Below are 922,746 nucleotides of genomic sequence, written 5' to 3' on the forward strand. Positions count from 1 at the left end.
CAGCTCCCTAGCCGCATAATCCATTGAGTAAGCAATCGAATCATACGTTATCGCTGGGCCAGCGAAGCCGACAAGCCGGTTTTGAGTAGTAACCAGGAACCTACTTTTTTGCCCTGCTCCATACCGCGTTTACAGGAAAATTCGTAATGAATTCCGCCGTACATCCGGCTGATGCCCGCCTGTTCAGCGGCTTCCATGAAGGAATGGAAGCTGCGTTCGCCGTGGCCGTATTCTTTCTCCGTCGTATCGTGAAAGGCAAAATTTGCTCCGTACAACTGGCTCAGCACCGAAGCCGCCGAAGCAGAGATTACGCTATGGCCGGAGGTGTATTCAGGAAAAGGAGGCGTTTGTAAATACGACTCCCAGCGAGGATTCAGAAACTTATCAATCACGGTCACGGGTCGCAGGTATTCACTGCGGTACTTCTCGTCCCAGCAACTAATGAAACCGTCGAGTAAAGCCGACGCCGTCAGGGCGTATCCTTGAGCCGATTTCACCCAATTGGCTTTGGTCTGGCGAGCCGCCAGTCCTGCAATGGCCATCCAGTGTCCGCCGGGCGTCATCTTTTTCCGGCCAATCATTAAATGGCCCGAATGCTGGGACACAAACGGATTGTCATCCCAGAAACGAGCAATGGCTTTTTTCTCCTCATCCAGTGCATTTCCGGTTTCATACACCTTGACGACCTCTTTCCAGAACGGACTCTGCGGATTGCGGCTGTACGGATAGGGCCGTTCAGGCTTGAACTGACTCGCCGAGTCCATGCCCATTGGTGAAATGAGTCCCCAGTAAGGTTCGACGGCATCGGAATAATCGGGCGGTGTCGGGAGCCATTTGTCTTCAATATCCTGTTTGATGCTGTACCGTTCCATACCGCGGGTTTCCTTGTAATGGTCTTTCGCCGCTCGCTCCATGATCTTCTTCGCAATTTGCTCCCCAAAAGCGATGGAGCGTTCGTAGGTTGGCTTGTCCACGGAAACACGGAAACGTTCCAGCAGCCGAGCTTCAAATTGCCGGATGGTATCTTTGGAAAACGTCAACTTCTCAGCTACGAAACAAAAGGCCTTTACCCCGGCTAGCGTATAAGCGTACGACTGGCCCGCCTCGGGTTTCGGCATGGCCGGAAAATCGTTGAGATGCTGGGTCAGTGAAGGCTGGCTGGAGTCTTCGAACCGTCCGGCCTCGTAAGCGGCCAGAGCAGTATACGTGTAAATTCGACTGGCTACGGGCGGAGAAAAAATGTCGTACACGATGACATCGGTCAGTTTCTTGACGCAGCTATGTACACTTTCCGGGCTTTTGGGATCCAGCGTTTGTACCCGTGACGTAGATTGGCAGGCCGTCAGTAAGCCCCCCAACAGTAGCAACAGAAGAAAGGGTTTGTAATGATTCATAGGTCAGGAATTGAGGGAATTACCAAAGCTTACGGGAGCTGCCTTTGGCAGAAATTGCCTGGGCATGAACCAGTTGTGAATTTTTCAGTACTAAGGCCGAAGACTGCGAATAGAACGAGGAACCCAGCGGCACTTCCATCCGTCGGGACTGCTTGTTTTTCAGCGTCAGTACTACCGTTTCATCCCTGGGAGACAGTCGAACGACGGGCTGGGGCTGACGAAGCCGAAAACACCGCAGACGATCCCGGTTTTGCGTAGCCATCAGGCAGTACTGCCCTTTCGCATCCAGAAACTGAACCAGTCCCTTGGCATCACCCGGAATCAGTAGTCCGCTTTCAGCCGGTGATACCGCCCGCAAGCCTCCCTTTCCGTTACCCAATAACAGTAAACCCTGAAAGGCATCGTAACGGCCCATGGTTAGCTCATTGCCATAATCGTTTCCGGCCAGCAGCACGTCCAGATTGCCATCGGCGTTAAAATCTTCGATAACCAGACCAAATACCGGAGCGATCTGAGCCAGCATGGGCAGTGGTTTCACCACGAACGTACCGTTTCCCTGGTTTTCAATATAGCTTGATTTAGAATAATTTGCCTGCAATACCAGAGCATCTTTTCGTTCCTCGGCACTCAAGAACTGATCCATCGTCAGGTCAGCGTAGGTTTTGTAATTGGGAGCTTTGGCCCGTGTACCAATCAGTTGCTTCACCATATCATCGCGTACGTGGAAGGGATATTCCTGATAAGTACCCCCTTCTTTTTCCGGATAATACACGCTGGGAATTACGTCATAACTACCGTTTTGGTCAAAATCTTTCGCGTACAGGCGGGCGGGTCGCTGCTCAGAAACCCGCAGCAGATTGTTTTCACCCAGATTCCCTGCGATGTAATCGATGTCGCCGTCGTTGTCGAAATCTCCCGAACTTATTGAATTCCAGAAACCTACGTAGGACTCCAGCCCCGTATTCGCCCGAGCCAACGCTCCTTTTGTATTCTTCAGTAAGGTCAGAGGCATGTACTCACCGGCGAGTAATAAATCCGGCCAGCCATCCCGGTCCGGATCAGTCCATAACGCATCGCACACCATGCCGATGTTGACCAAGGCCGGAGCCAGCTGCGGCGTTACGTCGGTGAACAACACCTTACCCTTTTGGGAATCATTTCTCAAAATGCGACTGGAAACTGGTTTCGGAAAGGCTTCCGGTTCAACGCGACCACCCACGAACAAATCCAGATCCCCATCTCGGTCAAAATCAGCGGCTTTCACGCAGGAACCACTGATTCGCTCGGCGGGCAAGGCACGCAGGTTTCGCTGGAAACCTCCCTTGCCATCATTGAGGTACAAGCGATCCTGAAAACTTTCGCTGCCGGCGTGGGCTTCACCTCCCCCACTGACAATGTACAAATCCAGATCACCATCGCCATCCGCATCGAAAAGTAAGGTACCCGCGTCTTCCGACTGCTTAGCGTCACCCCAAGGGTCCGCCTGGAGAGGCATCGGTTGAAAACCGCCCGTGGCTTTTTGGAGCAGGAAGGTTCCCTGCTGTCTTCGCGAACCGCCCATAAACAAGTCATCGAGGCCGTCACCGTTGACATCCCCCACAGCAATGGAAGGTCCAAACTGTGAAAATTTGTGGGGTGCCGTTTTCTGTACGTTGAAGTCGATGTAATCCCGTTCGGTATGTTTATAGGGAATGGCCAGCGTGTCGTCAATGGCTTCAAACAGCGTAGGCCGGGGGGCCGGAGTATTGCGTTTCTGATGAGCATTCCGTATGTCGAGAGTTACGACCTGATCGACAGGCAGGTTACGAAGCGTTTGGGAACGTCCATTGGGCCAAGTAACGGTTAATTCCCGAACGCTGGTCTGCTTGCCCAGCCCGAAATGCCCCGCCGCTTCCATACTCGACAGATAGCCGCGATAGATGGTGTGCTCGTACATCTGCTGCTGATCTTCGCCGTAGCGGATCTCCACCTGGGCTCCCAGACCCATCGGATTCTGGCCTTCGCCTTTAAACTTCACCCGAAGAAAATGATGATCTTTCGTTTTGTTTTCCGTCAGATTGTTTCGGTACACAAAAGCCGAATCGTTGATATTGCTGACTACCCAATCTAGGTCACCGTCATTATCCAGATCGGCGTACGCGGCCCCGCTGGAAAAGGTCGGCTGGGTCAACCCCCAGGTTTCGGCCTGATTGGTAAAGGTCAGGTTTTGATTATTCTGAAAAGCATAATTGCGGATTTTCACCTGCGGGATTTCGTGCAGCAACAAATCCGAACCCGCGATGGAACCCACATCGGCCCGATAGGCCACGAAGTCGTGATCTGTAATGTCTTTCGGATAGCCGTTTGTCACGATAATGTCGCGGTAGCCGTCCTGATCAAAATCGGCCACTAATGGCGTCCAGCTCCAGTCCGTTTCCGCCACGCCCGCCAGCATGGAAATATCAGAAAATACCGGACGGCGTTTACCCGACGCGTCCGGAACCAGCCCTTGATTTAATTGTAAGGTATTGCGAACATATTGGTACTGATATCCAAAGATTTCATTGTTGATGTAGGTCTGGTAACTGGCCGGATTCAGAAACATTTTTTTCCGGTAATTGTCCTCGGGCAGCATATCCAGAGCGATGATCTCGGGCTGACCGTCATTGTTTAGGTCGGCAATATCCATACCCATGGCCGAGGCACTCGTATGCTTCAGATACTCCGCCGAGCGATCCGTGAAGGTACCGTCCTGGTTGTTAATCCAGAACAGGTCATTGCTGATGTAATCGTTAGTTACGTAGATGTCTTTCCAGCCGTCCTGATTGATGTCGCAGATATTCAGGCCCAGTCCATATCCTTCAATCGTGATTCCGGCTTCTTTCGACACATTTTTAAACACGGGATGGCCCAAAACCGGATCCGTCCCTTCGTTTCGGTACAGTCGGTCGGTGTTAGAGGCTGAACCGTCCCGGTGTTTGTAATGAAAATTATTGGGATGCCGCTCGGGCTCCATTTCGTTGGTTAATACGTACAAATCCAGGTCGCCGTCATTGTCGTAGTCGAAAAAAGCCGCGTTGGTCGAATGACCGCTGTCGGCTACGCCATAGGCCTGGCCCATTTCCCGAAACGTAGGCGTCCCCCCAGGCTGACAGGTTTGATTGATGTATAATAGATTTTCCCGCCGCTCGGGACTTTTGCTAACCGTCGCACACACGTACAAATCCAGCCAGCCGTCGGCGTTGATATCTACCACGGCTACTCCCGAGCACCAGCGGCCTTTGCCCTCTACACCCGCTTTTTGCGTAATATTTTCAAAAGTCAGATGTCCCTTATTCAGGTACAACTGGTTAGCCACCTGATTACCCGTAAAGTACACGTCCGCCAGACCATCGTTATTGAAATCGCCAATACCTACGCCCGCACCATTATACGTGTACTCAAAATCGAGCACGTTGATGGAATCATTCTCTACAATTCGGTTGGCAAAGGTGATGCCCGTATCAGCGGCGGGCAGGTTACTGAATAGCGGCTGATCACAAGCCGCAAGGCCCCCCAGCAGTCCGGCTAGTCCTACCCAAACGGATAATTGTTTCATTCGTAAAAAGGTCATTCGGGAAATAGTGCCAGGTTAGGAATGGATAAAACCCCGCGAATGCAAATCCGCGGGGTTAAAGGGTTTGGTCTACTCAATAACCGGGATTCTGCTTCAGTACGTCCTGTCCCTGCAAGTCGATCTGAGCCTGCGGAATGGGCGAGTATTCATCCTGATTGGTGGTGAATTTCGCTCCCCCCAATGCACCCGATAACTTCCGGCCTTCGTAAGTGAGGTACGCATTGAGTTCCGTAGCCGCCGTTTTCCAGCGAACCAGATCAAAGAAGCGATGGCCTTCTCCCGAAAGCTCCAGTTTGCGTTCAAAACGAACGGCGGTACGAGCCGCGGCCTTGTCGGTCCAGGCGGTATCGTAGGTGCCGATTACGTATTTGGCAGCGTCGGAGCCGTTGCTTCGTTTCACAAAACCCGCCGAATTGGCCGCCCGTTTGCGTACCAGATTGACATACTCGCGGGCTTTTTCCAGCGATCCCACTTCAATTTCGGCTTCGGCTGCCATCAGCAATACATCCGCGAAACGGAGAATGGTGAAGTTAATGGCCGTGTAACCGGGCGTCCAGGAGCTGTTATCCTGCAAAGAACCTACGTCTGACTTGTAGTACACGTATTTTTTCGGAGAATACGGTCCGCCGTACGACTGTTCCCGAATCCAGTCTTTGCCGGGAAAATCCTGCCAGTCGAGATACGGAATGCCCCGGCGACCAATCGAGTGATCGATTCGCGGATCGAGGTTGCCCGCGTCGGGTGTAAAGCTCTGGCTACTTTCCAGACCCATGTCCGTTTTCACCTCATTTCCCGCATTATTGTATGATCCATCCAGCAAAGGCAATCCTTGGGCAGTGGTACGGAAAGAGTTGGCCAGCTCAAAGCTCGGCTGGAAGAAGCCGCAGCAATTACCCGGACCAGCCGTTCCCGTATTGTAAGGGAAGTTCAGGTCAAATTCCGGGTTCGCGTTATTGACGTTGCCCGTATTAGCCGCCGCCTGAATAGCAAAGATGGATTCTTCGTGGTTGTCGTTTGAGGCCTTGAAGATGTCGGAATACTTGGCTACCAGTCCGTATTTCTTGCCATTACTGGTTTTCCCATTCGCAATAATCAGGTCGTACAACGCTTTCGCCTCACTGAATTTGGACTGGTACATATACACCTTGGCTAAGTACGAAGCGGCCGCCCACTTGTTGGCCCGACCTACGGCCCCCTGCGTTTCCGGCAGGTTTGCGTAGGCGTACTTGAAATCCTCTTCAATTTTAGGCCAGAGGTCGGCGTTGTTAGGCACTTTTTCGATTCCCGTTCCGTAGTCAATGCTCTCATCGACGTAGGGCGTATTGCCAAATTCCCGCTTCAATTCAAAGTAATAATGGCCCCTTAAAAATCGCGTTTCGGCGGCGATTCGCTTCTGGTCCGCTTCGGGAATGGCGGAACCCGCCTTTGCCATGATTCGCAGTACCGCATTGGCCCGGGCCACGCCTTCGTAATTGCCATTCCATTTGTCCTGTACCGGTACGCTCGTCGTAATCGTTTCGAAGCGTTGAATCGGATTGATATCGGTGTAATCCCCCGGGTTTGTGCCCTTGTTGGCATCCCCACCCCGAATGCTACCCCAAAGCCAGTTGCTGGCACTCGCCAACCGCGTGGACCGTCCGTTGAGCTGAGCGTATACGGCGATGAGCTGGCCATCGAGTCCCTTGGTGGTGGCCAGTTGTGAATCCGTCAGTGCACCCGTCGCTGGAATTTCCAGAAAGTCGTCTTTACAAGACCAAACCAGGGCGGTTGTGGCCAAAATCAGGGTCGCCAGTGCAGTGCGTTTCTTTGTTAAGAGTTGTATGGTATCACTCATCATAGTGTTCGATAAGAATAGTTTTCCTTTTGTTACCAGAAGGCTCCCGATTAAAAAGCAAGGTTGATACCGGCTACCCAACTACGGGTTACGGGGTAGTTTCCAACGTCAATACCGAAATTGGTATCGGCGTTGCCCCCTACGGCTGGGTCCAGACCCTGATACTTGGTTATGGTAAAGAGGTTATTCGTTGAGATGTAAATTCTCAGTTTCTGCATCCGCAGCTTACTCAGCGTGGGTGCGGGCAGTGTATAGCCTAGGGAGAGGTTCTGTAAACGCAGGTACGAACCATTTTCTACGTAGAACGAGTTGGATTGCGTGTTGGTAGAGAAGTTCGAGGCACTTTCGAAAATGGGGATGCTTGCGTTCAGGTTATTAGGCGTCCAGGATTCTTTCACCCGTTCGCTGATGGCTGCTCCGGCGAATGAAGGATAGAAATCCGTAAACCACTTCGATACGTTGAACACTTTATTACCCAGCGACGTATAGAGATAGGTTACAAAATCGAAGTTTTTGTAACGCAGAGTCAGATTCAAACCACCCACAAACTTCGGTACCGGGCTGCCCAAATAAGTACGGTCATCGGCATTGATTACGCCATCGTTGTTAAGGTCCTGGTAGCGGAAGCGTCCGGGACCGGCACCATCTTGTTGCGGAGCCCCATCTACTTCGGCCTGATCGCGGAACAGGTTCGTTACTTTGTACCCGTAGAACGAGGAGATGGAGTAGCCCAATTGGTTACGGATGGGATTGATTCCCCGGAAACCTGGGTTTACCGAAGTAAGGTATTTGAGCCCCTGAGCCAGCGAAACGATTTTATTGTCCAGCCAACCCGCCGTTACGTTTACTTCGTAATTCAGATCACTGGTGATTTTTCCCCGATTGATGATTTGCAGGTCAATACCCTGGTTCCGCATCTGACCCGAGTTTACGTAGGGCAGCTGAGCAGAGGAACCCACTTCGGCAGTAACAGGAACCTGGAATAATAAGTCTTTCGTATTTTTCCGCCAGAGGTCCAGAATAACATCCAGTTTACCATCGAACAACGTAGCATCAAAGCCAATGTTGGAGGTAACGCTGCTTTCCCATTTAGCAAAAGGGTTCCCGATTTGCGAGCGGTAGTAGCCTTCGAGTGTACTGGAATTGGTACCGTTCAAATCGTACGCCGACTGGCCCAGGGTAGTAGCGTACAAGCTATACTGGTTGGTGGGGTTTACGTTGTTCGAGTTACCCATGATACCCCAGCCTCCGCGAATTTTCAGATCCTGTAGAAAGCCGACATTTTTCAGGAAAGGTTCTTCCGAGATTCGCCAGGCAGCCGAGAAGGCGGGAAATACCCCAAACCGATTAGCGGCAGCGAATTTAGACGAACCATCGCGGCGAACCAGCCCCGTCACCACGTATTTCCCTTCGTTGAAGGAGTATTTCAGGCGACCAAACAACGAGTAGAACGTAGCTCCCCGGTACAAGTCACTGTTAGCCACCCGCGAGGATACGTTAGTGATTGTAACATAATTTTTATCAATCGAGAATGGACTCTGACCGGAAGTACGGTTTTCGCGACCCGCTCCCGTATTCAGTGCTTCCTGCCCTACCAGTACATCGAAGTTATGCAGACCGAAGTCTTTTTTAAAGTTGGCCGTGTTCGTGAACGTCCAGGCAAAGTTGAAGCCGTAGGTTTCGTTGTAGCTGAAGGCCGAGTTGTTTTCCGAGTTTTCGTACTGACGACGGTTGTAACCCCAGTTACTATAACCCGTATAACTTCCTCCAATGCTACTCCGCAGGGTTAAATTCTGAATGGGGTCAAATTCAAGGTACGCGTTGCCAAAAGCACTGGCACCAAAGCCCCGGTTGTCTTTCTGACCATCCCGCGAGGCCACGGGGTTACGGGGGTTGTTGAAGCCCTTCGCCGCCGTACCCGCATAACCCCCGAATACGTCGTAAATGGGAATGATGGAGGGCATCCGGAACGCCGAGAGAATATCATTTTCATCCGCGGAAACCCCGGCTCCACCGTTTCCTCCCGACTGACCGAGCACCTGCCGGTAGGTAGCCTGGAAGTTCTGGCCGATGCGAAGGTTTTTCAGCACATCAAATTCCGTATTGGCCCGTATGCTGTACCGCTTGAAATCGTTGTATTTCAGGATACCCGCTTGCGTCTGAATACCCAGGCCTACGTAGTAACGACTGGATTCGGTACCACCCGAAAAACCCAGTGAGTGCCGCATCAGCGGAGCAGTACGAGTAATGGCTTTGTACCAATCCGTACCCTGCCGATTGGTGGCTACCACCTGATAAATATCGCCCGCATCAAAATTGACATTGTATTTGGCCCGTTCCGCATTCAGATCAATGTTACCCACGACGCCATAATTCTTTCCTACCATCAAATAGTCCGGAATAACGGGGTTCGCTCCATTCCCAAATTGCGGGTGAGTCCATTCATCATCGCCTACCTTCCAGCCGTTGTTCCGGTATGCATTCCAGGTCCAGTTGGCGAAATCCGTGGGATTCATCATTTGCTGACCTTTGCCGGGATCCGTCAAGCCAAATAAACCATCATACGTAACGGTTAATTTCCGGGCCTGCCGCTGACCTTTCTTCGTCGTATAAACGATTACCCCACTGGCCGCCCGGGCTCCGTAGATGGAAGCAGAGGCTGCATCCTTTAATACGGTAGTCGACTCAATATCGTCAGGGTTTAGAAACTCGGTAGAGCTGGTTGGTACTCCATCAACGATGTACAAGGGTTCGTTGCCGCCAAAGGCACCAAAGCCCCGTACCCGCACCTGACTGGTCGTACCGGGCTGACCATTGGTGATAACGGTTACCCCCGCTACCCGTCCCTGCAACTGTTGCTCGACGTTACCAGAAGGCGTTACGGTCAGATCTTTAGTTTTTACGGTGGAAACGGCCCCAGTTGTTTCCCGACGGCTATCCGTCGTATAACCCGTAACCACTACTTCATTCAGCGAAGCGGCTTCTTCCTGAAGCGTGACATCGATACGCGTTTGATTGCCAACGACGATTTCTTGCGTTTTATAGCCAACGGCTGTAATCAGCAATACGGCATCCGTAGAGGTAAGGGTTACCGTAAACTCGCCGTTCGTGTTCGTATTGGCCCCGCTGGTGGTGCCTTTTATTAACACACTGGCTCCGGGAATGGGTTGGCCCGATGGCTCTACAATCTTACCCGTCACTTGACGGTTTTGAGCCCAGGCTTCTGCCACCCCACAAAGTAATCCCAGAAGAGTAAGTATAAATACTACCCTTCCTAACTGGTATAAGTGGTTCATCATGGTAATTGTATTAGGTTTTGAAGCTTTACTTCACAATTTTATCCAATTATTCAACACAAGCAACAATACTTTTAAAATATTTTTATAATTAATTATACTATACCAATTTATAATGATTCTTTGTAAGATAAAATCCTATAAAACGTCGACGTTTCGTAAAAAATTAGCTGTCTAACCATTTCTTGATATACTTATTTAACTATAGATAATGTCCTAAAAATCAGAAATTAACGATTTATATGTATGGAATTATTTTATTTGACTTAAATCAATGATCATATACAATGTACAATTTTAGCTTTTATTAACATTCACCTCTACCTCAAACTGGGGGAGCCTATAGAATTCGATTCAGGGTGCTAGGACAATGTCAAGTACACGCTAACTGCTATACGTACCTCGGGTATGAAAGTGAGGAATGAATAAATGAATGGTGCGTAATGCTCATTCCTGACCAAAAAAGAAGAACTTTGCAGCAGGAATTGTACAACCCAGGGTTGTACCTCAATGATCGTTTTATGATTTCTGTAGGAAAAAAAAATACACTGACGGCCCTCCGACTCACCAGCGTAGGAATGTTTTTAGGCAATGGTGAAGATGAATTACTTCTACCCAACAAATACATCCCGGAAGGGCTGGAAGAGGGGGATGAGATCGAAGTATTCGTGTACCGCGATTCGGAGGACCGGCTCATTGCTACCACCTTACAACCGTATCTGGAATTATACGAGTTTGGCGTGCTGAAAGTGAAATCGGCTGGTAAGTTCGGGGCTTTTCTGGACTGGGGACTGGAGAAAGATCTGCTGGTACCCTTCAGCGAACAACTGCATCCCTTGCAGGAAGGTGAATCGGTCGTGGTGGCACTCGTACCAGACGTAGAGACCGATCGCCTCATTGGTACCTGCAAAGTGGGTCAGTATCTGGAATACGAACGCATTCCCTTCGCTCCCGGCGATGAAGTGGACCTGTTGATCTACGAACGCAGTGACCTGGGTTATAATGCCATCATCAACAATCATTACCGGGGTTTGATTTACTACAACGAGGTATTTCAGCCGCTGACCATTGGCGATAAAGTAAAAGGTTATATCAAGCAAGTACGGGTTGATAAATCCATTGACCTTTCTCTCCAACCGCAGGGGTACTACCACAGCATTGACGTCAATACGGAGAAAATTCTAAAGACGCTACAGGACCAAAGCGGCTTTCTTCCGCTTACGGACAATAGTGACCCTGCTGTGATTTATTCAACGCTGCAAATGAGCAAGAAGGCCTTCAAAAAAGCCATTGGAGCCCTGTACCGGGAGCGGGTCATTCGCCTGGAAGACGATGGCATTTACATGAATTGAGTTTTCAGTTGGAGTCGTTAGGGTTTGAGTTGTGGGTTTAGAGTTTCGAGTGGCCGCAGTTGTTTAGGGTTGGTGCGGTATTGCGTTGAGGCATTCGTTTCTACGCTCGTCTACTTCCGAAAGGGGCAACTTCAGGTATCCAGAAAAGTCCACTGGTTTTTTGTGTATGCACTGCTGCACACCTTTTTGAATGACTGGATCGGTTACGCATAAAAAATAAAAGGCTAGCCTGGATTAATCCGGGCTAGCCTTTTTTATACGGCTTGTAACCTATTTATTCTTCGATGACAAACGTATGATCGCCTGCTCCTACTTTGTAGCCTTCGCTCGGCTTTGTTACCGCTACCGGCTTGCCCGCTAAGGTTACTTTTTTCCCTTTCAGAAAAACAGAAGCCGTACTGTTGGCCGGAATACTAACCTTGTATTCGACGGTCTTACCGATCCGTTTCCAGGAAGAAACAATGCGACCATACGGACCCTCGTGCTGAGCTTCGAATTGCTCCAGCCCAGCTACGAAATTGGGATGTAGTAATACATTTTTGAAACCCGGCTGCGTCGGATCGGGCTTGATGCCTCCCAGCCCTTTGTAAATCCAGGCCCCAATTTCCCCGAACATAATATGGTTCAGTGAAATATCGGACTTGGCCTGAATGTCCCAATTCTCGTACAAGGTCGTTGCTCCATTTTTAATCCACCAGCCCCAGGAAGGATACTTTTCGTTGGAAGCCAGCGTGTACGCTACGTCCGCATGACCATTTTCGCTCAAGGCATTCAAAATGGCTTTCGTACCCAATAAACCTACGTCCAAAGCATTGCCATCGGCTTTCACCCGTTTCGCCAGATTGTCGGCCACTTTGGCTTTCAGGTTTTCAGGAACCACACCCCACTGCAAGGGTACGGCCAGTTCCGTTTGCAGGCCTGATCCATAGATACCTGTTTGCGAATTGAGGTATTTAGCATTGATGGCGTCCTGAATTTTCTTTGCCAACGCAGCGTATTTGGCCTGCTCTTCCGTTTTATTGAGTAACCCAGCCGCTTTGCTTAGAATCGTAGCATCAACGAAGTAATAGATACTCGACGTCAGCTCAACCGGCGACTTGGATTTTACCGGTACCCAATCCCCCAGGCCCCAGGTTGTCAGGCCCGAAGGAGCGATTTCCGTAATGTGATCGACGTATCGTTTGATGTTCTCGTAGTTATCAGACAACGGCTTGGCATCTCCGTAGAAGAGATACAGGTTCCAGGGAATGACCGCAATGGTACTCGTCCAGTCCGGACCGTTGGCCCAGTCGTAGCCCCAGCCGCTGGTGGGGATGATGGCTGGTAATACGCCATTGGACTGCTGCTCGTCGCGGTGGTCGGCCAGCCATTTTTCGTAGATGGTAATGCCATCGAAGCTGTACAATCCCGTTTCGATAGCAATTTGTCCGTCGCCCGTCCAGCCGTTTTTCTCCCGTTGGGGGCAGTCGGTCGGATACCCGAACAGGTTGGACAAGTACGCATTGTTCGTGGCCGACCAGATTTTATCCAGCGTCGGATTCGAGGATTGCACCTGCCCTATCGGCGGCACATCACTGTGCATGAAATAAGCCGTCAGGCTGGCTGGCGTCAGTTCGAGATCCCGATCCTGCGACGTTACTTCCACGTACTGAAAGCCCTTATAATTAAAGCGGGGCATGAACGTATCTTCCCGGCCACTCAGGGTTACAATATCGGTCTGGAAAGGGTCCTGATTATCGGTGGGTCGATAGTGGGCGTCAATATTAGACAGGTCAACCCGACCGTTTTCGTACAAACGTTCGCCGTGTTTCAGGCGGACAACCGTACCCGATTTTCCCTTCACTTTCAATTCACTAACGCCCGCAATGTTTCGACCCATGTTATACACCCAGGTCGTATCGTTGAGCCGTACCAGCGAGGCCGTCCGGATTTCTTCGACGTTGCGAATCGGGTGCAGGGCCTGAGCGACAATATGTTGCGAAGGAGCGGGTCGATTTATTCCGTTTTTCCACTTCGAATCGTCAAAATCTGGCGTATTCCAGCCAGCCTGTTCCAACCGGGCATCGTAATGCTCGGCGGTGTAGATGCTATTGAATACAATCGGACTCAACGCCGTTTTCCAGGACGTATCACTTGAGATCGTTTCGGTACTGCCATCTTCATAGGTCACCCGTACATCCAGACAAAACGAGGGACGACTCCGCCAGGGAGCCTGATCGAAATACCATACCGCCGTTGACTGGTGATTGTACCAGCCATTTCCGAGCAGGATACCGATGGCATTTTTCCCTTCCTGTAGCTGTTTGGTTACGTCATAGGTCACATACAGGGTTCGGCGGTCAAACCGCGTGTACATGGGATCCAGGCGGTGATTACCAACTTTTTGACCGTTAATAAAGAGCTCGTACAGACCAGCGGCTGCCACATACGCCCGGGCCGAACGAATTTTCTTCGTCGTCTGGAAGGCTTTCCGAAAGTACGGGGCGGGCTTGATCTTACTATCGCGGGAATCCGAAATCCAGGAGCCTTTCCAGTTAAGCTGATTCATCAGGCCGGTTTCAAAACTCGCTACTGAGCTCAGGGGAGCAACTTTTCCGTCCTGATCCCACAGCACTACGGCCCAGTAATATTTGGTGTAGGGGTTCAGAGCTGGCCCCTTGTATACGGCCTGATTCAGACCAGAAGTAATTTTGCCCGATTGCCAAAGGGCTGCTTTCTGTACTTGCAAAGAATCGGTGCTCACAAAAAGCTGATACGCCGTTTGTCGGGCTCCGGGCCGTGAATCCTGCATGTGCCAGTTGAAGCGGGGTTGCGGAGCGTCAATGCCCAGCGGGTTTTTCAGGTGCTCGCAAGTCAGGTTTCCGCCTTGCTGAGCGTACAGAAACGTAGAACTACCAACCAGAAGGGTTGTTAAAAATGATTTCATAGGCAAGAGGACGTACGATTAAACTTCCGCAAGGTAACGTGTTTTAGGGGTAAAGCCGTACCGTACTTTCGGCCCGGCTGGTTATAGGAAAGCCCGAAAACGAATTTTCGGGCTTGGTAAATGATTCAAGCGACAATGTTCTATTTACCAGGAATAAATTCCAGATTGGCGGCCTGAGCTTTACCGTCCACCTGTACGTTCGCTTGCTGTAACGTCAGGCTGTTGCTGCTTAAGGTAACGAGTTTAAAGGCTCCGGCAAAACCACTGACATCAATATCCACTACCGTTTCGTCGGCATTCAGATACCAGGTTCCACCGTTGAGTACCTGCCCGCTTTCATTAAGGGCCCGTACGCGGTTATTGGTCTGAAACTGAATGGACATGGCATAAATCGCATCCGTAAATACCCCCAGACGGCTTCGGTCGATGACTTTACCATCCACGTCGGTCACCCGGTTGAGTTTCCAGGACGTATTGATCAGCATGTCTTCTTTAGCGGAAGTTTTTGGCTGGTCAGGGTCTTTTTTGCAGGAAGCAAACGTAAAGAGCACCAAGCTCAGTAATCCCAAAACGAGTGTTTTCATCATGAGCGTAGGAAAGGAAAGACGGGGACAAACTCCGTACTAACGTTCAGTCAAAAGTAGGGATTGCCTTTCCACTCTGCAAAAAGTGCCGTTATTTTGTTGCATTGAACCTAAATCTATCGGCTTGAAATCCATTTACGTTATTCGTCTGATTGCTTTTTGGGCCCTGCTGAACAGCTGCTTTCTTTCCGCCTTCTCGCAGAATTGTCCCGCTCCCACGTTTCAGCCTTCCACGCAAAATGGAGTCATCAACTGGCAGCAGTTCCCGGATTTCACCTTGCCTTTTACTTTGATTTATAGTGGACCACGGTTGAACGATACCCAGCAAACGCCCCTGCGTAAAGGATTTACTCACCTAGCAGCCTTTACCGGAGCGGACAGCAACCTGCCCAGGGCCAACCGGGCCTTGTTGTGGTACGGAACCGCTACGGGGATTGGTCAACCCTGGGATGTACTCGAATCGCCCTGGGCCAATGACCTCAACCGATACCGCGATAAATGGGCGGGCGAGATGCGAGCCTTTGCCAATTTGTTTAACGACTCGCGGGGGAAGGCCCTTCCGGAAACGGACATTCTCATGGCCGATATTGAGCGGCATTACAATACCAACGATAGTATTCTCAGTCTTAAACGCCGCAATCTGGTTCCGCCTCCGTATGGTCAGCTCAACGATGCGGCCTTTCTGACGCGGTACCAGCGGGATATGCAGAATTTGTATGCGGCTCCCCTGAACTACCTCCGGGAAAATGGCCTCAGTACTTCGACGAAACTTACCGCCTACGCCGATACGCCCATCCGAAATACGTTTTTGAATATCGACGGAAATAGCTGGCAGGACTGGACTAGCAACGTCGAACGCATCCATTATCTGACCAAAGACACGTTGACCAATACGGTGGGTGGTTCGTTCTATAACCGGCAGGATTTCCTGCTGCCGTCGGCGTACTACCTCTACGAGTATCCGAATCCTTACGCGGGTAATTATCTGGCGTATCTGCTTTTCCAGGTGGAAGCCAATAAAGCCTGGTCTTCGAAAGACATTATCCCGATTGTCTGGTTACGCTACACGGGGAACTGGATCAACCAGCCCATCCGCCCGTGGATGGCCGAAGCTACCGCCATTTTTCCGTTTTTTGCCGGAGCGAAAGGCCTGTGGCTTTGGGAAAGTCCGGGGAACTCGGGTACCAATGAGAATCTGGCGAATTATGAATATTTCGTTCAGGGGCTGTATCGCGTTTCCCAATTCAAAGACTTTTTTACGGGAGGAATGGCCTACACTCCCAAATCCGCCCGCGATCACTTTGCGGATCAGGACCCCATCTGGCGGGGCATCATCAAAAACAACCAGATCCTGATCGCCGCTCACAATCCGTATGCCGCAGAAAACGCGACTACTACGCTTACGGCGGAAGTCGGAAACTGGAAACAAACGCTCACCTTACGCGGTCGGGAAACGCTCCTGTGTACGTATGATCTACCCGAATCGGCATTGAGTCTACTGGATTTTAAACCCACCCCCAATCCGGCTTCAAACCAACTTACGCTCGATATTTTCTCTTCCCAGAATCGCAGCGTCCGCGTACAACTGGTGGCCTTGTCCGGTCAAACCGTACACGAGCAGTCGGTCAGCCTTGGGAGTGGTTCCACTACCCTACCACTTTCTGTACAAAATCTGGCTCCTGGCATGTATTTAGTACGGCTCTGGGATGGAACTCATTCCGTTAGCAAGCGGATTATCGTCCGTTAATTTCCGAGGAATCGTCAGCGGAACGCCGTCACTTCTCGATTTTTCATACGCTTTCATCTACCTTCTATTGCCATGAATCGCCTTGTCCACGAAAGTTCTCCTTACCTCCGTCAGCACGCCCATAACCCCGTCGATTGGTATCCCTGGGGGGAAGAAGCCCTGCGAAAAGCCCGTGAAGAAGACAAACCCATTCTAGTGTCGATTGGCTACTCGGCCTGCCACTGGTGCCACGTGATGGAGCGGGAATCCTTCGAGCAGGAGAGCGTAGCCCGGCTTATGAACGAACATTTTGTTTGTATTAAAGTAGACCGGGAGGAACGCCCGGACGTGGACGCCATTTACATGGATGCAGTACAGGCCATGGGCATTCGAGGCGGCTGGCCGCTCAATGTATTTCTCATGCCGGACGCCAAGCCTTTTTACGGCGGGACGTATTTTCCAGCCCGTAACTGGATGAGCATCTGCCAGCAAATTGGGGAAGCGTTCCAGACGCAGCGTCAGGCTCTCCAAGATTCAGCGGAAGGATTTACCAAGAACATGCATTATTCGGAAACGGAAAAATACGGACTGCCCGTACCGACGGGTCTGCCGGTTGACTTCACTCTGGAAGAACTCAAAACGACGTATACCAAACTCGCCGCTTCCTTTGATGTCGAACGCGGCGGTACGAACGGAGCCCCCAAGTTTCCGATGCCCGTGATCTGGCTGTTTGCCCTGCGGTATTTCCAGCAGACGTACGAACCGGAAACCATACAAGCCGTACGCCATACGCTCGATCGCATGGCCCTGGGCGGTATTTACGATCAGATTGGCGGCGGATTTGCCCGGTACTCCACGGATGGCGAATGGTTTCTGCCCCACTTCGAGAAAATGTTATACGACAACGCCCAGCTCCTGAGCTTGTATTCGGAAGCCTGGCTGGCGACGAAGGAACCGTTGTACAAACGGGTCGTGTACCAAACCGTCGAATGGCTTCAGCGGGAAATGACTCATCCCGAGGGTGGTTTCTATTCGGCACTGGATGCGGACAGCGAGGGAGAGGAAGGCAAGTTTTATACCTGGACGAAAACAGAAATTCTGGAAATCCTGGGGCCGGTCTGGGGTGAACTGGTGTGCGACTATTTCCAGGTTACCGAAGAAGGCAACTACCACGAAGAGTCGAGTGGACACGCGACGGGCAAGAACATTCTCTTTCCCCAGCGTACGCTCGAATCCTTTGAGCAGGAACACGAATTGATTTCCGGACAAATGGATGGACTTTTCGAGAAGTTACGGCAGGTTCGTGATTCCCGTATTCACCCAGGACTTGATGATAAGATTCTGACTTCCTGGAATGGTTTGATGCTGAAAGGACTCGTCGATGCCTACCGGACGTTTGGCGAAGGGGACTTTCTGGCTCTGGCTTTACAGAATGCTCAGTTCATCAAGGATCGTCTGCTGCAGGACGGACAGCTTTTTCATTCCTACAAAGAAGGTCAGGCCCGCATTCCGGGTTTTCTAGAAGATTACGCCGCCGTAGCGGACGCCTTTACCCATTTATACCAGGCCACCTTTGATGAAAGCTGGTTACGACTAGCTGAACAGCTGGCTGACTATGCCATTTCTCATTTCTGGGACGAAGCCGACGGTCTGTTTTTCTTTACCGATCGTACCGTTTCAGATGCCTTGATCGCCCGCAAGAAGGAGTTGTTCGACAACGTCATTCCTTCTTCCAACAGTATCATGGCGACGGCTTTGTACACGCTCAGTCTGCTGCTCGATCGGCCCGATTTTGGCGAGCGTTCCCATCAGATGCTGCAAAAAGTCAAAGGGCTATTAGCGAGTAATCCGGAGTTTTTACCCCACTGGGCCAGTCTGGCGAGTTATCACAGTACTCCCACCGTTGAAATCGCCATTGTGGGGCCACTCGTACAGGAATATCGTCGGCAACTGGAATCAAAATACTTGCCCAACAAGGTTCTTACGGGGGCTGAAGAATCCGGTACCCTCCCACTGTTACTGCACCGCGACTCAACAGAGGGTCGTACCATGGTGTATGTGTGCTACAACCGGGCCTGTCAGCTTCCCGTGGATTCGGTAGCGGCGGCCTGGGAGCTGGTGGGATAATTACTGGTTTTTAGTTGATAGTTGTTGATAAAAACGAAAAGGTAGTAAAGACCTGATGAGATAGGTCTCTACTACCTTTTTACAGGCAGCTTAGGTATTTTGAAACCTCCCTTTAGGTACCCAGGGGGTTTTTGTCGGGTTTGGATTCGCCGTCACTTTCCGTGTCGGCGTTAATTTTTTCCGTAATCAACTCTTTTTCTTCCGAGCTGGCTTCCAGTTCGTTTTGCTCCTGCTCCTGTTCGGCTTTCGGGTTATACGTCAGTTTTATGAACATCGGAAAGTGATCTGACTCGACACTGGGCAATCGCTGAAGCTGTAATAATTTAAAGTCCGACGAACAGAACACGTGATCGAGCGGAAAACGCAGAAAAGGAATCTTGGCGTGAAACGTACTGTAAAATCCCCTGCCCCGTCGGGGGTCTAGCAAGCCACTGGTTTTCAAGAACAGATCCGTCGTATAGCTCCAGGCCACGTCGTTCATATCTCCTGCCACAATCACTGGAATATCCGATTGCTTCGCTTGCCGCCCTACCATTAGTATTTCCTTATCCCGTTCGGTTGATCGTGGGTTTTCCTGCGGTACGGGCGGGGTTGGGTGCAGACAATACAGTTGAATGGGCTCGTCGGAACGTAACCAGACTTTGGCGTGAATGGATGGGATGTCCTCTTCCACCAGAAACTTCACCGACGCATCCGTCAGTTTCAACCGCGAGTACAGCAACATACCGTACGTGTTGTCAATCGGCTTGAGTACCCGGTGCGGATAGGATTCGTGCAAGGGCCGCATTTGTTCGGCCCACCACTGGTCCGTTTCGGCCAGCAATACAATATCGGGCTCCATCTGATCGATCAAACGCAGTAGTTTTTCCGATACCCGATTGTACTGATAAACATTCGAAATCAGCAGACTGATGCTACGGTCGGAATTGGTCTCCCGCTGACTCAACAACTGCTTTCGGGCCAGAAATGTATACGGAAAGAGCTGATAGAAAAGGTAAATGAGATTCAAACCCAGTACTCCCAGAGTAATCCAGGTCAGGGGCTGCGAGGTTTCTCCCCAGAAGGCCCAGAGTACAATGAAGAGTAAAGTCAGCACGAATTTCTGGCTGCGGGGATACTCGAAAACGCGAAAAGTCCAATGATCGCTTCGAATCAGGGGGATGAGCGAAAAAAGAACGATTACGTAAGAACCAATGGTTAAGGCAATTGACATATACTTAGAAAATACGAGCACGGCAGTTTGCTCTTGGGGTTAATCGTTCTTCTTTAAAAAAGTTTAAAAATTCGTTAGATAACTCTTTCTATGTCAAAGCAGAGTTGTATTTTACCCAGGTTTTAGTTACTCTGTCACGCTACCTCATTTACCTCATTCTTTATGAAAAACTCCCGGCGTACCTTTCTTCGAAACATGGGCGGCTCGGCGGCGGCTCTCTCGATGGCGTCCTGGATGCCCCTTGAGGCTCTAGGCTCGGCTTTCTCCCCCAATGATACGATTCAGGTCGGACTCATCGGAGCCGGCATCATTGGACACTTTGACGTGGATACCATCCTGCAGGTGCCCGGCGTAGAGCTGGTAGCTGCTTGCGACTTGTATGATCCCCGCCTGGTACGAGCTAAGGAAAAATGGGGTAACAACCTATTTACGACTCGTGACTACCGCGAGATTTTAGCCCGTCCGGATATCGACGCCGTCATTGTAGCCGTTCCTGACCACTGGCACGATCACATTTCCATCGCTGCTCTGGAGGCTGGCAAGCACGTCTATTGCGAAAAACCGATGGTTCATCACATCGAGGAAGGTGCTGCCGTAATCGCTGCCCAGAAAAAATCGGGAAAGGTATTTCAGGTAGGCAGTCAGGCTGCCAGTTCGGTAGGTGTGCTCGAGGCTCAAAAGTACATAAAAGACGGAGCTTTAGGAGAAATTTCTTTTGTCGAAGCCACCAATGATCGCGTGGACGCTTTGGGAGCCTGGCAATATACCATTCCTTTTGACCTGGACCCGAAGCAGGTAGACTGGGACCGTTACCTGGGGGATGCTCCGAAACGGCCTTTTGAGGCCAATCGCTTTTTCCGCTGGCGAAACTATAAGGAATATGGCACGGGCGTGGCGGGCGATTTATTTGTACACCTGCTCACCACGCTGCATACCATTACGGGCTCGACAGGACCCAACCGAATTTTTGCTTTAGGTGATTTAAATTACTGGAAAGATGGCCGCGACGCCTACGATCTCGTAACCGGTGTAATGGATTACCCGAAAACGGATCAGCACCCCTCCTTTCAGTTTTTCACACGAGTAAATCTGGCCGACGGCGGGGGTGGTTCCCACCGCAGCCGGATTGTAGGAACGGAAGGTTCGCTGGAATTAAATGGAGATGGCTTTGTGCTACGTCGCTTCAAACGCCCGCAAGCTCCGCCTTTCAGTCTGAACTACGACGCCCTGATCACCTACCCCAAAGCGATGCAGGAAGCCTTTTTGAAGGAATACGACGCCAAATACCCCAAGGATAAGTTTAGTCGTGGGGTCGAAAAACAAACCGATATTGTCTTCAATGCTCCCGAAAAATACAACGCTCGGCTGTCTCACATGGAAGTATTCGTGAAAGCCATTCGGGAAAATAAACCGGCCCTGGTTAAAGAAGATGCGACGTTTGGCTTGCGGGCGGCGGCTCCATCACTGGCCTGTAATTTGTCGGTAGAAAAGAAAAAGCCCATTGCCTGGGATCCTGATAAAATGAAAATTGTGGGATAAACCGAGAAGCTACTCCTTGGGGCGTGGCTTTTCTTTGTTACTATGAAAGATCGAATATTAGTACTGGTTCGGCACGGTCAATCCGAATGGAACCTTGAAAATAGATTCACAGGTGAAGTAGACGTGGAGCTTACCACCCACGGTCGGGACGAAGCCCGGCTCACGGCGTTAAAACTCAAAACCATTTCTTTTCAGGTCGCCTTCACTTCAGCCCTGAAGCGGGCCCAGGAAACACTGGCTATTATTCTCGAAGATATTCAGCAAACATCTATTCCCGTGCATCAGTCGGCTGCGTTGAATGAGCGTAACTACGGAGATTTGCAGGGACTCAACAAAGCCGAAACTGCCGAAAAATACGGTATCGAACAGGTGGCCTTATGGCGAAGAAGTTACGACGTAGCCCCGCCCGGCGGCGAAAGTCTGAAAATGACGCAGGAGCGGGTGCTACCTTACTACCAGCAAGAAATTGTACCCTGTTTACAGCAAGGGCAAAATGTGCTGATCGTGGCTCACGGCAATAGCTTGCGGTCCTTGGTGATGGCTCTCGAACACTTGAGTGAACAGGCCATCTCGCAGGTAGACATTCCGACGGGTGCTCCCCGCTTCTACCATTTCGATGAACACCTGCAACTGATCAAGGCCGATTACCTGACTGAATCGCATTAAACCATTACCGAGCTTAACGTTCTGTTCAAAACCGCTTTGAGGTCTTTTTCCACAAAGGGCTTATTCAGGAAGTCGTTCATGCCCAGTTTGTGGTACCGTTCCTGCTCTTCCGCGGTAATTTGGGCGGTGAAGCCGATAATGGGAATGGAGGCTTTCTTACCATCACCGTGGCTTCGGATTTGCCGCGTTAATTCGACCCCATCCATGATCGGCATCTGAATATCCGTAATGATCAAATCAAAGGGATGGGCGTCGAGCAACTCGTAGGCGACCTGACCGTTTGTAGCTTGCTGGAAGGTTACATTTTTCTTCTTCAAGATAGTACTGAGCAATAGCAGGTTCATTTTATTATCATCGACGATGAGTACTTGTTTTCCCTGCAGCAGCTCATGAATTTCATGTTCTTCGTTGGAGATGGTTTTCATTTCTGGTTGGGTGGTTGATCTCATTGGAATTTCAACGGAAAAAGTGGAACCTACCCCTAGTTCACTCGTTACTTTAATACTACCACCGGCTAGCTCCACAATGCGTTTGCAAATCGCCAGTCCCAGGCCTGTACCGACCGACCGCTCCACTTTTGAATCGTGTTCTAACTGTTGAAAATCATTAAAAATAATCCCTAGATTTTCTTTCGAAATACCGATTCCCGTATCTTTAATTTGAAAAGTCCAGAGTACCTGATCTCCCATAATTGGGGCCAGAGAAGAGCTTAAGGTTACTGTACCTTGCGTAGGAGTAAACTTGATGGCATTGCTTAATAAGTTCATCAATACCTGCTTCATTCGAAAGCCATCCCCTAGCAACGTAGTATCCGCATCAAAATGCAATTCGGTACGTAAAGTGATGTCCTTTTTATCGGCTTGAATACCAAGCATTGACCGCATTTCCTGGCAAATAAGGTACGGTTGAAAAGGTTTTTCACTTAATTCAATCTTGCCACTTTCGAGCTTTGAAAAGTCCAGAATGTCGTTGACAAGCGTCATCAGTATTCCCGAAGACGAACGAATGGCTTCCAGTTTGGGCTGTTGTTCTTTCGGCAAATCCGTTTTCACCATTTGCTCCGAAAAGCCAATAATGGAGTTAAGGGGTGTCCGAATTTCATGACTGATGGTAGCCAGGAAATCGCCTTTCATTTTGGCATACTGCGTTACTTGTCTACTGTACTGTAACAAGGAAATTTCGTTTTTGTAGAGTCTCCAAATGGTGTACAAGATACTGCACGTCAGGAAGAAAATGATGGCAATGCTGCCTTGGGAAAGTAGATTCAATTCCTGGACGTCCGTAAGCGTACCCGCCACTAGTTGCTTTCGCTGCTGTTCGGCCTCTTCTTCTTCACTTTGCTTCAAGCCAGTCAGTGTCAGTTGAAGTTTCGAAAAAATCAGTCCGTTCAGACGCAGTAATTCTTTCTCCGTTGCGTTTAGTTCTTTTCGATAGGCCAGCAAATCCTTATAGTAATTGTCCATCGCCCTCAGATTCGTTTCGTACATCGCGGTAGTTTCCTTGAGTAGAGAATCCGATTTATTTTGCGTTGATGAAACTTTGATCTGATTGTTATACGAGTTTTTATTACTGATTGCTTCGGCCAAACGACCCCACAGTTTTTTGCGGGAGCGTTCCTGCGTCACTTTAACTGAGTCGACTTTTACAACTTGCTCCGAACGTCTGACTTTCACCTTGGGTTTAGGCACCAGAATCGGTTGTTCTTCTCGGATAGCAATTTCCTTCGTAGAAAGAATCAATAAACTATCGGTAAGCGTTTTCAGGTAGGAAAATTCTTTATTTTTATCCTTTTTTTGCGTCAGCAGTTGGCTCACACCTGCCGGTAATGTCTTTTCATCTTTCTGCTTTTTAAATTCTTCCAGAATCTGCGATACCGTCGCAATTTGCGATACAAATTGACGATGATAGGACGTATCTCCGGTGACCGTAAACAATCGGCTATTATTTTCAGCGATGTACAGAATAGAGATACAGGTATCAATTTTCTGGTAGTTGTTTTTGATGTTACTCAGGCCCTCAATGTTGTGTTTAACTACGTTCGTTTTGTTCTTACGTACCAACACAATGAGGGCAAAAGTTGATAAGATAAGCAGTAGAAAAGCTAACCAAAGAAACCGTTTACCAACTGTTGTTTTTGTGTCTTTCTCCATCTCCCGTCAAACTAATACTACAAGCTTAGTATTTTATACTCAGTTATTTAAACTTATTTAGTCCTTAAAATCAACGTAACTCAAAAGTAGTAAGTTTTTAATCATACTTTACAGTAAACACAAAAAAACAGCACTCTTTTAAGTGCTGTTTTTTTAAAGAGTTAGTACTAGTTTATTACTTGATACGATCTTGATTTTCAGATAAAAAAGCTGCCCAACTTCCCTTTTTAGCCTGTTTTATGCCTAAAGCTTTTTTACCCTTGTTTGACGCCAATGTGTTTTCGTGATAATAATGACAAATTGCTACGCCGAGAGCATCCGTAGCATCGAGTCGCTCCCCTTCGAGTTTCATTTTCAGAATACTTTCCAGCATATACGATACCTGCTCTTTGGAAGCATTTCCATTACCCGTTACGGATTGCTTTACGGTCTTGGGGGAATACTCTACGATGGGAATCTGTCGAGCCAGAGCGGCGGCCATCGCTACGCCCTGAGCACGACCCAACTTTAACATGGATTGTACGTTCTTTCCAAAAAAAGGAGCTTCGAGGGCCATCTCATCCGGCGAAAACTCGTCGATGATGCCCGTAATCCGCTCAAAAATTTTACCCAGTTTTAACTCATGATTGTCGTACTTGGTGAGATTAATAACGCCGTACTGCAATAGCGTAATGTTCCCTTTCTCCACTAGAATCAGTGCGTAGCCCATGTACCTTGTGCCGGGGTCAACGCCTAAAATGATCTTTTCTGCCATAGCTTTGCAAAGGCTTTCTCAAAAAATGTACGGAGCACTCTGCCCTTCGTATGCTTTTTGTCAGCCTTATTCCTATGCAAAATAACGTCAATTACGCGGCTTTTCGCCGATTTTTTCTCTTTCTGCTGCAGTGGGTATTACCGGTAGTGATTATCTGGCTGGTGATCCGAACACTTCAGCAAAAACAACAAGACCTGGGTAGCGTGTGGGAGGCCATCCAGGTAGCTTTTACCGGACAAAATGGCTGGTGGCTGGGACTGACCATACTGCTCACGGCTTTAAACTGGTCGATTGAAGCCTGGAAGTGGCAGGTACTCGCTCGAAAATTGGAATCACTCAGTTTTTACACGGCGTTGCGGGGTGTACTAGCCGGCCAGTCCCTGGGTTTTATTTCGCAGGCTAACGTAGGCGACCTGACCGGTAAAATGGGCTTCTTACAAGCGAAAAACCGACTCAATAGTATTGGAGCTTTTCTGCTCGGTAGTACGCTGCAGTTTCTGGTGACGTTATTCGCGGGTACGCTGGCTTATACGTACTTTCTGTACCGCATGCCCGAACATCCCGGTGTAGGGCACTTCATTGCTCTGGGCTTGCTTTGGTTAACGACGTTGTTAACGGTCTATGTGCTTTCGTTAAAACACAAGGCGGCCCCTACCCTTGAGCGTATTTCCTGGCTGGCGTCCTCAGCCCGATTTTTCCGCGTATTGGAGACGTATTCTTCCGGTGACGTTCGCTTTCTGGTTTTTTTGGCTTCCTTCCGTTTTCTGACGTATAGCATCCAGTTTCTGCTCGTCCTGTATGGTTTTGGCGTATCGCTTCCGGTGCTCGATCAGCTGACGGTGGTTTGGCTGTTGTTTCTGACCAAGAGTGTTATTCCGGCGTTCAGTTTCCTGAGCGACCTGGGTATACGAACGTTCAGTACGCTTTATTTTTTCAGCTTTTACCGCGTTGATCCGGCCCTGGTAACCTCGGCCTCACTCACGATCTGGCTACTGAATATCCTGTTGCCCGTACTGGTCGGCATTGTGTTTGTAGCTCAACTTCGGTATTTAAAAAATCAACCGGCATGAGTATCCTATGGATCGGCTTGCTGCTGTTTGGCCCCGTGTTATGGTTTGTATTTAATGCCTTTCTCCTGAATGGCTGGTGGAAAATGCCCGTATACGTACCGCTGCACGCCAATCAGCAACTCACCATTAGTGTATTGATTCCGGTTCGGAATGAAGCCGAAAACATCATCGCTTTACTGGAGGATCTGGATCGGCAAAGCTATCCCGCTGATCGGTACGAAGTCATCGTCGCCGATGATCATTCTACGGATCGTACAGCCGAATTGGTACGGGCGTTTCAGTCGAAAGCCCGCTACGCTCTTACGTTGTTAACCCTAACGGAAGAAAACCATTCTTCGCCCAAGAAAAGGGCCATTTCACAGGCCATCCAACAGGCGAAACACGCGTGGATTGTCACAACGGATGGCGACTGCCGCGTAGGTCCGCAGTGGCTACAGATCCTGGCTTCGTACCAGCAAACGACCCAGGCCCAATTGATTTCGGGACCAGTCACGTTTCACGACGAAGGTTCGCTCAGGAGTCGAATCCAGATTGTTGAGTTTGCCAGTTTGGTCGGTTCAGCGGCGGTTGCCATGTTCTGGAAGAAACCCAATATGTGTAACGGAGCCAATTTATCGTACGCCCGCTCGGCCTTTCTGGAGGTCGATGGATTCCAGGGAAACGAAAATTTGGCCTCGGGTGATGATGAGTTTCTGATGCATAAAATGGCCGCCCGTTTTCCCGGCGAAGTCCATTTCCTGAAAAATTCGCTGGCACTGGTTCACACCGGAGCCCACCAGAGTTTCCGTTCGTTTTACCACCAGCGTCGCCGCTGGGCCAGTAAGTGGAAACATTATACCGACTGGAAAGTATCCGCCCTGGCGATTTTCGTTTTTATGGCCAATGCCAGTACCATCGTTGGCCTAGGAGCTTACCTCGCGGGCAGTATCTCGGGCTTTGTATTGGCTAGTATCCTAGGTTTGAAGTTCTCCCTAGAATTTTTGTTTCTGGCGGGCGTACTCCACTTTCTCAGACAGTCAAAAAGTATTGCGTATATTCCGTTGGTGCAATTGATTTACCCGTTTTACGTTTGCTTTTTTGGATTGCTGGCTCAGGGCAAAGGGTACGAGTGGAAAGGACGGAAGTTACAGTAATCAGGGTCTGGTAATTTTTACGAAATCGCCGTCCATTTTTTTGCCAGCTAATTCGTATCCGGCCGTTGTTCTGGCCCTCGTTTTCCAAAGGCCACAGTCATTGCAGGTGACTTTACCAAATAAAACTTTGATCGTGGTCGTATCTACCGGCGTAATCACGCGTACCTGACTTTCACTTATATCTGAAATGAAGGCGATTCCGTTATCGCCAAAACGTACAGAATCTAGCCTAGGCGTTTGCGTTTTACCTAACACATAGCTTTGGGCGATTTCTTTCGGCGTATAGTTCTGTAGTTGAATTTGTAAATAAGGTACGCAAAGCTCTTTCGTGCAACAGGCGGTTAGTACTACTGAGCACAGAGCCAGAAGGTACCACTGACTAAATCTTTTCATAGCAGTAGAGGTTGTTTTACGATATTTGACACCAAATCTGATTAACCCGTTGCACTGTGGCTTTCTTCTTCCATAAAGTTACTCCGATCCTGCGATCCATTTACCCGGAAATGACCTGGCGGATCCCGTCATCGGAGCCTACAATTTATCTCACCTTTGATGATGGACCAATTCCTGAAGCGACAGAATTTGTCCTGCAAGAGCTGGCCAACTTTGAGGCAAAGGCTACGTTTTTCTGTATTGGCGATAATATACGTAAACATCCTTCCATTTTTCAGCAACTACTGGCACAGGGCCACTCCGTAGGCAATCATACGTTCAACCATCTCAAAGGCTGGAATACAGACGATGAAACGTATTTTGCTAACGTAGCTCAATGTCAGGATTTACTACCGCCTACGCGACTGTTTCGTCCCCCCTATGGTCGCATTCGGAAACGGCAGGCAGCCTATCTGAAAGAGCATCATCAACTCATCATGTGGGACGTTCTGACGGGCGATTACTCGCCTTCACTGAAACCCGAGCAGGTCTTACGGGGTACGACTAAAGCCTGCGAATCGGGTAGTCTGGTCGTTTTTCACGACAGTATTAAAGCCTGGAAGAATATGAGCTATGCTCTCCCCCGTACGCTGGACTACCTGGCGGAACGAAATTTCAAGTTTGCGGCTTTACCCATGGGCAACGCCGAAGGCGGTAGTCGCTAAAAATGAACCGTTTTGTACTTAATCGGGACGAATCGTAGATTTCTTCCGTTAGAGTAAAATGGTTTTTGCATTTTCCCATTTGAACTACATACCTCCGACAGATCAAAGCCGGAGTGTACGGATGAGCCCTGAAAACAATGAATAAATGGTACCTGGCAATTTTGTTGCTTTCGTTGGCTTGCGTAACGCAGGCTCAACATGTCATTAAAGGTCGAATTACCGACGCCACAACGGGCGATCCGATTCCCTTCGCAGCAGTAGGATTAAAAGGCGGTTCAGCCGGTGGCAATACTGATTTTGACGGAAACTACAGCTTTGCGGCCCGACAACTCAGCGATTCCATTTTTGTCAGCTACATTGGTTACCAACGGGCGACCAAAGCCGTACAACCCGGTCTAGCCGAACAAACCATTGATTTTCAACTCATGGCGGGGTCTTCGCAGCTACGGGAAGTGCGGGTATACGCTAAGGGAGAAAACCCGGCGTTCCGCATTATTCGCAACGCCGTAGCCGCCAAATCAACGCACGACTGGCGGAATTTAAAAGCGTATGAATACGAGAGTTACGTCAAAAATGAGTTTGATGTCAACAAGATTTCGGATCAGTTTCGGAAAGGCCCTATCGGTAAAAAAATCACCGGACCGCTCGAAAAACTCCAGAAAATTGCTGGAGACGATGGCAAACCCATTATTCCCATTTTCCTCTCGGAAAGCTTTTCAGACTACTACCACCGCCGCAATCCCGAGCTGACCAAAGAACGCATCAACAAAACCAAGATTACGGGTGTGGGTATTACGGATGGCAGCACCTTTTCGCAGTTCATTGGTAGTGCCTTCCAGCAGTATAACTTTTACGAAAACTGGCTTCCCATTCTTCGAAAAGAGTTCATTTCACCCATTGCCGATGGCTGGCGAGGTAGTTACGATTATTTCCTTGGCGATACGATTCAGATTGATAATGCCCCCTGCTACGAAATAGAAGTGACGCCGCGTCGGGCTCAGGATCTGGCTTTTGTGGGCAAAATCTGGATTGATACGGCCGATTACGCCCTGCGTCAGGTGGACTTACGGATTTCGGGGGATGCCAACATCAATTACGTGGAAAGCATCGCGATTCAGCAGCAACTGACGGTTGTCGAAGATTCAACCACGAAACAACGAGCCTGGCTTCCCAAGCAGACTCGCGTACTGATTGATGTGAAGGAGTTTACGAAGAATTCCGTGGGTTTTCTGGCGAAATTTTTCGTCTCCAATCGCAACTTTAAAATCAATCAACCCCGGGAAGCGACTTTCTATAATCCAGCGGTTGAACTAGCAGATCATTACCGGGAACAAAAGGATAATTACTGGCAACAGATTCGACCGGATTCATTAACGGCCGAGGAAAGAACGGCGTATTCCCTGATTGATTCCGTCAAGAATATTCCCATTGTTCGGTCGTATACCCAGATTTTATCCATCATTGCGAATGGGTATCAGCGAATTTATAACGGCATTGAACTGGGTCCCTTTTTGAGTACGGGAGCCTTCAACACCATCGAAGGACTACGCTTACGGGCGGGCTTCCGAACGAACGCCGAGTTCAGTAAGGTATGGGTATTGAGCGGGTATCTGGCCTACGGATTCAAGGATAATGTCATGAAATACGGTGCTGACGCTAAATACATCATCAGCCGTAAACCCTGGGCTGAGATAGGAGCTAGTACCAGTTACGATTTAGAACAGATTGGTCTGACGACTGAAGCCGTAGGGAACAATAGCCTCTTTGCCACCTATTCCCGCTTTGGCCGCTATCGGCGGGGGTATTACCAACGTGAGTACATGTCCTACATTCGGGCCGAACTTATCAAAGGTCTGACGCCCATGATTGGGATTCGTCGACGTAGTTTTGAACCGTTGTACAACTTCGCTTACGTGAACAATGGGGATCCGTCCGGTCAATCGGGTACGTACCAGAATACGGAGCTCATAACGGAGTTACGGATTGCGAAAAACGAACTCTTCATTTACAACGACAACGACCGGGTCAGTCTAGGTACGGCTCAGTCGCCCATCTATACACTGCGGTATTCCCTCGGCCTTCAAAACACGCTAGGTGGCGATTTCAATTACCATCGGTTTACGCTTACGATGGCTGATAATTTTCGGGTGGGTATTCTGGGAAGAAGCTTTTACACGCTTTCGGCGGGATATACGCCTTCCACGCTACCCTATCCCCTGCTCTTTCCGCATTTAGGAAACCAGTCCCTTTTTTACGTGGGCAACGCCTTTAACATGATGAACTACTTCGAGTTCTTATCCGATCGGTACGCCTCTCTGAAGTATGAACACAACTTTGAAGGGTTGCTCTTCAACCGGCTTCCGGCCATCAAACGTTTGAAATGGCGGACGTTACTCAACGTCAATGTATTGTATGGTGGAGCCCGACAGGCTAATCGGGACATTATTCCCGATTACGATTTGCAGGGGAACCCAATTCCCGGTTTTGGTTCGCTGAATCCCAGTACGCCGTACGTAGAAGTAGGCTACGGAATCGATAATATTTTCAAGTTTTTCCGGATCGAAGCCATTCACCGACTAACGTACCTGAATCAGCCCACGACCATCGACGGTGTTAAAATCAATCGTTTTGCGGTGAAAGCTTCGGCGTATTTCACGCTATAAAAGAATCGCCTAACTGTTGCTGAATTTCCCGGACAATAGCCAGTCCACTAGCTAGAAACTCCCGCACGTAGGTCGTAGCTGGATACTGAAGCAATTCGGCAGGCGTGCCCGTTTGCAGGAGCTTACCTTCCTGCATTACGCCCATTCGCTGAGCGATGGTCAGGGCATCGAGTAAATCGTGGGTTACGAACAGACAGGCCAGCCCCGTTTCCTGAATAATCCGTTTGAGTTCCTGCTTTAGCTTCTGACGATTGAGCGTATCCAGATTCGAAAAAGGCTCATCCAGCAGGAGTACTTTAGGTTCGTCGGCAATGGCCCGGGCAATAGCCGTACGCTGTTTTTCCCCGCCCGACACTTCCCGGGGAAGCTTGTGTTGAACTGCTTCCAGTCCGATTAAAGCCAGCAGCTCATCGAGACGTTCGCGTTGGTATTCTTTGGTATACTCCCGTAGGGCGTAAGCAATATTTTCCCGGATGGTGTGATTGGGCAGAAGCTTGTACTCCTGCGGTACGAGTTTAATCTCCGCATGACCTGGGATGAGGTACTTCGCTGAAGAAGAAATCTCCTTGCCTTCCAGCCATAATTCCCCCGCATCCGCCGGAGTCAGGCAGGCTAACACGTTCAGGAGCGTGCTTTTACCGGCCCCACTGGCCCCGATCATGGCAAAAATTTCACCCGCCCGCAAGTCCAGCGAAAGGTCTTCAATAATGAGGTGCTCGCCTACGCTTTTCTGTAAGTGTTGGGCTTGTAAAAGTGAATTCATCCCACAAAAATGGGGAATTTACTGGAACTGGCTCCAGCGAAGTCGCCGATAACTTTTCAGCGTACTCCACAACAATACGCCGTAGAGTAAGACCATGAACAAGCCGCCACCGGACACTTTCGTTGCTCCCCAGTGGATTAGACCGCATACAGGCAGTACCAGCATGATCATGATCAACATCAGGGTTGTACGTCCGGCATCCGCTTTCACTTTGGGCTCCTGCGAAAACGGTACCTTCCAGTTCGAATTCTTTGTCCAGGCTTCCAGGCTGGTTATGAAAAGAGCAAACAGATAGCCCGCCAGCAGATCATCGATGATGTGCCATCCCCAGATACTCAGTAGCAACACGGAAGAAACCAGATAGAACGGCGTATAGAATTTCAATATAGCGGCCTTGAAATTTCCCAGAATCAGCTCGCTCGGTTCGGCAACGGGGGCCGCGTCGTATACCCAGGAGGCTTTGTAATCGTCGGACTGATAGGTATTCGCGTAGAAGGTTCCGGCCACCACCTGTAATACATAAATGCCCACCAGATAAAGAGCTCCTTCCCGAATCTGATCGAGTGACTGGCGGCCATTCAGCACCGGTCCGATGATCACAAACAGTAGTGGAACGATGGAGCCCATAGCCGGATACGTCCGCATCTTAAAGCGACGATCGCGACCCGTAATCTTCCAGGATAACTCGAAGGTGGCTCGCTCGGCGGGACTGTTCGTAACTGCTTCTGCCAGCCAGGGCAGTAATCCCCGCCGGGATTTTTCAACGACCACTTTATCCTCTTCTGATCCTGTAGAGGCCAGACCCGCCAGTTTTTTGGTAAATGAAGGAGCCAGGTATTTACTGTTCACGTAGATCAATGCTGGTGGTACCAAAATGGCCAGAGCCGACAGAATCAGGTGAGGCGTATCGTACTGTTGCTGATAAAACATATCCGCCAAACCCGCCAGCCAGGCGGAGGGGACAGCGTAATACCACGTTCGAATGGTATTCTCCGCTTCCATCACTTCACCGAGACGAATCATGCGAGGCATAATCTGATAGCCCGCCGTGAATAAAATCGACATGGCAATCTGGATGTAACTGATGATGTCTTTGACCCGTTCCTGACTCGAAAAACGCACCACCAGCATATAGAGTAAGGTCGTCAGAAAAACGGCAATCAGAACGGCCTGCAGACTTAGTAACACAAAAACGGGTACGATTACCCATCCATATTTAATGCCTACAAATACAGTCGGCAATAGAATAATGCTTAGCGTCAGCAGGGTAATATAGCCCGTTAGGTGTACCAGTCGAGCCATCCAGATAGTACGGTCGCTTACGGGTCGAGGTAATAAAATCAGATTATCCGTTGTATCGAGTAACAATTCCGAATAGTCGGTAATGAGGGTAAGGGCCACCCAGGCAATGACGTAGCCCAGTACGATGGTCAGAGCCAGCAGTAATGAAGGAGCGATGAATAGGAAAGAACCGATGAGCCCGCCCAGCAGAGCATTGATGCCATACACCATCAGCAGACGTTGACTGGACTCTTTTTCCTGGTAGCGTTTGCCCAGTGAAGCGTGATTGCGACGGTTATCCATCGTAAACTTGACTTCCACGATGTTTCGCATCATAGCATAATCCACGCCAAGCATACGGAACAGCCCCTGGAGTCGATCCAGTAACCAAAGTATAGAAGAGGTCATAAGGGATCGAGTTATTGTAAGGCCTGTAAGAATTCTGAAGCCTTGCTCTGCGTGGTATCGTCGCCGGTAAGTCCCTGGAAAATGCGTTCGAGCGAACCCGAATGAGCCTGAGCTTTCAATTCTTCAAAACTGCCGTTGGCAATCACCTGCCCCTGATTGATGATGACGATGCGATCGGAAATCTTTTCGACCACGTCCATGATGTGCGAGGAGTAGAAGATCGTTTTTCCAGCCGTTTTGAGCTGAGCCAGAATTTCCTTGACCAGGATCACGGCGTTGGCATCCAGTCCGGATAAGGGTTCATCCAGAAAGATGATTTCGGGATTATGAATGAGGCCGGAGATGAGCAGTACCTTCTGTCGCATGCCTTTGGAAAAGGTATTCATGCGACTGTTGATATGATTGGACAGACCGACCAGATGCAGTAAATCTTCCGCTTTCCGTTGAATCACGGCGTCGCTCATGCTGTACAGACGGCCAATGAAGGTGAGGTATTCCACGGGAGTCAGTACTTCGTAGAGAGCCGCATTTTCGGGAACGTACCCGACTTGTTTCTTGATTTCGAGAGCCTCCGTCCGGATGTCCTGTCCGAGCACCCGTACTTCGCCGGTAAAACTGGGAATCATCCCCAGCAGAATTTTGATAGTCGTGGATTTCCCCGCTCCGTTGGGACCAATGTAGCCGACGATCTCTCCGGCTTGTACTTCCAGATTAATGCCTTTGAGTACGAGCTGGCCATCGTTGTAAGCGTTTTGCAGGTTTTCAATCGAAATAACGGTAGACATAGGGGTGGGTTTGGTTAGGTATTCGTTTGCTAAGCGTTTGTTCTCTATTTCGTTTCACTTTAGGGATGAGCCTTTTACCACGGAGATGCCTACAAACAGAATACCTTTCGTCTTGCAATCCATTCAGCCCCCTACGGTACTACCTTCGCCCACCCACTTTTTCATACCTGAAACTACATCAAACTTCAAACTCGAAACAGTACTTTTTACAACAACTGGCGTTTCCATCGTAGGGACGGTCATTCCGTAGTTCGAGCGTTTTTTCTTCCCGCTTATGGTTACCAGAACGAAGACTAACATCAGGAAAGCCAGTACTGCCAGCAATACTTTCCAAAACGATACGGGCCGTTTGCCGTCAATGCTTCCCGTTTGACCATTGATTAGAAACTGGTACGTTTTCCCATTGTACTGGTAAGCACAAATCCAGAGCGGGAGAATCAGGTGTTTGAAGGTTTGGTTGGCATACTGCGTACGCACGCTCAGATTTCGGTACGTATCGTCGGATAACAAGTCCGCACAGGCCGATTCAATGCGTTGATCTACCTGTTGTTTCGCCACCGCAAAGCCTTCCTGCGGATCAACCTTATATACCTCCGACTCCCAACCCAGCAGGACTTTAGGTTCGTAATTAACGACCTGATCCAGCAGAAAAGGATACACGCCCTGGATGGTTTGCTGGGGTAACTGCCGCGAAGCCAGAATCAGTACATCGTCAAAAAATTGGTCGTAGGTACCATTGCGGTACCACCAGCGGGTGCGGCGTACCTGCTGCGTTCGAACGTTCCCATTTGGATCGCGTACGCGTTCGGTTTCGTAGTAGTACGTACCCGCGTCTCCCTCCCATTCCGAATGCGTCTGCACATCGTAAGTCCAGAAGGGAATGTAGATGCCGTGCAACGTATCGAGTCGGGCCAGGTTTTTCAAATCATTCGGTGCCCAGATGCTCTGACCAATCCATTTTTTAAAGGATTCCGAAGCCTGATTCCGGGAGATTCGAAAGGGAACAATACCCTGCGGCTCGAACAGCCGGGTTTTCGTGGCTTCGGGGTTAACGTTCTGCGAACCACAAAAACCGCAGCTAATCGTTGGCGTGTCGTAATTGACCACTGTTTTGGCCCCACACCGCTGACAGGAAAACAACCGCCGTTCCACCGTATGTTCCGTATCCGTACGGGCCCGGTTGAAGTCCAGTTCTTCAATTCGATCGTTGCCCAGGGTAAGTTTTTCGGTATAGCCACAGTGATTACAGGTCATGGCTTCTTTTTCGGCACTGTACTGCAACTGGGCACCGCAACTGGGGCAAGGGCAATGAAGAATATCGTCAAGTTCGCGTTCCATAGGGGAAATGAGTGTTTCGTGCACGTTTCAGACGTTTCTAATTCGTCGCCGATCCGAACCACCAAACGTATTTATCTTCCCGAAAAAACGCATTTTTTTGAAATCCTTTCAACAGTCAACCTAATTTTCCCGGATTCTGTCAAGTCCTGCATCCGTTCGTATGAATGCATGGGGTACAAAAAGGCAGGATTGTGGACCTTTGAAAGGAAGAAAGCGGGACTGGAAAGCATAGCAAGCGTGCAGGATCAAAATTTTAAGTAGAAAAACGGAGAGATTGCTCTGGAATACTACCTTGCCAGTCAAGCTTCATAATTTTACTAACTGGAAATGCTATGTCAGAAAATAAAGGTTTAGGCCGTAAGATTTTAAACATCTTTTTTGAGGAAGCTCCCGAAGCGGCGAAAGGAACACCGGTAGCTCCGGCCACGCCTTCGCAACCCGTTCCAGCTCCAATACCGAGATCTGTAACACCCAGTGGTACTACCGATGCTAAGTTCATCGATCACTTTGCTTCCGTACTGGAAAAGAATAATCTGCCCGGCCCCGATTATTTCGAATTCCGGGCTACGCTGAAAAATCTGACCAACCTCGGACTGAGTGAAGAGCAACAATTTCAGGCGGCCTGGGCCAGTTTCAAAGCCCTCAGTGGCGGTACCGATCCATCCGGACTGGTCACCACGGCCAATCAATACCTAAGCGTCCTGCAAAAAGATCGTGAGGCTTTTTTGAAAAGTGTCGATCTGGCAGTTACCGAAAAAGTAGGCGGCTTACAGAACGAACAAAAAACGCTGGAACAGCAAAACGAAGCCCTAGCGAAGCAGATCCTTGATATTCAGAATCAGATCAACGCCAATAAGGAACGGCTGGCCCGGATCAGTGGCGAAGTGGACGAGCAGAGTGGAAAGCTCACGCAAAACCGGGCCAACTACGAAGCGACCTTCCAGCAATTTACCGAGCAGATTAAAAACGATACGCTAAAAATTGGTCAGTATCTAAAATCATAACCTCAAAAACGCTACACATTCATGGCTGATTTCTCACAATTGGGCGGTGGTACCGATGATGCCGCCAAAAAATCATTCTGGAGTCGTCCGGAGGGAGTCGTCGGTTTTGTTTTCCTGATTGCCTTGGCCGGATTTGGGCTGGCGTATTTTAACCGGGTGGTTGAGTTTCTAATCAAAGTGACGGAAAATACCTTGTATCTCGCAGCTTTGCTGGCGGTGCTGGGCGTACTGATTTTTCTTTTTACCAGTAAAGACGTTCGTACGGCGGTTTTCTTTCTTTATAAAACTTTGATGCGGAAAATCACGGGTCTGGTGATTCAGCTCGACCCGATTGCGATCATGAAAATCTACGTGCAGGATCTGAAAGATAAACGCCGGAAAATGCAGGGTCAGATTGATCAGCTGGCGGGACAATTGGTGAAGCTGAACCGGAAAATCAACGAAAACAACGATGCCATCAAGCAGAAGTTTGCGGAAGCGAACAAGGCTCAAAGCCTGGCCGACAAGCCCGGTATGAAGGAGGCGGCTTCGCTGGCTACAATTGAAGGAGCGGGTCTACAGGAAATGAACGAGAAACTGCTGCCCCTGCAACGCAATATGAAAACCGTACTGGCTTTTATGGAAAAGGTCAATACGAGTGCGGATTACATCATTAAGGAAACCGAAATCAAGGTTAAGCTGAAAGAAGCCGAATACCAGATTGTCAAGGAAAGCTCGAACGCCCTGCGAACGGCGGTGAGTATCTTTAAAGGGAATCCGGACAAGAAGTTTTACTTTGACGAATCCATGGAATACATTCAGGATGACATGAGCCAGAAACTCGGCGAAATGAAGCGGGCGATGGATCTGTCGATGGATTTCATCAACTCAGTGGATATTCAAAACGGGGTATTATCCGATAAAGGTCAGGCCATGCTGGAAGCCTATAACAAAGGTGACTTCAAGCTGATCCAGTTGGACTCTCCCACCCCTAGTTCGCCCAGTAACCGACCGATTAATCCCCCCAAGGATGAAGGCTATCGGAGCCTGTTGGAATAATTTTCATACCCATACAACCGATTCTCAATTTCAACTTATCCCTTTATTCATATGCAACGACTCACCGTAACGGGCCGACTGCTCATTACCGCCCTTATCCTGGCAGCCATTTACTTTGGCTTTAAGTACGTAGGCGGAGTTGATTTACTCAAATCGCTTCGCAAGGAAAATACGGAGGAAACGACCAGCCGCTCCTCGAACGAAGGTTCCGAAAGTGCCTCCTCCGAAGGGGTTGATGAGGAACAAACTACCACAACTTCCTCCTCGGCCACGCAATCCAACAAGCCCAGTTTCGATTACGAAGCTCCGGTACCCCAGGGTGGTACGCTGAAGGGCGTCGTAGAATTGGGAGCCAGCGGATTTAACTCCTTCATTATTCGGATAGACGATCAGAAAAACTGGAAACTCGAAAAAGCTGAGTTTGGCAACAGTTTGGTCATTGAAAACATGGCTACCGACGACGACGTACGGGCCGGTCTGAAAAAGTACATCGGCGGGATGCTCGACTTCGGCGTGGGTGGTCGTGATATCCACTTTGTGGTGAGTTCAGGAGCCGTCAAGGCGGACGTGACTCAACGCATCATCCGCGTACTAAAGTCGCTCAATTACTTTGTGAACACCGTCTCAGCAGAACAGGAAGGTAAACTGGCCCTGCGAAGTGTACTTCCGACTGAGTTTTATGACTCGGCTTTCGTGGTAGACATTGGATCGGGTAATACGAAGATCTCCTGGAAAGAAGGAAATAAAACATCGGCTCTGGAAAGCTACGGTTCCAAGTATTTTCAGGAAGGGAAAAGCGATAATACGGTTTACGACGAAGTGAAAGCCAAAGCCAAGCAAATACCAAGTAGTCATCGTAAAACCTGCTTCATCATTGGTGGTGTGCCATTCGAGCTGGCGAAAGCGGTTCGTAAAGGTAAAGAGCGGTATACCGTACTGGATACTGCCGACGCCTACAAACTCGACAATGCTAAAACCCGGGCTGGTTTGAATATCTACAAAGCCATTGCGGATGGTACGGGTTGTGAAAAATTCGTATTCGACTGGGATGCCAACTTTACGATCGGCTTCCTGCTGGATTTGCCGAAGTAATTTGAAAAAAGATTGCGTTACGTTTGATCGTTTAAAAAGTTTGAAGGTGGCCAGGGGTTTGACCCCTGGCTATTCGTATTAAACCCCTCTAGGGTTTTGAAACAGGTTTGGAATTTACGTTGGTAGTATACTGCCCTTTCAAACCCTCGAACTTTTTTAAACCTTGTCATACTACTCAAACATTATTCAAACCTTAAACTTTTCAAACCTACTAAAACCCCTTCCACCCTCTATCCATGACGCTTCAGGATTTGTTCCGATCCGTTTCTCAGCAGCCGGGGCCTTTCGCCTTAGTATTGATGTGTATTCCATTGCTGGCCTTACTGGTTAATCTCTGGTCGGGGCGAACGCCGGAGGAGATTTTGCGGTGGAAATATGCGTATACTGTACTGGTTTACGCGGCGGCCATTCCGGGGGTCTTTGCTTTCACGCTGAATATCTATCTTTTTCTCTTTGAACGACAGAGCGTCTGGACGATGAACCTGATTACGCAGGTCTTACCGATGATTAGCATGGGAGCTACCCTCTGGATGATCCGGCAAAAAATTCCGTTTTCGTACGTTCCCGGTTTTGGTAAATTGTCAGGGTTTCTGACCCTCATTGCCGCTCTAATCGGGGTGCTGTTTTTTCTGGATCGGCTGCATTTTTACGCCGTTACGTACGTTCCGTTTGCATACTTACTGATAGGCTTTGTGGGCGTGTTACTACTCATCCGCTTCGCCTGGAGCCGTTTGTTCTAGCAACACAAAAGCCCCGAAAGAATGGTCTTTCGGGGCTTTTGTGTTGCTTACAACTGAAGAGAACCCTTACAGTTTTGCCAGTAATTCCGCTTTTTTAGCCGTGAACTCCTCTTCCGTTAAAATACCGGCGGCTTTCAGATCGCCTAGTTGTTTGAGTAAACCCATAATGTCTTCCTTCGACTGAGTCGGTTGAGCGGGCTGTGAAGCAGGAGCTACTGCTCCGGCCATCATGCCGCCCAGGTTCATCCCTACGATACTGGCCGCCGTACCCGAGTTTTCCGCCGCCTTTTCGATGGACATCCCCGCCTGAAACTGCTGGAAACGGGCCATATCCCCGACCATATTCATTTGTGTGGTCTTGTCGAGGAAGGCTTCTACTTCGGGAGGTAAAGACGTGTTTTCGATGTAGAACTTCACAATCTGGAGACCGTACTGATCGAAGTCGTTCCCCAGTAACGGTAGCAGCTTTTCCCCCAGTTCCGTATAGTTACGGGCCAGATCCAGTACCGAAACATTGGCTTCGGCAATGGCATCGGAGAATTTGGAGAAGATCGCTGAACGCAACTGTTCTTCAATATCGCCTACCCGTACCTGCGGATTGGTACCGGAAAATTCCTTGAGAAACTTTTTCGCTTCATTCACCCGGAACGTATACGTACCAAAAGCTCGAATCCGTACCTGCTTGAATTCAGCATCACGAACGATGATCGGGTTGGCCGTACCCCACTTCAGGTTAGTAAACTGTTTCGTGTTCACAAAGTACACGTCCACCTTGAAGGGCGATTCAAACCCGTATTTCCAAGACCGCAGTGTCGTCAGAATGGGCATGTTGGCCGTCGTCAGCTCGTGTCGTCCGGGCTGGAACACGTCGGCAATCTGACCCTCATTCATGAAAATGGCTACCTGACTTTCGCGTACGGTCAGTTGAGCCCCATATTTAATGTCATTGCCCTTGTCGGGAAATTTCCAGATGATGGTATCCGACGTATCGTCGACCCATTCAATGACATTGATAAATTCATTTCGGATGAAATCAAAAATACCCATAGTGCACAAAAGAAGGTTTAAACTCAGTGAATCAAAGCTATTAAAAGTTGAGGCTTTCCACCAGCCCTAGAAGTGATTTCTGCGGATTTTTTAATTTCGTCAAATCCTTCCCTTTGCGATTAATTTTCTTGCCTTATTAAAACTTCATCAATGAAATCCTGTCCTTTTATAAAGAATTTAATACGAATACACATCACTGATTGTCAGTATATTACTAGTATTTTTTGCAATTTTCCAAGAAATAAAATAAGGTTTTCCATTAGAAGATTTGTCAATATTGTCAATCTGACACATCTTGCATTATATTTCTCTGCTAACACATGCTTCTTCTAGGAATTGACGTAGGTACCTCTTCGATTAAAGTCTCGGTTGTAGACGCCGATAGTCAGCAGGTTGTGGCTTCGGCTTCGTACCCTGATCTCGAAAATCCCATCTCTACGCCCCAGCCGGGCTTTGCCGAACAGGACCCGGCCATGTGGTGGAATTGCGTGCAACAGGCGATTCTGAAAGCCAATGCAACGGGAGCTTATAACCCCAAAGACATCGGGGCCATCGGTATTGCCTATCAGATGCACGGGCTAGTTGTCGTAGATCGGAATGAACAGGTACTCCGGCCTTCTATCATTTGGTGCGATAGCCGGGCTGTTTCCTACGGAGAAGCTGCCTTTCAAAAAATAGGCTCGGAAAAAGCCCTGAGTCATTTGCTCAACTCGCCCGGTAATTTCACGGCCGCCAAGCTGGCTTGGGTGAAAGCCAATGAACCCAAAATCTACGGTAGTATTTACCAGATTATGTTGCCCGGCGATTACATCGCGATGATGCTGACGGGTTCCATTACGACCTCTAACTCGGCGTTGTCGGAAGGTATTTTCTGGGATTTTCAGTCGAATCAGGTTTCCGAAGATGTACTGGATGCCTTTGGCTTTCCCAAATCGATTTTACCCGAACTGCATCCTTTGTTTTCTGTACACGGAGAAGTGAAAAGCTCCATTGCCGATTTACTGGGTCTGAAAGCAGGTATTCCGGTTACGTACAAGTCCGGGGATCAGCCGAATAATGCTCTTTCCCTAAACGTGCTCGATCCCGGTGAATTTGCGGCGACGGCGGGTACTTCCGGCGTAGTATACGCGGTAACCGATCAGGTCAAATACGATTCTCAGAACCGCGTTAATACCTTCGCTCACGTCAACCACCAGCGGGATGACCAGACGCGACTGGGTATTCTGCTGTGCATCAACGGTACGGGGATTCTGAATCGCTGGGTACGCGATCAGTTTGGCTCCGGTTTAACCTACAGCCAGCTCAACGAACTAGCTGCCACCGTGCCGGCGGGCAGTCAGGGGGTACAGATCCTTCCTTTTGGGAATGGAGCCGAACGCGTACTGGAAAATCGTACGGTTTCCAGTACCATTTCTGGGTTAGATTTCAATTACCACACGCGAAGTCACGTGTTCCGGGCGGCACAGGAAGGCATTGCTTTTTCGCTTAAATATGGGATGGATATCATGGCTACCATGGGAAGCCCGGCCAAGGTAGTACGGGCGGGTAAAGCCAATATGTTCTTGAGTGATGTTTTTACGGAATCATTCGTAAACGTTACTCAAACGCCCGTGGAGCTGTACGACACTGACGGCTCTAAAGGGGCGGCTCTCGGAGCAGGCGTTGGTCTGGGCTACTTCCAGGCTCCCAAAGAAGCCTTTAGTCGTTTAACGAAAGTCGCTACAGTAGAACCGAATGCATCGCAGGCGGATCAGTATCAGGAATTTTACGCGAACTGGCTTTCGCTATTAAAAAAATATTTGCAGTAGCTATTGGCGAATGATTCGCCGCATTGAAACCATACACTCATTCATTACTCACTTTTTAAACGCTTTTACAATGGCCGTTTTACTAGGCGAAAAGGAATATTTCCCGGGCATCGGGGAAATCAAGTACGAAGGTCCGGAATCCATGAATCCGTTGGCATTCCGTTGGTACGATGAAAACCGTGTTGTCGCGGGAAAAACGCTGAAAGAACATTTCAAGTTTGGCATGGCGTACTGGCATACCCTCAGTGGCGATGGTTCTGATCCCTTTGGCTCAGCAACGCACCTGCACCCCTGGGATCAGGCAGCGGACCCCATTCAACGCCTGAAAGATAAAGCGGATGCTGCTTTTGAATTTCTTACCAAACTGGGCCTGCCCTACTTCTGCTTCCATGACGTAGACGTAGCGGATTATACGCCCAATGTTGAAGAATTCGAAGCTCGCCTGCAAGCTTGGGTGGATTATGTGAAACCCAAAATGGAGCAGTCAGGTGCGAAGTTGCTTTGGGGTACGGCCAACCTGTTCTCACACGTTCGGTATATGAACGGTGCCGCTACCAACCCTGATTTTGCAGTGCTGGCTCACGGTGGTGCTCAGGTGAAAGCGGCGATCGACGCAACGATTGCTCTGGGTGGTGAAAACTACGTATTCTGGGGCGGTCGTGAAGGGTACATGACCCTGCTCAATACGGATATGAAACGCGAGCAGGAACACCTGGCTCGTTTCTTACACGTAGCGAAAGATTACGCTCGTAGTAAAGGCTTTAAAGGAACGTTCTTCATCGAACCTAAGCCGATGGAACCAACGAAGCACCAGTACGATTACGATGCGGCTACGGTGATCGGTTTCCTGCGTCAGTACGGTTTGATGGACGATTTCAAGCTGAACCTGGAAGTAAACCATGCTACGCTGGCCGGTCATACTTTCGCTCACGAATTGCAAGTGGCTGTAGACGCCGGTCTGCTGGGTAGTATCGATGCGAACCGGGGTGATTACCAAAATGGTTGGGATACGGATCAATTCCCGAACGATATTTATGAACTGACGGAATCCCTGCTGGTGATTCTGGAAGGCGGCGGATTACAGGGTGGTGGTGTGAACTTCGATGCGAAGCGTCGTCGGAACTCCACGGACCCCGCTGATTTATTCTATGCTCACATTGGAGCCATGGACGTATTTGCTAAAGCCATGATCATTGCCGATCAGATCCTGACTTCTTCGGAGTACAAGCAAATTCGTGCGGATCGCTACGCTAGCTTCGATTCAGGCAAAGGCAAGGAATTTGAAAACGGTACGCTCGGTCTGGCGGATCTACGTGATCTGGCGATCGAACTGGGCGAGCCCGAAGTTCGTTCAGGTCGTCAGGAATACCTGGAGAACCTGATCAACCGTTACATTCTGTAAGGATCGATCCTCTATACGGAAAAAGCCACCTCTATGGGTGGCTTTTTTCATAGGGGTTAATTCAATTACGGTTTATACCTGATCGGACTGGCGGCTTTGCTCCCGGTCCCGATTTTGATCTTGATTTTGTCCCTGGCGACGGGTCATATCATCTTGCTGCATGTTTTCCCGATCCATGCCTTGTTGACGGCCCCCGGATTGTCCAGACTGTTGCGATTGTTGGTTGCCTTGGTTGCGATCCTGTTGCTGCTGGCCACCTTGTTGGTTGCCCTGCTGCGAGTTTGATTGATTCATCATGATTTAAATAATTGAGGTTTTGTTGCATAGCAGACGATTACTCGTCAGTAAGCCATGTCAAACATTCATGCCACAGCATTTTTCCATGAAAAAATATATTTTTTCATGGAAATAAGACCTCAATCTTTCCAGGTCTTGTTCGGCAATACTCAATTTTCCTCAGGTCAAGGTATAAAAAAAGAGCCCGAATGATTCGGGCTCTTTTTTTATAATCAGATTATACTAAAGGAATATCACGTTCGGGGCGAGCTTGGTCGCCAGCGAGTTCGTCGTCTTCTGGATAACGTTCTTCCAGATCCTTGTATTTCCGATCATGGGTTGCATTTGCGTCGTTCAAGAAAGCCTGTGTTTTGTTGGCATCTTCGCCGTAGGCTGGTTCTTCTTCTGTATCGCGTTCAATAGTATCGGCATCCTGTTCCGGATCATAAGGACCACCCACGGGTTTTTCGATGGGCTGCGTAATGGTGCTGTTATGACCTGCTTCGGCCGAAGATCCTTGATTGTTGGCTAAGTTCGTATCGTTGGCAGCTGTACCTAAGTTAGTACCCGCGTGTTTTTCGTTATGGCGATTAAACATGATTGTATTGTTTAGTGGTTATGGATATGCCTAGTAGTTAAAAAAAGCAATGCCACCCCTTTTCCATAGCCGTATTTTTGTCGCATGTTATACGAATTAGTAGTTGCTCATTACCAGGAAAATCTTAACTGGCTGCGGAAAGTCCCGCCCGCCATTCACCGAAGGCTGTATCACAAAGATTCAGCTCATACGGAGTCTGCCGGGATTCTTCTGCCTAACGAAGGACGGGAAGCACACACCTACCTGCATCATATCGTTGAACGGTACGATTCGCTGGCTGAAATCACGGTTTTTAGCCAGGGGAAGCCCTTTGACCACGCCTACGACTTTCACGCGACCCTCCGAAAAATAGCCAGTAATTCAGAACCCATCCGACCTTTTGAATGGTTGGGACACCTGATTGATACGGATGATTGGGAGGGCCGGCGGCTCTTTCAAACCTGGAGTAAAAACGAGGATGGTCGCGGGCTGGATTTAAAAGGATTTCACCAAAAAGTATTAGGTACGGATGGTCCGGAACGGTATACCTTCGTACTGGGGGCTCAGTTCATCATTCATCGGGAAATTATTCAACAAAAGCCGAAAAGTTTTTACCAGAATGCCCTGGAAGTATCCATTCATTTCCCGGATGCGGCCCATTGTTACGAGCGAAGTTGGGACAAAGTCTTTGACGTTCAGGGAATTCCCGAGGAAGTACTCCAGGGAAGGGAGACGGTTTATCTGAAACGTATGAAAAATCAACAAATATTAAACTCTGAGTAAGGAAGCTCTACCTTTGGAAAGACAATAGATTAATACATTATATTTTATAAGCGATTCACAGTTTTTCGTATGTTTCGGGTATCTAATTTCACGCTCTTTTTTCTCCTGTCGCTTTTTCTTTTTAGCTCTTGTGCCAAAGGCAGAGAAGAACTCTTTTCGTTTCCTAAAACTTTGACAAAGTCTTCAGTAAGACCTGTAGGTAAAGTGAGACTATTCTATGATAAAAAAGAAATTCTGGATCAGGCTATCATTAATCAGTTTTTAAACGATACTACATCCCAACCGTTTGCACTTTTACCCGGACAGCCTATAGGTTCTTTTTTGGGTAATGGAAATTTCCCTAACCCGTCGAAGCCTGATCCGCAAACCCGGAAGGATTACCTTTCCTATTCATCGGCTACGTCCGACGAAATTATTTTTACTTTTTTAACGAAAGACTCTTTACGGTTAGGTCAGGTAAATTACTTCGTGACGCATCAGGGCAATAGGTTCACCTTCACGAGTGCCCCATTGCATGAATCTTACTTACCCGAAAGCTCTTTATCCCCTATCAATGGAAACCTATACGAAACTTTCTATCCCGACTATGTCAATAAAAAAGCGGCAGTGCCGCATGTAGCTCCATCCACTACAAGTAAGGTACATATTATAAATGCTTCCGGTACATACAATGTCATTCATTTACCTATACTTTGTAGCTTCTACAAACGTCAAGGTTATCAGCAAGCGATTCGGGGTTCTGTTGCAGCCTTTGACGAGACTTATCCTTCCCGGATGCAACAAGGAGACACGTTAATCATTCAGGAATACATGCAAGAACTGAAGACAAAGTAATCGTAGTCTGGAAATGTCCCAGAGTGAATCAGACTTTGTTACTTGATAGGGCACCCAGGAATGCTCGTCCGAAAATGTCGCCTTAGCAGTAAATCGACATTTTCGGATTCTTATTTTACTTCTTCGGAAAAGCTTCCAGTACTTTCTTAATAAATCCATCCAGGGCTTTCTGATCAATCCAGCGAGCAACTACCACCAGCTCGTGTTCAGGATCAACGTAGATAATGTTTGTTCCGTTACCTACGTGCGTGAATGCCGTAACCGGAGCACTGGGCAGATACTTGCCCTCCGTATTCAGAAACCAGTTCATGTAACCATAGGTAGGCTGAGCAGTCGTGGGCGTGCGGGCCTGACTTACCCAGTTTTCCGAGAGGAGCTGCCGATCCTTCCAGCGGCCCTTATGCAAGGTCAGTAAGCCGAAGCGAGCCATATCGTAAGCATTGATGAACATTCCCCCTCCCCAGTGGCCTCCTCCGCTTACAGATTGTACGGGCTGACCGTCGAGTACGATCCAGGCGTTTCGGTACCCCGTCCACCGCCAGGTATTGGATGCACCAATCGGGTCCATGATCTGGGTTTTGAGCACTTCGGGGAGCGGTTTTCGCCATATACTCGTAGCCGCCAGAGCCAATGCATTTACCCGAACATCATTGTATTCGTAGACACTACCCGGCGTGTGTCGTTTCCGGTTCAACCACTCGGAGGACTGAGCGGCCGGGCGATCTGCCCATTCGGGTTTGCCCCAGAGGGTACCTTCCCAATCGCTCGTTTGCCGAAGCAGGTGGTCCCAGGTAATCGTACGGTTATGAGGTGTATCAAAGGGCCGCAGTAATTCCGGTTGACCTAGTTCGTCCGCGGGTCGTAAGAGAGGTTGGCCATAGACTTCAATGGGAGGTACGTAAGGAGCTACGGTGTCGTGTACACTACGAATCAGTCCTTGATCAACGGCCAAACCAACGACGGAAGAAAGGAAGCTTTTCGTAACGCTGTGCGTCATATCGCAACGCAGCGGCTCCCCCCAGTTTGCAATCAGGTATCCTCTATAGATGATAAGTCCGGTAGGTTCGCCCCGTTCGGCAAAAGGGCCAATCGCAAAACCGTACGGCTCTTTCCCAAAGCTTTGGTAATGGGATTGCTCCATGCTACGGGGATTTTTACTTTCATTGGCCTTCGCAAACGCTACGGCTTCCTGCATCCGGGCGGCATCCAGTCCGAATTCCTGCGGCGTTCGATGTTCCCACTGCTGAGCCGTTGGGAAATAGGGAGCTTCTGAGATTTTCTTTTTCTGGGCAAAAGCAGCCCCTATGCTTAAGCAGAGCAAAGCCAATAGAAGTCGGAACATACGCTTGTTTATCTTTCCGGACGAAACTACTCCTCTTCTTTTCGATTATGGCAGGTTTAAGATTAACCATGAAAAAGCGTAGATCAATTCGTCACCTCAGAAGTTGAACCCTGTTTAGATGATTCTTCTGAAAAAGAGAGTAATAAGAACTCTTCTTACGGAAGTATTGAGCAATTTTTTATTACTGCTTTACTGAAAACCCAGAAAAAAGCTCTATACTTGAGCCATAGTAAGCGTTCCGCCATACGCTTCACGATTGACCGCCACTACTCGTGAGAAAAGGCATGTAGCTTTGAGCTACTTGCTCCCGATATCGCAAGGTATTGGGAGTTTTATTTCCAAACCCTCTCGCTTCTCGTTTTTGCTCTGAATTTTGTCTTCTGTATCAGGTAGTAGCCTTTGCTTTACCACAAGCACTGCTTCGCCCAAAAAGGAATGAATTTAAGTCTTTTGTTGAGAGTACTGGTCTATAAGGTTGATTAAGCGGTTTATTCTCCTAACGAAGTACTGTATGGACACAAAAAATAAAGCTTCCTCCGATTCTTCAGAAGAAGCCTTACTTGGATACATATAGGTAGGTGGATAAAAAACTCAGATTAAAACAAACACACTACTTCCTCAACAAGGTCTTTCTATAGTGGAAACTCATAATCACTTGAATCATTCCCTGGATGATTGGAGAGAATGAAGGTATATTAACTAGAAAGCCCCACCGGTCTGATAGTAGAGATTTCTATACAGCTTTTCTGTAATCGAGACGACACAAATGTAACGGATATAAATATACGACAAAAGGCTTAATTCTATTAGATCTGTACCCTAGTTTTTTAGGGGGTTGCAGTGATGTTGGATGAGAAAGCGTTCATTTCAACTCCACAGCCCTAATGCTAAGTAAGCCAGTGCTAAGCAAAAGTTGGTTTCTATTTTATACCCTGATCTAGGCTATAGTACAGCTTTTAAACGATAGAATCCATTTATATTCGTCGTTGAATTCCGTCTGATACATCCTTGAATTTATATATTTCCGCTCTTTCGAACCGTCAGTAAAACGTCCCTTTATTCTCTACTTTTCGCCTTTTTGCTACTGGCAGATTCCTGTAGCAGAAAGCCTCTGGTTGCACCCACAAATGACCGTACACTGCCGTTACAAGCTTACCTGGGGCTTCCGTCCCGACAGTCAGGGAATTTACCCAATGATAGTTCGGAGTACTTGCTCTACAAACCGGCGTTTGTTGTTTCTTACCAGCCTGCCAAAGGAGTAGCCCGGTGGGTAAGCTGGCATCTGCAAAGCAGTGATTTAGGTACTGCTGATCGTCAGGATGATTTCAGACCCGACGAGGATTTACCCCGTAACTTTCCTCTGATCAAACCTACCGATTATACCAATAGTGGATTTGACCGTGGCCACCTGTGTCCATCGGGCGATCGAACGGCTACGCAGACCGCCAACTCCGCTACGTTTGTCATGTCGAACATGATTCCTCAGGCCCCTAGTTTAAACCGGGGAATCTGGAATGATGTAGAGGAGTATTGTCGGACCAAAGTAAAATTAGGTTACGAGGCCTACCTCTACGCGGGTGGCTATGGAGCGGGTGGTAAAGGCTCCAACGGATCAGCCACGACGATTGCCAAAGGGAAAGTAAGCGTGCCTGGTCGCTGCTGGAAAGTGATTCTGATTATGCCCGAAGGCGACAATGATTACGCTCGCCTGGAAAAGGAGTCGATCGAAGTGATTGCCGTTGATATGCCCAATTCTCAGGACGTTGCCGGTACGGGTTGGCGACGCTGGCAGCTATCGGTTCGGCAACTGGAAGGACTAACGGGCCTTGACTTCTTTTCGGCCCTTCCCCGTTCCACCCAGGACCGAATTGAAAATCATACGCCAACCTTTTGAGAAAATCCGCAGTAATCGGACCATCAAAAGCTACTGTGTGTGGGGAAGGGCAATTCCTTCTCCCGTTTCAACTTTTGAAACTAGTTGAATAACGTTTCATTGAAAAAGCAAAAATCCCTCTTAACTACCTGCCGAGCAAGCAACTAAGAGGGATGACCAGTACCCAGAGCCGGAGTCGAACCGGCATGTCCGTGAAGACAATGGTGTTTGAGACCATCGCGTCTACCGATTCCGCCATCTGGGCAACTCGCGTATTCGCGTTTGGGAGTGCAAGTATACACCTTGAAAAGGCCCTTTGGCAAGTTTTCCAGAGAAAACTTTTTGCTTTTTTCAGAACCAGCTGACGTCCAAACGTTTAAAATGGCTTGCAGCTTCGGCCTTATTCATATCGCAGGGCCTCAATCGGGTCGAGGCGGGAGGCTTTCCAGGCGGGATAAAATCCAGAGAGTAAACCGACGATCACACAGACGACAATGCCAATGATCATCCAACCCCAGGGAACAATGAAACTGGCGGTACCTTGACTGATCAGTTGTGAAACTACGTTACCAAAGACCAAAGCCAGTACTAGTCCGGCCAGTCCACCCAATACGCAGATGACGATAGCCTCAATTAAGAACTGCTGACGAATGCGTTTGGGCGTCGCTCCCAGCGATTTACGTATACCAATTTCCTGCGTACGTTCGGTAACCGACACCAGCATAATGTTCATCAGAGCAATACTGGCACCCAGCAAGGTGATGAAGCCAATCCCAAGACCGCCCAGGGTCAATTGCTCGTTAATTTCCTTGAAATTCTGGGATACGGCATCGGCTCGTTCAACCTGAAAGGAATCTTCCTGCGTAATGGCATCTTTACGGATGAGTCGCATCAGGCCTCGGGCTTCGTCCATGAGCAGCTCCACCCGGTTCAGGCCGGGTACGCTGGTAGTAATGCCAAAGGACAAACTGCGGGTACCCGCCAGCTGACGAGCCGTTTCGATAGGAATGAACACTTGGCGATCGTCCCCGCCACCGGTGAGATTACCCTTTCGTTCCAGTAAACCGACAATCCTGAATTTCGAACCCAGCACACTGATTTCCTTTCCGACTGGCTTGGTCGTCCCAAACAAATTCGTGGCAATCTCTGCTCCCAGAATAGCTACTTTGGTTGAATTGGAAATATCGTTAGCCGAAAAATTACGCCCGTCCTGAATCTTGTAACTTTTCACGGCAAAGAAATTTTCATCCACGCCCGTAACCGACACATTGGGATTACTCTTCTTGCTCTCATATTTGATTTGGGCAGTTCCCGTAACCATGGTCGACAGGGATACTGTGGCCCCAAAACCAAAGCGTTGCTTGTACTCCTGGGCTTCCCGGTACAGAATGGGGCCAAACACTTTTCGACGGCGTCCACCGATCCGAATGCCCATTTCTTCGCCTTCCGTTATATCAAACGTGTTCGCTCCCAGTCCGGCAAAGCTATTATCAATACTACTTTGGATGCCATCAATCGCCGTCAGGATTCCAACCAAACTACTGATTCCAACGGCAATGATGAGCGAGGTCAGTACGGTCCGAAGCAGATTAGTACGGATCGAACGCAGGCCTTCGCGTATGTTCTCAAGAAAATCCATGAATTAAGGTAACTAATCTCGTTGAAGCTCCTCGTACTGGTCCGCAATTTTAGCGACTTTGATTCTGAAAAAATTGATTAAATTGAGGATTCAACTGTTCATGAATCATCCTAGATTGGACGATTAAAATTTCACTAAACAGATCAATACGGCTGATCCTAACGTTACTTTCAAACTACTGATCAAAGTTCGTGGCTGTTTTTGAAAATTACTGCACCAATGAAACGACTAATCCTTCCGTTTATCCTTTTCCTGCTGGTTTGCGGTTCAGTACGGGCCTCTCAAATCCTGATTCCGATGGACGAGTCCCAGAAAAATCACCTGAAAGCCTATGGATTGACCTATTGGGTTCTGAAAAACTACGAAACGGAAGTAGAGTGGCTGTTGAATTACCGGGGTGGAAGTTTCATGTTTCCCGAAAACCAGAAATTTCAGAATGAGCTGGTCATTCGGGGTATTTCCTACGAAGTCATTTCGGATGGGCAGGCTCAGCAAATCCGGCAGGAATTGCAACAACCCGACGTCAATATGGACGTAGTCAAACTCCAGAAAGCCCCAAAAATTGCCGTATATAGTCCGAAGGTTAGTCAGCCCTGGGACGACGCCGTAACGCTGGTACTGACCTATGCCGAAATTCCTTACGAGACCGTCTATGACGACGAGGTTATGAGTGGAAAGCTGCCGACTTACGACTGGCTACACCTGCACCACGAAGACTTTACGGGCCAGATGGGCAAATTCTGGCAACACCGAAACTATCCTTATTACCAAACCCAGAAACGGGAAGGTCAGCAAACCGCTAGCAAGTACGGCTTACAAACGATTCCTCAACTGAAGTTTAACGTAGCTAAAAAGATTCAGGAATTTGTATCCGGTGGGGGCTATATGTTTGCCATGTGTAACGCTACGGATACCTATGATGTGGCTTTGGCTGCTAATGGAGTCGATTTTGTGGATGCATTCTATGATGGTACACCCGCGGACCCGAACATCAACCAGAAACTGGATTTTTCTCAAACGTTCGCATTTAAGGATTTTAAAGTGATTCTGGACCCGTATCAGATTGAGTTTTCGACCATCGATAGTCAGCCCGACGAACGTCGATTGATGGAGTCGAACGATTACTTCCAGTTGTTTCAATTCTCCGCCAAATGGGACGCCGTACCTACCATGCTTACGCAAAACCACGAAACGACGATCAAAGGATTCATGGGTCAGACGACGGCTTTTAAGAAAGAATTCATCAAACCAGAAGTACAGGTCCTGGGCGAAAATCGTTCGGTTGGCGAGGCTCGCTACATCCACGGTACGTACGGCAAAGGCTTCTGGACCTTTTACGGCGGTCACGATCCGGAGGATTACCGGCACGAAGTGGGCGAAGAACCCACGGACTTGAACCTCCATCCGACTTCACCCGGCTATCGCCTCATTTTGAATAACATTCTCTTCCCGGCGGCCAAGAAGAAAAAGATGAAAACCTAGTGGCCTGGCACAAAAAAAGGTACGGACTCGCATCCGTACCTTTTTTTGTGCTAGGCCCTCCCTCCTATTTCTCCCGACTAAACCAGGCTTTCACATCGTGCTGGGCTTCGAATTTGGCCTGTTGTGCCTTGGGTAATTTCGCGAAGAAATCGATACCCGTTTTCTTTTCCACTTCATCAATAGAGGTCGTGAAATCCTGCATATTGACGTTTACCCAGCCTTTATTCCCGATTAAAAAGGCAATAGCTTCCTGTCGCTTCGGATCATAAATGAGCTTGTAATAATATTCGGGTACGGCGATGTCAGTACTCTTACCAATAGTCGGCAATCCTTTGCGTAGTACGGGTCCCGTTACAATGACCAGATCTCCGCGTTTCTTGGTCCAGCTGCGTACCCGTTGCTCGATATGGCTCCAAATGCCCGTATTGAAATCATGGGCCTGCGGCGACATATTACTCATGTAGAAGCTTTCATTTTTCAGCTTTTGATCGTAGTTGAAATCACCCGCCGGAGCCAGGTGTCCACGATCGTAACCCGTATTGGTGTAATCGTTTGGTAAAGCCGTTTTCGTTTCTACCAGCGGATCGGGCTGAAAACTATCCGCCCGGCGGGCATTTCCTTTCTTATTCAACAGAAAATGAACCACCCACGCGGCTTGCTCGTACGGTTCCTCATAATCAAGAATGTAGCCTCTCCGGCGAATGATCTGGGCGTTTTTGTCGTAAGCGGGCAGGTAGTCCTCCAGGCTTCCCAAAGAAGTAGAAGCCGAACCCGTATTCTCCTGACTGTCGCTGGCTTCTGAATCATACGACTCATCCGACGAGCGTTTCCGACGGTCGGTTCTTTCTTCGTTTGAATCAGCCGTAGAAGAACGTCTGGGTTTCTTAATGCCAACCAGCTCGTAGAAATCCGCCTTGATCATTTCGAGCGGATGCGGCTTATTACAATACCTCAGAACCAGACCGATTCCGATTAAAAACAAAAGAAAAACAAGGCGATTATTACGCATCCCTCTGGTACGTGGCATCATGAATGGGTAAAAAGTGTAATTAAAAACGACGCAAAGATGAGTTGATTTTATGGGGTTCGAGTAAAAATAAGAGATAAAATGCGGGCAAGTTTTTTTAGTCAGGGCTCGTACTATCTTCGCAGAAACCCTTTACTCCATTCTATGACGCTCGAAACCATTCAGGAGGCCAGTCAGGCCATCCGCAATCAATTTCCTGATTTTCACCCTACGTTAGGGATCATTTTGGGTACGGGTCTGGGCCATCTGGCCAGTGAAGTACAGGTTCTTGGAGCGATTCCTTATGATCAGATTCCGCACTTTCCTTTGTCCACTGTCGAGTCCCATTCGGGTAAGCTACTACTAGGTACGCTAGCGAGCCAGTCGGTGGTTTGTTTACAGGGACGCTTTCACTATTACGAAGGGTATTCCATGCAGCAGGTGACCTTCCCAGTTCGGGTAATGCACGCCCTGGGCATTCGGCATTTATTCGTTTCCAATGCGGCGGGCGGCCTGAACCCGGCCTTCCGTACCAGCGATCTGATGATCATCGACGACCATATTGCTCTGTTTCTACCCGAAAGTCCGTTGCGGGGGTTCAACCCACCGGAGTTCGGTCCCCGTTTCCCGGATATGAGTGCTCCCTACGATGCCGTGTGGATTCAACAAGCGAAAACGATTCTCAATGACCTCGGTCTGCCGCCGCATACGGGCGTGTATACCAGCGTACAGGGACCGCAACTCGAAAGTAAAGCCGAGTACCGTCTGTTACGTCAACTGGGATCAGACGCCGTGGGAATGAGTACCGTACCCGAAGTACTGGTGGCCCGACAAATGGGCATGCGGGTGTTCGCCTGCTCCGTAATCACGGATTTGTGTATTCCTGAAACGTTGAAAGAAGCTAAACTCTCCGAAATACTGGCCGCTGCGGCGAAAGCGGAACCGCATTTGAGTCAGCTTTTCAAACGGTTGATTGAACAGATGGACTGAGTTGCAGAAATTAAAGTTTTGTCATTCCAACGCCAGTGGTTTGGATGGGGTCATTTGTAGACTGGAAAAGTTCTGTAATGCATGAAGCTCGCCTATACGTTAAAAACGATCACGCAAGCTTTTTAAAGGAACAGACTTTAAGTCAGACTTATGTACTCAACCACACAAACCTTTTTACGTATGAAGAACTGGTTCGGACTACTGATCTTATCTATCCTGTTTCTGGGTTGTCAATCCAAAGAGAATTTACCTAAAGAAACGTATACTATATTACCTAATCATTATATTGATCTTTTGGGCCCCGATACTCTTCGTCGTAGTAGATTTCTTATTCTTGAGAAAGCTCCTACCTACGTAGCATATTATAACGCTGACGATCATGATTTAAAGAATTGCTACGATTGTGGTTCTCCGGTTATTATTTTCGAATTTGATCCGAGTCTTCTGTCCTTTCGTTATAGTACCGCCCGTGAATTAAAAACTGCCAACGTTATTTCAGGTTGGAGTAGTGGAATCGGTGGTCCTCAAGGATCTCGGGTTCAGTCTGGTACCATTACTGGCCAGAAGCAAGGCCCCCATCAATGGCTCATTTCGATGGATCTGCCTGCGGATTCATCTATTTACTTTAAAGGTTTCAAGAAAACGGCTTTGTATAAGGTACGGTAATACCGGGTATAGAGGCTTAAAAAGCAGCAAGGAACTCCCTCATCCAAACACTCTGCGTATATTTGACTCAAAGCCTCAGGCTTTCGTCTTATATCTCTAGCCTCTATGAACCGAAGAACTTTTCTGGAAAGCACGTCCAAAGCTTCCCTGGCCTTCTCGGCTACGCCCCTGCTTTCGTCCTTTATCCGTACCGAAAAGTACAAGACTGCTCTGATCGGCTCGGGCTGGTGGGGAATGAATATTCTGCGTTGTGCCGTTCAGGCGGGGCAGTCGAAAGTAGTAGCCCTGTGCGATGTCGATACACGTCAGATCAAATCCGCCCAGCAGGAACTTAGCAAACTGACCAGCGATCAGCCCAAGGTCTACCGCGATTACCGCGAAATGCTGGCTAAGGAAAAACCAGAAATTGTGATTGTCGCTACTCCTGACCACTGGCATCCGCTCTGCTGCATTGCGGCGATCGAATCCGGGGCTCACGTGTACGTGGAAAAACCCATCGGGCATACGCTAATGGAGGGCCGGGCGATGGTTAATGCCGCCCGTAAGCACAACTGTGTCGTACAGGTAGGTACGCACCGCCGGGTTTCGCCCCACAACGTTTCCGGAATGGATTTTCTGAAATCCGGTAAAGCCGGCAAGGTGGGCATGGTACGGGCCTTCGTGCACTACGGTGGTGGCCCCGGCGAGAAAACGCCCGCCCAGGAGCCGCCGAAAGAACTCGACTGGGATTTCTGGTGCGGACCCGCTCCGCTCGGCGAGTATCACGCCAGTATGCATCCGAAAGGTTTCCGGTTACACCTCGATTACGCCAATGGGCAATTGGGCGACTGGGGTATCCACTGGCTCGACCAGATTCTGTGGTGGAGCGAAGATCCCTTTCCGAAACAGGTGTACTCGACGGGTGGCCGGGCCATTCGTCGCGACGACACCAATGCTCCCGACCATCAGGTAGCCGTCTGGAAATTTGATGATTTTACGGTGGAATGGGAACACCGCCTGTTCGCTGGCAACGAAGCCGAAAAAGCCAATGTAGGCTGCTATTTCTACGGCACGGAAGGTACCTTCCACATGGGCTGGACGGACGGGTGGACGTTTTACCCATCGAACAAAAACAAACCCGTCATCCACCAGGACCCTTCCCTCGATTTACCTGATCAGCAGAATATCGCCGGACTCTGGCGTAATTTCCTTGATTGTATTTCTACGGGTAAACGCCCCGTTTGCGACATCGAAATCGGGCATCGCTCCACTAATATGGCCCTACTGGGTATGCTGTCCTATAAACTCGGTCGCAGTATCAATTGGGATGGCCAGAAAGAACTGGTCCTCAACGATGATGAAGCCAATAAACTACTCCGCCGCGATTACCGGGGGCAGTGGCAGTATCCTTCGGTTTAGTTGATGGTTTATAGGTGTTGGTTGTTTGTAGGCAGAGTTCGGTAGGCATTATTATCATTGCAAGCCTAAATAGACCCCACTACGAACAACCAACCATTTAAACTCATACAAGACTATTCACCCACTGTTAAAAACCATCAACTAACAACCAAATTTACATTTCCCACTCATCCATCCAGCGTTGCAAGGCTCCTTTGAGTTCGCGTAAAGCGTGAAAGTCTTTCGCCTGCTCGGCCTGATGGATGCCTGCTTCATAAATCGCTTTGGCTTTGTCTTCCTCACCCGCCTCGGCCCAGAATTGCCCCGCGTGATAATACGTAGGAACGTATCCGGGGAAATCCTGTACTAATTTATCGTAGCCCTCGCCTGCTTTCTGAGGGTCAGACTTCTGGTATTCGAGCGTTAAGGCATACCAGTTAAAGGGATCATTCGGTTCTTCTTGACAAAACACCAGTAATTGTTCGAGTCGATTCATACAATCTTTCTTATAAATTAGTATGCTTGCATACGTTTATTCAAAAACAATTTTAACTTCGCATTCGATAGAATCGTGTTTGTTTCCTATCAAAACCTCTTTTATTACAAATAAGCTATGAAAATTCTGGTTTGTCTCAGTATCGTTCCGGATACGACAGCGAAAATATCGTTCACCGACGGTGACACCAAGCTGAATAAAACCGGCGTTCAATTTATTGCCGGACCTTACGACGATTACGCCCTGAGCCGGGCCGTTGATTTAAAAGAACAACTAGGCGGTACGGTAACCGTACTTAACGTAGGCGATGCCGACGGCGAACCCATCATTCGGAAGGCTCTGGCGGTTGGAGCCGACGACGCCATCCGCGTGAATGCCGAACCCCGGGACGCGTATTTTGTGGCTGAACAAATTGCCGCCATCGCCCAGCGTGAATCCTATGACTTGATTCTCATGGGTCGTGAATCCATTGATTTCAACGGTGGTCAGGTGCACGGCATTGTCGGCGAAATGCTAGGCTTGCCCTCCTATTCGCCCGTTATGAAACTGGAGATCACGGGCCATACCGCCCAGCTTACCCGAGAGATTGAAGGCGGCAAGGAACTACTAGAAGCTCCCCTTCCGCTGGTACTCGGTTGTCAGGAACCCATTGCCGAGTGGAAAATCCCTAATATGCGGGGAATCATGACGGCCCGTACCAAACCCCTCAACGTAGTGGAGCCTACGGGTCAGGATTCCCTGACGCAGGCCACCCGTTTCGAACTACCCCCAGCCAAAGGAGCCGTAAAAATGATTCCGGCGGCAGAAGCCGAAACGCTCATTACCTTACTTCGTACGGAAGCGAAGGTGCTGTAATTGGTTTTTTGGTTGATTGTTATTGGTTGTTCGTTGGGGTATTCGGTTTAGACGATCTTAATTACTTACAGTGATGTCATATTCAATAGGCTGCAAGACCAGGAACTACTCTTCGCCACCAGTCAATACCCAAATGGTTATCCATCAACAACAATCAACTAAACCTATCCTAAACGCTAAACATTCCTCCCTATGTCCGTCCTCATTTTTGCTGAATTAGATCAGGGCGAGGTTAAAGTGGCCTCCCTGGAAGCGTTATACTACGGGGCTAACGTAGCTCAAGAACTCCAGACCTCAGCTACGGCTCTGGTCATTGGTACCACGTCAGCAGACTTAGCTTCGCTGGGTCAGTATGGCGTCACGAAAGTGCTGCACGTCAGCGATGAAAAGCTCAATGCAGCGAATGCCCTGGCGTATGCCAGTGTACTGGCCGCTGCCGTCGAGGTAGAACAGGCGTCCGTCATTGTCATTGCCAAATCGTCGTTAGGAGATACGCTGGCGGCCCGTTCAGCGGGTAAACTCAAAGCGGGATTGGTATCAAACGTTACCGAATTGCCCGATACGAGTAATGGATTCCGGGTAAAACATAGCATTTACACGGGGAAAGCCTTTGCCATTACCGAAATGCGGGAGGGCCGAAAAATTCTGACGCTTAAGAAAAACGTCGTTTCCCCCGAATTAAGTCAGGCTACGGCCAGTGTCGAAAGTTTTAGCCCTTCGATTCCGGAAACTGATTTTGTAGCTAAAGTCATTCAAACCGAAAAGGCAACCGGCGAGATTTCGCTTTCGGATGCGGACATTATTGTTTCCGGGGGTCGCGGGATGAAAGGGCCTGAGCATTGGAAACCCCTCGAAGAATTAGCCGAAGCTTTGCACGCGGCAACCGGCTGTTCCAAACCCGTATCTGACCTGGACTGGCGACCGCACCACGAGCATATTGGGCAAACGGGCCTGAAAGTCAGCCCGAACGTCTACATTGCCTGTGGTATTTCCGGAGCCATTCAGCACCTGGCCGGGGTCAATGGTTCGAAAGTAATTGTCGTAATTAATAAGGATCCGGAAGCCCCTTTCTTCAAAGCTGCCGATTATGGCATCGTGGGTGACGTTTTTGACATACTCCCCCGCCTGACAAAAGCGGCCCGAGAACAATTGGTATAGTCTTTTCGTTAGCATTCTGGTAGTCCTTTTAGGGCTTTGTCGGGTAATAAGGCTCGTCCGGTTTCCAAAACTCGGCGGGTCTTGTTACTTTTGCCTACCTTTCTAAATAGAGGTCGTATACCAGTGGAAAAAATCAAGTTAGAGATTTTAGGTCTTTCTCCGAGTCAGTCACAGACCGGATCATTTGCGTTGATATTGGGCGAAGAATTCGGAAACCGCCGATTACCCATCATCATCGGTATGTTTGAAGCTCAGGCGATCGCCATAGAAATTGAGAAAATTACACCTAACCGACCCATGACGCACGATTTGTTTAAGTCGTTTGCTCAGGGCTTTCACTATAAAGTCACGGAAATTGTCATTTCGGATTTGCGGGAAGGTATTTTCTTTGCTCAGATTGTTTGCACCGATGGCCTGAAAGAACGCGTAATTGACGCCCGCCCTTCGGATGCCATTGCCATTGGCCTGCGATTCAACGTTCCCATCTATACCTTCGAAAACTTACTGTCAGAAGCGGGCATCGTAGCCAACGAAGGCAGTAGTAGCGAACGTTCTTCTGAATCAGCGGCTCCTTCCAGTACCGGTAGCAGCAAATCCAAGCCCTTCCCCGATCAACTGAAGGATAACTCCATGGAAGATTTGCAGCGTATGCTTGATCAGGCCCTCAGTAACGAGGAGTACGAAAAAGCCGCTCAGATTCGGGATGAAATCAGTCGGCGTAACTAAGAGCAGTAAAGTATTCGTTCTTTACGCTTCGCGGGTTCCGTTAAAATCCCTTAAATTCTCTGTTTCGCTGCTCTTCGTATTCGGAAAGCTCTATTTTTGTACTGATTGTTTCGTATGGCCACTACTCAACGACGAAAGAAATACTTACCCAATCTGACCGTTACTGTCAGTCTCACGATTGCCCTATTTCTAATGGGTTTATGTGGTTTATTGACGGTGATGGGACGAAAGTTGTCAGAGGTAGTCAAACAGAATATCGAAGTTCAGGTATACCTGAACAAGGATCTGACCAATGATCAGGCGGAACAAATTCGGCGAACCATTGTGGCAAAGCCTTACGTAGCTACCCGCGAGGGAAAACCTCAGGTAACGTACGTATCCAAGGAGGAAGCCGCCGAAAAGTTTATTAAAGATACGGGTGAAAACTTCAAGGATTTCCTCGGTGAAAACCCATTACGGGACGGCGTTTTTATCAAAATCCAGGAAGATTACTTTTCTGAAGCTGGACTGAAACAAATCAAGCAGGACCTTCAAAAAATTCCGGGCGTATTTGAAGCGACGTACGTGGAAAATTTTGTGGAGGATGTCAATAAAAACATCACCAAAATCTACCTCGTACTCTCCGTCTTTGTGGTTTTATTGCTGATTATCATTGTAGTACTTGTGAATAATACCATTAAATTAGCCCTCTATTCCCAGCGATTTACCATTCGCAGTATGCAGTTGGTTGGGGCGACAAACGGATTTATTCGGAAACCCTTTTTGTACCGGGGTATTGTTCAGGGGCTATTAAGTGCCCTTTTTGCCTGCGGCTTACTGGCGGTTATCGTCAATCTGGGTTTCAAATACATTGATGGCATTTACCTACTTCTGGGTGACTGGAAAAAGCTAGCTACCTTAGCCGTATCACTAGCCTTCATAGGAATGCTCATTGGATTTATTAGTACCTTTCAATCGGTGGAACGGTATTTACGTTCTTCCATAGATCGGTTGTATTGAGTGATTTTTCATACGTCTGGCCCGTGTGGCTCATAACTAATTTTAACTTATGGCAACAGAAACGAAAGTAGCTCCCAGCGTGAATCCTTACACGACTCCCGCTACGCCCGTAAGCCCCGCTCCTGCTCAGGCCATGCCTTTTCAACGGAGCAATTACCTGTGGATGATCATTGGCGTAGTGACCATTCTGGTCGGCTTTTTGGTTATGAATATGGATAAAGAGCCTTTTGGTTTTGGTTTTATGGGCCTGACGCTCGGACCGCTAGTTGTAGTGGTGGGTTATATCATTGAGTTTTACGCTATTCTGCAGAAACCTAAAGCTTAAGTTTTTCTTAGAATTAACTTTTCGGTACTAGGAGCCCAGTGTTCCTAGTACTTTTCTTTAGTATCTTTCCGCCCTTTCCCATCAATCAACCTGTTCATGTCCATTCTTCACGCCATTATTCTGGCCATTATTGAAGGTCTTACTGAATTTCTTCCCATTTCTTCAACCGGACACATGATTCTGTACTCTTCCTTCGCCGGAATTGCTTCAGAACCGTTCGTGAAACTCTTTACCGTTGCGATTCAGTTTGGGGCCATTTTATCGGTACTGGTGTTGTATATCAAGCGTTTTTTCCGGAGTATTCAGTTTTATATCAAGCTTTTCGTCGCCTTTATTCCGGCAGCCGTATTTGGGCTTTTACTTAGTGATGTCATTGACAGTCTGCTGGAAAGTGCCATGGGGGTAGCCGTTTCCTTACTCATTGGTGGGATCATTCTGCTGTTCGTGGACAAATGGTTTGATCGGCCCCGCATCGATGATTCAGAAGATATTGACCTTTGGAATGCCTTTAAAATTGGTCTTTTCCAGTGTATCGCCATGATTCCCGGCGTATCCCGTTCAGGAGCTTCCATCGTGGGCGGTATGAGTCAGGGCATTAGCCGGAAAGCCGCCGCTGAATTTTCGTTCTTTTTGGCGGTACCTACCATGTTTGCCGCCACCGGTAAGAAAATGCTGGATTACTTTATGGATGGCAATACGCTGACCACCGACCAGTGGCAACTATTTGCCATCGGAAACGTGGTTGCGTTTATCGTCGCCATGCTGGCCATTCGCTTTTTCATTAGCTTTTTAACGAAGTACGGCTTTAAAGTTTTCGGCTGGTACCGAATCATCATGGGATTAATCATCATTGGCTTACTGCTAAGCGGTATGCAAATGGAAGTAGTGTAGCAATGACGAATGAAACAACAGAACCGGTTGCTGACCCCGGCGAAGTCCTATTGATTGATAAGCCCCTGGGCTGGACTTCCTTTGCGGTGGTAAAGAAGCTGAAGTGGGCAGCTCAATACAAGAAAATTGGTCACGCCGGTACACTCGATCCCCTGGCTACGGGCCTGCTGATCTGCTGTACTGGAAAAATGACCAAGCAGATTGAAAGCTATCAGGCGGCCGAAAAAGAATATACGGGTACGTTTGTACTGGGCAAAACGACACCTTCGGTGGATTTAGAAACGCCATTCGACGCGGAATATCCTATCGAACACATTACAGCCCAGATCCTGGAATCGGCTCGGCAGGCATTGACCGGAGCCATTTCCCAAACCCCTCCGATCTTTTCTGCGGTTAAAGTGGACGGGAAACGAGCTTATGAGCTGGCTCGTAGCGGACAGGAAGCAGAAATTAAATCCAAAATTATTACTGTATCGACCTTTGAAATTGATCAGAGCCGATTTCCTGAACTGGATTTTCGGATTGTCTGTTCCAAAGGCACGTATATCCGTAGTCTGGTCCGGGATTTCGGCGTACTCTGTCAGTCTGGAGCGTATTTAAAAAGTCTGCGTCGTACCCGCATCGGGGATTTCAACGTCGCGGACGCGGTCTCACTCGAACAGTTCGTGGAGACGCACCGCCCCGGTAGCACGCTGTACGAACCCCGCATCAGACCCCTTTAAAATCTATGCAAGTACATCATGGCATTGAGCACTTTCGGAGACTTTCGAACGCCGTAGTGACAAGTGGGACATTCGATGGCGTGCATCTAGGCCATCAGAAAATATTACAGCGGTTGATTGAATCAGCCCGACAGTCGCAGGGTGAATCGGTGGTCCTTACGTTTTGGCCCCATCCCCGTACGGTCGTTGCGGCAGACAGTGCCGATCTGAAATTGCTGAATACGCTCGAAGAGAAGATTGAATCGCTGGCGGCGTCGGGTATCGATCACTTAGTCGTGATTCCCTTTAATCGGGATTTTTCGCTACTAACCTCGGACCAATTCATTCGTAACATCCTCATTGATACCATCGGTACCAAACGTCTTGTCATTGGGTACGACCACCGCTTTGGGCGGAATCGCGAAGGGGGTTTCGACTATTTACAGGCTCACGCTCACGAATACGGATTTACGGTCGAGGAAATTCCAAGCCAGGATGTGGAGCACCTGGCCGTTAGTTCAACTCGCATTCGACAGGCCTTACTTTCGGGCGACGTAAGTACGGCAGCCAACTTCCTGGGTCGTCCCTATACGCTGAGTGGTACGGTTGTCAAAGGGCGACAGCTGGGTCGGCAACTGGGTTATCCCACGGCTAACCTGGAATTACCCGAGTCCTATAAGCTAGTACCCGCGGATGGTGTATACGCCGTTCGCGTACGCTGGCGAAACGACTGGTACGGCGGCATGCTCAGCATCGGTACGAACCCAACCGTAGAAGGAACGATTCGAACCATTGAGGTGAATATCTTCGATTTTGATCAGGAGATTTACGGGGAAAAGCTCACGCTTGAATTCGTATCTTGGTTACGGGGGCAGGTAAAGTACGAAGGTCTGGAACCTCTTATCACCCAAATCGGACAAGATAAGGTTGATTCGCTAGCGATTTTGCACAGCCATTCCTATACCAAGTAAAGTTTAAAAGACGACGCCTTACCGCTGTCTTTACACTCAGATTTCAAAGCAAATCGCCCGAACGTTAGGAACGTTCAGGCGATTTGCTTTTTTGTTAGCTTGGGTCTGCTAATCTACCAGCTTTACGTAGCTACCCAGCCACTTGATTTCGGATTGGATCTGCCGAAAAATCTTTTGAACCTTGTCGTCTTTCGCGTGTCCTTCAAATTCCATCAGGAACCAGAAACCAAACCGGTCCCCCTGCCGACTGGGATGACTCGCCAGTTTCGTTAGGTTGATGTCGTACACCTCAAACTCCCGCAGGAATCGGGAAAGCGTACCCGATTTATCTGAATTCGGAAACTGTACAATTACCGTCGTTTTATCATTTCCCGAAGGCATGGTATCGAATTCTTTGGCCAGAATCAAAAAACGGGTACGGTTAACGATAGAATCCTGGATGTTATTAAACAAAACGGGTACGCCATAAATCTTTCCGGCAATATCCGAGCAGATCGCAGCGGCGTAAGGATCTTCCGATGCCATTTTGGCAGCTTTGGATGTTGATTCCACCGGGATAATCTCTACTGAATACCCGCTGAAATAGTCATCCAGGAATCGCTTACACTGCCGGAACCCGATATCCTTGGAATAGATCCGCTGAATTTCACTCAGCTTTTCGGCCTTCGTAGCGAATGCAAAGTGAATCGGCTTAACGATTTCGGCCGCAATCCGGATGTCTTTTTCGTTGAGGTTATCAACGGTTTCAAAGACTAAGCCTTCCTGATTGTTTTCAATGGGAACAATGCCAAATTTCGCCCGCCCTGTCTCTACTGATTCGAATACGGATCGAATTGTGGGTAGAGCGTCATACTCACTCATGGCACCGAACCGGGATTCGGCGGCCTGGTGGGTAAAACTTCCTTCGGGACCCAGATACGCAATTCGCTCGGGTAATTCAATATTACGAGCAACGGCAAAAATTTCCTGGAAAATGGCTTCGATGGCGTCCGAACGCAGCAAGCCATCGGATTGATGGGCCAGTCGGTCTACAATAGCCTTTTCCCGCTCGGGGCGATAAATCAGGGCTTGCGATGATCGTTTGAGTTCACCAACCTGCTGCACAACGTTCATCCGGGCATTCATCAGAACCAACAACTGATTGTCGATGGCATCAATCTGATTCCGTAATTCTTCTAAAGTCACAGTACATGAGGGTTTATTCGGTATTACTTCAAGCCACGTAGCTTCCGGGAGATTTCAAGCTGCCGTTTCGTTAGGATTTTTTCCTTGAACAAATTCGTCCAGGGTTTCCGATACGTTGCCGGGTCGTATTTAACCGCTCGCATTGTATAGCGTAGCCGCGGCCAGAACTTTGTCTCGAAATCTACGGTATCGGGCAATAACCAGTAAAATTCGGCCATCGTTTTCTTGAACCGTTCCGAAAACTGGTAACCGGTTTCGCGGTCCAGATGTTCGTACATATTGATTCGGTTCAATAAAAAGTGAGCTTCCCAGCGATGGTCAGTATTACTTTGTCCACCGCTATGCTTGCGGTACACAGACATCACTTCATCCACGTAACCAGCCGGGCCGCGTTGCGTCATCAAAATATTCAAGGGAATATCTCCGCTCTTCGATTCCACCATCCAGGCGGGCAGCTTAGGTAGAAACGTTTTCCGCAATACGATACTGGCCGTAGCCATAAACCAGGTCTCCTTGTTTCCGATGAGATCATCGACCGTTACCACTTTCTTTTGCGTATGGTCGTTGAGCAGGTACGCCGGGGCACTCCCATCCTGGTAACGAACTTCTGCGTTGTGGAAACTCATCGAAAACTCCGGGTGCTGATCCAGAAAATCTACCTGTTTCTGTAGCTTCAGCGGGTTAATCCAGAAATCGTCTCCTTCGCACAGAGCCAGGTATTCGCCCTGACAGGCATCGTACGTATCAATAAAATTGTAGATCGCTCCGCGATTGGTCTGATTCAGTAACAACCGGATTTTATCCGGATAGCGTTGCTGATATTCCTTTAATACCTCCTGTGTATTGTCTTTGGAGGCGTCATCGCCCACCACGATTTCAAACTCAAAGTTGGTTTTCTGAGCTAAAAAACTATCCAGGGCCTCCGCAATAAAAGGGCCGTGGTTGTAGGTAATGCAATAAACACTAAGCTTGGGCTTCATAGAAAAAAAGTCATGAGTGAACAGAATCAGCGACTCTGAAACTCATTGCGAAGAAGGCTCATACCCATCACATCCGTAAACTGACCATTCTTGAACAGGGCCTTGCGGTACAGACCTTCCTGCTGAAAACCGAAGGATTCGTACAAGCGAATGGCCCGATCATTCTCGGGAAGTACGGTCAGATAGATCCGATGCAAATTCAAATCATTGAATCCATGACGAAGGATCTCCTCCGTAGCTAAGCGTCCGATGCCTTTCGACTGATGATTTTTTTCACCAATCATAATGCTATACTCCGCCTGCTGGTTAACTCGGTCTATTTGGGTTAACTGAACGGTACCTATCAGCATGGCGTCGTCCACAATGGCCAATCGCACGGCCTGATCACGGTGCTGCTGATAATAAGCAAACCAGTTCCGGTCAGCCTCCAGGCCAATGTACCGAAACTGGTTTGTTAGATACTGCATTACCTCCGGATCATTTCGCCAGCGATTGATGGACGGAACGTCTTCGATGATGATTTCTCTGAACTGAATCATTATTTATTTTCAGCCACTACGTACACACTGCTGCACAGATCCGGATATACCATACCCAGTTGGAAACAGCCCTCCATATATTTATCGTCGATGATACCTGCTTCGAGGGCTTTATCCAATTGGAAGTTTGCCAGACCTTTGAAGAAAATACCACCCCGGTGCACGACGCTTAAGCCCGCTTCCAGTACATCTTTTTCAAGGGTATCGAGGGAATACGTAATGCGGTGACCGTGCTTTACGTCAGCGGGCGTCAGAGCGGCATTGTGCGTCAGAAAGCCCATTTTCACGGCAATCTGACGAGAGCCTGCGTTGGCGTTAGGTACAATCAGGTACAGACGCCCCGTTGGGGTCAGGAACTGACGTACGCGAGCCATAATTTCAACCGGATTAATCAGGTGTTCCAGTACGTGCATGATGAAAATGGCATCGTACTTTTCGTCCGATTCAAACGTTTCAAAAAGTCCGTTGATGAACTTTACTTTATCGCCTACCCGACCTTTGGTAATTGCCAGAAACTCCTCAGCGGCATCTACTACCGTCAGATCATCGAAACGCTTGGCAAGAATGCTGGTAAACTCGCCGTACATGCAACCCAATTCCAAGGCCTTTCCTTCCCGCATGAATGGTTCCAGGGTACGCATCATATAATGACGCATCCGGCGGTCAAATTCATAATCGTCGTAATCGGCAGTGATTTTATTCAGGTTTTCGTACTCAGCCTGCAGCGTCTGATCCATAATCGTTGGTTGAATTGTTTAAATGAGAAACCCTTTCCAGCAGTTGCTGGAAAGGGATTGGGTTTATTTTACTTCCGTATGTTGATCCGTCGGTCCTTTCAAAAAAGGTGCTTACGGATAATTCACTTCTGAATTGGCCTGCAATTTAATGCAATTAACCTTGTCCCGGAATATATAAGCGTTTTTCTGGTACTTGATACCACTCATCTAGGTCGGCAGGTACGCGGGAGTTATAGCCCAGCAACTGTTTCACCAGCGGTGAGAAAGTAGCCGTACGCTCGTAACCGAAGTAGCGTGAGTAGTCAAACTGAGGTTTGAAGAAAGGCTTGGTAAACATCGGCGTCAAACCACGACGAATCTGATCGGTCTGGTTGGTACCAGCGGCGTGCCATACGTTCGAGTTGAACAAAACGATACTACCCTTTTTCGCTACCGCCTGTTCAGCTACGGCGAAAAATTGTTCGTCCGAAGGCTTTTCGGCGTATTTGTGGGAACCACTCATGAACCAGGTCGCTCCGTTTTCGGGCGTAAAGTCGTCGAGCATCACCAGCATATTCAGCATCAGATGCAAATCACCGCTCCAGGTACGAATGTCGCGGTGTACATTTCCTACGTAGGAAGAGGTTTCGGCCTTGAAGTTCATAACGCCCCCGAACGAGTTGAGGATGTATGGACCGTTATCGAAATAGGCCGTCATGTACTCGTGCAGAGGCATCTGCTCGAGGAACTTCATGAACGCACCTTCAAAAACTACCAAGTGGTGCGAGGTTCCGGCCGTGCGGTTTACAACGCCATTTTTAATCTGAATCTGACGGCACTCTTCCGTCGCTATATCCTGAGCCTTGATGAGTTCTTCACGGAAGTCATCTTCCAGTACTTCATTAAAAATCACCCAGCCCTTGGTGTCCATTTCTGACCGAAAGGTGTCCAGGTCCATAAGCTTGGGTTCTGTAGCTAATGCATTGTCCATGACAGATTGGATTTGGTTTTCGCAAAGATAAACGGGATCAATTGTTGGAGGGGTGCCACAAAGTCATCCCATTAAAAAATAATTATCAGTTTTTTAATGACCTGCTGAGTATAAAGACTCTGCTTCGGCCAGTTCCTGGTACCAATCTCCGCGAATTTTAGCTCGTTCATGCTGGCTACTAAACTGGAATCGAATGCGGTTTGTTTTGGAAAAACAAAAACGCCTGATGAGGAGGTTCTCATCAGGCGTTGAACGTCGGTTAGGCTACTTCCAATATTTCCTCAACATCATCTTTTTCGATAATGAGGTTGTCAATGATAAACCGCTGACGGTCGGGCGTGTTTTTGCCCATGTAATAGCTTAACAACTTCGGAATCGTCGATTCTTTTTCCAGGATCACCGGTTCCAAACGCATGTCTTCACCAATGAACTTTCCAAATTCATCGGGAGAAATTTCACCCAGGCCTTTAAATCGGGTGATCTCCACTTTACGTCCATTCGTAGAAAGCCGGGCTATCGCTTTCTGCTTCTCCTCTTCCGAGTAACAGTAAATGGTATCCTCGTGCTTTTTCGGATTTCGTACCCGGAACAGGGGCGTTTCCAAAATGTACAGGTGACCATTCCGTACAATGTCAGGGAAGAATTGCAGGAAGAACGTCAGTAGCAACAAACGGATGTGCATTCCATCCACGTCGGCATCGGTAGCAATGACGATTCGGTTGAATCGAAGCGTATCCAGACCGGCTTCAATGTCCAACGCGTGTTGCAGCAGGTTAAACTCTTCGTTTTCGTACACAATCTTCTTGGTCAGTCCGAAGCAGTTCAGCGGCTTTCCGCGAAGACTGAATACGGCCTGCGTCTGTACATTTCGGGACTTCGTAATGGAACCCGATGCTGAATCTCCCTCCGTAATGAACAGGGTCGTTTCCAGACGATCTTCGGCTTTGGCATCCGGCAGGTGAATGCGGCAGTCGCGTAGTTTCTTGTTATGAACGCTGGCTTTTTTAGCCCGGTCATTTGCCAGCTTTTTGATTCCGGCAATTTCCTTCCGTTCCCGTTCCGACTGCTCGATGCGTTTTTTCATCGCCTCAGCAACCGCCGGATTTTTATGGAGGAAGTTGTCTAATTCCGTTTTCAAAAAGTCAACGATATGTCCGCGTACGGTTGGCGAGCTAGTATCTGGCGACATATTCGTCGAACCTAGTTTCGTCTTCGTCTGCGATTCGAATACGGGTTCCTGTACCCGCAGGGAGACGGCCGCAGAGATACTGGCCCGGATATCTTCGGGTGCGTAATCTTTCTTGAAAAATTCGCGGGCTGTCTTGACTACGGCCTCTTTGAAAGCCGCCAGGTGCGTACCCCCCATAGTCGTATTCTGACCGTTCACGAACGAGTAGTATTCCTCGCCATACTGATTGCCGTGCGTCATGGCAATCTCAATATCATTTCCTTTCAGGTGGATGATGGGATAACGGATACTATCGGGATCCGTCTTACGTTCGAGCAAATCCAGCAGACCCCGCTGGGCTATGTACTTTTGGCCGTTAAACTGAATCGTAAGCCCAGCATTTAGGTACGCATAGTTCCATATCTGGTTTTCCAGATACTGCGGAATGAAGTGGTAATTTTTAAATACCGTATTATCCGGTTCAAACACCACGTGTGTTCCGTTCCGTTCCTTGGTTTCAATGGTACCTTTGGACTGACGCACAAGTTCGCCCTTCGAAAATTCAGCCCACTTAGCCTGACCATCCCGTACTGACTGAACCCGGAAAAAGGCCGAAAGGGCGTTGACTGCTTTTGTACCAACCCCGTTCAATCCTACTGATTTCTGGAAAGCTCCGGAGTCGTATTTTCCACCCGTATTAATTTTGGAAACTACGTCGATGACTTTCCCCAACGGAATGCCCCGACCGTAGTCACGTACTTCCACACGGTGTTCGGCAATTTTCACTTCAATGGTTTTGCCGAATCCCATGACGTGTTCGTCAATACAGTTGTCAATGACTTCTTTTACAAGTACGTAAATCCCGTCATCCGCCGAAGAGCCGTCTCCCAGTTTCCCAATATACATCCCCGGCCGCAGACGAATATGCTCTTTCCAGTCCAGCGAACGAATGCTATCTTCGGTGTAATCTGTTAATTTTTGTTCTGCCATGAGTCAATTTTTCAAGCATTCAATCGTTCATCAAAAATAAGATTTGTTCAATTTCCATCATAGGAAAAATCGTATTTTAGGCAAATGTTAATTCTATGAATGGTAGCTGAATTTAGGAATTTAGTGCTTTACTTTGTGGGCTTGAAGTGATTTTCGATCATCGCTTCAGTGGAAACTAGTTAGCTATCAGGTGTATTTCCGAGTCCAACCCTTCCGGGAAAAAATCAATTTTAACCAAAAGAGAATCGAAATGTTGCCCTTTGTTCGGCCTAGCGTCTTTAGAACTTTTCTTTTTGTCCCACTCCTTCAATCTGCATCAACTCTGAAACTAACACTTATTTCTGGCTTTTTGCTGTTCACTCAGCTGGTGTGGGCTCAGATCCCCCAATTACCTTACCCTTCGTCCAGCTTACCTGCTAACTTTCCGATTCAGCAGCAACAGCCTACTCTGGTTAATCCAGGGAATACCAATCAGGTAGACAATGCCCAGCAACGGCAGTACATTCAGGATCAGCGAGCGAAAGCCCGTGAAGATTCTGTGCGTTTATTACGAGCTAATACAGAAGAGCCCGGTACGAAAGAACAAAAAATTAAGATTTTTGGTGCCGATATCTTCTCAAATAAAAGCCTGGATATCGCTCCAATTACTAATATTCCTACCCCAAAAGGTTACATCTTAGGGGCTGGCGACCAGTTGATTATTAACGTGTATGGGGATCTGTACCGGGACATCAATATTCAGAAGACTATTACCCCTGAAGGGATCTTACAACTCGAACAGGTAGGCCCCATCTTCGTCAATGGTCTGACCATTGAAGCCGCTACAGAGCGGATTCGTGCGAAACTCGCCCGAATCTATCCCATTGGCCGCGGTATGGACATGAGTATCCGCATTGGTAACATCCGAAGTATTCGGATTAACTTCATTGGAGAAGTAGTCAATCCGGGTACGTACAATCTTCCTTCCCTAGCAACAGTCATGAACGCCCTGTATTTCTCAGGCGGCCCAACCGCTTCGGGATCGTTCCGTACCATTAACCTGATTCGCCGCAACCGTTCCGGTCAGGATACCGTATTCCGGACCATCGATTTGTATAAATACCTGACGAAAGGTTTACGGATGAGCGACATCAGTCTGAAAGATGATGATGTCATTCAAATCCCCCCCTACCGGTCACGGGTAGAACTGACGTCTGGGGTAAAGAAGACGGGTTATTTCGAATTATTACCCGGCGAAAAACTCGGTGATTTAGTTGCATATGCTGGGGGTCTCGTAGAAGACGCGTACCGCCCTACGATTACGATTCAACGCATTACACCCAATGGCCGTAAGTTTATTGATGTACGCGAAGAAGAAATGAATACGTTCGAAGTAATGAATGGTGACCGTGTAGGCATCAATCGTGTACCCGAACGCGAAGAAAATATGGTGGTGGTCAGTGGAGCCGTGTATATGCCCGGATCGTATCCGCTGGACCGTAACCCGACGGTAAAAGACCTGATTCGCCGGGCTGAAGGACCTAAACGTGATGCTTTTTTGGGTCGTGCGGCCATCCACCGTCAGAAAGATGATTTGACGGAAGAACTGATCCCCGTAAACCTAACCCGCATTCTCAACGGAAAAGATACCAACATCGTACTTAAACCTCTGGATCGCCTGGAAGTCGCCAGCGTAACCCAGTTGCGGGAAGGTATGACGGTACGAATTTTAGGTGAAGTTAACACCCCTAAAGGTGACTCGGCGGAGACCAATGGCTACTATCCTTGGTTTGAAGGAATGACCGTTGAAGATCTTATCATTACGGCGGGAAATCTACGGGCGGCGGCCTCTCCCAATCACATTGAAGTGATTCGCCCCAAACGTCTGGATTCCGACGATCCCAAACTCATTAATTCAACGCTGGCAGAAACGTTTACCCTGTCCATTAGCCGTGACCTGCGTTTGACAGATGAAGCTTCCAAGTTCCAGTTGAAACCCTATGACGTCGTATACGTACGGGCTTCTCCCAACTTCGAAAATAACCAAGCGGCAAAAGTCGAAGGTCAGGTACGTACACCTGGTGATTACGGTCTGGTGGATCGCGACGAACGTATTTCGGATTTGATCAAGCGGGCTGGTGGACTTACGGCCTACGCTTACGTAGAAGGAGCTTCACTGATTCGCAGAACCAAGCTTACGAAAGCAGAAATTGATCAGCAGCAGAAAACTTTGAATACGATCAGTAACGATGGTCGGAAATCCGCTCTTCAAGCCGATGTAGTAGCCGAAAATAAAGAAGAAGCCATCGGTATCGATTTGAAGAAAATTCTGGAAAAACCACATACGGATATTGACTTGATTCTTCAGGATGGAGATCTGTTGACGGTTCCGAAGTTTAACCCAACGATTAAAATTGAAGGTGAAGTACAGTTGCCTACGACAACCCGTTACACAAAAAATGTGGGCGTTGGCGAGTACATCTCACGGGCCGGTGGTTTTACTTCTCGTAGCGTGAAGAAACGTACGTACGTAATCTACGCAAATGGCTATGCCAAGAAGACGAAGCGATTCCTGTTCTTCAATTCGTATCCGGAAGTACGGCCTGGTTCTCGCATCATCGTACCCGTACGTACGCAGGCCGACATTACAGCCGCACAGGTGATGGGTGTGATTGGTACCATCGGTGGTTCGCTTTCCGGCCTCTTGGGTATCTACGCTATTCTCCGAACGTTATAATCGTAACTCCAGCCTTTCATAATAATTATGGTAACAGAAGAATCTCATAAACCCGTACTTACGCCCAATGGGGAGGTGGCCGTTGTTGAGCCAGCTCCCTCATTTGACCCCCGGAAACTAATGAATACGGTCTCTACCGTATTCAAAACAATCCTCAAGTATTGGTGGTTATTACTGGTGTGTGTACTACTCGGCGGCTTAGGTGGTTGGATTTATGACCAGGTGAATGAAGTACCTGATCAGTATGAAGCCTCCCTGATCTTTAACCTGGAAAGTGGCTCAGGTAATTCGGAGCTTTCTAATTTCGCTAGTGCTTTGGGGATGTCAGCGGGTAGTTCAAGTGCGAATATGTTCTCGGGGCCAAACTTCATTTCCCTGTTTCGCTCCAAGAAAATTGGTAACCGCGTTATGTTGACGAAGGTCACGATTGGTAACAAAACGGATCTGCTCGCTAACTTTTACAAAGACCGTTCAGGAGCTCTGCGTCGAACGAAAAACGAAGAATACCTGGGTAAGAAATTCCGTTTCCCGGATAAGCCCATTAAGCAGTATTCAAATGCAGAAATGTCCTATCTGGATATGTTCCGTGATTACGCTTCGCAGGACTTGCAAATAGATAACGTAGACCGGAAGTCTAGTTTTATGGAGTTGTCCATCAAGACCGAATCCGATACGTTGTCAAAACTGATGGTGGAAACCTGGCTGGCTCGAATGACTGATTTCTACAAAGAAACGCAAAGTCAGAAAACGCTAGAATTGCTTGATCTAAACGTTCACCGTCGCGATTCGGTACTGACGAAACTAACCGGAGCTGAACGTAGATTAGCCTCATCTCAAGATTATAGTCAATACATGATTATGCCTTCGGGTCGGGTGAACGAACAGCGGCTCACGCAGAACACGACTTATCTGCAAGGACTTTACATGGAGTCGATCCGGAACATCGATGCCTTGCGTACCTCGCTTATTCGGGAAAGCCCCTTAGTAATGATTATTGATGAGCCGACTTTTCCTTTGCCAGTTACTCCCTATCCCAAAGGAAAAGCCATTAAAATTGGGATTGCTCTAGGCATTGTGCTGTCATTGGCGGCCATGTTCCTGATTAATTCCTATCAAAACATGATGAAAAAATTACAGAATTCATGACCCAGGAAACGATTATAGAACACGGCAGGTCGCAGAAGAACTACTGGTCTGAATTTTGGAAGTCTACCGAATTATTCTGGATTCTTGCCAAACGGGACATTACCGTTCGGTATAAACAAACGGTTCTGGGTATTCTCTGGAGCGTCGTTCGCCCCGTACTCACTACGGCTGTCCTCTTTTTTGCGTTTGGTAAGGTAGCGGGGTTACAATTTGAACCGGGTGTACCGCCTAAGCTGGCTATTTTCGCGGGTGTACTCATCTGGAACTTCTTTGCTAACTCGCTTTCGCAGGTAAGCCACAGTATATTAAGTAATTCCAACCTGGTTTCGAAAGTCTACTTCCCCCGATTGATCCTACCGACTAGTTCAGTTATGGTCGGCTTCGTTGATTTTCTAGTTGGCTTTGCCTTAATTATTCCGATGTACATTTGGTACTACTTCAAGCAGGATTTTACGCCCTCCTGGCAGCTGGTATTCTTACCTCTGTTTTTAGGGATGGCGTACCTGGCTTCGTTTGGTTTCGGACTATTTCTGGCGGTTATGAACGTGAAGTACCGTGACTTTACCCAGCTTACTCCTTTCATTATCCAGTTTGGATTCTATGCGTGTCCCGTGGCGTACTCGTCCATGAATATTCGGCAATACGCTGATCAGTGGTGGTACCCGCTTTATAATATGAATCCCATCGTAGGAATTATTGATGGTTTTCGCTGGACACTTTTGGGCGGTACAGCTCCGTTCAACTGGGAAAGTTTTATCCCCAGTGTGATCATTATTCTAGTAGTTGTCTTCAGTTCTGTTGCTTTTTTCCGTAAACGCGAAAACGGTTTTGTTGACTATATTTAATCTTCAAAGCTTTTTTTCACCAATAGGTTGACTGGCTCCCTCCGTTAACCTTCCCTGTTATGAATGCCATCCAGGTTGAAAATATAGGTAAACGCTACTTCATCGATCACCAGAAAAAATACGGTGGTCCATCGGGGTTAAAAGAAACCGTACTCAATAGCTTTCAATCGCTGTTCGGTTCCAAGCCACAGGAGACTTCCGTCAAAGAAGAATTTTGGGCTCTTAAAAATGTAACCTTCGACGTAGCTCAGGGCGACCGAATCGGAATCGTTGGACACAACGGAGCCGGAAAGTCTACGCTTTTAAAAGTACTCAGCCGGATCACTGAGCCGACCGAAGGCCGGGTAACGGTACGGGGTCGTATCGCCAGTTTGCTGGAAGTAGGTACTGGCTTTCACCAAGAGCTTACGGGTCGCGAGAACATCTTTCTCAACGGTGCTATTCTCGGGATGAAACAGTCCGAGATCAAGCAACATTTTGACGAAATCGTGGCCTTCGCCGGGATCGAGAAATTTCTGGATACCCCCGTAAAACGTTATTCTTCGGGGATGTTTGTACGCTTAGGCTTTGCAATTGCGGCTCACCTTGAACCCGAAATTCTGATCATCGATGAAGTACTCGCCGTAGGTGACGCTGAATTCCAGCGGAAGTGTCTCGGCAAAATGAAAGATGTGTCAGACAGCGGTCGGACAATTTTGTTCGTCAGTCATAACCTCACGGCTGTACAAAGTCTGTGCAACAAAGCTGTATTCATGAACCGTGGCCAAATGGTCGCCGTCGGTGAAACGGGGCAGATCATTACCGATTACATGGCCAAGATTAACCAGACCAGTCTGGTACGGGAATGGACTACCCCCGAATCAGCTCCCGGTAATGATCAGGTACGGATCAAAAAGATTGAACTGATGCCTACGTTTAGCGGCAGTCAAACCCGCATTGACGTACGTACGCCCATCCGGGTTCGGTTTGAGTTCTGGAACTTCGTCAAGAATGCCAAGCTTAACCTGAGTATGCACTTCAATTCCATGACGGGAGAAACCATCTTTAACCTGGCCTCTCCCCAACTGGATGCAAACCCCGGCGTGATTACGGGCGAAGTAGAACTGCCCGGCAACTTCCTCAATGATGGCACCTATACCATTACGATGATGATTGTAAAAGATGCGGCGACGGTACTGTATCACCTACAGGAATCCATTTTATTTGAAATTGACGATTATCGCGGCGAAGTGGCTTGGTACGGCAAATGGCCGGGTTCCGTTCGTCCTTATTTCCCCTTCACTATCGAACAGGCAGAGGAGGTTAACGTATGAGCGAAAAAATTTTTGTAACCAAGTCTTACCTTCCTCCTCAAGAAGAATATATCGCGTACTTAAACGGCATCTGGGAACGCCATCATTTGACCAACCAGGGACCGCTCGTTCTGGAATTAGAACAAAAATTGCGACAATACCTCGGTCTTGAGCACCTGCATTTCAGCTCCAATGGTACCATTGTGCTGCAAATGGCTTTGAAGGCTCTCCGGATTACGGGCGAAGTAATCACAACGCCTTTTTCTTACTGTGCGACCTCCCACGCCATTGCCTGGGAAAATGCCACACCCATTTTCGCGGACATCCGGAAAGAAGATCTCTGTATTGATCCGGACTGCATTGAGGCTCTGATTACGCCGAAAACGCAGGCCATTCTGGCTACGCACGTGTATGGGATTCCCTGTCAGATTGAACGAATCGAAGCCATTGCCAAGCAGCATGGCTTATACGTCATTTACGATGCCGCTCATACCTTCGGCGTCCAGTACAAGGGTAAATCCTTACTCAGTTACGGCGACGTTTCGACCTGTAGTTTTCACGCCACGAAAGTGTTCCATACGGTGGAGGGTGGCATGATCACGACGCCTAATGCTGAACTCTCCGAGCAGTTAAAACTCTACCGTAGCTTTGGTCACGTAGGGGATGACTATTTCGACATTGGGATCAACGCCAAGAACTCGGAGTTTCATGCGGCCATGGGTTTGTGTAATCTGCCCAAAGTGGATGAGATTATTGCAGGCCGCCGCCGGGTTACGGAGAGCTACGATCAGCACCTAAACTGGGAAAAGCTCACGAAACCTACTATACCCGCAGACGTGGAGTGGAATCATGCGTACTACCCCGTTTTCTTTGAAACGGAAGCTGATTTGCTGAAGGTACGCGATGCCTTAGCCGCTCAGAACATTTTCGTTCGTCGGTATTTTTATCCTTCCTTAAACACGTTGAGCTTTTTGCACGCTCATCAGTCATGTCCGGTTTCGGAGTACATGGCCGTACGTGCCCTAAGTCTGCCGCTGTATCCGGATCTGCCGGATCACGACGTCGAACGAATTATTTCGATCATCAACGAAAACCTGTAATAGTACCAAACATGTGGGATTGGTTGTACCGCCTACTCTTTCTGATGTTCGTGGGCTTCTGCTTCCGGGTAGCTGCTCAGGTCTCACGAAAGTCTTTAGTAGATGTAATCATCACGGCATTTACGGTCTTTGCCGGTAGTATCATTGTCTCCGGATTTGTCTTATCGTTTTTGCATAAAACGGCGGATGTACGCTTCTGGGCGGGCTTTGTATTCATTCCGCCTTTCATTTTTTACCTCTTATTCTCGAAAGTATTCATTCGGGAGTACGAGGATTTCTCTGTGATCAGTCTTCTGGGCAGTACGCTTCAAAAGACCTGGACCTGGTATAAAGAGCTGTCTCTTTACCTGAAAGTGGTCTTTGGTCTGATGATCGTAACTCTGGCAACGGTGTCCTTTATCAGTTTACTCTTGGTGCTGTTCACCGTTCCGAATGAATGGGATAGTATGACGGGTCATTTGGTACGGGTCATGTACTTCATTCAACGCGGTACGATGGCTCCGTTCTACGGTACCAACTGGAATATTGACACCTATCCCCGTAGCGTTTGCGGTATTCAGATTTACAGCTACCTCATCACGGGTAAAATTGAGAATGCTTTCAAGCTTATCAATTACCTCAGCTACTGGATTTCCGTATTGGCGGCTTACGGCATTGCTCAATCCATTAGCCGAAATACCACAGCCAGCGTATTCAGTGCTCTGGCGATGGGTTTGCTACCGAACGTACTCCTCCAGTCTACAACGACCGATACAGACATCGTGCTGATGGGTTACGTTAGTTGTCTGGTGTATTTCCTGTTTGCCTACCACCAAACGCACCGTCGCCGGTATTTGTACCTGGCCGGACTCATTTTTGGTATTGGTCTGGGTCATAAGATCACACTAGTTCTACAATTCCCCTCGTTATTCATGGTGGCGTTGTACGTCTTTGTGTTCGGAGTCCCCAATGTCAAATATTCCCTGGGTCAGCTGAAGCACTTCTTTACCTCAGCGGTTATCGGCGTGCTGCTGTTTACGTTACCTACGGGTTATCTGTCTAACCTTCAGCGGTACAACCACCCCATTGGGCCCCCTACGGCTACGCGTCACCAATCGGTGGAACGAGCCGGCGGTATCTTTAGCCCAAATCTTTACGAACAAGGTACCCGGAATTTCCTGCGTTACGGTTTTGATTTCATGAACCTGGACGGTCTTACCAACCTGCCCGGCGTGATTGAAGGGCCTAATCAATGGTTTAAAGCTCCGTTTGTATGGCTGGAAGGAAAAGTACACGCCCGCCTTCGGGAAGAGACGGATTTTACGATCCGACCGTTCAGCTACAATCGGGATTACATTTTCATGAATGGCCTACCCTACTGGGGCATCATGGGTTTTGCTTTGTTGTGGCCGCTAGTATTTCTGGTGCTGTTTGGGGTCATTCGCTCCAAACCCCTGCTTTTCCTGGCCGGAGCGGCTTTGCTGCACGCGGCTGCTTTGTCGTATTCGGCTCCCTACGATCCGTTCAAAGGCCGGTACTTCATTAGTACAAGCATTTACGTAATTCCTTTCCTGACGGTCCTGTTTACGAAACGGCATTCCTTACTAGGTTCGCGGGAACTGACTTTGAAAAGTTATATTTTATTCATTGTTGCTCTCGCCTGTGCTTCCGCATTTTTTGCCGTATTGTGGAACGAACGTTGCCTGCCGGTAGCTCACAACGGCCATCCTTCGGCGTTTGACGAAGGTCGGATCGAACGTATGTCTTATGCCCGCGAGGATATTACGCCAGCATACAAGAATTTTGATCGAATCGTGCCTGAACATGCGACCGTTGCTTTGGCGGACATCAACGACGATTACGAATACCCCCTGTTCGGTAAGGACCTGACGCGGAAGCTCATTCCCATCAATCCTTTTGAACGCGGATTGCAGCCCATTCCCAAAGAAGCGGAATACCTGTTCTTTGCAGCCAGCGTGATCAAACCCCAACCCGGCGACATTCGGCTCGGAACGGATACAACAGCCGCTACCCGAGCAAAAATGATCGTTCCGGCGGAAGATTACTGGCTCCGGAGATTGAAATAAGCAGCCCGGAAAGAGCAGACGTTCAACGCTCTGCTCTTTCCGGCTTAAGTAACCTTCATACGCTCTCCTCTTCATAAAGAGCTTTCTAGTCAACCTTCTTTTACATTGAACCCAGCCGATATGACTTTAGCCATCATGCAACCCTATCTGTTTCCGTACATTGGCTATTTTCAGCTGATGAAAGCGGTGGATACGTTTGTACTCTACGATGATGTCGCCTTCATTAACCGGGGCTGGATCAATCGGAATAACCTGCTTAATAACGGCAAAGCCCAACTGTTTACGATTCCGCTGAAAGACGCCAGTCAGAACAAACTGATTCGTGAAATTTCAATCGATACACAGCAGAAATGGCGGGATAAATTGCTGAAGACCATTCAGCAAACGTACCGGAAAGCCCCGCAATACGCGGCGGTATATCCATTATTGGAGGAAATTTTACAATTCCCGGAGGAAAACATTAGTACCTATATCTTGAATAGTCTGGTACAAATCAATGCGTATCTGGGCATTACGACGAAGCTGGTACCCAGTTCGACGATTTACGAAAACCAGGACTTGAAGGCTCAGGAACGCATTCTTGACATCTGCTTGCAGGAAAAAGCGGATCATTACATCAATCCTATTGGCGGGAAAGAGCTGTACAGCCATGAGCGGTTTGCCGAACACCAGATCCGGTTAAATTTTATTCGTTCCGAAAAGGTAGAATATCCCCAGTTGGGCGGAGACTTTGTACCCTGGTTGAGTATCGTAGATGTGCTCATGTTCAATACCAAAGAACAAGTGGATGAGCTGTTGAAAGCGTACGTACTGGAGTGATCGTGTATCAAACGCCGGATTTGAAGCGGCCCTTTTGTATGGTTGATGTTTCCATTCTGATTATTAATTATAAGTGTGCGGATCTGACGATTGCCGCCATTCAATCCGTTAAAGACTGGACCAAACGGGTCAGTTACGAAGTGATTGTGGTGGATAACGATTCACAGGATCAGAGTAAAGCTCAGGTACTCGAGCAACACCCCGATATTCAGTGGATCGATATGGGTTACAATGCGGGCTTTGCTCGGGCCAACAACCGGGCCATTCAGGCGGCTCAGGGTCGGTACTATCTGCTGCTGAATGCCGATACGTTGCAAAACATGGACGCCATTGATGTGTGCGTGGAACGCATGGATGCTGAACCGGACGTTGCTGCGTCAGCTCCCATGCAACTGTACGGGAATGGCAGTCCTCAACCCTATTTTGAGAGTTTTGCCGAGTTTCGCCGCATTTTTTACATCGTTCCTATCCGCCTACAGGCCTGGGTGGAGCGTATGTTGCCCGCTACGGTATATACCGATCCCCGTCAGCACGACTGGCTCGTAGGGGCCTTTATGGTGGTACGCCGGGAAGCCGTACAAAAAGTCGGTGCTCTGGATGAGAGTTTCTTTATGTACGGTGAAGATGTGGAATGGTCGTACCGGCTCGGTAAAGTTGGGAAGCTGTTGTACTACAAGGATTTAGGTTTCCTGCATCTCACCAGTGACTCCCCCTTCCGCCGGACGGATGTTTCTTACGTCAATCGGTTCAACGTACAGATGCAGGTCTCAAATCTGCTCTGGTTACGTAAGCAATACGGCGTGGGGGCGTACCTGGTCGTCATGCTGAATTATGCCTTGTTGATTCCGATTTTTACGGGCTGGAAAGCCTTTGTGAATCTGAAGAATCGGCGACCCATCGGCAGTGAAATGGAAAATCAACGTCGCTTTGCCCGGCGATTTCAGATGTTATTGCGGTATTTTTGGCCGACGGTATTCAACCGTCCGGGTTTTTACAAGATAAAACCGGAAGAAAACATTGCCTGAGTCTGTCCCTTTATGTCCACTCGTAAGATACTGATTATCACCCCCTACGCAGGTCGAACCGGCTCAGAAATGATGATGGGGTATTTGCTGAATCGATTCAATCGGGATCTTTTTCAGTTGGGCTTGTGTACGCTGCAGCCCGGTGAATTACTGAATGACCTACCCCCGGATGTTCCTACGTTTACGGCTCCGCACCACTTTTCAGTCGTTCAGAAATTACAAAACAAGTTCGGCGAAAACCCGATTTTCCGGTACCTGCGAAACGTACAGAAACAGTTTAAAGCCGATATCTGGTATTTGAACACTCTGGTACCGGCCTTCTTATTACCGCTGGCTCAGGAACTGGGCGTGCGGGTGGTGACGCATTTTCACGAACTCCCCCTTGAATACATGGCGTTGAAGGGAGAGGCATTCCGGCGATTAATTACCGAAAGCGATCGCATCATTGGCTGTTCGGAAATCGTTTGCCAACGTATTCGCGAGGCCGGTGGACAACGAATCGAACTCTGCCATTCCCTCATCGATCATTCTCGCATTAAGATTCAGCCGGACCGCGTACAGAAACTTCGGCAATCGTTGAATATTCAGCCCCACGAGTTCGTCTGGGTGATGTCCGGACAAAGCACGTACCGCAAGGGATTTGATCTCCTACCCGATTTCGCGGAACAGTTAAAAGGCTCTCCCGCTCGTATCATTTGGTTGGGACAGGTCATTGACGACGGATTCGTAACGTATACACAGGAAAAATTAAAACATAATTCGGGCGTCCGAGTTGATGTATTGGGCGTGCAACGGGAAGATTATTATCACTATCTATCCCTCGCCGACGGCTTTCTGCTGACTTCCCGGGAAGATCCCTTCCCTCTGGTGATGATTGAAGCGGCAGCTCTGGCAAAACCCATCGTCGCGTTTAATTCAGGGGGTGTGGCTGAGTTTGTACAGGAAGAAATGGGCGAAGTTGTCGATTCCTGGAATGTACGGGATGTAGTTACTGTCCTACAGAAAGTAATGAATAAAGAGTTGATTTTCAACGCTGAAAAAGCGAAAAATCGAGCCCAACAATTTGATGTTTCCGTGATTATTTCCCGCTGGGAAACCATCATGCGACAGCTTTGATCGACGAAAAAGGCTTTCTTTCTGAGAAAGAGTCGTATTTTTGCCCCCTTGTTTGAGCAATAAACCCTTAATCCCCTTATGAAGAAAATTCTGTTCATCAGTCACGACGCCAACCGGGCAGGTGCACAGATTTTGTTGCTTCGTTTTCTGAAGAAGCTTAAACAACTTCCTGAGTATCAGTTTAAAGTTTTACTCAAACACGGCGGTACGCTCATCCGGGATTTTGAAAGAGTAGCTCCCGTCTACCACTGGTATCACCGCGATACCCAGCAGCGGAGTAAGGTTTCGCGTTTATTGAACCGTAAAACCTTTCACGATCAGGTGCTTCAGGAGATTCAGAATGAAGGTTTCGACCTGATTGTCTCGAATACCATTACCAATGGCGACCTACTCAATCTGCTACGTCCCCTGGTATCCTGCCCCATCGTGACTTATGCCCACGAAATGCCCATGGGTATTTCGATGTATACGGACCCTTCGAGTTTTAATCAGACCCTTCGGCATACTAGTCAATACTGGGCTTGTTCGCAGGCTCAACGTCTGGTGTATATCGAACGTTTCGGTATTTCACCCGAGTCCATTGCGGTACTACCCTCGCTCCTGCCCGATGGAGCCTGGGATTTGCAGCCTTCCGCAGAAGCTACCCAGCAAATCCGGCAACTGCTGGATTTACCGGAACAGGCTCTGCTGGTAGGAGCTGTAGGTACCTTTGACTGGCGTAAGGGAATTGATGTTTTCGTGCAACTCGCCCGGCAATCGACACCCAATACGCATTTTGTGTGGGTAGGCGGCCATGAGCATCAGGTCGAGTATCACATGATTACGGAAGATCTGCGTCGGCTGGGACTCAGCGACCGCGTCCACCTGATTCCGCACTCCGACCGGCCGTTTGACTTCATGGCTACCTTTGATGTATTCGTGCTGACGTCCCGGGAAGAACCGTATCCGCTGGTGGTGCTGGAAGCCGCCCTGTTGGCCAAACCCATCGTTTGCTTTGCTCAGTCGGGTGGAGCTCCGGATTTCGTGGAAAGCGATGCGGGCTTTGTAGCCGACTACCTGGATACGCAGATGATGAGTCAGCAAATTACCCAATTACTAGGCGACCCTGCCTTACGGGAAGCCATGGGGAACAAGGCTCGGGAAAAAGTATTCGCCCGCCATCAGGACGACCATGCCATGCAAGTGTTTGTGCAACTGCTGGAAACGAGTCTGGCTGAAACCCGTGGATCGAAACCCACGCGGGCAACGTATCCCTGAGACGTTCGGGTGAAATCCGCCGCTTAGAAACACGAGTGCCTGGTTGGCCGTTTTAATAAAAATTAGATTTACATCGCTCAAAGCGGAAGAGCCCCTTAACGCTTCAACCCCTTGAAAACGCTTGCTTTTACTATTTGTTCGATCAACTATCTGGCCCAGGCTCGTACACTGGGCGAATCGCTGGCGGTTACCAATCCTGACATTCATTACGTCATTGGTTTGGTAGACCGACTCGAAGGGGTAGCTTTCGAATCGGACAAAATACCTTCCTTTGAATTACTGGAGCTCCATCGCATCCACATTCCAAACCGGGAGTGGATGGAGAAGAATTACGATATTACGGAGCTGAATACGGCGGTGAAGCCCCTGTTCTTTCAGCATTTCTATAAACAGTATCCTGACTATCAGAATTTTATTTATTTTGATCCGGATATTATTGTTTTTACCCGCTTAACGTACTTACTCGACCGCTTGCAGGAGCATCAGTTTGTACTAACGCCGCATACGCTTAGTCCGTTTCCAGATACGTGTATGCCCAATGAGTGTGATTTACTCAACACGGGTACGTTCAACCTGGGTTTTATTGCTCTGCGGAAAACCGATCAGACGCAGCAATTTATCAACTGGTGGGCTGAAAAGCTGGCGTATCAGGCGTATAATGACATTTGTAATGGGCTGTTTACCGATCAGAAGTGGATTAATTATGTACCCCACTATTTCGATGGCGTGTACATTAGTCGGCATCCCGGTCATAACGTAGCGTACTGGAATCTCCACGAAAGGCAGTTCACGTATCGCGATGGACAATGGCTCATTAACGATAACTGGCCCTTACAGTTTTTTCATTTTTCTGGCTATTCGCCCACTTCACCCGATTCTATTTCGCGGTACCAGAACCGGTTTACTTTCGAAGATCGACCCGACGTACGGCCTTTGTTCGATTACTACGCGGAACGCATGAATGCGAATTTCAACGCGTACTACCGGCTTTTTCCCTGCGTATACGTGCGTCCCAAGAAACTCATTCGATTACTACGGGTTCGGAAAGCCCTGCGAATGCCCTTTGAAAAAGTCGCTCACTGGTTAAATCCGCAGGCCTAAGTACTGCGGCTACGCGATTCGCTTGTATGGAAAAATTCATTGCCCTCTGGCAACATCGATACCGAAAATACTCCGAAATCCTGCGGACGTATGTTCAATTCTGGAAAGCTTACGTTTGGGTTAAGTGGGTAAAAATCACCAGTGGTAAACCCACCATTGGTGTACTCATGGCCGAGCACCTGGGTGACATTGTGGCCTGCGAACCACTGGCACGTACCATTCGGGAGCGGCATCCGGATGCTCAGATTTTCTGGATTGTCAAGAAATCTTTCCGGGAGCTGGTTGAATATAATCCCGCCATTACGCAACGCATTGAAGAACCTAACGTGCTATTTTCCTGCCTGTTGCTGGAGAAAAACCCCTTTGATCAACTGTACAATCTTCATTTATCAAACCGGGTATATTTTCCGCTCAACAGACGACTGGTCAATACCCACGCCGATCAGCAAGATCTGACCATTCACAATTACCTGCATTTTGGCCGGCTGGCTGAAGTATTTGCAGCGGCGGGCGGATTGCCACTTCCCGACCGTACGGAAGCTCCTCGCCTGTACATTCCCGATACGGTACGGACGAAAATTGATTCGCTCAAACTTCCGGCTCGTTTCGCTGTTTTCCATACGTTCTCCAATCAGCCCGTCAAAGACTGGCAACCCCAACACTGGAATCAGTTAACGGCTCGCGTGCTGGAGGATTTTGGTCCCGTTGTGGAAGTAGGGCTGAAAGGACAAATCCAGAGCTCCTCGCCCGAATTCCGCGATTTATGCGGCCAGCTGAGTATCCTGGAAACGGCCGAAGTGATTCGTCGGGCGAGTTTTTTTGTGGGCGTTGATAGTGGACCGGCTCACCTGGCGAATGCCGTAGGAACGTACGGCTTTCTGCTCATTGGTCAATTAGGCCATTTTGAAGATTTCAATTTATACACGGGAGGTTACGGAGAAGGTACTAACGCCCGAGTGATCTGGAAGCGGAAAGGTCCGGCATCATCCCTCTCCTTTGAGGAAGTTTGGCAGCCCATTCAGGAATACCTGGCGGGTCGCCGCATGACGGAACTCTTTACCAAACGGATTGTCTAAACGTATGTCTGTTCATTTTTTTACCGCGTGCTGGAGTCAGCAGCTAGCTCAGGTTTTCCTCCTAGCCGATCAACTGGCCGAGCATCATCCTGATTCTCTACTATGGGTGGGATGGATGGATGAGTCCTTCAACGTAGCGGTTCCGGCTAATGTGCGACTGATTAAGGTCGAGGATATTCCTGGTTTATTACCGCTGGCTGAACGCTATACTAAAACCGAATTTTTGCATATCAGTCGGGTCTGGCTGGGACGACATCTCTTAAACCAGGTTGCCCTGATTTTTCTGGAACCCGAAACGCAGGTACTCCGCCCGCTGACCGCAGTAGTGGAAGCCCTGAAGCAGCGACCGGCTGTACTGTTTTCGCAGTGGCTCCAGCCCCATCCGGATACGCAATTCCCGGATAGTAAATATTTTCTGAACTACGGAACGTATTTTTCCGGCATCTGGGCCATTCGTCCGGATGCCAGAACGAATTCGTTTTTGGCGTGGTGGTGCCAGAACCTGGAAACCCGGGGCGGTTATCATTTGTGCGAAGGTCAGGGTTCCGACCAACTCTGGCTAGACATGGCTCCGGCCTTGTTTGAAGGCGTACTTCCCTTACGAAATGCGGCTTACGGTATTCACGCCGGTAATGCGTTTGAGCGTACGATTGCTGAACCGGTTACCTTACACCACGGGGGACTTTCCTACCAAAGCGGTCAGTATGCGTCTTATCTGACCAACCGGCCCATGCCTGCTTATTTCAAGGAAGCAAGTAAGCGCTATAAAACCCTCGTGACGAAGCAACCCGTATATAATCAAACGCAGTCCCGGCAACCGGCGTTTGGCCTGCCAGATCCATTTGAACCCGTCAGTTTAAAACGGCAACACTGGGCGGCTTGGGTACAGAAATGGATCAAAACCATCAATACCTACCAACCCGATTTCCTGTTCCGGCAATCGCAGCCGCAGTAAGTTCCTGGAGTACTCCTTCGTAGTTCCCCAAGAAACGGCTAACTTTGACTACTTTTTCTTTGAGTTCAACCCATGGGAAGGATGTATGTATTCATACTGAATTCCTATAAAGGCCCTTATTTGTCTGTATGAAAGTTTCAGTGGCGATGTGTACTTACAATGGTTCCCGGTATTTACCCGAACAATTGGAAAGTATCCGGCGTCAGACACTTCCCATTCATGAACTAGTCGTGTGCGATGATCGGTCGCAGGATACTACTATTCAGTTACTGGAAACCTTTGCTGCTACCGTTTCTTTTCCGGTGCACATTCACGTCAATCCCAGCAATTTAGGTTCAACGAAAAATTTCGAAAAATGCCTGAATTTATGCACGGGTGACGTTATTTTTTGCTGTGATCAGGATGACCTCTGGCACGAAACCAAAGTAGCCCGGCAAGTAGCGTATCTGCAGCAGCATCCGGAAATGGACGCTGTATTTACGAATGCCCAGATCATTGATGATGACTCCCAGCCCGTCGGTAAAACCATCTGGGATGAGATCGAATTCGATGCCGACGCTCAGCAACGCTGGTCCAGCGGAAAAGCGTATGACATTCTGTTCGGAGGCTACGTAGTAACTGGAGCGACTTTAGCGATTCGTCGTTCTATTCTGGCCCGCGTTGCTCCTTTTCCAGTGGCTTACAAGGAATTGATCCACGATGCCTGGATCGCTCTGGTGCTGTCCCTGCAAAATAAAATTGGTTTTATTGCCGACGAGCTGCTCTTCTACCGAAAACATTCCACCCAGCAGGTTGGCTTCGGGCAAAAGAAAGAGAAAGTCACCTTGCAAAGCCGTTTTTCCAGAGATCGTACGCTAAAACTGGCTCCCCTTCGGGAAAAAGCTGAAAACTTTCAGACGCTGCATGGCTTATTACAGTCACGGACCGACATTCCTCGCGAAAAGTTGGCCCAGTTGATTGAACGGCAAAAACATTTTAAAGTACGGGCTAACCTACCGCAATCGCGGTTGAGCCGCCTACCGAAAGTATTCGGCGAGTGGATTCAGGGCCGGTATCGGTACAGTAGCAAAGATTGGTGGTTGCCCTTTCTGGGGGATCTTTTTGAGTAATCTAATTAGTAAGTATGTCCGCATCGGTAGCCGTTGTTATTCCCATGTATCGTTCCGACCTGAACGCGTACGAAAAAATAGCTTTACAACAATGCCTGAGGAAATTAAGTCAGTATCCCATCGTTATTGTAAAGCCCGAATCGCTGGATTTGTCGTACTTGAATGAATGGTATTCGGACTTCCGTTTCGTATCATTTGCGGATGCTTATTTTAAAGGAATCGACGCCTATAATTTATTATTGACTCAAACGGATTTTTACCAAGCTTTTTCCACCTATGAATACATACTCATCTACCAGTTAGATGCTTTTGTATTTAAAGATGAACTGGCTGAATGGTGTCAAAAAGAATACGATTACGTAGGAGCTCCGTTGCTAGCACCCAATGCAGCTCCGCGTTCGTTGACGGATCTGAAAAAACCCTTATTGAATGGAGGACTTTCCTTACGGAAGGTACAAGCTTCGATCAAATTAATTAAGGCGTACCAACGTCTATATGGTCAGTGGCCCGGCAATGAAGACATGCTTTTTTCGCTGCATTCAACTCGCCTGGTTGTTTTTAGACCGCTCATGCATTTGCCCACGCCCCGGCAGGCCTTATCCTTTGCTTTCGAGCAATTTCCGGAGTACGGGTACGAATTAACTCAATCGCAATTGCCCTTTGGCTGCCATGCCTGGGAGAAGTATGATCTCAATTTCTGGCGGCCGTTTTTTCAGCAGCAAGGGTATACTATTTAACCTTATGATCAACCGAGTATATGGGATTTTTTAAAGAGAATGATATAAAAGAATTTGTCAGCAAAGCTTCCTTTGATGAGCGAATCCTCTTGAATAAAAATCAGAATTATCCAAAAATAAGCGTCATTACCCCCTCGTATAACCAAGCTGAATTTTTAGAAAAGACCATTTTAAGTATCCTCAATCAAAACTACCCGAATCTGGAGTTCATTATCATGGATGGTGGTTCCACAGATGGTAGTGTTGAGGTAATCAAAAAATACGAAAAGTATATTGCTTACTGGGTTAGTGCGAAAGACGGTGGACAAACGGCAGCCATTAACGCCGGATTCAAAAAAGCAACGGGCGACTGGGTTACCTTCCAAAACTCTGATGATGTTTTTGCTCCGAATGCCCTTTTAAACGTAGCTAAAGCCATTCGAAATCATCCCGAAGATTCGGTCTTTTATGGTCACCTGTTGATGATTGATGGAGATGACCGGGTTTTTGAACATAAAAAGCAGATCCCTTTCTGGATGCAGGCTCAGGTATACGAAGGTATGCAGGTGTTTAACCAATGCATGATTTTTAAGCGGGATTTATTAACGAAGTACGGGTACTTCGACGAAAATTATCGTTTCGCCTTTGACTACGAAATTTGCACGCGTTGGGGTACACATTCGGAAATTAAATTCCGTTTAGTGAACGACTTTTGGGGTTGCTTCCGGCAACATGAATTGGCCAAAAGTTCCACCATCTTTACTGTAGGTTTATCTGAACACGAGCAAATCAAACATAAGTATTCTCAGACCATACGACCGTCGTTTCCCGAGCGTATGTTACAAAAAGTCATCCGATTACGGAAATTCGTTTTATTCCTGACCAGTGGTGATTTAGCCTATTTCTTTTATAGACTCCGGTTTTCTCCTAAAGCATAAAAGCCATGTTCAAAAGCCTATTTGAAGGTTTCCAATACAAAAGGATGGCTTTGGGAATTGCCTTATTCTCCATGGGCTATCCTATTATTTTCTTCCTACGGGACGGACTTAAATTGGCTCCCCAGTCATCCGTCTTTACGGCTGTCTGCTTGGTATTAGGGTTACTCTTAATGATTCCGAGTACCATCTTTAGAAAATACTATAGCCTTAATCAGAAGATCGCGGTACCGGTTCTAGGCTGGATTGGTATTTGTATTTTTTACTTGTTCATCATTAATCCAGGAGGTAGTTCACTCCCTCGCGAGCTGATTAATTATGCAATGTCTTTTGCTTTTTGTTTCCTGCTCATTAGTACGCCGAATGAAGTGAAAGATCATGCTTTACCCGTTTTTATTCTATTTATATTCTTGGGGAATCTAGGGCTTTTTTATTCTCTACTTACCAATCCATTTTACGTAGTTGGAGCCCGGGCTTCGATTTATTTTGATGATGAATACGGTGGCAATCCGCACGTTTTTGCTCGGAATGGTTTCTTTGGTGTAATTGGTTCAGCGATCTTATTATTTCTTACTAAAGAGAATATTCTTTACAAATTACTGGCCTTAGTTAACTTTTTTGCTTCGTTGGTAACGGTAATTTTAACCCAAAGCCGTTCTACACTTCTGGCCGTTCTTTTGTCGTTGGGAGCACTAATTTTCTTCCATTTCAAGCTCAGCAATTTAAAGCGAATAACTAGTACGTTATTCAAACCCCGTAATTTTATCATAATGCTGATTGTCGTTTATTACGTCATCTACAAAATCAGCCGTATGGATTTCATTAACTTGCTCATTGGTATATCGGAAACCTTTTTCCAGAAGTTTCTGGACATATTTGAAACCAGTGTACAAGGGGCCGATGCAGACGAAGTAGCCGATTATTCGGCTTTACAACGAGTCATTTCATTTAATACGTTCAAAAATACTTTATTCTATAATCCTATTTCATTAATTCTAGGTAATGGATACCGGGCCATTTATATGGACTTTCCTATTCTTGAATCCATGTATAATTACGGGCTAGCTGGTATTTATTTCTTTGGTAAATCAGTTATTGAAATTGTCAAGGAGTGTTATAAAAGTATTCGATCCGTTATTAGTCCATTTTCGACCTTCTTAGGCTTCGTATTTATTCCCATTACGGTTTCCGTGTTCTCGCAAGGGCAGCCTAATGATACCACTTTCATTTATCCATTTTTGTTGATGGCCCGCTTCATGAACTTTGAAAAAGATGTGGCGGAGTCAAAGCCCGTACCCAAAGCTCAAACGCTGGCTCCTGTTGCTTAACGTATGCGAGTACTTGTAGTTCATAACATTTTGTGGTCTCATTATAAGGCAGCTTTGTTCTCAGAATTGGCTCGTCAGTGCCCGCTCCAATCGGCATTTTTAGTATTGCAGATGGCTGAATCAGAAAGCAAATACCAGCAACTGGGTAAAGCCGGTGCGATCACGCATGATTACCCATATGAACTACTCCACGAAGGTCCACTGCATACGCTACCACTTTCTAAAAAGATACCGGGACTATTAAGGGCTATTCGCCGTTTTAAACCCGATGTAGTCAACTTATCTGGCTATTACGACCCCGCGTACTGGGTCGTCATGATGTACTGCCGATTACGCGGGATTGCCCTAGTCTTGAGCAATGAATCTAGTGAAAAAGATGGAGCCCGTGCGGGTGTCAAAGAGCGAATCAAGGAATACATTATTCGTCAGTTTGACGGCTTTATCAACTTTGGATCTTCGTCCGCTCAATATGCCTTACGTCTGGGAGCTCAGCCTCGGCAAATCCTGACGCAACATGCGGCCGTGGTAAACGAAACGGTGATTCGTTCGGTTTATACTGAAGCGTATGCCCAACGGGAAGACGTGCGTCAACAGCAGGGACTGGCTCCGCATCAGTTTGTTTTTGTGGGTCGGTTGGCCGAAGAGAAAAACCTTCCAACCTTGCTGAACGCCTTTACGTGGCTGAAGGCGAATGAACCGCAGGCTCGTAATTGGGAATTACTTATTGTGGGTGATGGCCCGATGCGTCCGCAGCTGGAAAATCGTTCAGGCGTTCGTTGGATGGGTGGACAACCCTGGGACCGGATTCCAGCGTACTTAGCTTTAGCGGATGCCTTGATTTTACCCAGTTACTTTGAGCCCTGGGGACTGGTTGTGAACGAAGCGATGATTTGCGGACTACCCGTACTGGTCTCGTCCCAATGCGGTTGTGTGAATGATCTGGTGGAGGAAGGGAAAAATGGTTATACGTTTGACCCCCGCAACGAACACGAACTAGCCTCTCTGATGCAGTCTTTCGTTCAGCTAAACGATGCAGACCGGACCCGTATGGGTCAACACTCCCTGCAACTGATTGCACCTTTTAACATTACGCGGGTAGCCAAGGAAATCTGGCAGGGTTACCAACGAATTTTATCAGCAGCGAATTCATGAAAATATTAAATCTGTGTGGGTATTCCTGGGAAATTGGTGGACCGGCGAAAGTGATTTACGATCATACCAACGTACAGATTCAGTTGGGAGCTGAAGTAACCATTCTTACGCCTTTGTCGGAAGGAGAACGGCTATACACTATTCCCGAAGGAGCGAAAGTCGTTACCACCAAACGGCATTGGCTGGCCCGGTTTATCCCCGAGTTTTCGCCTGAGTTGTACCGTTACTACCGGCAACACGCCCACGAATATGATATTGTTCACATCCATGGTCCCTTCCACTTTGCGGGTTGGGTACCTTTCTGGGTACGGTCGAAAGCGAAGAAAGTGTTTACCGTTCACGGTACACTTGACCGCTGGGCCATGCAGAAATCAGGCTGGAAGAAACAGCTTATTTCAGCTCTTTTTCAGCGAAAATACGTGGATCAATGCGATCTAATTCAGGTACATAATCCCGATGAAGAGGAAGATCTGAAGCGTTACCTTGGGCATACGCACCCGAATGTGGTGATGATTAACAACGGGATGCTTCTCTCCGATTATGATCAATTACCGGCAAAAGGTATTTTTCGGAAGAAATTCGGTATTGCTGAGCAGGCACCGCTCATTCTTTTCCTGAGTCGCATCAATGTCAAGAAGGGTCTGAATCTACTATTACCGGCCTTTCAGAATTTGCTTAAAACTTATCCCGAAGCCCGTTTGTGCATTACGGGTCCAGATGACGGCTACCTGTCTTACGTTACTGATTTCATTCAGAAGCAGCAACTGAGTCAGCAAATCATTCTGACTGGCATGCTTACGGGTACCGATAAACTGGAAGCCATTGTAGACGCTGACGTTTTTGCTCTGCCTACGTATTCAGAAAGTTTTTCACTGGCGGCTTTGGAAGCGATGGTTTGCGGCACGGCGGTACTGACTACCGACCGGATTGGTTTTGGCCATTTACTCAAACAAAACCACGCCGCCGAGCTGGTCACGCACGACGTAAGCGATGTAGAACGCGGCCTGCGACGCCTGATCGACGATCCGGCGTATCGTTTGCAATTGGCTGCTAAAGGTCAGACTTTTGCCCGTGACGTAGCCGACATTAAAAAGGTTGCTACCCGGTTGTATCGGGCCTTCGAATCTATTCTGTAGTTGTATCCTTTTTTCCATGACCCCTACTCCGTCACCCCTGTCTCCTACCGTTCCGGATCTGACGGTCATATTACTGACATTCAATGAAGAAAAACACATTGAACGTTGTTTGAAAAGCCTGTTGCTCGTCACGGATAAAATTTTCATCGTTGATTCCGGATCGACAGACCGTACCGTTGCACTAGCGACTTCTTTGGGTGCCCGGGTCGTTCAGAATCCCTGGGTTAATTACGCTAATCAGTTCAATTTTGGCATTCAGCACTGCCCGTATCAGACGGAGTGGCTCATGCGGATGGACGCCGACGAATACATTCTGCCCGAACTTGCTCAGGAAATCCGGCAAACCCTGCCGACGCTTCCTACTTCGGTTTCGGGTCTGTATATTAAACGGCGGGTGATGTTCATGGATCAGTGGATTCGTTACGGTGGCTATTACCCAACCTGGCTTCTGCGAATCTGGCGAAGTGGGAAAGGTCACTGCGAAGAATTGTGGATGGACGAACACATCAAGCTTTCCGAAGGAGAAACGGCCCGGATGAACCACGATCTCGTCGATCATAACCTGAATAACCTGACTTGGTGGACGCAGAAACACAATCTGTACGCCATTCGGGAAGCCATTGACCTGCTCAACGTAAAGTATGACTTTGGCAACGTCGAAATCGTCACCCCTAAACTCTTTGGTACGCAAGAACAGCGGAAACGTTACCTGAAGATTAAATACGCCAGTCTGCCCCTGTTCACGCGGCCTTTCTTGTACTTCCTGTTTCGGTACTTCTTCAAGATGGGATTTCTGGACGGCAAACGTGGAATCGTCTGGCACTTTTTACAGGGCTTCTGGTACCGATTCCTGGTCGACGCCAAAATCTTTGAAGTATATCACCGGGCGGGGACCTCGAAGGAAGGCATCGCTCAATTTTTTCTAACCGAATATGGAAAAGACGTACTCGGGAAGCGTTGATCTATCCCGTTACCAGCAACTGCCGCAGTATTCCAGCAAAAGCTGGCGGAATCGCCTCTGGTTTGTAATCAATGCCCTGCTATTCGCCAGTAACTGGCCCATCCCCGTAAGTCTGAAAATCTGGATCTTACGTAAGTTTGGTGCAACGATTGGCACCGGGGTTATGATCAAACCCAGTGTGAACATTAAATTTCCCTGGCTTTTGGAAATTGGCGATTACGTCTGGATTGGCGAAGAAGTATGGATCGATAATTTGGTTCAGGTTCGCATCGGTTCCAATGCCTGTCTGTCGCAGGGAGCCATGTTACTTTGCGGCAATCATAACTACAAATCCTCTCGCTTTGACCTGATGACCGCTCCCATTACGCTCGAAGCTGGCGTCTGGATTGGTGCCAAGTCGATTGTATGCCCGGGAGTCACTTGTTTTTCCCATGCCATGTTAGCAGTGGGCTCAGTAGCTACGACTAACCTAGAGGCATATGGGATTTATCGGGGAAATCCAGCCGCAAAAGTACGCACCCGGGTGATTGAGTAAGTGTTCAGACGTATCTATTGCCGCTCGGTATATCTTTGGTAGGTTTAGTACCGCTGGGCAGCCGTTTGTCAGCTTTTGTCAATTTTATCGATTATAAATCTAGACAAATGGTGAAAGGCTACGTTTTGATTAGTAGTTTTAACAGATTTTTGGTGAAGTCCCTAGTAGAAGTACCTGGCAGTGCCCACCCGCCATACTTGATCGAACCAACTGTATTGAGTCAAACGGTATGATAACAGCGTTACGTCAATTCCTGAACGAAGCATTTGTTCAGGTCATCATTTCCCTCCTTGCCGCATGTTGGCTTACGGTTGAAGCAATTCCAGTCATTATAAACATCTCCCGGCTCCGTAACCTGATGAAGGAACCCGAAGCCCGGAGTGCTCACTCCAATAGAACGCCTACGCTGGGTGGTATTGCCATTTTTGCCGGTACGATGATCGGCTACTTTCTCTGGCAGCCCGACGGTGAAACACATCTGCACCATTTAGCCATTGCCGGTATCATTATTCTGTTTTTCACAGGGGTCAAAGACGATATTTTGGTGATTGCTCCCATGAAAAAGATGCTGGCCCAGATTTTCGCCTCGGCTCTGGTCATCATTGGTGCGGATTTACGAATCAACGATTTCTTTGGAATTTTGGGTATTCACCAGATTCCTTACCTGATTAGCGTACTACTCACGGTATTCATCTTCATTGCCCTTACGAATGCGATCAACCTCATTGACGGGATCGATGGTCTAGCGGGCGGCATTGGATTGATTGCCTCGATGATTTTTGGTTCCTGGTTCCTGTTGAATGCTCAGTATCCACTGGCCATTCTGGCGGCTTCTCTTTCGGGATCTTTGCTAGGGTTTATTCGCTTTAACTTTTCCCGAACCAGTAAGATTTTCATGGGTGATACGGGCTCGTTGATTCTGGGCTTCGTCCTGACGCTATTTGCCGTTAAATTCATTCACCTGAATACGGGAGCAGGAGCCATTCTCGACGCTCCTATTTTGGCCATTGTCGTGCTGGTGGTACCGATTTTCGATACGCTCCGCGTGTTTATCATTCGGATTATGGACGGTCGTTCTCCGTTTACTCCGGACAAAAACCATACGCACCACATCCTACTGGCTCAGGGATTAAGTCACTTTCAGGCCACTTGTGCCCTTTGTGGATTAACAATTGGGCTAACAGGCTTTTTCCTGCTCATCCGTCATTCCATCACCACGAATCAAAGTCTGCTAATTTTAGTAGGTTTGTTTATTGCCTATAACTACGCAAGTTATCTGCTGATTCGTCGCGTGGGTTACGTCGATCCTTCGCTGGCGGATACGGCTCAGAAAAAGCAGATCAAACGCGAAGCCAAGGCCCGGCTTAAAAAGATCAAACGTCTTCGGAAAGTATACGAAAACTAGCTTTTCCGAAACGAAAACACCGGCTCATCACCGGTGTTTTTTTGTTGTTAGAGTTCTTACTTCTGACGATCAAAGTATGTACGCATGTAGAGTAACTGATACGGCAGGGCATTGCTCCAGTACGGCCAATTATGCCCACCAGGGCGACTAATGAAGTCATGGGGAATGTTCCGCTCCAGCAGTTTGTCGTGCAGATTACAGTTTACCCGATAGAAAAAATCTTCACTTCCGCAGTCAATAATCAGTGCTAGGGAATTTGGCGTCAGCAGATGCACCAGATTGATAACGGTATTCTGCTCCCATTTCTCCGGAGCCTGAGCGTAGGTACCCAGGCGTTTGGCGATATCCCAGTTATTGGGGAAAGGCCGAAAATCGACACCGCCGCTCATACTGCCCGCCACACCAAATACATCCTGGTGCCGAAAAGCCAGATACAACGCTCCGTGACCACCCATACTCAGGCCCGTAATACCCCGGTGCTGACGGTCTTTTAGCGTTTTGTAATGTTCATCGATCCAATTAACTAATTCGGTAGCCACGTATGTTTCGTACTTATACGATGGATCTACGGGGCTATCGAAATACCAGCTAGAAAACTGCCCATCCGGACATACGATGATTTGCTGGTAGGCATCAGCCCATTGCCCGATGGTGGGCATTTTCTTGGCCCAGTCGCTGTAGTTACCGCTGTAGCCATGTAACACGTACACCGTCGGAAAGGCTTTTCCGGCCGTATACGAATCGGGTGTAATGACGACCGCTTTAATCGATTTTTTCATGGAGGCACTGTAGGTATTGACAGTGTCTACTTTGGCGGCTTGGCTATATTCAGCCTTACCAAACCATACACAAAACAGGAGAAGAGTACAAAGGGTACGCATACGAAAAGAAAGAAAAGTTTACGGGACGAATATGCGGAAACTTTTCCGGGCTAGTTCTCCGGTAGTGCCTGATTTTTTCGTGAATGTGTTTGCTCTCCTTAGCTGAGGGAATTGAGGTAAGCAGCCAGTTCGTCCATCGAGAAAATGTAATCAATGACCGTATGCGTAATGGCATGCTGCGGCATAAATGGAGCCTGAGCGGTTTCCGGATGCTGGGCAATGGTCAGTCCACCCGCTTTTTTAATAGCCGTCAGCCCAGCCGTACCGTCAGCATTCGCCCCGGAAAGCAGTACGCCCACCGTTGCCGAACCGAAGGTATCCGCTGCGGATTCGAAGGTTACATCGAGGGAAGGACGACTGTAGTTCACTTTTTCCGAAGCATCCAGGGCAAAGATCCGTTCCTGTTCAATCAGCAGGTGGTAGTCCGCCGGAGCAATGTAAATATTTCCTTTTTCCAGCGTGTCTTTATCTTCTACTTCGCGAATGGGAATCCGGGTTCGAGTAGCAAACAAATCGGCCAGCGTGGAATCCACGGAGCTTTTGCGGTGCAGCACAATGACCAGAGCAAAAGGCATCGGAACCTTCAAATTGGGTAATAACTTCATCAACGCATCAATACTACCCATTGATCCGCCAATGACAACCAGCTTTTGTGAGGGGTTTAGTGAATTTTCCGCCATATTTTCTCTCGGTTCAACTGCCGGTACTGGGCAGCAACGCTTGAAAACTTCAGCGTTTCCTTAGAGCCCAGAGCCAGATATCCCAGCGATCCCAGACTTTCATCAAAGAGGCGTAATACCGTCTCCTGCAAGTCTTTATCGAAGTAGATTAAGACGTTCCGGCAAAGGATTAAATCAAACTCATTGAAGGAGCGATCAGATACTAAATTGTGCGTAGAAAAGATCATCTTTTCACTCAATTCTTCCCTGAATTTCACCTGTCCGTAATGAGCGGTGTAGTAGGAAGAAAAATCCTGAATTCCTCCAGATAAAATGTAATTTTCGGAGTATTGTTTCAAATGCGGTAAAGGAAAAATTCCCTTACGGGCCTTCTCTAGTACCGTTGGATTCAGATCAGTAGCGTATAATAAAGATTTATGCAGAAGATTTAATTCTTTCAGCAAAATAGCCATGGAGTACACCTCTTCGCCCGTTGAACAGCCCGCGTGCCAAATTCGAATAAACGGCTTTGATCCTAAACTGGGCAATACCTCCGTTCGCAGTGTTTTATAAAACTGGGGATCACGGAACATTTCGGTTACATTAACCGTAATTTCCTCCACAAATCGCTGTAAGTAGGTGGGGTCAGATTTGATTCGGTAGCGAAGTTCCGCAAAGCTGGGAAACTTATCTAACGAACACAGCCGCAAGATTCGTCGTTTGAGAGAAGCTTTTGAATAATTCGTAAAATCGTATCCGTATAATTCAAATAAATCACTCAACAAAATAGTTATTTCATCCTCTTCAATCATAGTACTCTATCCGGTTACACCCGATTCAGTAGAGCTAGTAAGCGGTCTACGTCAATCGGTTTAGAAATATATTCCGTCGCTCCGGCACGCAGGCATTTTTCCCGATCTCCTACCATTGCCTGAGCTGTTACGGCAAAAATGGGCGTATTCCGCCGGTGTTCGATCGCCTGTATCAGGGGCATTGCCTCGTATCCATCCATTTCGGGCATCATCATGTCAATTAAAATGGCATCAATGATTTCATCCGTTCGCAGTAAATCCAGAGCCTCCTGAGCACTCACACACGAAAGGCATTCGTAGGATTTGGACCGTAAGGTAGCCGTTAATGCGAAGATATTTTTAGCATCATCATCGATGATCAATACGCGTTTTTTACCCATAGCGAATGCTTCGTTAGAAAACAAAATCGTTCCAGCCGATCCCCTTAAGATCGTTCGTACAACCAGACCCGTAACAGCGACAGCAACTGATCAACATCCACGGGTTTAGTAATGTAATCCGATGCCCCAGCCTGAATACATTTTTCCCGGTCACCCGTCATGGCTTTAGCCGTAACGGCAATGACTGGTAAATCTTTCCACTGATAATTTTGTCGGATTTTACGGGCCGTTTCGTAGCCGTCCATTTGCGGCATCATCATGTCCAGCAGTACCACATCAATCGTCGAATTTTCCTGTAATTTTTCCAGTGCTTCCTTACCATCCAAGGCCGTAATAACGTTCATTTTATAATTCTCCAGGGCTTTCGACAGCGAGAAAATATTCCGAATATCATCATCGGCTACCAGTACGGTTTTGTTATGCAAAATCTGACTCAATTCACCCAGCTTTTTCGGACCACCCGAGGCCTGAGCCGACTGCTTCTGGTCTTCTACCAAATGCAGGAATAGTGACACTTCGTCAAGCATTCGCTGGTACGAATGGGCCGTTTTGACGATGATCGAATCCGCGTACTTTTTGATGCGTAATTCTTCCGACATGGACAGGCTCTTACCCGTAAAAATAATGATTGGGAAGTTCTCCAATCCCGGATTACGTTTGGCCGCTTCGAGCATTTCGTAAGATTTCGTATCGGGTATACCCATGTCCAGAATGACACAGTCTACTTCGTTCCGTTTCAACGCTTCAACGCCCTGTGATATATCGCTTTTCAGTTCGGAATTGATGTTGAATGTCTCCAGGAAGTACGCCAACGCTTTCGCATGCTTAGGGTTATCCTCGATGATGAGGACTTTCTTCGGATTCCGGTTCAGTACATACTCGATCTTCTTGAATACCTCATGCATCTGTTCGTAAGCCATAGGCTTGTCTACGAAGTCGACAGCTCCTTTCATCAGACTCTCGTTTTTCAGCTTATGAGACGACATGATGTGTACGGGGATGTGACGCGTTTGCGGATCGGCCTTCAACGCATCCATGACTTCCCAACCGCTCATGACGGGCAACTGAATATCCAGAAGAATACCCATGGGTTTGTAGTGGCTGGCCAGTTTCAATCCTTCATCGCCACGAACCGAAACAATGCCCTTGTATCCTTTCCGTCGGGCGTAATCCAGCAGAGATTTGGCAAAGGCGGTATCATCCTCGATGATCAATATACTCTTGTCATTTTCTTGAATACTTTGCCGATCATCGGGAATACTTTCGGGAATGGATGAGCTAATAAACTGGGGCGACTCTTCTTTCACCGGAGCCGGTGTGGGCGTTTCTACTTCGGCTTTCCGCGATACGATTTGTACCACGGGCTCATGTACCGTAAGGGCATACACGTTTGAAACGGGAATCCGAACCGTGAACTCACTACCCTGATTCGCTTCACTAACCAGTACCAACTCTCCACCCAGCAGTTTCACTAGTTCGCGGCTAATCGACAGACCCAGCCCCGTTCCGCCGTACTTGCGTTTGGTAGAGCCATCGGCCTGCTGGAAGGCTTCAAAAATAAGTTGTTGTTTTTCGCGAGGAATGCCAATACCCGTATCCTTCACCACAAAGTCAATCATGCCGGGCCGTTCCGCATCGTTCTTCACGATAACCGATACCGAACCCGTGGCGGTAAACTTAATGGCATTCGAGAGCAAATTCTTCAGAATCTGACCCAGTCGCATCCGGTCTGTTTCGATGACACCGGGAGTATTGGGTTCTACGCTAATGGCAAATTCCAGATTTTTTTCTTTCGCTAAGGGCGTGAACAAGGCCCGGAGTTCTTCCAGAATATCCGAGATGGCCACGTTCAAATATTCGAGTTTCATCTGCCCTGCTTCAATTTTAGACAGGTCCAGAATCTCATCAATCAATCCTAATAATCCATTCCCCGAAGACTGAATGACTTTCGCGTATTCAATCTGATCTTTCGATAAATTGTCTTCTGAATTTTCGGCTAGTAATCGACTTAATAAAAGTATGGAGTTAAGCGGCGTACGCAACTCGTGCGACATATTCGCCAGAAATTCTGATTTGTACCGAGTCGTTAATTCTAGCTCTTCCGCCTTCTTCTGAATTTCGTCGTTCTTTTCTTCGAGCAAGACACTCCGCTCTTCTAATTCCGTATTAGTTTGCAGTAGTTCTTCCTGTTGTACCCGTAATTCTTCTTCTGAAGCTTGTAGCTTTTGAGCCTGAGCTTCCAACTCTGCATTCAGGTTTTCCAGTTCATTATGTTGAGCCTGTAGTTCCTCCGCTTGAGCCTGCGTTTCTTCCAGGAAATTCTGTAGTTTGATATAGTCTAAAGCAGCATTGGTAGCTACGGCCAGATCATCCTGATTGCTCCTTAAAAACTCCAGTTCTAATTCACTGGGTTTTTGTAAAAACCCGAGTTCAATTACCCCAATACAACTCCCCGCGTAAAGCAAAGGCAGTACAACTAATGCCTGAATTGGGGCCGTTCCTAGCGAAGAAGTGATGGGCAGATAATCGGTGGGTAAATCTTCGATTACTCGTATTTTTTTCTGCTCAATAGCCTGGCCCAAAATTCCCTGACCCGCGTATACGAATTCCGGTACTTCTACGACGGCCTGACTCCCCGCCAAACTAAATTTAGAGCTGGTATCAATAAAATATACCGTTCCTACGGGAGCTTTAACGTAGTTGGTAATTGTCTCGATCATACGGGCAGCCAACGTTTTAAAATTACGCTCGCCCGCAATGGCCGTACTTAATTCAACTGCTCCGGTTTGTAGCCAATCCCGCCGCTGTAAATCAGTAAAGGTCGTTTCCAAAGATCCTACCATACCGTTTAAAGCTCTGGAAATCCGGCCAAGTTCGTCGTCTTTATCATCGGCACTTCGTACCGAGTAATCTCCGTCTGAAATCTTAGCTGCCACGCCTTCTATCGCTACAATTCGTCGGACGGATTCATCGTATTGTTGTTGAGCTAATTGCTGTTGAACTAAGCGGCTATCTAAATCTCTTTTGATTCGAATATAGGCATACGCTGTGATTAACGTTGAAATAATGGCAGCAATTGCTAATAAAACAGGAGTGAAATTGATGTAGAATTGCTGCTTATCGATGCGATTTTGAAGTACAGAAGTTTCGTGCTTCTTAATTCGCTCTACTGCTACTCGAAGATCATCCATGATCTTCTTCCCTACCGCCATCTCCTCGTTTTGCTGAGCTGTATCACGCGTCATGTACTTAGCCCGCCGAGCCCGATTGATAATCTTCTGCATCTGGTCGAACTTGGCCGTATAAAGCTCCTTTACCTGACTTAAGCTCTGTTGCTGAGCTACATTATCCTGCGTCAGGTCTTTTAACCTGGTATACGTAGCATTTACTTTTTCATAAGCACCGTTATAGGGATTTAGATAATCCGAATCCAGCGTTAGCAGAAACCCGCGTTGTCCAGTTTCTGCATCTTTCATGTACGAGATGATGTTCTCCGATTCTAGTATCACCTGATTGGTATGATTTACTAGTTTCGAGTTATCAATTAATCCCTGGATACTGTAGAAAGAAGCCGCTAAACTAATGAGCAGTAATACCGTAGAAACGGAAAATACGACCTGCAATTGTCGTATTACGGAATGCGTTGTTTTAGGCATGGTAACTATTATAGAGATTCCAGCGTCTCGCTGGTCTGATGTATGGGTAAAATCAAAATAAAACTAGCTCCTTCGTTCGGCCGGCTTTTTGCGGAAATAAGTCCATTATGTTTGTCCATATTTTTCTTAGCAATCGCCAAACCAATGCCCGTGCCCTCGTAACTACTTTGATCATTTAATCTTTGGAAGATGATGAAAATACGCTGTAGGAATTTTTCATCGAATCCAATGCCATTATCTTCCACGGTAATACGACAATACTCACCCGTTGAAGAAACTTCGCTATCTATGCTCTTTTCTTTAATTCGTTCCGCCCGAATAGCAATAACGGGCGGTTTTCCCGTAATCGTAAATTTCAAGGCATTACTAATCAGATTTTGGAAGACTTGTCGGATACGGCTGGGAATGGTGTCTATTACGGGTAAATCTTCAATGTGTAAGATGGCCTGTTTAGTACGAATAACTTCCTCAAAATCGTTGAGCAACTCCTGAATGAGGGTATTTAAATTCGTAGGTTGGAACGCTGCGGATACGGAAAGCTGCGAGTATTCCAATACATCATTAATAAGGCGGGACATCCGAGCCGAAGAATGAATGGAACGCTCCAGATAAGCTACGGCTTCCTGATTTTCTTTCAGGTATTTTTCTTTAATCACGTCATTAAATATCTGAATTTTCCGTAGCGGCTCCTTTAAGTCATGCGAGACTACCCAGGCAAATTGTTGTAATTCGTGGTTCGTACGTTCCAGTTCGACATTTTTAATGAGTAGCTCTTTCGTACGCAGCTCAACCTTTTGTTCCAGTAATTCAGCCGCTAATTTTTGCTGATGAATATCCGTCAGCGTACCCACCCAGCGAACCGTAATTCCTTGCCGCTTGATGGGCGTAATGCGTAACAGATGGTAGCGGCATTCCCCCGACTTCAGTTCTTTCAAGCGAACTTCACAGGTAAATTCAACGCCTGTATTTCTTTGCTGCTGCCAGGCTTCCCAAACGGAATCGTCCGGATGCGTTTCTGGAAACGTACCCGAGTCCGCTGAATAACGGAACCAATGCTCATTCACGAATTCAATTTGTCCCCCAGCCGCAACCGTAAAAGCCATTTGCGGCAACGATTCGAGCGTCGAACGTAACTCCTGCATGCGTTCGGCGAGTTCTTCCTGAGCCTGTTTCCGTACTTCAATTTCGGTCATCAGGGAACTTTGAATCGCTCGCAACTCCTGCTGCTGTTCGTACAAACGATTAAGCGTTTTGACTTTGAGTAGCAGAATATCGGGATCTACGGGCTTGGTGAGGTAATCCATGCCACCCGAGGTATAGCCCTTCGCAATGAACTCCTTTTCTTTATTGACTGCCGATAGGAAAATGATGGACGTATCCTTCGCTTTACTATAACCGGCAATGGCTTGAGCTACTTCAAACCCATCCATACCCGGCATTTGTACATCCAGGATAATAACAGAGTAGCTCTGATTCAGGACTTTTCTAAGGGCTTCCTCTCCTGATTCTGCGGTATCAACGGAAAAATCATGCAGTTCGAGGATCTTTTTGAGGGGAAGAATATTCTCAGGCCTATCATCCACTAGAAGAATCATATCCAACGAAACTGTTTTAAATCAACATAATAGAGCCTTTTGTACATACCGGGGTTTGCATACGATTTGAGAAATGATAACCGTACATTCACATCAAGCATCGAATAAGGGCTGGTAAATTTACGATAGAATTCCTTTAGTCTATCCATACAAAGGCATCTCTACCCAACCAGAATAACCATTCGCGTAAAAATATGTTTGCCGCAACCAAATACTTGAGGCTTAATTTTAACGAAAACGCTCACTTTCTGTAGAAAGCGAGCGTTGACTCGAAGTAGATTCTAACATATGTCAATCTATCCGGCCTTGAAAACTTGTAGAATTGACCTGATTTTACTGGAATTAGAAACTATAGAAAAGTGCCTTTAACAGTACCTTCGTTAGGGTCTCAAAATTGCATTCACCATGTGAATGACACCGTTTTTCTGCAATTGATCCGTTGGACTTAAATACGCCAACGTTCCTTTCCGATCCTGAATAGCCAGTTGTTTACCTTTTTGTAGGACCATAATTTTCTCTCCGTCCAGCGTCACCAGGGCGACTTGACCGTTTCCTTTCTTCAAAGCTTCCTGCAAACTACGTATCGTCCATTTACCCGGTACAATGTGTAAAGACATGATTTTCTTAAGCTCAGCAACGTGATTATCGTCTTCCATTAAGGGATGAACTTGTGAAGATCCTTGAAAAGCGGAATCCGTGGGAGCGAATACAGTAAACGGACCAGGCCCCTGTAAGGTCTGAACCAGCCCCACACCCCGAATGGCGGTCATAAAACTGTAAAACAGGTGCGAGTTGTTGATGTTCTGTACAATGTCTTTAGTAGGATCCATTTTTACGGGCTTCCGGTTGGTTACCCGCATGGTGGTATCATAGGTGGATTCGGTTCGTTCCTGGCGATTTTTTTGAGCCTGCAGCGTAAAGCTCAGCAGCAGACCCGTGACAAGCATCACAGTTTTCATTCGTTTATCGGATAAAGTGGGATGGATTGTAAATGTGATACGAACTATTCAGAGGCGGTTCCACTTTGGGCAGCCTCCCAAGCTTCGGGAACGTCCTGGCGGGACAGTTCAACGTATTGAATTTCCGAATAAAAAGGGGTACCCTGCCCCGCCACATATACAGCGTATAATTGGCCCGTATGGATATCGACTAAGATATCCGTCCAGTAATCATCGCCAATAACGGCTGTTTTTGTAAACTCACCTGTGCCGGACAGCAGGTCGGACGCCTGTTGCGAAAACTCACCTGTGGTCGTAACTTTCCGTTTATCGGTCAGAAACGTCGGACCCGCTACTGATAACGTACGCATAAGCAATAGATTTAGTTAGGAGTATAGTCAATTCGGCTCATTATTTTTAGAAAGAATTGGATCGGTCATGCTCCCTGAATCATGGCCGATCCAACCTGTTTTAGGGAACAAAAACGGCTCGCATACAGTGGTCACGGCTCTCGTAGAACAGGTCATAGGCCTGCTGTCCCTGTTCCAGCCCCACCCGGTGCGTAATTAGGTACGAAGGGTCTACCTTGCCATCCCGTACGTATTCGAGCAGTCGCGGAATATATCTTTGAGCGTGCATCTGCCCCATCTTAAATGTCAGAGCCTTATTCATGGCTGCTCCCATCGGGATTTTGTCGGCAAAGCCGCTATAGACACCCACGATGGAAACGGTACCTCCTTTGCGGCAGGCCATAATGGCTTCCCGTAGCACCACCGGACGGTCGTTTTCCAGGCGTACATATTGTTTGGCCCGATCGTAGTAGTAGCCAATTCCCTCGCCGAAAGCTTCCATACCTACGGCATCAATACAGACGTCGGGGCCACGGCCACCGGTCAGCTCTTTGAGGGCATCCTGAATATTTACTTTTTTGTAATTCAAAATATCGGTAGCTCCCCCGATCATTTGAGCGGTTCGGAGGCGTTCTTCGTGACCGTCAATCGCAATGACTCGTTCGGCTCCGAGCAGACGAGCACTCTGGATGGCCATCTGTCCTACCCCACCGCAACCCCAAACGGCAACCACCTGACCGGGTTTAATATCGGCCATATCCGCCGCCATGAATCCCGTGGGAAAGGCATCCGAACAGAATACGGCTGAATCATCGGCGATGCCTTCAGGGATTACGAAACAGCCTTTTTCGGCAAAAGGTACCCGAATGTATTCGGCATGACTCCCCGCGTATCCGCCAAAGGCATGCGAGTATCCGAAGATGGCAGCCCCGGAATCACCGAACATTTTTTCGGCTATGTACGCATTCGGATTGGTGTTGTCACAAAGCGAAAACGACTGTTCTTGGCAATGCTGACATTCCCCACAGGCAATCACTGAAGCGACGACTACACGGTCACCTTTTTTAAGTTTCTTAACTTGTGGACCCGTTTCCACCACTTCACCGATGAACTCATGACCCAAAATATCGCCCGACTGAACCGTGGGAACGTAGCCGTTAATTAAATGCAGATCGGAGCCACATACGGACGACAGGGTAACGCGAATAATGGCGTCGTGGGGATTGATGATCCCTGGATCGGGGACGTTCTCGACCCGCAGATCGCGGATTCCATTATAACACAGGGCTCTCATAGATTTCTTGCTTTTTAGATGGTTCGGTTTTATCGGATACACGTTGGCCGGAATACTGGGCTTCACTCACCGGCAATTCGCCCGTTTCAAGCAAATTTTTAAAGCGACGCAGGTCTTCTTTGACCATCTGACCAAACGCAGGATTGAACAGCGAAGCCAAGGCTTGTCCGGCGTAACCCGCTGGTGCCTGATACCGAATGATGGCGTGAATTTCAGTACCTTGCCCGCCGGGGGCATCTTTAAAGTAGACCTCTCCCGCATTATCGACGGTGGCTTCCGCTACCGAACGCCAGACCAGTCGTTCATTTTCCACTTCTTCCAGTATTTCAGCATCCCACTCGATGGTACCTAAACCTTTGGGAACCGCTGCTACCCAGTGAGAACGCTTGGTATCAAGCGGTGTTACACTCGCTAGGTGCTGCATAAATCGGGGTAGATTATCCAGTTGTCGCCAGAAAGCGTATACCTTCGAGCGGGGTCGGTTTACGGTTACCGTACGGCTGATTTGCAGTGACTCAATTTCCTTATCAGACGTATTACGGCCCACGGCCTGATTCATGGGACAATAGCCCGAAAGGCCGCGATACAGCATATAGCCACCCGCCGATAGCAAAGCCCAGTGTTTGACCGGACGACGAATGGCGTAGAAGGTCAAAAGAGCTCCACTAAAGGCAGAGATCATACGTTCGGTAGAGCCAATATTGACCTGACCTGATCCGCTAGGCTGAGGATTAATCGTTTCCTCAACGGAATACTTTCGTTGAAATACCATATTCTATTTCAGGTTAAAATGGATAATAAATAAGGCAGTATTCGATGAAACAGCGTATTAAAATAAGTATCTACTAACTGCGAAAAATCCATACCTACTAATCGATTGAGCAATCCCCTCAACACATTTAAAAAAGCAATTAACCATAGTGTTCTAATCCCATTATCCAATGATAACAGTATTCATTTTATACTTTTATTGAAAGGATTTTAAAAAACTTGTATTCTAATTACCTATTCCTAGTTAAAACTACGACTAGAAGTTTTTATTTATAAATTATACACCTGTTAATGGAACAATACATTAGTATTTATCTGATCATTAAATCAATAATCAATAAATTTTCAAAGTCAGTAGATTAGCTTTTGTTTACTTTGGCGTATAGGTCAACTGTATCACTACTCCCTGGTCACCGTTTTCATTATTCCGCCGCCAACCGATCGCCAGGGGCAAGTGTTTGGTCAGGTACACTTCCGCTCCTACAATCAGTTGTCCATATTCATGCGTACCCGAAGCCCAATCGCCCAATAGGTGGAATTTCTGGTTGATAATTCCAATATCAAAACCCAGATGTGCCCCTACCAAGGCCCCATCACCGAGGTACCGACGGGTACCCGTATACGTCCCCACGACTAGCTTGTAACGGTCATCCTGAAAGCTTCCACCCAGGTTCGCGTACGCAAACCCAAGCCATTTTGTATGATGCTCGGCGGCTAGGTTTAAGCCCGTATGCCCGCCCAAACCCACATGAATTTCGTCGGTCAGATCAAATACCTTTTGTGCATTCAAGAGTAACAATGGGGCGTAGGGCATCTGCGTCGTCGTGTCGTTATGAAGCCAGCTACCTTCCTGAGGCATATATTCAAGATTGTACAGGTTCGCTCCTACTTCCCAGTTTTTCCCTAACCCGTAGTTAAAGGTTGTCGATGAACGAAATTCTTCCCGGCTAAAATCTACTTGTTGCTGGGCTAAAATCTTTCGCTTAGGAGTAATGTCCGAGGAGGGTACATTAAAAATCGTTTGCTGGGCTTTCAATGTAAAAGAAGCCAGTAATAGTCCGCCCAGAAGGCAAACTTTATTCCACATAATTTTCATTCAGATAAGTCAGTTTGATAGTAATCTATTCATCCGTTCACAAATGAATAAAAATCAATACCATATCTATTTAACGTAAATTCAACACTTACGGTAACCTATCAGTAATAATTCTACTTATTGCCTTTTATATTTTTATTTACTCCTGTGCGAAGTGGTTCATCTTTTTTATAGATCTGTTTACTTACCTATACGTATCGATCCATCAACCTCAATTTCATGCGACCGTTAAACATTTTAATTTGGCACATTCACGGCAGCTATTTAACCGGTATTACGCAGACAGAACATAACTGGTACGTTCCAACAAAAGTCGGTTCCCCAGAAGGGTACGCAGGCCGGGGAAAGGATTCTACGATGCCGGGTTACGTCCGGGAAGTTCCCGCCGAGGAAGTACGCCACCTTCCCCTCGATCTGATTATTTTTCAGACACCTCAGAATTATCAGCACGATCAGTACGAAATCCTGACGGAAACCCAGCGGCAATTACCCCGCATTTATCTGGAGCACAATGCTCCCGAGCCCCATCCGGTCTTTTCAAAACATCCCGTGAACGATCCGAATGTGCTAGTAGTACACGTCACGCATTTCAATCGTCTGATGTGGGATTGCGGCAGAACACGCACGCGGGTCGTTGAACACAACGTTGCCATTGACCCCGACCTTCGGTATTCCGGCCATCTTTCGCAGGGAATTACCGTACTCAACGAATTCAAACGACGCGGGCGAATGGTGGGTTTTGACCTGTACGAACAGGCCCGGCAACGCGTCCCACTGACGACCGTCGGGATGAAGTCCGATGAAATCGGCGGTCTCGGTGAAATTCATTACCGCTACCTGCACCAGCGGGTGGCGGAATACCGATTTCTGTTTAGTCCCATGCGGTATACGAGTCTGCCGCTGGCGGTGGTCGAGGCCCTGACCATTGGGATGCCCGTGGTAGCTCTGGCCACTACCGAGATTCCTACGGTGATTGAAGATGGTGTTCAAGGCTTTATTTCCAACGACCCCGAGGTTTTGATTGAACGCATGCAGTTTCTGATCGATCATCCGGAAGAAGCCCAACGCATGGGAGCCAATGCCCGAAAACTGGCTCAGGACCGTTTTGGCAAAGAACGATTTGTTCGGGACTGGAATGCGGTATTTGCCGAGGTAGTCGGTAGACCGGTGATGATGTTTTGAGGGTTTGAGATTTAAAGTTTGAGTATTTGAGCAGCTAGGGATACTATCGATTATTCAAACTTTAAACCCTACACTACAGCATCGCTCGCTTAAACCTCAAACCTTACACCCCTGATACGCCAACAGCTTCATAGCCTCTTCGATGACTCGCTCGGGGTCGGTTGCCTGGGCTTCGCGTATAGGCCGGTGCCGTTCTGCATTCAGGCCCCCCCATTCTTCGGGGCGGGACGTCGTGTAGATCACTACGCTGGGTACCTGCAAGGCAACCGCCAGGTGAGCTACTCCCGTATCGTTACTCAACAACAGCGACGATTGCCGCAGGATCCAACCAAGACTCCCCAAATCCGTGGCCCCCGCCACGGATATAGCCGGATAAAGCATTTGCTGACGAACCTCCTCCACCGTTTGTTGTTCAGGCTGCGTACCCGTCAGCACTACCGTATAGCCTTGAGCTACCAGTGCATCGGCGACTTTAGCAAAATGTGAAGCGGGCCAACGGCGAGCGGATATACCGCCGGGGTGAATACAAACGAATGGTTGCTGAGTTATTTCAGGCCATGCGGACAGAGCTTCCGCCCGCTGGGCATCGGCTTCGGTCAGCGGAAATTCCAATGAGAAACCCTGCGTCGGTATACCGAGAAATTCCATCAATCGTACGTGCCGCTTTACCTCGTGTTCGTCCTGCGGATACGACATAAACAATTGTTCGTCCGGACAAAATTGCTCGGCGTGTTGCGTCGGATAATACCCCGCCGTGGCTTTCGCTCCCAGCAACAGTACCATGGCATTGACAATCGTACCGTTGCCCTGCATTTGCAGAACGACATCGAAGTTTCGACCCTGCATTTCCTGTAAAAAAGCTACGGTACGCGAAGCGTCCAGGGGTTGTTCAGGCAAACCAGGATAACCCGGGAAGGGAATGAATTCATCGAAATACGCAGCGTACCTTCGCACAAATTCTTCGGCCCAAGGCAAGCTGATTAAACTGATCTGAGCGTTTGGGAAAGCCCGCCGCAGGGCCCGAAAGGCGGGTACGGCACAAAGCAGGTCGCCGACTTTCAGGGCTCGAAACACGGCAATGCGTTCCGGCGTATGTCCTAACGTAGAAGTAAGTTTGTCCATAGCTCAATCAAGTAAACGGATCTGCTCTTCAATTCCCGGCGGTACCACCCGCCGCTGTGCCCAGATTTCGGGTATTCTTTTAAAAGCTTCCAGCCAGCCTTTGCGGGCGTTTGCATCCGCTACAGCGTGTAGGCCCGTTCGGAGCCACTGCCCGGCTACGCGGGGCCAGGGCCGCCGCAGACTGTAAAACCAGAGCGTATTGCGGGTTTGTACCTGCATTCGCCGATCCGGATTTCGGGATTCAGCCGGAAAATGATACCCGATGAGATCATCGACGTACGTCAATCCCCAACCCTTCGTTACCAAATCAACAGCTAATAATTCTTCTTCTCCTCCAATACCAAAACATTGTTCAAAGCCACCCACGGCTTCGAAAGCCGTTTTACGGATTATCGCCCCACAGGCCAGAAAACCCAGAATGGCTGGTCCTGGCATCCGAACCAACGGAGCCAGCGGACTGCTGGCCAGAGCCTCACAGACCGGATCGAGTGTGTGCTCCGGTCCTACCAGCACTTTCCCGGCCAGTAGAGCCACCCTGGGATACGCTTCGAAGTACGCCACTGCCTTTGTCAATGCTCTAGGAGCCCAGTACGAGTCGTCATCGCAAAAGGCTACGTAGGGCGTTTGCGTAGCCGCAACGCCCCGGTTACGGGCCGCAGCTCCGCAGTTTTCGGGTAAAGCCAACAGCGTTACTTCCGGGAAGAGCGTACGAACCCGAACCACCGTATCATCCGTCGATTGATTGTCGACGACAAAAATGGGCGGTTGCTCGGGCAATTGGAGCAAGGTATTCAGGGTTTGTATTAAAGCCTCTACCCGGTTGCGGGTGACAATTACAATACTGATATCAGGCATACAAGACCCGGTATTGAACGGCTCCGTAGAGTCGCCAGTAAATAGATAAAAAGGGCGTCGCCAGAGCCGACACGAGTGTAGTGGGCAAATGCCGCAGGGGCTGAGCCGTATTTCGCAATCGCCAGCCCACTAGGATCAGCGTTCCGAGAGCCCAGATCGCAAAAGCTACAGTGCTGACCGTACCCGCTCCCGCCAGTCCACTCCCTAGTCCCAGCAGAAAACTCACCACAAGGGTATAGTACAATCGCACCAGCGGAGCGTACGTTGGAATGCGTTCGCGGAACAGTTGGGGATGGCGTTTGTACAGGAGGGCATCGTAGCGGTTTTTGCTTTCGTCTTTCAAGCAACCCCAACATTTCGCACTTCGAATGGGATGGATAATCACAGCCTGATTGGATTTCACAATCGGAATGCCGTGCTGAATGAACTTGAATTGCAGGTCGCTGTCTTCTCGCCAGGCCCGGTCGAACTGCTCTTCTAGTCCACCCACCTGCTCCAGCAACGAGCGGATACAGGCACAGTTGGCCGTAACGAACTCAGCCGTTTCCAGCAGAGCCGTCGTGCGGTCGTAATCCGTGGGAGCTTCTGAAAGTGGTACGACTACCCGGCCCGTAATCACCTGGGCTCCCTGAGCAAAGGCATCAAGTAGTACGTTCAGCCAGTTGGAATCGGGTATACAGTCGTCATCGGTAAAGGCCACGTAGGGCGAGCGGGCTTGCTGCCAGCCCCGGTTTCGGGCAGCGGCCGGACCACGACGCTGGGGCTGTCCATAATACCGAATCCGTACGTTGGTATGAGCAGCGATGCTCAACACCTGCACCCGCGTGGAAATGTCGTTGTCATCATCCACCACCAGAATTTCGTACGCCGCTGGGTCCAGCGTCTGGTGGGTTAACGCTTGCAGGCACCGCTTCAGTAGTTCGGGTCGACGGAACGTGGGAATGATTACGGAAAGTTGCATCTCAGTTTTTCAGTTTGCAGTTTTCGGTCTTCAGTTTACAGTTGTTTGCTTACTCACCTGCTCGTTCCGATTATAAATCGGGGTGAGCAGAGCTCATTACTGAAAATTGTAAACGGAGGACTGAAAACTCACCTCCGCAGTTTTGGGATTCTTTTCGAGCATGAAACTGCCAATAATCAAAGCATCGAGCGGAGACGTCCAGAACGATTCTACAGCGTCGCGGGGAGAGCACACTACGGGTTCCCCACGCGTATTGAACGAAGTATTGACCAGGATGGGCACGCCCGTTTTTTCGTAAAACGACTTGATCAGGTTATAGTAAGCCGGATTCTGCTGCGGATTGATGGTTTGTACCCGAGCTGTGCCGTCGGTGTGCGTTACGGCGGGAATGGCGTCTACTTTTTCCTCGCGGACATCGTTTACAAACAACATAAACGGTGATTTTCGGGAATTGATAAACCAGGCGTCGGCTTCTTCTTCCAGTACTACCGGGGCTACGGGACGGAAATCTTCCCGGTCTTTCAGGTCATTGAGGCGAGCCTGCATTTCCGCCGGGAACGGAGCCGCCAACAACGACCGGGCCCCCAGGGCACGCGGACCAAATTCCATCCCCTGCTGGAACCAGCCGATGATGTTTCCTTCGGCCAGATACTCGGCTACTTCTTCCGCTACGTTGTCCAGGCGGCGGTAAGGGAGTTTCGACCATTGCAGAAACTGCTCGATTTCCTCGTCCGAATAGCTGGGACCGAGGTATACGTGTTCCATTTCGTAGTTCCGCTCCTCGGTTTTGCGTTGCTGGGCATCAATCCACATCGCCGCTCCCAGAGCCGTACCGGCATCCCCAGCGGCGGGTTGTACCCAGATGTTTTTGAATGGACCGCGATCCCGCAGACGAGCGTTCATCACGCAGTTTAGAGCGACTCCACCGGCTAGACATACCGAATCCGCTTTCGTCTTTTCGTACAAAAACTGGAGCAATTCGAGTACCGTCTCTTCCAGCACTACCTGCACCGAATGAGCAATGTCGTAATGCATCTGCTCCAGTGGGCCACCCTTCTCGCGGGCCGGACCAAACGTGGCTTCCAAGTTGAGTGGATCGATGGTGTACTGACCCTCTTCTTTTAAATGAATCAGGCCCTTGAAATAATCTTTGTAGACGGGATTACCAAACGAAGCCAGGGCCATCACCTTGTACTCATCCGACGAGTGCAAAAAGCCGAGATAGGTAGTCATCTGCTCGTACATCAGTCCCAGGGAATGCGGCATGGTTACCTCCCCGAGCAGGGTCATCTGATTGCCCTGCCCGTGCCAGTAACTCGTCGTAGCCACCTCCCCGCGACCATCCAACACCAGTACCGCCGCGTTTGTATACGGACTGGGCAGGAAGGCACTCGCCGCGTGGGATAAATGGTGATTGGTAAAATGCCACTGGTACGGTCCCAGTCGGGAAGCTCCTTTGAATCGGGCCGCCAAGTGCAGCGGTACGCCATCCACCAAATGCCCCGGAGCATTAACGATGGACGACAAAAACAGCGAATCCCAGGGATTAGTCCAGTTACCCGTCGAAGCCGTGGGTTTCAGCGGAATCTGTAACGTTTCGGCCTGTGACTGCTCCCCTAGCTGCATATACGGATCAAACGAATAGGCGATGTGATCCACTTCGGCCAGCGTGATTCCGGCTTTTTTCAGACAGAAATCAATGGCATGATACGGCAGTTCGTACGTAGAAAAAGGAATGGGCCGTTTGCCGTGTTTAATGTGCGTAAAGCGTTCTTCTTCGGCGGCGGCCAGCACTACTCCGTCTTTGACGAGAGCAGCGGCCGGATCGTGAAACGCAGCGTTGATTCCTAGCGTGTACATGGATTAAAAATGGGTTTAGATGGATTGAGTCGCTGCGGTTATACCGCCTTTTCTACGGGACGCATTACAGCCCGTACCGACTCGACAATTCGTTGGGGCGAGGCCTTCGGCTCGGCTGTACCGGGAAACTGCTGTAATAGCACGTTTCGGGAACGTAGGGCTTCGGGCACTTCGAAATACAATACCCGGTTTTCGACCAGCCAGGGCGTATGCTGCGGGTTGGTCATGGCGTACAAAACCACCACTGGCGTCCCGAGGGCGGCGGCGATGTGTACCGGCCCCGTATTGTTGGAAACCAGCACCGGAGCCTCGGCCATCAAGGCGATAAACCATTCGAGCGATAGATCACCCGCTAGGGCAAAAGCCCGGTTACCCAGGGTTTGCTGTAAGGTGGCGACGTAGTTTTTTTCGGAAGCGTTTCCCGTCAACACCACCTGAAAAGCTTGCTCCTGAATAAGTTCCTGACAGGCTTCCAGATAGCCTTCAGCCGGATAGCGACGTTTCTCTTCACTGACCCCGGCGTGCAGCACCAGCCAGGGTTTGTCGCGATGCAGACCGATTTGATCCAGATACGCCCGAACCCGTGGTCGGACGTTTCCACTAACGCTAACCGATAAACGTTGATTTTCGGTAATGCATCCAATCCGGGCGACCAGATGCAGTTGCCGTTCTACTTCGTGACGGGTGGCGTACAGAATTTCAGGATCCGGTACCCAATCCGACATTAGCTGATAAGGATTTTCCCGGCAGTAGCCCAGCAATCGCGGGATACTCGCCAGGTAACAGATCAGAGCGGTCGGCAATGGATTTTGACTCTGTACAGTAAAGAGAATGGCTCCGTCGAAATTCCTTGCTTTCAATTGCTGCACCAGATCGTTTACGGCCGTGGAAGCTTCCCCCGAAGCCCCTTTCATCCACGGAACATCGAAGGTCATCACCTCATCAACCTCGGGAATAAACGAAGCAATGGCCGCCCCTACGGAGGAAGTCAGCAAGGTGAGCCGAACCTGTGGGAGCCCTTCTTTCAGGGCCCGAAACGCGGGCGTCGTCATCAGCACATCGCCCATGTTATCCAGCCGGATGCACAACAAGTTGCGAGCGTTTTGCCACGTCTTTGTCATAGCCTTGTCCTACGCTTGAATGGGTCGTTGCAGCAGTCGCGGTGCCACCGGAATCACGACTGGATTCAGGATGCTATCGGCCATTTCTTTCAGGGATTGAACCGTGTGCGTAGGCGTCCGGAATTCCCCCGGCACCCATTCGGTTTCGTTGCCGTTGTTGATGAGTACGGTCCGACAACCCGCCCGGCGGCCCGCCTCAATGTCGTTGAGAATATCGCCCACCATCCAGGATTCGGACAGGTGAATGCCGTGTTGCTGGGCCGCTTCCAGAATCATTCCTGGCAAGGGTTTTCGGCAGGTACAGTCAATGGCGTACGAAGGTACCGAACCCTGCGGCGAATGCGGGCAATAGTAAAATCCGCTCAGTTGCACGCCCCAGGGCAGTAACAGTTCACGAATGCGACTTTCCACGCCCGTCAAGGCCTCTTCCTGAAAAAATCCCTTCGCCACACCCGACTGATTCGAAACTACAAAAATCTGGTATCCGGCCCGCTGGAGGCGAGCCAAAGCTTCTCCCGCGTCAGGGTACAGGCGGATTTTTCGGGGGTCAACGTTGTAAGGAATATCGGGAATGAGCGTTCCATCTTTGTCGAGAAAAATAGCCTTCTGACTGCGACGATACGGACGAAAGGTCGGCAGAGCGTACTGTTCGTACAATTGAGCCGTTTGCCGGGCTACTTTTTCCCAGGTAAACTGAGCGTGTACGTTTTGTAAAGCCTTTTCTTTTAGTGAAGTAGACAGTATTTTATCCGACAAGACCTCGTTTAATTTTTCGGCCAGAGCCTCGGGATCTTTGGGTGGTACCAGCAGGCCGGTTTCGCCGTCGGTGATGGTGTACTTGATGCCACCCACATTGGCTCCAATGACCGGAGCACCCGAGGCCATGGCTTCCAGCGGCGTAATACCGAAGGGTTCGTACCAGGGCGTGGTTACGAAGACATCCGAAGCACTGTAATAATACCGAAGCAGAGCCCGGTCTTTCCGGCCCACAAAGGTTACCAAATCGGCAATTCCTTCGGTTTCCGCCAGTTGCTGTAACCGACCAATTTCGGGCGTGATGACCGGATCGGGCACATCCGATTCCCCGCCCACAATGACCAGACGAGCCTGCTGACCGTACTGCTTTTTCAGGCGAGCCAGAGCTTCGATGACGGTAGCCACTCCCTTCCGTGGCACCATCCGGCCTAATTGTAAAATGATTTTCTCGTCGGCGGGAAGGCCTACTTTAGCCCGTGCCCGCTTTTGATCGGTGATGAAAAATTCGCCGGGGTTAAAGCCATTCGGGATAATCGTTAGCTTATTCGGATCGGCGTTGTACAGCGTCAGCAGATCGTCGCGGTCCTGCGGGCACAGAGCAATCACCTGATCGGCTTCACGAATGACCCAGTCTTCCAGATCAAACCGTAAAGCGGGAAATTTATCGCTATCGCCCTGAATGAGTCGCCGGACTTTTCCCAAGGCATGGAAAGTAATGACAAAGGGAATACCAAGCATTTTTTTCAAATCAGCGGCGACCATTGCTGACAGAAAGAAATGGGCATGAACGAGTCGGTACGGATGCCCTTCGCGTTTGGAAAAACGTAGTACCTCCGCCGTAAACTCCGGCATGTAGGGTAAAAAATCTTCTTTCGGCAGAAAGGTCTTCGGGCCCGCTTTTACGTGCACCACCCGAATTTGCGGTTGCCACTGAATGACCTGCGGCAGCTTTTCATCCGCCCAGCGGGTAAAGATGTCAATGGTATAACCCAGATCCGCCAGGTGCTGAGCCAGCTCGGCTACGGCGATATTCTGCCCTCCGGCATCCACGCCGCCGCAAATGGCCAATGGAGAAGCATGGTCACTGATGAGTGCAATTCTGTACTTAGGTTCCATAAATGCGAGCAGGAGTTGGTACGAAAAACCTTCCAAAAGCAAATCCCGGCGGGCGACTTACTTCTTAGAATTACTTGTATAAAAATCGGTTTTATCAGACAGGGTTTACTTCGAAAAAGACCCATACCATCTCCTAAATTACTTCTTGCACTTACGCTTCATAAGTACCAATTTTACTTCTCAATAACCCTACAATTACTTTCCCAAATACTGGAAAAATAGAATAGTTAAGTTTACCATTTTACTAAATTACAATCTCAAAAACAGTTAATACCCCTAAAGATAAGCCCGATAAAGGTTCACCTCTATCATTGCAATACTTAGCTATAAATAGCTCGTATTCTTCGAATACTTATACATCTTTCACTTTTATAAAAAGGGGTCACATACCTAAAATTTACGTCAAATTTTAATCTCAATTTTAGATTTGAGCCTACATAGTCCTTGAATTTGGATTTTATAAGCAGCAGTAAATTTTAAAAAATAGTAATAAAGAAGAAGTTATCTTATCCGTTACTTACGGTTTGTATTAAACGTGAGCAGATCATATACCCATAGATTTAGGGTGATTTCAGAATAGTTTTAGAGGTCTGTAGACTACAGTCAACAGAATGAGGAATATGTGTTTGATAAAGAGATTTTAATTACTCAAAAAGCATTATATTTCTTCCCTATCATAAAAATAAAAATCTTTTTAATTCACCCTTATAATTTGTTTATAATTCTTAATAATCTACATTAATAGCTATAAAACTCCTAATTTTAATAATAAATAAACCCGTTAAATTTAAGGGGTATCACAACAAATATTTACTGTTAGTACTGTATTCTAATAGAAAAGTTAATTAAAAACCACACAACTTATTATAAGACAATTTCAAGATAAATTTTAATTTTTATAGTTAGAGTCATTTTTAGACCAGTGAGCGAATTTTTGAAACCACTCCTACCTTAGTGTACAATTTCTTTACACTTCGCTGGAGCGTACAGACCGACCAACCCACTTTTCGTACATTCCACACGATATTTTGAGAATATTTGAACCCAAAGTCAAAAGTTTAGATTATATACTTCAATACTAACTCCTTGTTTACGTACTAATCATCCATATCGTATGGATACGACTGCTATACCCCCTGAAGTAGCCGAGTTTCCGGTACAGTTCAGGTTATCCTTTAAACCCTTTATTGCGTACTTACAGCAGCAAAAGGGTTCTACGTCCACGAGTGCTGCCCGCTCGCACGTATTTGATTACTTACTTCAACAATTTACGCCACTCATTTCCGAAGATTCTATTGACGAAACGTATACGCCACAGCAATTGGAAGACATGGCTCAGCTACTCAAGCTGAGCGTATTACCCTTATTGAGTAACGAAAAGGAAATACCCTATGGCTTTGGATTGCCGATTCCGCTAGACTTGTTTCATGCTTCGGATTCATTCAACGCTCTTTTGCATACGTTTGAAGGGCTGGAGATGGACGAGGCTCATAATCACAAAGAGAAGCTACGGTTTCTGTACCAGCTGATTCTGAATAAGTGCTACGGCGTTCATTTTATCAAGGAGCTTACGCCTTCGCTGTCGTTTCAGCGAGTCGTCAATGGCGTTACGAAATTCTATCGTTTAACGATAAACGTCAATTTCGTCGAGCCGCAACACCAGGGCTCTGCCTTGCCGCCTCTACAGCCCGAATGGACGGAATTCGCTAAAGGTCATCGTACCCTGGATCGCGTACCTTCGCCCCTGTTGCTCGGAGAATTTGTTCTCAAAGGATTTTGCGTTTTTCTGATTGAAGACATTACCGAGGAAAAGACTATTCAGCAACTCAAAGAGGTGTTTGTACACTTGCAGAGTGATTCGGAGGAGATGATCTATCGCCGCTTCGAAAAAGCCATGCGAGATTTGTGTGGGCAACCCGACATCCGGATTGGTCTAATGCCCTTCATCAAAATTAATCAGCAGTACGTTTTTCACCCCGATTTTGGTAGTCGTAGTGTTGTACTGGCGATGGCCGATTTTGAGAAAACCTGCGGCGAAGCCTGGGTGGAAGGCAGTCAGCAGACCATGCAGGAACGCATTGCCGAGCGACTCGCTCAACACGATTACCCGCACGTTTTCTGTAACCTGAATAAGTTTTCGGAGCCCGAGTTACAGCGGCTGGTCTCTAATGGCCTGCAAAGTTTTATTCTGTATCCCATTAAAGCGGCGGATCAGGTCGTAGGCGTGCTCGAAATTGGTAGCCCCAACGCTGATGCTCTGGACGACGAAATTCTCTTCAAGGTCGAACGCGTCATTCCGCTCGTTCGGGAATTATTACTCTTCCAAATCAGCGAATTCAATAAACGCATTCAACGGCTGATTCGACAAAAATTCACAACCTTGCAACCGGCCGTTGAATGGAAATTCAACGAAGTAGCCTGGCAGTATCTGCGGGCTGGTGGCAAAAAACCGGCGGATCGGGAAGCGGCCCGCATTCGTTTTCCCCAAGTATATCCTTTATACGGAGCCATCGACATTCGAAATTCGTCACTAGAACGGCACTGGGCCATTCGTACGGACCTGAGCCAGCAATTGGATTCCGTTGCCTCGCTCTTGCAGGAACCCAGTCTGGATTCCGAGCGATCCCAGCCATTACAGCAGCAAACCCGGTACTGGCGGGAACAGCTACTCGAAGATCTGACGCCCGATACGGAAGAAAGCATTCTTCTCTTTCTCTCGCAGCAGATTACCCCGTACTTCCGTCGTTTGCAGCTCGATTCCAAAACACTGGAACCGGCCCTTGAATACTACTTCCAGCAAACCGACCCGCAGACGGGTGATTTCCACCAGGCTTCCCGGAATTACGAACGCAGTCTGGATTGGATCAACGCCGCCGTTAACGGGTATATTGAGCAGGAAGAACAGCAATTACAGGCCGTTTATCCGCACTATTTTGAAAAATACCGGACTGACGGTATGGAGTACAATATCTACGTGGGGCAGTCGATTTCCCCGCAAAACCCCTTCGTAGCTAATGACTTACGGCGGTTACGGTTGTGGCAACTGACGTCGATGGTGGATCTGGCTCAGCTCACGCATCGGTTGTTACCACACCTGCCGCGACCCCTGCAAACGACGCAGTTGATTCTGGCTCATTCCCAGCCCGTGAACATCAGTTTCCGGGAAGATGAACACCGCTTTGACGTAGAAGGCTCCTACAGCATTCGGTACGAAGTCATTAAAAAACGGATTGACAAGGCCCTCGTTCGCGGTACGAACGAACGCCTGACCCAACCCGACCACATTGCCCTAGTCTATACCCATCAGCAGGAAATCGCGGATTATCTTCCCTTAATCACTTTATTACAGGAACAGAACCGGATTAGCCCTACATTGGAATACCTCGACCTGGAGCCTTTGCAGGGCGTTGTCGGACTAAAAGCGATTCGGCTGGCCATTCAGTACGAAGACGCCATCGTAGTATCAGAAAATGAGCTGATGGTCGCTCAATCCTAGGTAGATAAACCGTAGCTTTGGCCGTCCCGGATTCGGGACGGCCATTCATTGCTGACAACGAAGCGGTACCGCCTTTGTGTTTCACCTTTCATCCTTTATGCGTACGTTCTTCTTCCTCCGCCGAAGCCTAATTCTACTGCTGGTTTTTGGTGGACTACTTCCGATACGGGCCCAGCAGGCCCGACCCGACTCCGTCGTGCATCGACTCGTACTTATTGGGGACGCCGGACGCCTCTACAAAGGCAAAAATCCGGTGGTAGATGCGGTCCGGGCCCGGTATTCCTTCGACGATCCACAGACAACAATGCTGTACCTTGGCGATAACGTGTACCCGCACGGCTTATCCGACGAAGCAAGTCCGGATTACGATTCCCTGACGACCATTCTGCGTTACCAAGCCCAGCTCGGCATTGGGAAAGCGTCTCAGGTACTGTTCATACCGGGGAATCATGATTGGAGCAAGGACCATCCCGACGGCTGGGAGAAAATCAAACGCCAAGGTCGCTGGCTCGACAGCCTGAATTCGCCTAACATCCGTTTGCTTCCCGCGGGCGGTTGCCCCGGTCCTGAACTGGTGGAGCTAAACGATCATCTGGTTCTGATCATCGTTGATACGCAGTGGTGGCTACATCCCAACGATAAACCCGGCAGAGATTCGGACTGTGCTTGCAAAACCGAAGATGAAGTCGTCACGCGACTCTCGGAGTTAGTATACCTCAACCGTGACAAGGGAATCATTCTGGCGACGCACCAACCCTTCCGCAGCTACGGCATTCACGGGGGCTATTATACGCTCAAGCAGCATATTTTTCCATTTACCGATATTAACCCTCACCTGTACATTCCGCTACCGGTCATTGGATCGATTTATCCCATCGCCCGGGGCGTATTCGGTACCGTACAGGACTTGCCCAATCCGATTTACAAACACATGGCTCGGGTACTGGAGAAAGCAACCCAGCCTGCCCCTAACGTCGTCTTTGTCTCGGGACACGACCATGCTTTACAGCATATTGTAGATGGGAACCGGAATTTTATTGTCAGTGGATCAGGTATCAATCGGGAACGGGTCAAAAAGGGCAAGAAGGCTCGTTTCGTTAGTGGTGAATGGGGCTACGTAGTCCTCGACGAACTACGCGACGGCCGGGTACAAGCCGCGTTCTACACCGTCGACGAAGCCGCTCAGGCAACCCTGGCTCATACGGCCCAGATCTACAAAATTGACCGCAAGACCACGCCAGATCATGCTCGAATTCGGGAAAAATCCTGGCCCGATTCCGTAACCGTAGCCATTGCTCCGGATTACGATAGCGTGAGTACGCTGCATCGCCGACTGTTCGGAGAAAACTATCGCAAAGTCTGGGCGACCCCCGTCACCCTACCGGTATTCGACATTACCAAAGAAAAAGGAGGCTTCAAGATTCTCCAACGCGGCGGTGGGCAACAAACCAAATCCCTGCGGCTGGAAGATGCTTCGGGAAAAGAGTGGGTGCTTCGTACCATTCAGAAGGCTCCCGAAAAAGCCCTGCCTGCGTACCTACGGCAAACCGTGGCGAAAGACATTATTCAGGATCAGATTTCGGCGGCCTTCCCCTTCGCCCCCCTGGCGGTATCCACGCTGGCGGAAGCCGCTGACGTACCGCATGCCAACCCCAAAATAGTCTATGTACCCGACGATCCGGCTCTGGGTGTCTACGGCGTTGATTTTGCCGGTACGGTCTGTTTACTCGAAGAACGCAATCCGGTTACCGAAAAAAGCCTTAGTACCCCCAAGCTCATCGATGCCCTGCAAAAAGACAATGATGACCGCGTCAATCAGCGGGCCGTCGTTCGGGCCCGTATGCTGGATTTATTGATGGGCGACTGGGACCGGCACGAAGATCAATGGCGGTGGAGCAGTCGGAAAACCAAAAACGGCAAGGTGTACGAACCCATTCCCCGCGATCGTGATCAGGTCTTTTTCAAGTCGGGCGGACTGTTTCCCTACATTGCCGCCCGTTCGTGGTTACAGCCCAAATTCCAGGGTTTCCGCGATCACCTGCACAACGTGAATGGCTTCATGTACAACGCCCGGTACTTCGACCGGATGTTTTTGCAGGAGCTTAGTCAGCAGGACTGGCAGGAAGAAATCACCGTTCTGCAGGGCAAGCTGACCGATGCCGTACTCGAAGCCGCCGTCCGGCAGTTTCCCGATCCGATCCAGAAAAGTTCGGGAGCTGATATTCTAGCGACGCTCAAAGCCCGCCGGGCCAATCTGCTCGGCGAAGGCCTCACCTATTACCGGTTCCTGGCCCGGGCAGTCGATATTCCTGGCAGTAATAAAGCCGAGCGTTTTGAGGTGGAACATCAGCCGGATGGCCGCGTGTCGGTCCGGGTGTACAAAATCGGCAAGGATAGTACGCTGAAACAGCAATTGTACCACCGCGTGTTTGACCCAGCCGAGACGAAGGAAATTCGCTTGTACGGTCAGGCGGGTACCGACCAGTTTGTCGTGCGCGGTACGGCTTCTTCCGGTATAAAAATACGCCTCATCGGTGGCGAAGGCATCGACCGATTTGCCCTTCAGGACACGCAAAAAAGTCAAACGCAGGTGTACGACCTTCGTACGGAAGCCAATGTCTGGCCCGAGCCCCAAACGGCTCAAGTACACGCCTCCAGCGATCCCACCATTAACGCTTACGACAACCACGCTTTTAAGTACAACCGCTTGGCTCCACTGGCCTCAGCGGGCTTTAACTTGGACGATGGTATCCTACTGGGAGCCGGATTTCAGTTTACCAAACACGGCTTCCGCAAATCACCCTACGCCTCCATGAACCGGCTGCTCATCAGCCACGCCCTGGCTACGGACGCAACGGCCATCAAGTACGACGGTATTTTTACGCATTTACTGGGTAAAAACGACCTCTGGATCAACGCGTACCTGCGGGCTCCCGATAACGTGACCAACTTTTTCGGCATTGGTAACGAAACGGTTTACGAAAAAGGACGGAAAATTCGTTATTACCGCACCCGCTACGATTTAAGTACGGTATCGGCCCTGCTCAAACGTCGGTTGGGACAACACTTACAGGTGATGGCGGGTCCAGTTTTTCAGTATTTTAACGTAGATATGGAGGATAATCAGGGGCGATTCCTGGAACGCTATTTAGCTGAAAATAATGCACCCTTTTTGCGGCGACAGTTTTACGGCGGTTTGCAGGCGAGTGTCGTCATCGACAACCGGAATAATCTTACCCTTCCTACCCGGGGCCTGTACTGGAATACGACGGCGATGACCTTACAGGGTTTTGGCGACCAACGAAACCACATGACACAGTTGAGTACCGACCTGACCGTTCACGCCAGTTTCTCGAACGCCGCTCGTATCGTCATTGTCAACCGGATTGGTGGGGGACTGACCTATGGTAATCCGGCCTTCTATCAATTACAGTATCTAGGTGGACAGGACAACCTGCGGGGCTTCCGGAAGTACCGTTTTGCGGGAGAAAAACAGGTGTATCATAACCTCGAAATCCGGACGAAGCTGTTTAATTTTAACTCCTACCTCTTTCCGGGCACCGTGGGGCTCACGCTTTTTAACGACCTTGGACGGGTCTGGGTGAAAAACGAGAACTCTCAACGCTGGCACGATGGGTACGGGGCGGGGCTGTACGTTTCGCCAGCCAGTCTACTCATTTTCAACGCATCTGTAGCGTTTTCGAGGGAAGGAACCCTACCCTACGTTTCCGTAGGATTCCGCTTTTAAGCAAAAGTTGACTTATATTACCAGCCAGTATTTTTCTAAACCGAGTCGTAATGACTGATCCCTTAGTATCGAAAGCGGAAGCTCATGTGCTGCGTCTGTACGACGAACATCCCACGCCTTCACTGGCCTACCATACGCTTACCCACACACAGGAGGTCGTACAGGCTGCTGAGGCCCTGAGTCATCAGTATCAGTTGAACGAAATGCAGTACCGGACGGTACTCGTGGCCGCCTGGTTTCACGATGCGGGCTATTTATTCAGCCCGAAGATGCAACACGAGGAAAAAAGTGCCGAGCTGGCAACGGCATTCCTTCACAGTGAAGGACAGTCTGCCGAGCTAATTGCCCAGGTAGAAGGTTGCATTTTGGCGACCCGAATGCCCCAAAAGCCCCACAATTTACTGGAAGAAATTATCTGCGATGCGGATTTGTCGCACCTGGGTAGCGTCGATTACAAAGACAAAACCAAACTTTTGCGGAAAGAAATAGAGGCCATGAAAGGCATCCAGATTTCGGGAAACCTCTGGCGAATGGGCAATATTGAATTCATCCAGTCGCATCAGTATTTCACACCCATGGCCCGAAAAATGTTTGACGCAACGAAAGCCGAAAACTTGCGGCGACTACTGGATAAGCAGGCCGAAAAAACCGACGCACCTACGCAGCCACTTGTCGCGGAAAAGAAAAAGAAAGACCCCGAACGCGGGATCGAAACCATGTTCCGGACGACGTCCACCAACCATTTACGCCTGAGTGAAATTGCCGACAGCAAAGCCAATATCATGATTTCGGTCAATTCCATCATGGTTTCGGTGGTGGTATCGGTCTTGTCGCACCGGCTGGAAAATCACCCGCAGTTGATTCCGCCCACGGCCATCTTTCTGCTTACGGCTGTCCTGACCATCATTTTTGCCGTACTGGCCACGCGACCGAACATTACCCGGGGCACGGTGAGTATGGATGACATTCGGCAGAAGAAAGCCAACCTGCTGTTTTTCGGTAATTTTTACAACATGACCCTGGAAGATTATGAACGCGGCATTGATGCCATGATGAAGGATAGCGAATTTCTCTACGGTAGCATGACCCGCGACATCTACCACCTGGGCGTCGTACTGGGCAAGAAATATAAGCTCCTTCGCATCGCCTATAACATTTTTATGTTTGGGTTTGTCGTATCCATTCTATCGTATCTAATTGTATTTACGTTCCTGGAAGATTAACCTTTAAGGCCATCCGGCTCGTCGGATGTTGTTCCATACGGCAATAGATTCCCCACGCTAGGGCTTACCTATAGTCTACTGCGTTTATTCTCCTTCGTTGGTTCGCTGGTATACCTTTTTCTAGAAGTATACCAGCGTTTTTTGTTTCCCCTTACGAAAAACGGTACGTCAAGGCTGCCTCCTTTAGCCCTAAACTAAAGCGGCGGAAATTGCCCCTTAGGCGTACAGGTCATTAGCATCTTTTATTCAGTTACTCAAAAAATAGTGAATGCTTGTACATTCTTTCAATCGTGCCTAGTCCGCCCGAGGGGTATTGCTGCGTACGAGCCTGAAAAAGTGCAACGTCTGAACCCTTGAGTATTTATCCTTTTTCATCTTTTTTAAACCGTTCTATGAACCAACTTTCTACGGGTTCAGCCGCATCGGGCGGCTCGAACAAGGGGACTTCTGCTGTAGGTCGCCGCACCTTTCTTCGTTTTGCCGGTTTGTCTTCCATTTCAGCTCTTACGTTAACCACGTTAGCCTGCGAAGACCACAAGCCCATCGTATATGATCCCAATTTCATTGATTTAGGATTTGGCGATGTGGGCATTATGAACCTGTCGTATGCTCAGGAGCAACTGGAAGTAGCGTTTTATTCAACCGTGATTGAAAGCCCTGCCTTTAATCAACTGTCGGCGGAAGAAAAAGCTCTGTTCGTGGATCTCCGCGACCGGGAACGTACGCACCTAGAGCTGTTTCGTTATCTGCTGGGAGACAAAGCCATTCCAATGCTGACGCCGAACTTCGACAACATCAAGATTGGCTCGCGTGAAGAAATCCTGAAAACGGGCCATACCTTCGAAGACTTGGGCGTTGCCGCTCTGAACGGAGCGGGCCGGTTTGTAACGGACATGGAACTGTTGAATCTTTCGGGTAAAATCGTATCGGTGGAAGCTCGCCACGCGGCTCTGCTCCGCGATCTGCTGCATCCGCGATCTAACATGCCAGGCAGTTTTGCCGGGGATGACATCATCACGCCTGATACGGGTCTGGATCGGGCCCTGTACCCGCAACAAGTGGTCGTGCTGGCTCAGCCCTACATTAAAGAGCGAATCACGGCGGAGCGGATTCCCGTTCAATAGCATCGGCCTTTTTCTATCTACTTACTACTTGACTCTCTCTTGAACTTCGATTCAATCCATGAATATTTTTCAGATTTTTTCCGATATTGAAAAAATAGATGGCGACGCTACGGAGCGTTTATCCTTCTACTCACGTCGTTATTTTCTCCGCAAGGGCACGAAGGCAGCTACTGCGGCCGCCCTACCCCTCGCCTTGGCCAGCGTCACACAAGAAGCCTTTGCTCAGTCCACTGAAGTACAGGAAGTGCTAAACTTCGCTTTGACGCTGGAATACCTGGAAGATGAATTCTATAAAAAGGCATTGAGCAGCAGCCTGTCGTTCGGTGGTGATCGGTCCGTATTTGAGCAAATCAGCAAGCACGAAGACGCTCACGTAAAACTATTGAAATCAGCGTTGGGCAGTGCTGCGGTAGCCAAACCCAGTATGTTCAAATTCGAAGAAGTATTTCCGGGCGTATTCTCAGATTATCAAACCTTCCTGATCGTTTCGCAGGCCTTTGAAGATACGGGCGTTCGGGCCTATAAAGGACAAGCTCCGAAGCTCTACAAACAGGCGGTACTGACAACGGCCCTGCAAATTCATGCGGTTGAAGCCCGTCACGCCGCCGAAGTGCGTCGAATTCGCGAAGGACGCGTCTGGATCACCAAAAACGAACCGGACGGAGCTCCGGCTGCCGTATACGCCGGCGAAGAAAACGTGGTACAGAAAGTAGACGTCACCAAACTGGGCCCCGGATTCTCGGACATCGTTGTCTCGGAAGCCTTCGACGAACCCCTGACGAAAGAACAGGTACTCGCCATTGTATCTCCGTTGATTGTGATGTAGGATACACTTTATACACAAAAAAACCTGGGCCGTATGACCCAGGTTTTTTTGTTTCACTCGTTCAAACTATCCTTCAATATCGGTCAGAATCGACGCGTATTTCGGTTGCCAGCCGAGTGTCTTCCGGGCTTTCGTGGCATCTACACGACTGTTGGAAGCCAACCCGTATGAGGAAGCGTCGGGGCCCCAACGTTCGATGGCCTCATCTATGGGTAAGGCCACCGTTTTTCCGCCAAAACCCAGTTTCTTGCTGATACTTACAGCAATATCCTTTAGAGCTGCTTCGCCATTCTCGGCGTAATAATACGAACCTGCAGGAGCATTTTCCAGGGCTAGCCAGTACAACTCCGCTAGATCCGCCATGTGGACGTTCGACCAGATGTTTTCGCCCGCTTCAATGTGTACTCCGGCTTGTTTTTCTCTGGAAATGTCCATCAGCATCGGCACCTGAATGCTGTCTTTTTTCAAACCCAATCCAGCACCATAAATCATAGTAGGGACGATGACAATACTACGGATTCCCCGCTGGGCTGCTTTAAGCACGGTATCGTTGATGACGACCCGCTGGGCTTTTTCCAGCCGTGGTTCAAGCGGAACATCTTCGTGGTACACAACGTCGCTCCTTTGCCCCACTGACTTATCGCCCACTAGACTGGAGCCGGAGGTGTGAATGAACGTTTTTCCGGTTCCTTCCAGAGCTTCGAGAAACGTGGCTACTACGTGTACATCATCGGCGTCGGCAGTATTAATCACGGCATCCGCTTGGCGAGCTTCTTCCCGTAATAATTTCAGATTGTGCAAATGTCCGATGACTGGGGTAATTCCTAATGCTTTGAGTTCTTCCGCGGCGGAAGCTTTCCGTACCAGGGCGGTGATTTCGTAACCTTTTTCGAGTAATACCCGGGCAATGGAACCGCCAATGTAACCCGTGGCTCCGGTAATGAATATTTTTTTCATGGCTAATGGACTAAGTTAAGCGTATACTGTTTCGAGTTGTTGATTGATAAACGTCATTTCTTCCGCCCGAATGTCCACGTGCATGGCCTGGGCATTTTCAATGGCCTGCGTAGCATTACGAGCCCCCGCCAGTACCACACTAATACCGGGTTGCAAGGTGGTCCAGCGTAATACTAATTGTGATACAGTGGCTCCTTTGGCTTCGGCCAGGGGAGTGATTGCGGCTAGAAATGTTTTTATTTTTTCCGCCGGAAACTGGCCAAAATAGCCGTTGCGGTGATCGTCGGCTTTGAGTTGGGAATCTTTAAAATACTTGCCCGTAAGTAAACCCCGTTCCAGCGGACTGTAAGCAATGATGGACAGGTTCTTCTTCTGGGTGTACGGTACGATATCTGCTTCAATACTGCGGTTGAGCATACTGTAGGAAACCTGTTCGGAAGCCAGCGATAGCGTTCTTTCGGCTTCTTTCAGTTGATCCAGCGAGTAATTACATACACCCGCCGCCCGGATTTTACCCTGTTGAAGTAAGGTTGCCAGAGCTTCCATCGTCTCGTCAATGGGCGTGGTGGCGTCAGGCCAGTGTACTTGCAACAAATCAATGTAATCAGTCCCGAGGCGATGGAGACTTTCTTCGAGTTCCTTGATGATAGCCGTTCGGGCCGTATATTTATAAACGGGTACGGTGTTACCCTGCTCTTCGGCGTCGAAAAAATACTCACCTCGCCCCTGATTACTCTGGTCCCATACTAACCCGAACTTCGTCAGGATCTGAATCTGATCACGGTTTTTGCCTTTGATGGCTTCCCCAATCATTTCTTCACTCCGGCCCAGTCCGTAGAAAGGAGCCGTATCGATACTGGTTACGCCTTCATCCAGCGACGCGTGAATGGCCGCAATTGAATCTTTTTTCGCATTGCCACCCCACATTGTACCGCCAATGGCAAAGGCTCCGTAAGTGAGGGCCGATACGAACACTCCGCTCGATCCTAATTCTGTATATTCCATGACTTTACTAAAGTACCGCCCGTCTATGGCGGTTGTTTGTTGTTCAATTGATGAGGCAAAATTAGCCGTCGTCAACCGGAGAAACTGGACCGCATTTCGGAAGAACGGGTACTTTATACAGAATGGATCGTTCATAAAAAAAGCTGCCCTTCGGGAGACAGCTTAATCCAGGTAGCACGTAGGTTAATGGGCTTTTTCTCGGTGCTGTTTAGGCGTGCGATTGGTATAGCGTTTAAAGAAACGCGAGAAATACGAAGGGTCTTCAAATTTCAGCAGAAAACAGATTTCGGCTACGCTTAGCTGCGTATTCAGCAGCAATTGGGAAGCTTCTTTGAGCGTTCGTTCACGAATGAGTTCACCCGGTGTCTTTCCTGCCACAGCTTTGATTGTATCATTCAGGTGATTTTGCGTAACATTCAGCTTTGCCGCATAGGTAGCCAACGATTGCGTCTGAATGGGTTGGAGCTGTTTGAGCGGCTCAAAATCCTGTTCAAACAGCCTAGTAAAGGCTTTCGTCAATCGTAATCCGGCGGTACTTTGATCATTGAGGCATTGTTCAGGGTCGCATACCATCATTCGCTGGGCTTTTTGTAGAATGACGGTAAGAAAGGCCCGAATCAAATCAGCCTTATGGGGGTTTGGGGAGTGATACTCCTCCTCGATCTCCCGGAAGAAATTGCTAAAGTATTGCGTTTGAGCTTCGTCGAGGTACAGAGCCGAACTACCTTCGATATTGAAAAAAGGATATGAAGCGAGTGTTTGCTGGTCCTTGAGATTTTCCTGAAAGAAATCGGAGGTAAAGGCACAGAAATAGCCGGCGTGTTCATCAACTGTAGTTTGCCAGGAAGTAATCATGCCGGGTGATACAAAGCAGAGCATACCGGGTTTAAGGTAGTACTCGTTTACGCCGAAGGTATGGATTCCCTCACCGCCGGTAATGAGAATGACCATGTAAAAATCCAGTCGGTTGGAGGTAATGGTTTGCTGACAGCGAAACCGGAAATCATCCCGCCGATGGATTTCAAAATGAGCTACACTAGCTCGAATCGCTTCTTCGGACCACGCCGAATCGCCCTGAAAATATCGTTTCCGGAAGCTTTCCGTCGTATACGTCGGAATCAAGGACGTTTTCGTTTTCATGACCAATAACCGGATGGTGTAAGATTATCAGAACGATACGGGCAAGAAAAAGTTCAGGAGAGATAGTTCAACAAAGCTAGTCTAAGCTTATAGAAGTGAAGTAGCCCTTTAGAATTACTTCTACAATTTATTATAGTATTAGCCACAAAAAGACCTGTACAACTATTTATAGGGGTCTTTGTCTTTAAAAGAACGTACTGGTACAAAACTCGAACTCTTTTTTCTTATTTTCCGACCTATTATTTTAACTTTTTCAGTTCTTTGTTTAGATATTTCCTCACGGGCTTTCCTCCATACGGTTTTTTGTTTCGATTTTGTCAATAGCGTTGTAGTAAATGAGCTTGGCAACAATGGCAGGTTCTGATGTATGAAAAGCAGATTTCTTCGTCAGTGTTATTAAAACCACCTTTTAGAACCTATTCCTTTACTTCGGACAGGCATTTTAGAATTAATTGTATTACAGCCTTTATTCGTTGTATCGAGCAATCAACCTCAATCTCCAATTCGTTGATTGCTATTTCCAGCCTTTGTAATATTTTACTATAGAATTTATCCATTCCGTTATCTTGATTGACCCTTGGTAAAGATCAGATATTGGATAGTTTGCTTAAATACTCGCTTCCTAACGGAGATATTTCATAGCCAACGTTATGGCTTATGGTCAAGCCTAAGTTTTTCAGTTTTCGGATATTCAGCTTCAACCATTCTTTTCCAAATCCTGTCAATTTTGCTATACCTATGGCGTGTAAATTGGGATTGTTTTTTATGGTTAATAGAACTTTGTTTGTCCAATGTCCCTGCTTACTATAATTATCCAACCGCTCTAACTTTTTTTTAAATCTACAAACCCCTGTTCTGATAGTCGTGTTTGCTCCCTCAACTTAATTCGTGGGTCTGCGGAATAATAGCTGACGGATATTTTGAAAATCGTTCCTGTGCTGCTGGGTGTAAATGATTTTAGTAATTGTTGTTTACCTGTAAAACCTGCCTGTATTGCGTCTTGTTCAGTTATATCATTTTCGCTTATGGTTTCAATTTTACCGATTTTAACCAAGCCAACAGACGTATGCAAAAGGCTTCCGCATTTTACAGAAGCCTTTTGCCACTTACGAAATGCAAATGTAATTTCTCCCGATTTAATACCTTGTAGGTGTATTCCCTTAAATAGCATGATTATAATTCTTTTACATACTTCTTCAAATCAAATGACTTTCTGCCAAGCAATTTCTCAAGTGTACTGTCCACATGGGAAAATTCGCCTACTTTAATCCCATTCGCCATACTGACCAATAAATCCACGACCTCGACAGGCATTTGATAGCTAATTAGTTCTTCTCTGAATACTTCATCTGAAATATCCACATGGTTTATGGTTATACTTTTTTCTGTACTTATCAACCGTGCCAATTCATTAAATGAATATGCTGTGTTACCTGTTATTTCATAGATCTTATTTCCATGTGCATTTCCCGTTAATACGTTTACAATGGCTTCCGCTATGTCCGCCCGTGACACAAAACTTACTTTCCCACTCCCCGATGGATAACGGATTTCATTCGTTTGTAAGGCGTTCCCAATCAGTTCGGGTATGGCTTCCATATACATACTGTTTCTGAAAAACGTGTACGGGATATTTGACTTTCTTATCAGTTCTTCCGTATGGTATTGCGTTTGTGTTCCTTGAAAAACGGTGTTCGGTCGAGTTTGCACCATACTGGTATAAACAATGTGCTTTACGTTGTTTTCTACGATTGCATTTACAACATTCCTTTCCTGCTGTTTGGCTGTCTCTATATCCACTCCGATAGTAGATATTTGCAATACTGTTTCCACACCTTTAAAGACTTGTTTAAGTGTACTGTAATCGTTGTAATCTGCTTGTCTGACAGTTACGCCCTTTTCTTTAAATTCATTTATCGTTTCGGGATTTCTGACAATGGCAACAATATCGGTTGGTGCGACTTTCTGTAACAAAAATGGAATGGTTGCTTTGCCTAAATTTCCATTTGCTCCTGTAATGGCTATCATAACTTTCCTTTTAGGCTTCCAATGCAAACAAAGCGAGCCGATTACCCTCACTATCCAAAATATGTGCAATAAAGCCCGATTTTATAGGTATTGTTTCCAATATAATTTTACCGTTGCTTGCTTTCACTCTTTCAAGGACAAGGCTTAATTTTTGCCCTGCATTAAAATATAGAATTGCGGACTGATTGGGTTCATTGCCTTGATTTTGCACCAACAAGCCAGAGACATTGCTACCATTAAATGGAAAAGTCAAGGATTTAAAACCCCCGATTTCCATTTGTGTCAATGAGATTTCCAATACATTCTCATAGATTTTTTTGCCCTGTCAAAATCGTTTACTGGCAGTTCAAACCAAGTAATTACATTGTTCATCATTTTTAATTTTTGTGATGGAACAAAATTATCTTGAATTGAAATTTCAAAATTGGATAAAACCGACAGGGATTATATTTTCCATTCAGGAAAGTTCTCTACATGTTCATTGGTCTGCTGAATGAACTGTTTAGGATTCATTCCTGTAAACGCCTTGAACTCCCTAATGTAGTGTGATTGGTCAAAATAATCGTTTTGGTACGCTAAGTCCGTAAGGTTGTAGAAATCTTTTTGACGTAATGCTTGTAAGCCCGACTGAAAACGGACGATCCTTGAAAATGCCTTTGGGGATATGCCGACATAGTGTCTTATCAATCTTTCCAAAGAACGTTCGGATAAATTCATTTCCGTTTGAATGTCTTTCAATGTCTTTCCATTTTGCAGAAGCCTAGTTGCAAAATCTGCTTTCTTAGCATGATGTTCTACCTGTCGTATCCGTTTAAGAAAAAAGTGTGAGATAATCTCAATTTTATCATGTGCCGAAGTTGCATTGACAAGTTGCTCAAGAATTGGGTCGGTGGTAAGGTTGTCTATTGAAATGTGTTGGTTAGTCAGTTCAAATGCATCTATATTGAAAATGGTTTTTAGTGCTGTTGGTTGCAGATATACGCCAATACTTCTAAAATTTCTTATTGCTTTTTGTTCACTATGATAGGTTGTTTGCCCGTACAAAAACATTTGCGGTAAGACCTGATGTTTGTTGTCGAGAAAGAGGTTTGCTTCTTCTTGAAATATAAGCCCAGATAACCCGTCTGGTATAATTTTAAAAATTTTATCGCCAACATCTTCCAATATCCAAAAGTATCGGATATAGTCCTGTAAAGGCTTGATTGGAAGAATCTTTTGATAATACATTATTTGTCTTTAAGAATATCAAGATAGGATTTTTTATAAACAAGTCAAATGTTATAACTCGTCACGTTGTACAATCTTTATAATACCTATCTACTCCATATCTCAACCTATTTGCTCAAATACCAAATTTGGAGGGTGTTATTATTACCTGTTAAGGCAAGTAGTTTTGAGGCACAGAATGAATTTCGATCACCTCAATATGTTCTGATGAACAGAAAGTAGTGTATGATATTCGTTTGGGATGTGTAGTCGAAATTGCCTACGTTCTAATATCTGTGTGACCTTATTAATCTCTTTTTATTTATTCGGTAATGAGAGGAGGTGCTGTTTTGTTTCTCTATCACTACCTTAATTGCTTATTCATTCGTTCAAAGGTCGGAGTATACTATGTTTCGTTTCAACTGAAAAATACTATCCGCAAATTGGAGATTTTTTAACAAACCGAAGGTTTGACCTTGTAAAGCATAAAAACACTGATCTACCTTTGCCCTTGAAAATGGAACGAATAGAATACCGACTTTTCAATAAAAATTGTTAAATAGCTGAGAAATAATGATGTCAGAGATAAATAAGTAAAAGCGGGTTCGATGTTCCCTAAATTTCTGTCATTATGTAAGATACAACATCGAATCCCAAAGATGAATTCAGTTCCAAGGTATATCTATCAGAATACCAGTAAATTATAGGGAAATAAAAAAGGGACAAATCTGTTATTTTCAGACTTGTTCCAGTAAGTGATTCCAGCAGGACTCGAACCTGCAACCTACTGCTTAGAAGGCATCAAAAATAAAATACCTATCTTACACCTCTTTCTTACCTAAGTAAAATACTTTACAGATACACAGCACTTTACTTTATATACTCATTCTTCCACATACCCTTTTTATCACTTATAATTGTAGGCAATGTAGGTGAGTTTGTAGGTGAGTATCCATATCCATGATTTCAATGAATGCTATTTCTGTAAACCTGAGTTTTGACACCTTAAAAGATGACCGAGTATCCGTAAAAATACGCATTACTTTCAAAAGAGAACAACGAAAATACGCTTTGCCCAACGCTGAGCCCGTTATTGTCTCTAAGGCCGTTTATCCAAAAATCGTATTATTTCATACTACGGGTAACTTACGAGTTTCTGAGGAAGTCAGACAACAATACTTTCTAATCCGACCCCACCTGGAAACTGCAAAAGCGATCATAAAAAAGCTATCTCCCTTTGACTTCAAGACCTTTAAAATCTTATTTAGCAATTCTGGAGCAGAATCAACCAGCCAGAAGCTATCTGATTCGCATGTACCCAGCAACGGCAATCCCTTAAACATTCACACCCGGTCAAACTACTGAAAGAGAAAGAGTACGCCCTTGGCAGCATCAAAAACGGAAATCTCTGTATATCGGCCAGTCAATCACTGATCAGGTTTCAAAAGGGTGCAGATCAATTGCTCTTTACAGACATTACTCCCGAATTCTTAGAAAAATACGAGTCATGGATGCTGAAATACGGAAAGCCCCTAAAAAACAAAACGGCAAACCCCTACCCGCCTCTATCAATACCGTCAACATTTACACCAGGCAAATCAGGAAAGCCTTTAACTCAGCCATTAAGGATAAAATCATTTCGGAGAACGCCTACCCTTTCAAGTCAGCTTACGTGATTCCCAGTGAAGAAGGTAACGCCAAAGCACTAGAACTTACTGACATCGAGAAGATCTTCCATTATAAGGCGGAACCGGGTTCCATTCGTCAGCGTAGTAAAGATTTATGGATCCTTACGTACTTATCGAATGGAATTAACATGAAAGACCTCTGTATGCTTCGCTGGCACCAGGTCGATTTAATTACCAAAAAAATTACGTTCAAACACCAAAAGACCTTACGTACTCGCAAGGAGCGTCAAAAAGATATCATCGTCAACCTACACGATGAGAGTATTGAAATATTTAAACGTTGGGGCACGCCTAATTCACCCAATGAGTACGTATTCCCCCTTCTGAGCGATGACATGGATGAAAGCCGGAAACGATCAGTTATTGACTCTTTAATCAGCCTCACGAACAATCACTTATCTATCATAGCGAAAAAAGTAGGCATTTCGATCAAACTAAGAACGTACGAGGCTCGACATTCATTCGCGACAGTTTTGTTGCAGTCAGAATCGGTACCTCTTTACTTTATTTCAGATGCGCTAGGACATACTACCTTTTCAACCACTGAGCGGTATTTAGGTCGTTTCAGCAAGAAGCAAAACAAGAAATACGTAGCTAACTTATCACCTAATAATAAAGACAAAAACCCTGATCGCATACATTGCGATTTACACTCTTTAAAGGTACATCGGTAAAAATTCATCCTTGATACTGATTTAAGGAACCGATATCTTTGCTAGGCAAGCAGCACATGAATAGATAGAACCTATTTCAATGGATACTCGTGGGTATCTTTCTGAAATAGTTTTTTATTAGCACTTTAAAGCCTTTATTGTGTTAATTCTACAGACAGAGTTCACATATTGATTGATTATGCAACAGATTTCTTGAATGGAATACGAGAATAAGCGATACGAAATACTAAAAGGTCTTCCACCTTATGGTCCTATGTATATACCTGTTATTCACACAGACCATCCTTACCAAAGTCCTTACAGTGAAGGATTTGTCATACGGTTCCATACTTCTCAGGGCGAAAGCTGGGTGGCTAATTTTATGGTAGGAGGAACTGATTTTAATCAAGTAGTCGACTTTTCCGAAACTGATTTAACGCTAGTCATTGCCGGCGGCAATGGCTATATAATGAATCGCAATCAGGTTAAGCCCCTCTCTACTTTCGGTGGTGATCTACAAATGGCTTTATTTACTCCTCAAAACGAAGTTGTTGCTGCAAATTCCACTGATATCTGCATTCTTAACTCAAAGGGAGAGCAGTGGACTAGTCATAGACTTTCCTGGGATGGAATCAAGGATCTATGCCTGGAAGGAAGATTGCTTCAGGGATATAGTTATGATCCAATGGATGACAAGAATGAATGGGTTGCCTTTACCTTAGACTTAGATAGTAGGCAAACCAAGGGGGGGAGTTATGCAAAATATTATTATTCAGATGGCACTCCTAAGAAGACTAGGTTGTCGTGGCCATTTTAAGCTTAACATAAACTATACTTATAGAACAACAATACACTGTCACCGCGTTGTATGATCTTCCTATTGTAATGAAGAAAACTTATATTCTACTAATCTCTAGTATTCTCACCTTGTTACTTATCACTAGTTTAGGAGTAACATATCTACCTTCAATTTTTGGCTTCGTTCTATTTAGAACAAAGCAATATGCTGTTTTTAATGATCAGCATCTGCCCCTAGATGCTTGTTTATTTGATAAGAAACAAACCCTTGATAATGAGTCAACTCATGAGTTAATCCTTTATTTTCCATCCGAGAATACCTATAATTATCTAACTATTGTTCCAGAGCATAAATTGATAGGGTTAGCTAACCGTACTAATAAAAACCTTTATGTGCTTCCTGGTGAAAAGCTGGCTTACATGTGTCCTGAAGGTTCATTGTTTACACCCTTAAATACTTTGTTCTTAAATCAACTGTTCAAGCATCATTTTTCGAAGGGCAGTATTGAGTTTGATACTTTTGATGATTTGAAGAAAATGGGTAAGCGTATTTTAATTAAAAATACAGTTTTATAAATACCCCTTTTCATTACAGTTTGGACTTCATAACATTTTACAAACGACCACTCAAGTAACGAAAAGGCCTCTGGGTAATATCTGGAATCCTTTCTACATAGTGAGTTATAGGGAACGCTATACTAAACAACAACTTTGTATATGGACAAATCTATTTAATCTTAGTTCCTACAAATAGGACGGTATTTTTTTTACCTAATTCTATACTACATGGACTTGCATTGTAATTACAGCTTACAAGTGTGTAGTTTCTCCGAGGATAATCAAAGATTGCTTTAATTGAAAAATGGTAGTCAGTAGGAAAAGTTCGACTTACCTTAAATTTCCCTTGTCTATCTGTTACAGCTTCAGTAAGTAAAGTATCTTTGAAGGAGGTAAGTACACTTCCGCTCCTACCCATAACAAATACTCTTACGCTATCAATGGGAGAGCCGTCAACATCTAAGACTACGCTTCCTTCTACTTCAGTTTGAATCCACTCACGTGCCGGGTGTACAGGCTTCTTTTTACAAGCATATATACCAGTTACTAATAACACACACATGAAAAGTTTGCATAAGTTCATAGCTTCAAGGTTTATCGAGTGAGTACAACTTTTTTAGAAACGTTTCTAAATATCATATCCGATGATTTACGCACTCAATATATTCATAGGAATTATAGCTTTTACATTAAGCTTCATTCTTTTAAGAAAACTATTTCCCAACAATAAGGGTGCCCTAATATTTTGGTGGTCTTCATTAGCTTTAAGCCTTTCCTTTGGAATCTTTTGTTATTATTATTTCGAATTGTAATAGTATATAAGCTAGTTAAAGTACCATCTCTAATAGGCATGATACGGAATCACATATCTTAATTATCCTCGGCCTAAATACGTCTGCCGGTCTTTCAGTCGAATCGTATCCTGAAAGCCATTTACCCGGAATGTCACATCGAGCGGTTTAGCGTTCAGTACGGGATTATGACCTACCACGACGTACTTACCCCCATTCTTTACGACCCGTACGAGCGGATGCCGGTTTTTCTTCGCGGCTAGGGCTTCGTTTGAGGTCCAAGACTTCCCACCATCGAGGGAAATTTCTGGTACCAGAAATTCGGGTTTACCCTGACGAATATCATTCACTAAACTAGCCCGGTAGAATCCCGAAATCAGAGCTTCTTCGACATTGAGATGCTGGTTTCGATCGGCAACGTCCCAGTTGATCAAACCTTTTGCACCCCTCAGCAGTAAAAAGAGCGGTACTGCGTGAGCAATATGCTCCGGAATGTACATCTGACCCGAAACGTCTTTTTCTTTCCGCACCCGCTCGCGGCGATCAGAAAGAGTAAAATCAGTAGTTTGCTCATGGGTTGGATTTTGGCCAATGAAGATTTGCACGGCCTGATTGAGAAGACCTGCAGCAAGTGCCACATACGCCGCCAGTTGCGGGTTATTGGTCACCAGCGAATGACCCGCCACAATGGCAACCGCCGCGTTTAGAAACAGTAAGAGCTGGCCCAGCCGGGGCGGCAGGGGTTGGTTATATCGGGAAAGATTCATGGGGTTGGATAGAACGTAAGTATTAATATTCTGCGGCTTTCCATATAAAGCGTCCGGCCCAATCTCCACTGTAACTCTTAGCATGGAACTTAAAGCCGATTGCTCTGCCTTGACTGTCTAGCTGCACATTTACCCGAGACACTTCAATATCTGCACCATTATAGGTGTGGTCATAAGGCTGAAAACTTATACTCACGTGCGGACTTTTAAGAGACGAAGAAAAGTTTACCGAATAAGACGTTTCTACATTTGCGGTATACGATTGAACCACTTGCCCAACTAGTGCTTTTTTATCATACACCTGCAAGGTACCATCCACTAAAACGGAAGAAAAGGCTGGTGTTGGCAATACCGCAATCTTAGCAGATGTTGCATAATAGGTCGACACATAGGTAGTCTTATTCGCAGACAAATAGAATCGGGCTGTCGTTTTACCTTGACGGTTAGCAGGAATGATTACCCGAAGTAATTTCCAGCCAGTTAGCGTATCTGCCTGCGACGGTTTGACCCCGAACCCAACCGTTCCCTGGGGGCTAATCGCTTCGCCCGCCTGAAAATCATCCCCTTTGTACCATAACGTCAGGTTAATGCTTTGCAATGTTCGGGAAGCATGGGTATAGACTGCGGGTAAAGTCAGCTCAAAACCCTGGAATGATCCCGTACTAGTAAGTTTGGCCGCTCGGCCCAGGCCGGATATTTCCGTAGTGTCTAGTTGGAGAATGGGCGTATTGCCCAAGCCTTTCAAGTCTATTGGTAACCCCTGAGCATTAAGTTGAGACCAGTCACCGGCCAGTAGGTTTCGTCCAATGGGCAGGAAATCGCCCGCCGTTCGTACAATATTTTCTGTAGCCCCTAACACAAATCCCCGGGCATTAATCAGCGGGGGTTGATCACTGTCATAATTAAGCCCCAGGATTCCTAATTGCCCTTGAATAATACTATTAGCTTCGGCATAACCATTGATCATTAGGTTAAACTGAGGATTGGAGTTTGTTTGTTTGAATCCCCCGTTACCATTACCGTAGGTCAAATCTGCATTTAAGAATAAATTCGAATGGGCTTCATAAGCAGTTGATCCACTTAGTTCTACCTTTACCCGCCCACCATCGAAAGTATTAAAATTCACATATCCTTTATTGGTGGATATACGAATGAGGGTCTTATTACTTCCTACGTTCACAAAACGGTTCCAGGCACAACCGTAGTCATCCCTATATCCATCGATGTCAAGCGTATCAGCTGTGTAATAGATAGTGCTCAGACGCGTTCCAGACACTACCAAATGCCGGGCGTTCACTGTAATATGCTGATAGGTTTTGTTCGAGATTCGTACAACGCCAGTAGCATTAATGAAAGCTTTTTTACCATCGAACTTTTGAGGAAGTGTAACGGAGCCATTCACGCGGTAAGTACCATCTTTCATTTCAATGAAGTCTGGAGAGTCTTGAACTGAAGAAAATGCCTGGACCGAATTAGTCTCATTATCAGCTTTAGCTCCCCAAAAGCCAAGATTCCGGAAAGTATCAGATCGTTTTAAACGTTTACCATTTATAGTCACCACCACCGTACCCATGTTATCAGCCGATAACTGATCGGCAGCATCATAATACCAGTACCCTTCTTTGCCTTTTTCGGCCAAATAGTATTGAATTCCTTCGACGGGCGTAGTAAACCGCCGTAGTTCGGCAAGGGAGCGAAACACCCGCGTACCCGTAATTTCGGTAGTACCGGAAGCCCCTTTGGCGTAGCGTACGCCCTGCTGGTAAGCTTCGCGGAACCGCCCAGCTTTAGTAGCCAGTTTGGTGGTATCAGAAGTAATTTCAACGACCTGAGCCAGCGTCGTAGTTAGGCTCAGAGCAGATATGAGGGAAAAGAGAAGTAGCTTTTTCATCCGTTGTAAATATCAATAATTAGGTTTCCAGTGAACGTTTCGTCTTGCGGAATGCTGATTACCAAATGATCCATGTCTTCAGCCGCTCCTAAGATATTATAATCCGAGAAGCCCTTTTCGTTTTTGGCTGAAACCATGATTCGTTCCGTACCTAAGCCGTGGTAGACTAAATCACCGTCCTTTAATCCGGTAACAGGAATCGTTTTACCAACGGCCGTTACCGCTTCCTGAGCCACGTACTTCTGATCGTTTTTCTGTTCCATCATGCCCTGATTCAGGACACCGACCAGACCGATCAGAACGAGTAATTCATTATCCCCGCGTGCCATGGCTCGCCCCGTCAGCGTATTGAGCGTTCGGGTCACGAATTCGTGGGTTTTTGCATCTGCCATTAGTTCCAGTTTTTAGTGCTGATTTTTTTATAATTGATGTAGAGCGAGCTTCCCGCCGCTCCAATCGTAAAGAGGACGGCGATTATTCCAGCCCACGCCGCCCAGGTTGTTTGTCGTTTATTCATGTGAGTTGGAGCTTTTTACGCGGTTTTTTTCAGGACAGGAAATAGAGAAACCCTGCTACGAATAGCAGGGCAATCCCTACCATCAAACCCCAGTCTTTTTTTTTGCGTAATGAGCTGCGTTCCCATTTCCGCTTGCAGGATCGGGAGCATGGCATCGTACAGGGCTTTACGTCCGTCGTAGCCATTCATGCCGCCGTTGACCCGCTTTTGAATGGTCAGCAGATCGCCTTAATCGGCCAGAGCGTTCAGATCCACCCCGTAGCGTTTCCAGAGCACCGCCCAGTACCAACCCGCCACTTTCTAGGCAAAACGCGGCTCCGCTACGAGTTCCGGTTTTTCCACGAAGGGTTCCCCGAAATCTTTGGCAGCCAGGGTGTAGTTATTGCGGCCCGTCAATTGGATGGCCCCGCGACCCTTGAAGCGTTCGCCGTCGCCGGGCTGGGTATTGCCCAGATCGGCCCGGTTATCGTAGTTTTTGAAATACGCCGAATTTCCCCGCTCGGTGAACGCGGCCAGTTGCCCGGTTTCCCAGCCGCCCGGTTGCCTTCCAGTCGGGAGCCTACGAGCGGTACCAGACCCTGTCGGGCTCAGAAATCCCGCCCCGAAACGACGGCGGCCTGATGATCACGGAAGGATGCCGGTTCGAGATCAGTCCCTTCGTGGATGCCCTTTTGGACTGGAGTGCACCCGTAGCCGGGCAGACGGGTATCACTGTCTGCCCAAATCTCACTTTACCCTATTTTCTTAAAACCGAAATTGATCCAGAACTGGGTTCTAGCGTAACCGGAGCCGCCGAAATAGCGATCAAAGCCAAGCTGCACGAAGACCAGTTTCCCGGCTGGAAAGACCTCTTTTTCACGAACTGGATCGGAGCCGGTAAACGCTTTCTCACCTGGCAGGCCGACCATAAGCTGATCGAGCGAAATCAGCCCGAATTCCTGTATTTCCTGCTCAATATGCAGCCCAAGCCCTCGGAGCTTCGGGTACGCTGCCATATTCAGTACATGAATGGTACCACGGAAATCCGGACGATTCAAACCGCACGGGATCTTCTACAAAACTGCGTCTACTGCATTCCTACGGGCTTCGAGGCGTTGGGACTTCCCTCGATTGAAACGGCTACCGGCAAGGAAATCAATGCCTATACGGTCTGGCTCAACAACGAACGCGACGATCGCATTTCTGAGTACCGCACCTACCTAGTCAATCAGGACTATACCCGAAATGTGCGTTTCCTGATCTTTCAAAATACGCTGGGTGGATTCGACACACTGCGTTGCTGGGGGCAGGCATCGACCTCGCTCACGGTAACGGCGAATCTGGCTCAGAAAACCCTAGAAGCCGGTTACTTGCCCAGCTTCCAAAAAACGTAAAGCCGAAAAAGCAGCCCGCGAAGCAGAAGCCCAGGCCCAAGCTATGGCTCAGGCCGCACAGGAAGACGCCGATGCAGCTCTGGCCGAAGCCCAGTCAGCAGCAGCCACAGCCGGAAGTTATGGCGAAGATGCCTCTTACGACGCGATGGAAACCAGCCAGGCCACGCTGGAAAATGTTGAATCCAATACTGCCGATACGGTTGAGCTGTTAATGCAGATGAACGATACCTTGACTGAAATGGCTTCGAGACAGGCATCACAATCGGATATCATGAGTCAGCAACTTGGCTCACTGAGCGGTATCATCAACAAGATCAGCGAAAGCAACAGTGCTCTTTGGAGTATCAATTCTAAACCGAGTGTATCTAGCCGCGAGATCGCTGAAGCCATCGGCCGGAGCGGGGCTACGGCTGGTCAGAGTACATTTGGTTAGTTTATGAAGAGCGGTTATCTAATAACCGATAACCGCTCTATTTTTGTAAACATCATTCATTATTAGCCTACCTAAATGAAGAATTTTCTGTTATTATTCTGCTTTGTCAGCCTCATTTTCAGTTCCTGTAGAAAAAAGAAAGACGACCCCAAACCGCCTGTTAACGAAACCATTATAGCAACAGCACTTTATGGGAGAATATATTCCATGAATGCTCAAACAAAGAATGTTAATTGGTCAACAGAAGAATATTTTATGAATGCAGAACCAGCTATTCATAATAATATCGTGTATGTAGGAAAACTAAACGAATTAGGCCCAAGCTATATAATTGGGTATGATTTAACTACAGGAAAAGAAGTATATAAACTTGATTTGGATCGCTCTTTGGTTATTAGATCATATACCTCAAATTTAATAGTGACTGATAAATATATATTTGCTCTTACCGAATCGAAAGTGCTGGCAATTGATCGAATTCAGAAAAAAATACTATGGACGTGGGCTACAGAAAGCTATGGTGCTAATCGAGTAAGGCTTACTTATAACAATGAAACACTATACGCAGATACGGGTGAATTTTTATGTGCAATTGACTGTAATACAGGAAAACCAATATGGGAATCAGATCATTACAAGGGAAATCAATTAGTAAATCCGTCTGCAACCCTTTATAAAAATTTTATTTATCTAAGTGCGGGTTCAAGCGATAACCAAGATGAACCGCTTTACGCTTTTGATAGAGAGACAGGAGTCCTTAAATGGAAAAACGATGAAGCTAAAAATGCTTATTCTGCTGTTATCCACGAAAATTCACTTTTTGTTGGTACACGCCAGGGAAATTTTTATGCATTAGACCCAGTCACAGGTTCAACTCAATGGAGCATTAATTTGAATAGCTCTGAGTTTTTTTATGCTCCATGTGTCTCTGGAAACTACGCTTTTATAGCTAATGGCGTAAAGTTATATGCCATTGATATAAAAGCTCGTAAAGTTAGTTGGACTTATTATCTTGACTCCCCCCCTCTATTTGTGTCAGACCCAGTAGCTGCGAATGATAAAGTGTACATAAAAAGTAGTAAACTCTACGCTTTCGATATTTATACTGGTCTTCCAGAAATCATATCCAGTCCAGACCCTAAATACCCATTTGGGGGGGTTCCAATAACGATCATTGACTCAAACAAAAAAATTCACTGTTCGTTGAACAGTGAAATGAAATCTCAATATTAAAGCGTACTCGATTTATTCTTTAACGGGAGCGACAATCTGTGATAGTTTGTCAGCTCCCGTTTTCAATTCTTTATTGAAGTACCCTTCGGTAATACTCACAGAGCTGTGACCTAAGCCCGCCGAGATAGAATAAATATCATTGCCCGTCAGCTCACGAGTCACTTCAGCGAAGCTATGTCGGGCGACGTGTGTACTGATGGGTTTGTCTATAACGGCTTCCCTGGCTAATTCTTTCAATAAACCATTGATTTCAGCGGTCCAGCTCTGTACCAGCTTATGATGCTCCAGCTTTCTCGGATTTTGTGATAGAAAGGGGAATACATAATCCTGAGGCCGGACGTGCTTCGAACGATATTGCTCCAGTATATTCCGGATCGGCTCCGTAATAAGGATATCCAATTCCTTACCGGTCTTATTCATCGTGTAGACAAATCGACTCAGATCAGGCTTAACCATCATCCACCGGAGCTGTAAGGCATCCCGAATACGCATACCTCTCGAATAGAACATCAATACAAAGATGTTGCGAGCATGATTGAGCATCTGAGCGTCCGAAAGGTCTAGTGTAGCTAACCGTTCAACTTCAGCAAGGGTAAGTTTGGCCTTTGGCGTAACCTTTGACCGGGTGAATTTGATCTTGATCCAAGGGTCTTTTGCAGGCTCGAACAGGTCTGCATGAACGGCTTCAAAATAAATCACCTCTAGGTTTTCAAGGTTTTTGGAGGCAGTCGACTGTCCATTCCCTAGCTTGTTGATCATGTACCGCTGATAATCGGAAATGAACTCGCAGGTGATTTCGTTGAAAAGAAGATCTCGATTATTGAGGTACTTCCGGAGCTTATTCACTACGGGATTACTTTGTCTCGGGAAGAAGCGTTTGTGATACGCTTGATGTACTTATCTGCAAAATCAAAGAAGCTGTTCCCTACTACCTCCTTACGAGCTTTCCGCTGAAGATCGCGAGCCGATAGGCCGGTGTTTTGGACATTCGCCTTACTTACTTCGGACATGAGTTTGCTGACCTTTTCCCGAATAGCGGCATTAATAGCTGTCGCGATGGGATGCCCCCTTAAGTACCTCATGCCTTTCGGTATTCCAGAATTTTTCGTGTACGCTATATTCCGTGGCTATACGACAGTGTTTTTTATTCAGGGTAATTGGAATCTGAATCCGCTGGGTACCGTCTTTGAGTTTTTTGGAGTTGAGTTCTGGTGTAATAGATATATCGCTCATGAAGGTTGCAGGTTTGGGTGTAACAATTGGGTGTAACTTTTTCCAAACTGTGGCAAACGCTGACGAACACAAATAAAAGCAAAAACGCCCTAGAAACATGATTTCTAGGGCGTTATAGATTGCCAGCAGTCGCCAGCGTGTTGATAAGTGATCCCAGCAGGACTCGAACCTGCAACCTACTGCTTAGAAGGCGCAGGGTTTTAGCATAATGCCGTCAAACGATATTAAACTTTAGATCATACTTAACTGATATTCAGTTGATTGAAAGTTTTTAGTTACCCACTATTAAACGCTATTCAAATATATTACACTAAATTGTGGGCGAGTTTGTGGGCTAACTGCCCGATTTTCTAACTCGCCCACATCATGAATACCAACAAGGCCTCTTATAAAATCTCCTACGACAAAACAGACGATCCAAAGCTGGTTTCAGTAAAGCTCCGGGTATCCTACCAGAGGGATCGTCGCCGCTATGCCTTACCGCTAAAAACCCCGCTCATTATTTCTGACTCTGACTTTGAGAAGCTAGTCAAGTACCACGAATCTGAAAACCGTAGAACGTCAGAAGAGATAAAGAATACCTACCAACTCATCAAGCCTTTCTTGGATAAAGCCCAGCGGATTATTGATGAGATTGAGGAATTCTCTTTCACTGAGTTTAAGCACTTATTCTATTCGGAGAAAAAAGAAGAGGCGCCGGCGGCAGGGGTGATTGACGCTCTGGTTCGGTCGGCTGCCCTTCTCGATAAGAACGACCAGGTAGGAAATGCAGACCTTAGAAGGAATACAGCTACGTCAATTGATCGCTTCATGGCCAGCCTGACCAAGGAGCAATTGAAGATGCTATATAAAAAGGATGTGAAAGAGGGAGCTTTGCCCCTCTTAGAGTTCAAGCATATCACGCCCCTATTCCTTGAAATGTACGAGGCCTGGATGCTCCGATTCGGTAAGGCCCCTAAAAAGAAAGGGGAGAAACCGCAACCAGCCTCGATATCCACCGTTGGCATTTACGTACGCCAGCTCCGGACGATGTTCAACGAAGCCGTACAGGCTAAATTAATCTCTATCGATCTTTATCCGTTCGGTAAGAAAGGCTATACAGTGCCGGCGGCCGTGAACGTTAAAAAAGCTTTGAGCAAAGAGGACGTTCTAAAAATTGTCAACTACCGGTGTGAGGACAACGAAGACTTCCAGCAGCGAAGCCGGGATCTATGGGTACTCTCCTATTTAAGTAATGGAATGAACCTGGCTGATATTTGCACCTTACGTTGCCGGGATGTCGATGTAGATCGAGCTACGATTCAATTTATACGTAGGAAAACAGCCCGAAATAAAAAGGGCAATCAGCAGAAGATTGTGGCCAATCTCTTTTCGGAAAGCTTAGAAATCATAAATCGTTGGGGCAATCCGAAAGGAGCCCCGGATAGCTACGTATTTCCGTTTCTGGATGGAGGTATGACTGAACGCCGGAGGAAGGATGTAATCAAGCAGGTGATCAAAGTAACCAACAAGCACGTCGGAATCATTGCTAAGTCCCTGGGGATTGCTGACAAGGTTAGAACCTACGAGGCCCGCCACTCCTTCGCTACCATCCTACTCAAGTCTGGTGCCAACCTAGTCTTTATCAAGGACAGTCTGGGACACTCAAACCTCAAGACCACCCAATCCTATTTCGGAAGCTTTGAGAATGATGAGGCCAAGGAGTTTTTGAAATCGTTGTTATAAAAGAAAAGCCACTCCCTTTGAACGGAAAAGGCCTTTTTAACCGTTATTTCATTTTTAACGGAATAATGATATCAACAAAAATACAATATATAAGGGCCTAGAAAGGTTATTTCTGTTAAATTCGTATAAAAATAGTAATGAGCATTATACTAAATGCTAAGTAAAAATATCCACATATCGTTTCGAGAACCTGTACCAAGTTCATCACTTGATACATTCAAAGAGATATTGTCATTAAGCAATTTAGAAATAAAAGGAGACATTAGCTCCCATAAAATTGAAGGAATTATATATTCTTACGGAATGTTTAATTTGTTTAAAGCACCATTAGTTAAAGCTTTAGAATTAAGCCATTTAAAAAAGTATGTTAAGGAGATTATGATACTTCAATAGCCTCCTCCTTATTGTTTTCGCCCCAAGCTTGTTTAACTATTTCGTCGGCTAAAGCATTCCAGTGACTCGAGGTATAATCTTTAAAGTTAACATCTAAAACTTTAAATTTATCTTTATAATAATCGAAATCCTGAGGGCCATCAGTAAGGTTTAAACTAATCTTAAATGCCCTTAAAAAGCCTACAATAGCAGTTGAAGATAATATACCCCCTTTTTTATTTTTAATAAACCATTGATCTTTATATATAGCCCTAACAGCACAAAAATAAATTTGAATTTTATCAGTGCAATACCTGACATAATCTTGAAGCTTACCTCCGTCTTTAGGGGGGATATTTCCTTCTTTTATATAATAAGTATATAATTGAACGTCATCTGGCTCTAATTCAATTATATTTTGTAGCCCATACTGCAATATACTAGGTATTTTTATTCCTCCTTTCTCTAAAGATGAAATCGAAAATAACCCTAAGAAAGGGTTAACTTTATTAAGAGAGAGTATAACGTTATTAGCTATACCAATAGATGAAGAAGGGTCATTCAACGATTTTATAAAGTGCAATAAAGCTGGACTAACTTTCTTCTGGGTGCTATTTATTTGCAAAAATATCTCACTTTCTAGTTTCCTCTTCTGGTCGTCATTAAAAAGTTTTTTATCAAAAAATAAGCCAGTAACAAAGAGATGCCTCTTATTCCTTAGTTTGAAAATTTCAGCCTCTAGTGTATCAGTACCTTCATAATGAGAAAAAATTCTATGCTGTCCATCAATAATACCAATAGAATTTAATTTATATGGGATAGTCATCACTACATTAGAAAATTTCTGTGTCTTAAACACATCAAAATTAACATCTTGATTTGTTTTAATATCTTTAATAGAAAATGTAGTGTCGAACGGCAAACTTACTATTATATTATCAATAAAAGTTCTTTTTTTATTAGCTAAAAAGCTCCTTATTTCGTCTATTCTTTTCTTTTCAATCAATCTTTGATATAAGCCTATTGTATTATCCCAACTGTCTTTTCTCAAAACATAAGAACACTCCAGTAAGTCACTTGCTTTCATAATAAAAGTAAGAACTTGTACACCTTCAGGAAAACCTGAGGCAGATTCAGGCAATACGACTGTTGTTTCAATTTTTTTCAGATCTTCTGAAGCTTCCGGGCTCTTCAAATCTGATAATTCTAAACCTAAAAACTTAAAAAGTTCAAATCTTGATGTAAGTTTAATGCTACTAGATATACTCGAAAAATAATTCAAGATAGGTTTATCAATAAAAATCAAATCACTAAATGCCTTCCTAGTCTGATCATCAATTAAATCATCACATATATAAATGTAATAGAATTTATATCTTCCAAGTCCGTATTCATCATATACAGATAGCTCTGTTTCATAATCGGTTCTTAACCACTTTAGAAACTCAGGCAGCTCCTCTCTAATTTTCTGAAAGTAGATATATTTTTTTCTAATATGTTCTTTATCATCCGGCGAAATAGTTTCTTCAACCATTAAAACAATATTTTCATATACGAAAATATTATCTAATTCGCCCATTTGTTCAGCAAATATTTTATGGATACCATCGGTTTTCAAAAATTGAAAGCCCATGTTATTCATAAATATATTTAGAACATTGTTGTGTAAAACTTTTTTTCTCCTTTTAAGGGCAGCTTCTTTTTTGGCGGCTCTTATTTGCTCTGGAGTTTTAACAACTTTTTTCTTTTTTTTCTTCTTTTTAGGTGCAGGTGAAATCTTTGTCATTAAATTAAATTTTTAATTCCATGATTGAGGTTTTTGAGCAACTTTATCATTAGGAGAAGGCACATGTACTGGCCTATCTATCGATCTAGTTTTAAGATTTCCATCTTTAAATCTTTGTATACGTTCAGTTGCAATTCTACAATAATCTTCTTCTTTTTCAACTCCTACTGAATTTCTTCCATTCTTCAAAGAACCAATTATAGTTGAGCCTACCCCTGCATAGGGGTCTAAAACCCAACTACCTTTCTCCGTTAAAGCCAAAACACATCTTTCAACAAGTTCAACTGGAAACTGGCAAGGATGATTGGTTTTTTCTATATGATTTGCTTTCACATTAGGAATATCCCATAATTCGTTTTCCCAATCCTGTACAACTACTTTCCAAATATCTGAAGGATTTTTTCCTAGAGGATTTCCCGAAGGTTGTCCCTTTTTATCTCCTTTGTAATTTAATTTGCCAGGATATTTGGAAGGAACCCGTACATCATCCAAGTTAAAAATAAAATTATCGGTCTTCGAAAACCATAAAATGGTTTCATAGCGACCAGAGAAACGTCTCTTAGCCTGAAGCCCATGGCCAAAATACCATATTATCCTATTACGGAGCTGAAGTCCGTACTTTTTAAAAATTTGATAGTAGTATATATCTAACGGGAAGACTTCACCTTTTTCAATATAATTTCCTACCTGCCAGCATATACTGCCTTGATCTGAAACTACTCTTACTAACTCCTTGATAATTTCCTCTTGTGTAGATAAATAGTTCTCAATAGACTGTTTAACTTCATACTCCTTACCGACATTATATGGAGGAGAAGTTACAATCAGATCAAACTTACCATCTTCATATGTCTTTAATGTACTTAATGCATCACCACAGACAATCTTCGCTTCCAAGGATGGGTCAACCAAATCAAATAACATAATTTAACCTTTCAAATTTTACTTATATACAAAGTAAACTATATTAACAGAAAAAGTATTCACAATTTGTAAAAAATAGTAACCTCCTACTAGGCTAACATTTACTAAGTATTTTTACCCTATCCATAAATATGTTATCGCGATGATATTTTAAGTATTCTTTGGGGATCTCGTTACCACATAAACTAATTTTCTTACCATTGATAGCCAGTAATATTTCATGTAAAGAGGGACTCAACTCAGCCGTAAATTTTATTGTAGTAATCTCTAGGTCACTATTTATAGTAAAATACCCTCTATCAAACAGCTTATCGTATAAAATTGAAAGGCATAAGCCATTTAACGGATCTAATCTAGTGGATTTATTATGAGACCAAGGTATAATATGGCTAGCTACTAATAAATCTTTCTCCGTTATGTTAGTTATGCAGCAAGCATTATTGAACCTTTTTAGTACTTTTTCCCTGAAAACGTTTTGTTTAATTCGAATATTAATTTCCTGTCTATAATTTTCTATATAATAATCACTAGAATAGTTGTCTTCAAGTATGTCTGGCTCTAAATAAATTTTAGACATGAAATAGTCTTTAATATCTATATCGGTACTACAATTATTTATCTTAAGAATATGATTTTTTATGGTAGCAACCCATCTTTTAATATTACCTTTATCTTTAGAAAGATTCTTCTCAATAAAAAATTCTTTGACTTCTCCAAATGGAATTATATAATACCCTTCATTTGAATCTTCTCCAGCATAAATAATTAAATTAAAACCTTCTCCATAAGTATCAATATATTTACTCATTTTTTTACTAAAAAACGAAACCCAATAATTATTACTCTTTTTTGAAGTTCTCACATAATTCGAAGTCCTTAGTTCTTCTAAGTTCATAACACTAGACAATTATTACAAATCAGATATATTTTTCGGAAAACTATTGCTGAGAATTCTTACAAATTCAAGTAGTTTCTCATAAATGTATTTAGGATATTCTATGCTTTTTATATGAACAAGTATGTATGTTTCTTCTGTATAAAACAATAATCCCAAATTATCATAAGTATCTTTATTATCTAAAATATACATTGGCACATCATATAACTTAGAATTAGTGTGACAGATAGCATTCCGAATCAGTCTGTTTGAATTCATTATGTTTTCTAATTCTACTATATCTTTATGCTTAATGAATTTATAATTTTTTAGAAAACCCAAATAATTACTAATCTTTAAATTACCATTTCTCTTGAGTTCCCTTTTCGAATATAATTCCAAGCTTTCACATAATTGTAGCAATGATGACTCAAATAATGAGTATAGTGCAATAATTAAAGATTTATAATGGAATTGTTGAAGGTCAACTATGTCATAATACTCAAACTGCCAACCTCCATCATAATTTTTTTTCTCTAATTCACTTTTTTTCAGCTCTATATCATTCTCAACTATTCCTATTAATGTTTCAACGGCATAAAACTCTCTTTCTATCAATGTCAATTGATAAGTCAATATATTGTTGTTTGTAAAATCAGAATAAAACATTATTATCTAAATTTTAAAATCATTTTTTTTCAAAAGAAATATATAAACTTACAAACTTTCCACTTTTCCTCTGAAACTCCTTTTGATCAAGTACCATCTTTATTCCATTTTTTTCCCAAGATTGCGGCACTTTAATAATATTACCCTCTCTCAAAATATTATTATTACCAAGTTTTTTAAGTAAATCGCTTGACAAATAATCTATCCTGTAATTGTCCATAGCGAATATTTCGTAGATTCTATTAAGTTTCTTATCAATGAATTCGTAACATGAAACTGGAGGTCTGAATTGAGTTATAAAATAAGCAGAGTTAATAAAACAATGAGTAGGGGAAAATTCTTCCCAAAAAGCTAAAGCGTTATCATTTCCAACTATAGCCATAATATTTGTTTTAACCTCATCCTTAGACATTCCAAAATTTACTCTACCAAAGTCAAATGTCTTGATAGCCTTGGTAAGGTTAATATTTGTAGACTTTGTTATGCTTTGGCCAGACTTTACAAATCTTACAGTTCTATCAATTTTACGCATCCCTAGTGTTGATGAGGGTTCGAACATAAGGGCGGAAGTGACTTTCCATTTTTGAAGAGTAGCTTCCCACTTCTTTGAATAGCTAAAAATGATGGGGGTCAAGCCATTTGTATTCCAAGTGACCTGGGCACTATCCCCTTCGGTTACGAGAACATGGATGGGTAAGGTGTATGATCTTACATTGACTGAGGTGTCTAGCTTCGTATAATAGGTCTCAAAGGGAAACTGGTATTCTGGCTCAACGATAGATACATTATCTATATAGCTTATGCCCTCGCTATCTATAATGTTAGGAGTGGTATTTATTTCGTTATCCTCCTTTTTGCATGAGGCTATAGATAAACCAATAAGCAAAATTGGTAAAAGGTGTTTCATAAGTAAAATAAGGTTACTTGAGAATACCGCTGACAATATAATTAATTCAATGTTATATTGACTTATTTAATTAATGTTGGTACATACTATATATTAATTCTTATACGTATATACTGATATTGGCCAAATTTTATAGATTTTAACTACTTTTTTTACACATTATCTCTTGATATGAAACGGTAATATGTGTACGTTTACATGAATCATTTACTTAACTATACACCTTTTAAGCTATGTGTACCGTCACTGAGTCGCCTGCACTGTCCAAACTAAAAGAAATTCAACCTACCTCTGAATTGGCAGACGAGCTAGATACCATCCTCTCTTATGCCGTTGGTAGTAAACAGTTCAAAAAGCTAAAAGGACCTGAACGCACAAATATTACTTTGAAAGCACAGGCCATTTCTCGATATCTAAGAAGTATATAGTTCTGCTCTTCAAATGCTTTATCCCACCCCGCCAGGTGGGTTGCTCTATTTAGATAGCTTTTCTAATAATGACTGGAGAAACTGCTTGTCTTTTTCACAGCTTTCCAAGCTTCTAGTCAAAACTTCAATAGTTTGATCTCTTTCATCGGAAGTAGATATAGCATGATATGAGATTGGGTTTTCTTCAGTATATCCATATAGCCAATCCAAGCTTACACCGAATTGTTCTTTTATTAGTCTAGCAGTCTTTATAGATAATGCTTGAGTACCATTCTCAATATTAGATATATTGACACGATTCAACCCAATACGGTTGGCAAATTCTTCTTGTGTTAAGTTACCTCTTACCTGTATAAGTCTTTGTGATTCAATAGGCTTCATAACAATGTGAGAAAAATAATTATAAAAAATATTGTAATACTATTGTTACATGTAATTAAAGTATTACATTTGTACAAGCCAACTAATTATAGGCCCAAACAAAGGTACAATTATGTATCCATTGTCGGCCTGAAAGGTTATCACCGTCTTTACATTTTGTTACAAAAATATTACAAACCCTAACCAGCGGCCTAGCCACTTACAGCCATGCGATAGCTACTTAATTGGCCATTAGTCGGGAGAGACGAAAAGCCTTCTAGGATACCAGAGATAAGATGCAACCTAAAGTAGCCTTTTTGCAAACGAGTAATAAGGCTACTCTCGACAAAGGGCGATCTGGCGGAATTGGTAACGCACACGACTTAACAGCCGTGGTCTCCTATGACAGATAATTCACTGGGCTTTTAGCAAGGCTAACAGCCATCCGGGTTCGAGTCCCGGGATCGCCGCGATTTTCAGTGAAGTGTATTGAAACTATGTAAGACCGGAGTTCGAATCTCCGCGTATCCACAAGGGGTAGCGTAAGTGTAACAGTAAGCTTATCCTACGGCCCCGCCAGCAACATATTGGGTACGACAGGCTATTGATTGCGTAGGATGTATTTACATGGAGAGAATCAAAGCCCTAAACGGCAAAACGATTCAATTTCAGCCCCGTGTTTCTGCTGCAATAGCAGCATAACGTAAGAGGCGACTGGGGTGGGTGAAGTATAGTAGTTCGCCCCTTTAATTATGACCCCTTCGGCTAGTAAGCAAGCCGTCTTTGGATTAAGGAGACTTACGATCAAAAGCAAACAGAGGTGCAATTCCTCTAAGGGTCGCTATTGACTAAACCCAAACCTTTTACCATGAAACAGTTCTTTACCCTAGCAGCTGTTTTCGTATTGGCAGCTCTGTTTTTCTGGGATTACCAAGCTAAAACCGCTCTTCAGGAAGAGGTGATAACCTTGAGGGACGAATCTGAGAAGTATCAGCGGCTCGCTTTCGTTTATGCCGACTCTCTCAACGGGATGAAAATTGAACTACGTTACTGCAAAGGCACCGGATATGAAGAATAACCTTATGACTGCTATGACTCCTACGGATTTACTGTCTCCCGCTAAGAAACGTCAGAAGGAGAAATACGAGCGGGTTTGGTCCTACTACCAAAAACTGATCGAGCAGGGAGCGGCCAAGAACACCGCCCTGGAAAGAACGGCTGATCATTTTCAGATCAGTCGAAACGGGACGCTGCTGATTGTAAACACCATGAAGGGTTAAGCCATGGACAATCCGTTTGATGCCTTTAATAAAAGGCTGGACAATCTTGAAAGGATGATCGGTCTGCTTTTGCACAATCAATCAACGCCTGTAGTTCAAAACACTTCAAAGCGGTATCTGAACAGTAAAGAAGCGGCTGAATTTCTAAACCTGAGTGTGGGAACGGTTCGAAACAATTCGCATATCATCCCACACCACAAGCGAAACGGTAAGCTCTATTTTATCCAGGACGAGCTGGTACAATACCTGGAATCCAGCGATGATCGATCTGAACCCTCTATCCTTAAATACAAACGCAGGAAAAAATGATCGATAAATTCTTTTTTACCTGTTTACTGGCCGCCGGCGCCATGGTTATTAGCGGCACCTGGTGGGCTGTTGTCCCAGCAATCCCAGTACTCCTTATTTTCCCGAGGTATATGAAAACGCCTCCCCGCTTAAGAAAACCTTTTTAACAACCATATACCATGCAAGTACAAGTAATCTTAACCGGTGATCTCCCTGAGATCGCCCAGGCATTCTCTGCGCTTTCCAATTCAGGAATCCCGTTACGTCCGTCCGTAGTTGCGGAGCCCGTACCTAGCGATGAGTCGGAGAAACCCAAAGGTGTCGATTTCGAAAAGCTCGCCACAAAAACTAAATCTGAGCGTTCGACCAAATCCTCCAAGGCAGTTCCTGCCCCGGCCCCCGTAGAGGATCGGTCAGAAGACACTGACGAGATGCCTTTTCCCGCCGCAGAAGATTTTCCAGTTAAGGAGAAATCTGCCGTAACGCTCGAGCATTTGATGGAACGCGTTGAAAAAGTCGGCGGTAAATCTCCTGCACATGCCAAGCTCATTAGCGAAGCGTTGAACCGCTACAAGACGGCTGGCGGCACCAAAGTTTCTTCGCTGGAAGACCTGGAAAAGGCTGATTACCGGGCTTTCTCTAACGATGTAGAAATGGCCAACATCGCTCAAACGATTCGAGGGGCTATCGCTGTCAACCCTGCTCTCAATGATGCTGCCGGGGTTATGCTTAACAAGCATTTCTCGGGATATACCCTTCGGACGATCCCATCAGATCAATGGCAAAAACTTAAAACTCTTTTCGAAGAACTGGTATGAGTCACGCCCTCCTATCTCCCTCAGGTGCCTCCCGCTGGACGGTTTGTACGCCCAGTGCCCGGATGGAGACTGCTTTCCCTGACCGCTCGGGGGAAGCAGCCAAGGAGGGAACGGTTGCTCATGAGCTTGGGGAGCTTTTAATACGTCAGTACCTGGGTGAGTATGTGGATTCAGAGATCACAAAGCTTAAGACCAGCCCGTATTACAATCCAGAGATGCAGCGGCACGCGGAAGATTACCGGGATTTTGTCTTAGAACTGTACCATGAATCAATGGCCATTGACCCGTTTACAATTCTGCGGTTAGAAACTCGCCTGGACCTAACTGATTACATCCCAGAGGGTTTTGGTACGTCTGATACTAACGTCGTGGGTCACAGTCTGCTAAACGTAATCGATTTGAAATACGGCAAGGGTGTATTCGTCGACGCTGTCAACAACAAGCAGATGATGATTTACGCGCTGGGTGCCCTGAAAGTTCATGAGCTTTTCTACGACATCGAAACGGTACGCATGACCATTTTTCAGCCCCGCCTGGACAACTTCAGCACGTTTGAAATGTCAGCCTCTGATCTTAAGCACTGGGGCGAAACGGAGCTTCGCAAGCAGGCCAAGCTGGCCTTTGCGGGTGAAGGAGAGCCGACTGCGGGTAAACATTGTCACTTCTGCAAAGCAAAAGGCACCTGCCGGGCGTTGGCTGATTACAACCTGGAACTCGCTAGGTACGATTTCAAAGCGGGACGTCTGCTGTCCGATTCGGAAGTAGCTAAGATCCTGCATAAGGCAGAACTGCTTACTACCTGGGCTTCGGCCGTACGGGATTATGCACTCTCTGCGGCTTTGGAGGGTACCAAGTTCGAGGGCTGGAAAGTTGTACGCGGACGGTCAACCCGGAAGGTTTCTGACGAGGAAGCTTTGGCAAAGAAAGTGCTTGAAATGGGCTATGCCGACAAAGACGTATATACTAAATCGTTAGTAGGAATAAAGGCTCTTGAAACCCTACTCGGCAAAGAAGATATGGCCAAAGTGGAAAGCTATATCGTAAAGCCTCCCGGAGCTCCTACCCTGGTTGTTGAAGGAGACAAACGCCCTGAGTTCACCACCGCATCTGCTGCTGCCAATGATTTCACCAAGGTTGAATTCGAATGAATCTTAAGTGGTACGAAATCACCGTTAGGGCTGGCCTTTTCTCCGGTACCCGTACCGTTCAAGCTGCCAGCTACAATCAGGCCCTTAAAAAAGTGCTCGCCTGGGCCCGAGCCGAAAACCTACAAAAACCAATCAACTGTAAATAACCATGGCAACTAAAGTTGTAACCGGACTCGCCCGTTTGTCCTATGCCCACGTTTGGGAGCCTCAGGCTTCTGTAGAAGACGGCGGCAAGCCCAAGTATTCTACTAACGTTATCATCTCTAAAGACGATACGGTAACGATCGCTAAAATCAAGGCGGCTATTGACGCTGAGATTGAGGCGGGTATGCAATCCAAGTTTCAGGGCAAGATCAACAAAGCCCAGTTCCATAACCCGCTTCGTGACGGGGATATTGAACGCCCAGATGATCCTACGTATGAAAATGCGTACTTCCTCAACGCCAGCTCCACAACCAAGCCATACATCGTAGATCGTAACGTAGAGCCTATTCTGGACAGAACTGAGGTCTATTCAGGCTGTAATGCAAAGGTTTCAGTGAACTTCTACCCCTTTGCGGTCAATGGTAAGAAGGGAATCGGCTGCGGACTGAACGGTTTGCAAAAAATCAGTGATGGCGAGCCCTTGGGCGGTACCAGTCGTGCAGAAGACGATTTTCAGGTTGAAGATAGTGATGGCTTTGTCACGCCTAAATCCTCAAATCCCGTCTCAAAAAAACCCAGTATCTGGGACTAACCTAAACCGCTAAGAGGCGGCTTATTGGGTCGCCTCTTTTCATCTTACCATGCCAAAGAAAACTACTAAAACTCAGGAAGAACCACAGTCGGTTGAACCCTCTGAAGAAGCAACGCAGCCTAGTGATGTTGCTCCCGCCCTTTCTCATCCTAACGCTTTTTCGATTTCCCTAAGGGCTTTATCTACCGAAGGCGAAATTCTGTTAAACCGATTAGGGTATCTAGAGAAAAAGTGTGATGCCTTGGAAGCTACTAATTACACGCTTCAGCAGATTCAAGATGAGCGTGAAAAGGTAGACGAGGCCCGCGGCGAAGTTGTAGAAATCATCTGCCCTTCTGGAAAACTCGAATACACAGCAGACAGCATTCCACTTCAAACCATGATGGAAACGCTCGCTGAGGTACTGGCCGTCCTGCCTGCTAACGAAGTAAATACCAAGCTCAACAACATTCTCGTCCTGTTATGATCCTTTCGATAGACATAGAAACGTACAGCAGCGTGGATCTGCGGTCAACAGGGGTGTATCCTTACATCGATTCGCCAGACTTCCAGATTCTCATGCTGGCTTACAGCATTGATGGCGGACCAGTAGATGTGTTGGATTTGATGGGCGAACACAGAGAGTACTTCCCCAAAAGTCTGTACGATTTGCTTTTAGATCCTGCCGTTGTTAAAACTGCATGGAACGCTGCCTTTGAACGTCTGTGTCTATCGAGGTATTTTGGGGTTACTTTTCCAGTTGAGCAGTGGGATTGCTCAATGATCCGGGGGGCTCGGGCGGGTTACCCTTTGCAATTGGGATTAGCTGCAAAAGCCATGGGTTTAGAACAGGAAAAGGATACAGCGGGTAAGAACCTCATTAAGCACTTTTCAATGCCCTGTAAGCCCACTAAAACCAACGGTGGCCGTACCCGTAACCTGCCCGAGCACGACCCGGAAAAGTGGTCTCAGTACATTGAGTACAACCGGCAAGACGTTGTTGTCGAAATGGCCATTCGGGAGCGGATCGTAAACATTCCCGTTACTGAGTTTGAACAGCGACTGTATTGCCTGGATCAGAAGATCAACGACATGGGGATTCTGGTCGACGTTGAACTAGCGCTTAATGCTATTGAAATGCAGGAAACCTATGTTTCCCGGATTACGCAGGAAGCCTCAGAGTTAACGGGTCTGGACAACCCGAACAGCGTTAAACAGTTGCTGGCGTGGCTTGATGAAAACGGCCAATCTTCCGAGAAACTTCGCAAGTCTGATGTTTCGGAAATGCTTGACTCTAAGACCTTAACTGAAAAGGTACGCAGAGCTTTGGAGATTCGTCAGGAGGCTTCGAAGAGTTCAGTTAAGAAGTATCAAGCCATGCTTAATTATCTGGGCGAGGATCAACGGGTTCGTGGACTTTTTCAATTCTACGGGGCTAACCGCACGGGCCGCTGGGCGGGTCGGGGTATTCAGTTGCAAAACCTCCCTCAAAACCATTTAGCCGCTATTGAAGTAGCCCGGCGAGCCGTAAAAAGCGGCAACGCAGGCCTGTTGTCTTTGCTCTACCGTAGTATACCCGACACGCTTAGCCAGCTCATCCGTACAGCATTCATTCCTAAAGAAGGACATGTACTGATTATCTCGGATTTCTCAGCGATCGAGGCCCGCGTTCTGGCTTGGCTGGCGGGCGAGCAATGGCGGCTTGATGTGTTTAAAACGCATGGAAAGATCTATGAAGCCTCGGCCTCTCAGATGTTTAAAATCCCCATCGAAGAGATTACGAAAGGGAGCCCGCTTCGCCAGAAAGGCAAAGTCTCTGAATTAGCACTGGGCTACCAAGGCGGACCCAATGCCCTAATCACCATGGGGGCCTTAAAGCAAGGACTCACGGAGGATGAGTTGCCGAGTATCGTCAGCAAATGGCGTAAGGCAAGTCCTGCTATCGTACGGCTTTGGGCAAACCTGGAAGCCGCGGCTATCGAAGCAATTGAGCGTCCCGGTTACTGGGTGAAGTGCGGGAAGTTTCTTCGGCTCATTCTCAAGCAGAAAACGCTCTTTATCGAGCTGCCGTCGGGTCGCATGCTGTCTTACCTCAACGCAACCTTAAAGCCCAGTAAGTACGGAAACGGCAAAATGAGTATTGCCTATCAGGGGCTTAGCCAGGAAAAAAAGGTATGGGGGCATCAGGACACCTACGGCGGCAAACTGACGGAGAACGTCGTACAGGCCATTGCCCGCGACTGCCTAGCAGAGGCCCTGGTTCGGCTCGACGATGCGGGCTACACCATCGTAACCCACGTACACGATGAGGTTGTGCTGGAAGAACCCGAAGACAGCGTCGACGTCGAAAAGATCGATAAAATCATGAGTACCCCAATGCCCTGGGCGGCCGACCTGCCGCTAAAGGCCGAGGGTTTCATCGCCAAATTCTATCAGAAATAATCCTCTTACCATCATGGTTAAAAAAGCTTTTTATAAAGAAGAATTTTACCTGCGTCCGCACCTAACGATTAGCGTGTTTGACCGAATCAAAAGCCAAGAACTTGACCGGGATTTTGAGATGTATGGAAGTGGCGAATTCCTGTTCATGGCTGCCTTAGATTCTCCTGCATCCCGGGAAATCCTGTCTGATGTGATCATCGACCTTGAGGCTTATCAGGAATACTACAAGGGTGCTTACTCGGAAGCTTCTCCCGGCGCAATCAGTCTTTGTGGGCTTCAGGACGAGCACAGACAAGTTCATGGTAACGCCAAAGAGCTGATGTGGGATGAAGAACGACAAACGTTCATGTCCGCCGAATCATTTTTCGCCGACGATGAAGAGGATTACGAGAGTGAAAACGACGAAGACGAACGCTAACCCTCCTCTAATCATGTGCAACTACGAATTGGCCTGGATAGGCAAATGCAAAGACCTTGCCGACGAGTCCGGATACTGCCCTGAACACGCTGAAGTAAAGTGTAAATGTTGCGGCGAGAAAGCTACTCGAGATTGCTCAGAAACTTTTATGGGCTTCGTATGCGGAGAGCCTCTCTGCAATACCTGCGAACATGAGTTAACTGAGAAGGGTGTCAACTACTGCGGAGGCCGACACGTCAAACAGGGTGAGCAGAAATACAAGCCTTGGTTCATGCAAGAATCTTCTAAATAACCCTAAAAACCTTACTCCTATGTACTTAATCCTTGGTTTTATAATTGTCTTAGCTTTGGGTGTTTGGCTGGCCTACGAAGTTACCACCGCCCCTACCGTCAACGAAAACGAAGAAGTCATCGCGGGCCCAGGGCTTTCTGCGGTGGACTTTCCCGAATCAAATGTGGTTTTCGCTAAAGACCAGCCCGAATACCGACCCCTCCCTGGGTTCAAATCCCCAGATTCTCCGCATGGTGAACTGATTACTTGTTGGAAGTTAACGCCAGGACAGCGTTTGAAAATCGTTTTCACGGGTAAGATTTGGCACCTGAGTTTAACTTTCAACGACCCTTTACAACCGCTTTACCTGACCGTCAATAAGCATGATGTGCTCGTACCCATCGAGCGGAAACCGCAAAAAGGTTACTTCAAAAAGCTTTGGGATAGCATTCGTTACCGCTTCTACATGCTTCGCTATTCTGGCGCAGTGGCTTGGTATATCCGTATGCGGGAAACGAAAGCTGATTGGTTTCCTCTGCTAAAAATCTTTACGGCTATTGCCCTTATCGCACTGGCTATTTACCTGGGAGCTAGTCACCCAGCCGATCAAATGAAAGGTTTCACCAAGCCCTACGCAAGCCGATGAACAACATACCTACCATGCAGGAAGTCGCTCAGCGGGTACACGCTGACCACTACAAGGGTACCATCAACGGAATCATCCTGGCTGGCGTGATTCCGGAATACGGCGGGGAACCTTCCATCTACATGAACACAAAGGTTGATACCGAGTGGCTAAAATGGGTCGGCGTGCTGGCCAATGCGGCTCGGGAAGTAAACGGTGAGTGGGAGCCTAATTGGAATGATGAGAAAGAGGAAAAATGGTTCTTTGAAATTGATGCCGATTGTCATAACCACATTGGATACGACTATTCGCGGGAAATGGTCAGAGGCAACGTGGTTTTCATGGGCTTGTCAGCAATGATCCGTTGCCGCGAAATTCTGAACGAGTGGAGTAAGCAACAAGGCCTTGAGGAAGACGGTATTTTGCTCAGAGCCCTGGGCGTGGTAAAAGGGTGTAAGCAGTGACCCACGCTAGTTTATTCTCAGGCATCGGAGGGTTCGATTTAGCCGCTGAGTGGATGGGTTGGGAGAACCTCTTTCACTGTGAAATAAACCCCTTTTGTACGCAGATTCTTAAATACTACTGGCCGAATGCAGTCCACTATTCCGACATCAAACAAACCGACTTCACGCCCTGGCGAGGCAGAGTTGACGTACTCTCGGGAGGCTTCCCTTGCCAGCCTTTCAGTTCCGCAGGAAAGCGAAAAGGCACAGCTGATGACCGCTACCTCTGGCCAGAAATGCTACGAGCAATACGAGAAATCGAGCCTACATGGATCGTCGGTGAGAACGTTCGCGGACTTGTTACTTGGAACGACGGCATGGTCTTCGAGCAGGTGTGTGCTGACCTGGAAGCTGAAGGCTATGAAGTACAAGCGTTCGTTATTCCTGCTGCAGGCGTCAACGCTCCCCATCGCAGAGAAAGAGTATGGTTTATTGCCTACGCCGACCGTAGCCGACACGATTGGCGGGGACAACGCCAAAACGGTGAGTCTGGAAAACGGACGATATGTGAGAACATCAATGACGACAGGTTTGAAGTTCGGAGCCAAGCTACAACATGTAGTACAGTTACTTCCGACGCCGACCGTAGTGGACACCGGAGCGACTACGAGTTTGGACAAAATCGACCAGCGTCGCTTGAGAGCGAAGGCTTCGGGCAAGAATGGAAACGGGTTCGGACAGTCACTGGGGGAAATGGCTCAGAGGAAACTACTTCCGACCCCTTTAGCCTCGGATTCAGGAGAGAAAGTGACGGGGAGGGAGAGCCAAAACTCCCTAGTCAAAATGAACAGAAACGGGCTTTTGCCAACACCGACTCAGACAAACGCCCATCAGGGGGTGAACTCGACCAACAATCAAGGCAAGCCCCTTCTACCAATGGTTGCCGCCATGTTGGGCACTCCAACGGCCAACATGCGAGTACGAAGCAATCAGTTTCAAGCGGGCCGGGCCCCGAACCCGGTAGAATTCGCAACCTCTCTGATACCAACCCCTACAACGAGAGATTGGAAAAGCCCAGATGTCAACCCCAACAGCAAAAGACACATGGTGAATTCGGAGTTAAACACAAAAATGGCTCAAGAGCTTGGTCAGAATTCCCAACTCAATCACCGCTTCGTAGCCGAGATGATGGGTTTCCCACCCGACTGGACGGAATTACCGTTTCTAAGCTCCGAACCGAATCCATAAAGGGCTTTGGCAATGCGGTTGTTCCGCAAGTAGTCTATCGAATCTTTCTGACGATTCTGTTCAGTTGAATTCAGTACCCCTCAAGTAGCTCAAGAAAATTATGTCGAAGATAGATATTGCCATCGGCAAGCATCGTAACGATGAAGTCTGGAAGAACAAGTCCGTGGAGTGGTCAGAGTTCGTCGAACGCTGCTCGAAGACGCACCGTACGGCTGAGAAGCTGGCTGTTTACCTGGCGGCCCCCAAGACGCGTCAGGATGAAATTAAGGACGTCGGGGCCTTCGTAGGTGGCTATCTGGCCAATGGCCGACGGAAGAAAGACACCGTCACGCACCGGCAGCTGATTACGCTCGATGCGGACTTTGCCTCCGCGGATTTGTGGTCTGATTTCTGCCTGGCGTATCGCTGTGCAGCGGTAGTCTACTCGACTCACAAGCACACGCCCGCCAAGCCTCGCCTGCGACTTATTATCCCCCTAGACCGGCCCGTATCCCCGGATGAGTTCGAAGCTATCTCCCGCCGGGTTGCCGGGTCTCTGGGCATTGATCAGTTCGACCATACCACCTACCAAGTCAACCGATTGATGTACTGGCCCTCTACCTCAGTGGACGGGGAGTTCGTCTTCCACGAGCAGCAGGGCGAGTTTTTAGAGGCTGATAGCATCCTGGCTCAATACCACAACTGGCAGGATACCTCGGAGTGGCCCGTAAGCGACTCAGAAACGGCCGCTATCAAAACGGGCATTAAGCGTCAGGGCGACCCGACGGAAAAAGAAGGTGTCATTGGGGCTTTTTGCCGCATCTACGGGATTCATGAAGCCATTGAAACCTTCCTGTCGGATGTATACGAGTCCTGCGACGTGGATAACCGCTACACCTATATGGGTGGGACGACCGCCGCTGGCGTTATCGTCTACGAGGATAAGTGGGCGTATTCCCACCATGGTACGGACCCGACCAGCGGGAAACTCTGTAATGCCTTTGACTTGGTCCGGATTCACAAATTCGGCTATCAGGATGAGAGTAAAAAGGCCGATACGCCGGTTAACAAGCTCCCATCTTACCTGAACATGATGGATTTTGCAGGTAAGGATGAGAAGGTGAAGAAATTGATTTTCACTGAACGTTTAGCCTCTGCTCGTGAGGACTTTGAGAGAGGGGATGTTGATGGTGACGAGATTGATCTAGAATGGACGGGTAAGCTAGATACCGATCGTAAGGGCACGATTCTTCCAAACCCCGATAACCTCGAAGTAATTCTTAGATATGATCCCCTTCTAAAGGGCAAGATCCGCTATAATGAATTCTCCAAGGCTAAAGAAGTTCACGGTAAATTACCCTGGGCTCGTCCGGAAGACTCTAACGAGTGGTGTGATTTCGATGATTCAGGTATCCGCCGGTATTTAGGAGGTAAGCCTTATGAGATTAAAAACAAGGGCATGATTGAAGATGGCCTTAGCCAGATTGCCTATGAGAATCGGTTCCACTCGGTACGCGATTACCTGAATAGCTTAGTCTGGGACGGCGTTGAAAGACTTGACCGGGTGTTCGTGGATTACCTCGGAGCTGAGGATACGGAGCTTAACCGAATGTTAACCCGTAAAACGCTAGTAGCCGCCGTCGCCCGGATTATGAACCCCGGCTGCAAATTTGATTACGTCCTAACGCTTATCAGTGATGAGGGGGCTAGTAAGAGTACCCTGCTGTATAATTTAGGTAAAAGGCAGTGGTTTTCCAGTAGCTTGACCTTTAGTATGATCTCCGGAGGTAACGGTAAACAGGCCTTTGAACAGCTTCAGAATAAGTGGATTTTAGAGATCGCTGAAATGACGGGATTGAAGAAGGCAGAGGTTGAAGCCGTTAAGGCGTATATAACCAGCCGAGAGGATCATTACCGGGCTTCCTATAGTCCTAATATGACCAGTAGAGAGCGGCAGTGTATCTTCATTGGGACGACAAACAACGTTGATTTCCTGGTAAGTCAGACAGGTAACCGGCGGTTCTGGCCGCTGCCTGTACGGGTGCAGGCTCCTACAAAAGCCGTTCAGGAAGAAATGCCCGATGAAGAAATTGATCCGCTTTGGGCCGAAGCAGTCGTGCGATATCGTCAGGGTGAGAAGCTTTATTTAACACCTGAATGGGAAGCAGTCATTAAAGATATCCAGCAGCAACATACCGAAGTGGATCCGCGGGAGGTCAAGATTCAAAGTTATCTGGATATGCTACTACCTGATAACTGGGAGGCGATGAGCATTCCGGAGCGGCGAGCATATATCCACTACGGCGGTGATCCGCTGGTAAAAGCGGAAGTGCAACGTATACGTGTAAGTATAGCGGAGATATGGACCGAAGCCTTTGATGGTCAGTCAAAAGATATGACGACTAATAACGTGAAATTCATTCAGAATTACATGCGTCGGAAGGCCACGGATTGGGAGCCTAAGCTTATGAAAATCAAGGGGAATGTGGTAAGGGGATACGCGAGAAAAGCGGGGTTCTTAGAGCTCTTAGAGAGGTAACATTTTAGGTTACATCAAAATGTTACCAAGTAACAAAAGTAACATCCCAAAATTTCAAATGTTACCAAAAATGTTACCTCTAACCAATTGATATTCTTAAACTTAGCTCCTAGGTAACAAAAGTAACATTTCAATAATAGGTTTTTAAATAAAATGGAATTAGGCTGTAAAGGCTATTAAAAAGAGCTATTAGCAATCTTCTTACAGCCTAATTCAACTTTTTTAAATCCATAGGAAAAAAAATGTTACCCTGTTACCTACCCCACTACTATGGATGAAAAGCAACTCGAAAAGAAGTTTCGGGAGCAGGTGAAGAAAAGAGGCGGTCTGGCTTTAAAGTTCGTATCACCGGGTTTTCGTGGAGTGCCTGATCGGTTAGTACTCACTCTTGGAAATATCCATTTTGTTGAATTGAAAGCCCCCGGTAAAAAGCCCTCACCCATTCAGCTAGCAGCACACCAGATTTTCGCCCGCTTCGGCTTTCCGGTTTGGATTGTCGACTCCCCAGAATCACTCAACGCATTTTTAGATCAGATATGAAATACGTACCGCATCAATACCAGGAACACGCCACGCAACACATTATCGAAAACGAGGCCGTACAGCTTTGCGGCGGTGCTGGCTTGTTCCTTGAAATGGGACTTGGCAAGACTGTTGCTACGCTTACGGCCATTGATGAGCTGATGCACAAGCGTCGTGAAGTGAAAAAGGTTTTAGTCATCGCTCCGCTTCGGGTGGCCGCTCATACCTGGCCCAAAGAGATTGAGCAATGGGACCATCTCAAGCACCTGACCGTTTCGGTTTGCCTGGGCTCAGAAAAGAAGCGTAAGGACGCTTTGCGGGCCGAGGCGGACATCTACACCATCAACCGCGAGAACGTACCCTGGCTCGTGGCTTACCTGCAAAACAACGGCAAATGGCCTTTTGACATGCTGGTCATTGATGAGCTCTCGAGCTTTAAAGATCAATCGTCGCATCGCTTTAAATCGCTTCGCATTATCCGGCCCCTGATTAAGCGGGTCGTAGGCCTTACGGGTACGCCTTCGCCGAATTCGCTCATCGATCTCTGGTCACAGCTTTACCTATTAGATCGAGGCGAGCGATTAGGCAAAACAGTAGGCCGTTACCGTCAGCAGTTTTTCAACGAGGGTAAAAAAAACGGCCACGTTGTTTACGAGTACAACCTCAAAAAGGGTGACGCCCTCTTAGGGCCTCAGATTTATAAAAAGCTGATTTACGAAAAGATTGGCGATATCTGCGTAAGCATGAAGAAAGAGGACTGGCTGACGCTTCCTCCCCTGATTGATAACCACGTATGCGTGAGCTTGCCCGAAGAGGTAAGAACCCAGTACAAAAAGTTCGAACGGGATTCAGTGCTTAGCCTGACCGATGCGGACGACATCTCAAGCGTATCAGCAGCCAGCCTTACCCAGAAGCTTACCCAGTTCTCAAACGGAGCGGTGTACGATGAGGATAAGCAGTTTCATGAAGTGCATAGACTCAAAATTGATGCACTGGCCGATGTCCTGGAAGCGGCTAATGGCAATCCGGTTTTATGCTTCTACAGCTTCAAATCCGACGTGGCCCGGATTCAGAAGTACTTGAAAGGGTATAAGCCTCACCTGCTTCAGGGTACCGAGGATCTGGATCGTTGGAACGAGGGTAAAATACCTTTTCTTCTCGCCCACCCCGCCTCAGCCGGTCATGGTTTGAATATGCAACACGGCGGCAATCACATTGTCTGGTTTGGTCTGCCCTGGTCTTTGGAGCTCTACCAGCAGGCCGTAGCCCGGCTTCACCGGCAAGGGCAAAAGAAATCGGTGATCAATACCTGGATTACCTGTCAGGGCACGGTAGAGGACGACATCATTCAGGCCTTGAGCCGGAAAGCCGAAGATCAGAATAATCTCATGGTAGCCCTGAAAGCACGTATTCAACGAATCCTTAGCGCTTAGTCCAAACATCACCTTATGATTCCTGCTACCCCACCCGCCGTCGGTACAATCTGGCAGCATGACTTATCCCGCAACCGCTTTATCGTTACTGCCTGCATGGGAGGTCTGGTCTTCTACCGCATGGAGAAGTATACCAATGTCTATCACCGTGACTTACTCAGCTTTTACACCAAGTTTAGCCAAATACAATAACCAAACGGCCTCTTAGCGATACTTAGTTTTCAAGAGCTATGAGGCCAACTAAGAAGTTAGGGAAAGTTAGTTTTAGACCAATCAACTGATATGAAAAACGAAACACCCTCGCACTATGTCTCTAACGGCATGGAGTCCGAAGAAGCGATGTCCCGAATCTACGGCCCCGAGGAAGTAGCCATCTTTTACAAGCTATCCCGCTTTAAATACCTCTGGCGTGCGGGCAAAAAGGATGAAGCTATAAAAGACGTCGGTAAGGCCCTTCACTGTGAAGCCAAAGCGGCCGAGTTTTACCGAATGGCTGAGCCGGACGTAATGCATGAACCGGCATGAGTAAAAAGCCCTCTTAACCAGAGGGCTTTTTCTTGTTTTATAAATATATTTAACCACCATTTTATAAATAACTCTATGGTAAATCTATACTACGCAGAAGAAGAGCTAGAGCAAGCAAAAAAGGAATTAGCTCAGATGAGTAGATCAGATCAATTCGACGATGCCGAAAAGCATTGGCGGCGGTTTTTGAACCATTTAGATAAAGTTTGGACGAAAGCCCAACATGGGTGTGAAGGATTACAGGGCAAGTATCAACAACTTAATAATTTTGTCAGAGATAAACGTAAAAAAGATAAACTGCTGCAATATCTATGGCAAGCTCGAAACGCCGATCAACATTCTGTGCAAACGCTGGCTGCCTTAGACATAATTCCTGGTAGTAGACCAGACTTAAACAACCCCTTGCAGCTCCATAAATTAGACGACAAAGGTAGTGTGGTTGAAACCACGACTCACTATCTACATCCTGCTGAATTCAGATTACGTAACATCACGAATAAAGGGGTCATATATTTTCCGCCGGATTACCATAATGGAAGACCTGTTCCAAACGGGCATAACCCCTATGTCGTAGGACAATTGGCACTCAAGTTCTATGAGGAACAACTCAACAAGATAAAGGCTATATAGTATTTCAGAGTCAATCTCTGCCCTACTGAGAGGCTTTTAAGTTATTAGTGGCTAGATTGTCAGTCTAATAACTTAAAAGCCTCTTAAACTCACCAACTATGGTCCTTATGGATATTAATTTACACGATTGGCTTAAATACTTAGGCCTCACCTTTTTAATAGGGATAATATTTCTGCTGCTTATTCTTCTGATAATATTTACAATAACAAAATTCTTACAAGCTAGAAGAGCCATACTAGACTTTAATTCATCATTATGGTTAGGTATTGCTTTTAGGAACTGGGTAAGAAAGCATCTTCAGGAAAATCCAGAGCTCCAAAAGCGCTTTCCTAAAGAGAGATATTTAGATTATTATAATGGCAAGGACGACGACAAACCTAATAATCAGTAAAATCTTTAAACCGTTTTACATTTCTTGAACGAACCCTTATAAAACGATACGAATCGTTTATAACCGACCAAACCTCATTTAATTACGAGCCGCAGGACCATCTTGCGGCTTTTTACATTTGTAAATACCTGATATTGAGGCATTTGTTCTACAGGATCGCATATATCTTGTCAACTTGTCAAGAACTGAAAATCAGCCACTTATAAACTTTTTGAATAAATAATACACCCATTTCTTGCTTATTTCATTCCTGTAGCATTAGATTTTAGGATAAATGACTAAAATTTTACAAATGTGAATATGAAATTTATACAGTTATGAATTGGGCAAGCGTTGAGTTTTTTCACCTGAATACGCAGACCAAGGAGTTCTACCCCTTGAGTCCGTTACCCATCGCCGCAGGGTTTCCCAGTCCGGCAGATGATCACCGAGAAGGTATTCTTTCACTTAGCGAATTGCTTATTGAGCATACCGCCTCTACCGTTTTTGCCTGGGCCAGCGGTCGCAGCATGGAAGGAGCCGGCATATATGATGGCGATTTGCTGATCATCGACCGAGCCAAAACCCCGAAAGACGGTGACATCGTGATCGCGTTCGTAAATGGAGAGTGGACAGTAAAGTTTTACAAGAAGCAGGGCAAAGCGGTAGCCCTTGTATCTGCGTCTCAGTATTACGAACCTATTCTGCCTCAACCCGACGACGAGTGGCAGCTCTTTGGCGTCGTGACTTTCACGGTACGAGACCACGGTAACCGGTTAGCCTATAAGCGGAAAGGGGGCTTGTGATGTTTGGTATTATCGACTGTAATAACTTCTACGCAAGCTGTCAACGTGCCTTTGATCCTAGCTTAGAAGGAAAGCCTATCGTCGTACTCAGCAATAACGACGGGTGCGTCATCGCCCGAAGCAACGAGGCAAAGGCGCTCGGAATAGAAATGGGCACGCCTGCCTTTCAAATTGCTACTTATACCAAGTCGGTAGGTGTACAGGCCTTTTCAAGCAACTATACCTTGTATGGCGATATGTCGGATCGCGTCGTAGCGGCCATCGCCAGCATGGTTGATCGGTATGAAGTGTACAGCATTGATGAATGCTTCGTAGACCTCTCAGGTTATGAACACTACACCAAAGACATTTATGAATACGCCTGGATGATTAAGGAACGCATTCGGAGATGGACCGGCATCCCTGTGTCAATCGGTATCGCTACAACAAAGACATTGGCGAAAGTGGCCAATAGAAGGGCTAAGAAGAATCCAGCCTACGGTGGGCTGTACATGATTCAGTCTAAAACTGAAATCGAACGTGCCTTAGATGGTTTTGATATTGGGGATTTGTGGGGAATAGGCAGGCAGTATGTACGCAAATTAAAAGAATTTGGTTGCAAGGATGCCCTGCATTTCGCCCAGCAATCAGAAGCCTGGGTTGCTAAAAACATGACTGTTCAGGGCTTACGACTGCTCAAAGAGCTGAACGGCCAGCCCTGCTACGACCTTGAATTAATCCCTGACAGGAAAAAAGCCATTTGCACAGCCAGGTCTTTCGGAGAACTTACCCAATCGAAGGACGTAGTACGGGAAGCGTTAGCGAATTATGCTGCCAATTGTGCCAAGAAGCTCAGGAAAGAAGGAAGTATAGCTAACCTGATGACCATCTTTCTGCATACTAACCAATACCGGGAGCAGGACCGGCAGTACTACGGCCACAAGACCATTCACCTACCTAAGGCTACAAGCTTCACGCCGGATTTGATTCATTCGGCTCACCAGGTATTAGATATGCTCTGGCAGGACGGCTTAAACTTCAAGAAAGTGGGTTGCATCGTCAGTGGTTTGCAACCCGAAGAGCATCGTCAAGCTCAACTTTTCACGGATATTGACTGGGAAAAAGAGCAGAAAGCAATGCGGGCTCTGGATACGGTAAACGGCTGGTATGGGAAAGACACAGTAAAAGTAGCGGCACAAGGTTTTGGACGAAAGTGGAAAATGCTGCAGGAACGCCTATCCCCCTGCTACACCACGAGATGGTCAGACCTGATAACAGCCAAGTGCTAGATGAAATGTACGAGATCTTCGAGCTTTTGAAACCCTTCTCTCATTTACAGGGACTTCGGTTCGTTGCCGGAGAACTAGTATTTCAATGGCGTTGCGAAAATATTCTCTTTTGGATTTCTTACGAGTCAGAAACCTACAAAATCTACATTGATGGAGAGTTTCAACATGCCACTACGGATACGTATGAAGTAGCACGTTACTTTAGCCTCTTAGGACTTTGACATTAAATTTATCCATTGCTTTCTTGTCCTTTAACAAAGGGCTTCTCAATTTTTAAGAATCCAACTAATAAATTTCTAAAAACGGCTTTTACACTTTTAGGACGTTTTTCAGCAACTTGACCGTTTGAATATATAACCAAATCACAGTGAGGATACATACAATTTTCCGGCTTGTGATTTACAACAGCTGTAAAAATACGTCGTTCATTATTAACCTCGGCCTCCCTAATACTTAATACATCTGAAACCTTAATGGACACTATACCATAAGCCAAGTGATGCTCTTCTGAATCTTTATTATATAATACATCTTCAGGGCATTCACTAAATTTGGAACGGTTATAAGAATCATTATCCATCGCAAAAATCTTCACCCGAGAGTCTTGATTAGTTTCCCAATCTTCTTTAGACCCTTCGACTTTAAATCGACGATATAACAATTCATCCTCATCAAATTCGCTAATTACAGGTCGGCCATTTCTATGAAGTCGTGCAGGTATACTAGAAATTGTACATACTTCACATGCATTTTCACTCATGTACAGATAGGAAGTGTTCGTTCAATTTTTCAAAATAATCTTCATTTAATGCGTCCCAAGCCTGAGTTTCCGGTCCACTACCTTTTAACAATACGATATCTCCATCTTGAAAGAATTCAATTAAGTGATATTTATTGTTATGATTAAACTCAAATGCTACACTGTTATCCTCCGTAGCATTAATATGCTCTATTTCTATTCCTTTTTCCAAAAGTACTGATATGGTTTCTTCTGGGAGTGAATCAATTCCACCATCAAGAGTAAATCTTTTGGTTTTTCTCAGTTTTAACAATTGCTGGTTTTTTACTTGATTAATTCTTTCAATTTCTTCTATCAAAAAAACCCGTTCTAAAGCTTTAGGACGACTTGAACTATTCTTGCTTGTACTAACAGGAGTCTGCTTAGAGAACGGATGAAAGCTCCCTAGGTTGTTTGAAGAACTAGCAGGCATCGATGCCGAAGCTATAAGACCAATAGCAATGATAACCTTAGAAGCTGATGATTGCGTTTGTTGATTATGCATGGTTCTCCTTTTGGTATTATCGTTGTGCTTGAAGTTGACTAATCTTATCATTTAACCAATCGCGTACACCAATAGCAATATGCAAATCAAGCAAAATACCTACTTGAACTTCTCTAATTGAGCCTGTTTTCCCTTCACTACTGACTACTTCACCCAACGTATAAGCATTACCATCTACCAATTCAAGTCTATGTGCCATCTTAGTAGGTATGACAACTCGATCTACAAAAAAATTTAGATCTACCTGAGCCGCTGACGTAACGCCTCCAAAAACACCAGTACTTGTTATTGTTTTGTAATCCGTGCTTTTTTGGTAATGGATGTCAATTTGATCGGGAAGGTTACTTTCCATTAGTGAAAAAGTTAAAACGTTCAAGCATAAAACTCAGATTATCAACACATTGCATCCTTGACTTATACCCTAATGCTATTAGGGTAATAAAAACGGACTGCAAAAGTAATGCAATTAAATAACTATTCCTTTTAAATAAGCATACAAGTTACTTTCTTATCAATATTTCATAATCAGCCATTCTCTATACCTCTGCTAATGCCTGATTGAGCTGTAGCATTTGGGATAAAAAGAATGTGGAAAAGGCTGGTTTCTGACTGAACTTCTTTACTGGTACCTCACCATAGATACGATAGCTTCTTAAGCACTTTAGCCGTATATTCATGCCATGAAACCAACTGAAAAGCAAATCGAAAAGGCCATCGAGGAGATTCGGAAGAAACTCGCTCAGCCCGGCATTACCAAAGCGGCCAATTTCCCTCAGAAGGAAGGCTATACCGAGGCTGTCGACATCTTAGTCGAGGACCGCCAAACCTATGAGGGCATTGATAAGCTTGAAACCGTACAAGGGCGAGCGATCGCCGTATTGGCGGTGGACTTCCTCAACGGAGAGTGTGATCAAAAGATACTCTGTGGCGTAGCTTTAAAATAAACGTGATATGGAAAAAAGATTCGAAGTATTCTGGGCATACCCTAATTATAAGGCTGGTGGGCGTATAGAGTTTGATGACTATGCTTTATTAGAAGAATGGATAGATACTCAAAATATAGCACATCCAGGATTTAAGGCATATGTGTGGGTTAATGAAGGAAAAGACAAGCATTCAAAGCTTTATAAATCAGGCAAAGAGTTAAAATTGCAAAACCATAGTAATGGGGAAACAAAAGAAAAATGGCTCCGGTTACATATAACAGATATCTAGATATAGCTGAAACTATCACAGAGATCACGTTCACTTAAACCATCCGGAGTCCATTCCGAATATCTCCACCTTTGAAGTTATCCCGTACAAAGTAGGGCTGTGACTTACTCGTCAGCAGCCTTTTTCTATTTTCTTCAATCCAGTTTGTAAAGCCTTTCGGCATCTGGGTTACTGCGTTTTCCGAGCGAAAATCAGATGTGTCTTCACCGTCAAGGATCATCTGGGTAAGTCTTTGCATTTCGGCAGGTGTCGCTAAAACCGACACGGCGTAGCATCGGCAATTGGGGTGCCAACCTACAAACTTGAAGTTTTTCGGATACATGCCCTTGAGCGGCTCGCAGATGTCACAGACATATGGTCGATTAGACCGGCGTACTTCCACGCCTACCACGAAATCAAGCTGATTCCAGCGTTCGTAATCAGAGGCCCGGTAAGCCATATTAATTTCCGTCCGGGTCATGCGTTGCGCGTTCTTATAAGAACTGCGATACACGCCCTGTCCGGGATGGTAGGCTCGAGCTGCTTTCGAGAGTACCAGCTGGCCACGTTTGTTGCGGACTCGGCGGAAAAGCTTATCAGGCTCATTGAGGTATTCACGGACATCGCGGCTCAGCTCATTGGCCGAACGGCCCTCCCCGATGCCGATGTCGAGAGCCAGCTCCATTTCTTCCTTGAACTGTTGGGTATAGTTCCAGACGCGACTGGACAGATTCATTCCGGACACCTTTCGTTTTTGGAAAGTGGCAAGGGCTGAGAGGTTCTGAGCCTCGTAGCGGGCTAACAACTTGGCGGGAATCTTCGTCGTATCGAGTACCGAGGCCACCAACGCATCGTTTTTCAAATTGGCCAACTCCCATTCTGCCTGAGTGCCTTCCAGCGTCACAGCTTCGATTCGTTCAGCCATATCGGCTAAGAGCTTCTTTACCTGTTCTCGTATTACCGGATAGTCATCAAAGGAAAAAAGCTTCTCAGGGTCAACTTTCAGTGATTTGCCTAAACGGATTACCTCCCTACCCACTGCCTCGTAAATGGCCGTGATCCGACTGGCGTACTGCTCGGTACGCATGAAGTGCTTCAGCTCCCAGTCGGATACTTTGAACGCTTGTTTGGCCATTAGAACGCAGTTTCAGTGACATCAAAACTCCGCTCCTGCTGGCTTTCAGTCTGCATTTGCTTCATCTCCTCATCCACGTTATCGACCAATCCGGAAAGAGCCGTAGCGGTCTTCTTTGAGATGAGCGGTTTTCCGCCGTTGGCCGTAACTAAACGGCTCACCAGACCTGCCTCATCGTCAATGATGAAGGGTTGAATCTGGGTTTCAATATCAATGGCCGCAACATCACCTTTTAGGCTCGTAGCCATCATGCCCACGAAGGCTTTCACGATATTGGTACGACGCTCCAGGTACGCATCAAAGACCCGTTGCTTCTTTTTGACCTTCAAGTGGGCATCGAGAAAGAGCATTTTAAGCGCTACGCCGGAAATTTCCCCTAAACCTTTCACCGCTTCAAAGGAAATATCTGGCGTTTGGGTCAATGAGAATAAAAAACGGAGCAGCGTTTCGATTTCAAGCTTGATAGCCTCCGGGGCATGGTTCCAGGAAAGGTATTCAGCTGTGGCCCCATTTTTGGCTTGAAGCAGCTTACCTGTTTCGCCCTTTTTAGCCATGTTTGTCAGCTCTCCAGTAACTAAAATCGTCGGGGATCCGTGGTAATCGTCAGTATCGGCAAAGTTGGAAAGCAAGTATTCGAGGCGTTTAATGATCGATTCAACGTTTGACCATTCTACCTCTTTCTGACGGCCGTAGACGACGGGAATCTTACCAATTACATTATTCTCCCGGCTGACCTCTTCCCACTCACCTGTGGCACCCTCTTTCCAGATAATCTTTTCGGCTTCCGTATAAGTCTCGAAGTAGTTAATCTTTTTGCCTTCACCATCAAGGAGGATATATGCCCGGCTAAAAGCGATCATATCGCCTGTTTCGTCGAAAAGCGGATACAGCTCGTTCCCGTCCCAGGGATTAAAGGCCATAACCCGAAGCTTGAATGGGGTTTTAAAGCCGTAGTCCTCGTGCTCAGCGTCTTTCTTAACCGGGAACCAGCACTCCGCTACTTCCGTAGATTTGAACATCTCTAAAGCTATTTCCGCGTTGAAGCTGGATATTTTATTATCCTTGAAAATGCGGTTGATTGCTCCCAGCACCTTCTTTTGTCCTTCCCCCTGGGGATCGCAGACTACTTTAGGAGGAAGACCGAATAGAAAGCTTACCGCCCGCTCGGTGATAAGCTCTTGGAATGAAAAGCCTAATCGGTTCACCTTTTCAAAGCTACCATCCGCTAAAGGCTTGTCGGGTCGTTTGGCCGTATCAAAGACTTCGTGATCTTTTACGTTGTATTGCTTCTTAAACTCTTCTACCGTAGGAAGTGTGCGTTTACCTTTCAGCAGCTCGACTGCTTTTTTAATATCCTGGCCTTTGACGATTGCGGCTTTTAAGTCAGTTAGGTTCATAGCTGTGATTAGAAAAACAGTCCAGTTAAATTCTGAGGTGCTGATACGGTAGCTGGGTAGAAGGTGTTAGCCAGGGCGTCAAACTCGTCCGGTGAGCGGCTTAGACGTTTGACAATCTCGTCCTTCGGCTCAATGATGATCGAGCCATTTGATTGAAACTTCCATTTAATCTCGGTAGCTTCCTCAAGCAAAGAAGGGCTCGGAGGCAGCATGGCGTTTTGATTATTACGAGGGTTAAGCCAATCGCGTACGGCCCAGAACAGATAAGCCCGCATGTTGGCAAATTTGTACTGACCTGTGACATCGGTTAGGGGTTCTTCGCTTTCGTCCTTAGCTGCTTCGCTGTACTTACAAGAAGCGATTTGTTCGACTAGGCCCAACTCTTCCAGACGGGAGTACACGCCGGCCCCCTCGCCAATTGTATCGATTAGGGCAATGGCCCGTTTATCTTTATCCAGATGATGCTTTACGGCTCCGGCAATTTCCATGTGGTTGGCCCGGCCGCCGGAGTTCTTCTTCCGGATCTTGCTGACAATGTTGTCGTGACGGTGAACGAAGCAGGAGCTATCGCGGCCCATGCCGGCCACGTCAACGCCAATACGCTGCAGGCCTGGGTACTGATTGACGCGGTAGGTTTTGTGGTATTTCTCCCAGCGTTGGTTAGCCAGTTCAATCCACTGCTCGGGTATCAGCGAGTCCTCGCCTACTTTGGGAAATTTGCCAAGAATCTTGATGCGGCATAAATCCTCGGGGCGGTATAGCTTGCCGTCAAACTCGAAATCGTCTTCTTCCTCGGTGAACTCGTCAGGTCGTATTTCTTTGGCCCAGAGTTCCAGCTTATCCTTCACCCACTCGTAATCAACCTGACCCGGGATGATTTGCTTTTTGGCCAGTACGTTAGGAGCGGAAAGGGAGGAAAGCCGAAACCGGGACCAGCGTTCGCCCTTCTGGCTTTTAGCGGCGTATCCGATCGTTGTGTTAGGGTTGAATACAATCAGAATCCGGGAATTGCCTTGTAGGTTACCTTCTATAGCTGCAAACGTATCGTCTGAAATACCAGAAGCTTCCGTAATAGCGAACATGGTATTTACGGCGTGAAAGCCAGACCATGCCTCGTGATTGTGTTCATCCGCTTTAAAACCCGTGAGAAACCATTCTTCGTTATCGGTTCGAATGTCATAGGCGTTGAGCCGGCCTGGGAAAAGTACCCCGTTTCGCTTGGCTCGGTTAAAAAGCCGCGAAATCTCCGGCATCATGATGTTTTTCACCTGACGATCGGTCGGAGCTGTAAGAGCTACTTTCGTGTTTTCGATAAGTTCTTTTCCCCGCCATTTCGGCGTCAGATACATAAAGCAAATCGCGGCTACGGCCGTTACGAAGTCTTTACCTCGGGCAGTACCCGAGGCCACAGAGGTACGCGGATTATATTGTACGCTCGAAAGTATAGCTTCCTGCTCTTTGTCCAGATTAACGCTCAAAGCTTCTCGGGCAAATTTGCACCAGTCCTCTGTCCAAGCACGGACCTGATTCTCACCCTGCTTTTCGAATTCCTGTTCACTCATTTTACCTGGTTCACTTGCTGTAAAAAATCACCAAACCCCTTATTCAGACTTTCCCCTTTCGTGGTATGGTCCTGCTTGACGGGGGCGTCGTAGCCCATCACTTTACGGATACCCTCTAATGCTCTGAGCTTGTCCCAGAGCTTAATCTTTTTAGTCTCACCGATAGGAATACCCATCTCCTTCATTTCCTCAGTCTCAGAGCTTGCCAAAGCGGCGGCTTCATCTTCGGTTAGTTCAGTTACTTCTTTAAGTGAACCGTTCGGATTGAAATAGCACCGGAGGTCTGCGAAGGCGATTCGGGCATACTCAAGCAGTACCCGCTCCTTGTTGATCAGGTACTTATTTTCAAGCTGCTGGTTAAGTTGAGATTTCTTTTCCTCGATATAGGATCGAATCTGAGGCAGCTTTAATAATTGAGCAGCTTTTACGTCTGCTGTCCGGGGCGAATAGCCAGCACGGATAGCCGCCTGAGTACCGTTCAAATCAATCAGGTACTCATCGCAAAACCGCTTCTGCTTTTCTGATAATTTAAGCTCTGTCATCGGGGTTATGAATTAAAACCAGGTCCGTTAATACCTGCACAGAACCGAAGTAGCTACTTAGACGATCATATAAAGCCTCACCGCTTTTGGTGCGATATAGCCTTCCAAAAGCCTGCTGTTCTCCCGTGTCATCGATGTACATCATGATAAGAGCCTTGGCCCCGAATCGGCGGAAAAACAGCTTACAGATTTCTTCATCGGTTAGCTCACCTACCGGAAGCTTTTCAATCTGACTTATAGTCCTTATCCCGACTTCGGTATCAGTAGGATGTTTACGCTTTTTTGCCATGGCGTCTTTCCTCCATCAGGTTATTCATGAAATCGGTAATCTCTTGAAGGCATTTACAATCAAATAGCGTATGGGCCTCGGGGAATAAGGTGTACTTCCGCCAAGCGCCATAGTATTTGATCTCTGCCAACTTATGGCCGTATCGCAGACTCTGCACTTCGAATATTTTAGTCTTCCCTGTGTCCCGAATCTGGACAAACTTGAGGTAGGTTTTGAAAGGTGATGACATATCCTTAAAAGGTTAGTGGAAACACTGGACACGGTGGAAACACAATTCACTATGACTTATACGCATTAGGCGTTTAGGCTGTAAATACCTTATATCTTACGCCCTAAAGGCCTATTATTTCTAAGATAGATTTTTTGTGTTTCCTGCGTTTCCATAGAGGGTCAAATCACTGACAAACAGCTTTTTACCCGGAAACACAAAGCCTATTTTCTTGCGTTTCCTGCGTTTCCAGTGTTTCCGCACCGGTTAAAAGCTTGTGTTTCCAGCGTTTCCATCCGTTTCTGGTTTTTGGCGGGTACAAACCCAAGCTAAAGTCACCGTACAACTGAGCATTCCCAAGAAAGAGGCTACTGCCAAATAGTATTCGTGCTCCATAGACTTTTCATTTTGCAATAGTTAAGATGATTACTCCCGCTCCTATCAGTACGCCGCCAGCACCTTTCAACTTGCCGACTAGCTTAAGCCCACGTATCTGGCGTCTTAGGTCTGCTTCTGCCTTTTCCCATTTTCGACGGTCGATCTCGTAAAGTTCCAACTCCAAGCCTCTGGCCTTCTCGCTCAACAGCAAAGCTTTCTCAGCCTCTCGACTCTTAGCCGCCTGAGCATAGTAGAGAGGCTTCAACTTCTCGTATTTAATTACCGAATCTTCTAAGGCTAGAACGTACCAGGTCTCAAAGTCTCCGTTGGGCGTCTTTTGAGCGACGGACACCGTCACGCAACTTCTGACGATCAGCATCAGAAGCCCCAACAGCCTTAATGTCTTTAGCTTTCTTTTCATAACTGGTTTCAAGGGTATCTACTACGACTATTAGGCAGTCCAGGCGTCGCCTAGAGTCTGACAGGTCGCTATAGGTGTTATGCAGGTCAATACGTTTTACGGTTTCTTTATCAAGGATGACGCGGGGTGCTGGCCAGAAAATGAGAAGTAGCAAACAGAACATGATCCCAACGATCACTATAGAGGTTCTGGCCCGGTTTTCCGTCCATTGGCGGGCAATCTCTCGCTGAATACCTAACAGGAATTTATGCAGGAGCAGGTAGGCTTTAGGGAACTTGTCTTCAAACCAGTCGTTCACTTTTTCGACGATGCGGGCTAATCCTGGGATAAACTTAGTGGCGTACCAGCTCGTATCCGGCTTCCCGGTTTTGCGTTCAGTAGAGCGGCGTATTTTGGTGATTTTGATCGCTCCTATCACAAAAAACACGATACGAGAAGCCCATACTGTGTCGAAATAGGCCGACTTACCATAGTTTTCCGGCAGAAAAGGGACGATGGTGTTTATCCATCCGGTAGCAAGGAAAGCAACCGAAAAGAGTAGCTGGTAAAGCCATTCCAGAAATTCGTCGGGTTGATTCTTAATGTTTTCCCTAACAAACCAGCCGCCTAAAGCGAGGCAGGCAATGCCGTATGCGATCTCAAGTATGTTCATGTCAAGTCGGTAAGGTTGTCTGGTAGGTGATCAGGCTGTTTGATTGCATATTTTCTCAGTTTAACTGCGATGGGTGTTCCGCCTAAGGCTGAGCCGCCCGCTATGAGCCAAGTCCAGAATCTATCAAGCTGCTCAAATTTGAAGGCTACAGCCACTGTCAGGAACAGGGATATGCTTACGCTGATGATGATATCCACCCATATGTAAGCCTGGTCTTCCTTGATGCGCTGCCTGTATTTGAGACAGGTCATCACTGTTGTTCCTATCAATGCCGCCGGGACAAAAACCACCGATACGTCTAATACTTTTGTCCAGTTAATTATCTGCTCCATCGTAGCGGCGTGTGTGGGATATGCAAAAGGTTATTTGAACGGCGCGTAGACCGTCTTACCAGCTACTTTCGTAGCCTTGAGTATTTCACGTCTGTTGCCCTCTTTTGCGAGAGATACATGCACCCAGTCAGGATCTTCGTCTGTGCCAAACTCCCAGATGAGTTGATCAAAAGCCAGGTATTTTCGGATATAGTCGAAAAGGTCCCGATTCCGTGTGCCGTTTACGCCCGAGCCAAGGTCCAAGTCCATCGCTTCACCTTTTACATGTTGTGAGCTGCGAGCGCCGCCAATAGCGGAATTCAGCTTAGAAGACCGGTAAAAGGATGTAACTGGGATGGGTATATTGAAGTGTTCTCGAAGCGGCGTATGCACCCGGTCGGCTACATACGCCATACGTTTCAGCGTCTCAGTGCCAGGTGTATTATCAATACCTAGTCGAGCCGCCGTAGCACTGGATGTAGCCTCTTTGTAGCTTACGAAGGTGCTGATCTTTTCCATCAGATTTCAGCAGTAAATGAGTGAACGGTAAGCGGCTCGAGCGTCCGGCTGAACGTCTTTCCGTTGTGCCGAATAAGCACCTGTTGCGATTTACCCGCGTTATGGAAGGGCTGACCAGCAGTAGCCACCACCCAGAGTTTGCCATTCAAAGAGGCTCCCCGGATATAACCGCGAGGTTCCAAGTGTGCATCTGGGTTTGTTCCGGTACGTGGTGTGTCCTTCACCCAGGTCTTGCCGCCGTCGAGTGTGAATTCAAGCTGGATGTTGTATTGGGTAGCCGGGTTATTCAGGAACTCGTTATAGGAATACAGGCGAGCTTTGCCCAGCTCTAAGGCGTAGTTGGAAGCTAACCAGGGGCGACCATCTGTCCATAAGTAAGCGCCACCTCCAAAGCGGAATGTACCCATAACGCCCGCCCAAACGGGAAGGCTTTCTTGAATCCATTCGCCAATTTCAAGCCAGTTGAACGAAGACCACCAAATCTTCTGACCGTTTTCAATGTAGTATCGGCGCTCACCCCCATTATCACCGCCTTCATAAGTCGACATATACCACTCAAAAACAGAAGCTCTTAAGCTAGCGGGCAGCGTACGGAAGAAATTATCGGTCCAGTCAATTTTAGCACCAATGGATTTGATAATGGATTTTAGCCCGTACTCTTTTTCCGAAGAGTATGGTTTGCCTTCACCGATCACCGAGCCATAATGCTGAGGGTTATCCCATTCCTGCCGCGGCGTACGGAAATAGGGGACGGTACCTTGGAAAATATCAACGCCGGCATCCCGAAACATCTCGAAGCGAGGCGTTGGGCCGATATGTTTTTCTGGGTGTGCAGGACTGCCGCCACCTTCAACCGCTGAGTTATTATGCGAACCAGAGTATACGAGTATGCGAAGGTTGTCGTACTTGTCCGTGGCGTATTTAATAGCTTTGGCCGTACTGACTACCCCGCCGTAGGTGAAGAAATCCCCTGATTCCCAGTCTACGTCAAGAATATGATTAGCTGGCCGTTTATCCCACCCAATGGCTTGAACAAGGTCCATCAAGTAGCCAGCTACCCGTTCGTTTACTTCCTGCTGACTGTTGGGCCAGGGGTTAGGATCTTCCTCGCCGTTCGCTAGACGCGGCTTGCGGGGCCAAACGTCATCCAAGGCATTTTGGTACATCATCCGGTAAGCACCTACGTGTTCCGGAATGTTGTATTCTTTAATCAGCTCCCCTACTCGTGCCCAGGTGATACCTTTGGGGTTCCATTCTTTGTGATAAATACCACCATAGTCTGCATCAAGGTTCAAATGCACATGGCTGATCATGCCTTTACGGGCAAAATCAGCTTGAATGGCAAAGGGTACATTGGATTGCAGAATGTTGATCGCCCCATCTGCCAAACGGTAAACGGGGATTTGCTCTAATCCTTTGGAAGGGTCGTACTTGATAGCTCGTATTTCACCCTCTTGAGTTTCGGGTTGCGGTTCTACGGGCTTATTAGGCCCGTTAGGCTTTCCCGGCTGGCTGTGCTCGCCAGTTTCATCGGGCTCTTCTACGATTGGAGCTTTGTAGGTGAATTCCGCGAAGTTTTCGGTTTCCTTTGGATTGGCGTAGTCGTTTATATAGAGCCGTAACGTCTCGCCATCCTTCAAAACCTCTCGTTTATCGTACAAGGATACTTCGATATCACCTTCAGCATCCACTTTCAAACGGCCGTCGTTCCAACCATGAATGAATTCGCCGCCTTTGTAAGCGTCACCCCTGCTTACTGACCAATTAAAGCGTTCTGCAGAGCTGTAGTTGGATAGACCCGCCAATACAGAATATCCCTCCATTTCAGCGTTATGAATCTCAATTTTCTTACCCTGCTCTTCGGCTTCGTACGTAAAATCAATGTATGCCTCTGACCCTTGTACGCCAGGCAGGGCCAGGTACAGTCGATAACTTACCCCGTTACGCAGCTTATTCCTGAAAGGGCTAAGGTTGATTTCCACGAAGGAATTTAGAACCATTAAATTCCCCCTATCCCCGTCGATGAAGTTAGGATTGGCTACGTAGGCATCTCCTTCATAAATCGACCAATCCAATTTTGAGCCTTCAGCTACGTTGCCAACCTGCGCTTTGAGGCCGGTTGCGTTACCCTCGAAGAGCTTAATCTTGATTTGCTTACCCGGCGTCTCTCCTTTTACTGCCTGTTGGTACTTATCGGCAGAAATCTCCTGAACGCTGGTCGGCGTTCCGTTTATCTGCTCAATTGCGAAGTACTTTTTGTCAGCCATTTGGGAATATTTTTACAAGTTTTAATTCTTGTATTAAACCGATTTATATCCAATAAACAACCACTTAATAATCTTATTTTCAAGCCTTATTAACCAAAATAAAGACCCATAATTATATACATAATTAGATCTATAATTGTATATAACTATATGATTATCAGTTATTTAATACAAACAAAAGTATCAAAAATTATTTGCAAAGTATTTTTTATTTATATTTTTGTGACCAGCTATTAAATATCGTATACACAAGAATATGTAACGTATTCAAAACGTATGAAAAAAGAGATTTTAGAAGCGTTAAAAAACAAGTATAAAAACTTGGGTTTTACGGACAAGGCTTTTGACGGGGTGGCCGACTTCTTAGCAAAAACCGTTACAAAAGCAGAAGAGATTGACAATGCCATTGGTGGGGTCGAAGATCTTCTCAAAGCGTTCCAGGGCGATGCAGATAAGCGCGTTAACGAAGCTGTCGAAAAAGCCAAAAAGGAAACAGGCAAAGGGGCCGAGCCTGAAAAGAAAGAGGAACCAGAAAAGAAAACCGACGTACCTGATGATACGCCTGCCTGGGCCAAAAAGCTGATTGAGGAAAACCAAAAAATGGCCGAAAAAATCAGTGCAATTGAAACGGGCAAGACAACAGATACTCGGAAAGGTAAACTCGCTGAAGTGCTTTCGGGCTTTTCGGATGCGTACAAGAAGACGGTTGAGAAGAATTATGCCAGAATGGCTTTTGCCACTGACGATGACTTCAATGCTTACTTGGAAGACGTGAAAACCGACGGAGCGGAGCACCAGCAAACAGAAGCTAACACTGGACTTGGCAGCGTTACAAAACCCGCTCAGTCAGGATCTAGCTCTGTTAAGGTGGCATCGAAGGACGATGCTGTCGTTAAGGGCGTAATGAACGCGATTTAAATATGGCAACAACGAATCTTAACAACGATTCTGTGTCAATCGTCTCAGGTAAGGACTCCGTAGTTGTCCCCCTGGTACTTGATACCATTCCGGGCGGTCGATCTTTGAATGTTACAGGGTTTACGCCTGCGGTTATTCAGGCCGGACACGTAATCATCATGGAAACCGCTACCAAAGATTACAAGCCCATGCCTTTGAACGGCGGAGCTACGGCTTATGCCGCTTTACCTACCGGGCATGAGTACGTTGGTGTTCTGATTTCCAGCATTCCAACCAAAAAAGCAATGGCGGGTATCGTGACACGCGGTCGCGTGAACCCGGCAGCGGCCCCTTTTTCAATGTCATCAATCTTGGCAGCCGTCAAAACCGCTCTGCCGCTTATCGATTTCCGGGAGGACTAATTAGATGGAACAGTCACTTTTCATTGATTGGGTAAGAAAATACTTCCCGGCAATTGTAATCAGTATCACCGAGCGGGTAAACGGTACGGGTAATCCTTTAACGTATTTGCACAAAACGCTTTTACGTAGAGACTTCTCTGTCTCCGGTAAGTGGGAAGCTCTTTCCGCATCGAACACCCGGGTTATGGCCGACATCGTAGCCATGGATTCGGTATTGCCCCTGAAAAGCCGGGATTCGATCGGTAAAGCGGCTGGCGACATTCCTAAAATGGGTATGGAGCTTAAGCTTACGGAGCAACAACTCACGGATCTGGATACGCTGGTGGCTTTAAAAGCTTCTGAGCAACAAATCCTTACCAAGTTGTTTGCTGATACGTCCAAAGCAATCACAGGCGTTCACGAGCGTAACGAAGCTATTTTCCTGCAGGGTCTTTCTACGGGCGTTGGTCTGGTAGAGGACGATAAGAACGTAGGGGTAGGTATTCGCCTGGATTACGGTTATTTGACGGCTAACAAGTTTGGCGTTAGTACGCTGTGGTCAACGCCTGCAACGGCTAAACCGCTTGATGATCTCCAAAAGATGATCGACAAGTCGAAGAAAGACGGCCGGGCCATCACCAAATTCTACACGGACAGCTTCGCGTTCCGGAATATGGCGGCTACCACTCAAGTGAAAGAGCAGTATGCTTTTATTAAAGGATTTGTCGGCACGAGTATGCCGATTCCTGATTTAGAGCAGGTGAATGAAGTTTTGCAGCGGAAGTTTGGAGCCACGATTGAACTGGTAGACCGTTCAGTAATCTTCGAGAAAAACGGCGTTCAGACCTCGTACAAGCCTTGGGAAGAAGGTGCTTTTGTGGCTATCACCAGTCCTCAAGTCGGAACGCTTACCTACGCTACCCTGGCTGAGAAAAACCATCCCGTATCAGGTGTTACGTATGAAGAATCAGAAGAATACATTCTGGTATCTAAATACCGTACGAACAAGCCCCTGGCTGAGTTTACCAGCTCTCAGGCCCGCGTTGTTCCGGTGATCGTAGCGGAAGGTATTTATCTGTTGAACACTAAAACCGTTCAGGCATAATGGCAAAGTCAACATACGTAGTACTTCAGGAATTCCGCGATAAGGACAACTTCGATAAGAAGTACGAAGTAGGCGAAGAAGTAAGCTTTGATGGTCAGCGTCTGGAGACTTTAACCGGTCTTGGCTTGATCCAGCAAAAAGGCGGCGAAAAAGCCTCAGACCCTAGTAAAACCGATGAGGACAAGCAGACCGTTTTCACTGAAGTCCCAGTACCTCCGTACAAAATCGGAGATATTTGGAATAAGGGCCAGGAAGTTTTCAAGGCAGTAAAGGGCAAGGCTAAGAACGGAAAATTTGCCGACGCTGACTGGGAATTAGTACAGGCAGAACCTACCCCTCCTGCCGATAATACCGGCGAGGGTGGAGAGGTAAATGGTACAGGCGGTTCGAATCCTTTACTGGACTAACGGAGTACCCTATATGGCAACAATACGGGAAGTTTTGGTTGATAGGTTTTCTGAGTTGGATGTAGAGCTCTCGGCCGTTAAGGTGGAGACTCTACTCACCGACTCGGACTTAAACGGCGATGCTACGTATAGCAAAGGTCGTAAGAAGGATATTGACCTAATCATCGCCCATTACATACCCGTTTTGTTGAATCGAGCTGATGTAACTGAGGGCGGCTTTTCAGTCAAATACGACCGTAACAGCCTGCTTACGTATTACAACTACCTATGTGCTCAGTTGGAAATCGAAAATGTTTTCACTGCAGCTCCGGTTGTACAGGATCGCTCGAAGCTATGGTGAAGCAGTATGCATACGAGCTTTGGGTATTTCAAGTCAGTGAAAGCTACCAGAATGGTAACGGAGACTGGCTAGAAGGTACGTCTGAGTGGGTAAACGTTTCAAAATGCCGGGACGAATCTAACTCTAAGGGCCAGAGCATTAATCTGGTTGATGGGTCGTCTTATCGGTTTGAATCGCTCATCCAGTTGCCTAAAAAAGCACCCAAGGTGGAAGCCGGGACCAGGGTTGAAGTCCGAGACGGTTCAGAGGTTCGTTTATCAGCGACTGTTAAACGTTTCTCAAAAGACCAGTTACACTCCCGGATATGGGTATAAAGCCGAAGTTCACCAAGGCAGAAATCCGGTCAACGTTTGTGCAACGGAGAGACCGCATTGAGCAGGCTATTCTAGCGACGCTGATGTATCTGGGTGAAATGTGCGTAAACCATGCGCGCTCGGTTAATACCTATCAGGATCAGACCGGTAACCTTCGAAACAGTATTGGCTACATCATTGTCAAAAACGGCAGGACGATAGCTTCTTCCTTTGTCAAGTCGGTTACGGGAACGGTTGAAAGTGATGAGGACGGCGTAAAGATTGGCAGGGGTCTAGCCAGAGAATTAGCTAAGCAGCACAATACCGGATATGCACTCATTGTAGTGGCTGGTATGAATTACGCGGCTGCAGTGGAATCGAAAGGCTTTGACGTATTAAGCTCTGCTGAGCACCTGGCTGAAAAAGAGTTTCCCCGAATGATCCGGGATCTGAAATTGCAAATCGCAGCATGAGAACCACCTTTGATCAGGAAGATATATTGTACTCTATACTGGCTACATCTGCTGTCAAAGCCGCTGTGTCTGGTGGGCTATACAAACAAATCCGGCCTGATGATTCCAAGCTGGAAGATGTGGTAATTAACTCTCTCCCTATTGACCAAGGCTCCGTACAACGCAGTACAGCAAACGTAAACGTGTACGTGCCCGATATCCAGATTAAGATCAACGGAAAGAACCAGTATCAGCCTAATACCACCCGCCTAAAAGCGCTTACTGCCCTCGTAGTTCCTGCTTTACAAGAGCGGTACTCATCCGAAAAATGGAATTTCTGGATTAGCAATCAAACGACGTTCCGAGAGCCGGAAATCAATCAGCATTACTTGAATCTTAGAATCGAGTTCAAGTTTCATAATTCGTAATCACCTTATTTTCAAATTGATATGGCAAGCGTTGTTACGTTAGGTTTAGCCTCAATTGAAGTAGGCGCCGTAGCTGGTGACGGAGGTCCCGGCACAACCCTTACTTCCCTGGGATACACGTTCGAAGATTCTTGTACGATGACGCAGGATGATCCGGAAATCAATGAGTTTTTCGCCGAAGAGGTTGAAGACCCCATCGTGCGGAAAATGAAAAAAGGCCGGACTACGTTCGCCTGGCAACTCATGGATCCCGACGCGGAAACGCTTCAAAAAATCTTTGGAGGTACCGTTTCATCCGGTACTCCGAAAACATGGAGTGCTCCGGATGTCACCCCTTCTATCGAACAGACGGTTAAAATCACACCTCACGAAGGTTTAGTGATCACCATTCCTCGCGGCTCACTGGTAGCCAAAGTAAATGCCCAGTTTAGCCGTAAAGGTATGTTCCTGGTTGACATTTCCGTTGTGCCGCTAAAGCCCAAAAAGGCCGGTGTCGGTACGATGCAGGCAACCAATCCGGCTTAATTCTCCCCGACTTTAAAAGCCCTGGATCACTCTGGGGCTTTTATGTAATTACCCACCTATGGAGGTCAATCCTGAAGTGTTTGATGCCTTACAGGCTGAAAAACAAGAGCTCGACATACTCATCGAAAACGGCGTCAAATTCAAGACGCCCATTCGGAGCTGGCTACGCTTCCTGAGTAAAAAGAAAGAGCGAACCTTCATTATCCAGCAACCCTATTTAGGCACTCTGGACTATATCACTGCCGAGTACATCCGAATGGATTTCTCGGACGAGCGAATCAAGGAGGACCCGCTCGGCGAATCGAAACGACTGGCCCTGGTGAATGCCAAACGCTGTGCTCGCATCATCGCCCTGTGCATTCTCAACGGTAAGCTAAAAATAGCTCTGTTCTCGGGTGTGTTGACGCAGTATCTGCTTTGGCGGGTAACCCCTTCCAAGCTATTCCAGATTGCTCTATTGATCAACACGATGAGCAACATCGCGGATTTTACAAACTCTATCAGATTGATGTCCACAAACCCAAGGGCGACAGCTCCGGATCTGATAGAGAAGAAGGAGCCAAAGGCCTAAAAAGCCCTTTTGGTACGCGCGGGGCCATTTGTGCGCATTATGGCTGGTCATGGGAATACCTGCACTGGGGACTTCGCTGGCCAATCATGCAACGAGTTCTCATCGATGCCCCTGGCTACGAGATGCCTAAGCCGGAAGAGAAAGAGGTCAAGGAAAAGAAAAAGCTGACCAAGCAGAATGCCAAGGACATCATGAATTACATCAATAGTCTTGACTCATGAACAATTCGGGACCACTCGATTTTGAAGCCGATATCGACGATAGTTTTTTCAATCGAAAGATTGACGAGATGCAACGTCGTATCCTGGGTTTCGGAACGTACGTTACCAACGAAACGGGCAAAATCGACAAGGGTTTCAAGGGCATTAGTCAATCTGCAGTACACTTTACTACTCAGCTGAGCGATGTTCCCGGCCAGATGAGTAAAGCCAGAAGCGAGGTAAGAGCCTTTGATGGAGCTTTGGGTTCAATTCGCGGCTTACCTCCTATCCTGAACCGTCAAATCAGCGATGCTCAACGGGGCTTTGAAGGCTATTCCCGTACGGTACGCTCCGAAAACGACAGGATTGGCCAGAGCTTCAAGATGATGAGCCAGTTGGCTGCTGGCTATTTGACGTTTGCATCCCTTCAGCAGCTTCCCGGTGAAATCATTAAGGTAAGAGGTCAATACCAGCAATTGGAGATTGCCTTTACCACCATGTTGGGGAGTAAGGCAAAAGCCGATGCGCTGATTGCTGATGTTGCCCAGTTTGCCGCTAAAACCCCGTATGGTTTATCTGATACGGCTCAGGGAGCTAAGCAGCTACTTGCATATGGAGAGCAGGCCGAGAAGATTATTCCGACGCTTACCAAGCTTGGGGACATTGCCTCGGGTATTGGCGCCCCATTAAACGATATTGTGTATTTGTACGGTACCACGATGACTCAGGGCCGTCTGTATACGCAGGATTTAAACCAGTTCACGGGTCGCGGTATTCCGATGATTCGGGAACTGGCCAAGCAGTTCGGGGTAGCCGAAAGTAAAGTCAAAGACCTGGTCGAACAGGGGAAAGTAGGTTTTCCAGAGGTGCAAAAGGTCATCGATAATCTGACCAAAAGCGGTTCGATGTTCGGCGGACTCATGGAAGCTCAGTCTAAATCCTTGACAGGCCTTACCGCTCAGTTGGCTGATGCCTGGGATGCCATGCTCAATGAAATTGGTAAGAGCAACGAAGGACTGCTCAATTCAGGAATTGGTGCAGCTTCTGCCCTAGTTGAGAATTACGAGAAGGTCATTGATGTCCTCAAAGTGATGGTGGCCACTTATGGTTCTTACCGTACAGCTGTAATAGCCGTTTCTGTTGTTGAAGGGATTAGGGCCTCAATGACGACTGTTGAAACCATCAAAAAGTTCAACGGAGCTAGCATGGTGGCCGTTCAAGTTACCAAGCAGCTAACTCTTGCTCAGACAGCCCAAGCTATCGCTTCTCAAGCCGCTACTAAAGCACAAACAGCTTTTAACGCCACTCTCCTAGCCAATCCGTACATAGTTGCCGCAACTCTGTTAACCGGTTTGGTTACTGCGGTGGTATTTTTCAGAAACGAAGCTACCGAAGCCGAAAAGGTACAGGAACGTTTAAGTGAGGCCATGAACCGGGCTACGGAACAAGCATCCTCTGAAATTGCCAAGATTGAGATCCTTAAAACCCAGATTACTAATGAGAACCTAAGTCGGGAAGAGCGTAACAATAAACTTCAGGAACTTATCCGCTTATCACCAGATCACCTCAAGGCATTAACGCTTGAAAACGTCGCTACCGCTGACGGCACAAAAGCCATTGATTCTTACGTCAATGCATTGAAGCGTAAGCTTGAGCTTCAGGAGATTGAAAAGGAGTTGACTGAATCTATTGATCGGCAAAGACAGGCCAAAGAAGGAAAATTTGATTTACCACTCTCTAAAGCTCTGGCACTAGGGTCTACTCAAACGGGTAGTATTACAGGTGTTCCTTCTACAAATAGAAACTTTGCCCAAGAAACTGACCGCGAGCTTAGAAAGTATAATGACGAGGTTTATGCCAATGAGGAAAAACTACAGGCAAAGCTCAAGGAGCGGGTTAAAACGATTTCCGAGGTTGGCAAGGCTACCACATCTACCGAAGGCGGCAATCAGAAAGCCGTAGCTAAAACAGTTGAATGGTACGACGCTCAGATTAAATCTCTGAAAGAGCAGCAGGCCCAGAGTGCTACCTCCCGGGCCGAGTTTGATAAGTTCCAGAAGCAAATTGATGCCCTCGAGAAATCCCGTAACCGGTTGACGGGTCAGAAGACTAAAGCCGATAAAGATGCGGAAAAGGTTGGTCCGATGGGTAGTCTTTCCTACTGGGAAAACGTAGCTAAGAAAGCCCAGGAGGTTATCGATAAAACCCCTGAAACCAATAAAGGGGTACTAGCCCGGCAAAACGCCATTAAACTGGATGCTGAACGCAAAGCGGCCGCGATCCGGAAAACCCTTGAGGTGAAAACCTTTGAGGATGAACTCGCTGAGAAGAAAAAGCAGTACGAACTCTATACGAAATGGGTTGAATTCGTCGACAAGCAATCCGCCGACGAGCGGTTCAGCGATTTGCTCAAAAATGGTAACACGTACGCTGATTACCTCAAAAATGAGATCGGTAAGCTCAAAGCCCTAGAGGACGAAGGTACTATTTCCGTAGAAGGCTCAAAGAACCTAGTCTCGTTGAATATCCAGTATCAGGAAGCCACGGGTGCTAAAACGGCCATTGATCTGTTCCGGGAAAGCCTTACCCGTGCCAAAGATGAAGCGAAGAACCTCACGGACTACCTGACCGAATTAAAAGCGAAACAGGACAGCCTGGAAGGCGACACTACTGATTACGGCTTTGAAGCCCGACAGGCACTAGCTGAGGAAATCAATACAACCGAAAAGCAGCGTAAAGAGCAGCTGGCGCAATTCCTCAATCAGGTCCTCGGATCCGAAGAGCAACGACTCGCGGTTTCGAAGAAATACGCTGACCTCAGAGCGGCTCTTGAGAAAAAGTTCAACAACGATCGAGGGGCCGAATATCAGAAAGCTTTAAAGTCTATCAACACGGCTGAAAAGCGTGAATACGAAGAACTGGCCATTCAACAAGCCGAAGCTTCTCAGGCCTTTAAAGCGCTAAACCAAGAAATTACCGAACGCGGAAGAGAGGCTCTGAAAATACGAATCAAGCAATTAAATGAGTACTTGGCCGAACTTAAGAAAAAAGGGCTTCAGGAAAGCGAGTATTATAAAAAGTACACAGCGGAATTAAAGAATCTACAACCCCAGCTTGACAAAGACCGACTTGATGATTACCGCGTTTTCGCAAGTTTAATGGGTGATCTAGGGGAAGCCCTTTCGCAGGTAAACGGCGGCTTAGGTGAAACGGGCCGATTGCTTTCGGGCATTTCCTCCCAGGCCAACCTGGTAACGATTGCCTTTGACGAATCAGCTTCCAAAACGGATAAAATCGCTGCCGGCATCTCGGGTGTGATTGGCTTGATTGACATCATTGCTTCTTCAGCTCGCCAGCGTAAACAGGCAGAAGAAGAGTACTACCGCTCAGTCATCTCCCAGCAACAGCAATACAACATTCTTCTCAATGACCAGGTTGGGCTGCAATCCGAACTGAATGAATCGGTTTTCGTTAAGGATTTCCAAGGCCGGCTTAAGGACGGTATTGCTAAGCTCAATGATGCCAACGAGGGATATCAGGAAGCATTAGATAAGCTCACCAATGGACGGGCCAAAGCCGGCCAGAAAAACGCGGTAGACGGGGCCAACATTGGCAAAGGCATTGGAGCAGGTGCAGCAGCCGGGGCGGCTATCGGCTCAATTGTCCCCGTTATTGGAACTGCGGTTGGAGCTATCGCCGGTGGTATTGTTGGGGGCATCGTAGGACTCTTTGGAGGCAAGAAGAAAAAGGATGAGTGGGGTTCCCTGCTTGAAATGTATCCGGACCTGGTCAAAGAAGCCGCCGACGGCTGGGAAGAACTCGACGAAGAACTAGCTCAGACTCTCATTGATCAGAACCTGGTGGATGAGAATACGAAACTCCTGTTGCAAAACACGATTGAGTGGATGCAGCAAATTGAAGAAGCCAAGGAGCAGGTTAAGAACGTCGTTTCTGAGCTGGCCGGCTCCTTGGGCAATACGCTACGGGATTCACTGGTAACGGCCTTCAAAGAAGGTACAGATGCTGCTCAGGCCTTCGGTGATAGTGTTTCCAAGATTTTAGAGGATATGCTCTCCCAGCTCATTTTTAATCAGGTCTTCTCAGCGAGCTTTAAAAAGCTCCAGGACGAAATGATTGCCAGTTACGGCCCAACCGGTGACGGCAGCTGGATTGATGACTTTGGCCGCTTCTTTGGTCAGGCCGACGAGCTTTGGAAACAATTCTATGCCAGTATCGAAGCCGCTCAATCGTCTGCCAGCGCGTACGGACTTGATATCTTCAAAAAGACTGCCTCAGGTAAAGATGCCGCCAATACAGCCCTTTCCGGAGCTATCAAAGGTGTATCCGAGGAAACGGCTTCGGTTATCGCTGGCCAGATGAACGCCATCCGCATCAATAGCGCAGAAACGCTATTCACCATGAAAACGGCACTAACTCAGCTTACCGAAATCGCAGCGTATTCTCGCAATATGCGGTTTTTGGAAAGCATTGATGAAAAGTTGGGCTCGATTCAATCATCAGACCCCTTACGCTCGAAAGGAATTACAGGATAATGGCAGAGAACGATAAAATACTGGATATCCCATTTAACGACCCGGACGGATCGGAGGAAGCGCATGACCAGTCCGACAACCAGGCGAACGCGGCTCTGATCGGAGCACGGTTCACGCAAGGGCGGGTAAATCGGGCGGTCAACTTTCCGGGCGAAGGAAGAGCGGAGATCACCCAAAAGCTGATTCCACTGGATGGCGAATACACTTTTACCTGCTGGGTGATCGCTGATGAGTTTGTGGATGGCCCAAACGCTTCCTGGATTCTTTTCAAGTTTCCCGGCGAAGGAAATTACGTCTACGTGGATTTACACTCCCCCATGACGAGCTGGACCTACGTGGCCATCATTCAGGAAACCGATAAGGTCAGTGTGTATTTGAACTCGCGCTTTGTGGGATCAGAAGAGTTTCCGCCCGAATGGGGAGCGCCTACAGGCTGGTGTCTGCTCAACGACAACCCTTTCAACGGGACGGGTCACAGCAGTTATGAAGATTTGACGATTTACCAGGGCATTAATTCCGGTGAGATCATTACCCCTCCCGTTGCAAACATGGAAGTTACCTACTCAGTAAATGGACGCAATTTCAAAGATTTTGGCGTCTGGGTGTCAGAATCCGATGGGGTAATTGACAACCTGAATATGAAGGAGCCCTTCAAGGTGGAATGGGACGAATACCACGGCGAAGTAATTGATTTGAACCGGCCGCGCTACGATGTCCGTGAGATTTCCCTTTCCTGCTTCATTGAGGGCGTAGGCCGGGATGAGTTTCTGGATCGGGTGAAAAACTTCCTGGCTGAGTTCACCAAACCGGGTACTCAGCGCCTGATGATTCAGGTTCACTCGAGCAAACCTCTGGTATACGAAGTGTACTGCCGGGAATCGGTCAACCTGCAGAAAAAATGGTCGGATGACCTTATGGTAGGAACGTTCGTTCTCAAGCTCCGTGAGCCCGAACCCGTTAAAAGGGTGCTCAAGTTCACCGGAACTGGTACGGCTACCATTACGCTGACTTCCAAATGGATGACTAGCATTTACTGGGGTGACGGCTCAAAAACCCGTAACGTCTACGGTACCAACAAAACCGTTTCCCACAATTTCACTACCGGCGGAGATCATTACATCATTGTTGCTGGCATGATTGAAGAGATGACCGGATTTAGCTCGAACGCACCCATTGTATGGAATCAGTTGTAATCATAAAAGCCAACGGTACTGAGTTACCACTCATGCAGCAGGAGCCCGTCATCACCGTGACGAAGGCTCAGCAGTACCGTGAGCTTTTGGGGGAAGATCGGGTAATCGTTTCGGTTGAATCAACCGCACCCCTGGATATTGAAATTGGAGATAAGGTAATCGCTTTCGGTGAAGAGTACGTACTCAACGTCATGCCGGTTGCCCGCAAAAACAGCGCCCGTAAGTTCGTCTACGATCTCACCTTTGAAGGCCCTCAATACGAGCTTTTGAAAGTCGTGTATTTCAATACGGACATCAACGGCGTAAACACCTCCAATGAATTCTCGCTGACGGGTGATCTGCAGATGTTCGCTAACGTGCTCATCAATAATATCACCCGGGTGTTCGGTTCAAAGTGGACCCTGGGAAGCGTTGAGCCGTCCATTGTCAAAACCCTCTCCTTTTCGAATGAGAACTGTCTGGCCGTACTGCAAAAAATCTGTCAGGAATACAGCACGGAGTTCGAGATTATCCGGTCGGGCAATGGAAACCGAACCCTGAGCTTTAAAAAGGTTGGGCAGCTACTTGGCCACGTTTATGAGTACGGCCGCGCCGGCGGTCTGTACAATTTGAAGCGCGAGACGGTTTCCGATAAGAATTTCATTACCCGCCTCTATGCCTTCGGGGGAGAGAAAAACCTGAAGTCCAATTACCGGAATTTCTCGCCGCGGCTGCGGATGAACACGTCAGGCAGCTACTTAGAGAATGCCGCCGCCAAAGCCGCCTTTGGACTTATCGAGGGTTCGAAAAACTTTGATGAAATCTATCCGCACCGCACGGGGACCGTGACAGCACTGGGCGGTGATAAACTCACCTTCACGGATGCAGGGATGGATTTCGACCTAAGTGAAATCGTACCCGGCAGCACGACGACCGTAAACGGGAAAGAAGTCAGTCAAACCAAGTGGCTGATTCAGGGCGTATCGGCAAAAGTGCATTTCAACACTGGCAATTTGGCGGGTTACGAATTCGAGATTGCCAAATACGCTCACGCCAGTAAAACCTTCACGCTCCTACCCTTCAAGGATGAGCGGGGCCTTGAGTTTCCGGGTGATTCCGGGGCGTTCTCGATTGCCGCAGGTGATAAGTATGTGCTGCTTGACATTGTCATGCCTGATAGCTACGTGGCCACTGCCGAAGCGGAACTACAGGCCAAAGCCCAGGAATACCTGGATGACAATTCAGCGCCTCGGGTGCAGTACAGCCTTGAGGTGGATGAGATGTACCTCTCAGACTTTGCCTCGGAGGGAGCGCTGACGAATTTCTACGCCCTGGGTGATCAGTTGCAAATCAAGGATGCTGACCTTTTCATCGACAAGGCCAGTCGCATCATTTCCTTCTATCGGGATTTGCGCTATCCCTACCGCTATACGGTCAACATCGCCGATACGTACGACGTCACGCTGATTGAGCGGATCATTGCCGATAATTCGGATACGAAAACGATCATCCGGATTAATGACCTGCGCGATGCGGCCCGGGCCCGTTACGGCTGGCGTACCACGCAGGAGTTACTGTCCATGATTTTCGATACGGACGGCTACTTTACCGATGGTCACATCAAGCCCGAAAGCATCGAAACGATGATGCTCGTGGTAGGTGCCAAGTCGGGGCAGTTCATTCTAAACGTGGTCATTGAGCCTAACTATCAGGGCAACTTCAACGTTGTAAAGGTGAATGCGGGAACGCTCACCCACTACACGATTGAGGAAACGATTCGCACTTGGCAGATTCAGATTCAGACCTACACGATCTCAGACAATGCAGCCCGCTACATCTACGCCAAGTGCAGCAAGACGAATTACTCCGATGGCAACATCATTTTTTCAACTGCCCAGATTAAGCCCGACGACGACCCGAATTACTACCACTTCCTGGTAGGTGTTCTGCATGCGGTGGATACTACGCTCGGCGTTCGCTGGTACAGTTTGACGTACGGGGCTACCAGTATCAACGGCCGGTTCATCAAAACGGGACGGATCCAAAGCTTTGACGGCACTACCTACTTTGATTTGGACGCTGGCGAGATAGCCGGTTACATCAAGTTCATCCGCTCGGATGGTACGGTAAAAGACGTTGCCGAAGTTGATCAGGATCTGAAAGACTTTGTGGATGTGGTTTACGCTGGCGATAAAGAAGAGCTCCAGGAGCAAATCGATAAAAAGGTTGAGACCTGGTTTCAGGATACAAACCCCGCCACCTGGCCCGCAGAAGACCGCGCTCAGCACACGGGCGACATCTGGTACAAAACCAACACTAACGAGGCCTTCCGCTATGATGGCGCCTCGAACGCTTGGAATGCCATCAAAGACAAGGATGCGCTGGCGGCCCTGGCCAATGCTGCCAAAGCGCAGGATACGGCTGACGGCAAGCGGACTACGTTCGTAGGGGCATCAAACCCTGTCCCACCCTACCAGATTGGCGACATCTGGCTTAAAGAAGACAAAATCCTTTTACGATCGGTAGCAAATCGGCTGGAAGGTCAAGCGTTCAATCCGCTCGATTGGGTGGAAGGTACCTATTACGATAATACTGTTACGACCATCGATGGTGGGATTGTCACCTCTGGCCGCATCCAGCTGGCCGGTGTGAACGGTTCGATCCTGGCGGGTATATCCGGAGAAGGTACTACAGACGCTTCTATTCGGTTCTGGGCCGGAGCCTCGTACGGCAATCGGGGTATCGCTCCATTCAGGGTAAACCAGGGCGGTGAGATGTGGGCCAGAAAACGAATCGAGTTACTTAATGAAAATAACGTTGGAGAAGCTGGAATTTCTGGCTCTAATACATCAGCTGACGGATCTATTCGCTTTTGGGCAGGAACTCCTTACGAGAATCGAGGAAATGCCCCTTATCGGGTTTTGGCCGATGGCACTTTCTTCGCCACCAAGGGCCAGATAGGCAATATGCGAATTGCTGACGGGGGGCTATCCAACCTGAACGCGTCGAACGCTTTCATTGGTCAGGCTAACGTAGTTCTGGAAAGCTCCACGGTTAAGGCCCGCATTGGTACCAACGTATTCTCAGCGGCGACGGGAATTACGGCTGCCGGCTACTTCTATAATTCAGGCAACGGATCTGCGGACTACGCAATCATTGTAGAAGGTAAAGCAAAATTCGACCAGCTCGTATTAACGGGAAAGCCTTATCTGCACGTCAGTGCGGGCTCAGGCTTAACAACGATTAATCCTGATCTGTACGACGTCGTATTTGTGAACAATCCTCCCTCAGGCGGACTAGATAATAGTTTTCAAGTCTCTTCAAGCCCTAACATCTCTCCCGGCAAGACGATAGCCTTTGTGAGCATGCGCAACGAGTCCTTCTATATAATTAATACTATCAGAGGTACCAGCTCTAACCTTCAATTCAATGGCGGTAGCATCGTGACAATCGTCTACGCCCCAGACAACAAATGGTACATCCAAAGTAACTATGACAACAACTGGTAAGATGACACAGCTTGAACTCACCATAACGGATCGTGCGATTATCGTTTCGCTACTGCCCCAGCGGGGCGGTAAAATAAAAATGCTTGTAGCCAAGTCAATAATGGATCTGATAGAATTCTCGCTGTCCGAAATCCAGCAGTTTGAAATGAAGGATTCTGGCGATGGCCTTATAACCTGGAATCCGGCAAAAAGCCAAGCCTTCCAATTCGATTTTTATCAAGATCAAATCGACCTCATTAAGGAATGTCTGGCCGATGCCGATAAACGGGAAGCGATTACCCGGGAGATGTTACCCTTGATTACCAAACTCGAAACAGTAAAAAATTAACTCGTTCACTGGCAAAATATCAATACTATGGGAGTTCTTTTTGGAGTAGGCGATTTCGGACTGGAAGATTTATTGATAGCGGCACAAACAGCCGAACAAACGGCGATTACTGCGAAAAATCAGGCTATTGCTGCAGCCCAATCCATTGGAGAAGGAAAGCCGCAAGGACCGTACAACGCAACTACGAATTCGCCCTCCTTAGGTGCAAGCTCAGCCGCTTATCCCGAGGCCGCGTTTTTCGATGTAACGGTTGGAGGGACGCTAAATTTTGCAGGGTTCAACTTTGCCTCGGGACAAGTTGTAAAGATTGGTGACCGTCTTAAAAAAATCGGTACTCAGTGGTATTTGTCGCCCGCAATTAGCCAGTTTATCGACCCTAAAGAATCGACAAACCTTATTGCCTCCTCAAACCTAACGCCCGACAAATACGAAATCCGGCCCTCGAACTCTTCGGCATCAGTCCTTACCAACCCGATTGTCGTTCGTCAGGTAGGGAACCCCGGTATTACTTTCCTTAAACCTTACCGGGGTTTCAACTATGCTATTCAGTTAGTACTTGCTTCGACTGAACGGGTAAACTACTTTTCTCAGCGTATTGAGCTAGGAAAATACACGTTGGCCGCGGGTGATAAAGTTATGGGCGGGGTCTTTCTGGAAATTCCCGCCGGGGCTAGCCTGACGATCAACGCGGGCGTACGTCAATCAACCAGCAATTCGGGGATCAATGGTGCCTACGAATTACTGAGCGTCGGCGGCGATTGGAAGTATTTACGTTTCATTTCTCCGATAACGGTTCAAAATCCGAGCGACGGGCTTATTGATTTTTATGTTTACATTACCAATACAGGATCGTCGTCAGTAACGGTAAACTTTGCCGCCCCCGCCCTGGTAAAAACGCAAGCCGTTCTCGCTCCGTTAATCTATAACGGCGTCGAGGCTTTCGAAATCCCGAACGTTTCAAATTTTACCGCTCGCGAAGAGGTAAACGCAACTTTTTACAATGTTGTAAAGGATGCCCTTTTTGCAGGTCAGACACTCGGGGCGACTACTGTAGCGGCTCCGTGGTCAATTAATACAGGCGGAACCGGAACGTTTGCCGCCCCAATCGAGATCGTAAATAAGGTTTCCCCCGTTGGTAATCGGGCGATTAAAATTGCTCACTCGAAACGGAGCTCTGATAATTTCATAACGGATCGTCAGGTTATACAAAAAATCTCCATCCCTATGCACTTGCAGGGGGTGACAAAAATGTCGTTTGGATATTGGGCCGCCCGCGAAACGACTGATGTAAACTTCGAGCAAAGCCTTTTTACGTTTTATTCGGACGCTAGCGGCTCGACGGTTATAGGCTCGAATGTCGGCGTTAACCCGGTATTCACTGAAACGGCCGTTGGTGACTGGACTTTCGTACGGTTCGAGAACATAACAGTACCCGCTAACGCCCTAGTGGTACAGGTCAACATTCGATCAAAATATTTAACCTCCTCGGCGGTAGATACCGTTCGAAATATGTGGATTGGTGGGGTTATGATTGCGTTCGGTAACTCAAAAGCGTTAGCCGTACCCTTTAATGTTTACGATCAGGCTCTAGCGGCCGCAAAGGAGTATTACGATAGCCAGATTACAGCCGATACTGCCCGAGCAACAGCCGCCGCAACAGCGGCAATTTTAGCAGATAAACAAGCGAACCCGGTCGATCCAACTCTATCTATTGCCTCGATTCAAAACAACCCAGTAAAGGATCAGAACTTCAAAGCTCAAGCCGTTGGAGCTACGAGCTTAGTTACTCCTTGGATTGCGACCGCAGCGGGGGGTACTAACTTTCAAGCTCCGTACGAGGTAGTCGAAAAGTCAATGCCTGCAAATTACCGGGCGTTGAAAATATCGCTTTCGAAACGTAGCTCAGACAATTACACGTCAGATTTTCAGCTCAACCAAAAATTACAAGTTCCAACCGAAGGGCTCGGAGCCGACAAAATGAGCTTTGGCCTGTGGATTCAACGAGATTCGTTAGACGTGGCTATGAACGGCTCTTTCCTTACGTTCTATTCGAACGTGGAGGCAACCACTGTTATTTCTACGCTTACGACTAACGCCCCGGGGTTCGATGCAACGGTGGTCGGGTCGCCCGTTTTCGCTAAGTACGACAACATTGCAGTACCCGCAGGTACGAAAGCAATGGAATTGCGTATTCGGATGCGTTACGGAGGTTCGGCCCTTGATACCGTAGTGGTGGGATATATCACAACGCCCGTTGTCTATTTCGGATCGGCAAAAGGCTACTCCCTACCTTTCAACATTGACGAAAAAGCAAAACAAATTGCAACAGATGTTGTACAACAAGCCCTCGCGGGCGGCGGCGGGTCGTCGGCAAATATTCGGACCGATAAACTTTCGTACGGTTCCCGGATGCGTAGGACGCTAGCAAAACTACTTTCGATGTCTATCGACGGTCAGGGAGCGGCTCAACCAAAATTCGACAATCAGGTTCGGATTTGTCATTTTGGCGATTCGATTGTTGCTCAGCAGTGGAGCTCAGGCCCTTTGATTACGGGCGTAACCGGCACAACGGACGGCCGGGATTTTGTAGGACTTGAAAAGAAATATCCGTACGCGAATTTCCACGTTACGAATTGCGGCGTTGGTGGTCAGCAGGCGAAACACTTCAAGAAACATCTTTGGGGGCAAGTCATACCCTATGATCCGGACCTGATTATTATTTCGACCTGGTTAAATGACCAGATGAGTACTTGGACCAATAACACAAGCCAGTTCCAAAGCTCCCTCGAAGAAATAATCAAGTATTTGCGGAAACATACGACCGCCGATATTGCGATTTGCTCTTGTTCGTTGTACACCAACACCTACGAAAAAGTAGCCGGTTCCCCTGGCTATAAAAATGAACTTGCCCTTGCTCAGAAATACAATTGCGAGTTCATTGATATTGCCCGTTTCATGCGTGATTTTGGAGCGGCTCAGACCGTTCCTTTCTACTCAACTGATGCCGATATTCAGGAATGGGCGACGCGTGGGTACTACACAAGCGGCGACGTTCACCCGCTTAATAACGGGCAACAGGTACTAGCAAAGGCCGTGGCTGAGCATTTCCCGCCTGTAAACGACCTTTTTACGTCATTCGATTGGAATGCTCTTGGTTTGAATTGGGCGACACGTCAGCCGGTTACGCAAGCTGAGGCCGTTTTCGAGTATCTGGACTCAGCAATTAAACTGAGCGACGAAACCAAGTTTGTCACGACTGCGACCAGCGAAAACAATGAGCGAGATTCGCTCGAAGTGTTAGCGAGTGCCGCGACCACCGCAGACGGTGAATACGTGGAATTTGAGTTTGAGGGTAACGGGATTGACCTTGTTTACGGGCAAGCAAGCGACGGGGCGAATGCCACAATTACCATTGACGGGGCGGCTCCCTCAACACAGTCGTTTTGTTCCATTTGGTACCCTGACGCTGATACTGCTAATACGTATACGGCCTCATCGAAACGCGAGGCAATGATTCGGTACACGCCTGGAAAATGGAAGGTTCCCGAGGTGTTGACTATTACGATGACCGGAACGGCGGGGCAAGTCTCACAAACCTATGATTTGACCGGATCAGTGAGCGGTTCTATTTTAACAGGGCAAAGCACAGCAAACCCCGTAAAAGCAGCCCTTGCCGATGGTTCGTTTATTTGGATTCGTCCGGAAAACTGGGAAGGTCGAACGACCAACGTTTATTCAGGAGATAAGTTTTATATCCGTATTTACAACGCCCAATGCTTACCGCTTGAATCTATGCGGACGTGGTCAGATAGTAACGGAGCCGACCGTCGTTTTCCCTTAATTTCGGCCCCGGCAAATCTGGACTCTGAGTATACGATTCGATTCTTGTACACGAGTGCAACAGCTTTCCGAGTTGATATTGTCCGCCGTCGGGATATGACCGGGGAAACCGATACGCTAAACGTGGTTACCGCGCTAGGTACTGGTACGATTACCGACAACGGTTGGTCAGGCGGCGGGTTGAGCATTTCTCAAGCCGAGCTCACGCGTTTATCGGGTATTGCGATCAGCGGCCGTAGGTATTATTATTGGGTACACCGGAAATTCTCGGACACAATCAATTTCTCAGGAGCAACGGCCTATAAAAAAGTACGCCTTGCAACTTTGCTTGAGAATAAAAAGCACATCCTGAGAATTACGAAAACGGGAACCGGGAAAATGTACCTTGATTCGTTCAGACCATTCCGGCCAGTTGAGTAAAAAGAGGGAATGCGGGCGAGTTTGTGGGCGAGATAACAAAAAAGCACTTAGCTTTCTAGAGGCTAAGTGCTTGATTTCCAATGTGATCCCAGCAGGACTCGAACCTGCAACCTACTGCTTAGAAGGCAGTTGCTCTATCCGGTTGAGCTATAGGACCAGACTCAGCCGGTTTCAGCGTGGTTCACAGAGTTCTGAGAACGGGCACTGGTCAATTTAGTAGTCGGGGTGGCCAGATTCGAACTGACGGCCTTCTGCTCCCAAAGCAGACGCGATACCGGGCTACGCTACACCCCGAAAAATTCAAAACTGTGCGGAGAGGGCGGGATTCGAACCCGCGGTACGCTTTAGGCGTACGACAGTTTAGCAAACTGCTCCTTTCGGCCACTCAGGCACCTCTCCTTCTCCGTTTCGGTTCGCAAATATAGGCTCTTAAAAACCCCAAACACAAGTATTTTCGAAAAAAAAATCGTTTTTTGCAGTTTTCACCGTTGATAGCAATATGATTTTTAATCGTGATTGGGGACGAACGGAGCTGATTTTCATTGCTTTATTCGGTATTCTATACCTCATCTATTTGGGTCGAACTTTTTGGTACGCTCACCGGCTCAATACCTCTGCTCGTTCCGTTGCCCTGAAGTTTTTTCTTCGCTCGGCGGCCATGGGTGCTCTGATCATCGGGTTGCTGGAGCCTTCCTTCGGCGATCCCGAACGGGATGTGCAGGCCGTGGGCAAGGATATTTTTCTGGTGGTCGATGTCTCCAGCTCCATGGATGCGACGGATATTCAGCCCTCCCGCCTGCAACGCATCAAGTTTGAACTGAACCGACTCATTACGCAATTTCCCAACGATCGCTTCGGCCTCATCGTTTTTTCGTCAGGCGCCTACTTGCAATGCCCGCTGACCTTTGACCGCAACGCCCTGACCGTTTTCATCGAATCGCTCAACACCCGCATGCTGACCGATCAGGGGACCGCCTTCGAACCAGCCCTGCAAATGGCCCTGGATAAACAATCGGGTGAGCATACACGGGCCAATGCTTCGAAAGTCATTGTGTTCATCAGCGATGGCGAAGATTTTAACGGCGTCGCTACCAAAACGCTCCGGTCCATTCGCCGACAGGGGATTCAGCTCTTTTGCCTGGGCATTGGTACCCGCGAGGGTAGCCGCATTCCTTTGGGTAATGGGTTCATCAAAGGCGAGGACGGCACCTTTATACGTACGTATCTGCAATCCGAATCATTGGAGAAAATGGCCACGACCACCGGCGGCGACTATTACGAAATCACCACCGTACGCAACGATTTCCCGAAACTGACCCAAAGCATCCAGCAGGTAGCCGGGCGGCTGATCGATCAGCGGAAAATAGCCATTACGTCCAATCGCTATTATTATTTCGTTATTCTGGGTCTGGTATTACTGAGTCTGGATATTTTGATCACGGTGCGTACGTTTCGTTTGTAATCCGCTCCGAGTCGAGCTTGTGTATGAATATTTTCTGGTTAAAAATTGCCATCTGGCTGACAACCCTGGGCTGGCCCAGTCAAATTATCCAACGAAATCAGGCCAAACGTATGGCCGAAGAAGCCTATCGTCAGAAAAAATACGATCAGGCCATTCAGTATTACGAGTACCTGGAGCGAACGCAACTCGTACCCGATCCGTACATCATTCTGAACATGGCTCACGCGGCCTTTGCTCAAAAAGACACGGCTTTGGCTTTGGAGCAGTATAGTCGGCTGGTTCGCGTATCCGATGCCTGGATTGCGTCCGCTGCCCTCAATCAGCTGGGGATTCTGGCCTGCTCTTCCGGCGATACCCTGCGGGCGGAAGAACGGTTCCAGCGAGCCCTGGAGCGGAATTCCGAAAACGAACAGGCCCGTTTTAATTACGAATTTGTTCGCCGTCGGCACATCGACCGCCCTGACATGCCCACGACGCCTCCGCCGCCCCCCAATTCCTCGTCCAGTACGCCCCCACCCCAGGCTGCCGAGGTACAGGCTTCCACCCGAAAAGAAGAAATTCTAAAGTCCCTGAATCAGGTCAATCTTTCGGAAGAACAGGCCTTACGCTTGCTGGAATCTTCCCGCAACCAGGAGATTCAGTACCTCCAGCAACACCCGCACCGGGCCGAGAATACGGTAGAGACGAAGGAAAAATGGTAACCCTTCATCTTTCAACTTCTGACGGTCTTTCCGCTTGTGCGTACTCATTGAAGCCAGAAGTTGGCATTTGTACGGAAGCTCGTTAATTTTGCCACCCGCAACTTATACAAAGGTTCATGCCTATCTCCCGTACCGAATTTCAATTTCCCGGTCAGACCGGCCTGTATCACGGCAAGGTTCGTGACGTATACTTTTTTGACGATACGATGCTGGCCATTGCCTCCGACCGTATTTCAGCATTTGACGTGATATTGCCCAGTCCTATCCCATACAAAGGACAGGTGCTTAATCAGATTGCCGCTCACTTCTTGCAGGCGACGGCGGATCTGGTTCCTAACTGGTTACTGGAAGTGCCCGACCCTAACGTTAGTTTCGGCTGGAAATGTGAAGCTTACCCCGTTGAAATGGTCGTTCGAGGCTATCTGGCAGGTCACGCCTGGCGTACCTATCGTTCCGGATTACGGGAGCTTTGCGGCGTAACCCTGCCCGAAGGACTGAAGGAAAATGACCGGCTGCCTCAACCCATCATTACACCCACAACGAAGGCTCACGAAGGGCACGATGAGGATATTTCCCGCGAGGAAATCCTCCGGCAGGGATTGATTTCTGAAGAAGAATATACACAACTGGAGCAGTATACCCTGGCTTTGTTTGAGCGGGGCACCCAAATGGCCGCCGATCAGGGACTTATTCTGGTTGACACGAAGTACGAATTTGGTAAGCGTGGTACGGAGATTTACCTGATCGACGAGATTCATACGCCCGATTCAAGCCGCTATTTTTACGCCGACGGATACGCCGAACGGCAGGCGGCGGGCGAAACCCAGCGGCAACTCTCCAAAGAGTTTGTGCGGGAGTGGCTCATTGCTAATGGATTCCAGGGAAAAGAAGGTCAGACCGTTCCCGCCATGTCGGAAGAATGGACGCAGGAAATATCGCATAGATACATCGAGCTGTTTGAAAAAGTGACGGGCCGTACGTTTGCTCCAACCCCCGATCCCGACGCTCTGGCCCGTATTGAAGCCAATGTGAATGCGTTGCTGGCGGCGAGAAATAGCTAGTTGTTTGTTGTTTTACAAATAGATTTTTAGTTGAAAATGGTGCCACTAGTTCCATTAGATCAATCAGCTAAACATTTGTAGAGCTTCAGCAATCTCCTGACCAGTGCCCGCAATAACTAGTAACAAACAACGCCGAATAAACTGTCAACCGAAACTAAAAATCATAAAGGACCACTGTAAACGTATGGAGTTTAAAATAGAAAAAAGCCAGCAGTACGTATTGATCGATGTGAATATGGCGACCATTGATACGGAAGTTTCCCAAGGCATTTCCAAGTCCGTAGCCTCCCTCTGGAAAGAAGGATATACGAACATGGTATTTGATCTGGAAAAGGTACAAACGATCGAGCAGGATGGTTTTTCGGTACTGCGTAAAGCCAACGAACTGTGTCTGCGGGACGGTGGTCTGCTGGTACTGGTAAGCAAGGACGAAGATTTAATCGAAAGTCTGGACGAAGCCAAAATCCGGGATCTGACGATTCTGCCGACCGTCGAAGAAGCCGTGGACGCCGTATTCATGAACGAACTCGAAGGCGAATTCCGCGAAGAAGAAGACGATGAATACGATTACGGCGGAAGTGCCGACGAAGAAGGCGGCAGCTCTTCCGGCAAAGACGAAGAATATTAAACGAAAAGCTGGCCTAAGGGCTGGCTTTTTTTGGGATGAGGAATAATTCTTTTCCGTTCCCTTCTAAACACAAACTTTACAAAGCTTTGCAATTTCAAGTCACCATTTTAGGTACGGGTTCCGCGACGCCAACCCTGCAAAGAAATCCTACGGCTCAGTGGATTACGTATGACCATGAGCATTTTTTGCTGGATTGCGGCGAAGGTACACAGCTACAGATTCTGCGGTATAAACTGCGGCTGAGTAAGCTGCACCACATTTTTATTTCCCACCTACACGGTGACCATTACTTTGGATTGTTTGGACTTCTGACGAGTATGAGTCTGGCTCAGCGGCTGGAACCGCTCGTGATTTACGGGCCGCACGGTCTGGATGAAATCATTACCACGCATTTTAAATACTCCAATACGCTACTAACCTATCCGTTGGAATTCCGCACCACCAATCCAACCCAGGTCGAACGCATTCTGGATCATCCACACCTGACCGTCGATACCGTTCCGTTGCAGCACCGCATTCCCTGTACCGGTTTTATCTTTCGGGAAAAAACCCGGGATCGGAATCTGATTCGCGGGCTGGTGCCCCCCGAGGCTCATCCGAACGAGTTAATTCAGCTGAAACACGGAAAAGACGTACTGGATGAAAACGACCAGGTAAAATACCGTTTCGAGGATCTGACCACCCCGCCGCCAACGGCCCGCAGCTACGCGTTTTGTTCGGATACCATTTATCTGCCCGAACTGTATCAGTACGTACAGGAAGTGGATCTGCTGTACCACGAGGCCACGTTTGCGGACAGCCTGCTCGAACGAGCCGTACGTACCAACCACTCCACGGCCCGACAGGCGGCTCAGGTCGCCCGTGATGCCCAGGTGGGTCAGTTGTTGTTAGGACATTTTTCCTCGCGGTACCGGGAAGTAGACCATCTGCTGACCGAAGCCCGTGAAGTGTTTGCGAATACATTTTTGGCTGAAGAAGGACATACCTATGCCGTCGGGGTCAATCCTCAGAGCATCGAGCATCAGCCTTTCTAGACCCCTTACTATCCTGTAGCTTCCTGCCCGGAACCTCGTTTCTGAAAGAAATGTGGTTCTTTCGTCATTGGATTAAAAGCCGTGGTTCTTTACTAACGCACGACCTAATACACCATGATGAAACACTTGCTTCTCTTTTTTCTGCTGTTGAGCCTGCAGACGAAGGCTCAAAACCTGGATTGGGTTACTAAGACGGGTGCTCGCCGCTTTCCCGATGCTTCCCAAGAATTTAGCGTGAATGCCTACGGAGCCAAAGCCGACGGCAAAACGCTCGCTACCAAAGCCATTCAGAAAGCCATCGATGCCTGTGCTCAGAAAGGCGGCGGTGTCGTCACGTTCAAGCCGGGCAGCTATGTTACGGGTGCCTTGTTCGTGAAATCCAATGTGCATTTAAAAATCAGTAAAGACGTTCTGATTCTGGGCAGTGAGAAGCTGGAAGATTATCCCGACATCGATACCCGCGTGGCCGGGATTGAAATGAAGTGGCCCGCCGCCTTGTTTAATGTGATGGACGCCAAAAATGCGGCCGTTACGGGTGAAGGCGTAGTGAATGCCCGGGGTAAATTTAACTGGGATCTTTACTGGAAAACCCGCAAGGAATACGATACCAAAGGCCTACGCTGGATCGTGGATTACGACGTAAAACGCGTCCGTACGTTCCTCGTCCAAAATTCCAGCGATATTACCCTGAAAGGGCTTACCTTCAAAAACGCTGGTTTCTGGACGGTGCAACTTCTGTATTCAGATCACCTAACCGTTGATGGCGTTGTGATTCGAAACAATGAAGATGGCAGTGGTCCGAGTACCGACGGCGTAGATGTGGACTCCTCGACCTGGGTACTGGTCGAAAACTGTGACATTGACTGTAATGATGATAATTTCTGCCTGAAGGCCGGTCGCGACTGGGATGGTCTGCGGGTGAATAAGCCCACGGAATACGTGGTCATTCGCAAGTGCATTGCCCGTCGCGGGGCCGGACTGGTCACGTTGGGTAGTGAAACTTCCGGCGGCATCCGCCACGTACTGGCAACCGATCTCTACGCCAAACACACCGATAATGGGCTACGCATCAAGTCAGCCACGACCCGCGGCGGTACCATTGAAGACATTTACTTCCAGAATACGGAAATGGATTCGCTGAATACGGCTTTCCAGTTTAACCTCAACTGGTATCCGGCCTATAGCTACTCCACGCTTCCCGCTGGCTATACCTACGAAACGATCCCCGCTCACTGGAAATCGATGCTTCAGAAAGTAACCCCGGTGGAAAAGGGAATTCCCTACGCTAAAAATATATACGTCCGGAATGTAAAAGTTACGAACGCCCAGACGGCTTTCGTCGCTACCGGACTGGAACAATCCTTATTAAAGAATTTTGTCTTTACCGAGAGTAGCATCCAAGCCCAGGAACTAGGCGTGATGGAGTACACGAGTGACTGGTATTTCGACCAGCTAAAACTATTCATCGGCAAGAAACAGCCCAAGAAGAAAACAGGTGGGGTTGAAGACGAGGAACGGCTCAAATAAGTAGCCTGCCCATCTTTTCTCTTAAAAACGTACGGCCTAAAAGTCGTGCGTTTTTTGTAAATACCTCTTTTGTTCGTCATTCCAGGCCATTTGCTTCCTGTTTGTTTTCCTTTTTAGCATTTCCCAAACGATTTCATCTTTTTTTTATTAAAAATTCATTTTGAAACTTAACAAAACCTTAAAACCGGTTTTTTTTCATTTTACACAAGTGATATACAGTTTTTGAAACCTTCAACAGACAGTTCTTGAAATTTTCTTTTCTTAATCAACGAAATAGAAACCTAGTTAGCTAATTATTAAATTTTCAAGATTAATTGTCTTTTATTAGGAATATAAAAAAGTTAACACTAAATTTAATTATTTCTTTAAATCTTAAGGATTCCAAATATTCTATGGCTAATCCGATTTTTAACCAATTATTTTTTGTAGTATCTTAGCAGACCAGTTTAAAATCTGTGGTCCTTTTCTCCCTTGATACAGGTTTTGTTCTGAGATTTTCCATCTGATTGCATTACCGAATTTTGAATTTTTACCGAGCAAACCGTTAGGAATATGTCTGACCAGCCTAACCAGCAACCTCTGGGCCTCTACCGCCCTGAATTTGAGCACGATGCCTGTGGCATTGGCTTCATTGCCAATATGAAAGGCCGCAAGTCGCACCGCACCGTCCGCGATGCCATCCAGATTCTGGAACGCATGGATCACCGGGGTGCCTGTGGATGTGATCCGAACTCCGGTGACGGAGCCGGCATTCTGCTGCAAATTCCCCACGAGTTTTTTCTGAAAGTATGTGCCAAGGAAGGCATTAGTCTACCCGCCGCCGGGGATTACGGTGTAGGGATGACGTTCTTTCCGAAAGATTCCGCCGTACGTCAGGAATGCAAGGAAGTTATTCATCGTCAGGCCTTAGAACTGGGCCTGGAAATTCTGGGTTACCGCGTCGTTCCCGTGAACAATGCGGATATTCAGGGAGCCGACTCCGGCAACTCCGAACCCCAGATGGAACAGTTGTTCATTCGCCGTCCGGCCCACCTGACGGGTGAACTGGATTTCGAACGGAAGCTGTACGTATTCCGTCAACTGGTGACGCGGGTCGTGAACGAAGCCGTACGGGGAGTGAATGAGAAGTTCTATTTCTCGTCGCTTTCGACGCGTACCATCATTTATAAGGGGATGCTCACGACGATGCAAACCCTGCCTTATTTCCTCGATTTACAGAATGAATCGGTGACTTCGGCTTTTGCCATCGTTCACAGCCGATTCTCTACCAATACGTTTCCCGAGTGGAAACTGGCTCAACCTTTCCGGTTCATTGCTCACAACGGTGAGATCAATACGGTTAAAGGAAATGTAAGCTGGTTCAAAGCCACGTCGGCCCTGTTTAAATCGGATGTTTTCTCCGACGAGGAACTGAAAATCATTCGTGAGGCTCTTTGTCCGGCGGGTCAGTCCGATTCGGCGAGCCTCGACAACGCCATTGAGTTATTGTACCTGGCGGGTCGCTCGTTGCCCCATGTGATGATGATGCTCATTCCCGAAGCCTGGGATGGCAACACGGAAATGGACCTGCAACGGAAAGCGTTCTACGAATACCATGCGGCCCTGATGGAGCCCTGGGATGGTCCGGCGTCGATCTCGTTTACCGACGGAAAAATCATCGGTGCTACCCTCGACCGGAATGGTCTGCGGCCGAGCCGTTTCTGGGTACTTGACGACGATACCGTGATCCTGTCTTCGGAAGCGGGGGTACTCGACATCGATCAGTCGAAAGTAGTTTCGAAAGGTCGTCTGCAACCCGGCCGTATGTTCGTAGTGGACATGGAGCAGGGTCGCATCATTCCCGACGAAGAGCTGAAATCCGAAATTTGTGCCGCTCAGCCCTATCAGAAATGGCTGAATAAGTACAAAATCACGCTGAACGACCTGCCCGAACCAAAAACGGAGTGGAATACGCCTTACGATAAGGAACTCATCACCAAGCAACAGGTATTCGGCATGACGTCGGAGGACATCCGGATGATCTTGACGCAGATGGTGGAAACGGGTAAGGAAGCACTCGGTTCGATGGGGGTAGATACGCCACTGGCGATTCTCTCCGATCAGAGCCAGCACCTGAGCCACTACTTCAAGCAATTGTTTGCCCAGGTAACCAACCCGCCCATTGACCCGATTCGGGAGCGTACGATCATGTCGTTGATCAGCTACGTGGGTGGTTACGGCAACATTCTGACGGAATCACCGGAACACTGTAAAGTGCTGGAATTACGTCAGCCCGTGCTGGACAATACGCAGCTGGAAAAAATCCGGAACATTGATACCCGGCATTTCACCAACAAAACGGTATATACGACCTTCCGGGCTAGCGGCGGTGTAGGTGCCCTGAAAAAAGCCCTCAAACGCATTTGCGAAGACGCGGAATATGCCGTTAATGACGATTACCAGATCATTACGCTTTCCGATCGTGGCGTGGATTCCAACCACGCTCCCATCCCCTCGTTGCTGGCTACCTCAGCCGTCCACCAGCACCTGAGCCGCAAAGGTTTACGGGCCAAAGTGGGTTTGATCGTAGAAGCGGGTGACGTCTGGGAAACGCACCACTTTGCCACCCTGATCGGTTTTGGGGCGGCGGCGGTGAACCCGTATATGGCCTTCGAAACGATTTCGAACATGCGGGAGAAAAACCTCGTATCGGTTCCCTACGATTTCGACAAGCTTTGCCAGAATTATATCAAGGCAGTGAACGGTGAGTTGCTCAAGATCTTCTCGAAAATGGGCATTTCCACGCTTCAGAGTTACCAGGGAGCTCAGATTTTCGAAGCTCTGGGTATTACGAAAGAAGTGGTGGATGAATACTTCACCGGAACGGTTACGCGGATTGGCGGTCTGAACCTGGACGGTATTCAAACTGAAGTACTGATTCGTCACCATCAGGCGTTCCCGGAGGCTCACGTGGGCAATCCGCGTCTGGAAGTGGGTGGCGTGTACCAGTGGAAGCACCGCGGTGAATTCCACCTCTTCAACCCTGAAACGGTTCACGCCCTTCAGCAATCGACGAAGAAGAACGACTTCGAGTTGTTCAAGAAATATACCAAAGCCATCGACGATCAGACCCAGAAAACGGCCACTTTACGCGGCCTGCTGGATCTGAAACTGTTGCCCCAATCCGAATGGCTGAAAGACGAAGAAGTTGAATCCATTCAGAGCATCATGACGCGGTTTGCGACGGGTGCCATGTCCTTTGGTTCCATTTCCTGGGAAGCTCACTCCACGCTGGCCATTGCCATGAACCGGATCGGCGGTAAGTCAAATACGGGCGAAGGCGGTGAAGATCCGAAGCGTTTCTATACGGTACTGCCCAATGGTGATTCGATGAACTCGGCCATTAAGCAAGTAGCCTCTGGACGTTTCGGGGTGACGATGGAATACCTGACGAACGCTCAGGAGTTACAAATTAAAATGGCTCAGGGGGCCAAGCCCGGTGAGGGTGGTCAGCTGCCCGGTCATAAAGTAGATGCCTGGATTGGAAAAACGCGTCACTCGACGCCCGGCGTAGGTCTGATTTCGCCCCCGCCCCACCACGATATTTACTCGATTGAAGATTTAGCCCAGCTGATTTTCGATTTGAAGAATGCGAACCGTAAGGCTCGTATCTCGGTAAAACTGGTATCAGAAGCGGGTGTAGGTACCGTAGCTACGGGTGTAGCGAAAGCTCACGCCGATCATATCCTGATTGCGGGTCACGATGGCGGTACGGGAGCTTCTCCCCTGTCGTCGATTCGTCACGCGGGTCTGCCCTGGGAACTGGGTCTGGCCGAAACGCACCAGACGCTGGTACGCAACCGCTTACGGGGTCGCGTCACCATTCAGACGGATGGTCAGCTGAAAACGGGTCGTGATATTGTTATTGCAGCCCTGCTTGGAGCCGAAGAATTCGGCGTTGCCACAGCTGCTCTGGTTACGATGGGTTGTATCATGATGCGGAAGTGTCACCTGAATACCTGCCCGGTGGGCGTTGCCACGCAGAATCCGGACTTACGGGCTCTGTTCACGGGCGATGCTGATCACGTGGTGAACCTGTTCCAATTCCTGGCGAACGAAGTGCGTGAGTACATGCGGAAGCTTGGTTTCCGGACCATCAACGAAATGGTGGGTCACGTGGAGCGTCTGAAAGTACGCGAAGGCGTTCAGAACTGGAAAGCCAAATCGGTGAATCTGGGAGCCATTCTGTACCGCGATCCGATGTACGATACCGAGCCGATGGTGAAAGTAGAAGAGCAGGATCACGGACTGGACGTACAGCTCGACTGGGCCATGATTGAAAAAGCCAAAGCGGCTCTGGAAAATCAGGAAAAGGTAACGGGCGAATTCCCCATCATCAACGTGAACCGGACGGTAGGTACCATGCTTTCCAACGAAATCACGAAGGTGTACAAGGCCAAAGGTTTGCCCGCCGGAACGATTCACTTCAAATTCCGGGGTACGGCCGGACAAAGCTTCGGAGCGTTTGGTACCCACGGGATGCGACTGGAACTCGAAGGCGATGCCAACGATTACGTAGGCAAAGGTCTTTGCGGTACGGAGCTGATCATTTACCCCGACCGTAACATCAAACCCGACTTTATTCCTTCCCAGAATAGTATCGTTGGTAACGTGTGCTTCTACGGAGCCACTTCCGGCGAAGCGTACATCCGCGGTATGGCTGGCGAACGTTTCGGCGTACGGAACTCGGGTGCCAAAGTAGTCGTCGAAGGCATCGGTGACCACGGTTGCGAGTATATGACAGGTGGTTTAGTAATCATTCTGGGTAATACCGGACGTAACTTCGGTGCGGGTATGAGTGGCGGTGTCGCGTACATCTGGGATAAAAACGGTGATTTTGCTGACAAGGTCAATCCGGAAATGATTGCTCTGGAAAAACTCAGCAGCGAAGATCATAACATCGTTCGGATGTACGTTGAGAAACACCAGTCGCACACACAATCGAAAGTAGCAACCATCGTACTCGATAACTGGGATACCATTGCCGATCAGTTTGTGAAGGTGATGCCGACCGACTTTAAGCAGGCTCTGGCCAACAAAGGCATTGCCCTGAGCGATCAGATTGCGAACAAAGAAGTCGTATACGGTGACTTTGTAGCAGACGTGCTGGTAAAATAATGATTCGGGAGGGTTCCCGCCCCTGGGAATCCTCTCTATTCTCCCCTTTCAAGTTTTCCAATTCGATCATTCGTACTGCCTTCGGGTAGTCATCATTCATACGTACAATGGGCAAACCAACTGGTTTTCTAGAATTTACGCGAGAATTACCTAGCAAACGTCCGGTAGCTGAGCGTAAACTCGATTACAAGGAAATTGACATTGATCTGTCTTTTGAACAAGTACAGACCCACAATGCAGCCCGCTGCATGGACTGCGGTATCCCTTTTTGTCACAACGGCTGTCCGCTGGGAAACATCATCCCGGAATTCAACGACGCCGTGTACGAAAACAACTGGGGTCTGGCTTACGAAATTCTGAGCTCGACCAACAACTTCCCGGAATTTACGGGTCGTATTTGTCCGGCTCCCTGCGAGGCTTCCTGCGTACTGGGCATCAACAAGCCCCCCGTTACGATTGAGTACATCGAGAAATCCATCATCGAGTACGCCTTCCTGAACGGTTACGTGAAGCCCCTGCAAATTGATGAGAAAGACCGTACGGGTAAGAAAGTAGCCGTCATCGGTGGCGGACCTGCGGGTCTGGCTGCGGCGGCTCAGCTCAACAAAGCGGGTCACTGGGTCACCGTTTACGAACGGGCCGATCAGGTGGGTGGCTTGTTACGTTACGGCATCCCCGATTTCAAACTCGAAAAATGGACCATCGATCGCCGCGTGGAAGTGATGAAAGCGGAAGGCATCACCTTCAAAACGGGCGTCAACGTGGGCGAGGATATTTCCGGCTCGGAACTGCTCGATCAGTATGATCTGGTCATGCTTTCGGGCGGCTCGACCGTGGCCCGGGGTATTAACAAAACCTGGGATGGTAAGGATGTAATTGGTTGGGATACGTACCTGAACAAAGGCGTACACCCGGCGATGGAATTCCTGAGTCAGCAAAACAAGCGGAATGCCAACATTGACCGTGTCTACGATCATCGCGGCATGCACTACAAAAATGGAGAATTGCTTGCGACGGGTAAACACGTGGTCGTGATTGGCGGTGGCGATACGGGTTCTGACTGTATCGGTACATCCAATCGTCATTCGGCGGCTTCGGTTACGCAGGTAGAAGTAATGCCCGAACCTCCGAAAGAACGTCACCCGGGTACGCCCTGGCCCTTATGGCCGAACATGAAACGGACCAGCACCTCACACGATGAAGGTTGCGAACGTTTCTGGAGTATTTCCGTGAAAGAATTTATCGGTGACGGTGACAAACTGACGCACCTGCGTATTGCCGATATCGTCTTGACAGTAGTGGATGGCAAAGCACAGAACGTAGAACAGAACGAACGCGTGGTTCCCTGCGATCTCGCTCTGATTGCCGCGGGCTTCCTCCACCCCCAACGCGAAGGTCTGTTGTCGCAACTGGCTGAACAGGGACTGGAATTTGACAACCGCGGCAACGTACTTTCGGATGATTATCAAACGGGTATCGACAAAGTATTCGTAGCGGGTGATATGCGTCGCGGACAGTCGCTAGTGGTATGGGCCATCAGTGAAGGTCGCGAAGCCGCCCGGGCCGCTGACTGCTACCTCAACGGTGGAACTTCGAAACTGGAGGCAAAAGCCAAGTCGATGTTTGCGGTGGTGTAAATAAGATTTTAGTAATGAAGAAAAGCCCTCCGACATATTCTATCGGAGGGCTTTTCTTTGTACATATGATCCTATCAAAAGGGTATCGGCGGTTGTCGCGTAAAGAGAAGCTTCGTTCGCAGGTAAGGTACCAAGGCAATCGCTAGCATGGTTACGCCAATGACAGCGGCCACAATCAGGTAATAATCCATCGAGTAGCGAAGCTGGGTTTGCAGATCTACCGTTTGACCCAACAGCTTGCTCGCGGCCAGACTGGCCTGATCCCCCGCCATACCTTGGTGCATCAGCGTTTCCCTGTACTGGGCTAAGCGTTGCAGCGTATACGGGTTGGTGGCAGTTACCTCATCCTGTAAACGATGGTAGTGCAGACTTTTTGAAAACAGGCGGGTGAAATTCAAAATCCCCATACTTAAACTAAAACCCGTAAATCGCACGAGAATCCCCACCGCCGAAGCTGAACTACTGATCGACGCCGGTACGGCCGATACGTAGAAGTTAATGATTGGGACCATCAGGGTGGCAGCCCCTAGTCCCTGAAAAAACAGCGGAATGACGTAATAAACCGGTTCGGCTTGATTGGAAAACAAACTGTACATCCAGACGTGGAAAACGCCCAGAAAGGCAAAGCCCGTCAGTAAAATCAGTCGCAGGCTTTTTTTAAGAATGACGAATCGAGATACGACCAGTGACCCCACGGCAATACCCGCCATATTGACCAACATCAGTTCAGAAACGTGAATCGGGTCCATTTTCAATACGGTGGCAAAATACGTCGAGCTTAAACCCAAGGCCCCCCGGCATACGTAAAACACCAGCAGGAGGAGCAGCCCTAGTACGAACGACGAGCTTTTAAAGACGCTCAGATTGATATACGGACGTTTCAATGACCGTTGCCGTAAGATAAACAAGGTTGTTAAAGCCATACTTCCGAGCAGACAGAACCAGATCCTGGGTGAATCCAACCCATTTTCCTGTTGCCCGTATACCATCATGTACGCCCACATCAGCAAGGCCGGAACCATCAGTACGAAACTGATCCATTCCACCTGATACAGGGGGATGTGGCGTTTTAATCGGACGTGGTTCATAATCAGCAATAGCAGGATTGCTCCGGGCAGCTGCATATAAATCATGAGTTTGTACAAGGCGTTGAATTCCAGGTACTGCAACGCCCAGGAAACCACCAGCGACGACAACGGAGCCGAGACCAGCAGCAGTCCGTAAAACACGGTATAACCCATGATACGAACCCGCTCCGTACGCATCCGCGAGAAAATCAGGTTCATGGAAGTAGCGATAATCCCACTGATACAGATTCCCTGGAAAAACCGAAGGACAAAAAGAATTTGTGGATGACGAACCTGGTACAGGGCCAGGTTAATTAAAATCGTCAGCAAAAGTCCGAGCAGGAAGTAATGTTTCGCCGCAAAGTAGCTGACCAGCCGTTGTTCGAGCGAAAAGAAACTCGCTAGTGCCACGTAATACACCAGAATGGAAAACTGCACGTCAGCGGGCTCAATGCCGTAATACCCGACGGTTTCATTGACGTTTCCGGCGTATAGACCTAGCAGAAATAGCCCCGGCATCAGTACGATGAACAGCGTAGCCCGAATGAACCACTCGGGTACCCAGCGTTTGAATATGGGCAAGGTTTCCATCGTTAGGCTCCTTTCTTAAGGGTTACAACGGCGTTCATACCCGCCCGCAATCCTTTCGTTGTATTCGTGTCGTCGGTAAGTTTGATCCGGATCGGCACGCGTTGAATGATTTTTACGAAGTTCCCCGTGGCATTATCGGGCGGCAGTAACGAAAAGCGGGAACCCGTGGCGGCCGACAATGAGACGATTTCGCCGTGAAAAATCTTTCCGGGAAAGGCATCGGTTTCGATGTTTACGGGCTGACCGATGTGCATATGCTGTAACTGGGTTTCTTTGTAATTCGCAATTACCCACTTCCCTTCTTCGGAATCCACCATGAAAGCGAGTGTTTGTCCCGCCTGAATCAACTGACCCTTTTGAATGCTTTTCTTGCCCATTTTTCCGTCGTACGGAGCCCGAATGACGGCGTAGGAAATCTTCAGTTTGATCTCATCCAGCAAGGCCTGACGGCGTTTAATTTCCGCCAGAGCGACGGCCTTTTGAGCCGTAATGTCATCGGTTTTGGACAAGGACGTTTCGTATGATTTCTGTAAAGCCTCATACTCCGATTTCGCCACATCAAGGGCCATCTTCACGTTCTCAAATTGCTGCCGGGTGACGGATTCTGTCGCGAGCAATTTCTCGTACCGATCGTAATCCTGCTGCTGTTTGACGAGCTTGGCCTTGGCCGCTCCGATCTGTAACTGATTGACCACCGCGTTTTTATCGGACGTAATCGTGTTACTGTGCAGCACGCCGATCTGAGCCTTTGCCGTCATCAGAGCCGCTTCGGCCTCGGCTTTTTGAATCTGGTATTCGTCGTCGTCGATGACTACCAGCGTATCGCCTTTTTTCACTTCCTGATCGTCTTTGTAGTAGACTTCCCGTACGTAGCCCGTTACGCGGCTCGTCACGGGGTTAATGTATTCATCGATCTGGGCATCGTTGGTTTCTTCAAAATGGTACAGATCCCAGAGAGATTGTCCGCCCCAGACGGCTAATCCCAGCAGAATCACCAGGGCCACCCAGGCCGTTATCCGGGTGATGAGTCGATCGGTTCGCGTTTGTTTGGATGAGGGGTTCATGGCTTATAAATTTCCAGTCGTATGTAAGAGTTGATAGTATTGAAGTCGAGCCATCAATCGGGCCGCCGCCAGATCGTACTGACTTTGCAGCAGTTGGGTATCGGCATCGATCAGATCCGTGAGTAAGGCCAGTTGATTGAAATAGGTATTCTTCACAATCCGGTAGTTTTCGGCAGCCTGCTTGATACTTAGTTCGGCCACCTGAATCCGTTGCAGGGATTCACCGTATCGCACGTACGCTTCCTTCACGGCCTGTTTGACCTGATCCTGCCGATCGGAGGTAATCACTTCCTGACGTTGCATGTCAATAGCTGCAGCTTGGATTTTATGCTTATTGTGGTAGAGTGACGAAAGCGAATACGAAGCCTTCAGTCCACCCATGCCAAAACCGTATAAAGCTCCGGTGTAGGGGAAAAACGTAATCTGCGGGTAACCGTACTGATACTCGGCGAAAAGCCCCACTTTAGGTTTATTATCCGCCCGTAGTTCTTTCAGTCTGAGACCGGTTAGTTCCTGTTCTTTCTCCGAAATCCGCAGCAGGTGGGCATGGTCGAAGGCATCATCCAGGTACGAATCATAGCTCCGACTAAGCGAATCTCCCTCTACCAGAGCTACGGGCTGGATTGTTGTAGTCTCGGGCAGCCCGATCATCAGATTCAATTTCTGACTGGTGATAGCGATGGAGTTTTCAATTTCCCGCAAGGCCATCTTCTGGCGGGATAACTGAAGCTCGGCCCGTAAGAGATCACTCCGGATGACGACGCCATTTTTGTGCAGTTCACGAATGTCCGTTAGCCGCTTTTCGGCTTCTTCAATATTTTTCAGAGTCAGATCCTTGAAGATCAAACTCCGTTGCAAATCCAGGTACACCGCCGCAACGCGTAGCTTTACCTGCGATACGTTTTCTTCTTTCTGAATCTCAACCCGTTCGTGCTCGGTCTCTTCGCTTTTGATTTTCGTTTGCAGTTTCTTTCCTTCGTACAGATTGAAGTACGCTTCGGTCTTCAACTGAAACATGTTGTGCAAAACCGGATACTGCGTTGGAGTATTCAGGATACCCCGTTCGTAAATTGGGAGATTCGTGATGCGGGCGTACTGCGTACTGGCTCCGATTTCGGGCAGCCGTTCGCTCTTAGTATCCTGCACTTTTTCGTGACTGATCTGGATTCGAAGGTTCTGTTCCTGAAGCGTTTTGTTGTACTGTTCGGCCTTTTGCCAGGCTTCCGTAAGCGTAAGCGTCTGATGGTTTTCTGGTGGAATGGTTTGGGCCTGCGTTACTCCGATCAGGTTGATTCCCAGAAGTATAGCCCGTATGCATCGTTTCATTTTGCGTTACTCGTTTACAAACAAACACAAAATTAGAATAATACAAATTGAGCCATTTTATATAAATTGCCAATTATTTGTCAATTTCAGCCATACGTTATTTCTATGAATTCGTATACAACGGAGTATTTACAGAATATTGATCAATTTCAAGATTCAATATTCATTATTCATAAAAAGCAAGAGGAGACGTTTCCGTACCACTTTCACCAAAAAGGACAATTTACGTATATTGAAGGTGGTATCTCCTATCTGTATACCCGCGACAAAGCCTATTTTCTTCCCGCCCGCCACTTTATCTGGATTCCGCCCGAGCTGGAGCACTATGTACTCCATACCTCGTCAACGTTACGGGTAACCAATCTGTACCTACCTTCCGCAAACGACCTGACACATCCGTTTTTTAGTAAAATGGGTATTTACCCCGTTACGGATTTATTGCTGGAAATGATTCTCTTTTCCGAACGCTGGCAGGGTGTGGTTCGACCCGGCGTCTACGCTTATGATTTTCTGCGTACGCTCAAGTACCTGTTGCCCGAAATCGGTCAGCATCCGTTGCCGATAGCCATTCCTACGACGCAAAACGAGCGTTTGCTACCCATCATCAAGTACTTGCAACAGCACGTATCCAGGCCTTTGCACTTACCGGAAGTTGCCTACGAATTTGGGTTGAGTGCCCGTACTTTATCTCGACTTTTTCAACAGGAGATGGAGCTTTCATTTTTACAATACGTGAAGATGTACCGGATTGTACGGGCTATTGAGGAGTTGCTACAAACGGATAAATCCATTACTGAGATCGCCTACGACGTAGGGTACACCAGTTTGTCGACGTTTAGTAATACCTTTCTGCAACTGGTTAATCGACGACCCGCCGAGTTTCGAACTGTAAAGTCTAGACCCACTATTCCTTGATGAAAACCAGATTTGATGTACTTGATATATTTCGGGGGATTTTTGCCTCATTTATAGTTTTGTTCCACATGTCCCTTTTTTCCAATACCCCCGTATTAAATAATCCCTTCATTGCTGGAATCGAATTATTTGTAGACTTTTTTTTCGTATTAAGTGGCTTTATTATTGGCTATAATTACCCATATATTGAAACCCAAGAATCTTTTCAATCTTTTTTAACAAAACGATTTTACAGAATTTATCCCTTGCATTTTTTTTACTGTTGCTATACGCATTGATTGAATTGCTGAAAGGTTCAGCTGCTCACTTCATTACTATTTACCAGCCGATTAATCCTGACAATACTGTTTTTACCTTTTTCACCAATTTGTTCTTACTAAATTCAATCAAGTGGCAGGGAATAAACAACGTAAGCTGGAATAGCCCAAGCTGGTCGATAAGTGCTGAAATGTGTTCATACATACTGTATGCGAGTGTTACCCTATTGCTCGTACGAAATAGAAAAAACACTCTTCAAACGATCATTTACGCCATTATTCTGCTTTCATCCCTACTTGTCTTACTCGTTGTTACGCAAACGGCCTCGATCGTTTATACGTACAATTACGGCTTTTTACGCGGATTTATTGGTTTTTTCACTGGCGTGCTCTGTTGTAAAACTTATGTTTATACATATTCATTCATCAGTAGTCGAAGCAATATTTTCTTTTCCTGGGCTGAAACTTTGGTAGTCTTACTTGTAATGATTAGCATTTATTTTCAGAAGCAATGGCTACAATTAAGTATCATTTATGAGTTAATTTTCTTTTTAACTATTCTTATTTTTTCTCATGAGCGTGGCTTTATTTCACATTATCTGGTCCAGCAGCCTGTACTTAGAAAAATAGCCTTATACAGTTATTCTATTTACTTAACTCATGGATTAATCAACACGCTATTTAATATTTTATTCGTTCGCATTTTAAAGTTCGATTCATCCGATTATTCCTATCTCTTCATTGCCAATTATATCCTGGTTTTCTTCGTATCCAGCTGGAGTTATCATACTATTGAAAAACGTTTTTATAAGCGAACGTCGGCTATTACATAAATTACCTTACCCGACTAACAAAAACTGCCAGCTCTCGAGCTGGCAGTCCAAATCTTTATCATTTGTACTCTGTACATTCTCATCTATAAACCTACAGCATTACCGGCTGTCCCGTCCGTACGGACTCATCACAGGCGAAGGCAATTTGCAGACTGTTGACGGCATCCTGTAAGTGATCCGTCAGGTCCGTATTTTCCTGAATGGCTTTTAGGAAGAACTGCTGTTCCCGCTGACACAGCTCATTGTGGTCGGGTTCGTCGGTCAGGTTAATCCATTCATCGGCCTGTACAAACTGGTCGTCCTGATTGAGTTTAGCCCGGTGTACCCGTAAAGATTCTGTCTTCGTATGCGAATCAACATTATCGGATTTACCCGCCGCTCCGGCGTCTTTAGCTACGATGGATACGCAGCCTTTGGGTCCGATCACATCTTTCACAAAGAAGGCCGTTTCGCTCATCATCGGTCCCCAGCCTGCTTCGTACCAACCTACTGAACCGTCCTCAAAACGGATCTGCAGTTGACCGTAATTATAATTTGAATCCGGGATTTCGTCGGTAAGTCTAGCCCCGATGGCGTTTACCTGAACGGGCTTCGACCGCGTCATCTGACACATGACGTCGATATAGTGTACGCCGCAATCCACAATCGGACTCAGGCTCTTCATCAGATTCCGGTGTACCGTCCACATGTTACCATGGCTCTGCTGGTTAAGGTTCATCCGCATTACCAACGGCTTACCCATGTCCTGGGCGATTTCCACGAATTTCTCCCAGCTCGGATGGTGCCGCAGGATATACCCTACCACTACTTTCTTACCGGCTTTTTCAGCTGCCGCTACGACGCGTTTGGCCCCTTCAACGGTATCCGCCAGGGGTTTCTCGATAAACACGTGAGCTCCTTGTTCCAGAGCCATAATCGCGTACGGCTCGTGCGTATCGGGGTACGTAGAAATACAAACGGCGTCGGGCTGGGTTTCGGTCAAAGCCGTTTCGTAATCATTAAACAGCGTATAACCGCCGCCTAATTTCTCGTTAAGCACTTCCTTGCTTTTTCCCGGTGAAACAATCCCGCAGATTTCGAATCCGTCCAGATTTTGGTAAGCCAGGGCATGGGAGGCTCCCATGTTGCCACAGCCTACGACCAGCACGCGTACCTTGTTGGATGTAAGTGTCATGAAAATGGTAGAGGTAATCCGTTGAAAACTAAGTTCTCCGGTTTGATAAATAATTGAATCGGGTGAAAGAAGGGGCTATTCCCCCGCGAAAAGAATCTGATTTTTGTTCGAAAACAGAATAATCTGCTGAAATCACTCCATCTTTTCCCAAATAACGCGAAATTGCAAACCCCAACCGAAGATACCATGACATATTTTAAAATTTTTTAGTTTCTCGAAGGGATAGTTTTTTGCTTAGAAAAAATTAGGGGTGACCGACGCCTATGGCCTTTTACAAATCGACGCGACTGGACAGTTTACGGTACGAAATTCGTGGACCCGTTTACGAAAAAGCTCTGGAACTTGAAGCTCAGGGCTATAAAATCATCAAGTTAAATATTGGCAATCCGGCTCCGTTTGGCTTCGATGCTCCCGACGAAATCATCCACGACATGATCGTGAATATTCGGGATGCACAGGGCTATTCCGATTCGCGGGGTTTGTTCGCGGCCCGAAAGGCGGTCATGCACTACACACAGAGTATTGGTATCCCTGGGGTTACCATCGACGACGTGTACATTGGCAACGGGGTCAGCGAGCTGATTCTGCTAACCATGCAGGCCCTGCTCGACGATGAGGATGAAGTACTGATTCCCTCACCCGATTACCCACTCTGGACGACCTCGGTAGCTTTAGCGGGTGGCAAGCCCGTCCACTACATCTGCGACGAAGCTTCGGACTGGAATCCGGATATTCAGGATATTGAACGCAAAATCACGCGTCGTACCAAGGCCATTGTCCTGATCAATCCCAATAACCCGACGGGAGCGGTATATTCCAAAGATGTACTGGCTCGCATTGCCCGGATTGCCGAAGAGCACCAATTGATGCTGTTTTCGGATGAGATTTACGATAAGATTCTGTACGACGGAGCGATTCACTACCCCATGGGTACCCTGGCCACGGATACGCTTTGTTTGACGTTCGGCGGGCTTTCCAAAAACTACCGAGCAGCCGGATTTCGCGGCGGCTGGCTGATTCTGAGTGGAGCCAAACACCGGGCCAAATCATACATTGAAGGATTGAATCTCCTGGCCAGTCTGCGGCTGTGCGGCAACGTTCCGGCTCAATTTGCTATTCAAACGGCTTTGGGCGGTTATCAGAGTATTAACGACCTGGTAATTCCAACAGGACGGCTGTACAAACAAATGCAACTTACCTATGACCGGATTACGGCCATTCCGGGTATTACCTGCGTGAAGCCCAAAGGAGCGTTGTATCTGTTTCCAAAACTGGATCTGAAGAAATTCCGCTTTGCCAACGATGAACAGTTCGTGTACGAACTGCTGGTGGAGCAGCGGGTACTCCTCGTTCCCGGTACGGGCTTCAACTACGCCAAAGACGACCACTTCCGCATCGTAACCCTCCCGCCCGTCGAGCAGCTCAACGTGGCGATTGACCGGATTGAAACATTCCTGGAGCAGGGTGCTGAAAAGAAAACCGTTGAAGAACCCCTCGTGGTTCTACCGCAATAAAACCGAAAGTCAGATGTTTCGCAAAGCATCTGACTTTTTCGTCTATTCCCCTTTGAATACTATGTTTGGGTGCCGCTCCCTCACTCAAAACCGTACCTTTCCGTATGAATGATCAACCTCTATTTGCCTCCAAACGGCAGATTTTGTTTTTTGTATTGTCTGGCTTTTTTATTGCGAATGCCCTGGTAGCCGAAATCATTGGCGGTAAAATTTTTTCCGTGGAAGGCGTACTGGGCTTACCCTCCGCTAACATCCCAACACCCTGGGGCGACAAGTGGTCATTTAACCAGGCAGCGGGGGCTCTTAACTGGCCGCTGGTGTTCATCATTGGCGATATGATCAATGAGTATTTCGGCCGGAAAGGCGTTCGCTGGTTGTCATTTCTCACGGCGGGACTCATTGTCTATTCCTTCTTCATTATCTACGCGGCTACAACCTTGCCCCCGGCTCAGTTCTGGCTTGACGTTAACAAGGGTACCACCAATTTCAACATTGACTACGCCTACAAAGTCATTTTCCGTCAGGGTTTAGGCATCATCATTGGCTCGATTACGGCCTTTTTGCTGGCTCAGTTTCTCGACGTTACCGTTTTTCAGTACCTGCGTAAGCATACGGGCCACAAGTACATCTGGATACGGGCGACGGGTTCCACGGTAGTATCGCAACTCATCGACAGCTTTGTGGTGGTGTTTGTTGCCTTTTACCTATTTGGTAACTGGTCAGCGGGACAGGCTCTTTCGGTAGCCCTGAATAATTACTTATACAAATTCATTATCTCCCTGCTGACTATCCCCATTTTGTACCTCGTCCATTACCTGATTGATCGCTGGCTGGGTACGGAAAATGCCCGCCACATAGCCGATGATGCAGCGACGGAATTGCCCGTATCTTTGTAAAAGAATCCGCCTATGACTATCGATTCATTCAGTTTAACCCTTACCGAACGCGTAGCAGCCACGCCTAAAGAGATTCTATTCTCTACCGCACTTGACTTTAAAAGCCTGCCGGAAGCCCAGCAAAACATCGCATCCGCTCACGAACAATGGACGGCTTTTCTGTCGGATTCTCAGATCGCTTACGAAGATTTGGGTATTGTCGAATTTCATAATAATGAGATTGACTATGAAACTCCATTCTGCCAAATACGGCTAACCCCTGAGACTTATGCCCTGGTAGAAACATATCGGACGTCGCATCCGGAGCTGGCTTTAGCTCAAATTTCCTCTACGTTCGAAGAGCAGGATAAACTGGAGGTGAAAAATCGCATTCTAGCAAAAGCTCAGGAACAAGCTACGTCCTGGGCGAAGCAGGCGAATCTCCAATTAAAGCCTGGTTTTCAAATACAACTTGTCGAACCAGAACCTATTGCTGGCGACTGGATTATTGGTCCGCCCTTATCGGCCAAGGTTAATCACTTCAATAGTTGGATCAAATTGACGTATCAGGTGACCTTTCATGTTGAGCCTAGGTTTTTTGCTCCGGAGGACATGACTGTTGACTACATCTCGCTTGATTAGTCGTCTTTGGTCTAAATTACCACTTACCCCTAGCGGGGTATAGTTACAAAAAAAGCCCGGTTCAAAGACCGGGCTTTTTTTGTAACTATATCTTAAGACTTCTTCAAAAAACAGGTTTTCAGTACAAGTTTCGTCTTTTCTACTTTACACTCTACCTCTTCCTCATCATCGGTCAAGCGAATATTTTTGATGGCGGTCCCCTGTTTCAGCGTCATGGAAGTCCCCTTTACTTTCAAACTCTTAATCACGACTACTGAATCGCCATCTTTTAATTCATTGCCATTACTGTCAACTACACTCATAGGATTTGTTATTTAAGTTAGGTGAAATTTGAACTAGTAGTGCTCAGGACAAGGATATAAATGGTGGTTTATTGATGTCGCCCTGAACAGACCGGATTTGGTTCCACAGGTACGGTTGGCCAGTAGCTTATTCTCTTTCCGTAGTGAAGAAAGTTTGTTCTTCATGTACTTCATTATCCACCTAAACCGAGCTCGGTCCTTATGGCTGACAAGTATACCATGAGCCTTCCAGGCTGGACCTTTCCTTAACTGCCTAGCTTAGCTTCAGGCCACCGCATTGTTCCCACCATGGGATGCCCCCATAGAATGGCTCATGGGTGGGAGGAGCTTTCTTCTCTTAGCGATAGTGGTTAGTACTCGTTAATGGTTGTTAGAATCAATCGAATCTCTTCAAGGACGGCATAAAACCGGACCCCGTCCTATCGCATGCCATACGGACTAAATGAACAGCCGCCTTACTGGGGTGAAACAGTCATTCTTTAACGCGTATTAAGTTTTCATTCATTTCTATACGGAAAGAACTGATAGGCTAAAAGACCAGCCATCTTAGCGGGACGAAAAACGTACTTATTCCTGTATAAAATAAACAACCTCAACGTCGCAAATTATCCAGCACAATCGCCGTAGCAATGCCTGCATTCAGTGATTCGGCTTCGCCAAACCGGGGTATGGTGATGCGTTTCTGGATAAAGTCTTCGTTTTCCGGACGGATGCCGTTGGCTTCATTGCCAATCACAATGTAGCCCGATTCACGAAAGTTTAAGCCATGAATGGATTCCCCGTCGAGGAAGGTACCGTAAACCGTCTGTGCTTTTTCCTGCTCGAAAAATTCCTGCAGTGGGACGTAATACGTTTGTACCCGCGTAAATGACCCCATACTGGCTGCAATCACCTTCGGATTGTACGCATCTACGCAGGAAGTCGAGCAGATAATCTTTTTTATTCCGTACCAATCGGCAATCCGAATGATGGTTCCGAGGTTACCCGGATCTCGTATATCATCGAGTACCAGAGCAAATTCCTGGCTCTCTACCCGCAGCGGAAGGTTTTCTTTGGTTTCTGCAATGGCTAGGGCGGCATTGTTGGATTGCAGGGTTCCAACCTTTTCGAGTTCATCTTCCGTCACCAATTCAGCCCGGAAGGGTTGCTCGTCGAGTAGCTTTTGGTTTTCTTTGTAAAATGTATCCGTTACAAACAGAGCCTGAAGTCTAAAATCAGCGGTCAGTAACTCGCGGACACTCTTGCCGCCTTCTACCAGAAACGCTCCCGATTCCTGCCGGTGCTTTTTCTGCTGAAGCAGGCGTATTTGTTTTTGCCACTTTTGTGAGATCATTGTCCCGTATACTTATGCCATTCCCAAAGAGGAAGAAATACAGTCATCTGCTGGTGATAGGAATGGCTTTTCTTGGTTTTTTAGCTGCCTGCACCCGTGGTACCGAACTACGGCGAGGCGAGTATCTTTTAGCCAAACAGACCATCAAAGGTAACAAGGAAATTCCGAACGAAGAGCTCGAGGCCCTTTTACCCCAGGAATCAAACCGGGTTCTGATTACGCAGCCCATTACGCCTTTTCTGTGGGTGTATCAGATTGCCCGCCCCGATTTTCTAAAGTATAAAAAGCCCCGCTTTGAACGGGAAATTCGTGAATATCAGGCCCGTATCGAACAGATTCGGAATGCTCCGGATTCGACGCAGTCCCGCAAGAATCTGCGTCGGATTGAGCGGCTTGACCACAAGATTGACCATAACCGTATGGCGATCGAACAGGGCCACTGGTGGATGCGGGTTGTGGGCGAACCACCCGCCATCATCACCGAAGAAGACGCTCGTCAGAACGCTCAGAACCTCCAGGCCTTTCTGCGTACTAACCGGGGAATGTTTGATGATTCCGTGCGGTACAAGCTTGATACGGTCAAATTCCGCAGGGTAAAAGTGCTTTACGAAGTGCAACAGGGAAAACCTTACGTACTGGATTCCATCCGGCTGGTTACGGTTGATCCCCGCATTGACAGTATTATTCAAAATACCCGGGGCATTCGCTTTCTGCGAAAAGGAAACCGGGTCGATGAGCGTAATTTCAGTGCCGAACGTGAACGGGTGGAAGCCTTGCTGCGAGATCGGGGGTACTATGGCTTCTCTAAGGAAAATATTTCATTTACCGGTACCTACGACACTTCACTGGCCGAGCCCCTAAAGCACCACATGAATGTCACGATGGTGATCGATTCCGTACCGTTTCTCTACCCCTACTACCAGATCAATTCGGTCACGTTTGTGGTGGATGGTCGCGACCCTTCCGAACCTTCTTCGCACCTAGACTCAACCGTTTACAATGGCATTCGGTACATTTTCGTGGGTAAAAAATATTCGACCCGACTGCTCGATGCCAAGCTGAAGGTACGCCCCGGAGCTACCTATAACCAGACCTTTCACAACGAGACGCTACGGATGCTGGGGACGCTTGATCAATTCAAATTCCCGAACATTACCTACGATACGGCCAGTAATCACCGGTTGAACGCACTGGTATACGCCCAACCTCTGCAACGCTATGAGCTTACGTCGGAGGTGGGCATGAACGTGTACCAGGGTTTGCCCGGTCCTTTTTTGAATGGAGCCTTACGCATCCGGAATTTCTTCCAGGGACTGGAAACACTGGAAATCGCCGGGAAGGCTGGGTATGATGGTCAGCCGGGTTTTACCCAAAGCTCTCAGAATCTGGCCTTCAAGGATCAAAACTTTGAAGCAGGTCTGAATACCTCCCTTATTTTTCCGCAATTACTGATTCCGGCGGCGATGAAAGTTCGCTACAGCAACAGTGCACCACGGACCCAGGTCGGGATCGGTTATTCGTTCAGCGACCGGAAAGATTTTCGGCGTACGGGCTTTAAACTGGCGATGAATTACTCCTGGCAAATTTCGTCCAAGGAAACTTTTTACTTCAGTCCGCTGGATATTAACCTGATCAATACCAGTCGTCAATCAGAAGCTTTCCAACAGTTTTTGCGGGAACAGCAACTCGCCGGTAATAACCTGATCTTCACTTTCAATCGGTCGTTTGTTTCCAGCATCAGCGGCTCATACGTGTATAACGATAACAACCTGAATTTAAACACCTTCCGTCGAACGAAGTACTTACGCGTTTTCGCTGAATCGGGCGGTACAACCCTAAACTTGCTCTCGCGTAGCAGGCAGGATCAGCTAACCGACAACGAGGATCTCCGCTATTATAAATTCTTGAAAACCAGCGTTGATTACCGGGTTTATGTCCCCTTACGCCGCCGGGGGCGGTCCATGCTCGTCTTCCGGGCGTTTGGAGGCATTGGCTGGGAGTACTCCAAGAATGGGGGAATTCTCCCCTACGAAAAGGCCTTTTTTGCCGGGGGAGCTAACTCCATGCGGGGTTGGAACCCGCGTAAGTTAGGGTTGGGAGCCCAGGCGGCCAGTTTTGATACACTCAAGTCAGGAGTGGTCGTTCCGAGTTATAAATTCGAACGCCCCGGCGATGTTCAACTCGAACTCAATGCCGAATGGCGGTTCCCCCTGTTTAAGCTTTTTGGCGATTTCAATGGAGCCTTATTCGTGGATGCCGGAAACGTATGGTTACTGCGAACCAACCAGACCGAATCACAATTTAAACCGGGTAGCTTTCTCAGTCAGACGGCTCTCAATGCGGGTTTTGGCTTGCGTTTCGATAAGTCGTTCTTCATCTTACGGGCTGACTGGGGTATCAAGCTTTATGAACCCGCCCGCCCGCGTGCCGATGGTGGTTTGGGTCAATGGGTACTGGGTGATATGTTCAATCCAACGCTGGACAACCGGTATCGTCCGGAACTACGGTTTGGGATTGGCTATCCTTTCTAAGGCTTTCATTTAGCGGAGCGTTTCCCTGATAGTGTTTAAACTCGCTGTACAGCGTCATTCCTAACAGCCGCCATTCCAGTATTCCCGTCACATTATATTTTAATGTGTTTCCAGCGGTATTCACGGTTATAAACTTTGGTTTCCAGACCACACCACCCGTAAGGCCATTCATGGTTGAATAAGCATCTATGACGACAATACTGCTGGAATCTTTAGCCGGTCCGTACAGTAGATACAGATTGTAGCTGGACAGTAGTTCTTTTTGCAACTTGACCTGAATTCGACTTATAGCCTGCTCTACTACCCTATTTCGGGATACTAGCCCCTGTTTCTGAACTTCATCCGCTTGGTTGGTACCAGACTTTCCAGCGGACGAAAAGACGCCAACGACAAAAATAGCCGCCGCCCACCAGCCCAGCTTTTGCCGGAGTAACTGCGTAGCTTTCAAACACAAATAGAGAAAGTAAAGCAGTATAGCCAGGTTGAGAAGATTCCAGAACAGGTGAAGCATGGATAGCGTATACGATGATGAGGTGGATACAGAGTGCAGTAAAAGTATTCAAAATTTGTGTGTATGGGCAAGAGAGCAGCGTACAAAAGCTCTCTCGGACTATACCTCTAATCTCATTCTGACACCAGAGGCCTTTTTGGGTAGTTTACGCTGGTAGTTCCAGATTAAATTGTCCAGTAATCTGGGATTCATTTCGTATCCTTTCAAAACGAGTTGGCTCGATACCTCTTCCAAAATCAATTGTGCTTCTTGTAGAATTACCGTCTTTGCCGTAATGGCTTCCAGGAACGCCAGTACCATCCGATCAGGCTTGATAAGCTGGTCGTTTCCTGCCAGCATGAAGAAGTAGCTTAGACAAATACCACTGGCCTGTCCAGGAATACGTTTGATTTGTTGTTCGAAATCTGCATTCGTGATGAGGCGAGGAACATCCTGAAAGTACTGCACATCAAAATCATTTAGCACTCGTAAAAATCGGCTGACGGCTTCCGCTTTCAGAATTCCGTTTTGTGTAGAGGTTCGCTGTTTATTCTGGTAGATTTCCAATGCCAGTTTTTCGGGCGATTCATGCTCAATTTTTTCCAGAAAAACCGCTACTGAAATCTGTTGTGCCGGATCGGTAGGTAAAGAACCGTAGTCCCGAAAAAGGGTATGACCGACCAACGGCTCCATTCGCCGGACGACATTGCGAACGGATTCGTACTTCACGCCCATGGAAAAGACACTGTCTACCACACAAAGCGGAAGGTGAGCGTAGTAGTATTCAGGGTCGAGTTTCGGATTCGAGAAATCGAGTTTTTGCAAACAAAAATCAGTAATCGAGTCGATGGTTAATTGGGCAGGCATAGGGAATGGCTAATAAATGAAGGTTATGTATAGATATCAGCTGAACAAATGAAAGGTTATCGAAATTGGGAAACCTTTCCTCATACGCTTGATTTATAAACCAAGTCGAAAAGTTTAGAACGATCGTACCTCCCAACTTCTATCACTCCCCTTTATCACAAAATCCAGCCTTTCAACGTTAATTCTTTACTGCCAATCTGTCAGCTTTTTTATACCTTTGTACTTCTGAATTCAACGAACATTTAGATATTTAAGCGGAAAGCCTGAGGCTCAACGCTCCGAGCACCCATGAAGACCTTAGAAATCCTGACTCCTGAAGATAAGCAAGGCATTGACCTTCCCCGTTTACTCGAGGATGAGCAAAATGCCCTTGGTAAAAAGAAATTATATATTGAAAGCTACGGCTGTCAGATGAACTTCTCCGACAGCGAAATCGTGGCTTCCATCATGCGGGAAAAAGGCTTTGCGACGACTTCCAGCATTGACGAGGCCGATCTGGTTCTACTTAACACCTGTGCTATTCGCGACAACGCCGAACAGAAAGTAAGGAACCGTTTAAGCACTTTTACCAGCCTGAAACGCCGCAAACCCGACACTATGATTGGTGTACTGGGCTGCATGGCCGAACGTCTCAAAGCGAAGTTACTGGAAGAAGAAAAAGTGGTTGACATGGTCGTGGGTCCCGATGCGTACCGTGACCTGCCCCGCTTGCTCGACGAAGTAGAAACGGGCCAGAAAGCCGTAAACGTTTTTCTTTCCAAGGAAGAAACCTACGCCGACATTGCTCCCGTACGCTTGAATTCCAACGGCGTAACGGCCTTTATCAGCATCATGCGGGGTTGCGACAACATGTGTAGCTTCTGCGTAGTACCCTTCACGCGGGGCCGCGAACGTTCGCGGGATGCGTATTCCGTCGTACAGGAAGCCCGGGATTTGTTTGCACAGGGTTACCGGGAAGTCACGCTGCTGGGCCAGAACGTAGATAGCTACAAATGGGCTTCGGAAGACGGTACCGAGCAGGTAAACTTTGCCGGATTGCTGGAAAAAGTAGCCCTGGTGAGCCCGGAGTTGCGGGTACGCTTCAGCACCTCCCACCCCAAGGATATTACGGACGAAGTACTCTACACCATGAAGAAGTACGACAACGTCTGCAACTACATTCACCTGCCGGCACAAAGCGGCAATTCCCGGGTTCTAAAACTCATGAACCGGACCTACGACCGGGAGTGGTACATGAACCGGGTAGACGCCATTCGTCGGATTCTGGGCAATGACTGCGGCATCTCGCAGGATATGATCGCTGGGTTCTGTACGGAAACGGAGGAAGAACACCGCGATACGCTTACGCTCATGGACTACGTCAAATACGACTACGGCTACATGTTTGCCTACTCCGAGCGTCCGGGTACGCCAGCGGCCAAAAAGCTCGTCGATGACATTCCAGAAGACGTGAAAAAACGTCGCCTTAACGAAATCATTGCCTTGCAGCAACAGCATAGCCTCGAACGCAATCAGCAGGCCATTGGTAAAGTACACAAGGTACTCGTGGAAGGAACGTCCAAACGTTCTGCCGAGCACCTGCAGGGCCGTAACGACCAGAATAAGGTCGTTGTGTTCCCCAAACATAACTTTACCAAAGGTCAATACGTGAATGTATTGGTTACGGATTGTACGGCGGCAACGTTGCTGGGCGAACCCGTTCTTTAGAGCATAGATCCCCGAAAAAGAGTATGGCCTGGCATTCGTTAGGCAATACTCTTTTTTCCCATTTGTCCATTCTCTAAGCTCTATCCATTACACACATGTCACCTCAGGAAATACAATCCATAAAATCGCGGTTTGGCATCATTGGTAATTCATCAGCACTGAATTACGCCATCCAGATCGCAGCCCAGGTCGCTCCTACCGATCTAACGGTACTCATTACCGGAGAAAGCGGAAGCGGGAAAGAGTCGTTTTCCAAGATTATCCATCAACTATCGACCCGTAAGCACGGCCAGTTCATTGCCATTAACTGCGGAGCCATTCCAGAGGGAACCATTGATTCCGAGTTATTTGGACACGAAAAAGGAGCCTTTACCGGAGCCGTCGATGCTCGAAAGGGATATTTTGAAGTAACGGACGGCGGTACCATTTTTCTCGATGAAATCGCTGAAATGCCGTTGGGTACGCAGGCCCGGCTCTTACGAGTACTCGAAAACAAGGAGTTTATCCGCGTCGGTTCTTCCAAAATCATGAAGACCGACGTTCGGGTCGTAGCGGCTACTAACGTTAATCTAATGCAGGCGGTAGAGAAAGGCCGCTTCCGGGAAGATTTGTACTATCGTCTGAATACGGTACCCATTTTCGTGCCACCCCTGCGGGACCGGGGCGATGACGTACTGATGCTTTTCCGGAAATTTACGGCGGACTTCAGCGAACGTCAACGCATCCGCCCCGTACAGCTCACCGAAGATGCCCGGGAAGTACTGCTGAGTTACCGTTTTCCGGGAAATATTCGCCAATTAAAAAATTTGGCGGAACAGGTTTCCATCCTCGAAGAAGAACGCACCATCAATGGCCGTTCGTTGCTCAAATACATTCCGGATGCCCAGCGTTCGTCCCTACCGGACGTATTCCGGGACGGCCAAAGCCAGGATTTCAACGAACGGGAGTTACTCTACAAAGTGCTCTTCGACCTCAAACGTGACGTAACAGAACTGAAAAAGCTATTCGTGGAAATGGCTCAGAATGGTGCAGGCGACGGTGAAATTCTTCGGCAACACGCCAATTTGTTTCAGGGCGTGGCTGACGAACCCGTTAATTTTAGTGAAAATCATACGCCGACCCGGTACCTGCCCGTTTCGAGTACGGCTACGCCGCCCACATCACCCAATGTCTTTTCGCTGGATCAGTCCAACGATTCCAGCTTTGTGGATGTAACGGACGAGTCAGAAGATGAATCGCTTTCGCTGGAAAAGAAAGAGAAAGAGATGATTATCAAAGCTCTGCGTAAGAACGGCAATAAACGTAAAAATGCGGCTCAGGCCCTCGGCATTTCCGAACGGACGCTGTACCGGAAAATTAAACAGTATGAGATTGATGAAGAGTAGTCCTTTCCGCGGCAACAAAGCCCTTAGCCGTACCTTGTTACTGCTCCTGATTCTGCTACCGGGCGTCCTATTGAACGGTTGCGGTCCGTATTCCTTTTCGCCGGGCGGGAAATTGTCAGCGGATCTAAAGACCATTACGATTAACAACTTCGTCATGAATGCGGCAGGTGGACCGGCTACCCTGCCCAACACCTTTACCGAACAGCTAAAAGAATATTTCCAGCGAAATACCCGGCTACAACTCAAACCCGGTGGCGATGGTGACTTATTAATCGAAGGAGCGATTACGGGTTACGACGTGACACCGCAGGCTCCTACGGCCCAGGATAAGGCGGGTTTGAACCGACTAACCGTCACCGTTACGGTTCGGTTTGTGAATACCAAAGATGAATCGGCGAGTTTCGAACAACCCTTTTCGTTTTTCCGGGATTTCCCGCAAAACCAAACCCTAAATCAGGTCGAAGGACAACTGATTCCGCCTATTCTGGAGCAGATCATTCTGGACATTTTTAACAAAACAGCGGGCGACTGGTAATATTTTTCAGAAAAACCTAAGAAAATTTCTACCAACCCCTTCCTACTCAATAAATTCATTTGTAAGAATCTGTTACGGTTTTATTCAACGATTACTTTAGACATTTCTTACGAATGAAAAGTAGGCACTATTGATTCCGGAGCCGGAAATTCTGTATCTTAGAATCTATATTTTAAAGTTTCCCCTGGCCATTTTGGCTAGACGGACCTCCTCCACTGGGCACCTTATGCAACGCGATATTTTTTCTTATCTTGTTACCAATCCAACCGATCTTTCATCGGATGATGTGGCTTATCTCAAAGAATTGGTAGAACATTATCCTTTCTGTCAAACCGGGCACGTACTGCTGGCGAAAGGTTATACCGATCAGGCCGATCATACGGATGCCCCAGCGGCTTTACGCAAAGCAGCTGCCTATTCGCTGAGCCGCAACGCCCTGCGTAAATTCATTGGAGGAGAATTTCCGGTAGCGACCACTCCTGCCGAAGAACAACGCTTACCGTTTACGCGTCGTCATCCCCGGGAAGTAGAGGAAATCGCAACGCAACACGTTCCAGTATTCGAAACCATCAATCCGGTACAAGCACTCCGAGGCCTGGATTATTCGGAAGTACTCCTTAAAAAATCGGAAGAAAAAGCCGAAAAAGAGAAGTTTGAAACACCCGCGTATGATCAGTTGGCCATCATTGACCGCTTCATTCAAGCCGAACCCCGGATCGGTCCCTTCCGGGCTAAACCCGGTCCAAGCGACGAAGAACCCGTGGATCTGGCTCATAAACAACAAGTCTCTACTAGTACACCCTTAACGGAAGCGTATGCCAAAGTACTGGCCCGGCAGGGAAAAACGGAGAAGGCCATCGAAATCTACGAAAAACTACAGTTGAAGTTTCCAGAAAAAAAGGCGTACTTTGCAGGTAAAATCGAGGAGCTGAGAAGTCGACTTTCCTTGTTTTAAATCTGAACACCATTTTCCCTTTCTATAAAAGAACCCAATGTTTACTACGTTAATTATCCTCTCCATCATTGTGGCTGCCTTATTAGTCCTGGTGGTATTGATTCAAAACCCTAAAGGCGGTGGACTTTCACAGTTTACCGGAGCCGGTTCCCAACAACTCTTTGGCGTGAAAAAAACGGGTGATCTACTCGAACAACTCACCTGGGGGTTTGGTGGAGCCATTGCCGTATTTGCTCTGGTTTCTGTATTCTTCCTAACGGGTCAGACTGCCGGTGATGGAATGGATGATGGCTTAGGTTCGGCAGCTCCGGCGGTAACGGCTCCCGCTCCCCGTCCGGCGACGCCCGCTCCAACAACTCCTGCACAACCAGCTCCGGCTCAACCAGCACAGCCTCAGAAATAAGAAATTCAAGTATGAAAAACCCTCCGAACTTTCGCTCGGAGGGTTTTTCGTTTTTACAGCGTATGCCTTAAGCCGGAGCTTAGGTGGAGCGAATTAATCTTCTACGGCCTGAGCTACTTTTTGCCGGGCTATGGGAAGCAACGTTTCATCCATGGGATAGCCCAAGGTACTTTCTACTAAATACGAGGCCGGATTGGGCAGATCCTTATTCTTTCGAACCAGTTCCATCTTGATACTTTCGAACGTCGTGGTGTAACTTTTGTTACGCGAATCGATCAGGTGAGTTTCGACCCTTCGGCTCGGTGGTGCTGTACTTTCGAACAACTGCACCTTGTACTGATAAATCCGTAGCTCGCGGTTGATGTTCTCGTACACAAACAGATAACCCTCTTTCCGGAAAAGTGGCATAATGCCAATCGGAGCGATAGACAGGGCCTGGGTAACGTGTTGAAACAGCGTTTTACCCGTACTGAGCGTATGCTCGAGCCGAGGTATGGCGTAGCTCAGAATTTCATCTACTTCCTCCAGCGGCTGCAAGGCTTCGAATTCACTGGTGTACTTGAGTTGCCATTTTTCGCGGTCGATACCCACCAGTTTGCGGCGAATGCGGTCCGACCACTGGCTTTGCTGTTGCTGTAACGCCAGACTTTCCTGATAGTGAAGCTGTAAATCTGACAGTTCAGGGAAGAGTTTTTTTTCCTGAAAATGTTCATTGACATGTTTCAAGTAGGCCAATAACTGGTATTTTTTGTACTCAAAATCCAGTAATCCGTCAGTAATCCAGGTTTTTTGTAACTTTTTCATACCCTCCTGGTTTATATTTCAATCCCCGAATCTATTCTTTTACAAGAAATTGCCAAATATTTTAACAGTAATTTCCTAAAGTCAGAGTCATTCGTTTGGTTTGCTAGGCTTTTTACAGCAATTGTCAGCAAGTCCGGTAAAATTGACAGACGATTCAGGCTGGCACAGGAATCGTAGTCAGGCTACCTAACCAGATGGTTAATCGAAAAGTTAACAAATCTATCTCATCACTAACATGTCAGTAAACGTCAAACCTTTGGCAGACCGCGTTCTGGTAGAACCGGCTCCCGCAGAAGAAAAGACTGCGTTCGGAATTATCATTCCCGATACCGCCAAAGAAAAACCTCAACGCGGAGTAGTAGTGGCTGTTGGCCCAGGCAAAAAAGATGAACCCCTGACGGTTAAAGAAGGCGATACCGTGCTGTACGGTAAATACTCAGGTACGGAAATCTCTTCCGACGGAAAAGATTACCTCATCATGCGGGAATCAGACATCCTGGCGGTACTTACTGAAGCAGCGGTTGTTGCTTAATTTCCTTTTACATTCCAACGTGAACCTTGATTCACACTACAACACATTATAAAGTCATTTAGCTATGGCAAAAGAACTCTTTTTTGACACCGAAGCTCGTGATCGCCTGAAGCGTGGCGTTGACGCTTTGGCAGACGCGGTTAAAGTAACCCTCGGCCCTAAAGGTCGTAACGTAATCATCGATAAGAAATTTGGCTCTCCGGCCATCACCAAAGATGGTGTAACGGTAGCTAAAGAAATCGAGTTGAAAGATGCTCTGGAAAACATGGGAGCTCAACTCGTGAAAGAAGTAGCTTCTAAAACGGCTGATCAAGCAGGTGATGGTACTACGACGGCTACGGTTCTGACGCAGGCGATCTACTCGATCGGTGTGAAAAACGTAGCAGCGGGTGCCAACCCAATGGATCTGAAACGCGGTATCGATAAAGCCGTAGGTAAGATCGTTGAAAACCTGAAGTCACAATCACGTGCCATCAGCACTTCCAAAGAAATCGCTCAGGTTGCTACGATCTCTGCTAACAACGACCACGAAATCGGTACGATGATCGCCGACGCCATGGACAAAGTGGGCAAAGAAGGTGTAATCACGGTTGAAGAAGCTCGCGGTACTGAAACCGAAGTAAAAACGGTAGAAGGTATGCAGTTTGACCGCGGTTACCTGTCTCCTTACTTCGTGACGAACCCGGACAAAATGGAAGCCGATCTGGATCGTCCCTTCCTGCTGATTTCTGAGAAGAAAGTTTCTTCGATGAAAGAACTGTTGCCCGTACTGGAGCAAGTAGCTCAAACCGGTCGTCCGCTGGTAATCATTGCCGAAGACGTAGACGGTGAAGCTCTGGCTACACTGGTGGTTAACAAAATCCGTGGTGCCTTGAAAGTGGCTGCCGTAAAAGCTCCTGGTTTCGGTGATCGTCGGAAAGCTATGCTGGAAGACATCGCGATCCTGACGGGTGGTACGGTGATCAGCGAAGAGCGTGGTTTCAAACTCGAAAATGCTTCGATTGAATACCTGGGTCAAGCTGAAAAAGTCCTGATCGACAAAGACAATACGACGATTGTAAACGGCGTAGGTGCGAAAGAGGACATTACAGGCCGCGTAAACCAAATCAAAACGCAGATCGAAAATACGACTTCGGATTACGACCGTGAGAAGCTGCAGGAACGTCTGGCGAAACTGTCAGGTGGTGTAGCGATTCTTTACATCGGTGCGGCTACCGAAGTTGAAATGAAAGAGAAAAAAGACCGCGTTGACGATGCTCTGCACGCAACTCGTGCGGCCGTTGAAGAAGGTATCGTAGCCGGTGGTGGCGTAGCCCTGATCCGTGCCGTTGCCGCTCTCGAAGGCTTCAAAGGTGACAACGACGACCAAACGACGGGTGTGAATATCATTCGTCAGGCCATCGAAGCTCCCCTGCGTACGATCGTAGCTAACGCTGGTGGCGAAGCTTCTGTAGTAATCAATGCCGTGAAACAAGGTACGGGTGACTATGGATACAACGCTCGCGAAGACCGTTACGAAAACATGATCGCAGCCGGTATCATTGATCCAACGAAAGTAACGCGTCTGGCTCTGGAAAACGCTGCTTCTGTAGCGGGTCTATTGCTGACTACTGAATGCGTAGTAGCTGACAAGCCTGAAGATAATCCTGCTCCTGCTGCCGGTCCTGGCGGAATGGGTGGCATGATGTAATTCATAGATCATTCTCTAAAAGCCTCTCCGATGAATCGGAGAGGCTTTTTTTATGGCTTTCGGGAACGAACGTTACCCTCTGCTATTACGGGCGATTGGGTCTCCCCGACTGATGCAAGTTTCCAAACTTGTACCTAATAATTAGGCAGATTCTTACCTGCTTTCATCGCTTAAACTAATCACCGAAATTGGAAACTGCCGGATGATGGTTACAGACTTTGTAAACCTGTAGGTTCCTAACTTAAAGGATATAGAAAAGGCTTCTCAAATAGAGAAGCCTTTTCTATATCCTTCCGTTTCTTCCGTTTACCCTAGTTCAATCGGAACCACTGGAAACCGTAGCCTTCCATAGCCAGCGAATACGAACCCTCGGCAACGGGTTTAACCGTTTTTTCATTGAGTAAGTCTTGCAAAGACTTGCCTTTCCATTCAGCCATTCGCAGTTGAATGTTCTGTTTTTCCTTGCTGAAATTGTGGGCGACGACTATTGATTTATCTTTCCATTTGTACTGCATCACCAGTACCGTAGACGTCGTAGCGGGAAGAATGGTCCATTCGCCCCAGCCAATCTCCGGACATTGGCTACGAATTTTGATGAACTTCTTGATGGTATTCAGTAGTGATTTCTGGTCCTTTTCCTGCGTCGCTACGTTCACTTTCTGGTACGCATAATCCCCCTGACTGATGACGGGATGAAAGGTTTTGGCAGCCGTAGAGAAGCCCGCGTTTTTCTGCGTATTCCACTGCATGGGCGTGCGTACCGAGTTACGTTCTTTCAGGCTCAGATCATCGCCCATACCAATCTCTTCCCCATAGCGTAAGCTTGGCGTACCCGGCAAGGCAAATAGTAAACTATAGGCCAGATCAATTTGCTTCCGGTTACCCAACATCGGAGCCAGCCGGCGACGGATACCCCGATCGTACAAACGCATGTTTTCTTTCGGGCCGAATTTGGAATACACTTCTTCCCGGGCTTCGTTGCTCAGTCGGCCCAGGTCAATTTCGTCGTGATTACGCAGGAACCAGGCCCATTGATTGGCGGGTGAATGATCGCGGGTTTCGATCAGGGCTTTCTTGAACGTTTCGATATTTTCGGAAGCCAGAGCCGAGAACAGGTACTGATTTCCGTAGAAGTTGAACATCATCTGGATTCCCTCGCCGTATTTACCCAGAAATTTATCCGTTTCCTTAGGATCAACATTAGCTTCGCCCAATACCGCAGCATCGGCTTTGTGCCATTGGATGAATTGCCGCAGGCCATAGAGCAGATCAAATTGCAACATGGGATTTTTCATGCCGCTCTGAGGGATTTCCATGTAAAAAGGCACCGCATCTAATCGGAATCCGGAAATGCCGAAATCCAGCCAGTACTTGACAATTTTGCGAATCTCTACTTCGACGTCTGGATTCTGGGCGTTCAGATCGGGTTGAAAATCGTAAAAGCGGTGGAAGTAGTACTCCTGAGCCAAGGAATCGTAGGTCCAGGTTTCCTTTTGTACCCCGGGAAAGACCATACCTTCATCAGCATCCTGGGGCCGTTCTTTACTCCAGACATACCAGGAGCGATACGGTGAGTTTTTGTCTTTACGGGCTGCCTGATACCAGGGGTGTTGATTAGACGTATGGTTAATCACCAGGTCAATGATCACCCGCATGTCGCGTTTTTTACATTCCTCGACCAATTGCTTGAAATCGGCTTCGGTTCCGACGCGGGGATCGACCTTGTAGAAATCCGCTATATCATACCCATCGTCTTCCAGGGGAGACGGATGAAAAGGCGATAGCCAGATTACGGTTATGCCGAGGTCTTTCAGGTAATCCAGTTGCTGAATTAATCCTTTGAAATCGCCCATGCCATCCCCGTCGGAATCTTTGAAGACTTTTACGTCGAGGTTATAGATCAGGGCCCGCTTGTACCAGATTTCTTCGACAAAATCCGTCGGAATGGGTGCTGGTGGGGCGGTTGGTGCTTCGGTCTGGGCGAAAGAGAGCTGGGTACTTAGGCAAGCTAGAAAAATAAGCCATTTCTTCATACAGCGATGTAAATAGGGTTGATTATACGTTATGGCTTTCTATTTAAAAAAATGATACGAAGCATTTTTTGCCCGTAAGTCTCCCCAAGTCTTGAAAATGAATGCTTTGGTCGTAATCTGGACGAGGGCATTTGGCAGAACTTTGGGGTTTCCTTTTCTTTGATTACATGAAACGTTTTTTCCTCCTGCTGACCATCGCACTACGTATGCAAGCCGCTTTTGCCCAAGATCTGGAAACGATTTTTGAACGAACCAAAGGAGCCGAAACTCCCACCTATGAGCAGGGAATGGCCTATTTCCGCCAACTGGATCAGCAATTCCCGCAGGTACAGATGCGTACCATGGGGCTGACCGACGCAGGCGAGCCGTTGCATTTATTAGTCATTTCAAAGGATAAAAACTTTGATCTGGTCCAGCAGCGAAAAAAAGGTAAGGCTATCTTTCTCATTGATAACGCCATTCATCCCGGCGAACCCGATGGCGTAGATGCCTGTCAAATGCTTTTGCGAAACCTGCTCACTAGCAAAGACGGCCTCCAATTGCCCGATAACGTCGTACTCTGCGTCATTCCTTTTTATAACATCGACGGAGCACTGAACCGTAATTCGACAAGTCGGGTGAACCAGAATGGCCCAAATTCCTACGGTTTTCGGGCGAATGGACAGAACTACGATCTCAACCGCGATTTCGTGAAAGCCGACAGCCGCAATGCGATGGCCTTTGCTGAACTATTCCATCTGGTTGATCCTGACGTTTTTGTCGATACGCACGTGAGCAACGGAGCCGATTACCAGCACGTAATGACGCTCATCGCTACGCAACACAGCAAACTAGGCGGTGGTCTGGGGCCGTTCTTGCACACGAAAATGGAGCCCTACCTATACGAGCAGATGAAAACCAAAGGTTATCCGATGACCCCCTACGTGACCAACTTTGGACCGAATGTGACGAAGGAAGGATTTAGCGGTTTCATTGACTATCCCCGCTATTCCACAGGTTTTGCGGCGATGTTCCAGACGCTTGGCTTCATGCCTGAAACGCACATGCTGAAGTCGTACGAGCAACGCGTGAAATCGACCTATGCATTACTAAAAATCTATCTGGAATTTACGGTAACGAATGCTCAGGAAATCATGCGTTTACGAAAGGCCGACCGGGAAGCCGTTCGAACGCAGCAGGAGTTTCCACTGGCCTGGAAAAAGGACGAAAGCCGCTCCCGGCCTATTGAATTTCTGGGTTACGAGCACGGGTACAAACCTAGTGACGTATCCGGGCAACCGCGATTGTACTACGACCGCAGCAAGCCGTTTCAGATGAGCGTTCCGTATTATGACTACTTCGTGCCGACGCTGACCGTGAAGAAACCGAAAGCCTACCTCATTCCGCAGGCCTGGTGGCCCGTGATCGAACGGCTGAAAGCGAACCACGTAGTCATGAAACGACTCGACCAGGACACCACGCTGAGCGTAGAAGCGTACCGGATTGAATCGTACCAGACCTCACCCCGCCCCTACGAAGGGCATTACCCCCATTCGGATGTGAAGGTGAGCACGCATACGCAGACGATTCATTTCCGCAAAGGCGATTATTACGTGGAATGCAATCAGGATAAGAACCGCTATCTGGTGGAGACGCTGGAACCAACGAGTCCGGAAGGTTTTTTTGCCTGGAATTTCTTTGATTCCATCTTACAGCAAAAGGAAGGCTTTTCGGATTATGTATTCGAAGATCTAGCGGCTGAATTTCTGAGAAGCCACCCGGAAGCCCGGCAAAAGCTGGAGGAAAAACGGGCTCAGGATCCTGCTTTCGCTAAAAATGGTCGGGCTCAACTGGACTTCGTCCATAAACTTTCGCCGTATTATGAACCCGAACATATGCGATATCCAGTATTTCGGATTTTGTAGAAAAAGGACTTTGTTTACCGCATTTCTAATGCTCATAAAACCGGACTTTCGCGTCCGGTTTTGTTTTTTTCAGGTCGCTTGCATGAAATTTGTGCAGTAATTTTCATCTTTTCACGTATCACTTACCGCCTATGTCTTTCATGTCAGGACTCAAGTACGCCGCCGTTTTTCTGTTGACTTTTGCTGTTGCCCCGCTGGCTCATGCGTTCATGGTTTCTGATTCGTTACGATTACGGGAAGAAGTTCAAACCGATACCCTACCGCCGGGCGTTGAAAATTTTCCGAGCCTAATTCAGGTAACTCGCCCACCCGCCGATACGCTCAAACACTTTACCTACGCTATTACCCTGGGCGGTGATTACCGAAGCGGCAACGTGCAGCGGAGTTTGTATACGCTGGTCACGTCGTTTGATTACTTTAATCCCAAATCTATTCTGGGTTTGTATACGTCCCCCCGGTATACCTATGGTACCATTAACAAGGAATTGCAGGAACGGGAGCTGTTTGTGGATCTAAACGCTACCTTATGGTACAATCAGCACGACGTCTATCTGATGGGCTTTGGGGTACACGAGGAAAGTAACCTTCGACAGATTTCTAATCGCTGGTACGGAGGAGCGGGTTTTGGCTGGCGAATTTTGGGTGGACGTAAGGTGCCCAATACGCTGGTAAAAATCTCCATGACGAATGCGATTATTTTCGAATACACAGACTTTCTAAACGCTGAAGATGTTCGAGTGATTCGTAATTCTACCCGTATTCGGGTTGGTCTTACCAAAGATAAACTCGCCTTCAATAGTACCGTCTTCGTACAGCCCGCTTTGAACATGGCCAACCTCCGCTGGAGTTCGCTGAGTACGCTGGCTTATGCATTAGGCAAACGACTGGCTCTTTCGCTAACTGCAGATCATACTTATGAAAGTGTTGTACTACCGGGCAAGAAACGTACGGATTTTCACTGGGCGATTGGGTTGACGTTTAAGAATTGACGAACTAGTGAAGAGTTATTTATAATTATATCCCCAAGAAAGGCAGGTTTCTTGGGGATACAGGTTTCCCCGCATTGCATACGGGGCTATGCGTATTGAACTCCCTCGGGGTTGGCCACTAGGGAGGCCAGAACTACTGGTGCTCGTTTCTAACCGCTTTGTTTCTACGAACACTCATCAAACCTTTCCTTGAAAACCAGGCTAACTTACTCTGAGACAATCCGACCGTCCAGCATTTCCAGCTTGCGATCAGCCATTTGAGCGAGTTCTTCGTTATGCGTGACCAGTACGAAGGTCTGGTTGAGTTCATCCCGCAACTGAAAAAACAACTCGTGCAGTTCCCGGGCGTTGCGGGAATCCAGATTGCCGGAGGGCTCATCCGCGAAAATTACGGCGGGCGAATTAATCAGGGCTCTAGCCACGGCCACCCGCTGTTGCTCACCCCCGGAAAGCTGACTGGGATAATGTTTTTCCCGATGCGAAAGACCCAGTTTCCCCAGTAGCATCTGGGCTCGCTCTTCCGTTTGCTGCGTTTTACCGCCAATCCAAGCCGGAATGCAAACATTTTCCAAGGCCGTAAATTCGGGTAACAGGTTATGAAACTGGAAGATAAAGCCAATGCGTCGGTTTCGAAACTCGGCCAGGGCTTTGTCTTTCAAACTACTAATCTCCTGTCCATCCAGAAAAATCTGACCGGAGTCGGGTCGGTCAAGCGTTCCCAATAAATGCAACAAGGTACTTTTGCCCGCTCCCGAGGCACCTACAATGGATACGATTTCACCGGGCTGGATTTGTAAGTCGATTCCTTTGAGTACGGGCAGGGCACCGTATGATTTAACGAGTTGACGAGCTTCGAGCATGAATGTTGAATCCTAAACTTTTGTTGAACGGAGGGTCTGTGGCTTTTTGCCGTCCTTCTCTTTCCGCATTGCTATTCCGATGGGCCGAAATTCTTATCCCTTCCCAGAGCGAACAAGACCCTTATTACAATCTGTTTATCAAGGCCTTATCGCTCTTACCCCCTTCTACTCCATCGGTCTTAGCTATATTTTGTTGAGCAAAGTTCCTAAACTTTGTCAAACATAACTCAAAGACTTTATTGATTTCTCCCTAATTTTCGGGCCGTAAAGTGAAACCTCACTCAACTTCCTAATGAACATACACGAATACCAGGCGAAAGAGATCCTCAAACGATACGGAGTCCGTATTCAGGAGGGCATCGTCGCTGACACACCCGACAAAGCGGTAGAAGTAGCCCGCGAACTCAACATCAAAACGGGTACGAAATGGTTTGTGGTGAAGGCTCAGATTCATGCCGGAGGCCGTGGTAAAGGCGGTGGCGTAAAACTGGCTAAAAACTACGAAGAAGTCCGTGAGAAATCAGGACAGATTCTGGGCATGCAATTAGTCACGCACCAAACCGGTCCCGAAGGTAAGAAAGTACATAAGGTTCTGATTTCCGAAGACGTGTACTATCCCGGAGCTACGGAGCCCAAAGAATTCTATCTGGCTATCCTGTTAGATCGTGCCAAAGCTTGTAACGTCATCATGGCGTCTACGGAAGGTGGTATGGACATCGAAGAAGTAGCCGAACATTCACCCGAGAAAATCATCAAGGAATGGATCGATCCTAAAGTGGGTCTTCAGGGCTTCCAGGCTCGGAAAATCGCTTTCGCTTTAGGTCTTGAAGGCGATGCTTTCAAAGAGATGGTGAAATTCATTGGCTCTCTTTATAAAGCATACATCGATACGGATGCTTCTCAATTCGAGATCAACCCCGTATTGAAAACGTCCGATAACAAAATTCTGGCCGTTGATGCGAAAGTAAACCTCGACGACAACGCTCTGTATCGCCATACCGATCTGGCTGAAATGCGGGACGTTCGCGAAGAAGATCCTCTGGAAGTAGAAGCTGGTCATTACAACCTGAACTACGTGAAACTGGACGGCAACATTGGCTGTATGGTGAACGGTGCAGGTCTGGCCATGGCTACGATGGACTTGATCAAACTGTCAGGTGGTGAGCCTGCCAACTTCCTCGACGTAGGGGGTGGAGCTAACGCCCAGACGGTAGAAGCAGGTTTCCGTATCATCCTGAAAGATCCGAACGTAAAAGCGATCCTGATCAACATCTTCGGTGGTATCGTTCGTTGCGACCGCGTAGCTACGGGTATCGTAGAAGCGTACAAAGCCATCGGTAATATCCCCGTACCTATCGTCGTTCGTTTGCAAGGAACGAATGCTGAAGAAGGAGCGAAAATCATCGATGAATCAGGTCTGGAAGTACACTCAGCGGTACAGTTGAAAGACGCGGCTGATCGTCTGAAAGATGTATTAGCCACTGCATTCTAAGAAGTTTTCAGTTTACGATTCTCTGTTTTCAGTGACTGAAAAACGTAGATTGTCCAACACAAAGAAGGCCGCTCGATGGAGCGGCCTTCTTCTTTTTAGTAGTTTTCTGCTTACAATTTTCAGTAGCTTCAAACTAAAAAGGGAAAGGCCACTCTTTGGTGTAGCCTTTCCCTTTTTGCAACGTTCGTAGTTTCAGTTCTACCGAAATCACTTCATTTCAACAACTGTAAACCACAACTATAAACTAACCCTATCGGCGGGCGTAATACTTCTCGGCCTCTGGCAACAACTTTTTCAGATCGTTGATCCGTTGTTGGTCTGAGGGGTGCGAAGAAAGCAGTACGGGAGGCTTCTGGGCATTTTTGCTGGCTTCAGCCATACGTCCCCAGAAGGTAACTGCCTCTTTCGGATCATAACCCGCCATGGCCATAAAGATCAGTCCCAAGTGATCCGCTTCACTTTCGTGCTGACGACTGTACCGCAGAATAGCCAGGTTAGCCCCAATGGGAGCCGCTACGTTAAAGACCGTACTCCAGACATTGCGAGCCTGCGTGGGCTTATTAGCATTGGCTACGCCCAACGCCACCTGTCCGCCCGTGAGCAAGCCCTGGGCTACGTACTGCTGACTGACGCGTTCGGATCCGTGCTTCGCAATGGCGTGCGAAATCTCGTGGCCCATCACCGTGGCTAGCCCCGCTTCCGTCTGAGCAACGGGAATCAAACCCGTATACACGACCACTTTACCACCGGGCATACACCAGGCATTTACCTGATTATCCTGTACCAGGTTGAATTCCCAGTTATAACCATCCAGGTACTCGGGATGCTTAATATCATTGAAATATTTGGTAGCCGCTGCGGCAATTCGCTCGCCTACCCGCTTCACCATTTGCGTATTGGCGTTACTGTTGGAGATAACTTTGTTGGTATCCAAAAACTGCTTGTAGCTCACCAGAGCCTGCTGATTCATTTCAGCATCGGATACGAGTAATAATTGATTCCGGTTTGAGATAGGTACACGACTACACGCCCATATCGTTGTAGCCAGTACAATACCTAGGGCAAAGGTTCTTTTCATGATTGTGGAAATGCTAAATGAGGAAATGCGAAATGAATTGTAAAGTACTTGCTAGAAAATCCTGTACCGAACCCACAAAGTGCTCTGGGATCGCTTAGCTTTGCATACAGGTCGGTTAAGCCTCCAAAAATGAGGAACAAAACCCACTTGATTGCTTTTAGATCAGTATTGTCTTCGAACATTCATCATTTATGCGGATTTTTTGCATTGGGCGAAATTATGCCGAGCATATCGCCGAACTACAAAACGAGCGGCCCGCCGAGCCTGTTATATTCAGCAAGCCCGATTCTGCCATTTTAAGAGAAAATAACGCTTTCTACCTGCCTGACTTTACGCAGGATGTTCATCATGAACTGGAAATCGTATTGAAAATCAATAAGCTAGGCAAAAATATTCCGGTACAGTTTGCGGATAATTATTACGAAGAAATTGCTCTGGGTATTGATTTCACCGCTCGTGATGTGCAGTCCAAGCTAAAAGCCAAAGGACTTCCTTGGGATATTGCCAAAGGTTTCGATAGTTCGGCCCCTATTTCTAAGTTTGTGCCGAAAAGTCAGTTTCCGGAATTTCCCAAACTCAACTTCAATCTTACCATCAACGGCGAAACCCGTCAGGTAGGTGATACAACCATGATGTTGTGGTCCTTTGGGGAAATTATTGCCTACTTATCGAAGTTCTTTACCTTGAAAATTGGTGATTTGATCTACACCGGTACGCCCGCAGGCGTAGGTCCGGTACACATTGGCGACCGGCTGGTGGGGACACTGGAAGGTCAGGAATTACTGAATTTTGAAGTCAAATAATTCTACAGCCAACCTGAAACAACCCCGGGTTGGCTGATCCATTTTCTTACGTATTCGTCTTGCTAGCTCGTATTCTTTCGTTGGCCTGGGTACTAGCCTCTTCCGCCGCCGCCCAGCAACCGTACCTTTTTCCTATTTTACCCGGACAAACCGCTCAACTGGCCGGTACCTTTGCCGAGCTTCGGCCGCAGCATTTTCACGCAGGTATCGACATCAAAACTCAGCAACGCGAAGGGCTTTCGGTACAGAGCATTGACCGGGGGTACGTTTCCAAGATTATCGTTAGTCGTACAGGATACGGCAATGCGGTTTTTGTTACGCATCCATCCGGCGAAACCAGCGTGTACGCTCACCTGCAACAGTTCAATCCTCGAATTGCTCAGTACGTGTATCAACAGCAGGTAGCCCGCCATTCACCCGAAGTAGTGCTCACGCCCGCTCCCAGTACCCTTCCGTTGCAACGCGGTGAAGAACTGGGACTTTCGGGTAATTCGGGGGGGTCCATGGGGCCACACCTGCACTTTGAAATCCGGAATGCACAAGGGATCAACGTTGATCCGCTGAATTATTCCTTTGCAGAAGTACACGATAACATTCCCCCCGTGCTCGAAGCACTAGCCGTCCGTACCCTGGATGCGAATGCCCGGGTTGAAGGCCGTTTTGGTCGTATGGAGTATGGCTTTATTAAGGAAGAATCGCCGAAGCCTTCCGTGCACCTGTATCGGTTACGGGATACGCTACGAATGGTGGGGGAAATGGGGCTGGAATTACTGGCGTACGATCAGAGTAACGGCTCTGCTTCCAAAAATGGACTAAGTTGCGTGGAAGTACATGTGGATGGCCGCGAGCTGCATTTTCACCACCTGGCTCAGGTACCCGAAGCCTATACCGACGACATTAACATTCACACCGATTACGCCACGTATTTCGAAACGAGTCGCTTTTTCCAGCGTTGCTACAAAGCGGATGGCAATGACCGCGTACCGATTTACTCCCCCCGCGACGGACGTTTACGCGTCAACCCCGGAGCCATTCATCAGGTGACGATTACTACCTGGGATCATTTTCAGAACAAATCGCAACTGCATTTTGTAGTGAAAGGCGATCCGAAAGAAGGCCGCTCCGCGGATCCTTCCATACGCTGGACGGTGGAAGAAAACTGGCTGGTGGTGAAAGGGGCTCTGGCCGATTCATTACAGGTCTATCTTCCTGGAAAACATCAGATTCTGAGTCCAGCGTACCCCAGCTGTTACCTCTGGGATTTACGTCAGGGTTTGCCCGATTCACTTGATACGGGTTCGCAGCTGATTCGGTTTTCGTTCGTGGGTACGGCTTATCCCAAAAAACCGGGACGACTTAGCAGGGACCGCCTGGAGCTGGAATGGAAATCCGAAAGTCTCTACGATACGTTATTTCTGAATCTTCAGGAAAAGAATGAAAAGCTACTGATTGGCGATCCGACGGTGCCCCTGAAAGGTAAAGTCACGATTCATTACCAACCCGTAAGTCCCATCTCTGAATACGAGAAAACGGCCCTGTACCGGGATGGTGAACGGCCTGAATTTGTGGGCGGGCAATGGAAAGACGGCCGTATCCACGCCGAAACGCTGTACCTAGGCACGTACCGACTAGCGACGGATACGCTGGCTCCAACCATCACGCCGGTGAGTATAAATACCCGCCAGCTTCGTTTTCGCATTAAAGACAATTTATCCGGGATTAAAACCTGGCAAACCCGGGTTGGTACGGAAACAGTCATTCTAGAATACGACGCCAAAAATGATTTGCTGTTTTCGAAAATAAGGGAAGAAAATCGTCCTTTTCAGGGTGAATTACGATTGGAAGTGACGGACAATTCAGGAAACAAAGCTACTTTTGAACGACCGAACCTCCATCCATAAATCGAGGATGTCCGTCGTTAGCAGGAATTATTTTCGGATAAGAAAAGAAGAAATTTTCCGATCCCGTTACGATTCCAGCCATACCCTTTTTAGTTTAGCAGGAATGGAAGTTACTGCTTTCCATTCCTAAAGCCTTACGTATCTATGTCTCTTCAAACTGGCGATCAGGCTCCGGCCTTTGAAGCAGCCGACCAGAATGGTCAACTCGTCAAACTCAGTGATTTCGCCGGAAAGAAGGTAGTCCTGTATTTTTACCCCAAAGATGATACGCCAGGCTGTACGGCTCAGGCCTGCAACCTCCGTGATAACTACGAAAGCCTATTACAGGCGGGTTATGTCATACTTGGCGTTAGCGTAGACGATGAGAAATCGCACCAGAAGTTCATTAAAAAGTACGAGCTGCCTTTTCCTCTGCTGGCTGATACCGACCATAAAATCGTGGAAGCCTACGGCGTCTGGGTGGAAAAAAATATGTACGGCAAAACCTATATGGGTACGGCACGGACGACTTTCGTGATTGATGAATCCGGGAACATTGCTCAGATCATCCGCAAAGTTGACACCAAAGACCACACTAGTCAGATTTTGCAATCGGCGTAAGTTTGTGTCGATTTCACACAGGTAATTTATCATTTAGTTATAGGGTTTGACTCGACTAAAGTACTCGTTTAAGCAAGCCCCTTTGTTTTCGCTTATCTACACATATGAATCTTCAGGAAATTGCTTCTCAGGTTCGTCGTGACATCGTCCGGATGGTACACGGCGTCAAATCAGGTCACCCCGGTGGATCATTAGGTTGTACGGACCTGCTGGTGAGTCTGTATTTCAAACACATGGATTTGAAAACCGACGAAAACGGCCAAGTAGTATTTAACATGGACGGAAACGGTGAAGATCTTTTCTTCCTGTCCAACGGTCACATCTCCCCGGTTTTGTATTCCGTTCTGGCTCATCGCGGCTACTTCCCTCCCGCCGAGCTGGCTACCTTCCGTAAACTCGACTCGCGTTTGCAGGGTCACCCGGCAACGGCCGAGCATTTGCCCGGTATCCGCATCGCTTCAGGATCGCTGGGTCAGGGTCTTTCGGTAGCCATTGGTACGGCTTTAGGCAAGAAACTTAACGGTGATTCGCATCTCGTGTACGTACTCATGGGCGACGGCGAGCAGCAGGAAGGCCAAATTTGGGAAGCGGCTACGTTTGCTCCCCACCACAAAGTGGACAACCTGATTGCGTTCGTGGATTTCAACGGTCAGCAGATCGACGGTCCGACGGAGAAGGTCATGAACAACCGCGACCTCGGAGCTAAATATGAAGCTTTCGGCTGGACGGTTCTGCACATGGACGGCAACGATTACGACTCCCTGGATACGGTCCTCAGCGAAGCAAAAGGTCTGACGGGTCAAGGTAAGCCCATCGTGGTCATTACCAAAACCGAAATGGGTCAGGGTGTTGATTTCATGATGCACACGCACAAGTGGCACGGTACGGCTCCCAACGACGATCAACTTGCGAAAGCCCTCGCCCAACTCCCCGAAACTTTAGGTGATTACTAAGTAGAGTTTGCCGTTTTGAGTTTTCAGTTTTGAGTTAATGCCGGTATACAAAAACGCTGGGTTAAACCAAGTGATAGCTGGTGTCTGACTTACTGAAAAACGCTAAACACAAAACTCTCAACCAATAACTCATTCCAATGAAACAATATCCCTATACCGATAAAAAAGATACCCGCTCGGGTTTTGGAGCGGGCATGACCGAACTGGGTCGTACCAATCCTGACGTCGTAACGCTGTGTGCCGACTTAGTAGGATCGCTCAAAATTGACACGTTCATCCAGGAAAACCCCGAGCGTTTCTTCCAGTGCGGTATTTCTGAAGCTAACATGATCGGCGTATCCGCAGGTCTGGCCATTACGGGCAAAATTCCCTTTGCAACGACGTTCGCCAACTTCGGTTCCAGCCGCGTATTCGATCAGGTACGCCAAGCGGTAGCCTATTCCAACAAAAACGTAAAGATCGCCGTCTCACACGCCGGTCTGACGCTGGGCGAAGACGGTGCCACGCACCAGGTACTCGAAGATTTAGCCATGATGAAGGCTCTGCCCAACATGACGGTCATCAACCCCTGCGATTACAACCAGACGAAAGCGGCTACGATTGCTTCAGCCGCCTACGAAGGTCCCGTATACCTGCGTTTTGGTCGTCCGGTGATTCCGGTATTCATTCCCGAAGATATGCCCTTCGAGATTGGAAAAGCCATCACGCTGAACGAAGGTACGGATGTCAGCATCTTCGCAACCGGTCACCTGGTATGGGAAGCCCTGCAAGCCTGCCAAATGCTGGAAGAAGAAGGTATTTCGGCCGAAATCATCAACATCCACACCATCAAGCCGCTCGATACGGAAGCCATCCTGGCCTCGGTACAGAAGACGGGTTGCTGCGTAAGTGCGGAAGAACACCAGGTAAATGGCGGTTTGGGCGAAAGCATTGCTCATACGCTTATTACTAACTACCTAGCTCCGCAGGAATTCGTTGGCGTGAAAGATACGTTTGGCGAAAGCGGTACGCCCGATGAACTGATGACCAAGTACGGTCTGAAAGCAGCGAACATCGTAGAAGCGGCGAAAAAAGCTATCGCCCGCAAAACGAAATAAGGTGGCATTATTTCTTAAAGGCTAGTCCGAAGACTATTTCGGACTAGCCTTCTTTTTTGTTGATCCATGAAAAAGACCTATCTCGGTCGTTTTTTCACTGATTTTAACAATTTGGCCTTCGATTCGGGCTATTGGGGCTTGCATTGGAATCTTTCCATTCCCTATACTTGTTCCCTCATAAGTAGTATTGAAAGTAAAATACATGTCTGATCAGGAACTGTTGGAAAAATTTGCGAATCCGGAAACGCGTAATTACGCGTTCAATCTGTTGATTCGTAAGTACCAGCATAAAGTATACAGCCTGATTCGGAAGATGGTTATCGATCATTCGGACGCTGATGATCTGACGCAGGAAACGTTCATCAAGGTCTGGCAACACCTGGCTGAGTTTCGTGGGGATTCGCAACTGTTTACCTGGATTTACCGCATTGCCAGTAATGAAACGTTCAATTTCCTGAATAAAAAACGTCGTCGTTTCTTTCTGCCCCTGGATGATGTTGACTACGAATTGGAAGCGAAAATTGATGCTGATCCCCAACTTTCCGGGGATGAGATTCAGAATAAATTACAAAAAGCCATCCTTCGCCTGCCCGAAAAACAACGCCTGGTTTTTCACTTACGATACTACGACGAAATGCCCTACGAGCAAATGTCCGAAGTAACCGGGACTTCCGAAGGAGCCCTGAAAGCCTCGTATCACCACGCCGTACGAAAAATTGAAGAATTTTTAAACGGAAATTAAACTTTGCCGGGGCGAACTGTTCCAAGTTTCGAGTAAGCAATAAACTGATCCTCAATGTTTTTTGAATAGTACAGTTTGTTGATTTTATAGGACGAAGAGATGGAAAACAAAAAAATAAAACTGGAAGACATTCCGAAAATTAACCCCTACTCTGCTCCTGATCCGTATTTCGACGACCTGCCGCAGCGTATCCAGGCTCGCATTCACGAACAACGGACACCCGAACGCGTATGGTCTCTGAACTGGTCCTGGCGACGGAGCTGGTTGTCGGCGGGAGCCGCGGCGGCGGTGGCCGTACTGATGTACGTCAGCTGGCCCGTACGGCAGGATTCCATCGGCGTAGAAACGCTGAGTCAGGTAGCTTCCGAAGATATTGTCCAGTATCTCCAGCAGCAGCCAAATGTTTCGGTACAGGACTTGTCCGAGTCGCCCAAAAACCGGCCCCTCATCGACAGCCTCAGTACCCAACCTCTGCAAAACCTGAAAGCGTCGAAGAAAGATATTCTGGATCAGATTCCGCTGGAAGATTTGGAAGATTTAATTTAGTACCATGCACCTACCCAATCGTTTGAACGATTGTTTTTTAAGAAAACGTATGAAATTCTGGATCACTGGTAGTTTGTTTTTCTTGCTGACGGTAGTTTCCTACGCCCAGCAGCCTGCCAAAGAAGGCCAACCTAATAAGGAAGGTCAGCAACGCATCCGGGCCGCCAAAATTACCTGGATTACGAACCGGTTGAACCTGACACCTGATCAGGCTAAAGATTTTTGGCCGCTCTTTAATGAATGTGAAGATAAAAAACGGGAGATCCGTCACCGGCTGCGTCGGCTTAACGGAGAAACCAATAATTTGAACGCCAGCGACGAAACCATTCGTAAGAATTTGAAAGAAGTACTGGACCTGCGGCAACAGGAAGTAGACCTCGAACGCGAGTACCAGACGAAATACCTGAAAGTTCTGAATGTGAAACAGTTATCAGAATTGTACAAAGCGGATCAGCGATTTACCCAGATGTTGATCGAACGGTTAAATAACCGCCCTCATAAGGAACAGGATCAGCATTAAGCATACTCCATTTCGAGAAACAACGCATCAAAACTGGTGCGTTGTTTTTTTATGCCGTTCGAACTCAATACCTTACTAGCTGATCAATGCGTTCAAAAAGAACGGTCATTTTTTCAGTATACCAAGTCCGCTGGCACAAAACTTTCGTTCGTATTGATCAAATAAGCTGTTTAACCATTCGTTTGTTCACCTATGTATCAGATCCCAGTAAAGTCCTATTTTAAATCCTTCAATCCTATGCGTGCGTTCGTGCTGGCCCTGTGTCTCTGCTGGGCGGGCAGTGTATCTGCTCAACGAGAAAATATTTCTCTGGGACCCATGATCGGTGGATCATACTCCACCCTAACGAATACGCCGGAAGGTGTTCAAAACAAGTACAAAGTTGGTCCGTCGGCGGGTGTTTTCATCAACTATAGTATCAAAGAGCACTTTGGTTTAACGGCCAACGTCTTATACTCCCGCTGGGGTACCGACTACGAAAGTTTCAACAACAGTACCAATGGAGCCTTCAAACTGAACCTGGACTACATTCACGTTCCAGTCTTGGCTACGTATTACTTCGGCAACGATATGGGTCCTGGAGCCATTCGTCCCAAGTTGTTTCTGGGGCCTTCCGTTAGCTTCATGGTCAGTAATAATGGCCTCGTTAACCAAAATTTTCAGAAAATTGACGTGGGAGCTACGGGTGGAGTAGGTATCAACATTGGTCTGGCTAAGCAACAGTGGATCAACGTGGACGTTCGTTATAACCTCGGGTTCAGTCAGGTCTACAAAAATGTACCGGGCTACGAGAATATCCACAACCAGTCCTTCTCGCTCAACGTAGGCTACAGCTTCCCCGTGGGCCAGTACGATAAGGGTAGTAACAAATTCAGCGGTAGACGACGCTAAGTCGACAATCCCTGGAAAATACAAAGGCCGGACTATTTGTCCGGCCTTTATTTATGCCCTACAAACGCTGAAATCTAATTCAATCGGGGATCCGTCGGATAATGGGACAGCACCCGGTACGCTCCTCCCATATCCCGCAAGGTCGATCGCCAGAGCTGGTCCGTCGGACAATCAAAGAGCTGGCCAGGGCGGGTGTTGGAAACGATCCAGGAATCCCGGTTCAGCTCATCGTTTAGTTGGCCTTCTCCCCAGCCCGAGTACCCAATAAAAAAGCGGATATCTCCAGCGGGTAACGATCCCAGATTGAGCAGTTTCTTGATCTGTTCAAAGTCACCACTCCAGTACAGACCGTCCTGCAATTCCGTTGAACCTTCGATCAAATCCGGGCGGCGGTGAATGTAATGCAGCGTATTTTTCTCAACGGGTCCACCCACAAAGAGCGGTACGTCAGGATAGATATCGTCTTCAATCACATCATCCAGCAGCAACTCCGTCGTTTGAGTCAAAACCAGCCCAAAAGTCCCTTGCTCATTGTGTTCACAAATCAGTACTACACTCCGCTCAAAATTTTCATCACCCAAAAACGGTTCAGCTAACAACAAACTGCCTCGGGTCACCTTCATTTGAGCATTGTTTTTTCCTGGAAGAAAGTCGCTCAATTCTCTCATGGTCAGACTATTTGAAAATCGTTGGATAAAGCTGCTAAGAGCAAGATAAACGATTTTTCTTCACAAACCAGCTTCTTTTCGAGAAAAAAACTACCTTTTTAAATATTTTTTACGCTTTTACCTGCATTTCCTTCGGTTACCAGATTTCCACGCCTTTGTGATGATACGGTTCAAGTTGCTCCGTTGTCATGGCCGAAGAGGTTATGAGCAGGTCCAGGGCTTCGTAGGGACATACCCGGCACGTATCGGCCGTATCGAATTTATCCCGCCAGGCCGTCGCAATGACTTTTTGGGATACTTCTACCATTTTCTGTTTCAGCAAGGCTTCTTCCCAATACGGCGTCGTTACCCCCAACTCGTGATGAATGGAACATACGCCCACGATGCAAAAGTCCGGCCGTAACTGTTCGAGCGTATGCATGACCCCAGCCCCCAGGGTGACCTGAGCCCGCTTGTAAACCCATCCTCCCATTAGGTGTACTTCCACGGAAGGATGCTCGCTAAGAATTTGGGCAATGGCCAAACTGTTGGTAAAAATCTGGGCATTCAGGTCCGTTGGGAGCCTTTGAGCAATGACCATGTTGGTGGAACCATTGTCCAGAATAATTGTCTGCCCATCCTTAAACAATGCGGTAGCTTTCCGGGCAATTTCTTCCTTCTCGTGCTGGGCGTAGGCAATGCGTTCGGTCATCTTGAGCGGAGCCGGTGCCCGGGGTACGCTGGGAATGGCTCCGCCGTGTACTTTCTTGAGTAAACCCTCTTCCGCCAGTTCATTGAGATCCCGACGAACGGTATCATCCGAAACTTTTAATTCCTGGCTTAATTCCACCGAACTTACCCGCTGGTGCTGCGTCAGTTTCTGAAGAATGTATTGGAGGCGTTCTTCGCGAAGCATTTCGTTTTTTTTCGTTTTATAACGCAAAGATAATCTTAATCATGCGGATTATTTCGGTTTTTTACCGAATTTTGCAACATCACTAGCAATTAGCCTATGAAATTGGTCATTTTTGATATGGATGGCGTACTCGTGGACAGCGAGCCGATTTACCATCATTTTCACCCCTATTTTTTTGAAAACCATTTGGGTATTCCCCTGACGCAGGAAGAAGTGGATGGCCTGACCGGTGTCGCTTCCCGTGAGATTTACAGTCGCTACAAAGCCCTGTATCCCAACCAGTTGCCTAATGCTCCGGAAGTATACGTGGAGCAGGAATACGACCTGCTGATGGAGAAATTTGCGGCTCTCGAGCCCTTTCCCGTCATTCAGGGTATTCCCGAATTGCTGACCACCTTACAGGAGCAGGGGTTTAGAAGGTGCGTATCCTCCTCCAACCAGCGACGCATGGTGAATCTGTGCCTGGAGCGTTCGGGTTTGAAAAGCTATTTCGAGAACGTGTACAACGGCGAAGACGTTGCCCGGGCGAAACCCGATCCCGAGATTTTTATCAAGCAAAGTGTGTATTTTGGCGTAGCACCCGAGGAATGTCTGGTCATTGAAGATTCAACGAATGGATGCCGGGCCGCCAAGGCTGCTGGTATGCCCTGCGTCGGGTACGTCAATCCTAACTCGGGCAATCAGGATTTATCGCTGGCCGACTGGAAAATTGATGCCTGGGATACAGCAGGTATTACAAAGTTATTAACCATTTTAAAAGCCACGAACCTGGAAACGGTTCGCTAAGAAACGAATGAAACGTATTTTGATTGACATGGACGATGTGCTGGCGGATGCTTCCGGCCGTTTTGTGGAATATTGCGTAAATCGGCTGGGACGATCCGTTACAAAAGATTTATTGAAAGGTCCTAACTGGGCGGCGGCTGTAGACATTCACGCAGATACGGTAAAAAGCTGGGTACACGAACCCGGCTTTTTCCGGGGTATGACCGTCATGCCCGACGCTCAGGAAGTGGTAAAAAAGCTTATGGAACAGTATGAAGTGTTCATCGTTTCAGCAGCGATTGAGTTCCCGAACTCTCTGAAAGAAAAAGTCGAGTGGCTGGCTGAATACTTTCCTTTCATCGATTGGCGGTACATTGTTCTCTGTGGACACAAATGGATGATTGACGGCGATTATCTCATCGACGATCATGAGAAAAATTTGAGTACCTTTCGTGGTACGCCGATTTTATTTGATGCTCCGCACAACCAAACCTTAGAAGGCTACCAACGCGTGCAAACCTGGCGGGACGTTGAACGCCTGCTGTTGCCGGAGCTGTTACCGAATCCATAACCCCAGGCAAGTCCGGATAGCCCAAAACGAACGCTTACTTTATGCTCTCTCCTGAAGTTCCTCCACCGGCTCGCCTCAACTATACGGCGGCCCGGGTATCGGTCAGTACATTTTTCTTTTTGATGGGATTGAGCTTTGCGAGCTGGGCTTCACGTATTCCGGACATTCAGGAAAATCTGCATCTAAGTGCGGGTGAACTAGGTTCAATTCTGCTGGGAATGCCCCTGGGATCGCTGGTAGCACTGGCCCCGGCGGGTTGGCTGGTCACCAAACTAGGCAGTCGGAAAGTAACGTTATGGGCTCTGGTAGCCTACGTAGCGGCCTTACCTCTGCTGGGATTAATGACAAGTGGCTGGCAACTCGCAGTGGCCTTATTTCTGTACGGGGCCGCCGGAGACGTTTCCAATATCGCCGTCAACACGCAGGTGGTAAACGTGGAACGAGGCCTCGGCAAACCGATTATGTCTTCCTGTCACGGCTTGTTCAGCATTGGAGCCTTCGCGGGGTCTGCTCTGGGAGGCATTGCGGTTTCCTTGCGAATATCGCCTTTGTACCACTTTCTGGCAGTCCTGTTTCTTTCCGTCGTCATGGCTCTGGTGTCCGTCCGGGCTTTGCTTAGTCAGGATCATAAACAACAAACTTCGACGGAGAAAACACCCCTTTTCGTGTGGCCCGACCGAGCACTCTTACTGCTCGGTCTCATTGCTTTCTGCTGTATGCTCACGGAAGGAGCCATGGCTGACTGGTCGTCCATCTATTACCGACAACGGGGCGGTGGCGTGGCGTCTTTAGGGTATACCGCTTTCACCATCACCATGGCTGCCGGACGCTTTATGGGTGACTGGCTTACCGTAAGACTGGGTATTCGAAAAATGCTTCAGATTAGTGGCCTAGGTATTGCCTTAGGTATGGCACTGGCCGTATCGGCTCCCTTTCCCTGGGCCGTCATCATTGGCTTTTTAATCATTGGTTTTGGCGTAGCCGTCGTTGTACCGCTGGTGTATTCGGAGGCAGGACGTTCCGAAACCATGTCAGCAGGCATTGCTCTGGCTGCCGTATCCACCGTAGGTTATACGGGCTTTTTAATGGGCCCTCCACTGATTGGATTTGTGGCGGAAGCCGCTACCCTCCGCATCGCCCTGAGTATCGTTATCATTCTGGGTTTTACGATCTGGTTACTAGCTCGTCGGGTGCGGCACTAGCCCTATGGAAAGCCTGACTCAGGATTCTATTCAAAATCGTATTGCTAAACGGAATCGGCGGGACATCCGTGTGCGTTCGCTGTTCCCTCTAACTGCTTAGTACGCTCCACCCCCGGACCTCAATAAAAAACCTCCGCTCAAAGAGCGGAGGTTTTAACCTTCCCACTATAAACTACTCTGATAAAAATTCGAACCTTTGGTTTTCGCTTTCCCCTCGGTCAAACGCCACGGCAACGCTTAATTCCAGAACACCTGATACTGGAGCAGTACCGCTCCTTTGGTACCGATGCGATCCGCGGTATTCGTTCCAGGTATATTCTGGAAAACGGGGCGGTTCTGGTAGGCCAGGGTGAGTTTCGAAGTTTGTCCTTTCAACAACCAGTTGACACCGGCATCCCAGAATAGTACTGCCGCATTTAACCGCTCGTAACGGGCGTATTGCAGACTTGCGTAGGGCATTAGGGTAGTCTTACCCAGCAGATTTTCCCTACACTTATAGCCTACCTGCCCGTATAACAAGTGGCCCGTCCCGAAGGAAGGATAGCCGTTGCCACTTCCATTCACAATGTCCGTACGCGTAGTACCCGAGGCCGGATTCATGGTTGCCTGATTTCGCAGGTACCCCGGTCCGTAATCGGTATGCATGTACACGGCATACGCACTCAGAGCGGTACCTTTAGCTGAATTCAGCGGCACGTCGTAAAATAGATCCACGGCAAAATTTCGCATGGCCGTCGAAACAGTATCCGTACCCACTAAGTGCCACTGAGCGGCGGGCTGGTATTGAAACCCGGCTCCTACGTTCAGGACCCGTTTGCTTCCCAGATACGTTCCGGCATTGTAACCCGTCACATTCGACTCCGGATCCAGGAATTGCCACTGGACGTACCCGTGCCACTGCATGCGGGTGGGTCGGGGCGAAAACGACGAGTTGCCGGATACGCCAGGCGTATAGCCCGCTGCTTTGGTGATGGACATCGGGTTACTCATCACCAACCGATAGTCCAGCTTGCCCCATTTTCCTTTGGCGTACAAACTGAGTTTCCGCAGAAACTGATCCGTTACGTCATTGGTATTCTGCTCGAACAGAGGAGCATCAATGCCCAGAATAGAACCGACGGCCGGAGCCGAAAACCGGGACAGTCCATTCCAGGCCGTGAGTCCGCCCCCAACGAACAATTTCTTTCGAACGACTTCATAATCCCCGTTGATGTCATGGATGAAAAACCCCGCTTTTCGATCCGACAAAGCATTAAAGTTGTTCATGCCGATTTGCGTATAAATAAATACGCGATCGGCAATTTGCCCGAAAGCCTGCAAACGAGCCCGGCGAATCCCAATATCAGTTACATTCGTCTGAGCAAACCCATTCACTGTACTACCGGGATTTAGCTCCGTATTTCGCAACCAGATTTGGGCATTCAGGGTCACTTTAAAATAATTGCTGCCGTCTTCGTTCAGCCACAGCTTGCCTTCTTTAAAAGTCTGAGCTTGCGAGGACAAACTCATACCTAACCATACAATACACCAACACTTCTTCATAAAGCAGACTAAAAGGACCTTTTATCGCCCTAATATCGCTCCCTTCCCAGTGTTCACTCACGTAAAATCAGAATTCCGTTGAATTTCTGTGTCCCATGTTAGACTTTACTTTCGGCAAAAATGGAAGTATTCTTAGTCCGTTAGATCATTCTTGATCTGAAAGTTAAGCTACAGGCATTGATTTTAAGGCCGTTTTAATATAGGCGTCCGTTTTTCCCTTGCTTGGGCTACCAAGACTTGTCAAACCTGAATGCCTCAAGACTTGAAGAACGTTTCGTAATCGCTACTTCTCTAGTTGCCCAGAGTATCAGAACCAGCAAGCTGCCTTTGTAGAAAGGTTGTCACGAACTCCATTCTTCGAAAGTCAACGAAAAACCGCCTTCCTATCACGCTGACAACAGCATTTCTGGCAAAATGTGTTGGTAACCGTTGAATAAAAAGTGTTCACAGATTCTGGATTCGCAGTTCCCGAGGGTAATGTAAAGCTTCCTGCGTCTTTCCAATGAAAGCAAGCCTTCTCATTTTGTAGCTTTGCTTCGCTTTTTTCACTTCCCCTATGAATCGTACGTCTTCGTTACAAATCTGGTCCGGACTCATTTACCTCTACTTAGCCTGGGGGAGTACTTACCTCGCTATTCATTACCTCATAGAAACCGTCCCGCCCCTCATGGCTTCGGGCGTACGGAACTTTACCGCCGGACTGCTCATGCTAGTCTGGGCTAAAGCCACGGAGCCGCGAGTATGGCCCAGTAGCCGGGCCTGGCTTACCTCAAGTATTGTGGGTATTTTGCTACTCGGCGTCGGCAATGGGGGCGTGAGTATTGCCGTGGCCTGGGTGCCCACGGGATATGCCGCTTTGATTGTGGCGGCGGTACCCATCTGGCTCGTTTTACTTCAACTGCTATGGCTACGCCAGATCCCGAGCCCGATGGTCATTGGAGGTGTTCTGACCGGTGTGGTAGGCGTTGGGTTGTTACTGGATTTTGATGCTTTTTCGCTCGAAGGAACGTCGGCAAATTTTACCTGGGGTATTCTGGCATTATTACTGGCCACCTTCTGCTGGAGTCTAGGAATGGTGATTTCGCAGCGGGCTCAGCTCCCCTATTCCGCCGCCTACTTATCGGCGATGCAAATGCTGGGCGGTGGTATCGCCACGCTGCTGGTCAGCTCCGCAGTAGGTGAATTTTCAAAGGTGAATGTGGCCGGTTTTAATCATAGTACTTGGCAATCGTTTCTGTACTTACTGAGTGTAGGGTCGTTGGGCGGATTTACGGTATTCAGCTGGCTGTCACAACGGACCTCTCCTACCTTGCTGGCCACGTATAACTACGTCAATCCGCTGGTAGCCCTGTTGCTGGGCTATGTATTTGTGGGCGAGCAACTCACCTTTAAAGTCGTTGTAGCCGCAGGGATTATTATTCTGGCGGTTGTCCTTATTACGGTTGGTCAACGCATGCAAAAACGAGCAGCGGCCCGTTAGCATCCACTATTTAATTGGAGAAAGTTTCAGATCTTTCTCACCTTTTCTAAACCTAACTATTAATCATGAAAAAACTTTGGTTCGTTGCTCTCATGCTTTCTTTTCAGACTCAAGCCCAGCAGGTAATTCCCTTGTACACGGGCAGTCCTATTCCAAACCAGGCTCCCAACGCTCCCACCAGCGACGAGATCGTAGACCCAGGCAAGAACGATGGCGTTTTACGAATTAGAAACGTAACCAAACCTAGTATCACCGTGTACAAAGCGGCTAAACCTAACGGTACGGCGGTCATTATTTGCCCGGGAGGGGGCTACCATATTTTAGCAGCTAGTCACGAGGGCTCCGACGTAGCGAAGGTGCTCAACGAAGCCGGTGTAACTGCTTTTGTACTGAAATACCGACTGCCCTCTACCGAGAACCTGCTAGTGCAGAAAGAAACCGGACCGCTCATGGACGCCCAGCAAGCCATCCGGCTCGTGCGGTCACGGGCGAAAGAGTTCGGGATACAGCCCAACCGCATCGGGATCATGGGCTTCTCGGCGGGTGGCCACGTAGCCGCCACGGCGGGTACGCACTTTGAGAAACCCCTGGATGCGAGTTCAACCGTATCGGTACGGCCCGACTTCCTGATGCTGATTTACCCCGTCATCAGTATGACGCCGGAGTTGACCCACCAAGGCTCGCATGACGCGTTGCTGGGCAAAGATGCCAGTACTGAACGGGTAGATGCGTATTCGAATGAAAAGCAGGTAACCCGCCAGACGCCACCTACCTTTCTGGTTCACGCAGCGGACGACAAAGCTGTACCCGTCAATAATTCCATTGTTTTCTTCCAGGCGTGTCAAAAGAACGACGTTCCTGTCGAACTGCACGTCTATCCAAAAGGCGGTCACGGTTTTGGCCTTACCAACAAAACGACACCGGATCAATGGAGCGATCGGCTAAAGAACTGGCTGAGTACGCTTTTCAAAAATTGATGGTTTCAACCAGGGATCGTCCGCTTAAGATTCAAACGAAAGGAGCAGCCTTCATTGGGCTGCTCCTTTCGTTTATACTTTCTGCGTACGTTGCGAAGATCGCCGTACTACCAGATCTGTCTGTAGGATTCGGGTTTGGTACCGGATGGGTTTTCCTTTTTTCTCAATCATGTCGATCAGTAATTCCGCCGACTGCTGACCCATTTCAAAACCGGGTTGAGCGATCGAACTCAAGGGTGGATCAAGCAAGGGGGCAATGGGCGGATCCGAAAAGCCGATCAAAGCGACTTCTTCGGGCATCTTCATACCTACTTCCCGAATCGCCAGGTGAGCCCCTAGGGCAATACTGGTACTGGCGGCCAGAATACCGTCGGGATGATCGCTTAGATCGGCGAACAGTTCTTTCGTTAGCTGATTGCCGCTGTTTTGCCGAAACGGACCTTCGACGAGCCATTCCGCCCGTATGGGTAAATCATGCTTCTGTAAAGCGGCTTTAAAACCACCCGTACGCTGTTGAACAATGGGCAAATGCTGCGGCCCGGTCAAACAGGCCAGTTTTCGGCAGCCTTGCTCAATCAAATGTTCGGTCGCCCGAAAAGCTCCGTCAAAATCATCGACAATCACCTGGTGGGTTTGAAAATTTTCCACTTTCCGGTCGAAAAAGACGACGGGAATACCTTGTTCCTGAAGCGTTCGAAAATGGTCCAGATTGCGAATCTGACTGGCCGTGGAAACCACCAGTCCATCCGCTCTTCGCACCAGGATATTACGCACATCGGTTACTTCCCGATCCGAGGAGTCATGGCTTTGGTAAATCGTAATGTGATACCCCTGCCGGTAAGCCACTTCTTCAATTCCACTGATTACCGAGCCAAAAAATGAATTCGCAATTTCGGGTACGATGATACCGATGGTCTGGCTCCGGCTCCGTTGCAGACTCAACGCAATCGGGTTGGGCGTGTAGCTCAGTTCGCGAGCCAGCTCCAGTACCCGCTGTTTGGTTTCGGCACCAATTTCACTGCTGTCCCGTAAGGCCCGCGATACAGTCGATTTGGAAAGACCCAACCGACGGGCGATTTCTTTCAAGGTAATAATAGGCGTGTTCACAAAACGTAGAGGTTGTTTCGCGGAATAGTACAAAGTTTCCTAGCCATGCTAAAAGTCCTCTGACGAGTCCGACGAACGCAAAAATTGAATTTTACCTAAAAAAAAGTGAAGTAAAGATAGTTCCGGGAACGGTTTCGGGAACGGTTGCGTAAAAATATTTTTGTGTACTCTTGGCGATGCGGTTCTATACGTTCTAATATCCCACCATCGTTTCAGCAGAATTTGAATCGGTAAAATTCAGATTTCCAGGAATAATCGTATGCGATAATCACTAAAAACAGATCTATGAACAGTACGTCTCGCCGCTCTCCTCTCCGTACGAGCCCCGCCAAACCGAAGGTCTCTACGTCACAGTTGTTCGAACGTTTTATCCAAAACGCTGACGCTACGGCATTTTCTGATCTGTACCACCGCTACCACAAGCGATTACTCGTATACGCAACGAAGATTTTAAACTCCTCGGAACTGGCTGAAGAAGTAGTACTAGACGTGTTCATGCACTTCTGGCAACATCGTTCCCGGTTGCAGATTCACACTTCGTTTGAGTCATATCTGTTCCGTTCTGTACGTAACCTGGCCTTTGATTACCTCAAACATTACCGCCACGAACTACACCTGCACGAGATTACGCCCGAGGTTGCGAATTCCCTGCCCCTCTCGGAAGATCGCATCGCCGATCAATACGATTACCAAATTGTCAGTCATTTTATTGAAAGCCATATTTCGGCTCTCCCCAAACGCTGTCGCCTGATTTTCCGGATGAGCCGGGAGGAAGGACTGATGTACCGGGAAATCGCGGAAAAATTAAATCTTTCCATCAAAACGGTGGAAGCTCAGATGGGACGGGCCTTGAAGATGCTCCGTTCCGCCTACGAACAACAATTTCAGGCCGTTTAAGTACCAACCACCCACGTATACAATAAAAGCGAGTCCTGGTGAAAACCAGACTCGCTTTTTTAGTTAATCGCTAGGTTATGACAGACTTAAAAATACACGGGGTGTACCTTGACTTTGAACTTAGGAGGCACTTTCGACACCCGGAATTCAATCGCCGGAGCCGGAATTTTCAGGCAATTCGCCAGGAATAACAGACTCTTCAGTAAATCAGAATGCGTAGGAATACGCGTCAGATCCAGGTCAGGCGAGATAAAAAACTGTCGAACGGGTCTTCTGCCTAAAGCGATACTTTTCTCGTAATCCGCAGCAATCATGTTGTCAATGCCATATCCAACGGCGATATTAAGTAGCTTGGGCCAGCGAACGGTACGTTCGTTGGGAGCCTGAAAGGAAGCCGGATTCATCGATAACCAGTACGTTTGCCCGTTGTAATCCTTCAGCCAGCTTTCACTCCAGCTACGACCCAACAGCTCCGGTCTTTCGCGAGCCAGTCGGGTTGGGTGAAAACTCCATTTGGGGGTAACCCGTACTTCTCCCCAAGCCAATTGCTGCGTTACCAAAATCGCCGGGCCGGTTAGATTCGCTACAACATCCCCAATTGAAAAGCCGTATTCGGGCGAAAAGCCGTCCAGAATTTCAATGGGTAACATGAATGTAACGCCGCTGGTAGCTCCGTACAAGGCGGACTGTTGGTTATTCATTCCAGCCCACTGGTACGCGGCCATACCCATACGAGCGATTTGATAGGCCGTGTAGGCGTGTCCGGCTTTATCCAGCTGCAACCATTCTTTATTGTCGTTGAAAGTATGAAAATTCTTGAGCGGCTTTTTGTACCAGGCTTTACTCAGACCATAAATCGTTCCGGCGAAAACGGCTCCCTGGCCAATCAATAAGCCATTCAACCGGTCCTGCCGAATCTGGCCGAAAACCGTTGAATGGAGAAAGCCGAGAAGAAAAATCAGTTTACGCATAAGGTGCCAAAGGAGCACAAAGAAAGCAGATGCCCGCTTACGCCGCGTAACAGAAACAAGAAAGTTGTTTGGTCGGATACTTTAATAACTACCCAGGTATTTGCGGAAACCCCACTCCAAAGCAAGTAGCGTCAGCAGGATAAAGAAAATCCAGCGAAGATTGATGGGCTCCCGTAAGTCTTCCGTACTGGTTAGTTTGTCGGGCAAATCACGGCTCAACAGGTTTTGTTCAAGCGTCTGTAGCTGGCTGGCGGTATAGAACTTACCGTTGGATTGCTGGCTCAGCTGGCGTAACAAATTGAAGTCAGCGGTCGTATTGGCCAGTTCCAGTTGTTCATCCCGAATAACGAATTCACCACTGGCCGTCTCATCCTTGCCCAACACTTTCGCCGTAGCCGCATAGCGATACACGCCAACGGGCAAGTTGCTGATCTCAAAACGACTAGCCGATGAGGTATACGTGTATTTGCGAGCCTGACCTTTCTCATCGGTAATGGTCAGCGTAACCTCGGGCCCGTAAATCCGTTCGTATAGTTCATTATAGATTTCGGTTTCGAACGCCACCCGATCTTCCAGTTGAAACTGATTCTGGGTGGGGTACACCCGCAGTTTGCGTTTGTCGTCTTTAGAAGCAAGAAACTGAATCAGCTTCGTCACCAGTTCATCAACCACCTCCTGCTTTTCCGTAAGTCGGTACTCTTCCAGTCGCCATTCCCACAAGCCTTCGCCCAGCAACATAGCTCCGCGTTTAGGACTTGAATTGAGAATAAGTAATGGCTTACTGGTTTCAATCGTATTTTTCTTTTGAAACAGTACGACTTCCGAATTAGCCAAAGGTCGTACCTCACCAAAAGGCACGGACAGCGGCGGCAGTTTGCGTAACAATTCCATCTGTTCGGCATTCAGATTCAGACGGGTGAAATTCCGGTTATAGAAAGCCGTAACTTTATCCAGTTGACCCGCCTGAGCCTGAATTTGAGCCACTTGCTGGGCATTATTCAGTGGATTGGTACCCGTCTGACTCGCTACGATCCAGAACACGGGAGTACCCTGATCCATTAATCGTTTGAGATACGCTCCGGAAGAATTGAAAGCGTCGGGCTGCTGGTGGAAAATGAGGAGGTCGTATTTTTTGTCGGAAGGCTGGGGCGGCGTACTGGGATTTACGATCTGAAAGTCAAACTCGAAGTTGTCATTTTTTTCAATGATACTACGCATGGCCTTGATGTCCGGGTGAGGAGCCGATGCAACGAGCAAAATCCGCTGGCGACCATCAATCACTTCCACGTACACATCTTTCCGGTTGTTTTGGGTGGTATGCTCCCCGGGTAAGGGTACGACTTCGACGACCAAATGTTGCAAACCTTTGGCCAGAGCCTGCGTAGTGAAGTTGACGGTAGCGAGAGCCCGTTCTTTGGGAAATTGTACCGTTTGCTGGGCAAGCGTTTGACCACCCCGTCGCAGCACTACCGTAGCCGTCCGACCCGCGTAGCCATCCGCCAGAATATCGGCCTGAATGGGAAACTGATTACCTAGGTACGCAATCTGGTTGGCCGTGATGGTTTTCAGATTTACATCCCGCTTTGGCGTGGTATCGCCTACGGCCAACGAATGAATGGGAAAGGTAAAGGATTGAAATGTTGGCGATACGCCCTGATTTACGATGCCATCTGAAAGAAGCACGACATCGGTAACATTCCGTCCTTCCAGACTGGTTTTAACGTTCGTCAGTAGAGCGGATAAATCGGTTGATTTCTGAGTGAAGCGGACGGAATCCAGACTGGATACGGGCGTAGCTCGTAACGTTTGTACTTCAACGGCGTATCCTTTGTTTTCCAGAGCTTCTTGAAAGCTTTTCAGCCCACTGATCAGTCCCTGTCCCTGTTTCCCTACCGAAGCCGAGTTATCCAAAGCCAGTACCACCGTTTTCTTTTCGACGCGTACTTCCGTTTGGCGTAGTAACAGATTGAGTAGCAGAAAGCACAGTCCGGAAACTACGATGAACCGAAGGACCGCCAGCGACCCGTTGGCCACTTTGCTCCAATTCGCTTTGGGCTGATAGAGAAGAAAAGCATAGAATCCACCCACCAAGAGGCAAAGCAGAATCCACCACGGCGAAGACTGAAAAACGAAGTTCAAGCTGTTGAGTTTAGAGTTTAAAGCGGCCGTTGCCGCAGTTTAGCGTTTAGAGTTTTGAGTTGAGCGTTCAACTACGAGTTTCCTTGATCTATAGACTAGCTAACAGGTCTCCTTTTTAAACACAAAACTCAAAACTCCCAACGCTAAACTCATTTTAGGTCAGCAGTCCCCCATTTACCTGGAGTACCTGACCCGTGATGTATTTAGACATATCCGAAGCCAGGAATATACAGGCATCGGCTATCTCTTCGGGCTGACCACCGCGTTTCATGGGAATTGAATTCATCCATTCTTCTACGGCCTTTTCGCTTACTTCGCCCGTCATTTCAGTAATGATAAAACCCGGTGCAATGGCGTTGGAACGTACATTGCGGCTCGCCAATTCCAAGGCTACGGATTTCGTAAAACCAATAATACCCGCTTTGGAGGCAGCATAGTTAGCCTGACCCGCATTACCCCGCACGCCTACAATAGACGTCAGGTTAATGATCGAACCACTTTTCGCCTTCATCATGGGGCGAGTGGCCGCTTTGGTCAGGTTGAATACCGACTTCAGGTTTACCCGAATTACTTCGTCCCAGGCTTCTTCCGTCATCCGCATCAGCAGGCCGTCCCGGGTGATACCAGCATTGTTGACCAGCACGTCCAGCGTACCAAAATCAGCAATGACTTGTGTAATCAGCTCTTCGGCGGCTTTATAGTCGGAGGCATCCGAACGGTACCCTTTGGCTTTAACGCCCAAAGCGGCTAATTCTGCTTCCAGAGCCTGACCTTTTTCAACACTCGACAGATACGTAAAGGCAACGGAAGCCCCTTCCTGAGCAAAGCGAGTGGCAATGGCCCGGCCAATCCCCCGGGAAGCACCCGTAACCAGGGCGACTTTTCCTTGTAATAAAGGCATACGAACAAAAATGTTTGGAGTACAAGCGACAAAAATAACCGCAAATAGCGATAATACGGTGGTAAGTTGCGAGGATCGCTCCGGTAAAGTCAAGTTATTTTCGTGACGCTCACACGGTTACTGCCAGAACAACGTGGGTTCCTTTTTGAGGAGCGGAATGAATGTCAAGGGTTCCGCCAATGGCTTCGGCCCGTTCGCGGATGTTCCGTAGGCCCATCCCCTCTGGCAACTGATCGGCCTCAAAACCAACACCATCGTCGGTCACGGTAACCTGTAAAGTATCCTCCTTTTTCTCTACAACGATCTCAGCTAACAGAGCTTTAGCGTGTTTCAGAATGTTATTACAGAGTTCCAGACAGATGTTATACACATTGAATTCAATGTCTTGCGAAAGCCGTTCCTCCAAGCCACTTACTCGCAGCGTAAACTGGGTTTGACTACGACTGTTATTCATAATGAGTACCAGTCGTTTTAACCCTGCTTCCAAGCCGTACTTTTCGAGTTCGACGGGTAGCATGTTATGGGAGATGAACCGAATTTCTTCGTACGCGTGCTTCATCATGGCCAATACATCGTCGTAAATGACCTTTTCCTGCGAACTCAAATGTTCTGGATTCAGGGCCTGAATGGTCATGCGGGCCGCTGCTAATAACCCACCCAGGTTATCGTGTAATTCCGCCGCTACGCGTTTACGTTCCATCGTCTGCCCAATCAGTAGGGCTTCCGAGATCTCCCGGTTTTTCTGGACTAACTCCCGGTTGGCTTTCTGTAATTCGGCCGTACGCTCCTGTACTCGGATTTCCAAGGTTTCGTTTAACTGTTCAATTTCTCTGTTCTGGGCCTCAATTTTTCGCTGCTTCCGTCGTACCGACTGATTGAGCCACACCAATCCTGCCCCAATGAGTAATAGTAATCCGGCTATTATCGTAATCCATAGTTTGTACTTTCGTTGGAAATTGGCCTCCTCCTCTTTCTCGGCCAGCTTTTCTCGTTTCAGTTCTACCATAATCTGATAGTAATCCTGCATACCCTTGCTTTTGGGCAAACTATCGGCCGTTGCTTTGTACCGTTCGTAATACGTTAATGCTTTCGCGTAATCTCCTCGCTGCTTGTACGCTTCATAAAGATATTGCCAGGCTTCCGCCCGATCCGATAGATTATTGTTTTCTAAAGAAGCGTATCGAAGGGCCAACTGGGCATTCATAATGATTTGCTCTGTCTCTTTACGATCCAGGTTCAGCTTCGCTAACAATAAGTGCCCGGCCGAACGGGTTACGGTACTACTATCCAGTCGAATCGCCCGCTGAATCATCGCTTCACCCCGTGTTGTATCGCCAGACTTGATATAGCTTTCACCCAGAAAATTCAAAGTCATCGCCTTTTCGTAAGTAGAGGTCTGGGCTAAGGCGAGTGATTTATACAGGTATTGGCGGGCCTGCGAATAGTTTTCAAGTTTCAGGTAACACAGACCAATCTGCCGAAGCATAAACGACCGATCCTGCCGAGTTTTAGCAATTTTTTCCCCGACCATAAAATAGCCCATGGCTTTTTCATAATCTTCCAGCGTGTTATACTGAATCCGTCCCATGCGTTTCAGGCATTCATACAGATAGCGGCACCGCTCCACGGGATACTGGGAATAAATGTGATACGCCTGATAATTCGCTACGTACGATTCCCGGTATTGCATCCTGAGGTGAGCCACCTTTCCCTTCAGCGTCAGGGCATCTGCCTCTGCCAGTTCGATTTGCAGAGCCTGAGCCGTTTCTAAATAATGATTGACGAAGTACTGAGCAGAATCCAGCGTACGATCCTGACCATCATAGCTATCCGCATAGGCAATGTACAGATTGGTCAGTTTATCGTACAGCTCGAGTGCTTGGGGAGAATAATTGGTACCTGATGGACTTTGGGGAAGAGCCGCCAACTCAGTACGAGCTTTCGTGATAGCGGATTCATGCGTTTGGGCCTCCCCTTCCCGGCTCAATACTAACAGTCCGGTAAGCGTCAGTAGGAAAAGCGTTCGCATGAATAAACTGGATTGGACATTCAAAATAAGCCTTTTTTGAACTACTATCCATGCTTTCCCGGGTAAAACTACTCGATTCCGTGAATTTTATTACCTCATGATAGGTTTTAATCGAGCGAGCTTTTTAAAATGGATGAGGCCGCCTTGTCCGCTTTACTCTACCTTTGCTCGTATATCTGAACTAGTTTGTATGAATATTGGAGACCGCGTTCGGCTGGTACACGGCCGTGAAGAGGGCATTATCACCAAATTTTTACCCGGTGATTTAGTAGAAGTAGAAATTGAGGCTGGGTTTCGTATTCCGGTGCAACGGCGGGAAGTTTCACTGATTTCACCCGAGGAGAAAAATCGTTTTCGGGCTGTACCCGCCAGCGAAACGCCCAAAGCTCCCTCCTCTTCGGAGGTGTTTGCCAATCAGGGTTTGTATCTGGCTTTTGTTCCGGTTAACGATCGGGAACTGTCGATGTACATCATTAATAATACTGACTGGGACGTACCCTTTTCACTCATTAATGGATCAGAGCCGCATTTTAAAAGTCTAGGATCGGGCTTATTAAAAGCCCGTAGCAGTCAAAAAACGGGTGACTGGCAAGTCAAAGACTTTGAAAACTGGGGCGTATTCACGGTTCAGGCTTTATTCTCCCGGCTGGCCTTCCGGAATGTACGTCCACCGCTGGAAAAGAAAATTCGCTTCCGAGCCAATTCGTTTTTCAAAACCAAACAACGCATTCCTGTACTCGATCAGGTCGGGCATCTGTTTCAGGTAGACGATGAAGCGATTCAACCGGAAAAAATCAAGGAAAGCCTAACGGAGCGAAAAGTGGAGGAGCCAAAGCCGGTCATAGAGAAGCCCGAAACTACGGTGGATCTGCACATTGAGAAGCTCACGCGGCATTTTCTGGCGATGAATACCAGTGAGATGCTGGAACTTCAACTCAAGACATTCAATACGGCTCTGGAAAACGCCATTGCCCACGGACTGGATGAAATCATTTTCATTCACGGTGTTGGGAACGGTACGCTGCGTACGGAAATCCACCGCAAACTGGGCAGGCATCCACACGTCGCTTTCTTCGCGGACGCTCAGAAAGAAAAATTTGGCTACGGAGCAACGCGGGTGAAAATTAAGTAAGTTTCAGTCCTAGGTTTACCGTTTTCAGTTACTATTCCCTTTACATACGTCTCAACTGGGGTAATTTTCACCACAATACCAGCAAGGCATAAAGTTTCACTATAACATTTGACTCCTCTACTCCGACGGAATCTATTACTGAAAACAGAAAATTGTAAACTTAAAACTGAAATGCCTGATTATTTGTGCCGTATTCCCTTTTCCCGTAGTTTTTGGGCGGCAGTTGGTTTTGTATTCTTGATTTCATTGGAGGGCTGTCGGCCGAAAGGTTCCATATCCAGCAATCCGTCAGCCCCTAAGGAATCGTATCTCTACACGAAAAAACAAGTGGAAAGTCGTCGGTACCTATCAACCATCAACCTTCCGGTTGAAATCTCTCTTTCAGAAGTCGAACGTCAGATCAATGCCAATCTTACGGACTTGATCTATGAAGATATGAGTTACGAAGATCAGGACGATATGATGGTTCGGGTCTGGAAACGTGGTACCATTCTGGTTACGCCGGGAGCCAGCGTCAATAATGAAAGTTCGCTGAATCTGAAGGTTCCTCTGAAAATCTGGATTCGGGCCCGATACAGTCTGCTTGGGCTTTCAACGGAACGAGAACTGGATTTTGCCCTGGACGTGCGGCTTTCTACCCGATTCTCGATTGCTCCCAACTGGGAAGCTCATACCACGACAAAACTCGAAGGCTACGATTGGGTAACAAAGCCGGTACTCAAACTAGGGCCCGTTTCCATTCCTGTTGCGGGAATCGTCGGCAAAGCTCTGGATTCGAAGAAATCCACGCTGGAAAAAGGGGTGGACGATGCCGTGGCTAAAAACGTTGAAATCAAGAAATACGTTGTTCAGGCCTGGAATGCGGCGTTGCAACCGTATCAGGTATCGGAGCAGTACCGTACCTGGCTGAAAATAACGCCGGTAGGCATTCAGATGGCTCCGTTCCGTACGGTGGGGAAAACGATTCAGTCAACCATTGGTTTTCAAACCTATACGGAAACGGCTTTTGGGGATAAACCCGTCGTAAACGCAGTCAATCAGGTACCGAATTTGAAGATTGGCTCTGCCCCCTCGAATGAATTTAAAATTGGCTTGGTGAGCGAACTCTCGCACGCCGAAGCCGAACGAATGGTAGCCGATACGGTAGTGGGACAGAAATTCAATTACGGTAAGTATGCCGTAGAAGTGACGTCCATCAAACTATACGGCGATGCGAACATGCTGGCAATACGGGCCGGACTGAAAGGCAGCCTTGACGGATATATTTACTTCAAAGGCGTACCGTATTACGATCCCGTCACCAAGTCGGTTACACTAAAAGACCTGGATTATGATCTGGATACGCGTAGTTTTCTGGTAAAAACCGCCAACTGGGTCTTGCAAAGTAAGCTACGCAAATCGCTGCAATCGGCCCTGACCTTCCCGGTTGGCGAACCCATTGACGAAGCAAAAAAGCAGTTACAGGCTCTATTGACCAATCGGCAAATTACGAAGGGTGTAACCTTATCCGGGAAAATTGATGCGATTACCCCCGATCAGGTTTACCTGACGCCTGGTTCGATTTACGCCGTAGTCTTTGCCAAGGGGAAAGTGAATTTGCACGTGGATGGACTGTAGGGAGTTTTCAGTTTTGAGTTGTTAGAATAGTACGCTTAAGGTATGATCGGGGTGGTAATGCGTTTGTTTTTTAGGGATTTAGTTCCCTATATTCTTACTAATAACCAATAACAATCAACGAATAATCCCTCAGGAATGCCCTTCATTTAGCTGAAATTGGGGTACTTGCTGAAGGCTAAAACTGAAAACGCAAAACCGAAAACGCAAAACTCCACGTACCTTTGCGGGAAGCAAGCCATCTTATCGCTTCCGGTGTAAGCAGGAAGAGGAAAGTCCGGGCAGCGTAGAGCACCGTGCTACCTAACGGGTAGGCAGTCAACTGGGGACGGTTGGCTGACAGCCAGTACCACAGAAAAAATACCGCTTTCCTTCTGGGAAAGTAAGGGTGAAAAGGTAGGGTAAGAGCCTACCGCTCAGGGGGTGACTTCTGAGGCAGGGTAAACCTCACGGGCTGAAAGACCAAATAAACCAGCGGTGTCCGCAAGGACCGAAGGGCTGCTCGTCCGGTGCTGGTGGGTAGGTCGTTAGAGACGGCAGGCGACTGCCGTTCTAGATAAATGATAAGACTTTTTACTGGTTCGCCAGTGAAAATGACAGAACCCGGCTTATCGGCTTGTTTTTATTTCTATCGGCTGTTTTCAGTTTTAATTTACCGCAAAAGGTCGCCTTCGTACGCCTTTTTTGGTTTTCTTCACGGGAAAACCTGAACTGTTTAACCACTACGCTGAAAACTTCTGAGCTAAAGCATTCTATCAACCGGAATTGCTTTCCACGTACTGTACCTATGAAACGAAGCCTTCTGTCTATCTTTCTCGTTAGCATAAGTTTGGGGTCGCTCTGGGCCCAAACTCCCGATAAAAAATATCAAACTCCGATGACGCTGGAGGAACAAAACCAGCAGAAAGTACTGGCCGAAGCCGAAAGCAAACGGTTACGTCGTTCGTACGAGGGGTTCAATAAAATGCATACGTGGTCGGTAACCGCTCACGGGGGCATCAGCAAATTCTACGGAGATTTACAAACGGGTAACTTTTTCTCAACGGGGCCCGGGGAAAAAACACCCTTTTTCGGTGGACTTTCGGTCAACAAACAACTGACGCATTTACTCGGTGTTTCGGCCAATTTTGGCTTCGGACAACTCAGTGGTAGCAAGGACCGATTCGTCTACATCGACCCACTTAATCCTTCAGCGGGTCTCTCCTATGGTCCGAGCTACTTCTTTTCGGATATTATGCAGGCCGGATTGAACGCCGACATTAACTTGAAATCCCTGTTTTTTGGTACCAAGAAACTTCGCCGCCTGAAGGTAGATTTTATTGCGGGCGTCGGGTATATGTACTACCGGACCAAGGTTTATTCCATCCGGAATTTTGAATACGAAAACTCGCTGGGCGAACCCAAAACGTATGCCGCGAAAGAACTGGTACGTTTCTCGAACGGACCGTTCAGTTCGACCACCGCGGGCGGCTGGACGGGTAGCGGCTCGAAATACACGCGTGATCTGGTCATTCCTACGGGCATTCGGGTCTTGTACGAGTGGTCCAATCGGCTGGATATAGGTATTCACTATATGCTGAATCATACCTTCACCGAAAAGCTGGATATGACCCTGGGCGGCTACGACAACTCGCTTCCCAGCGAAATCTACGCCTCACCCAATGGCAATAACTCTTTCCGTCGTGGTGATTCGGCCTATGATAAATACGGTACGCTGGCTTTTGAAATTACGTATAAGTTCGGAAAGCGGGCTTCGCAGGTAAGCGATCAGGGCAAATACTCCACGAAGAAAGGAGAAATGTATCATCTCCGCTGGACCGACCCGAAAGACCTGATTCCGGCTCCTTACAACCCAACGGTTGATACCGCTCTGGCCCGGGTTAAAGCAATTATGCCGGGTGAAGTGGATCCGCGTTTGTATACGGACTCCGATGGGGATGGCGTAGCGGATTTATACGATCAGGAACCCAATACGCCCGCGAACAGTATCGTGTCGGGTTCGGGCGTGGCGATGAATTTACAGCAATTGCTGCAACCTTTCGTAGATGCTAAAACGCCGAAAGAAACCTGCACGCAGATTTTCGGTAACGTAGAATTCAGAACCGATCAGGCCACGATTCAGCCCGAAGCTAAACGCCTGTTGGACGATGTTATCTCCTACCTCAACAACGCCACGGAATGCCGCGTCGTAGTAGTAGGTCACACGGACCGCCGGGCATCGGATTCGTACAATATGAAGCTGTCGAGAAGACGTACACAAGCCGTTAAAAAATACCTGACGCGGTATGGTTTGAAAGATCCCAGCCGGGTGACGATCGAATGGTACGGTGAATTCCGGCCCATCGCCCCGAATGACAAGCCCAACGCAGGGATGCAACGCAACCGCCGCGTAGAGCTACGGATCTTACCGCTGAATAACTGGAAGAATTACCCAGGAAATTAAGGGAGTTTAGAGTTTACGGTTTTCCGTTTTGGGTGGTCACCGCTGCAGTTTTGAATTTTCTTAACATACCATAGAAAGGGTTTTAGGCTGGGTAAATCGGCTTGAAACCCTTTCTTTTTTTATTTAAGATTAGATCTACTCTCTGTTCCAGATTTGCAATTTGGAACCCGTCTGCTGTGCATTTATAATGCATGAGATTGCAAATCCCGGAGGGGTTCCATGTCATTAGCCGCGTATGCAATGCGGGGACTTGGCCAGCCCAGGTAGGCACAGCCTACCAACGTTTGCGTCCGTAGCAAATGCTACGGACAACCCGTCCCACTAACTTTAGCGGGTTTACTTCATAGGTAACCGCAACGGCGGCCGCTAAAACTGAAAACTCAAAACAGAAAACCCTAAACTCAAAACTCAATTATTAAAAACTATTCCGTACCTTTGCATTCCAATTCGGAAACCGGGGGACGGGTTCCCCCACAAACCCAACTACAATGGTTAAAATTCGCTTAGCCCGTCGCGGTCGCAAGAAACATGCTATGTACGATGTCGTTGTTGCTGACGCTCGTGCTCCTCGTGACGGTCGTTTCATCGAGAAACTGGGAACGTATGATCCTAACACCCAACCTGCTACCATCGTTCTGAACGAAACAAGTGCAGTAAAATGGTTGTTGAATGGTGCTCAGCCTACGGATACCGCTCGTGCGATTTTGTCGTACAAAGGTCTGATGCTGAAAAAACACCTTCAAGTGGGTGTGAACAAAGGAGCCATTTCTCAGGAGCAAGCTGATGAAAAATTTGCCAGCTGGAAGCAAACGAAAGATGCTCAGGTAACTGCAGCTACGGAAGGTATTGCTGGTAAAAAAGCTGATGACAAAAAAGCTCGTCTGGAAGCAGAATCTAAAGTAAATGCCGCTCGTGCAGAAGCTTTGGCGAAGAAAAATGCTCCGGTTGTAGAAGAAGCTCCCGCTGAAGAGGCTGCTGCTGAAGAAGCTCCTGCAGCTGAAGGTGAAGCTACGACTACTGAAGCAGCTGAATAAGCTCTTTTCGAGTAAAGATTTTTGGCAAGTCTGGCGGGTCTCCCGGCGGACTTGCTTCATTTTTAGGCGATTGATTCGGAGATTCCCTTCTATTTTTAACGGCTGTCAGCAACGAGCTACGGCCCACCGCTACTGCTATGAACAAAGAAGATTGTTATGAATTAGGACGGATTACGAAAGTGCACGGCCTGAAAGGCGAAGTGCAGCTACTTTTTGAAGTAGATGATCCGTTTGAATACGAAGACCTCGATAGCGTGCTACTCGAAGTCAAAGGGCAACTGATTCCGTACTTTATTGAAGACCTCAATATCCAATCCAATAAAATCATTGCCAAATTTGAAGACATCACCTCCATCGAGAAAGCGACGCCGCTGGTAGGAGCCAAACTCTGGCTGACGCTGGATAACCTGCCGGAGCTGGACGACGATCAGTTTTACTTCCACGATGTGATTGGTTACCAAGTGGTTGATACTAACGTGGGGCCATTAGGAACGGTACGCGAATTTGCCAGCTTCTCGCTCCAGGACCTGATGGTGATGGATTATGAAGGCAAGGAGGTACTGATTCCCGTCATCGACGAAATCATCGGCGAGGCCGATCACGAGGCTAAAACCCTCAGCGTTACGCTTCCCGAGGGCTTACTCGATATTTACATGAGCGAAGCCAAAGATTCGGAAGAACGGGATGATGCGGACGAGGAAGCGTAGCCCTAGGCATTGATCATTATTGATTTTGGTTTCATACGGTTCGGACTCTGTACCCGAACGGTTTTATTTATTCTGTCATGCGTTTAGATATTATTAGTGCCGTACCGGAATTGTTGGATAGTTTTTTCCAGAACTCGATTGTTAAACGGGCTCAGGACAAAGGCCACGTGGAAGTTCACATTCATAACCTGCACGATTACGGCATTGGTAAGTACAAACAGATTGACGATTATCCCTTTGGAGGCGGTGCCGGCATGGTTTTGATGATCGAGCCAATTGCTCAGTTGATTCGCCAGCTCCAGGCCGAACGCACCTACGACGAAATCATTTATACCGCTCCGGACGGCGAACGTTTTAATCAGAAAACGGCGAATACGCTTTCTATGGCCGAAAATCTGATCATCCTTTGTGGTCATTACAAAGGCATCGACGAACGGTTGCGGGAGATTTTCGTGACGAAGGAAATCAGTATTGGCGATTACGTACTGTCGGGCGGAGAACTCGCCGCCTCGGTTATTTCAGATGCGATTATTCGTTTGCTGCCCGGCGTACTGGGGGACGAAACTTCGGCTCTGACGGATTCATTTCAGGATAATCTGCTCGCTCCGCCCGTGTATACGCGGCCTTCGGAGTGGGAAGGACATAGAGTTCCGGACATCCTACTCTCCGGTCACGACGCCAAAATTCAGGACTGGCGACACGAACAGGCCGTCGAACGCACCCAGCAACGACGCCCGGATCTGCTTTCCTAGCAAGACGAAACATACTAAAGCAAAAGCCCCGACAGGAATCGGGGCTTTTGCTTTAGTATATAATAAAAAGGATCGCTGACGAAACCTCGCACCTCCTCCAACAACCACTAACAAACAACCATTAACTTTATTTCATCTTATACACTTCACTTCCCGCCAGCAGGAAACAGCCTAGTCCATAATCCTCAAAATCGGGCACGCTACTGACTGTTACGGGCTGACCATCCTTTGGTTCTTTCCCCGTTCCCTGCACGTAACCCAGAAAACCATTGGGTTGTACGGATTCTTTGATGAGAGCGTTCCAGGCTTTCACGACGATAGGTCGGTAGGTTTTCGCGGGAATAATGCCCTGATTAATGCCCCAGGCCATGCCATATACGAACAGCGAAGTACCTGTGGCTTCTTTTCCGCCGTAGTTATTCGGGTCGTGTAAGCTAGCATTCCAGAAGCCGTCCGTCCGTTGAATGGGAGCCAGTGCACTGAGCATATCGACCAGCATGGTTTGGTATTCCTGCCGATGCGGAGCGTCCTTCGGAATGATTTGCAGCACGCGTACCAGAGCTGCCACGACCCAGCCATTCCCCCGCGACCAGTAGCAGTCTTCGCCATTGGGTTCTTTGTAGGGCGGCACGAAATCCTTATCCCGCCACCAGAGTTTGTCCTGCGGATTGTACAGACCCTTGCCGCCTTCTACCTCTTTGGAGTGCTTGTACATTTCGTGCATCCGCTCGTAGTAGGCCGGATTCTTGGTGATTTGTCCCAGCTTGGCAAATACGGGCATGGCCATCTGAATGGCGTCAATCCAGGTCCAGTCGCTCACTTTCGACGTAGCCATCATACTATCGATGCTGGCTTTGATGTCGTGCATGCACTCCGTCTTCTGGGGATTCATTTCATACAAAGCCAAGTACGTCTGGCCGCAACACTGGTTATCGGCATTGCGGGTTTTGATGCCGCCACGCAATCCCCACTTATGCGATTCGCCCCAACTGTAGGCATAATCCAGGTACTCTTTCTTACGATCAATGTCGTGAAGAGCCAGTAGCCCTTCGTAGTACACGGCCCGGGTCCAGATGTTACTGGGACGAGCAATATTGGTTACAATTTCTTTGCCCGTATCCGGCCATTTTTTCTTGAAGTACGCATTGGCCCGCTGCATCGGCTCCAGAATATCTTTCGTTTTGGAAAGCTTCTGAGCCTGGAGGCCCGTACTGAAAAGAAATACGCCCAGAATGGGAAGGAATTTTAGCTTCATACAATCAACTGCGTTTAGAGTAAGACGGGCACTCCATCGGGTATCCCTCCTAGCCTGACTTATTTTTTGATCAGATATCGGGTCAGTTTTAATCCTTTGGTGGCCCGTACCCCTTCTACGACCGCAGCGGCGTTGAGCTTCGCTCCGGCGAGTGAGGTGTGAGTATGGTCGACTTCGGTAAAATGCTCTTTTGTGACCCGCTCCTGCCCGATTGCTTCGTACTGCTTCGCTACGATTTCGTTGAGATCAATAAACTTGGCCCCCGTTTGCTCGGCTACCTGTTTCGCCCAAAGGCCGTAATCCTGCGATCCCCGGGCTACTTTTCCCTCTTTCCAGACGTTTCGCGGTACCAGCGAGAGCACCACCGGGATAGCTCCCTTAGCCTGAGCTTCGGTGATGTACTTTTTCATGTACCAGCCGTAGGTATGAACCGTTTCGGGACGTTTTTGAATGGGATTGTAAATGTCTTTGGTTTCCTCACCAATGCCCCGAATGGTACCACGAGCCCGGGCCGTATCATCCAAAGCTCCGGCATCGTTATGACCAAACTGCATCAGCACGTAATCGCCGGGTTGCAGGCGGGACAGAATTTTCTCCCAGCGGCCCTCGGTATGAAAGGTTCGGCTGGAACGCCCGCCAATGGCGTGGTTCTCGATGTGAATGCGGGTGGTATCAAAGAACTCGGGTAGGAAATGGCCCCAGCCCCAGAGGCCTTTATCGCCCTTATCGGACCCATTTTTTACGGTCGAATCACCAATCAGATACAGGGTTGGTTTGACCGTAGGCCGGGCAGCCAGAGCAACGATAGCGACCAGAAATAGTAAGCAAAGCCGTTTGAGTGAAGTCATCGTATTAGGTTATAGGTCATTAGGTATTGGTTGCATACGTAATGCAAGAATCCGTCGAGCTGCGTTTCGTTCCGTAGGTTTGCAACCTTCCGCAGGTACGACATTCATTTTTCTCTAGCCCAGAAAGATGTCTCCGTATGAGCATTGGGTGAAAAGCCTGTTAGCCCTCTTAATTCCCATCTGGTTTCACATTTTTAATGAAAGGACTGGCTGGGAATTTCCACCGTTCATAGGAGGTGGGTCGAGCCGGATCAAACGCCGGGGTATCCTCCGTCAGCTCACTGGCAATATCCAGTTGGGCCGCTTTAATACCACTGATGACACACTGAACCAGCAGGTACGCTCCGTAATTACTAAAGTGCGTATTGTCGTGAATATCCTTCGTCACGCCGGGCAAGGTCCCCGCTGCTACGTGGACAAAAGCTTTCTCCGAATCCTGCGGTCCCAGTGCTTCCCAGAGGGTTTTGCTCATCGCATTCAGGTCGATTAGCGGTACGTTTTCTTCCTTTGCCGTTTGTCGCATGGCCTCGGGAAAATCGCCGAGCGTATTGATGATACGCCCCTGTTGGTCAAAGTTTCGCCGGTGCATGGATGTAACCAACACGGGTTTCGCTCCCTTTTCCCGAACCGCCTTGATGTACTGTTTGAGCAAGTCCTTATACCCTACAAAGGGCTGTAAATCATTCTGCTTTTGATCGTTATGAGCGAACTCAATGAACAGATAATCATTGGGTTTGATTACGCTCAGGATTTTCGCCAGTCGTTTTTCCGCCAGAAAACTCCGCAGGGATTCCCCCGATTCGGCGTGATTGGCCACGACGATCTTTTCAGGCTTGAAAAAGCGGGGAATCATCTGACCCCAGGCGGCGTAAGGTTCCTGGGCCTGATCGACTACGGTAGAATTTCCGGCCAGATAAATCGTCTGGGCCTTCGTATTCGGACGAATTTCCAAGGCGGCCACTTTCGGTAAAACGTCCGTAAATTCAAACGTAAGCTGGTCATCCCACTGGAAGTAATCTTTTTCACGCGGTTTCAGTCGTACCGAATCGGTATCCGTGATTCGGGCGGTACGGACATTCACCGTGAACGTTTTCCAAACGAATTTCCGGGGTTTGGTTTCTACCTTTTCCAGCATCAACCGCCGGTTTTCTGCCTTAACCGTCGTGTACGAAACATCTTTTTCATCCCCCAACAAAAGCTTTACGTCATACGTACCCTCAGGAAGCTTTACGGAGAAAAAGAAGGGCTGCGTACTCGTCACGTAATCGCGTATGTAGCGAACGGCGTATAAACCCTGTACCGGAGAACCCGGCAGAAATCCGTACCCCCGCTCAGGCGTGTACTGCATTTCGGGCGTCACCTTCGTATAACCACGAGCCACCGGGCCCGCCCCAAAGTCAAAGCGGTACGATTGGGCCATTACCGTGGTAACACCGAGCGAAAGAATACCAAAAAAGGCTAATCGAAACATAGAAAAATGATAATGGATACAATGGTACATGCAAAAGCGATCCTTTAGCAACCCGTACTATCAGGGCTTGCTGGTTTTGGGTTTATCTAGACCTTTGGAAGTATACCTATGAAAAGCGTTGGACTGAACGGGTACAAAAATCCGTTTAATTACTTCAATAGCAACGTTTTCTTCGGGATTGAACGCGAGTATCTGCCAGTATTTTTCAGACAGTATACGAACTGCCTCCTTTTTCTGAACCGCTTTTCAATCGATCTACCCGTTTCGTTCAACTTTGGAAGCGTCCGTTTCAGTAACTGAAACGGCTTGTCAGTCTTTCTCTGGCATCCGAAGTCCTGCTGACAGCAACCCGTGCCCATGCTGAATCTTACCCAGCCATTTGGCATCAGTCGAACTTCGGCCCTTTGTATGGTTCATTGCAGATAAGCTCAGCAAGTATGGTTAACCGATTTCAGGTAAGTGACAGAGGCAAGATGTACTGGTGAGGAGTGAAAATGCGGAGGCAGGCAAGACCCTTTGGCGACCACTAACTTACGTTAAATCAAAGTCCACTGATCTACTTTTGCTAGGGCTTTCGATCTTCTTGCATTCGAAAGAAAATTAATTAATCAGTGACTGACTTATGACCATTATTCAGAGCAACTATTGGGATTTTTTAATAGTCAATGTAATGACTATATCAATCTTTGCCAGATTAAGCTATCCCTTAACTTTGAAGAAAAATAAAGACAACTAAATTTAATTATCGTTTTTTCAATCAAAAGCCACCTATTATATAAATATATAACTTCATTTAAATAAATAAGAAAAATTCCGTAATCTATTTTTAATTTAAATCAATTTTCACCAACTAATTCTTCATTAATAACAACTACTAATTTTACATTAATAAACGAAAAGTAAAATGTTTCATCGGTATATTAAAACTTCCTTATTCTACAATAGTTATACCTCTTACCTGTATTGCGGTTGTTAGTGTTTGAGAACTACACCAACAACCGTGTAACTAATTTAAAAACGATTTAAAAAATCCATGTACAGGGGCACGCTTCTCTCGACCCATTCCACCGAGGTATTATGCTCGATGCCGAAGTAAGCAAAAAACGGCTGATAATCTGCTTTCACGTATTCAAAAGTCAACTCGAATGGACGGGTTAGCTCTTCTAGTGTATATTTGTATCGCTCTCCCGGAGCGAATTCGTGCTCGTCACCCCCTAAGGAGATGGCTAGTGCCATTTTCTTACCTGAAACTTTGAACCCGCTTTTACTCCCATAAGCCCAGCCATGCGTCAAAACTTCGTCCAGCCATTTTTTGAAAAGTGGAGGAGAATTAAACCAGTAATAGGGAAACTGAAATATAATTTTATCGTACTTCTCCAGCATTTTCTGTTCGGCCTCAACATCAATTTTCTCATCCGGATAGCTTTCATATAACGAATGAACTACGTATTGTTCAGGAAATTTATTTAGCTCTTCAATCCATCGCTTATTGACAACTGAATGTTTAAGATCCGGATGAATAACGATCACTAGTGTTTTCATGAAAACTTTATTTTAAAATACCCTTGCAAAGTAAAGAGTAACTTATTTAAGTCTGTACATCAACGCCCCATTGTGAGACACTATAAAAAATGTAAGTAATGACCAAGGTTAAAGCAGCTTCAACCAATTTTGCGAATAAAACCGCTTTAGCAGAGGAATGCCCGGAGGTGTATGCCGCCAACATTATTGGCGGACAATGGGCACTGGTCATCTGTTCCTGGCTAATCAATGGTAAGCTGAGATTTAGCGAGCTCAAAAAACGGTTGCCCAACATCAGCGAACGAATGCTGACGCTACAACTACGAAAATTAGAGGAAGATCAAATGGTCACCCGAACCGTCTACGCCGAAGTACCACCACGCGTGGAATATGAGCTGACGCCCATTGGCTACGAATTGAAGCCCATCATTCAGCAACTCGAAAAATGGGGAGAGAAACACAAGCAACTAAAGGATGCTACGGACCCTTTCTGACGCATGCATGCGGCAGTCGCCATTTCTGCCGATCCTGGTCACGCTCCGCTAAGCGACTGCGACGAAGCAAAGGAAATTCCTTTTACTGCGGAAATGATTCGTTTCCTGTAGTAGCCCGTTCTTTTTCGTTTCCAGCCACCCACTCGTAATCCAGATCACTTAGCCTAGTATTCCTTTTTAAACAAAAAGTAGTAGGCCCCGTTTATTTAGTAGCTATATATGACGTTTTCACACAAAGGACACACTAATGGACATTAAACAAATTTTTACCAACAACCAGGACTGGGTTCAAAAGAAGCTAGATATAGACCCATCCTATTTCAATGACCTATCGAAGGGACAAACGCCGGACATTCTTTACATTGGTTGTTCAGATAGCCGCGTATCCGCCGAAGAACTGATGGGTTTATCTCCGGGTGATGTCTTTGTGCTCCGGAACATCGCCAATATGGTTCCCAATACAGATTTAGGCGTAATGTCGGTCATTAACTATGCGGTGGATCATCTCAAAGTCAACCATATTGTCGTTTGCGGTCACTACTATTGCGGTGGGGTGCAGGCAGCTATGAAATCCGCTGATTTGGGGATTTTGAACCCATGGTTAAGAAATATTCGTGATGTATACCGGACTCATAAAGATGAGCTCAACCAGATTGAAGACGAAGAAGCACGGTATAAGCGACTGGTAGAATTGAACGTAGAAGAACAATGCATCAATGTTCTGAAAACGGCCGAAGTACAGAGAGCCCGCCGGGATCGGGATCTTACGGTTCATGGCTGGGTCTTTGACGTACACTCGGGTAAACTGATCGATTTGGAAATCGATTTTATCAAGTTACTGGAAAATATCCGGGAGATCTATCATCTCGACTAAGGTAGATTGGATTGCCTACCTTCATAGCAACATCCCTCAAACAGCTCCATCATGATGGGGCTGTTTTTGGATTCAGGTCCTTACCAAACAAAAGCCCCGGCATCAACCGGGGCTTTGTTTATAAATCTACATGGCAGTTAATCCACTCGCCATCGAGCTTAGCTCCGAATTTCTTGTAGAATTCAATGGAAGGTTCGTTCCAGTCCAGCACCTGCCACATCAGGCCCGAGCACTGAGTTTGCCGGGCTTCTTCCACGGTGGCTTCGAGCAATCGCTTGCCTAAACCGTATCCGCGATACGCTTCTTTGATGATCAGATCTTCGAGGTACAGGCGTTTGCCTTTCCAGGTCGAATAACGGTAGTAGTATAGTGACATGCCTACCACTTCACCATTTACTTCCGCTACAATGGTACCGTATAAGGGCTGTTCGCCAAAGCCGTCTTTCAGTAACTGCTCGGGTGTATTTTTGACTTCATGTAAAGCTTTTTCGTACTCGGCCAGCTCTACAATTAATTGATAAATGGAGGGTACATCTGCGGGCGTCGCCCGGCGAATAATCGTACTCATGGGAAGCGTTTAGGGTTTGCAGTTATTCAATAGGCGTCGTCTTGAGTTTTCAGGTTTGATGGAGTTTTAGTTTTCAGTGTATTCGATGCCAAATGTTGCGTCAGATGGTGCCTGAACACACTTACAAGTCACTGAAAGCTAAAACCGCTAAACTGAAAACTTAGAACCCTACCCCTGACTGTAGGCTTCCCATTTTTCCATGACGGCCACGATGTCCGGGGCCAGGTCGGAGTCAAATTGGAGCCATTCTTTAGTTTTGGGATGTTCAAAACCGATAGACTTGGCGTGCAAGGCCTGCCGGGAGCATAACGCGAAACAGTTTTCGACAAACTGCCGGTATCGGGTAAAGATAGTGCCTTTCACGATCCGGTCACCGCCGTACATGGCATCGTTGAACAGCGGATGGCCCAAATGCCGCATGTGAGCCCGAATCTGGTGCGTACGACCGGTTTCCAGATTGCATTGAACCAAACTCACGTACTTTAGGCGTTTCAGAACTTTGTAGTGGGTAACGGCAGGTTTTCCGTAATCCCCATCGGGATACACATCCATCACTTTCCGATCCTTGGAACTCCGACCGATATGACCGCGTATTGTACCCGTGTCCTCTTTCGGTTCGCCCCAAACCAACGCGTAATAGGTTCGTTCGATGGTGTGTTCGAAAAACTGTCGGGCGAGGTGACTCATGGCGTAATCGTTTTTGGCAACGACCATCAACCCCGAAGTATCTTTATCAATGCGGTGTACCAAGCCCGGACGAATCTCACCGTTTCGTCCCGTGGGCAGGTGTTGAAAGTGGTAAATAAGAGCATTCACCAAGGTGCCATCCCAGTTTCCGTACGCTGGATGAACGACCATACCCGCGGGTTTGTAAAGGACCAGTATATCGTCATCTTCGTAACGAATATCCAGCGGAATATCCTGCGGAATCAGTTCGTTTTCAGCCCGTGGAGGCTTGGGTAAGGAAATGACAATCTCATCCAGCGGTTTAACTTTATAGCTGGGTTTGATTGGCTTGCCATTTATTTTGACACCTTCCGCTTCAATACCCGCCTGAATTTTAGTACGGGTGGCATTCGGAATTTTCTCCGTCAGAAACTGATCAATACGGGTCAATTTCTGGCCCGCATCCACCAGGATCCGGTGGTGTTCGTATAATTCGTCTTCTAATTCTTCGGGTTCAGTACTCATACCCCATCAAGTCTTTGGTAAAACAAACCCCCGCCTTTGGAAAGGCAGGGGTTTTTGATCTTTGTATCAGAAAAGAGCGTTAGTAATGCTCCTTACAATACGGTAAAAGGTCACTTTTATGATTCGTATTCCGTCGCTATTTCTACAGATTATCCTACGCTTCCTTCCAGGCTAATTTCGAGCAGTTTCTGAGCCTCTACCGCAAATTCCATGGGCAGTTGGTTCAATACTTCCTTGGCGTATCCGTTTACAATCAGAGCAACGGCGGCTTCGGAAGGAATACCACGTTGATTACAGTAAAACAACTGATCTTCTCCAATTTTAGAAGTAGTAGCTTCGTGCTCCACGGTCGCCGTGCTATTCTTCACTTCGATATACGGGAATGTGTGAGCTCCGCATTTATCACCCAGCAGTAACGAGTCACACTGGGAGAAGTTACGAGCATTTTCGGCCCGCTTCATGACTTCCACTAAGCCCCGGTAGGAGTTTTGCGAGCGGCCAGCCGAAATTCCCTTCGAAACGATCCGTGATTTCGTATTCTTTCCGATGTGAATCATTTTGGTACCCGTATCCGCCTGCTGGAAATTATTCGTAACCGCTACGGAATAGAATTCACCAATGGAGTTATCCCCTTTCAGGATAACCGAGGGGTATTTCCAGGTTACAGCCGAGCCCGTTTCCACCTGCGTCCAGGAGATTTTGGCGTTCGCACCATCGCAGATACCGCGTTTGGTTACGAAGTTATAAATCCCTCCTTTTCCTTCTTTATCGCCGGGGTACCAGTTCTGTACGGTTGAATATTTGATCTCTGCGTTTTCAGCAGCGACCAGCTCTACGACAGCCGCGTGCAGCTGATTTTCGTCCCGCATCGGAGCCGTACATCCTTCCAGGTAACTAACGTAGCTACCTTCATCGGCTACGATCAGCGTCCGCTCGAACTGACCCGTACCTGCCGCGTTAATCCGGAAATACGTGGACAATTCCATCGGGCAACGTACACCTTTGGGAATGTAACAGAATGAACCATCAGAGAACACAGCAGCGTTCAGGGCCGCAAAGAAGTTATCTTTCGCGGGTACTACAGAACCCAGGTATTTCTTGACCAGCTCGGGATGCTCATGAATGGCTTCCGTCATGGAACAGAAAATGATCCCGCGTTCGGCCAGATCTTTCTTAAACGTCGTGGCAATAGAAACCGAATCAATAACGGCATCTACGGCTACACCCGAAAGACGCTCTACTCCAGCGATCCGCTCCTGTTCTTTCAGAGAAATACCCAGGCGTTCGAAGGTACGGCGTAATTCCGGATCAATATCATCCAGCGACTCCACCGTTTTCTTCTGCTTGGGAGCCGAGTAATATTTAATGCTTTGATAATCTACTTTCTGGTAATCGACATTAGCCCAGTTAGGCTCTTTCATTTCCAACCACAGGCGGTAGGCCTTCAACCGCCATTCCAGCATCCACTCGGGTTCATTCTTTTTTGCCGAAATAAATCGTACAATATCTTCGCTAAGCCCAACCGGAGCTTCATCGGCTTCGATCAGGGTTTCAAACCCGTATTTATATTCGGAACTGGTGATTTCTTCTAGGATATCTGCTTCCTTCGCCATGTTTGCTTGTCAGAGATTTATGCAAAAATATAACAAAACCCGCGGTAGAACGTTCCTCCGGGAGGATAAATTTACCCCTGCACGGGTTCGGCGAAGGGAACGGGCCTTGAAACGCTCTCTTCCAGCGATATAAACGTTTCGGTCCGCTGAATTCCGGCCACTTTCTGAATCTTATCGTGCAGAACTTCCCGCAAGTGTGTCGTATCCCGGCAAACGATTTTGGCGAAAATGGAATAAATCCCCGTCGTGTAATGAATATTGACGACTTCCGGAATCAGGGAAAGCTTTTCGGCAACTTCGGCGTACAGCGAGCTTTTATCCAGGTAAATGCCTAGGAAAGCAGAAATATCCCAGCCCAGTCGGGCATGATCAATCATGAGCGTCGAGCCTTTGACAATGCCCATTTGCTCCATTTTCCGCATACGTACGTGTACAGTGCCACCTGAAACAAAAATTCGCTTCCCGATTTCGGTATAGGGCATAGTGGCATCCTGCATGAGCAGGCCCAGAATCTTCAGGTCTACGTTATCAATCTCGTAATTTCGATCCATCGGTTCAGTAATTTCATTAATAATTAATCAATAATACGATCTAAAAATTAATAATATCGTAAATTTTATAAATTTTTACTACAACTCTTGCAAAACGCTTCCTGATTACCGTACCTTTGTCATGTCAAAAGCGACAAGCTGTTCCACACTGTAGGGTGATGAAATTGGCAGCCATGCCCTCCTGTCTCGGGGGTGAAGAGTTCGGGAAAAAATCAGTATAAAGCCGGGCAAGTCCGACTGGGGTTGACCACCAAATTTTGTGCTGTATCTAACCGCTTCGTGGAGGTTCGAATCCTTCTCCTACAGCTCTTAGTTCCATTTATTCCAATAACATTTCCAGGCATTTTTCTCACGGATCTTTCGTCCGTAAGAATTTTTTGCCTATATTATTCGGAATAGTTAAGAAATGGCAGTAGTTTTATTTGGTTTTTAGTTTGTTGATGAAGTGTAATTCTGACACGCAACCTCGCTGGGGATTGCGTGTTTTTTTTTAATCGAAAAATCTACGGTTTTTGGCTTTTGCCAAACGTTTACCAATGCTTTCCCTTTATTTCGCGTCTTTTATTTTTCCATTGTCCGCTTCATCTGATGATTTCAAATTACGCCGTAGTACTGGGAATTCTGTGTGCCGTATTAGGACTCGTGTTTTATACTTCCACGTTTCCTTCCCTAAAAAAGTTTTACGAACTCGTCCCTCCCGTCTTACTGTGTTACTTTATTCCCGGCCTACTCACGACGGCAGGTGTATTCGCTCCGCAGGTTGTAGGTGATGAATCAGCCATCTATCAGGTGGTTTCGCAGTATTTCCTGCCCGCCACGCTGGTCCTGTTCACGCTTTCCATGGATTTGAAAACGTTGAAACGATTGGGTTTGAAAACCGTAATGGTCTTTTTGGCGGGTATTGTGGGTGTGGTAATTGGCGGCCCCCTTGCGGTCTGGATCGTGAAACAGTTCTCTCCGGCAACCGTGGGTGGTGAAGGAGCGGATGCCGTATGGAAAGGTTTGGCCACGATTGCTGGAAGCTGGACCGGCGGCGGAGCCAATCAGGCGGCTCTGAAGGAAATATTCCGGCCCTCCGAAAAGCTGTTTTCGCAAAGCGTTGCGGTAGACATTATCATCGGTGAATTGTGGATGGCCGTGATGATCTACGGAGCGGGCAAAGCCTTGGCCATTGACCGCCTGTTCAAAGCCGACGCTTCAGCCATCAAAGATGTACAGGTCCAACTCGAAACCTATCAGGCCCAAAACGAACGTATTCCGCAACTGCGGGATTTGCTGATGATTCTGGGCCTTGGTCTAGGGGTCACGGGACTGGCTCACGTGGTAGCGGATACCGTCGTTCCCATTCTGAAACAATACCCCGTTCTGGAACGCTTCAGTCTAACTTCCAAAGTTTTCTGGATCATATCTTTCGCTACCATCACCGGCATCCTATTGTCTTTCACCCCATTACGCCAGCTTGAACACGTAGGAGCGTCGCGGATTGGCAGCGTTTTTCTGTACATACTCATCGCTACCATTGGTCTGAAAATGGACCTTTGGGCTATCGCGGATAATCCGGGCCTGTTTGCCGTGGGTATCATCTGGATTTCCATTCACGGTCTATTCGTTCTAATAGCGGCCCGTTTCCTGAATGCTCCCTTTTTCTTCATGGCGGTGGGGTCGCAGGCGGCCATCGGCGGACCCGCTTCGGCTCCCGTAGTGGCGGCGGCTTTTCACCCTTCCCTGGCTCCGGTAGGTGTATTGCTGGCCATTTTAGGGTACGCCATCGGTACCTACTGTGGATATCTGACGGGATTACTGATGCAATGGGCAGCCTATTAAGGGGTAAGCTGATAAAAGACCAAGCGTAGGTATTAGGCGAAATTTTGTACCTGCTCTAAGGGCTTGCCCTGAAAACAGGCATCTTTTAGGAAAGTGTATTCACTCCTATTTTACTTCCTATGTTTCTTCGTCGTTTGGTACTAAGCATCCTTGGTACGGCACTGGCCCTGGGTACGTTCGCTCAGGAACCCTGGTCCGTGCGGATGGCTAACTCCATGCTCGCCCAAGCTGCTGATTCGTCTACGGTACAGGTTCTCAAATCCAACCACTGGAATTACGAACAGGGGGTACTGCTCAATGCCCTCAACCGGGTCTGGGAACGTACGGGCGATGGCAAATACTTTCACTACATCCAGAAAAGTATCGATGCGTACGTCAACGATCAGGGCGACATTCGCACCTATAAATTCGACGACTACAACATCGATAATATTCCCACGGGGCGGCTTCTGCTAATGCTATACCAGCAAACGGGTAAGGAAAAGTATCTCAAAGCGGCTCAGTTTGTGCATAGTCAGTTGGAAACGCAACCCCGCACCAAAGAAGGGGGTTATTGGCACAAAAAACGCTATCCCAATCAGATGTGGCTGGATGGATTGTACATGGCTGAACCCTTTTCTGCTGAGTACGCCCTGATTTTTAAGGAGCCGAAACACTTCGACGACATTGCCAATCAGTTTATTTGGATGGAAAAGAATTCCCGTGATGAAAAAACGGGATTGCTGTATCACGCCTATGACGAAAGTCGCCAGCAGAAATGGGCGGATCCGAAAACGGGGAAGTCGCCGAACTTTTGGGGACGGGCCATTGGCTGGTACGTGATGGCTCTGGTGGACGTACTGGATTATTTTCCGATGGATCATCCGAAACGTCCGGAACTGGTGGCCATTTACAAGCGACTCATGCCCGCCGTAGTCAAGTATCAGGACCCAGCCAGTGGCTGCTGGTGGCAGGTAACTGACAAAGGCGGCAAGGAAGGAAATTATTTAGAAGCGTCGGCTTCGAGCATGTTTGTGTACGGCTTAGCCAAAGGCGTACGCACGGGCTTGTTGGATGCTTCGTACCTGAAAGCCGCTCAGAAAGGTTATGCGGGTATGCTGAAAGAATTCATTAAAACCGATGATAAGGGACTAGTACACCTCGATAAAACGGTGAGTGTGGGTGGCCTCGGCGGCGATCCGTACCGCGATGGCAGTTACGAATATTACCTGAGCGAAAAGATTCGGCTGGATGATTTGAAAGGCGTTGGTCCCTTCATTTTGGCCAGTATCGAAATGGAAACCATTCCCGAGCTTAGCATAGGTAAGGGCAAAACCGTAGGGCTGGATTACTTCTTCAACAACGAGCGGACCAGCAAAGGGGAGCGTTTTCACTATACCTGGGAAGATTACCGCGACTCGGGTTATTCACTCTGGGGCAGCATTTTCCGGGATTACGGGGCCAAAACGGAATCCGTACCCGAAGCACCAACGGTGGCTTCGCTCAAAAAACTGAACGTCTATATCATCGTTGATCCGGATACGAAAAAGGAAACGCCTCAGCCCAATTACATGACCGAGGCTTACGCCAAAGTGATTGCCGATTGGGTAAAAGGAGGTGGTACGCTGGTACTGCTAGCAAATGACACGTCCAATGCCGAGATCAAAAACTTCAATATTCTGGCGGGTAAGTTTGGCATTCAATTCACCGACAAAAACGTCAACATGGTAAAAAACAACGTGTACGACCAGGGTAAATTTGTGTTTGAGAGCAATCATCCCGTATTCGGCGATACGAAAAAAATCTTCGTGAAAGAGGTCGTTACCCTAACGACGAAAGCCCCGGCCAAACCCGTACTAACCGCCAATGGCGACCAGATTATGGCCGTAGCTGAAGTAGGCAAAGGCCGTGTCTTTGTTCTGGGCGATCCCTGGATTTACAACGAATACCTCAACGGCAAACGCCTGCCGATGGAATTTGAAAACTTCAAAGCAGCGAAAGAGTTGAGTAAGTGGCTGTTGAAGAAATAGTTATTGGTTGATTGTTGTAAGTTGTTGGTGGGTTTGTTGAGTAAAAGGGGTTCGATCGTATGGATCTACTAAGTTAATTAAACTACCAGTCCTTTAGTCCAAGAATCCGGAAGCGGTAGAGCTTTCGGATTCTTTTGGTTTGCACCCTTCCCGGCTTCATCCCTCAAAAAACCTAGTTCAGTCGCATCAATGATATAAATCAAATAGAAACTCAAAAGGCTTTGGTATTTTTGCAGGAAATGATTGAACCCGGCCCGACCGGTTTTTCTGCGTATGACTGTGCCTCTTGATTCTATACGACTACTCCGACAAAGACTGGAGGAAATTCTGACTGAACAACTTCCCGAGAATGGCCGGCAATGGCTGTTTTCCCGCGTAGACCGCTCCAGTACTTCGGCCCTGCTCATGGCTTTTGTAGCCGCTCCCCGTTTCACGGGCAAACAACCCGTATCACTCTCGGCTGAACGTCGGCAAGAACTGGCCGAACTCCGTCCCGGATTCCGGTTACTGGCCTGGCCGCTCGACCGGGTAACGCGGCTTTATCTGTTACTACAGCTGCCTCTGGAGAATCGCGAAGCATTCATTCAAGCGGTCGAAACGCTTTTTGACACGGCGGAAATGAATGAACTGGTCGCCTTGTATGCGTCATTGCCCGTACTGCCCTATCCCGAAGCCTGGCTGTTTCGGGCGACGGAAGCCGTTCGCTCCAATATGGGTCTGGTATTCGAGGCACTGGCCTTGGGAAACCCCTATCCGTCCGAACAATTTCCCGAACCCGCCTGGAACCAGCTGGTTATGAAAACCATTTTTAACGATAAATCCGTGGGTAGTATCGTTGGATTGGTGGAACGGAGCAATCCTAGCCTGGCCCGGATTCTGGTTGATTTTGCTCACGAACGCTGGGCCGCCGGTCGGTACGTACCTGCTCGGGCCTGGCAAATGGTCGTACCCTTTGTCAACGAATCGATGTTGCCCGATCTCCAGCGTTTGTTTACCTCCGACCGAGCAGTAGATCGGCAGGCCGCGGCTCTCCTTTGCAACGAAACTAACTTCGAACCGGCCCGTGCCTTAGGGCGACAATTTCCGATCGAACATGCGGAGCAACTGCGTTGGGAAAACGTAGATACACAACTGGCTTAATGGCTTTTACTGTTTTATAATCGATTCTTCGGAATTGTACTGCTTATGTGTCAGCACGAATTAAACCCCTCCCATTTCGAGGAAAATAAAGAAGAAATTACCCACAGCAATTTGCAGTGGAATCAGTACCGCGAGTCGATTCAGGGCATGAAGTTCTTCGACCCGCACGTACACATGACCTCGCGTACTACCGACGACTATCAGGCCATGGCCGACGCCGGAATCGTGGCACTGATTGAACCCGCCTTCTGGCTTGGGCAACCGCGTACGGGCGTAGCCTCGTTCAAGGATTATTTCAGTAGTCTGGTAGGTTGGGAACGCTTTCGTTCTTCGCAATTTGGCATCAAACATTATTGCACGATTGGTCTAAATTCCCGCGAAGCCAATAACGAAGCTCTGGCCGAGCAGGTGATGGAAGTTTTGCCTTTGTTCATTTACAAGGAAGGCGTGGTCGGCGTAGGCGAAATTGGTTTTGACGATCAGACGCCCGCTGAAGAAAAGTACTACCGCCTCCAGCTCGAACTAGCGAAGGAAGCCAATCTTCCGGTACAGATCCATACACCGCACCGGGATAAAAAGCAGGGCACTGAACGCAGTATGGCCATTGCTCTCGAACACGGGCTGGATCCCGGCATGGTCATCATTGATCATAACAATGAGGAAACGGTAAAAAGTGTACTCGATCAGGGGTTCTGGGCAGCCTTTACCATTTATCCGTTTACAAAAATGGGCAATGAACGTATGGTTGAGGTAGTACGGCAATACGGTCCCGAGCGGATTATGGTCAATTCGGCCGCCGACTGGGGTATTTCCGATCCGCTGGCCGTTCCTAAGACGGCCGCGTTGATGAAAATGAAAGGTATTTCAGACGAAGCCATTCGCCTCGTGACGTACCAGAATGCACTGGATGCTTTCGGCAAAAGCGGTCAGATTTTTGAAGAAGAATTCGGAGGCGAGATCGATCAAAGTCAGAAATTCAACGGCAATACGATCCTGCGCGGTGGACAGCAACCGCGGATTGACAAAGACTCGCTGTTTATTAACTAGGGGTCTTAAGTTGTTGGTTGGTAGTTGTTAGTAGGCTTTCATCAGAATAGCTTTTCGAAAAGCTTATTAGATTGTTTGTTATTTGAGGTACGTAAGACAAAACTAAACGCCTTTCCTAGGTATTCCTTGCCAGACGTTTCTTTCTGCATTGAATACTGGGGAAAGGAGTTTCAGATTTTGTCATCTATTCTATTTATGTATCAACAACTCATAGCAATCAACCAACAACTATTTTCAAACCTTAAACTAAAGTTAAACTTCAAACCTCAAGCCGTTTATTTGTCAACCTTGTTGATTAAATTGCTAGCCTTTTCGGTTTGACCGTTTCGCATTTCATTCGATAATCCTATTCATAGCCTACTAAAGTCTTGACCATTAAGCCCTACCTCCAGTTGATGCGGCCCGCCAACATTGTTACGTCCATTGCGGATGTATGGGCGGGGGCCGCCATCGCCGGGGTACTTTCGACTGTATTCGACTGGCAACCTTTTCTTGCCCTGAGTGTTGCCACGATTGGTCTGTACGGCGGTGGCGTCGTTTTCAATGATGTATTCGACGCCCAACTCGATGCCGTCGAGCGTCCCGAGCGACCCATTCCCAGTGGACAAGTACCCGTCGAAGCTGCCATTTTTCAGGGTACACTTTTGCATTTACTGGGCATCGCTGCGGCCAGTCTGTGCAGTACCGAAAGCGGTATTCTGGCGGCGGCCATTGCCGTACTTACCCTGAGTTACAATCGCTTCGCCAAACACGACTCTATCCTTGGTCCCCTCAACATGGGCTTATGCCGGGGCTTAAATCTCCTGTTAGGGATTAGCATCATTCCCGATGCCATGTTTGAATGGTATGGGCTTGGATTTCTTCCCATTATTTTCATTGCAGCCGTTACCATGATCAGCCGGGGCGAAGTGCACGGCGGTCATTCGCGGACCATGTTATTCGCGGGAATTTTATTTGCCGTGGTAGAACTGGCTCAACTATACATCGGTTATAGCCAGGGACATGTACTGGAAACCGTACCGCTGGTTTTGTTACACGCCGTCATGGTATTCAGACCTCTCCTTCGAGCGTATCAGAATCCCATTGGGCCCAATATTGGCAAGGCCGTAAAAGCGGGTGTACTCTCCCTTATTTTAATGAACGCGGCCTGGTGTATGGCTTTCGGAGCCTGGCCCCTGGCCCTTGCTACTTTACTATTGTTACCATTCTCGTTACAACTAGCCAAATGGTTCGCCGTAACATAGCGAGTTGAGAGTTTATAGTTTAGGGTCTAGAGTTGAAAAAAACTCAGAACCCTGGACTCTAAACTCTAAACTCTATAATTTAAACTCAGTCCATGGAAACCATTCAGCAGCGATTTGCAGTCACCTTTTCGTATCCGGTGATCTTCACGCAGCAGTTATTTGATCCCCAGAATCCAAAACTTCGGGATTTCCTCAGTCAATACGGCGAACGTGATTTTCGCAAAAAGATATTCTTCTGTATCGATTCGGGTGTCCTAGCGGCTCATCCGACCTTACAAAGCCAGATTACGCACTATTTCGAATCCGTACCCACACTTTCACTGGTTCCCGAGTGGCTGGTTATTCCCGGCGGTGAAGCGGCAAAAAACGCTCCGGCTCTATTTGATCAGATCGTCGAGGCCGTCGATCAGTACGGCATTGACCGGCACTCGTTCGTAGCAGCCATTGGAGGCGGTGCCGTACTCGATTTGGTGGGTTACGCTGCCGCCGTATCGCACCGGGGCGTCAAACACATCCGGATTCCAACGACCGTCTTATCCCAGAACGATTCGGGAGTTGGCGTGAAAAACGGTATTAATTACCGGGGTAAGAAGAACTTTCTGGGCACCTTCGCTCCGCCCGTAGCCGTCTTCAACGATACGGCTTTTCTGCGTACGCTCGACGACCGCGACTGGCGTTCCGGTATTTCCGAAGCAATTAAGGTAGCTCTCATCAAGGATAAAGTCTTTTTCGAATGGCTTGAAGCGAATGCCAAAGCACTGGCTCAACGCGACGAAGCGGCCATGCAATACCTCATTCACCGTTGTGCTGAACTGCACATGCAGCATATCAGCGGTGGCGATCCCTTCGAGAGTGGTTCCGCCCGCCCCCTAGATTTTGGGCATTGGGCGGCTCACAAGCTGGAATACCTGACCCATTTTGAAGTTCGTCACGGGGAAGCTGTAGCCATTGGCATAGCTTTGGATACCTATTACTCGCAATTGACGGGTCGTCTGTCCGAAACCGATACGCAACGCGTCATTCAGGTATTGCACGAACTGGGTTTCAAGCTATATCATCCCGCTCTGGCGGAACAGGATTCCGTCCATCTTATCAACGGATTACGGGAATTTCAGGAACACCTGGGCGGTCGCCTGACGATCACTCTACTCGATGCCATCGGCGTAGGCGTGGAGGTTCACGAAATGGATACTGTACTTATTCAGAAAGCCGTCGTGGTTTTACAGGGGGAAACGGTGTAAATTAGGGTTTGCAAGTAGTGTGCCGTTTGAGAAGGTTTGATTGGTTTCAGGTTTGACGATTGTTTTACTTTTGAATCAACCATTCCCCTTCATCAATCACAAAACCCCGGAGGGGTTCCCTCTCATTAGCCAGGGGTGAAACCCCTGGTACCCCGGAACCCGGTACCTTTGCACCCCGACACTCTACCCAGTTCGAACCTCAAACCCAAAAAGATAAGCTATGAAAACTTCCCTGGGTCATCTGACGTACTGTAGCAATATTCACCCCGGCGAACGCTGGGACGATCATTTCTCGGCTCTGCAAACCAGTATTCCACTCATTCGCCAGGCCGTTGCTCCGGACAAAGCATTTGGTATGGGCTTACGCGTGGCGGGTCTAGCCAGCAAGGATTTACTGCTGGAAAGTAACCTGAAGCCCTTTCAGGAGTGGCTGACCGAGCAGAATGCCTACGTATTTACCATGAATGGCTTTCCCTACGGAGGCTTTCACGATACGCGGGTCAAAGAAGATGTTCACGCTCCCGACTGGATTCAACCCGAACGACGGGATTACACCATCCGGCTTTTCCAGATTCTCTCGCAGCTGTTGCCCGCGGGGATGCGGGGTGGTATCTCCACCTCGCCCCTCACCTATCGCCACTGGTGGCCAACGGAGCTGACACGAACCGAAGCCTTTCAGCAGGCTACGCACCATATGCTTGAAGTGGTGGTTGAACTGGTCCGCATCAATCAAACGACCGGGCAGGTGCTTCACCTCGACATTGAACCCGAGCCCGATGGCTTACTAGAAAATTCAGCGGAATTTATCGAATGGTTCAACGACCAGCTCATTTTTGAAGGCGTACCCTATCTCGTACAAAAAGCCGGATTGAGTGAAGCCGAAGCCGAAGCCGCCCTGCGAACGCATATTCAGGTATGTTACGACGTTTGCCATTTTGCGGTGGAATTCGAAAATCCCGACGAAGCCCTCAATCGTTTTGAAGCCGAAGGTATTGGCATTGGAAAAATCCAGATCAGTTCCGCTCTGAAAGTTGATTTTGAAAATTACGTTTCGGAGAAAATGGAGCTATTGAGTCGGTTCGACGAGCCGACGTACCTGCATCAGGTGGTAGCCCAGCACCAGGGAACGCTCTTAAAATACCCCGACCTCAACGAGGCTCTGTGGGACGGTACGCCCACGGGCGAATGGCGGATTCACTACCACGTTCCGCTGTTTGTGGAGCAGTACGGCCTGCTGAATTCCACCCGCGACGACATTGTGCGGGTACTGAATCGGCAGCAACGCAAGCCCTTTACCGAACATCTGGAAGTAGAAACGTATACCTGGGGGGTTCTGCCACCCGAATCGCAGTTGCCCATCGAAGAGTCGATCATCCGGGAACTGAAATGGACGCTCGCCCAGGTGGAAGGTAATGTACGTAATCTGAATTAAGCGGATTCCTGTTTCAAGAAAATCATGCAAAAAACCGTCGTAATTGATGTCGTAGGGCTTAGTCAGAGTGTGATTGGCGAGTATACGCCATTTCTGAGTAACTACCTCAAGACGAGAAACATACAAACCATTACCCCCGTACTACCTGCCGTTACGACGACTTCGCAAAGCGTGTACGTAACGGGAAAATGGCCGAGTGAAAATGGTATCGTTGCCAACGGCTGGTATGACCGCGAAGACGCCGAAGTAAAGTTTTGGAAGCAGTCCAATCACCTGGTGAAAGGCGAGAAAATTTGGGAAGCCGCCCGTAAAGTGGATCCTTCGTTTACGGTTTCCAAGATGTTCTGGTGGTACAACATGTATTCCTCGGCGGACTGGTCTGTAACGCCCCGGCCCCAGTACCACGCCGATGGCGTGAAGGCTCCCGACTGTTATAGTTACCCACCCGAACTACGGGATCAGTTACAGGCCAAGCTCGGTCAGTTTCCGCTGTTTAGTTTCTGGGGACCAAACGCCAATATCAAATCCACGCAATGGATTGCCGATGCCTCGTTATTCGTAGACGAGCAGCACAATCCTACGTTAACGCTGATTTACCTGCCGCACCTGGATTACTGTTTACAGAAATACGGCGTCGATTTCTCAAAAATTCAGAACGAATTAGGCGAGATCGACCGCGTACTGGAACAGCTCATCACCCATTACCAGAAGAAAAACGCCCGCATCATTCTGCTTTCGGAATACGGCATCAATGATGTAAATCGGCCCGTCCACCTCAATCGTGTTTTACGGGAAGCGGGTTTGATTTCCGTTCGCCAGGAACGCTGGTATGAATTGCTGGATGCCGGAGTGTCTGAAGCCTTTGCGGCCTGCGATCACCAGATTGCTCACGTGTACGTGAAAGACAAATCCCGGATTCCCTTCGTGAAACAGCTACTGGAAAAAGTACCGGGCGTGAAATGGGTACTCGATGAGGCGGGCAAACGCGAACACCACATTGACCACGACCGGGCGGGTGATCTGGTCGTGATGGCCGAAACCGATAGCTGGTTTACCTATTATTACTGGTTCGACGATAAAAAAGCCCCGGATTATGCTCATTTGGTGGACATTCACCGTAAACCCGGTTATGACCCGGTGGAGATGTTCATGGACCCGGCTAATCCACTCATTAAACTCCGGGCGGGCTACAAGCTGGCTCGTAAACTCATGGGCTTCCGGTATTTGATGGATGTTATTCCGCTGGATGCTACGCTGGTGAAAGGATCACATGGAGCCGTACTGGCTCCTCAGGAGTTTCATCCGGTCCTTATTACGGATCAGCCCAGCGGCAAAGATCAGCTCGTGGCTACGGATGTGTACGATGTTATCTGGCAACATTTGAACAACTAAAAGACTTTTATTTACGCTTTAGGAGTACCCCGGACCCATATTCCGGGGTACTTTTTTTGTGCGTTTAACTTAGAAGTCTAGCATAACTGGATAACTTTCTATAAAAAAATTACAAATAAACATTTCAAAAATCATAAAATTATTTCTATCCTTGTATCTACTAAGCTGATCCTCAACTCTTACCCTTCGAGTTATGGCACAAATCAAAGCATACCTTACGTTTGGTGGAAACTGTCTGGAAGCCATGAACTTTTACCAGCAATGTTTCGGCGGTGATTTCGACTGTATGACGTACGAAAACTCACCCATGCAGATTCCAGACGAGGCAAAATCGAAGATCATGCACTCCCGACTGGTGAGCGATACGCTGGAACTGATGGCCGCCGACGACGTTCAGCATAAATCGGTCCGCTGTGGTAATATGGTTACATTGAACGTTAACTGTAACTCAAAAGATGAAATCAAACGCATTTTCAAAGTTCTAGCCCAGGGCGGTCGGGTAACCATGCCCTTACAGGATACCTTCTGGGGTGCGAAGTTTGGCATGCTCACCGATAAGTACGGCATCAAATGGATGCTCAATTGTGATTAAGGGTTCATCTTCAACCTACGTTTCCAGCGATCAAGGCTCTTGATCGCTTTTTTTGTAATTCATTTACAATTAGACAAATTATTTATTCAAAAACAATCAAACAATGCACATATCAAGTCATTTTCGTATACATTTGAATACAAAACACATTCAAACGTATGGAGGATTACTTGAAAGGCCGCGGTGCTCAGCTCAATACAGCCAACCGTTTTCTGAAGCAACGCTACGAGGAAGAGCCCAGCGAAGTGCTGCAACCATCTCCGCAAACGCAGTTTATTCCAGAGACGCCTAAGAAAATCATCAGTACGTTCAACAGCCCGGATTTACCCATGGGCAAATCCATCAACCCTTACCAGGGCTGCGAACACGGTTGCATTTACTGTTACGCCCGCAATTCGCACGAGTATTGGGGCTACTCGGCGGGACTGGATTTTGAAACGAAGATTATGGTGAAGCGGAACGCCGCCCCTTTGCTGGAAGAGCAGTTTCGAAAAGCGGCGTGGGTGCCCATGCCCATCGAACTTTCGGGTAATACGGACTGCTACCAACCCGCCGAACGCAAATTTGAGCTGACGCGAAGTCTACTTAAGGTCTTTGCCAAATACCGTAATCCCGTGAGCATGATTACCAAAAATGCTCTGATCTTACGTGATCTGGATGTACTCTCCGAACTGGCCGCTCACCGACTCGTCCACGTTTACATTTCGATTACTACGCTTAATGAAGAGTTACGGCAGGCCATGGAGCCGCGTACGGTTACGGCTCAAAAACGACTACAGGTTATTGAACGACTGACGGCGGCGGGCGTACCCGTGGGCGTCATGACCGCTCCCATCATTCCGGGCCTCAACGATCATGAAATTCCGAAGCTGATTGAATCGGCCGCAAACGCCGGAGCCCTTACGGCGGCCCTGACCGTCGTTCGGCTGAACGGAGCGATTGGTGAATTATTTGAGGACTGGATTCGGAAGACCTTCCCCGACCGGGCCGATAAAGTCCTGAATCAGATTCGGGATTGTCACGGCGGGCAACTCAACGACAGTCGCTGGAACGTACGCATGATGGGCCAGGGTAAAATAGCCGAGCACATTCATCAACTCCACCGCATTTCGCGGCAACGGTACATGCCCAACCGTCAGATGCCTGCCTACGACTTAACGCAGTTTCGGCGGGAAGGTATGCAGATGAAGTTGTTTTAATTACTAGCGGGTTGGGGCATAAAAAAGGCTACAAAACGGGTGTTTTGCAGCCTTTCGAACGTAATACCGAAATTTTGTTATCTAGGCTTTACATTAAATAGAAGGTAAGAGCCGTCGGGTAAAACTACGCCTTTCGCACCGGCCCGAACAATAATCTCTTTGTCGAGTGCAGTCGGATTTTTAACATTGATAACGTATTTAAAAGTCGCCGAGTTATTATCTACGGCTTCTACATTATAGGTTAAAGTTCCACCTCCACCAGCTGATACCATTGTGATCGTTTTATTATCAGCACTCAAGGTCCAGGTACCCGTTGTTACGGAATTGGTATTGTCGATTTCGGACCGTTCAAATGTTCCGTCTGCTTTGAAAGTGACATAAAACTTTGAAAAATCTACGATGTCAGGAAGATTGTCCGTACGATTTCTTTTATAAACAGACAAATTAACCGGAGCGGCTACGCCTTTTACTTCATCCGCTTGCCATGACTTCTGTAGAGCTACTTTCGTACCGTTTGATCCACCATTATCCGTGTTATCGTCGTCCTTTTTGCAACCAAAGATGAAGGCGGCTGATAAAGCCAGTAACATTAAGCTTTTTTTCATGAGATTGTTTGTGTTCGGAAGTGGTTCCGTTTCTGGCGGATAAAACGATGGACTTCCTGGGTTTGTTTACAATGCGTTAATGGAGCTAAAAAACAGTACAAGAATGCGAGGGCAAACGCAGCAAACCGCCACGAATATACTTTAACTTCTGATGTTCAGGGGCGTATCGCTCCTAAATATCTTTGTTTAGTGAGCTTCCAGCCAGTTTTGCCCAACACCCATGCCTGTTTCCATTTTTACCGACAAGGGCAAGGCATGCACCATCAGCTCATTTACGTGCTCCCGCAGATAGTCGAGTTCGCTCTTATGAACGTCGAAAACCAATTCATCGTGTACGGTAAGGATCATTCGGGACTTTAATTTTTCCCGCCGAATAAAATCCTGCACTTTCACCATGGCGATTTTCATGATGTCCGCCGCCGTTCCCTGAATCGGAGCGTTGATGGCGTTTCGTTCGGCGTAACCCCGGTCAGTCTGGTTGCCTGAGTTGATATTCGGCAGGTACCGCCGACGGCCCAGAATAGTTTCAGCGTAGCCCGTCTCGCGTACCTTGGCCATGCTTTCATCCATGTATTCCTTTACCGCCGGAAATTCCCGGAAATAGTTATCAATCAATTCTTTGGCTTCGGTCCGGGATACTTCTACCTGTTGAGAAAGACCGAAGGCCGAAACGCCGTAGATGATCCCGAAATTGACCGTTTTTGCCTTACGTCGCATGTCGGCGGTGACTTCTTCTAACGGTACGTGGAAAACCTTGCTCGCCGTTGCCCGGTGTACGTCCAGCCCCTGATTAAAGGCTTCCGTCATACTGGCATCGCCCGAAAACGCCGCCATGATGCGTAATTCAATCTGCGAATAATCGGCGGACAAAATCACGTGATCCTCATCACGGGCAATGAAGGCCTTGCGAATTTCCCGGCCGCGTGGCGTACGAATCGGAATGTTCTGCAAGTTTGGATTTGTGGACGACAGACGTCCCGTAGCCGTTACCGCTTGGTTGAAACTGGTGTGCAAACGTCCCGTACGGGGAGAAAGCAAGGCGGGCAATGCATCCACGTAGGTGGATTTTAGTTTCTGTAATTCCCGGAAATCCAGAATCTTTCGTACGATTTCGTGCTTTGATTCCAGTCCCAGCAACACGTCCTCGCCCGTCATGTACTGACCGGTTTTGGTCTTCTTTGCTTTGGGATCGAGGTGCAGTTTTTCGAACAGAATTTCACCCAGCTGCTTCGGTGAAGCGATATTGAATTCCTGTCCGGCCAGTTCCCAAGCCCGCTGCTGCGTATCCCGCAAATCCACGTCAAGTTGCTGGGAAAGCTCTTTCAGAAAACCGACGTCGAGTCGTACGCCTTCGGCTTCCACTTCAGCCAGTACGCGGGCCAGCGGCATTTCAACCGTTTCAAAGAGCGAAACTAGCTTCGGATTTTGCTGGAGAACGGGGTTGAGTACCTCCTTGAGCTGCAGGGTAATATCGGCATCCTCAGCGGCGTACTCCTTGATTTTCTCCATATCCACATCCCGCATATTTCCCTGATTCTTGCCTTTCTTACCGATCAGTTCTTCAATGGCTACGGGCGTGTAATTCAGATACGTCTCAGCCAGAATATCCATGTTATGCCGTTTTTCGGGCTCAATCAGGTAATGGGCCAACATGGTATCGTAGAGTTTTCCTTTGACTTCCACGCCGTAGTTGGCCAGAACCGTCAGATCGTATTTGATGTTCTGAGCGATTTTTTCGACGGCTTCATTTTCGAATACGGAACGAAAATCTTCCAGAATGACGAGAGCCGCCTCCCGGTTGTCCGGAACGGGCACGTAGAAAGCTTCGCCCACGCGGTACGAAAAAGACATTCCGATCAAATCCGCTTCAATGGCCGACAAAGCGGTTGTTTCGGTATCGAAACAAATGGCATCCTGCAGATTGAGGTAATGGGCCAGTGATTTCCGTAATTCCGGGGTATCGATTAACTGATAATCGTGAACCGTATCATGCACCGTCCGGCGAACCGTAGTGGTTTCCCACTGCCCCGCTACTTCCGACGTCGCTATGGCGGCTACTGGAGCGGCTCCGAACAAATCCATCTGAGCCGTTGGGGCTTTGGATTTGGCCGTTTTTGGGGTCTCGGCGGGTGCTGGTTCTTCGCCCAGCAAGCGTTTGCGAAGCGTACGGAATTCCAGTTCATCGAGTAAGGCTGACAGCGTTTCGCGGTTGGGCTCGCAGAGTTCCAGAGCTTTTTCATCGAATTCAATCGGCACATTCTGCTCAATCAGGGCCAGTTCTTTGGACAACAGACCCTGCTCGGCAAATGCCCGAACGTTTTCAGCCATTTTGCCCTTCAACTGGTCCACGTTGGCAATCAGGTTTTCGACTGAACCGTATTCAGCGATCAGTTTCACCGCCGTTTTTTCGCCAATACCGGGAATACCCGGAATATTATCGACGGCATCGCCCATCAGTCCTAGCAAATCCACGACCTGATCGACATTACTAATGCCCCAGCGTTCGCAAACCTCTTTGGGACCCATGATCTCCACGTCTTTCCCCATAAAAGCGGGCTTATAGAGCTTCACGTGTTCCTCTACCAGTTGTCCGTAATCCTTGTCGGGGGTCATCATGTACACCTCGTATCCACCCGTTGCGGAAGCCTTTTTGGCCAGCGTACCAATGATGTCGTCGGCTTCGTAGCCTTCCATAATCAGTACTGGAATGCACAGAGCTTCGCACAACCGCTTGACGTACGGAATAGCAATCGTAATATCTTCGGGCTGTTGTTGCCGCTGAGCCTTGTATGCCTCAAAACGGGTATGGCGGAACGTGGGTTTCGCCGTATCAAAAGCCACCCCTAAATGCGAGGGATTTTCTTTGCGTAATACTTCGAGAAGCGTATTTGTAAAGCCAAAAACAGCACTGGTATTCAGTCCGGTAGACGTAATACGGGGCGTTTTGGCAAAAGCGAAGTGAGCCCGGTAAATGAGGGCCATCGCGTCCAGGAGAAATAGTTTTTTCATGCAACCGCTGCGTTTCTTGCCCGCAAGTTAACGCTTCGTGGCAGGCTTTCGTCACTGGTACGATTATTGCGAAAGAGGAATTTTCGTTAGATTGGATGATTGTTTCAGCCTCATCCGTTTACCTACGTTTTGCTCCATGGAAAAACCGTATCAGATCCTAGCCATTTCGGGCAGCCTGCGGGCCGCCTCGACCAATACACAAATTTTAGAGAAAATTTCCCAGTGGGTACCTGATACCGTTTCGTGGCAGATCTACGAAGAGCTGGCTCAAATTCCTCCCTTTGATCCGGATTATACAGAATATCCGGTGGCCGTCGAGCAGTTTCGTACGCACTTGCTGGCGGCAGATGCACTCGTCTTTTGTTCTCCGGAATACGTATTCGGCGTACCGGGAGTTTTGAAAAACCTGCTCGACTGGACCTCGGCGTTCTCTTCCGGCGAATGGCATGAAAAACCTACGGCGGTGATTACGGCTTCGATACTGGGTGAAAAAGCCCACGAATCGTTGCGACTCACTTTAGGCATCTTGGGAGCCCGCATTCTGGAAAATACCAGTTTACTCATTTCGCACGCCCGTACGAAGATGGATAAGCCGGAAACTGAAGCTGATCTGAAAGCCGTATTAAACGCTCTGCTGCAGGAACTCACGGAAAAACCCGTTTTGCAGTAAGTTTTCAATAGCCTATAAAAAGCCCCAACGAATGGCATTCGTTGGGGCTTTTCTATTTTCTTGCTCGTTAGTTCACTTTCTGGATGGGAGGCAGCTTGGACTCGTCGAATTTAATCGCTCCGCAGGACCCGCAACCTTTGGCACAACCGCCGGTTTTTCGCAGGCTGAACTGCTTTCTGAACTGATTCCCCAAGTACGCCAGGGCACCGACGAATAACATTCCGATGACGAGTGTTTCCATGCTTTCTTCTGTCTTTGGGCGTATAACGCTGAAGTCAAACCTTTTTGTTCGGACTAGGCCATACTTTCGCTAATCATGTCAATCAATTCCTGATGAATGCGACCGTTGGAACTGATGATTTCGCCGCCGAAGAGGTAGTTTTCTTCACCTTTGAAATCAGTAACCGTACCACCGGCTTCCTGTACCAGCAAGATTCCTGCGGCAATATCCCAACTATTGATGTTGTATTCAAAATAGCCTTCAAACCAGCCCCGAGCCGTATACGCCAGATCAAGGGCGGCCGAGCCGATTCGCCGGAATCCGTGCGATTCTTTCGTAATCCGCAGAATCATGTTCATGTACGCTTCGGTCTTCTGATTCTGACGACTTGGGAAACCACAGGCCAGCAAACTGCTCTGTACGCGGTCTACTTTGGATACCGACAAGCGTTCTTTGTTCAACCAGGCTCCGCCGTCTTTCCAGGTATAAAACATTTCGTCCCGGAAGGGTTCGTAAATGATACCCGCTACGGGTTTGCCGCCCTGCAACAGGCCAATGCTGGTGCAGAATTGCGGATAGGCATGCAGAAAGTTCGTCGTGCCATCCAGGGGATCGATTACCCAGACAAATTCCTGATCAGTGGCCTGCTCTACCGTACCTTCTTCGGTAATAAAACCCGAACCCGGCAACAACCCTGAAAGTCCTTCCACCAGCCGACTTTCCGTTTCCTTATCGACGTACGAAACCAGATTGAAATTTTCGCCGTATTTGTGCTCGATTTTTGTGGGATCGAAGTGTTTGAGTTCTGCCAGCATAAATTCACCGGCAGCTTTCGCTAATTGGGTTACTTCGAGGGTAATTTTCTCAAAACTCATGCGGTCATTTGGTTTAGCTACAGGAGCCACGCAAGATTAGGCGATTTGCGATTGAGGCGTCCTTTGACAAAGTAACACTTATTCGTACGAACATTTTTGCTGGAAGAAAGCATTTCTTTGCGTCAAATAAGCTTTTATGCAGTCTTTTAGTAAATAGGGCATTATTTTTTTAAGACCTCCTGCATTTGCACGCAGCATTTCACCCCTTCAATGTATGGCTTCTATTTACACCCCCAAACAGCAGCGTTATCTGCTCGTTTTTAGCCTTGTAGTAATTACAGGCTTTATCATCGCCGGTTTACGGCAATACATTACGGCTTTTTTCGGAGCTGGTATTTTATATGTCATTTTTCGTCCCTGGTTTACGACGCTGGTTCATAAAAAGAATTTCAATCGGACACTCGTCACAATCGGCTTACTGCTATTTTCCATCATTGTCATCATCATTCCTTTTCTGGTCCTAAGCTTGCTGCTGATTGGGCGGGTTCGCTATTATAGTCAGAATTACCAGGATATTCTCAAGCTGGTGAAACGGCTGGAAGACATGACGGGCTTTTCCATTACGGACGAAGACAATATCCAGTCTCTCATTCAGCAGGGAGCCAGTTGGGCCAGTCAACAGTTTCCTTCCATCATCGGCGGTACCCTCGACGTGCTGATTATTCTGGGTTTGCTGTTTTTTACTATGTACTACATGTTTCAGCAGGAAGAACAATTTTTGGGCGGACTGCGGCGGTACCTGCCCTTCGATAACGATACGGACGATGAACTGGGCGAAAGTCTCAAGAATATGGTGAACGCCAATATCCTGGGTCAGGGTCTGATTTCTTTGATTCAGGGCGTATTGACGGGACTTACGCTTTGGATTTTCGATATTCCGGACGCGGCGTTCTGGGGTACGGTTTCGTTCTTTCTGAGTTTTATTCCGGTACTCGGTACCCCACTGGTCTGGGGCCCGGCCGGATTGATTGCTCTTTCCCAAGGCAATACGGGTCAGGGCGTGGGTATTCTGCTCGTTGGACTTATCGTTTTGACCAATGTCGATAACGTACTGCGGATTGTACTGGCCAAACGGATGGGCGATGTACACCCCCTGATTACGCTGGCGGGGGTAGTACTCGGCGTTCCGTTATTCGGGATTCTGGGTCTGGTCATTGGTCCGTTACTCATTGCCTATCTGATCGTACTCTTCAAGGTGTTTGAACGCACCAACAAGCAATTGATTAAAGAAGAGAAACAGGAAAATAAAATCATCCAGCAGCAGGCTACGCTTGAACAGCCCGATACGCCCATCATTTCTGATTCCAAACTTTTGTAAATACCTCAGCAGTCACCTCACGCAATGATCGGCCCGGTGACTGCTGTTTTTTTCTATCCTTCCCTAACTACCGCATGAAACCATTTCTTGTCTTACTATCCTTTACTTTGATTACCCTCATTGGCGTGTGGCTCTCGTCGGGAGCCTGGCACCTGCGTTTTGCGGCCAATGTGGGCATGAGTGTCATGTTACTATTTACGGCTCTGGGCCACTTCGTCTTTTGGAAAGGAATGTCCCTGATGTTACCTCCGTTCATTCCCTTTCGAAAGGTTATTGTCTGGGCAACGGGGGTTCTGGAAATAGCCGCCGCTATGGGTTTGCTCTTCCCTACCTTTCGCCATACGACGGCCGTTTGGCTCATTATCTTCTTTATCCTAATTTTTCCGGCCAATGTGTATGCGGCCCTACAACGAGTGGATTACCAGAAAGCAACCTACACCGGGCCCGGTACTGACTATCTCTGGTTACGGACGGCTTTACAATTTTTCTTTATTGTCTGGGTCTGGTTTTTCAGTTGGTAGCCGTTTTCGCATGAAGTCGATCCATAAGGCTACTATCTAGTATAAATGAAAAAGAGACGCGATCTGTATATCGCGTCTCTTTTTCATTATTTAACCTTCCACTCCAGGGAAAGATTGGGTAGTTGTAAATCCCGGTGCGGCGTGGGCGGCTCGCGTAATTGCCAACTTAACGTATTACTGGGTTCTAGTTTTATCCGCTGGAGTCGTTTGCGGTACATGACCTGCGGAACCTGATCGCTGATGAAAACGGGTACCTGATCGTGGTAGCGGTTGTAGAGTTTGACCAATAACTGATTCGTACCCGGCCGTATTTTCAGTAGCACCACATCCCGCGTCGAATCCGTTTTTTCGGGATTGTTGTGCAGTAACAGCGGTTGTCCGTTCAGCCAGACGCCTACCGCATCCCCACTTTTAATCTCTACCAGTACGGGCTGAGCTTTATCCGCCGAAATCTCCTGGAGTACAAACCAGCTTTGGGAAGGCTGAGCGGGTAGCTGATGAGCCTCGCCTTTTTTCCAATCCGTCGCCTGCCAGGGTTTTCCACTGGCGGACCAGCTTCGCGAAGGATCAATGGGGATGACGCTCGTCCAGCCAATGCCGGTATTGGCCACTTGATTCAGATAAATCGGTCCCCAGGTCAGCTTGCCCGTCTGCGGAATAGACACTTCTTCTGCTTCATCCAGAATAACGGGTTGCGATTCACCATTGACCTGCAAATCAATACTACGGCCTTTTTCTTCCTCGGTGAATACCATCGTAGGGGTTACCGAAGTAGCTTTGGGAAGTTCGATCTGCCAGGAATCTTTCACGACCGTTCGGTAATACGTATTATAGTCCACTCCACCCATGCTGTAGTGATGTTCGGCGTTATCGTGCTGGAGTATTACCGTCTTCTGCGTTGGATCTACCGTCAGTACCTGGGCAGGCGGTACGCTGTAGCCGTTCGCAAATTCCAGCATGAGCACCGGAACGTCTTTCACCGATTTGATTTCAGCTGGTAACATGATTTGAATATTGTTCCCCATTCGCTTGTACGAAGCCGTTTGTTGCGGCTGACCCAGTACGTGAATGATCTTGACCGCCCCGGTGATATTGGGTAGCGTAATGGTACGGCTGGTGGGCATTTGCAGCAGCGACAGGTACAGTTTATTCGTTCCCGAAGCCGTTACCTCCCCCCATTTGAAGGGCGTAGGAAAAGGATCGGGACTGGTGCCGTATACGGCTTCTCCGTTCTGCCGGAGCCATTTACCGATCTTAAGTAATACGTCCCGTTCAAATTCCACGACGGTGCCATCGCCCCGTGGACCGATGTTCAGCAGATAATTTCCACCGCGACTGACTACTTTCAGTAAACTAGCCAGTTTTTCTCGGGCCTTATCCTCCACCGAACCGTGTTCCTGCCAGGAGCGGTACCCCCAGGTTTCGTCGTAGATGGAAGCAGGGGTTTGCCAAGGCGTAGCGATTTTGTAGTTGGGATATTCATTGTCACCCATGACACAGAAATCACCCGCCTCGTTGCCCAGTCGTCCGCTAACCATACAATCGGGTTGCAATTGGTGAACCAGCTCCCGGAGCTCGCGACTTTGCTGAGGCGTTTGCGAACCCATATCAAACCAGAGTTCGGAAATGGGTCCGTAATTGGTGAGCAGTTCGCGAATCTGATTTTTGTTGTATTCGTGGTGAGCCGCCGGAATCGGATCGGAATTACTACTGGAAATGGGGTACGCCGCTGGAAAATGCCAGTCGATAACCGAGAAATACAGTCCGAATTTAAGTCCGTTCCGCTGACAGGCCTCGGCCATTTCTTTCACGACATCGCGGTGATAAGGCGTGGCATCTACCATATTGAATTTCGTGTAGGCCGATTTGAATAGGCAAAAGCCATCGTGGTGCTTCGAGGTCAGTACAATGGAACGCATGCCCGCCGCTTTTGCTAGCAGGGCTACCGAATCCGGATTCCAGAGTTTAGGATCGAACGTTTTAGCGACATTCTCGTACGTATCGCTGTATAGACCCGCGGCATGAGCCCGAATTTGCTCGCTGTAACCTCTGGACACGGGCTTACCTTCCCAAACCCCGCCCAAAACGGAGTACACCCCCCAGTGAATGAACATGGAGTACTTATCGTTCTTCCAGGTTTCCAGGGCTTTAGAAGGCTGTTGAGCTAGACTGGCAAGTGTGGTACAGAAGCTAATGAGTATTAGGTACAATCGTTTCATACAGACCGGTTGAAGGGGTTAGTGTTTCTCTAGCAATAATCGAAAGGCCCAATGTTTGTTTTGATTAGGCCGTGAATTACTGATTTATTTCCGGGGATTGGAATATTTCTTTTCGCGTTTGATACGCACCTTATTGACTAGTAAGGTCTCCCAAAGCTGTCTTTTCTGTCCTACGTATGAAACGCATTAGTATTTTTTTGCTGCTAATCTTTAGCGTCTTGCTTCCTTCATTGACTGTCGCTCAGTCGGTTGAATATCCGTATCCTGTTCAATATATCAACCTCCATCAGGAACAGAAAACGTTTCGTATGGCCTACATGGACGTACCGCCTGTGGGCAAAATGAACGCTAAGACGGCCCTACTTTTTCACGGAAAGAACTTCAACGGCGTGTACTGGCGGGATGTTATTGCTTTTCTACGAAAAGCTGGCTATCGGGTAATCGTACCCGATCAGGTAGGTTGGGGTAAATCCGATTTTCCGGACCTGCATTACAGTTTTCATGCCCTGGCCGCTAACAACAAACGGTTGTTGGATTCGCTCGGTATTGATCAAGTCACCCTGATTGCTCACTCAATGGGCGGCATGCTGGCGACGCGGTTTACGCTAATGTATCCGGAAACGGTACGCGAACTGATTCTGGAAAATCCAATCGGGCTGGAAGATTACCGCACCATTGTCCCTTACCTACCCCTCGACGAAGCTTACCAGAACGAACTTGCCGCCACGTATGAATCGTACAAGAAGTACCAGCAGAGTTATTATCCGCAGTGGAAGCCCGCGTATGAAGCATGGGTACAGGTGCAAGCTGCCGCTCTGAAAGACCCGCGATTCAAACAGATTGCCTGGGTCAATGCCCTCACCTATCAGATGATTTATGAACAGCCGGTTTGTTATGAATTCAAAAATATCCGCGTACCGACTTTACTGATTATTGGTCAGGAAGATCGCACTATTGTGGGTAAGAACCGAGTTCCCAAAGATCGGGTGAATCAGTATGGTCAGTACCCGGCGTTGGGAAAACGTACGCAACAGCAAATACCGGGCAGTAAGCTCATCGCTCTGCCCGGCGTAGGACATATTCCGCACGTACAAGCACTGGAGGCGTATCAAAAAGCTGTATTGGACTTTGTGAAGTAACCTACCATCCAGCAATGTCACCCCATTACAGGTCATCTAAAAACCCCCGAGGGGTTATTAGGTGATTCCTTACGAGAAGGTCATTAATTCTTTTTAGTTGCCGGATCGAAAACCATTCCTGTACACAAGCAGTACCGCCCTTCCGTCCGGTCCAGAACGTCGTGGTTCTTACAAGCCTGACATCCTTTCCAGAAGCGACCATCGTGGGGCAAAGCCTCGAAGGCTACGGGTTGGAAGCCTAAGCGGGTATTTACTTTCATGACCGCTGTCCCGGTAGTAATTCCGAAGATTTTAGCCTGTGGAAATAGTTTTCGACATAATCGAAACAGTTTCCGTTTGAGCTTTTCGGCCAGTTTCATGCCCCGAAATTCCGGAGCGACGATGAGGCCGGAATTGGAAACAAACTTTCCTTCTTCGTACACGTCCCAGTAACAGAAACCGGCCCAGGTGCCATCGGCGTACGTCGCTACGATACCTTCGTGTTCCTGCATTTTGGTCCGGATGTACTCTGGCGAACGTTCGCCGATCCCCGTACCCCGAGCCTCGGCACTTTCCTTCATGGCGATGCAGATCGTGTCGGCGAAGGCGGCGTGCCGGGCCGAGGCTACTTCAATTTTAAACGTATCTTTCATGACCTTAGGGCAGCGAATTGGAAATCTGTCGAATGTATTCACTACGTAATTGTAAGGGCATGAGGTGAATGAGCACTTCCGCACTTTCATCGTGCCGATCCAGCAATGAGGCCAGACCGTATACGTAATTGGCACAAACCGCGTTTCTAATCTGATGGCTCCCGTCAGCGAGCAGTTCGTCCGCGGCTACAAAACAATGTTTGACGGCGATAAAATCGTGGTGGTCCGCAAATCGATGCGTCAGCTCGCTCAGCAGAGCCATCACTTTACAAGGGCCTAGTTCGGGCGAAATCCTCGCCAGATCGCCCTGAGCTTCGGGTACCCGGGTCCGCACCAGCGGAACCAGATCGGCATTGCGTATTTCCATACTTTAGGTAAGTTTTGCCTTTCTGGATACCAAACCAGTACCAGCCGATCAGCCTTTTTCCGAAAAAGCTGATCGTCAGCCAATTATTCAAAGAAGTACTACCTTCGCCTTTCCACTTTGATAGGATGAAATTTTCAAAATGAAAAAAAAGCGTGGCTCGACTTCCCAATCGTGGCTACTTTTGAAGTTTGTACGTAACGTCTCATTCCCGTGAAAAAACTCTTTGCTCTGCTCTGCCTATTCAGTTCTGCTCCCCTCTTTGCTCAGGACTATCTTCCCTCCGTCGAACGCATTTCCAGCCATATTCATACGCTGGCTTCCGATCAAATGAAGGGCCGGGGTACGGGCAGCAGGGAAAACGATAAAGCCGCTCAGTACATCACCAAAGAATTTCGCAAACTCGGTCTGCTACCGATGGGCTCCGAAGGATACTGGCAACCCTTTACGGCTAAAGTGAAGCGAGTCGTTGTAACGGACAGCCTGAGAAAAGCAAAAAACGTAATCGGGTTTCTGAACAATCGGGCTTCGCATACCATTGTCATTGGTGCTCATTATGATCACCTCGGTATGGGTCGTCAGGGTAGTTCGCTAGAAAAAAATCCCGAAGGAAAAATTCATAATGGAGCCGACGATAACGCTTCGGGTGTAGCAGGCTTACTGGAACTGGCTCGGTACTACGCTCAGAATGGGGTGAAAGAAGAATACAACTTTTTATTCATTGCTTTCGGGGCTGAAGAACTGGGCTTGCAAGGTTCCCGCCATTTTCTGGCTAACCCAACCGTACCGCTGGATCAACTCAATTTCATGGTTTGCATGGACATGATTGGTCGGTACAACCCCGATCGTGGCGTGGGCGTTGGTGGCGTTGGTACGAGCGATACCTGGGCCAAAGTATTCGAAGGGGTGGAAGCTTCGGTAAAGTTCTTTACGGATCGGGCAGGTAATGGCGGATCGGATAATGCCGCGTTTTACGCCAAACAAATTCCCGTTTTGTTCTTCCACACGGGTGGCCACGATGATTATCACAAACCCACAGACGACGTAGAAAAAATCGATTTCAAGTCCGAAGTAGGTATTCTTAATCTGGAAATAAAGATCATTGACAACGCTTTGAAGCAACCGAAGATGAGCTTCACGCCCGTTAGTTAGTTTATTAGTTTAGTTGTTGGTTGTTTGTTATTAGTGGTTGTTGATTGTCGTTGGTTTATAGCCGATGGCCTAGGCCCATTACCCACAACCATTAACAAACAACCAACAACTACCCCCCGGTGGTACGCCGAATGGTTTGTTCAATTTCGTCCCATCCTTCATCCGGAATCATTTCCAAAGCACTAAACTGCCCGGCCCCTTTCAGCCACTCGCCGCCATCGATCGTAAAATCCTGGCCGGTGATGTAGGCCGAATAGTCCGACATCAGGTAAGCGGCCAGATTCGCCAGCTCCTGATGCTCGCCAACTCGTCCTAGGGGTACCCGACTTTCCGGTTTGATTAAGTCAGCGACGGGCTCGGGGACGAGTCGGTCCCAGGCTCCTTTGGTGGGAAAAGGTCCGGGAGCGATGTTGTTAAGTCGGATCCCATGCCGGGCCCACTCCACCGCCAGCGAACGCGTCAGGATACGCACCCCCGCCTTGGATACGGCTGAGGGAACGGTATAGCCCGTACCCGTAAAGGCGTAACTGGTGATGATACTCAAGATGGTTCCCGGCTGATTTTGTTGGATCCAGTGCTTGCCCACCGCCAGCGTAAAATTCACTGAACCCTGTAGAACGATGCCGATGACGGTTTCGAAGGCTTTGGCACTTAACCGTTCGGTTGGACTAATGAAATTACCCGCCGCGTTGTTGACGAGGCCATCGAGTCGGCCAAAGCGTTCGAGTGTTTGCGATAGCACGTTTTCGATTTGATCATATTGCCGAACATCACAAGGCACGGCAAGTACCTGCCCACCGGTGGTTTCCATCAATTCCTGGGCCGTAGCTTCGATCACGGCCTGTTTGCGGGAACAAATCGTAACATTCGCTCCCAGCCGAAGAAACTCCCGAGCCATGGATTTTCCCAGGCCGGTACCACCGCCCGTTACCAGAATGGTTTTGCCCGTTAATGTTCCTGGAGTAAGCATGGGTTGGGTATAGAGATGCATGTAGTTAGGTTTAGGTTCTTAATTTATACGGACGATTCGGACGATGAGACCGCCCTTTTTGAGCCTGGGTTTACACAACCAGCCTATCTAGTTTCTTAGGCAGAAAACTCGTACCAGTAATTTTATTAGTTGCCTTGAAGGCCGTTAGAAACTGCCCCATGATAGGTACACGTTTGGAAACTTGTACCAGTTATATCGCCTTCCGTTCCCCCGCTATAATCGAATACCCAACCCTGAAGCGGCTGCCTATCCTTAGCCCCGTATGCCATGTGGGGTACGGACAACCCGTCCCGCTAACTTTACTGAGCTTATCCTACCTAAACGGAAAACTCAAAACTGCAGCGGCGGCCGCTCTAAACTGCCCCCGTCGCTGCCTTCATTTTTGCCAGTCCATTTTTGGCAACCGTCAGCGGGTCTTGGGCGTAATAAGATTTGTTGAATACTTCCAGGGAAAGAATTAGCGGCTGTTCCGGTGTATGAATAGCCTTTAGAATTTTCTGAATCGGAGCTACGCCATCGCCCGTGAAAATGCGATCCGCATCCGTAATCTTTTCAGCGGTGAGATTGGCTGGATAATCATTTACGTGGAAAATTTCCATCGCGGGCTTTCCAACCAGCGGCAAACTCGCCAGACTGGAACCGCCTTTATACAAATGATAGACATCCAGTAGCAAACGTGCCGAAGGATGTCCACTTTCCAAAGCTACGTACATCACCTCACTCAGTTTGCTCAGGTTACTTGAAAATCCCCAGAGTTCCAGGTGCGGGATGACGCCCGTCTGTGTACCCAATTCCAGAATAATCCGGTACCGTTCCGCCACTTTTGTCAAATCCAGTTTAGGAGAAGTGGTGGCTCCCATGGGCGGGGCTGCCGTACGTTTGCAGCCAATACCGGCGAGCATGTCCATTTCCCGTTTCATCTGCTCCAGGGCTTTGGAACGAACGCCCGCATCGTCTACAATCCAGGGAGCAAATCCGATGGCATTTTCGACGGTCAATCCTAAATCCGTAATCACTTTGCGGGCATCCGCCAGCGTTTTCCCCTGTTTCAGATAATCCTGCGCCGTATCTACCCACACCTCTACGGAACGAAATCCCGCCTGAGCAGCGATTTGAAGTTCCTTTTCGAAGCCCAATTTGTGGCCCCGCAGTGTACTCATGTTCAAACAATATTTAAATGAATTCGACACAGAAGGTTTTTGAACGGAAGAGACGGGAAGAAAAAGTCCACCAAACAGCCCTGAAAGTTGACCGATCGTTCGGCGGCGAGTGAAAAGAGGTTCCATAGTAAGCATTCAGAGGTACGAAATAGGGGAAGATTGCTCTCGACGATCTCGGAAAAAGAAAATTTATCCTGACAAATATGCCAAATTTGGCCCAGTGGCTATAGTTTACACATTTTTTTTTCAATATACGTACCTTGTATAGAAAAACTCTAAAGAATACGATTACCTTTGCTGAATCCTGACGTACAGGAGATTTTTGTTTTATTTATTTTTATTCACAATGCAAACAGGCACTGTAAAATTTTTCAACGAAACGAAAGGTTTTGGCTTTATTCTTGATGACGCTTCCGGGCAAGATATTTTCGTGCACGCGACGGGTCTGAGTTCAGCTACCATTCGTCAAGATGATCGTGTTTCTTTTGAAACGATCGAAGGCAAGCGTGGCTTGAACGCCGTAAACGTTAAGAAAATCTAAGTTTTCTTTAGCGTGCTGAAAGCACCCCGTTCCCATCCGGAGCGGGGTATTTTTTTGCTCAAATTCGGCTGATGGCATTCGTTTTTAAACCTATTCAATGCACTTATTATTCGAATAGCCATGAAAACGTTCCTGCGTCCACTACTCCTCTTGATGTCGTTGCTTTGGATAGCGTCGGCCTGTACTACTGTAAACGTAGATAAAAGTAGCCGAGCTAACTTTAGCAAATACAAAACATTCGCCTGGATGGACTCGGATGTTCAGGCGGGTAAAAATCCCGTATACTATAACGAAATCGCTACGCAGAATCTGGAAAACGCGGTTGAAAGCACCCTTGCAGAAAAAGGGTACCAACGCGATGAAAACAATCCGGATATGCTCATTGGGTACCATTTCTTTGTCGAACAGAAAGAACGTACTGTTTCTGATCCGACTCCTTTATACGGTCCTTATATGGGTTGGGGACGTTGGGGTTGGCGAGGCTGGGGCCCAGCGTGGTATGGCTGGGGTGGCCGACAGTCACGCCGGGAAAAATATGAGGCAGGAACGGTAGTACTGGATATTGTAGATGCCAAAACCCGTAAGCTGGTTTGGCGGGGCTCCGTAGAAAAAGCCGTAGATAACCCGACTCAGATTTCCCGTCAGCTTGAACGAGATGTTAATAAAATTGTCGAAAAAGTGCCCGAAGAAAAATCAGGCAAATAACCTGGAATTCAGAAAAAGGAAGCGTTTGGAAACGCTTCCTTTTTCTGTTAAAAATTACTAAGCCAAGGAAAGCTGGGCAATTTTCTCGGAAAGCCGTAGTTTTACGATAGAATTGTCGTACAATGATCTCAAGATTCGCAGCCTTTATCGCCGTATGGATAGGAATAAGCCTGATCTCCGAAGTATCGGCTCAGGATCGCTACATTACTGGCGTTGCTTTAAATGATTCCACCCAAAAGCCTATTAATCTGGCTTCCGTTCGGAACCTCCGAACGCAGGATGTAACGCGTACCAACAAATCGGGTACGTTTTTGATTCTGGCCCGCACGGGCGATCAATTACGCATCACCTGCAATGGCTGTGATGATGCAACGGTTAGCGTTGATTCCACGGGAGACGACATCGTCACTACCGTTAAACAGTACGTTTTTACTACCGAAGGAAGAACACTCGATGAAGTACAGATTACGGCGAAATCGGAAGCCGAGATTAAGTATGAAATCGAGAAAGCTTTGAAAGAGCCCCTGGCTAAAAAAAATATGTCGACGGGGCAGATCATGGAAATGGCTAATTCACCCATTTCACTGATGTACGAACTGTTCAGCAAGCGGGCCAAGAACCTGCGAAAACTGGGCGTTCTTCAGCAACAGGATCGTAAACACAAACTCGCCGAATTCAAATATAACGCTCAGGTGGTTAATCAGGTTACCAAGCTGGATGGTGAAGATCTGGAAGAATTCATGCGATTGTTTCCCATTGACGACGACTTTGTGCTCCAATCTTCGGAGTATGATCTAGTTCAAGTCATCAAAGCTAATTTCAAAAAATACCAGGCTCGTTTAGGGAAGTAAACTCTCCATTTCATTTAGGCCGCTTCGCACCGTACCTTTGTTGGATGCGGTATATGATTTCATTTGCGTACAATGGTGCGGCTTTCAACGGCTGGCAAAAACAACCCAATGCGGTTTCTATCCAGGAAGCCCTGGAAAAATCCCTTTCCGTACTTCTAAAAAATCCCGTCGCCCTGGTTGGATCCGGACGTACCGATACGGGCGTTCACGCCCAGCAGCAGTACGCTCACTTCGAATGGCCTACTCCTATTGCTGACGATTTGGATTTTGTGGCTTTCAAAGCGAACCGTATGTTGCCCCCGGGTATCGTCGTATACCGTATTTTTCCGATTCGTTCAGACGTGCATGCCCGCTTTACGGCTACTTCCCGAAAGTACGAATACCGAATATCAAGAATCAAAAACCCTTTCCGTCCTTCGATGGTTTATCCGTTTAGTTTTCCGCTCGACGTATTGGCTATGAATCAGGCGGCTGAATACCTCCTAACATACAGTGATTTTCAGAGCTTCAGCTTGGTTAATACGCAGGTGAAAACCTTCCGCTGTGCCATTACGGAAGCTCGCTGGGAAGAACGGGGACACGAACTCATTTTTCACGTACGGGCAGACCGTTTCTTACGCGGTATGGTCAGGGCCCTAGTGGGAACACTGATGGATGTAGGACGCGGACGCATTACGGTTACTGATTTTGAACAAATTATTCTGGCGAAAGACCGAAAAAAAGCCGGCCGTGCCGTACCGCCGGATGGGCTTTTTTTAGTCGAGGTCACCTACCCTGCTCACGCGTTCGACCCGCCAACGGACGCTATTGATCTGTAATGAAGGTACAACTGGCCATTTTAGCAGCGGGCCGTTCCAGTCGTCTGGGTCGGCCAAAGCAACTCATCGAATGGGATGAGCAAACGTTACTTTGCCGCGTAACGCAAACCGCCCTGCGGGTCCACGCTAGTGAAACGTCGGTTTGCATCATCACAGGAGCCTACGCTGAACAAGTGGCCGCCACGGTAGCCGACCTGCCCGTAACCGTTCTGTACAATATGGACTGGTCGGAAGGCATGGCGGCATCCGTACGAGTGGCTACGGCGTACGCAATAGAGCAGCAAGCGGATGCTTTGCTTTTTCTACTCACGGATCAGCCCCATTTAACTACGTCAGTACTAGAGGAAATCCTGAATTTATATTCCGGTAAAGCTGACAGTATTGTCGTGTCAGATTACGGCTCGGATTGGGGCGTACCCATGTTGTTTGGTTCGGATCATTTTTCGGAGTTGCTAACCTTAGAAGGCGATCGTGGAGCCAAGCCCCTGGCTAAAAAATATGCTAGCCATCTAAAGAAAGTAGTCTTTCCTTTAGGTTCTGTCGATATTGATACGGAGGAAGACTGGAAGCGGTTTGCAAAAAGTGCTTTTAATGCTTAAATTTGTGATTAAATAGAAATAATTGACCGCCACATTTCTAGGTTTGTTCCGATAGAATTTACCCACCCTAATAAGTCGATAAAATATATCTAGCCCACCCAAAGTCGAACTTACCTAAGTAAAAAGCACTATTTCTATTTACCTATAATAACGATAAAACATACTCTATCAAATGGCTAACGACCAGTTATCTTTTACTCGAATTGGCGTATTTTATGACGGCAATTATTTCTTACACGTAAGTAATTATTATAATTATTTTCATTCCCGTAAAAGTCGTATAAGCGTATCAGGTTTACATAGTTTTATCAGAAATCAGGTTGCCGATGAATTGAATTCCGATACACGTTCCTGCCAGATTGTAGATGCTCACTATTTCCGCGGTCGTTTGAATGCTCAGGAAGCCAGCCAACGGGGACACATGCTGTTTTATGACCGGGTTTTCGATGATCTGCTCATGGCTGAAGGTGTCACTACCCATTACCTGCCTATTCGTAACACGTTTAACAACCGCCACGAAAAAGGAATTGACGTATGGCTGGCACTGGAAGCTTACGAAATGGCTCTGTATAAAAAATTTGACATTATTGTTCTCATTGCTTCAGATGGTGATTTTGTACCGCTGGTTCGTAAACTGAACACAATCGGTACGCGGGTGATGGTACTGAGCTGGGACTTTGAATATACGACGGAAGATGGCCAGAAAATGGTTACTCGGACGTCACAGGATCTGCTGGAGGAAGTGTCTTACTACGCTGACATGCAGAATATCATTGAAGATCGCGTACGCCGCAATGATCCTCTTATTAATGGTCTCTTCGTCGTACCTCCTTCACCGCCACAAACGACTCCCCGGGCTGAGCGTCCGGCAGCCGATGCTGCGGTAGGCCCTAATCCTACCTTGGCCGAACACACGGGAGAGCTAATGACGAGTACGATTTATTCCCTTAAAAACGGCTACGGATTCATTAAGTATCCACCCAATAACCTGTTCTTCCATTATACTAGTTTAGTGGATACGGATTTCAATGAATTACAGGAAGGGGACGAAGTAGAATTTGTATTGTCACTGAATGACCGGGGCGATTACATTGCCAAGAATGTACGCTTGCTTTGGGATGAAGAAGGTACCGAAGTAACGGAAACAACCGAAAGCGTTACGGAAACCGAACAGGATTCTTTAAAACTCGAGTTTTAACGCATTCGTAGCTTTCATTATAAATGAGAAAAGCGGACCCTAGGGAGTCCGCTTTTCTCATTTATATACGAAGGATTAAATCATTTTACGAACCAGATCTTCCACGGTTACACCTTCCGCTTCGGCTTTAAAGTTTCGTACAATCCGGTGCCGTAAAATGGGCAAAGCTACGGCTTGTACATCTTCAATATCCGGAGAAAACTTTCCGTTAAACAAAGCATTACATTTAGCCGCCAGAATGAGATTCTGCGAAGCTCTTGGACCCGCTCCCCATTCCAGAAACTCATTGGCTTCCCGTGAGGCCAGTTCCGTTTGCGGACGCGTTTTATGTACCAGTCGAACCGCATATTCCACGACGTTATCAGCAATGGGGACACGGCGTACCAAGTGCTGAAAGTACTGAATTTCTTCGCCCGTGACCTGTTGTTTTACTTCGTAACGGTTATCCGTAGTAGTTGCTTTCACAATAGCCAGCTCCGACTCAAATTTCGGATACGTCAGTTGAATCATGAACATAAACCGGTCGAGCTGGGCTTCCGGTAGCGGATATGTACCCTCTTGTTCGATGGGGTTTTGGGTTGCCAGCACGAAAAACGGACGGCTCAGCGAGTACTTCTGTCCCGCGATGGTCACCGCATATTCCTGCATGGACTCCAGCAGGGCTGACTGCGTTTTAGGCGGCGTACGGTTAATTTCATCCGCCAGAATGATGTTGGAGAAAATAGGGCCTTTGATGAAACGGAAATTCCGGTCGTTATCCAGCGTTTCTGAACCCGTAATATCCGAAGGCATCAAATCCGGCGTAAACTGAATTCGGTTAAAACTCAAATCCAGAGCACCGGCCATCGTCTGGATGAGCAGGGTTTTAGCCAGACCCGGTACGCCGACCAGCAAACAGTGCCCCTGACAAAAAATAGCGGTCAACAGTAAACGTACGACTTCATCCTGCCCGATTACTACCTTAGTAATTTCAGCATGTAATTTTCGATACGCCTCATTGAGAGCCTTTACTCCTTCGACATCGGAAGAATACGCCATACGTAGTTAAATAGGGTTTAGACCAAATAGAATCACTAAAATAAGAAAGGGTTTGACACAAGCTGAATCGTTTTTTGATCATTTATCCAAAAACTTTCAGCGGTGTCAAACCCCTTCAATACTTCAAAAGCTCTTTTAATTACTAAAGGCAGCGATTACGTCGTTGCATTCTTCCTTCAAATCTTCGTCACGTACCTGAATAAATACCTCACCTTTCGTCTTCTTAAACCATTTTTCAACGGCATTGTTTCGTTTACGACTCAGGGCAATTTTCTGGAGTTTCTGATAATCTTCCTCCAGATTGGCGTAATGCGGTGGGAATTTCGTTTTGTAATAAATGACCCGAACACCCGTTTTCCCATCGTTAGTGCGGTAAGGCATTACGGTTGAATACGTACCTACTTGCATTGAATCGAGAGTAAAGTACAGACTGGGGTCCATACTGGCATCCAGAGCCAAGCGTGGAGCACGCGTTTCGGGGTCCTGAATCCAGCCGCCTACGTCAGACGTAGCTTTATCCTCTGAATATTCCTTGGCTGCTTTTTCAAAATCCAGCTTGCCATCTACTAACTGCGTACGAATGGAATCCAGGAAACGCGTCGGCTCATTAATATCCAGACGGTTATAATCCGGACGTAACAGAATGTGGCGGGCCGTATAGACTTCACCTTTAATATCTTCCAGTTTAATCAGGTGAATACCATATTCGGAATCAATGGGATCGGACATTTCACCGGGTTTCAAGCGGTACACCGCTCCTTCGAATTCGGGTACCATCGTACCGCGTTTGACGTTTGCATACAAACCTCCGTTTTGAGCACTTCCTACGTCTTCTGAATACGTGGTCGCCAGTTTGGCAAAATCTTCACCAGCCAACGCCCGCTTCTTGTAATCCAGCAGTCGCTCGCGTAGTACATCGCGTTCTTCTTTTGTAACCTTCGCCAGACGAATGATGTGTCCTACCTGTACTTCTGAAGGGAAATAGGGTAAGCTGTCTTTAGGAATCGAGTTGAAAAACTTCCGTACTTCGCTCGGCGTAATTTTCACGTCACTCGTGATTTTACGCTGCATTTCCTGCACCAGTAAGTTATTTCTTACGTCCGAACGAAGCTCAGCTTTCAACTGATCCAGGCTTTTGCCGAACTGTTCAACGATGTTTCTCTCCGAGCCGTACATCTGAATCATTTGATCCATCCGACCTTCGAGTTCACCATCTACCTGCCGATCTTCCACCGTTACGGAGTCAATCTCGGCTTTTGCCAGCATTACTTTATTAATAATCAGGCTATTCAAACATTGACAGCGAGTCGGAGCATTTTTAGGGTTCTCGGCCTGATACTGATGGTACATTTGATCCAGGTCCGATCGCAGAATATAGTGATTATCTACCTTACTAATCACGCCGTCGATGACTTTACCTTTGGACGCCTGAGCAAAGCCTAGCACCGGTAAAAACACGATCAGCAACCCAAGAATTTTCTTCATTTCCAGATTTTTAAAACAACCCAATCAACTATTTTAACTTTTTCAATTCATTTTCATTCACCTGCACGGGGAATTGCTTTTTCAGCGACTCCACCCAGTCTTTTTCCAGATAGACCTGATAATCGTTGATAACTTGCCCCCGGGCTTCGTTCAACGTTTTCGTACGGGCGTTGTCTACGGCCTGAATATCAATCTGCACTACCCGACCGCTTTTTTCTACGGTTTGCTTGCCTACTTTCCAGCTTACGGCATCAACAAATTTGTTTTCGCCTTTCTGGAAAAAGCCTTCCTGATAGATCAGGTTATCGGCTTTCTGCGTGTTAAACTGCCGTACTACGTCAACGGGAGCATTGGTAAAGAGAGCGAATGACACCCGACGGTTTTTATCACGATTTGTCGTGGAAACGGGTTTGAACTTGCTTTCGTCTACTTCAACAATCCGCGTTGCCGAAATATTCCCGCGTTTCACTAATTCATTTACTACGCTTCGTAAACGTCCCGCCGAGCAGGAATCCGCTTCAGAGGCATCGGCGTGACCGCTGATTTCCACCTGATAGTCGTAGTTCTTCGTTAAGATGACAATTAAGTCAAAAAGTTGCTCGCGTTGTCCTTCCGTTAATTTGGTTTGTCCTTTAGGAAACGTCAGATCCGTTACTTTTCGGCTGAGAGCATACGGTTTTTTTGCCAGTGATTTCAATGCCAGGTCCAGAATGGGCCGTGAAGCTGCATCCAGTACGGTTGCTTTGACACGCGGAGGTAACTGATATTTATTACGATTCTGCTCGTAAAATTGCCGTTGACCCGTCGTATCGGTTAGTGATCGACCCTGGACTTTTTCATCGAGCATCTGGAACAACAACATACCGTCATGGTACTCCTGAATCAAATCCCTGAAATCTTCATTCTTTGCTTCTAGGTGCTGCTCTTCGTACTCCAGATTCTTCTCCTCAATGAAGGCGTTCAGTAAGCTCTGCATGAGGCTTTGGGGCGAAGCCCCAGCCTGTGGACGCTGATTTTGTTGGACGTAATTGTAAAAGTCGCTCACCCGATACACTTGGGAACCAATGCGGAACAGCAGCTGCCCATTGAGATTCGCATCGGCGGGAGCTTGCCATTTGCCGTCTTTCAGCAGGGGGTTGGCTTTTTCAAGAGCCGCCGCCATGGCCGTTTTATTTTCTTCGTATTTATTTTCCTGCTTCACCCGGCGAAGTACGGCCGATTTGCTTACGTTCGAGCGATCATCCGACTGTACTTTCGTCCGCAGGTACCCTCCTACTTCCGCGTAATCGAGCAAAGGAATCCGTTTCACTAACTTGAGGATATGCCAGCCGTACTGCGTTTGAAACGGAGCGGAATACGCATTTTCCTTTTTCAGAGCAAACGCTGCTTCTTCAAAGGGAGGGAGCATCTTTCCCGTTCCGAACGGCTGCATTACCCCGCCCGCACTTTTGGTACTGGCATCTTCCGAAAACTGCTTGACTACGGCTTCAAACGGCACGCCACGTTGCAGTTCACCGTACGCTTCTTCAATTTTCGTTTTGGCCGTCATTTTTTCAGCGTCCGTTGCATTAGGATCAACGCGTACGAACAGATGGGCTACCTGTACATTTCCCTGACTAGTCCGTCGGTCATTGACCCGGATGAGGTGATAACCGAACTTGGTCCGTACGGGCATGGAAATGTCGCCTTTCTTGGTTTGATACGCCGCCGTTTCGAAAGGATACACCATTTGTAATCCCGTGAACCAGCCCAGCGTTCCCCCGTTTCGGGCAGCATAAGGATCTTTCGAAAACTGTTTAGCCAGTTCTTCAAACGACTCTCCTTTCAGGATGCGTTCCCGAATGCTTATAGCCTGGTTGTACACGCGTAGGGTATCGTCAGGGGAAGCATTTGAAGCCACTTCTAACAGAATATGCGAGGCATTGATTTCCTCTTTCATTCGTTCGTAAGCCTCTTTAACCAGAGCTTCCGTCACGTTTTTATCCGTAATAAACGACTGGGCCGATACTTTGCGGTATCCAGCCAATTCTTCCCTGAACGCCTCGGTCGTATCCAGGCCCAGGCTTTCGCCGGCCAGTACTTTCAGTTTATAGTTGATAAACAAAGGCAGATACTCCCGTAGGCTGGCGTTTTCATTGAGGCTATCGGCCCCGACGGGGTTTTTCTTGTAATGATACATGAACTCGCTCACCGTCACTTTTTTGGGACCGATGGTCATCAATACCGGGTCAGTGGATTGTTGAGCGTACGCAGTAAAATCCAGAAAGCAAGACAAGAAAGCGATCCACCGAAGTGATTTATACATATCTGAGCAATTGGGGTTCATCCGAGCCTAACTGTTTTTCGTCCCGAATTATTGTCCAAAGATAGGGAAACTCCCGCGTGCTACCTAGTTCTGACAGTAGCGGGCTTTGGCCGGAACATGATACCATTCAACGAGTCTTTTGTATGGACCAACGGGTCTGGAGCTGATACTCGTAACTATCCAGACGACTGTGGTTACTAAATTTTAAAGGGGTAATCGTTACGGGCAGTCCTTTCTGTAACTCCTCGTAGGTATAGGTTTTCGTATCAGCTCCAAGCAAATCATCCGGATCGATCCAGCGAGACTGGTTGAGTACCAGTCCGGCAGCCTGTAACGAAAGCAGAAAATAGCCGACTGGGTTGGTTAATTCTGTCACCTGAAAAAAGCCCGCGACGGCACCAGCCACTCCCGTATACTTCCGGATTTCTCCTACGAATTTCTGGGCCCGACTGTAATCGTCAATTTCCATCAGTACCACTGTTGCTACGACTTTACTCTTCGGGGGTACTGACAGGGACAATCCCTGAAAGTTGGTAAACTGATCGTCTTTTTTGACGCGTTGTACCCCCCACACGCCATTTTGCGTAGCCGTCAGCTGATTGTTTTCATCCAATACGCTTAGTGAATACGCCAGCATGACTTCGTCCGCCCGGGTAATTTTTTCCTGAATAGTCAGGGCTTTTAGTTCCGTTGGCTGAAAGGCTACAGATACAGGAGCGAAATGCCGCTTTTGGCTCGTACAGGCACTCAGTACCAGCAGTAATACTAGTACTTGTAAAAAAGATGGTCGCATGGGTTAGCATTCTTCAATAATCGAAGTACCGGAAGAGGCATCGCCGGAAGTCCATTGCCAGGTTTCGTGCAGCCGAATCTTCCCATTTTCCTGAATTTCCGGTATGGAATGACAGCGACCCGTACGCAGTTCACCCGTCGTATTGAGGTGTTGGTAGACCATGTCAATATGGCCCTGGGCGTCCACCGTTCCAATAATGGAACCCTTACGCACCGATCCTCCGGCATACTCAGCCCAAATCAGGTTTTCTTCCTGATGGTACTGAAAACGGGTTTCGCCACTAACTTCGCCATTTTCGGTATTAGTCACAGTACGAAACTGCCGATTATTGTAATCAATCATGCGATAGTTAGAAACGCTGTCCGTCTGACGCGACGGACAGCGATGAAGCGTTAGATTAAGGGTTCCTGCTGGCTCAGGCAGTGGAAACTTCCCTGCCCCCAAATGATTTCATTGGCCAACAAAGGAATGACTTTACGGTCGGGAAATGCCTGCTCCAGAATATCAATCGCCCGCTGGTCATTGGGATTGTCGAATACCGGCACAATGACGCCCGCGTTACAAATCAGGAAATTGGCGTAACTGCCCGGCGTACGGAAATCATTGATGTACACCGGTTTAGGCATGGGCAGTTCGATGATATTCAGCTGCTTGCCATTCAGCAATCGCATTTCTTTGAGCATTTGAAGATTGGTATTCAACACTTCAAAGTTCTCATCATTCTGATCCGTTTCTACGCAAGCTACAACCGTATCTTCGTTTACGAAACGAGTGGTATCATCAATGTGACCGTCCGTATCATCCCCAACGATGCCGTCTTCCACCCATAACACCTGATTCATTCCGTAATAATCGCACAGGTATTTTTCGATCTGCCCCTGCGATAAATGGGGGTTTCGGTTCGGGTTTAGTAAGCAGGATTTAGACGTTAATACCGTTCCCGCTCCGTTAAATTCAACCGATCCACCTTCCATGATGACGCCCGGTGATACGTAAGGCAAATCCAGATAGGTAGCAATTTTAACGGGCAGTGCATCATCATCCGAATACGGCGGATATTTGCCTCCCCAAGCGTTATAGCCCCAGTTTACAATCTGGCGTTGTTTGGTTTCGGGGTTAATCAGAAATGCCGGACCGTGGTCGCGGCACCAGGCGTCGTTCGTAGGATTAATCAAAAATTCAATCTGGTTAAGATCAACGCCAGCCTCGATTAACCAACCGATAATCTGCGTTTTAAGGGCTTCACTATTGGCGTTAATACAAACTTTTTCACCCTGTGCGATAGCCTTAATGAATTGGATGTACTGCGGACGCATACGGGCGAGTTTGTCGCCCTGCCAGGAATGGTCATTATGCGGAAACGTAAGCCAGGTAGCCCGGTGCGGGTGCCACTCGGCAGGAAAGAAAAAACCTTGTTCTTTAGGTGTCATTCAAGTACAAAAATTACCGACGATGACGTTCGGAATGAGGCCGCAAAGATACGCTTTCTTCGAGCTTTTCAGGCGAATGGACAATCTTCGGTTGGCTGCTAATTTTGACCAAACGCCTTCTACCTGATTCATTCGCAAACGGAGACGCTACTCTTCCTAGGGCCCCTAATCCATCCGGTCCTCGTTCTTTTCCGGATCAATGCTCCAGGAAAAGCCTTTAGTTAGAAAGAGGAACTACCCTCGCGGATAGCTCCTCTTTGCTACGAACACGTCTTTTACAGAATTCGTTTTAGTAACCTGGATTTTGTTGCAGATTGGAATTTTTGTTCATTTCCACCACCGGAATGGGGAAAAGGTTTTTCCTGAGGTCGTTGGTAGCACTGTGGGACAACCAGGATTTTTTAGCGAACACGCCAAACCGAATCAGATCCTGCCGGCGGCGACCTTCCTGGTCAAACTCCCACCCCAGTTCGTCCAGAAAACGGCCATAGGTTATATCATCGCCGCCTTCCTGCGTACTCTGGGCCGTGTCCCTTCTTCCGTAAGCATACGTACTTCCGCCCCGCAGTTGGGCTCCCGTCACCACTGCCTTGTCCGGATTACTGGGGAAGGCCCGTTTTCTGACCTGCGTCACCAGGGTAGCCGCCTCGTCGGCCCGGCCTAACCGAAGCAGGCTTTCGGCTTTAATAAAGAGTACGTCCGCGTAACGAAAGATGGGAAAATCATTACTGAGCTGCACCTCGGCACCCAGCTTGATTTCAAATTTACCCAACCTGTAGCCGTGTACGGATTCGGCTCCGGCAATACTGGGCACCTCGTTGATGTAGTTGAGGGGCTTATCCTTAAAGGCCCCCATTGTACAGATCAAGGGTACGCCACTCGAAGAATACTGCGGTCCCTGGATCCAGTTCTGTTTCATCCGCACATCATCTTTGTCGAAGGAGCTAATGAATTGGGGAATGGCACTCATGCCACCCCAGGGTGCACTTCTCAGATTATACGTCGCCTGATTTTCGGGCGAGAGGCTTTGCATGTGCAGATCAAAAGCATTCCAGTTGTTGGTGTATTTTTCATCCAGCGGAAAGGCCCAGACAATCTCTTTGGAATTTTGGTTTTCGGTAAGAAATACATTTTTCTGGTTGCTCTCCAGAGTAAATAACCCGGAAGCGATCACCTTGTCGGCCGCGTCGGCTGCTTTTTGCCATTGGGGCGTACCGGCATACACTTCCGCGTTCAGGTACACTTTGGCCAGCAGCGTATAAGCAGCCCACTGGTTGAATTTGCCGTACGTGGAAACGTCGTTTTTCGTACTTAATAGGGCAATGTTTGACTCAATTTCCTTCACCACAAAGTCGTATATTTCCTTCCGGGTGCTTTGTTTCGGTAAGAATCCTTCCGGTAAATCGAACTGCGTCACCAGGGGTACGTTGCCAAACATATCCAGCAGGATGTAGTAATAAGATGCCCGCAACACTTTCAATTCGGCTAAGACGGCATTTTTGCTTTCGCCTACCGGAATCAGGTTTGATTCAATCTGATAAATGATCCGATTGCAGTTCGTGATGCCCGCATACGTCCGGGTCCAGGTGTTTCTGACAATGCCTTCTTCTGACGTCCATTTGTGTTCATGGATCCGGCGGTAGACGCCTCCATCAACCCAGCCATTAGGCCTTCCCGGTATGACTTCCTGATCGGCACTCAATTCCTGAGCCCGCCAGTAACCGTCCCAGTCGAGCATAACAAACCGCCAGTTTGAATACGCCGCTCCGGTGATGGCCGCGATGTCATTTTGGGTAGGATTGAATTTACTGGCAATAATGGTGGTGTAGGCTTCGTCCTTTAGGTCTGTACACCCCGGAAGCGTTCCGATGACGAACAAAGAAGCCAGCAGTTTAGGTATGAATATCTTTTTCATGAAATTCAGGTTTAGAATGTTAAATTGATACCAGCGGTGAGCGTCCGGGTCGTCGGATATTTATCGCGGTCGTCGTTGCCAGGGCTTAATCCGCTCCGGTTTACTTCGGGATCAATTCCCTTGTAACCCGTAATGGTGAGCGTATTCAGCGTAGAAAGAAATACACGGGCTCGCTGGATGTTTTTAATCTTGGGATTGAAATTATAGCCCGCGGTAATGTTGTCAATCTTCCAGAAATCCCCGTTTTCGATGTAGTAGCTGTTGTATTCGAGCGGAGCCGTCAGGACTGCTTTTCCGTACACTTTTTCAGTCGATGATTTCAATCGGTTGTAGTTGACGATCGTTGGATTTTCCAGGTACATCCGTTGGAAATTCAGAATCTGGTAAGCAAAGGCTCCCCGCATCGTAACTGATAAATCGAAGTTTTTGTACCGCAGGTTGTTATTCCAGCCACCGTAGTATTTCGGCAGACCATTGCCCAGTACCCGTTTGTCTTCGAACGAATGGCCAAAGTCGTTGTAGCCTACCCGCTCACCGTTTTTGTTTTCGTAAATCCACTTCCCGCTTTCGTCGATGTCCACGACTTTGAAGCCGTAGAAATCACCAATTCCTTTACCGATGAAGACAATGTTCGTGAATGTCTGAATCGGTTCGCCGGTCCCGCCAGTGGTGAAATAATCGTTGGTCGTTTGGTACAGGTCGTTGGACAAGCTGACCAGTTTGTTACCGTTGGTGGAAAACAGAAACGTAGTCGTCCACTCGAAATCCTTGTTTTTTACGGGCACAAAATTGACCAGTACTTCCAGTCCCTTGTTTTCCATAACTCCTACGTTCGCTCGCGTAGATGTAAACAGATTGGGCGGACTGGGCACCTGGTAGTCGTAAAGCAAGCCTTTGATTCGCCGTACGTAATAATCCACCTGTCCGCTAATGCGGCCTTTCTTGAGCGAGAAGTCTAATCCAATGTTTGTCTCATGTTTTTCTTCCCAGCGAAGATTCGGGTTAGGGTTGGTGACCGGCCCCAGTGACCGGACCCATTCGCCATTTGAGTAAATGAACCCACCGTACCCTAGCAAGGCTTGACTTAAAAACGAGGATGAAGGCGGGTTACCCGTCACGCCGTACCCGGCCCGAAGCTTCAGATCATCGAAAATCGTCTGGTTTTTCATGAAGGCCTCGTTCGTAATCCGCCAGCCTACGGAACCCGCCAGGAAAGTTCCCCAGGGACGTTTGGCTCCGTACAACTGACTCGCCCCTTCGTGCCGCACACTCGCCATCAATAAATAGCGATCATCGTAACTATACGATAACCGGGAAAAGAAACTGATCAGGTTGGTTACGTTTTTACTCGAACCCATGTTTGCTTTTCCTTCGGCCAGAGCTTTGCCCAGAGCCATGTTGTGGTAGCTGAATATGTCCGTCGGGAAATTGAAGTTTTGCATAAAACTGCTTTCAAACTCATTTTCCTGATACCCATAGCCACCCAGCAACGTGAAGCGGTTTAGACCGATTTGCTTCGAGTATTCGGCAGTTGTTTCGAGTAATCGGGTGATGTTGAGCGAGCTTCCAATGGCGGCGTATCCATTGCGATTATCCCGGACGGTTGAGATGTGTCGTTTCGTTTCCGCATAGCCCGCATTGTTGTTATTCCGACTGTAAGAAACTAAAGCATTCAACCGTAAATCCTTGATGGGATTGTACGTAATGTTGGCAATTAACCGGGCATCCGCATTGCGGGTCAGGCCGTCGGTTTCGTATAAACGGGCTAGTGGGTTTTCGTAATTGAAGTTACCGGGCTGCTCAAACCAGTTTCCATTCGAGTCGTACACCGGAGACGTTGGGTTGCGGATGACAGCCTGCCGATAGGTATACCCATTGAAGGTTCCACCGTCGGCCGTTTGCGTGAAGCGGTTCAGCTGGCTTAACAGACTTAGATTCAGCACCAGCTTTTTGTTAAACATGCTGTGGTTGACGTCGATTCGCCCCGTGAACGTCCGGTTATCCGATTTTTTAAAAATCCCTTCGAGGTACCGATAGTTGACGGAGGCAATGTAATTGGTTGTACTGCTGCCCCCCCGGAAGGTCAGGTTATGAATGTTCGTAACGGGCGTTCGGGAGATTTCCCGAAGCCAGTCCGTATCTCCTCCCAAATCCCAGGAGGCATCCCGGGTGCCCGCTGCAATCTGACTGCGATAGTCCTGAGCTGTCAACAAATCAAGCTTGCGGGCCACGGACTGGATGCTCACGTTGCCACTGTACTCGACCACGTTGGTTTCGGCCGCTTTCGGTCGTTTCGTGGTGATGATCACTACCCCATTTGTGCCGCGAACGCCGTAAATAGCCGCGGCCGATCCATCTTTCAGGACATCAATGGACTCGATGTCTTCCGGAGCTACGGTATTCAGATTTCCCGGTACCCCATCAATAATAATCAGCGGATCGGTATTGGCTCCAAACAGGGTCGTATTGCCTCGTAGTACAATCTGCGAGCCAGACGTTGGGTTACCGCTGGGCGTACCAATTGTCAAACCTGCTACTTTTCCCTGCAAAAGTTGCCCGGCATCCCGGACCGGACCCTTCACGAAATTTTCCGCCTTCACGGAAGCGACCGAGCTGGTAATATCTCCAGCCCTTTGCGTACCGTAGCCAACCACTACGACTTCCGAAAGCATCGCGTTGTCGGTCTCCAAGGTGACATTGATGGTCGTCTGATTACCAATCGGAATTTCTCGACGCATGTACCCAATGAACGAAATACTGAGCATAGGATCGGTGCTACCAGAAGGAATCGTGATAGAATATTCGCCGTTTTTATTCGTGAGTTCTCCCTGCGAAGTCCCTTTGATGACCACACTCGCTCCGACCAGAGCAGTGCCGGCGTCATCCGTAATTTTTCCTCGCACTGTTGTTTGAGCGAACGCGGGTAGAGCGGTACATAGGCCTAATAGAATTACCAAGGGCCGAACCGTTTTTATACGGCGTTTAAAAAACAGGTAAGACCAAAAATGAAGGACTTTTTCTCGCATCGTTTCAAGTAGAAGCAATTGTGTCATATATACACTTAGTTAGTAAAAGGTAAATAGATCATTTCATCCTGGCTGAAAATTAATAGGATTATTTAAATAAAAAAATGAATTATATTATTTAATCTAGTAAGATTTTAGTCATAACTATACGTTTCATTACTCTAATTTACTATTACACACTTCGTATAGAAGTCCGTTTTGGACCTGTGAACCACCGCTAAAACTTCAATAATTTCCCGTGAATTGAAAGAAGATCTGGGCGTTGAATGCTGAATCAGTTGTTGAAGAAAACGCGAAGAAATAGCACCTATAACACCAAGGCCGATCAGGATTTCTCCCACGAAGTGTAGACAAGCTAAAAGGATTGGGGATAGGCCTGTTAGCTACTTCACCCGTGTACAGATTCTGGTCTGCAAGTTGATTTTATCAGGTGTCTATGATAAGTAGTTGATTGGGAAGCCGTATTTTTGAACCATGATGAACAGTTCACCTGACCCGGTATTCCTGCAACAGCTTTTTTCCGACGAACAACTTTTTTTAATTCCGTCGGAACACGTTCCAGCTACGCCGGTAGCTGAACCCCTTCAGACGGTACCACAAACAGCCGTTGCGGTAGCTGCTATTCCCGTCGAAGCTCCCCAGCCGATCCCAGAGGTACAGAAACCTGCTCTACCAATCCCTACACCCGTGGTGGTACCGCCCACCGAAAAAACAGCTCCGGTTCAAACGCCGGAACCTACGCCCCTGCGTTTCCAGCACCAACTCCTAGTACTCACGGACAATCCGAGTGAGAAGGACCTCGATTTACTGCAGAACATTCTTAAATCCGTTGGGCTTTCACTGGAATCCGTCGATTTACTGGATGTTTCACAAACGCTGCTGTCCCAGTACCAGTCTTTGCTGAGTAGCAAGGCGGTTCATCACGTGCTTAGTTTCGGTGTGCCACTCAAAAAAATGGGCATTCAGGTATTTCTGATGCCGTACCAGATACGCCCCGTTGAAGAGATCAACTTCGTTATGGTTGATCATCTGAAAGATTTGCACGAAGACAAGGCCAAGAAAAAAGCCTTGTGGACGGTACTCAAACAGCTCTTTACGGCATAAATCTTACTGCATGTTTTCACCCCGTACCAATATTTTTTTCTTGTGAAGTCAACGCAACGGGCATTTTTTACGTTTGTATAGGTACGGATGTGCCTAATCCCGGATCTTGTTCCCAACCCATAGCTTAGTCTTTCTACGAAACAACTCTACTTTTTTACTATTGGCCTTTTTTCTTCTGACTTTTCAGAAGGAATCTTAACCCATGTATTAATCGTAGAAACGAATGGCACAGGAACCCATCTATCCCGAAGGCAACTCATTCCACCCCCCTTATCAGCCCGAGTCGGACCGACTTCAGCACCAGCGTACGTTCATTCAGCAGGAAATACAGGAACTTGACACGGAAATCCGGCAAACCCGCCAGGATCAGCAACAAACGTATGGTTCGCTGCAACAGCATCTGGTCAAGATCGACAGTATCAATAAAGACATTGCCCGACAAAATCAGAGCGTCAGCGAAACGGAAGCCGACATTGCTTCGCTGGAAGAACGATACAAGAAAGCGGCTCCGAAGTACTCGCTGTTTGCGGGACTCCTGTATTTCGTAGCGGGCCTTTCCTTCGTAGCGGGTGACCTGATCATTTCGCACGAAATTGTAGCCTATGCCCTCAATATCCGGAATACAACGGAAGCCTGGTTTTTCGCCGTAGGCCTGGCGATGGTATCCGTACTACTAAAACCAGTATACGATCGGCTCATTGAAGGACCATACCTGCAGAATCAGGAGAAGAGTCAGAAACTGTACGCTTCATTCAAAATTACCCTGGCTATCTTTTCCGTATTGACGCTGTTTGTATTGGGCTGGTTCCGGTACGAAGCCTATCGGACGGATAAAATGAAGCAGGCCATTACCCAAAACATCAAAAACCTGCAACTCCAGCAGGCTGATCAAACCTCAGCTTCGGCCATTCTGCAGGTTGAAAAGCAGATGCAGCAGGTGGATGTACTTAATCAGGGGCTGGTTACGAGTCCGTTTGCCTTGGCTTCGTTCGTACTGTCGGGCGTGCTGTTTGCCGTAGCCGGTGCCGTGTGTCTGGGCGTATCCTTCCCGATTCTTCAGGGCTTTTGGTTCCGCTGGCTACAGGCGGGGCCGAAACTCAAGCGTTTACGCAAACTCCGCCTGCAGAAGCAACAACGCCTGGCGGAAACCGAAGGCAGTCTTTCCGAGCATCTGATTCAGAAAGGGACGCTCGAAAACAAACTTAGTTTCCTGACGCCGCTGACGGACCTGACTGAACGTCGGAACCGACTTCGCCAGCAATTATACGCATTGACCGAACTTCCGTCTTCCGAGGTTTCCCGAGAACCCAGACTGGAAAGTAGTTCCGTCCGCAACGGTCACCCCCTTCCCCAGCGAATGAACGGTAATCACTAATCTATGGCCGTAAAAAGAAAACGCCAGTCGCAGGACTGGCGTTTTCTTTTTACTAGGTTTATCTTATTTGCTTACCGTGTGGCTGCCTTCCTGATAAGGCGTACCGAAACGGTAGTTGGCTGCTTTATAGAGTTCTTCTTCGGGCAGGCTTTTGAAGTATTCGTACGTACGACGCAATCCTTCTTCGCGGGTCACCTGCGGCTCCCAGCCCAGGATTTGCTGAGCCCGGGTAATGTCCGGACGACGCTGCTTGGGATCATCCTGCGGTAGGGGCTTTAAGACCAGTTGTTGTTTGGTACCCGTTAGCTTGATGATTTCTTCACCAAATTGCTTGATGGTAATTTCAACCGGGTTACCGATGTTCACGGGCTCGGCGTAATCGCTCATCAGCAAGCGATAAATTCCTTCTACTAAATCGTCCACGTAACAGAACGAGCGAGTTTGTGAACCATCGCCGAATACCGTCAGGTCTTCACCCCGCAGAGCCTGACCAATGAAGGCGGGCAATACGCGACCGTCGTTTAGTCGCATCCGGGGTCCGTAGGTATTGAAAATACGAATGATCCGCGTTTCTACACCGTGGTATCGGTGGTAAGCCATGGTGATGGCCTCCTGAAAACGCTTAGCTTCGTCGTATACACCGCGAGGACCGATGGGGTTTACGTGACCCCAGTAATCTTCCGTCTGCGGGTGTACCAGCGGGTCACCGTATACTTCCGAAGTTGATGCCACCAGAATACGGGCACCTTTAGCTTTGGCCAGTCCCAGACAGTTGTGCGTGCCCAGTGAACCTACTTTCAGCGTTTGAATCGGAATTTTCAGGTAGTCAATCGGACTGGCCGGACTGGCAAAGTGCAGGATATAATCCAGTTCACCCGGTACATCGATGTAATTGGATACATCGTGATGGATGAATTCAAACGTAGGAAGGGATCGAAGGTGCTCGATGTTCTTGAGATCGCCCGTTACCAGGTTATCCATCCCAATGACATAGTAACCCTCTTTGATAAACCGATCGCACAAGTGAGATCCGAGGAAACCGGCTGCTCCGGTGATTAGTACACGTTTCATAGAAAGGTGAATAGTATAGAAAAAAGAGGAAAGATGTGTGGTTCTTCCCTCTCTTGAAATCAATTAATTAACTTTTTCGCGACCGATGGAGTAATAGGTGTAGCCCTTCTCCTGCATGTCCTCGAGCTCATAGACGTTGCGTCCGTCAAAAATCACTTTGTTCTTCAAACGGCTTTCCATCTTCTCAAACTCCGGGGTGCGGAACTGCGGCCACTCCGTCATAATCATCAACGCGTCCGCATCCACCAGCGCCGAATAGGCATCCTTGGTGAAGGTGATCTTTGAGCCAATGTCCGCAAGATTCGCTACGTTTTCCATCGCCTCGGGATCGTAGGCTTTGATGTGAGCGCCCTGAGCAATCAGCTCGCGGATGTTGTAGAGTGCCGGTGCTTCCCGAATATCGTCGGTGTAGGGTTTAAAGGCCAGTCCCCAGATGGCGATCGTCTTGCCTTTCACATCTCCACCGAAATAATCCAGTACGTGCGGAATGAGCTTGGTCTTCTGATCTTCGTTGACACTCATCACCGACTGTAAGATACTGAAGTCGTAGTCGTAATCCTGGGAGGTCTTGTGCAGGGCCTGCACATCTTTGGGGAAGCATGACCCACCGTAACCAATCCCGGCAAACAAAAAGCGTTTGCCAATCCGGCTGTCGGTACCAATGCCGCGACGGATGTCATCGACGTTGGCGCCCACTTTCTCGCAGAGGTTAGCAATCTCGTTCATAAACGTGATCTTGACGGCCAAAAACGCGTTTGCCGCATACTTGGTCATCTCGGCCGAACGCTCATCCATGAAGATGATGGGGTTGCCCTGGCGCACCAGCGGCGCGTACAACCGGTTCATGACCGCTTTGGCTTTCTCCGATGAGGTGCCAATCACCACGCGATCGGGCTTCATGAAGTCCTCTACCGCTACGCCTTCGCGTAAGAACTCGGGATTGGAGATCACGTCGAAGTCGACGGTAGCGTTCTCGGCAATGGCCGCCCGTACTTTCTCGGCCGTGCCCACGGGTACCGTCGATTTGTCAATGATGACGGCGTACTGCTTCAACAGCGGACCCAGATCTTTGGCTACGCCCAGGATGTATTTGAGATCGGCTGAACCATCTTCACCGGGAGGGGTGGGCAGGGCCAAAAAGATGACTTCGGCTCCTTCGATGCCTTCCGCAAGGGAAGTCGTGAACTGAAGGCGACCTTCGTTGGTGTTGCGCAGGAAGAGTTCTTCCAGACCGGGTTCGTAAATGGGAATGATGCCGCTACGCATCTTCTCAACTTTGCGAGCGTCGATGTCGACGCAGGTCACTTGGTTTCCAGTTTCAGCAAAACACGTGCCTGTAACCAGGCCTACATATCCGGTGCCTACAACGGCTAATTTCATAGTGTGGACAGTTCGTTGAACAGTTTAATGGCTTTCGACGGCGATTGGATTTTTAAAATGCCTCGCACAAAAATATATTTTTTCCGATAAAGCCTGAGTTTCCGTTCACAATTTGAGTTGACGGTTGACTAATTATTCAAAGGATTCAATTTAACATTTAAATTATCAAATTTCAATGCATTTTTTGATACTTCCCCCTGATTTTCTTAGGAGTATAACCCTTAAAGTAACCATTTGTTTTTTGTAAAATTCTAATATCTAAGAAAGATTTAGGGGATTCGAATCGCTACAAATAAAGTATTGAGTATAAATATTCAAGTACCTCAAACAACTAAATCCCTATGATAAAACCTTCACTTTTGCAGGTTTGTTAGAACATAGCAGCTACCTATAGGCTTTGTCTTTTCAGTATGTGTATTGTCCTTTTAATTTCACGGAATCAGAAATCGATAGCTAACCACTAGGTACTATACGTACATCGGACTGAAATGAGTGGACGCCTACGCAAAAATTGAAATCTGGCTTTATCTTGCCCACTTAAAATAGAAGCCTTGTGACGAACGAAGCGATTGTCGAACTACTCGAACTGACCACCAAGCTATTAGAATTGCACGGTGAGAATGACTTCAAAATCCGAAATTTCCAGAATGCAGCCTTTAATCTGGATAAAACGACAGCCGACCTTACGACGGTACCGTTAGCCGAGCTTTCGCTACTGCCCGGGGTGGGCAAAAGCATGGCCAGCAAAATTGACGAAATTCGACGTACGGGTACGTTAAAAGATCTCAATGACCTCCTGGCCCAAACTCCGGAAGGTATTCTGGACATGTTCCGTATTAAAGGAATTGGTCCCAAAAAAATACGGGTGATCTGGAAAGAGCTCGGCATTACGGATACGCAACAACTTTTGCTGGCTTGCGAAAACGGCGAAATTGCGAAGCTCAAGGGCTTTGGCGAAAAGACCCAGGAAACGATTCATACCAATCTGCTTTTCCTGCAATCGAATTCTTCCAAACTTCGCATGGATGTGGCTCAGGTACTGGCTGAAGTACTTTGTGAAGCATTGGAAAAGCAGTTTCCAACCCAGATTACGGGCGAGGTACGTCAAAAAGCAGAAATCGTAGATTTGATTCAACTGGTTACCGCCGCCGAAAACTCGGCAGAAGTACAGAAGTTTCTGAACACGCTGGAGTTTGTACAACAGGACGAAAAAGCGTCAACACCCTTCATTTGGCGGGGGAAATTTTTGGATCGAAGCATTCCTGTCGAAGTACGCATCAGTCGCCCGCAGACCTTTATCAATCAGGTTTTTATTCGCTCTTCCAGTCCGGAACACCTAACGCAACCCATCGCTCATTCGACGTTATTGAAGACGACTCTGAAAGAGCCACACGATACGGAGGAAGCCATTTACGCGGAACTGGGTCTGCCCTATCTTTCACCCGAACTACGGAATGGTACCGACGAACTTTCGCCGGAGTCGCTGCAACGCCTGCCCGACCTGATTACCTGGGAGGCCCTAAAAGGTACTGTTCACAACCACTCGACCTGGTCGGATGGGAAACATACGCTGGAACAAATGGCCCGGGCGGCGGCGGACCTAGGTTTGCAGTACCTCGGCATTGCCGACCACTCCAAATCGGCTACCTACGCCAACGGTCTGAGTGAAGAACGGATCTACCAGCAGCACCAGGAAATCGACCAGCTCAACGAACGCTTTCGGGCGGAAGGTCTTGACTTTCATATTTTCAAAGGAATCGAATCGGATATTCTCGGCGATGGCTCGCTGGACTACGATACTGACGTTCTGAAATCCTTTGATTTTGTCGTGGCCTCCGTGCATTCGAACCTGAAAATGACTGAGGAGAAAGCGATGCAACGCTTGATTCGGGCCATTGAAAATCCGTATACGACGATTATTGGTCACCCCACGGGCCGGCTACTCCTCTCCCGCCCCGGCTACCCCGTGGATGAGCGGAAACTCATCGACGCCTGTGCTGCCAATGGTGTGGTGCTGGAACTCAACGCCAGCCCCTACCGACTCGATGCCGACTGGCGGTGGATTCCGTATGCCCTGGAAAAAGGTGTACGTATTTCCATCAATCCCGATGCTCACCACATCGAAGGATATCAGGATATGCATTACGGCGTGGCGGTAGCCCGCAAGGGGGGACTCACGCGACAAATGACGTTTAATACCCTGACTCAATCGGAAATGCAGGCGTATCTTGCCCAGCGGAAAATTGGTTAAAGCCAGCCGGTTTTTCGGAACCAAAACGCTACGCTCACGTTTGTAAAGAAGCGTTTTTCGGGTACTCAACTCAAAGTCGGAATTCTTTTATTAACGAAATGAATAAAAAAGTTAACGTAGGTCTGGTTCAAATGTCCAATGTTGCGGACGTTGAAGCCAATATTCAGAAAGCCGAAGCGGGCATCCGCGAAGCCGCTGCCAAGGGGGCTCAGATTGTCTGTTTGCAGGAATTGTTCACGTCGCTGTACTTCTGCGACGTGGAAGATCACCACAATTTTTCGCTGGCTGAATCCATTCCCGGTCCTACGACCGATCGTATGAGCAAGCTCGCCGCTGAACTGGGCGTCGTCATTGTGGCTTCGCTGTTCGAAAAACGAGCCGCCGGGCTGTACCATAATACCACCGCCGTGCTCGATGCCGACGGTACGTATCTGGGCAAATACCGGAAAATGCACATTCCCGATGATCCGGGCTATTACGAGAAATTTTACTTTACGCCCGGTGACCTGGGTTACAAGGTTTTCGATACCAAGTTTGCTAAAATTGGCGTCCTGATCTGCTGGGACCAATGGTATCCCGAAGCTTCCCGGATTACGGCTCTGATGGGTGCCGAAATACTCTTCTACCCCACGGCCATCGGTTGGGACGTGAACGAAACGGACGCTCAGGTGAATCAGGAGCAGTACGACGCCTGGCAGACCATTCAGCGGAGTCACGCGGTTGCCAATGGCGTCTACGTCGTGTCCGTAAACCGCGTGGGTCGGGAAGCCGATCAGCAATTCTGGGGCGGTAGTTTCATTGCTAAACCCCACGGTGGTTTGCTGTATCTGGCTCCGCACGAAGCAGAGACGGTACACGTACAGGAACTGGATCTGGAAGCAGCCGACCGCATTCGTACCACTTGGCCGTACTTCCGCGACCGCCGGATTGATTCCTACCAGCCCATTACGAAACGATTTATTGACGAATAAGTATTGATGAAGGCGGAATCAAGGTTCCGCCTTTCTTTTTCTTCCTGTGAAAAATTCATTTTGGGGTACGGGCCTGCTGTTCGCCGCCCTATGGTCTTCGGCATCCGTTGCCGCCAAGTTCGGTCTGCAATCGGCAGAACCGATGCTGTTGTTTGACATTCGCTATTTTGGAGCGGGCATCCTCCTACTGGCTTACGCCCTGGGCATTGAAAAACAACGCTTGCCCCAAGGCAAAGAATGGGTGCAGATCGCGACGTTTGGTTTGCTGAATACCGTGGTGTATCTCAGTCTGTTTGTTTTTGCCATGAAACAGGTGGCGGCGGGTATCGGCAGTTTAGCCATTGCCCTGAATCCCCTGTTGATCAGTGTTTTATCCGCGTTCTGGACGGGACAAAAAGTAGCTTCCAAACAATGGACGGCCATTGCTCTGGGCATGGCTGGCGTTGCTCTGGCTACGTATCCCCTGCTGCAAAATAGTTTCGCTACTCCGCAGGGCCTCCTGCTACTTTTTCTGAGTATGCTTTCCTACTCCATTGCTACGATCTATTTTTCGGGCATTGACTGGAAACTTTCGCGAAGTAGTATCAATGGCTGGCAAACACTGATGGCGGGGCTGATTTGCCTGCCGCTGGTATTTGTCTTTCACGAAAAAGCCAATCTTTTCGATACGCGTTTCTGGGCATCAGAAGTCTGGCTGACCATCTTCGTATCCGTACTGGCAGTGCAATTATGGTTGAAGCTGTTGCATACCGATGCCGTACGAGCTTCCTTGTTTCTTTTCCTCTGCCCCGTATTTGGTTTCGCTTACGCGACCTTCTTGCTCGGCGAACCGTTTAGCTGGTACACGGGCCTGGGTACAGTGCTGGTACTGGTTGGTTTGTGGATGGGCCAGAAAAAATAAGGCGTCATTTTCATGGCCTGCAAAAAACTTTTGCCGATACGCTTGACTTGTAAAACTTTCTTCCGTTTACTTTGCAGTACAAAGTACTTCAGCAAATGATTCAAGAAGATCCACTACGCGACTTGTCTGAGATTCGTCAGATGATGGAACGGTCCTCACGTTTCCTGTCTTTAAGCGGATTATCCGGCATATTTGCGGGAAGTGTGGCCTTAGTAGGAGCCGCAGCCGCCTGGAAATTTCTGGAAGGTACGCCTTCTCTGGTCACCACGCCGTTCGCCGATCGCCCCTATGGGTTCTATCAGTTTTTCATTGTCAACTTCGGCGGTGTACTGCTGTTATCGCTCATTGGCGGTTTTTATTTTACGAACCGTCGGGCCCGGATTAAAGGCTGGAAAATTTGGGATGCTACGTCGAAACGGCTGTTCGTTAATCTGGCCATTCCTTTAGCTACGGGAGGTATTTTCTGTTACTTTCTTTTATTCAGAGCCCCTGAACTCATTGCCGCCAGTACACTGATTTTTTACGGCCTTGCTCTGATTAATGCCAGTAAGTATACCCACAGTGATGTACGAAATCTGGGGCTTTGCGAGCTTTTATTGGGTATTATCTGCGGCTGGTTTGCGGCAACGGGTACCAGCCTGTTATTTTGGGCCCTGGGTTTTGGAGTACTCCACATTCTGTACGGCATCATTCTGTACCGGAAATACGGAGCTTAAGCGGACTCAAGCGGGTCTGATTGGTGGTATGAAAAATGTAATTGAGCAGTTAAATAAAGCGTTTGAGAACCGGGTTCGGCTCGGCATCATGTCGGTGCTGATGGTGAACGACTGGGTGGAATTCAACACGCTCAAAGAAACCTTGCAGCAAACTGACGGGAACCTGGCCAGCCACCTGACGGCCCTCGAAAAGGTACAGTACGTAGCCGTACGGAAAGGCTTCATTGGCCGTAAACCTAATACGTCCTTCCAGGCTACCCTTAGCGGTCGTCAGGCCTTTCAGGAACACCTGGACGCTCTGGAAATGCTTTTAAAATCAGTACCGAATAAGTCCTAATTTTTTTTGTACTTCAACTTTGTAATTCAAAGTACTTTTTAAAAAACATCTTATGCCACGGGCCTTTTACGTTTTACTCACCGCCGTTCTCTTGCAGAATTATCTGTTTTATAATCAGTCCGCCGGATTGAATGTGATGGCTTTTTCACTACTGGTACTCGGGTTGGTATACGTCCGAAAAACCGATTCGTTTCGGCATCCAACCATCCAGCTGAGCGTACTGGGACTGCTGCTTTCGGGCGGTTCGGCTAGTTTGTATGGGGGTTCTACGGCGGTGTTGCTGTATTTCGCTTCCCTTTTTCTACTCGTTGGCTATTCTTCCGTCCCCCGGCTTTCTCCGTATGTTTCGGCCTTCAACGGCATGTTAAGCAGTGTGGGTCTGGCTTCGTTTGAGGCTGGTTCACAGTGGTTCGCTTCATCGAATTCCAAACCCACGCATCGCCAGTTGATTCGGCAATTCCGGATTCTGTTGCTTCCCTTTTTGATTACAATCGTTTTTTACGGATTATACTACTGGGCAAACCCCGATTTTAGTCTGTTCGAGAATTCCTATACGCTTGATACCAATTATGTTCTTTTAACTATTCTAGGCTTTATCTGGCTTCCTGCTCTCTTATTTCCGTATTCCGCTCAACTATTCACTAAAGCTGATTTAAACCTTTCCAATACAGTCACCCGCATTCGAAGCCGCTACTCCGGCCATTTGTTAGGCTTGAAATGGGAATACCGCCAGGGCGTTGCGATGCTGGGTATGCTGAATCTGCTCCTGCTCGTTTTTTTGGGGTTTGAAAGTTCGATGCTTAACAAAGGCCGACACGCCATAACTGCTTCTGAGCTTTCTCAATCCGTACACGATAGCGTCAACGTACTGATTTTAAGTATCTTATTGGCTATTTCGTTGGTACTTTTTTACTTCCGTAAAAATCTTAACTTTTTCCCGAAGAACCGGCTATTGGTTCAACTGGCCTACACTTGGATCGTTCTGAATTTGCTGCTTTTGGGCATTACCACCTATACGAATACCTTGTACATTCAAAATTACGGCCTCACCTACAAACGCATCGGTGTCTACCTGTGGCTTTTCCTGACGGGCTGCGGTTTACTTTCCACGCTTTATAAAATTCATTCAAAGAAGTCAAACGCCTTCCTCTTTCGCGTCAACAGCTGGCTTTGCTATTTCGTACTTATTTTACTTACGGCCGTGCCTTGGGTAGAAGTCATCACCCAATACAACCTGACGAAGGCTCGTACCCGGGACGTATCCTACCTCTTTCAGTTGATGCCTTACAACCTACCGCAGCTACAGGCTTATACAACCACGCATTCGGAATTAAAGGATACGTTCATTCATCAGACACAAGCCTTTCAGAACCGATACCGGAAACGTCCTCAAACCTGGCAATCCTGGAATTACGCCGACTGGAAAATTAATCAGTACATCGAAACCCACCCCTTTTCCAAGTAATTCATCCATTCCCACTTCATGCCTATGAAATCCCGTACGTTTCAACTCGCCAGCCTGACGGCTCTCTCGCTTCTTTCCGCCAGCTTTCTGGTCATTCGTTTCGGACTGCTCCGGAGTGGCTGGTACGTTATGATCAACTGGAACCTGTTTCTGGCCTGGCTTCCGCTGGTGTTTTCACTCTGGTTCGAAAAACTGACGCATCAGCCTTCCCGACTCAAACTCGTGGCCGTAGGGACGCTTTGGCTCCTGTTTTTCCCGAATGCTCCCTACGTCATCACGGATCTGATTCATATTCAGAACACGATGGGCATTCCGGTCTGGCACGACGCGGTGATGATTTTCAGTTATGCTTTTGTAAGCTTGCTCTGCGGATTGCTTTCCTTTCACTGGATGCGAAAAAACCTGTTGCGAATTCTGCCGCGATGGGCGGATTGTCTGATGCTGGCCGCCCTGCCCCTCAGCAGTTTTGGTATCTATCTGGGCCGGGTGAAACGCCTCAACAGCTGGCACCCGTTTACCCACCCGACCTTACTCGTGCGGCAGATTCTGGAAAGTCTGGTCAGCAAACAGGCGATGCTGATGACGCTTGAATTTTCCGTACTCCTTGGAATTTCGTACTTGATGCTTTTAAGTTTGATGGAGAATGAGCGATCCTACTGACCGTTGGTCCATTCGCAAACCTGTACAGCCCAGAGCCATGCCCATTGATATTCCCAAGTTTTTCCGAAGTGTCCGGTACGCCAGCAAAGGGCTACGCGTAATGGTCTATTCGGAAAACAACGCCCGTATTCACTTTCTGGCTACAGCAGTCGTCATCTTTTTGGGCTTTTACCTCAACATTACCAAACGCGATTGGGTCAACCTGGTGCTGTGTATCGTACTGGTCTGGATTACCGAAGCCATTAATACCGCCATCGAGAAGATCGTGGATATGGTGTCGCCCGAATACCGGAAAATTGCTGGAGAAATTAAGGACCTGGCCGCCGGGGCGGTACTGGTAGCTGCCCTCTTTGCCTTGTTTGTCGGCGTGATGACGTTCAAGGAATATCTTCCCTGGAAAGAGTGGATGACCGACTTGGGTATTCCCCTACCGGCGGAAGAAGAGGAAATCTTTTAATGCCTGATTTTCAACCCATCAGCCCACTTGCCGGAGTCAAACCGCAGGTGGGCTGATTCTTTTGTTGCCTGCTCTTGTCAAAGCTGACCATCCTGCTTACATTCGCTTAACCACTTCCAGTGCCACGATGCGACAAAGACTATGACTCGTTTTTTATTCCTCTGCTTCTGGCTCCTGGCGGGCACGCTGGAAGCACAAATGATGCCCTCCAAACGGCTGGAGATTATGCGGGATGAAAAAAAATCGGAAGATTTTGAAGTGTTGCCACTCGGCAAACAGGGCGTACTGATCACTAAAACCGTAGATGATCCCTTTCGGGGCATCGCCCATTTATACCATTTCAGTCGGTACGACTCCACGCTAGCACCTCGCTGGGAAGCGGAATTCAAACTCAAGTACCCCTTCGAAGGCTTACTCTCCTACCACACCGACGAGCAGTTGTACTGGCTCTGCGGCGATCCCCATTCCGAAAAGATTCAAATCTGGAAAATCAACCTGGAAACGGGCGATACGGAAATGATTGATGGTGAAGTACTGGCGATTGATGAAGTTTCCAAGTTTAAAGTATTGGGAAACAAAGCCTTTCTGGCGGGTACCTACAACGATCGTCCGGTAGTAGTGGCGTTTAGTTTTTTTGACAAAAGTTCAAAGGCTCTGCCCGAACTATACGATACTCACCTGTCGATCAATGAACTGGACGTGGACGAACGCAGCAACCAAATCCACGTTTTTAGCCGACTGACCCGTAAAGGCAAATGTCAGCTTCAGTTGCAATCGTACGATTACGAAGGTCGGCTCCTGCATAAAACCATGCTGAGTGACGAGTCCGGCAATAGCCTGATTACTGCCAAGATTGTTCGCCTACAGACCGGAGAATCCCTGTTAGTAGGAAATTATTCGCTGAATTGTTCGGATTATTCGCAGGGACTGTACCTCACCAAACTCAACGGTACTGAGCCGGATGCCATTCGTTACGTACCTTTTCATGAACTACAAAATTTCTTCAACTACCTCAAACCCAGTCGGCAGGAACGGTTGAAAAACCGGATTGCCGAACAGCAGAAACGCGGTAAAGACCCCAAGTTTCACTACCTGCTTCAGATTCATGATCCAGTTCCGACTGATCATGGGTATTTGCTGGTGGCCGAAGCCTATTTCCCGCAGGCGAAAACAACCGCTTCTACGACCCCTTTCGTAGTCAGTCGCCCCCGCCGCAATAGTTACGACTCGTACCGATATACCCACGCGTTGGTATGCGGACTGGATGCCTCGGGTAGCTTCGTCTGGGATAATTCGATGGATTTGAAAGATTTGACGACGGACGTACTCGGACCACAGGTACAACTCAGCTCGGAAGGCGATACCCTGCGGCTTACGTATTCTCACGAAAACAAAGTACGTGCCGTGCAGATTCAGGGCAGCAAAACGCTGGGTAAACCGCAGGAGTACGAATTATTTTCTGAGGAACTCAAGAAGGACATGGACCGTGATACGTACCCTTCACTGGCTTCCTGGTACGGACCGTATTTTCTAAGCTGGGGCTATCGGAAATTTCCGGCTACGGGTCAGCAACCCACCCGTGAGGCTTTTTTCGTGTACAGACTCGAACATCCACGAGTGGTCGAAGAATAGCTTTTCTCGTACCAGAGCCTTTCTTGATGACTTTGGGGGTAAAGACTCCCGTCAGTATAACCGAAAACGGTAAACGGGCTGTATTTTTGTCGGATGAATCTTAAAACTTCACTGCAGGTATTACGAAACGGGGGCTTATTACTGCAACCCACCGACACCGTCTGGGGGCTGAGCGGCGACGCAACCCGTTCGGAAACGGTAGCCTTGCTCCGGGATACTTGTCAGATTCCCACCACCCAGGGATTAATTGTACTTTTATGGGAAACCTCCGTACTGGATCGCTATGTGGTACGCGTACCCGAGCTGGCGTATGACCTCATCGAATACGCCGAAGATCCGCTTACGGTTATCTTTCCCAAGGGAAAAAACGTAGCCGAAAATGTACTGGGCCCCGACGGCAGTCTGGCCATTCGAGTATTAAAGAAATCCCCTATTCTGGATCTGGTACAGGCTTTTGGCCGTCCCTTGGTGTCTACAATAGCTACGGTAGCAGGACAGCCCTCACCCCGTACGCTGGCGGACATTCCCGAAAACATCCGTCAGGCTGTACAGGAAACGATACCTGCCCCGGCAGGCTGGCAACCGACCAAACCTTCCCGCATGGTACGTCTGGGCGTAGGCGGTGAATTTGAATTTATCCGTAAATAGTTTGATTGAATACTGGAATTCCGGAGGATCGCAACGCCCTTCCGGATTCTCAATTACCCGGTTCACATGACTGAACACCTTAAAAATCATCCCGTATTTCCGATTATTGCCCGTTCGGCGGCAGAACTTAACGTTCCTGCCTACGTCATTGGGGGCTACGTACGGGATTTATTACTGAACCGTCCTTCGAAAGATATTGACATTGTTTGCGTAGGTAGCGGTATTGCTCTCGCTGAACAGGTCGCGAAAAACGCCGGTAGCGAACACGTCTCGCTGGCTGTATACAAAAATTTTGGTACCGCCCAGGTCAAGTTCGACGGCTGGGAAGTGGAATTTGTCGGAGCCCGGAAAGAGTCGTATCGTTCCGATTCCCGCAAGCCCGTCGTGGAAGATGGTACGCTGGAAGACGACCAGAATCGGCGGGATTTTACCATCAATGCCCTGGCTCTTTCCCTGAATTCGAACGATTTTGGTGCGTTAATTGATCCTTTTGACGGACAGACGGATTTACGCCGGAAAATCATCCGTACACCTTTGGATCCAGCGATTACCTTTTCGGATGATCCTCTGCGAATGCTGCGTGCCATTCGGTTTGCCACGCAGTTGAACTTCGATATTGACCCGGATACCTTTACGGGCCTGGAGCAGACTGCTCCCCGTATCGAAATCATTTCGCAGGAGCGGATTACTGACGAGCTGAATAAGATTTTACGCACGCCAACGCCTTCCTACGGCTTTAAACTACTGGAAATTGCTGGACTACTAAATCTGATTTTCCCCGATTTTGTGGCGTTGAAAGGAGCCGAGCAAATCGACGGCAAAGGACATAAGGACAATTTTTACCATACGCTCCAGGTACTCGACAACGTGTGCCGAACCAGCGACGATCTGTGGGTTCGCTGGGCGGCTGTACTACACGACATTGCAAAGCCGGCAACGAAACGTTTTCACCCCAAAATCGGCTGGACTTTCCACGGACACGAAGAGATGGGAGCCCGCATGGTACCCACTATTTTCCGGAAATTTCGTTTGCCGCTGGGCGAAGAAATGCGGAAGGTACAGAAGCTCGTTCGTTTGCACCTGCGGCCCATTGCCCTGGCTAAAGACGGAATTACCGATTCGGCCCTTCGCCGGGTGATGGTGGAAGCCGGGGACGATCTCGACGATCTGATGCGGTTATGCCGGGCGGACATTACGTCCAAAGACGGCAATCGGGTGAAACGGTACCTCGCTAATTTTGATAAAGTGGAAGCCCTGATGAAGGAAGTGGAAGAACGGGACCAGCTTCGCCAATTCCAGCCCATCATCACCGGCGAAATGATCATGGACGTATTTGATCTGGGGCCGTCTAAGGAAGTCGGCCAATTAAAAAATACCATTCGAGAGGCTATCCTGGAGGGTACATTACCCAACGACTGGGCTCATGCGTATCCGTTTATGCTCGAAGCCGGAGCTGCTCTGGGCTTTCAACCCGTAAAAGAATTGACGCCCCCGGCTCCTCGGAAAGACCAAGAATCATAAAATATCGTTAATTTATAAATTCCTTTTTTCTCATTCCTGCGGATTTCACGCCTGATTCCGATCCCGAAATTTGTTAGTACGAATGCTTCGTTGGCTAGTCCTTGGTTTACTTTTTGTGGTGCATGTCGGTACGGCTCAAACCCGTACGGATTCACTACGTAAACTAAATAATCTAGCCGCCGAACTCGCCAAACGCGGTCGCTACGACCGGGCCGCTCCCCTGCTTAAAGGAGCGTTGCAGGTCGAAGCAAGGGATACACTTCGCTACAACATGGCTTTGGTCGAACTAGCTCAGGGCCACCCCGACCAGGCGAAACAGTGGCTGACTACATCCCTGCCTTTTGCCAATGTAGGCTTACAGAAAGGGCTCATTGCGGGTCAGCAGGGTCGTTTTTCGGAAGCCCTGACTTATTTCCGAACCACGCCGGCTACGCCCGAAAATTCGGATGCTCTGTTCTACAATCAGGCTATTGCCCTGTGGCGATCTGCTCCGGAAAAAGCGGATGTGTACCCGCACATCGAACGCTACTTGCAACAATCGGTGAGTACCGATCCTAAATCCCGGCTTGCATTAGGCCAGTTGATGGCGGCTCAAAACCGCTGGGATGAAGCTGTACGAAACTTTCAGCAGGCTCGTCAGGATGGAGCTGACACGCAGGTACTCTTACGCCTCGGCCACGCCCATCTGGCCCTAAATCAGCCCGAAGAAGCCCTACAGGTTTTTCAGGAATACCTGGATGCGGGTGGCCGGGAAGGGTATCTGGCTCACCTGGGCATGGCCTATACGCATTACCGGAAGGGCGATTACGCTGCCGCCGGAGCCGCCTTTCAACGGGTATTACGCATCCGCCCCAACTCCGCCGAAGCGGCTACGGGCATGGGCCATATCCTGATTGGCCAGCATCTGGATGGAAAGGCTCTGGCTCAGTATCAGCGGGCTATTAGCTATGATTCAACCTATGCTCCGGGTCGATTGGGACGGGCGATGGCCTATTACCGACTGGGACGCTACGCTGAAGCCTGGAAAGATTTCGCGGCGAGTGCTCACATCATTAATCCGGATAATCCGGACTACGCGGATTTTTACCTCTGCCGGGGCTTTACGCTGATTCGCCTGAAAAAGTACCGTAACGCTCTAACGGAATTTGAAAATGCCCAGAAGTCTAAACCTAACGAAACGGCCGTGTATGCCGGATTGAGTGAAGCCTACCGGGGACTGGGCGATTTTCAACTGGCCCATCGAAACGTGAATGAGGCTTTGAAACGCGAGCCCAATCACGCCGGACTGCTAACCAACCGGGGAAATTTTCAGTTGAATATCGAGCAATTTAATGACGCTTCTGACGATTACAAACGGGCCATTCAGCTCGATCCCGGTAACATCAATGCTCATAACGGCGTAGCCATCACTGACTTGCAACGCGACCGTATTCCCGAAGCGTTGGTACGTTACGATAGTTTACTACTGAAAAATCCCCGACACCCGATGTTGTACAACAACCGGGGGATTACGCAATCGTACCGGGGCCTGCAACTGGAATTTGAAAAGAAAGAAACGGAAGCTCAGGGTTCTTACAAAAAATCGCTGGCTGACTTTCAACGGGCGATGTCCATCGATACGGCGGGGGGCTATTACCGGAATAATATCGGTAACGTGTACCGCATTCTCAACCAGAACGATAAGGCTGTAGCTAATTACAATGGCTATCTGAGCAAAACGGCCATCAATAATCTCGGCGTTTTGTACGCGGGAACCAAGCAGAAACGCTACTCGTATTACTACATCACCACAGCCCTGCAACTCGATTCCACCAATTTTTCTTTCCTTTACAATCGGGCTAAACTCTACCGAAGCGATTATCCGGATTCACTGACTACGCGGGGTAAGTACCTGCGAGCGGAATCGTTTATTTCACCCAACGCCATTGCCCGCAAGTACAGCAAAGACGGCTACATTACCGTTTATTTATTTGATTATCAATACAACACCTACGAGTTTGAAGGGCAACCCCGCTTTCCCATCAAGGCCGACGCGGGTAAACCCCTGGAGTTTCAGACTTTCTTCGATTTTCAGTCCATACCCGAACCGCCGAAACCCGAACCCGTCCCACGGCAGCCGCGTGAATACACGTATCCGAAAGGGAAATCGTTGAAGTCGCCGCGAAAGTCGAAGAATCGGGGGAGTACGGAGTGTCCAGTGTGAGGAGGCGTATTGTTTTGAGTGTAGGCCAGCCGCAGTTTAGATTTTTGAGATTTAAGAATCGGGAGGTTTCAGGCTGTTAACAGTTTTGTATCGGAGAGGTCTGAAAATTCAGGTAAAACTTGCCTTATGCAAAAACTTCTCTTCTTACTGGCGTTTCTGGCCTGGGGTTGTACTCGAAAGCCCCAGGATCTTTCCCTTTTACAGGGCGATTGGGTAACCACCAATGCCCTGGTACGTAACTCGTTAAGTGATCAGCCAATAACGTTTTCGTTCGAAGACTCTCTTTGTTCGTACCTTTTTGCCTCGCTGGGGTATTCGAAGTATAGCCTTCAAAACGATACACTCCTGATCAAAACGGTACACCCTCTCTTGGGTAACCATTTCCATGGAACCAAACAGGAGGCTTCAAACCCTGCTTTCTCCATTCGAAAACTACAGGCCGATCGGCTTCAACTCCAACCCGCCAATGCAGCAACCCAAGCCATTCTTAAGAGATATAATCTTCGGCCAGGACGGGTTTTAAAACTACGGAAACTAACGACCAAGAATCAGATTCGTTTTCGCAAGATTGGGTTTTACAGTACGGGCTGTTTCGGCAGTTGCCCCTGGATGTACCTGGAAATTGATAGTTTGGGGCATTTTCTATTTCATGGAAAAGAGGATACGAATCCGACCGGTCTGCATCGAGGACAGCTCCCATTGCCATTCGTGAGCCTACTTAATAACAAGTTACAGCAGCTCGATTTGCGTACGTTGAAACCGTATTATGCAGCCAATTGGACGGATGATCAGCAATGGGGACTTCGTATTACGTATGCGGATCAATCCACAGAAGTTCATGTGTATGGGTACGATAAAGAGCCACTGGAATTGCGGATTCTTTTTAATCTATTGATGGACTTGTACCACCACCTTGCCTTAACTCCTGATTCAACCGTACTGAAAGCCTTCGAATTTAAGGAGTTTATGAAAGGCAAAATTATTCCTGGGACTTAGCACCCGTTTCGCTGCATTACTTATCGAACTAAATTATGAAGTCCTCTCATTATCGATAAGCCCCGTGGAAAGGTCGTAGTACCCGAGCATCCCCAAGGCAAGATTCCTTCCAGAAGTAACCCTACCTCACCAATTAACAGGACAAGCAAACTACTTTTGCAGGAACGTTGTTAATGCAATGTTGAAACAGGTCTACCCAAAACGGTAAAATCCCTCCTATCATGCAAGTTGAATTAGTTCGCGTTGATGACGCTTTTCATTTTCAGGCTTCCGGCTCTTCGGAGGCTTCGGTATCCATTGATGCTTCTGAGGCCGTGGGCGGTCATAATGCAGGCGTACGGCCGATGGAATTGTTACTGATGGGTCTGGGCGGATGTACGGCCATTGATGTGATTTTGGTGCTGAAAAAGCAACGTTTACAAATTGAGGATTTTCGGGTCAGTGTATCGGGGGAACGGGAGAAAATTGAAGGTACAGAAATGAGTCCGTTCCGGAAAATCAACCTGCATTATCAAATCAAAGGCAACGTACCCCAGGAAAAAGCCGAACGAGCCATTCAGCTTTCCATGGAAAAATACTGCTCAGCCACCGCTCAGTTGTCACCCACGGCTGAGATTACTCATACGCTGACAATCGAAGGCGTAAGTCCTCAGGAAATTCAGGCGGATAGCCTGGCTGAGTAAAGTTTAAGAAGTGTTACCTTTGCCGCCTGAACCCAGACTTCCAGAAGGAGTCAACCGACGTTCAGCACCCAGTATCAATGAAACAATACCAGGATCTACTTCAGCATATTCTTGACCACGGTACCCGAAAAACGGACCGTACGGGCACGGGCACCATTTCCGTATTTGGCTACCAGATGCGATTCAATCTGGCCGAGGGATTTCCCCTGGTTACGACGAAGAAGGTCCATACCAAATCGATCATTCATGAACTTTTGTGGTTTCTGAAGGGCGAAACTAATATTCAATACCTGAAAGAGAACGGCGTGAGTATCTGGGACGAATGGGCCGACGCCGAAGGGAATCTTGGTCCCGTGTACGGCAAGCAGTGGCGGAGCTGGGAAGGCCCCGACGGTCAGGTTATTGACCAGATCACGCAGGCTGTCGATCTGCTCCGCAAATCGCCCGATTCCCGTCGTATTCTGGTTTCAGCCTGGAACCCTGCGGACCTTGGACAGATGGCTTTGCAACCCTGCCATGCTCTGTTCCAGTTTTACGTAGCCGATAACAAACTTTCCTGCCAGTTGTACCAACGCAGTGCGGATGTATTTCTGGGCGTACCATTCAACATTGCCAGCTACGCATTGCTGACGATGATGATTGCTCAGGTGACGAACCTCGAACTCGGCGATTTCATCTGGACGGGTGGCGATACGCACCTGTACCTCAATCACCTCGAACAAGTGGAGCTCCAGTTGAGTCGCGAACCCCGACCCCTACCTACGATGCGACTGAATCCGGACGTGACCGACTTATTTGCTTTCAAATACGAAGATTTCAAGCTGGAAAACTATGACCCCTGGCCAGCCATCAAGGCTCCGGTTGCGGTATAAATCAGGACTACAGCGTTGTGCTAAAGCCACGGGATACGACGTTGTCTCGTGGCTTTTTGTTGGTATACTTGGGGATTTTCTTGGTATGAGATCCAGAACTTGCACCTGTTTTTAGCAAAACCAGGAGTAGTATGGTTAAGATGAACGTATCACGTTGCCCATTACCGTGACAGGACCAGGGGTTGTACCCCTAACTAATTCGATTGAACCCCTTCGGGGTGTTAGGGTTTTAATACGTTAAACTTTTGAAACCCATCCAACTAACTCAACCTCGATCCAACGCCTTTCTCCCCTACCATGACCACCCTTCTCCTCAAACTGATTCTCATGCCCTCGCTGATTGGTGGCGTTACACTGGCCGCCCGTCGCTGGGGGAATGTGGTGGGCGGATGGCTGGGCGGTTTTCCCTGGATTGCGGGCCCTATTTCGATTTTTCTGGCCCTGGAACAGAGTAAAGGTTTTGCGGCTCAGTCAGCGGCGGGTTCTCTTCTCGGCTGCTTTTCAACCTATGCTTTTGCCTGGCTCTACGCGAAAGGGGCGGCACGCTTGCACTGGTTTCCCCTGTTGATGGGCTGCTACGCGATGATTTTTGTTTCGTTGTATCTGGGCCAGTTTTACACGGGCAGTATACACGTTTTATTCGTAGCCTTATTACTGTTCATTGCACTGGTTTATTGGAAGTTTCCGCGGCCTGCTGTTCCAACGCATATTCCACCTCCACCCCGTTTTGATTTGCCTTTGCGAATGCTGGTTGCCACGGTTTTTGTCGCGGGAATTACGCAACTGGCGGCCTGGACGGGCCCGGTCTGGAGTGGGCTGCTTACTCCTTTTCCGATCATGACGACCTGTCTGGCCGTATTTACGCACATCCAGCAGGGCCCCGCCCAATGTGCCCGTATTTTGCGGGGAATGGTCAGCTCCGGCTTTGGTTTTGCAGCTTTTCTGTACGGCGTGGGCTTATTATTGCCACATACGTCTCTATGGGTGGCGTATAGTATAGCCCTACTCTTTTCTTCACTAACCAACCTGTTGACGTTAAAGTTTTTAAAGTAGTCCTCTGGCTCTGACCGCTACTTCTGCGGAAATTGATACGTCTTTGGGAGACAGACTGTTTAGACTCATCGCTGGTACAGGATTTTCGCCGAATGTGTTGAGAGTTCAATAAGAAAAACTCATTTTTGAGTGCGTATCCGTCGGTCCGCCGACTCGCCTGTTTAACCTCAAGCTAAAACATTTCTCTATGCATTCACGTCGCGACTTTCTACAAAAGCTGACAGCTTCGGCCATTACCTTACCTTTTTTGCCCAAGGCTACTTCGCTGGACGAATTTTACAGCAAGCCCTACGATGGTCCGGTCTTACGCGTGGCCATTATGGGTCTGGGTGGTTACGGCACCCGCGTGGCAGAGGCCATGCAATCCAGTAAAATGGCGAAACTGGTAGGTGTTATCAGCGGTACGCCATCGAAGATTAAAGACTGGCAGTCGAAATACAAGATTCCCGAAAAGAACTGTTACAACTACGAGAACTTCGACCAGATCAAGAATAACGCAGACATTGATGCCGTCTATGTCATTACTCCAAACGCCTTGCACCATGATCAGGTCATTCGTGTAGCCAAGGCCGGTAAACACGTGATCTGTGAAAAACCAATGGCTATCAATGCCAAGGAAGGCCAGGAAATGGTAGATGCCTGTAAGAAAGCCAACGTCAAGCTACTGGTAGGTTATCGGATGCACTTCGAGCCCCATACGCTGGAAATCGTGCGAATGCGAAAAGCGGGCGAACTCGGAAAAATCACCTTCTTCCAGGGACTTTCTGGCTTTAAAATCGGCGACCCCAGTCAGTGGCGAATGAACAAACAGCTCGCCGGTGGTGGTTCTATGATGGATATTGGCATCTACGCCATTAACGGTTCCCGCTATATGGTAGGCGAAGAACCCATTTGGGTAACGGCTCAGGAAACGAAAACCGATCCGCAAAAATTCAAGGAAGGCGTTGATGAGACGATTACGTTCCAACTGGGCTTTCCCGGTGGAGCCGTAGCATCCTGTCTGTCGAGCTATAACATTAACAATCTGGATCGTTTCTTCCTGACGGGCGATAATGGTTTTGCTGAATTGTTTCCCGCTACGGGATACGGTCCCATCAAAGGCCGGACGCACAAAGGTGAACTGAATCAACCCATCGTGACGCACCAAACCGTACAGATGGACGAAATGGCGGCGATTATCTTACAGGGCAAACAACCTATTGTACCCGTGGATGGCGAAGAGGGTCTAAAAGATTTGAAGATTATCGACGCGATCTACGCAGCCGTGAAATCGGGAAAGAAGGAGAATCTTAAACTTTAGAAAGTCTGGCGTTTTGTGTTTAGAGTTTTGGGTGTTTCACCACTGTGGTTGGAGTTATTAGTACAAGAGTATAGCCTCCAAACAGTGAAAGGTTGTTAACGAAGCAATGTCCTATAAAAAGAGTCCCAGGCTTGGTATCGCAATCCTACCAAACCTAGGACTTTTTTAACTCTAAACACAAAACCCTAAACGCAACACGTAAACTAAACAAAGAGTCCCGGGTTAGGTATGTTTATGATACCTAACCCGGGACTCTTTTTAACTCTAAACGTAAAAACTCAAAACCCTAAACTCACTTGATTTGACCCACCATGTCCAGCACTGGTTTACCTACGCAACCACTAGGTTCGAGGATGTCGAGCAGGTAGGATACCGTTGCAGCAATGTCGGCTACGTGAGTCGAGGCCCCCGTACGACCGTGCGGGATTTTCCAGCCGTAGAACAGGCAAGGTACGTGTGAATCGTAGTTGTAGAGCGTACCGTGGCCCGTACCCGCTTTGGTGTAGCCATCCTGCCAGCCGGGTTCCGACACCAGCATAAAATCCCCACCCCGACGCGGGTGATAGCCATTCTTTACAAAGTACGCCTGATTGTCGTTCATGGAAACGGCTTCCAGTGAATGCAGGTTGATGAAGTTTGCTACCCCTTTCATTTGCACGATGGAATCACGTAGCATGGGATATACATCTGAATACGTCAGCTTTTTTGCTTTTAGTACGGCCGGGTTCAGGTATAACTGATAGTTGCCGTAGTACTGAATCCAATCGGCTTCACCGTACGCTTTGTTCAATACATCGCGGGCCTTCACCGTCACTTTGTCCAGTGAACCAGCGGCAATGTGGTGTTCGTTCGAGAAGCCCCATACGTCTGCTACGCCGTGATCCGCGGAGAGGAAAACGAGTACATTCTCCTTACCCACCCAGCTGTCGAGAAAGGTTAATAATTCTTCAATATCCTTGTCCAGACGCAGATAGGTATCCTGGGTTTCAATTGAGTTAGGACCAAAACTGTGACCTACGTAATCCGTCGAGGAAAAGCTGACGGCCAAGAAATCCGTAACGCTGCCTTTGCCCAACTTCTCGTTTTTGAGAGCCTCTATAGCAAAGTCTTTCGTAATACTATTGCCAAAAGGCGTTTTCCGGAAGTTCTCGTAGAAGCCCTGGAACGTACCACCTACTTCGTGCGGGAATACGGGTTTCTTTTCGCCCGGAATCGGCTGTTCGTAGGGCATATCATCGGCGGTACTTTCGGTGTATTGCTCGATGGGCAACAGCGTCGTCCAGGGTTTTTCCAGGTATTTGTTGGCCAGTTTTTTCGCATTGAAATCTTTCACCCACTGGGGAACGTCTTTCATATAAAACGTACTGGTGATGAAACTTCCATCGCGGGAATCGAACCAGTAGGCTCCGTCGGCCGTGTGGCCCGCCGGAATGATCGCTCCCCGATCTTTCTGCGAAACGCCAATGACTTTCGATTTAAAGTTGGTCGCGATTTTCAGCTGGTCGGTAATCGTGCTGGCGAGTACATTGCGGGGGGACATCCGACCCGCTGGGGAAGGATTATTACCTGCGGTAACGACCGTGGTATCTTCCGTACAATAGACATCTCGACCCAAGCTACGGTCAAACCAGTCATTGCCCACAATCCCGTGAATAGCTGGAACGGAGCCCGTATAAATAGAGGTATGGCCGGGTGCCGTAATCGTCGGCATGTAATTGTAATGCGTGTACGCACAGTTGAAGCCTTCGCCTAAAAGCCGCTTGAAACCGCCTTTTCCGTATTTTTCTGAATACCGGAACAGAAAGTCATATCGCATCTGATCGACCACAATCCCTACCACCAGCTTGGGACGGTCAGGCATGGTTCGCTGTACGCTTTTCTTGGTTTGTGCCACTAACAACAGAGGACTTAGCAGCAATAGAAAACTAAGTTTGAAAGAATGCATGTGGAAATCGTTTGTAACAAAATTAATAATAAGGCGTTTACTCTTCCCAGTTTTTGCGACTACGTGACGCTTTCCGCTCCGAAGCCAGCCGTTTGGACTGGAGCCTTTCCTGCGTGGAGGCTTTGGTGGGTTTAGTGGCTTTGCGTACGCGAGGTTCGCGAAAAGCTTTTTCCAAAACCGCGTATAACTTCTTGACGGCCTGTTCTTTATTCGTAAGCTGACTACGCGACTGTTGAGCCGTTATAATGAGTTCACCCTGGGTACTGAGCTGAGAGGCCAGACGTTGGAATAACTTCTGTTTTTGCTCATCCGTTAGAATTTGGGAAGTTTGAATATTGAGACGAACTTCCACTTTGCTTTCAACCTTATTTACATTCTGTCCACCCGGTCCGGAGGAACGACTGGTCTGAAATTGGAGTTCAGGGTATAGATCGGGTAACATGGTTTGCGTTTAGCGTTCTGGGTTTAGCGTTGTTGATTCCTTTGGACCCTATCGATATAGCTACACAACATTCCACAAAGGAAGCAATCACTGTGTTAAGGATATACGCTGTGTTAAAATCGAATCGCAGTGGTAAACCACCCAAAACTCCAAACACAAAACCCTAGACCCAAAGGTACACACTGAATTTTGGCAACATTTAGGAAAATCATACATATTGACATGGACGCTTTCTACGCCAGCGTCGAACAGCGGGATAATCCGGAGCTGCGGGGGAAACCGCTGGCGGTGGGGGGTAGCCGTGAACGGGGTGTGGTGGCGGCAGCTAGTTACGAAGCCCGTAAGTACGGCGTTCGCTCGGCAATGGCCTCGGTAACGGCGTTGCGGAAGTGTCCGCACCTTCTTTTTGTCCGGCCGCGATTTGATGTGTACAAGGCGGTTTCGGTTCAAATTCGCGAAATTTTCGCCCGCTATACGCCTATGATTGAACCGCTTTCGCTGGATGAAGCCTACCTCGACGTTACCGAAAACCTGAAAGGGATCGAAACGGCTACGCAAATTGCTCAGGAGATCAAAAACCAGATTCGGGAAGAAACCGGACTGACGGCTTCAGCGGGGGTATCCTTTAACAAATTTCTGGCCAAAATCGCCTCCGACTATAACAAGCCGGATGGTCTTTTCATCATTAAACCCAAACAGGCAGAAGCGTTTGTGGCGGGCTTACACGTCAAGGATTTTCACGGGATTGGTAAGGTTACTGCCGATAAAATGCACAAGATGGGCATTTTTACCGGAGCCGATCTGAAAGCTCAGCCGCTGGAGGTACTGGTGAAACATTTTGGAAAAGTGGGTCGTTGGTATTACCAGATTGCCCGGGGACAGGATGATCGGCTGGTCAACCCCGATCGGATTCGGAAGTCCATCGGAGCGGAAGAAACCTTTTCGACGGATCTGGAAGACGTGGAATTATTGCTGAATGAACTCTGGCCCATTACGGAGGAAGTGTGGCGACGAGCCGAGCGGGCTCAGGCGTACGGCAAAACGGTAACGCTGAAAGTGAAGTTCGGTGATTTTGAACAGATTACTCGCAGTCGAACCAGCCTGCAACCCATTACCGAACAGGCGTTTTACGAACGCATGGTACGGGAGCTGTTCGAGGGGATTTTCCCCCTCCGCATGGGGATTCGGCTTATGGGAGTCACGCTGTCGAACCTGGAGCGGGCAGATGAATGGGATGGGCGGCAGCTGACGTTTCATTTTTGAAGACTTGGGTCGGGTTGAAATTCGGTTCACTCTTTTTAACCCGCTCTTACCCAAATAAAAGGGTGCCCTCCTTTCGAAAGACACCCTTATTTTCACGGCTTAAACAGGTACTGACTCTAATTCTTCTACTTTTTTCTTTTGCTTACTCCCCCACTTTTCCCGAACCCGATCGACTAGGTAATAAATCATGGGTACCAGGAATATGGTCAAAATCATCGAACTGGTTAATCCACCAATCAACACCCAGGCCAAGGAGTTTTTCCACTCCGAACCAGCCCCGGCCGCCAGTGCGATGGGTAACATCCCGATTACCATGGCGATGGTGGTCATCAGAATGGGTCGCAGACGTTCTTCTCCGGCGTGAATGATGGCCTCCTTGTAATGCATGCCCTGAGCTTTGAGCTGGTTGGCAAAGTCCACAATCAAAATGGCGTTTTTCATAACCAGACCCATCAACATCAACATACCCAGCATCGCGAAGATGCTCATGTTGGAGGACGACAGAGCCAGAGCAATCATCGCTCCAATGATGGCCACGGGGATGGAGAACAATACGACCAGCGGATAAATAAAGCTGTCGTACAGCAAGACCATGATGAAGTACACCAGCATCAGAGCGGCCACCATGGCGAGTCCCAACGAGCCGAATCCTTCACTCTGACTCTTGGCGTCCCCACCCCAACTCAGCGTTACGTTAGCCGGAAGCGGATTTTTCGTTAGATCTTCATTGATTGTGTTGATCAGCGTACCGGATCCTACGCCAAGCGTATTCCCCGTAATCGTAACGGAGGTACGGCGATTTTTACGTTCGAGCAACGAAGGCCCGCTACCCAGACGCACGTCGGCAAACTCGGCCAGCCGTACCGGACGATTCGCGATCGGGCTGAAGAACGTAATGTTCTTCACCGCTTCGGGATCTTTCCGGTCAAAGGCATCTAGCATAATCCGAATGTCGTAATCTTCGCTACCCTCGCGGTATTTCGAATCATCGTTACCAGCAAAGGCGTTTTGCAGCAAGCCACCTACGGTCTGAATGTTCAGGCCCAGTTTTGCCATCTTCTCCCGGTCGATGTTCACTTGTACTTCGGGATTTCCGGCTTCTACTGAAACCTTCACATCGTTGGCACCCGGCGTCTTCTTCAGGCGATCGGCTACCTGCCCTGCGGTTTTCATTAACTCGTCGAGGTTATCCCCGCTCAGAATCATTTCAATCGGTGAACCTCCGGAGTTGACCATCCCGATTACGGAAGAGGTAAATTCAATACCCGGGAAACGCTCCGACAGCTCCTTACGCGTTTCAATCATGTACTTTTCCGTCGGCAACTGGTTCGGTCGCTCTTCCGCCGGAGCCAGCTCAATGGTTAACTCCGTCCGGTTGGTTTCGCCCTGACCCGTACTCGACATGCCCGTACTGGCACCCGCCACGTTAGCGAAAATGGTTTCTACTTCCGGTTTCTTCCGCAGGTAATCTTCAATGCTACGGGCCGTCAGGTTGTTTTGCTGCAGGGAAGCACTTTTATCCAGTTTCATCGTCAGCAGAAACTTGCCCTGATCGCCCTGAGCCACGAATTCCTGTCCGATAATACCCAGACCCATCACCCAGCCCGTTGCCACGAAAATGGCGATCAGGATTCCGGTAAAGGCGATTTTGTGACCAATCACCCAAACGAGCGTACGCTGGTACCAGTTGGATAAACCCGTCAGTCCGCGTTCAAACCACAACAGAAAAGCGTGGAAAGGATTCTTCGGATTCAGGTGTTCCAGCCGGGCAATTCGGGACGTCAGGTACGGCGTCAGCGTAAAACTGACCAGCAAACTGACCATCGTCGAAAACGCTACCGTCAACGAGAACTGGCGTAACAGGTCGGCAATGATGGAGCTAACCATGGTAATGGGCACGAATACCACCACAATCACCAGCGTCAGAGCTACGGCCGCAAAGCCAATTTCCTTCACCCCATCGAGCGTCGCCTGCCAGCGATTTTTACCCATCTCCAGGTGCCGCTGAATGTTTTCCAGTACTACAATCGAGTCATCGACCAGAATACCGATTACCAGCGAAAGGGCCAGCAGGGTCATCAGGTTGAGCGAATAGCCCATGACGTACATAAAAAGGAAGGCCGAAACCAGCGAAGCCGGTACAGAAATCATGACAATAATGGCGTTCCGGATACTATGCAGGAAGAGTAGCATCACGACCGCCACCAGCACAACGGCCAGAATCAAATCGTGCGTAACGGCCTCCACGGACTCCAACGTAAACGTGCTGCTGTCATAGGCAATCGTAAAATGTACGTTGTCTTTGGCGTTCTCTTTTTCAATAGTTGCTAGTCGTTCCTGAATCAGGCGACTGATTTCCACCGCGTTGGCATCAGATTGTTTCTTGATGAACATCCCAATCCCGTTTTGTCCGTTGAAACGACTGATACTTTCCGTATCGGCCAGTCCATCCGTAACTGTAGCCACGTCTTTTACGCGAATCGGACTTCCGTTGGGGGGCGTTGCCACCACCAGATTCCGAATGTCGTCCATGGAGGAAAACTTACCGGCCAGCTTCAGCGTAATCTGCTCGGACGAGCTTTTGACTTTCCCCGTCGGGAACTCCATGTTGGCCTGATTAATGGCTTGGGTTACCTGGAGCAGCGATATGCCGTAATAGTTGAGTTTATCGTCGTTGACGTTCACCCGTACTTCGCGTTTATCACCCCCCACCATTGTGATTTCAGCGACACCGGGGACCTGTTGCATCAGAGGCAGGTATCGGTCCTCTACCTGCTGGTAGAACACTTCATTAGGCAGACTCGACGTAGCCAGTAACTGCATAATCGGCTGATCGCTGGGTGAGATTTTGGACAGCGAAGGCGTTTCGGCGTCGTCTGGAAGGTCGCTCACCATGTTGTTGATCTTCCGCTGGGTTTCATCCAGAGCATTGTCAATGTCCGTACCCGCTTTGAATTCCACAATCACCAGCGAAGCACTTTCCAGCGACTTGGTGGTAATGTTATCGATGTTGTCGAGGCCCGATACGGCGTCCTCGATTTTCTTACTTACTTCCGATTCTACTTCGGACGGAGCCGCTCCGGGATACACCGTGGTAATGGTTACGACCGGAATGGAAAACTCGGGCATCAGCTCGTAGCTGAGCAGCCGATACGAAGCAAACCCTCCGAGCGTGAGTATCGCAAACAATACGATAATCATGGAAGGTCGCTTGATGATGGTTTCTATAAAATTCATATCCTGTGCTAGTTGTGCCGGAAAGCTTTGCCTGATAGTTGGAGGATGCTTTAAGAAGGTTTGATTCGTTTAATAGTATGAGGCTTGGCGTCACTTTTCTGTATTCGCTGCACTGAAGGGCTTCTCCTGTTCTCCCAGTCAAACCATTCCAGTCTACCTTTTTACCAACCGCTCAAACCTTCTCAAACGAATCAAACTTCTCAAACTACTACCTTATTGAGCAACCACCGGGGTACCGTTCTGGAGGTTGATTTGTCCACTAACGACGACCTGTTCGCCCGCCTGCAAGCCTTTCGTAATCTCGTAGTAATCGTTCGTCGTTGCTCCAATTTGTACGTCACGCAGGATGGCTGTTCCGTTTTCAACGACGTACAGTTGCGGCTGTTTGGTCGAACCGATGATCGCTTGACGCGGTACGGACAGACTCTGACCTTTCAATTCGCTGGTATTGGCAATCGTACCGTACATACCCGCCCGCAAGGCATGAGCATTGGAATTGGCGACGGAAATTTCGATGGGATAATTGTGAGCGGCATCGCCCTGAGCACCGATCAGAGAAACCCGGCCTTTAAATTCAGTATCGGGGTAGACCTCGGTTTTTACCGCAATACTTTGTCCCATCCGGAATTGGTTGATGGCTTTTTCCGGGACCTGTACGACCAGTTTCAGCGTAGAGATATCTGTTACTTTAGCCAGCGGCGTACCCGGTGACACAACCGATCCTTTCTCCACCATTTTGGACGTTACAATACCCGAAAACGGTGCCGTAATTGTGGTATTCGCCAGTTGTTTCTGTAACTGCTTTACCTGAGCCTGCGTAGCCCGGATGTTGAGCTGCGTTTTCTCGATGTTGACCGCGGGCGTTGCATCCCCTTTCACCAACGCTTCGTAGCGTTTCAGGTCATTTTTGTATCCTTCAATCTGTACTTCCAAAGCCTCGATCTGGTAGCGGAGTTGATCGTCGTCGAGCTTAGCAACGAGCTTTCCGGCTCCTACGACCTGTCCTTCCACGATGGGTAACTGGACAATTTCACCACCGGCTTGCGGACGAATTTCAATTTCCCGATTCGCCTCAAACGAACCTAAAAACTGCGATTCGAGGGATAGATCGCGTACTTCGGCCTTGGCCGTACGCACGCCCACTTTCAGGTTTGGATTGGGTTTGTATACTTTTTCGGCAACTTTTTCCTTGTTGTCTAGCAGTTTCCAGGCCGTCAGCCCCAGCGTAGACACGAGGGCAATGGCTACAATTATTCGTTTCATAGGAGTGTTTTGATCTATTTAGTGATGAGATTTCCGGTTGCTTTCCGCCAGTCGAGTTCGGCCGTACGGAGTTTGACCAACGAACTCAGGTAGTTATTTTGAGCTTCCCGTAGGGAGTTTTCCGTCTGGATGAGGTTGCTGATGTCAATCGTTCCTTCCTTGAATTGCAGCTGCGTTTGCTCGTATACTTTCTGAGCCAGTCGCACCTGTTCATCGGATGTTTTCAGGTTTTGCTGCTGAACGGTCATCTGTGTACGAGCATTCGAAATATCCATACTGATGGACTCTTTGGTCTTCTGAAGATCAAGTGATAACTGCTGTCCTTCCAGTTGTTTCTGAGCCAGCTTGTTGCGGCGGGTAAACCCATCAAAAATGCTCCAGTTCACCTGTAAGCCCAACCAGTAGGCGGGGATTCCTTTGATGTAGGATTCATTGCCGCCAATGGCAAACACGCTGTGATTGGCTACGCCATATGCGGAAACCGTCGGCAGGAATCCCGCTTTGATGTTGCGTTGCTCCAGCGTATTAGCCACCTGCTGACGATCCAGCAACAGTAGTTCGGTACGGTTCAGTCCACTTTCTTCGGCCGTCGGTACGACAATCGCCGTTTCCTCGATTCGTTGTTCAATTTCGATCGTTTCGGTCTGTGGAATACCGGCCAGAAACTTGAGCATATTCAGCATACGAGCGTAATCGGCTTTCAGCGATTCAATCTGCGTTTGCATGGAAACCTTATTCAGCCGCAGCCGATCTACGTCGATGCCTTTGGCCATTTGTTGCTGAAACTGCAAATCCGTAATTTGAATAGAGCGATCCAGGGCCTTGATGTTTCCTTCAAGAAACTGAACCTGCTGAGCTACGGTCTGAGCATTGAAATATGTAGCTCCGACATTATAAGCGATGTCTTCTCGAGTGCGACGAATCTGTAAATCAGCGACTTCCCGACCCACTTTCGCGGCTTTCAGACCAATCATCAGCGAAGGATTATACAGAATCTGATTGGCTTGTACCGTACTTCCCAGGTTCCAGGGCAGTCCAAACGCTGCCGCCGAGTACGATCCTTCCGGTCCGCCAAAAGCCGATAAAGGAATGACCTGAGCCGGAATCTTGAGGTAATACTTATAGTCGCCCGCAAAATTTACCTGCGGTAAGGCTGACGAACGAACTTCTTTGATACGAGCGTCCGTAATCTCGCGTTCGAGCTGAATAGACCGGACGTCCAGATTGTGCGTCAGAGCTCTGTCGGTTAGGTCGGCCAGCGTCAGTTTCTGAGCCCAAACGCCCGAACTGAGCAGGAATAGGCCAACAATCAGGGGAAGGCGTAACATTGTATTATTTGATTAAAATAAATAATTTAAACGCTTGTTTAAATTGGGGTTAAAAGAAAAGCCCCACGTAAACCGGGGCTTGTATAGGGGAAAAAAGACTAATCTATTTCTTGAACAAATACGTACAGAGCATGTCTTTGATGATCCGCTTTTGTTCGCGGGCAAACGTTAAAAACTCGGATTCATCGACCTGAAACAAATGCATATGGAGTTCCCGTCCGACAAAAATCTGCTGGATGAGTCCAAATACCAGCGGTAGCATGTGTTCTGCAGATACATTCGTGATGGTGCCCTTTTCCACTTCTTCCTGAAACTGTTGTATAAAACCACCTTCCAGCAAGTGGCACCCTACGCCCGTTTTCTCCGCGAAACTCTTCGGATCCCGACGGCACTCGTTCATCAGGAACATGGATAGATTGGGATTAGCCGCCTGCGTTTCAAACATGTGATCGATCAGTCCCATCAACTTCTCTTCCATCGGAATGGGCTTGTCCAGAATTGCCTGAACACTCTGTATCGCCTCTTTCAACAAGGATTCGTACACCAGCCAGAACAGCTTCTCCTTACTTCGAAAATAGTAATTCGTCAAAGCCGTATTGATCTGGGCCGCTTCGGCAATATCCCGAATCGTTGTACCCTCATAACCTTTCTCCAGGAAGATGCGTTGAGCCGCTTCCTTAATCTTTTCCTCGGTATCGTTTTGGTTGGTCGTCATACAGTGATGCAAATAAAAACCAGAAGAATAGATTCTTCCAAATAAAATTTAAACAATCGTTTAAAATAAACGTTCAATTATAGAATTTGTTTTTAAAGTTCAATTATACAATTTATCGCCAATGATTTTCAGACCATTAAGCGTCAGGTTGATGTCTACTTCTTCAAACAATTCGTGTAAAGGCTTCAGGACGGAGGAAAGACCACCCGTGGCCAGTACCTTACACGGACCCACTTCATTCTGAATCTGAAATAATTGTTCCTTCACTAAACCTACGTAGCCCCACAAGATTCCGGCCTGAATGGCGTGTACGGTGTTCTTGCCAATGGCTGACTCGGGCATTTCCAGCGGCACTTCGGGCAGCTGGGCGGTATTGGCAAAGAGGGATCGCAGGGCCGTTTTAATCCCCGGTACGATATTCACGCCCACAATTCGGGCCTCGCTGACGACGGTAAACGTGAGAGCCGTACCAAAATCCACAACGACACTATTTTGTTGGTACGTTTCCCAGGCATAGACGGCATTGCACACCAGGTCAGTACCGATCTCGCGGGGGCTGGCGATACCGAGGCCCAGTAGCGGATACAGATCCGGCCCTACCACAAAAGGGTCAAGCTGGAATAATTCCGTGACCAGGCTACGGATTAATGCGGTTTCACCCGGCACCACGCTACTGATACCTACGCGGGTGATGTCACTGATTTTCAGATCATTTTCCAGAAAAAGCGTACGTACACGTACTTCGTAGTCCGCCGAACGTGTGCTATAATGCGTGGGAATGCGAAACTGGCACCGCCAGCCCGAACCCGGATGGATTCCAAAAACAATGTCAGTATTACCGACGTCGATGGCGAGAAACATGCAGTGATCTAAATGTTGAAGCGGTTGCCGAATCGGCAATAACCGGACAAAGCTACAGTCGTTTAGCGATATTTCGTCGATTCCAGCGGCTTTGCAATTGCCGTACCTAAGGCTCCGTCTTAACTTGCGTATATTCTTGCTCTAAACCCAGCACTGCATGCGTATCCAGTTTCTTTTTTTACTGTTCCTTGTAAGCGGCACGCTAGCGGCCCAGACACCCACCGAATCCATTCAGCTCAACCAGATTGGTTTTTATCCGAACGCACCGAAACACGCCATTGTACCCGAAACCGGTCGGACCTTTGCAGTGATAGCCGGACGGGATACCGTATTCAGGGGTACACTGAGCGAGGTACGAACCAATCCGTACGCCTCCCGGCAAACCCGCGTGGCTGATTTTACGGCTTTTCAAAAACCCGGTACCTATCAGCTAGTCATCCCGGAGGTTGGTACTTCGTATCCGTTCAAAATTCAGGGCAATATTCACCGAAGCGTCGCCCAGGCCAGTATTAAGATGTTTTACTACAACCGGGTTTCGGCCCCCCTAACAAAAGCCTACGCGGGCAAATGGGCCCGCCCCGTAGGTCATCCGGATACGAAGGTGGTGGTACACCCCTCAGCGGCATCGAAGGAGCGTCCAGCGGGTACGGTGCTGTCTTCGCCCGGCGGCTGGTATGATGCGGGTGATTATAACAAGTACATCGTGAATTCGGGTATTACGGTAGGAACGTTGCTTTCGCTGTATGAAGATCATCCGGCTTTTGTTCAGAAACTTTCGCTGGATATTCCCGAGAAAACGAATGCTATTCCGGATTTACTGGATGAAGTACTCGTTAATCTTCGCTGGATGCTCACCATGCAGGATCCCAACGACGGCGGTGTGTATCATAAGCTCACCAACGCCAAATTTGATGGGATGATTATGCCGCAGAATGCTCACACCGTACGGTACGTCGTTCAGAAAAGTACCGCCGCCACGCTCGATTTTGCGGCGGTGATGGCTCAGGCGGCCCGGGTATTCAAGCCTTTCTCCAAAGCATTGCCGGGTCTGTCGGACTCCTGCCGGGTCATGGCGGTACAGGCCTGGAACTGGGCCAAGGAAAATCCCAAAGTTTTGTATGATCAGGATGCCATCAATAAGTCCTTCGATCCTGACATCAGTACCGGAACGTACGGCGACCGTGACGTGAGCGATGAGTGGATCTGGGCTGCTGCCGAGTTGTATGCCCTGACGAAAGACAAACAATACCGACTAGCCTGGCTACCCGACCCCAAAGCTCCCTTGCCCTCCTGGAATCAGGTCCGGACCCTGGGTTATTATACCCTTACCCGTTTGCAAAAGCAATTGCCCGAAGCAGCTCAGGGCGAAGTGTCGGGACTTCGGGCTTTGTTACTGAAGGAAGCTGATGCGTTGGTGGCTGACTATGCGGCCAGTGCTAACGCCACCGTAATGGGCCAGACGGCGAAAGATTTCATTTGGGGAAGCAGTTCGGTTGCGGCCAATCAGGGGATTGCTTTACTGCACGCGTATCGACTGAGTCCGCGGAAAGAGTATTTAGCGGGAGCCTTGTCGAATCTGAATTATTTGCTCGGACAAAATGCGACGGGCTACTGCTTCCTGACGGGCTTTGGAAGTAAGCGGGTCATGCACCCCCACCATCGATTGTCGGAAGCGGATGGCGTCGTAGACCCCATACCCGGTATGATTTCGGGGGGGGCCAATCCGGGACAGCAGGATAAGTGTACAACCTATCCTTCAAAAATTCCCGATGTTTCGTTTACGGATGATGTTTGCTCGTACGCTTCTAATGAGATTGCCATCAACTGGAATGCTCCGTTGGTGTATCTGGCGGTAGCGATGGAAGCGTTGCAGGGGAAGTTTTAATACTTACAGTTCTTCGTCATCTTCATTTGTAAGCGTTTTAAAAATAGCTGGGGACGCGTCTTTGACGCGTCCCCAGCCAATTCACTCATTCTGTAACGACAGCAAACCCAGCCGAACTACTTCGTTAATTTCCAAATCCAATCCGGCGGCGTCCCAAAGGAGTATTCGCCTCTTCCCGCAGTTCAGCCAGTTCTTTTTCGAAACCGCCCGACAGAATAGGAAAACGAAGCCAGGTACGCGGATCGAGATTCCGGTCGTCGATGTGGAAGCTGGGAGCATACCGTTCGCGTTTCCATTGATTACGGCTCCAGAGGCGGAAAAACCGTTCCGTCCAGGCAACCAACTCTTCCCGCGTATAAATGCCTTCGAAATCCAGTTCCAGCTTTTTCAAAACTTCCTTCGGCGGCTGTTTATCGCGGAAGCCGTAAGTTTCAATTGCATTGAGCACCTCGTAAGGCATCAAATCAGCCTCATCCGTTTGCTTCCGGTCTGCGGGGCGTAACTCGGCCGTAGGTTGCAGATTGTTCATGGCATTCAGGCCTTTTACTTGCAGGGTCCCCCCCAGCCCTACTTCTTCCAGCCACAGGAGCCATTTCCGCAGAAACGTTTTATCGATACCCGCCAGCGGCGAGATACTCCCCGCGGTATCCCCATCCATGGTCGCATAGCCTACGGATGCTTCCGAACGGTTGGAGGTGGACAGTAACAAACAGTTGTAAATATTAGTCAGCAACCAGGCACTTGGAGCCCGTACCCGAGCCTGTATGTTTTGCAGGGCAATGTCATCCGTATCCCAGCTCAGCTTCCGATCCAGGCCCGACTCGATGAGTTCTTTGTAGGTTTCAACGAGGCCATTGATGTTGACATCGTAGAAACGGGCGTTCAGATCCTCGGCCAGTGAGGTTGCCGAAAACTTCGTCTCAGCCGAAGAATTTTCCGTTCCCTGCCAGATGCAGTACAGCAACTCATGCACGATTTCCTTGGTCGAAGTCGCCTGCTGAATTTTTTCAATATAGCTGAGTCGTTGTTTGAATCGCTCGATTCCAATACTTTCTATGCCCAGTTCTACCATCAGATAGACCAGAGCGGCACAGGCCGACGAGTCAGCACCCCCCGAGAGCGATACGACAAAGCCCTGCGAACGACTTTTCCGCAGGTAGTCAAACAAGGCCAGCGATACCGCCCGGGCAAATTCCTCTTCTTTTTGGTAACCTTTGGCTTCCCAGTCTTCCAGTACGTACTGGTTGCGGGCCGGACGAATCTCGGGCCACTGGAAGGGTACGGAAACCATCAATGCATCGGCAGTTTTGCTGAACACCGCCCGGTTCTGCATTTGCTCGAGGCGACCTTTTTCCAGATCGACCGTTGCCGTGACCATGTAATGATCGGTATAGCTGAAACGTGTACCCGAAGCCAGCATTTCTCCCGACTGAGCAATCATGGCATCCCCATCGTAGATGGCCCGTCCCGCTTCGTTGCCCAGCAGGTTCGTATACACGTACACGCAACCGAAGGAACGACTACCATCCTGGACAAACCGTTCGCGGGTCTGGCTTTTGAAGAAGCTAAAGTGGCTGGCGGAAGGATTCAGAATGATGTCCACGCCACGAGCGTATAACTCGCGACCGGGACGATTGGCAATCCAGGCATCTTCGCAGATTTCAAAACCGATCTTGGCTCCGGCTACCTCGAAGAGCAGATCGCCCGCGGGGTAATCAATTCCGTTTATTTTTACATTGGTTCGATCCCCGGCTGACCACGCGTGAAACCAGCGGGTTTCGTAATGGATTCCGTTATTAGCCAGATTTTTCTTGAGTGCAAAACCCCGAATCTGCCGATTGACGATAAAACAGGAAGCGTTGTACAGCTTGTTGTTCAGCATTAAAGGCAAACCCACCGATACGGCCAGATCGGAAGTATACGGAACGATTTCCTGCAACTGACTCAGGGCCGTTTCCGCTACGTAGGGTGCGTAAAACATATCTTCGCAGCCATATCCACTCAAGCTTAGTTCGGGTAAACATAAAAGCGTAACCTCCTGATTACGGGCTTCCTCAATACAGGAAAGAATATTTTGAAGATTGCCATTCCAGTCCAGCGGAATGGTATTCACTACGCCTGCGGCTAATTTAATGAGCTTCATACCCAGTCAATTTCGATAGAAAAAACCGTTCGCACCATCCGGTACGAACGGCTAAAGAAGTAACCATTCCGTTTACTAAAAGATTACACCAGGCCGCAAATTGACCGTACTAGTTAAGGGTAGCCGCCAATTTGTCGAGTTGATCCGAGCCAATGTAATCGAGTCCAATTTTCTGAAGGGTCTGGTATGCCAGAGCCGTGTTCGGAGTTCCCCATACGCGGGTTTTCTGCCCATTGGCGTGAGCCTGAGCGACGAAGGTTTTTAGTTTTGACTCTACCTCCTTCGGGAGCGGTGTAATACCATCCCAGGCTTGCGTGCTGAATTCTTTAAAGTCGGCACTAATCAAGGGTACGCGTGCCTTTGCGTCAGCCGCATAGCTTTGAGAGCGACGGCCATCAAAATTGATGATCGGATCGTAATTTTTGAATTCTTCTGGACGAGGCATATTACCACTCACCACAAAGCGAACCTGCTTCAGTTCAAATTGATGTGATTTGAGTAAGTGCTCCAGCAGGGGCAACGCTTCCGCATCCTTCAGATCAACCATCAATTGCAAGGGATGATGGCCCGGGTACGGATAACCTTCGTGCTGCCGTACTAATTTGAGCAAGGGCGTCAGATACAATTGACGGAAGGTACGCTCGGGTTTGATTTCGTTGCGTTCGTGAGCCACCATCAATTCCCCATTTTGTACGTATACATCTGCTTCAATCGAGCCAAAGCCTAAAGCATACGCATTTTCCAGAGGTTTAATTTGTTCGTAATCGTTGTGCGAATGGGCGGATGGCCGATATTTAAAGTTCGTTTGGGACAGACCCGCTTGGATTGTTCCCAGCAAAAGACAGGCGGTAAATAGGCGTTTCATTGCACGGATAATTTTTTAAAAAAGAGCATTTTCGTTCAAATATGGCTTTTAATGCTTAGGTCTAAGCGGTGGCGGAGACAAAAATTTAAATGTGGATAGCCGCATGCGACGCTCCAGACGAATATACCCGCTCTGTAATCCTATGATTTCATAGACAGTAGCGTGTCATTGATACAAAGCGTTCAGGAAAGATCTTTTAATGTATCAAAAGGATTCATTTGTTACGTATTCTTCGCTTTACTGCGGATAAACACTGCCGCTTTCCATTCCCGTAAAAATAAAAAACGCGACTCAGCAGTACTGAGTCGCGTTTTATCTATTCATAGCCTTTCCCTACCAGCTCCACTTCCGTACCTACGGAGCTTAGAAACTCCTGATGCGTCATGGGCTGACTAAACATGGGGAAATCCTTTGTCAGAGCGTTGTCGTGTTCCTCCTGACTTAGTGTTGCACAACAATCGGTCAGAGTCATGACGTAATAACCTTTTTCGTAGGCTGTCCGCATCGTCGATTCCACGCAGCAATTGGTGAGAAAACCCGCCAGAGCGATGTTTTGTAACCCTCGGCTTCGCAGGATAAAATCGAGGTTTGTGCTAGCAAACCCACACAGCCCCCGTTTTCCTTCGATGACGATATCCTCGGGATGCGGATGCAAATCCGAAATAATTTCGGCACCCCAGGTTCCCTTTTTGAAGGCTCCGGCATCTTTGACCCCTTTCAGAATTCCGTACGGCGTCGGATTCAATTCATGGTAATCTTCCGTGAAAGAAATCGGTACGTGTACAATCTGTACACCCGCTTCCCGAGCCTGACGAACCAGTTCGATGGTATGCGGGAGCATCTGAGTCGATTCCATAACGGCCTTTACGCCGTCGTGCAAAACACCTCCTTCGGTCGTAAAATCATTCTGAAACTCAATCAGGACGAGAGCCGTCCGGTCTGCTGAAAGTTGCATGGCTGTACGAGGTTTAATTTTGAATAAATGAGAGATATTTATTACAAAAGAGCTGCTCCAAAAACGCCCGCACTATCGCCTAACACGTTTTTCACTACTAACACATCAGGCTTAGGCGTAAAGATGTGCTTTTGTGCCCGCTGTACGCCTTCGGTATACAGCAGATCAATGTTAGAGACGCCCCCCCCAATCACAATCACGTCCGGATCAAGCAAATTGGTAATGATCGACAACGCCTTTCCGAACTGATTCAGCATACGTTCAACGGTAGCCGTTGCGGCCGCATCCGTACCGGCCTGATGGCGGGCCAAAATGTCAGGCATACTGCGTTTTTCACCGGCTTCCTGCGTGTAAAAACGTTGAAGCGAAGGTCCTGATAATACCGTTTCTACGCAACCTACATTTCCGCAGTAGCAAGGCCCTCCGGATTCATCCAGAAAGATATGCCCCCATTCACCGCCAATTCCTTGACGACCGCCCCATACTTTTCCGTTGATTACTACGCCCCCACCGACGCCCGTACCCATAATGATACCGAATACAACCTGAGCATTCGGATGTACTTCAGGTGCAGCACCCAAAAGGGCCTCGGCTAAGGCAAAACAGTTGGCATCATTGGCAATCAAACAGGATACGCCCAGCCGTGCTTCAAGATCTTTCTGCATGGGCTGGTCATTCATTACTACGGTATTACAGCCCCGCATCGTTTGCGTAACAGGATCAAGCGTACCGGGAGTAGCAAAGCCAATTTTCTCCGGCCGTTCACCTAACTCTTCAATAACCTGGTTAACCAGTTTTTCAATCTGATTAAGAATATGTTCGTACCCTTGGTCGGCTTCGGTAGGAATCCGGCGACGAACCCGGACTTCTTTGATGTTGTCGGCGTTTAATACGGCACACTCAATTTTGGTGCCTCCCAAATCTATACCCCAAAGATGATTCACTACTTGAAATGTTTAGTTAAGCAGAGGCGAATAAAAGGGCTTTTGCTCGTGTCGGCAAATTTACCCTTACTTTATCCCATACCTAGGAATAAAAAACCTCTGTCGAGCCGTTTAACTGCGGGCTTGACAGAGGTACATATGCGGATACTCCTAAAAGGCTAGTTTGCTACGGAACAGTTATAAGTTCTTAGTGAATCTGGCTGAACGAAAAGACGGTCAACAATAAACCTAAAAATAAAACTGCGGCAATTAGATAGTCCGTCGGACTGATGGATTTGGAGGAAACAGGTGCTTTCATAGTTGGGTATCGTTATTTAAGGCTGAAGAGCTTTAGGTCACTCAAGAATTACTATTGCAAAAGTACAATTTAAAAATTTACATTTCAAAGTCGCCCGCCGCTCTGTGAGTACCGATACTAACGTAATTCATCATTAAAGTGTTTTGAGCTTTTTTGTAGTCGGCAACGTTTTTCAAGGCTTTTCTGCATTATAAGACTCATTTACAGAAGTTTACATAAGTAAAAACACTCATTTATCTTTAAAATATGTCTCCTCTTCGCGGCATTTTCACATTTTAATAATAAAAAAATATTTTCAATACCTTGGTAAACAGTAGCCTTTAATTCTCTTGCTTAAGTAAAGCTTTATACACTGAGACACTGTTCAAAGTAATGCAGTACGGAAAATTTTTAAAAAAGGATCATTCCCAAACCCTATGGAAAATAAAACAGACGGCACTTTTTATGCCGTCTGTTCATAGGTTATACATACGAATTGTTCGAGGTAAAGCAGGATAAGCAATTAATATGCAATTTTAACTTATTTTTATACCAATGTTATTACCTTTTTTTCACCGTACCTGATACGATTTTGTCTTTGCCTGTCAATATGACATTTTATTTAGTTAGGAATAACCTTTGCTAGACTGTTACCTGATTCACCATCATTCCAACTTATTACATACCAATGGATACAACCACTTTTCATGAAAAGGGGAATATTTCGATTCACACGGAGAATATTTTCCCCATCATTAAGAAATTTCTGTATTCCGACCATGAGATTTTTCTTCGCGAATTAGTATCCAACGCCGTTGATGCCACGCAGAAAATCAAGCGATTAGCGTCTTTGGGCGAATATGGCGGAGAATTAGGAGATTTGACGATCAAAGTTTCCGTTGATAAAGAAGCCAAAACCATTACCATTAGTGATAAAGGTTTGGGCATGACCGCCGACGAGATTAAAAAGTATATCAATCAGATTGCTTTCTCCGGTGCTCTGGAATTCGTGGAAAAATACAAAGATCAGGGTGTGGAGCGGGGAGCGATTATTGGTCAGTTTGGCCTGGGCTTCTACTCGGCATTTATGGTGGCCTCGCAGGTAGAAATCGTTACCAAGTCGTATCAGGATGCTCCAGCAGCCCGCTGGATTTGCGATGGTTCAACGGAATTTGAGATTACGTCGGCTGACAAAACCGAACGTGGCACGGACATTATTCTGCACGTAGCTCCGGACTCAGAAGAATTTCTGGAACAGTACCGTTTGAATACCATTCTGGAGAAATACGGCAAATTCCTGCCCATCCCCGTCGAATTCGACGGTAAGGTGATCAACGAAACCGAACCCATCTGGACGAAAAATCCGAACGACCTGACGGACGAGGACTACCTGAAGTTCTACGAAACTCTGTACCCGTTCTCAGAAAAACCGCTGTTCTGGATTCACCTCAACGTAGATTATCCCTTCAACCTGACGGGTATTCTCTACTTCCCCAAAATCAAGAATGAACTGCAACTGAGCCGTGAGAAGATTCAGTTGTACAGCCGTCAGGTCTTCATCACGGATGAAGTAAAAGACGTCGTGCCCGATTTCCTGATGCTGCTGCACGGGGTAATCGACTCACCAGACATTCCGCTAAACGTAAGCCGTAGCTTCCTGCAAGCTGACGCGAACGTGAAGAAAATTAACGGGTACATTACCCGTAAAGTAGCGGATAAGCTGAATGAACTCTTCAAGAATGACCGTACGGGTTACGAAGAGAAGTTCAGTGATATCGGCCTCTTCATCAAGTACGGTATGGTGTCGGACGACAAGTTTTACGACAAAGCCAAAGATTTTGTCCTGCTGCAAAGTGCGGATGAGAAGTACTATACGCTGGAAGAGTACAAAACCAAAACCGAAGCGACGCAGAAAGATAAAGACGATTCGCTGGTGTGGCTATATACTACCGACGCTGGTAAACAGGATGCGTACATTCAAACGGCTCTGACCCGGGGGTACGATGTCCTGAAGCTGGAAGGTGCGATTGACCCGCACTTCATCGGCAAGATGGAGCAGAAGTTGGAGAAAACGTCCTTCAAACGTGTAGATGCCGACAGTCTGGATCGCCTGATCGACAAAGGTGTTACGGTGGAAAGCGTACTGAGTGAAGACGAGAAAACGTCCCTGAAATCCCTGTTCGAAGGCGTAGCCGGAGCCGGCTATTCCGTAGACGTACAACCGCTAAGTTCGGACGAGCTTCCGGTAGTATTGACCCAGAATGAGTTCATGCGTCGGATGAATGATATGTCTAAAATGGGAGGTCAGCCGGCCTTCTTTGGTTCGATGCCCATGACGTACAATCTGATCATCAACGCGAACCACCCGGCCATCTTACGCGTGAAAGATTCCGCGGATTCGAATCTGGCCAAGCAACTGATTGACCTGGCCCTGTTGTCACAAGGCTTACTGAGCGGCCCAAGCCTGACGGAGTTTATTAAACGGACGGTAGCAACCGTATAGTTGATAGCTGGTAGATTACAGGAAAGGCCCGTTCTCTTCAGAACGGGCCTTTCTTATTGACATATCCCATGAATTTGAACCAAGGTATGTCTTACTAATGGTCTGCGGACTATAGGTGTTCATGACTATCCTCAATAGAACACTTCAATTTTAACAACGCCATTTGGGGTGATTTCGCCCTTTTAGACCTATCCCACCCTACGCTTGATTTTTGCCTTCAATCATTTTTTGCAGTTGCTCAAGCTGCTCCGACGTGATCTGTTCTTCCTTGGCCATGAAAGAAAGTAAGCTCGTTGTAGAACCATCGAAGTAATCGCTAAGCAACTTGCGAAACCCACTTTTCCGGTAATCTTCCTTGGGAATTTTGGCGAAGTATTCGTACGTACGACCGTAGGCTTTATACCCCAGAAAGCCCTTCGATTCCAGTATTCGCACGACCGATAAGAGGGTATTGTAGGGCGGTTTGCCCGGCATCCGCTCCACCAGATCTTTGATAAAGAATGGCGTATCCAAATCCCAGATGGCCTGCATGACGCGTTCTTCGGTGCGGGTGAGTTCTTCCATGAGCATCTGTTTTTTAACAAAGCCAAAGGTTTAACGTATTTTTCAATTATACAACTGATTTTACAGTTTTATAACTAAACTTTTAATTATAAAAATCCGGCTATAAAAAATGGCCGGCTATCAGACCGACCATTTTGAGCTTCCGTTGGGAAAATCTATTGTTTCGCTGCGGGTTCCCAAACGTTGTCCTTACGGTTTACGTCCGGAATCATCAAACCGCTGAGGGTAATTTTCTTGATGGGTTTACCAAATTTCTTATCTACTTCAAAGGTTTTCGCTCCATCTTTCCAGTACCGGGCTGTTTCGTTGATTTCTTCAGTAGAATCGTCGTTGAACAGCACGATCAGACGAATCGGTACGGGCAATGAACCTTTACGGGTTACGACGATCTTTGTCTTTCCCTTCTTGTCACTGACATCGCTCAGAGCCAGATCGGGATAGCCTTTTTCGAAGAACCAAGGTTTCCAATACCAGGACAAATCCTCTTTCAGGTAATCATTGAATGAGAAAAAGAAGTCGTACGGCATGGGGTGTTTGCCATTCCAGCGAGCCATGTACTCCTGCAGGGTGGCCTTGAATTTATCATGGCCCAGCATATCCCGCAGGAAGGTATACGCCTGGGAAGGACGCATATAGGTGGCGAACGTATATGCCGATCCGTTGAGCAGGTTGGTCGGTACCATCATGGGTTGCTCCTGCTCTTTTCCGGCAAACTGGTCAAAGTAAGCGGCGTTGGTTTGCTGCGGCATGAACTTCTTAGGCATTCCGGCAATGTCGAATTCCAGCCAGTTGGGCAGGGTTTGAGCCCATCCTTCGTCCATCCACGCGTACTTCCGCTCGTTGATTCCCATGTAAAAAGGGAAATACGTGTGAGCGATTTCGTGAGCCGTCACTTCGGCCGCAAAAGCCGGAGGATATGAACCATCGTTCACGAACATCGGGAATTCCATCCCTCCCGACCCGTTGAATACGGTCTCATTCGGATACGGAAATGGTACGCCGGGCAGGTAGGTCGAGAAGTACTCCACGCACTGCTTAGCATACCGGCATACGTCGTAAAAATCCTTACTGGATGGGTGATATACCGCGGCAACGCCCGTCCGACGACCCGTTTTTGGATCAGCTACGGCACTGGCTGCATCCCAGAGATAGGTATCCGAAGCGGCAAACACGAAGTCAGGTACGTGCTCGGCCTTGAAATGGTAAGTATGCGTACCCGTTTTGGCGAGGGTGATTCCACCTTTTTCGCGATCCGTAGACGAAACGATTTTCACGACTTCACTGGATGTACGTGAATTTTTGTACCGGTTCAAATATTCCGTGGAAAGAATCTTATCCGGATTTTGCCATTCCCCCGTTGCCCAAACCAGGTGACTGGCCGGAACGGTAATGTTCACGTCGTAGGTATTAAAGTCGTTGTAAAACTCCTTCTGACCCGTATAATCCTGTTTGTCCCAACCATCGATGTCGTCGTAAACAGCAATCTGCGGATACCAGTACGCCACCATGTACGAAGTATTGAAATAGATTCCTTCGCGGATGTGCGTCTTGGCAGGAATCAGGTAATTCCACTTCACATCCAGGGTCAGTTTTTCACCCGGTGCCAGTCCTCCCCGAACGCTCACGAACATATTGGTACCATTCCGCTGAATTTTGGCTTCAGTACCATTAATGCTGATGCTTTCTACATCAACCCCACTTTCATTAATATCCGAAGGGTCGATTTCACGTTCATCGCGGTTGGCGTCTTTCTTAAAAATGTCCGGATACAGTCGAACCACCAGATTTTGCAGACGGGTCGTACTATTGTTGGTATAGACAACCTGTTCCGTACCGCTCAGTCGACGCGTAGCCGGATTTAGGTCTACCTGAATTTTATAGTCTGAATGATTTTGCCAGTATTTCGCACCCGGCTTGCCATCCGTGCTCCGCGTGCCGTTTTCGTAGGCTTTCTGAATTTCCAGGGGTACGGGCAGGTTCTGCACTTCCTGGCTCAAAGCAGCAAAGGAGGTCAGGAAGGCCGCCGCCAGCAAACCAGATTTTTTACTCGTGAGAAACATGATGAAGGAATGATTTAATGTGAAAATCTGGTCTAATGTACGGAAGAGTTTTCAGTTTACCGTTGGGGTTTTGAGTTTTGGGGTTGGCGTCGAAACCTCATTCGTATCCCGCAATTTATACGGAACTATTCTATAGTGAACCCCTCCAGGGTTGGGTATGTCGAGCTTTTGTAAACGCTGCTGCTGGTTTCTAATCAGTATTATACCATTTGGGCGTTTCTAACTCCCTATCCTTTTCTTTCCATTACTCCAACGATACACTACCCGATTAGCCGTATAAGTAGGGAAACTTGCATTTGTAGTAGTACGAAGATTTGAGTGTATTGTTTCCTGTTCTTGTACAAAAACGGGGAGTCACCCCAACGCCCTGCCTGTTTAAATTGCGTTTACTTCAAAACGAAAGAAGGCTCCCGGGTATACCAGAAGCCTTCGAGAGCGATCTACTAGATTGCGATCAGAATTTATAAGTAATGCCCATCCGAGAATTCCGTCCGGGTTCAGCTTGCCAGTAGTAATAGGAAGCGTAGGCCGATCCACTGTAGAGGTATTTATCCAGGATGTTGAATACGTTGGCGGTAATGGTGATGTGCTCTTTTTCCCAGAATACGCCGCCGTCCAGACGGAAGTAGTTAGGTAAGGCTCGTTGGTTAGCCGCAAACCAGGACCAGGTCGTGCGATCACCCTGATAGGAGAAGCCTGCTGAAAGCCCCAGTCCTTTCAGAACACCTTTGGGAGCTTGGTAGCTCAACCAGGCATTGGCTACATGTTTAGCGTAACCCGCTACTTTATCACCTACGTTCGCCTCGCTCGTTTGCTTGGTAATTTTCGAATCGGTCAAAGCATAGTTCGCTACTAAGCTCAAGCCTGGTAGAATTTCCCCTTTAAGGTCAAATTCGATGCCTTCAGTCTGCGTTTGTCCTAGTTGCAACACGTAGGTTTCGTTAGCTACGTTGGTAGGATCGGGTGAAAGTTGATTGTTTTTCAGAATCCGATAAACCGACAAGCTCGTATTCCATTTACCACCGAACCAATCTCGTTTCACGCCGGCTTCTAAGTTATTACCCGAAATGGGTTTCACTGTACCACCGTTTCGAATTAAGCCCGTTTGTGGTACAAAAGTCTGGTCGTATAGACCATAAACAGTAGTTTGCGGATCAATCGAAATGCTCAAACCAACGCGGGGGGTAAAGCGTTTGCCCGTTGTAAAGGTGTTGTAGGCATTGTCTTTCACGTATGTGTACCGACCCGCCAGTGTCAGGCGAATGCGGTTGTCCAGGAAGCCTAGTTCATCCTGCAAGTATAAGGCTGTATAGGTTTGCGTAACCGTTCCATAGATACCCGCCCGCTGGGCTAGACTTTTGCTACGGTCAAATTGCGAATAACCGTACTTTGGTGATCCGTACGTCGGACGATAGACATTAAATGTTCCAGCTGAATCCAGGATATGCGATTGACCCCAATCGGCGAGATATTCCTTATTCCCCAGGTCCAAGCCCCCCAAAATACGGTGGTGGATAAAACCCGTTTGCTCTTCGCCATTTACAAAAACCTGACCAAATTTAGAAACATTGGAAGCGTCCCAGATCCCTACGCTACGAATCAAATTACCGGCACTGTCCGGCTCAGTACCCGTAGCAGGCCATAATGAGCTGCCTTTCTGTTTGTAATTGAAGTACGAAGCCTGAGCCGTTAATTTCCAGTTTTTACTGAGCTGATGTTGTACATTCAGCGTCAGGTTATGGTCGTCTACGTAAGTCGGATCCAGACCAGGGTCCAATAGCGTAAAATCGCGGGGCAATACGGCGTAGCCTGCTTTTGCAAACGAATAATAGCTTCCTACGTCCGACATTTTCACGTGTTGATAAATGTATTCAGCCGTTAAGGTCGTGCGGTCATCCACTTTGTAACTGATCACCGGGGCAATACTATAGCGATTATTGAATTCATACGCCCGGAACGAGTTCTTCGTTTGGCCCATCACATTGAAGCGATACCAGACTTTGTCTGAAAGTTTACCATCCAAATCGGCCGAGGCCCGGTACATATCGTAGCTACCGAGTAACAGGCTGGCTTCACCCTTTGTTACACCCGTCGGGCGTTTCGTAACGACGTTGTACATACCCGCCGGTTCGCCATTCGACATCATAAAGCCCGCCGGCCCTTTTACAAATTCAATGTGATCCACTACGCTCATGTCTTCCGTCAATGGACCCCAGCTGGACGTAACATTCATTCCATTACGGAATGCCGAAGCACGAGACCCCCGCATGTTGATCCGAGCGTACAGGTCACCCCAGTGTTCTAGCCGCGTGGCTCCGCTAATGTTGCGAATTACGCCGTCGTTCATTGTCGTTACCTGCTGAATCTGCAAAACCTTACCCGTAATCACCTGAATGTTCTGCGGCGTTTCCAGGATGGGTTCATTGATGCGTAACGTCGAAGAAACCTGATTGGAATGGTACGGATTCTGAGCCGAGCGAACCACGACCTCATCAAGCTGGCTGGACGTTTCCTGAAGCATAAAGGATACATTTACCGTCTGCCCTTCCGTCACTTCCACGGATTGCTCTTGTGATTTCAGACCCACAAAACTGGCTACTAACGTATACTTGCCAACCTTGATTTTCTGAATCGTAAACTTCCCTTCGTGGTCGGACATCGTTCCGATTGCCCGGCCTTTAACGCCTACCGAAACATTTTCAGCCGCTTTACCATCGGCCGTTAGCACCTGCCCCGTGATTTGCCCCGTCTGGGCAAATCCACTGAAACCAAGAAGAAGAAAAATGAGTGTGTATAGTGATCTCACAGATATGAATTGTTTGGGGAGAAAAAACTCGCCACAAATCTATACCTATTTAGACCAATTAAAAACAAGAATGATTATTTAATTTATACGACTACTTTTTCATGAGGCCTTTTCCTTGTTTAACCAGCGAATCGATCAGGCCATTGATTTCGGGTGAAATGCGTAAGCCCACCACCATCGATGCAAAAACAACCGTTGTTACAATGCCCCGCAGCACCATATTCACAATCCGGGTGCCGACCGTAGTCCCAAAATCAGGAATGGCGAGGGTGATTAAGTACGCCACAAGTCCGATTCCAATGGCTCCGAGGGTTTGCTGCGTGAAAGGCAGAATTTTAAATTTCCAGTACACAAATCCGGCCCGCAAGGCACTGTAAAACAAAATCGTGATCGTAGTTGCCATGGCTGATCCGTCGATTCCGTACTTCGGTACCAGCCATTGGTTGGTGAGAATCGTCAGTACGCCCAGCACCAGTACAAAGGCTGTTGATACGCGGTAGTACTGCGAATACCCCATGATTTCACCACTCATACCGCCCGCCATATCCAGCAGTCGGGTCATCAGAAACAGAAAAACGACGTTTGTCCCCTGAGCGAAAACGGCTCCCTTGGGCATGATTCCGAACAGATCATCCAGGTTCGTCCAGATGCCCACGAACAGAAACATCCCCGCCAGTAGCTGGTGCAGAGCCACTTTCTGGTGCATGTTTTCGGTGGTTACGTAATCCTGCTGTCGAATGGACTGGGCCACCAATGGGATGGCAATTTGCGTAAGGGCTTTTTTGGGAATCTCGATGAGCGAGGCGATTAGTACGGCAATGGCAAATACCCCGGCGTAGTCCTGCCCCAGGTAATGGCTGATCATGGCCTGATCGATGTAATTACAAATCGTCGTTCCGATGGCTCCCAGAGCCGCAATGGAACCGAACCGCATCATTTCATTGAGGACGGGTCGTACCAGATCCCAAGAGATGCGATGGAGGTACAGCTTGCCCATCAGCCGTAGATACACCAGTAGTCCCAGACTGATCAGTCCGTACGACCAGACGTATAAACGAATAAACACCTCGAAATCAATCACTTTAAAACCGTACAGCAGGATCACCACCATATTGGCCAGCTTCAGTCCTACTTCCCGGAACAGAGCCGGAACTGCAATCCGTTGCAAATTGCGACAATATGCTTCCAGGATGCCCTGCAATAGATTAAAGCCCGTCAACCAGATCAGTAGCTGATAATAGCGAACCAGCTCCGGCGACTTTTCCTGAAAAAAATGGATAAACCAGCGGTGACCGCCCAGGTATACGACTACAAAGAGCAGGAAATACACCGCGGCATACCCGAGCAAAAACGTCAGGAACCCGTGGTGTTTCTCTTCATCGTTACGAAACCGGCTGAAATAGCGGTCCGCAATGGAAGGACCACCGAAGGTAAAAATGGCGTAAAACAACAGACTGAACGTAAGCAGCGAACGCGTAAGGCCCAGCTGACTTTCGCTCAGAAAATGCGTAGCGACAAAAAGCTGATTGATCGTTCCAACGGCCACACCGGCATACGTAACGGCACTAGCTTTCAGGCTTTGACGAATGACAATTCCCAAGGGTTTGTAATGGTTTATTTTCTGTATGGGGGTAGCTCAAGGCCCTTATTTCTTACTTCAACGTTCGGCTTTCGTCCGAAAAACCTTTGAGGTAGGCCAGTGTCTGCCGGTACTTCACCCACTCGGTTTTCATCGGATGTTTCGTGGTTGCCAGCGATTTGAGCAAACGAAACGTGGACTTTACCCCAAAAGCTAGCACCCGCCAGTATTCCCAGGAATACGGCTTTACCTGCATCATCCAGGCCCGGGCGGCTCCGCTGGCGTGACTGCGTTGCAAGCGGTACGGAATCTGCCAGTTGCGGGCGGGCGTCCAGTGCTGAATCCGGGCCGCCGGTTCGAACCAGAAAATACGGTCTGCTTCGTCCTGATGATCTTTGTAAATACGGAAAAATAGATCGGTTTCTTCACCCATGCGTGGCATATGCTCGCCACCGCCGCCGAGTTCTTCCTGAAAACCGCCATACTGCTGCAATACTTTTTTCGCGATACCCATATTTCCTCCGGCAAACCCAAACGGAGCCCGCTGGGCCGGAATGTAACCGGGCTGATCGCCCCAGCTGCGAAGTTCAAAGTCGCGAACAAACCAAGTCGGCGGTGTTTCGGCGTACCAAGGTTCTACCAGTCCACCCACGGCCAGCGGTCGGGGCGTTTGCTGCAAAGCTCTAAGCATAGCCGTCGCCCACTGCGGATCGACGCGAATGTCGTCGTCGAGGTACGCCACAAACTCGCCCCGGGCTTCCTGCCAACCCCGATTTCGGGCGATACTACGTCCCGGCTTTCCTTCGAAAAAGTACCGAATATGCGGATATTGTTCCGTAAAGGACTGCACGACCTCCGGTGTGGTATCGCGGGAATTATTATCAATGACGATGATTTCAAATTCACGGGTATCCAGCGTTTGTCGGGTTAAATCCGCCAGAGCCAGCCCAATCAGATCAGCCCGGTTGTAGGTACAGATGACCACCGAAAGCGGCAACTCATTCATGCAGATCCTTGCGTTTGAGGCCCAAAAGGCGATATTTAACGAACATGACCGTTTTGATGTACCAGTGCCGGAAACCGAATTTACGACGGTTTCGGATTAACGCTTCCGTACCCGCGGGAATAGGTCCGTAAAAACCCGCCGCCCGAATTTCATCGACCGATTGTACGTTGAGCCGCCAGAACCAGTAGCCGTACGCTCCGGCGTAGGGTTCCTCCCGGAGATCGAGATTGAATTTCTCGGCCACCGTAAAGTACTCAAACAGCAGTAAATTTTTGTTTTTCGTTACCGAAGCCGTCACCTGTTTTTCGTGGATGGCCACCCCTACCAAAGCCTGAGGGATGTACGCCGCCTGGGGCTGTTGTCGCAAGGCCCGTACGTAAAAGTCCACATCAACGAGCCACTTGAGCTGAGAATCGAAGAAAAGTCCGGCGGATTTTCGGAACATAACCGTACTCGGCACGCCCACAAAATCAGCCGTAATGAGTACTTCGGGTTCCGTGCGGAGCTGAGCCAGTTGGATTTCTGAAGGTCGATTCAGACGAATGCGTTCGTCCGTACTCAGTCGACGAATATCGGTATTGGCAAAGGCGAAAACCGCGTCGGGCTGTTCATCCAAAGCCTGTACAAACAAAGCCAGACTATCCGGACGTAGCAGCCAGTCGTCGTGGTGGTGAATCAGGATGTACGCTCCCTGAGCCAGACGAATGCCCGAATTCCAGTTTTCGGGAGTACCTAACGCGGGCCGATTGGCCTGGTATCGCAGGGGCAAACGAGACTGCCATTGTTCGGCGAGCTGCCGGACGGAATCATCGGGCGTATCGTCCGTTAAAATCAATTCGTAATCGCGAAAAGTCTGCGTTTCCAGTGCCTGAAGGGCTTTTTCGAGTAAAGCCGGCTCCTTATACGCAGGAATACAAACCGAAAGTTTCGGCATAGAAAAGCCTTTTTACCGGCGAAGGTACGCACGTCAAACCCTACTCCATTCCAAAGTATTTGAAAAATTGGCTGTTACTTTACAGAAGTTTTCAGGAAAAAGCCGTAATCGTACGCGTCGATTCGCTCATAAATCACTGATTGTCAGAGATAGTCTTTAATGCAAGAGGAAAGTACCCGACGCGTGGGCTGATTCCATCAAAAAAAGAAGGATTCGTCGTCTCTTTTTCCTGAAAACCTGGATTTGAAGACTGAACACATCGCATGGCTCTTACATTTTTATCGAAGATTGTCCCTGAACCCTGGATTCCGTACCTGAAATTCATCCGGGCTCCCTGGAATTTTCACCTGCTGCAAAAAGATAAATTTCATTACGCGACGGATAAACTCTATACCGAAGTCAATACAGAATTCAAACAGGACCCCCGCTTTGCCGCCGCGTATGCCTGGGTGACAAAGCTGGGCGGTACGCTGGTTCCCAAAAACGGGATGGAATGGCGGATTTATATGCTCTGCTGGGCAGCCGATCAGGTCAAGCACCTGCCGGGTGATTTTGTGGCCTGCGGGGTTTTCTCGGGGTTTTGTGACCGGGCCATCATGCAGTACATCGATTTTGCCAAAACCGACAAGCGATACTACCTCATGGATACCTTTCAGGGGCTGGATCCGCGGTATAGTTCGGATTATGAAATCCAGCGGAACCATACGATGGGTTATGAACAAAGTCGGAATCTGTACGAACAGGTGCAGGAAACGTTCAAAGATTTCAACGTTCGTATTATCAAAGGAGCCATTCCCGATACTCTTCCCCAGGCCGATACCGAGCAGATTTGTTTTCTGTCGATTGATATGAACGCGGTGGTACCCGAAGTAGCCGCCCTGGAACACTTCTGGCCTAAACTGGTACGCGGGGCCGTCGTCATTTTCGATGATTACGGCTTCCCTACCTGCGAAGCCCAGAAGCACGGGCACGACGCTTTCGCCAAAAAGGTCGGACACACCATTTTCACCTCTCCCACGGGTCAGGGTATTTTGATTAAGCAGTTTTAGGCAGAAGGACGTTTGAGAGGGTTTGAAAAGGTTTAAATAGTTTAAGGTTTGAGTGCGTTTGAAAGTTGGGGATTTAAGAGGTTTGAATCATTAGTTAGCATTAGTGATGCATTGAAGAGCATTTTACTAATGACTAGTTTAGGTAAGAATTATTGATATACAAGCCCGAAACAATCACTGCCTAAACCCACTCCAACTTTAAACTTCCTCAAACTACTTCAAACCTTAAACTTCCTCAAACCCCTTCAAACCTCACCCCCCTTTACCCGACATTGCCTTCCAACCAACGTTTTTCATGTACGCACCCATTGCTCTATTTTGTTATAACCGTCCGGAACATTTTCGAAAGACTGTCAAGAGCTTACTTCGCTGTCCAGAAGCTGCGTTTAGTACCTTATATATTTTTTCCGATGGACCCAAAACGGCCGCTGATGAAGCCAACGTAGCCATCGTTCGTGAATACGCCCAGTCTATTCGCGGGTTCGAGAGCATTCACCTGGATTTCAGCGAAGAAAACCGTGGGCTGGCCGCTTCTATCATTCGGGGGGTTACGCAGGTGCTCCAGCAACACGATAAAATTGTGGTGATGGAGGACGATTTGCTTTGTACCCGCGATTATTTACGCTTCATGAACGAGGCCCTGGAATACTACCGAAAAGACATTCGCGTTTTTTCTATTTCGGGCTACCTCTACCCCATTGAGATTCCGCTGGACTATCCGCACGATGTCCTCTTACTGGCCCGGGGCTGTTCGTACGGCTGGGGCACCTGGCCCGACCGCTGGGCGAAAGTTGACTGGGAGGTACGCGATTTTCCGGAGTTTATGAAAAATAAAGCGGGCCGGCGGGAATTCATGCGGGGAGGTGAAGACCTGTTACCCATGCTGAAAAAACAGCAGGTGGGTGTACTCAACTCCTGGGCCATTCGTTGGACCTATGCCCATTACAAGCATCAGGCCTACAACCTGCACCCCCGGGCCTCCAAGCTGGAAAGCACGGGCATGGATGGCTCGGGCACGAATTTTGGTCGGGGCACGCACCGCTACGATGTACAGCGGGTGGAACGGTTCAGTCGACTGACCAAGGCCGTTTCTCCCGACGAGGTTATTCATCAGCGATTACGCAAACACTTCCGTCTCAGCTGGATACGGAAGATTATTAACTTTGTTCGGTACGGGGTGTAAACGCACGCAGTACTATTTGAATCCCATGCCAACTTCCGTTACGCTACTGAGTACTTCCGATAATATGGGCGGGGCATCCATCGGAGCCGTGCGGTTGCAGCAGGCTCTGAGTCGTTACTCGCCCCTGTATTCCCAAATTTTAGTACAGGAAAAAAATACCCAAAATCCAGCCATTGCCGCTTTAGACGACTCCTGGCTGGGTAAAAAGAAAACGTTAGCTCGTTTTGCCGGTGAACGTCTATACCTGAAAGCTTACGAGGCCTCCAAAAAGCAACACTGGGCTTTCGATCCTGCGGTACTGGGCGTAGACGTAACCGAGCACCCGTTTGTACAAAAAGCCCAGATTCTGCATTTACACTGGATCAATCACGGATTTCTTTCCACCCAATCCTTTCAGAAACTGGTGGAAACGCAAAAGCCGCTGGTCTGGACCATGCACGACATGTGGCCTTTTACGGGGGGCTGCCACCACAGCGGCGAATGCGATCACTTTATCAATAAATGCGGCAACTGTAAGTTTTTGCGGTATCCTTCGGAGGTGGATTTGTCAAACCAGATCTGGGAACGGAAACAGAAAGTCATGGATCCGGCCCACCTCACCACCGTAGCCTGTAGCGACTGGCTGGCCAATCGGGCCCGGAGAAGTAGTTTACTGAAAAAACATACGATTGTCAGCATTCCCAATCCGCTGGATACGGATGTTTTCAAGCCGACCGAAAAAAAAGCAGCCCGCTGGAAGCTCAATCTGCCCCAGCATAAACACCTGATTTTGTTTGCCGCCATGCGGGTGGATGCTCCCATGAAGGGATTTTCGTATTTTAAGGAAGCTCTGGAACGGCTGGCTACGGCTCATCCCGAAACGAAAGAGCAGATTGAACTCGTCATTTTCGGACAAACCGAAGGGCTATCCAAACTTCCCTATCCCGCTCATCATCTGGGTCGTTTGTCAAATCCGGAGCGAATTGCCCTGGCGTATTCAGCGGCTTCGGTCTTTGTGATTCCTTCGCTGGAAGAAAACCTGCCGTATACCATCATGGAAGCCATGGCCTGCGGTACGCCTTCGGTGGGTTTCAACATTGGCGGCATTCCCGAGCTTATTGACGATGGGGTAAACGGGGCATTGGCCGAATACCGTTCTTCCGAAGACCTCATGCGGGCCCTGTATCAAACGCTTTACCAGTCGGATTATGAATCCTTACGCCGAAATGCCCGGCAAAAGGTACTGACGCAGTACGCGGAACCCGTCATCGCCCGACGTTACCAGACTCTGTACGAAGACGTATTGGGACGCTCCAAAAGAAAACCTTTGGAAGGTTCCAATACCTAAACTTAAATGCCTTGACAACCAAGGATTTGTTTGTATTTATCTGCTTTTCAAGTTATGTCTTTTTACGCCGAACGTCTGGCTCAGTTTCAGGGGGAATCCGAGCAATTGAGCCGTCGCTATAACTGGATTGGTACCCTTCGCTTTCTAACCGTGGTCCTGGCCGGAGCACTGATTTATCTGGCTCAGCGATCCAACGAAAGCGGGTACTGGTTACTACTGCTCTTGCCAGCGGTTTTTTTTCGGTACCTGATGTATCGGCATGAACGACTGTCCGACCGGATTGCCCTCACCCGTCAACTTATTCAAATTAACCAGGATGAGCTGGATTACCTCAACGGCAGCCGCATTCCGTTTCAGGCGGGGACGGAACATCTGCAAACGGCTCATTCGTATTCGTATGACCTCGATATTTTCGGTGAAAAATCGCTGTATCAGCACCTGAACCGTACGGCTACCAGCATCGGGCAGGCGGCCCTGGCCCAACAACTCCTCCACCGTTTGCCGGATGCGGCCATCACGCCACGCCAGCGAGCCGTTCAGGCATTGGCGACTCGTCCCGAGTGGCGGCAGGAATTTCTGGCCCTGGGTACAATGGGTCAGGATACGGCAGAGGAATACGCCGCTCTGGTTGAATGGAGCGAACGGAAAAGCCCGCCCGTCTCGGTTTTGACCCGTACATTAGCCATTATTTTTCCAGCCTTACTGGCCCTTTGTTTGGGTGGGTTTGTATGGACCTGGGACGATGATTTTCTCACCCTGGCTGGTTTCATGGGACTCATTAACCTGTTTATTCTTTCCCGAAATCTGAAACAGGTGAAAGCCGAAACGGTGGATTCGGAACGCATCGGACTGATTATTAAAAAGTACAGTACACTCATCGCCGCCATTGAATCGCAAACCTTTCAATCGGAGGAATTACAGGATTTGCAACAACGCCTACGGACGAACGGCTCCCTGGCCAGCACGCAGGTACGCCAACTTTCGTCCTTACTGGCGGCTATGAACGGGATTAACCATGCCCTGGCCGCCGTGCTCACCAACGGACTGTACGTTTCGCACGTGCATACCCTGCACCGGTTGTTGCAATGGAAAGCTCAGTATGCGGCATCGCTACGTAGCTGGCTTGAAACGATTGGTACGTTCGAATCGATTAACAGCTTTGCTAATCTTTCGTACAACAACCCGGATTTTGTATTTCCGTCGTTGTCGGATTCGGGCGAAATTGCGTTTAAAAGCCTGGGGCACCCGCTGCTCAACCGTACCAAACGCGTTACTAATGACGTACGTTTTTCGCCCCGATTCATGATTCTGACGGGTTCGAATATGTCCGGAAAGAGTACTTTTCTGCGGACACTGGGCATCAATATGTTACTGACCAACGTGGGTTCCTGCGTGTGTGCCACCGAAGCCCGGGTTCAGCCGCTGGACATTCTGGTATCGATGCGATTGAACGACTCGCTGGCCGATAGTGAATCATACTTTTTTGCGGAAGTAAAGCGACTTCAATCCATTTTGCAGACGCTGCAAACGAAGCCCTGTTTCATTTTGCTGGATGAGTTATTCAGGGGTACCAACTCCGACGATAAACGGAACGGCACGATTGAAGTGATCAAGAAAATTATCCAGTACAATGCCTGGGGGGTGATTGCCACGCACGACCTGGAGGTTTGCGAGATTACCGAACAGTATCCGCAAAAACTGATCAACAAACGCTTTGAAGTAGAAATTGTCAATGATGAACTGGTCTTCCCCTACCAGTTACTTGACGGCATTTGCCAGAACCGCAGTGCGACGTTTCTGATGCAAAAGATGGGAGTGATTTGAGGAGTTTTGAGTTGTGGGTTTTGAGTTTAGTGTTTTGAGAGTGTCCCTCATATTACAGACGGGGCTATTCACATTAAACCCCCTTCGGGGTTATCATTGGCACTTGGCGTTTAGTCTGCTTGCTTGTGCAAAAACTGCGTTTAACACGCTCACCCCGATTTATAATCGGGGTGGATTGGTCTAGCGTCTGCGACGCGAAACCACACCAACCCAATCATTCCATGACGGTTACAAACCAATCGGGGTGAGCTGCGTTCGTGCGTAGCTTGTTTTTCTCCTTACTCCTTCGGGGTCATCAGATCTACGATTTCGTGAGAAATGCCCACCGCCGAAAAGCCGCCGTCGTGGTACAGATTCTGCATGGTAACCGAACGCGTCAGGTCTGAAAACAGCGTTACGGCATATTCCGCACAGGCTTCGGCGGAGGCGTTACCGAGCGGAGACATTTTGTTGGCGTAATCAAAAAAGGCGTCGAAACCGCCGATTCCCGTCCCCGCCGTCGTTTTCGTGGGCGATTGCGAAATCGTATTCACCCGCACTTTTTTCAGGCGTCCGTAGCGATATCCGTAACTACGGGCAATGCTTTCGAGCATGGCCTTGGCCTGGGCCATGTCCGTATAGTCGGGAAAGGAACGCTGGGCCGCAATGTAGCTGAGGGCAACTACGGAACCATATTCGGCCATAGCATCCAGCTTCTCGGCCGTTTGCAGCATTTTATGCAGGGATAAAGCCGATACGTCCAGTGATTTCAGGAACCATTCGTAGTTCAGATCGCCGTACTCCCGACCTTTCCGAATATTGGTACTCATGCCGATGGAATGCAGAACGAAATCGATTTTACCGCCCAATATTTCCTGCGACTGCGTAAAGAGTTTTTCCAAATCTGCCACATCGGTGGCATCCGCCGGAATGATCTGGGCCTCGCACTGCTCGGCGAGCTGGTTGATGGCTCCCATTCGCATCGCAATGGGAGCATTGGTCAGTACAAAACGGGCTCCTTCTTCGTACGCTTTTAAAGCCGTCTTCCAAGCGATGGAATTTTCATCCAAGGCTCCGGAAATGATTCCCCGTTTCCCTTTCAGTAAGCCGTAAGCCATAGTATCTAACGTTAGTGTTTAGTCGATGTAAAGATTCTGACGTTTTTCATTTCATCTCGGTTTTCAGGCGAATATTGAAAAACCAGTCGCAAAGAAACGGCTTTCGCTCAGGTCATCCAAGTATCTTTTCTTCCCGAAAATCTGGAATTAACCCGAAGCGATTCTTAGCTTTGATTCCATCAAATCAGCCGAAATTCAGGCCCGTCATTTCAACCTGTTTCTTGTATGTTAACCATTCGTCCGGCCCAGGCGGAGGACCTCTCCGCCGTTCTGGCCCTGTACCAAAACGCCCTTGAAGACCCGGAAATCCTGAGTCCCGAACAGGCTCTGGCGACTTTTCAACGCATGCAGTCGTACCCGGATTACACCCTATACATAGCCGAACAAGAACAGGTAATTCTGGGCACTTTTGCTCTACTGATTATGGATAATCTGGGCCACGCCGGAGCCCGCTCGGGTGTTGTCGAGGATGTGGCCGTGCATACCTCCGCCCAGGGTCAGGGCATTGGCCGGGAAATGATGACCTTTGCGATGGAGCGTTGCCGGGAGAAACAGTGCTACAAAATGGCCCTTTCCAGCAATCTAAAACGCGAAAGAACCCATGCTTTTTATGAATCGCTGGGATTCCAGAAGCATGGGTTCAGTTTTCTAATTCAGCTTTAAATCTGGAGCTAAGCCTCTACTTCTTCCCGTTTTTCGACGGTAGACTGTTGTTGCCGCAGCTGCCGTGAAGTAAGCGTATGGCCGTCGTGCGACCAACCCGGAGCAGCGAATACGTAACGGAGTTTATCCGACCAAGAAAGCCCCGGCTGCGATACATCCTGAGCCAGGTGTTTCCATTCATCGAAGGCTACGTGTACAAAGTTCTGGCTGGGCAGCGGGTGCGTGAGGCCAAAACGGGTCGGTTCCTCCGCTCTTTCTTCGGCATAGGTACCAAATAGTTTATCCCAGATGATGAGCACCTGACCCATATTCTTGTCGAGATACGCGACGTTCGAGGCGTGGTGTACACGGTGGTGCGAAGGGGTAACCAGCACGCGTTCCAGTAAGCCCAACTTGCCGACCGTCTCGGTATGGAGGAAGAACTGATACGCCTGATTGACCGCATAGATGAACAGAATGTGGACGCCATCGAAGCCTAACAAAGCCGCGGGTACATAAAACACATACCGGTACAAGGGTTGAAACATCGACGATCGCAGGGCTACCGTCAGATTGTACCGTTCGGCGGAATGGTGCGTGGAATGCACCGCCCAGAGCACGCGGCAATAGTGCTCTGCCCGGTGTAACCAGTAGAAGCAAAAGTCCTGGGCAAAGAATACGCCCACCCAGGCCGCTACGGGATGCTCCTGCCAATACGTCCACAGAAAAGAGTGGCGAGCCAGCCCGTCGAGTACGAAAAATGAGACGCCTTTCATGGCGACATCCAGTACTAAACCCCCTAATCCGAGCAATAAGCTATTACGGGTTTCCTTGAAATTATACAATCCTAGTCGTTCACGATGTGAGATGTAAAGTTCTAAGAGAATAAAAAAAAGGTAGGTAGGAGTAGTAATTAAGGTAAATATACGTTCCATGGCAATCAAGGTAAAACATCAATGGTCTTACAAAAATGCAACAAAACGCTTTTGCTTATACTTTTAAAATATTAAAACGAAATTAGAAGTTAAGGTAAGCTCAGCGTAGCTCGAACAGGTAAGTGATCAGAAGCGTAGGTTTCCTGAATGACGCGATGTTCGGTTACTTTCCAGGGACCGCTGGTTAAAATGAAGTCGATGGTCTTACGAGGGTTTTCGACCGGAATGGTCGGAGCACAGTTCTGACACGTTGATTGCAAGGACTGATTTAAAATTCGTAAGGTCTCACTTTCAGGCGTATCGTTCAGATCACCGGCCAGAATAATGGGCATGGGTACGGCTTTTAAAATCCGAGCGATTTCTTTTGCCTGTAAAATCCGACTGGCGGGACCTCGCTGGGCATCCAGGTGCGTACAGGCCACGGTGATGCTACGCCCCGAGGGTAATTTCAGCTCGGCCATTCCCAGTACCCGTGGCTCACCGGGTTTCTGCGGATCCAAAGGTAACGGATAGCGGCGTTGATTTCGGAGGGGATATTTCGAGAGCAGGGCGACACCGTAATCTCCGCCATCGTGATCAATGGCTTTGACAAAGTACGCCTGCAAACCCGTGAGCTGAGCCAGTTTTTCGGCTTCATCGACCTGTCCGGAGCGGCGGGTACGTACGTCCACCTCCTGTATCATGACTACGTCCGGCTGGTCGCTTTTAATGACCCGGGCAATGGCCTCCAGATCAATAATCTCAGGTTTGGAAGGGGGATTGGCGTGGTGAATGTTGTAGGTCAGAACGCGAACCGTATCAGCACCCGAATGACTCGATGGACGGGTGCAACCTAGTAATACAACCAGCAGGGAAAGAGAAAGAACCGTTTTCATCAATAGAGCGTATTAAGCCCGTAAATAACACGCGAAACGGTACTTCTGCAAGCGATGCTTACCATGGTAATACTAGGATAACATATTTGCTTCCAGCTTTTACTTCCTCCCACTAACACCGATGTAGTAATGGGAGGAAGTAAAGTCGATTGCATTTTTAGGATTACTAACAAACAAGCGAGGCTATTGTGAATATTATTTTTTACCCTTTTTGCTTTCACTCAAATCCATGATTTCCACTTTACGGAAATCGATGGGTTGCCCTTCACTCTGTAGAGCAATGAAGCCCGAACTCAGAATTTTGCCATCTACTTTCTGGGCTGGGTCGTACCGGTTTGCTACATCGCCGCCAATCTGCGGTTTCGAGTATTCCAAAACCGTTTCACCATTGATGATGTGCTTTACGAGCGAATCGCCTAGTACGATAAGTTCAGCCCGCACCCATTCGTCCTTGCCATAAGTCTTGGATTTAGAGTCGATACAATGCCGCGTATCTAGTTTACCTTCGTATACAATGTTGGTACCCGGCGAGCACATATTACCCGTCGGTCGGGGTTTCCCATCCCCCAGCCCGGCCAAAAACTGCATTTCTATTGATATGGGCCAATCCTGTTCCTTGGGCATGGTGCGTGGATCCTGCGAGTGAAACATCACGCCGCTATTCAGAATCGTGTACGAAGGAGCGTCCTTCCGCCAGGGATCGGCGAATTTATATTCAATGACCAGGTGGTAATGCGAAAAAGGCGTTTTGTAGTACAAATGCCCGTATTGTTCGTTGAAGTGATCGTACTGATCGTAACGGACTTTAATCATGCCGTCTTCAACCCGAAAGGTATTTCCGTAATTCACGTTTACATCGTGATGGTGAATCTTGACGATCCAGTCTTTAATGTCTTTGCCATTGAACAGCGAAACCCATTTTTTCTTTTGGGCCTGAACGGAGGAAGCGGCCAGTAGAGCCAGGCATACGAGGGTGTAGCGAATCTTCATTGAGGAAAAGCAGGTCTTTATTCCGATTAGACGTTTTCAGAAGCGGCATACCCTTCTACAGCTTTCGGTTTTGTGGCCTGTAAGGCAAAAACCATCGGAATTTTGGCATCGAGGTGCCGAATCCGGAATTTGCCGGGTTCTACTTCTACGGTTTCGGCAAAGCAGTCGTAGGGCGAATAATCGTACTCCTGAAAAAAATCAATCTGTAACCCCTGACCAATCAGGCTGCTCAGTACCTCGCCCAGCGAATGATTCCAACCCACCGAGTCGGTCGTAATGGGAGCATCCGGATCGGCGTAGGTTCCCTGCGTAGTCTCTTCGATGGCTTCGGTATTAAAATACGAATACTGCACGTACCGGAAATGGCTGTCGAACATCCAGACTACGGGATGAAATTCTGCAAAAACCAGACGTCCGCCCGGCTTCAGATGGCGGGCAATGACTTCCGCCCAGCGATCCAGGTCGGGTAGCCAGCCGATAACTCCATAACTGGTAAAAACCAGATCAAACTGCTGATTGAGGTTAAGATCGTAAACATCCGAACAAATGAACTGAGGCGTCAGCAGATCCATCTGAATCGCCAGTGATTCCGCCGAATAAATGGCAATATCTGACAAATCAACGCCCGTTACCTTCGCTCCCAGGCGAGCCAGCGACAGGGTATCCTGACCGAAATGGCACTGCAAATGCAGGATCGTTTTCCCCGCAACCTCCCCCAACAAGCCGAGTTCGATGTCTTTGAGCGAAGTAGCTCCTTTCATGAACCCTTCCAGATCGTAAAAATCCGATTGCAAATGGTACAGGGTTCGCTGATTCCAGGTATTCCGGTTTTTTTCGAGGTAATCCATCCCTTCGGTTGTTTGGGCAATCAAGATAGGAAAAATCCTGAAAAGCAAAGCCGCCGTACTCCCCAGCGGAACTACGGCGGCTTCGGAAAAACGTGAAGGCTTAGTTGGCTTGCAGACAAGTCACTTTCCCGTCCATGGTACTAACCAGCACCTTTCCCCGGCCTAAAGGAGTAATACCACTCACCAGGGCGTTGGAAAGCTTATGCTGCCAGCGGGTTTGTCCGGTTTGCCGATCAATGGCCGTGAGCAAGCCCGAATTGCCGGGTACGTAGACAACTCCGTCTTTTTCGACAATTGCCGTCGGGCAAATTTCGTAGTCTAACTGTACCTCTGCTTTCCAGGGCAATTCCATGGCCGTGGCCGTCGTCGAAACGCCGTAGACGTTGCCCTGCATGGTTTTCACGTACACCAGCGAGCCATCCGTGGAAAGGCCCATCGACTCGCGTACCCGTACGTCTGGATTCTGTTTCCGCCAGATGACCTGTCCCGTTGCGGCATCCAGGGCGGTCATGTACCGATCGGGAGCGACGATAAAAATGCGATTATTCGTTCCGACCGGATAGCAGGCGGCGGGCGAATACATGCGATTGGGCGAACCATTGTTCCACTTCCAGACCAGTTTTCCCGTTTTCAAGTCCAACGCGTAGAAATCATTCGCCCAACAACCGAAGTAGATCTTGTTCTGGTAAATCAGAGGTTTGGTCACGATAAAACCTTTGACCCCGTCAAAATCCCAAAGTACCTTTCCCGTCTTCAAATCGAAAGCCCGAAAATGGCCATCCGAACCGCCGACGTATACGGCGTTTTCGTAAATGACCGGACTGCCTACCGCGGCCTTGCCCGTCTCGTACTTCCAGCGTAAGCTTCCATTTTTTCGGTTTACGGCGTAAACCCAGCGATCACTGGAGGCAATGACGGCGTATTTTTTATTCGCCGCTGGCGTCGCGTATACTTTACCTGCGGTCTGGAAGCTCCATTTTTTCTGGCCTTTTTCGTCCAGAGCATACAGCAGTCCATTCGTATTCGAGCACAGAATCAGGTCATTCTGTACGGTTATTCCCGAACCGATGTCGCTGTTATCCTGATACTGCCAGAGCGTTTTGACCTGAGCGTACTGCTCATTAACGGCGTAGGAAGGACGCGGAAAATGCGTCGTATCCTTACTGAATTCGTGATCGTACAACGGGATGGTTGCCCAGGAACGTAGCTGATCGGTACCCGGCGTTTTCTCCGTGAATACTGCTTCGTTCTTCGTCAGCGTAACAATGTTGTAGCCCCCAATTTCGGCCTTGGCCCGCAGGTTCGAACGACCCATAACCCCCGGAATGTGTTCAAAATCGTAAACCTTGTTCTGGTGCCCGTGACCACAGAGAAAGAGTTGTACATTCCGTTTTTTCACCCGATCCAGAGCATCGTACCAGTTATTGAGCGAGGCATCCTGCGGATAGTGGTTAATGTAGATAATCGGAATTTTCGGATTGGGCAGATGATTCAACGTGCTATCCAGCCAGACCAGATGTTCGCGGGGAACCTGCCCCGGCCCCATCCGCATGTTCGGTCCTGAGGCCGTCGCAATGAAGGCAAAACCGCCGTACTCGAAGGAGAACGATTCGCCTTTGAATACGCGTTTGAAAGTATTACTGCCGCTCTCCGACCAGTTGGCGTCATGGTTTCCGGGAATGGCGTACCAGGGTTTTTGCAGGCTGTCGATGATGTTTTTGGCCAGTTGCAGCTCTTCGTCTGAACCGAATTCAGTCAGATCACCCGTAAGTAATACAAACTTCAGATTAGGATTGGCGTTGATGTCTTTCACCGTACGCCGTAAGTCATCGGCTCCGGTTGCTCCGCCGACGTGCAAATCCGTCACAAAAGCAAACTGGAAGCTCTGAGCCGAGGTGTGTAGGGCGAGCCAGCAGAGGAGCAGCGTGAATATGGGTTTCATACAGGGATGTTTAATTTCATTAGTAGGGTTTAGATGGGATTTCGTTTTGCTTAGACTTGAATGGGCTGGTGAGTTTTCCATTCCATAACGTTTCGTTATTCAGCTAGACGAAGTTTGGTGCCGTTAGCAGGGCTGTTCGGTAGCCATTAAGCCTTCCAGGCTGGACCTCTCTACGTCTGACCATTCCATGGCGGTTTCATCCGCAACGCGGTGGCCCTTAGCAGGATGAAAAGAGCGGTGGGCGTGCCGGCATGGGATGCCCCGCATGCGATGCCCGGCGAATGCATAGGGACTAAAAATCAGCCGTGCTTGCGGGACGAAGTAGTGACACTGGAATACTAGTTAGAAAAGTTTCTATGCTAGGATGGTATATGGGTTAAAATATCTCCTCCTATTTAACTCAAAACACAACTGCCAGCGATATGCTGGCAGTTGAATCACTTCATAACATTTTACTCCCAGCCCGGATTTTGTTTGAGTTCGTATCCGGCGGCTCGGTACAGGGTAATCTGATCTAGGGGAATGGGCGTCAGATACACTTTAGGATCGGTAAATAAGCGTTGCGATTCGAGTTTCGGAGCTGGAATGATGTAGCCTTCCGTCGTGCCCTCGATGATGGCATCGGTATTGGGGTAATCGGCCTTGCGAATCCAGGCTCCCCGGTTGATGTCCGAATTTGCCTGCGTATCGACATATTCCATCTTCTTCCAGCGAGTCAGATCGTCCAGACGGAAGCCTTCCAGCATCAGTTCGATCCGGCGTTCGCGACGAATTTCCCAAATCAAAGCAGGTACGGAAGGATCGCGGGATGGATCATCGTAGACTTTACCATTGACCGCCGGACTTGTACCACTGACTTCCAGTTTCGGAATCGCAATACCCGGACGTTGCCGCAAGGCGTTAATCGATTTGTCCAGATCGGCCTGCGTGAGCGTACCCAGTTCGGCACTGGCTTCTGCGTAGTTAACCAGCACTTCTCCGTAGCGAATAACGGGGGCGTCGGTCTGGTTGAGCGAGCCGCTGCCTTCGGGTAATTCCTTGGTTTCTTCGTTCAGAAATTTATGGGTCGCGTAGCCACTCGACGAAAAGTTAGGGGCGTACTTGCTGACCCGCAATTGCCCGACAATCGTCGCCGGAAGCCGGGGGTCGCGATCTGCTATGACATTATCGATGCCCTTGTCGCCCTTGTACAGCGGCGAAAGTTGGATGGGCAATCCATCCTTGCTCAGATACGATTCGATGGCATCTTTCGATACGCCCGTTTGCGGCTCTTTGTTGTTGTAACTATTCAGCGAGTGCGTCAGCATACCGGTTTCGTATTTCCGGTACAGAATCATTTCCTTCGAGGCCGCCAGACTCAGCGAACTAAACATCGAACGGTAATTATCCGTAGCCGCGTACCGACCCGAAGTGATGACTTCATTCGCCGCCCATTTCGCCGCTTCCAGATAGGTTTTAGCCCGGTTCTGATCGACGTTATGGTACTTCAGGAACGTGCCGTGGTAGAGCATAATTCGGGACATAAACGCCAGTACAACGCTCTTGTTCACCGTCAGGCCTTTCTCGCCGTCGTCCGCCCGTACGTTGGCCGCCGCGTATTGCAAATCGGCCAGCATACTATCCGCTACCACCGTACGCGGGTCGCGGGGTTTGTAGAGTTGGGCAAAATCGGTTTCCCCAATGACTTGGTCAAAGAACGGCACATCGCCGTACTGACGCACTAGTTCGTGGTATTCCATCGCCCGGAAAAAGCGGGCAATGCCTGTCCAGTGACGGATCGCTTCAGCTTCCATGGGTACGCGTTGAATCCGCTCTTTGAAGAGATTAGCCTTGCGTACCCAGGTAAACCCATTCCAAGGGGTGGTAGTAGTTGTTACAGCCGGTACGTTTCGGGTAAACTGGGTTGGACTCGCCGGAGCAAAATCGTCGTTTAACGTTTGCCCGTTGAAATATCGTCCCGCTGTAAAGCCGGATCCGTAGCCGTCAAAATATCGGGTATAAAAGCCCCAGGCAAAAGTTCGGACGTTGGCTTCGTTGGTCCAGTAGGTTTCGTCCGACAGGGCATCGAGGGGCGAACGGGTTAGTAAATCTTCCTTACAACCCACCAGAAAAAGCAGGGCTGCGGATAGTAAAATCGCTATTTTTTTCATCGCTGGCTCTGATTAAAACGTAAGTTGAAGACCGAATGAGAACGTGCGACGGTACGGATATACCCGGCCAAAGGTGGCGGGTTGACTACTCGCATTTAGATAAGCTACCTCAGGATCAATCGGGATGGATAGGTTATCGAACGTCAGCAGGTTTTCTCCATTCACATATACGCGGCAACGCTCAATCCGAATCCGTTCGGTTAGCGTTTTGGGAAGGGTATAGCCCAGCGTCATGTTCTTCAACCGTAAGTAGGCCATATTCAGCAGATACTTGCTTTGAATCAGGAAGTTCTGCGTATTGTTAGATTGGCCCGTATTGGTCGGACGCGGGTAAAACGCATTCGGATTTTCTTCCGTCCAGTAATCCATCTGGTGAGCGTACATGGCATCGTTCGGGTTGAAGCCAGGGATGAAAATACCACCCGAAGGCCACAATTCGCGTTTGCCAACGCCCTGCCAGAACATGTTAAAGTCGAAGCCTTTCCAATCGGCTCCCAGTCGCACCCCGTACTGATAGCGGGGGGTCGAGTTGCCAATGACTTTCAAATCGCCGTGATCTTCCAGACTGCTGCTCCCCGTGAAAATAGTACCATCACCGTTGAGGTCTTTGTACTTCACATCCCCAGGTCCGTAGAAGAACCAGCCGGATTCGTGTCGGGTTTGGGTGGGGATACCGTCTTTCAGGATGTACTTCCCAGCGGCATCGCGGGTAAGGTTTCCGTTGGCATCCTGCAGAAAATCATCTTTGGTAAAAAAGCGGTCAGTCTCGTAGCCCCAGATTTCACCCAGCTTCTTTCCGGCGTAGTTCCCGTTCACCAGAGTACCATCGAAGCGGGTAATTTTCTCGGTAAAGTCCGACAGATTTACGCCCAGGTTGATATTCAGTCCATTGCTAAAACCGTGATTGAAGTCAACGGCCAGTTCCCAGCCCGTCGTTTGCATTTCACCGTAGTTTCGGCGGGGAGCCGCTGCACCAAAGCTACTCGGCAACTGGATACCCGTCGTAATCATATCGCTGGTGGTCCGGCGGTACCAGTCAAAGGTCACCCCCACTTTATTCTTCAACAGCTTGGCATCTGCCCCAAAATCAAGGGTACTGATCGTTTCCCAGGTGAGCGAAGCGGGTACGAGAGCTGGCGTATTCACCGTCAGCATGTTCGTACTGCCGATCCACCAGTTGGAGTTAGAAGTAGCCATCGTCGGACGGAACGTCGTTGAGCCCACGTCCGTATTACCCAATGAACCGTAGGAACCCCGAATTTTCAGTGAGCTTACAATGGGTTCGATAGGTTTCATGAACGGCTCTTCCGAAATCACGTACCCCGCCGAGACCGAGGGGAAAAAGGCCCACTGCGTTCGGGTGGGAAAGAACGAAGAACCGTCGTAACGACCGTTTAATTCTACCAGGAATTTGTCTTTGTAGCTGTAGTTCAAACGGCCAAAGAAACCCTGCGTAGCCCAATGTCCACGGCCTCCGTCCACGTACTGATCGCCCGTAGCCAAGGGTAATTCGCCCAGATTCATGTCCAGCAAATTGCGTCGTTCGGAACGTTGATCCCAGTTTTGCTTGATGTCCATGTCCATCCCGGCAATCACCTTGATGGAGTGGTTGGTCAATTCTTTCTGGTAGGTACCGAAGGCTTTCACCGTATGCATTTCATCCCACAGGGAGCGGTACACCACGCGATCGTAGGAAGCACTGGCGTAAGATTCGTACTTGAGCGGTACGCCATTCCACTGGTTCCAAGCCATTACTTTCCCACCGACATCCCGAATGTGCCGGTTGGTGTTGGAATACGTATAATTCGCATCGATGGTCAACCCTTCCATCAGTTTCAGTCGGCCTCCGATGGTGGCACGCAGGAAGTTCTCGGTTGTATTGATCATCTGAGCCTGTTGTACTTCACTTACGGCACTGCGGAAGGGTTTGCCTTCGTAGGTTCCGTAAGGGTACACGCGTTGCCAGCGATAGAGGTAATACAGCGGATCGAAGGCCGTACCGGTAAAGGAGAACGGTGTCTCGAATACGCTTTTCGAAAACAGAATTTTTCCGTTGATGTCCAGCCATTTATTGATGGAAGAATTGATACTGAACGTACCATTGTAGCGGTCAAATCGATCGGTTTTATCCTTGAGTACCCCCTGTTGATCGAGGTAACCCAGACTCAGATTGTAGCTGGTTTTATCTGAACCGCCCGTAATGCCCAGGTTATGGGTTTGCTGAGGAGCCCATTTCCGCATGAACATGGCTTCGGCGTCCCAGGGGCGGTAGAAGTACAAACGACCGTCCTTGATTTCAAAATCACGACCCAGTACCATGTCGTTACCCAGGTTTTGTCCGCCGTACTGAGCTTCCCAGTCGCGGATTTTCTGGATACTTTCATCGGTAAAATACATCCCTACGGTACCAAACGTCGTAGCGGCGGGGTTCGAGCGGCGAGCCGCAGCCAGAGCGTACTCGGGTCCTTCGGCGGCACCGGCGATTTTAGGCGTCGTGGTGGGGGTACTGTAGGAAAAGTTCGTCGAGTACGTCACCTGACTCCGGGTGTTTTTCTTTCCGGATTTGGTGGTAATCAGCACGACACCCCAGGCAGCCCGGCTTCCGTAAATCGACGTAGAGGCCGCATCCTTCAGTACCGAAATGGATTCGATATCATCGGGATTGACCATTTGCAGACTCTGAATTTCGACGTTATCGACCAGAATCAGGGGTTGGGCCCCGTTTCCGGCGTTGAGCGAGCCCGTTAGTCCCCGCAACCGGATCTGAGGATTCGTCCCCAGGTCACCGCTCGTCGTCGAGATCGTCAGCCCCGGTACCGCTCCCTGCAAGCCGCGAGCGACGTCGGTAACTGGACGGGATTTCAGAAATTTATCGGTTTCTACCGTGGATACGGCTCCGGTCAGGTTTCCTTTCTTCTGGGTTCCGTACCCTACGACGACCACTTCGTCCAATCCTTTGATGGATTCATCGAGTACGACTTCCAGCTCTACGCGATTCCCCAGTACGACTTCCTGGGTTTTGAAACCAACGAAGGTAAAAATCAGTACATCCGTTTCTTTGACGTTATCAAGCGTAAACTCCCCCTTCTGATCGGTGAGCGTACCCCGTTGTGTATCCTTAATGACGACGCTAACGCCGGGCAGCGTAACACCCTTACTATCAATTACTTTCCCTTTGACCCGAACGGCCATTTCTTTCACCGTTGCCGCGACTAGGGGTTGATGAACCGGCGTTGGCGATACGGGCAGGGCCTCCCGACGTTTAAAAATAACAATGCTGTGATCGGTTTCGCGGTACGCGTACGCCGTGTGGTCTAATAGAGCAGTGAGGACATGACCGACATTATCATTGGTAAATGTTCCCGCCGGTATCTTAATTTTTCTTAGTTCGTTGTTGTTATAGGTAAAATCAATGTGGCTCGTTTTCCGAAGGGTTTCGATGGCTTTTTCCAGCGAGGTTTCCCGGAGTTCAAGCGTTACTTTCTTACTGATCAGATGCTGGCTGTAGCTTTTTTCGGCCAGCAGGCTCCCCGCCGCCGTAAGCATAATGCCGCACGCAATCAATCCAACCCTCATGAGTTTGATTCGTTTGCTTTTTCTCATACATTTAAGTGTGTTTAATCCCTGTATTAAACCCAGCGGCGGTTTTCCGGTGTCCGACTCCTACCTCATTCACCGGGCCGCTGGCTGAACCGTACCTGTTTCCGCGGGTACGGTTCCTTTCGTTACTGACATTCAGTTCCTGAAATCAGCACCTCCTTTCCTTTAATTTCATACTGAATTCCCTGGATATCTTTCACTAAATCAAGCACTTCACTGAGTTTTTGCGATTGGGGTTGAAAGGCAAGGCTGCTGACACAATTGCGGAAAGTGGCTCGGTTGAAACTGACCCGAACGCCGTAGGCATTCTCAATCGCTAAGGCAATGTCGGCGAAACTTACGGCCTTGAGTACGACATTTCCCGTTTGCCATTCCACGGTTTCGGCGGCATCGATGGTTCGTTCGATGGCCTTGTGTTCCGTTTTCAGGTAGGTTATTTCCTGATTTTTTTCGAGTACGGCCAGCGATTTCGTGCCTTCGCTCACGGCTACTTTACCCGTTACTACCGAGACCTGCATGGTTTCGAGAGCCTGGTACGCTTTTACGCGAAAAGTGGTTCCCAGCACGCGGGTCTGTACGTTTCCGGCGTGGACCACAAAGGGTCGTTTTTCATCGTGAACGACCCGGAAGAAGGCCTCGCCATCTTCCAGAAAGACTTCCCGGTTCTGATTAAAATCCGGAGCGTAATGCAGAGCCGTGGCCGCATTGAGCCAGACTACGGAGCCGTCGGGTAGCGTAATCTCCCGCACTTTGCCAGCGGGAATTTGAATACTAATGGCCTGCGTATCGCGAGCCATCCAGTAGTAGACGCATACGCTACTGATGAGCAACACAATACTGGCCGCCAGTCCATAGGCCCAGCGAAAGCGTCGCACCTTGGGTGCTTCAAAGCCCAGCGTACCATGAATACGCTGTAAAATTTCCTGTTCCAGTTCACGACTCGAAGGTTCCTCATCAGGCTCCTCCATCCCAAACTGTCGGTATAAATCGTCTTTATCCATGTACGGTAGAAGGTTCAACACTTCGTATACCACCATGACGAAGTCGGGGGCGGATCGTACCAGAAGGCGTACGTTATTTTTTAATTGCTGCTTGGTTGTTGATCGTTATTGGGGAGTGAGAAGATTGGATTAACAGGTGAGATACGCTCCTCTCCTAGCCTGTTTCCTACTTAAAAATCTAGCGTGCAACGGGTACTGGTATTGGTCGGTATGGGGAGGTAAGACGTGTAACGTAAGAACCAGGTATGCTGGATGCGTGAGCGAGTTCAGTTACCAACCGAACCGAAATAGCTATAGCTATACGTCAAAAGAAAGATTCCGCTTACTTCTCCAGCTGAAACTCCTTGAGACGAAGCAGGGCGTTTTGAATTTGGTTCTTAACCGTTTGGGTGGAAAGGGATAATCGTTCGGCGATTTCCTGCGGCGATAATTGTTCCTGCCGACTGAGTAGAAAGATTTGTCGCATGGCCGGGGGCAGGTGCTCAATACGATGCATGAGTCGCGTTTCCAGCTCCGTGTAAATGAAGGAATCGTGCACGCTTTCACTGGCGGTTTCGTGCGTTTTGAGCAACTCGTTCTGAGCCCGCGTGTGGACGGCTTTTCTACGTTGCAGGTCAATGAACCGATGGTTGAGCATCGTATAGAGATAGCCCGCAAACGTTGTATGAATGACTAGCGTATGGCGTTTGTACCAGAGTTCGACAAACAAATCATGCACTACATCCTTGGCCAGGTCCGGATCTTGTAATTTTTTCGCGGCAATGTCGTAGATCACCTTCCAGTACCGTAGATACAGCTCATTAAAAGCAGCCCGATCGTCCTCTGCTTTCAATTGATTTACGAGTACTAGATCCGAAAAAGCTTTCAAGTAAATGTTTTGATCAAGGTAAAATTCATTCTGCGAATTGCTAACTTATGGATTCTATGGCTTTTTACCAAAGAATAAGGCTGTATAAATATTTTGTTAAATCTGCGACTGACCAAGTAAAATAGGGTTTACAGCCGCAAAAACCTGTTCGGCATTAGGAATTAATGCTAATTTTGGTCCAAAGTCTTGACGTACACCCCACGTTAGACCACGGTTATTATAATCTCATTTAGTATGCAAAAAGTGTATTTGAGTGACTCCGGACCCAAAGTTTCGGAAGCAATTTATGGATTCTGGCGTTGGGAAGACAAAGGTGCCGAAACCCTCACGTCGATGGAAAAAGTGGTCAACTTATGTCTAGAACTCGGGGTCAATACCTTCGACCACGCTGATCATTATGGCAACCACACTATCGAAGAATATTTCGGTAAAATCATTCAGCAGAAGTCCGTCAAACGCGAGGATCTGGTTCTTTTCAGCAAGTGCGGCATTCGCCAGTCGGCTCACGGTTTTACGTATTACGACAATACCAGTGCGTACATTACCGAGAGCGTGGACAATTCCCTGCGAAGACTCAAAACGGATTACCTCGATATTTTCCTGCTCAACCAGCTGGACCGCCTCTGCCCACCCGAAGAGACGGCCCGTACGTTGATGGAACTCGTCAAATCCGGTAAAATCAAGCACCTGGGAGTCAGTAATTTTACAGTGTTCCAGCACCAGTTACTGGAATCGAACCTGAAGCGACCCATCGTCACGAACCACATCGAGCTGAACCTGTCGAATACCACGGCCATTGAAGACGGACGCCTTGATTTTATCAAGCAACGGTTCAGCAAACCGCTGGCCTGGGCTCCCCTGGCCGGTGGACGTATTCTGAATGGTTCGGACGCAAAATCGGTCGTACTCCGCTCGAAACTCGAAGAAATGGGGCGTAAATACGACGCCAATGTCGAGCAGATTGCCGTAGCCTGGCTGTATCAGCTGGGAACCTTACCCATCATTGGTTCGCTGTCAGAAGAACGCATTCGTAATGCCGTCAGTGCGGCCGACATCAAGCTTTCGCACGAAGACTGGTATGAATTGTATAACCTTGCCCTGCTGAAATAAGTTAGGTAGACAGATCGGCGTTATAACATCCCGATCAGTCAGGCTTCCAGTCTGCTAATCAGGCTGGAAGCTTTTTCCTATCATTCTCTGTATCCCATTGGCATGAAACCGTATTCCCTGATTCTGTTTGATTACGACGGTACGCTTTGTGATTCCCGCCAGGCTATTCTAGCCACCTTCCCGCCTACGTTTGCTCATTACGGCGTGCCGGTCCCGCCCCTGCCCGAATTAGAGGCCGTGGTAAGTAAAGGCCTGGTGATGGGTGAGGCGTTTCAGGTTCTGAATCCGGCATTGTCGATCGATGAAGTCAACGAATGGGTAACTACCTACCGGGCCATTTACGATCAGGATGCGTACCGATTGGTGGAGTGTTATCCAGGAGCCAAAGACCTGATGGAGCACTTAGTTGAACAGGGAAAACACGTGGTTGTGATTAGTAATAAGGGCATTCGTTCCATCGAAACTTCGCTAGATTATCTGGGATTGACGCCTTACGTTTCACTGATTCTGGGCGATGGTAGTCCTTTACTGCGGGGGATGCCTAAGAAGCCCAGCCCGGAGAGTTATACCAAAGTCATTCTGCCGCATTTCGATCTCCATTCGGGCAGCAGTACCCTGATGATTGGCGATACCAGCATGGATCTGCAATACGCCAACAACTGTGCCATTGACTCCTGCTGGGCCACGTACGGATTTGGTGATCCCGAAGCTTGCCGATCGCTCCATCCTACCTACGAAATCAGTAGTTTACTGCAATTGAAGAAGGTGATTCAGTAATCCAGCTAGTCGTCGATCTCGTTACAGGCTGACGATTTCCGGCGGCCCACCCTCCCCTTTTTCCGGCAAAACGGCCTTCTAGGGTCCTAAAGCGAGTCGTCGATCTCCCAGTAAAATCGTATCATTGTTGATCGACGCAGTAAGGTCTTGTTTTCTGACGAAGAAATATCCATTTTTAAACGCCCTGAGGGGGGTCGAGGGGCTCAGTAGTCGGGGGGGGGTTAATCGTACCTAGTTGGAATGAAATTTCTACGACACGGAAAACAATCGCTGGCGGTGTACAGGTTTTAATCGTACCTAGTTGGAATGAAATTCTATGTGCCGGTTCAGGTTCTCCCTACCCTAATTGTCTTAATCGTATCTCATCGGAATCCTCCAGCCTCAACCGAAACCTACTTCTGCACCTCAAACGTCATCCGCTGACTTCCGGCGTCTCCTTGGGCGGAGAGCCCTTGAATGACTACCTGATAGGTACCGGACAGATCGGACGTGTAAAAATCGAGGGCTTGAGTTGCTTTTATCTGCGGAGCCCAGTACAAAAGCGTTCGAAAATCGGCGGTGCGGCTTTGGCGTTGCTGAGGCGTGTCGTAACGGGGTGAATAAAACTCCCGTTGAGCCTGTACGCCCTCGTAGGAAGTCACTAGTCCCTCGGGTTGCAATCCGGCCAGGTCACCTTTATAACTCCGAAAACTGACAATTCCTTCAAACAGTAAGGGTCCCAGAAAATACCGCCGATTCACGACATCAAGTCGTCTGATTCTCAGCGGATCAAGGGCTAGTACTTTATTCACGTCAAATACGGGTACGCCATCCATCAGCACCAGCGGGGGTTGCGTAAAGCTGTACTCCGCCCGACCCAGCATCAGAAAGGAAAATTGGGACTGATGCCGCCGCACGTCTACTTCGGGCACGTACTCCCGCATCACTTCTTCCAGTACCGGAAAACGCGTGTAGTCATCCAGCTTATACGTCTTTTCGGCAATTCCGTAAAAAGCCACCGTATCGGTTACGGGTACGGCTTGGTACAGGGGCTGGTAGGCATTGCGTACCTGCATCTGGATACTGCGATCCAGCAGGGCATTTTTCAGCGTTTGGTCAAACGAAAAAGCGGGTAATGGCCGCGAAGAAAACTGGTTCGAAAACGAACTCTCCAGCTCCACCCGCTGCAAGGTATCCGCCGTTTGTACCACGACTTCATTCATTCCCTCAAAGTGCTTCATCTGAAAAAAGATCCGTCCGGCTGAATCGCTTAACGCCGGGTACAACCAGACGTCCTTGCCTGGAGCCGCCAGATACACTGGTACCTTCGCCACGGGTTGTTGATTGACGGTGACTTTTCCGTACAGCAAGTGCGTTTCGTATTCAGGGATGTACCGAAAGGGAACGGGACGCATCACTTCGTTCCAGCGAAACCGGCTCCATCCATGCGTCAGCATTACTAAATCGACGTTGGTCGTCGGATCAGTCAGGTAGTCAGCAGGGGCTTCAACCGTACCTTTCAAGTCAGAATTTAGCCAGAGATAACTATAAATATCTTCGCTTGCGTCACCTTGCAGGGAATCGAGTCGATATACGGCCACCGAAACATCCGCCGAATCGGGCAGTTGCAAAGACAGGGCTATTTTTTCCCGCCGTACATAGGCCGCCTTGTCGCTTTTGACGCCGAGCTTCATGGCGGGTCGTTGCGGACGTTTAAAATACAGCCGTTCGCATAGGGGTTGTCGATTGGCATTGAATAAGGTCAAGTGCGTAATCCCTTCTAGCAAGTCACTTTTTTTAACCCAGAACTGCGTTTCCCCCTGGCGAACGATACTGCTTTCACTTTGCTGTACCGACCGCTGGGTGTGCACCAGTAACGACACGCGACCGTCGGGTCCAGCGATTAGTACTTCCAGTTCATCTTTGCCCGTATCCTGTACGGTCAGTACGTAACCCGATTTCTGTACGTCCGGCAGCGTGTAAATTCGCTGAGTTCCGGCGGCATCTTTCACCACCGCCCGGTACGTTTCGCCAGCCTTAGGCGTCAGTACAAAGGAACCCATGCCCAAATGTTCGGGACGGAAGGTCGCAACCGTTTCGCCAGCGGCATTGAGAATCGTCCCGCTGAACGTACTGCCTAATCCATTTTCATTGATACCGCGAAAAGCAACCCGGCTGGGTAAGGATTCGACCAGGTGGCCGCCTTCCGGGAAAAACTGTAGATCCAGTTGAGGCTCTTTCTCCTGCGTCGGTACTTTCGTAAAGCTGTTAACGATGGTTAGTGGTTTTTCAAAGTACAAATCCGCCCCGAAGTTTTTCATCCAGTTGGTATACGCCCGCAGATGATACCGCCCCGAATTCAGGGTAGCCGGTAAAATGAGCATCCCGTGCCCCTTGCCTTTTTCGAGCGAAACCTTGCTTTGCAATACGGGAGCGTGACTCGCATCCAGCAATTCGAGGTACGCAACCTTACTCAGATCGGCGGGTTGATGCGTCGTTCCATCAACGACGTAAAGTTTAAACCAGAGCGTTTCGCCAACGATGTAAAACGAACGGTCACTGTGCAGATATACTTTTTCCTGAAATGCTTTCTGACTGTATTGCTCAAAGGCCTGCCGAACGGCATCCTGAGCGAATACCTGCCCGGCCCATAACATCAGAAAAAGCCCTATTAACTTTCGTGCAATCATACCATTTAAAACCAGCTAGGTTTATTGAGACTTCCTCCCAGTGAACGGCAATCGGCACAGTTACTGGGAACGAGCAGATACCGCAGGGGCATATCGAGCGAGCCAATAATCTTCCTGCTATTGTCGGAGGTTAATATCGTTTCTTGGGGCGACAAGGTGTCGGGCTCGACTAAGCAGCGAGGATAGGTACCAGGGAACCAGCCGTTAAAATCGTACGGTCTTACCGTCAGGCGTAAGGTTTGCTCGGTACCCGCCGAAAAGAATCCGAACGCCAGCTCTTCGGGATGACTTTCGCAGCGGATATTTCCCGTCACTAACGAAGGGAGCGGATCGAACAAGCCACCCGTCGTTTCGGAAGTCTTGGCCAGCATGTCCCAGTATTCGTAGGCCGCCTGCGTCAAGGCATACTGTTTCACCAACAGACTGTATTTGACGAGTAACTTATTGCTGGAACTATGAACCATAAGCAGCGGATAACTCTGAATGCGGTCCTGGCTTAGTTTAGCCGAAGTCCCGATCAGGATGTTGGTAGGGCGGTCCGTTCGCCAGCAGGAGTATACGTCCACCGTACGCGGAACAATTTCTTTGTTCACGACTTCTAGGCCCGAATAATAAGCACTTTGGTATTGATACGTCTCTTCGACTTTCCAGCGATAAAAGCGGGTATTATTGCTCGGATCGTGGGTATGCACGAGAAAACGCATGACGTTATTGGGCCGATCGGGCTGCCAGGTTATACTGTCAATAGCCGGGCTCTGCTTGGCCGGTACATAATCAGAAACGTAGGTTTTGCCGTCGTAGGTAGTGATCTGAATCCGGAAATTCTCGCTGCCTATGTAGTTTCGTGGGGGCAAGATATAGGTACCCGCTTGGATTTCAACCAAGGGCAACGTTGTACCTTGATCCCCTGCCACTTGTACACGGGCCCCGCTTTCGGCCATCGGTGGGGTAACATCGTTTACGGGTTGCGTTCGTGACAGGGTAATAACCGTGGTATCCCCGCTGGTATTCAAAAATCCGCTCACAACCAGATGCCGGTTGCTCAGGGAAGAATCGGCGGGCTTGAAGGGATCAATACAGCTACTGACCGCCAGCAGGATTCCGAAAAAAAGTCCCCAGTATTTCATCAGAATTTGAAATTATACGTAATACTTGGAATGGGCTGGCCGAAGATGGACAGTTGATACCCATTGATTTTCCCGTTTTCGGTAACGAAATAGACCGAATACGGATTTTTACGCCCGAGCAGGTTGTACACCGATAAGGTCCAGGAGCTGTGAGCCAGCTTGCGTACCCGGTGATTCCCCTCAATATTGATTCCAAAATCGGCCCGGATGTAATCGGGAATGCGATTCTGATTGCGGTCGGCGTAATACGGCCGTACCACGCCATCCATCACGTACTTACCCACGGGCGGCGTATAAGGTCGCCCGGTACTGTAGGTAAAGTTGAAGGAAAAGCTCAAGCGGCGATTGACTTTATAATTACTGATCAGGCTGAAGTCGTGCGGTTTATCGTAGTTGGCCGGATAGAATTTGCCCCGGTTCGGTGCATCGGGCAAGGAAGGATCGCTGGCCCGTAGCAAGGTCCGCGAGTAGGTATAACTCGCCCAACCGTTAAGTTTCCCGCGTAGTTTCTTCAACAGTACTTCGACCCCGTACGCCTGACCGATGGTCGAAATTACTGCCGTTTCGATTTGCTTATTCAGTATCAGCGAATCGCCACTTTTGTAATCCAGCACGTTTTTGAGGTCTTTGTAATAGCCTTCCACCGACAATTCAATCACACCTGCCCGCAGGTTTTTGTATACGCCCAACGAATACTGCGTGCCCTGTTGCGGCTTGAGGTACGGATCACTCAACTTCCAGACGTCCGTTGGCGAAATGGCCGCTGTATTCGACAGCATTTGAATGTACTGCCGGGTCGTATTAAAGCCCGCTTTGACCGACAAGGTCGGCGTAGGCATGTACCGCAGCGAGAACCGGTACTCGGGTCCCATGTAATGCTGAATGATCGCTCCCGAGCCGTAGGACCGAAAACCCGTGATGTATTGCTTGTCGAAGGGCAGGTTTTCGGCGTACTGGGCTACCTGTTTCGGACCAAGGTACTGAAACATGGATACGCGCAGGCCTCCCGTAATGGCTAGCTTCGGAGTAATGTCGTACCGCTCGGAGAAATACAGAGCCGTTTCCAGTCCCTGTTCGGGCTGAACCTCCTCGGGCATCACTAGCGAAGCTTCTCCTTTCGGGAAAAACGATCCCGGATAGACTTTGTATAAAATACTGCTGATCCCCATATCCATCGTATGACGGGTATTGGGAATGTAACTCATATCCGCCTTGACGTTGTACTGACGGATACCGAATTTCAGCTGGTAAGCATTTTCGGGAAATTGGTCTCCCTGAATATCGTAGCGGTAGCGACTGTACGAAGCCGTGAACGTTCCGAACAGCTTGGGGTGGAAAATCCGTTTCCACTTCAGAGCTGCCAACTGACTCTGGTAGCGATAGACGGTATCACTGTTGAACTTGAACTGATCGTTGCTGAGATAGCCCGTTAGGGTCAGACTATTACGTTGATTAATTTCATGATTGACCTGTACGTTAACGTCGTAAAAGGAGGCCCGACTCTGATTGTACCGCACGTCAGAGACCTGCTTGAGCAACCAGTTGGAATATGATGAGCGACCGCTCACCATAAGCGAAGTTCGTTCCTTAATTAGAGGCCCTTCGAGCGTCAAGCGACCCGTTAGCAACCCAATGCCTCCGGAACCGGCGAATTTCTTCTTGTTGCCCTCCCGGGTACTAATATCCAGTACCGACGACAGACGACCTCCCAGGCGGGCGGGCATATCGCTCTTGTACAGTTCGATTTCCTTAAGAATATCGGGGTTGAAGGCCGAGAAAAAGCCGAATAAGTGCGAAGGATTGTACACCGTAGCATCATTGAACAGAATCAGGTTCTGGTCCGTGGATCCGCCGCGTACGTTCAGACCCGTACTGCTTTCCCCCACCGATTTTACCCCCGGCAGCGTCAGTACCACCCGCAAGGCATCGGTTTCGCCAAAAGCCGTCGGTACCTGCTTCATGGTGGTAATGGTCAGCTTGGATACGCCCATTTGGTTACTGGCCACGGTGGCATCCAGATCAGACTTCACCTGAATTTCCTTCAAAGCCACAATGTTCTCAATGAGCTCGATATTTAGCTTTCCGTTTGAATACAGCACAATCTGCCGATGCCCTTCCCGCATGCCTACACTTCGAACTTTCAGGGTATGCCGCCCCCGGGGCAAGGTGAGTGTATAGTAACCCAACGCATCCGTTGCGACGCCAATGGACGGTTTTTCGATGAATACGGCCGCTCCGACCACGGGTTCTCCCGTCACGATGTTTCGAACGTAACCGCTCACGGTCGCGACACCTTCCCGAATGCGGTAGGTTTTCACGCCAATATCGTAGACTTTATTTTCGGCCGTTGAGAGCAGGCGAGCGGTGATTTCGCGGTCGTGAAAGCTGTACGAGATGCTGGTGTCCACGTCCTGATCTACCTCAAATACACCGATGGGCAGGGAGGTGATGATGGGTCGCTCTTTGGTGATGAAAACGTGATGCCGGGTGTCGATGGCAAATTTCAGGTCGGTTTCCCGTAGTACTTCCGTTAGAAAGTTCGTCAAGGGCTGGTTCCGTACCTGAGCCGTAATTCGCACGCTATCCGTATCGGCTTTCGTATAGTAAAAATAATAGTCTGAAGAAGCTTCCAGCGTGCGTACCAGTTCGTCGAATTTCAGATCGGTACAACTGCCGTTTACCACCCGTCCATCAAACGTTAATTGTCCGAATGAACGCGATTGAAACACCAGTAAAAGAAAGATGCAGAATAAAAGTGCTCTCATTTGATCTGATCGTAATAAGCGACTACGTTGCGGATAGCGTTTTCCCGGTCCTCTCTAAAATTCAGGGCACGGGCGTATTTTCGAAGCTCTTTTTTACGATCACTCAAGGCCGTTAAAATTGATTTTTTGCTATTTACCGGAATGTATTGACCGTCTTTTAGAAGGTAATAATAATCGTGAGGAGTGTAAATAATCAGAACGCGTTGCTGCGACAAATCTTCCGTTCGATCTTTGGTTCGTTTACAAAAAATTTTCGTTTTTCCGTCGTACAGCCGTTCATAAAAGCCGGGTTTTAATCCCTGCCGAATGCGTACAAAGGTATGTGTTCCAATGGTTACATTTTCGAGTAAGCTTTGGTCGGGAATAACGCGGTGTAAGCCGTCATGATTTCGCAGAATAAATAAATCCCGGTTAATATCATACAGCAGCGGCAGATTATCATAACGAATCCCATCGTACGACAGAGACGCTGATAACCAATCCATTGACTCAAAAAACTGATGACCTTGGGGGCGAAACTCCTGGATAGTATATTCTTTACCATTGTAATAACTAGCCGAAGTACTGGTAGCTTTTTGGTAAAGGTGTTGGGCATAGGCCGAAGCTGGAGGCGTACTACCCTGACTGTACCCATCGGTTAGATGGCCCGTCAGAAAGCATAGCAAAAGCATCCAGTAGACCTGCGGCATATTCGTTTTACACTTAAGATTTAGAAGCTGTATTTTCACCAGATCACTGGCTTTTGAATGTCCGAATGTAGGTAATTTTACGGGAAGCTGTACGCTTGCTTCTTTGATTAGCGATACAAAAGCTCTTTTCTGCGACGCTTTATCGCACGTCTTCTACTCGAATTGCTATACGTTAAAATCGCAAGATCAAACCATCCATATCTACTAAAAAATCTTTTCATAAATCGTCTGCTAACTTGGTATGTTCAAGTTCTTTAACTTTCGTTTGTTTCTACAAACGAAAGTTATTACAGCTGATATTCACCATCCAGCATTACTGACTTCTTCCTAGCGTTCTTTTTGCTGAGTTATTCTTGCATCGTAAGGACGCACGCCCTTAAAACTCAGCTATTACCAACCGCGACCAGTGCCATTCATTCTTATTGATGACAATTGCTACACCCGCCATTGGAGGTCTGTAACACGACCAAATCGCAGGACTGTCTTTTAGCGTATATCCTAATCCGTGAAATTACGTACAGGTCGGCGACGCTGATTTGCGTATGGTCCACGTGCATGGTCTTGCGAGGCTCAAGTGAAAGGTATCTTTTAAAAGTTAGCAAAAGCTTCCTTCTGATTTGCATTAGATCAAAGCTTCCAGGTGTATCCTGCCCCAATCCGATAAATGGCTAATTACGAACGAAGAAGGGTTTGCGGGAACGAGACATTCCCGCAAACCCTCAACCAAGCTATTTTTAAGTAGCATTCAGGAAAAAGTCCTCTGCTATCCGTTATACTTCTCCACCATCTTCCGCATAAATTCCAGACTGCCCTTGGCCAGTTCTGCCGCTCCGTACCGCGACGGTCGCCAAAGCGATGTAGCCGAAGCCATGCCCTCTACCTGGGAGGAAAAGTTTTCCAGCACCAATGGGCCGCTGTAGTTGATTTCCGATAGAGCTCGGAACAGATCATCCCAGTGTACATTACCTTCCCCTAGCATGCCCCGGTCACTTTCCGTCATGTGTACGTGTCGCAACTGGCTACCCGCCTGAAGTACAGGCTCGTAGAAATTACGCTCTTCAATATTCATGTGAAAGGTGTCCAGGTGCAGGGCCAGATTGGGATGGTTTACTTTCGCAAGCATTGTTAACACTTCCTCGGCAGACGTGCAAACGTAGCTTTCGTACCGATTAATGGGTTCAATGGCTACGGTTATCCCTAATTGAGCAGCATAATCGGCAACGTCAGCCCACACCTCGCATACGGTTTGTTCTTCGGCTTCGGTACGAGGCTGTCCGGTGAATACGCCGATGGCCGCGTGTAAAACGCCCACCAGTTGGGTGGCTCCTACCCCGGCTGTTTTCTCAAGAGCCGTTTTGATTAGTTGTGTCGCTTCTTTGGGGTGAAAGGGAATGTGGTACGGCTTCGACAAATTCAGGCCGCATACGACCCCAATCCCCGCCTGACGAAGCTGGACCTTCACTGTTGGGGCATCAAACTCCATACTAGTCGGCAAGAGAATTTCCAGCAGATCAAAACCCGCATTGGCCGTTTGGGTAATGGCGTATTTTCCGGATTCAGCCGTCCAGACGGGATGTACCCAGGACAGCAGCGAAGCTCCCAATTGAGATTGTATCATGTCGCGATTGATTCGTAAATAGGCGGCAAGATAGGGGAAGTCGTCCACAGATATACTTCTGCTAAAACTCCAATCCTTATTTTCACGTTTTCGTTGTGATAGTATTATTTAGATTAAAAGTTTAACATTCCTCACCTTAAAAGCTTGAAATCAACACCATCTTCCCGAATTTGCACGCTTATTCGATTTCTCCATCTTTCAAATCTATTTTATTCCATGAGCGTATCTACTTGGCGACGCCTGCTAGTGCTGGGGTTGTTGTGGTTGCCTACCCTAGTTTGGGCTCAGAATCTCGACAATCCGCTGAAGGGTCAGCGGGTACTGGTTTTCTCTAAAACGGTGAAGTTTCGGCATAGCTCCATTCCTCAAGGCATTCGTTGCGTAGAGGCTTTGGGCCGTAAGCACGGCTTCACGGTGGATGCTACCGAAAACTCCACCGCTTTCACCGAAGACAATCTGAAAAAATATAAAGTCGTCGTCTTTCTGAGTACGACGGGCGATGTGCTCAACGACAGCCAGCAGGCTGCTTTCGAGCGGTACATTCAAGCGGGTGGTGGCTACGTGGGTATCCACGCGGCGGCCGATACGGAATACGACTGGCCCTGGTACGGGAAAATGGTCGGTGGCTGGTTTCTCTCCCACCCCGGCAATCCGAACGTGCGGACGGGCGACATGACCGTACGCGACAAAAACCATCCGGCCACGGCGGAATTACCCACGACGTTTAAACGGACGGATGAATTCTACGATTACAAAAACGTGAATCCCGACATCAAGGTGCTGATTACGGTAGACGAAAAATCGTATGGAGATGCGAAGATGAATGCCGGGGAGAATCATCCGATGGCCTGGTACCACGAATACGACGGAGGCCGGATTTTCTATACGGCTTACGGTCACACGGATGAAACGTTCATGGAGCCGCTGTTCCTGCAACACCTCTGGGGCGGCTTACGCTGGGCCGGAGCCGGCATGCCTGTCGATTACAAAAAAGCGAAAACGCAGCGAGCTCCCGAAGAAAACCGCTTCTCCCGCGAGGTACTCGATGAAAAGCTGTACGAACCCACCGAGCTGGCGGTACGCGACGGCAAAGTATTCTTCACGCACCGTCGGGGCGAGATTCGTTATTACAATCCCAAGAATTCACCCAAAGTAAAAACGCTCGATACGGTCAGCGTTTTCTCGACTTTTGAATACGGTTTGATGGGCCTGAATCTGGATCCGAAGTTCGAAGAAAATCACTGGATGTATCTATACTATTCGCCCTCGGCCAGCCATTACGGAGCCGATACGGCGAACCGCCTGGTACGGGTGAAATTCAACCCCACGCAGGAAACGATTGACTGGAAAACTGAACAGGTGCTGCTTCGCGTGCCCGTGAAACGTTCGGGCTGCTGCCACACGGGTGGTTCGATTGAATTCGATAAAGTCGGTAACCTCTATCTTTCAACGGGTGATGATACCAACCCTTTCGATTCCGATGGATTTAGTCCCAGTGACGAACGCCCCGACCGCCGGGGCTGGGATGCCCGGGCAACCTCTTCCAATACGAATGACTACCGCGGAAAAATTCTGCGTATTAAGCCGAACGATGATGGTACCGCAGGGTACAGCATTCCCGCCGGTAACTTGTTCAAGCCCGGCACCGACAAAGCCTTACCCGAAATTTACGTCATGGGTAACCGGAACCCGTACCGGATTTCAGTAGACAAACACACGGGTTATCTGTACTGGGGTGAAGTAGGTCCCGATGCGGCGAACAATATTGAAGGTCGTGGGCCACGGGGGCACGACGAGGTAAACCAGGCTCGCCAGGCCGGATACTTTGGCTGGCCGCTGTTTGTGGCGGACAACCGGGCGTACAACCGCTATAATTTCGAAAAGAAGCAATCCGGAGAAAAATACGATCCGGCCAAGCCGATTAACGATTCGCCGCACAACACGGGCCTGAAGGAATTACCGCCCGCTCAGAAACCCATTATCTATTATCCGTACGCCGATTCACCGGAGTTTGGGGAAATCGTAGGTAAAGGCGGTCGTAACGCGATGGCCGGACCAGTCTTCTACGCGGAAGATTACGACGCGAATTCTAAAGTACGATTCCCGGACTTTTATCAGGGAAAATTCTTTGCCTACGACTGGGTTCGGGATTACATCAACGTCGTAACCCTGAAGCCCAACGGTGACCTCCAGAGCATGGAACGTTTCCTGCCCGACTGGAAATTCTCCCACCCGATTGACATGCAATTCGACCGGGATGGTTCCCTGTACATGCTGGAATACGGCCCTAACTGGTTTGCCCAGAACGATGACGCCCGCCTAACGCGAATTACGTATAATGCGGGTAATCGTCCACCCGTAGCTGTGGCCAGTGCCAGCAAAACGGCCGGAGCCGCTCCGCTACAGGTAACCCTCTCCAGCAAAGGTTCGATGGACTACGACGGCGATGCCTTGCGGTACGAGTGGACCATAAACGGTAAAAAATTCACTACGCCAACCGCCTCATATACATTTGCGAAGCCGGGCATCTACAAGCCCGTCTTGAAAGTAACGGACGCGGCCGGAAAGGTCAGCCAGAAAACGCTGGAAATTCAGGTTGGTAATGAATTGCCGAAAGTAGAAGTAGCCGTGAAAGGCAACCAGACGTTCTACTTCGACCAGCAGCCCGTAGCTTACGAAGTGAAAGTATCCGATAAGGAAGATGGCTCGCTGGCCAACAAAAAAATCGCGGCAGAAGACGTAAACGTAGATATCAATTTCCTGGAAGGGTACGACAAAACCGTCATTGCCCAGGGTCATCAGATGAATACGAGCTTCTCGACGGGTAAACGCCTCATGGAGCTTTCGGACTGCAAAGCCTGCCACGCCATTGACAAGAAATCCATTGGCCCCGCGTACCGCGACGTAGCGAAAAAGTACAAAGGCAAGAATGCCGAAGCGAAACTGGTAGCGAAGGTCATTAACGGTGGTGCGGGCGTATGGGGCGAACAACCCATGAGTGCTCACCCTCAGCTTTCAAAAGCCGACGTTAGTGAAATGGTGAAGTATATTCTCAGTTTAACGGACGACAAAAAGAAGAGTCAGCCACTGAAGGGTAACTACACTCCGGAAGACAATGGTAAGAATGGTACGTACATTTTTGCGGCTAGCTATACGGATAAGGGCAACGGCAGCATTGCTCCGCAAACCGCCCAACAGGCCGTAACGCTACGGAGTGCGAAAGTACCCGCCCTAAGCAATGATGTATCCAAGTACATTCAAACGTCGAAGTCCAAAGAACTGAAGAAAGATCTGGCCGTAGCGACAACGAGTGGTAGCTATCTGGGATTCAAGAAGATCGATCTGTCGGAGATTACGTCTGTCGTCTTTAACGCGTATACCACACCCGGCAAAGCCAGCGGCGGTCAGGTCGAAATTCGCCTGGGCTCCCCCACCGGAAAGCTGATTGGTCAAACCAGTATTCGGGAGACGGGCCAGATTCAGGCTCCGCTCACGGGCGTGCCCACTACTGGGTTGACGGACGTCTACTTTGTATTCCTCAATCCCGATGCCAAAGACGATCAGGACTTGTTTGCTCTGGACACCATTGAGTTTCAGAAAAAACGGACCGAACACTCGTCAATGGGTAAATAAGGTACCAGTTCATTGATTTAAATCCGGGCGAAGCATTCGTCCGGATTTTTTTATTTTAAACCGTTTAGTAATAAATCAAAGCAGTGACTTCCTGATTTACAACCTATTATCGTTTACAATCTTTCTATTCCATCCATTCTGTTTCAGCAAGGGTTTCGGTTTGGAATCGTTTTTTAAGTGTTTTTCCTCATTAATCCAACTCGCTTATGAAACGTTTCTCTCTTATAGCCCTTCTTTTGTTCACGATAGTTTCTTTCGCGGAAGCTCAATCGTATCGACGGTATTCTCCGTATGATCGAGATTATTCCTCCTACGACCGCCGGTCTTCCGATCGTCGGTACTCTTCAGATGACCGTCGGTATTCGTCTTATAATCGTCGGTACTCCTCAGACGACCGTCGTTATTCTTCCTATGACCGTCGTCCCCGGTATGATCGCTATTCATACTCCCGTTCCCGGTACAAAAAAGAAGATTATCGGGGTCGCAGTTATTTAGGCGTAAAGGCTAGCGGTAATCACTCCCTACTGATCAATAAAACGCTTCCGGTGGAATTGGGGCTGGCTCCCGAGTACGATGGCGGGCTGGTCTTTAATTTCTCGCTGGGTAACGTACTCTCCTTACAGCCGGAGATTCTATACAGTCGAAACTCACTGGTTACCTATAGCCGGGGTGGCGATTTGAAAACGACTACTTCCAGTATTGATGTGCCGGTATTGTTTCGTTTTTCGTTCGGTAACAAAACGCAATTCTTCATTAATGCCGGTGGAGCAGCCCGTTACGCTCTGGAGACGAAAGAACGTTATGCCGGAGGAATGGAACAAACCACTGATTACGAAGGTCAGGATTTCGATCAACGCACGACATACGGAGCTGCCGGAGGCATGGGTATTGCCCTCAATAGTTACGGGGGACAGTTTTTCATCGAGGCCCGCGGCTACTATCCCATGGGTAGTTTCCGGGATGGATGGCTGGAAGGTAGCGAAAACCGTCGTCTGAACGTAGGGCTTTCGCTGGGGTATCTGGCACGGTTCGGTCGGTAATTTTTTCATACTTAGTCACAAAAATAGCCGGGCAATTGACCCGGCTATTTTTATGTTCAATGAAATTCATTCGCCGACTTCTGGTACGACAAACGATTCAGGTAAACTATACAGGAACGCCAGACGGCTATGCTTCTTCGCTTTTTTTTACCTAAATATCGTTCTTTAGCCTCGGTAAACTCTTCGAGAATTTCCAAAATTCCCTTATCGTTGCAGACGTAGGTTTTTCCCGTTTTAAAGTCAATAATAAAGCCCTCCCCTGCGTTGGCATTCATTTGTGAAGCAGCCAAACCTGCGATAGCTCCGCCAATTAAGCCCCCGCCTATTCCAACAACCATCATCCCATTCGAAGCTGGATTTTGCGTTCCCAGATAATCTTCAATCAGGAAAAAACGGCCCGTTTCACGTACGGGAGCAAAGTAATGAACCATCTGTCGGGATTGATACTGAGCGGAGGACATGTACAATTGCTGCCCATCGGAATAGGCAAACACTCGCTTTTTTCCAACCACATCTACCAGATTTTTGATCTTGATCTTGTGATCCTGAAAATCACTTATTTTCAATCGTTCAGCCGCAATACCGGGTTTAGCCTTCAATAGTTCGCCTACATTCTGATAAAGTCCAGCCGGAAAGGTTTGCATTTCGTGCAGGGATGCTACCTCCGCGTTCAATTCAACACCGATCTCATATAATTCTCCGGGATTTTTCTTCCAGTCCGAAGTCGTAACATTTCCCAGAAAGAGCGTTAGCCATTGCCTGATACGGTTGGCATGTGCTGCGGTTACGTCCATTCCTCCAGACTGCACCCGATCAGACAGGGTATAGAGTGCTCGTAGCTGACCCGTCGTATCGCGTCGGCATAAAGTCATGGTTGCTTCTACAAAACCCTTTTCAGAGAGGGCTTTTGTTTCTTCACCAACCCAGAAATCGGAGATGATCAGGATCAACGGTTCACCCGTGGACGAATAGTTTCTTTCCAGATATTGATCAACATAGGACGCAAGTCCATCCGGAAAGTTGATTTCTACTTTTTTGTTCCCCAGACCTTTCTGAATTACTCCGATATGATCCCTAAAATGCCGGAGATCAATCACCGTTTCAATTTTAAAACTGTCCTGGCGGACGGGCAGAGGTTCTTCCGGTAAAGTGATGAGTTGCTGGGCTTGAGCATGACAAACGGCCCAAAGAATGGCCAAAACCAGGAAAAGGTTTTTGCGTAACATGGATTAAGAAGGGGACAGTATAGGTTAGGAATGCAAAGGGTATATTGAAAGGCAAGTATAAGCAGTAACTAAAGATTATTTCTTCGGAAATGGAGGAATGGCTATAAGAAAGCTTTACCATCAATAACCTTGAGCCGGGCGACCAAAAGGCCTAACAAGCAAAAAGCCTGAGAATATACATTCTCAGGCTTTTGCGGTCCGGACGGGGCTCGAACCCGCGACCCCCTGCGTGACAGGCAGGTATTCTAACCAACTGAACTACCGGACCTTTTGGGTACTCGTACTTTACTCGTTAATGCGTCACTGTTGCGGTCCGGACGGGGCTCGAACCCGCGACCCCCTGCGTGACAGGCAGGTATTCTAACCAACTGAACTACCGGACCATTCTCTTTGTTCTGACGACTTATCCGTCGAACTGGGTTGCAAATATAAGGGCCAAAAAAGGCGTTTGGCAAGTCCCAGAGCAAAGAAAATTCATTTTTGAACTTATTTTCTTTCGGCCAGATTGATTACCAACCATTTACCGACGAAAAATTTTTTAACTATTTTTCGTCACCCGGATAAACCACTCCGATCTGACGGCGAATTTCTACCAGGCTCTCCATTAATTCGATACTGAAGGCGTGCGGCAGTAGTGGACTTTCGGTCAATCCCTGCCGGATGCAATCCTGTACGTGTTCGGCTTCGTAGGCATAGCCCCAGCCTTTTCGCTCCGTAGAAATGCTCTGCGGCATCGCCTCTTCCGGATAAAACGTCAGGCCCGTAGTTTCGTGAAAACGGCTTTGAATAAACAATTGCCCCTTGCTACCGTAAATCGTGCAGGTCGTATCGGTTTTCGCCGCAAAGGTAGAAAACAGACTCGCCGTTGCTCCACTGGCATACCGCAGGGCCATGGAACAATTCATATCCACCCCCGTTTCCGTCAGCGTACCGACGGCTTTAATTTCGTCAGGAATACCCAGCAGGAGCTTACTGATGAAGAGTGGGTAGAGTCCGATGTCGTACAAGGAACCACCCGCCAGATCCCGATTAAACAATCGTTTGGTAACGTCGTATTCGGCTTTAAAGCCAAAATCAGCCTGTACGTGGACAACCTCTCCAATTTGACCCGACTGAACGATTTCTAGCGTTTGTAGGATGGCCGGATGAAAACGTGACCAGATGGCCTCCATCAGGAACAACCCCTTTTCTTTTGCCAGAGTCGTCATTTCGCGTACCTGTTGCGTCTGGAGAGCAAAAGCTTTTTCGCACAGTAGGGGCTTACCCGCATTCAGACACAACAGCGTATGCTCGTAATGTTCGGAGTGCGGCGAAGCGACGTAAATCACGTCTACTTTCGGATCAGCCACCAATTCCTCATAGGATCCGTATGCTTTTTCCACGCCAAATTCTTCCGCGAAAGCCAGGGCCCGATCCAGGCTACGGGAACCAACCGCCGCGATTCTAGCCCCCGGAACGTACTGTAAATCTTCCGCAAATTTGCGGGCAATGTGCCCCGGTGCAAGTATTCCCCAATTCATAGTGTTTGTTGATAGTTACTGGTTGTTTGTTGCTGGTTTGGTCAGGTACTTCGAAATCGTTCAAACATTCTCAAACGCAATCAAACCTTCGAGTGCTAAACCGGCTTCATCGCCTGTAAAAGCGTTTCTACTTGTTCCATTGATACCGCAGGGAAGTTGGCGATCCGCACCTGCGTTTCCTTCGCTTTACCGTAGCCGCTGCCCAGGATCATGCCCTGCGTTTTCAGTCGTTCGATGAGTTGTTTCGAAGGTTCGGTGGTATTGGCAACGGCAACCGTAGGACTGCGGTGTTCCGGATTTTTCACGTAAGGTTCGTATCCTTCCGTTTTTTCCAGGAAATCGTAAATCTTCTTCGCTTTGGCATCCGTCTCCTTCCGAATCGCTTCTACGCCGATGCGGTTCATGTCTTCGGCGACTTTACCCAACAAATAAATATTCCAGACGTTGGGCGTCTCAGGCGTTTCGAAGTTTTTGTAATTTTTCCAGAGACTGGGCAGGCTATGGTACGAGCCGATACTGAGGTCTTTCTCGCGTAACTGCTCGGCTTTAGCAAGGCATTTTTCACTGGCGATCCAGACGCCCAGTCCGGCTGGCAGACCAAAGGATTTCTGAACGGAGAAAAAGGCCGAATCCACTTCTTCAAAGTCCAAAGAGTGATACGGAGCCGAGGAAACCATGTCCACGCAGAAAAGCTTCGAGCGGTAACTACGCTTGAGTTTGTTAATGTCTACACCACGCATCTGTACGCCCGTCGAGGTTTCGTTGGCCGTCAGACATACCAGTTCCACGTAATCCGGAATTTTTACTTTTCCGTTATTGTCCTCGCCTTTCGCCGCGGTGCCGTCGGTGACTTTCACGAAATCTTCGTAGTCGAATCCCTGCCCCAGCGGCTTTTCGAAACGGTGCGTAAACTTTTTCAGATCATTGGCCGTATCGTAAAATTTCTGCGAAAAAGAGCCGTTGATGCAGTGAAAGCTTTCAAACTCCACGCAGTTCTGGATCATTCGTTCCCAGATCTCTGTAGCCGAGCCCGTAAACAGGATGGCGTGCGTCGCGGGAATATTCAGTAAGGTCCGGAGTTGCTCGTCGGTATGCTGGTAGATTTTCCGGAAAGCGGCTGAACGGTGGGAAATAGACCCAATGTGTTCGTCCAGAGCCGTTTTGATGTGCTGACTGACGGTCGGATACAATTCCGCCGGACCGGGGGTAAAATAGACTTGAGCCATGAATAATGGAAATAAGGACTGTACTAATGAAAGACCAACGTTCGCTTCTCACCTCGGAAAAGCGAACGTTGACCCGTACTCAACACTGGTACGTTTTAGTATAACATCCGAAACTTGATCGTCTCTTCGATTTCTTTCAATTCCTGTACGATTTCCTTCGAGTAATTTTTCGCTACGTCGGTAATCACGTAACCAATTTTCTCGGACGTTTTCAGGTACTGACCTACAATGTTGACGCCGTACTTGGCAAAGATGCCGTTCACTTTCGACAGTACGCCGGGTACGTTTTGGTGAATGTGCAGGAGTCGGTGAGCATCGTGCAGCGGCGGCAGGGTTACTTCGGGGAAGTTCACCACCCCGTAGGTACTACCGGTGTTGACGTAGCTGAGCAGTTTGTTGGGGACGAACTCGCCGATGCTGGCTTGAGCTTCTTCCGTACTACCGCCAATGTGCGGCGTCAGGATGACGTTGGGCAGGCCGCGTAATTCGCTTTCGAACACTTCGTCGTTGGTTTTGGGCTCCTGCGGGAATACGTCCACGGCCGCTCCGCGAATCTTGCCTGACTTGATGGCGTTAGCCAGTGCTTTCACGTCCACGACGTGCCCGCGGGAAAGGTTTAGGAATACGACGCCGTCTTTCATCTGACTGAATTCCTTCTCACCGATGAGCATGGCGTTGCTCTTGCGACCATCCACGTGCAGGGTTACGACGTCCGACTGGCTCAGCAGTTCTTCCAGTGTATGGCATTGACGGGCGTTGGAAAGCGGAAGTTTTTCCACGAGATCGTAGAACAGTACTTCCATACCCAAAGCCTCGGCTACCACAGACAGCTGAATACCGATGTTTCCGTAGCCAATCATACCGATTTTCTTGCCGCGAACTTCGTTGGAATTGTTGGCCGACTTGTCCCAGACGCCGTTGTGCAGTTTGACGGATTTCTCGTAAATGCCCCGCATCAGCAGGATCATTTCGCCGACTGCCATTTCTACTACTGACCGCGTATTGGAATACGGAGCGTTGAATACGGCCACGCCGCGTTCTTCCGCCGTTGCTAGATCAATCTGGTTGGTACCGATGCAAAATGCCCCAATGACCATCAAACGCGGAGCATTTTCCAGTACGCGTTTCGTGACCATGGTTTTGGAACGAATCCCGAGGATACTAACGTCCTTGATTTTTTCGATCAGTTCGTCTTCATCCAGTGCCCCTTTCAGGAGTTCTACCTGGAATCCTTCGCGACTGAACATCTCCACCGCCCGGGCGTGTACGTTTTCAAGCAGCAATACTTTCAGCTTGCTTTTGGGGTACGACTGACTGCGGCTTAAGTTATTGAGATACAGAAATTCATCGAGGGACGTCACGATGTGATCGGCCTTTTCAATGACCTTCTGGCGTTCGATGTTTTCGGTAAAGGCAAAGAATTTATTCGCCAGTCCCGATTCGCGTAATTCGTAATCAGTATAGCCATCGCCGATGACGTACACGTCGCCGGGCAGACTCAGTTGTTGCAACAGCCGTACTTTACCTCCGTTTTTGGAAAGAACGTTGGTATCGTCATAACCGATGATGGTACCAGCCTCGTCAAAGCGGAAGGTATTGGCAAAGACGTGATCTTCGCGAACGCCCATTTCCGTAACGATGGGTTCGATAAATTCCCGGAAACCACTCGATACGATGTAGATCTGGTCGCGGTATTCGCTGATGAATTCCTTATTCCGGGTAAACGAATCCGAGACTTTCCCCCGCAGAAAATCCACGAGTAGTTCGACGTGTTCGCGGTTGGCACTCAGCAGTTCGATCCGCATCTGCAGAGCCTGTTCGAACGAAAGCTCGCCCGCCATACCCCGATCGGTAAGTTCTTTAATTTTTCCCACGACCTCGTCGCGGTTCTTCTGACCAGCCAGGCTAATGGCCGCCAGCTCATCGAGTCCTTCAACTTTCGTGAACGTTGAATCGAAATCAATCACGAAGTAGGTTTGTTCCAGGGTTTTTGTCAACATAATCAAATGGACCGCTGCTTACACGGATGATTAATCAATTTTGCAGTCCCTACCTAAGGGTGTTGCATCCTGCAATAACTCTGTATTAGATTTAGTACGCTTTTAACAAATACCTTAAGGCCAAGTCCTCCGACCACAGAATACCTTGATAGCCGGCCTGATAAAATCCACAATGCCCCCCCTGCGGCGGAGCCTGAAACCAGACCTGTTTTAACGTTTTTATGCGTGCATACGGGTAGCAATCTCTGGAGAGAAAGGGATCGTTCTGGGCGTTAACGATCCGGGTAGGCAGCCGGATTTGATCCAGGAAGTATAACGAAGAATTGGCTTCGTAGTACTCTTCTGCGTCTTTGTACCCGTGTAGTTGTGAAGTGTAAAAATTATCGAAATCGCGAATGGTACGCACTTTATCCACGTGACTGGCATCAACCAGCTCGGGAAGCAGGGCGGCTTTCTGCCGGATTTTATCCTTCAGTGACCGATTGAAACGGTCGGTATATACCCAGGCCTGCCAGCGTTCGAGGTACGCACTTCCGCTCGACAAATGCAAAGGTACGGAGAAGACTAGTGCTTTGCGGAGTTCGGGGTACGCATTTTGTCCCAATTCGCCCAAATATTTAAGCGTTAGGTTGCCTCCCAGGCTAAAACCCATCAAGTACACGTCCTGATAGCCTTTAGTTAATGCATAGCGAACGACGGTGTCCAGATCATCCGTGGCTCCGCTGTGGTAAAATCGCGGCAGACGGTTCATTTCACCCGAGCAACCCCGGAAATTCCAGGCCAGGCAATCGAAACCATTTGCGTTGAGGTGCTTGACCATCCCCCGGATGTACTGACTGGACGAATTACCTTCCAGTCCGTGACTGAGAATGACCAGCGGTGTCTGACCGGAAACGGGTTGCTGGGTGAATCGCCAGTCTAAATCCAGGAAATCGTCGTCGGGAGTAGTGATGCGTTCGCGTTCGTACACGACCCCGGTCACTTTGCGAAATAAAGCGGGGAAAATGCTTTGGGCATGTCCATCAGGCAGCCAAAACGGGGGACGGTAATCGGATTGTTCAAGTAATGGCATGGGGAACGCCGACCAATGTACCCCACAAAGGTAGCAGCTTATTCGGTTTCCGCGGTACGTAACCATCCTGGTACATCCTTTTCCTACTGAATTTATATACTACAAGCCCTTTTGCCTTGAAAAAACTCCTCTCCTTACTGGCCTTGTGCGTAGGTACGCAACGGCCATCGAAAGCTCAAACCGAACCCCTTCGCTCCTTTGATCAGCAGCGGGTCGACCTCACCCAACGAGGTATGTACGTGCTAGGTGGCTGGGCCGTGGGAAACCTGGTCTATAGTGCTACCCAGCTCGGCAAAAGCAGCGGCGAAGCCAAAGCCTTTCACCAGATGAATATCGGCTGGGCAGCCATTGATCTGGTCCTGGCGGGGGCTAGTCTGCTCAGTAATCGCAAGCCCCTCCCCGCCCGCTCCGCAGATGAAGTATTGAAGCAGCAACGGAAATTCGAGAAAATCTTTCTAATCAATACGGCTCTGGACGTGGTGTACGTGGGCGGAGGCGTGTATCTGAACCAACGCGGAGAACGTCAGGATAAAGCTCAGCTTCGCGGGTTCGGTAAGGCGGTGATCCTTCAGGGAGCTTTTCTGTTTTTGTTCGACGGTGTAATGTACGCTGCTCACCGAACGCATTACCGGAAGAATGAGTCGCTCTGGAAAAACCTGGAACCGGCGGATGAAGGTGTGGGGGTAAAGGTGAAGTTTTAACCGGGGGATTGGGAATCCTTTGGTTGGAAAGGCTTTGTAACCCCACCACCTGGGGTTACACCCCAAGCTATTAATGGTTGAACCCCGCTGGGGTTCTTAGGTCGTTTTCGGAAATGAGGTTGATTTGAAAACTTTGGGGTAAACGAACTGCCCGTCAGCGGTTGAAGTCTATCCTGGGCTGTATTCTACCATCCAACTGCACTGATTCACCTCGCTCAAACCATTCAAACCTTACACGATTTAAACCTTCACACTACCCCCACCACTCCTTCCAACACGAACAGAAATACCTATTTTTGCGAAAATCCGGTCAAATCCGGTACGGGTGTATGCTGGAATATAGCTGGTTTATTGACTACGCGGGAACGGTTTCGTTTGCGGTTTCGGGTTCTTTTGCGGCGATGCAGCGTCGGTTGGACCCGTTTGGGGTGTTGATTATTGCCTTTGTAACGGCCGTCGGTGGGGGTACTATTCGTGATATACTGCTGGGCAATACACCCGTTACCTGGATGCGAACCACTACTACGCCCCTGATCATTCTGGTGGCCGCTCTGATTTCGATGTTTCTGCGGCGGGGAACCGAACGGCTTCAGAAACCCCTGTTACTTTTTGACTCGCTGGGACTCGGCTTTTTTACGCTGGTGGGTATCGAGCAGGCCAGTCGCTACGGTCTGCATCCAGGCATTTGCGTTGCTCTGGGAACGATTACGGGTTGCTTCGGCGGTGTGATCCGGGATATTTTATTGAATGACATTCCCATCGTATTTCGGCAGGAAATCTACGCTACCGCCAGTATTCTGGGCGGCATCTTGTACTACTTATTTTTGGAATTTTCACTTACCATTCCACTGGCTAAACTCCTGACCATCGGATTCATTTTTGTCTTTCGACTACTGGTTGTCAGGTACCGCTGGGCGTTACCGCGGTTTTATGAATAGGTTTTTTAGTTGTTGGTTGATCGTTGTTAGCAAGAGAATCTTGCAAGTATCAACTTTCTAAACCAGCCACTTAGGTCTATTTTCGATCAGGGCTTTCCTACCAATAACGATCAACAAACAACCATCAACTGCACTAAAACCGTAGCGTAAACACCGTCCGTACCCCTGGCTCGGATTCTACCCGTAGCGTTCCCCGATGTTGTAACATGATTTGTCGGGACAGGCTCAGCCCAATTCCCGAACCGCCCTGCTTGGTCGAAAAGAAAGGAACAAAGATCTTGTCCATCGCTTCAGGAATGATGCCTTTGCCCGTATCCGCTATCTGAATGGTTACCCGCTGCGTTTTGTCGTTTTCGCCAATCAGTTCCAGACGAGCGTTGGGCACTCCATCCATCGCCTGAATACCATTTTTAACGAGATTGATCAGTACAAATTCCACCAGTTGCGGATCGGCCGTTACTTCCAGGGTCTCAGGTTCAACGCGTAGCACCAGTTCAACGTTTTTATCGGCTAGTTCGCTTTTGTACAAGCTTGCCACGTTCTGCAAAATCGTACCGACCGATACCACCTTGAAGTCGGGCTTGGGTAAGCGAGAAAAGCGGCGATACGCATCGATCAACTGCATCAGGCTTTCGCTGCGTCGTTCCATTACCGCCAGCGAGTCCATTAAATCATCATACGTTTCCTCAGTCAGTCGCTGATCGTTCTCCCACTCCGACTGCAATAACCCTTTCAGCGAGCCCGACAGCGAGTGAATGGGCGTAATGGAGTTAACAATCTCGTGCGTTAGTACCCGCGTCAGGTTTCGCCAGGCGTCAAATTCCTGATTCTGCAGTTCCGACTGAATGTCTTTCAGTGATACCAGCTTGAGTTTCTGATCTTTCCGGATGAACTCCGTTACGGCGTAGGCCAGCGTTCGTTCTTCGCCCGTCAGCGTCAGTCGTAACAGGCCCGTGTCGCCCGAAGAAGAGGTTTCGAGGGCTTCCACCAGAGCCGGCGAAGTACTATTCAAGTCCTTCAGATTTCGAATAACGACCAAATTTAACAGCCGTTTAGCCGCCGTATTGACCGTTTCGATGTGCCCGTCTTTTCCAAACACCAGCAAACCGACGCTCAGATGCTGAACGATCGTTTCCAGGTAACGGACGAGTTCTTCTTTTTCTGATCGGTTTTTACGGTAGGAATCGATCACTTCCTGTACCAGAAAGTCGTATTCGGGCGAGCCACCTAGATACCGCGTCGTATAATTTCGGGTAAAATCGGCGTAGCGGATGGCTTCGAACAGATCCATCACCCGCCGATTGGCCTTTTTCAGGTACGAAACCAGATCAAAACTTAAATACCCCAGCAGCAGTACCAGCACGCCCTTGGTCACAATCAAGCGGGTATTGAACCAGAGGTACGCCAGCAGCATACTTACCAGTACAATGATCACTACCCGGAAATAAATCTGAAACGTAAAATTCCTCATGGGGTGCGGCTAAAAACGTCGATGCATTAGAAGGTACTATACATGTTCATGTACTGTTGAATCAGTTTGATCCGGTCGTGTATATACCTGGGGCTAAAGAATGTGTTCGACCAATCCTCAAAATTTTCGCACTGAAACCCCAGATAGAAAAGCCAGAAGGCGAAACCCAGGTACGGGATGGCCTGTAACTCCTGTTCTGAAAAAGCTTTCTTTTCCCGGTACGCGTTGACAAAGACCTCAAACTGTCGATCGGCTTCTTCCCTACTGATTTTTTTTAAGAACGTATGAAAGAAAAAGTGGATTTGAAACGACATCAGGTCATTGGCCAGAAAGCCTTTTCCGGCAAAGTCGTAATCAAAAACGGTAAGCGTATTCTGCTCGTCAAAATGAAAGTTCTTGGGTAGGTAATCGTAATGGCAGTAGCCCGTACTGAATCCTGCTGTATCGAAACGCTCCAGCTCGTCTTTTACCCGTCGAGCGGTTTCTTCCAGATACGCGTACCCTTCCGGAAAATGCTCAAAAAAGGGTCTGATTACTTCCAGAGGACGATTCAGCGTCGTTTCCAAATCGTAGGGCTTACGTGGACGACGCAGTTCTAGCTGACTGGTGATTGTATGGTTGAACGCCATTTCATGCCCTATGATTCGTAACTGCTCGTCGGAAAAATCATAGACATTTTCACCGTTTGCGTAAGTAAATAGCACACCGTTTCGAATGCCTTCGGCGGCCTGAAACGACTGAATGGCTTCTCCCTTCAGATCGGCTATCGGATAGGAAACGTGGGCTCCTCCCGTCCGTAACTGATTCAGCAATTCTACCTCACCCTGAATTTCCGGTAAGGATCGGTGGGCATCCCGGTAGATTTTGAAAATAGCTTTCCCCTCGGCATGTTCCACCCGATAGGTGTCACTGACACCGCGTAACAGAAGTGAACAACGAACGTCCGAAAACCCGTACGCCTCAGCAAGGTAGGCTCCTAAGGCACGCGACGACAAGGTAGAGTATTGAGTGGGAAACAGAGTCATTAAAGTTAATTTTCGCTACGATGGATACGAAGACGCGGAGGTTTACAAAGGTCTTTCTTTAGGCTATGGAATCGTGTACTGAAAGGGATTAAAGTCCGTATTTCTCCAGCCGCCGATACAGTGAAGCCCGCGTCAGTCCGAGTTCAGTCGCTGCTTTGGAAATGTTGCCGCTGTGTTTGTTGAGTACCTTCCGAATGATGGCTTTTTCCAGCTCGTCCAGATTAAATTGATCCAGGGAAATCGTTTCGCCATTCGTTGGTTTTTCGGGTACCTTTTGAGCGTTGGAAATAAAGAGATCTTCGGGTTGCAGCATATCCTTTTCGCACATGATGACAGCCCGCTCAATGGCGTGTTGTAGCTCGCGAACGTTACCCGGCCAGCCGTACTTGGTCATGCGTTGGATGGCCGCCGGACTTACGTCTTTAATCCGTTTACGGTACTTTTGGGTGTACACCCTCAGGTAATGATGAGCCAACAGTTCAATGTCTTCGGGGCGTTCGCGAAGGGCCGGAATCCGGAGTTCAATGGTGTTGATCCGGTACAGTAAATCCTGCCGAAATTCGCCTTTGCTCACCATTTCGGCCAGGGGCATATTGGTCGCACAGATGAGTCGAATGTCAATGGATTTAGGGCGATTGGAGCCTACTCGCGTGACCTGCCGACTCTGCAGAACGGTTAGCAATTTGGCCTGCATGGGCAAAGGAATGTTTCCAATTTCATCCAGGAAAATAGTCCCTCCGTCGGCGGCTTCGAAGCGTCCGGCCCGGTCTTCACGGGCGTCCGTGAAGGCTCCTTTGACGTGCCCAAAGAGTTCACTTTCGAACAGATGCTCGCTGATGGCTCCCAGATCTACGCTGATGAAGGCCTGCCGCGACCGATTGGAGTTTTGGTGCAGAGAACGGGCAATCAGCTCTTTTCCCGTACCATTCTCCCCCAAAATCAATACGTTAGCGTCCGTGGCGGCTACTTTCTGGATGGTACCGAAAACCTCCCGCATGGCTGAACTTACCCCTACCATTTCCCCAAACCGGGCCTGCTGATCGCGGGCAATGATGGCATTTTGCGACTTGAGTTTTTCGACTTCCAGTTTCGACTTCCGCAGGGAAAGGGCGGACAATAGCGTCGCGAGCAATTTCTCGTTACTCCAGGGTTTCAGGATAAAATCCGTTGCCCCGGACTTTACGGCCCGCACGGCCATTTCTACGTCGCCGTACGCCGTAATAAGCAGCACAATCGCCGCCGGATCGATTTGCAGAATTTTATCCAGCCAGAAAAACCCCTCTGTTCCCGAGGTAACGTCCTGCGTGAAATTCATGTCCAGCATGATCACGTCGTAGCCTTCCTGACGCAGCAGATTGGGCAGATTTTCGGGATTTTTTTCAGTATCAACGCGGGTAAAATGTTGTTTCAAAAGCAGACGAGCTGCTTTTAGAAGGTCTTCGTTATCATCGACGACCAGGATTCGAGCGGGGGTTAATGGCATTCTATACTTTTAGTTTGCAGTTGTCGGTTTTCAGCAGTCCCCGCATTACATACGGGGCTATTCACATTGAACCCCTCTGGGGTTCGACCTATCTATAGGCTTCTTCAGAAACTCGGTATAGCTATCGGAATCTATACTCTTCAGCCTTAGGTGAAAAGTGGAAAGCCGTATCCATAGGACTAGTCGAGCCCCGCCTTGCCTACGTGCTAGTTCGACTAATCTATCCTGTCTTCTCTTAAAATCATACCATTTCGGGAAATCACGGGAAAGCTAGTAAAAACTGTCCGAATCCGTACAGTAGCTGTACGCAGGCGTACACTATTTTCGCAAAAAAAGCCATTTCCAGCCAACTGAGGGCCTTTTTAAAAGTTTGGCACACCTTTGGCATTAGAGAGGTCAAGGGTTTAGTAAGCGTAACCGGCGAACGACCCTAAACAGCCGTTCGCCGGTCTTTTTAATTCAACTATCGAAATGGAAACTCTTTGCAAAACTGATCGTACCGCCTTAGTAGAAGCCTGCCGACAAGGGGACCGCTCGGCTCAGTACGAACTGTATCGCCTGTATTCCAAATCGATGTACAACGTTTGCTACCGAATCCTGAACCATACAGCGGAAGCCGAAGACGTATTACAGGATGCCTTTGTGAAGTTTTTCCAACGCATCCACGAATTTCGTCAGGAAAGTACGGTGGGAGCTTATCTGAAGCAGATTGTTGTCAATGAAGCCCTCAATCGCCTGCGTCAGCGTCGGGTACAGCTGGTGGAAATCGAAGAAAGTTTCGACATGCCTTACGAAGCCGCCGCCGAACCCGACGAATGGGAAATCTCACACGTACGGGCTGCGATGATGAAGTTACCCGATGGTTTCCGTACGGTCCTCACGCTCCATTTGCTGGAAGAGTACAGCCATGATGAAATTGCCGAAATGTTACAAATCTCCGCCTCCACGTCCCGCACCCAGTTTATGCGGGCCAAGAATAAGCTGAGAGAGATGTTAAGCACATTAGCCGTTTAGAGTTTTGAGTTGGAAGTTTTGCATGTAGTAACTGACTCAGCAACCCGAAACACAAAACGCTAAACCCGAAACCAATAACCAATTAACCTTTTTTTCCCCGTGGATAAGAAAATTGAAAGAAAATTCTGGAACCGTAAACGTGTCTTTTTTTTAACGGGCGGTTTGCTCCTGGTGTCGCTCACGTTGTGGGCACTGGTATTCCGGGATAAGCGTACACAACTACGGGTCGAGACGGAAAAGCTGACCGTATCGAGTGTTTCGCAGGGTGCTTTTAACGAATTCATTCCCGTCAACGGTACGGTTATTCCCATCCAGAGCGTACAGCTGGACGCCGTCGAAGGCGGTTCGATTGAGAAAATCTTCAAGCAATCGGGCGATATGGTAAAGGCGGGCGACGTGATTCTGCAACTCTCCAATACGGAACTGAAACTAAACGTACTGACCCGGGAAACGGCCTTATACGATCAGTTGAACAACGCCCGTACCTCCCGTCTGCAATTGCAACAGAATACACTGGCTCTTCAGAATACGCTGGCTGAGATCGATTATCAGGTCAAAATCAAGGAACAGCAACTGAATCGGAACGACCGGGCCTCCAAGTATCTTTCGGAGAAGGAAATGCAGGATGTTCGCGAAGAAGTATCCTACCAGAAACGCCGCCGCAACGTCACGCAACGCTCATACATGCAGGATTCTCTGATTCGGATTCAGCAAAATTCGCAGCTGTCTCAATCCGAAAAACGGATTTGGGAAAGCATCCAGAACGTAGGTCAGATGCTGGACAACCTGCTGGTCAAGGCTCCCATCTCCGGTCAGCTTTCAACCGCTACGGACTTGCAGATCGGTCAGCTGATTACAAAAGGTACTAAAATCGGTCAGGTCGATATTCTGGATAAATTCAAAGTACGGGTGCCCATCGACGAACTGTACCTACCCCGAATCGTGAAAGGACTGGAAGGTTACGCGGATCTGGATGGGAAAGAATACAAGCTTGTCGTCGACAAAGTTTTCCCCACGGTTACCAACGGTCGTTTTGAAGTCGATATGTTGTTTGCTCAGACAGCTCCTACGGATATTCGTCGCGGTCAAACCTTACGCATTCGTCTGGAACTGGGTAAACCCGAACAGGCGGTACTGCTTCCCACGGGTGGTTTCTATCAGCAAACGGGCGGTAACTGGGTATTCGTGGTGGAAGCCGGTGGTCAGCGAGCCGTACGCCGCAACATCCAGTTGGGACGCAAGAACCCGACGTACTACGAAGTACTGGATGGCCTGAAACCCGGCGAAAAAGTCATCACCTCGAGTTACGAGTTCTTCGGCGACAATGAAGTACTCAATCTCAATGAAAAGCAACCGCAGTAATCTCTTTTGCCACGAAGGCACCAAGAATCACTACGTACTATCTGCTTTGTGAATCGTAGTGGCTTTGTGCCTTTGTGGCAAATTTAAAAGACTAAACCCTATTCATCCGAGTTCAACACACACGTACAACCATGATCCAAATCAAAAACCTCCGAAAAGTTTACCGTACCGAAGAAATTGAAACAACGGCTCTCGATCATGTGAATGTGGAAATTGCCGACGGCGAATTTGTCGCGATCATGGGTCCGTCGGGTTGCGGAAAATCGACCTTACTCAATGTATTGGGTATGCTGGACAACCCTTCCACGGGCGAGTACAACTTCTGGGGCGAGGAAATTTCAAAGTACTCGGAACGCCAACGGGCGAAGCTCCGTAAGGGAAACATCGGTTTCGTATTCCAGAGCTTTAACCTGATCGACGAACTGACCGTATACGAAAACGTTGAACTTCCCCTGCTGTACCTCGGCAAATCGGCTTCCGAACGCAAGGAACTCGTTGAAACGGTACTAACCCGCATGAACATCATGCACCGGAAAGACCACTTCCCCCAGCAGCTTTCCGGTGGTCAGCAACAACGGGTAGCCATCGCCCGGGCTGTAGTCGCTAAACCCAAGCTGATCCTCGCCGATGAGCCGACGGGTAACCTCGATTCGACCAACGGCGAAGAGGTCATGAAACTGCTTCAGCAACTCAACGAAGAAGGCACGACCATCATCATGGTAACGCACTCCCCTTATGATGCCAACTACAGTCACCGGATCATCAACCTCTTCGACGGCCACGTGGTGACGGAAAACGTGAATACGAAGTTTCATATCTAGGTTTTGAGTTTGGGGTTTAGGGTTTTAAGTTTTAGGTGCGGAAACTTTCTTTGAAATGACTCTGCGGTCATTTTGCAGTATTCTGCACTTCAACCTTTTAAACCCAAAACACTAAACTCAAAACGGCAGCATCGGCTGCTCTAAGCCCACAACTCCAAACCTCCTTTCCCCTTCAGCTATGTTTTCCAACTACTTCAAAATTGCCTTTCGTAATCTCTGGAGAAACGGTGTTTTTTCGGTGATCAACATTGTTGGTCTGGCTCTGGGTGTGGCCTGTAGTTTGTTGATTGGGCTTTGGGTAGAGGATGAGCTGGCAATGGATAACTACCACGCCAAAAGTCCGGTGCTGTACCGAATCATGCAAAGCCAGACCTTCAACGGCGAAACCAATGCCGGTCCGCACACGCCCGGTATGCTCAGTTACGAGTTGAAAAAGAAGTTTCCGGAAGTGGTACATGCGTCGGGTTTTACCTGGGAGACTGATCTGAACTTCACGGTTGGTGATAAATTCAACAAGCAGAAAGCCCGCTGGGCCGGTGAAGACTGGTTCAAGATGTTTTCGATTCCCTTGCTGGCGGGTACGCCCGCCACGGCCCTGAAGGCTCCCGAAAGCATGGCGATTTCCCGGAAAATGGCTGATAATTACTTCGGCAGTCCACAAAACGCCCTGGGCAAAACGGTCGAAGTGGCGGGACGGGACATTCCTTATAAAGTCACGGCCGTTTTTGAAGATTTACCCGCTCAGGCTTCCGAAAAATACGATTTCCTGCTTACCTGGGAAGACTTCCGCAAGCGAAACAACTGGGTCGAACAATGGGGTAACAATGGTCCCCGTGTATACTTTGAGCTTCGCCCGGATGCGAATACGGCCAACGTAGAAAAGCGGCTGAAGAAATTTTTGAATAACTACCGCAAGGAAGAGTACCCCAACACCCTGTTCATGCAACGCCTCAGCGAATCGTACCTCTACAACGATTGGCGGGGTGGTACTCAAAACGGGGGTCGGATTGAGTACGTCCGTTTATTCAGCGTGGTCGCCGTTTTTATTCTGCTCATTGCCTGTATCAACTTTATGAATCTGGCGACGGCCCGTTCCGAACGCCGTAGCCGCGAGGTGGGCGTTCGGAAAGTGATGGGAGCCGTCCGGGAATCGCTGATTGGGCAGTTTCTGGCTGAATCGTTCCTGATTACCGCTCTGGCCGTACTGGTGGCTATTGGTTTGGTAGAGTTGGTCATGCCTAACTTCAATGAACTTACCGAAAAACAACTGGTTCTGAGTTATACGCAACCGAGCACGTATCTGATTTTGCTGGGCGTAACTCTACTGACGGGTCTCGTCGCGGGTAGCTATCCGGCGTTTTACCTGTCAGGCTTCAATCCGGCTCGTGTACTGAAAGGTCGCCTGAAGTTCTCCCGTGGCAGTAAACTGTTCCGTCAGGGACTCGTGGTTTTTCAGTTTACGCTTTCCATTCTCCTCATTGTCGGTACGATCATCATCTATCGACAGGTGAGTTTTATCCAGAATAAAAACCTGGGCTACGATCGCGAGAATTTGATTTACATTCCGATGGAAGGCGAGTTATCGACGAAGTACCGGACCATCCATCAGCAACTCCTGCATATGCCGGGGATTCAGTCCATCAGTACCATCAATCAGGTACCTGGTGAATTTGGCAGCAACACCACGGGCGTAAACTGGCCCGGAAAAGATCCGGAATCCCGTCCGCTGTTTGAGGCAACGGGTATTGGGTATGACGGCCTGAAAACCCTAGGCATCAAGCTCTTGTCGGGTCGGGAATTTTCCGAAAAATACGCTACTGATTCCGCCGCGTTCCTGATCAATCGCGAAGCCGCTGCCTTGATGGGGTATAAAGATCCGGTGGGCAAACCGATTACGTTCTGGGACCGTCCGGGTACAATTATCGGGCTGGTGGATGAGTTTCATTTTCATTCACTCCACGAACAAATCAGACCCTTGATTCTGCGGCTGGATGCAGGCTGGTCAACCTCCTACTACGGAGCCATGATGGTCCGGACCCAACCGGGGCAAACCCAGCAGGCCATTGCCAGTCTGGAAAGCATCTGCAAACAGGCCAATCCCAAATTCCCCTTCACTTACCGTTTTGCTGACGTAGAATACGGCAAGCTGTACCGTTCCGAACAGGTCATGGGAACCTTGGCTAAAGTTTTCGCCGGGCTGGGCATCTTCATTTCCTGTCTGGGCTTACTGGGACTGGCCGCCTTTACCGCCGAACAGCGAACCAAAGAAATTGGTATTCGAAAAGTACTGGGAGCCAGCGTATTCAGTGTTATCTCTCTGCTTTCCAAAGACTTTGTTAAACTCGTGGGTATTGCTTTCCTGCTGGCCTCGCCGGTCGCCTGGTGGGCCCTGGGCGATTACCTCGACAAGTTCTATTACCACGTAAATCTCGACTGGTGGGTATTCGTTGGAGCGGGCCTACTGGCCCTGCTCGTCGCTCTACTCACGGTGAGTTCACAGGCTTTCCGGGCGGCTACCGTCAATCCGGTGAAGAGTCTGAAAAGTGAGTAAAGAGTAGTTGTTTGTTGTGGGTTGTTAGGTCGTTTGCCGTATTAAAAGTCAACGTTGATAAACACCTTCTTTAGCCCAAAACAAACAACTATCAACCAACCACCATCCCCTAGGCCTTAGCAGCCATGTTACAGAACTATCTCAAAATCGCCTGGCGAAGTTTATGGAAGAACCGGCTGTTTTCCATGGTCAATCTCGTGGGGCTGGCTCTGGGGCTTACGGCTTCGCTGCTCATTCTGGAATACGTCAGTTTCGAGAAAAGCTTTAATACCTTTCATCCGCAACTGCCCAGCCTGTACCGAATCCTGATGAAAGATCAGGCGGGTACTACCCAGGGAAGTTCGGCTCCGGGCATTATTCTCCGGACAGATTTCCCAGAAATCAAAGGCTACTGCCGCCTGGCCGAGGGCATTTCAAACGGCATCATTACCGTTGCAAACCAGACCTTTCGGGAAGAACATTCGGCTTACGCGGATGCTTCCCTGTTTGAGCTTTTTCACTTCCCGCTGCTATCAGGTTCCGCTCAGGAGCTTAAGAAGCCTCTCACTGTAGCCCTGTCCGCCCATCAGGCCCGTACACTCTTTGGCAGTACCGACGTCGTGGGCAAAAGCCTGTCACTGGCCAATCAGTTCGGAAAGCTGGAATACGCCGTAGTGGCTGTGTACGAAAACATGCCCGAAAACTCGGATCTACAGGTGGACCTGGTTCTTTCCCTGGCGACTTTACAAAACCCGACCATTGTGGCGTCCAATAGCTGGGTCGACCCGACGGGCGTGGGAGCACAATTTCTGACGACCTACGTGCGACTCGCTCCGCAAAGTACGGTGAGCCACGTAGAAGCCAAATTTAATGCCCTGCTCAAGACCTTACCCACCGGAGCCACGGACGAAATCCGATTACAGGCGGTTTCGTTTCAGCACCTCGGTTCCTCCCTCAACGACTCCTACCCCACCTATGGCAATCTGGGGTTCGTGTACATCATGACCGGCATTGCCTTACTGATTTTACTGATTGCCTGGTTCAACTACGTCAACTTGAGTACGGCGTTATCCACCAAACGTTCCAAAGAAGTGGGCGTTCGGAAAGTCATTGGTGCTCACCGCAATCAGTTGATCACTCAATTTTTGGGCGAATCCATGATTCTGAATCTGACTGCCCTTCTGCTGGCTCTGGTTTTGGTGGATCTGCTCCAGATTCCCTTTAATCTGTTAATCAAGAAAAACCTTTCGTTATCCATCCTATTGCATTCCGCTTTCGGCCTGTATGGACTTCTGTTCTTCATCGCCGGCAGTGTGCTTTCAGGAGCCTATACGGCCTTTATTCTGAGTAGCATTAATCCCATACTGAGTTTAAAGGGTGGATTTCTGAAATCGGGACGGGCTTGGTTACGACAATCACTCGTGGTCTTTCAGTTCAGCATTTCCATTGCCCTAATTGCCGCCACGTTCATCGTCTATCATCAGTTGCACTACATGCAGCGTAAAAATCTGGGCATGAACCTCCAGCAACTACTGGTGATGCAGGGACCGGAAGTAGGACGAGATGACAGTTTGTTTCAGGACCGGGCCGTAGGTTTTCGGAACGCCGTGAGTCAGTTGGCTTTCGTATCGTCCTTCAGTAATACGGGGAATGTTCCGGGTAATGGCTTTAACTTTTCAACGGAAAATGTCTTACGGACCGACCAGACCACCGCAGGGGCTCATACCAGTTACAAAGTCTTAATCTGCGATGACCAGTATTTTAAAACCTACGACATCGCTTTAGCCACCGGCCGTGCGTTTACGAAAGGGGAAACCGAAAAACCCTGGAGAAACGTAGCTCAGGTGGTACTTAATGAAGCCGCCGTTGCCCGCTTATCCGCTACACCGACGAGTATCCTTGGGAAAACCATCAGCTTTAACGGACAAGCCGTGGAAGTGATTGGGGTCGTTAAAAATTACCACCATCTGGGTTTAAAGGAAGTCATTCAACCCATCGTTTTCTGGCCGCAGCAAAATACTACCTACTTCACGGCTCAGATTTCCACGGATCAGTTACAGAAACACCTGAGTCAGATTCAAACCCTGTACGAGCGATTTTTTCCGGGCAATCCCTTCTCATTTCATTTCGCCGACGAACAGTTTAACTACCAATACCAGACGGAGCAGCAGTACAGCGAATTGTTTACGCTAGCGGCTGGACTATCCATCTTTATCGCCTGTCTGGGTCTGCTTGGACTGGCCGCTTTTAGTGCCGAACAGCGAACCAAGGAAATTGGTATCCGGAAAGTACTCGGAGCCAGTGTCGTGCAGCTTTCGGCCATGCTTTCCAAAGATTTTGTCCGTCTGGTTCTGATTGCTCTCCTCCTCGCGGTTCCGCTGGTCTGGCTGGCGATGGAACGCTGGCTGGAACAGTTTGCCTATCACGTCTCGGTGCAGTGGTGGATCTTCGCCGGAGCTGGACTCCTGACCCTGACAATCGCTTTACTCACGGTTGGTTATCAGTCCATTCGAACGGCGTTGATCAATCCGGTGAAGAGTTTAAAGAGTGAATAATTGGTAGTTGTTGGTTAAGGGTTGCTTGTTGTAACAATGAAATAACAGCCCATTCAAAAGTCTCAATTCCTAACAACCAACAACGAAAAACTAACAACAACCAGCGATCAACCATCGACCAATTTATGTTATCTAATTATCTAAAAATCGCTTTTCGAAACCTCTGGCGAAATAAGACCTACTCGGCCATCAACCTGTTTGGGCTAGCCTTTGGTATCGCGACATGCTTACTCATTACTTTTTACGTCATCGATGAGCTGAGCTACGATCGCTTTCTGGGCCATGCGGATCGGGCGTACCGCATCAATACCGACATCAATTTTGGTGGTTCCGAAACCCATACGGCGGCTTCCGCGGCTCCCATGGGACCAGCCCTGGCACAGGCCTACCCGGACATCGAAGCAGCGGCCCGCATTCGCGATCAGGCTCCGGGCATGATTCGAAAAGGGACGGAGAAAATTCAGGAGCGATCGGTCTACGCCGATTCCACGCTCTTCGATGTACTGGGTTTGACCGTCCTTGCCGGCAACTCCAAAACCGCTCTCAATCAGCCCCATACGGTAGTGATTACCCGCCGCATGGCCCTGAAGTATTTCGATACTCCGGAAGCCGTCGGTAAAACATTAATACTGAACGAAAATGTCCCGTATAAAGTCACGGGTGTAATCGAAGACCTACCCCGTACCTCCCACCTCAATGCGGATCTGTATTTCAGCATGCTGGATCACGCCGATAGCAAGGAAAATAGCTGGCTGAGCCATAACTACAGCACGTACCTTTTGCTCAAGCCCGGCGTATCGCCTCAGCAGGTCGAAGGTCAAATTCGGCAGCTCTTTCTAAAACACGGCGGTCCGATGATTCAACAGTGGCTGGGCAAGAACGTAGCCGAACTGGAGGCGGGTGGCAGCTACGTCCGCTATACACTCTTGCCCGTTCCGGACATTCATTTACATTCCAATCGCGTGGATGAAATGAATCCCTCGGGTAACATTCAGTACGTTTACATTTTTTCAGCCATTGCCATCTTCATACTTTTCATTGCCTGCATCAACTTCATGAACCTCGCGACGGCCCGTTCGGCTCACCGGGCCAAGGAAGTAGGCGTACGAAAGGTACTGGGTTCAGCGAGTGCCCACCTGATCGGGCAGTTTCTGACGGAATCCATCCTGCTCAGTTTCATGGCTTGTAGTATTTCTTTATTATTGGTGGAACTGGCCTTGCCCGCTTTTAACCAATTAGCCGACAAACAGCTTTCGCTTAATTTCATTCGTGACTGGTACCTGCTGCCCTTCCTGCTAACCTTTGCCCTGTTCGTAGGCGTACTGGCGGGCAGCTACCCGGCCTTTTACCTGTCTTCTTTCGAACCCGCCAAAGTACTGAAAGGCAAGCTTACCGCCGGGATGCGAAGCGGCTGGCTACGGAGTTCGCTGGTCGTTTTCCAGTTTTTCGCCTCGGTATTCCTGATCATCTGTACCCTGGCAATTCATCGGCAACTGAATTTCATTCAGCAGAAACAGGTGGGTTTTGATCGCGAGCAAGTCCTCATGCTTGATGGCGTCTATGGTCCCCAGGTACAGGCCTTGAAAAACGAAATTTTACGCATCCCCGGCGTACAAAGCGGAACGGTTACGGGCTACCTGCCGACCCCTTCGTGGCGCGGAAACGATTCGTTTTTTCCGGAAGGTGAAATAACCCCGGAACGGGCCGTGCAGATGCAAACGTGGTACGTAGACCCGGACTACATGAAAACCATGGGCTTACAGTTGTTGGCGGGACGGAATTTTTCCAATCAGATGGCGACCGACTCATCGGCGGTTATTCTAAATGAAACTGCAGCGAAACTCTTCGGGTACACGAGTCCGACGGGTCGCAAGATTGCGGAAATTGAAGATCCGCAAACGGGCCGAACCCGGCAATTAAACGTCATCGGCGTCGTAAAAAATTTCAACTACGAGTCCCTCCGGGAGAACGTTGGAGCTTTATGCCTCTTACTCAACGCCAAGCCAGCGGGCTACGCTACCTTTCGACTAAAGACGCAGCAACTGCCCGAAACCGTAGCCAAAATTGAACAAACTTGGCAACGCGTGCTGCCGGGGCAACCCTTCCGGGCTCAGTTTATGGACGAAGCCTTCGACAGTATCTACCGTAGTGAGCAACGCGTCGGCAAAGTCTTTCTATCGTTTGCGATTACGGCCATTGTCATTGCCTGTCTGGGTCTATTTGGATTGGCAGCGTATTCGGCCGAACAGCGGACCAAGGAAATCGGGGTACGGAAGGTGCTGGGAGCCACTGAACTGCAACTGGTTGCTCTGCTCTCCAGTGATTTCGTACGGCTCATCGGTATTGCCTTCCTCATCGCCGTTCCCATTGCCTGGTACGTCATGGACCAATGGCTCGAAGGCTTTGCCTACCGCAGCTCGCTGAGTATCTGGATTTTCGTCGGAGCAGGAGCCGCTTCGCTTTGCATTGCTCTGCTAACAATTAGTAGTCAGGCCATCCGGGCGGCGGCCATGAACCCCGTCAAGAGTTTAAAATCGGAGTAATTTTTTCACCCTACGGCTGAGGTCAGCCGTAGGGTTTTCCGTATTGATTCATTCTCTTTCTTTCAACGTTTATGTTTCAGAACTATCTCAAACTTGCCCTTCGCAATCTCTGGAAGAGTCGCCTCTTTACCGGCCTGAACATGCTGGGCCTTTCGCTGGGTCTGACGGTATCCTTACTGCTGTTTTTGTACATCAAGGATGAGTTAGCCTTTGATCGGTACCATCGACAGGCCGAGCAGATTTATCGGGTGAATCTGGCGGTGTCGTTTGACGACAAGGAGGAGAAATGGGCGACAGCTCCGAACATCATCGGCCCAACCATGCAGGAGAAAATTCCCGGCGTGAAGCAACAGGTTCGGTTTCTGAAACACAACTTCGGAGAATCGGCTTTCATTACAACGGGCGAAAAGAAATTCGTTGAAAAAAGCCTGTACTGGGCTGATTCCACGCTTTTTCAGGTATTTGATCTTCCGCTCGTGCAGGGCAATCCCCAAACGGCACTCGAAAAACCAAATCAGGTACTGATCAGTCAGCGTACAGCGGAACGTTATTTCGGCAACGAAAATCCGCTGGGTAAAGACCTCAAAGTCGATAACCGAACAACGCTGGAGGTAACGGGCGTCTACGCGGATTTTCCGGACCACTCCTCGTTCGATGCCAACCTGATTGGTTCCTTTGCTACGGAAAAATGGGCGTACAAAAACCTTTCCTGGAGCAATGCCAGTTTTGAAACCTACGTCCTGTTAAATCCTCAGACCCAGCCTACTTCGGTCGAGCGGCAGTTGGACAAGCTGATTAAACAGAATGTTCCCGAAGAGAACCGTTATTACACCGCGTACCTGCAACCCTTAACGGACATGCACCTGCATTCCGAAGACGTCGCCCACGTGTACACCCAAAAAATCGGCGATCCCCAGCAGGTACGGATTCTGGTTGTACTGGCCTTTGTAGTACTGGTCATTGCCTGTATCAATTACATGAACCTGAGCACGGCTCGCTCTCAGCAACGTTTTCGTGAGGTGGGGATCAATAAGGCCCTGGGAGCTTCCCGCAGTTTGGTTGCCCGTCGGTTCTATATTGAAACGGCGATTCTGGTCTTGCTGTCCATTCTTTTAAGCATTGCTTTGCTGGAAGCTTTTTTACCGATATTCAATAGCCTTGCTTCGCGGAACCTTACGGCCCATGCGGTTCTGTCGCCCGAAGTCATTATCGGATTAGTACTGACGGGAACCCTCGTGACCCTGATTGCCGGTTCGTATCCGGCTTTGTACCTGTCGTCCTACGCCCCTAAAAATCTGTTACAAACTAATTTCCGGGCCAATACCGGAGCCGGATTATTCCGGCGTAGTCTGGTCGTTATCCAGTTTACAGCTTCCATAGTGCTCGTTATCAGTAGTATCATTTTCTACCAGCAGCTTCGGTTTGTACAGCATCAGAAACTGGGGTATCAGCCCGAACAGGTGGTGGCGGTTACTACCGTTGCGGCGGAGTCCAAAACGCAAATTGACGGACTCATGAACCGCGTTCGCTCCCTGCCCGATGTGGTGGAAGTATCCCGGGCCCAGACGTTTCCGGCCAGTGGCGGCAGTGGTCGTTCCCTACGAAAGAATTTACAGTCGTCGGAAGAATTCAAAATGACGACCAATCACGCCACGCCGGATTTTGTACAGGTACTTGGCCTGAAACTGATTGCGGGAAAAACCCTTCCCTCGATTCCTAAAGATGCCAAAGACACGACGGTCCAGGTCGTATTGAACCGGAAAGCGGTAGCTTTTCTCGGGTACACGCCGGAAAACGCCATCGGCCGCAAAGCGTACGGGCTTTTCGGTGATAACAATACGGAGATCGTGGGCGTCGTCGAAGACTTTCATTTTGAAAATTTTCATCAACCCATCGGGGGTTATGCTTTTCATAATGCCAATACCGAATCGTATCGCTACCTGCTGGTGAAACTTCGCACGCAGCGGCTGACGCAGGCCATGTCGCAGCTGGAAAATGCTTTCTCGGAGAGTATGCCGCAGTCGGCCTTTGAATACACCTTTCTAGATCAGTACCTAAATAATCTTTACCAGACTGAACAGCGAACGGCCCAGGTCGTGCTGGTTTTCTCCATCCTGACCATCCTCGTTGCCTGCCTCGGTCTGTTTGGACTGGCGGCGTATGCAGCCGAACAACGGACCAAAGAAATTGGCGTTCGCAAAGTGCTGGGAGCCAATGAATTTCAACTGGTTACCCTGTTATCCAGCGACTTCCTCAAACTCGTGGGCCTTGCCTTCCTGATTGCCTCGCCCTTGGCCTGGTGGATGATGAATGAATGGCTGACCAGCTTTGCCTATCGCATCCAGATTAGTGGCTGGGTCTTCGTGGCTGCCGGACTGCTGGCCTTGCTGATTGCTCTGCTGACGGTCAGTAGTCAGGCCCTGCGTGCGGCGTTGATGAATCCCGTTCGAAGTCTAAAAAGTGAATAATATTTCCCGTAAATCCTGAATCGATGCTCCGCAATTACATCCAAATCGCCCTACGGAACTTATGGAAAAACAAGTCTTTTTCCCTGATTAATATCGTCGGCCTAGCCGTGGGTATGGCCTGCTGTATGCTCATTTTACTGTACGTGCAGCAGCAACTGAGTTACGACCGTCATCACGAAAAGGCGGATGATTTGTACCGTCTGGTAACGGAATTTGTCACCGAAAGCAAAACCGAACGGGCTCCCACGAGTGCGGCTCCGGTAGCAGCAGCTCTCAAAAACGAGTTTCCGGAAGTCGAAGAAGTCACCCGCGTATTCATTCCTTTTTCGGAAGATAAAGCCATTCTCAGACGGATGGAGGGCGGTCATTCTGTACAGACTTTTTACGAAAGCAAGGGAGCGTACGCCGATCCTACGTTTTTCAAAATCTTTACGTATTCATTCCTCGAAGGCAATGCTCAACGAGCGTTGGATCAACCCAATACGGTCGTGCTTTCCAAAGAAGTGGCCCAAAAGCTTTTTGGTAACGCTCCGGCTCTGAACCGGGTTATCCGGATTAGCAATAGTAACGGCGATCTGGACTTTAAGGTGACGGGTGTCTTTGAATCCAAAGGCCCCTCCCACCTGGATACGCACTACCTCATGTCCCTGCAAACGGGCGAGCTGGGAGCCTTTGTCCGAAGCATCCAGAATTTCGCGGTGAACAACATGTTCTATACCTACATCAAACTTCGGCCCGGTAGCGATGCCAAGGCTCTGGAAGCCAAGTTTCCGGCCTTCATTCAAAAGTACATGGGCGAAGACTTGAAGAAGGTCGCTTTTCGTAAGAACCAGTACCTGGAATCGGTTCCACGCATTCATCTGCATACGGAAGCCGAAGGCATGTTCAATAAAAAAGGAAACAGTCAGTTGGTGTACATCCTAGCTACGGTAGCCCTTTTTACCCTACTGATTGCGTGTATCAACTTCATGAACCTGAGTACAGCCCGTTCGGGTAAGCGGGCAGCGGAAGTAGGCGTACGTAAAGTCATGGGGGCTGAAAAGCAAACGCTGGTGGGTCAGTTTCTGGGTGAGTCAATGCTGATTAGTCTGCTTTCACTTACCATTGCCATTCTGCTGGTGGAACTCAGTTTGCCGGTATTTAATCAGGTTGCCGGTACAAATCTGGACGTATCCCTGACGAAAGATTACGACAAGCTCCTATTATTTGTGGGGCTGGCTTTACTAACGGGCCTGGTGGCGGGTAGTTATCCGGCCTTTTATTTGTCCTCTTTCAATCCGGCTCAGGTCTTGAAGGGCAAAGCCAGCAACAGTCTGGCCGTTACCCAATTGCGGAAAGGGCTGGTCGTCTTTCAATTTGCCCTATCGATTATGCTGATTCTAGGTTCACTGGTGATCTGGCGGCAGATGCGTTTTCTTCAGGAAAAAGACCTGGGCTTTGTGAAAGATCAGCAACTGGTAGTCCCCCTGCGTACCTCCCAGGCCAAAGACAATTACCGGACATTCAAACAAGCCGTTGACAAACAGGCAGAGGTAGTGGCATCCGCCGCGGCTACGAGTTATCCGGGCGTTTTTGTGGCGGGCGATCAGAATTTCGTGCGGTTGGGCCAAAATATTGAACAGGCCGTAAACGTAAAGATGAATCACGTCAACTACGATTTTCTGGAAACCATGGGCTTTCATTTGCTCAGTGGACGGTTTTTCTCGACTAAATTTCCGGCGGATACAGCCCAGCGAATTATTCTCAACGAAACGGCTGTAGCCCGGTTAGGCTATACACCGCAGAATATCCTCGGTCAGCGGATACGCTGGAAAAGTTCGAATGAACAATTGGATTATCAGGTAGTGGGTGTCGTTCGGGATTTCAATTTCATGGGTCTGCAACAGCCCATCAACAGCTTTGGATTTACGCTGGCTCCCTGGGGTCTTAACTACATGGTCATCCGAACCAATACGCCACAAGTGAAACGCCTGCTGGCTTCCTTGGAAAACACCTGGAAAAGTCTGAACGCGGACGAGCCTTTTGAGTACAGCTTCCTCGATCAGGATTTTCAGCGGAATTACGAAGCCGAGCAAACCATGGGAACCATGATTGGCTACTTTACAGCGATAGCCATTCTGATTGCCTGTCTGGGTTTATACGGACTGGCGGCCTTTACGGCGGAGCAACGGATCAAAGAAATTGGGGTTCGGAAAGTACTGGGGGCCAGTGTGGGTCACATCGTAGGTCTGCTTTCGAAAGACTTCATGACACTCGTCCTGATTGCCTATGTGCTGGCCGTACCCATCTCCTGGTACCTGATGAACGAATGGTTACAGGCCTTTGCGTTCCGCATTAATCTGAGTTGGTGGCTTTTTGCCGGAGCGGGAGGTATTGCGTTTCTGATTGCTCTGGCCACGGTCAGTAGCCAGACGATTCGGGCGGCAATGGTGAATCCGGTAAAGAGTCTGAAGAGCGAATAACCTGCTTGTCACCGGCGAAACGCTCCTTGTAACCAACGGGTTTATCAAAAGCTCAGAAGCCTCTACTCCATGTCCGAAACTGTACATCGACCGTTCAGTTTCGGACATTTATTTTTTATTACTCTGCTGACTACCAGTCCATTACTAATATCATTCTTTAACTGGCATACTTTTAAAACACAGTCCTTTACCTGATCGTATAACTTCTTAACCAGCCGCACGTATGTCTTATATTGCAATACCTCTGCCTTCGTTGCCCGGGAAACAGGAAATTGAAATTTCGGTAAGCATCAACGGTCAAAAACAGGACTTGCATTACCGGGTCGAGTTATTTCGCTGGGACGACTGCTCAACGCCCTCGTTCAACCGCGTGGAATGCCTGCGGGAAATGCTGACCACCTACGATCAGGAATGGTCCCTGTATTACATCGGGGCTCCGACCGATGACTTTGTACCCATCACGTTCGTCAAAAAAGATGGTTTGACGAAGATGAGAACCGTGGAAATAATAGAGAGCTAAGGCTCCTTCTGTACACTTGAAGACCCCATAAGACGCGATTTTCGTGTCACTACCGATTACACGTATGCTACGAAACTACTTTAAAATCGCTTTTCGAAGTCTGCTCAAAAACCGCCTGTTCACGTTTGTGAACTTGGCGGGACTATCCGTAGGCATTGTGGCCTGTTTGCTGATCAGCCTGTACGTGCTGCACGAACTGAGTTACGATACCTTCCACGAAAAAGGCGATCGGATTTATCGTGTGGTTACGGACATTAAAACCCCCACGGAAACGATTCATCCAGACATTACGTCCGGCCCAATGGCTCCGGCTCTGAAACAAAATTTTCCCGAAGTAGAGGCCTATACGCGGCTCTGGGCACGCACGGCGGTATTTGCTCGTGATGACCAGAAGTTTCAGGAAAACCGGATCTACATGGCCGATTCCACGCTGTTCGAGGTATTTTCGTTTCCCTTGCTACAAGGGGATGCCCGCACGGCTTTGAAGGCTCCGTTTAGTGCCGTACTCACACAGAAAACCGCGAAAAAATACTTTGGGGACGAAAATCCAATGGGACAGACCTTGCGGATGGAAGGCAAGTTTCCGGTGAAAGTAACGGGTGTACTGAAGGACATTCCCGAAACCAGCCATATTCCCTTTGATATGCTGCTTTCGATGTCTACCCTAACGCGGGAATTACAGCCCAACGTGGACCAGCAGTGGAGCAACTTTGCCTTTTATTCGTATCTCTTACTGAAGAAAAATACGAATGCTCAAGGCCTGGAAGCTAAAATTCCGGCTCTCCTTGACCGACTGGTGGGTAAAGAACTCGCCCAGTTTCAGATGCACTACACGCTTCGTTTGCAGCCCCTACAGGACATTTATCTGAAGTCCGATCGCGGTGCACCTGAGCAGGGAAGCCTCAAAAACGTGTACATCTTTTCGGTCATTGCGGCCTTTATTCTGCTGCTGGCCTGTATCAATTTCATCAACCTGACGATTGCCCGGGCTAGTGAACGAGCCAAGGAAGTGGGCGTACGAAAAGTCGTGGGAGCCGAGCGGCAACAGCTTACCTTCCAGTTTCTGAGCGAATACGTACTGCTTAGTTCGCTGGCTTTTATCATAGCCGTATTACTGAGTGAATTACTCCTACCCTTGTTCAATGAGTTTTCCGGCAAGACCATTCTCACCTCTACCCTCACCCACCCAACCTTCTGGCTTATTCTGCTGCTGCTGGCCGTTATTGTTGGACTGCTGGCGGGTCTGTATCCAGCTTTGGTGCTGTCGGGAATGAAGGCGATTACGGTGCTGAAGGGCCGCTTTGCGACCAGCCGTCAGGGACTGATCCTTCGGAAATCACTCGTCGTCTTTCAATTTGTGATTTCAGTAAGCCTGATTGTGAGTACGTTGGTGGTGTATACGCAGCTCAACTACATGCGTGGCCAGTCGCTGGGCTTTGCTAAGGATCAGATGCTGGTGCTCAACCTCAACGATCCGGGTTACCTGGATCGGCACAGCGAGTCATTGCTACGACAATTAGGAAACGTTGCCGGAGTTGAATCCGTAACTCAATCCTCGTCCGTACCCGGCAGCGGAGCCCAGGGAGCCTACACCAGTCTCGAAAATAAGTCAGGCGATATGCAGGCTGCGAATATGGACCTTTATTCCATCGATTATAACTTCCTAAAGCAGTATCAAATTCCTTTACTGGCCGGGCGGTTGTTCGCCCGCGATTACGCCACGGATTCCACGGAAGCTTTGATCGTGAATGAAGCTACCGTTAAGAACTTCGGCTACGCTTCGCCCTCGCAGATCATCGGTAAGAAATTTGACCAGTGGGGACGCAAAGGACGCATCATCGGCGTGGTGAAGAATTTCCATTCGGCGTCTTTACGGGAGGCCATTACGGCGGCTACCTTCCGCATCAATCCCCACGAATGCCAGCAGGTTTCCATCAAAGTAAAGGCCGCTCAACTGCCCAGCACCCTTTCGGCTCTGAAGACCGTCTGGGAGCGGGCAGTACCGGATCGTCCCTTCGATTATTTCTTTATCGATCAGTCGTTCAATGATAAATACAAAGGCGAAGAACAGTTTGGCCGCTTATTCATCTACTTTGCCAGCATTGCCATTTTCATTGCCTGCCTGGGTCTAATTGGCCTTACTTCGTACGCTACCTTCCAACGAACCAAGGAAATAGGCGTACGCAAAGTACTGGGGGCCAGCTCCTTCCAGATTACGGCCCTGCTTTCGCGGGAATTCATCAAGCTGGTACTGATCGCCATTCTGATTGCCAGTCCACTCGCCTGGTACGCCATGAATCGCTGGCTCGAAGATTTCCATTACCGGGCGGCACTCCCCTGGTGGACCTTCCCAACGGCGGGCATACTGGCCCTGGGCATTGCGATTCTGACGGTCAGTTCACTGACGCTGAAAGCCGCCACGGCGAATCCGGTGAAGAGTTTGAAAACGGAGTAATGGATTGGTTTGGTGAAGTCAACTATAGGGAACGGAGTCCGTAGCAGATGCTACGGACTCCGTTGTTTTAAGCGGAAAAAACGGATTTCGCTTACCTTCGCATCATAGCTTTACCCCACTGCCTATGCACCCTCACTTCATCCAGCACATTCGAAAATACGTGGAGCTTACGGAAGAAGAAGTTCAGCGACTGTTGGCGTACCTGAAACCCATTTCCGTACCGAAAAAAGCTTATCTCCTGGAAGAGGGGCAGATCTGCCGGGCTAATTATTTTGTCGAAAAAGGCTGTCTGCGGCTCTTTTACCTTACCGAAAAAGGTACGGAACAGATTACGCAGTTTGCCCTCGAAAACTGGTGGCTGGCCGATTATATGAGTTACGCCACCCAGCAACCCTCGGAATTTTACATTCAGGCCCTGGAGCCTACTGAGGTTTTCGCCATTCCGGCCGACTTTCAGAACCAGTTGTACCACGAATTTCCTCAGCTCGAACGGTATTTCCGACTCATGTTTCAGCGGGCTTTGGCCGCCTCACAACGCCGCCTCAAGTTTTTGCACGATTATTCCAAGGAAGAAAGTTATCGCAACTTCGTAGCCCATTTCCCCGGTTTTACGCAGCGTATTCCACAGTACATGCTGGCCTCGTACTTAGGTTTAACGCCGGAGTACCTGAGTGAACTCCGAAAAAAACTGGTTTGATTTGCTTTCTTAAACCAGCTTAAGTTTTAGCGAAAACGGACCCGCTAGGTTTGCAGTGTACTTAAAAACACCACAAACCATGAAACAGCGAATCAATATCGCCCAGTCGAATGCAGAAGCCGTCAAAGGATTGCTTGCACTCGAAAAATTCACCAGCCCTCTGTCCGCTACGCACAAGGAACTCATTAAAATGCGTACGTCGCAACTCAATGGCTGTGCCTTTTGCATCGACATGCACACCAAAGATGCCCGTAAAAACGGCGAAACTGAGCAGCGGATTTATCTGCTGAATGCCTGGAAAGAAACCAATTTATATACCGAGGAAGAACGAGCCATTCTGGCACTTACGGAAGAAGTGACCCTCATTCATCAGGGCGGCGTATCCGATGCCACCTATGCCAAAGCCCATCAACTGTTTGACGACCAATACCTTACGCAGCTGATTATAGCCATCGTAGCCATCAATGCCTGGAACCGAATTGCCATTACCACGCAGTTGCAACCGGCTTCGAATTAATGATTAGTTCCCTTTTCTGCTTTTCAGAGACGCGATGCCCTCGCGTCTCTTTGCTTGGTACTATAAAAAACATGGGATGAACGGCGGAGCTTCTTCAAAAAAATAGCATCTTTCGTAGGCACTTGTTTCGCTTCTACTAACGCCCGGTTTATTATGGATCAGCGAATTATTAACCTCTTCGACGAATATACCCACAAGCCTTTAACCCGGCAAGATTTCCTGAGCCGACTGGCCAAACTTACCGGTAGTGTGACGGCGGCCATGGCCGTGTTACCCCTGCTGGAAGTCAATTACGCCCACGCCACGACCATTCCCGAAGACGACCCCGATCTACGCCTCGAAGATGTTTCGTATCCGGGTGAAGGGACGACCATGAAAGGGTATCTGGCTCAGCCCAAAGCTCCCGGAAAACGCGGCATTGTCTTGGTCATTCACGAAAACCGGGGCCTTAATCCGCACATTCGTGATGTAACCCGTCGCGTAGCGAAAGCCGGATACGTCGCCTTGGCCCCCGATGCTCTTTCCCCATTTGGAGGTACGCCCAGCAATGAGGACGAGGCTCGCACGCTCATCGGCAAGCTCGATAAGGAGCAAAATCTCCAGAACTTTCTTAAAAGCTTTGCGTACGCCAAAGGTTTGAAGGCGGCGAATGGCAAAACGGGTTGCGTTGGTTTTTGCTGGGGCGGAGCCTTAGCGAATCAACTCGCCATCCATGACCCCACGCTGGATGCCGCCGTTGCTTTTTACGGTCGCCAACCCGAAGCCGCGGATGTCGCTAAAATCAAATCGGCCGTGCAATTACATTACGGAGGGCTGGACGAAGGCGTCAACAAAGGCATCCCCGCCTACGAAGAAGCTCTGAAAGCGAATCATATCCATTACGAACTATACGTGTACGAAGGGGCTCAGCACGCCTTTAACAACGACACGGCTCCAACGCGATACAACGAAGCCGCTGCCAAACTAGCCTGGGAGCGTACTCTCACGTTTTTTAAAGCCCGTTTGGGGTAGGCAGCTGGGTCTGAATCAAGCCGCTTTCTCTGACGTCTCATCTCTCTTTTTTCATGAACAAACGCTACTTTCTTCTCCCCCTGTTAGCCATCCTTTTACTCGCTTCCAAGCCCGAGAAAACGTATCCGGTAGGGCAGATTAAAACGCCCCAGGGTGAGATTCTTTTCTGGCTGTACGACGAAACGCCTAATCACAAAGCCAGCTTTATCAAACTGGCCAAACAAGGCTACTGGGATTCGTACACCTTCAACCGGGTCATTCCGAATTTCGTGGCTCAGGGCGGCTGTCCTGATACGCCGGAAGGGTTTGCCGGTTCGCCCTATTTGCTCAAGCCGGAATTTGTCAAGAGCATCCGCCACGTTTATGGAGCTGTAGGTGCGGGGCGTGACGATAATCCGGGTATGCTTTCGGCGGGTTGTCAGTTTTATATTGTACAAAACAAACAGGGACTGGCCCGACTGGACGACAAATACACTGTATACGGACAGGTTTTTAAAGGGATGGACATAGTAGATGCGATTGTAGCCGTCAAACGCGACAGTACCGACACGCCCCTAACGCCCATTACACTGGATGTAAATGTGATACAGTTGAGCGGTTCGGAATTGAAAAAGTTGGGGTATTTCGTAAAATAAATCACCTTTGTTACCCCGCAACGCTGACCGCTAGCCGATTACAGGCCTTTTGATCGATAAACCTATGAAACGCTTTCTCTACCTCGGGGTGGCTCTGCTGACCCTGGGTTCCCTGCGAGCCCAACAGCCGAATCGACCTAACGTCATTTTCATTTTCTCAGACGACCACGCCTACCAGGCCATTAGTGCCTACGGTAGTAAACTCGCCCAAACGCCCAACATTGACCGGATCGCTAACGAAGGTGCCCTGTTACTCAACAATGTAGTCACCAATTCCATTTGCGGACCGAGCCGGGCTACCTTACTCACGGGCAAGTACAGTCACCTGAACGGGTACAAGCTCAACGAACGGAAGTTCAACATCAACCAGCCCGTCTTTCCCGAAGAATTGCAGAAAAACGGCTATCAGACGGCCTGGATTGGAAAAATGCACCTGGGCAGTCTGCCCCACGGGTTCGATTATCTGGATGTACTACCCGGCCAGGGGCATTATTACAGTCCGGACTTCGTGAACGGGAAGAAAGATACCGTGCGGCATGAAGGCAAGTACGTGAGCAATGTCATTACCGAGCTTTCGCTTGACTGGCTCAATAAACGGGATGCCTCTAAGCCCTTTTTTCTGGTTGTGGGACACAAGGCCACGCACCGCGAATGGCTGCCCGACATTCAGGATTTAGGAGCGTATGACGACGTGAACTTCCCCCTTCCCGCTTCGTTTTATGATGCCTACGAAGGTCGGGAAGCCGCCGAAAAACAGGATATGACCATCGACCAAACGATGCGTTTGAAGGAAGACCTGAAAGTTCACCTGAACTACGACGCGAAGAACCGATTCAACGGCTACAACCGCTTTTCACCCGAGCAGAAAAAAGCTTTTTACGACTACTACGAAAACAAAATCAGTAAGGAATTTGACGAGAAGAAACTGACGGGTAAAGCCTTAGTGGAATGGAAATACCAGCGGTATTTAAAAGATTACCTCGCTACGGCAAAATCTTTGGACCGCAACATTGGCCGATTACTGGACTACCTGGATCAAAAGGGGCTGGCTAAAAATACCGTCGTGATTTATGCGTCCGATCAGGGTTTCTATATGGGTGAACACGGCTGGTTTGACAAACGATTCATCTACGAAGAATCCCTGAAAACGCCCTTCGTGATTCGGTACCCGGGCGTCATCCAAGCGGGTAAAAAAGTACCGCAGCTGGTGTCGAATATCGACTGGGCTCCTACCCTGCTTGAGCTGACGGGTACGAAGGTTCCTCAAGATATTCAGGGAAAATCCTTTCTGCCCCTGCTGAAAAACGAAAAACCAGCCTGGCGGACGGCGGCGTATTACCACTACTACGAATTTCCGGAACCGCACCACGTGTACCCGCACTTTGGCGTGCGTACGGAGCGTTATACGCTGGTGCACTTTTACGGGGACATCAATACCTGGGAACTGTATGATTTACAGAAAGATCCTCAGCAATTAAAAAACCTGTATGGTCAGAAAGGTACCGAGAAAATCACCGCTGATCTAAAAGCCCAACTGAAAGAGCTGATGGTTACGTACAAAGACGACGAAGCCCTGGGCCTGCTGCAACAAACCAATCCGTAACGAACCGGAAGCCCCGCTGACAAGGTATCTTCGCGGGGCTTTCTGATTTTTAGCTTTCGAATGAAGACATTACTCCTTTGGGCATGGACTGGGCTCTTGTTTTCCTGCCAGGAAAAAGCGAAAACGCAGTCCGACATTGCGGTTTGTAAAGTGCCGACACGGGCGGTGACTCTAGCAGGTCAAACGACGAGTGCTCCATCAGCGGCTGCGGATACGAAGGACATGGTACGGATTCCGGGGGGCGATTTCCAGATGGGCTCCAATGACTTTGAGGACACGCGACCGGTACACCCCGTGCATGTCAATCCCTTTCTGATGGATACGCACGAGGTTACCAATGCCGAATTTGCGGCCTTCGTGAAAGCCACCCAGTACAAAACCATTGCCGAGCGTCCACTCAATCCTGCGGATTATCCGGGTGTTCCGGCGGACAAGCTCGTTCCGGGTTCGGCCGTATTTACACCACCAGCCCAGCCCGTTCCGCTTGAAAACCCCTTAGCGTGGTGGGAGTACGTAGCCGGTGCCAACTGGCAGCATCCGAAAGGTCCGCATTCAAAAGCCGTACCCAACGAACCCGTCGTCCATATCGCCTACGAAGATGCCCTTGCCTACGCTCAGTGGGCGGGTAAACGCCTGCCCACCGAAGCGGAGTGGGAATTTGCCGCTCGCGGCGGACAAACGCAGGCATTGCCTTACTACTGGGGTTCAGAACTCAAACCCGGCGGTCGCTGGGTGGCTAATATTCACCAGGGACACTTCCCTGATCACAATACGAAAGAAGATGGCTTTGCGGACGTAGCTCCGGTACGCTCGTACCCGGCCAATGCCTACGGCCTGTACGATATGGATGGGAATGTCTGGGAATGGTGCTCGGATTATTACCGGCCGGATTACTACGCATCGAGTCCGAAAGACAACCCGAAAGGTCCCAACGACAGCTACGACCCGCAGGAACCGGGGGCGGTCAAACGCGTGCAACGCGGCGGTTCATTTCTGTGCAGCGATCAGTACTGCATTCGTTACAGAACGGGCAGTCGGGGTAAGGGCGAAGTGACCAGCGGCAGTAATAACCTGGGTTTTCGCTGCGTAAAGGATGTTCGCTAAGTTTGCATCCCTTAAGGTAATCCCCGAAACTGCATGCCTCAGGCTACTACGCAGGTTGCCGCCATGGTAACGCTGTATCACTCCGAACCTACCGTCCTGACGAATGTTGATTCGTACCTCGATCAGGTGGGGAAGCTTTACGTCATCGACAATTCCGAACAGCCGGACGAACGTCTACGAGAGGCTTTGCAACTACGCTCGCCTCGTTTGCTATACCTTGCTCCGCGTGGCAATGAAGGACTGGGCGTTGCCTTAAACCGGGCCGCTGAACAGGCGTTGGCTGACGGCTACTCGCATCTGCTGATGATGGATGACGACTCCTCCCTTCCCGCCGGAGCCATCGAGCAGTTGTACCAAACGGCCGTTTCCAGGCCAGAAGCGGGCATTGTTTCGGCGGTGATGGTCGATCAGTCGGCACTCCAAACGGATCGCTCGACAAAACCTCCTACCATCGATCCGGTCCTGACGGCTATTACGGCGGGTAGTTTGCTGAATCTGGCCGCGTATCAGGTAGCCGGGCCTTTTCAGGAAGATTTATTCATCGATTGGGTGGATCTGGAGTACAGCTTTCGCCTGAAACGACACGGGTTCCCGATTCTGGCCGATGGCCACGTCCGATTGTTGCACCGCATTGGTATCAAGAAAAAAATACGGCTGTTGGGCTTTATTCCCTATCAGTGGCGGTCGCATAATCCCGTCCGGCTGTATTACAAATTCCGGAACAGTTTATACCTGCTCGGCCGCGATCAGGATGTCATTCCGGCCCGGTTTAAACGCCGTTTTCACAAGGAACTCCGCCGTAATCTGTATCAGATTTTACTGGCCGAGCCCAACAAGGGACGATTTTTCTCCCTCATCCGGAAAGCCGTAGCAGATGCCCGGGCCGGAAAGCTCGGCAAGCTGGAGGAGTAAGGTATACGGATGGTCAAAGGCTAGAATTTTACCCGCTGCCCAGACGCTTCATCCTCCGAAAGTAAATGTCCGCAAACGAACAAGCACTGTTCATTTGCGGACATTTACTTTACATAATAATCTGATTATCAGAATTATTTAAATTATATATTCCGAATGGCATAGCTTTCTACAAAGCACTTTTGCTCCTTTCATCTCGTCTGCCTATGCTTCGTAATTACTTGAAAATCGCCGTTCGTAACCTCTTCAAAAATCCGGGGTACAGCTTCATCAATATCATGGGACTGGCCGTAGGGATGGCCGCCAGCATGCTCATCATGCTCTGGATTCTGGATGAATTTAGTTACGATACGTTTCACACGAAGAAAGACCGGCTTTACCGGGTTATGCGAAACTTCAAGGAGTCCGAAACCAATACCTGGACTTCGTCTTCGCAGGGGGGCTTACTGGGTGATTACCTCCGCAAGAACATTCCGGAGATGAAAAACGTCACGATGACTGGCTGGGAATCGCCGATGGCACTGGCGTACCAGGACAAGGTGATGAAGAAAACCACGATGACGGTGGAGCCGGATTTTTTCCGCATGTTTTCCTTCGAACCCGTTAAAGGTTCACTCCAGACGGCCTTCAAAAATCCTAATTCTATTGTCTTAACGGAATCAACGGCCAAAGCTCTTTTTGGCGACGAAGATCCAATTAATAAAGTAATTCGCTACTACGGTCAGGTGGACCTGAAAGTCACCGCCGTACTGAAAGATTACCCGAAAAACTCACGATTTGGTTTCGAGGCCTTAATCCCCGTAAAACTCTACGATGCTCTGGGCTGGAATTCCTACGGCTGGAGTAACAACAACTTTCAGCTTTACGTCGAGCTGGATCCAAATGCGAATGAGGAGGCGGTAAATGCGAAGATTCGAAATATCTATACACAACAGGATAAAGGCTCCAGCAACGGTGATATTTTTCTGCACGCCCTGACCCGTTCCCGCCTGCATAGCCGCTTCGAAAACGGCGTATCCGTGGGCGGTCGCATCGAAAACGTTCAGTTGTTTGGGATCATCGCCGGATTTGTACTACTCATTGCCTGTATCAATTTCATGAACCTGAGTACGGCCCGTAGTGAAAAGCGGGCCCGCGAAGTAGGCATCCGCAAGACTTCTGGAGCCATGCGAAGCGGCCTGATCGGGCAGTTTCTGGGCGAATCGTTGTTGCTGGCACTCTTGGGATTTCTTCTGGCCATTGGTCTGGTGGAAGTAAGCCTTCCCTGGTTTAACGAGCTGGTTGAGAAACAATTATCCATTGACTTTTTGCACCCCTTGTACTGGCTGGCGGCTCTGTCGATCGTAGCTCTTACGGGTATTCTGGCGGGCAGTTATCCGGCATTTTACCTGTCGTCCTTCAATCCAGTTACGGTACTCAAAGGCACCATGCAAACGGGCCGAGCGGCTTCGCTTCCTCGTAAGATACTAGTCATACTACAATTTTCTTTCTCCATCGCTCTCATTATCAGTACTATTCTGGTATACCAGCAGATTCAGCACGCCAAAAACCAGCCCCTCGGCTACGATCAGGAAAACCTGATGTACTTCGCCATGGAAGGCGATGCCCCTAATCACTGGCAGGCGTTACGTAGTGAAATCATGGCTACGGGACTGGCCGAAAACGCCTATGCTTCCAGTTCAGTACCCGCAGCGGAAGGCGGTTCCAACGGCTGGGGTTTCAACTGGCGGGGCCGCAAACCCGAGCAGTTCAACCAAGTTTTTGAGTTTATGCGAGTGAGTTATGATTTCGTTAAAACAGCGGGAATCCAGGTACTGGCGGGTCGCGATTTTTCACCGGCTTATCCGGGTGATACGTCCCGGGCCGTCATTTTGAACGAATCGGCGGTAAAAGTACTGGGATTCAAAAATCCGCTGGGCGAAACCATCACCCGGGGCGAACCGAACGAACGCTACGCTGAAAAATATACGGTCGTGGGCGTCGTCAAAAATTTCGCGTACGGTTCGCCTTATGAAACGATGTCTCCCATGATGATCAATTTGTCGGTGAATGGCGGGAACATGGGTTATCTGGTCGTCCGTCTACGCGGGGCTAGTTCCAACAGTATCGAAAAAATCCAGAGCCTTTACCAGAAATACGCCCGCAACGTTCCCTTCGACTACCACTTCATTGATTCCGATTTCGAGAAACGCTTTCAGGCCGAACGCCTGCTGGGCAGCCTGGCTTTTGTCTTTGGTAGCCTGGCCGTTTTCATCTCCTGTCTGGGCCTATTCGGGCTGGCTTCGTTCATGGCTGAGCAGCGTCGTAAGGAAATTGGCGTACGCAAAGTACTGGGAGCCAGCGTACTGAACCTCTGGGGTTTACTTTCCAAAGATTTCATCGTACTGGTCGGTTTATCCTTTCTCATTGCTTCACCCCTGGCGTACTACTTCATGAGCGACTGGCTCAACAAGTACGCTATCCGCATCGAGATTGGCTGGCTGGTCTTTGCGATTTCGGGTTGTATCGCGTTGGGTATCACACTGCTCACGGTTAGTTACCAGGCCATTCGGGCGGCTTCGGCCAATCCGGTTAAAAGTTTAAAAACCGAGTAATCGCGTTTTACCTCAACTTCCTACTTCTATGCTCCGTAACTACATCAAAATTGCCCTGCGAAACCTGCTGCGAAACAAAGGGTTCTCCATCATTAATATTCTGGGCCTGAGCATTGGGCTGGCCTGCTGTATGCTAATTATTCTGTACACCAAAGACGAGGTGAGTTTCGATGCCTTCCAGGCCCGTAAGGATCAGCTGTATCGGGTGACGTGTACCATTCAGGATATGAACGGGGAGAAGCAGAAGCTAGGAATTGCAGCCCTAACGCAGGGACCTTCGTTTAAAGAGGACATTCCGGAGGTACTGGAATTTTCGCGGGTACAGGATCGGAGTATGTTCGTGCGTTCGGGCAGTGAGGTTTTCACTGAAAAAGCCGTTTGGGCCGACAAAAACTTCTTTACGCTGTTCTCTTTTCCACTGGTCGCGGGAAACCCTAAAACGGTACTCTCGGATATTCATTCGCTGGTTTTGACGGAAGAAATGGCCGAAAAATACTTCGGTACTACACAGGCTCTGGGCAAAAAGCTGGAATTCGAAATCAATAATAAGTTCGAAACTTTCGTCGTATCGGGCATCGCCAAAAATGCTCCGCAGAACTCGACCATTCAGTTTAAAATACTCTTGCCGTTTGTGTATCAAGAGATTCACGAAAAGGATGATAACTGGCTCTGGCTTTCGTTCCCAACCTACCTGCTATTGCATCCTTCGGCTGATATAGCCACGGTTGAGAAAAAGATGAATCAGGTCTACCTCACCCGTTCAAAGGAGCAACGGGCGGAGGCGAGCAAGCACGGCTTCAAGGACCATTTTAACTGGGGATTACAGCCGTTCCTGCAAATGCACCTGGCTACCGACATCCAGTATACGCCACAGGCTAGTAATCCCATGTATTCGTACATTCTGCTGGGCATTGCTCTCTTTGTATTGCTAATTGCCTGCATCAATTTCGTGAATCTGACCGTGGCTCAATCCTTACGCCGAAGCCGGGAAATCGGTATTCGAAAAGTAGTAGGCGGTCAGCGAAGTCAGTTGATGGGGCAGTTCTTGGGTGAATCGTTCATTCTGTGTTTTCTAGCCTTTACGCTGGCCATTTTGCTGGCCGAAGCGAGTCTGCCGTTCTTCAACGAACTAGCCAATAAGGAATTAAGTCTGACTTATCTGCTGGATTATCAGCTAGTTCTGGGCGTAGTGGTTTTATTTTTGGTTACGGGTTTTGCGGCAGGCTTCTATCCGGCTTTGGTTTTATCGGGCTTTGATCCGCTGCAAACGTTGTACAATCGCTTCCGGTTTTCGGGTAAAAACTATCTATCGAAGGGGCTGGTCGTCTTGCAGTTTTCACTGGCCACGTTCCTGATTATTACAACGCTGTTCATTTATGCCCAGTTTAATTACCTGACAAACAAGGACCTGGGTTACAATGAAAAGAACCTGCTGTCCGTTACGGTCGGCTGGAATAGGACGGATAGCCCTACCTCCACCCGGCAACAAACCTTTGAACATGAGTTAAGTCATGCCCCAGGCGTACAACAGGTAGCACCCGTCATGGATGGCTCCTGGACCACTACTGCAAAAGCCAATGGCGTGGAGCTGGATGTGAAGTACGAGCACGTCGACGAACACTTTTTACCGGCCATGCAGATACCGATGGTTGAGGGTCGAAATTTTTCCGCGGCTTACCCCGCCGATTCTACGCACTCGGTGCTCGTCAATGAAGCCTTTGTTCAGAAAGTGGGCTGGAAAGGTTCAGCCATCGGTAAAACCGTCGATTTTTTGAACGGCAATGATACTAAACTGACGATTGTAGGCGTCGTGAAAGACTATCATTTCGCTTCGCTTAAAGCCAAAATTAGTCCGCAATTGTTCAGTTCGAATCCACACCTACCCTTTGGGCGTTTTCTGATTCGGGTACAACCCGATAAACTTCCCCGGGCAATCCAGTCGATCGAGGCTACGTACCGGAAGCTAGTTCCGTACCGTCCTTTTTCGTATGATTTTATCGATGAGCTGAATTATAAGAATTACGAAGCCGAAGCTAAGTGGAAGCAGATTATCACGTTCGGAGCTATACTGACCATTTTTATTTCCTGCATCGGCCTATTTGGTCTGGCCAGTTTATCCATGCAACAGCGGACCAAGGAAATCGGCATTCGGAAAGTACTCGGAGCTTCGGTGTTGCAACTTTCGAATCTGCTGGCCAAAAACTTCCTGACCCTGGTACTGATTGCTTTTGTGGTAGCCATTCCGGCGGCCTGGTACGTGACCCAACGCTGGCTGGAAAACTTCGCGTATCGCATTGACATTACGTGGCAAACCTTCGCCCTAGCCGCCCTGCTGACGAGTGGTATTGCCCTGATCACGGTGAGTTTCAATACCATTCGTACGGCTTTGGCTAATCCAATAAAATCTTTAAAATCAGAGTAAATCATTTATAAATGCTGTTTGACCTTTTACAAACACAGCCATGCAAAAAGTTCTGATTCTGGCAGCTATGCTCTTTGGTGTACCTGCCTTAGCCCAGCAATCCATTCATTCATCGATTCATGACGATGGCAAGAAGTTACACATCGACATTCACGGGACGGTGAATGGAAAAGCGTTTGATTTCGAGAATTCGTACGATGTGAGTCAAATGAGCAAAGAGGAGCGAAAAGAGCTGATCAATCAGGCGTATCGGTCCGTCGGCCTACAGCCCCCCAAGCCACCGACTCCGCCCTCCTCTCCGAGTGCACCGTCGGCTCCGAGTGCTCCTTCCTCACTAAATACGCCTCCTACGCCACCGACTCCACCCAGTCCGGCCTTGACACCTGCTCCGCCTACACCCCCTAGCCCACCGACTCCCGCAGAATCCCAGTACCGGATTCCCAAAGATGCTTCCCTTACCATTGATGAGACTGACGAAATGATGTCGGTTAAACTTGAACGTACGCATAACGGCAAGCGAAACGTGCTGCAAAAGTCCTATAACATCAAAGGCAAAAGCGAAGCTGAAAAGCGTGAACTAATCGAAGCCGCGACGCAGGAGTTTGAAAAACAATAAATTTGAGAGTATGAATGGCCCCGACCTGCTAACTTGGCAGGCCGGGGTTTTTGTTTAGTGTTGCTGCGTATCGCGGGACCCGTATTTCATCGTTTCATTATGTCGCCAGAAATAGATTGAGTTCTCGTGATTAACCTAGACAGAGTTCGTCCTCCTTACTGGCTGGCTAGTAGCCTGTGGTCCACTCCACGACTAACGACAGCCCGTTCAGGCCCACCGCATTGCGGCTGTCGTAGGTCGTTCCGCGGCTCACAGGCGGGAGAGGTTTTCTTCTTTCAGCAATAGTTGATGGTTGTCAGAATATAGTCGGGTATCTCCATGGGAGATATAAAACTGGGGCCCGCATAGAATGCATACGGACTAAATCACCAACCATGCTTGAGGGACCAGATCCGGTCTGTTTAAGGCTAAAGAATCAAACAACCCCTACTTCATGCGAAAAGCATCTTTCCTACTACTCTTACTAAGCTGGGCAACCCTCACCTTTGCTCAGCAAAATCCCGCGTCTACGCCTACAGATACTACCCTCTCGATACCCGAAAAGTGTTTTGAGACGTTTTGGCAAACCTTTGAGGATCATTACGCTTTTTTTCGTTTGCGGAACATCGACTGGCAGGCTAGCTATAAACAATACCGGCCCCGCGTCACGGCGACTACTTCGGATGATTCCCTCTTCTCGGTGTTATCTCAATTGGTAGCTCCGTTTGAGGATGATCACATCAACATCATCATTCCCGGCAAACGACAGTACAAGGCCCGAAAACCTTCGACATTTCTGGCGGATTTTCCGGATAAAGAAGCCAAAGCTTTATTCTGGAAAGCTACGGATGCCACGCTGGAACGAAACGGGTTTCAACCCGTAAAAACGATTGGACCTGTATTCCGTAATACTCCGCTTTTTTCGTATACGCGTTCGAAAAACTACGGCTACATCCGAACGGGTCGGTGCTTTGTTTCCGAAGATACGTCGGATGATGCCCCGCAGGATGCCGCATTAGCGGGAGCGATCCTGGATTCGGTTTTACGGCAGATGGTTGGCGTACAGGCCTTACTCGTGGATGCCCGGATGAATATTGGAGGCAATGATGAATTTTCGTACGCGTTTGCGGGTAGGTTTACGTCGAAGAAAGTACTGGGCCACAGCAAACAAACCCGAAAAGGCGGTTATGAAGACTTTACACCCTTGGAAAAATGGTACATCCAACCCGAGTCGAAAAAGCCTTTTACCCGACCCGTCGTCGTACTCACCAATGACCAGACCGCAAGTGCCGGCGATGTACTGGCGATGATTTTGAAAGCCTTACCCCAAACCACACTTGTTGGTGAAAATACCAGGGGCATTTATTCCGATATGTACGGCTTTGAATTGCCAAACCAATGGCAGATTTCACTATCCAATCAACGCTATTACGCGGCGGATGGCGTTTGCTACGAAGCAAAAGGTACACCCGTAGATCTAGTCGTAAAGAATACCCGCAAAGAAGCCCAACAGAGGCAGGATACCGTTCTATCAGCCGCTTTGACTCGTTTGAAGCAGGGTCGGTCCAAGTAACTGCCCGTCTGTACTTTTCAATCAGATCTGACTTAGGTTGACACCGGGTATAAAAGATTTACGTTATTTTTTTCGATAAACGCCTAGAGCAATTATACATTCTGCCCAAACGTAAGCAGGTTAGAGTCTGGATCAAGGATGGAAAATTCGATCACACCCCAGGGTTTGTAATCCAATTCGGTTGACTTCAATCCTTGATCCTGTATAAACTGGTACCACTCTCGGATGGCATCGGTACGAATGTAGACCTGTCCATAATTTTCAGCCGGATCGAGTTCTTTGAACTCAAAAAAGTGAATTTCGATGGCATCCTTTTTCACCATCAGATAACCTTCGTAATCCACCGTTCCAAGCTCCGCGAATTGCAATTGATGCAAGTAAAAATCCCGGGTAGCGGCCTTATCCCGCATGGGTAATTTGGGGTGAATTTGCGTGAGCATAGGGCTTGAAGATTTGGATTAAGTACACCTATTTTAAAATTACAAACGTCGGGCTTTTAACTCTTTAGCAGCGTATGCGGCAGCCCGGGCCGTTAGAGCCATGTACAGCAGCGAGGGACTTTGGTTGCCCGTGCTGGTCATACAGGCTCCGTCGGTCACGAATACATTGCGTACGGCGTGCATCTGATTGTGAGCATTAAGCAAGGACGTCTTCGGATCACGGCCCATGCGTACCCCTCCCATTTCGTGAATGTCGAGACCCGGAGCCTGCCTGTTGTCGTGTGTTTCGATATTCGTGCATCCCGCCTTTTCAAGCATGGTCTTACTTTCCCGAATAAAGTCCTCAGTCATTTTCTCATCGTTTTCGTCGTACCCTACCGAGGTAATCAGACTCGGAATACCCCAGGCATCCGTCTGATCCGTACTCAATCGCACGTGATTGCTATCCTTCGGAATGGTTTCACCCTGCATGTACATGTAAATCTGCCAAGTACCGGGTTCGGTCATGGCCTTTTTAAATTCCGCCCCAAAGCCCGGACTCTTGGCCGTCAACGTTCCTTTCTTCCGGTAAGCTCCCAGAAATGTCGTAAATCCGCCCAGGTAATCAGTATCCTGCTTGGCCAGATTACGGTAATTGGCGATAATAGCATCCGTCGGATTACGGCCGAAATAGTAGCGGTCGGTAAATCCCGGCATTTCTGCGTGCAAACTGGCCCGGTAATTATGAAAGGCCACGTATTTACCCAGCAGTCCGGAGTCGTTGCCTAGTCCATTCGGAAAACGGTTCGAACGGGAATTGAGCAAAATCAAATTGCTGTTTAGAGCCGAGGCATTTACAAAGATGACACGGGCCGAAAAGTCAATGACCTCTTTGCTCTCCGCATCAATCACCCGAACGCCCGACGCTTTCTGCGTGGCTTCGTCGTATCGAATGGAGTGCACGACGGAATGCGGCCGAATGGTAAGTTTTCCCGTTTTCTGAGCCCAGGGCAAGGTAGAAGATACAGAGCTAAAATAGCCCCCGTACGGACAACCCCGCATACACAGATTACGAGCCTGACACTTCCCCCGCCCCTGTTGCAGGTGAATGTCTTTGGGTTGCGTCAGATGAGCCCAGCGGGCCTGTACCAGATGACGATCCGGGTAATGTTTCCGGATGGATTCCTGGAGAGCCGTTTCTACGCAGTTGAGCTGAAAAGGCGGGAGAAATTCACCGTCGGGCATGGCTTCAATCCCATCCGCATGTCCGCAAACCCCGATAAATTTCTCCACGTGTGCGTACCAGGGAGCAATATCTGCGTACCGAATAGGCCAGTCAATGCCGTACCCAAACCGCTGGGGAGCAGTAAATTCGAAATCGCTCCATCGTTGACAGGCCCGGCCCCAAGTCAATGATTTACCGCCTACCTGATAACCGCGAATCCAGTCGAAAGGTTGCTCCTGAATATAGGGATGATCCTGATCACGGATGAAAAAATGAGCCGTATCCGAGCCAAACCCAGCGGCTTTGCTGATTAAGGGATTTTCATCCAGAAACGCTTTACTCATCCGGCCCCGGTGTGGTACCTGCCAGGGATGCAGGGGGGCAGTCGGATAATCTTTGAGGTGCTCGATCGAGCGTCCGCGTTCCAGTACCAGGGTCTTTAAGCCCTTTTCGCAGAGTTCTTTGGCCGCCCAGCCGCCACTAATACCTGAACCGATGACAATGGCATCGTAGGAACGTTCTTCTTTCATTTCAGCAACGTACAGTATTCGTGTAATCTAACACTAAAATAAAAATTTATTCATTTTTCATAGTGATAAACCAGGAACACCAATGTCATTTCCTAGGGATATGAGTAATTATTGGTGATTTCCTAGCAGGTTGATTTGGGGTGATTGGTCTGCGACGCCAGACCAGCACTGCCCCGATCATTCCATGACGATTTCAAATCGGGGCGAGCGATTAAATTAGTAACTTATTCATATTTTATTGAAATATAATATGATCGAATCGATAGGAATTGTAGCCATGAAGAGGCTATTTTTGTAGCAGTGCAGATTCCGAATGAGTCTCCGGCACACGCATTCCGCATGTATCTGCATACGTTTTACGTGCTTTTACCTGGCTTGCCGTCAACCGGGTTACGAACCTGAGCTTTACTAAAGAATTTTCATCATTTACCCGCATCCATGAGCTTCTTCTCCAACTGGTTTGGTCCAAAAAAGAAAAAGGACCAGCCCGACTTCGCGTTTTATGAAAACGTCATTCATACTATTGCCGTCTCTGAAACGCTAAAGGATAAATTACTACGCAAGGTCCGACAAGCCTTCGATCATCCGGAATCATTTTATGATCAGGAAGGTCAGTATCAACTATCGGCCCGGAGCCTGAATCCCAGAAAAGATGACGCTTTGTTGCCCAAATTTGTATTGATCGATCTTTTACAGGATCATAACGAAATGGCGGAAGTGGACTGGAAAGAAACCGAGCAAGAAGTTCGCTATTGGATCATCGCTTTGCTGGCAGCAAAAAACTACCCGGACTCACTATCGAACGAAGAGAAATACGGTCGCAATGTTCATACCGGCGAGGTCCTAGACTTAATTAACCAAAACGAATTAAAGCCCTTGGGTTATGCTCTGGAAATTCTGGATATCGACTCAGATAGTTACGTATTTACCATAGTACCACTCCATCGACAGGAGGAGGTTCAGGAGATGTTTAGAGTTCTGAAATAAGGCATTAGCAAGTCTGATTAGAAGATAACGGACTTGCTAATGCCTCGCCTCTAGTTACTTTGGACTGTGTAAAAGTTTTTTACAGATAGTGAATTTTCTCTTCCTCCAGATCCAACCGTAACAGGTGTTTGCGGATGACTTCTTCGTTCACCAAGGGATCTTTGTTCCACTCGCGGAGCCATTTTCGCTGCTGATCTAACATCTCCAGATATACTTCCCGCGATTGCGTACTGAGCAACTGATCTTCCAGTACCAGCGTACTGTTCTCCCATTTCTGTACCAGCTCTTTTAGCACGGGCTGATCATTCAGGCCCATTGGATACTGGTCTCGCAATCGTTTTAGACTCTGCTCGACCAATTGCTTGTGCATGGCATGGTAATCATCTTCTTCCGGCAGAAAGTGGTCCATATCTGAAATCCGGAAGGCTCGAATCAGGTACGGCAGGGTCAGTCCCTGGACCACTAAGGTCAGCAAAATCACGATGAAGGTGATGAACAGAATGAGGTTCCGTTGTGGAAATTCTGTACCGTTGTCCAGATACACGGGAATGGATAACGCCGCCGCCAGCGACACAACGCCCCGCATCCCGGCCCAGCCCATGAGAAAAGGAGATTTATAACCCGGATGCCGGGTGTCCGCTACGGTGATGAATCGGCTGGCAAACAGCGTAACGAAGATGGCCGAGTACGTCGAGATCATGCGACTGATCATCAGCGTACCCGTAATCAGCACGCCATAACCGATGGCGGTATAGATGCTGACGCCGTCAAGGTTCGCAGTGATTTCCGGCAAGTCCAGACCAATCAGCATGAAAACCAGTCCGTTCAGGATAAAAACCAGCGACTCCCAGACGTTGGTCGTCCGCAAGCGACTTGTACTGCTCAAAAACAAATGCCGCCGCTGCGATAGGAATAGACCGCCACTCACCACGCTCAATACGCCCGAACAGTGAATTTCTTCCGCCGTGATGTACATGATGTACGGAGCAACCAGCGTGAAGACCAGATCCGTATTGGCATCGGTGGGTAAGAGTCGGTGCGTTTTGAAAAACAGTAAGGCAATCAATAGGCCCACGCCGATCCCGCCTAATACCATCCACACAAAATTCAAAGATGCATTTCCTGCCAAAAAATGGCCCGTACTGACGGCAATCAGGGCAAAACGAAAGATGATCAAACTGGACGCGTCGTTGAGCAGACTTTCCCCTTCCAGAATCGACGCCATCCGTTTGGGTACTTTCACGAACTTCAGAATGGCTCCGGCACTTACGGCATCGGGCGGCGATACGATCCCACCCAGCAAAAAGCCCAGAGCCAGCGTGAAGCCGGGAATAAAATGGGCGGCGACCAGAGCCACTGAAAATGCCGAGACAAAGACAATCAGAAAGGCGAAGCTGGTAATGATCCGTCGCCACCGCCAGAGTTCTTTCCAGGAGGTATTCCAGGCGGCTTCGTACAGGAGGGGCGGCAGGAAAATGATAAAAATCAGTTCCGGATCGATCTGGATGGAAGGCAATCCCGGCAGAAAACTGAAGGCCAGTCCCGCCAACACCAGTACAATGGGATAGGCTACCCGAATTCGCTGGGCCAGCATGATAAGTAAGACAATCGCAACAATGAGAGCCAGATAATAGGGGAAAACGTCAAGCATGGAAGTGTTACGCAAGGGATAGGTCCGTGCTAAAATAAAAGGAAGGTCGGTTTTTATGCACACATAATCCGGGAAAAATAAAGGGAAGCTAAAGCGGGGAAGGCTGATTGCAAGGGGATGAGTCCAGGCAGCGTTGTGTAGCTGTCCGAAAGCGAACGATCTCTGTTCACTTTCGGACAATTTCATTTCCTACAACTATTGATTTTCAAAGACTTACCTTTTTACCTTGCGTAACGGCACAACTTTAGATCAGTATTAGCAATCGATCGCTGATTTGCTATGCTACGTAATTACTTCCTCGTCGCTTACCGGACCCTTCTGCGTTATAAAGGCTATACGCTACTCAATGTTATTGGCCTTACCCTCGGCCTTACCTGTGGCATTCTGATCTTTCAGGTTCTTAAGTTCCAGACTAGTTTCGATGCGTATCACGCCCAGAAAGACCGAATTTATCGGGTAATGACCGAGTGGCATTCCGATGGGGTAGGCCGTTCGAGTGGCGTACCTGCACCCATGGCAAAAGCCCTTCGAAATGACCTTTCTTTTTTCGAGCATACGGCCATGATCTTCGATCAGCACGACATCCTGGTTTCCGTGCCCGACGCCAAGGGACGTCCGCTCAAGAAATTTAAGGAAGACCATTCTATTGCCTACGTGGAACCCGAGTTTTTCAGCATTATGGATTACCAGTGGCTCAATGGCAACCCACGACTGTCACTGACCCAACCCAACAGCGTCGTACTCACGAAAAAGCTGGCGACCAAATTCTTCGGTACGGAAGACCCGATCGGCAAACGCCTGAAAGTCGGCAATGAACTGGATCTAAAAGTAAGCGGTCTTTTAGCGGATATTCCGGAAAATACGGACGTGCGTCAGGAAATGTTTATCTCCTGGGAAACGCTCAAAAATTATAAAAAAGCGGGCGGAGCAGGACTCGACAACTGGGGTGGAGTTAATTCCAGTACGCATTGTTTCGTACTGATGCGTCCGGGTGTCGATCCAAAAACGTTGGAGAAGCCCATGCGGAAGTTCATTAACAAGTATCACCCCGAGGAAGGCAATGAGTGGTTTCATCCGTTTATTTCCGTTCAGGACGCTCACTTTGCCTTCGATTTTGACGCCCAGATCAGTAAAAGTCAGTTGTACGCTCTGACGATTATTGGCCTGTTTCTGGTACTGACGGCCTGCATCAATTTCGTGAATCTGGCAACGGCTCAGGCCCTTAAACGTTCGAAAGAAGTAGGCGTCCGCAAAGTCATCGGCGGTACGAAAGGACAGCTTTTTGCTCAGTTTCTTTCCGAAACCGGACTCATTACCTTGTGCTCCGTTATTCTGGCCGTACTGTTGACCGAGCTGGTTTTACCCAGCGTCAACCACTGGGTGTACGAAACGGCAGGGCTTAATCTTTTCGGTAACCTTCAGCTTTTCTCCGACCTGCCCATGCTCTTGTTCTTGTTGGTACTGATCGTAGTGGTTACCTTCTTTTCGGGTTCGTACCCTGGACTGGTACTGGCGGGTTTCCAGCCCGTAGCAGCGTTGAAAGGCAAAATTAGTACGCAACAGGTAGGGGGCTTATCCGTACGCCGGGGTCTGGTGATGGTACAGTTTGTGTTGACGCAACTGCTCATCATCGGAACCATCGTGATTACCCAGCAAATGGATTTTTTCCGGGGAAAAGATATTGGCTATGATCCTACGGCGATTGTCATGGTGAATTTACCCACGCCGGACAAAGTCACCGAGTCCCTTCGTCATCGGTTCATGCAGATACCAGGGGTAGAAAAAGTTTCTTTTTCGTCCTATGCTCCCACCAGTAGTTCCAACAACAATACCAACCACCGCTTCGATACCCGGCAGGAAGACGAGAAATGGTCCGTTAATACGAAACCCATTGACTCACATTACCTGCAAACCTTTGGTCTGAAACTCGTAGCCGGTAAAAACATTCCCGAAAGTGATACCACGCGTGCGTTTATGGTGAATGAAACGTACGTAAAACGGCTGGGTGGAAATCTGAAACCCGCCGATGTGGTCGGGCGTAACATGACCGTTTGGGACCGGACTGCTCCCATCGCTGGGGTCATCAAAGACTGGAATAACCTTTCTTTCCACAATCAAATTCAACCCGTGGTCTTGTTCTCCGATCATAACCTATACTACACGGGAGCGTTAAAGGTCAGTACGGCTCACCTCCCCCAAACGCTGGCCGGAATCGAACAGCTTTGGAATGAAGTGTATCCCGATCACCTGTACGATCAGACCTTCCTGGATCAACGCATTGCTCAGTCGTACCAAACCGAAAACCTGATTCTGAATCTGATTCGCGTCTTTTCCTTCATCGCCATCATCATTGGTTGCCTGGGTCTGTACGGACTGGTCAGCTTCATGGCGGCTCAGAAAACCAAGGAAATTGGGGTTCGTAAAGTACTGGGGGCCAGCGTAGCTCAGATTCTGGCTTTGTTTGGAAAAGAGTTCGCCAAACTGGTGGTACTGGCCTTCGTCGTAGCCGCTCCGCTGGGCTGGTGGGTGATGTCGGGCTGGCTGGAAGATTATACTTATCGGATCAGCATTGGCTGGACGACCTTCCTGGTGGCTATTTTCACCACGGCCTTCATTGCTACCCTGACCGTCGGCTGGCAATCCTTCCGGGCAGCTACGGCCAATCCGGCGAAGAGTTTGAAGAGTGAGTAGAGGATGGGTTAATTATGTCGCTTTAAACGGACCGAGTTCGTCCTTTGGAGACGGCTGGCTAGTAGCCTGTGAGCCTTCCAGGCTGGTCCACTCCATGCCTAACCATTCCATGGGGGCCTTCCCATGGCGGCGACAGCCCGCTTTAAGTCATCGCATTGCGGCTGTAGTAGGGCATTCCGCGGCTCACAGGCGGCAGGGGTTTTCTTCTTCTAACAGAAGTTGATTATTAATGCTTGTTTGAAGTTTGCCGATTTCTGAATGGACGGCATAAAACCGGGCCCCGTCCTATCGCGAACATCTCTTGCTGTATACATTAATCCATCATTACTAAGTTGTTAGCCGCTTAGCTCGTTGGAAGTTTTTGAAGAAACCAATACGAACTCTTTCCAACCATCAACTGACAAACCATCAATCCCATGCTACGTAATTACTTCCTGGTCGCCTATCGCACCCTGCTTCGGTACAAAGGCTATACGCTACTCAATGTACTTGGACTGACGTTGGGCATTGCCTGTAGCATCCTGATTTTTCAGGTGATCAAATTCCAGACCAGCTTCGATCGCTATCACGCGAACGCGGACCGGATTGTTCAGGTGACTACGGAAAATAAGAACGAAAATGGGGTGAGTCATTCGTCCGGCGTCCCCGCCCCCGTCGCTAAAGCCCTGCGAAACGATTTTGCCTTTCTGGAACGCGTGTCGGTCCTCATGGCCGTAGGCAATCGCCTCATCACCATTCCGGACAGCAAGGGTACCATTCAGAAGAAATTCAAAGAAGAAAAATCCATTGGTTTCGTCGAACCCGATTATTTCCATATTCTGGATTATCAGTGGCTGGCGGGCTCGCCGAAGGAACTGACGGCTCCCAACACCGTCGTACTCACCCAGAAAATGGCCGAAAAATACTTTGGTACACAACAGGCCGTTGGAAAGGTGATTCGCCTGGATAATACCATGGATTTGAAGGTGACGGGCATCCTCGCGGATATTCCCGAGAATACGGACCGCCGCCTGGAAGTGTTCGTTTCGTGGGCTTCCATGCCCAAGCAATGGGACGGTATTGAGGTCGATAACTGGGGCTGGACCAATTCCGGTACGAACTGTCTGGTACTCTTTAAAAATGAGTCTGACATCGAACGTTTGAATAAGCTGATGCCCGCATTCCGTCAAAAATACCTGGGCGAAGAGGCCAAAGAGGGCTCCTATCCACTGGTACCTTTGAAACGAATGCATTTTGATTCGAATTACGGCGGAGCGAAGGATACGATGTTTTACGTACTGGCGGCAATCGGCCTGTTTCTGTTACTGACGGCCTGCATCAATTTCGTGAATCTGGCGACGGCTCAAGCCCTTAAACGTTCCAAAGAAGTAGGCGTACGCAAAGTCATCGGCGGTACGAAAGCCCAGCTTTTCGGTCAGTTCCTTACCGAAACCGGACTTATTACGTTCATCGCCATCGTGGTAGCTCTGGGCCTCAGCGAAGTACTGATTCCCTTGGTGAACGCAGCCATCAAAAATCAGACGAGTATCAATTTTACGGGTACGTTTTCCTTCTTTCAGGAACCACTCCTGTGGGCTTTTTTACTGGGTTTATTACTAATGGTGACCCTTCTGGCGGGCTTTTATCCGGGTATGATCCTATCAGGTTTCCAACCCGTAGCCGCACTGAAGGGCAAAATCAATACGCAGCAGGTGGGTGGTTTATCCGTACGCCGCAGTCTGGTGATCGTCCAATTCATCATCACTCAGGTGTTAATTATTAGTACGATTGTGATTACCCAGCAAATGGGTTTTTACCGCAACCAGGACATTGGGTACGACCCTTCGGCGATCATTGTCATTCCCAACCCGACGCCCGAACAGACCAATCTGCAAACCTTCCGGCATCGTCTTACACAGGTACCCGGCGTCGAAGCTGTATCCTTTTTTGCGGCTCCGCCTACGTCTACCACTAATTTCTCCACCAACCATCGATTTGGCTCCCACACGGAGGTTGAACCCTGGAGTCTGGTAATCAAGCCAGCTGACTATACGTATGCGAATACGTTTGGTTTGAAATTGCTGGCTGGTCGGAACATTATTGAAAGTGATACGGCTCGGGAATACCTGGTCAACGAAGCCTACGTTAAGAAATTAGGATTAAAAATTCAGGATGTACTTGGCCAGAATTTAGATGTATGGGGCGTATCGGCTCCCATCGTAGGCGTGATCAAAGACTTTAACAATTTGTCCCTGCGGGAAGAAATCAGTCCGATTGCGATATTCTCCGCCCGGGATTTCCAAAAATTCGGGGCCGTCCGCGTCAGCACGCGTGATTTGTCCGGTACCCTGGCGGGCGTGGAGAGCGTTTGGAATGATACCTATCCTAATCACCTCTACGAGCAATCGTTCATGGACGAGCGTATTGCGAAAATGTACAAGAGTGAATCGATGATGTTGCAAATCATACGGGTCTTTTCGTTCATCGCCATTTTTATCGGCTGTCTGGGCCTGTACGGACTGGTCAGTTTCCTGGCGGCTCAGAAAACCAAGGAAATCGGCGTTCGGAAAGTACTCGGGGCCAGTTTGATTCAAATCTTAGGACTGTTTGGAAAAGAATTTGCCCGACTGATTCTCGTAGCCTTTGCCATCGCGGCTCCCCTGGGTTGGTGGCTGATGTCGCAGTGGCTGGAAGAATACACGTACCGGATTTCGATCGGCTGGGAGACGTTTGCTATTGCCATTCTGCTCACCACGGCTATTGCCGCCCTGACCGTGGGCTGGCAATCCTTCCGGGCCGCTCTGGCCAATCCGGCCAAGAGTTTGAAAAGCGAGTAGGGTTTTCAAGTTGATTGTTGTTGGTTATTGGTTATTAGGCCTTCCCGAGAAAGCTCCTAATTCATTTGCCTCTACACCAACAACGATCAACCCCTAACCATTAACTATTCATCTCATGTTTCGTAATTATTTCAAAATAGCCGTACGTAACCTCTGGAAGAACAAAACCGCTACGTTTATCAACGTATTCGGTTTAACGATCGGGCTCACCTGCTGTCTGCTGATTGGCCTGTACATTCAGTATGAGGTTAGTTTTGATCGCTTCCAGCCCAAGGGTACGCGTATTGCCCGGCTGGTAATGGACTATCGATTCGACAGTAGTCCGGAAACGAAACAAACCCCCGTGACCAGTACCAAGGTGGCTCCGGTCTTCAAACGCACCTTCCCCGAAGTAGAAGCGGCGGTTCGGATGATTGAGGAACTAACGACCGTCCGCCAGCAAGACCATCTGGTCTCGGAAAAGCATTTCTACTTCGTCGATTCTACGTTTTTCGATATTTTTCAGGCTGAATTCATTCAGGGAAATCCTCAGAAAGCCCTGGATGGTCCGCATAAAGTTGTACTGACCGAATCGACGGCCCGCCGGTATTTTGGGCAGGCCAACCCCATCGGTCAGGTACTGGTCACAGGAGCCGATACGGTGTTGTACGAAGTGACGGGCGTCATCAAAGATTACCCCGCTTCTTCGCAGCTGCACGCTGATTTTCTGGCCTCTTTTTCTTCACTGGGCGTCAATCAGGAGCATACGTATTTCAATGCCAATTACACCACGTTTCTTTTGCTCAGGGATGAACAGGCCTTTGCTTCCTTACAGGCCAAAATTCATCTCTTCATGAAGAAAGAAATGGCTGGTTCGGGAGCCAGTGTAACCTACTGGCTGGAGCCCCTGCTGAACATTCACCTGCACTCGCCCTACGACAGCTTCGTTCCGAATACGCCCATCGTATACCTGTACATACTGGCGGGCGTGGCCTTATTGATTCTGCTGATTGTCTGCTTTACGTACATCAACCTGAGTACAGCCCGTTCGATGGAGCGAGCTAAGGAAGTAGGGGTTCGGAAAGTGATCGGGGCTGGGAAAGAACAATTATTCTGGCAGTTTATTGGCGAATCCGTCCTTACCTGCTTGATCGCCATGGCGTTGAGCCTTGATTTGGTTTTAGTAGTACTCCCGTATTTTAACGAACTGGCGGGTAAATCCTTGACCGGAGCCAGCCTGCACAGTCTGCCTTTTCTACTGTTTCTGGTAACGATTACGCTGGTAGTGAGCCTGCTGGCGGGGAGTTACCCCGCCCTGGTATTGTCGAAATTTCAGCCCGTCAAAGTACTGAAAGGCTCGTTTCGGCATACACGTTCGGGACAATGGCTTCAGCAATCGCTGATTGTCTTTCAGTTTACGATTTCGATTTTCCTGCTGGTCGCCACCTGGCTCATTCAGAATCAGTTGAATTTTATTCAGGAGAAAAAACTGGGTTACGACCGCGATCATGTCGTCGAGGTCCTGCTCAACCGGAAAGCACTGGACAACCTCTCAACCATCAAACACGAACTGCTGGCGAATCCGGACGTACAGAGCATCACCCGCTGCGTGGCCTCCCCCATCAACATTTACAGCGGTTTCAACATGCGATCCGCGACGATGGCGGCAAATGAGCAAATTCCGGTGACGGGCAACTCCGTAGATGAAGATTTCCTGAAAACGACGGGCTTGCAACTCGTAGCGGGTTCGGACTTTACTGCTCAGGATATCAAAGACGTAGATTTTCCGGATTGGCAACAACGTCAGTACCACTTTATCCTCAACGAACGGGCGGCCCGCCAGCTCGGCTGGTCACCCCAGGAAGCCATTGGCAAACGGATGTTTCTGGACGATACACGTCCCGGCGTAGTGAAGGGCGTGGTCAAAGATTTTCATTTTGAATCACTGCACGAAAGCATCAAACCCCTGGTACTGTCTCCTGAAATACGGGCCCGGCGACTGCTGATTAAACTGAGCGGCCATCGACTCCCCGAAACGCTAACGTTCCTCGAAAACCGCTGGAAACAGGTCGTTCCGTATATGCCCTTTGAGTACCGTTTCCTCGACGACCATTACCATACGATGTATCAATCGGAAATTCAATTAGGGAAAGTCATGCGACTGTTCACGTCCTTGTCCATGATTTTAGCCTGCCTAGGACTATTTGGGCTGACGTCTTTCATGGTACAGCAACGCATCAAGGAAATCGGCATTCGGAAAGTGTTGGGAGCCTCGATTCCCAGTATCATTGCACTGCTGTCGGGGGGCTTCCTCCGCCTTACCCTGCTAGCGATGGTACTCGCTTTTCCCCTGGCTGCCTGGGCCATGCACCGATGGCTGGAGGGCTTTGCATACCGCGTAGCCATCTCGGGCTGGATTTTTGCCGGGGCGGCTCTGGCTACCCTAACGGTAACCCTACTCACCGTTAGCTATCAGGCCATCCGAGCGGCGTTAATGAATCCAGTTCAATCGTTGAAATCGGAATAATTCAATCAAAGGAATTAAAGAAAGCTGTTCGGAAGCGTACAATGTGTCGTACGCTTCCGAACACTTGTTTTTATATTAATTACTGATTACCAGCGCTTTAACACTCCCTTTCTTTCATCGGCACGACTTTTCTAACGGATAGGTTAGCTTTCACTTACCAGTCATTCCTATACGCCATTACCGAATAAACGAAACGAACTACGCAGCTTTCGAGCATACGTCAACCCATACCAACAACCCTTACGACCGATGTTAAAAAATCATTTTAAAATCGCCTTTCGTAATCTGCTGAAAAACAAGATTTTTTCGGTGATTAATCTGCTCGGTCTGGCCGTAGGGCTAGCTGCTTTCTGGATGATTGGGTTGTACGTAGCGGATGAGCTGAGTTATGATCGCTTTCACGAAAATTCGGATCGGATTTATCGCGTAACACACGAGGCCAGTTGGGAGACGGGTCAGTTTAAGACCGCTCTTACTTCCGCTCCCTATGCTCCAACGCTGAAGAAAGATTATCCCGAAATCGAGCAGGCCGTACGCTTCGCTCCCGAAGGAGGCGGTTTGATCCAACGGGGCAAGACTCAATTGAGAGTCAATGACATGATATTCACGGATGGAAACGTATTCCAGGTCTTTCAATTTCCTTTTCTGTACGGCGATCCGAAGACGGCCTTAAGCAAGCCCAACTCATTGGTCATCACGGAACAGCTGGCGACAAAGCTTTTCGGTAATCCAGCAAAAGCCCTGAACCAAACGGTATACCTGGAAAATAATCTAGGCAACGTCATCACGGGCGTTCTGCAGGATCTTCCCACGAACTCCCACCTGCAATTCAGTGCCCTGCGTTCCATGCCCGCTAACTTTACCGACGGCTGGCAAAACTTTAACTTGTACACATACGTACTGCTTCGCCCGAATACGGATGCCGTAGCTTTCGAGAAAAAAATCCAACGTTTCTTCCCGGACCACTTACTCCAAGAGATGGGCAAAGTCAATTACCAGCTCAATCTTCAGCCGCTGGTGGACATTCATTTACATTCGCATCTGAGTTTTGAAATGAGTGCGAATGGCGACAGTACCTACGTCCTGGTCTTCAGTATCGTAGCCGTACTGGTCCTGCTCATTGCGGCCATCAATTACATGAACTTAAGTACGGCCCGTTCCTCGCTGCGGGTACGCGAGGTGGGGGTACGGAAAGCCATTGGCTCGGAGCGTAACCAACTAGTAAGCTTGTTTCTGGCCGAGTCCCTGCTACTGAGCTTGTTTGCGGCAATTCTGGGTATTCTGCTGACGGAATTGCTATTACCCTTTTTCAATACGTTTTCGGGGAAAGAGCTTTCCCTCTGGCAATTTGGCGTCCTGCCCAGCTTCGGCTTTCTGGTATTCTTTTGTCTGTTGACGGGTCTGCTCAGCGGTACGTACCCAGCCTTATTCCTTTCGGGTTTCCGGACTATTCCGGCGTTGAAAGGACAGTTAGGGAGTTCGGCCACCAACAAACGATTCCGGCAGTCGCTGGTTACGTTCCAGTTTGTGATTACGATTAGTATGCTGGTCGGTTCGGCCGTTATCTACCAGCAAATGCACTATACCGCAACGAAAGATCTGGGGTTCAACCGCGAGCAGATCTTGTCCTTTCACATCGATAAGATGGACGTACGCAAGCACATTTCAGCCCTTAAGGAGCAATTGCTGAAGAGTCCCCTCATTACGGCTGCGGCGGCGGTTGGCAATCCCATTGGCAATAACAATATCGGCTCGCGGGGATACCACTTTGAAACCACCGGAAAAGTTTCGGATGCCAGCATGATGATGCAGCGGCTCGACGCAGATGAAGATTTTCTGACAACGATGGAAATTCCACTCGTCGCGGGTCGAAATTTTGATAAAAACCGGGAGACCGACGTAACCCAAGCGGTACTGGTGAATGAAACACTGGTAAAGAAACTGGGTTGGAAAGATCCCATCGGTAAAATCGTGGAAGCCAATACGGAAGATTCGGAAAGTCCCCGACTCAATTTTCAAGTGATTGGCGTCGTCAAAGATTTCCACACCTACTCCCTCCAGCATACGATTGAGCCGCTGGTGATTCAGCGGGCTTTGGGTACGCAGCAGGATAACTTATACGTACGCATTCGTCCCGAACAAACGGAAGCGGCTCTGGCCTATATTCAAACGGTGTATCGACAATTCGATCCAGCCAGTGATTTCGAATATAGTTTTCTTGATCAGAACTTTGCTCACCAGTACGAAAGCGAGCAAAAGCAGGGCCAACTTTTACTCACGTTTACGATCCTCACCATTTTCATTGCCTGTTTAGGCTTGTTTGGCCTGGTTACCTTCACCGCCGAACAGCGTACCAAGGAAATCGGCATTCGGAAAGTACTGGGAGCCAGCGTACCGAATATCGTCGGCATGCTTTCGAAAGATTTTCTGCTATTGGTCGGCGTTGCAGCTCTGGTTGCTTTTCCGCTAGCCTGGTACGCCATGCACCGCTGGCTTGAAGACTTTGCCTATCGCATCGAAATGCACTGGTGGGTCTTTGCCGGAGCCGGACTGATGGCACTACTCATCGCCCTGCTGACCATCAGTACGCAGGCGATCCGAGCCGCTACGGCGAATCCGGTACGTTCGTTAAAGTCGGAATAGTGAAGGAATGCCTGATCTACACTTGTCCCGAACTCTTTGTCTCAGTAGTAATTGTTAGAAAAGCTTCAGCAAAGCGATCATTGCTTAATCCTTATCTATCCAAAAATGTTAAAGAATTATTGCCTCGTTGCCTACCGAACTTTGCTTCGCTACAAGGGATACGCCCTGCTGAATATCCTGGGACTGGGTCTGGGCCTTACCTGTACCGTGCTGATTTTTCAGGTCCTGAAGTTTCAGTTCAGCTTTGATACCTATCATACCAAGAAAGATCGCACGTATCGGGTGGTAACGGAATTCAGCGGAGAGAGCACGGAGTACCAGTCGGGCGTACCGCTCCCCCTGGGGCAGGCCCTGCGAAATGACTATTCCTTTTTGGAAAAAGTAGCGATAACCTACCTCCAGTATAATACCCTGGTCAGTGTGCCCAACTCCCGGCCTTTTAAGAAATTCGAGGAAGAAGAAACGCTCACCTACGCCGAGCCTTCGTACTTCGACATTCTGGATTACCAATGGCTGGCAGGAAACCCGAAGCACGCGTTGGATCAGCCCAATACCGTGGTGATGACGCGGCGAATGGCGGAAAAATACTTTGGCTTGGCAAACCCGATAGGTAAGCACCTGCGGATCAACAATGATCTGGATCTGAAAGTGAATGGTGTATTGGCCGACATTCCCGAAAATACGGATCAGCGGCAGGAACTGTTTGTTTCCTGGGCTACGCTACGGGGTTACAAAAACAACGTGGCGTATAAACTCGATGACTGGGATGGCGTTAGTTCACGTACCCATTGTCTGGTTTTACTACGTGAAGGCACTTCGCAGGCCAGCGTTGAGCAGGCACTCCAGGGGTTTGTAAAGAAGTATCATCCAGATGATTACCAGGAAATTCGTCATCCGCTCATTCCCCTCACCGATTTTCACTTTTCAGCGGAATACAACGAGCAGCTTACCGTTACGCAACTGTACGCACTGGCTTCGGTTGGTCTCTTTTTGCTACTGACGGCCTGTATCAATTTCGTGAATCTGGCGACGGCCCAGGCTCTCAAACGTTCCAAGGAAGTAGGCGTTCGCAAAGTGATGGGCGGCACGAATGGACAGTTATTCTGGCAATTCATCGCCGAAACCGGACTCATTACCCTGGCCGCCATTGCCTTTGCCGTATTGATGGTGGAATTGCTGGCTCCGGTGCTGAGTCAATGGGTGCATCAGGCTTCGGACCTGAATCTGCTCGGTACGTTCGATCTTTTTTCCGATCCCCTACTGCTGATTTTTCTGGCTGTATTACTGATCGTCGTAACGCTATTAGCGGGTTCGTATCCGGGACTCATTTTGGCGGGTTTTCAGCCCGTCGCGGCCTTAAAGGGAAAAATCAGTACGCAACAAGTGGGCGGCATGTCCATTCGCCGAGGCTTGGTAGTAGTTCAGTTTACGCTGACCCAACTGCTACTCATTGGAACGCTGGTGGTTACGCAGCAAATGGATTTTTTCCGGGGAAAAGATATTGGCTACGATCCCACTTCGATTGTACTGGTCAATCTTCCCACGACCGATCAGATCAACCTGCAAACGCTGCGTAATCGGCTTTTGCAAGTGAACGGCGTAGAGCAACTCAGTTTTAGTACAACCCCTCCAACGAGTGGAAACAACAATCGCTCTAACCACCATTTTGACAACCGACAGAAGGAAGAAATCTGGGATGTCAATACCAAAGGCGGCGATGCTCAGTACCTGCAAACGTACGGACTTAAACTGGTAGCAGGTACAAATTTACCCGAAAGCGATTCCATTCGGGGCTTTCTCGTCAATGAAGCTTACGCCGAGAAGCTCGGTCGGCAGCCGCAAGAGATCGTCGGGCGATCGCTGGAACTCTGGGGATTCAAAGCTCCGATTGTGGGCGTAGTGAAAAACTGGAATAACCTTTCCTTACAAAACCGGATTGAACCCGTTACCATTTTTCCGTTCCCGAAGGCGTATCAGTACGTCGGTCTGAAGGTCCGCAGCTCTCATTTGCCCCAAACCCTGGGTGGCATTGAAAGCGTTTGGAATGAGACCTTTCCGGACTACATCTACAAGCAGTCGTTTCTGGACCAACGCATTGCCAAAGCCTACGAAACCGAACAGCTGATGCTGCATCTGGTTCGCGTCTTTTCCTTCATTGCCATCTTCATCGGCTGTCTGGGTTTGTACGGACTGGTCAGCTTTATGTCCGCTCAGAAAACCAAGGAAATCGGGGTACGCAAGGTACTCGGGGCCAGCGTCGGCCAAATTCTGACGCTCTTCGGTACCGAATTCGGACGACTCATCCTGCTGGCGTTTGTCGTAGCGGCCCCACTGGGTGGCTGGATTATGACGAACTGGCTGGAAGGCTATACCTACAAAATTCACTTGGGTTGGCAAACGTACGCTGGGGCCATGCTACTCACGCTATTGGTTACTCTGTGCACGGTAAGCTGGCAATCGTACCGGGCCGCGACCACGAATCCGGTAAAATCGTTGAAATCAGAGTAAGCTAGCTCCTTTTTGGGACGGGTTGGGGATTCGTGTTCTACCCGTTCCGAAGCCATCCTTTCCTTTTGAATCTTTACTGCATTGTTCGTTTCCGAACTATGCTCTGTTCAAAAGCGAACACCCCTACTATTGTATACCATTCTATACCAGACAGTTACCTAAAGACAGTATCCAACGGCACAACTATTGAAAGTAACCGGATGTACTGAAAGCGACCTGTCTTATGCTTAGAAACTACTTTTTGGTTGCCTGGCGGAACCTGCTGCGGAACCGGACCTTCACCCTCATCAATGTTACCGGATTGGCTTTAGGTCTGGCTACCTGTATATTAATCATGTTATACGTGGTAGATGAATGGAGCTATGACCGCTTTCACGAGCGTGCCGACCAGATCGTACGGGTAGTTTTCAAAGGGAAAACGGAAGGCGGCAGTATCAACGAGGCTCATGTTATGCCTCCAGTAGCCCGTACGCTTCAGGCCAGCTTTCCGGAAGTAGCCGAAGCTACGCGTCTTCGCCTGGCGGGTTCGCCGCTAATCTCCTACGGAAGCAAGTCCTTACGTGAGAGTGTGATGGCCTTCGCCGATTCCAATATTTTCCGGGTCTTTACGCTACCGCTGCTCAAAGGCGATTCAAAAACGGCCCTGATTAAACCTTCCTCTCTAGTCATTTCTGAAACGGTAGCCCGTAACTACTTCGGCGAAGCCGATCCCATAGGTAAGATACTGGAAATTAAAGCCTGGAAATCTTCGTATCAGGTAACGGGCGTTATGCAGGATATGCCCAAGAATTCGCATTTCCACGTCGATATACTGGCCTCCATGTCGGGGCTTGCGGAAGCCCAGTCTACGACCTGGCTAACTTCCGAATTTTTCACCTACCTCCGCCTAACGCCCGGCACAGATGTAACCCAACTGGAGCGGAAATTACCGCCGATCGTTTCCCGGTACATGGGCCCGCAACTGGAACAGGCTTTCGGCATGCCCTACGAGACATTTCGCAACAAAGGAAATGCCCTTGGGCTCTTTCTACAGCCGTTAACGGACATACACCTGCGTTCCGATTTTGCGTACGATCTCTCCGCCCCCGGTAATCTTCAGACGGTGTACATTTCCAGTATCATTGCCGGACTCATGTTACTGGTGGCCTGCATCAATTTCATGAACCTCTCGTCGGCGGGAGCTTCCCGTCGGGGTCGCGAGGTGGGCATTCGGAAAGTACTGGGTTCGGGGCAGTCCGAACTCATGAAACAGTTTCTGTTCGAATCCATTCTGCTCACGGGACTGGCCCTGTTTCTTTCACTTTTGCTGGTTGATCTGACTCTACCCGCTTTCAACGAACTAGCCGGCAAACACCTGAGTTTCCCCTTCTTCACGCATCCGCTGCTGTTCATAGGTTTACTGGTGCTGGGTTTGCTGGTGGGTGTAGCGGCAGGCAGTTATCCCGCTTTTTTTCTGTCTTCTTTCCAGCCGATGGCGGTACTGAAAGGTGGCGGGTTCCAGATCAAAACTTCGAAGGGAAGTATTCATTTCCGGAGTAGTCTGGTCGTGTTTCAGTTTTTCGTTTCCATTGCCTTAATCATCGCTACTACCGTAGTCTATCGCCAGCTTTCCTACATTCAGCATAAGGAGCTGGGGTATAACAAAGATGAGGTGATTGTACTGCCCGAAACCTGGGCTTTAGGTTCGAACGAATCCGCGTTTCGACAACGGTTACTCCAGGATTCTAGGGTACAGTCGGTAAGTGCTTCGGTATATTTACCCGCTGGGCCAAGTAGTAACAATAATTTTTTCCTTTCGCCGGAAACGAATCCCGGCCTACTCGTTAAAACCCTTCGTTACGACATAGACGAAGCCTATATTCCCACTTTAAACATCCGGATCGCAGCCGGACGCAATTTTTCTCCTCGATTTGCTACCGATTCTACGGGTATTCTTCTCAACGAAACGGCCGTTCGCTCGATGGGCTGGACCGGGAATGTACTGGGCAGAACCTTAGCCACCCATAGCAACAACGGCCACCGCAGCACCTACCACGTCATTGGCGTAGTCAAAGATTTTCACTTCCGGTCCCTGCACGAACTCATCACACCCCTGGTAATGGTTCAGGCCCAATCGGGTGGTACCCTGATCGTCAAAGCCAAAGCGGGCGATGTGGCCGGGTTACTGCGAACCATGCAGCAGGTTTGGAGCCAGTACCACGCCGAGGTACCTTTCAGCTATTCGTTTTTAAATGATCGTTTCTCGAACACTTATCAAATCGAACAAAAAACGGGTACGCTCCTGAGCGTCTTTGCGGGGCTGACCATTTTTGTGGCCTGTCTCGGTCTGTTTGGTCTGGTTACGTTTACCACCCAACAACGTACCAAAGAGATTGGCGTACGGAAAGTACTTGGAGCTTCGGTAGGCAGTATCCTTGCCCTGCTTTCCAAAGAGTTCCTCCAACTGGTAGGCCTGGCCTTTCTACTGGCGATTCCGCTGGCTGGATACGTTACGCACGAATGGTTACAACAGTTTGCCTACCGTATTTCGCTGGAATGGTGGGTCTTTGTTCTGGCGGGTGCATTAGCCTTGAGCATTGCCCTGCTTACGGTGAGTGTCCAGAGTATAAAAGCTGCTTTAGTCAATCCGGTGAAGAGTTTGAAATCCGAATAGCAGGGCTGTTTTGTTCCATTCTACGGTTCCTAAAGAAGAGGTTCGTTCACGTTTGACAGACGGGTGGGTTCGCTCCACCGCAATCAACAAGTTATGCTACGCAACTACATCAAAGTCGCTTTACGAAATCTGTTCAAGCACAAATTATACTCCGTGGTCAATATCATGGGACTGGCCATTGGTATGGCGGTAACACTGTTGATTGGACTTTGGGTCTGGGACGAACTTTCGTTTAATCGCTCCTTCGAGCAGTACGACCGCATTGCTCAGGTTATGCAGCACCAGACCCTTCAACAACAAAAAGAGACCTGGCCTGCCGTATCGATTCCCGTGGCGGCGGAGCTGCGTAACACCTACGGATCGGACTTCAAACACGTGGTTCTTTCTTCCTGGAATGATGATCACGTCCTTTCATCGGGGACGAAAAAACTGAAGTCCGACGGTAGTTTTATGGAACCCAATGCCCCGGACTTGCTGAGTCTACGAATGCTGGCGGGCAGCCGGAAGGGATTGGCAAATCCTTCTTCCATCCTGCTTTCCGCATCCCTGGCCAAAGCCCTTTTCGGTACCAGGGATCCGATGGAACAGGTGATTAAGATTGATAACCAACTATCGGTAAAGGTGAGCGGGGTCTACGAAGATCTGCCTTCCAATACTTCCTTCCATAACCTGACCTTCCTTTTACCTTGGGATTTATACGTTTCCAGCGAAGATTGGGTGAAACGAAATCTAACTGACTGGCAGGAATACTCCTTCCAGGTGTTTGTACAACTCAGCCCCCAGGCTCAACTGGATCAGGTTTCGGCTAAACTCAAACCCCTGTTGGCCGTAAAAACCCGGCAAACTTCTCGCCCGGAAGTTTTTCTGCATCCGATGGCAAAATGGCATCTGTACGAAGAATTCAAGAACGGCGTCAACACGGGTGGCAGCATTCAGTACGTCTGGCTGTTTGGGTTGATTGGCTTCTTCATTCTACTACTGGCTTGTATCAATTTTATGAATCTGAGTACGGCCCGCAGTGAAAAACGAGCCAAGGAAGTAGGCATTCGAAAAGCCATCGGCTCGGTACGCACGCAGTTGATCAGCCAGTTTCTCAGCGAATCATTCCTGGTGGTTTTCATTGCTTTAGTACTAAGTCTGGGACTGGTTGAACTGGCTCTACCCTGGTTTAATGCACTGGCCCATAAGCAGGTAGCCATTCTCTGGGACAATCCGGTTTTCTGGTGCATCACGCTCGGCTTTTGCCTGATTACGGCTCTGCTGGCGGGTAGTTATCCGGCCTTCTATTTATCTTCCTTCCAACCGGTCAAAGTGCTGAAAGGTACCTTTCAGGCCGGACGTTTTTCAGCCTTGCCCCGCAAGGCCCTGGTGATGGTACAGTTTACCATTTCCATCACCCTGATCATTGGCACCATCATCGTGTACCGGCAAATTGCGTTTGCCAAAGAGCGGCCCGTCGGGTATACGCGGGAAGGACTGATCGCTGTACCCATGAATACGCCCGATCTGTACGGACACTACGACGCCATTCGGAATGACCTATTTCAGACCGGAGCTGTACTGGAGATGTCCGAGTCTTCCAGTGCACCCACGCGGGTACAATCCGTCAATTTTGATTTTACCTGGAAAGGCAAAGATCCCAACACGAAACCGCTGTTTGCCTACATCGCCGTTACCCATGATTTTGGTTCTACCATCGGCTGGCAGTTTGTACAGGGCCGTAATTTCTCCCGAAGCCATTCGACGGATACACTCGGACTAGTGATCAACGAGGCGGCTGTTCAACAAATCGGCTTTCAGCATCCCGTCGGAGAAATGCTTCAGAAAGGTGGAAAAACCTATCAAATCATCGGCGTCATTAAGGATATGGTGATGGATTCGCCCTTTAGTGCCGCCCGCCCCACCCTGTATACGCTGGATTACGGCTGGGTCAATTACATCAACATCCGGATTAATCCGAAGCTACCCATGCGTACGTCGCTGGCCGCCATCGAGCAGGTATTTCGAAAATACAATCCAGAAAGTCCGTTCGATTATCGATTTGTCAGCGAAGAGTACGCCCGGAAATTTGCCACGGAAGACCGCATTAGTCAGCTTACTTCCTTCTTTGCCGGACTCACCATTTTCATTTCCTGCCTGGGTTTATTTGGACTGGCCTCCTACGTAGCCGAACAGCGAACCAAGGAAATTGGCATTCGGAAAGTCCTGGGAGCTTCCGTACTCAATCTATGGCAGCTATTGTCGAAAGAATTCGTAACCTTGGTTTTGCTTTCTTGCCTTCTGTCCGTGCCCCTTGCGTATTATTTCATGAACAACTGGCTGGACCACTACGAGTATCGGACGAACATCTCCGGTTGGATTTTCTTCGCCGCGGGTCTGGGGGCTCTGGTGATTACCGTACTGACCGTGAGTTATCAGGCCTTATCGGCGGCTTTGATTAATCCGGTGAAGAGTCTGAAATCCGAATAACGTACACCCACGCTGACGGGATGGTTTATACTCTGTCAGCGTGCCCCCCCTTAACGATCATGCTAAAAAATTACTTCCTCGTCGCGTACCGTACCTTACTACGGCATAAGGGCTATACGCTGCTGAATATCTGGGGGCTTACCCTGGGGCTGTCTTGTGGCGTACTCGTCTTTCTGCTGATCAAGTTTCACCTTAGCTTCGACCAGTATCATAGCAAGATTGATCGTACCTATCAAATCACTACGCAAACCAGGGTAGACGGAATCAACGATGATCCGGGCGTTCCCTTTCCCCTCGCCCAGGCCCTACGGCAGGATTTTTCGTTCTTCGATGACGTGGCCCTTGTCTCGGGCGTTTACAATGCCTTGATTGCCGTACCCGGGGCGGAAGGAAAAAAGAAATTCAATGAGGCCCAGTCGCTGTGCTTTACCGAACCTTCGTATTTCAACATTCTGGATTACCAATGGCTAGCGGGACAACCTAAAACAGCCTTGCAGGAACCGAACGCGGTCGTGCTCACGCGTAAAGTAGCCGAGAAGTATTTCGGCTCTGTATCCGAAGCTCTCGGCAAGGTCATTCGGATGAACAATGACCTGGACCTGAGCGTAACGGGCATCCTGGAAAACATTCCCGACAACACGGATCGGCGGCAGGAGCTTTTTGTTTCCCTGGCTACCCTCAAGAATAATCCGGGGTATGCCCGCAGTGGCCTCGATAACTGGTCGGGTTTTAGTTCGAGTACCACTTGCCTGCTCACCCTCAAAGCAGGGGTTAGCCCCCAACGACTGGAAAGGGCCCTACCCGCGTTCATCAAAAAGTATCACACTACTGAGGCTGCCCACTGGAACCATCCCGTTGTACCTTTTGCTACGATCCATTTCTCCGAAAAATACGGGCGGGGGCTAACCTCTACGCACCTTTGGGCTTTGGGCTTGGTCGGTTTATTTCTGGTCGGAACGGCCTGTATTAACTTCGTGAATCTAGCGACGGCTCAGGCCCTCAAACGTTCCAAAGAAGTAGGCGTCCGGAAAGTTATTGGGGGTACGAAACTCCAGTTATTCGGACAATTTATGGCCGAAACCGTTGTTATCACGTCTTGTTCGTTATTCCTGTCCGCCCTGGTTGCCGAACTCAGCTTACCCGTCCTGAATCAATGGGCTACGAATGCGGGGATGCCCTTTCCGTTGTTTACCCACACGAATCCACTGGCTGACGGACAATTGTGGCTATTTCTGTTCGGGATTGGCTTGGTGGTGGTACTGCTCTCCGGCTCGTATCCCGGGATTGTACTGGCGGGTTTCAAACCCGTTCAGGCGTTGAAAGGACAGGTATCTTCCCAACAGGTAGGCGGTATGTCCATCCGGCGGAGTCTGGTGGTGGTACAATTTATCATCACCCAAATCCTGCTCATCAGTACCCTGGTCGTGATGCAGCAGATGCGTTTTTTCCAACGTACCTCGCTGGGTTTTACCACTTCGACCCTGAGCATAATCAATATTCCGGAGCAAACGCACGTACCCACCTTTCGCAACCAATTAGCCCAACTGCCGGGCATTGAAGCCATCAGCTTTTGTAGTAGCCCGCCAGCTTCTACGACCAACAGTAATAACAACCATCGGTTTGATCAGCGGCAGGAGGAAGAGAGCTGGTCAGCCAACACGAAGCCCGCCGACAGCCATTACCTGGAAACCTTTGGGTTGACATTGGTCGCTGGCCATAACTTTCCCGAATCCGATACCGCCAGAGGGTATCTGGTCAATGAAACGTACGTCCGTCGTCTGGGTTTGAAACCGGAAGACGTGGTGGGTAAAAGTCTGGAAGTCTGGGGCCGCACCGCTCCCATTTACGGGGTGGTCAAGGACTGGTATAACCGGGCGGCGAGATCGGAAATCCAGCCCGTCATTCTCTTTCCCCGTACCAATAGTTATGCGGCCTGTGGACTGAGAATCAATCCACGGACGGTAACTGAAACCCTGCATTCCGTAGAGCAACTCTGGGAAGAAACCTTTCCTGATTATTTGTACCAGCCTTATGAGCTGGATGAACAGCTGACCCGATTCTACATCGCCGAAGAAATGATCCTGGCCTGCATCCAGTTTTTTGCCGGCATCGCCATTTTCATTGGATGCCTGGGCTTGTATGGACTGGTCAGTTTCATGGTAGCTCATAAAACCAAAGAAATTGGTGTACGTAAAGTACTCGGAGCCAGTATTCCGCAAATTCTAACGCTATTTGGTATTGAATTCAGTCGCTTGATTATTGTAGCTTTTCTGGTAGCCGCTCCCGTTGGTTGGTGGGCGATGTCTCAGTGGCTGAACGGCTATACCTACAAGATCCAGCTGGGTTGGGGAATTTACGCTCTCTCACTCATAGTAACCACAGGGATTGTCCTCGTGAGCGTCGGTTACCAATCGTTCCGGGCGGCTACGGCCAATCCAATCAAAAGTTTAAAATCAGAGTAGTGGGTTTATTCTTCGAGAAAGGATACAGTATTTGAAAGGGTATGCAACGCCAAAGGCGACTTTATCATCTTTGGAAGGAATGACCGGATTTTCTTCTTCACTCCTGCTCCCTACCCTATGCTTCGTAACTACTTTAAAGTCGCTATTCGTGCCTTACTGAAGAATAAGGCCTACTCGCTCATCAACATCGTCGGACTGGCTACGGGCATGGCGGTTACGCTGTTGATTGGGCTTTGGATCTGGGATGAACTGACGTTCGACCGCTACCACAAAAATTACGATCGCATTGCTCAGGTGATGCAGCACCAGACCTGGGATGGTCGCAAGGGAACGCAGACCGCCGTGCCAGTCCCGCTGCACCTGGAACTGAGAGCCAAGTATCCCGACTTCAAATATGTAGTGCCCAGCTCCTGGACCTTCGATCACATTCTGGCTTACAAAGACAACAAGTTTACTAAAAAAGGAAATTACATCGGAGCCGATGCCCCGACGATGTTTTCCTTGCACATGGTGAAAGGGTCCTTACAGGGACTGCGGGATCCCCATTCGATTCTCCTCAACGAATCCGTAGCGAAAGCGTTGTTTGGAGAAGAAGATCCGATCAATAAAATCGTCAAGTGCGATAATCAGACGGAAGTAAAAGTAACCGGCGTTTACGAAGACCTGCCCGCCAATACGGAACTGGCAGATGTTTCCTATTTACTGCCCTGGGAACTGTACTTAACCGTAGAACCCTGGGTGAAACGGAGCGAACAGGAATGGAATAACAATTCCTTCCAGACCTACGCCATGTTACAGCCCAACGCCGATTTCGATCAGGTTTCGGCTAAAATTAAGTACATGAAGCTGCGTCACGATCCCAAGGATGCGGCTAAACCGGAAATTTTCCTGCACCCCATGTCGAAGTGGCACCTATACTCCGAATTCAAGGAAGGCGTCATTACGGGGGGGCGTATTGAGTTTGTCTGGCTGTTTGGGATCATCGGGGCTTTTGTACTCCTGCTGGCCTGCATCAATTTCATGAACCTGAGTACGGCCCGCAGCGAGAAACGTGCCAAAGAAGTGGGTATCCGTAAAGCCATCGGCTCGCTACGCCCGCAACTGATCGGTCAGTTTCTGAGCGAATCCTTGCTGGTTGCCCTATTGGCCTTTATTCTGTCTATCTTTCTGGTGGAGAGTTCGCTACCCCTTTTTAACGATCTGGCCAGTAAGCATTTATCGATCCCCTGGAGCAATCCGATCTTTTGGCTCATTGGGCTAAGTTTTACCTTCTTCACGGGTTTCATTGCGGGAAGCTATCCGGCCTTTTATTTATCCTCCTTTGAGCCCGTCAAGGTACTCAAGGGTACCTTTCGCGTGGGACGGTATGCCTCGCTACCCCGAAAAGTGCTGGTCGTCATTCAGTTTACCGTTTCGGTAACCCTCATCATCGGAACGATCATCGTGTTCCGGCAGATTCAGTTTGCCAAAAATCGACCCATTGGCTTCTCAAGGGACGGGCTTATCACCTTGACCATGAATACCGAAGATATTCGCAAAAACTACGAAACCTTCCGTACCGAACTGCTGGGCAGTGGAGTCGTGGCCAGCGTTACCAAATCCTCCAGTCCCATTACGGATCTGTATTCCAACCAGATTGGATTCGACTGGAAGGGAAAGGACCCCAATAAACAGGCCTTATTCGGTATTGTAGCCGTCAGCTCGGGCTATGGAAAAACGATGGGTCTACAGTTTACCGCAGGTCGTGATTTCTCGGACGCCTTTGCTACAGACTCCTCCGCCTTTCTTCTCAACGAAGCAGCGGCGGCTTACATTGGCAAGAAAAATCTGGTTGGTGAAACCATCAAATGGAACGGCAAAGACTATACCGTGGTCGGAATCATCAAAAACGTCATGATGACTTCGCCGTATAAGGCCGCGATGCCGACCATTTTCACTTTTAACCCCAGTTGGTCGGGTATCATCACCATCAGGATCAGCCCAACGGTCAGCACCACGCAAGCCCTGAGCCAGATCGAAGAAATCTACAAAAAGCACGATCGGAATGCTCCCTTCGATTACAAGTTTTCGAGCGAAGAGTACGCCCGGAAATTTGCTTCCGAAGAGCGAGTCGGGAAACTGGCCACCTTCTTTGCCTGTCTGGCCATTTTCATTTCCTGCCTAGGCTTATTCGGACTGGCCTCTTTCGTCGCAGAGCAGCGGATTAAGGAGATTGGCGTTCGGAAAGTACTCGGTGCCTCGGTATTCAATCTCTGGGGAATGCTCTCGAAAGACTTTGTCTGGTTAGTACTGATTTCATTCGGCCTTTCCGTACCCATCGCGTATTTCTTCATGAATAACTGGCTGGCTCGCTACGAATATCATTCCGAGTTAAGCTGGTGGGTGTTCGCCGCCGCTGGTCTCGGAGCCCTGCTGATAACGCTGGCCACGGTCAGTTACCAGGCGATTAATGCCGCTTTGATGAATCCGGTACGGAGTTTGAAAAGCGAGTAATTGGCTATCCATTCCTAGAATAGGTATTCCTGTCCATTTACGAACAGTTGACTGTTCGTAAATGGACATCTTTATTTATATAAATAACTAAAAATCAGACACTTATTCATTCACTAATCCCTAGGGCATGACTTTCTAGGTACTGTTTCAATACCCTTAATCCCAGAACCTATGCTTAAGAACTATTTGCAAATAGCTCTGCGTAACCTCCGACGAAATCCCTTGTACAGTCTGCTTAATATCGGCGGACTCGCCGCTGGGCTGGCTGTCAGTATTCTGATTCTGCTGTACGTCGTTCATGAATACAGTTACGACACGTTTCATCAGAACGGTGATCGGATTTTCCAGACAATGGACCGGATGCCTCACGGCGAGACACACATTCAGACTCAGTCGTTGTCGGTGCAACTGGGACCGCGTACGCAGGCGGCCCGACCGGATCTGGTGGAAGCAACGGTTCGTACGCGGTCTTCCATGCGAACAGTGCTGAAAACGGCCACTAACTTTCATTCTTTCGAGGATCAGCTTCTCTTTGCCGACCCTTCTTTTCTGACCGTCTTTACATATCCTCTGCAAAAAGGAAACGCGGCCACCGCCTTGACCCGGCCCAATACGATTGTGCTTTCCCCGGAATTAGCCCAGAAATACTTTGGAGCGGCTAATCCACTGGGTAAAACGCTGGTTTACGACAACAAACTACCGCTGGAAGTAACCGGCGTATTAGAAAGCCTGCCTTCGCACAGTACGCTTTCCTTCTCCGCACTCATTTCCTTTGCTACCCAGAAAAATCTGGTTGCTTACGACGAGGGCTTAGGCAAGCAACTGGAATACAGTCACGTCGGCGGCGGAGCTTTTCAGACGTATTTCCTGCTGACGAAAGCCGAACACCGAACCAAAGTAGAACGACTGATTCGTCAATTGCACCTGAAGGATCATCCCGTTAAAAAAGGTGAAAAAACGGAGGAGTTCATTTTAGAACCCTTCACCGATCTTCATCTGCACGGCATCATGGTGGATCATTCGCAGCAGTACCACGGTTTGTTCACGGGCATTGCCCTGGGTATTTTACTGCTGGCCCTGATCAACTACATGAACCTGACCACGGCCCGGGCTACCCAGCGGGCCAAAGAAGTCGGTGTGCGGAAAGTACTCGGTGGCTTACGCAGCAATCTGGCCGCCCAGTTTTATACTGAATCCGTACTGATCACCCTGATTTCGTTTGCCCTGAGTTTGTTACTGGTCGAAGCCTTACGTCCTTTCTTCTTTCAGTGGCTGGATCTTCACATCAGCGATACGTTTTTGAAAGATCCCCTTTTCATCGGTTTACTAGCGGGTCTACTCCTGCTATGTACGTTGGTAGCGGGCAGCTATCCGGCCCTGCTACTCTCCCAGTTTACGCCAGCCGAAGTACTAAAAGGGCGTTTTTCAAAAGCAAATGGGATCAATATTCGCCGCGTCCTGACCATTTTTCAGTTTTCTGTTTCCATCGGTTTGATTGTATGTAGTTTCATTGTCAAGAACCAACTTGACTTTCTCCGTACCCAGAACATTGGTTTGGATCGCGAGGGAATTGTCGTGATCACCGTTCCCCAAACGATGATTCCTCATTACGCCGCATTCAAGCAGGAACTTCGTCAACAAGCGGGCATTCAGAACGTAGCGGCGGCGAGCTGGCCCCTCTTCAAAGGCGGCGTGAATATGTTCTTTACGCAGTCGCCCATTACTAAAAAAGACATTTCTTTACAAATTACGGCCGTGGACAATTCCTTTTTCCAGACCATGAATGTCCCCTGGAAAATCAAGCCCACCCGCCCCTACTCTTCCAATCCTCCCTCATTGATTTTGAATGAATCGGCTTTAAAGGATTTTGGATTTACGGAAAGACCCATTGGCGAAAAAATTCAGTTGGGCACCCAGGCTGCCGAAGTGGTGGGCGTCGTGAAAGATTTCAATCTTTTTTCCAGCAAGCACCCACAGAGCGGACTGGGCATCTCCGTAGTAGCCGATACGACGCGAGAACTGATGACCTACGGCGGCTGCCTGTACCTGAAGCTGGCCGCTGGCGGCAACGTAACCGCCCGACTGGCCGCCGTGGAATCGGTGTTCAAAAAATACGAGACGGAGTACCCCTTCGAGTACTACTTCCTCGACGAAGCCTACGACGCTCTGTACAAAGCCGAAAGCAAGCTGGGCACGATGCTAACGGCCTTCACCAGTCTGGCCATTCTGATTGCCTGCCTCGGACTCTTCGGACTGGCTACGTTTGCCGTGGAAACCCGCCGTAAGGAAATTGGCATCCGTAAAGTCCTGGGGGCTAGTTTATCCAGTATTACACTACTCTTGTCGAAAGAATTCTTGAAGCTGGTACTGATTGCCAATGCCATCGCTTTTCCGATAGCCTGGTATTTCATGCAGGACTGGCTGAAAGCCTACGCCATCCGGATTCAGATGGGCTGGGTAGCCTTTGCTCTGGCGGGTTTTATCGCTTTGGTGATTGCGTTTGTCACCGTAAGCACCCAGGCCATCCGGGCGGCGAATGCCGATCCGGTGAAGAGTTTGAAAAGTGAGTAACGGGTTCTCGTCTTTTACCAGGAAGGTTCCTTCCCAACCTTGAATAGCATGTTCAAAAATTACCTTAAAATCGCTCTCCGTACGCTTTGGCGAAACCGCCTGACCACCAGCATTAATATCCTGGGCTTGGCAGTAGGAATCTCGGCCTGTATTGTCATTTTCCTATTGGTTAATTTTGAATTTAGCTTTGATCGGCACCCACCCGACGCCGACCGGATTTACCGGCTCGTGACGGAATTTAAATTTGGCGACGATCCGGGGCATAATGCCGGTATTTCAGCTCCCATCCCCGAAAGCATTCGTCGGGAGGTAACGGGTCTGGAAACCGTAGCACACGTTCACCTGGAAAGTTTTGAACAGATCGAAGTACCACGTTCGGGCCAAGCTCCGGTACTCTATCCAGCAGCGAAGGAATCGTCGTCCGAAGTCATCTTTACGGATGCCCAATTCTTTAAGATTTTACCGGCTGACTGGATTGCAGGCTCGCCTCAGACTTCGCTTACCAAACCCAACCAGATTGTCTTAACGCAACGTCTGGCTGAACGTTATTTCGGAGCGGCTTCGGCGGCCGTACTGGGCCGTACCCTACGGGCCGTTTCCTACCGGGATACCCTGGAACTGACGGTATCAGGCCTTGTCAAAAATGCCGTTGAGCGAAGTGACTTCTCGTATCCGGCCTACTTATCGCTGAGTACCCTTACGACCAGTAAAAAACGTCGCGAAAACTACGGTTTTGATGCCTGGTCGAATACTAATGGATCCTCCCAATGCCTGGTAAAAATCAAGCCCGGTGCCAACCCTGATCAACTGGCCCAGAAGGTTACAAAATTGGTCAATAGTCATTCTGGGAATTCTTCCATCGATTGGAAACGTTGGTTCAACCTACAGCCTTTATCCGACGTTCATTTTAATCAAACCTACGCCAATGGCATTCGGGTAGCCCATAAGCCTACCCTGTATGGCCTGGCCGCCGTGGGTGTATTTTTGCTGCTGCTAGCCTCCATCAATTTTGTCAATCTGTCTACGGCCCAGGCCAGTCAACGCGGCAAAGAAATCGGCATTCGTAAAACCCTGGGCAGTCGCCGCAGTCACCTGATCTCGCAATTACTCGGCGAAACCCTGCTGGTAACCTTCGTAGCCGTTATGTTCTCAGTGGCCCTAGCTGAGCTGGCTCTGATCTATCTGGGTGAATTAATACCGTCGGGTGTGGAGCTTGACTTAAGCCAGCCTACCTTCTGGCTATTCCTGCTGGCCATGGCTCTGATTACGGCTTTGCTGTCCGGTGTCTACCCCGGTTTGCTGATTTCGCGTTTTACGCCCGTTCTTACCCTTCGCGGTACCAACCTTTTTGTTCAGCCGGGAAAAATCGGTCTTCGTCGGGTACTCATCATTTCGCAGTTTGTGATTGCTCAACTGTTCATTATTGGAGCTTTATTCGTCAGTCGGCAGTTACAGTACATGATTCAAAAAGACCTGGGTTTTAACCGGGAAGCCATCGTTACTTTTCAGGTACCGGGTAAGTATTTCTGGATCGGTGATCAGAACCAACGCTTTACGCTGGCCGACCGTATCCGAAAACTTTCGGGCGTCAAACAGGTGAGTTTAGCAAGTCAGTTGCCGATTTCTTCAGGGTACAGTTCATCCATGATGAAGGTCGTACGCAACAAGCAGAAAGTATCGATTAATGTGTACCGCAAGGACGGCGATACGCAGTACCTGAGTCTCTTCGGGTTTCATTTGCTGGCGGGAAGAAATTTCGCCGAAAGCGATACCACGAGCGAACTGGTTATCAACGAAACCCTGGCCCGACAGATGGGTTTCCGACAACCCTTGGAGGCCATTGGCCAATTCCTGGAATACGGGAACGGAGCCCAGATTCCGGTGGTGGGGGTTGTACAGGATTTTCACGGTCGTTCATTGCACGAATCCATCCAGCCCACTGCTTTAATCAACGAACGCAGTAGCTTGTACCGATTCAACGTGCGTTTACAAACGGGCAGTGCTCAGGCGTTTGATGCTACGCTGGCCCAGATCCAAGAGCTCTGGAATGAAACGTACCGTGGCGAGGATTTCTCGTATACCTTCTTCGACGATGAAATCGCCAAGCTCTACGATCAAGAGCGGAATCTGGTAAAACTCACCAACTTGGCTACGGGAATCGCCATTTTTATCAGTTGCCTGGGCTTGTTCGGATTGGTAACTTTTACCGCTGAACGGCGTACCAAAGAAATCGGTATTCGGAAAGTATTGGGAGCTTCGGTTCCCCAACTGGTAGCTTTACTCTCCAAAGAATTTCTGATTCTGGTCGGACTAGCCTTCCTGCTGGCGGCTCCGGCGGCCTGGTACTTACTCCGGGAATGGCTCAATGGTTTTGCTTACCGCACGGAGCTAAGCTGGTGGCTGTTTGCGGCGGCGGGTACTTTGGCTCTCCTGGTTGCCTTACTAACCGTCAGTACGCAGGCCATTCGAGCGGCTAATGCGGACCCGGTGAAGTCCTTAAAAGTGGAGTAAGACATTCCCTAGGTAAATAAGTATCAATAAAAAACTCACAAGAAATTGTGAGTTTTTTATTGATAACGATACCTACAAATCAAATTCCTACTCGACTAAGAACCCGATAGAGGGTACGCCTTGCCTATAACTTGCCGATTTTTTGGGATGTTTACGAGCATTGAGCCTACATTTACTCAGCTATAGAAAAAACAACGTTTACAATTTTCCATGTACCATTCATTTTCACTAGCGTCCAGTATTCTTTTCCCCAATTAGTAATTTTACCGTTATTCCAATATTGATAGTCGAAGCTAACACTACCGATAACGTCATCATTAGTAACGATAATATTCTCAAAAATCTCTTCCTGCTTTCCTTTATCCCCCAGAAACTTATAAAAAACGGCATAATCATTGAAGAAATAATTATTAGTCTTACTCTTTACATGTTCCTGTACTACTTGGTTAGTCTTATTTTTAACGACTCCTATCCATTGAAAAGAATTAGGCGTAAAAAGACGAAGAAAGGATACGGAATCTTTGTTACTAATACATTGACTGAATTGACTAATAATGGAATCAATTTCAGCTCTTTCTTTCTCAAATCCTTGTGCATTTACTTTACTAAATGATAGCACTAAAACAAATATAAAAATTGCTCCCCTCATCTTTTATTTTGATTTAACAGTTGATTTTTAACCCGAGCTGATGGCTGCTCTATTGCATACCGATACAACAGCCCCGCCGCCAAGCATCCGATCAGACAGAGAACTAATAATTGATTCTCAGAAAAATTCATTGGTCTTGTTACAGACTGTATGATATGGATAATCCCTTTATGGGATAAGTAAACTGCGAAGGATAAATCAGCTAACTCTCGCGTTCCCACGAATGCCTTATTACTGATAAAACAGGAATCTGAAATAGCCGCGATCACCAGTAATCCGTAAGCCATTCCTACGCAGGTAAACCCCAAAACAGAAGCTATTTCGGAAGCCTGATCATAACACATCCAAAAGGATAGCAGTAGCATACCCATTCCTGAAAAGAAGAACAGTAGTCCATTAGCATGGATGATATGCTTAAATGCTGACGAATAATTATAGAGAAAACCGATCCATACTCCTATGGTGAGCGAATCGAGCCGGGTATGCGTTGGGTAATAGATGTACATATACCACACCTTCCAGAAACGGTCTGAATCTAAGGCAGGAACGATGAAATAATTCCAGGAGAAGATCCGTAACAAAAGTGAAATTACTAACGGAACAACTAGTACATACTTCCGTTTAGTAAGCCAACCTGTCTTTATAAAAAGTAGAAGAATATAAGGTAATACTAGATAAAACTGCTCTTCGATACACAGCGACCAAGCGTGAGAAAAAGTACCCGTGTTTATTACATCAAGTCCATAATTTTGAGTAAAAGTCAGAAACTTCCATAAAGAGGGTAGTGCTTCTCTTTCTCTGAAAAATGGAAAACATAAATACAGCAAAAGCGTAAAAGCAAAGGGTGGAATAATTCGAAAAAACCTTTTGGTAAAAAAGACTTTCAGACGAATAGTACCATCCTCGTGTATTTCCTTGAATAACTGATTCGAGATCAGGAATCCGCTCAGTACGAAAAAAAGATCGACTCCTGTCCAGCCATATCTGCCGATTGTCTCCACCCAGTCGGGATGCTTAAATGCCCGGTAATGATACAGTAGTACCAGTATGATAGCTACGGCCCTTAAATGGTCCAATCCGTTGAATCTGTTGTGTTTCATTTTTTACTGCAAAACTTCACCTCGTACAGCCAATCTCCTACGGTGTAGGACAGAGAGTACGTTTTAGAGGACAGACGACATCTATAGCTGTTTGTACGAAAAACCAGGCTGTTTATCCATCTATGCCGTAGTCTGCACTACTTCCCAGGATTTATACGTTCAGAATTTCTAGTTTTGCAGCGATGGAAGAGAAAACAAAAAATCCTTTACGTTCAGTCATCAGCTATCAGGCTGTGTTTTGGATAGCTCTTTTTCTGTTTGGATTGACCCAGGCTTATAGCAATACAATCGGTGTAAGCTTGAAAGAAATAATCATTTATAACGCGTGTCACCTCTTATTTCAGATTACCAGTGCCAATCTGATTTACTACTATTGTATTATCCATTTTTTCGATCGCAAACGCTATGTATTCTTTTGCATCAGCATTCCCCTTTTCATTTATATTTTAGCCGTTATCAATCGTATTTTTATCGTTTACGCAGCTGAACCTTTCTTTATAAATGAACCGCAGGATCATATTATTGATATTTTAACAGATCTTGATTATCTTCTTACCCATTATATCTTTCCTATCGTTACATCATCCTTTATCTTTGTTTGCTTCATGCATATTCTACGGTATAAAAACGAAAAACAAGACCGTATTCAATTACAAAAAGAGAAAACAGAGCTTGAACTGAAGGTGTTAAAATCGCGATTGAACCCTCATTTCTTATTTAATACGCTTAATAATATCTATTCTCTTTCTATTAATCATCCAGAAAGAACACCAAAATCCATTGCAGGGCTAGCAGATATCCTTGATTATGTAATTTACAAAGGTCCTCAAAAAATGGTCCGTATTGCCGATGAGATTACAACGATTAACCATTACATAGAACTGGAAGAACTTCGATATGGCAGTCACTTGAAAGTCAGCAGAAGCATACAATTAAGTTCTGAAAACTGGATTCCTCCCTTACTGTATCTTTCACTAATTGAAAATGCCTTCAAACATGGAGGTCGTATGGACGGAGACCTTAGTATTAGGATTGAATTAAATACCAATGAAGTACAATCGATTTTCAGCATCAAAAACAGTAGTTTCAAAAAAGAGGTAACTAGTAAACCAGGGATTGGACTCCTCAATGTTAAAGAACAGCTGAAATTGTATTATGATACTAATTTTGAACTTACGATCCATTCAGATGAAGACTGGTTTAGCGTAGAAATCATTACTCCTGCCAAACATGATTAAATGCCTTATTATCGATGACGAACCGCTCGCTATTGAACTATTGGAGAGCCACCTAAAAAAAATAGAATCCCTTCAACTGGTTGGTACGGCAAGAAATGCGATGGAGGCTCATAAACTTCTGCAACAGCAGCAGGTAGATCTTCTATTTCTGGATATTCAGATGCCCCATCTTAGCGGTATTGAATTGATGAGATCGCTTTCTGTGAAACCAAAAGTTATATTCACTACTGCCTTTAGGGAATTTGCGATTGAAGGTTTTGAACTTGAAGCGGTAGATTATATTCTGAAGCCTATAACTTTTGAACGGTTTTTCAGAGCTGTTGATAGAGTATTAAGAACTCATACCCCTAATAATATTGAGCATACAATCATGATCAAGTCCGATGGACTGAACAGGAAGATTAAAACAGACGATATAATTTTTATCGAAAGTCAAGGTAATGATCTAAAAATCTATTTAAATGATACTACTTACCTTACTAAAGGTACGCTTATAGATTTTACAGATTTGCTTTCAAAAATGGGTTTTGTAAGAATTCACCGATCCTTCCTTTTTAATCCAACCTACGTTACGGGTTATAGTACTTCTGAAATCATATTGGGTCCTTATGCTATTCCAGTAGGGCGAAATTATAAACAGGAATTTGATGCGTTTATGGCCCATTACTCGAAAACAACCCTGTAGACTAGCAGGCTACTGATTACCACAAACTATTCATAAAAATAGGCAGAGCTAATCCCAACTCGTAGTTCTATCTTACGTATACACAAATTGACAGTTTATTACTTCTTTCTTTAGCTTTTTCTGACATCTTAGCCGATTGGCATGTATTTTTCTCTGGATTATTAGTACTATTCTGAAACGAATGGTGCTACTCTTTATAACCATAGAAAGAAAACCTCCATGGCCTTCATTGATTATTACCAAATCCTGGGCCTGACTAAATCAGCGTCCGATGAAGATATAAAAAAAGCGTATCGGAAGTTGGCCCGCAAATACCACCCGGATGTAAATCCCAACAATGCCGAAGCTACGCTTAAGTTTCAGCAGATTAACGAAGCCAACGAAGTACTCAGCGACCCGGAAAAACGTAAAAAGTACGATCAGTACGGCGAGAACTGGCAACAGGCGGACCAGTACGAAGCCTATGAACAGGCCCGTCGTGCCCAGGGCGGCGGCTCGAACGGTGGCGATACCGGTAGCTGGTTTAGTGGTGATGGCGGTGACTTCAGCGGCTTTACGGGCGATAATTTCTCGGAATTTTTCCAATCCATGTTCGGTGGTGAACGCAGCGGCGGCCGTCGAACGCAGCAATACCGGGGCCAGGATTATAACGCTGAGTTACAACTGAACCTACGCGATGCTTACGAAACGCACAAACAAACACTGACGGTCAACGGTAAAAACATCCGAATCACAATTCCGGCGGGCGTGGCCAACGAACAGGTCATCAAGTTGAAAGGATACGGTGCCCCCGGCCAGAATGGCGGGCCAGATGGTGATTTATATATTACTTTCAAGATTGCCGAAGACCCGACCTTTAAACGTCAGGGAAATGACCTCTACGCCACGCTGGATCTGGACTTGTATACGGCGGTGCTGGGCGGTGACGTAACCATTGATACGCTGACGGGAAAAGTGAAAGTGCCCATCAAACCCGAAACGCAGAACGGTACGAAAGTGCGGTTACGCGGCAAAGGTTTCCCGGTCTATAAAAAAGACGGAGAATTTGGCGATTTGATCCTGACCTGGGCGATTAAAATCCCCACGAATCTGACGGATCGGCAAAAGGAATTGTTTCAGGAATTAGCTCAATCATAAGATGGAAAGAAGTGAATGGATTGCCATCAGCGATTGCTGTACGCATTATAATATCGAAATTTCGTTCGTCGATTCTTTACAGGATTACGGGCTCATCGAAATCACCCGTATTCAGGAGTCGAAATATATTCACGAAGACCGCTTACCGGCTCTGGAGCGGTTCATTCGACTTCATTACGACTTGAATATCAATCTGGAAGGTATTGACGTGATTACGCAGTTGGTCCAACAAGTCGAGCAATTGCAACACGAAATAGCCTTACTCAAAAGTCAGTTTCCGCGATAGCTGGTTCATACGCCATTCAAAAGGGTTGCTCAAACGAGCCACCCTTTTCTATAAGCAGGCGAGTCATTACCTTTCAGGATTTCTACCGTAATGATTTAGGCTTAAGGTATTTCTTCAATACACCCACCAGCGGTTTCAATGATTCCGGCAAGGTCTGATCGGTATACGCCGCAGTATAGGTTTGCTCCTGATCTTCCACCCGCACGTGGTACTGATACCCATCCCGAATGGCCGACGGATGGCTTTCAGCCTCCGTCCAGTTCGTATTCGTTACGGATTCCTGAATGGCCTGAACTTCGTCGGCTTCCAGCTGATCCGTGTCCAGACTGCATTCCTGCAAAGCCCCCATAAAACCGCCCGATTGTTGCAACTGTACTTTCATAACCGGGTCTTTATATACTCAGTCCAACCGTTTTCCAGGCGTTGCTGACTACCTTCTTTTCCGCTTCGCCAAACTGACTACCCGCAATCTGGATAGTCAATTTCGCACAGTCTTTGAACTGACCCGAAGACGTCAGTTGCAGCATGGTATCGTACCAGATGCGACCCGCCACGTCCCAGGCATTACCGCCCAGTTCGGTAGCCACCAGGGCAAATACCCGGTTTGGTATACCGGAATTGATATGTACCCCATTGTTATCGTACGGCCCGGTGTACAGATCGTTCATGTGACCGGGTTGCGGATCGGTACCCAGGTCCGGATCATCGACGTAAGCCTTGCCGGGATTCAGCATATCGCGGATGCCTTGACGTGTCGCGGCGGACACCAGTACTTCCGAACCAATGGTCCAGTTCGCCGTTTTCGCCTCCTCCTGTTTTTTCCACTGCCGAATCAAAATGCCGAATACATCCGAAAAGTGTTCGTTCAGGGCACCCGGCTGTCCGTAATAAGTCAGGTTACTGGTGAACGACTGAACCCCGTGCGTCAATTCATGCCCGACCACATCAAGCGATTGCGTAAAGCGGTTGAAGATGATGCCGTCCCCATCGCCGTACGCCATCAGCTCTCCGTTCCAGAAGGCATTGTTCATGGGTACAAAGCCGCCCCGATAATCCGGCTCAGCTACGTGCACGGCGGAGATCAGCGTCATACCCCGGTCATCCAGGGAATTCCGCTGAAAAATGCTTTCGTAAAAATCGTAGGTATCGCCCGAGTAATCGTAGGCTTCGTTGACGGCTACATCATTTCCGGCCTCCTGCCCTTCCCGCCGTACGATGACGTTTTTCAGTCGGTCCGTCTGACGAGCATCGTAAATCACGCGATCCTTACCCTGCTCGGCCGCAAAACTGTAAGCCCGCAAACTGGGAAAGGCCTGTGAAAACTGACGTTCCGCCCGTAAAGCCGAAGAAATTTTCACCGTAGCCAGGGCTCTGGCCCGTACTTCTGGATTGGACGATTGCACCAGTTGATCCGTCATATACGGCGGTACAATGCAATGAATGGAATGACGATGCGAGCAGTTACACATACGAGCGAGGTTCTGGTTTTTTTGGTCGAAACACAGGAAATCATTCATCAAAGAGATGCTTCAAGATACCTAAAAAACCGGGCCGCACGAAGCGTTGATTCGGGAAAAGCGAGCAACAAAAAGGTCAGCGGGATACTTCCCTTAGATTGTCGAAGTACCCCGCTGACCGGAGAATAATTACGTCTATAAAGAGACTATTTTTACTCATCGGGCAAGCCGCGTTTGCGTAAGCCGGGCCGATACGCCAAGTAAAAGACCTGCGGCAGGACAATTAGCGACAGGATCATACAGATCACCAGTCCACCCACGATCATAATCGCCAAGGGTTTCTGGATTTCGGAGCCCATGCCGGTGGACATAGCCGCGGGCAACAAACCCGCCGAGCCCATCACGGCAATCATGAAAACGGGCCGAATCCGGGAGAATACCCCTTCCTTGATGGCTTTCTTGAGCGGGTATCCTTTCCGAAGTAAATCCTTCATGACCCCAATCAGAATGATCCCATCAATGGTACCGACGCCAAATAGGATGATGAAACCAATCCCGGCCGAGATACCGAAAATCGTATTCGTGATGAACAGCGAGAGAAATCCGCCGACGAATGCAAAGGGAATCGTCACTAGCGAAATCAGCGTATCCTTCAGGTTACCGAAATTAATGTACAGCAGGAAGAAAATCATCAGCAGGGAAATCGGTACGATGACGGCCAGTCGGCTCGTCGCCCGCTGCTGACTTTCAAACTCGCCCGCCCAGGACATCTGGTATGAATCTGGCAATTGTACCTGCTCTTGTACCCGTTGCTGAGCATCGGCGATGGTACTGCCCAAATCGCGGCCCCGCACGGAGAAGCCAATGCCAATGTACCGGCTGCTTCCTTCCCGGTAAATAAAGGCCGGACCGGTGTGAAAGGAAATGTCCGCGATTTCGTACAGGGGTACTTTTGACGTACCGCTGGCGGGTACCAGAATATTGGCGATCTCTTTTTCCGACTGCCGGAAGGGTTCGGCGTACCGAACCCGAATATCGAACAATCGCTCGTTTTCGTAAAAATGGGAGGCCTCTTTCCCGCCAATGGCCATTTCGATGACCGACTGGGCATCGTCCATACTGACGCCGTAGCGACCCATGCGTTTTTCGTCCAGTTTAATCCGGAGTTCGGGCGAACCAATGTTCCGGAATACGTTCAGATCCTGCACGCCGGGCACGTCTTTAATGGCATCGGCAATCTGATCGGCGGTTTTTTCGAGCTGGAATAAATCATCGCCGAATACCTTGACCACCAGCGAGCTTTTCACCCCCGCTACGTATTCCTCCACGTTATCCATAATTGGCTGACTAAAGCTGAAGATGGTTCCGGGATATACACTGAGCGATTTTTCCATTTCTTCCAGCAGTTCCTCTTTCGAAATCTTCCGCTTCCACGCTTCTTTCGGATAGAGCTGTACGTGAAATTCCACGTTGAAGAATCCGGTCGGATCGGTACCATCATTGGGTCGGCCGGTCTGAGTGAGTACGAAACGAACTTCTTCAAACGATCGAAACTTCGCCTTCATCTCTTTCGTCAGCTTTACTGATTCCTGGAGACTAACGCTATTGGGCAGCGTAGCCCGAATGTACAGGGCTCCTTCGTTCAGCTTGGGAATAAACTCCGAGCCTAATCGCCCGAAGCTGAGCATACAAACGGCGAACAATCCGATGAATACGGCGATGGTCGCCTTCGGCATCCGGAACGCCCCCGCGAAGAGTTTGTAAATACCATTCCGGAAAAAATCGGTAATTGGGTTTTCGGGGTCCTTGATGTTTTTGCGTAACAGCACCTTACACATGGCGGGTACGTACGTCAGACTCAGCACAGCCGAGCCAATGAGGGCGTAACCGAGCGTAAAAGCCAACGGCGTAAACATCTTGCCTTCTACTTTCTGGAAGGTAAAGATGGGCAATAGGGCCACGATCAGAATGATCTGGGCAAAGAAGATGGATTTGGCGACCGTGCGGGCACTCTGTTTAATGATCCCGAGTTTCGAGATTTTATTAAACCGCTCCATGCCCAGTTCATGAGCCCGCCGGTCGAGTCCCACGAAAACCGTCTCGACCATCACCATCGTCCCTTCCAGCAGCAAGCCGAAATCGACGGCTCCGATGGAAATCAGGTTGGCCGGAACGCCCTGCACGCGTAACATAATGATGGCAAACAGGAAGGCCAGCGGAATCACGGAAGCGACGATTACTGTCGTTCGCCAGTTAACTAGGAAGATAAAGACAAATACCGATACCAGTACAATCCCCTCCACGAGGTTGTGCGTTACCGTATCCACCGTCGTAGTGACCAGTTCGGAACGGTCGTGGAACGGTTCGATTTTTACGCCCTTGGGAAGAATCCGGTTGTTGAGATCCTCGATTTTCAGCTTCAGGTTATCAATGACGGCACTCGGATTTTCACCCCGCAGCATAATCACAATGCCTTCCACCAGGTCATCTTCGTCCTGCAAACCGACCTGACCCAGTCGGGGTTTCGCCGTAATGTTTACCTTGGCGACGTTTCCGACGGTTACGGGGGTACCGTTGACGTTCTCAATCAGGATGTTTTCGATGTCGGCCGTACTTTCCAGTAAACCCACACCGCGTACCGCATAAGCCTGGCTACCCTTGGTAATGACATCGCCACCGACGTTGATGTTACTTTTGGAAACGGCTTCAAAGACATCCAGGGACGTCAGGTTGTAGTTGGCCAGTTCGACCGGGTCTACCTGTATTTCGTAGATTTTCTCTTCCCCGCCAAAGCTGACCACCTGGGCCACACCGGGTACCCCTACCAGCTCCCGTTCAACCACCCACTCCTGGAGAGCAGACAATTCCCGAATGGGCAGATCACCCTTGAGTACGTACCGGAAAATTTCACCCGTCGCACCGGCGGGCGGTTCAATTTCCGCTTCGGCACCCTCGGGCATCGTGACGTTATTGATCCGATTGGAAGCGTACTGTTGGGCGTAAAAGTCATCGACCTTTTCGTCAAACAGTACGGTTACCACCGATAGCCCAAATAGCGAAACCGAGCGTACTTCGGTTTTCTTCGGGATCGTATTCATTTCCCGGGTGATGGGCAACGTAATAAATTTCTCTACCTCTTCCGCACTCCGACCGGACCACTGGGTAATGATTCGGACCCGGGTGTTGGTGACGTCTGGAAAGGCTTCTATGGGCGTATTCATGTAGCTGATAATCCCGGCACCCACCAGCAAAAAGGTCATAAAAAAGACCAGAATGTGGTTTCGCAGGGAAAAGGCTACAATCTTTTCAACAAATTTGGACATAACAGACTCAGTGTGCGGCTTTAGTTTGCTTCAACTGATTATAAACCAGCAATTGATTTTTAGTCAGAATTTTATCTCCTACCTGTACGCCTCCGTGGAAGTACGTGGAGTCACTGTTCTGGAACAGCGGTGTCAAATTGACGAGTTCGAGATTGCATTCATCCTGGTACTTTACCACGAAATAGCGGTCTTCATCAAACACAACGGCTTGCGTAGGAACGGCCATGGTGGTTTCATTACCCGTTTTCTTCACGCGAATGATGACGAACATTTCGGGCTTCAGCAGCAGACCGGGGTTGTCCAAGAAAATCTGCGCTTTCAGTACCCGCTCGTTCGGATCGAAGACATTAGAAAAACGACTGATCTTTCCGTGGAAAACGGTATTGGGGTACGCTGTTGTGGTGATCTCGACGGGCATGCCTTCTTTCACCTGTCCCAGCTGACCCGTGTAGATATTGGCCGTAACCCACACCTGCTTGAGGTCAGAAATGGTAAACAGGGCATCGGCCCCCGCTTCCACCTGTTGCCCGACAACGATGTTTTTTTCCACGACATAACCATTACTAGCGGCTTTCACGACGAGTACCCCTTTTTCCAGACTACCGCCGTACAGGTTCAAAGTTTCCTGAGCTTTGATGATGCTTTGCTTGGCCACGTCTACTTCGCTTTCGGCCACGACCAGCTCTTTTTCCGTAGCCAGTTTGTCTTCGTACATTTCCTTCACGGAAGCCAGGTTTCGTTCGGCGGTTCGCAGGGTGGCCTGAGCCGTTTTCAGATCCGTACTCAAGTTGGTTAGTTCCGAGCTGCGTAGTTCGAGCATGACCTGGCCTTTCTTCACGTAATCGCCCAGGGCAAAATTGACTTTGCTCACGACCCCATCGATCAAAGGCACAAACCGCACAACCTTGTCGGGATTGTAATTGACTTTTCCCGTCAATGAAATTTTCTGAATGGGCGTTGTCGCCTTTACTTCGGTCGTTTGAGTGGTTACCTCCTTGGCCAGGCAGTGGGTAGAATCGGCCTGGGGAATGTTTTGGGTCTGTGGCTCTGGCTTTTGGTTGCAGCTCAGCACAAGACCGCCCAACAGAGCGAGTGTCAGGCCATTAAGAGTAGCATACATTAACTTCATGGCAGGTCGGTTCCAGCTAAATAATTAAGTTCTTCCAAAGAATTTCTGAGATTTTTAGTCGCTTTCAGCAGCGTTTCGCGGTTGGCCCGGAAGGCCTCGAAGTAGTTGAGGAATTCCAGCAGACTGATATTCTTTCGCTGGAAGTTGCGACTGATGGCCTCGCTAAGTTCCTCCAGTTCCGTTGCGTAATTGACGTCGATTCGTTCGTAGAAATCACTGGTTCCGAGGAAGTTGGCGTACGCTTTAAACAGCTGATTCTGCCAGTCATTACGGGCCTCTTCCAGTTGACGACTCGTTTTTTCGATTTCGATTTTACTCGACAGAATGTTGCCCTTGTTCCGATCGAAAACGGGAATATCTGCCGATACACCAAACCCAACAAAATCAAGCATGGTATTCCCGTTTCGATCGTAGCCTGCCTTAAGCGTTAGATCGGGCGTTTTTTTGGCCTCCTCGTAACGGCTCTGGGCTTTGGCATAGGCCACTTCGCTCTGGGCCGCCCGTAAGCGTGGCGGATCTTCACTAACGCGTTGGCGGAAGAAAGAAAAACCTCCCTGTTTTAATGCGGTATACGCGGGCAGGACTGAGCCGTCACTAATAATCAAATACGTCGTTACGGGCAGGGCCATCAGCGTTTTGAGCTGTTGCTGCGAATCCTGAATTTCCTGATCCAGCTCCCGCAAATCGTCCATCAATTCCAGCTCCAGAGACTTTAACCGGAAGTACTCCGCTTTCGAGAGGTTATTATTCTGATACTGACGCTCCTGAGCCTTAAACACTTCCGACAGTACCGTCAGCTGATCCGCGAAGAGTTGTTTGGTCTGCTGATCGTACGTCAGTTCGGTAAGCAGATGGCGGAATTCGGCCTTTAAGGAAACCAGTAAGTCGAGGAAATACTGCTCCGTCCGATCCCGGTTCACCTTTTCGATCGCCACCATTTTCCGACGTTTCCCGGCGGTTAGGATGAGTTGTTCGAGATCAAAGGCAAACTGCTGGTTTCGTCCGAAGTTCTTTCCCAGGGGTGGGGAAACCTCTTCGCCCCGCGTTTGTCGCTGGGTGGCCCAAAGGTTTACCTGGTCGATCCCGAAATTAGGATTAGGCCAGGCCTTCGCCTGCAGAATCTGAGCCTCCGCCTGGGAAATCGTCAGCTTTTCGGCAATTAGACGCAGGTTATTCGTCAGGAATAACTGCTCGGCCTCCGCCCGGGTAATACGCATGGTATCAACCGGGACTGACTGGCCCCAACTGCTGCCTACGCTTAGTATAAAAAAGAGAAATAAGATCCGACGCATAATGACCAATGACAATTACATTGGCAAAATTGCGAAGGCAAGATTAAGGGGAAATTAACAGAATTATTAAAAGTAGATTGGAAGTAGATTAGAGTTTTTTAATCTACGAAAAGGAGCTAGCTTTTTGCAGCATCGTTACTCACACTATCTTACGATTGCTTGAAATCAATCACAAATACTGACCCTTCTCCCACGACGGATTGAAAACTTAACGTAAAACCATGAAGATCCAGAATACGCTGCGTTAAGTGTAAGCCCAAGCCGTGACCGACAACCGAAGTGGTGTTTGATCCACGATAGAAAAGATCAAAAATTTTCAATTGCTCCGCCGGTTCGATACCTCTACCCTGATCAATTATACGAATTTGCAAATTCGTATAATAATCCAAGGCTACCACGACAGGTTTGGCATCCGAAAACTTAATCGCATTCTCAATTAGATTGGTTAATACGAGTGATAGTAATACTTCATTTCCTTCAACAATTAGCCAGTCCGTGTTATCCTGTTCCGACGAAACTTCCACCTCGACTACCACCGATGGATGCGTTAATTGAATCTTCCCTAAAACATCCCACAAAACATCGTCAATCTGAATCGCTTGAATTGGAAAATTGCGACTGGATTCCAGTCCTGACAGGATCAGTAAGCCTTCGAGTATATCCTTTAAATGCTGAGCATCCAGCAGCAGGGTTTGTACTAAGGCCTGGTATTCTTCTTCACTTCGCTTCTGTTGCAGGTTCACCTGTAGCTCACCAATGAGTGCGGCCAAAGGTGTTTTCAACTCGTGGGAAGCGTGTTTTAAGAAATGTTTCTGGCTTTTCACGCTTTTTTCCAGCCGCTCCAGAAAATAGTTGAACGTGGCAACTACCTGCTGCAACTCATCGTCCGTAGCTCCTTTTTGCTGGGGTAAGCGTAAGTGCAGGTTATCCGCCGAAATCGTATTGACCTGATCAATGACTTCTATAAAGGGGTGAAATGTTCGTTTGGACAACCACGCATTCAATAGCAGGTTAATGGCGACTCCTCCGAAAAAGAAGGTCAGCATGGTGATTCCCAGGTTAGTAAGCCGATCCTGACCGCTTACATTAACCCCCGAAGAAATGATGATAAAATCGCCCTGATTGTCCTGATAATAAATACCCACACATTGTCGTCCATTCTGATAAAACTGCACCGACTTTGCTTGCTGTATTTCCTTTAATCGCTTCGAACTAATCGGTACAGCCGGACCATTGTCGACAAAAATCAATTTACCCGTTGTATCGTAAACCTGTACAATTTCATCCACTAAAGGGACGCGATACATGGATTCCTGTTTGCTGTAATTTAGTTTTGTTGCTTCATCTTTTTCAAAGTACACAAAGGCAGCAATTAAAGCCCGATCACTGAGTTTATTAAAAAATATGGTATCGGTATGTTTCTTAAAGATGATATAAGTACCTACGAAAACAATCACCAGGGTGATGGCGAAAATAAGGGTGGATTGTAATGTAAGTTTAAAGCGAAGTTTCATTCAAAAATTCTATCTAATAGCTATTTTTTAACCTAACGAATACTTTTCTATTCTTCCGTGTATTGTTCAAACAAATATCCTCTTCCTTTAATCGTTTGAATGAATTTTGTATCATATCCTTTATCCAGTTTATTTCTCAGATAGTTAATATATACATCTACTACGTTAGTGTTGGTATCAAAGTTTAAATCCCAGGCAGCTTCGGCGATTTCAGCACGTGTTACTACCCGTTCCTTATTCTGCATAAAGAACAGTAGCAGTTTAAATTCACGCGGCGACAGAGTGATTTCCGTTTCTCCCCGCTTCACGACATGGCGATCCAGATTGATGCTTAAATCATAGTACGTATACTGCTCAAAGTTTCCCTTTTCGAAAGATTTCCGCCGCAGCTGAGCATTGATTCGAGCAATTAGTTCCAGAAAGTTGAAGGGCTTCCCTAAGTAATCATCGGCTCCGGCTTCCAGTCCCTGAATCTTCTCCTCCGGCGTATTTAACGCACTCAGCATGATGATCGGAACGTTGATTTCCCGCCGGCGAATCGTTCGACAGACATCAAACCCATCCAGGTCCGGTAACATAATGTCCAGAATAATAGCATCAAATTCCTGCTGCATCGTCTCTTCGATGGCCTCGTAACCCTTCATCACGTGCCGAACCTGAAATAGCTTTTCCCGCAATCCTTTTTCAACAAAGGAAGCCACCCGGCTATCATCCTCAACGAGCAAAATTTTTGACATGGCAGTATATATTGATTACCGAAGTATAATTCAATAATGACAAAACTAGTTTTCGATTGTTCAAAACCGCACAGCCTACTGTTCACAAATGAGCATTCAAACTCTTCTAACTAACTGTTTGTCTGAATCTTAACAAACTTTAACTTTTCTTGGAATACTTTTAGGGCTCCTTGCTTCTGTACGTTCCTTTCAATTTACCATTCGCCTATGTTCGGAAATTTCCTTACCCTTATCTTCCGTCAGTTTGCTCGTCAGAAAGTCTATACTTTTCTGCATTTGGCGGGTTTGGCCGTAGGCATAGCTGGTGGCATCCTAACGTTTCTATTTCTCCGCTACCATTATACTACGGATCGGCATCATCAGAAATTCGATCGCATTTTTCGCGTAGTGACCGATTTACGGCTGGACGATGGATCCGTTGAAACCTACCCTGAAGCCATGCCTCCGCTGGCTCCTTTGTTACGACGGCAATTCCCGCAGGTAGAAGAGGCCACCTTCTTCGTGACCAATCAGGATGTAACGATACGTCAGGGTGACCGGGTTTTTCCCGAACATACGGGCGTTTTTCTGGTCGATTCCTCCTATTTCAAGATTTTCGACTACCAGTGGAAGCAAGGGACACCCGCGTCGCTGCAAAAAAATACGGCGATTCTAACCGAGCGTTGGGCAAAAAAATACTTTGGTGATCGGAATCCAATGGGCCAACGCCTCGACATCGACAAAGAAACGAGCGTACTCGTCACGGGTATTATCGCTGATCCCCCACCCACGACGGATCTGAAAGCAGGGATGTTCTTACCGCTGGACGTTATTCCCACTTTTGAAAAAGACAATTGGTGGTATTTAAACAGTACCAATCGCGTTTACGCTACCCTTAAGGACCCTACCAAAGAGGCCCAAATGGAACAGGCCATGCCAAAGGTTATCCGTAAGGCCCTCGGGGCAGATGCTCGCTATATTCAACTGCACTGGCAGCCCCTACGAGACGTGCACTTCGATTCCCGTACGCCCGGCTCCATCCGCCGTACGCTGGTATATACGCTGGCCTGGGTGGGGCTTTTTCTGGTACTAACGGCCTGTATCAACTTCATTAACCTTACGACGGCTCAATCGCTTCGCCGGGTGAAGGAAGTGGGCATTCGCAAGAGCCTGGGTAGTTCACGCCGACAGTTATTAACTCAGTTTCTGCTTGAAACGGCTGTACTCGTAGGAATTGCTTTTCTGCTGGCTCTGTTTCTGGTAGAAGTATTGCTTCCGTATCTGAGCCAATGGACCCAGAGTCAGCTGAGCTGGCAGTTGGACGCTAGTCTTACGTTTTTTCTACTGCTACTTGCTGGAACGATTACGGGGCTGGCGGGTGCTTACCCGGCGTACCTTCAAGCCAACTTTGCTCCCATTGCAGCGTTGAAAGGTACCCTTCGTCCCAAAAGCACCATTTCCTTACGGCAGGTTCTTACTGTTACGCAGTTTGTTGTTTGTCAGGTACTGATCATCGGTGCGATCGTCATGGTATACCAGACTCGGTACTTCCAACAGGCTGATTTGGGGTTTAAAAAAGACAATATTCTGGTAATCAATCTCCCCGAGAAAGGCAAAGATCACGTATTACGACAGGCCCTGGAAGCATATCCGGAAATTCAGGCTCTTACCTTCCAGTTTCGTCCGCCTTCCTCGACGAAGATGAACGGCGGTACGTTTAAATTTGCCGACAAAGCTTCGTTTGAAACCTTCGCCCTACGGGAAAAAATTGCGGATGCGGCCTTCCTACCAACGTATGGATTACAGCTCGTGGCCGGGCGAAATATTACGCCGAGTGATACACTTCGGGAAATTGTAGTGAATGAGGCTTTTCTCCGCAAGCTTCAACTCAAAGACCCCAATCAAATTCTGGGGCGAAAACTGGATTATTACCTGGCTCACAGTACATTATCCATTGTGGGCGTTGTGAAAGATTTCCATCACCTATCCTTACACAAAGCCATCGAACCCTGCTTCATCGGTAGTCAGGCTTCGCTCTATCAGCAAGTAGGTATCAAACTGGCCGTAGATGATCTGGAAAAAACACTACCCCAGATACGAGCGGTTTGGGAGAAAATTTATCCGCAACAGCCTTTCGAGTACCAGTGGCTAGATCAGCAGTTGGCCCAGTCGTACCAGGCCGAAGATAGCCTAGCCAATCTAATTGTACTGTTTGCGGGGGTAGCCGTCTGGATTTGCGGTTTAGGTCTGTTTGGCTTCATCCGGTTTATGGCCGAAACGCGTACCAAAGAAATAGGAATCCGAAAAGTCCTGGGGGCCAGCGAAGGGCAGATTCTGTACCTCTTCGGGAAATCCTTCGTGATCATGGCTGCGTTAGGCTTCGTAGTGGCAGTACCCATTGCCACCGTACTCATGCAAGGCTGGCTTGAACAGTTTACGTACCGCATTTCACTACATTGGCTGTATTTCGGCGGCACCCTGCTTATTACGCTGGCCTTAACGCTGGCAGTCATAGCGTATCAGTCCATTCGAGCTGCCCGTACCAATCCCGTATACAGTCTGAAAGCGGAGTGAAGCGTCGAGCCGTGCAACAAAAAGAAAAGGAGCGTTGTCTTTGTCCAAAAACTACCAGAAATGATGAAACGTTTTTACCTTTTCCCGTTGCTGACTCTTGTTTTGGGTACAGCCTCGGCCCAATCCTCCGAAGATCAACCTTACCAGACGAAAACCTTCACGGGTAACTTATCCAATGTTCGCGTGGACGTTTCCGGCGGTAGTATTCAGGTTGAAGGAGGTTCTTCTTCCGACGTGAAAGTAGAAATGTACGTACGGCTTAATAACTGGCCCGCGAACAAAATCGATAAAGCGGAAATTGAAAAGCAACTCGCCGAGTATGAGCTGAGCATGAAAACAGAAGGTTCGTCGGTGGTCGTCTACTCCCGTCGTAAATCAGGGGTCTCCTGGAATTCAGATCGTAACATCAGCGTATCCTTCAAGATTTTTACGCCTCGTACCTTTGCTACGGACCTGCGTACTAGCGGAGGAAGTATTCGGCTGGCTCACCTGGACGGACCGCAACAGTTTCAGACCAGCGGAGGTAGTCTGCACATGAGCGACGTGGCCGGTCTGATTCAGGGTCGCACCAGTGGCGGTAGCATTCACCTGAACAATTGCCGGAAAGAAATGAACGTACAGACCAGCGGGGGTAGCATTCACGCCGAAGACCTGGAAGGCAAAATCACGTTAAAAACTTCCGGTGGTAGTGTACGTCTAACTCGCCTGAACGGCACGATTGAGGCCACCACCAGCGGGGGTAGCGTTCAAGGCGATGCCATTAGCGGAGAACTCTATACGAAAAGCTCAGGAGGTTCCATCCGTTTGTATAATTTATCAGCGGCAGTAGAAGCCGAAACGAGTGCTGGTAGTTTGGATGTGGAATTTGCCAAACTCAGTAAGTATGTCAAACTGAGGTGCTCAGCGGGCAGTATTAAGGTCCGCTTACCCGAAAATCAGGGCGTAGATCTGGCCGTACGTGGTAGCCGGATTCACTTTCCGCTCGCGAAGTTCCGGGGAGAAGCCGATGATACGCATGTAGATGGCAAACTCAATGGCGGTGGTGTACCCCTCACGATTCACGGGAGTAACTCTGTATCCATTCAATAACTGAATTTCCTTTCTTGCATGTCCGAAAGCGAACACTTAATTGTTCGTTTTCGGACATAATTATTTTATAAATATCTAATAATCAAAACATTAATTCTTTTTTTATCGCTTTGGCACAGCTTTAGAAAATAGAACCTTCAAACAGCATCTCCATGATTTCACTGCAAGACATCGAACGGTATTACCAGAACGGGTTCACCAAAACATACATTCTCCGGCACGTTACAACCGAAATTAAAGAAGGAGAATTTGTTAGTATCATGGGTCCATCCGGAGCGGGCAAGTCTACCCTACTGAACATTATTGGCCTACTCGATCAGCCTACTTCAGGTGAGTATACATTCCTCGATCAGCCGGTACAGCGACTCAGTGAGAAGAAACGTTCGGAGTTGTACAAAGCCTATATCGGTTTCGTCTTCCAGGCCTATCACCTCATCGATGAACTGACCGTATACGAAAACTTGGAAACGCCGCTATTATACAAAAACGTACCGAGTTCAGAGCGGAAAAGCCGCATCGCCGATATTCTGGATCGGTTTAACATGGTTGCTAAAAAAGATTTGTTTCCCAATCAGCTTTCCGGCGGGCAACAGCAACTGGTAGGCATTGCCCGGGCATTAGTGGGTCAACCTAAAATTATTTTGGCGGATGAACCTACGGGTAACCTCCAATCGGCCCAGGCTGAAGAAATCATGCAGATTTTCAAGCAACTTAACCAGGAAGGTATCACCATTATTCAGGTAACGCACTCGGAAAAGAATGCAGCTTACGGCAACCGGATTTTACACCTGAATGATGGAAAAATTGTCGAAGACCTTCGCGTAGAATCCATCGCTTAGCGTCTCTCGTTCGACCTTCAACTTCCCCCTTGTTTTCCTTTAGGTATACATTTCCATGAAAAAATTACTCCTTTTCACCGGGCTCTTATTTAGTGGCTACCTGCAAGCCCAAACGCCCATGACGCTGAAACAGGCCGTAGATGTAGCCATCCGTAATAACTTAACGGTACGGCAAAATGAACTGCTGGTCGAAACGAGTGAGAATAACCTCTTACAGTCAAAACTGGCACTTCTGCCCTCAGCTCAGGCCAACGCTTCGCAGTCGATCAACTACGGTCGTAGTATTGACCCTTACACGAACGGATTCGTTAATGAAAAGCTGAATGCTTCTAATTTCAGTTTTTCGGCGGGCGTTACGCTGTTTAATGGGTTATACAATCAGAATTTCATCAAGCAGAACAATCTTCTGATGAAAGCTGCCGAACAGGATGTACAACAAGCGAAAGATCAAGTGACCCTGAATACGATTCTAGCGTATTTGCAGGTCCTCAGTAGCGAGGATCAGGTCAATCTGGCGGAACAGCAGCTGGAGGCTTCTAAAATGCAACTGGAACGGACCGTAGCTCTGGTTAAAGCTGGCAACCTGGCTCCCTACGACGAATATACGCTCGGTTCACAGGTGGCCAATGACCAATTGAGTCTGGTTACCATGCAGGGCCAGTTGAAACTGAATCGACTCACCTTCTGGCAAACCCTGAACAACCCGCAGATTCCTCTGGACTTTAGACTTGAACGGCTGACGCCGGAAGGGGAAATGGGTTACGCCAATACGGCTACGCAAGTGTACGAGTCAGCAGAACAGAACCTAGCTATGATTAAAGCCGCTCAGATTCGCGTAAAGAGTTTTGATCATACCATCAAAATGCTTCGGGGTTTGCAGTATCCCCAACTTTCTTTGAATTCATTCGTTAGCACCCGATACTCTTCTACGGCAAACGTAACTTACGGTGATCAGTTAGGTAACAACTTTAACCGGAATTTTTCGCTGGATTTATCCATTCCAATCTTCCGAAGCTGGGTGTATAAAAACCGGGTTCAAAACGCAATTGTCGACAAAAAACGCTACGAAGTGCAGGCTCAAAACGTACAGATTCAAGTTAAACAAGGCATTGAGCAGGCATACGCTAATCTAGAGGTCGCCAAGATGCGGTACGATGCTCTGGAAAATCAGGTAAAAAACTTCGATGAGACATTGAAATCAGCCGAAAGCCGCTTTCAAGCAGGTACGTTGAACGTAGTCGAATACAATATTGCCAAAACTAATCTGGACCGAGCTCGCTTGAATCAGATTCAGGCTCGTTACGATTACCTGTTTCGAGTCAAAATTCTCGACTTCTATCAAGGTAAGAATTTGTTTGTAGACTAAGTCCGATCTACAGTTCCCAAACCGTAGGATTTTGATGGCGACGCAGATGCTTTCCGAAATTCATCCAGAAGGCCATAATCAGGTATAGTACCAGCGGAGACCCCATCGTTAGGCAGGACGTGTAAATGAAGTACAAACGAATGCTGCTGGCAGAGATTCCAAGCCGTTCGCCTACCGACGAACACACGCCAAAAGCTTGACTTTCAACAAGATATCGTAAACGGTTCATGATTGGGCGATCTTTGGTTAATCGAAAATACGGACACTTCCCGAAAACATAAAAATTCATACCAATGTTTAAAAAAAAATTTTTTCGTTAAAACTGTATTAACCCTAATAAATAATCTTTTATTTCGGGAAAATCTTCCGTTTCAATATTTAATTTGTTATGCAAACAGGTACAGTAAAGTTTTACAACGAAAGCAAGGGGTTTGGCTTCATCGTTGACGATGCCACGGGACAGGACATCTTCGTTCACGTCACGGGTTTGAATGGGTTGCAAATCCGTCAGGATGATCGCGTGTCGTATGAAACGATCAGCGGTAAAAAAGGCGTGAACGCAGTAAACGTAAAGAAATTGGCTTAGTCTTTCTTAAGTCACTTGTCTTAACTCCGGTCCCGGACTCTATTAGAGTTCGGGATTTTTTCTGTATCAGGGCCAGAGGTAACACCATATAATAGCAATTCTTTCTACTCTTCTTAAAGCAAATGAAAAAGGAGACACTTTCCAAAAGAAAAGCCCCTCCCCTTTCAACTGAAAACTAAACGTCTAGACCCAGCTTTTCACCTCGTCCAGCGTCGGCATTTTCGCTTCGATTTTTAGCTTCTTACGAAGTCCGCCTAGATCGTTGAATACTTTATTCGGGTTCGCTCCTTTCAGGGCTTCTACGGTCAGGAAACCCATCTTCTGGATAGCCGGTACCCATTCCGCTGGAATCCCCGCAGCTACGTAATCAGCTTCGGTAGCAACTTCCATTTTTTTCTCCGGACGCATTTGCGGGAAGAACAGAACTTCCTGAATGCTGGCATTATTAGTCATCATCATCGTCAAGCGATCAATGCCGAAACCGATGCCGGCGGTAGGTGGCATACCGTACTCCAATGAACGGATGAAATCTTCATCGAGGGCCATGGCTTCTTCATCGCCGCGTTCTGCCAGACGAAGCTGTTCTTCAAAACGCTCCCGCTGATCAATTGGATCGTTCAACTCCGAATAGGCGTTGGCGATCTCTTTACCGTTGACGTATATCTCAAATCGCTCTACTACGCCGGGTTTACTCCGGTGCTTTTTGGTCAGGGGTGACATCTCCAGCGGATGGTCCATGATGAACGTGGGCTGCACCAGATTGCTTTCCACTGCTTCTCCGAAGATTTCGTCAATAAGTTTACCCTTACCCATCGTGGCATCTACTTCCACGCCGAGTTTCTGAGCTTCGGCCCGCAGTTCTTCTTCCGATAGAGCATCTACGTCAAGGCCAGTGTATTTCTGAATGGCCGCAGAAATACTCAGTCGGGCATACGGTCCCTGGAACTCGACCAAATTCTCGCCAATCTGTACCTGCGTTTTTCCATTCGTAGCGATAGCCACCTTTTCCAGAATTTCTTCCGTCATGTTCATCATCCACTCGTAGTCCTTGTAGGCTACGTAGAATTCTAAGGCAGTATACTCCGGATTATGAGTCCGGTCCATTCCTTCATTCCGGAACATCTTCCCGAATTCATACACGCCTTCGAATCCACCTACAATCAATCGTTTCAGGTACAATTCGTTCGCAATCCGCAGATACAGGGGCATATCCAGCGTATTGTGATGCGTCTTAAAGGGACGAGCCGCAGCTCCACCGTGGATGGATTGCAGGATCGGGGTTTCTACTTCCAGCCAGCCGCGATCATCGAAGATCCGCCGCATGGTTGAAATAATTTTGGCTCGCTTTACGAAAATGTCTTTTACCTGCGGGTTCACAATCAAGTCGACGTACCGTTGGCGATAGCGTAACTCAGGATCCGTGAAGCCATCGTACACGTTTCCTTCCTCATCCCGCTTCACGATGGGCAGCGGACGAAGCGATTTAGTCAGAATAGTGAACTCCTGTACGTGAATAGAAATCTCGCCGGTCTGCGTCGTAAATACGTACCCTTTGATACCGATGATGTCACCGATGTCAAGCAGCTTTTTAAATACCGTATTATAGAGGGTCTTGTCTTCGCCCGGACACAGATCGTCGCGACGGAAATATAATTGAACACGACCCGTAGAATCCTGTAATTCAGCAAAACTGGCCGAGCCCATAATCCGGAAGCTCATCAGGCGGCCGGCTATGGAAACGGTTTTATAGTCGGTTTTATTCCGTTCGTAATTTTGGAGAATGTCAGCGGCAGTAACGTTGATTTCGTAGCCTTCAGCCGGATACGGATCGATGCCCAACCGGTATAGTTCTTCCCGCTTTTGACGACGGAGTAATTCTTGTTCAGAAAGTTGCATGATTTAATATCACCCTTCTCAGGGAATGTTGATAATACATCCACCCAGTGGATTGACTGCAAAAATAACCATTGCGGACTGCTCCGTTAGCATAAATACCTGCTCAATTTTAAGGTTTTATTCTTTCGCTACCTTTTAACTATCCTTAGATTTGTAGAAATCAACACCCCGTGTACCCATTCGTTGAGTCTGGGGACCTTTTTACTAGGAAGAGATATGCAGCGACTGACCCAAACGCAACGCCAAACTCTGAAGTTTTCGCCCCTGCAGATTCAGATGCTGAATTTGCTGGGTCTGAATACGCTGGAATTGGAGCAGCGAATAAAAGATGAGCTGGAAGAGAATCCGGTATTGGAAGAAGGCACCGAAACGCCCGAACAAACAGAAGAGAATTCCGACGGTTTGGATGAATACCAACCCGAAGGCAGCGATTTACCAACCGATGATTTTCGGGATTGGGACGAATTTGCCGATGATGACATTCCTGAATACAAAACCCGGTCGGACAATTTTGCCGCCGACGAGGATTTCTATACCTCTCCCATCGTTCAGTTAAACACCTGGCGTGAAGAACTCAAGGAACAGGTAGGTACACTTGAGCTAACCGAGCGGCAGCGATTGATTGCAGACTTCATTGTGGATTCCCTTGATGACGATGGTTTTCTCAAGTACGATGCCTACAATATTGCCGATGATATTAGTTTCACGAACAACATTTGGGTAGAAGAATCAGAAATTGAAGAGATTCTTCCGTTAATACGCTCGCTTGACCCTCCGGGTGTAGCGGCCCGCGACCTGCAAGATTGCCTGCTTTTACAATTGGAACGTAAACCGCATACGCCCGAAAATACACTTAGTATCGAAGTCGTACGTCGGCACATGCACGAATTGGCTGGACGGAATTACGAGAAAATTATGCGGGTCATGAACCTGGACAACGATCAGTTGAAGGAAGTTCTCGCCGTGATTGCTCACCTCAATCCGAAGCCCGTCGTTGGGGGCCAAAGCAGTAGTCTGGTCGTTAACGAGAATATTCTGCCGGAGTATTTTATTTCGAATGATAACGGTCTATTTGAAGTAAGCCTCAATGGCCGCGATTTGCCCAGCATCCGGCTGAGCAAGGCGGTTGTTGAAATGGCCGAATCGCGTAACAAAAGTGACCGGGCGGCTGCTCAATTCGTCAAGAGCAAGCTGGCTTCGGCTCGCTGGTTTATCGATGCTCTGAAGCAACGGGAGCAAACCATGCTCAATACCATGCGAGCTATTATTGAGTTTCAGAAGGACTACTTCATAACGGGCGATGTACGGCAACTTAGACCTATGATTCTTAAGGATATTGCCGACCGCATTGGAATGGACATTTCAACGATCTCTCGGGTTACTTCGGGTAAATACGCCCAAACTCCCTTCGGTATTATTCACCTGAAAGACTTGTTTACCGAAGGCGTGAAAAACGACGAAGGCGAAGAAGTTTCGAATCGTGAGATTCAACAGGCTATTGTCGAAATCATTGAAAAAGAAGACAAACAATCGCCGTATACTGACCAACAGATTCAAGAATTACTGACAGAAAAAGGATATCCCGTTGCTCGACGTACGGTGGCGAAATACCGCGAACAACTAAACATTCCTATCGCCAAAATTCGTCGGGAACTGTAATATCGTTAAGCTACTACAGACCCAGCACTAAAAAGGCGGATCGTGATGACGATCCGCCTTTTTAGTGCTGGGCTCTTAGAATACAATTATTCGAACCTTCCAGCTTTTTTGTATTGGTTCAGTGTTTAAACAAAAAAGGCTCCACTTCAAGCGGAGCCTTTTTTGTTACTCAGGAAAGATTAGTTTCTTCTTCTAGGCTTTCCTTTTTTAGCCTTACGGCCTTCTTGTTCGATGATACGTTGTTTCTCTTCTTCCGTAATCTGACGAATACTGGTTTTAGAGATGATGTATTTGCCTTTCGAACGAGTGATGGTTACTTGGTAATCACCTAAGTGACGAACCACTTCACCGTTTGCTTTCACTTCATCGATTTCGTAGATAGCCTTGAAGTATCTTGGACGCTTCATGCTAGATACCAGAGCATCGAATTGAGCAGGAACTGCGATTTCGATATCGTCTTTCAGTTCTTCGAAAGCGTTCAGCTTAGCTTGTTCCAGTTCTTGCGTATACGTTCCGTACAGCGTGCGTTTGCGGTAGGTTCCACTTGGCTGACGCGTTCCGTCGCAGTAGCAGTAGCATTGTACTGAATCACGACCCACTACCGTAGAGTAGTAAGCAGAAACTTCAACTAAACGGTGACGGAAGCGAGTTTTCTCTTCGATAACTTTCGGAGCTGCTTTTTCGAAACCGAAGCTAGCTGTAGCTACTTCTGAAATACAACGTCCACACTTGTTGTTACGCTCAGAGTGAACCGTTACGTAATAGAATTCCGTTTGAGAGATCGAGTCACCAGGGAATTTCAGATCCTGAGGCCATTCGAAGCTACGTTCGGTCGTGCTCTTCAGTGAGTATACGATTTCATCCGACTCTGGAGATTTCTTGTGAACATTCACCGTATACGTTTCACCAGCTTCTGAGCTTCCGCTCGTCCAGGTAACTTTTGGATACGTACCTGCCCGGAAGAAAGTATTAGCCAAAGAATCCTTCACTGTCAAGCCCGTAATCGTTTGATCGCCCAGCGTTACACCCGTAATCGTCGGAGCTACGCAAGTGGGGCATTCAGCCGGAGCCACTTGTACCAGCGTCGTACGGTTGAAAGACTTACGAAGAGCTAATTGCAGAGCCCAGCCACCGTGCTTACGTTTGAATTCCCAAATGTGAGCAGCGTTGTCTTGCGTGAAGTAGTTTACCTGCGTGTAAAAACCGCTGATTTGTGCTCCACCGTACCAGTTGTTACCGAAGGGGAAGAAGGCACCAATGTGTCCTTTAACGCCTGGATGCAACAGTTTGTCCGTCGGAGAAACCATGGAGATCAATTGGTTGTTCTGGGTATTAATCGCTCCGATCATTGCTGATTGGGTACGGAAAATACCTGCTTTCACCGCAGCTTCCAAGAAGCTACTTTGTGGTTTCTTCGTCAGGTCGTACGAAATAACGGGACCCACTAAGAGGAACATGTCTTCAGAAGCACGTTTTCTTAGATCTACGTTTTCACGAGCTACACCCTGAGCATCGGCTTGAGCATACAGATAGTTTTTGTACGCTCCACGAACGAAGAACGTTTGCCAGCCCCCTTCAACGCCCAAACCAAATTTGAAACGATTTTCAGGTCTGAAGAAATAATCCGCTCCTACAGAAACGTTCAGGCCAAAGCCGTTGAACAGGGAGCGATCGCGGTGATCGTTAAAGGTGCCGTTCCAAGTACCGCAATAAGCAATACCTGGACCAAATGGGATGGCAAGACGCCAAGGTGATTTTCCAAGGACCGGAATGTAAGTGATGGTATCACAAGCGGTCAGAGAGTCACCAACGGTAATGTAGGTTGATGAGGTTTGTGCGTTCAAAGCCTGCTTCCGCCACTGGCGTAACGTTAGACGTTTGCTAGAGGTTGACGGATCGGTGGTCTGAGCTGTTGCTTTGAATTGGGTTGAACAAAGTAAAATTGCTAAAATTCCCCACCCCATGCACAACGAGCGGTAGATACTCTTCATAGTTTGTGTGTTTTTGTTTGATAAGTCGCTAAGCTAAACAACAGCAATGAAGTACTTTCTCTAAATGTACGGAGAAATTTGACTTTCAGTTCCACAAAGTAAACTAAGTACTAGTGACATTGTTTACTTACTGGAGAATAATTTATCGAAAGGATACTTCACTGTAATGAATATAATAACTGTGCCAAGTGGCCAAAAACCGTATAATAATTTCTATATTATAGTATCTCCTTAACTTAACTTATTGATTTCAAAACCAGTACCTAAGCAATGATTTGCTCAAGTACTGGTTTATCATCAATTTATAATTAATCTTTTGTACCGATTTCTGCTACAAAAAATTCACGGTTCATACGGGCAATATTTTCCATGCTGATGCCTTTCGGGCATTCGGCAGCACAGGCCCCCGTGTTGGTACAGGCACCAAAACCTTCTTCGTCCATCTGAGCTACCATCTTCTTAGCCCGTGCGGTCCGCTCGGCTTCACCCTGAGGTAACAGAGCTAACTGAGAGATTTTAGCAGAAGTAAATAACATGGCCGAAGCATTTTTACAAGCCGCTACGCAGGCCCCACATCCAATACAGGCCGCTGCCATAAAGGAAGCATCTGCGTTTTCTTTCGGAATGGGGATAGAGTTCGCATCCTGAGCATTACCCGTATTGACCGAAATATACCCACCCGCCGAAATAATACGGTCGAAGGAAGTACGGTCCGTTACCAAGTCTTTGATAACCGGAAATGCTTGAGCCCGCCAAGGTTCTACCACAATGGTATCGCCATCTTTGAAGCTACGCATGTGCAACTGACAGGTAGTTACCCCTTGTAAGGGACCATGGGGACGACCGTTAATGTACATAGAACAAGCTCCGCAGATTCCTTCACGGCAATCGTGATCAAAGGCTACGGGTTCTTTTCCTTCGTGTACCAGTTGCTCGTTAAGTACATCGAACATTTCCAGGAACGACATATCCTCGGAAATGCCGGAAAGCTGGTAGGATTCCATCCGGCCTTCCGTTCTACTATTTTTTTGACGCCACACCTGGAGCGTCAGGTTCATATTACCTTCCATTGTTTCGTTAACTCTCTAATTGTTAACCTATTACTTATAAGAACGCTGGGCAATTTTGATGTTTTCGTAGTTGAGTTCTTCTTTGTGAAGCTCCCACTGCGATTCACCCTGGTATTCCCATGCGGATACATACATGTAATTCTCATCGTCCCGTTTGGCTTCGCCTTCTTCCGTTTGGTATTCTTCGCGGAAGTGACCGCCACAGGATTCATTCCGATCCAGAGCGTCCATACACATCAACTCGCCCAGCTCAATAAAGTCAGCAACGCGGTTGGCCTTGTCCAGTTCTGGGTTGAACTCATCGATGTCACCCATGACTTTCACATTCGACCAGAACTCTTTTTTCAGAGCCCGAATCTCCTGAATGGCTTCTTTAAGACCTTGTTCATTACGGGCCATTCCACACTTATCCCACATAATCTTACCCAGTTCTTTGTGGTAAGCTTCGGGAGATTTCGTGCCTTTAATCGAAATCAGTTTAGTAATCCGGTCGTTTACTTCTTTCTCGGCTTGTACAAAGGCGGGGTGATCCGTTGAAATCGCTTTCGTCCGAATTTCACTCGCCAAGTAGGCACCAATGGTGTAAGGAATTACAAAGTAACCATCGGCCAGACCCTGCATCAGAGCTGACGCTCCCAGACGGTTTGCTCCGTGATCGGAGAAGTTGGCCTCGCCCAAAGCATACAGACCCGGTACCGTCGTCATCAGGTTGTAATCCACCCAAAGACCTCCCATGGTATAGTGAACGGCTGGGTAAATACGCATCGGCACCTGATACGGATCTTCACCCGTAATCTGCTTATACATATCGAAAAGGTTACCGTATTTTTCTTTTACGACAGCCTTTCCTAATTGAAGAATCTGATCCGCCGAGGCATTATGAATACCTCTTTTGTTTACTTCACCTTTACCGTATCGCTCATAAGCGGCATAGTAATCCAGGTAAACGGCCATTTTCGAAGTACCTACTCCATAACCTGCATCACAACGCTCTTTAGCAGCCCGGCTGGCAATATCCCGGGGTACGAGGTTACCAAACGCAGGGTAACGACGTTCGAGGTAGTAATCACGTTCGTCTTCAGGAATCTGATCAGCTGAACGGTTATCATCTTTCTTTTTAGGCACCCAAATCCGACCGTCATTCCGTAAGGATTCGGACATCAACGTCAGTTTCGACTGGTGATCGCCCGATACCGGAATACACGTCGGGTGAATTTGCGTAAAGCAGGGGTTTCCGAAGAATGCTCCTTTTTTGTGAGCTTTCCACGCAGCCGTTACGTTTGAACCCATGGCGTTCGTTGACAGATAGAATACATTTCCGTACCCGCCTGAGCAAATCAGAACCGCATGACCAAAGTGACGCTCAAGTTCACCCGTAATCAGGTTACGAGCAATGATACCCCGGCATTTGCCGTCGATCATAACCACATCCAGCATTTCGTGACGGGTATACATCGTAATGTTACCCGCTCCTACCTGACGCTGTAAGCCTGAATAAGCTCCCAGCAGTAATTGCTGACCCGTTTGACCTGCCGCGTAGAACGTACGTTGAACTTGCGTACCACCGAATGACCGGTTGGAAAGCAGTCCGCCGTATTCACGGGCAAAAGGTACACCAGCGGCTACGCACTGATCAATGATATTCCCGGATACTTCGGCCAAACGGTATACGTTAGCTTCCCGAGCCCGGTAATCACCACCTTTGATCGTATCATAAAACAGACGGTACACGGAGTCACCGTCGTTTTGATAGTTTTTAGCAGCGTTAATTCCACCCTGAGCCGCAATGGAGTGAGCCCGGCGAGCAGAATCCTGAAAACAAAATGCTTTTACTTTATAACCTAACTCAGCCAACGTAGCCGCCGCCGAAGCTCCGGCTAGTCCCGTACCAATGACGATAATTTCCAGACTCCGTTTATTGGCAGGGTTAACGAGCGGCACGGTCGAGCGGTACTTTGTCCACTTCGTCTCCAGCGGCCCGTCAGGTATTTTGGCATCCAATTTGGGTGATGTTGCCATGGAATGATTTCAGTTTATAAACTCCGGTATAGTTCCGGACTGATGACTAACGAGAATACACACGCCTTCATTAAGGTTGAAGGCAAAGGTTACGCTCCTAAACTCTTAATGTAAAAATAAATAGGCATGGCCGCAAAAGCCAGCGGGATACCAATACCAAATACCCACACGCCGAGAAAACGAATCAGCGGATTATACTTGGGGTGATTCCAACCCAGCGTTTGGAAAGCACTCCAGAATCCGTGAACCAAGTGATAGGCCAGAGCCGCCATTCCCAATACGTAGAATAATACCAGTAAGGGATTAGAAAAAGCTACGGTCGTTTCCTTGTACAAGTCCTTCACAATCGTAACCCGAGTTTGTGAATCTTCGCGTACGTACTCTTCCAGGCGGCCTTTGATCGGCTGCCCCGTATACGGCGTAGAAGAGATGTCGCCCGTTACCAGACTTTCTTCGTACTGGCGATACGGTACATCCCCGTAATGATACACATACCAGAAATCGTGCATGTGTACGACAATGTACAACAACAGCATGGTACCCAGCAGAGCCATGTTACGGCTAGCCCAGGTACTTTGGTTATGAACCACTACATACCGCTGTGCTCCACGGGCTTTACGGTTGTCTTTTGCCAGCCACAATCCCTGAACGGCATGCCAGAGAATGAATGCATACAAGCCGTAAGAAACGACCCGAATGGGCTTGAACGTAGACATGAAGGCAGCGTACTTATTAAAGCCATAGCCTTCATCGTGATTGAACAATTGCAGGTTACCGCTCACGTGTACCACCAGGAAAGTACATAAGAACAATCCGGTTAAGGACATAATGAGCTTGCGGCCCAGCGAACTCGAAAAAGTTTGTGTGACCCAGGACATCGTTTTTTGACTCGAAGAACAGTTAAAAATGCAGGGAACCAACCCCTAATTAGGCGTCAAAACTACGGCACAAACGGTGGGTTGCCAAAGTCGATTTCTGATTTTTTGCTAATTAAAAATACCTTTTGCTTTCGAAAAGCGTTCAGCATTTGAAATTAGTGCCCACTTCTAGGCTAGTCCAGCTCTGTTTCAGTACCTTATTGTCAGAACATTTTCCCCCAGGAAAAAAACTTCTTTAGCAGTGAAAAAGTTTGTTGTAAAAACAATTGTTTTCAGAATTGAAAGAACATTCAAATCTGTACCTTGAACCTGTGTTATACCCGTACCTTTACAAGCCTGAGCTTTGGGCATCTGTACCCATTACCGCTGTTTTTTGAATACTACCGAACTGATTGTCTGATTATACCAGCGTAGCATGAGAACCCTTTACCGTTTATTTGGATTACTGGTTTTTACCATTTGTGGCTTAACCTCCACGGCCTGGGCTACCCACGTGCGGGCCGGAGAGATTACTTCCCGCCGGATATCCAGTACCAGCTTAACCTACGAGTTAACGCTTACGATTTACTGCGACTATCAATTTGGTAAAGCCGCGACGGATGGCACAGCAGCGGGCGGTGTAAAATTTTGTTACGGGGACGGAACTCCCATTCAAACCACGCCCCTCTTCACGCAAGGTTTGCCCAATGGAGGTTTAGTAGATGTGGGGAACAGCACGGTACGACTTATCTTTCGTACCACCCATACCTTCAGTGCTCCGGGTACGTATACCGTTTCCGTTGGGATTGATAACCGAAATAAGGGCACCCTCAATATTACCAATGGTAATTCGGATAGCTATCCTTTTTTCGTTGAATCTACACTGGCGATCAACTCTTTTTTGGGTTTGAATAGCACCCCGGTTATGCTGAATCCCCCCGTTGACTTTGAAGCCTGTGCCGGTCAACGTTACATTCACAACCCCAGTGCATTTGATGCAGACGGCGACAGCCTGGCGTACCGCTTGACGCAAAACAAATCAACGCTGGTGGGCGAGTCCTGTAATGGGTTTGTAATTCCGAGTATTGTATATCCCAACGACATCCCGAATTGTAACGACCGTAACGAAGCCAATACGGGTGCTGCGGGTTATACAATCAATGCGACTACTGGGGATTTAATCTGGGATGCTCCTTCCTGCCCCGGCCAGTATAACGCCGCATTTATCATTGAAGAATGGCGGAATGGCGTGAAAATTGGTGAGATCACACGGGATATGCAGATTATCGTTCGGGACTGCCAGAATAAACGGCCTACGTTAGAAGTTCCCGATGAAATTTGCGTAGAAGCAGGATCAACGGCTACGTTCAATGTACGGGCTACGGACCCCGATGGCAACCGTTTAACGATCACTTCTACGGGAGGGGTTTACCAGCAAACACCGCTGGGCGTAAACCTGATTCAGCCGCCCTTTGCTACGTTCACTACACCGACTCAACCGCAGGCATCGCCGGCTACGGGTACCTTTAGCTGGCAAACCAACTGTACGCAGGTACGGCAACTGCCCTATGAAGTACTCTTCAAGGTGCGAGATCATCCCGGATCAGTTCAACCTTATTTGGTGGATAGCAAAACAGTGAAGGTACGCGTGGTCGCTCCCGCTCCCAAAAACCTACGGTCTGAACCCAGCGGTACGGGTTACGTACTCAACTGGGATGCGTACCCCTGTCAGATTACCGGAGCCCAAATTGTGATCTACCGCCGTCAGGGTTGTACCAATCTGACTCCTGACATCTGTAAACCAGGCCCACCGCCGGGTTACGTGGAAGTAGGCCGGGTTCCGGCTACGCAAACGACCTATACAGATAATTCTACTGGTCTACGGCCTAATACGGAGTACAGCTACCGGATTGTCGCTTCGTTCCCTGGTCCCAATAACCTGACGCAGTTTACCAGTACGTTCTCGAATCAGGCCTGTCAGCGATTACCTAATCAGGCTCTGTACATAACCAACGTAACCGTTGACGAAACGTCGACTACGCAGGGTCAGATTACCGTAAAATGGACGCGGCCCGAAGGTACGGGTGCCCGTCAGTATCGCATCCTCCGGGCTACGGGTTTGAATGGTACGGCTTATACGCAAGTAGGCACGATCAATACCAACTTATCCGCTCCCCGTACTAACGATACCATTTACGTGGATCGTGGACTGAATACCGAAGCGAACGCCTACCGCTACCGTGTAGATGTGTTCAACGGTACCACGCGGCAGGATTCTTCGCAGGCAGCCAGTAGCGTTCGTCTGAGCGGAAATGGCCAGTCCCGTGCGGTACAGCTCTCCTGGCAAGCCAATGTCCCCTGGAGCAATGATAACCAGACCCACCGCATTTACCGTCAGGTACGGCCAGGCGTGTACAATTTGATTCAGCAGGTAGCCGTACAGGGCCCCGGAACCTATACGTACACGGATAATGGACGAGACAACGTAACCTCCGATGGGGATGTGAGTACGACACTTTCCGCGGACTCTACGTATTGTTATCGTGTTGAAACGGTGGGTACGTACAATGATCCAACCATTCACGGGGGCTTGTTGTACAACTTCTCGCAACGTTTATGTCTGACGCCTACCGATACGACTCGCCCCTGCCCGCCCGTCCTTACGCTGGACCAGCTCGACTGTGCCACGTACGTGCAAGGCATCTGTGAGGAAGGCCCGTATAGCAATAAATTAAGCTGGACGGACGCAACGACGGGCCCTAACGGTGCCGCCTGTGATCCGAACATTGTTCAATACAACATTTACTACAAACGCTACGGAGATACGGGTGACTTTGAGAAAATCGGTGAAACTAAATCGCCCCCAAGCCGCAACTTCACGCACGACAATCTTAGTAGTTACGCTGGGTGTTATTACGTAACTTCGGTGAATCGCTTTGGTACGGAGTCGGTTCCGAGTAACACCGTTTGCCAAGACAACTGTACGGATTACTCCCTACCGAACGTCATCACGCCCAACAGTGATGGCAAGAACGATACCTTCGAGCCGATTCGTTGTCCTCGTTTTGTGAAAAACGTACGGTTCCGGGTGTACAACCGCTGGGGCGTAAAAGTCTACGAGAGCAATGACAATGTGCTCATTGAGTGGGACGGACGAACCGACTCAGGAAAAGAACTGGCGGCAGGCACCTACTACTACGAAGCTCAGGTTACCTACGAACGCCTGAACCGGGCTGACGAAAATCGTCCGGCTATTTTGAAGAGCTGGGTACAGATTATTCGCTAGCTTATTTTCATTCAGATACAGAAAAAGGAACTGCTTGGCGGTTCCTTTTTTTATATCTGAACGTTTCAGTCCTTACCCGTGTCTTCATCAAGTAACATCAGGGCTTTTACGCATGGCAGTCATTCTCTTTGATGGCGTTTGTAATTTCTGTAACGCCACCATCAATTACATCATGGATCACGACGGCGGAAGGCACCAGTTTGCTTCCCTGCAATCTGCGTATGGACAATCTATACTTGACCAACTGAATCGGCCTTCCCTTGATTTTGATAGTGTACTGCTTTGGGAAGACGGTCGCATCTACGAGAAATCAGAAGCCGCCCTCCGCATCGCCCACCACGTCAAGGGCTGGCAATGGCTCTGGACCTTACGTTTTTTACCCCTTTCAATCCGCGACCGTGTGTATGGTCTGATTGCTCGGAACCGCTATCGGTGGTTTGGTAAACGCGAGAGTTGCCGACTACCAAGCCCCAAAGAGCGGCTTCGTTTTGTGGGATAAGCCGGGGAAGTTCTATTTTTGCGGTTCTATCAAACTTGTCAGTATGAAAGCTTATGTTTTCCCGGGTCAGGGATCGCAATTTTCGGGTATGGGAAAAGACCTGTACGAACGTTCCGAAGAAGCCCGCATTCTTTTTGAAAAGGCTAACGATATTTTAGGGTTTCGCATTACGGACATCATGTTCAATGGTTCCGATGAAGAACTCAAGCAAACGAAAGTTACGCAACCTGCTATTTTCCTGCATTCCGTGATTCTGGCATCTATCACGCCCGATCTAAATCCGGATATGGTCGCAGGTCATTCCCTGGGTGAATTCTCGGCTCTGGTTACGGCGGGTGTTTTATCGTTTGAAGATGGCGTACGACTGGTTTCCAAACGGGCTCTGGCGATGCAGCGAGCCTGCGAAATCAATCCTTCAACGATGGCGGCCGTTCTAAGCTCGCTGCCGGATGAGCAGGTAGCTCAGTTGTGTGAGCAGGTACGTCAGGAAACGGGTGAGATCGTCGTGGCAGCTAACTACAACTGCCCGGGTCAGCTGGTCATTTCCGGTTCGCACGAAGGCGTACGTATAGCGGGCGAACGCCTCAAGGAAGCAGGAGCCAAACGCGTATTGCCCCTGCCCGTGGGAGGAGCATTCCACTCCCCTTTGATGGAACCCGCTCGGGAAGAACTGGCTGCTGCCATCGAAGTGACCCCTTTCCATACGGCCAAGTTCCCCGTGTACCAAAACGTGAACGCCCAGCCCGCTACGCAGATTGACGCCATCAAAACGAATCTGATTGCTCAATTAACTGCTCCCGTACGCTGGACGCAGTCGGTGCAGGCCATGCGGGCCGATGGAGCCACCTTATTTGTTGAATGCGGTCCAGGTAAAGTTTTACAAGGACTGGTGAAGAAGATTGACGCCGCTGCAGAGACCGCAGGTGTGTAATTTTTTTTTAATGAAAAGCGATTCGTATTCAGGCATTTAAAAAAAATAGCCCCTTAAATTTGAATTTATTTTCAGAAACGACTTGACAAGGCTTTCAAAAACCCCCTATATTTGCACCACGGAACACGGAAATGACCGATGGTGTAATGGTAACACAGGAGATTTTGGTTCTCTTATTCAGGGTTCGAATCCTTGTCGGTCAACTTCAAAAGCCCCTCAGATTAATTTCTGAGGGGCTTTTTCCTTTTGGTACGATTCTTCACTCGTCGGATATGTTATCTCATCTTTCGCATTAACGGGCGTACTCGTGCGGAGATGCTTTGTAAAGCGTACGAATCGTCCGAACGTTTCCTTCAAAACCGGTTTTGTCGTCCTGGTTGGAACCCGTAAAATTTTCCCGGATACCTAAAAACATGCTCGCCATTACGAGGAGCATTACGATAACTATGGGTAGGATCATCATGGCTTTTATCGTTTAAAATGAGTGGGCTTTGTAGGCCCCTATTTATACTAAGCTTCATTTTAAAAAAATGATGTGCCATAAGACGTATATTCGTTCCAGAAAAATGCGAACGAAGCCATAGTCTACCCAAAATCCTTACTAATTTAACTCAGACCACTGCTTTTGGGCTTTGGAGGATAATTTCTTTCCAAAGCCTTTAACCAAACCATTCCTGGCGAATTTTGCCCATATACGGTGAGCTTCGTACGCCCGTCACCAGTTCCAGCAACTCAACGCCCACGTTTGGATACAGATTTAGTCCAGCGATGCTTGGCAAGGGTTGCCATACGACTTCCAGAGCAGTTGTCTCGGCCGGATTGATTCGGGGAATTCCTCCCACTAACGTACCCAGAAATACGCAGTGCAAAACGCCCTGTTTGAGCTGAGGGAGTAGCACCTCCCCCATCACCAGCAAGCCCTGTACCTCAATCTCGATGCCTAGTTCCTCCCGAAGTTCCCGCATGAGCGTTTCGGGCAGGGTTTCGCCGGGATCCGGATTGCCGCCGGGTAACTGAAAAACAGTTTGATCACCGTATTCATAGCGAGTCAGTAAAACATGGTCATTTTCAACCAAAACGACTGCGGGACGTACTTTCATGAGAATCTACTTCAGTTTATTAGGTATTTAATAAAAACAAAATAAAAAGGTCCGCTGGAGTTTTCAAGATAAATTCCGTGGCTACTGCGGAAAAGCCCCGGTGTAAACTCCCGCAAATCCTGTATTTTCTGTAAACTTGTATCCCAATTGACGCAGAAATTTTCGTTAGGTACGTAGCTCCTGCACGGCTTCGCACTCTATTACCCAACTATGGCCATTTATCTGAATACCCGTTCCCGAAAAGACCTGATCATTCACCTGATGCTGGTCGTCGGTATCATTCTTTCCTTGTTTCTTAGTTTTTTCTTCGTTTATCTGCCCTGGTCGACTAACCACGGACAAAGTATTACGGTCCCTGATTTACGAAAAGCGAACTTGGAAGATGTAAAAGCGACGCTGAGTGAACGAAAACTCGACTACATTGTCTCGGACTGCACCTTTGTGCCTGGCGTACCGCCTTTTACGGTGCTATCTCAGTACCCTTTTCCTAATTCACTGGTGAAGGAAGGTCGGAATATTTATCTCACTGTCACCATGGCGACGGCCCCCATGATTCGGATGCCGGATCTGGTATCCACGAACATGGGCCTTCGCAGTGCTCTATCGCTCTTACGCAGCGTGGGCTTGCAGGAAGGCAACATTCGCTACATTCCCGATATCGCCGAAAATGCCGTACTGGAACAATGGTACCAGGGCAAGAAGATTGAACCGGGCACCCAAGTTCCTAAAGGCTCCAAAATCGAACTGGTGGTGGGTAACGGGATTGGCAATACCGAACTCGACGTACCTAACCTGATTGGCGTTTCGCTGGAAGAAGCCGAAATCATCATCAAGGGCTCGGACCTTCGCATGGGTACCATCCTCTACAAGCAGGTCCCCGGAGCGGCCCCCGGTACGGTAGTCGAACAGCGACCCGCTCCCGGCATTGGTACCAAAATCAACGTGGGTGAAATTATTGATTTGTGGATCGCCGGAAAACCCGATACCGACACGGGTGAAGGCCCCACTGAACCCGAACGTAATTAATAGCGAAGCGGAACCATAAAACAGGTTCCGCTTCGTTTGCTTTTTTTGAATATCCTACCCAATCAATCAACGATCAATGGCTCATTGGTCCGGTATCTGTATGCGATTACTTTTTACCCTTCTTCTGTGTTCCTTAGGTTTTGGAGTACAGGCTCAATTTCGAGAGTTTCCAATTACGACAGCCCCGATACCAACGCAGTCTTCCGGAGCCCGTACCGCTGCCGTATCGCTGCCTTTTTTCGATGACTTTTCCATTACTCGAACGGGCGTACCCGATCCTTCCCTGTGGATGCCCAGCGGTGGTACGGTGGTCAACAATACCCTCACCAACCATCATCCTTCGCTGAATATCGTTTCGTTTGATGGCCTTCGCCGCGATGGTACGCCGTATGATTTCAGCAATCAGTACGCCCAGGGCGAAACGGATTCACTCACCTCGCAGACCATTAACCTCTCGGGTCTTTCGCCCCGCGACTCGGTATACCTGAGTTTTTTCTGGCTTCCCAGAGGCTTAGGCGATCAACCCGATTCGAATGATTCCTTACGGGTACAGTTTCTCACCAATGGCAACCTTTGGCAAACGGTATGGGTTCAACGAGGCGGACAGGCGATGACCGAGTACGCTCAGGCCCGCATTGCCGTACGAGCTGCTTTGTACCTGCACGCGGGTTTTCAGTTTCGTTTTCAAGCTTTCGGGCGTAGATCGGGACAGTTCGATGCCTGGCATATAGATTACGTGTATTTGAACAAGGGCCGTTCAATTCGCGATCAATACATTAAGGATGTTTCCATCCGCCGGTCCATCAGTTCGTATCTGAAGCACTACCGAGCGATGCCACTAGCTCATTACTTAGTCAATCCGGCGGCTGAAACAGCGGATACAATTAGCACGGACATTACCAATCTCTTCAACAACAACAACTTTACGACCTTACGTTTCCGAATTCAGGAACTCACGACGGGACAGCCGATTCAGAATTTTACGCAGAATATTTCTGAAAATATTCCTCAGCTCCGTTCGCAGGAAAAACGCGTGGTACCTTCACCCCTGCCCGCCTTTGCGGGTAAACGAGCCCTCGTTCGGACCACGTTTGATATTCTAACCACGGACGACCAGAACCCGAGTATTCCGGGGGTGGATCTGCGGCGGAATGATACGCTCTCTTCCATTACCGAATTGGCAGATTACTTTGCCTACGATGACGGATCGGCGGAATATGCTGCCGGGATCAACCAGCAGTATGGTCTGGTAGCCGTTCGATTTGTTACCCGAAAAGCTGACGTCGTTTCGGCCATTCGTATACAAATGGTACGGTATCGAACGGAACTTCAGAATCAGACGGTAGCCCTGTATATTTTAGCCAACCAGAACAACCGACCAGGACTGACACTCACGCGACAGTCGTTCGTCATCAAGTATCCGGAAAACCCGCGGGGATTTGCGGAATTTAAACTACAGAATCCGGTAGCCGTAGGCGATACCTTTTGGGTGGCGTACCAGCAACTTTCGGAAGATCAGCTGGCCATTGGACTGGATAAAAACAGTACGCACTTTTCCAATCAGATTTATTACAATCTCGGTAACGAATGGGCTCAGAACACTAATCTACAGGGAGCTTTGATGATTCGTCCGGTTATGGGTGGACAAGCGAGCGAGGTAGTTACGGGCGTAGAGGAAATCAGGGAAAATGATCTAAGAATTCATCCTAATCCGAGTTTTGGGCGTATTCGCTGGAATCTTGACAGCTTCCGTTCCCTGGAAGTACTGGACCTTTCGGGACGCACACTCTGGTCAAAATCCGACCTACCGGAACCCGCGGCCGATTTATCGGGCCTCAGCCGGGGACTGTACCTGCTGCGTCTGTCGAATGGGAAGCAAACCCTGGTGAAAAAACTGGTCGTTGAAAAGTAAGTTGTGCGAACATTTTACTTGCTTTGCCCTAACTAATGGGGACACTAACGGCTACTCGCTGAACGTTCAGCAGAAAAGGGCTGCTTAGCAACCCCTAATGATTTGCTTTTTTAACCGTTTACCAAACGCTACGACACATGGATATTTCTGTGCAGGAACTGAAGGAACGCCTCGACAAAGGTGAAAAAATAAACCTGATTGATGTTCGCAATCCCGACGAGTACGAAGAGCAAAACCTGGGTGGTACGCTGATTCCGCTGGGCGATCTGCCTGACCGGATCGACGAACTGGAACCGATGAAAAATGAAGAAGTCATTATTCACTGCCGTTCTGGTGCCCGCTCCGCCCGAGCTCAGCAGTTTTTGGAAAGTCAGGGCTTTACGAACGTTCGCAATGTACTGGGAGGCATTCTGGCGTACAACGAAATCGAATCGAAGTAAGCATACACGAAACGCTCAGGGCCTGTATAGACCCTGAGCGTTTTTATTTTTACAGCTATGGAAGCTATTTCTGCCTTTGAATTAAAACGTCGTCTGGATGCGGGCGAAGACCTTCGAATTCTGGACATCCGAACGCCCTACGAATGGGAAAGCTTTTCCATCGGCGGTCTGCATATTCCACTCGATGAGTTACTGCTGCGGGTACACGATATTCCCGATAGCTGGAAGAACGAAGAAATCGTCGTCATCTGTGGCTCGGGAATGCAAAGTGCCGTAGCGACCCGCGTACTCGCCAAGCAGGGTTTCAACCGTATCCACAACCTGGAAGGAGGTCTGCAGGCGTACCTGAGTCTTTAGGCTAGTTTTCGTGAACGGCTACGGCAATTTTGGAGTCCGCCGTTCCGTAGTACAAAAACCACTTGTTTTTAAAGGGAACCAGCCCTTCCAGGAAGACGACGTTGTTGACCTGCCCCGTGAGTTCGTAGTTTTTTTCAGGAACGAAAAAGGGCTCACTGGTTCGGGCTAGTATCTTCGTCGGATCCTGTTTATCGAGCAGCACTTGTCCGGCTGAGTAGATCAGTGCGTCTTTTTTATTGGGAATAGGCCGGGCTGAATTATAAATCAATAAAATTCCCTTTTCCGTCAGTAACGCATAGGGACCAGGTTCAACGAGCTGTCCGTCAAATTTACCGGGGCGTGGCCGCACAATCGGTTTCAGCGAGCCTTCGGCTTCTTCCAGCGGCGTCCAGTGAATCAGGTCATCGGATTGGGCCAAAAACAGATTCGTATCGCCAAAATACATCCAGTACTTTCCATTGATCTTTTCGGCTACAATCTGATCACCCTTTTGCTTCGCCACAATGGCTCCGGATTTAGACCAGGTGTTCAGATGTTTGCCTTCGCCGAGTACGGGGCCGTGTTTCGTCCATTTCCGTAAGTCCGGGGAAGTGGCCAGCATCATCCGGGCCGTTTTCCCATCGTAGGCCGTATAGGTCATGACGTAATCGCCCTGCGGACTTTCTACAATACGCGGATCTTCGGAACCACCCTCCCACTCGTACTTTTTCTGGGCGTCGTTGTCGGGAAAGAAAATGGGCTTGTCCTCTTTTTCAAAATGCAGGCCATCGGTACTAATCGCCAGCCCCAGCCGCGAAACGCCCGCGTATTTGCCCAGTTTATCTTCAGCACGATATACCAGATAGACTTTCCCATCCCGTACCACCGCCGCCGGATTGAATACGTCTTTTTCTTCCCACTTCACGTCTTTTTTCCAGATCGGATCCCGGAAAGTTAATGCGGGCGACGGTACCAGAACAGGGTTCAGACTATCTACTTTTTCGAAAGGAAGCATGGCCCAGTCGGTACCAGTTGAGTCGGGCGAGGTGGTCGTTTGCTGGGCCGTCTGGCGGTCCGTAGAATTTCGGCAGGCGGTCAGGCTTAGCCCCAGGGCTGCCGAAAGCAGAAGTAATGATTTCATAGGTTTGCGAGGTCCTTATGCTAGATGGGACTTCACAAATAAACGAAAAATCAGTTAACTACCGAGCTTAGCCAGCGATCAAAGGCGGGTTCCGGGCCCAGTTCGAACGCTTGAATCTGACCGTAGGAAACCTGAATTTTAAAGATATTTTGCAAGGGTATACCCAGCAGAGCCGCCCATACGCATCGCACAACTCCCGCGTGCGTAACAACCGCCACTCGCTGATGAGGTACGTTTCGCAGTTCATTCAGAAACGCATTTACCCGCGTATACAGTTGCCGTAAACTCTCTCCACCCGGCGGGGCTACGTCAACGAAATCATCCATCCAGGGATCGAGTTCCGTTCGGGGAATGTCGTTCCAGGCTTTTCGTTCCCAGGTTCCAAAATGTACTTCTTTCAGTCGATTATCCGTTCGTACCTGCCGAGCGAGTAGCTGCCCGGCCAATTGCGTACAACGCTGTAAGGGACTACTGAATACCACATCAAAGATTTCCGGACACTGATCTACGATTCGCTGCGACTCAGTGGCAAACGTTTCGGCCAGATCGATCTCACTGTGCCCATAACAAAGGCCCTGGGCCTCTTTGACGGCGGTATGACGAATTATAAACACTTCCATCCCGCGTACAGACTAAGGTAGAAAATCACTTCACTCACCTGCTGAATGGCACCCAGGCAATCCCCCGTATACCCGCCGATCCATCGCTTGAAATACTGGGCTAGTACAACTTTACTTCCAAAGGCCACCACGGCCGCCAGCCCCAGCCAGTAACTGGGCAAGGTCAGCAGAGACACCAGACCAAAGAAGAACCCTACTAACCAGGCTGGCGTCTTTAATCGGGCGGAAGCCATCGGTTTCACTTTACTGGTGTCGATATCCCGAACGTAGGCGTGCGTATCAATCATGGTGGAGGCGATAAAGCGACTTACGATTTGTCCACTCAGAATACCACTCCAGAAGAGATGAGGGGAAACTCCCGCTATTTCCAGTAAAATCAGAAACTTCAAACTCAGTAGCAGACCCAAGCCGACTACTCCATACGTTCCGACCCGACTGTCTTTCATGATCGTCAGGATTTGCTCCTTCGTCCAGCCACCGCCAAAGCCATCGCATACGTCCGCGAAACCGTCTTCGTGGAAGGCTCCCGTCGTTAGAATTCCAGCAATCATACTCAGCAAAATACTGATCGTTTTGGGGAAAATCAATTCACTACTGAAATAGACCGCCAGCATCATTCCCCCCACGATGGCTCCAATCAGTGGGAAGTATTTGCGGGAGGCGTTGAGTTGTTCAGCCCCGTAGCCCACCCAGCCTGGAATGGGAATACGGGTGTAAAAACCCACCGCGGTTAGGAATAATCGTAATTCAGTCATCGAGCGAAGAAACACCGGCTTCGGCGAAAGTAGACATTTGATTGAGAAAGGCTACGGCATTTTTCAGCAGTGGATACGCCAGAGCACAACCAGTACCTTCGCCCAACCGTAGATTCATCCGTAACAAAGGTTCCGCTTGCAGAAAATCCAGTAATAAGCCATGCCCCTGTTCGGCGGAATGGTGGCAGAAGATTACGTTCTCCAACACCTCCGGTTGCATTCGGCTGGCTACGAGCAAAGCAGCCGTCGAGATAAAACCATCCACCAGCAACACCATGTGTAACGAACGGGCCGTTAGCATTGCTCCCACCATCTGGGCGATTTCGAAGCCCCCGTAGGTTTGCAGGATTTTATAGGGATCGGTAAGTAAACCGTGCCGAGTCAGAGCTTGCTGTAATACGCTTTGTTTACGGGATAGCTGATCCGTTGTGAGCCCAGTACCTTTGCCCACACACTGATCCAGCGGGATGCCCGTACAAACGCTCATGAGCATACTGGCCGAGGAAGTATTGCCAATGCCCATTTCCCCAAACCCTACGACATTGCAGCCCGTTTGCTGTAAACCCTGTACCAGTTCCGCTCCTTTGGCCAGACAGAATTCCAGTTGCTCAACCGTCAGGGCGGAGTCGTGTAAGAAACTGGCTGTTCCGTAGCCCGCTTTAGCAGCGATTAAAGAAGAATGCTCCGGAAAATCAGCGTTCACGCCCGCATCCACGACGCGTAAATCCAGACCGTTCTCCCGGCAAAAAACGTTAATGGCCGCTCCACCCCCTAAAAAATTAAGGACCATCTGATAGGTCACCTCCGCCGGGTAGGCACTCACGCCTTCCGCCGCAATCCCGTGGTCAGCGGCAAATACCAGTAGGGTCGGATGTTTCAGCTGAGGACTTTCCGTTTGCTGGATCAGGCCGATCCGTAAGGCCAGCGTTTCGAGCTGACCTAAGGCTCCCAGCGGTTTGGTTTTTAAATCAATCTTTCGACGAATCGTTTCTTCTAAAGTCATAGGGGGTATTCTGTTTTAAGGTTTGAATGGTTTGATACGTGTTTGACGTCTGCTTGAACTAGACCAATTCGCCAAAGCCTCCACCCAAACGCATGCTGTTAAGCTGTACTAAAAACCCCAACGGGTTCAAGTTGATTAGCCCGGGATGCAACCCCGGGCCAGGCCCTTCAGCTTCCTTAATTCTCATATTAAAACTGGAATCGCACGCCAGCCGTGAAGTTTCGGCCTCGGGTATTGTATCCGTAGCTATCAAAATACTGCTCATTCAACAGATTACGGACATCGCCGTAGACGCGAAGGAAAGTATTAATCTGGTATTCGGCGTAAACGTCCAGAGTGGTATAGGGTTTCAGCTCGACGAGCTCCGTTTGAAAAGTTTCGCCGTTGTAGAATCGATCCGAACGTTTACCCAGGGAGCGTACCGTAGCGGAAGCAAATACTTTTGGTGTAATCTGGTAGCCGAGCGTGGCATTGACCAGCATCTTTGGGCGACGGAATAGATTATTAAATGTCGTATCGCGTCCATTCAATGGCTGGGTGACCTGCCCGGTCACGTAAGTCGCATTCGCCGTCAGCGACCAGCCGTTTGACAGGTAAGAGCCTTCAAGTTCGAACCCATGATCTTTTTGCTGGTTGTAATTCACGTACCGACCATACGGAGGCTGGTTGAGCGACTGGAAATCGATCACTTGTTTAATCAGGCGGTCAAAATACAGCACCCGCACATTGGACTTTTTGTCTTTGCTAAACCATTGTACCCCCAGCTCCAGCGAACGACTGGTTTCCGGTTTCAGGCTTTTGTTACCATAGGGCGAGTATAACTGATACAGCGTAGGCGTCCGGAAGCCACTGGAGAGGTTCACAAAGGCTTTGTATCGATCCTTGAACAGATACGAAGGGTTGACTGAATACGTAACATTGCTTCCGTATAAAGAATGATGATTATACCGGCCTCCCAATTCCAGAGCCAGGTTGGTTCGACTACGTAACAAAGCCGTTATGTAGGCACTAATCAATTGCGTATGAGCCGTATCTTTTTGAATGGGTGGGCCGTATGGATTAGCCTGATAGGTATTTTGTGAACGAAGATCGGCTCCCGTGATGAGATCAAACCAGGGTCGTATATTCCAGGAATGGTAGAGTTCGGCGAAATGAGTATTCCCCTCAAAACTCGACTGATCCAGCTCGGATTTCCGGTCAAAGGTCGTAAACGCATAATTGGCCGTCAGCTTTCCGAGTTTGTGCGTATACTCAAAACCCGTACCGGCCATTTTCATGGTATTGGTATAGTCATAGTTCGTACTATCGGTAAAAGCTCCGGCATCTAGCTCGTTTCGATACCAGGAATACATACCACGTACTTTCCAGAGCAACTTCGACCCCAGTTGAATCCCACCGTTGAACAGGGCATTGTCCTGCCAGAACCCATCTTTGTCGAAGTTTTGATTGCCTTTCGCATCGTGTGCCGCCGAAAACCCATCGGAGCGTAACCGCGTGTACTGGGCGTTGAAATATCCGGCTTTGGAAGAACTGTTCAGGCCCACCGTACTCCGAAACGTACCATAACTTCCCGCCTGTACCGTCGCCGAAGCTCCTAACGGACGGTCGCCTTCTTTTCGGGTGAAAATATTGATGACCCCCGCCACGGCATCGGAACCGTACAGGGTAGACTGGGCTCCTTTGAGAATTTCGATCCGTTCGATTTCGCCCACGGAGAGTAAGTTTAGATCGAAGGTGTTATTGATGCCGGAGGGGTCGTAAATGGGTACGCCGTCGAGCAGAATCAAGGTATTGCCCTGACCAGCTCCGCGTGCGTATACATCCTGGTTGGTACCGAGAGGTCCCTGGGTCCCAACCACCATAAAGCCGGCCTGACGCGAAAGCAATTCACCGACGGACTGCGTAGCATATTTTTGGAGGACTGAATCCGGTAACACGGTGACGACTTTTCCGGTCTGGGAAAGTTTCTGATCGGTACGGTTGGCCGTCACAGTGACGGGTTCCAGTTGGGTTTCCTGAGCCCAAACGGCCGTTGTAGCCAACAAAAAGAGAAGGGTACTTTTGGTAAAAACGCTCATCGTTTTCTGAATAAAAGAGATGATGAGCAATCCGGTTACGCGAGGCGAAAGGCATAAACGATACGGACGGGCGTCTGAGCCACCCACCAATAGTCTACCTTTCCTAAACGACTTTTCACCCGAAAGCTCGAAATGGATTTCGTTTCAGGCAGGTCTTCTGGCTCGTTTCACCCCAGACGCCTTCCCATACCGAAACGGGTACAGTGGCGAATTGTCTGGAAATTGGATTGTTTTGGGTTTTGTGTTCAGCGTTTTGAGTTACTATTCATTAGAACCCCAAACGCTAAACTCAACACTCGAAACGATCCCGAAACTTACAGCTACGGGGATAGCCCCGGATTTGCACCGGTGTTCCCTTTTAATCCGGTACCGGGATGTACCGAAACCTAAAACGTCCGCAAAAGTAGGGAAAATAAAAATGCTGACCCGGTATTTCTCCGAATCAGCATTGGGGAATGGGTTTGAGGTGCGATGGGGTTTGAGTAAAGTTTCAAGTGTGAAAAGGTTTGATAGTGGTTTCAGATGAGAGAGGAGCTTGTAAGTACATTCAGATGAACCTATGCTATGAATGTTACTAACCTATTTTGCTCAACCTTGCATTCTACTTAAACTTCAAACTTTACTCTAACTTCAAATCCTATCAAACCACCTTTAAACCTCAAATCTTATTCATAACTCAAGCCATACTGCTTCAGTACCTCTTCGGGTACACCTTCCCAATTGTTGGGGGTGTTTCCTACGTAGCCGAGGTCGTCAAAGCCCATGCGGGTAGTGTAGAAACCGGTAAGCGTCATGTCCCGCATTTTGTTGAAAAAGGCCACTCCCTGTGAGTACTGTGGCTTTGCCTGCTCAGGGTAGGCAATGTCATCGACAATTTCGATTTGCTGGGGCTTCGTCAGTTCTACGAACTTCTTGTTAAAGCGTTTGCGGCTTTCGCTGTCGAGCCAGGCCAGCCCACCCCGCAGGGGCGTCTGGTGTACGGGCTGATCTTTCGCCATAAACTCGATGAACGCGGGTACGCCCGCCTGCGAGGCACTCCCCGACTTCTGATCGGCGGGAAGAATGATGTCGCAGAGGACCGTAATCGTTTTCAGTTCGTGCGGCGTAAAGAACTTTTCCGCCTGAAGTTTAGCATCCCGAATGGCTTCGGATTTCTGCCGTCCGCCGGGAATCTGTAGCGGTTTCTCGGGCGGTGCCGCCACCAGGTCCGTCGAAGGAACCGTAGCCATGCCCAACGACCCGAGTGCAATGGATTTAAGTGTATCGCGACGTTTCATGTGTTTCAGTTTTCAGTTGCCTGTTTTCGGTTTTCAGTGATTAATACTTCTATTCCGTCCAGTCCTGATAATCCAACGCTAGTTCCTGTAATTGATGTTTGTCAGTAGAGCCTTTGTATTTACTTCCCCTGATTTCCGTTTTTGACAGATAGGTAATAAATCCAGCGATCATTTTACCAAGCTCATCGGCATCTGCGTACACTTTTTCAAAGATTTCTGTCGAAATGTACTGACGATCTAATGCTCGGTATAACTGAGATTTGACTTCCGTTAACGAACCTTTGGAGATTCCCAGAAACTGGATAAACTCACCTTTGCTTGCTCGTCCAAAACCCTCAGCAATATTGTCCATGACCAAATCTGCCGAACGCCTGATCTGTCTTCGATGGTCAAAGTCCATGCCAAAGGGACCCGTCCCCATTAATTCAAAAATCAATACGGAAAATACCCTAGCTTTTTGCCAGATTTTTAAATCCTCAAATCGCTGAACGGTAGCCATAATTGAAAACTGTAAACAGAAAACTCTTTATAAATTCTTCTGTTTCACCTGATCAATGATGTAGTCACTCGTTCGCATGGACATCGCCAGGATCGTCCAGGTTACGTTTTTGTCGCCCTGGGTGACGAACGGAGCGGCGTCTACGACGAACAGGTTCTTCACGTCGTGGCCCTGCATAAAAGAGTTCAGAGCGGATTTCTTGGGATCACTGCCCATCCGAACCGTACCGATTTCGTGAATAATTTTGCCGGGAGCTTCCAGACCGTAGTTCTGTTCTTTTCCCGGTTTATTTCCTAACGCAATACCTCCCATTTCATGGATCATTTCTTCAAACGTATCCTGCATGTGCTTGGCCTGCTTCACTTCGTTTTCCGACCATTTGTAGTGGAAACGCAGCGTGGGAATCCCGTATTTATCAACGTTATTCGGATCGATTTCGCAGTAGTTACTTTCCAAGGGAATCGGTTCACCGCGACCGGCCATACCCACGTACGCTCCGTAGAAACGGCGGGCATCTTCTTTCAAACGCGAGCCGTAACCACCCGAAGGCAATGACTTTCCATCGGTATAGGCGTACTTGCCGTTCATGCCGTGAATCCCCATACCGTAGCCGTACATGGGCATACCCATACCACCACCGTACTCGATGTGGTAGCCGCGAGGGAAGTCCAGCTTTTTATTATCCAGCCACCAGGGGGTGTATACGTGCATACCGCCTACGCCGTCTTCGTTGTACCGTTTCCGGTTCATCAGGGCCGGAATGAAGGCCGAACGGCTGGCTCCCGTCGAGTCATTCAGGTATTTACCGATGACCCCGCTAGAGTTAGCGAGTCCATTCGGGAAACGGGCCGATTTGGAGTTCAGCAACAGACGGGCTGATTCACAGGAACTAGCCGCCAGTACTACAATCTTTCCGCGTACCGTCCGCTCCTGTAAGGTAGCGGTATCCACGTACGAAACACCCGTACACAATCCGGTTTTCTGATCGGTTAGTACTTCGCGAACCATCGCTCCGTTGATCAGTCGCGTATTCCCCGTTTTGACCGCCGGTTTGCAAAGGCAGGACGAAGAAGAAAAGTCAGCGTATACCTGACAAGCCCGGCCGCACTGCGAGCAGTAGAAACACTGACCGCGTTCGTCGTTAATTTTTTTTGTCAGAATCGATAGACGCGACGGAATAACTGGGATCCCCAGATTTTTACCCGCCTTCTTGAGCATCAATTCGTGCAAACGCGGTTTGGGAGCCGGTAAGAAATGACCGTCGGGTTCGTTACGAAGCCCTTCTTTCGAACCGAAAATACCGATGAGTTTATCGACTTTATCGTAATACGGAGCGACATCGTCATACGTAATCGGCCAGTCATCCCCGATGCCCGTGAGCGTTCCACGACGAAAATCGTCGGGACCGAAACGCAGGGAAATACGGCCCCAGTGATTGGTACGGCCGCCGAGCATCCGGCTACGGAACCAGTGAAATTCGGTACCTGGTGCCGCTGAATACGGTTCGCCTTCCAATTGCCAGCCTCCCCAGGCGGCGTCGAAATCGCCGAAGGGACGTGTGGTACTGGCTCCACGGCGAGGGGATTCCCAGGGGAATTTCAATTGCGTAATGTACTTGGGATCAGCAGGATCGTAGTAACCTCCTGCTTCCAGTAAACAGACTTTGGCTCCGGCTTTCGATAACTGATAAGCCGCCATGCCGCCACCCGCACCCGAGCCAACGATGATAACATCGAATACTTCGGGCGTTTCCTGGATGTGGAAATTGCTCATAAGCAGTGCGTGAAGAAATAGGTATAGACTCGTTGTTGGTACTGAAACTTAAAGGTAAAGATTTGTACGCTTACTTCTAGAGAAGTTAGGCTTTGAAGCAAGTAGAATTTTTCCAAGAAGGTATAGAATTCTTCACCGGAATAAAAAAGCTTACTTCAAAGCCTCAGCTTTCTTTGGACGTATTGCCTTAGAAACGCTGCAATTACTTAAAAATTTTACGAATTAGTTCTGATCGACGGGTTCTAAACGACTCGTGATGGAATTCCATAGATCAATCCGCTGACGAATCGATTCCTCCGCCGTGGCAATGGCTTCCTGCCATTTGGTCTCGTCGTTACCACAGAGTTCTTGCACCATGGCTTCCGCCAGATGACCATGATGCCCCCCGTCTACTTCAATGTGTCGTTCGAGGTAGTACCGGAAGGTGTCGAGCTGACCCGGAAAGCGTTCGTTGAGATTACGTACTAATTCGATGAACAGATCCGGAATCAGGTCTTCGCGTCCGTAGGTAAATGCGGCGGCGATTTCGTGGGGACGATTGCGATCAATAACGGAAAACGTAAAAGCTACGAATTGCCGGGCTCCTTCGGGAATGCTGGCATTTTCCAAAGCTTCAGTTACGGATTTACCCTGCCGCAGGTCGGCTACGAAGGCTTCAATAACCGTGGTATCGGCCTGTAATTCCTGCATGGCCCGCAGGTATAATTCATAGTGGCTCATGCGTACGCCGTGCTGGTCGACGTCACTTTCCTCACCCGTAACGATTTCATTAATCAGATACGCCGTGTTCCCTGAAGCCGTTGGTAACCAGGGCACTTGCACGCAGGTTAATTGCCGTTGCAGGGCTTTGAGCAGCGACATAAAGTCCCAGACGGCAAAGGCGTGACTTTGGGTAAAGACCCGTAGAGCCTCAATGGAGTGAATACGGTGATAGACGGAGTGTTCAATTAACTGCTGACGTAAGGGGTCCAGTCGTTCGTTGAGCAGACTTTGGTACATTGCTTTGGGGATTGATTTGCGGTGATGTAGTAAGGTTCGCTACATAAAGAAAGAGGCCGATGGCAAGCCACCGACCTCTTTTGCTTGATTATATGGAATAACCTTTCAATTACTTCAACAGTTCTTTACGCGTCAAAATCGTCTCGAACATTTTGATGTCGTGCTCCGAATTGAAGACATTGAAAGGAAGGTAGAGATACTGATATTTTCCTAAAATGAACAGATACGCATCTTTCTCCTTCTGTACCGACTGAATCATATTCCAGGGCAACTGACCTCCTTCTTTCTTCTCGCGGTTTTTCCAGACAAAGATCTGACGGTTATCGAATTCATAAACGAATTTTTCAAACATCTGCTTATTCTGTTCCACCTGCGTAGTAGCCGTGAACTGCATAGCCCGGAACAAACCGAAACCTACTGCACCTAAGACGGCTACCAGATAAATCCACCAGTTGGCATACGCATTAGTGACGTTCAGAACTACGTTGATGATAATTACAGCCACGGGGATCAGAAACCAGAACCATTCCTGCTTAACCCAGTCACGCAGGGCCAGGTTAATGTACTTTTTGGGTTCAAGGCCATATTTTTTCGTGCGAACGCCCTGGGGCATTCCCATCTGACCGCTGTTAATGTAGGGCTGTTGGTAGCGATTTACCGGAACTTTTGCCATTTCTTCAGTAGTGAAAAACTAAATAACGAAAATCGGGAAACTTGACGGGCTTGCTGACCGATTCTCATCGAAAGTACAAAAATACGAAAAGGCGGGTGTACTAAATGATGTCGGCTCCGAGAATATCTTATTGACGGTCAATTTTATGATTTTTCCGGCGTACTATGGTTTCTGTACGAAGCGGACCCCGTAAATTCGGCCATGATTTCGACTGAAAAAACTTTGCTCCTGAATCCGGAACAACTCAAGCAGAAGTTACGCCGGATTGCTTTTGAGGTCTACGAAACCAATTTTGAAGAGCGGGAAATCGTTCTGGCGGGCATCGTAGGTCAGGGTGTCGTGATGGCAACCCTGCTGAAAGAACAACTGGAAGCCATTTCGCCGCTAAAGGTACAGCAGATTGCTATTCAGCTTCAAAAAACCGACCCCGCCTCCCATGCCATTCAGCTAGACATTGACTCGGCCACGCTGGCGGGCAAATGCGTGATTGTCTGCGATGATGTCCTTTATACGGGCCGTACACTCGCCTACAGCCTGATGCCTTTTTTTCAGACGAAGCTCAAACGCTTACAGGTATCGGTGATGGTCGATCGAAACTACCGCCGCTACCCCGTATCCGCTGATTTCGTCGGCTACGCTCTGATGACCACGCTGAATGATCACATTGAGGTGGTACTGGAAGGTCCCGAGGCGGGCGTGTACCTGCGGTAAGCTCCAACTGTTTTGACTTTTCGGGTACGTTGAAGGTACCTGTGTAACTACTTTTTGCTTTTGAAACGTTTAGCACTTTTTGCTTCGGGTTCGGGTACGAATGTCGAGAATATCGTCCGCTACTTCGACGGTCACGCCGAGATTTCGGTCGAACTGATTCTTTGTAATAACCCTTCGGCGGGCGTCATCGAACGAGCGAATCGCCTGGGCATTCCCATTCGTTTGTTCGATCGGCAGCAATTTCGCTCCGGTGAAGTACGGAGCTGGCTCGAAGAAGCCCGCATCGACTGGGTCATTCTGGCTGGATTTCTCTGGCTGGTACCCAAAGAACTGGTCGAAGCTTTCCCCAATCGAATTCTTAATATCCATCCGGCCTTACTGCCTTCGTATGGCGGCAAGGGTATGTACGGCGACCGCGTACACGAAGCGGTCGTTGCCGCGAATGAAACGCAATCGGGTATTACGATTCACCTCGTCAACGAACATTACGACGAGGGAAATACTGTTTTCCAGGCTTCTTTTCCCGTAGAGCCGGGTGATACTGCTGCTGAGGTAGCCCGAAAATGCCACGAGCTGGAATACAAACATTACCCTCCGGTCATTGAAGAGGCCGTTCTGAAGGGAATTCCTTCCTAAACCCTTTCTATTACCAAAGAAAACCTCCGCTGCTGAGCAACGGAGGTTTTCTTTGGTCTTTCCGGTCCTACTAGTACGAAGAACGCTCGCGGTTTTGAGCCTGATACGTCAGTGAGAACGTATTGTAGCCGAGCAGTACATTTCGGGTAGCGGTGCGAATGGCTTTTCGATCGAAGAAGCCTTCGGGTGATACGCGGGCTGCGTAGCCTTGCCACACCGTTTTGTTCATGAATGTATCCTGAAACTGAATGAGCAAGGTACCCTTCCGTAAAAACGTTTTATCTACTACATAATCCACGTCTGGATAGCGATAGCTTTTTACGTAAGTGTTCAGTTTGATTTTATCGGGGTGCAGGGAATAAAAGACCAGTACGTCCGGTTGTTCGGTGGTATACTGAAAACCTCTCAATTGCATTTGCCGGTTGATTTCGGCCGTAATAATGTCGTGTTGAAGGGTTGTATCCTGAGCAGTGATGGGATCGAAAGCGATACAATAGGTATTGTACAAATGCGTGTAATTGGGGGCGTATCCCGAGTGGATAACCAGACTTTTCGGATTACAGGCTGAGCATAGCACGCCCATAACAGCAAAAACAAATAAAAACTGTTTCATAAAAGTTAATGGCCGTGAAGCCGTATTTAAATGGAAATTTGGTTTTCTGAAGAATTGGGCATGTAAGCGGCAGAAAATTCTAAAAAACAATGCCAGATTTTGACTTACTAGACCCGAAGTACTGCTTTCGTAACCAGCGAGTTAAGCTAGTATAAGCATAGGTTGCTTGAAAGTATTAAGCTCCGCATAATTTAACAAATATCAAAATATTTGAAGCCTCTTTTTTGATGAACAAAACATCCTTTTGCCGGAAACACTTCTAGGGATCGTTTTGCCCAACCTGTAGGCTTTTAAGAACTTTTAACTTCCCCACTTCCCCGTTTGGTTTTACCTTAACAATTTAAAATCAACCGCTATGAAAACTTTACGCTTATCGCTATTTCTACTCGTCTTAGGGCTCGCTTCTTGTACGCCCAAAGTTCAGGTGGTTACCCTACACAGCCCGACCGTTACCTTGCAAGACAAGGCTTTCGTTTACGAAACCGATTCGCTCCGCATTCAATTTAACTTCCAGGGAGAGAATGGTGTAGTTCGAATGAACATTTACAATAAACTGGACGTCCCGCTATATATCGACTGGAAGCGTTCAGCGTTTATCAAAGGGGCGGAAAAATTTAATTATTGGGTCGATGAAGCTTACTTACAGGGAGAATATTCTAGATATGGTTTTGCAACTCCGTCCCGAGAGCCTACCAACCGTTTGCGTCCCGACTGGTATCGCTACGACCAGCACGTTTTTCGTTCCGGTTCAATTCAGGGAATTATTTATAAGGACGAACCAGTGGCCTTCATTCTTCCTAAGATGTCGATGGACTACGCTCGCTTTATGGTAGCACCGGGCAAGGCCTGGCTGCTTCCTCCTTCCAAAGGAACCGTAGAGCAAGTGGATGTATTGGTTTCAGAATCTAATTATAAAAAGAAGAAAGACCTGATTCGTTATGAGTTTTCCGAAGCAAATAGCCCACTGAAATTCCGTAATTATCTGACGCTGTCCACGGACACCCAATTCCGTACTGAATTTCAAATTGATACTCCGTTCTACGCTTCCAAAGTCGAAAATGTAGATGGACGCTACTTATTCGGTTCAACGTATACGGCTTCCGATCTTAACACGCCTACGGCGATTAGTCATTTACCTGGTTCGTACCAGGAGCAGAATAAGTTTCTGCTCCTGATCCCGGTTAACTAGCGAGGCTTTTGCTGCGTACGCACCAATTGAGCGGCCGCTCCGTTTTTGGCAAAAATCAGTCCGGTTCCTTGCGGCATTTTTAGCTCGGCCGAACGTCGTACCTGACCTTCGACGATCAAACCCGTTTGAGCGGAAGGTACGACGTTAAATTTTTGTTGTCCCGTGCCTTTTAGCACGACTCCCCGGTTGGCGTCGTAACGACCCAGTTCGGGCAGGCACTCAAAGAAATTACCCGTCAGGATCAAATCCAACTTTCCATCCTGATCGTAATCTACACTGCTGATTCCGTAAATGGGTGAAAATTGAACGTCCTGGGGTAAGGCTTCAAAGCGGAAATTCCCCTTTCCGTCGTTCCAGAATACGCCCGTCCGGTCTTCCACCGCCGAACGCTTGAGCATACCTTCGCGGGAACTTTCATCAAACAGGTCTTCGACCGTTTTTTCGGCGTAATCCGTAAACTTCAGGAATTTCTTTTTGATGGAAGGTACTGCTTTCTGTAAATCCTGCTTGAGTACCATCGGATAGCTTTTGCCGGTTTCGGTCCAACAATTGATGATTTGTTCCATGGTACCGTTGCGGTCAAAATCGTTGACGTACAGCTCCGCCGGGTGTTCTGCCGAAGCATGATAGCGGTTATTGCTCCCCAGATTACCCGCCACCAGATCTAGATCACCATCCCCGTCGAGATCCCGCACGTACAGGCGATTCCACCAACCCGTCAGTTCCGAAAGTTGAGGCGATCTTGCCAGACGTTGGCCTTTCTCATTCAGGAAAATCGTAACGGGTCCCCAGTCTTCACTGATAATGAGATCGGGCCAGGAATCGCGGTTGACGTCCGCCCAGACCGCGTCGGTTACCATTCCCATTTTTGAGAATTCGGGGATATATCGTTTAGTCATTACCTTGAACTCACCTCGACCATTATTGACGAGCAACTGACTCTGTGGCGATAGGCCGTACTGTCCGGATACCATGCGACTACCCACAAATAAATCCTGGTCGCCATCGTGATCGAAGTCAGCCGCCGTGACACTTGAGCCATTCAGATACAGCAAGGGCAGGCGACGGTCACGAGTAAACGTCCCCTTTCCATCGTTTAGGTACAAACGATCTTCGAGTTCAGCGGAGCCGTCGATAAATTCATTCCCGCCGCTCACCACGTACAAGTCCTGGTCGCCATCCTGATCCGCGTCGAAGAAGGTGGCCGCTACATCCTCGTACAGGCGTTCGGTATCCAGCATGATCAGCTCCTGACCTTTGAACGTACCATTGGCCTGCTGTACAAATAATTTTTTAGCCGAACCGGAAGCTCCGCCGAGGTACACATCATCCAGACCATCGCCGTTGACATCGCCCACGGCCAGCGGCGGCCCCTGCGTGGAGTACATCTGCTTGAGCAGCGGATCACGGTTATAGTCCACAAACGCATTTTCTACGTGGGTATAGTCCAAGCGAGCGGGAGCCGTTGCATCGGTGAAGTAAGATGCTGGGGTTGCCCCCATTCGAGGTACCCCGGCTTTCGATTGACGATAATCCAGAACGAGTTCCGTATCCGCTTTTACACTCGGGATGGCCTGTTGCTGACCATCCGGCCAGACAATCGTTACGGAATCAATCTTGGTTTCAGTTCCCAGTCCAAAAACCAGCGTCAAATCCACGGAAGACTGAAAACCCCGGTTCGGCATTTGTTGTAGTAAAATGGTACGATTAGGTTGATGCACCCGAACTTTCGCTCCGATTCCATTCCGGTTCTGGTCCGTTCCTTTCAGCTTTACGCGTAAAAAATGCTGGTGATTCCGGTCACTGGCGTGATTGCGGTATACCGACAAGGGTTGATTGACATTACTGACAATCAGATCCAGATCGCCGTCATTATCCAGATCGCCGTAAGCCGATCCGTTCGAAAAGTTGGGCTCAGCCAATCCCCACGCCTGAGCCTGATTACTGAACTTTAGATTTCCTTCGTTGCGGAAGGCATAATTGGGAATCGGTTCCGAGGGCATCTTGGGTAAAAATTCCGCGAAATTGAAGCCCTGGGTCACCACTTGCTGCATGGTATGATCGTCGGAAAAAAAGGAGATAAAATCCTGATCCGAGATGGTTTTATACAGACCGTTCGCCACGAAAATATCCTTCTGCCCATCGTTGTCCATGTCGAACAGCAAAGCTCCCCAGCTCCAGTCGGTGGCGGCTACTCCCGCGTACTGCCCCACATCACTGAACGATAGTTTTCCCTTCGCGTCCAGACCGTTGTTCAGGTGCAGCATATTTCGCATGTACTGGTAATGGTAGTCCTGACTGAGCTTGAACTGTTCCAGCTCGTAGCTTTCAAACAACGTGGTGGTTTTCAGTCGGCGGTCGGTACCGGGCAACATCTCCGTTACGAAAATATCCAGTCGTCCGTCGTTGTTCACGTCGGCGACATCCGCTCCCATCGAAGACAGACTGATATGCGGAAAGGTTTCTTTGAGTGATTCGCGGAAGGTCCCATCCTGATTGTTCAGGTACAGATAATCGTGCTCGTAGAAATCATTAGAAACGTAGATGTCCGGCCAGTCGTCGTCGTTCACGTCCCCTACCGTAATGCCTAATCCAAAACCAATGACACTTCCATAAATGCCCGCTTTCTCCGAAATATCCACGAACTGCGTCGTTACCGGAGCCGCATCTTTGTGAATGATTCGGTTTTCAAAGAACTTGTGACCGCCGTCGTAATCCCGTTGGTTTCGCAGGTTTTTATAGCCCAATCGCCCGACCGGCATGAAGCTGTTGTTAAGCAGAAACATGTCCAGATCACCATCGCGGTCGTAGTCAAAAAAGGCAGCGTGCGTCGATACGCCGCGGTCGTCCAGCCCAAATTCTTTGGCTTTTTCGGTAAAGGTCAGGTTACCGTTGTTGATAAACAATTCGTTGGCCCGGTCGTCATTGGGACGATTCCCTGCGTTACAGATGTACAAATCCAGAAGACCATCGCCGTTTACATCCGCAAACGTGGCTCCGGTGCTCCAGGCGTGCTTTCCCTTGATTCCCGCTTTCTCGGAAATATCCTCAAACTTGAAATTGCCTTTGTTGAGATACAGTTTATTATCACCCATGTTGGACGTCAAAAACACGTCGGGCAAACTATCATTGTTGATGTCGCCGATGGCTACGCCGCCGCCGTTGTAGAAGTTCCGGTAATTGAAAATGTTCAGTTCCTTGTCATCTTTCACTTCGTTGACGAACGCAATCCCCGTTTGTTCCGCCGGGAGCGATTCAAACAGGGTTTCTTCCTGCTTCTTCCCGCACGCGGCCAAGACCAGAATCAGGGCCATTATCCGAATAAATTGCTTCATGGGGTATAGAGAATTCACTGAATGGGGTGCGTGTAGGTTTTGAATACAAGAAGTCGATCATTGTTCCGGCTAACCAGCCAGCGGGTTCCCGACGCCGTTCGGAGGACCTGTATATCCCGAATTTCGCCGGTTACTGAAAACCCGGAAAAAGGTCCGGGGCTGGCTCGGAAGTTCCCTTTACCATCGTTGAATAGTACCAGACCGGGGTTTGCATTATACTGTCCCTGAGCCGGATTAACGCTATAGAGGTTGCCTCCGGTCAGTACGTCTGGTGTCCCGTTACCATCCACGTCGCCAATCGCGAATGCGTAGAGTTTTGACCATTGGGCCGGAGCCGGCAATTCGTGAATGACAAACCGAAGGTCCCCTTTGTTCTCCAGCCATACGGAACTGTAACGATTGATTTCAAATTCAGTGGCTCCGTTCAGCTCGCCTTTATTGAAGATGTCCTCTACGGTTTTTCCGGCGAAATCAGCGTAGGTGGTGAATTTCTTGTTGATGACCGAAGGAAGCTGTTTGCCCAGTTCGTCTTTGCCCGCCAGCGGATAGTACGAGCCGGACTGATCTTCGTACGCCAGAATTTGTTCAGCCTGCCCATTCGAATCGATGTCTTTCACCCACATTTTCAAATGATCAGATCCTTTTCGCCGAAAACGACTATTCAGCCCCAGATTACCGAACACCCCATCTTCCCGCCCGTCTTTATTGAGATCGCCCCAGGCCATACGACTCCAGAAACCTTTCATACGGGTGGATTCTGTACCGTCGGCTTCTTCCATCCGAATGGGTTTTCGGGTGAATTTTCCGCCTTTTTGTACAAAGAGTTGGGGCTCCATCCAATCGCCGATCACCAGTAGATCGGGCTTCTGGTCGCCGTCAAAGTCGCTCCAGTGGGCATCCGTCAGTAAACCCGCCAACCGTAACTCCGGAGCCAGCCGATCCGTTTGATCGCTGAAATTCCCTTTCCCGTCATTTACCAACAGGAACGACCGGGGTGGTTTTCCGTAGGCATAAGCTGTCACGCGGCCCGAAACAAACAAATCAATATCCCCGTCTTTATCGAAGTCCGCCGGATACACCCCCGACTTGTTTTCCAGCATTTTTGGTAACGCCGTACTGGCTTTGGTAAAAGAACCTTTTCCGTCATTGAAGTACAACAGGTCTTGTAACTGACCCATTTCGCCGTAGTACTCATTCCCCCCCGCAACAACGTACAGATCCAGATCACCATCTCCATCGGCATCAAAAAACGTAGCGGCTACGTGTTCAGCCGATGAATCAGCGTCGAATGTGGGTTGCATGCTACGGACAAACTGACCGTCGGGTTTTTGCGTGAATAACTGCCCGACCTTGAGTTTAGCCCCGGGAATGTAAATATCTTCCAGGCCATCGCCGTTCACGTCACCTTTGGCCAGTCGTGGGCCTTCCGTCGAAAGCTGAAAAGGCATCAGCGGTTCGCGGCTAAAGTCAAAATAATCCTTGTTCTCGTAATGCGTGTAGGGGATGGGACCGGGCTGTACTTCCTCCAGTACGGGCGTCTCGGCGTTTTTCCACCATTGCGATACTTCCTGATTTTTGGCAGAAGCATACCGCAAGGTCAGGTTTTGGTTTGTTTTGATATTCCGCAGGGTTTCTGATTTCCCATCCGGCCAGATGACCAGCAGGCTGTCGATAAGGGCTTGTTTGCCCAAACCAAATGTTAATGTAGGTTCTACTGACGATTGAAAACCGCGTACGGGGCTGTTTTGCTGGTAAAACAACTGGGTACTGTCCCGCATCAATACTTTCGCTCCAACGCCAAAAACATTCGCCTTTTCTCCCTTGAAATTTACTTTCAGGTAATGGTTCCCCAGCGTCTGGCGGGCTGTATTTCGATACACGCCTGCGGCCTCATTGATGTCGTTACTGATCAGATCCAGATCGCCATCGTTATCCAGATCCGCGTAGACCGCTCCGTTACTAATATTTTCCTTAGCAAATCCCCAGTCCGCAGAGCGATTTTTGAAATTAAAATCGAAAGGCCCTTTAACTACGCCTTGGTAGAGGTAATTGTGCGTTTTGCCTTCGGGCATGTGCTGAATAGATCTACGAACGGCATCTTTCACCCGTTTATCCAAGGCGGCGTATACGGAGTCCTGAAAAACGTATTTGATGTAATCCATATTATTGGGTCGCCGGACGATGCCATTGGTGATAAATACGTCCTTCACGCCATCGCCGTCATAGTCGGCCCAGAGCGGTGCCCAGCTCCAGTCCGTAGCGGCCATGCCGAGTTGGGCGGCAATGTCCACGAAGCGTTTACCCTGTAAGTTTAATTGTAGACAATTGCGGGCATACTGATAGTGATACCCATAGCTGAGTTTGAACGAAAAAACGTCGAACGCATCTTCGCCCGCCGATGATTTTTCGACCTTTTCATCTTCGGGATACATATCCAGCGTCATCACGTCCAGCCAGCCATCGTTATTAATGTCGGCCACGTCATTGCCCATCGAAAAGCGGCTGGTATGAGCAAACGTCTCTTTTAGTTTTTCGGTAAAGGTGCCGTTTCCGTTGTTGTGATAGTAGTAGTCGTCTTCGTGAAAGTCGTTGGAAACGTAAATATCTTCCCAGCCGTCGTTATCCAGATCGCCCACGGAAATTCCCAGACCGTAGCCCATCGGTGCTCCGTAGATACCTGCTTTTTCGGATACATTCACAAACCAGGGTTTCGCCTGGTTTCCCTTATCAATGATTTTATTTTCGAAGAGATAATCCCCGGCTTCGTTATCCCGCAGGAACCGGGCATTTACGTTGTTGTACGAAATGGCTTTATGAATGGCGTGATTGAGCAGATAACAATCTAGATCACCATCGTGATCGTAGTCGAAAAAAGCCGCCTGCGTTGAAAAGCCTGTAAAATCAAGTCCGTATTCAGCGGCCTTTTCCGTAAAGGTTCCGTCGTGATTGTTAATATAGAGTTCGTTTGAGCCTTCCAGTCCCCGGTAATTTCCGACAGCACACACGTACATGTCCAGCCAGCCGTCACCGTTGACATCGGCCATACTCACGCCCGTCTGCCAATCGGCAAAACCGCCTACGCCCGCCTGCTCGGTAACGTCTTCAAACTTCCAGTTTCCTTTATTAAGGTATAATTTATTTTTGCCACGGTTGCTAACGAAATACAAATCCGTTAGTCCATCGTTGTTAATATCTCCTGCCGCTACGCCTGCTCCATTATAGAAATACAGATATTCGACAATATTCAGGCTGTCGTCGTCTACAACGGTATTCTGAAACGCAATACCCGTTTGGGTCGAATCCAGGGTTTCAAATAGGGGTTTTTCATGGGAAGAAGTACAGGCCGTTAAGCCTATTAAGAAACCACTCGCTACGATTAGTACTTTCAGGACTACGTTACACTGATCACGCATTGACTAGTTGTTTACTGGGGCCAGTATCAATACAGGCCCCTTCCCAACCTGGAAAGGAGCCTGTAAAATAAGGTAAAGCATCTAAAATTAATAACCCGGATTTTGCTTCAGCAAAGGGTTACTATTCATCTGGGTAGCTGGAATCGGCATCAGATTATACTTGGCATCGGTTACCGGTTTAAACTGCCAAGCTTTCTGCGTGAAGGATTTGAAACGAATCAAATCCGTCCGACGGCGACCTTCAAAGGCAAACTCCCGTCCGTATTCTTTCAGCAGGTTATCCAGCGTCAGATCCGCAGCGGTAAAGTCTGCTACGCCTGCCCGCTTCCGGACCTGATTGATATACGGCAGAGCCTCCGCTGTTTTTCCCTGACGAATCAATGCTTCTGCCTTGGTCATCAATACTGAAGAATAGCGGAAAATCGGGAAATCGTTATCCTGATGTTCAATCAGGTTGTTCGCCTGAATTTGGAATTTTTGGAACCGTACGCCCTGATAGGCCAATGCCCGTTCGAGTGCATTGATTTCGGGGGTAAAGTTCAAGTCGTGCCGCTGCCCATCTACGCGGTCATCGTATTGAATCACCCGACCATCAGGGCCCGTTTGCGGACCCGCTAACCACATTTTCTTACGAGCATCCTGATCGGTAAACGTGGAATAGAAATCAGCATAGGTACAATACCCATTCCAAGGGCTAACCCCTAACCCATACTTCGATTGTAGAGCATAGTGTAGCGTACGCATATGGAAGGTGTTACCCGTAGCAAATACCTTGTCGTAAGGAATGACGAAGATGTTTTCCATCATCGAGCCATTCTTGTCGTTGTTTACCGTAAAGTTATCCAGGAAGTTGGCCGACAACGAATACAACTTGGAGTTAATGACCGAATCCGCTTCTGCAGCAGCTTGAGCCCAGCGAGGCGTACCTGTGAATACCTCCGCGTTCAGATACACGTGAGCCAGCAGAGCATGTCCGGCACCGCGAGACATCCGTCCGTACATCGCAACGCTGTTCTCATTCCGCATGGAAGGGATAGCCTCTTTGAGTTCTTTTTCAATAAAATTGAAGACTTCAGCCCGGGTATTCTGTGCTGGATTTCCAGCAGGAGAGTCTTCCGTTAGAATGGGCACATTTCCGAACAAATCAACCAGATAGTAGTAGTTCAGGGCTCGAATACCCCGTAACTCCGCAATCGTGTTCTCCTTATTTGCTACGTTGGACTCTTTCAGAGTACCAATATTGATATTAACGTTAGCAATACTGCGGTAGAAAGCCTCCCACGCTCCGTTGATGTTGGAGGGAATTACCGGTGTAAACTGATGCCGGGCTAGCTGCTGCCAGCGGCCATCATCGTACCAGTCGGGACCACGTGTGGGCACTACGACTTCATCCGTAGTGGTTTCCTGCAACACGAAGGGATCATCTACGAAAGACCGTAGCGTTCCGTAGGAGGAACCAATAACGGCGTTTAGATCGGACTCAGTAGCTGGGAAATTACTTGCATCGGCCCGATCGTATACGGTGGAATCCAGATTGGTACAGGATTGATTGAAAATCATCATCCCCGTAAGCCCGAGTCCGTATAAAATTTTAAGCGTTTTCATAAGAAAGTATGATATTCTGTAAATAAGCGTAATGCTTATTGCTGATTACGTAATAGAAATGGTGTTACTTATCTACTAAGTTAGAACGTTAACGAAACACCAGCTACCAGGGTACGAGCCCGTGGATAGTACGAAACGGGATCTACACCCGGTGAAAGGTTCACCGCCCGGTTATCATCGCTAATCGAACCATACTGGCTACGCGAATCTCCGGTACGCACTTCGGGATCAGCTCCACGGTACTTCGTAATAACGAAAATGTTTTGACCAGAAACGTAGACCTGAGCATTCTGAAGAACTTTTTTCAGACCCGGAATACGGTAACCCAAGCGGAAGTTGTCCAGACGAACAAAGGAGGCATCCTCCAGCCACAGATCAGACCAGGCCGAAGACACGCCCTTACCAATACCCGTTGTAAACGCATCTTTCAGCAAGTTTTCGCCGGGGAACCGGTTGGGGTTCGCAAAGTAGATGTACATCCCGTTGGCAACTTTCTGACCTAAACTTCCGCGGAAGAAGAAGGACAAATCCCAGTTCTTGTACGTGAAGTTGTTTTGCCAGCCTAAGGTCAGCTTGGGTTGAGCATTACCCAGGTAGGTACGGTCGGCACCGGCGGGTTGCGTTCCTCCACCCCCGAAGTCCTGATAAATGTACTCACCACGGTCATTAAAACCGGTAACCCGGGGACCGTAGAACGTACCGATGGCGTAACCTTCCTGCAACACGATGGGTGATGCAATACCGCCCTGTCCGCTACCAAAACTACCGTATAAGAGAGGGCTGTTGGAGTTGTACTGGAACAGGTCGTTACTCAACGAGACGATTTTATTCGTATTGTGGGCCAAGTTCAGGGTCGTACGCCATTCGAAATCCTGCTTGCTGATCGCCTGGAAATCCAAAGCTAATTCAACCCCCTTGTTGGTCACGCGGCCTACGTTAGCCAGCACGTTGTTCGTTCCGGCAACGATTTGCTGCGAACCATAGCGAGAGCCAATGGCAACGGGATAGTTAAACAACAGATCGCGGGTGTCTTTGTAGTAAAATTCCAGCGAACCCGTCAGTCGGCCTTTCATGAAACCAAAGTCTACCCCAACGTTGGTCATGGCAGAAGTTTCCCATTTCAAGTCCGGGTTTGGGTTTTGTGAGTAGAAGTAAGCCGTCTGGAAACCACCGTTAGTATAATACGATCCCTGTGAACCGTACAAACGCCGGGCTGCGTAATCCGCAATACCATCCTGGTTACCTGTGACGCCGTATCCGGCCCGCAGTTTCAAATCGCTGAAAAGGTTACTACTTTTAATGAAATCCTCTTCAATTAAACGCCAGCCCGCCGACACGGAGGGGAACCATCCCCAACGGTTATTCGCACCAAAGCGGGACGATCCATCGCGGCGAATGTTGGCTGTCAACAGATACTTTTCGTTGTACGAATAGTTAAGGCGACCAATCAAACCTACCAGAATCGCTTCTGACTTGTACGAGTTTACACGGCGGTTAGTAGAACCATCGGCGTTGTCATTACCCGCTTCCAGGTTGTTATAGCCAAAGGCATCGGGGAAGTTGCGGTGTTCGGCACCAAAACCCTCGTTACTAACTTTTTGATACGTATGGCCCAACAGAACGCTGAAGTTGTGTTTATCAATCGTATTTGAATAGTTAACGGTGCTTTCGATCAAGCGATCCAGTACTTCCTGCGTTTCCCGACGAGCCCGTGAAATACTGTTTCCACTACCCCGGAAATAGCTAGGAATGAAGAAACCGTACAGGTAATCAAACGTACTCTGCGAAGCGTTTACGCCTACTTTTAATCCCTTAACAATTTCGTAACTAGCTTTGGCATTCAACAACGTTTGACGCTCTTTGCCTTCATTGGTCAACTGCATCAGACGAGCCAGTGGGTTTTCTACTTCAAACTGTCCCTGGGGTTGGTTGAAAGTTCCATCAGCATTGTAGATGGGCTGGGTTGGGTTAAACCGTACCGCTGAACGCAAGGCTCCGTAATCAACAAACTTTTTGTTGTTGGTTTGATGAGAAAGTAACAGTTGGATTTCCAAGCGATCATCTAACGCCTTTTGTACCAAGTTCAAGCGGGCATTAATCCGGTTAAATCCTGAATTCTTGATAATCCCTGGTTGATCCAGATAAACCAGTGACCCCCGATAGCTGAACTTTTCAGCTCCTCCACTAACGGCTACAGAGTGGTTTTGCGTCCAGGACGTCCGCGTCACCTGATCGAGCCAGTTGGTAGATGCTCCATAATCTTGGCCCGTAACATTTTGTTCTGTCAATTTCGCCCGAAATTCGTCTGGCGTCAGGAACCCAGGACGACGTACTTCTTTACCCATCGAAATGTAGCCACTGTATTCAACGGAGGTACGCCCCGCAGAACCTTTCTTGGTGGTAACAATGATGACACCGTTTGCCCCGCGTGAACCGTAAATAGCTGCTGCTGAAGCGTCTTTCAATACGTCAACCGACTGAATATCTTCCGGAGCAACGCTGTTCAACGGAGCACCCGCTACCCCATCAATTACAATAAGAGGCTCAGAGTTGGCTGACAACGATGAGGTTCCGCGTAAACGAATGGTAGGACGGTTATTGGTAGGATCACTATTAGGAGCACTGATGACCAGACCAGATACTTTTCCCTGTACGGCTTGTAAGGGGTTATTCAATACCCCCGCGTTAAAGTCTTTCGAGGTTACCGTAGCGGTGGCTCCAGTTACGTCTGCTTTCCGCTGCGTACCGTATCCGACTACTACTACTTCCGAAAGCGACTGAGAATTAGGCTGTAACGTTACATCGAGTGTGGTCTGATTAGTAATATCGATTTCCTGCGAAATCATACCAACGGACGTAAAGCGAAGTTTTGAACCGGACGTAACGCTAATCTTATACGTTCCATCGGCAGCAGTTTGTGTACCATTAGAAGTACCAACGACTAGGATGCTCACACCAGGGAGTTCGCTTCCATCTTCAGCTGAAGTAACCTTTCCGGTAAGGGTCCTTTGCTGAGCCCAGGTCGTCATGTTGAGAAGAATCATTAAAAGACTCAGACATGTGGTAGACCACTGTCTGAATTTACTTTTTTGACCCAACGAGCTACGCTGCAAGTAAGTCTGTTTCATCATTTGTAAGGGTTATGTATTGTATTAGTAAACTTGGTTAGAGTAAAGTGTCCATCTAATCTAAAAAAAACAAAATGAATCTATCAAATTTGTCTAGTATATTATTAGATGAATACATTTTTACTAGTTTCCGGTACGCAAACTACAATATTTAATTTACATAATACAATTTCTACCTTAAAGTTTAGAAAAAAACAATTTAAGCTTTTATACTTAGTAAAAAGTCTAAATCTATTGTCCTATGATTGTACTAAACGCATAAGTTTTTTGCGGATGAGTATTTATTTTACTGCCTGGTCTTGATTTTATTCAAAATCCAGGTTCCCACGGCATCTCCCTGATTAAAGCCATCGTCAATCGCTGTTTTAAAGTGAATTCCGCCGTATAGTCGGCTAATTGCGGCTTCGGTTGCCGCCGCTTTAAAGGAAGTATACTGACGCACGGGTAATCCATAAGCTATTTCAGAGGAATCCGCAAAGGTTAAATGATCCCCCAGTAAGGCCGATAACGTAACCGCTGAAGCAGCGGAAACGACACTATGCCCGGATGGATATTCAGGAAAGGGTGGTGTTTGTAACAAAGGCTGCCACTGATCATCGATCAGGTTATTGATGTACGTTTCTGGTCGAATACGAACTGTACGGTATTTTTCATCCCAGCAAGCGATAAATCCATCAAATAAAGCGATGGACGTAAGCAGATACGCTTCGGCAGTTTGCATGAAATCTTTCTGGGTTTTTCGGGTGGTAAGACCCACGATGCTCATCCAGTGCCCACCTGGGGACATTTTCTTCGTAGCGAAAGCGGCGTGCCCCTGAATGTTCATTTTGAACGGATTGCAATCCCAGAAATTTGCGATTTCCTTCTCCTCTTCGGTGCTGAACTTTACGGCTTCGTATACCTCTTTCGCCTCTTTGTAACAATCGCTGGCGGGATTATCGCTGAAGGCTGGAAAACCTTTAAGCCGGAATTGAGTAGCCGAATCCAGGGCTAAAGGCCGGATTTTGGCCCAGAACGGTTCTAAAGCATCCATATACGCGGGTGGCGTAGGAACCCAGCTTCCTTTTTGATTCGTTACGGTATAGCGGAATCCCCGGGTTTCCTTATACTGGTCTTTTAATGAGTACGCAATGACGTGTTTGGCCACTGCCTCACCATACTGCATGGAGCGTTCGTAGACGTCCGTAGGCAAAGCCTTTTCAAACGATTCGTAAAAATCTTTTTCAAAATCATCAATCATATCGCCTGAGAAGGTCCACTGCCGACCGACCAGGAGAAAGGCCCGGCTACTGGCCAGAGGAAAGCAGTATTCCTGATCCGCTTCGGGCTTGGGCGTAGCCGTGTATTCATTCAACTGTCCTGCCATGCTCCGATACTGTGGATACGCGGGCAACAGAGCTTCATAGGCGGCTAAACTAGAATACGCGTAGATACGGGCGGCTACGGGCGGCCCGAATACATCGTGGATAATTACCTGCGTTAGTTTGCGTTCAGCCTTTCGTAAAAATTCAGGATTATTAGTAAGACGGGTGTATTCCTGCTTGTTTTTCTGACAGCTACTAAAAATCAGAACAAGAAGAAGTAAGATGAGGGAAAGTGGCTTCATTCGAACTTACTATCGTATTATTTTATTACAATAAATTATCACAAAAATAACAAAACTGACATCATCCTATGTTATTTTTCAGGAATTAACTATAATTTTATTTTCATACGATTTCCTACATGATCTGATCTCTCTAGATTTCGTGTTAACCTCCGTCAAACACAAGCATCCGTAGTATCTTTGCCGGAAACAGTCGTTCGCAACGCATTTCGTGAACGTACCGTACAGTCAGTAGCTTTCCAGCCTGCTTTAGAAACGGAGTTATTTCTGCATGAAACCCAACGTACTACACCTAAGTACCCTGCATCGGGGGGATGATTCGCGAATGGTTCTGAAGATGGCAGTTAGTACGGCTCTGCGTTACCCGACTATCGTATTAGCAACGCCACCGCTGGACGCCGATACTTCCATCACTTTCCTTCCGATTTCCTACGAATCTTCATTACTGAAACGGTTACTGTTTGTACATCCACGGGTTTTGTGGCATAGTTTACGAATACGAGCGAATATCATACACGTACACGCTCCCGAAGCCTTACCGATTGCGTTGTTGAATCAGTGGTTGGGATCGAAAGTCATTTTTGATGTGTACGAAAATATGGCGAAGCAACTCGCTGGGAAGCAGATCAACAATAATCGGCTGTTTCGCTGGTTTTTCCGATTCTTCGACCGTATCGCTCGGCGGAAGTTTTACTTCATTTTTGCGGAAGATTCGTACCTAGAATCGTATGCGGGCGTACGGAAGCCGTCCATCGTCCTGCATAATTTTCCGGATCTTTCTCTATTTCCTTCGTCTGCTTCTTCAACAACGAGTAGCCCACCCGCCTTTTTTTATCTGGGACAAATCAGTAAGGCCCGTTGCCTGGATGTCATGATTGAAGCGTCCCGCCTTCTGCGGAAAGAGCACCCGGATTTTCGTTGGCATATTTTCGGAAAACCGGGATTTGATCTTCGTTCCTTTGAAGAAATTGAACAATTAACCGGCTATGAGGAGGTTAAAGAAAACCTGATTTTTCACGGCCATACGCCGGCTCCGGAAGCGTATCGAACGGGAGCTGGATGTTTGGGTGGGGTCGCCCTATTACGACCGATCGGTGATTTCCCCGGATCGTATCCCAGCAAACTCTTTGAGTATATGGCTTTGGGCTTACCCGTTATTACCTCCAATTTTCCTTTGTATCAATCGGTAGTCGAGAAAAACGAATGTGGTTTTTGTATCGACCCTACTGATGCGGAGCAGTTGTACGAGTGCCTGAAGATTTTAATGGAGCAACCTGCCGTCCGAACCCAGATGGGTGAACGTGGCAAACGGGCCGTCCGGCAACGTTACAATTGGGCTCACGAACAACAGCGGCTGCTGGATTTTTACGAACACGTCCTGCAAAACTAAAAAGGTCCCTCTGAAGATGAACCTCTCTACCTCAGCGATTGTGTACCCAGACGGCCATTTTCCCAACGCCCCGGTGACTCCAGAGGTGGTACGGAATGGCGGTAAATTTCGTCCCGCCGGGGTTTTCCCCTTTGATGAGTACACTCGTGGTTATGAAATCCGGAGCGTTAACGGCTTTTAGTTTCGTCTGCTCATTAACGGAGATTTGCTCGACCTCACCACCGTTATCGACGCCCTCCACGCAGTATACAATCGGGCCGCGTTCGAGAGCAACTCGGCCCTGATCTGCTTTCACCTTTTCGTGAGCCAGTACTTTACGAATAGGCATTGGTAATTCCATTTCCACGACGTCCCCTTTCTTCCAGGTTCGCTGCAGTACCGCAAAGCCTTTTTCGAGTTGATACGTAGCTTTTTTTCCGTTGATTTTAATCGTGATAGGCTGAGCTCCGGCATTCTGATACCGGTATAGATCACCAGGCATGGGCTTGCCCTGAGCCCAGCCGGGAATTCGAATTCGTACCGTAAAGTCCGTAGCTTTTTCGGGTATGAGTGTCAGTTTCTGAAAGCCATTCCAGGGATAATTGGTCTCCTGCGTTACGGTAATCGGCTGATTGTTGAGCGACACGTTAGCGGTACCCGCCATGAATAGATTTAGATACAAATCATTATTCCGAACAGCGTACACGTAACCCGGCAGAGAAGGCATGACGCGGGTAACGTTGGTGGGACAACACGAGGTCGCAAACCATTCGACCCGGGTCGCTTCACCGTTGAACTTGGTTACGCCATCGGCAGCCAGTGGATTAGGATAGAAGAAATGCGTACCGTCCAGCGATACGCCCGACAGAAAGCCGTTGTACATGATTCGCTCGAATACGTCCAAATAAGCCGCATCGCCCGATTCCAAAAACATCCGGTAATTCCAGAGCATCTGAGCTACGGAAGCACAGGTTTCGGCGTAGGCTTCTTGATTGGGTAATTCGTAATCTTCTCCGAACCCTTCGTTCATCCGGTTGGCTCCTACCCCGCCCGTCAAAAACATTCGTTGATCTACGGCGTTGTGCCAGAGTTTATTGAGGGCTTTGCCGTAGGTTTTGGCTCCCATTACCGCATCTACATCGGTCATACCCGCGTACAGATAACCCGCCCGTACCGAGTGGCCCACTACTTCGGTCTGCTCCGTTACGGGAATGTGATCCTGGAAGTACAAACTATCGGCGTGCGAAGCACTGCCGTCGGGTTGTTGCACGATGAGAATCCGGCGAAGGTCTTTCCGACCCCGCATATCAATGAAAAATTTGGCCAGATCCAGGTATTCTTTCTTCTTAGTAGCCCGGTAGAGTTTAACCAGCCCCAACTCAATTTCTTCGTGGCCGGGTACCTCAATTAATTTTTCCGGACCGAATACCTTCAATAAATAATCGGCGTTTTTGGTGGCTACATTTAGTAAGGTTTTCTTTCCGGTAGCCTGGTAGTGAGCCACGGCGGCTTCGTACAAATGGCCTACGTTGTATAGTTCGTGCGAGCCATTTAAGAAATTAAACCGGGTATAGCCGGATCGCCAATCCCGGTCCATTATTTTATCGCCCAAAATAGTACGAATCGTGTACAGGTATCCATCAGGTTCCTGAGCCGCCGCGATTTTAGTGATGACCGTATCCAGGTACGCCTCCAGTTTAGGATCGGGATGGCTGGCTAGCGAATAGGAAGCTCCTTCGACCACTTTGAAAACGTCGGAATCATCGAATCGCTGCCCCCGAAACTCGCCTTTCTTCAACTTTCCCGCAATAGCAAAATTGTCAATCCGACCCGTTTCCTCGCACTTTTGAAAAGCAAAAGGAATGGTTTGCGTACGGTTAGTTTCAATCCGGGGCTGCCAGAAAGCCGAGGTAATTTTAACGTTCGTAAAGGGTACGGGTTGGATGGGATAATCCTGGCTCCGGGCGGAAAACGTCAGGATTGAACCGAGTATTGCAGTGGTCAGGAAGGTACTTTTTCTCATAAAATGCCAGCTTGGGTACGTTTAACAACGCATTCTCTCAAAAAAATAATACCTCTTCGCTTCAAACGGTCCAGAAAATGATCGGGCTTGGCTAAACAACTCAACCAAGACCCGCTTCTTACTTCTTACCCTACTGCTCGCTCAAAACCTACTCCATTTCCGCTACTTTTCCGCCATTCAGCTGAAGCATACGGGTTACGCATTGCGGGATTTCCTCGGTGTAATGCGAAACGTACAACAAGGTACGGTCCGTATTTTCGCACAGGCTATCGACGGTATCCCGAAAACGAATCATCTGATCCGTGTCCAGTCCCTGACAGGGTTCATCGAGAATAAGTAGGGGCGGGTTTTTGATTAAGGCCCGAGCCAGCAATACCAGCCGCTGCTGCCCGGTGGAAAGCTGAGCCAGTCGTTTATCATGATAAGCCTGTAGTTCAAACGCCGTCAGGAATTGTTCAACGTAAGCGGTCTGTTCGTCTTTGAGTTTTTTAAACAGACCCATGGTATCAAACAGCCCGGAAGCTACCACTTTCCAGACGTTTTGATCGCGGGGAAAGTACAAATGCAGCTCGGGTGATACGAATCCAATGTTTTTCTTAATATCCCAGATGCTCTCGCCCGTACCCCGTTTCCGGTCAAACAAGTCAAAATCATTGGCGTACGCTTGCGGGTTATCGCCCGTAATCAAACTCAGTAAGGTAGATTTTCCGGAGCCATTCGGGCCAAGCAAAGCCCATTTTTCGCCCCGTTTTACTTCCCAGTTTATTCCGTCCAGTACTTGGGTTTCTCCGTAGCGAATCGAGATATTTCGCATACGGATGGCATAGTCAAAAGAAACCGCGGGCGTCAGCGGTTCGGGTAATTGAATCTGGTCACGCCGCTTAGCTGCGGCAGGGGGTACATAGTTCCATCGCAGTAGGGACTTGCCTTCGGGTAAATCAAGTATATGCGTAATGGGGTTGGGAATATCCGTCGGCGGAGCGACCATGATCAATGTCGTACCGGTTTCGGCAATGTGCGTGAGAATGTCGTGCAAAGCGGCCCGGCTCGCTACATCCAGGCCGACAAAAGGGTTATCCAGTAAAAGTACCTGCGGATTTTTCAGAAAACTCAGCGTGAGCAACGTACGCCGGGTTTCGCCGTTGGAAAGCGAGGTAACGTGCCGATCCAGCAAATGACTAACCCGTAACCGTGTAGCCACTTCCTGCACATACGCCTCCTCGTAAGCCAGCGGCGGTAGCTGTATCGAGTGAGCGTCGACGGTACCTACGGGTTTCACCTGGTTTTGCAGGACTTCCCATACCGTTGGACTTTCCACCGATGCATAACTATTGAACCGTTGCTGATAGAAGGTGGCCGAAGCGGCGATGTTTCGGTTAAAACTAAAATCGTTGGGCACTAATTCGACGCTTCCTTTCGGTAGATCCGAACGAAACACGCCTCCCAATACGGATCGTTTTCCGGCCAGTATGGACAACAGCAAAGACTTTCCCGAACCCGTAGGCCCCACCAAAGCCCAGTGTTGGCCTTTCTCCAGCGTCCAGTTTAAGTTTTCGATCAGGGTTTCTCGCTCCCAACCGATGCGGGCATTTATCAATTCAAAATGTACAGACATTCGCTACTGCTATTGTAGGCCAGGTTCTATGCTCCCAGCCGCGTTACTCTTTGGTTATTTTTTCCACTTCAGGGTGTTCACCAGATGCATCACATCCTGCTTGATGTACTCGACCACCGGAGCCAGGGAATCATTTTCCGTAGCCGTTTGCAGATACATGGCTCCGCGTAGGAAATGCTTCGTGGAATCCGTCGTATAAAACTGCATATGACTGGGTACATCCCCAGCAATTTCCAGCAGGGTAAAGGTCTGTCCGGACTTGCCCAAGGCGACGGCATCTTTCAGAGCGTAAGCCTTTTCCTGATGTTTGGCAGCTAGCTTGTAGGCGTCGGAAATAAAGCCCCGCAGACGTTCTTTACTGCCCTGTACAGGCTTGTAAGTCAGTTGAACATTAGCTTTCAGGGACGGATACGTAATGAAAATCCAATGGGGCTCGGCCCCTTTGAATGTATCCGGTTTGATGACTGCGGCTTTGGAATACTCGAAGGTATACGGATGATTTTCCGTGAGGAGCTGATACGCGTGCGGAGGCAAATCAATCCGGGGGAAACCTTTGGGTTTGGGCGTATAATCTTCGCTACAAGACCATAGAATACTACTCATTAAAAACGTCAGTAAGCTGTAAGAAAGAGTTCGGAGCATCTTTTTAGTGGTCTGTTTTCCGTTTTCTGTTTCAGACCTTACGTTCAGGAAAACGGTAAACGCTATAACGAAAAGCGGGAATCCAACTGATGGATTCCCGCGAATTTATAATTATTTTCCTAGGAGTTGAATCCCGATGTTCGTTTACTCAAACAAGTTACCCAAGCCGCCCAGTACGGAACCACTTTCCTTGCCACTACCCGTAACACTGGTCATGGAACCCAGGGCATTCGCTAGTTTTACAATCGGCATCGACTGAATCCAGACCCGCCCCGTACCCGAAAGGGTCGCCAGGAAGATACCTTCACCGCCGAATACCATGGATTTTAAACCACCCGAACGCTGGATGGAATAGTTGATTTGTTGCTCAAAACCTACGATACAGCCCGTGTCAACCCGTAGTGTTTCATTATTCAGATACCGTTCGATGACCACCCCTCCGGCGTGGATGAACGCCAGTCCGTCGCCCTGTAATCGCTGGAGAATAAAGCCTTCCCCACCGAATAGTCCCGAACCGATTTTTTGATTGAACGTGATTGCCACTTTCGTACCTAAGGCGGCACACAGGAAGCTATCCTTCTGGGTAATCAGGGCCTGTCCGGGTAAATTAGCCAGATTAATGGGTAGTACGGTGCCCGGATACGGAGCCGCAAAAGCCACCTTACGCTTGCCGTAGCCACGGTTGGTAAAGTGTGTCATGAAAAGCGATTCGCCCATAAGAGTCCGGCTTCCGGCCTGCAGGATTTTTCCCAGAAATCCACGGTCAGGTTCCGAGCCATCGCCCATTTTGGTTTCGAACTGAATGCCATCTTCCATAAAGAGCATGGCACCAGCTTCGGCAATTACGGTCTCGTTCGGGTCCAGTTCGATTTCAACGATCTGAATGTCTTCCCCAATAATCTTGTAATCAATCTCGTGGCTACGCATGGTAGTGTTCAGGTTTTAAAGCGTTTGAGTCGTTTGATAAAGGGCCAGTAGCTAAAATAAAAGTTTATGGTTTTAGTGTCAATCACTGCTTTACACTATTCTCTTCCAGCCACTTATATAAAATCCAATGTACTAAATACGGCTTCATGCTGATGACTCAAACCCCGCAACCTGAAACGTTCCAAACGTGGTTACTCCCCTAATTCCCGTTTGAGATCGTCCGGCAAATCGAAATCCTCCTCCTCTTCTTCGTCCTCACGTTTACGGCCCGGCAACGCTTCCAAATCATCCCGATGACGAAGTTTTTTATCGTCTACCGTTCGGTTCAGGAATTCGTTGATCTTGTCGATGGGCAGAGACATATTCAGCTCGCCAAAGTTATTAATCGTAATATCCAGACCTTCCAAGTCTTTATGAACTCTCGGCTTTTCGGGTTGAACGGGCTTTTTTGGTGATTTCTTAGCCATGGCTTTTATGTTTTGAGTTTTGCGTGTCGGGTTTAGCGTTCAGATACGTACCTTGGATCGGATCTTTCTTTCTTTTTTTAGTGTTCAGTCTAACTTTTTCGACTTTTTGCCAAAAAGGATGGGCCAACTCCAAACGCTAAACCCAAAACTCCGAACGCTACAGGACTTTTGTTAATCGGTTGATGACTTCTGCTTTGCCCATGATTTCCATGGAAAGCATCAGATCTGGCCCAGCGGCAGCTCCGGTCAGTACCACCCGAAGGGGTTGCATAACTTTACCCAGTTTGATGCCTTTCTCATCGGTCACCTTATGCAAGGCTTCCTTAGCCGTTTCGGCGGTGAAGGGTTCAACGGCGGGCAGAGCTTCGGCGTAAGCCTGGACCACTCCGGCCACATCCGCGTTCCACTTACTGTTCATCACCTGCTCATCGTACTGCGTAGGAGCTTCGAAAAGAAATTTCGACTGCTCGACGATTTCCTGGGGAAACGTGACGCGGTCCTTCAACAAATGCACGATGCTCTGTACTTGTTCCGCTGTAGAAGCAGGGAATGACGCTTTCAGTAATTCGGCTATCGAATCATCCGAACGTTGCCGCAGATACTGCTGATTAAACCACTTGGCTTTCGCAATATCGAAACGGGCTCCGGCTTTGTGAATTTTATCCAGACTGAACGCCGTAATCAGTTCGTCCATCGTAAACATCTCCTGTTCGGTACCAGGGTTCCAGCCCAAAAAGGCTAAGAAGTTCACGACAGCCTCAGATAGGTACCCATCCTCGCGAAAACCGCGGGCCACGGTACCCGTTGCCGGATCTTTCCATTCGAGCGGGAATACCGGAAAACCGCCCAGATCCGCGTCACGTTTCGACAACTTGCCATTGCCTTCGGGTTTCAGCAACAGCGGCAAGTGAGCAAACTCAGGACGTTCCCAGCCAAAAGACTGGTATAATAATACGTGTAAAGGAGCCGAGGGCAGCCACTCTTCCCCGCGAATGACGTGCGTAATGCCCATCAAATGGTCATCCACCACGTTCGCCAGGTGGTACGTCGGCATACCGTCGGCTTTGAGTAAAACTTTATCATCGATCTGGGACGAATGCACGTTTACCCATTCCCGAATCAGGTCTTTAAAGCGAATTTCTTCTTTGGCCGGTACTTTCAGACGGATTACGTACGGCTCACCGGCGGCAATCTTCGCCTGTACTTCTTCCACGGGCAAAGTCAGCGAGTTCTTCAAACGGGTCCGCGTAATGCTGTTGTATTGAAAAGCCGAACCCTGTTTTTCAAACGTCTGCCGCATTTCGTCGAGTTCTTCCGGCGTATCGAAGGCGTAGTAGGCCTTGTCCGTAGCCACGAGCGTTTCGGCAAAGTCGCGGTACATGTGTTTCCGTTCCGACTGACGATAGGGTTCGTGGGGACCGCCCACGCCGATGCCTTCATCGATGGTGATACCCACCCAGGCCAAGGCTTCGAGGATGTAATTTTCAGCTCCGGGTACAAAGCGGTTTTGATCCGTATCTTCAATGCGAAGGAGCATCTTTCCACCCGTCTGGCGGGCGAATAGGTAGTTATACAAAGCGGTACGAACGCCGCCAATGTGTAAGGCTCCCGTGGGACTGGGAGCAAAACGTACGCGAACTTGAGTAGACATAGTAATAGTTTCGGATGGCGGATGTACGAGCGTTCGATGCTGTCTGATCGATTCGTAACCTGGCTCCGCTCCAGTTGCTGCGACAAAGGTACTTGTTTTCCAGGCGGCGTGTTTCGTTTTTTGCGTACGATTCGCTTTTCTTCCACCAAACGATGGCTGATTTCTCTTTTTTGAATTTCCATACCCACCGTATCGAGCCCAACGAAGGGGCCGAGAGCATTTATAATGCCCATTTTTCGGAAGCAACGCCTGACGGGCAACGCATCAGTTTGGGCATTCATCCCTGGTACATCCAGGAAACAGCCATCGATTCGCAACTAGGCCTGATCGAACAGGCTCTTCAGCAAAAGCAGTTAACCGCCGTAGGAGAATGTGGTTTGGATCGATTGACGGAGGCTCCCCTTTCCCAGCAACAAGCAGTATTTGAACGGCAGTTGCTACTGGCTAATCAGTATCAGATGCCCGTCATTATTCACTGCGTACGGGCGTTCCCTGAATTGATTGCGTTGGTCAAGCGTCTGAAGCTGAAGATTCCATTGATTGTACATGGCTTCAATGCCAATGAGCAGATTGCCCAGCAACTGCTCCAGCACGATTTCTATTTTTCCCTCGGTCATGCTTTACTAAAAGAAGAATCGAACGCTTCAAAGTGTCTGAAAATGATTCCGTTAGACAGACTTTTTCTGGAAACGGATGATCAGCAACTCCCAATTGACCGTATCTTTGTGGAGGCTTCCCGGCAGCTGAATTGCTCTGTGAATGAGCTACAAAATCAAATCTGGCAGAATTTTCAGCGGATTACGGCCTGATGAAGCGGTATCCTTAAAGAGATGAGTTGGTTATCAAGAACTGAATTATTAATCGGGCCAGAAGGGCTCGATTTGTTAGCAAAGGCCCACGTTCTGGTGATTGGCCTGGGGGGTGTAGGCTCCTTCGCCGCCGAATTTATCGCCCGCTCGGGTGTGGGTGAAATGACTATCGTGGATGGTGATGTGGTAGACCCCTCTAACCGAAACCGTCAGTTACCCGCCCTGGCAACTACGCACGGACTTTCCAAGGCCGATCTCATGGCCGAACGCTTGCTGAGTATCAATCCGGAATTAAAACTGCACGTACGCAAGGATTTTCTTTCCCCCGAAGCCGCCCGCGACATTCTCAATCAGCCGTTTGATTACGTCATGGATTGCATCGACTCGATTACGCCGAAACTGACGCTGCTGGAAACGGCGTATCAGAAGGGGTATCGCATCATCAGTTCGATGGGAGCGGGTGGGAAATTTGACCCAACGCAGGTACAGGTGGCGGATCTGTTTCAGACCAAGTCCTGTACCCTCGCCTATTACGTACGCAAACGGCTGCGTCGCCTTGGCGTGCAATCGGGAATCAAGGCGGTGTACTCAACCGAACTCGTACGAGCCGAATCGCTCATGCATACCGATGGTTCGAATTTTAAACGTTCGGCGTACGGAACAATCTCCTACCTTCCCGCTACGTTCGGAGCCGTCTGTGCTTCGGTCGTCATTCGGGATTTGCTGGGCGAACCCATCGCCGATTATGAAGCCTCCCAACTGGAGGCCCGGAAGAAAGAACAGCGGAAACGGGAAGAGTTTTTCCGTCTACAAGCGAAACGGAAAGCCAAACAGGCCTTAAAAAAGTAGGGCTGGACTAAAGTCCAGCCCTACGAAAAGGGTCGAGTTTACAGCTTTTATTGGGAACGTTGGGTTTCTATTTCATAGTTTGACTAACTATTAAGCTACCGTTTCTTATCAAAAAGAGCCGGTAGCTTGATCCCTATTCGAGGCTCTCGGACTAAAGTCCGAGAGCCTCGTCCGTTCAATTAATAACCTGAATTTTGCGGGAAAGCTGAGGCACCGCCCGTGGTCCGGTCAATTTGCGTTTGCGGAATAGGCCGTAGTGTATGGAATTGCTGAATGTTAGCCGCGTCCGGATTGTACTTTTTCACCCGCTCTACTAAAACGCCCCAGCGTTTTAGGTCGTACCAGCGGAACATTTCGCCGGCTAACTCGCGTTCGCGTTCTTCCATGATGAACTCCATGGTCAAATCAGAAACTTTGATCTTCATCGCTTCCTGCTGCCCAGGCCAGGCGGCCCGTACCCGAACGACGTTGATCGCGTCGGTGGCTTCCTGCATTTTACCGAGTTTCAGGTTTGCTTCGGCCAGAATCAAGTACGTTTCTGCCAGTCGCATCACGAACCAATCGCGGCTCCCCCACTCCGCCGTTACGTCCTGCCGTAGCGGATCGAAGAATTTCTTTAACGGAGGAAACAACGTAGGTCTGTACTGGCTCGGTACCAATATTTGGTACGGTTTAGCGGCTCGTTGATCCTGTGTCCATTCCACCCCAGGAATAAAGATGGCCGTATCTCCCGCCGCGAACGTAACTTTCGTTTTCGAGTTGTCGAACACGTTGGTAAACGTACCCGGATTATTCGCATACCAAGTGTCCTTGAACGTTTTCTTATACCGCGAATCTTTGTTACGGTCCGCCGGATTAAAGACTACGTTCAACATATAATTCGTCGGCATATACCGTTTCCAGGGCCGACCGTTGGCCAAATCCCGCTTCATCCCCGCCTGTACATCGTACTCATTCCCGAAAAACAAGTGGGTTTGATTCCCATTGTAAATTGTTCCCGTGTTGCTGGAGCTAGGCCCAATGTCCGTCAAGGCATCATTCGTGTACTGAACGGCAAAAATGATTTCACTATTGACCTGATTCGCCTGATCGTAAACACTGGCAAAGTCGTTTAACAAGGCGTACGAGTAGTTTTTCGTCACATTCTGAGCGTAGGTCGCAGCCTTGGTGTAATCATCCGCCGCCGCCGCTTCGGAGGTGGCTTTGGTCAGATAAACCCGGGCGAGCAAGTGTTCGCAAGCTCCCTTTGTAGCCCGACCGTAATCGGACGTAGTGGTAGGCAACTGCGTTACAGCCGCTTCCAAATCAGCCGTGATCGCCGCATAAATGTCCTTAACCGGAGCCCGGTTAAAGTCTTTTTTCGCTTCTAGGTTTCCCGTTAGCGTTAAAGCAACCGGCCCCCAGTTTTGTACCAATAGGAAGTAATGATGAGCCCGTAGAAACCGTAACTCAGCGATCCGTGTGTTTTTACTGGCATCCGCCAAACCAGCCACCTGACCTGCATTGGCTTTATCGATGAGGATGTTCATCGTATTGATCGCCACATAGAGGTTGTTCCATAAATCCCTCAACAAGTCGACATTGGAGCCAAACTGGGTGGTGTACTGATTCATGTACTTATAACTACCGTCCGCTCCCATGGTGTACGTATCGGTACCGAATACGGTCAGGTTCGTACCAATTTCACGACCGTAGTAATCCCGTAACGATGCATACGCTGCCCGAACACCGGCTTCAAAACCCGCTGATGTATCGTAATACTCCGCTCCTACAGATGAAATGGCTTTTTCATCAAGCAGGTTACTGCACGATTGCCCCGTCAGCATCAGACTGGCAATTAGAAGAGAATACACTATTTTTTTCATGAATATTTTCCGTTGAAACCGAAATCGGTGTTTTCAATCGTTGGCTAAAATTTCGCGTTGATACCGAAGATGAATTGTCGAGCGGAAGGCGTTTGGCTTTCGGTTACACTATCCACCGTTTCGTTATCAATTCCTTTGTACTTCGACCGATATTCCGAGAAAATGAAGGGTTGCTGAGCCGCTATATAGGCCCGCAGACTACTCATTCCGAGCTTCTTCGCAATACCTTCCGTGAAATTGTAACCCAGGTTAATATTCCGGACTTTCAGGAATGTACCGCTGAAGTAACGTAAGGTACTGGAATAGATAGGCGACTCCTGATTCTGGTTCGGACGAGGGAAATCGTTAGTTGGGTTATTCGGGGTCCAATAATTAATGTTCAGGTTATTGTAGCGACCCGCCAGCGTATTGAAGGTCTGGTGGAAGGCACTCGTGATAGTGCTCCCTACGCGGGCATACAGGAAGAACGACAGATCAAGTCCTTTGAAGCTAAAGCGGTTTGTCATACCCGCCGTAAACTTGGGAATCTGCGAACCAATGATCATCCGGTCGTGGTCCGCGTCAATTTTTCCGTCGTTGTTCACATCAAGCAATTTTACTTCCCCTACGTTCTGACCGTATTTTTTAGCCAGTTCCTGCTCATCCGTCTGCCAGATACCCACTTTCTTGTAGTCGTAAATGGCCGTAATGGGTTGTCCAATAAAACGGGCATTTCCAATATCATCCACTTTACCGTTGAACAATTCGCGAATCTGCTCTTTGTTTTTCGTGAATTGTAAATCCGTGGACCAGCGGAAGCCATTCGCGGCATCGATGTTGATCGTCGACAGCGTAATTTCCAAACCCTGGTTACGAGTTTTACCCACGTTCCGCAGTACGCTTCCATACCCGCTCGTGAAGGGTAACTGATCGGAAAGTAATAAATCCTTCGTATCAGCCTGATACACTTCGATAGAACCGGCCAGTCTTCCCCGGAAGAAGCTATAATCTAAACCAACGTTAGCCGTCGTCGTGGTCTCCCAACGTAAGTTCGGATTTCCGATCACATTAGGACGATAACCGTACGCCCCGATGGTATTCCAGGCGTATACTGTACGGGATAGCAATGTCTGCGTCTGATACGGGTCAATAGCCGTATTACCAATGGAACCCCAGCTACCCCGAAGTTTCAACTGATCCAGCCAGCTTACGCCTTTCAGGAATGCCTCGTTGCTCATGTTCCAGCCCAGGGCCAACGAAGGGAAAAAGCCGTATTTGTTATTTTTACCAAACCGCGAAGATCCATCGTACCGGCCCGTCAAGGTCAACAGATATCGATCATTGTAGCTGTAGTTAACGCGGGTCATGAATGATTGTAAGGTCCACTGCGTCAGTCCCGTACCTACGCCCGCAATCGTCGAGGCTTGACCCAGACTGTAGAATTCCTGGGTAGAAGCGGGAATACCATTCACGTTGATCCGAGCCGTTTCGTAGTTGTCCCGCTGAATGGAGTGCAGAGCCGTAATGTTCAGATCATGTACTTCGCGGAATTGTTTTTGATACGTCAGGATGTTTTCAAGCGTGTAGTTAAATCCTTGCGAGTAATCGGTCATACCGCGAGGATCACCACCCCGACGGTCATTGGTAAACGTACCCCAGAAACGACCAAAGCGGCGGTTGGTGAAATCCGGTCCGAAATTGAGTCGGTACTTGAGTCCGTCTACGATATTCCATTCCCCGTAGAGGCTGTTGAAAATGCGGATCGTTTTCGTTTCGGCGATGTTGGCTCCGGGTACCACTTCTGCTGCCGGGTTTGACTGCAATCCATCCGAGGTAGGTAGAAAAATCAGGTTGCCGTTGTCATCGTAGGGTTTTCCCAGCGGATTTTCCCGTAAGGTTAATCCCAGCGGGTTAAAACCATTACCACCACCCGGATAGAACGTATCATTCCCATTCCCAACGCTGTATACGGCGAAAGTCGACGTACCTACTTTAATGCGTTTGGTAATCTGGTGGTCCAGATTGACCCGGAAGGAGTACCGCGTAAAATCCTGCGTTTTGATGATCCCTTTGTCCTGGAAGAAGTTACCCGAAATAGCAAACTGCGTTTTTTCACTACCGCCTTGTACACCTAACTGGTGACTCTGAATTTGCCCCGTACGGAAGATATACGACTGGTAATCAGTCGTACGATTGTTAGCGATACCATCCAATTCTACGGCTTCGAAGAGTTTGCTGTCCGCAGCGGGATCTGAATCACTGTATCGACCAACGGCCCGACGAGATTCGCGTTTGTACTCGGCGAATTCAGCCCCGTTCATGACATCAATTTTACCCAGTACTTGTGAAATACCGTAATAGCCATCGTAGCTCACGATCGTTTTGCCGGTAGTACCCCGACGGGTCGTGACGATCACAACGCCGTTGGCTCCCCGAGATCCGTAGATAGCGGTTGCTGAGGCATCTTTCAGTACCTCCATCGACTGAATATCGTTCGGGTTCAGATCGTCAATACCACCCGCCAATGGAATTCCATCAACTACGTACAAAGGATCATTAGAAGCGTTGATCGAGCGACGCCCGCGAATCCGTACGGTAACGCCCGCTCCGGGTCTACTACCCGATTGTACGACATCAACCCCGGCGGCCCGGCCCTGTAAGGCCTGCCGGGCGTTCGTAATAGGCAATTCAGCGATTTCTTTGGAACTTACAGAAGAAATGGCTCCCGTTAACTGGCTCTTTTTTTGAGTTCCGTAGCCAACGACTACGACTTCCGACAATTCAGCCGACGAAGACGGAATAACTAATTCCAGTGAGTTTTGATTGCCCACGGGGAATTCCCGCGTAAGATAACCTACGGAAGAAACCACCAGCGTAGCATTTTCGGGTACGCTTAAGGTAAAGCGACCTTCGGCATTTGTTACGGCTCCCCGCGTAGTTCCTTTGACTGAAACGCTGGCTCCGGGAATGGGTTGCGTATCATCTCCGGTAACTCGACCACTGATGGGGCGATCCTGAGCAAATACATTCCAACCAAGTCCGAGCAAAAATAGACTTAGTAATAGGTTCTTCATACAAGGGTAGAGGTTATCGTTTAAGTTAGTCTGATAGATTACATCGCTAAAATGACCTCTTTTGTCTCTACAAACCCTTATTTTTTAAACTTTTCAAAGAAAAAATTTAATATAAGTACTTATTAAATAAAATAATGATTTAAATAATACAATACAAAAGGCCCTAATCAAGTAGATTAGGGCCTTTTGTATTGTAAAAATATAACTTGGAAGAAGTATTTAATTTACTAGAAGTCAGTGGTTTATTAGCCTTTCATCCATCGTACCAGAGCAATTTCGGTAAATAAAAAAATTAAAGCAGCGATGATGAACCACTTCCAGAGGTCTTTTCCCACGTGTTGTTCTTTATAGGCCGAAGCAACATCTGCTTTATTCACGTTATCGAATACCTGTACATTTTTACGATCTTTAAAAATGGCTCGTAACTCATCCGGCGTGTACACCTGCATTTGCGATTCTTCATGGCCGTGGTTAAGGGCCAGCAAACGTACCAGCTGATTATTCAGCCGCAATTCGTAATAGCCTGATTCCAGGGCTGTACTACTTTGGCTCGACTGCGGTAATTCCAGATGCATTTGTGTACCAATCATCCGCTGTACTGGAATAAGTTCCAGTTTGTCTTTACGCAATTGGTACACTGCATTCTTAGGGCTACCCGTTACATCGAGTATGAGATCTTTCGATTCAAAGGAATAAGCAATGGGCTCTTGGCGTACACTTAAAGCAGCAATCTTGTAAAAAATGGGGAGGAACAACGCATGCTGAGCAAAATCACCGTACGTTGCTTCCAAGGGTGCCGCTAAGACATACACCCGCCCTTCACCGGATTTTGAGGAAGTCAGAAAGGGCTCGCCGGATTTAAAACTCAATAACTTATCGCCTACGGCTTGCCAGGACCATACAGCTGTGGCCGCTGGCATCGTTACTTGTTCCTTGCGAGTGGTCTCATCAAAAATGTCGCTAAAGAACGGATTTTGCCGGGAAGGCTCCGCCAGAAAAGTAGGTAACGAAGGCTGCCCCTGGATTGAAGCTATATTCTGAATACCCACTCCATTCAGCCAGGAACTATTACTAACCCGAGCGGGTGGGATGATGACCAAACTTCCGCCCCCCTGTACAAAGCGTTGTAACTCGGTCAGTAAGCTTCCTTCCACCCGATCCACCCCTTCGAGTACGATGACGTTGGCAGCCTGAAATTTCCCAACGTCGACATTACTTACTGAAAAATTCTGTTGCTGAAAGAGGCTATCATTCGCAAAAACATTCGCAACAAAATTGCCTGATTTCTGACCATACACCTGAACCACGTTGATACGGGGAGCCGCATTGAGCACGAAGTAGTAATCATTGTCAAACAGTACCGGGGAATCCTCGAAGGTAATCTGACCCCGTTTGAAACCCTTTCCGCGTACGGTAAAATTGAACGTAGTCTGCACGTAGTTTTCAGCGGGAATCGAGACAATTTGCGTAGCTACTTGCGTTTCATCGAGTAACAGTTTAATGCCCAGATTTTCAACCGGCTTCGTGCCTGAATTACGAAGGCGTACGGTTACTACGTTGGACTGCATTTCCCGAATAAAGGGTGTATTCAACCACAGCGTATCTACAAAGACGTTTTGGGTAGCGGTTCCCTGCACAGGTACCAAAAAAAGCTGGGTACTGGAATCGGGTACTAACTTCTGTAAATCCCCCGTCGTTGATTTCTGAAAGTCTGAAAACCAAAACAATTGATTTTTACCGGTACTATGGGCGGAGGCTAGTTGCTGTTGCCGTCGGTATACGCTTTCGAGCGAGCGACCCGCTGAAGCAAAATCAACGGAAGCCAATCGGTCCCGTAACTTCTGACTTCCCTGCAAGGCGTGTTCTTCCGCCCCAAACGTATTGGTAATCAGTTGTAAGGTGGGAGCATTCGGAAAATTTCCCAGTAATTCCTCCACTTTGGTAGCGGCTACATCGAGCAAACGACGATTGTCCACTAAGTTTTGCATCGATAGCGAGTTATCCAGGTAAATGCTGGTAACGCCATCCCGGCTCACGCCCGTCGTTTGGCTGGCAGGAATAAAGGGTTGGGCAAAAGCCAGAGCCAAACAAACCAATGCCAATATACGAGCCGCCATAATCAGCCAGTGCTTCAGGCGTCGAAAGCTACTGGTGGTCGTATTAATCTGTTTAAGGAAGCTGACGTTGGTGAAATACACTCGTTTGACTCGCCGGAAATTAAATAGGTGAATCAGTACCGGAATAGCGGCGGCCAAGAGTCCCCAAAGAAAAGCAGGATACAAAAACTGCATAAATACGACGTGTCAGCTATGGAAGGCGATCGGGCAGGATGCTTCCGTGAAATGTTAGGTCCCCAGAGTCGGATTCCTGAAATAACTAAAAATATAGCGTATAAACGAAAAAGCCTTCACCCAAGTTGGATGAAGGCTTTTATTTTGTTACTAGTTTTCAGTTGTTTGTTTTCGTTGACCGAAGATTTTTGACGAGTCCTCTGACCACTTACAACCCTCAACTATTGCTTATAACTTCCGTTTTACTTCCTGCATTTCGAAGCATTCGATGGTATCGCCTACTTCCAGGTCGTTGAAGTTTTTGATGCTCAGACCACATTCATAACCAAATTTCACTTCGGATACGTCGTCTTTGAAACGTTTCAGGGCCTGAATCTCTCCTTCGTGGATCACGATGAAGTCGCGGATTACGCGGATTTTGTTGTTCCGTTTCACCGTACCTTCGGTTACATAGCAACCCGCAACGGTACCGATTTTGGAAATCCGGAATACTTCGCGAATGTCGATGTTGGCCGTAACCACTTCCTGGAATTCGGGTTCCAGCAGACCTTCCATGGCTTTCTTGATGTCCTCGATTGCCTGGTAGATGATGGAGTAATTCCGAATTTCGATTTGTTCCTGATCGGCTAAACGACGAGCGTTGAGCGAAGGACGAACCTGGAAGGCTACGACTACGGCATCCCCGGCAGAGGCTAACATCACGTCGGATTCAGTTACCTGACCTACGCCCTTATGGATGATGTTAACATTAACTTCAGCCGTCGAAAGTTTAAGCAGCGAATCGGAAAGTGCTTCCACAGAACCATCCACGTCCCCTTTAACGATGACGTTAAGCTCTTTGAAGTTTCCAATCGCTTTCCGACGACCAATCTCTTCCAGCGTAATGTGCTTACGGGTACGGAGGGATTGTTCACGCAGTAATTGCTCCCGTTTGTTCGCAATTTCGCGGGCGTCACGCTCCGTTTCCATCATATTCACTTTATCACCAGCCGTGGGAGCACCGCTCAAACCTAAGACCTGTACAGGTGTAGAAGGCCCTACCGATTTGACGCGTTGGCCTTTGTCGTCGAACATGGCCTTCACTTTACCGAAGAACGGTCCAGCCAGCATGACATCACCCACACTCATCGTACCATTTTGTACCAGAATGTTTGCAACATAACCGCGACCTTTATCCAAGGAAGCTTCGACTACCGTACCTACGCCACGTTTGTTAGGATTGGCTTTCAGATCAAGTAACTCGGCTTCGAGCAATACTTTTTCCAGCAATTCATCAATACCTAAACCGCTTTTCGAAGAGATTTCCTGGGTTTGGAAACGTCCACCCCACTCTTCGACCAGGATATTCATTTGCGACAGGCCTTCACGGATTTTCTCCGTATTGGCACCGGGCTTATCTACTTTCGAGAAAGCAAATACCATCGGTACACCCGCATTCTGGGCGTGGTTGATGGCTTCCCGGGTTTGGGGCATCACGCTGTCGTCCGCTGCAATTACGATAATGGCAACGTCCGTCAGTTTAGCTCCCCGAGCACGCATGGCCGTAAAGGCTTCGTGACCTGGGGTATCCAAGAACGCGATTTCGCGACCGTCGTTTGTTTTTACTTTATACGAACCAATGTGCTGGGTAATACCACCGGCTTCACCCGAAGCAACTTTCGTTTTACGAATATAATCCAGTAAGGAGGTCTTACCGTGGTCAACGTGACCCATGATCGTAACTACCGGAGCACGAGGTACTAAGCTTTCCGGAGCGTCTTCTTCTTCAATCAGAGCTGATTCAACCTCTTCTTCGGCAGAGATGAATTGAACATCGAATCCAAATTCATCCGCAATGATGGCGATGGCTTCTGCATCGAGACGTTGGTTGATGGATACGAACATACCCATGTTCATACACGTCTGAATGATGTCGTTGATCGAAACGTCCATCAAGGATGCCAAGTCGCTGGCCGATACGAATTCGGTTACCTTCAGGATTTTTTCCTGTTCGAGTTCGTGCTGTTCGGCTTCCTCCCGGCGGCGAGCCCGATCCTGGCGACGTTCCCGACGACGATCTGCACCAAAGTTTTGCTTTTTGGCACCACCACCGCCCATCTGGGCCATCGTGTTCTTTACATTATCGCGTACTTCCGTTTTCGAAGGCTCATCGCGACGGTTACCACCCCGGTTATTATTATTCCGGTTGTTATTGTTGCGATTGTTGTTGTTATTATTACCTCCGCCCTGGTTGTTGTTCTGAGACTGGTTATTGTTCGCAGCGTTGTTGTTATTGTTGTTGCGATCCTGTCCCTGATTCCGATCCTGGTTATTGGAATTCTGATTCCCCTGATTTCCGCCCTGACGATTTTGGTTATTATTCTGGCGGTTATTAGGTTCGTTGCTGTTCGCGTTATTAGCGTTAGAGCGAGCCTGATTACGGTCCTGCTCTACAGGCTTAATACGCTTGCGTTTCTTTTTCTCGTTGTTCGAATTACCGCCACGGTTATTATTACCGCGGTTATCCTGTTTCGTTGGTAATTCGATTTTACCCAGCACGGTCAACCCTTTTAATCGATCGGCTTTTGCTTCAATCAATTCGGGCGGTGTGGCGGGAGGTGTTTCTGTCTTCACTTCCGGTTTTGGCTCTGGCTTTGGTTCTTGTTTGGTTTCTGGCCTTTGCTTCTGAAAATCTTTACGCTCGTTTGGTCCACCAAAACGAGGGTTTTGCGGTGGAGTACCGGCCGAGTTATTGGTTCGCTCGGGCGTTTGAGCTTTCTTTTCAGGCTCCTGCTTAGCAGCAGAGGCAGGCTCTACCACCGTAGCCACCGGGGGCGTTGCTACAACAGTAGGTTCAGGCTTTATTTCAGCGACAGGTTGAGGAGTTACTACGGGCTGTGGAGCTGGCGTTTCCACCTTCGCTTCCACTTTAGGTTCCGGTTTAACGGGCTCTGCCACGACGGGTTTTTCAACCACAGGCTCGGGGGCAGCAGCAGGTACTACCGGTTTCTCAGCTACGGGCTGGGGTTTCGGCTCCTCGGGTTTTACGTCCGGTGCCTTTTCTGCCGCGGGTGTTTCCACCTTGGGTGCAGGAGGTAGGGCTGGTGCCGCAGGTTCCGCGGGTGAAGCTGCCGGAACAACGGGTTTACCCGTGCTCAGGTCAATCTTACCCAGCACTTTTAATCCTTGTAACCGAGGTTCTTCTTTGGCTGGCTCCTGAGGCTTCGTTTCTTCAACTACAGGAGTAGCGGCCGCTTCTTCCGACTTCTGACGGAAATACAGGGGCAAATCATCATCAGCCTTAGGACGAGCCGTCGCGGCGGGTTCAGCTGGCTTAGGTCCTTCTTTCAGCAAGTCAGGAGCACTAAATTCTTTTGCCAATACTTGGAGTTGTTCTCCCGTCAGTTTGGTATTGGGATTGTTGTCAATTTTAAATCCTTTGGCCGATAGTCGATCCACAATGGTTCCCATGCCCACGTTGATCTTTCGTGCCGCCACATTTAAACGCATTGTTTGGATCTCTTCTGCCATGTTACTGTCTGAATTCGTCAAAACGAGTGGTTTATAAGTAAGAGTTTAGGGTGTTTTGAATACGGTATAGTGCGTAACGGATCTTGTTCAGATGGTTACGCACTATATATCCCATAGCTCGTAACCGTTAAACCTCCGTTTGCATTAATCGAATTCCTGTCGCAGAATGTCCAGTACTTCATCGATGGTTTCTTCCTCCAGCTCCGTCCGGCGTACCAAGTCTTCCTTACCCATGGCAAGAACGCTCTTGGCCGTATCGAGACCTACGCGGTGGAACTCATCAATGACCCACTGTTCAATTTCGTCGGAAAACTCGTTCAGTTCTACGTCGTCGTCGTCCACGGGCCCTTCGGTTTCACGGAAGACGTCGATTTCCATCCCTACTAATTTTCCTGCCAGCTTAATATTCTGACCACCTTTTCCGATAGCCAGTGAAATCTGATCGGGCTTAAGCCAGGCCGATACCCGCTTGTCATCCTTGTGAATGCTCATGCGGCTAATCTTGGCTGGACTTAAGGCCCGGGCAATCAACAACTCGATATTATCCGTAAAATTAATCACGTCAATATTCTCATTGTTCATTTCCCGTACAATCGTATGAATCCGACTACCTTTCATCCCTACGCAAGCACCTACGGGATCAATCCTGTCGTCGTAAGATTCTACGGCAACCTTGGCCCGCTCGCCCGGTTCACGTACCACGCGGCGTACCATGATCAATCCATCGGTTACTTCAGGAATTTCCTGCTCAAACAAACGTTCCAGGAATACTGGGGACGTCCGAGAAAGCGTGATTTTCGGAGTACCGTTGTTCATTTCTACTTTGTGAATCACGGCCTTGGTCGAATCGCCTTTCTTAAAGCGATCCCGGGGAATCTGCTGATCACGGGGCAAACTTAATTCATTTCCCTGAGCATCCAGACAGATAATCTCCCGTCCTAATACCTGATACACTTCTACCGTCAGCAACTCTCCTACCTGATCTTTGTAACGATAATAGAGCAATTCCTTCTCCATATCCTTTACTTTCTGAATCAGGGTTTGGCGAGCCGTTTGTACGACCCGACGACCAAAATCTTCCAGTTTTACTTCTTCCACTACTTCTTCGCCTACCTCAAAATCCTTTTCGATTTTTTTAGCGTCAGCCAGCGGAATTTTATCGTAATCCCAAATATCTTCTGAATCATCATCCACGATTTCACGGGTCCGGAACATTTCCAAATCCCCGTTATCAGGGTTGATAATTACGTCAAAGTTCTCGTCAGTACCGTATTTCTTACGAATCATGGTCCGGAAGACATCTTCCAGAATTTTGATCATCGTCGGACGGTCAATGTTCTTCTCTCTCGCAAAATCGGCGAAGGAAGCAATCAGTTCTGCACTGTTCATCGGTTCGTCATTGGTTTTGTTGTTTTCCAGCCCACTGTTCCGGCTACTTGCGGAGTTAGGCTTTGCCTCGTCAGCTAAAAACGCCCGGTTACGCGATCATTTAAATGAAACCAGCACTTGTGCCTTCTTAATTTCGGAATAAGGTATTACGAGGTCTACCGAAGGTTCCTTTTTGGTTCCATCCGTAGTCAGGGTGATGGTGGAATCGGTTACCGCATTAAGTGTACCCATCTTCTCTCCACCATCCAAGAACTGAACTCGTAGCTTACGACCGGCGTTGCGTTGGTATTGACGGGTTTGCGTAAGTGGAAAATCGACACCAGGAGAGGATACTTCTAATGTATAAGCGTTTTCAAACAAATTCAGTTCCTCTAACTGCCGGCCCAATTCCCGACTCAATGCGGCACATTCGTCAATACTAATTCCGGCATCGCTGTCCAGTAAAATAGTCACTTTCGATTTAATACGGGACTCACTTACCTGTATATCTACCAGAAAATAACTTTCATCGGGCAGTAAGGCCGTAGCCAGCTCTGTTATTTTTGCCTTCAAATTCATAGGACTCTTCAAGAGTTGCGTTGAAAATTAACGATAAATCCTTACTAATCAACGACTACTGCTTTATAGGATTTTTCCTTACGGTCTATAAACAAAGAAGAGGAGTTTGCTGCCCCTCTTCATTCCGTTAAAATCCGATGCAAAATAAAGCTTTTTTTCCGTAATAAACAATATCCCTGTATGTCCAGGCTTGAGTATTTCCGTAATAAGATCGCTTGCTTGGGGGAAATGAAACAATTTTGCGTTTTTTACGGAATCAACCCCATACCTATCTAGTAACAAATGGCTTCCCGACACCCCACTGAAGGATTTTTTACCAAATTACTGGCTCTGGGTACTTACGCCTTATGTGCCTTTTTATTGATCGGCTATCTCTTAGGTTATACCCTGTGGTGGACCCACTGGCTTACCGGATTCTGGCTCATTGGCATGCCTGAGGTGATGGTTCTGGTCGCGTTTTTAACGCTTTTCTGGTTTTTCAAAAAGGTAAGTCGAGCCTGGTTTCCCCTGTTGGTTCTACTCCTGGGCTGGCCTTTCTGGCAGCGGACCATCGGCTTCTCAGCTCAACCAACCGCCACGTCGAAAAGTCATAAAACACTGTCGGTCACAACGTTTAATACGACGTTTTTTAACGCTTCTACCTATTGGACTACCAAAGATTCTAGGCCCGCCCGAACCATGCTCACCTGGCTTCAGCATAGTGACTCGGATGTGCTTTGTCTACAAGAATATTATAATCAGGAAAATGCTAGTTACCCAAACGACTTTAAATCGACGGCTCTTTTGCAAAAGGCTGGATTTACCTATAAAGCCGTATTAAAAAATCTGAGCTGGTACGAAGGCGAGGCCCGCACGGGCGAGACCGGCTATTTAGGTCCCGTACTATTTTCTAAATATCCTATTATTGATCAGGATTCCCGGGTTTTTGAAAATGCGGGAGGTCATAACGGTTACGTACGTGCGGATATCAGAAAAGGGAATGATACGCTCCGGGTCATTAGCCTCCACTTGTATTCTATGGGGGTACGCGTTGGAAAGGTCGTCAAAGCCCCTAATTCGAAATCGGCTAAAGCCGAAACGCGAAGTATTCTTCACCAATTGAAAGCCGGTTTTATCGCTCATAACGAAGAAATTGACGAGATACTCAAAGAAGTAAAGAATAGTCCGTATCCCGTTATTCTTTGCGGCGATTACAATGAAGTGCCCACGGGTATCGCCTACGGGAAAACCCGTCAGTACCTTAAAAATAGCTTTGAAGAAGCCGGAAACGGGTTTGGTTTTACGCTCAACCGTAGTCCTTGGTTGATTCGTATCGATAATCAGTTTCACAGTAATCATTTTAAAGTACTGCGTCATCAGGTGCATCGCGAGGTTAAGGGGTCCGATCACTTTCCGGTGCAAGTACTTTACCAATATTAGAGTGCTATTCAATGGAAAGGCCCGGCTGATGGATCAGCCGGGCCTTTCGCTTAGAGCGAATGGGATTAGCTTCCCTTTTTCACTAACTTATATTCAATATTGGGATAGCCCCGTTCGCCGCCGTCCGTTGAGGTATAGTTAATGAACTTCAGTTTATACACGTTGCCGGCAGCATCTTTAATGACGTAGAAACGATCCGTTTTCACACCGGCCGGCGTTCCGTTCGGTCCGGCCGAGGTACGCCAGTTACCTCCAATTACGTTACGATCGCTTTTGAAAGGCGTAGCCGCCACGTTGCTTTCGGCGTAAGCGTCATAGCTAGTGGTGCTGGTCAGGATTTCAGCGGCCTGCACACCCGCCAGGCTGTTGATTTGTACAAAGTCAGCGTATGGATACGGAATCGTTTCGGTGGCTTTATACGTCGTCAGTCCCCAAACGATGTCCCAACTGGCTTTCGCGGGTTCTCCTGCTACCACTTTACCCTGCGGCAGCGAAACGTAGCTGAAATTAACGTTTCCATCTTTGGTTACATCCAGCGTTTTAAACGTGGTTTCTGTAATGCGGGCATACTGTACAGTGTAGCCCGTTCCCTTGCGTAAAATCCGGATTTTATACCAGGGTTTCTGACCCGTACCCGATGCTCCCGGGTTCAGGATGTATACAGGGTTGTTAGCGTCCGTTGCTGAGATTTCCTTGATGGCCGTCTTGGTTAAGTCACCGTCCACATTATCAATAATATCGAACGTTCCCTGACCCTGCCCCAAAATCAGCGTGTTTGCCAGAGCTACCGTATCCGCTGCCGTCACCTGAGCCAGATCCGTTTTCGTAAGGGCTTTTACGGCCGCTCCCGTCGTCGCATTGATGATTACGCGGAAGTCGCTTCCTCCAAAAAAGCCTAATTCCCAGCTGTTCCGGGCAATGGCCGTTTGGCTATTGCTGCTGAAATCCACGAATACCGAGTTCAAAGCACTCGATCCGCCAGCCCCACCATTGAGTTTCAGGGCAGAACCGCTGGAAATAATGGAAGAGAACTTCAGTTTTTCCTTGGCCGTTTGTCCGACCACGAGCCCCGTACCGACGGATTTGATCGTGAAATCAATCGTTTCCGAACCATTGAGTACGATGTTGGCCGCCTTGGTTACTTTGAATGAAGTCGTCTTAGTGTTAGCTGGAACAGTCAGCGTAAGTGTATTATTTGTGGCCGCAGGTGTCGTCGTAAAGTGTGTACCGTAGGTAACCCCCGTGGGTGCCAGTTCGACGGTAACATTAGTGGCCGCTGTCACCGTACGGTCCAGATTTACTTTCACCTCTAACTCGGTCTGATTCGCCGTAAATCCGACTTCACTGGCTTCAAATTGTACCGTATTGTCGGGTAGCGGCGGATCATCGTCGGTACAGGCTGGCACAAGGGCCGTTAGGCTTAACAGCAGAAAAATAGAGCGTAGTTTTTGCGTACTCATGGATTTGCTTGATTGGGTTATTGGGAAAGGAATTAGTGTTGACTCCAGTTGAAGGTTAAACCCAAGAAATACGAACGTCCGTAACTCATCGGAATCGGACCATTGGTACTGTGGGCACTGCCGCTCTCGGTAGCCGTATTGTTTAATCGGGTTACGTTGAGCAGATTTTTTACGCCGCCCTGTAAGGTTAGGACTTTGAATACGGGTTGAGACAACGACAAATCAAGCCAGTGGTAGTCCGCCGTTTCGGCAAGTTGGGTCTGTAAATCAGCCGTCGTTTGATATGAAGTGCGTTTGCCGGCGTATTTATAGAAAAGGTTGATCTGCGTACGCGATGGCTTGACGGTATAGATGACATTGGCATTGATTTCCGAAGACCAGACAAATTCCGGCAAATCCCGAGAGCTTGACAATTGATTAAAGCGTCCAATGTAGGAATACCCAAAATTGGTTTTAAGATCCTTCCACTGCAGCACATTATTGAGGGTCAGACCCGTCGTTTTGAAGCGATCAATGTTGACGGTACGCATGATTTTGGGGTCGGTTGGGTCGTTTCCGTACCCGATCAGATCATGAAAATCGTTGTAAAAGCCCGTAAGCGTTGAACTCAGATATACGGTTTTCTCCTGCAAGGCCAGCCAGGATAAGGACCCATTGAAACTGTTGGAGTACTCGGCTTTTAAATTAGGATTGCCTGCAATGGAGTGACTCGCATCGAAGAAACTGAAGTATAGTTCCCGCAACGCCGGCGAACGAAAACCCCGGGCGTACGCGAGTCGTACATCGAGTTTTTTCGTCAGTGAAAACTTGGTATTTAACGAAGGAATAACGGGCGGGGCATCATAAGCCGAATTTCGAATAAAGCGTAAGCCAGGACGCAGCACCAGGCCAGAGACGGGCCGGATTTCGGATGAAACGTACAGGGCCATATCCGTAATGGAAGGCGTTCCGCTGATCCGGGCTCCACTGGCGTGATCGCGGTTCAGTTCCAAACCGGGTTGTAGCGATACGGCAGATGAAAGTTTGTACTGGGCCGTCGTCCGGAACATCACATTTTCGAAACGCGAAAGATCCTGCTGGCCCTGATCCGTCGAAAGCGTCCGGCGACCGGTATTCAAATCAATAACCGTCGATTGGGTGCGACGACTGTAGTCCGTATACGCGGCTACCGCATTCAGACTAAACCGATCATTCGCTTTCCACTCGGCCTGCCCCTGATGCATCAGTCGACGGGTAATGAAATTCTGATCCAGAGCCCGATTGGTATTGGTATTGACCGCTCCTAATGCATTGATTTTTTCGTGTAGTCCATCGAGCCGATACCGAATGTTGAAAGTTTTCCCCGTGTAACCTACGATGCCATTTCCCAAGCCCTGAGCCTTTCCGTGCCAGTCCTGCGTACGGGTAGCCGAGTACCCCTGCCAGCCGCCAAAATCATTACGGGTTCCGCCCGCCGATACAAACCAGCCTTTTTTCTGCCAAGTCAGGTTAGCACTTTCGATGTGAGAGCCTTTGCCGGTAAAAGGAGCATACTCCTCCCCTACGCTTTCTTCCTGTACACGGGCCATGACGGAAAGTCGTTCGGCACCGGGTTTCTTCGTGATGATATTGATAACGCCCGCCAGAGCATCCGATCCGTATGAAACGGACATGGGCCCTTCCACAATTTCAATGCGGGCGATGGTATTAATGTCGATCTGGTTGAGGCTTTCGCGGGTATCACCGCGGTCAAGCATGGGTACGCCGTCGAGCAGAATTTTTACGTTGCGGCCCGCCATGCCCATGAGTTGAATGTCAGAGGTTCCCAGAGCGGGATCATTGGAAAAGCGAATGCCTAATTCCGTATTCAATACGCCCACCAGTGAGGTCGCGGCCCGAGCCTGAATGCGTTCCAGTTCAATCGTCCGTACCTGAAAAACGGATTGTCGTAGGGACTGCGGTTCAAACTGACCCGTAACGACTACTTCCTGAAAATCCTTGTTTTCACTCCGAAGCTGAATATTCAGGGTCGTGGTTTCATTTTCCTTTACGTACAGGGCAAGTTCCTGACTACTCATTCCTACCCGACTCACCCGAATCTGGTACGTACCCGCTTTTAGTTCTTTAAAGCGATAGATACCCTGTTGATCCGATGCTACCCCATAGGTTGTGCCTTTGATCACTAACGAAGCAGCTTCTACGCCTTCTCCCTGTTCATCCGTCACTTTGCCCATAACCTGACCCGTTTGAGCCCATAATAAACTCGTAATCAAGCTAAAAGCCAGTGCGACACTAATGGTTCGAAGGACAGCCACGGGGTAATTCTGTTTCGTTATATTTATTTAGATTTAATCTAATTAATCACAAAGGTAAAAATGATTCGGAACCCGCAAGCCTTTCCCCGAAAATTTTGATGGGCTTTAAAACAAAAAGACCGCCCGAAGGCAGTCTCAATAATTCATAAACTTTCTATCAGAAGATGCGGGCCGTAAAAAGCCTGTCACTCCTTCTTTTTTCAGGTTTGCCTAGGGATGGGCCTCCAGCCATTCCTCGCCGTTTTCGTAGATTTCTTTCTTCCAGATGGGTACCACCTGTTTTAAGGTATCAATCAACCAACGGCAGGCTTCAAAGGCATCATTCCGGTGCGGCGTCGAAACAGCAATGACTACGGCCACATCACCGATCGACAGGACGCCTTTGCGGTGTACCATCGCCACTTTTTCGACGGGCCAGCGACGCGAGGCCTCTTCCGCCAGTTCTTTCATTTTCTTAACGGCCATCGAGTCAAACGTCTCGAATTCCAGTCGTACCACGTCTTTGGACTGGTTGTGATTCCGAACCGTTCCAATAAAAACGTCCACCGCTCCGGCTCGTTCGGCTTGTACCGCGTCGATACAGGCAGCAATGTCAATGGGCTGATCCGTGACAGCAATCATACGTAAAAGTTTGGTTGAAAATTAACCGCCACTCACGGGCGGAATCAGGGCAATTTCATCCCGTTCGCTCAAGGGTGTTTCGGCCTCGGCATATTCTTCATTGACGGCTACGAGCAACGACTTCAGCTCAGCCAGTTCCGGATAGCTCGTTCGTACGGACTCCAGCAGTTGTTGTACCCGGGCTCCGGGGGGCAACTGCACGACGTATCGCGACTGCCCAATGATATCACGGGTGATTCCGTACAGATGAATTGTTAATTCCATTCTTCAAAGTTGATAAAGCTTGCGGAACAAGTGTTCAAATTTTTCGTTTATTTGTTTATCATGCCAATTGATCGCCCACAAATCTATGACAATCACGGACGGCCCATCCAGTATCTGCGATTGGCCGTTACGGATCGCTGTAACCTTCGCTGCTTTTACTGCATGCCCGAAGAAGGCATTGCGTATCTGCCGAAGAAGCAATTGCTAACCTACGAAGAAATGCTTCGCATCACGTCGGTGTTGGCAGGACTGGGCGTACGGAAAGTGCGTATTACCGGGGGAGAACCTTTCGTACGGCATCAACTCCCTAATTTTCTGTACCAGCTCGCCGATATTGAGGGCATTGACGAAATCGCGATTACGACGAATGGTGTTTTAACGCAGAAATACATTCCCGATTTGAAGAAAATCGGTGTCAAAACCATCAATTTAAGTCTGGATTCGCTGGATCGGCAGCGGTTTTATGAAATTACGCGGCGGGATGAATTTCCCAAAGTGGAAGCCTGTCTTTACGAACTGCTCGACGCCGGTTTTGAAGTGAAGCTGAATGCGGTAGTGATGGAAGGCCGTAATATTGAAGATCTCATTCCGCTGGCACGACTTACGGAAAAATATCCGGTATCCGTACGTTTCATTGAAGAGATGCCCTTTAATGGGGAAGGTTCGCATTACCCTACCCTTCACTGGACGTACCGCCGGATTTTGGAACACTTACAAACGGAATTCCCCGACATTCAAAAGCAAATCGATCCGCTTAACTCTACTGCTTATCATTACCAGATTCCCGGTTTTCTGGGAAGTATTGGCATCATTGCCGCCTTCTCAAGGACCTTCTGCGGCACGTGCAACCGCATTCGGATGACTGCTCAAGGTACGCTCAAAACCTGCCTGTACGACGATGGAGTTCTAAACGTTCGGGATTTAATCCGCAGCGGAATCAGCGACGAAGCCTTACAACAGGAATTCATCCGCGTCTTCCAGAAACGACCGAAAGATGGCTACGAAGCCGAAAACAACCGACAATCGCTGGTACATGAATCCATGACGACAATCGGTGGATAAACGATTTTACCAACAAAAACGACCCGTAGATGCTACGGGTCGTTTTTGTTTAAGAGTATCGATTACGTAAACAATAATTTCAGCGTAGCAATGAACAAGCCCAAAGCCAGGGCATAACGCAGGGTGGGCACGTTGAAACGACGGGCTCCGGCGTAACCGCCCAATAAGCCTCCCACAAAAGCAAAAGCCAGCCAGTACAAAGTCTGTTGATCAGGTACGTAACCTTTCGTCAGTAACTTCGACAGTCCTGATACGGAATTCACGAAAATGAATAAAGCCGAGATCGCTGCGGTTTCCTTTAGTTTGGCCCAGTTCATCAGCAATAGTACCGGACTTAAAATAATTCCCCCGCCAATACCAAGCATCCCCGAGAGTAGTCCAATAACTGCCCCTACGGCTAATCCACCCAGTAACGGAATGGGTGTCGTCGGATCTTCCGTAGTTTTGGGTCGCCAGAGAATGCGGCCAATGGCCAGAATCAGACATACGCCCAATAACTGTTTATACAACCCGGCACTCAGGGGTATGCCCGCCCCCACAAAGGCCATCGGTACGCTGGCCAGAGCGAAAGGCCAGAATTTCGGCCAGCTAAAGTGCCCGCTCCGATAAAATTGCAGGAAAGAGGACATCGATACAAACAGATTCAGTACCAGTGCGGAAGACTTCATCAATTCGGGCTGCGTACCGAAGATAGCCAGTACGGCCAAATACCCACTTGCTCCACCATGCCCTACCGAAGCATACAAAAAGGCCACAATGCCAATGGCCAGCATAATTATTACTTCTGTATTCATACGACCTGAGCTAGTACGATCGGAACGTTAAAAGGGCGTTGGCAAGCATTTAACGTTTGGTACAATTTTAGTTTTAAAACAAAAGATGCTTTGCCCCGATTCTTTTAAAAAGTTAGCGGCACCCCTTACGTGGGACAACCCCTATATTGTACTTTTGTTTTTTAGCACTTATAAGTAATGAAACCACTACACGATACTTGTCCCTGGATGATTTTGATCTGCGAAGGTAGCAAATGCAGTCGTCGCCAGGATGATTTACGTCGAACCTTCAAGCATGAATTGAAAGAACGAGGATTGAAAAAACACGTAGAACTAGTCGAGATGGACTGTACCAGCCGCTGTAAGCAGGGACCCATCGTGGCCATCCAACCCAGTAACCTCTGGTTGGGCGAAGTACACGAGTCTAACGTTCCCCGTATTCTGGATGAAATGTTTCGGGAAGAATAAAACAGACTTCGGTCGTAACTAGAAAGTAGCGTGCGGTTTTTCCTTAAATAGATGAAACGATTACCCCCATTATTTAACTAAACTACCGATTTTCCCAATCTTACTTGGAAAGCTCCCTGCGTTTGAGCTGCCTCAACCTTCATCCCCTCATCTAATCTTTTTTCTCTAGTCCTCCTTCACTGGCAAGGTCTTTTTCCAACTATCTTTTTATGAATGGTTAGCGACGAGAACCCAGAAACGGGTTTTCTCAGCAACCTCACCAATAGCTTTAATCCCTTAGTTTCCTTTTTCTTTATACGGCTGATTTACTGGACATACCAGTTTAGTGATTAGTTCGTTTTTTAAGCTATCTTTAGAAGCTTGGATAACCCATTTACCGCCGATCTTATCTTTGTTACGTATGAATTTCCATCACTTCCGACGCTTATCCTTACGCTTGCTTATTCTTTGCCTGTTGCTGGGAGTGGGATTGATGACTGTGATTTATGCGTACCGGGATCGGCTTTTCCGGCAGATCAATCATCAGATCAGTAACCAGATTCGGGGTAATTTTCATGCGGATAACTTTCGCGTTATTTTCTGGGAAGAAGCCACTCCCGGCTTGACGATCATTCTTCAGAATGTACGACTGGAGGACGACCGTCACGACCAGCACCATACTGATTTTCTCAACGTTAGAGAAGTACGGGTTCGACTGAGCCTGATTGATTTGTTCCGTCGACAGGTACAAATCAAACACATCCGGGTGATTGACGGGTCGGTGACGGCTTTTCGGGATGAAACTGGATACGCCAACTGGAGTTTATTTGAATCGGATAGCCTTACCCGCTCCATTCGCAAAAAGAAAAACCCGAACGGATTTTTAGTGGACATTAAGAAAGTCCGGCTGGAAAATGTTCAGGTGCATTTCAGTGATTCCCTCCGTCATAAATGGTACGGCGGTTTGTTCCGGGATGTAGAATGTCAAATCTCCCGGGATGGCAATCGCATCAAAGCCCGCATCCGGGGTCCGCTGCATTTGGATGGGCTCGCCTTTAACTCCTCCAAAGGAAGTTTTGGTACGAATCAGGAAACGGATCTTAAACTTAACGTTCAGCTTGATACGGCCCGGAAACTGCTTACGCTAGAACCTTCTCGACTGGTTTTCGAAAAGAAAGATACGTTACACGCCCACGGGCATTTCCAATTCCATACCCGACGGCCCCCGGACCTTAATCTGTTCCTCCGGGTACAGGGGTTGGCTTTTTCCAAGACGCTGGATTTAATGCCTCGAAAGCTAGCCGTTGCTTTAGGGAAATTTAAGTACTATCCTGATATTAAAAAAGCGAACATACGCATTAGCGGTTCAACGGCTCCCGGTTCGGAGCCTCATCTGGATATTCGCTTTGCTTCTGGCCCCGCCCGGATGGAATCCGTACTGGGTTTATTGACGAATTTGCGGGTAGAAGGTTATTTTACCAACCATCTCGACCCAAAACTAGAAGCGGGTGATGCCAATTCTCGGATACTCTTCAGTCATTATTCCGCTGACTGGGACGATGCTTTACCCGTCAGCGGCCGGATGGTACTGCATAACCTGCAGCACACACGAGCCTTTCTAACCACTACTGTAGATACGGATTTGTCTACGCTCAACGAGACGCTCAATGCGACCAGTTACACTCTGAACGGCGGCAAATTGCGATTAAACGCACAGTACCGGGGACGGGTTGTGAATGTCTTTGACCCCAAAACGGGCGAACTGGCGGGTTTGTTACGCGGTAACCTGATTGTAGAAGATGGTCAGTTCCGATACCTTACCAGACATCTCAATTTTGACCAGTTAAACGTCCATGCGGTGTTTAATGAACGCGATTTGGTGGTAAAGCAAATCCAGACCCGGTTGAATACCAGCCCCATCACCATCCGTGGAACCATCAAAAAGTTAATTCCTTTTCTGACTTCTCCCCATACGCGTCTGTACGCCAAAGCCGAAATTTTCTCACCCAATCTGAATTTCAACGCGACCCAGTTTATGCCTCGTTCGCGTAAATCGTCGCCCCGTTTACGGGAAAAAGCTCGTCGGGATCTGATTGCCAAAGTAGATCGGGTGATTGACCAGTTGGAAACCGATGTAACCGTAAGTTTCAACAAGTTTCAATACCGGCATTTCAAAGCCTCGCAGGTGAAAGGTGAAATGTTGATTACGCAACGGAAATTACAGATCAAGAACTTGGCCATGAATGCCTTCCAGGGCAATTTCAATTTCTCAGGTCAGGTAGATTACATCCGTAATAATCCTTCCCGAGTGAATGTGGCCTGTGTACTCAAAAATAACAACGTTTCGGAGCTATTCCGGGCTTTTGATAATTTCCAGCAAACGACTATTACCCATCAGAATATTCGTGGATTGTTAAATTCGGAAGGAAAAATCAGTGTGAAATTGCGGCCTGATTATACACTGATTCCGGGTACGTTCGATGGTTATTTGAACTTCAATTTACGAAACGGTGAACTCATCGATTTTAAACCGATTAAAGGAATTCAGCGGTTCATTTTCAGAAATCGAAACTTTGATCATATTCGTTTTGCAACCCTTTCCAATCAGTTCCGCTTTAAAGGACGCGAAATCGAAATGGACAAAATGGGTATTGAATCGACCGCTCTTACACTCTTCGTAGGGGGCACGTATAGCTTTGGTAATCAAACGGACCTGTACGTACAAATTCCGCTCGCTAACCTTCGGAAACGGGATAAGGATTACGAGCTGGCCCGTCTAAACACCAAAGAAGCTCAGGGTTGGACGCTCAATCTGCGGGCGAAAGACGAAGGCAATGAGACCAAAATTCGGCTGGATCTAGGACAAAAAGTGCGGCAACGTAAAGCCAAACGTCAGCAACTGGGCAACGAAACGGTAGATCTTCGTTAAAACCGGATTACCTTTCAGGGGAAAAAGGAGCTTTTACCGTCTCTTTCTAAACTCTGAACCGTATGAAATCTTCACTTTCCCGTCGGGCTTTTCTCCAGCAGGCAGGCTTGCTCACTTCGGCTACGCTTTTAAGTAGTACGGAGCTTTGGGCGGCTAAAAAATCAGGCTTACAAATTGGGTATTCCGCTATTACCTGGGGCGGAAAAGACACAGACGCCATCCGTGATATTGCTTCCCTGGGCTTTAAGGGTATTCAACTACGGGCGAATGCGTTTGGTCCGTACCGAAACAAACCTTCCGAGCTCAAAGCATTACTGGATGACAATCACCTCAAACTGGTTATGTTTTCGAGCGGAAACGTAGAAATCGACCCGGATAAGGAAGAGAGTACCATCAATATGCACGTAGCTCACGCCAGTTTTGTGAAAGCTCTGGGCGGAACGAGCATTCAGCTGACGAATAATGTTCGTCCGAAAGATCGGCAACCCACGCCGGAAGAACTTAAGCGACTGGCTCAGGTGATGAACGAAATTGGGAAGCAAACGGCCGATTTAGGCATTCAAACCGCCTATCATAACCACATGCACCAACTCGGGGAAACACCGGAGGAAGTGGATATCATTGTTCAGGAGATGAACCCCAAGTATGTGAAGCTCTTGCTCGACGTAGCTCACTATCACCAGGGCGGTGGCGATCCGGCCAAGGCCATCCATCAGTACAAAGACCGAATTCACGCCCTGCATTTAAAAGACGTTCGCAGTCCCCTACCCGACAACACGAATCCCAAATCATACAAGTTTGTCGAGCTTGGCCAGGGCAACGTCAACTTACCTGCCGTATTCAAAGCCCTCGACGACATTAAGTTTAAGGGTTGGGGAATTATCGAACTCGATGGCGTACCCGACACCGGCAAAACGGCTCTGTCGTGTGCGGAAACCAGCAAGAAATTTCTTCTCGATCAGAAAATCTTGATGAGCTGATTCGGGCCGTACGACACGTTTCGAAGGAATCCTTTCGCTTTTACAGGGTAATGCTTAAAAAAGAGGTCTTTTACTGGAAGCTCTTCGTAAACTGGATACACGAAAAGTATTTCTGCCTTACTAATCATTAAACAAGTCTGTATGAAACGATTACCTTTACTACTGGTCGTCTGGTCTTTTGCCGGGCTTACCAGTGCCACACCACCGCAAGGGAAAGGCTCCTGGAAGAGTCTTTTCGACGGTAAAAGCCTGAAGGGCTGGAAAGTGGCCGAAGGCTCTGCTTCCGGAAAAGCCCGGTATGAAATTAAAAACGGTGAGATTATCGGCATTTCACAAACCAATACCGCTAATACCTTCTTACTCACCGAGCAACAATACGGAGATTTTATTTTTGAGTGCGACGTTAAGGTAGACAACTCCCTGAATTCCGGTATTCAGTTCCGCAGCCTGCAACGCGAAAACGATGGTCGCGTATACGGCTATCAGATGGAGATTGACCCCTCGGATCGTAGCTGGAGTGGCGGTATTTATGATGAAGCCCGTCGGGGCTGGCTGGCCATGCCCACGAATTACGAGGCGGGAAAAAAGGCCTTTAAACGGGGCGAATGGAATAAGTACCGTATTGAAGCGATTGGCAATTCATTACGCACGTTCGTTAATGGCATTCCCGTTTCAAACGTCGTCGATGACCAAACGCTGAAAGGGTACATTGCTCTACAGGTACACAGCATTGGCAAAGACGCCAGTAAGGAAGGGAAAACCATCCAGTGGAAAAATATTCGTATTCAAACCGAAAACCTTCAACCTTCTCCCGTCGATCAGGCTCCGGTCGTGAATCTGGTTCCTAATACACTGACGGAACAGGAAAAAGCTCAGGGCTTCAAACTGCTTTTTGACGGAAAAACGAGTACGGGCTGGCGAGGTGCTTATAAAACCGCCTTCCCCGAAAAGGGCTGGACGATTAAAGATGGCGTACTGAGCGTAGATAAAGGCGATGGAGCTGAAAGTACCAACGGAGGCGACATCGTGACCAATGATTCCTACGGAGCTTTTGAACTGACCTTCCAATTTAAACTTACGGAAGGAGCTAACTCGGGTATGAAGTACTTCGTGAAAGAATGGTTACCCTATACGCACGAATTCAAGCCCGGCCAAGCGATGACTGTACCCGATGGTTACGTAAAGAAAGGATCCGCCATTGGCCTGGAATTCCAGGTACTGGATGATGCCCGCCACCCCGACGCTAAACTCGGAGCGGCTGGCAATCGTACTATTGGTTCTTTGTATGACTTGATTCCGGCGGATAAAACGGGAGCGAACAAAGCAGCCGTGAAGCCGATTGGTGAATGGAATGAAGGCCGGGTCATTGTGTATCCCAACAATCACGTTGAACACTGGCTCAATGGCTTTAAATTAGTGGAGTATGATCGAGGTTCTCCCTTATTCAAGGCTTTGGTGGAACGCTCAAAATACGCTTCTTACAAAGGTTTTGGCATGGCTGAAAAAGGTCCCATCCTCATTCAGGATCACGGCGATGTCGTTAGTTTCCGCAGTATAAAAATTCGTGAACTTAAGTAGTAGTGAGGTTTTGAGTTTAGGGTTTAGCGTTTGGGGAATAACGCTAAACCCTAAACTCAAAACACTGACCGTAAACTCTAAACCGCAGCGGCGGACCGCTGAATTCTAACTCATGGAAAACCGTAGGGATTTTCTTCGTAAACTTTCGCTGGCAACAGCCGGATCGATGCTGAGCGTAAATGCCATGTCGGCAGCCAGCTACCGCAAAATTGTGGGTGCGAATGACCGCGTACGTGTGGCCTGCGTGGGTTACTCTGACCGTTTCCGGGCTTCCCACGTACCTCCCTTCAAGGCTTTGGCTAAGGAAATGAACTTCGAAATGGTGGCCGTATCCGACATCTGGAAACGCCGTCGCGAAGAAGGTAAAGCATTTCTGGAGAAGCAATTAGGTGGTACCATTAAAGATTACCGCAATAATGATGAGCTCTACGATTCCAAATCGGTAGACGCCGTTTTCATCAGCACAGCCGATTTCCAGCACGCCATTCATACGATCGACGCGGTAAAAGCCGGTTGCGATACCTACACGGAAAAGCCCCTGGCCGAAACCATGGAAGACGCCCGTGCGGTACTGAAAGCGGTCAAACAATCCGGAAAGATCGTTCAGATTGGCTCGCAACGCCGCAGTGGTGCCAACTACCACGCCGCCGAAGAATTCATTAAATCGGGCAAGTTCGGTCCGATTACGATGGTAGAACTGATGTGGAACGTAAACCAGCCGGGTCGCTGGCGTCGTCCGGCCCTGGTCGCTCAGTGTAAAGAGGAGGATCTGGACTGGAAACGTTACCTACTTAATCGTCCGCACGAAGCGTTTGATCCACGTAAATATCTGGAGTACCGTTTATTCTGGCCCTACTCATCAGGCATTCCCGGTCAGTGGATGAGCCACCAGATTGATACGGTACACTGGTTTTCTGGCCTGCCCCACCCCCGTTCGGCTGTCGCCAACGGAGGCATTTATCAGTGGAAAGACGGTCGTAAAAACGCCGATACGCTCACCGTGGTCTTCGATTACGGTCCACTAAATGATCCGACGACGGGATTTCAGGTATCTTTTGCCAGCCGTTTTAGTAACTCAGCCGGCGGTACCAAGGAAATCTATTATTCGAACGGCGGAGAGTTGAATCTGGATACCAATAACATTTCGCCCACTGGAGGCCTAACGGCCCGCGAAGCCGCTGAGATGAACATGCAGGCGAATCTGTTGGCTTCGGGCAAGCTGGAAGGTCCCCGCGTAGAAACGGGAGCGAATACGGGTGGCGATCCCCTGACGTTCAATCACATCAAAAACTGGATGGAATGTGTACGCAGCCGTAAAACGCCTAACGCTCCCATCGAAGCCGGTTACCAACACTCGATTGCTACGATCATGTCGAATGCCGCGTACCGTACAGGACTGCGGGTAACCTTTGATGAGAAAAACCAGGAAGTAATGGCTGGTACTAAAGTTTTCAAATATTAGTTTGAGTACGTTATCGCATATGGAAAAAGCGGCTCTTCTGGGGCCGCTTTTTTGATTTGGAGTAGCAGTTTGAACAGTTCAGTTTACCCAATTTTCAGCTTATTCTTCTAGGTCGCTGCTGCCGTGGTTAGCATCGTCATGTACAAATTAATGGCGTACTGACAGGCCGTCACCAGTTCAAGAGGTACGGTTTGGTTACCTTCAATCTTTAGTTGGTACTCGTAATTCAGGTTGCTCCAATTATACTTCGGAATGATGAGCATGAGCGTGATTCCTTCGGTATCTTCCAGAATAAAGTGATGATTCCATACCCCCCGGCTTTTGAGTAAGTATACCTTTTCGGGACCATCTACGGACAAACGGATGATGATTTGTCCCATCCAGTTAAACACAATATCCCCCTGATCGACACCGTCGATAAACACGTCAAATTTGGAAGCCCAGGCATTTTTGGATTTAATCTTCAATTTCCGCTGGTTCACTGCTGCCTGGCCTACACTCGAAAACCAACTATCATAGGTAAACGTTACTTCAGGATTTTCAGCGTCCGAGTAAATTTCAAATCCTGATTCCACTGACTTAATTAAATAACTCATCGCATACAGGTATTAACAGTTTCCTAAAATCAATCGCTACTCATGGTACGCCAATTCTCCCGCCCGTATGGCAAGGGGCAGATTATTTTCTTTCGGAGGAATGGGACACGTATACTCCGGTGAATATGCACAATACGGGTTGTAGGCTTTGTTAAAATCAATCGTAACCCGATTACCGGTGATGTCGCTTTCGGGAATGTCCAGGTAACGACCCCCGCCGTAACTTTCCTTGCCCGAAGTCTGATCTTTGAAAGGGATGAAAAGCGTACCCGCCTCCGTACTTTCAAAGACGAGCAATTCGCAGGTTTTTCCCTGTAGCTCAAACCGGACTTTTCCGTATAAAGTATACGTCTCGGTCTGCCCGCCCGTCATCTGTACCGCAAAGGTTTTCGTGCTTTCAGTTTCTTCCAGCTTCGCAAATACTTCATACGTAGAATCCGCCGGGAAATATTTCAGCCCCTGAAACCCGGCTTTGTCTTTGATGGGTGATTCACTAGAAGTGCGGTAATTCTGGTCCTTCTCCAGTCGCTCCATCCGCAAATCATCGGCATATGAGCCTTTTTTCTTACTACTGACGGAATAGACCACAATCCCCAGAATGGCGGCAGCAACAACGAATAAGAGTATTTTTCTTCCTGACATAGTACGATCGGTACGCTGATTGTTAGCATTTAAACAATGAAAGTTTCAATCTTTCGGGGCTCCGTTCTATTCGGAACCAATTGTATTGCAACTTTGCTGTATCTCAGCAGTGCAAAAATCTACAACTTAACGGCAAAAGCCAATAATAATATGTTTACTGGAATCATTGAAGCGTTGGGAACGGTCACTGAACTTACTTATGCAGGTACCAACGTTACCTTCAGCATCGAGTCTCCGATTTCTCAAGAGCTGAAAATAGATCAGAGCGTTTCACACAATGGTGTTTGTCTGACGGTCATTGCTGTAGGCGATGGTTACCATCAGGTTACGGCAATTGATGAAACGTTGAAAAAGAGTAACCTGGGCCGTTTACAGGCCGGATCCACAGTCAATCTGGAGCGTTGCATGCAGGCCAACGGCCGTTTCGATGGGCACATTGTTCAGGGGCACGTCGACCAGACGGCCGTGTGTACGCGGGTGCAGGATGAAAACGGCAGCTGGCTGTTTGATTTTGAGTACGACGCTTCACTGGGGAACGTGACCGTAGAAAAGGGATCGATTTGTATCAACGGAATCAGTCTGACGGTTTTTAATTCCGGCGTTCATACGTTTCGCGTAGCCATCATTCCGTATACCTACGAACATACAACCTTTCATGCACTGGCCGAAGGTGATACGGTCAATCTGGAATTCGACATTGTGGGTAAATACGTAAAACGCCTGTTAGGTCAGGCTTAAGTCAGCCTTTGTTTCGTATTAAAACCAAATTAATTATTACCATATTCCATTTTTCACGTACGGATTCATACATTAGCTCGTTCGTTTATTCAGTATACTTACTGAAGACGTTTACTTTTCGACTTAATACAGAAAGCTATTCGCTGCTTTTATGAACCGTAGAAATTTTATTCAGGCATCTTTAGGAATAGGTGCTCTTTCCGCAGTCGGACTCGAAGCTCTGGCTGCTACGCAGGCGAAATCCGTTGGGTTACAACTCTATACGGTTCGCGATGATATTCAGAAGCAGGGCATTGAGCGGGTACTGGAGCAGGTAGCCAAGCTAGGGTATAAACAGGTCGAGAACTTTAGCTATAATCAGGGTAAGTTTTTCGGTAAAACGCCCGCTGAGTATAACAAAATCTTGAAGGACAATGGACTAAAAGCCGTCAGCGGACACTATACCACGGGCCGATCCACGAAGTTTGGCATGGGCGATGGTTTGACCCGCAATTGGGAAAAAGCCGTTGAAGATGCAGCGGCAATCGGACAAAAATACGTAGTATTGGCTTATCTGGTAGATGACGAACGCTCGGCGGAAGATTACAAGCAGTTATTCGGTATTCTAACAAAAAGCTCCGAAACGGCGAAAAAATCCGGGTTGACACTGGGTTACCATAACCACGATTTTGAATTCACGCAAAAAGTGGACGGCGAAAAGCCCTACGATTTATTGTTAAAAAATACGCCCGTAGTGATGGAGATGGATCTATACTGGGTGGAAAAAGCGGGCGAAAAACCCGCCGAGTATTTTGCGAAATATCCCGGTCGTTTTCCGCTCTGGCACGTCAAGGACATGGCTAAAACGCCCCAGCAGGAATTCGCGGAAGTAGGTACGGGTAGCATTGATTTCGCGGACTTATTCAAGCACGCGAAGCAAGCTGGACTCAAGCAATATTTTGTGGAACAGGATGTTTGCAAACGCCCACCCATGGAATGTATCAAAACCAGTATCGACAATATTCAAAAGGCCAAGTGGGGTTGATTTCCCAGTAATAATAGATGCACAACAAAGGTCAGTCGAGTTTCGACTGACCTTTGCTTTTAGTGTCCATACTGCTGATCTTCCTCTTCCTCCGGATCGGCTTTATCCCACATCGCCCGGAAAGTTGGGGCCATATACAGCATTTCTTCTACTTTACTACGGGCCGCGTGAAATAGACGGTAGTTATAACCCTGATTTATAATTTCGTCAATAGCAAAGATGAGTTGAGCCATGTCCCGCACATTCACGGAAAAATCCCTCACTACGTACATGGTAAAGCCGCGATCGTAATCGTCAGCGAAAAATAATACCAGAGCAAAATCTTCTCCCCACAAAAATGAAGTAACCTGGCTACGCGAAAAATCTTTGAACATTTCCCCATTGTCAACTAAGGCATCAATGATTTCAACGTCATTATTCGTAATGTAAAAATTTGGGGTAAGGTTGCGGGAGATTTCCTCCATAACCGGCCGTTGGGTTGATTGTTGAGCCATAAATTTGATCAATTTTTGGAGAAAATGTAACGTTTCCGTCCATTTCTCTGGCTGGATAAAAAAGAAAAAGCCCCCGGAGAATGCTCCGAGGGCTTTGCTGAGTTTGACTTCAGGACTCGAAGTCAACAATTCTCCAAAATTCTTATGCCAGATTTTAAGCCAGCTCCTTTAACGTATTCCGGTACTTCACTTCTACGGCGTGGAGTTCCAGTAAGGGTTTCAGGAATTCTTCCAGTAGGCTAATATCCAACTGGCTAGCCGCGTCGCACAGAGCTTCGCTGGGGCAGGTATGAGCTTCCACAAACAGACCGTCTACACCCGCAGCCACACCGGCACGAGCCAATACGGGAAGGTACTCACGAGCACCGCCTTTGGAATCTTTCGAAGGAATACCATACTTCCGGATGGCGTGCGTTACGTCGAATACCACGGGATAATTGGTACGAGCCATGTGGTAGAAGCTACGCGGATCGACCACAAGATCGTTGTAACCGAAGGTGTACCCGCGTTCGGTCAGAATGATCTGATCGTTGCCGGAATCTTCGATTTTCTTCACTGGATGTTTCATGTTTTCCGGAGCCAAGAACTGACCGTGCTTGACATTCACAACACGACCCGTTTGAGCCGCTGCCGTTACCAGCATGGTTTGCATACAGAGGTAGGCCGGAATTTGGAGTACGTCCACTACTTCAGCTACGGGAGCTGCCTGATCGGGATAGTGGATGTCCGTCAGCAAAGGAAAACCAAACTGTTCCTTTACTTTCGCCAGAATCTTGATTCCTTTATCCAGACCGGGGCCAGAGTAGTAATCCAGACTCGAGCGGTTATCCTTCTGAAACGATGATTTATAAATCATCTTGATATTGAGACGTTCCGAAATCTCTTTGAGTTTTTCGGCAACGGTCATCATGATTTTTTCGTCTTCGATAACGCAGGGACCTGAGATGAGAAACAACTCATCCGATCCACATTCGATATCGCCAACCCGTACGATTTTCTGCGACATAATCTTAATTTTTAAGGGGTAACGACTACTAGAGCCGCTTGAATAAATCCTTCAGTACATCAATGGTAATCACTTCCTGCCAGTTTTCACCAATGGCGTGCAGCCACATGTGGGGCAGATTGTAGGAAACGTGAGCCATTTTGGTAATGGTTTCGTCGTCCCATTCCTTGGCCAGTCCCTGCGGCAAAGTTACGTTAAAACGTTTCACCATCTGCTTAAACTCGGCAACCCCCTCGGGATAGTAATCCTCCAGATGGTTCATGATTAAACAGTTGGCGTAGCAGTGACGCGTACCCAGAATTTTCGACAGACCATAACTCAGGGCATGGCAAACGCCTACTTCCGAATACGTCAGACTTAGGCCACCCATGAGGGAAGCTACCATCAGTTTGTCGTCGTTTTCGGGCGTTTGTCCGGCATTTTCGCCTAAGTAAATATCCCGGCAAAGCTTCATGGCCTGCTCGGCGTAGGCGTGTGAGTAGGCGTTATTGAAGTGCCCATTTTCGGATTCGATACAGTGAATGTACGTATCCATCCCAGTATAGAACCACCAGTCGGTTGGTACCGTAGCAATCAGTTCGGGATCGAGTACCACCTGGTTAAATACGGTCCACTCACACTTCAAACCCAGTTTTTTAACCGGTCCCGTTAGTACCGCCGTCATCGAAACCTCGGCTCCGGTACCCGAAATGGTCGGTACACCGACGTGATACACGCCCGGTACTTTCACCAGATTCAGACCCTGATACAGCGTCGAAGAACCTTCGTTGGTCAGCATCAGCGACAGAGCTTTGGCAATGTCCATGACCGAACCACCGCCAATTCCGACGACACCCGAAGGAAGACCCTGTTTCGCCAGAATTTCGTCCCGCAGCGTATCAATCTGCTCGGTAGTAGGTTCGTGAACGTCTACGTCGATGAAGTATACTAGATCTTTGGCTTCCGCGGGGATCCGGGTTTCAAGTTCCTTCCCTTTGAAGTACTGGTCTACAATGAAGACGAAATATTGATTATTTTCGGTCCGCTTGGGAGCCAGAATATCGCCCAATTGACTGAAACTGCCCCGTCCGTAAACGGTTTTTTCAATTCCTTTGAAATTCTTATGCATGGTACTATTGTTCAATTATCATTCAGGATTGGCTTTAGGGAAATTATTCCCAAACCATGGGTAAAGCATAATCCTGGAAAAAACGATCTTTCGAAGCTACCGTTAGCTGTTCAGTCAACGCCTGAGCAATAATGATGCGATCGAAAGGATCTTTATGAAAAAGAGGCAATTGTTGAAGAGTCAGTAAATGTTCAAATTCGATCGGAATAATCTGAAAATTATTCCGATCAATGAAATCGAAAACTCCCGTAGGCTGGTGCCTAACTCAAGCTTTCCCAGACTCAGCTTAATACTAATTTCCCAGAGGCTCGCTACACTCAAATAGCATCGGTTATCGAAGCTTTTGATTTGCTCTCTTAGTTTTACTGGCAACGATTCATCACCGCCATAAAACCAGAGCAAAGCATGAGTATCCAGTAATACGTCCATTCTTAGCGATATTCTTCGAACGCTTCCAGGGGGTCATCAAAGTCGTTACTCAGGTGTACTTTACCTTTCGCATAACCATACTCCCGTTCGTTTAGCGTAGACTCCCGGTCCATTTTCGCTTTCAAAAACTGGACAAAGTGCTCCACCTCCTGCTGTAATTCAGGACTGAGGGATCGGATTTCGGATAACAAGGTTGTACTTAACATCGTAATATGCTTTAAATGCCTTTCCGTTGCTAACTCTTCACTGCTTAGGCTTCTACCTGCTGTACTTTTTGTACCGCTGCAGACACCTTTTCAATCAGCGTGTCGATTTCTGCGTAAGTCCAGGTAACGCGGATTCCGAACGAAATCAGCCGACCAATGACTTCCTGTGATTTGGGAATGTCCAGATTTGCGTAATCCTGCGGAGCACCGAATTTCTCCACGCCCAGACGAGCCGCCGTACGCATTTCTTTCAGGTGATCCCACTGGTTGATAAAGTGGTACATATTGGTATACCAGTAGTTGAAGCCTCCCACGCCCGCGGCGTTCAGTTCAGCCACTACTTTACCCGCCGTTTCCGTATCGGGCAGCAGCAGGTTCAGGAACGTTGCTGAATCGCCCGATGGGTCTGGAATGGTGGCGAAGGATACACCGGGCACTTGCCCCAGTTTCTCCATCAGGTATTTTTTGTACTCGTTATTTTTTTCGCGTACGTAAGGTACCCGCTGGGTTTGTACTTTTCCGATGGCGGCGTGTAATTCCGAAATGCGGAAGTTGAAACCAATCACGGGATGTTGTTCCATCCCCCGGTTGTTACCAACGTGGTCGTGACCGTGGTCGGAGTAGCTGTCGGCCAGCTTATAAATTCGCTCATCGTTCGTGACCATCACGCCACCTTCGGCGGCCGTCGCGATTTTGAAGAAGTCGTAGGAATAGGCTCCGGCTACACCCCATAGGCCCGTCGATACACCTTTGTAGCTGGCGGCCATGGCTTGTCCGGCGTCTTCCACCAGAATCAGGTTGTGCTCTTTTACCACTTCCATAATGGAATCCATGTCGGCCATTTGACCACACATGTGCACCAGACAGATGGCTTTCGTATTTGGCGTCAGAGCCTTACGGATGCCTTCTGCACTCAAACACAGCGTTTCATCCACCTCAGCGAACACGGGAATAGCTCCGGCAATCAGTACGGCTTCCACCGTGGCGATGTACGTAAAGGGGGGAACGATTACTTCGTCACCCGCACCGATACCCGCCGCAGCCAGGGCACATTGTACGGCCGTTGAACCGGAGGATACCGCGTGAGCATACTTGGCTCCGACCAGTTTACAAACCTCCGCTTCAAATTCGCGGGCTTTCCAGATGTTATTGCGTTGAGCATCGTGGTTATAACGGAAGAACATTCCGGTTTCCAGTACATCATTAATTTCCTGGCGTTCTTCTGCTCCGTATAGTTCGGTACCTGGCATAATCTATTGTTTTCTGTTTTTACGGTTTTTCACTGTTCAGCAAACTTCCCTTTTTCGGGGAAATTTGTACGCCTGCAAAAGTAGACATTCTCCGGGACAAAGGTTGATTTGCTTTTGACTTATTCCGGGAATAGCCGCTCGGCTAAGCCTCTATTTTTTCGATGGTACTCCGTTCCAGTTCAACGAAATCAAAGGCGTATGTATGTTTTTCATCCGTGGGATGCGTCTCCCGGCTGAGTTCATGCCATTCCGCTGAATCCAGTTTAGGAAAGAAAGTATCGCCTTCCACGGATGCCTGTACTTCCGTCAGATGAATCCGATCCGTGAGCGGTAAGGCCTGTTGGTAAATTTCGGCTCCGCCAATGATGTACACGTCGGATTCGGTACGAATGGCCTCCTCCAAGGAAGAGACGACGATACAGCCCGGTGCCTCGTAGTTTTCATTCCGGGTAATAATCACATTGGTACGATTGGGCAACGGTTTTCCGATGGATTCATACGTTTTCCGACCCATCACCACGGTATGGCCCGAAGTGAGTTTTTTAAACTGCTTCAAATCATCCGGCAGATGCCATAACAGTTGATTATCTTTTCCAATGGCTCCATTTTCAGCCACCGCTACGACGAGGTGTATCATTTTTGTTTTTAGTTGTTGGTTGATGGTTTTTAGTTGTTGGTTTTAGATTGTGATACCTTTCTCTTATACTCCATCAACGAACAACTAAAAACCATCAACCCCAATCAGCATTCCGTCATACTCAGGGCCAAACCGGCTTCTGAGGTTTCCTTGTATTTCTGCGACATGTCGCGGCCCGTGGCCCGCATGACTTTTAGTACGCTATCCAGAGATATTTTCTGGTACGAAGGATCACTGGCCATCGCTAGCAAGTACGCATTGTAAGCCTTTACGGCTCCCATCGCGTTGCGTTCGATGCAGGGAATTTGCACGTACCCGCCAATCGGGTCGCAGGTCATGCCCAAGTGGTGTTCGATCCCAATTTCGGCGGCGGCTTCTACCTGACCGATACTGCCGCCCGCCGCGTAGACCAGCATGGCCGCACCCATCGCCGAAGCCGTCCCGATTTCGCCCATACAACCCATTTCTGCTCCGGAGATACTCGCATTGTGTTTCACCAGAAAGCCAATGGCGGCGGCGGCCAGTAAGCCTTCCCGCATTTTCTGGGGCGAGTAATGGAAGTGATGTTTCATCAGATACGTCAATCCCGGAAATACGCCGGAAGCTCCCGACGTAGGAGCCGTGACGACGATACTACCCGCCGCATTCTCCTCCGAAGCCGCCAGGCAATAGGCGTTCAGAAACATCAGAAAACTATCGGAAGTCAGGGAGTGTTTTTTGGCTTGTTCGTACACCAGTGGAGCTTTCCGCTGAAGTTTGATTTTTCCGGGTAGCGTTCCTTTCGCCCGTAAGCCGCGTTTCACGGCCTTTTCCATCGCTTCAATAATGAAATCCAGCTTTCTATTGATTTCCTTTTCGGTTAGACCCGTCAGTGATTTTTCATTCTGAATCATCAGCGACGCTAGCGTTAATCCCGATGTGCGTAAATGCGTGGTGAGGCCTTCCATATGCTCGTAGGGAAAACGAGCTTCGGTCTCTCGCGTCCCTTCCATTGGCTGCCCTTTTCGCTGAATGAAGCCCCCGCCCACTGAATAGTACTCATGTTCCAGCAACACCTGTTGTGAAGCATCCGTCAGTTTAAGAACCATCGTATTCGGGTGCGGAAAATCCGTTTTCCCCCGGTGGTAGATAAAGTCGGCTTCCCCTACCCGAATTTCGCCGGGTACGGGCAACCTATACGTCTGGTCCGGCTTGGTCATCAGCTCCAGCAGGGCTTTCGGGTCGCAGGTATCGGGCAGCCAGCCCAACAATCCGCCCAGAATGGCCCGGTCGGTACCATGACCTTTGCCCGTTGCCGAAAGGGATCCGTATAAATGAATTTCTACGGAAGTTCCAGGCTGTTCTTCTTTTCGGATTTCCTGAAGAAAATCGTACGCTGCTTTCATGGGGCCAATCGTGTGCGAACTCGAAGGACCCGGTCCTACTTTAAATAGGTCAAATACAGAGGTGGTAATCATATAATATACCGTCAGGTATGTCGATGAAGTAGTATAAAACGTGTAAACTGCGTACGGATTCGAAATTAAAGTTTGCCCTGCATTCCCCGGAGGAACTCTTCAATACCCATGCGTTTCTTGCCTTCCAGCTGTAGTTCGTCGATCGCCAGCCAGCCGTCGCTGCAGCGGAATTGCAGATACGTTTTGTGATCGGTTCGGTAACTGCCGGGTTCGGCTGTATCCGTTTGTTCCGCAAAGGAAGCCCGGTATACTTTACAATTTTTGCCGAGAAGCGTAGTCCAGGCCGCCGGATACGGCGACAAACCCCGGATGTGATTCCGAACGGAAGTAGCGGATTGCTGCCAGTTGATCTCGCAGGTTTCCTTAAAAATCTTCGGAGCCATCTTGATTTCTTCGGCTTCCGGTTGCGGAATCTGCGGATACTCGCCCGCTTCAATGGCCCGAACGGTTTTCAGTACCAATTGCCCTCCCCGTTTCATCAGTCGCTCGTACACCAATCCTACCGTATCGTCCTCGCTAATGGGTTCTTTTTCCTGAAAAATCAGTGGACCCGTATCAATCTCGTGTTGCAGAAAGAACGTCGTTACCCCCGTTTCCGTTTCACCGTTCATCAAGGCCCAGTTAATCGGAGCGGCTCCGCGGTATTGCGGTAATAACGAGGCATGTAGGTTAAACGTACCTTTAGGCGGCATATTCCATACCACTTCGGGTAACATCCGAAAAGCAACGATGACCTGAAGGTCGGCTTGATAACTTTTGAGTTCTTCCAGAAACTCCGGGTTTTTCAGTTTCTCGGGTTGTAATACGGGCAATCCCACCGATACGGCGTATTGCTTCACGGGCGACTGCTGTAATTGTTGGCCCCGTCCGGCGGGCTTGTCGGGAGCCGTCACGACCGCCACTACTTCGCACTGGTTTTCCACTAGGGTGCGTAAGCTTTCGACGGCAAATTCGGGCGTTCCCAGAAATATAATTCTCATGCGTGCGTACGTCTTTAAAGTCTAAGTACAAAAATCCCCAAAGAGTGCCCAACAATTGGTATCCTGTCGGCATGAAGCACTTTTTTTCTGCACAAACATAAGCACTTTTAAACGGACCGCTTCAAGCTTTATAACCGCTTTCAGGCCCCCTGCTCTTCCGAAAAGACTTACGATTTCACTTGCTTTTGGCGATAAATGTGCTAATTTTGTTCATCCAATAACAAAGCAGCTGTTAGGTAGTAGATAGAAGCGGTTGCTGTTGGAACTTCGGCGAGAAGATTGACTCTGTAAAGTAAGCCCAGGGGCTTTGTCAGCAGAACGATCTTGTCACCGTTCTTTTTTTTTGTCGTTACGTTAGAAGTCCCAAGCACAGGCATACTGAAGATCAGGCCGTTATTCACTACACTGCCTGATTTTTATCCTGTGCTTACTCGTTCTAACTCAACCAATAGCCTCTTGGCAGAGAGCTAGTAAAAAACGTTAAACCTATAAAATTAGATTACTGATTATGGGAAATATAGCCTATTACACGGAAGAAGGTCTAAATAAGCTGAAAGCCGAATTACACGAACTGAAAACCAAAGGCCGTTCGCATATTGCTCATCAGATTGCGGAAGCCCGTGATAAGGGCGATTTGTCCGAAAATGCAGAATACGACGCAGCAAAAGAAGCTCAGGGTTTGCACGAATTGAAAATTGCGAAACTCGAGCAACTGTTAGCCAATGCCCGTATTTTGGATGAGTCCATTATTGATAGCTCAAAAGTAGCCATCATGTCAACTGTGAAAATTAAAAACAAGCGGAACAACATGATTGCAACCTATACACTAGTAGCTGAAACGGAGGCTGACGTGAAAACGGGCAAGATTTCCGTGCAATCGCCTATTGGCAAAGGATTGCTGGGCAAACAAGTAGGTGAAATGGCCGAAGTATCGTTGCCTAATGGAAAAGCGGAATTTGAAGTGCTCGAAATTTCCCGTTAAGTAAGGCTTAATCTTTACTGCAAACGAGGTTTGATCTGGGATCAAACCTCGTTTTTTTATACCCTTAGCCCCTTGCAAAACCGTCACCTTTGGCTACTTTACGCTGTTCTGTTTATTTTTGGACGGCATACCTATTCTATGTTACGTAAACCTCGTTACCATGGCTTCTATCTTCACGCGAATCATTCAGGGCGAAATTCCCGCTCATAAAGTATACGAAGACGATCAGTATCTGGCCTTTCTGGATATTTCACCACTCACCGAAGGACATACTCTGGTGGTACCTAAGAAAGAAGTAGATTACATTTTTGATCTGGACGATGCTACACTGACGGGCCTGATGCTAGTCGCGAAAAAATTAGCTCCGGCCATTCAGAAAGCCTGTCCCTGTCTGCGGATTGGCGTAAGCGTCATTGGTCTGGAAGTACCGCATACCCACGTCCACCTGATTCCCATGCAGTCCATGCGGGACATGAATTTTTCGAACCCCAAACTACAGTTCTCCCCGGATGAACTGGCTGCTACGGCCAGTCGCATCAGAGCTAATGTGTGAGCTATGCAATACTATATTCAGGCGTATGACTTTACGGACGAAAACGCCCTTATTCGCCGTATGCAGGCCCGACCGGCCCATTTGCAACGCATGCGGGAATTAAAACAAGCGGGTCACTTCATCATGGGCGGAGCCATTCTCTCCGACGCCGGAGCGATGATTGGATCGGTTATCATTATGGATTTTCCGGAAGAATTCATGCTGATGAAGTGGTTGGAAACCGAACCCTATTTGCTGGAGAAAGTCTGGGATCGGATTGAAATTAAACCCTTTCGGCAAGCCGAAGTCTAGTTCGTTTTTACCGGAACATGCGGTCTATTTAGGGTTTTCTGTATATTCGTCGTCTCTCTTGTATAAAACCTGTTTATGAATAGACGTTCCATGCTGAAGAAAACGGCTTCAGCAGCCACGGTAGCAGCACTTCCTACCCTGGGTACTTCTCTGGAGGCAGCGGCCTCACCTTTGCTTAAATTAAAAGGCAATATCAAACATTCCGTATCGCGGTGGTGCTATGGCTCGATTCCACTCGATGAATTCGCTCAGGCTTGTAAAACCATTGGCATCGAATCCATCGAGTTGACCGGTCCGAGTGAATGGCCTACGCTGGCCAAATACGGCTTGACTTCTGCCCTGGGGCAAGCTGACAAATGGCCGGATGGTACGGGGTTGACAAGCTTTTTCAACAATCCTAAAAACCATGATAAGCTGGTTGATCTGTACGAAAAGCTTATTCCTGAGGCAAAGGCCGCTGGCGTTACTAATCTCATTTGTTTTTCAGGTAACCGAAATGGTCTGGATGACTACCAGGGTATTCTAAATTGCCAGAAAGTGCTCAAGCGGATCATGCCGACGGCGGAAAAAAATGGCGTTACGCTTACCATGGAATTGCTCAGTTCCCGCCACTCGCACCCAGACTATCAGTGCGATACTGTACAATGGGGTTCGGCTCTGTGCGAAACAGTAGGTTCTGAACGTTTCAAACTACTTTACGATATCTTCCATATGCAATCCATGCACGGCGATCATATTCGTAACATTCAGCGGTACGGACAGTATATCAGCCATTACCATACGGGCGGTATGCCCAACCGTACGGAAATCGACGATCGTCAGGAAATTTATTATCCGGCCATTATTAAAGCACTCGTGGCGACGGGTTATAAAGGATACATTGGTCAGGAATTCGTTCCAACCCCTAAAGATAAAGCCGGTATGCTCGAGTCCCTCAAGCAGGGCGTTCTGATTTGTGACGTTTAAAACTCAAGCTTGTTAATGCCTTCAGAGGAGCCTTTTCAGGTTCCTCTTTTTTTGCTTTATTTCTTACGAACCTGCCGTTTGAATCGGCATTCCCTACGCCTGTTCTTCGCACTACTCTCCGAACGTTTTTTCGGAAAAAACGTAAAACAGAACCATTCAGAGGTACTTCCCCGTACGCCATTTTTTCAAAATCCTGCTGCTTTTGCAGATCAGCCGCTGTTTACTACGGTTGATCGAATTAGGTCCTTCTACCCCTGTTTCAGACTCCATCTTTGTAGAGTCAAACGGCAGATAATCGGCATGTATCGCAATGCTAACCTTCTCGAGCCGTAAGGTCTAAACACGAGTTACGCAATCGTTTGTACCGCTCATTTGCTCTATCAACTTTATGAAACCACTTCAATCCATTGTTCGTATTGGAAGTATTGTTTTACTTGTATGGATCGGTTTTGGTGCTACTTACGCACAGCAACTCGCCGCAACGGATAAAAACACACGGACGCTTCGAGGTTACGTTCGGGAAGCTCAAACGGGATCAGCCCTGCCCGGCGTAACGGTATCCATCGCCAGCTTGGGTATTGGTACTACTACGGACGTGAATGGTTATTATTCACTCGCCTTACCCGGTCGGCCCTTCGTGAAAATCGCTTTCTCGTTTATTGGTTACAAAACCGAAAGCATGGCCACCGATATTACTTCCAACGTGGATTTGAACGTTGAGATGCAGGCACAGCATACAACCTTGAAAGAAGTGGTCGTAAAAAGTCACTCCGGTACGTCAAGCAAAGTTTCTGAATCGGTACAAATGTCATCTGTTTCAGTACCCATTCAGCAAATCAAAGAAATTCCTTCGCTTCTGGGCGAAAAAGATATTATTAAAACCCTGCAATTGATGCCGGGGGTACAGAAAGGTGCGGAAGGTTCGACGGGTATGTACGTTCGCGGCGGTGGCCCGGATCAAAACTTGGTCTTACTCGACGACGCTCCGATCTATAATACCTCGCACTTGTTTGGCTTTTTCTCACTCTTTAACGGCGATGCCATTCAATCCGTCAACCTGACGAAAGGTGGATTTGCCGCTCACCACGGCGGTCGTTTATCTTCCATTATTGAAATGGATATGAAAGACGGCGATCAACACAAAGTACACGGCGAAGGTGGAATTGGGCTGATCTCTAGTCGTTTTACGCTCGACGGACCTTTGAAAAAAGGAAAATCCTCCTTCCTCGTATCCGGACGCCGTACCTACGCGGATCTGGTATTGAGTCCATTCGTCGCTGAAATGAAAAACAATACGGGTTATTTTTACGATTTGAACCTGAAAGCCAGCTTCGACGTAACGCCCGATGATTACGTAAGCATCAGTGCCTACACGGGCAACGACCAATTTAAGTACAAAACGAATAGCAAACTTTCTAACGAAAGCGGAAGCCTCAACTGGGGTAACACCGCAGCTACCTTACGCTGGAAGCACCGTTTTAGTCCGGGACTTTCGCTGACAACATCGGCAGTATACTCGCAGTATCATTCCTTAGCTCGCATGAACCGCGACGTCGTCAATGAGGAAGAAAAAACTACTTATCACCTTAATAATCAGTCTGACATTCGGGATCTGATTTTCAAATCAGATGTAACCTGGGTTCTCAGTGCTCAGCACGTAATTAAAACGGGTCTCACGGGTACTTCTCACCTGTTTACTCCTGCAAGCACGACGACCGTAGGTAACCAGCATGAAACCGTTACTGGTAATGCCGTACAGTTGAAAGGCCTGGAAGGAGCCGTTTATGTAGAAGACACGTACAGCCCTATTCCAGCCCTGAAAATCAATGCGGGCTTACGCGTAAGTGGATTTCAGGGTGAAACCAAAACGTACGTACAGCCTGAACCCCGTCTGGCCATTGCGTATACCATGCCTTATAATTGGGCGATAAAAGCTTCCTACGCCAGCATGAGTCAGTATGTGCATTTGCTTACGAACTCAGGCATTGGCCTTCCTACGGATTTGTGGATTCCGGCCTCCGATCATACGGCTCCTCAGTTTTCGCAACAGGTTGCATTTGGTATTGCGAAAGACATGCGTTCGGGTCTAAGCTTTACGGCCGAAGGGTTTTACAAAATCATGGACAATATGGTGGCTTACAAAGAAGGCTCTAGCTCACTTTCGTTCGGTACCGCCAATGCCGGTAATTGGGAAAATCAGATTACGCAAGGGAAAGGTTGGAGTTACGGAGCAGAGTTTCTGTTACAGAAAAAGACGGGCCGCTTTACGGGCTGGGCTGGGTATACGCTCTCTTGGACGCAGCAACAGTTTGACGAACTGAATTTTGGCAAGAAATTCTGGGCTCGTTACGACCGTCGCCACGATGTTTCACTGGTAGGAATTTACCACCTTAACAAAAACGTAACGTTATCGGCTTCTTACGTGTACGGTACGGGTCAGGCTATGACACTGCCCAAGGGACAGTACTGGATCCAGGGAAATTCTTCAGTAAAAACGTTGGGTGAGACGAAAAACTACTACACCGGACGGGTATTTCAAGAGTTTGGTCAACGGAATAATTTTCGGGCCGCCGCTTATCAGCGATTAGACGTAGGCGTGCAATTTCATAAAGCTAAAAACGGTCACGAACGTACGTGGGAAATCAGCCTGTACAACGCTACGAACCATCAAAACCCCTTCTTCTACTACTTCGACGCTACGGATGTTTCTACAGTAGCTGGAAAGAAGAATATGGTAAACTCATTGAAGCAGGTTACATTATTTCCGGTATTACCGAGCGTTTCCTACAACTTCAAATTTTAGTAAAAGCAGTTTCATAATAATAGAGCAGATTACGGAAAAGGGAGAGGATATTCCACTCTCTTTTTTTGTTTATATACCTATCGACTACTCGTCCCGGAGCGTCCTCTATCTTTCTAGCTTTCCTTCGTTTTCTCTTGACATAGCTCATTTTTGTAGTAATGCTTGAATTATCTTGTAGTAGTACTTCTACATTTCTTACCAAAAAAGGGGCCTTTCCAGCCATTCAGGGGCCTTTTTTTGAAATATCAATTTCAAACAGCCCTGCACAATTACCAAATACAGACTATATCTTACACTTGATCGAATTGAAAAAGATAGCCCTGAAAATTCTGCCATATTTGTAATGTCAAAGGACAACAAGTAGATTTAAAAGTAAGCAAAAGATTAATTTACGAAGACGTTTCGAGCGTATAGTATGAAGCGTCACCCCCTTAAATCGTTCGCTTTTCTCCGCCAGGGTGTTTCTGCCCAACGAAGCGACCAATACTCCGCCAAGAAATGATTCCTTAGCAGACCTAACGGTCGCGATGCGATTCATACCAACAATTTATACCGATTAGAAACAGCTGCTCATTGCAGAGACCGCTACTCTCTCGCTTAACAGTTGTGTTTCAGCCTCAGTTTGGCTCCTGAAGCTGTTCGTGTACGCCACTCAGTCACTTGTAATCATTTAACATCATCAGACTTCCACCATAAGTCTGCCGGTAATACTACTGCCCAACTGCTCATTATTAACGACTTTTCGAAACAGAACTATGAAAGCTTTCTCTATCGTAATTGCTCTTTTGATTGTATTAGGCATGACTTCCTGCGTTAAACAATCTGACGATATCACGATCACTAGCAACCCAAAATTGATCGTAGAATGCTATCTGAACCCTACGGATTCTGATATCATAGCCACTGTGAATGAAAATCGCCCTATCACGGGTGAAGGCAGCGGCAGCCGTAGTACGACTAACCCCGTACTGGATGCCACCGTTTTGTTATCCGATGGAAGCAAAGAAGTAAAGCTGACGAACACTAAAAATAATATCTATAAGATTCAGGCTAAAGACTTTATGCTAATTGCTGGTCGTACGTATACGCTCAAAGTAACGGCCCCTGGATTACCCGCAACGGAAGCGACCTGTACCATCCCGAGTATGCTTCATGCCTTGGATGCAAAAGATAGTGAACTGAGCTACGAACAAGCTGACGCATCAACGTATAACGTATACCGTAAGAGAAGCTTAAGCTGGACTATTGCTGAATCCAGTCAGACGAACTACTACATGGTAGGTAGTGGCGAAGGTACTCCCGTTAAAATTAAAACCCTTAAAGGCGACTCTACTTGCGTTCGTTTGAAAAATGCCGCGGTCATTGCCTTCCTGGATAATTCAAAAGCCACCAATCAGCACGTTACGACGGGTACGCTAAGTTTTCTGCTCGGTAAGGCAACCAGCAAAACCGATCAAAAGATTACGAGTGCGGCTCCCATGTATTCGTTCGTCTATCACGTAGACCACAATTACTACGAGTTTTTCCGTACCGTAAAATTACAGCGTGAAGTAGGTGACAATCCTTTCGCTGAGGCAGTACCCGTGTACTCTAACATTCAAAATGGTCTAGGTGTATTCGGTGCGTATGTGGTACAGGTAAAAAGTTTGTAACAACACCAATACATTTACATAGAAAACCCCGGCTTGGTAAGGCCGGGGTTTATTTTTGGGTATAAACGAAGCATTACAAGGCTTCCAACACCTGTCGGATTTCTTCCCAGTTCTTGAGTTTTAATTTTCGCTGGCTAGCGATTTCTTCGATCCGGCTGGCCTGCTCAGGTAATGCTTCTAGTACCGACTTTTTATCTTTCTTGACGCGGATGATTTTCTGGTCGGGTCGGTACACGTAGTACATCTCGTTAAAATCAAAACGCTTTTTCTTCGTAGCCGAATTAAAACTGGTCACATCCAGCAGGGTAGCTTTGGTATATTTCAGCAGCTTTATGGAGCCTTTGCTTAGTACTTGATAGAAACTCTTGGCTGTTTGCTGATCAACCGCAGGAAAGCCATTCTGAAAGTATACGCCACTGGTTGTGTCGCCGAGTGTAAACGCGGCCAACTCGAGTTTGGGGTTGAACCGCTTTTCTCCCTCCTGAAATTCTGGTCGATCGGTCGAGACATTGTAGTTCAGCTTTTCAGCCGTATACCACTTTCCTGCCGTCGTTTTCAGAAAACCCTTTGGCCATTCTTCCATCAAATACGGCTGGTTCTCATATTCGGTATACGTTCCCACGGCAATTTGATTTCCCCCTTCAATTTTATTGGCTCCAAACTGATTGGTATTAACCTGCCCCCAGACGGGTATGGCCCAAGCCCAGGCGAAAAGCCAGCCGTATGTTTTCATCATTCCTAGCTATTTTTTTGAATCAATTGCTGTACTTGTGAACGAAACTGGTTGCCCCGATCTTCATAATTCTTGAACAAATCAAAACTGGCACAGGCGGGTGATAATAGTACCACATCGCCCGCAGTAGCCTGTTCATAGCCCCAGGCAACGGCCTGTTCGATTTGTTGCGTTTCCAAAATCACGGGTACTTTTCCAGCAAAGAACGTTTGAAGTTTCGTATTGTTCGTTCCTAGACAGATCAGCACCTTTACTTTTTCACTTACCAGACTTTCAATTTGCGTGTAATCATTGCCTTTATCAACGCCTCCCATAATTAGAATCAGCGGCTCAGCATAGCTACCCAAAGCAAAGAATACTGAATCAACGTTGGTCGCTTTGGAATCATTTATGAAACGAATACCTTGCAGTTCTCCGACGGGTTCAAGGCGGTGCGGAGCATTTTGAAACGTTCGCAGGCCTTCGCGAATTGTTTCATTGGAGACCTCCAGCGAAAGAGCGGCCAAGACAGCACAACTTGCATTCAAGGCATTGTGGGTACCCGCAATGGGCAAATCCGCTAATGCTATTTCGAACTCCTGCGTCGCCGTACGAGCGATGAGCTGAGTATCAGTGATAGACACTCCCTTAGCTAGCTGTGTCTGGGTCGAAACAGGCAAGGTTTGGGGAACAATAGTGCGTTTGCCCAATTCCTGAGCGATTGCTTCGCTTTCCTGCCAGTAAATGAACGTATCCGCCGGACCCATGTTCTGTAGGATACGAAACTTAGAATTGATATACTGCTGAAAATCGTACTGATAGCGGTCAAGGTGATCGGGCGTAATGTTGGTCAGAATTGCAATATCAGCCTTGAACTCAACCATGGAGTCCAGCATAAAGCTACTGATTTCCAACACATAATAGTCAAAGGCGTCGGTAATCACCTGTTTGGCGAAGCTATCCCCAATATTTCCAGCCAGACCTACGTTCAGTCCTGCCGTTTTTAGGAGGTGGTACGTCAACAGCGTAGTGGTGGTTTTTCCATTCGAGCCCGTAATCGCAATGAGACGGGCCTTGGTGAAGCGAGCGGCAAACTCAATTTCCCCAATGATCGGAATTTGTTTTTCCCGCAGGCTTTTAATTAAAGGAATATGATCGGGAATGCCGGGGCTTTTGATGACTTCATCCGCCTCGAAAATACGAGTTTCTGTATGTTGTTTTTCCTCAAATGGAATGCCGTGTTCAAGTAATTGGCTGCGGTACGCTTCACCGAGTTCGCTTTTATCGGATAGAAATACGCCGTAACCTTTAGCCTGAGCGAGTAAAGCGGCACCTACGCCACTTTCGCCGCCGCCCAAAACCACAATCTTTTTTGCCATGATGTTTGTATACGATCTGTTAGGGCGAATTTAAGGGCTGATTCCTGTTTTTCACAGGATGAGTACTCGATCCAGATCAGACTTCGGAAAGAATTGCCTTTGTACCAAAAAAATAGTCTGACCCGAAGATCAGACTATTTTTCTAGTAGTAGTCCATTCGTTTACTCTTCCTTTTTACGCATCAAACCCGTATGGTTAGCGGCCTTTACCACTAAAAATAGCACCCAGGCAATAATCATGAATTCAATCACTACCTGTAAAAAAGAACCGTAAGTAATGGCTACCTCGGGTTGCTTTGCCGCTTCGTTAGCCGCTTTCAATACCCATTTGGCATCTTTTAAGTCAACTCCTGCTAACAATAAACCGATGGGCGGCATCAGAATATCATTTACTAAAGCCGTAGTAATTTTTCCAAAGGCTGCTCCAATGACTACCCCAATGGCTAAGTCCAGAACATTTCCTTTGGCAATAAATTCTCTAAATTCCTTTAGCATGACGGTAAGGTTTTAAGGTACAAGCGATAACTGAGGACATTTCAAGAAGATCACTTAAAGGTATACAAAAATCCTAATCCCATGGATTGAGCATATTGAATTTTGGTAACCTGATCCTGATCGTATAAGGCAATCAAGTCAAAGTTGAAGTTAATGAACCGGTTGATCTTGGCCGTAATCTTTGCATCCAGCCGATTATCGATTGCCCCCAGGTCTTTAAAGCTGGCGAAAGCCTGGTAACGGAACTTCAGGTTTACATTCTTGAAGACGTCTTTATCGAAATTAGCTACCAGCTGCATTAAGGCTACTTCCGTTAAAGCTCGGTTGCCCCGCTTGACGCCGTAATTTTTAAAATCGTAGGGTGTACCACCTGCTTCTACTTCCGTAGCATTACGAGCATCGATCTCGCGGTACAAATCTTTATCAGCCAGAATGGTATGGCGTACGGAACCGGGCAGAAAGTTCAGATTAAAGTATGAAGTGGGTCGCCATTCAATACCGATAGCTTCCGTTAAAAAGAAAGGTGTAATCAGACCCGATATGTGCGGATACGTTTGATTGGCGTAAGCGTAATTAAAGTCAAAGCCATTGGCAAACTGAGTCAGTACGTTCAGGTTAGCGACAAAAGCCCAGATGGTATCCTGCCCTAATTTCCTCCCGTATTTGGAATCGAAAAACAGTCGATCGATGCTCTTTCTAAACTCCTGATTTTTGATTTTCTGAAAGCCAAACTGGCTCTGAAAATCATTCACCCAGCTATCCCGTTCTTTGCGATACTCGGCTTTGGCATTAAAAAATGTCCCTAAACCCAAGTTATTGACGCCCCCACCCTGCCAGTTATTACTAAAAGAACCTTGGTTAAAATTCAGGCCAAATTCTTTTTTCTTTCGCCAATACGTCGTGTCTTTTTTTACGGGAATAGGCTCTGTTTGGGCTTGAGCGAAGCAAGAAATCAGGCTTAAGAGTAGAAAATAAATCGTCTTTTGTGATACCATAAATTAGAAAAGCATTAGATAGGATATGAGCAAAAATATTTATTATTCTTAAAGAAGGCCAAATTTATCCCTAGAAATACTTAGAACTGAATTAAAAACAGTACAAAAAAAACGGCTTACGGAATGATCCGTAAGCCGTCAAAACGATACGCTAAAGAATTAAGCTAATGCAATACGCTTGAATTCTTTCACGGTCAATCCTTTTTGCGTTTTTTCCAGTAACTGGGCAATCGTGATTGAGCTATCTTTTACAAACTCCTGCGAAAGCAGCGTGTTCTCTTTGTAGAATTTCTCCAGACGGCCTTGAGCGATCCGATCGAGGATAGCTTCGGGTTTTCCTTCGGCACGAGCTTGCTCGCGACCGATTTCCAGTTCTTTCTCTGCCAACGTAGGATCCACGTCGTCTTTGCTTACGGCTACAGGTTTCATCGCTGCAATTTGCATGGCGATGTCTTTACCTACTTCCTGTACTTCAGCACCCTGAACGTTATTGAAAGCCAGCAGTACGCCTAATTTACCGTTTGAGTGAATGTAGCTAACCACTTGCTCAGCGTTCACGTTTTCGTAAGCACTGATAACGATTTTCTCGCCGATTTTACCAACCAGTTCCGTAATCGTTTCCTGGATCGTACGACCATCCGCTAAGGTATAAGCTGATAATTCTTCGATCGTAGCAGGATTTTTCTCAACGGCTGTATCGATGATGGCGTTAGCCAGGTTGCGGAAGTCTTCTACTTTAGAAACGGGTTCCGTTTCGCAAGCCAGAGCAACCAGTTTACCATTGGTACCGTCTTCGCTCAGTTTAACCAGGATAAGTCCTTCAGAAGTAGCGTTATCAGCCCGTTTTGCGGCCACTTTCTGGCCCGCTTTACGGAGAATTTCAATCGCTTTTTCAAAATCGCCATCGGCTTCAGAAAGAGCCTTTTTGCAATCCATCATCCCCGCACCAGTCATTTGGCGGAGTTTGTTCACGTCAGCAGCGGTAATTGCAGCCATTGTAGTGAGTTTGTTTTTACCGTGAAGTAGGGACGATTGTCCCAGATTATGAAATTAAGCTTTTGTTAAGAAGAGCGAAGCGTATTTGATTTGAATGCGTTTCAATGGTTTGAAGTTTAACGTTGACCCGTGTACGAGATTTCACTTTAAACCTTTTCAAAACCTTCTCCCCATCCAACCATTCTTCAAACTTCTAAACGGAATAGCCCAAAGCAAAAGCTCCGGGCTATTCACAGGGATCAAAGATCTAACCTAAGATTAGGCTTCTTCCTCCGTCGTTGCCGCAGGAGCTTCAGCTACGTCAGCACCTGAATCAACGGCCCGTTTGGCTTCTTCTTCTTCCTGAACGCGAGCATCGTCTTTATCTTGCTTACGCTCCATCAGACCTTCTTCGATTGCCTTACCAATCGCCAGCGTAATCAGGCTGATCGATTTGTAAGCATCGTCATTGGCAGGAATCGGGAAATCAACCAATTCGGGGTTAGAGTTGGTATCGCACATGGCGAATACCGGAATACCTAAACGCTGAGCTTCAGCCACGGCGATATGCTCACGCTTCACGTCAATCACAAACAGAGCTGCGGGCAGACGAGTCAGGTCAGCAATACCACCAAGTACACGCTCCAATTTATCTTTTTCGCGAGTAAGGACCAGTTTTTCTTTTTTGTTCAGGTTCGCTGACGTCGTCTCATCCTTAAGCATTTTCTCAAGTTGAGTCATTTTCTTCAACGACTTGCGAATCGTCGCGAAGTTAGTCAGCATACCACCTAACCAACGATCGGTTACGTAAGGCATCTTCAGGCGACGAGCTTCTTCCGAAACGATCTCCTGAGCCTGCTTTTTCGTAGCCACGAACATGATTTTGCGGCCTGAACGAACGATTGATTTGAGGGCGGTAGACGCTTCATCGAGAAGGGTTACCGTTTTGTTCAAATCGATAATGTGGATGCCGTTTTTCTCCATGAAGATGTAAGGAGCCATCTTCGGGTCCCACTTACGGGTCAAGTGACCAAAGTGTACACCGGCATCGAGGAGTTCTTTATAGCTTACTTGTGCCATTTTGTTGTTAAGTCAAAAAGGATGTAAAAAAAGCATGATTCGGCGTCGGACACTGCAAGCCTGAATCAGAGGCAAAAATGTTGTCAGTTTTTAGTTGATGGTTGATAGTTAAGCAACTACGAACCAGCAACTAACAACCACACTATTAACGCTTGCTGAACTGGAAGCGACGACGAGCTTTGCGACGACCTGGTTTCTTACGTTCCACCATACGATCATCACGCGTCAGGAAGCCAACTTTCTTCAGAGCCGTGTGGAATTCAGGGTTCACCTGATCCAACGCACGAGAGATACCCATGCGAAGAGCTTCGGCTTGACCGGCTACTCCACCGCCATCCAGGTTTGCTTTAATGTCATAAGCACCCAGGGTGTTGGTAGTAGTAAAAGGCTGGTTTACAACAATTTGGAGAACTTCAGAAGGGAAGTACTCCTTGAAATCGCGGCCGTTTACCGTGATCGTACCGTTACCCGGCGTCAAATAAACGCGAGCTACGGCAGTTTTCCGGCGGCCGAGCGTATTAATTACTTCTGCCATTGGTTTGGTATTCATTTACCGTTAATCGTAACCTAGTTTCTGGAACCTCAGTGTACATCTGTACTGAACCCCCACGAACCATTCACGAGCAACGAAAGATTACAATTCGATTTTCTTCGGTTGTTGAGCTTCGTGCGGATGGTTAGGGCCAGCATACACGTGCAGGTTCGTAAACAGGCGACGACCCAGACGCGTTTTCGGCAACATACCTTTTACGGCATATTCGATAACCCGAGCAGGAATTTTTTCCAAAACTTCCCGAGGCGTAGCAAAACGCTGTCCACCGGGGTGACCCGTGTGACGCACGTACTGCTTGTCAGTCATTTTGTTACCCGTCAGACGAATCTTGTCGGCGTTGATTACGATCACGTTATCCCCACAATCGATATGAGGCGTGTAGTTGGTTTTGTGCTTACCCCGCAGGATAGCGGCGATCTGGCTGGTCAGACGACCCAAGATCGCGTTTTCAGCGTCAACAATGACCCACTCCTTAGTTACGGTCGCTGGATTGGCTGAAACAGTTTTGTAGCTTAACTGGTCCACGATTAATTATCTTTGAATGTTTCCTCTTGATTTTCAGATACTTTTGGGCATCATAGCTGAAAAAGGGAGTGCAAATATAGCGGGTTTATTACTGAAATTCAAAGGCTTACTCCCTATTTTCCCGAAAAATCAAGTATTTTCTTTCCGATCAGCCCTGTGACTCAGCTCAAAACCATTAGGACCGAAAGCAAAAAGGGCCCGTACCTGAACGGACCCTTTATACTGTAATTACCTTCAGGCTCACTCGGCCATTTTTTCTTTCAAAAACCGGGCCGTATGATTATCGTCTTGCAGTTGAATCATCTCTTCCGGCGTCCCCGTAAAGGTGATCTGCCCACCGGCCTCGCCCCCATCCGGACCAATGTCGATGATGTAATCGGCACACTTGATGACTTCCGTATTGTGCTCGATAATGATTACCGAGTCGCCCTGTTCTACCAAGGCGTTGATGGATTTCAGGAGCTTGCGGATGTCGTGGAAGTGGAGTCCAGTCGTAGGTTCGTCAAAAATGAAGAGCGTTTTCCCGGCGTTCGGATTCCCTTTTCCCAGGAAACTCGCCAGTTTCACCCGCTGAGCTTCTCCCCCAGAAAGTGAATTGGACGATTGACCCAACGTTACATAACCCAAGCCTACTTCCTGCAAAGGCATCAGCTTTTCGTAAATCTTGGGTTCGTCCCGGAAGAAAGTGACGGCTTCGTCGACGGTCATATCCAGAATTTCAGCCACATCTTTATCCTTGTACTTGACCTCCAGAATTTCCTGCTTGAAGCGTTTGCCGCCGCAGGATTCACAAGTCAGGTAGATATCGGCCATGAATTGCATTTCAATCTTTACCTGCCCTTCGCCCTGACACGTCTCGCAACGACCGCCATCCACGTTAAAGGAAAAATGACTCGGCTTGTAGGTACGAGCTTTGGCCAGTTGCTGATCACTCATCAGCTGACGAATGTGATCGTAGGCTTTCACGTACGTAACCGGGTTCGAACGGCTGGATTTTCCAATCGGATTTTGATCGACCATTTCTACGGCTGTCAATCCTTTCAGATCGCCAACCAGTTCGGAATACTTACCCGATTCGTCCGAATACGTACCCAGCATCTTGCCCAAGGCCGGATACAGAATCTTCCGGATCAGTGTAGATTTTCCGGAGCCACTCACGCCCGTAATCACCGTCAGCGTGCCGAGCGGGAAACGGACATTCACATCCCGTAGGTTGTTTTCCCGGGCTCCTTTCAGTTCCAGCCAACCCGAAGGCCGACGGCGGAATTTAGGCGTTTGAATTACGTCCTGTCCCGTCAAGAAAGCCAGCGTATGCGATGAACTCGTCTCCTCGCGTGGCCCTTCCAAGCGTAAATCTTCAATGGTATTCCAGTCGCCGTGGAAAACGACCTGTCCACCGCCAGTACCGGCTTCGGGGCCAATGTCAATGATTTCATCGGCGGCCTTCATGACTTCTTCCTCGTGTTCTACCACGATCACCGTATTGCCCAGATCTCGTAAAGATTTCAGTACTGAAATCAGTCGCTGCGTATCACGGGGATGGAGTCCAATACTGGGTTCGTCCAGAATATACATCGACCCTACCAGAGCACTACCCAAAGAAGTCGCCAGTTTAATCCGCTGGAATTCTCCGCCTGACAGGGTATTCGTTAATCGATTAAGCGTTAGGTATCCCAACCCTACCCGTTCCATATAATCCAGTCGGTTCTGAATTTCCGTCAGAATCCGGCGGGCTACTTTCTCCTGATACTCCGGCAGTTCCATTTCGCGGAACAACTGAGCGATTTCGGAGATGGGGCGTAAAACGATGTCAACGATGGATTTACCGTTAATTTTTACGTATCCGGCGTCCTTTCGCAGTCGCGAACCCCGGCATTCCGGACATACCGTACGACCCCGGTATCGGCTCAACAGCACCCGGTACTGAATTTTGTACGATTCGCCTTCTAGCATTTTGAAGAAATCATCCAGACCGCCAAAGTACTTATTTCCTTTCCAGAGCAAGTCCTTTTCGGCTTGGCTCAGCTCTTTGTACGCCCGGTGAATGGGGAAATCAAAGCGGATGCCGTTGCGTAACAGCGGCGTGAGCCACTCACCCATTTTTTCCGTACGCCAGGGGGCAATGGCTCCTTCGAATACGGACAGGTTACGATCCGGGAATACCAAATCGGGGTCAATACCCAGAATGGTACCAAATCCTTCGCAGCGTTTGCAGGCTCCGTACGGGTTATTAAAACTGAATAGATTGACGCTGGGTTCTTCAAACGCGATACCGTCGAGTTCGAAACGGTCAGAAAACTGCCGCCGCTCACCGCCCAGCACCTGCACGAAACAGGAGCCTTCGCCTTCGAAAAAAGCCGTTTGTACGGAATCCCCTAAACGAAACTGCGTTTCCTCGTCTTCTTTCTTTACCGCCAGCCGGTCAATCAGAATATGCAGTGGCAGATCCGTAATTCGCTGACTCGTTGCGGCATCTTCCAGTGCTTCCTCAATCTGTATGGTTTCATCTTCGGCCACAATCCGCGTAAAGCCTTTCTGTACCAGAATGGTCAACTCTTCGGTCAGACTCCGGTTGTTTTTACGAATGAGCGGTGTGGTGATCAGTACGCGGGCGTTTTCTTCCAGCGAAAGAATATAGTCTACGACGTCCGTTACGGTATCTTTTCGTACTTCCTGACCCGATACGGGCGAGTACGTGCGGCCAATACGGGCGAAGAGTAATTTAAGGTAATCGTAAATTTCGGTAGTAGTCCCCACCGTCGAGCGGGGGTTTTTCGTACTCACTTTCTGCTCAATGGCGATAGCGGGCGATACACCTTTGATCCAGTCTACTTCCGGTTTTTCCATCCGACCCAAGAACTGCCGGGCGTAACTGCTCAGACTTTCCACGTACATCCGCTGACCTTCCGCAAAAAGCGTATCAAACGCCAAGGATGATTTCCCGCTACCCGACAATCCAGTAATGACAATCAGCTTGTTACGGGGAATAGAAACGTCTATATTTTTAAGATTATTGACACGTGCTCCTTTGATGAGGATGTATTGCTTCGGATCGAGGGTTTCGACCGACGGGCGACCCAGCGTTTCAATTGAATTCATTCGACAAAGATAACCCGCTTCGGGGTTGGAAGAAATGGTGGCTTTCAATGTTTTCCGAATGCTCACATTCGGGCACCTACGTCGCTAAAAAGGTTCATTCCAGCACTGGATTTGACTCCTTTATACAAGAATTTCCGGCGAAGACCGTTACTTTGGGAAATGTTAGCGAAAAAAGGTAGACGTTGGTGCCAGAGAGATAACCAAATTCAGGCCCGTCGAGTTCTTTGCTGACCTGACTTCTTTACGTTGTCCATGAACATAACATCCATGATTCGATCTGTACTGGCCGCCTGTTTACTGATCCTAGCGGTCACCCCCTTTGCTTCTGCCCAGTATGATTCCATTCCCCGGCCCGCCGAGCGACCCGTTATCATTCAGCAGCAGCCCCTTGATGAGAACTACCAGCGAGAACAAGAAATGCCCTGGAAAGCCCGGCCTTTTAAGGATAAGCTGCGCTATGGCGTGAACATTACAACACCCTCACTGAGTTTTTTTGGGGGAAGCAGCTACTTCAGCTTTGACATTTCACCGATGGCTGGTATCCGGGTTACGCCCACGACCACTACGGGTTTAGGCATTACCTACAGCTATACCAGTCAACCCGATAATTACACCAGTCGGGGTCGTCAGAAAATAAGCCTCTTGGGTGGTAGATTGTTCGTTCAGCAGCACCTCAGTTTCCTGGAGAATGTCGTTCCAGGTCTGTTTTTATGGGGAGAAGCCGAGCAGTACAAAGTGTTGTCGTTTAAAAATTCGCAGGGAAAAATAACGGGTTATGATTTTGATACCGGTTTCCTGGTTGGGGGCGGTTATGGCGTACCGGCGGGCGAGCCAGGTTTCCAGATCACGCTTCTGTACCACGCCAATTACAATTCCAATCCCAATACGTATTCTTCCAGTGGTAGTCCGCTGGTCATTCGTTTTGGCTACTGGTTTAAATAATTTCATTCTATTACAGGAGAGAAAAGTCCCGGCGTTGTGTCGGGACTTTTCTTTTATCCAGACTACTACTGAAAAGCCGTTCGTCCGACGACATACCGCTGAAAACTCGTTACCTTTAGGGACTCTTTTTTATACGCCTTCGTATTTATTCCTACATTATGCTTACAACCGAATCCTCCTCTCATTACGATCATCTGGAAGAAATGACCGTCCGGCAGCTACTGGAAGGCATTAACAATGAAGATAAAACGGTACCTCTGGCCGTTGAAAAAGCACTGCCGCAGATTGAAGCCCTGGTTACGCAGATTGTCGCCCGCATGAAGCAGGGCGGACGTTTGTTTTACATTGGTGCGGGTACCAGTGGCCGTTTGGGTATCCTCGATGCTTCGGAATGTCCGCCCACCTACGGTGTACCGTTTGGTTTGGTGGTCGGACTGATTGCCGGAGGAGATACCGCCATTCGGAAAGCCGTTGAAAATGCCGAAGACAACGTCGAACAGGCCTGGAAAGATTTGCAGGAATACGAAATCAACGAACTGGATTCACTCGTAGGTATCGCAGCATCGGGTACAACGCCTTACGTCATTGGTGGGGTGAAAGCTGCCCGCGAACGGGGCATTCTGACGGGTTGCGTCGTTTGTAATGCCGGTAGCCCCCTGGCCGCGGCCGTGGAATATCCGGTAGAAGCGGTGGTAGGCCCTGAGTTTGTAACGGGTAGCACGCGAATGAAATCGGGTACGGCTCAGAAACTCATTCTGAATATGATCTCGACGAGTACGATGATTCAGCTCGGTCGGGTGAAGGGCAATCGGATGGTGGATATGCAGTTGTCCAACTACAAGCTCGTCAATCGGGCTATTCAGATGGTCATGGCTGAACTCGATACCACCCGGGAAAAGGCGGAGGATTTACTAGCCCGCCACGGCAGTGTACGAAAAGCAGTAGAAGCGGGTAAGAATCTTTAGAAAAGCGAGTTATTACCGTCGATTCTTTTGCAATTATTAACAAAGCGTCCGTATAATTTTACGTACTTTTGCGTTCTAACGATTAAACAAAACGAGCATTTTCTTAAATTTTTTATAGCTTACTATGAACAAAACGCTTCTTCCCCTGCTGGGTCTGGTGGCCGCCTTATTCGTAGGTACCGACGCCTCTGCACAAAGTAAAACTGATCCTCCGGCTGAAATCAAAGCCCTGCTTGAGAAAAACATCTGCCTTACTTGCCACAAAGTAAACGAACGTCTGGTAGGTCCAGCGTACACGGATGTGGCCAAGAAGAAATACAAGCCGGAACAAATCGTTGAATTGATCTACAAACCGAAGCCTTCAAACTGGCCCGGTTATCCTCCAATGGCTCCGATGACGCAGGTTCCCAAGGAAGATGCTATGAAAATTGCCAAGTGGATCGTTTCGCTTAACGCTCCCGCGAAGAAAAAATAAGACCAGTAGGGTTCGGATTCGGCCCTTTAGCCGTTTCTTCACACCTGCTGAAACCTTTCCAAGGTTTGAAAAGCCCCGATTCGAATCGGGGCTTTTTTCGTGGATGTGCGTATCATTCCGTATTTTTGCCTGATTTTCAGGATACCTGTTTTAACTTATTCATCAGAAACAGCACACCGAATAAACTGTAAACATCAATACATGAGTCTTTTAGCAATCGGTACGGTGGCTTTCGATGCCATTGAATCCCCTTTCGGCAAAACGGATAAAATCATTGGCGGAGCCTGTACGTTCATTTCCCTGGCGGCATCTTACTTTACCAAACCCATCAATATTGTAGCCGTAGTCGGCGATGATTTTCCCCAGGAATACATTCAACTGCTGCAAAATCAGGGTGTTGATACGGAAGGTTTGCAAGTGAAGGCAGGAGAAAAATCCTTCTTCTGGTCGGGCAAGTATCATAACGATATGAACACCCGCGATACGCTGGTGACCGAGCTAAACGTACTAGCTGACTTTGATCCCATTATTCCCGAATCGTACCAGAATTGCGAATACCTGATGCTGGGCAACCTGACCCCTCAGGTACAAATGACGGTATTGGATCGTCTGAAAAAGCGTCCGAAACTCGTGGTACTCGATACCATGAATTTCTGGATGAACGTGGCGATGGATGATCTTAAAAAGGTTATCCAACGTATCGACGTGCTGAGTATCAATGATGAAGAAGCTCGTCAGCTTTCCGGTGAATACAGCTTACGCAAAGCTGCGAAAATTATTATGGCGATGGGACCCAGTACGCTGATCATCAAAAAAGGCGAACACGGAGCCCTGTTGTTCCAAGGCGAAGAAATTTTCTTTGCTCCGGCCCTGCCGCTGGAAGAAGTCTTCGATCCAACCGGAGCGGGCGATACCTTCGCGGGTGGTTTCATCGGCTACCTCGCCGCTACTAATGACACCAGCTTTGAAAACATGAAGCGGGCGATCATTTACGGGTCAGCCCTGGCTTCCTTCTGCGTAGAGAAATTTGGTACTGAACGGCTGCTCGGCCTTTCCAAAGAAGAGGTAGATGCTCGCGTACAGGAGTTCGTAAAACTGTCAGGATTTACGGTATAATGCAATGATCGAATGCGTGAATGATAGAATGCGTGAGTGATTTTCTATAATCCTTATTCACTCAATCTATCATTCATTCATTCAAATGAATATCAAGCCCTTCGCCCCGAGTTCCGAATGGGCAGGCCATATTCGGCCAGAATTTTTCCCTCCTGATAGGCTACTTTTCCATTTAGAATGACGGCTTTGATTCCTGCCGAATCGGTATTGGGATTTTCAACGGTAGCCAGGCCCTGTACGGTTTTCGGATTAAAAATCGTCAGATCGGCGATGGCCCCTTCTTTGATTTCACCCCGATTCTGTACGGCCCGACGAATCAAATCCGCGGGCATACTCGTCAGCTTTGGTAACATCTTTTCCAGCGGCATACCAATCGCCTGAGCGTGTTGTAGAGCCGTGGCAAAACAGCCGGCTCCACGCGGGTGCGAGTTAGCGGCTTCCAATGAAGCAATTCCTCCGTCTGATCCAATCATACAGAAATCCGTTTGCAAGGCCAGATCTATCGTCGTATCAAAGGGCATAGCTCCTTCGGGTACAGCTACCAGATAGCCGGGGTGTTGACGGTAGTACTGAAAGGATTTCTTACTGATTCGTTCCTGAGTACCCACCAGTCGCAGATCGTCATACGCTAAGTTGTACCGCTCTTGCCACCCGTCGTCAAAGCGTTTGGAATGCAGGTACGTAGCCCAGTAACTATAGGGATATACGCAGGTGGTAATGTCCAATCCCAACTGCCGGGCCTCGTGAATCAAATCCAGAGCTTCAGCCATGTGAAAAGTCCCGCCCGTGGAGTGCAGGTGATCGATATGCATCCGGACGCCCGTCTCCCGGGCCAGGCGAATGGCTTCTTTTACACCATCCAGTTCATGTTCTTTATCCGAATACCGTAGGTGCAAAAACATCGGGCGTTCGTACCGCCTAGCGAGTTGGGCATACGCCTTCACTTCCTCGTAAGGTGTGGGTTGATATTCCAAACTATGCGATACGCTTAAGGCTCCTTCCGCCAGCATTTTTTCTACGTGCTTGAGTCGGTGCGGCAAATCTGCGGCGAGTCGAATTCCCATCACGTAAATGCCTACGCCGTAATTGGTATAATGCGGTTTTGGATCAAAAAAGCGGTGGTATTCTTCCGGATTTTCCCGTCCACCGTGTAGCTGCAGGGTTGTGGTTACGCCATCGGTTAATTTGAAGCGTTCGAAGACGTGGTAATCATTCGTTAGGTTTTTCGGTCCATCGGCTAAAATATCAACAAAACCCGGACTGACTACGTGTTGGCTGGCGTCAATCACCTGCGTGCCCTGCAGCTCCAGCGGACTTAGGTGTAATAACCCGTCTTCAGTAATGCCTACGTTTAGCGGCTGCAGTTTGCCTTCCGTAAAAACAGAACCCTTCTGAATGACCAGGGAGAAAACCCGCTCCTGAACTGGCGAAGCTTTTACCCAGGTTTTAGTGAAACCCCAGCCGCCCAACAAAGCAACGGAGCTTAGCGAAAGATGGCTTAAGGCCTTCCGACGATTCATAAATTATACAATGGAGAATAAAAATTCAAAAGTAAAAGACGGCTTTGGAATGACTTCTGCCCTTCAATCGTCCGTCCCCCAATCACTGACCTTTCCCTAGTACCTATCACTTTTAGCTAACGCTAGTACTGCGTTAATTCTTTTAATTTTAAAGACTGGGCTACCTCTTTGACAAAATCCGTGTTTTCCTGATTCGTCGCGGAAACCTGCACCAGGAAGCGTTCGCCCACACTAACGGTTACTTTAGCCTGTTTACCCTTCTTGTAGAATTCTTCGTAGCCCCTTACGGATTCGATACCCGTCGCCCAGCTTTTGGTGATCTGATTTTCGTTTTCGATCTCCATTCCTGAAGACATCGCTACAGTAGCCATGCTTAGCAAAGCCGCCGAAGCGTTGTAGTCGGCCAGCTCAATCTTCACTTCTGAATCCTCGCCCTTTTTGTATTTTAGTTCGTAAGAGGAATACGAAAAGCCTTCGTTGTTGGTTGTTTGGCCCGAGGGTTCGCCATCTGTTTCGTATCCTGCTACTGCCGTAGGCATAAACTGGGCTAAAGTTCGAAACGGCAGGGCTAGGGTGTCTCCTTTGGCCCGACGTTCTTCTACCTTTTTGTTAATCGCCTCCGTTCCTTCGCTTACGTTCCGGGCGGCCTGGGTCATCTGCTGGTAACCGTCTGCGGTTTCTTTGGCGGCACTCACCCATCCGCACGATGTAACGATTCCACTCAACAGGAGAAAAAGTATAGCATTGGTTTTCATGATTTGCTTGAATACAATTGGTTGAACGATTAAATACGATGGAAAATTAGCTCGTCCATGACCTGTTGTACCAGCGGTGTTGGGATGAATTGCCAATACAGCGTGATGAACTGTTCATACACGCAGCCAGACGAAAAGGCAGTAAGTATCAGCTAAGTCGAAGGATGGATACGGACGGGAAACACTAGCAGAAAAAAGTCAACGGACGGGATAATGACGCTGGCGTTCGGAAAAGCCGCCAGCTTTCACGAATTTTGTCTTTTCATTCTCAACAAACCGCGAACGTAAGCGGATTACTTTTCAGAGATTATGATTTTACCCATCGTCGCCTACGGTGATCCGGTGTTACGGAAGGAAGCCGTCGACATTCAAAAAGATACAGATCTCGACCTGCAAGCATTGGTCGATAATATGTTTGAAACGATGTACAAAGCCTCGGGTGTCGGACTGGCCGCCCCGCAGGTAGGCATGAGCCTGCGTTTGTTCGTCGTAGACGGTACGCCGATCATCGACGGAGAAGAGGAAGACAGTGAAGATTTTGATCCGAGTCTGGTAGGTTTTAAAAAGGCGTTCATCAATCCCGAAATTCTGGAAGAAGATGGCGAAGAGTGGGCCTACGAAGAAGGCTGTTTATCCATTCCGGGTATTCGTTCGGACGTGAGTCGCCCGGAGCGGGTCAAGATTAAATACTACGATCTGGACTGGAACGAGCACATTGACGAGTACGATGGGATTGCCGCCCGGATCATCCAGCACGAGTACGATCACATTGAAGGCATCCTGTTCACCGATCACCTGCCTCCGCTGAAGCGTACCCTGCTTAAGAAGAAACTTTCCAACATCACGAAAGGAGAAGTGCGGGTGGATTACAAAATGAAATTCCCCAAGTAGTCCACGGATTCATTCCCCTGAGTATTGACATTCTGTAGGCATCCCGGAAGTTTAAACTTTCGGGATGTTTTGTTTTTAAACCTTTTCGTATTTACTCTTCGGTAAGGGAAAACCTCTAACCTTGAATATAAATTCAGGCTTGTAGGCACAGGGTTTTACTCGATTGCATCCAGAACGAAACGTATCACCTTATTTCTCTTTTCGCATGGCAAGCCTGCAAAACATGGTCGAAGAAATCTTAGGCATTCAGGAAAAAATTTTAACACCGGAGGGTAAAAAGCCAGAGGTAGCCGAAGCTCTGGATGCCCGTTTTAATGAATTACAGGCCCAACTCGATCCACTCGTTGAGCCAGGTCCTCCCTTTCAGACGATTACAGTCAATGGAATCGACTACGAACTCAAAAAATTGGATCATTACGTAAACATTGAGCCAGTAACTGGCGTCTCCTAACTTATTTATTTACTATGCCCCGTTACGAATTCACGGCCTGCACGCCGGTTGATACCCAAGGCTCAGGTACGCACTTGATTTTTACCTATAAAAGTCTGTCTGGTGATCCCGGTCATGAACGAAATATTCAGATTATCGATCCGGACCGTTCTACTACGGACGAAGTTCATTCGCAACAACTCTTCACGGAGGTGATTAATTTTATGAAAAATTATTGGGAGAAGAGTATTCAGATTCCCGAGAGTAACTATGAAATTCATTTGAGCGAAAGTCCGCTTCTGGAAGGAAAACAAGGCCCTACAACCTGGCAGGGATTCGTGCTGGATCTAGAGTAGTTGATAGTATTGCATGGGGGGTACCCATAGTTACTGTTATTGAACCCCTTCGGGGTTGGTAGGCTACCAACCCCGAAGGGGTTCAATATGATTAATCCCGTATGCAATGCGGCGTAAAAAATGCGGGATAAACTTTGAATACAGCAACTACCGACTAAAATGGATTCAGGAAGAATCCTACGCCTATCCAGTTGTTGATAGTTTGCTCAAACGTGCTGTAAGGCAGAGGACCGTGAAAAGCTTGTACAGCCAGACTTAGTGGATTTCGTTCGATCACTCCTAATTCAATTCCCACTGCCGCGGTTACCCCCGGATGAAAGTTCGTTTGTTCGATCATCCGAACATCCACCCCTGCCCACCAGCGAAGTTTCTCCCGATTCGGTTGCTTCCAGACCGTACCGATTTGCGTATACAACCGCTTCCGCTCCGAAGCGGGTCGCAGCCCGATGCCAAGGCCTCCGTACAAGCGTACACTCGTCCACTGATACGCGTACAAAGCATCCACCTGTTCGTAATTGACGGCGTTAGGCAAAAAGTAATTGATCTGATTTCGCACTAGATAATCGTCCCCCAAATGCGACGAGAGGTGATAGACTCGCAATCGCCAGCTGGCATTTCCCCGCTTCAAATTATAAAGCAACCCTACGCGAAAATCGACATTGAACAGATAGCGACGGAATTTATCTTCCTGACTATCGTGAAACATCTCAAACTGGGTATTGGCTACGACGTCCAGAGCCAGTTCGGAAGCCCGACGTTCGTCCCGACTCCAGCGAAAAAAGCCTTTCTGAAAACCAATGGAAAAAGGAGCGAAAAGCCCATCCTTGCTTACCCCTTCTTCCATACGCCGCAACAGGGAGGCACTGGTTTTAGCTTCCAGCGGATCGAGCACGATCGGTTCAAATAAATGGCCCTTGGGCAGAAATTCCGTTTTAGTTTGAGCCTGAACTCCGGAAATTAGCAGGAAGCCTAGCCCCAGAAGGGTAAAGATCGAACGCATGGCGGTATGAAAAAACCGGAGCGTTCAGTGAGAAGCTCCGGTTTTTGAATGAATGATCAGGATAAAGCCGTGAAGTGCTTGAAAAACAAAGGAATGGTTTCGATTCCCTTATAGAAGTTGAACAAACCGTAGTGCTCGTTGGGCGAGTGAATGGAATCCGAATCCAGACCAAAGCCCATTAATACTGTTTTTAGACCGAGTTCTTTTTCAAACAAAGCCACGATGGGAATACTACCACCGCCGCGAGTCGGTACGGGTTTCTTGCCAAAACTTTCCGTGAGAGCGGCCTCGGCTGCTTTATAGGCCGCCGATTCCAGGGGCGTCAGGTACGGTTGACCACCGTGGTGGGGCGTTACCGTCACTTTCACTGACTTGGGAGCAATGCTCTGGAAATGAGCAGCGAACAAATCCGTAATCTTATTCCAGTCCTGATTAGGCACCAAACGCATGGAAATTTTAGCGTAAGCTTTAGACGGCAGTACCGTTTTTGCTCCCTCGCCAATATAACCACCCCAAATGCCGTTGCAATCGAGCGTTGGACGAATACTGGCCCGCTCCCGGGTTGTAAATCCAGCTTCTCCCTGCACGTCGTCGATTGCCAGATCAGCCTTGTATTCTTCAAGATTGAACGGAGCCGATTCCAGCATTTCACGCTCTTCCGCCGATAATTCTACGACATCATCATAAAAATTCGGAATCGTGATATGACCGTTTTCATCGTGCAGACTGGCAATCATTTTAGCCAGCGTATTGATCGGGTTGGCTACGGCTCCTCCGTATACGCCCGAGTGAAGGTCACGGTTTGGCCCGGTTACCTCTACTTCCACGTAGCTTAGTCCACGTAAGCCCGTATCAATGGACGGCGTATCGTTGGCAATCATCGCCGTATCCGAAATCAGAATCACATCAGCCTTTAGTTTTTCACGGTTCTGGCTAACGAAGGAGCCTAAGTTATTGGAACCTACCTCTTCTTCGCCTTCAATCATGAATTTCACGTTACAGGGCAGCGAATCCGTAGCCATCATGGCTTCAAATGCTTTCACGTGCATGAAAAACTGGCCTTTATCATCGGCTGAACCCCGGGCATAGATTTTCTCGTCTTTGATGACAGGTTCAAACGGTGGTGACGTCCAAAGTTCCAGCGGATCGGCCGGCTGAACGTCGTAGTGACCATAAATAAGTACCGTTGGTTTGCTCGGATCAATGATCTTTTCTCCGTATACAATCGGATGACCAGCGGTTTCGTGCAGCTCGGCTACATCCGCTCCGGCTTTGGCTAAACTTTCCCGAACGTACTCGGCAGCCTGCCGTACATCACCTTTGAATTTTGAATCTGCACTAACGGAAGGAATCCGTAACAATTCCAGCAGTTCTTCGAGAAAGCGGCCCTTATTAGCCTCTAAGTAATCTTGCATAGTGTAGCATGTTGAATGAAAGGACTTGTTCTCTTTCCGCCAGCCCGGTTTGAACACCAACCCGGTCGGATCCGTCCTGACTGATTTTGCAAAAGTAAACAAAGCTCGTACGTGGCAGCGAACCAAAGGCAAAAAGAAAAACCCGGAACCTGAGGCTCCGGGTTAAGAAAAAGGTACGAGTAAAACCGAAGTATTAACGACTCCGACGACGACCGATGGGGATACGAGCTTCCTCGCCCCGCAGTAATCGACCAATATTTTTATGGTGCGTATACACAATTAATCCAAACAGAATAAATCCAAAGATCACCAGGAGATTATGTTCCGGACCAAACAGGTTAAACACCATCATGAGGGGGAACGCCAGCGTAGCAACAATGGAACTCAGCGAAATGTACCGCGACGAAAGCATCACCAGTATGAAAACCAGAATACAAACGCCAGCCGCTTCCGGGTGAATGCTAAGTACCATACCCAGCAAGGTAGCAACCCCTTTCCCGCCTTTAAAACGGGCAAAAACGGGAAACAAGTGGCCAATGACCGCGATAATTCCGAAGGCAAGCTTCATAGGTACCCGTTCATCCAGCGTAATTTCATTCAAGTAGAACAGAATGAGAGCCAAGTTCGCTGCTAACCATCCTTTCAAAACGTCAATGAGCAGCACAATCGTACCTGCTTTTTTGCCTAAAGTGCGGAAAGTATTGGTTGCTCCGGCATTGCCGCTTCCGTGCTCACGAACATCGATTCCAAAGAAAGCCTGTCCGTACCAAACGGACGTAGGGACTGAACCTAAAAGATAGGCCAACAGGCCAGCAAACAATACGCTTAAGGTCATTTCAGATACTTGAAAAATGAAAGTGGCTTGAAAATTGTCAAACAATTTTTTATGAGCGTGGAAAACAAAGATACTGGCAATTGCCATATTCTCTAATCGCCCTATAGACTAATTTCTAAAATTAAGGGCTTTTTAAGGGTCACAGGCCCAAGAAACAGATACGATCATAAATCTCAAAATGAAGAAAATGTTTAAAGGTGTGAGTATTCAAAATTTATTACATATATATAAACGTATATTTTACATATCCAGTTTTTATAGCCTTAACTATTTTATTCTAAAGTTTTTACAGACCCAAGCCTTACGTGTTTTTATAAAATAACTTTTGAAAAAAGTCCCTATTTTTTTACGTTTTCAATGCTGAATCAGACAGACACGAACGAACACTCCGCCATAGGATTCCGAAGAAACTCTCACCGGGAATCCGTTCGTAGGAAATTTTTCCCTGCCGTACCTCTTTTTTAGGCATGGGGTTACTTTCGTACATCAAAACCTTGTTGGCAGCAAACGTAAACAAATCACGGATTTTAAAGCCTTTCTTTTCGTCGGGTTTCAGAATCTTTACTTTTAAATCGTGATACAGAAGCGTTCCGCTGCCCGAGGTCTTTACCTGATCGCCGGAAAAACGGAACTGAAACCGATCCACTATCCCCGTTTCTATATCCATTAAAGCCAGTGGTTTGAAGGTGGGCTTCAATACCCGAAGATCCAGGGTGGCCAATTCAGCCGCACAGGTATACTGCCCACGGGGTGATCGCATGTCAAATGTAAAATGCGTTTGCAAGGAACTCACCCCCATAAACGAAGCTTGAAAATCAGCTTTGCACACATTTGATTTTCGGAGTGAGTCATTACTCAGCGAAACAATTACGCCTTTTATCCGTCGGAAATTAACGTTTCCAGTCTGGTTCGTTTTCGGATTTAGCTCATCGTAGACAATATCGACCTGTCGCACTTTCACCGAGTCAATGTCTAACTGAAAAGGCAATCGCTGATATAATTGATGCGGGAAAGGTTTACGAGGTCCATCCATTTTGGAAGATCGGCTCCGAACTTCGAAAGCATTTACCAGACCCCCTTCCAGCGTCACCACTCCTACTTTTACTTTTTTCTGAAGCCAGTACTTTGATAAATCCAGTCCGGCGAGTTCAATGTGATTCACGACGGCCTTTGTATAGCTGGTGTTTCCCGTGCGTCGTACGTACTCCATACGTGGATACGAAGGAATGCTGCCCAGTCCCTCGATTTGCAGACGTTTGTCGGCCGTTGACAACTGAATTTTTTTCACCTGTACAGAGGCACTTAAATCCTGATTGGGCAGGACTAGTGAGTCCAGGTTTACCTCGATTGCTTTGGCGTACCACAGGCGAGTCGTGTCCAAATGGCCTTTTTCATCAATCAACAGGTCGTCCACTTTCCAGGAAAGTTTTTGGATGCTTAGCGTTCGGACCTTTTTCGTTCGGCGATCTACCTGTTTAACCGTCCAGTCATCGCCCTGAATGCGGCCAATCTTCACATGCTCGAATTGCTTGTTCAGCATTTCATAAGGTGTTTTTTGTACTTCGGGCTCATCGGGCTTAGTATTCGGAAACTGGGTTAATCGTAGATCGAATTGATTGAGCACGATTGCTTCCACGGACAGTTTTTTTCCCCATAACCAAGAAAACAGATGAAAACCCTGCACGCTGATTTCGGGCATATTTCCTTCAAAAATTAAGTCAGGAGCCTCTTTACCTAATTGCCGGCGGCGTGCGGTATCGGCTTGTAGTTTGACGTCCGTAATGCGGGCTTTACCCGTAAAGGGGTTGTACGTAAGCTCATTGAGCTGAATTTGATACAACTGATCTGACTTTTCATAGACCGCTCTTTGAATCTTTTGACCCGCGAAAGGCTTGAGGAAGAAAATCCCCACAATCCATAAACTCAGTACAATCAGCAGGCAAAGGGCAAATACACCCACGAGTAATTTGACAGCAAGTGATGTGGGCTTTAAAGTTCTGTTCATGTGGGTATTTATACTAATGAAAGGAAGGCTAACCCACTATCAGGACAATAAGCGGGGGGACCCGTTAAGGTATGAAAAGCCTGTACCACTTGTTGCGTATTTTCAAGTCATGTCTTCGAAAAGCCTACCAATCAGGGGTATAACGTCCGCAGATTGGGCATGTAGACCACACGTCACTGCTCCAGAGCAGAAGGGATAATTCTTTTGTACCTATAAGCAGTAGAATCATTTGGAACAGCTATGGAATCAACGAACGATACAAATAATTCATGGAGTAAAATGAAACAATGGTGGCGAATCAGTTCACTTATCCGCTGGGCGGTGCTTATTGTAGTGGTACTGATGGTCGTTGCGATTGGCGGTAGTCTTATTTTTATAAAAGATAAAAAACGAACAATGTTTCCCGGTACAGTAGCTTCGGATACCATTCGTGGAGATACACTTTTCGAGCCGACGAAAACAATTCATTTACCCGCTAAGGAAGAAAGAGATAATCATTAGCGGTCTTGTTAACCTTTAAAAACCTGATTAAATAGGGATACGAGAAAGTAATTTTCTCGTATCCCTATTTAATTTTGTTATCTATATTTGAGCTGAAATTCAGTTTTATACCCCATCTGTCATCTTCTTTATGTCCATCAAATTTCGGTGTACAAAATCCTTTTGTACCCTTGGCAGTATTTTCCTGCTCACTGCTTCACTCGCCAAAGCTCAGGAAGTAAATTATGAATCCATCAGTTTTTCGCGAGAAGTTCCCGCTACCTTACCAGCTCTTCAGCAAGACCGCACGTATGATGTACGTGGAATCATTACCAATCAAGTCAATAACGCGTTTATCAGTAAAGAACACGCGGATGATTTAAAAGCGGCTTTTACGGGTAATACCTTAGTTACCAATTTTGGCAAATTAATCCAGGTAGATGATCAGGGCGATCTGCACGTAATTGCTCTCATTCAGGCTTTTAAGTTCATTGGACCTAATCCTTATAATGCTCAGCAATCCCTTGCTCAGGTCGCCGTTCATACCACCGTTTATGATCGGTACGGACGTAAAGTATTTATCAATCCATACGAATCTTCGCAAGTCGCCGTCCCCGCTTCTTCCATCGATTTTAAAAACAATAAACGAGCAAGCTTAGCCCTTTTTGCCCAGAAGGCAATTACGGAAAGTCTCGTGCCTTTACAGAATAAGATTTACGGTTATCAGGGAAAGTTTAGTACGAGTTTAGCGTACCTGGATGGAGTTAAGAAATTTCCTGAATTGAAGGAGTTAAAAGAAGAGATTAATGGCTTACAGAGTACGCTCAAAAAGAACGGTATTGAAGCGTATCTGGAGCAGGCTAAACCTTACCTATCTAAATGGCAGACGCTGGCTAATTATCAGGGAGAAGGTAATGCTTCCGAAGTAATAAGAGCGGCTTTGCAAAACCTGGCCGTTACGAACCTGTTGCAGGGAAATTACAAGGAAGCTATGGTTTACGTTGAACAATATAAACCCATTGACAAGTCGATCCGGCAAATGATGGGTTTGATTTCCTATAAGAACAGTGAAGAGCTGGAATCTATGATTCGTGCCTTTACGCCCGAACTACAAGAAGAAACAGCGAGCCAGCTAGCGGTGCTTTCTACCCCAGAAGTGATGGACCGCTATAAGTACTATCTGATTCCAAAGGCTAAAATTGTCATCGAATCCGGTCGCAATGCAGGTACTTACGAAGGCCTTGTCAAGGTATTACGCAGTGAACCCTATTATCAGTCCAAGGAAAAAAACGGCATGGTCGAACTGCCCTCCACGACTGATTTGTCAGTATGTCTGCCCAGTACAGGTAATGGCTCTGAAACCTGGGTATGGGGCTCTACCATCAAATCCTTTCAGGACGAAAATGGTAAAGAATACCTGATCCGGAAGTTTGGTTCAGCGATTACGGGTGGAGCGACCTACTACCTTTTACAAAATACGTATCAATCGCCAAAACTGGTGGTGTATCAATCGCTCGTTCCGGGAAATACGGAATACCTGATGATGAAAAAAGGGGATGAAAAAGGCGTACGTTCAACATTACTCAATGCCCGGAAAAATATGCTGGAGTATTTGAGTGACTGCCCGGCTATCGGCACCAAGTACGCCAACAGTCAGACGCCGATCAATCTTCAGGAGGTTGCCGAAGCGTATACAGCCTGTAAGTAACCCTCTAAATCCGTACGAAAACAAAACACCCGACTTGGATGCAAGCCGGGTGTTTTGTTTCTAATGCGATTCCCGCAATTTCCAGGTTCCGGATTTTCCAACCAGAAAATCCATATCAGCTCCCTGGTGTGATTGCTGAACGTGATTCAGGTACAAGTTGGTATACCCGCGTTCGTAACCCAGCTCAAGCGGTTGCCAGTGTTTTTTGCGTTCGGCCAGTTCCTCATCGGATACGTGCAGGTGCAGGCTTCGGTTGGGTACATCCAGCGTAATCAGATCGCCGTTTTGTACCAGAGCCAGCGTTCCGCCAATGGCCGCTTCGGGTGAAACGTGCAGCACCACTGTACCGAAACCAGTACCACTCATCCGACCGTCGGAAATACGGACCATGTCGTGGATTCCCTTTTCAAGGAGCTTCTTCGGCAAAACCATATTTCCTACTTCCGGCATACCGGGGTATCCCTTCGGACCGACGTATTTCAACACCATGACACAGGTTTCGTCAATGTCCAGATCCGGGTCGTCGATACGGGCCTTGTAATCGTCAATGTCTTCAAAGACAACTGCCCGGCCCGTGTGCGTCATCAAGTGCGGACTGGCCGCCGAGGGTTTGAGTACGGCACCGTTCACGGCCAAATTACCTTTTAGTACGGCCAGTCCCGTATTGGGTTTGAAGGGATTATCGACGGAAGCAATGATTTCCCGGTTATGGGCATTGGATAAAACAATGTTTTCGCCCAGCATTTGTCCCGTTACCGTTAGAGCATCCAGATTTAGCGAATTGGAAAGCTCTTTCATCACCGCAGGCAAGCCGCCCGCGTAATACAGATCCTCAAAGAAATGCTCGCCTGAAGGCTGAATATTGGCAATGAAGGGAATATTTTCCGACAAGCGATCGAAATCCTGCAAGTCCAGCTCCACACCAATCCGTCCCGCAATGGCCATCAAGTGAATGACAAAGTTGGTAGAGCCCCCGATAGCGGCGTTCACCATGATTGCATTTTCAAAGGCCTTCCGGGTTAGTACTTTGGACATGGTCAGGTCTTCGCGGACCATTTCCACGATCCGGCGACCCGTCATGTGGGCCATGGTTTTTCGACGGGAATCTGCCGCCGGAATCGAAGCATTATCGGGCAAAGTCAAGCCCAGCGATTCAACCATAGATGCCATCGTCGAGGCCGTGCCCATCACCGCACAGTGCCCGGCACTACGGGCCATACAGCCTTCAGCGGCAATGAATTCCTCCTGCGACATCTCCCCTACTTTGTAGGCTTCGGCAAAACGCCAGACATCCGACGTACCGATTTTACGGCCTTTGAAGTGCCCCGCCAGCATGGGTCCGCCCGAGATAACGATACTGGGCAAGTCCACGCTTGCCGCTCCCATCACCAGCGAAGGCGTGGTTTTGTCACAACCGCACATCAACACGACGCCATCGATGGGATTTCCACGAATAGATTCCTCCACGTCCATACTGGCCAGGTTGCGGTACAGCATGGCCGTAGGCTTCATCAAGGTTTCGCCCAAAGACATGACGGGAAACTCCACGGGAAAGCCCCCAGCCTCCCACACGCCCCGCTTGATACATTCGGCGAGTTCGCGGAAGTGAGCATTACAGGGCGTTAACTCCGACCAAGTATTACAGATTCCGATGACGGGCTTACCCATGAATTCATGGTGCGGAAAGCCCTGGTTTTTCATCCAGGCCCGGTAAATGAAACCGTCTTTGCCCGTCTTGCCAAACCAGTCCTGTGAACGGAGTTTCTTTTCTTCTTGCATATTTCAGTGTTCAGTTTAGAGGGTTAGGACTGACCTTGTCCACTGGGGGACGGATTAAAATCCGTCCTTGAAAAAGGGGTCGAGCCTACGGCTCTTGGTCAGTTGGTGGTCAGAGTGATGAGTTATTAAATTAGGTAGCTTTTCGTAGGATGGTAAAATTACCGATGTTCTAAATACGTCAAATTTATTACTCAAGGGCATTTTCTTACGAATGCAGCCCCAAGCTTAACACTTTTCTAGATGCCGAATAACCTTGTATCTTTCACGCGACTCAATAGTTGCTACAAGTACTACTATCCGCTTCATTTCTCCAAAGCATTTTTTCGCCAGCAAAAGCTTACACATGCAAACTCGTTTCCTCTAAAGCTTACGATACAACCGTACGTTTTTCACGAACAAGAGTCGTAGGCTCGGCCCATCTTCTAAGGACGAGTTTTAATCCGTTCAAAGCCCATTCACAAATAAAACACAGTATTCACCATTACAAGTGAAATACTGTGTTTTAGCAGACTCAAAGAAGGGACGTTAGTCGTTTTGTTCGACCACTAACTTCTCAATCAATAAAATCAAAATGTGAATCACTTTAATGTGAATTTCCTGGATGCGATCCGCGTAACCAAAATGCGGTACGCAGATTTCCACGTCGGCTTTTCCGGCTAGTTTGCCTCCATCTTTTCCGGTCAGAATCAATACCTTCATGCCCTTGGAACGGGCGGCTTCTACCGCTTTGATGATATTAGCCGAATTTCCGGACGTGCTGATTCCGACCAGTACATCCCCGGCGAAGCCCATGCCTTCCACAAAACGACTAAATACATAATCGTAGCCGTAATCATTGGATACGCAGGATAAATGACTGACATCAGAAATAGCAATGGCCGGTAGTGATCGACGATCGTTTCGGTAGCGACCCGTGAGTTCTTCGGCAAAGTGCATGGCATCACAATGTGAACCGCCGTTTCCGCAGGAAATGATTTTATTGCCGTTCTGAATCGCCGCAGCCAGTAAGCGGGCAGCGTCTTCAATGTGCTGAATATGTTTAGGATCGTTTAAAAAGCGATCCAGTACTTGTTGAGCTTCTGATAATTCCTGTTGAATAATCGACTGTAACATGGATAGTAAGGATTGGGCGTTCCGGGCCAAATCTTTCCCGAAACGCTGAACATTAAGCCGAAGCCCGGTAATATAAGGTTGAACAGTTTTCGGGACGAAGAATGTTACGGGCCGCCGCCTGAATCAATTCGCCCGATACGGCCTGAATGCGTTCTGCTTCCATATTGGCCCACTCAGCATTTCCGGCGTTGGCCGCAAAAGCCAGATTCATCGCCCGATTCAATAACTCGATTTCGGAGAAGGCTAGCGTTGCTTCAGCCTGATTTTTCACTTTCAGTACTTCCGATTCCATGGGTCCTTTCGCCAGCAATTCATCAATGATTTCCTGAATGGCCTTTTCACCCTCTTCAATCGATATGCCCTGGTTCAGGTTGCCCTGAATGACGAATAAGCCGGGTTCCAGACTACCCGTAGGATACGCATTGATGGAATTAAACAGAGCCTGTTCTTTTACCAGCTTGCGATACAGGCGTGACGATTTTCCCCGGCCCAGAATATCCGCCAACAAATCGGCCGGATAATACCCGGCCTCATATCGACCCGGCATGTGATAAACTTTATACAGAGCGTCTAGTGGTACTTTGGCTTCAACTTCCTGAAAACGGGCCTCGGTTTGCAAGGGCTCCTCAGGCAAAGCCCGTTGATACGGCTGACCGGCGGCAATGGGTTCAAACCATTTTTTGCTCAGGGCTTTTACCTGTTCTACGGTTACATTACCGGCTACCACTAATAGGGCATTGCTCGGCACATAATACCGAAAGAAGAAGTTCCGCACATCTTCCAGCGTTGCTTCTTCGATATGACTGATTTCCTTGCCGATGGTCGCCCAACTATACGGGTGTTTCGTGTACGCCAGAGGTCGAAGCTTCAGCCACACATCGCCGTAGGGCTGGTTAAGGTAGCGTTGTTTGAATTCTTCAATGACCACATTCCGCTGTACTTCCAGTACCTGCGGATCGAAGGATAGCGACATCATCCGATCCGACTCCAGCCAGAAGGCCGTCTCCAGATTCGTTGCCGGTAAGGTGATATAATAGTTAGTAATATCGGCCGATGTAAATGCGTTATTCTCCCCGCCTACCCGTTGCAGGGGGGTATCGTAATCGGGAATGTGTTTTGAGCCCCCAAACATCAGGTGCTCGAAGAGGTGGGCAAATCCCGTTTTTTCGGGGTTTTCATCCCGCGAACCCACGTTGTACAAAATATTGACGGCTGCCATGGGCGTGGTGTGGTCTTCGAGCACATACACCTGCAAGCCGTTATCCAGAGTAAAAGTCTGATAATGAATCATAGTCCTCAACCGGACGTGTTTCGGTGAACGGTTAGTCCGCCGCATCCGTTTCCTTCCGACAAATCTACGGTTATGGGTTAAATGCACCCTATCTTTAACGGCTCAATGTTTTTAAAATTTCCAGTAAGTACCCCACTTTTTGCATACCCATTTGTAAACCTTAGTCATGAAAAATCATACGTATTTACGCTTTCTGCTCCTTCTTCCCTTCCTGATTTTCCAAACTTTCTCCGCTAAATCTCAGATTCTCAACGATCGCGAGACCCAGCAGCAAGTCATTGAAGCCCTCCAAAACATTTACAATTTCGAGTTCAAAGAAGCCGAACCTTTTCAGCAAAAAATCAAAGCCAAATATCCGAATCACCCGGTCAATCCTTTACTACTGGCGATTCAGACATACTGGCAGCATCTGCCTGTATCTGAGAACGCTTCGGCTGCCAATCGGTACCAGTCGTATTTGAATCAGTCGCTGGAACAGGCGGAACAGATGAAGTCCGTCGATAAACACGATACGGAAGCGACGTTTTTTCTGCTGGCCTCCCATAGTTATCTAGCGATGCTGGAATCGGACCGTGGCGAGTTTATGAAAGCCGCTTCGGAAGCCAAGCGTACCTATAACTACATGAAGAAAGGGTTCAAGCTGACGGAACAAAACCCGGAGTTTTTCTTTTCAACGGGCCTTTATAATTATTACCGCGAACAGTATCCGCAAGATCACCCCATCGTAAAACCCATCATGATGTTTTTCCAAAATGGGAATAAAACTTTAGGATTGAAACAAATGGAAACGGGTTACCAGAAAGGCATTTTTACCAAAACGGAAGCTGCGTATTATTTGGTCTATGTGCTGATCAAACATGAAAATAACCCGGCAAAAGCTCTGACTTACTCTACGCCTTTACTAAAAGAATATCCAAACAATCCGGTTTACTTGACACGGCATACCGAAGCCCTCACCTTAGCGGGCCGATACACCGACGCCGAACCGCTGGCTCAACAACTAGCCCAGAAAAAGCAAGTGGTTTTTAAATCATCGGGTGAAGTTTTTCTGGGTTTGATTCTGGAAAAAGGAAAGAAAAACGATGCCGCCGCTGCTGCTTATTACCAGAAAGCCCTGCAAAACAAAATAAGTGAACAGTATACGCAAGATTACCACGCCATGGCTTATTGCGGACTCGCCCGTATTGCGGATCGTTCTGGGAAGAAAGATCAGGCTCGGGAGTACTATAAGAAGGCTCAGAAACTGGCTGAATACCGAAGTACGATGGATGAAATCAAGCATGCTTTGAAGTAAGTCTGACGCTGTACGAAGATTAAATGGGAATTAAAAAATTTCCATTTAAAGCTTTTTGCAAATCAGCGGTACAAAAATTTTGAGTACAGATGTAGGTTTATCCGTTGTGGAATAAGCTTTCGTATTTTATTCATTTTTCACCCTGATACCATGAAAACTTTCAGCATTGCCCTGTTACTAACCGCTCTTAGCTTCGGTTCATTCGCCCAGCAGCCCGTAGTAGTCACTAAAAAAACGGTAGCGAAGAAAAAGACGGAACACGTTTCTACTAAAAAAACGACGAGCCCCACTTCTGAAGGAAGTAGCAAAAATGTCTCAAAGAAAGTAGAAACTTCGACCGTAAAAGGAGCAAATGGTGATACGAAGACCACCACCAAAACGGCAACCAAGACCAAGAAAAATTCTTAATTAACATTAAGAAGCAGGCGGCTCTTACGGGCCGCCTGCTTTGTTTTTGTATCTTTTAAATACGTTTAGATTTATACATTAAGTACGCTTACAATTCATCCTACTTTATACTTTCCTTATCTTACACTTTCCTGCGTATATTCTAACCTCAACGGTGTTCTTTTACAAGGGCTTATCTTAAATTCATTAACTACTTCGTATTCAGCTAAAGTCGCTTAATTATTAGCATCAGTACGAATGACAAAGTGAAAATCACCGTTACTTATAACACTTTGCTTATAAAGGATTTTTCTAAGGGTAAGAGTACCTGTTTTAATCGAAAAGTCTAGCATTAGATATACTATTTCTACTCCTCTTTGTTCCTCTTTATTTTGGCAAGAAATCAGCTAGGAAATCAAAAATATTCTTTTCATTTTCGCTCGACTTTACTAATTAATCCACCCTTGTCCATTATCTATGAAACAATTATCTACCTTGACTTTACTTAGTCTATTTGCGTTAACCTCCTGTCAAAAAACTACCTACACGTACTTCGCCCAATCTACCGCACCGCGTATTGAACGTAAGAAAGTTGTAGCCAAGCCTATTACTGCTACCACCACTATCCCGCTCATTCCTAAAAAAGAATTACTGGCTTCGACCATTCCTGTGCTTTCAGGAGTTCCTAGTCTGATAACTTCTACCCCAGCCAATGCAGTAACTTCAGCCGAGGCCTTTACAAGGCAGCAGACCAAAGCTGGATTTCGTCAACGCTTACTGACGAAAATGGTTACGAAGAAAGTTCAGAAGCTTCAGATATTAGCGAAGCGTACGGCCGATTCCCGGCGTACAGAACCCATTTCCGTCGTCTCTGTCATCGCTGGCTTGCTGGCATTAGTAGACGTCCTATTGATCGGTAACGGGCTTTTATTTTTACTGGGAACGATTGTCGCTATTGTCTTTGGTTTTGTCGGGTTAAGCAAGATTAATCGTCATAGCTCTGAATACAAAGGTCGCGGGTTTGCGATTACGGGCTTATCGCTGGGCTTCTTCGGACTCCTGCTCATCATCATTGCTCTGATTGCCTTATCTTCCCTCTCATTCTCCTGATTTACTGGACGGATTCGATACACTCACTAAAAAAGCGGCCCCAAAAGAGCCGCTTTTTTAAACACACCATTAGATAAATCCTTACTCGTTTTTCTTGCGTTCAGCTTCCAATGCCAATATGTTTTTATACGCAACCTTAATCGTATTGGGTACCTTTTCCAGCACTTTCACCTGTACATACTCTTCGCCTTCATTTTGGATTTCTACCTTCAATTTCCGTAAAGGAATTTTGGCGGCTTGTGGCTGACTGGTACCGAAAATGTACGTACCTTCTCCGTCATCCAGAATGGCCGTACGCGGCAGTGTATTCGAACTTTTCCGCTCACTAGCTCCTACAATCTTCGCCCGAACGTTCATATCTGAGAAAATGATGTCATTCGTATGCGGACGTTTGAAATTCACGTACAACGTAATCGCTCCGTTTTCGGCATCCAGAGCCCGGGCTACGCTGGCTACGGTTCCTTGTACGGCTCCGATTTCCGAGTTGGGGAAGGTCAATTCCACTTTCTGTCCAACCTGAATTAACTCCGCATCTTTCTCGTACACGTATACGTTTGCCTGTAACTGTTCAGTATTGAGAATATCTACCAGCGGATCGGTAGGCGTGGCCAGCTTACCTAGGTTCTGATGCACTTTATAAATCGAGCCACTAATGGGAGCACGAATGATGAGTTCGGGCGAAACGACGGCTTTGCGAATGTCATTGAGCTGATTGGCGTTGAAGTCCAGCAGAGCTAATTTGGCTTTAAAGGCCTTTTCCCGTCCAATGGCCGCGTTCAATTTGGCTTCCGTAGCCTGATAATCAGCCAGTACACCGACGTTACTTTTCCGTAATTCAGCCTGACGATTGAATTCAATTTCCAGGAAGTCGGCTTCACTTTTCGCCGTGATGTACTGATTTTTCAGCTCCAGAAACTCCCCACTGGTCAATTTCATCAATGGTTGTCCTTTCTTCACAAACTGGCCTTCCCGTACGTAAATCTGATCGACATGACCTTCCACTTCACTGTGTACTTCAGATTTGCTATCCGGGAACAGTTTAATCTTCCCGTTGGCATTGATGACCGGACGCAGTTGTCGATCTTCAAAACCCGTCAGATCTACGTTAACCGATTCGAGTTGCTTCATGGACAACTGTAATGAATCTGCACTCACGCTTACCTGAGCTGGTTTTTCTTCCGCTTTGGATTCCGCGTCACTATCCGAACAACTACTTAAGAAGCCACTCAGGCCCAGCAGGGCCAACAGGGGCAAAAAGGTCTTTTTCATGGGTTATTCTCCTTTCAGGTATTGAATGGTGATGATCGAGTTATTGTAGTTCCGGACAACATCCAGGTATTCAGCCCGGATCTGGAACGCTTGCTGTAGGTTCAGCAGAAAGTTGTAGTAGCCAATGCTGCCCAAGCGGTAACTATCCTGAGCGGCTTTAACAATTTCATCCGCCTGATTAAGGGCGAACGTTTCGTAGTAATCCAGCGACTCTTGATAGGTACGGTAGTCTGAAGCCGCTTTATCAAAGGCTCCCCGTAGTTCGTAGCCACTCAGCGAAATCTGTTGCTGAGCAATTTCGATATCCTTACGAGCTCCCGCCTGACGGGAACGATACTGCCACTGCCAGAGCGGCACCGTCAGACCAAACTCCCACCGGAAAGCCACTGGTGTTTCCCGACTTCCCTGGTTCATGTAGCCAAATGAAATACCGGGCAACTGACGACTTTTTTCGACTTGCAGTAACTTTTCGTTGTACCGACGATTTTCTTCGAAATACGTCACCCGAGGGTTGGAAGAAAAAGAAGTATCCGCCGCTGAAATAGTTGCACCGTAGTTGATTCGCTTGAAGTCTCCTTTGACTTTTCGTGTACTATCCGGAGCCAACCCCGTCAGAATCCAGAGTTGAATACGGGCTCCGCGAAGCCGGGCTCGCGACTGTTTCAAATAGATCTGGTTTTCGCGGTATTGAGACTCGGCATTCAGACGTTCGATTCGCGAAATTTGTCCGACATTCAGCCGTACATCCGTCACCCGAACGAAATTCGAAAGCAGACTATCCTGCTTTTCGAAGTTATGAATCACCCGCTCGTAGTACAGAATATCGTTAAATACCGAGCGGACTTGATACGAGAGTTCGTTAAACGTCACGTTTTTTTCCGCCTGATTTACTTTTACCAGTTGCCGCTGAGCTTTTCGCTGGTTACTGTACACCGTAGGAAATTGGATGGCTTGCAGAAAACCTAACCGATAGTTCTCACCACTCGGAGCCTGCGTGTAAATACGGGGCGGCTCAATATTGAGCGTTGCGGGCAGGAGTACTTGCTCCCGTTCAATTCGCAGATCGGCTAGGCGAGTCTGGGGATTGTATTGTTTGGTTAGGTTCAGAGCCTGATCCAACGTCAACTCGCGTACGTCTTCTACGTCACCTACTTCGGGTTTGATTGGAATAGGTTGATTAGGCGTGATCTGAGCGTTGGCAGCCAGCAGCCCCGTAGCGAGCAGTAGAACAATGGTCGTGGTAACCTGTACCGCTTTAGCTTTTATACCACCCGTCAAGCCACCTTTTTTTGGCTTCCCAGCGAACATGGCGTACAGAATCGGTAAGACAATGAGAGTTAGAACCGTAGCCGTCAGCAGACCTCCAATCACTACCGTTGCTAGGGGCTTCTGTACTTCTGAACCTACACTGGTTGATAAGGCCATGGGCATAAAGCCGAGTGCCGCCACAAACGAAGTCATCAGTACCGGACGGAAGCGTTCTTCAATCCCTTTCAGTACCCGCTCGTTCGGATCGTCGATCCCTTCATCACCCAGGGCGTTGAAGTGACTGACCAGTAGAATTCCATTCAATACGGCTACCCCAAACAGAGCGATAAAGCCAACCCCGGCGGAAATACTGAAGTTCATATCCCGAATCAGCAGCGAGAATACCCCTCCCACTGCCGACAAGGGTACTACGGCGTAGATCAGGAAGCTGTCGCGGAAATTGCGGAAGGTCAGATACAACAGACCAAAGATGACCAGCAGGGCAATCGGTACGACAATTGAAAGCCGATCTTTCGCCCGTCCAAAGTTCTCAAAATCACCTCCGTAATTGATCTCGTATCCCTTGGGGAGTTTTACTTTGGCGTCCACCTGTTTGATCACGTCGTTTACCACCGATTGCAAGTCACGGCCCCGGACGTTGAAGCCCAGGTTTACGACCCGTTTCATGTTTTCGTGTACAATCTCCGATGGTCCAATGGTTTCCGAAATGGTGGCAATGTCCCGCAATGGAATCGGGTTATTATTCTGATCGTTAATAAGCAGGTTTTCGATGTTTTCCGGACGCGTCCGATCTTCGCCCGTCAGTCGAAGCGTTACATCAAAACGACGATCATCTTCGTAGACCACACCCGCCGTTGCTCCCCCAAAAGCCATCTGAATGGCTCGGTTTACCTGTTCAACCTTGATTCCGTATACGGCCATCCGCTGACGGTCGTAGTGAATATTCAACTGCGGCAGACCAAACACCTTGCTCCCTTTCACGTCTACGGCTCCGGGTACATTTCGTACGATCTGAATGATCTGCTTGGTTTTCTTCACCAGCGTATCCAGGTCCGTTCCGTACAATTGCACGACTACCTGCGTCCGGGCTCCGGAAATCATATCGTTGACCCGGCTTTCGATGGGTTGCGAAATGGCGTAGAGCGGACCGGGAAACTGCGACATATACTCGTTCATCTTAATCGCTAGTTCCTGCTGATTGGTCGCTTTGGTCCAGTGCTTTTTATCCTTCAGCTCGACGTATACTTCTTGCGATTCCAGGGGCAAGGGATCGACTTTCACCTCGGACGTACCAATTTTTGATACGACTCCTTCGACCTCATCCGGAAATTCTTTCATAATCCCCGCCTGAAAAATCTGGCTCTGGCGAATGGATTCCGTCAGTGGCGTACCTACGGGCAAATCCATGTCCACAACCATGTCGCCTTCCTGAATCTGCGGCATAAACTCACCCCCGATTTTCCCAAAACCGATGATCCCGGCAGTCAGTACAGCCAGGGCAAACAGAATCACCGCCCACTTCACGCGTAAGCCCGCCCGTACCACGGGACGCAGACCTTTGAGGAAAAACTGTACAATTTTTTCCGAGAAGCCATCGTGGTGTGCCGACTTCGGCGGCCGCAACATGACGGCACACATCATCGGTACGTAGGTAACCGCTAGTAACAAGGCCCCAATGATGGCAAAGGCTACGGTTTTGGCCATGGGCGAAAACATTTTGCCCTCAATGCCCTGCAACGTCAGAATGGGAACGTATACAATGAGGATGATCAGTCCACCGAAAATCACCGATTTTTTTACTTCCGCCGCCGCCGAAATAACAACTTCCTGCCGATCGGCGAAAGTCATTTTCTTGCCTTGGAATTTACTCATACGGAGGGCCAGGAAAAGTACGGCGGACTCGACGACAATGATCGCCGGGTCGACCAGTAGACCAAAGTCAATCGCTCCCAGACTCATCACGTTTCCAACTACTCCAAATTCCTTCATCCAGATAAAAGCAAAAAGCATGGCTAATGGAATAACCGAAGCCGCGAGTAAACTAGCCCGCCAATTGCCCAGGAAGATCAGAATGACAATCATAACGATGATGGCCCCTTCCACGAGGTTTTTTGCTACTGTTGCAATGGCGGCGTTCACCAGTTTCGAGCGATCCAGGAAGGGCTCGATGGTTAATCCGGGCGGCAATTCTTTCTGAATTTCGGCGAAACGTTCTTTCAGGCGGGAAATCACTTCATTTCCATTAGCCCCTTTCATCATCAAAATGGACCCCCCTACGACTTCGCCCTCACCGTTGTTGGACAAAGCTCCGAAACGTAAGGCGTGGCCAAATTCTACATCAGCTACGTCTTTGACCAGAATAGGCACACTCCCGTTCTTTTTTACTACGGCATTGGCAATATCTTCGAGTGAAGCGGCCAGACCAATACCCCGAATGGTAAATGCCTTGTTTTCCTTTTCGATGTAGGCACCGCCCGTATTGCTATTGCCCTTGTTCAAGGCTTCGTATAATTCATCTACCGTAACGCCCAGTGCCCGCATGCGGTCGGTTTTGATCTGAGCCTGATATTCTTTAGCGTATCCTCCGTAACCACTTACGTCGGCCACGCCGGGCAACCCGAGTAATTTACGCCGTACAACCCAATCCTGAATGGTACGGATTTCGGTCAGCGTATAAGGACTGTTATTGAGGTCTTTCGGACGAATAACGTATTGAAAAATTTCGCCCAAACCCGTCGATACGGGTCCTAGGATGGGCGTACCAGCCCCTTCTGGAATTTCGGCCTGTACCTGTGTCAGACGTTCAAAGACCTGCTGACGAGCCCAATAGATGTCCGTATCATCCGTGAAAATCAGTTTCACCACGGATGAACCAAATTTGGAATAGGAACGCACTTCCGTCAATCCCGGAATATTGGCCATGGCCATTTCCAGGGGCGTAGTGATGTAACGCTCAATTTCGAGAGAAGATAAATTAGGGGAATTGGTAATTACGTCTACCTGCTGGTTGGTTACATCAGGTACCGCGTCAATGGGTAGTGTTTTTAACGAATAGCCACCCCAAATGGCCATTACCAGCACCAGAAGACCAATCGTAAACGGACTTCGGACGCTGAATGCAATAATTTTATCGATCATAGCGGTTAGGAATACAACAAGGACTACCCTGTGCATCCATTGGTTTCAGTAAAGAATAAGCAACTAGCTCAGCCAGAAATAGCTGAGAAATGGAAAGGAGGAAATTAGTCCAACTGCGGGGGTGGACTAATCAAAACGCCATCAATGGATTGATAATGGCTGCAATACTGAAATAAACCGGCTTGTTTGAGAAGAATCAGCCAGAAACGCCGGGACTGAGCAGTTAATAGAGCAGCGTCGAGGTGATGGAAGTCGGAAACGTGGTGGCTTTGCTCTTCCCGAGAATCGGTATCCCAGTGTTCATCATCTGGCGTACTGTCACTCTTCCAATACCGGATTTTTTTCTTACAATCCGGATCTTTGTCTGCCATAAAAGTAGAAGTATTTCTTTCTAAAGTACAATTATTTTCCACCCAGAAAGGTAAGGCATAGGCGGAGGTACCTAGTAGAAAAAATACCATCAAACAGAGATACATTCGCATTATTATTCTGTTTGTCAACTTCTCTTTAACTAAAATCTGGCTATTAACTACTTCAAAGGAATTAAATTTTAATTAGAATTTCAAGTTATAAAGCGGATAAAATACAATTTCAAAAGGTATTTGCGACCAATCAGGGGATTTTAGATAGCTAGCTACTGGAGCTATCAAGCCGATAGGTGGGAGCACAAAAAAACGGGAAGAGCCAGGCTCTTCCCGTTTTTACCACCGTCTGAGGTTCCTTTAAGCAGAAGCCAGATGGGGATTAGGTGTTAATTCTACATTAGGCGGTGTATCCATGCTGGTGAAGCGTTGCAGGAAGCTCAATACAGCTCCCGTATCCGGCAGACTATAGCGAGCCAGCGTTTTCTGCTGCCCTACTTTAATCGTAATGGCCCGGTCGGCAAGCGTCCGGAACATGTCTTCGTCCGTACGGTCATCACCAATAGCCAGGATAAAATCATACTGATCATCCGAGGCTAAACGGCTGGCGACGCTTCCTTTGTCTACCCCGGTCACCCGTACCTCTACGACCTTGTTTCCATCAATTACCTGTAGCTGATGGCCCGTTAGTCCATGTAAGGTATCAATGAGCTCACGAGACTGGGCAAAACCCAGATCGGCTCCGGTATTGCGATAATGCCAAGCTAGGGAATGCGTTTTTTCCTCCACGAAGGTACCGGGACAACGTTGTACGGCCAGATTCATGGCCTGCTGAATATTGCTTCGCCATTCGGGAAGAAAAGCTTCCGGGTTTTCCTGCCAGTTTCCATCCGGCAATCGTACCGCCGCTCCGTGTTCGGCAACTAGCTGAATCGAGAGCGATCCAAACCAGTTTTCCAGCGTCTTTTTATCCCGACCGCTAATGATGACAATACGGTTTTGGGGTACGTTGGCCAGCTCGCTCAGCAGCTCAATTACTCGTTCACTGGGTCGGGCTAAATCTGGAAACTTAGCAAAGGGAACTAGCGTACCGTCGTAGTCCAGCAATAAAAGCCGCTTTTGGGCTTTTTGATAATTATCCATAAGTTCTTTGCGTAATGCCACATTCAGCAGGCGTACTTCCCACTGATTTTGCTGGGCTTTAGCATTAAATAATTGGGTTAAAAAATCATCCGCCCACTGGACCACGTCATATTCCCGAATACGGGTTTGCATGCGTTTGATTCGCTCAGCCTGCGTTTTAACGGGCATGGACAAAGCTTCTTCAATAGCTAAAGCCATCCCTACCCGATCCGTAGGATTGATTAGTAAAGCCTCGCCTAATTCAGCGGCGGCTCCGGCTACTTCACTGAGAATCAACACTCCTTGTTCGTCCTGGCGGGAGGCGATAAATTCTTTGGCTACTAGATTCATACCATCCCGAATTGGGGTGATTAATGCCACATCGCAGGCCGTGTAGTACGCACACAGTTGCTCAAAGGAAAGGCTGCGATACTGATAGACCAGCGGCTGCCAACTGACCGTAGCAAAACGTCCATTGATCCGACCGATGTTTTCTTCAATCATCTGCTTGCGTTCCCCGTACGAAGTGATTTCGCTACGGGAGGGTACTACGACCATGACAAAATTGATCTTGCCATGCCATTCCGGGTGATTTTCCAGGAACTTTTCGTACCCCTGTAGGCGGTTCAAAACGCCTTTCGTATAGTCAAGCCGATCCACCGAAAAGAGAAGTTTATTTCCCTGTAACTGCTGATGAATGGCTTCCCGCTCGGCCATAACACCGGGCAGACGGTAAGAGGAGTTGAACCGCTCGTAATCAATACTAATGGGAAAAAGATCAACGCGTACCGGGCGATTGGGAATCTGCACAAAACGTAGTTTGCTTTCAATACCTAACAGCCGTTGAACCGATTTCTCGAAATGCTGTACGTAATCGTTGGTATGGAACCCAATAAGGTCGGCTCCCAGCATTCCTTGTAGTAATCCTTCCCGCCAGCGGTTGGGCAACATGCGATAAACCTCAAATGATGGAAAAGGAATGTGCAGGAAGAAACCAATGGTTGCTTCCGGGCAACGCTCCCGCAGCATGGCCGGTAATAACATCAAGTGGTAATCCTGTACCCATAGGACATCGTCAGGTTGATATAATTCGGCCAGACGATCCGCAAACACGGTGTTTGCCTGTTGATACGCCTGCCAATTGGGTTCTTTAAATTCAGCAAATGATGGAAAATAATGGAAGAGTGGCCAGATGGTTGAATTGGAAAGACCGTTGTAAAAACCATCATTCACATCATCATCGAGCCAAAGTGGCTCAATTTTAAACGTCCCGGTTGAACGTTTACTTTGTTGAAATTCTTCCCAAAGCTCGCGACTAAAATCAGCGTTGCCCACCCATACTACTTCGTCGGGTTCAAAGGAAGAGCGGTCCTGAGCTTGTAGATAACTTTTTAATGCGGTAGCGAGGCCACCCGCACTTTCCAGCAATTGTACGGTTGATTCCTGCCGTACTAACTGAATGGGTAATCGATTGGAAATTATGAAAAGTCGTTTCATAGAGTTCGGTGGCAGATTCATAGGCATTCCTTACAAAAACCCGCCCTAGGAGTGACGAAACGGCTGGGCTGGGGAAAAACGAGGAATAGACTTCCGGTTTTTCCAGACATTGAGCGACGACAGTCTTCCCGAGGAATGCATGCTCAACCCTTCAAAAGAACAGGTATACGCATCTCAAAACGGGAAGATAACCGCGAACGCAACGGCTCGTTTCAGAAAATAAAAGGGTCCTTTCGATGAAAAAATCGTCTGGTTCGGACCAAATAGGAAGCGAAAGAAGGAAGCAGTTAAGCGATTCCTCCCATTATAAGCAGGTAAGCAATGCCGGCGACTAAGGTACCAATGCCAAACAAAGGAGCATTTTCAAAATTCGGCAACAAGCGAAGATGACGTAATTTGCGACGGCGGAGCCTTGACCAGGCTAATACATGAATGGGTTCTACTATCATGGTCTAACTGGTTTGGTGCTGAACAAACGTAGGCATGAAGCCTTAGGCTGAGCTTAATGAATCATTAAAAACTACTTAAGGCGTCAAGCGGGCATTCCAGATTGTATAATAATTAATGAATAATTATATAACAACTTAGGAATACCATGCCATACTATACGTCATCCGTCAAAAAATAATAATTTATCCAATCGGCTGGTTTAGTAGCTCTTTAGCTATCCAGCCTTACATCTTTACTGCTTATGTTCTATCATATCGTTCAGCCAGCTTATTGGTCAACTCTAGAGGAAGCAACGCCCTACACACCCGAAACCTTTGCCGCAGAAGGGTTCATTCACCTGAGTACGCAGGAACAGGTAGCGGGTGTACTGGAACGCTATTATGCGGGTGTGCGACCTTTACTCCTATTACACCTGGACGAAACCCGGTTTTCAGCCCCTTTACGCTACGAAGCCTCTACCGGGGGCGAACTCTTCCCTCATCTATACGGTCCGCTCAACCGGGATGCGATTGTACAGATTGAGACCTTGCCAGAGGTTTAGCGGTACAGGTTTTTTGGGATTAAGACTGAAACAACCTTCCAGTCAATGCAATCGCTTCCCTACGAAACTCTCCGCCTCGGCGTTATTGGCATGGGCGGATTTGGGCTATTTGCTACCCAACACTTCTTACAGGTTCCTGATACCCAACTTATTGCTATTGCCGGCACCTTCCGCGAACAGGCAAAACAGGCCGCTCGCCGGTTTAAAGCCGATCTGCTGGAAACACCCGAAGAATTAGCAACCCGTACGGATGTAGATGTCATTTATCTGGCTACGCCTCCTTCCCTGCACTATGAACAGGCCATGCTTTGTCTGCGAAACGGCAAGCACGTCATTTGTGAAAAACCACTGGCACTCACGCCCGACCAGGGCAGGGAAATGCTGGCACTCGCTAAAGAACGGGGTCTAGTCATTATTACCAATCTGATGCAACGGTACAATCCCATGATTGGCCGGGTTCAACAGATCATCAAGCGTAATTTACTGGGAAAACCCATTCACGGTTTCTTTGAAAACTACGCCAGCGACGAAGGCCTGGCTCCTACCCACTGGTTCTGGAATCGGGAGATTAGTGGCGGTATTTTCATCGAACACGCCGTTCACTTTTTCGATTTGTTTGAATACTGGCTGGGAGCCGGAACGGTCGTGGCCGCCCAACGGGTCTTACGGCCCGAAAGCGGTATTGAAGAACAGGTACAAGCCATTGTGAAATACGAAAACGACATACTCGTTAATTTTTACCACGGCTTCACGCAGCCGGGCCGCTTAGACCGTCAGGAATTACGAATCGTATTTGAGCACGGAGATATTACGCTCGAAGAATGGGTACCTACCCGACTGACGTTGCGGGGCATTGTCAACGAAGAACAAACCCAGCAGTTACTCGACATTTTCCCGGGAGCCCGACTGGATATTTCGGCCTCCTACGGCGGTCCGGATCGGCAACAGCGTGGTCGCCATAAAGACATTGAAGCGTTCCAAAAAATAGAGCTTCATTTCGGAGATCAAACCAACAAGCAACACCTCTACGGAGATTTGCTCCGGGATTTCTTCACCGAGCAATCGGACTATCTGCGGGGTCGCGTTACCAAGCGAAAAAGTACGGAAGAAAATGGGTTACGTTCCCTGGAATTAGCGTATCAGGCTAGTCAGATGGCCCAATAGTCAAGAAAAAGCCCCGAACACTCAAAAAGGGTTTGGGGCTTTTTTATAAGATTGCTTACGCCGAAGGGAGCTACGCTATTCTTCATCCAGTTTCGGATAATCCGTGTATCCTTTTTCACCAGGCGAATAGAAAGTACTGGGATCGCCTTCGGCCAGCGGAGCTTCCTGCTCGAAACGTTCGGGTAAATCCGGATTCGCGATAAATGGGGTTCCAAATGAAATCAAATCCGCCGCTCCATTTTGCAGGTCTTCTTCCGCCCGCTCCTTTGTATAACTTCGATTCAGAATCAGTGTACCCGGAAAAACCTGTCGTACATACTGCCGGAGGGCTGTGTACCCTTCTCCCTCGCTTGCATTAATGAGGTGAATGTAGGTCACATACTCACCCAGCTGGTCAGCCAAATAGCGATAAATTTCATCGAATTTCGGCTGATAGGGCATATCGTTCATTTCACCGTAGGGCGACAAACGAATCCCAACGCGGTCTTTCCCAATGGCTTCCGCTACCTGTCGGGCTACTTCTAAAGCAAAATGAGCGTATTTTTCGGTGGTTCCGCCGTACGCGTCTGTCCGTTGGTTGGTCGTAGGGCGAATGAACTGTTCGATCAGATACCCATTGGCTGCGTGTAGCTCAACGCCGTCAAAACCGGCGGTAATGGCATTGGTAGCCGCCTGTACAAACTCCAGAACGGCATCGTGCACTTCGCCTTCGGTCATGGCGTAGGGTACGGGATGGGCCTGTACCCCTTCCTGATCCGTACGCATGTTACCCTTGGCCCGTACCTCCGAGGGAGCGACAATCAAGGCTCCTTCATGCATATTCAGGCGATGCGAAATACGTCCGGTATGCATGAGCTGTACAAAGATTTTCCCGCCACGGTCGTGTACGGCTTCCGTTACTTTTCGCCAGCCTAAAATTTGCTCTTCGTTCCAGATACCGGGGATACGGGCATAGCCTTCCCCATTGATGGAAGGGCTGGTTCCTTCCGTAATAATCAGTCCCGCCGATGCCCGCTGAGCATAGTATAGAGCCATGTGTTCGGTAGGAATATGGTCGACACTGGCCCGGTTTCGCGTCATGGGAGCCATAACGATGCGATTATTCAGGCTTAAATCTCCCAGCGTCAGGGGCGTAAACAAGCGTAAATCACTCATAAAAACGATAGGATTACGGGCTATTCTTTGAAAAAGAATCGAACTTTTATTCTTTTAATTGATTTTTACGCCTGATTTCACCTGTCTCTGTCTTGCGATGCACATTCACATTCGAACGCTTATACCCGAAGACGAAATAGCTTTGGCATTCCTAGCTAATAACCGTTCGATTTATGATAATGTTCGAGATATTTTTCCGCATCCGTATACCCTTGATCATGCTCGGGCATGGATTGATTATGGCCGCAGTCAGCCGACGCTAAATGCCGCTATTACAGTCGATAATTGTTTTGCTGGTTGCGTAGGGCTGATTCCGGGACAGGATATTCACCGGGTAAGTGCAGAAATTGGGTATTGGTTAGGCGAGCCTTTCTGGGGGAAAGGTATCATGACAACGGCCCTTGACTTGTGGGTACAGCAGATCTGGCAGACGTTCCCGGAGGTACACCGCTTATGGGCTGGCGTTTTTGCATTCAATACAGCCTCAATGCGGGTACTGGAGAAAGTGGGTTTTGAGAAAGAAGCGGTTTTAAAACAGGCTATGATTAAAAATCAGGTATTGGTTGATGAACACCTCTACAGTCTCCGCCGCTCCTGATTTTCCTCTGCTTCGTATAACCTATCGCCGATGGTTGTACACCATGAAGGCAAAGAGCAGAATCCAGAGGATATCGACAAAGTGCCAGTACAGGGTCATGAGATTCAGCTTCAGTTGATTGGGTGGATTGACGCTGTACACGTAGGCATCCAGGTATTTATGGTTCCGAAGGGCTTCCCAGAAGCTACGGGTCAGAAAGAAGAGTCCACCCAAAATATGCAGTACGTGCAGGCCGGAAATCATATAGATAAAAGCCCCAGCCGGACTTTCCTGCATTGATATACCCCGGTGCAGCATTTCATTCCATCCGATCATCTGCAGTACGACAAAGGTTACTCCCAGAGCCAGCGTTAACCCGAGCATGATTCGGTAATTTAGAAAATGTTCTTTTCTAAAGGCTGTTTTGGCCGAGTGAAGACTAATACTACTCAGAAGAATCACAGCGGTTGAAAGCCAGAAAATACGGGGTAAGGTCACATTATCCCACTCGGCATCCCCATGCCGCCGCAGTACGTAGGCCAACAGCACAAAAACAAAGATCAGTACACTACCTAGCATGGCCAGGCGTAACATAAATCCAAAAGGCTCGCGGCGTTTACTAAGCCAGGTCATAGATTCAGATGGACGTTTTCGGTCCCCGGCTTTTAGCTGTTTGCGTTGGTCTCTCATGGGCATGTAAGAAATGGCGGTAACAAAACTGCCGATATGCAACTAAAAACCGTTGACTCACTTATAATTTTCCCTGCCAAGTGGTAAGCTGTGGAAACAGAGCCTCTGGTACTTCTCCTTCAAAAATCCCGTACACGGTTGAACCCGATCCCGACATACTGGCATAAGCCGCCCCGGCTTCGTAAAGTTGGCGTTTGATCTGAGCGAGCTGGGGATATTTAGGAAATAACGACTGCTCAAAATCATTCGTTATGGAGGCTTGCCAGGTATGAAGGGGTTGTTGCAATACCTGCGTCCATTGAGCCTGAGCCGGCCGTGGACGAATGCCCGCGTACGCTTCGGCAGTTGAACTATGGAGGTCTGGGTAAACCAATAGAATCGACTTTCCAGCTAAATTAAGCATGATTTCTGAAAACTCATCGCCTTTTCCAACGCAGAATTTTGCTTCGTTCCGAATAAAGAAGGCACAATCACTGCCCAGCGGCCGAGCGTACGCTTCAAGGGCTTCCGTACTGAGCTTCAGATCAAAAAGCGTATTAAGTACTTTCAGCGTAAACGCAGCGTCGGAAGAGCCCCCTCCGAGTCCGGCCCCGATGGGTACTACTTTATGCAGGTGAATTCGTACGGGAGGCAGATCGAAATCCTTTCGCAGCTGTTCATAGGCCCGTAAACACAGGTTGGTTGAAGTTTCACCTGGAATCGGCAAACCCGTACTGCGAAAGCTTGTTTCGGAAGCGGGCAGAATTTCGAGTACGTCACTCCAGCCTACGGGTACAAACACGGACTCCAGGTTGTGGTACCCGTCCGAGCGTTTTTCGGTAATGTATAAGCCAAGGTTAATTTTGGCGTTGGGAAAAGCAACCATACTAGTTTTTAAACGAAGCCGGCTAGGGTCTCGGTTCTTCGGCTACGCGAACCGTATCTCGGTCGTGACGGCGATTGCCACTTTTGGAACAACCGGCACAACTCATCAGCCCCAGGCCGAGTAAGAGCAGTAAACAATAAAATTTCATAGCGATTTACCCACTTTTGAAGTGATCTGTATGGTAAACCGGCGATTGGCGTTTTCGTTCCGGGGATCGCGTGATTTCCCAAAATGGCCACTCCCTACAATCAGGACTTCACAATTCTTGAATTGATCGAAGTTGATGCCATTTTGCTTCCAGAAATCCACCAGAGCCAAGGCCCGGCGATAACTGAGTTCGTACCCATTCTGACGCCCAAAACTGCTCTGCCAGTTGTCATTCGCTCGTTGGGCATTGCCTTCTACCACAACCATATAACTGACGTCTGGGTTTTCTTTGGCTACGTTCTTGATTTTTCGGAACAGTACCTTGCCCGCTTCGAGTAGGCCATTGCGGGTACGGGCGTCGAGTTCGCTCATATCGGCCCGATTGGGTTTAAAATTGACGTCCACTCCCAATCGAAACCGCTTATTGTTCTCATCGTAACGAAAATAGGTTCCATTCAGCTCCTGCAAAGCCCGCTCGATGGTCTGAATTTTCTGGTATTTTAGGGCATCGTTGATATACCCCTCCTCTTTCGACTTTAAAATGGCGACCGTCAGCACATACAGCACCAGCATGACGAAAAACAGACTCGTCATGAGATCGGTATAACTCGGCCAGAAAAAATCAGTATGTCTGGTTTTCAATGATTTAATTGACTAATAACGTTAAGAAGCTCGCCCCGATTTGTAATCGGGGTGGATTGGTTTCGCGTCTGAGACCCTTAACCTGCTACGCCCCGATCTTTCCATGATGGTAATAAATCGAGTAAGCTGGCTAACTCTTTGTTGAGAACATGCGGCTCCAGGCTCCTTTTTCCATCCGCTTCACCATGCGTTCGATGAGTTGCTGGGTCTGGCCCTGCTGACGACCTAAGGCTTCGAGTTGCTGACGAATCTGCTCCTGCCGCTGGGCGTTTTCTTTCTGGTACAGCTCGGCATTGCGTTCGAGCAGTTCCAGGTAATCGAGCTTGCTGAGTTTATCGCGATTTTGGGTAAAGTACTGATCCGTCGCGTTGATTTCCCGAATCTTGATGTCTTCGATGCTCTTCAACTGATCGTGGATGGTACGATCCAGTGCCCGCAGACTTTGATCGATCAAGTCATCGTACTGCCCTACCTTGTTATTAAAGGCCTGTCCATGCTGATCGAGTTGCTTGAAATGGCTCGTCAAGTATAGATACAGATCCTGCGATTGCTGGAGGCTTTTGGAAATCTGTACGGAAATGTCTTCGACGTTCTGCGTACGTTCGACGATTTTCTGCGTATTATCCACCAGTCCATTCAGCTGATTGAGGTAATACCCGAATTTCTCCAACGAATCCAGACTACTATCCAACTGACTCAGCACCTGAATATTAAAGCTAGCGACTCGATTCAAATCTACTTTTTGTAGGGTATCCAGAGCTTTTTGCTGGGCCATCAGCGACGCGTGGTTTTTATCCACCATGCCACTTAGCTCCTGAACATTATCCCGAAAGGTGGTACTAAAGTCCTGAATACTGCGGTTAAGCGTTGCAAAGATGCCCGCGTTTACGCCTTCGGAAAGGATGGGTAACAATTCCGTTTGGAGAAAAGAGAAAAAACCCTGTTTACGGCTTTCTAGCGTAGCTTTCGAATTGCGGAACGTCCAGGAGTTAAGTACCGTCAGTAGCAGACCCGCTAAACTCGCCAACATGGCAATTTTCACGCCGCCGATGAGGTTATTGACGCCTTCGCCCTGTAGGAAGCTGGCCGACCCTACGGCTGGCATGGCAAACAGACCGATCACAATACCCGCCATGGTACCCATCAGACCCAGGTACAGGGGAATGGGCATAGTTAGATTAATGCCTTCTTCTTCCGCATCCAGATTCCGTTCGGTAATGTCGCGTAACAAATTAAAATCCGCCAACGAAGTACGGTTGCGGATCAAGTAGGTATTGATGCTTTCAAGAATTTTACCGATGCCCTCAGTTTTATCCGTCGAGACAATCAGGGGCAACTCCAGCGTTTCGCGACCCGGATTCATGGTTTTGAAATTCCAGAGGTCCTGACGTATCTGCTGTAATTCGGCCTCCGCTTCCGCCCGCATGACCTCGTGGAGCTCTTTGGAAAGGAGTACGACCAGTTGATCTTCCCGCCGGGTCAATTCTTCAAGTTGCAGATCGTTTACGTGCGTGCGTTGCGAAAGACTCTCGATTTGTTTGAGTACTTCGGCGGTGGATAGTTGTTCCAGATCCTGCCGAAGTATCCGATACCTCCGAAGGCTAAAGACGGAACCTTCAGGAATTAATTCGCGAAATCGACTAATTCTACCCCGTGTATCCAGCCACACCCAGCCCTGGGCTACCAGAATTCCGAGAATAATGACGATTTCTATTAGTTGGGTCATGTGGGATTTTCGTTTGATACCTAGGTTTTGGGGTAGTTAAGTGTAGGCCCCCGAAGGTACTGACACTTAACTACCCCAAAGCCTCTTCGCTTTTAATTTTCGAATCGAATGATTGCCTTGTATTGCAACTCCCAGCGATCCGAATCTACACTGGCTTTAGCTAGTTTTCCTTTGGCAACGGTGATAATCCGGCGGGCTCCGTACTCAATGCCTCCGCCGTAATCACACACCGGATCCAGGAATGTTTCCGGATACCGCAGGGCTTCGCTCACTAAGCCTGGATCGTCCACAAATTCAAATTCCGCATCCAGCGGGCCCGTCAGACGTACCTGATACAGCGACTGGGAAGGATCAAACTGTGCTCCCCGGATATCCCGGAACGAGCCATCTTTGTTGGGCGTCGACAGATAAAAAACCTCAAGTCCGCCTATAGTTACCGGAGCTGGAACCGCAGCAGGTTCCGGAATCGGTTCGGGATCTTCGGGAGCCGGAGCAACGGGGGGTTGAGGCGGCTGGGGAGGCACCACTACGGGTTCGGGTTCTTTTACCAGCTCCGGTTCCTTCGCCGCGGCCGCTTGCAAACTCTGCATGTCCTGTAGCCAGCGGTTCCGTTCGTTTTCGTTTTTCTGTTGAGCCTCTTTCAGAGCCTTGTCGTACTCTTTGAGTGCTTTCTCGTATTCCTTGATTTTTTCAATCAACTGCGGCACCTGCTTTTCGAGTTGCTGCATTTTGATGTAACTCTGGCTCGCCTGACTCGAAGTATTGAGCATTTGCCGGTCAATTCGTTCCCGTTTCTTTTTCTCGTCCAGGTACAAATAACCCAGCCCGGCAGCGGCAAGTACGCTTATTCCCGAAATGATCCACCAAATCCAGGGCGAGTCGCCTGATTTATTCGGTAAAATCGGAACTCCATCGAGGGCCTCCCGAGCTACCGTGTCGGGCATCACTTCCGTACCATCGGCTACAGTTGTATCGCCGCTATCGATGATTTCGGATTCCGTAATTTCGGTTCGCAGGTTCGTCACAAAACTGCCCAGAGCTACCCGGGTTTTCAGAATCGACACCTTTTCACCCGTTTTCGGATCGGGTTCTTTCAGATTTTCCAGCTCCGTAAGAATCTTATTGACTTTCATCTTGTCCTGGTCGGTCAGGGGTCGGCTCAGGTACGGCTCCAGTTGACGCAGCACCACCGCCACACTAGGCGTAGCCTTGTTGTCCAGGAAAAAATCCATCAATTTTTTAAAGAAATCAGCGTAGGTAGCTTTGGTATTCACACCACCAGCTTCCTGGAAAGTACTCTCTTTACGGGCCAAAGCCGTTTGGGCAAATCCGGAAACCGTCCAGAACAGGCACAAAACAAGAATGATGACTCGACGCATACGAAGGATTCAAGGTTGGTTAAAACGCGGACCCTTACCAGGGTCCGCGTCGATAAAAATTTCCAAACGGCTCTAACTGGCCGCTTCCCAGGCTAACTGATTTAAAGCTCCCAGCAGGGGATAGAAAAAGAGCGTTTCTTCTACCGGACTGTTCAGGTTTTCGAGCGATTCCCGCCGCATTTCCCAGCCACTGTATACATTTTGCAGCAGATTTCGCAGGAGAATGTTCTTGTACTGATCCAGGCGGCCCTCGTTCACACCAAATTTTCCACTGAACGAAATTTCCAGACTAAAAAGCATATCCACAAACGCTTTCACCTCATCGGCTACGCCCTGTAATACCTCCCCGTCAATGTGCTGATACGTATCGCCGCGTACGACGATGCGATCTTCTTTCGTACCCAGCAGAACGGTTTTGATGCGGTCCATCTGGGCTTCCAGCGTACCGTCGTCTTCACGGGAGAAGTTCAATCCGGGCATTTTCAAACCACCCTTACAAGTCGATTCCTTGGGCGAATTGCGTTCACGTACAATGTCAAGCCCATCGGCGTGGTAGGGGGCATCGTATACCTTTTCGAAAATTAGCTTAGCCAGATCGGCCAGAGCCACGTTTCGGGGTGTCAGAATGTCGAGCAATTTAGAACCCGTTCCACTGAAGGCAATATACCGCGGCATCTTCTTGTCTTTCGCCTTCATCAAACGGGCCAAATGGTAGATTTGAGCCGTATAGAATACTAGCGGAACAATCTTGAGATCGGAGTCATTGGCTAGCCGGTCGTTGAAATCGTAGGCTGCTTTTTCCCGTAAATCCAGGTTGTTTTTCAGCGAGAAATAAAATGCCACAATATCTTCCGAACGGTTGTTCGCCTTGATCGACTCGTAAGCCCGGTGCAGGTTACTGAAATTAGCCGACAGGTGCGAGCTTACTTCCGGATCATATTTCTTGACGAAGCCATTGCGAGCTGCCGCTCCATCCCGGGCGAAGCCGTCGCCGAATACGGCATTACCGGCAAAACGCACGGAAGTCAGCATATTCGGCTGGTTTCCTTCGAAAATAACGATGTCGGACGTACCTCCTCCAATATCAATCAGAGCCGTCGGGTAAATGTTGGAATCAATGGGCTGACTACTACCACCTCCCCGGCTATACCAGTAAAAAGGGGCAATACTTTCGGGGACTTTCCGGGGCATCCGCTCGCGACTGATGGTTTCGGCGTACAGCTTGTTCCAAAGTCCTTCAAAGTAATTACGCTGGTTTTCAACCATACTCAAGGGGTAAAACCAGAGTAATTCGGTATGAGCCAGGTTTCCACCGTTGATGAGTACTTTATTGCGGATCAATAGCAACAGCGACTGCAGGAAGCCTTCAATCCGCTTCTGAGCCTTGATATTTTTACTGAAATCGGACCACTTCAGATTCGTTGAAATGGTATAGTCATCTTTGGGAATATTCCGCTTTTCGTACAGGAATCCAATATTAAAGTCCCCGAAGCCGAACAGATTTTCACCCGAAAAATTAGGCCGGTTTTCGATCAGAGCCGTCCGCTGCGGAAACTTGCAGAGATACGCTTCACCCAGGTGTTCGGGCATCATTTCCTGCGGTACCAGTTCGGCAATGGGTATGGCTCGCGTACCGTTGAATGACCCATCCCGCTCGGGGAAAGTGGGGTCATGCAGGGTCGCGATCTGTACATCGTCGTCGATGGTAAAGGGCCGCGGTTGCCGATCATCGGAAGTAGTAAACTCCACGTGTGTATTGGTGGTACCGAAATCGACGGCGAAGGTAAAGACCGTGTCCTTCATCTCGCGTACTTCGAATTTCGGTAAAATGACGCCGCGATGGCCCGCTACTTCAACCGTAATTCGTTCGAAATCAGCTTCTACGACGTGAACCTCTGACTTAGCACCCGTACCAATATCTTTCTGACTCCGCGGACGAACCCGGTTGTCAGGCACGGGAATAAGCTGGTTATTCTGATCGAAGAAACTGAGTTTGTATTCGTTCTTGAATGTCTGAGCCGACACGTCCCGATCCACCAGATGCACCCGGTACATGGGTTTGAAATTAGCCAGCGGCGGACGTTTCATCTTGACGAAGGGGAATACCGTCATGCCAAATTGGTGCTCGGCAATGACGCCTTCGTTTTTCTCCTCGTTGGGCGATTTGGTCGGATCATCGTAGTACATCCGGGAGAGCTTCAGTGTCCGGCCCGTGGGTACTACTTTTTGCTGAGCAACGTCCCATTTTCCCAGCGGAATCTGTAAGGTCACGCGAACCGAACCGCCCGCCCGTTCTTCCATCTGAATATTGACTTCCCCACCCCGCATCAGATCCTGAGCGGAGAAAAACTCGAAGAAATCCGATTTCAGTGGTAGCAGATAGCTCTTTTGTACATTCCGCAAACCACCGTCAAAGTACCGTTGGGAATGAATGGGATAGACCAGCCGAATCAAATGCGGTTCCAGGAAATCGCTGGTCGTCAGGTAGGGATAAAAATCCGCCTGACCGGGCAGTTGCCGCTGGTTGGTACGCCAGTCTTCGGACACAAAATGCTTTACGTCAATCGTATCCCGCCAGGGAATCCGCGTGTACGGAATGGGCTCGAAGAAATCCCTGGACAGAATCATGGGAGCCGGTTTGCCCGTGTAGCGTTGTTTTTTGACGCCATACTCGTCCAGCTCTTCGGTCGGACTAATCAGGAAATGACTCAGGCCCTGAATGACTTCCGGTCCCGACGCCGCTTTCCGCATTTTAAAGGCGGGACCCTGTCCCGTGGAAGCAAATTCAACGGTGTAGTTCGTATCGAATTCCAGCTCCGGAAAATCGGCATTCCAGGCTTCTTCCCGCAGGTTTTGGCCGTTGGCTCCGATCCGCTGCCAAGTGTCGTAATTTCGGGTATGCAACAGCTCCAGACTGCGGCTGAGATACTCGGACACTTCGGGATACATTTCCCGGAAACCCGGCATAAAACGCTTCAATCCGTGCCAGAACACCTGGTACTCAATGTCGCGTTCGTGCAGCGGGACGGGATTATTCCGGTCAAATACGCGGTGATTTCCGAAGTGAATATCCACGAAATCCAGAGCGTTCGGAGCCGTAAAAAACAGCGTAGCGGGCGAAGTACCTCCAATCACGCCCGTTCCTTCGCGACTTTGGTAGTGCAGAATAAACAGCTTACGCAAGCCACCGAAGTTGTAGCTGGCGGCGTCTTCACGCAGGTACAGATCCAGGGCACTGCCCAGACGCTGGTGGTTACGCGAGCCGTTTTGCAACGTACGCAGAGCCTGTTCCCGATCCCAAGTAATGATTCGGACCGGGCCACGGGGCGACTTGAATTTATCGTAATTGAAGAAGATTTCCCCCACGTCGAAACAGGCCGAAACCAGCCGTTCGTCGTTCAAGGATCCTTTCAGGTCACTGCGTAAAATCAGATTACGGAAAGCAGATTTCACCAGATCAAAGCGGGCAAACGGACTGGGAATGGACGTCGGATCTTTCTCCGTATCGCCTTTGGCCTTGTCCTGAATCGCCTCGATCAGATCGGTAGTATAGGGTTGCGAAGTAAACCAGTGCCCATCAACCGAAGCCGAGCGGTCGTGCAGGTTTAGTTCGCGTTTTAATGACTGGTCTGACATAAGTTCAATGAATGAAGGAGTGTATGAAAAGAGCTGATGCCCGATTCATGGCTCCGTAAGGTTCCAATGAATGAAGACGATGCCTTCGGTCTTAGCTTCCGGACAGCTGTGAATATTCTTTTTGCAGGAATTGATCCGTACAGGTATTCATCAGCGTCAGGAATTTGTCTTCCGGCGTGACGTAGGTTTTCCCTTTTGATTCCGCATTGAGGTATTCATCGAATTCCCCTTTGTTCATCTCGATTTCTACGTCTACGGTTTTCCCAAAGAAGTTTTTCTTGGTACGCTCGAAACCGGGAATAAACTTCCCTAAATCTTCCGTCGCCAGATTGAAGGGGCGGAAGGTTCGTTTATTGAAGACGTTCCGGTCGTGATCGTTCATCTCCAGCAGCCAGGTACGGAAGTTCTCGTTGAAGTCGTGCAGATTCCGGTAGAACTTCGTCTGACGGAAATCTGAACCAATTTTAGGAGCTTCCTTACTAGTCCAGGGAGCACTGTTGCTGCCCAGAATACCATCGCGTTCCACCCGGGTTTTCAGGTATTGGCTCAGAATGCCAAACTGACTCAGCGGTCGAGCGATAACCTGTCGCGTACGATCCACAAAATCCGCGAAATTCAGTCGGTTATTACTCGTACCCAAACCAAACTCCGCGTACCGTGGATTGCGGGCAATGATCTGTCCGTCCCGTACCGTGCACTCCAGCTCGCTGGCATGTTCGCAGAAGTCAACGACGGATAACGCCGCTACCATTTCGATGTAGTGAGCATCGTTTTGTTGCCCACCCGCTCCGGGATCGTAATCGTACGGGCTCCGGTAGCTTTCGGCTAGGTAATACAAGGCGTTGAGCTTGGGGTATTCTTTGTTGGAAAGGCTGTTCTGATAATAACCCAACGCCGCTTTCGTCTTGGAAATAAAGGTAGCGTTATCGATGGCCTTGTCCTGGGCACCAGCCGAGTACACGTCGAAGTAGGGCTGAACCGACACAGCTCCGATCCGGGCTTCGCGAACATCTTTGGCGTCCGAGCCACCGTACCCACGGATATTCTTGAGAATCAGCGGAAAACCAGCAGCTCCGGTTCCTCCAAAAATGGAACTGACGATGAATACTTTATCTTCTTTTTTGAACGAGCTGACAAAGGCTTTGAACTCTTCCGATTCCCGGAACTGGTTCAGTACGACCGAACCAATATTCGGATTTCCCACAAAGCCAATATCCATTTTGGTATCCAGCTGTTCTTTGGAAAACAGCAGATCAGCCAGGGCATGATTGGATTCATCCAGCGAGTCGTGGCCAATGTAATTACCGTATTTTTCGTCGCTTACGCCCTTGAGTTCGTACTGAAACGAATCCGAGATGGAGGCACTGGGCAGCTGACGTTTCAGGGTTTGAATGTCAGTACCAAACAGTCCCGACGAAGGCGGATTTTGCAGCGAAGCCCGTACGTTCTGGTATTGATTCAGAATCTCCTTGGTTCGCTTCAGGTCTTTATTTTCCGCGTGGGGATCCATCAGAATGGGGATCACCTGCGTGGTATTACGGAGCTTAACGCCCGAAGCCAGTAGATACGTCAGCGACTTTACCACCCGGGCTCCGGTACCTCCAATCGCAAACAAAAAGAGTCGAGACATAAGAGTTGGGAGTTTTGAGTTTTCAAAGTTTTGAGTGTAGCGTTTAGCATAAATGGGGGTATCCCAACGCGAAACCCTGCACTCAAAACGCTAAACTCCTAAAATGGAATTTTCCGGTTGTTTGTACTTACGTTTTTTACAACCAGCGATAGAACGAAAAAGAGAATAGCTGCCAGGATCAGCATTTCGAAACCAAAGCCGAAAAAGATACTGCCGCCCTGGTCGAAAAACCGGCCCTGCTCGGGGTGTCCTTTCCGGCGGGGAATTTCCTGAGCCGCCTTCTGCGAGCAGGTCACAATGGCGACGATCATGGTCAGTACGGCACTGCTGCCCAGTACGGCCAGCCAGGTAGAGGCTTTGGCGTAACGTACTTTGTTCATCCCGAAGTAATAAATCGCTACTCCTACCAATACAAAGACCAGCATAGTGAGCGTCAGGGAGGTCAGCAGCGTTTCGTCGTATAAATCATTGAGCAGGGAGTTCTCAACAAAGAGAGCGTAAAAGTCGTACAGTAGATTTTCCATTAATTATTCAAAGTAAGGCTGATTGCAAAATAGGTGTCGGCGTTTTGGGGATTGTACGCTTTTTCAATACCCCGGGTAAAGTTGAGCAAACCAAACGTGGTTTCCGCAAAGGCTTCGGCATTCGGGTTACTATCGTCCTGCGTATGCGTTTGCGTAATCCAGCGGGGCGGGAATTTACGTTTGAGTCGAATAGTAATTTCACGTTTTCCCCCACCCTGCGGTTCCGGCGTAGAGAGCAAAAACTTGTGGGTATAGCCCTCGGGTCCATTCTCCGCTACAATTTTCTGAATTTTAAAGTCTTCGTCCGATTCAATCTCGTAGGATTTGGGATCGGTCTTGTAGGATTCCGGCAGATAAAAACCGCCCAGATCGACGCCTAAGGCAATGGTCAGCCCCTGCGTTTTGCGGTCGGCCTTGATATTTTCGAGCGTATGCACGATGTTGGAACGCTCCTTCCGTTCCTGACGACTTTGCTCAAATTGCCCGGCCTGTTCGGCGTCTTTTAATAACACCGTATAAAAAGGAAGGTTATCCGTAGCACTGGTAAAATAATGGAAAGAGTCGAAGCCCGGCAATTCAGAGAAGCGAGAAAGCGACTCAAATTTAGGATCTGCCAGCAGAGCTTTCATCGTGGCGTTCGTAGCCATCAGGGCAATGTAATACGGCCGCGAACCACTGTAGGGTTTACCTCCGCCGTTGTGGGGATAGTACGTACCCTTGAATTGACCATTGAGTTTCAGCAGCAAAAGCGACTTTCCTTTGGTCTGCGGAGCAAAGGTCGTTTGCATGAGTGTTTCTACATCCGCCAGAATTTTCGTTGCCGACTGGGCGGTCGTTGATTCCGTCGAGTAGATCAGGTCCGAAAACAGGACGCCTACCTCTCCTTCTTTCAGGTCGGAAAGAATCGTTTTAAAAATAAGGCTGAAATCAGTGTGTTTGGAGTCGCCTTTCCCTTCGGTTAGCGTGAAAATATTGGGTTGTTCCACCAACTGCTGGAAACTCACCCCCATTGGGTACACGTTATCATTGACAACGAACAATTCCGTCGAACCCGACTTCTGGGTTTCAAATTCCGTTAGCAGTTTCTGGAGAGCTTCGTCAAATTCTCCCGTACTCCCCGCCGCATCGTAGGGAAACATACTGCCACTGGCTTCCAAATAAAGCTTGGCTTTGAGGTTTTTAGGAGCGGCCTTAGGGGTTTCAGCTACCGGAGCAGACGCGGTGGACGGTTCGGTAGCTTCTTCGGAAACTTGGTTTCCACGTTTCCCGCTACCGCCGCCGCATTGCGTCAATACCAGTAAGGACGTCGTTAGTACTGATAGATAAAAGGTTCGAGACCAGGAAATGGACATAGATTACAAATGCTTGGAGAGTTTTTAGGAAAACTCCCGTACCAGAGAACGACGCGAACTTGTTCCGAATTTTACGAAACTCCAACTGATTTATGGCCTAAGGGCAGATTTTTCTTACCAATGTATATAAATCGCCGTTAGCGTGTCCTGAAAAGCTCGCTGGCTTATCACTATCCCCACTACGCCTCTTTTACGCTTTGGTTGCATCAGCCTCTTTTCCATCTACTTCACTCGGCTAAGTATTTATCTCTTTAACGAGTATAAATAACCATTCAACGGCAATTAATAACCATTCAACTAACAAATAATATTTAAGTCTATATACTCATTTTACTTTGCATCACTATCCAACGAATCATCTATACTTTTTACAAATCCTATCCATGAAAAAAGTACTTTTCAGTCTATGCTTCCTAACCTTCAGCATGGCCGGAGCCTTTGCTCAGCAAAACACCGTGCTGGTATATGGAACGCTAGGTTTAGAATCTCAGAAATTAAGTGGGTCGAGTGTGAAATCGAATACGTTTAACTTTAGTCCTGCCGTTGGCTACCAATGGGATGACCATTGGACGGGTGGTCTGGTCCTAGGCACGAGCTCTACGAAATCGACCAATGCCAGTGGAGCGGATCTGAAAACTTCTCAATTTACTATAGGACCGTTTGTCCGTTATGCCTGGGCTTTGTCGGACATCTTCGCTGTGTATGGTCAATTCAATGCTACTTACCTCTCCGGTAAGCAGGATGCGGACACCCGCTACAACGGCTTTCAGGGAGTATTCTTTCCGGCCATCGGCGTAAACATGAAAAATGGATTCGCCCTGAACTTTGGTTTTGGGAACCTGAGCTACAGTACGGCCAAGGTTAAAAACTCGTCCAGCAACCTGAATGATTTTAAACTAACCTTTGGGGATGGCGTAAACTTTGGCATCTCCAAAAACTTTGGTTTGAAAAAGTAGTCCCGATTCAAGTATTTTCCTTCAGCCTTTATAAACCGAAAGAGATTCCTGTAACTCAGGAATCTCTTTCGGTTTTTTATTCGGCCTTGGTGGTAACGTCCGTTTATAACTTATAAGATAGACTGACGAGTAACTGTCTGGGGTTTTGTGGATCATAGTTAAGTCCCCAGTATCGTTTATCGGTCAGGTTATTACACTTGATTCCTAATCGCCACTTGGGCTGATCGTAATACACGGTCGCATCAAACTTCGTATACGCGGGTATCGTGATTCCTCCACCGACATTATTGGGATAGATTGTACTAACGTGATTGCCGCCAATGCCTATCCCCCAGCCTTTGGCTGCTCCCTGGGTGAATTTGTAGCTAGCCCAGAAATTAGCAATATCGGCGGGTAAACCATTGCTCAAGCCTTCCTGACTGGCATTGGCCCGGGTGTATTTGTATTCATTATGACCATAACCCACAATCAGATTTAAGCCGGGTAAGGGATTAGCCACGAGGTCTACCTCAACCCCTTTACTTTTTTGTTGACCATCCTGAATGGAAAACCCGGGCCGCGTTGGATCCGTGCGTATGGCATTTTTCAAATCAATTTCGTAGTAACTCACCGTAGCCGTAAGTTTTTGGGCCAACGCCTCCGTTTTTACCCCCACTTCCCACTGATTACCATACTGCGGTAAGGGCGTCAGGATCGAGTTGTCGGGCTGGGTAATGGGAGCTACGTTTTGAAAGCCATTCATGTAATTGGCAAACACCGAGAGTTGTTCCTTAATGGGCTGGTACACCAGACCGAACTTGGGAGAAACGGCCGTTTGGCTGTACACCCCGGCTGCCGCTGCGGGTTGTCCGTTGACAGAAGTGCCCTTGTTATCGAATTTTTCGACCCGTACGCTCAGCATCGCCATCAAGCGATCCGTCAGATTCAGTACATCCGATACATATGCACTGTAGCGATACTGCTCAGCGAAGGTGTTCGTAAGGTTGGCATTCGCGACCATGTTTTCCAGACGGGAGAGGGAGATCGGTACAATCGGTTTCCGAATGTTGATTACATCGTAAGTAATGACGCCGTACGATTGCGTCAGGCTGGCAGTATAATACGCGTCAACGCCAACGACCATCCGATTTTTGAAACGGCCGATCTGAAAGTCACCCGTGAAATTTTGCTGAAACTGCATGGAACGGGTATAGCTGTTTCGCGCCGCCGAAATACTCCGGGCAATGGTACTATCGCTCGTCCAAGTAGCCGGGTACATGTAGTTGACGTTATCGTACTGAATGTTTCCGTAGGCGTACTGCGTGGCAGAAGTCCACTGATCCGAAAGTTTGTACTCTGCCTTGGCAAAGACATTGTGCGTACCCATCTTCAAGAGCGGATCGTTGCTGTTGATGGCCTGGTCGTATCCCAGCGGCGTATCCTTAATATTTTTGAATCCTGCTTTGCCAAAAGCATACGCGGGAAGCGTGGTACGATTTGTCCGGAAAAACTCGGCATCAATCTGTAGAGAAAGACGATCATTAACTTTAAAAAACAAACTGGGGGCAACGGTATAGTTACGATTGAAGCCGTAGGTCTGAAAGCTTTTTTCGTTGTGCGAAGCCAAATTCAGGCGGAACAGAGCCGTTTTCTCTTTATTGAGTGGCGTATTGATATCCGCAGTCAGTCGATTCAAACTCCAACTGCCGCCCGTATAGGAAATATCACCGCCAAAATCAGCGTATGGCTTTTTCGTAACCAGATTGGAAAATCCACCAAAGGAAATTAGACTGGAACCAAAGAGCGTACCGGAGGGTCCTTTCAGTACTTCTACCCGCTCCACATTGATGGGATCAATTCCCGCACTTTGTTGCGAAGCCATGCCATTCCGCATCTGACTGGTTACCCAGAAGCCTCGTAAAATCAGGTAGGTTACGCCATTATTCACACCACCGAATCCAACCCCGGCACCGGGCACGTTTTGTAACAGGTTTTTATAATCCACGGCGATCTGCTCGGTAGCGAGTTCTTTGGAAAGGACATTGTATACCTGCGGGTTTTCCAGATTCTTGATGGGTAACCGGGCTACGTATTCACTTTCTTTATTACCAAACTTGTTTGTGCCTTTCACCAGTACTTCTTCGAGTTGTTCCGCCGTCTCTACCAGTGTGAAATCGGCCTGCGTGGTTTCGTTTTCACGCACTTCCAGCTCACGCTCCTGGCTTTTTAAGCCGACAAAACTCACGCGTAAGGTATACGTACCAGCTTTTACTTTTTCGATGGCATACTGGCCTGACTCGTTAGAAGTAGCTCCGGCCGAACGACCCTTGAGCGAAATCGTTACCTGACTGGTCGGCTTACCGTCAGAACTCGTGATAGTCCCCTGAATACGGCCCGTTTGTGCCCAAAGGCTTGTGCATGCACCAAGCAGGATCAGAAAGAGTAGATAGTTTTTTTTCATGGAGAAGAAGGGAATAGAATAAGGGAGGTAAAACCGAAGAGAGGATGGCTCCTCATAAAAAAAGCCCTCGCAAAACGAAGGCTTTTTTCTAATAACAACGAGCAAAAAAACGATGGAGTGCTTAAGATGAAGCTGTCCCCTAACCATTAGTCCATCTTAGACATTGCAAAGGAAGTAGTTTATTTAGATTTATTCCAAATAATTTTCAAATAATTTTTATTGATTCTAAATAATTTGTTTCTATCACCCTTCTGTCTTTATCTTTGAGGAGATTTTCACGTACCCGTTCCATGAGCCTTAACGTTTCTCTTCACGAGTTGTACCGTACTTCGAAAGGAGTGACTTACCAATGCGATCTAACGAATCGTATTGTTCTCAATTTTGCTGATCAGGTGATGGCATTCCGAATGGCAGATTTCGTTCTGTTTCGTCGGAAAGCGGAACGAGTGAATCTTCACGAGATGATTTTTAATCTCGACGATGAATACGACTTTGAAGTATTGGAAGCACCCAAGTCTAATCAGAAACTAGTCCTGACACTGTGTGATCTAGTACAATTACGTGACTTGCTGGCGGGTACACAGTTTACGCTGAATCTTAACTCGATGTTACACGAAGTTTTGTATACGTACTCTTACTAACGAACGATATTCTTTCCCTAACTGAGGGCTCCGCTGGTACGCACACCACGGAGCCCTTATTTATTTTGCTACTGAGATTATTTCTAAATTACTCTTTTTCAATGCGTTAGTATTGCATTCTACGCGAGAGCCTATACTTTTGTGGTGTAGAAAGTATTGCCCACCAACGATCTAAATTCCCGGGCGATAGCAACGAGCACATTTTTTTGAACTATCGCATTAAAAAAATAAGATTAACATGAAAGATTTGCAACGCCTCCGTACCTCACTGAAAGAGGAAGTTGAATTAGCCTTGAATGCTCAGATTAAAATGGAAGCGGAAGCTTCTTCTAAATATTTAGCCATGGCTTCCTGGTGCGAAGTGAATGGTTTCCTGTATTCAGCCAAATATTTCTACAAACAATCGGAAGAAGAACGCGAGCACATGCTCAAAATCTTCCATTACCTGGCAGATCAGGGTGTAATGGCTTATTCACCTGAAGTAGGAGCTGTTCCTCACGAATATCCTACCTTCCGTAGCGTATTCGAAACGGCTCTGCAAAGTGAAATCAACGTAACGCATTCCATCAACCGTCTGGTAAGTCTTTGCCGTCGCGTAGAGGATTACGCTACCGAAAACTTCCTGCAATGGTTTGTAAAAGAGCAAGTTGAAGAAGAAATCAACGCCCGTCGGGCCCTTGAACTCTTCGACGTTATTGGCGAAGAAGGCATCGGTCGTTTCACTATCGACCGTAATGTATATAAAATTACGAAGTTGGAAGTCGAATAATTATTCATTTCCCCTTCTTTGTAAAGCCCGCAATTGCGGGCTTTTTTTGTGCCCTTTTTACTAAAGCCAGGGTATTTTCATTTCAGATGTCGGCTTTTCCCGGCTTTTGCAGAACTTAGTACCCGCATTGTCAATTTTTGTAGCCTAGTATGCTCTACTATCTTTTCGATTATCTGGATAAAACCTTCAATTTTCCCGGAGCCGGGGTTTTTCAGTTTCTTACCTTTCGGACGGCGGCGGCTACAGTGACGTCCTTGATTATCGGTATTGTTTTTGGTAAACGCATCATCTGGTATTTGCAACGCCTGCAAATTGGCGAAACCATTCGTGATCTGGGCCTGGAAGGACAGATGCAGAAGAAAGGCACCCCTACGATGGGTGGTTTCATTATCTTACTGGCCATTGTCATTCCAGTACTCTTATTTGCCAAGCTGGATAATATTTACGTAGTACTCTTGCTGATTTCGGCGGTATGGACCTGTTTGATCGGTTTCGTGGATGACTACATTAAAGTTTTTCGAAAAAATAAGGAGGGCTTACCCGGTCGCTTCAAGATTGTCGGACAAATCGGACTAGGCCTGCTCATTGGACTGACGATGCACTATTCGCCAGACATCAAAATCCGGGTGTACGAAGAAGCTCGCATCAATACCCCAACGGGCTTCGCTGAACTACGGAAATTTACGGATACCAAAGATTTTCTAACGAACGTCCCTTTCTTCAAAAACAACGAGATTGATTATTCGGAGATTCTTCCGGATTCCATTCTGCCCGATGAATACACCTGGATTCTATACACCGTTATTGTCATCTTCATTATTACGGCCGTATCCAATGGAGCCAACATCACGGATGGGATTGATGGGCTAGCCGCAGGTTCGTCCATCATCATCGGCCTCACGCTGGGTATTCTGGCTTACCTTTCAGGAAATAAAGTCTTTTCCCAGTACCTCAACATCTACTACATTCCTTTATCCGGCGAGCTAGTGGTCTTCTGTGGGGCCTTTGTCGGAGCCTGCGTCGGCTTTCTCTGGTACAACACGTACCCCGCTCAGGTTTTTATGGGCGATACGGGTAGTTTGATGCTGGGTAGCGTCATCGCAACGCTAGCCATTGTGTTACGTAAAGAATTGCTAATTCCGATTTTGTGCGGGGTTTTCCTCATCGAATCCATTTCTGTCATTCTCCAAGTCAGTTATTTCAAGTACCAGAAAAAACGACGAGGACTCGAATACGCCCAGTTGCACCGGCTTTTCAAGATGTCTCCCCTACATCACCACTACCAGAAATCCAATATACCAGAGCCGAAGATTGTCATGCGTTTCTTCATCATCGGTATCCTGCTTGCGGTATTTACCCTGGTTACGCTGAAGCTACGTTAACAAAAAGACCCGGCTCGAAAGGCCGGGTCTTTTTACAGTTTAATCAGAAATTCATTGAGGTTCTGTTCCGTTTGCAAGTTGAGTTTGGTACGTAAGCGGTACCGCTTCAACTCGACACTGCGAACCGTAATATTTAGTAACTGAGCAATTTCTTTGCTGGATAAATTCATTCGCAGATACGCAGCCAACTTCAAATCACCAGGCGTTAGATTGGGAAACGATTCGAGCAGCTTTTTGAAAAAGTAATCATGCACGTCGTTGAAATTGGATTCAAAAATATCCCAGCTGTGTTCGTCGGCCAGATTGCGATTAATGAGTTGTACCAGCGAGCGGTACTGCGTAGCAGCGGTTTCCGGACCAATTTCTTTCCGTAACTTCTCCAGCTCTCCCTTAATCGTTTCCAGCAATTCGTTTTTTTGCAGCAGGTTCATGGCCGAATTCGCCAGTTCTTCCGATTTACGTTCGACGTCTTTCCGTAATTGCTCATTCCGTAATTCTGCCAATACCTGAGCGTTTCGGAGTTGCTCTTCTTCCAGTTGTAGCTGCATTTTTCGTTGAATCCGGCTTTGGTGCATCCGAATACGACGCCGATAGAACTGATACGCCAGCCAGATACTAACAACCAGCACCACCAGGTATAGAAACTGACTCCAGCGATTCCAGTACCAGGGTGGACGTATTTCAAAGGACAGCGTGGTTTCTTCGCTGGAAACGGATGAACGTAAATGCAACACATACGTACCTGGGTCTAGTGGCCCCGTCGTCAGGGTGTGCGTTTTCGATAACGTTGTCCAACCCGGCATTTTTCCTTCCAGCCAGTACTCGTACGTTACATCGGCCTCGTACTGGGTAGACGTAAAATCAATGGTCAGGTTGTTCTGCCAGTATCGAAATTGCAACTCAGGTTGAGGCTGACCGGGATAAAGCGTTTGATCGAAGTTTTCAGTACTGATCTGACGGATTAGCGGGTGGGCCTGCGTCTCCGTCGTTCCCTGTCGCAAGTAAGAAACCGGTACTACTGAAAACCCATCATCTCCGCAGACCAGCAGCGTCTGCTCATCGAGCCGTACGACATTCTCGTACCCTTCCACCCATTGCACATGTTTGATATTCAACGGCCTGATCGATTGATTTCCCCGCCAGTACGCCAGCGTTCCGTTGATCCGTAATACCAGATAATCCTGGGAGTTGATGGGAAAAATGTTTCTTACGCCCTGTTTACCAAGGGCTGGAATGGCTTTCAAGGTTGTTCCTTCCAGAAAATACGATTGCTGATCGGTACACACCAATGGTTTTTCCTGGACCCGAATCAGGTTAGCTCCCTGCAGACCATTGAGTGGTGTGGTATGCTGAATGGTCCGCAAATCGTCCGCGAGTCGAATCTGGGTGATCCCCCGGTACTTTCGTCGCAGTAAAAGCGTACCGGTACTTTGCTCGATAATTTGATCGGTTAGTGAAAAATCGCCCGCCAGTGAGTGACTCAACTGCCAGCGACCGTTGACCTGTTTATACAATGCCAGATCCGTATAAGTGCCCTGAATGAGTATATCCGGATGCTTTTGGAGTTTGTGAAGTACGAGTCCTCCGGTCAGCTTCGAAATTTGCCGAAAGCCCGAACCTTCCAGTACGAAAGTGCCTTCATTATGTCCGCAAAACAGGGTTCCGTCAATCACTTCCAGATCCCAAACCTGACCCTGACTACCGGGCACCAGTTGTAGGCTGGTTTTTTCACCCGTTTCGTTGACCTGAAAAACGCCATGGTTCGTTCCTACGTACAGTTTCCCCTGATAGAGCGTAGCATCGTACACACTTCCGAGCACGCCGTCCTTATCCCGAAAATGGCGAACGGGTGAACTCAGCAAGACGGCATCAATTCCATTATCTGTGCCTACCCACACGTTTTTGTCCGCGTCGGCGTGCAAAGCCAGTACGGTATTATTCTGCAAGCCTGATTTTTGATTGAGGTGGTAGCGAATCCGGCCCCACTCATCGGTGATGATCATCCCATTTTGTACCGAACCATACGCATACGTCCGCTCATCTACCCGAATGGCTTTGTTAAGCTGGTTATCCGCCAGAAAACGACTCGCCGGGGTATTTAAAACGGTGAAGCCTTTGCCATCAAAAGTAAAAAGCATCCGATCGGTACCAATCTGTAATTGATTAGGTCCGGATCGCAATACACAGCGTACTCGTTCATGAGCGAGACGGTCACTGCCCGGCAAGTACACAAATTGTTCGTCTACCCACTCGTAAATACCCTTATCCATAATCTGCACGAACAGCCGATTATCGACCTGGTAGGCAAAAAATACGTTTCCCGGCGTGGGCAAAGTGGTTATCTGATTATGCTGATAACGGAACAGATAGGCAAAGGAATGGAAATAGACTGACTCGCCTAAAGTAATAATGTTCCAGATTTCTTCCTGTTTAAATCGAGGGTCCTTATTTAATGAATTCAGCGAATGGTACGTAAGAACGCCCTTACTATTCGCTTGCCAATAGCCAAATTCCTGTAAAGCTCCCGTATAGATGCGATCGCCAGCCGTAGCAACGGAACGAATGATCTGACGGTGCGGCAAAATGAAGTTTTTCCAGGTTTGTCCATCGTATTCCAGCAGACCTTTCGAATTCCCAACGTAGATGAATCGGGTGTTTTTATTCTGGCTAATGCTCCAGTTCTGTCGCTGGGCTTGATAGTCCTGTATGGTGAACGACCTTACTTCTGGCAGGCATAGCTTTTGTAGCTGATCGGTGTACGTTTGAGCTTTCGCAAAATTATTGACAAGCACTAAAACTATTACGAATACGAACCTTATACGAGTATCGATTCTTGTGCTTCTTCCGATCCTGTTCTGGGTACTCACTTTCTTCACCGTTAAAATCAATCCCACAATTTTTTCAACAATTAATACAAATATGTAGGAATGATGTAGTACACACAAGCCTTAGACTGTAAATGATGTGGTAATGATGTAGTGGTTTTTTTGTCTACACCTACTTAGATATTTTAATTTTGTCCACCAAATAATACAATTTCTTATCATGAAGAAAGCTTATCTGCTGTGTCTATGGTTGTTTTCACTGATCGTCACTCAAGTGTATGCTCAGGAGGGACGCCGCGTCACTGGACGAGTAACCAGTGCGGACGATAACCAACCGTTGCCCGGAGCAACGATTGCCATAAAGGGTACCACACGTGGTACAAACACGGACGCTGAGGGGCGATTCTCTCTTGCGGCGAATACAGGCGATGTACTTTCCGTAACGTTCGTGGGAATGAAGCCGCAGGAAGTAACAGTATCTGCGGCGGCTACAGAGCTTACCATTACGCTGGAATCGGATGCTTCTACGTTAAACGAAGTCGTTGCGATTGGCTACGGAACGGCCCGCAAGAAAGACTTGACGGGAGCGGTAGCTACCTTAAAAACGGCGGACATCGTTAATCAACCCGTTGTATCGGCTACGCAAGCCATGCAGGGTAAATTAGCTGGGGTACAAATTACGGCTTCGGGTGAACCGGGTAGCGTACCGACGGTACGGATTCGCGGTACGGGTACATTGTTGGCCGGTGCAGATCCTTTGTACGTCGTAGACGGCGTTATTACGGATGATATTCGAAACATCAATCCGCAGGATATTACCTCGATGGACGTCCTGAAAGATGCTTCAGCTACGGCTATTTATGGGATGCGGGCTGCCAATGGCGTTATTCTGGTAACGACGAAACGTGGACAAAGCGGAGCTGTTAAAGTAACCTACGATGGTTACGTAGGTTTCCGCCAGGCTTCACGCCGGGTGAAAATGGCCGATTCGCAGCAGTACATCGACTTCTCAAACGAAGCTTTAGTACGGGCGGGTCAGCAACCTGTTTTCACCGCGGGCGACATCAAGGCAAATACGAATTGGTTCAACGCCATTACCCGTAATGCTCTGGTTCATAATCATAACATTTCCTTGAGTGGTGGTTCTGAGAAAAGTACGTATTTTCTAAGTGGTGGTTATATGTTCGACGACGGTATTCTAAAAGGCAATGGCTATCGTCGTTTGAGCTTGCGGGCTAGCAATGATTATCAGGTCAGTAAGTCTTTCAAAGTGGGAGCCTCATTAAACCTGGCTCAGGAAGATAATGAAAACAAACCTTACTCCGCCTTTACCAGTGCCTACAAGCAGGCTCCAATCGTGCCCGTATACAATGAGGACGGCAGCTATGGATACACCCTTCGCAACAACGTAGCCAACCCGCTAGCTCAGATCAACTATACGAACGATCATACGAAAAGTCTGCGTCTGCAAGGTGTACTGTTTGCGGAATGGAACATCACCAGTGATTTGCGATTCCGCTCGAACTTTGCCGTGGAAAACCGTTCGTTCAATAATCGCAAGTACAACCCGATCTACGTGGTTTCTGGAAACCAGCAAAACAATACCAGTCAGCTGACACTTCGCGATGACAATGCTTCTCGCTGGGTGTGGGATAATACCTTGACGTATACCAAAACGTTCGGTGAAAAACATAGTCTGAATGCTTTGGTTGGGGTTACCGGTGAACGCTACAAAACGAGCTTCCTCGGAGGTTCCCGTTTGAATGTACCGAACAATCCGGACTACTGGACGCTGAATCTGGGTACGCAGGCCACCGCTACCAACGAAAGCAGCATGGGTCTGGAGCGACGCCTCTCCTACTACAGTCGGGTAAACTATAACTACGATGACCGGTACCTGTTGACGGCTACCGTACGTCAGGATGGATCCAGCAAGTTTCCTTCCTCCAACCGTTCCAGCATATTCCCATCGGTGGGTGCGGCTTGGCAGATTGCGAACGAGAATTTCATGAAGGGTCAGAACCTCTTCTCTGCACTGAAACTCCGGGCGAGCTGGGGTCAGGTAGGAAACGATCGGATTGTACCGAACGCGTTCCTCTATACGCTGTCTTCAAACCTGGATTATCAGATTGACGGTCAACTGGCTCCGGGATACACGATTCAGGATATTAAGGATTTGAATCTACGGTGGGAAGTAACGACGGAGAAAGATTTAGGTTTGGAATTTGGTTTACTAAACAACCGTCTCTCTGGGGAAGTCAACTACTACGACAAACTCACGAAAGACGCGTTGATCTACAAACCTATCGACGCTATCTTCGGTGATAACGATTCCCAGTATCTGACCAACGCCGCCGACATTCGTAACCGCGGTATTGAGTTTGGTTTGAACTGGAATGAGAAGAAAGGTGACTTCCGTTACAATGTAGGCGTGAACTTCACGATTAACAATAATAAAATTGAGCGAGTGAACGGTGGTCTGCCTATTCAGGCTGGTAGCTTAGGTAACGGTCAAATCACCACGCAGACGGCAGAAGGACAACCCATCGGTAGCTTCTACGTGTACCAGACGAACGGTATTTTCAAAACACAGGCTGAGCTGGATGCGTATCCGCACATTTCCGGAGCAAAAGTGGGCGATCTGCGTTACGTGGACACGGATGGCAACGGCATCATCAACGGAAACGACCGCGTATATAAAGGTTCGTATCAGCCTAAGTACTTCTTTGGTCTGACGGGGGGCATCAGCTACCGCAACTTCGATTTGAGCGTTACGGCAGCGGGTAACCTGGGCAACCAGATTTACAACGGTAAGAAAGCTCAACGATTTGGTAACGAGAATATCGAAGCTTCCGTCACCAACTGGTGGTCACCCAGTAATACGACGAGCAACAATCCCCGTCCGTCGAATGACGTAGCTCTGGCTTCTGATTACTACATCGAATCAGGCTCGTACCTGCGGATTAACAACGTTTCGCTGGGTTACAACTTACCCAAAACGCTGACGGATTCCTGGAAAATGCAAGGCATTCGCGTGTACGTGACGGCTCAAAACCTGGTGACGTTCCAGAAGTTCTCGGGCTTTACCCCTGAGCTTCCCGGTCGTACGCTCGTGAATAGCACCGACCAAACCGCGGGTACGCTGTCTTCGGGTATTGAACTGGATGCGTATCCCACGCCTCGTACATTCCTGATGGGAGTAACGGTTAATTTCTAATTCGACAAGATCAGGGTCAGGCGGTAACGACTGGCCCCATCTCAAAACATATATTTCCAATGAAAGTCAACAAATATATCCTGAGAGCTGGCCTCTTTACGGGTCTTGCTTTGAGCGGAGTCGCCTGTAAGGATTACCTGGATGTAGCTCCTCAGGGCGAGCTTACCCCGGATTATTTATCCAGCGATCCAAAATCGGCTGAAGGTATTGTTACGGCCATTTACAACAAAATGCTCGACTGGAATATTCACTCCTTTTCCTGGATCGGTATCACCAGTATTGCTTCCGATGACGCCGATAAAGGTAGTGATCCGGGGGACTCAGGTTCAGATAAAAATGAATTGGACGGCTTTACGTTCTCGGCAACTAGTGGTTCCTTTAATGACATCTGGCAAGGCAATTATCAGGGCATCGCACGGGCTAACCAAGCTCTGACGTATTTGCCTACGCTGACGATTGACGAAGCCTCCAAAAATCGTCTGATTGGTGAAGCCACCTTCCTGCGGGCGTATTTTTACTTCAATCTGGTTCGTACGTTCGGTGGTGTCCCGTTGATTACGACGGTTCCTAATCCAACGAACGAAGCCGATTTACAGGCGGGTCGTACGCGGACTACGGCGGAAGCCATTTACGCTCAAATCGAGGCTGACCTCAACACGGCAGTAACCAATCTGCCAGAAAAAGGTAGCATTGCTACGGGCCGGGCTACGAAAGGAGCAGCTCAGGCTCTGCTAGCGAAAGTTTCGATGTACCAGAAGAAATGGGACAAAGTACTGGAACTTACCAATGCGGTAATCACCGGTGGCAAATATTCCCTGGTAGACGATTACTCAACGATCTGGCGGGAAGTTGGTGAAAACAACGCCGAATCCATTTTTGAAGTACAAGCTCAGGGTACTACGCCCAACAAAGGCATCAATAATTACTCGGCAACCCAAGGCGTACGCGGTCAGTGGGGCTGGGGCTTCAATACGCCTTCAGCGGATCTGGAAAAAGCGTACGAACCCGGTGACAAACGCAAAGCAGCGACCATCATGTACCCTGGTGAAGTGCTTTGGGATGGTCAGCAGGTGTTAGCTACGGCTCCCAACCCCCGTTACAACAAGAAAGCGTACGTAAGCCGCGTAGCTGAAACGTATAACGGTAACGATGAGCAAACGAACAAAAACATGCGGATTTTACGCTTCGCGGAAGTATTGCTGATGCACGCGGAAGCCTCTAACGAACTGGGTCAATCGGGTAATGCTCTGATTTCTTTGAATAAAGTTCGGGTACGGGCCGGACTGCAAGCGGCACAAGCAGGCTCTCAAAGTGACTTACGCCTGAAAATCTGGAATGAACGCCGCGTCGAACTAGCGATGGAGCACGACCGGATGTTCGACCTACGTCGGCAGGGACGGGCCGCAACAGTACTGCGGGCTCTGGGTCTGCCTTACGTGAGTCCCAAACATGATTTATTCCCCATTCCGCAAACGCAAATCGACTTAAGCGGTGGCCAGCTGAAACAAAACCCTGGCTACTAAATGAAGGCGAGAGGTAATCAGAAAGAATGGTTCTTCTGATTACCTCTTTCGCTTCAAAGTATATTTGGTATTCTTTTCCGCCCTACTCTTTCTGCTTTATGAGAATATACTCCACGCTTCTGACGGGCGTCATGGCTTGTACATTGACGTTTGTTTCGTGTACCAAGTCCGTCCCGACTACCCATTCTAAAACTACAGATACAGAAACGCTGCCTTCCGAGAAGAGCGAATACATGGACGTCGTACAAAAAGCTACGTTCCGTTACTTCTGGGATTTCGGGCATCCCATTTCGGGCATGGCTGCCGAACGTACAGCCACGCCCAATATCGTCACGACGGGCGGTACGGGTTTTGGCTTGATGGGAATGGTCGTAGCCGCCGAGCGGCAGTGGATTACCCGCGAGGCCGCCGTAGCCCGCGTACAAAAAATTGCCGATTTTCTGGAAAAAGCCGACCGCTTTCACGGAGCCTGGTCGCACTGGATTGATGGCAACACGGGCCGGGTCGTTCCTTTTGGACAAAAAGATAACGGCGGTGATCTGGTAGAAACCGCTTTTCTAACCAACGGTCTACTTGTGGCCCGAGAATACTTCAACGGCAATACTGCCGCCGAAAAGAAACTTCGTAACCAGATTACCAAACTCTGGGAAGGCATCGAGTGGGACTGGTACGTGCACGATGGCAAACTTCGCTGGCACTGGTCGAAGCAATACAACTGGGACATGAATATGCCGATCGAAGGCTATAATGAATGTCTGATTACGTATGTGCTGGCTCTGGGCTCACCCACGCACGCCATTACGCCGCAGGTCTACGAAAATACCTGGAAACAGTCGAATCACTTTACCAATGGAAATAAGTACATGGGTTATAAGCTCGACATTGGTTTCCCCTACGGCGGTCCACTCTTCTTCAGCCATTACTCGTATCTGAGTATGGACCCACGACGCATGCAGGATCAGCACACGAACTACTGGCAAATGAATCAGGCCCATACGTTGATTAACTGGGTGTACTGTGCCGAAAAAGCTCCTAAAGCATACGGGTATTCCGAAGAAAACTGGGGTCTAACCGCCAGCGACGATTACAATTTCTACGACGCTCACTCGCCCACCAACGATAACGGTACGATTACGCCCACGGCGGCTTTGTCGGCTTTCCCGTATACGCCTTATGAATCCTGGCAGGCACTGCGGTATTTATATCTGAAACACGGCAATCGTCTGTTTAGTGAATATGGTTTTTATGATGCCTACAATGCGTCGAAAAACTGGTACTCCAATCAGTATCTGGCGATTGATCAGGGGCCGATTGTCGTGATGATGGAAAACTACCGGACAGGCCTGATTTGGAAAGTGGGCGAACGCATTACTGAAATTCAAACGGGACTGAAGAAAATGGGTATTGAGAACCCCTCCTACCCGACGGGCTTCTACGCCTACCAACCACACCCGACTACCGGCGAATGGAGTCTGATGCGACACAGCGACACGGGTAAATACCCGCTGGAATTTGCCGTGGCCGGTACACAACCCGTTACCATTGAACTCACGGGTACTAGTGGTACAACCATTAAAGTGGTAGATAATAAAACGCTAACGCCCGGTACACATACTCAATCCTTCGACGCTGCCGGAGGAAAATATATAGCAACGATTACGCAGGGTTCGGTGAAGAAGGTGATGAAGTTGGTATTGCGGTAATTATTGGTTATTGGTAGCATATCTGCAGTTTTCGTCCCATTGAGTTGGCTGCTCTTTTAGTCCATATCGCAAACTCCGCTTTTTTCACTCTGCTTTAGGCCACCACATTGCGGATGAAACCATTCCATGCCGGCCGGCATGGAATGCGATAGGACGGAGCCCGGGTTTATGCCGTCCATGTAGGCTTCAAGTTGTCTTTTAACAACTAGCAACTATTGACGAACAACTAAATGAAAGGCTGGGAGATGAAAACCTCTCCCGCCCGGAAGCAACAGAACGACCTACGATAGCCGCAATGCGGTGGGTTTGAGCGGGCTGTCGCCGCCATGGAATGGTCAGTCGTGGAGAGGTCCAGCCTGGAAGGCTTACGGGCTACCGAATAGCCGTGCTTAAGGGCCCAGACTCGGTCTAGGTGAATAACGAAGTTCTAAAAGAGCAAAGCTTTCTCGCCATGGATTGGCCCCAAGCCATACTAACGTAACCTAACTCCGTTTGACTCTGCAAGAAATCAATAAATGATTTATTCCATGAAAAAGACTTCTCTTCTGCTTCTGGCGGGTCTGTTCCAACTTCAGGTACAGGCTCAGACGCCGGAGGCTAAAATGAATACCTTCGTCACCAAGCTCATGGGGCAGATGACGATTGATGAAAAAATCGGTCAGCTCAATCTGGTAACGCCAGGCGGATTTACGGCGACGGGAGCTACGGTTTCCCAAAACGTAGAAGCCAACATTAAAGCGGGTAAAGTCGGCGGTTTATTCGGCATTTATGATCCGACGCTGGTACGCAAACCTCAGGAACTGGCCGTAAAAAATTCCCGGCTGCACATTCCTCTGCTGTTCGGACTCGACGTCATTCACGGACACAAAACCAGCTTTCCCATTCCCCTCGGCATTTCGTCTACCTGGGATCTCGAACGCATTGAGAAAAGTGCCCGCATTGCTGCGACCGAAGCTACCGCGGATGGGCTGAACTGGGTGTTCTCACCCATGGTCGATATTGCCCGTGATCCTCGCTGGGGCCGGATTTCCGAAAGTTCCGGGGAAGACCCCTACCTCGGTTCGCTCATTGCCAAAGCCATGATTCGCGGGTATCAGGGCACCAGCTTTAAGGAAACGAATACGGTTCTCGCCTGCGTCAAACACTTTGCTCTGTACGGAGCGGCTGAAGCGGGCCGTGATTACAATACGGTGGATATGAGCCGTATCAAAATGTTTGAATACTACTTGCCGCCGTACAAAGCCGCTATCGACGCGGGTGTAGGTAGTGTGATGACTTCCTTCAACGAAATCGACGCGGTACCAGCGACGGCCAATAAATGGCTCGTAACCGATTTGTTACGCAAACAATGGGGCTTTAAAGGCTTGGTGGTAACCGACTACACCGCTATTAACGAAATGATTGCCCACGGTCTGGGGGATTTGAAACAGGTTTCGGCTCTGGCTTTAAAAGCTGGTACCGACATGGATATGGTGGGCGAAGGCTTTTTAACAACGCTCAAACAATCGCTGAACGAAGGCAAGATCACCCAAAAAGAAATCGATCAGGCCTGCCGCCGGATTCTAGAAGCTAAGTACAAATTAGGCTTGTTTGACGATCCATACCGGTACCTGGACGAGTCGCGTCCGGCTAAAGAAATTTTGACGCCCGAGAACCGGGCCTTTGCCCGCGACCTGGCTGCCCGTAGTCATGTCCTACTCAAGAATGCGAATCAGACGTTACCCCTGAAAAAAAGCGGCAGTATTGCTCTGATTGGCCCTCTGGCGGATGATCGCAAGAACATGCTGGGTACCTGGAATATTGCTGGAGACTGGAAAAAAGCCGTGACCGTGGCGGAAGGCATTAAGAATGTAGCGGGTAATAGTGTAAAAATCAATTACGCCAAAGGAGCCAACTTCACCACGGATACACTGCTAATTCAGCGATTGAACGCTCAGAATGGACTCGTAGACGTAGACCCCCGTTCGCCCGAAGCGATGATCGAGGAAGCCGTAAAGGTGGCTCGGCAGTCGGACGTCATTATAGCCGTTGTAGGCGAAGCTCAGGAAATGTCGGGCGAAGCTTCGAGTCGGTCCGATATTGGCATTCCCGAAAATCAGAAAGACTTACTGAAAGCACTGAAAAAAACGGGCAAACCGCTGGTACTCGTGCTGATGAGCGGTCGTCCGCTGACGCTTACCTGGGAAAACGACAACGCCGATGCCATGCTCGAAGCCTGGTTTGGCGGTAGTGAATCGGGCAATGCTATCGCAGACGTTTTGTTTGGCAACTATAATCCTGCCGGAAAACTAACGGCTACGTTCCCCCGCAACGTTGGTCAGATTCCCATTTATTACAACCACAAGAACACAGGTCGCCCGTACGAAGGAGTTTTGCTGGATAAATTCAAATCTCGTTACCTCGATGTACCCAACGATCCGTTATTTCCCTTTGGGTACGGTTTAAGTTATACTACATTCAGTTACAGCGAAGTCAAACTCAGCCAGACCACCCTAAAGGGCAATCAGACATTACAGGCAAGTGTGACTGTAAAAAACACGGGCAAGTACACGGGTGAAGAAGTTGTTCAGCTCTACATCAGCGATCCGGTGGCGAGTGTAACGCGTTCGGTGAAAGACCTGAAAGGCTTTCAGAAGATCAGTCTGAAACCCGGCGAGAGTAAGGAAGTCACCTTCCGTATCACACCCGAACAGCTCAAATTCTATACTACGGATTTGAAATACGACTGGGAAGGGGGCGAATTTGGTATTCAGATCGGTACCAATTCCAGCGAAGTAAAAACGGCGAACGTGCAGTGGACTAAATAAAACCTGCCGCCGTATAAAAAAGGTCAGCTGAAATGCTGGCCTTTTTTATGCTACTATTCTTTCCTCTGCCTCCGCAATTGCCCTGCCCATTTCAGGCTAAAAAACTTTTGGGAAAAGCCTACAACTTTATCATTCGTTTTTCTGATCATTAAGTCAATTCCTACCCATTTGTGGGTATTGCTTGTTTCTCCATTTTCTTTGACATTTGTCAATGTCGCAGCCTAGACAACTAGCAACTACTAGTTCGCCTTCAACCTATTATTTTTTAATCTCCTGAACGAGAACCTGTCCGCTTTCTCGAAATTCCATTAAACTACAGGTTTTGCAGTTGACGTTTACTCCTTGTTCTAGCTCTTAGCCTTCTTTTATCATTTCCTAACTATCAATTATTTACAAAACAAAAGCCCTGTTTACCAGTGGTAAACAGGGCTTCTTGGTGCTTCTAAAATCTTAAGGTTTATTGGAATCAACGACAATACGCTTGTCCCGATTCACCAATTCCCAGGCGGTATAGAAGACCAGACGGGCCGTTTTCTCAGCCTTGTCGAATTGGATTTTTTCCACGTCATCCGTTGGGCGGTGGTAATCATCGTGCACACCGTTGAAGTAGAAAATGATGGGGATTTTCTTAGCCGCAAAGTTGTAGTGGTCCGAGCGGTAATAGAAACGGTTTACATCGTTAGGGTCGTTGAACGTATAGTCCAGATCCATCTTGATGTACTTTTTGTTCGCTTCTTCATTGATCGCGTGCAGTTCCGAAGAAAGTTTATCCGAGCCAATCACGTAGATGTAATCCGGTTTCCCTTCGTGGGCTTTGTCCACCCGGCCAATCATGTCAATGTTCAAATCGGCAATGGTGTTTTCCAGCGGAATTAGTGGGTGGTTTACGTAGTATTCCGAACCTAGCAGCCCTTTTTCTTCACCCGTTACGGTCATGAACAAGATGCTGCGACGCGGACGATTACCAGCTTTGGCCGCTTTGGAGAAAGCCTCCGCCAATTCCATCACGCCAACCGTACCCGAACCGTCGTCATTGGCTCCGTTGTTGATCTGTCCATCGGGCGAGATACCGATGTGATCGTAGTGAGCCGTTACCACCAGTACTTCGTTTTTCTTATCCGTACCTTCCAGGAAACCAACGACGTTTGACGTTTCGATAGGCGTCTGTTTCTCTTCAGCTTTCAGCGTCAGGGTTTTCTTGAGATCAGTAGGTTTCGTCTTCCCCGCCATCAGATCCGCCAGTTGCGTATCATCAAGACCCAGCATTTCCTTTGCCAATCCCTGTTTTATCTGCACGGATAACAAGGTAGATTCTGGACGTTTTTCATCCTTGAACGTCAGGCGATTCATCCGGGGTGAGTATGCCCGCATCCGACCGTAAAGTTTATCGGTTTGTTCATCGGCTCCCGGAGCAATGGTCAGCACACAACGCACTCCTTTTTCCTTCAACACGGCCATTTTCTTGCGGGTGGCTTCGGCGTTACGGGGTTCGGCGGCAAGTAACAACGCAGCTTTCCCATCCAGGTTTAGCCCGTTCAGATCTTCATCCGTTCCGTAACCGACCAGTACGATATCCAGGGTCTCTTCTTTGGAGAAATTTCCCGACCCCGTTACGTAGAAATCTTTCAGTAATTCTTTCGTACCGCTGGGGGTCTTCAGGTACACATCGCCCCAACCCAGCTCAACCAGCTCAACGGGTTGCAGGTAGCTCCCACCGGGACCAATGCCCTTTAAACCCAGACTTTTGAAATGGTTGGCAATGTATTCAGCCGCTTTGTGCTGGCCGGGCGTTCCGGTACCGCGACCTTCCAGTGCATCGGAAGCCAGGTACGAGAGGTGTTTTTTAAGATCTTCCGCCTTGATGGTCTCGGCGAATTTCGTTGGATTCTGAGCCTGAGCGAAAGCCAGCGGACTCAAAGCCAACAACGTAAGCAGTTTTTTCATGAAGTGAATAGAATGGAAATCAAACCCTTAAAGTAAGCGATAAAACATAGGTTTTTATTGCAAAAAGCGATCAAAGGTTAAAATGAAGTGCTGGCAAGGCACTTATGATTTGTTTTACCTGATTTTGCTGTGATTGAAAAGACTATTTTTCGAAAAAAGCCCGAAAACTTCTGAATGGCAGAGTTTTTTAATCTGTATGAATAGGGATTTGAATAAAGTATTGATTTAATAAGAAGAGCCTTTTCGTTTTGTGATTGGAAGTATTGCATTAAATGAAGACCTGTTTCGTCCCGCTGAGAAGGCTGGTCATTTAGTCCGTATGCATTCCATGCCGGGCATCGCATGCCGGCACGCCCACCGCTGACTTCATCCTGCTCAGGGCCACCATGAAATGGTATGCGGCTTTTCGTGATAAGATGGGGTTCGGTTTTATGCCCTCCATGCAGGTATTTAACTGTCTTCTAACAACCACCAACAACTATTGATAAAAGCTAAAAATCCCTCCCCCCGTAAGCCATTCTATGGGGGCCACCATGGAATGGCAACGGAACGACCTACGACAGCAGCCATGCGGTGGCTCAGAGCAAGCTGTCGTTAGTCGTGGAGAGGTCCAGCCTGGAAGGCTTACGGCCTACTAGCCAGTCAGTATAGAGAACCGAATTCGGTCTAGGTGGCTAACGAAGCTTTAAAAGAGCAAAATTTTTGATAAGCAGTTCACAGGATTGCTTATAGTCTACCAATCAGCCGTGCTTATGGGGCAAAACCCGATTTAAATAAATAGAGCACCTCTAAAAAGCACACTTCATTTTTAGAACTTTATGAAAACGAGCAAAAAGACTATTGAAAACGAAGCCCGCCGCGATTTTTTGAAGCAATCGTCGGTGTTGTCGGCTCTGGTGCTGTCTCCCGAAAAGGCAATCAAGGACCCGAATTGGGATGAAAAAATTGCGGCTCCTTTTGAAAAAGTGCCGTTGAAACTGGAAATTAATGGGGTCAAGCATACCCTGAGCGTAGAACCGCGTACGACCCTACTCGACCTTTTACGCGAACAACTGCACCTGACGGGTACCAAAAAAGGTTGCGATTACGGCCAATGCGGAGCCTGCACCGTACATTCCGACGGCCAGCGAATTAATTCCTGCCTGACCCTGGCAGTAACCGAAGAAGGAAAGAAAATCACGACCATTGAAGGACTGGCTAAGGGCGATACCCTGCATCCCATGCAGGAGGCTTTCGTCAAACACGACGGTTTTCAATGCGGTTACTGCACGCCCGGTCAGATTATGTCGGCGGTGGCGTGTATCCGCGAAGGACACGCCAATTCCGAGGACGAAATCCGGGAATACATGAGTGGGAACATCTGCCGCTGTGGAGCCTATCCCAATATTGTTGATGCCATTATGGACGTGAAGAAAGGAGGACAAACGGTATGAAAGCCTTTCAATACGTCCGGGCTAATACGGCTAAGTCGGCTCTCGAAGCATTAGTCAAAGACCCTTCCGCTCAGTTCATCGCCGGAGGTACCAATCTGGTGGATTTGATGAAACGGGGGGTAACGGCTCCGGATAAACTCATCGACATCAGTCGTTTACCGCTGAACAGAATTGAAAAAGAAGCCACGGGTGTTCGCATCGGAGCCATGGCCCTCAACAGCCAAGTAGCCGACGATAAACTGATTTTGGACAAGTGGCCTCTGCTGGCTCAAGCTCTCAATGCAGGGGCTTCGGCTCAGTTACGGAACAAGGCTACGGTAGGTGGTAATATGCTCCAGCGTACACGTTGTGGCTATTTCTACGATACCGAGATGCCCTGCAATAAACGGCAGCCGGGAACGGGTTGCGGAGCCAAAGAAGGCTACAATCGCATGCACGCCATCTTCGGCACGAGCGAACACTGCATCGCCGTCCACCCCAGTGATATGTGCGTAGCGTTGGTAGCCCTCGACGCTACGGTAGTCGTACAAGGTCCCAAAGGCGAACGAACCATTCCTTTCACCGAATTTCATCGCTTGCCCGGCGATCGTCCCGAAAAAGACAATACGCTGGAAAAAGATGAATTGATCGTAGCCGTAACGCTACCGGATTCGCCCTATACGCAACACGCTCATTACCTGAAAGTACGCGATCGGGCTTCGTACGCTTTTGCGTTGGTCTCCGTAGCGGCGGCGTTGGAGCTGGAGGGTAAAACTATCAAGTCAGCCCGACTGGCAATGGGCGGAGTGGCCCACAAACCCTGGCGTTTGCAGGAAGTGGAAAAGGCTTTGGTAGGCAAAACCGTGTCCGAAGCTACGTTTCAACAGGCTGCTCAGCAGGCGATGGCCGGAGCCCGGGCGTATGAGTACAATGCCTTCAAACTCAAGCTTGCCCCTAATACGATTGTAGAAGCTTTGAAAATGGCCGCAGGCCTAACCGCATAAGCCCATGAAAAATAAAGATGAACGAATTGGCGGACGCATGAGTCGCGTCGATGCTCAGTTAAAAGTGACGGGGGCCGCCAAATATTTCGCCGAATTTGAAGTACCTAATCTGGTCTACGGGGTACTGGTTCCGAGCACGATTACGAAAGGAACGATAAAGAGTCTGGATACGAAAAAGGCCGAAAGTGCTCCGGGCGTACTGGCGGTTATTTCCCACCTGAACGCTCCGAAAACACCTGCTTACCAAACGGAAGAACCGAGCAAAACGTCTTCCGGACGCGGTCCCGGCATGAAAGCCTTCCACGATAACAACATCTACTTCAACGGTCAACCCATCGCGATGGTCGTAGCAGATACCTTTGAACGGGCTACCTACGCGGCTTCACTCGTGACTGCTCAGTACGAAAAGTCTTCGCATCAGACAGAGCTCAAAAGCAACTTAGATAAAGGAATTACGCCCAAAAGCAAGTCCCTGCAGGATTATCAACGGGGTCAGAAAGACGCCTATCAAACGGCACCAATTAAGATTGAAGCCGAGTACATTCAGCCCACGGAGGTACACAATCCGATGGAATTACACGGCATTCTGGCTCAGTGGGAAGGTCCGGACAAAATCACCGTGTACGCGAAGACGCAGGGCGTAAAGATGACCCAGCAGGTCATTGCCGATACCTTTAAAATTCCCAAAGAAAACGTATCCGTTCACTCACAGTTTGTGGGGGGAGCCTTCGGAATGTCGCTGCGAGTATGGCCGCACGAAATTGCCACGATACTGGCGGCTCAGAAAGTACAGCGTCCGGTCAAGCTGGTAATTACGCGGGATCAGATGTTTACCATCGCGGGTTACCGACCGCATACGCATCAAAAAGTAGGCATTGGAGCCAATAAAGACGGAAAGTTTGTCGGCATTTCCCACTGGGCAAATGTTCAGAACAGTAACTACGAAGAGTTTACCGAGGCGACGGTGGGCATGACGCGGTTTCTGTATCGTTCGCCCAACGTTAACACGACCTATCGGGTTGTACCGCTTGACATTTGTACGCCCATTCCGATGCGTGGACCCGGCGAAGCGACGGGAGCTTTTGCTTTGGAATCAGCAATTGATGAATTGTCGTATGCCCTGAACATGGACCCGATTGACTTACGAATTAAAAACTATCCCGAAAAAGACCCCGAGCAGGATTTACCCTGGTCGAGTAACCACGTTCGGGAGGCCTATCAGTTGGGAGCCGATAAAATCGGCTGGTCGAACCGCCCGAAAGAACCCCGCAGTAAAAAAGAAAACGGCATGTGGGTGGGGTACGGCATGGCAACGGGTACGTTCGGAGCCCACCGACGCGAGGCGACGGCCCGGGCTCAGATTAAAGCGGATGGTACCTTGCTCATCCAAAGTGCAGCCAGTGATATTGGTCCGGGAACGGGTACGGCCATGGTGCAAATTGCCGCTGAAGTCATGGGTATGCCCGCTGAACGAATCAAGTTCGAATTAGGCGAAACAGCTTTTCCTTACGCTCCTATTCAGGGTGGTTCGGCAACGGTGGCTTCGGTAGGTTCGGCGGTACACGAAGCCTGTATGGCTTTGCGTCAGCAACTGGTGGAACTTTCGGGCAATGCTCTGAAAAAAGCCAAAGTGGATACGCTGGTTTACGAAGAGGGCCGCGTTCGTTCCCCTAACGATCGCTCGGCCAGTATTGCCTACACGGAAATTCTAAAGCGGAATAATCTGCCGATGCTGGAAGTAACTAAAGAGGCGAAACCGGGCGAAGAAGGGAAGAAATTTGCCATGTATTCCTTCTCCGTGCATTTTGTGAAAGTTCACGTACACCCCACAACGGGCGTAGTCCGGGTCAAACACGCCGTGGCCGTAGCGGATGCGGGTACAATTGTGAATCACAAAACGGCCAGCAGCCAGATGATGGGCGGAGCCGTGGGTGGTATCGGCATGGCTTTACAGGAAGAAGCCGTCATTGACCACCGCTACGGACGGTATATCAACAACGATCTGGCTAATTATCACGTACCCGTCAATGCCGACATACCCGATATTGATGTCTTGTTTGTCGATAAAAAAGACACCTACATTAATCCCATGGGAGCCAAAGGACTGGGCGAAATCGCCATTATTGGGATGGCTCCAGCCATTGCCAATGCGGTGTACAACGCCACTGGAAAACGGATTCGGGAATTACCGATTACGCCGGATAAGTTGATTTAGGCTTAATTAGTGGTTGTTATAGTTGTTGGTTGTTAGTACCTCATTGGCTATGAAGTTATAGATAAGTCACTAGGTAATAAACAATGAGATTAGGGAGCGAACCTATTATTTGTAGCGTCAACGATTAGGATATACTTGCCTTTAATAAAGACGTCCCTGACTGTACAAGTCAGGGACGTTCTATTTTTTGTGGGTTGAAATCCTCGGTTTTATCGCATAGCCATGTCGCCGCTCCGGATTTTCTCGCCTACTCTCTTAACATCCTTCATCACCCGGAAAAAGTTATCACCCCAGATTTTTTTCAGGTCCTTTTCGCTGTAGCCACGACGAACCATTTCAATCGTCAGGTTTTCGTATTCAGAAATGTCGAAACAATCAGCCAGGTAACCACCGCCGTCATAATCACCGCCGATGCCCACATGATCCACGCCCATGATTTTCACAAAATGGTCGAGGTGATTGATTGCATCTTTCACTGTAGCCAACGGTACAGGGTATTTCTTGTTCAGTTCCCGCATTTCCGTCCGCATGGCTTTCATTTGTTCGTCCGACATGGCCCCACCCGTCGTATACTTCTTACGGATTTCAGCCGTTGCTGCCTCGCGTTCGGGATTTTTGGGAGCTTCTTTAATATAGCTACTTAGTAAATTCAACTGCACCACGCCGCCTTTTTTGGCAATGGCTCGTAGTAAATCATCATTCAGGTTTCGGGGATGGTTGAGTACGGCCCAGGCATCGGAGTGCGTGGCGACGATGGGTGCTTTCGACAATTTGATTAAATCCCACACCGTACTGTCGGATACGTGCGAAATATCAATAATCATGCCGAGCCGGTTCATTTCCGCTACTACTTTTTCACCAAATGGACTCAGGCCGTTGAATTCCGGCCCTTTGGGATCGGTCGATGAGTCGCAGATATCGTTATTTGCCGAGTGAGAAAGCGTCATGTAGCGTACGCCGCGATCATAAAACTTTTGAAGCAGCGACAGATCGTTCCCGATCTGATAGCCATTTTCCATGCCAATAAAAATCGACCGTTTGCCCGCTTTTTCCTGAGCCATCGCCTCTTCCTGGGTCGTTACAATTTTGCCCATTTCCGGATGTCGGTTGATCTGAGCGTACATCGAGTCCAGAATCGTCATCGCCATTTTTTGTACTTTGGCATTGGCCTCGGGGGTACGGGGGCCCTGTCCCTGGTACACGGCGAAGAAAATGCCATCCACGCCGCCTTTTTTCATGCGGGGAAAGTCAATCTTCGAATCAAAACCCGTAACCGCTCCGGGTGTGGGCGTATTATCCTTCGAAATGTCAAAGCCTTTTCCGACCATCCGCATCGGCGTATCGGCGTGGGTATCCAGCGTAAACACCTTGGCGTGAATTTTCTTGGCTTTTTCAATCAGCTTGGCCTCCTGCTGTGCCGATACCAGTTGGCTTAAACCAATCAGGGGTAAAGCAAGGAAAATTTTTTTCATATCCGTCGATAAAAAGGTTTACCAAAATTGGGAAGTATAGTCCACTAAAGGTATAAATATTTCGTTAAATACACATATCACGATATAAACGATAGCGATCACAAGAAAAACAATAGCGATAAGTTTGCGAAGAGTCGCGATCATTCTTTTTTAAACATTCCCCCTGTTTTCTGCTTACGTATTCAAAAACAGTAGGAATTCATGAACCAAACGGCAGCCGTTATCGGAGCGGGCATAGGCGGTATTGCCACCGCTATACGTTTAGCCGTGAAGGGCTATCCCGTTACCGTATTTGAGGCGAATACGTATCCCGGCGGCAAGTTGTCGGCTTTTGAAGAAAAAGGGTATCGCTTCGATGCGGGGCCTTCGCTGTTCACCATGCCTCAACTAGTCGAGGAACTTTTTATACTGGCAGGCGAAGATCCCAGGGAGCATTTTACCTACGAACGCCTGCCCGACATCTGTCATTACTTCTGGGATGATGGTACGTGGCTGACGGCTTCGGCGAATCCGGACCAGTTTGCTCAGGAAGTGGAACAAACCCTCGGCGAACCAGCGGCTCACGTTCGTAACTTCCTTCAACACAGTGCCTTTCAATACGACATTACCGAACAGCTTTTCCTGAAAGATTCCCTGCATAAAGCGTCCACTTGGCTCAGTCGGAAAGCCCTGCGAGGCTACCTGAATTTTCCACGACTGGGGGTTTTAGGTACCATGAATCAGGCGAACGAACAACGTTTCCAGCAGACGAAAGTCGTACAACTCTTCAACCGTTACGCAACGTATAACGGCTCCGATCCGTATCAGACGCCCGCGTTGCTCAACATGATTCCGCATCTGGAGTACAACATCGGAGCGTATTTTCCGAAAAAAGGGATGGTCAGTATCACCGAAAGTCTGATCGCTCTGGCCGAGCGAAAAGGGGTTCAGTTTCGGTACCAGTCCAAAGTGGAACGCATTCAGGTACGCGATGGCAAAGCTGTCGGTGTGGTAGTGCAGGGTCAGGAAATTCCCTGTAGTATAGTTGTCTCAAACATGGACATTACGCCCACGTACCGAAAATTGCTTCCCACCGAGAAAGCCCCGGAGCGTACGTTACAACAACCCCGTTCGGGTTCAGGTCTGATTTTCTACTGGGGCGTACGGCGGGAATTTGCGGAACTGGGCGTACACAATATTTTCTTTTCGAACGATTACAAGGCCGAGTTCGAACACCAGTTTCAGTATAAAACTATTTACTACGACCCCACGGTATACCTGCACATCAGTTCCAAAATCAAGAAGGACGATGCCCCCGCAGGCGGTGAAAACTGGTTTGTACTCATTAACGCTCCCGCCAACGAGGGGCAAGATTGGGACACCATCATTGCCCAAACCCGGCAAGCTATCCTGGCAAAAGTCAGCCGGAGCCTAGGCGTGGACATAGAACCATTCATTGAGAGTGAATCGATATTAGACCCCCGAAGTATTGAACTTCGTACCTCTTCCTATCAGGGAGCCCTCTACGGAACTTCGTCTAATAATCGGTTTGCGGCCTTTTTACGGCATCCCAATTTTTCGTCCCGCATCAAAAATCTGTATTTCGTGGGCGGTAGTGTACACCCAGGCGGCGGAATTCCGTTGTGTTTATTTTCAGCCCGTATTGTCGCCGGAATGGTTCCCGAAACCAGTAGCTAGAAAGTACTGGGGCTTATTCAACAATTATTGAACAAAATCATTTGTATAACGTTACAGAACCAAAAGCTTTTCCCAAGGAGAATTTCTTATTAACGAAAGGCTTTTACTTCTTAACCAATGCTTTGGCTTCATTGAATCATCAAACTACCAACCCATGCAACCTTATCCTTAGCCCGTCGTTCAAAGCCGCTGAAGCTTGCTTTGGAGCTCGCGACAAATGTGTGTTTTTTCAAGCTATACCTTTTTGGCGGAAATTTTAAGGAAATTTGAGAATATTTTCCTTCTCAGTCTTTTGCATCCCCTACCTTTGCCCAATTATTCGAGCAGTTTTCAGATATGGACCAATATTCATATATCGCCAATGCGGACGTGGATTACATTTCCGACTTGTACGATAAATACCAACAGGACCCTTCCAGCGTCGATACGAGCTGGCAAAACTTCTTTAAAGGCTACGATTTTTCCGTCATTTACGGTGAAAAAGGAGCCACCAATGGCGTTTCTTCTAACGGAACTTCTAATGGTCAGGCTAAACCAGCCGATGCGGGCCTTATCGCCAAAGAAGGCTCTGTACTGAGTTTGATTAAAGCGTACCGTTCCCGCGGTCACTTGCTGGCGAAAACGAATCCGCTGGGTTACGATCGTAACGTAGAGGCCCGCCTGACGTTGGAAGATTACAAACTTTCCGAGAAAGATCTGGATACGGTTTTCGAAGCCGGTCATTTCTTGCTGGGTCGTTCGGCTACGCTACGCGAAATCATGGCCGCTCTGGAGAAAATCTACGCGGGCAATATTGGTTTCGAGTACATGTACGTACGGAACATGGAAGAAAAAGAGTGGCTGCGGAATCAGATTGAGAAAGCCGCTCTGGTATTCGATCCGACGAAAGAAGAAAAAGAACGCATTCTAAAGAAGCTCAACGAAGCCGTTACGTTCGAGCAATTCCTGCACACTAAATTCCTGGGTCAGAAACGCTTCTCGCTCGAAGGTGGCGAAGCAACAATTTCTTCTTTGGATACGATCATCAATACGTCCGCCGATATGGGCGTGAAGGAAGTGATGATCGGGATGGCTCACCGGGGCCGTCTGAACGTGCTGGTAAACATCATGCACAAATCCTACGATGAAATCATCAGCGGTTTCGTAGGACAGGTACCTGAACTGGAAGACAACCTCCCCAACGATATTAACTTTGGTGGAGACGTAAAATATCACCTAGGTTATTCAAGCACCCACGTAACGCCCAAAGGAACGGAAGTAAGTCTGAAACTGGCTCCGAACCCTTCGCACCTGGAAACGGTAAACCCCGTGGTGGAAGGTTTTGTACGCAGCCGGGCCGATGGAATTTTCGAAGGCGATTACGACAAGGTTATGCCCATCTTGATTCACGGCGATGCCGCCGTAGCGGGTCAGGGTATTGTGTATGAAGTGACGCAAATGGCGAAACTTCCTGCCTATAAAACGGGGGGTACCATTCACTTCGTCATCAACAACCAGATTGGTTTTACGACGGATGCGGCGGAAGGCCGTTCGGCGATTTACTGTACGGACATTGCCAAAATCATCGACGCTCCCGTATTCCACGTGAACGGGGACGATCCGGAAGCCGTAATGTTTGTATCGAAAATGGCCGTTGAATACCGTCAGGAATTCAATCAGGACGTATTCATCAATATGCTTTGCTACCGTCGCTGGGGGCACAACGAGTCGGATGAACCGGCGTTCACCCAACCGACGATGTACTCGCAGATCAAGCTGCACAAGAACGTACTCGAACTCTATAACGAGCAACTGGTCAGCCGTGGTAAAGTAGATGCCAAGCTGGCCAAGGGCATGGAAGCTGAATTCAAGCAATTCCTACAGGATCGTCTGGATGGCGTGAAGCAGGCCGAAGCTCCGGTATTCCACCCGCTCAAACTCGACGAAGACTGGAAAGCCCTGCGGTACGGGTCAGCGGAGGATTTCGAGCAATCACCCGACACGAGCGTTTCCCGCGAGAATCTGGATAAAATTTTCAAAGCCCTGACGACGTTGCCTGAAGGTTTTAAACCGCTCAAGCAGATCGATAAACTGATTTCTGACCGGAAGAAATTACTGGAAGAAAACGGTCAGGTGAACTGGGCGACGGCCGAGCTGATGGCCTACGGTTCCTTGCTAATGGAAGGCAAAACGGTACGGATGACGGGTCAGGACGTACAACGGGGCACCTTTAGCCACCGTCACGCAGTTCTGCACGACGCCGAGAATAACAAGACCTATACGCAGATCGACCACATTGAAGAAGGTCAGGAGCAGATGCAAATCTTCAACTCCCTCCTTTCGGAATACGGTGTACTCGGCTTTGAGTTTGGTTACTCAATGGCCAACGCTCACGCCCTGGTGATCTGGGAAGCTCAGTTTGGTGACTTCGCCAACGGTGCTCAAATCATTATTGACCAGTTTGTCAGCTCCTGCGAATCGAAATGGGGTCTGCAAAACGGTCTGGTGATGTTACTGCCCCACGGCTACGAAGGTCAGGGTCCGGAGCACTCGAATGCCCGCCCCGAACGCTTCCTGCAGTTATGCGGTGACTATAACATGGTGGTAGCCAACGTGACGACACCAGCTAACATTTTCCACCTCATGCGGCGTCAGCTGACCTGGGATTTCCGGAAACCGCTGGTCATCATGTCTCCCAAATCCATGCTGCGTCATCCGCTTAACGTATCCCCGCTTGAAGATTTGACGAAAGGTGGCTTCCGGGAAGTGATTGGCGATTCGTACGTGAATCCGAAAGAGGTCAAGAAAGTCCTGTTGTGTACGGGTAAAGTATATTACGACTTACTCGACAAACAGCAGAAAGATCAGCGGAAAGACGTAGCGATTGTTCGGGTTGAACAGTTGCATCCGCTACCCCTGAAACAGATTCAACAGGAACTGGGTAAATACGCCAAAGCGAAAGTGTACTGGGTACAGGAAGAACCCAAAAACATGGGCTACTGGTCGTTTATCTTACGTGAATTTGGTTGTGGCGTTGGTATGGAAGTAATTTCGCGTAAAACGTCCGCTTCACCGGCCACTGGGTTCCTCAAAACACATAGTGAAGAACAGGCAGCCCTCATTCAGGAAGCCTTTGCTTAACCAATAAAAAGCCGAATTCAGGTGGCGTTTAGCCTGAATTCGGCCATTTGATTATAAAACCGAACGAATCCTCCCTCCTGGGAAGTACCCAATCATGGCAATCATCGAAATGAAAGTCCCCGTCGTGGGGGAATCCGTCACCGAGGTTACCATCGCCACCTGGAATAAAAAAGATGGCGATACGGTAAAGATGGATGAGGTATTATGCGAGTTAGAGTCTGACAAGGCTACTTTCGAGCTACCCGCTGAAGCGGCGGGTGTGCTGCGTATCCTGGCGAAAGAAGGTGATACGCTCGCCATCGGAGCACCCATCTGCTCGATCTCAACGGACGGTGCAGCTCCCGAAGCTCCTCAAGAAGAAGCTCCGGCGGCGACCCCCAGCAACGGTCAGGCTCCCGAAGCCGCTCCGGCTCCTGCCCCTGAAGCAAAGGCGGAAGAGACCAAAACCATTGAAGTGAAAATTCCGGTAATGGGCGAATCGGTTACCGAGGCTACCATTGCCAACTGGAATAAAAAAGAAGGCGATTTCGTGAAAATGGACGAAATCCTCTGTGAACTGGAATCTGATAAAGCTACGTTCGAACTGCCCGCGGAAGCGGCTGGTACGCTGCACATTATCGCCGAACCCGGCTCTACGCTTGAAATCGGTGCAGTGGTAGCTACCATTACAGTAGGTGCAGGTGCTCCCGCGGCGGCTCCTTCGGCTCCAGCAGCAGCTCCGGCTTCAGGTGGCTCTTCGGCCCCGGTAGCGGATAAAGCCAGTGGCGTAACGCCCGTAGCGGCGGCTATTCTGGCGGACAAAGGCATCAATCCGAAAGACATTCAGGGTTCCGGCGAAGGTGGAAAAATCACCAAAGCGGATGCTCTGAAAGCTACTTCAGCCCCGGCTCCTGCGGCGAAAGCCGAAGCTCCCAAGGCCGCTCCGGCTCCCCAGCCTGCGGCGGCCCCTGCCACTACGAGTGGACGGGCGGAACGTCGTCAACGCATGACTTCGCTGCGGAAAACCATCGCTCGCCGACTGGTAGCCGTGAAGAACGAAACAGCCATGCTGACTACGTTCAACGAAGTGGACATGCAGCCGATCATGGAACTGCGTTCGAAGTTCAAGGACAAATTCAAAGAAAAACACGGCGTTGGTTTGGGCTTCATGTCCTTCTTTGCGAAAGCCGTTTGCGTAGCCCTGAAAGAATTCCAGGCCGTAAACGCTTCCATCGATGGCGATGAAATCGTTTACCATGACTACGTGGATATTTCCGTAGCCGTATCAACCGAGCGTGGTCTGGTGGTTCCGATTCTGCGTAACGCGGATCAACTTAGCTTCGCTGGTATCGAAAAAGGCATTATTGAGCTGGCGGTAAAAGCCCGTGACAATAAGCTGACGATCGAAGATATGTCAGGCGGTACGTTTACGATCACCAACGGTGGTGTATTCGGTTCCATGATGTCTACGCCGATCATCAACGCTCCGCAGGTAGCGATTCTCGGGATGCACAACATCATTGAGCGTCCGGTAGTGGTGAACAAAGAAATCGTAATTCGTCCGATGATGTACATCGCCCTGAGCTACGATCACCGCATCATCGACGGTAAAGAATCCGTAAGCTTCCTAGTACGCGTGAAACAACTGCTGGAAGATCCCGCTCGTCTGTTACTCGACGTTTAGGACGCTATGCTACTTAGTACTCAATCCCCGCTTTCAGCTTACCTGAGGCGGGGATTTCAGTTTTGGGTTTAGCGTTTGGGGTTTATAGTTATCTCTACAGTAACTGTATTACCTGAAGTAGTCTATAGACACCTGGTTTTCTACGACCAAATCCTAACTCAAAACCGTAAACCCTAAACTCAAAACCCTTCCCATGCTTACCCGTTTTGGCCTGCTGGCCTTTTGCCTGGCTTTTTTGCTGGGCTGTACTCCTAAAACGTACCTTCGCGTACCCAAACAGGGGCTTTCCGAGTACCTGAAACCCGAAGCCGGCAAACCTACGCTCATCAGTGCTCACCGGGGCGGTGGCGACTACGCGGGTTACCCCGAAAACTGCCTTGAATCGTTTGCGTATCTGGCGAAACAGGCAGCCATGATTATCGAATGTGACATTGGATTGACGCAGGACAGCGTACTCGTGATGCTGCACGACGACGCACTGGATCGTACGACGACCGGAAAAGGAAAACTTAACGCAGTTTCGTACGCCTATACCCAAAGTCTACATCTGAAAGATAACGCCGGTACTACGACCAAATTCCGGATGCCTACGCTGGAGCAGGTATTGAACTGGGGGAAAGGCAAAGTGATTTATACGCTGGACGTGAAACGCACGGTACCTTTTGAAAAAGTGGTAGACCTGATTCACCGCACCCATACGGAAGACAACTGCGTCGTCATTACGTATAATGCCCAGGATGCCGCAAAAGTCTACAGATTAGATCCCAGTCTGATGATTTCCGTAACCATCCGGAACGAAGCCGAATACAATCGTCACCACGATCTGGGGATTCCTGACAATCGGATGGTAGCCTTCGTGGGAACCCGAGAGCCGTCTGCCGAGCATTACGCTTTTCTGCACAAAAAAGGTATTTCCTGCATTTTAGGAACGCTGGGTAACCTCGATAAAATGGCCCAGGCCAAAGGCGATCAGGTATACGTCAATTTTGCCAAAAACGGAGCGGATATTATGTCCACCGACCGTCCCCTGGAAATGGCGAAGGCTTTACAAAAGAAATAGTAGACTGAAAATCAGCTTCTCAAAATAGCCCGCCGCGTGCGGGCTATTTTATTTAGGGCTATTTCATTGGTATGGCTTTTTCAGGATAGCTGCCCTAAAAAACCAACCTATGGAAAAGGAACTGCTGGAAGAAAAAACCCAAACGCACGGATCGGAATACGATGTAGCCGATGACGTAGCGGGTATTAAGGTAGTGTTTGTCAACGTGTACATGATTGGCAAACCGGGGGAAGGCAACCCCTGGGTACTGGTCGATGCCGCGATTCCAAACTCAGCCAGTCGTCTCATCAAAGAGGCGGAAACGCGTTTTGGTAAAGACAATCCGCCGCAGGCTATTGTGCTTACCCACGGTCACTTCGATCATACCGGAGCACTGGAAGACTTGTTAAAAACTTGGGGAAATATCCCGGTGTATGCTCATCCGCTGGAAATGCCATTCCTGACGGGAAAATCACATTACCCACCACCAGATCCAACGGCGGGTAATGGTGCGATGGCAGCCCTCTCGTTTTTATTTCCAACGCGTCCGCTCGACATTTCAGGTCGGGTGCAGCCTATCCCGCACGATGGTTTTATCGAGGAACTGCCTGACTGGCGGTTCATCCATACGCCCGGTCACGCTCCCGGACACGTATCGTTATTCCGGGATAAAGATAAAGTTCTGATTGCCGGAGATGCTTTTGTAACCACCAATCAGAATTCAGTATTCTCCGTAGCTACCCAGAAGCTGGAACTACACGGACCACCGAGCTACTTTACCTGCGATTGGCGGGCAGCGAAGAAGTCCGTCCGCCGACTAGCTCAGCTTAAACCCAGTGCCGTAGGTACGGGTCACGGCAAAGCCCTGCGGGGTAAAGAGTGGCGGTCGCAGTTACAGGAGCTTTCCGACGAATTTGATACCCGAGCTCTACCTGGCTCCAGTCGCTATATCAATCACCCGGCTCATACGGATGAAAATGGTATTGTGTCTATGCCAACACCGATCTCGTACTGGGTAGCCAAAGGTCTGGCCATCGGGGCGGTAGCGGGCCTAAGCTTATTGGCCTGGAATCGCTTACGAAAATAGCTTGATCTAACATCAAAAAGCCCGACGAATGTTCTTCGTCGGGCTTTTTGATTTCCTGAGAAAACGAATCTCGAACTTCGTTTCCAGACTTTATTCCATCAATCGCTTGATCTCATTTAGCTTCAACAGGGCTTCAATCGGCGTCAGCGTGTTGACGTCGATCCGCGACAGCAGCTCTTCCACTTTTTCAAAACGCGGATCTTTTTCTGCCCCGAATAAACTCATCTGAAAGGCTGGCGTGGCTTTGGGTACTTCCCGCATGCGTTCGGTATGGTTTTCCTTGATGTGATCCTGTTCAAGGTGAGCCAGAATTTCGTTCGCCCGATTAACTACGGCTCCCGGCATACCTGCCATCTGGGCTACGTGGATACCAAAACTATGCTCTGACCCACCGGGTTTCAGCTTCCGCAGGAAAATCACCTTGTTCCCCGATTCCTTCACGGAAACGTTGAAGTTTTTGATTCGGGGGAAATCCTCCGCCAATTGGTTGAGTTCGTGGTAGTGCGTAGCGAAAAGCGTTTTCGGGCGTGCATTCGGCAGGCTATGCAGATACTCGGTAATTCCCCAGGCAATACTTACGCCGTCGTAGGTACTTGTACCCCGTCCAATCTCATCCATCAGGACCAGACTACGGTCGCTGAGGTTATTGAGAATACTCGCCGTTTCGGTCATTTCCACCATGAATGTGCTCTCCCCGCGGCTCAAATTATCGGAAGCCCCTACCCGCGTGAAGACCTTATCGACCAATCCAATATCGGCGGCAGTGGCCGGAACGAAACTACCGATTTGAGCCATCAGCACGATCAGGGCCGTTTGTCGTAGTAAAGCCGATTTCCCCGCCATGTTGGGACCCGTAATCATGATGATTTGCTGCTCTTCGTCGTCCAGCGTTAAATCGTTCGGTACGTAGCTTTCGCCCATGGGTAACTGCTGTTCGATCACCGGGTGTCGACCCGCTGTAATCCGAATCGCTTTGCCCTCGTTTACTTCCGGTTTGGCGTACTTATTCTTTTGAGCAATTTTCGCGAAACTTAGTAAAGCATCCAGCACCGCCAGTACTCGGGCATTTTGCTGAATGGGACTTACGTACTCACTGGCTGTTTGGATCAGTTCGTTGAAGATGCGTTGTTCAATGACGAAGATTTTATCCTCGGCATTCAAAATCTGATCCTCGTATTCTTTCAGTTCAGGCGTAATATAGCGTTCCGCATTGACGAGCGTTTGCTTACGAATCCACTCGGCAGGTACGCGATTCTTGTGAGCATTCGTCACTTCCAGATAATACCCAAACACTTTATTATACGCGATTTTCAGCGAGGTGATGCCCGTATTCGTGATCTCCCGGTTCTGAATATTCACCAGAAAATCCTTTCCTGCATAGGCAATCTGATGCAACTGATCCAACTCGTTATCCACGCCCGATTTGATCATGTTACCCAGGTTGGTCACCAGCGGCGGATCTTCGCGTAATTCCGTTTCAATCTTTTCGAGCAACGATTCGCAGGTATTTAGTTGTTCGGCGTACTTCCGCAGTAAGGGCTGGGTGGCACTGTGCTGCAGCAGAAAATTCCGAATCGGTCCGACGTGCGACAAGGCCCGTTTAAGAGCCAGCATTTCCCGGGGATTGATCCGGCGAACGGCTACTTTGGAAATCAAACGCTCCAGATCGCCGATTTGCCGAAGGTGCGTATCCAGCGTTTCAGCCAGTTCGGTATCCTGCAACAGTAGATCGACCGTATTGAGTCGCTCATGAATGGGTTTTAGTTCCTTCAGCGGTAGTACCAGCCACTTCCGCAGCATGCGGGCTCCCATTGGCGTCAGCGTCTGATCGAGAATCTGAATAAGCGGTACACCGTTCTCCTGCTGAGCCGTTACCAGTTCCAGGTTGCGAATCGTGAAACGATCCAGCCAGACGTACTTATCTTCTTCCAGACGTGTCAATCGGGTAATATGCCCGACATCGCGGTGCTCAGTTTCGGCTAGGTAGTGCAAAATAACCCCCGCTGCAACGATCCCCTCGGTGAGGTTTTCCACCCCAAAGCCTTTGAGCGTCGTAGTATTAAAATGAGCCGTCAGTAAGGGATACGCAAAATCGTGCGTAAAAGCCCAGTCTTCCAGTTGATACGTATTGAATTGCTCTCCGAAAAAGCCCTGAAACTCCGAGCGATTTTTCTTACAAAAGAGTATTTCCGCCGGACTAAAACTTTGCAGTAATTTTTCGACATAAGCCGCATTGCCCTGCGTAGTCAGAAATTCACCCGTCGAAACGTCCAGAAAGGAAATGCCGATTACGTCTTTTTGAAAATGCACGGCTGCCAGGTAATTGTTCCGCCGAACGTCGAGTACGTTGTCGTTAAAAGAAACACCCGGTGTCACCAGCTCCGTAACGCCCCGCCGTACGATGCCTTTGGCCGTAGCCGGATCTTCAAGCTGGTCGCAGATGGCGACGCGTTCGCCCGCCCGTACCAGCTTGGGCAGGTAATTATCCAGTGAGTGATGGGGAAAACCGGCCAGGGGCGTTTCGCCCGAGGTACCGTTGTTTCGTTTGGTGAGCGTAATTCCCAGAATCTTACTGGCCCTTACGGCATCTTCCCCAAACGTTTCGTAAAAATCGCCCACCCGGAACAAGAGAATAGCTCCCGGGTATTGCGTTTTGATTTGATTATACTGCCGATTCAGAGGGGTTTCCTTCTCCTGCTTCCCTGCACCTTCCTTGGATGGACGAGCCATAGTCACTTCAGTCGTTGGGTCAGTGAAAAGCTCCGTAAACGAGCCTTTTTCCTGACCAAATAAACAATGGATAGAAGACAAAGATACGGCCGGAAGAGGTCGCTTGACAAGGCCAACGGGCAGACCTGCTGAAATAATCCTCCCTGTGAATCAGGTCACACCTTAAAGGGTCGTCTGATTTTTTTAGGATAAATCGGAACTTGTTCGCCGAGAAAATTGTAATTTTGCAACCAAGTTGCAGAAAGCTATGAAATCGATCGTATATGCATCCACTTCCGTACTCACGGTGATTGCTCACTGGCTTTGCTGCCTGTTGCCTTTGCTGGCAGCAGTACTGGGCCTGAGCGGTTCTTCGTCGGTACTGAGTTGGGTATTGGATTACCGCTGGTACTTAGTTGGTTTTCAGGTACTCTTAATGAGTTGGTCTTTTTATCATTTATACGTACAGCATCAGCCTAGTCCGCGTTTACGTTACGAACGGGCGATTTTCTGGTTCTTATTAGTGTTCTCGGTAGTGGCCTGGAGCATTCCGCACGAATGGCTGATGTCCAATGATCAGAAAATGGCTACGGCTCAGGTACAGCGGGTATTTAATGCTCGTAAAGTAACACTGGCCTTGTCGGACGATACAACGCCACAAATGCTGGAAAAAAGCCTGGAAAATGTGGATGGTGTTTTGCAGTTGAAGTCCGTACAGGCAGGGATAGTTTCCGTACGCTACGATTTTCGAAAAATCAATAAAGACCAGTTGCTTCAGGACCTTCGTAATCAGGGTCTAGAACTGACGGAAGTCAGCTATCAGTAACGAATGGTTTTCTCCTGCTTTTGTCCTAACATTGCGAAGCTAATTAATCCCTGCTATGATCAAACGTTTTCTCCCTCTGTCGGCTCTCTTCGTCGGTTTACTGTTATTTTCCTGTCAGGAAAAGGAAAATCCCCAGCTGAAAGAAGCGGCGGCCATTCATAACGAAGCTCATGAAATCATGGAAAGTATTGAGCCCGAAGTAGAATCATTGGATAGCTTACAATCCGCTCTGGCCAATAAACAGATCGCCGCGAAAGACACGGCAGCATTTGCTTCGGCTGTAGCTGCTCTGGATAAAGTGAAAACGGACTTCAAAGCCTGGGAAGAAAACTTGGTGACGGTTCCGGGCATGGAACATAAGCACGAGCATGAACACGAAGGCCACGGCGAAGGCGAGCACCACCACCATGAGCACAAAAAAGCTCCCGATGTAACGCCCGAGCAGCACGTCGAAATTCAGAAAGAAATCAAGAAAAGTATCGAGCAGATTCAAATAGAACTGAAGGCCGCGAAAACGCAAGCCGAAGCTCTACTGAAATAAGAAACAAGTCAGTATTTAGAAAAGACGCTGGTGAAACGAACTCGTTTGATCAGCGTCTTTTGCGTATGATCGTATATTCGCTTTTTGACTAGTCAAAGACACGCATTGATGGATGAACTTTTCATGCAACGGGCTCTGGAACTGGCCCAGTTAGGTCAGGGTACCGTGGCACCGAACCCGATGGTAGGCTGCGTGATTGTGCACGAAAACCGCATTATCGGCGAAGGCTGGCACCGTCAGTATGGACAGGCTCACGCGGAAGTCAATGCTCTGAATGACGTTACCGAACGGGACTTGCTCCCGCAAGCGACCGTGTACGTAACGCTCGAACCTTGTTCACACTACGGCAAAACGCCGCCCTGTGCTGACCGCCTTGTCAGTGAAGGCGTGCGACGGGTAGTGATTTGTAATGATGATCCAAATCCGCTGGTGGCGGGTCGGGGTATCCGGAAATTACGGGAAGCGGGTATCGAAGTCGAAACGGGGGTTTTAGCCGCTGAGGGTCGTCGCATCAACCGCCGTTTCCTTACGTATTTTGAAGAAAATCGCCCCTTTTTAATTCTGAAATGGGCTGAAACGGCGGACGGCTATCTGGCCGGACGCGAAGGCCAGCCGCTACAGATTTCCAATGCCGTTTCGCGGCGATTACTGCATAAATGGCGAACGGAAGAAGACGCTTTTCTGGTCGGAACGCGTACCCTTCAGGCCGATAATCCGCAATTGAACGCCCGCCTCTGGCCGGGCCGCAATCCCGTTCGGATTGGTCTGGATCGGGCCCTGAACCTACCGGATACGTTTCATTTTCTGGATGATTCGCAGGTAACGCTGGTGTATAATCAAAGCGAAACTCGTCAGACGGAACGTACGCAGTGGGTGGTAACAGATTCCTGGGATTTGCCCACTCTGATCCAGGACTTACGGCAGCGGTCCATTCAAAGTGTGGTCATCGAGGGCGGCCCTACGCTGCTGCAATCCTTCATCGAACAGAATCTGTGGGATGAAATTCGAATTTTCCGCAGTTCGGTTCGTCTCGGTTCCGGTCTGGCCGCCCCGGATTTCTGCGGCACCCTGCTCCAGAAAGATCGTCTGCTCACAGACGAGCTCAGTATCTGGGCACCGCTGTAAGTTATTCATTCCAGATTTCCCAGGACTTCTCAGCCTGTAATTCCAGCATGCGGTATCCGTTGTGCGTGGCAGCTCCGTGTTCAGCTCCACGTTTCATAAAGAGCGTTTCTTCCGGATTATAGACCAGATCGTACAGGAGGTTCTGTTCGGTCAGTGACGCGTACGGCAGGTCCGGACAGGCGTCGACGTTAGGGTACGTGCCCAGCGGCGTGGCGTTAATGATGAGCGAATATTCGGCCAGTACATCCGCGTTTAAATCCGAGTAATTCAGAAACGAATCGGACTCTTTCCGTGATACCGTTTTGTACGTAATGCCCAGATCTTCCAGAGCGATACGAACGGCTTTGGTGGCTCCCCCATCCCCCAGAATCAGGGCTTTTTTCGGTTGTAATTGTTGAAAAGGCTCCCAGCGTTCTAGCGACCAGCGAAAACCCCAGTAGTCGGAGTTATAACCTTTCAGCGTACCATCGGATTGTACTTTAATGACGTTGACAGCACCGATTCGCTCGGCCAGCGAGTCTAGTTCGGTCAGGAAGGGCAGTACGGCTTTTTTGTGCGGAATGGTTACGTTCAGCCCTTTTAGTTCCGGCCACTGAGCTACTAAAGCCGGTAATTCGTTTGCTTCGGGTAATTCGAATAGTTCGTAAACGTGTGTTTCGGCTAAGCCTTCCCGTTGAAATTTCTCAGTGAAATACCGTTTGGAGAAGGAATGTCCGAGCGGAAAGCCGATCAAGGCGTAGAGGTTCATAGGTTATCAGTAAAAAAGCGTAAAGAATCGTAACGGCTTTGACACCTCTACTGATTCTTTACGCTTTGATTTGAAAAGGTTTTATACCGTTTTCTTCGTCATAAATTTCTCTTTCAAGATTCCCCAAATGATAGGTAATACTGAAAGACCGATGATTCCAAAAACAACAATCTCGAAATTTTTCTTCACAAATTCCAGGTTACCAAAGAAGTAGCCCAGTAGCGAAATACTCGTTACCCAAAGTACGGCTCCCGCTACGCAGAAGAAAATGTACCGTCCGTAAGTCATACTACCGGCTCCAGCAACGAAGGGAGCAATCGTCCGAACGATCGGTACGAAACGGGCGATAATCACCGTTTGTCCGCCGTATTTGGCGTAGTATTCTTCGGTTTTGTACAGGTATTCCCGTTTGAAAAACAGAATCCGTTCTCTCGATCGAATGAAATTGGAGAAGTACTTGCCAACAAAGTAATTGAGGTTGTCGCCCATCAAAGCCGCGACAATCAACAAGGGAATAATTATCCCTACCGAAAGCTCATTGGTATCGCGGGCCGCCAGTGCTCCGGCAGCAAACAATAGCGAATCGCCGGGCAACAGAGGCATGACAATGAAGCCGGTTTCCACGAAAACGATTAGAAAAAGAATGCCGTAGGTCAGCAATCCGTACTCATTTACCCACACGTCCAGATAACGATCCAGGTGCATGAGGAAATCCAACAATCCTTTAATAATTTCCATAAAAAGAAGAGACAGATAGAATTTGGGTGGGAAGTTAACAGTCTTTTTCCATATTCAGAAAATGCGAGAAGGTATCCCCCCGGAGGCCTAAGCGAATGGTTTCCACCGAAATAACCTCATTTGGAGCAATGTTTCCGAGGTTCACATTGGCACCCAAAAGTTGTACAAACCACACCTGTTGAGCCTTCTGGGGAGCTTCCCAGATGATGTGTTCGGCGGGAACCTGCGTGAGAATTTCTTCCACTAGGCCTTGACGAACCTCTCCCGAAGAGCGGAATAAACCAACGTTACCGCCTTCGCGGGCTTCGCCGATCACTTTCCAGGCACCAGCCGCCAGTTCGGCGTTCATGAGTTGAATCCACTTATACGGCGGAATAATCTTCGCCTCATCCTTCGATCCTACTTCTGAAAGTACGGTTACCTGTTTTGATAAGGTACTGATGTACTGTAGTTTCTCATCTTGAGGCATATCAATCGAGCCGTCAGAGACTTCCGCGTGCGTCAAGCCAAATTCGTCGATTACGCGTCGGTAATCATCAAACTGACCCCGAATAACGAACGCTTCAAAAAGAGTACCGCCGAAGTAAACCGGGATGCCAGCTTCCTTGTAAACTTTCAATTTTTCTTTCAGCTTAGGCGTTACGAAAGACGTCGCCCAGCCCAGCTTTACAATGTCTACATGATCGGCAGCAATATCCAGAAAGTCTTCTGCTTGTCTGATACTTAGCCCTTTGTCCATAGCCATGGTTAATCCAGACTGCCGGGGCTTCTCGGTACGCTCGGGAATTTGATTTAAATGGTAATTCATACGGCAATGATTGCTTTCACGAGAAAGTGCAAAAGTAGCCTAGTCCAACCGTTAGACAAGGAATCCGGAATAAATCTCTGGAAAAAGGGGGATTTCCGGGGGTCCGAGAAGGAAACCCTTCGGACTGCTCAAAGTTTAGAATTATTTTCCGTTTCCCGGCTGATTGTCTTCAAGATCAAAGATTTTGTTTTCTACTAAAATTCCTAATTTATTATTAATCAGATCGTTAGTAGGAAAACTAATCAATGAATTAAAAAATGTATCCAAACATGTTTCATATACTAAACAGTGTTCATTAAGTTTACATCAAAATAAGTTTACATGGGTATACAGGAACGGAAAGAGCGGGAGAAGCAGGAAATGCGGGAATTGATTCTGCGAACGGCCAAGCAGGTGTTTATTGAAGAAGGGTACGAGAAGACGTCCATTCGTACCATTGCGGACCGGATTGAATACAGTCCTGCCACCATTTATCTATACTATAAGGATAAAGATCAATTATTATTTGCGATTCATGAACTAGGTTTCGACGCTTTGATTGAATCCTTTCGGAGCTTACAGGAAATCGTTGATCCATTGGAGCGGTTCCGGCAATTAGGCTATCAATATGTACAGTTTGCGATTGACAACCCAGAGATGTATGACTTGATGTTTATTTCTTACTCTCCCATGAATGCTCTGGAAAAGGCTCCGCAAGGAAGTACCTGGGATTGCGGACATGAGTCCTTCCGTACACTTTGCGTGATTATTCAGGAAAATATGGAGCAAGGGCTGATTCGAACTAACGACTTGTATGTGACAGCTTTGTCGGTCTGGTCGTTTGTACATGGGTTGGCGTCCTTACATATTCGAAATCGATTGAAGTTATTTCCGGAAAGTTTGAATACCCAGTATCTGATTAACCAATCCCTTGACCTGTTGATCACCTCATTGAAAGTCTAAGGTATTTTTTAATTGTTCCTCAACCGTTTTTCCCTTCAAGCCATGCAAACGATTCTTGGTTCTGGCGGAGCTGTGTCCATTCCACTCGCCCAACACCTGCGTACCTACACCGACGAAATTCGTCTGGTAAGCCGAACACCCCAGCGGGTCAATCCCACGGATATGCTTGTTCCGGCCAATCTACTTAATGCCGCTGAGGTTGATGCGGCAGTTGCTGGCTCATCCATTGTTTATCTGACGGCGGGCCTATCCTATCGAACCAAACTCTGGCAGGAACAATGGCCCATCGTCATCCAAAACGTACTTCAGGCTTGTCGTAACCATCAGGCTCGACTGGTCTTTTTAGATAATATTTATGCACTGGGATACGTACAGGGACCCATGACTGAAGATACGCCCCTAAATCCCGTCAGTAAAAAAGGGGAAGTTCGGGCCAAGATTGCCCGGCAGCTACAGGGGGAAAATCAGGCGGGCAACGTCGAGATTCTGATTGCCCGGGCTCCAGACTTTTACGGTCCCAATGTCAAAACCAGCGTGATTGACATTACCGTTATTCAGAATCTTAAAAAAGGGAAGAAAGCTCAGTGGCTGGTGAATAGCGAAGTAAAGCATTCCTTCATTTTTACACCCGATGCGGGTCACGCGATGGCTTTGCTGGGCAATACCCCTGAAGCCTTTGGTCAAATCTGGCATTTGCCGACGGCGGCACCCGCTCTTACCGGAGCTGAATTCATTGCGGCTTGTGCTCAGGAACTCGGCGTTTCTTCCAAATTTACTACGCTTCCTAAATGGATGGTTCAACTGGGCGGTCTCTTCGTGCCCGACTTGAAAGAGAGCGTTGAAATGCTGTATCAATATGAGCACGAGTACCTGTTTGACAGCAGTAAGTTTGAAAAACACTTCGATTTTCAACCGACCTCTTATCAGGAAGGTATACGTATATCCACTCGGGCTTAAGCAAATTTTGAGCTAATATCCATACAAACGATTACTCAAGCGATTGGTTTCCAGTCGCTTTACTTTTGCAATCCCTACTCAAAGTTCCTCAAATCGTTCCTCAATACTCCCCAATCTTTTCTTTGGAATGTTCTTTTCTTCACTAGAGTTAAACAGAAGTTACAACCAACGTTAAAGCCATGAAAAAGAACATCATCGTACTCTCAGCGGCCCTGGCCGTCATCGGTATAAGTTCCTGTCAAAGTACACGTTCAACTCCTTCCGGCGACAGCCGCACGGATTCTCTCTCAACGGCTAGCGTTCGAATGAACGACGCCAGTAATTCAAGTACCGTACCGGGTTCTAATACACCTGCTACCAACAATACGGGTATGGTCGAACAGGGCGGTATGGTTCCTAATAACTCCTACGCTCGCTCAGATAACCGCGACCGGACCAATCGAGATAACTCGGCTACCAATAACAATCAGACGAATATCTCGAATCAATCCGTGGTAAATCCCGGAGCGATGAGCAATGCGGCAAATCCCTCAGCAACGGACCCAACGGTTACTTCCGGCACTGGAAATCCAGCTACTAGTTCAACGATGAGTAACGGTTCCAACAACTCACTCATGCGGGGAAATACAACTACCAATTCAAACAATACGAATTCAAACTCAACTACTACCAACACAGCGGGCGTACGCCCCGATATGAGTCGCGAGACGGGGGTATCGAAAGAATCTTCGCCGACCGTGAACAGTTACCTGAGTAAGTCTTCTCGTTCAGGAAATACTTCCGGCAAAGAATTGCCAAACAATCCCGAAAACATGGTAGCTCCGCCATCCGCTGATACGGCACAACGGACGCAGGCCATGACTACGCCGGGTCAACGGAACGGCGTGAACGCTACTGAATCAATGACGGCTACGTCAACGAATGTGGAGAAAGCCATGGCTAATCCAACCAGTGGTACAAGCGGAATGACCTCATCGAAAGATTTGATGAGTCAGGTTAATAAGCATCTTGAAGCTGTCGATCAGGAGCTAAAAGCGTCTCCATCAGCAGCTCGTCGGACTGAACTCAATCAGAAACGTCAAAAATTAGTAGGAGCACTTAATAAGTTGCAAGAAGTGGAAATGACACTTTCCCAGCTGGATAAAAATTCGGCTATGCCTAAAAAATAGTAATTCTTGCCGACAGTTTAAGGACTTTCGTAGGCAGACTCCGCTCTGGCGAAAGTCCTTATTTATTCAAATTTTCTATAAATCAGGAAAAGTCGTCAAGGATAATACTTACAGAATTTTAGCAATCATTACAATGCTAATCATAAAATTACATTGATACATTAATCATAATTACGTATACTTTATTCCGAATAGTTTATACCTATCATAATAAAATATAATGTTCACTGATATCTACTAAAAAATAGTATTTAACAAAATTTATCTATTTTTGTATTGTTCGGGCGTTTAACGACGTCTGAATGTCTGGTTGGATCTGGGAGTGATCCCAATTCAATCCAAAACAGACAAAGGTTGAAGGTTGAACGTTATTGGGCAGTGGCTTTGCAACTGCCCAATTTTTTTAGTCAATTGTTGATAGTCTTTTTTACGTTCGCTTATGAAAACGTTGTTCATTATTAGTCATTTAGTACTCAATTTTATATTTCCCGCCAAACAGGAGCCCCTGGCCATTACTTTCACCAATGTTCGTAACACCCGAGCTCCCTTAGTGGTAGGCGTATTTCGTAAAAGTGACCCTTTCACAAAGGTGCCTTTCAAAAACTACAAACTTGAACCCAATGGCGGGTCATCACCTACCCTGTTCATTGACGATCTCCCCTACGGAGAATATGCAGTAGCTGTTTTTCAGGATGAAAACGGCGATGGCAAGCTCAATACCAACATTGTAGGCATTCCGAAAGAACCGTATTGCTTTTCCAATAATTACCGTCCGCGGGTGAAATCTCCCAAGTACGACCAGTGTAAGTTTGTGTATTCGCAGAAGAACAATCACATGTATCTTCAGCTTTTGTAGGCCTTCTCCGTAGCTTTTGCCGTACCTTCGTATTATGAACTACTACGAACTAAAACTCTGCGTTTCGCCCGGGGTACACGACATCTTCGTGGCGGAACTGGCCGAAATTGGTTTCGAATCTTTTGTTGAAGAAGACACCTGTTTGCTCGGGTACATCCCGGAAACGGGTTTCAATGGGGATGCGTTGCAGCACATCATGCAACAATACGAGTCCATTACTGGAACCGTCGATTATAGCATTAAATACCTGGAGAAAGAAAACTGGAACGCGGAATGGGAACGTAACTACCCCCCCATCGACGTGGAGGGCCGCGTCTTGGTGCGGGCCAGTTTCCACGACATGGACGCTTCCAGTTACGAATACATCATTGAAATTAATCCTAAAATGTCCTTTGGTACAGGTCACCACGAAACGACCTGGATGATGCTGGCTCATCAGCTGGAAATTGACCAAAGTGGCAAACAGGTACTGGATGTGGGCTCGGGTACGGGCATTTTAGCCATTATGGCTGCTCTCCGCGGAGCCACCTACGTATCTGCCTTCGATATTGAAGACTGGGCAACGGAAAATGCCATTGAAAACGTTCAGCTAAATCACCTGGAAGACGTCGTGCACGTTCGCCAGGGAACCATCGAGGACGAGCCCGCTGCCCAATATGACGTAGTACTGGCTAACATCAACCGGAACATTCTGCTTCGTGAAATTCCGACGTATGTCGAGTACATGACGCCCGTCGGAACGCTGGTCATCAGCGGTTTTTACGAACACGATTTGCCAGAAATCGAAGCCGTCGCACAATCCGTAGGTTTACAGCTGACTTCGTTGAAAACCAGAAATGGCTGGGCTGCGGCCCGTTTCACTCGCCAACTGTAAGGGCCATTCGCCTGCTAGCAGAAGCCTCAGCGTAGAGTTGAGGCTTTTTTTGTTGCGACTTTGGCGAAAAGCAGGCAGTTTCGCGTTTAAAGAAAAACGAAATGCCGGAACGTTTTCTGTTCCCTAAACGATACTTCTACCAACCCGCTACTAAATATTTGTTGTATGAGGTTTTTACTACTTTTTGCCCTCCTACTGACGTTCCAATTATCGTACGCTCAGCAGGTTAAATTTTCGGATCAGCCGGATCAGTTTGTGCAGGATGTTCAAACGGTAACGACCGCTTTTGGTCAGAAACAGGTAGGTATCGACTTCGCGACGGCCTGGACCGGATTCAACGCAACCCAGCAGTCGCAGATCATCGCCATCACCCGAGCCATGTTTGCCAAAAACATGAAGCAACCGCCGTACCTGCTTCCCTGGTTTCAAGCTCTTCATGGAACTACGCAACAGCAACTTGGCGGGGCAGAACTCAGTAATTTTTTGAGTGTAACGGAAAAAACCTTTAAGTCCAGCGACAGCAAGGCGTACCTGAATTATCTGAATTTTGTCCGGCTGTTTCTGACTTCGCGTCAGTTGTACGCTACGAACTTCCATAAACTTCCTACCACTGGAGGTACTTTTAAATTCCGCTTCATTGATCAACCGCTGGATGTACGGACTGATAAAACGACTTCACCCGCAACAACCCCAAAACCAGCGGATGAAGAACCCAAATCTACGGAACCTACCGACGACGGCTGGGGCAATGGTTGGGACGATTCGGGCTGGGATACGCCCGTTTCAGCGACCAATGAACCCATAAAGGCTCTGCCTCAACCGAAGTTACTGGCGGCGGGCCCCCTGCTTGATTTACAGGGCGTATCATTAGCCATTGTTACAGCTCAGGATTCTTTTGTGGTAGATCAGGCGACTCTGACCCTGGGCATCAAGGAAGGTTTGCTGTACGGACAGTCGGGTAAGTACACCTGGCCGATGGGTGATTTGAAACAGGCCAACGTGGATTTGAAGTCGTACAAGATGCTGCTCAAGACGCCGCGAATTTTAGCCGATGAAGCCGTACTAACTTACGGCGAACGGCTGAAAGAGCCCGTACCCGGAACCTTCCGATTTGAAAGCCGGAAACGTGCTCCGAACGCTGTAGTTACGCAGCCCCAGTTTGAATCCGCTAAGGCAGACGTAGAACTGAAAAATCTGGGCAAGGACGTCGAGTACCGGGGTGGTTTTGCTGTGATTGGAACAAAAGTATACGGAGCGGCTGCCAATGGTCATCGAGCTACGCTAACCGTTAAACAGAATGACAAAATTGCTTTTCGGGCCCAAAGCAAGGGTTTTGAACTAAGTGATTCCCTGATTTATAGTCCGAATGCTCAGTTCAGCGGCTACTTCCCCACGGGCGACTCCCTCACCCACCCAGCCCTGCGACTTACGTACAACGCCCAGACTAAAAATCTGCGGCTGGCTCGCCTCGAACGCGGCGGCTATCGCAGTGCTTCGTTCAGTGACAGCTACCATGGCTTTGCCATTCGGGCGGATGCGGCCAAGTGGAGTTTACCGAGTCAGCACCTGGAGTTTGACATCATTGGCGGCCAAACCGCTGTACCGGCCCGTTTTGAGTCCGTGGATTATTATGAGTCGACGCAATATGACCGCCTAACCAGTCCGCAGGGCTTTCACCCGGTGACGCTACTCGCGAACTGTCTCAAGCAGAAGGGCGTATCGGCCATTACGGTGGACGAACTGGCGGCTCATTATCGCCGCGAGGGTAAACTCATGCGGGACGCGTTGATTCTACCCATCGAACAGGGCTTCATTGATTACAACCCCGATACCGATCAGGTAAAACTCAGCTCCAAAGGTCTGCATTACTTACAGGTAGCTCTGGCGAAAAAGGATTTTGACAACTTGGCGATTCTTTCCACCCAGGCCGGTTCAGATCGGGATAGTCTGGCCAATGCTTCCATCAACTTTAAAGATAACTACCTGACCATCCGCGGTGTAGCTCCGTTTAAAGTCAGCGATTCGCTCAAAATCTATATTCGCCCTTCGGATAAAGTAGTACGGGTGGGCAAAAACCGTTCATTTGTTTTCAACGGCGAAATGAAGCTTGATAACTTCCGCTTCAAAGGCCGCGACCTGAATTTCAATTACGAGCAGTTCTACGTCAATCTTGATAAACTCGATACGGTAACCTTCATTCCCCAACAGATGAAGGGGAAGAAAAACTCGAAGGAAATCGGTCAGGATTTGAAGTACGGCTCGGGCAAATTATACCTGGGTAAACCGAATAATAAATCCGGGAAGAAGCCCAGTGTACCACGACTCGTTGTACAGGATGGCGTCAATATTTACTTCGATGATACCACGCGGCTGGCGGGTGCGTACAACCGCAAGGTATACTTCAAGATCCCGAAAATTGATCAGGACAGTCTGACCAGTAAGGATATTGAATTTGCGGGGACGTTTTACTCAGATGGCGTGCTTCCTCCTATTCAGACCAAGCTCGTTACCATGCCTGATAACTCGCTGGGCTTTACCCACAAGGTTCCCGAAGCTGGACTGAAGTTGTACGAAGGCAAGGGGAATCTGAAAGTGACGGGTACGCTAACCATGGATAACGAAGGCTTACGGGCCGACGGCGTACTAACTACACTGACTACCTCTCTCGAAGCAAAAAATCTGGTACTGACGCCGGACTCTGTCATCAGTACGGGCGGTACTTCGGGCCGGATTAAGGAAGGTATGGTAGGCAAGACCTATTTCCCCGAAGTAGCTCTGAAATCCTACGAAGTAAAATGGTTGCCGAAGCAGGATAGTCTGATTATCAAAGACAAAGAAAGTTCACTCGACTTTTACAACGGCACCTCGCACCTGACGGGCAGTTTGCTGGTCCGCTCAACCGGCCTGTACGGAGAGGGCATTATGAAACGGAAAGACTCCGAAATCAGCTCCGAATCCTTTTCTTTCAAGAAAGATCAGTTCGTCGCCGAACGGGCTCAGATTCAGGTGGGTACGGCTGAAAAACCGGCTTTATTAGGGCGTGCAGTAGACGTTACGTTCAATACGGTGGCTCAGAATGCGGTAATTCAAACCCCTAAAAACGCGACGCTGGAGGATTCTTCGAGTCTGTATTTCCCTTACGCGGCTTATACGACGACGATCAACCGGGCGGACTGGGACATTGCCAAGAAAACGATTTCCATGAAGGGCAATGTCAAGACGTCTACGTTTATTTCCATGAATCCGACGCAGGAAGGGCTAGCCTTCAATGGAGCGGAAGCCTTGTACGAAATGGACAAAATGACGCTGAATATCAAAGGTGTACCGTACATCAAGTCAGCGGATGCCAAGATTATTCCGGCGAACGGCTTGGTTTCGATCAAACAGGATGCGGAGATCTTACCGCTCAAAAAGGCTCGCGTCATTGCGGATACGGTCAATGAGTTTCACCACCTGTCCGACGGAACGATTCAGATTTTATCGGCCAAGAAATTCGAAGGAAATGCTACCTATCAGTACGTTCGCTCCAAAGGTGATACGACAAATCTGAAAATGGATGCGTTTGAGTTCCGGGAGACTACCAGTACCTCCGCCGTAGCATCGAAATCCAGTCGGCGTAACAAGACGGAAACGGTTTCCAATGTGAGTTATGGTACCGTGGCCAAATCAGGGATCAGCGAAGAAAATCGCTTTTTGCTCACGCCCCGTTTGTTGTATAAAGGTGACATTACGATGGTAGCGGCGGATCCGGGACTCAAGTTCAAGGGAGCGATTCAAACCAACCTGAAAAGCAAAATTGCCGAACCCGCCTGGATTCCCTTCGAAGGCAGCAATGGCGATAGTTTGAGTCTGCACGTGGATGGACTGAAGGGCGAAGACGGCACAACGCCTTTGTATACTGGCTTGCATTTCGGCGGCGAGGGGCTGTACCTGACTTTCCTGTCACCCAAGTACAATGCTCAGGATACGGATATTTTCACGGCCAGCGGCAGTCTGCGGGACGATGCTAAAACCAATCAGCTCACCATTGCCAGCGATGCTCGGGCTAACGATGAAACGCTGGAAGGAAAAAAATACGTGCTGGACGACTCCAAGAAAGTCATCACGTTTGAAGGACCGATGACGCTGTTTTCGCCTGCCACTACAGTACAAGCGGCGGGATTCGCCCGACTCGTTCCCGATTCGGCCAAGTATCTGTTCAATACAATGCTGGTCTTCAACACCAGTATTCCCGCTCCTGTCATGGCGGTTGCCGCGGATAAAATTGTGAAGACGAATCTGGATGAAAAAATTAGCGAAGAGGCTGCCGAAGGAGACTTTGATCGCCTCTTATTGAAAATTGCGAACATTGCCGGTGGCAAAGTGGCCGAGCAATTCAGCCAAAAATCGACCAATGGAGCCAGCGTCGCCTTACCTACGGTTTCGCCCAAATTTGCTGCAACGGCAGTACTTTCGAACCTGAGCTTACGGTATAATCCCGAGAATCAGGCTTTCTATAGCGTAGGGCGAATTGGCGTGGCTAACGTAGGTGCAACGGATATCAATGCCCAGTTCGATGGAGCCGTAGAAATTCGTAAAAACCCAACGGGTATTGATGATCTGTTCCTGTATCTGGAACTCAATCCTGACGTCTGGTACTACTTTGCTTCGGTTCAGGGTACGACGGAAGTGTTCAGCTCCGATCAGGATTTTAACGCTCAGCTTCAGGCCAAAACGGGTAAGGACAATAAAATTCTCCTGGTTTCCGAAGAAGACAAAAACAACTTCGTCGATCGCTTTAGTACGATGTATCGGGCTGGTTCTTCCAACAAACCCCGTGCCCCCCGCCCCCGTCCGGTGGTAGCTCAGCAGAAATCGGAAGCGGAACCAGCGAAAGAAGAAACGGTAGGTACCGAGGAAACGGCCGCTACGGAGCAAGCGGAAGAAAAAGTAGCGGCTACTAAAACGAAACCTACCAAGAAATCGAAGAAAAAGACCCAGGAACCGGTAGTGGAAGAAACCTTCCCGGCGGAAGAAGTTAGGGATGAAGAACCAGTAGTGGAAGAAACCGCGAAGTCCTCGAAGAAAACCAAGAAAAAAGCTCAGGAAGCAGTTATCGAAGAAACGGCCGTTATGCCTGGCGACTCGGTGGCAACCGATAGTACGGACCTGAAAAAAGTGAAAGACAAAAAAGCACTTGTACAGGCTCCGGCTAAGAAAACGACGCTTTCTGATTCGACCAAGACGAAAAAAATCACGTCGCTTTCCGAAACGCAGGAAGCCGCTCCGGTGAAAAAGCCCGCCGAAAAGAAAACCGGGTTTTAATCCATACAGTAGCTCACACAAAAGGCCGGGACTTCCCGGCCTTTTTCATTGACGTACGTTGAATTACAATCGTCCCTGCGGTACACGCCCCTGCTTCAAAGTCTGTACCTCTAGGGCTGTGAAAGGAGCCTCCAGCAATTCAACGGATTCCTGATAACACCGAAAAAAATCGGCAATGAAGTGCAGCCGTTCGGGAAGATTAGCCCAGTCGAGAGCCCCACTTTCGCGTACACTGTCCAGTGTTGGATCGATCTGGGCTAACAAAATTCGTAACCGTTCGTTGGAAAGGCTACGCAGGTTTTCAGGAAAAAGGCTGGTTAAATCCTGACCCAGCCGCAGACGTACGTTCGGCGGCACCATCAGGGTAAGCAGGTGACTGGTAATCAGCAAGCGGATTTCTCCAACCACCCGTTGCATTACATCGTCGAGGGTTTGTTCAACTGCGGCTTTACGGCCCAACATTTTCTGAACTAGCATGCGGAAATAACTGGTTAAGCTTCCCGCCGGAAAAAGAATTTCCTGGATACGTTGCTTTACACCTTCGGTATCCAATAACAATACAGATTCGAGCGAGGCCTGAATTTCGGGCTGCAAACGGGTTTGCTCATGAAAACCAATTTCCAGATTCGCCAGCAATTGCAGTTCAGCCTTTTTCTGAAAATCGGTTTCAAAAAAAGATTCGTAATAATGCGTAAACGCCTGCTGCAAGTACTGCTGCCCTTCGGGTGGAAGACCGATTCGCAATTTCTGGCAGAACGTCTCAATAGATTCCGGCTTGTAGATCAGGTCGTTCAAACAGGTTCCTTCAAAACGAGCAAATTCGTACCCGATTTCCTCGAAAACCTTCTGATTACCGCGGGCTACGGCCTCACTGGATCGTTCAATACTTTGAGTGATAATTTTTTTCCAGAGTAGGTGTTCCAGCTCCTCGGTTTTGATATGGGTACCCATCTCTTTCAGCAAAGAGGTGAGCAGAACTAAGGTCGAGTCATTGCGTAAGCGAGCGGACAATTCCGCTTCCAGGGTACGCTTCAAATCTTCTTTGCGGATGGTTTGTCCGGCCTGCCTGGAAGCCCAGGTAGCAAAGGTACACCAGTTGGCCAACGGACCGGTGCGTTCCAGAAAAGCGGCGGAAAGCTCGTGATAACACTGCGTAATTTGCAAGTTTCGAAGTACCGGATCGTTTTCGCTGGCAATGGTTTCTACTTCATCGAGGGTGGGTAAATGCATGACGATACGCCTAAGAGATCGGTTGAGGGACAGGGGCCAATTTTGAAGAATGAGTCGAAAAGTACAAAAAGAAACTGGTTTGGGTTTCTAGCCTTACGTTTTTTTATCCATTGATAGTCAAAGCTTTGCACGAAACGACCAAATCGTATGATTCTATAAAAATCTGCGGTAGGCTGCGAGCATTTTTCAAGGTCATTTGACAGCTATATACCTGCTCAGTCGTAAAGTCGAGCCATTGCGGAAACGTTTTTGCACAAAACAATCCCCTTCGCTGGCCCTTTGGAACGCTAAACAATGTCTATCTTTACCCCGCCTCTTTTCGCTATACTTGATGAACGCTATTGTTACGGGAGCTGCCCAGGGAATTGGATTTGAAATCTGTCGACAGCTGGCCCTTCGGGGAGCCTCAGTTGTACTCAACGATGTGGATGAAACGCTGGCGGAAGAAGCCGCTGGAAAAATACAGGCCGAAGGCGGCCATTGTCTGGCCGTTCCCGGCGATGCCTCGGATGTTTCTTTCATTCAATACCTGGTCTCGAAAACCGTAGCATCTTTCGGTTCAGTAGACATTCTGGTCGCAAATGCGGGCATTACTACGTTTGGCGATTTTTTTGAGTATCAGCCCGAATCCCTTCAAAAATTATTGGATCTAAACATTCGCGGCAACTTTTTTCTGACCCAGCAGGCGGCTCGTCAGATGCGAGCTCAGGGGCAGGGCGGACGTATTCTGCTCATGTCTTCCGTTACGGGTCAGCAGGCCCACGCTTATCTGGCGGCCTACGGAATGACCAAAGCGGCCCTACAAATGCTAGCGAAATCGCTGGTAGCCGAGCTTTCTCCCTACGGGATTACCATCAACTGCGTAGCTCCGGGAGCCACCCTGACCGAACGCACGCTCGACGATCCCGAATACATCCCGACCTGGTCTCGCATTACACCCCTGGGTAAACCCGCCCGTGTTGCCGACATTGCGGCCGCCGTAATCTTTCTGACTTCGCCCGAAGCAGGTCATATCACGGGGCAAACACTGGTAGTGGATGGCGGCTGGTCGAGCGTCAGTCCTTCCCCCTACTGATTGTACAGGCATACGTTTTTTTCATATTGGTTTGCGATCGACTTATCTCTTCATTTCATTAAGCTTTTTATGCAGTTTGTACTCAAGCAATTTCACGAACTTACGCCTCAGGAACTATACGATATTCTAGCTCTACGTGCCGAAGTTTTCATTGTTGAACAAAAGTGTCCGTATCAGGATATTGACGGCAACGATCAGAAAGCCTGGCATTGCATGGGCAAGGATGATACGACGGGCAAACTCATTGCATACACACGACTCTTTGCGAAGGACGTCTGCTACCAGGGCTATACGGCCATTGGTCGGGTTGTTACGGCACCCGATGTTCGCAGTACGGGTTTAGGAAAAAGGCTGATGGATGCCTCCATTGCCTACTGCCGCCGGTTGTTCGGCCCTCATTCCATTAAAATTGGTGCACAGACGTACCTGCTCTCGTTTTATAAATCGCTCGGGTTTGTTTCAACGGGTCAGGAATACGTGGAAGATGGTATTCCGCATACGTACATGACGTATGAGCACCATTCGAAAATTTCCTAATACTCAAAAGCGTCCATCGTAGAAACGATGGACGCTTTTGCTTGCTGGTTCGTGTTTCCTGAAACAGAAAAGCCGAAGAAAGCAGGGCTTCCTTCGGCTTTGTTATGATCAACGGCAATTGGTTAATTATTCTCCGCTGCATTAATGACTTTCAAAGCGTGCGTCCCGATGAAAGTCCGGCCGTAGGCATCCTTCGCTCGTACTTCCAGCTTGTGTTCACCCGCGGGTAGATTTCCGGGCAAGGCGGCTTTCCACAAGTGCGTACAAGGCACCGGATTCGACGGACGTGTACCTTGCAGCGGCTCGGCGGCTTCGTCCCAACGCAAACGTGTACTGACCATGATCGGATCGGGTTCTTCGGTGTAGGTCATGGCTTTCCATTCGCTATTATCCACCCGATACTCGAGCTGATCATTTTTGCTACCCTGGAAAAAGTTAGCGTACACTTCCCCTTTTCCGGATTGACGACGGGCAATTACTTTCGGAGCGTGAATGCCGATTTTGTACGTCTCAGGCTGACCCGCCACGCGGTAATCAAAGGCGTACTGGTTGCCATTGAAGGAAAGGAACATGTACCCTTTCGGCGTACCATCCCGCATCATCGAAACGGGTACGCCCTGAGCGTTCATTTCACCGGAATACCAGTCACCCGAAGTCGTTCCTACGTTGTACTCGTGGTGCGGTGTTTCGCGGGCAAAACCTTCTTCCTTGCCAAAGAAATGGTGTAGCTGAAAGTGCGTATGAGCCGACAGGGATAAGGTATGGGGGAAATCTTTGAGGGCGTTGAACATCCGTTGCCGATCTTCCTTACGGAATTCTTCGAAGGGCGGGATGTGGTAGCAGAATACAATCAGGTAGTCTTTCGGTACGAGTTTCAGATCGTTTTCGATAAAATCCAGCTGATCCGGACGTAAACCACCCTGATAACCTTTGCCATCGCGGGGATCGGGATAGAGAATATTGTCGAGTACAACGAAATGGACTTTCCCACTGTTAAACGCGTAGTTGTTCGGGCCAAAGGCGGCTTCGAAACTTTCGTCGGAAAGGCTGTCCGTCTGAGCGTCGTAGTTCATGTCGTGGTTACCCATGACATGGAACCAGGGTACGCCCAATTTCTGAATGGCCTGTTTGTAGGGGCCGTACAGGTTCGGGTTATCCCCTACTTCATCGCCCATGCTGATGCCGAAACGCACGTCCTGGGTTTTGGTTTTTACCTCATCGATGATCCCTTTTTCAAAGAACGTCACCTGTTCCTGCGTATACACCTGAGGGTCTCCGAAAACGAGCATTTTGTAAGTCTCGGGCTCGTCCTGTTTAATCAGGGCAAAATCTACGGATTTGGGTAATTCACCCGTAGCGGCTACGCCCGCAAACTTGGTTTTGGGCGATCCCTGAGGTTTATGGTGGCGGTAAAACTGCGGTAAGTTGTATTCATTTACCGGCAGGCGATACCCCGTTGGCTTGATGACAAAAATCGTATTATCCTGTCCTACGGGTAGGCTATACGCTCCTTTTTCGTCGGTCAGTACGACTTCACGACCATTGGATACGGCCACTTTCGCCAGTCCGACTTCTTTTTTATCCTTTTTGCCGTTTCCGTTTTGATCGTCGTACACGTAGCCTTTCACCTGACTCTGGGCGAAAGCGGCACTGCACAAAAGGGTACTTAGCCCGCAGGCCAGCCATTGCTGTTTCATGGTTCTGGTGATTAGTCGTTCCACTCCTCTTCGTCTGAAATAAAGTCGTATTCTTCCAATAGGAACTCCGTCATCTCCTCGAAAATGGCATCCAAAATACCCGACTGCGTAGGTTCGGCGTCGTACCAGCGAATGATCGAGCTTTTCGATAAAACGGGCTGGTCTTCATCGTTTCGGTCGACGCGAATCAGAAAAGAAGGTTGGTCCGTATGGAGTACATAATCAACGTCCGTTTCGTTGGGCATTGATAGCAGAAACTTGGGAAGCATGGCGATGTGATGCATGTGTTTTACGCCGCAAAATTGTAGCGAAGTCCTAGGTTTCACCAAGTTATATTTTCGTTAAGCGGCTTCACAAAAAGTTAATGCAATCCCGTTAATGTCTGTTCCAGACGCTATTAACGTACCATAACCACTTAGCCTATACGTAACATTTATACAAAAAGTAAATGCCGACACGGGGATAAACGAACCGTATCGGCATGCATCGCACGTAGGAAATTGGGGAGTAATTAGAATTCCACCACCAGACCTACGGAAGCGTAATTGATCCAGTTGAAGGTGTACACGCGATCTACGTCGGCTCCCCCTTCCACAACCCGATAGCCCAGTTTGACAAAGGCCTGCTCGCCCAGAGCATAGGTAGCTCCCGCGAAAATATCCTCGGCCCGACCTTGTTTGGAACCTAAGGCATCACCCTCTACCAGGACGCCCCAGCGTTTACCGGGTTGCCAGGACGCGTAGAAATTAATCAGCGGTACAAAACCGAAGTTATCAAAATTGGTATCCTTCGTATCATTTTTATAGCGAACCTTAGCATCCCGGATTTTTGCCGTCACACCCGCTCCTACCCGCCAATGCTCGTTAGCCACGAAATCGTATCGATAGGTTAGCCGATAGGAGTTGAATTTGTAATTTACCTCCACGGGTTTTCCGGCTTCGAATACCACCGCGTTAAAAGAAACGTTTTCCCGAAAAGCTCCGTCATAGCGAACGGTTAGTGGAGCGTACAGAGCAGAAATCGTGTGCCGATTATTGATGGTATAGCCCGCCCGTAAACGGAAAAAGACCTTAGGTTTAACATCCAATTCTTTGCCAATGTCCACCAGCGTACCACCCTGATTGGGAATACGGATTCGGTTGTAAGGCGTCCCGAACACCAGGCCTGACTCCAAGTCCAGCCGAATTTGAGCCCGAGCGGCACTGGCAGAAATCAAGCCCAGTAGAAGTAAGAATAAAGATTTTGCTTTCATGGGTTGTGAAATTTTTCAAAACTAACCTTCAGTATTAATTATTTGTTTGAAACTTTGTCTGGTATACATAGTCCTTAGAAAGGGGTTTGTTCTTCCAGAAGCGAGGTTTGATAAAAACTTCAGACCATTGGTTTTACGTACATGCCCGGTAGGTGGTGCTGTTAATTGCTAGTTGAGATATGTTGTATTCCGATATACTGTATGGTTCGCATGAGATTACGGGAGTCTTTGAAACGTTGATTCAGAGTTCGCTTTTCCAACGCTTACAATTCATTCACCAGGGCGGAGCCATCTTCCTGGTTAATCCCCAGATACGGCATACCCGTTTTGAGCATTCCGTGGGGGTGATGTTGCTCATCCGGCAACTCGGTGGTTCGGAAAAAGAGCAGGTGGCGGGCCTACTGCATGATCTTTCGCATACGGCTTTCTCGCACGTCATTGATTACGTGCTGAGTCATCAGGAAGAAGATTTTCACGAAAAGTGGTTTGCGTACTTTCTTCGGCAGCCCGAAATTTCTTCTATTCTGGAGGCCTATGGTTATACAGCGGATGAGATTCTGACGGGTTCGTTTCCGATTCTGGAACAACCCCTGCCCCACTTGTGTGCCGATCGTCTGGATTATACGCTGCGGGATTTGTACTGGGCGGGACTCCTGACATTCAAGGAAATTCACACGTTTCTGGAAAACGTAATGGTATACAAAAACCGAATGGTAGTGACTTCCCTAGCCGCCGCCCGCTGGATTAAGGAAAAGTATACGGTTCTTAATCAGGAGTATTTTCAGAAGAAGGAGCACCTGTACGCCAATCAGAAACTGGCGGAATTATTACGCGAATTACTGGAACATAACTTCTTACTGGAAGACGACTTTTTCCAGAACGATACGCACGTAATCAACCTGATTGAATTCAGCCTGCACGCTCGGATGAAACTGGATAAGATTCGAAGCATGAGCGATTTTAATCCGATTGTTCCAAGCAATATCATTTTGAAGAAACGGGAAATTGATCCCGAAATTCTGGAGCACGGCCGGGTGTACCGCCTGAGTGAACGGCAGGGTTAATCCAGGGACTGCATAGAGAATAATGCTTTTTTTATCCTAAGGGCTAAATAAAACAACCCGAAAGCTCAACACTTTCGGGTTGTTTTATTTAAGTACTTTCAAACTTACCAGCCCTGATTCTGAGCCAGCGTACCTTTACTATTCTGAATTTCCATCGGAGGGATCGGCCAGACGTGGTGAATAGCCGGATTGAACATCCGGGCGGCGTAAATGACCCGACCATCCGCGTGGTGTAGCGGCTGAGCGTACACGGCCTGAGCATCGCCCCAGCGAACCAGATCAAAGTGACGATCAGTCCATTCGCCCGCCAGTTCGCACCGACGTTCGCGTTTCAAATCAGATAGCGTGGCATTGGTCAGATTAACCAGTCCCGCCCGTTTACGAATCAGGTTCAGTTCCGCATCCGCGTTTTTATTCTGCATCAGTTTGGCTTCCGCTTTGATCAGCAGTACATCCGCGTACCGCAGCAAAGGAACGTTCAGCGACGTAGAAGGCTTATCGCCGTTCGGATTCACGTACGTACCAATCGGATTGGCATAGCCGTACGGTTCCATGTACTTGCGGAACTGATACCCCGTCCGGTTGCTTGAACTTACTTTAAAGTTATCCTGGTTATAGGTACGCTCCTCACCGAAGTACATGAACTTGTCACCTGTTTTCAGAATCGTAGCTTCGCGGCGTTTGTCTCCCGCCGGGTACGTATCGTATAGTTCTTTCGTCGGATAGAAGTTACCCCAGCCATTGTACAGTCCCCAGCCTTTATCATCCAGGCATACACCGGGAAAAATACAACCAAACCGCGTATCAGATGCACTCGAGGTTACTGACCAGATATACTCTTTCGACCAGTTATTAGCCGTTTTAAAAACGTCTTCAAAATTATCCAGCAGGGCGTGCTGACCGCTCGTAACAACCAGATCCGCGTATTTCTCGGCGTTCGCCCAATCTTTGGCGTACAGATACGTCCGGGCCAAATACGCCCAGGCTGCCGTTTTATGAGCCCGTCCGTAATCCGCGTTTTTATACGTGGAAAAGAGAGGTAACAGATCCGCCGCCTTTTTCAGATCTTCGGCGATGTAGGCGTAGTTCTCCGCCACGCTTTTCGTCCGGGTTACGTAAATATTTTCCGGGTTTTCGCGATCCTGAATGGGAATCCCCGCCCGGTTATCACCGTATCGATAGGCCAGTTCTAGGTGCATAACGGCATGGTTGAAGTACGCTTCGCCGAGGTACTGGTTCTTCAGCTTTTCATCCATCGTAATTTTCGGCACATTTCGCAGTACATCATTGGCCCGTTTCATGACCATGTAATGCTTAGCCCAGATGTTCCGCGTATCGGATTCGTCGCCCGTTACCTGAAAATTCTTGATCCGTTCGGCATTGTCGCGGGGTTTGGTACCAATGTCGTCGCTGGCGTTATTGAGCCAGAAGAAACCCCGACCGTACATGTCGTCGTCGCTGTACAGTTCGTAGATGCTGTTCACACCCGCCAGAGCGTCGCTGGAGGTTTTCCAGAAGTTACCCGTGGTGGGGGCTCCCTGCGGGGTCATGTCGAGATTTTTGTCGCAGGCCATTAATCCTAGAGCCAGCAGAAGAATATATTTTTTCATGACGGATGATTAGAAAGAAAGGTTTACGCCAAACATGAATACGCGGGACAAGGGATACTTGGCTACGTCCTGACCAAAGCTACTGATCCCTACTTCGGGATCCATGCCGCTGTATTTGGTGATGGTAAACAGGTTCTGTCCGGTCAGGTATACGCGTGCTTTTACGGCTTTGGTAACCGTAGCAGGTACGGTATAGCCCAGCGTCAGGCTTTTCAGTCGGAGGTAGCTTCCGTCTTCGAGGTAGAAGTCTGAAATACGGCTGAAGTTACTGTTGGGATCCGAACCCGCCCGCAGCCGGGGAATCGTGCCACCGGGGTTGCTCGGGCTCCAGGCGTCTTTTACTTCTTCCAGCATGTTGTAACCCGGATAGGTACCGGGATTCAGGGCCAGATTTCGCAGGGAATTGAAGATTTTATTACCCGCGGATCCCTGGAAGAATACGTTCAGATCGAAGCCCCGGAAGGAGGCATTTCCGTTCAAACTATAGGTTTTGGTCGGTAATACGTTGCCGAGTACCACGCGGTCTTTATCGTTGATTACGCCGTCGCCGTTGGTATCAAGAAATTTAAAATCACCCGCTTTAGCGTTAGCCTGGTAACGAGCACCACTGCTGTTTACATATTCCGCAGCTGCCACATCGGTTTGAAAGATACCCGCCGTCTGGTACCCATAGAAGGCTCCGAAAGGCTGTCCGACCATGTGAAAATTGGAGTTGGGCAGATTCCGTACCCGCGATCCGATGGGCAGTAATTCCTGACCCGACGGCAATGATTTTACTTCATTTTTCAGGAACGAAACGTTAGCACTCAGATCGTACTTGAAGTCGCCTAAGCTTTGCTGATACGTCAATCCAATTTCGATTCCCCGGTTTTCGGTTTCGCCAGCATTGATGGTACGGCCATCGGGCGTACCGGCTACGCCTGGGAGTTGCTCCTGAAACAACATGTTCTGGTTACGTTTCGAGAACACGTCAATCGAGCCAAACAGGCGGTTTTGCAGGAAGCCAAAATCCAGACCTACGTTTGTTTGCTGGGAGGTTTCCCATCGCAAATTGGGGTTAGATAAGGCCCGCTCAGCGTATCCGTAGTTGATGACGGGCGTTGATCCCAGCATAGCCATCGACTGGGCCAGCGGCAAACTATACGCATAATCCGACAGACCAGCCAGGTTACCAATCTTACCCCAGCTGGCCCGCAGTTTCAGGTTACTAATCCAGTTGGTACGGCTCAGGAAGGCTTCGTCCGAAATGTTCCAACCCGCTGACAACGACGGGTACCACTCCCAGCGACTGGCGTTCAGCAGTTTAGACGTACCATCGCGACGAATGATCGCCGAAAACAGATATTTCTCGCCAAAATTATAGTTGGCCCGTCCAACATAAGACTCCAAACCACGCTCGAATACATTCGAGCGGTCGTACTGAATCAGCTTGGCATTTTTCAGGTACCGCAGGGAAGGGTCTTCATTATCAAAACCCGTTCCTTTCACCCCAAAATCTTCGGCTTTGGTATGCTGATACGTATGACCGACGAGCAGATCGAGGTTATGTTTTCCGGCGAAGGTCCGGTTGAAATTCAGGGTCTGTTCGTTCAGTACATCCGTGGAGCTGTAGCTGCTTTGGTACAGTTCGTTGAAATCGAAAATCTTACCGGGCTCGGTTACGCGTACCGTAAATTGCTTGTAATCGTTTTTGATTTGCGTAATCCCCCAGTTACTTCGGAAGTTCAAGCCTTTGATAATTTCCCATTCCAAATACGGGTTGATGAATACATTCGTGACGGGATTGCGGTTGTCCAGACGCTTCAAATACGCCACTGGGTTGACCAGATCCCCGTACGAACCCGCGTACTGCTCGGGTACACCCCCGAATCGACCAGAACCGTCGTTGCGGTAGACCGTGGCATTGGGCGGATAGAAAATGGCCGTTACGATGGCTCCGGTATAGGCACTCGTTGTGTTTCCGGTTTGTCCATTATTAACGGTATACGACAGGTTTTCACCAATTTTTACGCCCTTGGCAATCTGATGCACGGAGTTGAGCCGCAACGTGTACCGATCCGAGTACGTATTCAGCAGAATCCCTTCGTTTTTACGGTAGCCGCCCGAGAAAAAGAAGTTCGATTTTTCCGTACCGCCGCTCACCGAGGCATCAATGTTGTAGATTTTCCCGGCTTGGAACAGCTCGTCCATCCAGTTGGTTTTCGTCACGCGGGAATCCGGATTGATGGTCGCATCAAAGGCCGGGATTCGGGGCAAACCGGTGTTATCGGTTGCCGTATTCATGGCGTCAGCAAAATCAGCGGCGTTCAGGGGTTTAAGTTTTTTAGCTACCTGCTGAAAACCCTGCTGGTAGTTCAGATTCACCTTCATCTGACCGCTGGTACCGCGTTTGGTCGTTACCAGAATAACCCCCGCCGAAGCCCGTGCTCCGTAGATAGCAGCCGACGCATCTTTTAGTACACTCACCGACTGAATATCATTCGGATTGATCGAGCTAAACGTTCCCGGATAAATAACGCCATCCACAACCAGCAGAGGACTCTCATCGTTCAGCGAACCAATCCCGCGTACCTTAATGGTAGGCGAAGCGGTAGGATCCCCCCCTTCGTTGACCACCGTCACACCCGCTACGGTTCCCTGGAGTACTTCCGACGCATTGTTATAATTCCGGCTACTGATTTCCTTAGTCGGAATGGTGGCTACGGCTCCGAGTACTTCTTTTTTCTGCTGAGCACCGTATCCAACGACGACCATTTCCGTCAGTTGTTTCGAAGAAGGCGTCAGGGCAATATCCAGACTGGTTTGTGATTTTACGGCTACCTCTACGTTGGTGTACCCTACGTATGAAATCACCAGCGTTACGTCACCGTCGGGCAGTTGCAGACTATACCGTCCATCGGCACCCGTCGTTACACCGATTTGTGTGCCTTTGATCGCTACCGTTGCTCCAGCCAGAGCTTCGCCCGTTTCCTGATCGGTCACGCGGCCCGTAATACGTCCGGCCTGAAATACGCTCGCTTCCAGCCGATCGCGAACCATCCGCAGATGTACCAGATCAGATTGTGGCTCGGCGGCCAAACTACCCAATCCTAGAAAACAGCCCATCAGCGTAATCCAGGGGGTCTTTGAATAGATTTTTTCCATAGGAAATTTGAACGAGTAGATGTTTCAATAGGATTCAGATAATCCGTGGGATTTAACAGGCAACACACCTGACCTCAGTTTCCGAAGGTACTGAGTAGGGCGAAGTATTCATCAGGAAAAGAGGAAATTGGAAGCTTGGCGGGACTATAACTTGAAATCAACGGCGTATTCGTTACGAAACGCTTACTTCGGTCAGATGACCGTTCTGATTTAGGCTTGTATTTATCCGCATCGTTAAATCAGCCGCAAAGAGAGTTCATCCAAAGACAATCACCGAAGATTGTGAATTATGTATTTATGAATTCTTAATCTGTTTTGTTAAACAAAACTTGATTTCACAAATCCGTATTTACGCTTATTATACACGGCTCGCTGCGGGTGAAATGCGGGGTGCGTCCTGCCCGGTAGGCACAGCCTACCAACTTTTGCGTCCGTAGCCAATGCTACGGACAACCCATCCCGCTACCTTTACCGGATTTTACCTAAAAAACTGAAAACCCTTGCTATCTCAGATTTGCAATCTGGAACCTACCAGTTGCGAATTCTAATTCACTAGGATTGTAAATCCGTAACAGCCAGCTTTCGGATTGCAAATTCGAAAGAGCAAGTTCGTAGATTAGCCGTTCCATTCATTTTTGGTCTTCTTCGCATGAAAAAATACTACCTGACCCTCTTGCTGGCGACTTCGCTTTTCTCGTCGAACGCCCAAAGCCTCTACGAACCCGCCGTATTTACCGATGCCCAGCGTTTGGGAAAAATCCGGCAGGCCCTCCCCGCCGTTGAAAAACTGGTGGAAGAAGAATTCAAGAAAAATAAATTTCCGGGGCTGGCTTACGGCATCATCGTGGACGGGGAACTCCTGCATACCAAAAGTTTTGGGTATACCGACATCGCCCGCAAGACGCCCGCCAGCGAAAAATCGCTCTTCCGGATTGCGTCCATGAGCAAGAGTGTAACCGCGATGGCGATTCTCAAGCTACGCGATGAAGGCAAACTTCGCCTCGACGATCCCGTGCAACAGTACATTCCGGAACTCAAGAAAACCCCGGCTCTGACGGTTGATGCCCCGCTCATTACCATTCGGCATCTGCTGACGCACGCGGCGGGCTTTCCCGAAGACAATCCCTGGGGGGACCGTCAACTCGCCATTTCGGATATGACTTTTCTGAAAATGCTCAACAAGGGCGTCAGTCTTTCCAATCCGCCGGGTATTGCTTACGAGTACAGCAACATGGGTTTTGCCATGCTGGGTCGCATTATTACCGTGGTCAGCAAAATGCCCTATCAAACCTACATTGACCAGAACATTTTCAAGCCGCTGGGCATGACGCAGACCTTCTGGGAATATGCAAAAGTACCAGCTGACTTACTGGCTCACGGGTACCGCTGGGAAAATGAAAAATGGTCCGAAGAAAAGCTCTTGCACGATGGAGCCTACGGAGCCATGGGCGGTTTGATCACTTCCATTGAAGATTTCAGTAAGTATATGGCCTTTCATCAGGCTGCCTGGCCGCCTCGTAGTGAAGCAGGCTCTGGCCCAATTAGCCGGAGTTCAGTACGCGAAATGCACCAGCCCGCTAATTTTGCCAGTCTTGTTACCAATACGAAGGCCGACGGTAAGCCCTACAGCATCGCTACGGCTTACGCGTATGGCTTACGTTGGACCAAAGATTCGGACGATATTATGACGGTCGGACACAGCGGAGGCCTACCCGGCTTCGGCAGTAACTGGCGGATTTTGCCCGAGTATGGCATTGGTGTGGTGAGTTACATGAACCTCACGTATGCCAACGCCAACGCCCTCAACACGAAGATCATTGACCTGCTTCGGGTACAGGCCGATTTTCACAAGCGACAACTGCCCGTATCGAAAGTACTGGCTCAACGTAAAGAGGAAATCATCAAGGTTTTGCGGGACTGGAATCGGGCCAATCAATACCCCATTTTTGCGGAGAATTTCTTCCCCGATCATTCACAGGCCATCCGCAAGAAAGCCTCGGATGAACTCTTTGCCCGAATCGGCAAGATTGTAAGGGTGGGCGAACTGGTTCCAGAAAACCAGCTGCGGGGAGCTTTTATCATGGAAGGTGAAAAAGGAAAAGTACAGGTCTATTTCACACTTTCGCCGGAGAAACCCGCCCTGATTCAACAACTGGATCTGCGGGAAATACAGTAAACGCAGCTAAACCGATGCCGGGCTTGCTTAGTTCTAGTACTCGAATCGCCAGGAAGTAATTCCAGGCATTATTCTTTGATCAATTCCTTATTTTAACACTTGTACGAATCATGGAATATAGAGCATTAGGTGAATCAGGAGTAAAAGCTTCCGCCATTACGTTTGGAGCCTGGGCCATTGGCGGCTGGATGTGGGGCGGAGCCGACCGCAAAGAAGCCGTTGAAGCCATTCGAGCCTCCATTGGCGAGGGCGTTTCTTCGATTGATACGGCACCCATTTACGGTCAAGGCGTTAGTGAAGACATTGTGGGCGAAGCTCTGGCGGGCATTTCCCGTGATCAAGTACAGATCCTGACCAAGTTTGGAATGCGTTGGGATGTGCAGAAAGGCGATTTTGCCTTCCATACCAAAGACAACGACGGGCAGGAACTGGACATTTACAAATACGCTTCCCGCGATAGTATCATTGAAGAATGTGAAAATAGTCTGCGTCGCCTGCGTACCGACTATATTGATCTGTACCAAATCCATTGGCCCGACATCACTACACCGATAGACGAGACTATGGAAGCGTTGCAAACGCTGCTCCAGCAAGGTAAAATCCGGGCGGCGGGGGTTTGTAATTATTCGCTGGACCAGATGAAAGAAGCGAATCAAACGCTTAAGCTGGCTTCCAATCAGGTACCGTACAGCATGGTAGAGCGGACGATTGAAAAAGACGTTGTTCCGTACGCCATCGAAACGCAGACGGCCATCATTGCGTATAGTCCTTTGCAACGGGGTATTCTGACGGGGAAAATCAAACCCGGTCATACCTTTGCCGAAGGAGATCACCGCCCCACTACGAAGTTCTATAAGCCAGAAAATATTGAACGAATCAATGCTTTTCTGGATAAAATTCGTCCAATAGCCGATGAAAAACAGGCGACACTCTCGCAACTAGTCATTCGCTGGACGATTGATCAGCCCGGTATCACCGTAGCCCTTGTGGGAGCCCGGAACGCGGAACAGGCCGTTCAGAACGCTCGAGCCGCTCAGATTCAACTTTCGAGCGAGGAAATGAATCAAATTAATACGTCGCTTTCCGAGCTGGTACTCGCTGAATAATCAATCACTTAACTAGTATTTGTCATTAAGAAGGGGTTTGTAGAGTGCTACAAACCCCTTCTTTTTTGTGTAAATGAACTGCTAAATCCCTTCTCTAGAATCTTTCTAATATCCACTCAAATCTTGCTCTCCTACAAAATTAATGCGTTTTAACCGGCTGAATCATTGCAACGGTTTGCCGAAAACCACTATTTTTGCCTCAGTACTATTCAAAGGGTGTTTATAAAAATTTCATTTTAAACATCTTCCTTTGGATCATAAGCCTATTTGATACCCTAACCCTACGATGCGTTGCAGGTCACCTTACTGCAACAAATGATCGTACTCACCCAATTAGCGAAAGCATGATCCCCGAAGTTGTTCAGACCATACCGCTTCAGTACTACATTTATCTTGCTACAGCCCTTTTTGTGATTGGAATTGTGGGGGTACTGACCCGCCGAAATGCCATCATCATTTTTATGTCCGTCGAATTGATGTTGAATGCTGTCAACCTGTTGTTGATTGCCTTTTCGGTCTACCGCTCAGACCCCAATGGTCAGGTGTTTGTGTTCTTCATTATGGCCGTTGCGGCCGCTGAAGTAGCCATCGGTCTGGCCTTGATTGTCATGATTTACCGAAACGTTCGGTCCCTTGACATTGGCTTGCTAAATAAACTGAAGTGGTAATTTTCTAATCATCGCCTCCAATCGATGGTATATTCTTTATTCCCGGCCAACGGCTAACAGTCCCTATGAATCTAGCCCTGCTTATTCCTCTACTGCCCTTTATCGGTTTTCTAATTAACGGATTAGGATTCCGGCGAATTCCTAAATCTCTGGTTGGTATCATCGGCACCGGAGCTGTAGTAGCTTCCTTTGCCTTGGTGCTTAGTCTTTTCCTAAATTTTTCGGGTGAAGCTCAGCACATACCCGTGTACGACTGGATTACGGTTGGTTCGCTGAATATTTCCTTCAGCTTTCAGATTGACCAACTTTCACTGATTATGATGCTGATTATTACGGGAATTGGTTCGCTCATTCACCTGTACAGCATCGGCTACATGCACCACGACGAGGGCTTTGGCAAGTTCTTTGCCTTTCTTAACCTGTTCGTCTTCTTCATGCTTTTGCTGGTCATGGGCTCGAATTATCTGGTCATGTTTATTGGCTGGGAAGGCGTCGGTCTTTGTTCGTACCTGCTCATTGGGTTCTGGAATCAAAACCCTTCGTACGGCTACGCGGCCCGCAAGGCGTTTGTCATGAACCGAATTGGTGACTTAGGCTTTCTGATCGGTATTTTTCTGATTTTGAATCAATTCGAAAGTCTGGAGTTTGCGAGCGTATTCCCGGCGGCGGCCCAGCTGAGTGTAGGCGATCAGGGTATTTTCTGGATTACGCTTTGTCTGTTCATCGGAGCGATGGGTAAATCCGCTCAGATTCCCCTGTATACCTGGCTTCCCGACGCTATGGCCGGTCCAACGCCCGTATCGGCTCTGATCCACGCGGCGACGATGGTAACGGCGGGTATTTATATGATTGTTCGCTCGAATGTTTTGTACACGCTGGCACCGGATACGCTGCACCTGGTCGCCTGGATTGCCCTGATTACTGCTCTGCTGGCGGCTTCGATTGGTCTGTTCCAAAACGATATTAAGAAAGTACTCGCTTACTCTACGGTATCGCAGTTAGGCTATATGTTCCTGGGCTTGGGCGTTGGAGCGTATACTTCCGGCTTCTTCCACGTCATGACGCACGCGTTTTTCAAGGCACTGCTTTTCCTGGGAGCGGGTTCGGTTATTCACGCCATGAGCAACGAACAGGACATCCGGTACATGGGTGGCTTACGCAAGAAGCTACCGGTTACGTTCCTGACCTTTCTGCTCGGTACCATTGCGATTTCCGGGATTCCGCCGTTCGCGGGCTTCTTCTCCAAAGATGAAATTCTGGCTCATGTTTTCGAGCACAGTCCGCTGATGTGGGGGCTGGCCGTAATCGGTTCGATGATGACGGCATTCTACATGTTCCGTCTGCTTTTCCTGACCTTTTTCGGCGAATTCCGGGGCACGCACGAACAGGAACATCATCTGCACGAGTCGCCTTTTTCGATGACTTTGCCTCTGATCGTATTGGCGATATTATCCGTACTGGGCGGTTTTCTGAACGTACCCGCCGTACTGGGTGGTTCGGCGAAACTATCGGCGTATCTGGACCCGATCTTCGCTTATTCAAAACAGGTAAACCCCGAAGCCTTCGCCGAGACGCACCTCGACCACTCGACGGAATTCATGCTCATGGGTGTATCCGTAGCCGGAGCCGTTCTGGCGATCATCTTTGCTTTCGTGCTCTACGTTAGTCGGAAATCAGTACCTGCTCCAGATGCTGAAATAACGGGTTTACCCAAGCTGGTTTATCACAAATACTACATCGACGAGCTGTACGATTCGCTGTTTATCAAACCGATCCAGGCCCTTTCCCGCGTGTTCTACAATGTTACGGATCGACTCCTGATTGATCGTTTCGGCGTAGAAGGACTGGGTAATTTCGTTCGCGGCCTGTCGAATGAATTCCGGTTGCTGCAAACCGGTACTACTTCGTTCTACGTGTTCATCATGGTTATGGGCATTGCCGCCATCCTCATGTACAGCCTGCGTACGCTCATTTTTGGTAACTAAGACTTAACGGATCTATGCTCACCCTTGTTCTCATACTCATTCCACTACTCGTTGCTCTGGTGTTGCTGGCCCTGCGGGGCGGGGCGGTCAAACGGGTAGCTCTGATCGCCTCCCTGGCTGAACTGGCTCTGGCCGTTTATGTGCTGGCGTCCTTTCAACCCGATACGACGAGTCAATTTTCCTTAAGTTATCACTGGATTAAATCCGCGGGCGTACAGTTTGCCATCGGTATCGACGGCATTAGTGTCTTACTGGTTTTGCTCAGTACGCTGCTGGTTCCGCTGATTATTCTATCGACATTCAACCATAGTTACCGTAATCCCTCTTCCTTCTACGCCCTGATTCTGTTCATGCAATCGGCGTTGGTTGGGGTGTTTGTGGCGAAAGATGCGTTTTTGTTCTACTTCTTTTTCGAAGCAGCCCTGATTCCGATTTACTTCATTGCGGCTCTGTGGGGCGGTGAAAACCGGATTAAGGTGACGTTCAAGTTCTTTATATACACCATTTTCGGTTCGTTATTCATGCTGTTGGGGCTGGTGTATCTGTACCTGCAAACGCCCGGTACGCACAGTTCTCTGCTCACCGCTTTTTACGGTTTGAACCTGTCAGCTTCGCAACAAGGTTTTCTCTTCTGGGCACTATTCATTGGATTTGCCATTAAAATGCCCGTTTTCCCCTTCCACACTTGGCAACCGGATACATACGTCGAGTCGCCTACGCCCGCCACAATGTTACTGGCGGGGATCATGCTGAAGATGGGAACCTACGGACTCATCCGTATCGTATTGCCGATCGTACCCGAAGGTGTGCAACAATGGGGACTCGTTGCCATTGTTCTGGCCGTAATTGGCATTGTGTACGGTTCAATTATTGCGATCCAGCAACAGGATATGAAGCGGCTGGTGGCGTACTCGTCGTTTGCTCACGTCGGACTGATGGCGGCGGGTATTTTCTCCCTGACGCTCGACGGCTTACAGGGTTCGCTTATTCAGATGCTGGCTCACGGGATCAACGTCGTCGGTCTGTTTTTTATCGTTGAAATCATTTTCAGTCGCACGCAATCCCGCGATTTGACTCAACTCGGCGGTATTACGCAAAATTCACCCGTACTCAGTGTTTTCTTTATCATCATGGTACTGGGTAGCGTGGCCCTGCCCCTGACCAATGGTTTTATCGGCGAGTTTTTATTACTGAAAGGCGTCTTTACCTACAATACCTGGCTAGGCGTTATTGCCGGTACGACGATTATTCTGGGAGCAGTGTATATGCTTCGAATGGTACAAAAATCTATGTTCGGTCTCCAAACTACCGTTACTGAACAGTTTACCGATTTGAATCTCAACGAAATTCTGGTGCTGGCTCCGCTGGCGGTGTTTGTCTTCTGGATCGGCCTGTTCCCGAACGGATTCCTGAAACTTACCGAACCTGCCGTAGCTGAATTGCTGCGAGCCATGAAATGATCTTTCCACCCGTGACCTTTTCAGCATTATGCTCTCCATTATTTCTCTCTCTATTTTCGGCATTCTGAACCTGTTTTTGGGGTTCCTAAAGTCCCGGCAGGTACTCCTACCCGCTACGTTGCTCTTTCTACTGGTAGCCCTGGTACTGAACTCGCTCGACTGGAACGATCAGGCTCTGTATTTCAGCGACATGCTACGGGTGAATAACCTCTTTGTTAACTTCTCAGCAATTGTTCTGGTTACCTCACTTTTTGTGGTCAGCCTCTCCCGCAGCTTTGGGGGCGATGATGAGCACACGCACCCGGCGGAGTACTACGCCATTTTACTTTTTTCAGTAGCTGGGGCTATGATGATGATTGGTTTTGAAAACCTGATCATGCTTTTTGTGGGTGTGGAAGTATTGTCAGTAGCCATGTACGTATTGACGGGTACGGATAAACGTAACCTGCGTTCAAACGAAGCCGCTTTAAAGTATTTCCTGATGGGTTCGTTCGCCACGGGCATTTTACTTTTTGGCGTAGCCATGATTTACGGAGCTACGGGTTCCTTCAAACTAGGCGGGATTGCTACCTATGTGGAAGTTGCTATCCGCTACGGTTCGGTTTCTCCCCTACTGTATGTGGGCCTGTTGTTACTCTTTATCGGCATGCTTTTTAAAGTTTCGGCAGCTCCCTTCCACTTCTGGACGCCCGACGTATACGAAGGAGCTCCCACGATCTTCACGGCCTTTATGTCTACCGTTGTAAAGACGGCTGGCTTCGCGGCTCTGTATAAACTGGCCTCGGTAGCTTTTGGAGGAGCTTACGGTTTCTGGGCTCAGACGATGGCTATTATTACGGTACTGACGTTGCTCGTGGGCAATATTACGGCGGCGTACCAGAGCAGTTTCAAACGGATGATGGGGTATTCGAGCATTTCACACGCAGGCTATTTGCTCCTGGGTGTGGTAGCGAACGTTTCGGCTTCTCCCTCAGCTATTCTGTTTTATTCACTGGCGTATTCTCTGGCTACCGTTTCCGCCTTTGGGGTACTGATGGTGGTTTCGGAGAAAAAACTCTATGAAGGAGGTGCTGATGAACGCTACGAAGCTTTCAACGGCTTGGCTAAAACCAATCCTCTACTGGCTTTTGTTATGACGATTTCAATGCTTTCACTCGCCGGGATTCCATTAACAGCCGGTTTTTGGGGGAAATTTTTCATCTTTTCGGCGGCGGTTCAAGCGAATCTTACTTCCCTGTTAGTCATTGCCGTACTGATGTCCTGCGTAGGTATTTACTATTACTTCCGGGTAATTATTTCGATGTATTTAAAACCTAGTGATAATAATCCGGTTATCGTTAGCAACGGATTTAAATTAACTTTGCTCCTCACTACAGCATTAACACTCCTTTTGGGTGTTTTTCCTGACTTGGTGAAGAACATATTCTAGGTTTTACAACACATTCAACCCTTGAAGCAGACCCTTCAGCAACCTTTGGAGACGAAGAAATCCAAGCTACTCAACACGCGTGATTTAATTGCCTACTTTCTTGTAGCCGGTACAGGAGCCGCCGTTCAAATTATTGCCGGCGGCTTTTTTCGGGAATACATGAGCTATTATGCTTCTGTATCCCTAGGTTACATTGTTTCTTTTATCGTTGGTTTTGTGCTAACGAAACTTTTTGCCTTTGATGCCAAGAGTTCTGGGCAGACCCGTCGTGAGATGGTTAAGTTTGGCATGGTGGCCGTTCTTTCCTTCTTTATTACGCTGGGGGGCTCGAGTCTGGCTCTCTACGTTTTCAATGTCATCCATCCCGAACCTCTCTTCTACGAATTCCCGCTGTCCTTTTTGCCGGAGAAAGCCCGCAATATTAACGTCAAGGAATTTGGTGGTCTACTCGTTGGTATGGGACTGAGTTTTACGAGCAACTACATCATGCACAAAACCTTTACTTTCAAATCAACGGGTTTTTACGATCGAATTAAAGATTATCTTAAAGGTATTCCCGAATAGAATTCATTCTACTCCTTTTGACCAAACCTTAAGATTCATTACAGGGAATCTTAAGGTTTTTTTTATCTTAAAATGGTATTTTATCCAAAAAATATAGGATTAATTAGGATAAAATTAAGAAATCGAGTAAAAAACTTAAAAAAACCTTAAAGCAACGCTTGTTTTATTGAAAATCTAAGCCCAACTTTGCTACGGCAATAAACCCTAAAATCATCACAAAAATGAAAAAATTGTTCGCCCTGTTCCTCCTAGGCACAATGGTTTCTTTGGCAGCTTGCCAAGAAAAGAAAGCTGAATCTACTGAAACTGCTGATTCTGCTGCTGTAACGGTTGATACGACGACTGCAGTTGACACGGCAATGACGGCTGATACGGCTGCTGCTGATACTACGAAATAATTCGTTGGTAGGAACCAAGCCAAAGCCTTGCCTTACGGCAAGGCTTTGTCGTTTTTTGTAGGATGGAGTCGCTCTTACACCAACATTTGCCTTCGGATACGGTTGCCTACTGTTTAAGTCTGTGGCAACAACATCCCTTTGATTTCCAGATTACCCGCCCTCGCCGCAGTAAATTCGGTGACTACGCCTACTGCTCCCTTAAAGGCCATCGGATTTCCATCAACGGAAATATGAACCGTTACGCCTTTCTCATCACGTATTTGCACGAAGTAGCCCATCAGCGGGTCTGTATCCGATTCGGTACGGGCGTTGCTCCACACGGACGTTCCTGGAAAAAAATGTTTCGGGAATTATTACAACCTGTCCTAACCGAACACGTGTTTCCGGCGGATATTTTACTCCCTCTGCTCGATTACGCCCGTGATCCCAAAGCGGCCACGGCTTCGCACCAGCCCCTGTATCAGGCTCTTCGTCGCTATGATCAGCATCCGGAAGGTACGCTCCGACTCGTCGAAGTACCCGAAAACCAATCTTTTGAATTGGGAGGCCGCACCTTCATTAAACATCAGAAACGCCGTACCCGTTTTTTGTGTACTGATCAGCAAAATGGTCGACAGTATACGGTTCCTGCGGAAGCAATGGTTCGCTTACTTGAGGTACGGATTGAGCCAAATTCACGTTATTAGTGCAGGTTCGGTTATTACATGAAACAAACGTTTATTGGGCTCCTATTGCTGCTCTGGATTCCGCTGCAAAGTCAGGGGCAGGCTTCGGTATTGGCGGAAGGCTCCTGGTTAAAAATCGGGGTTACAAAAGATGGCGTATACAAACTCGACGCTGCTCAGCTGCGAAAAGCGGGCTGGCCTACCGTTGATCCGCGTCAGCTTTGCCTGTACGGAAATGGCGGAGCGGCCCTTCCCCAGCCCAACGCAACACCTCGCCAACGAGATTTACGGGAAAATGCCCTCTGGATCACGGGAGAAACGGACGGTCGGCTAGATGCCGAAGATGGCATTTACTTCTACGGAACAAGCCCCCACGAAATTCGGCTGGATACCCTGACGGGGCGGTTTTCCCACGCATTAAATCCTTATTCGGATACTACCTATTATTTTCTGACACGGAGTACCCACGGTTCTCCTAAACGCGTGACGACGGCTCCCTCGCTTAGCCAGGGCACGAATCTGACCAGCTACGACGACTACCTGTTTCACGAAAGTGAAGAAATCAACCGCGTTACTTCCGGACGAAACTGGTACGGCGAAATTTTCTACGTTACCTCTGAACGTACGATTTCCTTCAAAATACCGGGTGCCGTACCGAATACCCCTTTTCAGCTAACTTCGGCTACCATGGGCTATAGCTCCGTAGCGACGCAATTTAGTCTGAAAGTAAACGGCCAGCCTTTAGGCAACCAAACTATACCGGCCACTACCTATGATCGTTACGATTATAAAGGGATTGAAGTAGCGACGACTTTTCCGGGAACCCTGCCTGCCTTACCGGCGGATGGAACGTTTGCAACAACCCTTACCTATAACCGTAACGGCGACAATGCCGCTCAGGGAGCCTTGAATTACTTAGGCTTGCAGGTACAACGACCGTTGAGTTGGATGGGCCAGGGGTTCCGGTTTCGCTCATTGGCCAGTCGTACCCTGCCGCAGGTACAAATGACTTTGGCTAACGCACCGGCTTCGCTGCAAATCTGGGAGGTATCGGAAACGGACGTTCAGCAAATGGCCTTGCGTAATGGAACGTTTGGCTATACCCCAGCGGGACGTATCCACGAATTTGTGGCTTTTTTACCCGAACAAGCCCTTACCCCAGCATCGATTCTACCCACGGGTAATCAGAATCTTCAGCAAAAAAATACGCCTCAATTACTGATCATTTGCCCCCCAGCCTTCCGTTCGGAAGCGGAACGGCTGGCGGCGTTTCGGCAATCACACGATCAGTTGACATCCTTAGTCGTTAGTACGACTGAAGTGTATCATGAGTTTTCGTCCGGTCGGCTGGATCCGACGGCTTTACGGGATTTTATTAAACGACTTTCCGATCAGCAACCCGGTACGTTACAATACGTTTTGCTATTCGGAGATGCCACCTTCGACTATAAAAACATTCTTCAGGAAAATCAGGGTTTCTACGTACCTACGTACGAAAGTCGTGAATCGTTGCATCCCATCTACAGTTATTCCTCCGACGATTACTTCGGTTTTCTGGACAATACCGAAGGTGAATGGCCCGAAACATACGCCGGTGATCATACGCTCGATGTAGGCGTTGGACGCCTGCCCGTAAAGACCCTCACCGAAGCTCGGCAGATGGTAGACAAGCTGATTCATTACGAAGCACCCACCACCCGAGGCCCCTGGCAAAGCCGCCTATCTTTTGTGGCGGATGACGGCGATTTCAACATTCACACGCAGGACGCCGAGCGGCTGGTGAATCTGGCGGCGGCGACCCCTTATCATTCCGAAAAAATTTACCTCGATGCCTATCCGCAAACGGGTTCGGGTACGGATCAGAAAAGTCCGCAAGCCCAGGCGGCTTTATCCAATGCTGTTCGCGAGGGTCGGCTGATGATTGCCTTTGCCGGTCACGGCGGTGTATCGGGCTGGACACAGGAACAAATCCTGAGTTTACGTGATATTTTAGGCTGGCGTAATTATGACCGCTTACCTCTGCTGCTAACGGCGACCTGCGAGTTTGGCCGGTACGACAATCCCGGAGTGGTTTCGGGAGCCGAGCTAGCCCTACTTAGTGCCCAGGGTGGAGCCATTGCCTTGCTAACGACTACTCGACCCGTGTTTGCCAGCTCGAACGCTCTGGTCAGTGAAGCATTTATGAAAGCGGCTTTTCAGCCCGTTAACGGTCAGATGCCCCGCCTAGGTGACATCTTCCGACAAACCAAAAACAACAGTCTGGCGGGTCGGGTCAACCGAAATTTTTCCTTGCTTGGGGATCCTTCCATGCGACTGGCTTATCCGCAGGATTCCCTCCAGCTCGCCTACCCTGACACCCTACGAGCCGGAGCGGAAGTCACCATTCGTGGTACGGCCCCCTTCGATGGGAACGCCTGGATTGAAGTGTACGATCAGGCACGTTCGTACCAGACGCTCGGCGATGAAAACCCGAAATTTACGTATCAGGATCGCAAAAGTTTATTGTACACGGGCACGGTTCCGATCCGCTCGGGAGCGTTCTCTACTCGTTTTGTCGTTCCACATTCCCTACAAGGGGGCATTGGACGCGGAGTAGTTCACGTATATGCCAACGGTAACTCCGCTACCGCCCTGGGTATAGGCCGCCCTTGGGTAGGCGGAATGGCCGCTCAACCCGTAGCCGATCAAGAGCCTCCTGTCCTTCGTTTGTACATGAACGATGAGCAGTTTCAGAATGGCGGTACCACCGATGCGAATCCTACCCTACTCGCCTTTTTATCGGATGATACAGGTCTTTCCTACACCGAAAACCAACCGATTCTGGCTACATTGAACGATACACTTACCTTAAATTTAAATACTTATTTTACGGCTACGGATGCCCGTTCGGGCCAAATTCGTTATCCATTTCGCCAGTTGCCACAAGGTTTGTATCAGCTTCAAGTTCAGGCTTTTGATGGTTTTGGCAAGAAAAGTCAACAAACCTTACAATTTTCCGTACATCCCTATACGAAAAAGAGCCTTCGCAGCGTTAGGGCAATGCCCAATCCTTTTCGGGAACGCGTACGTTTTACCTTCGAACATGAATTTCAGGACGATGATACCGAAATTACTTTCTATCTGTATGATCTTACCGGACGTTTGCTGCATCAGCAGACCTTCCAAAGCTATAGTACCCCTTCCCCTTACGAAGATTTACAGCTCGAAAATTCGGAATTAAATACGGGTTTGTACATTTATCGTATTTTTGTGCGGTCCCTAACTACCGGTCTCACTGCAAGTGGGAGCGGAAAGATTTCTCACATCAAGTGACTTTTGTTAGTTTTGCGATTAAATACATCCCACGAATGTTCAGTTTAAACTGCCTCAGCAGAGGCACTACTCCCGTACCCCCCGTTTTGGACGGCCTGCACACAGACCTTCAACGTTTAACCCAATCTCGGATGAAAAGACTTCAAACCCGATTTTTTACCCTTGCCTTTCTAGTAGGTTCCTCTTCGTTCGTATGGGCACAAAATGGTAGTGGGATTACAGGCGTCAATGGTGACCGTGTTCCTCTTCCGGCTGTTCCTTTTGTAAATATCGCTCCGGACGCCCGTTCAGCGGCTCTCGGAGATGCTGGTGTGGCTCTCAGCCCGACTGAAGCAGCGGGTACGTACTGGAACGTTTCAAAACTCATTTACGCGGAACACGACGCAGGAGCCAGTATTTCGTATACGCCCTGGCTTCGTAACGTGATCGGCGATATGTGGTTAACTCATGTGACGGGTTACAAGAAGATTGGTAAAAATCAGGTCATTGGTCTGTCGCTTCAGTATTTCAACATTGGCGACATTCTCTTCACCAACGAACAGGGAACCATTACGGGCGACTTCAACTCCAAAGAATACGCGATCGGTGGTTCATACGCCCTCAAATTGTCGGATAAACTGGCACTGGGCCTGAACCTGAAATATATTAACTCGAACCTGACCGGTGATCAGGTGGTTGCGGGCGTTGCTCTGCGTCCCGGACAAACCGTAGCGGGTGACATTGCCCTATTTAGCAACGGCTATAGCCCGGAGAAGAAATGGTACGCCAACTACGGGATCATGATTCAAAACCTGGGTGGTAAAATCAACTACGGTGGTACGGCCCAAACGCCTTACTTTATCCCTACGAATTTGAAAGTAGGTACAGCTATCACCAATCGTCTGGATGAGAAAAACTCCCTGACGCTGACGGTTGACCTGAATAAACTTATGGTCCCAACACCTCCCGAACGTGATGCAGCAGGCGACATTATTCCAGGTCGTGGTTCCGATCCTGATAAGAAGGGTTTATTCGAAGGCGTCTTTGGCTCCTTCGCTGATGCTCCTGATGGCTTCAAGGAAGAGTTGCAGGAAGTAACGGTTTCAACGGGTTTGGAGTACAACTGGAATAAAATCCTATCGGCTCGTCTGGGTTACTTCTACGAAAACCCAAACAAAGGCAATCGTAGCTTCATTTCCGCGGGTTTCGGGGTACGATATCAGAAAGTGGGTCTCGACTTTTCGTACCTGTTCCAGGGCGGAGGACAGCAGAATCCGCTGAATAACACGCTCCGCGTATCGTTGTCTTTCCTGTTTGATAAAAAGCAACGCATCGAAGAAGCTCCCCGCGACGATTTTTAACACGACGTTTGTATAAGATAAGAAAATGGCATTCGAAGGAGTGCCATTTTTTATTTCCACTCCGGTAGTTTTGTACCGTACCGTTTTTAGTACCTTGGCGGTTTGCCCGTATGAAAACTCCGTTTTCCCGGCCAGGAATCTCTTACCGGGAATGCAATTAGTAAATGAATGATGACACTGAACCGCAACCAAGCTCCTGATTTTCAGCTTACCGATACTATTTCCCTGATTCCCGTAGCCACCCATACGCTCGATAACGGCATACCCGTATACGTTATCACGGCCGGGGAACAACCCGTTGTACGCATCGAGTGGATTTTTGAAGCCGGTGGCTGGGATGAGCTTCTACCCAATGTTTCAACCTTTACACTGCGGATGCTTAATGAAGGCACCCAGCAACACACGGGTGCTGAACTAGCCGAATTCTTCGATCAGTATGGTTCCTTTCTGGAATTACAGGCTTCTTCGGACCGCTCGACGGTGACGCTGTACGCCTTACGCAAACATCTGCCCGTACTGCTGCCCCGAATTCAGGAATTGTTGCAGGAGGCCACCTTTCCCGCCGAAGAGCTGGAAGTACAGCGAACCATTGCCTTACAGACCTTACAGGTCAACGAAGAAAAAACGTCTTTCCTGGCTTCCCGGGGTTTCCGCGAAACCTTGTTTGGCAAAGGACATCCGTACGGAAAAAACCAGACGCAGGAAAACCTGAAAGCCTTTTCCCGCGAGGATTTAGTAAACTTTTACCAGTCGCACCTGGCGGGGCAAGCCTTTCGGGTATTCGTGGCTGGTCAGGTAGACGAAACGGAAGTACAGCTACTCAATCAGGTATTTGGTCAGCAGAGCGTTCAGGGTGCGAAGCCCCGGCCAGCCTACGAATTTCCGGCGACTCCGCCCGAAAAACCTCTGCTCCTGGATATGCCCGAAAAAATGCAATCGACGCTGCGAGTGGGCAAACGGAGCGTGAATCGAGTACACCCGGATTACTACAAGGTGCTAGTCACGAACGAGATCTTTGGGGGCTATTTTGGTTCGCGATTGATGAAAAATATTCGGGAAGAAAAAGGCTTTACCTACGGTATTTATTCCCAACTCAACCACTTCGCCCAGGCGAGTCAGCTGGTGATCGGTACGGACGTTAACAAAGAATTTACCCAGCAAACCCTTGATGAAATTCAGAAAGAGCTGGTACGGCTACAAACCGAGCCCGTGCCGCTTGAAGAGTTGCAAACGGCTCAGAATTTCATGATCGGGCAATTCGTGGGTTCATTGAATACGGCATTCGAAATCGCCGATCGGCATAAAATCCGAATTCTAAATCAATTACCTGACGATTACTACGAACGCCATATCGAACGCATTCGGGCAGTAACCCCCGAAGACGTACAGCAGGCCGCCCAGACCTATTTTCAATGGGATTCGATGATTGAAGTAGTGGCTGGTGGGAAATAAAAGCGATACAGCTTTATATAAAAAAGAAAGGGCTCAGGAGATTTTCCCGAGCCCTTTCTTTGTGTCTGCATGTTATGCTATTGATCAAGTTTTCCCGTTCGGAACACCTCGTACAAACTCTGAATAAAAATGAGAATTAGAATAAAAGGCAGCAGGTGAGCCCCCCAGATGAAGGCTTTGCCCGTAAACTGATACGTACCCGACGAAAATTGAATGAATACATTCATGAAGGCCATCGAAGCAATTACCAGCAACAAAGCTAGCAGCAGCACTGCCGTACGTACCGGAAAAAACTTTTTGATCAATTCACTCATCAAGATCGAAAAGACTACCGCCAGCAATACGAAAACTAAAGCCCGCGGGAAATTTTTGATGTAGGAGTAGCGATACAGCCAAATGCCCACCCGACCAATGAGATTGGGATGCGAAAGCAACCAGGCATCCGTTACTGCTAAAACCAGATAGAGCAAATAGTGGGTACGAAAACGCATTCGAATAAGTAAAGTTTGAAGGTTTGGCGTTTAGAGTTTAGAGTTATTGAAATAGCACATCCATACCCTCGTGTCCTTGGTCTCCAATGCAGACTGACGCTAAACCCAAAACCGCTAAACGCTTAACAGAGTCTTAATTTTCCTGATACAATACCTGAGTTACGGTTTGGCCTACGGCTTTCATGACGTTTTTGTCAATCACTTCCATGTTGTCCTTATGGGTATGGTGATAATCGCCGAAGGTCTTCGGGTTGTTCACTTTCATTTCCACAATGTCCACCATCGGGATATTTGCCACTTCGTTTACAGCTACGTGATCGTCCGTCAGACCGCCACCGGGTACCGGCAGAAAGTACTGATTATAGCCCAGTCGGCTCGCCGTATTCCAGATATTTTGTACAACGCTTGGAGCATATTGCAGGGAGTAACTCTCCTGCGGGAACTGAGCTCCTTTCGCTCCTACTAGATCCAATAAAATCCCGTAATAGGCAGAATAACCCGGTTTATGCGGATTTTTCGCCCAATATTGAGAACCTAACGCCCAGTTGGATCGTCCCTGAGCGGGTGTCATTCCTTCCTTCTCGCCCCAATCTTCAATATCAAAGAAAATAATATCGATACCGACATTCGGCAACGGCTGGGCCTTCAGATTGCGGGCAATCTCCAACAGTACGCCAACGCCGCTACCGCCGTCATTCGCTCCGTCGAAAGGTTTGTTTTTGTACTGAGCGACGGTATCCTTATCCGCAAAGGGACGCGTATCCCAGTGAGCCGTCAACAGAATGCGTTTGGCGGCGTCGGGATTGATACTGCCAATGATGTTACGGGCATTGAGCTTGGTACCGTCAAAAGCCGTCTCGGTAAAGGTCTGCTCGGTCACCGCAAATCCATAACTTTTCAGTTTGGCCACCATCCAGTCTCCGCAGGCCCGATGGGCTTTTGAATTGGGAATCCGGGGACCAAAATCAACCTGCTTCTGGACAAAAGCATAGGCCGAATCCGCGTTGAACACCGGAGCTGGAGCCAGCTTCGTCTCCTCCGTGGCCGTACTCTCCGCACTTTTCGATTTTTCTTTACAGGATTCAAGCAATAGGCCGCCCATCAACAGCAGCCCAATCAGGGTGAGGGTACGTTTCATAGGTAGTTTGTGCAGTTTTCAGTTGATGGTTTTCAGTTCGTTTAGCCTTTGTCTTGCTCTTTTTACTAAAAACTAAAAACCATCAACTGACCACTAAATCTATTCTTCATACGCCCAGTCGATCCGTTGTTTCAGATCTTTAATGACCAGGCCATTTTGTTTAAATACGGAACGAATCTGATCGACTTTGTCGTATTGTTTCTGCGTTTTGAAATCGCGGTACAGGTCCAGCAAGCCATTGACCAGGGGCTCAAACGCTTCATTACGTTCTTCTTTCAGGCCCAGAATCTCCAGGAAAAACGTGAGATAGGTGGTCTTGAGTTTTTCAAAAACCTCCGCTCCCAGCTGGGCAAATTGACTCTGCCCCATGTACAACTGATTGATTTTCTTCAACAGAGTAAACAGGTTCGCGATGGTAACAGCCGTGTTCAGGTCGTCGTTCATGCCCTCGTAGGCTCCCGCAATGGCTTTCTCGATTTCCTCTACCTGCTTCGGATCGATGCTCACGCTTTCATCGGCCACGTATTCCATTTCGCGGAGCAGACGTAGTCCATTTAACAAACGCTTGTATCCCTTTTGAGCCGCTTTGAGGGCTTCGTTGGAAAAGTCGAGCGTGGAACGGTACTGGCTTTGGAGCATGAAGAACCGGGTCGTCATGGGCGAATACGGCTGTTCGAGCAAATGGTGACTACCGGCAAACAACTCATTGGGCAGGAAGGAATTGCCCAGCGATTTGGACATTTTCTGGCCATTTACCGTCAGCATGTTCGAGTGCATCCAGTACTTCACCGGCGAAACGCCATTCAGGCCCGTACCCTGAGCAATCTCACATTCGTGGTGCGGGAATTTCAGGTCCATCCCACCCCCGTGAATGTCAAACTGCGTACCCAAGTATTTCGTACTCATGCAGGTACATTCCAGGTGCCAGCCTGGGAAGCCCAGTCCCCAGGGGCTTGGCCAACGCATCAGGTGATCGGGAGCGGCTTTTTTCCAAAGAGCAAAATCCAGCGGATTGCGTTTTTCGCCGACGCCATCCAGATCGCGGGTTTCGCTGAGCAGATCTTCCAGAATACGACCAGAAAGTTTTCCGTAATCCTGCCCATTTTGGTTGTACTTTTCAATATCAAAGTACACCGATCCATTGGATTCGTAGGCTAAGCCTTTCTCAATCAAAGCTTTCACCGCTTCAATCTGCTCGACAATATGGCCCGTAGCCGTTGGTTCAATACTCGGTGGCAAGAAGTTAAATTTCGACAACACCTGATGGAAATCGTCCGTATAGCGGTGTACAATCTCCATGGGCTCCAGCTTTTCGAGGCGGGCCATGCGGCCAATTTTATCTTCTCCCTCGTCGCTGTCGCCGGTCAGGTGCCCAACGTCCGTCAGATTACGAACGTACCGAACCTGATAACCAATGTGCCGTAGATACCGTACGAGTACATCAAAGGTGAGGAACGTCCGAACGTTGCCTAGGTGCACGTAATTGTAAACGGTAGGACCGCAGACATACAGGCCCACGTGGGTCGGATGCAGGGGTTGAAAAACTTCTTTTTCCCGAGTCAGGGTATTATAAATCTTCAGGGATTGCATGAACTAAGGGAATTGAATGAGATTGGTACCGAAAGCTCAGTACGCAAAAAAGTGAAACAGTCGAAGATTACTGACCGTTCCAACATCGAAATACGCGGGAAGAAAAAGAAACAGTTGCCACGTGATACAGGGTTTCGCCGCAAAAGTAAGGAAAAGAGTTTCGAGTTTTCCGTTTTCCGTTTAGAGTTTTCAGTGATGGGTTTCGATTCGTCGGATTAAAAATCCGTTACAGGTAGCTTTCGGATTGCAAATCCGAAAGAGCGGGTGTTTGGGTTTTGAATCTAAAAGAGAGCGTTGCTTCAAGCTTAGTACAGCCCCAGGGAAAACTGAAAACCGAAAATGGTAAACTGAAAACTCCCTTATCTTTGACTAAAGATTCTTTTCCAGATACGCCATGTTATTGTTCGAAGTCGGTACCAATCCGAAAGCCCAACGTGAATTTTTGATGTTTCCCGTACGTCTGTATCAGAACGACGCGAATTGGATTCGTCCGCTGGATCAGGACATTGAGTCCGTTTTTGATCCGCAGAAAAACAAAATGTTCAAACATGGGGAATGCATTCGCTGGATTTTACAGAACGACGCCGGACAAACCATTGGCCGGGTAGCCGCTTTCGTTGATCACGACAAAGCTCACCTGGAAGAACAGCCCACGGGCGGAATGGGCTTTTTTGAGTGCATTGAAGACGAAAAAGCCGCCTTTGTTCTTTTCCAGGCGTGTAAGGAATGGCTGGAAAGTAAAGGTATGGAAGCGATGGACGGCCCCGTTAACTTCGGCGAACGCGAGTCTTGGTGGGGACTGATGGTACAGGGCTGGGATCACGAACCGACGTACAAAATGCCCTGGACGAAAGAGTACTACATTCGCTTTTTCGAAACATACGGCTTTCAGGACTACTTCAAGCAGTTTGTCTATACCTCGCCGATTCGGGAAGTGGTGGTTGCTCCGGCGGTGGAAGAAAAAGCCCAGCGGATCTATGCTAATCCGGAATACACCTTTCAACACATCGAAAAAGCCAAACTCGATCAGTATACGGAGGATTTCCGCAGTATTTATAATAAAGCCTGGGCCAAGTTTCCAGGTGTCAAACCGATGAGCAGCGAGCAGGCTGCTTCACTGGTGAAATCCATGAAACCTATTCTGGATGAACAACTGATCTGGTTTGCCTACGCGGGCGGCGAGGCCATTGCTTTCTTTATCGTCATTCCGGACCTGAACCAGATCGTGAAGCACCTCAATGGAAAGTTTGGTCTGGTACAGAAACTCAAGTTACTGTACTTACTTAAATGGAAAAAGGTAGTCACCCGTACCTGCGGATTGATTTTTGGTGTGATTCCAGACTATCAAGGCAAGGGCGTCGAGTCGGCCATTGCTCTGCGTTTCCGTCAGGCTGGGCGTGACAATCCAGACTATCAGTACCATACCATCGACATGAACTGGGTAGGTGATTTTAATCCGCGGATGAACCGCTTCGTTTCTCAATTGGGGACCAAGATTGAAAAAACCTTTATCACGTATCGCTATCTGTTCGACCGTACCAAAGAGTTCAAACGCTGTCCACGGGTATAAGGCTTTGCCTACGCTTGTAAAGATTACCTTCCTTCGGAGGGTAATCTTTTTTTTATTAAAGCGTTCGTACTAAGTAGTCTATCCGAAATTAAAATCTCTTTTCTCATTAAACCCGTCCCCCCTCAACCCCATCCCATTACTGATCTTTCTACGGTGTATGCGTGAACTCTTTACTCCATCCGTCTTTTCATCCGATGAAAAACACGCTTATTCAGTTGAAGCATTTGTATCAGCGGGCGGGCTTTGGAGCGAGTCCCGCTATGTTACAGCAAGCCAGTCGTCATTCCGTTCGGCGTGCGGTACAGGATCTTTTTGATGACGCCCAGACTCCGCGTCCCCTGCACGTAGTCGATCCACAACGAGTAGGCTATTCCCGGAAAGTATTACTGGAAATGGTCCTGCAGAAAGGCCCCCTTTCAGAGGAACAGAAGAAGCAGTATATCCGGCAAATTGATCAGGAAAACCGGGAACTAATCGGGGATCTGAATTACGCCTGGATTACGCAAATGGCATCTGGAACCAGCGTCTTACGCGAAAAAATGACTTTGTTCTGGCATGGGCACTTCGCCTGCCGAAGTCTGAATCCAACGTTCGTACAACGACAGAATAATACCATTCGTCAACATGCCCTAGGCAAGTTCGGCGATCTGCTCCAGGCCGTAGCTCAGGACCCTGCCATGCTTCAGTTTCTGAATAACCAGCAGAACCGGAAGCAAAGTCCGAATGAGAATTTTGCCCGTGAAGTCATGGAATTATTTACGCTGGGCCGGGGTCATTACAGCGAACAGGACATTAAGGAAGCCGCCCGTACATTTACGGGCTGGGGCTTCAATCGCGAAGGAACCTTCGAAATCCGGAAAAATCAGCACGATATCGGTACAAAAACCATTTTCGGAAAAACCGGCCCCTTCGATGGGTCGGACACCCTCTCACTCATCCTGGAACGTCCCGAAACTGCTCCTTTTCTGGTCACTAAAATCTATCGGTATTTTGTCAACGACCGGCCCGATCCGCAAATCATTCAGCCGCTGGCCGCTGGTTTCCGTAAAAAGGACTACGACATCAGTTGGCTAATGCATGAGATCCTCACGTCCGACTGGTTTTATCGTCCTGAAAACATCGGCGTGAACATCAAATCTCCGGTCGAACTACTGGTAGGCTTTCAGCGACAACTGGGCTTGAATTTTGGTCAAAAACAGGCAGTCCTCTACGTTCAGAAAGCTTTGGATCAGGTCCTGTTTTATCCGCCCAACGTGGCGGGCTGGCCGGGCGGTGCTACCTGGATTGATTCCTCCAGTTTACTTTTACGGATGAAGCTGCCCGAAATCATTCTTCAGGCGGCTCAGCTGAATTTTAAAGCCAAAGCCGATGGCGACGTCAACACGGATTACTTAGCGAAACGATCCAATAAGCCTTTTCTCCAAACGCAGTTCGACTGGGAAGCCTTTGCCCAACCCTTCGCCGGGTTGTCAACGGAAGCTTTGCTGGATGCGTTGAGTACGTATTTACTGGCCCGCCCGCTCCTGCCCTCGCAGCGAGATTTGTTACTGAAGCATCGTAAAAATAACGACTTGCAGGACTTCACTTTAGGAATTCTGACTTTGCCCGAGTATCAGCTTTGTTAACGAACACCTCCTCAAAAATGCCTACGCGTATGAATCGAAACGAATTTATTCGCCGCTCGGCTTTGGCTGCGGTCGGAACTTGGCTGATTCCGGATTTTGTGAAAGCGTACGAACGCGATCAGATCAACACGTTTCGCACGAACGATAAGGTGCTGGTCATTGTACAGTTCTCGGGCGGTAACGATGGTTTGAATACCCTCATCCCGTTCCGAAATGACATCTATTACCGCGAACGTCCCAAACTGGCCATCCCCGAAACCAAAGTCCTGAAACTTACGGATGAACTGGCCCTGCACCCGGCCCTTGAGAAACTTCGCTCCTGGTACGATCAGGGATACTTCCGCTTTCTAAACAACGTAGGATACCCCAACCCGGATCGTTCGCATTTTCGTTCGATGGACATCTGGCATACGGCCAGCGATGCCAGCGAATACCGGCAAACGGGCTGGATCGGACGTTACCTGGATGCTCAGTGTTCGGGAACCTGCCAACCGTATCAGGCCCTGGAAATTGACGATCAGCTCAGTTTGTCCATGAAGGGTGAACGCGTCAAAGGACTAGCCGTATCGGACCCTAAACGCCTGTATCAGCAAACGAAAAACCCCTTTTATCAGGAGCTGGCCCGAGCTAATCACGAAGCATACGCGAACGTCGATTACCTCTATAAAACTTTGGCGGAAACGTTGTCTTCATCGGCGTACATCCACGCGAAAACCGATGTCACCAGCACAACGGCTTCTTATCCAACGCACGAACTAGGCCGCCGCCTAAAAACCGTGGCGGACTTTATTCGATCCGGCGTTGATTCCAACGTCTACTACGTTTCCCACGGCAGTTTCGATACGCACGTGAACCAGCAGCCCAAACAGGAACAGTTGCTCAGACAATACGCCGAAGCACTCGATGTTTTTATGCAAGATCTGAAAGCCCAGCATAAACTGGACAAGGTGTTGGTACTGACGTTCAGTGAATTTGGTCGTCGGGTCAAACAGAACGCCTCCAATGGTACCGACCACGGCACGGCCAATTGTGTCTTTTTGGCGGGGGGTAATTTGGCCCTAGATCGACAGTATCAGGCCGTTCCCGATTTAAGCGATCTCGATCAGGGTGATTTGAAATATAAAGTCGATTTTCGTGATCTTTACGCTACCCTACTCGACCATTGGCTGGGAATTAATTCCGTATCCGTACTGGGCAAACCATTCCCGGGCCTGAAGCTCGCCTAGCAGCGAATGATACGTTATATGGACTAAAATACCCTCGTCTAACCGCTAAACCTTATTGTTTGCTTCAGGTTTTCTCAAAGAAAAAGCGTATATTCAGGATGCTAGTAACTCATTCGATTCAATGCTTCAGAAAACCCGGGGTTTAGTACTCAATTACCTGCGTTACCGCGAAACGTCCATCATCGTTAAAATTTATACGGAAGAGTTTGGTCTGCAGACGTACATCGAAAATGGCGTTCGGAGTAGTAAAGGCAAAAACAAAATTGCCCTTTTCCAACCCCTTACCCTGCTCGATCTAGTCGTGTACTTTAAAGAAAGTGCGGGCATTCAACGCATTTCGGAACTCAAGGTCAATCATCCGTACCAGAGTATTCCGTTCGATGTGACCAAGTCGACCATTGCGTTATTTATTACCGAGATTCTGGGCAAGACTCTGAAGGAAGAAAGTAGTAATCCATCCTTGTTTGGCTTTTTACGGGAAAGTCTCCTTTGGCTCGATCAGGCAACCACCGGGTATGAAAACTTCCACGTCTGGTTCCTGCTTCGGTTTAGTTTTTACCTGGGTTTTGAACCCCAATCCGCCCAGCAATTAAGTCAGGAGCTAACCGACGCCGGCTATCGGGTATACGATGAAGAAGCCCTCAGCCGTCTCGATGACCTTCGAACCGATCCCGACACTAAAGTAAGCCGATCCATACGGAATTATTTGCTGGAAATTTTGTTAAAATTCTACGAGCTGCACGTGGATGGCATGGGCGAAGTGCGTTCGTTAGAGGTACTACGAACCATATTTTCGTAAGCATCATACGTCAAACAGGAGCAAAAGCGGAAACTTACGGATCAAGCGTTGGAAAAATTATTGCTTTACTTTGATCAAAATCTAAACAATTTTAGGAACGAGGTTTGTGAGCGTCATAAAATATCGCTACTTTTGCGTTCCAATTTTGAAAAGCACTGATTATTTAACGCAATAGCTCATGGCTAAGAAAGGCAACCGCATTCAGGTAATCCTCGAGTGCACCGAGCAAAAAACTTCAGGCGTTCCGGGCATGTCACGGTACGTAACGGTAAAAAACCGGAAGAACACTACGGCTCGTATCGAACTCAAAAAGTACAACCCTTTCCTGAAGAAGCATACGCTTCACAAGGAAATCAAGTAATTTCAGGCCCCAGTTATTCGTTAGGTGGCTCCTAACCGGCGATAACTGACAACTGGTTAGTGATCCACTGTATAACATTTTACTGAAATGGCAAAGAAAGTAGTAGCAACCCTGAAAAAAGAAGGTGGCGTTAAATACGCTAAAGTCATCAAAGCGGTGAAAAACCCTACGACGGGTGCCTATACCTTCAAAGAAGAAATCGTTCTTCAGGACGAAGCTCAGGCAGCTCTGAAAAACTAGTTGCTTGACTTTAAAAGTCTTGTTCTGATCCTCCGAACATTCTTCGGGGGATTTTTTGTTGTAGATTTGAACGTCGTTATCAGCTGGGACTCCAGGCTCTCGTTATATTCCTGTTGCTTTGTGCCCCAGTACGTTCATAAAACCGATAACTAGCTACCCCGATAACGTAATCTCAAAAATGGGCTTATTCGATTTTTTCAGTAAGAAAAAGGAACAAATCCAACAGGAGCAGGCCGAATCGCTCGACAAAGGATTGGAAAAAACCAAAGATGGATTCTTTTCCAAACTGAGCCGGGCCATTGTCGGTAAATCGAAAGTGGACGAAGAAGTACTCGATGAACTGGAAGAAATTCTCATTTCTTCGGATGTAGGCGTTGAGACTACGGTAAAGATCATTCGTCGCATTGAAGATCGCGTAGCCCGGGATAAGTTTATGAGTACAAGTGAGCTTGATAGCATCCTGCGGGAAGAAATCGCGGTTCTCTTGTCTGAAAATAAATCCGCTGACGTATCGGGTGATTTCGAAACGCCACTAGGCGTCAAACCCTATGTCATCATGGTAGTCGGTGTGAACGGCGTGGGCAAAACCACTACGATCGGAAAACTGGCCGCTCAGTACCATAAAGCCGGTAAGAAAGTAGTACTCGGTGCGGGTGATACCTTCCGGGCCGCCGCCGTAGATCAACTTAAACTTTGGGGGGAACGCGTGGGTGTACCCGTGATCGATCACGGAATGAATACGGACCCCGCTTCCGTAGCGTACGACGCGGTGAAGCAAGGTACGGAAACCGGAGCCGACGTAGTGATTGTCGATACCGCGGGTCGTCTGCATACCAAAGTAAACCTGATGAATGAGCTGGCGAAAATCAAGCGGGTGATGCAGAAGTTTTCGGCAGAAGCTCCTCATGAAGTATTGCTCGTACTCGATGGCTCAACGGGTCAGAATGCGTTCATTCAGGCTCAGGAATTTACCAAAGCCACGGAAGTAACGGCCCTGGCCATTACGAAACTCGATGGTACGGCCAAGGGTGGCGTTGTAATTGGTATTTCCGATCAGTTCAAGATTCCGGTGAAGTACATCGGCGTTGGTGAGCGGATTGAAGATTTGCAGGTGTTTAGCAAACAGACTTTTGTAGAAAGCCTGTTCAAAAAATAAAACTCCCTTTGATTACCGTAAAAAGCTACCCTTTGTGGTAGCTTTTTTTATGTACTTTGCGTTCACCTGATGGTTTAAGCCGTGAAAATTCCCATTCAAAACCTGTACTATCTGCTTTGCTACGCCTGGGATAAACTGGAAGAGCGGGATTTAGTGGCAGTATCGGCTACCGATCAGACATCCTTGCTTGAACTACTGACACAGGTACTCGTGAAAGGAAGCTCGCGACTTTTTAAGCAAGGCATGGTTCATACCTATGAACCTGAGCAAGTTACGTTGCCAACTATACGCGGAAAGTTGTTGTTTACGGAAAGCCTTCAGAAAAATGAATTCAGGTACGGACGGGCCGTATGTGAGATTGATCAGTATACGCCCAACCACGCAGTCCATCAAATTCTGAAAAGTACCTTTCGTCGCTTACTGAAACTTAAAACCTCCCCGTTCCAGTCTTCCGTACGGCATCTCTACACGCGTATGCAAGGCATCGATGAGATCAGACTAACCGACCGGGTCTTTCGCCAAACAGCTTTACCCCGTACGCAATTACCGTACCGTTTTCTACTAAACGTATGCGAGCTGATTCATAAAAACTTGCTGGTGGACGAAGCAACGGGTCAGTATCAGTTTCAGGATTTCTGGCGGGATGAAAAACAGATGGCGGGCTTGTTCGAAGCCTTCGTTCGAAACTTTTATCGCTACGAACTCCCACAGTGGCGGGTACGCCGGGAAACCATTCACTGGCAACTGAAAGCCAATGAAACGGATCAGACGCTATTACCGCTCATGCAAACGGACTTAACGCTGGAACGAGACGATCGAAAAATCATCATCGATACGAAATACTACGCGGACACCTTTCAGCGGCGTTTTGAGACCCGCAAAATTCATTCCCCGCATTTGTACCAGTTGTTTGCGTATTTGAAAAACCAGCCCACTTCTGCTACGGGTATCTTACTGTATCCTACCGTTACAGAATCCGTATCGGCAACGTTTACGGATCAGTCGCACCAGATTCGGGTACATACGCTCAATCTGAATCAACATTGGAGAGGCATTCGACAGGAATTAGTGGCCTTCGTGCATTGATTGATTTTTTATAGGGCACCAGAATCAATCTAATCCGCATCAAGGTACGACTAAAAATCTGCTTAGAGGGCTGGGCAAACATCTAAAATCTGCTTTACTCCAGCAGTAATCAACCAAAAATGCCAGCCTCTAGGCTGGCATTTTTGGTTGATTACTGGCTTTATTTCGTTGGCTCTTTCCACTCGTTTAGTTCAATCTGATAGCCATCGGGATCGGGTACGTAAATCTGCTTCACGCCATCGAAACGCACCTGCGAATGGTAGGGCAGATTTTTGCTCTTTAAAAAAGCCTCTGCTTTATCGATCGATTCTACAAAAACAGCAAAGTGACTCCCGTTTCTGTCGTTGTATACCGGAGTCGTGCGTCCGGCCATCAGGTGAATTTGTTGATCGGGACCGATTTTAAACCACGAACGGATGGCTTTCAGATTATCGGGCACTTCAATACGTTCCAGGCCCAGAATTTCCGAATAAAATTTCGTGGAAACCGGTAAGTCCTTCACCTGCAAAGCCAGGTGATTGTGTTTGATAACGCCCAGTTTTTCCTGAGCTGAAGCGGCCAGACTCATGACTGTAAGACTAAATAGAATTAGTAGGGTACGCATATAAAGTAGAAGTTAGAGGTACAAAAAAAGTCGTTACCCCGAATGCTTACACTCCAGGGTAACGACTTTGTAATTCTTTTTAGATCAAGGGATGGGCAGCACTTTGCTTTCCTTGAACGTAGACAGGATGACCATCGTTTGGGTGCTGGCTACCTCTTCAATTTCATTGATTTTTTCCAGCATCAGACGTTGGTAGGAAGCAATGTCTTTTGAAATTACTTTCAGCAGAAAATCACCGGAACCTGTAATGTGGTGACATTCTACCACTTCAGGAATTTCATTGATTTTCTCTACAAAAGAATCCGTTACCTGTTTTTTGTGACCTACCAGCGTGATCTGTACGAAGGTCGTTACGCCTAAGCCTACTTTCTCCCGATCCAGTTGAGCGTGGTAGCTCTGAATGATACCGGAAGTTTCTAATTTTTTAACCCGTTCCAAGGTTGGTGCGGGTGACAAGCCAATTTCTTTAGAAAGTTGAGCGTTCGTAATCTTGGCATTCGACTGAAGTATTTCAAGAACTTTGCGGTCGATGTGATCGAGTTTCTGAAGTGTGTTCATATGCTATACGCAGAGGGCGAAAATATTATTTGGTGGATAGCTTAACTTTCGCTCACAAATTTCACAAATATACGGCAATTAAGCACGATTGTAAAATATAATTTTTTTTAATGTCTAAATATTAGTGTAATATCTTAATAAAACCTTAATCTGCTAAACAAAGATTATTTTCAGTAGTTCTTTCATTTTCACACTTTTAGGACCATTTTCCTTAAATGGGGTGCAAATGTCGGTAATTCTTTAGCCTTAATGTACTATATATAGTATTATTTTTTTAAAAACAGGTTTTACTTCTCTCTTTCGAAGAAGAATCGTTTGCTAGCGAAACAGCTAATTTTGAAAAAGCCCCGTACCGATGTCGTTATCCCCTATCGACTTTGACGGGGCTCGGGTGTATCTTTGCGGTACTCACTTACTGTTGATCGTCCTTGTTATTTCGAGAAGTTCCCGGTTTAGAAGCTTTAAAAGAAACGCTGATTCAGTCGGTTACGAGTCAGCATGTGGCTCATGCCCAGTTGTTTCACGGCCCGAGTGGCAGTGGAAACCTGGCACTGGCTCTGGCCTATGCCACGTACCTGAATTGTGAAGATCGGCAGGCTACGGATGCCTGTGGCCGTTGTGCTTCCTGCGTAAAAATGCAGAAACTGGCTCACCCCGACGTGCATCACATCTTTCCGGTTGCCATTACCAAAAAGATCAAGGATAACGAATCCGATGCGTACATGCCCCTGTGGCGGGAATTTGTGGCGGCTCAGCCCTTCGGTACGCTCTCCGACTGGCTTACGTTCATTGGCGTGGAAGGCAATCGACAGGGAAACATTTCGGCGGAGGAAGCCCGTAACGTCATTCGGAAAATTTCGCTGAAAGCCTACGAAGGCGAATACAAGATTCTGATGCTCTGGCAGCCTGAATTGCTGAATGTATACTCGGCCAATGCCCTGCTGAAAATTCTGGAAGAACCACCCGCTAAAACGATTTTCCTGCTGGTCTGTACGGATGCCAACCGATTACTGACGACCATTATTTCACGGACGCAACGCGTCGGGGTTCCCGCTTTTACGGAAGAAGAAGTAAGCCGGTATTTACAGGACAAAGCGGGAACGGAAGAAAAACGAGCCCGCCATCTGGCCTATCTGGCCGAAGGCAATCTGGGATACGCCTTGCAACTCGCTCAGGGCGAGGGCAATGACGATCAGCCCTGGTTTGCTCAGTGGATGCGGCATTGTTACCGAGGCGTACCGGCTTTTGGCGATCTGATCAAGCTGGCTGACGAGTTTGATACGCAACCGAAAGAGCAGCAGAAAAGCCTGATGGAGTACAGCCTGAACCTGTTTCGGGATTTGATGCTCTGGCAGAACGGGGCTCAGGAGCTGGTCCGGCTCGACGGGGAAGAACTGACCTTTGTTCAGAATTTCTCGAAAGTCATTCCTCCGGAACGTATCCCCCTGATTACGGAGGAATTAAATGCGGCATTTTTTCACCTGGAACGGAACGTTCGGGCTAAAATGATTTTTATGGATTTGTCCCTGACGCTCGCCCGGTTGATGCGGAAGTAAGTCAGGGAAAGAGGTTTGATAAGGTTTAAGTGCGTTTGAACGTTTCATGAGGTTTAAAGTTTGCGGGCACGAACAAGGCGACTGAAACATTAAACCTGTCTCAAACTTTAAACTTTATCATACCCATTCAAACCTATATTCTTATACAAGATTTACAATGAAAGTTAGCATAGGATCACGCGGATCAAAACTGGCCTTATGGCAAGCCGAATACGTAGCTGAACAGTTACGACAGGGTGGCATGGACCCTGAAATTGTAATTATTGATACCAAAGGCGATAAAATACTGGATCGGTCCCTTTCCAAAATTGGATCAAAAGGGGTCTTCACCGAAGAACTGGAAGAACAACTCCGAACCGGTGCCATTGATATTGCCCAGCACTCCGCGAAAGACTTGCAATCGTCCCTGCCGGATGATCTGGAAATTCTGGCTTTTACCCCCCGCGAAGCCGTCAACGATGTACTGGTCAGCTTCAATACCGAACTTTCGCTGGAGTCAGGAGAGCCTTTTGTGGTGGGAACCTCTAGTACGCGTCGGGTAGCTACATTGAAGCGGTATTATCCGCACATCAAAGTGGTAGATATGCGGGGGAATCTGCAAACCCGTCTCGAAAAACTGAAAAATGGTGCCTGCGATGCCTTGCTGCTGGCTTACGCCGGCGTCCACCGCATGGGCTACGAGGAGTACATTGCCGAACATTTGCCGACGGACGTCTTCACGCCGGCAGTGGGTCAGGGTAGCGTAGCCATCGAATGTGCCGTGGGTCTGGACGCCACTAAAAAAGCCCGGATTCGGGAATTGCTGAACGACCCGGTAACGGAAAGCTGCATTCGGGCCGAACGGATCTTCCTGGCAACCTTACAGGGTGGTTGTAGCATTCCGGTTTTTGGTCTGGCTTCTCATTTCAATGGCCGGGTTAGTCTGACGGCGGGTCTGGTTTCCCTCGATGGTACGCAGGAATTACGCCGTACGGAAATTGCCGATACAGCTCAGGCAAACCTGATGGCTCAACGCCTGGCCGATCAGCTGGTGGCTCAGGGCGGTGGCAATATTCTGCGAGAAATCCGGGCGGGCCTGGCTCAATAATCCATCACAACGAACTTTTGGAAGCATACGTTATGACCTTATCGAACGCTGTTTTGAAGAGCAAATGGATCGGCGTGTTACTGCTTTGTTCCTTTTGTTCCTTCGCTCAAAAACGCGAGAACCTGATTACGATTGACACGAAGTACGGCCCCATCCGGCTGATTCTTCACGATCAGACGCCCAAGCACAAGGCTAATTTTCTCAAGCTTACAAAAGAGCACTTCTACGACGGTGTACTCTTTCATCGGGTCATTCCAGCCTTTATGATTCAGGGCGGCGACCCAAAATCGAAACAGGCAACGGCGGATGAAATGCTAGGCGACGGCGATGTCGGCTATACCATTCCAGCGGAGTTTGTACCCGAGCTTTTTCATCAACGCGGAGCCGTTGCCGCCGCCCGCGACAATAACCCGCAGAAAGCGTCGTCGGGTTGTCAGTTTTACATTGTTCAGGGAAAAACCTACGACGATACTTCGCTCGAAACCCAGGCCCGCCGGGCCGGACGAGTTCTGACCGACGCTCAGAAACAGGTGTACAAAACTAAAGGTGGTACTCCCTGGCTGGATGGAAATTACACCGTTTTCGGGCAGGTCATCGAGGGTATGGCGGCCGTAGATAGTATTGCTGCTCAACCCCGAAACGAAGCTAATCGCCCCGATACGAATGTGGCGATGCTAAAGGTGACTAGTAAAAAAATGCGTAAGAAAAAAATAACTCGACTATACGGTTACACTTTTCCCAAGTAAGTCTTCTACTTTTGTACACCGCCACTCCTATCTATTCTTTCTTCGTCATGACGCCTAAAAAAATATTGATTACCGGCACGAACGGTCTGCTTGGTCAGAAACTCATTACTCTCTTACATCAAAATCCCGACATTCAACTGATTGCTACGGCTCGTGGAGCCAATCGTCTGCCCTTTACGGATGGCTACGAGTACCACGAAATGGACATTACCGATCCAGCTCAGGTAGCCATCGTCATGGAAACGGTACGCCCCGATGCCGTCATTCATGCCGCAGCGATGACCAACGTGGACCAGTGCGAATTCGAAAAAGAGCTGTGCTGGAAAATGAATGTACTGGCGGTAGAATACCTCGTCGAAGCCTGTCAGAAATACGATACGTTCCTCTGCCACGTTTCCACGGACTTCATTTTTGATGGTGTCAACGGGCCTTATCCTGAAGAGGCTCAACCCAGTCCGCTAAGCTTCTATGGCTGGAGCAAGTACGCCGCCGAAGAAGTCGTAAAACGTTCCAACATTCGCTGGGCGATTGCCCGTACGGTGCTGGTGTACGGCATCGCGGCGGACATGAGCCGGAGCAATATTATCCTCTGGGTGAAAAAATCACTCGAAGAAGGCAAAACCATCAAGGTGGTTACGGATCAGTTCCGTTCACCGACGCTGGCCGAAGACCTGGCGATGGGTTGCTGGCTGATTGCCAAACAGGAAGCCCTGGGCATTTTCAACATTTCCGGTAAGGAAGTGATGACGCCCTACGAGATGGCCATAGCCACCGCGGAGTATTTCAATCTCGATAAATCACTCATTACTGAAGCCGATTCGAGCACCTTTACGCAACCCGCCAAGCGTCCGCCGCGGACGGGTTTCATTCTCGACAAAGCTCGCAACGTACTAGGTTACGAACCGCATAGCTTTACGGAAGGAATCGCCATTTTGGCGGAACAGGTGGCTGAACGCGTATAAGGCCTTTTAGAGTTTGGAACGCGGACGGAACCATTCGTCCGCGTTCTTTTTTTGTATGCCATGAAATCCCTGGAAGAGCAACTCAATACGTACGGACGCGAACGGCGTCCCTGCCTCTTCATTCTTGACTTTGAAAATCAGTACCCGCTGATCTGGCCGCTGGACGACGTACCGGAGGCAGACGTCTGGTACGATCTAAACGGTCGGACTAACGTTTCTGCCGAACCTACTGTTTCAACTGGTTTTTCGTTTACAAAAGAGCCCCTGCCTTTCGCGGCATTCGAAGAAAAATTCAGGTACGTTCATCAGGAGTTGAAAAATGGAAATTCCTTTTTAACCAACCTGACCGCCCGTACCCGCGTTCATACTTCACTGGGTTTTCAGGACATTTTTCAGCAAAGTAAGGCTCGATACAAGCTCTGGCTTTCGAAATCACTCTTAGAAAAAGCCGGGCCTCCGTTTCAGAAAGAAGTACTCTGTTTTTCTCCCGAAATCTTCGTGCGTATTCAGGATGAGTTGATTTCCAGTCACCCCATGAAGGGTACGCTGGACGCTTCCCTCCCCAATGCCCGTGAACAGCTACTGGCCGACGCGAAGGAACGCTTTGAACACGCCACCATCGTCGATTTGATTCGCAACGATCTGGCTCAGATTACCACCGAACGCTGGGTCGAACGGTTTCGATACGTGGAGGAAGTGCCCACGCACGAGAAAACGCTGTTGCAGGTAAGTTCTGAAATCAAAGGCCGTTTACCCGAAGACTGGCAGAGCCAGCTTGGTTCGCTGCTTTTGAAATTACTACCCGCTGGTTCGATCACAGGAGCTCCCAAACCCAAAACCGTGGAAATTATCCAGCAGGCCGAACAGGAACCCCGCGGGTACTACACCGGGATCGTAGGCCTTTTTGACGGGAAAAAACTAGATTCTGGCGTACTGATTCGTTTTCTGGAACAGACTAATGACGGTACGTTCTTCCGTTCCGGCGGCGGTATTACTTTTCTGAGCGAAGCCGAAAAAGAGTACCAGGAACTGATCGATAAGGTCTATCTCCCTTTTTCATAAAGGGATGTGTTTCAGACGCAGCGGAATAATCTCTGCTTCTATTTCTTTCCCTTTTCAACCTTCAACCCTTAAACTTTCAAACCCTCAAACTCGAAACCTATGCAATTACTCGAAACCATCCGTGTAGCCGATGGTGAACTAGAAAACCTGTTTTACCATCAGCAACGCATCTACAAAAGCCGGAAAGATTTGTTTGGAGCGACGGATCGCTGGGATCTGGAAGAGCTAATTTCCGTACCCGATACCCTGGATGCGAAGAATATCTACCGCTGTCGGGTTTTGTACGGAGCGGAAGCAATTGAACAGGTAGAATTTATTCCATATACGATTCGTGCGGTTCAGTCTTTCCAGTTAATGGAAGCCTCAGATTTAACATATGCTTACAAATTCGCCGATCGTACGGCTTTGGAGTCCTTAGCGAAAGCGGCGGCGGCGGATGAAATTCTGATCGTGCGAAACGGTCTGCTTACCGATACCAGCTACGCGAATATTGCCCTTTCCGATGGTCAGGAATGGTATACACCCCATCAACCCCTGCTGGAAGGTACGCGGCGGGCGGCATTGCTAGCCAGTGGTCAGTTGATTCCCGAACGTTTATCCGTTGATGATTTGCGGTACTTCAAGGAAATTCGCTGGTTCAATGCCATGATTCCCTGGGAACTAGCCCCCAGCCTGCCGGTTTCGGCGATTCGCTAAGCTTACTTTCTCCGTTTGGGTTCGTAGATGATCCGAATGAACGAACTGACCGGAGCTTTGTGCGTCAGGGAGATACTGCTCACCAGTCCAACCAATAGATTCTTCTTTAAAGCAAACCGTACCTGCGGCCGCAGGATATGCTCGGCGGGGTCATTGTACCATTCCGCCCCGACAAATGCCTTACCCACGACATAATGCACGGCCAGGTTTACCTGATACCCCGTAGATCGCAGCGACTGTCCTGCCTGCTTCTCGCCGCCCCAGGCCGTGTACAAAAGCGTATGTACGTGCGAGCCCCAGCGTTTCGCGGCTACGGCGAAGGGAAATCCGCATTCGGCGGAAATGCCCCGTTGCAGTTCCAGCTCGTTGGTATAGCCTACGGCCAATGAAGTTTGCCAGCGTTCGATCACAGCGTAGGTCCATTGTACGGAGGTTTTCAGGCTTTGTACGGAAACGGTGGAACGCCGTCCGTCTTCAAATTGCGGTTTTTGTACCTGAAAGGGGATTTCCACTTCCAGCCCCAGTCGGTTGATGGGTGCAAATTCGTATTCAATGAACGGGTGCCACTGCGAAACGCCCGCCTTTCGCTGAAAACTGGTTCCTACGTTCCACTCCCGCTCGCCTTTACGGGCTCCGAGGTCGCGTACCAAGTCCAGATACAGAGGTTCGGCGTGAGAGATTTTGACGGGCTTCACGGGCGTCGGTACCTGCGTCGTATCCTGAGCGACGGCAGTGCAGGCTTTCCAGCAAAGAAGAATAAGCAGTAGATATTTCATGGCTTTGTGAACGATTACGTCACAAAGCTCCGGAGTCTTTCTGGAAGGAATCTGGAATAAACTCAATCGTAATCTGGAACTGATGTTCAGTAGTTTCGATCACGGGTGTGTAGTGGTACGCCTCACAAATGGACTTGACAATTGCCAAACCCAGCCCCAAAGATTGTCGCTGGGGACTTTCCTTGACGAAGCGTTCGAACAGAGCTTCGGTTTTACCCGTAATGGGTCGGGCCGTATTGGCAATACTCAGCTTTTGATCGCTTACATGAATTTGTACCGAACCGTTTTGCGTCGCGTGTAGCATCGCATTTCGGACCAGGTTCCGAAGCAGAATTTCAATCAGATGCACATTTGCCCGTAGCTGCATTGTTTCATCCAGTTGCAGATCAAGCTGTAATTCCTTTTCCTCGCTGAGGTATTCGTATTCCCCTACCAGTCGCCGCACGATGGGAGCCAAGGCGACATTTTCAACATCGGCGTACTGCTGATTACTGATTTTGGTCATCAGCAATAGAGCTTTATTCAGGGCTGATAAACGTTCGAGTTGCTCGGTCAGCAGTCCCAGAGCCCGGGCGTCTTTTTCTTGTAAATCCGGGTTTTGGATCAGTTCTTCGGCCTGGTGCAAAGCGATGGCAAGCGGCGTCTGGATTTCGTGCGAGGCATTTTCCACAAACTGCTTCTGCTGCTGGTACGACCGTCGATTGACTTCGGCCAGCGTACTTACGACCTGGGTCAGTTCCTGAAATTCAAGAATTGAACTCGTCGGTAAGTGCAGGGCATCCGGCTGATCGACCCGGAAGTGTTTCAACTGATCAAGGGTCTGATAGAAAGGTCGCCACAAGCGTTTTTGCAGGAGAAAATTCACGAGAAAGCCCAGTAAAACCAGGGCGGCACATACCCAAGCCGTACTGTAAGCAATGACTTCGCCCATATCTTCCAGATCGAGCAGGGACGCTTCGATGCGAAGGCGGTAGTACTGATCGCGGTGTTTGAATTTGGTCACGAGCTGGCGGTGCGGCTCCTGCTCTTTTTCGATCAGCTCGTATAATTCAATGTCCTCAAAATGTTCGTTGAGGTGTTTGTACTCCGTTTTGGAAATGGGCTCGATAGTAAATCCCGCGTACAGGGGTGGGTTTTCCACGACAGTCTGCGACTGCAATCCGGCAAGAATTTCGAGTTTCCGGTTCAGCAGTTCCTCATCAATTTCGTCGTGTACTTCCTCACTTACCTGATCATAGATGTACAGCCCGCTGATGACCAGAGCCAACAGCAGCAGCAGGGTACTAATCAGCGTACTGCGATTGAGAAGTCTCATACTTAGTGGGGAGAAAACTTGTAGCCGATGCCGTATACCGTTTGAATGGTCAGTTCGTAGCCAACCTGAGTAAACCGTTTGCGGAGATTTTTAATCTGGGAATAAATGAAATCGTAGGAATCCGACTGATCGGAGTTATCACCCCAGACGTGCTCGGCCAGGGCCGATTTCTTGATTACGCGGTTTTGATTGGTTACAAAAACCATCAGTAAGTCAAATTCCTTGCGATTGAGCAGTACTTCTTCCCCGTTAAAAAAAACCGTTCGGGCTTCCGTATCAATCGTCAGCGAACCCACCTGCATGGTATCCGAGCCTTCAAACTTCAACCTTCGCAGTACCGACTTTAGCCGGGCGTTCAGTTCCGATAAATGGAAGGGTTTGGGCAGGTAGTCGTCAGCTCCGAGGTCCAGTCCGGTCAGTTTATCCTCCAGCGAATCTTTGGCCGAAATCACAATGGCTCCGGTGGATTTATGGCTTTCCTTGAGTTGTCGCAGTAAATCCAATCCACTCCCACCGGGCAACATAATGTCGATCAATACACAGTCGTACGCGTACAAAGCCAGCTTCTCTTCGGCTTCGTCGTAGGTAACAGCCAGCTCGCATACGTGCCCTTCTCCGCCCAAGAAGCGGGAAATGGTCTCATAGAGGCCGGGTTCGTCTTCAATCAATAGAATTTTCATGGGGCTTCGGAAAAGTACCAAAGTACGCGTTTAATTCTGGAAAGAATCTGAAATTTGCTCCGCACCAGGTAAGGCTTCGCTGGAGATTTCAGGGTCTTTGGCATAGACTTATTCTGATTCCATTGGTTTATGTTTGAGTAAGCATAAAGCGAACTTCGTCTTTTCAATGAAGCTTTATAGAGCGTTGAAGATTCGTTATTCACCTAGACGGAGTTTGGTCCCGCAGGTAAGGCTGGCTAGTAGCCTGTGGTCCACTCCACGACTAACGACAGCCTGCTTCGAGCCACCGCATTGCAGCTGTCGTAGGTCGTTCCGCGGTCCACAGGCGGGAGAGGTTTTCTTCTTGTGACAATTGATCAATAATTGATTAATTGTTAGACGTTGGTGATTGTTAAAGTTCAATCGGAAACCTTCATGGACGACTTACATCCAGGCCCCGTCCTATCGCGATAAGCTGCCTATTTCTTCAGCAATGGGATGGCCTGGAGCAGGAGGAAATCAGCAGCGTTCGCGATACGGACTAAATGGTCAGCCGTACTTGCGGGACGAAAAACATACTTTTAGTAAATAGCACATTCCCAGTAAAAACATTTTTACAAAGAACATACATCAATAAAGTACCAAAAAATAATATCAATTAACCTCAACCCATGAAATCCATTCTACGGAAGTTTCTGGAAATGGTCGATGTCTTCGGCTTTTTTGAGCGTGATCCTTTCGGAAATCTCGTGTTTACCAAACGCGTCCTCATCGGCACGCTGGGCTCGCTGACCTGGGCCCGGTACATGTGGACCAACAAAACGGTCATCAAGGGCACCGAACACCTGGAAAAACTCCCGGAAAGCGGCGTACTGTTTCTGTCCAACCACCAGACCTACTTTGCCGATGTGATCTGCTTCTATCACATCTTCTGCAGTGTCAAATGGGGCTTCCGAAACTGGATTGGACTGCCCATTTACCTGCTGGCTCCCCGGGCCCGGATGTATTACGTAGCCGCCTCCGAGACCATGAAAGACAGCGGTCTGGTCCCCCGCATTTTTGCTCAGGCCGGCGGGATTACCATCAACCGCTCCTGGCGGGCCAAAGGACACGATGTGAAACGGGAAGTAGACAAATCCGCCGGTGATAAAATTGGTAAAGGCCTTTCGGATGGCTGGGTGGTGAGTTTCCCGCAGGGTACTACCAGCCCGTACGCCCCCGTACGAAAAGGGACCGGACATTTGATCAAGGAACATCAGCCGATAGTCGTACCCGTCGTCATTAATGGGTTTCGTCGGGCTTTTGATAAAAAAGGGCTCTTGCTGAAAAAACGGGGCACTACCCTTTCGGTGACCTTCAAAGAACCCATGCGGTTTGATCCCTCCCTTTCCGTGGAGGAAATCATTACGCACGTGGAAGCCTTTCTGGAACAGGACTATCCGGAGGGCAAACAATGGTACGTGAAAAAACAGGCGGAAAAAACGGAATCTTCCGGCACCTAGTTTTCTACTTTTTTTTCATCCGATCCGGTCTTTGACGCCTACTTTTGACACCACGTTTCTTCACTTCGCACTATGCCCGCTATTCAATACGAATACAAACCTGAAAACCATTTCCGCTCGGATCCAAACAAGTATAAACTGGAAGATCTGAAGTCGGAAGAGATGATCCTTAACATGGGGCCGCAGCACCCTTCGACGCACGGGGTACTCCGGCTGGAGATTATCAGCGACGGCGAGTTGATTGTGGATGTAGTCCCGCATTTGGGTTACCTGCACCGCTGTTTTGAAAAACACGCCGAAAATCTGCCCTTCAACCAGACGATTCCTTTCGTCGATCGGATGGACTACCTGGCGGCCATGAACTCGGAACACGTCTACGTAATGGGCGTGGAAAAGATGCTGGGTATCGACAAGGAAATTCCAAAACGTGTGGAATACATCCGGGTACTGGTGGCCGAGCTGAACCGACTGGCTTCGCACTTTGTCGCCATTGGTTCGTATGCCTTGGATATTGGTGCCTATACCCCGTTCCTGTGGCTCATGCGGGACCGGGAACACATTCAGCGGATGCTGGAATGGATTTGTGGAGCCCGTATGCTTTACAATTACATCTGGATTGGTGGTTTGTTCTACGATTTGCCCGTGGGCTTTGAGGAGCGTTGCCGCGATCTGGTCAAGTACCTCAGACCCAAGCTGGTAGAACTACAGCAACTGGTCATTGAGAATGAAATCTTCGTGCGTCGTACGGCGAATGTCGGCGTACTCCCCCTGGCCACGGCGATCGATTACGGCTGTACGGGTCCGGTGTTACGCGGCTCGGGACTACGCTGGGATTTGCGAAAAGTGGATGCCTATTCCGTTTACCCTGAACTTGATTTTGACATTCCCATTGGGGAAGGCAAAATGGGTACGGTGGGTGACTGCTGGGATCGTAATAACGTACGAGTGATGGAATGCTGGGAATCGCTCAAAATTGTGGAACAATGCCTGGATCAGTTAACTGGTACACACAAACGTACCTCAGACTTTGATCCGCAGGCCTTTGTACCGAAGAAAATCCGTCCGAAAGCCATGGACTGCTACGTACGGGGTGAAGGCTCGAAAGGCGAACTGGGTTTTTACATCCGTACCGACGGTAAATCCGACGTACCCGTTCGAATGAAATCGCGGGGACCTTCGTTTCATAACCTTTCCGTCATTTCCGAAATCAGTCGCGGAGCTTTACTGGCCGATCTGGTTGCTGTAATTGGTTCACTGGATCTAGTTATGGGCGAAGTGGATCGGTAAACGCATTAAACACTTCTTCTGCGAAATCTATACTTATAAAAATCTTATGTTTCGATTAGACCCCGAACGGCCGTATCAGAAAAAAACAGAATCGCATTCATTGATTCGTTTTCAAGATTGCGATCCCTTGCAGCACTTGAATAATGCCAAATACCTGGATTATTACTTCAACGCTCGCGAAGACCATGTCTTCTCCATGTACGGTTTTACGATGGATTATACCTTCAAGAAACACAATGCAAGCTGGGTCGTGTATAATCACCAGATTGGCTATATTCGGCCAGCCCGTGTTAGTGAATGGGTAACCATTATTACCAGCATCATTTATTTCGATGAAAGTACGATGGTGACGGAATACGTCATGACGAATGAAAATAAAACGGAATTAAAAAACGTCATGTGGTCAACGGCCAAATACATTTCGGTCGTTACGGGAAAAGTTATTCCACACCAAGAAGAAATTCATCAATTTTTACAAACCGTAGCTGTGGAAGGAGTAGATTATTTAAACATTACGTTTAACGAACGTATTAAACAGATTAAAACAGCACTAGCGGAAGGAAGATACTAAGTCATTAAATAGTAGATCAATACAATTTACTGTTCGAATTTACTTTCATAATTTTCTATTAAGCAACGCGTACAAAAGGAATTTAAAAGGTCCTTCTTTTGTACACGTTGCTTTTTTAATGGTTTTTAACAAACCTTTTTTATGCTTTTTAATAGCTTTGTTTTTCTTCATTGAATTATACTAACCTAACAAAATATAAGTACTTAATAATACCTTTAACTGCATGAAATTAATCGTACTAACTAGCCTATTCTTATGGGGTATTTGTTTTTCCATTCAAGCTCAAACGCCTGTCGTAAGCTCCTTTCCTAAAAACAGTATTCGTCTGGGTGTGGATCACCTGAGTTTAGATGCTCCGGACGGTACGGCTCGTCGCGTAATGCTGCGTTACAATCGACACTTCACCCAACGTTGGACGCTGGAAGGCGGTATGGGCTATCTATCGACTCCTCATACCTTACGGGCACTTGATCTTGTGCTGGAAGGAAAGCGACGGGAGCGAGTGATGCTGGAGGCGAGTATCTTTTTTGATGTACTCAAACACCCGAATCATGCCTTCCGGCTGGGTGGAGGTCCCGCCTTCTGGTACCGCGATGAAGAACTTCTGGGACATGCTCAGTATCGAATACTGAACAATACGCACATCCTCAATTACCTGGCTGAGGTCAATCACGTCAAAGGTCATTCGCTGGGTTATCAATTAGCCGCCGACTATGAATATCGCATTCCCGAAGTCAACGTAAGTTTGGGAGCCCGCTTTACGTTTGCCAATCTGGATACCGCTATCAGCTCCATGCTGGGACTAACCGCAGGGTACCATTTCTAGCCCAAAACCGTTCGAATATTACCGTAATTTTACGGCCTGCTGACCTTGTATTAAATAATCATTACGCTTCTGTTTCAGCCCTATACCGCCCGGACCCGGCTTCTATTTTTGTTCCTCTCACTACACTTTACACAAGCATGTTACGGAACAAGAAATGGATTGCCCTATGGGTATTGGCAGTGGCTTTCCAGGCCTGCGTAAAAGATCACAATCCCCAACCTGATCCTACTGAAAATCCAGCGGCTTTCCGCGAGGTGTCTTCCACTAAAATTGGTGGTGAAGCGGCGGCTGAAATCTCCGCTTACGATCCGGCAAGCAAACGACTCTTTACCGTTAACAACGAAGCCAAAGCTCTGGTGGACGTACTGGACCTTTCGGCCTTACCCAAAGTTATCAAGATTCAGTCCATCGACATCTCGGCCCTGGGTGGTGTAGCCAATAGCGTGTCGGTCTCGGACGGCAAACTGGCGATTGCTCTGGAAGCCACCAACAAGCAGGCCAACGGTAGCGTCATCGTGATGGATACTAAAACTCTGACGCAGCTGAAGCAGATTACCGTGGGTGCATTGCCCGACATGGTGACTTTCAGTCCCGACGGCAAGTACATCGTGACGGCCAATGAAGGCGAACCCAATGCCACCTATACGAACGATCCGGCAGGCTCAATTTCCATCATTGATGTAACCAACAATTACAGCATTCGTACGCTTACCTTCGATTCATTTGCTCCGCTACAGGCTCAGCTGCAAACCGGTGGTTTCCGGATTTTTGGGCCAAATGCCAGCTTTGCTCAGGATATTGAACCGGAGTACGTAGCCATTTCGCAGGATTCTAAAAAAGCTTGGGTGACACTCCAGGAAAACAATGGTATTGCGGAAGTAGATCTGTTGGGTGGTGCGATTATAAAACTGCATCCGCTGGGCACGGTGGATGTAAGCTTACCCGAAAATGCCATTGATCCTTCCAACGAAGATGGTAAAATTGTCTTTGCCACCTGGCCGATTAAGTCGCTGTACCTGCCCGACGCCATTTCCTATTTCAACGTGAATAACGCCGGTTATCTGATCACGGCCAACGAAGGCGATGCCCGTGAATACGATGCCTTCGTGGAGCAGGCCCGCATCAGTACGCTGAAGCTGGATCCTAGCAAATTTCCGAATGCAGCAACTTTACAAAAGAAAGAGCAACTGGGTCGTCTGTACGTTACCAAGACCCTCGGTGATACGGATCAGGACGGTGATTACGATGAATTGTACACCTTTGGTGGCCGTGGCTTTAGTATTCGGGAGGCCGCTACGGGTCAACTGATTTACAATTCTGGGAAGAGTATGGAGGAAGAAGTAGTCAAAGCGGGTGCCTACGACGATAGCCGTTCGGATGATAAAGGTGTGGAACCCGAAGGCATTACCGTGGGTATGGTGAATGGCAAACCGATTGCTTTCATCGCTCTGGAACGGGCCGATGCCGTGGCCATCTACGACGTGAGTAATCCCAAGGCTCCTCAATTTCTGCAATTGTTACGTACGGGTGACGCTCCCGAAGGAATCCTGTTCGTAGCTCCCGACAAAAGTCCAAATGGTCGTAGTATGCTGATTGTGAGCAGTGAAGGTGATGGTACGGTAAAAGTTTATCAGCCGGACCGTTTGTAGATAGCATTTCGCTCACTCCGATCATTCCATGACGGTTACCAATCGGGGTGAGCGGCGTTACTTTTCGAGTTTTTTTACGTGCACTACCGCCGCCCCGAAAATGCCGAGCCCGTTCTTGATGTTCGTATAAATCGGAACGGGCTCGGCGAAGGGGTTGTCCCCTACCTCTCGTTGTAACTTCACAGATTCCATAAACTGGTAATAGTTCGGATCAACGTGATACACGAAAGTATACATCGGTGCCGGACTGATGATCTGCGGGTCGTTTGCCTTCTTGGCCTGTCCCAGCAAAAAATCGAGTTGTGGCGTTGAAATGGATTTGCCCGTATTCGCGAGAAACGCTACTACCTGCGTTTTTTCCAGTTGCACCACGGCCGAGTCCCGACCATTTAATTTTACAGGCGTAAGCTTTCCTTCACCGCTGCCCACCAGATAATAATGGGTGGCATTCGTCTGCGTGATATTCCAGGAAAGTGTCCGCTTTTTATAGACCTTGAATAACTTGTTATCACCGGGAATGTAGGTCAATTTCCCGTCCCTGGATTGCAGCGTACTCATCGGCTTTGGAATCGTACACGTAGCCGAAGTTTCCGGAAAACCCTTCGCCGATACCCGAAGCGTGTAGCTACGCCCGGCCACCAACTTATACTTAACTGCCTCAAACCGATACTGATCAATTTCAGCGTCAAAAGGAATTCGTATCTGCTGCTTTCCGTCCGACAGTAACACATTCGCATTCTTAACCGATGGGCCCGGCGAACGATCGCCACTTCCGGCACCCTGAATGGGCTTGGTTTGTTTGACCAGCACCCGAATGTCCGGGCTGGCTGGGTTCAAATAACATTCAATCACTAGCTTTCGATCACTTTCGATGGAGAGGTCATGCAGCTCCTGCGTACAACTCGACATGCCCAGCAGGGCGAGCAGTAATCGTTTAGTCTTCATGGGTTGATACCGTTTGATGGGAAAAAAGATTTCACTGTTTATTGATTCGTACGAAAGAAAAAATTGGAATTCATCGACTAATCACAGCAGCGTTTAATGACTCTCCACTAAAACTTAAAACCGTACGATACACTCGGCATAATGGGAAACAGGGTCACCTGCTTGAGACGATTCTCGTACTTTTTAACCTTCGGATCGGTGGAAACATCTACCGTATCGAAGTAATAGATAAAGGGGTTTTGCTGATTGTAGAGGTTGTAGACGCTGATTTCCCAGGTACGCTCAAAGCGACGTTTCTTCTTGTGAAACTGTACCGCCACGTCCAGGTGCTGATACGGAGCCGCCCGAAACCCATTCCGCCGGCCGTATTCTTCAAATACCCGTCCGGTGTAATACGCTTTGTCGCTCCCCAACAAATCCAGTCCGGAATTACTCGAAATCCAGTATTGCCCCTGCGGCATGGTCAGGGCTGGGCTGGTCCCGTACACCCAGGTACTGGAAAGAGTAATATTGGCGTTCAGGTGATAAATGCCGACCAGCGAAAGGTCGTGGCGACGGTCATACCGGGCATAAAACCAGCGACCAAAATTGAGCTTGTCGAATTGTTGTTTCGTCCACGAAAGGGTGTATCCCGCCCAGCCCGTAAACCGTCCGGTTTTCTTCTGTAGCAGAAACTCTGCTCCGTAACTCCAGCCCCTTCCCTGAGTAATCTGGTCTTCCCAGCTACCGCCACCCGAAATCGTGTACGCGAGCGAAGTAGCTCCTTCCTTGTAAGACACCATCCGATCCATGGTTTTGTAAAAGCCTTCCGCCGTAAACGTGACCCCTGAGCGAAAGTCCTTCGCTACCCCGAATGCCGCCTGTTTGGAGAGCTGCGGTTTGGTGCGTTGCGTGGATGGAATCCATAAATCCGTTGGTAAGCCAAAGCCGGAGTTGGCCAGCAAGTGCACGTACTGACTCATGGAAGCGGCCGAGGCCTTTACCGCCCAATTCCGGGGCAACGAATAGGCAATCGCCAGCCTGGGTTCCGGTTGGAGGTAGTCTTTTGTTCCCGTCCGAAAACCACTGTACCGAATGCCCGCGTTGATTTTTAGCTGAGGAAACGGCACGTAAGTATCCTCCACGTAAGCCGCAGCTTCCCAAGTATCCCGATTCATGAGTACGGATTCAGGACCCTGCACGGCCTCATCTACGCTGGTATACGTACTGGGTCGGAAATGGTGGGCGGTCAGGATCAGCCCCGTCCGGATCGTATGTTTTTCACCCAATGCCCAGTTGAAGTCCGTTTTCAGGCTGAAATCCTCAATGTACGATTTGTTTTGCAGGCGATACGAAGCCCGTTCCGTATCCCGAACCACATTACGCACCAAATTAACGGTGGAATTATAGTGAGTATAGAGTAGAGCCGTCGTGGCTTGCAAGCGATTACTGAAGCGGTGATTCCATCGCAGAGCCGCCGCTGCATTTCGCCAGTTGGCCTTTCCGTTTTCTCTGGTAATGGTACCCTTGGTATTGTAGATGAAGCGATCTTCTCCCGTATAAGCCGTCAGAGAAATCGTATTGCTAGGACTGATGTCGAAAGTAGTTTTTAGATACAGATCGTAGAAATACCCATTCTGATCCGAAGCTCCCGTTTGAATCAGATTTAGTAACAAATCAGCGTAGGTCCGACGGGCTGAAATCAAAAACGAAGACTTTCCTTTGGCAATCGGTCCTTCCAGCGTCATTCGGCTAGAGATGAGTCCGATTCCACCTTCGCCGTGTAGCTTTTCCCGATCGCCATCCCGGGTTTTGAGTTCGATGACGGAAGACAGCCTTCCCCCAAACCGAGCCGGAAAACCGCCCTTGGTCAAGTCCACGGACTCAATCGCATCCCCGTTAAAGAGCGAGAAAAAGCCGAATAAATGCGAAGTGTGGTAAACGGGAATGTCATCGAGTAGTACCAGGTTTTGATCTGGCCCACCGCCGCGTACGTACAACCCAGTTGAACCTTCCGAGCCTTTCTGTACGCCCGGTAGCAATTGCAAGGCCTTGATGACGTCCTTTTCTCCCAGAAGCGTAGGTATTTCCTTGACCTGTTCGATCGGTACCGAAATTCCCGACATCTGTACCGACTCAGAGGCTCGTACGGAAGCTGATTTCACCACGACTTCCTTCAGTTCTTTGGTCTGAACGTTCAGCGTTATAGGCTGCTGACGATCAGCCATCAATCGCAGTATGATTTCCCGATTCTGATAACCCGATAAACTATACGCAATCGGTAGAGCCGTATCCGCGGGTACCTCCAGTTGATAGTATCCATCCGAACGAGTACGCGTATGCTGGTTACGAACCGACACCTGAACTCCTGACAGAGGGCGAGCACTGGCTCCATCCGTTACGAAACCACTGAGCGTATAGGACCTCTGTTGGGCAAAAGCGAGGTTTGCCTTTGAAAACCCTAAGGTAACTCCAATCCAAAGGCCTAGGTAAAGCTCTTTTATCCGCATTGATTTTCTGGCTTTTCGACACCGCTGGCATCGACGCTGACAGGTATAGGTAGGGCTGAGCATACGCGGCAGCCTAAGTCGTGGCGAACGACTCATTAATCATACAATCAATGGTGTGGAATGATCGCTATCTAAGGCCCTTGGAGGCAGCGATACGTTCAATCGGTACTCGATTCTTCAAGACCAAGTCTTGGGTTTTCAGTACTGAATGCATACGTCTGAGTGGTGCGGGTAGGTTGGATCTACTAAGCATACACAACTTAACATACGTTTAGCAAGTACAAAAGCTTTTCCTCAACGTATTTGTAGAATTATCTGTAGGATCTAAAAACTACTTTTTATAATCCAACTCCTCTTTGTGTATGACTAGTCGTTTGATGTACTTACGTAAAAAGGGAAGCTTTTCTCTTTACTACTTCTAAAAAAATTCGTTCGGTCGTCGCTACAACCGTCGCCTACTTTTTAAAGATTTGATAAACAGTAGCTTAAAAAAACAGTAGCTTAAAAAAATAGTCGAAGGCACTTCTCTACCCAAAAATAGCTATCCTCAAGCCTATCCAAATTCTCTCACGCCTCTATACCTACTGCTTATGAAAATAAGTATCGCTTTTTTATAGTCTATACCCTATATGAAGCAGACGCGTAAGTAAGCCCCTACACGAACACGATACGGGCCTTCTGCTTTTATTGCCCGTTTTTTTAGTTAGCTGAGCGTTTATTTCTCACTGAGCAGGAAGTCTTGCAGAACGTTTTATTTGTATCTTTTCGCCTTTCTTAAGCTTTAGATCGATTATGAAAGGATTGCTGTGCATTCTGCTGTTACTTGTTTCCAATGCGTTCATGACGCTGGCCTGGTATGGGCATCTTCAAATTAAACAATGGCCTATGCTAGCCAAACTCTCGTTGTTTGGCGTCATTGCCCTGAGTTGGGGCCTCGCCTTTTTCGAATACGTTTTTCAAGTACCCGCCAACCGGATTGGTTCCGAGGAAACCGGCGGGCCTTTTACCCTTTTTCAGTTAAAGATTATTCAGGAAGTTGTTTCCTTAACCGTCTTTACGCTGATTACGGTTTACATTTTCAAGACGGATAAGCTCGCCTGGAATCATGCCGTAGGTTTTGTTTTCATGATCATTGCGGTATTTTTCATCTTTAAAAAATGGTAATTTACGAAGGCATGATCACCTCTACCTCTTATTAACTTATGCATAAGATAAGCTTAGGCCTAGTACTCCTGAGTAGCTTAAGTTGTAGCAAAAAGGATCTTCCCTCGACTTCGCTAGTGGGGCATTGGCAGCTCGTTTCCTATTGCAAACCAGCCACCGACAGTACGTGTACACCCTTGACAATACCGAGTGACAAACAGGTACTGGTTACATTCAAGAAAAATGGCGATTTTGAAGAAACGTACGGAAATACTCTTCCGATTCATTACGCTTTTCTAGGTTGCGGCAATGGCAAGTACTCACTGGAAGATACCTCCGTCCGCATTCGGGCTCTGTGTATGTCTTCTACCCAGGGACGACTTTTCCAGCAGGTACAACTGGACGAAAATCGGTTGATTTTAACGCCTGACGGAACGGGTGAGTATATGTTTAAACGATTGGGAAGATAAAAAACGGGCTCCTGCAAAGAGCCCGTTTTTTATGGATTAGAAGCGATACATGCCCGTCAAGCCAACGTTGGAAGAAGTGAACGCCGCATTAAGGCCGTAAATCGTAACGCCTGATCCAAAAGTACCATTCAGGGACACCGTAGGAACAACTTCAGCACTTACATACCATTTAGGACTAATGTTGTACTGGGCACCTATCATAAAGCCAATGCCGAGTGACGTATTCAATAAGAGATTTCCGGAACCCGTTATGGTTATCTTTCCGAACGTTCCGTCATCTACAGAAACATTTCCGCCGGGTGAATGACTTACGGTTAACCGGGGAATAAATTCCGTTCCATATACCACCTGAAATCGGTCGTTAATAGACTTTCGTTTCTCCTTGCCTATTGCTCCTCCTACGCTTAAATTGACCAGGCTACTTCCATTAACGATCCCCAACCCCAGATTCCCAAAAGCCAGACGGTATCGCTTGTACACATTTTCAGATTTTTGTTTTTTATAGACAAACCCTAAATCATTAAATCCATTCGTTCGTAATCCAATTTCACGCGTAGGTACATCCTGAGAAAAAGCAGCGGAAAGACTTACGAACAAAGCAGCACAGGTAAGAAAAACTCTTTTCATAAATAGATTGGTTGATTGAATTGCAAACTATTCATAACTTTTGAATGTGCTACTTTTAGTCTAAAGCTTACCCTGTTAAAAATTGTAAAAACGCTGTTTATTCCATCCCTTAAAAGCCATTAGATGCAGGCCTCTACTTCTGACTTAAGAATTGATTAGTAACCTATTATTTTACTCAAAATGAATCAAACAAAAAAGCTCCAACCCAGAAGATTAGAGCTTTGTATACTTCATTAATCATTGTTCATGATTGTTATTTCCAGGCTCGTCTCAGAAAACGCAGCCAGTTTCCGTGCATGATTTTTTCAACATCCGTTTCCGTATAACCCCGCTTACGGAGCAGATTCGGAACGGTTTGTAAATCAGCAATCGTTTCAAGATCATACGGGGACTGCTCGCGACCAAAGGCTCCGTCGAGATCCGTACCGATGCCGATGTGGTCGGCATTTCCGGCTAGCTGACAGATGTGATCAAGGTGATCGACCAGTACTTCCAGATTACAGTTCATTTCTTCGGGAGTCGACTGCCCGCGTACCCAGTTGGGTACCATCATCCAGGCGTCCAGGGCTCCGCCAATCACGGCATCGCGGTTAATCAACTCGCGAATTTGTTCATCGCTGAATTGCCGGTTGTGATTCACCAGGGCCCGACACAGGTTATGACTCGCCCAGACCGGACCGTTGTAATGATCCATCGCTTCCCAGAAACTATCGTCGCACAAATGCGTCGCGTCGAGAATGATGTTCAGGCGTTCCATTTCCTTGAGCAAATCCTGCCCGACCTTCCCCATGAAACCCGTTGCATCGGTTCCCTGAGCGTATCGGCCCGGTCCGTAATGAGCGGGTCCGATGGCCCGGAGCCCGTAGTTGTAGGCCCGCTCCACGTGATCAAGCGTTACGAGCGAATCAGCTCCTTCCAGACTTAGAATGTAACCCACGGGTTTGGACTCATTGGGCGTACCGTCGTTCCAGAGGGACAGGTGTTTTTCCAGGCTTGCCAGATCGGTGATGGCCGTCATTTCGCCTTCATCCTCCATGGCTTTGTACCAGGAAACCTGACCCTGCGTTTGAGCCCAGGCCTGTTGCGGCGAATGCCAGCCCGGTAAGGGATTATTGGGAGCCACGTACCGGGCAATCTGCGTCGCCACAACTACGGCTACATTTCCTTTACGAAGTTCGGGCAAAGATACGGTCGCCTTGCCCCGATCCGGTTTATCGGTCAGCCCCTGTTCTCTGGCATTGATTTCAGCGACGGGCAACCGTAAATCCCGGTTCCACTCCATCGCATTCATGCTCAGATCAAGGTGAGCGTCTATGATTAACATGTATGCGTTTTGAGTTTGGGGTTTAGGGTTTTGAGTTTTTTGTCAAAACCTAACCCAATCTATTATAGTAGTTGAGCACTAAGTTTGGAATTGAGCACATTACTCAAAACTCTAAACTTTTTTTAAACCAGTTCAAACAAAGCCTCAATTTCTACCGGAATGTTGTCGGGGAGGGAGCCGAACCCTACGGCAGAGCGGACGCCGATGCCGTTTTCTTCGCCCCAAACCTGAGCAAATAATTCACTACAGCCGTTGATGATGTAGGGATGACGTTCAAATTCAGAAACGCAGTTCACCATACCCAGCACTTTGATCACCCGCTTCACGCGATCCAAACTACCCAGGTGGGTTTTGATGGTAGAAAGGATCGTCAAGCCTACCTGACGGGCGGCGAGTTTTCCGTTTTCGGTGTCGATTTCCCGGCCAATGCGACCGATAATAAGGCTCTTATCGTCCTGTACCGGACCGTGCCCGGACACGTACAGGTACTTGCCATCAATGAGGTACGGTTTGTATACGCCCAACGGCAGCGGAGCCGGAGGTAAAGTAAGGCCCAGTTTAGCAAAAGCAGCTTCAGGACTAAGTTGTTCGATGGTTGTTGCGGCTGTGTTCATGGAATTTTGTTGGTGGTTATTGGTTGGTAGTTAGTTTATGTTTAGCGTTTACACTCGACTGCCTACAGATTTATTAGTCTTGAATATTAGTAGATAGTAAATACTTGGAGTTTTTTCGGCAGAGCAACTGAACATTAACTCTAAACACAAAACTCTAAACGCATTAAATTATTTGATTCAAAATCAGTACCCCCATCAGGCCGACGAAGGCTACGAGTGTTTCCATCATTGACCAGGAACGGATGGTATCTTTCACCGAAAGGTTGAAATATTCCTTAAACATCCAAAATCCCGGATCGTTTACGTGCGAAAACATGAGACTGCCCGCACCAATGGAGAGCACCATCAAATTCGGATTGGTCGTTTGCTGAGCCATCAGTGGAGCAATAATGCCGGCGGCCGTTAGTCCTGCCACCGTGGCCGAACCAATGCAGACCCGGATGATGGCCGCAATGAGCCAGCCCAAAAATAAGGGAGGCATTTGTAGCCGCTGCAATTGTCCGGCAATTTCGTTACTCACGCCACTATCCGTCAGAATCTGTTTCAACGCTCCGGCTCCACCGATGATCAGTACAATCATGGCAATGTCTTTCACCGCCGTTTCGTACGTACTCATTACTTCCTTCATAGTCTTGCCGCGACTCAATCCTAAGGTTACGGTAGCGACAGCGACAGAAATGAGCATAACAATGGCCGGATCACCCACAAAGGTCAGTACTTCCTCGAAGGCATTGCCCGGGAAAAAATGGGATACCGTCGTTAAGGTCAACAGCAATACGGGCAACAGCGAGGTAAGGAAACTACTCAGTCCGCTGGGTAACTCGGCCTCAGGAATGGGAGTGGTCTGAAAGGTAACCAGGGGTTCTGAATTGATCCGTTTGAGCGTCAGAGCGTATACCGGTCCGGCCAGAATGATTGTAGGTACGGCGATAATCAGTCCGTATACCAGCGTCAGCCCCATGTCCCCGTGAAACTGAGCCACCAGAGCGGCAGGCGATGGATGCGGCGGCAGAAAGCCGTGAGCCACCGAAAGCGAAGCCAGCATGGGTAAGCCAATGGCCACTGCCGGTAATCGGTATTGGTACACAACGGAAAAAATAAGCGGTACCATCAGGACAAACCCTACGCCGTAAAACAGCGGAATGCCGATAATGAAACCCGTGCAGACTAGTCCCCACTGAATGTATTTAGCCCCAAACAACTGCATCATCACGGAAGCGATTTTCTGGGCGGCTCCACTTTCAGCGACGAGCTTGCCCAACATCGCCCCTAACGCAATGATGATGATGAGTGAACCCAGCGTATCCCCTACTCCTTTCTGAACGGATTGGGCCATTTTTCCAAGCGGCATTCCTAAAAGTCCACCGGCCAGCAGGGAAACGACCAGAAAGGCTAGAAAGGGATTGACTTTAGCCCAGACAATCAATAATACCAGAATGACAATACAGGCGGCAACAATCAACATGGGTTACAACTGGCGGTTTTGAGTTTAGGGTTTTGAGTTGGATAAATGCGGGTTTGACTTGCCCTTTATTCCAGCGTTAGTTTGCTGATTTTTTGGGTGTTGCCTTCGATTCGCATATTGTCCTGATATAGTACGGCCCGGTACTCAATTTCGTCGTAGGACTGAATGTTCTGTTTCAGCATTTCCAGCGTTACCTTGCCCGTAGCGGTCACGGGATAGGCATCGGTAGCTTTCCACTTTTCGTTGAATTCTTCGTTGAGGGAGCTTTGTACGGAACGGTACTCGAATCCGATCCGGTACTCTTTTCCGGAACCCATTTTCACAACATCGGCCGTTAATTTCAGGTTGCCGTTGCTGAGCTTCTCCGCACTCACGGTTCGGAACTGCATCGGTGTCAGAGCAGGTTCTACGTTTTTGAGCTTCACGACAATGGGGTTAGGCCACTGGTGATTGTTATAGATTCGCTGGGCCCGTACCACCGAAATTTTCAATCCTTCGGGGGTCTGCTCGAAACGCGTACGACCATCTACAGTGGGTTTGTATTCCACGACGTTACCAGTTTGTCCGAGAACAGTTACTTCCGTCGTTGCCGTTGCTTTCACCGAACGAATCAAAAACTCCCGACGCTCGGCCCGAGGCCATTCCGGCATACCGGTCAGGTACGCGTATACCGTGTTTTCGTCTTTCTTTTTGGTGAACCAAATGTCATTTTCGTTCCGAACAATCCAGGGGCGTACGTTGTGCACGGCTTCCTGGTTGATAAAATGCCAGGCTCCGATTTCCATCAATCGCCCTTCTTGTCCTTCATTGAGGTTCCCCCACTGCGTAGGCCCCACATTAAGCAGGTACGAGCCACCCTTCGCCCGCGATTCGATGAGAATATTCAGCAGTTCCGTACCCGATTTGTAGTGTTCATTGGTGGGCTTGTAGTTCCAGGCCGTACCCATCGTCATGCAGCTTTCCCAGGCCGTACCCAGCGTTTCGCCGGGCAGGTATTGTTCCGGCGTAGGCAGGGCTCCACGGGTAACCAGGCAATTGGGCTGGTACTTCCAGATGGTTTCTTTTACTTCTTCCTTCAGTACGTCGCTGTCAATGAAAAACAGATCAACCGGACCGTACTTGGTCATGAGTTCCTTGGTCTGCTCAACGACAAATTTTTTGTATTGAGCCTGAAAGGGTTTCGCCTTTTCCCAATGGTTGTCGCGGGTGATGTCCTTCATGCCGTTGCGGTAAGCGAACGAAAAATCTTCGGGAGAATAATAAAAGCCAACGGCGATTTTCCATTTCCGACAGGCTTCCACGAATTGACGTACGATGTCCTTTTTGTAGGGTGTGTTCATGACGTTGAAATCCGTCGTTTTGGTATCCCACATGCAAAAACCCGCGTGGTGTTTAGTCGTGAACATGATGTACTTCATGCCCGCGTTTTTAGCCAGCATCACGATTTTTTCAGCATCCCATTGTTTGGGATCGAAGGTTTGAGGAAGCTCTTTGATGTACCGATCCACGTAATCCGGCGAAGCCCCCACGAGCGAGTGGCTGATGACGACGCCCAGCTGTGTATCCACGTTCCAGTGAATAAACATACCAAAGCCCACATCTTTCAGCCACTCTTCGCGTTCGGGTTTATTATGGTTGGCTCCAAAATTCTCAGTTTCCTGAGCCCAGGAAGCCAGGGTACAAAAAAGTAGGCAGAGGAAGCAGGATAATCGACGCATGTATTTAGTTTTCAGTTTGCGGTGGTCTGTTTTCAATAGAACCCGTGTATTGGTATAAGATATCCGTATGGAATACGGGGCTAATTATATTGAACCTCTCAGTCCACAATCAATTCATCCAGCAGCAACCAGGCTTTGTTACCCGCTCCGTATTCGCCTGGGGGGACGATGCCTTTGTTGAGGGCTTTTAACTTTATGAATCGGGCCTTTTTCGGGGTAAACTGACCGTTCACGGGATTGATGCCATTGATTGGGAATTCGGTTTGCTGGTAGACTTGCTGGTACGTTTTTCCGTCTTCCGACACCCATACCTGTAGTAAGGTCGGCTCCCAGAAGCGTTGCCAGTGGTAGCGTAATACGTTGGTCTGGACTTTTGAAATCGTTTGCGTTTGCTGTAAATCCAGCGTCCATTCAGCATTTTCACCCAACATTCCGATCCATTCCCCCGTGTTGTAGCGGGCCGTTCCCTGCACGCCGTTGACGGCAATCCGGGGATTGACCGGCTTGAAATTCCCGGCGGGTGACCCTTGAATCATTACGGGCTTACCCGTCGCTTTTGAAACCGTAAAGGCTTTTTCAAACACCCGTCCCTGCTGTTGGTTTCCGGCAAACACGGCGGCTTTCAGCACTGTACTTTTACCAAGGGAAACCGGACCATGATAAGCAGTACTGCTCGTTTTGGGCGTACTTCCATCAAGGGTATACCGAATGGTTGCCTGTGGTAAGGTCGTTGTCAGGCGAACCGCTAGTTTCCCATCCGACGCTACGCTTACTGAATCGGTCAGTTCGTCAAACCCATCGGCATACGACACTTTCAAGCGTTTCAGCATCGGTTCGTTCAGTCGCAGGCGTCGCAGGAAATCGGGATAGGTACGACCTTTCTTCGGCGACCAGGCCGTTTCGGCAATGGCCAACGCCCGGGGAAAAATCATGTACTCGGCGTGAGCTTCCGTCGCCAGGTATTCGCTCCAGACATTGCCCTGAATTCCCAACAGATACGAAGCCTCTTCCGCCGTGAGCGAATCGGGTACGGGTTCGTAGCTATAAACTTTGCTCAGGGGTGTGTACCAGGCCGCCGCCGTGGGTTCGCTGGCGTACAGAGACTGGTAAAAGTCGAAGTACACAAAGGGCTCGGGTGTCATGATGGCCTTGTGTTTCTGCCGCATGGCTTCGATGCCGCCTTCGGTGCCCCGCCAGCTCATGACAGTAGCTCCGGGCGAAAGGCCCCCTTCCAGGATTTCGTCCCAGCCGATGATCTCCCGATTTTTTGTCAGCAGATATTTCTCCATTCGCTGAATGAAGTAACTCTGTAATTCGTGTTCATCTTTCAAGCCTTGGTGCTGCATGCGGGCCTGACATTTCGGACAGCTTTTCCAGCGGGTTTTCGGGCATTCGTCACCGCCGATGTGAATGTATTTTGACGGAAACAACTCGACGACTTCATCGAGTACGTTTTGCAGGAACGTAAACGTGCTGTCATTTCCGGCACAGTACACATCGTCAAAAATCCCCCAGAATGTGGCCGCCTGATAGGGTCCGCCCGTACAGCCCAAAGCCGGGAATGCGGAAAGAGCCGCCAGAGCGTGGCCCGGCATTTCTATTTCCGGAATCACCGTAATGTGCCGCTGAGCCGCGTACCGCACCACCTCCCGTACTTCCTCCTGGGTATAGTATCCGCCGTATTTCTTGCCGTCGAACCGATGGGGCAGTTCGCGTTTGTGGCCAATGAGTGTCTCCTTGCGGTAGGCAGCTACATTTTGTAGTTCTGGATAGCGTTTAATCTCGATTCGCCAGCCCTGATCATCGGTCAGGTGCCAGTGAAAGGTATTGAATTTATACTGGGCGAGCAGGTCGATGTATTTCTTAATAAAAGGCACCTGGAACCAGTGGCGACTGACATCCAGGTGCATACCTCGGTACGAAAACCGGGGATAGTCTATAATTTGACTAGCAGGTAACCGTAAGTTCTTGGATTGATGAAGCAGTTGCACGAAACTCTGGACACCGTAGAACAGTCCAGCCGGATCGTGACCGATTAATTCAATGCTTTTGGGTTGAATTCGCAGCTGATAGCCTTCCGGCTGAGCTACCTTCAGCGAATCAATTTTTAGAGAAATAGAGGCCTTTGCCGAGGTCACTGGCAAAGTAAATCCGGTCAATGCACGAATTTGCTCCTGGGTAAGTTTCAGTAAGTCAGCCGGCACACCGGAATCGGACGAAAGTTTCGCTAAGGCCGTAAGCGTAAATTCGCCCGAGTTCCGGTGATAGGCTACTGGCTGAGGAATGAGTCCGCTTTGAGCGAACCCCTTTCCAAAACCGATGAAGAAAAGTACTATGGTTACTAGGTATTTCATTCCTGAACTATTCAAATGAGTGGTTAAAGAAGGGAATATAACTCACTCATTCTATCATTCACTCCTTCAACATTATTACTGCTTATCTAACCAGATTCGAGTCATAAACTCGTTGGCTCCCTGAGTTGCCACTGCTTTGTAATAGTTATCAGCGTTCAGGTTTTCTTCCGTTGCCGGGTATAACATTCGTCTGAAGATTTGACCTCCGGTGTTATTACCTGCGTAGTTATTCGGCACCAGAGCGGGGTAACCCGTACGTCTCCAGTTGAGGAATACTTCCTGAGAGTTAGGAAATACAGATACCCAGAACTGCGTATGAATTTGTTCCATCTGAGCCGCAACAGTGCCTGTTTTCAGAGCTTGTGCCGTTACATAAGCCTCAATGTTTGCATCAGAAATAACGCCATCGCTACCGTACAATGACCACTGACGTAACGCGGCCCGGGTGCCTGACGCATACAGGTTTGCTGCCGTTTCAGTGGTATACCAACCCCGAAGTGCCGCCTCTGCCAGATAGAAATTTACTTCTGCATTGGTTAACACCAACATGGGAGCACTTAACTTCAGAAGCGTATTCTGGTTAGGCTCTGAGTAGGTCACAAAATCGCTAGGTTTTGTGTTGGCAATGTTGTGAGCCATCCCTTTCTGAATAGAAGGATCATTGCTGGCTTTTCCATTCACGTATACTACCGAAATGACAGGGAGACGCGGATCATTCGTTGCTTTCAGGTAATCAATAAAAACCTTATCGTACTTGCCTCCTTCAGGGTTACTATTGCCGTTGGCCAGGATATAATCACTGTTCAACATCCAGTAAGCCAGCGGATTTTGATTAATGATCTGTCCAGAAGCCAGATAAGAGATTTTAGCCAGATCCGCATCTTCACGAATAACGCCACCGGCAATCGCCTTTTTCACCCAGGTTTCAGCCAGCGTACTATTGGCTTTCGTCATTCGCATGCCCATGCGTAACATCAGCGAGTACGCAAACTTTTTCCACTTCGTCAGGTCTCCACCATAAATCATATCGGCGGCACCAAACGTCGTCTTCGTCGCATCAAACATGCCTACGGCTGTTTCCAATTGAGCCAGCAGATCGGTATAGATGCTTTGTTGTGAATCGTAAACGGGCTTATAATTACTCGATACGTATCCCAAAGCCGCCTCTTTATACGGAATATCACCGTATAAGTCGGTAACCTTTGAGAAACAGTACACCTGCCAGATTTTAGCAATCGCCAGTTTATTAACCAGAGCTGGATCTTTTTCGAAGGCTCGTACAATTTCGCCCATTTCATTGAGCTCTTTCGTATAGGCACTACTAAACACCGCATAAGGAGCTGTTCCCTGATTAAAAATGTATTTAGAGCCCCAACCTGCCACGTCATTATAGCTGGTTGTGTATTGCATGGTGCCCTGTAAACCCGTGATCATGTTTCCTACGGCATCGTACTGAGCTTTCGTAAATACATAATCTCCGTTGATCGTACTGGAAGCGTCCGGGTTCGTATTTAACTCTTCAAAACCTTTATCGCAGCTTTGCAAAACCGTCAGAGCTAGGAGACAGGCATATATTTTATAGAATCTTTTTTTCATCGTAGTCGGTAATTAGAATTTCAAGAGAAGATTCAAACCATAACTTCTGGTTCTGGGCAAGCCAATCGATTCAAAACCTTGGTTTGAACTGTTCGTAAAGCTTTGCTCAGGGTCAAAATTGTCCGTGTTTTTATACAGCGTCAGAATATTCCGTGAAACAAATGAGATGCTCGCTGACTGTAGTTTCAGAAGTTTGAAGTTTTTTACCGGAATGTTGTAACTCACCATGGCCTGACGGAGCTTCACAAAGCTGGCATCGTGCAGGAAGAGTTCCGTGTAATTTTTGTCGTTGTCATAATACGTACGCAGGTTTTCCTTCGCGATCGTCTTCGTAAAGCTATCTCCACTTGCCGTCACACCCGTTACTGTTAAGCCATTCTCCCGACCGTCAAGGGTTCTTTTCAGTTTACCCATTCGGTTGGCGTATACCTCTAATACTGAGAAGATTTTGTTACCAAACTTACCATCCACCAGGAAGTTGAATGAGAAGTTTTTGTAATGGAATTCGTTGGTTAATCCCATCGTTAACGGAGGTACGCCCTTGCCTAATTCATGCAGATTTGATTTTAAAGCATAACCCGTCGTTGGATCGTAGATGATGTTGCCATTCGCATCCCGCTGACGAGTCGTACCCACGATTGTTCCGTACGAACGGCCTTCAATCGAGTTGATATAAGCCCAGTTTCCTACCGAGGTAGCCATCTGTAAAGACGTAATGCCATCGGCTAGTTTAATTACTTTACTGTCGTTATAGGCTACGTTATAGCTGATGTCCCAACCGAAATTCTTTCGACGAATAGGGCTATACGTTACTAAGGCTTCAACCCCTTTATTACTCATCTTACCTACGTTCATGTACACCGAATTATAGCCAGATGTTTCGCTAATGCTCGTCTGAACGATGTCGTCGGTCGTAGAACGGTTATAATACGTTAGGTCTAACCCTACCCGGCGGTTCAGGAATTGCAAGTCAACCCCCACTTCATACGTGGTAGAAGTCAAAGGTTTCAGTCCTGCATTGGTAATAGCCGTACTGGTTACGTTCTGCAAGGGTTGTCCCGAACTAGGGACCATTGAATACGTCAGATTAATGGCATAAGGATCAGGCGTTGCTCCTCCTACCTGAGCCCAGGAAGCACGAACTTTGGCAAAGTCAATGGCCCGGGGTAATGCTATGGCCTGCGACAGAACGAAGCTACCACCAATGGATGGGTAAAAAATGGAGTTGTTTTTAGGACTCAAGGTAGAGAACCAATCCTGACGACCCGTCATGGTTAAGAACGCAATGCCTTTGTAATCTAAATCTAATGATCCAAATACCGAGTTTGTACGTACTCTCTGATTCAGCGGAGTCGTAGTGATCGTTCTTAAGTTCGTAGAGCTGTAGAAGTAAGGAAGTACATAGTTACTACCCGCAATATTGATTTGGTTGTAGTTATAATCACGACGGTTTGCTCCAACGAGAGCCGACAGACCAATCGTAGAAGCAATCTTGGTATTATAGTTTGCCGTTACCATGGCGTTGGTTTCGCTCACGTCTGTCTTAAGTTCGTTATACTCACCGTTAGGAACGTATAAAGTGCCAGTCGGCAGGATGTATTTATACTGGTAATTGAAGAAGTCGCGGCTAACGGTTCCCTTCACAAACAAATTATCCAGGATGTTGTAAGTCAAACCAAACTGACCGATAAAACGGTTCTTCGTATCGTTCTGCTTGTATTTATTGATAACGAAATAGCTATTGGAAGCAATGGAAGCATCATTCCAGGCAATTTCATTATTGTTTGCATCATACCCTGGAGCCAGCCAGCGAATGTCTGAGGTATTACCAATCATATAAGGAGTCCAGTTGGGATTTCCCAACGCATCTCCGGCTCCCGTTTTGTTGTTATTCGCTTCGATCGTGTATTGAGCTAAAGCCTCTACCGCAATTTTAGGTCCAAACTTACCATTCAAGCTCAGGTTACCCGTTTTACGATTATACGTCTGCGTCGGTAGTATTCCTTTGGCGTCCAGATCAGATACGGAGAATCGATAGTTAACATTCTCATTTCCTCCGTTGACGGCTAAGGTATTCGTAAACGTTTTACCCGTCTGATAGAAGTTTTTCAGGTTGTTCCGCTGAGCAACGTAAGGATGCGTTAAGCCATCAGCGGCTACGAAATCAGACCCGTCAATTTTAGCACCCCAGGAACGACGACCCCAGGCAATGCCCTGAGCCTGCGTAGTTGGCTTTACGGCTCCGTCTCCCTGTCCGTATTCATACTGCCAGTCAGGCACAACGGCGATGCTTTCTGCGGTGAAGGTAGAATTGAAGTCAACACCAATGCCTTTTTGAGCACGCCCTTTCTTGGTGGTAATCAAAATAACCCCGTTGGCAGCCCGTGAGCCGTATAAAGCAGCTGCAGTACCCCCTTTCAAAACACTCATGCTTTCAATATCATCCGGGTTAATTCCGCCAATCCCATCGCCACGGTCCACGTTACCCTGTCCACCGTTGGCTGTTGCACTTCCACCCGGAGTCGTGTTATCAATCGGCATCCCATTAATTACATACAGGGGCTGGTTGGCTCCGGTTAATGAACCATTCCCGCGAATAATGATCCGGCTTGATCCGCCGGGTCCTGTTGAAAGACCCGTAGCATTCACCCCAGCGATCTTACCAGACAGGGCATTGGCTACGTTGTTTTCACGAGCCTGCGTAAACTCAGAGCCTTTTACTTCCGTTACCGAATAAGCCAGAGCTTTTTTATCCCGCTGAATACCCAGGGCCGTCACGACTACTTCATTCAGGCTTTTGGTATCTTCTTTCATGGCCACGTCCACCGTCGTGCGTCCGCCTACCGGGATTTCCTGAGAAACGTAGCCCAGGTACGAGAAAATCAGGGTTGCTTCCGCAGCAGCATTGAGGGTGTACTGCCCCTGAGCGTCCGTTACAGTCCCTTTCGTCGACCCCTTTTCAACCACGGTCACCCCTGGTAGCGGTGAACCATCCGTGACATTGGTCACTTTGCCAGTAATGTTCTGGGCCATCGCTGACAGACTCATGAGCCACAGCAAGGCAAACAGTCTGCCAAACCTTGCCTGAAAGCGTAAGAAGGAGATTTTCATAATGGTAGTAAAAGTGTGAAAGCGTTTAATGGGATTTTGTTCAGGGGTATTTTCGCAAAAAGTGCACTATTGTTTGCAATTTTTGCGAAATATAGAGGTCTTATATCGATAATTGCAAATATTATTTTAAAATTTGCTCCATATAGCAACGTATACAGTCAATAAAAACTGTATATCAAAATTATAGATTGCAAAACATGCGTTAATCAGTTTTTTATTTTGAATTTATTTTGTAAAAAAATAAAGATAGATCCAGGGCAGAATAGTAGAGCAGTAGTGAGGCGGCCCCTTTTTTTATACCTTTGTTTATTCAACAGCAAGCCCTTTGTCTAATGTCAGTAGTCCTCTTAAAAGAAAGCCGTAAGGATTTAATAATCAACCAGGTAAACCTTCATACGCGTATTACCCTTACGGAATTAGCCAGTACGCTTAATGTGTCGGAGGATACCATACGTCGAGACATCAATGACCTGGCCGAAGAGGGTAAACTGATTAAGATTCGGGGTGGAGCCATGTCGAAGGCTTACCACTATTCATCGCAGCCTGTGGAAAGCTACGCTCATGAGAGTAAGCGAATTATTGCAGAAAAAGCAGTAACCCTACTGAAAGACGGCATGCTGGTACTGATGGGTGGTGGTACAACCATTCGGGAATTCATCAAACTTATCCCGGATGAACTCAAAGCTACTTTCCTAACAGTCAATCCATTAACAGCAGTAGAACTACTCGACAAGCCCAATCTGGAGATCATTATGATCGGCGGGCCGATCTCGCGGTATAGCCAGATGGCCGTAGGTGGCGATGTCTATCAACGACTTTCGGAAGTACGCGTGGATCTGTGCATTATGGGAACCAATGCCCTGGACGCGAAGGAAGGATTAACCGATTCCAACTGGGAAACGGTACAGGCAAAAAAGGCCATGATCCGGGCTTCGGATAAAGTTGCAATTCTTGCAATATCGGAGAAGATGAACAGCGTTATGTCTATGAAAGTGGCAGACCTCCGCGAAATTGATTACCTCGTTACGGAATTGTCTGCCACCTCCAGTATGTTAGCCCCCTATCAGGGCGGAAAGACGCAGGTGCTGTAAACTAACTTACTCGGCTAGTTGATAAATGCAGGGCAGGTTGCGAGCCAGACCGTCGAAATCCAGTCCGTATCCCAACACAAATTTATTTTCGATCGCAAAGCCAACGTATTTCAGCGTAACCGGAATTCGCGTGGCTTCGGGCTTGTGAAGCATCGTCGCGATTTCGATGGAACGGGGCTTTTCGGCCGTAATCTGACCGAGCAATTCGGCCATGGTGTGTCCCGTATCCACAATGTCCTCCACGATAATGACATCGCGGTCCCGAATGGGTTCGCTGAGTCCCAGGATTCGTTTTACCTTTCCCGTCGTACCCATGCCTTCGTAAGAACCCACACGAATGAACGTGATTTCACACTCAATCGTAATGTTCTTCATGAGTTCGGAGACGAACATAAACGAGCCGTTCAGTACGGCAATCAGCAGGGGTCGCCGATCCGCATAATCGATACTGATTTGTTCCGCCAGTGTAGCAATTCGATTCTCCAGCGTAACCTGATCTATAAATACTTCAAAATTCTTGTCACGAACCTGTATCACGGTGTTGTTGATTAAGTAGATGGGAAATGAGGTACGGTCCGGTTTGACCACCTTTTCACGGCTACCCTTCCGAAGACCGATCTAAGAAAAATCAAATTTATCGTCTCCTTCGGGAATAGCATCCCAAAATTAGCTTTCGTATCTTTGTTCGCGTTACATCCAGAAAAATTTCCTGCGAGTTCTAAACGACTTTCTACTAATTGCCGTTAATTCTAGCAAGCTTCCAGCCCACGCACTGTATCCGGGAAGCTCTTTGTTAAGCCATGAAAACCAAGTTCCTATTCTTTCTTCTCTTCCTTAGTTCCGTAAGTTCAGCCCAGTCCTGGTTTGAAACGGCGGAGAAAAATGAGCAGGCCCGTTCCGGTGGGATGCTGCTCAAACGTGCAGAGGTACAGATTGAAGCTACCGAGGCGATCAACGCCATGTATAATTACAATTTTACGGAAGCCATCCGGGAGTTTGGGTATTTGCGAGCCAAGTATCCGGAGCACCCGCTCCCCTACTTCCTGTTTGGCCTGGCAGAGTGGTGGAAAATTGTACCGAATACCGACAATGACATGTACGACGCCAAGTGCGAATTGTTCATGGATCAGGCCATTGAAAAGGCGGAAAAGTTGTACGATCAGGGCGGTAATCAGGAAATTGAAGCCAGTTTTTTCCTGGCGGCTTCCTATGCCTTCAAGTCACGAATGTACGCCGAGCGGAAGAAATGGCTGAAAGCCAGTAATGCCGGAAAAAATGCCCTGAAGTATTTTGACAAGTGCAAAGGTCACGAAGATCTGTCGCCGGAAATGGCTTTCGGAGATGGTCTGTACAATTATTACCGACAATGGGTACCCGAAAACTATTCGGCGTTGAAGCCCATTTTCTGGTTTTTTCACGAAGGCAATAAAAGCAAAGGCATCGGTCAGCTGGAATGGGTTTCGCGGAATGCCTTTTATACCCGTACGGAAGCTCAGTATTTCTTACTCCAGATTTACGCTTCCGAAAATCAACACGAAAAAGGCTATCAACTGGCCCGCTACCTCCACGTGACGTACCCCTGGAATCCGTACTTTCACCGCATGTACGCCCGCGAATGTTTCGTGACCGGACGCATGCAGGAAGCGGACGCTGCGGCCAAGTTAATTCTGGAGCGACTCGACAATCGTCAGTTTGGCTACGAGGCCGCCAGTGGACGTTATGCTTCCTACATTCTGGCGTACTATAATCAGTTTTTTTACCATAATCCAGCGGCGGCCAAAGAATACTACCATCGTACGATCAATTACGCCCAGGCGAACGGAGCGACGGAGTCGGGTTATAATACGTCGGCGTTGCTCAATTTGGGGAAAATTGCCGATAGTGAAGGCAATCTGCCCGAAGCCAAGCAGTATTACGAAAAAGTCATTCAGTACGCCGATAAAAAAACCAGTCAGCGGGAAGAAGCCAAAAAGCTACTCGCCAATAATCTGAAACGCCAGAAGGAACAGCGGCGGAAGAAGTAGTGGTTTGTGGTAGATGGTAAAAAGGAAGGTCTGTATTACCAAAGCACAGTCCAGGTTCATTCGTCTTCAACAACCGGCAACGAAAAACTATTAATCCTGAGCTAGCTGTCCTTACGGAACGGCCTCTTACTTCCCATTGCCTTTCAACCCACTTCTCTATGCACGTACTAGCTATCGGGGATTTACACGGCCGCCTCAACTGGAAAGAAGCTCCGATTCAGGAAGCAGATCGGGTTATTTTTGTGGGGGATTACGTGGACTCCAAGCAATTTTCGGATGAACAGACGACGGAGGTGTTGCAAAAAGTCATTGAATTGAAGCGGACTGAACCCGAAAAATACATTTTACTGCTGGGCAATCACGACGTAGCTTATCTCCACTATCCACTATTTCCCTGCTCGAACTTCCGACCTAACATGCAGGCGTTATGGACGGGCATCTACCGAGAGCACGCCGATTGTTTTCAGGTGGCGTATCAGTTGGAAAACTATTTGTTTACGCACGCCGGCGTATCCAGCAGCTGGGCTCAGAAACACGGCATTCGGGGAAACGAGCTGGCGAATACGCTGAATACGCTACAGGAAACGCCTGCCGGAAGGGAAGTCTTATTCCAATGCGGATGGGTACGGGGCGGAAATCCCGGAGCGAAAGGCGGACCTGTTTGGGCAGATGAAACGGAAACAATCGAAGATTACCTGCCGGACTGGCATCAGGTGGTGGGTCATACACCGCAACCCTTCATTCGAACGGAAGGTGACGAAACGGCTTCGATTACGTACATCGATGTACTGGGGAAGCAAACAGATTTCTGGCAACGAACGTTTGCCTAATTAAAAAGGCCAGCTTTTCAGCTGGCCTTTTGCTCTACTTTATAACTTTAGTTTCGCTTTTATACTTTCGGGCAAGGCCGCTTTGGGGAGGATTACATTGATGGTATTCAGAGCAAAATACGGCTCCGATACGTAAATGTATCCCTTGTAAGGGCCGGCTTCTCCCCAGGAGTTTTTCACCAGAAAGAATTTCTTCCCGGACGTACTCGTACCCGTACCCGTAATCTGCATCAGGTGATCATCAACGGTAATCTGGTTATCAAAAAGTTGCTGACGCAGGGCTTGATCTACCTTTTTTTCCGCGGCATCGATCTGATCCGCTTTATCTACGGCTTCAATGGCGTACCCTTTACCTTGCTTGAAACCAGCGTTACTAATATCGGCATCCCACATTACCGTATAGCCCTGCTTGAGACTGGATTCGACCGCCTCCGTTAACTCCTCCAGGGGTAAATTCATGTAAGTCTGATTGGACCAGTTGTCGGGAATTTCCAACACAAAAGATTGATAAAAGGGATGATGCGTGAAGCTCGTCAGACTTACGTAATCTTCGGCTTTGAATTGTAACACCTGATCGGCAAACTGACGGGGTGTATAGGTTTTCCCTTGATATTCAAACGTTTCGGGTACGGGACCGAATTTCTCGTCAAGAATTTTGTTGAAACCTACTTCCCAATCGGATGAAAACGGTTTCTTCTTGAGTACTTCCTCCACATATGCTTTTAATTCTTTATCAAGTTTTCCGTGGTTATGCCCGCTTTCCCCTGACTTCAGTCCCGAATACACGGATTCAGGAACGGCACCGTATCGAGCAATCGCCTGGATAGCGTCGTGTCCCAGTCCACCCTCACCGAATTGAGCTTTTCCCTGCCGACGGATGTAATTACGAGCTTTTTCCAGATAGGTATTCCGGACGGTGTACATCTCCGACAAATCAATTTCACCCAGGCTTTTGCGGATGCATTCTGATTCCACCAGGGACGTAGTCGAAAAACACCAGCAAGTACCTGTTCCGCCCTGGTTCTTGACCGAGGTGACAGCGGCCTGTTGCGTGGTACGTAAGCCCAACTCAGGCGACTGAGCAAAGGCTCCCAATGAAGTCAGGGAAAGAAAGCCTAAACTAAATAAGGTTCTGGTATAGAGCGTCATGGATTGCATATACAATGATTTTGGTGGTAATTTCTGAATTTTTTATCAGTCAGGCAACCCCCAGCGTATATTCCGCATTTCGCTCTTTGTAAATCAGCCTGTATGACCTTATCTGCTCTACTTGATCGTTGCCGTGCCCAGGATGCCAAAGCTCAGCGTTTGCTCTATGAACGCTACGCCGGACGGCTGTTTCGGGTAGCTCAGCGGTACATGAAAGATCGAATGGAGGCCGAAGATCGGCTGGTATCGACGTTTCAGAAAATCTTTGTCCATCTCAAAAAAATGGAATACAAAGACGAAGCTAGCACCTGGCTCTGGATGAAGCGGATTCTGGTCAACGAATGTCTTATGGAGTTACGCCGATCGGCCAACTTTACAATGGTACCCGAGCAGGAAGCCGCCGAACAGTCCTTCGATTACAACATTATCGACGAAATAGCCGCCGAAACCATTCATACGCTGATTGCGGAATTACCGATCGGGTATCGCACCGTATTCAATCTAGTGGCTCTGGAAGGTTACTCCCACGCGGAAGTAGCCGAGCAATTGCAGATTTCGGAGGGCACCTCCAAGTCGCAGCTCAACAAAGCCCGTCAGTTATTACAGAAAAAACTACAAACCCTGGGGTATGCCGCACACATTCGATGAACACATCCGGCAACGTCTGGAAGCCCTGCCGGAAGAACCCTTTAACAGCGAAGACGTCTGGAAACGGATCGAACGACCGTCCAGGCCAAGCAGCCGTCGCTGGTCAATACCGCTGGGTGTGGGTACAGCGGCCGTGCTGGGCATCCTCGTGGGGTATTTCCTGCATCAGCCTGCTACTGAAGTCAGCAAGGGTACACCGCTGTTGAGTAAAGTTCCGGCCAGGTCGTCATCGGTAATCTTACGCTTGGTAAAAGATTCGGTCTTTGTGCAACAAAAGATTGTACTTCCCAAGAAAGCGATCCAGATGCTGGTCTCCGCTCCCGTAGAGCCGGTACTGGTAACCGATTCGTCCCTCCGGGCCATGCCTGCGGTTGCGATTCAACCCACCCCCATTCCGGAGCCTGTACCACCTGCTCACCCAGCCGAAGCGGAAACGTTCGAAGCGACTGTTACGCTGACCATTCCCGAAACCCAGGTCGTGCCTCTGCGGAAAAAGTCCATTCTGGCCCGTCTGTTCCGGGCGGACAAACGCCCGGATACGCGGCCCCGCTGGCAGGACTTTCAGGCTCCTACCTCCGTCGGAAAAGTAAAAACGGACTCCATCAAACACACTCCCTAAACAAACCCTCCCCTCGCTCATGAAAACACCATTTCTGACAATGGTACTGGCATTGCTATGCTCAGTCCCCAACTTGGCTGCCCCGGTAGATTCCATTTTAGTCCGGATTGGCCCCTCCTCGAAAGTACTTTTCTATGGCTCAAAAAAAGCCGATTTAAAAAAACTGGAAAATTACGACTGGAATACGATCCTCCGGGATTTGAACGCCCGACTGAGTGAGACTACAGCCACCGAACCCCGTCAGCACTACATGGATTTGACCGGAAAAAGTTATCTCAATGACAGTACCTTACGGAGTGCAAATGCCATGATAAAAGTGACGGAACTCGAAAGCGATAGACCTCTAACTAAACAAAAACTAAAGTCAGGCTGGCAGGATTTCCGTAACCGGGCTCAGTTAAACCTACTGTTAGGCTGGCCGACCCTTCTATCTCCTAGTTCCAACCCGCCCGACCTGTACCCTACCTGGCTGGATGGATACTACCTGAAAAGCTCAGCTTCCCGCAGATTTGCGGCTAACCTTATCGTTCCTTTTGTACTTCAACGGGTCAATCCAAGAACGAATCTATTTATTGATCTCGGAATTGAATTTTCATTAACTCGATTTAGAACCAGTCAGGATTTTTATTATCGATCTGGCGATTCTTTTGCTACACATCTTCCTCCAGGTTCTGCTGTTAATTACAATGAAACCATTGTTTACCTGGAAGGCTACGGCCGTTTCATCCATCAGCCTTTAATCAAGCGAACCTTCAATGCTACGTATCTGGATTTACTCGCCATTCCCAGCTTGCAATTTTATGATGATGCAGGCAGACGTACCTTTCAGCTAGGGCTTGGTGCCTTTGTAGGGCCACGTATCGGAACTAATATTCGTACGGTGGTCTTGGCAAATCAGGATCTTCGGGTAGCTTCCAAAGAAGCTCCTGAAGTTTCTCCCTATTCTCCCATCCAGGGAGGACTGATTCTTAAACTGGCGTATCGGGATTTTGCCCTGCTTACCCGATACCATGCCAACTCGCACGGAATTATTTACGGGTACAAGCCCAAACAGCTTTCCATTAATTTACAAATACCATTACTCTAGCTTAAACTTCCGTAGCCTCCAAATCTTTTGTATCTTTGATCTATGCTTTCAGGGAACGGACTTAGTTCGTTCCCTCTTTTTATCCAATTGCCATGTTCGAAGATATCACCAAAGGCCTCAACGAGCCCCAGGCTCAGGCCGTTCTGCATACCGAGGGGCCGTTAATGATCATCGCCGGAGCGGGCTCGGGCAAAACCCGCGTACTCACTCAGCGTACGGCTCACCTCATCCGAAAAGGCGTTGATCCCTTTTCCATCCTATTGCTGACGTTTACCAACAAAGCCGCCGGTGAAATGCGGGCTCGGATTGAAAAGGTCGTCGGTACCGATGCCCGGGGCATCTGGATGGGTACGTTTCACAGCGTCTTTGCCAAAATTCTCCGCTTTGAAGCCAAAGCGATGGGCTATACCTCCGACTTTTCGATTTACGATACGGACGATTCGAAGTCACTACTGAAAACGATCATCAAAGAACGCGGCCTCGACGATAAGATTTATAAGCCCAACGTCGTATTCAACCGAATTTCGGGGGCCAAAAACCGCTTGGTATCCGCTGAAGCGTACATAGCCGATCCCATCATTCAGGCCGATGACGCGGCGGCTCGCCTGCCCGAAATTGGTCGCCTGTACAAACTCTACGTAGATCGTTGCTTCAAGGCCAACGCCATGGATTTCGACGATCTGCTGTACAACACCAACGTACTATTCCGCGATTTCCCGGCCATCCTCAACAAGTACCAGCACCGGTACAAGTACGTCATGGTCGATGAGTTTCAGGATACGAACGTTTCGCAGTACCTCATTACGCGGAAACTGGCGGCCATTCACGAAAACATCTGCGTCGTGGGCGACGATGCCCAGTCGATCTACGCCTTCCGGGGAGCCAATATTCAGAATATCCTCAATTTCGAGAAAGACTACCCGGATCTGACCACGATTCGTCTGGAGCAGAATTACCGTTCGACAAAAGTGATCGTCGAAGCTGCCAACTCCGTCATTGCCCGAAACAAGCGTCAGTTACGTAAGGAAGTGTTCACGGAAAATGAAGGCGGTAACCTGATTGAAGTCATCAAGGCCGGATCAGACGTCGAAGAAGGCCGTTTGGTTTCTACTTCATTGTTCGAGGAAAAGCTGAATCATGGCCTGAGTAACAATGATTTTGCCATTCTGTACCGAACCAACTCGCAATCGCGGGCTTTTGAAGAATCGTTACGAAAGTTAAATATCAAGTACCGAATCGTGGGTGGACTTTCTTTTTACCAACGTCGGGAAATTAAGGACCTACTGGCCTACCTCCGATTCACACTCAATCAAAGTGACGAAGAGGCCTTCAAACGGATCATTAACTTACCCAAACGCGGCATTGGCGATCAGACCATTGCCAAGATTACGGTTACAGCCGCCGAGCAGGGCTTACCGCTTTGGGACATCGTCGCCAATATTCAGCAGTACAACGCGGGTCGTTCGGGTGTGGCCATCGAAGGCTTCTCCGATCTAATCAAGTCGTTTAAGCTACTCGTCGACACGAAAGATGCGTACGAAGTGGCCAGCCACGTCGCGAAAGCTTCGGGTGTACTCAAAGAACTTTACGACGACAAAACGGTAGAGGGCCTGAGCCGTTACGAAAACGTACAGGAATTGCTGAACTCCATCAAGCAGTTCGTGGATAATCCCGAAAACGAGGACAAATCGCTGGGGGCCTTTCTGCAAACGGTTTCGCTGCTCACCAATGCCGACCAGGAAGACGAAGACGGTGATAACGACCGTGTCACCCTGATGACCATTCACCAGGCGAAAGGACTAGAGTATAAAGTGGTTTACATCGTGGGCCTGGAAGAAGATTTATTCCCCAGTCAGATGATGTTACAGTCGAGTGAAGACTTGGAGGAGGAGCGACGGCTGTTTTACGTAGCCATTACCCGGGCCGAAAAACGTCTGTACCTCAGTTATGCGGAAACCCGCTACCAGTACGGTCGACTGAAACCCTGCGAACCCAGTCGGTTTATGGATGAAATTGACGAGAAATACGTTCGCGTCAGTCGCCAGGCCGCCCGCCGGATGTCGGAATCCCAGCGAAATACGGATCGTCCGACGCCAGCAGCGTTCTTACGGAATGTCGCCAATCGAGCTGCCCAAAACGGAGGTTCACAGGCTTCTAAAACCCCGCCTACTCGCTCGGGAGCTGCGTCTACGCACGTACCCAGCAGTGATTTCAAAGCTTCCGATCCCCGCAAGCTGGCTTCGGGTCAACGCGTGGAGCACCAGAAGTTTGGCTTTGGCGTTGTTAAACTCATTTCAACGGATCAAAACGGGGCAAAAGCCGTCATTCACTTTGATACACAGGGTGAAAAGACCCTGCTCCTGAGCTTTGCTAAACTGCGAATCATCGAATAAAAAAAAGCATGAACGGCCGCCACCGCTCATGCTTGAAAATCTTCCTTTTCTTACGATTAGGGATTTATAGAGGTCAATAGAAAAACGAGGTTTTTAGTTCATTTCTCAAGAAAATTTTGGCTCCGCTAGTGGGCTTCCTCTTTTCGTGCATTGGTTTTGGAAAATCCTGCTTGACATCCTTGGGTAAGGGTTCTTTCTGCTACAGTTTTATTCCAGGGAATCATTCATTTCCAGTAGGGGTTAGAGCAAAAATGACTGTACTCGTTCGGTCGGTAAAACTTGGTTTTTAGCATTAATTCATATCAAGATGGCTCTTCCCATTCGTATTGACGTCGTTTCTGACGTTGTGTGCCCCTGGTGTTATATTGGCAAACGCCGCCTGGAATCGGCACTGGCTGAACTCAGCACTGAGGTACAGGCAGACGTGGTCTATCACCCTTTCCAGCTTGACCCTACGGTACCCCGGCAGGGAAAATCCTTTGCCGAACACATGGCCAGTAAATTCGGTCCTGGTCGTAGTGAAAGCATGTTCCAGCACGTGGAGCAGGTGGCCAGTGAGGTAGGGCTTGACTTTGACTTCAACGAAATTCCCAAATCGATCAATACCTTCGATTTACACCGCCTTCTAACGGTTGCTTACGAAAAAGGACTACAGGCTGCCACGAAAGAAGCGTTACTGAAAGCGTACTTCGTAGATCGGATTGATTTAACGCAGGAAGCGGTATTACTCAACGTACTGGAATCAGCGGGTTGGGACAAGAAAGAAGCTCTTGAAGTTCTGAAATCCGAAGTAGCCAGCGATTCGGTACAGAGTGAAATGGAATACTTCAAGCAACTGGGTGTTTCGGGCGTACCGTTTTTCATTCTCAACAACAAGTACGCCTTGTCGGGAGCCCAACCCAAAGAAACGTTTATGCAGGCACTGCGGCAGGTGATTCAGGAAAGTCAGCCGCAAATCATTGCTGAGGGTGATAGCTGCGATACGACTACGGGCGAATGCTAATACGATTCCTTTGAATTGAAACTAAAAAAAGAGGTCGAATGATTCGACCTCTTTTTTTAGTTTCAATTCTTCCGAAAAACTTACTCGCCCTGTACGGCTGCGTTCGTCATGCCGGCCCGGTAGGGATATTCCTGCATTACTTTCGCAACGGTAGCCCGGATGAGTTCATCACGGTCTTTGCGGCGGGCGTTCAACTCACCTTTCGCCCAACCCTGCCATACCATCTCATTGGTTTTGGTATCCAGCAGACTAATAATCACCCGATTTTCTTCGTAGTTCCGGGAGCTGACGTTATTGTTAGGACCGTACCACCACCAGCCCCACATCGGACTTAAATTGTTCGATTGAATTTGCTGCAGGTTACGAGCGTCGGTGTCAAACCGGACCGTTAAATCGGCATTCTTCTCCACGCGGCGGTATCCGCGGGCACTCATCTCGGCGTCCAGGGCCTGCGTAATCCGTTTTTGCATCAACTGGCTTCCCATCACAGGGTCTGAATTACCGCCGGGCATCGGGGCAATCGCGTAAGTACGATAGCCACTGAAGTTCGCAGTACGATCATAATCCGAACGAACCGTAATCGAAGGGGCACAAGAGACCATAGTACCCACCAGTACTACGGCAGCTAGCATTTTTATGATTGATTTCATGGATTTAATAAAACAACTATAAGATTAAGAGACTCTCGTTAGCGGTACTGAATCCGTATCTTTTTACTCCTCAGATTCAATAGTACAACACATAAAAAACGACGGCTGTTCCCCGTAAATTGTTGGGAAACAGCCGTCGCTTGGCTTTTAAAGCTGATTTAAGATTTATTAACGAAAAGGGCCTTCGCCGCTCCTTTTAAGCGTTTTTCAGGGCCTGATCCAGGTCCGCAATCAGGTCATCGAGGTGCTCCAGACCGACCGAAACGCGTAGCAATCCGTCGGGCGTCGGACTATCCGGACCTTCGTAAATTTTACGGGGTTCGATGAGACTTTCCACACCTCCCAGACTCGTCGCCTGCGTGAACACCTTCAAAGCTCCGGCTACCTTTTTAGCACCCGGCAAACCGCCCCGTACTTCGAAAGAGAGCATTCCTCCAAAGCCATTTTTCATCTGGGCTTTGGCAATTTCATGTTGCGGATGGCTGGTGAGTCCGGGGTAATGCACTCGCTCCACGGCCGGATGCGTTTCGAGCCACTGAGCGATAGGAAGGGCACTCGCCGACTGAGCTTTTACCCGCAGGGGCATCGTCTGGATTCCCCGCGTAATGAGCCAGCAATCAAACGGTGAAGGTACGCCGCCGGTCAGGTTCTGAATCTGACGCAGGCGTACGGCCAGTTCGCCGTCTTGAGCCAGTACCAACGCTCCGCCCAATACGTCGGAGTGGCCCCCAAAATATTTGGTCGTCGAATGCATGACCACGTCGGCTCCAAAAGCAATCGGATTCTGCAAGACGGGAGTAGCCCAGGTATTGTCCACCGCACACAAGGCTCCTACAGAATGAGCCAGCTGGGATAAAGCCTGCAAATCGGTCAGGTACAGCAGCGGATTACTCGGCGTTTCCAGCCAAAACAGCTTGGTCGTCGGCCGGACGGCTTTTTCCACTTCTTCCAAGTTCGAGGTATCGACCAGCGAAAATTCAAGACCCCAGGGTTCAAATACATCCACGAGTAATCGTTGGGCCGCGTAGTAAGCAAACGGAGTCGTAATCACGTGATCGCCCGGCTTCAAAGCCTGAAATAAGGCGGAAATGGCGGCCATCCCCGAACCAAAAGCGAGTCCAACGGTTCCGCCTTCCAGGGCAGCCAGACTTTTTTCCAGCAAATCGCGGTTCGGGTTATTGCCTCGCGTGTACAGAAAACCGTGCGGCAGGTTGCCTTCGGCATCGCGTTCGTACGTAGTACTCAGGTAAATGGGTGTAGTTACCGCCGACGCATTCGCGTCATGAAAACGGGTGACTTGTATGGCTAGGGTTTCCAGGTTCATGTGCAACAGATGCTATCAATAAGTACGGACAAAATAAATGGGAAACTTGCTTGTATGCTATCGATAGCGACGAAAAGAAGAAACCCGACTTATAAGTCGGGTTTCTTCTTTTTTGGCCTGCCAGCACTTTAGAAACGGTACAGTCAGGGATTACTAAGTTGAGCTAGTACATATACAATCAAAAAGAGGCCGTAGCAATAGTAACCCATGTATTTCCCCGTAAAAGCCAGGGGTAGCAGCATCAGAGCAAATACGATCCATTCAGGCCCAATTGTTTCAACCCAGGCATGAGTGAAGTACTCGGTGATCCATACTTCAAGTGTATTTTTATTATAGAAAACACCTAGTGCTAGCATGAATAAAATCCACGTTTTCCTTGAGGGCATAAAAGTGGGCTGCATTCGTTGGCTGGTTGGTCTAACATGATCACGCTATCGGCGTATTACTGTTTCAGAATGACGAATTCCACCCGTCGATTTTGCTGCTTGCCTTCCGGGGTGTCATTGGTAGCCACAGGACGGGTTTCGCCAAAACCTTTGGCTACAATGCGGTTTTCAGGAATGCCTTTGGAAATCATATACGCCCGCACCGATTCGGCCCGGTCCTGCGAGAGCTTCTGGTTGGCTTCATCGGTCCCATCGCTATCGGTATGTCCATCAATTTCGACCATCATACTTCTCCGGCGATTCATCAATTCCACGACGCGGTTTAGCTCAGGGAACGACTCCGTCTGTAAGGTGGCTTTAGCCGTTTCGAAAAATACGTTGTTCAGGGCTACCTTCGCTCCTTCTTCAATCTTCGTTACCAGCAGATCGCGGTCTTTCAATTCCAGGTACCCCCCACTGCCGAGTTTACTTAAGTCCAGATTCTGCGATTTCCCGACATACCCATCCGCCTCAGGCCGGATGCCGTACTTCTTGCCGTAGGGTAAGACAATCTTGTATTCACCCGTATTAGGGTCAGGTGTGGCTGTTCCGAGCTCGGTACCATCGGGTAGGCTCTCGTACACGATCCGGGCGTTTTCGGGTACCTTTTTCGTTTTAGCATCCAGTAGCTTACCCGTGTACAGAACTACAGCATTGGATTTGGTGGGCTGCCGGTCGGGTACCTGCGTCGCATTGGGATTACTGGCCGGAATCTGAGCGATGGTGGGCGGCACTTCGGCTGGTGGCGTCTGGTTCTGAAACTTCACCCGAACAATATCAGCTTTTCCTTTACTACCGTTGGCGGTCACCAGATAGGCCCATTCACCCGAAGCCGGAATGGTAAAATACGCATCAAAATCAGGGGTGTTGATTGGTGCTCCGAGGTTTTCGGGTTTACTCCAGCGTTTCCAGCTACGGTCCAGTCGCCGCGTCATCCAAATGTCGTTGGAGCCTAAACCCCCTTCGCGATTACTGGAGAAATATAGGGTTTCGCCATCCGCCGCCAGAAAAGGTGTCGTTTCATCGGCATCTGTATTTACTTCCCGTCCCAAACTCGTGGGGCGACTCCATTTCCCGGCTTTGTCCTGCATACTGACATACAGATCGGACTCTCGGCTATTCTTCTTTTCCGAAAAAGCCAGTAATAAGGTCTTGCCATCATTGGCCAGAAATCCGTACTGATAATAGCCTTTATTCATGCCTTCCAATCCGGGAATGTCGAGCTTTTTCGGTCGTTCCCAGCCCGTCGCTACTTTACGCATGGTGGCAAAGCCCCGAATACTCAGGTCGTCCCCTTCTTTTTGTACCCAGTGGGTAAGGATAGTATTGCCATCGGGTGTAATGCTGTAAATGACATTATGTTCTTCACCATTAACCGGATTGGGCATCCGGCGGGAAGGCGTCCAGCTATTTCCGGAGAGGTACTCGGCCATCCATACATCCTGACTTCCTTTTTTTTGAGAAGCATTCTGCGGATGATTTACCCGGCTGAAGTAGAGCGTACGCCCATCCGGAGCAATGACGGGCTGAATTTCTGCCGATTCAGAATTAACCGTATTACCAAGATTCTCAGGAGTTTGCTCCTGGGCCTGAGCGTACACACTTATACAGGAAAGCAGAATAAAAAGTCGTTTCATTAGGGGACGTTAGGCTGGATAGTAGTAAGGTACGTGCAAGAGATCAGGTTGCATCCGCTGACCTGACGATCAAATCGGCCTACACGTAATCCATGAATGGATCAAAATTAACGAGCGATACGTCGGTTCTGTATATACCCTACCCTCAGATTTTTTTCCGGTCTACCCACTTTTCCGTGACAACGGGCTGGTGCGTTCGCATGAGGGCGAATAATTCTTCGATGGAATCTGATACTAGCAGTAGTTCCCGGTTCACGGCTTTAAGAAAGCCCGCTTCCACCATACGATCCATCATTTGTAGGAGTGGATCATAAAAACCATTGACATTCAAAAGGCCAATGGGCTTACTGTGAATCTGTAATTGCTTCCAGGTAAGAATTTCGAATAATTCATCCATGGAACCAAAGCCCCCAGGAATGGTAATAAAGCCATCGGCCCGTTCGGCCATCTGGGCTTTGCGTTCGTGCATGGTTTCGGTAACGATCAGTTCGTTCAGACCGGCGTGAGCAACTTCCCATTTTTTCAGAAAATCAGGAATAACGCCAATGACTTCCCCACCCTGAGCCAATACGGCATCGGCAAGGATGCCCATTAACCCGACGTTTCCGCCGCCGTATACCAGTCGCAACTGTTGGTCGGCCAAATACTGACCCAGCTCAATGGCCGTTTGACGGTACACTAAATCGGAGCCCGCATTGGCTCCACAAAATACAGCAATGTTTTTCATGGGAATTAGTATTCACTAATGGTGACGGATCGGCTCAGCCTTCCATCGAGGATCACAGGGCGAGCCTGCTTTCGATTATTTTTTCCTGGAAGCTTTCTTCTGCGGCGTGGGACGGAAACCCTCAAACTTAGCAATCAGCCCTTTGGCTCCTACAGCCCAGCCGTCTTTTCCCGCAAAACTAACCGCATGAAAAGGTGAATCATCCAGTTTGTTCCAGGTTTTACCGCCGTTGATGGAATAACCCGTGCCTGAAGGTCCTACGGTGATCAACCGCTCAATGACCGATGCTACCGGAGCTTCTCCCGCCATGGCCTTGTATTCCTGCCGATATACGGTCACGGCTTCTTTCAGGCCCGGCGGATTGGTTGAAGGCAATAGTTGCCAGGTTTTACCGCCGTCCTGCGTAACGATTACATTTTGCGTTGAATCACTGACGTGCAGATAATCTCCGCCCACGGCAATACCCCGCAGTCGGTTAAAAAAGTGCAAGCCAAAGATGCCCGATGTTTTGCCCGCGGGTAAGGGTGTTTCGGCAACTTCCCAGCTTTTTCCAAAATCTTTGGAACGGAATACCCGTGCAAATTTACTGCCACCGGTACCAATCCAAGCCCAGCTTTTCGCGGAAACTACCATTGAGGTTCCACTGGCCGCAAACGCTGCTTCTCCTTCTTCGATTGGGGGAAATTGATCCCGTGGTACTTCGGACCAGGTTTTGCCGCCATCGCTGGTAGTGAGTACAAAGAATTTATGATCAACCGGATCGCCGAAGGCAATGCCGTGTTCCTTATCCCAGAACTCAATCCCATCCAGAAAGGCTCCTTTCTGATGAGTCTGATAGACGAGTTTCCAGGTCTGTCCAGCGTCTTCCGTACGATAGATGCGGGCGGCTCCCTTATCGGCATCGCCGGCACTCATGGCTACGGCAGTTTCGGCATTAAAGGCGTGGATGTCCCGGAAATCGAGTGCTTCCGCTCCAACAACTGAATGAATTTCCCAGTTAGTACCGCCGTCCTGCGTGCGTAGTACCTGCCCTTTGGTGCCTCCAATCCAGCATACTTTGGCAGACACCGTATGTACCGCTCTGAAATGGGCTTCCGTTTGAGCTGGCTGTACTTTCCATTGCCCCCAGGCCGTTGCCGTCAGAAGCCAGCAGTACAGAAGATTTCGTAAAAACATTCGGATGGATTTAAGCTATGGTCTGAATGAACAGTAAAAATAGATCATTTACTGATGTTGACCGTATAAAGCCAGACCGAATTTCGTGCGTACACCGTGTGGATAGTGGCTTGGGACCCCTTCTGGAAGTACTTGCTGCACTTATGATAAACTAGCGAGAAGTACTGGGCTATCACAGGATCCGTATTTGGTTCCGCTGCTACGGTTGGTCATTTAGTCCGTATGCATTCCATGCCGGGCATCGCATGCCGGCACGCCCACCGCTGACTTCCTCTTGTTCAGGCCACCGCTTTGCCGAGTGAGCGACCATGGGATGGCCCCCATGGAATGGTAAGCGGCTTGAAATTCCGGCATGGAATGCGATAGGACGGGGTTTGGTTTTATACCGTCCATGTAGTTATCCGGCTATACTTTAACAACTAGCAACGAATAACCATCAACAAACAACTACTATACCCAGTCTAGGTGAATAGCGAAACTCAAAAAAATAAAGCTTTTGATAGGATATGGTCACTATCGAATGGGGTAAAGTCTCCAACCAGCCTAAACTCGGTCTATTCAAGGCAACGTAAGTAAAATATCCTTTCTCCTGACTGCTTATAGACCTTCTTGTTAAGCAGCCAGTACAGGAAAAACAAGGAACGTATGCTTACTTCATTTTTACAAAAAACCGACGGCATCGTTGACATTGATAGTAACGAATCGGCATGAAAAAGAAGAGGTATCGAAAGGCCACGGGTCGCTGACGACGCTCGATTGACGTAGACTGGCAATAGGGGCATTGCCTCTGGAAAGTGATGGGGAACATGGTGAGATAAAGCGTTGGCGGACAGAGTGTAAAGCTATTAAAAAGCCGGAAACGTTTGTTTCCGGCTCAGCATATTTTCCCGATGATCTTTAATTAATTATCTTTTAATAAGTATTAGCCCACTCTAACACCTCGGGAGTACGCCCACTACTGGAAAGAATACCCAAACGAAGCTCACTCCCCAAGCCTTCGCTAGCGAGTGGAGCTACCTTGAAAACTGCCGCTCGGCGTCCCAGAGTTTGCTTGAGAGCCTGGATAATATTGCGAATTTCGTGCGTACTCAGAGCCTGAAGCGGATCATACTGTACTACGAGCAAAATACGCTGGGCTTCGTGCGGTAAAGTACGCTGATTTCCAAACGTTTGCTTGATTTTTGCCACACTGGCTTCTAACCGTTGACTACCCTGAATTGACAATCGCGTATAAAAGGCCAGACCGCTGGCTTCCAGGACCGTTTTCAGCTCCTGAATGTCAGAATCCGGCGTTTCGGAAGGTTTCAAAATATCGGGAACGATGCGGGCCGTTTGGCAGAGCAACTCATCGGCGGCGGCATAAAACTCAGCAATACTCAGATCGTCATTAAGATTCTCAGCGAGTTTGTCCAGGGAAAAAGCCACCACTGAATCACAGGACTGCGTGAGTTGCTTCAGACCCCGCTCGGCCATCTGCATCGTTTCGTACCCCTCGGAAGCAAAGGGCATCATCACACACGCCACTACCAGTAGTCCTCGCTGACGGGCCATTTCGGCAATGACCGGAGCCGCTCCGGCTACCGTACCATCCCCCAGCCCACCTACCAGAATGACAATTTTTGTTTCTGGATTAAGCACGGAGCTAATGACCGCCTGCTGATCCAGGGCCCACTGTCGGGCTTGCTCCGCCGTGAGTCCCAATCCCAGATCCCGCATCCCGAGCGGAATGGCCTGTGGAAAGGTCACTAACTGCGTAAAGTCCGTGTGACAGGGAATCAGGTGTAAACCTGTATATGCCTGGTCGGCCATTTTTTTGAGGACCGAACAACCGGCCCCACCAATACCAATCATTTTCACGCCGTAGCAATTTGACACCGTTGGTAAGGCATCTTGCGAGGATAAAACCGTTTCTTCCACAACAGGTATAAGGCTTAGCTTTGGCGTAAATTACCGCAATTTTTTGAACAATTACTAGGCCGTTCGCGGGGGCAGTCCATGTTCCTGCCGCCAGGCCTCTACGTCCATCCGTATCCCTTCGCCCGCAATCAAAAACGCCAGCCGTAGTTGCCAGGCCTGATACGTCTCCCCAAAACTCTCCAGCAGGGGTGCAATCGGAGCGTTTTCAGCAATGGGGATGTCCAGTTGCTGGGCTGCCTTCAGAATTGCTTCTCTCGTAGCTTCCGGCAGCAGTCGTTCGTAGGCAATGTCCTCTCCGTCCGTTTTCAGTTTGTGTAAATGGCTCAGGATGGTCGTGGGCGTTAGGTTTCGTTCGGTAGCAATCCGCTCAATATCGTACCCTTGCTGGTAGAGTTGCAGCGTCTGCACGTAGGTCAGGCCCTTGGCCATCTTCACGCCGGACTGCTTATTTTCCTGCACAAAGGCCAAAATTTCATTGATGAATACATCCCCGAATTGCCGGTTTTTCTGCTCCCCTACGCCCGAAACCTGCAAAAACTGAGCATGATTGATCGGCCGTTTCTGAGCCATATCCGAAAGCGTAGCATCGCTGAATACCTGAAAAGGCGGAATCCCCAGGGAGTCGGCGAGTTGTTTTCGTAAAAGTCGCAACCGTTCGAACATGGCATCGCGAACCACCTCCCGCTTGCTTTTCGGAGCCTGTACGTTTTCTTCCTCCGCCCGGGCTCTTCGTTCTTCCAGGGGAATGAATTTCACTACGGATACGCTTTTGCCTTCCCGCAGTACCTGCTGACTGACTGCGTTGAGTTTGAAGGCATGTCCTTCGTCATAGGCAATGTCCATTATGCCCGAATTGAGCAACTGACTGATGTACTCAGCCCATTCTTCGTACCGCAGCTCATGACCTGCTCCGAACGTTTTCAGCTGATCGTAGCCATGCCGAATGATATTCTGGTTTCGGCTGCCCCGCAGAATGTCAATGAGGGTACCCATAGCTACTTTCTGCTGGGTGCGGGCAATCGCCGAGAGTACTTTCTGAGCCATGACCGTCCCATCAATTTTGGTACGCGGATTGCGGCAGACGTCGCAGTTCCCGCAATCTTTTTCTACCGTTTCATTGAAATAACTAATGAGAATACGCCGTCGGCAGATGTCCGCCTGAGCGTACTGCTTCATGCGGTCAAGCTTGGCAATGAGCAGGTCTTTCTGATCCTGGGACAGCTCCGATTTCAGAATCATGTCCGTTTGCTGGGACACGTCCTGGTAGCTGTAAAAAAGTACCGTATCAGCGGGTAAGCCGTCCCGTCCGGCCCGACCGATTTCTTGATAAAAACTTTCGACGTTTTTGGGCAAATTGTAGTGCATGACCCAGCGAACATTCGATTTATCAATACCCATGCCAAAAGCAATAGTGGCTACGATGATCTGAATGTCGTCCCGGAGAAACTCAGCCTGCGTATGGTTTCGGTACAGAGCATCACAACCGGCGTGATAATGGCGGGCGTTAAAGCCCATGTACTGCAGATTGGCCGCTACGCTTTCAGTGGTTTTTCGACTGAGGCAGTAGATGATTCCCGGCTGACCGGGATGGGCATTCAGAAAATCCACCATCTGCTCCATGCGTTTCCGCCCCGGCAATACGGTGAGATTGAGATTGGGACGATCAAAACTGGCCAGAAAGGTACGAGCCTGCGGAATGGCGAGTTGCTGGAGTATATCCTTCCGGGTCACGTTGTCCGCCGTGGCCGTCAGTGCAATGATCGGTACGCGGGGGAAATGTTCTTTCAGTCGATGCAGTTGCGTGTACTCGGGTCGGAAATCATGCCCCCAGAACGAGATACAGTGGGATTCGTCTACGGCAAACAGACTGATCTTCTGCCCCTTTAACCAATCCAGAAAGTTTCCCGAAAAAAGCCGTTCGGGTGATATATAGAGAAGCTTCAGCTCACCCAGCTTGATTTTCCAGATGACGGATTCCTGCTCGGACTGATTTAACGTAGAATTCAGAAAAGCGGCAGATACGCCATTGGCTTTCAAACCCTGGACCTGATCCTGCATGAGGGCAATCAGTGGCGAAATCACCAGCGTTAGTCCATCCAGTACGAGAGCTGGCACCTGATAACAAACCGATTTCCCACCACCCGTGGGCATGAGTACCAGAGCATCTTTTCCGGCTAAAACGGTATCGATCACCTCCGCCTGTAGGGGTCGGAAGACATCATACCCAAAATATTGTTTAAGAACTTGTTCCTTTGTAAGCATTCGTAATTCTTTTTACCAGAAATAATCAGACAATATTCTGATTATCAACAGGTTTATTCATCAATAAAGCCTACCTGTTGCACGGTTTAAGTTACACCATTTATGGGACTTTTCAAAGATATTTCTTCCGGACCATAGACCTCACACCATTCCCTAAAAAGTATACTGAACGGTCGTATTAAGTTTTTGTGAACTTTCTGTGTCCGAATTATTAATCTTTGCTTCCAGGAGCGGCACAGCAAGCCAACATTTCCTGCCAACCGTAAATTCACGTACTTTTGTATAAAGCAACAGACACCCCCATGAGCACTACGCCCGCCTACAAAATTTTACTGGTGGACGATGATCCCGACATCATTGAATTACTTCATTATAATCTTGAGAAAGAGGGGTACGACATCGAGTCGGCTTCGGATGGCCGCAAAGCCGTTGAAATAGCCCGGACATTCGCTCCGGATCTCGTATTGCTCGACATTATGATGCCCCAGCAGGACGGCATTGAAACGGCTCGTCAACTACGGGAGTTACCCGAGCTGAAAGGTAGTTACATTCTTTTCCTGACGGCCCGTTCGGAAGAGTACTCCGAAATTGCTGCTTTTGAAATTGGAGCCGACGATTACATCACCAAACCCATCAAGCCCCGTGCTTTGATGAGCCGTATCAAGGCTCTATTTCGCCGGGAAGCCCAGAAAACCGATCCAGGTGACCGCATCGAAACGGCGGGACTGTCGATAAACCGCCAGAATTACACCGTCACGGGCGGTTTTGGCTCAGTCGTCCTCCCGAAAAAGGAATTTGAATTGCTGTTTTTCCTGGCCCAGCATCCCGACAAAGTATTCAATCGCGAAGAACTCCTCCAGCGAATTTGGGGAGCGGATATCTACGTACTCGAACGTACCGTCGACGTTCACATTCGAAAGCTTCGCGAAAAAATTGGCGAAACCTATATCAAAACGCTCAAAGGCGTAGGATATATGTTTAATGGCGAAGGAGAATAAAATGAGTTTTGAGTGTAGGGTTTTGAGTACGGAGTTGCATGAAACGATAATGCCTTGAAGTGTCAGTTTCTGACTCTTCGAGGTTCACTCAAAACTCATAACCCTACACTCAAAACCCTACACACTGCCCATGTCCCCTTTAAATCCCAAAGTAATTTCTGTTATTCTGGCCCTGTTGATTTCGGCCATTACGAGTGGTTTTCTCTGGTTCGTGCCGGGTACGCCCGGCGGTACCATCTTCATCGCAGGAGCTACTACCTTTTTTGCGACGCTCATCCTCGTTTTCTACGTATTGGATTACCTCATTTTCGAAGAAATCAATAAGATCTACGATACCATTCAGCGGCTGAAGCTGAAAGATTTTAACCTCTCCCGCAAAAAGATTACCAAGAGCGTCAACCCCCTGAAAAAACTCAACAACGAGATTTTCGTATACGTAGCCAAAAAGCAACGGGAAATTGATGAACTCCGACGCATGGAGCAGTTTCGGCGGGAGTTTCTGGCCGATATTTCGCACGAACTCAAGACACCCATCTTCGCCGCTCAGGGTTTCATTCATACCCTCATCGACGGAGCCAAGGACGACGAACGGGTACGGGATAAATTTCTGCAAAAAGCCGCGAAAAGTCTTGATGGCCTCGACGCACTCGTCGCCGACCTACTCACCCTCTCGCAAATTGAAGCGGGTGAAATCAAGATGCACCGCGAGCGGGTGGACCTGGTAAAAGTTACCCACGAAGTCATTGAACAGCTGGAACCCCGGGCCAATCAGCGGGAAATTAAAGTAAAGCTTCATACCCCGCAGGATCAGATCTTTGTGAAAGCTGATGCCTATCGCATTTCCCAGGCTCTCACCAACCTCATTGACAATGCCATTAAATACGGTCGCGACGGTGGGAAAGTGAATGTGACGTTTACGGAGGATAAGAAAGACTGGGAAATAGAAGTGAAAGACGACGGGCCGGGCATTCCCCCCGAGCACCTCAACCGGATTTTCGAACGCTTTTATCGGGTGGAAAAGTCCCGTTCGAAAGAAAAAGGCGGTACGGGTTTGGGATTAGCCATTGTCAAACACATTGTCAACGCCCATAAGTCCAAGATTACGGTCATGAGTCGCGTGGACAAGGGTACGACTTTTAGTTTCAAGCTGGATAAAATTGAAGAGAAACTGGCCGGATTTTAAGTACGGACGGAATTCCCGGAAGTCCATTTTTTGCGGGTGGTATTGATTTTTCATAACGGCTAGGTAAACACACACTGCTATGAAAACAGAAACCCTTCAAAATGTCGCCCGTATTGGTTTAGGAAGTATGCTGGTTTTTGCCGGAGTCAGTCACCTGACCTTCGCCCGTAAAGATTTCCAGGCTCAGGTTCCCGACTTTGTACCCTTAGAAAAAGATGATACGGTGGTCTACTCGGGCCTAGCCGAAATTGCTCTGGGTGCCAGCCTGATTTTCGCCGGAGAAAAACGTAAGGAAGCCATTGGGAAAATCGCGGCTTCGTTCTTCGCGGCCGTTTTCCCCGGTAATATTTCACAATACACCAACGAACGCGACGCCTTTGGTTTAGATACCGATAAGAAACGATTTACTCGACTGTTTTTTCAACCCGTACTCATGTACTGGGCTCTCAAGAGTACAGAAAAGAGCAAGTAATTTCTAGTACAAACTAGACAGGCTGTAGCCATGACTACAGCCTGTCTAGTTTGTAAACAGTTCAAGCAGGTACTAGTAGTAATGCTATGTTTCTCGTTGGTGCGTTTTGGAATACCGCCCCTTCTGCAAAAGTCATATGATCTTAAAAGGAATCGGTAAGACAAATCGATTCGCTACGACTTTTCCCCGCTTCGTCGCTGGTTTCCACTTGCCTTTACTGAGCTGAATAACCCGTATAGCCTCTTTAGTCAGAATGGGATCGGGCGAAGAACTAACCCGAATATCCTGCGGCACGCCCTGCGTATCAATCAAAAAATTAAGGATGACCGTACCCTGACTTTCCGCACGCTGAGCCTCGGGTGGATACCGAATGTTTAAATTAAGGAATTTGAAAAGTCCATCCGACTCAAAGCTAATGGGTGTATCTAGCGTAGTATATGGATAGGTATTTGCCTGAGCGTCGAAACTACGACCCTCCTGTAACACGCCTGCTGTATACGTTTCTTCGTATTCCTTCCGACCATCGGTGCGGTACCCGACCCAGACCGAATCTTTCAATCCTTCCCGATAAGAACCCACCTCCTGCACGCTTCCCTTAGGATCATGCCGAGTTATCGTTCCGTGGCCCTGCGTAACCAGCATCTGGCCCGTACTATCCGCGTAAGTGGTCAGAAGGTATCGTAGGGGAGCTTCGTAAGGACGGGGATTTTTCGCCCATACGCCCATTTCTTCCAGTTTCCCATTGGGATGATACGTTCGCCAGATGCCCATCGGTTGGTTTTTGAAATACCGGCCTTCGCGGTGCTTTTGCTGGTGGGGGTAAAAAGTCGTATAGCGATCGTGTCTTTCCAGCATGGGCATGATCCGAACCGCAAACCCTTCCGCCCGTCGTACGCCGGATTTATCATATTCCGTGTATTGATACAGCGTATCGCCCTGTATAGTTAGGTCGAGGTAAAAACGGGCCGAATCGGGAATGCTGGTCGCTACTTCCGTATCGAGGTAATAAATTCGGGTAGCGTTTTGAGCCAAAAGGAAGGGAGAAAGGAAAGTGATTAAGGTGGTTAGGAGGTATTTCATAAGTTAATTTTATAGATGCTATCAAACACAGGATTTTTCTAGTAGTGATTCAGTTAACGTTATCTACAATTGAGTCAAAAGGATCAATAGATTTAATTCTAGATAAAAATATAACCTTCTAATTAATGACACTACCCTGCGTACCCTAAAAACAATAAATAAAGGTAGCCAAGTGGTTTTAGAGTCGAATAGGCATGTGAAACTGAGTAGTTATGTATTGTCCCCGATGTTTAGCAGCCTGCCATTTTCCGCTCATTTTGTTCATGATTCGAATGATTTCATCCCTTAATGAACCATCATGTACGTGAGGTATTTGTACCTCCGCAATGTCCCCTTTTATATCAATGAGGCACGACACTATAATTTCTCCCGTAAAGCTGCGTTTTCGAATAATCATAGACTTGTTAAAGGCCCGCAGTAAAAATGATTCCAGCGTTTTTTCCTTGCCTGTAAATACAGCCTCTTCATCCAGCTTCGTATACGGATACGAATTGGCTAAAGCATCGTAGCTCATGCCGTGCTTTAATACACCTTTTTCGTAGGTTTCATTGTAAAAAATGATCGATTGCTCACTAGGATACCCTTCCCATACCCCATCCTTTAACCCATTGAGGTACACACCTTCTTCAATCAATTCTTCCGCTTCATTCCATCGGCTACACGGCCCGGTACCTTTTTCGACGACTGCTCTACCCGTCGTATCGAGATAGCTTTCAATGTGGTAACTCGTAGCATACCTACCCTTTTCGTCTTCAGCATTGCCGTCTTTTACCCAGTAGCCTACTTCCTCCAGTTTGCTATTAGAATAGTATTTTTTTTGCAAACCTTCGGGCTGACCATTTTTGTATTCTGTTTCTTCTCTAATCGTCTGGTTACTATCATAAACGATATACTTACCTTCGAGCGTTAGGGGCGTAATGAAGGGAGTATCTCCTTCGCACTCTCTCACTCCATTCATAGCGTATTGAACAAAATGAAACAACTTTCGATCCTTTATGGAATAATCCCTAAAAAACTGGGCAATATCAGGATTTAATGTTTCTTCGCCATTTTCCTTAAAATAATGTCGTTCAAACGACTGAGCCTGTAAAGCATGGGTTACTAGTAAAAAAAAGAATAAATAATACTTCATCTGAATTGGTTTTAATCACAATAATAAAAAAAACGGCTAGTATGAACTAGCCGTTTTTTCTCAGGCAAATGAAAAATAATTTCTTTTCAAAACGTTCTAAACTTACCCTACTTTCTTCGCTTTATATGCTTTTTCAATCAGCCACTTCAAGACCTTATCCCGCTGATCACCTTGTACTAAAATTTCACCGTCTTTAGCCGAACCCCCTACGCCACAAAGCGTTTTTAGTTTCTTGCCTAGATCCGCTAAGTCATATTCCGTACCAATGAATCCAGTAATCAGGGTAACCTGCTTCCCGCCGCGTTGTTTCTTATCCAACTGAACCTTCAGATTCTGCTGGGCAGGCGGCAAAGTATCCGCTTCGGATTGCTCGTCGTTCTGGTATTGAAAATCCGGATCGGTGGAATACACCACACCCGTATAGTTTTTCTTAGCCATATTAATTGAGTGGTTGGTTGATGGTTATTTGTTGTTTATTTCCTTTCTCCAATACTATCAACCAACAACAAATAACCATCAACAAATGACTATACTTTCTCTCCGTACAATTCTTCCCGTTGCTCCTTAATACGGTTATCGGTCAGGTAATCGTCGAAGGTCATGAGTTTATCCAGGCAACCTTTAGGCGTTAATTCCACAATACGGTTCGCAACCGTCTGCGTCAACTGGTGGTCATGGCTGGCAAACAACATCACGCTGGGGAAATCCTCCATGCCTTTGTTCAAAGCCTGAATGGATTCCAAGTCCAAGTGGTTGGTCGGCTCGTCCAGCAGCAGTACGTTGGCTCCCGAAAGCATCATTTTCGAGAACATACAGCGTTGTTTCTCACCCCCGGATAATACCGTACACCGTTTCAGAGCTTCTTCGCCCGAGAATAACATCCGGCCCAGAAAGCTCCGTATAAAGGTTTCATCCTTTTCAGCAGAGTACTGACGCAGCCAGTCTACCAGATTCAGACTGGCATCCGAGAAATATTTGCTGTTGTCGTTCGGCAAGTAGCTCTGCGTCGTCGTTACGCCCCACTTGAAAGTACCCGTCGTTGGTTGGCGTTCGCCCATTAAAATGTCAAACAGAGCAGATACGGCCAGACCATCTTTGCTCAGAAAAGCAATTTTCTGGTCGTTCATCACGCTGAATGTCAGGTTTTTGAACAGTACTGTACCGTCTTCCAGTACGTAGCTCAGGTTTTCTACATTCAGTACCTGATCGCCAATTTCACGCTCGGGTTTGAAACCAATGTAGGGATAGCGACGGCTGGAGGGTTTAATTTCATCCACCTGAAGCTTGTCCAGCATTTTCTGACGAGCGGTCGCCTGCTTCGATTTAGCCACGTTGGCCGAGAAACGACGGATAAACTCTTCAAGCTCTTTCCGTTTTTCGTCGGCTTTCTTGTTTTGATCGGCTTTCTGACGGGCCGCCAGCTGACTTGATTCGTACCAGAAAGTATAGTTACCGCCGTAAATCTGAATCTTGGCAAAGTCAAGGTCAGCAATGTACGTACAAACGTTATCCAGGAAGTGACGGTCGTGGCTGACCACAATTACCGTATTCTTGAAACTCATCAAAAAGTCTTCGAGCCAAAGGATGGAATCAATGTCCAAGTTGTTGGTAGGCTCATCCAGTAACAGAATATCGGGGTTACCGAACAGGGCCTGGGCTAACAGTACCTTCACTTTTTCGGAGGGGTTCATGTCAGCCATCAGCGTATAGTGGCTTTCTTCCTTGATACCCAAACCCGAAAGCAGCGAAGCCGCGTCGGATTCGGCTTCCCAACCGTTCATTTCGGCAAATTCGGCTTCCAGATCAGCCGCCCGGTTCCCATCTTCTTCGGTGAAATCAGCCTTCGCGTAGATGGCGTCTTTCTCCTGCATTACTTTATAAAGCTTGTCGTTGCCCATAATGACCGTGTTCAGTACGGTCTCGTTATCATAGGCATTCTGGTTCTGGTTCAGAAAGGACATCCGCTCGCCCGGATCGAGCGATACTGAACCCGTAGTGGGTTCAATTTCACCGGAAAGAATTTTAACGAAAGTAGACTTACCGGCTCCGTTGGCTCCAATGAGGCCGTATACGTTGCCCGGTACAAATTTTAAGTTAACGTCTTCAAAAAGAACCCGCTTCCCAAAGCGGAGCGAAATATTACTTACGGATAGCATTCGTATATCTGGTTTTCTAGTTGCAAAGGTACGGATTTTCAGGCGTTTTTCGGGCAGAAAATGGATTTACTACCGCTCGCCAAACCGCATTTTTATTGATTTTTAAAACGTTTTCGGGCTTACCAGGGTACCCCCTAAAATCTAGGTGTTGTCGCTTTTGTACCTAGTAAACGTATATATTGCCCGAAAAGACGATCTTACTATGAGTACCGAAGTTTTAGAGAAATTTGGAGGGTACGTACGGGTACGGGTCTGTGGTATTGCCGTGGAGGACGACCGAATCTTACTCATTCGCCATAAAGCCCTGTTTGAAGATGGCCCTTTCTGGGCTCCACCGGGCGGTAGTCTGGAGTTTGGCGAATCCATCCCTCAGGCTCTGGTACGGGAATTCAACGAAGAAACGCAGCTTCAGGTTCGCGTGGGCGAGCTTTTGTACGTCAATGAGTTCATTCGCTCCCCTTTACACACGCTGGAAGTCTTTTTCCGGGTGTTTATTGAATCCGGTCAGTTGCAGTTGGGCCACGACCCCGAATTTCAGCAGCAGATCATGGAAGAAGCCGCCTGGCTTTCCTGGGAAGAACTTCAGGCCCTCCCCGACGTCCAGGTGCATTCCGTCTTTCGAAAGTATACGCAGCTATCGGATTTGTTACAACCAGGTGGTTACGGATTACAGTAACGGAACTTCACTATTTGCCCGAAAATGACGATCTTTACGTAGTAATTTTTTGTTTCTGAAAAACCATACGTCAGCCCCAAGGTGAGGCGTTGGTACTCAGGAGACGCATCGTTGAACGACCGGATGCGGCTCGTTCACTACCCGTTATTTGATTGTGAATACATCCGATACCCCCACACCCGCGTTTCTGTTACGACAGAAATTTCCCTTTCAGCCTACGAAAGGTCAGCTGGAGCTATTCAATCACATGGAGAAATTTCTTTCCAATGATGATGCTCAGACTTTTTTGCTGAAAGGATACGCCGGTACGGGGAAAACTACGCTAATCAGTACGCTGGTCAAAAGTCTGCCCAAACTGGGTTTCCGCACGGTACTGCTGGCTCCAACCGGACGAGCGGCCAAAGTGATGGCGACGTACTCCCGAAAAAAAGCCATGACGATTCACAAGAAAATCTATCGTCAGGTTGCCAATAAGTTTACCGGAGCCCTGGAATTTCGCCGCCAGAATAACTACCATACCAACACGGTTTTCATCGTGGATGAGGCTTCAATGATTCCCGATGAAGCGGATTTTGGCGGAATGAATGGCCTGCTCACGGACCTGATCGAATACGCATTTGGAAACGAGGAAGGCGGCCCGAATAAACTGCTGTTTGTGGGGGACCTAGCCCAGTTGCCACCCGTAGGTAAAGACGACAGTCCGGCTCTGGATGCCAAGTACTTGCGGGACAATTTTCACATGGAAGTCATGGAAGTCGAAATGACCGACGTCATGCGGCAGGACAACGATTCGGGCATCCTGGCGAATGCCACGCGATTACGCGAAATTCTCTGGGACAAAATTCCGGAGATCCGACTCAGTACCCGTGGCTTCCGCGATTGTTTCCGCATGACGGGTGAAAAACTCGAAGACGGCCTTAATTACGCTTATCGCAAGTACGGCGAAGAAAACACTATCGTCATTACCCGGTCAAACAAAACGGCCGTAGCCTACAACCGTTACATTCGGACTCGTATCAAATACCAGGAAGACGAAATCTCGACGGGTGACCGTCTGATGGTCGTTCGCAATAACTATACGGCACTCGATGAGGATTCGCCCGCGGGTTTTCTGGCCAACGGCGATTTTGTGGAAGTGCTGAAAATTCGTGGGTATGAAGAACAGTACGGCATTCGTTTCGCCAACTGCTTGTTACAACTTTCGGACTACCCCGATCAGCCGCCGTTCGATGCAAAAATTACGCTCAATACCCTCGATAGTGCTTCGCCTTCGCTGACCCGCGAAGAAAGTAAAGCCCTGTACGATGGCGTGGCGGCGGATTATGAACACATCGCTTCTAAACGCGAGCGTATGCAGGAAATTCGGAAAGATCCGTATTTGAATGCTTTACAGGTAAAATTCGCGTACGCTCTCACCTGCCACAAATCGCAGGGTGGACAATGGAGTGCCGTTTTCATTGATCAGGGCTATCTGACCCTCGAACAGGTTAATCAGGAGTTTGTGCGATGGCTGTATACCGCTATGACGCGGGCCAGTCTGGAAGTATTTCTGGTAAACTTCCACGGTGATTTCTTTGAATCCTAACATCGGCCGGTACGCATGTACCGGCTTTTTTATGCCTTGAGTTTCATCGTTTTAGAATCAGGATTTGTGTGATTAAATCCTTTCCGTATTTTAGACACCGGATCCCTTTGTAAGGAACTAATCGTAGTACAACCGCCAGTTTCATTGATTTTCAGTTTTAGTAAGAACCCTAGACCTCTACTTTGAAATTCATGAATACAGCTTTGTTTACTTTGTATCTGGGAGTATTTAAACGAATCGCCCGCACGGCTGCCCTTAGCCCTTTTGACGCCCAGGAACGCCATCGACTCGGCGAGCTGTATGCTCTGTACAGTCCACCCACTCCCGCTTCAGACCTGCCCGAAGATCCTTACAAACTGCCGAAAACGGATATTCTGGAACTAGCTCACCTGGACAAAAATCTTCTCCTCGAAGGGGTGAACGAATGCGGTTTCGGACACGTGACTGAATTTGAGGTAAAGGTGATCAGTCAGTTAGTTAATCAGCTACAGCCCCGACGGATTTTCGAAATTGGTACTTTTCAGGGAAGAACGACGTTAAATATGGCCCTGAATAGTCCGGCGGACGCCCAAATCGTGACGCTGGATTTACCGCCTTCGGAGCTGAACCAGACGCAAATGCAAATCGAAAAAACGGAGGAGATGTACGTAAAGAAAACGGAATCCGGCGAACGCTTCAAAGGGCATCCACTGGCCTCTAAGATTACTCAGGTCTTCGGCGACTCGGCGACGTACGACTATTCCCCCTACCATCATCAGATGGATCTGGTTTTCATTGATGGCTCCCACGCTTACGAGTACGTGCTGAGTGATACGAAGAACGCTCTCCAACTGGTTCGCAAGGGCGGCACTATTCTCTGGCACGACTATACCAACTGGGAAGGCGTTCGGCGAGCTCTCAACGACTATTATCAGTCCGGGAATCCAGTTTTCCGTAATCTGCGGCACATTGGCGGTACGAGCATTGCCGTACTGACTGTTTCCTAATTCGTACTTCATAAAGAAAGCGGCTCTTCGAAGGAGGAGCCGCTTTCGTATTCGACAAAGCTTGAGGGTTATTTCTTCTTCGTGGATTGCAACGGATAGTTGGCCGTTTTCTGCTGTAGCATATCCAGCCACTGGGTACGCCGGCCTTCCGAAGCTTCTGTTAGCTCTTCTTTGAGCTTATTTTCGTGATAATCCGCCAGATCCAGCAGAATGTCCTTGAGTTGTTCGAGGCGTTCCGTACCGAGAATTTCTTCAAATTTCTGGTCCACCACTTTTGTGCAGTACTGCCATTCCAGGGTAAAACGAGCTCCTTTATTGGTAATCTTCACGAGTACCGAACGAGCATCATCGGGATGTTTTTCGGTTTCTACGTACCCTTGCTCCTGCAATTCTTTCACGATTTTGCTCACGGCCTGCTTGGTAATGCCCAGACTAGCCGCCAGTTCATTAATCGTAGAACCATCCACCTGAATATGCACCATCAGTACCAGATGACTGAGTCGGTACGACTCGTAACCTGCTTCTGCTAGTTTCTGACTTGATACATCTACTACAATCCGAAAGGCCCGGCTCAGGAGTCGGCCCATAATCCGGTTTCGCTGAACTTTAAATGCTTCAAGCTTTTTTCTTAGTTCCTTATCCATCATTCTCGTCGTCCAAGAAAGAAGTCGAAGTGCTCTTCTCCCCTCCCTTTTCCATTTTAACGTAAATTTAATACAAATTAAAAAAGTACAACATCTCGCCCATACATTTCAATTTGTTTTTAATAGTCTAACGCAAAAGATAGCCAAACCATTACCGATAAAACACTAAAAACCAATAATTTAACCTCAAATCCCTGTGAATTATTTTAAAATAATTCGGGTTATCGTATTGATGAAGTGACTATCTCCATGCAAAAATAGTTATAAAAAAATAATAGTCAACTAACTTGACTTTTTTAGTCAACTAAGTTTACATTTGCATCGTCAATTTAGTTGACTAACTCCAAACGACACGGGTCTGCATCCCATTTGATCACCACTAATAAATGATTTAATCATGGCCACGCCAGAACAATCTTCATTCCGTAAAATGTTACCCCGGATTATCCTGCTTGTTGTGCTAGGTGTGGGAGCATGGTTCGGATTTTCCGCTTACCAGCACGCCCAAACGCACGAAGAAACCGACAACGCCCAGATCGAAAGTTACATGGTACCGGTACTACCCCGTATTGCCGGATACGTGAAAACGGTGGCCGTTAATGACTACGACAAAGTAGAAAAAGGTCAGTTGCTGATGGAAATCGACGACGCTGAATATCAGCTGCAGCTGGCTGAAATGGAAGCGACGTATCGGCAAATGCAAACCGATGTCGAAAACGCTAAAGCCAGTCTGCGTAACGCGGAACTGACCATCAAAGCTCAGGAATCGAACCTGAAAGCAACCGCTCTGCGTCGCGACAAGGCCAAATCGGATGCCGAACGCGATGCCCGTTTGCTGGCCGATAAAGCCATCACTCGGAAGCAGTCGGACGACAGCCGCAACAACTCCGAAGTACTGGATCAACAATACGTAGCTGGTCAGGCTGACGTACTGGCTTCCCGCTCCCGCCTGGACGTGCTGCGTTCGGCTCTGCACAAAGCAGAAGCGTCTCTGGATGTACAAAAGACGCGTATTGATCAGCAGAAACTAAAGCTGACCTATTCTAAAGTATACGCTACTTCTTCGGGCCGGATTGGCCGCAAGAGCGTAGAGCCTGGCCAGTACATTCAGAATGGTCAGACGACGATGACCATTGTACAGGACAGCACGCTATGGGTAGTTGCTAACTTCAAGGAAACCCAGGTAGAGAACTTACGCATTGGTTCAGAAGCCATAGTGACCGCGGATGCCTTCCCGAATACACCTATGAAAGGTAAAATCGTATCCTTTAGTGAAGCGACGGGTGCTAAATTCTCCCTGCTGCCCCCCGATAACGCTTCTGGTAACTTCGTGAAAGTAACGCAAAAGATTCCGGTGAAAATCGAGATTGAGAACTTACCCCAATACCGCAACCTCCTCCGAGCCGGTATGAACGTAGAAGTGAGTGTAAAAACGAAATAGTTTTCAGTTGTCGGTTTGCAGGGATCAGTTCAGACGATACCGTTGATCGCTGAACCTAAAAACCGACAACTAACAACTGCAAACTAAACACACATGGCAACCTATCCAACCGGATTTAAGCGGGCTATTATTGTGGCTACGGCCATTTCCGCTGCCATCATGGAGCTGATTGACACTACCATTGTCAACGTAGCTCTGAACCAGATGGCCGGATCGCTGGGAGCAACCATCGAGGACATTGCCTGGGTAGTGACTTCGTATGCCATTGCCAACGTTATCATCATTCCGATGACGAGCTTCCTGGCCGAGTACTTTGGCCGGAAAACCTATTACCTGGGTTCCATCATTCTCTTTACTATCGCTTCATACTTCTGCGGTCAGTCGACGGATTTATGGGAGCTGGTATTCTGGCGGTTCATTCAGGGGGTCGGCGGTGGTGCCCTTCTTTCGACTTCGCAAGCCATTATTTTCGATGCCTTCCCGCCGCAGCAACGCGGCATTGCCTCGGGTATTTTCGCTATGGGTATCATCCTGGGTCCTACGTTCGGTCCTGTACTGGGTGGGATCATCGTGGAAGATTACCACTGGGCGAATATCTTCCTGGTGAACATTCCGGTCGGTATTCTGGCCTCCATTCTAACGATCCTTTACATTGATAAAAAGGAAGGAGAAGGTCAGCATAAAGCGGATATCAAAATTGACTACGCGGGTATCTTATTGCTCATGCTGGGCGTAGGTTCGCTCCAATTCATGCTTGAAAAAGGCGAATCCGAAGACTGGTTTGAATCCCGACTGATTGTGTACACGGCCATTGCCGCGGCCGTTGGTATGATTGGATTCATCTGGCGGGAACTAACGACGGATCACCCCGTCGTGGATCTGCGGGTAATGAAACGGGGTACCTTAGGCATTACCACTATTTTTAGTTTCGTCGCCGGGATTGGTCTGTTTACGGCCATGTTTGTCTACCCGGTGATGGTACAGCGAATCATGGGTTATACGCCCACGATGACGGGTCTTTCGCTGCTTTGGCCTACGCTGATTGGCGTATTCATGATGCCCATCGTAGGTCGGCGGCTGTCGGCGGGAGCTTCTCCCCTGCCGTTTATCATTTCGGGTATTTTGCTGATGATTGCCTTTGGATTCTATGGGGGTACATTCAACGCCGACGCCAGTCAATGGCAGTTTTTCCCAGCTCACATGCTACGGGTATTAGGCATTTCGCTGTTACAGCTCCCCCTGACGAACCAGGCCGTAGCCGGTCTTTCTCCGAAAGAATACCCGAATGCCATTGCCATCAATAATATGATCCGGCAGTTAGGCGGTGCCTTTGGCGTAGCCCTTGCCAACAACTTTGTGGCAATCCAGTACGCTCAGCACCGCTCGGATCTAATGGCGAACTTATACCCCGGCAATCCCCTCCTGACGGAGCGTTTGCAATCGATGGGTGGAGCCAGTATGCGAGCCTACCGGATGCTCGAAGCCGCTGTGGATAAACAAGCGTATCTGCTTTCGTACCTGGACACGTTCCGGATTGTCGGTTTCTTCTTCGTGCTCATCTTGCCCCTGACGGTCATTCTTCGTCAGAAAAAGAAAAAGTCGCCCGAAGAAATTGCAGCAGCGGCAGCAGCCATGGCCGAAGCCCATTAAGGTGTTGTCAGTTTACCGTTGTCAGTTTTCAGAATATTCGCTGAAAACTGACAACCGGCAACTGAAAACTGAAAACTCATTCAATTCTCCCAACATGAAATCCATATCAGTACTGGCCCTCGCGTTGCTTACGAGTTCGTTGGCCTTTGCTCAACAGCAGCCCAACGACGAGGTGCTCAACGGATTAATTCGTCAATCCATTCAATACTATCCCCAGTTAAAACAGCAACAGCAAGCCCTTTCCCTGAGCGAAAGCCGTACGCAGATGGCCGAGGCCGCTCGTAAACCTTCCGTGAGTGGGGATGCGTCGTATCAGTATATCTGGCCTTTGCAACGTGTAACGTTCGAAATTCCGGGTCTGGGTTCAAATGCGATTCAGTTTGCTCCGCGGAATAACTACAACGTTGGTGTTTCGGTGAGTCAGACCGTCTACGATTGGGGAAAAGATGCGGCTAACATCGACAAAGCCCGCACCGAGAGCCTACTTTCCCAGCAAAACGTTGATTTGGCCACGCATCAGCTGGCCTATCAGGTAGCTCAGGTTTACTTTAGCATTGTGTACCTGCAGAAAGCCATTACCGTACAACGGGCTCAGGAATCACTCGTGGGTGAGACGGCTAAAGTGATCGAAAACCGGATCAAGAGTGGCGATGAAATTGATTACAATTTGGTCGCTACGAACGTTCGCTACAAAAACGTCCGGACGCGTATCGTTGATCTGCAGACGCAACTCGATCGTCAGTTCATTCTATTAAGTTCGCTGGTGGGTAAAGACGTTCGGTCTACCATCAACGCTGAGGCCGGTTTTGCCTGGTCTTCGCTGGTTACGCCCCAGGATTCATCGAATGTGGATAACAACTGGGATTTGCGTTTGGCCAAAACCCGCGAATTAGTCGCTGAAAAAGACATTCAAATTGCGAAAGCAGCGAAATTACCCACTTTTTCGTTCAATGGGTCAACGGGTTTCCGCAACGGTTTCCAGCCTGAAATTAAAGAATTTCGTTTCAACGGTGGTGTAGGTTTCCGTCTGTCGGCTCCCATTTACGCAGGTGGTCGTCACCAGATTCAGGAAGACATCGCCCGCAAAAACCTTCAACTGAGCCAGTACGGAACGGAAACGGCTTCCGTACAAATTCATACCCAACTTGAACAGGCTCAGTCCGAATTACGTTCTACGACCGAGAAGCTACGTTTATCCGAAACGCAGCTTCAGGAAGCTCAATACGGCCTTCAACTTGCAAATGTTCGCTTCCAGAATGGTGTCATTACCCAGCTTGAAATCCAGTCGGCACAAACCGCTCTGGAGGAGGCTGAATTCCAACGAATTCAGTACCAATATCAGCAGGCACTGGCCCGTCTGGAATTAAATCGTCTGATTGGTACCAAAATTTGGTAACGGATTTACCCGTGGTACGAAATTTTGATCTAGTCTACGTAAACTATTTTTTTAGGAGATACGTTATATAACTGAGTCTCCCGTACAAGCCATAAATGATTAAAAGTGTCATCGTTTCGATGATCATTTCATTAAAACGGAGCACTTGAAGAAACCTAAAGTTTTTTTTACGAAGTCGAACTTTTGAAAATAACTTTAGGTTAATACTTTAGAAATGACTGAGTTAGTAAGAAGAATCGAGTACTGACTCACCATACGAATACTCGACGAATCTTTGGTTAAACGATTAGATGGGTAAAATTCTAATGAGTGTTTATCAGACCAAGAGTAGTCCTCGAAAAGCATTAAAAAAAAGAAAAGACAGATAGGTTGAAGGTTGAACGATGATTACCGGCTTGCTTTGCGGGCCGGTAATTTTGTTTATATACGTTTCAGTATCACCCGCCTATAAAAAAACCGCCCGAAAACATCCGGGCGGCTAGCGGTTTTATAGTTGCTGATTTGATGAATATCTTAACCGGACTAAGCAACAATCACTTTACCCAGTACGTCATCTACGGGCGTCAGCGGCAATTCCCAGGCGTCGGCTACCCCTTTATATACCGTCTTGCCCTGTACCACGTTCAAGCCTTTTTTCAGCTCTTCATTTTCGCGGCAAGCTTTCTTCCAGCCTTTGTTGGCAAGTTGAATGGCGTAAGGTAGCGTGGCGTTGGTCAGAGCCAGCGTGGAGGTGTACGGTACAGCTCCGGGCATATTTGCCACGCAATAATGTACAATACCTTCCACGACGAAGGTCGGGTTTTCGTGCGTCGTCGCGTGTGAGGTTTCGAAACATCCCCCCTGATCGATGGCCACATCCACCATTACCGTTCCCGGACGCATCAGGCTAAGCATATCCCGCGTGATGAGCGAAGGAGCCTTAGCTCCCGGAATCAGGACACCACCAATGATCAGATCCGTCGTTTGAACCAACTGACGAATGTTGTATTCATTGGAGATAACCGTATCTACGTTCGCAGGCATGATGTCTTCCAGGTAACGTAAACGCGGCAGGCTAATATCTACAATTGTTACATTCGCTCCTAGTCCCGCCGCCATTTTAGCCGACTGCGTTCCTACGATACCGCCACCCAGTACGAGTACGTTGGCAGGTTTCACCCCAGCCACGCCGCCCAACAGAATACCCCGGCCACCCATGGGTTTTTCGAGGTACTTGGCCCCTTCTTGTACGGCCATCCGACCCGCTACTTCACTCATGGGAACCAGCAGGGGCAGACTACGATCCGTTTTCTCAACCGTTTCATAAGCCAGACAGATGGCACCACTTTCCAGCATGGCGTGCGTCAGTTCCTGAGAAGACGCGAAGTGGAAATAAGTGAAGAGTAACTGATTGGGTTTAATGAGAGCGTATTCGGAAGCGATGGGTTCTTTTACCTTTACAATCATCTCCGCGATTTCGTATACATCCTCAATCGTCGGCAAAATGGTTGCTCCAGCGTGCACATACTCGGCATCCGTGATTCCACTGCCTAAGCCAGCCGTCGCCTGTACGTAAACGTCGTGACCGCTTTTCTTGAATTCGGCCACACCCGCGGGCGTTAAAGCCACACGGTTTTCGTTGTTTTTAATTTCTTTGGGAACCCCGATAATCATAGTTTTTTGTCGTTAGTGCTGCTTGTACAATGGACGCGTCAGTGGAATGGCTGGCAAGCGTGAAACTTTCTACAAAAATCGCTATTCAGAATAGTTTTCGTTCTTAATGCCATAAATAAGAAATTTGTTTTGTTTATAATTATAATTAAAGTTCATTTTTCTGTAAATACCCGTCAAATGAAGCTTTCTACCGAAAAAATTTCTGTACAGTTCCACCCATGTTCAACTCCTCTGGCGGTGGAGTAACGCATACAATAATTTCGGATTCTGATCTTTTCCGTGTATAATGCATAGCTTTCAAATTTTCCTTTGCAAATACGTTCTTCCCTGACTGACTTTATCTTCACTCGAATCGCGAAAAACGTATGGAATTAGATACTATTGATCGCCAACTGCTCAATCTCTTGCAGGAAAATGCACTGCTCACGGTACGTGAACTGGCCGAGCGGGTACACCTCAGTATAACGCCCGTTCATGATCGAATCAAAAAACTTGAAAATCAGGGGATTATTGAAAAGTACGTAGCTCTCATCAACCGTAAACGCATTGGTCGTGGCATGATGGTGTACTGTTTTATTACGCTCGACAAACAACGCCAGGAAAGCTTTCAGGAGTTCAATGAAGCCATTCGACAACTCCCTGAGGTACTCGAATGCAGCGTCGTATCGGGCAACTTTGACTATTTACTAAAAGTGATTGTTTCCGATATGGAGGCCTACAATACATTTTACCAGAGCAAACTAAGTGTCTTGCACAGCGTTTCGCATATGAGCAGCTCCTTCGTCATGGAAGAGGTAAAAAGCACGACGCAAATCGGATTGTAACCCAAGGAAACACCCCTACCCTGTTATCATCATTCCGGATTAACGTAAGTTCTTGGATACTTTAGGCTTAGCTCTTAAATCTTCGTCGCCACTTTTGCTTGATTTATCTCAGATTCCTGAACTACGGCTTCCCGGACGGCTAAATTCGTGGAAGTAGTCGTTTTTTGTGAGAAACTAGACCAAAATCGGGACGAAGGATGTATTGACGTGGTCCCGTATCTCTTAACCCCCATGTATAAAAAAATAGCCCTCTTTGCTAGCTGTTTTACGTTTTGCTTTTCTCTTTTTGCTCAGACGGCTCCCGAATCTTTATCGCTGGAAGACGCCATCACGCTGGCGTTGGAAAAGAATTATTCGATCAAAGTCGCCAAGAATCAGGTACGGCTGGCCGAAAACGACAATACCCGGGCAGCGGCCGGTATGTTACCCCTTATTACGGGATTAGTACAGCCCAATGGACTGTTCAACTTTTCCAATCAGCGATTTTTTGACGCCGTACGACCACCCTTGGTTCAGCGGGGAATCTTTAACCGAAATGTAAATGCGAACGTCCAATTAACCTGGACTATTTTTAACGGGAGGAGTATGCAGATTACCAAAGCCCGGCTGGAAGAACTCGTGCGGGCGGGTGAATCGCAGGCTCAGGTGACCATCGAAGGGACCATCGCTCAGGTAACGAATGCCTATTACTCAGCCGTTCAGCAAAAACAACAGGCTCGTTCGCTGGAAGATGCCCTAACGATTTCGCGGGAACGGCGGCGACTGGCCAAAGATCGTTACGACATCGGGCAGGGATCTAAAGTGGAGTACCTCACCGCTCAGGTCGATTTCAATGCCGATACAGCAGCCCTGATTGCTCAGAAACTAACCTACGTCAATACGAAAACGCAGCTCAATCAATTACTAGCCCGTTCGCTGGATGTAGATTTTGTTCCGAATGATACGCTCTTGTTGAATCGTGATCTGATGTACGAATCCTTGCGGGATCAGACCTTACGGGAAAACCCTCAACTTTTGCTAGCCCGCAATAACAGCCTGATTGCCAACCTAGACGTTCGGAATCAGAAAGCTTTACTCTGGCCCACCGTCAACGTAGTGGGAGGTTATACGTACAACCTACTTCGCAACGGTGGCTCCGGTTTTGGGGTGCGAAGCGGCTATAATGCAAACCTTACGGGGGGCGTTCAGGTTGCTGCCGTCATTTTCGACGGATTGAATCAACGCCGACGCATTCAGGGAGCGAAGATTACCGAAGAAATTACGAATTTACAGGAAGCCGACGTGAAAGTTCAGATTGAAGCGGCTCTGCAACAGACCTACCAGAATTATCGCAATAACCTGAATCTGCTCGATCTGGAGGCTCTCAACGTCAAGACCGCCGAGCAGAACGTTAGTATTGCCTTGGAACGCTACAAGATTGGCGTGGCCACACCCTTGGAACTACGAGAAGCCCAACGAAATTTTATCGCCGCTCAAATCCGACTCATTCAGGCTCAGTTGACGGCCAAAACTTCCGAAATTGAATTGTACCGACTGAGTAGTAACATCATGAAATAAGATTTAAATGACTATAAAAAAGCCCCGAAGCATACTGCTTCGGGGCTTTTTTATAGCTACTGTTCAATTCTTAAAATCCTACGACTGCAGATTGGCGGATGGCTTCGTAAATCATCTCCCCAAATTGGGTGCGAATGTTCAGCTGGCCAATCTTCGAATTATTCCGGGTGGGATACACGCGGTTCGAAAGGAAGATGTACAGCATTTTTTCCTTCGGTTCAACCCAAACGAACGTTCCGGTAAAGCCTGAGTGACCAAAGCTTGCCGGACTCGCCGATGGAGGCCCGGACAAACCGGGACGATTGCGATCGGGCTTATCAAAACCAATGCCCCGACGACTGTTTACTTCCACCGGAAAAGGATACGAGGTCCATTGGTGTAAGGTTTTTTCACTGATGAATCGCTGATTGCCGTATACGCCACCGTTGAGGTACATCTGGTACAATTTAGCCAAGTCATTGGCGGTACCGAATAAACCCGCATGGCCTGAGATACCCCCCATTAGCGTAGCTCCTTCATCGTGTACCCGACCTTGAATGAGTTCTTTCCGGAACAGCGAATCATATTCCGTGGGAATAATCCGGTCAAGCGGGTAGTGTTCCCGTGGATTGTACGTGAGCGTCGTCGCTCCCATCGGCCGATAAAACGTATTTTTCAGGTAATCTTCCCATTTTTCACCCGTCAGCTTCTCCACAATTTGCGGATAGAGATAGTATGACAAATCGCTGTACACGTAACCCTGTTTGGGTTTAACGGGCGATTCTTCAATTTGTCGTAACAACTCCCGGCGGTAACGGCGGTGCAGGAACAGGTGGTCAGCGACCGCAATCGGATAGCGACGACTTTGCTCGGTGCTGAACGTACGCGGTTTCCAGCCACTTTCACTGGTAGAATCCAGAGCCGTTTGCCAGAAAGGAATCCAGGCTTTCAGACCCGCCTGATGGGTTAAAATATCGATCAGTTTCAGGTTGGCTTTGTTGGAATTTTTCCATTTAGGGAACAGCTCACCCAGCGTCATATCCGGGCGAAACTTACCTTCATCCTGCATTCGCATCAGAGCCAGTACCGAGGTGCTGACTTTCGTGACCGAGGCCAAATCGTATAAATCGCCTTCCCGCACCAGTTGTGAACTTTCGTAGGTCGGTTTTCCGTAAACTTTCTTGAAGATCACTGCTCCATCTTTGGCGACCAATACCGAAGCTCCGGGATACGCTTTGGCCATCAGCCCCTGATTGACAATGGAATCGAGTTTGGCGTTCAAAATACGGGAGTCGATGCCCACCATTTCGGGCATTGCGTACTGAAAACGACCCATCGGCTGCACGCGTAAGCCATCGCCAAATTTGAAATTCGGATTTACCGTAACGGGCAATTGACCGTTAGCTCCGATCCCTCCGCCCACCAGCTGAGCAGCCAGTTCCTGCATCACTGCCGTTTCCTGATACGTGACCACCAAGGCTTTGGATTGCTCCATTCCGGGCAATTGATTCAGTACATAAGGGTTTCCGAAAAACAGGTAGGCGGCATTGGACAGACCTGTAAAGTTCTTGGCCAGTTTCAGATTCGGTTCGGGCCAGGCATTGGCCGATCGCATAAACGGACTGTGTAGCGACACCAGTACCAGATCGTATCCGGCCAGTTTTTCTTTGATTGCCGTGAGTTGAGCCTCCGGGGTTTTCGTATCGACGCGGAAGGTATCTACGGGCAAATAATTCATCAGCATGGACTGAAAAGCCGTTGGATTGGCGGGTCCCTGAGCGGGCGTCCCGACGCTGATGGCAGCCACTTTGGTATGCATTAAATCCTTAATGGGCAGAGTACCCGCTTCATTCCGCAGAACGGTAATGCTTCCTTCGGCCATCTTACGGGCTAAAGCTTCCGCTCGGGGCTGGTTCAAGTCTTCGCTCAATCGGGCCAGCGGAGCCGGTTGGTATTTGTCCAGACCCAGCCAGGCTTTGGCCCGCAGAATCCGGCGTACTTTATCGTCCAGATCTGCCTGAGAAATTTCGCCCGACTGTAAAGCTTTTTTTATCGCCTGAAACATCACCGGTACATCGGTAAAGGTCTCCAGTACATCATTTCCGGCTAACAGAGCTTTTACCCCCGCAACACCCGGCGGATAATGCTTGGCTACGCCCTGCATTTCCATGGCATCGGTAAAAATAAGTCCTTCAAAACCCAGTTCTTTCCGTAACAAATCCGTCACGATGGGCTTGGAAAGCGTCGAGGCCTGATTCGGCGTAGGGTCAAGAGCGGGAATACTCAGGTGAGCAATCATGACGCCATTGAGCCCCCGTTCAATCAGACGCTTAAATGGATACAGTTCCAGCGAATCCAGTCGAGCCCGTGTGTGATTGATGATAGGTAGATCCGCGTGTGAATCAACGTCCGTATCGCCGTGGCCAGGAAAATGCTTAGCCGTCGTAATCAGACCCGCATCCTGCATTCCCCGCATATACGCCTGCGATTTCCGTAGGACTTCCTCCCGGTTTTCACCAAACGAGCGGAAACCAATCACGGGGTTGTTGGGATTGTTATTCACGTCCGCTACGGGAGCGTAATTGATGTGAATCCCCGCCCGGCGACACTGTTCTCCAATTTGCTTACCCATGCGGTAAAACCAGTCGTCGTTCATCCGAATGGCCCCCAGCGTCAGTGCATACGGATAACGGACGGTACTGTCTAGTCGCATGGTTAGGCCCCATTCCAAATCCTCGCCCATCATCATGGGTACGGTAGAGAGGGCCTGTAAATCGTTAATCATCGACGTTTGTCGATAAGGCTGATTGGCGAACCAGACGAAACCGCCGACTTTGTAGTCGCGTACCCAGCTTTTGAGTTTTTCCTGATCGTAAGGCTGATTGGTAAAATTGGCCCGGGGCATCATGAGCTGGCCAATTTTTTCATCGACGGTGAGACGAGCAAAGACCGAATCGGCCCAGCGTTGATTACCCGTCGTAAAAGGTTTTTGAGCGTACGAGGCAAGCGATACCAGAAGAGCGGTACCCAGAGGGAGCAAACGTTTCATAAATACAAAAATAGAGCATTGCCCGCAGTTTGCGGGAGTACGGTAACTTTTCTATGTAGGAAAAGATAATTTTTGCAAATAAGCCTTTGAACGTGATTTATTAGGCGAATGATCATTTCTGAAAAAGATCCGTATCAATCATCTGCTTTCTGTTTGAGCAACGGCATTGGTTAAGGCGTCACCTTGATCTCGTAAATAGTTGACCAAAGTTTTCCCGTCACATACCAGTTTCCTGAGGTAGAGTCAAAAGCAATTCCATTCATTTCCAGGGCCTGGGGGTATTTTGTTCTTGCATCCTGTTGCAACGAGCTCAAGTCCATTTTTCCCATTACCTGACCCGTTTGCGGATTGATTTTCACAACCGTAGCAGTCGTGTACACATTCGCGTAGAGGTAGCCTTTGACGTACTCCAGCTCGTTTAGATTAATCACGGCACCCTGTTCATCGGTTACCGTTAGTACTTTTACAACCGTGAAGGTAGTAGGGTCCAGGTAGGTCAGGTTTTGCGTACCATCGCTCATGATCAGGTGCGTACCATCGGTAGTTAGCCCCCAACCTTCTTTACTGGGGAAAGTAAACGTACCCAGTGGTTTGAACGTCCGGACATCGTAGATAAAACCCTTTTTTGAAAGGTAGGTCAACTGATAGAGCTTGTCTTTTAAGAAGACAATTCCTTCCCCGAAGTATTGATCGCGGTCCAGCTCAACCTTCGTTTGTATTTTTCCTGAGGATAAATCCACTTCGCCAACGATGGACTGCGTCTGGGGCAATTCTTTCGGCGAACCCGTACTTTCATACAGTTTCCCGTTGTACATCTGTAAGCCTTCAGTAAACGCATTCGTATCGTGCGGATGCGTTTTGACGACGGCATAATGTAAAACCGGTGCAGATGACGGACTATCTTTTGCTTCAGTAGAAGATTTTGGGGCATCATTGCAGGCCGTCAGTATACTGCAACCGAGGAAAATAAGAATGGACTTTCGAAGGACTGATTTCAAGCGATTCATTACGTTAAACGTTTCCAGAACGATTTTTCGGGATCTCGGCGATTCACCAGAATACCGGCTACGAACTTACACGTTTATTGATTGATCTTCTCTCCGTACAAACAAAAAGCCGGAACCTCCCGGCTCCGGCTTTTCAACTAAAAGTATTTACTACAGATCAGCAATTTTTTTGTTGATCTCATCTTTCGTCTTACCCGTTTTTTGCTGGAGTCGTCCCCACAGTTCGTCTTCTTTACCTTCTTCGTAAACCAGATCATCGTCGGTAAGGTCTCCGTAGGCTTGTTTGATTTTACCTTTCAGTTCGTTCCAGTTTCCTTTAAGCGTCGTCTCGTTCATGACTGTATTCATTTTAAGGTTAAAGCGTAATTGCTGCTATTATTAGCAAAAAAACTCATTCCAGCCAGAGTCTGACCCCAATTTTAGGCCTGACCGTACGCTTTTAGTATCGGTTCGCGTAAGGTCTTGCCCGCTCCCAGGCTCACGAAGGCGATCATTTCCGCGAGTTCAGCCGGATTGATCCAGGTTTTATAATCTGCATCGGGCATGTCTTTGCGATTGCTGGGCGTATCGATGGTACTGGGGGCTACAACCGTCGCAACCACATTTTTCTTCTTGCCTGCAGCGTTGATCAAATCAGCCAGACTGTTCACCAGAGATTTCGAAAGAGCATACGCTACCACGTGCTGCCCCGCCGTAGGGTCCAGAGCCGGACGCGAACCAATCAGTACAATGCGGCCACCGTTGGGCTGCTGACTCATCTGCTCAAATACAGGACGTGCTACCTGATAGGCCGACTGAAAGTTAATCTTCAACTGAGCTTCCACGGCGGCGTAATCCGTATCAAGCAGCGTACCCATCGCAAAGCCACCCACTAATAGCACCGCTACATCGATGGCTCCGTGTTCTGCTACGGTGTTGTCGACAAACTGCCGACAGGCCTGTTCGTCCGATACATCTAGGGTATACGGATGCAAGCCTTCCTGCGTGGGCATGGTTTGTAGATCGCGTACGGCCGCTACCACCGTATGCCCCCCCTGAAGAAATTGCTGCGTTACGCTGCGGCCCAGGCCACCCGTCGCTCCGGTAATTAAAACAATTGCCATAGCAATGCGTATAGTTAGAATTGTAGGACTGGTTTCACGTGGCCAGCACCCAAAAATAAAACTTTCATAAACCGTTCGGGCGGCTTTGCCGTAAATTGATAGGTAGCCGTTTGCTTCTGCCTGCTTTTTCCGACTAAGTAGCCGGTATATTCTTTCAACTTTATCAAAGTACGTTATGAAATCATTTGTTCTACTCGGATGTCTGAGTATCATAAATTTCTCCCTGCTGGCTCAGAGCCAACCCGCTAGCCCCTCTTCGCGACCAGTGACGAAGGAAATGCAGGAAATTTACGACCGGGCGAACGCCAAGCCTACGACTTCGATCATTACAACTCCCATCAAGACAGAACCCGTTCGCTCCAAACCCGAGAAAGCCAGTTTTGATCCTACCGATGATTTCCGGGGTCGCAGTTACATCGGGATCAAAGCGGGAGGAAATTATACGACACTGCTCAACAACAATACCGATGCCCAACTGAATTTTGCACCGGGCTACCACGCGGGTATCGTATTCAATGCTGCTTTGGGAAATGTAGTTTCGTTCCAACCGGAAATTCTCTATAACCATAATGCCTTGAAGGAGAAACAATTCGGTGATACCTACACGTTTACGTCTTCCAGTATCGATATTCCCTTATTGTTCCGCTTTTCGTTCGGTAATCAGACGCAGTTTTTTGTCAATGCCGGGGTAATGGGAAGTTATGTACTGAAAAAAACTTCTGAACGGGCAGGAACGAAGTTCAAAAATGACTTATCTGATTGGGATTTCGCCGACCGTACCAATTTCTCGGGCGTAGCGGGCATTGGCGTAGCCCATAACCTGCCGAAGGGACAGATTTTTCTGGAAGCCCGTGGTCACTACCTGTTAGGCAATCTTTCGGAAGGTTTTTACAAGTCGGATGCCCCCCGCGACTTGCACGCAACCTTGTCTCTGGGTTATCTGATTCCTTTTTAATTAAATACAAAAACGGACCGCTTCACCAGCGGTCCGTTTTTGTAAGGAGTAGCGGAGTTTTATCCGATTTAGATTTCCAGTCGGTAAACCTTACCCGGTTTTATACCCACCAGATTTCCTTCCGTATCGTTGAAAATCCGTAAAGACTGTTCCATCCGCGGATAAATCCACTGCCCGTAAATACTGTAGTAGTACCGAACCCCATCGACGTTCATCCAGAGATTCCCTTTGGCATCCTGCACAAAATCGGAAACGGATCGTCCGGAATCGTAATCACTCACGGGGATCAACGTTAGTTTTTCCAGCGTTTGCCCGTTAAATTTCATCAGTACGCCATCCCATCGGCCATCTTTCACCACTAGCCAGAGTGTACGAGTATCATCTTCAAACACGCCAAACAAGGAATTCTTTATACCTTTTCGCGTATAGAGAAACTGCGACAAATCGTACTCAGCTACTGGTTGGGACAGATTCGTATGGCTGTAAATCTGTAATTGCTGATTATCGGATTTCAGGGAAAAATTTTGAGTAAAAAGCCGTTCACTCGTTTCTTCCACCAGGCGGCCTTTCTGCTGCTTTACATCCCAGATTACTAAACCTTTGGTCGTTTGAAACCAGTGTTCCTGAGCCGTAGCTTTCACCAATTCATTGAAACGGAACTTTACGTCAGCGGGAAAATTACCTTCTTTGACCCAGGTCCCTCCGGAGTATCGGTGTACGCCGTAGCCTAAGGCACCGTCTTTATCAACGGCCCATAGATTTCCCTCATCATCGGAGAACAACACCTCCAGAGGCTGGTTAGTGAGTTCAGGAAAACGGCCAAGGGCATACGTCACTGAGTCGGAAAGCATCAACGCATACGGACTGATAATCAGGGCACTGGCTGCGTTTGACGACAGGGTATCTACTTCCTTGAGCGGAATTGATTTACTCGCCAGCGTACGGGCTTTCGGTCCATTGAGTTTCGTCGGGCTGGGCGGATAATCCGTCGGTTCGAAGAGGGAGAGATCGCAACTGGTCAATAGCCCGAGCAATAGCAGGGCCCATAGAGAAGAAAGTTTCATAGCGAGTAGATGGAATCTGGGCAAAGGTACGCGGACTTTGCTTTCACCCAATAACAAAAGGACGAGTGGCTATACTCGTCCTTTCTGAAAATGAACGCTTAGTACGTTCCTATTCCGTTACAATCGCCCGGATTTTTTCGGCGTTCAACTCCGAAAAATGATTGATTACCTGATTGGCTTCGCTCAAATCCTGCAGGGCTGTATGCTCGCTGTTGTAGCCAATGCAGTAAATCCCTGCCGCCCGAGCCGCTTTCACGCCGTTGTTCGAGTCTTCGATGATGATACACTCCGATTTCGGAGCTTTAGATAAAGAAGCCGCATGCTCAAAAATCGCCGGATCGGGTTTCGATCGAACGAAATCTTCGCCACTCACCTTGTCCGAAAAGTACGGGTCCAGACCAAAACGTTTGAATACCCGGGCAATCGTCACCTTAGCCGCCGAGGAAGCGAGGATGAGCTGAAACCCGTGTTGGTGCAGGTCTTCAATCAGCGTCCGTACGCCGTCGAGCAAATCCAGATCTTCTTTTTCATCAAACGCATCGTTGAAAATAGCCCGCTTCCGCAGCACGAATGATTCGATATCTTCCCCCAGATTATAGGCTTCATTGAGTTTCTGGTAGACGTTGCGGGTAGAAAGACCCGTGAAGGTGGCGTATTCTTCGTCGGTAATGTGCAAGCCTAATTCGTCAAAATGCTTGAAAAAAGCGTAACGATGAACGGGTTCGGTGTCAACAATCACCCCGTCCATATCAAAAATAACGGTTCGTATCATGGGAAACTTGGTCTCACTGAAAAAGACGAAGGTACGGAAAAGGCCGGGTTTTGTTAGGAAAGTATCCATTCCAGGCGGTTTTTAAGGCGGGACCACTCCTTACTTAAAAAATGCATTCTTATCACTCTTCTTCGGAATCATCGGCTGCATACCCTGATTCGCCTGGATCGGCAAATCGGTTTCGATCAGGTCGGCTCCGGCTTTTAGAATCGTCTGATACACGTCTGTTTTCCCAGCTTTGTATTCTTTGTCGTATACTGGACCAGCGGCAACCATCGCCATCACCCCGCGTTGGTGTAACTCTTCAATCAGAGCCGGGTGTTCGGGTATGGTCTGGGAGCCGATGTACGCCATAACCTGCTTCCAGGGAATACCCGCGGCTTCGTATTCGTGCAGGGCCTTTTCCGTGTGGATAAAGGATTCGAACAGAATATCCGGGTTTCGCTGGTGGTAGTACTGAGCATCTTTGGCCGTATGGACCGTTACCATAACGAAGGCCTCGGCTTGGTGTTTACGAATGATTTCCAGCGTTTTGTCGAAAGGCACGTCCTTGTAATCCAGAATCAGTACCGTTTTACCGCGAGCCCATTCAATGGCGTCGTCTAACGTAGGAATGCGAAAATCCGTCAGCTTGCCTTCCGAATCTTTCAATCGAAATTGCTGCACTTCCTGCCAGGTATAATCCCGGAGTTTACCCGTTCCGTTGCTGGTACGGTTCAGCGTAGCATCGTGCAGGAGTACGATTACACTGTCTTTCGTCAGTCGTGGATCAATCTCGAAAGTAGCGTAGGTGTGTTCAAGCGTATGTTCAAACGTTTCCAGGCAGTTTTCCGGAAAACCGGGACGGGTTCCCCCCCGGTGAGCACTCAGAAAAGGCCGGTGTTGGGGCGTGTAATGCCAGAATTCCTGAGCTTTGGCTACCGTTGGAATAGCAAGTTTGTGCAATTTTTTCTGAGCGAAACCCGTAACACACAGGCCCACTAGTACGAGGCTAAGCAGCTGTTTCATCGAATAAAAAGGCAAATCCGCCCGGACTCGAAAGCCCGGGCGGAAGTTAAGAATTTGTTGAATAGTTACTGAAACGAATACCGCAGGCCAAGCTGAATCCGCCAGGGCGTACCGCCAATCGGACGCGTCCCCAGGTTCTGCACGGCGTAGCCATACTGACGGGTTGTCTGATTGAAAGCGTTAATATTCAGTAGGTTCGTATTACCACGGTTATAATTCCGGCCCCAGTCCCGATTGAGTACGTTCATGAAGTTAAAGACATCCGCCGAAAACTCCAGCTTCTGACCTTCGGCGAGTTTAAAGGCTTTGTTCAAGCGTAAATCTACCGTCGTGGCAAAGGGGTTAATCCCACCATTTCGCTCGGCCACTCTACCCAGATTGGATTTGATGTAGTCTTTCACACTTTGGTCTACCGAGGGGTTATTCAGCAGATCGCTCATGCCCTGGCGAACGTTTTCCGGCGTTGTCGGACTATTCGGATCGAAGACAAAGGCCAGATCATTCGTCAGTACAAAATCACCGTTCAGACTCGTACCGCCGCCCACCAGGAAGTTATAACGGGTACCGCCCACGCCAATCACCGTGGCCCCGAGCTGAAATCCTTTCCAGGAAGGCGTTGCTCCATTTACCACGATTTTGTTCCGGAAATGCGTATCGGCGTAGCCATAACTCAGGCTCCGGGGATCGTCTTTGACGGGCAAGAACGTCGAGGTATTCGCCACGCAGCAGCTATAGGACGAATTATCTTTCGTGGAATTGAGCGTATAACTCATGTTCACGTAACCGTCTTTTCCCAGTTTGATACCTGCGTCGGCCACCAGGGTAAACTGATCGGAAATACCCGTCGAGATCAATTCCAGTACCCGCCCGACTTCGGTCGTTTTTCGGGAATTCTGCCAGTCCGTAATTCCCTTGGCCGTAATGGTTTCGGCGGGAACGAAAACGCCCCGATTATCTTCATTGGTGATTCTGAATTCCGGGTTATCCTTCAGGTTACGATCCACGTACACGTAGTTATGAATCGTTTTTGCCCAGATGGCGTTGAGTCCAACCCGAATGCGTTCGCCGATGAAGTGATTGAAGTTCACGTTACCCTTGAACGTGGTCGGTACCTGGAAGCTTGGGTTAACGGCGTTGATGGTAGACACGTACTTTCCACCCGCCGGAATGCCCGGCACGGTCGAAACATCCTGACGGTACTTACTAAATTCCGGTACGGGTACCTGATCCCCCGTCACGTCCACGGAACCAACCATCAGTCCACTGTTCTGAATATTGTTGACCTGAGCGTAGTAGTGCGGCTGGGCGGAGAATAGCCCGCCTCCGATTTTCAGGACATTCTGACGTTTACCCCCAATATCCCAAGTAGCCTGAAAACGGGGTTGAATGTTATTCCAGTCCTCGGGTTTCACGTCCGTGCGAATCCCCAGTGTGCGTTTCACGGTCTCGTTGAGTTGTCCACCCGTCAGAAACGCCGTTGCATCGTAGCGTACGCCCAGAGCCAGGTTCAGGTCCGGATGCGGGTAGAAATCAGCTTGTCCAAAAACGGAAATATCCAGTACACTCTGATTCACGATGGGTTGTCCCTGCAAAGGCACTTCGCGGGCGTAGCGATACGGCCGCAGAGCTTCCAGATCATCGATGCTGTTGAAGAAGAATCGACCATTTTGTTCACTCGACAGGTACGTTTCCATGGTGGTAATCATGTTGTCCGTACCAAAGGTGAAGTTGAATTTGTCCGTATTCCCGTAGGCCGTATTGCTCAGGTGTACCTGGTGCATCCGGTTAAATTCGGGGGAATACCGCTGTCCGCCGAACTGTACCGTTTTCGTCTGCGTAGCGTTGGGATTGGATTCCGTGGGGAAAGGCGAGGTAACGTTGACAATCGCCCGGGGAATGTTCTGGAACGGTAGATAACCCTGCGGCGTAACGGGTTTGTAGGAATACAGGTACTGCACCTTGAATTCGTTCGTCAGTCGAGGCTTCAGCGTGGAACGCAACGCCGCCATGGCCGTTACCGATACGTCTTTCAGGTTCGCGTAGGATTCCAGCAAGTTGATGTTCGAGTTGTCACCATCGTTTAGCGGAGCTACGTAGTGGGTCATGTTGCCGCGTAGCGTCAGTTTGTGCTTGGTATTGAGCTGCCAGTCGAGGCGTGCAAAAGCGGTATTGGCCGTTGACTTCTTGGGAAACTGGCCGAATTGCTGCCCCGTAACGCCGTACTTTTCCTGAGCTACCTTCACCAGCCGTTCCAGATTGGTTTTCGTGATGCCGTACCGCAGCTCATCCGCGGACGAATTGATGTCGGCAATGATGAGCGGCTCGCTGGCATCCTGACGGTCGTAGGCTACGAAAAAGTGAAGTTTATCCTTAATGATGGGGCCACCCAAGCTGAAACCTGACTGGAAGTTAGTGAAGTTCTGCTTGCGATCCGCTCCCTGAATGGTGTACTGACTCGACAACGTGTTGTTACGGAAGTACAGGAAAGCCGAACCTTCCAGTTTGTTGGTTCCGTTTTTGGTGACAGCACTCACGGCCCCACCCGACTGACGACCCTGCGTAACATCGTAATCGTTGGTGATGACTTTGTATTCGCGAATGGCTTCCAGCGAAATGGCGTAAGGGCCAGCGGAAACTTGCCCATTGGTCCAGCTATTGCGGGCATTCATCCCGTCGATGGTCACGTTAGTACCCGTCGAACGCTGGCCGCCGAAGCTGAAATTATCGCCGCCCTGCAGGGGAGACAGGTTGTTGAGTCGTGTAAAACTCCGGCCTTCATTGGGTAAGTTTTTGATCTGAGCCGCTGTAATCGACGTAGCCGCTCCTGCCTGCCGTACTTCCTTGGTGTAGCCGCGTTCGGAAACTACGATTTCTTTCAATTCCGTATTAGACGATTGTAGACTAATGTTTACGTTCAGGTTATCGCCATAATTGAGTGAGTACCCCGTTTCTTTCACCGTTTGCAGACCAATGAAGGTTACCGTGACAGTGTAGGGCTTGCCCAGTGGCAACTGCCGAAGGGCGTACTCCCCTTTTGCGTTGGTCAGCGTACCCGTGGTAAAACCGGTCGCTTCGTTTCGAACGGTTACGGCGGCCCCGGGCAGGGCCTCGCCTTTTTCATCTTTCACAACGCCGGAAATGGAAGCGTCCGTAGCTTGAGCGGCCAGATGGAAATGAATACTAGTGCCGAGAAAGAAAAGTAAGCACAAAAAACGTCCGGTCCAGCCTTGGCCAGGCTGGTGTTTTTTCAACCAGAGTAAAGTCATAGTGAGCGTAATAGATTGATTGGTTCGTATAGGCCGGGCAAATGTATAGAGGGGTAAACCGGATCAAGATGTCGCTTTTGCGATGTTTATATAATCTTTACATGAACCGGATTTTTCCGCAAAATCCTTAACATTTGCCTAACTAATGCTTCACATGGGCCGCTGGACTTTCATTGTTCTACTTCTTTTTATACTAACTGGCTGTCATTCTACCCCCCAGCACCCGGAACGGGCGGGTATTGCCCTATCCTTCGACGATCGCTTTTTCAGTGACTGGATGGCCTTACGCCCCTTACTGAATCAATACCAAGCTAAGGTAACGTTCTACGTAAATTGTCCGGATTCGCTGACGAATGAAGAAGTGAGCATTCTGAAAACGCTTCAGCAGGAAGGGCACGAAATTGGCTTTCACGGTACCATTCACGGCATCTCTACGGAAATGATACAGAATCTGGGAGTAGAGGGTTATCTGGCTACGGAAATTCGGCCCGGGCTTTCGTACCTGCAACAAGCGGGCTTCCACCCTACTTCGTACGCTCATCCCGGCGGTAATCATAATGCCCGCGTCGATTCCGTATTGGAGGCTTCCGGTTTTCGAATCCTACGGGACGTTGCCCTAGCGGAACGCTCCTATAAAGGCTTCCGGCTCTATCATCTTTCCCCCCAATGGCTGCCTCAGATTTACTACGATTTTGTACCGCAACGCAGCGTGGATGCCCTGCTGTTCGATACGAGTGCAAATTTGAGTGTAGCAGAACTTCGGTCGGCCCTGGTTCGGGCCAAAATGCGGGGAAAAGCCGTGTTGCTCTTCGGTCATCAACCCTTTTTCTCAGTCCCCAAGCCTGAGCAATACGGTTTTGATGTACAGGTACTTCGGCAAATGCTGCAAACAGCCGATTCGCTGAACCTGAAATTTTATCGCATGTCGGACTTACCAGTGATCCAGTAAAGGGAGGATTTTTCAGCGTTCACAAGAGCCGCTATTCTGCTTCTAAAGAATAGCATTACTAGGTTTGATTCATCTTCGGAATTTTGTCTCGTTCTGCACCCAGTACGCTATACGATCTAAGTAGTACGACCCTCTATAATAGAAGAATAGTGAACTGATTCTAAGGGAGTAGGCAGGCGTTAAGCTGCATTACTTACTTCGCTTAGGAAACGGAGCTTTCCTACGAAAGCCTTAGCTGTATTCCGAAACGATAGAATGAACCCCTAACGTCCGTATCGCTTGTCTTTGAAAACGAGCAGCGGTTTTTCCAGATACTCGTACGAGAGGTAAGAAACCAGAATGGACAAGCCGAATACAGCAGGGTACAAAATCAGGTTGTAGGCCGTAGTAGACAGACCCGGAGCGTATGTATTCAGGACATTAATCAGGAATACCGAAACGGCAACGTGGTAGAGATACAGCCCGTAGGAAATCTTGCCAATGTAACTAACGACCGGGTTTTCCAGCGAAATAATACTGTTGGGATTCGTCGCCACATTCAGTACGAAAAAGCAGAAAAAGAAAGCATACACCTCCATGAAAGCCGGGATGTGTACCCCCGACAAAAAGCAGATCAGGAAGAGTACGTATACCGTAATCTGCACATTTTTCCGGTAGAGAACGGACAGGAATCGCGTTCGGTTGGTATACACCAGATAAGCTCCCCCCCCACCCAGGGCCATGATGAGTAAGCGGAACTGACCAATGAACGTCAGTACAGAATCTTTCTTCTGGGCTTCGGTTCCATCCAGCAGGTATACGCCCAAAGCGAGTAATCCGACGGTCGCCAGCATGAAGATGCTTACAATCAAAAAGGTCCGCTTGGGGTATTTGATAATCCAGGGCCAGAGGTAATAAAACTGCTCTTCCACCCCAATCGACCAGGCCTGAGCGGCCCAGTAGGGAATGTTATACAGGACGAACGCGTAGTTGGGCAGTACCAAAGCCAGTAGCGTGATTCGTTCCGCGACGTGCCGGGACGCTAGTTCGCTGGCTCCGGGAAAATACATCAAGGGGACATGCGGAAAGACAAACAGGGCCAGGCCGACGATCAGAAAGTAAATGGGCCAGATCCGAAATACCCGTCGTAGATAAAATTTGGGAGCAGAAATGTCGCCAAAATTACCTTTTTCCTGCAACAGCAGATACGTGATGAGAAAGCCACTGAGCACGAAAAAAAGACCTACGCCCAAACGGCCCGCGTGTTTGACAACCGTCAAATGGTAAATATTGGGCAGGTCAAACGCTTCTTTCGCCTGTTCGAGGTGATGGATCAATACGGACACCGCCGCAATACATCGTACGCCGTTCAGATTGGGGAAATTACGTTTCTGACTCATGCCAACAACTAAAGAAAGGTCTCGCTTATAGGGAATGTACGGGAGGTACTATTGAGCGGTGCGGTACTTTTTTTTTTCGGAGCGAGGAAAAGCTACGTTAATGAAATAGCCCGTTAATACCACAACGCCCACCTGAATCACGTAATCAATCGTACGGGCCTGAAGGCCGAAAATATCGGCAGGAGTCGCGTAGTTAGGCATGCCCATCCGCCACCAGTACGAGGGGTGAATCACCGACAATACGTTAAAGATGAACAGGAGAATGACCTGTCGAAGGTTAGTCCAGTCCATCACTTCAAACACCAGCGGCAACAAAAACAGGAACAGATAATTACTGTACGCACTTTGCTGGGCAATCATCATCAGACCATACATGGCGACCCAGAGGTGGGCTAGCATCACATTGATCGGCTGATTACGCATCCGCCAAGCCGTCAGACAACCCACACTAATGGTGGCTACTAGTCCAAGCCAGTTCCAGACTTTGGCCCCGGTCCCAATCGAATTGAACGTCCAGGGATTGATGACCGAAAGCAAGTTGGGAGCCCGTAATACATTCGCTTCGTCGAGCGGCTGCAAAAATTCCAGTTTTACCAGATGATACAAAAGGGCTACCGACAGGGCTCCAATCAGCGAGAGGGGAATCAGAAAACGGATTTTTTCTTTTTCAATGAGAAAGAGCGGGAACAGAGCCAGTCCAAAAATGGCCTTGGTGGTTAGTACACCCAGAGCCATGACGAGGCTGTAACCAATGACACCCCAGCGTTTGCGAACCAAAAAGGCCAGTACAACAAATAGCCACATCCAGATGTCTTCCTGGGCTCCGACCACGCACAAAACGAGTGAGCCGGGTAGCAACAGATATAGAAGGGCCTTGAAGAGTAAATCTTCCTTACTGTAGCGGTCTTTGTAAAAGAAATAGGTCAGTACCAGAGCAACACCGTCCATCAGGGCCATGGTCAGGACAATCATGCGGGGATTGTACCAGATTTTCAGCCAGATACCTAAGAAATAGGCATACAAAGGAGAATACGGGGACCAAAAATCGCGGTACACCATCTGGCCCATCGAAGCTTTACTGCCTTCGTCCCAGAAGCCGTTCACATCGGAAGTAGGCTCCTGATTAGCCCATAAATAAATCACCAGAAAGGGAAACACCCGGAGTAGCAACCAACTCACGCCGAGTACACCAGCGACAGGTTTCGTTTTCAGACCCGCCGTAATGGGAGACCTGAAGTATAGCACAATACCCACCAGCAGAATACAGCCCAGGCTAATAATCAGTTTGGCCAAAACAACACTCATGCTGGCGTCAAATGTTTAGGAGTAACAATTTTAGTGGCCGTTCGGGAAACCAGCCAGAAAAAACAGGCTACGTTGAGTACCTGTAGCAGCCAGTCGAACAGATATACGGGATTGGTCAGCATACAAAACCGGGTATAATCCGGTTGCTTAATGTATACGTTTACAAAGGGCTGTACTACGGTGAGCCAGCTCAGTACTAACAAGATTATTAGGTGTTTGTTATTCCGCAGGTCAACAATATCGAAAACTACGGCCAGCAGATACGCAATCAGGTACGCTCCGGGAGCACTCGCCTGAAAGATCATCATGCAAGCAAACGTGGCGATAAACAAGGCGGGCAGGGTGTGCGTCAGCGGATTGACGCGACCCCGATACGCCAGGTACGAAACCAGCAGCATGGTGGTGATTAGTCCCAGCCAGTTCACTAAGGTAGAGTTGCTTGTATCAATATGCACAAAAAGCTCGATGATCGGCCGGGTAATGGAAAACAGGTTCGGCGTCATCAACTGCTCGGTATGCTGGATGGGCATGAGGAATAAGTCGCCGATTCGCCAGTAGAGAAAAGCCAGAGCGGGTAATCCAATGGCGGCCATGACCAACAGCATTTTGATGGGACGGCGTACGCTAATGAGTAGCGGGGGCAGAAAAAAGACGAAAGTCGCTTTAGTGGTCAGCAGAGCGATGGCGAAAATAACGCCCAGTCCTACTTCGTAATCCTCTGGATTTTTTTTGACGTGCCGCCACATGAGCAGAGCTAAACCCCAAAACCAGACTTCTTCCTGACCATCAATGAGGATGTACATAAACGACGCCGGTAACATCCAGTAAATCAGGCTGGCCTGTAAGGCATTCGTCTTTTCGGGCTTGTAGGTTCGGTACGTACTCCACAAAATGAGCGTTTCCATCAAAACCATCAGCAGAACAATGGCTCGGGAATTATGCCAGAGCCAGAGCGGCAGACTGATGATGTAGGCAAACAAGGGAGCGTGATACGACCAGAAATCCCGGTACACAAATCCTCCGGCCTTTGCTCCTTCAGCTTTGTAAAAAAAGAAGGGGACGTCTCCACGAGGGACCTCGTTGAGCACGAGAAAAATCATGACCCAGGGTATCAAACGTAAGATGAGAAAACCCAGACTAAAGGCAAGGGTGTCGTTTTTTTGCTGCCATTGCTGAATGAGGGTTGCTTTCTTTACTGACCAGATGATTCCAGCAGTTAATCCTACGTTCAAAAGCAGCTTAATGTAAAAAACGGTAAGAATTGACATTTATAGGGTAGTTCATTCGGTGGGCTGAAGGTTCAAATCGCGGGATGATACCGTTCTGCTGGTTAAATCCTATAAGAGAAAAAAACGGGTTGTTTCAACACAGATACGTACGTTTTTTCTTCCGACCTGCAAAAGTATTTAATGTAATCGATTCGACCAACGCCTTCGGAAGATTAAGCGTTTCCCTATGGATAAATACTATCTTTTCTGAAAAATACTTAACCCTTTTGGTATTAAAAAAGGACCGAAGCGAGCTTCGATCCTTTGTGTTGCTTCCAGCCTACCCTTGGCTAACGACCCAGAGCCGTAGGTTTGATCTCTTTCATAACCATGGATTTCAGTCCATGGCCAAGCTACTGTCCACCCAAAGCCTTCCACAAAGCCACGGCGTATACCAACCGTTGTCCCTGTAACTGAGCCAGTTGTCGTTCAGCATCCAGCGACGTACGTTGAGCATCGAGTACGTCAAGGTACGTCGTCAGACCTTTTCCATACACTTCCCGCACGAGTTGCTCGGTTTTACGAGCCGTTTCAATGACGCTTTGCTGATTGCCAATCTGGGTTTCCAGATCGCGGATGTTATCCAAAGCTACTTCGGCTTCGCGTTGGGCCGTCACCACCCGCTGATCCACGGATGTACGGGCCGTTTGTATCTGCTGCTGGGCTAAATTGATGTTTTCCCGGTTTCGCCGACCTTCATAAATCGGAAAACTAGCCGTAGCTCCAACTGTGTAGGTATAGCTGGAGGGCAGCACCAGATCGCCAATCTTCCCACTGATCAAACCACCCGAACCACCCACGCTGACCCGAGGTTTAAGCGCTTTTCGGGCAATGTCCGCATTAATATCTGCTGCCGATACCTGTACATTCGACTGCTGAATGTCGGGACGGTTCTGTAGTAGATCCACTGTAATGTTGGCGTACGTTGGCGTTGGGTACTGGGGTAACGTAGCCGGCGGCAGGGTGAAAGTTCCCGCATCCTGACCCGTCAGAATGGCCAGTCCGTTTGTTAGCTCGTGCCGACTTCGTTGCAGAGCCGTACGCTGGGTTTGCAGGTTACCAATCTCGGTTTCGGCCCGACGGACGTCGATTTCACTGGTCAGGCCAATCCGGAATCGTTCGCGAACCACCGCCAGTACGGAATCCCGGGCTGACAAGGTCCGCTCAAAAACCGTTTGTTCGGCGTCGTTGGAACGTACCAAAGCGTAAAGACGGGCAATTTCGGCGGCTACTGCCAAACGGGCAATCCGAACATCGGCCTCACTCAGTTGCGTCTGCACTTCGGATAGCCGCACGGTTTGCCGGATTCGTCCGAATAAATCCAGTTCAAAACTGGCATCAATGGGAATCTGAAACGTCGTCAGTTGTACCCGTACCGCCCGCACGTTGGTGAACTGAACGGGCCGGTTGGGCGAAAGACTTTGCGTCTGAATGCCCGGATTGCCCCGGACTACGGGTCGTAGGTACGACTCGGCCACCCGTACGCGTACGCGAGCTTCCTCAACGCGACTCAGGGCATTTCGTATATCAGGATTGAAATTGAGTCCGGCTTCAATGAGTTTTTCCAGTTCCGGATCGGCAAAGGGTCGACTGGTGGGCGTCTGTGCCGTAACCATACTGGTCACCAGCAAAAGCAACCCACTGATTTTCAATAAACAATTCATACGTTCGGTAAAAACTTTGGGAAGTTGAGGCAGTTTTCAGTTTGCGGTTTTCAGTTGACAGGTGAGTATCCTACTGAAAACAGAAAACCGCAAACTAAAAACTTATTTTACGCGTACCATGCCTCCTTCTTTGAGGCCGTCGGATGGGTTGGCTACCAGGCGTTCGTTACCCTGTAGTCCATCCAGTACTTCCAGACTCGTACCAAAATCGCGGCCAATCGTGATGGGCTGAAAATGCACCTGACCGTTGGAAGAAACAATGACTACCCGGGAGCCTTCGGGCGTAACCAGCAGCGTGTTGGCTGGAATCCGTACGGGGGGATTGATCGCCCGAACGTCCAGCGTTACCTGACCGTACAAACCAGCAACTAATTCACCAGAGCGATTGGGAATGGCTACTTCCGTCAGCAACGTACGCGAGGCCGAACGAAGCGTACCCGAGGTACGCACCACTTTCCCCGTGAAGCTTTTACCCAGTTCGGGAACCTTCACCGTAGCGGGTAATCCGATTTTTACGAGCTGATAATAGGTCTGCGGTACGTCGATGTATACTCGCAGGGTATCCAGTTGAGATACCGTAAATAGGGGAATATTGCCTGTATTAATCAACGCTCCTACGTCCGCATTCCGGGCCGTTATAATCCCATTGAAAGGAGCCCGTACCTGTTGCAGACTCTTCAAGGCTTCGAGCCGACGCAACGCCGCCCGGCCTACTTCGTATCCTGCCTGACGCGTATCTACATCCTGTTGCGAAACGGCTCCGGGAAGCGTCACGCTTTTCACCCGATCCAGATTCACCTGAGCCAGTTTCATATCCGCCTGTGCTTTTAGAATATCCTGATCCAATTCAGGAGCTTCAATCGTGGCCAGCAAGCTGCCCCGATTTACTTTCGATCCAATATCGACCAGACGTTGCCGCAAAAAACCCTGCGTACGAGCGTATACCTGCGTTTCGCGGTACGGCATGATTTGTCCAGGCAAGGTCAGTCCCGTCGTATCGGTGGTACGTTTTGCAATGACGACGTTCACCAGCGGCAGACGATTTTTGGCAGCGTCGCTTTCGGCGTGCAGTTCCTGTTGATTTCTGATTCGGGGTAATACGCCTACGAAGAAGAATAAAGCCAATAATCCCACCGGAATCAGCCATATCCAGAGATTTCTCTTCATGATCTATATACTAGTTTTCTGTTTACAGTTTTCTGTTTTCAATGGGTAGATTTCATGATTTACCGTTTCTGTTTAAAAAATTTGTTGCTCTCGCAGGTAACAGAGAACGGTAAACTGAAAACTGCCCACTCATCAAACTTCCATCTCAGCCAGTTCCTTCTCTTCGGCCATTTCGGCTTCGGTGCGGTTTTTCGCCAGATAGCTAAATACGACGGGTACGAAAAGCAGCGTCGTAAAGGTGGCCAGTAACAACCCGCCAATCACGGCCCGTCCCAGCGGAGCGTTCTGCTCACCGCCCTCGCCCAGTCCTAAAGACATCGGCAACATCCCGATAATCATCGCTAGGGCCGTCATCAAAATCGGACGTAAACGCGTACGGCCCGCTTCCAGAGCTGACTCATATGGACTCATGTGCAGATCAAACACCTGCTCCTGAGCGAAGCTTACCAGCAGAATGGAGTTGGCCGTAGCTACCCCCACACTCATGATCGCCCCCATCAACGAAGGAATACTGAAGGTGGTCTGGCTCAAAAACAGCAGCCATACTACCCCGCACATCGCTCCGGGAAGAGCCGTAATAATGATGAAGGGATATAAAAAAGACTGGAAGTTGACCACCATCAGCATGTACACCAGAATGGCCGCGAATAATAAACCAATACCCAACCGCGTAAAGGCTGAATTCATACTTTCCACCTGACCGCGTACTTCAATTTTATTTCCCGGCTTGAGTTGTTGCTGGTATTCCTTGATGATCTCGGAAAGCTTTCCGGAAACACTTCCCAGATCCGTCCGTTCTACCGAGGCGTACACATCAAACATGGGTTGCGTATTCATCCGGTTCACCACCATCGGCGTTACACGGCGTTCAACCTTAGCGACGTTGGCCAGGGACTGGGGCGTTAGTTCACCAGTTTGCGTCACCAAAGGCGTTTGCAGGAGTTTATCCAGCGTATTGAGTTTGTAGGGCGGCGTCTGTACGGCCACCAGATACGGGAAGCCCGTAACCGGGTCCGGCCAGAAGTTCGGGTTTACCTGCGTGGTACCACTCATGGAAATCATCATGTTGTTGGCCACTTTGGTTTCATTGAGCCCCAGCTGATTTGCCCGTTCGCGGTCAATGTTCACGAATAATTCAGGCGAATTCATGACCTGGTGCAGGTGAACGTCCACCGTTCCGGGAATCTGAGCCACTTTGTTACGAATTTCCTGGGCAATGCGTAAGTTGTTTTTCCGGTCAAAACCCGTCACCTGAATATCAATGGGGGACGTCAGACCAAAGTTCAAAATCTGCGTTACGATATCCGCCGGCTGAAAGAAGAAGGTCACCTGCGGCAGAGCCTCGGCCAGCTTGGCCCGAATTTCCCGCATGTATTCTTCCGTCGGACGACTTTTCTCTTTTTTAAGAGCCACCAGCAATTCCGCATCGGCGGAGCCCAGCGATGAGTTATCCTGGAATACAAAGTTGTACCCTTCACTCGTCAGACCGATGTTGGCAATAACCGTTTCAATTTCATTGGCCGGAATGATCTGCCGGATGACTGCCTCAGCCTGACCCGCCGTACGTTCCGTAGCTTCCAATCGGGAACCCGCCGGGGCCCGCATGTGCAGCCTGAACTGGCCGGCATCGACGCTGGGGAAAAAGTCACGTCCCACGAAAGGCACCATCACCGCCGTAATCATCACGACAATCAGGAATACCCCCAGTACCGTTTTTCGGTGACCCAGATTCCACTGTAGTACCCGCAGATAGCGTCCTTGAAAACGGTCAAAGCCCCGGTTGAAGCTTTGATAAATACGAGCAAAGGGATTAGGTTTTTTGGCCTGACCATTCAAATGTCCCTCCTGATGATGCGGCTCGGATTTGAGCAACAAGTCAGCCAGCGTAGGCACTAGGGTACGCGAAAGGATATACGAAGCAATCATGGCGAATACTACCGCCAAAGCCAGCGGACCGAACAAAAAGCGGGCCGGACCTTCCAAAAAGAGTACCGATACGAACACGATACAGATCGTCAGCGTAGCCACCAGCGTCGGCGTGGCAATCTGGTGTGCCCCCACCATAATCGCCCTTCGCAGGGGCAGACCTAACTCTTCATTTCGGTGAATGTTCTCAATCGTTACCGTCGCGTCATCCACCAGAATACCAATGGCCAGAGCCAAACCGCCTAGCGTGTTGATATTGAGCGTTTCGCCCATCAGATACAGAACAGCTAGCGAACTCAGAATCGAGAGTGGAATGGAAATAGCAACAATGAGCGTACTCCGCCAGCTACCCAGGAAGAGCAGAATCATGGCGGCCGTCAGCAAGGCCGCAATCAGACCTTCCACGACTACTCCGTGAATCGAGGCTCGTACGAACACGGATTGGTCAAAAAGTTCAGTAATCTTCAGCGACGCCGGAGCGGCTCCGCGAACCGCCGGAAGTACTTCATTGCGGATTTTATCGACGACTTCGGTCGTTGAGGCATTCCCGGTTTTTACAATATTGAGCAATACCCCCCGTCGGCCGTCCTGTTTGACTACATTGGTTTGTACAATCGAACCATCGTGGACGTTAGCCACATCGCGTAAGTGCAGGACCACGCCGCCGGGTAGCGTTTTCACCGGAATATCATTCAACGCAATGATGGCGTCGGGCTTGGTGTTCAGGCGTACGTTATATTCTCTCTCCTCCAGCCGCAGCTGACCACTCGGCAGGGTCAGGTTTTGAGCGGATACGGCATTGACTACATCTTCGGGTGATACGCCGCGAGCGGTAAGGAGTTCAGGGTCAAGATCCACCATCACCTGACGGGCTTTCCCCCCGAACGGTTGCGACAGACGGCTCCCCTGTACGGTCGAAATCATGGGCCGTATCCGGGTCGTAATGTAGTCGGTGATTTGGGATTCCGTCAGACTGTCCGAGGATATACTCAGCTGCAGAATGGGAACGTCCGTAGCGTTGTACCGCACAATAATCGGCGGTTGTGTTCCGGGCGGCATCCGTACCCGAATCGTCTGCGAAATGGCCGTAATGGAAGCCAGGGCCTCCTCAATTTTCACCGTGGGCTGAAAGAAGATTTTCAGTACGGCCACCCCATTGTAGGTCTGGGATTCCACCCGCTGGATGTCGGAGGCGTTATTGATGACCGACGTTTCGGAAAAGTTGGTAATCATCTTTTCCATTTCGTCCGTCGAAAGTCCCCGGTACGACCAGATTACGGAAATAACCGGAATGTTGATACGGGGAAAAATGTCGGTGGGCATCTGACGAATGGATACCACACCCATAATCAGGATCAGCAGAGCCAGCACCGCAATGGTATACTTCCGCTGTAAAGCTAATCGAACAATCCACATAACAAGAGGGGGTAGTGTCTAACACTCAATCAATTAAAGCTCTTTGTAAGTGCGTCTTACAGTCGATCACTGGAGACCATACACGCCAGGGGCAAGCAATGGAGAATCGTTCTGTTGGTTTATTTTCCGCATTTCCCGGATTAATCTAAATTACAGAACTAATCTAGCTCCCTACTCCTCTGGGCTAATTTCGCCAGTACCGGTAAAGTTCTGAAAGATCAGAGGCAGATTTTAAAAATATTTGGCAAAGGGTGGCGAATGCCATTCGGATTTTGCACAAATCTGGATGAGAACAAAACTATTCATAGCAACTGGGAAGAAATGACGTATGTATTAAATAAGTACAAATCTCAGAAAAGGGCTGGCGGAATACTTTGACCTAAATCAAACAATTAAAATTAAAGCTTATTTTAATGTAACGATCGCTAAAATCGACTTACTGTTCAATTCTAAAGACATTTTGGGACGATCTTCCGCTAGTACCCTTTGCTACGGCAAAGGTCCTTCTTGCTAGTGGGTGACTTCATATCCATACGAAAGATTTTTGTATGAAAACGAAAGATACGTTGCTTACCAAGCTTCTGAAGGTCGATTGGAAGGGATAAATCATCGTTTAAAGGCTATACAGGCGATCTTTTGCTGCCGGGCCCTCCCAGGCCTATCCGTCGAAAGCACGGTTTAGACTTTAACCAACGTAGCTCCCAAGCCACAAAAGTTTATTGCCGAAACGCTTGTAGCCTGAAATGGTACAGATATTTTTGCCTCTGAGCTGCACCTAAGCAGTGTTTCAGATCCTTAAGAAACCATTTTCAACCATGAAATTTAAATCCCTTTTGGTAGCCGGCCTGCTGGCTTCGGCTTTTCAGGTTTCGGCACAGTTTACTCAAGCTCCCCTGCCCTACGCCTTCGACGCTTTAGAACCTAGCATCGACAAGCAAACGATGGAAATTCACTACGGCAAACACCACAAAGCGTACGTTGATAATCTAAACAAAGCCGTAGAAGGCAAACCCGAAGCTTCACAGACCATTTTTCAGGTAGTGAAGAAAATTGATAAAAACACAGCTCCGGCCATTCGGAACAACGCCGGTGGTCACTGGAACCACACCTTTTTCTGGAATACAATTGGCCCCAAACGCGGTGGCAAACCTTCCGGTGAATTAGCAGAAGCGATTAATAAATCATTTGGCACCTACGATAAATTCGTTGAGGAGTTCAATAAAGCGGCTACTACTCGGTTTGGTTCAGGCTGGGCTTGGCTGATCGTAACGCCGGATAAAAAACTGGCCGTTGTCTCAACGCCTAACCAAGACAACCCCTTGATGGCCCTGGCTGAAACGCCCGGTACACCGGTAATTGGTCTGGACGTATGGGAGCACGCCTACTACCTCAAATATCAGAACAAACGTCCCGATTATATCAAAGCGTACTGGGACGTGGTAAACTGGGAAGCAGCAGCTAAAAATTACGCTGACGCGGTGAAATAAGCTCTTTCAAGTCACTAAAAAGGATGGTTTCGTCAGTACGGAGCCATCCTTTTTTGTTGAATTTGCCTGCTCAACCTCGCTTTGGTACGGTAATCAGGACCTGCTTCCGATGGTGGAAAGCTTTTTTCGGGTGACCGCAGAAATGCTTCCCTTTGTAAGGTCATTCTCGTAAAAGCCCTATTCCTATGTTTAATCTCATTTCCATCCTTCTCGGCATCGTAGCCTTTGTCATTGCTTTGGCAGGACTCATTCCATTCATTGGTATTGTCAATTGGGTCGCCCTTCCCGTTGCGTTTATCGGCTTGGGCTTTGGAGCCTTTTCGGAAAGTAAAACGGGTCGTAATCTTAACATCTTCGTACTCATTGTAGCCATCCTCCGGCTCATGCTGGGTGGAGGCATCCTGTAAGGCAATATAAAAAAGACCTCCCATCGCTGGGAGGTCTTCTGCAAACAGGTACACTACGCAATAAACACTAAATCGCTGGTTTTAAGCCCACGGCTTTTTGCTGGGCTTTGGCTGGATCGTAATCGACAAATAAATTAAGCCAGGTACGACGAGCCAGGCGGAAAAACCAGGGCATCAACAGAATCAAAGTCGGAATCAGAAAGACCAGGAAATAATCGAGGTTCAATTTCAGTACGTACGTATAGACTACAAAAGCCGTCATACACCAGCCTACGTACAGAGCGTAGCTCACGTACAAAGCTCCCCAGTAAAAACCGGGCTCGGGTACTAACGTTTCGTTACAATGCGGGCAATGGTGGTGAATTTCGTCAAAATGACGCTGGAAGGAAGTCTTGGTTTTGAAGAAATCTCCCTGGTGGCATTTCGGACATTTATTAAAAGCGATGCTGTATAATTTCGAATTAAGTGCCATGATCGTGAAGGTTCAGAAGAAAATCCCTTTCTGATTCCTGATACAAAGATACATTCTTCCTTCTTCTTACGTAAGGTATGAATACGGACAAGAATGGTACAAATCAACGATTTTGCGATTCTCGGAAATCCAGTGGCGTTTGCCCCGTATGCGTTCGGAAGAAGCGAACGAAGTACGAAGGATCTTCAAAATGCAACAGATAGCCAATTTCCTTGATGGACAAAGCCGTATGCGTCAGTAAGCGTTTGGCTTCAATGATAATTCGTTCGTAAAGCAACTGGCTGGCCGTTTTGCCCAGTAGTGTTTTACAGATATTATTGAGGTGGTTCGGACTGATGTGTAATTGTTCAGCATACGTTTTCACTTCCCGAATGTCCAGAAACTGTTCTTCCAGTAATTCTTCGTACTGCCGGATGCGGTCGTAGTAGTGGGTCGATTCCCCTGGCCACTGGTTTTGATACACCCGGTTCGCCTTTTCCAGGATAATGTGTAAGTACGAGAGAAACACCTCCGATCGGTTGACTTCCGCCGCCGTATATTCCTGATACATCAGCTCGTACAGGGATACAAACGTTTCGTCCGCCACTTCCAGTAAGGGTCGATGCTGGTGGGAGTGATAAAAAGGATACGCAAAGAGGCGATTGGGGAAACGGCTACGAAAGTAGTTCGGCTCGAAAAAAAGATTATAGCCTTTAATGTCCGGTGAAAGCTCCCAGCTGTGTACCTGACCCGGCGTTAGAAAATACAATTGGTGAGGTCCCACCTCGTACGTACGAAAGTCGATGGTATGCGTTCCCTTCCCCTCCTTGATCCACATCAGCAGATAAAACGTGTGGGAATGTGATTTGTCAATGCCCTTGAATTCACGTACCAGTTTTTCGAGCGGGGTCATGAAAAAGGGTACGTCGGGTTCATGCCGCTGGAAGGCTTGAATATTATAGGTAGGAAATTCGGTGCTCATACATTTCAGTTCAAGCCTAGGGGTTTTAAGTAAACGGTTGATGCCTGGACAATGTTCGGGAGAAAATCAACGAAGGCAAGGTTATTCGATGATTTTAGCGATAAGCCAGTCTTAAGAATGGTACTGCCCGGTAGCGATTCATTTTCATTCACTAAACGCAAAATCGCAGCACCTAAGCCTAAACTTGCTTACTTTTGTACCACACTTTTATCCCTAGTACACCATGGAAAGTCTTCAGAATGACGCTCTTTTGGACGAAATCCCATCGCTGGACCTAGCTGATTTTACCTCGGGTGATGCCGAGCGAAAAGCCAAGTTCGTAGCCGATCTGGGCCGGGCGTTTAACAATATCGGTTTCGTTGCGATTAAAAACCACGGTCTTACGGCTGAGCTGCAGGACCAACTATACGCAGCAGTAAAGGAATTCTTCTTTAAAGCTGACGACTACAAAAGAAAATACGAAGTGCCGGGTATTGCCGGGCAGCGGGGTTACGTGGGTAAGGGGAAAGAAACCGCCAAAGGTTTCAAAGTAGCCGATCTGAAAGAATTTTACCACGTCGGCCAGCCCCATCCGACGACGGACGACGGTGATTCGGTCTGGGCAGATTATCCCAAAAATGTATTTCCAGAAGACCTACCGGCTTTTGAACAGTATACCGTAAAAACGTATCAGACGTTTGAACAAACGGGAAAAACGCTGCTACGGGCCATTGCTCTGTATCTGGAACTACCCGAGGATTACTTCGAGGACAAAGTGAAGCATGGCAACAGCATTTTACGGGCTTTGCATTACTTCCCCCTCGACCCCAATGTAGTGGAACCCGGAGCGGTACGGGCCGCGGCTCACGGTGATATTAACCTGATTACGCTGCTGATGGGAGCCAGTGCCGAAGGACTCGAGGTACTACGTCGGGACGGAGCATGGATTGGTATTACGGCCCTGCCCGACCAGATCATCGTTAATGTGGGCGACATGCTCGACCGCCTCACCAATCACAAACTGAAGTCGACGATTCACCGGGTGGTTAATCCTTCGCGGGAAAAAATGAACACATCCCGGTTCTCGATTCCCTTCTTTATGCACCCTCGCTCGGAGATGAATTTGACTTCACTGGAGAGCTGTATTGATACGCAACATCCTAAACTCTATACGGACATGACCGCCGGAGAGTTTCTGGACGAACGCCTGCTGGAGTTAGGCCTTAAAAAGTAGTACGTTTCAGGGGCAGTACTTGCATCACTGCCCCTGACTTGAGCTTTCACTCATAGGCTTGGGTTGAAATGCATTCCTTTAAATTTGCCAGTACATTTTGCCTCATCAAAGAACCCGATTTTTTAATCGATTACGCTACTAGCTCCTTCGACTTTTGAGTATCTCCTCTTCTAGTTCAGCTTACACTTCTTGCTGTGAAGAGCAATCCCAACGTATAGGAACAAGATCGGATTTATGGAGGATTCTATTACGATGCTTCCCAGCACTTCAAATTGAGCTTGGGCTATATTTACCAGATTCGGCAACGAAATTCAGGGAAAGCAACATGCGGTATGAGATCTTGGCACTCGGTAGTCTGGGACTATTAAAAAAAGCACAAGCTCAAACCGCAGAATAGTTGACCAGGTTTCTGTACTTTAAGCAGTAAAACGCGGAAATCGATCAGCCTTTAGGTTATTTACAAAATCAGGCCTGCTAGTGAAAACGATTAGTTGAGCGTGCTAAGAATGGCTACAACAGCAGAAAGAATAATCAGCCAATGAACAATTATACCAATCGTCAGCTTTTTGGTAAGAATAAAAAGAAATCCAAAAAAGAGGCCCATGCTGAAGAACCAGCTAAACTGAGGAATAGCTTTAAGACCATGTTGGAAAACAAAGGGTATACTGGCTAGTATAATCGATAACCATTTGTTAATTCTATAACCCATTAAACTATTTATCGCAAAGCCACGGTAAACCATTTCTTCCGAAAGACCCGCGAAAAGTCCCATCAGAATAAAAATAATCCTCTGTCTTAAATTAGTGGGCGTCAGGTTAGCAAAATCAGAGAGCCTAGAAGGATCTATTGGACCTGATTGTAAACTAATTTCTATTGTGATTAGTAGGAGTAATGAGCATAGTAGATACCCCCCTATCATCTTTTTTGAATGGTTTACATCCAATCTATAACCTATAGCTTCAAGTGTATAACCCTCAGATGACAGGATATAAGTAATAATTTTGATCTGAATGATATACCAAATCGTAATTAGTATCCAGAAAACCGAAAAGAAATCCCAACCAGTAAAGGAAAATAGATCTCGTTGTAAAAGTATTAATGATAGTAAATAAGAAATAATAGGAAACCCAATTAATACCAGGAGAGTCTTCCAAACGGGCAATCTCACTGCTTTATTTACGTTATTCATTGTTATTTTGTCTTTGGTTTTCCAAATGACAAAACTAGTAAGAACCGATCTGCTAGAAATTACCAGAGGGTAACTAGTTAACTTTTTCAGACCGAATACGACTCAAGCTTTGTGGAGTAATGCCTAAGTAAGAAGCCATATATTTTAAGGGAATTCGATCAACCTCTCGATGTTGTTGACTAGCTTCTAAATATCTCTCTTTAGCTTTTTTAGACAATAAATCGACTTGCTGTCTTACTTTTTCTATATACGATTTCTCAAGCGATTTCAATGTAACAACATATCCGTAGGCGTTAGGCTTAAATACTTCCTGAAAACGCTGATAAGGTATTCTGAACACGGTGCCAGCTTGAAAAAGTCGAATTTCAGTATCGGTTGTTGATTGGAGAACGAAAGATGGATAATCCATGATGAAATCATTCTCAAAATAGAGATCGGTGCAGATATAGTTATTTTTTCGCCAAATCAATACCCCACCCGCTCCACTGAGCAACAGGCTAAAATATTTTTCTTGTGTGCCAGCGTGCTTTAGAATGGTCTCGCCAGGAAAATGATCAACCGTACCTAATTTTGAAAAGTTTTCCCAAATTTCCAGATCCAGCTCGATAATTGGATCAAATGCCTTTTTTAAGCGAATAGCAATCATTGTTCGTAGAGGTGTTTTACATCGTTGGATTTGAACCAGTCCGCTACCGGGCAGTCGGGGCTATCTCTGGACTGGTTAGAATGCACATAATGGCTTAATTAAATAGGGGATAATGTCTTAATTTTAATTATTTTCTTAGAAGTTAACTATGCCAATAAAGCAGGTCTTAACTTTCTAACATGCGACTTTTTGGCTTTTTCTGCCTTGGCATCCCAATCAGATGCTTTGACCAAAATAGGTAAATGAAGATTTGCGATCGACTGTAATGCGAAATGCCAAAGGGAATGTTCCAGCCCGATTGGTTTCTTCCGTAACACGCTTTTCAGCGAGTAGGCCATAAAAGTATTAACTTTGTAGGTGAATTTTTTTTTATCAAGTGTGGTTAATCCGTACCTACTACGCCTTTCCCTTTGAGATAACGATCGTCATAGGTACAAGAAATCGTGGTTTTGTCCGATTCAATAATTTTGTTAACTTACTGATAATCAGACAACAGCAATACAGATCAGATCACACCACATTAAACCAACAATCGCAGGGCTTTGAACCCTGGCCGGATTCATTATGAGCAAACACGGACGTATTCTGGTCGCCATGAGTGGCGGCATTGATTCTTCACTGGCAGCGGTCCTGCTGCACGAACAAGGTTACGAAGTCATTGGTATGACGATGAAAACCTGGGACTACGCCAGTTCCGGGGGCACAAAAAAAGAAACGGGCTGTTGTAGCCTCGATAGCATCAACGATGCCCGTAACGTAGCTGTACAGCTGGGCTTCCCGCACTATATCCTTGACATTCGGAATGAATTTGGAGATTACGTAATCGACCATTTCACGGGTGAATACCTGGAAGGGCGTACGCCTAACCCCTGCGTTTTGTGCAACACACACATCAAGTGGGACGCTTTGTTACGGCGGGCTGATAAGCTCGACTGCGAGTTTATTGCCACGGGTCACTACGCGAACCTGCGGGAAGGAAACGGCGGTCCGTCGCACGGTCGCCATATCGTATCGAAGGGTTTGGATACCTGGAAAGATCAGAGTTATGTACTCTGGGGGGTATCGCAGGACAGTCTGGCCCGTACCAAACTTCCTTTGGGTAATTTCCGTAAAAGTGAAATTCGAGAAATGGCCAAAGAACGCGGCTTTTTTGAGTTAGCCAGCAAGGCGGAAAGCTACGAGATCTGCTTTGTACCGGATAATGATTACCGCGGTTTCCTAAAACGCCGTATTCCTACCCTGGAAGCAGAAGTAGCCGGCGGTAACTTTGTCGATCAGGAAGGGAAAGTACTGGGCACGCACGAAGGCTATCCGTTCTACACCATTGGCCAACGCAAAGGCTTGGGTATTGCTCTGGGTTATCCCGCTTTCGTTACTGAAATTCGGAAAGACAGCAATGAAGTTGTACTGGGCCGTGACCGCGACCTGGAACGGACCGGCATGATGGTCAGTCAGCTCAATATGCAGAAATACGCCGAACTGACGCAACCCCTGGAAACGATCACGAAGATTCGTTACAAACACGAGGGAACACCGGCCATCATTACGCAAACCGGTGGGCAAATGGAAGTACGCTTCCACGAACCCGTAACCGGCGTAGCTCCGGGTCAGGCAGCCGTTTTCTACGAAGGCGACGACGTGGTAGGCGGTGGCTGGATTACTAAAGCCCTACGGTAGGTTTTAGTACCTACACAGATAAAAGAACCACGGAATTTGCAGTCAACACATCGTTTGATCGGTGTCTGGATACTGTGAATTTCGTGGTTCTCCTTTTAGATAAACTGTGTTGATGAAGTAAAAAGGTCCGTAGCAGGGTTTGCTACGGACCAAAGAAAACACTAAAACAGAGCTTCCTTTACAGGTTTATCCTGACCTAAACGCTAAACCGCAGTGGCGGACGTTTAAAAGCCTAGTACCTTTCCACTTTCCACTCCGCAATACCTCCTTCGAAGCGGATATTAATTTTCTTCTTGGCACCTGCATAACCGGGCGTTTCGTAAGCATCACCCTGACGCGTAAATCCGTTGAAATCTTTTTCCGTTAACGCTCCACGGGTGGTGATTCGGCAACCCACGGATTGCGGTACCTTGATTTTTACACTCGCCACACCCGCATTTACTTCCACGTCCGTCTGATCGGTCTTGTCACCCAGTTTCAGATCCATTTCGGTGGCTCCGGTGTGTAGACTTACCTTACTGACTTTAAAAGGCGTCAGGTCAAAATCGGCTTTTCCTGCCCCTACTTTCATGTCCAGATTCCAGAGCGGTTGTGGGTTAAGACGTACGGCAACATTGTTATGCGAGTGTTCGTCATCCCAGTTCCACTTCTTGCGGCCCTTCATGCTCAATATTACTTCGCTGGCTCCGTTTACACTCGTACTTTTCAGCGACAGATTGCCCATATCCAGATCACCATCGGCTTCTACCAACTGTTTATCTGTTGTACCCATCGTAAACTCCGCCGCTCCGCCTTCGAGTTGAAAACTAGCCGCATTAATACTATCGGTCATGGGTTCGGCCAAGTACTGCTTACCCCCACTCCGTTCTGAATCGCGGTTTTCGTACGATTCTTCGGCCTCATCGTCATGATCATCATCATCCCAGCTACCATTCCAGTGAATATTGTCCCGTACCCGGTCCCGCACTTTCGTTGCAATGAACAAGGGAACGCAGATGGCCAATAAAATCAGGGTCGCTACGGTGACGTTACGGTTCGATTTACCCCAGATCATATTTACACCCAGTACCACAAACAAGAGGGGCCAGAGTCGGAAGAGTTCACCGAAATGGAAGTCGAACCAGCCCAGATTTCGTCCCAGAAACAAAATTCCTAGTAGTACGAAAAATCCGCCGAGTAATAGATTTTTAGCATTCATAGTATGAAGGCCCGTAAGCGGTGCCCGTTAAAGAGAGATGACAGCAATAGCGTAGTTGAAGGAAAAACGTTATCAGGCAAAGGGATCAGCGGGTGGCTGAGGCGGTTGGGGTGGCTGCGGTGCAGCGGGATCGGTTGGAAAGGATCCCGTAGCTTGCGGCGGGTCGTAAGGCGGTTCTTCTTTTTTCCGAACCAATAGCCAGATACCCAGGACAATCAATGCTACGGGCCAGTATCGCCGTACCGAATGCCAGTGGATGTAAAACCACCCCAGTTCCTCGGCCAGTTTGATAATGCCGTAGGCGATAAAAGCCAGACCTACGAGTACGCGAGAAGGTGTCATGCGTGTGTTTGGTTATGGGTAAGTGTAACGCTGGTATTAGGCAATTCTTTCCTTAATCTGATCTTTGAAAATCAGTACCAGCCCAACGACGATTAATGACAGAGGCCAGGCTTTATCCCAGTCGAACCAGGTAAACTCGTCCAGTAGAAACAGGGAGCCAAACAAAATCGCGGCAATACCCCAGGCTTTCGAGTTATGCGTACGGGGCTTCGTATCCACCTCTACTGCATACACTCCTTCTACTCGTTTGGGAAGGGCAATCCATAAGATAATATAGGCAATGACGAAAGGAGCGTGCGTGAAAATGGCACCCAGTACAAACAGCACCCGCACCAGAGCTACATCGACATTTAAGTAAGCAGCCAGACCGGCGGCTACGCCACCAATCATTTTATGCGAAGGAATGCGTTCTAAACGGTTCATGACTTTATATCCTTAGTAGTGAATGATAAACGTTGAAAAAGCGGTTCATTGTTCGCTTTGTTGATTCAAAGGTGGCAATTGAATTGGTTCAACGGAAGTCAATCGGGCCGGATGGTTTCTTTCCGTGGATCAACGGACTATTTTATGGATAGAACTTGGTTATACCTAGTACCTCTAAGGTTTTTGAAGAATTACTGCGTTTTTTTCATTCTTAAATAGTAAAACAGGTATTTCTACGTAAAGAAAAGCGAGTCTACGGTATCAATTTTGTGAGATCAACCTTCTGCCTTTTCGAATTTCGCTTGTGTACATAAAAGTCATGAATCAATCATGATGATACTCCCTCTGGCATTGCTGGTTTAGAGTAAGACTATTGCCGATTCCAATAGCTATCCAACTCACAAACACGAACCCATCCAATCGGATGGGTTTCTTTTTGGATCTTAGGCTGGCCGTCTTTTTTTAACGGATCGGTTATTGAACCTTTGTATTATGCCCTATACTGCTCTCATTACCGGAGCCAACTCTGGCCTTGGACTGGCCACTGCTCAGGCTCTAGCCCGTCAGAATTTTGATCTGATTTTCCTGGTACGTTCGCGTGAGAAAGGCGAATGGGCCCGTCAGCAAGTACTTCAGCAGTCCCCACAGGCCCGTATCGAATTGTTCTTCGCCGACCTCACCAACCTGGCCTCTTTACGTCAGGCGGCCGAAGCTATTCACCAACGCTACGACCATATTGACCGGCTGATCAACAACGCAGGGTATGCTCCTGCATCCATTGAATACACACCCGAAGGCTACGAAAAGAGCTTTATCGCGAACCATCTGGGTCACTTTGTACTCACCTTTGAGTTGTTTGATTTATTGCAAGCCAGCGGTGACGCTCGGATCATTAATGTTTCCTCGGCAGCCCATGCCCTAGGCAAAGCCCGTCGTTTTTTTATGAAAAACAATACGGGTTTGAACATCTGGACTACCTACGGTGATGGCAAGCTGGCGAATATTCTTTTCACCCAGGAACTAACCCGGCGGCTCGAGGGGCAGTCCATTACGGCCTACGCTCTTCACCCCGGCGTTGTCAATTCACAGTTCGGGCAAAATTTTCTGGGGAGCTGGAAAGTCGGCTTTGGGTTACTACGCCCGTTTATGATTACGCCCGAGGAAGGAGCCCGAACGGCGGTATACCTGTCGACGGCTGCTTTACCCGAATCATACAACGGAGGATACTTTAGCAAATCACGCCCTACGCGTATTCTCAACGCCGACGCCAATGCTTTCAATGGGCAGTTGTTATGGAAACTCAGCGAACAGGCGGCCGGCATTCGCTGGTTGTCCTGATCCCCGTTCCGGGCGGGCTTATAAGGCTTCTGAGTACATTCGTCGCATTCCTTTTTCAAGAATGGCACTTAGCCCGTACTTTAGTCTGACCTTTCAGCCAAGACTACTGGCTTATTGAAGGGAAGCACTACTCTGACTAACGAAACGATATGAGTGATTCCCATGCTGCCTATACCGTATTGCGGACGTATTTGTTAGATAAAACTGATTTCTCGGAAGAAAACTTAGCAACTATTTTCAGTTATTTCCGACTAAAAAAGGCCGCTCGCTACGAATTTTTATTGACTTCGGGTGAAGTTTGCCGGCATCTGTACTTTGTGAGCCGGGGCAGTTTTCGCCTGTTCTACACGCAACCCGACGGAGCCGAAGCCACGCGGTATTTTGCTCTGGAAAATACCTTCGGTACGGCCCTACAAAGCTTTTTGACGCAGGAACCTTCTCTGGAAACCAACCAGGTACTGGAAAACTCAGACCTACTGTTCATCAGCTACGAAGATTTTTATCACCTGCACGCTACCCTACCCGGCTGGGATGCGGTATACCGTTACATTCTTGAAACGGCTTACATTATCAGTACCCGGCGATTTGAAACCTTCCTGTGCCTGGATGCCGCGGATCGCTATCGCTGGTTACTACGTATGCACCCTTCGCTAATTGAGCGGTTTTCTAACAAACACGTCGCCTCGTACCTGGGTCTTTCCCAGGAAACGTTAAGCAGGCTCAAATCGCGTATTGGCCGTAGTCCTCAACCTACCTGACGCTGTAGGTGTTGTAAAGCCATTCTACGGTAAGGCTCCAGATCTAGCACAGGACGGCTGCGTAGGGGGGCTTCGTCATCCCATTCCTTTACTTTTAAGCTCAGGTAGAAGTACGGATTTTTTTCGTAGGCTTTGGCCTCCCGTTCGAGCATGATTCCACCCTGCGCATATAATCGCTGTAAGCGGTACTCGTCCAGTTGCCGTACGCGTTCCGGAAATTTCCAACACAAATAGCGTTCGGCTTCGGTGTGCATCACGACCACCTGAGTCACTTTTTCCGAGAAACCATTGGCTCGCAGGTACTCCGAACCAATGCGACCGTAAGCCTGATACTGGTGACCCGCAGCCAGTAACTGGCCGATGTCGTGAAAGAAGGCGGCCAGTACTACTTCATCGTCGTAGCCTTCTTCTTCGGCCAATTGAGCCGTCTGGATGGAATGTTCCAGCAGACGTTCGTCAACCACCTCATTGAATGATTGGTACAATCCTAACAGAGCATCGACGGTTGCCTGCATTTCAAAATTTTTCATAGTATACCAAGGACTAAGCTATCTTTCATGCGTGGAGGCGGCTTATCCAAATACACAAAAAGCGGCAGTACAAGGTTCTGCCGCTTTTCTTCAATCGTTTCATTCACTTAACCATAATGCGTTTCGGGCTGGATAAATCGCTCTTGTCTGGAACAAACTTACACCGCCAGCATTACGTCAGTTTTAAGTAGCCGTGAACAAATTGATAGTTTTCCATTGGTTACGATCTAGCAGTAGTGATCTATCGGATGCACACGATCACTCAGGAATCAATTGTTTTTCAGTATGTTAACCTTATTACCTTCGATCGTCTCAGGTTTACATCTTTTCAATGAAAAAATAGACGATTAAAAGGAGACTGTCTTCGTTGGTTTGATTAGACGATTTATGCGGTACTCGACCGTCAAAGAATAGCGAATCCCCTTCTTTTAACGCATGGGTTTCTTCGCCCATGACATACTCTATTTCTCCCTTTATCACGTAGTTAAACTCATAGGCATCACTGGTTGTAGCCGTATTTTGCTGAGCCTGTGGTTTTACTTCCGCCAATACAAAGTCCACGGCTAGGGGCGAAATCGTTTTCGTCAAGATGCGACGATAGGTAACGTGCGGAGTATCTTCTTTGTAGAAGGTCTGATACTCCTCTTTGCGTCGGACAGAAAGTTTTCCGTTTCCTGACCCCTGTACCAATTCTTCAAAAAATACGTTCAAATCTATTCCCAATGAACGAATTAAATTGATGAGTACGAGTAGAGAAGGAATCGTACGATTATTCTCAATTTGGGAAATTAATGCCTTACTTACCTGAGCCCGATTAGCAAGCTCTTGTAAAGTAATACCCTGACTTTTCCGCTTTCCTTTAAGTTGGCTACTGATTTGAATTAAAATCTCTTCGTTCATGCAGTTGACAACGCTTCAGAGCAAGTAGCGTTGTTTTGGTTATTGATAATTTAAAAATTTGAGGATTTTTTGAGCTTTTTGGCAAAATAAATGGCGGAGATTACCAGTAAAAGCCCTGCAATTAGCGGAAGAAGGTAGGTAATACTGAGGTAAAACTTGAGCCAGGAAATATCCGTATGACTGAAGTTTTTAAATACTAGAATGCCCACGCTTCCCAGGTACCCAGCGAAATCAGCCGAATAAAAGAGGAAGCCTACATTCGCTTTTTCACCCCGGATGGCAATGAGACGTTCAAAAAGCATTCCATTGAAGGGAACGTATACCAGATAAATACCTAGCCCTACGCCAATCATCCATTCCAGCGGTTGAATTTGTCCCTGGAGGTATAACCAGGAAGCGAACGGAATCAAAAGTATGCCCAGTGCAATAAAGACTAGGTTAGCCCAGAATGCCTTACGGTTGTTGGAAATCACAAATAGCACGCCTACCAGTAGGGTCACAATTACCCCTACCCAACTTTCGGTTACGGAAAAAATACGGGGTGTGCGGATGCCCAGTTCCCGCCAGATTTCAACGGCAAAGTTGTCGCGAATATCCCGCAGCATGGAGATAATGACGTAGATCAGGATCAATGCAACCAAACCCGGAGCCAGTGCTTTGAAGAAATGTCGACGGTCTTCCGCAGTCATGGGGAGACGAGGCTTTCGGGCGGCAATGTCGGCTTGGGTTGGCGGCGGAGCAACCTGTAACATCCAGACAAAGAGTACCAGAAACGGCGAAAAAGCCAAGCCTACTACCGCGGGCATCCAGTATTCGGATATTCCCCAGTTGAGTACCCAGACCCCGACGGATTTTACTACCCCGGAAGCGACAATGAAACTTAAACAGAGCCCCGCTCCAAGCAGGTCGGTCAGGCGGCGGCCCTCCAGAAAGCTAAAGACTAGGCCATACACCAGACCTAAAGCGAGGCCATTGAAAAACAATAAAAACCAATTATACGGGGGCGGTAGTAAGCCAAACAGAATCAGAGCTAATTCGGCGGCTCCAATTACCATTAGAATACGGGAAGATCGTTGCTCCGGGCGAGTCTCGGAGATGATTTTGATACCAATGCCTTTGGCTGTTGCGTACCCTAGAATCTGAGCAACGACCAGAATGATTTTATAATCGATCCCTCCCCATTGCATGGATTCGAAAGTACCCGCAGTAAAGGGCTTCCGAAAGGCAAACATGCAGAAGTAAGTACCAAAAGCAGCTACGGTTAACCAAAGGGTTAAGAAGAAGGAATTGGTAATTTTTAATGGCTGTGTAAAAAAATCTCTAATACCCATACACAATTCCCATGATTGGCGAACATAACTTCGCATTATTGTTTCAGTATAACTAAAACAATTTAAGTTGAGCTGAAAATAATGCGTTCGTTGGGACTTAAATAATTCAGGTGGGGTAATAGAGCAGTAAGTATAACTATTTTCGAGCTAATTAAATTAACTCAAGAACAAATCAACATGTTTTTTAAAAGAAGACTATTTTCTTCGTGCAACTGGATTATATGGCATCAATAAAACTCGTTTCGCGTGAAATATTGATGAAACACCTTTAGTATCTACGATGAATTGCTGAAAAATGGGTTTTCTAAATTACCCTTACTTCGAAAAACGAATCGCTTCAACCGGCCGCATACGGGTAATAATGAAGGTAGGTAAGAGCAGCACGAGCGTGACTAGTCCGAGTACGGCTAGGTTAAGAGCCAGTACTACGCCCCAGTTCATTTCAATGGGGACGTAACTCATGTAGTAGTTTTCCGGATCAAGCGGGAAGAGACGGTAGCGTTGCTGAATCAGACACAGACCAATACCTAAGCCATTACCAATCAGAAGACCTTTCAGAATCATCGAGATTCCCTGCCACAGAAAAACTTTACGAATTTGCCAGCTAGGACTACCCAAGGCTTTTAGCAAGCCAATCATGGGAATCCGCTCCATGATGAGTACCAGCAGTACCGACACCATATTAAAGCTGGCCACGAATAAAATCAGGGTTAGGAATACGCTAAGGTTACGATCCAGCAGACTCAACCAGTCGAACAGGGGCCGATACTCATCGACTACACTTCGCAGATCCTGTTCGGGTTCGAGCAACTTGGCGATTTGGGCTTCCGCGGTCGGTAACTGGGTAAAATCTTTTACAAACACTTCGTACCCACCTACCGTATCGGGCCCCCAGCGATTGAGCTTTTGTACCAGACGTATATCCCCCAGAATGAGTTGTTTATCCAATTCCTCCAGGCCCGTTTCATAGATTCCCGTAACCGTAAGTTTACGCGGGCGGGGCGGGTTTTGAAGGAAATAAATGATTACGCCATCGCCGGGTTTGAGTTGTAACTGCTTGGCAATCGTTCGACTGATCATCACCTGTTTCGAATCGGAGGTATCTTTCTGAAATGCAGGCAAGGCACCTTCCACCAAATTCTGCTGAAAAACATTCCAGTCGTAATCAGATCCTACTCCTTTAAACAGTACCCCCTGAAGATCATCCGGCGTTTTCAGTATCCCCGCTTTGTGAGCCACCATTTGCAGATGGCGTACGGCCGACAGGCTTTTGTACTGTTCACTGATTCGGGATTTACGGGGCATAGCCGTTTCTTCGTACGACTGGTTCAGCGTATACCGGGTAACTTTCAGGTGAGCCGACAGACTAAAGAGTTTTTCCTGAATGGTGCCTTTAAAACCAAACAGTACCGCAAAAGCCAGGATCATCACCGCCAGCCCAATCGCAATACTGGCAATGCCAATACGGGTTACGGTCGCCGAAAACAAGCGTTGTTCGGTACGGCGGCGTAAACGGGCAGCGAGAAAACGTGGAAAGTTCAACGAAAATAGTATTAGTTACCGGATGCTCATCCAGGTTTGTTCAAAACCAATGAAAACTGGGTTTACGATTCAGATTCGATCGTTTTCCCCTTTTTTCCTGACTACAAAAGTAGCGGTTCCCGTGCTTTTCCAAACTTAGCGTTGGTTTTTCCGCTCTTTCCCCCGAAATTTGCACATGGTTTCTTTCCGTACCCCCTGTTTACTGGCTCTTTTCTTGCTGGTGGTCGCCTGTTCGCGGCCCGTTTTACACGCCCAGTCTGCTTCCAAGGTGACGCTCGGTATCGAGCGAACGAACGAGTACCTGCCCTTGCTGAAAGGGAAAAAGGTAGGTCTGGTGGTCAATCACACGTCCATATTTCCTAATCAAACGCACCTCGCCGATTCTTTGCTGGCTCTGGGCGTGCAGATTAAGACCATTTTTGGTCCCGAACATGGCTTTCGTGGCAAGGCCGATGCGGGCGAGCACGTCTCGAGTGGCGTCGATCAGAAAACTGGTTTACCCGTCGTATCCCTCTACGGCTCGAATAAGAAACCCACACCCGAACAAATCAAGGACCTCGATATTCTTCTGTTTGACATTCAGGATGTAGGAGCCCGTTTCTATACGTATACTTCTACCATGCACTATATTATGGAAGCGGCAGCGGAACAGGGCAAGTCGGTACTGATTCTGGACCGGCCTAATCCCAATGGTCACGTAGTGGATGGCCCCGTACTGGACCGCAAGTTTGCCTCCTTCGTCGGACTTAATCCTGTTCCCATTTCCCACGGTTGCACGGTAGCTGAACTGGCCGAGATGATCAATCAGGAAGGCTGGCTGAAAAACGGAGTCAAATGCAAGCTCGTAACGGTTCTCTGTCAGAATTATACCCATCAAACGCCCTATACCCTACCCATCGCTCCATCGCCGAATTTGCCCAACCAGCAAAGTATTCTGCTGTACCCTTCCATCTGTTTGTTCGAGGGTACGGAAATCAGTTTAGGCCGGGGTACGGATACCCAATTTCAGGTCATTGGCGGTCCTTCGCCAACGTATGGTACGTACGAATTCACCCCAGTCGATAAACCCGGAGCCATGAACCCACCCAACGAAGGCGTGCGTTGTTACGGACTAGACCTAAGGAAGGTAGATGCCTGGAAAGAAGGTTTTACGCTGAAATACGTACTGGACTTTTACGCAAAGGCTCCGGATAAAAGTAAATTCATCAACCGGCCGAAAGCCTTCGATCAACTGGCGGGTACCGACCAGTTGCGGAAACAAATGGAAGCGGGCCTGAGCGAATCCGACATCCGGAAGAGCTGGGAGCCAGCTTTAAGTCAATACAAAACCCTTCGAAAAAAGTACTTACGATACCCCTGATAGCCGTTTGAGCAGAGGTTTAATGTTTGATAGGGTTTGAAGGTTGAGATCAAGTTTTAGACCTTATACTTCAAACTTCCAACCTTAAACCCCTCCCAAACGCAGAACTCTTTTTTTATCGATTCCTTACTGACCAATTGTCGGTACACACATGACTGAAAAAATTCTTATTCTCGATTTTGGCTCGCAGTATACGCAGCTCATCGCCCGCCGGGTTCGCGAGTTAAACGTGTATTGCGAAATTCATCCGTATAATCATTTTCCCGAACTCGACGCTTCTGTGAAAGGGGTCATCCTTTCCGGTAGTCCCTGCTCGGTACGCGACGCCGACTCACCACACCCGGACTTGTCACAGTTCCGGGGTCAGTTGCCTTTGCTGGGCGTTTGCTACGGAGCCCAGCTGCTGGCTCAAACCTCAGGCGGCGAAGTAGCCCCTTCTAAAATCCGGGAATACGGACGGGCCATGCTGCATTCGGACGATGCCAACCGTTCGGTACTGTTGCAAAACCTGACGCCCGAGTCGCAGGTATGGATGTCCCACGGTGATACCATCGTAACGATTCCCGACAACTTTACCATCATTGGCTCCACGGAAACCGTACGCGTAGCCGCTTTTAAAATTGAAGGCGAAGAAACCTACGGCATTCAGTTTCACCCCGAGGTGACCCACTCGCTGGAAGGCAAGGAAGTACTGAAAAACTTCCTGGTGGACATCTGCGGTTGCAAGCAGGAATGGACGCCCGCTAACTTCGTGGAAGAAGTAGTTGAGCAACTCAAGGAAAAACTAGGCAATGACAAAGTAGTCATGGCTCTTTCCGGTGGCGTCGATTCTACGGTGGCCGCCATGCTGATTCACCGGGCCATCGGACCGAACCTGTACTGTATCTTCGTGGATAACGGTCTGCTGCGGAAAGACGAATTCGAGCAGGTGTTGCATTCGTACCAGGATATGGGACTGAACATCAAAGGCGTGAACGCCAAAGAGCAGTTCTACACCGCTCTGTTTGGTCTAACCGATCCCGAAGATAAACGCAAAGCCATTGGCCGTTCTTTCATTGAAGTATTCGATCAGGAAGCTCACCTGCTGACCGACGTAAGCTGGTTGGGTCAGGGTACGATCTACCCCGACGTGATTGAATCGGTGTCCGTGAAAGGTCCTTCCGCGACGATTAAATCGCACCACAACGTAGGCGGCTTGCCCGATTTCATGAAACTTCAGGTCATCGAGCCCCTGCGTACCTTATTTAAGGATGAAGTACGCCGCGTGGGCCGTGAGCTAGGTATTGTGGAATCCATTTTGGGTCGTCATCCCTTCCCCGGACCGGGTCTGGCCATCCGGATTTTGGGTGATATTACGGCTGAGAAAGTAGCCATTCTCCAGGAAGTAGACGCCATTTTCATTGGCAAACTCCGGGAAAAAGGCCTCTACAATCAGGTATGGCAGGCCGGAGCCATTCTGCTGCCCATCCAGTCCGTTGGCGTTATGGGCGATGAGCGTACCTACGAACGCGTCGTGGCTCTGCGGGCCGTGGCCTCAGTAGACGGGATGACTGCCGACTGGGTACACTTGCCTTACGAGTTTCTGGCGGAAGTTTCCAACGAAATCATCAACCGGGTGAAAGGCGTAAACCGCGTCGTGTACGACATTTCTTCAAAACCCCCGGCCACTATTGAGTGGGAGTAATCATACGACGAAAGCCGGAGGCTTTGCCCCGGCTTTTCGTTTTTGTTAAAAAGTTTGAAACGTGTAGCTCGTATACATGCTTTCAAACTTTTTTAACGTTACAAGAAAACAGTACCTTTAATTTTCGTTTTAATCATCGTTCAATACCCACCTAATTACTCTATCTCCATCCCTCTGTATGAAAAAGTTATACGCTGTCTTGTTCCTTGCGTTGAGCGTCTGGTCTTGTAAGCCCGCTGAAACCGAACCGGCAACCGCTTATGATTACTTTCCGCTTGAAAAAGGCAATTTTATCATTTACGACGTTACCCAAACGCAATACGCCCTGGCTCAGGATTCGGTACGATCGCAGTATCAGATTAAAGAACTCGTCGCGGACGCCTTTACAGGACTAGACGGCGAACCCTCCTTCCGGCTCGAACGCTACCGCCGTAATAGCCAGCAGCAGGCTTGGGCCATTGATTCCGTATGGACGGCTCGTCGAACGCTGAATCAGGCCATTCGCACGGAAAACAATGTACCCTACGTAAAACTCTGGTTTCCGATTTACGTTAAACAAACCTGGAATGGTAACGTTTTGAATAGTAATGACCCGGACGAATACGAGGTAACTCAACTGGATGAACCGCTGAAAATCGGTACAAACGATTTTTCTAAAACGTTAACAGTCGTACAGGAGAACAAAGTATCAGCCATTGATTTAGTGAATCGTAAAGAAATATACGCCAAAGGAGTCGGACTGATTTACCGGGAACGTACGGAACTGTATTACTGCCAGTCCGGCGATTGCTTTGGTCAGAATAAAATTGATTTTGGAACTCGCTTCATTCAGCAAATATCTAGTTATGGTAAAGAATAGAGGGCTTCGGGCTGGTTTATCGGCACTGTTAGCGTGTGCATTTTTCTCGGTTCAGGCCCAAACGACGGCCAAGTATCTGGTCGTATTCAAGGACAAAACCAATTCACCCTACGACGTCAATCGCCCGCAAGAGTTTCTCTCCAAACGTTCCATTGAGCGTCGTTTCAAACAAAATCTGGTTGTTTCTGAACGCGACCTGCCACCTAATCCGACCTACATTCAGGCCGTTCGGGAAAAAGGAGCGAAAGTCTGGTACAAAACCCGTTGGGCCAATGGCGTACTCGTTGAATGTACCCCTCAGCAACTGGAAGAGATCAAAACCCTGCCTTTCGTGGCCGGTAATGATGGTAACGTTCCTTTGAGTGCAGTACCCGTCACCACGACGCCGGGCATTCGTAGCGGCAGCAAAGCCTGGTCGGATGACCTGCAACCGCTGGAAGCGTCGCCCCTTGCTACTACCCCAAAAAATCCCAAAGCTCTCGATTACGGGCATTCTCAAGCTCAAATTGGTCAGATGCGAGTGGACTCGATGCACGCCCGGGGTTTCCACGGCGAAGGCATGTGGGTAGGCGTGATCGACAATGGCTTTCTGAGCGTCAACACGCAGGCGGCGTTCAAACACCTGTTTGACGAAAATCGAATTCTGGGTACCTACGATTTCGTAGCGAACAATGCCAACGTATACGATCAGGGTACGCACGGCAACAGTGTACTTTCGCTCATGGCGGCTTACCTGCCGGGTCAGCTGATTGGTACCGCTTACAAAGCCTCGTATCTGTTGCTTCACACGGAAGACAATTCCGGCGAAAAACGGCAGGAAGAAGCTTTTTGGTTAGCTGCTGCCGAATACGCTGATAGCGTAGGCGTAGATGTCATCAATTCTTCGCTGGGATATTCAACGTTCGACAATCCGGCCACCAGCTATACGTATCAGGATCTGAACGGCCAGAAGGCTCTTTCGACCCGGGCCGCTAAATGGGCCGCTGAAACGGGGATTCTGGTGGTGGTTGCGGCGGGTAACGAAGGCAGCGATGCTTGGCGTTACATCACCGTACCCGCGGATGCGGATTCCATCATTACCGTAGGAGCCGTTGACTCACGCATGGCTCGGGCCAACTTTAGTTCCATCGGACCAACCGCGGATGGACGCATGAAGCCCGATTTGTCGGCGATGGGCTCCGGTAACGTGGTGATCAACGCCCTCAACGGACAGTTGGCTTCGGGCGGTGGAACTTCGTATGCCTCGCCCCTGCTGGCGGGTATGGCGACCAGTTTCTGGCAGGCGTATCCGTACCTGACCAACATGGAAGTGATTTCTTTGCTGAAACAATCGGCTCATAAGAACGAGGAACCGGACAACTTTCTGGGCTACGGTGTACCCAATTACCTGAGAGCCGAGCAAGCCGTACAGGCGTTCCGTAAGAAAGAAGGCGTACGCATTGTACCTAATCCCACGAGTGGCTCCCGCAATCCCATCGCTGAGTTGCCGTTTAACGAGCAAAACCGTACGTACGCTGTAACGCTACTCGATACGCAGGGACGCATTTTCTGGGAAGGACAAGTTTCGGGTCGTCGGGCTGAACTCGCCATTGGATCACTTCCGATGCCTTCGGGTATGTATATGTTGCGATTCTCGCGGGACGCGGAGAACTACACGGCCCGCTGGCTGAAATGGTAGGAACATCCAGCACCTAGATGTAGTACACGCAGAAGCCGTAAAAGCATGACTTTTACGGCTTCTTTCATGAATAAGCCACTGGAAATACTTACACATTCATTGTTCGACTTCCTTCATTATTCGAGTATAAAGTAGTACCCATTCCAGATTGCAAAACGTCCTCCACAGCTTTGGTCTTGAGATTTGCCTGAAAAGTCGCTGACTTGAAAGTTCGCGACTGGCTTTAGTGTATCTTCATTGCAAAGAAATCGTTTCATTCTCACTATGAAAAAACTCTTACTCTTGCCTTTACTGGTCCTTACCAGTATGGCCTACGGCCAGAAAAAAGGGAAGAAACCAACTCCTCCGCCCCAACCTAAAAAAGCCCTTACGCACAGCGTGTACGACGGCTGGAAATCCATTACGTACCGTACGCTCTCCAACGATGGCGACTGGGCCATCTACACCGCTAACCCCCAGGAAGGCGATGGTAACGCGATTTTTTACGGGCTGAAAAAAAGCAAAATTGACTCCGTTCAGCGAGCCGCCGACATTCGGGTTAGCTACGACTCGGAAGTAGCTGTCTTCAAGATTAAGCCCCAAGCGGCAGTCGTACGTGATGCCAAGCGGAAGAAGAAAAAGCGGGAAGACATGCCCAAAGATTCGCTGGGCATCTACTCGCTGAAAACGAGTCAACTGACCAAAATTCCGAAGGTTTCCTCGTTCGCTCTTCCCGAGAAAGCGGGTGGATTTGTAGCCTATCAACTGGAAACACCCGCCGCGAAACGCGATACGACGGCTCGCCGTACCAATCGCAAACCCGCTAAAAAAGAATCCGAAGAAAATGGGTATCAGCTCGTCCTGAAAAACCTTAAATCCGGCACGCAGACTTCCTATTCCTTTGTGACGGATTATGCCTTTAGCAAAAACGGCAAACGGCTGGCGTACGTTACTACGGGTAACGACAGTACAGTAAAACTACCCGGTGTTTACGTCGTGGATCTGGCCAACGGTTCTTCGCAGAAAGTATTCGAAGCGAAAGGCAAAACCAAGAAACTCAGTTTCGACGAAGCCGGCGACCAACTGGCTTTCGTAACCGATCCCGATACCAACGCCAAATCGCTGGTGCATTACCATCAGTTGTACTACTGGAAATCCGGTCAGGCTCAGGCTCTTAAAGTAGCGGACCAGGCCAATCAACCCGGTCCGAAAGGCTGGCTGGTGAGTGGTGATGCTCCGCTGGCTTTCGCCAAAAACGGTTCGAAACTGTTCTTCGGTACGGCTCCCGTTCCTGCGGTAGCTGATACAACGATGTTACCCGAAGAAGTGGTAAATGTAGAAGTATGGGGACCTAAAGACCGTACTTTGCAACCCCAACAGAAAGTAACCGCCGAACGCGATAAGAAACGTTCGTACACTGCCGTTTACGATCCGGCTACGAACGCCTTACGGCAACTAGCTACGACGGAAATGGACGAAATTCTGCCCGTCGCTGATGGCAATGCTGATTATGTAGTGGCTCTTTCGGATTTGAAATACTCGCACGAACACTGGGACTGGAATAGTCGTAACGATGCGTACGTAGTTTCCACGAAAGATGGTTCAAAGAAACTGATTGGTGAAAACATTCGGGGGAACATCCGCATGTCGCCCGAGGGCAAGTATGCGTACTGGTTCTCCCTGTCGGATACGGCTTGGTTTGCTCATAGCATTGCTACGGGTAAAACCGTTCAGTTGACCAAAGACCGGAAATTCGCGGACGAAGACGACGATCATCCGGATTTCCCCCGGGGATACGGCTCGACGGGCTGGACGAAAGGCGATGCACTGCTGTATATCTACGACAAATACGACGTCTGGACGGTAGATCCGGCGAATCCCACTAGCCTGACGCGACTGACCAAGGGTCGGGAAGTAAAGAAAACCTATCGCTTCATTAACCTTGATCCCGAAGATCGCGGTCTGGTTGATCCTTCCAAACCGCAATTGGTTCACCTTTTCGATCACACGACGAAAGCGAGTGGTTACGCTCAATGGTCGGGTTCAACGCTGACGGTACTGCACCAGGGCGATTTCGCGGCCAGTCCGATGGTAACGAAGGCCAAGAATACGAATGATCTGCTTTTCACGAAAACCACATTCCGTGAGTATCCGGACTTGATGGCCACGGACCTGTCCTTCAAAAACATTCGGAAGATCTCCAACCTGGGCGAGCAGACGAAAGCATATCGCTGGGGTACGGTGGAAATGGTGAGCTGGGTATCGGGCGATGGTGTAACGCTACAGGGATTGCTCTACAAACCCGATGATTTCGATTCGACGAAGAAGTACCCCATGATTACGTATTTCTACGAAAAGGAATCGGATAACATTCACAACTTCGTAACGCCCGCTCCGACCGCGAGTGCCCGTAACAACTACGCGTACTCGGTTTCCAACGGGTATATCGTATTCGTACCAGACATCGTGTATCAGGATGGTTATCCCGGTCCAAGTGCTTACAGCTGTATCATTCCGGGGGTACTGAAGTTACTGGAAAATCCCTGGGTGGACCGTACGCGGCTGGGCATTGTAGGCCATAGCTGGGGCGGCTACCAGACGGCGTATCTGATTACGAAAACGAATCTGTTTAAGACGGCCGTACCGGGTGCTCCCGTCGCCAACATGACGAGTGCTTACGGAGGTATTCGCTGGGGAACGGGCTTGAGTCGTCAGGCTCAGTACGAGCATACACAAAGCCGTATCGGTGGTACGCTCTGGGAGAAAACGCAGCAATACCTCGATAATTCACCGCTGTTCTATTTACCCAACGTACAAACGCCCGCTCTGATCCTGCACAACGATGAAGACGACGCAGTACCCTGGTACCAGGGCATTGAGTTGTACGTGGGCCTGAAACGTCTGGGTAAACCCGCCTGGATGCTCAACTACAACACGGAGAAACACGGCCTTCGCGTGCGTAAAAACCAGAAAGACTGGACCATCCGCATGTGGCAATACCTGGATCACTACCTGAAGGATGCTCCGGCTCCGCAATGGATGGTCGAGGGGTTACCCATGATTGAAAAAGGGGTGAATCAGCGACTGGAACCCGCAGCGGCCCTGCCTTCCGCAAAGGCGACGCGGTAAAAAGAAAAGACCGAATGGTATTAAGCCATTCGGTCTTTTGCTTTTAGGTAGTGTGCTACGCCTTACGCGTCGTCACGAACAATCTTTACGGACTGAATCGTATCTCCCTGACGGATGTCATCCACGATGTCCAATCCTTCAATCACCTGACCAAAAGCCGTGTGTACGCCATCGAGGTGAGCCGTGTTCGAACGGTTATGGCAGATGAAGAACTGGCTACCGCCCGTATTGGGGCCACGGTGAGCCATCGACAAGACGCCACGATCGTGACGCTGACGTTCGGCTTTCGTTTCGCAGGGAATCGTATAACCCGGACCACCCGCACCGGTACCGGTAGGATCGCCACCCTGAATCATGAAATTAGGGATTACGCGGTGGAATTTTACACCGTTGTAGAATCCTTTTTCTGATAAATCAATAAAGTTTTTTACCGTAATGGGCGTCTCCTTTTCGAAGAGTTCAATCACCATTGTACCCTTATCGGTAAGCATTTCGGCTTTTACCATTGCTTCGTACTGATTAGTTGAGACTGCGAAGTTAGGCAATTAAGTTTTCCAAAACTTCGCAAACATTGCTGCAAATCGTAGAATTTTCAGCCCGTCCCAAGGGACATATTTCCTCATTATCAGCTCGTTACAGATTAGAAAGTGGTTAGAATTGTATTAGAATTCACTAAAACTTAAATCGGAATTAAATTTTTTAAATCTCTTTGTAAAAGGATTTATGAAACTTGGTTTTTACGAAAATTTCATTTTTCGCGTAAAATCAGTTCAAAATTGAAGTTCGAACGAACAAAATCCAAAGTAAATCCTCGTAATGCGTACAAAAACAGACGTTTCTTTTTCATGGTATAATCCTATATTTTCTGGAAAATACTGTGAAAAATCTAATTAATTTACTATCTTTGTTTAGAGGCCATCCTCGAAAATGGTACATCTTTTTTTCAGTACCATTGAATTAGTTTTAACTGCAACAAGTCATGAAACGCTATATAATGACCGCTATTCTGGCCGGACTGGTCGGTGTAGCCTTTGCCCAAACCAAACCCCGTTTAGACCACGGATACTCTACGCATAACTATAAGCACGCCAATAAAGCAGCTGTAGCTAGGCAAATACAGAATGCCGAGTCAGGGGTAACCATCCAACGGGATGGTTCAGTACGTGAGAACATCGGATTGCAATCGACGGGAAATTATAAAATTCAGCGTCCTTACAATACCAACGGTAAACTGAATATTCCGGCTCCTCCGGTTACGGGATACGCTACTACGGATCCCAGTCAGTCGCCAAGGAATTACAAGATGGGACGCCCCTCAATTGTTAATCCGAACGATCAGCTTAGTCGAAGTAAGAAAGATACCAATGAGATTAACGTTGGAAATGAATAAAAAAGGCCGGGTACAAACCCCGGCCTTTTTTCTGTGGGATTTATAGCAATTCTTCGTACGCTTTGAGGCTAGTTCTCTACATTTTTATCCTTCCGCAAGGGGATTATTTATACAAATACCTGTAAATCAAATACTTAAATAAAATATTCTCTCTGGCACGATGGTTTAACTACTTATCACTCATACTAACGAAAATGCCTTATGGACAAACTGGCAAAGTTTGAATTAATGGAAAAGATCGTTCGTGAGTTAGACGACCTTCGCAATAGCCAAACGGCTGTACTCAAAAAGATCGGTCAAATTGAAGTTGAAAATATTGAATTGAACGATAAATCGCTGGAAAACGGCGTGTCGGATCTGTTTACAAAAATGTCCGAAACACTGGATTCTGTAACGGCCGTACATACCGAATTTTCCGATCGAACGGATCAATTCAGAAAAGACAACAATCTGGTACCCGCTGAGGATACTCTATCATAGTATAACTTAGGATAAAACGAAAAAGGAGAGCTTATCAAAGCTCTCCTTTTTCGTTTCTACTCGTAACCAATCTTAGCGTACGCTTTTGGCATTAGGGCTTTCGATTACTACTGGAGTATGCGTAGCCTTGGGCTTCAAGCCGAATACCAGTCGGGTGAAGGCGAAGTGCCGAATGATGAAGTGGTATAAAATCCAGCAACCGAAAAACGTAATCGCGGCTAAGAGGATGAACTTTACGGGCCAATCGATGAGCAGCGGAGCCAGATAATAACCAGCAGCTACCGTGATCGTTTGATGCAAAATATAGAAGGGATAGACTGCTTCATTGGCGTAGGCCAGGAATCGATTGTTGAAGTTGAGGTACTGGTAGCCATTACCAAAGATGGTTAGTAAGCAAGTCCAGGCGTTGAAGGTTCGAAAAAGGGCATAGGCTTCGTAATTCCAGCCTTCCAGCTGAGGCTGATCAATCCAGAAAAAGGCGTATAATATCGTAGTTGTCACCACCATCAACCCAAGCGTTAAGAAACGGTACCGAGCCAGGGTATCCCAGAATTGCTGCTGTGTACAAAACACATATCCCGTCAGAAAAAGCGTAAAGTAATGCCAGTGTTGCCGCCAGTCGTTCACCAGAGCATTCGTGGTGGGAAAGCGTTCCTCCAATAAAAAATCCGCTAACCAGTGCCAAACGGTAGGCAGTATCAACAGCCAGACTGGATTACTGAAAAATGAAGCCAGCTTAGCCGTTACCCGTTGTTCCGCAGGTTTACGCAGATACAGTAGAATGGGCAGCCCAATGAATGAGTACGAGAACAGATAGATCAGATACCATAAGTGATGCCAACTGAAACTGCCTTTGGGATAAGGCTGAAAATCGAAGACTGTCTTGTAAAATTCGCCGTACGAAAAGCTGGCTCCCTGCTGAAGTCGTTCGTAAAAAATTTGCGGCGGTACAATGACGAACATACCAAAGACCAGCGGCAGAAAAATACGTTTGGTTCGTTCCCCGATAAATTCTCCCGCGGATCGCCGCCCCAGAGCCCAGTATACGCCCATCCCAGAGATCATGAATAATAAGGCCATCCGCCAGGCACTCGAGAACCGCATGGGATATTCAATGAGGTGCGTCTGAACGTTGTTTTTCACGTGCCAACCCCAGTAATTGAAGAACATTCCCGCATGAAAAAAGATAAGTAAACCGAAGGCTAATACGCGGAGCCAGTCAAGGTCGTAACGACGAGTGGATTTCATGAGTATTTGATTTGAATACCCAAAAGTGCTCGTTTTCAGTACCGTTCAACGACCGTACGCATCAGGACGACGTACCCGCCGATAAGGACGCACTCCGAAATACGGAAGGTGTTTGCCCGGTTTCGCGTTTAAAAGCGGCGTTAAAGGCTGATTTTGAGTTGTAGCCCACACGTTCAGCGATTTCCTCAATTTTCAGGTGAGCATTCTCCGGCGCAGACAGTAATTGCCGGGCTTCTTCAATTCGGTATTTAGCCAGCAGTTCAAAAAAGCTAAGCTCCAGCGTGTCATTGAGTACCTGGGAAAGATGATGCGTCGATACGCCCAGTCGCTGAGCCAGTCCGGGCAAGGAGCAGGTCGAATCTAACTGAGGTTTTTCTTCGCGTAAGACTTGCTGTAGTTTTTCCAACGTACGATTTTCTAATTCGGGCGTTAGGGAAGATTTCTCGTACTTCCGAACCTGCCCGGTTGGCGTGGCGGGTTCCACCCGGAAAAAACCAGACTGGCGAATGATACTGAAGCTCGTCACGTAGATGATAAACGCCATGTGAGCCACCACCAGGTGATCGCCCAGGTCGCTTTCAAAGGTCGTACGCGTAATCAGGTATATAATCGTGATAAAAGTCAGATGAATCTGCAAATTTCGGAACCAGATCAAATCCGTCGGTTGACTTCCCCAGAAACGAGCCTGTATGCGTTGAAAGGCCAATAGCACTTCTCGCCAGGTGAGTACCAGGTAAATCAGCATACTGATTCCCGTAAATTCATTGATGTGCCATTTAGGCCAGAACATCCAGCGTTCGCCGTACGACTCAAAAGGTGGCGATGGAATTTCAGGATGAAACGCCCCTAAAAAAGCTTCGTACTTCAGGCTTAGCGGTTGTGGATAGTACAGAACGGCCATGTACAGGAAATACAGGACTGCCGGCAGAAAATGCCAAGCTTCCCGCACATTCCAGCTTTTCCGAAGACTAACTCTAAAATATAAGTACAAGCAGGGAAACAAGGCTAGATTGGCCGGCTCGGTTGAGTCCACCAGCCCTAACACCTGCACCATGTAATTGGTATAGCCCAGCCATACGTCGCTCATGAGCAGCGTCATACAAACCAGAGCAAAACCTAAAAAACGGTTAGGCAACTGTTTTCCTTTACTGTGGGTAAGAAAGAAATACGTCAGAAAACACCCCTGAATAATGCCAAGCAAAATCAGGATTGCAAACCAATCGATACGGGGACTAAGCTGGGGCATAGAAAAAGCCCGCCTGGATGAGGCGGGCTACTAAAATACGAAAACCTGAATTACTTCACCAAGTTCAAAAGGTACTTGCCGTAGCCACTCTTGACGAGCGGTTTGGCCACGGCCTCCAGCTGCTGCTTGTCGATGAAGCCCATGCGGTAGGCCACCTCTTCAATGCAGCCGATCTTCAGCCCCTGCCGCTCTTCAATGACCTCCACAAACTGCCCCGCCTGCATCAGCGACTGAAACGTACCCGTATCCAGCCAGGCCGTACCCCGATCCAGCACGCCTACTTTCAGCTGGCCTTTTTCCAGGTACACCCGGTTGATGTCGGTAATCTCCAATTCACCCCGTGGACTGGGCTTGATGGCCTTGGCAATCTCCACTACCTCGTTGTCGTAGAAGTACAGGCCCGGCACGGCGTAGTTAGACTTCGGCTGCTCGGGTTTTTCTTCGATGCTGAGTACGTTAAAGTCGCCATCGAATTCAACTACCCCGTACCGCTCGGGATCGTGCACCTGATAGGCGTACACTACCCCACCCTCGGGATCGTTGTTGGCCTGCAAAAGCTTCGATAGGCCCGAGCCGTAGAAGATGTTATCCCCCAGAATCAGGGCTACTTTATCGGTCCCAATAAATTCTTCCCCGATGATGAAGGCCTGAGCCAGTCCATCCGGACTCGGCTGCACGGCGTAGCTAAACTGACAGCCCAACCGGCTCCCATCGCCCAAGAGCTTCTCAAAGTGCGGCAGATCGTGCGGTGTGGAAATAATGAGAATCTCGCGAATACCCGCCAGCATTAAAATCGACAGCGGATAGTAGATCATCGGCTTGTCGTAAACCGGCATGAGCTGTTTGGAGACGGCCAGCGTCAGGGGATGCAACCGCGTACCCGAGCCGCCTGCCAAAATAATTCCTTTCATCTTCGAATGAGGGAATGAGTGAATGAATGATAGAAAGAGGGAATGCAGCCAGGGGCGAATCAAGGAATGATCGCAGGCGTGAATACAGCAAAACCACCCGAGCGCTTACTTTTTATTCACGCCCGCGATCCTTATACGCCTGCAACCATTGATTCCGTGTTAGCGCTGCGCGTACATGCTGTCGTAGTACTTCTGGTAGCTACCCGAGGTGACTTCTTCCAGCCACTCCGTATTCGAGAGATACCACGCTACCGTCTGAGCCAGGCCTTCTTCGAAGGTCACCGAAGGTTGCCAGCCCAGTTCATGCATGATTTTGTGCGCGTCGATGGCATAACGAAGGTCATGGCCCGCCCGGTCCGTCACATACGTGATGAGCCCTTTGGAAGTTCCCGCCGGGCGAGCGAGCTGATCGTCCATGATCTCGCACAACAGGTGCACCAGATCAATGTTTTTCCACTCGTTAAAGCCGCCGATGTTGTAGGTTTCACCCGGCTTACCCTGGTGGAAGACCACATCAATGGCCCGGGCGTGATCTTTCACAAACAGCCAATCCCGCACGTTTTCCCCTTTGCCGTAAACGGGCAGGGGTTTGTTATGCAGGATGTTGTGAATCATCAGGGGAATCAGCTTTTCGGGGAAGTGATTGGGACCGTAGTTATTCGAGCAGTTGGTCAAGACGAAGGGAATGCCGTAGGTGTTGCCGTAGGCCCGAACGAAGTGATCCGAAGAAGCCTTGGAAGCCGAATACGGCGAACGCGGATCGTAGGGGGTGGTTTCCAGGAAAAACTCTTCGGGGTTGTGCAATTCGCCGTAGACTTCGTCGGTGGAAACGTGGTAGAACAAATGCCGCGAATAGTCGTCTTTCCAGGCTTTTTTAGCCGCGTTCAACAGATTGACCGTACCGATGACGTTGGTCAAAACGAAGGCCATGGGGTCGGTGATCGAGCGGTCGACGTGGCTTTCGGCCGCCAGGTGAATCACGCCGTGAAAGTCGTGCTCCGAAAAGAGCTGATCTAAGAATTCAGCATCGCGGATGTCACCTTTGACAAAGGTATAGTTGGGGGCTGAGGCCAGGTCTTTGAGGTTGGCCAGGTTGCCGGCGTAGGTCAACGCATCCAGGTTAAAAACCTGATAGACGTCCTTGTACTCGGTTACAAACCGACGCACCACATGCGAACCGATGAAGCCCGCTCCGCCCGTAATTAATAACTTCTTCATAGGGATTTCAATGTAGGATGAAGATTGGATTCGATTACTTTAAAGTTAATTGCCAACGCCACGCGTCTGCTAACGCTTCATCCAGTGTTTTTTCGGCTTTCCAGCCCAGTTTTTCGGTCGATTTACTCACGTCGGCGTAAATCTCCATAATATCTCCGGCCCGGCGGGGAGCAAATTCGTAATTGAGCTTCACGTTGGTTACGCGTTCAAACGTATCGATCAACTCCTGAACGCTCGTACCCGTGCCCGTACCGATGTTAAAAAAGTCGTAATAATTTGTTTCTGCTTCCTTCACCAGCAATTCCAAGGCCTTCACGTGAGCTTTGGCCAGATCCACTACGTGAATGAAGTCACGAATACAGGTTCCGTCGGGCGTATCGTAATCCTTACCAAATACCATCAGTTTTTGACGAATGCCCGCAGCGGTTTGCGTTACGTAAGGTACCAAGTTCGCCGGTACGCCGATGGGCAATTCACCAATCAGGGCCGATTCGTGAGCACCTACGGGGTTGAAGTACCGCAGAGCCAGAGCTTTCAGACCCGGTTTAGCCGCTACCGTATCGCGAATGATTTCTTCGCCTACCTGCTTGGTATTTCCGTACGGAGAAGCGGCTGGTAGTACGGGCGTTTCTTCCGTTACCGGAATTACCTCGGGCTGACCATATACCGTACAGGAGGAGGAAAATACAAAGTTCGACACCCCATTGGCAATCATTGCTTCCAGCAAGGTGACCAGAGCCGAGATGTTGTTCCGATAATATAACAGGGGTTTTTCAACGGATTCGCCAACGGCTTTGCTAGCCGCAAAGTGGATAACCCCCTCAATGTTATCTTCCTTAAAAATCTTAGTCAGCAACGCCGCATCGTTACAATTAGCGTTGTAGTATTTCACTTTTCTTCCCAGAATCGATTCGAGTCGATCGAGTACTTTTTCCTGGGAATTAGAGAAATCATCCAGAATGATAGGTTCAAATCCGGCTCCGATCAGCTCTACAACAGTATGGGAACCAATGAATCCGGCTCCACCGGTGACTAGGATATTCATGAAGTAAGGGTTAGAAATCTTTCAATTAAGCCCCAAAAATAGAAAAAATACGCGGGCCGAAGGTACTGGTTCCGGGGATCATTTTTATACGGTCTATTGTCTTTTTTATGAATAGTTCCCAGCATCCTCCTATTTTTTTATTCTTTCGCACCATTCTCTTTACTTTAAGAGGAATGCTTCCCCTGAATTCATGGTTTACCTATTTGGTAGTTTTCTAAAATTAGTGTAGGTTAAAGCTAAAATCAACTTTTTCTGTATGGATAGCCGTGAACTAAAAGCCTTAGTCTCCCTGCTTGAAGACGACGACCGGGAGGTTTCCTCGCTGATTGAGCAAAAGATTCGCTCGTTAGGGGATACCATTATTCCCTTTCTGGAAGATCACTGGGAAAATTCCGGTTTCAATCCGCTCGTTCAGAAACGCATCGAGGATCTGATTCACGACTTACAGTTTCGCACGCTTACCGAACGCCTGCGAGCCTGGAAAAACAGTGGCGGTACCGATTTGCTGGAAGGGCTCTGGCTAGTAGCCACGTATCAGTACCCGGATCTTTCCCTGGAAAAACTTCAGCAGGAAATTGACCAGATTTATTACGATGCCTGGCTGGAATTTCGGCACGGTATGCATCCCGCGTCGCAGATTGATACGCTGAATTACGTTTTCTTCAAGAAACTGAAATTTGGGGCAAATACGAAGAACTTTCACTCAGCAGCCAATTCCATGCTGAACGTAGTACTGGAAACGCACAAGGGAAACCCCATCAGTTTGTGTGTGCTGTATATGCTGGTAGGTCGTCGATTGGGAATGCCCTTGTACGGAGTCAATCTCCCTAACCTGTTCGTGCTCACCTACAAGGTGAATGACGATACCCAGTTTTACATCAACGTATTCAATAAAGGGTTGGTGTTTCAAAAGAAAGACATTGACAATTACATTGCCCAGCTGAACCTGGCCCCCAACCCCATTTTTTACGAAGCCTGTAGTAATACGGACATTGTCAAGCGAGTACTACGCAATCTGACACTGGCTTTTGAGAAAACGGGCGACGATGACCGGGCTCAGGAAATCAATACGCTCCTTAAAATGCTTCAGGAATCCGATTCGCCATCGTTTGATAACTAGGTTGGAACTGACGCATCTGTATTGAACCCCTTCGGAATGGTTAGTAAGTAGACCGCTCCGAAGGGGTTCCGTCTAATGTAGTTCCGTATGCTTTTACCCCCAAAACTGCTTGTTTATTCTAGGCCTCTAACCCCGGAGGGATTTCATGTCATTAGGCCCCGTATGCAACGTGGGGTACGGCCAGCCCGGTCGGCACAGCCTACCAGTTTTTGCGTCCGTAGTAAATGCTCCGCACAACCCGCCCCGCTAACTTTACTGGCTTTTATCTACCAAAACTTAAAACCTCAAACTCCCTCCCCTTCCGCTGCCACCGTTAGCATGCAATCCTCAACGCGTATCACCGACAACGCGTATCGAATACTTTGCTCAGGCGTACGAATCCAGCCGTGAATGCGTTCGGCTTCGTCGGCGAAGGGTTCGATGGGAATATTTCCTTTAAAACTCAGTTTTTTCTCGCCATAAAGTTTGTACAACGCTTCTTTCGCCGTCCAGTATACGGCCAGCCGTTCTAGCCGATGGTCCGCGTGATTCCATTCGTTTTCACTCAAAAATTTGCGGGCAACTACGGATAATTTCTCGCTGACTGGTTCAATATCCAGCCCCACCCGAGCCGCTGGATGCCACACAACTGCGGCAAATCGCAAGGAGTGCGAAAGGGAGAAATGACTATCTGTATTCTCCAAAAAGGGTTTATCGTATGAATCCTTCCGAATTCCGTGGTACGTTTCACCCACCGATTCAATCAACGTTTGGATCAGAATCCGGCTGGCCAGAAACTCCCTTTGTTTTTGCGGATGATGAATTGCCGCGTACGCTGCTACATCTGCCGGACTTCCCCGGAAGGCTCTTTGCAGATCCTCCAAATCTTCCGTAATTTCCCAGAGAGCAACCCTCCCCCGCCCCTCAAAAGGCCGTATCCAAACCAATGGCATTCGATTATGCTTAATTTTAGGGCAAAAATAGAAAATCCTCAAGGACTTGGTACACAACCGTTCGTTTCGAGGTTTACCCTTTGGGGTGCGAAGTACCTAACGAGCTATGCGATTACACATTGAAAAAATAGATACGTTTGCGGGTCACCGGGATGCGATTTACGCGCTGGAGGCCGCACCGGAACCGGGCCAGTTTTTTTCCTCCGGTAGTGATGGTCTGGTCATTCGCTGGGATCTGGCCCGACCCGATCTGGGCGAACTGGTCGCCCGAATCCCAGCCTCGGTATATGCCTTGAAGATGGATGACCAAACAGGTTTGCTGTGGGTAGGACAAAATTTTAATGGTATTCACCGGATTGATCCGCAGAGTAAAATAGAGCAGGATTCGATTCAACTGACGGCCTCGCCCATTTTCGATATTTGCCTGTTCGAAAATCTGGCTCTGGTGGCTCAGGGCGATGGTACAGTGACGGTATTGGACCGGGAGCTTTTTCAGGTACGCAAGCATCTAAAGGCTAGTAATGCCTCTGCCCGAAGCATCGACGTCAATCCCTTCAGTCAGGAATTTGCCGTAGGTTATAGCGATAATACCATCAAAATTTTTGATTTAAACACGCTATCGCTGAAATTTATCATCGCCGCTCACACGCAATCCGTCTTTACGGTTCGTTATGCTCCCGACGGTCGCTGGCTCCATTCAGGAGGTCGCGATGCACATTTGAAAACTTGGGCGGTCGCGGACCCCTACCGGTTACACCAGGACGTGGTGGCTCATTTGTTTGCCATTAACCACCTGACGTACAGTCCCAATCATCAGAAAATTATCACCGCTAGTATGGATAAAACGCTAAAAATCTGGGATGCGGCCAGCCTTCGTCTGCTGAAAGTACTGGATTGGGCCCGCTTTGCCGGTCACCGTACTTCCATCAACCGGGCTTTGTGGCTGCCCGTCGAAGCCGGACTCATTTCGGCTTCGGATGATCGACTGCTTTCGGTTTGGAAAGTAACCGAACAGCCCTAAAAGCTGTTTTTTGGAAATAAGATCATATTTCAGGCCGAAATGTGATGGGATTGGATAAATTTGAATGTAGAAACCTTCACAAACCCGACCCGGAAGCTCTTTTCCCGTAGGGTTTCTCCCCGATACCAACATGAAAATTACACCACTTGATATTCGCAAACAATCGTTCGAACGCGTGTTCCGGGGTTATGACAAAGATGCAGTAGACGCGTTTTTGTCCACGCTTTCGCAGGAATGGGAACGTCTGATGGACGAAAATCGCCTGTTACACGAACGTATTGAACGTACCGAAAGTGATTTCAGTAAACTGAAAGCCCTTGAAAATACGCTGTACAAGACCCTTCAGACGGCTCAGACGACTAGTCAGGAAATGGCGGTAAAAGCTCAGGAAGAGTCGCAGAAAAAAGTGGTGGAAGCCCATCAGCAGGCCGAAGAAGCCCTCAGCAACGCTCGTAAAGAGGCCAATATGCTTTTGATGAATGCCGAAAACAAAGCCCGGTATATCATCGAAGAGGCTGTTAATGAGCTAAAGGGACTTGAACGCGACATCAAGGCCATCGATAAATACAAACAAACGCTGCTTTCGCAGATTAAAGAATACGCCGGAGAAACACTCGAACGGGCCCAGCGATTTGAAGAACGCTCGCACCAGATTCCGTTTGAAGAAAAAGCCGCTGAACTGAACAACGTACTCGCGAGTATTCCGGCTACGCAACCCCTGGCCGAATTGCCACCGGTAGAGATTCAGGAAGAAATACTACCTACGGTTGCCGAGGTGACAGCCGCTCCGGAACCAACACCGGCAGAAGTTCCTCAGGAACCCGTTCAGGCGGAACATAAGGAAGAAGGTTCGTTCTTCGATAAAATCTAACAATGCACGGGAGCGGAAACGCTCCCCTTTTTTTCATGGGAACAATTGCCTTAGAAGGTCTGGAATTCTTTTCCTACCACGGTTTTTACGAAGAAGAACAAAAAATTGGAAATCGGTACTCCATCGATGTGATCATTACCGTTGACTTTCAGCAGGCGGCCATTCACGACAAACTGAGTGAGACCGTTAACTACGCCAAGGTATACGAAATTGTATCCGTTGTCATGCGGCATTCACATAAGTTGCTCGAACATATCGCTTATCAGATCATTCAGGACATCCGTGAAAAGTACCCGCATGTGGAGAAAATCGCGGTTTCGGTTTCCAAGTACAATCCGCCCGTAGGCGGCGTATGCGAGCGTTCCCGGGTGACGCTGGAAGGCTAAACTGGCATGAATTTAGTACAGGTAGTTGTCCATCAACCAAACGATTACACGAATGGATTACAAACTGGTAGACCCAAAAGAAGAAGCTTTTCACAACGAATATTTTGAAATCAGCTTTGATGAGCAACGGCACCAAAGCCTGTACTTCACTTCAAATGCTGAAATTCTGGAAGATGTGGCTGCGGAAATCGTAGCCCGACACGCCGAAAATACGCCCGGCTGGCGAATCATTCCGCACCCGAAAATTCAGCATTAGTAGTTCAGTTCGTCGACGCTTTAGTCTTCATGACCCGCAGTTTTGCGGGTTTCTTTTTGTTGAATAGATTTGGTAAAACAAAACCACTATTCCTATGAAAGCTTTACTTTTCGCTCTAGCCCTTGCGTATGCGGCTGAAGCCAAATCTATTCCCCAAGTTGCTCAAATTCAAACTCTTATTCAAGCCGACAGTACGCAATGGAAAGAATACGCGGGGAAATATAAGGGCGTTGAGGGGGTATTTGAATCGTTCATTGTTACCATCGAAGACGGAAAATTGATGGCCGAAGCCATTGGTCAGGGCAAGGGAGAACTGCTCGCTTCTCCGAATGCAGCCGACACCTTTACCGTGCCTGGTTACGAAGCCACCATTGTTTTTGTCCGGGATGCGAATAAAAAAGTAATCAAGTACCAGATGTCGGTACAGGGTCAGACTTTCGAAGGAGATAAGCTTTAATCTGCTTCCCTTTCAGTAAGTACCGTTTACAGCCAGCCGCTCCGCTGGCTGTTGGCTTTCGTACCCGGCTTTAGCTGAAAACAGCTAGTTTTGTCAAAAAATAAGACGATACGTCTACTCATTGCACTTATGGCCTTACGTACACTCGTTAAAATTTCCAATATCACTAACTTATCCGATGCCCGCTATTGTGCGGGGATGTACGTCGAATGGCTGGGGTTTTCCATGGATACCATTGCACTGGAAAAATTCAGCGAAATCAGAGGCTGGCTGGCGGGTGTTTCCATTGTGGGTGAAACCGAGGCTACCGATCTTGCTACGATCCAGTCGCTAGTGGAAGCTTACAAACCCGATGTTTTGCAGATCAGTCATCCCGAACAAGTAGCCGAAGCGAAAACGCTGGGACTTCCCATTATTCTAAAACTCGATCTGGCGGAAGGCTTACCAACCGAACTCGACGGAGCCGATTATTACCTGATTGAGCATTCCGATCCGTTTATTCACCTCGATACCGCTACGCTGGGTTATCTCGATCAGTTCGCGTTCAAGTACCCCACCCTGCTGGGTTTTGGCTTGAATGAAATGAACGTACTCGAAGTACTTGATCAAATTCCCATCAAAGGTATTGCCCTTTTCGGTGGCGAAGAAACCCGCCCCGGTTACAAAGAATTTGGCGAAATGATGGACATTCTCGAACGTCTCGACGAAGATTGAGATTGTTCTGCTTCCCGAAGGCGTACCTTCGGGAAGCTTTTTTCTAGCCAAAGAACAGGTATCCCACCGCAATCGCAGCCACAATCCCGGCCAGATCGGCTACCAGTCCGGCCCAGAGCGTATAGCGGGTATTCTTCACATTTACCGAGCCGAAATACAGGGCAATCACGTACAGAATAGTATCGGCCGACCCCTGGAAAATACAGGCCAGTCGCCCAACGAACGAATCCGCTCCGAAGGTTTTCATCGTATCAATCATCATCGCCCGCGAACCACTCCCGCTTAAGGGGTGCATCAGAGCCGTGGGCAGGGCATCCACCCATTCCGTGCGGATGGGCAGGAAGCTGAACCCCCAGCGAAAACCATCCACTACGTACCCCAAGGCTCCGGAATTTCGCAGGACACCAATGGCCACCAGCATGCCCACCAGGTACGGAATGATACGTACGGAGGTTTCAAAGCCCCCTTTGGCTCCTTCAATGAAGCTGGAAAATACGTCTACTTTTTTACGAAAAGCGATTCCCAGAAAAGACAACACAAAGCCAAATAGCACCACGTTACTGAATACTTTGGAGAACGTTTCAATGCCCTCTTTCGATAAGGTTGTCAGGTAGGCCAGCAGGGCCACAATTGCCAGCGTCAGGCCGCCCAGCCAGGTCAGAATGGTACGATCCAGCAGATTAATTTTCTGACGGAACGCCACAAACAGTAATCCCACCAGTGTAGCGACGTAGGTGGCAATGAGACAGGGAATGAAAATGTCCGAGGCATCGGCGGCTCCGTACACGGCCCGCTGGGCCATTACGCTCAGGGGGATCAGCACCGGACCCGCCGAGTGCAGGGTCATGAACATGATCTGAGCGTTGGTCGCGACCTCTTTATTCGGATTCAGCTCCTGCAAACTCTGCATGGCTTTTAGGCCAAAGGGCGTCGCCGCATTATCCAGTCCGAGCATATTGGCCGAAAAGTTCATGATCATTTGTCCGTGAGCCGGATGATCCTTAGGTACTTCGGGAAAGAGTTTATTGAAAAACGGTCCAATGCGTCGGGCGAGAAAGCCTATCACGCCTGCCTCTTCGCCTACTTTCAAAATCCCCAGAAAGAAGGTCATGACGCCCGCCAGCGGTAAGGCAATTTTCATGACGGCCACTTCCGCCGACTCGAACATGCCATCGACCAGAAGCTTAAAAATTTCAGTATCGCCGAAGAAGATTAACTTGAAGAGGGCCACCACAAACGCCACTAGGAAAAAGCCAATCCAGAGGTAATTAAGAGCCATGAGGGAAGTAATGCAGAAACAGTTGAGCCCTGAATTTCGCTCAAAATGGCTAAAAATGGTACCTTCCCGGAAAAAGAAAAACAAAAAGGTCGGCAATTGGGTATACCTTCACGTGTATTCCCATTAGGATTGTATGATTGTACTAAAGTCTTTTGCCCTTTCGCTGACCCTGCTTTTCTGTGCTTCGTATACAGATCGCCCGGCTGCCTGTGACGATGAAATAAGTCTCGAAAAAGCGGGCCTGGTGGATGTGAAGCAGGTCGATCCCAGTTTGTTAGTGGATCTGAAGTATTCGACCACCGATAATTTCGTTCACAAAGACGTGTACGGCTGCATTACGCGGTGTTTCCTCCAGAAAGAAACCGCTGAAAAACTCAAAAAAGCCCACGAGTATCTAAAAAAGCACCATCCCGAACTACGCTTGTTGGTCTACGACGGAGTTCGTTCCCGGAAGGTGCAGTGGAAACTCTGGGAAGCCCTGCCGCAATATTCGCCCAAATATCGCACCAATTACGTCGCTCACCCGACGCGTGGTTCCATTCACAACTACGGCTGTGCGGTGGATCTGACGGTAGCTACCGCCGATGGGAAGGCTCTCGACATGGGTACGCCATTCGATTTCTTCGGCAGTGAGGCCTATCCTCGCAAAGAAGCCGAAATGCTACAGCAGGGTAAGATTACCAAAACGCACGTGGCGAACCGGGAGATTCTACGGCAGGCCATGACCGCCGGCGGCTTCATGGGGATCACCAGCGAGTGGTGGCACTTCAACGCGATGAGTCTGGCCCAGGCCAAAGCCAAATACACGATTGTAGAGTAAAATTTTTGCTTCTGATTTTCAGATAAGTATACATTTTTTTAAACTTTTTTTGGGCAGATAGTTGCGTAAGGCCGTTTTCATTCCGTATGTTTGCAGCCCCAAACGACAGGGAAACAGAAATAAAAAAAGGGTGATTAGCTCAGCTGGTTCAGAGCATCTGCCTTACAAGCAGAGGGTCGGGGGTTCGAATCCCTCATCACCCACTCCTTTTTTATTTCGCCTTATTCGGGTGATTAGCTCAGCTGGTTCAGAGCATCTGCCTTACAAGCAGAGGGTCGGGGGTTCGAATCCCTCATCACCCACCCTTTTAAAGCCTCGTTTTTCAGCGAGGCTTTTTTGTTGTTAGAGCATACACCAGCAGCCTTCTACTTCAGCTTCCGTATAGGCTTCGTATTTTTCCGGATGCAGGGTTTTCAGTAAGGCCGCCCGACTCGACGTTCCGTGCAACAGCGTATGCACTTTTGCTTTCCAATGCGTCGTGAAATCCCGCAAGGCCAAGTCTTCCTCCCGAAGCATACCGTACAGCAACGCTAGTCGCGGAGCGTACTGCTCGTAGATGTGAAGAATTTCCTGCTGCCGGGCCGAACCGCCGGTACCCGTTTTATGCGACTCATGGAGCCGGTATACGGACAAACAATCGTCCACGTATTGAAACTTCAGTTTTTGCTGCTCGGCCCGCAGAAACCATTCCCAGTCAAAGGCAAAGTGTAGATCTTCCCGCAAGGGGCCCGTTTGCCCCCAGGCCCGTCGCGTCCAGAAGGTCGAGGGTTGAATGATGTAGTCTTCATTGACCAGCGATACCCGCTGCATTTTCTCAGCCACGTCACTCCGAAGCGATTCTGTCTCGCTTTGTTTTTCCTGAAGATGCCAGCAATTGCCAAATACCAGGTCCGCTTCCTGCAAAATGGGATGGATCTGAGCCAAAGTACCGGGCATGTACAGATCGTCGCTGTTGAGCCAGCCCAGAATGGCTCCCGTACTACGGGCAAAGCCTTTGTTGATGGCGTGACTTTGTCCGCGATCGGGCGTACTTTCCCAAAACGATAGGTATTTACTGTAGCGACGGATAATCTCCACGCTTTCATCCGTACTGCCGCCGTCGATAATCAGATATTCCAGCTTAGGATACTGCTGGTCGAGTACGGAAACGATGGTTTCTTCAATGAATGCTCCCTGGTTATACGAAGGAGTAACGATGGTGATTGTAGGGAAGAAGGCGGTCATGAACCTGTTGATTTACTTAGTTCGAGTCATTCGAAACGCCCGGACGAGGGCCACTAGTATGCCCCAATGAAAGGTTCGTTGCAGCCGTCGGGCGACGGGCAGTACATAGCTATGCGGAATGCCCCGGTAGTGATCCCGCATGACGCGTTTGAGATTTCGCCAGGCTTCTTCCATGATCTGCTCGCGGGAAAGGCCGTAGCGATTGGCGTCCGCTTCGTTGAAGTACCGGGTAATCCATTCGATAAAATCCAGGTGCCCAAAAATGATTTCTTTTGCCTGATGATGGGCCGTAGAAGAAATGCTGGAACCACTGTACCGCCAGCGGATTTTCGGTCCGGGCATACTGTATAATCCTTTCGGATGAGTGAAATGAATGGCCGTTGCCCAGTCCGAAGCCTGGGCGTAAGGAAAATCGACGTAACCACCCAAGGCTTTGTACGTAGCACGACGCACGATTTGATCGGGCATGACGTTACCCCGTTCGTCCCGCAAAATGTGCCAGGCCAGCTGCATGGCGTTTTCGACAACCGGGCTGTTTTCATGTTCCCGAATGATCTGATTCTGGTCATTAATTACCCGGGAATTGAAACGGTAAATGTCGTATTGTTCCTGCGTTTGTAGTAAACTTTGGTAGAACACGTCCACGCAGTCCTTCTCCATCAGATCGTCATCCGCGAAAAGCCAGATCCATTCTTCCTGCTGTATCAGCTCTACGCAGCGTTTCCAGTGCTGTACCAACTGTTTTGCTCCCAGATTTTCCGGGAAACGATGGTACACCAGTTTCAGTTGAGTCGCGTAGGTATCACAAATAGATTTCAGGTCGTGCGGACTGCCATCATCGCCTACGTACAGGGTAAAATTCTGGTTGGTCTGAGCCGCGATACTCGCCAGCGTTTCAGCCAGGTATAACGCTTTGTAGGCGGGAATGACGATTGCTAAAGAAGATTGAAGCGACACAGCGGTAGATTGACGGCCTCAAAGTAACGCAATTCGACGCCGAAATCATACCTCCACGGAATCATCCTTCAGCGTATCCTGAATGTAGAGCATCTTCACCAGTACCAATACTACAGCCATAATGGGTGTAGCCAGGATCATGCCTAGGATCCCTGAGAAAACACCCACGATCAACTGAGCGATCAGTACCAGAGCGGGTGGGATGTTAATCATCCTCTTTTGTACCAGTGGCGTCAGCAAACTACTTTCAATGGCCTGAACACCTACGTACAAAAGCACTACGTAAAAGGCCTGCTCCGGACTATCCATTAGAGCAAAAAGTACGGCTGGCACCAGTGCCATGATCGGTCCGATGTTCGGAATAAAAGCCGTTATGGCTGCAAACAGACCCAAAGCTCCCGCCAGCGGCACGCCCATAATCCATAAACCCAGAAAGGTTAAAATTCCCACAAAGGTCATCGAGATCAACTGCCCCATTAGCCAGTGAACCAGCGTGTCGGCTACTTTATTGAGTACTTCACTGGCTCGTTTCCGAGATTTCTGGGGGATCAGTAATACAATGCCCTTATGATAGAGCCGGGGTTGTACCGCAATGAAAATACCCAGGAAAATGATAACGTACAGGTCGGCAATAGTACCAAAGGTGGACGAGAGAACGCCTGAAGCCTGCGACATCCATTTTTCCCGACGCTGCATGAGTTCATCGGTCGTCGGAATACTGGATAAAATTTGCTTCCCTATTTTATTCCGGGAAACTTGTTTCTGAAAGTTGGCAATGGCTTCGGGAGCATCTTCTTTCAGGGTACTCACCTGATCGCCTATGGCCGAGGATAAAATCCAAAAGATACCAACGATGGCACCCAGTACCGTCAAGGAAACGAGTACCATACAAATGCCCTCTTTCCAGTTGGTTTTTTTGCTGAACCAGCGGGCGGCTGCCCGGAGCGGCAGAGCCACCAGCAAGGAAGCGATAATCAGCAATAAAATATCAAAGCTAAATCCAAGCAACAGCGTGCCCAGAACAAAGATGAGCGTGATGCCCACAGCAATGCATACGCGTTGGATAAAGGTGTATTCAGGCTGTTGTACAGCCGTGTTAGAAGTGGTTGTAGGTTGCATACGTACTTTTTTCAGGAAAGTTTCGGGACAAAAGCCAGTGGGACATCCGATAAGCGGGCCTTTATGCTTTGAATTTTCAAAAAAAATGTTCCTTCCCGCTCCGCTGCTTCAAAAGACGGGACAGTCCGAAAAGCTTCTGATGCTAGTCCTTCCTCCTTTCATGGGCAGGATTTTTTAGTACCATCAAAGCTTTAATCAGCCCTGTACCTCCATGCCTACGTACGTACCTTACTCCGACGAAATTGAAGTACTCCAACCCCGGGAAGAAGAAATTTCTAATGAAATTGTCGAATCAATGGCCCGGATCAATCGCCTGATGTTCGACAAATACCGTCACGCCATCCGCGATGCCCACGCCAAAAGTCATGGCATTCTCAAAGCCGAATTGCACGTCTACCCGAACCTGCCGGAACCGCTGGCTCAAGGCGTCTTTCGGGAATCGCGAACGTACCCGGTTATCGTCCGGTTTTCGACGGCACCGGGCAGTATTCAACCCGACGGCGTTGGGGCTCCGCAAGGCATGGCTCTCAAGCTTGTGGGAGTAGAAGGTCTCAAATTTCTTCCGGAAGAGGCCGATGCCGTTACGCAGGATTTTCTTCTGGTGAATAACCCCGTCATTCCTTTTGGTACGATTTATCAATACCTGGACAATCAGAAGACCTTGGAACGCGAGGCAAAAAGTCCCGAAGAAATGCAGAAACTGATTGCTCAGGCGGGTCGAACGGCCAATAAAGTACTGGATGCTCTGGGTATCCAGAAGGAAATTGCGGGCGTGCAGGTCAAGCATATTCTGGGCGAAACCTTTTTCAGTATGGCTGCCCTTCGGTACGGGGATTACGTGGCGAAAGTACGGGCAACGCCATTGTCTACTTCGGTCAAACTACTGACTGGCGAAGAAATCGATACAAGCAACCATGATTCAGCTATTCGGGATGCAGTGGTGAAGTTTTTCAAAAAGCAGTCGGCGGAGTACGAAATTCAGGTACAGCTGTGTACCAATCTGCAAACGATGCCCATCGAAGATGGATCGGTCGAATGGCCCCAGCAGCAGAGTCCCTACCAACCCGTTGCCCGGCTGGTCATTCCTACTCAGGAAGCTTACAGTCCGGCCCGCCGTGTCTATGCTGACGACGTACTCTCCTTTAATCCGTTTCACTGCCTGCCCGAACATCGGCCGCTGGGTAACATTATGCGGATACGCCGTAAAGCCTATGAGGTATCGTCGCAGTACCGTCACCACATGAACGCCCAGCCCCGTCTGGAACCCCGTAGTATTGAAGATTTGCCCGATTGAATCTAGCCGTACAGCGTCCGGAAGGTCAGATTGATGCGGGGTTCGGTGCTTTGAGTCGTACGCGGAATACGGTGTTCCCAATAGTGTTGCGTTTCGCCCTGCATCAGTAACAAACTGCCGTGGGTTAATTCTACGGAACGAACCAGTTTTTTGTCGGTATAATGCCGAAATTGAAAGATCCGACTGGCTCCTAGACTCACGGAAGCGACTACTGGATTGGTACCCAGTATTTTTTCATTGTCACGGTGCCAGCCCATGGCGTCCTGCCCGTCGCGGTACAGATTCAGCAGTACATTGGTAAAACGATCATCTGGATCAATACGATCTTTAATGATCCGCAGGGCTGGCGTCCAGTCGATGGGTTGCATGGTAATACCCGAGTACGCATACGCCTTATCCAGATCGCCCGCCCAAGCCGTTAGCCGCGGCTGCATGACTTCTTTACCGAATATCCGGATGGGCTCCTGTTTCCAGGGAATTTCCTCGTACAGCTGCTGCAAGAGTACATCGCTTTCTTCGACTGAAAAAAACGATTCGTAGAAAGAGACTTCGCCCTGAAAGGGTAACAAATTGGGGATCTGGTTTGTATTCATTCGAAACAAAACTACTAACGCTTCCTTGGGTGCTCAATCCGAAACTTGCGGAAGATGTTTATCTTTGAAAACCTCTGAATCTGCTTTTATGAAACGATTGCTTCTGCTTTTCAGTACCCTTTGCTGGACCTGCACCTTATCGGCTCAGGTTTATCCAACCCTGGGGAAAGTCGTACGACTCGATCCGGCTCTGGAAACCATTCTTCCGGCAAATGCGACCATCGAAGTGCTGGCCTCCGGTTTTCAATGGACTGAAGGGCCCGTCTGGGTAGCGAAAGGTGGGTACCTCCTCTTTTCGGATACGAAGCAAAATACCATTTTTAAGTGGCACCCTACCAAAGGCCTGAGTACCTTTTTGAATCCAGCGGGTTATACGGGGAACGGTAGCTACGGGGACGAACCTGGATCAAATGGGTTAATTCTCAACCGTAAAGGCGAACTAGTCGCCTGCGAACACGGGGATCGCCGCCTATCGGTCATGCCCTTATCGGGTGGCGGAAAGCGTACCCTGGCTGATCAGTGGCAGGGCAAACGCCTGAATTCGCCTAACGATGTTTGCCAGCATTCCTCAGGAGCTTACTATTTCACTGACCCCCCGTATGGGTTGCCTCAAAAAGAGAAAGACAAAACCCGAGAGATCGAAGCCTTCGGCGTCTATCGACTCGATCCCGATGGTACGGTTACGCAGGTCATCAGCGATTTGAAACGGCCCAACGGCGTAGCTTTATCCCCCGATGAAAAAACCTTGTACATCGGTCAGTCGGATGATACGCAGCCGTACGTGATGGCCTACCCCGTTCAGCCCGGCGGCTCTTTGGGTAAGGGCCGAATCTTCTACGATCTTACCCCACTGAATCGACAGGGCTTATCCCGGGCTCCGGACGGTTTGTGTACGGATGTTCGTGGGAATGTTTATACCACGGGTGGCGGCGGCTTGTTGATTTTGAGTCCCCAAGGCAAGCTCCTGGGCCGTCTGGAGCTGAGTGCTGCGACGTCCAATTGCTCCTTTAGTCCGGATGGATATTTGTACATAACCGCAGAAAACTACCTATGTCGCATTAAAACACTTACAAAAGAGCAGTAAGATCGTAAGTGTTTATAACGTATAGTTTAAAACGGTACTCTACGAATGAAACCCTATTTCAGGCTTCTAAATCATCGTAAACCACCCCTTAAATCCCTGATTTTAAGAATCTATTAATCAATAAAAGGATTTATAGAGCTGCCGCGTACAGCTACTTGTATTCTCGTTTTGTGGACTTGGACTCATTAGTATCCTAAGTATATCTACCTAAACCCTTCCTTGAAAAGCAGTAACTAGCTGGTAATCAATAAAATTTTATAGGTTTACCGTTGGATTTCCCCGCCGATCAGACTTTCTTTGAATTAGGCTGTCTATGCTTTTCTTGGAGCTATTCTTCGCTCCTCTGACAGCTCCGCCCGTTTCCTTACCCGAATACCAAAACACGTATATTCTCAACTGATCCAACGTCAGACCGAACCACTATGAACACTTATCATGAGTATGTTATTCACAACGGAGAGTTTATTGGCAAATTTGAAGAAATGTACCAGCGATTCGAGGATCCCTGGATGCAGTCCCGGCAGCCCAACCCCTACGGGCGTCAATGTGCTATTCTCAATCTGAAACGCTTTGGCATTGACTCACTCATTGAATTTGGCTGTGGTTTAGGGTATTACAGTAACTGGATTCACCAGGAAACGGGTATCATTCCGATGGCTTACGATATCAGCGAAACGGCCATTACTAAAGCTCGCCAGCAATTTCCTCAGCTAGATTTTCGCACGGGTGATATTGTAAAAGTACTTCAGGAACCCTTACCCGTTGATGCCATACTACTGGCTGAAATTGGCTGGTACATCCTTCAGGATCTGGACGAGATTATTGAGCTGCTTTACAAAAATTACGCGGGCAAATACCTGCTTAATAATCAGGTATTTTATAAGGGTACGCAGCGTTTTGGCCGAGAGTATTTTACTACCCTTCAGGAATACATCGATTACATGCCTTTCAAGCTCATCGGATATACGGAAGCGACGACGGTCGAAGATTCCACCATTGATACGTCGACGCTCTTTAAAATAGAGCCTAAATAAACCTTTGAAGAAAACGCTTCCTATTTCCGGCCCGATTGTACTAGAAAACCGAGCTTTAAGGTCACTCGTCTAAAACAATCCTTACGGGGACACTTTTCTATCGAACTTACTCCAACGTCCGGTTCTGATGGGTCGTTTCAGGAACTCTTTTGCCTTGTTTTTTCCGCACAAGTCATTTAATCTTTTTAATAGAATTCTAATTCCGCTCGACTAAATGACATTTTATTGCTACTTTTCGATTCAAACAAGCGACCAAAGAATTAATTCAGGTGAATAACTTATTCCAAACTTCTCTTGTCTTCCCTAAGGGTAGGACGCTCTTTTTTATAGTCAAGCCAGCAAGCCTGCTGTTTTCATTTTCCAGTATAAATGGCAACTGTTGAGAAACGTCCCGCCGCTAAGATTACCCCAAGCACTCTATTCACATCTTCATAACTTTATAAGTTCGTTTCATGGCCACTCTATTAGAGCTGGAGACATTCGGTACCGCCGAGATCGGTTATTTGGGCGTATTTGAAAAAATATTGCCTGGAGATATTAAGCGGGCCTTTTTTGTGTATGGCGTTCCTTCGGATCACCAGCGGGCCAAACACGGCCATTTGCAGTCCCATCAGGCTTTAGTATGCCTGAACGGTAGCTGTCGGATTGAAATTACTAATCAGTCAGGAACTACGCAGTATGACTTAAACTCCCCACAAAAATGCTTAGTCGTTGAACCCGCCGACTGGCTGATGATGGATCAGTTTTCGAAAGGTTCCGTTTTATTAGTACTTTCTAATTATTATTACGATTTAGACGACTATTTCTACGAAAAACCATGATTGCCCACCTGGACTTGGGTCGGGAAAACCGACCTTACGAAACGGAGCTGTTAGCCGCGGCTCAACGCGTGCTTACTTCCGGATGGTACATTCTGGGAAAGGAACTAGCGGCCTTTGAAACGGAGTGGGCAGCCTACTGCGGTACCTCTCATTGTTTGGGAGTGGGCAATGGACTGGATGCTCTGACACTGATTTTCAAAGCCTTGGAACTTCCCGCAGGTAGTGAAGTGATTGTACCCGCTCATACCTACGTGGCTTCCGTATTGAGCATTACTAATGCTGGGCTTACCCCCCGATTTGTGGAGCCAGACACTGCTAGCTATAACATTGACCCTCAGGAAATTGAAAGCCAGATTACCGAAAAAACACGGGCAATTTTGGTGGTACATTTGTACGGCAAATGCTGTGATATGAAGCCCATCTGGGAGCTAGCCCGTCGGTATAATCTGAAGATTGTGGAAGATGCCGCACAGGCTCACGGAGCCCTCTATCAGGGTCAGAAAGCGGGAAATTTGGGTGATGCGGCGGCTTTTAGTTTTTATCCGACCAAGAACCTGGGAGCCTTGGGTGACGCCGGAGCCGTCACGACGAATGACGCCGAATTGGCCCGTCGCGTTGGACTACTCCGCAATTATGGCTCAGAGATAAAATACTACAATGAGTTGCAGGGAACCAATAGTCGTCTGGATGAAATTCAGGCGGCCTTACTGCGGGTAAAGTTACCACACCTAGAGGCTGACAACAGACGGAGACGGCACATTGCTCATCGGTTTTTAACGGAAATCCACAGTTCCCTTTTGCAATTGCCCCCGGCTCAAACGTACGATCAGGACGTTTGGCATTTATTTGTGGTACGGGCCCGGCAACGGGAGGAATTCATGGCGTATCTGGCCGAACAAGGGATTCAAACGGCCATTCACTATCCGGTGGCTCCGCACCAGCAAGCGGCCTACGCCGAATACCATCACCTTTCTCTGCCGCTAACGGAACAATTGCACCGTGAGGTGGTGAGTTTACCGCTGTACCCTACCCTGACGGATCAGGAAGTGGACCAAATTATTCAAGCGGTGAACGCTTACAGCTTGGTAGTAGCCGAATGAGGTATAATATTTTCGATTTTCAGTCTACTGTTTTCAGTGGGAAAGGCTACCGTTGAAGGTCTATTAACTATTGGGCTTTCGGCGTTTTTTAGCGGCGTAATTTTTGGGATATACGTTAAACCAAAACTGGAAAAGGAAACTCAAAACTGAAAATTCTACGCATGGACATCAGTGTCATCATTCCGGTTTATAAAAGTGAAACAACCCTTGCCCCGCTGGTCGAACGGATTCTGTCAACCCTGCGGACATACCGGATGGAAATTGTACTGGTGAACGATGGGAGTCCGGACCGTTCGGAAGCCATCTGTACGGAACTGGCTGAACGTTTTCAGCAAGTGAAGTTCATTTCACTTCGCCGCAATTTTGGCGAATTCAACGCCGTCATGTGTGGCCTGCATTACGCCACAGGTCGATACTGCGTGATGGTCGACGATGATTTTCAGAACCCGCCTTCCGAAATTCTCAAGCTCGTCGCCGAAGCCGAACGTGGTCAGTATGACGTCGTGTACTCCTATTACCAGACCAAGCAGCATTCGCTTTTTCGCAATACGGGCAGTTGGGTCGTTAATCAGATGACGACCCGACTGCTCGACAAACCCCGCGATCTGT

The 922,746-nt window shown here is 48.4% G+C and carries 750 protein-coding genes, 11 tRNA genes, 1 other RNA gene and 1 riboswitch (2 of these 763 cut by a window edge); of the genes, 404 read left to right on the forward strand and 358 right to left on the reverse strand.

What is annotated here, in order from left to right:
* The 5 genes from C5O19_RS10535 to C5O19_RS10555 all read right to left on the reverse strand — a co-directional run.
* Positions 1-44 carry the 5' portion of an FG-GAP repeat domain-containing protein gene (locus tag C5O19_RS10535; protein ID WP_104711957.1) on the reverse strand. It extends 1,468 nt beyond the left edge of the window, so only the first 44 of its 1,512 coding nucleotides appear in the window; it begins with the start codon at positions 42-44; the stop codon falls past the left edge of the window.
* Positions 45-47: 3 nt separating this feature from the next.
* Positions 48-1,394, reverse strand: a complete 1,347-nt coding sequence (locus C5O19_RS10540) for a vanadium-dependent haloperoxidase (protein WP_104711958.1) — start codon at positions 1,392-1,394, stop codon at positions 48-50.
* 19 nt (positions 1,395-1,413) lie between these two features.
* The gene (locus C5O19_RS10545; protein WP_104714047.1) at positions 1,414-4,971 is read right to left on the reverse strand and encodes an FG-GAP-like repeat-containing protein; all 3,558 of its coding nucleotides are present in this window, start codon (positions 4,969-4,971) and stop codon (positions 1,414-1,416) included.
* A 91-nt stretch (positions 4,972-5,062) separates the two neighbouring features.
* The gene (locus C5O19_RS10550) at positions 5,063-6,826 is read right to left on the reverse strand and encodes a RagB/SusD family nutrient uptake outer membrane protein (RefSeq protein ID WP_394341770.1); all 1,764 of its coding nucleotides are present in this window, start codon (positions 6,824-6,826) and stop codon (positions 5,063-5,065) included.
* Positions 6,827-6,873: 47 nt separating this feature from the next.
* Positions 6,874-10,122, reverse strand: coding sequence for a SusC/RagA family TonB-linked outer membrane protein (locus C5O19_RS10555; RefSeq protein ID WP_243406368.1), 3,249 nt, complete (start codon positions 10,120-10,122; stop codon positions 6,874-6,876).
* A 518-nt stretch (positions 10,123-10,640) separates the two neighbouring features.
* Between C5O19_RS10555 and C5O19_RS10560 the strand changes: the two genes are divergently transcribed.
* Positions 10,641-11,471 carry a CvfB family protein gene (locus tag C5O19_RS10560; protein WP_104714054.1) on the forward strand — a complete coding sequence of 277 codons (831 nt, stop codon included), beginning with the start codon at positions 10,641-10,643 and terminating at the stop codon, positions 11,469-11,471.
* A 274-nt stretch (positions 11,472-11,745) separates the two neighbouring features.
* Here C5O19_RS10560 and C5O19_RS10565 read toward each other — a convergent pair whose 3' ends face one another.
* Complete coding sequence (locus C5O19_RS10565) at positions 11,746-14,397, reverse strand: alpha-L-rhamnosidase (RefSeq protein ID WP_104711960.1); 2,652 nt, start codon at positions 14,395-14,397, stop codon at positions 11,746-11,748.
* A 140-nt stretch (positions 14,398-14,537) separates the two neighbouring features.
* The gene (locus C5O19_RS10570) at positions 14,538-14,984 is read right to left on the reverse strand and encodes a hypothetical protein (RefSeq protein WP_133163344.1); all 447 of its coding nucleotides are present in this window, start codon (positions 14,982-14,984) and stop codon (positions 14,538-14,540) included.
* A 121-nt stretch (positions 14,985-15,105) separates the two neighbouring features.
* Here C5O19_RS10570 and C5O19_RS10575 point away from each other — a divergent pair, with 121 nt between their 5' ends.
* A complete protein-coding gene (locus C5O19_RS10575; RefSeq protein WP_104711964.1) occupies positions 15,106-16,728 on the forward strand; it encodes a T9SS type A sorting domain-containing protein in 1,623 nt (540 codons plus the stop codon).
* Positions 16,729-16,800: 72 nt separating this feature from the next.
* Positions 16,801-18,834 (forward strand): thioredoxin domain-containing protein, encoded by a 2,034-nt coding sequence (locus C5O19_RS10580; RefSeq protein ID WP_104711966.1) that lies wholly within the window; start codon positions 16,801-16,803, stop codon positions 18,832-18,834.
* A 112-nt stretch (positions 18,835-18,946) separates the two neighbouring features.
* On the opposite strand, the gene C5O19_RS10585 is transcribed toward C5O19_RS10580, so the two are convergent.
* Positions 18,947-20,047 (reverse strand): endonuclease/exonuclease/phosphatase family protein, encoded by a 1,101-nt coding sequence (locus C5O19_RS10585; RefSeq protein ID WP_104711968.1) that lies wholly within the window; start codon positions 20,045-20,047, stop codon positions 18,947-18,949.
* 162 nt (positions 20,048-20,209) lie between these two features.
* Here C5O19_RS10585 and C5O19_RS10590 point away from each other — a divergent pair, with 162 nt between their 5' ends.
* Both C5O19_RS10590 and C5O19_RS10595 read left to right on the forward strand, forming a co-directional pair.
* Positions 20,210-21,586 (forward strand): Gfo/Idh/MocA family protein, encoded by a 1,377-nt coding sequence (locus tag C5O19_RS10590; RefSeq protein WP_104711970.1) that lies wholly within the window; start codon positions 20,210-20,212, stop codon positions 21,584-21,586.
* A gap of 42 nt (positions 21,587-21,628) precedes the next feature.
* Positions 21,629-22,252, forward strand: a complete 624-nt coding sequence (locus tag C5O19_RS10595; RefSeq protein WP_104711972.1) for a 2,3-bisphosphoglycerate-dependent phosphoglycerate mutase — start codon at positions 21,629-21,631, stop codon at positions 22,250-22,252.
* Here the strand turns inward: C5O19_RS10595 and C5O19_RS10600 are convergent.
* A complete protein-coding gene (locus tag C5O19_RS10600; RefSeq protein ID WP_165795999.1) occupies positions 22,249-24,315 on the reverse strand; it encodes a response regulator in 2,067 nt (688 codons plus the stop codon). The two genes, C5O19_RS10595 and C5O19_RS10600, sit on opposite strands and share 4 nt — an antisense overlap.
* A gap of 262 nt (positions 24,316-24,577) precedes the next feature.
* Positions 24,578-25,156, reverse strand: a complete 579-nt coding sequence (ruvC, locus tag C5O19_RS10605) for a crossover junction endodeoxyribonuclease RuvC (protein WP_104711977.1) — start codon at positions 25,154-25,156, stop codon at positions 24,578-24,580.
* Between the two features lie 74 nt (positions 25,157-25,230).
* Here ruvC and C5O19_RS10610 point away from each other — a divergent pair, with 74 nt between their 5' ends.
* The gene (locus C5O19_RS10610; protein WP_165796000.1) at positions 25,231-26,226 is read left to right on the forward strand and encodes a lysylphosphatidylglycerol synthase transmembrane domain-containing protein; all 996 of its coding nucleotides are present in this window, start codon (positions 25,231-25,233) and stop codon (positions 26,224-26,226) included.
* Positions 26,223-27,359 carry a glycosyltransferase family 2 protein gene (locus C5O19_RS10615; RefSeq protein WP_104711982.1) on the forward strand — a complete coding sequence of 379 codons (1,137 nt, stop codon included), beginning with the start codon at positions 26,223-26,225 and terminating at the stop codon, positions 27,357-27,359. The genes C5O19_RS10610 and C5O19_RS10615 overlap by 4 nt, the downstream gene beginning before the upstream one ends.
* Here the strand turns inward: C5O19_RS10615 and C5O19_RS10620 are convergent, their stop codons facing one another.
* Positions 27,360-27,752 carry a hypothetical protein gene (locus C5O19_RS10620; protein ID WP_104711985.1) on the reverse strand — a complete coding sequence of 131 codons (393 nt, stop codon included), beginning with the start codon at positions 27,750-27,752 and terminating at the stop codon, positions 27,360-27,362.
* A 56-nt stretch (positions 27,753-27,808) separates the two neighbouring features.
* Between C5O19_RS10620 and C5O19_RS10625 the strand changes: the two genes are divergently transcribed.
* Together C5O19_RS10625 and C5O19_RS10630 are read left to right on the forward strand one after the other, a co-directional pair.
* Positions 27,809-28,456 carry a polysaccharide deacetylase family protein gene (locus C5O19_RS10625; RefSeq protein WP_243406369.1) on the forward strand — a complete coding sequence of 216 codons (648 nt, stop codon included), beginning with the start codon at positions 27,809-27,811 and terminating at the stop codon, positions 28,454-28,456.
* Between the two features lie 137 nt (positions 28,457-28,593).
* Positions 28,594-31,119 (forward strand): DUF5686 and carboxypeptidase-like regulatory domain-containing protein, encoded by a 2,526-nt coding sequence (locus C5O19_RS10630; RefSeq protein ID WP_104711987.1) that lies wholly within the window; start codon positions 28,594-28,596, stop codon positions 31,117-31,119.
* Here C5O19_RS10630 and C5O19_RS10635 read toward each other — a convergent pair.
* The 4 genes from C5O19_RS10635 to C5O19_RS10650 all read right to left on the reverse strand — a co-directional run bounded on the left by C5O19_RS10635 (position 31,109) and on the right by C5O19_RS10650 (position 35,694).
* Positions 31,109-31,882 carry an ABC transporter ATP-binding protein gene (locus C5O19_RS10635; protein ID WP_104711988.1) on the reverse strand — a complete coding sequence of 258 codons (774 nt, stop codon included), beginning with the start codon at positions 31,880-31,882 and terminating at the stop codon, positions 31,109-31,111. The two genes, C5O19_RS10630 and C5O19_RS10635, sit on opposite strands and share 11 nt — an antisense overlap.
* 18 nt (positions 31,883-31,900) lie before the next feature.
* Positions 31,901-33,571 (reverse strand): hypothetical protein, encoded by a 1,671-nt coding sequence (locus C5O19_RS10640; protein WP_133163345.1) that lies wholly within the window; start codon positions 33,569-33,571, stop codon positions 31,901-31,903.
* Between the two features lie 11 nt (positions 33,572-33,582).
* Positions 33,583-34,356: an ABC transporter ATP-binding protein gene (locus C5O19_RS10645; protein WP_104711992.1), complete on the reverse strand. Its 774-nt coding sequence runs from the start codon at positions 34,354-34,356 to the stop codon at positions 33,583-33,585.
* A gap of 123 nt (positions 34,357-34,479) precedes the next feature.
* Positions 34,480-35,694 carry an IBR domain-containing protein gene (locus C5O19_RS10650; RefSeq protein ID WP_104711993.1) on the reverse strand — a complete coding sequence of 405 codons (1,215 nt, stop codon included), beginning with the start codon at positions 35,692-35,694 and terminating at the stop codon, positions 34,480-34,482.
* Positions 35,695-36,026: 332 nt separating this feature from the next.
* Here C5O19_RS10650 and C5O19_RS10655 point away from each other — a divergent pair, with 332 nt between their 5' ends.
* From C5O19_RS10655 to C5O19_RS10670, 4 genes are all read left to right on the forward strand, one after another.
* On the forward strand, positions 36,027-36,698 hold the full coding sequence (locus C5O19_RS10655) for a hypothetical protein (RefSeq protein WP_104711995.1): 672 nt from the start codon (positions 36,027-36,029) through the stop codon (positions 36,696-36,698).
* A gap of 21 nt (positions 36,699-36,719) precedes the next feature.
* Positions 36,720-37,736, forward strand: a complete 1,017-nt coding sequence (locus C5O19_RS10660) for a hypothetical protein (RefSeq protein WP_104711997.1) — start codon at positions 36,720-36,722, stop codon at positions 37,734-37,736.
* A 51-nt stretch (positions 37,737-37,787) separates the two neighbouring features.
* On the forward strand, positions 37,788-38,828 hold the full coding sequence (locus C5O19_RS10665; protein ID WP_104711999.1) for an acetate and sugar kinases/Hsc70/actin family protein: 1,041 nt from the start codon (positions 37,788-37,790) through the stop codon (positions 38,826-38,828).
* A 236-nt stretch (positions 38,829-39,064) separates the two neighbouring features.
* Entirely contained in the window at positions 39,065-39,568 is a 504-nt protein-coding gene (locus tag C5O19_RS10670; RefSeq protein ID WP_104712001.1) for a hypothetical protein, read from the forward strand.
* 66 nt (positions 39,569-39,634) lie between these two features.
* Here the strand turns inward: C5O19_RS10670 and C5O19_RS10675 are convergent, their stop codons facing one another.
* Positions 39,635-40,615, reverse strand: a complete 981-nt coding sequence (locus C5O19_RS10675; RefSeq protein ID WP_104712003.1) for an SPFH domain-containing protein — start codon at positions 40,613-40,615, stop codon at positions 39,635-39,637.
* Positions 40,616-40,935: 320 nt separating this feature from the next.
* Here C5O19_RS10675 and C5O19_RS10680 point away from each other — a divergent pair, with 320 nt between their 5' ends.
* Complete coding sequence (locus C5O19_RS10680; protein WP_104712005.1) at positions 40,936-42,423, forward strand: xylulokinase; 1,488 nt, start codon at positions 40,936-40,938, stop codon at positions 42,421-42,423.
* Between the two features lie 70 nt (positions 42,424-42,493).
* Complete coding sequence (gene xylA / locus C5O19_RS10685) at positions 42,494-43,825, forward strand: xylose isomerase (protein WP_094812981.1); 1,332 nt, start codon at positions 42,494-42,496, stop codon at positions 43,823-43,825.
* Positions 43,826-43,897: 72 nt separating this feature from the next.
* Here the strand turns inward: xylA and C5O19_RS10690 are convergent, their stop codons facing one another.
* Entirely contained in the window at positions 43,898-44,122 is a 225-nt protein-coding gene (locus C5O19_RS10690) for a hypothetical protein (RefSeq protein ID WP_104712007.1), read from the reverse strand.
* A 217-nt stretch (positions 44,123-44,339) separates the two neighbouring features.
* Positions 44,340-44,699, reverse strand: coding sequence for a hypothetical protein (locus tag C5O19_RS10695; protein ID WP_104712008.1), 360 nt, complete (start codon positions 44,697-44,699; stop codon positions 44,340-44,342).
* Positions 44,700-44,783: 84 nt separating this feature from the next.
* On the opposite strand from C5O19_RS10695, the gene C5O19_RS10700 reads away from it, so the two are divergent.
* Positions 44,784-45,461, forward strand: coding sequence for a DUF3431 domain-containing protein (locus C5O19_RS10700; RefSeq protein ID WP_104712009.1), 678 nt, complete (start codon positions 44,784-44,786; stop codon positions 45,459-45,461).
* 69 nt (positions 45,462-45,530) lie between these two features.
* Positions 45,531-46,295 carry a hypothetical protein gene (locus C5O19_RS10705; protein WP_104712010.1) on the forward strand — a complete coding sequence of 255 codons (765 nt, stop codon included), beginning with the start codon at positions 45,531-45,533 and terminating at the stop codon, positions 46,293-46,295.
* 115 nt (positions 46,296-46,410) lie between these two features.
* Here C5O19_RS10705 and C5O19_RS10710 read toward each other — a convergent pair whose 3' ends face one another.
* Positions 46,411-47,637 (reverse strand): serine hydrolase domain-containing protein, encoded by a 1,227-nt coding sequence (locus C5O19_RS10710; protein ID WP_104712011.1) that lies wholly within the window; start codon positions 47,635-47,637, stop codon positions 46,411-46,413.
* Between the two features lie 1,078 nt (positions 47,638-48,715).
* Here C5O19_RS10710 and C5O19_RS10715 point away from each other — a divergent pair.
* Positions 48,716-49,531 (forward strand): DNA/RNA non-specific endonuclease, encoded by an 816-nt coding sequence (locus C5O19_RS10715; protein WP_262509718.1) that lies wholly within the window; start codon positions 48,716-48,718, stop codon positions 49,529-49,531.
* Positions 49,532-49,691: 160 nt separating this feature from the next.
* Here the strand turns inward: C5O19_RS10715 and C5O19_RS10720 are convergent.
* Both C5O19_RS10720 and C5O19_RS10725 read right to left on the reverse strand, forming a co-directional pair.
* A tRNA-Leu gene (locus C5O19_RS10720) sits at positions 49,692-49,775 on the reverse strand.
* A 135-nt stretch (positions 49,776-49,910) separates the two neighbouring features.
* Complete coding sequence (locus C5O19_RS10725) at positions 49,911-51,149, reverse strand: ABC transporter permease (protein WP_104712013.1); 1,239 nt, start codon at positions 51,147-51,149, stop codon at positions 49,911-49,913.
* A 219-nt stretch (positions 51,150-51,368) separates the two neighbouring features.
* On the opposite strand from C5O19_RS10725, the gene C5O19_RS10730 reads away from it, so the two are divergent.
* Entirely contained in the window at positions 51,369-52,631 is a 1,263-nt protein-coding gene (locus C5O19_RS10730) for an asparagine synthetase B (RefSeq protein ID WP_104712014.1), read from the forward strand.
* Between the two features lie 64 nt (positions 52,632-52,695).
* Here C5O19_RS10730 and C5O19_RS10735 read toward each other — a convergent pair whose 3' ends face one another.
* Positions 52,696-53,661 carry a DNA/RNA non-specific endonuclease gene (locus C5O19_RS10735; protein ID WP_104712015.1) on the reverse strand — a complete coding sequence of 322 codons (966 nt, stop codon included), beginning with the start codon at positions 53,659-53,661 and terminating at the stop codon, positions 52,696-52,698.
* A 141-nt stretch (positions 53,662-53,802) separates the two neighbouring features.
* Here C5O19_RS10735 and C5O19_RS10740 point away from each other — a divergent pair, with 141 nt between their 5' ends.
* The 3 genes from C5O19_RS10740 to C5O19_RS10750 all read left to right on the forward strand — a co-directional run bounded on the left by C5O19_RS10740 (position 53,803) and on the right by C5O19_RS10750 (position 56,691).
* The gene (locus tag C5O19_RS10740) at positions 53,803-54,627 is read left to right on the forward strand and encodes a purine-nucleoside phosphorylase (protein WP_104712016.1); all 825 of its coding nucleotides are present in this window, start codon (positions 53,803-53,805) and stop codon (positions 54,625-54,627) included.
* 180 nt (positions 54,628-54,807) lie between these two features.
* Positions 54,808-55,293, forward strand: a complete 486-nt coding sequence (locus C5O19_RS10745; RefSeq protein ID WP_104712017.1) for a hypothetical protein — start codon at positions 54,808-54,810, stop codon at positions 55,291-55,293.
* A gap of 105 nt (positions 55,294-55,398) precedes the next feature.
* Positions 55,399-56,691 (forward strand): Gfo/Idh/MocA family protein, encoded by a 1,293-nt coding sequence (locus tag C5O19_RS10750; RefSeq protein ID WP_104712018.1) that lies wholly within the window; start codon positions 55,399-55,401, stop codon positions 56,689-56,691.
* A 154-nt stretch (positions 56,692-56,845) separates the two neighbouring features.
* Here C5O19_RS10750 and C5O19_RS10755 read toward each other — a convergent pair whose 3' ends face one another.
* A complete protein-coding gene (locus C5O19_RS10755) occupies positions 56,846-57,166 on the reverse strand; it encodes a tetratricopeptide repeat protein (protein WP_104712019.1) in 321 nt (106 codons plus the stop codon).
* A 117-nt stretch (positions 57,167-57,283) separates the two neighbouring features.
* Here C5O19_RS10755 and C5O19_RS10760 point away from each other — a divergent pair, with 117 nt between their 5' ends.
* From C5O19_RS10760 to C5O19_RS10795, 8 genes are all read left to right on the forward strand, one after another.
* Positions 57,284-58,021, forward strand: a complete 738-nt coding sequence (locus C5O19_RS10760; RefSeq protein WP_102202402.1) for an electron transfer flavoprotein subunit beta/FixA family protein — start codon at positions 57,284-57,286, stop codon at positions 58,019-58,021.
* Between the two features lie 192 nt (positions 58,022-58,213).
* A complete protein-coding gene (locus C5O19_RS10765) occupies positions 58,214-59,179 on the forward strand; it encodes an electron transfer flavoprotein subunit alpha/FixB family protein (protein WP_104712020.1) in 966 nt (321 codons plus the stop codon).
* Positions 59,180-59,302: 123 nt separating this feature from the next.
* Positions 59,303-59,905, forward strand: coding sequence for a bifunctional nuclease family protein (locus tag C5O19_RS10770; protein ID WP_094816985.1), 603 nt, complete (start codon positions 59,303-59,305; stop codon positions 59,903-59,905).
* A 114-nt stretch (positions 59,906-60,019) separates the two neighbouring features.
* The gene (locus C5O19_RS10775; protein WP_094816984.1) at positions 60,020-60,904 is read left to right on the forward strand and encodes a cell division protein FtsX; all 885 of its coding nucleotides are present in this window, start codon (positions 60,020-60,022) and stop codon (positions 60,902-60,904) included.
* Positions 60,905-60,953: 49 nt separating this feature from the next.
* The gene (locus C5O19_RS10780) at positions 60,954-61,229 is read left to right on the forward strand and encodes a DUF3098 domain-containing protein (RefSeq protein WP_104712021.1); all 276 of its coding nucleotides are present in this window, start codon (positions 60,954-60,956) and stop codon (positions 61,227-61,229) included.
* Positions 61,230-61,325: 96 nt separating this feature from the next.
* Positions 61,326-62,120: an undecaprenyl-diphosphate phosphatase gene (locus C5O19_RS10785; RefSeq protein ID WP_104712022.1), complete on the forward strand. Its 795-nt coding sequence runs from the start codon at positions 61,326-61,328 to the stop codon at positions 62,118-62,120.
* Positions 62,121-62,122: 2 nt separating this feature from the next.
* Positions 62,123-62,842, forward strand: a complete 720-nt coding sequence (gene truB, locus C5O19_RS10790; protein ID WP_104712023.1) for a tRNA pseudouridine(55) synthase TruB — start codon at positions 62,123-62,125, stop codon at positions 62,840-62,842.
* 5 nt (positions 62,843-62,847) lie between these two features.
* The gene (locus C5O19_RS10795) at positions 62,848-63,792 is read left to right on the forward strand and encodes a bifunctional riboflavin kinase/FAD synthetase (protein ID WP_104712024.1); all 945 of its coding nucleotides are present in this window, start codon (positions 62,848-62,850) and stop codon (positions 63,790-63,792) included.
* Positions 63,793-63,900: 108 nt separating this feature from the next.
* Here C5O19_RS10795 and pheA read toward each other — a convergent pair whose 3' ends face one another.
* The 6 genes from pheA to C5O19_RS10825 all read right to left on the reverse strand — a co-directional run bounded on the left by pheA (position 63,901) and on the right by C5O19_RS10825 (position 70,361).
* Complete coding sequence (gene pheA, locus C5O19_RS10800) at positions 63,901-64,977, reverse strand: chorismate mutase (protein WP_104712025.1); 1,077 nt, start codon at positions 64,975-64,977, stop codon at positions 63,901-63,903.
* A 23-nt stretch (positions 64,978-65,000) separates the two neighbouring features.
* Positions 65,001-65,957, reverse strand: coding sequence for a glycosyltransferase (locus C5O19_RS10805; RefSeq protein ID WP_104712026.1), 957 nt, complete (start codon positions 65,955-65,957; stop codon positions 65,001-65,003).
* Positions 65,958-65,983: 26 nt separating this feature from the next.
* On the reverse strand, positions 65,984-66,496 hold the full coding sequence (locus tag C5O19_RS10810) for a GNAT family N-acetyltransferase (RefSeq protein WP_104712027.1): 513 nt from the start codon (positions 66,494-66,496) through the stop codon (positions 65,984-65,986).
* Positions 66,496-67,233, reverse strand: a complete 738-nt coding sequence (locus tag C5O19_RS10815; RefSeq protein ID WP_094816975.1) for a class I SAM-dependent methyltransferase — start codon at positions 67,231-67,233, stop codon at positions 66,496-66,498. Before C5O19_RS10815 ends, C5O19_RS10810 begins: the two co-directional genes overlap by 1 nt.
* Positions 67,234-67,387: 154 nt before the next feature.
* Positions 67,388-68,203, reverse strand: coding sequence for a phytanoyl-CoA dioxygenase family protein (locus C5O19_RS10820; protein ID WP_199182041.1), 816 nt, complete (start codon positions 68,201-68,203; stop codon positions 67,388-67,390).
* A gap of 259 nt (positions 68,204-68,462) precedes the next feature.
* Positions 68,463-70,361 (reverse strand): DNA topoisomerase IV subunit B, encoded by a 1,899-nt coding sequence (locus tag C5O19_RS10825; RefSeq protein WP_094816974.1) that lies wholly within the window; start codon positions 70,359-70,361, stop codon positions 68,463-68,465.
* 349 nt (positions 70,362-70,710) lie between these two features.
* Between C5O19_RS10825 and C5O19_RS10830 the strand changes: the two genes are divergently transcribed.
* The 22 genes from C5O19_RS10830 to C5O19_RS10935 all read left to right on the forward strand — a co-directional run bounded on the left by C5O19_RS10830 (position 70,711) and on the right by C5O19_RS10935 (position 96,152).
* Positions 70,711-73,077, forward strand: coding sequence for an SLBB domain-containing protein (locus C5O19_RS10830; protein WP_165796002.1), 2,367 nt, complete (start codon positions 70,711-70,713; stop codon positions 73,075-73,077).
* A 27-nt stretch (positions 73,078-73,104) separates the two neighbouring features.
* Positions 73,105-74,223, forward strand: coding sequence for a hypothetical protein (locus C5O19_RS10835; RefSeq protein WP_104712029.1), 1,119 nt, complete (start codon positions 73,105-73,107; stop codon positions 74,221-74,223).
* The gene (locus C5O19_RS10840) at positions 74,220-75,068 is read left to right on the forward strand and encodes an ABC transporter permease (protein WP_104712030.1); all 849 of its coding nucleotides are present in this window, start codon (positions 74,220-74,222) and stop codon (positions 75,066-75,068) included. The genes C5O19_RS10835 and C5O19_RS10840 overlap by 4 nt, the downstream gene beginning before the upstream one ends.
* Positions 75,069-75,127: 59 nt before the next feature.
* Positions 75,128-76,381, forward strand: a complete 1,254-nt coding sequence (locus tag C5O19_RS10845; protein ID WP_104712031.1) for an ABC transporter ATP-binding protein — start codon at positions 75,128-75,130, stop codon at positions 76,379-76,381.
* Positions 76,378-77,460, forward strand: coding sequence for a DegT/DnrJ/EryC1/StrS family aminotransferase (locus C5O19_RS10850; protein ID WP_104712032.1), 1,083 nt, complete (start codon positions 76,378-76,380; stop codon positions 77,458-77,460). Before C5O19_RS10845 ends, C5O19_RS10850 begins: the two co-directional genes overlap by 4 nt.
* 11 nt (positions 77,461-77,471) lie before the next feature.
* Entirely contained in the window at positions 77,472-79,526 is a 2,055-nt protein-coding gene (locus C5O19_RS10855) for an ArnT family glycosyltransferase (protein WP_104712033.1), read from the forward strand.
* A gap of 120 nt (positions 79,527-79,646) precedes the next feature.
* Entirely contained in the window at positions 79,647-80,345 is a 699-nt protein-coding gene (locus C5O19_RS10860) for a WbqC family protein (RefSeq protein WP_104712034.1), read from the forward strand.
* A gap of 38 nt (positions 80,346-80,383) precedes the next feature.
* On the forward strand, positions 80,384-81,370 hold the full coding sequence (locus C5O19_RS10865; RefSeq protein WP_104712035.1) for a glycosyltransferase family 2 protein: 987 nt from the start codon (positions 80,384-80,386) through the stop codon (positions 81,368-81,370).
* A 12-nt stretch (positions 81,371-81,382) separates the two neighbouring features.
* Positions 81,383-82,486: a glycosyltransferase gene (locus tag C5O19_RS10870; protein WP_104712036.1), complete on the forward strand. Its 1,104-nt coding sequence runs from the start codon at positions 81,383-81,385 to the stop codon at positions 82,484-82,486.
* Between the two features lie 78 nt (positions 82,487-82,564).
* Positions 82,565-83,743, forward strand: a complete 1,179-nt coding sequence (locus C5O19_RS10875; RefSeq protein WP_104712037.1) for a glycosyltransferase family 4 protein — start codon at positions 82,565-82,567, stop codon at positions 83,741-83,743.
* Between the two features lie 111 nt (positions 83,744-83,854).
* Positions 83,855-84,844 (forward strand): glycosyl transferase, encoded by a 990-nt coding sequence (locus C5O19_RS10880; protein WP_104712038.1) that lies wholly within the window; start codon positions 83,855-83,857, stop codon positions 84,842-84,844.
* 26 nt (positions 84,845-84,870) lie between these two features.
* Positions 84,871-85,920 (forward strand): glycosyltransferase family 9 protein, encoded by a 1,050-nt coding sequence (locus C5O19_RS10885; protein WP_104712039.1) that lies wholly within the window; start codon positions 84,871-84,873, stop codon positions 85,918-85,920.
* Positions 85,921-85,924: 4 nt separating this feature from the next.
* Positions 85,925-86,875, forward strand: coding sequence for a hypothetical protein (locus tag C5O19_RS10890; RefSeq protein ID WP_104712040.1), 951 nt, complete (start codon positions 85,925-85,927; stop codon positions 86,873-86,875).
* Positions 86,876-87,003: 128 nt separating this feature from the next.
* Positions 87,004-87,984 (forward strand): glycosyltransferase family 2 protein, encoded by a 981-nt coding sequence (locus tag C5O19_RS10895; protein WP_104712041.1) that lies wholly within the window; start codon positions 87,004-87,006, stop codon positions 87,982-87,984.
* Between the two features lie 14 nt (positions 87,985-87,998).
* Complete coding sequence (locus tag C5O19_RS10900) at positions 87,999-88,721, forward strand: DUF5672 family protein (RefSeq protein ID WP_104712042.1); 723 nt, start codon at positions 87,999-88,001, stop codon at positions 88,719-88,721.
* A 20-nt stretch (positions 88,722-88,741) separates the two neighbouring features.
* On the forward strand, positions 88,742-89,638 hold the full coding sequence (locus C5O19_RS10905; protein ID WP_104712043.1) for a glycosyltransferase family 2 protein: 897 nt from the start codon (positions 88,742-88,744) through the stop codon (positions 89,636-89,638).
* Positions 89,639-89,958: 320 nt separating this feature from the next.
* On the forward strand, positions 89,959-90,963 hold the full coding sequence (locus C5O19_RS10910; RefSeq protein ID WP_133163346.1) for a hypothetical protein: 1,005 nt from the start codon (positions 89,959-89,961) through the stop codon (positions 90,961-90,963).
* A 3-nt stretch (positions 90,964-90,966) separates the two neighbouring features.
* Positions 90,967-92,115, forward strand: coding sequence for a glycosyltransferase family 4 protein (locus C5O19_RS10915; protein ID WP_104712045.1), 1,149 nt, complete (start codon positions 90,967-90,969; stop codon positions 92,113-92,115).
* Positions 92,112-93,251 (forward strand): glycosyltransferase, encoded by a 1,140-nt coding sequence (locus tag C5O19_RS10920; protein WP_104712046.1) that lies wholly within the window; start codon positions 92,112-92,114, stop codon positions 93,249-93,251. The genes C5O19_RS10915 and C5O19_RS10920 overlap by 4 nt, the downstream gene beginning before the upstream one ends.
* Before the next feature lie 16 nt (positions 93,252-93,267).
* A complete protein-coding gene (locus C5O19_RS10925; protein WP_104712047.1) occupies positions 93,268-94,212 on the forward strand; it encodes a glycosyltransferase family 2 protein in 945 nt (314 codons plus the stop codon).
* The gene (locus C5O19_RS10930; protein WP_104712048.1) at positions 94,184-94,747 is read left to right on the forward strand and encodes a WcaF family extracellular polysaccharide biosynthesis acetyltransferase; all 564 of its coding nucleotides are present in this window, start codon (positions 94,184-94,186) and stop codon (positions 94,745-94,747) included. The genes C5O19_RS10925 and C5O19_RS10930 overlap by 29 nt, the downstream gene beginning before the upstream one ends.
* A 229-nt stretch (positions 94,748-94,976) precedes the next feature.
* On the forward strand, positions 94,977-96,152 hold the full coding sequence (locus C5O19_RS10935; protein WP_104712049.1) for an MraY family glycosyltransferase: 1,176 nt from the start codon (positions 94,977-94,979) through the stop codon (positions 96,150-96,152).
* A gap of 56 nt (positions 96,153-96,208) precedes the next feature.
* On the opposite strand, the gene C5O19_RS10940 is transcribed toward C5O19_RS10935, so the two are convergent.
* From C5O19_RS10940 to C5O19_RS10990, 11 genes are all read right to left on the reverse strand, one after another.
* Entirely contained in the window at positions 96,209-97,033 is an 825-nt protein-coding gene (locus tag C5O19_RS10940) for an alpha/beta hydrolase (protein ID WP_104712050.1), read from the reverse strand.
* 98 nt (positions 97,034-97,131) lie between these two features.
* Positions 97,132-97,713, reverse strand: coding sequence for a chemotaxis protein CheB (locus C5O19_RS10945; protein ID WP_104712051.1), 582 nt, complete (start codon positions 97,711-97,713; stop codon positions 97,132-97,134).
* The gene (locus C5O19_RS10950) at positions 97,695-98,504 is read right to left on the reverse strand and encodes a CheR family methyltransferase (RefSeq protein WP_104712052.1); all 810 of its coding nucleotides are present in this window, start codon (positions 98,502-98,504) and stop codon (positions 97,695-97,697) included. Before C5O19_RS10950 ends, C5O19_RS10945 begins: the two co-directional genes overlap by 19 nt.
* 14 nt (positions 98,505-98,518) lie before the next feature.
* The gene (locus tag C5O19_RS10955) at positions 98,519-98,884 is read right to left on the reverse strand and encodes a response regulator (protein WP_104712053.1); all 366 of its coding nucleotides are present in this window, start codon (positions 98,882-98,884) and stop codon (positions 98,519-98,521) included.
* A gap of 44 nt (positions 98,885-98,928) precedes the next feature.
* On the reverse strand, positions 98,929-102,540 hold the full coding sequence (locus tag C5O19_RS10960; protein WP_104712054.1) for a response regulator: 3,612 nt from the start codon (positions 102,538-102,540) through the stop codon (positions 98,929-98,931).
* Positions 102,541-102,548: 8 nt separating this feature from the next.
* Complete coding sequence (locus C5O19_RS10965; protein WP_104712055.1) at positions 102,549-104,135, reverse strand: hybrid sensor histidine kinase/response regulator; 1,587 nt, start codon at positions 104,133-104,135, stop codon at positions 102,549-102,551.
* Between the two features lie 380 nt (positions 104,136-104,515).
* Positions 104,516-105,094: a fasciclin domain-containing protein gene (locus tag C5O19_RS10970; protein ID WP_104712056.1), complete on the reverse strand. Its 579-nt coding sequence runs from the start codon at positions 105,092-105,094 to the stop codon at positions 104,516-104,518.
* Between the two features lie 44 nt (positions 105,095-105,138).
* Positions 105,139-105,444, reverse strand: a complete 306-nt coding sequence (locus C5O19_RS10975) for a hypothetical protein (RefSeq protein WP_104712057.1) — start codon at positions 105,442-105,444, stop codon at positions 105,139-105,141.
* Positions 105,445-105,544: 100 nt separating this feature from the next.
* Positions 105,545-106,717, reverse strand: coding sequence for a zinc-dependent alcohol dehydrogenase (locus C5O19_RS10980; protein ID WP_104712058.1), 1,173 nt, complete (start codon positions 106,715-106,717; stop codon positions 105,545-105,547).
* Entirely contained in the window at positions 106,698-107,489 is a 792-nt protein-coding gene (locus tag C5O19_RS10985; RefSeq protein ID WP_104712059.1) for an SRPBCC family protein, read from the reverse strand. The genes C5O19_RS10980 and C5O19_RS10985 overlap by 20 nt, the downstream gene beginning before the upstream one ends.
* 369 nt (positions 107,490-107,858) lie before the next feature.
* Positions 107,859-108,575, reverse strand: a complete 717-nt coding sequence (locus tag C5O19_RS10990) for a hypothetical protein (RefSeq protein WP_104714059.1) — start codon at positions 108,573-108,575, stop codon at positions 107,859-107,861.
* A 228-nt stretch (positions 108,576-108,803) separates the two neighbouring features.
* Between C5O19_RS10990 and C5O19_RS10995 the strand changes: the two genes are divergently transcribed.
* Positions 108,804-109,766, forward strand: a complete 963-nt coding sequence (locus tag C5O19_RS10995; RefSeq protein WP_104712060.1) for a glycosyltransferase — start codon at positions 108,804-108,806, stop codon at positions 109,764-109,766.
* A 96-nt stretch (positions 109,767-109,862) separates the two neighbouring features.
* On the opposite strand, the gene C5O19_RS11000 is transcribed toward C5O19_RS10995, so the two are convergent.
* The 6 genes from C5O19_RS11000 to C5O19_RS11025 form a co-directional block, all read right to left on the reverse strand.
* Positions 109,863-110,888, reverse strand: coding sequence for a glycosyltransferase family 9 protein (locus C5O19_RS11000; protein ID WP_104712061.1), 1,026 nt, complete (start codon positions 110,886-110,888; stop codon positions 109,863-109,865).
* Positions 110,889-110,891: 3 nt separating this feature from the next.
* The gene (locus C5O19_RS11005) at positions 110,892-111,743 is read right to left on the reverse strand and encodes a glycosyltransferase family 2 protein (protein ID WP_104712062.1); all 852 of its coding nucleotides are present in this window, start codon (positions 111,741-111,743) and stop codon (positions 110,892-110,894) included.
* Complete coding sequence (locus C5O19_RS11010) at positions 111,736-112,704, reverse strand: glycosyltransferase family 2 protein (protein WP_104712063.1); 969 nt, start codon at positions 112,702-112,704, stop codon at positions 111,736-111,738. The genes C5O19_RS11005 and C5O19_RS11010 overlap by 8 nt, the downstream gene beginning before the upstream one ends.
* A 96-nt stretch (positions 112,705-112,800) precedes the next feature.
* Positions 112,801-114,564, reverse strand: a complete 1,764-nt coding sequence (locus tag C5O19_RS11015) for a carbamoyltransferase family protein (protein WP_104712064.1) — start codon at positions 114,562-114,564, stop codon at positions 112,801-112,803.
* Positions 114,565-114,602: 38 nt separating this feature from the next.
* Complete coding sequence (locus C5O19_RS11020; RefSeq protein ID WP_104712065.1) at positions 114,603-115,685, reverse strand: glycosyltransferase family 9 protein; 1,083 nt, start codon at positions 115,683-115,685, stop codon at positions 114,603-114,605.
* Positions 115,686-115,694: 9 nt separating this feature from the next.
* Positions 115,695-117,557, reverse strand: a complete 1,863-nt coding sequence (locus C5O19_RS11025) for an HAD-IIIA family hydrolase (protein ID WP_133163347.1) — start codon at positions 117,555-117,557, stop codon at positions 115,695-115,697.
* Positions 117,558-118,671: 1,114 nt separating this feature from the next.
* Here C5O19_RS11025 and C5O19_RS11030 point away from each other — a divergent pair.
* The 5 genes from C5O19_RS11030 (at position 118,672) to C5O19_RS11050 (ending at position 127,974) form a co-directional block, all read left to right on the forward strand.
* Positions 118,672-121,053 (forward strand): GAF domain-containing protein, encoded by a 2,382-nt coding sequence (locus tag C5O19_RS11030; RefSeq protein WP_104712067.1) that lies wholly within the window; start codon positions 118,672-118,674, stop codon positions 121,051-121,053.
* A 97-nt stretch (positions 121,054-121,150) separates the two neighbouring features.
* Positions 121,151-124,801 (forward strand): BamA/TamA family outer membrane protein, encoded by a 3,651-nt coding sequence (locus C5O19_RS11035; protein WP_104712068.1) that lies wholly within the window; start codon positions 121,151-121,153, stop codon positions 124,799-124,801.
* 50 nt (positions 124,802-124,851) lie between these two features.
* Positions 124,852-126,024 carry a Pycsar system effector family protein gene (locus tag C5O19_RS11040; protein WP_104712069.1) on the forward strand — a complete coding sequence of 391 codons (1,173 nt, stop codon included), beginning with the start codon at positions 124,852-124,854 and terminating at the stop codon, positions 126,022-126,024.
* A gap of 392 nt (positions 126,025-126,416) precedes the next feature.
* Complete coding sequence (locus C5O19_RS11045; RefSeq protein WP_104712070.1) at positions 126,417-127,148, forward strand: ferritin-like domain-containing protein; 732 nt, start codon at positions 126,417-126,419, stop codon at positions 127,146-127,148.
* 58 nt (positions 127,149-127,206) lie between these two features.
* Positions 127,207-127,974 (forward strand): ferritin-like domain-containing protein, encoded by a 768-nt coding sequence (locus C5O19_RS11050; RefSeq protein ID WP_104712071.1) that lies wholly within the window; start codon positions 127,207-127,209, stop codon positions 127,972-127,974.
* A 66-nt stretch (positions 127,975-128,040) separates the two neighbouring features.
* On the opposite strand, the gene C5O19_RS11055 is transcribed toward C5O19_RS11050, so the two are convergent.
* From C5O19_RS11055 to C5O19_RS26005, 8 genes are all read right to left on the reverse strand, one after another.
* Positions 128,041-128,931 (reverse strand): NAD-dependent epimerase/dehydratase family protein, encoded by an 891-nt coding sequence (locus C5O19_RS11055; protein ID WP_104712072.1) that lies wholly within the window; start codon positions 128,929-128,931, stop codon positions 128,041-128,043.
* Between the two features lie 15 nt (positions 128,932-128,946).
* Positions 128,947-129,936, reverse strand: coding sequence for an aldo/keto reductase (locus C5O19_RS11060; RefSeq protein ID WP_104712073.1), 990 nt, complete (start codon positions 129,934-129,936; stop codon positions 128,947-128,949).
* A gap of 183 nt (positions 129,937-130,119) precedes the next feature.
* Positions 130,120-131,076, reverse strand: coding sequence for an AraC family transcriptional regulator (locus tag C5O19_RS11065; RefSeq protein WP_104712074.1), 957 nt, complete (start codon positions 131,074-131,076; stop codon positions 130,120-130,122).
* A gap of 823 nt (positions 131,077-131,899) precedes the next feature.
* On the reverse strand, positions 131,900-132,247 hold the full coding sequence (locus C5O19_RS11075; protein ID WP_104712075.1) for an ASCH domain-containing protein: 348 nt from the start codon (positions 132,245-132,247) through the stop codon (positions 131,900-131,902).
* A 2-nt stretch (positions 132,248-132,249) separates the two neighbouring features.
* A complete protein-coding gene (locus C5O19_RS11080) occupies positions 132,250-133,104 on the reverse strand; it encodes an SDR family oxidoreductase (protein ID WP_104712076.1) in 855 nt (284 codons plus the stop codon).
* Between the two features lie 10 nt (positions 133,105-133,114).
* Positions 133,115-133,357, reverse strand: coding sequence for a VOC family protein (locus C5O19_RS11085; protein ID WP_165796003.1), 243 nt, complete (start codon positions 133,355-133,357; stop codon positions 133,115-133,117).
* 191 nt (positions 133,358-133,548) lie between these two features.
* The gene (locus C5O19_RS11090; protein WP_104712078.1) at positions 133,549-134,331 is read right to left on the reverse strand and encodes a helix-turn-helix domain-containing protein; all 783 of its coding nucleotides are present in this window, start codon (positions 134,329-134,331) and stop codon (positions 133,549-133,551) included.
* A 735-nt stretch (positions 134,332-135,066) separates the two neighbouring features.
* Positions 135,067-135,138: transfer RNA gene (locus C5O19_RS26005), tRNA-Ser, on the reverse strand.
* A 679-nt stretch (positions 135,139-135,817) separates the two neighbouring features.
* On the opposite strand from C5O19_RS26005, the gene C5O19_RS11100 reads away from it, so the two are divergent.
* The 3 genes from C5O19_RS11100 to C5O19_RS11110 all read left to right on the forward strand — a co-directional run bounded on the left by C5O19_RS11100 (position 135,818) and on the right by C5O19_RS11110 (position 138,025).
* A complete protein-coding gene (locus C5O19_RS11100; protein ID WP_104712080.1) occupies positions 135,818-136,672 on the forward strand; it encodes a tyrosine-type recombinase/integrase in 855 nt (284 codons plus the stop codon).
* Between the two features lie 196 nt (positions 136,673-136,868).
* Positions 136,869-137,468, forward strand: coding sequence for a hypothetical protein (locus C5O19_RS11105; protein ID WP_104712081.1), 600 nt, complete (start codon positions 136,869-136,871; stop codon positions 137,466-137,468).
* Positions 137,469-137,536: 68 nt separating this feature from the next.
* A complete protein-coding gene (locus tag C5O19_RS11110; RefSeq protein WP_104712082.1) occupies positions 137,537-138,025 on the forward strand; it encodes a hypothetical protein in 489 nt (162 codons plus the stop codon).
* A gap of 151 nt (positions 138,026-138,176) precedes the next feature.
* On the opposite strand, the gene C5O19_RS11115 is transcribed toward C5O19_RS11110, so the two are convergent.
* From C5O19_RS11115 to C5O19_RS26515, 7 genes are all read right to left on the reverse strand, one after another.
* Positions 138,177-138,590 (reverse strand): hypothetical protein, encoded by a 414-nt coding sequence (locus C5O19_RS11115; protein WP_104712083.1) that lies wholly within the window; start codon positions 138,588-138,590, stop codon positions 138,177-138,179.
* Between the two features lie 291 nt (positions 138,591-138,881).
* Positions 138,882-139,565 (reverse strand): hypothetical protein, encoded by a 684-nt coding sequence (locus C5O19_RS11120; protein ID WP_104712084.1) that lies wholly within the window; start codon positions 139,563-139,565, stop codon positions 138,882-138,884.
* A gap of 22 nt (positions 139,566-139,587) precedes the next feature.
* A complete protein-coding gene (locus tag C5O19_RS11125) occupies positions 139,588-141,456 on the reverse strand; it encodes a hypothetical protein (RefSeq protein WP_104712085.1) in 1,869 nt (622 codons plus the stop codon).
* Positions 141,453-141,848, reverse strand: a complete 396-nt coding sequence (locus C5O19_RS11130; protein ID WP_104712086.1) for a hypothetical protein — start codon at positions 141,846-141,848, stop codon at positions 141,453-141,455. Before C5O19_RS11130 ends, C5O19_RS11125 begins: the two co-directional genes overlap by 4 nt.
* The gene (locus tag C5O19_RS26355) at positions 141,848-141,973 is read right to left on the reverse strand and encodes a hypothetical protein (RefSeq protein WP_262509719.1); all 126 of its coding nucleotides are present in this window, start codon (positions 141,971-141,973) and stop codon (positions 141,848-141,850) included. Before C5O19_RS26355 ends, C5O19_RS11130 begins: the two co-directional genes overlap by 1 nt.
* Before the next feature lie 15 nt (positions 141,974-141,988).
* On the reverse strand, positions 141,989-142,162 hold the full coding sequence (locus C5O19_RS26510) for a hypothetical protein (protein WP_394341771.1): 174 nt from the start codon (positions 142,160-142,162) through the stop codon (positions 141,989-141,991).
* A 111-nt stretch (positions 142,163-142,273) separates the two neighbouring features.
* Positions 142,274-142,369: a hypothetical protein gene (locus tag C5O19_RS26515; RefSeq protein WP_394341772.1), complete on the reverse strand. Its 96-nt coding sequence runs from the start codon at positions 142,367-142,369 to the stop codon at positions 142,274-142,276.
* Here C5O19_RS26515 and C5O19_RS26520 point away from each other — a divergent pair, their 5' ends adjacent.
* From C5O19_RS26520 to C5O19_RS11150, 4 genes are all read left to right on the forward strand, one after another.
* Complete coding sequence (locus tag C5O19_RS26520) at positions 142,370-142,594, forward strand: hypothetical protein (protein WP_394341773.1); 225 nt, start codon at positions 142,370-142,372, stop codon at positions 142,592-142,594.
* Positions 142,594-143,346 carry a hypothetical protein gene (locus C5O19_RS11140; protein ID WP_104712088.1) on the forward strand — a complete coding sequence of 251 codons (753 nt, stop codon included), beginning with the start codon at positions 142,594-142,596 and terminating at the stop codon, positions 143,344-143,346. Before C5O19_RS26520 ends, C5O19_RS11140 begins: the two co-directional genes overlap by 1 nt.
* A gap of 43 nt (positions 143,347-143,389) precedes the next feature.
* The gene (locus tag C5O19_RS11145; protein WP_104712089.1) at positions 143,390-143,779 is read left to right on the forward strand and encodes a hypothetical protein; all 390 of its coding nucleotides are present in this window, start codon (positions 143,390-143,392) and stop codon (positions 143,777-143,779) included.
* 207 nt (positions 143,780-143,986) lie between these two features.
* A complete protein-coding gene (locus C5O19_RS11150) occupies positions 143,987-145,012 on the forward strand; it encodes a PQQ-binding-like beta-propeller repeat protein (protein ID WP_243406370.1) in 1,026 nt (341 codons plus the stop codon).
* Positions 145,013-145,024: 12 nt separating this feature from the next.
* On the opposite strand, the gene C5O19_RS11155 is transcribed toward C5O19_RS11150, so the two are convergent.
* The 3 genes from C5O19_RS11155 to C5O19_RS11165 are packed head-to-tail and all read right to left on the reverse strand — an operon-like array spanning position 145,025 to position 146,245.
* Positions 145,025-145,858: a tyrosine-type recombinase/integrase gene (locus C5O19_RS11155; RefSeq protein ID WP_104712091.1), complete on the reverse strand. Its 834-nt coding sequence runs from the start codon at positions 145,856-145,858 to the stop codon at positions 145,025-145,027.
* A complete protein-coding gene (locus C5O19_RS11160) occupies positions 145,858-146,094 on the reverse strand; it encodes a hypothetical protein (RefSeq protein WP_104712092.1) in 237 nt (78 codons plus the stop codon). The genes C5O19_RS11155 and C5O19_RS11160 overlap by 1 nt, the downstream gene beginning before the upstream one ends.
* Positions 146,054-146,245, reverse strand: coding sequence for an Arm DNA-binding domain-containing protein (locus C5O19_RS11165; protein ID WP_165796004.1), 192 nt, complete (start codon positions 146,243-146,245; stop codon positions 146,054-146,056). The genes C5O19_RS11160 and C5O19_RS11165 overlap by 41 nt, the downstream gene beginning before the upstream one ends.
* 366 nt (positions 146,246-146,611) lie before the next feature.
* Here C5O19_RS11165 and C5O19_RS11170 point away from each other — a divergent pair, with 366 nt between their 5' ends.
* Positions 146,612-147,970: a tyrosine-type recombinase/integrase gene (locus tag C5O19_RS11170; RefSeq protein WP_104712095.1), complete on the forward strand. Its 1,359-nt coding sequence runs from the start codon at positions 146,612-146,614 to the stop codon at positions 147,968-147,970.
* A 376-nt stretch (positions 147,971-148,346) separates the two neighbouring features.
* Here C5O19_RS11170 and C5O19_RS11180 read toward each other — a convergent pair whose 3' ends face one another.
* The 6 genes from C5O19_RS11180 to C5O19_RS11205 form a co-directional block, all read right to left on the reverse strand.
* Positions 148,347-150,128, reverse strand: coding sequence for a DGQHR domain-containing protein (locus C5O19_RS11180; RefSeq protein ID WP_104712099.1), 1,782 nt, complete (start codon positions 150,126-150,128; stop codon positions 148,347-148,349).
* A 12-nt stretch (positions 150,129-150,140) separates the two neighbouring features.
* On the reverse strand, positions 150,141-151,052 hold the full coding sequence (locus tag C5O19_RS11185; protein WP_104712101.1) for a DNA-methyltransferase: 912 nt from the start codon (positions 151,050-151,052) through the stop codon (positions 150,141-150,143).
* A gap of 94 nt (positions 151,053-151,146) precedes the next feature.
* Positions 151,147-151,947, reverse strand: coding sequence for an HNH endonuclease (locus tag C5O19_RS11190; RefSeq protein ID WP_104712103.1), 801 nt, complete (start codon positions 151,945-151,947; stop codon positions 151,147-151,149).
* Between the two features lie 15 nt (positions 151,948-151,962).
* Positions 151,963-152,598: a hypothetical protein gene (locus C5O19_RS11195; RefSeq protein WP_104712105.1), complete on the reverse strand. Its 636-nt coding sequence runs from the start codon at positions 152,596-152,598 to the stop codon at positions 151,963-151,965.
* Between the two features lie 19 nt (positions 152,599-152,617).
* Positions 152,618-153,505: a hypothetical protein gene (locus C5O19_RS11200; RefSeq protein ID WP_104712107.1), complete on the reverse strand. Its 888-nt coding sequence runs from the start codon at positions 153,503-153,505 to the stop codon at positions 152,618-152,620.
* A 473-nt stretch (positions 153,506-153,978) separates the two neighbouring features.
* A complete protein-coding gene (locus C5O19_RS11205) occupies positions 153,979-154,314 on the reverse strand; it encodes a helix-turn-helix transcriptional regulator (protein WP_104712109.1) in 336 nt (111 codons plus the stop codon).
* Positions 154,315-154,644: 330 nt separating this feature from the next.
* On the opposite strand from C5O19_RS11205, the gene C5O19_RS26010 reads away from it, so the two are divergent.
* The 21 genes from C5O19_RS26010 (at position 154,645) to C5O19_RS11310 (ending at position 172,062) form a co-directional block, all read left to right on the forward strand.
* A tRNA-OTHER gene (locus C5O19_RS26010) sits at positions 154,645-154,763 on the forward strand.
* 398 nt (positions 154,764-155,161) lie between these two features.
* Entirely contained in the window at positions 155,162-155,371 is a 210-nt protein-coding gene (locus C5O19_RS11210) for a hypothetical protein (protein ID WP_104712112.1), read from the forward strand.
* A gap of 4 nt (positions 155,372-155,375) precedes the next feature.
* Positions 155,376-155,573: a hypothetical protein gene (locus C5O19_RS11215; protein ID WP_133163349.1), complete on the forward strand. Its 198-nt coding sequence runs from the start codon at positions 155,376-155,378 to the stop codon at positions 155,571-155,573.
* Positions 155,574-155,576: 3 nt separating this feature from the next.
* A complete protein-coding gene (locus tag C5O19_RS11220; RefSeq protein ID WP_104712116.1) occupies positions 155,577-155,882 on the forward strand; it encodes a helix-turn-helix domain-containing protein in 306 nt (101 codons plus the stop codon).
* A gap of 158 nt (positions 155,883-156,040) precedes the next feature.
* Positions 156,041-156,679, forward strand: a complete 639-nt coding sequence (locus C5O19_RS11225; protein ID WP_104712118.1) for a hypothetical protein — start codon at positions 156,041-156,043, stop codon at positions 156,677-156,679.
* Positions 156,676-157,827: a DUF2800 domain-containing protein gene (locus tag C5O19_RS11230; RefSeq protein WP_104712120.1), complete on the forward strand. Its 1,152-nt coding sequence runs from the start codon at positions 156,676-156,678 to the stop codon at positions 157,825-157,827. The genes C5O19_RS11225 and C5O19_RS11230 overlap by 4 nt, the downstream gene beginning before the upstream one ends.
* Before the next feature lie 148 nt (positions 157,828-157,975).
* Positions 157,976-158,563, forward strand: a complete 588-nt coding sequence (locus C5O19_RS11235; protein ID WP_104712122.1) for a DUF2815 family protein — start codon at positions 157,976-157,978, stop codon at positions 158,561-158,563.
* Between the two features lie 49 nt (positions 158,564-158,612).
* A complete protein-coding gene (locus C5O19_RS11240; protein WP_104712125.1) occupies positions 158,613-159,029 on the forward strand; it encodes a hypothetical protein in 417 nt (138 codons plus the stop codon).
* Positions 159,026-160,984, forward strand: coding sequence for a DNA polymerase (locus C5O19_RS11245; protein ID WP_104712127.1), 1,959 nt, complete (start codon positions 159,026-159,028; stop codon positions 160,982-160,984). The genes C5O19_RS11240 and C5O19_RS11245 overlap by 4 nt, the downstream gene beginning before the upstream one ends.
* A 13-nt stretch (positions 160,985-160,997) precedes the next feature.
* Positions 160,998-161,402, forward strand: a complete 405-nt coding sequence (locus C5O19_RS11250; RefSeq protein WP_104712129.1) for a hypothetical protein — start codon at positions 160,998-161,000, stop codon at positions 161,400-161,402.
* Positions 161,403-161,713: 311 nt separating this feature from the next.
* Positions 161,714-162,319: a hypothetical protein gene (locus tag C5O19_RS11260; RefSeq protein WP_104712134.1), complete on the forward strand. Its 606-nt coding sequence runs from the start codon at positions 161,714-161,716 to the stop codon at positions 162,317-162,319.
* Positions 162,316-162,762 carry a hypothetical protein gene (locus tag C5O19_RS11265; protein ID WP_104712136.1) on the forward strand — a complete coding sequence of 149 codons (447 nt, stop codon included), beginning with the start codon at positions 162,316-162,318 and terminating at the stop codon, positions 162,760-162,762. Before C5O19_RS11260 ends, C5O19_RS11265 begins: the two co-directional genes overlap by 4 nt.
* Entirely contained in the window at positions 162,759-164,057 is a 1,299-nt protein-coding gene (locus C5O19_RS11270) for a DNA cytosine methyltransferase (protein WP_104712138.1), read from the forward strand. Before C5O19_RS11265 ends, C5O19_RS11270 begins: the two co-directional genes overlap by 4 nt.
* 32 nt (positions 164,058-164,089) lie before the next feature.
* Positions 164,090-166,507, forward strand: a complete 2,418-nt coding sequence (locus C5O19_RS11275; protein WP_104712140.1) for a virulence-associated E family protein — start codon at positions 164,090-164,092, stop codon at positions 166,505-166,507.
* Positions 166,508-166,777: 270 nt separating this feature from the next.
* Entirely contained in the window at positions 166,778-167,047 is a 270-nt protein-coding gene (locus C5O19_RS11280) for a VRR-NUC domain-containing protein (protein ID WP_104712142.1), read from the forward strand.
* On the forward strand, positions 167,044-168,462 hold the full coding sequence (locus tag C5O19_RS11285) for a DEAD/DEAH box helicase (protein ID WP_104712145.1): 1,419 nt from the start codon (positions 167,044-167,046) through the stop codon (positions 168,460-168,462). The genes C5O19_RS11280 and C5O19_RS11285 overlap by 4 nt, the downstream gene beginning before the upstream one ends.
* 15 nt (positions 168,463-168,477) lie before the next feature.
* Positions 168,478-168,654 carry a hypothetical protein gene (locus C5O19_RS26015; protein ID WP_165796005.1) on the forward strand — a complete coding sequence of 59 codons (177 nt, stop codon included), beginning with the start codon at positions 168,478-168,480 and terminating at the stop codon, positions 168,652-168,654.
* 90 nt (positions 168,655-168,744) lie between these two features.
* Positions 168,745-168,987 carry a DUF3310 domain-containing protein gene (locus C5O19_RS11290; RefSeq protein WP_104712148.1) on the forward strand — a complete coding sequence of 81 codons (243 nt, stop codon included), beginning with the start codon at positions 168,745-168,747 and terminating at the stop codon, positions 168,985-168,987.
* Between the two features lie 75 nt (positions 168,988-169,062).
* Positions 169,063-169,617 (forward strand): hypothetical protein, encoded by a 555-nt coding sequence (locus C5O19_RS11295; protein ID WP_104712150.1) that lies wholly within the window; start codon positions 169,063-169,065, stop codon positions 169,615-169,617.
* 709 nt (positions 169,618-170,326) lie between these two features.
* Positions 170,327-170,794, forward strand: coding sequence for a LexA family protein (locus tag C5O19_RS11305; RefSeq protein WP_104712156.1), 468 nt, complete (start codon positions 170,327-170,329; stop codon positions 170,792-170,794).
* A complete protein-coding gene (locus C5O19_RS11310) occupies positions 170,794-172,062 on the forward strand; it encodes a Y-family DNA polymerase (protein WP_104712158.1) in 1,269 nt (422 codons plus the stop codon). The genes C5O19_RS11305 and C5O19_RS11310 overlap by 1 nt, the downstream gene beginning before the upstream one ends.
* A 229-nt stretch (positions 172,063-172,291) precedes the next feature.
* Here C5O19_RS11310 and C5O19_RS11320 read toward each other — a convergent pair whose 3' ends face one another.
* The 3 genes from C5O19_RS11320 to C5O19_RS11330 are packed head-to-tail and all read right to left on the reverse strand — an operon-like array spanning position 172,292 to position 173,697.
* Positions 172,292-172,822: a hypothetical protein gene (locus tag C5O19_RS11320; protein ID WP_104712162.1), complete on the reverse strand. Its 531-nt coding sequence runs from the start codon at positions 172,820-172,822 to the stop codon at positions 172,292-172,294.
* Positions 172,815-173,345, reverse strand: coding sequence for a hypothetical protein (locus tag C5O19_RS11325; protein ID WP_104712164.1), 531 nt, complete (start codon positions 173,343-173,345; stop codon positions 172,815-172,817). Before C5O19_RS11325 ends, C5O19_RS11320 begins: the two co-directional genes overlap by 8 nt.
* 16 nt (positions 173,346-173,361) lie before the next feature.
* Entirely contained in the window at positions 173,362-173,697 is a 336-nt protein-coding gene (locus C5O19_RS11330; RefSeq protein WP_104712166.1) for a hypothetical protein, read from the reverse strand.
* A 328-nt stretch (positions 173,698-174,025) separates the two neighbouring features.
* On the opposite strand from C5O19_RS11330, the gene C5O19_RS11335 reads away from it, so the two are divergent.
* On the forward strand, positions 174,026-174,289 hold the full coding sequence (locus tag C5O19_RS11335; protein ID WP_104712168.1) for a hypothetical protein: 264 nt from the start codon (positions 174,026-174,028) through the stop codon (positions 174,287-174,289).
* 7 nt (positions 174,290-174,296) lie between these two features.
* On the forward strand, positions 174,297-174,560 hold the full coding sequence (locus C5O19_RS11340) for a hypothetical protein (protein WP_104712170.1): 264 nt from the start codon (positions 174,297-174,299) through the stop codon (positions 174,558-174,560).
* Positions 174,561-174,594: 34 nt separating this feature from the next.
* On the opposite strand, the gene C5O19_RS11345 is transcribed toward C5O19_RS11340, so the two are convergent.
* From C5O19_RS11345 to C5O19_RS11395, 9 genes are all read right to left on the reverse strand, one after another.
* On the reverse strand, positions 174,595-175,674 hold the full coding sequence (locus tag C5O19_RS11345) for a hypothetical protein (protein WP_104712173.1): 1,080 nt from the start codon (positions 175,672-175,674) through the stop codon (positions 174,595-174,597).
* Complete coding sequence (locus C5O19_RS11350; RefSeq protein ID WP_104712176.1) at positions 175,674-177,071, reverse strand: phage portal protein; 1,398 nt, start codon at positions 177,069-177,071, stop codon at positions 175,674-175,676. The genes C5O19_RS11345 and C5O19_RS11350 overlap by 1 nt, the downstream gene beginning before the upstream one ends.
* Before the next feature lie 8 nt (positions 177,072-177,079).
* A complete protein-coding gene (locus C5O19_RS11355; protein WP_104712178.1) occupies positions 177,080-178,633 on the reverse strand; it encodes a hypothetical protein in 1,554 nt (517 codons plus the stop codon).
* On the reverse strand, positions 178,630-179,175 hold the full coding sequence (locus C5O19_RS11360) for a terminase small subunit (protein ID WP_104712180.1): 546 nt from the start codon (positions 179,173-179,175) through the stop codon (positions 178,630-178,632). Before C5O19_RS11360 ends, C5O19_RS11355 begins: the two co-directional genes overlap by 4 nt.
* On the reverse strand, positions 179,162-179,464 hold the full coding sequence (locus C5O19_RS11365) for a hypothetical protein (RefSeq protein ID WP_104712183.1): 303 nt from the start codon (positions 179,462-179,464) through the stop codon (positions 179,162-179,164). The genes C5O19_RS11360 and C5O19_RS11365 overlap by 14 nt, the downstream gene beginning before the upstream one ends.
* A 900-nt stretch (positions 179,465-180,364) precedes the next feature.
* Positions 180,365-181,123 (reverse strand): hypothetical protein, encoded by a 759-nt coding sequence (locus C5O19_RS11380; RefSeq protein WP_104712189.1) that lies wholly within the window; start codon positions 181,121-181,123, stop codon positions 180,365-180,367.
* The gene (locus C5O19_RS11385) at positions 181,120-181,455 is read right to left on the reverse strand and encodes a hypothetical protein (RefSeq protein WP_104712192.1); all 336 of its coding nucleotides are present in this window, start codon (positions 181,453-181,455) and stop codon (positions 181,120-181,122) included. Before C5O19_RS11385 ends, C5O19_RS11380 begins: the two co-directional genes overlap by 4 nt.
* 30 nt (positions 181,456-181,485) lie before the next feature.
* Positions 181,486-181,953 carry a D-Ala-D-Ala carboxypeptidase family metallohydrolase gene (locus tag C5O19_RS11390; protein ID WP_104712195.1) on the reverse strand — a complete coding sequence of 156 codons (468 nt, stop codon included), beginning with the start codon at positions 181,951-181,953 and terminating at the stop codon, positions 181,486-181,488.
* Positions 181,953-184,220, reverse strand: coding sequence for a hypothetical protein (locus C5O19_RS11395; RefSeq protein WP_104712197.1), 2,268 nt, complete (start codon positions 184,218-184,220; stop codon positions 181,953-181,955). The genes C5O19_RS11390 and C5O19_RS11395 overlap by 1 nt, the downstream gene beginning before the upstream one ends.
* Positions 184,221-184,496: 276 nt before the next feature.
* Here C5O19_RS11395 and C5O19_RS11400 point away from each other — a divergent pair, with 276 nt between their 5' ends.
* The 15 genes from C5O19_RS11400 to C5O19_RS11470 all read left to right on the forward strand — a co-directional run bounded on the left by C5O19_RS11400 (position 184,497) and on the right by C5O19_RS11470 (position 203,661).
* Positions 184,497-185,138: a hypothetical protein gene (locus C5O19_RS11400; RefSeq protein ID WP_104712199.1), complete on the forward strand. Its 642-nt coding sequence runs from the start codon at positions 184,497-184,499 to the stop codon at positions 185,136-185,138.
* A gap of 2 nt (positions 185,139-185,140) precedes the next feature.
* Positions 185,141-185,539, forward strand: a complete 399-nt coding sequence (locus C5O19_RS11405) for a hypothetical protein (RefSeq protein WP_104712202.1) — start codon at positions 185,141-185,143, stop codon at positions 185,537-185,539.
* Positions 185,540-185,543: 4 nt separating this feature from the next.
* Positions 185,544-186,623 (forward strand): major capsid protein, encoded by a 1,080-nt coding sequence (locus tag C5O19_RS11410; protein WP_104712205.1) that lies wholly within the window; start codon positions 185,544-185,546, stop codon positions 186,621-186,623.
* Positions 186,623-187,030 carry a hypothetical protein gene (locus C5O19_RS11415; protein ID WP_104712207.1) on the forward strand — a complete coding sequence of 136 codons (408 nt, stop codon included), beginning with the start codon at positions 186,623-186,625 and terminating at the stop codon, positions 187,028-187,030. Before C5O19_RS11410 ends, C5O19_RS11415 begins: the two co-directional genes overlap by 1 nt.
* Positions 187,031-187,043: 13 nt before the next feature.
* Positions 187,044-187,370, forward strand: coding sequence for a DUF6706 family protein (locus C5O19_RS11420; protein WP_104712210.1), 327 nt, complete (start codon positions 187,044-187,046; stop codon positions 187,368-187,370).
* Between the two features lie 304 nt (positions 187,371-187,674).
* On the forward strand, positions 187,675-188,136 hold the full coding sequence (locus tag C5O19_RS11430) for a hypothetical protein (RefSeq protein WP_104712214.1): 462 nt from the start codon (positions 187,675-187,677) through the stop codon (positions 188,134-188,136).
* Complete coding sequence (locus C5O19_RS11435) at positions 188,133-188,543, forward strand: hypothetical protein (protein WP_104712216.1); 411 nt, start codon at positions 188,133-188,135, stop codon at positions 188,541-188,543. The genes C5O19_RS11430 and C5O19_RS11435 overlap by 4 nt, the downstream gene beginning before the upstream one ends.
* A 21-nt stretch (positions 188,544-188,564) precedes the next feature.
* Positions 188,565-189,068, forward strand: coding sequence for a hypothetical protein (locus C5O19_RS11440; RefSeq protein ID WP_104712219.1), 504 nt, complete (start codon positions 188,565-188,567; stop codon positions 189,066-189,068).
* Positions 189,069-189,126: 58 nt separating this feature from the next.
* Positions 189,127-189,639 (forward strand): hypothetical protein, encoded by a 513-nt coding sequence (locus C5O19_RS26020; RefSeq protein WP_165795895.1) that lies wholly within the window; start codon positions 189,127-189,129, stop codon positions 189,637-189,639.
* An 86-nt stretch (positions 189,640-189,725) separates the two neighbouring features.
* The gene (locus C5O19_RS26360; RefSeq protein ID WP_255157692.1) at positions 189,726-189,860 is read left to right on the forward strand and encodes a hypothetical protein; all 135 of its coding nucleotides are present in this window, start codon (positions 189,726-189,728) and stop codon (positions 189,858-189,860) included.
* On the forward strand, positions 189,857-194,392 hold the full coding sequence (locus C5O19_RS11450) for a tape measure protein (protein ID WP_104712222.1): 4,536 nt from the start codon (positions 189,857-189,859) through the stop codon (positions 194,390-194,392). The genes C5O19_RS26360 and C5O19_RS11450 overlap by 4 nt, the downstream gene beginning before the upstream one ends.
* Positions 194,392-195,585, forward strand: coding sequence for a hypothetical protein (locus C5O19_RS11455; RefSeq protein ID WP_104712224.1), 1,194 nt, complete (start codon positions 194,392-194,394; stop codon positions 195,583-195,585). The genes C5O19_RS11450 and C5O19_RS11455 overlap by 1 nt, the downstream gene beginning before the upstream one ends.
* Complete coding sequence (locus C5O19_RS11460; RefSeq protein ID WP_104712226.1) at positions 195,570-199,073, forward strand: hypothetical protein; 3,504 nt, start codon at positions 195,570-195,572, stop codon at positions 199,071-199,073. The genes C5O19_RS11455 and C5O19_RS11460 overlap by 16 nt, the downstream gene beginning before the upstream one ends.
* Positions 199,057-199,401, forward strand: coding sequence for a hypothetical protein (locus C5O19_RS11465; protein WP_133163351.1), 345 nt, complete (start codon positions 199,057-199,059; stop codon positions 199,399-199,401). The genes C5O19_RS11460 and C5O19_RS11465 overlap by 17 nt, the downstream gene beginning before the upstream one ends.
* Positions 199,402-199,428: 27 nt before the next feature.
* Positions 199,429-203,661, forward strand: a complete 4,233-nt coding sequence (locus tag C5O19_RS11470; protein ID WP_104712231.1) for an SGNH/GDSL hydrolase family protein — start codon at positions 199,429-199,431, stop codon at positions 203,659-203,661.
* A gap of 83 nt (positions 203,662-203,744) precedes the next feature.
* Here the strand turns inward: C5O19_RS11470 and C5O19_RS11475 are convergent.
* From C5O19_RS11475 to C5O19_RS11485, 3 genes are all read right to left on the reverse strand, one after another.
* Positions 203,745-203,818 (reverse strand) — tRNA-Arg (locus C5O19_RS11475).
* A 63-nt stretch (positions 203,819-203,881) separates the two neighbouring features.
* A tRNA-Pro gene (locus C5O19_RS11480) sits at positions 203,882-203,955 on the reverse strand.
* Positions 203,956-203,972: 17 nt separating this feature from the next.
* Positions 203,973-204,060 (reverse strand) — tRNA-Ser (locus C5O19_RS11485).
* Positions 204,061-204,160: 100 nt separating this feature from the next.
* Between C5O19_RS11485 and C5O19_RS11490 the strand changes: the two genes are divergently transcribed.
* From C5O19_RS11490 to C5O19_RS11525, 8 genes are all read left to right on the forward strand, one after another.
* Positions 204,161-205,123: a vWA domain-containing protein gene (locus tag C5O19_RS11490; RefSeq protein WP_104712233.1), complete on the forward strand. Its 963-nt coding sequence runs from the start codon at positions 204,161-204,163 to the stop codon at positions 205,121-205,123.
* Positions 205,124-205,146: 23 nt separating this feature from the next.
* The gene (locus C5O19_RS11495) at positions 205,147-205,824 is read left to right on the forward strand and encodes a hypothetical protein (RefSeq protein ID WP_104712235.1); all 678 of its coding nucleotides are present in this window, start codon (positions 205,147-205,149) and stop codon (positions 205,822-205,824) included.
* 116 nt (positions 205,825-205,940) lie between these two features.
* Complete coding sequence (locus C5O19_RS11500) at positions 205,941-206,885, forward strand: phosphoribosylaminoimidazolesuccinocarboxamide synthase (protein ID WP_104712237.1); 945 nt, start codon at positions 205,941-205,943, stop codon at positions 206,883-206,885.
* Between the two features lie 184 nt (positions 206,886-207,069).
* Entirely contained in the window at positions 207,070-207,513 is a 444-nt protein-coding gene (locus C5O19_RS11505; RefSeq protein ID WP_104712239.1) for an STAS domain-containing protein, read from the forward strand.
* 86 nt (positions 207,514-207,599) lie between these two features.
* Positions 207,600-208,547 carry a ribonuclease Z gene (locus C5O19_RS11510; RefSeq protein ID WP_104714062.1) on the forward strand — a complete coding sequence of 316 codons (948 nt, stop codon included), beginning with the start codon at positions 207,600-207,602 and terminating at the stop codon, positions 208,545-208,547.
* Between the two features lie 114 nt (positions 208,548-208,661).
* Positions 208,662-210,074, forward strand: coding sequence for a glycoside hydrolase family 28 protein (locus C5O19_RS11515; RefSeq protein WP_104712241.1), 1,413 nt, complete (start codon positions 208,662-208,664; stop codon positions 210,072-210,074).
* 552 nt (positions 210,075-210,626) lie between these two features.
* A complete protein-coding gene (gene gltB / locus C5O19_RS11520) occupies positions 210,627-215,231 on the forward strand; it encodes a glutamate synthase large subunit (RefSeq protein ID WP_104712243.1) in 4,605 nt (1,534 codons plus the stop codon).
* Positions 215,232-215,338: 107 nt separating this feature from the next.
* Positions 215,339-216,868, forward strand: coding sequence for a glutamate synthase subunit beta (locus C5O19_RS11525; RefSeq protein WP_104712245.1), 1,530 nt, complete (start codon positions 215,339-215,341; stop codon positions 216,866-216,868).
* A gap of 74 nt (positions 216,869-216,942) precedes the next feature.
* Here C5O19_RS11525 and C5O19_RS11530 read toward each other — a convergent pair whose 3' ends face one another.
* Genes C5O19_RS11530 through C5O19_RS11540 form a run of 3 tightly spaced genes read right to left on the reverse strand, consistent with a single transcriptional unit; the run spans position 216,943 to position 220,916 of the window.
* Entirely contained in the window at positions 216,943-218,526 is a 1,584-nt protein-coding gene (locus C5O19_RS11530) for an MFS transporter (RefSeq protein ID WP_104712248.1), read from the reverse strand.
* A gap of 2 nt (positions 218,527-218,528) precedes the next feature.
* Positions 218,529-219,590, reverse strand: a complete 1,062-nt coding sequence (locus C5O19_RS11535) for an HlyD family secretion protein (protein ID WP_104712250.1) — start codon at positions 219,588-219,590, stop codon at positions 218,529-218,531.
* Positions 219,591-219,593: 3 nt separating this feature from the next.
* Positions 219,594-220,916 (reverse strand): TolC family protein, encoded by a 1,323-nt coding sequence (locus C5O19_RS11540; protein ID WP_104712252.1) that lies wholly within the window; start codon positions 220,914-220,916, stop codon positions 219,594-219,596.
* A 105-nt stretch (positions 220,917-221,021) separates the two neighbouring features.
* On the opposite strand from C5O19_RS11540, the gene C5O19_RS11545 reads away from it, so the two are divergent.
* Both C5O19_RS11545 and C5O19_RS26525 read left to right on the forward strand, forming a co-directional pair.
* A complete protein-coding gene (locus C5O19_RS11545; protein ID WP_104712254.1) occupies positions 221,022-221,831 on the forward strand; it encodes a helix-turn-helix domain-containing protein in 810 nt (269 codons plus the stop codon).
* Complete coding sequence (locus C5O19_RS26525) at positions 221,831-222,109, forward strand: acyltransferase family protein (RefSeq protein ID WP_394341774.1); 279 nt, start codon at positions 221,831-221,833, stop codon at positions 222,107-222,109. Before C5O19_RS11545 ends, C5O19_RS26525 begins: the two co-directional genes overlap by 1 nt.
* A 903-nt stretch (positions 222,110-223,012) precedes the next feature.
* Here C5O19_RS26525 and C5O19_RS11560 read toward each other — a convergent pair.
* Positions 223,013-224,095, reverse strand: coding sequence for a Gfo/Idh/MocA family protein (locus tag C5O19_RS11560; RefSeq protein WP_104712262.1), 1,083 nt, complete (start codon positions 224,093-224,095; stop codon positions 223,013-223,015).
* A 263-nt stretch (positions 224,096-224,358) separates the two neighbouring features.
* Here C5O19_RS11560 and C5O19_RS11565 point away from each other — a divergent pair, with 263 nt between their 5' ends.
* The 3 genes from C5O19_RS11565 (at position 224,359) to C5O19_RS11575 (ending at position 227,126) form a co-directional block, all read left to right on the forward strand.
* Positions 224,359-225,609, forward strand: a complete 1,251-nt coding sequence (locus C5O19_RS11565; RefSeq protein WP_104712264.1) for a pyridoxal phosphate-dependent aminotransferase — start codon at positions 224,359-224,361, stop codon at positions 225,607-225,609.
* A 104-nt stretch (positions 225,610-225,713) separates the two neighbouring features.
* Positions 225,714-226,505, forward strand: coding sequence for a queuosine precursor transporter (locus C5O19_RS11570; protein WP_104712266.1), 792 nt, complete (start codon positions 225,714-225,716; stop codon positions 226,503-226,505).
* A gap of 12 nt (positions 226,506-226,517) precedes the next feature.
* A complete protein-coding gene (locus tag C5O19_RS11575) occupies positions 226,518-227,126 on the forward strand; it encodes a hypothetical protein (RefSeq protein WP_104712268.1) in 609 nt (202 codons plus the stop codon).
* Between the two features lie 92 nt (positions 227,127-227,218).
* On the opposite strand, the gene C5O19_RS11580 is transcribed toward C5O19_RS11575, so the two are convergent.
* Both C5O19_RS11580 and C5O19_RS11585 read right to left on the reverse strand, forming a co-directional pair.
* On the reverse strand, positions 227,219-227,428 hold the full coding sequence (locus tag C5O19_RS11580; RefSeq protein WP_104712270.1) for a PhnA domain-containing protein: 210 nt from the start codon (positions 227,426-227,428) through the stop codon (positions 227,219-227,221).
* Between the two features lie 592 nt (positions 227,429-228,020).
* Positions 228,021-228,761: a TrmH family RNA methyltransferase gene (locus tag C5O19_RS11585; protein WP_104712272.1), complete on the reverse strand. Its 741-nt coding sequence runs from the start codon at positions 228,759-228,761 to the stop codon at positions 228,021-228,023.
* Positions 228,762-228,823: 62 nt separating this feature from the next.
* Here C5O19_RS11585 and tamL point away from each other — a divergent pair, with 62 nt between their 5' ends.
* Positions 228,824-231,292: a translocation and assembly module lipoprotein TamL gene (gene tamL / locus C5O19_RS11590; RefSeq protein WP_165796006.1), complete on the forward strand. Its 2,469-nt coding sequence runs from the start codon at positions 228,824-228,826 to the stop codon at positions 231,290-231,292.
* On the opposite strand, the gene C5O19_RS25855 is transcribed toward tamL, so the two are convergent.
* Together C5O19_RS25855 and C5O19_RS11595 are read right to left on the reverse strand one after the other, a co-directional pair.
* Complete coding sequence (locus C5O19_RS25855) at positions 231,228-231,803, reverse strand: hypothetical protein (RefSeq protein ID WP_133163352.1); 576 nt, start codon at positions 231,801-231,803, stop codon at positions 231,228-231,230. The genes tamL and C5O19_RS25855 overlap by 65 nt on opposite strands.
* A 99-nt stretch (positions 231,804-231,902) precedes the next feature.
* The gene (locus C5O19_RS11595) at positions 231,903-232,649 is read right to left on the reverse strand and encodes a hypothetical protein (protein ID WP_104712277.1); all 747 of its coding nucleotides are present in this window, start codon (positions 232,647-232,649) and stop codon (positions 231,903-231,905) included.
* Between the two features lie 288 nt (positions 232,650-232,937).
* On the opposite strand from C5O19_RS11595, the gene miaB reads away from it, so the two are divergent.
* The 5 genes from miaB (at position 232,938) to secG (ending at position 237,634) form a co-directional block, all read left to right on the forward strand.
* Entirely contained in the window at positions 232,938-234,356 is a 1,419-nt protein-coding gene (miaB, locus tag C5O19_RS11600; RefSeq protein ID WP_104712279.1) for a tRNA (N6-isopentenyl adenosine(37)-C2)-methylthiotransferase MiaB, read from the forward strand.
* A 95-nt stretch (positions 234,357-234,451) separates the two neighbouring features.
* Complete coding sequence (locus C5O19_RS11605) at positions 234,452-235,741, forward strand: sigma-54 interaction domain-containing protein (protein WP_104712289.1); 1,290 nt, start codon at positions 234,452-234,454, stop codon at positions 235,739-235,741.
* On the forward strand, positions 235,731-236,276 hold the full coding sequence (lptE, locus tag C5O19_RS11610; protein ID WP_243406371.1) for an LptE family protein: 546 nt from the start codon (positions 235,731-235,733) through the stop codon (positions 236,274-236,276). The genes C5O19_RS11605 and lptE overlap by 11 nt, the downstream gene beginning before the upstream one ends.
* A gap of 226 nt (positions 236,277-236,502) precedes the next feature.
* Positions 236,503-237,231 carry a hypothetical protein gene (locus tag C5O19_RS11615; RefSeq protein WP_104712294.1) on the forward strand — a complete coding sequence of 243 codons (729 nt, stop codon included), beginning with the start codon at positions 236,503-236,505 and terminating at the stop codon, positions 237,229-237,231.
* Between the two features lie 37 nt (positions 237,232-237,268).
* Entirely contained in the window at positions 237,269-237,634 is a 366-nt protein-coding gene (gene secG / locus C5O19_RS11620; protein ID WP_094813460.1) for a preprotein translocase subunit SecG, read from the forward strand.
* A gap of 93 nt (positions 237,635-237,727) precedes the next feature.
* On the opposite strand, the gene C5O19_RS11625 is transcribed toward secG, so the two are convergent.
* Positions 237,728-238,438: a hypothetical protein gene (locus tag C5O19_RS11625; RefSeq protein WP_104712297.1), complete on the reverse strand. Its 711-nt coding sequence runs from the start codon at positions 238,436-238,438 to the stop codon at positions 237,728-237,730.
* Between the two features lie 235 nt (positions 238,439-238,673).
* Here C5O19_RS11625 and C5O19_RS11630 point away from each other — a divergent pair, with 235 nt between their 5' ends.
* Positions 238,674-238,970, forward strand: a complete 297-nt coding sequence (locus C5O19_RS11630; RefSeq protein WP_094813464.1) for a co-chaperone GroES — start codon at positions 238,674-238,676, stop codon at positions 238,968-238,970.
* Positions 238,971-239,034: 64 nt separating this feature from the next.
* The gene (groL, locus tag C5O19_RS11635; protein ID WP_104712299.1) at positions 239,035-240,660 is read left to right on the forward strand and encodes a chaperonin GroEL; all 1,626 of its coding nucleotides are present in this window, start codon (positions 239,035-239,037) and stop codon (positions 240,658-240,660) included.
* Positions 240,661-240,971: 311 nt separating this feature from the next.
* On the opposite strand, the gene C5O19_RS11640 is transcribed toward groL, so the two are convergent.
* Complete coding sequence (locus C5O19_RS11640) at positions 240,972-242,693, reverse strand: alpha-amylase family protein (RefSeq protein WP_104712301.1); 1,722 nt, start codon at positions 242,691-242,693, stop codon at positions 240,972-240,974.
* 167 nt (positions 242,694-242,860) lie between these two features.
* Between C5O19_RS11640 and C5O19_RS11645 the strand changes: the two genes are divergently transcribed.
* Together C5O19_RS11645 and C5O19_RS11650 are read left to right on the forward strand one after the other, a co-directional pair.
* Positions 242,861-244,597 (forward strand): M14 family zinc carboxypeptidase, encoded by a 1,737-nt coding sequence (locus C5O19_RS11645; protein WP_104714064.1) that lies wholly within the window; start codon positions 242,861-242,863, stop codon positions 244,595-244,597.
* A gap of 131 nt (positions 244,598-244,728) precedes the next feature.
* Positions 244,729-245,586 (forward strand): DUF481 domain-containing protein, encoded by an 858-nt coding sequence (locus C5O19_RS11650; RefSeq protein WP_104712303.1) that lies wholly within the window; start codon positions 244,729-244,731, stop codon positions 245,584-245,586.
* 206 nt (positions 245,587-245,792) lie between these two features.
* On the opposite strand, the gene C5O19_RS11655 is transcribed toward C5O19_RS11650, so the two are convergent.
* Positions 245,793-246,446 (reverse strand): ABC transporter ATP-binding protein, encoded by a 654-nt coding sequence (locus C5O19_RS11655; protein ID WP_094813472.1) that lies wholly within the window; start codon positions 246,444-246,446, stop codon positions 245,793-245,795.
* Between the two features lie 292 nt (positions 246,447-246,738).
* Here C5O19_RS11655 and sucC point away from each other — a divergent pair, with 292 nt between their 5' ends.
* On the forward strand, positions 246,739-247,938 hold the full coding sequence (gene sucC / locus C5O19_RS11660) for an ADP-forming succinate--CoA ligase subunit beta (protein ID WP_094813474.1): 1,200 nt from the start codon (positions 246,739-246,741) through the stop codon (positions 247,936-247,938).
* 250 nt (positions 247,939-248,188) lie between these two features.
* On the opposite strand, the gene C5O19_RS11665 is transcribed toward sucC, so the two are convergent.
* On the reverse strand, positions 248,189-249,016 hold the full coding sequence (locus C5O19_RS11665; protein ID WP_104712305.1) for a M48 family metallopeptidase: 828 nt from the start codon (positions 249,014-249,016) through the stop codon (positions 248,189-248,191).
* 191 nt (positions 249,017-249,207) lie between these two features.
* On the opposite strand from C5O19_RS11665, the gene C5O19_RS11675 reads away from it, so the two are divergent.
* The 9 genes from C5O19_RS11675 to C5O19_RS11715 all read left to right on the forward strand — a co-directional run bounded on the left by C5O19_RS11675 (position 249,208) and on the right by C5O19_RS11715 (position 257,069).
* Complete coding sequence (locus C5O19_RS11675; RefSeq protein ID WP_104712310.1) at positions 249,208-249,819, forward strand: fumarylacetoacetate hydrolase family protein; 612 nt, start codon at positions 249,208-249,210, stop codon at positions 249,817-249,819.
* Positions 249,820-249,848: 29 nt separating this feature from the next.
* Positions 249,849-251,720: a M23 family metallopeptidase gene (locus tag C5O19_RS11680; protein WP_104712312.1), complete on the forward strand. Its 1,872-nt coding sequence runs from the start codon at positions 249,849-249,851 to the stop codon at positions 251,718-251,720.
* Positions 251,721-251,864: 144 nt separating this feature from the next.
* The gene (gene bcp / locus C5O19_RS11685) at positions 251,865-252,320 is read left to right on the forward strand and encodes a thioredoxin-dependent thiol peroxidase (protein WP_104712314.1); all 456 of its coding nucleotides are present in this window, start codon (positions 251,865-251,867) and stop codon (positions 252,318-252,320) included.
* A gap of 104 nt (positions 252,321-252,424) precedes the next feature.
* Positions 252,425-253,273 carry a transketolase gene (locus C5O19_RS11690; protein WP_104712316.1) on the forward strand — a complete coding sequence of 283 codons (849 nt, stop codon included), beginning with the start codon at positions 252,425-252,427 and terminating at the stop codon, positions 253,271-253,273.
* A gap of 137 nt (positions 253,274-253,410) precedes the next feature.
* Entirely contained in the window at positions 253,411-254,370 is a 960-nt protein-coding gene (locus C5O19_RS11695) for a transketolase family protein (protein WP_104712318.1), read from the forward strand.
* 202 nt (positions 254,371-254,572) lie between these two features.
* A complete protein-coding gene (locus C5O19_RS11700; RefSeq protein ID WP_104712320.1) occupies positions 254,573-255,112 on the forward strand; it encodes an RNA polymerase sigma factor in 540 nt (179 codons plus the stop codon).
* A gap of 99 nt (positions 255,113-255,211) precedes the next feature.
* A complete protein-coding gene (locus tag C5O19_RS11705; protein WP_104712322.1) occupies positions 255,212-255,658 on the forward strand; it encodes a hypothetical protein in 447 nt (148 codons plus the stop codon).
* A 49-nt stretch (positions 255,659-255,707) separates the two neighbouring features.
* Positions 255,708-256,178: a hypothetical protein gene (locus C5O19_RS11710; RefSeq protein WP_094813491.1), complete on the forward strand. Its 471-nt coding sequence runs from the start codon at positions 255,708-255,710 to the stop codon at positions 256,176-256,178.
* A gap of 237 nt (positions 256,179-256,415) precedes the next feature.
* Complete coding sequence (locus tag C5O19_RS11715) at positions 256,416-257,069, forward strand: porin family protein (protein WP_165796007.1); 654 nt, start codon at positions 256,416-256,418, stop codon at positions 257,067-257,069.
* 74 nt (positions 257,070-257,143) lie between these two features.
* Here C5O19_RS11715 and C5O19_RS11720 read toward each other — a convergent pair whose 3' ends face one another.
* Both C5O19_RS11720 and C5O19_RS11725 read right to left on the reverse strand, forming a co-directional pair.
* Positions 257,144-257,692, reverse strand: coding sequence for a YqgE/AlgH family protein (locus tag C5O19_RS11720; RefSeq protein ID WP_104712327.1), 549 nt, complete (start codon positions 257,690-257,692; stop codon positions 257,144-257,146).
* 181 nt (positions 257,693-257,873) lie between these two features.
* A complete protein-coding gene (locus C5O19_RS11725; protein WP_133163353.1) occupies positions 257,874-258,632 on the reverse strand; it encodes a DeoR/GlpR family DNA-binding transcription regulator in 759 nt (252 codons plus the stop codon).
* 96 nt (positions 258,633-258,728) lie between these two features.
* Between C5O19_RS11725 and C5O19_RS11730 the strand changes: the two genes are divergently transcribed.
* Genes C5O19_RS11730 through C5O19_RS11740 form a run of 3 tightly spaced genes read left to right on the forward strand, consistent with a single transcriptional unit; the run spans position 258,729 to position 261,170 of the window.
* Positions 258,729-259,418: an HAD family hydrolase gene (locus tag C5O19_RS11730; RefSeq protein WP_104712332.1), complete on the forward strand. Its 690-nt coding sequence runs from the start codon at positions 258,729-258,731 to the stop codon at positions 259,416-259,418.
* Positions 259,419-259,425: 7 nt separating this feature from the next.
* Positions 259,426-259,968 (forward strand): 5' nucleotidase, NT5C type, encoded by a 543-nt coding sequence (locus C5O19_RS11735; RefSeq protein WP_104712334.1) that lies wholly within the window; start codon positions 259,426-259,428, stop codon positions 259,966-259,968.
* 41 nt (positions 259,969-260,009) lie between these two features.
* Positions 260,010-261,170, forward strand: coding sequence for an MFS transporter (locus tag C5O19_RS11740; RefSeq protein ID WP_104712337.1), 1,161 nt, complete (start codon positions 260,010-260,012; stop codon positions 261,168-261,170).
* 237 nt (positions 261,171-261,407) lie between these two features.
* Here C5O19_RS11740 and C5O19_RS11745 read toward each other — a convergent pair whose 3' ends face one another.
* Positions 261,408-262,679, reverse strand: coding sequence for a hypothetical protein (locus C5O19_RS11745; protein ID WP_207766401.1), 1,272 nt, complete (start codon positions 262,677-262,679; stop codon positions 261,408-261,410).
* A 589-nt stretch (positions 262,680-263,268) separates the two neighbouring features.
* Between C5O19_RS11745 and C5O19_RS11750 the strand changes: the two genes are divergently transcribed.
* Both C5O19_RS11750 and C5O19_RS11755 read left to right on the forward strand, forming a co-directional pair.
* Complete coding sequence (locus C5O19_RS11750) at positions 263,269-264,192, forward strand: EamA family transporter (RefSeq protein WP_102201527.1); 924 nt, start codon at positions 263,269-263,271, stop codon at positions 264,190-264,192.
* A 65-nt stretch (positions 264,193-264,257) separates the two neighbouring features.
* Positions 264,258-265,169, forward strand: a complete 912-nt coding sequence (locus tag C5O19_RS11755) for an alpha/beta hydrolase (protein WP_104712341.1) — start codon at positions 264,258-264,260, stop codon at positions 265,167-265,169.
* Between the two features lie 72 nt (positions 265,170-265,241).
* Here the strand turns inward: C5O19_RS11755 and C5O19_RS11760 are convergent, their stop codons facing one another.
* A complete protein-coding gene (locus C5O19_RS11760) occupies positions 265,242-266,276 on the reverse strand; it encodes a LacI family DNA-binding transcriptional regulator (protein ID WP_243406372.1) in 1,035 nt (344 codons plus the stop codon).
* Positions 266,277-266,561: 285 nt separating this feature from the next.
* Here C5O19_RS11760 and C5O19_RS11765 point away from each other — a divergent pair, with 285 nt between their 5' ends.
* Positions 266,562-267,173, forward strand: coding sequence for an RNA polymerase sigma-70 factor (locus C5O19_RS11765; RefSeq protein ID WP_104712343.1), 612 nt, complete (start codon positions 266,562-266,564; stop codon positions 267,171-267,173).
* Between the two features lie 86 nt (positions 267,174-267,259).
* Here the strand turns inward: C5O19_RS11765 and C5O19_RS11770 are convergent, their stop codons facing one another.
* From C5O19_RS11770 to C5O19_RS11785, 4 genes are all read right to left on the reverse strand, one after another.
* Positions 267,260-268,144, reverse strand: coding sequence for a DUF2279 domain-containing protein (locus C5O19_RS11770; RefSeq protein ID WP_104712345.1), 885 nt, complete (start codon positions 268,142-268,144; stop codon positions 267,260-267,262).
* Between the two features lie 81 nt (positions 268,145-268,225).
* Positions 268,226-270,283, reverse strand: coding sequence for a carboxypeptidase-like regulatory domain-containing protein (locus tag C5O19_RS11775; RefSeq protein ID WP_104712347.1), 2,058 nt, complete (start codon positions 270,281-270,283; stop codon positions 268,226-268,228).
* 154 nt (positions 270,284-270,437) lie between these two features.
* Positions 270,438-271,184, reverse strand: a complete 747-nt coding sequence (fabG, locus tag C5O19_RS11780; protein WP_102201532.1) for a 3-oxoacyl-[acyl-carrier-protein] reductase — start codon at positions 271,182-271,184, stop codon at positions 270,438-270,440.
* A 109-nt stretch (positions 271,185-271,293) separates the two neighbouring features.
* Positions 271,294-273,213: a tetratricopeptide repeat-containing sensor histidine kinase gene (locus tag C5O19_RS11785; protein ID WP_104712349.1), complete on the reverse strand. Its 1,920-nt coding sequence runs from the start codon at positions 273,211-273,213 to the stop codon at positions 271,294-271,296.
* Positions 273,214-273,403: 190 nt separating this feature from the next.
* Here C5O19_RS11785 and C5O19_RS11790 point away from each other — a divergent pair, with 190 nt between their 5' ends.
* From C5O19_RS11790 to trmD, 7 genes are all read left to right on the forward strand, one after another.
* On the forward strand, positions 273,404-274,345 hold the full coding sequence (locus tag C5O19_RS11790) for a Smr/MutS family protein (RefSeq protein ID WP_104712352.1): 942 nt from the start codon (positions 273,404-273,406) through the stop codon (positions 274,343-274,345).
* A gap of 171 nt (positions 274,346-274,516) precedes the next feature.
* On the forward strand, positions 274,517-275,962 hold the full coding sequence (locus C5O19_RS11795) for a DUF4403 family protein (RefSeq protein ID WP_104712354.1): 1,446 nt from the start codon (positions 274,517-274,519) through the stop codon (positions 275,960-275,962).
* Between the two features lie 227 nt (positions 275,963-276,189).
* Positions 276,190-276,586, forward strand: an RNA gene (gene rnpB, locus C5O19_RS11800) — RNase P RNA component class A.
* Positions 276,587-276,746: 160 nt separating this feature from the next.
* Complete coding sequence (locus tag C5O19_RS11805) at positions 276,747-278,402, forward strand: OmpA family protein (protein ID WP_243406373.1); 1,656 nt, start codon at positions 276,747-276,749, stop codon at positions 278,400-278,402.
* Between the two features lie 488 nt (positions 278,403-278,890).
* Positions 278,891-279,436, forward strand: a complete 546-nt coding sequence (locus tag C5O19_RS11810; RefSeq protein WP_104712360.1) for a 30S ribosomal protein S16 — start codon at positions 278,891-278,893, stop codon at positions 279,434-279,436.
* Positions 279,437-279,573: 137 nt separating this feature from the next.
* The gene (gene rimM / locus C5O19_RS11815) at positions 279,574-280,143 is read left to right on the forward strand and encodes a ribosome maturation factor RimM (protein WP_094812993.1); all 570 of its coding nucleotides are present in this window, start codon (positions 279,574-279,576) and stop codon (positions 280,141-280,143) included.
* A 77-nt stretch (positions 280,144-280,220) separates the two neighbouring features.
* On the forward strand, positions 280,221-280,895 hold the full coding sequence (gene trmD, locus C5O19_RS11820; protein WP_104712362.1) for a tRNA (guanosine(37)-N1)-methyltransferase TrmD: 675 nt from the start codon (positions 280,221-280,223) through the stop codon (positions 280,893-280,895).
* Positions 280,896-281,022: 127 nt separating this feature from the next.
* On the opposite strand, the gene C5O19_RS11825 is transcribed toward trmD, so the two are convergent.
* The 4 genes from C5O19_RS11825 to C5O19_RS11845 all read right to left on the reverse strand — a co-directional run bounded on the left by C5O19_RS11825 (position 281,023) and on the right by C5O19_RS11845 (position 286,011).
* Positions 281,023-282,150, reverse strand: coding sequence for a glycoside hydrolase family 88/105 protein (locus C5O19_RS11825; protein WP_104712364.1), 1,128 nt, complete (start codon positions 282,148-282,150; stop codon positions 281,023-281,025).
* Positions 282,151-282,209: 59 nt separating this feature from the next.
* Positions 282,210-282,998 (reverse strand): rhamnogalacturonan acetylesterase, encoded by a 789-nt coding sequence (locus tag C5O19_RS11830; protein ID WP_104712367.1) that lies wholly within the window; start codon positions 282,996-282,998, stop codon positions 282,210-282,212.
* A gap of 169 nt (positions 282,999-283,167) precedes the next feature.
* Positions 283,168-284,469 carry a rhamnogalacturonan acetylesterase gene (locus C5O19_RS11835; RefSeq protein WP_104712369.1) on the reverse strand — a complete coding sequence of 434 codons (1,302 nt, stop codon included), beginning with the start codon at positions 284,467-284,469 and terminating at the stop codon, positions 283,168-283,170.
* 1,011 nt (positions 284,470-285,480) lie between these two features.
* Positions 285,481-286,011: an NAD(P)H-dependent oxidoreductase gene (locus C5O19_RS11845; RefSeq protein ID WP_104712374.1), complete on the reverse strand. Its 531-nt coding sequence runs from the start codon at positions 286,009-286,011 to the stop codon at positions 285,481-285,483.
* Positions 286,012-286,109: 98 nt separating this feature from the next.
* On the opposite strand from C5O19_RS11845, the gene C5O19_RS11850 reads away from it, so the two are divergent.
* Both C5O19_RS11850 and C5O19_RS11855 read left to right on the forward strand, forming a co-directional pair.
* Positions 286,110-286,484, forward strand: a complete 375-nt coding sequence (locus tag C5O19_RS11850; RefSeq protein WP_104712377.1) for a winged helix-turn-helix transcriptional regulator — start codon at positions 286,110-286,112, stop codon at positions 286,482-286,484.
* Between the two features lie 247 nt (positions 286,485-286,731).
* Positions 286,732-287,358 carry a carbonic anhydrase gene (locus C5O19_RS11855; protein ID WP_104712379.1) on the forward strand — a complete coding sequence of 209 codons (627 nt, stop codon included), beginning with the start codon at positions 286,732-286,734 and terminating at the stop codon, positions 287,356-287,358.
* Positions 287,359-287,476: 118 nt separating this feature from the next.
* Here C5O19_RS11855 and C5O19_RS11860 read toward each other — a convergent pair whose 3' ends face one another.
* The 4 genes from C5O19_RS11860 to C5O19_RS11875 form a co-directional block, all read right to left on the reverse strand.
* The gene (locus C5O19_RS11860; protein WP_104712382.1) at positions 287,477-287,926 is read right to left on the reverse strand and encodes a GNAT family N-acetyltransferase; all 450 of its coding nucleotides are present in this window, start codon (positions 287,924-287,926) and stop codon (positions 287,477-287,479) included.
* A 168-nt stretch (positions 287,927-288,094) separates the two neighbouring features.
* Complete coding sequence (locus C5O19_RS11865; protein WP_104712385.1) at positions 288,095-289,117, reverse strand: RluA family pseudouridine synthase; 1,023 nt, start codon at positions 289,115-289,117, stop codon at positions 288,095-288,097.
* A gap of 149 nt (positions 289,118-289,266) precedes the next feature.
* Positions 289,267-290,730 (reverse strand): Fe-S cluster assembly protein SufB, encoded by a 1,464-nt coding sequence (gene sufB, locus C5O19_RS11870; protein ID WP_102201544.1) that lies wholly within the window; start codon positions 290,728-290,730, stop codon positions 289,267-289,269.
* Positions 290,731-290,801: 71 nt separating this feature from the next.
* Positions 290,802-291,281, reverse strand: coding sequence for an Lrp/AsnC ligand binding domain-containing protein (locus C5O19_RS11875; RefSeq protein ID WP_104712387.1), 480 nt, complete (start codon positions 291,279-291,281; stop codon positions 290,802-290,804).
* Between the two features lie 588 nt (positions 291,282-291,869).
* On the opposite strand from C5O19_RS11875, the gene C5O19_RS11880 reads away from it, so the two are divergent.
* The 10 genes from C5O19_RS11880 to C5O19_RS11925 all read left to right on the forward strand — a co-directional run bounded on the left by C5O19_RS11880 (position 291,870) and on the right by C5O19_RS11925 (position 304,401).
* Complete coding sequence (locus C5O19_RS11880; RefSeq protein ID WP_104714068.1) at positions 291,870-293,105, forward strand: DUF819 family protein; 1,236 nt, start codon at positions 291,870-291,872, stop codon at positions 293,103-293,105.
* 119 nt (positions 293,106-293,224) lie between these two features.
* Positions 293,225-295,114 carry a glycoside hydrolase family 88/105 protein gene (locus tag C5O19_RS11885; RefSeq protein ID WP_104712389.1) on the forward strand — a complete coding sequence of 630 codons (1,890 nt, stop codon included), beginning with the start codon at positions 293,225-293,227 and terminating at the stop codon, positions 295,112-295,114.
* Positions 295,115-295,387: 273 nt separating this feature from the next.
* Positions 295,388-296,254 carry an EboA domain-containing protein gene (locus C5O19_RS11890; RefSeq protein ID WP_104712391.1) on the forward strand — a complete coding sequence of 289 codons (867 nt, stop codon included), beginning with the start codon at positions 295,388-295,390 and terminating at the stop codon, positions 296,252-296,254.
* Between the two features lie 147 nt (positions 296,255-296,401).
* Positions 296,402-297,301 carry a TatD family hydrolase gene (locus C5O19_RS11895; RefSeq protein WP_369826594.1) on the forward strand — a complete coding sequence of 300 codons (900 nt, stop codon included), beginning with the start codon at positions 296,402-296,404 and terminating at the stop codon, positions 297,299-297,301.
* Between the two features lie 368 nt (positions 297,302-297,669).
* Positions 297,670-298,545: a UbiA-like protein EboC gene (gene eboC / locus C5O19_RS11900; RefSeq protein WP_243406374.1), complete on the forward strand. Its 876-nt coding sequence runs from the start codon at positions 297,670-297,672 to the stop codon at positions 298,543-298,545.
* Between the two features lie 92 nt (positions 298,546-298,637).
* A complete protein-coding gene (locus tag C5O19_RS11905; RefSeq protein ID WP_104712395.1) occupies positions 298,638-299,786 on the forward strand; it encodes a 3-dehydroquinate synthase in 1,149 nt (382 codons plus the stop codon).
* 220 nt (positions 299,787-300,006) lie between these two features.
* On the forward strand, positions 300,007-301,218 hold the full coding sequence (eboE, locus tag C5O19_RS11910; RefSeq protein ID WP_104712398.1) for a metabolite traffic protein EboE: 1,212 nt from the start codon (positions 300,007-300,009) through the stop codon (positions 301,216-301,218).
* A gap of 24 nt (positions 301,219-301,242) precedes the next feature.
* Positions 301,243-302,610, forward strand: a complete 1,368-nt coding sequence (locus tag C5O19_RS11915; protein ID WP_104712400.1) for an alkaline phosphatase family protein — start codon at positions 301,243-301,245, stop codon at positions 302,608-302,610.
* Positions 302,611-302,803: 193 nt separating this feature from the next.
* Positions 302,804-303,202 carry a VOC family protein gene (locus C5O19_RS11920; protein ID WP_104712403.1) on the forward strand — a complete coding sequence of 133 codons (399 nt, stop codon included), beginning with the start codon at positions 302,804-302,806 and terminating at the stop codon, positions 303,200-303,202.
* Between the two features lie 158 nt (positions 303,203-303,360).
* Complete coding sequence (locus C5O19_RS11925) at positions 303,361-304,401, forward strand: PA0069 family radical SAM protein (RefSeq protein WP_104712405.1); 1,041 nt, start codon at positions 303,361-303,363, stop codon at positions 304,399-304,401.
* A 77-nt stretch (positions 304,402-304,478) separates the two neighbouring features.
* On the opposite strand, the gene C5O19_RS11930 is transcribed toward C5O19_RS11925, so the two are convergent.
* Positions 304,479-305,006, reverse strand: a complete 528-nt coding sequence (locus C5O19_RS11930; RefSeq protein WP_104712407.1) for a lipocalin family protein — start codon at positions 305,004-305,006, stop codon at positions 304,479-304,481.
* A gap of 186 nt (positions 305,007-305,192) precedes the next feature.
* Complete coding sequence (polA, locus tag C5O19_RS11935; RefSeq protein WP_104712409.1) at positions 305,193-308,015, reverse strand: DNA polymerase I; 2,823 nt, start codon at positions 308,013-308,015, stop codon at positions 305,193-305,195.
* A 136-nt stretch (positions 308,016-308,151) separates the two neighbouring features.
* On the opposite strand from polA, the gene C5O19_RS11940 reads away from it, so the two are divergent.
* On the forward strand, positions 308,152-308,685 hold the full coding sequence (locus tag C5O19_RS11940) for an NADPH-dependent FMN reductase (protein ID WP_104712412.1): 534 nt from the start codon (positions 308,152-308,154) through the stop codon (positions 308,683-308,685).
* A gap of 67 nt (positions 308,686-308,752) precedes the next feature.
* On the opposite strand, the gene C5O19_RS11945 is transcribed toward C5O19_RS11940, so the two are convergent.
* Together C5O19_RS11945 and C5O19_RS11950 are read right to left on the reverse strand one after the other, a co-directional pair.
* A complete protein-coding gene (locus tag C5O19_RS11945; RefSeq protein ID WP_104712415.1) occupies positions 308,753-308,926 on the reverse strand; it encodes a FeoB-associated Cys-rich membrane protein in 174 nt (57 codons plus the stop codon).
* Positions 308,927-308,979: 53 nt separating this feature from the next.
* Positions 308,980-309,780, reverse strand: coding sequence for an inositol monophosphatase family protein (locus tag C5O19_RS11950; protein WP_104712418.1), 801 nt, complete (start codon positions 309,778-309,780; stop codon positions 308,980-308,982).
* A gap of 214 nt (positions 309,781-309,994) precedes the next feature.
* Here C5O19_RS11950 and C5O19_RS11955 point away from each other — a divergent pair, with 214 nt between their 5' ends.
* Together C5O19_RS11955 and C5O19_RS11960 are read left to right on the forward strand one after the other, a co-directional pair.
* Positions 309,995-311,098, forward strand: a complete 1,104-nt coding sequence (locus tag C5O19_RS11955) for an AI-2E family transporter (protein WP_104712420.1) — start codon at positions 309,995-309,997, stop codon at positions 311,096-311,098.
* Positions 311,099-311,172: 74 nt separating this feature from the next.
* Positions 311,173-311,619: a DoxX family protein gene (locus C5O19_RS11960; RefSeq protein WP_102201557.1), complete on the forward strand. Its 447-nt coding sequence runs from the start codon at positions 311,173-311,175 to the stop codon at positions 311,617-311,619.
* Positions 311,620-311,705: 86 nt separating this feature from the next.
* Here C5O19_RS11960 and C5O19_RS11965 read toward each other — a convergent pair whose 3' ends face one another.
* The gene (locus C5O19_RS11965) at positions 311,706-313,838 is read right to left on the reverse strand and encodes an alpha-L-fucosidase (RefSeq protein ID WP_104712423.1); all 2,133 of its coding nucleotides are present in this window, start codon (positions 313,836-313,838) and stop codon (positions 311,706-311,708) included.
* Between the two features lie 176 nt (positions 313,839-314,014).
* On the opposite strand from C5O19_RS11965, the gene C5O19_RS11970 reads away from it, so the two are divergent.
* The gene (locus tag C5O19_RS11970; RefSeq protein WP_104712425.1) at positions 314,015-314,977 is read left to right on the forward strand and encodes an alpha/beta fold hydrolase; all 963 of its coding nucleotides are present in this window, start codon (positions 314,015-314,017) and stop codon (positions 314,975-314,977) included.
* Between the two features lie 83 nt (positions 314,978-315,060).
* On the opposite strand, the gene C5O19_RS11975 is transcribed toward C5O19_RS11970, so the two are convergent.
* Positions 315,061-315,609 carry a GNAT family N-acetyltransferase gene (locus C5O19_RS11975; protein ID WP_104712427.1) on the reverse strand — a complete coding sequence of 183 codons (549 nt, stop codon included), beginning with the start codon at positions 315,607-315,609 and terminating at the stop codon, positions 315,061-315,063.
* 4 nt (positions 315,610-315,613) lie between these two features.
* Entirely contained in the window at positions 315,614-315,976 is a 363-nt protein-coding gene (locus C5O19_RS11980; RefSeq protein WP_104712429.1) for a DUF7674 family protein, read from the reverse strand.
* A 210-nt stretch (positions 315,977-316,186) separates the two neighbouring features.
* Between C5O19_RS11980 and C5O19_RS11985 the strand changes: the two genes are divergently transcribed.
* Complete coding sequence (locus C5O19_RS11985; protein WP_243406375.1) at positions 316,187-317,125, forward strand: M20/M25/M40 family metallo-hydrolase; 939 nt, start codon at positions 316,187-316,189, stop codon at positions 317,123-317,125.
* A gap of 109 nt (positions 317,126-317,234) precedes the next feature.
* On the opposite strand, the gene C5O19_RS11990 is transcribed toward C5O19_RS11985, so the two are convergent.
* Positions 317,235-318,116 (reverse strand): SDR family oxidoreductase, encoded by an 882-nt coding sequence (locus C5O19_RS11990; protein ID WP_104712432.1) that lies wholly within the window; start codon positions 318,114-318,116, stop codon positions 317,235-317,237.
* Positions 318,117-318,469: 353 nt separating this feature from the next.
* Positions 318,470-319,402: a sugar phosphate isomerase/epimerase family protein gene (locus tag C5O19_RS11995; RefSeq protein ID WP_104712435.1), complete on the reverse strand. Its 933-nt coding sequence runs from the start codon at positions 319,400-319,402 to the stop codon at positions 318,470-318,472.
* A 220-nt stretch (positions 319,403-319,622) separates the two neighbouring features.
* On the opposite strand from C5O19_RS11995, the gene C5O19_RS12000 reads away from it, so the two are divergent.
* From C5O19_RS12000 to C5O19_RS12025, 6 genes are all read left to right on the forward strand, one after another.
* Positions 319,623-319,817: a cold-shock protein gene (locus tag C5O19_RS12000; protein ID WP_093199677.1), complete on the forward strand. Its 195-nt coding sequence runs from the start codon at positions 319,623-319,625 to the stop codon at positions 319,815-319,817.
* Between the two features lie 120 nt (positions 319,818-319,937).
* The gene (locus tag C5O19_RS12005) at positions 319,938-320,522 is read left to right on the forward strand and encodes a DUF4136 domain-containing protein (RefSeq protein WP_104712437.1); all 585 of its coding nucleotides are present in this window, start codon (positions 319,938-319,940) and stop codon (positions 320,520-320,522) included.
* Positions 320,523-320,644: 122 nt separating this feature from the next.
* On the forward strand, positions 320,645-321,373 hold the full coding sequence (locus C5O19_RS12010) for a hypothetical protein (protein WP_104712440.1): 729 nt from the start codon (positions 320,645-320,647) through the stop codon (positions 321,371-321,373).
* A gap of 53 nt (positions 321,374-321,426) precedes the next feature.
* On the forward strand, positions 321,427-322,191 hold the full coding sequence (gene truA, locus C5O19_RS12015) for a tRNA pseudouridine(38-40) synthase TruA (RefSeq protein ID WP_317046486.1): 765 nt from the start codon (positions 321,427-321,429) through the stop codon (positions 322,189-322,191).
* Positions 322,191-322,790 (forward strand): nucleotidyltransferase family protein, encoded by a 600-nt coding sequence (locus C5O19_RS12020; RefSeq protein ID WP_104712445.1) that lies wholly within the window; start codon positions 322,191-322,193, stop codon positions 322,788-322,790. Before truA ends, C5O19_RS12020 begins: the two co-directional genes overlap by 1 nt.
* A 172-nt stretch (positions 322,791-322,962) precedes the next feature.
* On the forward strand, positions 322,963-323,988 hold the full coding sequence (locus C5O19_RS12025) for an NYN domain-containing protein (RefSeq protein WP_104712447.1): 1,026 nt from the start codon (positions 322,963-322,965) through the stop codon (positions 323,986-323,988).
* Positions 323,989-324,063: 75 nt separating this feature from the next.
* Here C5O19_RS12025 and C5O19_RS12030 read toward each other — a convergent pair whose 3' ends face one another.
* The 8 genes from C5O19_RS12030 to C5O19_RS12065 form a co-directional block, all read right to left on the reverse strand.
* Positions 324,064-325,026, reverse strand: coding sequence for an AAA family ATPase (locus C5O19_RS12030; protein ID WP_104712449.1), 963 nt, complete (start codon positions 325,024-325,026; stop codon positions 324,064-324,066).
* Between the two features lie 135 nt (positions 325,027-325,161).
* Positions 325,162-326,511, reverse strand: a complete 1,350-nt coding sequence (locus C5O19_RS12035) for a peptidylprolyl isomerase (RefSeq protein ID WP_104712452.1) — start codon at positions 326,509-326,511, stop codon at positions 325,162-325,164.
* Between the two features lie 28 nt (positions 326,512-326,539).
* The gene (locus C5O19_RS12040) at positions 326,540-328,816 is read right to left on the reverse strand and encodes a peptidylprolyl isomerase (RefSeq protein WP_165796008.1); all 2,277 of its coding nucleotides are present in this window, start codon (positions 328,814-328,816) and stop codon (positions 326,540-326,542) included.
* A gap of 127 nt (positions 328,817-328,943) precedes the next feature.
* Positions 328,944-329,609, reverse strand: a complete 666-nt coding sequence (locus C5O19_RS12045; protein WP_104712456.1) for a hypothetical protein — start codon at positions 329,607-329,609, stop codon at positions 328,944-328,946.
* Positions 329,610-329,612: 3 nt separating this feature from the next.
* Positions 329,613-329,951, reverse strand: a complete 339-nt coding sequence (locus C5O19_RS12050) for a n-acetylglutamate synthase (protein ID WP_104712458.1) — start codon at positions 329,949-329,951, stop codon at positions 329,613-329,615.
* 50 nt (positions 329,952-330,001) lie between these two features.
* A complete protein-coding gene (locus C5O19_RS12055; RefSeq protein WP_104712460.1) occupies positions 330,002-331,039 on the reverse strand; it encodes an agmatine deiminase family protein in 1,038 nt (345 codons plus the stop codon).
* Between the two features lie 289 nt (positions 331,040-331,328).
* Complete coding sequence (locus C5O19_RS12060) at positions 331,329-332,954, reverse strand: RagB/SusD family nutrient uptake outer membrane protein (RefSeq protein ID WP_104712463.1); 1,626 nt, start codon at positions 332,952-332,954, stop codon at positions 331,329-331,331.
* Between the two features lie 11 nt (positions 332,955-332,965).
* Complete coding sequence (locus tag C5O19_RS12065) at positions 332,966-335,857, reverse strand: SusC/RagA family TonB-linked outer membrane protein (RefSeq protein WP_207766402.1); 2,892 nt, start codon at positions 335,855-335,857, stop codon at positions 332,966-332,968.
* Positions 335,858-336,454: 597 nt separating this feature from the next.
* On the opposite strand from C5O19_RS12065, the gene C5O19_RS12070 reads away from it, so the two are divergent.
* Together C5O19_RS12070 and C5O19_RS12075 are read left to right on the forward strand one after the other, a co-directional pair.
* On the forward strand, positions 336,455-337,084 hold the full coding sequence (locus C5O19_RS12070) for a DNA polymerase III subunit psi (RefSeq protein ID WP_104712469.1): 630 nt from the start codon (positions 336,455-336,457) through the stop codon (positions 337,082-337,084).
* Positions 337,085-337,307: 223 nt separating this feature from the next.
* The gene (locus C5O19_RS12075; RefSeq protein WP_104712471.1) at positions 337,308-338,459 is read left to right on the forward strand and encodes a hypothetical protein; all 1,152 of its coding nucleotides are present in this window, start codon (positions 337,308-337,310) and stop codon (positions 338,457-338,459) included.
* Positions 338,460-338,522: 63 nt separating this feature from the next.
* On the opposite strand, the gene C5O19_RS12080 is transcribed toward C5O19_RS12075, so the two are convergent.
* Together C5O19_RS12080 and C5O19_RS12085 are read right to left on the reverse strand one after the other, a co-directional pair.
* Positions 338,523-339,530, reverse strand: coding sequence for a UDP-glucuronic acid decarboxylase family protein (locus C5O19_RS12080; RefSeq protein ID WP_094811382.1), 1,008 nt, complete (start codon positions 339,528-339,530; stop codon positions 338,523-338,525).
* Between the two features lie 63 nt (positions 339,531-339,593).
* Positions 339,594-340,910: a UDP-glucose dehydrogenase family protein gene (locus tag C5O19_RS12085; RefSeq protein WP_104712473.1), complete on the reverse strand. Its 1,317-nt coding sequence runs from the start codon at positions 340,908-340,910 to the stop codon at positions 339,594-339,596.
* A 553-nt stretch (positions 340,911-341,463) separates the two neighbouring features.
* Here C5O19_RS12085 and polX point away from each other — a divergent pair.
* The 17 genes from polX to C5O19_RS12170 all read left to right on the forward strand — a co-directional run bounded on the left by polX (position 341,464) and on the right by C5O19_RS12170 (position 359,576).
* Complete coding sequence (gene polX, locus C5O19_RS12090; RefSeq protein WP_104712475.1) at positions 341,464-343,161, forward strand: DNA polymerase/3'-5' exonuclease PolX; 1,698 nt, start codon at positions 341,464-341,466, stop codon at positions 343,159-343,161.
* A 98-nt stretch (positions 343,162-343,259) separates the two neighbouring features.
* Positions 343,260-344,132 (forward strand): carbon-nitrogen hydrolase, encoded by an 873-nt coding sequence (locus C5O19_RS12095; RefSeq protein WP_104712478.1) that lies wholly within the window; start codon positions 343,260-343,262, stop codon positions 344,130-344,132.
* A gap of 46 nt (positions 344,133-344,178) precedes the next feature.
* Positions 344,179-345,033, forward strand: a complete 855-nt coding sequence (locus C5O19_RS12100) for a DMT family transporter (RefSeq protein ID WP_104712481.1) — start codon at positions 344,179-344,181, stop codon at positions 345,031-345,033.
* 95 nt (positions 345,034-345,128) lie between these two features.
* Complete coding sequence (locus tag C5O19_RS12105; RefSeq protein ID WP_104714072.1) at positions 345,129-345,749, forward strand: hypothetical protein; 621 nt, start codon at positions 345,129-345,131, stop codon at positions 345,747-345,749.
* Positions 345,750-345,777: 28 nt separating this feature from the next.
* Complete coding sequence (locus C5O19_RS12110) at positions 345,778-346,086, forward strand: winged helix-turn-helix domain-containing protein (RefSeq protein ID WP_094809211.1); 309 nt, start codon at positions 345,778-345,780, stop codon at positions 346,084-346,086.
* Positions 346,087-346,138: 52 nt separating this feature from the next.
* Positions 346,139-347,551, forward strand: coding sequence for a DUF4153 domain-containing protein (locus tag C5O19_RS12115; protein ID WP_104712483.1), 1,413 nt, complete (start codon positions 346,139-346,141; stop codon positions 347,549-347,551).
* A 24-nt stretch (positions 347,552-347,575) separates the two neighbouring features.
* Complete coding sequence (locus tag C5O19_RS12120) at positions 347,576-348,211, forward strand: DUF1361 domain-containing protein (protein ID WP_165796009.1); 636 nt, start codon at positions 347,576-347,578, stop codon at positions 348,209-348,211.
* Positions 348,195-348,668 (forward strand): diacylglycerol kinase family protein, encoded by a 474-nt coding sequence (locus C5O19_RS12125; protein WP_207766403.1) that lies wholly within the window; start codon positions 348,195-348,197, stop codon positions 348,666-348,668. The genes C5O19_RS12120 and C5O19_RS12125 overlap by 17 nt, the downstream gene beginning before the upstream one ends.
* Positions 348,669-348,809: 141 nt before the next feature.
* Positions 348,810-350,300: a hypothetical protein gene (locus C5O19_RS12130; protein ID WP_104712489.1), complete on the forward strand. Its 1,491-nt coding sequence runs from the start codon at positions 348,810-348,812 to the stop codon at positions 350,298-350,300.
* 93 nt (positions 350,301-350,393) lie between these two features.
* Complete coding sequence (locus C5O19_RS12135) at positions 350,394-350,948, forward strand: L-threonylcarbamoyladenylate synthase (RefSeq protein WP_104712491.1); 555 nt, start codon at positions 350,394-350,396, stop codon at positions 350,946-350,948.
* Positions 350,949-351,014: 66 nt separating this feature from the next.
* Complete coding sequence (locus C5O19_RS12140) at positions 351,015-352,469, forward strand: CCA tRNA nucleotidyltransferase (protein ID WP_104712493.1); 1,455 nt, start codon at positions 351,015-351,017, stop codon at positions 352,467-352,469.
* 82 nt (positions 352,470-352,551) lie between these two features.
* On the forward strand, positions 352,552-354,672 hold the full coding sequence (locus C5O19_RS12145) for a tetratricopeptide repeat protein (RefSeq protein WP_104712495.1): 2,121 nt from the start codon (positions 352,552-352,554) through the stop codon (positions 354,670-354,672).
* Between the two features lie 126 nt (positions 354,673-354,798).
* Positions 354,799-355,668 carry a DUF6438 domain-containing protein gene (locus C5O19_RS12150; protein WP_104712498.1) on the forward strand — a complete coding sequence of 290 codons (870 nt, stop codon included), beginning with the start codon at positions 354,799-354,801 and terminating at the stop codon, positions 355,666-355,668.
* Positions 355,669-355,889: 221 nt separating this feature from the next.
* Positions 355,890-356,351, forward strand: a complete 462-nt coding sequence (locus C5O19_RS12155; RefSeq protein WP_104712500.1) for an OsmC family protein — start codon at positions 355,890-355,892, stop codon at positions 356,349-356,351.
* 77 nt (positions 356,352-356,428) lie between these two features.
* A complete protein-coding gene (locus C5O19_RS12160) occupies positions 356,429-357,223 on the forward strand; it encodes a thymidylate synthase (protein ID WP_104712502.1) in 795 nt (264 codons plus the stop codon).
* Positions 357,224-357,520: 297 nt separating this feature from the next.
* The gene (locus C5O19_RS12165) at positions 357,521-358,276 is read left to right on the forward strand and encodes a hypothetical protein (protein ID WP_104712504.1); all 756 of its coding nucleotides are present in this window, start codon (positions 357,521-357,523) and stop codon (positions 358,274-358,276) included.
* 187 nt (positions 358,277-358,463) lie between these two features.
* Positions 358,464-359,576 (forward strand): Gfo/Idh/MocA family protein, encoded by a 1,113-nt coding sequence (locus C5O19_RS12170; protein ID WP_104712506.1) that lies wholly within the window; start codon positions 358,464-358,466, stop codon positions 359,574-359,576.
* Positions 359,577-359,868: 292 nt separating this feature from the next.
* On the opposite strand, the gene pafA is transcribed toward C5O19_RS12170, so the two are convergent.
* Both pafA and arfB read right to left on the reverse strand, forming a co-directional pair.
* Positions 359,869-361,521 carry an alkaline phosphatase PafA gene (pafA, locus tag C5O19_RS12175; protein ID WP_104712508.1) on the reverse strand — a complete coding sequence of 551 codons (1,653 nt, stop codon included), beginning with the start codon at positions 361,519-361,521 and terminating at the stop codon, positions 359,869-359,871.
* A gap of 37 nt (positions 361,522-361,558) precedes the next feature.
* Positions 361,559-361,963: an alternative ribosome rescue aminoacyl-tRNA hydrolase ArfB gene (gene arfB / locus C5O19_RS12180; protein ID WP_094809225.1), complete on the reverse strand. Its 405-nt coding sequence runs from the start codon at positions 361,961-361,963 to the stop codon at positions 361,559-361,561.
* 186 nt (positions 361,964-362,149) lie between these two features.
* Between arfB and dinB the strand changes: the two genes are divergently transcribed.
* A complete protein-coding gene (dinB, locus tag C5O19_RS12185) occupies positions 362,150-363,226 on the forward strand; it encodes a DNA polymerase IV (RefSeq protein WP_262509726.1) in 1,077 nt (358 codons plus the stop codon).
* 99 nt (positions 363,227-363,325) lie between these two features.
* Here the strand turns inward: dinB and C5O19_RS12190 are convergent, their stop codons facing one another.
* The 5 genes from C5O19_RS12190 to C5O19_RS12210 all read right to left on the reverse strand — a co-directional run bounded on the left by C5O19_RS12190 (position 363,326) and on the right by C5O19_RS12210 (position 370,630).
* Positions 363,326-366,463, reverse strand: coding sequence for an efflux RND transporter permease subunit (locus C5O19_RS12190; RefSeq protein WP_104712513.1), 3,138 nt, complete (start codon positions 366,461-366,463; stop codon positions 363,326-363,328).
* Positions 366,464-366,676: 213 nt separating this feature from the next.
* Positions 366,677-367,726 carry an efflux RND transporter periplasmic adaptor subunit gene (locus C5O19_RS12195; protein ID WP_104712515.1) on the reverse strand — a complete coding sequence of 350 codons (1,050 nt, stop codon included), beginning with the start codon at positions 367,724-367,726 and terminating at the stop codon, positions 366,677-366,679.
* A 14-nt stretch (positions 367,727-367,740) separates the two neighbouring features.
* Positions 367,741-369,054 carry a TolC family protein gene (locus tag C5O19_RS12200; protein WP_104712517.1) on the reverse strand — a complete coding sequence of 438 codons (1,314 nt, stop codon included), beginning with the start codon at positions 369,052-369,054 and terminating at the stop codon, positions 367,741-367,743.
* Between the two features lie 103 nt (positions 369,055-369,157).
* Entirely contained in the window at positions 369,158-369,769 is a 612-nt protein-coding gene (locus C5O19_RS12205) for a TetR/AcrR family transcriptional regulator (RefSeq protein ID WP_104712519.1), read from the reverse strand.
* Between the two features lie 99 nt (positions 369,770-369,868).
* Complete coding sequence (locus C5O19_RS12210; RefSeq protein WP_104712521.1) at positions 369,869-370,630, reverse strand: type III pantothenate kinase; 762 nt, start codon at positions 370,628-370,630, stop codon at positions 369,869-369,871.
* Between the two features lie 157 nt (positions 370,631-370,787).
* Here C5O19_RS12210 and C5O19_RS12215 point away from each other — a divergent pair, with 157 nt between their 5' ends.
* Positions 370,788-372,515 (forward strand): glycoside hydrolase family 9 protein, encoded by a 1,728-nt coding sequence (locus C5O19_RS12215; RefSeq protein ID WP_104712523.1) that lies wholly within the window; start codon positions 370,788-370,790, stop codon positions 372,513-372,515.
* Positions 372,516-372,639: 124 nt separating this feature from the next.
* On the opposite strand, the gene nadE is transcribed toward C5O19_RS12215, so the two are convergent.
* The 4 genes from nadE to C5O19_RS12235 all read right to left on the reverse strand — a co-directional run bounded on the left by nadE (position 372,640) and on the right by C5O19_RS12235 (position 377,422).
* Positions 372,640-374,658, reverse strand: coding sequence for an NAD(+) synthase (gene nadE / locus C5O19_RS12220; protein ID WP_104712526.1), 2,019 nt, complete (start codon positions 374,656-374,658; stop codon positions 372,640-372,642).
* Between the two features lie 109 nt (positions 374,659-374,767).
* The gene (locus tag C5O19_RS12225; protein ID WP_104712529.1) at positions 374,768-375,523 is read right to left on the reverse strand and encodes a PI-PLC domain-containing protein; all 756 of its coding nucleotides are present in this window, start codon (positions 375,521-375,523) and stop codon (positions 374,768-374,770) included.
* Between the two features lie 316 nt (positions 375,524-375,839).
* Complete coding sequence (locus C5O19_RS12230; protein WP_104712531.1) at positions 375,840-376,478, reverse strand: cysteine hydrolase; 639 nt, start codon at positions 376,476-376,478, stop codon at positions 375,840-375,842.
* Between the two features lie 41 nt (positions 376,479-376,519).
* On the reverse strand, positions 376,520-377,422 hold the full coding sequence (locus C5O19_RS12235) for an ROK family protein (RefSeq protein WP_104712533.1): 903 nt from the start codon (positions 377,420-377,422) through the stop codon (positions 376,520-376,522).
* Positions 377,423-378,387: 965 nt separating this feature from the next.
* Here C5O19_RS12235 and htpG point away from each other — a divergent pair.
* Positions 378,388-380,202, forward strand: coding sequence for a molecular chaperone HtpG (gene htpG / locus C5O19_RS12240; protein WP_104712535.1), 1,815 nt, complete (start codon positions 378,388-378,390; stop codon positions 380,200-380,202).
* A gap of 198 nt (positions 380,203-380,400) precedes the next feature.
* Here htpG and C5O19_RS12245 read toward each other — a convergent pair whose 3' ends face one another.
* The 6 genes from C5O19_RS12245 to C5O19_RS12270 form a co-directional block, all read right to left on the reverse strand.
* The gene (locus tag C5O19_RS12245; RefSeq protein WP_104714074.1) at positions 380,401-380,766 is read right to left on the reverse strand and encodes a BlaI/MecI/CopY family transcriptional regulator; all 366 of its coding nucleotides are present in this window, start codon (positions 380,764-380,766) and stop codon (positions 380,401-380,403) included.
* A 155-nt stretch (positions 380,767-380,921) separates the two neighbouring features.
* Positions 380,922-382,826 (reverse strand): M1 family metallopeptidase, encoded by a 1,905-nt coding sequence (locus C5O19_RS12250; protein WP_104712537.1) that lies wholly within the window; start codon positions 382,824-382,826, stop codon positions 380,922-380,924.
* A 454-nt stretch (positions 382,827-383,280) separates the two neighbouring features.
* Positions 383,281-385,632, reverse strand: coding sequence for a TonB-dependent siderophore receptor (locus tag C5O19_RS12255; protein WP_104712539.1), 2,352 nt, complete (start codon positions 385,630-385,632; stop codon positions 383,281-383,283).
* Between the two features lie 91 nt (positions 385,633-385,723).
* The gene (locus tag C5O19_RS12260) at positions 385,724-387,232 is read right to left on the reverse strand and encodes an oligosaccharide flippase family protein (RefSeq protein WP_104712542.1); all 1,509 of its coding nucleotides are present in this window, start codon (positions 387,230-387,232) and stop codon (positions 385,724-385,726) included.
* Between the two features lie 52 nt (positions 387,233-387,284).
* Positions 387,285-388,217: a glycosyltransferase family 2 protein gene (locus C5O19_RS12265; protein WP_104712544.1), complete on the reverse strand. Its 933-nt coding sequence runs from the start codon at positions 388,215-388,217 to the stop codon at positions 387,285-387,287.
* On the reverse strand, positions 388,210-389,151 hold the full coding sequence (locus C5O19_RS12270; RefSeq protein ID WP_104712546.1) for a glycosyltransferase family 2 protein: 942 nt from the start codon (positions 389,149-389,151) through the stop codon (positions 388,210-388,212). Before C5O19_RS12270 ends, C5O19_RS12265 begins: the two co-directional genes overlap by 8 nt.
* Before the next feature lie 263 nt (positions 389,152-389,414).
* Here C5O19_RS12270 and C5O19_RS12275 point away from each other — a divergent pair, with 263 nt between their 5' ends.
* The 4 genes from C5O19_RS12275 to C5O19_RS12290 all read left to right on the forward strand — a co-directional run bounded on the left by C5O19_RS12275 (position 389,415) and on the right by C5O19_RS12290 (position 394,534).
* Complete coding sequence (locus C5O19_RS12275) at positions 389,415-390,200, forward strand: TylF/MycF/NovP-related O-methyltransferase (RefSeq protein ID WP_104712548.1); 786 nt, start codon at positions 389,415-389,417, stop codon at positions 390,198-390,200.
* A 295-nt stretch (positions 390,201-390,495) separates the two neighbouring features.
* Positions 390,496-391,383 (forward strand): glycosyltransferase, encoded by an 888-nt coding sequence (locus C5O19_RS12280; protein WP_104712551.1) that lies wholly within the window; start codon positions 390,496-390,498, stop codon positions 391,381-391,383.
* 25 nt (positions 391,384-391,408) lie between these two features.
* Positions 391,409-392,710 carry a glycosyltransferase family 4 protein gene (locus C5O19_RS12285; RefSeq protein ID WP_104712553.1) on the forward strand — a complete coding sequence of 434 codons (1,302 nt, stop codon included), beginning with the start codon at positions 391,409-391,411 and terminating at the stop codon, positions 392,708-392,710.
* Positions 392,711-392,764: 54 nt separating this feature from the next.
* Positions 392,765-394,534, forward strand: coding sequence for a MutS-related protein (locus C5O19_RS12290; RefSeq protein ID WP_104712555.1), 1,770 nt, complete (start codon positions 392,765-392,767; stop codon positions 394,532-394,534).
* A 278-nt stretch (positions 394,535-394,812) separates the two neighbouring features.
* Here C5O19_RS12290 and C5O19_RS12295 read toward each other — a convergent pair whose 3' ends face one another.
* Positions 394,813-395,631, reverse strand: a complete 819-nt coding sequence (locus tag C5O19_RS12295; RefSeq protein ID WP_094809249.1) for an enoyl-ACP reductase FabI — start codon at positions 395,629-395,631, stop codon at positions 394,813-394,815.
* Between the two features lie 225 nt (positions 395,632-395,856).
* On the opposite strand from C5O19_RS12295, the gene C5O19_RS12300 reads away from it, so the two are divergent.
* On the forward strand, positions 395,857-396,294 hold the full coding sequence (locus C5O19_RS12300; RefSeq protein ID WP_104712557.1) for a GNAT family N-acetyltransferase: 438 nt from the start codon (positions 395,857-395,859) through the stop codon (positions 396,292-396,294).
* Positions 396,295-396,302: 8 nt separating this feature from the next.
* Here C5O19_RS12300 and C5O19_RS12305 read toward each other — a convergent pair whose 3' ends face one another.
* The 9 genes from C5O19_RS12305 to C5O19_RS12345 all read right to left on the reverse strand — a co-directional run bounded on the left by C5O19_RS12305 (position 396,303) and on the right by C5O19_RS12345 (position 409,482).
* A complete protein-coding gene (locus C5O19_RS12305; RefSeq protein ID WP_104712559.1) occupies positions 396,303-397,208 on the reverse strand; it encodes a sterol desaturase family protein in 906 nt (301 codons plus the stop codon).
* Between the two features lie 89 nt (positions 397,209-397,297).
* Positions 397,298-398,083, reverse strand: coding sequence for an endonuclease/exonuclease/phosphatase family protein (locus tag C5O19_RS12310; RefSeq protein WP_104712562.1), 786 nt, complete (start codon positions 398,081-398,083; stop codon positions 397,298-397,300).
* A gap of 195 nt (positions 398,084-398,278) precedes the next feature.
* Positions 398,279-399,073, reverse strand: coding sequence for a 3-keto-disaccharide hydrolase (locus C5O19_RS12315; RefSeq protein ID WP_104712565.1), 795 nt, complete (start codon positions 399,071-399,073; stop codon positions 398,279-398,281).
* A 26-nt stretch (positions 399,074-399,099) separates the two neighbouring features.
* Positions 399,100-399,921 carry a class I SAM-dependent methyltransferase gene (locus C5O19_RS12320; RefSeq protein ID WP_104712568.1) on the reverse strand — a complete coding sequence of 274 codons (822 nt, stop codon included), beginning with the start codon at positions 399,919-399,921 and terminating at the stop codon, positions 399,100-399,102.
* A gap of 100 nt (positions 399,922-400,021) precedes the next feature.
* A complete protein-coding gene (locus tag C5O19_RS12325) occupies positions 400,022-401,863 on the reverse strand; it encodes an outer membrane protein assembly factor BamB family protein (RefSeq protein ID WP_104712570.1) in 1,842 nt (613 codons plus the stop codon).
* A 452-nt stretch (positions 401,864-402,315) separates the two neighbouring features.
* Positions 402,316-404,013 (reverse strand): RagB/SusD family nutrient uptake outer membrane protein, encoded by a 1,698-nt coding sequence (locus C5O19_RS12330; RefSeq protein WP_104712572.1) that lies wholly within the window; start codon positions 404,011-404,013, stop codon positions 402,316-402,318.
* A gap of 12 nt (positions 404,014-404,025) precedes the next feature.
* Positions 404,026-407,616, reverse strand: coding sequence for a SusC/RagA family TonB-linked outer membrane protein (locus C5O19_RS12335; RefSeq protein ID WP_207766405.1), 3,591 nt, complete (start codon positions 407,614-407,616; stop codon positions 404,026-404,028).
* Positions 407,617-407,738: 122 nt separating this feature from the next.
* Positions 407,739-408,614, reverse strand: a complete 876-nt coding sequence (locus tag C5O19_RS12340) for a FecR family protein (RefSeq protein WP_165796010.1) — start codon at positions 408,612-408,614, stop codon at positions 407,739-407,741.
* 322 nt (positions 408,615-408,936) lie between these two features.
* Positions 408,937-409,482 (reverse strand): RNA polymerase sigma factor, encoded by a 546-nt coding sequence (locus C5O19_RS12345; protein ID WP_165796011.1) that lies wholly within the window; start codon positions 409,480-409,482, stop codon positions 408,937-408,939.
* A 234-nt stretch (positions 409,483-409,716) separates the two neighbouring features.
* Between C5O19_RS12345 and C5O19_RS12350 the strand changes: the two genes are divergently transcribed.
* Both C5O19_RS12350 and C5O19_RS12355 read left to right on the forward strand, forming a co-directional pair.
* Positions 409,717-410,592: an aldo/keto reductase gene (locus tag C5O19_RS12350; RefSeq protein ID WP_104712579.1), complete on the forward strand. Its 876-nt coding sequence runs from the start codon at positions 409,717-409,719 to the stop codon at positions 410,590-410,592.
* Positions 410,593-410,694: 102 nt separating this feature from the next.
* Positions 410,695-411,369: an HAD family hydrolase gene (locus tag C5O19_RS12355; protein WP_104712581.1), complete on the forward strand. Its 675-nt coding sequence runs from the start codon at positions 410,695-410,697 to the stop codon at positions 411,367-411,369.
* 392 nt (positions 411,370-411,761) lie between these two features.
* Here C5O19_RS12355 and C5O19_RS12360 read toward each other — a convergent pair whose 3' ends face one another.
* From C5O19_RS12360 to C5O19_RS12380, 5 genes are all read right to left on the reverse strand, one after another.
* Positions 411,762-414,038, reverse strand: a complete 2,277-nt coding sequence (locus C5O19_RS12360) for a hypothetical protein (RefSeq protein ID WP_133163354.1) — start codon at positions 414,036-414,038, stop codon at positions 411,762-411,764.
* Between the two features lie 5 nt (positions 414,039-414,043).
* On the reverse strand, positions 414,044-415,165 hold the full coding sequence (locus C5O19_RS12365; protein WP_104712586.1) for a DUF4249 domain-containing protein: 1,122 nt from the start codon (positions 415,163-415,165) through the stop codon (positions 414,044-414,046).
* Positions 415,165-417,930 (reverse strand): TonB-dependent receptor, encoded by a 2,766-nt coding sequence (locus tag C5O19_RS12370; protein ID WP_104712588.1) that lies wholly within the window; start codon positions 417,928-417,930, stop codon positions 415,165-415,167. The genes C5O19_RS12365 and C5O19_RS12370 overlap by 1 nt, the downstream gene beginning before the upstream one ends.
* Complete coding sequence (locus C5O19_RS12375; RefSeq protein WP_104712590.1) at positions 417,927-418,619, reverse strand: hypothetical protein; 693 nt, start codon at positions 418,617-418,619, stop codon at positions 417,927-417,929. The genes C5O19_RS12370 and C5O19_RS12375 overlap by 4 nt, the downstream gene beginning before the upstream one ends.
* Before the next feature lie 763 nt (positions 418,620-419,382).
* Positions 419,383-420,237, reverse strand: a complete 855-nt coding sequence (locus tag C5O19_RS12380) for a sugar phosphate isomerase/epimerase family protein (RefSeq protein WP_104714079.1) — start codon at positions 420,235-420,237, stop codon at positions 419,383-419,385.
* Positions 420,238-420,453: 216 nt separating this feature from the next.
* Here C5O19_RS12380 and C5O19_RS12385 point away from each other — a divergent pair, with 216 nt between their 5' ends.
* Positions 420,454-423,870 carry a ThuA domain-containing protein gene (locus C5O19_RS12385; RefSeq protein WP_104712592.1) on the forward strand — a complete coding sequence of 1,139 codons (3,417 nt, stop codon included), beginning with the start codon at positions 420,454-420,456 and terminating at the stop codon, positions 423,868-423,870.
* A gap of 206 nt (positions 423,871-424,076) precedes the next feature.
* Positions 424,077-424,910 (forward strand): porin family protein, encoded by an 834-nt coding sequence (locus tag C5O19_RS12390; protein WP_104712594.1) that lies wholly within the window; start codon positions 424,077-424,079, stop codon positions 424,908-424,910.
* A gap of 56 nt (positions 424,911-424,966) precedes the next feature.
* On the opposite strand, the gene C5O19_RS12395 is transcribed toward C5O19_RS12390, so the two are convergent.
* From C5O19_RS12395 to C5O19_RS12425, 7 genes are all read right to left on the reverse strand, one after another.
* On the reverse strand, positions 424,967-426,136 hold the full coding sequence (locus C5O19_RS12395; RefSeq protein ID WP_104712596.1) for a DUF6563 family protein: 1,170 nt from the start codon (positions 426,134-426,136) through the stop codon (positions 424,967-424,969).
* 194 nt (positions 426,137-426,330) lie between these two features.
* Positions 426,331-426,404, reverse strand: a tRNA-Asp gene (locus tag C5O19_RS12400).
* Positions 426,405-426,445: 41 nt separating this feature from the next.
* A tRNA-Asp gene (locus tag C5O19_RS12405) sits at positions 426,446-426,519 on the reverse strand.
* Positions 426,520-426,678: 159 nt separating this feature from the next.
* Positions 426,679-427,656 (reverse strand): Gfo/Idh/MocA family protein, encoded by a 978-nt coding sequence (locus C5O19_RS12410; RefSeq protein WP_104712599.1) that lies wholly within the window; start codon positions 427,654-427,656, stop codon positions 426,679-426,681.
* 95 nt (positions 427,657-427,751) lie between these two features.
* Positions 427,752-428,882 carry an aminotransferase class V-fold PLP-dependent enzyme gene (locus tag C5O19_RS12415; protein ID WP_104712601.1) on the reverse strand — a complete coding sequence of 377 codons (1,131 nt, stop codon included), beginning with the start codon at positions 428,880-428,882 and terminating at the stop codon, positions 427,752-427,754.
* A gap of 95 nt (positions 428,883-428,977) precedes the next feature.
* Entirely contained in the window at positions 428,978-430,882 is a 1,905-nt protein-coding gene (serA, locus tag C5O19_RS12420; RefSeq protein WP_104712604.1) for a phosphoglycerate dehydrogenase, read from the reverse strand.
* Between the two features lie 91 nt (positions 430,883-430,973).
* Positions 430,974-431,954: a YheT family hydrolase gene (locus tag C5O19_RS12425; RefSeq protein ID WP_104714081.1), complete on the reverse strand. Its 981-nt coding sequence runs from the start codon at positions 431,952-431,954 to the stop codon at positions 430,974-430,976.
* 116 nt (positions 431,955-432,070) lie between these two features.
* Here C5O19_RS12425 and C5O19_RS12430 point away from each other — a divergent pair, with 116 nt between their 5' ends.
* Both C5O19_RS12430 and C5O19_RS12435 read left to right on the forward strand, forming a co-directional pair.
* The gene (locus tag C5O19_RS12430) at positions 432,071-432,655 is read left to right on the forward strand and encodes a DUF6992 family protein (protein ID WP_104712607.1); all 585 of its coding nucleotides are present in this window, start codon (positions 432,071-432,073) and stop codon (positions 432,653-432,655) included.
* Between the two features lie 329 nt (positions 432,656-432,984).
* The gene (locus C5O19_RS12435) at positions 432,985-433,593 is read left to right on the forward strand and encodes a trimeric intracellular cation channel family protein (RefSeq protein ID WP_104712609.1); all 609 of its coding nucleotides are present in this window, start codon (positions 432,985-432,987) and stop codon (positions 433,591-433,593) included.
* A 133-nt stretch (positions 433,594-433,726) separates the two neighbouring features.
* On the opposite strand, the gene C5O19_RS12440 is transcribed toward C5O19_RS12435, so the two are convergent.
* The 3 genes from C5O19_RS12440 to C5O19_RS12450 form a co-directional block, all read right to left on the reverse strand.
* Entirely contained in the window at positions 433,727-435,064 is a 1,338-nt protein-coding gene (locus C5O19_RS12440; RefSeq protein ID WP_104712612.1) for a sensor histidine kinase, read from the reverse strand.
* Positions 435,065-435,090: 26 nt separating this feature from the next.
* Positions 435,091-436,089 carry a phosphotransferase enzyme family protein gene (locus C5O19_RS12445; RefSeq protein ID WP_104712614.1) on the reverse strand — a complete coding sequence of 333 codons (999 nt, stop codon included), beginning with the start codon at positions 436,087-436,089 and terminating at the stop codon, positions 435,091-435,093.
* A gap of 88 nt (positions 436,090-436,177) precedes the next feature.
* On the reverse strand, positions 436,178-437,572 hold the full coding sequence (locus C5O19_RS12450) for a sigma-54-dependent transcriptional regulator (RefSeq protein ID WP_104712617.1): 1,395 nt from the start codon (positions 437,570-437,572) through the stop codon (positions 436,178-436,180).
* A 471-nt stretch (positions 437,573-438,043) separates the two neighbouring features.
* On the opposite strand from C5O19_RS12450, the gene C5O19_RS12455 reads away from it, so the two are divergent.
* From C5O19_RS12455 to C5O19_RS12555, 21 genes are all read left to right on the forward strand, one after another.
* A complete protein-coding gene (locus C5O19_RS12455) occupies positions 438,044-438,586 on the forward strand; it encodes an RNA polymerase sigma factor (protein WP_104712620.1) in 543 nt (180 codons plus the stop codon).
* 99 nt (positions 438,587-438,685) lie between these two features.
* On the forward strand, positions 438,686-439,948 hold the full coding sequence (locus tag C5O19_RS12460) for an efflux RND transporter periplasmic adaptor subunit (protein WP_104712623.1): 1,263 nt from the start codon (positions 438,686-438,688) through the stop codon (positions 439,946-439,948).
* 131 nt (positions 439,949-440,079) lie between these two features.
* Positions 440,080-440,769 (forward strand): ABC transporter ATP-binding protein, encoded by a 690-nt coding sequence (locus tag C5O19_RS12465; RefSeq protein ID WP_094813994.1) that lies wholly within the window; start codon positions 440,080-440,082, stop codon positions 440,767-440,769.
* 178 nt (positions 440,770-440,947) lie between these two features.
* Positions 440,948-443,320 (forward strand): ABC transporter permease, encoded by a 2,373-nt coding sequence (locus C5O19_RS12470; RefSeq protein ID WP_104712625.1) that lies wholly within the window; start codon positions 440,948-440,950, stop codon positions 443,318-443,320.
* Between the two features lie 125 nt (positions 443,321-443,445).
* A complete protein-coding gene (locus tag C5O19_RS12475) occupies positions 443,446-445,854 on the forward strand; it encodes an ABC transporter permease (protein WP_104712627.1) in 2,409 nt (802 codons plus the stop codon).
* A gap of 125 nt (positions 445,855-445,979) precedes the next feature.
* Positions 445,980-448,397, forward strand: coding sequence for an ABC transporter permease (locus C5O19_RS12480; RefSeq protein ID WP_104712629.1), 2,418 nt, complete (start codon positions 445,980-445,982; stop codon positions 448,395-448,397).
* 71 nt (positions 448,398-448,468) lie between these two features.
* On the forward strand, positions 448,469-450,865 hold the full coding sequence (locus C5O19_RS12485) for an ABC transporter permease (protein WP_104712632.1): 2,397 nt from the start codon (positions 448,469-448,471) through the stop codon (positions 450,863-450,865).
* 23 nt (positions 450,866-450,888) lie between these two features.
* Positions 450,889-453,327, forward strand: coding sequence for an ABC transporter permease (locus tag C5O19_RS12490; RefSeq protein ID WP_104712634.1), 2,439 nt, complete (start codon positions 450,889-450,891; stop codon positions 453,325-453,327).
* Positions 453,328-453,550: 223 nt separating this feature from the next.
* Positions 453,551-453,847, forward strand: coding sequence for a hypothetical protein (locus C5O19_RS12495; RefSeq protein WP_102202152.1), 297 nt, complete (start codon positions 453,551-453,553; stop codon positions 453,845-453,847).
* Positions 453,848-453,911: 64 nt separating this feature from the next.
* Positions 453,912-456,302 (forward strand): ABC transporter permease, encoded by a 2,391-nt coding sequence (locus C5O19_RS12500; RefSeq protein ID WP_104712636.1) that lies wholly within the window; start codon positions 453,912-453,914, stop codon positions 456,300-456,302.
* A gap of 124 nt (positions 456,303-456,426) precedes the next feature.
* A complete protein-coding gene (locus C5O19_RS12505) occupies positions 456,427-456,999 on the forward strand; it encodes a Crp/Fnr family transcriptional regulator (protein ID WP_104712638.1) in 573 nt (190 codons plus the stop codon).
* Positions 457,000-457,078: 79 nt separating this feature from the next.
* Positions 457,079-457,516, forward strand: a complete 438-nt coding sequence (locus C5O19_RS12510; RefSeq protein WP_104712641.1) for a carboxymuconolactone decarboxylase family protein — start codon at positions 457,079-457,081, stop codon at positions 457,514-457,516.
* 153 nt (positions 457,517-457,669) lie between these two features.
* Positions 457,670-458,527, forward strand: a complete 858-nt coding sequence (locus C5O19_RS12515) for a dienelactone hydrolase family protein (RefSeq protein ID WP_104712643.1) — start codon at positions 457,670-457,672, stop codon at positions 458,525-458,527.
* A gap of 53 nt (positions 458,528-458,580) precedes the next feature.
* Positions 458,581-459,162 carry a peptidylprolyl isomerase gene (locus C5O19_RS12520; RefSeq protein ID WP_104712645.1) on the forward strand — a complete coding sequence of 194 codons (582 nt, stop codon included), beginning with the start codon at positions 458,581-458,583 and terminating at the stop codon, positions 459,160-459,162.
* Positions 459,163-459,226: 64 nt separating this feature from the next.
* On the forward strand, positions 459,227-460,765 hold the full coding sequence (locus C5O19_RS12525) for a sulfatase family protein (RefSeq protein ID WP_104712647.1): 1,539 nt from the start codon (positions 459,227-459,229) through the stop codon (positions 460,763-460,765).
* A 60-nt stretch (positions 460,766-460,825) separates the two neighbouring features.
* Positions 460,826-461,869 carry a formylglycine-generating enzyme family protein gene (locus tag C5O19_RS12530; RefSeq protein WP_104712649.1) on the forward strand — a complete coding sequence of 348 codons (1,044 nt, stop codon included), beginning with the start codon at positions 460,826-460,828 and terminating at the stop codon, positions 461,867-461,869.
* Between the two features lie 33 nt (positions 461,870-461,902).
* Complete coding sequence (locus tag C5O19_RS12535; RefSeq protein WP_104712652.1) at positions 461,903-462,781, forward strand: glycosyltransferase; 879 nt, start codon at positions 461,903-461,905, stop codon at positions 462,779-462,781.
* A gap of 206 nt (positions 462,782-462,987) precedes the next feature.
* Positions 462,988-465,375 (forward strand): ABC transporter permease, encoded by a 2,388-nt coding sequence (locus C5O19_RS12540; protein ID WP_104712654.1) that lies wholly within the window; start codon positions 462,988-462,990, stop codon positions 465,373-465,375.
* Positions 465,376-465,403: 28 nt separating this feature from the next.
* A complete protein-coding gene (locus C5O19_RS12545) occupies positions 465,404-467,797 on the forward strand; it encodes an ABC transporter permease (RefSeq protein WP_104712656.1) in 2,394 nt (797 codons plus the stop codon).
* Between the two features lie 40 nt (positions 467,798-467,837).
* Entirely contained in the window at positions 467,838-468,413 is a 576-nt protein-coding gene (locus C5O19_RS12550) for a hypothetical protein (RefSeq protein WP_104712658.1), read from the forward strand.
* 433 nt (positions 468,414-468,846) lie between these two features.
* Positions 468,847-469,965 carry a S41 family peptidase gene (locus tag C5O19_RS12555; protein WP_104712660.1) on the forward strand — a complete coding sequence of 373 codons (1,119 nt, stop codon included), beginning with the start codon at positions 468,847-468,849 and terminating at the stop codon, positions 469,963-469,965.
* Positions 469,966-470,057: 92 nt separating this feature from the next.
* Here C5O19_RS12555 and C5O19_RS12560 read toward each other — a convergent pair whose 3' ends face one another.
* A complete protein-coding gene (locus C5O19_RS12560) occupies positions 470,058-470,405 on the reverse strand; it encodes a bleomycin resistance protein (RefSeq protein ID WP_104712663.1) in 348 nt (115 codons plus the stop codon).
* A 39-nt stretch (positions 470,406-470,444) separates the two neighbouring features.
* Positions 470,445-472,139, reverse strand: coding sequence for a GMC oxidoreductase (locus C5O19_RS12565; RefSeq protein ID WP_104712665.1), 1,695 nt, complete (start codon positions 472,137-472,139; stop codon positions 470,445-470,447).
* Positions 472,140-472,577: 438 nt separating this feature from the next.
* Here C5O19_RS12565 and C5O19_RS12570 point away from each other — a divergent pair, with 438 nt between their 5' ends.
* Entirely contained in the window at positions 472,578-473,126 is a 549-nt protein-coding gene (locus tag C5O19_RS12570) for a DUF6630 family protein (RefSeq protein ID WP_104712667.1), read from the forward strand.
* Between the two features lie 79 nt (positions 473,127-473,205).
* Here the strand turns inward: C5O19_RS12570 and C5O19_RS12575 are convergent, their stop codons facing one another.
* Entirely contained in the window at positions 473,206-474,777 is a 1,572-nt protein-coding gene (locus C5O19_RS12575) for a Na+/H+ antiporter (protein WP_104712669.1), read from the reverse strand.
* A 279-nt stretch (positions 474,778-475,056) separates the two neighbouring features.
* Here C5O19_RS12575 and C5O19_RS12580 point away from each other — a divergent pair, with 279 nt between their 5' ends.
* The 11 genes from C5O19_RS12580 (at position 475,057) to C5O19_RS12630 (ending at position 503,100) form a co-directional block, all read left to right on the forward strand.
* Positions 475,057-477,468 (forward strand): ABC transporter permease, encoded by a 2,412-nt coding sequence (locus C5O19_RS12580; RefSeq protein WP_104712672.1) that lies wholly within the window; start codon positions 475,057-475,059, stop codon positions 477,466-477,468.
* Positions 477,469-477,884: 416 nt separating this feature from the next.
* The gene (locus C5O19_RS12585) at positions 477,885-480,284 is read left to right on the forward strand and encodes an ABC transporter permease (protein WP_104712674.1); all 2,400 of its coding nucleotides are present in this window, start codon (positions 477,885-477,887) and stop codon (positions 480,282-480,284) included.
* A gap of 115 nt (positions 480,285-480,399) precedes the next feature.
* Positions 480,400-482,790 (forward strand): ABC transporter permease, encoded by a 2,391-nt coding sequence (locus C5O19_RS12590; protein ID WP_104712676.1) that lies wholly within the window; start codon positions 480,400-480,402, stop codon positions 482,788-482,790.
* A gap of 249 nt (positions 482,791-483,039) precedes the next feature.
* Positions 483,040-485,433: an ABC transporter permease gene (locus C5O19_RS12595; RefSeq protein ID WP_104712679.1), complete on the forward strand. Its 2,394-nt coding sequence runs from the start codon at positions 483,040-483,042 to the stop codon at positions 485,431-485,433.
* A gap of 105 nt (positions 485,434-485,538) precedes the next feature.
* Positions 485,539-487,941 (forward strand): ABC transporter permease, encoded by a 2,403-nt coding sequence (locus C5O19_RS12600; protein ID WP_104712681.1) that lies wholly within the window; start codon positions 485,539-485,541, stop codon positions 487,939-487,941.
* A gap of 223 nt (positions 487,942-488,164) precedes the next feature.
* Positions 488,165-490,594 carry an ABC transporter permease gene (locus tag C5O19_RS12605; RefSeq protein WP_104712683.1) on the forward strand — a complete coding sequence of 810 codons (2,430 nt, stop codon included), beginning with the start codon at positions 488,165-488,167 and terminating at the stop codon, positions 490,592-490,594.
* A gap of 93 nt (positions 490,595-490,687) precedes the next feature.
* The gene (locus tag C5O19_RS12610; RefSeq protein ID WP_104712685.1) at positions 490,688-493,063 is read left to right on the forward strand and encodes an ABC transporter permease; all 2,376 of its coding nucleotides are present in this window, start codon (positions 490,688-490,690) and stop codon (positions 493,061-493,063) included.
* Positions 493,064-493,122: 59 nt separating this feature from the next.
* Positions 493,123-495,525 (forward strand): ABC transporter permease, encoded by a 2,403-nt coding sequence (locus C5O19_RS12615; protein ID WP_165796012.1) that lies wholly within the window; start codon positions 493,123-493,125, stop codon positions 495,523-495,525.
* A gap of 117 nt (positions 495,526-495,642) precedes the next feature.
* On the forward strand, positions 495,643-498,018 hold the full coding sequence (locus C5O19_RS12620) for an ABC transporter permease (protein ID WP_104712689.1): 2,376 nt from the start codon (positions 495,643-495,645) through the stop codon (positions 498,016-498,018).
* Between the two features lie 171 nt (positions 498,019-498,189).
* Positions 498,190-500,589: an ABC transporter permease gene (locus C5O19_RS12625; protein ID WP_104712691.1), complete on the forward strand. Its 2,400-nt coding sequence runs from the start codon at positions 498,190-498,192 to the stop codon at positions 500,587-500,589.
* Between the two features lie 48 nt (positions 500,590-500,637).
* Positions 500,638-503,100: an ABC transporter permease gene (locus C5O19_RS12630; protein ID WP_104712694.1), complete on the forward strand. Its 2,463-nt coding sequence runs from the start codon at positions 500,638-500,640 to the stop codon at positions 503,098-503,100.
* A gap of 172 nt (positions 503,101-503,272) precedes the next feature.
* On the opposite strand, the gene C5O19_RS12635 is transcribed toward C5O19_RS12630, so the two are convergent.
* Both C5O19_RS12635 and C5O19_RS12640 read right to left on the reverse strand, forming a co-directional pair.
* On the reverse strand, positions 503,273-503,749 hold the full coding sequence (locus tag C5O19_RS12635; protein WP_104712697.1) for a hypothetical protein: 477 nt from the start codon (positions 503,747-503,749) through the stop codon (positions 503,273-503,275).
* Positions 503,746-504,849: an acyltransferase family protein gene (locus tag C5O19_RS12640; RefSeq protein ID WP_104712699.1), complete on the reverse strand. Its 1,104-nt coding sequence runs from the start codon at positions 504,847-504,849 to the stop codon at positions 503,746-503,748. Before C5O19_RS12640 ends, C5O19_RS12635 begins: the two co-directional genes overlap by 4 nt.
* Before the next feature lie 182 nt (positions 504,850-505,031).
* Here C5O19_RS12640 and C5O19_RS12645 point away from each other — a divergent pair, with 182 nt between their 5' ends.
* The 4 genes from C5O19_RS12645 to C5O19_RS12660 all read left to right on the forward strand — a co-directional run bounded on the left by C5O19_RS12645 (position 505,032) and on the right by C5O19_RS12660 (position 508,195).
* Entirely contained in the window at positions 505,032-506,087 is a 1,056-nt protein-coding gene (locus tag C5O19_RS12645) for a sensor histidine kinase (RefSeq protein WP_104712701.1), read from the forward strand.
* Positions 506,080-506,772, forward strand: a complete 693-nt coding sequence (locus C5O19_RS12650; protein WP_104712703.1) for a LytR/AlgR family response regulator transcription factor — start codon at positions 506,080-506,082, stop codon at positions 506,770-506,772. Before C5O19_RS12645 ends, C5O19_RS12650 begins: the two co-directional genes overlap by 8 nt.
* 219 nt (positions 506,773-506,991) lie before the next feature.
* A complete protein-coding gene (locus tag C5O19_RS12655; protein ID WP_104712705.1) occupies positions 506,992-507,909 on the forward strand; it encodes a DnaJ C-terminal domain-containing protein in 918 nt (305 codons plus the stop codon).
* Position 507,910: 1 nt separating this feature from the next.
* On the forward strand, positions 507,911-508,195 hold the full coding sequence (locus tag C5O19_RS12660) for a chaperone modulator CbpM (RefSeq protein ID WP_104712707.1): 285 nt from the start codon (positions 507,911-507,913) through the stop codon (positions 508,193-508,195).
* Positions 508,196-508,277: 82 nt separating this feature from the next.
* Here the strand turns inward: C5O19_RS12660 and C5O19_RS12665 are convergent, their stop codons facing one another.
* From C5O19_RS12665 to C5O19_RS12695, 7 genes are all read right to left on the reverse strand, one after another.
* Positions 508,278-508,577, reverse strand: a complete 300-nt coding sequence (locus C5O19_RS12665; protein WP_104712709.1) for a protealysin inhibitor emfourin — start codon at positions 508,575-508,577, stop codon at positions 508,278-508,280.
* A 10-nt stretch (positions 508,578-508,587) separates the two neighbouring features.
* Positions 508,588-509,664 (reverse strand): M4 family metallopeptidase, encoded by a 1,077-nt coding sequence (locus C5O19_RS12670; protein ID WP_104714083.1) that lies wholly within the window; start codon positions 509,662-509,664, stop codon positions 508,588-508,590.
* 200 nt (positions 509,665-509,864) lie between these two features.
* The gene (locus C5O19_RS12675; protein ID WP_104712711.1) at positions 509,865-512,975 is read right to left on the reverse strand and encodes an efflux RND transporter permease subunit; all 3,111 of its coding nucleotides are present in this window, start codon (positions 512,973-512,975) and stop codon (positions 509,865-509,867) included.
* 7 nt (positions 512,976-512,982) lie between these two features.
* Positions 512,983-514,104 carry an efflux RND transporter periplasmic adaptor subunit gene (locus C5O19_RS12680; protein WP_104712713.1) on the reverse strand — a complete coding sequence of 374 codons (1,122 nt, stop codon included), beginning with the start codon at positions 514,102-514,104 and terminating at the stop codon, positions 512,983-512,985.
* Positions 514,101-515,396, reverse strand: coding sequence for a TolC family protein (locus C5O19_RS12685; protein WP_104712715.1), 1,296 nt, complete (start codon positions 515,394-515,396; stop codon positions 514,101-514,103). Before C5O19_RS12685 ends, C5O19_RS12680 begins: the two co-directional genes overlap by 4 nt.
* Positions 515,397-515,545: 149 nt before the next feature.
* On the reverse strand, positions 515,546-516,910 hold the full coding sequence (locus tag C5O19_RS12690) for a sensor histidine kinase (protein ID WP_104712717.1): 1,365 nt from the start codon (positions 516,908-516,910) through the stop codon (positions 515,546-515,548).
* 47 nt (positions 516,911-516,957) lie between these two features.
* Positions 516,958-517,647, reverse strand: a complete 690-nt coding sequence (locus tag C5O19_RS12695) for a response regulator transcription factor (RefSeq protein WP_104712719.1) — start codon at positions 517,645-517,647, stop codon at positions 516,958-516,960.
* A gap of 207 nt (positions 517,648-517,854) precedes the next feature.
* Between C5O19_RS12695 and C5O19_RS12700 the strand changes: the two genes are divergently transcribed.
* The 4 genes from C5O19_RS12700 to C5O19_RS12715 all read left to right on the forward strand — a co-directional run bounded on the left by C5O19_RS12700 (position 517,855) and on the right by C5O19_RS12715 (position 523,494).
* Positions 517,855-520,200: an ABC transporter permease gene (locus C5O19_RS12700; protein WP_104712721.1), complete on the forward strand. Its 2,346-nt coding sequence runs from the start codon at positions 517,855-517,857 to the stop codon at positions 520,198-520,200.
* Between the two features lie 60 nt (positions 520,201-520,260).
* On the forward strand, positions 520,261-521,289 hold the full coding sequence (locus C5O19_RS12705; protein WP_104712723.1) for a DUF4097 family beta strand repeat-containing protein: 1,029 nt from the start codon (positions 520,261-520,263) through the stop codon (positions 521,287-521,289).
* Positions 521,290-521,441: 152 nt separating this feature from the next.
* Positions 521,442-522,128: an ABC transporter ATP-binding protein gene (locus C5O19_RS12710; RefSeq protein ID WP_094809544.1), complete on the forward strand. Its 687-nt coding sequence runs from the start codon at positions 521,442-521,444 to the stop codon at positions 522,126-522,128.
* Between the two features lie 55 nt (positions 522,129-522,183).
* Positions 522,184-523,494, forward strand: coding sequence for a TolC family protein (locus tag C5O19_RS12715; protein ID WP_104712726.1), 1,311 nt, complete (start codon positions 522,184-522,186; stop codon positions 523,492-523,494).
* Between the two features lie 7 nt (positions 523,495-523,501).
* Here the strand turns inward: C5O19_RS12715 and C5O19_RS12720 are convergent, their stop codons facing one another.
* Positions 523,502-523,723, reverse strand: coding sequence for a PspC domain-containing protein (locus C5O19_RS12720; protein WP_104712728.1), 222 nt, complete (start codon positions 523,721-523,723; stop codon positions 523,502-523,504).
* 159 nt (positions 523,724-523,882) lie between these two features.
* Between C5O19_RS12720 and C5O19_RS12725 the strand changes: the two genes are divergently transcribed.
* On the forward strand, positions 523,883-524,080 hold the full coding sequence (locus tag C5O19_RS12725) for a cold-shock protein (protein ID WP_094809538.1): 198 nt from the start codon (positions 523,883-523,885) through the stop codon (positions 524,078-524,080).
* A gap of 183 nt (positions 524,081-524,263) precedes the next feature.
* Here C5O19_RS12725 and lysS read toward each other — a convergent pair whose 3' ends face one another.
* Positions 524,264-525,976 (reverse strand): lysine--tRNA ligase, encoded by a 1,713-nt coding sequence (gene lysS / locus C5O19_RS12730; RefSeq protein WP_104712731.1) that lies wholly within the window; start codon positions 525,974-525,976, stop codon positions 524,264-524,266.
* 216 nt (positions 525,977-526,192) lie between these two features.
* On the opposite strand from lysS, the gene rpoN reads away from it, so the two are divergent.
* Positions 526,193-527,635, forward strand: coding sequence for an RNA polymerase factor sigma-54 (rpoN, locus tag C5O19_RS12735; RefSeq protein WP_104712733.1), 1,443 nt, complete (start codon positions 526,193-526,195; stop codon positions 527,633-527,635).
* A 179-nt stretch (positions 527,636-527,814) separates the two neighbouring features.
* Here rpoN and C5O19_RS12740 read toward each other — a convergent pair whose 3' ends face one another.
* The 4 genes from C5O19_RS12740 to C5O19_RS12755 all read right to left on the reverse strand — a co-directional run bounded on the left by C5O19_RS12740 (position 527,815) and on the right by C5O19_RS12755 (position 533,593).
* Complete coding sequence (locus tag C5O19_RS12740; protein ID WP_104712736.1) at positions 527,815-529,626, reverse strand: hypothetical protein; 1,812 nt, start codon at positions 529,624-529,626, stop codon at positions 527,815-527,817.
* 308 nt (positions 529,627-529,934) lie between these two features.
* Positions 529,935-530,684, reverse strand: coding sequence for a succinate dehydrogenase/fumarate reductase iron-sulfur subunit (locus C5O19_RS12745; protein ID WP_207766406.1), 750 nt, complete (start codon positions 530,682-530,684; stop codon positions 529,935-529,937).
* 42 nt (positions 530,685-530,726) lie between these two features.
* Positions 530,727-532,715 (reverse strand): fumarate reductase/succinate dehydrogenase flavoprotein subunit, encoded by a 1,989-nt coding sequence (locus C5O19_RS12750; protein WP_104712742.1) that lies wholly within the window; start codon positions 532,713-532,715, stop codon positions 530,727-530,729.
* An 89-nt stretch (positions 532,716-532,804) separates the two neighbouring features.
* Positions 532,805-533,593: a succinate dehydrogenase cytochrome b subunit gene (locus C5O19_RS12755; protein ID WP_104712744.1), complete on the reverse strand. Its 789-nt coding sequence runs from the start codon at positions 533,591-533,593 to the stop codon at positions 532,805-532,807.
* Positions 533,594-534,008: 415 nt separating this feature from the next.
* Here C5O19_RS12755 and C5O19_RS12760 point away from each other — a divergent pair, with 415 nt between their 5' ends.
* From C5O19_RS12760 to C5O19_RS12775, 4 genes are all read left to right on the forward strand, one after another.
* Positions 534,009-536,858 carry a T9SS type B sorting domain-containing protein gene (locus C5O19_RS12760; protein WP_104712747.1) on the forward strand — a complete coding sequence of 950 codons (2,850 nt, stop codon included), beginning with the start codon at positions 534,009-534,011 and terminating at the stop codon, positions 536,856-536,858.
* A 112-nt stretch (positions 536,859-536,970) separates the two neighbouring features.
* A complete protein-coding gene (locus C5O19_RS12765) occupies positions 536,971-537,357 on the forward strand; it encodes a thiol-disulfide oxidoreductase DCC family protein (protein ID WP_104712750.1) in 387 nt (128 codons plus the stop codon).
* Between the two features lie 43 nt (positions 537,358-537,400).
* On the forward strand, positions 537,401-538,288 hold the full coding sequence (gene fabD / locus C5O19_RS12770) for an ACP S-malonyltransferase (protein ID WP_104712752.1): 888 nt from the start codon (positions 537,401-537,403) through the stop codon (positions 538,286-538,288).
* 132 nt (positions 538,289-538,420) lie between these two features.
* Positions 538,421-538,491: transfer RNA gene (locus tag C5O19_RS12775), tRNA-Gln, on the forward strand.
* Between the two features lie 89 nt (positions 538,492-538,580).
* On the opposite strand, the gene C5O19_RS26025 is transcribed toward C5O19_RS12775, so the two are convergent.
* Together C5O19_RS26025 and C5O19_RS12780 are read right to left on the reverse strand one after the other, a co-directional pair.
* Positions 538,581-538,751 carry a hypothetical protein gene (locus tag C5O19_RS26025; protein WP_165796013.1) on the reverse strand — a complete coding sequence of 57 codons (171 nt, stop codon included), beginning with the start codon at positions 538,749-538,751 and terminating at the stop codon, positions 538,581-538,583.
* Positions 538,752-538,947: 196 nt separating this feature from the next.
* Positions 538,948-539,388, reverse strand: coding sequence for an NUDIX hydrolase (locus C5O19_RS12780; protein ID WP_104712755.1), 441 nt, complete (start codon positions 539,386-539,388; stop codon positions 538,948-538,950).
* A 210-nt stretch (positions 539,389-539,598) separates the two neighbouring features.
* Here C5O19_RS12780 and C5O19_RS12785 point away from each other — a divergent pair, with 210 nt between their 5' ends.
* The 4 genes from C5O19_RS12785 to C5O19_RS12800 all read left to right on the forward strand — a co-directional run bounded on the left by C5O19_RS12785 (position 539,599) and on the right by C5O19_RS12800 (position 543,123).
* Entirely contained in the window at positions 539,599-540,414 is an 816-nt protein-coding gene (locus tag C5O19_RS12785) for a PASTA domain-containing protein (protein WP_094809518.1), read from the forward strand.
* A 100-nt stretch (positions 540,415-540,514) separates the two neighbouring features.
* The gene (locus C5O19_RS12790; protein WP_165796014.1) at positions 540,515-542,326 is read left to right on the forward strand and encodes a T9SS type A sorting domain-containing protein; all 1,812 of its coding nucleotides are present in this window, start codon (positions 540,515-540,517) and stop codon (positions 542,324-542,326) included.
* Between the two features lie 137 nt (positions 542,327-542,463).
* Positions 542,464-542,766, forward strand: a complete 303-nt coding sequence (locus C5O19_RS12795) for a rhodanese-like domain-containing protein (RefSeq protein ID WP_094809514.1) — start codon at positions 542,464-542,466, stop codon at positions 542,764-542,766.
* A 57-nt stretch (positions 542,767-542,823) separates the two neighbouring features.
* Positions 542,824-543,123, forward strand: coding sequence for a rhodanese-like domain-containing protein (locus C5O19_RS12800; protein WP_104712760.1), 300 nt, complete (start codon positions 542,824-542,826; stop codon positions 543,121-543,123).
* 1 nt (position 543,124) lies between these two features.
* Here the strand turns inward: C5O19_RS12800 and C5O19_RS12805 are convergent, their stop codons facing one another.
* The 10 genes from C5O19_RS12805 to C5O19_RS12850 form a co-directional block, all read right to left on the reverse strand.
* Positions 543,125-544,243 (reverse strand): glycoside hydrolase family 130 protein, encoded by a 1,119-nt coding sequence (locus C5O19_RS12805; RefSeq protein ID WP_104712762.1) that lies wholly within the window; start codon positions 544,241-544,243, stop codon positions 543,125-543,127.
* Between the two features lie 50 nt (positions 544,244-544,293).
* Entirely contained in the window at positions 544,294-544,863 is a 570-nt protein-coding gene (cobC, locus tag C5O19_RS12810) for an alpha-ribazole phosphatase (protein ID WP_104712765.1), read from the reverse strand.
* Complete coding sequence (locus C5O19_RS12815) at positions 544,848-545,618, reverse strand: adenosylcobinamide-GDP ribazoletransferase (RefSeq protein ID WP_104712767.1); 771 nt, start codon at positions 545,616-545,618, stop codon at positions 544,848-544,850. The genes cobC and C5O19_RS12815 overlap by 16 nt, the downstream gene beginning before the upstream one ends.
* On the reverse strand, positions 545,611-546,621 hold the full coding sequence (gene cobT / locus C5O19_RS12820) for a nicotinate-nucleotide--dimethylbenzimidazole phosphoribosyltransferase (RefSeq protein WP_104712770.1): 1,011 nt from the start codon (positions 546,619-546,621) through the stop codon (positions 545,611-545,613). Before cobT ends, C5O19_RS12815 begins: the two co-directional genes overlap by 8 nt.
* Positions 546,622-546,809: 188 nt before the next feature.
* Positions 546,810-548,786, reverse strand: coding sequence for a TonB-dependent receptor plug domain-containing protein (locus C5O19_RS12825; protein WP_165796015.1), 1,977 nt, complete (start codon positions 548,784-548,786; stop codon positions 546,810-546,812).
* 43 nt (positions 548,787-548,829) lie between these two features.
* Positions 548,830-549,104: riboswitch (cobalamin riboswitch) on the reverse strand.
* A gap of 260 nt (positions 549,105-549,364) precedes the next feature.
* Positions 549,365-549,976 carry a gluconate 2-dehydrogenase subunit 3 family protein gene (locus C5O19_RS12830; protein WP_104712774.1) on the reverse strand — a complete coding sequence of 204 codons (612 nt, stop codon included), beginning with the start codon at positions 549,974-549,976 and terminating at the stop codon, positions 549,365-549,367.
* A 49-nt stretch (positions 549,977-550,025) separates the two neighbouring features.
* On the reverse strand, positions 550,026-550,475 hold the full coding sequence (locus C5O19_RS12835) for a four helix bundle protein (protein ID WP_104712776.1): 450 nt from the start codon (positions 550,473-550,475) through the stop codon (positions 550,026-550,028).
* A gap of 27 nt (positions 550,476-550,502) precedes the next feature.
* The gene (locus tag C5O19_RS12840) at positions 550,503-552,248 is read right to left on the reverse strand and encodes a GMC oxidoreductase (protein WP_104712778.1); all 1,746 of its coding nucleotides are present in this window, start codon (positions 552,246-552,248) and stop codon (positions 550,503-550,505) included.
* A gap of 222 nt (positions 552,249-552,470) precedes the next feature.
* A complete protein-coding gene (locus C5O19_RS12845) occupies positions 552,471-553,247 on the reverse strand; it encodes a DUF3050 domain-containing protein (protein ID WP_104712781.1) in 777 nt (258 codons plus the stop codon).
* Positions 553,248-553,356: 109 nt separating this feature from the next.
* Positions 553,357-553,920 carry a YcxB family protein gene (locus C5O19_RS12850; protein ID WP_104712783.1) on the reverse strand — a complete coding sequence of 188 codons (564 nt, stop codon included), beginning with the start codon at positions 553,918-553,920 and terminating at the stop codon, positions 553,357-553,359.
* 201 nt (positions 553,921-554,121) lie between these two features.
* On the opposite strand from C5O19_RS12850, the gene C5O19_RS12855 reads away from it, so the two are divergent.
* Positions 554,122-554,631: a phosphoribosyltransferase family protein gene (locus C5O19_RS12855; protein ID WP_104712784.1), complete on the forward strand. Its 510-nt coding sequence runs from the start codon at positions 554,122-554,124 to the stop codon at positions 554,629-554,631.
* Positions 554,632-554,691: 60 nt separating this feature from the next.
* Positions 554,692-555,267: a phosphoribosylglycinamide formyltransferase gene (gene purN / locus C5O19_RS12860; protein ID WP_104712786.1), complete on the forward strand. Its 576-nt coding sequence runs from the start codon at positions 554,692-554,694 to the stop codon at positions 555,265-555,267.
* A gap of 70 nt (positions 555,268-555,337) precedes the next feature.
* On the opposite strand, the gene C5O19_RS12865 is transcribed toward purN, so the two are convergent.
* On the reverse strand, positions 555,338-555,880 hold the full coding sequence (locus C5O19_RS12865) for a DUF4136 domain-containing protein (RefSeq protein WP_104712789.1): 543 nt from the start codon (positions 555,878-555,880) through the stop codon (positions 555,338-555,340).
* A 355-nt stretch (positions 555,881-556,235) separates the two neighbouring features.
* Here C5O19_RS12865 and C5O19_RS12870 point away from each other — a divergent pair, with 355 nt between their 5' ends.
* Positions 556,236-557,069, forward strand: a complete 834-nt coding sequence (locus C5O19_RS12870; RefSeq protein WP_104712792.1) for a hypothetical protein — start codon at positions 556,236-556,238, stop codon at positions 557,067-557,069.
* Here C5O19_RS12870 and C5O19_RS12875 read toward each other — a convergent pair.
* From C5O19_RS12875 to C5O19_RS12895, 5 genes are all read right to left on the reverse strand, one after another.
* The gene (locus C5O19_RS12875) at positions 557,066-560,404 is read right to left on the reverse strand and encodes a VCBS repeat-containing protein (RefSeq protein WP_104712794.1); all 3,339 of its coding nucleotides are present in this window, start codon (positions 560,402-560,404) and stop codon (positions 557,066-557,068) included. The genes C5O19_RS12870 and C5O19_RS12875 overlap by 4 nt on opposite strands.
* Positions 560,405-560,418: 14 nt before the next feature.
* The gene (locus tag C5O19_RS12880; protein ID WP_104712796.1) at positions 560,419-563,817 is read right to left on the reverse strand and encodes a VCBS repeat-containing protein; all 3,399 of its coding nucleotides are present in this window, start codon (positions 563,815-563,817) and stop codon (positions 560,419-560,421) included.
* Positions 563,818-563,904: 87 nt separating this feature from the next.
* Positions 563,905-565,422 (reverse strand): RagB/SusD family nutrient uptake outer membrane protein, encoded by a 1,518-nt coding sequence (locus tag C5O19_RS12885; RefSeq protein WP_104712798.1) that lies wholly within the window; start codon positions 565,420-565,422, stop codon positions 563,905-563,907.
* A gap of 80 nt (positions 565,423-565,502) precedes the next feature.
* Entirely contained in the window at positions 565,503-568,553 is a 3,051-nt protein-coding gene (locus C5O19_RS12890) for a SusC/RagA family TonB-linked outer membrane protein (protein WP_104712800.1), read from the reverse strand.
* A gap of 283 nt (positions 568,554-568,836) precedes the next feature.
* Entirely contained in the window at positions 568,837-570,156 is a 1,320-nt protein-coding gene (locus C5O19_RS12895) for a vanadium-dependent haloperoxidase (protein ID WP_104712802.1), read from the reverse strand.
* A 271-nt stretch (positions 570,157-570,427) separates the two neighbouring features.
* On the opposite strand from C5O19_RS12895, the gene C5O19_RS12900 reads away from it, so the two are divergent.
* Positions 570,428-571,546: a glycosyltransferase gene (locus C5O19_RS12900; RefSeq protein ID WP_104712804.1), complete on the forward strand. Its 1,119-nt coding sequence runs from the start codon at positions 570,428-570,430 to the stop codon at positions 571,544-571,546.
* A gap of 31 nt (positions 571,547-571,577) precedes the next feature.
* Here C5O19_RS12900 and C5O19_RS12905 read toward each other — a convergent pair whose 3' ends face one another.
* From C5O19_RS12905 to gltX, 6 genes are all read right to left on the reverse strand, one after another.
* A complete protein-coding gene (locus C5O19_RS12905; RefSeq protein WP_104712806.1) occupies positions 571,578-573,548 on the reverse strand; it encodes a glycoside hydrolase family 127 protein in 1,971 nt (656 codons plus the stop codon).
* 148 nt (positions 573,549-573,696) lie between these two features.
* Complete coding sequence (locus C5O19_RS12910; RefSeq protein WP_104712808.1) at positions 573,697-575,163, reverse strand: ATP-binding cassette domain-containing protein; 1,467 nt, start codon at positions 575,161-575,163, stop codon at positions 573,697-573,699.
* A gap of 54 nt (positions 575,164-575,217) precedes the next feature.
* The gene (gene gldD / locus C5O19_RS12915) at positions 575,218-575,805 is read right to left on the reverse strand and encodes a gliding motility lipoprotein GldD (RefSeq protein ID WP_104712810.1); all 588 of its coding nucleotides are present in this window, start codon (positions 575,803-575,805) and stop codon (positions 575,218-575,220) included.
* A 144-nt stretch (positions 575,806-575,949) separates the two neighbouring features.
* Complete coding sequence (locus C5O19_RS12920) at positions 575,950-576,732, reverse strand: TIGR00266 family protein (protein WP_104712812.1); 783 nt, start codon at positions 576,730-576,732, stop codon at positions 575,950-575,952.
* 191 nt (positions 576,733-576,923) lie between these two features.
* Positions 576,924-577,199, reverse strand: coding sequence for a hypothetical protein (locus C5O19_RS12925; protein WP_102200994.1), 276 nt, complete (start codon positions 577,197-577,199; stop codon positions 576,924-576,926).
* 157 nt (positions 577,200-577,356) lie between these two features.
* Positions 577,357-578,850: a glutamate--tRNA ligase gene (gene gltX / locus C5O19_RS12930; RefSeq protein ID WP_104712814.1), complete on the reverse strand. Its 1,494-nt coding sequence runs from the start codon at positions 578,848-578,850 to the stop codon at positions 577,357-577,359.
* Positions 578,851-579,002: 152 nt separating this feature from the next.
* Between gltX and C5O19_RS12935 the strand changes: the two genes are divergently transcribed.
* Positions 579,003-579,659 (forward strand): TatD family hydrolase, encoded by a 657-nt coding sequence (locus C5O19_RS12935; protein WP_104712816.1) that lies wholly within the window; start codon positions 579,003-579,005, stop codon positions 579,657-579,659.
* Positions 579,660-579,680: 21 nt separating this feature from the next.
* A complete protein-coding gene (locus C5O19_RS12940) occupies positions 579,681-580,508 on the forward strand; it encodes a tRNA threonylcarbamoyladenosine dehydratase (protein ID WP_094809464.1) in 828 nt (275 codons plus the stop codon).
* 179 nt (positions 580,509-580,687) lie between these two features.
* On the opposite strand, the gene C5O19_RS12945 is transcribed toward C5O19_RS12940, so the two are convergent.
* The 6 genes from C5O19_RS12945 to C5O19_RS12970 form a co-directional block, all read right to left on the reverse strand.
* Positions 580,688-582,373: a RagB/SusD family nutrient uptake outer membrane protein gene (locus C5O19_RS12945; RefSeq protein ID WP_104712818.1), complete on the reverse strand. Its 1,686-nt coding sequence runs from the start codon at positions 582,371-582,373 to the stop codon at positions 580,688-580,690.
* Positions 582,374-582,417: 44 nt separating this feature from the next.
* Entirely contained in the window at positions 582,418-585,426 is a 3,009-nt protein-coding gene (locus C5O19_RS12950; RefSeq protein ID WP_104712820.1) for a SusC/RagA family TonB-linked outer membrane protein, read from the reverse strand.
* A gap of 245 nt (positions 585,427-585,671) precedes the next feature.
* On the reverse strand, positions 585,672-587,717 hold the full coding sequence (locus C5O19_RS12955; RefSeq protein ID WP_104712823.1) for a BatA domain-containing protein: 2,046 nt from the start codon (positions 587,715-587,717) through the stop codon (positions 585,672-585,674).
* A 228-nt stretch (positions 587,718-587,945) separates the two neighbouring features.
* Complete coding sequence (gene infB, locus C5O19_RS12960; protein ID WP_394341775.1) at positions 587,946-591,206, reverse strand: translation initiation factor IF-2; 3,261 nt, start codon at positions 591,204-591,206, stop codon at positions 587,946-587,948.
* A 165-nt stretch (positions 591,207-591,371) separates the two neighbouring features.
* Entirely contained in the window at positions 591,372-592,616 is a 1,245-nt protein-coding gene (gene nusA / locus C5O19_RS12965; RefSeq protein WP_094809456.1) for a transcription termination factor NusA, read from the reverse strand.
* A gap of 96 nt (positions 592,617-592,712) precedes the next feature.
* Positions 592,713-593,174 carry a ribosome maturation factor RimP gene (locus C5O19_RS12970; RefSeq protein ID WP_104712827.1) on the reverse strand — a complete coding sequence of 154 codons (462 nt, stop codon included), beginning with the start codon at positions 593,172-593,174 and terminating at the stop codon, positions 592,713-592,715.
* A 282-nt stretch (positions 593,175-593,456) separates the two neighbouring features.
* Between C5O19_RS12970 and C5O19_RS12980 the strand changes: the two genes are divergently transcribed.
* Positions 593,457-594,593, forward strand: coding sequence for an endonuclease/exonuclease/phosphatase family protein (locus C5O19_RS12980; protein WP_104712831.1), 1,137 nt, complete (start codon positions 593,457-593,459; stop codon positions 594,591-594,593).
* A gap of 65 nt (positions 594,594-594,658) precedes the next feature.
* Here the strand turns inward: C5O19_RS12980 and C5O19_RS12985 are convergent, their stop codons facing one another.
* From C5O19_RS12985 to C5O19_RS13000, 4 genes are all read right to left on the reverse strand, one after another.
* Complete coding sequence (locus C5O19_RS12985) at positions 594,659-596,053, reverse strand: HmuY family protein (protein WP_104712834.1); 1,395 nt, start codon at positions 596,051-596,053, stop codon at positions 594,659-594,661.
* Between the two features lie 32 nt (positions 596,054-596,085).
* Positions 596,086-598,347 carry a TonB-dependent receptor gene (locus C5O19_RS12990; RefSeq protein WP_133163356.1) on the reverse strand — a complete coding sequence of 754 codons (2,262 nt, stop codon included), beginning with the start codon at positions 598,345-598,347 and terminating at the stop codon, positions 596,086-596,088.
* Positions 598,348-598,557: 210 nt separating this feature from the next.
* The gene (locus C5O19_RS12995) at positions 598,558-598,968 is read right to left on the reverse strand and encodes a molybdenum cofactor biosynthesis protein MoaE (RefSeq protein ID WP_104712837.1); all 411 of its coding nucleotides are present in this window, start codon (positions 598,966-598,968) and stop codon (positions 598,558-598,560) included.
* A gap of 21 nt (positions 598,969-598,989) precedes the next feature.
* A complete protein-coding gene (locus C5O19_RS13000) occupies positions 598,990-599,232 on the reverse strand; it encodes a MoaD/ThiS family protein (protein ID WP_102201002.1) in 243 nt (80 codons plus the stop codon).
* A gap of 60 nt (positions 599,233-599,292) precedes the next feature.
* Here C5O19_RS13000 and moaA point away from each other — a divergent pair, with 60 nt between their 5' ends.
* Complete coding sequence (gene moaA, locus C5O19_RS13005; RefSeq protein ID WP_104712839.1) at positions 599,293-600,294, forward strand: GTP 3',8-cyclase MoaA; 1,002 nt, start codon at positions 599,293-599,295, stop codon at positions 600,292-600,294.
* Between the two features lie 62 nt (positions 600,295-600,356).
* Here the strand turns inward: moaA and C5O19_RS13010 are convergent, their stop codons facing one another.
* The gene (locus tag C5O19_RS13010; RefSeq protein ID WP_104712842.1) at positions 600,357-601,088 is read right to left on the reverse strand and encodes a sulfite exporter TauE/SafE family protein; all 732 of its coding nucleotides are present in this window, start codon (positions 601,086-601,088) and stop codon (positions 600,357-600,359) included.
* A gap of 177 nt (positions 601,089-601,265) precedes the next feature.
* Between C5O19_RS13010 and C5O19_RS13015 the strand changes: the two genes are divergently transcribed.
* The 5 genes from C5O19_RS13015 to C5O19_RS13035 all read left to right on the forward strand — a co-directional run bounded on the left by C5O19_RS13015 (position 601,266) and on the right by C5O19_RS13035 (position 608,463).
* Positions 601,266-601,535, forward strand: a complete 270-nt coding sequence (locus C5O19_RS13015) for a (2Fe-2S) ferredoxin domain-containing protein (protein ID WP_133163357.1) — start codon at positions 601,266-601,268, stop codon at positions 601,533-601,535.
* 400 nt (positions 601,536-601,935) lie between these two features.
* Positions 601,936-604,443: an AsmA family protein gene (locus C5O19_RS13020; protein WP_104712845.1), complete on the forward strand. Its 2,508-nt coding sequence runs from the start codon at positions 601,936-601,938 to the stop codon at positions 604,441-604,443.
* A gap of 62 nt (positions 604,444-604,505) precedes the next feature.
* On the forward strand, positions 604,506-605,423 hold the full coding sequence (locus tag C5O19_RS13025) for a sugar phosphate isomerase/epimerase family protein (RefSeq protein WP_104712848.1): 918 nt from the start codon (positions 604,506-604,508) through the stop codon (positions 605,421-605,423).
* A gap of 141 nt (positions 605,424-605,564) precedes the next feature.
* Positions 605,565-607,001: a 3-keto-disaccharide hydrolase gene (locus C5O19_RS13030; RefSeq protein WP_104712850.1), complete on the forward strand. Its 1,437-nt coding sequence runs from the start codon at positions 605,565-605,567 to the stop codon at positions 606,999-607,001.
* A 112-nt stretch (positions 607,002-607,113) separates the two neighbouring features.
* The gene (locus tag C5O19_RS13035) at positions 607,114-608,463 is read left to right on the forward strand and encodes a Gfo/Idh/MocA family protein (RefSeq protein WP_102201007.1); all 1,350 of its coding nucleotides are present in this window, start codon (positions 607,114-607,116) and stop codon (positions 608,461-608,463) included.
* Between the two features lie 107 nt (positions 608,464-608,570).
* Here the strand turns inward: C5O19_RS13035 and C5O19_RS13040 are convergent, their stop codons facing one another.
* The gene (locus C5O19_RS13040; protein ID WP_104712852.1) at positions 608,571-609,059 is read right to left on the reverse strand and encodes a hypothetical protein; all 489 of its coding nucleotides are present in this window, start codon (positions 609,057-609,059) and stop codon (positions 608,571-608,573) included.
* A gap of 36 nt (positions 609,060-609,095) precedes the next feature.
* Positions 609,096-609,701, reverse strand: coding sequence for a DUF1684 domain-containing protein (locus C5O19_RS13045; RefSeq protein WP_104712854.1), 606 nt, complete (start codon positions 609,699-609,701; stop codon positions 609,096-609,098).
* A gap of 150 nt (positions 609,702-609,851) precedes the next feature.
* Between C5O19_RS13045 and C5O19_RS13050 the strand changes: the two genes are divergently transcribed.
* Together C5O19_RS13050 and C5O19_RS13055 are read left to right on the forward strand one after the other, a co-directional pair.
* On the forward strand, positions 609,852-610,439 hold the full coding sequence (locus C5O19_RS13050; protein ID WP_104714087.1) for a riboflavin synthase: 588 nt from the start codon (positions 609,852-609,854) through the stop codon (positions 610,437-610,439).
* 151 nt (positions 610,440-610,590) lie between these two features.
* Positions 610,591-611,463 (forward strand): sugar phosphate isomerase/epimerase family protein, encoded by an 873-nt coding sequence (locus C5O19_RS13055; RefSeq protein ID WP_104712856.1) that lies wholly within the window; start codon positions 610,591-610,593, stop codon positions 611,461-611,463.
* Positions 611,464-611,522: 59 nt separating this feature from the next.
* Here C5O19_RS13055 and C5O19_RS13060 read toward each other — a convergent pair whose 3' ends face one another.
* The 10 genes from C5O19_RS13060 to fmt all read right to left on the reverse strand — a co-directional run bounded on the left by C5O19_RS13060 (position 611,523) and on the right by fmt (position 619,030).
* Complete coding sequence (locus C5O19_RS13060) at positions 611,523-611,957, reverse strand: hypothetical protein (RefSeq protein ID WP_133163358.1); 435 nt, start codon at positions 611,955-611,957, stop codon at positions 611,523-611,525.
* Positions 611,958-612,111: 154 nt separating this feature from the next.
* A complete protein-coding gene (kdsA, locus tag C5O19_RS13065) occupies positions 612,112-612,963 on the reverse strand; it encodes a 3-deoxy-8-phosphooctulonate synthase (protein WP_094809424.1) in 852 nt (283 codons plus the stop codon).
* 28 nt (positions 612,964-612,991) lie between these two features.
* On the reverse strand, positions 612,992-614,071 hold the full coding sequence (locus tag C5O19_RS13070; RefSeq protein ID WP_104712861.1) for an iron-containing alcohol dehydrogenase family protein: 1,080 nt from the start codon (positions 614,069-614,071) through the stop codon (positions 612,992-612,994).
* A 43-nt stretch (positions 614,072-614,114) separates the two neighbouring features.
* Positions 614,115-614,303, reverse strand: coding sequence for a type II toxin-antitoxin system VapC family toxin (locus tag C5O19_RS13075; protein WP_104712864.1), 189 nt, complete (start codon positions 614,301-614,303; stop codon positions 614,115-614,117).
* Entirely contained in the window at positions 614,252-614,500 is a 249-nt protein-coding gene (locus tag C5O19_RS26530; RefSeq protein WP_394341776.1) for a type II toxin-antitoxin system VapC family toxin, read from the reverse strand. The genes C5O19_RS13075 and C5O19_RS26530 overlap by 52 nt, the downstream gene beginning before the upstream one ends.
* 2 nt (positions 614,501-614,502) lie before the next feature.
* A complete protein-coding gene (gene vapB / locus C5O19_RS13085) occupies positions 614,503-614,706 on the reverse strand; it encodes a type II toxin-antitoxin system VapB family antitoxin (RefSeq protein WP_104712866.1) in 204 nt (67 codons plus the stop codon).
* A gap of 44 nt (positions 614,707-614,750) precedes the next feature.
* Complete coding sequence (locus C5O19_RS13090) at positions 614,751-615,956, reverse strand: DegT/DnrJ/EryC1/StrS family aminotransferase (protein WP_104712869.1); 1,206 nt, start codon at positions 615,954-615,956, stop codon at positions 614,751-614,753.
* 142 nt (positions 615,957-616,098) lie between these two features.
* The gene (locus C5O19_RS13095) at positions 616,099-616,593 is read right to left on the reverse strand and encodes a dihydrofolate reductase (protein WP_104712872.1); all 495 of its coding nucleotides are present in this window, start codon (positions 616,591-616,593) and stop codon (positions 616,099-616,101) included.
* A 104-nt stretch (positions 616,594-616,697) separates the two neighbouring features.
* Entirely contained in the window at positions 616,698-618,050 is a 1,353-nt protein-coding gene (locus C5O19_RS13100; RefSeq protein WP_104712874.1) for an L-serine ammonia-lyase, read from the reverse strand.
* 65 nt (positions 618,051-618,115) lie between these two features.
* Entirely contained in the window at positions 618,116-619,030 is a 915-nt protein-coding gene (gene fmt / locus C5O19_RS13105; protein ID WP_207766407.1) for a methionyl-tRNA formyltransferase, read from the reverse strand.
* Positions 619,031-619,538: 508 nt separating this feature from the next.
* On the opposite strand from fmt, the gene greA reads away from it, so the two are divergent.
* The 6 genes from greA (at position 619,539) to C5O19_RS13145 (ending at position 626,277) form a co-directional block, all read left to right on the forward strand.
* Positions 619,539-620,012, forward strand: coding sequence for a transcription elongation factor GreA (gene greA / locus C5O19_RS13115; RefSeq protein ID WP_104712879.1), 474 nt, complete (start codon positions 619,539-619,541; stop codon positions 620,010-620,012).
* 160 nt (positions 620,013-620,172) lie between these two features.
* Entirely contained in the window at positions 620,173-620,565 is a 393-nt protein-coding gene (locus C5O19_RS13120; protein WP_104712881.1) for an HIT family protein, read from the forward strand.
* A 3-nt stretch (positions 620,566-620,568) separates the two neighbouring features.
* Entirely contained in the window at positions 620,569-620,856 is a 288-nt protein-coding gene (locus tag C5O19_RS13125; RefSeq protein WP_104712884.1) for a YciI family protein, read from the forward strand.
* Between the two features lie 75 nt (positions 620,857-620,931).
* On the forward strand, positions 620,932-621,822 hold the full coding sequence (locus C5O19_RS13130) for a hydroxypyruvate isomerase family protein (RefSeq protein ID WP_104712886.1): 891 nt from the start codon (positions 620,932-620,934) through the stop codon (positions 621,820-621,822).
* 388 nt (positions 621,823-622,210) lie between these two features.
* Positions 622,211-624,625: a TonB-dependent receptor gene (locus tag C5O19_RS13135; protein WP_104712889.1), complete on the forward strand. Its 2,415-nt coding sequence runs from the start codon at positions 622,211-622,213 to the stop codon at positions 624,623-624,625.
* Positions 624,626-625,425: 800 nt separating this feature from the next.
* The gene (locus tag C5O19_RS13145) at positions 625,426-626,277 is read left to right on the forward strand and encodes a DUF4249 domain-containing protein (protein WP_243406409.1); all 852 of its coding nucleotides are present in this window, start codon (positions 625,426-625,428) and stop codon (positions 626,275-626,277) included.
* A 73-nt stretch (positions 626,278-626,350) separates the two neighbouring features.
* On the opposite strand, the gene C5O19_RS13150 is transcribed toward C5O19_RS13145, so the two are convergent.
* From C5O19_RS13150 to uvrA, 9 genes are all read right to left on the reverse strand, one after another.
* A complete protein-coding gene (locus C5O19_RS13150; RefSeq protein ID WP_104712895.1) occupies positions 626,351-627,013 on the reverse strand; it encodes a hypothetical protein in 663 nt (220 codons plus the stop codon).
* A 2-nt stretch (positions 627,014-627,015) separates the two neighbouring features.
* The gene (murD, locus tag C5O19_RS13155) at positions 627,016-628,371 is read right to left on the reverse strand and encodes a UDP-N-acetylmuramoyl-L-alanine--D-glutamate ligase (RefSeq protein ID WP_104712897.1); all 1,356 of its coding nucleotides are present in this window, start codon (positions 628,369-628,371) and stop codon (positions 627,016-627,018) included.
* Positions 628,372-628,529: 158 nt separating this feature from the next.
* Entirely contained in the window at positions 628,530-628,862 is a 333-nt protein-coding gene (gene mscL, locus C5O19_RS13160; protein WP_104712899.1) for a large conductance mechanosensitive channel protein MscL, read from the reverse strand.
* A gap of 50 nt (positions 628,863-628,912) precedes the next feature.
* Entirely contained in the window at positions 628,913-629,857 is a 945-nt protein-coding gene (locus tag C5O19_RS13165) for a DUF3078 domain-containing protein (RefSeq protein WP_104712901.1), read from the reverse strand.
* A 159-nt stretch (positions 629,858-630,016) separates the two neighbouring features.
* Positions 630,017-630,853: a translation elongation factor Ts gene (tsf, locus tag C5O19_RS13170; RefSeq protein ID WP_104712903.1), complete on the reverse strand. Its 837-nt coding sequence runs from the start codon at positions 630,851-630,853 to the stop codon at positions 630,017-630,019.
* A 258-nt stretch (positions 630,854-631,111) separates the two neighbouring features.
* Positions 631,112-631,912, reverse strand: a complete 801-nt coding sequence (gene rpsB / locus C5O19_RS13175; protein WP_094809389.1) for a 30S ribosomal protein S2 — start codon at positions 631,910-631,912, stop codon at positions 631,112-631,114.
* A 145-nt stretch (positions 631,913-632,057) separates the two neighbouring features.
* On the reverse strand, positions 632,058-632,447 hold the full coding sequence (gene rpsI, locus C5O19_RS13180) for a 30S ribosomal protein S9 (RefSeq protein ID WP_094809387.1): 390 nt from the start codon (positions 632,445-632,447) through the stop codon (positions 632,058-632,060).
* Between the two features lie 99 nt (positions 632,448-632,546).
* Entirely contained in the window at positions 632,547-632,990 is a 444-nt protein-coding gene (gene rplM, locus C5O19_RS13185) for a 50S ribosomal protein L13 (RefSeq protein ID WP_094809385.1), read from the reverse strand.
* Between the two features lie 240 nt (positions 632,991-633,230).
* Complete coding sequence (gene uvrA, locus C5O19_RS13190; RefSeq protein WP_104714091.1) at positions 633,231-636,089, reverse strand: excinuclease ABC subunit UvrA; 2,859 nt, start codon at positions 636,087-636,089, stop codon at positions 633,231-633,233.
* A gap of 267 nt (positions 636,090-636,356) precedes the next feature.
* On the opposite strand from uvrA, the gene C5O19_RS13195 reads away from it, so the two are divergent.
* From C5O19_RS13195 to C5O19_RS13210, 4 genes are all read left to right on the forward strand, one after another.
* Positions 636,357-637,031, forward strand: a complete 675-nt coding sequence (locus tag C5O19_RS13195; protein WP_104712906.1) for a hypothetical protein — start codon at positions 636,357-636,359, stop codon at positions 637,029-637,031.
* Positions 637,032-637,189: 158 nt separating this feature from the next.
* The gene (murQ, locus tag C5O19_RS13200; RefSeq protein ID WP_104712908.1) at positions 637,190-637,996 is read left to right on the forward strand and encodes an N-acetylmuramic acid 6-phosphate etherase; all 807 of its coding nucleotides are present in this window, start codon (positions 637,190-637,192) and stop codon (positions 637,994-637,996) included.
* A 124-nt stretch (positions 637,997-638,120) separates the two neighbouring features.
* On the forward strand, positions 638,121-638,471 hold the full coding sequence (locus C5O19_RS13205; RefSeq protein ID WP_094809379.1) for a c-type cytochrome: 351 nt from the start codon (positions 638,121-638,123) through the stop codon (positions 638,469-638,471).
* 201 nt (positions 638,472-638,672) lie between these two features.
* A complete protein-coding gene (locus C5O19_RS13210; protein WP_104712910.1) occupies positions 638,673-639,587 on the forward strand; it encodes a PfkB family carbohydrate kinase in 915 nt (304 codons plus the stop codon).
* Positions 639,588-639,679: 92 nt separating this feature from the next.
* Here the strand turns inward: C5O19_RS13210 and C5O19_RS13215 are convergent, their stop codons facing one another.
* Positions 639,680-641,107, reverse strand: coding sequence for an amidohydrolase family protein (locus C5O19_RS13215; RefSeq protein WP_104712912.1), 1,428 nt, complete (start codon positions 641,105-641,107; stop codon positions 639,680-639,682).
* A 122-nt stretch (positions 641,108-641,229) separates the two neighbouring features.
* Positions 641,230-641,862: a hypothetical protein gene (locus C5O19_RS13220; protein WP_104712914.1), complete on the reverse strand. Its 633-nt coding sequence runs from the start codon at positions 641,860-641,862 to the stop codon at positions 641,230-641,232.
* 309 nt (positions 641,863-642,171) lie between these two features.
* On the opposite strand from C5O19_RS13220, the gene def reads away from it, so the two are divergent.
* The 3 genes from def to C5O19_RS13235 all read left to right on the forward strand — a co-directional run bounded on the left by def (position 642,172) and on the right by C5O19_RS13235 (position 643,539).
* The gene (gene def / locus C5O19_RS13225; protein ID WP_094809371.1) at positions 642,172-642,753 is read left to right on the forward strand and encodes a peptide deformylase; all 582 of its coding nucleotides are present in this window, start codon (positions 642,172-642,174) and stop codon (positions 642,751-642,753) included.
* Positions 642,754-642,958: 205 nt separating this feature from the next.
* Positions 642,959-643,204 (forward strand): hypothetical protein, encoded by a 246-nt coding sequence (locus tag C5O19_RS13230; RefSeq protein WP_094809369.1) that lies wholly within the window; start codon positions 642,959-642,961, stop codon positions 643,202-643,204.
* A gap of 14 nt (positions 643,205-643,218) precedes the next feature.
* The gene (locus C5O19_RS13235) at positions 643,219-643,539 is read left to right on the forward strand and encodes a hypothetical protein (RefSeq protein WP_104712917.1); all 321 of its coding nucleotides are present in this window, start codon (positions 643,219-643,221) and stop codon (positions 643,537-643,539) included.
* Between the two features lie 154 nt (positions 643,540-643,693).
* On the opposite strand, the gene C5O19_RS13240 is transcribed toward C5O19_RS13235, so the two are convergent.
* From C5O19_RS13240 to C5O19_RS13255, 4 genes are all read right to left on the reverse strand, one after another.
* Positions 643,694-644,539 (reverse strand): DUF1207 domain-containing protein, encoded by an 846-nt coding sequence (locus C5O19_RS13240; RefSeq protein ID WP_104712919.1) that lies wholly within the window; start codon positions 644,537-644,539, stop codon positions 643,694-643,696.
* A 56-nt stretch (positions 644,540-644,595) separates the two neighbouring features.
* Positions 644,596-645,954: a dipeptidase gene (locus C5O19_RS13245; protein ID WP_104712921.1), complete on the reverse strand. Its 1,359-nt coding sequence runs from the start codon at positions 645,952-645,954 to the stop codon at positions 644,596-644,598.
* Between the two features lie 193 nt (positions 645,955-646,147).
* Positions 646,148-646,789, reverse strand: coding sequence for a glycerol-3-phosphate 1-O-acyltransferase PlsY (gene plsY / locus C5O19_RS13250; protein WP_104714093.1), 642 nt, complete (start codon positions 646,787-646,789; stop codon positions 646,148-646,150).
* Positions 646,790-647,135: 346 nt separating this feature from the next.
* On the reverse strand, positions 647,136-648,794 hold the full coding sequence (locus C5O19_RS13255) for an AsmA family protein (RefSeq protein ID WP_133163359.1): 1,659 nt from the start codon (positions 648,792-648,794) through the stop codon (positions 647,136-647,138).
* 240 nt (positions 648,795-649,034) lie between these two features.
* On the opposite strand from C5O19_RS13255, the gene C5O19_RS13260 reads away from it, so the two are divergent.
* Together C5O19_RS13260 and C5O19_RS13265 are read left to right on the forward strand one after the other, a co-directional pair.
* Positions 649,035-649,295 (forward strand): hypothetical protein, encoded by a 261-nt coding sequence (locus tag C5O19_RS13260; protein ID WP_133163360.1) that lies wholly within the window; start codon positions 649,035-649,037, stop codon positions 649,293-649,295.
* Positions 649,296-649,425: 130 nt separating this feature from the next.
* The gene (locus C5O19_RS13265; RefSeq protein ID WP_104712927.1) at positions 649,426-650,982 is read left to right on the forward strand and encodes a hypothetical protein; all 1,557 of its coding nucleotides are present in this window, start codon (positions 649,426-649,428) and stop codon (positions 650,980-650,982) included.
* 60 nt (positions 650,983-651,042) lie between these two features.
* On the opposite strand, the gene C5O19_RS13270 is transcribed toward C5O19_RS13265, so the two are convergent.
* From C5O19_RS13270 to C5O19_RS13280, 3 genes are all read right to left on the reverse strand, one after another.
* Entirely contained in the window at positions 651,043-652,761 is a 1,719-nt protein-coding gene (locus tag C5O19_RS13270) for an IlvD/Edd family dehydratase (protein WP_104712929.1), read from the reverse strand.
* 525 nt (positions 652,762-653,286) lie between these two features.
* The gene (gene lpcA / locus C5O19_RS13275; RefSeq protein ID WP_104712932.1) at positions 653,287-653,874 is read right to left on the reverse strand and encodes a D-sedoheptulose 7-phosphate isomerase; all 588 of its coding nucleotides are present in this window, start codon (positions 653,872-653,874) and stop codon (positions 653,287-653,289) included.
* Between the two features lie 52 nt (positions 653,875-653,926).
* Positions 653,927-655,165 carry a M16 family metallopeptidase gene (locus C5O19_RS13280; protein WP_104712934.1) on the reverse strand — a complete coding sequence of 413 codons (1,239 nt, stop codon included), beginning with the start codon at positions 655,163-655,165 and terminating at the stop codon, positions 653,927-653,929.
* A gap of 166 nt (positions 655,166-655,331) precedes the next feature.
* Between C5O19_RS13280 and C5O19_RS13285 the strand changes: the two genes are divergently transcribed.
* From C5O19_RS13285 to C5O19_RS13295, 3 genes are all read left to right on the forward strand, one after another.
* On the forward strand, positions 655,332-656,459 hold the full coding sequence (locus C5O19_RS13285) for a tetratricopeptide repeat protein (RefSeq protein WP_104712936.1): 1,128 nt from the start codon (positions 655,332-655,334) through the stop codon (positions 656,457-656,459).
* Between the two features lie 150 nt (positions 656,460-656,609).
* Positions 656,610-656,867 carry a hypothetical protein gene (locus C5O19_RS13290; RefSeq protein ID WP_104712938.1) on the forward strand — a complete coding sequence of 86 codons (258 nt, stop codon included), beginning with the start codon at positions 656,610-656,612 and terminating at the stop codon, positions 656,865-656,867.
* 456 nt (positions 656,868-657,323) lie between these two features.
* Positions 657,324-657,956, forward strand: a complete 633-nt coding sequence (locus C5O19_RS13295) for a DUF4190 domain-containing protein (RefSeq protein ID WP_104712940.1) — start codon at positions 657,324-657,326, stop codon at positions 657,954-657,956.
* An 81-nt stretch (positions 657,957-658,037) separates the two neighbouring features.
* Here C5O19_RS13295 and C5O19_RS13300 read toward each other — a convergent pair whose 3' ends face one another.
* From C5O19_RS13300 to C5O19_RS26030, 5 genes are all read right to left on the reverse strand, one after another.
* A complete protein-coding gene (locus tag C5O19_RS13300) occupies positions 658,038-659,225 on the reverse strand; it encodes an efflux RND transporter periplasmic adaptor subunit (RefSeq protein ID WP_104712942.1) in 1,188 nt (395 codons plus the stop codon).
* 3 nt (positions 659,226-659,228) lie between these two features.
* A complete protein-coding gene (locus tag C5O19_RS13305; RefSeq protein ID WP_165796016.1) occupies positions 659,229-663,632 on the reverse strand; it encodes a CusA/CzcA family heavy metal efflux RND transporter in 4,404 nt (1,467 codons plus the stop codon).
* A gap of 104 nt (positions 663,633-663,736) precedes the next feature.
* Positions 663,737-664,003 carry a hypothetical protein gene (locus tag C5O19_RS13310; RefSeq protein WP_133163361.1) on the reverse strand — a complete coding sequence of 89 codons (267 nt, stop codon included), beginning with the start codon at positions 664,001-664,003 and terminating at the stop codon, positions 663,737-663,739.
* 351 nt (positions 664,004-664,354) lie between these two features.
* Positions 664,355-666,613, reverse strand: coding sequence for a bifunctional alpha,alpha-trehalose-phosphate synthase (UDP-forming)/trehalose-phosphatase (locus C5O19_RS13315; protein ID WP_165796017.1), 2,259 nt, complete (start codon positions 666,611-666,613; stop codon positions 664,355-664,357).
* 287 nt (positions 666,614-666,900) lie between these two features.
* A complete protein-coding gene (locus C5O19_RS26030; protein WP_165796018.1) occupies positions 666,901-667,062 on the reverse strand; it encodes a hypothetical protein in 162 nt (53 codons plus the stop codon).
* Between the two features lie 242 nt (positions 667,063-667,304).
* On the opposite strand from C5O19_RS26030, the gene C5O19_RS13320 reads away from it, so the two are divergent.
* Both C5O19_RS13320 and C5O19_RS13325 read left to right on the forward strand, forming a co-directional pair.
* A complete protein-coding gene (locus tag C5O19_RS13320; protein ID WP_104712950.1) occupies positions 667,305-667,604 on the forward strand; it encodes a DUF952 domain-containing protein in 300 nt (99 codons plus the stop codon).
* A 45-nt stretch (positions 667,605-667,649) separates the two neighbouring features.
* Positions 667,650-668,768, forward strand: a complete 1,119-nt coding sequence (locus C5O19_RS13325; protein ID WP_104712953.1) for a Gfo/Idh/MocA family protein — start codon at positions 667,650-667,652, stop codon at positions 668,766-668,768.
* A gap of 75 nt (positions 668,769-668,843) precedes the next feature.
* Here the strand turns inward: C5O19_RS13325 and C5O19_RS13330 are convergent, their stop codons facing one another.
* Positions 668,844-669,923, reverse strand: a complete 1,080-nt coding sequence (locus C5O19_RS13330; RefSeq protein ID WP_104712956.1) for an alkene reductase — start codon at positions 669,921-669,923, stop codon at positions 668,844-668,846.
* Between the two features lie 97 nt (positions 669,924-670,020).
* On the opposite strand from C5O19_RS13330, the gene C5O19_RS13335 reads away from it, so the two are divergent.
* Positions 670,021-670,521 (forward strand): GNAT family N-acetyltransferase, encoded by a 501-nt coding sequence (locus C5O19_RS13335; RefSeq protein ID WP_104714095.1) that lies wholly within the window; start codon positions 670,021-670,023, stop codon positions 670,519-670,521.
* Between the two features lie 21 nt (positions 670,522-670,542).
* Here the strand turns inward: C5O19_RS13335 and C5O19_RS13340 are convergent, their stop codons facing one another.
* From C5O19_RS13340 to C5O19_RS13380, 10 genes are all read right to left on the reverse strand, one after another.
* Complete coding sequence (locus C5O19_RS13340; protein ID WP_243406376.1) at positions 670,543-671,133, reverse strand: cytochrome c oxidase subunit 3; 591 nt, start codon at positions 671,131-671,133, stop codon at positions 670,543-670,545.
* Between the two features lie 118 nt (positions 671,134-671,251).
* The gene (ispE, locus tag C5O19_RS13345; RefSeq protein ID WP_104712958.1) at positions 671,252-672,055 is read right to left on the reverse strand and encodes a 4-(cytidine 5'-diphospho)-2-C-methyl-D-erythritol kinase; all 804 of its coding nucleotides are present in this window, start codon (positions 672,053-672,055) and stop codon (positions 671,252-671,254) included.
* A 22-nt stretch (positions 672,056-672,077) separates the two neighbouring features.
* Positions 672,078-672,203, reverse strand: coding sequence for a hypothetical protein (locus C5O19_RS26365; protein WP_255402852.1), 126 nt, complete (start codon positions 672,201-672,203; stop codon positions 672,078-672,080).
* Positions 672,200-672,844: an OmpA/MotB family protein gene (locus C5O19_RS13350; protein ID WP_233207810.1), complete on the reverse strand. Its 645-nt coding sequence runs from the start codon at positions 672,842-672,844 to the stop codon at positions 672,200-672,202. Before C5O19_RS13350 ends, C5O19_RS26365 begins: the two co-directional genes overlap by 4 nt.
* A 130-nt stretch (positions 672,845-672,974) precedes the next feature.
* On the reverse strand, positions 672,975-674,570 hold the full coding sequence (locus C5O19_RS13355) for a hypothetical protein (protein ID WP_104712961.1): 1,596 nt from the start codon (positions 674,568-674,570) through the stop codon (positions 672,975-672,977).
* A 92-nt stretch (positions 674,571-674,662) separates the two neighbouring features.
* A complete protein-coding gene (locus tag C5O19_RS13360; protein WP_104712963.1) occupies positions 674,663-675,949 on the reverse strand; it encodes a coiled-coil domain-containing protein in 1,287 nt (428 codons plus the stop codon).
* A gap of 72 nt (positions 675,950-676,021) precedes the next feature.
* Positions 676,022-679,585 carry a cell division protein FtsA gene (locus tag C5O19_RS13365; protein ID WP_104712965.1) on the reverse strand — a complete coding sequence of 1,188 codons (3,564 nt, stop codon included), beginning with the start codon at positions 679,583-679,585 and terminating at the stop codon, positions 676,022-676,024.
* Positions 679,586-679,676: 91 nt separating this feature from the next.
* Positions 679,677-681,215, reverse strand: a complete 1,539-nt coding sequence (locus C5O19_RS13370; protein WP_094809317.1) for a hypothetical protein — start codon at positions 681,213-681,215, stop codon at positions 679,677-679,679.
* A 98-nt stretch (positions 681,216-681,313) separates the two neighbouring features.
* Positions 681,314-681,739: a hypothetical protein gene (locus C5O19_RS13375; RefSeq protein ID WP_094809315.1), complete on the reverse strand. Its 426-nt coding sequence runs from the start codon at positions 681,737-681,739 to the stop codon at positions 681,314-681,316.
* Positions 681,739-683,091, reverse strand: coding sequence for a hypothetical protein (locus C5O19_RS13380; protein ID WP_104712967.1), 1,353 nt, complete (start codon positions 683,089-683,091; stop codon positions 681,739-681,741). The genes C5O19_RS13375 and C5O19_RS13380 overlap by 1 nt, the downstream gene beginning before the upstream one ends.
* Positions 683,092-683,474: 383 nt before the next feature.
* Here C5O19_RS13380 and C5O19_RS13385 point away from each other — a divergent pair, with 383 nt between their 5' ends.
* Entirely contained in the window at positions 683,475-684,047 is a 573-nt protein-coding gene (locus C5O19_RS13385; protein WP_104712969.1) for an outer membrane beta-barrel protein, read from the forward strand.
* A gap of 103 nt (positions 684,048-684,150) precedes the next feature.
* Here C5O19_RS13385 and C5O19_RS13390 read toward each other — a convergent pair whose 3' ends face one another.
* Positions 684,151-686,487 carry a TonB-dependent receptor gene (locus C5O19_RS13390; protein WP_165796019.1) on the reverse strand — a complete coding sequence of 779 codons (2,337 nt, stop codon included), beginning with the start codon at positions 686,485-686,487 and terminating at the stop codon, positions 684,151-684,153.
* A gap of 290 nt (positions 686,488-686,777) precedes the next feature.
* On the opposite strand from C5O19_RS13390, the gene C5O19_RS13395 reads away from it, so the two are divergent.
* The 3 genes from C5O19_RS13395 (at position 686,778) to mraY (ending at position 689,279) form a co-directional block, all read left to right on the forward strand.
* The gene (locus C5O19_RS13395; RefSeq protein WP_104712973.1) at positions 686,778-687,128 is read left to right on the forward strand and encodes a hypothetical protein; all 351 of its coding nucleotides are present in this window, start codon (positions 686,778-686,780) and stop codon (positions 687,126-687,128) included.
* Between the two features lie 238 nt (positions 687,129-687,366).
* Positions 687,367-687,897, forward strand: a complete 531-nt coding sequence (locus C5O19_RS13400; protein WP_104712976.1) for a ferritin — start codon at positions 687,367-687,369, stop codon at positions 687,895-687,897.
* A 149-nt stretch (positions 687,898-688,046) separates the two neighbouring features.
* Entirely contained in the window at positions 688,047-689,279 is a 1,233-nt protein-coding gene (gene mraY, locus C5O19_RS13405; protein WP_104712979.1) for a phospho-N-acetylmuramoyl-pentapeptide-transferase, read from the forward strand.
* 32 nt (positions 689,280-689,311) lie between these two features.
* Here the strand turns inward: mraY and C5O19_RS13410 are convergent, their stop codons facing one another.
* The gene (locus C5O19_RS13410) at positions 689,312-692,071 is read right to left on the reverse strand and encodes a helix-turn-helix and ligand-binding sensor domain-containing protein (RefSeq protein WP_104712981.1); all 2,760 of its coding nucleotides are present in this window, start codon (positions 692,069-692,071) and stop codon (positions 689,312-689,314) included.
* Positions 692,072-692,324: 253 nt separating this feature from the next.
* Between C5O19_RS13410 and C5O19_RS13415 the strand changes: the two genes are divergently transcribed.
* The 4 genes from C5O19_RS13415 (at position 692,325) to bglX (ending at position 701,354) form a co-directional block, all read left to right on the forward strand.
* Positions 692,325-695,321 (forward strand): SusC/RagA family TonB-linked outer membrane protein, encoded by a 2,997-nt coding sequence (locus C5O19_RS13415; RefSeq protein WP_104712984.1) that lies wholly within the window; start codon positions 692,325-692,327, stop codon positions 695,319-695,321.
* Between the two features lie 59 nt (positions 695,322-695,380).
* Complete coding sequence (locus C5O19_RS13420) at positions 695,381-696,844, forward strand: RagB/SusD family nutrient uptake outer membrane protein (RefSeq protein WP_094809296.1); 1,464 nt, start codon at positions 695,381-695,383, stop codon at positions 696,842-696,844.
* A gap of 98 nt (positions 696,845-696,942) precedes the next feature.
* Positions 696,943-698,547: a glucoamylase family protein gene (locus C5O19_RS13425; RefSeq protein WP_243406377.1), complete on the forward strand. Its 1,605-nt coding sequence runs from the start codon at positions 696,943-696,945 to the stop codon at positions 698,545-698,547.
* Between the two features lie 527 nt (positions 698,548-699,074).
* The gene (gene bglX / locus C5O19_RS13430; RefSeq protein ID WP_104714101.1) at positions 699,075-701,354 is read left to right on the forward strand and encodes a beta-glucosidase BglX; all 2,280 of its coding nucleotides are present in this window, start codon (positions 699,075-699,077) and stop codon (positions 701,352-701,354) included.
* Between the two features lie 450 nt (positions 701,355-701,804).
* Here bglX and C5O19_RS13435 read toward each other — a convergent pair whose 3' ends face one another.
* The gene (locus C5O19_RS13435; RefSeq protein ID WP_104712986.1) at positions 701,805-703,298 is read right to left on the reverse strand and encodes a M28 family peptidase; all 1,494 of its coding nucleotides are present in this window, start codon (positions 703,296-703,298) and stop codon (positions 701,805-701,807) included.
* A gap of 818 nt (positions 703,299-704,116) precedes the next feature.
* Here C5O19_RS13435 and C5O19_RS13440 point away from each other — a divergent pair.
* From C5O19_RS13440 to C5O19_RS13450, 3 genes are read left to right on the forward strand one after another with little or no spacing between them, the layout of a single operon-like run.
* Positions 704,117-704,731, forward strand: a complete 615-nt coding sequence (locus C5O19_RS13440) for a (2Fe-2S)-binding protein (protein WP_104712988.1) — start codon at positions 704,117-704,119, stop codon at positions 704,729-704,731.
* On the forward strand, positions 704,728-705,714 hold the full coding sequence (locus C5O19_RS13445; protein ID WP_104712990.1) for an FAD binding domain-containing protein: 987 nt from the start codon (positions 704,728-704,730) through the stop codon (positions 705,712-705,714). Before C5O19_RS13440 ends, C5O19_RS13445 begins: the two co-directional genes overlap by 4 nt.
* A 4-nt stretch (positions 705,715-705,718) precedes the next feature.
* Positions 705,719-707,929 (forward strand): xanthine dehydrogenase family protein molybdopterin-binding subunit, encoded by a 2,211-nt coding sequence (locus tag C5O19_RS13450; protein ID WP_104712992.1) that lies wholly within the window; start codon positions 705,719-705,721, stop codon positions 707,927-707,929.
* Between the two features lie 209 nt (positions 707,930-708,138).
* Here the strand turns inward: C5O19_RS13450 and C5O19_RS13455 are convergent, their stop codons facing one another.
* Positions 708,139-709,401, reverse strand: coding sequence for a dipeptidase (locus tag C5O19_RS13455; RefSeq protein WP_104712994.1), 1,263 nt, complete (start codon positions 709,399-709,401; stop codon positions 708,139-708,141).
* A 201-nt stretch (positions 709,402-709,602) separates the two neighbouring features.
* Between C5O19_RS13455 and crtD the strand changes: the two genes are divergently transcribed.
* From crtD to C5O19_RS13480, 5 genes are all read left to right on the forward strand, one after another.
* On the forward strand, positions 709,603-711,078 hold the full coding sequence (gene crtD, locus C5O19_RS13460; RefSeq protein WP_104712997.1) for a 1-hydroxycarotenoid 3,4-desaturase CrtD: 1,476 nt from the start codon (positions 709,603-709,605) through the stop codon (positions 711,076-711,078).
* A 336-nt stretch (positions 711,079-711,414) separates the two neighbouring features.
* Positions 711,415-714,198, forward strand: a complete 2,784-nt coding sequence (locus C5O19_RS13465; RefSeq protein ID WP_102201056.1) for a 2-oxoglutarate dehydrogenase E1 component — start codon at positions 711,415-711,417, stop codon at positions 714,196-714,198.
* A 94-nt stretch (positions 714,199-714,292) separates the two neighbouring features.
* Entirely contained in the window at positions 714,293-715,861 is a 1,569-nt protein-coding gene (odhB, locus tag C5O19_RS13470; RefSeq protein ID WP_104713000.1) for a 2-oxoglutarate dehydrogenase complex dihydrolipoyllysine-residue succinyltransferase, read from the forward strand.
* 193 nt (positions 715,862-716,054) lie between these two features.
* A complete protein-coding gene (locus C5O19_RS13475) occupies positions 716,055-716,921 on the forward strand; it encodes a glycerophosphodiester phosphodiesterase family protein (RefSeq protein WP_104713002.1) in 867 nt (288 codons plus the stop codon).
* A 109-nt stretch (positions 716,922-717,030) separates the two neighbouring features.
* A complete protein-coding gene (locus tag C5O19_RS13480; RefSeq protein WP_094813261.1) occupies positions 717,031-717,987 on the forward strand; it encodes an MBL fold metallo-hydrolase in 957 nt (318 codons plus the stop codon).
* Between the two features lie 90 nt (positions 717,988-718,077).
* Here C5O19_RS13480 and mutS read toward each other — a convergent pair whose 3' ends face one another.
* Positions 718,078-720,717 (reverse strand): DNA mismatch repair protein MutS, encoded by a 2,640-nt coding sequence (gene mutS / locus C5O19_RS13485; RefSeq protein WP_094813263.1) that lies wholly within the window; start codon positions 720,715-720,717, stop codon positions 718,078-718,080.
* Positions 720,718-720,964: 247 nt separating this feature from the next.
* Between mutS and C5O19_RS13490 the strand changes: the two genes are divergently transcribed.
* The 3 genes from C5O19_RS13490 (at position 720,965) to ribD (ending at position 723,188) form a co-directional block, all read left to right on the forward strand.
* Positions 720,965-721,522: a hypothetical protein gene (locus C5O19_RS13490; protein ID WP_104713004.1), complete on the forward strand. Its 558-nt coding sequence runs from the start codon at positions 720,965-720,967 to the stop codon at positions 721,520-721,522.
* Between the two features lie 55 nt (positions 721,523-721,577).
* Positions 721,578-722,063 carry a hypothetical protein gene (locus tag C5O19_RS13495; RefSeq protein WP_104713007.1) on the forward strand — a complete coding sequence of 162 codons (486 nt, stop codon included), beginning with the start codon at positions 721,578-721,580 and terminating at the stop codon, positions 722,061-722,063.
* A 108-nt stretch (positions 722,064-722,171) separates the two neighbouring features.
* Positions 722,172-723,188, forward strand: coding sequence for a bifunctional diaminohydroxyphosphoribosylaminopyrimidine deaminase/5-amino-6-(5-phosphoribosylamino)uracil reductase RibD (gene ribD / locus C5O19_RS13500; protein WP_104713009.1), 1,017 nt, complete (start codon positions 722,172-722,174; stop codon positions 723,186-723,188).
* A 1-nt stretch (position 723,189) separates the two neighbouring features.
* Here the strand turns inward: ribD and C5O19_RS13505 are convergent, their stop codons facing one another.
* The 3 genes from C5O19_RS13505 to C5O19_RS13515 form a co-directional block, all read right to left on the reverse strand.
* On the reverse strand, positions 723,190-723,936 hold the full coding sequence (locus tag C5O19_RS13505; RefSeq protein ID WP_104713011.1) for a shikimate dehydrogenase family protein: 747 nt from the start codon (positions 723,934-723,936) through the stop codon (positions 723,190-723,192).
* A gap of 81 nt (positions 723,937-724,017) precedes the next feature.
* Positions 724,018-724,674, reverse strand: a complete 657-nt coding sequence (locus tag C5O19_RS13510) for a VTT domain-containing protein (RefSeq protein WP_104713013.1) — start codon at positions 724,672-724,674, stop codon at positions 724,018-724,020.
* Positions 724,675-724,708: 34 nt separating this feature from the next.
* Positions 724,709-725,482 carry a phosphosulfolactate synthase gene (locus tag C5O19_RS13515; protein ID WP_104713015.1) on the reverse strand — a complete coding sequence of 258 codons (774 nt, stop codon included), beginning with the start codon at positions 725,480-725,482 and terminating at the stop codon, positions 724,709-724,711.
* Positions 725,483-725,803: 321 nt separating this feature from the next.
* On the opposite strand from C5O19_RS13515, the gene C5O19_RS13520 reads away from it, so the two are divergent.
* The 6 genes from C5O19_RS13520 to C5O19_RS13545 all read left to right on the forward strand — a co-directional run bounded on the left by C5O19_RS13520 (position 725,804) and on the right by C5O19_RS13545 (position 735,584).
* On the forward strand, positions 725,804-726,424 hold the full coding sequence (locus C5O19_RS13520; protein ID WP_104713017.1) for a TetR/AcrR family transcriptional regulator: 621 nt from the start codon (positions 725,804-725,806) through the stop codon (positions 726,422-726,424).
* Between the two features lie 42 nt (positions 726,425-726,466).
* On the forward strand, positions 726,467-727,381 hold the full coding sequence (locus C5O19_RS13525) for an NAD-dependent epimerase/dehydratase family protein (RefSeq protein ID WP_104713020.1): 915 nt from the start codon (positions 726,467-726,469) through the stop codon (positions 727,379-727,381).
* A gap of 179 nt (positions 727,382-727,560) precedes the next feature.
* A complete protein-coding gene (locus C5O19_RS13530; protein ID WP_104713022.1) occupies positions 727,561-728,550 on the forward strand; it encodes a hypothetical protein in 990 nt (329 codons plus the stop codon).
* A 439-nt stretch (positions 728,551-728,989) separates the two neighbouring features.
* Positions 728,990-729,406, forward strand: a complete 417-nt coding sequence (locus C5O19_RS13535) for a DUF2141 domain-containing protein (RefSeq protein ID WP_104713024.1) — start codon at positions 728,990-728,992, stop codon at positions 729,404-729,406.
* 34 nt (positions 729,407-729,440) lie between these two features.
* Positions 729,441-730,280, forward strand: a complete 840-nt coding sequence (gene prmA, locus C5O19_RS13540; protein WP_104713026.1) for a 50S ribosomal protein L11 methyltransferase — start codon at positions 729,441-729,443, stop codon at positions 730,278-730,280.
* 165 nt (positions 730,281-730,445) lie between these two features.
* Positions 730,446-735,584, forward strand: a complete 5,139-nt coding sequence (locus tag C5O19_RS13545) for a hypothetical protein (RefSeq protein WP_104713029.1) — start codon at positions 730,446-730,448, stop codon at positions 735,582-735,584.
* A gap of 63 nt (positions 735,585-735,647) precedes the next feature.
* On the opposite strand, the gene C5O19_RS13550 is transcribed toward C5O19_RS13545, so the two are convergent.
* Entirely contained in the window at positions 735,648-736,814 is a 1,167-nt protein-coding gene (locus tag C5O19_RS13550) for a hypothetical protein (protein ID WP_104713031.1), read from the reverse strand.
* Between the two features lie 331 nt (positions 736,815-737,145).
* On the opposite strand from C5O19_RS13550, the gene C5O19_RS13555 reads away from it, so the two are divergent.
* The gene (locus C5O19_RS13555) at positions 737,146-737,889 is read left to right on the forward strand and encodes an SDR family NAD(P)-dependent oxidoreductase (protein ID WP_104713033.1); all 744 of its coding nucleotides are present in this window, start codon (positions 737,146-737,148) and stop codon (positions 737,887-737,889) included.
* Between the two features lie 69 nt (positions 737,890-737,958).
* On the forward strand, positions 737,959-738,426 hold the full coding sequence (locus C5O19_RS13560) for a GNAT family N-acetyltransferase (RefSeq protein ID WP_104713035.1): 468 nt from the start codon (positions 737,959-737,961) through the stop codon (positions 738,424-738,426).
* Positions 738,427-738,548: 122 nt separating this feature from the next.
* Here C5O19_RS13560 and C5O19_RS13565 read toward each other — a convergent pair whose 3' ends face one another.
* The 3 genes from C5O19_RS13565 to C5O19_RS13575 all read right to left on the reverse strand — a co-directional run bounded on the left by C5O19_RS13565 (position 738,549) and on the right by C5O19_RS13575 (position 741,375).
* Entirely contained in the window at positions 738,549-740,123 is a 1,575-nt protein-coding gene (locus C5O19_RS13565) for a calcineurin-like phosphoesterase C-terminal domain-containing protein (RefSeq protein ID WP_104713037.1), read from the reverse strand.
* 11 nt (positions 740,124-740,134) lie between these two features.
* Positions 740,135-740,407 (reverse strand): hypothetical protein, encoded by a 273-nt coding sequence (locus tag C5O19_RS13570; RefSeq protein WP_104713039.1) that lies wholly within the window; start codon positions 740,405-740,407, stop codon positions 740,135-740,137.
* A 227-nt stretch (positions 740,408-740,634) separates the two neighbouring features.
* Positions 740,635-741,375: a porin family protein gene (locus C5O19_RS13575; protein WP_104713041.1), complete on the reverse strand. Its 741-nt coding sequence runs from the start codon at positions 741,373-741,375 to the stop codon at positions 740,635-740,637.
* A 179-nt stretch (positions 741,376-741,554) separates the two neighbouring features.
* Here C5O19_RS13575 and C5O19_RS13580 point away from each other — a divergent pair, with 179 nt between their 5' ends.
* Positions 741,555-742,439 carry an HD domain-containing protein gene (locus C5O19_RS13580; protein ID WP_104713044.1) on the forward strand — a complete coding sequence of 295 codons (885 nt, stop codon included), beginning with the start codon at positions 741,555-741,557 and terminating at the stop codon, positions 742,437-742,439.
* 104 nt (positions 742,440-742,543) lie between these two features.
* On the opposite strand, the gene C5O19_RS13585 is transcribed toward C5O19_RS13580, so the two are convergent.
* Positions 742,544-744,049, reverse strand: a complete 1,506-nt coding sequence (locus C5O19_RS13585; protein WP_104713047.1) for a RagB/SusD family nutrient uptake outer membrane protein — start codon at positions 744,047-744,049, stop codon at positions 742,544-742,546.
* 9 nt (positions 744,050-744,058) lie between these two features.
* Complete coding sequence (locus C5O19_RS13590) at positions 744,059-747,193, reverse strand: SusC/RagA family TonB-linked outer membrane protein (protein ID WP_104713049.1); 3,135 nt, start codon at positions 747,191-747,193, stop codon at positions 744,059-744,061.
* 649 nt (positions 747,194-747,842) lie between these two features.
* Here C5O19_RS13590 and C5O19_RS13595 point away from each other — a divergent pair.
* The 12 genes from C5O19_RS13595 to C5O19_RS13645 all read left to right on the forward strand — a co-directional run bounded on the left by C5O19_RS13595 (position 747,843) and on the right by C5O19_RS13645 (position 763,748).
* Complete coding sequence (locus C5O19_RS13595) at positions 747,843-749,369, forward strand: serine hydrolase domain-containing protein (RefSeq protein WP_104713051.1); 1,527 nt, start codon at positions 747,843-747,845, stop codon at positions 749,367-749,369.
* A 110-nt stretch (positions 749,370-749,479) separates the two neighbouring features.
* Positions 749,480-750,475: an aldo/keto reductase gene (locus tag C5O19_RS13600; RefSeq protein WP_104713053.1), complete on the forward strand. Its 996-nt coding sequence runs from the start codon at positions 749,480-749,482 to the stop codon at positions 750,473-750,475.
* A gap of 344 nt (positions 750,476-750,819) precedes the next feature.
* The gene (gene nuoK / locus C5O19_RS13605; RefSeq protein WP_104713055.1) at positions 750,820-751,143 is read left to right on the forward strand and encodes an NADH-quinone oxidoreductase subunit NuoK; all 324 of its coding nucleotides are present in this window, start codon (positions 750,820-750,822) and stop codon (positions 751,141-751,143) included.
* A gap of 65 nt (positions 751,144-751,208) precedes the next feature.
* Positions 751,209-753,128 (forward strand): NADH-quinone oxidoreductase subunit L, encoded by a 1,920-nt coding sequence (nuoL, locus tag C5O19_RS13610; protein ID WP_104713057.1) that lies wholly within the window; start codon positions 751,209-751,211, stop codon positions 753,126-753,128.
* A 14-nt stretch (positions 753,129-753,142) separates the two neighbouring features.
* On the forward strand, positions 753,143-754,588 hold the full coding sequence (locus tag C5O19_RS13615) for a complex I subunit 4 family protein (protein WP_104713059.1): 1,446 nt from the start codon (positions 753,143-753,145) through the stop codon (positions 754,586-754,588).
* 28 nt (positions 754,589-754,616) lie between these two features.
* The gene (locus tag C5O19_RS13620; protein ID WP_104713062.1) at positions 754,617-756,017 is read left to right on the forward strand and encodes an NADH-quinone oxidoreductase subunit N; all 1,401 of its coding nucleotides are present in this window, start codon (positions 754,617-754,619) and stop codon (positions 756,015-756,017) included.
* A 21-nt stretch (positions 756,018-756,038) separates the two neighbouring features.
* On the forward strand, positions 756,039-756,581 hold the full coding sequence (locus C5O19_RS13625) for a GtrA family protein (RefSeq protein ID WP_243406378.1): 543 nt from the start codon (positions 756,039-756,041) through the stop codon (positions 756,579-756,581).
* A 221-nt stretch (positions 756,582-756,802) separates the two neighbouring features.
* A complete protein-coding gene (locus tag C5O19_RS26035; RefSeq protein ID WP_165796020.1) occupies positions 756,803-756,979 on the forward strand; it encodes a hypothetical protein in 177 nt (58 codons plus the stop codon).
* Positions 756,980-757,041: 62 nt separating this feature from the next.
* A complete protein-coding gene (locus C5O19_RS13630) occupies positions 757,042-757,665 on the forward strand; it encodes a SprT family zinc-dependent metalloprotease (RefSeq protein WP_133163362.1) in 624 nt (207 codons plus the stop codon).
* A gap of 18 nt (positions 757,666-757,683) precedes the next feature.
* Positions 757,684-760,956 carry a type IX secretion system sortase PorU gene (porU, locus tag C5O19_RS13635; protein WP_104713067.1) on the forward strand — a complete coding sequence of 1,091 codons (3,273 nt, stop codon included), beginning with the start codon at positions 757,684-757,686 and terminating at the stop codon, positions 760,954-760,956.
* A 131-nt stretch (positions 760,957-761,087) separates the two neighbouring features.
* A complete protein-coding gene (gene porV, locus C5O19_RS13640) occupies positions 761,088-762,296 on the forward strand; it encodes a type IX secretion system outer membrane channel protein PorV (RefSeq protein ID WP_104713069.1) in 1,209 nt (402 codons plus the stop codon).
* Positions 762,297-762,464: 168 nt separating this feature from the next.
* Positions 762,465-763,748, forward strand: a complete 1,284-nt coding sequence (locus C5O19_RS13645; protein WP_243406379.1) for a M16 family metallopeptidase — start codon at positions 762,465-762,467, stop codon at positions 763,746-763,748.
* 77 nt (positions 763,749-763,825) lie between these two features.
* Here C5O19_RS13645 and C5O19_RS13650 read toward each other — a convergent pair whose 3' ends face one another.
* From C5O19_RS13650 to cysS, 3 genes are all read right to left on the reverse strand, one after another.
* Positions 763,826-764,239: a hypothetical protein gene (locus C5O19_RS13650; RefSeq protein WP_094808275.1), complete on the reverse strand. Its 414-nt coding sequence runs from the start codon at positions 764,237-764,239 to the stop codon at positions 763,826-763,828.
* 133 nt (positions 764,240-764,372) lie between these two features.
* Positions 764,373-765,377, reverse strand: coding sequence for a M28 family peptidase (locus tag C5O19_RS13655; RefSeq protein ID WP_243406380.1), 1,005 nt, complete (start codon positions 765,375-765,377; stop codon positions 764,373-764,375).
* A gap of 99 nt (positions 765,378-765,476) precedes the next feature.
* Entirely contained in the window at positions 765,477-766,967 is a 1,491-nt protein-coding gene (gene cysS / locus C5O19_RS13660) for a cysteine--tRNA ligase (RefSeq protein WP_104713073.1), read from the reverse strand.
* Between the two features lie 394 nt (positions 766,968-767,361).
* Here cysS and C5O19_RS13670 point away from each other — a divergent pair, with 394 nt between their 5' ends.
* The 8 genes from C5O19_RS13670 to C5O19_RS13705 all read left to right on the forward strand — a co-directional run bounded on the left by C5O19_RS13670 (position 767,362) and on the right by C5O19_RS13705 (position 775,030).
* Positions 767,362-768,537 (forward strand): hypothetical protein, encoded by a 1,176-nt coding sequence (locus C5O19_RS13670; protein ID WP_104713078.1) that lies wholly within the window; start codon positions 767,362-767,364, stop codon positions 768,535-768,537.
* A 194-nt stretch (positions 768,538-768,731) separates the two neighbouring features.
* Positions 768,732-770,162 (forward strand): DUF1800 domain-containing protein, encoded by a 1,431-nt coding sequence (locus tag C5O19_RS13675; protein ID WP_104713080.1) that lies wholly within the window; start codon positions 768,732-768,734, stop codon positions 770,160-770,162.
* A 29-nt stretch (positions 770,163-770,191) separates the two neighbouring features.
* Entirely contained in the window at positions 770,192-771,388 is a 1,197-nt protein-coding gene (locus tag C5O19_RS13680; protein ID WP_104713082.1) for a DUF1501 domain-containing protein, read from the forward strand.
* 121 nt (positions 771,389-771,509) lie between these two features.
* Positions 771,510-772,187: a DNA repair protein RecO gene (recO, locus tag C5O19_RS13685; protein WP_094808281.1), complete on the forward strand. Its 678-nt coding sequence runs from the start codon at positions 771,510-771,512 to the stop codon at positions 772,185-772,187.
* 178 nt (positions 772,188-772,365) lie between these two features.
* Positions 772,366-772,548, forward strand: coding sequence for a 50S ribosomal protein L33 (rpmG, locus tag C5O19_RS13690; RefSeq protein WP_094808282.1), 183 nt, complete (start codon positions 772,366-772,368; stop codon positions 772,546-772,548).
* 87 nt (positions 772,549-772,635) lie between these two features.
* Positions 772,636-772,788: a DUF4295 domain-containing protein gene (locus tag C5O19_RS13695; RefSeq protein WP_094808283.1), complete on the forward strand. Its 153-nt coding sequence runs from the start codon at positions 772,636-772,638 to the stop codon at positions 772,786-772,788.
* Between the two features lie 178 nt (positions 772,789-772,966).
* Positions 772,967-773,944, forward strand: a complete 978-nt coding sequence (ftsY, locus tag C5O19_RS13700; protein ID WP_094808284.1) for a signal recognition particle-docking protein FtsY — start codon at positions 772,967-772,969, stop codon at positions 773,942-773,944.
* 81 nt (positions 773,945-774,025) lie between these two features.
* Positions 774,026-775,030 carry a 5-methylcytosine restriction system specificity protein McrC gene (locus C5O19_RS13705; RefSeq protein ID WP_104713084.1) on the forward strand — a complete coding sequence of 335 codons (1,005 nt, stop codon included), beginning with the start codon at positions 774,026-774,028 and terminating at the stop codon, positions 775,028-775,030.
* A gap of 160 nt (positions 775,031-775,190) precedes the next feature.
* Here the strand turns inward: C5O19_RS13705 and C5O19_RS13710 are convergent, their stop codons facing one another.
* A complete protein-coding gene (locus C5O19_RS13710; protein WP_104713086.1) occupies positions 775,191-775,634 on the reverse strand; it encodes a VOC family protein in 444 nt (147 codons plus the stop codon).
* An 84-nt stretch (positions 775,635-775,718) separates the two neighbouring features.
* On the reverse strand, positions 775,719-776,192 hold the full coding sequence (locus tag C5O19_RS13715) for an Lrp/AsnC family transcriptional regulator (protein ID WP_094808287.1): 474 nt from the start codon (positions 776,190-776,192) through the stop codon (positions 775,719-775,721).
* Between the two features lie 428 nt (positions 776,193-776,620).
* Here C5O19_RS13715 and holB point away from each other — a divergent pair, with 428 nt between their 5' ends.
* The 6 genes from holB to C5O19_RS13745 all read left to right on the forward strand — a co-directional run bounded on the left by holB (position 776,621) and on the right by C5O19_RS13745 (position 782,301).
* On the forward strand, positions 776,621-777,748 hold the full coding sequence (gene holB / locus C5O19_RS13720; protein ID WP_104713088.1) for a DNA polymerase III subunit delta': 1,128 nt from the start codon (positions 776,621-776,623) through the stop codon (positions 777,746-777,748).
* A gap of 157 nt (positions 777,749-777,905) precedes the next feature.
* Positions 777,906-778,835, forward strand: coding sequence for a hydroxymethylbilane synthase (gene hemC, locus C5O19_RS13725; RefSeq protein ID WP_104713090.1), 930 nt, complete (start codon positions 777,906-777,908; stop codon positions 778,833-778,835).
* A gap of 32 nt (positions 778,836-778,867) precedes the next feature.
* The gene (locus C5O19_RS13730) at positions 778,868-779,581 is read left to right on the forward strand and encodes a peptidylprolyl isomerase (protein WP_102201089.1); all 714 of its coding nucleotides are present in this window, start codon (positions 778,868-778,870) and stop codon (positions 779,579-779,581) included.
* 47 nt (positions 779,582-779,628) lie between these two features.
* The gene (locus C5O19_RS13735; protein ID WP_104713092.1) at positions 779,629-780,543 is read left to right on the forward strand and encodes an SDR family oxidoreductase; all 915 of its coding nucleotides are present in this window, start codon (positions 779,629-779,631) and stop codon (positions 780,541-780,543) included.
* A gap of 60 nt (positions 780,544-780,603) precedes the next feature.
* On the forward strand, positions 780,604-781,605 hold the full coding sequence (locus C5O19_RS13740; protein ID WP_104713095.1) for an aminodeoxychorismate synthase component I: 1,002 nt from the start codon (positions 780,604-780,606) through the stop codon (positions 781,603-781,605).
* Positions 781,606-781,704: 99 nt separating this feature from the next.
* Positions 781,705-782,301, forward strand: a complete 597-nt coding sequence (locus C5O19_RS13745) for an aminotransferase class IV (RefSeq protein ID WP_104713097.1) — start codon at positions 781,705-781,707, stop codon at positions 782,299-782,301.
* 2 nt (positions 782,302-782,303) lie between these two features.
* On the opposite strand, the gene C5O19_RS13750 is transcribed toward C5O19_RS13745, so the two are convergent.
* Genes C5O19_RS13750 through C5O19_RS13760 form a run of 3 tightly spaced genes read right to left on the reverse strand, consistent with a single transcriptional unit; the run spans position 782,304 to position 785,072 of the window.
* Entirely contained in the window at positions 782,304-783,077 is a 774-nt protein-coding gene (locus C5O19_RS13750) for an HAEPLYID family protein (RefSeq protein WP_104713099.1), read from the reverse strand.
* 19 nt (positions 783,078-783,096) lie between these two features.
* Entirely contained in the window at positions 783,097-784,392 is a 1,296-nt protein-coding gene (locus C5O19_RS13755; RefSeq protein WP_104713101.1) for a sensor histidine kinase, read from the reverse strand.
* A 2-nt stretch (positions 784,393-784,394) separates the two neighbouring features.
* Positions 784,395-785,072 carry a response regulator transcription factor gene (locus tag C5O19_RS13760; protein ID WP_104713103.1) on the reverse strand — a complete coding sequence of 226 codons (678 nt, stop codon included), beginning with the start codon at positions 785,070-785,072 and terminating at the stop codon, positions 784,395-784,397.
* A gap of 650 nt (positions 785,073-785,722) precedes the next feature.
* Here C5O19_RS13760 and C5O19_RS13765 point away from each other — a divergent pair.
* From C5O19_RS13765 to C5O19_RS13785, 5 genes are all read left to right on the forward strand, one after another.
* Entirely contained in the window at positions 785,723-786,553 is an 831-nt protein-coding gene (locus tag C5O19_RS13765; protein ID WP_104713106.1) for a lysophospholipid acyltransferase family protein, read from the forward strand.
* Between the two features lie 72 nt (positions 786,554-786,625).
* Complete coding sequence (locus tag C5O19_RS13770) at positions 786,626-787,840, forward strand: NADH-quinone oxidoreductase subunit D (protein ID WP_104713108.1); 1,215 nt, start codon at positions 786,626-786,628, stop codon at positions 787,838-787,840.
* A 46-nt stretch (positions 787,841-787,886) separates the two neighbouring features.
* Complete coding sequence (locus C5O19_RS13775; protein WP_104713110.1) at positions 787,887-788,411, forward strand: acyl-CoA thioesterase; 525 nt, start codon at positions 787,887-787,889, stop codon at positions 788,409-788,411.
* Positions 788,412-788,634: 223 nt separating this feature from the next.
* On the forward strand, positions 788,635-789,237 hold the full coding sequence (locus C5O19_RS13780; RefSeq protein ID WP_104713113.1) for a hypothetical protein: 603 nt from the start codon (positions 788,635-788,637) through the stop codon (positions 789,235-789,237).
* A gap of 137 nt (positions 789,238-789,374) precedes the next feature.
* Positions 789,375-790,886 carry a choice-of-anchor I family protein gene (locus C5O19_RS13785; RefSeq protein WP_104713115.1) on the forward strand — a complete coding sequence of 504 codons (1,512 nt, stop codon included), beginning with the start codon at positions 789,375-789,377 and terminating at the stop codon, positions 790,884-790,886.
* Between the two features lie 57 nt (positions 790,887-790,943).
* On the opposite strand, the gene C5O19_RS13790 is transcribed toward C5O19_RS13785, so the two are convergent.
* The gene (locus C5O19_RS13790) at positions 790,944-791,831 is read right to left on the reverse strand and encodes a DUF4249 domain-containing protein (protein WP_104713117.1); all 888 of its coding nucleotides are present in this window, start codon (positions 791,829-791,831) and stop codon (positions 790,944-790,946) included.
* Positions 791,832-791,938: 107 nt separating this feature from the next.
* The gene (locus tag C5O19_RS13795) at positions 791,939-794,320 is read right to left on the reverse strand and encodes a TonB-dependent receptor (RefSeq protein WP_104713119.1); all 2,382 of its coding nucleotides are present in this window, start codon (positions 794,318-794,320) and stop codon (positions 791,939-791,941) included.
* A 792-nt stretch (positions 794,321-795,112) separates the two neighbouring features.
* Here C5O19_RS13795 and C5O19_RS13800 point away from each other — a divergent pair.
* Both C5O19_RS13800 and C5O19_RS13805 read left to right on the forward strand, forming a co-directional pair.
* Positions 795,113-795,484, forward strand: a complete 372-nt coding sequence (locus C5O19_RS13800) for a DMT family protein (RefSeq protein ID WP_094811285.1) — start codon at positions 795,113-795,115, stop codon at positions 795,482-795,484.
* Positions 795,485-795,522: 38 nt separating this feature from the next.
* Positions 795,523-795,933 (forward strand): lipocalin family protein, encoded by a 411-nt coding sequence (locus C5O19_RS13805; RefSeq protein ID WP_104713122.1) that lies wholly within the window; start codon positions 795,523-795,525, stop codon positions 795,931-795,933.
* A 36-nt stretch (positions 795,934-795,969) separates the two neighbouring features.
* On the opposite strand, the gene C5O19_RS13810 is transcribed toward C5O19_RS13805, so the two are convergent.
* From C5O19_RS13810 to C5O19_RS13845, 8 genes are all read right to left on the reverse strand, one after another.
* Positions 795,970-796,560, reverse strand: coding sequence for a hypothetical protein (locus C5O19_RS13810; RefSeq protein ID WP_104713124.1), 591 nt, complete (start codon positions 796,558-796,560; stop codon positions 795,970-795,972).
* A gap of 253 nt (positions 796,561-796,813) precedes the next feature.
* Positions 796,814-797,884, reverse strand: coding sequence for a dipeptidase (locus C5O19_RS13815; RefSeq protein ID WP_104713127.1), 1,071 nt, complete (start codon positions 797,882-797,884; stop codon positions 796,814-796,816).
* Positions 797,885-798,006: 122 nt separating this feature from the next.
* Positions 798,007-798,498 (reverse strand): RidA family protein, encoded by a 492-nt coding sequence (locus tag C5O19_RS13820; protein ID WP_094811292.1) that lies wholly within the window; start codon positions 798,496-798,498, stop codon positions 798,007-798,009.
* 163 nt (positions 798,499-798,661) lie between these two features.
* Positions 798,662-799,963, reverse strand: a complete 1,302-nt coding sequence (locus C5O19_RS13825; protein WP_104713129.1) for a gluconate:H+ symporter — start codon at positions 799,961-799,963, stop codon at positions 798,662-798,664.
* Between the two features lie 65 nt (positions 799,964-800,028).
* Positions 800,029-801,681: an alpha-L-fucosidase gene (locus C5O19_RS13830; RefSeq protein WP_104713131.1), complete on the reverse strand. Its 1,653-nt coding sequence runs from the start codon at positions 801,679-801,681 to the stop codon at positions 800,029-800,031.
* Between the two features lie 98 nt (positions 801,682-801,779).
* Positions 801,780-804,035, reverse strand: coding sequence for a glycoside hydrolase family 20 protein (locus C5O19_RS13835; protein ID WP_104713133.1), 2,256 nt, complete (start codon positions 804,033-804,035; stop codon positions 801,780-801,782).
* Positions 804,036-804,110: 75 nt separating this feature from the next.
* Positions 804,111-805,631 carry a SusD/RagB family nutrient-binding outer membrane lipoprotein gene (locus C5O19_RS13840; protein ID WP_104713135.1) on the reverse strand — a complete coding sequence of 507 codons (1,521 nt, stop codon included), beginning with the start codon at positions 805,629-805,631 and terminating at the stop codon, positions 804,111-804,113.
* A gap of 12 nt (positions 805,632-805,643) precedes the next feature.
* A complete protein-coding gene (locus C5O19_RS13845) occupies positions 805,644-808,742 on the reverse strand; it encodes a SusC/RagA family TonB-linked outer membrane protein (protein ID WP_104713137.1) in 3,099 nt (1,032 codons plus the stop codon).
* A 332-nt stretch (positions 808,743-809,074) separates the two neighbouring features.
* On the opposite strand from C5O19_RS13845, the gene C5O19_RS13850 reads away from it, so the two are divergent.
* Entirely contained in the window at positions 809,075-809,833 is a 759-nt protein-coding gene (locus C5O19_RS13850) for a DeoR/GlpR family DNA-binding transcription regulator (protein ID WP_104713139.1), read from the forward strand.
* Between the two features lie 6 nt (positions 809,834-809,839).
* On the opposite strand, the gene hpt is transcribed toward C5O19_RS13850, so the two are convergent.
* Positions 809,840-810,370: a hypoxanthine phosphoribosyltransferase gene (gene hpt, locus C5O19_RS13855; RefSeq protein ID WP_094809262.1), complete on the reverse strand. Its 531-nt coding sequence runs from the start codon at positions 810,368-810,370 to the stop codon at positions 809,840-809,842.
* Positions 810,371-810,633: 263 nt separating this feature from the next.
* On the opposite strand from hpt, the gene C5O19_RS13860 reads away from it, so the two are divergent.
* Positions 810,634-811,857: a hypothetical protein gene (locus C5O19_RS13860; RefSeq protein ID WP_104713142.1), complete on the forward strand. Its 1,224-nt coding sequence runs from the start codon at positions 810,634-810,636 to the stop codon at positions 811,855-811,857.
* A gap of 158 nt (positions 811,858-812,015) precedes the next feature.
* Complete coding sequence (locus C5O19_RS13865; RefSeq protein ID WP_104713144.1) at positions 812,016-812,687, forward strand: metallophosphoesterase; 672 nt, start codon at positions 812,016-812,018, stop codon at positions 812,685-812,687.
* 39 nt (positions 812,688-812,726) lie between these two features.
* Here C5O19_RS13865 and C5O19_RS13870 read toward each other — a convergent pair whose 3' ends face one another.
* Positions 812,727-813,836 (reverse strand): C1 family peptidase, encoded by a 1,110-nt coding sequence (locus C5O19_RS13870; RefSeq protein ID WP_104714107.1) that lies wholly within the window; start codon positions 813,834-813,836, stop codon positions 812,727-812,729.
* A 102-nt stretch (positions 813,837-813,938) separates the two neighbouring features.
* Between C5O19_RS13870 and C5O19_RS13875 the strand changes: the two genes are divergently transcribed.
* The 5 genes from C5O19_RS13875 (at position 813,939) to C5O19_RS13895 (ending at position 819,586) form a co-directional block, all read left to right on the forward strand.
* Positions 813,939-814,484 carry an RNA polymerase sigma factor gene (locus C5O19_RS13875; protein ID WP_102200116.1) on the forward strand — a complete coding sequence of 182 codons (546 nt, stop codon included), beginning with the start codon at positions 813,939-813,941 and terminating at the stop codon, positions 814,482-814,484.
* Positions 814,465-815,103, forward strand: a complete 639-nt coding sequence (locus C5O19_RS13880) for a hypothetical protein (protein WP_104713147.1) — start codon at positions 814,465-814,467, stop codon at positions 815,101-815,103. Before C5O19_RS13875 ends, C5O19_RS13880 begins: the two co-directional genes overlap by 20 nt.
* A gap of 19 nt (positions 815,104-815,122) precedes the next feature.
* Positions 815,123-816,190: a hypothetical protein gene (locus C5O19_RS13885; RefSeq protein ID WP_133163363.1), complete on the forward strand. Its 1,068-nt coding sequence runs from the start codon at positions 815,123-815,125 to the stop codon at positions 816,188-816,190.
* Positions 816,191-816,282: 92 nt separating this feature from the next.
* A complete protein-coding gene (locus C5O19_RS13890; RefSeq protein ID WP_104713151.1) occupies positions 816,283-818,583 on the forward strand; it encodes an ATP-dependent helicase in 2,301 nt (766 codons plus the stop codon).
* Between the two features lie 307 nt (positions 818,584-818,890).
* A complete protein-coding gene (locus C5O19_RS13895; RefSeq protein ID WP_104713153.1) occupies positions 818,891-819,586 on the forward strand; it encodes a DsbA family oxidoreductase in 696 nt (231 codons plus the stop codon).
* Between the two features lie 80 nt (positions 819,587-819,666).
* Here C5O19_RS13895 and C5O19_RS13900 read toward each other — a convergent pair whose 3' ends face one another.
* The 8 genes from C5O19_RS13900 to recQ form a co-directional block, all read right to left on the reverse strand.
* Positions 819,667-820,236: a DUF4136 domain-containing protein gene (locus C5O19_RS13900; RefSeq protein WP_243406382.1), complete on the reverse strand. Its 570-nt coding sequence runs from the start codon at positions 820,234-820,236 to the stop codon at positions 819,667-819,669.
* A gap of 196 nt (positions 820,237-820,432) precedes the next feature.
* Positions 820,433-821,560, reverse strand: coding sequence for a trans-sulfuration enzyme family protein (locus C5O19_RS13905; RefSeq protein ID WP_104713158.1), 1,128 nt, complete (start codon positions 821,558-821,560; stop codon positions 820,433-820,435).
* Between the two features lie 143 nt (positions 821,561-821,703).
* The gene (locus tag C5O19_RS13910) at positions 821,704-821,916 is read right to left on the reverse strand and encodes a hypothetical protein (RefSeq protein ID WP_104713161.1); all 213 of its coding nucleotides are present in this window, start codon (positions 821,914-821,916) and stop codon (positions 821,704-821,706) included.
* 86 nt (positions 821,917-822,002) lie between these two features.
* The gene (locus tag C5O19_RS13915; protein WP_104713164.1) at positions 822,003-823,622 is read right to left on the reverse strand and encodes an OmpA family protein; all 1,620 of its coding nucleotides are present in this window, start codon (positions 823,620-823,622) and stop codon (positions 822,003-822,005) included.
* Positions 823,623-823,767: 145 nt separating this feature from the next.
* Complete coding sequence (locus C5O19_RS13920) at positions 823,768-824,349, reverse strand: LOG family protein (protein ID WP_207766408.1); 582 nt, start codon at positions 824,347-824,349, stop codon at positions 823,768-823,770.
* Positions 824,350-824,424: 75 nt separating this feature from the next.
* The gene (locus C5O19_RS13925; protein ID WP_104713170.1) at positions 824,425-825,525 is read right to left on the reverse strand and encodes a WD40/YVTN/BNR-like repeat-containing protein; all 1,101 of its coding nucleotides are present in this window, start codon (positions 825,523-825,525) and stop codon (positions 824,425-824,427) included.
* A gap of 912 nt (positions 825,526-826,437) precedes the next feature.
* Complete coding sequence (locus C5O19_RS13930; RefSeq protein ID WP_104713172.1) at positions 826,438-827,442, reverse strand: FtsZ/tubulin family protein; 1,005 nt, start codon at positions 827,440-827,442, stop codon at positions 826,438-826,440.
* 54 nt (positions 827,443-827,496) lie between these two features.
* Positions 827,497-829,704, reverse strand: a complete 2,208-nt coding sequence (recQ, locus tag C5O19_RS13935) for a DNA helicase RecQ (RefSeq protein ID WP_104713175.1) — start codon at positions 829,702-829,704, stop codon at positions 827,497-827,499.
* A gap of 302 nt (positions 829,705-830,006) precedes the next feature.
* Between recQ and C5O19_RS13940 the strand changes: the two genes are divergently transcribed.
* From C5O19_RS13940 to C5O19_RS13950, 3 genes are all read left to right on the forward strand, one after another.
* Positions 830,007-830,702: a response regulator transcription factor gene (locus tag C5O19_RS13940; RefSeq protein ID WP_094813608.1), complete on the forward strand. Its 696-nt coding sequence runs from the start codon at positions 830,007-830,009 to the stop codon at positions 830,700-830,702.
* 130 nt (positions 830,703-830,832) lie between these two features.
* The gene (locus tag C5O19_RS13945) at positions 830,833-831,885 is read left to right on the forward strand and encodes a sensor histidine kinase (RefSeq protein WP_094813606.1); all 1,053 of its coding nucleotides are present in this window, start codon (positions 830,833-830,835) and stop codon (positions 831,883-831,885) included.
* Positions 831,886-831,964: 79 nt separating this feature from the next.
* Entirely contained in the window at positions 831,965-832,357 is a 393-nt protein-coding gene (locus tag C5O19_RS13950) for a DoxX family protein (RefSeq protein WP_104713177.1), read from the forward strand.
* Between the two features lie 132 nt (positions 832,358-832,489).
* Here C5O19_RS13950 and C5O19_RS13955 read toward each other — a convergent pair whose 3' ends face one another.
* The 4 genes from C5O19_RS13955 to C5O19_RS13970 all read right to left on the reverse strand — a co-directional run bounded on the left by C5O19_RS13955 (position 832,490) and on the right by C5O19_RS13970 (position 836,725).
* Positions 832,490-833,437 (reverse strand): energy transducer TonB, encoded by a 948-nt coding sequence (locus C5O19_RS13955; RefSeq protein WP_104713179.1) that lies wholly within the window; start codon positions 833,435-833,437, stop codon positions 832,490-832,492.
* 178 nt (positions 833,438-833,615) lie between these two features.
* A complete protein-coding gene (locus C5O19_RS13960) occupies positions 833,616-834,569 on the reverse strand; it encodes a hypothetical protein (RefSeq protein WP_104713182.1) in 954 nt (317 codons plus the stop codon).
* A 102-nt stretch (positions 834,570-834,671) separates the two neighbouring features.
* Positions 834,672-835,007 carry a translation initiation factor gene (locus tag C5O19_RS13965; protein ID WP_104713185.1) on the reverse strand — a complete coding sequence of 112 codons (336 nt, stop codon included), beginning with the start codon at positions 835,005-835,007 and terminating at the stop codon, positions 834,672-834,674.
* An 89-nt stretch (positions 835,008-835,096) separates the two neighbouring features.
* On the reverse strand, positions 835,097-836,725 hold the full coding sequence (locus C5O19_RS13970; protein ID WP_094813596.1) for an ABC-F family ATP-binding cassette domain-containing protein: 1,629 nt from the start codon (positions 836,723-836,725) through the stop codon (positions 835,097-835,099).
* A 202-nt stretch (positions 836,726-836,927) separates the two neighbouring features.
* Here C5O19_RS13970 and C5O19_RS13975 point away from each other — a divergent pair, with 202 nt between their 5' ends.
* The 3 genes from C5O19_RS13975 to C5O19_RS13985 all read left to right on the forward strand — a co-directional run bounded on the left by C5O19_RS13975 (position 836,928) and on the right by C5O19_RS13985 (position 839,972).
* On the forward strand, positions 836,928-837,401 hold the full coding sequence (locus C5O19_RS13975; RefSeq protein WP_104713187.1) for an NUDIX domain-containing protein: 474 nt from the start codon (positions 836,928-836,930) through the stop codon (positions 837,399-837,401).
* Positions 837,402-837,555: 154 nt separating this feature from the next.
* On the forward strand, positions 837,556-838,986 hold the full coding sequence (locus C5O19_RS13980; RefSeq protein ID WP_394341777.1) for an ATP-dependent DNA helicase: 1,431 nt from the start codon (positions 837,556-837,558) through the stop codon (positions 838,984-838,986).
* Between the two features lie 191 nt (positions 838,987-839,177).
* Positions 839,178-839,972, forward strand: a complete 795-nt coding sequence (locus C5O19_RS13985; RefSeq protein WP_104713192.1) for an O-methyltransferase — start codon at positions 839,178-839,180, stop codon at positions 839,970-839,972.
* A 68-nt stretch (positions 839,973-840,040) separates the two neighbouring features.
* Here the strand turns inward: C5O19_RS13985 and C5O19_RS13990 are convergent, their stop codons facing one another.
* Positions 840,041-840,559, reverse strand: a complete 519-nt coding sequence (locus tag C5O19_RS13990; RefSeq protein ID WP_158242677.1) for a MarR family winged helix-turn-helix transcriptional regulator — start codon at positions 840,557-840,559, stop codon at positions 840,041-840,043.
* Positions 840,560-841,013: 454 nt separating this feature from the next.
* Between C5O19_RS13990 and C5O19_RS13995 the strand changes: the two genes are divergently transcribed.
* The 3 genes from C5O19_RS13995 (at position 841,014) to C5O19_RS14005 (ending at position 845,103) form a co-directional block, all read left to right on the forward strand.
* On the forward strand, positions 841,014-842,057 hold the full coding sequence (locus tag C5O19_RS13995; RefSeq protein WP_104713195.1) for an HlyD family secretion protein: 1,044 nt from the start codon (positions 841,014-841,016) through the stop codon (positions 842,055-842,057).
* 93 nt (positions 842,058-842,150) lie between these two features.
* Positions 842,151-843,707 (forward strand): DHA2 family efflux MFS transporter permease subunit, encoded by a 1,557-nt coding sequence (locus C5O19_RS14000; protein ID WP_104713197.1) that lies wholly within the window; start codon positions 842,151-842,153, stop codon positions 843,705-843,707.
* Positions 843,708-843,801: 94 nt separating this feature from the next.
* Positions 843,802-845,103: a TolC family protein gene (locus C5O19_RS14005; RefSeq protein ID WP_133163365.1), complete on the forward strand. Its 1,302-nt coding sequence runs from the start codon at positions 843,802-843,804 to the stop codon at positions 845,101-845,103.
* Between the two features lie 522 nt (positions 845,104-845,625).
* On the opposite strand, the gene ald is transcribed toward C5O19_RS14005, so the two are convergent.
* Positions 845,626-846,756 (reverse strand): alanine dehydrogenase, encoded by a 1,131-nt coding sequence (ald, locus tag C5O19_RS14010; protein WP_104713201.1) that lies wholly within the window; start codon positions 846,754-846,756, stop codon positions 845,626-845,628.
* A gap of 365 nt (positions 846,757-847,121) precedes the next feature.
* Here ald and C5O19_RS14015 point away from each other — a divergent pair, with 365 nt between their 5' ends.
* Together C5O19_RS14015 and C5O19_RS14020 are read left to right on the forward strand one after the other, a co-directional pair.
* The gene (locus C5O19_RS14015; RefSeq protein WP_104713203.1) at positions 847,122-847,580 is read left to right on the forward strand and encodes an Lrp/AsnC family transcriptional regulator; all 459 of its coding nucleotides are present in this window, start codon (positions 847,122-847,124) and stop codon (positions 847,578-847,580) included.
* A gap of 231 nt (positions 847,581-847,811) precedes the next feature.
* Entirely contained in the window at positions 847,812-849,137 is a 1,326-nt protein-coding gene (locus C5O19_RS14020; RefSeq protein WP_104713205.1) for a TolC family protein, read from the forward strand.
* A gap of 70 nt (positions 849,138-849,207) precedes the next feature.
* Here the strand turns inward: C5O19_RS14020 and C5O19_RS14025 are convergent, their stop codons facing one another.
* The 4 genes from C5O19_RS14025 to C5O19_RS14040 all read right to left on the reverse strand — a co-directional run bounded on the left by C5O19_RS14025 (position 849,208) and on the right by C5O19_RS14040 (position 854,275).
* Positions 849,208-852,165 carry a glycoside hydrolase family 3 N-terminal domain-containing protein gene (locus C5O19_RS14025; RefSeq protein ID WP_104713207.1) on the reverse strand — a complete coding sequence of 986 codons (2,958 nt, stop codon included), beginning with the start codon at positions 852,163-852,165 and terminating at the stop codon, positions 849,208-849,210.
* 170 nt (positions 852,166-852,335) lie between these two features.
* The gene (locus tag C5O19_RS14030) at positions 852,336-853,172 is read right to left on the reverse strand and encodes a glutaminyl-peptide cyclotransferase (protein WP_104713209.1); all 837 of its coding nucleotides are present in this window, start codon (positions 853,170-853,172) and stop codon (positions 852,336-852,338) included.
* Positions 853,173-853,322: 150 nt separating this feature from the next.
* A complete protein-coding gene (locus C5O19_RS14035; RefSeq protein WP_104713212.1) occupies positions 853,323-853,508 on the reverse strand; it encodes a CsbD family protein in 186 nt (61 codons plus the stop codon).
* Between the two features lie 83 nt (positions 853,509-853,591).
* A complete protein-coding gene (locus tag C5O19_RS14040; protein ID WP_165796021.1) occupies positions 853,592-854,275 on the reverse strand; it encodes an SDR family NAD(P)-dependent oxidoreductase in 684 nt (227 codons plus the stop codon).
* Between the two features lie 175 nt (positions 854,276-854,450).
* Between C5O19_RS14040 and C5O19_RS14045 the strand changes: the two genes are divergently transcribed.
* A complete protein-coding gene (locus C5O19_RS14045; protein ID WP_104713218.1) occupies positions 854,451-855,230 on the forward strand; it encodes a porin family protein in 780 nt (259 codons plus the stop codon).
* 68 nt (positions 855,231-855,298) lie between these two features.
* Here C5O19_RS14045 and C5O19_RS14050 read toward each other — a convergent pair whose 3' ends face one another.
* The 4 genes from C5O19_RS14050 to C5O19_RS14065 form a co-directional block, all read right to left on the reverse strand.
* Entirely contained in the window at positions 855,299-856,294 is a 996-nt protein-coding gene (locus C5O19_RS14050) for a hypothetical protein (protein WP_133163366.1), read from the reverse strand.
* 109 nt (positions 856,295-856,403) lie between these two features.
* Positions 856,404-857,135, reverse strand: coding sequence for an HAD family hydrolase (locus C5O19_RS14055; protein WP_243406383.1), 732 nt, complete (start codon positions 857,133-857,135; stop codon positions 856,404-856,406).
* 30 nt (positions 857,136-857,165) lie between these two features.
* Positions 857,166-858,074, reverse strand: a complete 909-nt coding sequence (locus C5O19_RS14060) for a glycerophosphodiester phosphodiesterase family protein (protein WP_104713222.1) — start codon at positions 858,072-858,074, stop codon at positions 857,166-857,168.
* A 65-nt stretch (positions 858,075-858,139) separates the two neighbouring features.
* The gene (locus tag C5O19_RS14065; protein ID WP_104713225.1) at positions 858,140-861,340 is read right to left on the reverse strand and encodes a TonB-dependent receptor; all 3,201 of its coding nucleotides are present in this window, start codon (positions 861,338-861,340) and stop codon (positions 858,140-858,142) included.
* Positions 861,341-861,494: 154 nt separating this feature from the next.
* Here C5O19_RS14065 and C5O19_RS14070 point away from each other — a divergent pair, with 154 nt between their 5' ends.
* Positions 861,495-862,289, forward strand: coding sequence for a polysaccharide deacetylase family protein (locus tag C5O19_RS14070; protein WP_165796022.1), 795 nt, complete (start codon positions 861,495-861,497; stop codon positions 862,287-862,289).
* Between the two features lie 263 nt (positions 862,290-862,552).
* Here C5O19_RS14070 and C5O19_RS14075 read toward each other — a convergent pair whose 3' ends face one another.
* The 6 genes from C5O19_RS14075 to C5O19_RS14100 all read right to left on the reverse strand — a co-directional run bounded on the left by C5O19_RS14075 (position 862,553) and on the right by C5O19_RS14100 (position 872,414).
* Positions 862,553-863,668, reverse strand: coding sequence for an acyltransferase family protein (locus C5O19_RS14075; protein WP_104713231.1), 1,116 nt, complete (start codon positions 863,666-863,668; stop codon positions 862,553-862,555).
* Positions 863,669-863,716: 48 nt separating this feature from the next.
* Positions 863,717-864,973: a hypothetical protein gene (locus C5O19_RS14080; RefSeq protein ID WP_104713233.1), complete on the reverse strand. Its 1,257-nt coding sequence runs from the start codon at positions 864,971-864,973 to the stop codon at positions 863,717-863,719.
* A complete protein-coding gene (locus C5O19_RS14085; protein ID WP_104713235.1) occupies positions 864,970-866,241 on the reverse strand; it encodes a glycosyltransferase family protein in 1,272 nt (423 codons plus the stop codon). The genes C5O19_RS14080 and C5O19_RS14085 overlap by 4 nt, the downstream gene beginning before the upstream one ends.
* Positions 866,242-866,594: 353 nt before the next feature.
* Positions 866,595-867,905, reverse strand: a complete 1,311-nt coding sequence (locus C5O19_RS14090; RefSeq protein WP_104713237.1) for an efflux transporter outer membrane subunit — start codon at positions 867,903-867,905, stop codon at positions 866,595-866,597.
* A gap of 102 nt (positions 867,906-868,007) precedes the next feature.
* Positions 868,008-869,072, reverse strand: coding sequence for an efflux RND transporter periplasmic adaptor subunit (locus C5O19_RS14095; RefSeq protein ID WP_104713239.1), 1,065 nt, complete (start codon positions 869,070-869,072; stop codon positions 868,008-868,010).
* 132 nt (positions 869,073-869,204) lie between these two features.
* Positions 869,205-872,414 (reverse strand): efflux RND transporter permease subunit, encoded by a 3,210-nt coding sequence (locus C5O19_RS14100; RefSeq protein ID WP_104713241.1) that lies wholly within the window; start codon positions 872,412-872,414, stop codon positions 869,205-869,207.
* Positions 872,415-873,229: 815 nt separating this feature from the next.
* Here C5O19_RS14100 and C5O19_RS14105 point away from each other — a divergent pair.
* Positions 873,230-873,901 carry a superoxide dismutase gene (locus tag C5O19_RS14105; RefSeq protein ID WP_104713244.1) on the forward strand — a complete coding sequence of 224 codons (672 nt, stop codon included), beginning with the start codon at positions 873,230-873,232 and terminating at the stop codon, positions 873,899-873,901.
* A gap of 185 nt (positions 873,902-874,086) precedes the next feature.
* Entirely contained in the window at positions 874,087-874,308 is a 222-nt protein-coding gene (locus tag C5O19_RS14110; RefSeq protein WP_094813548.1) for a hypothetical protein, read from the forward strand.
* A gap of 67 nt (positions 874,309-874,375) precedes the next feature.
* Here the strand turns inward: C5O19_RS14110 and C5O19_RS14115 are convergent, their stop codons facing one another.
* Complete coding sequence (locus C5O19_RS14115) at positions 874,376-874,780, reverse strand: DUF983 domain-containing protein (RefSeq protein ID WP_104713246.1); 405 nt, start codon at positions 874,778-874,780, stop codon at positions 874,376-874,378.
* Positions 874,781-874,883: 103 nt separating this feature from the next.
* Positions 874,884-875,741, reverse strand: coding sequence for a helix-turn-helix domain-containing protein (locus C5O19_RS14120; RefSeq protein ID WP_104713248.1), 858 nt, complete (start codon positions 875,739-875,741; stop codon positions 874,884-874,886).
* A gap of 223 nt (positions 875,742-875,964) precedes the next feature.
* Here C5O19_RS14120 and C5O19_RS14125 point away from each other — a divergent pair, with 223 nt between their 5' ends.
* Positions 875,965-876,954 (forward strand): isopenicillin N synthase family dioxygenase, encoded by a 990-nt coding sequence (locus C5O19_RS14125; protein ID WP_104713250.1) that lies wholly within the window; start codon positions 875,965-875,967, stop codon positions 876,952-876,954.
* 487 nt (positions 876,955-877,441) lie between these two features.
* Here C5O19_RS14125 and C5O19_RS14130 read toward each other — a convergent pair whose 3' ends face one another.
* Together C5O19_RS14130 and C5O19_RS14135 are read right to left on the reverse strand one after the other, a co-directional pair.
* On the reverse strand, positions 877,442-878,143 hold the full coding sequence (locus tag C5O19_RS14130; protein WP_104713252.1) for a CPBP family intramembrane glutamic endopeptidase: 702 nt from the start codon (positions 878,141-878,143) through the stop codon (positions 877,442-877,444).
* Between the two features lie 73 nt (positions 878,144-878,216).
* Positions 878,217-878,789 carry a Crp/Fnr family transcriptional regulator gene (locus C5O19_RS14135; protein ID WP_104713254.1) on the reverse strand — a complete coding sequence of 191 codons (573 nt, stop codon included), beginning with the start codon at positions 878,787-878,789 and terminating at the stop codon, positions 878,217-878,219.
* A gap of 564 nt (positions 878,790-879,353) precedes the next feature.
* On the opposite strand from C5O19_RS14135, the gene mnmA reads away from it, so the two are divergent.
* Positions 879,354-880,466 carry a tRNA 2-thiouridine(34) synthase MnmA gene (gene mnmA, locus C5O19_RS14145; protein ID WP_104713258.1) on the forward strand — a complete coding sequence of 371 codons (1,113 nt, stop codon included), beginning with the start codon at positions 879,354-879,356 and terminating at the stop codon, positions 880,464-880,466.
* Between the two features lie 232 nt (positions 880,467-880,698).
* Here the strand turns inward: mnmA and C5O19_RS14150 are convergent, their stop codons facing one another.
* The 3 genes from C5O19_RS14150 to C5O19_RS14160 all read right to left on the reverse strand — a co-directional run bounded on the left by C5O19_RS14150 (position 880,699) and on the right by C5O19_RS14160 (position 882,429).
* Entirely contained in the window at positions 880,699-881,664 is a 966-nt protein-coding gene (locus C5O19_RS14150) for a LiaI-LiaF-like domain-containing protein (RefSeq protein ID WP_104713261.1), read from the reverse strand.
* Between the two features lie 72 nt (positions 881,665-881,736).
* Entirely contained in the window at positions 881,737-882,006 is a 270-nt protein-coding gene (locus C5O19_RS14155) for a LiaI-LiaF-like domain-containing protein (protein ID WP_104713263.1), read from the reverse strand.
* Positions 882,007-882,042: 36 nt separating this feature from the next.
* Positions 882,043-882,429 carry a PspC domain-containing protein gene (locus tag C5O19_RS14160; protein WP_104713265.1) on the reverse strand — a complete coding sequence of 129 codons (387 nt, stop codon included), beginning with the start codon at positions 882,427-882,429 and terminating at the stop codon, positions 882,043-882,045.
* Positions 882,430-882,921: 492 nt separating this feature from the next.
* Here C5O19_RS14160 and C5O19_RS14165 point away from each other — a divergent pair, with 492 nt between their 5' ends.
* Positions 882,922-883,767, forward strand: coding sequence for an SDR family NAD(P)-dependent oxidoreductase (locus C5O19_RS14165; protein WP_104713267.1), 846 nt, complete (start codon positions 882,922-882,924; stop codon positions 883,765-883,767).
* A 149-nt stretch (positions 883,768-883,916) separates the two neighbouring features.
* Complete coding sequence (locus C5O19_RS14170; protein ID WP_104713269.1) at positions 883,917-884,525, forward strand: Crp/Fnr family transcriptional regulator; 609 nt, start codon at positions 883,917-883,919, stop codon at positions 884,523-884,525.
* On the opposite strand, the gene C5O19_RS14175 is transcribed toward C5O19_RS14170, so the two are convergent.
* The 4 genes from C5O19_RS14175 to C5O19_RS14190 form a co-directional block, all read right to left on the reverse strand.
* On the reverse strand, positions 884,513-885,055 hold the full coding sequence (locus tag C5O19_RS14175) for an HD domain-containing protein (RefSeq protein WP_104713272.1): 543 nt from the start codon (positions 885,053-885,055) through the stop codon (positions 884,513-884,515). The genes C5O19_RS14170 and C5O19_RS14175 overlap by 13 nt on opposite strands.
* Positions 885,056-885,373: 318 nt before the next feature.
* The gene (locus C5O19_RS14180) at positions 885,374-885,955 is read right to left on the reverse strand and encodes a helix-turn-helix domain-containing protein (protein WP_104713274.1); all 582 of its coding nucleotides are present in this window, start codon (positions 885,953-885,955) and stop codon (positions 885,374-885,376) included.
* A 50-nt stretch (positions 885,956-886,005) separates the two neighbouring features.
* Positions 886,006-887,286 (reverse strand): DUF5690 family protein, encoded by a 1,281-nt coding sequence (locus C5O19_RS14185; RefSeq protein ID WP_133163367.1) that lies wholly within the window; start codon positions 887,284-887,286, stop codon positions 886,006-886,008.
* Positions 887,287-887,601: 315 nt separating this feature from the next.
* Positions 887,602-888,828, reverse strand: coding sequence for an ABC transporter permease (locus C5O19_RS14190; protein WP_104713278.1), 1,227 nt, complete (start codon positions 888,826-888,828; stop codon positions 887,602-887,604).
* Between the two features lie 175 nt (positions 888,829-889,003).
* Between C5O19_RS14190 and C5O19_RS14195 the strand changes: the two genes are divergently transcribed.
* From C5O19_RS14195 to C5O19_RS14215, 5 genes are all read left to right on the forward strand, one after another.
* The gene (locus C5O19_RS14195) at positions 889,004-890,188 is read left to right on the forward strand and encodes an exo-beta-N-acetylmuramidase NamZ family protein (RefSeq protein WP_104713280.1); all 1,185 of its coding nucleotides are present in this window, start codon (positions 889,004-889,006) and stop codon (positions 890,186-890,188) included.
* A 151-nt stretch (positions 890,189-890,339) separates the two neighbouring features.
* Positions 890,340-891,872: a glutamine-hydrolyzing GMP synthase gene (guaA, locus tag C5O19_RS14200; RefSeq protein ID WP_104713282.1), complete on the forward strand. Its 1,533-nt coding sequence runs from the start codon at positions 890,340-890,342 to the stop codon at positions 891,870-891,872.
* 178 nt (positions 891,873-892,050) lie between these two features.
* Positions 892,051-892,731, forward strand: coding sequence for a hypothetical protein (locus tag C5O19_RS14205; protein WP_104713284.1), 681 nt, complete (start codon positions 892,051-892,053; stop codon positions 892,729-892,731).
* Positions 892,718-894,409, forward strand: a complete 1,692-nt coding sequence (locus C5O19_RS14210; protein ID WP_104713286.1) for a S8 family serine peptidase — start codon at positions 892,718-892,720, stop codon at positions 894,407-894,409. The genes C5O19_RS14205 and C5O19_RS14210 overlap by 14 nt, the downstream gene beginning before the upstream one ends.
* 264 nt (positions 894,410-894,673) lie before the next feature.
* Positions 894,674-897,517 carry a S9 family peptidase gene (locus tag C5O19_RS14215; RefSeq protein ID WP_104713288.1) on the forward strand — a complete coding sequence of 948 codons (2,844 nt, stop codon included), beginning with the start codon at positions 894,674-894,676 and terminating at the stop codon, positions 897,515-897,517.
* 62 nt (positions 897,518-897,579) lie between these two features.
* Here C5O19_RS14215 and C5O19_RS14220 read toward each other — a convergent pair whose 3' ends face one another.
* Positions 897,580-898,023: a peptidylprolyl isomerase gene (locus C5O19_RS14220; RefSeq protein ID WP_104713291.1), complete on the reverse strand. Its 444-nt coding sequence runs from the start codon at positions 898,021-898,023 to the stop codon at positions 897,580-897,582.
* 473 nt (positions 898,024-898,496) lie between these two features.
* On the opposite strand from C5O19_RS14220, the gene C5O19_RS14225 reads away from it, so the two are divergent.
* Entirely contained in the window at positions 898,497-898,907 is a 411-nt protein-coding gene (locus tag C5O19_RS14225) for a hypothetical protein (RefSeq protein ID WP_133163368.1), read from the forward strand.
* Positions 898,908-899,108: 201 nt separating this feature from the next.
* Positions 899,109-899,387 (forward strand): hypothetical protein, encoded by a 279-nt coding sequence (locus C5O19_RS14230; RefSeq protein ID WP_104713296.1) that lies wholly within the window; start codon positions 899,109-899,111, stop codon positions 899,385-899,387.
* 72 nt (positions 899,388-899,459) lie between these two features.
* Here the strand turns inward: C5O19_RS14230 and C5O19_RS14235 are convergent, their stop codons facing one another.
* From C5O19_RS14235 to galE, 5 genes are all read right to left on the reverse strand, one after another.
* Positions 899,460-900,635 (reverse strand): acyltransferase family protein, encoded by a 1,176-nt coding sequence (locus C5O19_RS14235; protein WP_104713298.1) that lies wholly within the window; start codon positions 900,633-900,635, stop codon positions 899,460-899,462.
* Positions 900,636-900,696: 61 nt separating this feature from the next.
* Positions 900,697-901,881, reverse strand: coding sequence for an AraC family transcriptional regulator (locus tag C5O19_RS14240; protein WP_243406384.1), 1,185 nt, complete (start codon positions 901,879-901,881; stop codon positions 900,697-900,699).
* Positions 901,882-901,931: 50 nt separating this feature from the next.
* Positions 901,932-902,792 carry a glucose-1-phosphate thymidylyltransferase RfbA gene (rfbA, locus tag C5O19_RS14245; RefSeq protein ID WP_104713300.1) on the reverse strand — a complete coding sequence of 287 codons (861 nt, stop codon included), beginning with the start codon at positions 902,790-902,792 and terminating at the stop codon, positions 901,932-901,934.
* A 159-nt stretch (positions 902,793-902,951) separates the two neighbouring features.
* A complete protein-coding gene (gene rfbB / locus C5O19_RS14250; RefSeq protein WP_104713303.1) occupies positions 902,952-904,010 on the reverse strand; it encodes a dTDP-glucose 4,6-dehydratase in 1,059 nt (352 codons plus the stop codon).
* A 34-nt stretch (positions 904,011-904,044) separates the two neighbouring features.
* Entirely contained in the window at positions 904,045-905,055 is a 1,011-nt protein-coding gene (galE, locus tag C5O19_RS14255; RefSeq protein WP_104713305.1) for a UDP-glucose 4-epimerase GalE, read from the reverse strand.
* A gap of 256 nt (positions 905,056-905,311) precedes the next feature.
* On the opposite strand from galE, the gene C5O19_RS14260 reads away from it, so the two are divergent.
* Positions 905,312-906,175 carry a transglutaminase-like domain-containing protein gene (locus tag C5O19_RS14260; protein WP_104713307.1) on the forward strand — a complete coding sequence of 288 codons (864 nt, stop codon included), beginning with the start codon at positions 905,312-905,314 and terminating at the stop codon, positions 906,173-906,175.
* A 284-nt stretch (positions 906,176-906,459) separates the two neighbouring features.
* Here C5O19_RS14260 and C5O19_RS14265 read toward each other — a convergent pair whose 3' ends face one another.
* Positions 906,460-907,107, reverse strand: a complete 648-nt coding sequence (locus C5O19_RS14265; protein WP_104713310.1) for a 4'-phosphopantetheinyl transferase family protein — start codon at positions 907,105-907,107, stop codon at positions 906,460-906,462.
* Positions 907,108-907,213: 106 nt separating this feature from the next.
* Between C5O19_RS14265 and C5O19_RS14270 the strand changes: the two genes are divergently transcribed.
* The 6 genes from C5O19_RS14270 to C5O19_RS14295 all read left to right on the forward strand — a co-directional run bounded on the left by C5O19_RS14270 (position 907,214) and on the right by C5O19_RS14295 (position 910,812).
* Positions 907,214-908,128: a WD40 repeat domain-containing protein gene (locus C5O19_RS14270; protein WP_104713312.1), complete on the forward strand. Its 915-nt coding sequence runs from the start codon at positions 907,214-907,216 to the stop codon at positions 908,126-908,128.
* Between the two features lie 130 nt (positions 908,129-908,258).
* Positions 908,259-908,999 (forward strand): DivIVA domain-containing protein, encoded by a 741-nt coding sequence (locus C5O19_RS14275; protein WP_094816875.1) that lies wholly within the window; start codon positions 908,259-908,261, stop codon positions 908,997-908,999.
* A 35-nt stretch (positions 909,000-909,034) separates the two neighbouring features.
* Positions 909,035-909,385: a dihydroneopterin aldolase gene (folB, locus tag C5O19_RS14280; protein WP_104714114.1), complete on the forward strand. Its 351-nt coding sequence runs from the start codon at positions 909,035-909,037 to the stop codon at positions 909,383-909,385.
* Positions 909,386-909,437: 52 nt separating this feature from the next.
* Positions 909,438-909,641 carry a hypothetical protein gene (locus C5O19_RS14285; protein ID WP_104713314.1) on the forward strand — a complete coding sequence of 68 codons (204 nt, stop codon included), beginning with the start codon at positions 909,438-909,440 and terminating at the stop codon, positions 909,639-909,641.
* Positions 909,642-909,735: 94 nt separating this feature from the next.
* On the forward strand, positions 909,736-910,098 hold the full coding sequence (locus C5O19_RS14290; protein WP_104713316.1) for a hypothetical protein: 363 nt from the start codon (positions 909,736-909,738) through the stop codon (positions 910,096-910,098).
* A 129-nt stretch (positions 910,099-910,227) separates the two neighbouring features.
* Positions 910,228-910,812 (forward strand): beta/alpha barrel domain-containing protein, encoded by a 585-nt coding sequence (locus C5O19_RS14295; RefSeq protein ID WP_104713318.1) that lies wholly within the window; start codon positions 910,228-910,230, stop codon positions 910,810-910,812.
* A gap of 43 nt (positions 910,813-910,855) precedes the next feature.
* Here C5O19_RS14295 and C5O19_RS14300 read toward each other — a convergent pair whose 3' ends face one another.
* Positions 910,856-912,091 carry a nucleoside recognition domain-containing protein gene (locus tag C5O19_RS14300; RefSeq protein ID WP_104714116.1) on the reverse strand — a complete coding sequence of 412 codons (1,236 nt, stop codon included), beginning with the start codon at positions 912,089-912,091 and terminating at the stop codon, positions 910,856-910,858.
* 133 nt (positions 912,092-912,224) lie between these two features.
* Here C5O19_RS14300 and C5O19_RS14305 point away from each other — a divergent pair, with 133 nt between their 5' ends.
* The 3 genes from C5O19_RS14305 to C5O19_RS14315 all read left to right on the forward strand — a co-directional run bounded on the left by C5O19_RS14305 (position 912,225) and on the right by C5O19_RS14315 (position 913,213).
* Positions 912,225-912,911: a M15 family metallopeptidase gene (locus C5O19_RS14305; protein WP_104713320.1), complete on the forward strand. Its 687-nt coding sequence runs from the start codon at positions 912,225-912,227 to the stop codon at positions 912,909-912,911.
* Positions 912,912-913,039: 128 nt separating this feature from the next.
* Positions 913,040-913,114, forward strand: a tRNA-Val gene (locus tag C5O19_RS14310).
* 24 nt (positions 913,115-913,138) lie between these two features.
* Positions 913,139-913,213 (forward strand) — tRNA-Val (locus C5O19_RS14315).
* Positions 913,214-913,253: 40 nt separating this feature from the next.
* Here C5O19_RS14315 and C5O19_RS14320 read toward each other — a convergent pair.
* From C5O19_RS14320 to C5O19_RS14330, 3 genes are read right to left on the reverse strand one after another with little or no spacing between them, the layout of a single operon-like run.
* Positions 913,254-914,135: a glycosyltransferase family 2 protein gene (locus C5O19_RS14320; protein ID WP_104713323.1), complete on the reverse strand. Its 882-nt coding sequence runs from the start codon at positions 914,133-914,135 to the stop codon at positions 913,254-913,256.
* A 12-nt stretch (positions 914,136-914,147) separates the two neighbouring features.
* Entirely contained in the window at positions 914,148-915,092 is a 945-nt protein-coding gene (locus tag C5O19_RS14325; protein ID WP_104713325.1) for a glycosyltransferase family 2 protein, read from the reverse strand.
* A gap of 45 nt (positions 915,093-915,137) precedes the next feature.
* Positions 915,138-916,211 (reverse strand): AI-2E family transporter, encoded by a 1,074-nt coding sequence (locus tag C5O19_RS14330; RefSeq protein ID WP_104713327.1) that lies wholly within the window; start codon positions 916,209-916,211, stop codon positions 915,138-915,140.
* 211 nt (positions 916,212-916,422) lie between these two features.
* Between C5O19_RS14330 and C5O19_RS14335 the strand changes: the two genes are divergently transcribed.
* Positions 916,423-917,505: a catalase family protein gene (locus tag C5O19_RS14335; RefSeq protein ID WP_104713330.1), complete on the forward strand. Its 1,083-nt coding sequence runs from the start codon at positions 916,423-916,425 to the stop codon at positions 917,503-917,505.
* A 2-nt stretch (positions 917,506-917,507) separates the two neighbouring features.
* On the opposite strand, the gene C5O19_RS14340 is transcribed toward C5O19_RS14335, so the two are convergent.
* Positions 917,508-918,098: an alpha-ketoglutarate-dependent dioxygenase AlkB family protein gene (locus C5O19_RS14340; protein WP_104713332.1), complete on the reverse strand. Its 591-nt coding sequence runs from the start codon at positions 918,096-918,098 to the stop codon at positions 917,508-917,510.
* Positions 918,099-918,186: 88 nt separating this feature from the next.
* On the opposite strand from C5O19_RS14340, the gene C5O19_RS14345 reads away from it, so the two are divergent.
* The 5 genes from C5O19_RS14345 to C5O19_RS14365 form a co-directional block, all read left to right on the forward strand.
* Entirely contained in the window at positions 918,187-919,182 is a 996-nt protein-coding gene (locus C5O19_RS14345; protein ID WP_104713334.1) for an SMP-30/gluconolactonase/LRE family protein, read from the forward strand.
* 422 nt (positions 919,183-919,604) lie between these two features.
* The gene (locus tag C5O19_RS14350; RefSeq protein WP_104713336.1) at positions 919,605-920,216 is read left to right on the forward strand and encodes a class I SAM-dependent methyltransferase; all 612 of its coding nucleotides are present in this window, start codon (positions 919,605-919,607) and stop codon (positions 920,214-920,216) included.
* 452 nt (positions 920,217-920,668) lie between these two features.
* Positions 920,669-921,037, forward strand: a complete 369-nt coding sequence (locus C5O19_RS14355; protein ID WP_104713338.1) for a sugar 3,4-ketoisomerase — start codon at positions 920,669-920,671, stop codon at positions 921,035-921,037.
* Entirely contained in the window at positions 921,034-922,137 is a 1,104-nt protein-coding gene (locus C5O19_RS14360; protein ID WP_104713340.1) for a DegT/DnrJ/EryC1/StrS family aminotransferase, read from the forward strand. Before C5O19_RS14355 ends, C5O19_RS14360 begins: the two co-directional genes overlap by 4 nt.
* A gap of 161 nt (positions 922,138-922,298) precedes the next feature.
* Positions 922,299-922,746, forward strand: partial view of a glycosyltransferase family 2 protein gene (locus tag C5O19_RS14365; protein WP_104713343.1) — the 5' portion only. It continues 482 nt past the right edge of the window; 448 of the gene's 930 nt are visible here — the first part of the coding sequence; its start codon is at positions 922,299-922,301; the stop codon falls past the right edge of the window.

Source organism: Siphonobacter curvatus (assembly GCF_002943425.1).
Taxonomy (GTDB): Bacteria; Bacteroidota; Bacteroidia; order Cytophagales; family Spirosomataceae; genus Siphonobacter; species Siphonobacter curvatus.

What these genes read in the sequence shown, in the direction of transcription:
- C5O19_RS10540 (WP_104711958.1), bottom strand. Translation starts at nt 1,394, where the DNA reads ATGAATCATTACAAACCCTTTCTTCTGTTGCTACTGTTGGGGGGCTTA.
- C5O19_RS10545 (WP_104714047.1), bottom strand. Translation starts at nt 4,971, where the DNA reads ATGAAACAATTATCCGTTTGGGTAGGACTAGCCGGACTGCTGGGGGGC.
- C5O19_RS10550 (WP_394341770.1), bottom strand. Translation starts at nt 6,826, where the DNA reads ATGATGAGTGATACCATACAACTCTTAACAAAGAAACGCACTGCACTG.
- C5O19_RS10555 (WP_243406368.1), bottom strand. Translation starts at nt 10,122, where the DNA reads ATGATGAACCACTTATACCAGTTAGGAAGGGTAGTATTTATACTTACT.
- C5O19_RS10560 (WP_104714054.1), top strand. Translation starts at nt 10,641, where the DNA reads ATGATTTCTGTAGGAAAAAAAAATACACTGACGGCCCTCCGACTCACC.
- C5O19_RS10565 (WP_104711960.1), bottom strand. Translation starts at nt 14,397, where the DNA reads ATGAAATCATTTTTAACAACCCTTCTGGTTGGTAGTTCTACGTTTCTG.
- C5O19_RS10570 (WP_133163344.1), bottom strand. Translation starts at nt 14,984, where the DNA reads ATGATGAAAACACTCGTTTTGGGATTACTGAGCTTGGTGCTCTTTACG.
- C5O19_RS10580 (WP_104711966.1), top strand. Translation starts at nt 16,801, where the DNA reads ATGAATCGCCTTGTCCACGAAAGTTCTCCTTACCTCCGTCAGCACGCC.
- C5O19_RS10585 (WP_104711968.1), bottom strand. Translation starts at nt 20,047, where the DNA reads ATGTCAATTGCCTTAACCATTGGTTCTTACGTAATCGTTCTTTTTTCG.
- C5O19_RS10590 (WP_104711970.1), top strand. Translation starts at nt 20,210, where the DNA reads ATGAAAAACTCCCGGCGTACCTTTCTTCGAAACATGGGCGGCTCGGCG.
- C5O19_RS10595 (WP_104711972.1), top strand. Translation starts at nt 21,629, where the DNA reads ATGAAAGATCGAATATTAGTACTGGTTCGGCACGGTCAATCCGAATGG.
- ruvC (WP_104711977.1), bottom strand. Translation starts at nt 25,156, where the DNA reads ATGGCAGAAAAGATCATTTTAGGCGTTGACCCCGGCACAAGGTACATG.
- C5O19_RS10610 (WP_165796000.1), top strand. Translation starts at nt 25,231, where the DNA reads ATGCAAAATAACGTCAATTACGCGGCTTTTCGCCGATTTTTTCTCTTT.
- C5O19_RS10615 (WP_104711982.1), top strand. Translation starts at nt 26,223, where the DNA reads ATGAGTATCCTATGGATCGGCTTGCTGCTGTTTGGCCCCGTGTTATGG.
- C5O19_RS10620 (WP_104711985.1), bottom strand. Translation starts at nt 27,752, where the DNA reads ATGAAAAGATTTAGTCAGTGGTACCTTCTGGCTCTGTGCTCAGTAGTA.
- C5O19_RS10630 (WP_104711987.1), top strand. Translation starts at nt 28,594, where the DNA reads ATGAATAAATGGTACCTGGCAATTTTGTTGCTTTCGTTGGCTTGCGTA.
- C5O19_RS10635 (WP_104711988.1), bottom strand. Translation starts at nt 31,882, where the DNA reads ATGAATTCACTTTTACAAGCCCAACACTTACAGAAAAGCGTAGGCGAG.
- C5O19_RS10640 (WP_133163345.1), bottom strand. Translation starts at nt 33,571, where the DNA reads ATGACCTCTTCTATACTTTGGTTACTGGATCGACTCCAGGGGCTGTTC.
- C5O19_RS10645 (WP_104711992.1), bottom strand. Translation starts at nt 34,356, where the DNA reads ATGTCTACCGTTATTTCGATTGAAAACCTGCAAAACGCTTACAACGAT.
- C5O19_RS10650 (WP_104711993.1), bottom strand. Translation starts at nt 35,694, where the DNA reads ATGGAACGCGAACTTGACGATATTCTTCATTGCCCTTGCCCCAGTTGC.
- C5O19_RS10655 (WP_104711995.1), top strand. Translation starts at nt 36,027, where the DNA reads ATGTCAGAAAATAAAGGTTTAGGCCGTAAGATTTTAAACATCTTTTTT.
- C5O19_RS10660 (WP_104711997.1), top strand. Translation starts at nt 36,720, where the DNA reads ATGGCTGATTTCTCACAATTGGGCGGTGGTACCGATGATGCCGCCAAA.
- C5O19_RS10665 (WP_104711999.1), top strand. Translation starts at nt 37,788, where the DNA reads ATGCAACGACTCACCGTAACGGGCCGACTGCTCATTACCGCCCTTATC.
- C5O19_RS10670 (WP_104712001.1), top strand. Translation starts at nt 39,065, where the DNA reads ATGACGCTTCAGGATTTGTTCCGATCCGTTTCTCAGCAGCCGGGGCCT.
- C5O19_RS10675 (WP_104712003.1), bottom strand. Translation starts at nt 40,615, where the DNA reads ATGGGTATTTTTGATTTCATCCGAAATGAATTTATCAATGTCATTGAA.
- C5O19_RS10680 (WP_104712005.1), top strand. Translation starts at nt 40,936, where the DNA reads ATGCTTCTTCTAGGAATTGACGTAGGTACCTCTTCGATTAAAGTCTCG.
- xylA (WP_094812981.1), top strand. Translation starts at nt 42,494, where the DNA reads ATGGCCGTTTTACTAGGCGAAAAGGAATATTTCCCGGGCATCGGGGAA.
- C5O19_RS10690 (WP_104712007.1), bottom strand. Translation starts at nt 44,122, where the DNA reads ATGATGAATCAATCAAACTCGCAGCAGGGCAACCAACAAGGTGGCCAG.
- C5O19_RS10695 (WP_104712008.1), bottom strand. Translation starts at nt 44,699, where the DNA reads ATGTTTAATCGCCATAACGAAAAACACGCGGGTACTAACTTAGGTACA.
- C5O19_RS10700 (WP_104712009.1), top strand. Translation starts at nt 44,784, where the DNA reads ATGTTATACGAATTAGTAGTTGCTCATTACCAGGAAAATCTTAACTGG.
- C5O19_RS10705 (WP_104712010.1), top strand. Translation starts at nt 45,531, where the DNA reads ATGTTTCGGGTATCTAATTTCACGCTCTTTTTTCTCCTGTCGCTTTTT.
- C5O19_RS10710 (WP_104712011.1), bottom strand. Translation starts at nt 47,637, where the DNA reads ATGTTCCGACTTCTATTGGCTTTGCTCTGCTTAAGCATAGGGGCTGCT.
- C5O19_RS10725 (WP_104712013.1), bottom strand. Translation starts at nt 51,149, where the DNA reads ATGGATTTTCTTGAGAACATACGCGAAGGCCTGCGTTCGATCCGTACT.
- C5O19_RS10730 (WP_104712014.1), top strand. Translation starts at nt 51,369, where the DNA reads ATGAAACGACTAATCCTTCCGTTTATCCTTTTCCTGCTGGTTTGCGGT.
- C5O19_RS10735 (WP_104712015.1), bottom strand. Translation starts at nt 53,661, where the DNA reads ATGATGCCACGTACCAGAGGGATGCGTAATAATCGCCTTGTTTTTCTT.
- C5O19_RS10740 (WP_104712016.1), top strand. Translation starts at nt 53,803, where the DNA reads ATGACGCTCGAAACCATTCAGGAGGCCAGTCAGGCCATCCGCAATCAA.
- C5O19_RS10745 (WP_104712017.1), top strand. Translation starts at nt 54,808, where the DNA reads ATGAAGAACTGGTTCGGACTACTGATCTTATCTATCCTGTTTCTGGGT.
- C5O19_RS10750 (WP_104712018.1), top strand. Translation starts at nt 55,399, where the DNA reads ATGAACCGAAGAACTTTTCTGGAAAGCACGTCCAAAGCTTCCCTGGCC.
- C5O19_RS10755 (WP_104712019.1), bottom strand. Translation starts at nt 57,166, where the DNA reads ATGAATCGACTCGAACAATTACTGGTGTTTTGTCAAGAAGAACCGAAT.
- C5O19_RS10760 (WP_102202402.1), top strand. Translation starts at nt 57,284, where the DNA reads ATGAAAATTCTGGTTTGTCTCAGTATCGTTCCGGATACGACAGCGAAA.
- C5O19_RS10765 (WP_104712020.1), top strand. Translation starts at nt 58,214, where the DNA reads ATGTCCGTCCTCATTTTTGCTGAATTAGATCAGGGCGAGGTTAAAGTG.
- C5O19_RS10775 (WP_094816984.1), top strand. Translation starts at nt 60,020, where the DNA reads ATGGCCACTACTCAACGACGAAAGAAATACTTACCCAATCTGACCGTT.
- C5O19_RS10780 (WP_104712021.1), top strand. Translation starts at nt 60,954, where the DNA reads ATGGCAACAGAAACGAAAGTAGCTCCCAGCGTGAATCCTTACACGACT.
- C5O19_RS10785 (WP_104712022.1), top strand. Translation starts at nt 61,326, where the DNA reads ATGTCCATTCTTCACGCCATTATTCTGGCCATTATTGAAGGTCTTACT.
- truB (WP_104712023.1), top strand. Translation starts at nt 62,123, where the DNA reads ATGACGAATGAAACAACAGAACCGGTTGCTGACCCCGGCGAAGTCCTA.
- C5O19_RS10795 (WP_104712024.1), top strand. Translation starts at nt 62,848, where the DNA reads ATGCAAGTACATCATGGCATTGAGCACTTTCGGAGACTTTCGAACGCC.
- C5O19_RS10805 (WP_104712026.1), bottom strand. Translation starts at nt 65,957, where the DNA reads ATGAAGCCCAAGCTTAGTGTTTATTGCATTACCTACAACCACGGCCCT.
- C5O19_RS10810 (WP_104712027.1), bottom strand. Translation starts at nt 66,496, where the DNA reads ATGATTCAGTTCAGAGAAATCATCATCGAAGACGTTCCGTCCATCAAT.
- C5O19_RS10815 (WP_094816975.1), bottom strand. Translation starts at nt 67,233, where the DNA reads ATGGATCAGACGCTGCAGGCTGAGTACGAAAACCTGAATAAAATCACT.
- C5O19_RS10820 (WP_199182041.1), bottom strand. Translation starts at nt 68,203, where the DNA reads ATGGACAATGCATTAGCTACAGAACCCAAGCTTATGGACCTGGACACC.
- C5O19_RS10825 (WP_094816974.1), bottom strand. Translation starts at nt 70,361, where the DNA reads ATGGCAGAACAAAAATTAACAGATTACACCGAAGATAGCATTCGTTCG.
- C5O19_RS10835 (WP_104712029.1), top strand. Translation starts at nt 73,105, where the DNA reads ATGGTAACAGAAGAATCTCATAAACCCGTACTTACGCCCAATGGGGAG.
- C5O19_RS10840 (WP_104712030.1), top strand. Translation starts at nt 74,220, where the DNA reads ATGACCCAGGAAACGATTATAGAACACGGCAGGTCGCAGAAGAACTAC.
- C5O19_RS10845 (WP_104712031.1), top strand. Translation starts at nt 75,128, where the DNA reads ATGAATGCCATCCAGGTTGAAAATATAGGTAAACGCTACTTCATCGAT.
- C5O19_RS10850 (WP_104712032.1), top strand. Translation starts at nt 76,378, where the DNA reads ATGAGCGAAAAAATTTTTGTAACCAAGTCTTACCTTCCTCCTCAAGAA.
- C5O19_RS10855 (WP_104712033.1), top strand. Translation starts at nt 77,472, where the DNA reads ATGTGGGATTGGTTGTACCGCCTACTCTTTCTGATGTTCGTGGGCTTC.
- C5O19_RS10860 (WP_104712034.1), top strand. Translation starts at nt 79,647, where the DNA reads ATGACTTTAGCCATCATGCAACCCTATCTGTTTCCGTACATTGGCTAT.
- C5O19_RS10865 (WP_104712035.1), top strand. Translation starts at nt 80,384, where the DNA reads ATGGTTGATGTTTCCATTCTGATTATTAATTATAAGTGTGCGGATCTG.
- C5O19_RS10870 (WP_104712036.1), top strand. Translation starts at nt 81,383, where the DNA reads ATGTCCACTCGTAAGATACTGATTATCACCCCCTACGCAGGTCGAACC.
- C5O19_RS10875 (WP_104712037.1), top strand. Translation starts at nt 82,565, where the DNA reads ATGAAGAAAATTCTGTTCATCAGTCACGACGCCAACCGGGCAGGTGCA.
- C5O19_RS10885 (WP_104712039.1), top strand. Translation starts at nt 84,871, where the DNA reads ATGGAAAAATTCATTGCCCTCTGGCAACATCGATACCGAAAATACTCC.
- C5O19_RS10890 (WP_104712040.1), top strand. Translation starts at nt 85,925, where the DNA reads ATGTCTGTTCATTTTTTTACCGCGTGCTGGAGTCAGCAGCTAGCTCAG.
- C5O19_RS10895 (WP_104712041.1), top strand. Translation starts at nt 87,004, where the DNA reads ATGAAAGTTTCAGTGGCGATGTGTACTTACAATGGTTCCCGGTATTTA.
- C5O19_RS10900 (WP_104712042.1), top strand. Translation starts at nt 87,999, where the DNA reads ATGTCCGCATCGGTAGCCGTTGTTATTCCCATGTATCGTTCCGACCTG.
- C5O19_RS10905 (WP_104712043.1), top strand. Translation starts at nt 88,742, where the DNA reads ATGGGATTTTTTAAAGAGAATGATATAAAAGAATTTGTCAGCAAAGCT.
- C5O19_RS10910 (WP_133163346.1), top strand. Translation starts at nt 89,959, where the DNA reads ATGTCTTTTGCTTTTTGTTTCCTGCTCATTAGTACGCCGAATGAAGTG.
- C5O19_RS10915 (WP_104712045.1), top strand. Translation starts at nt 90,967, where the DNA reads ATGCGAGTACTTGTAGTTCATAACATTTTGTGGTCTCATTATAAGGCA.
- C5O19_RS10920 (WP_104712046.1), top strand. Translation starts at nt 92,112, where the DNA reads ATGAAAATATTAAATCTGTGTGGGTATTCCTGGGAAATTGGTGGACCG.
- C5O19_RS10925 (WP_104712047.1), top strand. Translation starts at nt 93,268, where the DNA reads ATGACCCCTACTCCGTCACCCCTGTCTCCTACCGTTCCGGATCTGACG.
- C5O19_RS10930 (WP_104712048.1), top strand. Translation starts at nt 94,184, where the DNA reads ATGGAAAAGACGTACTCGGGAAGCGTTGATCTATCCCGTTACCAGCAA.
- C5O19_RS10935 (WP_104712049.1), top strand. Translation starts at nt 94,977, where the DNA reads ATGATAACAGCGTTACGTCAATTCCTGAACGAAGCATTTGTTCAGGTC.
- C5O19_RS10940 (WP_104712050.1), bottom strand. Translation starts at nt 97,033, where the DNA reads ATGCGTACCCTTTGTACTCTTCTCCTGTTTTGTGTATGGTTTGGTAAG.
- C5O19_RS10945 (WP_104712051.1), bottom strand. Translation starts at nt 97,713, where the DNA reads ATGGCGGAAAATTCACTAAACCCCTCACAAAAGCTGGTTGTCATTGGC.
- C5O19_RS10950 (WP_104712052.1), bottom strand. Translation starts at nt 98,504, where the DNA reads ATGATTGAAGAGGATGAAATAACTATTTTGTTGAGTGATTTATTTGAA.
- C5O19_RS10955 (WP_104712053.1), bottom strand. Translation starts at nt 98,884, where the DNA reads ATGGGTAAAAAACGCGTATTGATCATCGATGATGATGCTAAAAATATC.
- C5O19_RS10960 (WP_104712054.1), bottom strand. Translation starts at nt 102,540, where the DNA reads ATGCCTAAAACAACGCATTCCGTAATACGACAATTGCAGGTCGTATTT.
- C5O19_RS10965 (WP_104712055.1), bottom strand. Translation starts at nt 104,135, where the DNA reads ATGATTCTTCTAGTGGATGATAGGCCTGAGAATATTCTTCCCCTCAAA.
- C5O19_RS10970 (WP_104712056.1), bottom strand. Translation starts at nt 105,094, where the DNA reads ATGAAAACTGTGATGCTTGTCACGGGTCTGCTGCTGAGCTTTACGCTG.
- C5O19_RS10975 (WP_104712057.1), bottom strand. Translation starts at nt 105,444, where the DNA reads ATGCGTACGTTATCAGTAGCGGGTCCGACGTTTCTGACCGATAAACGG.
- C5O19_RS10980 (WP_104712058.1), bottom strand. Translation starts at nt 106,717, where the DNA reads ATGAGAGCCCTGTGTTATAATGGAATCCGCGATCTGCGGGTCGAGAAC.
- C5O19_RS10985 (WP_104712059.1), bottom strand. Translation starts at nt 107,489, where the DNA reads ATGGTATTTCAACGAAAGTATTCCGTTGAGGAAACGATTAATCCTCAG.
- C5O19_RS10990 (WP_104714059.1), bottom strand. Translation starts at nt 108,575, where the DNA reads ATGTGGAATAAAGTTTGCCTTCTGGGCGGACTATTACTGGCTTCTTTT.
- C5O19_RS10995 (WP_104712060.1), top strand. Translation starts at nt 108,804, where the DNA reads ATGCGACCGTTAAACATTTTAATTTGGCACATTCACGGCAGCTATTTA.
- C5O19_RS11000 (WP_104712061.1), bottom strand. Translation starts at nt 110,888, where the DNA reads ATGGACAAACTTACTTCTACGTTAGGACATACGCCGGAACGCATTGCC.
- C5O19_RS11005 (WP_104712062.1), bottom strand. Translation starts at nt 111,743, where the DNA reads ATGCCTGATATCAGTATTGTAATTGTCACCCGCAACCGGGTAGAGGCT.
- C5O19_RS11010 (WP_104712063.1), bottom strand. Translation starts at nt 112,704, where the DNA reads ATGCAACTTTCCGTAATCATTCCCACGTTCCGTCGACCCGAACTACTG.
- C5O19_RS11015 (WP_104712064.1), bottom strand. Translation starts at nt 114,564, where the DNA reads ATGTACACGCTAGGAATCAACGCTGCGTTTCACGATCCGGCCGCTGCT.
- C5O19_RS11020 (WP_104712065.1), bottom strand. Translation starts at nt 115,685, where the DNA reads ATGACAAAGACGTGGCAAAACGCTCGCAACTTGTTGTGCATCCGGCTG.
- C5O19_RS11025 (WP_133163347.1), bottom strand. Translation starts at nt 117,557, where the DNA reads ATGGAACCTAAGTACAGAATTGCACTCATCAGTGACCATGCTTCTCCA.
- C5O19_RS11030 (WP_104712067.1), top strand. Translation starts at nt 118,672, where the DNA reads ATGGATACGACTGCTATACCCCCTGAAGTAGCCGAGTTTCCGGTACAG.
- C5O19_RS11035 (WP_104712068.1), top strand. Translation starts at nt 121,151, where the DNA reads ATGCGTACGTTCTTCTTCCTCCGCCGAAGCCTAATTCTACTGCTGGTT.
- C5O19_RS11040 (WP_104712069.1), top strand. Translation starts at nt 124,852, where the DNA reads ATGACTGATCCCTTAGTATCGAAAGCGGAAGCTCATGTGCTGCGTCTG.
- C5O19_RS11045 (WP_104712070.1), top strand. Translation starts at nt 126,417, where the DNA reads ATGAACCAACTTTCTACGGGTTCAGCCGCATCGGGCGGCTCGAACAAG.
- C5O19_RS11050 (WP_104712071.1), top strand. Translation starts at nt 127,207, where the DNA reads ATGAATATTTTTCAGATTTTTTCCGATATTGAAAAAATAGATGGCGAC.
- C5O19_RS11055 (WP_104712072.1), bottom strand. Translation starts at nt 128,931, where the DNA reads ATGAAAAAAATATTCATTACCGGAGCCACGGGTTACATTGGCGGTTCC.
- C5O19_RS11060 (WP_104712073.1), bottom strand. Translation starts at nt 129,936, where the DNA reads ATGGAATATACAGAATTAGGATCGAGCGGAGTGTTCGTATCGGCCCTC.
- C5O19_RS11065 (WP_104712074.1), bottom strand. Translation starts at nt 131,076, where the DNA reads ATGAAAACGAAAACGTCCTTGATTCCGACGTATACGACGGAAAGCTTC.
- C5O19_RS11075 (WP_104712075.1), bottom strand. Translation starts at nt 132,247, where the DNA reads ATGCTATTTAAGGGAATACACCTACAAGGTATTAAATCGGGAGAAATT.
- C5O19_RS11080 (WP_104712076.1), bottom strand. Translation starts at nt 133,104, where the DNA reads ATGATAGCCATTACAGGAGCAAATGGAAATTTAGGCAAAGCAACCATT.
- C5O19_RS11090 (WP_104712078.1), bottom strand. Translation starts at nt 134,331, where the DNA reads ATGTATTATCAAAAGATTCTTCCAATCAAGCCTTTACAGGACTATATC.
- C5O19_RS11100 (WP_104712080.1), top strand. Translation starts at nt 135,818, where the DNA reads ATGGATGCTGAAATACGGAAAGCCCCTAAAAAACAAAACGGCAAACCC.
- C5O19_RS11105 (WP_104712081.1), top strand. Translation starts at nt 136,869, where the DNA reads ATGGAATACGAGAATAAGCGATACGAAATACTAAAAGGTCTTCCACCT.
- C5O19_RS11110 (WP_104712082.1), top strand. Translation starts at nt 137,537, where the DNA reads ATGAAGAAAACTTATATTCTACTAATCTCTAGTATTCTCACCTTGTTA.
- C5O19_RS11115 (WP_104712083.1), bottom strand. Translation starts at nt 138,590, where the DNA reads ATGAACTTATGCAAACTTTTCATGTGTGTGTTATTAGTAACTGGTATA.
- C5O19_RS11120 (WP_104712084.1), bottom strand. Translation starts at nt 139,565, where the DNA reads ATGAATCTTTCCCGATATAACCAACCCCTGCCGCCCCGGCTGGGCCAG.
- C5O19_RS11125 (WP_104712085.1), bottom strand. Translation starts at nt 141,456, where the DNA reads ATGAAAAAGCTACTTCTCTTTTCCCTCATATCTGCTCTGAGCCTAACT.
- C5O19_RS11130 (WP_104712086.1), bottom strand. Translation starts at nt 141,848, where the DNA reads ATGGCAGATGCAAAAACCCACGAATTCGTGACCCGAACGCTCAATACG.
- C5O19_RS26355 (WP_262509719.1), bottom strand. Translation starts at nt 141,973, where the DNA reads ATGAATAAACGACAAACAACCTGGGCGGCGTGGGCTGGAATAATCGCC.
- C5O19_RS26510 (WP_394341771.1), bottom strand. Translation starts at nt 142,162, where the DNA reads ATGAATGGCTACGACGGACGTAAAGCCCTGTACGATGCCATGCTCCCG.
- C5O19_RS11140 (WP_104712088.1), top strand. Translation starts at nt 142,594, where the DNA reads ATGATCACGGAAGGATGCCGGTTCGAGATCAGTCCCTTCGTGGATGCC.
- C5O19_RS11145 (WP_104712089.1), top strand. Translation starts at nt 143,390, where the DNA reads ATGGCTCAGGCCGCACAGGAAGACGCCGATGCAGCTCTGGCCGAAGCC.
- C5O19_RS11150 (WP_243406370.1), top strand. Translation starts at nt 143,987, where the DNA reads ATGAATGCTCAAACAAAGAATGTTAATTGGTCAACAGAAGAATATTTT.
- C5O19_RS11160 (WP_104712092.1), bottom strand. Translation starts at nt 146,094, where the DNA reads ATGAGGTACTTAAGGGGGCATCCCATCGCGACAGCTATTAATGCCGCT.
- C5O19_RS11165 (WP_165796004.1), bottom strand. Translation starts at nt 146,245, where the DNA reads ATGAGCGATATATCTATTACACCAGAACTCAACTCCAAAAAACTCAAA.
- C5O19_RS11170 (WP_104712095.1), top strand. Translation starts at nt 146,612, where the DNA reads ATGAATACCAACAAGGCCTCTTATAAAATCTCCTACGACAAAACAGAC.
- C5O19_RS11180 (WP_104712099.1), bottom strand. Translation starts at nt 150,128, where the DNA reads ATGACAAAGATTTCACCTGCACCTAAAAAGAAGAAAAAAAAGAAAAAA.
- C5O19_RS11185 (WP_104712101.1), bottom strand. Translation starts at nt 151,052, where the DNA reads ATGTTATTTGATTTGGTTGACCCATCCTTGGAAGCGAAGATTGTCTGT.
- C5O19_RS11190 (WP_104712103.1), bottom strand. Translation starts at nt 151,947, where the DNA reads ATGAACTTAGAAGAACTAAGGACTTCGAATTATGTGAGAACTTCAAAA.
- C5O19_RS11195 (WP_104712105.1), bottom strand. Translation starts at nt 152,598, where the DNA reads ATGTTTTATTCTGATTTTACAAACAACAATATATTGACTTATCAATTG.
- C5O19_RS11200 (WP_104712107.1), bottom strand. Translation starts at nt 153,505, where the DNA reads ATGAAACACCTTTTACCAATTTTGCTTATTGGTTTATCTATAGCCTCA.
- C5O19_RS11205 (WP_104712109.1), bottom strand. Translation starts at nt 154,314, where the DNA reads ATGAAGCCTATTGAATCACAAAGACTTATACAGGTAAGAGGTAACTTA.
- C5O19_RS11210 (WP_104712112.1), top strand. Translation starts at nt 155,162, where the DNA reads ATGAAACAGTTCTTTACCCTAGCAGCTGTTTTCGTATTGGCAGCTCTG.
- C5O19_RS11215 (WP_133163349.1), top strand. Translation starts at nt 155,376, where the DNA reads ATGACTGCTATGACTCCTACGGATTTACTGTCTCCCGCTAAGAAACGT.
- C5O19_RS11220 (WP_104712116.1), top strand. Translation starts at nt 155,577, where the DNA reads ATGGACAATCCGTTTGATGCCTTTAATAAAAGGCTGGACAATCTTGAA.
- C5O19_RS11225 (WP_104712118.1), top strand. Translation starts at nt 156,041, where the DNA reads ATGCAAGTACAAGTAATCTTAACCGGTGATCTCCCTGAGATCGCCCAG.
- C5O19_RS11230 (WP_104712120.1), top strand. Translation starts at nt 156,676, where the DNA reads ATGAGTCACGCCCTCCTATCTCCCTCAGGTGCCTCCCGCTGGACGGTT.
- C5O19_RS11235 (WP_104712122.1), top strand. Translation starts at nt 157,976, where the DNA reads ATGGCAACTAAAGTTGTAACCGGACTCGCCCGTTTGTCCTATGCCCAC.
- C5O19_RS11240 (WP_104712125.1), top strand. Translation starts at nt 158,613, where the DNA reads ATGCCAAAGAAAACTACTAAAACTCAGGAAGAACCACAGTCGGTTGAA.
- C5O19_RS11245 (WP_104712127.1), top strand. Translation starts at nt 159,026, where the DNA reads ATGATCCTTTCGATAGACATAGAAACGTACAGCAGCGTGGATCTGCGG.
- C5O19_RS11250 (WP_104712129.1), top strand. Translation starts at nt 160,998, where the DNA reads ATGGTTAAAAAAGCTTTTTATAAAGAAGAATTTTACCTGCGTCCGCAC.
- C5O19_RS11260 (WP_104712134.1), top strand. Translation starts at nt 161,714, where the DNA reads ATGTACTTAATCCTTGGTTTTATAATTGTCTTAGCTTTGGGTGTTTGG.
- C5O19_RS11265 (WP_104712136.1), top strand. Translation starts at nt 162,316, where the DNA reads ATGAACAACATACCTACCATGCAGGAAGTCGCTCAGCGGGTACACGCT.
- C5O19_RS11275 (WP_104712140.1), top strand. Translation starts at nt 164,090, where the DNA reads ATGTCGAAGATAGATATTGCCATCGGCAAGCATCGTAACGATGAAGTC.
- C5O19_RS11280 (WP_104712142.1), top strand. Translation starts at nt 166,778, where the DNA reads ATGGATGAAAAGCAACTCGAAAAGAAGTTTCGGGAGCAGGTGAAGAAA.
- C5O19_RS11285 (WP_104712145.1), top strand. Translation starts at nt 167,044, where the DNA reads ATGAAATACGTACCGCATCAATACCAGGAACACGCCACGCAACACATT.
- C5O19_RS26015 (WP_165796005.1), top strand. Translation starts at nt 168,478, where the DNA reads ATGATTCCTGCTACCCCACCCGCCGTCGGTACAATCTGGCAGCATGAC.
- C5O19_RS11290 (WP_104712148.1), top strand. Translation starts at nt 168,745, where the DNA reads ATGAAAAACGAAACACCCTCGCACTATGTCTCTAACGGCATGGAGTCC.
- C5O19_RS11295 (WP_104712150.1), top strand. Translation starts at nt 169,063, where the DNA reads ATGGTAAATCTATACTACGCAGAAGAAGAGCTAGAGCAAGCAAAAAAG.
- C5O19_RS11305 (WP_104712156.1), top strand. Translation starts at nt 170,327, where the DNA reads ATGAATTGGGCAAGCGTTGAGTTTTTTCACCTGAATACGCAGACCAAG.
- C5O19_RS11310 (WP_104712158.1), top strand. Translation starts at nt 170,794, where the DNA reads ATGTTTGGTATTATCGACTGTAATAACTTCTACGCAAGCTGTCAACGT.
- C5O19_RS11320 (WP_104712162.1), bottom strand. Translation starts at nt 172,822, where the DNA reads ATGAGTGAAAATGCATGTGAAGTATGTACAATTTCTAGTATACCTGCA.
- C5O19_RS11325 (WP_104712164.1), bottom strand. Translation starts at nt 173,345, where the DNA reads ATGCATAATCAACAAACGCAATCATCAGCTTCTAAGGTTATCATTGCT.
- C5O19_RS11330 (WP_104712166.1), bottom strand. Translation starts at nt 173,697, where the DNA reads ATGGAAAGTAACCTTCCCGATCAAATTGACATCCATTACCAAAAAAGC.
- C5O19_RS11335 (WP_104712168.1), top strand. Translation starts at nt 174,026, where the DNA reads ATGAAACCAACTGAAAAGCAAATCGAAAAGGCCATCGAGGAGATTCGG.
- C5O19_RS11340 (WP_104712170.1), top strand. Translation starts at nt 174,297, where the DNA reads ATGGAAAAAAGATTCGAAGTATTCTGGGCATACCCTAATTATAAGGCT.
- C5O19_RS11345 (WP_104712173.1), bottom strand. Translation starts at nt 175,674, where the DNA reads ATGGCCAAACAAGCGTTCAAAGTATCCGACTGGGAGCTGAAGCACTTC.
- C5O19_RS11350 (WP_104712176.1), bottom strand. Translation starts at nt 177,071, where the DNA reads ATGAACCTAACTGACTTAAAAGCCGCAATCGTCAAAGGCCAGGATATT.
- C5O19_RS11355 (WP_104712178.1), bottom strand. Translation starts at nt 178,633, where the DNA reads ATGAGTGAACAGGAATTCGAAAAGCAGGGTGAGAATCAGGTCCGTGCT.
- C5O19_RS11360 (WP_104712180.1), bottom strand. Translation starts at nt 179,175, where the DNA reads ATGACAGAGCTTAAATTATCAGAAAAGCAGAAGCGGTTTTGCGATGAG.
- C5O19_RS11365 (WP_104712183.1), bottom strand. Translation starts at nt 179,464, where the DNA reads ATGGCAAAAAAGCGTAAACATCCTACTGATACCGAAGTCGGGATAAGG.
- C5O19_RS11380 (WP_104712189.1), bottom strand. Translation starts at nt 181,123, where the DNA reads ATGAACATACTTGAGATCGCATACGGCATTGCCTGCCTCGCTTTAGGC.
- C5O19_RS11385 (WP_104712192.1), bottom strand. Translation starts at nt 181,455, where the DNA reads ATGGAGCAGATAATTAACTGGACAAAAGTATTAGACGTATCGGTGGTT.
- C5O19_RS11390 (WP_104712195.1), bottom strand. Translation starts at nt 181,953, where the DNA reads ATGGAAAAGATCAGCACCTTCGTAAGCTACAAAGAGGCTACATCCAGT.
- C5O19_RS11395 (WP_104712197.1), bottom strand. Translation starts at nt 184,220, where the DNA reads ATGGCTGACAAAAAGTACTTCGCAATTGAGCAGATAAACGGAACGCCG.
- C5O19_RS11400 (WP_104712199.1), top strand. Translation starts at nt 184,497, where the DNA reads ATGAAAAAAGAGATTTTAGAAGCGTTAAAAAACAAGTATAAAAACTTG.
- C5O19_RS11405 (WP_104712202.1), top strand. Translation starts at nt 185,141, where the DNA reads ATGGCAACAACGAATCTTAACAACGATTCTGTGTCAATCGTCTCAGGT.
- C5O19_RS11410 (WP_104712205.1), top strand. Translation starts at nt 185,544, where the DNA reads ATGGAACAGTCACTTTTCATTGATTGGGTAAGAAAATACTTCCCGGCA.
- C5O19_RS11415 (WP_104712207.1), top strand. Translation starts at nt 186,623, where the DNA reads ATGGCAAAGTCAACATACGTAGTACTTCAGGAATTCCGCGATAAGGAC.
- C5O19_RS11420 (WP_104712210.1), top strand. Translation starts at nt 187,044, where the DNA reads ATGGCAACAATACGGGAAGTTTTGGTTGATAGGTTTTCTGAGTTGGAT.
- C5O19_RS11430 (WP_104712214.1), top strand. Translation starts at nt 187,675, where the DNA reads ATGGGTATAAAGCCGAAGTTCACCAAGGCAGAAATCCGGTCAACGTTT.
- C5O19_RS11435 (WP_104712216.1), top strand. Translation starts at nt 188,133, where the DNA reads ATGAGAACCACCTTTGATCAGGAAGATATATTGTACTCTATACTGGCT.
- C5O19_RS11440 (WP_104712219.1), top strand. Translation starts at nt 188,565, where the DNA reads ATGGCAAGCGTTGTTACGTTAGGTTTAGCCTCAATTGAAGTAGGCGCC.
- C5O19_RS26020 (WP_165795895.1), top strand. Translation starts at nt 189,127, where the DNA reads ATGGAGGTCAATCCTGAAGTGTTTGATGCCTTACAGGCTGAAAAACAA.
- C5O19_RS26360 (WP_255157692.1), top strand. Translation starts at nt 189,726, where the DNA reads ATGCAACGAGTTCTCATCGATGCCCCTGGCTACGAGATGCCTAAGCCG.
- C5O19_RS11450 (WP_104712222.1), top strand. Translation starts at nt 189,857, where the DNA reads ATGAACAATTCGGGACCACTCGATTTTGAAGCCGATATCGACGATAGT.
- C5O19_RS11455 (WP_104712224.1), top strand. Translation starts at nt 194,392, where the DNA reads ATGGCAGAGAACGATAAAATACTGGATATCCCATTTAACGACCCGGAC.
- C5O19_RS11460 (WP_104712226.1), top strand. Translation starts at nt 195,570, where the DNA reads ATGGAATCAGTTGTAATCATAAAAGCCAACGGTACTGAGTTACCACTC.
- C5O19_RS11465 (WP_133163351.1), top strand. Translation starts at nt 199,057, where the DNA reads ATGACAACAACTGGTAAGATGACACAGCTTGAACTCACCATAACGGAT.
- C5O19_RS11470 (WP_104712231.1), top strand. Translation starts at nt 199,429, where the DNA reads ATGGGAGTTCTTTTTGGAGTAGGCGATTTCGGACTGGAAGATTTATTG.
- C5O19_RS11490 (WP_104712233.1), top strand. Translation starts at nt 204,161, where the DNA reads ATGATTTTTAATCGTGATTGGGGACGAACGGAGCTGATTTTCATTGCT.
- C5O19_RS11495 (WP_104712235.1), top strand. Translation starts at nt 205,147, where the DNA reads ATGAATATTTTCTGGTTAAAAATTGCCATCTGGCTGACAACCCTGGGC.
- C5O19_RS11500 (WP_104712237.1), top strand. Translation starts at nt 205,941, where the DNA reads ATGCCTATCTCCCGTACCGAATTTCAATTTCCCGGTCAGACCGGCCTG.
- C5O19_RS11505 (WP_104712239.1), top strand. Translation starts at nt 207,070, where the DNA reads ATGGAGTTTAAAATAGAAAAAAGCCAGCAGTACGTATTGATCGATGTG.
- C5O19_RS11515 (WP_104712241.1), top strand. Translation starts at nt 208,662, where the DNA reads ATGATGAAACACTTGCTTCTCTTTTTTCTGCTGTTGAGCCTGCAGACG.
- gltB (WP_104712243.1), top strand. Translation starts at nt 210,627, where the DNA reads ATGTCTGACCAGCCTAACCAGCAACCTCTGGGCCTCTACCGCCCTGAA.
- C5O19_RS11525 (WP_104712245.1), top strand. Translation starts at nt 215,339, where the DNA reads ATGGGCAAACCAACTGGTTTTCTAGAATTTACGCGAGAATTACCTAGC.
- C5O19_RS11530 (WP_104712248.1), bottom strand. Translation starts at nt 218,526, where the DNA reads ATGGAAACCTTGCCCATATTCAAACGCTGGGTACCCGAGTGGTTCATT.
- C5O19_RS11535 (WP_104712250.1), bottom strand. Translation starts at nt 219,590, where the DNA reads ATGAACCCCTCATCCAAACAAACGCGAACCGATCGACTCATCACCCGG.
- C5O19_RS11540 (WP_104712252.1), bottom strand. Translation starts at nt 220,916, where the DNA reads ATGAAACGATGCATACGGGCTATACTTCTGGGAATCAACCTGATCGGA.
- C5O19_RS11545 (WP_104712254.1), top strand. Translation starts at nt 221,022, where the DNA reads ATGAATTCGTATACAACGGAGTATTTACAGAATATTGATCAATTTCAA.
- C5O19_RS26525 (WP_394341774.1), top strand. Translation starts at nt 221,831, where the DNA reads ATGAAAACCAGATTTGATGTACTTGATATATTTCGGGGGATTTTTGCC.
- C5O19_RS11560 (WP_104712262.1), bottom strand. Translation starts at nt 224,095, where the DNA reads ATGACACTTACATCCAACAAGGTACGCGTGCTGGTCGTAGGCTGTGGC.
- C5O19_RS11565 (WP_104712264.1), top strand. Translation starts at nt 224,359, where the DNA reads ATGGCCTTTTACAAATCGACGCGACTGGACAGTTTACGGTACGAAATT.
- C5O19_RS11570 (WP_104712266.1), top strand. Translation starts at nt 225,714, where the DNA reads ATGAATGATCAACCTCTATTTGCCTCCAAACGGCAGATTTTGTTTTTT.
- C5O19_RS11575 (WP_104712268.1), top strand. Translation starts at nt 226,518, where the DNA reads ATGACTATCGATTCATTCAGTTTAACCCTTACCGAACGCGTAGCAGCC.
- C5O19_RS11580 (WP_104712270.1), bottom strand. Translation starts at nt 227,428, where the DNA reads ATGAGTGTAGTTGACAGTAATGGCAATGAATTAAAAGATGGCGATTCA.
- C5O19_RS11585 (WP_104712272.1), bottom strand. Translation starts at nt 228,761, where the DNA reads ATGATCTCACAAAAGTGGCAAAAACAAATACGCCTGCTTCAGCAGAAA.
- tamL (WP_165796006.1), top strand. Translation starts at nt 228,824, where the DNA reads ATGGCTTTTCTTGGTTTTTTAGCTGCCTGCACCCGTGGTACCGAACTA.
- C5O19_RS25855 (WP_133163352.1), bottom strand. Translation starts at nt 231,803, where the DNA reads ATGCTTCACCTGTTCTGGAATCTTCTCAACCTGGCTATACTGCTTTAC.
- C5O19_RS11595 (WP_104712277.1), bottom strand. Translation starts at nt 232,649, where the DNA reads ATGCCTGCCCAATTAACCATCGACTCGATTACTGATTTTTGTTTGCAA.
- miaB (WP_104712279.1), top strand. Translation starts at nt 232,938, where the DNA reads ATGAAGACCTTAGAAATCCTGACTCCTGAAGATAAGCAAGGCATTGAC.
- C5O19_RS11605 (WP_104712289.1), top strand. Translation starts at nt 234,452, where the DNA reads ATGTCACCTCAGGAAATACAATCCATAAAATCGCGGTTTGGCATCATT.
- lptE (WP_243406371.1), top strand. Translation starts at nt 235,731, where the DNA reads ATGAAGAGTAGTCCTTTCCGCGGCAACAAAGCCCTTAGCCGTACCTTG.
- C5O19_RS11615 (WP_104712294.1), top strand. Translation starts at nt 236,503, where the DNA reads ATGCAACGCGATATTTTTTCTTATCTTGTTACCAATCCAACCGATCTT.
- secG (WP_094813460.1), top strand. Translation starts at nt 237,269, where the DNA reads ATGTTTACTACGTTAATTATCCTCTCCATCATTGTGGCTGCCTTATTA.
- C5O19_RS11625 (WP_104712297.1), bottom strand. Translation starts at nt 238,438, where the DNA reads ATGAAAAAGTTACAAAAAACCTGGATTACTGACGGATTACTGGATTTT.
- C5O19_RS11630 (WP_094813464.1), top strand. Translation starts at nt 238,674, where the DNA reads ATGTCAGTAAACGTCAAACCTTTGGCAGACCGCGTTCTGGTAGAACCG.
- groL (WP_104712299.1), top strand. Translation starts at nt 239,035, where the DNA reads ATGGCAAAAGAACTCTTTTTTGACACCGAAGCTCGTGATCGCCTGAAG.
- C5O19_RS11640 (WP_104712301.1), bottom strand. Translation starts at nt 242,693, where the DNA reads ATGAAGAAATGGCTTATTTTTCTAGCTTGCCTAAGTACCCAGCTCTCT.
- C5O19_RS11645 (WP_104714064.1), top strand. Translation starts at nt 242,861, where the DNA reads ATGAAACGTTTTTTCCTCCTGCTGACCATCGCACTACGTATGCAAGCC.
- C5O19_RS11650 (WP_104712303.1), top strand. Translation starts at nt 244,729, where the DNA reads ATGTCTTTCATGTCAGGACTCAAGTACGCCGCCGTTTTTCTGTTGACT.
- C5O19_RS11655 (WP_094813472.1), bottom strand. Translation starts at nt 246,446, where the DNA reads ATGCTCGAAGCTCGTCAACTCGTTAAATCATACGGTGCCCTGCCCGTA.
- sucC (WP_094813474.1), top strand. Translation starts at nt 246,739, where the DNA reads ATGAACATACACGAATACCAGGCGAAAGAGATCCTCAAACGATACGGA.
- C5O19_RS11665 (WP_104712305.1), bottom strand. Translation starts at nt 249,016, where the DNA reads ATGAAAAGAACCTTTGCCCTAGGTATTGTACTGGCTACAACGATATGG.
- C5O19_RS11675 (WP_104712310.1), top strand. Translation starts at nt 249,208, where the DNA reads ATGCGGATTTTTTGCATTGGGCGAAATTATGCCGAGCATATCGCCGAA.
- bcp (WP_104712314.1), top strand. Translation starts at nt 251,865, where the DNA reads ATGTCTCTTCAAACTGGCGATCAGGCTCCGGCCTTTGAAGCAGCCGAC.
- C5O19_RS11690 (WP_104712316.1), top strand. Translation starts at nt 252,425, where the DNA reads ATGAATCTTCAGGAAATTGCTTCTCAGGTTCGTCGTGACATCGTCCGG.
- C5O19_RS11695 (WP_104712318.1), top strand. Translation starts at nt 253,411, where the DNA reads ATGAAACAATATCCCTATACCGATAAAAAAGATACCCGCTCGGGTTTT.
- C5O19_RS11700 (WP_104712320.1), top strand. Translation starts at nt 254,573, where the DNA reads ATGTCTGATCAGGAACTGTTGGAAAAATTTGCGAATCCGGAAACGCGT.
- C5O19_RS11705 (WP_104712322.1), top strand. Translation starts at nt 255,212, where the DNA reads ATGGAAAACAAAAAAATAAAACTGGAAGACATTCCGAAAATTAACCCC.
- C5O19_RS11710 (WP_094813491.1), top strand. Translation starts at nt 255,708, where the DNA reads ATGAAATTCTGGATCACTGGTAGTTTGTTTTTCTTGCTGACGGTAGTT.
- C5O19_RS11715 (WP_165796007.1), top strand. Translation starts at nt 256,416, where the DNA reads ATGCGTGCGTTCGTGCTGGCCCTGTGTCTCTGCTGGGCGGGCAGTGTA.
- C5O19_RS11720 (WP_104712327.1), bottom strand. Translation starts at nt 257,692, where the DNA reads ATGAAGGTGACCCGAGGCAGTTTGTTGTTAGCTGAACCGTTTTTGGGT.
- C5O19_RS11725 (WP_133163353.1), bottom strand. Translation starts at nt 258,632, where the DNA reads ATGCTTCGCGAAGAACGCCTCCAATACATTCTTCAGAAACTGACGCAG.
- C5O19_RS11730 (WP_104712332.1), top strand. Translation starts at nt 258,729, where the DNA reads ATGAAATTGGTCATTTTTGATATGGATGGCGTACTCGTGGACAGCGAG.
- C5O19_RS11735 (WP_104712334.1), top strand. Translation starts at nt 259,426, where the DNA reads ATGAAACGTATTTTGATTGACATGGACGATGTGCTGGCGGATGCTTCC.
- C5O19_RS11740 (WP_104712337.1), top strand. Translation starts at nt 260,010, where the DNA reads ATGCTCTCTCCTGAAGTTCCTCCACCGGCTCGCCTCAACTATACGGCG.
- C5O19_RS11745 (WP_207766401.1), bottom strand. Translation starts at nt 262,679, where the DNA reads ATGAGTTTGTCCTCGCAAGCTCAGACTTTTAAAGAAGGCAAGCTGTGG.
- C5O19_RS11750 (WP_102201527.1), top strand. Translation starts at nt 263,269, where the DNA reads ATGAATCGTACGTCTTCGTTACAAATCTGGTCCGGACTCATTTACCTC.
- C5O19_RS11755 (WP_104712341.1), top strand. Translation starts at nt 264,258, where the DNA reads ATGAAAAAACTTTGGTTCGTTGCTCTCATGCTTTCTTTTCAGACTCAA.
- C5O19_RS11765 (WP_104712343.1), top strand. Translation starts at nt 266,562, where the DNA reads ATGAACAGTACGTCTCGCCGCTCTCCTCTCCGTACGAGCCCCGCCAAA.
- C5O19_RS11770 (WP_104712345.1), bottom strand. Translation starts at nt 268,144, where the DNA reads ATGCGTAAACTGATTTTTCTTCTCGGCTTTCTCCATTCAACGGTTTTC.
- fabG (WP_102201532.1), bottom strand. Translation starts at nt 271,184, where the DNA reads ATGCCTTTATTACAAGGAAAAGTCGCCCTGGTTACGGGTGCTTCCCGG.
- C5O19_RS11785 (WP_104712349.1), bottom strand. Translation starts at nt 273,213, where the DNA reads ATGCGAACGCTTTTCCTACTGACGCTTACCGGACTGTTAGTATTGAGC.
- C5O19_RS11790 (WP_104712352.1), top strand. Translation starts at nt 273,404, where the DNA reads ATGAATATTGGAGACCGCGTTCGGCTGGTACACGGCCGTGAAGAGGGC.
- C5O19_RS11795 (WP_104712354.1), top strand. Translation starts at nt 274,517, where the DNA reads ATGCCTGATTATTTGTGCCGTATTCCCTTTTCCCGTAGTTTTTGGGCG.
- C5O19_RS11805 (WP_243406373.1), top strand. Translation starts at nt 276,747, where the DNA reads ATGAAACGAAGCCTTCTGTCTATCTTTCTCGTTAGCATAAGTTTGGGG.
- C5O19_RS11810 (WP_104712360.1), top strand. Translation starts at nt 278,891, where the DNA reads ATGGTTAAAATTCGCTTAGCCCGTCGCGGTCGCAAGAAACATGCTATG.
- rimM (WP_094812993.1), top strand. Translation starts at nt 279,574, where the DNA reads ATGAACAAAGAAGATTGTTATGAATTAGGACGGATTACGAAAGTGCAC.
- trmD (WP_104712362.1), top strand. Translation starts at nt 280,221, where the DNA reads ATGCGTTTAGATATTATTAGTGCCGTACCGGAATTGTTGGATAGTTTT.
- C5O19_RS11825 (WP_104712364.1), bottom strand. Translation starts at nt 282,150, where the DNA reads ATGAAGCTAAAATTCCTTCCCATTCTGGGCGTATTTCTTTTCAGTACG.
- C5O19_RS11830 (WP_104712367.1), bottom strand. Translation starts at nt 282,998, where the DNA reads ATGACTTCACTCAAACGGCTTTGCTTACTATTTCTGGTCGCTATCGTT.
- C5O19_RS11835 (WP_104712369.1), bottom strand. Translation starts at nt 284,469, where the DNA reads ATGTTTCGATTAGCCTTTTTTGGTATTCTTTCGCTCGGTGTTACCACG.
- C5O19_RS11845 (WP_104712374.1), bottom strand. Translation starts at nt 286,011, where the DNA reads ATGAAAACACTAGTGATCGTTATTCATCCGGATCTTAAACATTCAGTT.
- C5O19_RS11850 (WP_104712377.1), top strand. Translation starts at nt 286,110, where the DNA reads ATGACCAAGGTTAAAGCAGCTTCAACCAATTTTGCGAATAAAACCGCT.
- C5O19_RS11855 (WP_104712379.1), top strand. Translation starts at nt 286,732, where the DNA reads ATGGACATTAAACAAATTTTTACCAACAACCAGGACTGGGTTCAAAAG.
- C5O19_RS11860 (WP_104712382.1), bottom strand. Translation starts at nt 287,926, where the DNA reads ATGAGTACGATTATTCGCCGGGCGACGCCCGCAGATGTACCCTCCATT.
- C5O19_RS11865 (WP_104712385.1), bottom strand. Translation starts at nt 289,117, where the DNA reads ATGAGTACTGAACCCGAAGAATTAGAAGACGAATTATACGAACACCAC.
- sufB (WP_102201544.1), bottom strand. Translation starts at nt 290,730, where the DNA reads ATGGCGAAGGAAGCAGATATCCTAGAAGAAATCACCAGTTCCGAATAT.
- C5O19_RS11875 (WP_104712387.1), bottom strand. Translation starts at nt 291,281, where the DNA reads ATGGATCGAAATTACGAGATTGATAACGTAGACCTGAAGATTCTGGGC.
- C5O19_RS11880 (WP_104714068.1), top strand. Translation starts at nt 291,870, where the DNA reads ATGATTTCAAATTACGCCGTAGTACTGGGAATTCTGTGTGCCGTATTA.
- C5O19_RS11885 (WP_104712389.1), top strand. Translation starts at nt 293,225, where the DNA reads ATGTTTCTTCGTCGTTTGGTACTAAGCATCCTTGGTACGGCACTGGCC.
- C5O19_RS11890 (WP_104712391.1), top strand. Translation starts at nt 295,388, where the DNA reads ATGACTGTGCCTCTTGATTCTATACGACTACTCCGACAAAGACTGGAG.
- C5O19_RS11895 (WP_369826594.1), top strand. Translation starts at nt 296,402, where the DNA reads ATGAAGTTCTTCGACCCGCACGTACACATGACCTCGCGTACTACCGAC.
- C5O19_RS11905 (WP_104712395.1), top strand. Translation starts at nt 298,638, where the DNA reads ATGGAAACCATTCAGCAGCGATTTGCAGTCACCTTTTCGTATCCGGTG.
- eboE (WP_104712398.1), top strand. Translation starts at nt 300,007, where the DNA reads ATGAAAACTTCCCTGGGTCATCTGACGTACTGTAGCAATATTCACCCC.
- C5O19_RS11915 (WP_104712400.1), top strand. Translation starts at nt 301,243, where the DNA reads ATGCAAAAAACCGTCGTAATTGATGTCGTAGGGCTTAGTCAGAGTGTG.
- C5O19_RS11920 (WP_104712403.1), top strand. Translation starts at nt 302,804, where the DNA reads ATGGCACAAATCAAAGCATACCTTACGTTTGGTGGAAACTGTCTGGAA.
- C5O19_RS11925 (WP_104712405.1), top strand. Translation starts at nt 303,361, where the DNA reads ATGGAGGATTACTTGAAAGGCCGCGGTGCTCAGCTCAATACAGCCAAC.
- C5O19_RS11930 (WP_104712407.1), bottom strand. Translation starts at nt 305,006, where the DNA reads ATGAAAAAAAGCTTAATGTTACTGGCTTTATCAGCCGCCTTCATCTTT.
- polA (WP_104712409.1), bottom strand. Translation starts at nt 308,015, where the DNA reads ATGAAAAAACTATTTCTCCTGGACGCGATGGCCCTCATTTACCGGGCT.
- C5O19_RS11940 (WP_104712412.1), top strand. Translation starts at nt 308,152, where the DNA reads ATGGAAAAACCGTATCAGATCCTAGCCATTTCGGGCAGCCTGCGGGCC.
- C5O19_RS11945 (WP_104712415.1), bottom strand. Translation starts at nt 308,926, where the DNA reads ATGGAAACACTCGTCATCGGAATGTTATTCGTCGGTGCCCTGGCGTAC.
- C5O19_RS11950 (WP_104712418.1), bottom strand. Translation starts at nt 309,780, where the DNA reads ATGAGTTTTGAGAAAATTACCCTCGAAGTAACCCAATTAGCGAAAGCT.
- C5O19_RS11955 (WP_104712420.1), top strand. Translation starts at nt 309,995, where the DNA reads ATGGCTTCTATTTACACCCCCAAACAGCAGCGTTATCTGCTCGTTTTT.
- C5O19_RS11960 (WP_102201557.1), top strand. Translation starts at nt 311,173, where the DNA reads ATGAAACCATTTCTTGTCTTACTATCCTTTACTTTGATTACCCTCATT.
- C5O19_RS11965 (WP_104712423.1), bottom strand. Translation starts at nt 313,838, where the DNA reads ATGAAACGATTGTACCTAATACTCATTAGCTTCTGTACCACACTTGCC.
- C5O19_RS11970 (WP_104712425.1), top strand. Translation starts at nt 314,015, where the DNA reads ATGAAACGCATTAGTATTTTTTTGCTGCTAATCTTTAGCGTCTTGCTT.
- C5O19_RS11975 (WP_104712427.1), bottom strand. Translation starts at nt 315,609, where the DNA reads ATGAAAGATACGTTTAAAATTGAAGTAGCCTCGGCCCGGCACGCCGCC.
- C5O19_RS11980 (WP_104712429.1), bottom strand. Translation starts at nt 315,976, where the DNA reads ATGGAAATACGCAATGCCGATCTGGTTCCGCTGGTGCGGACCCGGGTA.
- C5O19_RS11990 (WP_104712432.1), bottom strand. Translation starts at nt 318,116, where the DNA reads ATGCATCTCTATACCCAACCCATGCTTACTCCAGGAACATTAACGGGC.
- C5O19_RS11995 (WP_104712435.1), bottom strand. Translation starts at nt 319,402, where the DNA reads ATGGAACCTCTTTTCACTCGCCGCCGAACGATCGGTCAACTTTCAGGG.
- C5O19_RS12000 (WP_093199677.1), top strand. Translation starts at nt 319,623, where the DNA reads ATGCAAACAGGCACTGTAAAATTTTTCAACGAAACGAAAGGTTTTGGC.
- C5O19_RS12005 (WP_104712437.1), top strand. Translation starts at nt 319,938, where the DNA reads ATGAAAACGTTCCTGCGTCCACTACTCCTCTTGATGTCGTTGCTTTGG.
- C5O19_RS12010 (WP_104712440.1), top strand. Translation starts at nt 320,645, where the DNA reads ATGATCTCAAGATTCGCAGCCTTTATCGCCGTATGGATAGGAATAAGC.
- truA (WP_317046486.1), top strand. Translation starts at nt 321,427, where the DNA reads ATGATTTCATTTGCGTACAATGGTGCGGCTTTCAACGGCTGGCAAAAA.
- C5O19_RS12020 (WP_104712445.1), top strand. Translation starts at nt 322,191, where the DNA reads ATGAAGGTACAACTGGCCATTTTAGCAGCGGGCCGTTCCAGTCGTCTG.
- C5O19_RS12025 (WP_104712447.1), top strand. Translation starts at nt 322,963, where the DNA reads ATGGCTAACGACCAGTTATCTTTTACTCGAATTGGCGTATTTTATGAC.
- C5O19_RS12030 (WP_104712449.1), bottom strand. Translation starts at nt 325,026, where the DNA reads ATGGCGTATTCTTCCGATGTCGAAGGAGTAAAGGCTCTCAATGAGGCG.
- C5O19_RS12035 (WP_104712452.1), bottom strand. Translation starts at nt 326,511, where the DNA reads ATGAAGAAAATTCTTGGGTTGCTGATCGTGTTTTTACCGGTGCTAGGC.
- C5O19_RS12040 (WP_165796008.1), bottom strand. Translation starts at nt 328,816, where the DNA reads ATGTATAAATCACTTCGGTGGATCGCTTTCTTGTCTTGCTTTCTGGAT.
- C5O19_RS12045 (WP_104712456.1), bottom strand. Translation starts at nt 329,609, where the DNA reads ATGCGACCATCTTTTTTACAAGTACTAGTATTACTGCTGGTACTGAGT.
- C5O19_RS12050 (WP_104712458.1), bottom strand. Translation starts at nt 329,951, where the DNA reads ATGATTGATTACAATAATCGGCAGTTTCGTACTGTGACTAATACCGAA.
- C5O19_RS12055 (WP_104712460.1), bottom strand. Translation starts at nt 331,039, where the DNA reads ATGACACCTAAAGAACAAGGTTTTTTCTTTCCTGCCGAGTGGCACCCG.
- C5O19_RS12060 (WP_104712463.1), bottom strand. Translation starts at nt 332,954, where the DNA reads ATGAAAAAGATATTCATACCTAAACTGCTGGCTTCTTTGTTCGTCATC.
- C5O19_RS12070 (WP_104712469.1), top strand. Translation starts at nt 336,455, where the DNA reads ATGATGAACAGTTCACCTGACCCGGTATTCCTGCAACAGCTTTTTTCC.
- C5O19_RS12075 (WP_104712471.1), top strand. Translation starts at nt 337,308, where the DNA reads ATGGCACAGGAACCCATCTATCCCGAAGGCAACTCATTCCACCCCCCT.
- C5O19_RS12080 (WP_094811382.1), bottom strand. Translation starts at nt 339,530, where the DNA reads ATGAAACGTGTACTAATCACCGGAGCAGCCGGTTTCCTCGGATCTCAC.
- C5O19_RS12085 (WP_104712473.1), bottom strand. Translation starts at nt 340,910, where the DNA reads ATGAAATTAGCCGTTGTAGGCACCGGATATGTAGGCCTGGTTACAGGC.
- C5O19_RS12095 (WP_104712478.1), top strand. Translation starts at nt 343,260, where the DNA reads ATGAATAAAAAAGTTAACGTAGGTCTGGTTCAAATGTCCAATGTTGCG.
- C5O19_RS12105 (WP_104714072.1), top strand. Translation starts at nt 345,129, where the DNA reads ATGATTCAAGAAGATCCACTACGCGACTTGTCTGAGATTCGTCAGATG.
- C5O19_RS12110 (WP_094809211.1), top strand. Translation starts at nt 345,778, where the DNA reads ATGAAAAATGTAATTGAGCAGTTAAATAAAGCGTTTGAGAACCGGGTT.
- C5O19_RS12115 (WP_104712483.1), top strand. Translation starts at nt 346,139, where the DNA reads ATGCCACGGGCCTTTTACGTTTTACTCACCGCCGTTCTCTTGCAGAAT.
- C5O19_RS12120 (WP_165796009.1), top strand. Translation starts at nt 347,576, where the DNA reads ATGAAATCCCGTACGTTTCAACTCGCCAGCCTGACGGCTCTCTCGCTT.
- C5O19_RS12125 (WP_207766403.1), top strand. Translation starts at nt 348,195, where the DNA reads ATGAGCGATCCTACTGACCGTTGGTCCATTCGCAAACCTGTACAGCCC.
- C5O19_RS12130 (WP_104712489.1), top strand. Translation starts at nt 348,810, where the DNA reads ATGACTCGTTTTTTATTCCTCTGCTTCTGGCTCCTGGCGGGCACGCTG.
- C5O19_RS12135 (WP_104712491.1), top strand. Translation starts at nt 350,394, where the DNA reads ATGAATCTTAAAACTTCACTGCAGGTATTACGAAACGGGGGCTTATTA.
- C5O19_RS12140 (WP_104712493.1), top strand. Translation starts at nt 351,015, where the DNA reads ATGACTGAACACCTTAAAAATCATCCCGTATTTCCGATTATTGCCCGT.
- C5O19_RS12145 (WP_104712495.1), top strand. Translation starts at nt 352,552, where the DNA reads ATGCTTCGTTGGCTAGTCCTTGGTTTACTTTTTGTGGTGCATGTCGGT.
- C5O19_RS12150 (WP_104712498.1), top strand. Translation starts at nt 354,799, where the DNA reads ATGCAAAAACTTCTCTTCTTACTGGCGTTTCTGGCCTGGGGTTGTACT.
- C5O19_RS12155 (WP_104712500.1), top strand. Translation starts at nt 355,890, where the DNA reads ATGCAAGTTGAATTAGTTCGCGTTGATGACGCTTTTCATTTTCAGGCT.
- C5O19_RS12160 (WP_104712502.1), top strand. Translation starts at nt 356,429, where the DNA reads ATGAAACAATACCAGGATCTACTTCAGCATATTCTTGACCACGGTACC.
- C5O19_RS12165 (WP_104712504.1), top strand. Translation starts at nt 357,521, where the DNA reads ATGACCACCCTTCTCCTCAAACTGATTCTCATGCCCTCGCTGATTGGT.
- C5O19_RS12170 (WP_104712506.1), top strand. Translation starts at nt 358,464, where the DNA reads ATGCATTCACGTCGCGACTTTCTACAAAAGCTGACAGCTTCGGCCATT.
- pafA (WP_104712508.1), bottom strand. Translation starts at nt 361,521, where the DNA reads ATGCATTCTTTCAAACTTAGTTTTCTATTGCTGCTAAGTCCTCTGTTG.
- arfB (WP_094809225.1), bottom strand. Translation starts at nt 361,963, where the DNA reads ATGTTACCCGATCTATACCCTGAACTCCAATTTCAGACCAGTCGTTCC.
- C5O19_RS12190 (WP_104712513.1), bottom strand. Translation starts at nt 366,463, where the DNA reads ATGAATTTTATAGAAACCATCATCAAGCGACCTTCCATGATTATCGTA.
- C5O19_RS12195 (WP_104712515.1), bottom strand. Translation starts at nt 367,726, where the DNA reads ATGAAACGAATAATTGTAGCCATTGCCCTCGTGTCTACGCTGGGGCTG.
- C5O19_RS12200 (WP_104712517.1), bottom strand. Translation starts at nt 369,054, where the DNA reads ATGTTACGCCTTCCCCTGATTGTTGGCCTATTCCTGCTCAGTTCGGGC.
- C5O19_RS12205 (WP_104712519.1), bottom strand. Translation starts at nt 369,769, where the DNA reads ATGACGACCAACCAAAACGATACCGAGGAAAAGATTAAGGAAGCGGCT.
- C5O19_RS12210 (WP_104712521.1), bottom strand. Translation starts at nt 370,630, where the DNA reads ATGTTTCTCGCCATCGACGTCGGTAATACTGACATTGTTTTTGGAATC.
- C5O19_RS12215 (WP_104712523.1), top strand. Translation starts at nt 370,788, where the DNA reads ATGCGTATCCAGTTTCTTTTTTTACTGTTCCTTGTAAGCGGCACGCTA.
- nadE (WP_104712526.1), bottom strand. Translation starts at nt 374,658, where the DNA reads ATGAAGCTCATTAAATTAGCCGCAGGCGTAGTGAATACCATTCCGCTG.
- C5O19_RS12225 (WP_104712529.1), bottom strand. Translation starts at nt 375,523, where the DNA reads ATGAAACGCCTATTTACCGCCTGTCTTTTGCTGGGAACAATCCAAGCG.
- C5O19_RS12230 (WP_104712531.1), bottom strand. Translation starts at nt 376,478, where the DNA reads ATGCAACTTTCAGCAGACCGGACGGCTCTCGTCCTGATTGAGTTTCAG.
- htpG (WP_104712535.1), top strand. Translation starts at nt 378,388, where the DNA reads ATGGATACAACCACTTTTCATGAAAAGGGGAATATTTCGATTCACACG.
- C5O19_RS12245 (WP_104714074.1), bottom strand. Translation starts at nt 380,766, where the DNA reads ATGGAAGAACTCACCCGCACCGAAGAACGCGTCATGCAGGCCATCTGG.
- C5O19_RS12250 (WP_104712537.1), bottom strand. Translation starts at nt 382,826, where the DNA reads ATGTTTCTCACGAGTAAAAAATCTGGTTTGCTGGCGGCGGCCTTCCTG.
- C5O19_RS12265 (WP_104712544.1), bottom strand. Translation starts at nt 388,217, where the DNA reads ATGAATGAGTTGCCGCTTTCGGTGGTCATCTGTACCTACAACCGGGCT.
- C5O19_RS12270 (WP_104712546.1), bottom strand. Translation starts at nt 389,151, where the DNA reads ATGCCGAAACTTTCGGTTTGTATTCCTGCGTATAAGGAGCCGGCTTTA.
- C5O19_RS12275 (WP_104712548.1), top strand. Translation starts at nt 389,415, where the DNA reads ATGGCTCTTACATTTTTATCGAAGATTGTCCCTGAACCCTGGATTCCG.
- C5O19_RS12280 (WP_104712551.1), top strand. Translation starts at nt 390,496, where the DNA reads ATGTACGCACCCATTGCTCTATTTTGTTATAACCGTCCGGAACATTTT.
- C5O19_RS12285 (WP_104712553.1), top strand. Translation starts at nt 391,409, where the DNA reads ATGCCAACTTCCGTTACGCTACTGAGTACTTCCGATAATATGGGCGGG.
- C5O19_RS12290 (WP_104712555.1), top strand. Translation starts at nt 392,765, where the DNA reads ATGTCTTTTTACGCCGAACGTCTGGCTCAGTTTCAGGGGGAATCCGAG.
- C5O19_RS12295 (WP_094809249.1), bottom strand. Translation starts at nt 395,631, where the DNA reads ATGGCTTACGGCTTACTGAAAGGGAAACGGGGAATCATTTCCGGAGCC.
- C5O19_RS12300 (WP_104712557.1), top strand. Translation starts at nt 395,857, where the DNA reads ATGTTAACCATTCGTCCGGCCCAGGCGGAGGACCTCTCCGCCGTTCTG.
- C5O19_RS12305 (WP_104712559.1), bottom strand. Translation starts at nt 397,208, where the DNA reads ATGGAACGTATATTTACCTTAATTACTACTCCTACCTACCTTTTTTTT.
- C5O19_RS12310 (WP_104712562.1), bottom strand. Translation starts at nt 398,083, where the DNA reads ATGAAAACGGTTCTTTCTCTTTCCCTGCTGGTTGTATTACTAGGTTGC.
- C5O19_RS12315 (WP_104712565.1), bottom strand. Translation starts at nt 399,073, where the DNA reads ATGAAGATTCGCTACACCCTCGTATGCCTGGCTCTACTGGCCGCTTCC.
- C5O19_RS12320 (WP_104712568.1), bottom strand. Translation starts at nt 399,921, where the DNA reads ATGGATTACCTCGAAAAAAACCGGAATACCTGGAATCAGCGAACCCTG.
- C5O19_RS12325 (WP_104712570.1), bottom strand. Translation starts at nt 401,863, where the DNA reads ATGAAACCCATATTCACGCTGCTCCTCTGCTGGCTCGCCCTACACACC.
- C5O19_RS12330 (WP_104712572.1), bottom strand. Translation starts at nt 404,013, where the DNA reads ATGAAAAAAATAGCGATTTTACTATCCGCAGCCCTGCTTTTTCTGGTG.
- C5O19_RS12335 (WP_207766405.1), bottom strand. Translation starts at nt 407,616, where the DNA reads ATGAGAAAAAGCAAACGAATCAAACTCATGAGGGTTGGATTGATTGCG.
- C5O19_RS12340 (WP_165796010.1), bottom strand. Translation starts at nt 408,614, where the DNA reads ATGGATAAAGACGATTTATACCGACAGTTTGGGATGGAGGAGCCTGAT.
- C5O19_RS12350 (WP_104712579.1), top strand. Translation starts at nt 409,717, where the DNA reads ATGCAAAAAGTGTATTTGAGTGACTCCGGACCCAAAGTTTCGGAAGCA.
- C5O19_RS12355 (WP_104712581.1), top strand. Translation starts at nt 410,695, where the DNA reads ATGAAACCGTATTCCCTGATTCTGTTTGATTACGACGGTACGCTTTGT.
- C5O19_RS12360 (WP_133163354.1), bottom strand. Translation starts at nt 414,038, where the DNA reads ATGATTGCACGAAAGTTAATAGGGCTTTTTCTGATGTTATGGGCCGGG.
- C5O19_RS12365 (WP_104712586.1), bottom strand. Translation starts at nt 415,165, where the DNA reads ATGAAATACTGGGGACTTTTTTTCGGAATCCTGCTGGCGGTCAGTAGC.
- C5O19_RS12370 (WP_104712588.1), bottom strand. Translation starts at nt 417,930, where the DNA reads ATGAGAGCACTTTTATTCTGCATCTTTCTTTTACTGGTGTTTCAATCG.
- C5O19_RS12375 (WP_104712590.1), bottom strand. Translation starts at nt 418,619, where the DNA reads ATGCCGCAGGTCTACTGGATGCTTTTGCTATGCTTTCTGACGGGCCAT.
- C5O19_RS12380 (WP_104714079.1), bottom strand. Translation starts at nt 420,237, where the DNA reads ATGATACAATCTCAATTGGGAGCTTCGCTGCTGTCCTGGGTACATCCC.
- C5O19_RS12385 (WP_104712592.1), top strand. Translation starts at nt 420,454, where the DNA reads ATGAGCGTATCTACTTGGCGACGCCTGCTAGTGCTGGGGTTGTTGTGG.
- C5O19_RS12390 (WP_104712594.1), top strand. Translation starts at nt 424,077, where the DNA reads ATGAAACGTTTCTCTCTTATAGCCCTTCTTTTGTTCACGATAGTTTCT.
- C5O19_RS12395 (WP_104712596.1), bottom strand. Translation starts at nt 426,136, where the DNA reads ATGTTACGCAAAAACCTTTTCCTGGTTTTGGCCATTCTTTGGGCCGTT.
- C5O19_RS12410 (WP_104712599.1), bottom strand. Translation starts at nt 427,656, where the DNA reads ATGAATTGGGGAATACTTGCACCGGGGCACATTGCCCGCAAATTTGCG.
- C5O19_RS12415 (WP_104712601.1), bottom strand. Translation starts at nt 428,882, where the DNA reads ATGGCTCAAGTCTATTTTACCCCCGGTCCGGCGGAATTGTATCCGACC.
- serA (WP_104712604.1), bottom strand. Translation starts at nt 430,882, where the DNA reads ATGTTGACAAAAACCCTGGAACAAACCTACTTCGTGATTGATTTCGAT.
- C5O19_RS12425 (WP_104714081.1), bottom strand. Translation starts at nt 431,954, where the DNA reads ATGCCATTACTTGAACAATCCGATTACCGTCCCCCGTTTTGGCTGCCT.
- C5O19_RS12435 (WP_104712609.1), top strand. Translation starts at nt 432,985, where the DNA reads ATGCTGGAATATAGCTGGTTTATTGACTACGCGGGAACGGTTTCGTTT.
- C5O19_RS12440 (WP_104712612.1), bottom strand. Translation starts at nt 435,064, where the DNA reads ATGAGGAATTTTACGTTTCAGATTTATTTCCGGGTAGTGATCATTGTA.
- C5O19_RS12445 (WP_104712614.1), bottom strand. Translation starts at nt 436,089, where the DNA reads ATGACTCTGTTTCCCACTCAATACTCTACCTTGTCGTCGCGTGCCTTA.
- C5O19_RS12450 (WP_104712617.1), bottom strand. Translation starts at nt 437,572, where the DNA reads ATGCCATTAACCCCCGCTCGAATCCTGGTCGTCGATGATAACGAAGAC.
- C5O19_RS12455 (WP_104712620.1), top strand. Translation starts at nt 438,044, where the DNA reads ATGGAAACTCTTTGCAAAACTGATCGTACCGCCTTAGTAGAAGCCTGC.
- C5O19_RS12465 (WP_094813994.1), top strand. Translation starts at nt 440,080, where the DNA reads ATGATCCAAATCAAAAACCTCCGAAAAGTTTACCGTACCGAAGAAATT.
- C5O19_RS12470 (WP_104712625.1), top strand. Translation starts at nt 440,948, where the DNA reads ATGTTTTCCAACTACTTCAAAATTGCCTTTCGTAATCTCTGGAGAAAC.
- C5O19_RS12475 (WP_104712627.1), top strand. Translation starts at nt 443,446, where the DNA reads ATGTTACAGAACTATCTCAAAATCGCCTGGCGAAGTTTATGGAAGAAC.
- C5O19_RS12480 (WP_104712629.1), top strand. Translation starts at nt 445,980, where the DNA reads ATGTTATCTAATTATCTAAAAATCGCTTTTCGAAACCTCTGGCGAAAT.
- C5O19_RS12485 (WP_104712632.1), top strand. Translation starts at nt 448,469, where the DNA reads ATGTTTCAGAACTATCTCAAACTTGCCCTTCGCAATCTCTGGAAGAGT.
- C5O19_RS12490 (WP_104712634.1), top strand. Translation starts at nt 450,889, where the DNA reads ATGCTCCGCAATTACATCCAAATCGCCCTACGGAACTTATGGAAAAAC.
- C5O19_RS12495 (WP_102202152.1), top strand. Translation starts at nt 453,551, where the DNA reads ATGTCTTATATTGCAATACCTCTGCCTTCGTTGCCCGGGAAACAGGAA.
- C5O19_RS12500 (WP_104712636.1), top strand. Translation starts at nt 453,912, where the DNA reads ATGCTACGAAACTACTTTAAAATCGCTTTTCGAAGTCTGCTCAAAAAC.
- C5O19_RS12505 (WP_104712638.1), top strand. Translation starts at nt 456,427, where the DNA reads ATGCACCCTCACTTCATCCAGCACATTCGAAAATACGTGGAGCTTACG.
- C5O19_RS12510 (WP_104712641.1), top strand. Translation starts at nt 457,079, where the DNA reads ATGAAACAGCGAATCAATATCGCCCAGTCGAATGCAGAAGCCGTCAAA.
- C5O19_RS12515 (WP_104712643.1), top strand. Translation starts at nt 457,670, where the DNA reads ATGGATCAGCGAATTATTAACCTCTTCGACGAATATACCCACAAGCCT.
- C5O19_RS12520 (WP_104712645.1), top strand. Translation starts at nt 458,581, where the DNA reads ATGAACAAACGCTACTTTCTTCTCCCCCTGTTAGCCATCCTTTTACTC.
- C5O19_RS12525 (WP_104712647.1), top strand. Translation starts at nt 459,227, where the DNA reads ATGAAACGCTTTCTCTACCTCGGGGTGGCTCTGCTGACCCTGGGTTCC.
- C5O19_RS12530 (WP_104712649.1), top strand. Translation starts at nt 460,826, where the DNA reads ATGAAGACATTACTCCTTTGGGCATGGACTGGGCTCTTGTTTTCCTGC.
- C5O19_RS12535 (WP_104712652.1), top strand. Translation starts at nt 461,903, where the DNA reads ATGCCTCAGGCTACTACGCAGGTTGCCGCCATGGTAACGCTGTATCAC.
- C5O19_RS12540 (WP_104712654.1), top strand. Translation starts at nt 462,988, where the DNA reads ATGCTTCGTAATTACTTGAAAATCGCCGTTCGTAACCTCTTCAAAAAT.
- C5O19_RS12545 (WP_104712656.1), top strand. Translation starts at nt 465,404, where the DNA reads ATGCTCCGTAACTACATCAAAATTGCCCTGCGAAACCTGCTGCGAAAC.
- C5O19_RS12550 (WP_104712658.1), top strand. Translation starts at nt 467,838, where the DNA reads ATGCAAAAAGTTCTGATTCTGGCAGCTATGCTCTTTGGTGTACCTGCC.
- C5O19_RS12555 (WP_104712660.1), top strand. Translation starts at nt 468,847, where the DNA reads ATGCGAAAAGCATCTTTCCTACTACTCTTACTAAGCTGGGCAACCCTC.
- C5O19_RS12560 (WP_104712663.1), bottom strand. Translation starts at nt 470,405, where the DNA reads ATGCTCACGCAAATTCACCCCAAATTACCCATGCGGGATAAGGCCGCT.
- C5O19_RS12565 (WP_104712665.1), bottom strand. Translation starts at nt 472,139, where the DNA reads ATGAAAGAAGAACGTTCCTACGATGCCATTGTCATCGGTTCAGGTATT.
- C5O19_RS12570 (WP_104712667.1), top strand. Translation starts at nt 472,578, where the DNA reads ATGAGCTTCTTCTCCAACTGGTTTGGTCCAAAAAAGAAAAAGGACCAG.
- C5O19_RS12575 (WP_104712669.1), bottom strand. Translation starts at nt 474,777, where the DNA reads ATGCTTGACGTTTTCCCCTATTATCTGGCTCTCATTGTTGCGATTGTC.
- C5O19_RS12580 (WP_104712672.1), top strand. Translation starts at nt 475,057, where the DNA reads ATGCTACGTAATTACTTCCTCGTCGCTTACCGGACCCTTCTGCGTTAT.
- C5O19_RS12585 (WP_104712674.1), top strand. Translation starts at nt 477,885, where the DNA reads ATGCTACGTAATTACTTCCTGGTCGCCTATCGCACCCTGCTTCGGTAC.
- C5O19_RS12590 (WP_104712676.1), top strand. Translation starts at nt 480,400, where the DNA reads ATGTTTCGTAATTATTTCAAAATAGCCGTACGTAACCTCTGGAAGAAC.
- C5O19_RS12595 (WP_104712679.1), top strand. Translation starts at nt 483,040, where the DNA reads ATGTTAAAAAATCATTTTAAAATCGCCTTTCGTAATCTGCTGAAAAAC.
- C5O19_RS12600 (WP_104712681.1), top strand. Translation starts at nt 485,539, where the DNA reads ATGTTAAAGAATTATTGCCTCGTTGCCTACCGAACTTTGCTTCGCTAC.
- C5O19_RS12605 (WP_104712683.1), top strand. Translation starts at nt 488,165, where the DNA reads ATGCTTAGAAACTACTTTTTGGTTGCCTGGCGGAACCTGCTGCGGAAC.
- C5O19_RS12610 (WP_104712685.1), top strand. Translation starts at nt 490,688, where the DNA reads ATGCTACGCAACTACATCAAAGTCGCTTTACGAAATCTGTTCAAGCAC.
- C5O19_RS12615 (WP_165796012.1), top strand. Translation starts at nt 493,123, where the DNA reads ATGCTAAAAAATTACTTCCTCGTCGCGTACCGTACCTTACTACGGCAT.
- C5O19_RS12620 (WP_104712689.1), top strand. Translation starts at nt 495,643, where the DNA reads ATGCTTCGTAACTACTTTAAAGTCGCTATTCGTGCCTTACTGAAGAAT.
- C5O19_RS12625 (WP_104712691.1), top strand. Translation starts at nt 498,190, where the DNA reads ATGCTTAAGAACTATTTGCAAATAGCTCTGCGTAACCTCCGACGAAAT.
- C5O19_RS12630 (WP_104712694.1), top strand. Translation starts at nt 500,638, where the DNA reads ATGTTCAAAAATTACCTTAAAATCGCTCTCCGTACGCTTTGGCGAAAC.
- C5O19_RS12635 (WP_104712697.1), bottom strand. Translation starts at nt 503,749, where the DNA reads ATGAGGGGAGCAATTTTTATATTTGTTTTAGTGCTATCATTTAGTAAA.
- C5O19_RS12640 (WP_104712699.1), bottom strand. Translation starts at nt 504,849, where the DNA reads ATGAAACACAACAGATTCAACGGATTGGACCATTTAAGGGCCGTAGCT.
- C5O19_RS12645 (WP_104712701.1), top strand. Translation starts at nt 505,032, where the DNA reads ATGGAAGAGAAAACAAAAAATCCTTTACGTTCAGTCATCAGCTATCAG.
- C5O19_RS12650 (WP_104712703.1), top strand. Translation starts at nt 506,080, where the DNA reads ATGATTAAATGCCTTATTATCGATGACGAACCGCTCGCTATTGAACTA.
- C5O19_RS12655 (WP_104712705.1), top strand. Translation starts at nt 506,992, where the DNA reads ATGGCCTTCATTGATTATTACCAAATCCTGGGCCTGACTAAATCAGCG.
- C5O19_RS12660 (WP_104712707.1), top strand. Translation starts at nt 507,911, where the DNA reads ATGGAAAGAAGTGAATGGATTGCCATCAGCGATTGCTGTACGCATTAT.
- C5O19_RS12665 (WP_104712709.1), bottom strand. Translation starts at nt 508,577, where the DNA reads ATGAAAGTACAGTTGCAACAATCGGGCGGTTTTATGGGGGCTTTGCAG.
- C5O19_RS12670 (WP_104714083.1), bottom strand. Translation starts at nt 509,664, where the DNA reads ATGTGTAACTGCTCGCATCGTCATTCCATTCATTGCATTGTACCGCCG.
- C5O19_RS12675 (WP_104712711.1), bottom strand. Translation starts at nt 512,975, where the DNA reads ATGTCCAAATTTGTTGAAAAGATTGTAGCCTTTTCCCTGCGAAACCAC.
- C5O19_RS12680 (WP_104712713.1), bottom strand. Translation starts at nt 514,104, where the DNA reads ATGAAGTTAATGTATGCTACTCTTAATGGCCTGACACTCGCTCTGTTG.
- C5O19_RS12685 (WP_104712715.1), bottom strand. Translation starts at nt 515,396, where the DNA reads ATGCGTCGGATCTTATTTCTCTTTTTTATACTAAGCGTAGGCAGCAGT.
- C5O19_RS12690 (WP_104712717.1), bottom strand. Translation starts at nt 516,910, where the DNA reads ATGAAACTTCGCTTTAAACTTACATTACAATCCACCCTTATTTTCGCC.
- C5O19_RS12695 (WP_104712719.1), bottom strand. Translation starts at nt 517,647, where the DNA reads ATGTCAAAAATTTTGCTCGTTGAGGATGATAGCCGGGTGGCTTCCTTT.
- C5O19_RS12700 (WP_104712721.1), top strand. Translation starts at nt 517,855, where the DNA reads ATGTTCGGAAATTTCCTTACCCTTATCTTCCGTCAGTTTGCTCGTCAG.
- C5O19_RS12705 (WP_104712723.1), top strand. Translation starts at nt 520,261, where the DNA reads ATGATGAAACGTTTTTACCTTTTCCCGTTGCTGACTCTTGTTTTGGGT.
- C5O19_RS12710 (WP_094809544.1), top strand. Translation starts at nt 521,442, where the DNA reads ATGATTTCACTGCAAGACATCGAACGGTATTACCAGAACGGGTTCACC.
- C5O19_RS12715 (WP_104712726.1), top strand. Translation starts at nt 522,184, where the DNA reads ATGAAAAAATTACTCCTTTTCACCGGGCTCTTATTTAGTGGCTACCTG.
- C5O19_RS12720 (WP_104712728.1), bottom strand. Translation starts at nt 523,723, where the DNA reads ATGAACCGTTTACGATATCTTGTTGAAAGTCAAGCTTTTGGCGTGTGT.
- C5O19_RS12725 (WP_094809538.1), top strand. Translation starts at nt 523,883, where the DNA reads ATGCAAACAGGTACAGTAAAGTTTTACAACGAAAGCAAGGGGTTTGGC.
- lysS (WP_104712731.1), bottom strand. Translation starts at nt 525,976, where the DNA reads ATGCAACTTTCTGAACAAGAATTACTCCGTCGTCAAAAGCGGGAAGAA.
- rpoN (WP_104712733.1), top strand. Translation starts at nt 526,193, where the DNA reads ATGCAGCGACTGACCCAAACGCAACGCCAAACTCTGAAGTTTTCGCCC.
- C5O19_RS12740 (WP_104712736.1), bottom strand. Translation starts at nt 529,626, where the DNA reads ATGAAGAGTATCTACCGCTCGTTGTGCATGGGGTGGGGAATTTTAGCA.
- C5O19_RS12745 (WP_207766406.1), bottom strand. Translation starts at nt 530,684, where the DNA reads ATGAACCTGACGCTCCAGGTGTGGCGTCAAAAAAATAGTAGAACGGAA.
- C5O19_RS12750 (WP_104712742.1), bottom strand. Translation starts at nt 532,715, where the DNA reads ATGGCAACATCACCCAAATTGGATGCCAAAATACCTGACGGGCCGCTG.
- C5O19_RS12755 (WP_104712744.1), bottom strand. Translation starts at nt 533,593, where the DNA reads ATGTCCTGGGTCACACAAACTTTTTCGAGTTCGCTGGGCCGCAAGCTC.
- C5O19_RS12760 (WP_104712747.1), top strand. Translation starts at nt 534,009, where the DNA reads ATGAGAACCCTTTACCGTTTATTTGGATTACTGGTTTTTACCATTTGT.
- C5O19_RS12765 (WP_104712750.1), top strand. Translation starts at nt 536,971, where the DNA reads ATGGCAGTCATTCTCTTTGATGGCGTTTGTAATTTCTGTAACGCCACC.
- fabD (WP_104712752.1), top strand. Translation starts at nt 537,401, where the DNA reads ATGAAAGCTTATGTTTTCCCGGGTCAGGGATCGCAATTTTCGGGTATG.
- C5O19_RS26025 (WP_165796013.1), bottom strand. Translation starts at nt 538,751, where the DNA reads ATGATGATCCTACCCATAGTTATCGTAATGCTCCTCGTAATGGCGAGC.
- C5O19_RS12780 (WP_104712755.1), bottom strand. Translation starts at nt 539,388, where the DNA reads ATGAAAGTACGTCCCGCAGTCGTTTTGGTTGAAAATGACCATGTTTTA.
- C5O19_RS12785 (WP_094809518.1), top strand. Translation starts at nt 539,599, where the DNA reads ATGGCCATTTATCTGAATACCCGTTCCCGAAAAGACCTGATCATTCAC.
- C5O19_RS12790 (WP_165796014.1), top strand. Translation starts at nt 540,515, where the DNA reads ATGCGATTACTTTTTACCCTTCTTCTGTGTTCCTTAGGTTTTGGAGTA.
- C5O19_RS12795 (WP_094809514.1), top strand. Translation starts at nt 542,464, where the DNA reads ATGGATATTTCTGTGCAGGAACTGAAGGAACGCCTCGACAAAGGTGAA.
- C5O19_RS12800 (WP_104712760.1), top strand. Translation starts at nt 542,824, where the DNA reads ATGGAAGCTATTTCTGCCTTTGAATTAAAACGTCGTCTGGATGCGGGC.
- C5O19_RS12805 (WP_104712762.1), bottom strand. Translation starts at nt 544,243, where the DNA reads ATGAAATCATTACTTCTGCTTTCGGCAGCCCTGGGGCTAAGCCTGACC.
- cobC (WP_104712765.1), bottom strand. Translation starts at nt 544,863, where the DNA reads ATGGAAGTGTTTATAATTCGTCATACCGCCGTCAAAGAGGCCCAGGGC.
- C5O19_RS12815 (WP_104712767.1), bottom strand. Translation starts at nt 545,618, where the DNA reads ATGACTGAATTACGATTATTCCTAACCGCGGTGGGTTTTTACACCCGT.
- cobT (WP_104712770.1), bottom strand. Translation starts at nt 546,621, where the DNA reads ATGACTTTAGAAGAAACGATTCGTCGAAAGATTGATTTAAAAACCAAA.
- C5O19_RS12830 (WP_104712774.1), bottom strand. Translation starts at nt 549,976, where the DNA reads ATGAAACGTCGCGATACACTTAAATCCATTGCACTCGGGTCGTTGGGC.
- C5O19_RS12835 (WP_104712776.1), bottom strand. Translation starts at nt 550,475, where the DNA reads ATGGCTACCGTTCAGCGATTTGAGGATTTAAAAATCTGGCAAAAAGCT.
- C5O19_RS12840 (WP_104712778.1), bottom strand. Translation starts at nt 552,248, where the DNA reads ATGAGCAATTTCCACATCCAGGAAACGCCCGAAGTATTCGATGTTATC.
- C5O19_RS12845 (WP_104712781.1), bottom strand. Translation starts at nt 553,247, where the DNA reads ATGTACCAAAGTCTGCTCAACGAACGACTGGACCCCTTACGTCAGCAG.
- C5O19_RS12850 (WP_104712783.1), bottom strand. Translation starts at nt 553,920, where the DNA reads ATGGCAAAAGTTCCGGTAAATCGCTACCAACAGCCCTACATTAACAGC.
- C5O19_RS12855 (WP_104712784.1), top strand. Translation starts at nt 554,122, where the DNA reads ATGATTTCGACTGAAAAAACTTTGCTCCTGAATCCGGAACAACTCAAG.
- C5O19_RS12865 (WP_104712789.1), bottom strand. Translation starts at nt 555,880, where the DNA reads ATGAAACAGTTTTTATTTGTTTTTGCTGTTATGGGCGTGCTATGCTCA.
- C5O19_RS12870 (WP_104712792.1), top strand. Translation starts at nt 556,236, where the DNA reads ATGAAAACTTTACGCTTATCGCTATTTCTACTCGTCTTAGGGCTCGCT.
- C5O19_RS12875 (WP_104712794.1), bottom strand. Translation starts at nt 560,404, where the DNA reads ATGAAGCAATTTATTCGGATAATGGCCCTGATTCTGGTCTTGGCCGCG.
- C5O19_RS12880 (WP_104712796.1), bottom strand. Translation starts at nt 563,817, where the DNA reads ATGCGTGATCAGTGTAACGTAGTCCTGAAAGTACTAATCGTAGCGAGT.
- C5O19_RS12885 (WP_104712798.1), bottom strand. Translation starts at nt 565,422, where the DNA reads ATGAAAACGCTTAAAATTTTATACGGACTCGGGCTTACGGGGATGATG.
- C5O19_RS12890 (WP_104712800.1), bottom strand. Translation starts at nt 568,553, where the DNA reads ATGATGAAACAGACTTACTTGCAGCGTAGCTCGTTGGGTCAAAAAAGT.
- C5O19_RS12895 (WP_104712802.1), bottom strand. Translation starts at nt 570,156, where the DNA reads ATGAAGCCACTTTCCCTCATCTTACTTCTTCTTGTTCTGATTTTTAGT.
- C5O19_RS12900 (WP_104712804.1), top strand. Translation starts at nt 570,428, where the DNA reads ATGAAACCCAACGTACTACACCTAAGTACCCTGCATCGGGGGGATGAT.
- C5O19_RS12905 (WP_104712806.1), bottom strand. Translation starts at nt 573,548, where the DNA reads ATGAGAAAAAGTACCTTCCTGACCACTGCAATACTCGGTTCAATCCTG.
- C5O19_RS12910 (WP_104712808.1), bottom strand. Translation starts at nt 575,163, where the DNA reads ATGTCTGTACATTTTGAATTGATAAATGCCCGCATCGGTTGGGAGCGA.
- gldD (WP_104712810.1), bottom strand. Translation starts at nt 575,805, where the DNA reads ATGCTCCGAACTCTTTCTTACAGCTTACTGACGTTTTTAATGAGTAGT.
- C5O19_RS12920 (WP_104712812.1), bottom strand. Translation starts at nt 576,732, where the DNA reads ATGCGTAGCCACGAGATTGATTACAAGATTATTGGGGAAGACATTCAG.
- C5O19_RS12925 (WP_102200994.1), bottom strand. Translation starts at nt 577,199, where the DNA reads ATGGCTAAGAAATCACCAAAAAAGCCCGTTCAACCCGAAAAGCCGAGA.
- gltX (WP_104712814.1), bottom strand. Translation starts at nt 578,850, where the DNA reads ATGTCTACTCAAGTTCGCGTACGTTTTGCTCCCAGTCCCACGGGAGCC.
- C5O19_RS12935 (WP_104712816.1), top strand. Translation starts at nt 579,003, where the DNA reads ATGGCTGATTTCTCTTTTTTGAATTTCCATACCCACCGTATCGAGCCC.
- C5O19_RS12940 (WP_094809464.1), top strand. Translation starts at nt 579,681, where the DNA reads ATGAGTTGGTTATCAAGAACTGAATTATTAATCGGGCCAGAAGGGCTC.
- C5O19_RS12945 (WP_104712818.1), bottom strand. Translation starts at nt 582,373, where the DNA reads ATGAAAAAAATAGTGTATTCTCTTCTAATTGCCAGTCTGATGCTGACG.
- C5O19_RS12950 (WP_104712820.1), bottom strand. Translation starts at nt 585,426, where the DNA reads ATGAAGAACCTATTACTAAGTCTATTTTTGCTCGGACTTGGTTGGAAT.
- C5O19_RS12955 (WP_104712823.1), bottom strand. Translation starts at nt 587,717, where the DNA reads ATGCAGTTTTTGTATCCTGCTTTTCTTTGGGGACTCTTGGCCGCCGCT.
- infB (WP_394341775.1), bottom strand. Translation starts at nt 591,206, where the DNA reads ATGCGTTTAAATGTGGCGGCACGAAAGATCAACGTGGGCATGGGAACC.
- nusA (WP_094809456.1), bottom strand. Translation starts at nt 592,616, where the DNA reads ATGAACAGTGCAGAACTGATTGCTTCCTTCGCCGATTTTGCGAGAGAG.
- C5O19_RS12970 (WP_104712827.1), bottom strand. Translation starts at nt 593,174, where the DNA reads ATGAATTTGAAGGCAAAAATAACAGAGCTGGCTACGGCCTTACTGCCC.
- C5O19_RS12980 (WP_104712831.1), top strand. Translation starts at nt 593,457, where the DNA reads ATGGCTTCCCGACACCCCACTGAAGGATTTTTTACCAAATTACTGGCT.
- C5O19_RS12985 (WP_104712834.1), bottom strand. Translation starts at nt 596,053, where the DNA reads ATGAGTACGCAAAAACTACGCTCTATTTTTCTGCTGTTAAGCCTAACG.
- C5O19_RS12995 (WP_104712837.1), bottom strand. Translation starts at nt 598,968, where the DNA reads ATGATTGCTGTCACGGATCAGCCCATTGACATTGCTGCCTGTATCGAC.
- C5O19_RS13000 (WP_102201002.1), bottom strand. Translation starts at nt 599,232, where the DNA reads ATGGAATTAACAATTCATCTGTACGGAATCACCCGTGATATCATTGGG.
- moaA (WP_104712839.1), top strand. Translation starts at nt 599,293, where the DNA reads ATGCCAATTGATCGCCCACAAATCTATGACAATCACGGACGGCCCATC.
- C5O19_RS13010 (WP_104712842.1), bottom strand. Translation starts at nt 601,088, where the DNA reads ATGAATACAGAAGTAATAATTATGCTGGCCATTGGCATTGTGGCCTTT.
- C5O19_RS13015 (WP_133163357.1), top strand. Translation starts at nt 601,266, where the DNA reads ATGAAACCACTACACGATACTTGTCCCTGGATGATTTTGATCTGCGAA.
- C5O19_RS13020 (WP_104712845.1), top strand. Translation starts at nt 601,936, where the DNA reads ATGAATTTCCATCACTTCCGACGCTTATCCTTACGCTTGCTTATTCTT.
- C5O19_RS13025 (WP_104712848.1), top strand. Translation starts at nt 604,506, where the DNA reads ATGAAATCTTCACTTTCCCGTCGGGCTTTTCTCCAGCAGGCAGGCTTG.
- C5O19_RS13030 (WP_104712850.1), top strand. Translation starts at nt 605,565, where the DNA reads ATGAAACGATTACCTTTACTACTGGTCGTCTGGTCTTTTGCCGGGCTT.
- C5O19_RS13035 (WP_102201007.1), top strand. Translation starts at nt 607,114, where the DNA reads ATGGAAAACCGTAGGGATTTTCTTCGTAAACTTTCGCTGGCAACAGCC.
- C5O19_RS13040 (WP_104712852.1), bottom strand. Translation starts at nt 609,059, where the DNA reads ATGAGTTATTTAATTAAGTCAGTGGAATCAGGATTTGAAATTTACTCG.
- C5O19_RS13045 (WP_104712854.1), bottom strand. Translation starts at nt 609,701, where the DNA reads ATGTCAGGAAGAAAAATACTCTTATTCGTTGTTGCTGCCGCCATTCTG.
- C5O19_RS13050 (WP_104714087.1), top strand. Translation starts at nt 609,852, where the DNA reads ATGTTTACTGGAATCATTGAAGCGTTGGGAACGGTCACTGAACTTACT.
- C5O19_RS13055 (WP_104712856.1), top strand. Translation starts at nt 610,591, where the DNA reads ATGAACCGTAGAAATTTTATTCAGGCATCTTTAGGAATAGGTGCTCTT.
- C5O19_RS13060 (WP_133163358.1), bottom strand. Translation starts at nt 611,957, where the DNA reads ATGGCTCAACAATCAACCCAACGGCCGGTTATGGAGGAAATCTCCCGC.
- kdsA (WP_094809424.1), bottom strand. Translation starts at nt 612,963, where the DNA reads ATGTCGCAGAAAATCGTACGGGTTGGCGATATCGAATGTGGATCGGAT.
- C5O19_RS13070 (WP_104712861.1), bottom strand. Translation starts at nt 614,071, where the DNA reads ATGCATAAGAATTTCAAAGGAATTGAAAAAACCGTTTACGGACGGGGC.
- C5O19_RS26530 (WP_394341776.1), bottom strand. Translation starts at nt 614,500, where the DNA reads ATGGACGTATTACTGGATACTCATGCTTTGCTCTGGTTTTATGGCGGT.
- vapB (WP_104712866.1), bottom strand. Translation starts at nt 614,706, where the DNA reads ATGTTAAGTACAACCTTGTTATCCGAAATCCGATCCCTCAGTCCTGAA.
- C5O19_RS13090 (WP_104712869.1), bottom strand. Translation starts at nt 615,956, where the DNA reads ATGCCAGGTACCGAACTATACGGAGCAGAAGAACGCCAGGAAATTAAT.
- C5O19_RS13095 (WP_104712872.1), bottom strand. Translation starts at nt 616,593, where the DNA reads ATGATACACCTCGTCGTAGCGGTGGCTGAAAATGGAGCCATTGGAAAA.
- C5O19_RS13100 (WP_104712874.1), bottom strand. Translation starts at nt 618,050, where the DNA reads ATGATTACCACCTCTGTATTTGACCTATTTAAAGTAGGACCGGGTCCT.
- fmt (WP_207766407.1), bottom strand. Translation starts at nt 619,030, where the DNA reads ATGAGAATTATATTTCTGGGAACGCCCGAATTTGCCGTCGAAAGCTTA.
- greA (WP_104712879.1), top strand. Translation starts at nt 619,539, where the DNA reads ATGGGAAATATAGCCTATTACACGGAAGAAGGTCTAAATAAGCTGAAA.
- C5O19_RS13120 (WP_104712881.1), top strand. Translation starts at nt 620,173, where the DNA reads ATGGCTTCTATCTTCACGCGAATCATTCAGGGCGAAATTCCCGCTCAT.
- C5O19_RS13125 (WP_104712884.1), top strand. Translation starts at nt 620,569, where the DNA reads ATGCAATACTATATTCAGGCGTATGACTTTACGGACGAAAACGCCCTT.
- C5O19_RS13130 (WP_104712886.1), top strand. Translation starts at nt 620,932, where the DNA reads ATGAATAGACGTTCCATGCTGAAGAAAACGGCTTCAGCAGCCACGGTA.
- C5O19_RS13135 (WP_104712889.1), top strand. Translation starts at nt 622,211, where the DNA reads ATGAAACCACTTCAATCCATTGTTCGTATTGGAAGTATTGTTTTACTT.
- C5O19_RS13145 (WP_243406409.1), top strand. Translation starts at nt 625,426, where the DNA reads ATGACTTCCTGCGTTAAACAATCTGACGATATCACGATCACTAGCAAC.
- C5O19_RS13150 (WP_104712895.1), bottom strand. Translation starts at nt 627,013, where the DNA reads ATGATGAAAACATACGGCTGGCTTTTCGCCTGGGCTTGGGCCATACCC.
- mscL (WP_104712899.1), bottom strand. Translation starts at nt 628,862, where the DNA reads ATGCTAAAGGAATTTAGAGAATTTATTGCCAAAGGAAATGTTCTGGAC.
- C5O19_RS13165 (WP_104712901.1), bottom strand. Translation starts at nt 629,857, where the DNA reads ATGGTATCACAAAAGACGATTTATTTTCTACTCTTAAGCCTGATTTCT.
- tsf (WP_104712903.1), bottom strand. Translation starts at nt 630,853, where the DNA reads ATGGCTGCAATTACCGCTGCTGACGTGAACAAACTCCGCCAAATGACT.
- rpsB (WP_094809389.1), bottom strand. Translation starts at nt 631,912, where the DNA reads ATGGCACAAGTAAGCTATAAAGAACTCCTCGATGCCGGTGTACACTTT.
- rpsI (WP_094809387.1), bottom strand. Translation starts at nt 632,447, where the DNA reads ATGGCAGAAGTAATTAATACGCTCGGCCGCCGGAAAACTGCCGTAGCT.
- uvrA (WP_104714091.1), bottom strand. Translation starts at nt 636,089, where the DNA reads ATGAATTCAATTGAAACGCTGGGTCGCCCGTCGGTCGAAACCCTCGAT.
- C5O19_RS13195 (WP_104712906.1), top strand. Translation starts at nt 636,357, where the DNA reads ATGATTCGATCTGTACTGGCCGCCTGTTTACTGATCCTAGCGGTCACC.
- murQ (WP_104712908.1), top strand. Translation starts at nt 637,190, where the DNA reads ATGCTTACAACCGAATCCTCCTCTCATTACGATCATCTGGAAGAAATG.
- C5O19_RS13205 (WP_094809379.1), top strand. Translation starts at nt 638,121, where the DNA reads ATGAACAAAACGCTTCTTCCCCTGCTGGGTCTGGTGGCCGCCTTATTC.
- C5O19_RS13210 (WP_104712910.1), top strand. Translation starts at nt 638,673, where the DNA reads ATGAGTCTTTTAGCAATCGGTACGGTGGCTTTCGATGCCATTGAATCC.
- C5O19_RS13215 (WP_104712912.1), bottom strand. Translation starts at nt 641,107, where the DNA reads ATGAATCGTCGGAAGGCCTTAAGCCATCTTTCGCTAAGCTCCGTTGCT.
- C5O19_RS13220 (WP_104712914.1), bottom strand. Translation starts at nt 641,862, where the DNA reads ATGAAAACCAATGCTATACTTTTTCTCCTGTTGAGTGGAATCGTTACA.
- def (WP_094809371.1), top strand. Translation starts at nt 642,172, where the DNA reads ATGATTTTACCCATCGTCGCCTACGGTGATCCGGTGTTACGGAAGGAA.
- C5O19_RS13230 (WP_094809369.1), top strand. Translation starts at nt 642,959, where the DNA reads ATGGCAAGCCTGCAAAACATGGTCGAAGAAATCTTAGGCATTCAGGAA.
- C5O19_RS13235 (WP_104712917.1), top strand. Translation starts at nt 643,219, where the DNA reads ATGCCCCGTTACGAATTCACGGCCTGCACGCCGGTTGATACCCAAGGC.
- C5O19_RS13240 (WP_104712919.1), bottom strand. Translation starts at nt 644,539, where the DNA reads ATGCGTTCGATCTTTACCCTTCTGGGGCTAGGCTTCCTGCTAATTTCC.
- C5O19_RS13245 (WP_104712921.1), bottom strand. Translation starts at nt 645,954, where the DNA reads ATGCAAGATTACTTAGAGGCTAATAAGGGCCGCTTTCTCGAAGAACTG.
- plsY (WP_104714093.1), bottom strand. Translation starts at nt 646,789, where the DNA reads ATGACCTTAAGCGTATTGTTTGCTGGCCTGTTGGCCTATCTTTTAGGT.
- C5O19_RS13255 (WP_133163359.1), bottom strand. Translation starts at nt 648,794, where the DNA reads ATGAACAGAACTTTAAAGCCCACATCACTTGCTGTCAAATTACTCGTG.
- C5O19_RS13260 (WP_133163360.1), top strand. Translation starts at nt 649,035, where the DNA reads ATGGAATCAACGAACGATACAAATAATTCATGGAGTAAAATGAAACAA.
- C5O19_RS13265 (WP_104712927.1), top strand. Translation starts at nt 649,426, where the DNA reads ATGTCCATCAAATTTCGGTGTACAAAATCCTTTTGTACCCTTGGCAGT.
- C5O19_RS13270 (WP_104712929.1), bottom strand. Translation starts at nt 652,761, where the DNA reads ATGCAAGAAGAAAAGAAACTCCGTTCACAGGACTGGTTTGGCAAGACG.
- lpcA (WP_104712932.1), bottom strand. Translation starts at nt 653,874, where the DNA reads ATGTTACAGTCGATTATTCAACAGGAATTATCAGAAGCTCAACAAGTA.
- C5O19_RS13280 (WP_104712934.1), bottom strand. Translation starts at nt 655,165, where the DNA reads ATGATTCATTATCAGACTTTTACTCTGGATAACGGCTTGCAGGTGTAT.
- C5O19_RS13285 (WP_104712936.1), top strand. Translation starts at nt 655,332, where the DNA reads ATGAAAAATCATACGTATTTACGCTTTCTGCTCCTTCTTCCCTTCCTG.
- C5O19_RS13290 (WP_104712938.1), top strand. Translation starts at nt 656,610, where the DNA reads ATGAAAACTTTCAGCATTGCCCTGTTACTAACCGCTCTTAGCTTCGGT.
- C5O19_RS13295 (WP_104712940.1), top strand. Translation starts at nt 657,324, where the DNA reads ATGAAACAATTATCTACCTTGACTTTACTTAGTCTATTTGCGTTAACC.
- C5O19_RS13300 (WP_104712942.1), bottom strand. Translation starts at nt 659,225, where the DNA reads ATGAAAAAGACCTTTTTGCCCCTGTTGGCCCTGCTGGGCCTGAGTGGC.
- C5O19_RS13305 (WP_165796016.1), bottom strand. Translation starts at nt 663,632, where the DNA reads ATGATCGATAAAATTATTGCATTCAGCGTCCGAAGTCCGTTTACGATT.
- C5O19_RS13310 (WP_133163361.1), bottom strand. Translation starts at nt 664,003, where the DNA reads ATGGCAGACAAAGATCCGGATTGTAAGAAAAAAATCCGGTATTGGAAG.
- C5O19_RS13315 (WP_165796017.1), bottom strand. Translation starts at nt 666,613, where the DNA reads ATGAAACGACTTTTCATAATTTCCAATCGATTACCCATTCAGTTAGTA.
- C5O19_RS26030 (WP_165796018.1), bottom strand. Translation starts at nt 667,062, where the DNA reads ATGATAGTAGAACCCATTCATGTATTAGCCTGGTCAAGGCTCCGCCGT.
- C5O19_RS13320 (WP_104712950.1), top strand. Translation starts at nt 667,305, where the DNA reads ATGTTCTATCATATCGTTCAGCCAGCTTATTGGTCAACTCTAGAGGAA.
- C5O19_RS13325 (WP_104712953.1), top strand. Translation starts at nt 667,650, where the DNA reads ATGCAATCGCTTCCCTACGAAACTCTCCGCCTCGGCGTTATTGGCATG.
- C5O19_RS13330 (WP_104712956.1), bottom strand. Translation starts at nt 669,923, where the DNA reads ATGAGTGATTTACGCTTGTTTACGCCCCTGACGCTGGGAGATTTAAGC.
- C5O19_RS13335 (WP_104714095.1), top strand. Translation starts at nt 670,021, where the DNA reads ATGCACATTCACATTCGAACGCTTATACCCGAAGACGAAATAGCTTTG.
- C5O19_RS13340 (WP_243406376.1), bottom strand. Translation starts at nt 671,133, where the DNA reads ATGACCTGGCTTAGTAAACGCCGCGAGCCTTTTGGATTTATGTTACGC.
- ispE (WP_104712958.1), bottom strand. Translation starts at nt 672,055, where the DNA reads ATGGTTGCTTTTCCCAACGCCAAAATTAACCTTGGCTTATACATTACC.
- C5O19_RS26365 (WP_255402852.1), bottom strand. Translation starts at nt 672,203, where the DNA reads ATGAAATTTTATTGTTTACTGCTCTTACTCGGCCTGGGGCTGATGAGT.
- C5O19_RS13355 (WP_104712961.1), bottom strand. Translation starts at nt 674,570, where the DNA reads ATGACCCAACTAATAGAAATCGTCATTATTCTCGGAATTCTGGTAGCC.
- C5O19_RS13360 (WP_104712963.1), bottom strand. Translation starts at nt 675,949, where the DNA reads ATGCGTCGAGTCATCATTCTTGTTTTGTGCCTGTTCTGGACGGTTTCC.
- C5O19_RS13365 (WP_104712965.1), bottom strand. Translation starts at nt 679,585, where the DNA reads ATGTCAGACCAGTCATTAAAACGCGAACTAAACCTGCACGACCGCTCG.
- C5O19_RS13370 (WP_094809317.1), bottom strand. Translation starts at nt 681,215, where the DNA reads ATGTCTCGACTCTTTTTGTTTGCGATTGGAGGTACCGGAGCCCGGGTG.
- C5O19_RS13375 (WP_094809315.1), bottom strand. Translation starts at nt 681,739, where the DNA reads ATGGAAAATCTACTGTACGACTTTTACGCTCTCTTTGTTGAGAACTCC.
- C5O19_RS13380 (WP_104712967.1), bottom strand. Translation starts at nt 683,091, where the DNA reads ATGTCCATTTCCTGGTCTCGAACCTTTTATCTATCAGTACTAACGACG.
- C5O19_RS13385 (WP_104712969.1), top strand. Translation starts at nt 683,475, where the DNA reads ATGAAAAAAGTACTTTTCAGTCTATGCTTCCTAACCTTCAGCATGGCC.
- C5O19_RS13390 (WP_165796019.1), bottom strand. Translation starts at nt 686,487, where the DNA reads ATGAAAAAAAACTATCTACTCTTTCTGATCCTGCTTGGTGCATGCACA.
- C5O19_RS13395 (WP_104712973.1), top strand. Translation starts at nt 686,778, where the DNA reads ATGAGCCTTAACGTTTCTCTTCACGAGTTGTACCGTACTTCGAAAGGA.
- C5O19_RS13400 (WP_104712976.1), top strand. Translation starts at nt 687,367, where the DNA reads ATGAAAGATTTGCAACGCCTCCGTACCTCACTGAAAGAGGAAGTTGAA.
- mraY (WP_104712979.1), top strand. Translation starts at nt 688,047, where the DNA reads ATGCTCTACTATCTTTTCGATTATCTGGATAAAACCTTCAATTTTCCC.
- C5O19_RS13415 (WP_104712984.1), top strand. Translation starts at nt 692,325, where the DNA reads ATGAAGAAAGCTTATCTGCTGTGTCTATGGTTGTTTTCACTGATCGTC.
- C5O19_RS13420 (WP_094809296.1), top strand. Translation starts at nt 695,381, where the DNA reads ATGAAAGTCAACAAATATATCCTGAGAGCTGGCCTCTTTACGGGTCTT.
- C5O19_RS13425 (WP_243406377.1), top strand. Translation starts at nt 696,943, where the DNA reads ATGAGAATATACTCCACGCTTCTGACGGGCGTCATGGCTTGTACATTG.
- bglX (WP_104714101.1), top strand. Translation starts at nt 699,075, where the DNA reads ATGAAAAAGACTTCTCTTCTGCTTCTGGCGGGTCTGTTCCAACTTCAG.
- C5O19_RS13435 (WP_104712986.1), bottom strand. Translation starts at nt 703,298, where the DNA reads ATGAAAAAACTGCTTACGTTGTTGGCTTTGAGTCCGCTGGCTTTCGCT.
- C5O19_RS13440 (WP_104712988.1), top strand. Translation starts at nt 704,117, where the DNA reads ATGAAAACGAGCAAAAAGACTATTGAAAACGAAGCCCGCCGCGATTTT.
- C5O19_RS13445 (WP_104712990.1), top strand. Translation starts at nt 704,728, where the DNA reads ATGAAAGCCTTTCAATACGTCCGGGCTAATACGGCTAAGTCGGCTCTC.
- C5O19_RS13450 (WP_104712992.1), top strand. Translation starts at nt 705,719, where the DNA reads ATGAAAAATAAAGATGAACGAATTGGCGGACGCATGAGTCGCGTCGAT.
- C5O19_RS13455 (WP_104712994.1), bottom strand. Translation starts at nt 709,401, where the DNA reads ATGAAAAAAATTTTCCTTGCTTTACCCCTGATTGGTTTAAGCCAACTG.
- crtD (WP_104712997.1), top strand. Translation starts at nt 709,603, where the DNA reads ATGAACCAAACGGCAGCCGTTATCGGAGCGGGCATAGGCGGTATTGCC.
- C5O19_RS13465 (WP_102201056.1), top strand. Translation starts at nt 711,415, where the DNA reads ATGGACCAATATTCATATATCGCCAATGCGGACGTGGATTACATTTCC.
- odhB (WP_104713000.1), top strand. Translation starts at nt 714,293, where the DNA reads ATGGCAATCATCGAAATGAAAGTCCCCGTCGTGGGGGAATCCGTCACC.
- C5O19_RS13475 (WP_104713002.1), top strand. Translation starts at nt 716,055, where the DNA reads ATGCTTACCCGTTTTGGCCTGCTGGCCTTTTGCCTGGCTTTTTTGCTG.
- C5O19_RS13480 (WP_094813261.1), top strand. Translation starts at nt 717,031, where the DNA reads ATGGAAAAGGAACTGCTGGAAGAAAAAACCCAAACGCACGGATCGGAA.
- mutS (WP_094813263.1), bottom strand. Translation starts at nt 720,717, where the DNA reads ATGGCTCGTCCATCCAAGGAAGGTGCAGGGAAGCAGGAGAAGGAAACC.
- C5O19_RS13490 (WP_104713004.1), top strand. Translation starts at nt 720,965, where the DNA reads ATGAAATCGATCGTATATGCATCCACTTCCGTACTCACGGTGATTGCT.
- C5O19_RS13495 (WP_104713007.1), top strand. Translation starts at nt 721,578, where the DNA reads ATGATCAAACGTTTTCTCCCTCTGTCGGCTCTCTTCGTCGGTTTACTG.
- ribD (WP_104713009.1), top strand. Translation starts at nt 722,172, where the DNA reads ATGGATGAACTTTTCATGCAACGGGCTCTGGAACTGGCCCAGTTAGGT.
- C5O19_RS13505 (WP_104713011.1), bottom strand. Translation starts at nt 723,936, where the DNA reads ATGAACCTCTACGCCTTGATCGGCTTTCCGCTCGGACATTCCTTCTCC.
- C5O19_RS13510 (WP_104713013.1), bottom strand. Translation starts at nt 724,674, where the DNA reads ATGGAAATTATTAAAGGATTGTTGGATTTCCTCATGCACCTGGATCGT.
- C5O19_RS13515 (WP_104713015.1), bottom strand. Translation starts at nt 725,482, where the DNA reads ATGAATTACCATTTAAATCAAATTCCCGAGCGTACCGAGAAGCCCCGG.
- C5O19_RS13520 (WP_104713017.1), top strand. Translation starts at nt 725,804, where the DNA reads ATGGGTATACAGGAACGGAAAGAGCGGGAGAAGCAGGAAATGCGGGAA.
- C5O19_RS13525 (WP_104713020.1), top strand. Translation starts at nt 726,467, where the DNA reads ATGCAAACGATTCTTGGTTCTGGCGGAGCTGTGTCCATTCCACTCGCC.
- C5O19_RS13530 (WP_104713022.1), top strand. Translation starts at nt 727,561, where the DNA reads ATGAAAAAGAACATCATCGTACTCTCAGCGGCCCTGGCCGTCATCGGT.
- C5O19_RS13535 (WP_104713024.1), top strand. Translation starts at nt 728,990, where the DNA reads ATGAAAACGTTGTTCATTATTAGTCATTTAGTACTCAATTTTATATTT.
- prmA (WP_104713026.1), top strand. Translation starts at nt 729,441, where the DNA reads ATGAACTACTACGAACTAAAACTCTGCGTTTCGCCCGGGGTACACGAC.
- C5O19_RS13545 (WP_104713029.1), top strand. Translation starts at nt 730,446, where the DNA reads ATGAGGTTTTTACTACTTTTTGCCCTCCTACTGACGTTCCAATTATCG.
- C5O19_RS13550 (WP_104713031.1), bottom strand. Translation starts at nt 736,814, where the DNA reads ATGCATTTACCCACCCTCGATGAAGTAGAAACCATTGCCAGCGAAAAC.
- C5O19_RS13555 (WP_104713033.1), top strand. Translation starts at nt 737,146, where the DNA reads ATGAACGCTATTGTTACGGGAGCTGCCCAGGGAATTGGATTTGAAATC.
- C5O19_RS13560 (WP_104713035.1), top strand. Translation starts at nt 737,959, where the DNA reads ATGCAGTTTGTACTCAAGCAATTTCACGAACTTACGCCTCAGGAACTA.
- C5O19_RS13565 (WP_104713037.1), bottom strand. Translation starts at nt 740,123, where the DNA reads ATGAAACAGCAATGGCTGGCCTGCGGGCTAAGTACCCTTTTGTGCAGT.
- C5O19_RS13570 (WP_104713039.1), bottom strand. Translation starts at nt 740,407, where the DNA reads ATGCATCACATCGCCATGCTTCCCAAGTTTCTGCTATCAATGCCCAAC.
- C5O19_RS13575 (WP_104713041.1), bottom strand. Translation starts at nt 741,375, where the DNA reads ATGAAAGCAAAATCTTTATTCTTACTTCTACTGGGCTTGATTTCTGCC.
- C5O19_RS13580 (WP_104713044.1), top strand. Translation starts at nt 741,555, where the DNA reads ATGTTGTATTCCGATATACTGTATGGTTCGCATGAGATTACGGGAGTC.
- C5O19_RS13585 (WP_104713047.1), bottom strand. Translation starts at nt 744,049, where the DNA reads ATGAAAAAATATATTCTTCTGCTGGCTCTAGGATTAATGGCCTGCGAC.
- C5O19_RS13590 (WP_104713049.1), bottom strand. Translation starts at nt 747,193, where the DNA reads ATGGAAAAAATCTATTCAAAGACCCCCTGGATTACGCTGATGGGCTGT.
- C5O19_RS13595 (WP_104713051.1), top strand. Translation starts at nt 747,843, where the DNA reads ATGAAAAAATACTACCTGACCCTCTTGCTGGCGACTTCGCTTTTCTCG.
- C5O19_RS13600 (WP_104713053.1), top strand. Translation starts at nt 749,480, where the DNA reads ATGGAATATAGAGCATTAGGTGAATCAGGAGTAAAAGCTTCCGCCATT.
- nuoK (WP_104713055.1), top strand. Translation starts at nt 750,820, where the DNA reads ATGATCCCCGAAGTTGTTCAGACCATACCGCTTCAGTACTACATTTAT.
- nuoL (WP_104713057.1), top strand. Translation starts at nt 751,209, where the DNA reads ATGAATCTAGCCCTGCTTATTCCTCTACTGCCCTTTATCGGTTTTCTA.
- C5O19_RS13615 (WP_104713059.1), top strand. Translation starts at nt 753,143, where the DNA reads ATGCTCACCCTTGTTCTCATACTCATTCCACTACTCGTTGCTCTGGTG.
- C5O19_RS13620 (WP_104713062.1), top strand. Translation starts at nt 754,617, where the DNA reads ATGCTCTCCATTATTTCTCTCTCTATTTTCGGCATTCTGAACCTGTTT.
- C5O19_RS26035 (WP_165796020.1), top strand. Translation starts at nt 756,803, where the DNA reads ATGAAAAAATTGTTCGCCCTGTTCCTCCTAGGCACAATGGTTTCTTTG.
- C5O19_RS13630 (WP_133163362.1), top strand. Translation starts at nt 757,042, where the DNA reads ATGGAGTCGCTCTTACACCAACATTTGCCTTCGGATACGGTTGCCTAC.
- porU (WP_104713067.1), top strand. Translation starts at nt 757,684, where the DNA reads ATGAAACAAACGTTTATTGGGCTCCTATTGCTGCTCTGGATTCCGCTG.
- porV (WP_104713069.1), top strand. Translation starts at nt 761,088, where the DNA reads ATGAAAAGACTTCAAACCCGATTTTTTACCCTTGCCTTTCTAGTAGGT.
- C5O19_RS13645 (WP_243406379.1), top strand. Translation starts at nt 762,465, where the DNA reads ATGATGACACTGAACCGCAACCAAGCTCCTGATTTTCAGCTTACCGAT.
- C5O19_RS13650 (WP_094808275.1), bottom strand. Translation starts at nt 764,239, where the DNA reads ATGCGTTTTCGTACCCACTATTTGCTCTATCTGGTTTTAGCAGTAACG.
- C5O19_RS13655 (WP_243406380.1), bottom strand. Translation starts at nt 765,377, where the DNA reads ATGAAACGTACCCTCACCCTGATTGGGCTGCTGTTGATGGGCGGCCTA.
- cysS (WP_104713073.1), bottom strand. Translation starts at nt 766,967, where the DNA reads ATGCAATCCCTGAAGATTTATAATACCCTGACTCGGGAAAAAGAAGTT.
- C5O19_RS13670 (WP_104713078.1), top strand. Translation starts at nt 767,362, where the DNA reads ATGTTATTGTTCGAAGTCGGTACCAATCCGAAAGCCCAACGTGAATTT.
- C5O19_RS13675 (WP_104713080.1), top strand. Translation starts at nt 768,732, where the DNA reads ATGAAAAACACGCTTATTCAGTTGAAGCATTTGTATCAGCGGGCGGGC.
- C5O19_RS13680 (WP_104713082.1), top strand. Translation starts at nt 770,192, where the DNA reads ATGAATCGAAACGAATTTATTCGCCGCTCGGCTTTGGCTGCGGTCGGA.
- recO (WP_094808281.1), top strand. Translation starts at nt 771,510, where the DNA reads ATGCTTCAGAAAACCCGGGGTTTAGTACTCAATTACCTGCGTTACCGC.
- rpmG (WP_094808282.1), top strand. Translation starts at nt 772,366, where the DNA reads ATGGCTAAGAAAGGCAACCGCATTCAGGTAATCCTCGAGTGCACCGAG.
- C5O19_RS13695 (WP_094808283.1), top strand. Translation starts at nt 772,636, where the DNA reads ATGGCAAAGAAAGTAGTAGCAACCCTGAAAAAAGAAGGTGGCGTTAAA.
- ftsY (WP_094808284.1), top strand. Translation starts at nt 772,967, where the DNA reads ATGGGCTTATTCGATTTTTTCAGTAAGAAAAAGGAACAAATCCAACAG.
- C5O19_RS13710 (WP_104713086.1), bottom strand. Translation starts at nt 775,634, where the DNA reads ATGCGTACCCTACTAATTCTATTTAGTCTTACAGTCATGAGTCTGGCC.
- C5O19_RS13715 (WP_094808287.1), bottom strand. Translation starts at nt 776,192, where the DNA reads ATGAACACACTTCAGAAACTCGATCACATCGACCGCAAAGTTCTTGAA.
- hemC (WP_104713090.1), top strand. Translation starts at nt 777,906, where the DNA reads ATGAAAGTTAGCATAGGATCACGCGGATCAAAACTGGCCTTATGGCAA.
- C5O19_RS13730 (WP_102201089.1), top strand. Translation starts at nt 778,868, where the DNA reads ATGACCTTATCGAACGCTGTTTTGAAGAGCAAATGGATCGGCGTGTTA.
- C5O19_RS13735 (WP_104713092.1), top strand. Translation starts at nt 779,629, where the DNA reads ATGACGCCTAAAAAAATATTGATTACCGGCACGAACGGTCTGCTTGGT.
- C5O19_RS13740 (WP_104713095.1), top strand. Translation starts at nt 780,604, where the DNA reads ATGAAATCCCTGGAAGAGCAACTCAATACGTACGGACGCGAACGGCGT.
- C5O19_RS13745 (WP_104713097.1), top strand. Translation starts at nt 781,705, where the DNA reads ATGCAATTACTCGAAACCATCCGTGTAGCCGATGGTGAACTAGAAAAC.
- C5O19_RS13750 (WP_104713099.1), bottom strand. Translation starts at nt 783,077, where the DNA reads ATGAAATATCTACTGCTTATTCTTCTTTGCTGGAAAGCCTGCACTGCC.
- C5O19_RS13755 (WP_104713101.1), bottom strand. Translation starts at nt 784,392, where the DNA reads ATGAGACTTCTCAATCGCAGTACGCTGATTAGTACCCTGCTGCTGCTG.
- C5O19_RS13760 (WP_104713103.1), bottom strand. Translation starts at nt 785,072, where the DNA reads ATGAAAATTCTATTGATTGAAGACGAACCCGGCCTCTATGAGACCATT.
- C5O19_RS13765 (WP_104713106.1), top strand. Translation starts at nt 785,723, where the DNA reads ATGAAATCCATTCTACGGAAGTTTCTGGAAATGGTCGATGTCTTCGGC.
- C5O19_RS13770 (WP_104713108.1), top strand. Translation starts at nt 786,626, where the DNA reads ATGCCCGCTATTCAATACGAATACAAACCTGAAAACCATTTCCGCTCG.
- C5O19_RS13775 (WP_104713110.1), top strand. Translation starts at nt 787,887, where the DNA reads ATGTTTCGATTAGACCCCGAACGGCCGTATCAGAAAAAAACAGAATCG.
- C5O19_RS13780 (WP_104713113.1), top strand. Translation starts at nt 788,635, where the DNA reads ATGAAATTAATCGTACTAACTAGCCTATTCTTATGGGGTATTTGTTTT.
- C5O19_RS13785 (WP_104713115.1), top strand. Translation starts at nt 789,375, where the DNA reads ATGTTACGGAACAAGAAATGGATTGCCCTATGGGTATTGGCAGTGGCT.
- C5O19_RS13790 (WP_104713117.1), bottom strand. Translation starts at nt 791,831, where the DNA reads ATGAAGACTAAACGATTACTGCTCGCCCTGCTGGGCATGTCGAGTTGT.
- C5O19_RS13795 (WP_104713119.1), bottom strand. Translation starts at nt 794,320, where the DNA reads ATGCGGATAAAAGAGCTTTACCTAGGCCTTTGGATTGGAGTTACCTTA.
- C5O19_RS13800 (WP_094811285.1), top strand. Translation starts at nt 795,113, where the DNA reads ATGAAAGGATTGCTGTGCATTCTGCTGTTACTTGTTTCCAATGCGTTC.
- C5O19_RS13805 (WP_104713122.1), top strand. Translation starts at nt 795,523, where the DNA reads ATGCATAAGATAAGCTTAGGCCTAGTACTCCTGAGTAGCTTAAGTTGT.
- C5O19_RS13810 (WP_104713124.1), bottom strand. Translation starts at nt 796,560, where the DNA reads ATGAAAAGAGTTTTTCTTACCTGTGCTGCTTTGTTCGTAAGTCTTTCC.
- C5O19_RS13815 (WP_104713127.1), bottom strand. Translation starts at nt 797,884, where the DNA reads ATGTTAATCATAGACGCTCACCTTGATCTGAGCATGAATGCGATGGAG.
- C5O19_RS13820 (WP_094811292.1), bottom strand. Translation starts at nt 798,498, where the DNA reads ATGAACACAGCCGCAACAACCATCGAACAACTTAGTCCTGAAGCTGCT.
- C5O19_RS13825 (WP_104713129.1), bottom strand. Translation starts at nt 799,963, where the DNA reads ATGTTGATTGTTGCCGCCTGTATTGTCATTCTGGTATTATTGATTGTC.
- C5O19_RS13830 (WP_104713131.1), bottom strand. Translation starts at nt 801,681, where the DNA reads ATGCGTCGATTATCCTGCTTCCTCTGCCTACTTTTTTGTACCCTGGCT.
- C5O19_RS13835 (WP_104713133.1), bottom strand. Translation starts at nt 804,035, where the DNA reads ATGAAATACCTAGTAACCATAGTACTTTTCTTCATCGGTTTTGGAAAG.
- C5O19_RS13840 (WP_104713135.1), bottom strand. Translation starts at nt 805,631, where the DNA reads ATGAAAAAAAGATTCTATAAAATATATGCCTGTCTCCTAGCTCTGACG.
- C5O19_RS13845 (WP_104713137.1), bottom strand. Translation starts at nt 808,742, where the DNA reads ATGAAAATCTCCTTCTTACGCTTTCAGGCAAGGTTTGGCAGACTGTTT.
- C5O19_RS13850 (WP_104713139.1), top strand. Translation starts at nt 809,075, where the DNA reads ATGTCAGTAGTCCTCTTAAAAGAAAGCCGTAAGGATTTAATAATCAAC.
- C5O19_RS13860 (WP_104713142.1), top strand. Translation starts at nt 810,634, where the DNA reads ATGAAAACCAAGTTCCTATTCTTTCTTCTCTTCCTTAGTTCCGTAAGT.
- C5O19_RS13865 (WP_104713144.1), top strand. Translation starts at nt 812,016, where the DNA reads ATGCACGTACTAGCTATCGGGGATTTACACGGCCGCCTCAACTGGAAA.
- C5O19_RS13870 (WP_104714107.1), bottom strand. Translation starts at nt 813,836, where the DNA reads ATGACGCTCTATACCAGAACCTTATTTAGTTTAGGCTTTCTTTCCCTG.
- C5O19_RS13875 (WP_102200116.1), top strand. Translation starts at nt 813,939, where the DNA reads ATGACCTTATCTGCTCTACTTGATCGTTGCCGTGCCCAGGATGCCAAA.
- C5O19_RS13880 (WP_104713147.1), top strand. Translation starts at nt 814,465, where the DNA reads ATGCCGCACACATTCGATGAACACATCCGGCAACGTCTGGAAGCCCTG.
- C5O19_RS13885 (WP_133163363.1), top strand. Translation starts at nt 815,123, where the DNA reads ATGAAAACACCATTTCTGACAATGGTACTGGCATTGCTATGCTCAGTC.
- C5O19_RS13890 (WP_104713151.1), top strand. Translation starts at nt 816,283, where the DNA reads ATGTTCGAAGATATCACCAAAGGCCTCAACGAGCCCCAGGCTCAGGCC.
- C5O19_RS13895 (WP_104713153.1), top strand. Translation starts at nt 818,891, where the DNA reads ATGGCTCTTCCCATTCGTATTGACGTCGTTTCTGACGTTGTGTGCCCC.
- C5O19_RS13900 (WP_243406382.1), bottom strand. Translation starts at nt 820,236, where the DNA reads ATGAAATCAATCATAAAAATGCTAGCTGCCGTAGTACTGGTGGGTACT.
- C5O19_RS13905 (WP_104713158.1), bottom strand. Translation starts at nt 821,560, where the DNA reads ATGAACCTGGAAACCCTAGCCATACAAGTCACCCGTTTTCATGACGCG.
- C5O19_RS13910 (WP_104713161.1), bottom strand. Translation starts at nt 821,916, where the DNA reads ATGCTAGCACTAGGTGTTTTCTATAATAAAAATACACTTGAAGTATGG.
- C5O19_RS13915 (WP_104713164.1), bottom strand. Translation starts at nt 823,622, where the DNA reads ATGAAACGACTTTTTATTCTGCTTTCCTGTATAAGTGTGTACGCTCAG.
- C5O19_RS13920 (WP_207766408.1), bottom strand. Translation starts at nt 824,349, where the DNA reads ATGAAAAACATTGCTGTATTTTGTGGAGCCAATGCGGGCTCCGATTTA.
- C5O19_RS13925 (WP_104713170.1), bottom strand. Translation starts at nt 825,525, where the DNA reads ATGTTTTTACGAAATCTTCTGTACTGCTGGCTTCTGACGGCAACGGCC.
- recQ (WP_104713175.1), bottom strand. Translation starts at nt 829,704, where the DNA reads ATGCTTACAAAGGAACAAGTTCTTAAACAATATTTTGGGTATGATGTC.
- C5O19_RS13940 (WP_094813608.1), top strand. Translation starts at nt 830,007, where the DNA reads ATGAGCACTACGCCCGCCTACAAAATTTTACTGGTGGACGATGATCCC.
- C5O19_RS13945 (WP_094813606.1), top strand. Translation starts at nt 830,833, where the DNA reads ATGTCCCCTTTAAATCCCAAAGTAATTTCTGTTATTCTGGCCCTGTTG.
- C5O19_RS13950 (WP_104713177.1), top strand. Translation starts at nt 831,965, where the DNA reads ATGAAAACAGAAACCCTTCAAAATGTCGCCCGTATTGGTTTAGGAAGT.
- C5O19_RS13955 (WP_104713179.1), bottom strand. Translation starts at nt 833,437, where the DNA reads ATGAAATACCTCCTAACCACCTTAATCACTTTCCTTTCTCCCTTCCTT.
- C5O19_RS13960 (WP_104713182.1), bottom strand. Translation starts at nt 834,569, where the DNA reads ATGAAGTATTATTTATTCTTTTTTTTACTAGTAACCCATGCTTTACAG.
- C5O19_RS13965 (WP_104713185.1), bottom strand. Translation starts at nt 835,007, where the DNA reads ATGGCTAAGAAAAACTATACGGGTGTGGTGTATTCCACCGATCCGGAT.
- C5O19_RS13970 (WP_094813596.1), bottom strand. Translation starts at nt 836,725, where the DNA reads ATGCTATCCGTAAGTAATATTTCGCTCCGCTTTGGGAAGCGGGTTCTT.
- C5O19_RS13975 (WP_104713187.1), top strand. Translation starts at nt 836,928, where the DNA reads ATGAGTACCGAAGTTTTAGAGAAATTTGGAGGGTACGTACGGGTACGG.
- C5O19_RS13985 (WP_104713192.1), top strand. Translation starts at nt 839,178, where the DNA reads ATGAATACAGCTTTGTTTACTTTGTATCTGGGAGTATTTAAACGAATC.
- C5O19_RS13990 (WP_158242677.1), bottom strand. Translation starts at nt 840,559, where the DNA reads ATGGGCCGACTCCTGAGCCGGGCCTTTCGGATTGTAGTAGATGTATCA.
- C5O19_RS13995 (WP_104713195.1), top strand. Translation starts at nt 841,014, where the DNA reads ATGGCCACGCCAGAACAATCTTCATTCCGTAAAATGTTACCCCGGATT.
- C5O19_RS14000 (WP_104713197.1), top strand. Translation starts at nt 842,151, where the DNA reads ATGGCAACCTATCCAACCGGATTTAAGCGGGCTATTATTGTGGCTACG.
- C5O19_RS14005 (WP_133163365.1), top strand. Translation starts at nt 843,802, where the DNA reads ATGAAATCCATATCAGTACTGGCCCTCGCGTTGCTTACGAGTTCGTTG.
- ald (WP_104713201.1), bottom strand. Translation starts at nt 846,756, where the DNA reads ATGATTATCGGGGTTCCCAAAGAAATTAAAAACAACGAAAACCGTGTG.
- C5O19_RS14015 (WP_104713203.1), top strand. Translation starts at nt 847,122, where the DNA reads ATGGAATTAGATACTATTGATCGCCAACTGCTCAATCTCTTGCAGGAA.
- C5O19_RS14020 (WP_104713205.1), top strand. Translation starts at nt 847,812, where the DNA reads ATGTATAAAAAAATAGCCCTCTTTGCTAGCTGTTTTACGTTTTGCTTT.
- C5O19_RS14025 (WP_104713207.1), bottom strand. Translation starts at nt 852,165, where the DNA reads ATGAAACGTTTGCTCCCTCTGGGTACCGCTCTTCTGGTATCGCTTGCC.
- C5O19_RS14030 (WP_104713209.1), bottom strand. Translation starts at nt 853,172, where the DNA reads ATGAATCGCTTGAAATCAGTCCTTCGAAAGTCCATTCTTATTTTCCTC.
- C5O19_RS14035 (WP_104713212.1), bottom strand. Translation starts at nt 853,508, where the DNA reads ATGAACGAGACGACGCTTAAAGGAAACTGGAACGAACTGAAAGGTAAA.
- C5O19_RS14040 (WP_165796021.1), bottom strand. Translation starts at nt 854,275, where the DNA reads ATGGCAATTGTTTTAATTACCGGAGCGACGGGTGGCCTGGGCCGCAGC.
- C5O19_RS14045 (WP_104713218.1), top strand. Translation starts at nt 854,451, where the DNA reads ATGAAATCATTTGTTCTACTCGGATGTCTGAGTATCATAAATTTCTCC.
- C5O19_RS14050 (WP_133163366.1), bottom strand. Translation starts at nt 856,294, where the DNA reads ATGAAACTTTCTTCTCTATGGGCCCTGCTATTGCTCGGGCTATTGACC.
- C5O19_RS14055 (WP_243406383.1), bottom strand. Translation starts at nt 857,135, where the DNA reads ATGGATACTTTCCTAACAAAACCCGGCCTTTTCCGTACCTTCGTCTTT.
- C5O19_RS14060 (WP_104713222.1), bottom strand. Translation starts at nt 858,074, where the DNA reads ATGAAACAGCTGCTTAGCCTCGTACTAGTGGGCCTGTGTGTTACGGGT.
- C5O19_RS14065 (WP_104713225.1), bottom strand. Translation starts at nt 861,340, where the DNA reads ATGACTTTACTCTGGTTGAAAAAACACCAGCCTGGCCAAGGCTGGACC.
- C5O19_RS14070 (WP_165796022.1), top strand. Translation starts at nt 861,495, where the DNA reads ATGGGCCGCTGGACTTTCATTGTTCTACTTCTTTTTATACTAACTGGC.
- C5O19_RS14075 (WP_104713231.1), bottom strand. Translation starts at nt 863,668, where the DNA reads ATGAGTCAGAAACGTAATTTCCCCAATCTGAACGGCGTACGATGTATT.
- C5O19_RS14080 (WP_104713233.1), bottom strand. Translation starts at nt 864,973, where the DNA reads ATGAGTGTTGTTTTGGCCAAACTGATTATTAGCCTGGGCTGTATTCTG.
- C5O19_RS14085 (WP_104713235.1), bottom strand. Translation starts at nt 866,241, where the DNA reads ATGTCAATTCTTACCGTTTTTTACATTAAGCTGCTTTTGAACGTAGGA.
- C5O19_RS14090 (WP_104713237.1), bottom strand. Translation starts at nt 867,905, where the DNA reads ATGAATTGTTTATTGAAAATCAGTGGGTTGCTTTTGCTGGTGACCAGT.
- C5O19_RS14095 (WP_104713239.1), bottom strand. Translation starts at nt 869,072, where the DNA reads ATGAAGAGAAATCTCTGGATATGGCTGATTCCGGTGGGATTATTGGCT.
- C5O19_RS14100 (WP_104713241.1), bottom strand. Translation starts at nt 872,414, where the DNA reads ATGTGGATTGTTCGATTAGCTTTACAGCGGAAGTATACCATTGCGGTG.
- C5O19_RS14105 (WP_104713244.1), top strand. Translation starts at nt 873,230, where the DNA reads ATGAAATTTAAATCCCTTTTGGTAGCCGGCCTGCTGGCTTCGGCTTTT.
- C5O19_RS14110 (WP_094813548.1), top strand. Translation starts at nt 874,087, where the DNA reads ATGTTTAATCTCATTTCCATCCTTCTCGGCATCGTAGCCTTTGTCATT.
- C5O19_RS14115 (WP_104713246.1), bottom strand. Translation starts at nt 874,780, where the DNA reads ATGGCACTTAATTCGAAATTATACAGCATCGCTTTTAATAAATGTCCG.
- C5O19_RS14120 (WP_104713248.1), bottom strand. Translation starts at nt 875,741, where the DNA reads ATGAGCACCGAATTTCCTACCTATAATATTCAAGCCTTCCAGCGGCAT.
- C5O19_RS14125 (WP_104713250.1), top strand. Translation starts at nt 875,965, where the DNA reads ATGGAAAGTCTTCAGAATGACGCTCTTTTGGACGAAATCCCATCGCTG.
- C5O19_RS14130 (WP_104713252.1), bottom strand. Translation starts at nt 878,143, where the DNA reads ATGAATAACGTAAATAAAGCAGTGAGATTGCCCGTTTGGAAGACTCTC.
- C5O19_RS14135 (WP_104713254.1), bottom strand. Translation starts at nt 878,789, where the DNA reads ATGATTGCTATTCGCTTAAAAAAGGCATTTGATCCAATTATCGAGCTG.
- mnmA (WP_104713258.1), top strand. Translation starts at nt 879,354, where the DNA reads ATGAGCAAACACGGACGTATTCTGGTCGCCATGAGTGGCGGCATTGAT.
- C5O19_RS14150 (WP_104713261.1), bottom strand. Translation starts at nt 881,664, where the DNA reads ATGAATGCTAAAAATCTATTACTCGGCGGATTTTTCGTACTACTAGGA.
- C5O19_RS14155 (WP_104713263.1), bottom strand. Translation starts at nt 882,006, where the DNA reads ATGACACCTTCTCGCGTACTCGTAGGTCTGGCTTTTATCGCCTACGGC.
- C5O19_RS14160 (WP_104713265.1), bottom strand. Translation starts at nt 882,429, where the DNA reads ATGAACCGTTTAGAACGCATTCCTTCGCATAAAATGATTGGTGGCGTA.
- C5O19_RS14165 (WP_104713267.1), top strand. Translation starts at nt 882,922, where the DNA reads ATGCCCTATACTGCTCTCATTACCGGAGCCAACTCTGGCCTTGGACTG.
- C5O19_RS14170 (WP_104713269.1), top strand. Translation starts at nt 883,917, where the DNA reads ATGAGTGATTCCCATGCTGCCTATACCGTATTGCGGACGTATTTGTTA.
- C5O19_RS14175 (WP_104713272.1), bottom strand. Translation starts at nt 885,055, where the DNA reads ATGAAAAATTTTGAAATGCAGGCAACCGTCGATGCTCTGTTAGGATTG.
- C5O19_RS14180 (WP_104713274.1), bottom strand. Translation starts at nt 885,955, where the DNA reads ATGAACGAAGAGATTTTAATTCAAATCAGTAGCCAACTTAAAGGAAAG.
- C5O19_RS14185 (WP_133163367.1), bottom strand. Translation starts at nt 887,286, where the DNA reads ATGGGTATTAGAGATTTTTTTACACAGCCATTAAAAATTACCAATTCC.
- C5O19_RS14195 (WP_104713280.1), top strand. Translation starts at nt 889,004, where the DNA reads ATGGTTTCTTTCCGTACCCCCTGTTTACTGGCTCTTTTCTTGCTGGTG.
- guaA (WP_104713282.1), top strand. Translation starts at nt 890,340, where the DNA reads ATGACTGAAAAAATTCTTATTCTCGATTTTGGCTCGCAGTATACGCAG.
- C5O19_RS14205 (WP_104713284.1), top strand. Translation starts at nt 892,051, where the DNA reads ATGAAAAAGTTATACGCTGTCTTGTTCCTTGCGTTGAGCGTCTGGTCT.
- C5O19_RS14210 (WP_104713286.1), top strand. Translation starts at nt 892,718, where the DNA reads ATGGTAAAGAATAGAGGGCTTCGGGCTGGTTTATCGGCACTGTTAGCG.
- C5O19_RS14215 (WP_104713288.1), top strand. Translation starts at nt 894,674, where the DNA reads ATGAAAAAACTCTTACTCTTGCCTTTACTGGTCCTTACCAGTATGGCC.
- C5O19_RS14220 (WP_104713291.1), bottom strand. Translation starts at nt 898,023, where the DNA reads ATGGTAAAAGCCGAAATGCTTACCGATAAGGGTACAATGGTGATTGAA.
- C5O19_RS14225 (WP_133163368.1), top strand. Translation starts at nt 898,497, where the DNA reads ATGAAACGCTATATAATGACCGCTATTCTGGCCGGACTGGTCGGTGTA.
- C5O19_RS14230 (WP_104713296.1), top strand. Translation starts at nt 899,109, where the DNA reads ATGGACAAACTGGCAAAGTTTGAATTAATGGAAAAGATCGTTCGTGAG.
- C5O19_RS14235 (WP_104713298.1), bottom strand. Translation starts at nt 900,635, where the DNA reads ATGAAATCCACTCGTCGTTACGACCTTGACTGGCTCCGCGTATTAGCC.
- C5O19_RS14240 (WP_243406384.1), bottom strand. Translation starts at nt 901,881, where the DNA reads ATGCCCCAGCTTAGTCCCCGTATCGATTGGTTTGCAATCCTGATTTTG.
- rfbA (WP_104713300.1), bottom strand. Translation starts at nt 902,792, where the DNA reads ATGAAAGGAATTATTTTGGCAGGCGGCTCGGGTACGCGGTTGCATCCC.
- rfbB (WP_104713303.1), bottom strand. Translation starts at nt 904,010, where the DNA reads ATGAAGAAGTTATTAATTACGGGCGGAGCGGGCTTCATCGGTTCGCAT.
- galE (WP_104713305.1), bottom strand. Translation starts at nt 905,055, where the DNA reads ATGAATATCCTAGTCACCGGTGGAGCCGGATTCATTGGTTCCCATACT.
- C5O19_RS14260 (WP_104713307.1), top strand. Translation starts at nt 905,312, where the DNA reads ATGGATAGCCGTGAACTAAAAGCCTTAGTCTCCCTGCTTGAAGACGAC.
- C5O19_RS14265 (WP_104713310.1), bottom strand. Translation starts at nt 907,107, where the DNA reads ATGCCATTGGTTTGGATACGGCCTTTTGAGGGGCGGGGGAGGGTTGCT.
- C5O19_RS14270 (WP_104713312.1), top strand. Translation starts at nt 907,214, where the DNA reads ATGCGATTACACATTGAAAAAATAGATACGTTTGCGGGTCACCGGGAT.
- C5O19_RS14275 (WP_094816875.1), top strand. Translation starts at nt 908,259, where the DNA reads ATGAAAATTACACCACTTGATATTCGCAAACAATCGTTCGAACGCGTG.
- folB (WP_104714114.1), top strand. Translation starts at nt 909,035, where the DNA reads ATGGGAACAATTGCCTTAGAAGGTCTGGAATTCTTTTCCTACCACGGT.
- C5O19_RS14285 (WP_104713314.1), top strand. Translation starts at nt 909,438, where the DNA reads ATGGATTACAAACTGGTAGACCCAAAAGAAGAAGCTTTTCACAACGAA.
- C5O19_RS14290 (WP_104713316.1), top strand. Translation starts at nt 909,736, where the DNA reads ATGAAAGCTTTACTTTTCGCTCTAGCCCTTGCGTATGCGGCTGAAGCC.
- C5O19_RS14295 (WP_104713318.1), top strand. Translation starts at nt 910,228, where the DNA reads ATGGCCTTACGTACACTCGTTAAAATTTCCAATATCACTAACTTATCC.
- C5O19_RS14300 (WP_104714116.1), bottom strand. Translation starts at nt 912,091, where the DNA reads ATGGCTCTTAATTACCTCTGGATTGGCTTTTTCCTAGTGGCGTTTGTG.
- C5O19_RS14305 (WP_104713320.1), top strand. Translation starts at nt 912,225, where the DNA reads ATGATTGTACTAAAGTCTTTTGCCCTTTCGCTGACCCTGCTTTTCTGT.
- C5O19_RS14320 (WP_104713323.1), bottom strand. Translation starts at nt 914,135, where the DNA reads ATGACCGCCTTCTTCCCTACAATCACCATCGTTACTCCTTCGTATAAC.
- C5O19_RS14330 (WP_104713327.1), bottom strand. Translation starts at nt 916,211, where the DNA reads ATGCAACCTACAACCACTTCTAACACGGCTGTACAACAGCCTGAATAC.
- C5O19_RS14335 (WP_104713330.1), top strand. Translation starts at nt 916,423, where the DNA reads ATGCCTACGTACGTACCTTACTCCGACGAAATTGAAGTACTCCAACCC.
- C5O19_RS14340 (WP_104713332.1), bottom strand. Translation starts at nt 918,098, where the DNA reads ATGAATACAAACCAGATCCCCAATTTGTTACCCTTTCAGGGCGAAGTC.
- C5O19_RS14345 (WP_104713334.1), top strand. Translation starts at nt 918,187, where the DNA reads ATGAAACGATTGCTTCTGCTTTTCAGTACCCTTTGCTGGACCTGCACC.
- C5O19_RS14350 (WP_104713336.1), top strand. Translation starts at nt 919,605, where the DNA reads ATGAACACTTATCATGAGTATGTTATTCACAACGGAGAGTTTATTGGC.
- C5O19_RS14355 (WP_104713338.1), top strand. Translation starts at nt 920,669, where the DNA reads ATGGCCACTCTATTAGAGCTGGAGACATTCGGTACCGCCGAGATCGGT.
- C5O19_RS14360 (WP_104713340.1), top strand. Translation starts at nt 921,034, where the DNA reads ATGATTGCCCACCTGGACTTGGGTCGGGAAAACCGACCTTACGAAACG.